At 65.6% G+C, this 904,826-nt stretch carries 831 protein-coding genes, 16 tRNA genes, 10 rRNA genes, 1 other RNA gene, 10 pseudogenes and 3 riboswitches (1 of these 871 running past the window's edge); of the genes and pseudogenes, 396 read left to right on the top strand and 472 right to left on the bottom strand.

Translation table 11 applies throughout. From position 1 onward, the window contains the following. Both N2L00_RS04330 and N2L00_RS04325 read right to left on the bottom strand, forming a co-directional pair. Positions 1-220, bottom strand: the beginning of a protein-coding gene (locus N2L00_RS04330; RefSeq protein WP_255863572.1) for a glycosyltransferase family 2 protein. 3,260 nt of this gene lie to the left of the window's left edge; the window shows 220 of its 3,480 coding nt (coding positions 1-220); the start codon lies at positions 218-220; its stop codon lies beyond the left edge, outside the window. Further along, positions 220-765 (bottom strand): WhiB family transcriptional regulator, encoded by a 546-nt coding sequence (locus N2L00_RS04325; protein WP_255766996.1) that lies wholly within the window; start codon positions 763-765, stop codon positions 220-222. The genes N2L00_RS04330 and N2L00_RS04325 overlap by 1 nt, the downstream gene beginning before the upstream one ends. Positions 766-1,019: 254 nt before the next feature. On the opposite strand from N2L00_RS04325, the gene N2L00_RS04320 reads away from it, so the two are divergent. Continuing rightward, positions 1,020-1,835, top strand: a complete 816-nt coding sequence (locus N2L00_RS04320; RefSeq protein ID WP_255863455.1) for a TIGR03089 family protein — start codon at positions 1,020-1,022, stop codon at positions 1,833-1,835. Here the strand turns inward: N2L00_RS04320 and N2L00_RS04315 are convergent. Next, on the bottom strand, positions 1,813-2,364 hold the full coding sequence (locus N2L00_RS04315) for a GtrA family protein (RefSeq protein ID WP_255766994.1): 552 nt from the start codon (positions 2,362-2,364) through the stop codon (positions 1,813-1,815). The two genes, N2L00_RS04320 and N2L00_RS04315, sit on opposite strands and share 23 nt — an antisense overlap. 193 nt (positions 2,365-2,557) lie before the next feature. Here N2L00_RS04315 and N2L00_RS04310 point away from each other — a divergent pair, with 193 nt between their 5' ends. From N2L00_RS04310 to manA, 4 genes are read left to right on the top strand one after another with little or no spacing between them, the layout of a single operon-like run. Continuing rightward, positions 2,558-3,724: a 5-(carboxyamino)imidazole ribonucleotide synthase gene (locus N2L00_RS04310; RefSeq protein ID WP_255863456.1), complete on the top strand. Its 1,167-nt coding sequence runs from the start codon at positions 2,558-2,560 to the stop codon at positions 3,722-3,724. A 3-nt stretch (positions 3,725-3,727) separates the two neighbouring features. Then, complete coding sequence (gene purE, locus N2L00_RS04305; RefSeq protein ID WP_255766992.1) at positions 3,728-4,258, top strand: 5-(carboxyamino)imidazole ribonucleotide mutase; 531 nt, start codon at positions 3,728-3,730, stop codon at positions 4,256-4,258. Between the two features lie 5 nt (positions 4,259-4,263). Next, positions 4,264-5,904 carry an LCP family protein gene (locus N2L00_RS04300; protein ID WP_255863457.1) on the top strand — a complete coding sequence of 547 codons (1,641 nt, stop codon included), beginning with the start codon at positions 4,264-4,266 and terminating at the stop codon, positions 5,902-5,904. Positions 5,905-5,953: 49 nt separating this feature from the next. Then, positions 5,954-7,282: a mannose-6-phosphate isomerase, class I gene (manA, locus tag N2L00_RS04295; RefSeq protein WP_255863458.1), complete on the top strand. Its 1,329-nt coding sequence runs from the start codon at positions 5,954-5,956 to the stop codon at positions 7,280-7,282. Here the strand turns inward: manA and N2L00_RS04290 are convergent. Continuing rightward, the gene (locus N2L00_RS04290; RefSeq protein WP_255766989.1) at positions 7,279-8,091 is read right to left on the bottom strand and encodes an IclR family transcriptional regulator; all 813 of its coding nucleotides are present in this window, start codon (positions 8,089-8,091) and stop codon (positions 7,279-7,281) included. The two genes, manA and N2L00_RS04290, sit on opposite strands and share 4 nt — an antisense overlap. A gap of 140 nt (positions 8,092-8,231) precedes the next feature. Between N2L00_RS04290 and N2L00_RS04285 the strand changes: the two genes are divergently transcribed. The 3 genes from N2L00_RS04285 (at position 8,232) to N2L00_RS04275 (ending at position 11,636) form a co-directional block, all read left to right on the top strand. Further along, entirely contained in the window at positions 8,232-9,179 is a 948-nt protein-coding gene (locus N2L00_RS04285) for an acetaldehyde dehydrogenase (acetylating) (protein ID WP_255863459.1), read from the top strand. Then, positions 9,176-10,204, top strand: coding sequence for a 4-hydroxy-2-oxovalerate aldolase (gene dmpG / locus N2L00_RS04280; protein WP_255766986.1), 1,029 nt, complete (start codon positions 9,176-9,178; stop codon positions 10,202-10,204). The genes N2L00_RS04285 and dmpG overlap by 4 nt, the downstream gene beginning before the upstream one ends. A gap of 109 nt (positions 10,205-10,313) precedes the next feature. Further along, on the top strand, positions 10,314-11,636 hold the full coding sequence (locus N2L00_RS04275; RefSeq protein ID WP_255863461.1) for an MFS transporter: 1,323 nt from the start codon (positions 10,314-10,316) through the stop codon (positions 11,634-11,636). Between the two features lie 141 nt (positions 11,637-11,777). Here N2L00_RS04275 and N2L00_RS04270 read toward each other — a convergent pair whose 3' ends face one another. Further along, positions 11,778-12,806 (bottom strand): peptidoglycan bridge formation glycyltransferase FemA/FemB family protein, encoded by a 1,029-nt coding sequence (locus N2L00_RS04270; protein ID WP_255863462.1) that lies wholly within the window; start codon positions 12,804-12,806, stop codon positions 11,778-11,780. Between the two features lie 111 nt (positions 12,807-12,917). On the opposite strand from N2L00_RS04270, the gene N2L00_RS04265 reads away from it, so the two are divergent. Continuing rightward, complete coding sequence (locus tag N2L00_RS04265; RefSeq protein WP_255766983.1) at positions 12,918-13,763, top strand: tryptophan-rich sensory protein; 846 nt, start codon at positions 12,918-12,920, stop codon at positions 13,761-13,763. A 56-nt stretch (positions 13,764-13,819) separates the two neighbouring features. Here the strand turns inward: N2L00_RS04265 and glpX are convergent, their stop codons facing one another. Then, entirely contained in the window at positions 13,820-14,860 is a 1,041-nt protein-coding gene (glpX, locus tag N2L00_RS04260) for a class II fructose-bisphosphatase (protein WP_227924263.1), read from the bottom strand. A 176-nt stretch (positions 14,861-15,036) separates the two neighbouring features. On the opposite strand from glpX, the gene N2L00_RS04255 reads away from it, so the two are divergent. From N2L00_RS04255 to N2L00_RS04235, 5 genes are all read left to right on the top strand, one after another. Next, positions 15,037-15,630, top strand: a complete 594-nt coding sequence (locus N2L00_RS04255; RefSeq protein WP_255766982.1) for a DUF4245 domain-containing protein — start codon at positions 15,037-15,039, stop codon at positions 15,628-15,630. A gap of 64 nt (positions 15,631-15,694) precedes the next feature. Next, the gene (locus tag N2L00_RS04250) at positions 15,695-16,357 is read left to right on the top strand and encodes a carbonic anhydrase (RefSeq protein WP_255766981.1); all 663 of its coding nucleotides are present in this window, start codon (positions 15,695-15,697) and stop codon (positions 16,355-16,357) included. Positions 16,358-16,398: 41 nt separating this feature from the next. Beyond that, positions 16,399-17,820 (top strand): class II fumarate hydratase, encoded by a 1,422-nt coding sequence (locus N2L00_RS04245; RefSeq protein WP_255766980.1) that lies wholly within the window; start codon positions 16,399-16,401, stop codon positions 17,818-17,820. A gap of 124 nt (positions 17,821-17,944) precedes the next feature. Further along, the gene (locus tag N2L00_RS04240; RefSeq protein WP_255766979.1) at positions 17,945-18,664 is read left to right on the top strand and encodes a TetR/AcrR family transcriptional regulator; all 720 of its coding nucleotides are present in this window, start codon (positions 17,945-17,947) and stop codon (positions 18,662-18,664) included. Further along, on the top strand, positions 18,665-20,377 hold the full coding sequence (locus tag N2L00_RS04235; RefSeq protein ID WP_255766978.1) for an MDR family MFS transporter: 1,713 nt from the start codon (positions 18,665-18,667) through the stop codon (positions 20,375-20,377). Between the two features lie 68 nt (positions 20,378-20,445). On the opposite strand, the gene N2L00_RS04230 is transcribed toward N2L00_RS04235, so the two are convergent. The 4 genes from N2L00_RS04230 to N2L00_RS04215 all read right to left on the bottom strand — a co-directional run bounded on the left by N2L00_RS04230 (position 20,446) and on the right by N2L00_RS04215 (position 23,766). Then, positions 20,446-20,916 carry an NUDIX domain-containing protein gene (locus N2L00_RS04230; RefSeq protein WP_255766977.1) on the bottom strand — a complete coding sequence of 157 codons (471 nt, stop codon included), beginning with the start codon at positions 20,914-20,916 and terminating at the stop codon, positions 20,446-20,448. A gap of 4 nt (positions 20,917-20,920) precedes the next feature. After that, positions 20,921-21,454 (bottom strand): prepilin peptidase, encoded by a 534-nt coding sequence (locus N2L00_RS04225; protein WP_255766976.1) that lies wholly within the window; start codon positions 21,452-21,454, stop codon positions 20,921-20,923. A gap of 61 nt (positions 21,455-21,515) precedes the next feature. Further along, positions 21,516-22,832 carry a PhoH family protein gene (locus N2L00_RS04220; protein WP_255766975.1) on the bottom strand — a complete coding sequence of 439 codons (1,317 nt, stop codon included), beginning with the start codon at positions 22,830-22,832 and terminating at the stop codon, positions 21,516-21,518. A gap of 172 nt (positions 22,833-23,004) precedes the next feature. Further along, positions 23,005-23,766 carry an isoprenyl transferase gene (locus N2L00_RS04215; protein WP_255766974.1) on the bottom strand — a complete coding sequence of 254 codons (762 nt, stop codon included), beginning with the start codon at positions 23,764-23,766 and terminating at the stop codon, positions 23,005-23,007. Positions 23,767-23,950: 184 nt separating this feature from the next. On the opposite strand from N2L00_RS04215, the gene N2L00_RS04210 reads away from it, so the two are divergent. Further along, entirely contained in the window at positions 23,951-24,703 is a 753-nt protein-coding gene (locus N2L00_RS04210; RefSeq protein WP_255766973.1) for a hemolysin III family protein, read from the top strand. Here N2L00_RS04210 and N2L00_RS04205 read toward each other — a convergent pair. From N2L00_RS04205 to mca, 3 genes are read right to left on the bottom strand one after another with little or no spacing between them, the layout of a single operon-like run. Beyond that, a complete protein-coding gene (locus N2L00_RS04205) occupies positions 24,700-26,808 on the bottom strand; it encodes a thioredoxin domain-containing protein (RefSeq protein WP_255863463.1) in 2,109 nt (702 codons plus the stop codon). The genes N2L00_RS04210 and N2L00_RS04205 overlap by 4 nt on opposite strands. A gap of 10 nt (positions 26,809-26,818) precedes the next feature. Then, the gene (locus N2L00_RS04200) at positions 26,819-27,142 is read right to left on the bottom strand and encodes a hypothetical protein (protein WP_255863464.1); all 324 of its coding nucleotides are present in this window, start codon (positions 27,140-27,142) and stop codon (positions 26,819-26,821) included. Positions 27,143-27,193: 51 nt separating this feature from the next. Next, positions 27,194-28,111: a mycothiol conjugate amidase Mca gene (gene mca / locus N2L00_RS04195; RefSeq protein ID WP_255863465.1), complete on the bottom strand. Its 918-nt coding sequence runs from the start codon at positions 28,109-28,111 to the stop codon at positions 27,194-27,196. Between the two features lie 57 nt (positions 28,112-28,168). Here mca and N2L00_RS04190 point away from each other — a divergent pair, with 57 nt between their 5' ends. Both N2L00_RS04190 and greA read left to right on the top strand, forming a co-directional pair. Further along, complete coding sequence (locus tag N2L00_RS04190; protein ID WP_255863466.1) at positions 28,169-28,627, top strand: DUF4307 domain-containing protein; 459 nt, start codon at positions 28,169-28,171, stop codon at positions 28,625-28,627. Positions 28,628-28,851: 224 nt separating this feature from the next. Next, positions 28,852-29,343, top strand: a complete 492-nt coding sequence (greA, locus tag N2L00_RS04185) for a transcription elongation factor GreA (RefSeq protein ID WP_255766968.1) — start codon at positions 28,852-28,854, stop codon at positions 29,341-29,343. 31 nt (positions 29,344-29,374) lie between these two features. Here greA and N2L00_RS04180 read toward each other — a convergent pair whose 3' ends face one another. The 6 genes from N2L00_RS04180 to N2L00_RS04155 all read right to left on the bottom strand — a co-directional run bounded on the left by N2L00_RS04180 (position 29,375) and on the right by N2L00_RS04155 (position 35,197). Further along, positions 29,375-29,956, bottom strand: a complete 582-nt coding sequence (locus N2L00_RS04180) for a rhomboid family intramembrane serine protease (protein ID WP_255766966.1) — start codon at positions 29,954-29,956, stop codon at positions 29,375-29,377. A gap of 3 nt (positions 29,957-29,959) precedes the next feature. Next, positions 29,960-31,201: a threonine ammonia-lyase gene (gene ilvA / locus N2L00_RS04175; protein ID WP_255863467.1), complete on the bottom strand. Its 1,242-nt coding sequence runs from the start codon at positions 31,199-31,201 to the stop codon at positions 29,960-29,962. Continuing rightward, positions 31,198-32,430 carry an AI-2E family transporter gene (locus N2L00_RS04170; RefSeq protein ID WP_255863468.1) on the bottom strand — a complete coding sequence of 411 codons (1,233 nt, stop codon included), beginning with the start codon at positions 32,428-32,430 and terminating at the stop codon, positions 31,198-31,200. The genes ilvA and N2L00_RS04170 overlap by 4 nt, the downstream gene beginning before the upstream one ends. Before the next feature lie 48 nt (positions 32,431-32,478). Further along, positions 32,479-33,465: an aldose 1-epimerase family protein gene (locus tag N2L00_RS04165; RefSeq protein WP_255863469.1), complete on the bottom strand. Its 987-nt coding sequence runs from the start codon at positions 33,463-33,465 to the stop codon at positions 32,479-32,481. A gap of 30 nt (positions 33,466-33,495) precedes the next feature. Beyond that, a complete protein-coding gene (locus tag N2L00_RS04160) occupies positions 33,496-34,206 on the bottom strand; it encodes an ANTAR domain-containing protein (RefSeq protein ID WP_255766962.1) in 711 nt (236 codons plus the stop codon). Between the two features lie 148 nt (positions 34,207-34,354). Further along, positions 34,355-35,197, bottom strand: a complete 843-nt coding sequence (locus N2L00_RS04155) for a Bax inhibitor-1/YccA family protein (protein ID WP_255863470.1) — start codon at positions 35,195-35,197, stop codon at positions 34,355-34,357. Between the two features lie 345 nt (positions 35,198-35,542). On the opposite strand from N2L00_RS04155, the gene N2L00_RS04150 reads away from it, so the two are divergent. From N2L00_RS04150 to N2L00_RS04135, 4 genes are read left to right on the top strand one after another with little or no spacing between them, the layout of a single operon-like run. Continuing rightward, positions 35,543-36,838 carry a branched-chain amino acid ABC transporter permease gene (locus N2L00_RS04150; protein WP_255863573.1) on the top strand — a complete coding sequence of 432 codons (1,296 nt, stop codon included), beginning with the start codon at positions 35,543-35,545 and terminating at the stop codon, positions 36,836-36,838. Between the two features lie 14 nt (positions 36,839-36,852). After that, positions 36,853-37,833, top strand: coding sequence for a branched-chain amino acid ABC transporter permease (locus tag N2L00_RS04145; RefSeq protein WP_255766960.1), 981 nt, complete (start codon positions 36,853-36,855; stop codon positions 37,831-37,833). Continuing rightward, complete coding sequence (locus N2L00_RS04140; RefSeq protein ID WP_255863471.1) at positions 37,830-38,837, top strand: ABC transporter ATP-binding protein; 1,008 nt, start codon at positions 37,830-37,832, stop codon at positions 38,835-38,837. Before N2L00_RS04145 ends, N2L00_RS04140 begins: the two co-directional genes overlap by 4 nt. Then, on the top strand, positions 38,834-39,580 hold the full coding sequence (locus tag N2L00_RS04135) for an ABC transporter ATP-binding protein (protein WP_255766958.1): 747 nt from the start codon (positions 38,834-38,836) through the stop codon (positions 39,578-39,580). The genes N2L00_RS04140 and N2L00_RS04135 overlap by 4 nt, the downstream gene beginning before the upstream one ends. Before the next feature lie 107 nt (positions 39,581-39,687). Here N2L00_RS04135 and N2L00_RS04130 read toward each other — a convergent pair whose 3' ends face one another. Further along, entirely contained in the window at positions 39,688-41,079 is a 1,392-nt protein-coding gene (locus tag N2L00_RS04130; RefSeq protein ID WP_255863472.1) for an ABC transporter substrate-binding protein, read from the bottom strand. 211 nt (positions 41,080-41,290) lie between these two features. Here N2L00_RS04130 and N2L00_RS04125 point away from each other — a divergent pair, with 211 nt between their 5' ends. Then, a complete protein-coding gene (locus N2L00_RS04125) occupies positions 41,291-41,848 on the top strand; it encodes a hypothetical protein (RefSeq protein WP_255863473.1) in 558 nt (185 codons plus the stop codon). A 10-nt stretch (positions 41,849-41,858) separates the two neighbouring features. On the opposite strand, the gene N2L00_RS04120 is transcribed toward N2L00_RS04125, so the two are convergent. The 18 genes from N2L00_RS04120 to N2L00_RS04035 all read right to left on the bottom strand — a co-directional run bounded on the left by N2L00_RS04120 (position 41,859) and on the right by N2L00_RS04035 (position 61,922). Beyond that, positions 41,859-41,932, bottom strand: a tRNA-Leu gene (locus N2L00_RS04120). 108 nt (positions 41,933-42,040) lie between these two features. After that, on the bottom strand, positions 42,041-43,426 hold the full coding sequence (locus N2L00_RS04115) for an NAD(P)/FAD-dependent oxidoreductase (protein WP_227924237.1): 1,386 nt from the start codon (positions 43,424-43,426) through the stop codon (positions 42,041-42,043). A 69-nt stretch (positions 43,427-43,495) separates the two neighbouring features. Continuing rightward, positions 43,496-44,827 (bottom strand): S8 family serine peptidase, encoded by a 1,332-nt coding sequence (locus N2L00_RS04110; RefSeq protein WP_260554473.1) that lies wholly within the window; start codon positions 44,825-44,827, stop codon positions 43,496-43,498. An 80-nt stretch (positions 44,828-44,907) separates the two neighbouring features. Next, positions 44,908-45,885 carry a Ppx/GppA phosphatase family protein gene (locus N2L00_RS04105; protein WP_255863474.1) on the bottom strand — a complete coding sequence of 326 codons (978 nt, stop codon included), beginning with the start codon at positions 45,883-45,885 and terminating at the stop codon, positions 44,908-44,910. Continuing rightward, positions 45,882-46,547, bottom strand: coding sequence for a DUF501 domain-containing protein (locus N2L00_RS04100; protein WP_255863475.1), 666 nt, complete (start codon positions 46,545-46,547; stop codon positions 45,882-45,884). Before N2L00_RS04100 ends, N2L00_RS04105 begins: the two co-directional genes overlap by 4 nt. Positions 46,548-46,611: 64 nt before the next feature. Continuing rightward, on the bottom strand, positions 46,612-47,457 hold the full coding sequence (locus N2L00_RS04095; protein WP_255863476.1) for a septum formation initiator family protein: 846 nt from the start codon (positions 47,455-47,457) through the stop codon (positions 46,612-46,614). 163 nt (positions 47,458-47,620) lie between these two features. Beyond that, complete coding sequence (gene eno / locus N2L00_RS04090) at positions 47,621-48,907, bottom strand: phosphopyruvate hydratase (protein ID WP_255766953.1); 1,287 nt, start codon at positions 48,905-48,907, stop codon at positions 47,621-47,623. Between the two features lie 170 nt (positions 48,908-49,077). Continuing rightward, positions 49,078-49,764, bottom strand: a complete 687-nt coding sequence (locus N2L00_RS04085; RefSeq protein WP_308219749.1) for a MazG nucleotide pyrophosphohydrolase domain-containing protein — start codon at positions 49,762-49,764, stop codon at positions 49,078-49,080. Beyond that, entirely contained in the window at positions 49,757-50,896 is a 1,140-nt protein-coding gene (locus tag N2L00_RS04080) for an adenosine deaminase (protein ID WP_255863477.1), read from the bottom strand. The genes N2L00_RS04085 and N2L00_RS04080 overlap by 8 nt, the downstream gene beginning before the upstream one ends. Positions 50,897-50,915: 19 nt before the next feature. After that, positions 50,916-51,584 carry a DedA family protein gene (locus N2L00_RS04075; RefSeq protein ID WP_255863576.1) on the bottom strand — a complete coding sequence of 223 codons (669 nt, stop codon included), beginning with the start codon at positions 51,582-51,584 and terminating at the stop codon, positions 50,916-50,918. 409 nt (positions 51,585-51,993) lie between these two features. After that, the gene (locus N2L00_RS04070) at positions 51,994-53,283 is read right to left on the bottom strand and encodes a thymidine phosphorylase (RefSeq protein WP_255863478.1); all 1,290 of its coding nucleotides are present in this window, start codon (positions 53,281-53,283) and stop codon (positions 51,994-51,996) included. A gap of 2 nt (positions 53,284-53,285) precedes the next feature. Continuing rightward, positions 53,286-53,702 carry a cytidine deaminase gene (locus N2L00_RS04065; protein WP_255766950.1) on the bottom strand — a complete coding sequence of 139 codons (417 nt, stop codon included), beginning with the start codon at positions 53,700-53,702 and terminating at the stop codon, positions 53,286-53,288. Between the two features lie 90 nt (positions 53,703-53,792). Then, positions 53,793-55,082, bottom strand: coding sequence for an ABC transporter permease (locus tag N2L00_RS04060; RefSeq protein ID WP_255863479.1), 1,290 nt, complete (start codon positions 55,080-55,082; stop codon positions 53,793-53,795). Next, positions 55,079-56,428, bottom strand: a complete 1,350-nt coding sequence (locus N2L00_RS04055; RefSeq protein ID WP_374676619.1) for an ABC transporter permease — start codon at positions 56,426-56,428, stop codon at positions 55,079-55,081. Before N2L00_RS04055 ends, N2L00_RS04060 begins: the two co-directional genes overlap by 4 nt. After that, positions 56,425-57,987, bottom strand: a complete 1,563-nt coding sequence (locus tag N2L00_RS04050; RefSeq protein WP_255863480.1) for an ABC transporter ATP-binding protein — start codon at positions 57,985-57,987, stop codon at positions 56,425-56,427. Before N2L00_RS04050 ends, N2L00_RS04055 begins: the two co-directional genes overlap by 4 nt. Before the next feature lie 129 nt (positions 57,988-58,116). Beyond that, on the bottom strand, positions 58,117-59,205 hold the full coding sequence (locus N2L00_RS04045) for a BMP family protein (protein WP_370647059.1): 1,089 nt from the start codon (positions 59,203-59,205) through the stop codon (positions 58,117-58,119). A 289-nt stretch (positions 59,206-59,494) separates the two neighbouring features. Next, positions 59,495-60,685, bottom strand: coding sequence for an amidohydrolase (locus N2L00_RS04040; RefSeq protein ID WP_255766947.1), 1,191 nt, complete (start codon positions 60,683-60,685; stop codon positions 59,495-59,497). Between the two features lie 100 nt (positions 60,686-60,785). Further along, the gene (locus N2L00_RS04035; RefSeq protein WP_255766946.1) at positions 60,786-61,922 is read right to left on the bottom strand and encodes a mannose-1-phosphate guanylyltransferase; all 1,137 of its coding nucleotides are present in this window, start codon (positions 61,920-61,922) and stop codon (positions 60,786-60,788) included. A gap of 225 nt (positions 61,923-62,147) precedes the next feature. On the opposite strand from N2L00_RS04035, the gene sdhC reads away from it, so the two are divergent. From sdhC to N2L00_RS04010, 5 genes are all read left to right on the top strand, one after another. Further along, a complete protein-coding gene (sdhC, locus tag N2L00_RS04030; protein ID WP_146363726.1) occupies positions 62,148-62,525 on the top strand; it encodes a succinate dehydrogenase, cytochrome b556 subunit in 378 nt (125 codons plus the stop codon). 6 nt (positions 62,526-62,531) lie between these two features. After that, on the top strand, positions 62,532-63,014 hold the full coding sequence (locus N2L00_RS04025; protein ID WP_227924224.1) for a succinate dehydrogenase hydrophobic membrane anchor subunit: 483 nt from the start codon (positions 62,532-62,534) through the stop codon (positions 63,012-63,014). Between the two features lie 67 nt (positions 63,015-63,081). Beyond that, on the top strand, positions 63,082-64,848 hold the full coding sequence (gene sdhA, locus N2L00_RS04020) for a succinate dehydrogenase flavoprotein subunit (protein ID WP_255766945.1): 1,767 nt from the start codon (positions 63,082-63,084) through the stop codon (positions 64,846-64,848). Next, positions 64,848-65,624: a succinate dehydrogenase iron-sulfur subunit gene (locus N2L00_RS04015; RefSeq protein ID WP_146363732.1), complete on the top strand. Its 777-nt coding sequence runs from the start codon at positions 64,848-64,850 to the stop codon at positions 65,622-65,624. Before sdhA ends, N2L00_RS04015 begins: the two co-directional genes overlap by 1 nt. Before the next feature lie 78 nt (positions 65,625-65,702). Then, positions 65,703-66,479 (top strand): S9 family peptidase, encoded by a 777-nt coding sequence (locus N2L00_RS04010; RefSeq protein WP_255863481.1) that lies wholly within the window; start codon positions 65,703-65,705, stop codon positions 66,477-66,479. Here the strand turns inward: N2L00_RS04010 and N2L00_RS04005 are convergent. The 4 genes from N2L00_RS04005 to N2L00_RS03990 all read right to left on the bottom strand — a co-directional run bounded on the left by N2L00_RS04005 (position 66,476) and on the right by N2L00_RS03990 (position 69,588). Continuing rightward, entirely contained in the window at positions 66,476-67,072 is a 597-nt protein-coding gene (locus tag N2L00_RS04005; RefSeq protein WP_370647058.1) for a 2'-5' RNA ligase family protein, read from the bottom strand. The genes N2L00_RS04010 and N2L00_RS04005 overlap by 4 nt on opposite strands. Positions 67,073-67,076: 4 nt before the next feature. Next, entirely contained in the window at positions 67,077-68,111 is a 1,035-nt protein-coding gene (gene trpS / locus N2L00_RS04000; protein ID WP_255863482.1) for a tryptophan--tRNA ligase, read from the bottom strand. Between the two features lie 11 nt (positions 68,112-68,122). Continuing rightward, positions 68,123-68,989, bottom strand: a complete 867-nt coding sequence (locus N2L00_RS03995; RefSeq protein ID WP_255863483.1) for an exodeoxyribonuclease III — start codon at positions 68,987-68,989, stop codon at positions 68,123-68,125. 95 nt (positions 68,990-69,084) lie between these two features. Next, positions 69,085-69,588, bottom strand: a complete 504-nt coding sequence (locus N2L00_RS03990) for a hypothetical protein (protein ID WP_255863484.1) — start codon at positions 69,586-69,588, stop codon at positions 69,085-69,087. A gap of 112 nt (positions 69,589-69,700) precedes the next feature. Between N2L00_RS03990 and N2L00_RS03985 the strand changes: the two genes are divergently transcribed. Then, a complete protein-coding gene (locus N2L00_RS03985; protein ID WP_255766939.1) occupies positions 69,701-70,222 on the top strand; it encodes an O-acetyl-ADP-ribose deacetylase in 522 nt (173 codons plus the stop codon). A gap of 7 nt (positions 70,223-70,229) precedes the next feature. Here the strand turns inward: N2L00_RS03985 and N2L00_RS03980 are convergent, their stop codons facing one another. The 5 genes from N2L00_RS03980 to glyA form a co-directional block, all read right to left on the bottom strand. Further along, on the bottom strand, positions 70,230-71,063 hold the full coding sequence (locus tag N2L00_RS03980) for an ABC transporter permease (RefSeq protein ID WP_255766938.1): 834 nt from the start codon (positions 71,061-71,063) through the stop codon (positions 70,230-70,232). Continuing rightward, a complete protein-coding gene (locus N2L00_RS03975; protein WP_255863485.1) occupies positions 71,060-71,953 on the bottom strand; it encodes an ABC transporter permease in 894 nt (297 codons plus the stop codon). The genes N2L00_RS03980 and N2L00_RS03975 overlap by 4 nt, the downstream gene beginning before the upstream one ends. After that, positions 71,946-72,923, bottom strand: a complete 978-nt coding sequence (locus N2L00_RS03970; RefSeq protein ID WP_255863486.1) for an ABC transporter ATP-binding protein — start codon at positions 72,921-72,923, stop codon at positions 71,946-71,948. The genes N2L00_RS03975 and N2L00_RS03970 overlap by 8 nt, the downstream gene beginning before the upstream one ends. Positions 72,924-72,990: 67 nt before the next feature. Continuing rightward, the gene (locus N2L00_RS03965; protein WP_255766935.1) at positions 72,991-73,983 is read right to left on the bottom strand and encodes a bifunctional methylenetetrahydrofolate dehydrogenase/methenyltetrahydrofolate cyclohydrolase; all 993 of its coding nucleotides are present in this window, start codon (positions 73,981-73,983) and stop codon (positions 72,991-72,993) included. A 2-nt stretch (positions 73,984-73,985) separates the two neighbouring features. Continuing rightward, the gene (gene glyA, locus N2L00_RS03960) at positions 73,986-75,269 is read right to left on the bottom strand and encodes a serine hydroxymethyltransferase (RefSeq protein WP_255766934.1); all 1,284 of its coding nucleotides are present in this window, start codon (positions 75,267-75,269) and stop codon (positions 73,986-73,988) included. 283 nt (positions 75,270-75,552) lie between these two features. Here glyA and N2L00_RS03955 point away from each other — a divergent pair, with 283 nt between their 5' ends. Then, positions 75,553-76,623: an FAD-dependent oxidoreductase gene (locus tag N2L00_RS03955; protein WP_255863488.1), complete on the top strand. Its 1,071-nt coding sequence runs from the start codon at positions 75,553-75,555 to the stop codon at positions 76,621-76,623. Here N2L00_RS03955 and N2L00_RS03950 read toward each other — a convergent pair. Then, on the bottom strand, positions 76,598-77,137 hold the full coding sequence (locus N2L00_RS03950; protein ID WP_255863489.1) for a GNAT family N-acetyltransferase: 540 nt from the start codon (positions 77,135-77,137) through the stop codon (positions 76,598-76,600). The genes N2L00_RS03955 and N2L00_RS03950 overlap by 26 nt on opposite strands. A 54-nt stretch (positions 77,138-77,191) precedes the next feature. Between N2L00_RS03950 and purU the strand changes: the two genes are divergently transcribed. From purU to N2L00_RS03915, 7 genes are all read left to right on the top strand, one after another. Further along, positions 77,192-78,061 carry a formyltetrahydrofolate deformylase gene (purU, locus tag N2L00_RS03945; RefSeq protein WP_255863490.1) on the top strand — a complete coding sequence of 290 codons (870 nt, stop codon included), beginning with the start codon at positions 77,192-77,194 and terminating at the stop codon, positions 78,059-78,061. Between the two features lie 64 nt (positions 78,062-78,125). After that, the gene (locus N2L00_RS03940) at positions 78,126-78,653 is read left to right on the top strand and encodes a gamma carbonic anhydrase family protein (RefSeq protein ID WP_255863491.1); all 528 of its coding nucleotides are present in this window, start codon (positions 78,126-78,128) and stop codon (positions 78,651-78,653) included. A gap of 50 nt (positions 78,654-78,703) precedes the next feature. Further along, complete coding sequence (locus N2L00_RS03935) at positions 78,704-79,918, top strand: ROK family transcriptional regulator (RefSeq protein WP_255863492.1); 1,215 nt, start codon at positions 78,704-78,706, stop codon at positions 79,916-79,918. 211 nt (positions 79,919-80,129) lie between these two features. Then, the gene (gene mmsA / locus N2L00_RS03930) at positions 80,130-81,701 is read left to right on the top strand and encodes a multiple monosaccharide ABC transporter ATP-binding protein (RefSeq protein ID WP_255863493.1); all 1,572 of its coding nucleotides are present in this window, start codon (positions 80,130-80,132) and stop codon (positions 81,699-81,701) included. Then, positions 81,698-82,990 (top strand): multiple monosaccharide ABC transporter permease, encoded by a 1,293-nt coding sequence (gene mmsB / locus N2L00_RS03925; RefSeq protein ID WP_255766927.1) that lies wholly within the window; start codon positions 81,698-81,700, stop codon positions 82,988-82,990. Before mmsA (N2L00_RS03930) ends, mmsB (N2L00_RS03925) begins: the two co-directional genes overlap by 4 nt. Positions 82,991-83,046: 56 nt before the next feature. Continuing rightward, entirely contained in the window at positions 83,047-84,129 is a 1,083-nt protein-coding gene (locus tag N2L00_RS03920; protein ID WP_255766926.1) for a sugar-binding protein, read from the top strand. 203 nt (positions 84,130-84,332) lie between these two features. Further along, positions 84,333-85,424, top strand: a complete 1,092-nt coding sequence (locus N2L00_RS03915) for a Gfo/Idh/MocA family protein (protein WP_255766925.1) — start codon at positions 84,333-84,335, stop codon at positions 85,422-85,424. A 92-nt stretch (positions 85,425-85,516) separates the two neighbouring features. Here the strand turns inward: N2L00_RS03915 and N2L00_RS03910 are convergent, their stop codons facing one another. Genes N2L00_RS03910 through N2L00_RS03895 form a run of 4 tightly spaced genes read right to left on the bottom strand, consistent with a single transcriptional unit; the run spans position 85,517 to position 87,583 of the window. Beyond that, complete coding sequence (locus N2L00_RS03910; protein ID WP_255863494.1) at positions 85,517-85,711, bottom strand: hypothetical protein; 195 nt, start codon at positions 85,709-85,711, stop codon at positions 85,517-85,519. A gap of 50 nt (positions 85,712-85,761) precedes the next feature. Next, the gene (locus N2L00_RS03905; protein ID WP_255766923.1) at positions 85,762-86,391 is read right to left on the bottom strand and encodes a DUF3618 domain-containing protein; all 630 of its coding nucleotides are present in this window, start codon (positions 86,389-86,391) and stop codon (positions 85,762-85,764) included. Further along, positions 86,388-86,813 (bottom strand): phage holin family protein, encoded by a 426-nt coding sequence (locus N2L00_RS03900; RefSeq protein ID WP_255766922.1) that lies wholly within the window; start codon positions 86,811-86,813, stop codon positions 86,388-86,390. The genes N2L00_RS03905 and N2L00_RS03900 overlap by 4 nt, the downstream gene beginning before the upstream one ends. Then, the gene (locus tag N2L00_RS03895) at positions 86,813-87,583 is read right to left on the bottom strand and encodes a hypothetical protein (protein WP_255863495.1); all 771 of its coding nucleotides are present in this window, start codon (positions 87,581-87,583) and stop codon (positions 86,813-86,815) included. Before N2L00_RS03895 ends, N2L00_RS03900 begins: the two co-directional genes overlap by 1 nt. Positions 87,584-87,814: 231 nt before the next feature. Between N2L00_RS03895 and N2L00_RS03890 the strand changes: the two genes are divergently transcribed. The 3 genes and pseudogenes from N2L00_RS03890 to N2L00_RS03880 all read left to right on the top strand — a co-directional run. After that, positions 87,815-88,354, top strand: coding sequence for a hypothetical protein (locus tag N2L00_RS03890; RefSeq protein WP_255766920.1), 540 nt, complete (start codon positions 87,815-87,817; stop codon positions 88,352-88,354). A gap of 6 nt (positions 88,355-88,360) precedes the next feature. Then, a complete protein-coding gene (locus N2L00_RS03885) occupies positions 88,361-89,830 on the top strand; it encodes a glutamate--cysteine ligase (protein ID WP_255766919.1) in 1,470 nt (489 codons plus the stop codon). A gap of 184 nt (positions 89,831-90,014) precedes the next feature. Further along, positions 90,015-90,410 (top strand): annotated as a pseudogene (locus N2L00_RS03880) (Hsp20/alpha crystallin family protein); the annotation flags it as partial. A gap of 314 nt (positions 90,411-90,724) precedes the next feature. Here the strand turns inward: N2L00_RS03880 and N2L00_RS03875 are convergent. The 3 genes from N2L00_RS03875 to purH form a co-directional block, all read right to left on the bottom strand. Then, a complete protein-coding gene (locus N2L00_RS03875; protein WP_255863496.1) occupies positions 90,725-91,687 on the bottom strand; it encodes a bile acid:sodium symporter family protein in 963 nt (320 codons plus the stop codon). 127 nt (positions 91,688-91,814) lie between these two features. Further along, positions 91,815-93,050, bottom strand: coding sequence for an NADP-dependent isocitrate dehydrogenase (locus tag N2L00_RS03870; RefSeq protein ID WP_255793181.1), 1,236 nt, complete (start codon positions 93,048-93,050; stop codon positions 91,815-91,817). Between the two features lie 164 nt (positions 93,051-93,214). Further along, a complete protein-coding gene (purH, locus tag N2L00_RS03865; RefSeq protein WP_255863497.1) occupies positions 93,215-94,828 on the bottom strand; it encodes a bifunctional phosphoribosylaminoimidazolecarboxamide formyltransferase/IMP cyclohydrolase in 1,614 nt (537 codons plus the stop codon). Positions 94,829-95,091: 263 nt separating this feature from the next. On the opposite strand from purH, the gene N2L00_RS03860 reads away from it, so the two are divergent. After that, positions 95,092-96,444 carry an MFS transporter gene (locus N2L00_RS03860; RefSeq protein ID WP_255863498.1) on the top strand — a complete coding sequence of 451 codons (1,353 nt, stop codon included), beginning with the start codon at positions 95,092-95,094 and terminating at the stop codon, positions 96,442-96,444. A gap of 7 nt (positions 96,445-96,451) precedes the next feature. Here N2L00_RS03860 and purN read toward each other — a convergent pair whose 3' ends face one another. Then, complete coding sequence (gene purN / locus N2L00_RS03855) at positions 96,452-97,030, bottom strand: phosphoribosylglycinamide formyltransferase (RefSeq protein ID WP_255863499.1); 579 nt, start codon at positions 97,028-97,030, stop codon at positions 96,452-96,454. Between the two features lie 40 nt (positions 97,031-97,070). Here purN and N2L00_RS03850 point away from each other — a divergent pair, with 40 nt between their 5' ends. Next, positions 97,071-97,502, top strand: coding sequence for a hypothetical protein (locus N2L00_RS03850; protein WP_255863500.1), 432 nt, complete (start codon positions 97,071-97,073; stop codon positions 97,500-97,502). Here N2L00_RS03850 and N2L00_RS03845 read toward each other — a convergent pair. Both N2L00_RS03845 and N2L00_RS03840 read right to left on the bottom strand, forming a co-directional pair. Further along, positions 97,499-98,749 (bottom strand): DUF6350 family protein, encoded by a 1,251-nt coding sequence (locus N2L00_RS03845; protein ID WP_255863501.1) that lies wholly within the window; start codon positions 98,747-98,749, stop codon positions 97,499-97,501. The two genes, N2L00_RS03850 and N2L00_RS03845, sit on opposite strands and share 4 nt — an antisense overlap. A 116-nt stretch (positions 98,750-98,865) precedes the next feature. Then, positions 98,866-99,612 (bottom strand): TSUP family transporter, encoded by a 747-nt coding sequence (locus N2L00_RS03840; protein WP_255863502.1) that lies wholly within the window; start codon positions 99,610-99,612, stop codon positions 98,866-98,868. A 22-nt stretch (positions 99,613-99,634) separates the two neighbouring features. On the opposite strand from N2L00_RS03840, the gene N2L00_RS03835 reads away from it, so the two are divergent. From N2L00_RS03835 to N2L00_RS03825, 3 genes are all read left to right on the top strand, one after another. Next, entirely contained in the window at positions 99,635-100,270 is a 636-nt protein-coding gene (locus tag N2L00_RS03835; protein ID WP_255863503.1) for a DUF1684 domain-containing protein, read from the top strand. A gap of 65 nt (positions 100,271-100,335) precedes the next feature. After that, the gene (locus N2L00_RS03830) at positions 100,336-100,893 is read left to right on the top strand and encodes a GNAT family N-acetyltransferase (protein WP_255863504.1); all 558 of its coding nucleotides are present in this window, start codon (positions 100,336-100,338) and stop codon (positions 100,891-100,893) included. 12 nt (positions 100,894-100,905) lie between these two features. Further along, complete coding sequence (locus tag N2L00_RS03825) at positions 100,906-101,700, top strand: MSMEG_6728 family protein (RefSeq protein ID WP_255863505.1); 795 nt, start codon at positions 100,906-100,908, stop codon at positions 101,698-101,700. 734 nt (positions 101,701-102,434) lie between these two features. Here the strand turns inward: N2L00_RS03825 and N2L00_RS03820 are convergent. From N2L00_RS03820 to N2L00_RS03810, 3 genes are all read right to left on the bottom strand, one after another. Then, positions 102,435-103,112, bottom strand: a complete 678-nt coding sequence (locus N2L00_RS03820) for a hypothetical protein (protein WP_255863506.1) — start codon at positions 103,110-103,112, stop codon at positions 102,435-102,437. Positions 103,113-103,321: 209 nt separating this feature from the next. Next, positions 103,322-103,984 (bottom strand): DUF6318 family protein, encoded by a 663-nt coding sequence (locus N2L00_RS03815; RefSeq protein WP_255863507.1) that lies wholly within the window; start codon positions 103,982-103,984, stop codon positions 103,322-103,324. A gap of 192 nt (positions 103,985-104,176) precedes the next feature. Next, a complete protein-coding gene (locus N2L00_RS03810; protein ID WP_255766906.1) occupies positions 104,177-104,833 on the bottom strand; it encodes a hypothetical protein in 657 nt (218 codons plus the stop codon). 331 nt (positions 104,834-105,164) lie between these two features. Here N2L00_RS03810 and N2L00_RS03805 point away from each other — a divergent pair, with 331 nt between their 5' ends. After that, entirely contained in the window at positions 105,165-106,658 is a 1,494-nt protein-coding gene (locus N2L00_RS03805; RefSeq protein WP_370647056.1) for a stealth family protein, read from the top strand. A 69-nt stretch (positions 106,659-106,727) separates the two neighbouring features. Here N2L00_RS03805 and N2L00_RS03800 read toward each other — a convergent pair whose 3' ends face one another. After that, complete coding sequence (locus N2L00_RS03800; protein ID WP_255863508.1) at positions 106,728-108,401, bottom strand: catalase; 1,674 nt, start codon at positions 108,399-108,401, stop codon at positions 106,728-106,730. A 142-nt stretch (positions 108,402-108,543) separates the two neighbouring features. On the opposite strand from N2L00_RS03800, the gene N2L00_RS03795 reads away from it, so the two are divergent. Then, the gene (locus N2L00_RS03795) at positions 108,544-108,969 is read left to right on the top strand and encodes a pyridoxamine 5'-phosphate oxidase family protein (protein ID WP_255863509.1); all 426 of its coding nucleotides are present in this window, start codon (positions 108,544-108,546) and stop codon (positions 108,967-108,969) included. On the opposite strand, the gene N2L00_RS03790 is transcribed toward N2L00_RS03795, so the two are convergent. Beyond that, entirely contained in the window at positions 108,966-109,862 is an 897-nt protein-coding gene (locus N2L00_RS03790; RefSeq protein WP_255766903.1) for a phosphodiesterase, read from the bottom strand. The genes N2L00_RS03795 and N2L00_RS03790 overlap by 4 nt on opposite strands. A gap of 197 nt (positions 109,863-110,059) precedes the next feature. On the opposite strand from N2L00_RS03790, the gene N2L00_RS16135 reads away from it, so the two are divergent. Beyond that, positions 110,060-110,707 carry a hypothetical protein gene (locus N2L00_RS16135; RefSeq protein WP_308219750.1) on the top strand — a complete coding sequence of 216 codons (648 nt, stop codon included), beginning with the start codon at positions 110,060-110,062 and terminating at the stop codon, positions 110,705-110,707. Between the two features lie 12 nt (positions 110,708-110,719). Here the strand turns inward: N2L00_RS16135 and N2L00_RS03780 are convergent, their stop codons facing one another. Further along, positions 110,720-111,469: a sulfite exporter TauE/SafE family protein gene (locus tag N2L00_RS03780; protein WP_255863510.1), complete on the bottom strand. Its 750-nt coding sequence runs from the start codon at positions 111,467-111,469 to the stop codon at positions 110,720-110,722. 96 nt (positions 111,470-111,565) lie between these two features. On the opposite strand from N2L00_RS03780, the gene N2L00_RS03775 reads away from it, so the two are divergent. The 7 genes from N2L00_RS03775 to N2L00_RS03745 are packed head-to-tail and all read left to right on the top strand — an operon-like array spanning position 111,566 to position 116,951. After that, positions 111,566-111,868 carry an urease subunit gamma gene (locus N2L00_RS03775; protein ID WP_255766901.1) on the top strand — a complete coding sequence of 101 codons (303 nt, stop codon included), beginning with the start codon at positions 111,566-111,568 and terminating at the stop codon, positions 111,866-111,868. Then, positions 111,865-112,182 carry an urease subunit beta gene (locus N2L00_RS03770; protein ID WP_304659956.1) on the top strand — a complete coding sequence of 106 codons (318 nt, stop codon included), beginning with the start codon at positions 111,865-111,867 and terminating at the stop codon, positions 112,180-112,182. The genes N2L00_RS03775 and N2L00_RS03770 overlap by 4 nt, the downstream gene beginning before the upstream one ends. Before the next feature lie 2 nt (positions 112,183-112,184). Next, positions 112,185-113,891, top strand: coding sequence for an urease subunit alpha (locus N2L00_RS03765; protein ID WP_255863511.1), 1,707 nt, complete (start codon positions 112,185-112,187; stop codon positions 113,889-113,891). An 8-nt stretch (positions 113,892-113,899) separates the two neighbouring features. After that, positions 113,900-114,583 (top strand): urease accessory protein UreF, encoded by a 684-nt coding sequence (locus N2L00_RS03760; RefSeq protein WP_255863512.1) that lies wholly within the window; start codon positions 113,900-113,902, stop codon positions 114,581-114,583. Beyond that, positions 114,576-115,328, top strand: a complete 753-nt coding sequence (gene ureG, locus N2L00_RS03755; RefSeq protein ID WP_255863513.1) for an urease accessory protein UreG — start codon at positions 114,576-114,578, stop codon at positions 115,326-115,328. Before N2L00_RS03760 ends, ureG begins: the two co-directional genes overlap by 8 nt. Further along, positions 115,285-116,196: an urease accessory protein UreD gene (locus N2L00_RS03750; protein WP_255863514.1), complete on the top strand. Its 912-nt coding sequence runs from the start codon at positions 115,285-115,287 to the stop codon at positions 116,194-116,196. Before ureG ends, N2L00_RS03750 begins: the two co-directional genes overlap by 44 nt. 32 nt (positions 116,197-116,228) lie before the next feature. Then, positions 116,229-116,951, top strand: a complete 723-nt coding sequence (locus tag N2L00_RS03745; protein WP_255863515.1) for an ATP-binding cassette domain-containing protein — start codon at positions 116,229-116,231, stop codon at positions 116,949-116,951. A 38-nt stretch (positions 116,952-116,989) separates the two neighbouring features. Here the strand turns inward: N2L00_RS03745 and N2L00_RS03740 are convergent, their stop codons facing one another. Further along, positions 116,990-118,087: a HoxN/HupN/NixA family nickel/cobalt transporter gene (locus tag N2L00_RS03740; protein ID WP_255863516.1), complete on the bottom strand. Its 1,098-nt coding sequence runs from the start codon at positions 118,085-118,087 to the stop codon at positions 116,990-116,992. A 107-nt stretch (positions 118,088-118,194) separates the two neighbouring features. Here N2L00_RS03740 and N2L00_RS03735 point away from each other — a divergent pair, with 107 nt between their 5' ends. Next, positions 118,195-118,845 carry an NADPH-dependent F420 reductase gene (locus N2L00_RS03735; RefSeq protein ID WP_255863579.1) on the top strand — a complete coding sequence of 217 codons (651 nt, stop codon included), beginning with the start codon at positions 118,195-118,197 and terminating at the stop codon, positions 118,843-118,845. Positions 118,846-118,854: 9 nt separating this feature from the next. Here the strand turns inward: N2L00_RS03735 and N2L00_RS03730 are convergent, their stop codons facing one another. The 6 genes from N2L00_RS03730 to N2L00_RS03705 all read right to left on the bottom strand — a co-directional run bounded on the left by N2L00_RS03730 (position 118,855) and on the right by N2L00_RS03705 (position 125,033). Continuing rightward, entirely contained in the window at positions 118,855-119,871 is a 1,017-nt protein-coding gene (locus N2L00_RS03730; protein ID WP_255766894.1) for a zinc-binding dehydrogenase, read from the bottom strand. 132 nt (positions 119,872-120,003) lie between these two features. Next, on the bottom strand, positions 120,004-121,059 hold the full coding sequence (locus N2L00_RS03725) for a zinc-dependent alcohol dehydrogenase family protein (RefSeq protein WP_255863517.1): 1,056 nt from the start codon (positions 121,057-121,059) through the stop codon (positions 120,004-120,006). Between the two features lie 148 nt (positions 121,060-121,207). Continuing rightward, on the bottom strand, positions 121,208-121,621 hold the full coding sequence (locus tag N2L00_RS03720; protein WP_255863518.1) for a YchJ family protein: 414 nt from the start codon (positions 121,619-121,621) through the stop codon (positions 121,208-121,210). 25 nt (positions 121,622-121,646) lie between these two features. After that, positions 121,647-123,074, bottom strand: a complete 1,428-nt coding sequence (locus tag N2L00_RS03715) for a serine/threonine-protein kinase (RefSeq protein ID WP_255863519.1) — start codon at positions 123,072-123,074, stop codon at positions 121,647-121,649. 185 nt (positions 123,075-123,259) lie between these two features. Continuing rightward, positions 123,260-124,558, bottom strand: coding sequence for an Nramp family divalent metal transporter (locus N2L00_RS03710; RefSeq protein ID WP_255863520.1), 1,299 nt, complete (start codon positions 124,556-124,558; stop codon positions 123,260-123,262). Between the two features lie 271 nt (positions 124,559-124,829). Beyond that, positions 124,830-125,033 carry a cold-shock protein gene (locus N2L00_RS03705; RefSeq protein ID WP_146362590.1) on the bottom strand — a complete coding sequence of 68 codons (204 nt, stop codon included), beginning with the start codon at positions 125,031-125,033 and terminating at the stop codon, positions 124,830-124,832. 206 nt (positions 125,034-125,239) lie between these two features. Between N2L00_RS03705 and glsA the strand changes: the two genes are divergently transcribed. Continuing rightward, a complete protein-coding gene (glsA, locus tag N2L00_RS03700) occupies positions 125,240-127,054 on the top strand; it encodes a glutaminase A (RefSeq protein WP_255766889.1) in 1,815 nt (604 codons plus the stop codon). Between the two features lie 370 nt (positions 127,055-127,424). On the opposite strand, the gene N2L00_RS03695 is transcribed toward glsA, so the two are convergent. The 5 genes from N2L00_RS03695 to N2L00_RS03675 form a co-directional block, all read right to left on the bottom strand. Next, complete coding sequence (locus N2L00_RS03695; RefSeq protein WP_146362594.1) at positions 127,425-127,628, bottom strand: cold-shock protein; 204 nt, start codon at positions 127,626-127,628, stop codon at positions 127,425-127,427. A 307-nt stretch (positions 127,629-127,935) separates the two neighbouring features. After that, complete coding sequence (locus tag N2L00_RS03690) at positions 127,936-128,481, bottom strand: DUF421 domain-containing protein (RefSeq protein ID WP_255863521.1); 546 nt, start codon at positions 128,479-128,481, stop codon at positions 127,936-127,938. 110 nt (positions 128,482-128,591) lie between these two features. Beyond that, positions 128,592-129,062: a thioesterase family protein gene (locus tag N2L00_RS03685; protein ID WP_255766887.1), complete on the bottom strand. Its 471-nt coding sequence runs from the start codon at positions 129,060-129,062 to the stop codon at positions 128,592-128,594. Between the two features lie 49 nt (positions 129,063-129,111). Beyond that, complete coding sequence (locus N2L00_RS03680) at positions 129,112-130,101, bottom strand: LLM class flavin-dependent oxidoreductase (protein ID WP_255798438.1); 990 nt, start codon at positions 130,099-130,101, stop codon at positions 129,112-129,114. A gap of 116 nt (positions 130,102-130,217) precedes the next feature. After that, a complete protein-coding gene (locus tag N2L00_RS03675) occupies positions 130,218-130,727 on the bottom strand; it encodes an SRPBCC domain-containing protein (RefSeq protein WP_255863522.1) in 510 nt (169 codons plus the stop codon). Between the two features lie 114 nt (positions 130,728-130,841). Between N2L00_RS03675 and N2L00_RS03670 the strand changes: the two genes are divergently transcribed. After that, entirely contained in the window at positions 130,842-131,570 is a 729-nt protein-coding gene (locus N2L00_RS03670) for a DUF72 domain-containing protein (protein ID WP_255766884.1), read from the top strand. A 59-nt stretch (positions 131,571-131,629) separates the two neighbouring features. Further along, positions 131,630-133,138, top strand: a complete 1,509-nt coding sequence (putP, locus tag N2L00_RS03665) for a sodium/proline symporter PutP (RefSeq protein ID WP_255863523.1) — start codon at positions 131,630-131,632, stop codon at positions 133,136-133,138. Between the two features lie 40 nt (positions 133,139-133,178). On the opposite strand, the gene N2L00_RS03660 is transcribed toward putP, so the two are convergent. From N2L00_RS03660 to N2L00_RS03650, 3 genes are all read right to left on the bottom strand, one after another. Further along, the gene (locus N2L00_RS03660) at positions 133,179-134,141 is read right to left on the bottom strand and encodes an L-lactate dehydrogenase (RefSeq protein WP_255863525.1); all 963 of its coding nucleotides are present in this window, start codon (positions 134,139-134,141) and stop codon (positions 133,179-133,181) included. Positions 134,142-134,253: 112 nt separating this feature from the next. Next, positions 134,254-134,937: a GntR family transcriptional regulator gene (locus N2L00_RS03655; RefSeq protein ID WP_255863526.1), complete on the bottom strand. Its 684-nt coding sequence runs from the start codon at positions 134,935-134,937 to the stop codon at positions 134,254-134,256. Continuing rightward, positions 134,921-136,675 carry a gamma-glutamyltransferase family protein gene (locus tag N2L00_RS03650; RefSeq protein WP_374676620.1) on the bottom strand — a complete coding sequence of 585 codons (1,755 nt, stop codon included), beginning with the start codon at positions 136,673-136,675 and terminating at the stop codon, positions 134,921-134,923. The genes N2L00_RS03655 and N2L00_RS03650 overlap by 17 nt, the downstream gene beginning before the upstream one ends. A 186-nt stretch (positions 136,676-136,861) precedes the next feature. Between N2L00_RS03650 and N2L00_RS03645 the strand changes: the two genes are divergently transcribed. The 3 genes from N2L00_RS03645 (at position 136,862) to N2L00_RS03635 (ending at position 140,471) form a co-directional block, all read left to right on the top strand. Beyond that, positions 136,862-137,569, top strand: a complete 708-nt coding sequence (locus tag N2L00_RS03645) for a YoaK family protein (protein ID WP_255766880.1) — start codon at positions 136,862-136,864, stop codon at positions 137,567-137,569. A gap of 189 nt (positions 137,570-137,758) precedes the next feature. Further along, positions 137,759-139,498, top strand: a complete 1,740-nt coding sequence (locus N2L00_RS03640; protein ID WP_255863527.1) for an L-lactate permease — start codon at positions 137,759-137,761, stop codon at positions 139,496-139,498. Between the two features lie 112 nt (positions 139,499-139,610). Further along, positions 139,611-140,471 carry a methylenetetrahydrofolate reductase gene (locus tag N2L00_RS03635; protein ID WP_255863528.1) on the top strand — a complete coding sequence of 287 codons (861 nt, stop codon included), beginning with the start codon at positions 139,611-139,613 and terminating at the stop codon, positions 140,469-140,471. A gap of 2 nt (positions 140,472-140,473) precedes the next feature. On the opposite strand, the gene N2L00_RS03630 is transcribed toward N2L00_RS03635, so the two are convergent. Next, on the bottom strand, positions 140,474-141,457 hold the full coding sequence (locus N2L00_RS03630) for an ABC transporter substrate-binding protein (protein ID WP_255863529.1): 984 nt from the start codon (positions 141,455-141,457) through the stop codon (positions 140,474-140,476). A 302-nt stretch (positions 141,458-141,759) separates the two neighbouring features. On the opposite strand from N2L00_RS03630, the gene N2L00_RS03625 reads away from it, so the two are divergent. Together N2L00_RS03625 and N2L00_RS03620 are read left to right on the top strand one after the other, a co-directional pair. Further along, positions 141,760-143,166 carry an aminomethyl transferase family protein gene (locus N2L00_RS03625; RefSeq protein WP_255863530.1) on the top strand — a complete coding sequence of 469 codons (1,407 nt, stop codon included), beginning with the start codon at positions 141,760-141,762 and terminating at the stop codon, positions 143,164-143,166. A 218-nt stretch (positions 143,167-143,384) separates the two neighbouring features. Further along, positions 143,385-144,494 (top strand): alpha/beta hydrolase, encoded by a 1,110-nt coding sequence (locus N2L00_RS03620; RefSeq protein WP_255863531.1) that lies wholly within the window; start codon positions 143,385-143,387, stop codon positions 144,492-144,494. 13 nt (positions 144,495-144,507) lie between these two features. On the opposite strand, the gene N2L00_RS03615 is transcribed toward N2L00_RS03620, so the two are convergent. Genes N2L00_RS03615 through N2L00_RS03605 form a run of 3 tightly spaced genes read right to left on the bottom strand, consistent with a single transcriptional unit; the run spans position 144,508 to position 147,445 of the window. Then, positions 144,508-145,128 carry a lactate utilization protein C gene (locus tag N2L00_RS03615; RefSeq protein ID WP_255863532.1) on the bottom strand — a complete coding sequence of 207 codons (621 nt, stop codon included), beginning with the start codon at positions 145,126-145,128 and terminating at the stop codon, positions 144,508-144,510. Beyond that, entirely contained in the window at positions 145,125-146,624 is a 1,500-nt protein-coding gene (locus N2L00_RS03610) for a LutB/LldF family L-lactate oxidation iron-sulfur protein (RefSeq protein ID WP_255863533.1), read from the bottom strand. The genes N2L00_RS03615 and N2L00_RS03610 overlap by 4 nt, the downstream gene beginning before the upstream one ends. Beyond that, positions 146,621-147,445 (bottom strand): (Fe-S)-binding protein, encoded by an 825-nt coding sequence (locus tag N2L00_RS03605; protein WP_255863534.1) that lies wholly within the window; start codon positions 147,443-147,445, stop codon positions 146,621-146,623. Before N2L00_RS03605 ends, N2L00_RS03610 begins: the two co-directional genes overlap by 4 nt. Before the next feature lie 168 nt (positions 147,446-147,613). Here N2L00_RS03605 and N2L00_RS03600 point away from each other — a divergent pair, with 168 nt between their 5' ends. Next, entirely contained in the window at positions 147,614-147,976 is a 363-nt protein-coding gene (locus N2L00_RS03600; RefSeq protein ID WP_255863535.1) for a hypothetical protein, read from the top strand. Here N2L00_RS03600 and N2L00_RS03595 read toward each other — a convergent pair. From N2L00_RS03595 to N2L00_RS03580, 4 genes are all read right to left on the bottom strand, one after another. Further along, positions 147,973-149,352, bottom strand: a complete 1,380-nt coding sequence (locus tag N2L00_RS03595) for an MFS transporter (RefSeq protein WP_255863536.1) — start codon at positions 149,350-149,352, stop codon at positions 147,973-147,975. The genes N2L00_RS03600 and N2L00_RS03595 overlap by 4 nt on opposite strands. A 118-nt stretch (positions 149,353-149,470) precedes the next feature. After that, positions 149,471-149,860 carry a VOC family protein gene (locus N2L00_RS03590; protein ID WP_255766868.1) on the bottom strand — a complete coding sequence of 130 codons (390 nt, stop codon included), beginning with the start codon at positions 149,858-149,860 and terminating at the stop codon, positions 149,471-149,473. Between the two features lie 110 nt (positions 149,861-149,970). Further along, positions 149,971-151,380, bottom strand: a complete 1,410-nt coding sequence (locus N2L00_RS03585) for an aminomethyl transferase family protein (RefSeq protein WP_255863537.1) — start codon at positions 151,378-151,380, stop codon at positions 149,971-149,973. A gap of 21 nt (positions 151,381-151,401) precedes the next feature. Next, a complete protein-coding gene (locus tag N2L00_RS03580; RefSeq protein ID WP_255863538.1) occupies positions 151,402-152,889 on the bottom strand; it encodes an aldehyde dehydrogenase family protein in 1,488 nt (495 codons plus the stop codon). Between the two features lie 189 nt (positions 152,890-153,078). Between N2L00_RS03580 and N2L00_RS03575 the strand changes: the two genes are divergently transcribed. Genes N2L00_RS03575 through N2L00_RS03560 form a run of 4 tightly spaced genes read left to right on the top strand, consistent with a single transcriptional unit; the run spans position 153,079 to position 156,917 of the window. Beyond that, entirely contained in the window at positions 153,079-153,969 is an 891-nt protein-coding gene (locus N2L00_RS03575; protein ID WP_255863539.1) for an aldo/keto reductase, read from the top strand. A 44-nt stretch (positions 153,970-154,013) separates the two neighbouring features. Beyond that, positions 154,014-154,715, top strand: a complete 702-nt coding sequence (locus tag N2L00_RS03570; protein WP_255766864.1) for a type 1 glutamine amidotransferase domain-containing protein — start codon at positions 154,014-154,016, stop codon at positions 154,713-154,715. A gap of 3 nt (positions 154,716-154,718) precedes the next feature. Continuing rightward, positions 154,719-155,564 (top strand): SDR family oxidoreductase, encoded by an 846-nt coding sequence (locus N2L00_RS03565; protein ID WP_255863540.1) that lies wholly within the window; start codon positions 154,719-154,721, stop codon positions 155,562-155,564. A gap of 33 nt (positions 155,565-155,597) precedes the next feature. After that, positions 155,598-156,917 carry a Bcr/CflA family efflux MFS transporter gene (locus N2L00_RS03560; RefSeq protein ID WP_255863541.1) on the top strand — a complete coding sequence of 440 codons (1,320 nt, stop codon included), beginning with the start codon at positions 155,598-155,600 and terminating at the stop codon, positions 156,915-156,917. A gap of 37 nt (positions 156,918-156,954) precedes the next feature. Here N2L00_RS03560 and N2L00_RS03555 read toward each other — a convergent pair whose 3' ends face one another. Beyond that, entirely contained in the window at positions 156,955-157,410 is a 456-nt protein-coding gene (locus tag N2L00_RS03555) for a DUF3817 domain-containing protein (protein WP_255766861.1), read from the bottom strand. Between the two features lie 252 nt (positions 157,411-157,662). Next, positions 157,663-158,565 (bottom strand): DUF5996 family protein, encoded by a 903-nt coding sequence (locus N2L00_RS03550; protein WP_255863542.1) that lies wholly within the window; start codon positions 158,563-158,565, stop codon positions 157,663-157,665. Positions 158,566-158,631: 66 nt separating this feature from the next. Here N2L00_RS03550 and N2L00_RS03545 point away from each other — a divergent pair, with 66 nt between their 5' ends. Continuing rightward, a complete protein-coding gene (locus tag N2L00_RS03545) occupies positions 158,632-159,132 on the top strand; it encodes a VOC family protein (protein ID WP_308219751.1) in 501 nt (166 codons plus the stop codon). Positions 159,133-159,184: 52 nt separating this feature from the next. On the opposite strand, the gene N2L00_RS03540 is transcribed toward N2L00_RS03545, so the two are convergent. After that, on the bottom strand, positions 159,185-159,475 hold the full coding sequence (locus N2L00_RS03540; RefSeq protein ID WP_255863544.1) for a DUF6966 domain-containing protein: 291 nt from the start codon (positions 159,473-159,475) through the stop codon (positions 159,185-159,187). 389 nt (positions 159,476-159,864) lie between these two features. On the opposite strand from N2L00_RS03540, the gene N2L00_RS03535 reads away from it, so the two are divergent. Beyond that, positions 159,865-161,523, top strand: a complete 1,659-nt coding sequence (locus N2L00_RS03535; protein ID WP_255863545.1) for an HNH endonuclease signature motif containing protein — start codon at positions 159,865-159,867, stop codon at positions 161,521-161,523. A 288-nt stretch (positions 161,524-161,811) separates the two neighbouring features. On the opposite strand, the gene N2L00_RS03530 is transcribed toward N2L00_RS03535, so the two are convergent. Further along, positions 161,812-162,837: a LacI family DNA-binding transcriptional regulator gene (locus tag N2L00_RS03530; protein WP_255863546.1), complete on the bottom strand. Its 1,026-nt coding sequence runs from the start codon at positions 162,835-162,837 to the stop codon at positions 161,812-161,814. 139 nt (positions 162,838-162,976) lie between these two features. On the opposite strand from N2L00_RS03530, the gene N2L00_RS03525 reads away from it, so the two are divergent. The 5 genes from N2L00_RS03525 to N2L00_RS03505 are packed head-to-tail and all read left to right on the top strand — an operon-like array spanning position 162,977 to position 169,480. After that, positions 162,977-164,284, top strand: a complete 1,308-nt coding sequence (locus N2L00_RS03525) for an ABC transporter substrate-binding protein (protein WP_255766856.1) — start codon at positions 162,977-162,979, stop codon at positions 164,282-164,284. A 20-nt stretch (positions 164,285-164,304) separates the two neighbouring features. After that, positions 164,305-165,255 (top strand): carbohydrate ABC transporter permease, encoded by a 951-nt coding sequence (locus tag N2L00_RS03520; protein ID WP_255766855.1) that lies wholly within the window; start codon positions 164,305-164,307, stop codon positions 165,253-165,255. Further along, positions 165,255-166,073, top strand: a complete 819-nt coding sequence (locus N2L00_RS03515; protein WP_255766854.1) for a carbohydrate ABC transporter permease — start codon at positions 165,255-165,257, stop codon at positions 166,071-166,073. Before N2L00_RS03520 ends, N2L00_RS03515 begins: the two co-directional genes overlap by 1 nt. Positions 166,074-166,075: 2 nt before the next feature. After that, a complete protein-coding gene (locus tag N2L00_RS03510; RefSeq protein ID WP_255863547.1) occupies positions 166,076-168,439 on the top strand; it encodes a glycoside hydrolase family 3 N-terminal domain-containing protein in 2,364 nt (787 codons plus the stop codon). A gap of 51 nt (positions 168,440-168,490) precedes the next feature. Beyond that, positions 168,491-169,480 (top strand): acetylxylan esterase, encoded by a 990-nt coding sequence (locus N2L00_RS03505; protein WP_255863548.1) that lies wholly within the window; start codon positions 168,491-168,493, stop codon positions 169,478-169,480. 2 nt (positions 169,481-169,482) lie between these two features. On the opposite strand, the gene N2L00_RS03500 is transcribed toward N2L00_RS03505, so the two are convergent. From N2L00_RS03500 to xylA, 4 genes are all read right to left on the bottom strand, one after another. Continuing rightward, on the bottom strand, positions 169,483-170,013 hold the full coding sequence (locus N2L00_RS03500; RefSeq protein WP_255863549.1) for a GNAT family N-acetyltransferase: 531 nt from the start codon (positions 170,011-170,013) through the stop codon (positions 169,483-169,485). Positions 170,014-170,022: 9 nt separating this feature from the next. After that, positions 170,023-170,958 carry an aldose-1-epimerase gene (locus N2L00_RS03495; protein ID WP_255863550.1) on the bottom strand — a complete coding sequence of 312 codons (936 nt, stop codon included), beginning with the start codon at positions 170,956-170,958 and terminating at the stop codon, positions 170,023-170,025. Positions 170,959-170,968: 10 nt separating this feature from the next. Continuing rightward, positions 170,969-172,390: an FGGY-family carbohydrate kinase gene (locus N2L00_RS03490; RefSeq protein WP_255863551.1), complete on the bottom strand. Its 1,422-nt coding sequence runs from the start codon at positions 172,388-172,390 to the stop codon at positions 170,969-170,971. A gap of 90 nt (positions 172,391-172,480) precedes the next feature. Continuing rightward, a complete protein-coding gene (gene xylA / locus N2L00_RS03485; protein ID WP_257795155.1) occupies positions 172,481-173,662 on the bottom strand; it encodes a xylose isomerase in 1,182 nt (393 codons plus the stop codon). 205 nt (positions 173,663-173,867) lie between these two features. On the opposite strand from xylA, the gene N2L00_RS03480 reads away from it, so the two are divergent. Further along, positions 173,868-175,055 (top strand): ROK family transcriptional regulator, encoded by a 1,188-nt coding sequence (locus N2L00_RS03480; protein WP_255863552.1) that lies wholly within the window; start codon positions 173,868-173,870, stop codon positions 175,053-175,055. 40 nt (positions 175,056-175,095) lie between these two features. Here N2L00_RS03480 and N2L00_RS03475 read toward each other — a convergent pair whose 3' ends face one another. Then, the gene (locus tag N2L00_RS03475) at positions 175,096-176,253 is read right to left on the bottom strand and encodes an FAD-binding oxidoreductase (protein ID WP_255863553.1); all 1,158 of its coding nucleotides are present in this window, start codon (positions 176,251-176,253) and stop codon (positions 175,096-175,098) included. 88 nt (positions 176,254-176,341) lie between these two features. Here N2L00_RS03475 and N2L00_RS03470 point away from each other — a divergent pair, with 88 nt between their 5' ends. Beyond that, on the top strand, positions 176,342-177,385 hold the full coding sequence (locus N2L00_RS03470; RefSeq protein WP_255863554.1) for a nucleoside hydrolase: 1,044 nt from the start codon (positions 176,342-176,344) through the stop codon (positions 177,383-177,385). Here the strand turns inward: N2L00_RS03470 and N2L00_RS03465 are convergent. From N2L00_RS03465 to N2L00_RS03435, 7 genes are all read right to left on the bottom strand, one after another. Further along, on the bottom strand, positions 177,372-178,250 hold the full coding sequence (locus tag N2L00_RS03465; RefSeq protein ID WP_374676621.1) for a 3-hydroxyacyl-CoA dehydrogenase family protein: 879 nt from the start codon (positions 178,248-178,250) through the stop codon (positions 177,372-177,374). The two genes, N2L00_RS03470 and N2L00_RS03465, sit on opposite strands and share 14 nt — an antisense overlap. Next, on the bottom strand, positions 178,225-179,031 hold the full coding sequence (locus N2L00_RS03460) for an enoyl-CoA hydratase/isomerase family protein (RefSeq protein WP_255863556.1): 807 nt from the start codon (positions 179,029-179,031) through the stop codon (positions 178,225-178,227). Before N2L00_RS03460 ends, N2L00_RS03465 begins: the two co-directional genes overlap by 26 nt. An 85-nt stretch (positions 179,032-179,116) precedes the next feature. Then, positions 179,117-180,172: an SGNH/GDSL hydrolase family protein gene (locus N2L00_RS03455; protein WP_255863557.1), complete on the bottom strand. Its 1,056-nt coding sequence runs from the start codon at positions 180,170-180,172 to the stop codon at positions 179,117-179,119. A gap of 117 nt (positions 180,173-180,289) precedes the next feature. After that, positions 180,290-182,329 (bottom strand): hypothetical protein, encoded by a 2,040-nt coding sequence (locus N2L00_RS03450; protein WP_255863558.1) that lies wholly within the window; start codon positions 182,327-182,329, stop codon positions 180,290-180,292. A gap of 239 nt (positions 182,330-182,568) precedes the next feature. Further along, positions 182,569-185,037: a hypothetical protein gene (locus tag N2L00_RS03445; RefSeq protein WP_255863559.1), complete on the bottom strand. Its 2,469-nt coding sequence runs from the start codon at positions 185,035-185,037 to the stop codon at positions 182,569-182,571. 116 nt (positions 185,038-185,153) lie between these two features. Then, positions 185,154-185,810, bottom strand: coding sequence for a class F sortase (locus N2L00_RS03440; RefSeq protein WP_260554472.1), 657 nt, complete (start codon positions 185,808-185,810; stop codon positions 185,154-185,156). A 32-nt stretch (positions 185,811-185,842) separates the two neighbouring features. After that, entirely contained in the window at positions 185,843-186,676 is an 834-nt protein-coding gene (locus tag N2L00_RS03435) for a hypothetical protein (protein WP_255863862.1), read from the bottom strand. Positions 186,677-186,843: 167 nt separating this feature from the next. On the opposite strand from N2L00_RS03435, the gene N2L00_RS03430 reads away from it, so the two are divergent. Beyond that, the gene (locus tag N2L00_RS03430; protein WP_255863861.1) at positions 186,844-187,542 is read left to right on the top strand and encodes a sigma-70 family RNA polymerase sigma factor; all 699 of its coding nucleotides are present in this window, start codon (positions 186,844-186,846) and stop codon (positions 187,540-187,542) included. Next, positions 187,539-188,297 carry an anti-sigma factor domain-containing protein gene (locus N2L00_RS03425; RefSeq protein WP_255863860.1) on the top strand — a complete coding sequence of 253 codons (759 nt, stop codon included), beginning with the start codon at positions 187,539-187,541 and terminating at the stop codon, positions 188,295-188,297. Before N2L00_RS03430 ends, N2L00_RS03425 begins: the two co-directional genes overlap by 4 nt. Positions 188,298-188,366: 69 nt before the next feature. Here N2L00_RS03425 and N2L00_RS03420 read toward each other — a convergent pair whose 3' ends face one another. Continuing rightward, positions 188,367-188,675 carry a hypothetical protein gene (locus N2L00_RS03420; RefSeq protein ID WP_255863859.1) on the bottom strand — a complete coding sequence of 103 codons (309 nt, stop codon included), beginning with the start codon at positions 188,673-188,675 and terminating at the stop codon, positions 188,367-188,369. Positions 188,676-188,987: 312 nt separating this feature from the next. Here N2L00_RS03420 and N2L00_RS03415 point away from each other — a divergent pair, with 312 nt between their 5' ends. The 7 genes from N2L00_RS03415 (at position 188,988) to N2L00_RS03385 (ending at position 194,318) form a co-directional block, all read left to right on the top strand. Next, positions 188,988-190,100 carry a DUF475 domain-containing protein gene (locus tag N2L00_RS03415; protein WP_255766835.1) on the top strand — a complete coding sequence of 371 codons (1,113 nt, stop codon included), beginning with the start codon at positions 188,988-188,990 and terminating at the stop codon, positions 190,098-190,100. Between the two features lie 12 nt (positions 190,101-190,112). Continuing rightward, positions 190,113-190,703: a TerD family protein gene (locus N2L00_RS03410; protein WP_255766834.1), complete on the top strand. Its 591-nt coding sequence runs from the start codon at positions 190,113-190,115 to the stop codon at positions 190,701-190,703. A 28-nt stretch (positions 190,704-190,731) separates the two neighbouring features. Then, positions 190,732-191,313 (top strand): TerD family protein, encoded by a 582-nt coding sequence (locus tag N2L00_RS03405; RefSeq protein ID WP_255766833.1) that lies wholly within the window; start codon positions 190,732-190,734, stop codon positions 191,311-191,313. A gap of 28 nt (positions 191,314-191,341) precedes the next feature. Beyond that, entirely contained in the window at positions 191,342-191,923 is a 582-nt protein-coding gene (locus N2L00_RS03400; RefSeq protein ID WP_255766832.1) for a TerD family protein, read from the top strand. Positions 191,924-192,016: 93 nt separating this feature from the next. After that, complete coding sequence (locus N2L00_RS03395; protein WP_227923330.1) at positions 192,017-193,210, top strand: toxic anion resistance protein; 1,194 nt, start codon at positions 192,017-192,019, stop codon at positions 193,208-193,210. Positions 193,211-193,248: 38 nt separating this feature from the next. Continuing rightward, on the top strand, positions 193,249-193,767 hold the full coding sequence (locus N2L00_RS03390) for a hypothetical protein (RefSeq protein WP_255766831.1): 519 nt from the start codon (positions 193,249-193,251) through the stop codon (positions 193,765-193,767). Beyond that, entirely contained in the window at positions 193,767-194,318 is a 552-nt protein-coding gene (locus N2L00_RS03385) for a TerD family protein (protein ID WP_255766830.1), read from the top strand. Before N2L00_RS03390 ends, N2L00_RS03385 begins: the two co-directional genes overlap by 1 nt. Here the strand turns inward: N2L00_RS03385 and N2L00_RS03380 are convergent. Beyond that, the gene (locus N2L00_RS03380; protein WP_255863858.1) at positions 194,315-194,704 is read right to left on the bottom strand and encodes a hypothetical protein; all 390 of its coding nucleotides are present in this window, start codon (positions 194,702-194,704) and stop codon (positions 194,315-194,317) included. The genes N2L00_RS03385 and N2L00_RS03380 overlap by 4 nt on opposite strands. 16 nt (positions 194,705-194,720) lie before the next feature. Between N2L00_RS03380 and N2L00_RS03375 the strand changes: the two genes are divergently transcribed. The 5 genes from N2L00_RS03375 to N2L00_RS03355 all read left to right on the top strand — a co-directional run bounded on the left by N2L00_RS03375 (position 194,721) and on the right by N2L00_RS03355 (position 200,957). After that, positions 194,721-195,260: a hypothetical protein gene (locus tag N2L00_RS03375; protein WP_255863857.1), complete on the top strand. Its 540-nt coding sequence runs from the start codon at positions 194,721-194,723 to the stop codon at positions 195,258-195,260. 4 nt (positions 195,261-195,264) lie between these two features. Beyond that, positions 195,265-196,455, top strand: coding sequence for an HpcH/HpaI aldolase/citrate lyase family protein (locus N2L00_RS03370; RefSeq protein WP_255863856.1), 1,191 nt, complete (start codon positions 195,265-195,267; stop codon positions 196,453-196,455). After that, positions 196,452-199,214, top strand: coding sequence for a phosphoribosyltransferase domain-containing protein (locus N2L00_RS03365; protein WP_255863855.1), 2,763 nt, complete (start codon positions 196,452-196,454; stop codon positions 199,212-199,214). Before N2L00_RS03370 ends, N2L00_RS03365 begins: the two co-directional genes overlap by 4 nt. Before the next feature lie 5 nt (positions 199,215-199,219). Continuing rightward, entirely contained in the window at positions 199,220-200,017 is a 798-nt protein-coding gene (locus N2L00_RS03360) for an HAD family hydrolase (protein ID WP_255863872.1), read from the top strand. A 151-nt stretch (positions 200,018-200,168) separates the two neighbouring features. Continuing rightward, the gene (locus tag N2L00_RS03355; protein ID WP_255863854.1) at positions 200,169-200,957 is read left to right on the top strand and encodes a hypothetical protein; all 789 of its coding nucleotides are present in this window, start codon (positions 200,169-200,171) and stop codon (positions 200,955-200,957) included. Positions 200,958-201,004: 47 nt separating this feature from the next. Here the strand turns inward: N2L00_RS03355 and N2L00_RS03350 are convergent, their stop codons facing one another. Then, on the bottom strand, positions 201,005-201,436 hold the full coding sequence (locus N2L00_RS03350) for a hypothetical protein (protein ID WP_260554471.1): 432 nt from the start codon (positions 201,434-201,436) through the stop codon (positions 201,005-201,007). A 37-nt stretch (positions 201,437-201,473) separates the two neighbouring features. Beyond that, the gene (locus tag N2L00_RS03345; protein WP_255863852.1) at positions 201,474-202,658 is read right to left on the bottom strand and encodes a thiolase family protein; all 1,185 of its coding nucleotides are present in this window, start codon (positions 202,656-202,658) and stop codon (positions 201,474-201,476) included. 108 nt (positions 202,659-202,766) lie between these two features. On the opposite strand from N2L00_RS03345, the gene N2L00_RS03340 reads away from it, so the two are divergent. Then, entirely contained in the window at positions 202,767-203,993 is a 1,227-nt protein-coding gene (locus tag N2L00_RS03340; protein ID WP_255863851.1) for an acyl-CoA dehydrogenase family protein, read from the top strand. A 10-nt stretch (positions 203,994-204,003) separates the two neighbouring features. Here the strand turns inward: N2L00_RS03340 and N2L00_RS03335 are convergent, their stop codons facing one another. Then, entirely contained in the window at positions 204,004-205,212 is a 1,209-nt protein-coding gene (locus N2L00_RS03335; RefSeq protein ID WP_255863873.1) for a hypothetical protein, read from the bottom strand. A gap of 176 nt (positions 205,213-205,388) precedes the next feature. Beyond that, on the bottom strand, positions 205,389-206,222 hold the full coding sequence (locus N2L00_RS03330; RefSeq protein WP_255863850.1) for an excalibur calcium-binding domain-containing protein: 834 nt from the start codon (positions 206,220-206,222) through the stop codon (positions 205,389-205,391). Positions 206,223-206,402: 180 nt separating this feature from the next. On the opposite strand from N2L00_RS03330, the gene N2L00_RS03325 reads away from it, so the two are divergent. Then, positions 206,403-206,936 (top strand): hypothetical protein, encoded by a 534-nt coding sequence (locus tag N2L00_RS03325; protein ID WP_255863849.1) that lies wholly within the window; start codon positions 206,403-206,405, stop codon positions 206,934-206,936. Here N2L00_RS03325 and N2L00_RS03320 read toward each other — a convergent pair. Then, positions 206,899-207,489 (bottom strand): TetR/AcrR family transcriptional regulator, encoded by a 591-nt coding sequence (locus N2L00_RS03320; RefSeq protein WP_255863848.1) that lies wholly within the window; start codon positions 207,487-207,489, stop codon positions 206,899-206,901. The genes N2L00_RS03325 and N2L00_RS03320 overlap by 38 nt on opposite strands. Positions 207,490-207,515: 26 nt before the next feature. On the opposite strand from N2L00_RS03320, the gene N2L00_RS03315 reads away from it, so the two are divergent. Beyond that, a complete protein-coding gene (locus N2L00_RS03315; protein WP_255863847.1) occupies positions 207,516-208,784 on the top strand; it encodes an MFS transporter in 1,269 nt (422 codons plus the stop codon). A 56-nt stretch (positions 208,785-208,840) separates the two neighbouring features. Here the strand turns inward: N2L00_RS03315 and N2L00_RS03310 are convergent, their stop codons facing one another. From N2L00_RS03310 to N2L00_RS03285, 6 genes are all read right to left on the bottom strand, one after another. After that, positions 208,841-210,049: an alpha-hydroxy acid oxidase gene (locus N2L00_RS03310; RefSeq protein ID WP_255863846.1), complete on the bottom strand. Its 1,209-nt coding sequence runs from the start codon at positions 210,047-210,049 to the stop codon at positions 208,841-208,843. A 477-nt stretch (positions 210,050-210,526) separates the two neighbouring features. Beyond that, positions 210,527-210,958, bottom strand: a complete 432-nt coding sequence (locus N2L00_RS03305) for a helix-turn-helix domain-containing protein (RefSeq protein ID WP_255766813.1) — start codon at positions 210,956-210,958, stop codon at positions 210,527-210,529. 5 nt (positions 210,959-210,963) lie between these two features. Next, positions 210,964-211,548 (bottom strand): hypothetical protein, encoded by a 585-nt coding sequence (locus N2L00_RS03300; protein WP_255863845.1) that lies wholly within the window; start codon positions 211,546-211,548, stop codon positions 210,964-210,966. Continuing rightward, the gene (locus N2L00_RS03295) at positions 211,499-212,503 is read right to left on the bottom strand and encodes a hypothetical protein (protein WP_255863844.1); all 1,005 of its coding nucleotides are present in this window, start codon (positions 212,501-212,503) and stop codon (positions 211,499-211,501) included. The genes N2L00_RS03300 and N2L00_RS03295 overlap by 50 nt, the downstream gene beginning before the upstream one ends. Next, positions 212,500-212,994 (bottom strand): hypothetical protein, encoded by a 495-nt coding sequence (locus N2L00_RS03290; RefSeq protein ID WP_255863843.1) that lies wholly within the window; start codon positions 212,992-212,994, stop codon positions 212,500-212,502. The genes N2L00_RS03295 and N2L00_RS03290 overlap by 4 nt, the downstream gene beginning before the upstream one ends. A 98-nt stretch (positions 212,995-213,092) precedes the next feature. Continuing rightward, positions 213,093-213,713 carry a phosphatase PAP2 family protein gene (locus tag N2L00_RS03285; RefSeq protein ID WP_255766809.1) on the bottom strand — a complete coding sequence of 207 codons (621 nt, stop codon included), beginning with the start codon at positions 213,711-213,713 and terminating at the stop codon, positions 213,093-213,095. A 171-nt stretch (positions 213,714-213,884) separates the two neighbouring features. Between N2L00_RS03285 and N2L00_RS03280 the strand changes: the two genes are divergently transcribed. From N2L00_RS03280 to N2L00_RS03245, 8 genes are all read left to right on the top strand, one after another. Continuing rightward, positions 213,885-215,213 carry an MFS transporter gene (locus tag N2L00_RS03280; RefSeq protein WP_255766808.1) on the top strand — a complete coding sequence of 443 codons (1,329 nt, stop codon included), beginning with the start codon at positions 213,885-213,887 and terminating at the stop codon, positions 215,211-215,213. Continuing rightward, positions 215,206-216,189, top strand: coding sequence for a carbon-nitrogen hydrolase family protein (locus tag N2L00_RS03275; protein ID WP_255863842.1), 984 nt, complete (start codon positions 215,206-215,208; stop codon positions 216,187-216,189). Before N2L00_RS03280 ends, N2L00_RS03275 begins: the two co-directional genes overlap by 8 nt. Before the next feature lie 56 nt (positions 216,190-216,245). Continuing rightward, complete coding sequence (locus N2L00_RS03270) at positions 216,246-216,953, top strand: GntR family transcriptional regulator (RefSeq protein ID WP_255863841.1); 708 nt, start codon at positions 216,246-216,248, stop codon at positions 216,951-216,953. Then, entirely contained in the window at positions 216,950-217,750 is an 801-nt protein-coding gene (locus N2L00_RS03265) for an N-acyl homoserine lactonase family protein (protein ID WP_255766805.1), read from the top strand. Before N2L00_RS03270 ends, N2L00_RS03265 begins: the two co-directional genes overlap by 4 nt. Continuing rightward, entirely contained in the window at positions 217,740-218,939 is a 1,200-nt protein-coding gene (locus tag N2L00_RS03260; RefSeq protein WP_255766804.1) for an alpha/beta fold hydrolase, read from the top strand. Before N2L00_RS03265 ends, N2L00_RS03260 begins: the two co-directional genes overlap by 11 nt. Before the next feature lie 10 nt (positions 218,940-218,949). Further along, on the top strand, positions 218,950-219,864 hold the full coding sequence (locus N2L00_RS03255) for an NAD(P)-dependent oxidoreductase (protein ID WP_255863840.1): 915 nt from the start codon (positions 218,950-218,952) through the stop codon (positions 219,862-219,864). Further along, positions 219,861-220,262: a carboxymuconolactone decarboxylase family protein gene (locus N2L00_RS03250; RefSeq protein WP_255766802.1), complete on the top strand. Its 402-nt coding sequence runs from the start codon at positions 219,861-219,863 to the stop codon at positions 220,260-220,262. Before N2L00_RS03255 ends, N2L00_RS03250 begins: the two co-directional genes overlap by 4 nt. Before the next feature lie 103 nt (positions 220,263-220,365). Then, entirely contained in the window at positions 220,366-220,659 is a 294-nt protein-coding gene (locus N2L00_RS03245) for a putative quinol monooxygenase (protein WP_255766801.1), read from the top strand. A 103-nt stretch (positions 220,660-220,762) separates the two neighbouring features. On the opposite strand, the gene N2L00_RS03240 is transcribed toward N2L00_RS03245, so the two are convergent. The 7 genes from N2L00_RS03240 to N2L00_RS03210 all read right to left on the bottom strand — a co-directional run bounded on the left by N2L00_RS03240 (position 220,763) and on the right by N2L00_RS03210 (position 226,779). Continuing rightward, complete coding sequence (locus N2L00_RS03240) at positions 220,763-220,909, bottom strand: hypothetical protein (RefSeq protein ID WP_255863839.1); 147 nt, start codon at positions 220,907-220,909, stop codon at positions 220,763-220,765. A gap of 65 nt (positions 220,910-220,974) precedes the next feature. After that, positions 220,975-222,423, bottom strand: a complete 1,449-nt coding sequence (locus tag N2L00_RS03235) for a basic amino acid/polyamine antiporter (RefSeq protein ID WP_255863838.1) — start codon at positions 222,421-222,423, stop codon at positions 220,975-220,977. A 292-nt stretch (positions 222,424-222,715) separates the two neighbouring features. Then, the gene (locus N2L00_RS03230; RefSeq protein WP_255863837.1) at positions 222,716-223,975 is read right to left on the bottom strand and encodes an arginine deiminase; all 1,260 of its coding nucleotides are present in this window, start codon (positions 223,973-223,975) and stop codon (positions 222,716-222,718) included. Positions 223,976-224,230: 255 nt separating this feature from the next. Further along, positions 224,231-224,860: a hypothetical protein gene (locus N2L00_RS03225; RefSeq protein ID WP_255863836.1), complete on the bottom strand. Its 630-nt coding sequence runs from the start codon at positions 224,858-224,860 to the stop codon at positions 224,231-224,233. A 695-nt stretch (positions 224,861-225,555) separates the two neighbouring features. Beyond that, complete coding sequence (locus N2L00_RS03220) at positions 225,556-225,804, bottom strand: hypothetical protein (protein WP_255863835.1); 249 nt, start codon at positions 225,802-225,804, stop codon at positions 225,556-225,558. A gap of 72 nt (positions 225,805-225,876) precedes the next feature. Then, positions 225,877-226,449: a hypothetical protein gene (locus N2L00_RS03215; protein WP_255863834.1), complete on the bottom strand. Its 573-nt coding sequence runs from the start codon at positions 226,447-226,449 to the stop codon at positions 225,877-225,879. Between the two features lie 51 nt (positions 226,450-226,500). After that, the gene (locus tag N2L00_RS03210; RefSeq protein WP_255863833.1) at positions 226,501-226,779 is read right to left on the bottom strand and encodes a hypothetical protein; all 279 of its coding nucleotides are present in this window, start codon (positions 226,777-226,779) and stop codon (positions 226,501-226,503) included. Positions 226,780-226,970: 191 nt separating this feature from the next. Here N2L00_RS03210 and N2L00_RS16210 point away from each other — a divergent pair, with 191 nt between their 5' ends. Beyond that, positions 226,971-227,579: a DNA methyltransferase gene (locus N2L00_RS16210; protein WP_374676625.1), complete on the top strand. Its 609-nt coding sequence runs from the start codon at positions 226,971-226,973 to the stop codon at positions 227,577-227,579. 1,078 nt (positions 227,580-228,657) lie between these two features. Here the strand turns inward: N2L00_RS16210 and N2L00_RS03205 are convergent. Further along, positions 228,658-229,731, bottom strand: a complete 1,074-nt coding sequence (locus N2L00_RS03205) for a Swt1 family HEPN domain-containing protein (protein ID WP_255863832.1) — start codon at positions 229,729-229,731, stop codon at positions 228,658-228,660. Positions 229,732-230,075: 344 nt separating this feature from the next. Here N2L00_RS03205 and N2L00_RS03200 point away from each other — a divergent pair, with 344 nt between their 5' ends. The 4 genes from N2L00_RS03200 (at position 230,076) to dcm (ending at position 235,307) form a co-directional block, all read left to right on the top strand. Continuing rightward, complete coding sequence (locus N2L00_RS03200; RefSeq protein ID WP_255863831.1) at positions 230,076-231,959, top strand: hypothetical protein; 1,884 nt, start codon at positions 230,076-230,078, stop codon at positions 231,957-231,959. Next, positions 231,956-232,816 carry a hypothetical protein gene (locus N2L00_RS03195; protein ID WP_255863830.1) on the top strand — a complete coding sequence of 287 codons (861 nt, stop codon included), beginning with the start codon at positions 231,956-231,958 and terminating at the stop codon, positions 232,814-232,816. Before N2L00_RS03200 ends, N2L00_RS03195 begins: the two co-directional genes overlap by 4 nt. Further along, complete coding sequence (locus N2L00_RS03190; protein ID WP_255863829.1) at positions 232,816-233,577, top strand: DUF6339 family protein; 762 nt, start codon at positions 232,816-232,818, stop codon at positions 233,575-233,577. The genes N2L00_RS03195 and N2L00_RS03190 overlap by 1 nt, the downstream gene beginning before the upstream one ends. A gap of 401 nt (positions 233,578-233,978) precedes the next feature. Then, positions 233,979-235,307 carry a DNA (cytosine-5-)-methyltransferase gene (gene dcm, locus N2L00_RS03185; protein WP_308219762.1) on the top strand — a complete coding sequence of 443 codons (1,329 nt, stop codon included), beginning with the start codon at positions 233,979-233,981 and terminating at the stop codon, positions 235,305-235,307. A gap of 149 nt (positions 235,308-235,456) precedes the next feature. On the opposite strand, the gene N2L00_RS03180 is transcribed toward dcm, so the two are convergent. Further along, positions 235,457-236,353, bottom strand: a complete 897-nt coding sequence (locus tag N2L00_RS03180) for an MvaI/BcnI restriction endonuclease family protein (protein ID WP_260554470.1) — start codon at positions 236,351-236,353, stop codon at positions 235,457-235,459. Between the two features lie 871 nt (positions 236,354-237,224). Between N2L00_RS03180 and N2L00_RS03175 the strand changes: the two genes are divergently transcribed. From N2L00_RS03175 to N2L00_RS03165, 3 genes are read left to right on the top strand one after another with little or no spacing between them, the layout of a single operon-like run. After that, entirely contained in the window at positions 237,225-240,095 is a 2,871-nt protein-coding gene (locus tag N2L00_RS03175; RefSeq protein WP_255863827.1) for a PD-(D/E)XK nuclease family protein, read from the top strand. Then, positions 240,092-243,478 (top strand): exodeoxyribonuclease V subunit beta, encoded by a 3,387-nt coding sequence (locus N2L00_RS03170; protein WP_255863826.1) that lies wholly within the window; start codon positions 240,092-240,094, stop codon positions 243,476-243,478. Before N2L00_RS03175 ends, N2L00_RS03170 begins: the two co-directional genes overlap by 4 nt. After that, a complete protein-coding gene (locus N2L00_RS03165; protein WP_255863825.1) occupies positions 243,475-245,007 on the top strand; it encodes a hypothetical protein in 1,533 nt (510 codons plus the stop codon). The genes N2L00_RS03170 and N2L00_RS03165 overlap by 4 nt, the downstream gene beginning before the upstream one ends. On the opposite strand, the gene N2L00_RS03160 is transcribed toward N2L00_RS03165, so the two are convergent. The 8 genes from N2L00_RS03160 to N2L00_RS03125 all read right to left on the bottom strand — a co-directional run bounded on the left by N2L00_RS03160 (position 245,004) and on the right by N2L00_RS03125 (position 253,496). After that, positions 245,004-245,261, bottom strand: coding sequence for a hypothetical protein (locus tag N2L00_RS03160; RefSeq protein WP_255766770.1), 258 nt, complete (start codon positions 245,259-245,261; stop codon positions 245,004-245,006). The genes N2L00_RS03165 and N2L00_RS03160 overlap by 4 nt on opposite strands. Beyond that, entirely contained in the window at positions 245,258-246,937 is a 1,680-nt protein-coding gene (locus tag N2L00_RS03155) for a hypothetical protein (protein WP_255766769.1), read from the bottom strand. The genes N2L00_RS03160 and N2L00_RS03155 overlap by 4 nt, the downstream gene beginning before the upstream one ends. A gap of 474 nt (positions 246,938-247,411) precedes the next feature. Next, positions 247,412-248,581: a GDSL-type esterase/lipase family protein gene (locus tag N2L00_RS03150; RefSeq protein ID WP_255863824.1), complete on the bottom strand. Its 1,170-nt coding sequence runs from the start codon at positions 248,579-248,581 to the stop codon at positions 247,412-247,414. A gap of 122 nt (positions 248,582-248,703) precedes the next feature. After that, positions 248,704-249,720, bottom strand: a complete 1,017-nt coding sequence (locus tag N2L00_RS03145; RefSeq protein WP_255863823.1) for an ABC transporter substrate-binding protein — start codon at positions 249,718-249,720, stop codon at positions 248,704-248,706. After that, positions 249,717-250,583, bottom strand: coding sequence for an ABC transporter permease (locus N2L00_RS03140; protein ID WP_255863822.1), 867 nt, complete (start codon positions 250,581-250,583; stop codon positions 249,717-249,719). The genes N2L00_RS03145 and N2L00_RS03140 overlap by 4 nt, the downstream gene beginning before the upstream one ends. Then, a complete protein-coding gene (locus N2L00_RS03135; RefSeq protein ID WP_227923191.1) occupies positions 250,583-251,377 on the bottom strand; it encodes an ABC transporter ATP-binding protein in 795 nt (264 codons plus the stop codon). Before N2L00_RS03135 ends, N2L00_RS03140 begins: the two co-directional genes overlap by 1 nt. A gap of 14 nt (positions 251,378-251,391) precedes the next feature. Beyond that, entirely contained in the window at positions 251,392-252,240 is an 849-nt protein-coding gene (locus tag N2L00_RS03130) for an NAD(P)-dependent oxidoreductase (RefSeq protein ID WP_255863821.1), read from the bottom strand. Continuing rightward, on the bottom strand, positions 252,237-253,496 hold the full coding sequence (locus N2L00_RS03125; protein ID WP_255863820.1) for an FAD-dependent oxidoreductase: 1,260 nt from the start codon (positions 253,494-253,496) through the stop codon (positions 252,237-252,239). The genes N2L00_RS03130 and N2L00_RS03125 overlap by 4 nt, the downstream gene beginning before the upstream one ends. A 149-nt stretch (positions 253,497-253,645) precedes the next feature. Here N2L00_RS03125 and N2L00_RS03120 point away from each other — a divergent pair, with 149 nt between their 5' ends. Continuing rightward, a complete protein-coding gene (locus N2L00_RS03120) occupies positions 253,646-254,557 on the top strand; it encodes a LysR family transcriptional regulator (RefSeq protein WP_255863819.1) in 912 nt (303 codons plus the stop codon). Here the strand turns inward: N2L00_RS03120 and N2L00_RS03115 are convergent. From N2L00_RS03115 to N2L00_RS03105, 3 genes are all read right to left on the bottom strand, one after another. Continuing rightward, positions 254,554-255,738 (bottom strand): ROK family transcriptional regulator, encoded by a 1,185-nt coding sequence (locus N2L00_RS03115; RefSeq protein WP_255863871.1) that lies wholly within the window; start codon positions 255,736-255,738, stop codon positions 254,554-254,556. The two genes, N2L00_RS03120 and N2L00_RS03115, sit on opposite strands and share 4 nt — an antisense overlap. A gap of 79 nt (positions 255,739-255,817) precedes the next feature. Beyond that, positions 255,818-256,873 carry an ABC transporter permease gene (locus tag N2L00_RS03110; protein WP_374676624.1) on the bottom strand — a complete coding sequence of 352 codons (1,056 nt, stop codon included), beginning with the start codon at positions 256,871-256,873 and terminating at the stop codon, positions 255,818-255,820. Beyond that, positions 256,870-258,345, bottom strand: coding sequence for a sugar ABC transporter ATP-binding protein (locus N2L00_RS03105; protein ID WP_255863869.1), 1,476 nt, complete (start codon positions 258,343-258,345; stop codon positions 256,870-256,872). Before N2L00_RS03105 ends, N2L00_RS03110 begins: the two co-directional genes overlap by 4 nt. A 230-nt stretch (positions 258,346-258,575) precedes the next feature. Here N2L00_RS03105 and N2L00_RS03100 point away from each other — a divergent pair, with 230 nt between their 5' ends. From N2L00_RS03100 to N2L00_RS03090, 3 genes are all read left to right on the top strand, one after another. Beyond that, positions 258,576-259,616: a substrate-binding domain-containing protein gene (locus N2L00_RS03100; protein WP_255766764.1), complete on the top strand. Its 1,041-nt coding sequence runs from the start codon at positions 258,576-258,578 to the stop codon at positions 259,614-259,616. A gap of 68 nt (positions 259,617-259,684) precedes the next feature. After that, positions 259,685-260,884: a Gfo/Idh/MocA family protein gene (locus N2L00_RS03095; RefSeq protein ID WP_255863818.1), complete on the top strand. Its 1,200-nt coding sequence runs from the start codon at positions 259,685-259,687 to the stop codon at positions 260,882-260,884. Positions 260,885-260,937: 53 nt separating this feature from the next. After that, positions 260,938-261,939 carry a sugar phosphate isomerase/epimerase gene (locus tag N2L00_RS03090; RefSeq protein ID WP_255863817.1) on the top strand — a complete coding sequence of 334 codons (1,002 nt, stop codon included), beginning with the start codon at positions 260,938-260,940 and terminating at the stop codon, positions 261,937-261,939. Positions 261,940-262,018: 79 nt separating this feature from the next. On the opposite strand, the gene mmsB (N2L00_RS03085) is transcribed toward N2L00_RS03090, so the two are convergent. From mmsB (N2L00_RS03085) to N2L00_RS03070, 4 genes are all read right to left on the bottom strand, one after another. After that, entirely contained in the window at positions 262,019-263,221 is a 1,203-nt protein-coding gene (gene mmsB / locus N2L00_RS03085; RefSeq protein WP_370647042.1) for a multiple monosaccharide ABC transporter permease, read from the bottom strand. Then, positions 263,218-264,765 (bottom strand): multiple monosaccharide ABC transporter ATP-binding protein, encoded by a 1,548-nt coding sequence (gene mmsA / locus N2L00_RS03080; RefSeq protein ID WP_255863816.1) that lies wholly within the window; start codon positions 264,763-264,765, stop codon positions 263,218-263,220. The genes mmsB (N2L00_RS03085) and mmsA (N2L00_RS03080) overlap by 4 nt, the downstream gene beginning before the upstream one ends. Positions 264,766-264,868: 103 nt before the next feature. After that, complete coding sequence (gene chvE, locus N2L00_RS03075) at positions 264,869-265,984, bottom strand: multiple monosaccharide ABC transporter substrate-binding protein (RefSeq protein WP_255863815.1); 1,116 nt, start codon at positions 265,982-265,984, stop codon at positions 264,869-264,871. Between the two features lie 422 nt (positions 265,985-266,406). Then, positions 266,407-267,213 (bottom strand): helix-turn-helix domain-containing protein, encoded by an 807-nt coding sequence (locus N2L00_RS03070; RefSeq protein ID WP_255863814.1) that lies wholly within the window; start codon positions 267,211-267,213, stop codon positions 266,407-266,409. Between the two features lie 103 nt (positions 267,214-267,316). Here N2L00_RS03070 and N2L00_RS03065 point away from each other — a divergent pair, with 103 nt between their 5' ends. Beyond that, on the top strand, positions 267,317-267,853 hold the full coding sequence (locus N2L00_RS03065; protein ID WP_255863813.1) for a glyoxalase/bleomycin resistance/extradiol dioxygenase family protein: 537 nt from the start codon (positions 267,317-267,319) through the stop codon (positions 267,851-267,853). Positions 267,854-267,911: 58 nt separating this feature from the next. Here the strand turns inward: N2L00_RS03065 and N2L00_RS03060 are convergent, their stop codons facing one another. Further along, the gene (locus N2L00_RS03060; RefSeq protein WP_255766757.1) at positions 267,912-268,334 is read right to left on the bottom strand and encodes a VOC family protein; all 423 of its coding nucleotides are present in this window, start codon (positions 268,332-268,334) and stop codon (positions 267,912-267,914) included. A 128-nt stretch (positions 268,335-268,462) separates the two neighbouring features. Continuing rightward, positions 268,463-268,852 (bottom strand): hypothetical protein, encoded by a 390-nt coding sequence (locus N2L00_RS03055; RefSeq protein ID WP_255863812.1) that lies wholly within the window; start codon positions 268,850-268,852, stop codon positions 268,463-268,465. A 272-nt stretch (positions 268,853-269,124) separates the two neighbouring features. Between N2L00_RS03055 and N2L00_RS03050 the strand changes: the two genes are divergently transcribed. After that, positions 269,125-270,168 (top strand): thermonuclease family protein, encoded by a 1,044-nt coding sequence (locus N2L00_RS03050; protein WP_255863811.1) that lies wholly within the window; start codon positions 269,125-269,127, stop codon positions 270,166-270,168. A 97-nt stretch (positions 270,169-270,265) separates the two neighbouring features. Here N2L00_RS03050 and N2L00_RS03045 read toward each other — a convergent pair whose 3' ends face one another. Then, a complete protein-coding gene (locus tag N2L00_RS03045) occupies positions 270,266-273,034 on the bottom strand; it encodes a glycoside hydrolase family 3 protein (protein WP_255863810.1) in 2,769 nt (922 codons plus the stop codon). A gap of 385 nt (positions 273,035-273,419) precedes the next feature. Between N2L00_RS03045 and N2L00_RS03040 the strand changes: the two genes are divergently transcribed. From N2L00_RS03040 to N2L00_RS03020, 5 genes are all read left to right on the top strand, one after another. After that, positions 273,420-274,814 (top strand): FAD-binding oxidoreductase, encoded by a 1,395-nt coding sequence (locus N2L00_RS03040; protein ID WP_255863809.1) that lies wholly within the window; start codon positions 273,420-273,422, stop codon positions 274,812-274,814. A 444-nt stretch (positions 274,815-275,258) separates the two neighbouring features. Next, entirely contained in the window at positions 275,259-275,627 is a 369-nt protein-coding gene (locus N2L00_RS03035; RefSeq protein WP_255863808.1) for a helix-turn-helix transcriptional regulator, read from the top strand. After that, positions 275,624-276,130 carry an SRPBCC family protein gene (locus tag N2L00_RS03030; protein ID WP_255766752.1) on the top strand — a complete coding sequence of 169 codons (507 nt, stop codon included), beginning with the start codon at positions 275,624-275,626 and terminating at the stop codon, positions 276,128-276,130. Before N2L00_RS03035 ends, N2L00_RS03030 begins: the two co-directional genes overlap by 4 nt. Continuing rightward, positions 276,130-276,621, top strand: coding sequence for an SRPBCC family protein (locus tag N2L00_RS03025; protein WP_255863807.1), 492 nt, complete (start codon positions 276,130-276,132; stop codon positions 276,619-276,621). The genes N2L00_RS03030 and N2L00_RS03025 overlap by 1 nt, the downstream gene beginning before the upstream one ends. A 9-nt stretch (positions 276,622-276,630) precedes the next feature. Further along, positions 276,631-277,071: a VOC family protein gene (locus tag N2L00_RS03020; RefSeq protein WP_255863806.1), complete on the top strand. Its 441-nt coding sequence runs from the start codon at positions 276,631-276,633 to the stop codon at positions 277,069-277,071. Positions 277,072-277,158: 87 nt separating this feature from the next. Here N2L00_RS03020 and N2L00_RS03015 read toward each other — a convergent pair whose 3' ends face one another. Then, positions 277,159-278,028: a DUF4352 domain-containing protein gene (locus N2L00_RS03015; RefSeq protein ID WP_255863805.1), complete on the bottom strand. Its 870-nt coding sequence runs from the start codon at positions 278,026-278,028 to the stop codon at positions 277,159-277,161. Positions 278,029-278,525: 497 nt separating this feature from the next. Between N2L00_RS03015 and N2L00_RS03010 the strand changes: the two genes are divergently transcribed. Continuing rightward, positions 278,526-279,899 (top strand): amino acid permease, encoded by a 1,374-nt coding sequence (locus N2L00_RS03010; protein ID WP_255767240.1) that lies wholly within the window; start codon positions 278,526-278,528, stop codon positions 279,897-279,899. Positions 279,900-279,912: 13 nt separating this feature from the next. Here N2L00_RS03010 and N2L00_RS03005 read toward each other — a convergent pair whose 3' ends face one another. Together N2L00_RS03005 and N2L00_RS03000 are read right to left on the bottom strand one after the other, a co-directional pair. Further along, entirely contained in the window at positions 279,913-280,221 is a 309-nt protein-coding gene (locus N2L00_RS03005; RefSeq protein WP_255766748.1) for a hypothetical protein, read from the bottom strand. 77 nt (positions 280,222-280,298) lie between these two features. Next, on the bottom strand, positions 280,299-280,550 hold the full coding sequence (locus N2L00_RS03000) for a hypothetical protein (protein ID WP_255766747.1): 252 nt from the start codon (positions 280,548-280,550) through the stop codon (positions 280,299-280,301). Between the two features lie 158 nt (positions 280,551-280,708). On the opposite strand from N2L00_RS03000, the gene gluQRS reads away from it, so the two are divergent. Further along, a complete protein-coding gene (gene gluQRS, locus N2L00_RS02995) occupies positions 280,709-281,608 on the top strand; it encodes a tRNA glutamyl-Q(34) synthetase GluQRS (protein ID WP_255863804.1) in 900 nt (299 codons plus the stop codon). Here the strand turns inward: gluQRS and N2L00_RS02990 are convergent. After that, entirely contained in the window at positions 281,605-282,621 is a 1,017-nt protein-coding gene (locus N2L00_RS02990; RefSeq protein ID WP_255863803.1) for a DUF1524 domain-containing protein, read from the bottom strand. The genes gluQRS and N2L00_RS02990 overlap by 4 nt on opposite strands. 151 nt (positions 282,622-282,772) lie before the next feature. On the opposite strand from N2L00_RS02990, the gene ppk2 reads away from it, so the two are divergent. Together ppk2 and N2L00_RS02980 are read left to right on the top strand one after the other, a co-directional pair. Beyond that, positions 282,773-283,810: a polyphosphate kinase 2 gene (gene ppk2, locus N2L00_RS02985; RefSeq protein ID WP_255766744.1), complete on the top strand. Its 1,038-nt coding sequence runs from the start codon at positions 282,773-282,775 to the stop codon at positions 283,808-283,810. Positions 283,811-283,894: 84 nt separating this feature from the next. Then, positions 283,895-284,710 carry an alpha/beta fold hydrolase gene (locus N2L00_RS02980; protein ID WP_255863802.1) on the top strand — a complete coding sequence of 272 codons (816 nt, stop codon included), beginning with the start codon at positions 283,895-283,897 and terminating at the stop codon, positions 284,708-284,710. Here N2L00_RS02980 and N2L00_RS02975 read toward each other — a convergent pair. Beyond that, a complete protein-coding gene (locus tag N2L00_RS02975) occupies positions 284,707-285,279 on the bottom strand; it encodes a GNAT family N-acetyltransferase (protein WP_255766742.1) in 573 nt (190 codons plus the stop codon). The two genes, N2L00_RS02980 and N2L00_RS02975, sit on opposite strands and share 4 nt — an antisense overlap. 263 nt (positions 285,280-285,542) lie before the next feature. Between N2L00_RS02975 and N2L00_RS02970 the strand changes: the two genes are divergently transcribed. The 3 genes from N2L00_RS02970 (at position 285,543) to N2L00_RS02960 (ending at position 289,923) form a co-directional block, all read left to right on the top strand. Continuing rightward, positions 285,543-288,881, top strand: a complete 3,339-nt coding sequence (locus tag N2L00_RS02970; protein WP_255863801.1) for a DEAD/DEAH box helicase — start codon at positions 285,543-285,545, stop codon at positions 288,879-288,881. Between the two features lie 218 nt (positions 288,882-289,099). Further along, positions 289,100-289,360, top strand: coding sequence for a hypothetical protein (locus N2L00_RS02965; RefSeq protein WP_227923117.1), 261 nt, complete (start codon positions 289,100-289,102; stop codon positions 289,358-289,360). Positions 289,361-289,470: 110 nt separating this feature from the next. Further along, positions 289,471-289,923: a MarR family winged helix-turn-helix transcriptional regulator gene (locus tag N2L00_RS02960; RefSeq protein ID WP_255863800.1), complete on the top strand. Its 453-nt coding sequence runs from the start codon at positions 289,471-289,473 to the stop codon at positions 289,921-289,923. A gap of 34 nt (positions 289,924-289,957) precedes the next feature. Here the strand turns inward: N2L00_RS02960 and N2L00_RS02955 are convergent, their stop codons facing one another. Then, positions 289,958-290,581 (bottom strand): CE1759 family FMN reductase, encoded by a 624-nt coding sequence (locus N2L00_RS02955; RefSeq protein WP_255863799.1) that lies wholly within the window; start codon positions 290,579-290,581, stop codon positions 289,958-289,960. Positions 290,582-290,851: 270 nt separating this feature from the next. On the opposite strand from N2L00_RS02955, the gene N2L00_RS02950 reads away from it, so the two are divergent. Further along, positions 290,852-291,385, top strand: a complete 534-nt coding sequence (locus tag N2L00_RS02950; RefSeq protein ID WP_255863798.1) for a hypothetical protein — start codon at positions 290,852-290,854, stop codon at positions 291,383-291,385. An 83-nt stretch (positions 291,386-291,468) separates the two neighbouring features. Here N2L00_RS02950 and N2L00_RS02945 read toward each other — a convergent pair whose 3' ends face one another. After that, entirely contained in the window at positions 291,469-293,139 is a 1,671-nt protein-coding gene (locus N2L00_RS02945) for an FAD-binding dehydrogenase (RefSeq protein ID WP_255863797.1), read from the bottom strand. A gap of 187 nt (positions 293,140-293,326) precedes the next feature. Between N2L00_RS02945 and N2L00_RS02940 the strand changes: the two genes are divergently transcribed. After that, a complete protein-coding gene (locus N2L00_RS02940; RefSeq protein ID WP_255863796.1) occupies positions 293,327-293,470 on the top strand; it encodes a hypothetical protein in 144 nt (47 codons plus the stop codon). 123 nt (positions 293,471-293,593) lie between these two features. Here N2L00_RS02940 and N2L00_RS02935 read toward each other — a convergent pair whose 3' ends face one another. Further along, on the bottom strand, positions 293,594-293,830 hold the full coding sequence (locus tag N2L00_RS02935; protein WP_255766735.1) for a DUF1508 domain-containing protein: 237 nt from the start codon (positions 293,828-293,830) through the stop codon (positions 293,594-293,596). A 127-nt stretch (positions 293,831-293,957) separates the two neighbouring features. Between N2L00_RS02935 and N2L00_RS02930 the strand changes: the two are divergent. The 3 genes and pseudogenes from N2L00_RS02930 to N2L00_RS02920 all read left to right on the top strand — a co-directional run. After that, positions 293,958-294,371: pseudogene (locus N2L00_RS02930) on the top strand (very short patch repair endonuclease); the annotation flags it as partial. Positions 294,372-294,516: 145 nt separating this feature from the next. Then, positions 294,517-295,209: an HAD family hydrolase gene (locus N2L00_RS02925; protein WP_255863795.1), complete on the top strand. Its 693-nt coding sequence runs from the start codon at positions 294,517-294,519 to the stop codon at positions 295,207-295,209. A 13-nt stretch (positions 295,210-295,222) separates the two neighbouring features. Then, positions 295,223-295,441, top strand: coding sequence for a hypothetical protein (locus N2L00_RS02920; protein WP_255766733.1), 219 nt, complete (start codon positions 295,223-295,225; stop codon positions 295,439-295,441). Between the two features lie 29 nt (positions 295,442-295,470). Here the strand turns inward: N2L00_RS02920 and N2L00_RS02915 are convergent, their stop codons facing one another. Together N2L00_RS02915 and N2L00_RS02910 are read right to left on the bottom strand one after the other, a co-directional pair. Further along, positions 295,471-297,981: a Tex family protein gene (locus tag N2L00_RS02915; RefSeq protein WP_255863794.1), complete on the bottom strand. Its 2,511-nt coding sequence runs from the start codon at positions 297,979-297,981 to the stop codon at positions 295,471-295,473. Between the two features lie 54 nt (positions 297,982-298,035). Continuing rightward, positions 298,036-298,329 (bottom strand): DUF503 domain-containing protein, encoded by a 294-nt coding sequence (locus N2L00_RS02910; RefSeq protein ID WP_255863793.1) that lies wholly within the window; start codon positions 298,327-298,329, stop codon positions 298,036-298,038. A 78-nt stretch (positions 298,330-298,407) separates the two neighbouring features. On the opposite strand from N2L00_RS02910, the gene N2L00_RS02905 reads away from it, so the two are divergent. The 5 genes from N2L00_RS02905 to N2L00_RS02885 all read left to right on the top strand — a co-directional run bounded on the left by N2L00_RS02905 (position 298,408) and on the right by N2L00_RS02885 (position 302,901). After that, complete coding sequence (locus N2L00_RS02905; protein WP_255863792.1) at positions 298,408-298,896, top strand: DUF2243 domain-containing protein; 489 nt, start codon at positions 298,408-298,410, stop codon at positions 298,894-298,896. Continuing rightward, positions 298,889-299,668 (top strand): cytochrome c oxidase assembly protein, encoded by a 780-nt coding sequence (locus N2L00_RS02900; protein WP_255766729.1) that lies wholly within the window; start codon positions 298,889-298,891, stop codon positions 299,666-299,668. The genes N2L00_RS02905 and N2L00_RS02900 overlap by 8 nt, the downstream gene beginning before the upstream one ends. A 95-nt stretch (positions 299,669-299,763) precedes the next feature. After that, on the top strand, positions 299,764-300,978 hold the full coding sequence (locus N2L00_RS02895; protein WP_255863791.1) for a type III polyketide synthase: 1,215 nt from the start codon (positions 299,764-299,766) through the stop codon (positions 300,976-300,978). Beyond that, positions 300,975-301,706: a class I SAM-dependent methyltransferase gene (locus tag N2L00_RS02890; protein WP_255863790.1), complete on the top strand. Its 732-nt coding sequence runs from the start codon at positions 300,975-300,977 to the stop codon at positions 301,704-301,706. Before N2L00_RS02895 ends, N2L00_RS02890 begins: the two co-directional genes overlap by 4 nt. Further along, positions 301,696-302,901, top strand: coding sequence for an NAD(P)/FAD-dependent oxidoreductase (locus N2L00_RS02885; protein WP_255863789.1), 1,206 nt, complete (start codon positions 301,696-301,698; stop codon positions 302,899-302,901). The genes N2L00_RS02890 and N2L00_RS02885 overlap by 11 nt, the downstream gene beginning before the upstream one ends. A gap of 4 nt (positions 302,902-302,905) precedes the next feature. Here N2L00_RS02885 and N2L00_RS02880 read toward each other — a convergent pair whose 3' ends face one another. From N2L00_RS02880 to speB, 4 genes are all read right to left on the bottom strand, one after another. Further along, positions 302,906-304,615 (bottom strand): MDR family MFS transporter, encoded by a 1,710-nt coding sequence (locus N2L00_RS02880; protein ID WP_308219761.1) that lies wholly within the window; start codon positions 304,613-304,615, stop codon positions 302,906-302,908. Then, a complete protein-coding gene (locus tag N2L00_RS02875) occupies positions 304,612-305,124 on the bottom strand; it encodes a MarR family winged helix-turn-helix transcriptional regulator (protein WP_255863788.1) in 513 nt (170 codons plus the stop codon). The genes N2L00_RS02880 and N2L00_RS02875 overlap by 4 nt, the downstream gene beginning before the upstream one ends. Before the next feature lie 119 nt (positions 305,125-305,243). Next, positions 305,244-306,926 carry a thiamine pyrophosphate-binding protein gene (locus N2L00_RS02870; protein ID WP_255863787.1) on the bottom strand — a complete coding sequence of 561 codons (1,683 nt, stop codon included), beginning with the start codon at positions 306,924-306,926 and terminating at the stop codon, positions 305,244-305,246. Further along, entirely contained in the window at positions 306,923-307,891 is a 969-nt protein-coding gene (gene speB / locus N2L00_RS02865; protein ID WP_255766723.1) for an agmatinase, read from the bottom strand. The genes N2L00_RS02870 and speB overlap by 4 nt, the downstream gene beginning before the upstream one ends. 122 nt (positions 307,892-308,013) lie before the next feature. Here speB and N2L00_RS02860 point away from each other — a divergent pair, with 122 nt between their 5' ends. Beyond that, complete coding sequence (locus N2L00_RS02860) at positions 308,014-309,711, top strand: FAD-dependent monooxygenase (protein WP_255863786.1); 1,698 nt, start codon at positions 308,014-308,016, stop codon at positions 309,709-309,711. 25 nt (positions 309,712-309,736) lie between these two features. On the opposite strand, the gene N2L00_RS02855 is transcribed toward N2L00_RS02860, so the two are convergent. Then, entirely contained in the window at positions 309,737-310,312 is a 576-nt protein-coding gene (locus N2L00_RS02855; RefSeq protein WP_255766721.1) for a helix-turn-helix domain-containing protein, read from the bottom strand. Between the two features lie 150 nt (positions 310,313-310,462). Between N2L00_RS02855 and N2L00_RS02850 the strand changes: the two genes are divergently transcribed. After that, positions 310,463-311,995 (top strand): sodium:solute symporter, encoded by a 1,533-nt coding sequence (locus N2L00_RS02850; protein ID WP_255766720.1) that lies wholly within the window; start codon positions 310,463-310,465, stop codon positions 311,993-311,995. Positions 311,996-312,002: 7 nt separating this feature from the next. Here the strand turns inward: N2L00_RS02850 and N2L00_RS02845 are convergent, their stop codons facing one another. Both N2L00_RS02845 and N2L00_RS02840 read right to left on the bottom strand, forming a co-directional pair. Further along, positions 312,003-313,169 carry an AI-2E family transporter gene (locus N2L00_RS02845; RefSeq protein ID WP_255766719.1) on the bottom strand — a complete coding sequence of 389 codons (1,167 nt, stop codon included), beginning with the start codon at positions 313,167-313,169 and terminating at the stop codon, positions 312,003-312,005. Positions 313,170-313,185: 16 nt separating this feature from the next. After that, a complete protein-coding gene (locus tag N2L00_RS02840) occupies positions 313,186-315,003 on the bottom strand; it encodes a long-chain-fatty-acid--CoA ligase (RefSeq protein WP_255863785.1) in 1,818 nt (605 codons plus the stop codon). A gap of 331 nt (positions 315,004-315,334) precedes the next feature. On the opposite strand from N2L00_RS02840, the gene N2L00_RS02835 reads away from it, so the two are divergent. From N2L00_RS02835 to N2L00_RS02810, 7 genes and pseudogenes are all read left to right on the top strand, one after another. Continuing rightward, a complete protein-coding gene (locus tag N2L00_RS02835) occupies positions 315,335-316,465 on the top strand; it encodes a VIT1/CCC1 family protein (RefSeq protein ID WP_255766717.1) in 1,131 nt (376 codons plus the stop codon). Between the two features lie 51 nt (positions 316,466-316,516). Beyond that, positions 316,517-316,921: pseudogene (locus N2L00_RS16205) on the top strand (DUF6507 family protein); the annotation flags it as partial. Positions 316,922-317,272: 351 nt separating this feature from the next. Continuing rightward, entirely contained in the window at positions 317,273-317,974 is a 702-nt protein-coding gene (locus N2L00_RS02830) for a hypothetical protein (protein WP_255863784.1), read from the top strand. After that, a complete protein-coding gene (locus tag N2L00_RS02825; RefSeq protein WP_255863783.1) occupies positions 317,959-319,836 on the top strand; it encodes an alpha/beta hydrolase in 1,878 nt (625 codons plus the stop codon). The genes N2L00_RS02830 and N2L00_RS02825 overlap by 16 nt, the downstream gene beginning before the upstream one ends. Then, positions 319,833-320,417 carry a hypothetical protein gene (locus N2L00_RS02820; protein ID WP_255766714.1) on the top strand — a complete coding sequence of 195 codons (585 nt, stop codon included), beginning with the start codon at positions 319,833-319,835 and terminating at the stop codon, positions 320,415-320,417. Before N2L00_RS02825 ends, N2L00_RS02820 begins: the two co-directional genes overlap by 4 nt. Positions 320,418-320,761: 344 nt before the next feature. Further along, positions 320,762-322,669, top strand: coding sequence for a BCCT family transporter (locus N2L00_RS02815; RefSeq protein ID WP_255766713.1), 1,908 nt, complete (start codon positions 320,762-320,764; stop codon positions 322,667-322,669). Positions 322,670-322,935: 266 nt separating this feature from the next. Further along, a complete protein-coding gene (locus tag N2L00_RS02810; protein WP_255766711.1) occupies positions 322,936-324,498 on the top strand; it encodes a S9 family peptidase in 1,563 nt (520 codons plus the stop codon). 64 nt (positions 324,499-324,562) lie between these two features. Here the strand turns inward: N2L00_RS02810 and N2L00_RS02805 are convergent, their stop codons facing one another. From N2L00_RS02805 to N2L00_RS02785, 5 genes are all read right to left on the bottom strand, one after another. After that, positions 324,563-325,972 carry a sugar porter family MFS transporter gene (locus N2L00_RS02805; RefSeq protein WP_255766710.1) on the bottom strand — a complete coding sequence of 470 codons (1,410 nt, stop codon included), beginning with the start codon at positions 325,970-325,972 and terminating at the stop codon, positions 324,563-324,565. 79 nt (positions 325,973-326,051) lie between these two features. Continuing rightward, the gene (gene sucD, locus N2L00_RS02800; RefSeq protein WP_227923050.1) at positions 326,052-326,954 is read right to left on the bottom strand and encodes a succinate--CoA ligase subunit alpha; all 903 of its coding nucleotides are present in this window, start codon (positions 326,952-326,954) and stop codon (positions 326,052-326,054) included. 36 nt (positions 326,955-326,990) lie between these two features. After that, positions 326,991-328,160 carry an ADP-forming succinate--CoA ligase subunit beta gene (gene sucC / locus N2L00_RS02795; RefSeq protein WP_255766709.1) on the bottom strand — a complete coding sequence of 390 codons (1,170 nt, stop codon included), beginning with the start codon at positions 328,158-328,160 and terminating at the stop codon, positions 326,991-326,993. Positions 328,161-328,362: 202 nt separating this feature from the next. Beyond that, positions 328,363-330,813, bottom strand: coding sequence for a DNA helicase PcrA (gene pcrA / locus N2L00_RS02790; RefSeq protein WP_255863782.1), 2,451 nt, complete (start codon positions 330,811-330,813; stop codon positions 328,363-328,365). Positions 330,814-330,900: 87 nt separating this feature from the next. Next, on the bottom strand, positions 330,901-331,704 hold the full coding sequence (locus N2L00_RS02785; protein WP_255863781.1) for an inositol monophosphatase family protein: 804 nt from the start codon (positions 331,702-331,704) through the stop codon (positions 330,901-330,903). A 91-nt stretch (positions 331,705-331,795) separates the two neighbouring features. Between N2L00_RS02785 and N2L00_RS02780 the strand changes: the two genes are divergently transcribed. Further along, positions 331,796-332,434 (top strand): hypothetical protein, encoded by a 639-nt coding sequence (locus tag N2L00_RS02780; RefSeq protein ID WP_255766706.1) that lies wholly within the window; start codon positions 331,796-331,798, stop codon positions 332,432-332,434. A gap of 21 nt (positions 332,435-332,455) precedes the next feature. On the opposite strand, the pseudogene N2L00_RS02775 reads toward N2L00_RS02780, so the two are convergent. Continuing rightward, a pseudogene (locus tag N2L00_RS02775) lies at positions 332,456-334,417 on the bottom strand (MMPL family transporter); the annotation flags it as partial. 84 nt (positions 334,418-334,501) lie between these two features. Here N2L00_RS02775 and N2L00_RS02770 point away from each other — a divergent pair. Beyond that, positions 334,502-335,035: a MarR family winged helix-turn-helix transcriptional regulator gene (locus N2L00_RS02770; protein WP_255863780.1), complete on the top strand. Its 534-nt coding sequence runs from the start codon at positions 334,502-334,504 to the stop codon at positions 335,033-335,035. A gap of 32 nt (positions 335,036-335,067) precedes the next feature. Further along, positions 335,068-335,141 (top strand) — tRNA-Arg (locus N2L00_RS02765). A gap of 147 nt (positions 335,142-335,288) precedes the next feature. Here N2L00_RS02765 and N2L00_RS02760 read toward each other — a convergent pair. The 4 genes from N2L00_RS02760 to N2L00_RS02745 all read right to left on the bottom strand — a co-directional run bounded on the left by N2L00_RS02760 (position 335,289) and on the right by N2L00_RS02745 (position 338,940). After that, the gene (locus N2L00_RS02760; protein WP_255863779.1) at positions 335,289-335,666 is read right to left on the bottom strand and encodes a VOC family protein; all 378 of its coding nucleotides are present in this window, start codon (positions 335,664-335,666) and stop codon (positions 335,289-335,291) included. A gap of 147 nt (positions 335,667-335,813) precedes the next feature. Next, positions 335,814-336,719, bottom strand: a complete 906-nt coding sequence (locus N2L00_RS02755; protein ID WP_255863778.1) for a carbohydrate ABC transporter permease — start codon at positions 336,717-336,719, stop codon at positions 335,814-335,816. Position 336,720: 1 nt separating this feature from the next. Continuing rightward, positions 336,721-337,638 (bottom strand): carbohydrate ABC transporter permease, encoded by a 918-nt coding sequence (locus N2L00_RS02750; RefSeq protein WP_255863777.1) that lies wholly within the window; start codon positions 337,636-337,638, stop codon positions 336,721-336,723. A 63-nt stretch (positions 337,639-337,701) separates the two neighbouring features. Then, entirely contained in the window at positions 337,702-338,940 is a 1,239-nt protein-coding gene (locus tag N2L00_RS02745; RefSeq protein WP_255766700.1) for an extracellular solute-binding protein, read from the bottom strand. 288 nt (positions 338,941-339,228) lie between these two features. Here N2L00_RS02745 and N2L00_RS02740 point away from each other — a divergent pair, with 288 nt between their 5' ends. Both N2L00_RS02740 and N2L00_RS02735 read left to right on the top strand, forming a co-directional pair. Next, positions 339,229-339,399 (top strand): hypothetical protein, encoded by a 171-nt coding sequence (locus tag N2L00_RS02740; protein ID WP_255863776.1) that lies wholly within the window; start codon positions 339,229-339,231, stop codon positions 339,397-339,399. A 5-nt stretch (positions 339,400-339,404) separates the two neighbouring features. Next, positions 339,405-340,208 carry a DeoR/GlpR family DNA-binding transcription regulator gene (locus N2L00_RS02735; RefSeq protein WP_255863775.1) on the top strand — a complete coding sequence of 268 codons (804 nt, stop codon included), beginning with the start codon at positions 339,405-339,407 and terminating at the stop codon, positions 340,206-340,208. Positions 340,209-340,211: 3 nt separating this feature from the next. Here N2L00_RS02735 and N2L00_RS02730 read toward each other — a convergent pair whose 3' ends face one another. Further along, the gene (locus N2L00_RS02730) at positions 340,212-342,107 is read right to left on the bottom strand and encodes an ABC transporter ATP-binding protein (RefSeq protein WP_255863774.1); all 1,896 of its coding nucleotides are present in this window, start codon (positions 342,105-342,107) and stop codon (positions 340,212-340,214) included. Positions 342,108-342,302: 195 nt separating this feature from the next. Here N2L00_RS02730 and N2L00_RS02725 point away from each other — a divergent pair, with 195 nt between their 5' ends. Then, positions 342,303-344,015: an ATP-binding protein gene (locus tag N2L00_RS02725; protein WP_255863773.1), complete on the top strand. Its 1,713-nt coding sequence runs from the start codon at positions 342,303-342,305 to the stop codon at positions 344,013-344,015. A 17-nt stretch (positions 344,016-344,032) separates the two neighbouring features. On the opposite strand, the gene fdhD is transcribed toward N2L00_RS02725, so the two are convergent. The 9 genes from fdhD to N2L00_RS02680 form a co-directional block, all read right to left on the bottom strand. Continuing rightward, positions 344,033-344,878, bottom strand: coding sequence for a formate dehydrogenase accessory sulfurtransferase FdhD (gene fdhD / locus N2L00_RS02720; RefSeq protein ID WP_255766695.1), 846 nt, complete (start codon positions 344,876-344,878; stop codon positions 344,033-344,035). Positions 344,879-344,968: 90 nt separating this feature from the next. Beyond that, positions 344,969-346,264, bottom strand: coding sequence for a molybdopterin molybdotransferase MoeA (locus N2L00_RS02715; RefSeq protein WP_255863772.1), 1,296 nt, complete (start codon positions 346,262-346,264; stop codon positions 344,969-344,971). Further along, positions 346,261-346,545, bottom strand: a complete 285-nt coding sequence (locus N2L00_RS02710; RefSeq protein ID WP_255863771.1) for a DUF6457 domain-containing protein — start codon at positions 346,543-346,545, stop codon at positions 346,261-346,263. The genes N2L00_RS02715 and N2L00_RS02710 overlap by 4 nt, the downstream gene beginning before the upstream one ends. A gap of 36 nt (positions 346,546-346,581) precedes the next feature. After that, a complete protein-coding gene (locus N2L00_RS02705; RefSeq protein ID WP_255863770.1) occupies positions 346,582-347,259 on the bottom strand; it encodes a molybdenum cofactor guanylyltransferase in 678 nt (225 codons plus the stop codon). Beyond that, complete coding sequence (locus N2L00_RS02700) at positions 347,259-347,759, bottom strand: HNH endonuclease (RefSeq protein ID WP_255766689.1); 501 nt, start codon at positions 347,757-347,759, stop codon at positions 347,259-347,261. Before N2L00_RS02700 ends, N2L00_RS02705 begins: the two co-directional genes overlap by 1 nt. Before the next feature lie 243 nt (positions 347,760-348,002). After that, positions 348,003-348,794 carry an NlpC/P60 family protein gene (locus tag N2L00_RS02695; RefSeq protein WP_255863769.1) on the bottom strand — a complete coding sequence of 264 codons (792 nt, stop codon included), beginning with the start codon at positions 348,792-348,794 and terminating at the stop codon, positions 348,003-348,005. A 27-nt stretch (positions 348,795-348,821) separates the two neighbouring features. Next, positions 348,822-349,622: an NlpC/P60 family protein gene (locus N2L00_RS02690; RefSeq protein WP_255863768.1), complete on the bottom strand. Its 801-nt coding sequence runs from the start codon at positions 349,620-349,622 to the stop codon at positions 348,822-348,824. Between the two features lie 3 nt (positions 349,623-349,625). Next, positions 349,626-349,784: riboswitch (cyclic di-AMP (ydaO/yuaA leader) on the bottom strand. A 148-nt stretch (positions 349,785-349,932) separates the two neighbouring features. After that, positions 349,933-350,583 (bottom strand): M23 family metallopeptidase, encoded by a 651-nt coding sequence (locus N2L00_RS02685; RefSeq protein WP_255863867.1) that lies wholly within the window; start codon positions 350,581-350,583, stop codon positions 349,933-349,935. 117 nt (positions 350,584-350,700) lie between these two features. Continuing rightward, positions 350,701-350,898: riboswitch (cyclic di-AMP (ydaO/yuaA leader) on the bottom strand. A gap of 90 nt (positions 350,899-350,988) precedes the next feature. Continuing rightward, positions 350,989-351,687, bottom strand: a complete 699-nt coding sequence (locus N2L00_RS02680) for a metal-dependent transcriptional regulator (protein WP_255766685.1) — start codon at positions 351,685-351,687, stop codon at positions 350,989-350,991. Between the two features lie 216 nt (positions 351,688-351,903). Between N2L00_RS02680 and serC the strand changes: the two genes are divergently transcribed. Next, positions 351,904-353,031, top strand: a complete 1,128-nt coding sequence (serC, locus tag N2L00_RS02675) for a phosphoserine transaminase (protein ID WP_255863767.1) — start codon at positions 351,904-351,906, stop codon at positions 353,029-353,031. Positions 353,032-353,076: 45 nt separating this feature from the next. Here serC and N2L00_RS02670 read toward each other — a convergent pair whose 3' ends face one another. The 3 genes from N2L00_RS02670 to N2L00_RS02660 are packed head-to-tail and all read right to left on the bottom strand — an operon-like array spanning position 353,077 to position 355,398. Continuing rightward, complete coding sequence (locus N2L00_RS02670) at positions 353,077-354,357, bottom strand: MFS transporter (protein ID WP_255766683.1); 1,281 nt, start codon at positions 354,355-354,357, stop codon at positions 353,077-353,079. 54 nt (positions 354,358-354,411) lie between these two features. Then, positions 354,412-354,993 carry a DUF3027 domain-containing protein gene (locus tag N2L00_RS02665; protein WP_255863866.1) on the bottom strand — a complete coding sequence of 194 codons (582 nt, stop codon included), beginning with the start codon at positions 354,991-354,993 and terminating at the stop codon, positions 354,412-354,414. 21 nt (positions 354,994-355,014) lie between these two features. Next, entirely contained in the window at positions 355,015-355,398 is a 384-nt protein-coding gene (locus N2L00_RS02660; RefSeq protein ID WP_227922981.1) for a cold-shock protein, read from the bottom strand. Positions 355,399-355,609: 211 nt separating this feature from the next. Here N2L00_RS02660 and N2L00_RS02655 point away from each other — a divergent pair, with 211 nt between their 5' ends. The 11 genes from N2L00_RS02655 (at position 355,610) to N2L00_RS02605 (ending at position 366,251) form a co-directional block, all read left to right on the top strand. Beyond that, the gene (locus tag N2L00_RS02655; protein WP_255863766.1) at positions 355,610-355,921 is read left to right on the top strand and encodes a hypothetical protein; all 312 of its coding nucleotides are present in this window, start codon (positions 355,610-355,612) and stop codon (positions 355,919-355,921) included. Between the two features lie 39 nt (positions 355,922-355,960). Then, the gene (locus N2L00_RS02650; protein WP_255863765.1) at positions 355,961-358,393 is read left to right on the top strand and encodes a helicase-associated domain-containing protein; all 2,433 of its coding nucleotides are present in this window, start codon (positions 355,961-355,963) and stop codon (positions 358,391-358,393) included. Then, the gene (locus N2L00_RS02645; RefSeq protein WP_255863764.1) at positions 358,386-360,032 is read left to right on the top strand and encodes a DNA repair helicase XPB; all 1,647 of its coding nucleotides are present in this window, start codon (positions 358,386-358,388) and stop codon (positions 360,030-360,032) included. Before N2L00_RS02650 ends, N2L00_RS02645 begins: the two co-directional genes overlap by 8 nt. Before the next feature lie 267 nt (positions 360,033-360,299). Continuing rightward, positions 360,300-360,647: a DUF6507 family protein gene (locus N2L00_RS02640; RefSeq protein WP_255766678.1), complete on the top strand. Its 348-nt coding sequence runs from the start codon at positions 360,300-360,302 to the stop codon at positions 360,645-360,647. Then, positions 360,644-361,792 carry a hypothetical protein gene (locus tag N2L00_RS02635; protein WP_255766677.1) on the top strand — a complete coding sequence of 383 codons (1,149 nt, stop codon included), beginning with the start codon at positions 360,644-360,646 and terminating at the stop codon, positions 361,790-361,792. Before N2L00_RS02640 ends, N2L00_RS02635 begins: the two co-directional genes overlap by 4 nt. Further along, on the top strand, positions 361,786-362,208 hold the full coding sequence (locus N2L00_RS02630) for a hypothetical protein (protein ID WP_255863763.1): 423 nt from the start codon (positions 361,786-361,788) through the stop codon (positions 362,206-362,208). Before N2L00_RS02635 ends, N2L00_RS02630 begins: the two co-directional genes overlap by 7 nt. A 4-nt stretch (positions 362,209-362,212) precedes the next feature. Next, positions 362,213-362,668 (top strand): hypothetical protein, encoded by a 456-nt coding sequence (locus N2L00_RS02625; protein ID WP_255766675.1) that lies wholly within the window; start codon positions 362,213-362,215, stop codon positions 362,666-362,668. Further along, positions 362,665-363,516, top strand: a complete 852-nt coding sequence (locus N2L00_RS02620; protein ID WP_255766672.1) for a hypothetical protein — start codon at positions 362,665-362,667, stop codon at positions 363,514-363,516. Before N2L00_RS02625 ends, N2L00_RS02620 begins: the two co-directional genes overlap by 4 nt. 78 nt (positions 363,517-363,594) lie before the next feature. Next, positions 363,595-364,308, top strand: coding sequence for a response regulator transcription factor (locus N2L00_RS02615; protein ID WP_227913521.1), 714 nt, complete (start codon positions 363,595-363,597; stop codon positions 364,306-364,308). 79 nt (positions 364,309-364,387) lie between these two features. Further along, positions 364,388-365,779, top strand: a complete 1,392-nt coding sequence (locus tag N2L00_RS02610) for a HAMP domain-containing sensor histidine kinase (protein ID WP_308219760.1) — start codon at positions 364,388-364,390, stop codon at positions 365,777-365,779. A gap of 181 nt (positions 365,780-365,960) precedes the next feature. Continuing rightward, a complete protein-coding gene (locus tag N2L00_RS02605) occupies positions 365,961-366,251 on the top strand; it encodes a WXG100 family type VII secretion target (protein WP_227922954.1) in 291 nt (96 codons plus the stop codon). A 128-nt stretch (positions 366,252-366,379) separates the two neighbouring features. Here the strand turns inward: N2L00_RS02605 and groL are convergent, their stop codons facing one another. The 4 genes from groL to N2L00_RS02585 form a co-directional block, all read right to left on the bottom strand. Then, positions 366,380-368,017, bottom strand: a complete 1,638-nt coding sequence (gene groL / locus N2L00_RS02600; protein WP_227922944.1) for a chaperonin GroEL — start codon at positions 368,015-368,017, stop codon at positions 366,380-366,382. A gap of 356 nt (positions 368,018-368,373) precedes the next feature. Beyond that, positions 368,374-368,577, bottom strand: coding sequence for a cold-shock protein (locus tag N2L00_RS02595; RefSeq protein WP_227913533.1), 204 nt, complete (start codon positions 368,575-368,577; stop codon positions 368,374-368,376). 201 nt (positions 368,578-368,778) lie between these two features. Then, positions 368,779-369,402, bottom strand: a complete 624-nt coding sequence (locus N2L00_RS02590; RefSeq protein WP_255766666.1) for a LytR C-terminal domain-containing protein — start codon at positions 369,400-369,402, stop codon at positions 368,779-368,781. Between the two features lie 67 nt (positions 369,403-369,469). After that, on the bottom strand, positions 369,470-369,778 hold the full coding sequence (locus N2L00_RS02585) for a DUF3263 domain-containing protein (RefSeq protein ID WP_227922936.1): 309 nt from the start codon (positions 369,776-369,778) through the stop codon (positions 369,470-369,472). Positions 369,779-369,899: 121 nt separating this feature from the next. On the opposite strand from N2L00_RS02585, the gene N2L00_RS02580 reads away from it, so the two are divergent. Together N2L00_RS02580 and N2L00_RS02575 are read left to right on the top strand one after the other, a co-directional pair. Further along, on the top strand, positions 369,900-370,679 hold the full coding sequence (locus tag N2L00_RS02580; RefSeq protein WP_255863762.1) for a uracil-DNA glycosylase: 780 nt from the start codon (positions 369,900-369,902) through the stop codon (positions 370,677-370,679). 60 nt (positions 370,680-370,739) lie between these two features. Next, positions 370,740-371,603: a siderophore-interacting protein gene (locus tag N2L00_RS02575; protein ID WP_255863761.1), complete on the top strand. Its 864-nt coding sequence runs from the start codon at positions 370,740-370,742 to the stop codon at positions 371,601-371,603. Between the two features lie 64 nt (positions 371,604-371,667). Here the strand turns inward: N2L00_RS02575 and N2L00_RS02570 are convergent, their stop codons facing one another. The 4 genes from N2L00_RS02570 to N2L00_RS02555 form a co-directional block, all read right to left on the bottom strand. Continuing rightward, entirely contained in the window at positions 371,668-373,170 is a 1,503-nt protein-coding gene (locus N2L00_RS02570; RefSeq protein WP_370647048.1) for a threonine/serine exporter ThrE family protein, read from the bottom strand. 507 nt (positions 373,171-373,677) lie between these two features. Then, positions 373,678-374,751, bottom strand: a complete 1,074-nt coding sequence (locus N2L00_RS02565) for a peptidoglycan bridge formation glycyltransferase FemA/FemB family protein (RefSeq protein WP_255863760.1) — start codon at positions 374,749-374,751, stop codon at positions 373,678-373,680. A 129-nt stretch (positions 374,752-374,880) separates the two neighbouring features. Continuing rightward, positions 374,881-376,446 (bottom strand): MFS transporter, encoded by a 1,566-nt coding sequence (locus N2L00_RS02560; protein WP_255766658.1) that lies wholly within the window; start codon positions 376,444-376,446, stop codon positions 374,881-374,883. A 13-nt stretch (positions 376,447-376,459) separates the two neighbouring features. Further along, positions 376,460-377,977 (bottom strand): CHAD domain-containing protein, encoded by a 1,518-nt coding sequence (locus N2L00_RS02555; RefSeq protein ID WP_255863759.1) that lies wholly within the window; start codon positions 377,975-377,977, stop codon positions 376,460-376,462. Positions 377,978-378,113: 136 nt separating this feature from the next. Between N2L00_RS02555 and N2L00_RS02550 the strand changes: the two genes are divergently transcribed. From N2L00_RS02550 to N2L00_RS02540, 3 genes are all read left to right on the top strand, one after another. Continuing rightward, the gene (locus N2L00_RS02550) at positions 378,114-379,091 is read left to right on the top strand and encodes an aldo/keto reductase (RefSeq protein ID WP_255863863.1); all 978 of its coding nucleotides are present in this window, start codon (positions 378,114-378,116) and stop codon (positions 379,089-379,091) included. 146 nt (positions 379,092-379,237) lie between these two features. Then, positions 379,238-379,609 carry a DoxX family protein gene (locus N2L00_RS02545; RefSeq protein ID WP_255766656.1) on the top strand — a complete coding sequence of 124 codons (372 nt, stop codon included), beginning with the start codon at positions 379,238-379,240 and terminating at the stop codon, positions 379,607-379,609. After that, positions 379,606-380,583: a transposase gene (locus N2L00_RS02540; protein WP_255863758.1), complete on the top strand. Its 978-nt coding sequence runs from the start codon at positions 379,606-379,608 to the stop codon at positions 380,581-380,583. Before N2L00_RS02545 ends, N2L00_RS02540 begins: the two co-directional genes overlap by 4 nt. Here the strand turns inward: N2L00_RS02540 and zapE are convergent, their stop codons facing one another. Further along, positions 380,584-381,654 carry a cell division protein ZapE gene (gene zapE / locus N2L00_RS02535; protein ID WP_255863757.1) on the bottom strand — a complete coding sequence of 357 codons (1,071 nt, stop codon included), beginning with the start codon at positions 381,652-381,654 and terminating at the stop codon, positions 380,584-380,586. Between the two features lie 136 nt (positions 381,655-381,790). Here zapE and N2L00_RS02530 point away from each other — a divergent pair, with 136 nt between their 5' ends. The 3 genes from N2L00_RS02530 to N2L00_RS02520 are packed head-to-tail and all read left to right on the top strand — an operon-like array spanning position 381,791 to position 383,348. Continuing rightward, entirely contained in the window at positions 381,791-382,081 is a 291-nt protein-coding gene (locus N2L00_RS02530) for a DUF1540 domain-containing protein (RefSeq protein ID WP_255766652.1), read from the top strand. A gap of 3 nt (positions 382,082-382,084) precedes the next feature. After that, positions 382,085-382,954, top strand: coding sequence for a restriction endonuclease (locus N2L00_RS02525; protein ID WP_255863756.1), 870 nt, complete (start codon positions 382,085-382,087; stop codon positions 382,952-382,954). A gap of 13 nt (positions 382,955-382,967) precedes the next feature. Next, entirely contained in the window at positions 382,968-383,348 is a 381-nt protein-coding gene (locus N2L00_RS02520; protein ID WP_255766649.1) for an RNA-binding S4 domain-containing protein, read from the top strand. A 22-nt stretch (positions 383,349-383,370) separates the two neighbouring features. Here N2L00_RS02520 and N2L00_RS02515 read toward each other — a convergent pair whose 3' ends face one another. Continuing rightward, positions 383,371-384,897 (bottom strand): acetyl-CoA hydrolase/transferase family protein, encoded by a 1,527-nt coding sequence (locus N2L00_RS02515; protein WP_255766648.1) that lies wholly within the window; start codon positions 384,895-384,897, stop codon positions 383,371-383,373. Positions 384,898-385,057: 160 nt separating this feature from the next. On the opposite strand from N2L00_RS02515, the gene N2L00_RS02510 reads away from it, so the two are divergent. Genes N2L00_RS02510 through N2L00_RS02500 form a run of 3 tightly spaced genes read left to right on the top strand, consistent with a single transcriptional unit; the run spans position 385,058 to position 388,435 of the window. After that, positions 385,058-385,825 carry a tyrosine-protein phosphatase gene (locus tag N2L00_RS02510; RefSeq protein WP_255766647.1) on the top strand — a complete coding sequence of 256 codons (768 nt, stop codon included), beginning with the start codon at positions 385,058-385,060 and terminating at the stop codon, positions 385,823-385,825. Between the two features lie 2 nt (positions 385,826-385,827). After that, positions 385,828-387,654 (top strand): Na+/H+ antiporter NhaA, encoded by a 1,827-nt coding sequence (gene nhaA, locus N2L00_RS02505; protein WP_255863755.1) that lies wholly within the window; start codon positions 385,828-385,830, stop codon positions 387,652-387,654. Positions 387,655-387,676: 22 nt separating this feature from the next. Further along, the gene (locus N2L00_RS02500) at positions 387,677-388,435 is read left to right on the top strand and encodes an SDR family NAD(P)-dependent oxidoreductase (RefSeq protein ID WP_255863754.1); all 759 of its coding nucleotides are present in this window, start codon (positions 387,677-387,679) and stop codon (positions 388,433-388,435) included. Between the two features lie 19 nt (positions 388,436-388,454). Here N2L00_RS02500 and N2L00_RS02495 read toward each other — a convergent pair whose 3' ends face one another. From N2L00_RS02495 to N2L00_RS02485, 3 genes are read right to left on the bottom strand one after another with little or no spacing between them, the layout of a single operon-like run. Then, entirely contained in the window at positions 388,455-389,222 is a 768-nt protein-coding gene (locus tag N2L00_RS02495; protein ID WP_255863753.1) for an SDR family NAD(P)-dependent oxidoreductase, read from the bottom strand. A gap of 50 nt (positions 389,223-389,272) precedes the next feature. Next, a complete protein-coding gene (locus N2L00_RS02490) occupies positions 389,273-390,532 on the bottom strand; it encodes an MFS transporter (protein ID WP_255863752.1) in 1,260 nt (419 codons plus the stop codon). Positions 390,533-390,574: 42 nt separating this feature from the next. After that, positions 390,575-391,240 carry a peptidyl-tRNA hydrolase gene (locus N2L00_RS02485; RefSeq protein WP_255863751.1) on the bottom strand — a complete coding sequence of 222 codons (666 nt, stop codon included), beginning with the start codon at positions 391,238-391,240 and terminating at the stop codon, positions 390,575-390,577. A 132-nt stretch (positions 391,241-391,372) separates the two neighbouring features. Between N2L00_RS02485 and N2L00_RS02480 the strand changes: the two genes are divergently transcribed. Then, positions 391,373-391,903, top strand: coding sequence for a hypothetical protein (locus N2L00_RS02480; protein WP_260554468.1), 531 nt, complete (start codon positions 391,373-391,375; stop codon positions 391,901-391,903). A gap of 28 nt (positions 391,904-391,931) precedes the next feature. Here N2L00_RS02480 and N2L00_RS02475 read toward each other — a convergent pair whose 3' ends face one another. The 3 genes from N2L00_RS02475 to N2L00_RS02465 form a co-directional block, all read right to left on the bottom strand. Beyond that, entirely contained in the window at positions 391,932-392,351 is a 420-nt protein-coding gene (locus N2L00_RS02475; RefSeq protein ID WP_227922892.1) for a hypothetical protein, read from the bottom strand. Positions 392,352-392,444: 93 nt separating this feature from the next. Next, positions 392,445-392,981, bottom strand: coding sequence for a hypothetical protein (locus N2L00_RS02470; protein ID WP_255766640.1), 537 nt, complete (start codon positions 392,979-392,981; stop codon positions 392,445-392,447). Continuing rightward, positions 392,981-393,532, bottom strand: a complete 552-nt coding sequence (locus tag N2L00_RS02465; protein ID WP_255863749.1) for a hypothetical protein — start codon at positions 393,530-393,532, stop codon at positions 392,981-392,983. Before N2L00_RS02465 ends, N2L00_RS02470 begins: the two co-directional genes overlap by 1 nt. 197 nt (positions 393,533-393,729) lie before the next feature. Between N2L00_RS02465 and N2L00_RS02460 the strand changes: the two genes are divergently transcribed. Further along, the gene (locus N2L00_RS02460; protein ID WP_255766638.1) at positions 393,730-394,230 is read left to right on the top strand and encodes a GNAT family N-acetyltransferase; all 501 of its coding nucleotides are present in this window, start codon (positions 393,730-393,732) and stop codon (positions 394,228-394,230) included. A gap of 152 nt (positions 394,231-394,382) precedes the next feature. Here the strand turns inward: N2L00_RS02460 and ligK are convergent, their stop codons facing one another. The 4 genes from ligK to N2L00_RS02440 all read right to left on the bottom strand — a co-directional run bounded on the left by ligK (position 394,383) and on the right by N2L00_RS02440 (position 398,091). After that, positions 394,383-395,066: a 4-carboxy-4-hydroxy-2-oxoadipate aldolase/oxaloacetate decarboxylase gene (ligK, locus tag N2L00_RS02455; protein ID WP_255766637.1), complete on the bottom strand. Its 684-nt coding sequence runs from the start codon at positions 395,064-395,066 to the stop codon at positions 394,383-394,385. Beyond that, a complete protein-coding gene (locus N2L00_RS02450) occupies positions 395,059-396,114 on the bottom strand; it encodes an amidohydrolase family protein (protein ID WP_255863748.1) in 1,056 nt (351 codons plus the stop codon). Before N2L00_RS02450 ends, ligK begins: the two co-directional genes overlap by 8 nt. Then, entirely contained in the window at positions 396,111-397,304 is a 1,194-nt protein-coding gene (locus N2L00_RS02445) for a 4-oxalomesaconate tautomerase (RefSeq protein ID WP_255863747.1), read from the bottom strand. Before N2L00_RS02445 ends, N2L00_RS02450 begins: the two co-directional genes overlap by 4 nt. 112 nt (positions 397,305-397,416) lie before the next feature. After that, positions 397,417-398,091 (bottom strand): GntR family transcriptional regulator, encoded by a 675-nt coding sequence (locus N2L00_RS02440; RefSeq protein ID WP_255863746.1) that lies wholly within the window; start codon positions 398,089-398,091, stop codon positions 397,417-397,419. A 160-nt stretch (positions 398,092-398,251) separates the two neighbouring features. On the opposite strand from N2L00_RS02440, the gene N2L00_RS02435 reads away from it, so the two are divergent. Both N2L00_RS02435 and N2L00_RS02430 read left to right on the top strand, forming a co-directional pair. Further along, a complete protein-coding gene (locus N2L00_RS02435; protein ID WP_255863745.1) occupies positions 398,252-399,034 on the top strand; it encodes an NAD(P)-dependent oxidoreductase in 783 nt (260 codons plus the stop codon). 124 nt (positions 399,035-399,158) lie between these two features. Further along, positions 399,159-400,121, top strand: a complete 963-nt coding sequence (locus N2L00_RS02430) for a catechol 2,3-dioxygenase (RefSeq protein WP_255863744.1) — start codon at positions 399,159-399,161, stop codon at positions 400,119-400,121. Between the two features lie 65 nt (positions 400,122-400,186). On the opposite strand, the pseudogene N2L00_RS02425 reads toward N2L00_RS02430, so the two are convergent. The 5 genes and pseudogenes from N2L00_RS02425 to N2L00_RS02405 all read right to left on the bottom strand — a co-directional run. Continuing rightward, positions 400,187-400,870: pseudogene (locus N2L00_RS02425) on the bottom strand (ABC transporter ATP-binding protein); the annotation flags it as partial. A gap of 181 nt (positions 400,871-401,051) precedes the next feature. Then, on the bottom strand, positions 401,052-401,825 hold the full coding sequence (locus N2L00_RS02420) for an ABC transporter permease (protein WP_255766621.1): 774 nt from the start codon (positions 401,823-401,825) through the stop codon (positions 401,052-401,054). After that, on the bottom strand, positions 401,822-402,661 hold the full coding sequence (locus N2L00_RS02415; RefSeq protein WP_255766620.1) for an ABC transporter permease: 840 nt from the start codon (positions 402,659-402,661) through the stop codon (positions 401,822-401,824). The genes N2L00_RS02420 and N2L00_RS02415 overlap by 4 nt, the downstream gene beginning before the upstream one ends. Further along, positions 402,661-403,638, bottom strand: a complete 978-nt coding sequence (locus N2L00_RS02410) for an ABC transporter substrate-binding protein (RefSeq protein WP_255766619.1) — start codon at positions 403,636-403,638, stop codon at positions 402,661-402,663. The genes N2L00_RS02415 and N2L00_RS02410 overlap by 1 nt, the downstream gene beginning before the upstream one ends. Positions 403,639-403,777: 139 nt before the next feature. Next, positions 403,778-404,860, bottom strand: a complete 1,083-nt coding sequence (locus N2L00_RS02405) for a PLP-dependent cysteine synthase family protein (RefSeq protein WP_255766618.1) — start codon at positions 404,858-404,860, stop codon at positions 403,778-403,780. A gap of 80 nt (positions 404,861-404,940) precedes the next feature. On the opposite strand from N2L00_RS02405, the gene N2L00_RS02400 reads away from it, so the two are divergent. The 8 genes from N2L00_RS02400 (at position 404,941) to N2L00_RS02365 (ending at position 413,866) form a co-directional block, all read left to right on the top strand. Further along, the gene (locus tag N2L00_RS02400; protein WP_255766617.1) at positions 404,941-405,891 is read left to right on the top strand and encodes an NADP-dependent oxidoreductase; all 951 of its coding nucleotides are present in this window, start codon (positions 404,941-404,943) and stop codon (positions 405,889-405,891) included. Between the two features lie 330 nt (positions 405,892-406,221). Next, positions 406,222-406,449 (top strand): hypothetical protein, encoded by a 228-nt coding sequence (locus tag N2L00_RS02395; protein ID WP_255766616.1) that lies wholly within the window; start codon positions 406,222-406,224, stop codon positions 406,447-406,449. Positions 406,450-406,865: 416 nt separating this feature from the next. Then, positions 406,866-407,813, top strand: a complete 948-nt coding sequence (locus N2L00_RS02390; protein WP_227922853.1) for a nucleoside hydrolase — start codon at positions 406,866-406,868, stop codon at positions 407,811-407,813. Further along, positions 407,810-409,264: an MFS transporter gene (locus N2L00_RS02385; RefSeq protein WP_255863741.1), complete on the top strand. Its 1,455-nt coding sequence runs from the start codon at positions 407,810-407,812 to the stop codon at positions 409,262-409,264. Before N2L00_RS02390 ends, N2L00_RS02385 begins: the two co-directional genes overlap by 4 nt. Continuing rightward, on the top strand, positions 409,261-410,694 hold the full coding sequence (locus N2L00_RS02380) for an MFS transporter (protein WP_255766614.1): 1,434 nt from the start codon (positions 409,261-409,263) through the stop codon (positions 410,692-410,694). Before N2L00_RS02385 ends, N2L00_RS02380 begins: the two co-directional genes overlap by 4 nt. 31 nt (positions 410,695-410,725) lie before the next feature. Then, complete coding sequence (locus N2L00_RS02375) at positions 410,726-411,640, top strand: ribokinase (RefSeq protein WP_255863740.1); 915 nt, start codon at positions 410,726-410,728, stop codon at positions 411,638-411,640. Between the two features lie 157 nt (positions 411,641-411,797). Further along, a complete protein-coding gene (locus tag N2L00_RS02370; RefSeq protein ID WP_255863739.1) occupies positions 411,798-412,307 on the top strand; it encodes a hypothetical protein in 510 nt (169 codons plus the stop codon). Positions 412,308-412,387: 80 nt separating this feature from the next. Beyond that, on the top strand, positions 412,388-413,866 hold the full coding sequence (locus N2L00_RS02365) for an ATP-binding protein (protein ID WP_255863738.1): 1,479 nt from the start codon (positions 412,388-412,390) through the stop codon (positions 413,864-413,866). Positions 413,867-413,964: 98 nt separating this feature from the next. On the opposite strand, the gene N2L00_RS02360 is transcribed toward N2L00_RS02365, so the two are convergent. Both N2L00_RS02360 and N2L00_RS02355 read right to left on the bottom strand, forming a co-directional pair. Continuing rightward, a complete protein-coding gene (locus N2L00_RS02360) occupies positions 413,965-414,339 on the bottom strand; it encodes a DUF4259 domain-containing protein (protein ID WP_255863737.1) in 375 nt (124 codons plus the stop codon). Positions 414,340-414,393: 54 nt separating this feature from the next. Then, entirely contained in the window at positions 414,394-415,212 is an 819-nt protein-coding gene (locus N2L00_RS02355) for a histidine phosphatase family protein (protein ID WP_255863736.1), read from the bottom strand. 647 nt (positions 415,213-415,859) lie between these two features. On the opposite strand from N2L00_RS02355, the gene N2L00_RS02350 reads away from it, so the two are divergent. Both N2L00_RS02350 and N2L00_RS02345 read left to right on the top strand, forming a co-directional pair. Beyond that, entirely contained in the window at positions 415,860-416,537 is a 678-nt protein-coding gene (locus N2L00_RS02350) for a hypothetical protein (protein WP_255766608.1), read from the top strand. A 330-nt stretch (positions 416,538-416,867) separates the two neighbouring features. Then, positions 416,868-417,071 (top strand): hypothetical protein, encoded by a 204-nt coding sequence (locus tag N2L00_RS02345; protein WP_255863735.1) that lies wholly within the window; start codon positions 416,868-416,870, stop codon positions 417,069-417,071. A gap of 471 nt (positions 417,072-417,542) precedes the next feature. Here N2L00_RS02345 and N2L00_RS02340 read toward each other — a convergent pair. Both N2L00_RS02340 and N2L00_RS02335 read right to left on the bottom strand, forming a co-directional pair. Continuing rightward, positions 417,543-417,619, bottom strand: a tRNA-Thr gene (locus tag N2L00_RS02340). 156 nt (positions 417,620-417,775) lie between these two features. Continuing rightward, entirely contained in the window at positions 417,776-418,645 is an 870-nt protein-coding gene (locus N2L00_RS02335; protein WP_255766606.1) for a thioredoxin domain-containing protein, read from the bottom strand. A gap of 169 nt (positions 418,646-418,814) precedes the next feature. Between N2L00_RS02335 and N2L00_RS02330 the strand changes: the two genes are divergently transcribed. The 4 genes from N2L00_RS02330 to N2L00_RS02315 all read left to right on the top strand — a co-directional run bounded on the left by N2L00_RS02330 (position 418,815) and on the right by N2L00_RS02315 (position 423,806). Continuing rightward, positions 418,815-420,296: a trehalose-6-phosphate synthase gene (locus N2L00_RS02330; protein WP_255863734.1), complete on the top strand. Its 1,482-nt coding sequence runs from the start codon at positions 418,815-418,817 to the stop codon at positions 420,294-420,296. A 2-nt stretch (positions 420,297-420,298) separates the two neighbouring features. Then, on the top strand, positions 420,299-421,084 hold the full coding sequence (gene otsB, locus N2L00_RS02325) for a trehalose-phosphatase (RefSeq protein ID WP_255863733.1): 786 nt from the start codon (positions 420,299-420,301) through the stop codon (positions 421,082-421,084). Positions 421,085-421,250: 166 nt separating this feature from the next. Continuing rightward, positions 421,251-422,339, top strand: coding sequence for an ABC transporter ATP-binding protein (locus tag N2L00_RS02320; protein ID WP_255766603.1), 1,089 nt, complete (start codon positions 421,251-421,253; stop codon positions 422,337-422,339). 105 nt (positions 422,340-422,444) lie between these two features. Next, a complete protein-coding gene (locus tag N2L00_RS02315) occupies positions 422,445-423,806 on the top strand; it encodes a DUF4032 domain-containing protein (RefSeq protein ID WP_227922831.1) in 1,362 nt (453 codons plus the stop codon). 33 nt (positions 423,807-423,839) lie between these two features. On the opposite strand, the gene N2L00_RS02310 is transcribed toward N2L00_RS02315, so the two are convergent. Next, positions 423,840-424,376, bottom strand: a complete 537-nt coding sequence (locus tag N2L00_RS02310; RefSeq protein ID WP_255766602.1) for a DUF4190 domain-containing protein — start codon at positions 424,374-424,376, stop codon at positions 423,840-423,842. Between the two features lie 276 nt (positions 424,377-424,652). Between N2L00_RS02310 and N2L00_RS02305 the strand changes: the two genes are divergently transcribed. Continuing rightward, positions 424,653-426,362, top strand: a complete 1,710-nt coding sequence (locus N2L00_RS02305) for a glycoside hydrolase family 13 protein (RefSeq protein ID WP_255863732.1) — start codon at positions 424,653-424,655, stop codon at positions 426,360-426,362. On the opposite strand, the gene N2L00_RS02300 is transcribed toward N2L00_RS02305, so the two are convergent. From N2L00_RS02300 to N2L00_RS02245, 12 genes are all read right to left on the bottom strand, one after another. Then, complete coding sequence (locus tag N2L00_RS02300) at positions 426,359-427,741, bottom strand: FAD-binding oxidoreductase (protein WP_255863731.1); 1,383 nt, start codon at positions 427,739-427,741, stop codon at positions 426,359-426,361. The two genes, N2L00_RS02305 and N2L00_RS02300, sit on opposite strands and share 4 nt — an antisense overlap. A gap of 9 nt (positions 427,742-427,750) precedes the next feature. Further along, positions 427,751-428,242, bottom strand: a complete 492-nt coding sequence (locus N2L00_RS02295) for an SRPBCC domain-containing protein (protein WP_255863730.1) — start codon at positions 428,240-428,242, stop codon at positions 427,751-427,753. A 176-nt stretch (positions 428,243-428,418) separates the two neighbouring features. Further along, positions 428,419-428,535: ribosomal RNA gene (rrf, locus tag N2L00_RS02290) — 5S ribosomal RNA — on the bottom strand. A gap of 275 nt (positions 428,536-428,810) precedes the next feature. After that, positions 428,811-431,945, bottom strand: a 23S ribosomal RNA gene (locus N2L00_RS02285). A 526-nt stretch (positions 431,946-432,471) separates the two neighbouring features. After that, positions 432,472-433,999: ribosomal RNA gene (locus tag N2L00_RS02280) — 16S ribosomal RNA — on the bottom strand. Together the 16S, 23S and 5S rRNA genes form the textbook arrangement of a ribosomal RNA operon. A gap of 564 nt (positions 434,000-434,563) precedes the next feature. After that, positions 434,564-436,234 (bottom strand): thioester domain-containing protein, encoded by a 1,671-nt coding sequence (locus N2L00_RS02275; RefSeq protein ID WP_255863874.1) that lies wholly within the window; start codon positions 436,232-436,234, stop codon positions 434,564-434,566. A gap of 560 nt (positions 436,235-436,794) precedes the next feature. Continuing rightward, positions 436,795-436,911 (bottom strand): 5S ribosomal RNA (rrf, locus tag N2L00_RS02270). Positions 436,912-437,186: 275 nt separating this feature from the next. Beyond that, positions 437,187-440,320: ribosomal RNA gene (locus N2L00_RS02265) — 23S ribosomal RNA — on the bottom strand. 526 nt (positions 440,321-440,846) lie between these two features. Beyond that, positions 440,847-442,374, bottom strand: a 16S ribosomal RNA gene (locus tag N2L00_RS02260). Between the two features lie 490 nt (positions 442,375-442,864). Then, entirely contained in the window at positions 442,865-446,587 is a 3,723-nt protein-coding gene (gene glgB, locus N2L00_RS02255; RefSeq protein ID WP_255863724.1) for a 1,4-alpha-glucan branching protein GlgB, read from the bottom strand. Next, complete coding sequence (treS, locus tag N2L00_RS02250; RefSeq protein WP_255767510.1) at positions 446,584-448,353, bottom strand: maltose alpha-D-glucosyltransferase; 1,770 nt, start codon at positions 448,351-448,353, stop codon at positions 446,584-446,586. The genes glgB and treS overlap by 4 nt, the downstream gene beginning before the upstream one ends. Continuing rightward, on the bottom strand, positions 448,353-450,404 hold the full coding sequence (locus N2L00_RS02245) for an alpha-1,4-glucan--maltose-1-phosphate maltosyltransferase (protein ID WP_255767509.1): 2,052 nt from the start codon (positions 450,402-450,404) through the stop codon (positions 448,353-448,355). Before N2L00_RS02245 ends, treS begins: the two co-directional genes overlap by 1 nt. Before the next feature lie 169 nt (positions 450,405-450,573). On the opposite strand from N2L00_RS02245, the gene glgP reads away from it, so the two are divergent. Further along, positions 450,574-453,198, top strand: coding sequence for an alpha-glucan family phosphorylase (gene glgP / locus N2L00_RS02240; RefSeq protein ID WP_255767508.1), 2,625 nt, complete (start codon positions 450,574-450,576; stop codon positions 453,196-453,198). 279 nt (positions 453,199-453,477) lie between these two features. Here glgP and glgX read toward each other — a convergent pair whose 3' ends face one another. The 6 genes from glgX to N2L00_RS02210 all read right to left on the bottom strand — a co-directional run bounded on the left by glgX (position 453,478) and on the right by N2L00_RS02210 (position 460,036). Then, the gene (gene glgX / locus N2L00_RS02235; protein WP_255767507.1) at positions 453,478-455,616 is read right to left on the bottom strand and encodes a glycogen debranching protein GlgX; all 2,139 of its coding nucleotides are present in this window, start codon (positions 455,614-455,616) and stop codon (positions 453,478-453,480) included. Between the two features lie 34 nt (positions 455,617-455,650). Further along, the gene (gene rlmB / locus N2L00_RS02230; protein WP_255767506.1) at positions 455,651-456,655 is read right to left on the bottom strand and encodes a 23S rRNA (guanosine(2251)-2'-O)-methyltransferase RlmB; all 1,005 of its coding nucleotides are present in this window, start codon (positions 456,653-456,655) and stop codon (positions 455,651-455,653) included. A gap of 81 nt (positions 456,656-456,736) precedes the next feature. Beyond that, positions 456,737-458,161, bottom strand: a complete 1,425-nt coding sequence (gene cysS, locus N2L00_RS02225; protein WP_255767505.1) for a cysteine--tRNA ligase — start codon at positions 458,159-458,161, stop codon at positions 456,737-456,739. A gap of 29 nt (positions 458,162-458,190) precedes the next feature. Next, the gene (ispF, locus tag N2L00_RS02220; RefSeq protein WP_255863723.1) at positions 458,191-458,688 is read right to left on the bottom strand and encodes a 2-C-methyl-D-erythritol 2,4-cyclodiphosphate synthase; all 498 of its coding nucleotides are present in this window, start codon (positions 458,686-458,688) and stop codon (positions 458,191-458,193) included. Between the two features lies 1 nt (position 458,689). Then, a complete protein-coding gene (ispD, locus tag N2L00_RS02215) occupies positions 458,690-459,466 on the bottom strand; it encodes a 2-C-methyl-D-erythritol 4-phosphate cytidylyltransferase (RefSeq protein WP_255767503.1) in 777 nt (258 codons plus the stop codon). Between the two features lie 87 nt (positions 459,467-459,553). Beyond that, positions 459,554-460,036: a CarD family transcriptional regulator gene (locus tag N2L00_RS02210; RefSeq protein WP_066300159.1), complete on the bottom strand. Its 483-nt coding sequence runs from the start codon at positions 460,034-460,036 to the stop codon at positions 459,554-459,556. A 256-nt stretch (positions 460,037-460,292) separates the two neighbouring features. Between N2L00_RS02210 and N2L00_RS02205 the strand changes: the two genes are divergently transcribed. Beyond that, on the top strand, positions 460,293-460,832 hold the full coding sequence (locus tag N2L00_RS02205; protein WP_255767502.1) for a hypothetical protein: 540 nt from the start codon (positions 460,293-460,295) through the stop codon (positions 460,830-460,832). Positions 460,833-460,907: 75 nt separating this feature from the next. On the opposite strand, the gene N2L00_RS02200 is transcribed toward N2L00_RS02205, so the two are convergent. Together N2L00_RS02200 and N2L00_RS02195 are read right to left on the bottom strand one after the other, a co-directional pair. Next, a complete protein-coding gene (locus tag N2L00_RS02200; protein ID WP_255863722.1) occupies positions 460,908-461,594 on the bottom strand; it encodes a response regulator transcription factor in 687 nt (228 codons plus the stop codon). After that, on the bottom strand, positions 461,591-462,751 hold the full coding sequence (locus N2L00_RS02195; protein WP_227934234.1) for a cell wall metabolism sensor histidine kinase WalK: 1,161 nt from the start codon (positions 462,749-462,751) through the stop codon (positions 461,591-461,593). The genes N2L00_RS02200 and N2L00_RS02195 overlap by 4 nt, the downstream gene beginning before the upstream one ends. Before the next feature lie 202 nt (positions 462,752-462,953). Between N2L00_RS02195 and phoU the strand changes: the two genes are divergently transcribed. After that, positions 462,954-463,616 carry a phosphate signaling complex protein PhoU gene (gene phoU, locus N2L00_RS02190; RefSeq protein ID WP_227923793.1) on the top strand — a complete coding sequence of 221 codons (663 nt, stop codon included), beginning with the start codon at positions 462,954-462,956 and terminating at the stop codon, positions 463,614-463,616. Between the two features lie 99 nt (positions 463,617-463,715). On the opposite strand, the gene N2L00_RS02185 is transcribed toward phoU, so the two are convergent. Next, entirely contained in the window at positions 463,716-464,468 is a 753-nt protein-coding gene (locus N2L00_RS02185) for a phosphoglyceromutase (protein ID WP_255767498.1), read from the bottom strand. Positions 464,469-464,829: 361 nt separating this feature from the next. Here N2L00_RS02185 and N2L00_RS02180 point away from each other — a divergent pair, with 361 nt between their 5' ends. Beyond that, on the top strand, positions 464,830-465,591 hold the full coding sequence (locus tag N2L00_RS02180; RefSeq protein WP_255863721.1) for a class I SAM-dependent methyltransferase: 762 nt from the start codon (positions 464,830-464,832) through the stop codon (positions 465,589-465,591). A 140-nt stretch (positions 465,592-465,731) separates the two neighbouring features. On the opposite strand, the gene N2L00_RS02175 is transcribed toward N2L00_RS02180, so the two are convergent. Next, positions 465,732-466,055 carry a DUF2516 family protein gene (locus tag N2L00_RS02175; RefSeq protein ID WP_255767514.1) on the bottom strand — a complete coding sequence of 108 codons (324 nt, stop codon included), beginning with the start codon at positions 466,053-466,055 and terminating at the stop codon, positions 465,732-465,734. An 18-nt stretch (positions 466,056-466,073) separates the two neighbouring features. Beyond that, positions 466,074-467,219, bottom strand: coding sequence for a PLP-dependent aspartate aminotransferase family protein (locus N2L00_RS02170; RefSeq protein ID WP_255863720.1), 1,146 nt, complete (start codon positions 467,217-467,219; stop codon positions 466,074-466,076). Between the two features lie 111 nt (positions 467,220-467,330). On the opposite strand from N2L00_RS02170, the gene tmk reads away from it, so the two are divergent. From tmk to N2L00_RS02145, 5 genes are all read left to right on the top strand, one after another. Then, positions 467,331-467,978 (top strand): dTMP kinase, encoded by a 648-nt coding sequence (tmk, locus tag N2L00_RS02165; protein ID WP_255767496.1) that lies wholly within the window; start codon positions 467,331-467,333, stop codon positions 467,976-467,978. After that, positions 467,975-469,117 (top strand): DNA polymerase III subunit delta', encoded by a 1,143-nt coding sequence (locus N2L00_RS02160; protein ID WP_255767495.1) that lies wholly within the window; start codon positions 467,975-467,977, stop codon positions 469,115-469,117. Before tmk ends, N2L00_RS02160 begins: the two co-directional genes overlap by 4 nt. A gap of 67 nt (positions 469,118-469,184) precedes the next feature. Beyond that, positions 469,185-470,750: an alpha/beta hydrolase gene (locus tag N2L00_RS02155; protein WP_255863719.1), complete on the top strand. Its 1,566-nt coding sequence runs from the start codon at positions 469,185-469,187 to the stop codon at positions 470,748-470,750. Positions 470,751-470,893: 143 nt separating this feature from the next. Next, positions 470,894-470,966: transfer RNA gene (locus N2L00_RS02150), tRNA-Thr, on the top strand. Positions 470,967-471,165: 199 nt separating this feature from the next. Beyond that, positions 471,166-471,537, top strand: a complete 372-nt coding sequence (locus N2L00_RS02145; RefSeq protein ID WP_255767493.1) for a hypothetical protein — start codon at positions 471,166-471,168, stop codon at positions 471,535-471,537. 194 nt (positions 471,538-471,731) lie between these two features. Here the strand turns inward: N2L00_RS02145 and csrA are convergent, their stop codons facing one another. From csrA to N2L00_RS01995, 30 genes are all read right to left on the bottom strand, one after another. Continuing rightward, positions 471,732-471,998 carry a carbon storage regulator CsrA gene (gene csrA / locus N2L00_RS02140; RefSeq protein WP_227923806.1) on the bottom strand — a complete coding sequence of 89 codons (267 nt, stop codon included), beginning with the start codon at positions 471,996-471,998 and terminating at the stop codon, positions 471,732-471,734. Between the two features lie 76 nt (positions 471,999-472,074). Next, positions 472,075-473,124, bottom strand: coding sequence for a hypothetical protein (locus N2L00_RS02135; protein ID WP_255863718.1), 1,050 nt, complete (start codon positions 473,122-473,124; stop codon positions 472,075-472,077). After that, on the bottom strand, positions 473,105-475,162 hold the full coding sequence (locus N2L00_RS02130) for a flagellar biosynthesis protein FlhA (protein ID WP_255767490.1): 2,058 nt from the start codon (positions 475,160-475,162) through the stop codon (positions 473,105-473,107). The genes N2L00_RS02135 and N2L00_RS02130 overlap by 20 nt, the downstream gene beginning before the upstream one ends. Beyond that, a complete protein-coding gene (locus N2L00_RS02125; RefSeq protein ID WP_255863717.1) occupies positions 475,159-476,286 on the bottom strand; it encodes a flagellar biosynthesis protein FlhB in 1,128 nt (375 codons plus the stop codon). The genes N2L00_RS02130 and N2L00_RS02125 overlap by 4 nt, the downstream gene beginning before the upstream one ends. Next, on the bottom strand, positions 476,287-477,045 hold the full coding sequence (locus N2L00_RS02120) for a flagellar biosynthetic protein FliR (protein WP_255767488.1): 759 nt from the start codon (positions 477,043-477,045) through the stop codon (positions 476,287-476,289). It lies immediately after the preceding gene. Further along, complete coding sequence (gene fliQ, locus N2L00_RS02115; RefSeq protein WP_255767487.1) at positions 477,046-477,321, bottom strand: flagellar biosynthesis protein FliQ; 276 nt, start codon at positions 477,319-477,321, stop codon at positions 477,046-477,048. Next, the gene (fliP, locus tag N2L00_RS02110; protein WP_370647092.1) at positions 477,321-478,172 is read right to left on the bottom strand and encodes a flagellar type III secretion system pore protein FliP; all 852 of its coding nucleotides are present in this window, start codon (positions 478,170-478,172) and stop codon (positions 477,321-477,323) included. Before fliP ends, fliQ begins: the two co-directional genes overlap by 1 nt. Then, positions 478,169-478,678, bottom strand: a complete 510-nt coding sequence (gene fliO, locus N2L00_RS02105; RefSeq protein WP_255863716.1) for a flagellar biosynthetic protein FliO — start codon at positions 478,676-478,678, stop codon at positions 478,169-478,171. Before fliO ends, fliP begins: the two co-directional genes overlap by 4 nt. After that, positions 478,678-479,379 carry a flagellar motor switch protein FliN gene (fliN, locus tag N2L00_RS02100; protein ID WP_255863715.1) on the bottom strand — a complete coding sequence of 234 codons (702 nt, stop codon included), beginning with the start codon at positions 479,377-479,379 and terminating at the stop codon, positions 478,678-478,680. Before fliN ends, fliO begins: the two co-directional genes overlap by 1 nt. Before the next feature lie 3 nt (positions 479,380-479,382). Next, positions 479,383-480,252, bottom strand: coding sequence for a flagellar motor switch protein FliM (locus tag N2L00_RS02095; RefSeq protein WP_255767484.1), 870 nt, complete (start codon positions 480,250-480,252; stop codon positions 479,383-479,385). Between the two features lie 74 nt (positions 480,253-480,326). After that, positions 480,327-481,139 carry a flagellar motor protein MotB gene (locus N2L00_RS02090; RefSeq protein WP_255767483.1) on the bottom strand — a complete coding sequence of 271 codons (813 nt, stop codon included), beginning with the start codon at positions 481,137-481,139 and terminating at the stop codon, positions 480,327-480,329. After that, positions 481,136-481,948, bottom strand: a complete 813-nt coding sequence (locus tag N2L00_RS02085; protein ID WP_255863714.1) for a motility protein A — start codon at positions 481,946-481,948, stop codon at positions 481,136-481,138. Before N2L00_RS02085 ends, N2L00_RS02090 begins: the two co-directional genes overlap by 4 nt. Next, a complete protein-coding gene (locus tag N2L00_RS02080; protein WP_227923849.1) occupies positions 481,948-482,253 on the bottom strand; it encodes a flagellar FlbD family protein in 306 nt (101 codons plus the stop codon). Before N2L00_RS02080 ends, N2L00_RS02085 begins: the two co-directional genes overlap by 1 nt. Before the next feature lie 174 nt (positions 482,254-482,427). Continuing rightward, on the bottom strand, positions 482,428-483,594 hold the full coding sequence (locus N2L00_RS02075; RefSeq protein ID WP_255863712.1) for a flagellar hook protein FlgE: 1,167 nt from the start codon (positions 483,592-483,594) through the stop codon (positions 482,428-482,430). Between the two features lie 40 nt (positions 483,595-483,634). Then, positions 483,635-484,096, bottom strand: coding sequence for a flagellar hook assembly protein FlgD (locus tag N2L00_RS02070; protein WP_255767480.1), 462 nt, complete (start codon positions 484,094-484,096; stop codon positions 483,635-483,637). 13 nt (positions 484,097-484,109) lie between these two features. Then, positions 484,110-485,663, bottom strand: coding sequence for a flagellar hook-length control protein FliK (locus N2L00_RS02065; RefSeq protein ID WP_255863710.1), 1,554 nt, complete (start codon positions 485,661-485,663; stop codon positions 484,110-484,112). Then, positions 485,660-486,331: a C40 family peptidase gene (locus N2L00_RS02060; protein ID WP_255767477.1), complete on the bottom strand. Its 672-nt coding sequence runs from the start codon at positions 486,329-486,331 to the stop codon at positions 485,660-485,662. Before N2L00_RS02060 ends, N2L00_RS02065 begins: the two co-directional genes overlap by 4 nt. Continuing rightward, complete coding sequence (locus tag N2L00_RS02055; RefSeq protein WP_255767475.1) at positions 486,331-486,762, bottom strand: flagellar FliJ family protein; 432 nt, start codon at positions 486,760-486,762, stop codon at positions 486,331-486,333. The genes N2L00_RS02060 and N2L00_RS02055 overlap by 1 nt, the downstream gene beginning before the upstream one ends. Further along, entirely contained in the window at positions 486,762-488,093 is a 1,332-nt protein-coding gene (locus N2L00_RS02050) for a FliI/YscN family ATPase (protein WP_255767474.1), read from the bottom strand. Before N2L00_RS02050 ends, N2L00_RS02055 begins: the two co-directional genes overlap by 1 nt. After that, on the bottom strand, positions 488,090-488,701 hold the full coding sequence (locus N2L00_RS02045; RefSeq protein WP_255767473.1) for a FliH/SctL family protein: 612 nt from the start codon (positions 488,699-488,701) through the stop codon (positions 488,090-488,092). Before N2L00_RS02045 ends, N2L00_RS02050 begins: the two co-directional genes overlap by 4 nt. Further along, positions 488,691-489,794 carry a flagellar motor switch protein FliG gene (fliG, locus tag N2L00_RS02040; protein WP_255767472.1) on the bottom strand — a complete coding sequence of 368 codons (1,104 nt, stop codon included), beginning with the start codon at positions 489,792-489,794 and terminating at the stop codon, positions 488,691-488,693. The genes N2L00_RS02045 and fliG overlap by 11 nt, the downstream gene beginning before the upstream one ends. Beyond that, positions 489,791-491,374: a flagellar basal-body MS-ring/collar protein FliF gene (fliF, locus tag N2L00_RS02035; RefSeq protein WP_308219757.1), complete on the bottom strand. Its 1,584-nt coding sequence runs from the start codon at positions 491,372-491,374 to the stop codon at positions 489,791-489,793. Before fliF ends, fliG begins: the two co-directional genes overlap by 4 nt. An 11-nt stretch (positions 491,375-491,385) precedes the next feature. Next, positions 491,386-491,691: a flagellar hook-basal body complex protein FliE gene (fliE, locus tag N2L00_RS02030; protein ID WP_227923869.1), complete on the bottom strand. Its 306-nt coding sequence runs from the start codon at positions 491,689-491,691 to the stop codon at positions 491,386-491,388. After that, positions 491,691-492,083 (bottom strand): flagellar basal body rod protein FlgC, encoded by a 393-nt coding sequence (gene flgC, locus N2L00_RS02025; protein ID WP_227923870.1) that lies wholly within the window; start codon positions 492,081-492,083, stop codon positions 491,691-491,693. Before flgC ends, fliE begins: the two co-directional genes overlap by 1 nt. Continuing rightward, positions 492,083-492,424 (bottom strand): flagellar basal body protein, encoded by a 342-nt coding sequence (locus N2L00_RS02020; RefSeq protein WP_227923871.1) that lies wholly within the window; start codon positions 492,422-492,424, stop codon positions 492,083-492,085. The genes flgC and N2L00_RS02020 overlap by 1 nt, the downstream gene beginning before the upstream one ends. A gap of 185 nt (positions 492,425-492,609) precedes the next feature. Continuing rightward, positions 492,610-492,954: a hypothetical protein gene (locus N2L00_RS02015; RefSeq protein WP_255863709.1), complete on the bottom strand. Its 345-nt coding sequence runs from the start codon at positions 492,952-492,954 to the stop codon at positions 492,610-492,612. Further along, entirely contained in the window at positions 492,944-493,381 is a 438-nt protein-coding gene (fliS, locus tag N2L00_RS02010) for a flagellar export chaperone FliS (protein ID WP_308219756.1), read from the bottom strand. Before fliS ends, N2L00_RS02015 begins: the two co-directional genes overlap by 11 nt. A gap of 2 nt (positions 493,382-493,383) precedes the next feature. Then, positions 493,384-494,718, bottom strand: coding sequence for a flagellar filament capping protein FliD (fliD, locus tag N2L00_RS02005; RefSeq protein ID WP_255863708.1), 1,335 nt, complete (start codon positions 494,716-494,718; stop codon positions 493,384-493,386). Positions 494,719-494,934: 216 nt separating this feature from the next. Continuing rightward, positions 494,935-495,771, bottom strand: a complete 837-nt coding sequence (locus tag N2L00_RS02000; RefSeq protein WP_255863707.1) for a flagellin — start codon at positions 495,769-495,771, stop codon at positions 494,935-494,937. A gap of 135 nt (positions 495,772-495,906) precedes the next feature. Next, positions 495,907-496,755, bottom strand: coding sequence for a sigma-70 family RNA polymerase sigma factor (locus N2L00_RS01995; protein ID WP_255863706.1), 849 nt, complete (start codon positions 496,753-496,755; stop codon positions 495,907-495,909). A gap of 304 nt (positions 496,756-497,059) precedes the next feature. Between N2L00_RS01995 and N2L00_RS01990 the strand changes: the two genes are divergently transcribed. Genes N2L00_RS01990 through N2L00_RS01975 form a run of 4 tightly spaced genes read left to right on the top strand, consistent with a single transcriptional unit; the run spans position 497,060 to position 500,245 of the window. Beyond that, complete coding sequence (locus N2L00_RS01990) at positions 497,060-497,545, top strand: flagellar protein FlgN (RefSeq protein WP_227923886.1); 486 nt, start codon at positions 497,060-497,062, stop codon at positions 497,543-497,545. Between the two features lie 19 nt (positions 497,546-497,564). Beyond that, complete coding sequence (gene flgK / locus N2L00_RS01985) at positions 497,565-498,965, top strand: flagellar hook-associated protein FlgK (protein ID WP_255863705.1); 1,401 nt, start codon at positions 497,565-497,567, stop codon at positions 498,963-498,965. Between the two features lie 3 nt (positions 498,966-498,968). Then, a complete protein-coding gene (gene flgL / locus N2L00_RS01980) occupies positions 498,969-499,856 on the top strand; it encodes a flagellar hook-associated protein FlgL (protein ID WP_255767463.1) in 888 nt (295 codons plus the stop codon). Then, on the top strand, positions 499,853-500,245 hold the full coding sequence (locus tag N2L00_RS01975) for a flagellar assembly protein FliW (RefSeq protein ID WP_255863704.1): 393 nt from the start codon (positions 499,853-499,855) through the stop codon (positions 500,243-500,245). The genes flgL and N2L00_RS01975 overlap by 4 nt, the downstream gene beginning before the upstream one ends. Positions 500,246-500,309: 64 nt before the next feature. On the opposite strand, the gene N2L00_RS01970 is transcribed toward N2L00_RS01975, so the two are convergent. From N2L00_RS01970 to N2L00_RS01945, 6 genes are all read right to left on the bottom strand, one after another. Then, the gene (locus tag N2L00_RS01970; RefSeq protein ID WP_227905102.1) at positions 500,310-501,146 is read right to left on the bottom strand and encodes an aldo/keto reductase; all 837 of its coding nucleotides are present in this window, start codon (positions 501,144-501,146) and stop codon (positions 500,310-500,312) included. A gap of 128 nt (positions 501,147-501,274) precedes the next feature. Further along, a complete protein-coding gene (locus N2L00_RS01965) occupies positions 501,275-501,751 on the bottom strand; it encodes a hypothetical protein (protein WP_255863703.1) in 477 nt (158 codons plus the stop codon). 7 nt (positions 501,752-501,758) lie between these two features. Beyond that, on the bottom strand, positions 501,759-502,430 hold the full coding sequence (locus tag N2L00_RS01960) for a bacterial proteasome activator family protein (RefSeq protein ID WP_304661274.1): 672 nt from the start codon (positions 502,428-502,430) through the stop codon (positions 501,759-501,761). Positions 502,431-502,642: 212 nt separating this feature from the next. Then, positions 502,643-502,843 carry a YbdD/YjiX family protein gene (locus tag N2L00_RS01955; RefSeq protein ID WP_255767457.1) on the bottom strand — a complete coding sequence of 67 codons (201 nt, stop codon included), beginning with the start codon at positions 502,841-502,843 and terminating at the stop codon, positions 502,643-502,645. Further along, positions 502,840-505,134 carry a carbon starvation CstA family protein gene (locus tag N2L00_RS01950; protein WP_255863702.1) on the bottom strand — a complete coding sequence of 765 codons (2,295 nt, stop codon included), beginning with the start codon at positions 505,132-505,134 and terminating at the stop codon, positions 502,840-502,842. Before N2L00_RS01950 ends, N2L00_RS01955 begins: the two co-directional genes overlap by 4 nt. 212 nt (positions 505,135-505,346) lie before the next feature. Next, positions 505,347-506,324 (bottom strand): NAD(P)H-quinone oxidoreductase, encoded by a 978-nt coding sequence (locus N2L00_RS01945; RefSeq protein ID WP_255863701.1) that lies wholly within the window; start codon positions 506,322-506,324, stop codon positions 505,347-505,349. 62 nt (positions 506,325-506,386) lie between these two features. On the opposite strand from N2L00_RS01945, the gene N2L00_RS01940 reads away from it, so the two are divergent. Together N2L00_RS01940 and N2L00_RS01935 are read left to right on the top strand one after the other, a co-directional pair. Next, positions 506,387-506,477, top strand: a tRNA-Ser gene (locus N2L00_RS01940). 242 nt (positions 506,478-506,719) lie between these two features. Then, positions 506,720-507,778, top strand: coding sequence for an SMP-30/gluconolactonase/LRE family protein (locus N2L00_RS01935; protein ID WP_255863700.1), 1,059 nt, complete (start codon positions 506,720-506,722; stop codon positions 507,776-507,778). 225 nt (positions 507,779-508,003) lie between these two features. On the opposite strand, the gene N2L00_RS01930 is transcribed toward N2L00_RS01935, so the two are convergent. After that, a complete protein-coding gene (locus N2L00_RS01930) occupies positions 508,004-509,818 on the bottom strand; it encodes an NAD(P)/FAD-dependent oxidoreductase (RefSeq protein ID WP_255863699.1) in 1,815 nt (604 codons plus the stop codon). A 220-nt stretch (positions 509,819-510,038) separates the two neighbouring features. Between N2L00_RS01930 and N2L00_RS01925 the strand changes: the two genes are divergently transcribed. Next, the gene (locus N2L00_RS01925; RefSeq protein ID WP_255767450.1) at positions 510,039-510,515 is read left to right on the top strand and encodes a MarR family winged helix-turn-helix transcriptional regulator; all 477 of its coding nucleotides are present in this window, start codon (positions 510,039-510,041) and stop codon (positions 510,513-510,515) included. Then, positions 510,512-511,141 carry a hypothetical protein gene (locus N2L00_RS01920; protein ID WP_255863698.1) on the top strand — a complete coding sequence of 210 codons (630 nt, stop codon included), beginning with the start codon at positions 510,512-510,514 and terminating at the stop codon, positions 511,139-511,141. Before N2L00_RS01925 ends, N2L00_RS01920 begins: the two co-directional genes overlap by 4 nt. Here the strand turns inward: N2L00_RS01920 and galK are convergent. Next, positions 511,128-512,258 (bottom strand): annotated as a pseudogene (gene galK, locus N2L00_RS01915) (galactokinase); the annotation flags it as partial. The gene N2L00_RS01920 and the pseudogene galK sit on opposite strands and share 14 nt — an antisense overlap. Before the next feature lie 77 nt (positions 512,259-512,335). Then, positions 512,336-513,451, bottom strand: a complete 1,116-nt coding sequence (galT, locus tag N2L00_RS01910; RefSeq protein WP_255863729.1) for a galactose-1-phosphate uridylyltransferase — start codon at positions 513,449-513,451, stop codon at positions 512,336-512,338. Between the two features lie 404 nt (positions 513,452-513,855). Here galT and N2L00_RS01905 point away from each other — a divergent pair, with 404 nt between their 5' ends. Together N2L00_RS01905 and N2L00_RS01900 are read left to right on the top strand one after the other, a co-directional pair. Further along, positions 513,856-518,361, top strand: coding sequence for an ExeM/NucH family extracellular endonuclease (locus N2L00_RS01905; protein ID WP_255863697.1), 4,506 nt, complete (start codon positions 513,856-513,858; stop codon positions 518,359-518,361). Between the two features lie 277 nt (positions 518,362-518,638). Further along, a complete protein-coding gene (locus tag N2L00_RS01900; protein ID WP_255863696.1) occupies positions 518,639-519,433 on the top strand; it encodes an alpha/beta fold hydrolase in 795 nt (264 codons plus the stop codon). Between the two features lie 71 nt (positions 519,434-519,504). On the opposite strand, the gene N2L00_RS01895 is transcribed toward N2L00_RS01900, so the two are convergent. Together N2L00_RS01895 and N2L00_RS01890 are read right to left on the bottom strand one after the other, a co-directional pair. Continuing rightward, entirely contained in the window at positions 519,505-520,419 is a 915-nt protein-coding gene (locus tag N2L00_RS01895; RefSeq protein WP_255863695.1) for a DUF2382 domain-containing protein, read from the bottom strand. A gap of 122 nt (positions 520,420-520,541) precedes the next feature. Further along, positions 520,542-521,201 carry a hypothetical protein gene (locus tag N2L00_RS01890; RefSeq protein ID WP_255863694.1) on the bottom strand — a complete coding sequence of 220 codons (660 nt, stop codon included), beginning with the start codon at positions 521,199-521,201 and terminating at the stop codon, positions 520,542-520,544. A 241-nt stretch (positions 521,202-521,442) separates the two neighbouring features. Between N2L00_RS01890 and N2L00_RS01885 the strand changes: the two genes are divergently transcribed. The 3 genes from N2L00_RS01885 to N2L00_RS01875 all read left to right on the top strand — a co-directional run bounded on the left by N2L00_RS01885 (position 521,443) and on the right by N2L00_RS01875 (position 523,895). After that, positions 521,443-522,936, top strand: a complete 1,494-nt coding sequence (locus N2L00_RS01885) for an aldehyde dehydrogenase family protein (RefSeq protein ID WP_255863693.1) — start codon at positions 521,443-521,445, stop codon at positions 522,934-522,936. Positions 522,937-523,150: 214 nt separating this feature from the next. Then, positions 523,151-523,342: a hypothetical protein gene (locus tag N2L00_RS01880; RefSeq protein ID WP_255767441.1), complete on the top strand. Its 192-nt coding sequence runs from the start codon at positions 523,151-523,153 to the stop codon at positions 523,340-523,342. Between the two features lie 94 nt (positions 523,343-523,436). Continuing rightward, positions 523,437-523,895 carry a hypothetical protein gene (locus tag N2L00_RS01875; RefSeq protein WP_255767440.1) on the top strand — a complete coding sequence of 153 codons (459 nt, stop codon included), beginning with the start codon at positions 523,437-523,439 and terminating at the stop codon, positions 523,893-523,895. A gap of 74 nt (positions 523,896-523,969) precedes the next feature. On the opposite strand, the gene N2L00_RS01870 is transcribed toward N2L00_RS01875, so the two are convergent. Both N2L00_RS01870 and N2L00_RS01865 read right to left on the bottom strand, forming a co-directional pair. Beyond that, positions 523,970-524,920 (bottom strand): zinc-binding dehydrogenase, encoded by a 951-nt coding sequence (locus N2L00_RS01870; RefSeq protein ID WP_227923933.1) that lies wholly within the window; start codon positions 524,918-524,920, stop codon positions 523,970-523,972. A 211-nt stretch (positions 524,921-525,131) separates the two neighbouring features. Then, positions 525,132-527,153: an FAD/NAD(P)-binding domain-containing protein gene (locus N2L00_RS01865; protein WP_255863692.1), complete on the bottom strand. Its 2,022-nt coding sequence runs from the start codon at positions 527,151-527,153 to the stop codon at positions 525,132-525,134. A gap of 97 nt (positions 527,154-527,250) precedes the next feature. On the opposite strand from N2L00_RS01865, the gene N2L00_RS01860 reads away from it, so the two are divergent. The 4 genes from N2L00_RS01860 (at position 527,251) to N2L00_RS01845 (ending at position 531,303) form a co-directional block, all read left to right on the top strand. Then, the gene (locus tag N2L00_RS01860) at positions 527,251-529,380 is read left to right on the top strand and encodes a prolyl oligopeptidase family protein (RefSeq protein ID WP_255863691.1); all 2,130 of its coding nucleotides are present in this window, start codon (positions 527,251-527,253) and stop codon (positions 529,378-529,380) included. 74 nt (positions 529,381-529,454) lie between these two features. Next, positions 529,455-529,542, top strand: a tRNA-Ser gene (locus N2L00_RS01855). Between the two features lie 82 nt (positions 529,543-529,624). Next, on the top strand, positions 529,625-530,251 hold the full coding sequence (locus tag N2L00_RS01850; protein ID WP_255863690.1) for a GNAT family N-acetyltransferase: 627 nt from the start codon (positions 529,625-529,627) through the stop codon (positions 530,249-530,251). 11 nt (positions 530,252-530,262) lie between these two features. Further along, entirely contained in the window at positions 530,263-531,303 is a 1,041-nt protein-coding gene (locus N2L00_RS01845; RefSeq protein ID WP_255863689.1) for an aldo/keto reductase, read from the top strand. A gap of 41 nt (positions 531,304-531,344) precedes the next feature. Here N2L00_RS01845 and N2L00_RS01840 read toward each other — a convergent pair whose 3' ends face one another. Beyond that, on the bottom strand, positions 531,345-531,902 hold the full coding sequence (locus N2L00_RS01840; protein WP_255767430.1) for a hypothetical protein: 558 nt from the start codon (positions 531,900-531,902) through the stop codon (positions 531,345-531,347). A gap of 89 nt (positions 531,903-531,991) precedes the next feature. Here N2L00_RS01840 and N2L00_RS01835 point away from each other — a divergent pair, with 89 nt between their 5' ends. Further along, positions 531,992-532,828: a crotonase/enoyl-CoA hydratase family protein gene (locus N2L00_RS01835; protein ID WP_255863688.1), complete on the top strand. Its 837-nt coding sequence runs from the start codon at positions 531,992-531,994 to the stop codon at positions 532,826-532,828. Here the strand turns inward: N2L00_RS01835 and N2L00_RS01830 are convergent. Continuing rightward, entirely contained in the window at positions 532,791-533,366 is a 576-nt protein-coding gene (locus N2L00_RS01830; RefSeq protein ID WP_255863687.1) for a hypothetical protein, read from the bottom strand. The genes N2L00_RS01835 and N2L00_RS01830 overlap by 38 nt on opposite strands. A 153-nt stretch (positions 533,367-533,519) precedes the next feature. On the opposite strand from N2L00_RS01830, the gene N2L00_RS01825 reads away from it, so the two are divergent. After that, a complete protein-coding gene (locus N2L00_RS01825; protein ID WP_255863686.1) occupies positions 533,520-534,362 on the top strand; it encodes an alpha/beta fold hydrolase in 843 nt (280 codons plus the stop codon). A gap of 64 nt (positions 534,363-534,426) precedes the next feature. On the opposite strand, the gene N2L00_RS01820 is transcribed toward N2L00_RS01825, so the two are convergent. Further along, a complete protein-coding gene (locus N2L00_RS01820) occupies positions 534,427-536,583 on the bottom strand; it encodes a RecQ family ATP-dependent DNA helicase (protein ID WP_255863685.1) in 2,157 nt (718 codons plus the stop codon). 97 nt (positions 536,584-536,680) lie between these two features. Here N2L00_RS01820 and N2L00_RS01815 point away from each other — a divergent pair, with 97 nt between their 5' ends. Both N2L00_RS01815 and N2L00_RS01810 read left to right on the top strand, forming a co-directional pair. Further along, the gene (locus N2L00_RS01815) at positions 536,681-538,087 is read left to right on the top strand and encodes a phosphomannomutase/phosphoglucomutase (protein ID WP_255863684.1); all 1,407 of its coding nucleotides are present in this window, start codon (positions 536,681-536,683) and stop codon (positions 538,085-538,087) included. A gap of 2 nt (positions 538,088-538,089) precedes the next feature. Beyond that, positions 538,090-538,542, top strand: coding sequence for a hypothetical protein (locus N2L00_RS01810; RefSeq protein WP_255767423.1), 453 nt, complete (start codon positions 538,090-538,092; stop codon positions 538,540-538,542). A 67-nt stretch (positions 538,543-538,609) separates the two neighbouring features. On the opposite strand, the gene N2L00_RS01805 is transcribed toward N2L00_RS01810, so the two are convergent. Next, positions 538,610-540,496: a phosphoenolpyruvate carboxykinase (GTP) gene (locus tag N2L00_RS01805; RefSeq protein ID WP_255863683.1), complete on the bottom strand. Its 1,887-nt coding sequence runs from the start codon at positions 540,494-540,496 to the stop codon at positions 538,610-538,612. 303 nt (positions 540,497-540,799) lie between these two features. On the opposite strand from N2L00_RS01805, the gene N2L00_RS01800 reads away from it, so the two are divergent. The 5 genes from N2L00_RS01800 to N2L00_RS01780 all read left to right on the top strand — a co-directional run bounded on the left by N2L00_RS01800 (position 540,800) and on the right by N2L00_RS01780 (position 546,113). Beyond that, positions 540,800-540,875 (top strand) — tRNA-Arg (locus N2L00_RS01800). A gap of 158 nt (positions 540,876-541,033) precedes the next feature. Continuing rightward, on the top strand, positions 541,034-541,765 hold the full coding sequence (locus tag N2L00_RS01795; RefSeq protein ID WP_255863682.1) for a GAF and ANTAR domain-containing protein: 732 nt from the start codon (positions 541,034-541,036) through the stop codon (positions 541,763-541,765). A gap of 44 nt (positions 541,766-541,809) precedes the next feature. Beyond that, positions 541,810-543,243, top strand: a complete 1,434-nt coding sequence (locus N2L00_RS01790) for an NAD(P)/FAD-dependent oxidoreductase (RefSeq protein WP_374676623.1) — start codon at positions 541,810-541,812, stop codon at positions 543,241-543,243. 135 nt (positions 543,244-543,378) lie between these two features. Continuing rightward, positions 543,379-544,050 carry an ABC transporter ATP-binding protein gene (locus tag N2L00_RS01785; protein WP_255863680.1) on the top strand — a complete coding sequence of 224 codons (672 nt, stop codon included), beginning with the start codon at positions 543,379-543,381 and terminating at the stop codon, positions 544,048-544,050. Then, positions 544,047-546,113: a YhgE/Pip domain-containing protein gene (locus tag N2L00_RS01780; protein ID WP_255863679.1), complete on the top strand. Its 2,067-nt coding sequence runs from the start codon at positions 544,047-544,049 to the stop codon at positions 546,111-546,113. The genes N2L00_RS01785 and N2L00_RS01780 overlap by 4 nt, the downstream gene beginning before the upstream one ends. Here the strand turns inward: N2L00_RS01780 and N2L00_RS01775 are convergent. The 3 genes from N2L00_RS01775 to upp form a co-directional block, all read right to left on the bottom strand. Further along, positions 546,110-546,634, bottom strand: a complete 525-nt coding sequence (locus tag N2L00_RS01775; protein ID WP_255767417.1) for a histidine phosphatase family protein — start codon at positions 546,632-546,634, stop codon at positions 546,110-546,112. The genes N2L00_RS01780 and N2L00_RS01775 overlap by 4 nt on opposite strands. Before the next feature lie 71 nt (positions 546,635-546,705). Continuing rightward, positions 546,706-547,575 (bottom strand): winged helix-turn-helix domain-containing protein, encoded by an 870-nt coding sequence (locus N2L00_RS01770; RefSeq protein WP_255767416.1) that lies wholly within the window; start codon positions 547,573-547,575, stop codon positions 546,706-546,708. 553 nt (positions 547,576-548,128) lie between these two features. Continuing rightward, positions 548,129-548,761 carry a uracil phosphoribosyltransferase gene (upp, locus tag N2L00_RS01765; RefSeq protein ID WP_255767415.1) on the bottom strand — a complete coding sequence of 211 codons (633 nt, stop codon included), beginning with the start codon at positions 548,759-548,761 and terminating at the stop codon, positions 548,129-548,131. 75 nt (positions 548,762-548,836) lie between these two features. Between upp and tadA the strand changes: the two genes are divergently transcribed. From tadA to N2L00_RS01750, 3 genes are all read left to right on the top strand, one after another. Next, positions 548,837-549,307 (top strand): tRNA adenosine(34) deaminase TadA, encoded by a 471-nt coding sequence (tadA, locus tag N2L00_RS01760; RefSeq protein ID WP_255767414.1) that lies wholly within the window; start codon positions 548,837-548,839, stop codon positions 549,305-549,307. Between the two features lie 70 nt (positions 549,308-549,377). Next, on the top strand, positions 549,378-549,863 hold the full coding sequence (locus N2L00_RS01755; RefSeq protein ID WP_255767413.1) for a pyridoxamine 5'-phosphate oxidase family protein: 486 nt from the start codon (positions 549,378-549,380) through the stop codon (positions 549,861-549,863). A gap of 75 nt (positions 549,864-549,938) precedes the next feature. Next, positions 549,939-550,028: transfer RNA gene (locus N2L00_RS01750), tRNA-Ser, on the top strand. Between the two features lie 60 nt (positions 550,029-550,088). Here N2L00_RS01750 and N2L00_RS01745 read toward each other — a convergent pair. Genes N2L00_RS01745 through N2L00_RS01735 form a run of 3 tightly spaced genes read right to left on the bottom strand, consistent with a single transcriptional unit; the run spans position 550,089 to position 552,543 of the window. Beyond that, entirely contained in the window at positions 550,089-551,081 is a 993-nt protein-coding gene (locus tag N2L00_RS01745; protein ID WP_255767411.1) for a phosphatidate cytidylyltransferase, read from the bottom strand. Next, positions 551,078-551,812 carry a 1-acyl-sn-glycerol-3-phosphate acyltransferase gene (locus N2L00_RS01740; protein ID WP_255767410.1) on the bottom strand — a complete coding sequence of 245 codons (735 nt, stop codon included), beginning with the start codon at positions 551,810-551,812 and terminating at the stop codon, positions 551,078-551,080. Before N2L00_RS01740 ends, N2L00_RS01745 begins: the two co-directional genes overlap by 4 nt. Continuing rightward, on the bottom strand, positions 551,809-552,543 hold the full coding sequence (locus N2L00_RS01735; RefSeq protein ID WP_255767409.1) for a CDP-alcohol phosphatidyltransferase family protein: 735 nt from the start codon (positions 552,541-552,543) through the stop codon (positions 551,809-551,811). The genes N2L00_RS01740 and N2L00_RS01735 overlap by 4 nt, the downstream gene beginning before the upstream one ends. A gap of 85 nt (positions 552,544-552,628) precedes the next feature. Here N2L00_RS01735 and N2L00_RS01730 point away from each other — a divergent pair, with 85 nt between their 5' ends. From N2L00_RS01730 to N2L00_RS01715, 4 genes are all read left to right on the top strand, one after another. Then, complete coding sequence (locus N2L00_RS01730) at positions 552,629-553,228, top strand: hypothetical protein (protein WP_255767408.1); 600 nt, start codon at positions 552,629-552,631, stop codon at positions 553,226-553,228. 265 nt (positions 553,229-553,493) lie between these two features. Then, positions 553,494-554,516 (top strand): hypothetical protein, encoded by a 1,023-nt coding sequence (locus N2L00_RS01725; RefSeq protein WP_255767407.1) that lies wholly within the window; start codon positions 553,494-553,496, stop codon positions 554,514-554,516. 447 nt (positions 554,517-554,963) lie between these two features. Continuing rightward, on the top strand, positions 554,964-555,239 hold the full coding sequence (locus tag N2L00_RS01720; protein WP_255767406.1) for a hypothetical protein: 276 nt from the start codon (positions 554,964-554,966) through the stop codon (positions 555,237-555,239). 119 nt (positions 555,240-555,358) lie between these two features. After that, positions 555,359-555,673 (top strand): hypothetical protein, encoded by a 315-nt coding sequence (locus tag N2L00_RS01715; protein WP_255863678.1) that lies wholly within the window; start codon positions 555,359-555,361, stop codon positions 555,671-555,673. 34 nt (positions 555,674-555,707) lie between these two features. Here N2L00_RS01715 and N2L00_RS01710 read toward each other — a convergent pair whose 3' ends face one another. Continuing rightward, the gene (locus tag N2L00_RS01710; RefSeq protein ID WP_255767404.1) at positions 555,708-556,574 is read right to left on the bottom strand and encodes a patatin-like phospholipase family protein; all 867 of its coding nucleotides are present in this window, start codon (positions 556,572-556,574) and stop codon (positions 555,708-555,710) included. A gap of 110 nt (positions 556,575-556,684) precedes the next feature. On the opposite strand from N2L00_RS01710, the gene N2L00_RS01705 reads away from it, so the two are divergent. The 6 genes from N2L00_RS01705 (at position 556,685) to N2L00_RS01680 (ending at position 565,270) form a co-directional block, all read left to right on the top strand. Beyond that, the gene (locus N2L00_RS01705) at positions 556,685-557,140 is read left to right on the top strand and encodes a 23S rRNA (pseudouridine(1915)-N(3))-methyltransferase RlmH (protein WP_255863677.1); all 456 of its coding nucleotides are present in this window, start codon (positions 556,685-556,687) and stop codon (positions 557,138-557,140) included. 130 nt (positions 557,141-557,270) lie between these two features. Then, positions 557,271-557,891 (top strand): hypothetical protein, encoded by a 621-nt coding sequence (locus N2L00_RS01700; RefSeq protein ID WP_255863676.1) that lies wholly within the window; start codon positions 557,271-557,273, stop codon positions 557,889-557,891. A gap of 66 nt (positions 557,892-557,957) precedes the next feature. Next, positions 557,958-558,680, top strand: a complete 723-nt coding sequence (locus tag N2L00_RS01695) for a YcnI family protein (protein WP_255863675.1) — start codon at positions 557,958-557,960, stop codon at positions 558,678-558,680. 120 nt (positions 558,681-558,800) lie between these two features. Then, positions 558,801-559,475 (top strand): DUF4232 domain-containing protein, encoded by a 675-nt coding sequence (locus tag N2L00_RS01690; RefSeq protein WP_255863674.1) that lies wholly within the window; start codon positions 558,801-558,803, stop codon positions 559,473-559,475. A 69-nt stretch (positions 559,476-559,544) separates the two neighbouring features. Beyond that, a complete protein-coding gene (locus tag N2L00_RS01685) occupies positions 559,545-564,434 on the top strand; it encodes an ATP-dependent helicase (RefSeq protein WP_255863673.1) in 4,890 nt (1,629 codons plus the stop codon). A 38-nt stretch (positions 564,435-564,472) separates the two neighbouring features. Continuing rightward, complete coding sequence (locus tag N2L00_RS01680; protein WP_255863672.1) at positions 564,473-565,270, top strand: Fpg/Nei family DNA glycosylase; 798 nt, start codon at positions 564,473-564,475, stop codon at positions 565,268-565,270. A 16-nt stretch (positions 565,271-565,286) separates the two neighbouring features. On the opposite strand, the gene N2L00_RS01675 is transcribed toward N2L00_RS01680, so the two are convergent. Then, positions 565,287-566,153 (bottom strand): LysR family transcriptional regulator ArgP, encoded by an 867-nt coding sequence (locus N2L00_RS01675; protein ID WP_255863671.1) that lies wholly within the window; start codon positions 566,151-566,153, stop codon positions 565,287-565,289. 69 nt (positions 566,154-566,222) lie between these two features. On the opposite strand from N2L00_RS01675, the gene N2L00_RS01670 reads away from it, so the two are divergent. Then, complete coding sequence (locus N2L00_RS01670; RefSeq protein WP_255863670.1) at positions 566,223-566,819, top strand: LysE/ArgO family amino acid transporter; 597 nt, start codon at positions 566,223-566,225, stop codon at positions 566,817-566,819. 40 nt (positions 566,820-566,859) lie between these two features. Here the strand turns inward: N2L00_RS01670 and N2L00_RS01665 are convergent, their stop codons facing one another. The 4 genes from N2L00_RS01665 to N2L00_RS01650 are packed head-to-tail and all read right to left on the bottom strand — an operon-like array spanning position 566,860 to position 571,400. Further along, positions 566,860-568,218 (bottom strand): hypothetical protein, encoded by a 1,359-nt coding sequence (locus N2L00_RS01665; RefSeq protein WP_255863669.1) that lies wholly within the window; start codon positions 568,216-568,218, stop codon positions 566,860-566,862. Then, complete coding sequence (locus tag N2L00_RS01660; RefSeq protein WP_255863668.1) at positions 568,215-569,132, bottom strand: ABC transporter ATP-binding protein; 918 nt, start codon at positions 569,130-569,132, stop codon at positions 568,215-568,217. The genes N2L00_RS01665 and N2L00_RS01660 overlap by 4 nt, the downstream gene beginning before the upstream one ends. After that, positions 569,129-570,277, bottom strand: coding sequence for an iron ABC transporter permease (locus N2L00_RS01655; protein ID WP_255863667.1), 1,149 nt, complete (start codon positions 570,275-570,277; stop codon positions 569,129-569,131). The genes N2L00_RS01660 and N2L00_RS01655 overlap by 4 nt, the downstream gene beginning before the upstream one ends. After that, positions 570,252-571,400, bottom strand: a complete 1,149-nt coding sequence (locus N2L00_RS01650; protein WP_255863666.1) for an ABC transporter substrate-binding protein — start codon at positions 571,398-571,400, stop codon at positions 570,252-570,254. Before N2L00_RS01650 ends, N2L00_RS01655 begins: the two co-directional genes overlap by 26 nt. Positions 571,401-571,565: 165 nt before the next feature. Here N2L00_RS01650 and N2L00_RS01645 point away from each other — a divergent pair, with 165 nt between their 5' ends. Beyond that, entirely contained in the window at positions 571,566-572,090 is a 525-nt protein-coding gene (locus tag N2L00_RS01645) for a MarR family winged helix-turn-helix transcriptional regulator (protein ID WP_255863665.1), read from the top strand. 122 nt (positions 572,091-572,212) lie between these two features. Further along, entirely contained in the window at positions 572,213-573,097 is an 885-nt protein-coding gene (locus tag N2L00_RS01640) for a serine/threonine-protein kinase (protein ID WP_255863664.1), read from the top strand. A gap of 27 nt (positions 573,098-573,124) precedes the next feature. On the opposite strand, the gene N2L00_RS01635 is transcribed toward N2L00_RS01640, so the two are convergent. After that, positions 573,125-574,579 carry a SulP family inorganic anion transporter gene (locus N2L00_RS01635; protein WP_255863728.1) on the bottom strand — a complete coding sequence of 485 codons (1,455 nt, stop codon included), beginning with the start codon at positions 574,577-574,579 and terminating at the stop codon, positions 573,125-573,127. A gap of 232 nt (positions 574,580-574,811) precedes the next feature. Between N2L00_RS01635 and N2L00_RS01630 the strand changes: the two genes are divergently transcribed. Next, complete coding sequence (locus N2L00_RS01630; protein ID WP_255863727.1) at positions 574,812-575,717, top strand: RluA family pseudouridine synthase; 906 nt, start codon at positions 574,812-574,814, stop codon at positions 575,715-575,717. A gap of 25 nt (positions 575,718-575,742) precedes the next feature. On the opposite strand, the gene N2L00_RS01625 is transcribed toward N2L00_RS01630, so the two are convergent. From N2L00_RS01625 to N2L00_RS01610, 4 genes are all read right to left on the bottom strand, one after another. Continuing rightward, the gene (locus N2L00_RS01625; protein ID WP_255863663.1) at positions 575,743-576,048 is read right to left on the bottom strand and encodes a hypothetical protein; all 306 of its coding nucleotides are present in this window, start codon (positions 576,046-576,048) and stop codon (positions 575,743-575,745) included. A gap of 173 nt (positions 576,049-576,221) precedes the next feature. Then, the gene (locus N2L00_RS01620) at positions 576,222-576,668 is read right to left on the bottom strand and encodes a hypothetical protein (RefSeq protein WP_255767387.1); all 447 of its coding nucleotides are present in this window, start codon (positions 576,666-576,668) and stop codon (positions 576,222-576,224) included. A 1,120-nt stretch (positions 576,669-577,788) separates the two neighbouring features. After that, the gene (locus tag N2L00_RS01615; RefSeq protein ID WP_255863662.1) at positions 577,789-579,009 is read right to left on the bottom strand and encodes an acyl-CoA dehydrogenase family protein; all 1,221 of its coding nucleotides are present in this window, start codon (positions 579,007-579,009) and stop codon (positions 577,789-577,791) included. Between the two features lie 5 nt (positions 579,010-579,014). After that, positions 579,015-579,788, bottom strand: coding sequence for an SDR family NAD(P)-dependent oxidoreductase (locus tag N2L00_RS01610; protein ID WP_255767385.1), 774 nt, complete (start codon positions 579,786-579,788; stop codon positions 579,015-579,017). A 117-nt stretch (positions 579,789-579,905) separates the two neighbouring features. Between N2L00_RS01610 and N2L00_RS01605 the strand changes: the two genes are divergently transcribed. Then, entirely contained in the window at positions 579,906-581,024 is a 1,119-nt protein-coding gene (locus N2L00_RS01605) for a glycoside hydrolase family 76 protein (protein ID WP_255863661.1), read from the top strand. Between the two features lie 9 nt (positions 581,025-581,033). On the opposite strand, the gene N2L00_RS01600 is transcribed toward N2L00_RS01605, so the two are convergent. Together N2L00_RS01600 and N2L00_RS01595 are read right to left on the bottom strand one after the other, a co-directional pair. After that, complete coding sequence (locus N2L00_RS01600) at positions 581,034-581,906, bottom strand: class II glutamine amidotransferase (RefSeq protein ID WP_255767383.1); 873 nt, start codon at positions 581,904-581,906, stop codon at positions 581,034-581,036. Positions 581,907-581,978: 72 nt separating this feature from the next. After that, a complete protein-coding gene (locus N2L00_RS01595) occupies positions 581,979-582,605 on the bottom strand; it encodes a YdeI family protein (RefSeq protein WP_255767382.1) in 627 nt (208 codons plus the stop codon). A 115-nt stretch (positions 582,606-582,720) separates the two neighbouring features. Here N2L00_RS01595 and N2L00_RS01590 point away from each other — a divergent pair, with 115 nt between their 5' ends. Both N2L00_RS01590 and N2L00_RS01585 read left to right on the top strand, forming a co-directional pair. After that, entirely contained in the window at positions 582,721-583,260 is a 540-nt protein-coding gene (locus N2L00_RS01590; protein WP_227924051.1) for an NUDIX hydrolase family protein, read from the top strand. A gap of 72 nt (positions 583,261-583,332) precedes the next feature. Further along, a complete protein-coding gene (locus N2L00_RS01585; protein WP_255767381.1) occupies positions 583,333-584,199 on the top strand; it encodes a DUF6707 family protein in 867 nt (288 codons plus the stop codon). Here N2L00_RS01585 and N2L00_RS01580 read toward each other — a convergent pair. Continuing rightward, entirely contained in the window at positions 584,196-585,212 is a 1,017-nt protein-coding gene (locus N2L00_RS01580; RefSeq protein WP_255767380.1) for an FUSC family protein, read from the bottom strand. The genes N2L00_RS01585 and N2L00_RS01580 overlap by 4 nt on opposite strands. Before the next feature lie 209 nt (positions 585,213-585,421). Between N2L00_RS01580 and tgt the strand changes: the two genes are divergently transcribed. Further along, a complete protein-coding gene (tgt, locus tag N2L00_RS01575) occupies positions 585,422-586,696 on the top strand; it encodes a tRNA guanosine(34) transglycosylase Tgt (RefSeq protein WP_255767379.1) in 1,275 nt (424 codons plus the stop codon). A gap of 73 nt (positions 586,697-586,769) precedes the next feature. Here tgt and N2L00_RS01570 read toward each other — a convergent pair whose 3' ends face one another. Then, positions 586,770-586,979 (bottom strand): hypothetical protein, encoded by a 210-nt coding sequence (locus N2L00_RS01570; protein WP_255863660.1) that lies wholly within the window; start codon positions 586,977-586,979, stop codon positions 586,770-586,772. 176 nt (positions 586,980-587,155) lie between these two features. Here N2L00_RS01570 and N2L00_RS01565 point away from each other — a divergent pair, with 176 nt between their 5' ends. Further along, positions 587,156-587,386 (top strand): hypothetical protein, encoded by a 231-nt coding sequence (locus N2L00_RS01565; protein ID WP_255863659.1) that lies wholly within the window; start codon positions 587,156-587,158, stop codon positions 587,384-587,386. 28 nt (positions 587,387-587,414) lie between these two features. Here N2L00_RS01565 and N2L00_RS01560 read toward each other — a convergent pair whose 3' ends face one another. Next, on the bottom strand, positions 587,415-588,149 hold the full coding sequence (locus tag N2L00_RS01560) for a queuosine precursor transporter (protein ID WP_255863658.1): 735 nt from the start codon (positions 588,147-588,149) through the stop codon (positions 587,415-587,417). 191 nt (positions 588,150-588,340) lie between these two features. Between N2L00_RS01560 and N2L00_RS01555 the strand changes: the two genes are divergently transcribed. From N2L00_RS01555 to N2L00_RS01545, 3 genes are all read left to right on the top strand, one after another. Further along, complete coding sequence (locus N2L00_RS01555; protein WP_255863657.1) at positions 588,341-588,994, top strand: TetR/AcrR family transcriptional regulator; 654 nt, start codon at positions 588,341-588,343, stop codon at positions 588,992-588,994. A 93-nt stretch (positions 588,995-589,087) separates the two neighbouring features. Further along, complete coding sequence (gene thiD / locus N2L00_RS01550) at positions 589,088-589,933, top strand: bifunctional hydroxymethylpyrimidine kinase/phosphomethylpyrimidine kinase (protein ID WP_255863656.1); 846 nt, start codon at positions 589,088-589,090, stop codon at positions 589,931-589,933. A gap of 354 nt (positions 589,934-590,287) precedes the next feature. Continuing rightward, positions 590,288-594,079: a S8 family serine peptidase gene (locus N2L00_RS01545; RefSeq protein ID WP_255863655.1), complete on the top strand. Its 3,792-nt coding sequence runs from the start codon at positions 590,288-590,290 to the stop codon at positions 594,077-594,079. Between the two features lie 93 nt (positions 594,080-594,172). Here the strand turns inward: N2L00_RS01545 and N2L00_RS01540 are convergent, their stop codons facing one another. Beyond that, positions 594,173-595,057 (bottom strand): Fpg/Nei family DNA glycosylase, encoded by an 885-nt coding sequence (locus tag N2L00_RS01540; protein ID WP_255863654.1) that lies wholly within the window; start codon positions 595,055-595,057, stop codon positions 594,173-594,175. 32 nt (positions 595,058-595,089) lie between these two features. After that, the gene (locus N2L00_RS01535; protein ID WP_308219755.1) at positions 595,090-596,589 is read right to left on the bottom strand and encodes a helix-turn-helix domain-containing protein; all 1,500 of its coding nucleotides are present in this window, start codon (positions 596,587-596,589) and stop codon (positions 595,090-595,092) included. A 145-nt stretch (positions 596,590-596,734) separates the two neighbouring features. Between N2L00_RS01535 and aceA the strand changes: the two genes are divergently transcribed. The 3 genes from aceA to N2L00_RS01520 all read left to right on the top strand — a co-directional run bounded on the left by aceA (position 596,735) and on the right by N2L00_RS01520 (position 600,583). Continuing rightward, complete coding sequence (aceA, locus tag N2L00_RS01530) at positions 596,735-598,033, top strand: isocitrate lyase (RefSeq protein WP_255863653.1); 1,299 nt, start codon at positions 596,735-596,737, stop codon at positions 598,031-598,033. Between the two features lie 89 nt (positions 598,034-598,122). Then, positions 598,123-599,754, top strand: a complete 1,632-nt coding sequence (aceB, locus tag N2L00_RS01525; RefSeq protein ID WP_255863652.1) for a malate synthase A — start codon at positions 598,123-598,125, stop codon at positions 599,752-599,754. Positions 599,755-599,875: 121 nt separating this feature from the next. Then, positions 599,876-600,583 (top strand): DsbA family protein, encoded by a 708-nt coding sequence (locus N2L00_RS01520; protein WP_255863651.1) that lies wholly within the window; start codon positions 599,876-599,878, stop codon positions 600,581-600,583. On the opposite strand, the gene N2L00_RS01515 is transcribed toward N2L00_RS01520, so the two are convergent. From N2L00_RS01515 to N2L00_RS01490, 6 genes are read right to left on the bottom strand one after another with little or no spacing between them, the layout of a single operon-like run. Continuing rightward, complete coding sequence (locus N2L00_RS01515; protein ID WP_255863650.1) at positions 600,580-601,932, bottom strand: M1 family metallopeptidase; 1,353 nt, start codon at positions 601,930-601,932, stop codon at positions 600,580-600,582. The two genes, N2L00_RS01520 and N2L00_RS01515, sit on opposite strands and share 4 nt — an antisense overlap. 57 nt (positions 601,933-601,989) lie before the next feature. Next, a complete protein-coding gene (locus N2L00_RS01510) occupies positions 601,990-602,181 on the bottom strand; it encodes a hypothetical protein (protein ID WP_255767367.1) in 192 nt (63 codons plus the stop codon). A gap of 32 nt (positions 602,182-602,213) precedes the next feature. Then, a complete protein-coding gene (locus N2L00_RS01505; protein ID WP_255863649.1) occupies positions 602,214-603,311 on the bottom strand; it encodes a hypothetical protein in 1,098 nt (365 codons plus the stop codon). 5 nt (positions 603,312-603,316) lie between these two features. Further along, the gene (locus tag N2L00_RS01500; RefSeq protein WP_255863648.1) at positions 603,317-604,681 is read right to left on the bottom strand and encodes a heparan-alpha-glucosaminide N-acetyltransferase domain-containing protein; all 1,365 of its coding nucleotides are present in this window, start codon (positions 604,679-604,681) and stop codon (positions 603,317-603,319) included. Between the two features lie 14 nt (positions 604,682-604,695). Further along, positions 604,696-605,664: a 4-hydroxy-tetrahydrodipicolinate synthase gene (gene dapA / locus N2L00_RS01495; protein ID WP_255767363.1), complete on the bottom strand. Its 969-nt coding sequence runs from the start codon at positions 605,662-605,664 to the stop codon at positions 604,696-604,698. Beyond that, positions 605,661-609,569, bottom strand: a complete 3,909-nt coding sequence (locus N2L00_RS01490) for a Pls/PosA family non-ribosomal peptide synthetase (RefSeq protein WP_255863647.1) — start codon at positions 609,567-609,569, stop codon at positions 605,661-605,663. The genes dapA and N2L00_RS01490 overlap by 4 nt, the downstream gene beginning before the upstream one ends. Before the next feature lie 572 nt (positions 609,570-610,141). Between N2L00_RS01490 and N2L00_RS01485 the strand changes: the two genes are divergently transcribed. Further along, positions 610,142-611,287 (top strand): heparan-alpha-glucosaminide N-acetyltransferase domain-containing protein, encoded by a 1,146-nt coding sequence (locus tag N2L00_RS01485; RefSeq protein ID WP_255863646.1) that lies wholly within the window; start codon positions 610,142-610,144, stop codon positions 611,285-611,287. On the opposite strand, the gene N2L00_RS01480 is transcribed toward N2L00_RS01485, so the two are convergent. From N2L00_RS01480 to N2L00_RS01470, 3 genes are read right to left on the bottom strand one after another with little or no spacing between them, the layout of a single operon-like run. Further along, positions 611,284-612,027, bottom strand: coding sequence for a 4'-phosphopantetheinyl transferase superfamily protein (locus N2L00_RS01480; protein ID WP_255863645.1), 744 nt, complete (start codon positions 612,025-612,027; stop codon positions 611,284-611,286). The two genes, N2L00_RS01485 and N2L00_RS01480, sit on opposite strands and share 4 nt — an antisense overlap. Positions 612,028-612,032: 5 nt before the next feature. Further along, positions 612,033-612,710, bottom strand: coding sequence for a LytR C-terminal domain-containing protein (locus N2L00_RS01475; protein WP_255767359.1), 678 nt, complete (start codon positions 612,708-612,710; stop codon positions 612,033-612,035). Continuing rightward, positions 612,703-613,002 (bottom strand): type II toxin-antitoxin system VapB family antitoxin, encoded by a 300-nt coding sequence (locus tag N2L00_RS01470; protein ID WP_227904874.1) that lies wholly within the window; start codon positions 613,000-613,002, stop codon positions 612,703-612,705. Before N2L00_RS01470 ends, N2L00_RS01475 begins: the two co-directional genes overlap by 8 nt. Positions 613,003-613,141: 139 nt before the next feature. On the opposite strand from N2L00_RS01470, the gene N2L00_RS01465 reads away from it, so the two are divergent. Beyond that, on the top strand, positions 613,142-614,041 hold the full coding sequence (locus N2L00_RS01465) for a hypothetical protein (protein ID WP_255863644.1): 900 nt from the start codon (positions 613,142-613,144) through the stop codon (positions 614,039-614,041). A 21-nt stretch (positions 614,042-614,062) separates the two neighbouring features. Here the strand turns inward: N2L00_RS01465 and N2L00_RS01460 are convergent, their stop codons facing one another. After that, on the bottom strand, positions 614,063-614,575 hold the full coding sequence (locus N2L00_RS01460; protein ID WP_308219754.1) for a glutathione peroxidase: 513 nt from the start codon (positions 614,573-614,575) through the stop codon (positions 614,063-614,065). Between the two features lie 159 nt (positions 614,576-614,734). Here N2L00_RS01460 and N2L00_RS01455 point away from each other — a divergent pair, with 159 nt between their 5' ends. Continuing rightward, positions 614,735-615,760, top strand: a complete 1,026-nt coding sequence (locus N2L00_RS01455; protein WP_255863643.1) for an isopenicillin N synthase family oxygenase — start codon at positions 614,735-614,737, stop codon at positions 615,758-615,760. A 78-nt stretch (positions 615,761-615,838) separates the two neighbouring features. Here N2L00_RS01455 and N2L00_RS01450 read toward each other — a convergent pair whose 3' ends face one another. Then, positions 615,839-617,773, bottom strand: coding sequence for a BCCT family transporter (locus N2L00_RS01450; protein ID WP_255863642.1), 1,935 nt, complete (start codon positions 617,771-617,773; stop codon positions 615,839-615,841). A 399-nt stretch (positions 617,774-618,172) separates the two neighbouring features. Between N2L00_RS01450 and N2L00_RS01445 the strand changes: the two genes are divergently transcribed. Genes N2L00_RS01445 through N2L00_RS01435 form a run of 3 tightly spaced genes read left to right on the top strand, consistent with a single transcriptional unit; the run spans position 618,173 to position 621,938 of the window. Continuing rightward, positions 618,173-618,481 carry a zinc ribbon domain-containing protein gene (locus tag N2L00_RS01445; RefSeq protein WP_255767355.1) on the top strand — a complete coding sequence of 103 codons (309 nt, stop codon included), beginning with the start codon at positions 618,173-618,175 and terminating at the stop codon, positions 618,479-618,481. 38 nt (positions 618,482-618,519) lie between these two features. Then, positions 618,520-619,776 carry a formamidase gene (gene fmdA / locus N2L00_RS01440; protein ID WP_255863641.1) on the top strand — a complete coding sequence of 419 codons (1,257 nt, stop codon included), beginning with the start codon at positions 618,520-618,522 and terminating at the stop codon, positions 619,774-619,776. Positions 619,777-619,826: 50 nt separating this feature from the next. Beyond that, positions 619,827-621,938 carry an NAD(P)/FAD-dependent oxidoreductase gene (locus N2L00_RS01435; protein WP_255863640.1) on the top strand — a complete coding sequence of 704 codons (2,112 nt, stop codon included), beginning with the start codon at positions 619,827-619,829 and terminating at the stop codon, positions 621,936-621,938. On the opposite strand, the gene N2L00_RS01430 is transcribed toward N2L00_RS01435, so the two are convergent. Continuing rightward, positions 621,935-622,525 carry a TetR/AcrR family transcriptional regulator gene (locus N2L00_RS01430; protein ID WP_255767352.1) on the bottom strand — a complete coding sequence of 197 codons (591 nt, stop codon included), beginning with the start codon at positions 622,523-622,525 and terminating at the stop codon, positions 621,935-621,937. The genes N2L00_RS01435 and N2L00_RS01430 overlap by 4 nt on opposite strands. Positions 622,526-622,580: 55 nt before the next feature. Here N2L00_RS01430 and N2L00_RS01425 point away from each other — a divergent pair, with 55 nt between their 5' ends. The 6 genes from N2L00_RS01425 to N2L00_RS01400 all read left to right on the top strand — a co-directional run bounded on the left by N2L00_RS01425 (position 622,581) and on the right by N2L00_RS01400 (position 626,635). After that, positions 622,581-624,068, top strand: a complete 1,488-nt coding sequence (locus tag N2L00_RS01425) for an MFS transporter (protein WP_255863639.1) — start codon at positions 622,581-622,583, stop codon at positions 624,066-624,068. 129 nt (positions 624,069-624,197) lie between these two features. Continuing rightward, entirely contained in the window at positions 624,198-624,863 is a 666-nt protein-coding gene (locus N2L00_RS01420) for an SDR family NAD(P)-dependent oxidoreductase (RefSeq protein WP_255863638.1), read from the top strand. Positions 624,864-625,225: 362 nt separating this feature from the next. Next, positions 625,226-625,435 carry a hypothetical protein gene (locus N2L00_RS01415; protein ID WP_255863637.1) on the top strand — a complete coding sequence of 70 codons (210 nt, stop codon included), beginning with the start codon at positions 625,226-625,228 and terminating at the stop codon, positions 625,433-625,435. Positions 625,436-625,445: 10 nt separating this feature from the next. Then, positions 625,446-625,745 carry a hypothetical protein gene (locus N2L00_RS01410; RefSeq protein ID WP_255863635.1) on the top strand — a complete coding sequence of 100 codons (300 nt, stop codon included), beginning with the start codon at positions 625,446-625,448 and terminating at the stop codon, positions 625,743-625,745. A gap of 88 nt (positions 625,746-625,833) precedes the next feature. Next, positions 625,834-626,049, top strand: a complete 216-nt coding sequence (locus N2L00_RS01405) for a helix-turn-helix domain-containing protein (protein ID WP_146363983.1) — start codon at positions 625,834-625,836, stop codon at positions 626,047-626,049. Between the two features lie 4 nt (positions 626,050-626,053). Then, positions 626,054-626,635, top strand: coding sequence for a Clp protease N-terminal domain-containing protein (locus N2L00_RS01400; protein ID WP_255863634.1), 582 nt, complete (start codon positions 626,054-626,056; stop codon positions 626,633-626,635). A gap of 26 nt (positions 626,636-626,661) precedes the next feature. On the opposite strand, the gene N2L00_RS01395 is transcribed toward N2L00_RS01400, so the two are convergent. The 4 genes and pseudogenes from N2L00_RS01395 to N2L00_RS01385 form a co-directional block, all read right to left on the bottom strand. After that, positions 626,662-626,937, bottom strand: a complete 276-nt coding sequence (locus N2L00_RS01395) for a hypothetical protein (RefSeq protein WP_255863633.1) — start codon at positions 626,935-626,937, stop codon at positions 626,662-626,664. A gap of 11 nt (positions 626,938-626,948) precedes the next feature. Beyond that, positions 626,949-627,227, bottom strand: a pseudogene (locus tag N2L00_RS16200) (maleylpyruvate isomerase N-terminal domain-containing protein); the annotation flags it as partial. Between the two features lie 129 nt (positions 627,228-627,356). Then, positions 627,357-627,962, bottom strand: coding sequence for a bifunctional 2-polyprenyl-6-hydroxyphenol methylase/3-demethylubiquinol 3-O-methyltransferase UbiG (locus N2L00_RS01390; protein ID WP_255863632.1), 606 nt, complete (start codon positions 627,960-627,962; stop codon positions 627,357-627,359). A 75-nt stretch (positions 627,963-628,037) separates the two neighbouring features. Further along, entirely contained in the window at positions 628,038-628,586 is a 549-nt protein-coding gene (locus N2L00_RS01385; protein WP_255863631.1) for a hypothetical protein, read from the bottom strand. Between the two features lie 226 nt (positions 628,587-628,812). Between N2L00_RS01385 and N2L00_RS01380 the strand changes: the two genes are divergently transcribed. From N2L00_RS01380 to N2L00_RS01355, 6 genes are all read left to right on the top strand, one after another. Beyond that, positions 628,813-628,938, top strand: a complete 126-nt coding sequence (locus N2L00_RS01380; protein WP_255767342.1) for a hypothetical protein — start codon at positions 628,813-628,815, stop codon at positions 628,936-628,938. A gap of 81 nt (positions 628,939-629,019) precedes the next feature. Then, complete coding sequence (locus tag N2L00_RS01375; RefSeq protein ID WP_255863630.1) at positions 629,020-629,412, top strand: hypothetical protein; 393 nt, start codon at positions 629,020-629,022, stop codon at positions 629,410-629,412. Positions 629,413-629,468: 56 nt separating this feature from the next. Beyond that, positions 629,469-630,491, top strand: coding sequence for an NADPH:quinone reductase (locus N2L00_RS01370; RefSeq protein WP_255863629.1), 1,023 nt, complete (start codon positions 629,469-629,471; stop codon positions 630,489-630,491). A 158-nt stretch (positions 630,492-630,649) separates the two neighbouring features. Next, the gene (locus N2L00_RS01365) at positions 630,650-632,188 is read left to right on the top strand and encodes a sulfatase-like hydrolase/transferase (protein WP_255863628.1); all 1,539 of its coding nucleotides are present in this window, start codon (positions 630,650-630,652) and stop codon (positions 632,186-632,188) included. A gap of 99 nt (positions 632,189-632,287) precedes the next feature. After that, positions 632,288-632,434 (top strand): hypothetical protein, encoded by a 147-nt coding sequence (locus N2L00_RS01360; RefSeq protein ID WP_255767337.1) that lies wholly within the window; start codon positions 632,288-632,290, stop codon positions 632,432-632,434. An 8-nt stretch (positions 632,435-632,442) separates the two neighbouring features. Further along, positions 632,443-633,591 (top strand): N(5)-(carboxyethyl)ornithine synthase, encoded by a 1,149-nt coding sequence (locus tag N2L00_RS01355; protein ID WP_255863627.1) that lies wholly within the window; start codon positions 632,443-632,445, stop codon positions 633,589-633,591. Positions 633,592-633,604: 13 nt separating this feature from the next. Here the strand turns inward: N2L00_RS01355 and N2L00_RS01350 are convergent, their stop codons facing one another. After that, positions 633,605-634,030 carry a helix-turn-helix domain-containing protein gene (locus N2L00_RS01350; protein WP_255767335.1) on the bottom strand — a complete coding sequence of 142 codons (426 nt, stop codon included), beginning with the start codon at positions 634,028-634,030 and terminating at the stop codon, positions 633,605-633,607. A gap of 115 nt (positions 634,031-634,145) precedes the next feature. Between N2L00_RS01350 and N2L00_RS01345 the strand changes: the two genes are divergently transcribed. The 5 genes from N2L00_RS01345 to N2L00_RS01325 all read left to right on the top strand — a co-directional run bounded on the left by N2L00_RS01345 (position 634,146) and on the right by N2L00_RS01325 (position 641,543). Continuing rightward, positions 634,146-635,018: an aldo/keto reductase family oxidoreductase gene (locus tag N2L00_RS01345; protein ID WP_255863626.1), complete on the top strand. Its 873-nt coding sequence runs from the start codon at positions 634,146-634,148 to the stop codon at positions 635,016-635,018. Between the two features lie 37 nt (positions 635,019-635,055). Next, positions 635,056-636,771 carry a murein biosynthesis integral membrane protein MurJ gene (gene murJ / locus N2L00_RS01340; RefSeq protein ID WP_255863625.1) on the top strand — a complete coding sequence of 572 codons (1,716 nt, stop codon included), beginning with the start codon at positions 635,056-635,058 and terminating at the stop codon, positions 636,769-636,771. Between the two features lie 91 nt (positions 636,772-636,862). Further along, positions 636,863-637,918, top strand: a complete 1,056-nt coding sequence (locus tag N2L00_RS01335) for a DNA polymerase IV (protein ID WP_255863726.1) — start codon at positions 636,863-636,865, stop codon at positions 637,916-637,918. 315 nt (positions 637,919-638,233) lie between these two features. Then, on the top strand, positions 638,234-639,727 hold the full coding sequence (locus N2L00_RS01330) for an amino acid permease (RefSeq protein ID WP_255863624.1): 1,494 nt from the start codon (positions 638,234-638,236) through the stop codon (positions 639,725-639,727). A 121-nt stretch (positions 639,728-639,848) separates the two neighbouring features. Continuing rightward, positions 639,849-641,543, top strand: a complete 1,695-nt coding sequence (locus N2L00_RS01325; protein ID WP_255863623.1) for a cyclic nucleotide-binding domain-containing thioredoxin-disulfide reductase — start codon at positions 639,849-639,851, stop codon at positions 641,541-641,543. Between the two features lie 28 nt (positions 641,544-641,571). Here N2L00_RS01325 and N2L00_RS01320 read toward each other — a convergent pair whose 3' ends face one another. Then, entirely contained in the window at positions 641,572-642,408 is an 837-nt protein-coding gene (locus N2L00_RS01320) for a PhzF family phenazine biosynthesis protein (RefSeq protein WP_255863622.1), read from the bottom strand. A gap of 239 nt (positions 642,409-642,647) precedes the next feature. On the opposite strand from N2L00_RS01320, the gene N2L00_RS01315 reads away from it, so the two are divergent. The 4 genes from N2L00_RS01315 (at position 642,648) to N2L00_RS01300 (ending at position 646,500) form a co-directional block, all read left to right on the top strand. Continuing rightward, entirely contained in the window at positions 642,648-643,409 is a 762-nt protein-coding gene (locus N2L00_RS01315) for a hypothetical protein (protein WP_255863621.1), read from the top strand. 125 nt (positions 643,410-643,534) lie between these two features. Then, complete coding sequence (locus N2L00_RS01310; protein WP_255863620.1) at positions 643,535-644,920, top strand: NAD(P)/FAD-dependent oxidoreductase; 1,386 nt, start codon at positions 643,535-643,537, stop codon at positions 644,918-644,920. Between the two features lies 1 nt (position 644,921). Next, positions 644,922-645,749 (top strand): SDR family oxidoreductase, encoded by an 828-nt coding sequence (locus tag N2L00_RS01305; protein WP_255863619.1) that lies wholly within the window; start codon positions 644,922-644,924, stop codon positions 645,747-645,749. A gap of 166 nt (positions 645,750-645,915) precedes the next feature. Continuing rightward, entirely contained in the window at positions 645,916-646,500 is a 585-nt protein-coding gene (locus tag N2L00_RS01300) for a DUF3060 domain-containing protein (protein ID WP_255863618.1), read from the top strand. 68 nt (positions 646,501-646,568) lie between these two features. Here N2L00_RS01300 and N2L00_RS01295 read toward each other — a convergent pair whose 3' ends face one another. Next, positions 646,569-646,703, bottom strand: a complete 135-nt coding sequence (locus tag N2L00_RS01295) for a hypothetical protein (protein WP_255767325.1) — start codon at positions 646,701-646,703, stop codon at positions 646,569-646,571. Between the two features lie 191 nt (positions 646,704-646,894). Here N2L00_RS01295 and N2L00_RS01290 point away from each other — a divergent pair, with 191 nt between their 5' ends. After that, the gene (locus N2L00_RS01290) at positions 646,895-647,701 is read left to right on the top strand and encodes a hypothetical protein (protein ID WP_255863617.1); all 807 of its coding nucleotides are present in this window, start codon (positions 646,895-646,897) and stop codon (positions 647,699-647,701) included. Between the two features lie 122 nt (positions 647,702-647,823). Here N2L00_RS01290 and N2L00_RS01285 read toward each other — a convergent pair whose 3' ends face one another. Both N2L00_RS01285 and N2L00_RS01280 read right to left on the bottom strand, forming a co-directional pair. After that, positions 647,824-648,387, bottom strand: a complete 564-nt coding sequence (locus tag N2L00_RS01285; protein WP_255863616.1) for a GrpB family protein — start codon at positions 648,385-648,387, stop codon at positions 647,824-647,826. Positions 648,388-648,433: 46 nt separating this feature from the next. Next, positions 648,434-649,549, bottom strand: coding sequence for an acyl-CoA desaturase (locus N2L00_RS01280; protein ID WP_255863615.1), 1,116 nt, complete (start codon positions 649,547-649,549; stop codon positions 648,434-648,436). Between the two features lie 300 nt (positions 649,550-649,849). On the opposite strand from N2L00_RS01280, the gene N2L00_RS01275 reads away from it, so the two are divergent. Continuing rightward, complete coding sequence (locus N2L00_RS01275) at positions 649,850-651,130, top strand: DUF3500 domain-containing protein (protein WP_255863614.1); 1,281 nt, start codon at positions 649,850-649,852, stop codon at positions 651,128-651,130. Here N2L00_RS01275 and N2L00_RS01270 read toward each other — a convergent pair. Together N2L00_RS01270 and N2L00_RS01265 are read right to left on the bottom strand one after the other, a co-directional pair. Then, a complete protein-coding gene (locus N2L00_RS01270) occupies positions 651,127-652,470 on the bottom strand; it encodes an APC family permease (RefSeq protein ID WP_255863613.1) in 1,344 nt (447 codons plus the stop codon). The two genes, N2L00_RS01275 and N2L00_RS01270, sit on opposite strands and share 4 nt — an antisense overlap. 648 nt (positions 652,471-653,118) lie before the next feature. Continuing rightward, entirely contained in the window at positions 653,119-653,541 is a 423-nt protein-coding gene (locus N2L00_RS01265) for a nucleoside 2-deoxyribosyltransferase (protein WP_255863612.1), read from the bottom strand. Between the two features lie 127 nt (positions 653,542-653,668). Here N2L00_RS01265 and N2L00_RS01260 point away from each other — a divergent pair, with 127 nt between their 5' ends. The 5 genes from N2L00_RS01260 (at position 653,669) to N2L00_RS01240 (ending at position 657,967) form a co-directional block, all read left to right on the top strand. Continuing rightward, positions 653,669-654,370 carry an MSMEG_4193 family putative phosphomutase gene (locus N2L00_RS01260; protein WP_255863611.1) on the top strand — a complete coding sequence of 234 codons (702 nt, stop codon included), beginning with the start codon at positions 653,669-653,671 and terminating at the stop codon, positions 654,368-654,370. Between the two features lie 15 nt (positions 654,371-654,385). Beyond that, complete coding sequence (locus tag N2L00_RS01255; protein WP_255863610.1) at positions 654,386-654,946, top strand: DUF3090 family protein; 561 nt, start codon at positions 654,386-654,388, stop codon at positions 654,944-654,946. After that, a complete protein-coding gene (locus N2L00_RS01250; RefSeq protein ID WP_255863609.1) occupies positions 654,946-655,713 on the top strand; it encodes an SCO1664 family protein in 768 nt (255 codons plus the stop codon). The genes N2L00_RS01255 and N2L00_RS01250 overlap by 1 nt, the downstream gene beginning before the upstream one ends. A 476-nt stretch (positions 655,714-656,189) precedes the next feature. Continuing rightward, positions 656,190-656,819, top strand: a complete 630-nt coding sequence (locus N2L00_RS01245) for a hypothetical protein (RefSeq protein ID WP_255863608.1) — start codon at positions 656,190-656,192, stop codon at positions 656,817-656,819. Between the two features lie 236 nt (positions 656,820-657,055). Next, on the top strand, positions 657,056-657,967 hold the full coding sequence (locus N2L00_RS01240; protein ID WP_255863607.1) for a hypothetical protein: 912 nt from the start codon (positions 657,056-657,058) through the stop codon (positions 657,965-657,967). A 359-nt stretch (positions 657,968-658,326) separates the two neighbouring features. Here N2L00_RS01240 and poxB read toward each other — a convergent pair whose 3' ends face one another. From poxB to N2L00_RS01225, 3 genes are all read right to left on the bottom strand, one after another. Continuing rightward, a complete protein-coding gene (poxB, locus tag N2L00_RS01230) occupies positions 658,327-660,045 on the bottom strand; it encodes a ubiquinone-dependent pyruvate dehydrogenase (RefSeq protein WP_255863606.1) in 1,719 nt (572 codons plus the stop codon). Between the two features lie 150 nt (positions 660,046-660,195). Next, positions 660,196-661,143, bottom strand: a complete 948-nt coding sequence (locus N2L00_RS16195) for a reverse transcriptase family protein (RefSeq protein ID WP_374676622.1) — start codon at positions 661,141-661,143, stop codon at positions 660,196-660,198. A gap of 403 nt (positions 661,144-661,546) precedes the next feature. Further along, positions 661,547-662,755, bottom strand: a complete 1,209-nt coding sequence (locus tag N2L00_RS01225) for a hypothetical protein (RefSeq protein WP_260554449.1) — start codon at positions 662,753-662,755, stop codon at positions 661,547-661,549. 64 nt (positions 662,756-662,819) lie between these two features. On the opposite strand from N2L00_RS01225, the gene N2L00_RS01220 reads away from it, so the two are divergent. The 12 genes from N2L00_RS01220 to N2L00_RS01165 all read left to right on the top strand — a co-directional run bounded on the left by N2L00_RS01220 (position 662,820) and on the right by N2L00_RS01165 (position 679,160). Continuing rightward, on the top strand, positions 662,820-663,056 hold the full coding sequence (locus N2L00_RS01220; protein WP_255863604.1) for a hypothetical protein: 237 nt from the start codon (positions 662,820-662,822) through the stop codon (positions 663,054-663,056). Between the two features lie 516 nt (positions 663,057-663,572). Then, the gene (locus N2L00_RS01215) at positions 663,573-664,511 is read left to right on the top strand and encodes a hypothetical protein (RefSeq protein WP_255863603.1); all 939 of its coding nucleotides are present in this window, start codon (positions 663,573-663,575) and stop codon (positions 664,509-664,511) included. Beyond that, positions 664,508-665,008: a hypothetical protein gene (locus N2L00_RS01210; protein ID WP_255863602.1), complete on the top strand. Its 501-nt coding sequence runs from the start codon at positions 664,508-664,510 to the stop codon at positions 665,006-665,008. The genes N2L00_RS01215 and N2L00_RS01210 overlap by 4 nt, the downstream gene beginning before the upstream one ends. A gap of 83 nt (positions 665,009-665,091) precedes the next feature. Next, on the top strand, positions 665,092-667,035 hold the full coding sequence (locus N2L00_RS01205; RefSeq protein ID WP_255863601.1) for a hypothetical protein: 1,944 nt from the start codon (positions 665,092-665,094) through the stop codon (positions 667,033-667,035). Between the two features lie 330 nt (positions 667,036-667,365). Then, positions 667,366-668,820, top strand: a complete 1,455-nt coding sequence (locus N2L00_RS01200; protein ID WP_255863600.1) for a DUF3375 domain-containing protein — start codon at positions 667,366-667,368, stop codon at positions 668,818-668,820. After that, positions 668,817-669,554 carry a DUF4194 domain-containing protein gene (locus N2L00_RS01195; RefSeq protein ID WP_255863599.1) on the top strand — a complete coding sequence of 246 codons (738 nt, stop codon included), beginning with the start codon at positions 668,817-668,819 and terminating at the stop codon, positions 669,552-669,554. Before N2L00_RS01200 ends, N2L00_RS01195 begins: the two co-directional genes overlap by 4 nt. Beyond that, positions 669,551-672,862 carry an ATP-binding protein gene (locus tag N2L00_RS01190; protein ID WP_255863598.1) on the top strand — a complete coding sequence of 1,104 codons (3,312 nt, stop codon included), beginning with the start codon at positions 669,551-669,553 and terminating at the stop codon, positions 672,860-672,862. Before N2L00_RS01195 ends, N2L00_RS01190 begins: the two co-directional genes overlap by 4 nt. A 77-nt stretch (positions 672,863-672,939) precedes the next feature. Then, complete coding sequence (locus N2L00_RS01185; RefSeq protein ID WP_255863597.1) at positions 672,940-673,869, top strand: oxygenase MpaB family protein; 930 nt, start codon at positions 672,940-672,942, stop codon at positions 673,867-673,869. Positions 673,870-673,991: 122 nt separating this feature from the next. Beyond that, positions 673,992-674,351 (top strand): DUF6507 family protein, encoded by a 360-nt coding sequence (locus N2L00_RS01180; RefSeq protein WP_255863596.1) that lies wholly within the window; start codon positions 673,992-673,994, stop codon positions 674,349-674,351. Positions 674,352-674,354: 3 nt separating this feature from the next. After that, positions 674,355-676,301: a hypothetical protein gene (locus tag N2L00_RS01175; RefSeq protein WP_255863595.1), complete on the top strand. Its 1,947-nt coding sequence runs from the start codon at positions 674,355-674,357 to the stop codon at positions 676,299-676,301. 50 nt (positions 676,302-676,351) lie between these two features. Further along, positions 676,352-676,879 (top strand): hypothetical protein, encoded by a 528-nt coding sequence (locus N2L00_RS01170; protein WP_255863594.1) that lies wholly within the window; start codon positions 676,352-676,354, stop codon positions 676,877-676,879. A 652-nt stretch (positions 676,880-677,531) separates the two neighbouring features. Continuing rightward, on the top strand, positions 677,532-679,160 hold the full coding sequence (locus N2L00_RS01165) for an HNH endonuclease signature motif containing protein (RefSeq protein WP_255863593.1): 1,629 nt from the start codon (positions 677,532-677,534) through the stop codon (positions 679,158-679,160). A gap of 26 nt (positions 679,161-679,186) precedes the next feature. On the opposite strand, the gene N2L00_RS01160 is transcribed toward N2L00_RS01165, so the two are convergent. Then, entirely contained in the window at positions 679,187-679,645 is a 459-nt protein-coding gene (locus N2L00_RS01160) for an N-acetyltransferase (protein ID WP_255863592.1), read from the bottom strand. Between the two features lie 70 nt (positions 679,646-679,715). Next, complete coding sequence (locus tag N2L00_RS01155) at positions 679,716-680,609, bottom strand: LysR family transcriptional regulator (protein ID WP_255863591.1); 894 nt, start codon at positions 680,607-680,609, stop codon at positions 679,716-679,718. A gap of 203 nt (positions 680,610-680,812) precedes the next feature. Between N2L00_RS01155 and N2L00_RS01150 the strand changes: the two genes are divergently transcribed. The 3 genes from N2L00_RS01150 (at position 680,813) to N2L00_RS01140 (ending at position 684,062) form a co-directional block, all read left to right on the top strand. Then, a complete protein-coding gene (locus N2L00_RS01150; protein ID WP_255863590.1) occupies positions 680,813-681,505 on the top strand; it encodes a thioredoxin domain-containing protein in 693 nt (230 codons plus the stop codon). Positions 681,506-681,646: 141 nt separating this feature from the next. Continuing rightward, positions 681,647-682,711, top strand: a complete 1,065-nt coding sequence (locus tag N2L00_RS01145; RefSeq protein ID WP_255767296.1) for a phosphatase PAP2 family protein — start codon at positions 681,647-681,649, stop codon at positions 682,709-682,711. 40 nt (positions 682,712-682,751) lie between these two features. Further along, positions 682,752-684,062, top strand: a complete 1,311-nt coding sequence (locus N2L00_RS01140) for a hypothetical protein (RefSeq protein ID WP_255863589.1) — start codon at positions 682,752-682,754, stop codon at positions 684,060-684,062. A gap of 17 nt (positions 684,063-684,079) precedes the next feature. Here the strand turns inward: N2L00_RS01140 and N2L00_RS01135 are convergent, their stop codons facing one another. From N2L00_RS01135 to N2L00_RS01110, 6 genes and pseudogenes are all read right to left on the bottom strand, one after another. Continuing rightward, entirely contained in the window at positions 684,080-685,315 is a 1,236-nt protein-coding gene (locus N2L00_RS01135; RefSeq protein ID WP_255863588.1) for a beta-ketoacyl synthase, read from the bottom strand. After that, on the bottom strand, positions 685,316-685,672 hold the full coding sequence (locus N2L00_RS01130) for an AMP-binding enzyme (protein ID WP_255863725.1): 357 nt from the start codon (positions 685,670-685,672) through the stop codon (positions 685,316-685,318). Between the two features lie 192 nt (positions 685,673-685,864). Further along, positions 685,865-686,915: pseudogene (locus tag N2L00_RS01125) on the bottom strand (class I adenylate-forming enzyme family protein); the annotation flags it as partial. A 105-nt stretch (positions 686,916-687,020) separates the two neighbouring features. Continuing rightward, positions 687,021-687,860: an SDR family oxidoreductase gene (locus N2L00_RS01120; protein ID WP_255863587.1), complete on the bottom strand. Its 840-nt coding sequence runs from the start codon at positions 687,858-687,860 to the stop codon at positions 687,021-687,023. Between the two features lie 130 nt (positions 687,861-687,990). Further along, positions 687,991-688,635 (bottom strand): response regulator transcription factor, encoded by a 645-nt coding sequence (locus N2L00_RS01115; RefSeq protein ID WP_255863586.1) that lies wholly within the window; start codon positions 688,633-688,635, stop codon positions 687,991-687,993. Further along, on the bottom strand, positions 688,623-689,912 hold the full coding sequence (locus N2L00_RS01110) for a histidine kinase (protein ID WP_255863585.1): 1,290 nt from the start codon (positions 689,910-689,912) through the stop codon (positions 688,623-688,625). Before N2L00_RS01110 ends, N2L00_RS01115 begins: the two co-directional genes overlap by 13 nt. Positions 689,913-690,074: 162 nt before the next feature. Between N2L00_RS01110 and N2L00_RS01105 the strand changes: the two genes are divergently transcribed. Next, on the top strand, positions 690,075-690,830 hold the full coding sequence (locus N2L00_RS01105; protein WP_255863584.1) for an ABC transporter ATP-binding protein: 756 nt from the start codon (positions 690,075-690,077) through the stop codon (positions 690,828-690,830). Position 690,831: 1 nt separating this feature from the next. Beyond that, positions 690,832-693,300, top strand: a complete 2,469-nt coding sequence (locus N2L00_RS01100; protein ID WP_255863583.1) for an FtsX-like permease family protein — start codon at positions 690,832-690,834, stop codon at positions 693,298-693,300. Positions 693,301-693,354: 54 nt separating this feature from the next. Here the strand turns inward: N2L00_RS01100 and N2L00_RS01095 are convergent. The 7 genes from N2L00_RS01095 to N2L00_RS01065 all read right to left on the bottom strand — a co-directional run bounded on the left by N2L00_RS01095 (position 693,355) and on the right by N2L00_RS01065 (position 701,613). Beyond that, a tRNA-Ser gene (locus N2L00_RS01095) sits at positions 693,355-693,442 on the bottom strand. A gap of 79 nt (positions 693,443-693,521) precedes the next feature. Continuing rightward, positions 693,522-694,130, bottom strand: coding sequence for a TMEM175 family protein (locus N2L00_RS01090; RefSeq protein ID WP_255863582.1), 609 nt, complete (start codon positions 694,128-694,130; stop codon positions 693,522-693,524). 160 nt (positions 694,131-694,290) lie between these two features. After that, positions 694,291-694,407, bottom strand: a 5S ribosomal RNA gene (gene rrf / locus N2L00_RS01085). A 270-nt stretch (positions 694,408-694,677) separates the two neighbouring features. After that, positions 694,678-694,794 (bottom strand): 5S ribosomal RNA (gene rrf, locus N2L00_RS01080). Between the two features lie 279 nt (positions 694,795-695,073). Next, positions 695,074-698,208: ribosomal RNA gene (locus N2L00_RS01075) — 23S ribosomal RNA — on the bottom strand. A 526-nt stretch (positions 698,209-698,734) separates the two neighbouring features. Continuing rightward, positions 698,735-700,262, bottom strand: a 16S ribosomal RNA gene (locus N2L00_RS01070). A gap of 598 nt (positions 700,263-700,860) precedes the next feature. Next, positions 700,861-701,613, bottom strand: a complete 753-nt coding sequence (locus N2L00_RS01065) for a glucosamine-6-phosphate deaminase (RefSeq protein WP_370646971.1) — start codon at positions 701,611-701,613, stop codon at positions 700,861-700,863. Positions 701,614-701,883: 270 nt separating this feature from the next. Between N2L00_RS01065 and ffs the strand changes: the two genes are divergently transcribed. From ffs to recR, 3 genes are all read left to right on the top strand, one after another. Then, an RNA gene (gene ffs, locus N2L00_RS01060) (signal recognition particle sRNA small type) lies at positions 701,884-701,979 on the top strand. A 78-nt stretch (positions 701,980-702,057) separates the two neighbouring features. Continuing rightward, positions 702,058-705,198 carry a DNA polymerase III subunit gamma and tau gene (locus N2L00_RS01055; protein ID WP_255862129.1) on the top strand — a complete coding sequence of 1,047 codons (3,141 nt, stop codon included), beginning with the start codon at positions 702,058-702,060 and terminating at the stop codon, positions 705,196-705,198. A 105-nt stretch (positions 705,199-705,303) separates the two neighbouring features. Beyond that, the gene (gene recR / locus N2L00_RS01050; RefSeq protein ID WP_255765681.1) at positions 705,304-705,900 is read left to right on the top strand and encodes a recombination mediator RecR; all 597 of its coding nucleotides are present in this window, start codon (positions 705,304-705,306) and stop codon (positions 705,898-705,900) included. A 22-nt stretch (positions 705,901-705,922) separates the two neighbouring features. On the opposite strand, the gene N2L00_RS01045 is transcribed toward recR, so the two are convergent. Next, complete coding sequence (locus tag N2L00_RS01045) at positions 705,923-706,987, bottom strand: ABC transporter permease (protein ID WP_255862130.1); 1,065 nt, start codon at positions 706,985-706,987, stop codon at positions 705,923-705,925. After that, a complete protein-coding gene (locus tag N2L00_RS01040; RefSeq protein WP_255862131.1) occupies positions 706,984-707,925 on the bottom strand; it encodes an ABC transporter ATP-binding protein in 942 nt (313 codons plus the stop codon). The genes N2L00_RS01045 and N2L00_RS01040 overlap by 4 nt, the downstream gene beginning before the upstream one ends. Before the next feature lie 217 nt (positions 707,926-708,142). Here N2L00_RS01040 and N2L00_RS01035 point away from each other — a divergent pair, with 217 nt between their 5' ends. After that, the gene (locus N2L00_RS01035) at positions 708,143-709,429 is read left to right on the top strand and encodes an aspartate kinase (RefSeq protein ID WP_255765678.1); all 1,287 of its coding nucleotides are present in this window, start codon (positions 708,143-708,145) and stop codon (positions 709,427-709,429) included. A gap of 85 nt (positions 709,430-709,514) precedes the next feature. Here the strand turns inward: N2L00_RS01035 and N2L00_RS01030 are convergent, their stop codons facing one another. After that, positions 709,515-709,730, bottom strand: a complete 216-nt coding sequence (locus N2L00_RS01030) for a hypothetical protein (protein ID WP_255765677.1) — start codon at positions 709,728-709,730, stop codon at positions 709,515-709,517. Positions 709,731-709,857: 127 nt separating this feature from the next. On the opposite strand from N2L00_RS01030, the gene N2L00_RS01025 reads away from it, so the two are divergent. The 3 genes from N2L00_RS01025 to N2L00_RS01015 are packed head-to-tail and all read left to right on the top strand — an operon-like array spanning position 709,858 to position 711,903. Next, a complete protein-coding gene (locus N2L00_RS01025) occupies positions 709,858-710,835 on the top strand; it encodes a 3-methyladenine DNA glycosylase (RefSeq protein ID WP_374676602.1) in 978 nt (325 codons plus the stop codon). Next, entirely contained in the window at positions 710,778-711,302 is a 525-nt protein-coding gene (locus N2L00_RS01020; protein WP_255862133.1) for an SRPBCC domain-containing protein, read from the top strand. Before N2L00_RS01025 ends, N2L00_RS01020 begins: the two co-directional genes overlap by 58 nt. Before the next feature lie 46 nt (positions 711,303-711,348). Further along, complete coding sequence (locus N2L00_RS01015; protein WP_255862134.1) at positions 711,349-711,903, top strand: hypothetical protein; 555 nt, start codon at positions 711,349-711,351, stop codon at positions 711,901-711,903. Here the strand turns inward: N2L00_RS01015 and N2L00_RS01010 are convergent, their stop codons facing one another. Together N2L00_RS01010 and N2L00_RS01005 are read right to left on the bottom strand one after the other, a co-directional pair. Then, positions 711,904-712,134 (bottom strand): hypothetical protein, encoded by a 231-nt coding sequence (locus tag N2L00_RS01010; RefSeq protein ID WP_255862135.1) that lies wholly within the window; start codon positions 712,132-712,134, stop codon positions 711,904-711,906. Next, complete coding sequence (locus tag N2L00_RS01005) at positions 712,127-712,621, bottom strand: DUF4442 domain-containing protein (RefSeq protein ID WP_255862136.1); 495 nt, start codon at positions 712,619-712,621, stop codon at positions 712,127-712,129. The genes N2L00_RS01010 and N2L00_RS01005 overlap by 8 nt, the downstream gene beginning before the upstream one ends. Before the next feature lie 132 nt (positions 712,622-712,753). On the opposite strand from N2L00_RS01005, the gene N2L00_RS01000 reads away from it, so the two are divergent. The 5 genes from N2L00_RS01000 (at position 712,754) to N2L00_RS00980 (ending at position 717,190) form a co-directional block, all read left to right on the top strand. Then, the gene (locus N2L00_RS01000) at positions 712,754-712,981 is read left to right on the top strand and encodes a hypothetical protein (RefSeq protein ID WP_255862137.1); all 228 of its coding nucleotides are present in this window, start codon (positions 712,754-712,756) and stop codon (positions 712,979-712,981) included. A 125-nt stretch (positions 712,982-713,106) separates the two neighbouring features. Beyond that, the gene (gene purS, locus N2L00_RS00995; protein ID WP_227920839.1) at positions 713,107-713,361 is read left to right on the top strand and encodes a phosphoribosylformylglycinamidine synthase subunit PurS; all 255 of its coding nucleotides are present in this window, start codon (positions 713,107-713,109) and stop codon (positions 713,359-713,361) included. After that, the gene (purQ, locus tag N2L00_RS00990; protein ID WP_370646980.1) at positions 713,361-714,140 is read left to right on the top strand and encodes a phosphoribosylformylglycinamidine synthase subunit PurQ; all 780 of its coding nucleotides are present in this window, start codon (positions 713,361-713,363) and stop codon (positions 714,138-714,140) included. Before purS ends, purQ begins: the two co-directional genes overlap by 1 nt. Further along, a complete protein-coding gene (gene purL, locus N2L00_RS00985; RefSeq protein WP_227920837.1) occupies positions 714,137-716,446 on the top strand; it encodes a phosphoribosylformylglycinamidine synthase subunit PurL in 2,310 nt (769 codons plus the stop codon). Before purQ ends, purL begins: the two co-directional genes overlap by 4 nt. A 207-nt stretch (positions 716,447-716,653) precedes the next feature. Then, entirely contained in the window at positions 716,654-717,190 is a 537-nt protein-coding gene (locus tag N2L00_RS00980; protein WP_255765669.1) for a GNAT family N-acetyltransferase, read from the top strand. Here N2L00_RS00980 and N2L00_RS00975 read toward each other — a convergent pair. Then, positions 717,166-717,741 carry a DUF1990 family protein gene (locus N2L00_RS00975; protein ID WP_255862138.1) on the bottom strand — a complete coding sequence of 192 codons (576 nt, stop codon included), beginning with the start codon at positions 717,739-717,741 and terminating at the stop codon, positions 717,166-717,168. The genes N2L00_RS00980 and N2L00_RS00975 overlap by 25 nt on opposite strands. Beyond that, positions 717,738-718,124, bottom strand: coding sequence for an MmcQ/YjbR family DNA-binding protein (locus N2L00_RS00970; RefSeq protein WP_255765667.1), 387 nt, complete (start codon positions 718,122-718,124; stop codon positions 717,738-717,740). Before N2L00_RS00970 ends, N2L00_RS00975 begins: the two co-directional genes overlap by 4 nt. A 120-nt stretch (positions 718,125-718,244) precedes the next feature. On the opposite strand from N2L00_RS00970, the gene N2L00_RS00965 reads away from it, so the two are divergent. Beyond that, positions 718,245-719,078 (top strand): DUF1206 domain-containing protein, encoded by an 834-nt coding sequence (locus tag N2L00_RS00965; RefSeq protein WP_255862139.1) that lies wholly within the window; start codon positions 718,245-718,247, stop codon positions 719,076-719,078. On the opposite strand, the gene N2L00_RS00960 is transcribed toward N2L00_RS00965, so the two are convergent. Together N2L00_RS00960 and N2L00_RS00955 are read right to left on the bottom strand one after the other, a co-directional pair. Further along, positions 719,075-719,518, bottom strand: coding sequence for a CoA-binding protein (locus N2L00_RS00960; RefSeq protein ID WP_255765665.1), 444 nt, complete (start codon positions 719,516-719,518; stop codon positions 719,075-719,077). The genes N2L00_RS00965 and N2L00_RS00960 overlap by 4 nt on opposite strands. 53 nt (positions 719,519-719,571) lie before the next feature. Further along, on the bottom strand, positions 719,572-720,189 hold the full coding sequence (locus N2L00_RS00955; protein WP_255765664.1) for an alpha/beta fold hydrolase: 618 nt from the start codon (positions 720,187-720,189) through the stop codon (positions 719,572-719,574). A gap of 406 nt (positions 720,190-720,595) precedes the next feature. On the opposite strand from N2L00_RS00955, the gene N2L00_RS00950 reads away from it, so the two are divergent. The 4 genes from N2L00_RS00950 (at position 720,596) to acs (ending at position 725,439) form a co-directional block, all read left to right on the top strand. Next, positions 720,596-721,429 (top strand): ABC transporter ATP-binding protein, encoded by an 834-nt coding sequence (locus tag N2L00_RS00950; RefSeq protein ID WP_255862140.1) that lies wholly within the window; start codon positions 720,596-720,598, stop codon positions 721,427-721,429. A 196-nt stretch (positions 721,430-721,625) separates the two neighbouring features. After that, positions 721,626-722,636, top strand: coding sequence for an aliphatic sulfonate ABC transporter substrate-binding protein (locus tag N2L00_RS00945; RefSeq protein ID WP_374676603.1), 1,011 nt, complete (start codon positions 721,626-721,628; stop codon positions 722,634-722,636). Further along, on the top strand, positions 722,633-723,475 hold the full coding sequence (locus N2L00_RS00940) for an ABC transporter permease (protein WP_255765661.1): 843 nt from the start codon (positions 722,633-722,635) through the stop codon (positions 723,473-723,475). The genes N2L00_RS00945 and N2L00_RS00940 overlap by 4 nt, the downstream gene beginning before the upstream one ends. Beyond that, positions 723,466-725,439: an acetate--CoA ligase gene (gene acs, locus N2L00_RS00935; protein WP_255862142.1), complete on the top strand. Its 1,974-nt coding sequence runs from the start codon at positions 723,466-723,468 to the stop codon at positions 725,437-725,439. Before N2L00_RS00940 ends, acs begins: the two co-directional genes overlap by 10 nt. Here acs and N2L00_RS00930 read toward each other — a convergent pair. Next, positions 725,436-725,696: a hypothetical protein gene (locus N2L00_RS00930; protein ID WP_255765659.1), complete on the bottom strand. Its 261-nt coding sequence runs from the start codon at positions 725,694-725,696 to the stop codon at positions 725,436-725,438. The two genes, acs and N2L00_RS00930, sit on opposite strands and share 4 nt — an antisense overlap. A gap of 148 nt (positions 725,697-725,844) precedes the next feature. On the opposite strand from N2L00_RS00930, the gene N2L00_RS00925 reads away from it, so the two are divergent. Together N2L00_RS00925 and N2L00_RS00920 are read left to right on the top strand one after the other, a co-directional pair. Then, entirely contained in the window at positions 725,845-727,194 is a 1,350-nt protein-coding gene (locus N2L00_RS00925) for an O-acetylhomoserine aminocarboxypropyltransferase/cysteine synthase family protein (protein ID WP_255862143.1), read from the top strand. Further along, complete coding sequence (locus N2L00_RS00920) at positions 727,184-727,690, top strand: CoA-binding protein (RefSeq protein WP_255862144.1); 507 nt, start codon at positions 727,184-727,186, stop codon at positions 727,688-727,690. Before N2L00_RS00925 ends, N2L00_RS00920 begins: the two co-directional genes overlap by 11 nt. 19 nt (positions 727,691-727,709) lie before the next feature. Here N2L00_RS00920 and N2L00_RS00915 read toward each other — a convergent pair whose 3' ends face one another. The 4 genes from N2L00_RS00915 to N2L00_RS00900 all read right to left on the bottom strand — a co-directional run bounded on the left by N2L00_RS00915 (position 727,710) and on the right by N2L00_RS00900 (position 731,161). Next, positions 727,710-728,456, bottom strand: coding sequence for a hypothetical protein (locus tag N2L00_RS00915; protein ID WP_255862145.1), 747 nt, complete (start codon positions 728,454-728,456; stop codon positions 727,710-727,712). Beyond that, positions 728,440-729,000 carry an RNA polymerase sigma factor gene (locus N2L00_RS00910; protein WP_255765655.1) on the bottom strand — a complete coding sequence of 187 codons (561 nt, stop codon included), beginning with the start codon at positions 728,998-729,000 and terminating at the stop codon, positions 728,440-728,442. Before N2L00_RS00910 ends, N2L00_RS00915 begins: the two co-directional genes overlap by 17 nt. A gap of 197 nt (positions 729,001-729,197) precedes the next feature. After that, positions 729,198-730,004 carry a carbon-nitrogen hydrolase family protein gene (locus tag N2L00_RS00905; RefSeq protein WP_255765654.1) on the bottom strand — a complete coding sequence of 269 codons (807 nt, stop codon included), beginning with the start codon at positions 730,002-730,004 and terminating at the stop codon, positions 729,198-729,200. 38 nt (positions 730,005-730,042) lie between these two features. Then, on the bottom strand, positions 730,043-731,161 hold the full coding sequence (locus N2L00_RS00900) for an NAD(P)-dependent alcohol dehydrogenase (RefSeq protein WP_255862146.1): 1,119 nt from the start codon (positions 731,159-731,161) through the stop codon (positions 730,043-730,045). 94 nt (positions 731,162-731,255) lie between these two features. On the opposite strand from N2L00_RS00900, the gene N2L00_RS00895 reads away from it, so the two are divergent. Together N2L00_RS00895 and N2L00_RS00890 are read left to right on the top strand one after the other, a co-directional pair. Further along, a complete protein-coding gene (locus tag N2L00_RS00895) occupies positions 731,256-732,251 on the top strand; it encodes a DUF2804 domain-containing protein (RefSeq protein WP_255862147.1) in 996 nt (331 codons plus the stop codon). Positions 732,252-732,357: 106 nt separating this feature from the next. Beyond that, positions 732,358-732,753, top strand: a complete 396-nt coding sequence (locus N2L00_RS00890; RefSeq protein ID WP_255862148.1) for a VOC family protein — start codon at positions 732,358-732,360, stop codon at positions 732,751-732,753. Between the two features lie 55 nt (positions 732,754-732,808). On the opposite strand, the gene N2L00_RS00885 is transcribed toward N2L00_RS00890, so the two are convergent. Next, positions 732,809-734,098, bottom strand: a complete 1,290-nt coding sequence (locus N2L00_RS00885) for an adenylosuccinate synthase (protein ID WP_227920787.1) — start codon at positions 734,096-734,098, stop codon at positions 732,809-732,811. Between the two features lie 217 nt (positions 734,099-734,315). Here N2L00_RS00885 and N2L00_RS00880 point away from each other — a divergent pair, with 217 nt between their 5' ends. The 3 genes from N2L00_RS00880 (at position 734,316) to N2L00_RS00870 (ending at position 736,536) form a co-directional block, all read left to right on the top strand. Beyond that, positions 734,316-734,909: a hypothetical protein gene (locus tag N2L00_RS00880; protein ID WP_255862149.1), complete on the top strand. Its 594-nt coding sequence runs from the start codon at positions 734,316-734,318 to the stop codon at positions 734,907-734,909. Positions 734,910-735,342: 433 nt separating this feature from the next. Further along, a complete protein-coding gene (locus N2L00_RS00875; RefSeq protein WP_255862150.1) occupies positions 735,343-735,804 on the top strand; it encodes an excalibur calcium-binding domain-containing protein in 462 nt (153 codons plus the stop codon). Positions 735,805-736,080: 276 nt separating this feature from the next. Further along, a complete protein-coding gene (locus N2L00_RS00870; RefSeq protein ID WP_255862786.1) occupies positions 736,081-736,536 on the top strand; it encodes a class F sortase in 456 nt (151 codons plus the stop codon). 104 nt (positions 736,537-736,640) lie between these two features. Here N2L00_RS00870 and N2L00_RS00865 read toward each other — a convergent pair whose 3' ends face one another. The 4 genes from N2L00_RS00865 to N2L00_RS00850 all read right to left on the bottom strand — a co-directional run bounded on the left by N2L00_RS00865 (position 736,641) and on the right by N2L00_RS00850 (position 739,668). Next, positions 736,641-737,264 carry a GyrI-like domain-containing protein gene (locus N2L00_RS00865; protein ID WP_255862151.1) on the bottom strand — a complete coding sequence of 208 codons (624 nt, stop codon included), beginning with the start codon at positions 737,262-737,264 and terminating at the stop codon, positions 736,641-736,643. Between the two features lie 168 nt (positions 737,265-737,432). After that, on the bottom strand, positions 737,433-737,855 hold the full coding sequence (locus N2L00_RS00860) for a DUF3151 domain-containing protein (protein WP_255765647.1): 423 nt from the start codon (positions 737,853-737,855) through the stop codon (positions 737,433-737,435). Continuing rightward, positions 737,855-738,874 (bottom strand): class II fructose-bisphosphate aldolase, encoded by a 1,020-nt coding sequence (gene fbaA, locus N2L00_RS00855; protein ID WP_227920761.1) that lies wholly within the window; start codon positions 738,872-738,874, stop codon positions 737,855-737,857. The genes N2L00_RS00860 and fbaA overlap by 1 nt, the downstream gene beginning before the upstream one ends. A gap of 125 nt (positions 738,875-738,999) precedes the next feature. Next, the gene (locus N2L00_RS00850) at positions 739,000-739,668 is read right to left on the bottom strand and encodes an RNA methyltransferase (RefSeq protein ID WP_255765755.1); all 669 of its coding nucleotides are present in this window, start codon (positions 739,666-739,668) and stop codon (positions 739,000-739,002) included. A 163-nt stretch (positions 739,669-739,831) separates the two neighbouring features. Here N2L00_RS00850 and N2L00_RS00845 point away from each other — a divergent pair, with 163 nt between their 5' ends. Further along, complete coding sequence (locus tag N2L00_RS00845; RefSeq protein WP_255765754.1) at positions 739,832-740,584, top strand: HAD-IIA family hydrolase; 753 nt, start codon at positions 739,832-739,834, stop codon at positions 740,582-740,584. Between the two features lie 284 nt (positions 740,585-740,868). On the opposite strand, the pseudogene N2L00_RS00840 reads toward N2L00_RS00845, so the two are convergent. Together N2L00_RS00840 and pyrE are read right to left on the bottom strand one after the other, a co-directional pair. Further along, positions 740,869-741,411 (bottom strand): annotated as a pseudogene (locus N2L00_RS00840) (alpha/beta fold hydrolase); the annotation flags it as partial. 238 nt (positions 741,412-741,649) lie between these two features. Then, positions 741,650-742,219: an orotate phosphoribosyltransferase gene (gene pyrE, locus N2L00_RS00835; protein ID WP_255765645.1), complete on the bottom strand. Its 570-nt coding sequence runs from the start codon at positions 742,217-742,219 to the stop codon at positions 741,650-741,652. Positions 742,220-742,372: 153 nt separating this feature from the next. On the opposite strand from pyrE, the gene nadE reads away from it, so the two are divergent. From nadE to N2L00_RS00820, 3 genes are all read left to right on the top strand, one after another. After that, positions 742,373-743,194, top strand: a complete 822-nt coding sequence (gene nadE / locus N2L00_RS00830; RefSeq protein WP_255862152.1) for an ammonia-dependent NAD(+) synthetase — start codon at positions 742,373-742,375, stop codon at positions 743,192-743,194. Positions 743,195-743,309: 115 nt separating this feature from the next. Beyond that, on the top strand, positions 743,310-744,113 hold the full coding sequence (locus N2L00_RS00825) for an exodeoxyribonuclease III (protein WP_255765643.1): 804 nt from the start codon (positions 743,310-743,312) through the stop codon (positions 744,111-744,113). 2 nt (positions 744,114-744,115) lie between these two features. Further along, the gene (locus tag N2L00_RS00820) at positions 744,116-744,970 is read left to right on the top strand and encodes a hypothetical protein (RefSeq protein WP_255765642.1); all 855 of its coding nucleotides are present in this window, start codon (positions 744,116-744,118) and stop codon (positions 744,968-744,970) included. A gap of 6 nt (positions 744,971-744,976) precedes the next feature. Here N2L00_RS00820 and N2L00_RS00815 read toward each other — a convergent pair whose 3' ends face one another. The 8 genes from N2L00_RS00815 to N2L00_RS00780 all read right to left on the bottom strand — a co-directional run bounded on the left by N2L00_RS00815 (position 744,977) and on the right by N2L00_RS00780 (position 747,787). Continuing rightward, positions 744,977-745,588: a hypothetical protein gene (locus N2L00_RS00815; RefSeq protein ID WP_255765641.1), complete on the bottom strand. Its 612-nt coding sequence runs from the start codon at positions 745,586-745,588 to the stop codon at positions 744,977-744,979. After that, positions 745,585-746,172, bottom strand: coding sequence for a DUF6286 domain-containing protein (locus N2L00_RS00810; RefSeq protein ID WP_255765640.1), 588 nt, complete (start codon positions 746,170-746,172; stop codon positions 745,585-745,587). Before N2L00_RS00810 ends, N2L00_RS00815 begins: the two co-directional genes overlap by 4 nt. Further along, entirely contained in the window at positions 746,169-746,543 is a 375-nt protein-coding gene (locus N2L00_RS00805; protein ID WP_255765753.1) for a hypothetical protein, read from the bottom strand. The genes N2L00_RS00810 and N2L00_RS00805 overlap by 4 nt, the downstream gene beginning before the upstream one ends. A gap of 11 nt (positions 746,544-746,554) precedes the next feature. Continuing rightward, on the bottom strand, positions 746,555-746,746 hold the full coding sequence (locus N2L00_RS00800; RefSeq protein WP_230025100.1) for a DUF2273 domain-containing protein: 192 nt from the start codon (positions 746,744-746,746) through the stop codon (positions 746,555-746,557). Between the two features lie 64 nt (positions 746,747-746,810). After that, the gene (locus N2L00_RS00795; RefSeq protein WP_255862153.1) at positions 746,811-747,305 is read right to left on the bottom strand and encodes an Asp23/Gls24 family envelope stress response protein; all 495 of its coding nucleotides are present in this window, start codon (positions 747,303-747,305) and stop codon (positions 746,811-746,813) included. 144 nt (positions 747,306-747,449) lie between these two features. Next, positions 747,450-747,525 (bottom strand) — tRNA-Phe (locus tag N2L00_RS00790). Positions 747,526-747,581: 56 nt separating this feature from the next. Beyond that, positions 747,582-747,655 (bottom strand) — tRNA-Asp (locus N2L00_RS00785). A gap of 59 nt (positions 747,656-747,714) precedes the next feature. After that, positions 747,715-747,787, bottom strand: a tRNA-Glu gene (locus tag N2L00_RS00780). 145 nt (positions 747,788-747,932) lie between these two features. Between N2L00_RS00780 and N2L00_RS00775 the strand changes: the two genes are divergently transcribed. Both N2L00_RS00775 and N2L00_RS00770 read left to right on the top strand, forming a co-directional pair. Continuing rightward, positions 747,933-748,292, top strand: a complete 360-nt coding sequence (locus N2L00_RS00775) for a metallopeptidase family protein (RefSeq protein WP_227920973.1) — start codon at positions 747,933-747,935, stop codon at positions 748,290-748,292. 9 nt (positions 748,293-748,301) lie between these two features. Beyond that, on the top strand, positions 748,302-749,231 hold the full coding sequence (locus N2L00_RS00770; protein WP_255765638.1) for a cation diffusion facilitator family transporter: 930 nt from the start codon (positions 748,302-748,304) through the stop codon (positions 749,229-749,231). A 14-nt stretch (positions 749,232-749,245) separates the two neighbouring features. Here N2L00_RS00770 and N2L00_RS00765 read toward each other — a convergent pair whose 3' ends face one another. Then, positions 749,246-750,250 carry a universal stress protein gene (locus N2L00_RS00765; protein ID WP_255765637.1) on the bottom strand — a complete coding sequence of 335 codons (1,005 nt, stop codon included), beginning with the start codon at positions 750,248-750,250 and terminating at the stop codon, positions 749,246-749,248. Between the two features lie 170 nt (positions 750,251-750,420). Between N2L00_RS00765 and N2L00_RS00760 the strand changes: the two genes are divergently transcribed. After that, positions 750,421-751,062, top strand: coding sequence for an FAD-binding protein (locus N2L00_RS00760; protein WP_255765636.1), 642 nt, complete (start codon positions 750,421-750,423; stop codon positions 751,060-751,062). 3 nt (positions 751,063-751,065) lie between these two features. On the opposite strand, the gene N2L00_RS00755 is transcribed toward N2L00_RS00760, so the two are convergent. Continuing rightward, the gene (locus N2L00_RS00755; RefSeq protein ID WP_255862154.1) at positions 751,066-751,665 is read right to left on the bottom strand and encodes a copper resistance CopC family protein; all 600 of its coding nucleotides are present in this window, start codon (positions 751,663-751,665) and stop codon (positions 751,066-751,068) included. Between the two features lie 110 nt (positions 751,666-751,775). Here N2L00_RS00755 and N2L00_RS00750 point away from each other — a divergent pair, with 110 nt between their 5' ends. Next, the gene (locus N2L00_RS00750; RefSeq protein WP_255862155.1) at positions 751,776-753,206 is read left to right on the top strand and encodes an NCS2 family permease; all 1,431 of its coding nucleotides are present in this window, start codon (positions 751,776-751,778) and stop codon (positions 753,204-753,206) included. A gap of 101 nt (positions 753,207-753,307) precedes the next feature. Here the strand turns inward: N2L00_RS00750 and N2L00_RS00745 are convergent, their stop codons facing one another. From N2L00_RS00745 to N2L00_RS00720, 6 genes are all read right to left on the bottom strand, one after another. Further along, the gene (locus tag N2L00_RS00745) at positions 753,308-755,521 is read right to left on the bottom strand and encodes a catalase (RefSeq protein ID WP_255862156.1); all 2,214 of its coding nucleotides are present in this window, start codon (positions 755,519-755,521) and stop codon (positions 753,308-753,310) included. A 132-nt stretch (positions 755,522-755,653) separates the two neighbouring features. After that, a complete protein-coding gene (locus tag N2L00_RS00740; protein ID WP_255862157.1) occupies positions 755,654-756,547 on the bottom strand; it encodes a spermidine synthase in 894 nt (297 codons plus the stop codon). Continuing rightward, positions 756,547-757,059 (bottom strand): GNAT family N-acetyltransferase, encoded by a 513-nt coding sequence (locus N2L00_RS00735; RefSeq protein WP_255862158.1) that lies wholly within the window; start codon positions 757,057-757,059, stop codon positions 756,547-756,549. The genes N2L00_RS00740 and N2L00_RS00735 overlap by 1 nt, the downstream gene beginning before the upstream one ends. Positions 757,060-757,105: 46 nt before the next feature. Continuing rightward, positions 757,106-757,756, bottom strand: a complete 651-nt coding sequence (locus tag N2L00_RS00730) for an O-methyltransferase (protein WP_255862159.1) — start codon at positions 757,754-757,756, stop codon at positions 757,106-757,108. 41 nt (positions 757,757-757,797) lie between these two features. After that, positions 757,798-758,142: a thiamine-binding protein gene (locus tag N2L00_RS00725; protein ID WP_255765629.1), complete on the bottom strand. Its 345-nt coding sequence runs from the start codon at positions 758,140-758,142 to the stop codon at positions 757,798-757,800. 102 nt (positions 758,143-758,244) lie between these two features. After that, positions 758,245-759,759 carry an amino acid permease gene (locus N2L00_RS00720; RefSeq protein WP_255862160.1) on the bottom strand — a complete coding sequence of 505 codons (1,515 nt, stop codon included), beginning with the start codon at positions 759,757-759,759 and terminating at the stop codon, positions 758,245-758,247. 244 nt (positions 759,760-760,003) lie between these two features. On the opposite strand from N2L00_RS00720, the gene pta reads away from it, so the two are divergent. From pta to N2L00_RS00695, 5 genes are all read left to right on the top strand, one after another. Then, complete coding sequence (pta, locus tag N2L00_RS00715; RefSeq protein ID WP_255765627.1) at positions 760,004-762,076, top strand: phosphate acetyltransferase; 2,073 nt, start codon at positions 760,004-760,006, stop codon at positions 762,074-762,076. Beyond that, positions 762,077-763,222 carry an acetate/propionate family kinase gene (locus N2L00_RS00710; RefSeq protein WP_255765626.1) on the top strand — a complete coding sequence of 382 codons (1,146 nt, stop codon included), beginning with the start codon at positions 762,077-762,079 and terminating at the stop codon, positions 763,220-763,222. 119 nt (positions 763,223-763,341) lie between these two features. Next, the gene (locus N2L00_RS00705) at positions 763,342-763,815 is read left to right on the top strand and encodes a hypothetical protein (RefSeq protein ID WP_255765625.1); all 474 of its coding nucleotides are present in this window, start codon (positions 763,342-763,344) and stop codon (positions 763,813-763,815) included. A gap of 143 nt (positions 763,816-763,958) precedes the next feature. Next, a complete protein-coding gene (locus N2L00_RS00700) occupies positions 763,959-765,146 on the top strand; it encodes a zinc-dependent alcohol dehydrogenase (protein WP_255862161.1) in 1,188 nt (395 codons plus the stop codon). A gap of 227 nt (positions 765,147-765,373) precedes the next feature. Further along, complete coding sequence (locus tag N2L00_RS00695; RefSeq protein ID WP_255765623.1) at positions 765,374-766,720, top strand: MFS transporter; 1,347 nt, start codon at positions 765,374-765,376, stop codon at positions 766,718-766,720. A gap of 48 nt (positions 766,721-766,768) precedes the next feature. Here N2L00_RS00695 and N2L00_RS00690 read toward each other — a convergent pair whose 3' ends face one another. Genes N2L00_RS00690 through N2L00_RS00680 form a run of 3 tightly spaced genes read right to left on the bottom strand, consistent with a single transcriptional unit; the run spans position 766,769 to position 769,545 of the window. Continuing rightward, on the bottom strand, positions 766,769-767,287 hold the full coding sequence (locus tag N2L00_RS00690; RefSeq protein WP_255765622.1) for a metallophosphoesterase: 519 nt from the start codon (positions 767,285-767,287) through the stop codon (positions 766,769-766,771). A gap of 3 nt (positions 767,288-767,290) precedes the next feature. After that, complete coding sequence (locus tag N2L00_RS00685; protein WP_227920692.1) at positions 767,291-767,686, bottom strand: hypothetical protein; 396 nt, start codon at positions 767,684-767,686, stop codon at positions 767,291-767,293. Beyond that, positions 767,683-769,545, bottom strand: a complete 1,863-nt coding sequence (locus tag N2L00_RS00680) for a glycoside hydrolase family 15 protein (protein ID WP_255765621.1) — start codon at positions 769,543-769,545, stop codon at positions 767,683-767,685. Before N2L00_RS00680 ends, N2L00_RS00685 begins: the two co-directional genes overlap by 4 nt. A gap of 234 nt (positions 769,546-769,779) precedes the next feature. On the opposite strand from N2L00_RS00680, the gene N2L00_RS00675 reads away from it, so the two are divergent. Continuing rightward, the gene (locus N2L00_RS00675; RefSeq protein WP_255765752.1) at positions 769,780-770,985 is read left to right on the top strand and encodes a DUF445 domain-containing protein; all 1,206 of its coding nucleotides are present in this window, start codon (positions 769,780-769,782) and stop codon (positions 770,983-770,985) included. Between the two features lie 86 nt (positions 770,986-771,071). Here N2L00_RS00675 and N2L00_RS00670 read toward each other — a convergent pair whose 3' ends face one another. The 3 genes from N2L00_RS00670 to N2L00_RS00660 form a co-directional block, all read right to left on the bottom strand. After that, positions 771,072-771,824: a hypothetical protein gene (locus tag N2L00_RS00670; RefSeq protein WP_370646968.1), complete on the bottom strand. Its 753-nt coding sequence runs from the start codon at positions 771,822-771,824 to the stop codon at positions 771,072-771,074. Positions 771,825-771,982: 158 nt separating this feature from the next. Beyond that, positions 771,983-772,252, bottom strand: a complete 270-nt coding sequence (locus tag N2L00_RS00665; protein ID WP_255765620.1) for a GlsB/YeaQ/YmgE family stress response membrane protein — start codon at positions 772,250-772,252, stop codon at positions 771,983-771,985. Positions 772,253-772,443: 191 nt separating this feature from the next. Then, positions 772,444-773,076, bottom strand: coding sequence for an alpha/beta hydrolase (locus tag N2L00_RS00660; RefSeq protein ID WP_255765619.1), 633 nt, complete (start codon positions 773,074-773,076; stop codon positions 772,444-772,446). Between the two features lie 245 nt (positions 773,077-773,321). On the opposite strand from N2L00_RS00660, the gene N2L00_RS00655 reads away from it, so the two are divergent. From N2L00_RS00655 to N2L00_RS00640, 4 genes are read left to right on the top strand one after another with little or no spacing between them, the layout of a single operon-like run. Further along, positions 773,322-774,377 (top strand): 1-phosphofructokinase family hexose kinase, encoded by a 1,056-nt coding sequence (locus tag N2L00_RS00655; RefSeq protein WP_255862162.1) that lies wholly within the window; start codon positions 773,322-773,324, stop codon positions 774,375-774,377. Beyond that, positions 774,377-776,569, top strand: coding sequence for a fructose-specific PTS transporter subunit EIIC (locus tag N2L00_RS00650; protein ID WP_255862163.1), 2,193 nt, complete (start codon positions 774,377-774,379; stop codon positions 776,567-776,569). The genes N2L00_RS00655 and N2L00_RS00650 overlap by 1 nt, the downstream gene beginning before the upstream one ends. A 31-nt stretch (positions 776,570-776,600) precedes the next feature. Further along, complete coding sequence (ptsP, locus tag N2L00_RS00645; protein ID WP_255765750.1) at positions 776,601-778,301, top strand: phosphoenolpyruvate--protein phosphotransferase; 1,701 nt, start codon at positions 776,601-776,603, stop codon at positions 778,299-778,301. Between the two features lie 51 nt (positions 778,302-778,352). Then, positions 778,353-778,631: an HPr family phosphocarrier protein gene (locus N2L00_RS00640; protein ID WP_255765616.1), complete on the top strand. Its 279-nt coding sequence runs from the start codon at positions 778,353-778,355 to the stop codon at positions 778,629-778,631. Between the two features lie 208 nt (positions 778,632-778,839). On the opposite strand, the gene N2L00_RS00635 is transcribed toward N2L00_RS00640, so the two are convergent. From N2L00_RS00635 to N2L00_RS00620, 4 genes are all read right to left on the bottom strand, one after another. Continuing rightward, positions 778,840-779,577 carry a hypothetical protein gene (locus tag N2L00_RS00635; RefSeq protein WP_255862164.1) on the bottom strand — a complete coding sequence of 246 codons (738 nt, stop codon included), beginning with the start codon at positions 779,575-779,577 and terminating at the stop codon, positions 778,840-778,842. Further along, on the bottom strand, positions 779,574-780,299 hold the full coding sequence (locus N2L00_RS00630) for a hypothetical protein (protein WP_255765614.1): 726 nt from the start codon (positions 780,297-780,299) through the stop codon (positions 779,574-779,576). The genes N2L00_RS00635 and N2L00_RS00630 overlap by 4 nt, the downstream gene beginning before the upstream one ends. Positions 780,300-780,429: 130 nt before the next feature. Further along, on the bottom strand, positions 780,430-780,729 hold the full coding sequence (locus tag N2L00_RS00625) for a GNAT family N-acetyltransferase (protein WP_255765613.1): 300 nt from the start codon (positions 780,727-780,729) through the stop codon (positions 780,430-780,432). 45 nt (positions 780,730-780,774) lie between these two features. Continuing rightward, positions 780,775-781,347, bottom strand: a complete 573-nt coding sequence (locus tag N2L00_RS00620; RefSeq protein ID WP_255862165.1) for a hypothetical protein — start codon at positions 781,345-781,347, stop codon at positions 780,775-780,777. Positions 781,348-781,537: 190 nt separating this feature from the next. Here N2L00_RS00620 and N2L00_RS00615 point away from each other — a divergent pair, with 190 nt between their 5' ends. After that, complete coding sequence (locus tag N2L00_RS00615) at positions 781,538-782,626, top strand: iron-containing redox enzyme family protein (RefSeq protein ID WP_255862166.1); 1,089 nt, start codon at positions 781,538-781,540, stop codon at positions 782,624-782,626. Beyond that, positions 782,623-782,994 (top strand): CDGSH iron-sulfur domain-containing protein, encoded by a 372-nt coding sequence (locus tag N2L00_RS16190; protein WP_374676590.1) that lies wholly within the window; start codon positions 782,623-782,625, stop codon positions 782,992-782,994. The genes N2L00_RS00615 and N2L00_RS16190 overlap by 4 nt, the downstream gene beginning before the upstream one ends. Positions 782,995-783,055: 61 nt before the next feature. Here the strand turns inward: N2L00_RS16190 and N2L00_RS00605 are convergent. Further along, a tRNA-Lys gene (locus tag N2L00_RS00605) sits at positions 783,056-783,128 on the bottom strand. A 150-nt stretch (positions 783,129-783,278) separates the two neighbouring features. Here N2L00_RS00605 and N2L00_RS00600 point away from each other — a divergent pair. From N2L00_RS00600 to N2L00_RS00590, 3 genes are all read left to right on the top strand, one after another. Then, a complete protein-coding gene (locus N2L00_RS00600; protein WP_255765610.1) occupies positions 783,279-783,920 on the top strand; it encodes a hypothetical protein in 642 nt (213 codons plus the stop codon). Positions 783,921-784,253: 333 nt separating this feature from the next. Then, positions 784,254-784,871 (top strand): DUF47 domain-containing protein, encoded by a 618-nt coding sequence (locus tag N2L00_RS00595; RefSeq protein ID WP_255765609.1) that lies wholly within the window; start codon positions 784,254-784,256, stop codon positions 784,869-784,871. Between the two features lies 1 nt (position 784,872). After that, a complete protein-coding gene (locus N2L00_RS00590) occupies positions 784,873-785,883 on the top strand; it encodes an inorganic phosphate transporter (protein WP_255765608.1) in 1,011 nt (336 codons plus the stop codon). 7 nt (positions 785,884-785,890) lie between these two features. Here the strand turns inward: N2L00_RS00590 and pstB are convergent, their stop codons facing one another. The 4 genes from pstB to pstS form a co-directional block, all read right to left on the bottom strand. After that, the gene (gene pstB, locus N2L00_RS00585) at positions 785,891-786,670 is read right to left on the bottom strand and encodes a phosphate ABC transporter ATP-binding protein PstB (protein WP_229951410.1); all 780 of its coding nucleotides are present in this window, start codon (positions 786,668-786,670) and stop codon (positions 785,891-785,893) included. A gap of 31 nt (positions 786,671-786,701) precedes the next feature. Next, the gene (pstA, locus tag N2L00_RS00580; protein ID WP_255862167.1) at positions 786,702-787,811 is read right to left on the bottom strand and encodes a phosphate ABC transporter permease PstA; all 1,110 of its coding nucleotides are present in this window, start codon (positions 787,809-787,811) and stop codon (positions 786,702-786,704) included. Then, positions 787,811-788,743 (bottom strand): phosphate ABC transporter permease subunit PstC, encoded by a 933-nt coding sequence (gene pstC / locus N2L00_RS00575; protein ID WP_255765606.1) that lies wholly within the window; start codon positions 788,741-788,743, stop codon positions 787,811-787,813. The genes pstA and pstC overlap by 1 nt, the downstream gene beginning before the upstream one ends. Before the next feature lie 117 nt (positions 788,744-788,860). Next, positions 788,861-790,009, bottom strand: a complete 1,149-nt coding sequence (pstS, locus tag N2L00_RS00570; protein WP_255862168.1) for a phosphate ABC transporter substrate-binding protein PstS — start codon at positions 790,007-790,009, stop codon at positions 788,861-788,863. Positions 790,010-790,202: 193 nt separating this feature from the next. Between pstS and N2L00_RS00565 the strand changes: the two genes are divergently transcribed. From N2L00_RS00565 to disA, 3 genes are all read left to right on the top strand, one after another. After that, on the top strand, positions 790,203-791,333 hold the full coding sequence (locus N2L00_RS00565) for an aromatic acid exporter family protein (RefSeq protein ID WP_255765604.1): 1,131 nt from the start codon (positions 790,203-790,205) through the stop codon (positions 791,331-791,333). Positions 791,334-791,376: 43 nt separating this feature from the next. Further along, the gene (radA, locus tag N2L00_RS00560; protein ID WP_255765603.1) at positions 791,377-792,744 is read left to right on the top strand and encodes a DNA repair protein RadA; all 1,368 of its coding nucleotides are present in this window, start codon (positions 791,377-791,379) and stop codon (positions 792,742-792,744) included. Between the two features lie 198 nt (positions 792,745-792,942). Then, positions 792,943-794,019, top strand: coding sequence for a DNA integrity scanning diadenylate cyclase DisA (gene disA / locus N2L00_RS00555; protein WP_227920642.1), 1,077 nt, complete (start codon positions 792,943-792,945; stop codon positions 794,017-794,019). Between the two features lie 2 nt (positions 794,020-794,021). Here disA and N2L00_RS00550 read toward each other — a convergent pair whose 3' ends face one another. Further along, complete coding sequence (locus N2L00_RS00550) at positions 794,022-794,684, bottom strand: hypothetical protein (RefSeq protein WP_255862169.1); 663 nt, start codon at positions 794,682-794,684, stop codon at positions 794,022-794,024. Between the two features lie 97 nt (positions 794,685-794,781). Here N2L00_RS00550 and N2L00_RS00545 point away from each other — a divergent pair, with 97 nt between their 5' ends. Further along, positions 794,782-795,723 carry an A/G-specific adenine glycosylase gene (locus N2L00_RS00545; RefSeq protein WP_255862170.1) on the top strand — a complete coding sequence of 314 codons (942 nt, stop codon included), beginning with the start codon at positions 794,782-794,784 and terminating at the stop codon, positions 795,721-795,723. 12 nt (positions 795,724-795,735) lie between these two features. On the opposite strand, the gene dhaM is transcribed toward N2L00_RS00545, so the two are convergent. The 22 genes from dhaM to dacB form a co-directional block, all read right to left on the bottom strand. Beyond that, on the bottom strand, positions 795,736-796,470 hold the full coding sequence (gene dhaM, locus N2L00_RS00540) for a dihydroxyacetone kinase phosphoryl donor subunit DhaM (protein WP_255862171.1): 735 nt from the start codon (positions 796,468-796,470) through the stop codon (positions 795,736-795,738). Next, positions 796,467-797,108 (bottom strand): dihydroxyacetone kinase subunit DhaL, encoded by a 642-nt coding sequence (gene dhaL, locus N2L00_RS00535; RefSeq protein WP_255765599.1) that lies wholly within the window; start codon positions 797,106-797,108, stop codon positions 796,467-796,469. The genes dhaM and dhaL overlap by 4 nt, the downstream gene beginning before the upstream one ends. Before the next feature lie 2 nt (positions 797,109-797,110). Further along, on the bottom strand, positions 797,111-798,112 hold the full coding sequence (gene dhaK, locus N2L00_RS00530; RefSeq protein WP_255862172.1) for a dihydroxyacetone kinase subunit DhaK: 1,002 nt from the start codon (positions 798,110-798,112) through the stop codon (positions 797,111-797,113). Between the two features lie 204 nt (positions 798,113-798,316). Further along, positions 798,317-798,493: a CsbD family protein gene (locus N2L00_RS00525; RefSeq protein ID WP_227920630.1), complete on the bottom strand. Its 177-nt coding sequence runs from the start codon at positions 798,491-798,493 to the stop codon at positions 798,317-798,319. Positions 798,494-798,684: 191 nt separating this feature from the next. Beyond that, entirely contained in the window at positions 798,685-799,182 is a 498-nt protein-coding gene (locus N2L00_RS00520; protein ID WP_255765749.1) for an amino-acid N-acetyltransferase, read from the bottom strand. 166 nt (positions 799,183-799,348) lie between these two features. Beyond that, positions 799,349-801,856, bottom strand: a complete 2,508-nt coding sequence (locus N2L00_RS00515) for an ATP-dependent Clp protease ATP-binding subunit (protein ID WP_227920628.1) — start codon at positions 801,854-801,856, stop codon at positions 799,349-799,351. A 96-nt stretch (positions 801,857-801,952) separates the two neighbouring features. Next, positions 801,953-802,279 (bottom strand): Lsr2 family protein, encoded by a 327-nt coding sequence (locus N2L00_RS00510; protein ID WP_255765597.1) that lies wholly within the window; start codon positions 802,277-802,279, stop codon positions 801,953-801,955. A 276-nt stretch (positions 802,280-802,555) separates the two neighbouring features. After that, positions 802,556-804,010, bottom strand: coding sequence for a lysine--tRNA ligase (gene lysS / locus N2L00_RS00500; RefSeq protein WP_255765748.1), 1,455 nt, complete (start codon positions 804,008-804,010; stop codon positions 802,556-802,558). Positions 804,011-804,147: 137 nt separating this feature from the next. Then, the gene (panC, locus tag N2L00_RS00495) at positions 804,148-805,047 is read right to left on the bottom strand and encodes a pantoate--beta-alanine ligase (RefSeq protein WP_255862173.1); all 900 of its coding nucleotides are present in this window, start codon (positions 805,045-805,047) and stop codon (positions 804,148-804,150) included. A 32-nt stretch (positions 805,048-805,079) separates the two neighbouring features. Next, positions 805,080-806,000, bottom strand: a complete 921-nt coding sequence (locus tag N2L00_RS00490; protein ID WP_255862174.1) for a Rossmann-like and DUF2520 domain-containing protein — start codon at positions 805,998-806,000, stop codon at positions 805,080-805,082. Beyond that, positions 805,987-807,618: a PH domain-containing protein gene (locus tag N2L00_RS00485; protein WP_255862175.1), complete on the bottom strand. Its 1,632-nt coding sequence runs from the start codon at positions 807,616-807,618 to the stop codon at positions 805,987-805,989. Before N2L00_RS00485 ends, N2L00_RS00490 begins: the two co-directional genes overlap by 14 nt. Continuing rightward, positions 807,615-808,127 (bottom strand): PH domain-containing protein, encoded by a 513-nt coding sequence (locus tag N2L00_RS00480; protein WP_255765593.1) that lies wholly within the window; start codon positions 808,125-808,127, stop codon positions 807,615-807,617. Before N2L00_RS00480 ends, N2L00_RS00485 begins: the two co-directional genes overlap by 4 nt. Further along, the gene (locus N2L00_RS00475; protein ID WP_255862176.1) at positions 808,120-808,638 is read right to left on the bottom strand and encodes a DUF3180 domain-containing protein; all 519 of its coding nucleotides are present in this window, start codon (positions 808,636-808,638) and stop codon (positions 808,120-808,122) included. Before N2L00_RS00475 ends, N2L00_RS00480 begins: the two co-directional genes overlap by 8 nt. Before the next feature lie 4 nt (positions 808,639-808,642). Continuing rightward, positions 808,643-809,134 carry a 2-amino-4-hydroxy-6-hydroxymethyldihydropteridine diphosphokinase gene (gene folK / locus N2L00_RS00470; RefSeq protein WP_255862177.1) on the bottom strand — a complete coding sequence of 164 codons (492 nt, stop codon included), beginning with the start codon at positions 809,132-809,134 and terminating at the stop codon, positions 808,643-808,645. Next, positions 809,131-809,532 (bottom strand): dihydroneopterin aldolase, encoded by a 402-nt coding sequence (folB, locus tag N2L00_RS00465; protein WP_255862178.1) that lies wholly within the window; start codon positions 809,530-809,532, stop codon positions 809,131-809,133. Before folB ends, folK begins: the two co-directional genes overlap by 4 nt. 4 nt (positions 809,533-809,536) lie before the next feature. Then, on the bottom strand, positions 809,537-810,442 hold the full coding sequence (gene folP / locus N2L00_RS00460) for a dihydropteroate synthase (RefSeq protein ID WP_255862179.1): 906 nt from the start codon (positions 810,440-810,442) through the stop codon (positions 809,537-809,539). A 7-nt stretch (positions 810,443-810,449) separates the two neighbouring features. Further along, positions 810,450-811,064: a GTP cyclohydrolase I FolE gene (gene folE / locus N2L00_RS00455; protein ID WP_255765588.1), complete on the bottom strand. Its 615-nt coding sequence runs from the start codon at positions 811,062-811,064 to the stop codon at positions 810,450-810,452. A gap of 69 nt (positions 811,065-811,133) precedes the next feature. Beyond that, positions 811,134-813,218, bottom strand: a complete 2,085-nt coding sequence (ftsH, locus tag N2L00_RS00450) for an ATP-dependent zinc metalloprotease FtsH (protein WP_255765587.1) — start codon at positions 813,216-813,218, stop codon at positions 811,134-811,136. A 188-nt stretch (positions 813,219-813,406) separates the two neighbouring features. After that, positions 813,407-813,958, bottom strand: a complete 552-nt coding sequence (gene hpt, locus N2L00_RS00445) for a hypoxanthine phosphoribosyltransferase (protein ID WP_255765586.1) — start codon at positions 813,956-813,958, stop codon at positions 813,407-813,409. Between the two features lie 38 nt (positions 813,959-813,996). Continuing rightward, a complete protein-coding gene (gene tilS, locus N2L00_RS00440; protein ID WP_374676591.1) occupies positions 813,997-815,160 on the bottom strand; it encodes a tRNA lysidine(34) synthetase TilS in 1,164 nt (387 codons plus the stop codon). A gap of 6 nt (positions 815,161-815,166) precedes the next feature. After that, on the bottom strand, positions 815,167-816,351 hold the full coding sequence (locus tag N2L00_RS00435) for a zinc-dependent metalloprotease (RefSeq protein ID WP_255765585.1): 1,185 nt from the start codon (positions 816,349-816,351) through the stop codon (positions 815,167-815,169). A 67-nt stretch (positions 816,352-816,418) separates the two neighbouring features. Further along, on the bottom strand, positions 816,419-817,837 hold the full coding sequence (dacB, locus tag N2L00_RS00430; RefSeq protein ID WP_255862180.1) for a D-alanyl-D-alanine carboxypeptidase/D-alanyl-D-alanine-endopeptidase: 1,419 nt from the start codon (positions 817,835-817,837) through the stop codon (positions 816,419-816,421). Positions 817,838-818,064: 227 nt separating this feature from the next. Here dacB and N2L00_RS00425 point away from each other — a divergent pair, with 227 nt between their 5' ends. After that, a complete protein-coding gene (locus N2L00_RS00425; RefSeq protein ID WP_255765746.1) occupies positions 818,065-818,610 on the top strand; it encodes an inorganic diphosphatase in 546 nt (181 codons plus the stop codon). Between the two features lie 81 nt (positions 818,611-818,691). Here N2L00_RS00425 and N2L00_RS00420 read toward each other — a convergent pair whose 3' ends face one another. Beyond that, positions 818,692-818,904: a hypothetical protein gene (locus N2L00_RS00420; RefSeq protein WP_255765583.1), complete on the bottom strand. Its 213-nt coding sequence runs from the start codon at positions 818,902-818,904 to the stop codon at positions 818,692-818,694. 75 nt (positions 818,905-818,979) lie between these two features. Between N2L00_RS00420 and N2L00_RS00415 the strand changes: the two genes are divergently transcribed. Next, positions 818,980-819,615 (top strand): hypothetical protein, encoded by a 636-nt coding sequence (locus N2L00_RS00415; RefSeq protein ID WP_255862181.1) that lies wholly within the window; start codon positions 818,980-818,982, stop codon positions 819,613-819,615. Between the two features lies 1 nt (position 819,616). On the opposite strand, the gene N2L00_RS00410 is transcribed toward N2L00_RS00415, so the two are convergent. Both N2L00_RS00410 and serS read right to left on the bottom strand, forming a co-directional pair. Next, positions 819,617-820,462 carry an HAD family hydrolase gene (locus N2L00_RS00410; RefSeq protein ID WP_255765581.1) on the bottom strand — a complete coding sequence of 282 codons (846 nt, stop codon included), beginning with the start codon at positions 820,460-820,462 and terminating at the stop codon, positions 819,617-819,619. 141 nt (positions 820,463-820,603) lie between these two features. Beyond that, positions 820,604-821,878 carry a serine--tRNA ligase gene (gene serS / locus N2L00_RS00405; protein ID WP_255765580.1) on the bottom strand — a complete coding sequence of 425 codons (1,275 nt, stop codon included), beginning with the start codon at positions 821,876-821,878 and terminating at the stop codon, positions 820,604-820,606. Positions 821,879-821,945: 67 nt separating this feature from the next. Between serS and N2L00_RS00400 the strand changes: the two genes are divergently transcribed. Continuing rightward, positions 821,946-823,019, top strand: a complete 1,074-nt coding sequence (locus N2L00_RS00400; protein WP_255765579.1) for a diacylglycerol kinase family protein — start codon at positions 821,946-821,948, stop codon at positions 823,017-823,019. 46 nt (positions 823,020-823,065) lie between these two features. Here N2L00_RS00400 and N2L00_RS00395 read toward each other — a convergent pair whose 3' ends face one another. From N2L00_RS00395 to N2L00_RS00380, 4 genes are all read right to left on the bottom strand, one after another. Further along, positions 823,066-823,323, bottom strand: a complete 258-nt coding sequence (locus N2L00_RS00395; RefSeq protein ID WP_260554425.1) for a hypothetical protein — start codon at positions 823,321-823,323, stop codon at positions 823,066-823,068. A 95-nt stretch (positions 823,324-823,418) separates the two neighbouring features. Beyond that, positions 823,419-824,393: a DNA topoisomerase IB gene (locus N2L00_RS00390; protein WP_255862183.1), complete on the bottom strand. Its 975-nt coding sequence runs from the start codon at positions 824,391-824,393 to the stop codon at positions 823,419-823,421. A gap of 50 nt (positions 824,394-824,443) precedes the next feature. Beyond that, complete coding sequence (pheA, locus tag N2L00_RS00385) at positions 824,444-825,424, bottom strand: prephenate dehydratase (protein ID WP_255862184.1); 981 nt, start codon at positions 825,422-825,424, stop codon at positions 824,444-824,446. Then, a complete protein-coding gene (locus tag N2L00_RS00380) occupies positions 825,421-825,747 on the bottom strand; it encodes a rhodanese-like domain-containing protein (RefSeq protein WP_227920571.1) in 327 nt (108 codons plus the stop codon). Before N2L00_RS00380 ends, pheA begins: the two co-directional genes overlap by 4 nt. Before the next feature lie 151 nt (positions 825,748-825,898). Here N2L00_RS00380 and N2L00_RS00375 point away from each other — a divergent pair, with 151 nt between their 5' ends. Continuing rightward, positions 825,899-827,299, top strand: coding sequence for an amidase (locus N2L00_RS00375; protein ID WP_255862185.1), 1,401 nt, complete (start codon positions 825,899-825,901; stop codon positions 827,297-827,299). A gap of 1 nt (position 827,300) precedes the next feature. On the opposite strand, the gene N2L00_RS00370 is transcribed toward N2L00_RS00375, so the two are convergent. Then, the gene (locus N2L00_RS00370) at positions 827,301-828,293 is read right to left on the bottom strand and encodes an MsnO8 family LLM class oxidoreductase (protein ID WP_255862186.1); all 993 of its coding nucleotides are present in this window, start codon (positions 828,291-828,293) and stop codon (positions 827,301-827,303) included. Between the two features lie 270 nt (positions 828,294-828,563). On the opposite strand from N2L00_RS00370, the gene N2L00_RS00365 reads away from it, so the two are divergent. Beyond that, positions 828,564-829,967 (top strand): peptide MFS transporter, encoded by a 1,404-nt coding sequence (locus tag N2L00_RS00365; protein ID WP_370646979.1) that lies wholly within the window; start codon positions 828,564-828,566, stop codon positions 829,965-829,967. Positions 829,968-830,090: 123 nt separating this feature from the next. After that, positions 830,091-830,214, top strand: a riboswitch (SAM riboswitch). A 19-nt stretch (positions 830,215-830,233) separates the two neighbouring features. Next, positions 830,234-831,439: a cobalamin-independent methionine synthase II family protein gene (locus N2L00_RS00360; RefSeq protein WP_255862187.1), complete on the top strand. Its 1,206-nt coding sequence runs from the start codon at positions 830,234-830,236 to the stop codon at positions 831,437-831,439. A 69-nt stretch (positions 831,440-831,508) separates the two neighbouring features. On the opposite strand, the gene N2L00_RS00355 is transcribed toward N2L00_RS00360, so the two are convergent. After that, positions 831,509-831,859 (bottom strand): hypothetical protein, encoded by a 351-nt coding sequence (locus tag N2L00_RS00355; RefSeq protein ID WP_255862188.1) that lies wholly within the window; start codon positions 831,857-831,859, stop codon positions 831,509-831,511. A 117-nt stretch (positions 831,860-831,976) separates the two neighbouring features. On the opposite strand from N2L00_RS00355, the gene pgm reads away from it, so the two are divergent. Continuing rightward, entirely contained in the window at positions 831,977-833,608 is a 1,632-nt protein-coding gene (pgm, locus tag N2L00_RS00350) for a phosphoglucomutase (alpha-D-glucose-1,6-bisphosphate-dependent) (RefSeq protein WP_255862189.1), read from the top strand. Between the two features lie 77 nt (positions 833,609-833,685). Here pgm and N2L00_RS00345 read toward each other — a convergent pair whose 3' ends face one another. Together N2L00_RS00345 and N2L00_RS00340 are read right to left on the bottom strand one after the other, a co-directional pair. Then, the gene (locus tag N2L00_RS00345) at positions 833,686-835,122 is read right to left on the bottom strand and encodes an aldehyde dehydrogenase family protein (protein ID WP_255862190.1); all 1,437 of its coding nucleotides are present in this window, start codon (positions 835,120-835,122) and stop codon (positions 833,686-833,688) included. Continuing rightward, entirely contained in the window at positions 835,119-835,994 is an 876-nt protein-coding gene (locus N2L00_RS00340) for an SDR family NAD(P)-dependent oxidoreductase (protein ID WP_255765567.1), read from the bottom strand. The genes N2L00_RS00345 and N2L00_RS00340 overlap by 4 nt, the downstream gene beginning before the upstream one ends. 137 nt (positions 835,995-836,131) lie before the next feature. On the opposite strand from N2L00_RS00340, the gene N2L00_RS00335 reads away from it, so the two are divergent. Continuing rightward, positions 836,132-837,445, top strand: a complete 1,314-nt coding sequence (locus tag N2L00_RS00335; protein ID WP_255765566.1) for a uracil-xanthine permease family protein — start codon at positions 836,132-836,134, stop codon at positions 837,443-837,445. Between the two features lie 19 nt (positions 837,446-837,464). Here the strand turns inward: N2L00_RS00335 and N2L00_RS00330 are convergent, their stop codons facing one another. After that, positions 837,465-838,574 carry a glycerate kinase gene (locus N2L00_RS00330; RefSeq protein ID WP_255765565.1) on the bottom strand — a complete coding sequence of 370 codons (1,110 nt, stop codon included), beginning with the start codon at positions 838,572-838,574 and terminating at the stop codon, positions 837,465-837,467. 46 nt (positions 838,575-838,620) lie between these two features. Further along, entirely contained in the window at positions 838,621-839,430 is an 810-nt protein-coding gene (locus tag N2L00_RS00325; protein ID WP_374676592.1) for a glycerophosphodiester phosphodiesterase family protein, read from the bottom strand. A 125-nt stretch (positions 839,431-839,555) separates the two neighbouring features. Between N2L00_RS00325 and N2L00_RS00320 the strand changes: the two genes are divergently transcribed. Genes N2L00_RS00320 through N2L00_RS00310 form a run of 3 tightly spaced genes read left to right on the top strand, consistent with a single transcriptional unit; the run spans position 839,556 to position 844,178 of the window. Continuing rightward, the gene (locus tag N2L00_RS00320; RefSeq protein ID WP_255765563.1) at positions 839,556-842,087 is read left to right on the top strand and encodes a bifunctional lysylphosphatidylglycerol flippase/synthetase MprF; all 2,532 of its coding nucleotides are present in this window, start codon (positions 839,556-839,558) and stop codon (positions 842,085-842,087) included. A gap of 16 nt (positions 842,088-842,103) precedes the next feature. Beyond that, positions 842,104-843,402 carry an alpha/beta hydrolase family protein gene (locus N2L00_RS00315; RefSeq protein WP_255765745.1) on the top strand — a complete coding sequence of 433 codons (1,299 nt, stop codon included), beginning with the start codon at positions 842,104-842,106 and terminating at the stop codon, positions 843,400-843,402. Next, positions 843,399-844,178, top strand: coding sequence for a phosphatase PAP2 family protein (locus N2L00_RS00310; RefSeq protein WP_255765562.1), 780 nt, complete (start codon positions 843,399-843,401; stop codon positions 844,176-844,178). Before N2L00_RS00315 ends, N2L00_RS00310 begins: the two co-directional genes overlap by 4 nt. On the opposite strand, the gene N2L00_RS00305 is transcribed toward N2L00_RS00310, so the two are convergent. From N2L00_RS00305 to N2L00_RS00290, 4 genes are all read right to left on the bottom strand, one after another. Next, positions 844,099-844,950, bottom strand: a complete 852-nt coding sequence (locus N2L00_RS00305) for an HAD family hydrolase (protein WP_255765561.1) — start codon at positions 844,948-844,950, stop codon at positions 844,099-844,101. The genes N2L00_RS00310 and N2L00_RS00305 overlap by 80 nt on opposite strands. Before the next feature lie 76 nt (positions 844,951-845,026). Continuing rightward, positions 845,027-845,563 carry a YbhB/YbcL family Raf kinase inhibitor-like protein gene (locus tag N2L00_RS00300; RefSeq protein ID WP_227920535.1) on the bottom strand — a complete coding sequence of 179 codons (537 nt, stop codon included), beginning with the start codon at positions 845,561-845,563 and terminating at the stop codon, positions 845,027-845,029. A 48-nt stretch (positions 845,564-845,611) separates the two neighbouring features. Next, positions 845,612-846,526: a carbohydrate kinase gene (locus N2L00_RS00295; RefSeq protein WP_255765560.1), complete on the bottom strand. Its 915-nt coding sequence runs from the start codon at positions 846,524-846,526 to the stop codon at positions 845,612-845,614. A gap of 34 nt (positions 846,527-846,560) precedes the next feature. Beyond that, the gene (locus tag N2L00_RS00290; protein WP_255765559.1) at positions 846,561-847,319 is read right to left on the bottom strand and encodes a S9 family peptidase; all 759 of its coding nucleotides are present in this window, start codon (positions 847,317-847,319) and stop codon (positions 846,561-846,563) included. Positions 847,320-847,425: 106 nt separating this feature from the next. Between N2L00_RS00290 and N2L00_RS00285 the strand changes: the two genes are divergently transcribed. Continuing rightward, complete coding sequence (locus tag N2L00_RS00285) at positions 847,426-848,541, top strand: GTP pyrophosphokinase family protein (protein ID WP_255765558.1); 1,116 nt, start codon at positions 847,426-847,428, stop codon at positions 848,539-848,541. A 52-nt stretch (positions 848,542-848,593) separates the two neighbouring features. After that, entirely contained in the window at positions 848,594-849,652 is a 1,059-nt protein-coding gene (locus N2L00_RS00280) for a winged helix DNA-binding domain-containing protein (RefSeq protein ID WP_255862192.1), read from the top strand. A gap of 19 nt (positions 849,653-849,671) precedes the next feature. Here N2L00_RS00280 and N2L00_RS00275 read toward each other — a convergent pair whose 3' ends face one another. Next, positions 849,672-850,682 (bottom strand): LacI family DNA-binding transcriptional regulator, encoded by a 1,011-nt coding sequence (locus N2L00_RS00275; protein WP_255862193.1) that lies wholly within the window; start codon positions 850,680-850,682, stop codon positions 849,672-849,674. A gap of 186 nt (positions 850,683-850,868) precedes the next feature. Here N2L00_RS00275 and N2L00_RS00270 point away from each other — a divergent pair, with 186 nt between their 5' ends. Then, entirely contained in the window at positions 850,869-851,867 is a 999-nt protein-coding gene (locus tag N2L00_RS00270; RefSeq protein WP_255862194.1) for an SDR family NAD(P)-dependent oxidoreductase, read from the top strand. 86 nt (positions 851,868-851,953) lie between these two features. Here N2L00_RS00270 and N2L00_RS00265 read toward each other — a convergent pair whose 3' ends face one another. From N2L00_RS00265 to N2L00_RS00250, 4 genes are all read right to left on the bottom strand, one after another. Beyond that, positions 851,954-852,397, bottom strand: coding sequence for a GNAT family N-acetyltransferase (locus N2L00_RS00265; protein ID WP_255765554.1), 444 nt, complete (start codon positions 852,395-852,397; stop codon positions 851,954-851,956). A 77-nt stretch (positions 852,398-852,474) separates the two neighbouring features. Next, positions 852,475-852,942, bottom strand: coding sequence for an SRPBCC family protein (locus tag N2L00_RS00260; RefSeq protein ID WP_255765553.1), 468 nt, complete (start codon positions 852,940-852,942; stop codon positions 852,475-852,477). A gap of 98 nt (positions 852,943-853,040) precedes the next feature. Then, the gene (locus N2L00_RS00255; RefSeq protein WP_255862195.1) at positions 853,041-855,521 is read right to left on the bottom strand and encodes a phosphoketolase; all 2,481 of its coding nucleotides are present in this window, start codon (positions 855,519-855,521) and stop codon (positions 853,041-853,043) included. A 39-nt stretch (positions 855,522-855,560) separates the two neighbouring features. Further along, on the bottom strand, positions 855,561-858,188 hold the full coding sequence (locus N2L00_RS00250) for an ATP-dependent DNA ligase (protein ID WP_255862196.1): 2,628 nt from the start codon (positions 858,186-858,188) through the stop codon (positions 855,561-855,563). 165 nt (positions 858,189-858,353) lie between these two features. On the opposite strand from N2L00_RS00250, the gene N2L00_RS00245 reads away from it, so the two are divergent. Both N2L00_RS00245 and N2L00_RS00240 read left to right on the top strand, forming a co-directional pair. Continuing rightward, entirely contained in the window at positions 858,354-859,856 is a 1,503-nt protein-coding gene (locus N2L00_RS00245) for an SDR family oxidoreductase (protein ID WP_255862197.1), read from the top strand. A 146-nt stretch (positions 859,857-860,002) separates the two neighbouring features. Beyond that, positions 860,003-861,232: an Ig-like domain-containing protein gene (locus N2L00_RS00240; RefSeq protein WP_255862198.1), complete on the top strand. Its 1,230-nt coding sequence runs from the start codon at positions 860,003-860,005 to the stop codon at positions 861,230-861,232. Here the strand turns inward: N2L00_RS00240 and N2L00_RS00235 are convergent. The 4 genes from N2L00_RS00235 to soxR form a co-directional block, all read right to left on the bottom strand. Then, positions 861,229-861,894, bottom strand: a complete 666-nt coding sequence (locus N2L00_RS00235) for a pentapeptide repeat-containing protein (protein WP_374676593.1) — start codon at positions 861,892-861,894, stop codon at positions 861,229-861,231. The two genes, N2L00_RS00240 and N2L00_RS00235, sit on opposite strands and share 4 nt — an antisense overlap. A 2-nt stretch (positions 861,895-861,896) precedes the next feature. Further along, entirely contained in the window at positions 861,897-862,115 is a 219-nt protein-coding gene (locus N2L00_RS00230) for a PLDc N-terminal domain-containing protein (RefSeq protein WP_255765547.1), read from the bottom strand. Positions 862,116-862,179: 64 nt separating this feature from the next. Then, positions 862,180-862,731, bottom strand: coding sequence for a flavin reductase family protein (locus N2L00_RS00225; protein ID WP_255862200.1), 552 nt, complete (start codon positions 862,729-862,731; stop codon positions 862,180-862,182). An 84-nt stretch (positions 862,732-862,815) separates the two neighbouring features. Further along, positions 862,816-863,274: a redox-sensitive transcriptional activator SoxR gene (gene soxR / locus N2L00_RS00220; protein ID WP_255862201.1), complete on the bottom strand. Its 459-nt coding sequence runs from the start codon at positions 863,272-863,274 to the stop codon at positions 862,816-862,818. Positions 863,275-863,338: 64 nt separating this feature from the next. Here soxR and N2L00_RS00215 point away from each other — a divergent pair, with 64 nt between their 5' ends. The 4 genes from N2L00_RS00215 (at position 863,339) to N2L00_RS00200 (ending at position 866,430) form a co-directional block, all read left to right on the top strand. Further along, positions 863,339-864,091 (top strand): TIGR00266 family protein, encoded by a 753-nt coding sequence (locus tag N2L00_RS00215; protein ID WP_257794778.1) that lies wholly within the window; start codon positions 863,339-863,341, stop codon positions 864,089-864,091. A 162-nt stretch (positions 864,092-864,253) separates the two neighbouring features. Next, entirely contained in the window at positions 864,254-865,189 is a 936-nt protein-coding gene (locus N2L00_RS00210) for a thioesterase domain-containing protein (RefSeq protein WP_255862202.1), read from the top strand. A 15-nt stretch (positions 865,190-865,204) separates the two neighbouring features. Next, positions 865,205-866,107: a Ku protein gene (locus N2L00_RS00205; protein WP_255765542.1), complete on the top strand. Its 903-nt coding sequence runs from the start codon at positions 865,205-865,207 to the stop codon at positions 866,105-866,107. A gap of 5 nt (positions 866,108-866,112) precedes the next feature. Beyond that, positions 866,113-866,430 (top strand): hypothetical protein, encoded by a 318-nt coding sequence (locus tag N2L00_RS00200; protein ID WP_255765541.1) that lies wholly within the window; start codon positions 866,113-866,115, stop codon positions 866,428-866,430. A 31-nt stretch (positions 866,431-866,461) separates the two neighbouring features. On the opposite strand, the gene N2L00_RS00195 is transcribed toward N2L00_RS00200, so the two are convergent. Together N2L00_RS00195 and N2L00_RS00190 are read right to left on the bottom strand one after the other, a co-directional pair. Further along, entirely contained in the window at positions 866,462-866,701 is a 240-nt protein-coding gene (locus N2L00_RS00195; RefSeq protein WP_255765540.1) for a DUF2630 family protein, read from the bottom strand. Between the two features lie 57 nt (positions 866,702-866,758). Then, positions 866,759-867,262, bottom strand: a complete 504-nt coding sequence (locus N2L00_RS00190) for a DUF4383 domain-containing protein (RefSeq protein ID WP_255765539.1) — start codon at positions 867,260-867,262, stop codon at positions 866,759-866,761. A gap of 130 nt (positions 867,263-867,392) precedes the next feature. Between N2L00_RS00190 and N2L00_RS00185 the strand changes: the two genes are divergently transcribed. Together N2L00_RS00185 and N2L00_RS00180 are read left to right on the top strand one after the other, a co-directional pair. Then, positions 867,393-868,190, top strand: a complete 798-nt coding sequence (locus tag N2L00_RS00185) for an SDR family oxidoreductase (RefSeq protein WP_255862203.1) — start codon at positions 867,393-867,395, stop codon at positions 868,188-868,190. Between the two features lies 1 nt (position 868,191). Next, positions 868,192-869,676, top strand: coding sequence for an FAD-dependent oxidoreductase (locus N2L00_RS00180; RefSeq protein ID WP_255862204.1), 1,485 nt, complete (start codon positions 868,192-868,194; stop codon positions 869,674-869,676). A 223-nt stretch (positions 869,677-869,899) separates the two neighbouring features. On the opposite strand, the pseudogene N2L00_RS00175 reads toward N2L00_RS00180, so the two are convergent. Further along, a pseudogene (locus N2L00_RS00175) lies at positions 869,900-870,343 on the bottom strand (SRPBCC family protein); the annotation flags it as partial. Between the two features lie 272 nt (positions 870,344-870,615). Between N2L00_RS00175 and N2L00_RS00170 the strand changes: the two are divergent. Then, a complete protein-coding gene (locus tag N2L00_RS00170; RefSeq protein ID WP_255862205.1) occupies positions 870,616-871,113 on the top strand; it encodes a Dps family protein in 498 nt (165 codons plus the stop codon). A gap of 98 nt (positions 871,114-871,211) precedes the next feature. Here N2L00_RS00170 and N2L00_RS00165 read toward each other — a convergent pair whose 3' ends face one another. After that, positions 871,212-871,916 carry a FadR/GntR family transcriptional regulator gene (locus tag N2L00_RS00165; protein WP_255765535.1) on the bottom strand — a complete coding sequence of 235 codons (705 nt, stop codon included), beginning with the start codon at positions 871,914-871,916 and terminating at the stop codon, positions 871,212-871,214. A 261-nt stretch (positions 871,917-872,177) separates the two neighbouring features. On the opposite strand from N2L00_RS00165, the gene N2L00_RS00160 reads away from it, so the two are divergent. The 3 genes from N2L00_RS00160 (at position 872,178) to N2L00_RS00150 (ending at position 875,364) form a co-directional block, all read left to right on the top strand. After that, a complete protein-coding gene (locus N2L00_RS00160; protein ID WP_255765534.1) occupies positions 872,178-872,696 on the top strand; it encodes a gluconokinase in 519 nt (172 codons plus the stop codon). A 114-nt stretch (positions 872,697-872,810) separates the two neighbouring features. Continuing rightward, on the top strand, positions 872,811-873,587 hold the full coding sequence (locus N2L00_RS00155; protein WP_255862206.1) for a metal-dependent hydrolase: 777 nt from the start codon (positions 872,811-872,813) through the stop codon (positions 873,585-873,587). 46 nt (positions 873,588-873,633) lie between these two features. Continuing rightward, the gene (locus tag N2L00_RS00150; protein ID WP_255862207.1) at positions 873,634-875,364 is read left to right on the top strand and encodes a sodium:proton antiporter; all 1,731 of its coding nucleotides are present in this window, start codon (positions 873,634-873,636) and stop codon (positions 875,362-875,364) included. Between the two features lie 51 nt (positions 875,365-875,415). Here the strand turns inward: N2L00_RS00150 and N2L00_RS00145 are convergent, their stop codons facing one another. Both N2L00_RS00145 and N2L00_RS00140 read right to left on the bottom strand, forming a co-directional pair. Further along, a complete protein-coding gene (locus N2L00_RS00145; RefSeq protein WP_227920447.1) occupies positions 875,416-875,793 on the bottom strand; it encodes a VOC family protein in 378 nt (125 codons plus the stop codon). Positions 875,794-875,862: 69 nt separating this feature from the next. Next, the gene (locus N2L00_RS00140; protein WP_255862208.1) at positions 875,863-876,606 is read right to left on the bottom strand and encodes a LysR family transcriptional regulator substrate-binding protein; all 744 of its coding nucleotides are present in this window, start codon (positions 876,604-876,606) and stop codon (positions 875,863-875,865) included. A gap of 80 nt (positions 876,607-876,686) precedes the next feature. Between N2L00_RS00140 and N2L00_RS00135 the strand changes: the two genes are divergently transcribed. Beyond that, on the top strand, positions 876,687-877,049 hold the full coding sequence (locus tag N2L00_RS00135) for a DUF5997 family protein (protein ID WP_255765744.1): 363 nt from the start codon (positions 876,687-876,689) through the stop codon (positions 877,047-877,049). A gap of 161 nt (positions 877,050-877,210) precedes the next feature. Here the strand turns inward: N2L00_RS00135 and N2L00_RS00130 are convergent. Next, positions 877,211-877,293: transfer RNA gene (locus N2L00_RS00130), tRNA-Leu, on the bottom strand. Positions 877,294-877,733: 440 nt separating this feature from the next. Here N2L00_RS00130 and N2L00_RS00125 point away from each other — a divergent pair. Genes N2L00_RS00125 through pknB form a run of 7 tightly spaced genes read left to right on the top strand, consistent with a single transcriptional unit; the run spans position 877,734 to position 887,040 of the window. Next, positions 877,734-878,465: a DUF3662 and FHA domain-containing protein gene (locus tag N2L00_RS00125; RefSeq protein WP_255765530.1), complete on the top strand. Its 732-nt coding sequence runs from the start codon at positions 877,734-877,736 to the stop codon at positions 878,463-878,465. A 59-nt stretch (positions 878,466-878,524) separates the two neighbouring features. After that, positions 878,525-878,950, top strand: a complete 426-nt coding sequence (locus N2L00_RS00120; RefSeq protein ID WP_227932940.1) for an FHA domain-containing protein — start codon at positions 878,525-878,527, stop codon at positions 878,948-878,950. Between the two features lie 44 nt (positions 878,951-878,994). Continuing rightward, positions 878,995-880,470 carry a PP2C family serine/threonine-protein phosphatase gene (locus N2L00_RS00115; RefSeq protein WP_255862209.1) on the top strand — a complete coding sequence of 492 codons (1,476 nt, stop codon included), beginning with the start codon at positions 878,995-878,997 and terminating at the stop codon, positions 880,468-880,470. Then, positions 880,470-881,888, top strand: coding sequence for an FtsW/RodA/SpoVE family cell cycle protein (locus tag N2L00_RS00110; RefSeq protein WP_255765528.1), 1,419 nt, complete (start codon positions 880,470-880,472; stop codon positions 881,886-881,888). Before N2L00_RS00115 ends, N2L00_RS00110 begins: the two co-directional genes overlap by 1 nt. Beyond that, positions 881,885-883,324, top strand: coding sequence for a penicillin-binding protein 2 (locus tag N2L00_RS00105; protein ID WP_255862210.1), 1,440 nt, complete (start codon positions 881,885-881,887; stop codon positions 883,322-883,324). Before N2L00_RS00110 ends, N2L00_RS00105 begins: the two co-directional genes overlap by 4 nt. Continuing rightward, entirely contained in the window at positions 883,321-885,144 is a 1,824-nt protein-coding gene (locus N2L00_RS00100; RefSeq protein WP_255862211.1) for a protein kinase domain-containing protein, read from the top strand. Before N2L00_RS00105 ends, N2L00_RS00100 begins: the two co-directional genes overlap by 4 nt. Positions 885,145-885,150: 6 nt before the next feature. Next, positions 885,151-887,040, top strand: coding sequence for a Stk1 family PASTA domain-containing Ser/Thr kinase (gene pknB / locus N2L00_RS00095; protein WP_255862212.1), 1,890 nt, complete (start codon positions 885,151-885,153; stop codon positions 887,038-887,040). On the opposite strand, the gene N2L00_RS00090 is transcribed toward pknB, so the two are convergent. From N2L00_RS00090 to N2L00_RS00080, 3 genes are read right to left on the bottom strand one after another with little or no spacing between them, the layout of a single operon-like run. Next, positions 887,037-887,705, bottom strand: coding sequence for an aminodeoxychorismate/anthranilate synthase component II (locus tag N2L00_RS00090; RefSeq protein ID WP_255862788.1), 669 nt, complete (start codon positions 887,703-887,705; stop codon positions 887,037-887,039). The genes pknB and N2L00_RS00090 overlap by 4 nt on opposite strands. Positions 887,706-887,709: 4 nt before the next feature. Beyond that, a complete protein-coding gene (locus N2L00_RS00085) occupies positions 887,710-887,880 on the bottom strand; it encodes a hypothetical protein (RefSeq protein WP_255765524.1) in 171 nt (56 codons plus the stop codon). A gap of 1 nt (position 887,881) precedes the next feature. Beyond that, the gene (locus tag N2L00_RS00080) at positions 887,882-888,598 is read right to left on the bottom strand and encodes a class E sortase (protein WP_255765523.1); all 717 of its coding nucleotides are present in this window, start codon (positions 888,596-888,598) and stop codon (positions 887,882-887,884) included. 286 nt (positions 888,599-888,884) lie between these two features. Between N2L00_RS00080 and N2L00_RS00075 the strand changes: the two genes are divergently transcribed. Further along, the gene (locus tag N2L00_RS00075) at positions 888,885-889,136 is read left to right on the top strand and encodes a cell division protein CrgA (protein WP_227920413.1); all 252 of its coding nucleotides are present in this window, start codon (positions 888,885-888,887) and stop codon (positions 889,134-889,136) included. A gap of 460 nt (positions 889,137-889,596) precedes the next feature. Here N2L00_RS00075 and N2L00_RS00070 read toward each other — a convergent pair whose 3' ends face one another. Together N2L00_RS00070 and N2L00_RS00065 are read right to left on the bottom strand one after the other, a co-directional pair. Beyond that, positions 889,597-890,418 carry a rhomboid family intramembrane serine protease gene (locus tag N2L00_RS00070; RefSeq protein ID WP_308219712.1) on the bottom strand — a complete coding sequence of 274 codons (822 nt, stop codon included), beginning with the start codon at positions 890,416-890,418 and terminating at the stop codon, positions 889,597-889,599. 103 nt (positions 890,419-890,521) lie between these two features. Continuing rightward, complete coding sequence (locus N2L00_RS00065) at positions 890,522-891,064, bottom strand: peptidylprolyl isomerase (protein ID WP_229951279.1); 543 nt, start codon at positions 891,062-891,064, stop codon at positions 890,522-890,524. A 152-nt stretch (positions 891,065-891,216) separates the two neighbouring features. Between N2L00_RS00065 and N2L00_RS00060 the strand changes: the two genes are divergently transcribed. Further along, entirely contained in the window at positions 891,217-892,224 is a 1,008-nt protein-coding gene (locus N2L00_RS00060; RefSeq protein WP_255765521.1) for a hypothetical protein, read from the top strand. 98 nt (positions 892,225-892,322) lie between these two features. On the opposite strand, the gene N2L00_RS00055 is transcribed toward N2L00_RS00060, so the two are convergent. The 11 genes from N2L00_RS00055 to dnaA all read right to left on the bottom strand — a co-directional run bounded on the left by N2L00_RS00055 (position 892,323) and on the right by dnaA (position 904,463). Then, positions 892,323-893,246 carry a DMT family transporter gene (locus tag N2L00_RS00055; RefSeq protein WP_255765520.1) on the bottom strand — a complete coding sequence of 308 codons (924 nt, stop codon included), beginning with the start codon at positions 893,244-893,246 and terminating at the stop codon, positions 892,323-892,325. Between the two features lie 133 nt (positions 893,247-893,379). Beyond that, positions 893,380-893,452, bottom strand: a tRNA-Ala gene (locus N2L00_RS00050). Between the two features lie 65 nt (positions 893,453-893,517). Further along, positions 893,518-893,637, bottom strand: a complete 120-nt coding sequence (locus N2L00_RS00045; RefSeq protein ID WP_227920402.1) for a DLW-39 family protein — start codon at positions 893,635-893,637, stop codon at positions 893,518-893,520. A gap of 45 nt (positions 893,638-893,682) precedes the next feature. Next, positions 893,683-893,756, bottom strand: a tRNA-Ile gene (locus tag N2L00_RS00040). 111 nt (positions 893,757-893,867) lie between these two features. Beyond that, positions 893,868-894,377 carry a DUF3566 domain-containing protein gene (locus N2L00_RS00035; protein WP_229951273.1) on the bottom strand — a complete coding sequence of 170 codons (510 nt, stop codon included), beginning with the start codon at positions 894,375-894,377 and terminating at the stop codon, positions 893,868-893,870. Further along, positions 894,374-897,028: a DNA gyrase subunit A gene (gyrA, locus tag N2L00_RS00030; RefSeq protein WP_255765519.1), complete on the bottom strand. Its 2,655-nt coding sequence runs from the start codon at positions 897,026-897,028 to the stop codon at positions 894,374-894,376. The genes N2L00_RS00035 and gyrA overlap by 4 nt, the downstream gene beginning before the upstream one ends. Positions 897,029-897,097: 69 nt before the next feature. Further along, positions 897,098-899,155 carry a DNA topoisomerase (ATP-hydrolyzing) subunit B gene (gene gyrB, locus N2L00_RS00025; protein ID WP_370646960.1) on the bottom strand — a complete coding sequence of 686 codons (2,058 nt, stop codon included), beginning with the start codon at positions 899,153-899,155 and terminating at the stop codon, positions 897,098-897,100. Between the two features lie 266 nt (positions 899,156-899,421). Further along, positions 899,422-899,880: a DciA family protein gene (locus N2L00_RS00020; RefSeq protein ID WP_308219713.1), complete on the bottom strand. Its 459-nt coding sequence runs from the start codon at positions 899,878-899,880 to the stop codon at positions 899,422-899,424. Positions 899,881-899,944: 64 nt separating this feature from the next. Beyond that, positions 899,945-901,129 (bottom strand): DNA replication/repair protein RecF, encoded by a 1,185-nt coding sequence (recF, locus tag N2L00_RS00015; RefSeq protein ID WP_255862215.1) that lies wholly within the window; start codon positions 901,127-901,129, stop codon positions 899,945-899,947. 182 nt (positions 901,130-901,311) lie between these two features. Then, on the bottom strand, positions 901,312-902,436 hold the full coding sequence (gene dnaN / locus N2L00_RS00010) for a DNA polymerase III subunit beta (RefSeq protein WP_227920390.1): 1,125 nt from the start codon (positions 902,434-902,436) through the stop codon (positions 901,312-901,314). A 605-nt stretch (positions 902,437-903,041) separates the two neighbouring features. Further along, positions 903,042-904,463: a chromosomal replication initiator protein DnaA gene (gene dnaA, locus N2L00_RS00005; RefSeq protein WP_146359770.1), complete on the bottom strand. Its 1,422-nt coding sequence runs from the start codon at positions 904,461-904,463 to the stop codon at positions 903,042-903,044. Between the last annotated feature and the right edge of the window lie 363 nt (positions 904,464-904,826).

Raw genomic sequence — 904,826 nt, 5'->3', positions numbered from 1 at the left:
CGGCTCCGAAGCCGCTCCGCGCCGGAACTCCGATGACCGGGCTGCCGACCGGGAGTCCCAGCTGCAGCAATGACGCGCTGGCGTCCGTGGAACCGGCGTCAACGCCGATGTAGAAGTCCGCGGGCCGGGTTTGAGCCGTCAGCGCGGAGAGTGTATCGGGTAGATAAGAGGCGCCGTTATGGGCTACAACAACAGCGCAGACATGGACTTGCGAATGAATTAGACTGCCTGCTTCCGAAGCCGACGACGTTCGCGCTCGGACAGGCCGCCCCAGATTCCGAACCTCTCGTCATTGGCCAGTGCATATTCGAGGCATTGCGAACGCACGTTGCAGGCGGCGCAGACCTTTTTGGCGTCCCTCGTCGAGCCGCCCTTTTCCGGAAAGAACGCCTCGGGATCGGTCTGCGCGCAGAGGGCATCCGCCTGCCAACCCAACTCGCCTTCGTCGGCGTAGTCCTGGCCCAGGCCGGGCAATCCGATCCAGACGGGCCGGCTATCGGACTCCGGCGGAGCCTGGAACAACGTAACGGGCGGGTCCAGGACGAGCTCCTCGTCGGCAGGAGCATCCGCGAGTGCCTCATGCGCCGCGAGGAAGGCAGTGGCCTGGTCCTCGAGGGTGCCGGCGGTTTCCCTGCGGTAGCGCTCGGCAGCAGCCGGATCTGCAGGATCCACGTACCAGTCGACGGGAACGCCCCTTGAGCCGTAGCTGGCCGAAGCCTGCCCGGCAATGACCGTGTTGTCCTGCGTTTCTTCTGCTTGCCCCATGGAGTCCTCCCGGTGTTGCTGCTCCAGCGGCGGCTGTGTGGTCGACCCGGCGGGGCCTGGGCCCTGCGGGTCCTCCCATGTGGCTGGAACAAATCCGATACCTAATTACACGCGTGTAATACGGCTCCGTCAAGCTGTTCAGGCATCCTATAGAGTTCAATCAGCGGATGCCGGGAACGCCACGCCCGGGATTTCGCACATAAGCCCGGCGCGTCGCACTTTTCCCGGTCAGGGAACCGCGAATAGCGCGTTCCATGTTTATTACGCGTCGCCATTCGCCGTACGCCGATGCCCGCCGTGCCGCCAAGCTGGAACCAACGAAAGAGGCCCTCTCCATGACCATGTCCGCAGCAAGCACCCTACTGTCAGGGCTGCGCACGAGCCAGGCTACCTCCCCCGCCCTGATCTGGTACGGCCCCGCCGGGGAACGGATCGAGCTTTCCGGGAAGGTGCTGGACAACTGGGTGGCCAAGACCTCGAACTTCCTGGTCGATGAACTGGACGCCGAGCCCGGCCGGCTCGTCCGCCTGGACCTGCCCATCCACTGGAAAACCCTGGTCTGGGCCCTGGCTGCCTGGCAGACCGGCTGCACCGTGAACCTCGGTTCCCCGGCCGAAGGAGGACCCGTGGACATCACGGTCACCGACGCGGCGGACAGCGGCGCCGAGGGGACCGTCGTCGCCGTCGCGCTGGGGGCACTGGAGCTGGCGTTCCCGTCGGAGCTGCCGGCCGGCGTCGTCGACTACGCGGCGGAGGTGCGCTCCTACGCCGACACCTTCATGGAGGGCCCCCGGCCCGACGACGGACAACCGGCCCTTGAGGTCGGAAGCCCTACCGCCGCCCGCAAATTGAACGGAACAGTGTCTTACGGATCGCTCGGGACCCTGTTCAGCGCATCGGACGGCTCCGCCGAAGTACTGCTCGCTTCGGCTCCGGACCTGCCGCTCGTACTGGAGGCGGCTGTAGCCACGTGGGCCTCGGGCGGCGCCGTCGTGCTTACGGCGGCCGGCGTTGAACCGGACGAACGGGTATTGGCCTCTGAGAAGGTTACGAAGCGCTTGGAGGCTTAGCGGCGCCGTACCGGTTGGCCTTGCCGGGCGGGACTATGGACTCGTCGATCAGTTCATAGTCCTGCTCGAAGCCGGGCTCCTGGTCCAGTTCAACATTGAAGACCCAGAACCGGTACGCAAAGAACCGAAGGACGGTGGCGACGGCGATGCCCAGCACGCCGGCCAGGAACAGCATGTTCTTGTCCTCGATACCCATCGGGTAGCGGGCCACCCAGGTGAAACCTGTGGAAATGACAATGCCCACGCCGTTGATCAGAACGAACAGTCCCAGTTCACGGCCCACGTTGTCCACCCTGCGGCGGCGGCGGAACGTCCAGTAGCGGTTGGCAACCCAGGAGACCATGGTGGCGACGACGGCGCCCACGAAACGTGCCTTGACCTCGCTGCCGGACATCGGTCCGTGCATCAGGTAGAGGGTAAGGCCGTTGTCCACAACGAAGGCCACGGCACCTACCGTGCCGAATTTGGCAACCTCGCGCCAAAAAAGGGAAACCAGGCCCCGAAGCCGATCTGACAGCGATGTATTCATGACCCTCCGAGGCCGATCGACGGCAGCACCCCCAAAGACTCATTCAAGAATCGACGGCTGCCAGTTCCCGACGCGCGGACGCGCGGCGGTCAACAGCCGATATTACCGCGCCTTTATGGGAGTCTGCTTAGTGTCAGGGAGGACAACGGTGCCGCGAGGCGGGAATAACAGCCCCTTTCGGTACGCTTAAGCCGTGGATTTCCCAATTATCGGCGTGATAGGCGGCGGCCAGCTCGCCCGGATGATGGCCCCGGCGGCCACAGCCCTCGGATTTGAGCTGCGCGTGCTCGCCGAGGGCCCCGACGTATCTGCTGTGGCGGCAGTGGCCAATGCCACAGTGGGTGATTACCGGAACCTGCAGGATTTAGCGGATTTTGCCGCCCAGGTGGACGTTGTCACGTTTGACCACGAGCATGTGCCCGCTGAACATCTGCGGGCCCTCGTGGAGAAGGGCATCAATGTCCAGCCCGGTCCCGCAGCACTGATCCATGCCCAGGACAAACTGGTCATGCGTGCCGCCGTGGAGCGCCTCGGACTGCCCAATCCCCGCTGGGCCGCGGTTTCCACGCCCGGGGAGCTGGTCTCGTTCGGCAACTCCGCCGGCTGGCCGGTGGTCCTGAAGAAACCGCGGGGCGGCTACGACGGCAAGGGCGTACGCATAGTTGACGACGCCGCCGCTGCCGCGGACTGTGCCGATTGGTTCGGCTCCGAACCCCTGCTGGTCGAGGAAAAAGTACCGTTCAACCGGGAATTGTCCGCCCTCGTGGCCCGCACTCCCAGCGGTGCAAGCAGTGCCTGGCCGGTTGTCGAATCCATCCAGGTCCACGGCGTCTGCGACGAGGTCATCGCCCCGGCACCGCAGCTGGATCGGGCCGTCGCGGAGGCTGCCGCATCAGCGGCCCTGCGCCTGGCGGACGAACTGGGCGTCACCGGCGTCATGGCTGTCGAGCTCTTCGAGACCCCCGGCCGCGGCCCCGGCTTCCTGATCAACGAACTGGCCATGCGACCGCACAACTCCGGGCACTGGACCATGGACGGCTCCGTCACCGGCCAGTTCGAGCAGCATCTGCGCGCAGTCCTCGACCTCCCGCTGGGCGCCACCTTCCTGAGGGGCGGGACAGCCGTGATGAAGAACTTCCTCGGCGGCGACAACTCCGACCTTTTTGCTGCCTATCCCCTGGCACTGGGCGCCGAACCCGCCGTCAAGGTCCATACCTACGGCAAATCCGTCCGGCCGGGACGTAAGATCGGCCACGTTAATGCCGTCGGTTCCGCCGACGACCTCCCCGCCCTCCGCCGCAGTGCCGGCCGGGCAGCAGCCATCATCCGTGACGGCCGCGACCCCCTGAAGGAGAACTGAAGCATGCCCCACCGTGCTGCCACGCCGCTGGTAGGCCTCGTCATGGGTTCGGACTCCGATTGGCCGGTCATGGACGCAGCCGCTGCCGCCCTTGCCGAATTCGGCATCCCCTATGAAGCCGACGTCGTTTCGGCCCACCGGATGCCGGCCGACATGCTGGAATACGGGCAGGACGCCCACCGACGCGGGCTGCGCGTCATCATTGCCGGAGCAGGCGGCGCCGCCCACCTCCCCGGCATGCTCGCCGCGGTTACCCCGCTTCCGGTCATCGGAGTCCCCGTGCCGCTGAAATACCTGGACGGCATGGACTCCCTGCTCTCAATCGTCCAGATGCCCGCCGGAGTACCGGTGGCCACGGTTTCGATCGGCGGTGCCCGGAACGCCGGGCTGCTGGCTGTCCGGATACTCGCAGCGGGTACGGACCCCCTCGCTGCCAGCCTCCAGCAACAGCTCATCGAGTTTGCGGGCGGGCTGCGCCAGTCCGCCATGGCCAAAGGCGCAGCACTGCGCACATCCCTGCCCGGAACGGACTAGCAGCAATGAACCAGCAACGTTCCGAGCCCGCGGGCGGCTCCTTCACCGATCCCGTGCGGTATCCCCAGACCGCGGCCCCCGCGGTGCGGACCAAGCGTGCCTTCATCCTCCTGCTGCTGACCCTGGTGCTTCCCGGGTCCGCGCAGGTGGTAGCCGGGGACCGGCGCCTCGGCCGGCGTGCCCTGAAAGTCACCTTCGCAGTCTGGGCGGTGGCTGTGGCGGCCATCATCCTGGCCGTCACCAACCGTGCACTGCTGATCAACATCCTGGCCAACGGCTGGGCCTCGTTCGGAATCATGATCGTCCTGGCCGCTCTGGCCGTGGCCTGGGGACTGTTGTTCCTGAACACCCTGCGCATCATCCGCCCTCCGCTGCTGCAGCGCCGGGTACGGCCGCTCGTTGCCGCCTGCCTGGTCCTGCTGATGGTGGGAACCAGCGGCAGCCTCGCCTACGGCGCCTACCTGATGAACGTCAGCCGGCAGACTTTCGGCTCCATCTTTTCCTCGGGCCCGTCCCTTGATCCGGTGGACGGCAGGTACAACTTCCTGCTGATGGGCGGAGACGCCGGCGAGGACCGCACCGGCCTGCGTCCCGACAGCATCTCGATGATCAGCGTGGATGCGAAAACGGGCCAGCCCGTGACTTTCAGCATTCCCCGTAACTTCCAGAACGCCCAGTTCCCCACGGATTCCCCGCTGCACGATGTGTACCCCGACGGTTACAACTGCGGCGACGAGTGCATCATCAACAGCCTTTACCAGACGGTGACGGAGAATTACGCGGATCTCTACCCCGGGTCAGCTGATCCCGGCGCCGAAGCCATGATGGAGGCCGTCAGCGGCACCCTGGGGCTTGAGGTGCAGGCCTACGTCATTGTGGACATGGGCGGTTTCGAACAGCTGGTCGACGCCATGGGCGGCGTCACCGTCAATTCCGGCGGCTGGGTGCCTATCACTGCCGGCGAGATTCCCGGCACCAACCGGCACTATCCCCCGGACGGCTGGATTCCGCCGGGCACCCAGACCCTGGACGGCTACCATGCCCTTTGGTACGCCCGCTCGCGCGAATTCGTGACTGACTACCACCGGATCGCCCGGCAGCAGTGTGTCCAGCAGGCCATGGTGGCGCAGATGGACCCGGCTACGCTCCTGACCCGCTTCCAGGCCATTGCCACCGCCGGTGAAGAGATCGTGAAGACGGACCTCCCCCAGGACCAGCTGGGCAGTTTCGTGGACCTGGCGTTGAAGGCCAAGGGCCAGCCCATGGAGCGGATGACCATCGGCCCGCCGGACTTCGGCACGGCGGCGGACAACTTTGTGACCTATCCGGACTTCAACCTGATCCATTCCCGGGTGCAGGACTTCCTGGCCGGTTTGGAAGCCGCACCGGCCGAGCCGGCTCCGGCCCCTGCTCCGGCGGAAGAAGCCGCACCGGCTCCGGAGGAAGCTGCTCCAGAGGAAGCCGCACCGGCGCCGAAATCAGACACCGGCGCCGACGGTGAGGCAGCCGACGGAACTCCCATCACCGAGGTGCCGCAGGAGGAAACGGAAATAACGGTGGAGTATCTTCAGTACCTCGCGGAAATCGGCGATGACGCCACCCTCGGATCGCTCCTGAACAACAACGGCGAGTGCAGCGTGGGATAGTCCTCCCCTTCCCGACCCGACCCGATTCTCAAGCACCCGAAAGAGGCCCGTGTACCTACTCCGGAACACCCTTCGACCCTATGCCTGGGGATCAACCACCGCGATCGCCGAACTGTTCGGCCGGGAACCTTCCGGCGAGCCCGAGGCTGAGTTGTGGATCGGTGCGCATCCCGGGGCTCCCTCGGCGTTGGTTCCGCCGGTGGGCGGCTGCGAAACGCTCGACGAGTTGATTGCGGCCGACCCCGAGCTGATGCTCGGTGCCGACGCCGCCGGGCGTTTCGGTTCCGAGCTGCCGTTCCTGGCAAAAATCCTGGCGGCCGGGGCTCCCCTGTCGCTGCAGGTCCACCCTACGACCGAGCAGGCCCGGGCCGGCTACGCAGCGGAAGAGGAAGCCGGCGTGGACCGGGGCGCCCGGGAGCGCAACTACAAGGACGGCAACTCCAAGCCCGAGATGATTTTCGCGCTCACGCCCTTCGAGGCGCTGTGCGGCTTCCGCGAGCCGGAGGAGTCTGCGGGCCTCTTCCGGGCCGTCAATGCTGCGGTCACCGCCGCCGGCCGGGAGGTGCCCGACCTGCTGGAATGGATCGCGGCGGAACTGTCCTCAGGCCATCCGGCACCGGCTCGGCTGCAGTCCGTCTTCCGCACCCTCATCAATGACGGCGAAGCCGTGCGTGAGGCCGTCGAACTTGCCGCCGCTGCCGTCGCGAAGCTCACCGACTACGGCGAATATGCCCGCGAATTGTCCACACTGACCGAGCTGAACGGCTACTACCCGGGCGATCCAGGTGTCCTGATCTCCCTGCTGCTCAACCGTGCTTCACTGCAGCCCGGCGAAGCGGTGTACCTTCCGGCCGGCAACGTCCACGCCTACCTCAGCGGGTTGGGGGTGGAGGTTATGGCGGCGTCGGACAATGTCCTGCGGGGCGGGCTGACCCCGAAGCACATCGACGTACCGGAGCTGCTTCGGACCGTCGATTTCCGTCCCTTGGGCGTCCCCTACGTGGCGGCCGAGGACACGGGGGCAGGTCAGCAGGTATTCCGCCCGCCGTTCGAGGAGTTTGCGCTCCAGCGCCTGGAGCTGGCCCAGGGGCCTTCCGGCGCCGAGGGAGACTCGCTCCCGGCCGAAGCGGCAATACTGCAGCACGGACCCGCGGTGGTCATCGCCGTGCGGGGCACCATTGCCCTGACGTCGCCCTCGGGCAGCCTCACCCTCGAGCCCGGAGACAGTGCCTTCCTTCCGGCGTTCGAGGCACCCGTGGTGGCCCGGCTCGCTGCGGACTCCGCCCAGCACGACGACGGCGCGCTGGCTTTTGCCGTGACGGTCGGGTCGGTTCCGGCCGGGGAAGCAGATGCCCCCCGGCTGGATATCGAGGCCTAAGGGATCTCAGACTTACCGGCCGAGCCGCCTCCCTGCCCCTGCGGGGACACGGAGAAACCAAGCAGGGAAGAGAAGTGCTGAGCGCCCTCCAGGACGAGCCCGGTCCAGATCTCCTCCGGATATTGCTGCCATCGCGCCACGGGAACTGACATGCTGATGGCGGCTACGACTGCCCCCGTACCGTCACGGACGGGGGCTGCGACACAACGGATATTCGGCGTCGATTCTTCATTCTCGAAGGCGACGCCGCGCTCCCGGATACGTTGGAGCTCGACCTCGAGTTCAGCGAGAGTGCCAATGCTGTTCTGCGTCATCCGGGGCAGGTTATCCGGGTCCAAAAACCGGGTGGCGAGAGACTGCGGAGACGCATACGCAAGCAGCGCCTTACCCAGTCCCGTCACACTCGCAGGCAGCCTCTGGCCAATGCTGGAGGGAAGGCGAAGGTTGTCACGGCTTTCTATCTTTGCCAGATAGAACACGTCTCCACCTTCGAGGAGGGCAACGCTGACAGTCTCGCCACTTCGTTCCGCCAGTTCACGAGCAACGTCATTTGCAGCTGAGAGCATATCGAATCTGGCCGAATAGGCATTCCCCAGATGAAGGAGCCGGACCCCTAAGCGGAATGTGCCTGATACGTCATCCTTCTGCAGGTAGTCCCTGGCAACAAGGGTTGCCAGGAGCTCATGCACTGAAGTGCGGGGAAGCCCTGTCTTCCGAACGACATCCGGGGCGCTCAGCGGTGCTCCGTCATCAAGAAACAGTTCCAGAATGTCGAGTGTCCGCAGCACGGCGGGGGTAAGTCGGGCCATATCCCAATAGATACCCGGTAATTCAGGGTGCTGCAAATGGACCTATTGACATTGCCCTTTGCCTCGTGTTCGATGCCTAGAACAGGTGCCGAAGTTTCGAACAGATACAGGCGCGCTAAATACTACGACAGGAGCTGAGCATGGCTGAGGGCATTCCCGCAGCGATCATAGGTTCAGGCAATATCGGCACTGACTTAATGATCAAGATTCTTCAGCGCAACGGGATCGTCTCCATCCGCGCCATGGTCGGCATCGACCCCGAGTCTGATGGATTGGCACGCGCAAGCAAGTTAGGCGTCACAGCGATTTCCACGGGGGTGGAGGGCCTCATCGCGTCGCCCGTCTTCGCTGATATCCAGATAGTTTTCGATGCGACATCGGCCGGAGCACACCATTTCAACGCCGACAAACTGAGGTCGGCCAAGCCGGACATTCGCCTGATCGACCTCACGCCGGCCGCTATCGGCCCCTATTGCGTGCCGGTCGTGAACCTTGCTGAGCACATTGATTCACTAAACGTGAACATGGTTACCTGCGGCGGCCAAGCGACCATCCCGATCGTTGCTGCCGTCTCTGCCGTTACACGGGTTCATTACGCCGAGATCGTTGCGTCCATCTCCAGCAGATCAGCCGGGCCTGGAACCCGGGCCAATATCGACGAATTCACCGAAACAACCGCTGAGGCGCTCAAGTTGGTTGGCGGTGCCGCCGCAAGCAAAGCACTCATTGTCCTCAATCCCGCAGAGCCGCCGATGATAATGCGCGATACCGTTCTGGTGCTGACGCCAGCCGCCGCCGACAGGGACGCGATCGAGGCTTCCATACGCGAAATGGTGGCTAAGGTAAACGCTTATGTTCCCGGCTATCGCCTGAAGCAGGAGGTCCAGTTCGACGACGTTCTGGAACCGGTCAATGTTCCGGATTTTGGGGCTTTTACCGGCCTGAAAACCACTGTTTTCCTCGAAGTCGAAGGGGCAGCTGATTACCTCCCCTCATATGCGGGCAATTTGGACATCATGACGTCCGCTGCGCTTCGCACCGCAGAAATAGTGGCAACCCATGTCCAGAAAGCAGGGGCGGCATCATGAACGATTCCCTAGTACCGGAAAAACTGTTTATTTCGGACGTTACCCTGCGGGACGGCAGCCACGCAGTACGACACCAATACACCGTCAAGAACGTCCGCGACGTCGTTTCGGCCCTTGACGCCGCTGGAGTCGACAGCGTGGAGGTTTCGCACGGCGATGGGCTCAATGGTTCCAGCATCACATACGGGTTCTCACGCCACTCGGACGTTGAATTGATCGAAGCAGCAGCGGAGGCAGCAAACAATATCGCCATCGCCACCCTGCTCATCCCGGGCATCGGCACGATATCCGACCTGAAAAGGGCTGCGTCCGCAGGTGTCGGATACGTGCGCGTGGCAACTCACTGCACAGAAGCCGACGTCTCAGCACAGCACATCGACACGGCGCGGAATCTCGGCTTGAACACGACCGGTTTCCTGATGATGAGTGCACTGACCACGCCTGCAAAGCTTGCCCAGCAAGCAAAACTCATGGAGGGGTTCGGTGCTCAGTGTGTGTACGTGGTCGATTCCTCCGGAGGTCAGACAATGACTGATGTGACGGAACGTATCACCGCTCTCAGGGATGTCCTTTCTCCACAGACCGAGATCGGGATCCATGCCCATCACAACCTCGCTCTGGGAGTTGCCAACTCGATGGCAGCCGTTGAGGCAGGAGCCATCAGAGTAGATGCAAGCCTGGCAGGTATGGGAGCAGGAGCAGGCAATACGCCCCTTGAGGTTTTCGTTGCTGTCGCGGACAAGCTCGGTTGGAATCATGGAACTGACGTGATGGCGCTTATGGACGCAGCGGACGATATCGTCCGGCCTCTTCAAGTCCGTCCGGTACAGGTTGATCGCGAGACTCTGGGCCTCGGCTATGCCAACGTCTACTCCTCGTTCCTCCTTCACGCTGAAACAGCAAGCGCCAAGTACGGCATTCCAACCATCGAAATCCTCCTCGAGCTCGGACGCCGCAAAATGATCGGCGGCCAAGAAGACATGATCGTCGACGTAGCCCTGGATCTACTCAAGGCAAAGGGCTAACCGCGATGCCATACAGCGCACTAAGCCGTGGAAGCCACTCACGCATCTCATTTCCACACCCGCCGGAAATGCCGGAAGTCATACCCTTCAACGACGAAAGGTTCACGTCATGAGCACAATCGCTCAGCCCTCGGCTCCAAGAGACAAGTCAGAGCTAATCGATGGCCCAACGCGCCGGCGGGCCCTTTTCGGGAGCGCAGTTGGGAGCGCAGTCGAATGGTACGACTACTTCCTCTACGGGACCATGTCTGCACTCGTGTTCGGTCCGCTGTTTTTCCCGTCCGGCGACCCGGTGGCCAGCCAAATGCTCGCATTGGCGTCATTTGCCTTGGCTTTCCTCATCCGCCCGATCGGCGGCATCATTTTCAGCCACATCGGTGACCGCATCGGCCGCAAAAAGACTCTGGTTATCACCCTGACCATCATGGGCGTGGCGACCGTAGCCATAGGCCTCATGCCGACCTTCGAGACCATCGGGATGTGGGCCCCCATCCTGCTGACCGTGCTTCGGCTGCTACAGGGCCTGGCACTCGGCGGGGAATGGGGTGGCGGACTCCTTATGGCCGTCGAATACGCACCTCGAAATAAGCGCGGCCTTTATGGTGCTGTACCGCAGACCGGGGCATTGTTTGGACTGGCCCTCGGGAACCTGGCCGCCTCCGCAACAAGTTCGATTTTCTCCAACGAGGATTTCCTTTCCTACGGTTGGCGCATCCCGTTCCTATTCTCCGTGGTCCTGGTCGGAATCGGTCTGTGGATCCGGCACAGCGTGGCGGAAACCCCCTCATTCCAAAATGTTGTAGCGACAAACTCGACAGTCAAGGTTCCGCTTATGAAGACACTGCGCCATCACTGGCGTGCTGTCATCATCACCATTGGCGCGAAATTTGTGGAAACGTCGACCTTCTTTATCTTTGCGACCTTCACTGTGTCCTACGCGGTGAGCCTCGGGTTTGCCCGCAGCGAGGCGCTGAACGCAGTTTTGATAGCAGCGATTGTCGCGATCCCGGTCATGCTCGGCGTCGGTGCGCTCTCTGACCGGTTGGGCCGCAAGAAAATGTTCCTTACGGGTGCCGGACTCATAATGATTTACATTATTCCGTTCTTTTGGCTGGTCAACCAGGAGTCATTCCTCCTGCTCACCGTGGCCGTAGTTGTCGGCTTCAGCTGCATCTGGTCCATGTACGGGGCCGTGTTGGGAACGTTCTTTGCCGAAAGTTACCCGGCGGATGTCCGCTACACCGGGGTTTCGCTCGGCTATCAGATCGGGGCAGCCCTGGTGGGGGGCCCCGCACCGCTCATAGCCACAGCCCTTCTTACCGGATTCGGTGGAAGCTACATACCGATCGGTCTGTTCATCATCGCCTGCAGCGTGGTCTCGGTGGTTGCCGTGCTGTTCGCCAAGGACCGTTCGGGGGAAATCCTCGATTAACTGATCAACTGATGACCGGGAGGACGCCCGGCCATATCTCTAAAGTTGAGGCCAGACTCGCGATCGGCGAATCTGGCCTCAACTCTGTCCTGAACGAGAGTGGCGCAGCATGCCTCAGCCTCCCGGCATGCAACGCGGGTGCTAGCGGCCCAGCCGGGCCTTCAGCGCGGCCGCTGCCCCGCGGGCCTTGCGCATTCCTGTCTTGGCCAGCGGCAGCGCGGTGGAGAAGACCGGGTAGAGCGGCGAGAGGGGCTTGTCCCAGGTGCCGGCCAGCTGATCCTCGTGCTTCGCCCAGCCCATCTTGAACTTCGAGACTCCGTCATTGAGCAGTCCGTTGAAGTCGTACCGGGTGATCCCCCGTTCCTTCATATCGGAGATGGCGTGCCATTTAAGGGCGTAGTTCGCCCGCAGCCGTTCGCCCTCCTCCGTCATTCCGCCGTAGAGCTCGAACGAGGTGTAGTTGCTGGTGGAAAGCCACAGGAACGCGACCACGTCCTCGCCCTTGAAGGCAGCGTAGACCGGTGAATCCTCGCCGAGGTTGTCGAAGATATCCAGGTAATAGGAATCCTCGTGGATGCCGAAGTTCGCCCGCTGGGCGGTCAGCTTGTACACCGCCAGGCATTTGGCGATTTCCCCGCGCGTCACGCGCCGGTAGGTCAGGTCCTCGCGCCCGGATTTGCGGATGTACTGCCGGTGTTTCTTGCTCATGTCCCCTGACAGGTCCTCGAGGCTGCGCTGCAGGTCCAGGATCAGTGTCCGGCCGATGAGGATGGTGTTGTCGCTGCTGCGGAAGCCCAGCCCGGGCAACCCTGCCACCAGCTTCCCGTCCGCATCCCAATCGGGTTCGATGGACAAGGCCACGGCGGAATGGGTGCTCTTGACGTAATCCGCAACGGCGTCCAGGACTTCGAGTTCCCGTCCCGGCTCGCCCTGCGGGCCGCGGGGAATGTAGGCCAAGGCCCGGAAGGGGAAAGGAAGTGCACGCAGCAGGACCTGCGCGCACCCGAGGACCGTGCCGGCGTCGTCGCTCACCAGGACGCGGTCTACGTTCCATCCGTGGTCTGCCTTGGTCTTCCCCCAGCCCCACAACTGCTGCGGATGTCCGCGGAAGCGGTTCACGGTTTCGTTCCAGGCGGCGGCATCGGAGCAGGGGGTAACGCGCAGTGTCATGCCTTCCAGCCTACTTGGCTCCGCTGCCACACCCGAAAACAGCGGTACCGGACCGCTTCCGGTTTTCGCCGCGCCACTGCCGGGCGGTTGGCTGCTTTGTTACGGTCAACTATGAGTTCCTACGCATCCAACACCCGGACGTCCCGGACCAGTTCCGGCGGAGCTGACTTGGCCCGCCTCAGCACCGTAAGTATCTGTTTCGCGGCCTGCATTGCCGGTTCGATGGTCGGTGTGGGTGTCTTCGGCGGCACTCCCATTGCGGAGGCGGCCGGCGGCGCCCTCAGCGCAGACGCCACGTACCTCGCCCCGGCCGGCTCGGCCTTCTCGATCTGGCCGGTGGTTTACACGGGACTGGGCCTCTACACCGTCTACCAGTGGTTCCCGTCCCAGCGGAGGTCGGACCGGCAGCGCTCCCTGGGCTGGCTGGTCGCCGCCTCGCTGGTGCTTAACGCCGCCTGGATCCTCACCGTCCAGGCCGGCGCGGTCATTCTGAGCGTTGTGGTGATTGTGCTGCTGCTCGCCGTCCTGGCCTTGTGCTTCCGCCGCTACGCCACCACCCGGGCGTCCGGCTGGCTCGAAGCCATCGCCGTGGACGGAGTCCTTGGCCTGTACCTGGGCTGGGTCTGCGTGGCCACTGCCGCGAATACGGCCTCGGCACTGACTGCCGAGGGATTCCGGGGATTCGGTATTGCTCCGGAAGCCTGGGCCTGCGTTGTGCTCGCCGTGGTTGCCGGAGTGGGCGCCGGGCTCGCCGCAGCCGGACGCGGCCGTCTTGCCCCGGCGGCGTCGCTGGTGTGGGGGCTGGCCTGGATCGCCGTTTCCCGGCTGAACGGAGGACTGGAATCGGTTCCCACCGCTGTCGCCGCCGTTGCCGCCGCCGTGGTTGTAGCCGCAGTAACCGTGGCCTTCCGTGTCCGGGCGGTCCGGTCCGCGGCTTCAGTAAAGGAAGCCCGGTAAACAGTTGATGCTGCCTGCGGACGGGAGCCAGGCAGCATCAACTGTGTCAGTAACGCCTAGTTGGAGCGGGCGTAGGACTCCCACTTGTGCGCCTGGTGCTCGCCGTCCACCACGCGGATGGTGCCGGACTTGGAACGCATCACGATCGACTGGGTCAGTACCCGGTCCTTCTTGTACCGCACGCCGCGCAGCAGGTCGCCGTCGGTGATCCCGGTGGCGGCGAAGTAGCAGTTGTCGCTGGTGACCAGGTCATTGGTGGACATCACGCGGTCCAGGTCATGTCCGGCGTCGATGGCCTTCTGCTTCTCGTCGTCGGAGGTCGGCCACAGCCGGCCCTGGATGACGCCGCCCAGCGTCTTGATGGCGCAGGCCGTGATGATGCCCTCGGGGGTGCCGCCGATGCCCATCAGGGCATCGACGTCGGTGCCTTCGCGTGCGGCCGCGATGCCGCCGGCAACGTCGCCGTCCATCAGCATCCGGGTGCGCGCACCGGCGTCGCGGATTTCCTGCACCAGCGGCTTGTGCCGGTCCCGCTCCAGGATCATCACGTTGAGCTGGTTGATTTTCTTGCCCTTGGCCTTGGCGATCAGGTGCAGGTTCTGCTTCACCGGAAGGCGAAGGTCCACCATGTCCGCGGCTTCGGGCCCCGTGACCAGCTTTTCCATGTAGAAGACCGCCGAGGGATCGAACATGGTGCCGCGTTCCGCAACGGCCAGCACGGCAAGGGCATTGTTGATGCCCAGGGCAGTCAAGCGGGTGCCGTCGATCGGATCCACGGCGACATCGCACAGGGCTCCGGTGCCGTCACCGACGTACTCGCCGTTGTAGAGCATCGGCGCTTCGTCTTTTTCGCCTTCGCCGATCACAACCACGCCGTTGAAATGGACCGTGGAAATGAGTGAGCGCATGGCGTCCACGGCAGCACCGTCTGCCGCGTTCTTGTCGCCGAAGCCCACCCAGTGGCCGCCGGCGATGGCCGCCGCCTCGGTGACGCGCACGAGTTCCAGGGCCAGGTTGCGGTCCGGCTCGGAGTCCCCGACTGCCAATGCGGGGGAAAGTGTGGAGTACTGGGCACCTTTGGACACGTCAAACCTCATCTTCGAAATTATGATGTAAAACTCTGCTGTAAACGTCTGCGGACACCGCCGAAAGCGGGTGGCCTTTGTCCGATCATAGTCTGCGTGCTTCCCGTCACCACCTCAGCCAGCGGATTTCCGCGGCGGTGCATTACTCGGAGTAGGACATAAGCATCCGAATAGGAGATTATGGATGGGTGAGTGAAACGCAGCCCGATCCCCAGCAGACCGATGAACCCGTAACGCCGGTATTGACCGCCAAGCAGGCCAAGCGGGCCAATGCCACCGTGATAGGCATGCTGATCGCCACCGGGCTCACCCTGGCGCTGTGCCTGGTGCCGGTGCTGCTTAATCCCGCACCCAAGATGCAGGCCCGCAACGTCGATGTTGCTGCCGCTGCCAACCAGGCTGCCGGCGACGCCGGCTACCAGCCGCTGGCACTGGAGCTTCCGGACGGTTGGAGTGCCAACTACGCCCGCTGGAACGCCGGGACCAACAACGGCGTCCCGAACTGGGAAGTCGGATATGTCACTCCGGATACCGAGTTCATCTCCCTGACGCAGACCAACGCCGCCAATCCCACCTGGATCTACGAACACAGCGGCGATTCGACCGTGTCCGGTGAACGGCCGGCAGGTGGAGTCACCTGGGAACTGCGTGATTCCTCCAATGCGGACTCAACCCTGGTCGCGGAGATCGACGGGCAGACCGTGATCCTCACCGGTTCCGCCGACCTGGCGGAATTCGATGTGTTGGCCGACCACGTGGTCCGCGAACTTCGCAGCAACTAACCCTGACGGCTGCGGGCGTTCCTGCTGAGGCCCCGCCGGTTCCCATAGGAGTAACCTCGATATCGTGGAAACAGCGAGCGAAAAGATCATCACACCCGCCCAGGCCTGGCAGAAGCTGCGCGAAGGCAACGAACGTTTCGTGGCCGGCACCGCCAGCCACCCCAACCAGGACGCCCCCCGGCGCAGTTCGCTGGTTGAAGGGCAGAACCCGTTTGCAGTGATTTTCGGCTGCTCGGATTCCCGCCTTGCCGCCGAGATCATCTTCGACCTCGGCCTTGGGGACGCATTCGTGGTGCGCACCGCCGGGCAGGTCATTGACGACGCGGTGCTCGGCTCGCTGGAGTACAGCGTGGGCACGCTGGGCGTGCCCCTCATCGTGGTGCTGGGGCATGACAACTGCGGCGCCGTCACTGCCGCCAAAGCCACCGTGGACACGGGCGAAATGCCCACCGGCTACGTCCGTACCCTCGTCGAGCGGATCACTCCGTCCGTGCTGGCGGCGCAGCGCAAGGACCTGCACGACGTCAACGACATGGTGGTTGAACACACGAAGCAGACCGCGGAACGCCTGGTGGAAAGTTCCCGCCTCATTTCCGCGGCTGTGGAGGAAGGACGGGTCGCCGTCATCGGCCTGTCCTACCGGCTGGCGGAAGGCAACGCCGAGCTCGTCTCCGGGTTCGGTGCCCTTGAGCACCCCGCCGTGCTGCGTTCGGCGCTGCCGAAGTAGCGGTTATCACTGCGGTGCCTTCGGAGATTAGGCTTGGGGGCATGACTTCTGACACCTCCGAATACCGCATCGAACACGACACCATGGGTGAGGTCCGCGTTCCGGCCTCCGCCCTCTACCGTGCCCAGACCCAGCGCGCCGTCGAGAACTTCCCCATTTCCGGCACCACGCTGGAACCCTCGCACATCGAAGCGCTCGCCCGGATCAAGAAGGCCGCGGCGACTGCCAACGCGGAACTGGGAGTGCTCGACGACGAGCGCGCCCGGGCCATTGAAAAGGCCGCCGACGCCGTCGCCGCCGGCACCTACAATGACCAGTTCCCGATCGACATCTTCCAGACGGGTTCCGGCACCTCCTCGAACATGAACACCAACGAGGTGCTCGCCGAGCTCGCCACCCGTGCGTTGAAGGAAGCCGGCAGCGAGACCAGCGTCCACCCCAACGACCATGTGAATGCCTCGCAGTCCTCCAATGACGTCTTCCCGACGTCGGTGCACGTTGCCGCCACATCCGCCCTGATCAATAACCTGGTCCCCGCCCTCGAGCACCTTGCCGTGTCCCTGGAGCGCAAGGCCGAAGAATTCAAGGACGTCGTCAAGTCCGGCCGTACCCACCTGATGGACGCCACTCCGGTCACCCTTGGCCAGGAATTCGGCGGCTACGCCGCGCAGGTGCGCTACGGCATCGAGCGCGTGCAGGCATCCCTGCCCCGCGTAGCCGAAGTCCCGCTGGGCGGCACCGCCGTCGGCACCGGCATCAACACTCCCGCCGGATTCCCGCAGCGCGTGATCGAGCTGCTGGCCGCTGACACGGGCCTGCCGCTGACCGAGGCACGGGACCACTTCGAAGCACAGGCCAACCGCGACGCCCTGGTTGAGGTGTCCGGCATGCTGCGCACCATCGCCGTGTCCTTCTCCAAGATCGCCAACGACCTCCGTTGGATGGGTTCGGGTCCCAACACCGGCCTGGGCGAAATTGCCATCCCTGACCTGCAGCCGGGCTCCTCGATCATGCCGGGCAAGGTCAACCCCGTCATCTCCGAGGCCGTCCTGCAGGTCGCCGCGCAGGTAGTGGGCAACGACGCCGCCGTGGCCTGGGCCGGAACCTTCGGCTACTTCGAACTCAACGTGGGCATCCCGGTGATCGCCGCGAACCTGCTCGAATCCATCCGGCTCCTGGCGAACTCCTCCCGCGTGATGGCGGACAAGATGATCGACGGCATCGAAGCCAACGTCGAGCGTGCCCGCTACCTGGCCGAGGCTTCCCCGTCCATCGTGACTCCGCTGAACAAGTTCATCGGTTACGAAAACGCCGCGAAGATCGCCAAGTACTCGGTCAAGGAAGGCAAGACCATCCGCCAGGCCGTCGAGGACCTCGGCTACGTCGAGCGCGGCGAACTCACGGTGGAGCAGCTGGACAAGGCCCTTGACGTCCTGTCCATGACGAAGCCGCCGCAGGCCTAAGGACCACCGCCGTCCCCGCACGGCAGGCCTGCCGAAGGAGCGTCCGGAATCCCGGGCGCTCCTTTTGCTTGCCCGGCAGACCGGAAATTTGCACCCGCTGATGCAGAGTGCAAAACTTTACGCCATGCCGAATAGTGCAACAGAAGACTGCGGCCTGCGCGAACGCAAGCGTACGGCCACCCGGGCCGCCATCACGGCGCAGGCCCGCGCGCTGACCGCCGCCCACGGCGTCAACGGCTTCACCGTCGAACAGCTGTGCGATCAGGTCGGCATCTCCCGGCGGACGTTTTTCAACTACTTTCCCGCCAAGGAAGACGCCATCCTGGGCTCGCCCGCTGATGACCTTCCGGAGGATCTGGTCCGGCGTTTTATCGACGGCGGGACCGGCACCGCGAGGGAAGGGATCTCCCCTGCCCTGGTGGCGGACTTCGTTGACCTGGCCGTCGGCATGACCGAACGCATGGCCATGTCCCGCGTGGAGATGGCCCAGCTGAAGGAAGCTGTCAGTGCCGAACCCCGGCTTATCTCCAAGGCCATGCACGGCTCGCAGGAGACCGAGGAAGCCTTTGCACGGATAGTAGCCGCCCGTGAATCCCTGCCTGCCGATGATCCACGCGTCCGGGCAACGGTTGCCGTCTTCGGGGCACTGGTCCAGCGCGCCGGACTCCGCTTCTTCGATCCGGCCAACACAGATTCCTACCGCAGCATCCTCGTCACGGAGGTCAATGCCGCAATCGAAGTGTTTTCGGCGGCGCCCCTGCTTCCCCCCGCGCCGACGGATCCCCGCCCTGCCCCCACCGCCCCATCCGATACCGCCCCATCCGATACCGCCAAGGACACGTAAATGACCTCCACCGCCGAACGTGCTTCCGGGCCGCTCCTGCTGACCCAGAAACGCATCTGGATCATCTTCTCCGCCCTGATCGCCGGCATGCTGCTTGCCAGCCTCGACCAGACCATTGTTTCCACCGCCATGCCCACCATCGTGGGCGAACTCGGCGGCGTCGAGCATCAGACCTGGATCACCACCGCCTACCTGCTGGCCACCACCATCGTGATGCCCATTTACGGCAAGTTCGGTGACGTGCTGGGCCGCCGCAACCTGTTCCTGTTCGCCATTGTCCTGTTCACCGCGGCCTCGGTCGGATGTGCCTTTGCCACCGATTTCTGGGGCTTCGTGGTCTTCCGGGCCATTCAGGGTCTCGGCGGCGGCGGCCTGATGATCCTGTCGCAGGCCATCATCGCGGACATCGTGCCGGCCGACCAGCGCGGCAAGTACCTCGGCCCCCTCGGCGGCATCTTCGGTCTTTCCGCCGTCGCAGGTCCCCTGCTGGGCGGCTTCTTCGTGGACCACATGACCTGGCAGTGGGCGTTCTACATCAACATCCCGATCGGCATCGTTGCCTTCCTGATCGCCTTCTTCACCCTGACGCTGCCGAGCAAGAAGGCAACCAAACGGATCGATATCGGCGGCGTGGTGCTGCTGTCCATAGCCACCACCTGCCTGATTTTCTTTACGGACTTCGGCGGCAGCGACGAGCGCGGCTGGACCGACCCGCTGACGCTGGCTTTCGGCGCGGGGATGCTGGTTGCGGCAATCCTGTTCGTGATGGTGGAAAACCGCGTTGCGGACCCGATCATCCCGATGAGCCTGTTCCGGAACCCGATCTTCGTCAACAGCACCGCCATCGGCTTCACCCTGGGCATGGGCATGTTCGCTGCCCTTGCCTTCGTGCCGACCTTCCTGCAGATGTCCACCGGCACCTCGGCAGCCGTTTCCGGCCTGCTGATGCTGCCGATGATGGTGGGCATGATGGGTACCTCGATCTACTCCGGCCTCGCCATCACCAAGCACGGCACCTACAAGAAGTACCCGATCATGGGTGCGGCCCTGGTGATCGCTGCCATGCTGTGGATGACATCCCTTTCGGCTGACACCCCGGTCTGGGTGATCTGCGCGCAGCTGTTCGTCTTCGGCGCCGGGCTCGGTTACATCATGCAGGTGGTTGTCCTGGTGGTGCAGAACTCCGTGCCCGTGGACCAGATCGGCACCGCCACGTCCAGCAACAACTACTTCCGCGAGGTCGGCGCCGCCTTGGGCGTGGCCATCTTTGGTGCCATGTTCACCTCGCGCCTTTCCGAGAACCTGCATGAGGTCTTCACCAAGGCCGGCTTCGATCCTTCCGCTGCGGGCGAGGCCACCGCGACCCTGCAGCCGTCCGTCATGAATGATCTGCCGGAACCGATCCGGGACGGCATTGTCACCGCTTATGCCGATTCCCTGGCCCCTGTCTTCTGGTACCTGATCCCGTTCCTGGTCATCGCACTGGTCCTGGCCCTCTTCCTGAAGCAGATTCCGCTGTCCGACGTCGCCGGCATGGTGGCCCGCGGTGAAGCTGTCGCCGGCCCGGAGGCGGACCGGCTGGAAGCGGAACGCCTGGCCGTGCTCAAGGGAACCGGCCGGGACACTACCGCCCCGTCGGGCACGGAAGCCGGGCGTGCGGATGCTTCGGAGGCTCCGCTGCAGGCTCCGGAGAACCCCTACCGGGAGAAGTAGCGGCTTCGGTTTAACCGGCGAAAGGGTCGTCCCGCTGCTGCGGGGCGGCCCTTTGGGTTGTCAGCGGCTCAGCGTTCGAAGACCGGCACGCCGTCGGCCGTCAGGGCCAGGTCAATCAGCATTCGGTGCCGTTCGCTCAGGGGCGGCAGGGCATCCAGGTGATACCAGCCCACCTCGGTGGACTCGTCGTCGTTCACCCGTGCCTCGCCCGAAACGTACCGGCAGCTGAAAGCCAGGTTCAGGAAGGAACAGACATCCCCGTTGGGGAAGGTGACCGGCCCGTGGGCGCCGACGTGGATGAGGTGCTCCAGCTCGGCCCGGATACCGGTCTCCTCTTCCACTTCACGCACCGTTCCCGGCCCTGCCTCCTCCCCCGGCTCGAGCATTCCGGTGATCAGGGCCCACCGTCCGTTGTCCGCGCGGCGGCCCAGCAGCACCTGCCCTTCCGCGTTGAACACGACGGCTGTGACCCCGGGAAGCCAGAGCGGATCATGTCCTATCCGCTTCCGCAGGGACAGGACGAAATCAGGCGTAGGCATGCTTCTACTGTAGGGCAGGGGCAGCCATGGCCACGGCGGCCCCCAGGAGCAGGAACGGGCCGAACGCCACCGTTGACGACGCCGTACCCCGCCGGGTAATGATCAACGCCAGCCCCCAGAGTCCGCCGAAAACAAATGCAGCCACCACCCCTGCCAGGACGTGGCCGGCACCGAGAAATCCCAAATAGAGGCCCAGCAGTCCGGCCAGCTTGACGTCTCCGAAGCCCATTCCGGCCGGACTGAGCAGCCGCAGGGCAAAAAACCCGATCCACAGCGCAGCGGCCCCCAGCAGCATTGCGCCAACACGCTCCGGTTCCCCGCCGGCCAGCGCGGCACCGGCCAGCAGCACGGCGGCTACGGGATAGGACGGCAGGACCACGGCGTTGGGCAGGCGGCGGGTACGGATGTCGGCCAAGGCCAGCCGGACGGCGACGGCCGCAAACCAGGCCAACGCGGCAACCAGCAGCACCGCGGCAACGGATGCGCCTGATCCACCGCTTGCGCCCGCTGCCCAATAACCCGCCAGGATGCCCACCATGGAACCACCGTAGCCGGAGGCCCGGCCGGTTCAGGCGGCCGGGCCGGCGGCTGTGGACAAGCTAGCCGATCTGCCCTTCCTCCAGCAGCTCGGTCACCAGCGCGGCAATCGGCGAGCGCTCCGAGCGGGTGAGCGTCACGTGGCCAAAGAGCGGATGGCCCTTGAGCGTCTCCACCACGGCGGCCACGCCGTCGTGCCGGCCTACCCGCAGGTTGTCCCGCTGGGCGACGTCGTGGGTCAGGACCACCTTGGAGTTCTGTCCGATCCGTGACAGGACCGTCAGCAGCACGTTCTTCTCCAGGGACTGTGCCTCGTCCACGATCACGAAGGCGTCATGGAGTGAACGCCCCCGGATATGGGTCAGCGGGAGCACCTCGAGCATGCCGCGGTCCAGGACCTCCTCCACCACCTCCACGGAGACCAGCGCCTCAAGGGTGTCGAAGACCGCCTGCCCCCAGGGGCCCATTTTCTCGGACTCCGTGCCGGGCAGATAGCCAAGCTCCTGGCCGCCCACGGCGTAGAGCGGCCGGAACACCATCACCTTGCGGTGTTCCCTGCGTTCGAGCACCGCTTCCAGCCCCGCGCACAGGGCCAGCGCGGACTTACCCGTCCCTGCCCGGCCGCCCAGCGAGACAATGCCCACCTCACGGTCCATCAGCAGGTCGATGGCCAGCCGCTGTTCAGCCGAGCGTCCGTGCAGCCCGAAAACGTCCCGGTCCCCGCGGACCAGCCGCAGCCGCTTATCCGCCCCCACCCGCCCCAGCGCCGAAGCCCGCCCGGCCATCAGCACCGTGCCGGTGTTGACGGGCAGGTCCGCGGCTTCGGGGATCAGCAGCGGCTGGTGGTCGTACAGCAGCGCCATGTCGGCGTCGGAGATTTCCAGTTCCGCCACTCCGGTCCAGCCCGAATCCCGGACCAGTTCGTTGCGATATTCATCCGCTGCCAGCCCCATCGCCGAGGCCTTCACCCGCATGGGCAGGTCCTTGGACACCACTGTCACGTTCCGGCCGCCGTCGGCCAGGCTCTTGGCCACGGCGAGGATCCGGCTGTCATTGTCGCTGCCCCGGATGCCCGCGGGCAGCACGTCCGTGGAGATATGGTTCAGTTCCACCCGCAGCGTGCCGCCGCTCTCCCCCAACGGGATAGGCGCCCCGAGGCCGCCGTGCTGGACCCGGAGGTCGTCCAGCAGCCGCAGCGCGTTCCGGGCAAAATACCCAAGCTCGGGATCCTGGCGCTTACGCTCCAGTTCGGTGATGACCACCAGGGGAAGTATTACTTCATGTTCGGCGAAGCGGAGGATCGCCCGTGGATCGGACAGTAACACCGAGGTATCCAGCACAAAGCTGGCCCGCTCCTGCACTTGCTGTTCAGCTGCCATGTGGAACTCCCGTCAGGGGCGCCCCAGGGCCCCGGTCGCTGGATGTATTCCATCTCAATGTTGCGTTGGACGTTCCGCCCGCTGCCTCAGCCGGGCCGATAGCACCAAAGTACGCCCGCAGGGCGCCGCCCCGCAGCAGGACACGGCCGTTGGCGGCCGTGCGGGGAGCCCGCTAGGAGCCGAAGCGCCGCTGCCGGCTGGCGTAATCGCGCAGGGCACGCAGGAAGTCCACCCGCCGGAAATCCGGCCAGAGCGCTTCGCAGAAGTAGAACTCGCTGTAGGCGCTCTGCCACATCAGGAAGCCGGAGAGGCGCTGCTCGCCGGAGGTCCTGATGACCAGTTCCGGGTCCGGCTGGCCGCGGGTGTAGAGGTATTCGGAAATCTTGGCGTCACAGATTTCCTCGGTGACTTCCGCGATGCCTTTGCCTTCGGCGTCGGCGTCCCGCAGGAGTTCCTTGACGGCGTCGACGATTTCCCGCCGGCCGCCGTAACCGATGGCCACGTTTACATGCAGCCCGTCGGCGTCGCCGGTGCTTTCGCCAAGCTCCGTGAGCTGTTTGGCCAGCCGTGACGGAAGGATCTCCAGGGCCCCTACCGGCTGGACCCGCAGGTTGCCCTCTTCGCCCAGGCGGTCCAGGGTGTTGCCGATAATGTCCAGCAGCGGTTCCAGCTCGTCCGCGTCACGGTTGAGGTTGTCCGTGGACAGCATGTAGAGGGTCACCATCCGCACACCCAGTTCCTGGCACCAGCCCAGGAACTCCAGGATCTTGTCCGCTCCGGCCTGGTGCCCGTCGCTGGTAGGCGCGCCGGCCAGTTTGGCCCACCGCCGGTTTCCATCCACCATTACCCCGATGTGTTCGGGGATGCGGTCTCCAATCAGGGACCGCCGCAGCTTACGCTCGTAGTAGGCGTAGACAACACCGGGGAATTTCATTGTTTGCCTCACGTACCTGGGATCCGGAGCGGCACCACCACATGGTCCCGCCTGCCCCGGGTCTGCCCAAAGGATAAAAATCTTCTCCTAGGCTACCGCTAGCTCAGCTTGCCGAAGCGCAGACCGGAGCGGGCGCGGGGTTACCCAGCCATAAGTTACCCGAACGTAGGTTAGAATTTCCGTTATGGATTCGTCACCATTTTCCGCCCCTGCCTCCCGGGTTCCAGCCCAGCACGACCCGGAATCGAAGACCGCACCCGGCCCCCTGGAAAACGCGGTTGAAGCAGTCGCCGAAGAACTGGAAATCAAGCCGCGCCTGCGCGGCTGGCTGCATGCCGGTGCCACTCCCCTCGCGCTGGCGGCCGGGATCATCCTCGTAGTCCTCGCTCCGACGGCCGACACCCGGATCGCCTCCGCAATCTATGCCTTCACCGGCGTGCTGTTGTTCGGCACCAGCGCCGTCTACCACCGCGGCAACTGGTCCCCGAAGGTGAAAACGGTGCTCAAGCGCCTGGACCACACCAACATCATGCTGGTCATTGCCGGCTCATACACCCCGCTGGCCTGGTCCCTGCTGCCCCGGGACACCGCCGTGACCCTGCTGTGGATCATCTGGGCCGGTGCCCTGGTCGGTGTCGCGTTCCGGCTCCTGTGGCTGCATGCTCCCCGCTGGCTGTACACACCCGTGTACATTGCCCTGGGCTGCGCCTCCCTGTTCTACCTTCCGGATTTCTACACGGCCAACCCGACGGCAGCCATCCTCATCTGCGTGGGTGGTGCCATGTATATTGCCGGTGCCGTTATGTACGCCATGAAGAAGCCCAATCCCTCGGTGGACTGGTTCGGCTTCCATGAGATTTTCCATGCCTTTACCCTGGCTGGATTCGCCGCACACTACATCGCCATCATGATGGCCGTCCGCTCGGTGGCCGGCTAGGAACGCAGCGCGCTGAACTGGGCCGCCAGCTCCTCCGGGTCGGATACCGGCCGGTTGCAGACCATCCCGCGGCACAGGTAGGCCAAGGCTCCCCCGTCCGGTGCGGGCCGGTCCCGCAACAGCGGCACCGACGTTTCCCCGCCGGGTCCGCTGGCCACGACGACGGCGGGACCGCCCGCGGCCCGGCCGGCCCGGAGCAGCTGCCGCACCAGCACGGGATCACTGCCCGTAACGGCCAGCTCCCGCGGCCCCTCCAGGGCCTGCACGAGGACGGACATCGCCCACCCGCCGGCGCGCGGTGCACGTGCCGCCACCAGCTGAACGTGGGCCAGCAGTGCTTCCGCGAGGGCGCGGTGCCGGGAGGAACCGGAATAGGCCGCGTACGTCACCAGCACGCCGGCAAACAGCGCTGTACCGCTGGGCGCGGGGCCGTCCATCGGATCCGCTGCTGAGAGCGCTCCCTGCGCGGCTGCCAGCTGATCCGTGCGCACAGCGGTGTCCTGCAGGACCCCGTCCACGATGAAACGCTGTTCGGCGGCCAGCACCAGCTCCTCAGCGGCGCGGTACCACTGTTCCTCACCGGTGGCGGCGTAGAGTGCAAACAGCCCCTCGGCCGCACCGGCATAATCTTCGAGCAGGCCTTCAATGCCGGAGGCGGTGCCGGCATGGGAGACCCGGGACAGCAGACCGTTGCGGTAGTGGACGCGCAGCAGGTATTCCGCGGCATCCCGGGCCAGGTCCAGCAGAACGGCGGCCTTCTCCCCCGGGTCCCCGGCATCGTCGAGGGCCAACGCCGTGTCGGCCAGGCCCGCGATGGCCAGCCCGTTCCACCCTGCCACCACTTTGTCGTCGCGGTCCGGCTGGGGCCGCCGGTCACGAACGGCCAGCAGCGCAGGCCGCACGCGCTGCCAGAGCAGCTCCTCCTCCGGCTCCAGGCTGCGGCCGAAGTGGAGGGTGGACCCGCCGTCCTCCATTCGGCCGGTTTCCAGGTCCAGCAGGGAAAGGACCGCATCTGCGTCGGCACCGGAGACGGCGGTGCGAAGCTCCTCGGCTGTCCACACATAGGTGGCGCCTTCGCGGCGCTGCCCGTCCACGAGGGTATCGGCGTCGAGCGAGGACGCGAATCCTCCTCCCTCCACGCGCAGCCGCTTGGCCAGCCAGGCTGCGGTATCGGCGCTTACCTGCAGGGCAAGCTGCCGCTGGTCCTCCGTGGGCGCCGAGCGGCTCCAGTGTGCGTAGAGGCGCAGCAGCTGGGCATTGTCGTAGAGCATTTTCTCAAAGTGCGGAATGGCCCAGGCCCGGTCCACGGTGTACCGGGCGAAGCCGCCTTCGAGCTGGTCGTACAGTCCGCTGCGGGCCATGGTTTCCAAGGTGCGGCCAGCCACGGACGCCGCGGCGCCGGCGGCCGGCCGGTCAGTCGATCCGTACACCAGCAGGAACCGCAGCAGGGGCGACGGCGGGAACTTCGGTGCACCGCCGAGCCCGCCGAAACGCGGGTCAACTTGTTCGATAACCGCGCCCACCGCAGCCTCGAGCACCTCGCCCGAAAGCGGACCGGATTCGGGAGTAACCTCGAGGCTGCCGATCAGCCGGCGGTTTCCCGCCTGGGCGGAGGCCAGGTGGGCGGCGATCTGCGCCGCGCTTGCTTCCACTTCGGCCGGGCGGTCCCGCCAGGCGGAGGAAACCGCTTCCAGAACCTGCTGGAAGGACGGCATGCCCTGCAGCTGCCGGGGAGGAAAATAGGTGCCGGCATAGTAGGTGCGGCCGTCCGGAAGGGTAAACACGCTCATCGGCCAGCCGCCCTGGCCGGTCAGTGCCTGCGTCGCTGCCATGTACACGGCGTCGACGTCGGGACGTTCCTCGCGGTCCACCTTCACCGACACGAAGTGCTCATTCAGGTACTGCGCCGTGGCGGCATCCTCGAACGATTCGTGCGCCATGACGTGGCACCAGTGGCAGGCCGCGTAACCCACGGAGATAAAGACGGGAACATTCCGGCGCCGGGCTTCGGCGAACGCTTCCTCGCCGAAGGGCCACCAGTCGACGGGGTTGTCCGCATGCTGGCGCAGGTAGGCCGACGCCTGGTTCCTCAGTCTTTCCGCCATGGCACTCCCGCTACCGCAGGTGGTCCCAGGTGGTGTCGCGGTCCGCGGGATCATCCCCGGCCTTGTCCATGGAAAGCGCCGTCCGGGAGGCATCCGGCTGGCCGGAGGCGTCGCGCTCGGCGGCTTCCTGGGCGGCCAGCACCTGTTCGCGGTACCGGACCCGGCGGATGCGTTTGGTCATATCGCGGATCAGGAAGATGATCGCAATCACCACGAAGAGCGTGAAGAGGAACCCCAGCGTGCCCGGGGTGACGTCTTCTGCGGCAACTCCAGGCGCGAGGGACTCCTCGGGTGCCGGGGTGGCGGCCGTAGCCAGGCTGTACAGGAAGTTCACGGTATATCTCTCTTTTAGCCAATACTGCGGCGGAACCTACGTTCCTAGGGTCTATCGTATGCCAGCGAACAGGTCGGTTTCGGGCAGTTCTGTTTCCACCCGCGACTCAATCAGCGAGTAGTCCTCCCAGGGCCAGACCTTGCGCTGCAGATCCGGGCTGACCGCGAAAAAGAAGCCGTTCGGATCCACCTGCGTGCGGTGGCTGCGCAGGGCTTCGTCACGGACTTCGAAGAAGTCACCGCACTCGATCTGCGTGGTGGTCGCATGAGTGGGAGCGGGCGGCTGGTGGCCTTCCGTATCGGTTTCCTGCCAGGCGGCGATCCGCTCTGCGTACGGGGACTGCAGCCCGGCCTCTTCCAGGGCAAAGTGCAGGGCACGGAACCGCTCCGGGTTGAAAGCCCGGTCGTAGTAGAGCTTCGACGGCTCCCACGCGGCACCTGTCCCGGGGTACCGCTCCGGATCGCCGGCCGCGGCGAACGCCTCCACGGCGACTTTGTGGGCCATGATGTGGTCCGGGTGCGGATAACCGCCGTTTTCGTCGTAGCTGATGATGACGTGCGGACGGAACTCGCGGACCAGCTTCACCAGGGGTGCCGCAGCCCGTTCCAACGGCTGCAGCGCGAAGCAGCCGAAGGGCAGGTCCGGCAGCGGATCCCCCTCGGGCAGCCCGGAATCCGCAAATCCAAGCCAGCGGTGCTGGATCCCCAGGGCCGCCTGTGAAGCAGCCATTTCACGCCGGCGCAGTCCGGCCAGGTCCCGCTTGCCTGCGGGATCGTCTTCGGCACCGGGGTTGAGGATGGATCCCCGTTCCCCTCCGGTGCAGGTGGCAACCATCACTTCGACGCCGGCGGCGACGTAGGAGGCCATCATGGCCGCGCCCTTGCTGGCCTCGTCGTCGGGGTGGGCATGCACCGCGAGCAGGCGCAGCGGGGCGGTAGGCCGGGAATAGGTGCTTTCGCGGGCAGACAAGGCAACTCCTGAAGTAAGCGGAAAACGGCGGTGGAATGGAGAAGCTAAAATGGGCCTGTGAGCACTTCGGAAGGTCAGCCCGAGACGTCGGCACCCCATCAGCCGGACGTTTCCACGTCCGACTCCAGATTAGCCAATCGCTACGGCGCTCCAAAGCGGCGCCTGTCGCGGCGGACGCGGATCATCGGGGTGTCGGCCGCCGTGGCCGCCGGTGTAGTGGCCGCGGCGTGGATGAACATCCCTGCCTCCACCGGAACGGTCACGTCCAAGGATGTGGGTTACACCTTGCCCGAGGACGGCCGCGTGACGGTGGATTTCAAGGTCGATAAATCCGCCGGCAGCACCGCTGCCTGCGCCATCCAGGCACTTAACGAAAGTTACGCCGTCGTGGGTTGGAAGACGGTGGTCCTGGGACCGGATGCTCCGGAAAGCAGCACCCAGCGGGTTGAACTCCGCACGGACTCCCCGGCAGTGACCGGCGGCGTGTCCTCCTGCTGGATAGTGGACGAGGACTAGCCCCCTAAGACGTTCCGTCCCGCATATTGGGTTATGTGCGCGGGCAAACTACTATGGGAACTTACGACATGCCCCGCCCAGGTGTCCGGCTGGTCTTTGGTAGACATTCCAAACCAGTTGGTCTCCGCCCGGCGGGGTCTTTGCTTGTCAGGCCAATCCGGCCGGCGGGCATTCAGCCATGCCGGACCAATCGATGGCCCGGACGTTTATATAAGGAGATACCCGTGTCAACCAACAGCGCATCTGTCGCCTGGCTCACGCAGGAGTCTTACGACCGCCTGAAGGCGGAACTGGATCACCTGTCCGGCCCCGGTCGGACGGAAATCGTTGCCCGCATCGAGCAGGCACGGTCCGAGGGCGACCTCAAGGAAAACGGCGGCTACCACGCAGCCAAAGAGGAACAGGGCAAGGCTGAGGCCCGGATCCGGCAGCTGACGCAGCTCCTTGAAAGTGCACAGGTTGGTGAATCTCCGGCCGACGACGGCGTCGTAGAGCCGGGCATGCTGGTGGAAGCCCGCGTCGCCGGCGACGTGGAGACCTTCCTGCTGGGCAGCCGCGAGATCGCCGGCGACGGCAACATCGACGTCTACAGCGAAAAGTCCGCGCTGGGTGCGTCCATCCAGGGCCTCAAGGCCGGGGACAGCACTACCTACACCGCGCCGAACGGCAAGAACATCACCGTCGAGATCATCTCCGCCAAGCCCTACACCGGCTAGGTTTTCCGCGGTTCAGTGGCGGCGGGCTCTCCTACGGGAGGGCCCGCTTTTGCGTTGGTGCGCGGCGGTCATGCCGCAGCACGACGGCGGCCAGCACGCCGCCCGCTGCCCCGAACAGGTGCGCCTGCCAGGAAACGCCCAGTGCAGTGGGGAAAAGGCCCCAGAGAATTGATCCGTACACCAGGAACAGCACGGCGCTGAGCAGGATCTGGCCAGTGTTGCGGTTGTAGAAGCCGCGGACGATCAGATACGCGAATAATCCGAACACCACGCCGGAGACGCCTACGGTCAGCCCGCTGCCGAACAGCCAGACTCCGATGCCCGAGCACAGCCAGGAGATGGCCAGCACCGAAACAAAACGCCGCACCCCTTCCAGCAGCGTCAGGAATGAAAAGACGATCAGGGGCAGGGTGTTGCCCAGGAGATGGGACGTCCCGGCGTGGAGCAACGGGGCGAACACCACGCCGTCGAGCCCCTCAAGCTGCCTCGGCAGGATTCCCAGCAGCGGGAAGAGGACCGGCTTGAAGAGCAGCGTGAGCAGGTAGACCGCCCAGAGCACGGCGGCGAACAGGAGCGACCCGGCCAGTGCGGTGCGTGCACGAGAGGCAAACATGGCTTAACCGGCCAGTACGACGGGTTGGAAACCAACAGTACGCAGGTTCTTCAGCACCAGTTCGCAGTGCTCGTGCCCCTTTGTTTCCATGTTGATGGTGATCGCTACGTCTCCCATGCTGATTGATCCTCCTACCCTTGTGTGGTCCACTCCAGTGACGTTGGCGTCCGCTTCCGCGATGATCCGCGAGATGGTCGCCAGCGACCCCGGACGGTCGTCAAGGAGGATGCGGACCACCAGGTAACGGCCCGCAGCCGCCAGTCCCCGCTGGATGACCTTCAGCATCAGCATCGGGTCGATGTTGCCGCCGGACAGGATTACCGCCGTATTTCCGGGATTATCTATCTTCCCTTCCATCAACGCAGCCACTCCCACGGCCCCGGCCGGTTCCACGACCATCTTGGCACGCTCGAGGAGGAAAATCAGTGCACGGGCAAGGGCATCCTCGCTCACGGTCACCACATCGTCCACCAGCTCGCGGATGATTGAAAAGGGCAGTTGTCCGGGCCGGCCGACGGCAATGCCGTCCGCGATGGTGCTGACCCTGGTGAGGGGTACCAGCGCGTCAGCGGCCAGCGAGGGCGGATAGGAGGCTGCGTTTTCCGCCTGCACCCCGATGATCCGGATCTCACGGCCAAGTTCCCGTGCCCGCGACTTGATCGCGACAGCGACGCCGGCGAGCAGGCCGCCGCCTCCCACCCCCATCAGCACGGTGTCCAGGTCCGGTATCTGGTCCAGGAGCTCAAGGCCGATGGTCCCCTGTCCGGCCACCACATCCACGTTGTCGAACGGGTGGACAAAGACGGCGCCCGTTTGGTCGGCGTACCGCTGGGCCTCGGCCAGGGCCTCGTCGACGGTATGGCCGTGAAGGATGACTTCCGCGCCGTGTCCCCGGGTGGCAGCCAGCTTGGGCAGCGCCACTCCCTGCGGCATATAGATCCGGGCGGAAATGCCCAGGCGCGCCGCAGCTACGGCCACGCCCTGCGCATGGTTGCCGGCAGAGGCAGCCACCACTCCCCGGGCTTTCTCCGCAGGGGACAGCTTGGCCATGCGGACGTAGGCGCCGCGTACTTTGAATGACCCTGCCCGCTGGAGGTTTTCGCATTTGAGGTACACCGGTGAACCGGTTTCGCGGGCCAGCGCCCGTGATGACTCGACGGGGGTGTGGGCAATAACTCCGTCGAGGAGCTTTGCCGCTGCCCGGATGTCATCCAGGGTGACGGGCAACTGCGACAGATCGGTCATGGGCGGCGCTCTTCCTGTGTAGCCGACGTGTCCTCCGTGCCGGAACCGTTTTCCTCCGGCACAGGGTTATCGCCGTCGTCGTCCTCTTCCCCCTCCGGTTCCATGGCCGGGTCGTCCTCCCAGCCGCGGGCCGCTATGTAACGGACCATCGTGTTGAGGATGGCCAGCAGCGGCACTGAAAACAGGGCCCCGGGGACCCCCGCGGCGAGGGTGCCGCCCGTGACTGCCAGGATCACGGCCAGGGGGTGGAGGGAGACGGCCCTGCCCATGACCAGCGGCTGGAGGATGTGGGATTCCAGTTGCTGTACCAGCAGGACGATGCCCAGCATGATCAGCGCGTTGACTCCGCCGTTGGCCACCAACGCCAGCAGGACGGCCACGAAGCCGGTGACAAACGCACCTACCAACGGAACGAACGAGCCCAGGAACACCAAAACCGCGAGGGGCAGGGCGAGCGGAACACCGATGAGGGCTGCGCCGCCGCCTATGCCGATGGCATCGATGAGTGCCACCACCACCTGCACCCGCACGTAGTTGACCATGGATTCCCAGCCGTGGATGCCGGCTCCGTAGGCGGCGGGCCGTGCCCGGCGCGGCAGCAGTCCGGAAGTGAACTCCCAGATCCGGCGGCCGTCCAGCAGGAAGAAAACCAAGGCGAAGAGGGTCAGCAGGATGCCGGCGGCGAAGTGGCCGGCGCTGCTGCCCACGCTCAGGGCACCGGAGAGGATGTTGGCCGAATTGTCCTGCAGCGTGGTGGTGGCTTCGTTGAACAACGAGTCCATGTCACCTGCAGTGATGTTCAGCGGGCCGTCGGACAGCCAGCCCTGGATCTGGCGGACCCCTGCAAGGGTTTCACCCCAGAGATCCCGGAACCCGAGGGCAAGCTGCCGTCCCACCAACGTCAGGGCAGCGATAACGACGCCGAGGAAGGCCACGATGGTCACGGCAACCGACAGGCCGCCGGGAAGCCGGTTGCGCCGCAGCCAACTCGAAACCGGCGACAACAGCCCGGCCAGCAGGGCGGCGATCATCAGCGGAATGATCAGCAGCGAGAAATGGCTGAGGATCCAGACAAGCCCGGCGCCGACAATCAGGACAATGCCGAGGCGCCAGGCCCAGGCGGCACTGACCCGCAGGGCGAAAGGGACCTCGTCGTTGTTCCGGTTGGAATTCGCCGCCGCAGCCTGCAGCGCGCGGGGCGCCGATGTGCGGCGTGCATGGGGTTTCATGGGGCCATCTTTCCATACCGGGCTTGGGCCCGGACCCCCTTTACGTGCCTATCCTCCGCTGTTACCTCGAGCACTGCTGTCCCCTGCCGCCGGGGCCAGCTCGGCGCGGATGCCCCAGCGGGCGGAGAAGACCTGCCCCGGGGGCAGCCACGCCAGCCCCTCCCCCGAATTCAGCGCGTTGGCCGGAGCAGTCATCGGTTCTAGGGCCACCGCGCGGCGCTGCCCGGGGAATGTGTCGGTGACGAAAACGTGGACATAACCGCATTCGGCTCCGGTCCAGAGACTCACGCTTCGTCCGTCCGGCGCGGTGAGCGTATGCCGGTGCGTGCCGGGGGCTGCCTCATCGAACGAAAGGTCCGTGTAGGCGTTGTCCAGTGCCAGATCCCCTACCCGGGCCCCGCCGCGGAGGTCCGCTGCTCCGGCTGGTTCCCGCCGCCCATTGGGAATGAGCCGCTCATCAACGGTCAGCACGGTGGAGGCGGACACTGTGAGCACCAGGTCTTCGGTCGGTACATCGCCGAGCCGCAGGAAGGGATGGGCGCCGAGGGCAACGGGAGCGGCCGCTGCGCCCGCATTCGTCAGGCTTTGCTGCACCCGCAGGCCGCCGTCGTCGTCCAGGCTGTAGCGCGCCCGGTGCACGAGGTGGAAGGGATACCCGTGCTGCGGGAAGATCTCCGCGCTGAGTTCCACGGCGCCCGGCACCTGTTCCCGGACCGTGTAACCGGTATTGCGCAGCAGTCCGTGGCTGGCGTGCCCGCGGGAGGGCTCGGTGATGTCCAGCTGCTGCGTCTTCCCCGCCAGGGTCCAGCGTCCGTCCGCCGTCCGGTTGGGCCAGGGCGCCAGCAGCACCCCGTTGGCGGACGGGGGTATGGCGTTGTCCGGATACGTCTGCACCAGGTCAACCCCGTCTACCGTGTACCGGCGCAGCGCGCCGGCCAGGGAGGCGATGACGGCGCGGGCCTTGCCGCGGCTGATTTCGTATTGTGCACCGGTGGCCGGGCCGGCCTCTCCCGGTTCGCTGCCGGTTGCGTTCATGCCATCCGATCTTACCCGTGCGCCCGGCGGTCACTCATCAAAATGTGTGTTGACCCGGTCGCTGACGGCAGCCACCACGCCTGCTGCGACATTGCGGATTTTGATGTTGCGGCTGTTCGAGACACTGCGGAGGATGTCGATGGCAGCCTGCTGGCTGCAGCCGTTCTGCCCCATGATGATGCCCGCTGCCAGGTCCACCACCGTCCGCGATTCCAGGGCGGCCTGGAGATTCGCCGCCCGGTTCGCCTGCGCATCGATCTGCAGGGCCAGCCGGAGGACCTTGGCTGTTTCGGCGGCAACGGCACGCACACCGGCAACCTCGCCCGGGCCGAACGCGTGCGTCCGCGGCGAAAAGCAGCTGAGGACCCCGCGGTCCCCCTCCAGCGGCAGGGCGACGGCGGCAACCGACCGGATTCCGTTAGCGGCGGCCTCGGCCAGCCCCGGCCATCGCTGCTCCGCGGCCAGGTCCGTCACCACGACGTCGGGCCCGCCGCCCAGCACGGTTCCGCCCGGGCTGCCGGGACCATGCTCCGCCCGGACTGCCGGTAACCCCGGGGTCCGGACGCTGAGCAGCGGCCGCCGGCTGCGTTCCACGGCGATCGAACAGCCGTCCGGTGCAGACAGGCCCAGCCGTCGGGCAGCGATCCCGGCGGCAACGGACAGGAATACCTCGGTATCCGACCCGGCTAACAGGGCGGCAACGAGCTCCTCGACCACCGGCTGCCGCTCAGATTCGGCCATCGAAGCCCCCTTTCCCGGTCCCCCAGCGGCCATGCTACGTCCGTATGCGGAGGGTGCCCAGAGTCCAGCGCCTTAAACGGCGGAAGGACCGCAGGCATTGCCTGCGGTCCTTCCGGGAGTGCTACCGATGTGTCGTTGCCGGGAACGTCTAGTCGTTGCCTCGGAGAATCGACAGGAGACGGATGATCTCCACGTACAGCCACACCAGCGTCACGGTCAGGCCGAACGCAGCGGTCCAGGAGTAACGCTCGGGGGTGCCGGCCTTGACGCCCTGCTCAATGGACGTGAAGTCCATGATGAGCGAGAACGCTGCCAGGCCGATGGCCAGGACGCCGATGAAGACGCCCAGGGGAATCCCGAAGATCTCCACGCTGCCCCGCAGGCCCCACGGGTCCTGCACGCCGCCGAAGATCATCAGGCCGACGTTGAGCAGCGAGAAGACCGCGTAGCCGATGATGGCGATCATAAAGAAACGGACGGCCTTGGGAGTCGCGCGCACCTTGCCGCTGCGGAACAGCACGAGGGTGACCGCGAAGACTGCCAGCGTGCCGAGCACTGCCTGAAGGCCGACGCCCGGGTACATGTTGTCCAGGACAGCGGTCAGACCGCCGAGGAACATACCTTCAAGGAAGGCGTAGGCCAGGATCAGTGCGGGAACCGGCTCACGCTTGAAGGAGTTCACCAGGCCCAGGACGAAACCGCCCAGGGCGCCCAGGATCATCAGTCCGCTGCCCATTCCCGGCAGCAGGAAGGTCGGAACGGCGGCACCCACCAGGACCATCGCCAGGCAGAACACCGTCTTCATGATCACGTCGTCATAGGTCATGCGGCCCATGTCGGACGGCTTCGCCGAAGGGGCCGTGTAAAGATCCTGCAGCTGCTGCGGGGTCATGTAGCTGTTGTCTGTTGCCAGGGAGCCCGTTGCGGTACCGCCGCGGGTCTGGGAACGGAAGTTTTTTCCGTTGAATACCGGATTTCCGCCAAGTGCCATTGAATCTGTCCTCCATCTGGGGGCTGTTTCAGCCCAGCCTACCAAGTACAACGAGCACGGGGGGCGGCGGATTCCCGCGAAACCGCTGCCTGGCGGTAACGGTTTGGTACCGCGGGTCCCCTCGGGGGAAGGCTTCGCTTGCGTTGCCGCAACGGAGTCGTTACTCGATTGCGACATGCACGCCGGGAGAAAGGTCATTGCCTGAAACATTCTGTGGGTAGCATGTTCTCCAATCGGTGACCTGTGTCACATCTGCCCGCCTGCGCGCCGTTCCCTCGGTTCCGCAGCCCTGCGTGGAGGTTTCAAAACTTGGTAAGAACATCGGCGCTGACCCGTTATCTGGGGATGCTGGCGGCCGTGGCGGCAATGTTTGCTGCCCTGCTGCTCGCGGCTCCAGCCGCGTCTGCAACAACTGCAACGTCTGATGCCTCGCCATCAGCCACCAGTCCTGCCTCCGGGGCGGACTACCGCGACCGGATCAGCGGCGTCATCAAGAATGCGGGCACTCCGCTCGAGGGGGTGAAAATCACCGCGAACGGCAACGGATACGAGGGCGAAGCCGTCACCGGGGCAAACGGCTCCTGGTCCATCGGCGTCCCGCAGCAGGGCGCGTATGAAGTGGAGCTGGACGAATCAACGCTTCCGGAGGGCGTCGCCCTGGCGGAAGGCCAGCAGAACCCGCGCACCGTGACCTTCGCCAACACCACCAACATCACCACGCTGTTCCTGCTGGGTGAAGGCATTGTGCTGCAGGAGGAAAGCTTCGGATCCCTGCTTCTCGAGCGTGCCGTGGCGGGCCTGAGCTTCGGGCTCCTGCTGGCGCTGAGCGCCGTCGGCCTCTCGCTGATCTTCGGCACCACCGGCCTGACCAACTTCGCCCATGGCGAGATGGTGACCCTGGGCGCCGTCCTGGCCTTCGCCTTCGCCTCTCTGGGCATGCCGCTCTGGGCCGCTCTTCCACTGGCGGTAGTGGGCGGTGCGGCCTTTGGCTACGTGCAGGACGCCGGGATCTGGAAACCGCTGCGCCGCCGCGGCACCGGTTTGGTGCCCATGATGATCGTCAGCATCGGCCTGGCCGTGGCGGTCCGCTACACCGTGCTGTTCTTCTTTGGCGGCGGCACCCAGCAGCTGCCGGGCTCCCAGAGCCCGATATTGGAACTCGGCCCCGTCTCCATCCCCCGGAATACCCTGGTGTCCCTGATCGTCAGCCTGGCCGTCATCCTGGTGGTCGCGCTCCTGCTGCTGCGCACCCGGATCGGCAAGGCCACCCGGGCAGTGGCGGACAACCCCGCCCTGGCCGCGGCGTCGGGCATTGACGTGGACCGGGTCATCCGGCTCGTCTGGGTCATCGGCGGAGCCCTTGCCGCCATGGGCGGCATCCTCTGGGCGTACTACCGTCCGGGCGTTTCCTTCAACATGGGCCAGCAGATCCTGCTGCTGATCTTCGCCGGAGTGACCCTCGGCGGCCTCGGCACGGTATTCGGGGCGCTGGTCGGTTCCGTCCTTGTGGGTCTCTTCGTCGAGATTTCCACCCTCTGGCTGGAGGCGGACCTGAAATACGTCGGCGCCCTGGTCATCATGATTCTTGTCCTGCTGGTCCGGCCGCAGGGACTCCTCGGCCGCCGCGAGCGCATAGGTTAGGGGCTTAGTTACAGATGGATTTCGCCAATATTCTTCTCGGTGCCTTCACCGAAATCATCAGCCCCACCACGGCCGCGTATGCACTGGCCGCCCTCGGGCTGGCCGTGCACTTCGGCTACACCGGCCTGCTGAACTTCGGCCAGGCCGGCTTCATGGCCGTCGGTGCGTACGGTTTCGCCATCCCTATCCTGTCCTTTAATGCCCCCCTGCCGCTGGCGCTGCTGATCGCGCTGCTGGCATCCGCGGTGTTTGCCGTCATCCTGGGCATACCCACGCTTCGCCTCCGTGCGGACTACCTTGCCATCGTTACCATTGCCGCCGCCGAGATCATCCGGTACGTCGTCACCACCAACTCCATGACACCGGTGACCGGATCCGCCAACGGCCTCGCCGCGTTTACCGGCAGCTTCTACGCCCTCAACCCGATTCCGGCCGGCTCCTACAGTCTCGGCCCCGTCTCCATGAATGAGCGGGACCTCTGGATCCGCCTGGTGGCCTGGCTCCTGGTGGCCCTCGCCTGCCTCCTGGTGTGGATGCTGATCCGCAGTCCCTGGGGCCGCGTACTCAAGGGCATCAGGGAGGACGAGAATGCCGTCCGTGCCCTGGGCAAGAACGTGTACGCCTACAAAATGCAGGCGCTGGTCATCGGCGGCCTCCTGGGCTCGCTGGCCGGAATCATCTTCACCCTCCCCCGGGACGCCGTGCAGCCGGCAAACTACGGGACCGAGCTGACGTTCTACCTCTACACGGCCCTGCTCCTGGGCGGAATGTCCACCGTGCTGGGCCCGGTCCTGGGGTCGATGATCTTCTGGGCCATCCTCTCCGTCACGCAAGGTGTGCTTTACGGCGCCATTGAATCCGGGTACATCACGTTCATCACCACTACCCAGGCAGGCCAGATCCGCTACATCCTTGTAGGCGTAGCCCTGATGCTGCTGATGATCTTCCGGCCCCAGGGCATCCTGGGCAACAAGAAGGAGCTGTCGTTCGCATGAGCCACCAAGCAGACGAGCCTCGGGCGGCCGCAGACAACGAATACATGGACGACACCCGTCCCATCGCGCAAGGTGAGATCGGCCCGGGCTGCGCCAAGCGGGATCCGATCCTGGTCGCGGAAAACGTCACCCGGACCTACGGCGGAATCAACGCCGTGGATGTGGAGCATGTGGAGATTCCGCGGCATAAAATCACCGCACTGATCGGTCCCAACGGTGCCGGGAAAACGACTCTGTTCAACCTGCTGACCGGCTTCGACACGCCCCAGTCAGGCACGTGGCAGTTCGAGGGCAAAGACCTGGCCGGGGTCTCCGCCTACAAGGTGGCACGCCTTGGCATGGTCCGCACCTTCCAGCTGACCAAGGTCATGGGCAAACTGACCGTCTTGGAGAACATGCGCCTGGGTGCCACCGCACAGCCGGGGGAATCCCTCAGGCGGGCGCTCCTGCCTCCGCTGTGGCGCCAGCGGGAAAAGGAGATTACCGAACAGGCCGACGTCCTGCTGGCCAAGTTCAAGCTGGACACCAAGCGGGGCGACTATGCAGCGTCCCTCTCCGGCGGCCAGCGCAAGCTGCTGGAGATGGCCCGCGCCCTGATGGTCCGCCCCAAACTGGTCATGCTGGATGAGCCCATGGCGGGCGTGAACCCGGCGCTGACCCAGTCCCTGCTGGATCACATCAAGAACCTAAAGGCCGAGGGCATGACCGTCCTGTTCGTTGAGCACGACATGCACATGGTCCGCCATATTGCCGACTGGGTGGTGGTCATGGCCGAAGGCAAGGTGGTGGCCGAGGGGCCGCCTTCCGAGGTCATGAAGGACCAAGCCGTGATCGACGCATACCTGGGCGCCCATCATGACGTGGACCTCGCCGATTCGGAGGGTTTCGAAAAACTGGAGGCGGAGCTGGAGCACGACGCCGAGTCATCGGTGGGAACCGAACCCGCCATCCAACCTGCCGGGGCATCGGCCCGGCACCACGACGAACGGAAGGACCAGGCATGAGCGCGGAGGCATTTGACGGCGACTCGGTTGTCAAGGTGACCGACCTCGTGGCGGGGTACATCCCCGGGGTGAATATCCTCAACGGCTGCAGCATCGAAGCCCGCCGGGGAGAGCTGATCGGGATCATCGGACCCAACGGCGCCGGCAAGTCCACCCTGCTCAAGGCGATGTTCGGCCTGGTCAAGGTGCATTCCGGGACCGTGGTGGTCCGCGGCCAGGACCTCACCGGGCTCAAGGCCAACAAGCTCGTCAGCCGGGGTGTGGGGTTCGTCCCGCAGAACAACAACGTCTTCCCCTCCCTGACCATCGAGGAGAACCTGCAGATGGGTGTCTACCAGGCGCCCAGGACCTTTCGGGAACGCTTCGATTTCGTGGCCGGAGTGTTCCCCGAACTGGCCAAGCGCCGGGCCCAGCGGGCGGGTTCCCTGTCCGGCGGTGAACGCCAGATGGTCGCCATGGGCCGTGCCCTGATGATGGATCCCGCAGTGCTGCTGCTGGACGAACCCTCCGCCGGGCTCTCCCCCGTCAAACAGGACGAGGCGTTCCTGCGGGTGCATGAGATCAACCGGGCAGGGGTCTCCGTGATCATGGTGGAACAGAACGCCCGCCGCTGCCTGCAGATCTGTGACCGGGCGTACGTGCTGGACCAGGGCCGGGACGCCTACACCGGTACCGGGCGCGAACTCATGAAGGATCCGAAGGTCATCCAGCTCTATCTGGGCACCCTGGCAGACACGGCCTAGCCCCGGGCCGGGCAACGCTCGGCGAGGCGCCGCCAAGGACAGTCAGAAGCAAGGAAGAAGCCCCCGCCGGAACCGGCGGGGGCTTCTTCCTTGCTGTTCTGCTTCAGTTACAGTTTGCCCGCTTCGGAGCGGCTCGGCTGCGGCACGTTGTCAGCGTCGTACTGGTAGATACCGATGAAGGCTTCCGTCGGGTCTCCGTTCTCATCGAACGTGATCGGTCCGGAGTAGCCGTCATAATCGATGTCTCCGCCGCCGCGCAGGATGGTCACGCAGCCGGCAAAGTCGTAGCATTTCTCGCCCTCGCCGGACACGCTCTCCAGCTGGGCGGCTATGGCCTTGCCATCGGTGCTGCCCGCGGCCTCGGCGGCCAGCGCCAAGAGGGTGACGGCGTCATAGCTTTCACCCGCGTAGGACCAGTCCTTCAGGGCCGGATCGACTGCAAGCAGGGACTCCTTGAAGTTTTCCGATGCGAAGGTTCCGGGAATGGTTCCCTGCGCCCCTTCAAGGGTTCCGGCGTCCAGGTCCTTGCTGTAGTCCGACGTATTGCCGTCCACAAAGAACAACTGGCTGGAGTCGACACCCTTGGCCGTCAGCAGCGGCACGATGCTCTTGGCCTGGTCGAAGCTGATCACCACGATGGCGTCGGGCTTTGCTGCCACAACGGAGTCCACCTGGCTGCTGAACTGGGAGTCGCCCTCATTGAACATCTCCTCGGCCACCACCTGGCCGCCGGCGGATTCAACCGAGGTCTTCACATTGCTCTGCAGCCCCGTGCCGTAAGCGTCGTTAAGCACGATCATGCCCACGGTCTGGGCGCCGCAGGACATGATGTAATTGCCCAGGATGCGTCCCTGCAGGAGATCCGAGGGAGCGGTCCGCCAGTACAGTCCGTTGTCATCCCACGTGGTGAAGTCCGGTGAGGTGTTGGCCGGGGAGAACTGGATAACGCCGGCGCCGGTGATGTTGCCGATCACCGTTTTGGAGACGCCCGAGGACGCTGCACCGACAATGGCGCTGACGCCCTGGCTGAGCAGGTCGTTTACCGACTGGGTGGCGATATCCGTGGTGGTGTCGCCGGAATCGCGGTGGACAATTTCGATGTCCTTGCCGAGGACGCCGCCGGCCGCATTGATTTCCTCGACTGCCAGGTTGGTGCCGGCGATTTCCGGCGGGCCGAGGTAGGCCAGCGAACCGGTGGTGGGCAGCAGCGTGCCGATCTTAAGCGGTACGTCCGTGGTGCCGGTGGAGGCGGGCACTGCTGCGGGATCGCCCTTGGCGCCCGGGTCCTCCCCCGTTCCCCCCTGGCTTTCCGGGCAGGACAGGACTGAGGCAGCGGCGGTTTCGGTCTCTGCGGATGTTTCTTCAGCGGACGATTCCCCGCTGCTGCTGCTGCAGCCGCTGGCGAACAGTGCAAGCCCCAGTCCAAGGGCGGCGATCTTGGCGGTGCGGGCGTATCCCGTGCCCTGGCCAAGACCGCTGGCAGTGCGTAGTGCAGTCATAAAAGTTTCTCCCCGATCGAAAGGCGGGTGCCTTTGACGCAATTACCAGGTGTTCCTGATTAGAAGAAAAGCTAATGGAACATTGTGACGAATATAAGAGGCTCCGGTTACAGCCTTGTAACGCTCGTCACATTCCAACATTGGCGCCCTTGCCGGGAAGTGCCTGTTCGACCTATACGATGGCCGTAGAACCGTTATCTTGGGGGAAACAATGCACGTTCCACGCCTGTCCACTGCCGCTTCCGCATTTCCGATCGCTGCCCTGCTCCTGATGGGGCCAGCTGCTCCGGCACAGGCCCTGGAGTGCGCGCCGGGCTACCTTTCCGCCGTCGTCGACGGGGTCGAGACGTGCGTCGTCAGCACCTACAGCCCCGCGGTGCCGGCACCGTCCTACAACCCGGGCGAAAGCAACTACGATCCGTCCACCGGCAACTACTCCGAGGCGGTTCCCGCCGTTCCGGTTCCGGCGGCACCAGCCCAGCCCGCGGAGCCCACACCGGAAGCCACACCGTCCACTCTGCCGCCCTCCCCGGCTACCACCGGCAGTACGGGTGGAACAACCGGAGGCGGAGCCCGAGGGAACTCTTCCGCCGGCACGCCGTCGCCGAGTCCCAGCCGGACCGCCAGCCCCTCGCCGTCCGCCACGGACGAGGTTGGGGAGGAACGGACCGCCTCGGATCTGGCGCTCCCGGCGATCGCGGCCGTCGTCATCCTCGGACTGCTCGCCGGCGGACTGCTGCTGCGCCACCGCAACCGCTCGCGCGGCTAGTCGGTCGGGGTACCCCAGGTCGGACTCGAACCGACAACACGCGGATTTTAAGTCCGTTGCCTCTGCCAATTGGGCTACTGGGGCTCTGCGATTGCCTTCCAAGCCTACTGGACACGCGCGGACCGCAGGAAACACAACAACGGCGGCCCTCCTGCTGGAGGGCCGCCGTCGTCTAAGAACGAATGCGGAAGACTAGGCCTTCACGGCCGGCTTTTTAGCCGGCGTTGCTGCTTCCTCGAAGCCGCGGCGCGGGTCTTCCAGGTTGCGCAGCGACGTCAGGTCGCGGCCGTAGCTCACGTTCAGCAGCCAGCCCGAGATGACGCGGAACTTGCGCTCGAACATCGGCATGGCCAAGCCGTGGTAACCGCGGTGTGCCAGCCAGGCCGGGAAGCCCTTCAGGCCGAAGCCCATGATGTTGGCGACACCCTTGTACTGGCCGAGGCCGGCCACAGCGCCGAGGCTCTTGTGGTTGTACTCTTCCACGGTGCCGACGCCGTAGCGGGCAGCCATGATGTTCTTGGCCAGCAGCTTTGCCTGGCGGACGGCGTGCTGTGCGTTCGGGACGCAGAAGCCGCCTACACCGCCGCCGGAGAGATCCGGAACGGCGGAGACGTCGCCGGCAGCCCAGGCACCGTCGATGGGGCCGTCGTCGCCGGTGATGCGCAGTTCGGCGTTGGCGCGGACACGGCCGCGCTCGTCGATCGGGAAGTCGGTGGCGCGGACCATCGGGTTCGCCTGCACACCGGCAGTCCAGATCAGCGTGTCAGCACCGAACTCGCCCGCCGGGGACTTGTCCGCCATGTTGATCAGCTTGAGGACGCCGCCTTCTGCGGACGCCAGCGAGGTGTTCAGCAGGACCTCGATGCCGCGCTCACGCATGCTCGAGACAACCCACTCGGCCTGGTCAGGCTTGACCTCGGGCATGACCCGGCCCATGGCCTCGATCAGGACGAAGCGGAGGTCTTCGCGGCGAAGCCGGTCATTGATGCGGACCGCGTCGCGGGCCATGTCTTCGAGCTCGGTCAGGGTTTCGATGCCGGCAAAGCCGCCGCCGACGACGACGAAGGTCAGGGCGCGTTCGCGCTCCGGGCCCGCGGGCATGAGCGATGCGGTTTCAATGCGCTCAAGCACGTGGTTGCGGGTGGCCATGGCTTCTTCGATGCTCTTCATGCCGATGCCGGCCTCGGCGAGGCCCGGGATCGGGAAGGTGCGGGTGATCGAACCGGCGGCCAGGACAACGTCCTGGTAGGGCAGGTCGAACGGCTCGCTGCCGTCGCCCGGCTCAATGGTCGCGGTGCGGGCGGCGTGGTTGATGGAAGTCACCTTGCCGTTGATCAGCTCGGTGTTCTTCAGGTGCATGCGGTGGGACACAACGGCGTCGCGGGCTTCAATGGTGCCTGCGGCAACCTCGGGAAGGAAAGGCTGGTAGGTCATGTACGGCAGCGGATCCACTACCGTAACAATCCCTCCCTGTTCCTTTACCTTCTTCTGGAGGTCTTTGGCTACGTACAGACCGACGTAACCACCGCCGACCACCAGAACGCGGGGACGATCAGAAAACTGCTTGTTCGATGCCATGCCCTAATCCTACCTGAGTTTGTGAAAGTCTTCACGAACCAATTGACAAACCGGGAACCGGGCCTTTCGCTATCGGATCCCGGCCTCGTCCAGGGAGTCCGCTTCGGTGTTCCGGGTCCCGCCGGCTGCCTTGCCCCGGCGTCGAACATGGGTCACATGCACTGTGCCGGCCACCAGGAGGGCCACCAGGAGCCCGCCGAATCCGAGTACGACGACGGCGGGAAGGTTGCCGTCCGCGGCAACCGGCTCCTGCGCCACCGGGACCGCCGGCTCCGGCAGGTCCGGGACCGTGGGGGCGGGAATGTCCGCGGCGCCGGGCGCCTCCTCCGCCACCCGCCGGTGCACGCGGATCCACTCGGCAATGGTTCCCAGCGGGTTGCTGGTGACCGAGGGAACGTCGGCGTTCACTGCGGCGTTGGCGTCCAGGATTCCGTAACCGTAGATAGTGTCCGTACCGGGGTCCCCGGCGTCCCGCGCGGTGCTGACAATCCGGTTGATCACATCCGCCGCGCTCATTTCCGGGTGGGCAGCACGGATCAGTGCAGCGACGCCGGAAACCAGCGGCGCCGCCCCGGAGGTGCCTTCCCATGTCGCATACCGGGATGTGTTCCCGGGCATCCCCCCGATCAGGTCTTCGGCAGGAGCGGCAACACCAATGCTGATGCCTTCGGAGGACGAGTCCAGGCTGGCCTCGCCCTGCCGGTTCAGGCCGGCCACGGTAAGTACGCCCGGAATGGTGGCGGGTGCTCCCACCTGGGTCATGCCCCCACCGCGGTTGCCGGCGGCTGCGACCACCACCACGTCGTTCTGTTCGGCGTAGAGGAACGCGTCATCCCAGCTCTCGGGCCAAGCTGTCGAGGTACTGCCAAGGGACATGTTGATGACCTTGGCGCCGTTGTCCACGGCCCAGCGGACGGCGGCGGGGATCTGCGTGTCAATCGGAACTCCGCCGGGATTTGTTCCGCCGATCCAGGTGGAAACGGCGAGGATCTCTGCCTCCGGGGCAACGCCGATAATGCCGTCGGGGCGGTCGGCGGGCTTGTCCTTGTCCTTGTCCTCGCCCTCCTTCTTCTCCCCTTCGCTGGCTTCCTTGTCCTCCTGGGGTTTCTCGTGCCCCCGGCCCGCCAGCAGGGTCGCCACCAGCGTTCCGTGCTCGGGTGTGCTGCCCAGGCCCTTGGCGCCCTGCGGGTCGCCTGCTCCTGATACATCGAACCCTCCGGCGACGGCGCCGGCAAGGTCGGGGTGAGTGGCATCGACGCCGGTATCGATCACGGCCACCTTCACGCCTGCGCCCTTGGTGGTCTTCCAGGCCTCGGTCACACCGTAGTCGGTAAGCCAGTACTGTTTGTCCCGCCATTCATCGGCCTGCGCCGGAGCAGGTGCCAGAAGCGGCAGCGCCACTGCTGTGCAGAGCGCTGCGGCAGCGGCCCTCAGGCGTGCTGCGCCTCCCCGGCGGCGGCCTGGGGCGGTTCCCGTTGCCCTCACGCGCTCAGCGCAATGCCGTCAAGGATGTCGTGTTCGCTGGCGAACGCCGTGGCCACGCGGCCGTCGGTCAGTTCGTCGATGCGGTCCACGATGGTGCGCCAGATCAGCGCTCCGGCCCCGATAACGTCCACGCGGCCCGGATGCATGTACGGCAATGCTGCCCGCCCGGCACGGTCCTGCCGCAGCAGGGAGTCGGCCGTCTCGTCAATCCGTTCCCGGCTCAGCTCGGCCCCGTGAATGGCCTCGGGAGAGTACTCCGCCAGGCCCAGGGCTGCAGCGGTGACGGTGGTGATCGTCCCGGCCACCCCCACCAGCCGATCGGCTTCGGCCAGCGGCACGGTGACCAGCGCGGAAGCAATCATGTCCAGGATCTCGGTGCGTGCGGACGCGATTTCCGCTTCGGTGGGTGGATCCGACAGGAGGTACCGTTCGGTAAAGCGCACGCAGCCCATATTGGTGCTTTTCGCCGCCAGGACGCCGGTGCCGTCACCGAGGACGAACTCGGTACTGCCGCCGCCCAGGTCCACCACGAGTGTCTTGGCGCCGTTGCCGTCGGCGAAGACGCTTGCCGCACCGGCGAAGGAAAGCGCCGCCTCCTCGTCTCCGCTGATCACTTCGGGTTCCACGCCAAGGCGTTCGCGGATTCCGTCTACGAATTCCTGCCGGTTTTCGGCGTCACGGCTGGCGGAGGTGGCAACGAACCGGACGCGGGACGCGCCGTGCTCGCGGATCAGGGCGGCATACTCATCAGCCGCGGCAAAGGTGCGTTCCAGCGCTTCCGGGGCCAGCCGTCCGGTGGCATCCACTCCCTGTCCCAGCCGGTTCACCCGCATCAGGCGTACGACGTCGGTGAGCCGGGCTGCGCCGCGCTCGTCCCGGCTGATGTCCGCGATGAGGAGCCGGATGGAGTTGGTGCCGCAGTCGATGGCTGCAACCCGCACGCTTTCCGCGCGGTGATCTTCCTGGCCTGTCACAGTTCCCCCTCGTTCATTGCGGCATCCGTTGCCTGCCGGCGTGCGGCCTTCTTGCTCTCGAGCTCTTCCGGGCTGAGGCCCTGCGTCTTCGTGTGGCGGCTGAGGTCACGCGCGGGAGCGGGAGCTGCAGTGTCCCAAGCACCTTCGCAGTAGCAGCGGTCGGTTGTCCACCACTGTTCAATAGCGGCCAGCGCTTCGTCGCCCAGCGGATTAACCCCGGGACCGGCCGCCAGGGAATGGCCCACCAGCACGTGCAGGCACTTCACGCGGTTGGGCATCCCGCCGGCGGAGACACCGTCGATTTCCGGTACCGGACCGGTTCCGGTGCGCTCCCCGATCTCGTCACGGACCCGGAGGTAGTGTTCATGGGCGCTGCGGTACCGCCGCGCCAGCTCCGGGTCTTCCTCCAGCCTGCGGCTCATATCGGTCATCAGGCCGGCGGCTTCCAGCCGGGATACGGCAGCTGTGATGACCGGGTGCGTCAGGTAATACGTGGTGGGGAAAGGTATGCCGTTGCTCAGCCGGGGGGCCGTGGTGGCTACCAGAGGGTTGCCGCAGACGCAGCGTGCGCCGATTTCGACGACGTCGCGCACCGGGCGGCCAAGCTGCCGGCTCAGGGTTTCCAGGTCTTCCTGGGTGGGGGCGAGCTGGTCCTGGGTCATGCAGGAGGTTCCTTCCGTGGGGGCCGGCGAGGGCCCCGGGCTGCTTCTTCTATCAGCCTCCAGATTACTGTGCCGTGGCGGATTTCTTGACCGAGTCCCACAGCGAATCGACCCACTGCAGGTCTTCGGGCTCTTCTTCGGCAGCAAGCTCCTCTGCCTGCTCCACACCGTTTTCACCCTTGACCAGGTACCGTTTCTCCCCCGGCATCACCAGGAAAATGCGGTCCCGCGCTTGCTGCTTGATGTAGGCAGGGTCTTCCCAGCGGCCCAGCTGGACTTCCAATTCGGCCTGTGTTGCTTGGGCCTCGGCAATCTCCGTCTTCATCACGGCGATCTCCGAGCGCTGCTGGAGGTACGTCCGAACCGACGGTGCCAGCAGGACGGTGATGGCCACCATCACCATGGCCAGGACCAGCAACCGTCCGGAGAATGCCTTTGCAGGTACGGGACGCAGCTCATCGGGAGCTTCCACCTCCGGCACAGCTGCGGGGGCTTTGGATTCGGGTGCCGGATCGGACTTGCGGCGGATCGCGCCGGAAAGCTGGGAGCGCACTGCTGCGCGGGCGTCCGATGCCGACAGCTTCCCGAAGCGCTGGTTCCCCGGCTGGGCGCCGGCCTTCGAAGCTTCGGTTTTCCGGGCCGCCGGCTGCTTTGCCTCGGCTTTGGGGGCCGGTGATTTCTTAGCTGCAGCCTTGGGCGCTGCAGCCTTCGGGGCCGCAGCCTTGGGCGCTGCAGCCCTGGGGGCCGCCGTCTTCGCTGCAGCCCTGGGCGCCGCAGCCCTGGGCGCCGCCGTCTTCGAGGCGGCCGGCTTCGCCGTCACCGGTTTCGACGCGTTGCCTCCGCTGGCTTTTACCCTGTCCGGGTTCGCTGGGGCCGCGGGCCGGGGCACCTTGGGGCGTCGGGTTGGCATGCGCTTCCTGTCTAAATCGGTGCTGTCAAAAAGGCGGGGAAGGCGGTTAAACACAACCGCGGGCGGGTTCCCTCCTATGAGGTTACCCACCCGCGGTGTTTGGAGCCTGTTCCGCAACGCCTACGGTCCCGGAATCGGGCCGGCATCCGCTGCGGCGGTACGGCTACTTGGCGTTGTTGAAGCGCGGGAAGGCGCTGCGCCCTGCGTAGCGTGCGGCGTCGTCCAGCTCCTCTTCGATGCGCAGCAGCTGGTTGTACTTGGCCACGCGCTCGGAACGGGCCGGAGCGCCGGTCTTGATCTGGCCGGCGTTGGTGGCAACGCAGATGTCGGCGATCGTGGTGTCTTCGGTCTCACCCGAGCGGTGGGACGTGATGGTGGTGTAACCGGCGCGCTGGGCCATGGTGATGGCGTCCAGGGTTTCGGACAGGGTGCCGATCTGGTTGACCTTCACCAGCAGCGAGTTGGCGGCGTTGTTCCGGATACCGGTTTCCAGCCGTGACGGGTTGGTGACGAAGAGGTCATCGCCCACAATCTGCACCTTGTCGCCGATGGACGCGGTCAGGGTCTTCCAGCCGTCCCAGTCCTCCTCGTCCAGCGGATCCTCGATGGAGACCAGCGGGTAGTCGCGGACCAGTTCTTCGTAGTAGGCGGACATTTCCGCCGCGGTCCGGTTCTGCCCCTCGAAGACGTACGAGCCGTCCTTGAAGAATTCGGAGGCTGCCACGTCCAGTGCCAGGGCAATGTCGTTGCCCGGTACGTAGCCGGCACGCTCGATGGCTTCGATGATCAGGTCCAGGGCGGCACGGTTGGAGGGCAGGTTCGGAGCGAAGCCGCCTTCATCGCCAAGACCGGTGGAGAGGTTCTTTTCCTTCAGCACGGACTTGAGGTTGTGGTAGACCTCAACGCCCCAGCGCAGGCCCTCGGAGTAGGTCTGGGCGCCCAGGGGAACAATCATGAATTCCTGGATGTCGACGTCGGAATCGGCGTGCGATCCGCCGTTCAGGATGTTCATGAGCGGCACGGGCAGGATGTGCGCGTTGGGACCGCCGAGGTAGCGGTACAGCGGCAGTGCAGCGGATTCGGCGGCGGCACGGGCCACGGCGAGGGAAACGCCGAGGATGGCGTTGGCGCCCAGGCCGGACTTGTTCTCGGTGCCGTCCAGGTCAATCATGGCCTGGTCGATGGCACGCTGGTCGGCGGCGTCGAACCCGAGCAGTGCCGGCTGGATCTGTTCGATCACGGCTTCAACGGCCTGCAGTACGCCCTTGCCCTGGTAGCGGTTCTTCTCACCGTCACGGCGTTCGTTGGCTTCGAAAGCGCCGGTGGAGGCGCCGGAGGGAACAGCCGCGCGGCCGAAGGTGTCGTCGTCGAGCAGCACCTCCACCTCGATGGTGGGGTTGCCGCGGGAATCAAGAATCTCGCGGGCATGGATGGCATCGATGATGGCCATTGAATTGCTCCTGTTCATTGGAACGATTGGGGAGAAAACCGCGTTGCTGCGTGGGCAGCAAGTCACAGTGTCTGCCTCTTAGCCTAATAGAATCACGGCTCCGAGTAAGGTCCGGTGAGCTGAATCACGGACATTGGGGATCTCTTCGGCACAGGCCGGCACCGCCGGAATCAGGTGCCTGCGTCTTCGGCTGTGTACCGGCGGACCGCTGCCCGCAGGGCCGTTTCGGCGTCAAGCCCCTGCTCCGAGGCGCGGCCGACGAGCGAAAACAACACGTCACCGAGCTCGTTTTCATCGGAAAACTCCACAGTGGAGGCTGGCTCCGGTGGCTCCCGGCGTCCGGCACGGCGTGCCCGGGAGAGGGTCTTTGCGGCCAGGAGCAGCGCCGGCAGGCCGGCCGGAATTCCTTCGAACGGCGAGGTCCGGGAGGGCGTCTCGGCTTTCTTCGCCTCGTCCCATGCCTGTTCAATTGCCGCAATACCGGAGTCCCCGCGCTCTTCCCGGAGGCTGCCGTCGGGGCGGAAGACATGCGGGTTGCGGCGGATCATCTTGGCGGTGAGGGAATCGATCACGTCTGCAACGGAAAAGCTGCCGGATTCCTGCTGCAGGCGGGCATGGAGCATCACCTGCAGCAGCACGTCGCCGAGTTCGCCGCGTAGTTCCGCGGCGCGCCCGGGACCGGATGTTCCGCCTTCCACCGCTTCAACGAGCTCGTACGTTTCCTCCACGAGGTACTCGAGCAGGGATTCGTGGGTCAAGGCCCCGGTCCAGGGGCAACGTTCCCGGAGGGCACCGATGACCTCGGCGAGGCGGGTAAACCGCTCGCCGAGGTCATCGGGAAGGGGGATTTCAGCCACGGGCGCGGTTGAATCCCTCGGTGACGTAGGCCGAAAGCGCGGCACGCTCGTCCAGCGGCAGGAACGCCGCGTTGACGGCGTTCATCGTCAGTTCCAGGACATCGTCGAGGTCGTAGTCGAAGGTGTCCATCAGGAGCTCGAACTCGCCGGTGAGCGTCACCGAGCTCATCAGCCGGTTGTCCGTGTTGACGGTGACGGCGAATCCCGTCTGGTAGAGCAGGTCGATCGGGTGGGTTTCGATGTCCTCGCCGAAGGAGGCAACGGCACCGGTCTGCAGGTTCGAGGACGGGCACACCTCCAGGGCAATACCGCGGTCGCGGACCCAGTTGGCCACCCGGCCCATGCTCACGATGCCCACTTCGGGTTCGTCCGGCGTGCCGTTGTCCTCGAATTCGACGTCGATGTCCTCGGCAATCCGCACGCCGTGACCCAGCCGCAGTGCCCGGCCATGTACCAGGGCATCCACGATGCTCTCGATGCCGGCTGCTTCTCCGGCGTGCACCGTGGCCGGGAACTGGTTTTCGGCCAGGTAGGTGAAGGCGTCTTTAAACCGCGAAGCCGGGAAGCCGTCTTCGGCACCGGCGATATCGAAGCCCACGGCGCCGGAGTCGCGGTGCCGCACGGCCAGCTCGGCAATTTCCATCGCACGGTCCGCGTGCCGCATGGCGCTGATCAGCTGGCCCACTTGGATGAAGCTGCCGGCGGCTTCCGCGTTCGCAACGCCTTCTTCGATGCCGGCCTGCACCGCTTCGACGGCTTCGTCCAGGCTCAACCCTGCCTGCACATGCTGTTCCGGCGCCCAGCGGACTTCCGCGTAGACCACTCCGTCAGCTGCGAGGTCTTCGACGAATTCGCGGGCCACCCGCACCAGGCCCTCGCGCGTCTGCATGACGGCGATGGTGTGGTCGAAGGTTTCGAGGTAGCGCTCCAGGGATCCGGAGTCCGCCGAATCGCGGAACCACTCCCCCAGTGCGGCGGGGTCGGTGCTCGGCAGGGTATGGCCGACGGCGGCGGCCAGCTCAATGATGGTGGCCGGACGGAGGCCTCCGTCAAGGTGATCGTGCAGCGATACCTTCGGCAGGCTGCGCACGTCGAGGGAAGAGGATTCGGGGAGGTTTGTAGGCTCAGTCACACGGCAACTCTACGGTGTTTCAGGCGGCCTTCTGCGTGCTCTCGTCGTCATCGGCGTTCGGCATGTCGTCCGCTGCCGCTTGTGTCGTCTCCGCTGCGGAGCCCCGGACCATGGTGATGATGCGGTCGATGACCAGGCCCAGGACAAGGGCACCGGTGACACCCACCGCCACGCCGAGCAGGTGGTGCTCGTTGAACCAGGCACCGGCTATCGCGCCGATGGCCACACTGTAGGCCGCCCAGACAATCCCGGAGATCGCGGTCAGTGAGATGAACCGGCGTCGGGGGAATCCTGTCGCGCCTGCGGTGAGGTTTACTACCACGCGGCCAACCGGGATGAACCGGGCCACGAGGATCAGCGACATGGAGCGTTTGTCGAGTTCATGGCGTGCCCATGTGAAGGAACGGCGCATCTTCGGCGTGCGCATCCAGCGGAACCTTTCGGTCCCGATCCAGCGGCCCAGGAGATAGGCAAGGTTGTCGCCAAGGAACGCTCCCAGTGCTGCTGCGGGAATGATCAGCCAGATATTCACGCCGGCGCCGCTGAGCGCCAGCGATGCCAGCGCGACCACCAGTGACTCGCTGGGCACCGGCGGGAAGAAGCCGTCGATCAGGCAGCAGGCCAGGAGCCCGATGTAGACCCACGGCGAACCCGCTGTGGAGAGGATGAAGTTGTTTATGCCGTCCACTGTGGCACTGAGAACGTCCAACAGCTGCCGCTCCTTGAAATAAGCTACCTAGGTCCTTTACAAGCATGCCACGCAGATACAGCTGCCTGCGGCGAACCTTCCGGGCGACGCGCCCTCCTTCACCCGCCCCGGAGGGACGTGGAGGGCGGGCGTAGAGCACCCCGCCACCTGAGGGACCCGGTCCCTCCGGTCTGCGGAGGGCGGGCGCGGGGCTGGACCGGCGCGCCGGACCCGAAGGGCCGCGGAGGGCCCCGGAGGAAGGCGGCTTTAATATTTCCTGCGAGCTCTGCGAGCACGGAAATTTCGTTGCCGCCGTTCCGGGGCCTGTAGGGCCCGCAGGGCCCGGCACCCCCAGGCACCCCGGCCCCGGCACCCCAGGGCCCCGGAAGCAACGAGGGCCCCGAACCCCCTAGCTGATCCGGTCGATGATCAGCTTCCGGGCCGGACGCGACCCCTCGGGGGCAACGACGACGGCGTCGGCCAGTGCTTCGCGCGCCCGGTCGAACTTTTCGGGGGTGTCGGTCAGCAGCGTCATCAGCGGCTCACCGGCCCGGACGACGGCGCCCGGCTTGGCATGCATAACGACGCCGGCACCGGCCTGGACCGCGTCTTCCTTGCGGGCACGCCCGGCACCAAGGCGCCAAGCTGCAACGCCTACGGAGAGGGCATCGAGTTCCACCAGCACACCGTCGGCGGGCGCGTAGATGGTTTCGGATTCGCGGGCCACCGGAAGCGCAGCATTCGGATCGCCGCCCTGCGCGGAGATCATCCGGCGCCAGACGTCCATGGCACGGCCGTCCTTCAGTGCTGCTTCCGGGTCGGCATCGGGCTGCCCGGCAGCCGTGAGCATCTCCCGGGCCAGGGCCAGGGTGAGTTCCACGACGTCCTCGGGGCCGCCGCCGGCAAGGACGTCCACGGACTCCTGCACCTCGATGGCGTTGCCGGCCGTCAGGCCCAGCGGCGTGGACATGTCGGTCAGCAGGGCCACCGTGTTTACGCCGGCGTCCTTGCCCAGGGCCACCATGGTCTCGGCCAGTTCACGGGCGCGGGCTTCGGTCTTCATGAATGCGCCGCTTCCGACCTTGACGTCGAGCACCAGCGAACCCGTGCCTTCGGCGATCTTCTTGCTCATGATCGAGGAAGCGATCAGCGGGATGGCTTCCACGGTTCCCGTGACGTCGCGCAGCGAGTACAGCTTCTTGTCGGCCGGAGCCAGTCCGGCACCCGCTGCACAGATGACAGCGCCGACGTCGCGCAGCTGGGCCATCAGGGCGTCGTTGGTCAGGGCGGCCTGCCACCCGGGGATGGCTTCGAGCTTGTCCAGGGTGCCGCCGGTGTGGCCCAGCCCGCGGCCGGAGAGCTGCGGGACGGCAACACCGAAAACAGCCACCAGGGGTGCCAGCGGGAGGGTGATCTTGTCCCCCACACCGCCGGTGGAGTGCTTGTCCGAAGTGGGTTTTCCGAGGGAGGAGAAGTCCATCCGCTCCCCCGAATTGATCATGGCGGTGGTCCACCGGGAGATTTCCGCCCGGCTCATGCCGTTGAGCAGGATGGCCATGTTCAGCGCGGCCATCTGTTCGTCCGCGATTGCTCCGCGGGTGTACGCGTCGATGGTCCAGTCAATCTGTTCCGGGCTCAGGGTGCCCCGGTCCCGCTTGATTCCGATGATGTCTACGGCGTCGAACTTTTCAGCGCTCATGTTTATTTGTCCTGCCCTTCGAGGTGCTGCGGTCCAAAAGCATCCGGCAGGACTTCGTCCATGCTTTTGATCCCGCTTACTGTCATCAACTGCATGCCCGGTGCCCGGAATTCGTAGAGCAACTGCCGGCAGCGGCCACACGGCATGAGGACATTGCCGGAGCCGTCCACGCAGGCGAAGGCGGCCAAGCGGCCGCCGCCGGTCATGCGCAGCTGGCTGATCATTGAACATTCTGCGCACAGAGTCAGCCCGTAGGAGGCGTTTTCGATGTTGCAGCCGGAAACGATCCGGCCGTCGTCGGTAAGCGCCGCGGCACCCACCGGATACTTCGAGTAGGGCACGTAGGCGTGGGCCAGGGCCGCGCGTGCGGTTTCCAGGAGCTGGTCCCAGTCCACCTGGCCGGGGGTCGTCTGTGTCATGTCTTCCTTCCAATTGGGTTTCCGGTCCGGTCGGACCGGAAACCAAGAGGGACCTGCCGCCGGCTTCCCGGCAGCAGGTCCCCCTGAGAGCTATCCCTTGATGTAGGGCACGCCGCTGGCAGCCGGTCCGCGGGACTTGCCCACGACGCCGGCCACCGCGAAGATCGTCACTACGTAGGGCAGCATCGACAGGAACTGGCTGGGCACCGGGGTACCCAGCAGGCCCAGGACGTACTGCAGGTTCGTGGCAAAGCCGAACAGCAGGGCCGCGGCTGCGGCACCGAGCGGGTTCCAACGGCCCAGGATGAGGGCCGCGAGGGCAATGTAGCCCTGGCCGCCGGTCATGTCCTGGCCGAAGCTGGAGACCGATACGAGGGTGAAGAACGACCCGCCGACGCCGGCCACCGCGCCGGCGAGCAGCACGTTGGTGAACCGGGTCCGGTTGACGTTGACGCCCAGGGTGTCGGCCGCCTTGGGATGTTCTCCGACTGCACGGGTACGCAGGCCCCAACGGGTGTGGAACAGCCCGAAGTAGACCGCGGCAACAGCGAAGTACATCAGGTAGCCGATCAGCGACTGGTCGAACAGGATCGGTCCGATGATCGGGATGTCTGCCAGGAACGGGATCCGGATGTTCGGCAGGCGCGGCGCCGAGTTCAGTTCCGACGGGTTCGCGCTGAGCACGGTGGAGAAGAGGAAACCGGTGAGGCCGGACACGAGCACGTTCAGCACGACGCCCACGATGACCTGGTTGACCACGTACTTGATGCTGAAGACTGCCAGCACCAGGGAGACGAGCACACCGGCAACGGCTGCTGCCAGCAGACCGACGAAGGCGCTGCCGGAGACAGTGCCGGCCACTGCGGCGGCAAAGGCGCCGAAGAGGAGCTGGCCCTCGATGGCGATGTTGACCACGCCGACGCGCTCACACAGGACGCCCGAGAGCGAACCGAAGATCAGCGGCACGGCCAGGGTGATGCTGCCGGCAAGGAGTCCGTAGAGGGCGATGTTGGGGGTGCCTGCACTGCCGACGGACCAGGAGAGGAACGCCGCCACGAACACGACGCCGAAAATCACCGGGAGCCAGAGCGGCAGGCGCCGCCCCGACCGGACGAGGACGAAGGCCCAGGCAGCGGCCAGGACGAGCACGATTGCGCCTGCCCAGCCGAAAGCCTTGGCGGAGAACACCAGGTCCGGCAGCGTGATGGCCGCCCCGGGGTCGGTCAGTCGGAAGGTGACGTCGGTGGCCGGGGCCCCGAAGGCGAAGAACACCAGGGACAACAGGGCGAGCACGCCCAGCAGGATGGGTGTTTTCCAGCTGCGCACAAGTGTGGCGGGCGCCGGGTTCAGCGCGGGGGTGGTGGTGGTTGCGGTGCTCATGCTGCTCCTCCGGCACTTGCGGCGGGCTTGCGGGCGGAGCGGAAGGCTCCGGGCGGCGGGATCCTGAACAGCGAACGCACCAGCGGCGGGGCCGCGATGAACAGCACGATCAGGGACTGGACCACCAGGACAATGTCGATGCTGGTACCGGTGTTGGTCTGCATGGCGACACCTCCGGCGCGGAAGGCGCCGAAGAGCAGGCCGGCAGCGAAGGTTCCCCACGGCGTCGAACGGCCCAGCAGCGCCACCGTGATGGCGTCAAAGCCGAAGCTGGCAGCCACGTCAGTGGTCAGCACGCGCTCGGTTCCGGAGACCTGGGACACGCCGGCGAGGCCGGACAGGGCGCCGGCGATGAGCATAACCACCACGTAGCCCTTCGTGGTGCTGATGCCGGCGTTTCGGGCGGCGTCGGGGTTGGCGCCCACGGCACGCAGTTCGAACCCGATGGTGGAGCGGTTGAGCAGCCACCATACGAAGACCGTGGCCGCAATCGCCAGGATGAAGCCCCAGTGCAGGCGGAAGTCAGCGCCGAACAGCTTGGGGAACATGGCACTGTCAACCAGCAGCGGGCTGATCGGGTTGTTGCTGCCCTCCCGCTGGAAACCGGGAGTGGTGAGCAGGAATGCCACCAGCTGGATGGCCACGTAGTTGAGCATGATGGTCACGATCACCTCGTGGGCACCCGTGCGGGCCTTCAGCAGGCCTGCAATGCCGCCCCAGATGGCTCCGCCGAGCAGGCCGGCGATGATCACCAGGAGGATGTGCAGCCCTGCGGGCAGCTGCCAGGTGAACCCGACCCACGCCGCCAGTGTGGCGCCGATGATGATCTGGCCCTGCGCACCGATGTTGAACAGGCCGGCACGGAACGCCAGCGCGACGCCGAGGCCGGCGCAGATCAGCGGGGTGGCGGTGGTCAGCGTCTGGGTGAGGGGGTAGATCGCACGGGTGAAGGACTCAGCCTCCAGGTTGATGATCGACCCCTGGAAGAGCGAGTAGTACGCTCCGGCCGCCGCGTCCCAGGCCGCGGCGAAGAAATCGCCGGGACGGTTGAACAGGTAGCCGGCTGCCTCGGTGGCTTCCTCGTTGGTCAGGGCGATCAGCACCCCGCCCACAACCAGGGCCATCAGGACGGCGAGGACGGACACCAGCCCGTTTCCGGTCACGATCCGCTCGAGGACGCCGCGACGGGCGTCCAGCTCCGGCAGGATGGTGCTGCCGACGGCGGCGGCGGGCGGCGCCAGCTGGCCTCCGGCCGTCTCCGCAGCTACTTCGAGGCGTGCCTCGTCGGCAGCCGAAATCTTGCGGTCTGGTGCTGGCCCACCAGTGGTGGACTTTTCCGGGCTCACTGCGCCCCTCCCTCAATAATTGGTGTTTCCTCGGGCGCGGCCTCTCGGGCCAGCGCCTCGTCGGCGGTCATGCCGGCCATCATCAGGCCCAGCACATTCCGCGATGTGCCGCCGGGCACAATGCCCATCAGGCGGCCGCCGTACAGCACGGCAATGCGGTCACCGAGCTCCAGGACCTCGTCCAGTTCGGTGGACACGATCATCACCGGCGTGCCGGCTTCCCGTTCGGCGATGATCCGCCGGTGCAGGAATTCGATTGAACCAACGTCCACCCCGCGGGTGGGCTGGCTGGCGATGAACAGTGAGAGCGGCCGGGACAGTTCCCTGGCCATAACCACCTTCTGCTGGTTGCCGCCGGACAGCGTGCCCGCCGGGGTGGCAGCAGTCTGGGTACGGATATCGAACTCGGTGATCTTTTCCTCGGCGTTGGCGCCGACCACCGCTGGCTTCATCGACAGGCCGCGCGCAAACGGCGGCTCGTCATAGCGGTTGAGGACCAGGTTTTCGGCAACCGAGAAGGTGCCGACCAGTCCGTCCACGTTGCGGTCCTCGGGGACGAAGCCGACACCGGCGTCGATGATCTTGTGGGTCTTCATGCCCACGAGTTCCCGTCCGTCCAGCTTGATGGAGCCGGTCACGTGTTCCTGCAGGCCCATGACCGCTTCGGTGAGCTCGGTCTGGCCGTTGCCCTGCACACCGGCAACGGCAAGGATTTCGCCCTTGGCAATGCCGAAGCTCAGGCCGTTAACCACCGGCTGGCCGCCCGCGGAGACAACCGTGAGGTTCTCCACCCGGAAGGTCTCCTCGCCCGGGACGGCCGGAGCCTTGTCCAGGCTCAGGCTGACCGAGCGGCCCACCATCAGTGCTGCAAGTTCCGTAGTGCCGGCGCTGGGTTCTGCGGAGCCGACTACCTTGCCGCGGCGGATTACCGTGATGACGTCGGAGACGGCCTTGACCTCGCGGAGCTTGTGCGAGATGAAGACGACGCCCTTGCCGTCACTGGTGAGCTGGCGCATGATGCCCAGCAGTTCGTCCGTTTCGCGCGGGGTAAGGACGGCGGTCGGTTCGTCGAGGATCAGGACTTCAGCGTCCCGGATCAGCGCCTTGATGATTTCCACGCGCTGCTGGACGCCGACGGGCAGGTCCTCCACGAGGGCATCGGGGTCGACGTCGAACCCGTACTGGTCCGAGATTTCCCGGATACGGCGGCGGGTTTCGTCCAGGTTCAGCATTCCGGCGAACCGGGTTTTTTCGTTTCCCAGGGCCACGTTCTCGGCCACGGTAAAGACCGGTACGAGCATGAAGTGCTGGTGCACCATGCCGATGCCGGCGGCCATGGCATCCGAGGGGCCGCTGAAGGTTACCGGTCGCCCGTCGATGAGGATCTGTCCCTCGGTCGGCTCGTAGAGGCCGTAGAGGACATTCATCAACGTCGATTTACCGGCGCCGTTCTCGCCGAGCAGGCTATGTACCTGCCCCGGCTCGACCACGAGGTCGATGTGGTCATTGGCTACCAGCGAACCGAATCGCTTGGTGATGCCTTGAAGCTCGAGTTTCACAAAACCCCAACCAATCTGTTCTAAAAAGTGCTGTGTGGGAGGTAGGGCTGTCCGGCACAGACAAACCGCCATGTCCGGCAGTCGCAACTGCGGGGCATGGCGGTTGTCTGAGGGCAGTTCGGTCCGCTGTTACTGCTGCGGGCTGGACTCGGATTCGATCTTGATCTCACCGGAGATGATCTTGGCCTTCAGGTCCTCGACCGCGGACTTGACCTCTTCGGGGACGTTGGCTTCCTGGTCGTGGAACGGTGCCAGGTCGACGCCGCCGTTCTCCAGGGTGCCCACGTACGGCTCGGCGCTGAAGTTGTCTTCGGTGGACTCGGTGATGACGTCCTCGACTGCGTCGCCCATCAGCTTCATGACCGAGGTCAGGATGAATTCCTGACCGATTTCCGCGGTCTCATATCCGTCGGAGTCAACCCAGACCGCGCGGACGTTCTTGCCGCCTTCGTTGGCCTCGACCACGGCTTCCATGGTGCCCAGGCCCACCGGACCGGCGACGGGCATGATGACGTCGGCGCCTTCGTTGATGAAGTTCTGCGTCAGGGTCTTGCCTGCGGCACGGTTGTCGAAGCTGTCGACGAAGGAGTCAGCTCCGAGGAGCTTGACGTCCTTGCCGTTCTCCTTGTTGAAGTACTCAACGCCCTGGGCGAAGCCCTCCATGAAGATGGTGACGGTGGGGATGTTCATGCCGCCGTAGGTAGCGACGGTGCCGGTCTCGGAGGAGCCTGCAGCGACGTAGCCGGCAAGGAAAGCTGCCTGGGCCGTGTCGTAGATGATCGGCTTGACGTTGTCGAGCTCGATGGCGTTGTCATCGACGATCGCGAAGTTCACGTCGGGGTTCGCTTCGGCAGCGGCCTTCGTGGCGTCGGAGAGCAGGAAGCCGACGGTCACGGTCAGGTCGCAGCCGGCCTGGACCATGCTGTCAACGTTGTTCGTGAAGTCGGTGGGCGCCTGGGACTCAGCGTCGCGGGTCTCGATGCCCAGGGAATCCTTCGCCGCCATCAGGCCTTCGTAGCTGGACTGGTTGAAGGAGCGGTCATCCCAGCCACCGGCGTCGGAAACAATGCAGCCGGTGAAGTCGCTGTTGGCTGCCTCGGAGCCGCCTTCTTCCTCTTCCGGTGCAGCACCGCAGCCGGAAAGCAGGAGAGCTGACACGCCGAGCATGGCGGCGGAGACGCCTGCGTTGCGCTTAAAGCTGCGCGGGTAATTCTTCAATGTTCCTCCAGAAAAGAAATGGTTTTCGCCGAACGGTGCCCTTGAAGGTGCAGCGTGTGGCGCAGCGCTCCGTCCGTCGTTGGACCGCAGCAACATAACCATAATGTGTCGGAGGCAACACCAAGTCCAAATCCGGTGCTGGTGGAACATTGTTTACATGTTGTTATCAAACGGGCACTTCCGGCCTGAACCGGGCTGATATGGTCCCGCCCCGTTCACATGCGCAGCGGCAGCCGCTATTGTGTCGCCAAGTTACGCGGGCCCGCAGGTCCGGACGGGCGCCGCTGATTCAGTGCCGCAGGCCCCGGGCGGCGCGGAGGGCGGCCGCCGCCATCACGCTTACGCCGCAGCTGATAGCCCGTTCATCCGGGTTGTAGTCTCCGCGGTGCAGATCGAAGGTTTCCCCGCCCGGCGAACGTGTGCCAAGCCGCATCAGGGCGCCCGGAACCGCCTGCGTCATCCAGGCAAAGTCCTCCCCGCCCATCGACTGCGGGGCCAGCACGACGGCGTCTTCGCCCAGTTCGGCGCGGGCCGCCGCTTCGATCAGGCTGATCTCGGCGTCGGCGTTGATAACCGGGGGAACGCCCCGGATGTGTTCCAGATGCACGTCGACGCCGAACGGCGCCGCGATTTCCCGAACCACCTTGTCCAGCAGCTCTCCGGCGGCATGCCAGGCCTCGGCGTCGAGGCAGCGCATGGTGCCGGCCATGAATCCGTGTCCGGGAATGGCGTTGGGTGCGGAACCTGCGTGCATCTGCCCCCACACCACGGAAACACCGCTGCGCACGTCGATGCGGCGGGAGAGCACGGCCGGAACACTGACGGCAATCTCGGCCAGCGCGAAGACCAGGTCCTCCGTCAGGTGCGGGCGGGAGGTATGCCCGCCGCGGCCGCTGAGTTCGATCCGGATGGTGTCTGACGCCGAGGTAATCGCGCCGATACGGGTGCCTACCTGCCCCACATCCACCCGGGGGTCGCAGTGCAGGGCCAGGACGCGCGGGACACCGTCCAGGGCTCCCTGCTCGATCACCGAGAGGGCGCCTCCCGGCATGACTTCTTCGGCCGGCTGGAAGATAACGCGCACCCGTCCGCCCAGCTGGCCGGCGGCGTCGAACCCTGCGAGCACCTTGGCCACGCCCAGCATCACCGTGGTGTGGATGTCATGGCCGCAGGCATGGGCTATGCCGGTGTTCTCCGAGGCGTACGGCAGCCCGGTCTCCTCCAGCACGGGAAGGGCGTCGATATCCGCCCGGACCGCCAGGCGGACGGGGCCCTCACCGATGTCCACCACAACGCCCGTGTTGTCGAGTCGCTTCGGCGTCAGGCCTGCATGCTCCAGGGCTTCGACAATGCGGTCGGTAGTGCGGAATTCCTTATGCGAGAGCTCGGGATGCGAGTGCAGGTCCCGACGGAACTCGATCAACCCGCCCAGGAGCGGCGCCACGCTCCCCTGTATTGAGGGGATTGGCGAATTGCTCAAAGGGATAGTCTGCACAACCTCAAGGTTAGCCAATTCCGGAGCCAAAACGGGAATGTGCGACGCCGGAAACGACGCTGCGTGACGGTGTTCCGCGGACGGCCTACAGGACGTCGGTGTCGCCGCTGGCCTTCAGGTGTTCCACGGCTTTCTTGACTTCCTGCGCGTGTTCCTTGGTGGTCACCAGCAGGGCGTCGGGTGTGTCCACGATGACGATGTCCTCGATCCCGATCAGCGCAATGACACGCTTGGTATCGGAGACGACTATCCCGGAGGCGTTTTCGGAGTAGACGCGGGCGCCCTCCCCCATCACCGTCAGGTTGCTGTTTTCCGCTGCGGGGTTCAGGCGGCCGATCGCGGCGAAGTCGCCTACATCGTCCCAGCTGAAGGCGCCTGGGATCATTGCGACGTCGCCTGCTGCGGCCGCCGGTTCAGCGACGGCATAGTCAATGGCGATCTTTGGCAGCGTGGGCCAGACCCGACGGACCACTTCGCGGCGGCGGGTGGTGTCCCAGGCGTCGGCGATTTCCATCAGGCCGGCGTAGAGCACCGGCTCATTGGCTTCCAGGTGCTTGAGCATCAGGTCCACCGGGGCCACGAACATTCCGGCGTTCCAGCTGTAGCTGCCGCTGTCCAGGTACGTCTGCGCAACGTCCGCGGACGGTTTCTCCACGAACTCGACCACGGCGCGCGCGGTCGGTGCGCCGGCAACCCGGAGCTGCTCGCCGGCACGGATATAGCCGAATCCGGTGGACGGATGCGTGGGTTCGATGCCGATGGTGACGATATATCCCTGCGCCGCGGTGTGCACGGCTTCCCGGACGGCGGCCTGGAAGACCTCCACGGGGGCAATGACCTGGTCTGCGGCGAAGGATCCCATGATGATCTGCGGATCCCGCTTGTAGAGGATCGCCGCTGCAAGGCCGATCGCTGCGGCCGAATCCTTCGGCTCGAGTTCCAGGACCAGGTTCTTGTTGGAGATTTCGGGCAGCTGCTGCCGCACGGCCTGCCGGTGCACGGCCCCGGTCACCACCATGACGCGGTCTCCGCTGAGCGGGCTGAGGCGCTCGTACGTGGCCCGGATCAGGGTGGACCCCGAACCTGTCAGGTCATGCAGGAACTTGGGTGCGGCCGCACGGGAAAGGGGCCAAAGTCGCGTCCCGACGCCGCCCGCCGGGATGACCCCGTAAAAACGGTCAAGAACGGACGCAGTGTCTGCTTGTGGCTTTTCGTTACTCATCACAGCCAAGATTAGCCCAGCCGGTCGGCGAGCATCAGGAACCACCCCCGATACAGCGTTTGCGCTGCGGGTTCAATGTAATCAGCGTCACACCATAGGCGAACCTAAATTGAAACCCCGGTCACGCAAGCCTAGATTATGGTAGAGCTTATATCGCTGTCGCACCGGCGTCATCACTGCGTGGAACACGCGCTAACGCCGCTGCGATGCAGGGAGGAAAATTCAGTGTCGAAGTTACCAGCAGGCACTCTCTACCGTGGCCGTGAGGGCCAATGGTCGTGGGTTGTGCACCGTATCACCGGCGTGGCGATCTTCTTCTTCCTTTTGGTCCACGTTCTGGATACGTCTTTGGTGCGCGTTTCGCCGGAGGCCTACAACGTGGTGATCGAATCCTACAAGAACCCGATTATGGGCCTCGGCGAGCTTGGTCTCGTTGCGGCCATTGTGTTCCATGCCTTCAACGGCCTGCGTGTAGTCCTGATCGACTTCTGGAAGAAGGGGCCGAAGTACCAGCGCCAGATGCTCTGGGGCGTTGTTGCCCTTTGGGCCGTTACGGTTATCGGCTTCTCTATTCGCCACCTGCCCAACGTCTTCGGGGGTTAATAACCAATGAGCACATCTACTAACGAAGCGCACGCCCTCGAAGCACCCCGTTCAGGACGCATCGCCCCGCGCTACACGCGCAATTCATCGGGCCGCGGCAACTTTGAAATGCTTGCGTGGCTGTTCATGCGCGTCTCCGGCGTCATCCTTGTTGTCCTGATCTTCACGCACCTGTTCATGAACCTGGTCCTGGGCGACGGCATCCATGCCGTCGACTTCGGCTTCGTTGCCGGCAAGTGGGCGAGCCCGCTGTGGCAGGTCTGGGACCTGGTCATGCTGTGGCTGGCTATGCTGCACGGCACCAACGGCGTCCGCGTCATCATCAACGACTACGCAGACAAGAAGGCCACGCGCATGTGGCTCAAGACTGTCCTCTATGTCGCGACCTTCGTGATCATCGTGCTCGGCACCCTGGTGATCTTCACCTTTGACCCCTGCCTTGCAGGCGCCTCGGCTGAGACGCTCCAGGAGTTCTGCGGCGCCAGCTAAGGCCGGCGCAGGACAACCAGGGTACGCCCACGAATTTCTAGTAGTTTCAACAGAAAGAGCATCTGCTATGCAGGTCCATAAGTACGACGTCGTCATCGTCGGCGCAGGCGGCGCCGGTATGCGTGCCGCCATCGAATCAGGTCAGCGCGCACGTACGGCGGTACTGACCAAGCTGTACCCCACCCGCTCCCACACCGGTGCGGCACAGGGCGGCATGTGCGCGGCCCTGGCCAATGTCGAAGAAGACAACTGGGAATGGCACACCTTCGACACCGTCAAGGGCGGTGACTACCTGGTGGACCAGGATGCAGCCGAGGTCATGGCCAAGGAAGCCATTGACGCCGTGCTGGACCTGGAAAAGATGGGCCTGCCGTTCAACCGCACGCCCGAAGGACGCATCGACCAGCGCCGCTTCGGCGGGCACACCCGTGACCACGGCAAGGCACCGGTACGCCGTGCGTGCTACGCCGCAGACCGCACGGGACACATGATCCTGCAGACGCTCTACCAAAACTGCGTCAAGCACAACGTTGAGTTCTACAACGAGTACTACGTCCTGGACCTCATCACCGTCGTCGACCTCGACGGCCAGAAGCGGGTAGCGGGCGTCATTTCCTATGACCTCGCCACCGGCGAGCTGCACATCTTCCAGGCCAAGTCCGTCGTGTTCGCCTCCGGCGGCGCCGGCAAGGTCTACAAGACCACGTCCAACGCACACACCCTCACCGGTGACGGCATGGGCATCGCCTTCCGCCGGGGCATTCCCCTGGAGGACATGGAGTTCATCCAGTTCCACCCGACCGGCCTGGCCGGACTGGGCATCCTCCTCTCCGAGGCCGCCCGCGGCGAAGGTGCCATCCTCCGCAACTCCGAGGGTGAGCGCTTCATGGAGCGCTACGCCCCGACCATCAAGGACCTGGCGCCGCGCGACATCGTGGCCCGTTCCATGGCCAACGAGGTACGCGAAGGACGCGGCTGCGGCCCGAACAAGGACTACGTCCTGCTGGACCTGACGCACCTGGAACCGGCGCACATCGACGCGAAGCTTCCGGACATCACCGAGTTTGCCCGCACCTACCTCGGTGTGGAGCCCTACACCGAACCGGTGCCGGTGTTCCCGACGGCTCACTACGTGATGGGCGGCATTCCGACCAACATCAAGGCCGAGGTACTCCAGGACAACGACACGGTGATCCCCGGGCTGTACGCGGCCGGCGAAGTCGCCTGCGTGTCCGTGCACGGCTCCAACCGTCTGGGCACCAACTCGCTGCTGGACATCAACGTCTTCGGCAAGCGGGCCGGCATCTACGCTGCCGAATACGCCCTGACCGCCGATTTCGTCGACCTGCCGGAGAACTCCGAACTGGACACGGTCAATCTGCTGGACCACGTCCGCAATTCGGAAGGCACCGAGCGTGTCTCCGAAATCCGCCGGGACCTGCAGAACACCATGGATGCCAACATGCAGGTGTTCCGCACTGCGGAGACCATCCAGCAGGTCCTGACGGACATCGCTTCCTTCGAGGAGCGTTACCAGAAAATCAGCGTCCAGGATAAGGGCAAGCGCTTCAACCTCGACCTCCTCGAGGCCGTGGAGCTGGGCTTCCTCCTGGAACTGGCGAAGGTCATGAGCGTTGCCGCCCTGCACCGCACCGAATCCCGCGGCGGACACTTCCGCGAGGACTTCCCGGAGCGCGACGACGAGAACTTCATGAAGCATTCCATGGCCTACAAGGTTGACGAAGCCGAGAATGCCGAGCACACCGCCGGCATTCGGCTGGACACCAAGCCGGTCATTTTCACGCGCTACGAGCCGATGGTGAGGAAGTACTAATGACAACCGAAATCGCCGAGCCGGCCTCGAAGGTAGAGCTCCCCGAGTCAGTCGGCGGAGAGATCCCCTCGTTTGAGATCACCCTGAAGGTCCGCCGCTACAACCCCGAGGTTTCCGACGAAGCCTACTGGGATGAGTGGAAGCTGACCATGTACGGCACGGACCGCGTGCTGGACGCACTGCACAAGGTCAAGTGGGAGCACGACGGCTCGGTTTCGTTCCGCCGTTCCTGCGCCCACGGTGTCTGCGGCTCCGATGCCATGCGCATCAACGGCCGCAACCGCCTGGCCTGCAAGACCCTGCTGAAGGACCTGGACACGTCCAAGCCCATCCTCGTCGAGCCCATCAAGGGCCTGCCGGTGGAAAAGGACCTGATCGTGGACATGGAGCCGTTCTTCCAGTCCTACCGCGAGATCATGCCGTTCCTGGTGACCAAGGGCCACGAGCCCACGAAGGAACGCCTGCAGTCCGCCGAGGACCGTGAGCGCTTCGACGACACCACCAAGTGCATCCTCTGCGCCGCGTGCACGTCCTCCTGCCCCGTCTTCTGGACCGACGGCCAGTACTTCGGCCCGGCGGCAATCGTGAACGCGCACCGCTTCATCTTCGATTCGCGTGACGACGCCGGAGATATGCGCCTGGAGATCCTGAACGACAAGGAAGGCGTGTGGCGCTGCCGCACCACCTTCAACTGCTCGGAAGCATGCCCCCGCGGCATCCAGGTCACCAAGGCCATTTCAGAGGTCAAGCAGGCCATCCTGGCCCGTTCCCTCTAAGTACTTCCCTGCGCAAGGCGCCGGTAAGCGGATTTCCCCGCTTACCGGCGCCTTTTGCGTACTCGATAGAGTTGCTCCATGCCTTCGTTTGAATCTGTGTCCTTTTCCGGCGTCAACGGGACCACGCTCTCCGGAACCCTCGATGTCCCCGACGGCGGTGCCCGCGCCTGGGCGGTCTTTTGCCACGGCTTCACGCTGGGAAAGAACAGCGCCGCGGCCTCCCGGATTTCCAAGGCCCTGGCCGGCCACGGCATCGGGGTGCTCCGCTACGACGCCGCGGGGCTGGGCAGCTCCACCGGCAGGTGGGAAGACGGCAGCTTCAGCACCAAGGTGGCAGATGTGCTCAGTGCCTGCGGCTTCATGGCGGATACCGGCCGCCCGGTCTCCCTGCTGGTCGGACATTCGCTCGGCGGCGCGGCCGTCCTGGCGGCCGCTTCACGGGTTCCCGGACTGGACGCCGTCGCCACCATTGCCGCGCCCTTCCGTCCCTCACATGTAGTCCACCTCTTTGAATCGGAGCTGGACCGGATCCACGAAGAGGGTTCGGCAGCCGTGGATCTGGGCGGCGGGGAACTGGAAATCCGCCGCCACCTGATTGAGGACCTGCGCGGCCATGACCTCACGGACAGCATCAAGGAGCTGCACCTGCCCCTGCTGGTGATGCACTCCCCCACCGACAACACCGTGGGCATCGACAACGCGAGCGAGATCTTCCGGACGGCACGGCATCCCCGGAATTTCATTTCGCTGGAAGGCAGCGACCATCTGATGGTGGACCGGGCCCAGACAGCGCGTGCAGCGGCAATCATCGCCGCGTGGGCCGGCACCTATCTTGATCTGGGCAGGGAGTCCTAGTCCGGCTGTTTCCCGGATCCGAGCCGGACGTGCTCCTGCAGCTTCCACAGGCCGGTGGCATCGTGCTCGTAAAGGCCAACGCAATCCACCGTAAAACCTGCGGAATAGCGGTCCAGCCGGCGGACGGCTTCGTCCATGCTCTGCTCGCTGACATCGTGCGCCACCGTAACGTGCGGGTGGAACGGGAAGGCCAGGTCCCGGGCCAGCGGGCCGCTCTGGAGCTCCTTATGCAGCGCCGTGCACTCGTCAAAGCCCTCCTCGACGTTCAGGAAGACCACCGGCGAAACCGGCCGGAAGGTGGCGGTCCCCTCCAGCGTCACCCGGAACGGTTCCTGCGCCGCGGCGACCTTGCGCACATGCCGCAACGTCGCTTCCCAGTCATCCGTTTCCGTCGTCGTGACCAAGGTGATGTGGGCAGGGATCAGTGCCGCCATGGGATCCCCGAAGGATGCCCGTGCCGCCTTCAGCTCGCTCGCCATCGGCTCCGGAACCGCAATCACGATCCCCACGCAGCGCGCATCGCATTGAGGAGCGTGGCTGCCGTTCATGCTGCCTGCTGCCATGGCCTGGTCGTAGGATTCGGAGATTCTCATGGGATTACGCGGTAACGCTGCCCAGCGGCAGGAAGCCGACCTTGTTGTACACGTCCGCGAGGGTCGCCGAAGCCGATTCCCGCGCCTTGGCGGCACCCACTGCGAGCAGGCGGTCCAGCTCGGCCGGATCGTCCAGCAGGTGCAGGGCACGTTCACGGATGGGCCGGATGTGTTCGGTGACGACCTCCGCGAGGTCCACCTTCAGGTGTCCGTACATCTTCCCCTCGTACTCCTTCTCCAGTGTTTCGACGCTGCGTCCGCTGATCAGGGAGTAGATGGACAGCAGGTTCGAAACCCCGGGCTTGGCGTCCCGGTCGAAGCGGATCTCGCTGCCGTCGTCGGTCACGGCCGATTTGATCCGCTTGGCTATGACCTTGTCCTCATCGAGGAGGTTGATCAGGCCTGCCGGCGATGCGGCGGACTTGGACATCTTCGCCGAAGGGTTCTGCAGGTCGTAGATCTTTGCTGCTTCTTTTTGGATAAAGACCTCGGGCACCACGAAGGTCTCGCCGAACCGGGTATTGAACCGCTTGGCGAGGTCCCGGCTCAGCTCCACGTGCTGCCGCTGGTCTTCGCCCACGGGCACGCCGTGCGGCTGGTAGAGCAGGATGTCGGCCACCTGCAGGATCGGGTAGGTGAACAATCCGACGCTGGCCGAATCCGAGCCGAAGCGCTGCTGCTTGTCCTTGAACTGCGTCATGCGGGAGGCCTCGCCGAATCCGGTGAGGCAGTTCAGCACCCAGGCCAGCTGGGCGTGCTCGGGCACCTGGGACTGTACGAACAGGGTGGCCTTGTCGACGTCGACGCCGCCCGCGATGTACTGGGCAGCGGTGACGCGGGTGCGCTTGCGCAGGTCCGCGGGATCCTGGGGCACCGTGATGGCGTGCAGGTCCGGGATGAAGAAGTAGGCGTCGTATTCGTCCTGGAGCCGTACCCAGTTCACCAAGGCGCCGAGGTAGTTGCCCAGATGCAGGGAATCCGCGGACGGCTGCATCCCCGAGAGGATGCGCCGGCGGCTGCTGGAAGACTCAGATGTCATGGAGGAAACCCTTAGAACTGGTAGTCGATCACTACTGGAGCGTGGTCTGAGAAGCGCGAGTCGTACGTGGGGGCACGGTCGACGACGGCGGTGACGGCGCGTGCCGCCAGCTCCGGCGTGGCCATGTGGTAATCGATCCGCCAACCGGAGTCATTGTCGAACGCCTGTCCGCGCCAGCTCCACCAGGTGTAGGGTCCGTTGACCTCGCCGGCCAGGGACCGGTGGACGTCGGTGTAACCGATCTCTTCGCCGAAGAAGCGGTCAAAGTAGGCACGTTCCTCGGGCAGGAAACCTGCGCGCTTGACGTTGCCCTTCCAGTTCTTGATGTCCAGGGGCGTGTGTCCCACATTCAGGTCCCCCACCACCAGCACGAAGTCGCTCGTCTGTGCCAGGGCCGGAAGCCGGGCGGCCATCGTGTCGAGGAAGCGGTACTTGTCCACCTGCTTGGGCGTATCCACCTCGCCGGAATGGACGTAGGCGCTGACGACGGTGAGGATCTTCTCTTCTCCCGCGACGGCAACCTTGAAGTCCGCCTCCACCCAGCGGCCCGAACGTGCGAAGTACTCGTCGCCGATGTGTTCCCGGACGGCCACGGGCTCCGTGCGGGAGGCGATGGCAACACCGGCACGGCCCTTTGCATCGAGGCATTCGGCGTGCTGGACGTGCCAGGTATCACCGAGCAGGTCCTTCAGGATCGCGTCGGGGGCGCGCACCTCCTGCAGGCACAGGATGTCCACATCGCGTCCTGCCAGCCAATCGGCCATGCCCCGCTTGTAGGCGGCGCGGATGCCGTTGACGTTCACGGACGCAATGCGCAGCGTTTCCCCGGAACTGTCCACAGTCCCTGTTGATGCCGTCCCTGTTGATGCCGAACTCACGCGAATAACCATACTCCTCAGTAGCTGTTCATCCCGAAACGGCCGTCCCCGGCACGCCGCGTCGATGCGGCGCTTCCGGAAGCGGCAGGCGGGAACTAGTCGACTACGGTGCCTTCGACGGACCCGCCGTCGTCCTTCTTGATCATGCCACGGCCGTTGTGCGCCGTGATCTCGATGGTCTCCAGCGCGCGGTCCACCATTTCGCGGTCAGTGTCCAGGTTTTGGGCAATGACATTCGCCTGGACCTGGATGATCTTGAAGCTGTGGTCCAGTTTCTGGTCGCGCACAGTAGTGCTTTCGTCGACAATCTGGACGCCGCCCCGGGGAGCAAGGCCGGCAGTGGCTTCGGCGAGCTTTGCGGTGGCCTTGCGCGTGGCACTCCGAACGGAGAACACAACGAACGTAGCGAGGAACAGCCAGCCGAGGGACACAATAACCACTATCCAACCGATGACGTCATTCTGGTTGGCGGCGAAAACCACTGCCACCAGGAAGACAATGAGCATCACGACGATGCCCGTAGAGCCCATCTTGCGGCTAATGCCGCGGCCGGGCGAGGACGAGGACGACGGCATCTGGCCGTTTCGGATCGACTGCATGGTTTTATTCTCTCAAACTCGGACAGGTGCCCGGTGCCGCGTTCGCTCTGCGCTGGTGCCTGCCTCCCCCCGGCGGTGGAAAACGGGGCAGCTGCAGTGGCAGACTGGCTCGATGCAGATCACGATCGCCACCGGTGACATCACCACCCGGGATACCGACGTCGTCGTCAATGCCGCCAACTCATCGCTGCTGGGCGGCGGCGGGGTGGACGGCGCCATCCACCGCGCGGCAGGCCCGCAGCTCCTGGCAGCCTGCCGGGAGCTGCGGAAAACATCACTGCCGCAGGGACTGCCCACCGGCCGGTCCGTCGCTACCGAGGCGTTCAACCTGCCGGCCCGGTGGGTGGTGCACACCGTGGGACCCAACGCCGGGGCAGGGGAAACGGACCCGGAGCTGCTGAGGTCATGTTTCCGCACTGCCCTGGCCGCGGCCGAGGACCTGGGCGCCGAGAGCATTTCCTTTCCCGCCGTCAGCGCCGGCATTTACGGCTGGGACCCGGAGACCGTGGCCGGGATCGGGCTGCAGGAGCTCCTGGACCACACCCCGGGGACGTTGAAGCGCGCGGAGTTCGTGCTGTTCAACGACCGCCTGGCCGGAATCTTCGCCCGCAAGTATGAGCAGCTGGCCGGCTGACCGGCAGTTATTTCAGGAACAGCGCCCGGAGCCTATGAGTGGTAAGGGTCAGGCCCAGCACAATCATCACCACGAAGTAGAGCAAGTGCCCTGCCGTCCCCCAGCTGAAGATGCCGACGCTGATCTGCCGGAGCAGTTCCACGCCGTGCCAGAGCGGCAGCGCCTGGATCACGGACTGCACCGCCTCGGGGTAGACGCTCAGCGGGTAGAAGGTGGCAGAGAGCAGGAACATGGGCAGCATGAGCATTTGGATCCAGTCCATTTGCTGGAACGTCTTCATGTAACTGGTCACGGCCATCCCGAAGGAGGCGAAGCCGAACGCGATCACCACGGCTGCCGGAATCATCAGCAGCGCCCAGGGCGAGGTGATCAGTCCCATGGCGCCCATCACGGCGGTAAAGCCGGTGGCGTAGAGGGCACCGCGGAGCAGGGCCAGGAAGATCTCCCCCATCGCGACGTCCAGCGGACCCAGCGGCGTCGAGAGCATGCCCTCATAGAGGCGGGCGTAGTTGAGCTTGAAGAACACGTTCATGGTGGAGTCATACACCGCGCCGTTCATCGCGGAGACTGCCAGCAGCGCCGGTGCAATGAAGTTGGCATACTCCATTTCCTGCCCGCCCGGGCCGGTGACCGCCCCCACCAGGGCACCCAGGCCGATGCCCATGGCTACCAGGTACAGCACCGGTTCGACGAACCCGCTGACCATGATGCTCCAGTTGGTGCCCCACGTGGCCTTGAGCCCGCGGGCAATCACGGCACGGATGTTCCGCCCGTACAGCGAGCCGAGGAACCGGTCCTGCGGTACAAGCATCGTGGGCGCCGTGCGGTTTTCGATGCTCATCCGTCGAGCCTCCTCGTGAAGTTCCGCCGGGCCAGCTGCAGCCCGCCGAGGGTTAGGACCAGCAGGTACACCACGTGGACTACGGTCATGGCTGCCGGTTCCGGGTGCCCGTAGCTGAGCACCCGGCCCAGTTCAGTGGAATGCCAGAGCGGTGAGATCCAGCCGATCCAGCGGACGGCCAGCGGCAGCGACTCCAGCGGAAAGAAGGTGCCGGAGAACAGGAACAACGGCATCACGATGAACCGCTGGACCAAGGCGAACTGCCCCTTGTCCTCTTTCAGGGTGGCGCTGAAGGCCATCAGCGGCATCCCGAAGGCCAGTCCGGCCAGCAGCGCGGTGAAGATCATCAGCCAGCCGGTTGCGGGCTGCGCAACCGCACCGAAGAGCACCAGGAACAGGTAGTAGATGCCTGTGGTCAGCAGGATGCGGACGGTCAGTCCCAGGACATGTCCGACGGCAATCTGCCCGCTGGAGAGCGGGGAGGCATTGGGTCCGTAGTAGGTGCGGTGCCATTTGAACCCGCCCATGACGGTGTAGGTGTTTTCCTCGCTGGAGACCATCAGGGCGGCGGTTGCCACGAGGGCCGGTCCCAGGAACATCAGGTAGGACACCGTCGAGCCGTTGGCGCCCGGGAAACCCGCATTCGAGTTCCCGTCGATCAGCACTGCCAGGCCCGTGCCCATGCCCAGCAGGTAGACCAGCGGCGTGCCAATGGCGGTCATCAGCACGGTCCCCTGGTAGCCCCGCATCCGCCGGACCCACATGTCTGCGTAGTAGAAGGAGCCGAAGCGCCGCGCCCTGGCGGCGGTTTGGCGCGGGGTCAGCGGCGACCGCAGCCCGAGCACCTCATGGCGCTGGACGCCGGGGTCGGCGGCTTCGGGCTTACTCAACGAGGCTCCTGCCCGTCAGGCGGAGGAACACGTCTTCCAGCGAGGAGCGGCGCACCAGCGACGTGATGGGCCGCAGCCCCCGGCTCGTGACGGCTTCCAGCGCGGCTTCGCCGTCGTCTGCGTAGATCAGTACCCGGTCCGGGAGGGTCTCCAGCCGCTCGCCGATTCCCTCAAGCTCGCCGGCCACAGTGGTGTTCCGCTCGGATCCGAACCGCAGCTCCACCACCTCGCGGGTGGAGTACTCGCGGATCAGGGCGGCCGGGGAACCCTCGGCCATGATGGCCCCCTTGTCCACCACGATCAGCCGGTCGCACAGCTGCTCCGCCTCGTCCATGTAGTGGGTGGTGAGGATCAGCGTGACGCCGGCTTCCTTGAGCCGGAACAACCGGTCCCAGAGGATGTGCCGGGCCTGCGGATCCAGTCCGGTGGTCGGCTCGTCCAACAGCAGGATCTTCGGGTCATTGATCAGGGACCGGGCAATGGTCAGGCGCCGCTTCATTCCCCCGGAGAGGGACTCCACGCGGGCCTTGGCCTTGTCCGTGAGCTGCGCGAATTCCAGCAGTTCGTCTGCCTTGGGCTGCAGGTAGCTCTTGGGCAGGCCGAAGTAGCGGCCGTAGGCTATGAGGTTGTCCCGCACACGCAGGTCCTCGTCCAGGTTGTCCTGCTGGGGCACAACGCCCAGGTGGGCGCGGACTTCGGGGCCGTACCGGTTCGGATCCAGGCCCATAATGCTCAGGTCTCCGGCGGTGCGCTGGGAGACGCCGCCGATCATCTTCATGGTGGTGGATTTCCCGGCGCCGTTGGGCCCGAGCAGCCCGAAGGACTCCCCCGGCGGGACGTTGAAGGAGATGCCGTTGACGGCGGTGAAATCACCGTAGGACTTGGTCAGGTTCCGTGCGGAAATGACAAAGTCGGAGCGGGTTTCGGGGACGGTTTTGCTTGATGTGATCTGCGACACTTGAGACAGCATAGTGGACGCAGGACGGGGCCGGCGCATGTCGCTGCGCACCGGCCCCGTCAACTGCTCCGATTTGGTCCTAGACCAGGATTCCGGCCTGCCGTTCGGCGGCTTCCACCACGTTCGCCAGCAGCATGGCGCGGGTCATCGGGCCCACGCCGCCGGGGTTGGGCGAGATCCAGGAGGCGACGTCGGCCGCTGCCGGTTCGACGTCGCCGGTCAGCGTTGTTTCCCCGGTTTCCGGATCGGTGACCCGGGTGACGCCGACGTCCAGCACGATCGCGCCGGGCTTGAGCTCCTCGGCCCGGATCATTTCCGGGAAGCCGGCCGCGGCAACCACCACATCGGCTGCCTGCAGGTGCTCGAACAGGTCCGCGGTCCCGGTGTGCGCCAGCGTGACCGTGGCATTGATCGGACGGCGGGTCAACAGCAGGCCGAGCGGCCGCCCGACGGTGACGCCGCGTCCGACCACGAGGACCTTCTTGCCGTTCAATGAAATCCCGTTGCGGACCAGCAGCTGCACGATCCCGTGCGGCGTGCAGGGCAGCGGCGACGTCATCGGTTCGCTGACGTTGAGCACCAGGCGGCCCAGGTTGACCGGGTGCAGCCCGTCCGCATCCTTCTCCGGGGCGATCCGCTCCAGGATGGCATTGGCATCGATGTGCGCCGGCAGCGGCAGCTGCACAATGTACCCGGTGGTGGCCGGGTCCTCGTTCAGCTCGTCAATGACCTTTTCCAGGTCTGCCTGGCTGATGTCGCCCGGTAGGTCCCGGCGGATGGAGTTAATCCCCACCTGTTTGCAGTCCTTATGCTTGCCGCCCACGTAGGAGTGGCTGGCGGGGTCATCACCCACCAGCACCGTTCCCAACCCCGGAGTGACGCCGTGCTCTTCCTTCAGCACGCGCACCCGTTCGGTCAGGTCCTCCTTGATCTCCCGGGCGGCGGCACGGCCGTCGAGGATCTTCGCCGCAACCGGAGTGCCGAAATCGGTCTTCTCCTTGACGTCCCAGCCGAGGTTCACGCTGGCGTCCTCGCCGGTCACGGCGCCCTCCATATTGGTTCCTTTCTCCACGGTTACCATTCCTCCTGTCCGGGGTAAAGCGGGAAATTGTCTGCCAGCGCCCGTACGCGGCCCCGCAGGACCTCGACGTCGGGAGCGGGTTTCAGTGCGGCGGCAATGATCTCGGCAACCTCGGTGAATTCCGGGGCGCCGAAGCCGCGGGTTGCGAGCGCCGGGGTGCCGATCCGCAGGCCGGACGTGACCATCGGCGGCCGCGGGTCGAAGGGTACGGAGTTGCGGTTCACCGTGATGCCCACGGAATCAAGCAGGTCTTCGGCCTGCTTTCCGTCCAGGGCGGAGTGCCGCAGGTCCACCAGGATCAGGTGGACGTCCGTGCCGCCGGTGAGCACTGAAACGCCGTGTTCGGCTACATCCGCTGCGTTCAGGCGGTCGGCAATGATCCGCGCACCCTCGAGCACGCGTTCCTGCCGTTCCCGGAACTCCTCGGTGCCGGCGATCTTAAAGGCCACGGCCTTCGCAGCGATCACGTGCATCAGCGGGCCGCCCTGCTGGCCGGGGAAAACGGCGGAGTTCAGCCTCTTCGCGTATTCCTTTTTCGCCAGGATCATTCCCGAGCGCGGCCCGGCAAGGGTCTTGTGCACGGTGGAGGTGACGACGTCGGACACCGGCACCGGGTTGGGGTGCAGTCCCGCGGCCACCAGTCCGGCAAAATGCGCCATGTCGGTCCAGAGATAGGCACCAACTTCATCGGCAATGGATCGGAAGGCCTCGAAGTCCAACTGCCGCGGGTAGGCGGACCAGCCGGCGACAATAACCTGCGGGCGTTCCGCCAGCGCCTGTTCACGGACCCGCTCCATGTCCACCCGGTAGGTCTGCTCATCCACCCCGTAGGCCGCGACGTCGTACAGCTTGCCGGAGAAGTTCAGTTTCATGCCGTGGGTAAGGTGCCCGCCGTGGGCCAGGTTCAGCCCCATCAGTTTCTCGCCCGGCGCCATCAGGGCCGCGAGCGCGGCAGCATTGGCCTGCGCGCCGGAGTGCGGCTGGACGTTGGCGAACTCCGCACCGAACAGGGCCTTCACCCGCTCGATGGCGAGGTTCTCTGCCACGTCCACATGTTCGCAGCCGCCGTAGTAGCGGCGCCCGGGATAGCCCTCGGCGTACTTGTTGGTGAGGACGGAGCCGGAGGTTTCCAAGACGGCGCGCGGGGCGAAGTTCTCGGAGGCGATCATCTCGAGGGTGCTGCGCTGGCGGGACAATTCATCATTCAGGACCGCTGCTATTTCGGGATCAACATCGATAAGCGGCGCGTTGGTGACGGACTGGGTGGATACTCTCACGTGGGATCTCCTGGGAAGGGGTTCTCTATAGGTCAGGCTACCTGTCGGGGCATAGGCCGGGCATGGCACAACAGTTTCGCGCGTGACCCGCGGCCCAGGCGTGCGATCCGTGGTCGTTAGGACACCCCCGCAGGGGTGCCGTGCCGCTTCCTGGTGGTAATCCACCTAACGCCAGTCGCGACGCTCTCCATCCTAGCCTCACCTGTCCCCCGTCTGCAGGGCTTCGGCGGAATAGCCGCAATGCCCGGACCGTTACGGTTCTCAGGAACGAAGGAGTGCACAGGTGGAAACGGACATACTCGTGATCGGAGCCGGCCAGGCCGGGCTCAGCGCCGCTTACCACCTGCGCCGCCGCGGCCTGGAGCCCGGCGCCGGCTTCACCGTGCTGGACGCGAACCCCGGGCCGGGCGGGGCCTGGCGCCACCGGTGGGATTCGCTGACCTTCGGTGCGGCGCACGCCCTGCACGATCTCCCGGGGATGCCGCTGGGCTCGCCCGATCCCGCCGAACCCGCTTCCGCCGTCGTCACCAGGTACTACGGACGCTATGAGCAGGAGTTCGGGCTCGACGTCGTCCGGCCGGTCTCCGTGGCGGCGGTGGCGGAGGGCGACGGCGGCAGGCTCACGGTCCGTGCCGTGGATGGCCGCGAGTGGCAGGCCCGCACGGTCATCAACGCCACGGGCACGTGGGACCGGCCGTATTGGCCCTATTACCCCGGGCGGGAGTCCTTCCGCGGGCGGCAGCTGCATACCCGGGACTTTCGCAGCGTGGCTGACTTTGCCGGGCAGCGGGTCCTTGTGGTCGGCGGCGGCACCTCCGCCGTGCAGTTCCTGCTGCAGCTGCAGCGTGCCGGTGTGGAAACCGTCTGGTCCACCCGCCGGCCGCCGGAATTCACCCTCCGCCCGTTCGACTCCGAGTGGGGGCGGGCCGTGGAAGCGAAAGTCAGCGCCAGGACCCGTGCCGGCCTGCCGCCGCTGAGCGTCGTTTCCGCTACGGGCCTGCCGCTGACGGATGAATACCGGCGGGGCATTGAGGACGGGGTGCTCGTGTCGCGCGGACAGATCGGCCGCCTGACCACCTCCGGAGTTGTTTTCGCAGACGGGTCCGCCGAGGCCGTGGACACTGTCCTCTGGGCCACCGGCTTTCGTGCCGCCCTGGAGCATCTGGCGCCGCTGCACCTGCGCGAACCCGGCGGCGGGATCCGGATGGACGGGGTCCGCGTGGTGCGCGAGCCCCGCCTGCTGCTGGTGGGCTACGGTGAGTCCTCCTCCACGCTGGGGGCTACCCGCGCCGGCCGGGCAGCCGCGCTTGCCGCCCTGCGCCAGCCGGCTACGAAAGCAGCTCTTCCCAGTTGATGGAAGTTACCGTGCCCTGTTCCCAGTCACGGCGCAGGATGGCGTAAACCACCGTGGCCACCCTGCGCCCGTCTTCCAGCGGCCAGTCCTCCCGGTAATGCGCTTCCTTCACGAAACCTGAACGCAGCAGGGTCTTGCGCATGGCGATGTTGTCCTCGCTCGTATGGCCCGCGAAGCGGTGCGCTTCGGGATAGTCGTCGAACACCATGCCGGTCAGGGCTTTCAGCACCGGTACGCCGTTGCCCCGGCCGCGGAACTTCTCCACCAGGCGCAGGTCCAGCACCGGGGTACTCGTTCCCAACTCCTCCAAGATGACCAGGCCCATGCGGTGGTTGTCGCCGAACACCCAGAAGGTACTCACGCCGTCGCTGTCGAACCGTCCCTCGATCAGGAGGCGCCGCACCAGCCCCTCGGAAGGCGCCTTGATCCGGTGGTAGGGAAAGCTGTTGGTAGTGAGGAAACGTACGAGCTCTCCCTCGTCCTTGTCGGAAAACGGAAGGAACATCACATCCATGTGCCCACCCTAGGCCAGGGCACGGAAACCGGTAACCTAGCAAGGGTGACAGACATGAGCTCTCTTCCCGACGCCTCCGCCGCCAACGCCTTTACCCTGACGTTGTCCTGCCCCGACCGTCCCGGCATTGTCCATGCCGTCAGTGCTTCCCTGGTGGCGGCCGAAGGCAACATCACCGAGTCCGCGCAGTTCGGCAGTCGGGAAACCGGCTCCTTCTTTATGCGCGTGGACTTCACTTCCCCGCGCTCCTACGAGCAGGTCCATGCGGAACTCGCTGCAACGGCGTCTGCATTTGCCATGTCCTGGGAACTGCACCGCGCCGGCCGCCGGACCCGCACCCTGATCATGGCGTCCAAGTCCGGCCACTGCCTCAACGACCTGCTGTTCCAGCAGCGTGCGGGGACGCTGCCGATCGATATCCCGGCCATTGTCTCCAACCACCGCGAGCTGGAATCCCTCGCCGACTTCTACGGCGTGCCGTTCCACCATGTCCCCGTCACTCCGGACACGAAGGGCCAGGCGGAGGACCGGCTGCGCGCCCTGATGGCTGAACTGGACATTGAGCTGGTGGTCCTCGCCCGCTACATGCAGATCCTGAGCAACGACCTCTGCCGTGACCTGTCCGGGCGTGCCATCAACATCCATCACTCCTTCCTGCCTTCCTTCAAGGGAGCGAGGCCCTACCACCAGGCGCATGCCCGGGGAGTGAAGCTGATCGGTGCCACGGCGCATTACGTAACTTCGGACCTGGATGAGGGTCCCATCATCGAACAGGAAGTCATGCGGGTGGACCACGCCCGTTCGGCTGCCCAGCTGGCGGCCCTGGGCAGCGACGTCGAGGGGCGGGCACTGTCCAAAGCCGTGCAGTGGCATGCCCAGCACCGGGTCCTGCTGGACGGCGGGCGGACCATCGTCTTCAACTAGGCGGTTCCTGCTGCGGGTGCCGGCTTCCGCTAACCGGCCTCCGGGCGGCGCTACGCTGGGTGGCATGGCACACATCATTGAATTCCGGGGCAAGACCCCCGCCGTCGATTCCAGCGTCTTCCTCGCTCCCACCGCTTCGCTCATTGGCGACGTCACCATGGCAGCGGACTCCAGCGCCTTCTACGGCGCCTGCGTCCGCGGTGACTCCAACAGCATCCGCGTGGGCGCCGGAACCAACCTCCAGGACAATGTGGTGCTGCATGCGGACCCGGGCTTCCCGACGTCGGTGGGCGAGCGGGTCAGCATCGGCCACAATGCCGTGGTGCACGGCTGCACGGTCGAGGATGACTGCCTGATCGGTATGAGCGCCACGATTATGAACGGTGCCGTGATCGGCGCCGGTTCCCTCGTCGCCGCCGGCGCACTGGTTCTTGAGGGTACGGTGGTCCCGCCCCGCTCGCTGGTGGCCGGCATGCCGGCAAAGGTCCGCCGCACGCTCACGGATGAGGAGTTCGCGGGAGTGAAGGCCAACGCGGAAAGCTACCGGCAGACGGCTGCCGACCACCGCTCTGCCGTAGCCGCGCAGCCCTAGTCTTGTGTTCACTTCTTGACTGCAAGAGTGTGATGTAGCACTCTAAACTAATGCCAGCCGATCCATCCTCGCCGTTGAGGACCACCCGCACGCCGGGGACCACCCCGCCCAATCCGGGCTCGCAGAGCGCCCTGCGCGAACGCAACCGGCAGCGCATCATCCAGGCCCTTTTGGCCTCGGGTCCGTTGACGCAGGCGGAACTTTCGCGCCAGACGGGGTTGTCCCGCGCCACGGTCTCCAACATCGTGGGCGATATGAGCGACCGTCAGCTCGTCATCACCGAACCCACCACCAGCTCCGGGCGGAGGGCGCTTTCGGTGCGGCTCAACGAGTCAGGAGCCGTTGCTGCCGGCATCGACATCGGTCGCCGGCACGTCAGGGTGATCCTGGCCTCGCTCGGCCACCGGATCATGCAGGAGGAGTCCATCCAGCTTCCGCTGGGCCACTCCGCAGCAGAGGGCATGGATGCCGCTGCGGCCCTGCTGGCCCGGCTGCTGCGCCGGCAGGGGGTGGACCGCAGCGCGGTCCTGGGTGCCGGCGTCGGCATCCCCGGCCCCATCGACCGTCGCACGGGCACTGTGGTCCAGGGCGCAATCCTCCCCGAGTGGGTGGGGATCAACATGCGCGAAGACCTCGCCGACCGGCTGGGTGTCCCGGTCTACATCGACAATGACGCCAACCTCGGTGCGCTGGCGGAAGTCACCTGGGGGCCGCACGGCTGCAGCGAAAACCTGATCTTCATCAAGGTTGCCTCCGGCATCGGCGCCGGGCTGGTCATCAACGGTTCGCTCTACTACGGCAATGTCGGTATCACCGGAGAAATCGGCCACGCCACCATCTTCGACCAGGGGCTGATCTGCCGGTGCGGCAACCGCGGCTGCCTGGAAACCATCGCCTCGACCTCCATCATGATCGAGCTGCTGAGCCGTGCTTCCAACGGCACCGTCACCACCGCGGACATCCTTTCACGCGCCGCCGGAAAGGATCCGGCCACCCTGCGCGTCATTGACGACGCCGGCGTTGCGGTCGGGCGCGCCGCCGCCAACCTCGCGAACACCCTGAATCCGGAACTCATCATCATCGGCGGTTCGCTGACCGACCTCGGCGACACGTTCCTGGACCCGATCCGCCGCGGCCTGCTGCGGCACGCCGTTCCCCTCGTCGGCGAAACCTCCACCGTGCTTATGTCCTCGCTCGGGGACCGCGCCGAAGCCCTGGGAGCAGCGGCACTCGTCCTCCAGGAGCAGGGAACCGCGGCTGCGTAGTACCTGCCCGGCGGCCCGCAAACTACCCGAAACCGCTCCTGTTGCGTTCAAGACTTGACGGCAGTGCCTGTGACCGTGGTAACTTCCTTACGGCCCACTCTGTGGGCCGTATCACGACAAAGAGGTCACACGGAGGCACTCATGCGAGCAGAAGCAGCTCCGGCAGTCGGCGCGCGGCGCGCTCCCTGCCATCACGGCAGGGACAATACGCATGTCGCCTAGTCCATTCATTCTGGAAATGCACTCCATCACCAAGGAGTTCCCCGGCGTCAAGGCCCTCGCGGATGTGGCCCTGAACGTCCGGGCCGGCGAAATCCACGCCATCTGCGGAGAAAACGGCGCAGGAAAATCCACGCTGATGAAGGTCCTCTCCGGCGTCTACCCCCACGGTACGTACACCGGAGAAATCGTCTTCCAGGGCAAGCCCGTCCAGTTCCGCGATATCCGGTCCAGCGAAGCCGCGGGAATTGTCATCATCCACCAGGAACTGGCGCTGATTCCCGAACTCTCCATTGCCGAGAACATTTTCCTGGGCAATGAACCCACCCGGTTCGGCGTCATCGACTGGGACAAGGTCAACTTCGACACCCTGGACCTCATGGAACGGGTCGGACTCCAGGAAGACCCCACCACGCCCATCAAGGATCTGGGCGTGGGCAAGCAGCAGCTGGTGGAGATCGCCAAGGCACTGAACAAACGGGTACAGCTGCTGATCCTCGACGAGCCCACCGCAGCGCTCAACGAGACCGATTCCCAGCACCTGCTGGGCCTGATGTCAGGCCTGCGGGACAAGGGCATCTCCTGCATCATGATCTCGCACAAGCTCAATGAAATTGAGCAGATTGCGGATTCCATCACCATCATCCGCGACGGCCGCTCGGTCGAGACGATCGACGTTGCCGCCGAAGGCGCGGACGAAGACCGCATCATCCGCGGCATGGTGGGCCGTTCGCTGGAGTCCCGGTTCCCGGACCACACCCCGACGATCGGTGAAACGTTCTTCGAGGTCCGCGGTTGGACCGTGGGCCACCCCTCCGTCGCGGACCGCCTGGTCTGCAAGGGCGCGGACTTCCACGTAAAACGCGGCGAGATTGTCGGATTCGCCGGACTGATGGGCGCCGGACGCACCGAGCTGGCCCGTTCCGTTTTCGGCCGCTCCTACGGCAACTTCATCTCCGGCCAGATCATCAAGGACGGCAAGGAGATCACCCTCAAGACGGTGCACTCCGCGATTAACCATGGCCTGGCCTACGTCACTGAAGACCGCAAGACCCTGGGCCTGAACCTCCTGGACGACATCAAGGCCACCACGGTTTCGGCAGACCTCAAAAAGATCACCCGGGGCCTGGTTGTCGACAACGACGCCGAGTTCCGCCACGCGGAGGAATACCGCAAGAGCCTGCGCACCAAGGCACCCACTGTCGATGAGGGCGTTTCCAAGCTCTCCGGCGGCAACCAGCAGAAGGTCGTCCTGGCCAAGTGGATGTTCACCGACCCGGACCTGCTGATCCTGGACGAACCCACCCGCGGCATCGACGTGGGCGCCAAGTACGAAATCTACGGAATCATCCAGCAGCTCGCGAACCAGGGCAAGGGAGTCATCGTGATCTCCTCTGAGCTCCCCGAGCTCCTGGGCCTCTCCGACCGTATCTACACCATCTTCGAAGGGGCGATCACCGGCGAGGTCTCCAAGGCGGAGGCCAACCAGGAGAACCTCATGAGGCTCATGACCTCCCCCGCCCGGAAGCCCGCCGACTACGCCACTCAAGGAACACTTTCATGAACGCCATCAAGCAACTCCTGGGCGGCAACGGCCGCCAATTCGGGATGATCTTCGCCTTGGCCATCCTGGTCGGCCTGTTCCAGGTCCTCACCGGAGGCAAGACCCTGACGCCCACGAACATGATCAACCTGTTCAACGGCAACTCCTACATCCTGATCCTGGCCGTGGGCATGGTCTTCGTGATCATCGCCGGCCACATCGACCTCTCGGTGGGATCCGTCGCCGCGTTCTCGGGCATCGTCGTCGCAATGGCCATGCGGGACTGGGGCCTGCCCTGGTACGCGGGCATACTCCTGGGCCTGCTGGTGGGCGCCGCAATCGGCGCCTGGCAGGGCCTGTGGGTGGCGTACGTCGGAATCCCGGCGTTCATCGTGACGCTGGCAGGCATGCTGATCTTCCGCGGAGCCAACCAGTGGGTGGGCAAGTCCAACACGGTTCCGGTCCCCTCCGAATTCCAGTTCATCGGCGCAGGCTACCTGCCCGAGGGCGGCCCGATCCCCGGCTACAACAACCTGACGCTGCTGCTGGGCCTGATCCTCTGCGCCGCAGTGATCTACGGCGAAATGCGCAAGCGTTCCCGCAACGCCAAGCTGGGCACCGCCAACCCGCCTGCCTGGGTTCCGGTGGTCAAGATCGGCCTGCTCTGCGCCGTCATCCTCTACGCCACGTACCTCTTCGCCACGGGCCGTCCCGGCACGTCCTTCCCAGTATCGGGCATCATCCTGGGCGTCCTGGTCCTCTTCTACGGCTTCGTCTCCAACAAGACCATCCTCGGCCGCCACGTCTACGCGGTGGGCGGCAACCGGCACGCAGCAGAGCTCTCCGGCGTGCAGGGCAAGAAGGTCAACTTCATGGTCATGATGAACATGTCGATCCTGGCCGCCCTGGCCGGCATGATCTTCGTGGCCCGCTCCACCGCCTCCGGTCCGTTTGACGGCACCAACTGGGAACTCGACGCCATTGCCGCCGTCTTCATCGGCGGAGCGGCCGTGTCCGGCGGCGTCGGCACCGTGGTCGGTTCCATCGTGGGCGGCCTGGTCATGGCCGTCCTGAACAACGGCCTGCAGCTGCTCGGCGTGGGCGCGGACACGACCTCCATGATCAAGGGCCTGGTCCTGCTCCTCGCCGTCGCACTGGACGTCTACAACAAGACCCAGGGCAAGCCCTCCATCACCGGACTGCTGATGCGCAACTTCGGCGGCAACAAGCCCAAGCCGGCCCCCGCCGTCGTCGACGCCACCCCGGAAATGCCTACGGGCACCAAGACCGTCATCTCCACTGACGCCTAGACCGCACCACTTACTCCGCACTATTTTCCACAACCGCTATTCAGAAAGAGAACACCATGCGTAAATTCGCAAAGTCCTTCGCCGTTGCGGCAACGGTGGCAGCATTGTCGCTGTCCGCCTGCGGCCGTACCGAAGAAACCGCTTCCGGCGCCGAAGAAGGCTTCGACGACGGGGCATCCATCGGCGTTGCCCTGCCGCAGAAGACCTCGGAAAACTGGGTGCTGGCAGAGACCCTCTTCAACGACGGCCTCAAGGAAGCCGGCTACGAAGGCCAGGTCCAGTTCGCCAACGGCGGCGTGTCCGAACAGCAGAACCAGATCAGCTCCATGATCACCAACGGTGTCGAGGTCCTGATTGTGGGTGCCATTGACGGCAGCCAGCTCGGCTCGCAGCTGCAGGACGCCAAGGACGCCGGCATCACCGTCATTGCCTATGACCGTCTGCTGACCAACACTGAAAACGTTGACTACTACGTGGCCTACGACAACTTCAAGGTCGGCCAGCTGCAGGGCCAGGCCCTGCTGGACGGGCTGAAGGAGAAGAAGCCCGAAGGCCCGTACAACATTGAGCTGTTCGCCGGTTCTCCGGATGACGCCAACGCCCAGGTCTTCTTCGACGGCGCCATGGATGTCCTCCAGCCGGAGATCGAAGCAGGAAACCTCGTGGTCGGTTCCGGCCAGACCGAGTTCAACCAGGCCGTCACCCAGGGTTGGAAGGCGGAGAACGCCCAGAAGCGCATGGACACCCTGCTCTCCAGCAACTACGCCTCCCAGGAACTGGACGGCGTCCTCTCCCCCAATGACACCCTGGCCCGCGCCGTCCTGACCTCGGTCTCCGGCGCCGGCAAGACGCTGCCCGTCATCACCGGCCAGGACTCCGAGGTGGAATCCGTCAAGCTCATCATGGAAGGCAAGCAGTACTCCACCATCAACAAGGACACCCGCAACCTGGTGAACCAGAGCATTGACATGGTCAAGGCACTGGGCGCCGGTGAAGAGGTCGAAATCAACGACGACGAGAGCTACGACAACGGCAAGAAGGTAGTCGAGAGCTACCTTCTGGAGCCGGTCATCGTCACCAAGGCAAACGCTGCCGAGGCCTACGCGAATGACCCCACGCTCTCCGAGCTGACCAAGTAAGCACGTATTCACTGCCCCTCGGGGCGGAACAGCCCGGGTTTCCCTCAGTGGAGACCCGGGCTGTTCCACGCCTGTTCCACTCTGTTCCACACACCGGTCGCCTGTACTTCGTGCCGCACGAACCCAGAGTCCATCCCTAGGCCTATGGCCGGGGCGACCATAGAGTAGGGGTACTCCCTGCAACGACGCGGAAGACGAGGACCATGACTGCCGTTCAACACATACCCACCCCGCCCTGTGTCCAGCCGGGAGCTCCCAGTCCCGTCCAGTCCACGGGACGAACCCTGCGCTGGGGCGTAGTCGCCACCGGGAACATTGCCGAGCGTGTCACTGAAGACATCGCCCGGTTGGAGGACGCCGTCCTGCAGGCGGTCAGTTCCCGCCGCCGGGCCACGGCCGAGGAGTTCGCCGCCCGCTTCGGTTTCGCCAGCAGCTACTTCGACTCAGACGATGCCTCGGGCTACGACCTGCTCTTTGCCGATCCCGATGTCGACGTCGTCTACATCGGGACCCCGCACGCCCAGCACTATCGGATTGCCCGGCGGGCTCTGGAGGCCGGCAAACACGTACTGTGCGAAAAGTCGCTGACCATCAATGCCCGCGAAACCGAGGACCTGATCGAACTGGCCCGGTCCCGCAACCTGTTCCTCATGGAAGCGGTCTGGACCCGTTTCCTGCCCTGCATCAACCGCATCTGGGAACTCATTGCCTCAGGTGAGCTCGGCGACATCAACTGGGTGCAGGCAGACCTGGGCTTCCCGGCACCGTATGACCCTGCCAGCAGGCTCTGGGACCCGGCGGCGGGCGGAGGCGCACTGCTGGACCTGACCGTCTATCCGCTCACTTTTGCCCTGGGCGCGCTGGGCTACCCGGAGACGGTCCACGCAGTAGGCAGCATCAACGCCGACGGCGTGGACACACAGAACGCCTTGACGCTCGGGTACCCGTCCGGCGGCCTGGCGCAGCTGACCTCGTCTCTGGTCTCCTCCTGCCCGCGGACCGCGGTCATTTCCGGCACCAGGGGCTGGCTCCGCACCGGCGCACCCCTGCATAACCCGGTGGAGCTGACCATCGTGCCGCAGGACGGCGAGGCCCGCGTGGAGCGGTTCCCGCAGGTCGGCAACGGCTACGCGTACGAGCTGCGCGAGGTGACCCGCTGCATCCAGGCGGGCATGGTGGAAAGCCCCACCATGACGTGGGCGGACTCCCTGCGGACCATGCGGCTCTTTGACGCGGTACGGGCGCAGATCGGCGTGCTGTACGCCAATGACAAGGCCACTGTCCCCGCTGACTGAGCCGTGGAGGCGCAGCAGCTGGCAAGGCACTAAAAACGACGGCGGTGCCGCACCTTTTGCAGGTGCGGCACCGCCGTCGTTTCAGTGCCGTGCTAGCCGCCCAGTCCGCCCAGGCCACCCGGGAGTTTCCCGAGCAGGTCCTTGGGGTTTACACCAAGTTTGTCCAGCAGACCCGAGTCGCGCTCGGTATCCACCTTCTCCGGCAGTTCGGACTCCGCCTGGCCTGCCTTCGAGCTGTCGCCGCGATTCTTCAGAAATTCGATAATCTGCTGCTTGTCGATCTGCATCAGGTACTCCTTTGCTGAGTGACGCGTGCTGCGGTGTGGTGTGGTGCCTGCTAGGCGTTCTTCACGTTCTGCGGCGCTTCGGAAGCGGAATCCTTGACGTCCGCGGCGGCTGCCTGGCCTTCGGACTTCACGTTCTGCGCGGCGTCCGTGGCAGTGGCCTTGATGTTCTCGACCGCTTCCTGGGCCGGTTCCTTGAGGCCTTCAGCCATTTCCTTGGCTGCGCCTGCCAGTTCGTCGGTCATCGGCTGCGCGGCGGTCTTGATGTTGTCAGCAGCGACGCGCTCCTTGTCGCTGGCGGGGATCAGCGTTGCCGCCAGCAGGCCGGCGCCGAAGGCAATCAAACCTGCGGCAATGGGGTTGCCCTGCGCCTGGCCGGCGAGCTTCGCCGGTGCACCCTGGACGGCGGAGCCGGCGGCAGACATGCCGTCCGAAACACTGCTGCCCATGTCGGACACGCTGCCGCCGATGTTGCTGCCGGTATTGCTCGCGCTGTTACCTACTGAATCGGCCACACCCATCACCCTGTCCTTCACTCCGAATACTTTGTCCTTCATCTTGTCCGTCTGGCGCTGAACGATGTGGGAAGGAGTTACCTTGTCCGCCACGGCGTCCACGTTGGTGCCTAGGCGCCGGCGGGTTGCTTCGATGTCGGCGCGGATCTCATCCGGGTTTTCACTCATCGTGTTTCCTCGCTTGGTTTCATAGTCTGGGGGATCTCCTGCAGCGTCTCGGACGTCTGCGGCATGCCCTTGATCTTCTTCATTTCCTTGCGTCCGCGGGAGGCGAGGACGGCAGCGACGATGGCCCAGATAACCGCCACGATCACTGCGGACCAGCCGAAGCCGATCGCCGTCGTGCCCAGTGCGTACCACAGGGCGACCGAGAGGAAGAGGAGTACGAAGTAGCCTGCGACGGCCGCTCCTGCGAACATTCCGGCACCCGTGCCTGCGCGGGTTGCGGACTGCTTCAGTTCGACCTTCGCCAGCTCCACTTCCTGACGCATGAGGGTGGACATGTCCTGCGTCACCTGGCCGAGCAGATCGCCCAGGGACGTGGACTCAGCCTTAGCCTGTGCTGGTGTGGGAGGGAGTTCGGTACTCATCAGTGCCGACCACCGCTGTAGGGATCAGCTGCCGGAACGCCGGTGGAGGGGGTGGGCGGAAGAGTCTGGGCCGATGCGGGACCCGTACCCGGCTGGCGGACCGGTTCGGTGCCGAACGGATCGCTGGTCGCGGCGGTGCCGACCGTGGGCTGTGCCACCGGTGCCTGCGGGACAGGCGTCACGGGCGGAACGGGCGGTCCCACGTGCTGGCCGGCGGATCCGGACGCACCCTGCGTCGGGAGGCCTGCGCTGAGGCCCTTGTTGAGGCGGCCTGCCAGGAAACCGGCTCCGGCTGCGATGGCGAGGAAGGCGACGGGGCGCTGGCGGGCAAAGCCCTTGACCTCGTCCAGCAGGGATCCCGGATCGCGGCCGTCGAGCCACGTGGCGGCCGAAGACGCACGGCTGGCGGCCTGACCGACGAGATCGGTGGCTACCCCGGACTGGCCGGACTGCGCCATGGAGTGCAGTTCGTCTGCCATCGAGCGAAGGCCTTCAGCCACCTTCTGCTGCTGGGTACCTGCCTGCTCGGTGAGATCGGAACGGGCCTGGGTAAACAGGTCCTTGGCGTTGGTCTTTACCTCGGAGGCAACACCCGCTGCTTCAGACTTGGCGGTGTCCGCTACCTGAGCGGCGTTACCCTTGGCCTGCTGGGCGATGTCACCGGCCTGCTGCTTGGCCGCATCGGCCTTCGCAGCGGCTGTGGAGTCATTGGTACTTCCGGCCGGGGATGCTGCATGGCTTCCGTCGCGCGGAGTGAAGTTCTCTGTCATCATCGCTCTCTTTCGTCATTGCAACTGCTGATCAAGATCGGATGGTCCGTACAAAGATAATAAGCACACTTAGTTACGAATGTGTAGCGTGTTAGGATTGTAAGTGCCCTTGCTATTGGATTCCGTGCGTGGTTTTCTTTTTCCACCGATCAGAAGAGCCAGCGGACGCCGTACCCTGCCGAATAATCCGGCAGGGCAGTCCCCTCGGCCACAACGCACAGGAGCATCACATTGGCTGCAAATCTAGTAGCACGATCCGTCCATGACCTCACGGCGGCGGCTTGGTTCGGCGGTTCCCTGATGGGCGCCGTCGGACTTAACGGAGCAACTGCCGAGGCCAAGGATCCCACTGAGAGAACCCGGCTGTCCGCCCTCGGCTGGAAAAAGTGGGCCCCCGTGCAGGCCGGAGCTATCGGATTGCATTTCCTGGCCGGACTCGCGCTTATCGGTGACAACAAAACCCGGGTCTCCAAGCAGGAGGGGGTCGGTTCCCTCACCGTATACAAGGCAGCCGTGACGGCGCTGGCGGCGGTAGTCACCCTCTATTCAGGCATCCTGGGCGGCAAGGTAGGGAAGCTCTCGGAGCAGGGCAGCCAAGGGGCAACGGAACCCCGCGAGGGCGCATCCAAGGAATTGAAGTCGGCCCAACGCCAGCTGAAGGTCCTGCAGTGGAGCATCCCCGTGCTTTCGGGTGCGGTGATTGTGATGGGCGCCCAGCACGGCGAGATGCAACGGCCGGCCAATGTCCTCAAGGGCCTGAAAAAGAAGTAACGGGCAATGGGCGCAGAAGTTACGAGCAGGACCTTCAGCCGGGCGCAGCGCACGGCTTACCGGCAGCGCTTGCTGGAAAACCTGGACCACTTCGCTCACTTCCTTTCCACCGCGCAGTTTGCGGACACGGCCAGCATTGGCCTGGAACTGGAGCTGAACCTGACCAACCGTGATTTCTCCCCCGCCCTCCGCAACACGGCTGTCCTTGAGCGAATCGCCGATCCGGCCTTCCAGACCGAAATCGGCGCCTTCAACATCGAGATGAACCACCCCGCACTGTCGGTGGCACAGTTTGGATTGAAGGAGCTCGAGGACAGCCTCCGGGTGCAGCTCAACCGTGCCGATGAGCGTGCCGCCCAGGAAGCGGCAGACATCATGATGGTGGGCATCCTCCCCACCCTCACCCCCCGCTTCATGGACGGATGGGATTGGCTCAGCAGCGGGCAGCGTTATGCCGCCCTGAACACGTCGGTCCTCCAGGCCCGGGGAGAAGACGTCCTCCTCGACCTGTCCGGCCCGGAGCCGTTGTCCTTCTACGCACAGAACATCGCGCCTGAGGCTGCGTGCACATCGGTCCAGCTGCACCTGGAAGTCTCGCCCGAACAGTTTGCTCCGGCCTGGAACGCGGCACAGATGATCGCAGGCCCCCAGGTTGCCCTTGCCGCCAATTCACCCATCTTCATGGAACATGTGCTGTGGCACGAGACCCGGATTGAACTCTTCAAGCAGGCCATAGACACCCGGCCGCCGGAGATGCGCAACCAAGGGGTACGCCCCCGTGTCTGGTTCGGGGAAAGGTGGATTACCTCGATCTTCGATCTCTTCGAAGAAAACGTGCGCTATTTCCCTGCCCTGCTTCCGGAGTTGTCCGGCAGCGGAACGGAAGCCACCGCTTTCGGTGCCCCGCTGCTGCCCGAGCTGCGCCTGCACAACGGCACGGTCTACCGCTGGAACCGGCCGATCTACGACCCCGGCAGCGGCACACCCAACCTGCGTCTGGAGAACCGGGTGCTGCCGGCCGGCCCGTCCGTCCTGGACGTCGTCGCCAACGCCGCGTTCTACTACGGGCTCGTGGAGTACATCCGCACAGCTGACCGGCCGCTGTGGAGCCGCATTGCCTTCAAGACGGCGTCGGACAACTTCCTGGCCTGCGCCCGGTACGGACTGGAGGCAGCAGTCTATTGGCCGGGCATCGGCGAGATTCCGGTGGCCGAACTGATTGTGCGCCACCTGATTCCGCAGGCCGCCGAGGGCCTGAGGGAACTGAAAGTGGATTCCTCCCTGATCGACCGCTACCTGAGCGTGGTGGCCGAACGTGCCCGCACGGAGCAGAACGGCGCTGCCTGGCAGATCGCCACGCTGCGCCGCCTCGAGGATGCCGGGATGCCGCGGCCGGCGGCCCTGGGCGAGCTCTCCCGGCTCTACTGGGAGAACATGCACACCAATGCGGCTGTCCACTCCTGGCCGGTCGGCTGACCGGGCGAAAACCGGGCGCCTGGCGGCAAGAATCGGACGCTGAACCTAGCACTCAAAAGTGGTGAGTGCTAGCGTGAATTCCATCGTTGAGTCATGACGACTCAACCTTTATCGACCCTTTTCCAACAACGGCATTCCAACCACCGGTGCCCGGCGGGTACCGGGGCAACAGGAGTTGATGACAATGGCGATGAAGTTTGATCCTTTCCGCGAGCTTGACCGGATGGCAGGCGCCCTTCTCGATCCCCGGCAGCGGCTGCGGCTCATGCCGATCGACCTCTACCGCGAGGGCGACCACTACATCCTCAACGCGGATTTGCCGGGCATCGACCCCGGCTCAGTGGACGTGGACGTTGACGGCCAGTTGCTGACCATCAGGGCCGAGCGGACCATCCACACCACCGAGGGGGTTACCTGGCTTAACCGCGAACGGGAAAGCGGAACCTTCCTGCGCCAGCTGAATCTTGGCCAGGGCATTGATATTGACTCGATCTCAGCGAAGTACGAGAACGGGGTGCTGAGCGTCTTCATTCCGGTGAGCGAACGGTCGAAGCCGCGCAAGATCGAGGTGGCGGCCGCCTACAAGGACGGCCACACCATTTCCGGGCAGTCTTCGTCGGAGCCTGCCTCGGTCTCGTCCAGCGGCTCGGGTTCCGGCGGTTCGGGCTCGCCGGGCTCGTTCGGCCACAGCAGCGGCAGTTCGGGCTCATCCGGTTCCGGATCCGCGGGCTCGGGATCATCCGGTTCCGGGCAGTCGTCGTCCGGCGATCCAGGCGCGGGCATCTAACCGCAGAACGGCCGGCACAACCGGCGCAGGCCCCGGACAGCGTGTCCGGGGCCTGCGCCGCGTCACGGGCGTTTCATCGGCTGCGCTGGGCCTAACCGGCCGGACGCTCAGCTGGTGGGGCGCCGCTGCCAGATGGCTGCCATCAAGGCACCGCTGACGTTGTGCCAGACCGAGAAGACCGCTGCAGGCAGGGCCGCTTCGGGAGCGAAGTACTGCCTGGCAAGTCCCGCGGCCAGCCCGGAGTTCTGCATACCCACTTCAATGGCCATGGTCCGGCGCGAGGGAATCGGCTGCCGGAACAGTTTCGCTGCGCCGTAACCCAGCCCAAGTCCCAGGCCGTTGTGCAGCACCACCGCCAGCAGGATCAGCCAGCCTGCGGTAAAGATGGCTTCGGCGCTGCCCGACACCACGGCAATAACCACGAAGGTAATGGCCAGCACCGAAATCCAGGGCAGGACAGGCAGGACCCGGTCCACCACCCGGGGCGCCAAATACCGGATGGCCAGGCCCAGCACCACCGGGATCAACACAATCTGGACAATGGACCATGCCATTGACCCGGCGTCCACCGCCATGTACCGGCCGGCGAGCCACAGCGCGAGGAGCGGGGTCAGCAGCGGCGCAAGGAGTGTGGAAACCGACGTCATGGCGACGGAAAGGGCTACGTTGCCGCGGGCCAGGTACGTCACCACGTTCGACGCCGTACCGCCGGGGGCACAGCCCACCAGGATCACGCCGGCCGCGAGTTCTGGGCTGAGCTGCAGCGCCCAGGCGATGCCGAAACCTAGCAGCGGCATAATCAGGTACTGCGCAACCACTCCCAGGAGGACGGGCAGCGGCTGCCGGAGAACCAGCGCGAAATCCGGCAGGGTCAGGGTCAGGCCCATCCCGAACATAATGAGCATCAGCCCGGGGTTGATGTAGCCGGACAGTCCGGTGAAGGCCTGCGGGAAGAACAGGGCCACCGCTCCCCCGGCAACAATCAGCAGCGGGAACACGGTTACCGCTATGCGGGCGCTTCGCTCTTCGGCGCTCTTCGCGGCGGGCTGCGCAGTGGTGGAGTTCGACATCCCCACATGGTGGCACCGCCCGTGCGGCAGCGCTAGTTGTTACGCAGGTGCTTAACAAGGCGGGGAACGACGACGGCGCGCCGCCCCGTAAAGGGGCAGCGCGCCGTCGTCGTTGGTGCAGTGGTGCTTAGGCTGCAACCTCGGCGCCCAGGCGGGCCTTGAGGTTCTCGTCCAGTGCGGCGAGGAACTCTTCCGTGGTCAGGTAGGCCTGGTCCGGGCCGACCAGCAGTGCCAGGTCCTTGGTCATCTTGCCGGATTCGACCGTCTTGATGACAACGTCTTCAAGGGTCTCGGCGAAGCGAATGACCTCGGGGGTGTTGTCCAGCTTGCCGCGGTGCATCAGGCCACGGGTCCACGCGAAGATCGAGGCGATCGGGTTCGTGGAGGTGGGCTTGCCCTGCTGGTGCTGGCGGTAGTGGCGGGTAACCGTACCGTGTGCAGCTTCTGCCTCGACGGTCTGGCCGTCCGGGGTCATCAGCACGGAGGTCATCAGGCCCAGCGAGCCGAAGCCCTGTGCCACGGTGTCGGACTGGACGTCGCCGTCGTAGTTCTTGCAGGCCCAGACGTAGCCGCCTTCCCACTTCATCGCGGAGGCAACCATGTCATCGATCAGGCGGTGCTCGTAAGTGAGGCCGGCTGCTTCGAACTGGTCCTTGAACTCGGCGTCGAAGACTTCCTGGAACAGGTCCTTGAACTGGCCGTCGTAGGCCTTCAGGATCGTGTTCTTGGTGGAGAGGTACACCGGGTAGTTGCGCTGCAGGCCGTAGGCGAAGGAAGCGCGCGCGAAGTCCTTGATGGAATCGTTGAAGTTGTACATACCCATGGCGACGCCGCCATCTTCGTTGTACGTAACAACCTGCTGCTTGATTTCTTCGCTGCCGTCGGCGGGCGTGTAGGTCAGCGTCAGGGTACCGGCACCGGGAACCTTGAAGTTCGTGGCCTTGTACTGGTCGCCGTGGGCGTGGCGGCCGATGATGATCGGCTTGTTCCAGCCCGGGACCAGGCGCGGGATGTTGGAGATGATGATCGGTTCGCGGAAGACCACGCCGCCCAGGATGTTGCGGATGGTCCCGTTCGGGGAGACCCACATCTTCTTCAGGCCGAATTCCTCGACGCGTGCTTCGTCGGGGGTGATCGTGGCGCACTTGACGCCTACGCCGTGTTCCTTGATCGCGTTGGCTGCGTCGATGGTGACCTGGTCGTCGGTCGCGTCGCGGTTCTGGATGGAGAGGTCGTAGTACTTCAGGTCTACGTCCAGGTACGGGTTGATCAGGCGATCCTTGATGAACTGCCAGATGATGCGGGTCATCTCGTCGCCGTCGAGCTCTACTACAGAGCCCACAACCTTAATTTTCTCAGCCACACGATCTCCTTGTGTGTTGGTGGGCACCGGAGCATGTCTTGTGGCATGACGGAACCCGTCTTTTTGGCTTTTATTTGAGTTCAACTATGCCACAGCCCACTATCCGCGCCCTAAACAGCAAGGCGGCGCATTACCTGCACCGCCTTGCCGTCCCAGGGTGGACTTCAGTGGAAGAAGTGGCGCGCACCCGTGAAGTACATGGTGATGCCGGCCGCCGCCGCGGCTTCAACCACTTCGTTGTCCCGGACCGATCCGCCCGGCTGCACCACCGCGCGGACACCGGCGTCGGCGAGGATCTGCAGGCCGTCCGCGAAGGGGAAGAACGCGTCGGAAGCGGCTACGGAGCCGTGGGCCCGTTCCTCGCCGGGAGCGCCGAGCGTATTGGCACGTTCGACGGCGAGCCGGCAGGAATCCACCCGGTTGACCTGTCCCATGCCCACGCCCACCGACGCGCCGTCCTTCGCCAGGAGGATGGCATTGGACTTGGCTGCACGTACGGCAGACCAGGCGAAGGCCAGATCGGCCAGCGTCGATTCGTCGGCGGCCTCGCCCGCTGCGAGCGTCCAGTTTGCGGGGTCATCGCCCTCAGCCTGAAGCCGGTCCGCCTTCTGCACCAGGACACCCCCGGACACCTGCCGGAATTCGGTGTTGCTGCGCCCGTAGCCGTCGGGCAGCGTCAGGAGGCGGATGTTCTTCTTCGCCGAAAGGATCTCCACGGCTTCCGGCTCGAAGTCAGGAGCGATCACCACCTCCGTGAAAATCTCCTTCACGGTCCGCGCCATGCCGGCAGTGACCGTGCGGTTGGCGGCAATGACTCCGCCGAAGGCCGAGACGGGATCGCAGGCATGCGCCTTGGCGTGCGCGTCCGCGATTGGGTCCGCGGCACCGGGCGAAGCCACGGCGATGCCGCACGGGTTGGCATGCTTGACGACGGCGACTGCCGGTTCCGTGAAGTCGAACGCTGCGCGCAGGGCAGCGTCGGCATCCACGTAGTTGTTGTAGGACATGGCCTTGCCATGCAGCTGGTCGGCCTGGGCAACGCCGGGATCGGCACCCTTGTCCACGTAAAGCGCCGCGTCCTGGTGGGGGTTTTCCCCGTAACGCAGCACCTCGGCGCGTTCCAGGGAGAGACCGGTGTAGGCCGGCCATTTGGTGCCGTCTTCGGTGCCGTCCCCGAACTGCTCTGCCGTCCAAGTGGCAACCGCCGTGTCATAGGCAGCGGTGTGCGCGAAGGCCTCGGCGGCCAGCCGGCGTCGTTCCGCGAGGGCGAATCCGCCTTCGGCTGCCGCGGTGACGACGTCGGAGTATTTGCCGGGATCCACCACCACAGCCACCGAGGGGTGGTTTTTCGCCGCGGCGCGGACCATGGAGGGGCCGCCGATGTCGATCTGTTCCACCACTTCGTCCTGGCCGGCGCCGGAGCGGACGGTCTCCACGAACGGGTAGAGGTTCACCACCACGAGGTCGAAGGGTTCAATCTCCATTTCCTCCAGCTGGGCAATGTGGTCCTCGCGGCGGCGGTCGGCGAGGATCCCCGCGTGGACCCGCGGGTGCAGCGTCTTGACGCGTCCGTCCAGGCATTCCTTGAACCCGGTGACTTCGGCGACCTCGGTGACCTCGACGCCCGCTGCGGCAATCTGCTTTGCGGTGGAACCGGTGGAGACTATGCTGACGCCGGCTGCCGCGAGGCCCTGCGCGAGTTCCGTCAGGCCCGTCTTGTTGTAGACCGAGATCAGGGCCCGGCGGATGGGAACACGGTCAAGGACGGGATTGCTCACAACTGACACTCCAAATGGTCGATGATCGGGGCGCAGGCCGTGCGGCCCACGAGAAGTTTATGCCTTCGCTTCCTTCCGGTCCCCGGGCTGCGTGTAACAACCCGTCTCGGGCCCGTTTTCCTGCCCGGCTGCCTGTGATCCAGCCATGGCAATATGCTCCCTTCCCGCGCGAGTCCCTTCGGTTTTATCCACATGCAGGGGCTCCGCCGCGGTAGTGTTCTCCCCGAACCCGCGCACCTCCCCTCCGAAAGGCCCCGAAACACATGTCCGTCACCAACGCCCTGCCCACCGGTGACCAGGTGGTCCAGAACCTGCCCTGGCGGTGGAAGGTCCAGGGCAAAATCTTCCTCATCGGCGGCCTCGGCTTTATGTTCGACGCCTGGGATGTAACGCTGAACGGCGTCCTGATTCCCCTGCTCTCCAAGGAATGGGCGCTGGCCCCGGCACAAGCGGCCTGGATCGGAACAGCCAACCTGCTGGGCATGGCCATCGGTGCCTTCGTCTGGGGTTCCATTGCCGATGCGATCGGCCGGAAGCGGGCCTTTTCCGCCACGCTGCTGGTGTTCTCGATCTTTACGGTGCTGGGCGCCTTCTCCCCGGACATCGTCTGGTTCTGCATCTTCCGTTTCATGGCCGGTTTCGGGTTGGGCGGCTGCGTTCCGGTGGACTATGCCCTGGTGGGCGAGTTCACTCCGAAGAAACAGCGGGGAAGGGTGCTGACCGGCATGGACGGCTGGTGGCCCGTCGGCGCAGCGCTGTGCGGTGTCACCTCAGCGGCCATCATGGCCACTTTCGCGGATTGGCGCTACACCATGCTGATCATGGTGATCCCCGCGTTCCTGGTCTTCTGGGTGCGGCGCTCGGTCCCGGAGTCTCCGCTTTATCTGGTCCGGAAGGGCCGCACGGAGGAAGCCTCCGCGGTCATCGACGATCTGGTCCGCCGCACCGGCGGGACACAGACCGAATGGCGCCTGCCCGAACCGCAGGCCCCCGAGAAGCTGTCCCTGCGCACCGTCGGCACCCAGCTCACGGACCTCTGGCGGTTCAGCGCCAAGACCACCATTGCGGCCTGGTCCCTGTTCCTGACCATCCTGCTGGTCTATTACCTGGCCCTGCAGTGGATGCCGAAAATCCTCGTGGATGCCGGGTTCGCCGAACACCGCGCGTTCCTGACCACTTCGGGGATGGCCGCCGTCGGCCTGCTGGGCGTGATCGTGGCCGCGCTGCTCGTGGAAAAGGTCGGCCGGAAATGGATCCTGGCGATTACCGGCCCGCTTTCGGCTGCCATCCTGGTGGTGGTCGCACTGGTGGTGGATATCCCCGCTGCCGCCACGATCCTGCTGCTGGTGTACGGGTTCGTGGTGCAGGTAGCCATTCCCGTGCTCTATGCCTATGTGTCGGAGCTCTACCCCACCAATCTGCGCGGCAGCGGTTTCGGCTGGGCATCCACCGTTTCCCGGATCGGCGCCGGCTTCGGTCCGCTGATCTTCGTGTCGGTGCTCTGGCCCTACCTGGGACTGCCGATGTCCTTCGCCCTGGCCGGGATCCTGGTGCTCATGGCCGTACTGTGGATGGCCCGGTTCGCGCCGGAGACAAAGGGTGCGGCCCTGGACTAGCCGGTGGTTACAGCGCCGGCAGGCCCTCGCGGCTGATCCGGTCCAGGGTTTCAATCAACAGCCGCCGTTCCTGCACCTTGATGCGTTCGTGCAGCGTTTCCTCACTGTCGCCGTCGAGCACCTCGACGGCGGCCTGGGCGAGGATCGGACCGGTGTCGACGCCGGCGTCGGCCAGGTGAACCGTGCAGCCGGTGACCTTCACACCGTAGGCAAGTGCGTCACGGACCCCGTGCGCCCCGGGGAAGGACGGCAGCAACGCCGGGTGGGTGTTGAGGTAGCGTCCCTCGAAGGTGTCGATGAAATCCTCGTCCACAATCCGCATGAATCCGGAGGAAAGGACCAGATCCGGCTCATAGGAGGCAACCTTTTCCGTGAGGGCCCGGTTCCAGTCCGCCCGCACCGGGAACTCCCGGAAGGGGACCACGAAGGTCGGGTAGCCGGCGTCGGCGGCGCGCCGGACCCCGTAGGTTCCGGGCCGGTCGGAGCCGACGGCGGCAATCTCCACGTCAAGCCTGCCGTCACGGACGGCGTCCAGCACCGCTTGGAGGTTGGATCCGGTGCCGGACACGAGGACTACGATGCGCATGCGTCCACCATAGGACGCGGCGTCCCCTACGCTTAAACCCATGACCGACGGCACCCAGCACCAGACCAAGACCTTGCCCGCGCCCGACAGCCGCCATCCCGCGCCTACAGACGAGCAAAAGCGCAACGCGATTCAGTATGTGCGAGTGTTCTGGCTCCTGATGTTCGCCATGCTGCTGAGCAGCAACCTGGTCCTGCCGTGGAAGCTGATCCCGCTTGCGCTGGGGATCGCGGCGTTGGCGGTGGGGATCATCGCCGTGGTCAAGCTGGCGAGGCGCCGGATGGGACCGCTGATGCCGGTACTGGTGTCGCTGGGCCTGGTCATTACGGCCTTCACTACTCTGGGGCTGGCCGGAATGGCCTTGCTTTGGGATGAGACCGTAACCTACGAATCCTGCATGCGCTCCGCCCTCACCCTCGATGGCGTGGAAGCCTGCGAGGCGGAATACCTGCCGTTCCAGCAGATCCGCTAGGCGTCCGGCTTGGGTTCACGCTCGAGCCACGGCCCTACGGCGTAACCAATAACGACGCCGATCCCTACTTCCGCGGCCACCCACAGCCCCAGGCACAACGGGTCCGGTCCGAGGCTGACGAAGCGTCCGATGCCAAGGGAGCCGAGGGCCAGCCAGGCAGCGCCGGCGGCCAGCACTCCGGACACCAGGCCGACGATCACCCCGAGTACAAGCGTGGAAACGGGTGCGGTGAACCAGCGGGCGCGGATCTTGATGGAAAGCCACTCGTCGAAGTGGTTTTCGCCCTCCCGGAGGAACCACCAGCCCGCCAGGATCCCGGCCATTACCGGGATCAGCAGAGCCGCGTAGCCGTATTCCATGTTTCCCACGGGCAGCGCCGCCAGCACCGGCAGTGCGGGCAGCGGACCGACGGTGGTTTCCAGCGGACTGATCATGCTTCCGGTTCCCAGCGAGAAGCCTGCGCCGGACGCCCAGCCCAGCGTCCACACCACGAAGTTGGGCATCAGGCCCAGTTCCACCACGGTGAGCACCGCCCCGCCCAGCGCACCGGCGTCGAGCCGTTCGTAGACGGACGCGATCTCGGCCCAGTTCATCGCCAGGGCCACCACCAGCAGCACGGCGGACAGACCCAGCGCGGCGAGGGTGCCTACGGCGCCGGCGCGCATCGCGGCCCACATGTAGGAACCCGCCCAGCGGGAATGCTGGCTGGTGCGGGCAATCCAATCGGTCAGGTCCATGCCGATCAACCGCACCCAGGAACCGGCCTCTATGCGGGCACCCACAATGAGCCCGGCACCTGCGGCGATCAGCGGAACCAGGGCACCTGCCGTCACGGAAATCCGCACGCCTTCGGTACTGCAGAAGTACGCCGCCGCGGCACCGATCAGCGCATAGGTGCCCAGTGCGCCCAGAACTGCCTGCCAGAGCTGGTCCGTATAGGAGGCCCGGGCAAGCCGGCGGCCCGCACGCCAGGACAGGAAGAACGGAATCAGAGTCAGTCCCAGCGGAAAGAAGGAGAGCAGCCCGGAGGCGGGTGCCTCTCCCAGTTCACCGGCGGGGAAGCTCAGTGACATCGGCACGCCGTGGATCAGCAGCCAGGCCTGTCCGCCCAGGCGGGCCAGCGAGGTGAAGTCCCGATCCGTAAACCCGTTGGCAAACCACACGCCGATGAGCGGCAGGAGGACCAGCAGGGCGGAAAGCACGGCGGCCTGGCCCAGTTCGAAGGTCCCCTGCAACCAGAGTGGCATGGGCGGCACACCCGGCTTCTTCGGCCGCAATAAAATTTTCATCGTTTCTATCGTGCCATCCGGCCCTGCACAGCCCGTTGAGGCGCCGGCGTGAGTCGGGTAACTCCGGCGCTGCCCTAGAGGTCGACCAGGCCCTTGACCAGTGCCGCTGCCGCACCGATGAACGCAATAACGATCACGGCCAGCCGCGCCTGGTCATCGCGGATGTAGCGCTGCAGTTTCTCGCCGACGAAGATGCCGCCCACGATCATGACCCCGATCAATGCCCACGCCCAGGACTGGAACGGCGGCATCTGCCCCGGATCCAGCAGTAGCTTGGACGTCAGGGTGACCGTGGCGGTGGTGACGAAGAACGGCTGCAGCGTGGCTGCGAACGGACGTTGCGGCCAACGGGCCAGCAACGCATACACGCTTACGGCGGGACCGCCGACGCCGGCCATCGCGTTCGTGATCCCGGAAGCGAAACCGGCCACGGCTTTCGGGACGTTGCCGGTCAGCACCACGGAGGTGCGCTGCAGCAGCAGCGAGATGCTCAGCGCCACGAGGACGACGGCGCCCACCGTCACGGCCAGCGGTGCGGCGGGCAGGTAAACCGCGGCTGCGGATGCCGGCACGCTGGCAATAACCGCTGGGACCGCCAACCAGCGGTACATGGACCAGTCCACGTCCCGCCAGACACGGGACATGATCAGCAGCGAAGAGACCAGTCCGCAGATGTTCACCATCAGCACTCCCCCGTGGGAGCCGAGGATGATCACCAGGAAGGGGGAAATCAGGAGCGCAAAGCCCAGGCCGGCGATCCGCTGGGCGATCGCGCCGATGAAGATGGCGACGAGCACCACTATGAGGAGTCCGGTAGTCACTCGAACACACTACGCTGGACGAATGGTATCTCCTGTCACAGCCCTTGACACCGCCGATTGGCGCCGTAACACGTTCGCCCTTTACGAGCAGGCGAGGCGAGCCGCTGACGGCATGTCGGCGTCGCACTCCCATGCCTTGTGGGCCACCGGACGCGACCGGCTCTTCGGCACCCATCCGGCGTCGCCCCTTCCCGAAGACACGCGGCGCCGCTTCCGCGGGCTGCGGACGGCCCGCTACGATCCGGCGTTCCGGTTCGAGGCGGTAATTGACGACGGCGGCGCCGGCGAGAAGATGGAGGTCGCTACGGGGACGGACGGCGTAGTGCCGTTTACCCGGCTCGGCACGGTCTCCGCTGACGGCGTGGGCAGCCTGGCGGTCTGGCATCTGGACTCCTACGGCGGCGGAATCTTCATCCCCGTGCGGGATGCGACATCCGGCGTCGACGGCGGCAGCTACGGAGGGGGACGGTACCTGCTGGACACGATCAAGGGAGCGAACCTCGGGACGGGCGATCTTCCCGGCAGCCTGATCCTGGATTTCAACTTCCTCTACAACCCGTCCTGCGCGTATGACGAGGCATGGGCCTGCCCGCTGCCGGGTCCGGACAACACCGTGGACGCCGCACTGCAGGTGGGCGAGCTCTACGCACGGTACTGATTTCGGGAAGCCTGCCGGGTTACGGGGCGGGCCGGTGAGCCGTTCCGCCTGCCTATGCTGGAAGGGTGCAAGCTTCCATTTCATCCGCAGACCTTGAAGATGTCCCCGGGCTTGCCGACCTGGCTGCCGCCACGTTCCCGCTGGCCTGCCCACCTGAGGTAACCCCGGAGGACAGCGCGGCGTTTATTGCGGCGAATCTTTCCGCCGAGCGCTTCGCCGGTTATCTCGCTGACGAGACCTACCGTGTGCTGGTCGCCCGGACGGAGGGCCGGCTCAGCGGTTATTGCCTGCTCGTGCTGGCGCCGCCGTCCGATCCGGAGGTCGTGGAGGCGCTGGAGTCGGGGCGGGCGGCGCTGCCCTCGGCCGAGCTGAGCAAGTTCTATCTGCGTCCGGCTGCGCACGGAAGCGGTCTTGCCGGGCAGTTGGTCGAAGCTGCTGCCCGGGCCGCTGAGTCGGCGGGCGCCCGGTCCATGTGGCTGGGCGTGAACAACCGGAATGTGCGGGCCCAGTCCTTTTACCGCAAATCCGGGTTCCAGGCCTTCGGGCGCCGGTCCTTCCAGGTGGGAGTCCACACTTTCCGGGACCTGATCATGGTCCGGCAGCTCGGCACCCGCGGGCAGTGACAGACTAGGCCCGTGCAGACCTTCCTTCCGTATCCGGGCTTCGCCCGCAGCGCCGCCGTCCTGGACCAGGCGAGGCTTGGCAAGCAGCGGGTGGAGACCCTGCAGTTATTGCGCGGGCTGGTGGTTCCCGACTACGGCTGGCAGCGCCACCCCGCCCTGCTGATGTGGAAGGGCTTCGTGCCGGCGCTCACCGCCTACGGGCTGGCGATGACGGATGAGTGGATTGCCCGCGGACATGCCGATACCGTCCGGGAGCAGATCCTGGAGTTCGCTCCGGAGGCTGCGGAAGCCGACGTCGATCTTCCCGCCTGGATCGGGAACGAAGAACTGCACCGCAGTCATCGCTCCAACCTCATCGAGAAGTCTCCGGACGTCTACGGACCGCTGTTTCCGGATACCGAGGCCGGATTGCCCTATGTCTGGCCCTCCCCTGCCGACGTTCCGGATCCCGTTGACCCTGGCCCGGGTGAAGGACTGTGGGTGGTGCGTGCAGTGCCCGACGGCGATGCTGCCGCCATCGTGCTGCCGATGCTTTCCGCCAAGGGCACCCCGATCACCGGTAAGCGGGGCCGGCAGTTGGTTCGGTTGCTCGAGGACATGGACGACGGCGACCAGGTGGCTGTTCTTTCTCCGGCTGACCGGACCCGCCTGCTTCTGGGCCGTGCCGGGCCAGTGGAACTCACGAACGATACGGCGGTGCGGCAGGTGAAGCTGAACGGGGAAATTTCCCGGTCAGCGTTCGCCTACCCTGCGGTTCTCCAGGATCCCCGGACGCTGTTTGCGGTGCCGCGGCCGGGATCCGTCTAGCAGCCGTCATCTGTTGGGTCCACCATGCACGTACCTTCGCGGTGGTGACGACTTCCACTTCGCCATCCTTGTCCGGATCCTCCCTGCGGTTTGTCCGAATCCCCGCGCCTTGTCCGGATCCACCCTGCGGTTTGTCCGAATCCCCGCACCTTGTCCGCCCCCCCCCTGCGGTTTGTCCGAATCCCCGCACCTTGTCCGGAGCCACCCCTGCGGTTTGTCCGAATCCCCGCACCTTGTCCGGCCCCCCCTGCGGTTTGTCCGAATCCCCGCACCTTGTCCGAATCCCCCCTGCGGTTTGTCCGAATCCCCGCACCTTGTCCGAATCCCCCCTGCGGTTTGTCCGAATCCCCGCACCTTGTCCGAATCCCCCCTGCGGTTTGTCCGAATCCCCGCACCTTGTCCGGATCCCCCCTGCGGTTTGTCCGAATCCCCGCACCTTGTCCGGATCCCCGCGCTGCGCGGCGCAGGGATTGTCACAAACCGTAGGGATTCCGACAAATCGAAGGATTTCCGGGCCCGGCGCCCGGAACTCACGCGATTCGCGGCCCTCCGGGGCAGACTGCTCGGCATGGAGAGGCAGGAAGAGCCCGACTATGTGCCGCACCGCTCTGCCGGGCCGGAACCGGCTGATCGCTGTCACACTCCGGGCTGCTAGTCACTCTACGAGCCCCGCTTCGCCGGCTTGAAACCGTAGTTCGCAGGCTCATACCACGCTGTGTCGGGCTTGTGTCGGGCTAGCATCCGACACCGCTCGGGTTCACCAGGCAGTTGTCGGCGACGCTGCGGGTTTCCGCCCGCCAGACGCTCAGGGTCTGGGCTTCGGAGGACACCGCTGCACGACCATCGATGGGAATCATCGGTCCGCCGTTCACGGAATAGGCTCCGGAGAAATGCACAGTGGCACCCACATGGTAGTCGCCGCTGGCATCGTATTTGTGGCTGGTCTGGGTCTGCTCACCCCACCGCTCCTGGGCCAACGGTGCCCCCGGGACACTAGTAGGCCCGTACACGGTGCCGTCCCCATAGTTCAGCTCGAACTCGGTGGGGGTAGCAACAATCCGGACCGTCTGGTCCAGCAGCACCATTTCAAAGACCTGCTCTGCGGCCTCGACGTAAACGTTGGTTTCCATCCCTACCAGCGTGTGGGGACTGGGTTGCAGGACCAGTTTCCCGGCAGCTATCTGGCGCTCCTGGAAGGCGGTGAGGATCTGCGCCTGGATCTGCTCGCCCACGTCCACGGGCTCTTCGGAATAGATGCAGGACGGGGTTTCGCTGACCTTTGTCCAAGTACTTGGGTCCGTTGTCTTCAATCCGGAGAACCAATAGACAAGCCGGCCGTCCTCGCCAGCTGTGCATGCGGCCTGGTTCGCTGCCAGGCAGGAGACATCGCCCGCAAGGTCGTCAAAACACACCGGCTCAAAACGATAGCCGGAAGGGTCCTCAGGGATACCTACCGGGAGAGTCGTCCATACCCCTGTTGCCGGGTCCTCCGAGTAAACAGAACCTGAAATCTTGTCGTCCTCGTGCCAACCAACATCCGCCTCACCCGCCTGAACGGAAGTCGAAGAAAACGAGACAAGGAGACAACATGCCCCCGCCCAAAGAAACCTTGAGGAGGCCTTCATGTCGTTGGGCTCTTGATCGTGACGACCACGTCGGCGGACCACCCTCTGTCGCTGAAGCGCGCTTCAATCATTTGGACTCCTGAAGCTTCTGTTCCCGCGCGCGTCCCATACGGGCCAGCCGGACCAAAATAGGAAATTTCGTCCTGCTTCTCCTGAATAAGGACCTGGTAGCGACTGTCGGGTGTCAAAACGAAGTCTGAGTGGACACCTTGCACTTCGATTTGGCCTCCAACTATCCAGTCGTCGTTTTCATATCCTTTACCCACCATCAAGTAAAAAGTGTCACAGACAGCACAGTCCGGGCCGCTGATTGCGCGGATCGGTTCCACGTCTCCGGTTTCAAAGCCGTAATTGACCAGCTCATACCAATACCGGGCGAAGGCCTCGAGCCCTTCTTTGGACTCGACCTTCGCCTCCTCCGGCATCACCGGCAGCGGGACGTTCTCCGCAGGCCCCTCAGCCGACGCGGGCTTGTACTCGGCGCTGGGAGTCGGAGTCGGAGTCGGCGTTTCCGAAGCCGTGGCAGCCGGACTCGAAGGCTGCTTCCCTGCTCCGGAATCACCAGACGCACCCGAGCACGCGGTCAGGAACAGCAACGGGACCGCAACCGCGACGGTCGCAAGCCTCACTCGGACGGTACGGCGGAGAACTTTACGCATTCGAAAACCCCCAAGGCTGGGTGGGCCGCGAGACAAAGGATCAAGCAGTCGGTTCGGCCATAGTAATCAGGCCGCTGCAGAGCGTAGCGACTTATCCACAGGGCACCAGAGTGCTCACAGAAATCAGCCGGCTTATAAATGAGGCATTTGGGAGTCTCGGATGAAAGTGCTCCCGCAGCTGCCCACCCGGTCCTAATCCGCGTTGCGCAGGGACGTCAGCATCTCCTTGATGTCGCTGTATTCCTGCGTCTCCCGGTACCGTTCGGCACCGTCGAGATAGGTATCCGTGTCCTGCGCATCCCCGGAACCGTCCCCGTACTCCCCCGCAAACCGTCCCCCGCTCGACTCGGTCAGCCTGAAGAAATCGAACAGCCCGCATTCCGGACTCTGCTGTTGACCGCTCACCACGGCGTAGGTTGCCTGGGCATTGCGTGGCCCGGACGGTGCCAGGGAGCGGTAGACAAACCGCTGGTCGGACCCCTGTTTCGACTCCAGCTTCGGCATCGGCACGCTCTCATACTCCACGTAGGACGCCGGTTCGGCAGGTTCGGTGCAGCTCAGGTCCGTGATGATGCCGGTGTCCAGCCGGGCAAGCACGCGGCCGCCGTCGTCGAGCACTTCCAGCGACACCCCGCCCGCCGGATCATTGGCGCGTGCCGGAAGCTCCCGGATGTCCCACCCGGCCGGGTGCTCGAAGCGGAGGCTGCTATCCGCCGTCGTATAGGTGGACCACTGTGGCGCGGACGACGTCGGGTCCTCCTGCGGCGGCGCAGCGCAGGATGAGATACTGGTGAGGAGCAAAGCTGCCGCGAGCAGGCCAGTGTTACGGGCGGTTATGTTACGAGCCATGGCTTTACGCGCGGTGCTGCCACGGGCGGTGTTACGGTATCCCACATCTACTCCCGGAATGTCCGTGTCCGAAGACAATGCTACTGGCGGCCCGCGGTTGAGCACATAGCGTTCGGAGCATCCCCGGCGCATCTTGAAGGACCCGCCGGACGCCCGGCAGCAGTTCCCGTGCAACGCAGCACTCATCAGCGCCTGCACTATGGGCGCCCACCCGCCCTAGGAGGTTCCTATTACCGATACAGCCGCCGAACACGATATCTACTTCGGAGCCCCGGAACCGGATCTCGAACCGGAGACCCTGCTCGCCGCTTCCCCCGCGGTGCTCCAGCGAGTGGAGCAAAGAACCAATGTCGCCCTGGTCAAGGGCCGCCTGGCCCTCATGGACACCGGTCTCACACCGCACGAGGCCATGGTGGAGGACCTGCTCTTCGTGCGCAGGGTGCTCGACGACGCCGGGGTGGAGTACCTTCTGGTGCGCGGAAACGACCAGCGTCCGGTCATTGCCGTCGACCTCCGGGTGCGCCAGCAGCTGCGGAAGGCGATGGTCGAGGCCTGCCGCGACGAGCCGTTCTACGCCCGGACCGTCGATACCAAAAAGAGCCGGACCCTGCTGATCGCAGACGGGGACCTCTCCTCCATCGACAAGGCCCGGATCATCCGCGTGTACCGCCCGCGGGCATTCACCGGCACAAACCTGCTGATTTCAGGCTCGGCCGGGGTGCAGATTGAACTCTGGGACCTGGAGGGCGAGAACATCACCCTGCCCGTGGAGAACTCCCTCACCCGCCGAACCCTGCCGGCTGCCGAGGTGGTCCGCGGCACCGTGGAAAAGCACGGACTGCTCTGGCCGACCATCGAGAACATGTTCGCGGACCACGCCACGGACATCCGGTTCGACATCGATCTGGTGTTCTCCTGGGTGGACGGCAGTTCCCCCGAGTTCCAGGCCGCCCGCGCCGCCCGGATGAGCGGCGCCGTGGTGGGCGAAGGCGACGACCACGAGGCCCGGTTCCGGCAGATCAACGAATTGAAGTACGCCCTCCGTTCAGTGCACATGTTCGCCCCCTGGATCCGCCGCATCTTTATTGCCTCGGACTCGCCGCGGCCGGACTGGCTGGCTGAGCACCCGTCCGTCACCTTCGTGCCTGCCTCCGAGCACTTCAAGGACCCGTCCGTGCTGCCCACGCACAACTCCCAGGCGGTCGAGGCCCAGCTGCAGCACATCCCGGGACTGGCGGAACACTTCCTGTACTCCAACGACGACATGTTCTTTGGCCGTCCCGTTGCCCCGGACATGTTCTTCTCCCCGGGCGGGATCACCAAGTTCATTGAAGCCAGCACCCGGATTGGCCTGGGCGCCAATGATTCCGAGCGCAGCGGCTTCGAAAATGCTGCGAGGGTGAACCGCCGGCTGCTCTGGGAGCGCTTCGGCCGGGTCACCACCCGCCACTTGGAACACACGGCAGCTCCCCTGCGCCGCAGTGTCCTGCTGGAAATGGAGGCGGAGTTCCCCGAGGAGTTCGCTGCCACGGCCGCGAGCACCTTCCGGGCCAAGGACAACATCTCCGTGACCAACTCGCTCTACCACTACTACGCGCTGCTCACAGGCCGGGCGGTCACGCAGGAGACGGCGAAGGTCCGGTACGTGGACACCACCAGTTACGCCGGCCTGAAGATGATGGACCGGCTGCTCGCCAAACGCCACAAGGACATGTTCTGCCTTAACGACGGAAGCTTCCCGGAAGTCCCCGCGGCGGAACGGGCCGAACGGGTGACGGACTTCCTCGAAAAGTACTTCCCGGTCCGGGCACCCTGGGAAAAGTAGGGAATTAAACAACGACGGCGCGGAACGCACTAAAAGTGCGGCCGCGCCGTCGTTGTTTGTGGAAGTTCCTTACCGGGTAACTACCACGTGCTCATTGGGCACGCAGTGGGTCATGGTGAGGCCTTCGACGTTCCGGGGACCGTTGTGGCCCAGGTTCTTCATGCGCTCGGTTTCTTCCTCGTTGAGTGTCTGGGTGGCCAGCGGGCCGAGATCCTTGATCTCGTCCAAGCTGATGCCCAGGCCCTCGCCGACGCGTGCGCCCAGCTCGTCATCGCTCATGTAGAAGTGCCAGAGCATGCGCTCCTGCACCGGGCGGACAGCCTGGCCGACGTTGGCAATGAAGTTGGCGACCAGGTCGTCCTTCTCCCACTGCTCCATCAGCTGGTAGCGCTGGCCGGCCTGCATATAGTCGTTTGTGCGGGGCAGGCGGGCGCGGGTCAGGCGGCCCTCAAGCTCGGGGCCAACCTCGGCCTGCTCCGGCTTGGCTGCTTCCTGCAGGCCGCCGGTGATGTTCGGCTCGTAGTTCACGTGCGGGTTCTGGCCCGGCGCGAGGTCGGTGCCGAAGGACATCTGGCCGCCGCGCTGGTTGGTGGCGACGCGTGCGTTCTTCGCGGAGTTCACCGGAAGCTGCAGGTAGTTCGGGCCTACGCGGTAGCGCTGCGTATCGGAGTAGCTGAACGTGCGGCCAACGAGCATCTTGTCGTCGGAAAAGTCCAGCCCGTCCACCAGGACACCGGTACCGAAAGCGATCTGCTCGTTTTCGTTGTGGTGGTCCGTGATGTTGCGGTTCAGGGTCATGGTGCCCACGTACTTGGGCTCAAACTCCTGCTCCGGCCAGGTCTTGGTGTCGTCCAGCGGATCGAAGTCCAGTTCCGGATGATCGTGGTCATCCATGAGCTGAACGTACAGGTCCCACTTGGGGTAGTCGCCGCGTTCGATGGCCTCGTAGAGGTCCTTCGAGGCGTGGCCCAGGTCGTTGGCCTGGATGTTCGCGGCGTCTTCCTCGGTCAGGGACTTCACGCCCTGCTGCGGGAGCCAGTGGTACTTGACCAGCTTCGATTCGCCGGCGGCGTTGACCCAGCGGTAGGTGTTCACGCCGAAGCCCTGCATGTGGCGGTAGTCCGCGGGGATGCCGCGCGGGCTGAAGAGGTTGACCAGCATGTGCATGGCTTCGGGAGTCTGCGACATGAAGTCGAAGATGCGGGCCGGTTCCTGGCGGAACGTGACGGGGTCCGGCTTCAGGGAGTGGATCACGTCCGGGAACTTGATGGCATCGCGGATGAAGAAGACACCCAGGTTGTTGCCGACCATGTCCCAGTTGCCGTCTTCGGTGTAGAACTTGACGGCGAAGCCGCGGGGGTCGCGTGCGGCCTCGGAGGAGTCACGTCCGCCGATCACGGAGGAGAAACGGATGGCAACATCGGTCTTCTTGCCGGGCTCGGAGAAAAGCTTGGCGCGGGTGTACTTGGCAATGGGCTCGTCGCCCCACTTGCCGGAAGCCTCGAACTCGCCGTACGCCACGAAACCGCGGGCGTGGACTACGCGCTCGGGGATCCGCTCACGGTCGAAGTGGCTGATCTTCTCGAGGAGCTGGTAGTTCTCAAGCGTGGCCGGGCCACGGGCTCCCACGGTCCGGGTGTTCTGGTTGTCGTAGACCGGGTGTCCCTGGCGTGTGGTCAGGGTCTTCGGGTCTCCGGCGTCGTTCTGGCCGGAAGTGGAATGCTGCTGTCCTGCGTCTGTCATAAACGTGTGCTCCTCGGTGGTGAGGTTTATTGCTGGCGGGGCAATACTACCTAGTCCACTCTCTTGCAAGGGCCGGGACAGAGTCAAGTTCATAAGCAACCTGATGGTGGCGGTGGTCGGACACCGTTGGCACACTGAGTGCATGACTAATGAAGAGCTTCCCCCGGTCGTTGAACTGTCTGATGAACAGAGCTGGAAGTACTTGGAACACACCCACCACGGCCGTCTGGCGGTCAGTGTGGCGAACCGGCCCAGCATCTATCCCATCAACTATCTGGCACACGACGGCGTGCTCCTCCTTCGCACCGCGCCGGGCACGAAGCTGGCGGAAATGGCGGTCAATACGTACGTCGCGTTCGAAGCCGACGGCGTCCACAGCGACCAGGCCTGGTCCGTCGTCGTCAAGGGGACAACCCGCTTCCTGGAGACGGGCGCCGAGATCGAAGCGGCGGACAGCCTTCCCCTGCAGCCCTGGGTTCGGACGGAGAAGTACCGCTACGTGGAGATTGTGCCCGAAACCGTCACCGGCCGGTTCTTCAACCTGGGTCCGGAGCCGCCCCGGGACTAGGCGGATGTCAGTGTGAGCGCATCTGGTAGCCGGATACCTGCTTCCGCCAGACGGGCAGCGGTTTCCTCCGGCCCCACCTGCTCCCCCACGGTGCCGCTTTCCTCCAAAGGCACCACGGAGTGCACCACCGAATCTTCGTAGAGGTGGACCATGTTGTAGCCCTGGCCCGCGTCTTGGCCTCGGGTTCCCGGCGTCGTGAGGTCCTGCGTGTAACAGGTGGCTGACGCCACGGACACGGGGATTCCGGCGAAGGTCCCGAACGTCGAATAGTGCAGGTGCCCGGCAATGATGGCCCGGACGTCGCTGCCCGCCAGGACGCCTGCAAGCCGGTGCTGCTGCCGCAGTTCGACCAGGACGGAGAGGTCCTGCACGCTGGGGACCGGCGGATGGTGCATTGCGAGGATGGTTCCCTCCGGAGCGGCCGTCTGCAGTTCACGGCGCAGCCAGGCAAGCTGGCCGTCGCTGAGCTCCCCGTGGTGGTGGTCCGGGACGGTGGTGTCCAGGGTGATGATCCGCAGCCCGCCGAGGTGGTGCACCTGGTCCACGGGTGACATTTCCGGGGCCTCGTCCAGCAGGACCTGCCGGAAAGCCGCGCGGTTGTCGTGGTTGCCCATCGCCCAGATCACCCGGGCGCCCATCCGCTCAGCGGCAGGGAGAACGATCTCCCGGAGCTTGGCGTAGGCACCGGCTTCCCCTCGGTCCGCCAGGTCGCCGGTGAAAATCAGAGCCTCAGGCCGTTGTCCGCTGTCTTCGAGGCGGGCGAAAAGCGCACGGAGTTTGGCATGGCTGTCCACTGCGCCATACAGGCGGTTGTCACCCCCGAGCAGGTGCGTGTCGCTGAGATGGAGGAGGAAATGACGCGGGCGAGGATGCTCACCCGGGAGGTATTCCATCGGAACCTTCTTGTGTCGACAGCTGCTGCAGCGTACCCCTTTATGAAAGCAGAGATGGCGACCGGTGAGTAACCTGTTCCCCCGCGTTTCGGACATTTTTGCCCCGCTCTTCGCCACCGTTCGTTCCAGCGTCTACTCTGGCGCAGGCACCGCGGCGGCCGTAGGCTCGGAATTGCATCGTCTGTGAAGGGACCCCCATGAAACTCAGCCACATTCCCCTGCGCCTGACCACCGGCGCCTACATCCTCAACTCCGGCCTCAACAAGCGCAATATGGATGCCGAAAACGCGGCCTACCTGCAGCAGATGGCCGCCCATGCCTTTCCCCAGGTACAGGACATTGAACCGGCGAAATTCGGCAAGCTGCTCAGCACGGCCGAGATCTGCGTGGGGCTGTCCCTGCTGCTCCCGTTCGTCCCCAGCCGTCTGGCCGGGCTCATGCTCGGCTGTTTCTCGGGCGGCATGGTGCGGATGTACCTCATGACGCCGGGAATGACCGAGGCGGACGGCATCCGCCCCACCCCCGACGGCCTCGGGCTGGCGAAGGACACCTGGATGGCCGGCATTGCGGCCGCACTGGTCCTGGACCGCAAGCGGCCGAAGACCAAGGTCAAGGTCGTCACGGTTCCGACGCCGGTGATGGGTACCGCAGCAGCGGTCGGGGCCAAGGGTGCTGCCAAAGCCGCCAAAGCCGCCAAGGCCGCCAAGACTGCGAAGGCTGCGAAGGCCGCCAAAGCCGACAAAGCCGACAAGCACGGAAAGGCCGTGAAGGTCGCCAAGGCCGCTGCAGCCGTGAAGGTTGCCAAGGCCGCCAAGGACCGTGCCGGGAAGTCCGGCGGCAAATAGGCTCCAGCACGGCTACTGCAGGTCGATGATCCCCTTCACCAGGGCGGATACGGCTCCGAGATAGGCCAGGACGACGACGACGCGGCGGGCCGTGGACTCGGGAACGTGCGGTGCCAGCCGGCTTCCGGCTCGAAGTCCGGCCACCGTGAGGATGCCCAGCAGTGCCCAGATCCACCAGGCAAGCTGCGGCCACTCCCCCGGGTCCACCACGGCGTGGGCCGCCAGTGTCACGATGCTCAGGGTGGCAAGGAAGGGCTGCATGGTTGCCATGAAGGAGGCCTGCGGCCACCGGGCCAGTACCGCGTAGGCGCTCACGGCCGGAACCCCGGCTCCGGCCATGGAGTTGCTGATGCCGGCCAGAAGTCCTGCGGCAGTTTTCGGCGAACCTCCGCGCAGCACCACCTGGGTGCGGTTCAGCACCAGGGATGAGGTCAGGGCGGCGAGCATGAATATTCCGACCCCGATTTCCAGCGGGCCCACTGGAAGGACCGATGCCGCGTACGTTCCCAGCACGACGCCGAGCGCCGCCGGGACGGCCAGCGAGGCGTACATTTTCCAGTCGATTCGCTGCCAGACGTGCCGGATCACCAGACCGGCGGCGAGCATCCCGCAAACATTGGTTACCACGACACCCGGGTACGGGCCGAGGGCAACAATGAAGAACGGCGCCAGCAGCAGCCCGAAACCAATCCCGGCCACACGCTGCGCGATTCCCCCAACAAAGACGGCGATCAAGATGGCCAGCAGCAGTCCGGAATTCACTGCCGAAGTCTATGGCGGAAAACTGCAGGCTCCCAATTCCTCCGCATACGCAAATTACGCAACACGACGGAAACAACCCGGTGGCAGAATCGGCGCATGTTCCTCACTCCCGCTGATAAGGACAAGCTGCTGCTTAGCGTTGCCGGCATGGTGGCACGGGACCGCCGCGAACGCGGCATCCGGCTCAACTACCCCGAGGCCGTGGCCCTGCTTTCCTGCTGGGTGATGGAACGGGCACGCGAGGGCGGGCTGGTCGCCGACCTGATGAGCGAGGGACGCTCGGTCCTGCGCCGCGACGAAGTGTTGGAAGGGGTGCCGGAAATGATTCCGGATCTGCAGATTGAAGCCACGTTTCCTGACGGCCGAAAGCTGGTCACTATTACGGACCCGATCTCATGAACCTGGTGCCGGGTGAGATCCGTACCGCGCAGGGAGACGTAGAGATCAATGCCGGACGTGAAACCCGCAGCCTGGTGGTGACCAACGACGGCGACCGTCCGGTCCAGATCGGCTCCCACTTCCATTTCGCGGACGTGAATCCGGTGCTGCGCTTCGACCGGGATGCCGCCGTCGGCTTCCGGCTGGAAGTCCCGGCGGGTACGGCCGTCCGCTTCGAACCCGGTGCCTCCCGCGAGGTCACCCTCGTCCGGTTGGCGGGCACCGGCACCGTTCCCGGCCTTCAACTCCGGGGTACCGCGCAGGAAGGGGCCTGAACATGCGGATCAGCAGGCACGAATACGCCCACCTGTACGGCCCCACCACGGGCGATTCGATCCGGCTGGGCGATACCGATCTCTGGATCAGCCCGGAACAGGATTACACCTTCGGCGGGGACGAATCCGTCTTCGGCGGCGGCAAGAACATCCGCGAGTCCATGGCCCAGTCCACCCGGACCTCCGCCGAGGGCGCTCCGGACCTGGTGATCACCAACGTCGTCATCGTGGACCACTGGGGCATTGTGCGCGCCGACGTCGGGGTCCGGAACGGCCGGATAACGGGCATCGGGAAGTCGGGCAACCCGGACATCATGGACGGAATCGATCCGGCGCTGATCATCGGCCCCGGAACCGAGATCATTTCCGGCGAGCGCCGGATCCTCACGGCCGGCGGTATCGACACCCACGTCCATCTGCTGGGCACGGACGCCCTGCGGGAAGCGCTTGCCTCCGGCATCACGACCGTGGGCGGCGGCGGCACCGGACCGGCCGAAGGGTCCAAGGCGACGACGGTGACCCCGGGCGCCTGGAACCTGCAGGTGATGCACCGGGCACTGGACCACCTCCCGCTGAACTTCCTGCTGTACGGCAAGGGAAACACCGTCAGCCAGGCCTCGCTGGAAGAGCAGGCCCTGGCCGGAGCCGCGGGCTACAAGGTCCACGAGGACTGGGGCTCGACGCCGGCCGCCATCGATGCCGCGCTGACCGCCGCGGACCGGTGGGGCGTCCAGGTGGCCCTGCACGCGGATTCACTGAACGAGGCCGGCTATGTGCAGAACACGCTGGAGGCGATCAACGGCCGCGGCATCCATGTATTCCACGCCGAAGGTGCCGGCGGCGGGCACGCTCCGGACATCATCACAGTGGCTGCCGCCGCGAACGTCCTGCCGGCGTCGACCAACCCGACCCTCCCCTTCACGGTCAACACCGTGGCGGAGCACCTGGACATGCTGATGGTCTGCCATCACCTGAATCCCCGGATCCCCGAGGACCTGGCATTTGCCGAGTCCCGGATCCGGGCCAACACCATGATGGCCGAGGACGTCCTCCAGGACCTCGGCGCCATGTCCATTACCTCCTCCGACGCCCAGGCCATGGGACGCATCGGCGAAACGATCACCCGCACCTGGCAGGTGGCGCACGTTATGAAGGAGTACATGGGCGCCACGCACTCACAGCTTCCGGCCGACAACGAGCGGGTGCGCCGTTACATTGCCAAATACACCATCTGCCCGGCCGTGGCGCACGGCATCGACCACGAGGTCGGATCCGTCGAGATCGGCAAAATGGCGGACCTGGTGCTGTGGGATCCGGCGTTCTTCGGCATCCGCCCCACCCTGGTGATCAAGGGCGGAGCCATTGTGGCCGGCCAGATGGGTGACCCCAATGCCACCCTGCCCACACCCCAGCCCGTCTGGATGCGGGAAGCACTGGCGGGAACGGCGTCGTCGGCACCGCATCTGTCCACCTCCTTCGTGGCGCCGGCCGCGCTCGACGACGGATTGGCGGACCGCCTCGGGCTGACCCGCACACTGACCGCCATCCGCTCCACCCGTGACGTCACCAAGGCGTCCCTGCCGAACAACACGGCGCTGCCGGACATCCAAGTGAACCCGGAAACATTTATGGTCAGCATCGACGGGCAGGTCATTGAACCGGCCCCCGCGTCCGAGCTGCCCCTGACCCAGCGCTACTCGCTGTTCTAGTGGAACCGATGCTGCCAGCTCCCGACGCCGGTGTTGCGGCTTTCCTGCTGGCCGATTCGCGGTTGCCCTCCGGGGCGTACTCACATTCGGCGGGCCTGGAGCCTGCGGTCCTGGCCGGCCTTGGGGTCGACGGCGTGTATCACTACCTGCTCGCCCGGCTGCACACAGTGGTCCGGGTGGAAACCGCCGCCGCGGTGCTGGCGCACCGGTCCGCCTGCGGCGCAGCGGGCATCAGCTTTGCCCGGATCGAAGCTGCCCTCGACGCGCGGACGCCCTCCGCTGCGCAGCGGGAAGCCTCGCGCCGTCTGGGCCGCGGCATGCTGCGACTGGCCGGGAAGCTGAGACCGGACTCTCCCGCCGTCGTCGAGCTGCAGCGGACCGTCCCGCGGCCCACCCGGCCCGTGGCCCTGGGGGTAACTGCCGCTGCGCTCGGCGTCGGCGAGCTGCAGCTCGCCCGGCTCTGCTGCTACGACGATGCGCAGTCGGTGGTGGCAGCTGCCCTGAAGCTGCTGCCCATCGATCCGATGGATGCCACCGCCTGGATCCTGGACGCCGCCGGAGAGATCGACGCCGTCGCCGTGGAGTCGCTGCTCATTGGCGGCTTAGACGATATTCCCGCCCTCAGCGCCCCGTTGATGGAGCACTGGGCCGAAGACCACACCACTAGAACAAGGAGACTATTCGTTGCCTGACAATTCGTTCCCCGCTGCTGCCCCGTCCACCCGTTCACTGCGCCTGGGAGTTGCCGGTCCGGTCGGTACCGGCAAGAGCTCGCTGATTGCCACGATCTGCCGGTCCATGGCCGGCGAGCTGCAGATCGGCGTGATCACCAACGACATCTACACGGATGAGGATGCCCGGTTCCTGCGCTCCGCGGGTGTGCTTCCGGAGGAGCGTATCCGCGCAGTGGAAACCGGTGCCTGCCCGCACACGGCCATCCGCGATGACGTGACCACCAACCTGCTCGCCGTGGAGGACCTGGAGTCCGACTTCGCGCCGCTGGACCTCGTCCTGGTCGAAAGCGGCGGCGACAACCTCACGGCCACCTTCTCCCCTGCCTTGGTGGACGCACAGATCTTTGTGCTGGACGTTGCCGGCGGCGGCGACGTCGCGCGGAAGGGCGGACCGGGTATTGCCCGTGCCGATCTGCTGGTGATCAACAAGATAGACCTGGCTCCGTACGTGGAAGTGGACGTGGAACAAATGGTGGCGGACGCCGTCGAGGCACGGGACGGCGCTCCGGTGCTGGCCCTTTCCCGCAAACAGCAGGACACCGTAGACGAACTCTGCGCCTGGGTCCGCGGGTTGGTGGCACTGCACCGATCCGGGCAGCATACGCCGCAGGACCCCGGACCCATGGCGCCGCATTTCCATGCGGACGAAGACGGCGGGTTTGTCCACGCGCACGGGGATGAAGACACTGTCCACCAGCACTGAGCGGGTGCCTTCTTCCGCACCGTCCGGCGCGCACCCCGCCGGGCAGCGGCCTACCCGTATCGCGGTGGAACCCTCCGGGGAGGGAGCACGTTTCGCGCTCCTGGATCAGGGGCATTATCTGGCGCCCCGTCCGGTTGCCGGCGGTTCCGGGGCTTCCGGGGGTTCCGGGGGTTCCGGGGCACGGCAGCTGCGGGTGGCACTGATCGGCATCCACATGATGCTGCTCGGCGGAGACGACGTCCGGATTGAGGTGGCTGTGGGTCCGGGTGTCACCTTGGAAGTGGTCGAGCCGGCCGGCATGGTGGCCTACGACGCCGAAGGCAAGCAGGCCCGCTGGACGCTCGAGGCGGTGCTGGATGAGGGCGCGGTGCTGATCTGGGAGGGAGCACCGTTTGTGGCTGCCGCCGGATCCAACGTGCTGCGTGAAACCCGTGTGAAGCTGGGCGTCGGCGCCCGGGTGTTGCTCCGCGAAACGCTGGTCCTTGGCCGCTCCGGAGAGGAGGCCGGGCCGCTGCGGAGCATCACCCGGTTGACCGGCCCGAACGGGGACTACCTGTACGAAGACCTTGACCTGCGCGGCACCCGGCAACGCGCCGTCGGCGTCCTCGGCACCGCCAAGGTGCTGTCCAGTGCGACGGCGGCCGGTTGGCGGCCGCCGTCCCTGCATCCGAACGGCGCCGGGCCGGTCGGCGGCCCCAAGCCCGGTAACGGCGCCGGGCGGGGTGACGGCAGTGCACAGCGCCTGGATTTAGCGGCGGAGGGAGCAGTGATCCGGGCGCTTTCGGATACGGCACATGAAGCCGCACGGGAAACCGACCCCGTCTACCGGTCGTGGAAGGACCAGCTGCGCGGCGATCCCCCTGCCTGATCCGGTACACCTGTTCGTGGCAGAATCTGCGTATGTTCACGGACCGATACCCCATTCGCCAGGTTCGGGAGCACCCCTTGGAACCCCTGGACCGGCAGAAGTGGCCTGCAACCCTCCCGCCGGTGGCGCAGCTGCTGAAGGCGGGCCTTGACCTTGCCCAGGCCACAGTCTTGGTGGGCGAAAACGGGTCCGGCAAGTCCACGCTGATCGAATCGGTGGCACTGGCATTTGGCCTCTCCCCCGAAGACGGTTCCACTGGTGCCCGCCACACCACCCGCAGCACCGAATCAGAGCTCAGCCGCCACCTGCAGCTGGTCCGTAATCCCGGCGGGACGAAGCGGGGCTACTTCCTGCGGGCCGAGACCATGCACGGCTTCTTCACCTACCTGGAGGAGAACCCCTCCACATCCCGCCTGGATGTGGAGTTCCATTCCCTCTCGCACGGGGAATCCTTCCTGGCCCTGGCGGAGGACAGGTTCCGCGGCCCGGGGCTGTGGGTGCTGGACGAGCCCGAATCCGCGTTGTCCTTCTCCGGCTGCCTGGCACTGCTGGGTGTCCTGAAGGACAAACTTGCGGACGGCAAGTCGCAGGTCCTGCTCTCCACCCACTCGCCGCTGCTCGCTGCGCTTCCGGGAGCCCGGATCCTCGAGCTGGGTCCATGGGGATTCCGGGAGCGTCAGTGGGACGAACTAGATCTGGTGACCAATTGGAAGAGTTTCCTCAACGGTCCGGAACGCTACCTGCGGCGGCTGTAGCGGGCCGGCTCCACTAAGCCGCTGCCGGTGCGGCGGACTCAGCCCTTCTCTGCCGCAGCCAGCCGCTCCCCCGAGACCCGCCAAAACGCGTAGGCAATTCCCCAGACGCCAACAAACAGACCCACCACTGAGAAGCCGAGATACTCCAGGTTCAGGTTACCCAGCCACGCGACGGGCCCCGATTCCAGCGCCAGTGTCTCGGTGAACAGTCCGCCAAGCACCCATGCGCCGACGCCGAAGGCAGCCAGCACCGAAACGGCTGTAATGACCAGGTTGTAGAACAGTTTCCGTTTTGGAGAGTCGAAGGCCCACCGGTACACCCGGCTCATGAGGATCCCGTCCAGCGAATCGAAAAGGACCATGCCCGCAGTGAACAGCAGCGGCAGCACCATCACCGCCTGCCACGGCAGGACGACGACGGCGCCGCCCGCCACCACAAACAGGCCGATGGTGGTGGCGGTGTCCAGCCCGAGCCCGAACAGGAAGCCGAGTGGATACAGCTTCCAGGCCTTATCCACGCGGCGTGCCACCGGAGCCAGCATCCGGGCAACCAATCCGCGCTGATCCAGCGTCCGCTCCAGCTCGACCTCGTTGTATCTCCCGTCCCGCAGTTTCCGGTACGCCCGGACAATGCCGCGCAGGGCCAGCAGGTTGATGGTCCCGATTGCCAGCAGGAAGGTGCCGGAAACAGCCGGCCCCCACACCCCGGAAAACTGTCGAAGCACCGAGGCATCGTCGGTGAGCTGCCCGGCGACTGCGTCAACGCCGGCCGCGAGCAGTCCGACGGCGAGCAGCACAACGGTTGAATGGCCCAGGGCAAACCAGAACCCGGTCGAGACCGGCGGGTCGCCGCCGGCAGCCAGTTTCCGGCTCGTGTTATCGATCGCCGCGATATGGTCCGCATCGAATGCATGCCGCACGCCCAGCAGGTAGGCGGTCAAGGCAAGTCCGGCGCCGAACCCTGATCCGGCGGCCGTGCTGTATCCGTGCGGTGCGACCGCCAGCAGGAAACCGCCCCACCCCAGCAGATGCAGCGCGAAGACGGCGAGCCCCATCCACGCCAGTGTCCGACGACGGCGGGGGTCGTGCGGGGCGGCTGGACCAGACAGGGCAAAGGGACGGGAGGGTGCAGTCATGGGCCGATCGTAGGGAACGTAGATTTCCGCGACGTAACAGCGGGGTCGGAATATTTGGCAGCCTCCTCGGTTATGCCTTTATGAGCACACTGGAGAGCACACCTCGTATTCGGACCATCGGCTTTATCGGCAGCGGGAACATCGGTTCACAGTTGGCGCGGCTCGCCGTGAAGCAGGGGTACGACGTCGTCCTCAGTAACTCGCGGGACCCCGAGACCCTCCAGGCACTCATCATGGAATTGGGCGGGCATGCCCGCGCAGCCACCCCGGCCGAAGCCGCGAAAGCCTCAGACGTAGTGGTGGTGAGCATCCCGTTGAAGAACTACGCGGATGTGCCGGTGGAGGAACTGCGCGGCAAGACCGTCATCGACACCATGAACTACTACCCCCAGCGGGACGGGAACATCGCCGAGCTCGACGACGAGTCCCTCACCACCAGCGAACTCCTGCAGAACCACCTGCCCGATTCGCACGTGGTGAAGGCGTTCAACAACATCGCGGCCGATCACTTGACCAGCCAGGCTACCCCCGCCGGAACGCCGAACCGCCGCGCGCTGCCGATTGCCGGCAACGACGCGGCGTCCAAAGAACTGGTGACGTCCCTGATTCGCGAATTCGGGTTCGACGTCGTCAACGCCGGTCCGCTGGCCGAAGGCTGGCGCTGGCAGCGCGACACACCTGCCTATGTGAAGGCGCTGGATACCAAGGGACTGGAACAGGCCCTTGCCAATGCTGTCCGCTACGCAGACATGCCGTAGCGGACGACGCTACGGGATCAGCACCAGGCGGATCGGGTTGCCTTCCTTCGCGTCGAGCGCCTTGACCGCCTGCTCGGCGTCGGCCAGCGGGATGCGCGCACTGACGGACTTGGCGAAATCGAGCCGGCCCAGCCGGGCCAGGGACACCAGCTGCGGCACGTGGTGCGCGTCCGAGCCGTAATGGCCGCGGATCTGCTTGCGTGCGAAGGAGAAACCGGTGCTGTCATTGATGGTCATCGGCTTGCCGGACAGACCCACGAGCACGAGGCGTCCGCTCCGGCCCAGGCAGTTGATGGCCTGGGTCCGGACGGCGTCAACACCGGCGAAGTCCAGGGCGACGTCGAGCCCCTGTCCGGCGGTGGCGGCCTTCATCGCGTCCGAGAAGTCCTCCGCCATCGGGTCAAGCGCCAGATCGGCACCGAATTCCAGGGCACGCTCCCGGGCCTCGGGGATGGGATCAACGGCAATGATGGGCGCGGCACCAATCAGGCGCAGCAGCTGGACACCGTGCGCACCGAGCCCGCCGATGCCCCAGACGCCCACTGCTTCACCGGCGCGCACTTCAGCAGTGGAGGCAATGGCAGCCCAAGGAGTGGACACGGCGTCGGGAATGATGGAGGCCTGGTCGAAGGGAATGTCATCACCCAGCGGCACCAGCACACCGGCGGGAACCACGAGGTACTCGGCCCAGCCGCCGTCGTAGTCAACGCCCATCGTGAGCGTGACGCCGTTGTATTCGTACCCGGCCTGCACCACCACCCGGTCGCCGGGAGCCACGGAGGTGACACCTGCACCGGGAAGGTCCACGGTGCCGGCCACCTCGTGGCCGAGGGTGACCTCGTTGCCCTGGAGGAACTGCGGACGCAGCAGGCCCTGGATCAGGTGGACGTCGGACAGGCACACGCCCGCGGCTCCGACCTTGATGCGCACGAAGCCCGGGCCAGGATCGGGAATCGGAACTTCCTGCATGGCGAAGGTGCCGGTCTCTACGTTGAGCCGTCCTGCAATCATGGTGCCGTTAGACATGGAAAACCTCTTCTGAGCTGAGAACTGCGGGAGCAGACGCGGCCGCAGTTCTCATTATCTGCCGGTGCCGCCAATGCGCAAAAAGGCGGCACCCGCTACCGGATGCCGCCCTCCTGCCCGCAGGATGACTGGTCAGGCCTGCAGGATCACCTTGAGCGCGTTCGTTTCGGCGGCCCGGGAGAAGGTGTCGTAAGCCGTAAGGATGTCGCCCAGCGAATAGCGGTGGCTGATGAACTCCTCGGCCGGCAGCTTCCCTTCGGCAATCAGCTTCAGGAGCATGGACAGGGTATTCGTGTTGACCAGGCCCATGCTGATGTTGATGTTCTCGATCCACAGCCGGTCCAGCTCCAGGCTTACGGGCGTCCCGTGCACCCCCACGTTGGCCATATTGCCGCCGGGCCGGACGATACTGGTGCACATCTCGAACGTGGCAGGGATACCGACGGCCTCCACCGCGACGTCCACGCCCCAGCCATCCGTCAGGTCCATGATCTGTTCCCGCCAGTTCTTATCCCCGGAGTTCACTCCGTGGGTGGCACCGAATTTTCGGGCCTGCTCCACCCGGTTGGCGTCCAGGTCCACGGCGATGATTTTCGCGGCACCGTACAGTCCCGAGGTCGCAATCACGGCCAGCCCCACGGGGCCTGCGCCGATCACTGCGACGACGTCGCCCGGCTGGACCTGACCGTACTGCACGCCCATTTCAAACCCGGTGGGGAAGATGTCGCTGAGCAGGACACCGTGCTCCTGGGAGACGTTTTCCGGCAACCGGTACATGGACGTGTCCGCATACGGCACACGGATGTACTCGGCCTGCGTCCCGTCGATCAGGTGTCCGAAGATCCACCCAATGCCGGGCTGCCCTTCCTCTCCGGTGCAGTGCGAGTAGAGCCCCTCCTTGCAGAAACTGCATGAACCATCCGCCGAGACGCAGGACAGGATTACTTTGTCCCCGGTCTTGAATGCGTTCACCCCGGAGCCCGTCTCCGTGACGGTGCCGACACCCTCATGGCCTAGGATCCTGCCCGGCGTAACTGCCGGTACGTCGCCCTTGAGGATATGCAGGTCGGTGCCGCAGATGGTGGTGGTATCTATCTTGACGATGGCATCGCGCGGGTCTTGGATCTGGGGGTCGGGAACGTCCTTCCAGGACTTCTGGCCGGGGCCTTCATAAACGAGTGCTTTCATAGTGTCCTCGCCTGCTCATCCGACTTACGTGCAGGACCTCTGATGCGCCTGCATTTCGGGAGCTTCCCTGAGCGTGCCTTTTTCGGGGCCGCCGTCGGATGCTTTCAAGCCTAGGTCCCGCCCGTGGCTGTCCGGAAGAAGCGGCGGGCTATCGTCCCTCCACATAGAGCCATTGACCCCGTTCACGGACAAAGCTGCTTCGTTCCTGCTGCGTACCGCGCTGACCGTCCTGCCGGTAATGGGCACGGAATTCAACTGTGCCGGTGTTGTCCAGGGGGCCTCCGCCGGAGGTGGAAAGGATATCCAGGCGCCGCCATTCGATCCCGGTGTCCAGCTCGAGGTTCGCGGGGCGGTGGTCCGGATGCCACGTGGCCAGCAGGTAGGGAACGTTTCCGGTGGCGAAGGCGCTGTACCGCGAGCGCATCAGCGCCTCCGCGGTGGGGGCGGTGGCGGCTCCGGAGTGGAAGCGCCCGCAGCAGTTCCCGTAGGTTTCCCCGCTAAGGCACGGGCAGCGGCTTTCCTCGGTGACAGCGGTGGACGGGACGGGTGTAGAGGTACTCATCGCTCCAGTATCCCGCGCCGGTGCGTTACGGCCCGAAGTTGTCCTGCAGCCGCTCCAGGTTCTGCCCGATCTCCCCCGGAATGACGCCGCCGTCCGGCAGCGCCCCCACGCGCCCGAGCATCAGGACCACCGCCGCCGTCAGCACGGCCATCACCAGGACGGCAAGCAGGGCTCGTCCGGCGAAGGACTGCCGCGGTTCGACGAGCACCTGTACACGCGGCGTCGGCTCGGACAACGGCTTTGCGGCTACCGTCCCTACGGTGGGCGGGACACTCGGCGGAGACGTGATCTGCCCGGACAGTGCCGGCAGGTCCATGGGCGGGGGAACCGAAGGCAGGGGCGCCGAGGGATGCCCGCCCAGGGCCTGGCCGCCATCGGTCCCGTCCGTTTCCCTTGGGGTAACGACGACGCCGGTTCCCCCGGCGGCGTCGTCGGCTTTCACGGAGGCAACATCCGCCTGCGTTGCCGGTCCGCTCCACGGGTCCCAGTCCGGTTCGGCGGGAGCCCGGTCGGCGGGGGCCGGCGGACCTGCTGGTCCGCCCGGACCCGAGGCCAGCTGCGGCACCCGTCCCGGCTGCACCGTCCCTTCCGCCCAGCGGTAGTCCAACAGGGTCGCTGACACTTCAGCGGCCGTCGGCCTCAGGTCCGGGTCCCGGCTGGTCATGGCGGAAAGCAGGCCGCGCCAATGGCTTTCCAGGGACTCTGGAATCGCGGGGTCGCGGCTGAGGCGGGCGACAGCCGCCTCGATAGCGCTGCCGTTGAACTCCACCCTTCCCGTGACGGCCTCAAGCAACACCAGGCCAAGGGAGTAAATGTCGCTTGCTGCCTCTGCCCCAAGTCCGGACGCCTGTTCCGGGCTGAGGTAGTTGGCGGTGCCGAGGGTGGCACCGGCAGCAGTGATCCGTGCGCCGCCCAGTATCCGGGCGATACCGAAATCCGTCAGCTTGGCCCGCGGCGATGTCCCCGCGACAGCCGGCGGCAGGAGGATGTTTGCCGGCTTGACGTCACGGTGAACCACACCCCTGTCATGGATATAGGCCAGGGCTCCCGCCAGCTCGGCCCCGATGGAGGGGACATCCGCAGACAGGACGGCACCCTCGCGCAGGCGCTTGCGCAGGTCCGGCCCGTCCACCAGCTCCATGACCAGATACGTCCGCGGCTCCCCCGCTTTGCCGTTCCCGTCGCCGGGGCCGGCGTCGTCCTTGCCCGCATCGAACAAGGTGACCAGGCCCGGATGCGAAAGTGAAGCGAGGAGGCGCATCTCGTTTTCCTGGCGCCCGATGTCGTCCGGAGCCACGGCACTGGCGCGGAAGAGCTTCACCGCAATGTCGCGGCCGAGCGCTTCATCCTGGCCTCGATAGACGGTGGCCATGCCCCCGCGTCCAATTGGTTCGATGAGTCGGTATCGGCCTGCGATGAGCCTGTCGAGGCCACCTGTTGCGCTGGTTTCCATCCTGCAACCTTCTCTCGCCGCTAATAGCGTAGCTGAGCAGAATCGCTGCGTAGATGGCCCGTAAGCACTTTTCTTTTACTCTGTTTTACCCCTCGTGGAAGCCCGCCTGCTGCGCTAAACTAGCCCGCCGCGAAAGGTCCGCGGCGGGCCGGCCTGCGGGAGCTCTTCCGGAAGTTACCGTGCCGCTACAGCGCCTTGGCGATGTTGTCCCACAGCTGCTGGATGCCCAGCGCAATGAACAGCAGCGCCGTGAAACCGAGGGCGAGGTTGGTATGGAGCTTGTTGGCCCATTGCTTGGGGATGCGGCGGCCGTTGAGCAGGCCGAGCAGGGTCACCGCAAGGAAGGGCATAAACAGCGAACCCAGTACGCCGTAGACCAGGATCAGGCCGATGGGTTGTCCGAGCTGGAACAGGATCATCGGCGGGAAGGTCAGCCAGAGGACGTAGAAGCGGAAGTACTTTCCGCCGATACGGGTGTCGGGGTGGCCGGATTCCTTGCCTCGGATGTTCCCCCAGAAATCGGCGAACATCAGCGAGACGCCGTTCCACACCCCGATGATCGAGGAGAAGGAGGCGGCCCAGAACCCGATCAGGAATCCGGTGCCAACTACGTCTCCGTATTCCAGCTTCAGCACGTCGTACAAATCCAGCAGGCCTTCGTCGCCGCTGGAAAGGGAAACTCCTGCGGAACGGACCACTTCCGCGCCGACAATCAGCATCGCCACCACGAAAAGGCCCGTCATCACGTACGCCATGGAATTGTCGATGCGCATGACCCGCATCCATTTGGGGGTGTACCAGCCTTTTTCCCGCAGCCAATACCCGTACGCGGCCAAGGTGATGGTTCCGCCCACACCGCCGGCCAGCGCCAGTGTGTAGAACACTCCACCCTCGGGGATCATCGGAACCAGTCCGGCGAACATCGCCGGAATATTCGGCACGGCAATCACGGCCAGCCCCACCACCGTGACGAACATCAGCCCCACCAGCACGGCGGTGATTTTCTCGAAGGTGGCGTATCTGCCGAACCACACCATAACGAAACCGGCCAGGCCCATCAGGACCGCCCACGCCGTCAGCGGGAGGGCGGGGAAAACCGCGGCCAGCGGCAACGCAGCGGAGGACATGGCGGTGGCTCCGTAGATGAAGCCCCAGATCATGATGTAGGGGCCGAAATACCAGGTGGTCCATTTACCCAGGGACCGCCAGCCCTCGAAGATGGTTAGACCGGTTGCAAGGGTGAAGCGTCCGGCACCCTCCACCAGGATGATTTTCAGGACGACGCCGAGGATCACCGCCCAGAGCAGCGCGTACCCGTAGCGGGATCCGGCAACGAGGGTGGCCACCATGTCGGCGGCGCCGACGCCGGTAGCCGCCACCACGAGCCCGGGGCCGACCAGCTTCCATTTGGCGGGTGCACCGCCGTCGTCGTCCACTGCATCGGAGTGGTTTACGGGCCTCTTGGGAGGGGTATCAGCAGACATGCCTGGTTCCTAACCTTGGGGTGCGCGTGTGGCCGGAGCTTACCCTATGGTGCACGCCACTCCGAGCCCGGTTAGCTTCGCATCCAGGCAGGGGCACACGGCATTCGGCGGGTCATCCTGCGTTAGATTGCTCACGCGTCCCGGCCCGCCCGCGAGGGCCGGCAATGGACGGCCAGCGAAAGAATCCGGCGGGCAAAACAAAAGCAGGACGGGAATTAATCCCGTCCTGCTCCTGATTCAAGCCGGCCCGTGAAACGGACCTAATGTCTTATTAGACAGCCTGGATGTTAACCGCCTGCGGACCCTTGGGGCCCTGCTCGGTGTCGAAAGTGACCTTCTGGTTCTCTTCGAGAGACCGGTAGCCACTGGAGTTGATAGCGGAGTAGTGGGCGAAAACATCGGCGCTGCCGTCATCGGGCTCGATGAATCCGAAGCCCTTTTCAGCGTTGAACCATTTCACGGTACCTGTTGCCATTTTTAATCATCCTTCTGAACGAAACCTGCCCCGACCTTCGGGGAGTTTCACGCTGCCGTGCCTTCCATGCAAAATACAGAAAAAGCGGCTGGCCCTAGATCTGGGTTTCGCCGCTTGAACGTACAAATTGCACAACACTGCAACAACAAAAGTATACCGCGCACCCCGTGGAGAGTCACCCCTCCGCAAGCACCTAGGCTTGAAGTATGGACTCCCCGATCGAGAACTACCTACGCAGGATCCACGCCGAGATAGCCGGATTGAAAGACGGCACCCCGTACCGCGGCATACCGGCCATGGCCAATGTGAACCCGGATTGCTTCGGGATTGCCCTCGCCACCGCCGACGGCTTTGTCTATGAGGTTGGGGATACCCGCGAAGAGTTCAGCATCCAGTCCATCTCCAAGCCCTTCACCTACGCCCTGGCCCTCGCAGACCTGGGCATGGAAGCGGTCGACGAGAAGGTGGACGTGGAACCGTCCGGGGACTCCTTCAACGAAATCTCCCTGGCCGAAGGTACCGGCCGCCCGGCCAACGCGATGATCAATGCCGGCGCCCTGACCGCCACCTCCCTGGTCAAAGGATCCGGCGGCAGGTCCCGGTTCAAGCGCATCCTGGATACCTACTCGGCCTTCGCCGGCCGTGACCTCGACGTGAGCCAGCGGATTTACGCCTCCGAGCTGAGGTCCGGCCACCGCAACACCGCGCTGGCCTACCTGCTGCGTTCCTTCGGAATCATCGAGTCCGATCCCGCCCCGATTATCAAGGACTACTTCCGGCAGTGCTCGGTCATGGTCAACGCCCGCGACCTGGCCCTGATGGCCGCCACCCTGGCCAACAGCGGCCGCCATCCCCTCTCCGGAGAAGAAGTCCTGGACCTGGCCTCGGTGGAACGCGTCCTTTCGGTGATGACCACCTGCGGCATGTACGACGACGCAGGATCCTGGATCAGCAGCGTAGGCATGCCCGCAAAGTCCGGCGTGGCCGGCGGCATCCTTGCCGTCCTGCCCGGTCAAGTAGGCCTGGCGGTCTATTCCCCTCCCCTGGACGCCCACGGCAACAGCGTGCGAGGGGTGGCGGTCAGCCAGCGGCTCTCCCACGACCTCGGCCTCCACTTTGTCCGGGCTGCACGGACCGGCCGCTCCGCCATCCGCGCCATCTACGACATCACCTCCACTCCTTCCGGCATCCGCCGGACGGACGAAGCTGCGGAGATCCTGGCCGAGCACGGCCATCGGGTCCAGGTGATCGAGCTCAACGGCGACCTGCTCTTCGCCGGCGCCGAGTCCATGGTGCGGGCCCTTACCGAGCTGCCCGACGACGTCGAACTCGTCATTGCCGATCTGCGCAGCGTGGACGAAGTGTCCGACGTCGCTATCCGGCTGATTGCCGAGGCGGAAGACATGCTCCGCCGTGCCGGGCGCGAGCTGGCCCTGGTGGATGTCGAGGGGTCGGTTACGGCCGCACTGCAGGAACTGGACCGGAAGACGGAATCCTTCACCATGCGTTCCGCGGCCATCGAGTGGTGCGAAAACAGGCTGCTGGAAGGCTACGGCACCGAGCTTGTCCTGCCGGACAGCATCGATCCCGCAGATTCCCCGGCGCTCAGCCCGCTGGACCCCGAAGAAGCGCAGCTGCTGCAGCAGATGATGGAGGACCGGGCGTACGACGACGGCGACGTGGTCCGGCGCGTGGGCCAGCGCTTCGGGGGTGTCTTCTTCATCGTTTCCGGGCACATCACCACGTCCATGCCCGGTCCGGACGGCAGCAGGGTCAAACTCGCCACGCTGGGTCCGGGCATGACCTTCGGTGAAATGGCGATGGGTGAGGACAAACGCCAGGAAACCACCGTCAAGGCGGCGGGACCGGTGAAGGTCAAGGTGCTGACCGCCGATTCGATCGACGAGCTGGCTGAAAAGGATCCGGTGCTGAGCATGAACCTGTGGAAGGCCCTGACCCAGGACGCGTACAGCCGGGTTGAACAATACCTGCGCGAGGCAGCCGTCCGGATTCACGACTGAGGGCGCTGCGGCGGGCCTCCGCAGCCTCCTGCTCCGGCGCTTCCCGCTCCGGCACCCGGAACGGCGGCAACGAAATTCCTCGCTCGCAGGGCTCGCAGGAATATTAAAGCCGCCTAACCCGGGCGCCTGCACGGTACGTCGGGCCCGCACATTCCAGCTGACCGCGCCCCTGCGCTTTGTCCGGATCCCTGCAGTTTGTGCCAATCCCTGCGCCGCGCAGCGCGGGAATCCTGACAAACTGCAGGGAAACCCGCTTTCCGGCGACCTTCAGCCCCAAGCACGCCGGTTAAACACAAGAGCAGGACGGGAGATCCCGTCCTGCTCTATGTAGTATCGGCGCTAAGCGGCCGTTACAAAGTCTCTAAGAAATTTAGAGGGCCTGGATGTTCGAGGCCTGCGGGCCCTTGGGGCCCTGCTCGGTGTCGAAGCTAACCTTCTGGTTCTCGTCCAGCGACTTGTAGCCGTTGGAGTTGATCGCGGAGTAGTGAGCGAAGACGTCGGCGCTGCCGTCGTCGGGCTCAATGAAGCCGAAGCCCTTTTCGGAGTTGAACCATTTCACGGTACCTGTAGCCATTTTTTTAATTCCTTCTGCATTCGAAACACATCCCGACTTTCGGGCGGTTTCAGTCGCGGTGTTCCTTTACCGCTTCTACAGAAAAAGCAGCTAGACCAATTGGGTTTCGCCACTTGAAATACAAAATGCGCAACACAACAACTGCGTTTCAGCCTACACGAGGTTTGCCCGAGCGCCTAATCCACTCCCCCGCGCCCTCCGTTTACCTGATCAGGCCCTTGGTACGGGCCTCAGTGATCCAAGCTGGATTGTCGTCGACCCTGGCGTCGAACAGGGCTTTGTGCCGTGGTCGGCGTCGCCCCTTGACCTACTCGGGAAGCACCAGCTCACGCGGAATCCGGGACGCGTTGGTCACCCTGAGCAGCAGCTGGGGAGCAATGAGCTCACCCCGGCGCAGAACGCTGACCTCGCCCGTGGGCTCCAGGATCGCCGCTGCCACTTCGGTCAGGTTCCGGATGCCGGACTGCCTCAGCTTGAAGAACAGCTCCTCTTCCAAGATGTGCGCCTTACGCAGACCCTCCTGCACCACTTCGCTTCCGGCCATCAGGAGGATCGGCCGGCTGGACAGGTAGGCTCCGTGCCTGCTCCGGCGAAGGTAGCCCTCCAGGCGCAGCATCCCGAACATGGTGGCCAACCCGATAACGCCGGCGGCCAGGGTGGGCGTGTAGCCGAGGACCACCCGGCCGAGCACACCGCCCAGTGCAATGACGATGGCGCGGTCCAGCGTGGACCAGCTAGCCAGCGCGCGCTGCCCCAAGCCGCGCACCAACAGGGAAAAGGCTGCGTAAATGCCGAGGGCACTCAGTACAACCCAAAGAGCTTCGGACGGGGTGATGCCGAGGTTGTGCCACACGGCGCATCTCCTTAGCTTCCGGGGGGGGGGGGGGAACCTGCCGGGACTACCGAAGATGTTATTGGCCGGGGCGGGCCGATCATAGGGGCCGCCGGGGGTCGGCCGGGACTTCACGCGAAAACGGAAGCTCCGCTGTGGGCAGCCGCCATTTCCCGTTGCGCCGGCGTCAGCCGCTGCAGCGCACCCGTTGCGCCGTCGACGAAGGCCAGCGTGGTTTCCGCGCGGACACAGGCCTGCTGTGTCACCGGGTCATGTATGACGTAGGAAAGCGTGAGGCTCGCGCCCTTGACCGCACTGATCCAGACGTCGACGTCGGCCGGGATGTTCCGGTAGGTCAGCTCCGCAACGTACCGGACACGGTGTTCGACGACGAGGGACTGGGTACCGGGCGGAACATCGCTGAACAGCGGAACAGCCGGCTTGTGCCCCGGCCCTCCCGTTCCGCCGGGAGGGCCGAAGGCATGCACGCGGGCTTCCTCGAGAATGCGGACAATCTCCACGTTGTTGACGTGGCCGTAAGCATCCATGTCCCCCCAGCGCATGCCGACGGAACAGTGGATGACGTGGGGCTTAGAACTCATCCTTCATATCTAGCACAGCAGCCGCAGGCCACCGTGGATGAGGCAGGGTTCAGGCGCGGACCGGCAGCGCCGCATCCGCAAGCAGCTGGAAGGAGCGGAGCCGCGATTCCAGTGTGGCGGTCTGAGTGGCAACGATCAGTTCATCGGCCTGCGCATGCCCGGTGAACCAGTCGAGGTAGTCCCGGACTTCCTCGGGGTTGCCGACGGCCGAGTAGCGGCCCATCTGCTTGACCTGCTGTCCACCCGGTGACTGAAGGATGGCATCCGCCTCTTCATCGGTGAAGGTACGGTCCCGGCCGAAGAGCTGGGTCACGCGGCGGCGCTGCGAATCGGCGAACATCTGCTGCGCCTCTTCGGTGGTCTCGGCAGCCACCACGTTCACGCCGGCAATCACGTACGGCTCGGCCAGCTGGGCCGAGGGCTTGAAGTCGCGGCGGTAGATGGTCACTGCGTCCTGCAGTGCCTGCGGAGCGAAGTGCGAGGCAAAGGAGTACGGCAGGCCCAGGGCCGCGGCAAGCTTGGCGCCGAAGAGGGAGGAGCCGAGGATGTACAGCGGCACGTTGGTGCCTGCTCCCGGCGTCGCGTTGATGCCCGGGATGAGGGTGTTGCCGCTCAGGTATCCCTGCAGTTCCTGGACATCCTGGGGGAAGCTGTCCGAGGACATGTGGTCCCGGCGCAGCGCGTGCAGCGTCTTCTGGTCCGTGCCGGGAGCCCGGCCGAGCCCAAGATCAATGCGGCCCGGGAACAGCGTTTCGAGGGTGCCGAACTGCTCCGCAATGGTCAGCGGAGCGTGGTTCGGCAGCATAACGCCGCCGGCGCCGAGCCGGATGCTCTGGGTGTGAGCGGCAATGTAGCCGATCAACACACTGGTGGCTGAGGAAGCGATGGTGGGCATGTTGTGGTGCTCGGCGTACCAGATGCGGGTATATCCGAGCTTTTCCGCTTCCTGTGCCAGCGCCAGTGAAGAAGCAAAGGAATCGCGTGCGGTCTCGCCCTCATCGATGATGGCGAGATCGAGAATGGAGAGCGGAACAGTCATTGAAGCGTGCCTTTCAGTTGCTTGCGCTCCGGACCTTTTTGTCCGGGCACGCTAGTAGCAACCCCGACACAGCCCGGGTTATTTCATCCGGGGGCCTGCCTGCAGCAACGGCCGGGTCACGCCGGTCCGCGTTGTCCGGCCAGATAGCGGGCCAGCCGCTTAAAGGACTCGCTCCACGCGCTTTCATATCCTTCGATGTCCCTGCCTGCACCGAAGGGACCCTCCCGGAATGTCATGCGGGTCACGGGGGGCCCTTCCCCGACGTCCATGGCCTGCAGCTCGACATTGAGCACCCGCTTCGGACCCGCCGGAGCACCGTCCGGCTGCTGCCACTGCTGCGTCACTCCCAATCGGTGCGGCGGATCGAGGACCAGGTATTCACCGCCCCACCAGAGTTCGTCGCCGGTGGCGGGATTGATCATGCACGCCTGGTAGTCCCCGCCAACGTGCTGATTGGCGGAGATGCGGTCCGGCGGGACGATAAAACCTGCCGCGCCCCACCAGGAAGTAATTCGGGCCAGATCGATCCAGGCCTCGTAGATGGCGGTGGGGCCGGACGGCAGATCCCGCACCATGTGCAGGAAATCCTCCTCCGGCAGCACGCTATCGGGAAATTGGTCACTCATTCGACGCTCCTGCCTGCAGGGGGGTGGCACGGCGGGATCCCCTTCCAGTGTGGAACCCGAGGGAGGCACGCACAATCCCGAAACGGTGCACAGCCAGCGGCTAGTTTGGATGCTGTGAGCATCCATATCGGAACATCGGGCTGGGCCTACACCCACTGGCGCAACGTGCTGTACCCCAAGGGCGTGCCGGCCCGGGTATGGCTGGAAAGGTATGCGAGCGAATTCGACACCGTGGAGTTTAACGGCAGCTTCTACCGCTGGCCCCGCGAGGAGGCGTTTGCCGCCTACCGGGACCGGCTGCCGGAAGGGTACGTTTTTTCGGTCAAGGCTCCCCGGGGGCTGACCCACGGGCGCAAGCTGCGGGATCCGGATGAGTGGGTCGGCCGGATCGAGCGCTGTTTCGCCGCGCTGGGAGACCGCAGCGGAGTGTTCCTGCTTCAGCTTTCCCCGGATATGGAGCGCGACGACGACCGCCTGGATTACCTCCTGGCGAAACTCCCCGACAACATCAGGGTGGCTGTGGAGTTCCGGCACGACAGCTGGAACGACGACGAGGTCTTCCAGCTGCTGGAACGCCACGGCGCCGCCTACACCGTCATGAGCGGGGCGCACCTGCCGTGCACCCTGCGCGCCACCGCCCCGTTTGTGTACGTCCGGCTGCACGGACCGAACCCCGAGCAGCTCTACGTCGATTCCTACACCGAGGAAGACCTGCAGTGGTGGGCGGCCCGGATCCGCGAGTGGGAGTCCGCGGGCAAGGACGTTTACGCCTACTTCAATAACGACCTCGGCGGACATGCGGTCCGGAACGCCTGGCGGCTGCGAGAACTTACATCGATGTGATTCCTGACATAGTTGGACGCCGTACTTCCCACACGCACCAACGGAACGGCAACTAAGCAATGACAGATCAGACGTACAAAGTGATCGCCATGACGATCTACATGCTCGCCATGCTGGCGATTGGCTGGTGGGCCTACCGCAAGACCAACAGCCTGGACGACTACATGCTCGCGGGACGGGACCTGAAGCCCGGCGTCGCGGCCCTCAGCGCAGGCGCCTCCGACATGTCCGGCTGGCTGCTGATGGGCCTGCCGGGCGCCATCTACGTTTCGGGATTGGTGGAAGGCTGGATTGCCGTCGGCCTGACCGTCGGGGCCTGGCTGAACTGGAAGTTCGTGGCACCCCGCCTCCGCGCCTACACGATGGTCGCGAACAATTCCATCACGGTGCCCAGCTTCCTCGAGAACCGGCTTCGGGACCGCTCACGGCTCCTCCGAGTGGTGTCGGGCCTGATCATCCTGGTCTTCTTCACGTTCTACGTCTCCTCCGGCATGGTCGCCGGCGGCGTCTTCTTCGAAAGCTCCTTCGGCTCAAGCTATGTAACCGGCATGCTGATCGTTGCCGTCGTCACCATTGCCTACACGCTCTTCGGCGGATTCCTCGCCGCCAGCTACACCGACGTGGTGCAGGGCCTGATGATGGTGGCCGCCCTGGTACTGGTTCCCGTGGTTGGCCTGGTCAACGTGGGCGGCTTCGGCGGCATGACCGACTCCCTCCGCGAGGTGAACCCGGACATGCTGGACCCGATTGCCGGCGGCACAGCGCTGGGCATCATTTCCGCACTCGCCTGGGGGCTGGGCTACTTCGGCCAGCCGCACATCATTGTCCGCTTCATGGCGCTGCGCTCCCCCGCCGATGCGAAAGCAGGCCGCCGGATCGGCGTCGGCTGGATGCTCTTCAGCGTGATCGGTGCCGTTTTCACTGCGCTGGTAGGCGTGGCCTACTTCCAGCAGAACAATCTGACCCTGGACGAACCGGAAGCGGTCTTCCTGAGCCTCGCCCAGATCTTCTTCCACCCGCTCGTGGCCGGCTTTGTCCTGGCCGCGGTGCTGGCCGCGATCATGAGCACCATCTCTTCCCAGTTGATCGTGACGTCCTCGGCGCTGGTCGAAGACCTGTACCGGATTGCGCTTCGCCGCGAGGCCTCCCCGCGGTCCCTGGTGATGCTCGGCCGGCTTGGCGTCCTGGTGGTTTCCGTGATTTCCATCCTCATTGCGCTGGGCCGTAACGACACCATTCTTGACCTGGTGGGCTTCGCCTGGGCCGGATTCGGCGCTTCCTTCGGACCGACCATCCTGCTGGCCCTGTTCTGGCGGCGGCTGAGCACTGCCGGCGCCCTGACCGGCATGATTGCCGGTGCCGTGACGGCCTACATCTGGGGCAGCGTGGATGCGCTCTCGGGAACCCTGTACGAGATTGTTCCCGGCTTCGTCATCAACGTGGCCCTGACCGTGGTGGTCAGTCTGCTGACCCACAAACCCTCACCGGAGATTGACGCCGAATTCAACGACGCCGTCCGGCTGGCGAAGGAACCGGCACAGGAACCCGAGCCGTCAGCAGTCAGCTAGGAACCCCGGACCCGTAAGGACCGCGCGCCTTACGGGTCCGTCAGATTCCCAGTGACTTCAGAGTGCCCTGCAGGGTCTCGGCCGAGGCCATGAGCTTCCCGGTCTCTGCCTCGTCCAGCGGCATTTCGAGCATCTTGTAGACCCCGTTGTGGCCCACGATGGACGGGAGGGACAGTGCAACACCGCTGATCCCGTACTCCCCGTCCAGCGTGGCCGCAACGGGCAGGACGGCATTTTCGGCATTCAGCACCGCTTCGATGATCCGCACTCCGGCCAGGCCGATCGCGTAATTGGTGGCCCCTTTGCCCTCGATCACCCTGTAGGCGGCGTTGACGACGTCGTCCGTGGCGGCGGCAAGGAACTCATCGGTAAAAACCTGCCTTCCGCTGATCTTCCAATCCCGGATGGGCACCGGCCCGATGGTGGCGTTGGACCAGACAGGGAACTCGCTGTCGCCGTGTTCGCCGATGATGGTGGCATGCACGCTGGTCATCAGAACGTGGGCTTCGCGCGCCAGCAGCAGCCGCAGCCGGGAGGTGTCCAGAACCGTGCCCGAGGAGAAGATCCGGTTGCGCGGCAGGCCTGCGATCTTCTGCGCCGCAACGGCAAGGATGTCGGCCGGGTTGGTCACCATGATGTAGACCGCGTCCGGAGCCTGTTCCATCAGCTGCGGCATCAGGTTCTCCAGGATCCGCACGTTTGCGCCGGCCAGGTCCAGCCTGCTCTGGCCCGGCTGTTGCCGGGCACCGGCGGTGATGACTATGACGTCAGCCCCGGCCAGGTCCTCGACGTTGCCTCCGCCGGTGACCGTGTTGGCGCCGGTGAACTGCGTGCCGTGCGCCAGGTCCAGCCCCTCGGCTTCTGCCCGGACGGCGTCGATGTCGTAAATCGCAATCTGGCGGGCCGTGTCTCGGATGATCGCCGCGTACGCCAGTGAGGTGCCGACACTTCCGGCTCCCACGATTCCAAGTTTTGTGACGGGTCGGGTGGTGATATTGGCCATCTTGAAGCCTCGCTCACAGTAGGAGGGAACCCCTCTTGAACTATAGGCTCGGGGCTCACCCGAACGGAACGGCCGGAGCTCCCATCCCCCATGCGGAAGGGGGAAGCCGGCGTCAGTCCGGGGCGGGACGGAAGCGGCTCAGGTAACCGGCACGGGATGCCTGGATGTGCGCTTCCATCAGCTCCGCAGCCCGGGCTGCGGAACCGGCGTCGACGGCGGCCATGATCCGGCGGTGCTCGCTCCAGGAGTCCTTGCCGCGGGAGCCGACGTCGGCCGCGTAGAGCCATTCGATCTTGCCGGCGAGCTGGCGCAGCAGCGCCGTCAGGGACCGGCTGTCCGCGAGCGCCGCGACACCGAGGTGGAACCGCACGTTCAGGTCCGGCAGCAGGTCAAGGCGTCCGGCGGCAACGGCCGCATCGCCGGCGTCGAGGATCCGGGCCATGCCGCGCCGCGCGTCCCACCACGTTTCATCCGGTGCACCGGCGCTGAGCTGGCGGGCAGCCCGCTCAGCGGCCCGGCGCGCGGTCGCAGCTTCCACCACCGCGCGCACTGCGAAAAGGTCATCCGCCTCCTCCACCGGTATGGCTGAAACCGTTGATCCGGCGTAGGGCCGCGATTCCACGAATCCCTCGGCTTCCAGCGCCCGCAGCGCCTCACGCACCGGGACCCGGGACATGCCGTACTTCGCCGCCAGGGCCGCTTCCGTGATGCGCGTACCGGGGTTAAGGCGGCCGAAGATGATGTCCTGCCGGAGGGTGTCCCGGACGCGCGAGGTGCCGTCAGCGCCCGGCTGCATACCCCTGCGCTCCCCGCGGATTCGCGGCTGCCTGCAGGAGGCCCGAATCAGGCGCGCGGACCACCGAGGACAACCGCCCCAGCGCCCAGTCCCCGGCCCGGGTCACCACGTGGCCCCGGGATTCGAGCTCGGCTATCACGTCCTCCCCCAGCCGGTCTTCGACCACTGCGCCGCCGGGTGTCCAGGTGCGTGGCCAGAACGAACCGGGAATGGACGTGGTGTGCAGGGCGGGGGCGTCGATGGCCTGCTGCGGGGTGTACCCGCCGACGATGGTGCGCAGCAGGTACAGCAGCTGCCACTGGTCCTGCTGGTCCCCGCCGGGCGAACCCAGGGCAACCACCGGTTCGCCGTCCTTCAGCACCAGCGTGGGGGTCAGGGTGGTGCGGGGCCGTTTCCCCGGCGCCAGGGTGGACGGCGCGCCCTCTTCCAGCCAGGTCATCTGCAGCCGGGAGCCCAGGCAGAAACCCAGTTCCGGGATGGTCGGCGAGGACTGCAGCCAGCCTCCCGACGGGGTGGCGGAAACCATGTTCCCCCACCGGTCGACGACGTCGATGTGGCAGGTATCCCCGCGGGTCTCGCCGGTGGGCATCACTGTCGGTTCGCCGACGCCGGCAAAACCGGCTCCGCCCGCACCGGCCAGGGCGGGCGGCAGGTAGTCGGTGCGCAGCGGCGGCACAAACGGCGTGTGCCCGGGCACCGTGCCGGGTCGGAAATCGCGGGAAGCGCGGTCTGTGATGAGCGCGCGGCGTTCCGCGGCATATTCCTCGCCCAGCAGGTAGTCGAGGGGAACCTGCGCGTCACCGTAGTACGCCTCGCGGTCCGCGATCGCCAGCTTCTGGGCCTCCAGAATGGTGTGGGCGCCCAGCGCGGTGGACGGGTCCAGCCGCTCATCATCGAAGCCGGCGAGGATGGCCAGGGTCTGCAGCAATGCCGGTCCCTGCCCCCAGGCCCCGGTTTTGGCAATGGTGTGGCCGCGGAAGTCGAAGGTGACAGCAGGTTCAAATCCCGCTTCGAAGGCCGCGAAGTCTGCGGCGGTAATAACGCCGGCATGGTCTGTGCCCGATGAGTGCCGGTGCGGTGCGGCCGTGAAATCGGCGGCAGCGCGCGCCACGAAGCCTTCGCGCCATTCGCGCCGGGCGGCATCGATCCGTTCAGCCCGGCTGCCCGCGCCGGAGCCGGCCTCCACCAGGCGGTCCAGCACCTTGGCATAGGCCTCGTTGCGGATGAGGTCTCCCTCCCGCGGCACACGCCCTTCGGGCATCCACTGCGCGGCCGAGGTGGGCCAGTGCTCGGTGAACAGCTCCGCCACGGACTCGATGGTGGCGCCGACGCGGCCCAGGACAGGGTGGCCGCTGCGGGCATAATCCACCGCGAAGGCCAGGACGTCGGCAAGTTCCCAGGTGCCGTGCTCCCGCAGCAGCAACAACCACGCGTCGACGGCGGCGGGAACGGCCGCGGCGAGGGCACCGGCGCCCGGGACCAGTTCCAGGCCTTCGGCGAGGTAGTGCTCCCGGGTGGCTGCGGCGGGAGCCGGTCCCTGGCCCATCAGCACCATCGGTTCGCCGGGGTTCTCCGCCGTCGCGAAAACGCCGGTCATGTCCCCGCCCGGACCGTTGAGGTGCGGTTCCACGACATGCAGCACAAAGGCGCCCGCTACCGCGGCGTCGAAGGCGTTTCCACCGCGCTCAAGCACGGCCTGCGCCGAGGCCGTTGCAAGCCAATGCGTCGAGGCAGTCATGCCGAAGGTGCCCTGCAGGGTGGGACGGGTGGTGAAGGGAGCAGGCGCTGTGTAGGACAAGGCGGCAGCTTTCAGCAGACGACGGAGGTAGGGGAATCCTTGCATCATCTGGCGCAATTTTGAATACAATCGGACATTCCGCCACCCGTTCGTATACGGACGGCTGCCTAAGGAGACATTCCGCCAGTGAAACGATTGAACGCCGTACCAACCGAACGGGTGCATTTATGGCTGATGCTGGCCCTGACCTTCTCCACGGGGGTGGTCGACGCCGTCGGTTACCTGGGCCTTGACCGGGTCTTCACCGGAAACATGACGGGCAACGTGGTGCTCCTGGGCATGGCCTTTGCCGGCGGTGCCGATCTGCCGATCCTGCGCCCTGTCCTGGCGCTGGTCTTCTTTATGCTGGGTGCGGCCCTGGCCGGACGGATGCTGCGCAGGGAGCCGGAGGGCTGGTCCGGGCGGACCACTCTGTCACTGATGGTGGTCGCCGGTGTCATTACCGCACTGGCCGTCCTCACGGCCGTGGTGGACGTGCAGGCCAGTTCGCTTTTGGGCAGCATCACGACGTCGGCTCTCGCCGTCTCCATGGGGATCCAGGCCTCCACCGCCAAGCGGTTGAAGGTCGCTGAGATAACGACAGTGGTGGTGACCTCAACCATCACCGGGCTCGCCTCGGATTCGCGGCTGGCCGGCGGGGACAGCAAGCACTGGGTTCGCCGTGCCCTCGCAATTGCCCTGATTCTGCTTGGGGCGGTGGCCGGCGCTGCTGCCCTGCAGGTCGGGCTCTGGCTGGGGTTGACCGTCTCTGCCGTCATCTCGATAACGGTGGCCGTGACCGGTTACGTCCGCCACCACCGCGAACGCGCCGCGGCCGGGGTTTCGGCCGGCTGAAGCGGCCCGGAAGGACACTTCCTCTCCGGTACAGGGCTGCGGATGCCTTCCGGGGGTTACCAGCCGGGAACCCGGCCTTAGGCTTGGAGGAACGCTTGATCCAGCGCTTCCCAGGTTTGACCGGTGTTCCGGTTCGGCCGGGAAGCTCCATCCGTTGAGCCCCGCTTCCGGCTCGACGCGGAGGCCCCTATGGACAGCTTTACTCCCAGCACCGATCCCGTGCTCAACAGCGTTGCCCTCTCCGCCCTCGTGGCGCTGCTTCCGCTGCTGACCTTTTTCTTCCTGCTGGCCTTCGCCAAGACGCGGGCGTACGTGGCCGGAGCGTGGGCACTGCTGGTGGCCCTCGCCGTCGGCGTCTTCGGTTTCGGCATGCCTCTTGGGCTCGCCCTGCTCTCCGCCACGCAGGGGGCGGCTTTCGGGTTGTTCCCGGTGGTCTGGATCATTGTGATGGCCGTCTGGCTTTACCAGGTGACGGTTCTCAGCGGCCGGTTCGAGGACCTGAGAAGGGTCTTCGACGCGATCGGCGGCGGGGACCTGCGGGTGCAGGCCATCCTGGTGGCCTTCTGCTTCGGCGGACTCCTGGAAGCCCTGGCCGGGTTCGGCGCCCCGGTGGCCATTACCGTGACCATGCTGCTGGCCCTGGGCATCGCCCCGATCCGTGCAGCCACGGCGGTGCTGGTGGCCAACACCGCCCCGGTGGCCTTCGGCGCCTTGGCCATCCCCATCACCACCGCCGCCAATCTGACCAACTACACCGGCGACGAGATCGGTGCCGTGGTGGGCCGGCAGACACCGGTGCTGGCACTGTTTGTCCCGCTGATCCTGCTGTTCATCCTGGACGGCCGCCGCGGCCTCCGGGACTGCTGGCCCGTAGCCCTGTTCACCGGCGTCGTTTTCTCCATCTTCCAGTTCCTTTGCTCGAACTATTTCTCCTACGAGCTCACCGATATCGTGGCCTCCCTCGTGGCCATGCTGGCCGCCGTGGGGTTCCTGCGCGTCTGGCATCCGCGCAACGGAGCGGAGGCGGGCCAGCGGATGAAGGCGGAACTGGCCGAGGCACGGGCCGATGGATGGACGCCCTCGGGGACCGGCGCGGCGTCGGACGTGCTGACCGCGGCGGATGACACCGCCGAGGACCGGTTAACCCCGTCCCGGGCGTGGATGGCCCTGTTCCCGTATGTGGCGGTCATTGTCATTTTCGGCTTTGTGAACCTCTGGACGCTGGGCATCGACGTGCCCGAAGCACTCGCGAAGACCAACATCGAGATCCCCTGGCCGGTGCTGCACGAAGCCCTGCTGGACAGCAACGGCCAGACCCAGTCCTCCACGATCTATTCCTTCGAATGGCTGATCAGTCCGGGTACGCTGCTGCTGATCACGGGCCTGATAGTCGCCCTGGTCTACTCGCGCTTCAATGAAAACGGCCGGTATCCGCTGACCATGGGAGCGGCGGTGCGGGAAATCTGGACGACGGCGGTGCGGATGCGTTCCGCCGCGCTGACCATCCTTGGCGTGCTGGCCCTGGCGTACGTGATGAACTTTTCCGGACAGACGGTATCGATCGGCACGTGGCTCGCGGCGACCGGCGGCTTCTTTGCCTTCCTCTCCCCCGTGCTCGGCTGGATCGGCACGGCGGTTACCGGTTCGGATACCTCCGCGAATGCGCTTTTTGCCAAGCTGCAGCAGACAGCCGGAATTGAAGCCGGCCTGGATCCGCAGCTGATGGTCGCCGCCAATACCGGCGGCGGAGTCATGGGGAAGCTGATCAGCCCGCAGAACCTGGCCATCGGGGCTGCCGCCGTGAATATGAGCGGGCAGGAATCGGTGCTGCTTCGCAAGGTGATCGGCTGGAGCGTGCTGCTGCTGCTCGCCCTGTGCATCCTGGTGTATCTGCAGTCCACCCCCGTCCTGGAGTGGATGCTGCCGTAGCTCCGCGGCCATCCTCCGGGGTCCTTCTCCGGGGTCTTCCTCCGAACCGGATGGTTCCGGCTCCGGAGCGGAACCATGGACACCGGTTTCCGCGGTCGCTAGGGTAACGCGCATGACTCCGGACCCCGCTGAAACGCCTTCCGCCCCCGCGCAGCTACTCGCGGATTTTTCGCTTGAGATGACCGGGAAGGACATTGGCGCGCTCCAGGAAGCGCAGCCTTCCATTCCCTCGGGGACGCGGATCAACGTCACGTTCCTGGGTAATGAGGACCTCCCGATGCGCGTCGCCGCCGCTGCGGCCGTCCGGGCCGGCGGATTCGTTCCCGTTCCGCATATTTCCGCGCGGCGGCTGGAATCCCGGGAAGACCTCGGCAAGTTCCTGGTGGCACTCGAGGAAGCGGACGCAACGCGTGAGCTTTTTGTGGTCGGCGGAGACCCGGTGTCCCCGCTCGGCCCCTTTCCGGACGCATTGTCCGTGATCCGCAGCGGACTGCTGCCCGGGCACGGTGTCCGGGCAGTGAGCATCAGCGGCTATCCCGAGGGTCATCCGGACATTGGTACCGACACCCTCTGGACCGCCCTGGAAGACAAGATCCAGGCGCTGGACGAGACCGGTTTGGACGCTTCGATCACCACGCAGTTCGGCTTCGACGTGGCTCCTGTCCTTGCCTGGCTGGAGGAACTCCGCAGCCGCGGAGTGAGTGCACCCGTCCGGATCGGCGTCCCCGGACCCGCCGGCGTGAAGCGCCTCCTCGGTTACGCCCGCCGGTTCGGGGTTTCCTCCTCGGCCGGGATCGCCCACAAGTACGGGTTTTCCCTGACCAATCTGCTGGGTACGGCAGGCCCGGACCGGTTCATCCAGGACCTGGCCGAGGCTCTTTCACCCGCAGTCCACGGTGATGTCCGGCTGCACTTCTACACCTTCGGCGGGATCAAGGCTACGGCGGATTGGGTACACGGGTACCGCCGCTGAACTCACCCGGACCGCGGCAGGAGCTCTTCCAAATTAGGTTCCTCCTCGATCAGTCCGCGGTCGAGCGAGATGCGCATGACCTCCTCCAGCGAATCCTGGTTGATCTCGCCGTAGTACCTGGGCAGGGTCAACTCCTCGATGACGTCGGGTTCCAGCGAGGTGTAGCTCGGCAGGACGGCGCGTACCTCGTCAGGATTCTGATCGGCATATTCCAGCGAAGCCGTCATGGCACGGACAAACTTCTCCACGGTCTCCGGGTTCTCCTGCGCGTACTGGTCCGAGGTGAAATAAACGGCCACGGTGAGGTCCTTGATGGGCTCCGCGTAGTTCGAGAACACCGGAACGGCGCCCTGCGCCTCGGTGATGGTCACAAAGGGTTCCACTGCGGCAATCGCGTCCACGTTGCCGCCGTCGAGCTGGGCCGGCATGTCGGGAAACTGCATCTCGACAAACTCGATGCTCTCGTAGTCACCGCCGGCCTGCTTCACTGCTTCGGAAATGGTGGAGTCTGAAATGTTGTTCAGCGTATTCACGCCCACCCGCTTGCCGGCCAGGTCCTCGATCTCCTCGATCCCGCTGCCGGGAAGCGTCATCACCGACGCGAAATCCGCATCGACGTCGCCGGTGGTGCTGGCGCCCGGTGCCACCATCTGGAGCGGCAGGCCCTTGGACTTGCCCACGATCATGGAGGTTACGTTGGAGAAGCCGAACGCCATCTGTCCCGAGGTGACTGCCGGGACAATCGCCGCGCCGCCCTGCGCAAGCGTCAGGGTCAGTTCCAGGCCTTCGTCCTCGAAGAATCCCTGCTCCACCCCCAGGTAGATCGGCGCCACGTCCACAATGGGAATGACCCCCACTTCTATGGACACCAGGTCCTCGCTGGCTCCGGTTTCGTTTTCGGTCTCGGACGACGGCGAACCTCCGCCGCATCCCGTAAGGCCCATTAGGCCCGCTGCCAGGACCGCAGCAACACCGGTTTTCCTCATCGTGCCCTCCAGTTTTCACTAGCCGGAGGCAAGCCAGGTCCCGGCCGCCCTGTCGGTAGCTGCACCCTAGCCGTGTTTAGCCTGCTCGGCCAGCGAGGTATTCGGCGGGCCGGGGAACCCTGCCGCCGGGGGCTCCGGGTGGCGACTCTCGACAGCACTCGAAGATGGCCCTAGGGTCAGGTCAATCCGTGCTGCTTCTCCGCGGGTGGGCGAGGGACGGCAAGAGGATTCCGTGGTCCGCCGGCGGAGGCGCGGCTTGCGGAGAAAAGCGTTCCATTATCCCAGCGAAGAAGAGGTTCAACGTGGCACCTAAGAATCTGCAGGACGTCCTGGATTCGAGCGGAAATGTTGTGGATCGTCTCCGTAATTCCCAGATCGGGGCGTACATCTATCCCGTCGTGGCGCCGGAGTTCAGCAACTGGCGCAGCGAACAGCGGGCCTGGCGGGAGACGGCCGTGCTGTTTGACCAGTCCCACCATATGGACAACTTGTTCATCAAGGGCCCGGACGCCCTGAAACTGATCTCCGACACCGCGGTCAACAGCGTGGCGAATTTTCCGGTCAACAAGGCGAAACAGTATGTTCCCACCGGCCCGTCAGGCCATGTGATCGGTGACGGCATCCTCTTCCACGAGGACGACGACGAATACATCTACGTGGGACGCGCGCCTGCGGCAAACTGGCTGCTGTTCAACGCAGAAACCGGGGACTATGACCTCGAGGTGCAGGTCGACCGGCGTTCCCCCTCACGGCCGATGGGCCGTCCGGTATCCCGACGCTACTGGCGGTTCCAGATCCAGGGCCCCAATGCCTGGCAGATCATCGAGAAGCTGAACGGCTCCTCGGTGGAGCAGCTGAAATTCTTCAACATGGACCATATGACGGTTGCGGGCGAACGGGTTCGGACGCTTCGCCACGGCATGGCCGGAGCTCCGGGGCTGGAGATCTGGGGCGATTACGGGTCCTACGAGAAAGTGCGGGACACCATCATGGACGTCGGCGCGGAGTACGGGATGGCCGCCGTCGGCGCCCGCGCCTATCCGTCCAATACGCTCGAGTCCGGCTGGATCCCTTCTCCGCTGCCGGCCATCTACACGGGTGAGGAGCTGCGGCCGTACAGGGAGTGGCTGGGAGCGGACAGCTACGAAGCTTCCAACGCCATTGCAGGCAGCTTTGTCAGCCCGAACATCGAGGACTACTACCTGACCCCGTGGGAATTGGGCTACGGGTCCTTCGTGAAGTTCGACCACGACTTCATTGGCCGGGAGGCCCTGGAACAGATGGACCCGTCGGCACAGCGCCGCAAAGTGACGCTGGATTGGAACGCCGAAGACCTGGGGAAGATCCTGGCCTCTCCGTTGGGCACGGAGGAACCCTACAAGCACTTTGACCTTCCGCTGGCCAACTACGGATCCTCCAACTACGACTCGGTCATCGATGCGGACGGGAACGTAGTGGGCCTCTCCATGTTCACCGGGTACTCGGCGAACGAGCGCCGCGGCCTCTCGCTGGCAACGGTGGATCCGTCGGTGCCCCTGGGTGCCGAACTCCGGGTGGTCTGGGGCGAGCCCGACGGCGGCAGCGCCAAGACAACGGTGGAACCGCACCGGCAGCTTGATGTGCGCGCAACCGTGAGTCCGGTGCCGTTCTCCGAAACGGTCCGCAAGGAGTACAAGGGCGGCTGGCGGACGGGGAACAGCCCGGCCTGAGAAGTGACGCGCCGGGCGCTGCAGATGCCGGGGACCTTACGGAACCCGCTGCAGCGTCCGGCACGCCTGGGCACGCTGCCCGGAATCCGGACAGCGCGTCCCCGCAGTGCCGTCCAACACCACCGGCCATGAGATTCCTCGCAGCTGCCGGCCCTGAGCCGCTCAATGGCGCGGAACCCGCCGAAAGGGGCCGGATTCCGGGGATTTAACTTAAGGGGATGAAGCTCTCCTCGCTTACTGCGGCGGGGCTCCTGGCCGGGGCGGTCGCCGCTGCCGGTATCAGTGCCGCTGCCGTGCTGCAGCGGGGTCCCCGGCCGGCTGCACTGCTCATTCGCGGGGTTTTCGCCGGTGCAGGCAAGGTCCCGGTGAAGAAGGTCCTTCCCCATATCCCCCGGTTCACAGTGACCAGACACCGGGACCTGCGTTATCTGGGGTCCGCCGGCAAACCCTCCCTTGACCTGTTCCTTCCCGACGATCCGGCCCGGAAACCGCTCCCGGTGGTGATGTGGATCCACGGCGGTGCATGGATTTCCGGCTCCAAGGAAGATGTGGCGCCGTATCTCAAGGTCCTCGCCGGATACGGTTACGCCGTATTGGGGGTTGGGTATTCGATCTCACCCGAAGCCGTCTATCCGACCGCGGTGAAAGAGCTCAACACTGCGTTGGGCTTCATCCGCGAACGCGCGGACCGTTACGGGTTGGATCCCGACCGGATTGTGCTGGCCGGCGATTCCGCCGGCGCTCAGCTGGCCGCACAGCTGGCCTTGGTCATCACCAACCCGGAGTACGCCCGGGACACAGGGGTTATTCCGGCGGCGGGCCCCGGGCAGCTGTGCGGAATCGTGTTGAACTGCGGAGTCTTCGATCTGGAATCCGTGGCCCGCATGGCCGGGCCGGTGGGCTGGGGACTCCGGAAAGCCCTGTGGGCCTACACTGGGTCCAGGAACTGGGCAGCCACCCCTGCCGCAGACCACATGTGCATCCCGAAACACGTGGATCACCGCTTTCCGCCCACCTATATTTCCGGTGGAAACGGCGACAACCTGACCCGGGAGCAGTCGATGCCCCTGGCAGACCGGCTCCAGGACCTTGGGGTGCCCGTACGCCGCAGGTTCTGGCCAAAGGAGTACAAGCCAAGGCTGGGACACGAGTATCAGTTCCAGCTGCACCGCCCCGAAGCGATGGAATCGCTGCACTCGACGGTTGCCTTCCTGGCGGACGTGACGGGCGTATCCGCCCTGCCCGGGCAGCCGCCGCAGAAGGTGATTTCCCGGGGCAAGGACCTCCTGGAGGACCTGTCCCGCACGAAGGGGCTGCTTGCCGCCTAGCCGGGCTGCAAGGTCAGGTCCGGATGATCACCACGTCCAGTCGCCGCGGCCCGTGCACGCCTTCCACCCGCTGCAGTTCGATGTCGCTGGTGGCACTCGGACCGCTGATCCAGGTCAGCGGATGGGTGACGTCCAGGCGCCGCACCGCTTCGGGAAGCACACCCGCGATGTCCCGGGCCCGGACCAGGCACACGTGGTGGTCCGGAACCAGTGAACACGCCCGCCGGCCCTGCCCCGGGCTGCCGTCCAGGATAATGGTGCCGGTTTCCGCCACCGCCGCCGCGCAGCCGGTCACTACCGCGTCAATGCCGTCCAGCTCCTCCACGCTCAGCGGCTCCTCCGGTGAATCCACCACCCGTCCCGGGGCCAGCGCCGTCCAGCGTTCATCGAGTCCCGCGGGAACCACATAGGAAGTCTCCCCTGCGAGCAATTCGGCCACCCGGGCGGGCACGGATGCCTCATCCACCACGCTGACGCCGGCCTTGTAATCCAACAGCCGGTCGCTGAGCAGTTCGATGAGTTCGTCCTCGTTCATGCCGGAGTTGTGCCGGTACTTCCGTGGGATTTCCGGTGCTTCCGGGGCATCGTGGAGGGCGGACCGCAGCCGGTCCAGGATTTCCGTACGGGCGCTCATGCTTGCTCTTTCGACGCAGTGTCTTCGTGCTCTTTGGCCCACCAGTCCCGGAAGGACTGCGCAGGCGGAGCCGGAATGTCGCGGCTCCTGGTCCACCCGGCTGCGAGGCCGGGAAGCTTCTTGATTTTCCTATCCGGTCCGGCCGCCAGCTTTCCCAACGGCAGGGCCTTCTCCACCAGGGCCATCCGCCGCCCCGAGCCCATCATCCAGGACGCTGCCTTCATGGCAACGTCCATCTGCCCCGGCACCTTCTTCGTCCCGCGGCGGCTCTGAACATCCTCGGAGCGCAGGTGCACCAGGATTTCCGGAATGTTGATCTTCACCGGACACGCGTCGTAGCAGGCGCCGCAGAGCGAGGAGGCGTACGGCAGCGACGCGTTCTCTTCGGAGGTGATCCCGGTCAGCAGCGGCGAAAGGATCGCCCCGATAGGTCCGGGGTAGGTGGAGCCGTAGGCGTGCCCGCCGGTGCGCTCGTACACCGGGCAGACGTTCATGCAGGCGCTGCAGCGGATGCAATGCAGGGCAGAACGCCCTCGCTCATCCGCGAGCGCCGCGCTGCGCCCGTTGTCCAGCAGCACCAGATGCACATTCTGCGGCCCGTCGCCTGCCGTGACTCCGGTCCAGAGGGAGGTGTAGGGGTTCATCCGCTCCCCCGTGGAGGAACGGGGCAGCAGCTGCATAAACACCTCCAGGTCCGTCCACGAGGGCAGCAGCTTCTCCACCCCCATCACGGTGATCAGCGTTTCCGGCAGGGTCAGGCACATCCGGCCGTTGCCTTCGGATTCGACGACGGCGAGCGTGCCCGTATCGGCCAGGGCAAAGTTCGCGCCGGAGATGGCCACCTTCGCGGAAAGGAACTTCCGGCGCAGGTGCAGCCGCGCCGCTTCGGCCAGCCGGGCCGGGGTGTCGGTGAGTTCCGGATCAACATCCGGCATCTCGCGCAGGAAGATGTCCCGGATCTGGCTGCGGTTCTTGTGGATGGCCGGCACCAGGATGTGGCTGGGCTTGTCATGGTCCAGCTGGACAATCAGCTCCGCCAGATCGGTTTCGAACGCGGAAATGCCGTGCTCTTCGAGGTATTCGTTGAGGCCTATTTCCTGGGTGGCCATGGATTTGACCTTGACCACTTCGTCCGCGCCGGCGTCGCGGATCAGGTCCCGCACTATTTCGTTGGCTTCCGCGGCGTCCCGCGCCCAGTGGATGACGCCGCCGCGTGCGGTGAAGTTCCCCTCGAACTGCTCAAGCAGTTCGGGCAGCCGCGCCATGACAGCGGCCTTAGTGGCACTGCCGGCTTCGCGCAGTTCCTCCCAGTCCGGCAGTTCGGCCACCACGCGCAGCCGCTTGTCCCGGATGGTGTGGGTGGCGTGGCCGAGGTTGGCACGCAGCTGCGCGTTGTCCAGTTCCCGCCGCGCTGCGACCGGAAAGGGCTCAGTGGTGTGCAGGTTGCCGCTGCCGAAAACCGGAACCGCCGGCATGCCCAGATACGTGGAACTCATTGTCCGGCCTTTCCCGTGAGGCGAGCGGTGCTCCGGGCCCTGTCCTGCCCGGCACCCGGCGGCGGTGCCGGGTGGTCGTGCGTGCTGGCGAGGATCTCCGCGAAGTGCAGGGTTGTGATGCTGCTGCCTTCGCGGGAGAGGCCCCCGCCGATGTGCATGAGGCAGGAGGCGTCGCCGCCGGTACAGAGTTCCGCGCCGGTGGCAGCGATGTTCGCGTTTTTGTCCGCCAGCATGGCCGCGGAGACGTCCGCGTTCTTGAGCGAGAACGTTCCGCCGAAGCCGCAGCATTGGTCCGCTTCGGGCAGCGGTTCCAGTTCCAGGCCTTCCACTGTGCGCAGCAGGTTCGCCTGCCGGTCCCCCAGCCGCAGCAGCCGCATGCCGTGGCAGCTGGGGTGGTAGGTGATCCGGTGCGGATACCAGGAGCCCAGCTGCGCGGCGGCGTCCGTCACGCCCAGGACATCGGTCAGCAGGGCGGAGAGTTCGTAGGTCCGTGCGCCGACGGCGGCGGCCCGGGATTCGAGGTCCGGATCGCCCACGGATCGGGCCAGCATTGCGTGCTGGTGTTTCACCGAGGCAACGCAGGAGCCCGACGGCGCCACGGCGACGTCGTACTCCTCTGCCTCAAAAGCCTCCACGTGGTTGCGGACCACGGGCACCGCTTCCGGGAAGTACCCGGAGTTGAGGTGCATCTGCCCGCAGCAGGCCTGGCCGGCCGGGAACACGACGTCGTGCCCCAGCCGTTCCAGGATGGAGACCGTGGCACGGGCCGTGGATGGATACATGGCGTCCACAATGCAGGTGGCGAACAAAGCAATCTTCATGGCTGCCTTTCAGCGGAAGTGCGGCGCTGCACATCCTCGGGTGGAACCATCTTTCAATATAACTCCGTCGATTGATATGCCTGCTGCGGGTGAAGTTCGCGATCGGTCCCCAGCACCCTCCCTCCCGGCCTCCCGCAGGGCAATCACCGCTGCGCTATTCTCTGTTGCATGACGAACATGGGGAATGCAAAAACAATCAGTCTCGACATAACCTCCAAGCGCGCCCGCGGCCGGGGCGAACTGGTGATCTCCGCACCTGTGGCTGCCCTGCCGCCCGCCGTCGAGCGGGCCGCACACCGGTTACCCAAGATGACCCTCACCGGGGTGTGGCAGGAACGGGCCGAGTTTTCGGTCGGAATGACCTGGAAGTCCTACGGATCCAACATTGTGCTCTCCTTTGAACCGGTCGACGCCGGCACCACGCGCGTGGTGGCCACGAGTACACCGGCGGTTCCCACCACATTGATGGACTGGGGCCAGGGCAAAGCGGACCTGGCCGAGCTCCTGAACGCCGTAGCCGCCGAGCTCTAGGACCGCGCGGACCGGGGCGATGCCAGCCGCCCCGAAAGGGCCAGCGCCGCGGCGGCCAGGCCCGCGGCGCTGGCAAAGGCGCCGATGAACGCACCCAGCGGCGCCACCGGCAGCATCAGGGCAAAAGCCACGGTGCCCAGAGCCAGCCACAGCGACTGCACCAGGTTGTCGTTGACCTGCAGGGAAGAACTGTTGGTGCCTTCCTCCCCCTCGGCGGAAAAGTCCAGCATCAGTACCGACAGGGTGGGAAACGCCATCCCGATGCCGGCACCCGCAACTGCCCAGCCCAGCACGGGCAGCAGGATACTCACCTGGGGATCCACGCTCCATGCCGCCGCACCGATGCCTACGGCCAGGAAGAGTGCCCCCAAACGGACCCTCGCCACCTTGTTCGCCAGGACCGCCAGATTGGCCGCGGCCAGCGATCCGGCGAACCAGGCCACTGCCGAGACGGTCAGCAGCAGCCCGGCCTGCGTAGGCGTGAACCCCCGGTGCACGGACAGTGCCAGGGGCAGATAGGCCTCCGCCCCGATAAAGGCAGCTCCGATGAAACCGCGCAGCAGGATGGTTGCCGGCAAGCCGCGGCCCAGGGTCCAGGTCCGTCGCGGCAGCAGCCGCGGGCCGGACAGGAGCACCAGGGCGGCACAGGCTGCAGCCGGCAGCAGTGCCCATCCCGTGGCGTCACCTCCGGTCAGCCCGATGCCAAGCACGCCCCCGGCCGCAAGGACTGCCCATGCAGTGCGCACATAATCCGGACGCCAGGCTTTACTCCCCGGCAGCTTCCGGAGCACCGGCGCCAGGCCTGCGTAGGCGGCCACGGCGAACAGCGGCGCCACTCCGAAAACCGACCGCCACCCCAGCAGGTCATTCAGCCATCCGGCAAGGGCCGGTCCCACCAGCGCGGGAAACACCCAGCCGCTGCTGAGCACGGTGAAGGCCTTGGCCCGCAGGGACTGCGGGTAGGCGCGGGCAATGACCACGTACATTGCCACTCCCGCCAGTCCTGCCCCCAGTCCCTGCAGCGACCGGCCAAGGACCAGCATCACCATGGACGGCGCCAGTGCTGCGGCGACAATGCCCACGGAAAACAGGACGACGCCGGTCCGCAGCGCCGGGGCGGGTCCCCGCGCGTCGGTCCAGCCGCCGGCCAGCGCAATGGTGACGACGGCGGTGGCCATCGGCGCACCGAAGGCCAGGCCGTAGAGGGACAGCCCGTCCAGCTCCCGTGCAACCACCGGCATGACCGTGCCCACGGCGAGGGATTCGAAGGCAAACAGGAAGGCAAGGGTAAAGAGCCCTACATTGGTCGGGAGGTAACGGCGGGACCAGAAACCGGTGCGGCCGCGCCCGGTGTTGACCTTGTGTTCGGCCTGCAAAGTAATGCTCCTTGAGGATGTTGATTCCGGATGTGCTGCTCGAAGTCAACAAGCTCAAGTGCGGTTGAGGTCAAGCGCGGCAGGTGTCAGCGCCTGCCGGACAGCGGGCAGGCCTGCGCTACAGCTGTGACGGCAGGGTGGGCGGGATCTCCGGCATTTCCTGCAGCGACCACTGATTGCCATCCGGATCGCTGAAGTAAACGAACGTTCCCCAGTCCAGCGGGGTGATCTCGCTGGCGGCCACGCCGTGGTCCACGAGGTGCTGCCGGGCATCGGCCGCGCTGGGAACCACCACCTGGATGCGCTGGGTACCGGGGACCATGTCGGTGGTGCCGGGACCGATCACCACCGAGCAGGCAGACCCGGGCGGAGTCAGCTGCACAAAGCGCAGGCTTTCATCGATGCGTTCGTCGTGGTCGGCGTTGAAACCCACCTGGTTTACGTAGAAGTTCTTGGAGGCGTCGACGTCGGACACCGGCACGGGCACTAGTTCAATTTTCCAGTCCATGGCCTTCACGCTAGGGCCGCCGACGACGGCGTGGAACGGTGCTGCGGACAGCTTCTGTCCTCGTCCGGCAGGCTAGTCCGGACCGCAGCTGTCCGTCGCACCGGTACCGGCTAGACCCTCGCCGCTTTCCGCCAGCCGCCGTCCGTGTACGTTCGGCGGACCACTTCGGAGTACGGCACCGGGCTGACATCCACGCCGACGTTGTATTGCCGGTGCGGTTCCACCGACGATTTCCGGGTCCCGCCGTCCGGTTCGCCCCAGACCACCGACAGCCGCGACCCGATCTCCACGTCCCGGTCCACCACGGCCAGCGATAGCGGACGCTTCTCATTCCAGCTGTAACCGGTGAACATGGAAATGCCCACCACCCGGCCCGAGTCGTCCAGAACCGTGTCGAAATTCGAGGCACCGTAGTTGGCATTGGGCAGGTCGAAGAACTTGTAGGGCAGTTCCTCTTGTTGGTACATCGAGGCGTGGATGGTTGCCACGTCGTCGCCGTCCCAGGCCAGCGTGACCTTCCGGCGCTGGGCCTGCGGGTCCATGGCCTCCAGCGCGTCCCGGCCGATGAAGTCGTGATCGAACTTGATGAAGGAGCCGTAGCCCAGTTCCCAGGGGGTGGTGTAGTACCCCTCGACTGAGTCCGGCACATAGGACCCGGCCACGGCGGAGTGAGCTTCGAAGCTGTCGGCGCCCAGCCAGCGGCGGTAGCCTGCCAGCTGCTCCCCGCTGTAAATGCCGGGCAGGGGTGACGGGATCCACCCGGATTCGAGGGTGTTGCAGGAGTAGGCGCGCGCGCCGGCAGGTTCAAGCCCGAACTCCGCGCCGGCGCTGAGGATGGTGTCCCGGATCCGGTCGTAGTCCTCGTACGGACCCCAGAGTTCCAGGCCGGGCGCTCCCGCCATGCCGTGGCGCAGGGTCCGTACCCGGGTTCCGCCCACGTTCATATGGGACATGCTGAAGAATTTCAGCTGCTCCAGCGGGCCGCCGTTGACTTTCTCGATGACGTCCCAGGCGCGGGGTCCCTGGATCTGCAGCCGCCAGTAGTCCCGGAATACGGGTTTGCCCATGGGGCGTGACGGCGAGCGCCGGTCGGTCTTCAGCTCGACGTCGAATCCGCCTTGCTCCGCGTTGTAGAGCAGCCAGTTCACGGCAGGCGAGCGGCCGACAAAGACGAATTCAGTCTCATCTTCCCGAAACAGGATTCCGTCCCCGATGACGTGCCCGTAGGGGGTGACCGGAACATATTGCTTGGCCCGGCCGACGGGAAAGTTCGCCATCGAGTTGATGGCGGTATCGGACATCAGCTGCAGGGCTCCGGGCCCGGAGATGCTCAGGTTGTCCATGTGGTGGGACTGGTCAAACAGCACTGCCGATTCGCGCCAGGACCGGACCTCGTTGCGCCAGTTGGTGAACTCGGCAGCGACGACCGGGTAAACGTAGGCGCCCACCTGCACATTGCGCAGGTAATCCACGGCGTTTCCGGACGCGTCCAGAACCTCCTGCAGGGAATTCGGGGACATATTCGGTTCCTTTCGTGGGCCTCAGTGGGCAGCCGCGGCTGCAACTTCGTCAAGGTGGGCAATGGATCGGGTGTCCTGGAAAGCCCGGACGCCTTGGATTCCCTGTTCACGGCCCATACCGGACTGCTTCATGCCGCCGAACGGGGCGCGAAGGTCCAGACGGGTTGCTCCGTGGTCGTTGACCCACACGTAGCCGCAGGCCAGGCGCGAACCGACTGCGTTGGCCCTTGCCGGATCCTCGGTCCAGACCGAGCCGCAGAGCCCCGCCCAGCTGTCGTTCGCCCAGGTAACGGCTTCGTCTTCGGAATCAAACGGAATGATTGGAATCACGGGCCCGAACTGCTCCTCGGTGACCACGCGCAGTTCCGGCGGCGGATCAAGGACCAGCGCCGGGCGCAGGAAGTTGCCGTCCCGCAGGTCCGGATCCCCGGGAAGGGTGCCGAACCGGCGGACCTCGGCGCCGGCAGCCTCTGCCTCTTGGATCAGGTCTTCCACGAAGGCCTTCTGCGCCGGCGAATGCAGCGGCCCCATGGTCGTTCCTTCGTCGAGGCCGTAGCCGATGACGGCGTTTTCCAGCCGGGCGGACAGTCCCTGCACCAGTTCGTCGATGCGGGAGCGGTGAACGTAGATCCGCTTGGCGTTCATGCAGATCTGGCCCGTTGTATCGAAGACCGCGGCATGCAGCCGGTCCAGCCGGGTGTCATCCAGCAGTGCATCGTCCAGGATGATGGCCGCATCGTTTCCACCGAGCTCGAGGGTGACCCGGGTCAGTGACCCGGAGGCCATTTCCATAATCCGTTTGCCGCCGTTGACGCTGCCGGTGAAACAGACCTTGGCAACGTCGTCGTTCCGGATCAGGCCGGACATGTCGCTGTCCCGGCCGGTGACGACGTTCAGCACTCCCGGCGGCAGTTTCTCGGCCACGCGCTGCACAATCCGGGTGGTTGCCAGCGGCGCGGTGGGCGGCGGTTTAACGATGGCGGTGTTCCCCGCCAGCAGGGCGTGGGGCAGGGATGCGCCGAGGATTGCGACCGGCCAGTTGAAGGGCACAATCACGGTCACCACGCCCAGCGGCTGATAGGACACGGTGGTGGTGACGGGAATGCCCGGCGCCGGTTCGAGGATCGCGTCGCTGTCCACCTGATCGGCCAGGGACAGGGCAAGCTGCCAGCGGAGCTCGAAAACGAGGGCGTCCACCCAGCTCTCCATAACGATCTTGCCGTTCTCCCGGGACAGGATGGCCGCGTCCTCATCCCGCAGGTCGGCTATGCCTGCAATCGCGTCGGCCATCTGCTCCGCCCGTTCCTGCGCGGACAGCGCAGACCAGGCGGGAAAGGCCGCCTTCGCGGCGCTGACGGCGTCTGCCACGTCCTCCGGGGTTGCAGCCGCTGCGTGGCCTGCCACCTGCCCGGGCCTGGCAGGATCCGCGACAGCCAGGGTTTCCTGCGTCCTCCGGGGCTCGCCGTTGATGTACAGCCCGGTCACCACCTGGGCGGAAGTCTTCGTCATCGCCAACACCTCTCTGTGTTGCTGCTGCTGCTGCTGCATCCGCCGGCCGGAAGCTTCGAATGCCCTGCCACGGTGGGTACAAGGTAGCCCACAGCGGGGGTCCGGACAACAGGGTCCGAAAGGGGGCCGCCGGCACCTAAGTAAGGATGCTGAGGAATAAACCCGGCGACGGGCCTTGTTGACGCCTACATGACTGATACGACGGAAACCTCTCCCGCCCTGTCCCCCACCATCGACCTCAAGGACCTCGGCATTGTCCACCGCCTTGGCTTCGGCGCCATGCGGATTGTGGGACCCGGTGTCTGGGGCGAGCCGGAAAGCCGCGGAACCGCCGTCGACGTGGTGCGCCGCGCCGTCGAGTTGGGCGTCGACTTCATTGACACCGCAGACTCCTACGGACCGAACATCAGCGAAGAAATCATCGCCGAGGCGCTCTACCCCTACCCGGACGGCGTCCGCATCGCCACCAAGGTCGGCTTCGTCCGCACCGGCCCGGACGTCTGGGTACCGGTGGGCCGCCCCGAATACCTGCGCCAGCAGACCGAACTCGCGCTGCGCAAGCTGCGGGTCGATTCCCTGGACCTGCTGCAGCTGCACCGCATCGACCCCAAGGTCGATCCCGAAGAGCAGTTCGCCGTCCTGCGCGACCTCCAGCAGGAGGGCAAGGTGAAGGCGCTCGGCCTGTCCCAGGTCTCCGTTGCCGAGCTGGAAGCCGCGTCGAAGTTCTTCACCGTCTCCACCGTGCAGAACCGCTACAACCTCACCGACCGTTCCTCCGAGGACGTGCTGAAGTACGCCGAGGACAACGGCATCGGCTTCATTCCGTGGGCCCCGATCTCCGCCGGCGAGCTGGCCCGGCCGGGCGGTCCCGTGGACGAAGCAGCGAAGCGCTTGAACGCCAGCACCTCGCAGGTTGCCCTGGCCTGGCTGCTGCGCCGCTCCCCGGTCATGATGCCGATCCCGGGCACAGGCTCCATCGAGCACCTCGAGGACAACCTGGGTGCCGCAGACATCTCACTCGACGACGCCACCTTCGCTGAGCTGGACGCCGCCGGCGCCGCCGCAGCACCGGCCAAGTAACAACACTTTCCGCTTTTCCCGCCAAGCAAAGGAGAAAAGAACGCATGGCAAATATCCTGATGGTTGTATCCGCAGCAGACTCCCTCACCATGAAGGACGGCAGCGAACACCCCACCGGCTACTGGGCCGAGGAACTGGTTGAATCCCACCGCGTGCTGCGCGAAGCCGGACACACCGTCCGCATCGCCACCCCCGGCGGCATGAAGCCCACCGTGGACCAGGTCAGCCTGGCTCCCGAATCCGCCGGCAGCCCGGAAAAGGCCGCTGCCTTCACCCAGTACATTGCCTACATTGACGCCGAGCTCTCCTCGCCGCTGGTGCTCGCCGACGCTGACATGTCAGAGTACGACGCCGTGGTCATGCCGGGCGGGCACGGCCCCATGGCGGACCTGGCCTTCGACAAGGACATGGGCCGGATCCTCATCGCGGCCGATGCCGCGGGCAAGATCATTGCCCCGTTCTGCCACGGCCCGGCCGGCCTGCTGGCCGCCGAAACCGAGGACGGCGAATTCATCTTCTCCGGCCGCAAGCTCACCGTCTTCACGGACGAGGAAGAGCTTAACGGCGGCACCGGGGAGAACACCCCCTGGTTCGTGGAGGAAGTGCTGCGGAACAAGGGCGCCGTGATCGAAACCGGTCCCGCCTGGACCAGCTACGTGGTCCGCGACCGGAACCTGATTTCCGGCCAGAACCCCCAGTCCAGCGAGGATGTGGCCAAGGCCGTCATCTCCGCCCTGGCTGAGTAGAACATGACGGTCCTGATCGCCGGCTGCGGCGATCTGGGCACGGAGGCCGGCCTGCGGTTCGCTGCGGCCGGCTTTTCCGTGCTCGGCTGGCGGCGCTCCCCGGAGAAACTGCCGAAGGAGATCACCGGGCAGACCGTGGATCTGGCAGGCGACCTGCCGCGCATTCCGGCGGACACCGACGTCGTCGTCATTGCGGTGGCCGCCGATCAGCGGACCGAGGAGGCCTACCGTGCCGCCTACGTCACCGGCACCGCCAACGTCCTGGACGCGCTGGAGCGCGACGGCGTGGAGCCGCGCCGCATCCTGTTCGTTTCCTCCACAGCGGTGTACGGGGATGCCGACGGCGGCGAGGTGGACGAGGAAACCCCGGCCCGCCCGGCGTCGGCCACCGGGGCCGTCATCCTTGAGGCCGAACAGCTGCTGCATGCCCGCCGCCCCGACGCGGTGGTGCTGCGGCTTTCCGGCATCTACGGGCCGGGACGCACCCGGCTGATCGACTCCGTGAGCGCCGGAACCGCCGTCGTACCTGCCGGCACGCAGCTGACCAACCGGATCCACCGGGACGACGCAGCCGCGGCCATCGTGCACCTGGCCACCCGGGTTTTCCATCCCGCGCCGCTGTATGTTGGAGTGGATATGGAGCCGGTGGAGCTGGCCGAAGTGCTCGGGTTCCTGGCTGCCGAGCTCGGCCGCGAGCTGCCGCCGGCGGGCGACACCTCCAGCAGCCGCGGCGGCAACCGCAGGCTGAGCAACCGGCGCCTGCGCGGAACGGGATTCGACTTCGCCTACCCCACGTACCGGGAAGGCTACCGCGCCGTGCTGGCCGGTGCCGGCGTACGCCATCCATAGAATTTAGGAACCACAACCGCACCAGGAGTGCCTGTGAGCGATACCCCGCCCAAAAACGGAACACGAAACCGCACCGCAACCCGCACGAGCATCAAATACATCCTGATGCTCGGCGCCCTGGCCGCGCTTCCGGCAGTGACCACGGACATGTACCTGCCCGCCCTGCCGGAGGTGGCCGAGGACCTGCACACCAGCGCCGCCGCCGCGCAGTTCACGCTCTCGGGCACCCTGCTCGGTGCCGCCGTCGGGCAGCTGGTCATCGGACCGTTCTCGGACCGCTTCGGGCGAAGGCTGCCGCTGATCATCGGCATTGCCCTGCACGTGGTGGTTTCGCTGCTGTGCTTCCTGGCTCCCAACATCGGCGCGCTGATTGTGCTGCGCCTGCTGCAGGGCTTCTTCAACGCCGCCGCCGGCGTGGTGGCCCTCGCCGTGGTCCGTGACCGGTTCACCGGCTCCTCCGCCGCCGCGATGCTCTCCCGGCTGATGCTGATCATCGGCCTGGCCCCGCTGCTGGCCCCCAGCATCGGGCAGGCCGTTTCAGGCCTGTGGAACTGGCGGGCGGTGTTCCTGGCGCTGGCGCTGATCGGTGTTGTGCTCGGAGCGATCGTGCTGAAGTGGATGCCCGAAACGCTGCCGCCGGAACGGCGCCGGACCAAGGGCGGAGCCAGCACCTTCAGCGGTTTCCGGGTCCTTTTGAAGGACCGGCAGTTCCTGGCGCTGGCCACCATTCCCGGCCTGGGCATGGCAGTGATCATGAGCTACGTGGTGGGTTCGCCGTTCGTCTTCCAGGACGAATACGGCCTCAGCCCGGCACAGTACGCCGCAGTGTTCGCGATCAACGGCGTCGGCATGGTCATCTCCGCGCAGCTCAACGCGTGGCTCGTGGGCCGCTACTCCCCCATGGGGATCCTGCGCCTGGCCGTGGTCCTGCTGCTGGGGCTGACCGTCCTGCTGCCGGTGATTGTGCTGACCGGCTTCGGCGGCGCCGCCGGCCTGACCGCCGGATTGTGGCTGGTCCTGGCGATGCACGGCTTCATCGCTTCGAACTCCTCCATACTCGCCCTGAACGACTACGGGCATATGGCCGGAAGTGCCGCGGCACTGATCGGTGCCCTCCAGGTGGGCCTGGCCGGGATCATCAGCCCGCTGGTCGGCATTCTCGGAGGCGGGGCGATGGCCATGGTTTCGGTGATCATCGGCTGTGCCGCCCTGATTGTCCTTATTCTGGCCACGGCGACGACGGCGTACCGCGGCGGCGGCTCCAACCGTCCGGGCCGGCGTCGGCTGCGTTCCGGTGCCGCTGAGCCCGCGGCCCCGTCTGAGCCGGGCGCCCCGCTGGCCACGGAGTCCTAGGGCTTACCCCAGCTGAACGGGCGGGCCAGCGGAACGGTTACCCCAGCTGAACGGGCGGGCCGAGGTAGAGCAGGACGCTGAAGACCACGGCCACGGCAACCAGGGCCACGATCCCGGCGGCGATCGGCCGGCGCAGCACCAGGGCGGCAATCCGGTCCACGCCGTTGGTGGGCTCTTCGCCGCCGGGGGCCATCCGCCAGCCGCCCTTCAGCATGCCGCGGCGGTCCACCGACTTCTCGAAGGGAATGGTGGCCCACGGGATCACCGTGGTGGCCAGGCCGAGGATGCCGGTGCGGGCCGGCCATTTCTGGTTGGCCCAGACAAAGAGGGTGACCACGCCGTAGGACAGGAAGACGAAGCCGTGCAGGCCGCCGAAGATGGGCGTGAGCGCTTCAAAATCCAGCACGTACTTGGCGAACATGCCGATCAGGAGCAGGGTCCAGGTCACGGCTTCGGCCAGGGCGAGGGTGCGGAACAGTTTGCGGGGTGACATCGAGGGATCCGCCTTCATTTCGGGTTTACCAACAGTATGTCAGCATGCCAGCGGGTGGCGCGAATCTGCTCCTGGGCCCGGGACCGCCGTCGATGCCCGGCCACAGAAAAGGCTGCCGCGACACGATGCCCCGGGGTTCGGGGTCGTGTCACGGCAGCCTCCTGCCGAAGCCGGACCGGTCAGGCGTGCGCTTTTTCGAGCTGCTAGCGCGTGGCGTAAGAGGTCTGGGTGCCGCGACGCCGGGCTCTACCGTCAGTAGGCCAGCGGTTCGGTGATCCAGTCGATGTCGTCCCACGGATCCAGCCGTTGCACTATGTCGAAGCTCGTTCGGCAGAAGTCCACCACGGCCTGCTGCGGATCGTCATAACTGAAGGCGTCCTTGAGCGTGAGGATGAACTCGCTGGACCGAGTGAGGAATTCTGCCTTGGCCGGAGCCAGCATGGTCCCGTAGCTGCCGATGTTGGAGAGGAACGGATAAGGCATCACGTAAAACGCGGGTTCGGTGGAGGACGGGTCGCCGGGCCAGAAGCCGAACTCGCAGAACCGTTCATCAAAGCAGTTCACGGCGATCACGCCGTTTCCGGGGTAGGGCTCCGACTGTCCGCTGAAGATGGTTCCGGAAAGGTCCATGGTGCCGAACCAGTACGACGGTGCGAAGACCTTTCCGCGCACCGGCCCGAGGAACTGCCCAAGGCTTCGGTGGGCAAAGTGCAGGTTGTCCAGGAAAAGTTCCACCGCGTGCTTGTCATAAGTGGAGTGCTTGGTATCGGCGTCGAAAGGCACAGGATCGTAGAATTCCTGCGGGTCGGTGTTGATGACCGTGGGCGCCTCGATGAATTCCAGCGCCCCCATCAGTTGACGGTAGAAGTCCGCCACGCTGAGGCCGTCGGTGAGTTCAATCCGGGTGCGGATGTAGTTGCTGTTCTGCACGTCCACATGATGCTGGCGCAGGTTGAAGTAAATCTCGAAGTTCGTATCGGGTCCCGGCATGATGCCGGTCCCGATGCCCTGGACGGTGAGGGGCATCCGTACGTGGCCCCATTCCGGTTCTGGGTAGCTGCGCTCCAGTTTCACCTTGCCCGCCACCTGCAGGTAGAGGTGCAGGGTGTCGGCGGTGGCCTGCCAGTCCGGGTAGTTCAGGAAGTTCTTGTCCATGGGAAGCGCCTTCGGTCGGGGGCTCGGTGGCGGTGGCTCAGGTGGCTCGGTGGCGGACGCTCGGTGGTGGACGGCGAACGTGCTGCTCCCAGTCTGGAACCCGCCCCGGAGCCGGTCAACGGCACCTTCTGGCACAATCAGGTCCGTTACTGCAATCAGTCGGGACTCGGGGGATTCATGCGGCTGCACCATGTACAGGTTTCAATACCCACGGGCGGGGAGGACCAGGCCCGGCGGTTTTACGGTGAGGCACTGGGACTGACTGAGGTGGACAAGCCGCCGTCGCTCGCCGGCCGGGGAGGCTGCTGGTTCCGGGCGTTCGACGGCGAGGACGTCGTCGCGGAGATTCATCTGGGAGTGGACTCCCCCTTTGTTCCTGCCAGGAAGGCGCACCCTGCCCTGCTGCTGGATTCTGCTAATGCACTCGAGGAACTGGGAGCCAGGCTCTCGCGGCACGGCTTCGAAGTCTCCTGGGCTGACCGGCACACGTTCGAGGGTTACGAGCGTTTCCATTGCAGGGACCCGTTCGGGAACCGGGTGGAAATCCTTTCCCCGCCTGCGGGCTGATCCTGCCGGGGTACCGGGTGCAGGGTGGTCCGACGGTTCGGGGCGGGCCTGTCTAGTCAAACGCGAAAGTGCGCGCACGGACCAAAGGCACGCGCAGCTTGGTGACCGCGCCAGCCATGGCCTCGGTGCCGACGTCCGCAAAGGAGCCCATCCCTCCGTACAGGCGCAGGCAGTCAGCGGCCCTCTCCCGCAGGTCGGAGACTTCGGTAATGCCGGCAAACATGTGCTCAATCCGGTTTGCCACCCCGCTCCGCCACTCGTCGTCGTCCACCCTCGCTGCGGCTCGGACGGCAGAAGCGGCCGAAAGGATTTCATCGCGGACGTCTTCAACACTTTGCGGCATAGCTGGGCGGCTCTCTCTCCGGTGTATCGGTCCCGCTGACCTTAGCCATGATCAGGGGGGCCGTCGAACCTGGGTGCTGGGATGTCGGTGCTGAGAGGCGTTGGGGGGCGTTCGGGGCTCCCCCGGCGGACCCTTCCGGAGCCAGGTTCCCGGGGTAGGTAGTGCTGCAGAAAAGACAGGTATTTTCGATTTCCGGGGAGGCCAGTTAGGGGCTGGTTTGGGCCCGGAAATGTCAGTGCCGGATGAAATCCTGAGGTATGGATCAGCTCGGAAATACCGAACCGACAACTGAAGAGCCAGGCATGGACCAGCCGCCGACAAGGCCGGCTGGTAACGCGGAGGCGCCCTGCTCTCCCGTAACTCTGGCGGTGTTTCGCGCGGCGCTGGCAGTGACTGTCGGTGACGGCGGGAAGCCCGACGCCGGCACGACCGGACCTGCCTCCACTTCCACGGCTACCCCTTCTGGTTTCCCCGCCGAAACCGACCCGGTGGAAACGGTTTTTCCGAATGGAGCCGCGGAAACCCGCGCCGCCGGGGACACTGCTGATGCTTACCCGGACGGTTTCACCGGGACCCTTGCGTTGCAGAACCTTGAAGCCTTCGACGAAGCCGCGGTTGGTGAGGCCTTGGTCCGGGTGGAGCATCTGATTTCCTGGGGGCAGGCGCAGCGGGCCCACCTGTTGAACCGCATGGAGGAAATCTTCCGGGACAAGTTCTTCGACCCGTCGGAGCGGGATAAACCCGGGATCGCTTTCAGCCTCGCGGCTGCCGAATGTGCCGCCATCCTGAATGTTCCGCAGGTGACCGGTCAGCGGCTGCTGAGCGAGGCCGGGCAGCTGTGCGGCACCCATACGGCGACCCTGGCAGGGCTGGAGGAGGGGCGGTTCTCGTACCAGCATGCCCAGGTGGTCCTGGAGCAGTGCCAGAACGTTCCTGCGGAGAAACTCCCCGGGTTCGAGGCCGACCTGCTGAAGGCTGCGGAGGGTCAGACGCGGGCGCAGTTCTCCGCCAAGGCCCGGCGGCTGCGCGAAAAGACGTTCCCGGAGACGGTCAGCAAAAGGCACCTGACCGCTTTCGAACAGCGCAAGGTCACCCTGGACCGCGAAGAAGACGGTATGTCCTGCCTGTCGGCTCACCTGCGTGCGGCGGAAGCGCAGCAGATCTATACCGCTCTCAGCACTTGCGCGCGGGGTGAGCAGGCGGGAGGGGATCCTCGGACCACGGACCAGCTGCGTGCCGATATTTTGGCGCAGCTGCTGATGGGCGGCAGCCGGGGACTTTTCGCGACTGCCGGAGCCCGAGACAAGGCCGGTTCCCGAGACGCGTCCGGAACCCGACCCGGCACCGGCCACACCAGCAATGACACTGGCGCAGCCACCCGGGACGAGGACGGAACCGGCTTTGGCAACGGCCCGGAGGGCGCACCCGATCGCCCAACAGGACCGGACGATGGAATCGTCCCGAGGGCGGAAATCATGGTCCTGATCAGCGCAGAGACCCTCTTCGGAGCCGACGACCAGCCGGCAGAACTGCACGGCTACGGCCCCATCAGCGCCGAAGAAGCCCGCCGACTGGCCCGCAACGCCGTCGGATGGACCGGACTGGCCCAAAACCCGCACACCGGAGAGATCCTGGGCGTGGGACGGCGCAGAAAGGTCCCTGCCGGGCTTCGCCGCTGGCTCCGCGCAAGGGACGGAACCTGCAGGTTTCCCGGCTGCCGGGTCAGCACCGCAAATGCGGACATCGACCACACCATCGACTGGGCGCGCGGCGGTCCCACGGACCACGGGAACCTTGAACACCTCTGCCGCCGGCACCACCGGTTCAAGACTCTGGGCTATTGGAAAGCGTGCCAGCCCATCCCCGGGGTGATTGAGTGGACTTCGCCGACCGGCCGAGTCTATCGCGCAGAGCCGTTTCTCGATTTGGTTTCTCAGCAGCCGACGGACCCGCGGACGGATCATAAGCAGCGGCTCCCGGACCTAGGGACGGCGCACGCGACGACAGACCATGAGAAAAACATTCCTGAAGCCCCACCGCCGTTTTGAGCGGAGTGCAAAACGGCGGCATGAGATCCTGGCGTCCTTGTGTCGGGACGGCTTACAGGATCACGGCGTCACGGGCGCACGGGCGCCTCGGGTCGTGGGCGCACCGGCTCACGGCCTCACGGCCTCACCGCGTCATCGCGTCACGGGGCTCACGGGCTCACGGGCTCACGGGCTCACGGGCTCACGGGCTCACGGGCTCACGGGCTCACGGGCTCACGGGCTCACGGAAAGACGCTGGCAGCAGTGGGCACCCGGGCGCCTCGGGACCCAGCCGGGACCCACCCAAGCCTATGAGCTGACGGCCGCTGGTACCCGAGCAGTACTCTGCCGCACCACCAACGAGGTGGCCAGGTCCAGGCGCAGGTTGTTCGGCCGCTCCCCCTCGAACAACCGGACCGCCATCCGGGCAGCTTCTTCGGCCATCTCGATCAGCGGCTGGTGCACGGTGGTCAGCGCAGGACTGGACCACTGCGCCACCTGCAGATCGTCATACCCGACAATCGACAGCTCATCCGGGACGCTGATACCCAGCTGCCGGGCGGCGTCGAGCACCCCCAGCGCCTGCAGGTCGCTGCCGGCAAAAATGGCAGTAGGCCGGTCCGGAAGCGACAGCAGTTCCAGCGCATGGTCGCGGCCGCCGTCAACGTGGAAGTTTCCGTACCGAATCAAATCCCGGTCGAGCGGCAGTGCGGCGTTGTTCAGCGCAGATCGGTAGCCGTCAATCCGCGCCAGCGAACACATCATGTCCTCCGGCCCCGTGATCGCAGCAATCCGCGTGTGCCCCAGATCGATCAAATGGCGGGTGGCCATCATGCCGCCGGACCAGTTTGCCGACCCCACGGACGGCACATCCGGAGCAGGATCCCCCGCCGGATCGATGATCACAAACGGAATGGACCGCGCTTCGAGCTGCCGACGTGAGTCCTGCGCCAGGTCGGAAAAGACCAGTACGACGCCGACTGGCCGGCGGGCGATGACCCCTTCCACCCACTCGGGCGACGGCGCGTGCCGGGTGCCGCTCTCCGTCAGGACCACGCTCAGGCCCTTCTCCCGGGCAATGTTCTCCACGCCGCGGATGATCTCCAGTGCCCAGGCGCTTTCGAGTTCGTGGAACACCAGTTCCAGCAGCCGCGACTTGGCCCCGCCCTTACGGCGATAGCCGTGCTCCTCCAGCAACGCCTCGACTTTCGCGCGCGTTTTCCGCGAAACGTCCGTTCTGCCGTTGAGAACTTTCGAAACTGTCGAGAGTGAAACCTCAGCCTCGGAGGCCAGGTCCGCCAGCGTGACCGGGTTCTGCGGCAGTGATGACTGCATAGGTAGTCCTTCGGGTGTTCGAGCCAGCGCGGACAACAGTTTATCGAAAAGTGTTGCGCATCACATTACGCGCATCTTATGCTGACGGCGTCTAGTAACTTTCGACCAATATACCGAAACTTTCGGAAGGTGTTCAACGATGAACAAACCCTCGTCCCGGACCCCGGTCCTGGCTGCCGCCGGCATACTGGCGCTCAGCCTCACCCTGGCCGGCTGTGGAGGCGGCGACTCCGCTGCCTCGGACCGTCCCGAAAACGAGATCCATGTCCTCGTTTACGGAGACGCGAGCAACGACGTCGAATCCGCCATGGTCGAACGCTTCAATGAGACCTCCGACGTCAAGGTGGTGCTGGATACCATCCCCGGCGCCGAATACCAGCAGAAGCTGCAGACGGTCATGAGCACCGACGCTGCACCGGACATCTTCTTCAACTGGGGCGGAGGCAGCATCTCCGACTTCGTCGATGCAGATCTGCTGATGCCGCTGGATGACTTCATCGAGGAGGATCCGCAGCTGAAGGACGCCTTCCTTCCCTCGGTGTTCGACGTCGCCACGGTGGATGACACCCCGTACGGAGTGCCGATGCGCGGCACCCAGCCCGTGATGCTCTTCCACAACAAGGAAGTGCTCGCCTCGGCAGGCATCGAGGAAGCACCGCAGACCTGGGACGAACTGCTCGACGCCGTCGAGAAGCTCAAGGCTGCAGGCAAGACCCCGATCGCCCTCGGCGGCGGCGACGAATGGCCCACCCAGATGTGGTTCTCCTACGTCTATGACCGCGTAGCCGGACCGGAACTCTTCCAGTCCGCTATCGACGGCGACACCGACGTCTGGGATTCCGAAGAAAGCCGGGAATCGCTGGGCATGCTGCGTGAACTGGTGGACACCGGGGCCTTCGGCACCAACTTCCAGTCCGTGAAGTTCACCGACGGCGGCTCCCACACCCTGCTCTCCAGCGGCCAGGCAGGCTTCGAACTGATGGGCTCCTGGGAGTACTCCACCATCCAGGACGTCAACCCCGAGTTCGCAGCCAGCGGCCTGGGCTGGAGCGAATTCCCCGAGATCGAGGGCGGCAAGGGAGATCCTGCCAACCTGGTCGGCAACACCAACAACTACTACTCCGTGCTGGCGGACACCCGCTACCCGGAAGCCGCACGGGACTTCCTGAAGCTGATGTACTCGGACGAGTTTGTCCAGGAGCAGATGGCCATCGGCAACCTGCCCACCACCACCAGCACCGAGGGATTCCTGGACCAGGCGACCAACCCGGACTACGCCCGGTTCCAGTTCGGACTGGTAGAGGATGCGCCTAACTTCCAGCTGTCCTGGGACCAGGCCTACCCGCCGGCCGCAACACCCACCATCCACAGTGCTGTTGCCGACTTCTTCGCCGGAAGCATCGACGAAGACGGTTTCATTGAAGCCATGCAGTCGTTGAAGAAATAGCCGGACCGATTGCCGAGACCATGACCACTCTGCTTCCACCCCGGCCGCCGGCCGCACCGGACAACCCCTCCAAGGGACGTCCGGTGCGTGCCGGCCGGGCCCGGCTGAACCGTCCGGGCGTCGCCTGGACCCTGCCCGCCACCGTCTTTTTCCTGCTTTTCGCCGTGGTCCCGTTGATCGCCGTCGTCGTCCTGTCCTTTATGACCTGGACGGGCTTGGGCGAACCGAAGTTTGTCGGCACGGAGAACTGGGAAACGCTCGCCGGCGATTCGGTAATGCTCAAGAGCCTGTGGCTCAGCGTGCTGTTCATTGTGCTGGGTGTTGCCACCCAGACTCCCGTGAGCATCCTGCTCGGTGTCTGGGCAGCAGGACCGCAGCGGAACCGCGCCGTGCTCAGCGCCATCTTCTTCCTCCCCCTGCTGCTCTCCTCCGCCGCCATCTCGGTGCTGTGGCGCGCATTGCTGGATCCGAACTTCGGGGTTCCGGCGCAGCTCAAGTGGCTGTTCGGGGACGGCAACCTGTTCGGCAACCAGTCCACCGCCATCGGCGTGATCATCTTCGTGGGTATGTGGCAGTTCACCCCCTTCCACACGCTGATCTACCAGGGCGCCGCCAAGTCCGTTCCGCCGGTGCTATACCAGGCCGCGGAAATCGACGGCGCCGGACGGGCACGCCAGTTCTTTTCCATCACCCTGCCGCAGCTGCGCAACAGCATCATTACCTCGGTGATCCTGATGGTGGTGGGCGGGCTGACCACCTTCGAGACGGTGCTGATCCTGACCAACGGCGGACCCGGGACGGACACCACCATCACCGCGTTCTACATGTACGAGGAAGCCTTCCGCCGCTACAACTTCGGCATGGGCTCCGCCATCGCACTGGTCCTCGTGGTGGTGGCCACCGCCATCTCACTGATCATGGTGAAGGCCTCCGGCTACGACAAAATGCGCAGCACCATGGAGGGAGTCTGATGCGTACCCGCCCCAATTACATTGCCGGAGCCGCGGTCACCGTCTGGCTCCTGATCGTGGCCCTGCCGCTGTACGTCATGGTTGCCGCCAGCGTGCAGAGCCGTGCCGAGTTCAGCGCCAACGGCCCGCTGTCCGTGCCCACCAGCCTGACCTTCGAGAACTTCCTGCTGGTCTTCGACAGCGGTTTCGGCAAGTACTTCCTGAACACCTTCCTGGTTACGGCCGGTGTGGTGGGCATTGTCCTGCTGGTGGTGCCGCCGCTGTCCTACGCAATTGTGCGCAGCCAGTCCCGCTCCACAACGCTGATCTTCCGGTTCTTCCTGCTCGGGCTGGCCATTCCGGTCCAAGCAGTGATTGTGCCCATGTTCTACCTGATCAACTCGGTGGGCCTGTATGACACCCTGCTGGGCATCATCCTGCCCACGGCCGCGTTCGCACTGCCGATCTGCACGCTGATCCTCTCCGGGACCATGCGGGACATCACCCCCGAACTCTACGAAGCCATGTCCGTGGACGGAGCGTCCACCACACGCACCTTCCTGCGCCTGGTGCTGCCGCTGTCCAAAGGCGGGCTGTCCACGATTGCGGTGTTCGCCGCACTGCAGGGCTGGAACGGGTTCCTGCTGCCGCTGATCCTGACCCAGTCGGAATCCACCAAGGTGATCACGCTTGGCCTCTTCAACTTCCAAACCCAGTACGGGATCAACGTGCCGGGCATCCTCGCCGCTGTGATGCTCTCCATGGTTCCCGTCCTGCTGGTGTACCTCTTTGCGCGCCGCGCACTGGTCCAGGGCCTTATGGGCGTTGGCGGAAAGTAGACATGACAGAAACAACAGTCCAGCACCTCCCCTGGCGGGACACCTCCCTGACCGCCCGCGAGCGCGCCGCCCGGCTGGCAGAGCAGATGACGCTGCGGGAAAAGGTGGCCCAGCTCTTCGGCGTCTGGGTCGGCGCCTCCAGCGAAGGCGGCCAGGTGGCACCCCACCAGCACGATATGAAGGAACCGGTGCCGCTGGAGGATCTCCTGCCGAACGGGCTGGGTCAGCTCACCCGACCGTTCGGCACCCTGCCCGTCGACGCCGGCATGGGCGCCCTGTCCCTGATGCGCACCCAGCAGCGGATCGCCGAGTCCAACCGGTTCGGCATCCCGGCCATGGCACATGAGGAATGCCTGGCCGGGTTCGCAGCCTGGGGTGCCACGGCGTATCCCGTGCCGTTGTCCTGGGGTGCCACGTTCAACCCGGAACTGATCGGCCGGATCGGTGCGGCTATCGGCACCGACATGCGCTCGGTCGGCGTGCACCAGGGCCTCGCTCCCGTGCTCGACGTCGTCCGCGACGCCCGCTGGGGCCGGGTGGAGGAGACCATCGGCGAAGACCCGTATCTGGTGGGCAGCATCGCTTCGGCCTACATCCGCGGACTTGAAGGCGCGGGCGTGGTGGCCACGTTGAAGCACTTTGTCGGCTACTCGGCATCCAAGGCCGGCCGCAACCTGGCCCCGGTCTCCGTCGGCATGCGCGAACGCGCGGACGTCCTGCTGGTGCCTTTCGAAATGGCCGTGCAGGAATCCGGGGTGCGCTCGGTGATGCACGCCTATACCGACGTCGACGGCGTCCCCTCCGCTGCGGACCGCTCACTGCTCACCGGCCTGCTCCGCGAGACGTGGGGTTTCGACGGCACCGTGGTGGCCGACTACTTCGGAATCAGCTTCCTCAAGGAACTGCACCGGGTGGCCGGTTCGCTCGGCGAGGCGGCTGCGGCGGCGCTGACCGCCGGCGTGGACGTGGAACTTCCCACCGTGGATGCCTTCGGCGAGCAGCTCATCGAAGAACTGGAGTCCGGGCGGCTGGATGAAGCCGTCATCGACACTGCGCTGCTGCGGGTGCTGACCCAGAAGGTCGAACTCGGGCTGCTGGACCCGGACTGGTCCGCGGTGCCCTCGGCCCTGGCCGGTATGGACCTCACGGACTCGTCCGGCGTGCTGGGTTCGGTGAACCTGGACCGTCCGGAGAACCGGTCCCTGGCGGCCGAGGTCGCCGAGCAGGCACTGATCCTCACCGCCAACAATGGAATCCTGCCGCTGGCAGCGCCGGGCCGGATCGCCGTCGTCGGACCCAATGCCGACAACCCGATGGCGTTCCTCGGCTGCTACTCCTTCCCCGCCCACGTGGGTGTGCAGCACCCGGAGGTGGCAGCGGGAATCGAGCTGCCCACTGTCGCGGCAGCGCTGCGCGGCGAGTTCCCGGACAGCGCAATGACCGTGACCGCCGGCTGCAGCGTGGACGGACCTGAGACGGACGGATTCGCCGATGCGCTGTCAGCCGCCCGGGAGGCCGACGTCGTCGTGGCCGTGCTGGGCGACCGGTCCGGACTCTTCGGACGCGGCACCAGCGGCGAAGGCTGCGACACCGAATCGCTGGTCCTGCCCGGAGTGCAGCAGCAGCTGCTGGATGAACTGCTGGACACCGGCAAACCCGTAGTCCTGGTGCTGCTGACCGGGCGCCCCTATGCCCTGGGCCGCGCAGTCACGGAAGCCGCCGCCATTGTGCACGCGTTCTTCCCCGGAGAAGAGGGCGGACCGGCGATCGCCGGTGTGCTGAGCGGCAGGGTGAATCCCAGCGGCCGGCTGCCGGTCAGCGTTCCGGCATCCCCCGGTGCGCAGCCGTCCACCTATCTGGCCGCTCCGCTGGCGCAGTTGAGCGACGTGTCCAGCATCGATCCAACGCCGGCCTTCGGGTTCGGCCACGGGCTGGGTTACAGCAGCTTCGACTGGTCGGACGCCTCCCTCGACGGACCGGCCGAGTTCGGCGTCGACGGCGAAACGTTCGTCTCCGTCACGGTAGCCAACACCGGCGGGCGCGACGGTGTCGAGATCGTCCAGCTCTACCTGCACGATCCGGTGGCCTCGGTGGTGCGACCGGTGCAGCGGCTGGCCGGGTTCGCCCGGGTCCCGCTGCGCTCGGGGGAAGCGGCGAAGGTGCGGTTTACGGTTCCGGCCGACGCCGCGTCCTTCACCGGGCGGGAAGGGCAGCGCATTGTGGAGCCCGGTGAGCTGGAGCTGCGGCTCGGGGCTTCCAGCACTGATATCCGGGCAACCGCCGGTGTTACCCTGACGGGAACCGTCCGGGTAGTGGACCACACCCGGCGGCTGCACTGTCCGGCGGACGTGGTGCCGCTGGGCTGAACACCCGCAACCGCACGCAACGCGCACCTTCAACCCGGGAGCCGGAAACGCATGTACTACGACCTGCCCGCTGACCAGCTTGCCGCCTATCGAGGCAGCACCAGCGCTCCGGAGGACCTGGACCGGTTCTGGGCGGACACCCTGGACGAGGCACGGCAGCACCCGCTGGCGGTAGGGGTCACCCCCTACCCCGGCGGGCTGCAGACGGTGGAAGTTTACGACGTGGTGTTCCCGGGTTTCGGCGGTGAACCCATCCAGGCCTGGCTGCGGCTGCCCGCCCGGAGCGTGCGAGGTGATGGGCAACTGCCCGGCATCGTGCAGTTTGTCGGTTACGGCGGCGGGCGCGGGGACGCCCGCGAGAGCCTGTTCTGGGCCTCCACCGGTTTCGCCCACCTGCAGATGGACACCCGCGGGCAGGGCGCGGGGTGGAGCACGGGTGCGACGCCGGACGCCGCCGGCAGTGCAGGTCCGCAGGTTCCGGGGGTGATGACGCGAGGGGTGCTCGCCCCGCAGACCTATTACTACCGCCGCCTAATCACCGATGCCGTCCGGGCGGTGGAGGCTATGCGTTCGCTGGCCGGCAGCGGAGCCGCACCGGTCGATCCGGCGCGGGTGGCCGTGCTGGGACAGAGCCAGGGTGGAGGGCTGGCCCTGGCTGCCGCTTCGCTGTGCCCGGAGGTGGCCGCCGTCGTCGCCCTGGTGCCGTTCCTTTCCGACTTTCCGCGGGCGCTGACCGTCACCGACGGCTACCCGTACCGTGAAATCGTTGATTTCCTGTCCATGCAGCGAGGTGCCGCCAACCGGGTCATGGAAACGCTGCGCTATTTCGACGCCGTGAACCTGGTGCCGCGCGCCACGGCCCCCGCCCTGTTCTCGGTGGGGCTGATGGACACCACCACTCCCCCGTCCACGGTCTACGCCGCGTACAACAACTACGCCGGTCCGAAGGAATTGTCCGTGTGGCCGTTCAACCAGCATGAGGCCGGCGGCATCGAGGACGAGGTCCTGGCCCTGGCGTTCCTGCAGAAGCAGTTCGCGTAACCCTAGCCCGGGTTTTCGGCGGTGAAGAGCTCGCAGACGGTGTTGTAATACCGGTCCGTGCTGCCCTGGTGCTGCAACCCGATTTTCCCGCAGACCCGCATCGACGCCGTGTTGGCGGGGTTGGTGACGGCCACGACCTGCGGCAGGCCCGCCGCGAACGCGTGTGCCAGCACGGCTGCCCCCGCCTCCGACGCATAGCCCTTGCCCCAGCTGTCTGGATGGAAGTGCCAGCCGATTTCAATATCGTCCGAGGGCTTCCGTTCCGGGCCCGACGCCGGGATGGGCTTGAGCAGCAGCGTCCCGGCCAGCTGACCGGTGTCCTTGTCCTGCACCGCCCAAACGCCGCAGGTTCCGTCGTCCCTGCCGGCCCACGCCTCAATGAGTGCAAGCGCCTCGGCCCGGTCCTGCATCAGCTTGGGGTTGGTGCCCAGAAAACGCTGCACCTCCATGCGGGAGTACAGGTCCAGGACGAACGCCGCGTCCTCGGACGTGAACGGGCGCAGGGTCAGTCGATCGGTCTCCAGAGTCCGCATCCGGGAAGTCTACTGCCGCGACCTCTCAGAAACGGCCGCGATCCGGTAGGACAGCCGGTGATCCTCGCCGGGTGCCAGCACAATGAGGCCCTCCCCGGAGTTGAAGGCATCCGGGGGGCAGGTCATCGGCTCCACGCCCACGCCCAGGCGGTCCATCTTCTCGCCGGAATAGACCTGCAGCCACGGTGCCTCCTTGCCGCTGGCGGACAGGACGGCGCCGAAGCCGGTCTCCGGGTCGGTGAGCGTGGCCTGCCAGTCGCCGTCGGGCAGGCCGGTGAAGGCATGGTCCACAGTGCGTGCGCCGATCGGTTCCGGAGCGGAGAAGGAGAGCACGGTCCCCTTGGTGTCCCGCAGTTCGCTCAAATCCAGGGGCCTGCCGGACTGCTCCGGACCACCGAGGACCTGCGCGGCAGGAACGTCCAGCACGCACCGGTCCACCGGCACCCGGTCTGCAGTGAGGTAGGGGTGGGCAGAGGCTCCGTAGGGTGCGGGCGCAGTGCCCGCATTGGCGGCGGACAACTCCACGCTTAGTCCGGTGTCGGCATCCAGGGCATAGACCGCCTGCAGTTCCAGCTGGAACGGATAGCCGGGCTGTCCCATCAGCCGGTGCCGCAGGACCGCGCGCTCCGGCGAGGTTTCGACAACGTCCCAGGCATCCCAGGCCACCAGCCCGTGCAGGGCCATGCCGGTCTCGGGCTCGTTGACCGGCACCTGGTACTCGGTGCCGCCAAAGGTGTAGCGGCCGCCGGCAATCCGGTTGGGCCAGGGCATCAGTACCTTGCCGGTGAAGGCCTCCGGAATTTCGTCCTCCGCGAGCGGCAGCACCACGTCCCGGCCGCCGAAGGTCAGCCCGGCGAGCGTGGCACCCACCGGCAGGATGGTGGCCCGGTAATCCCCGGCGGCCAGGGAAACCGGATGGCCGTTGGGCCCGAAAGTGGAAGTCATGGGCCCGATCCTATCCGGCAGCCGGCAGCGCAGGGCTTCCCGCAGCCTGCCGGTAACGCTGCAGCACCCCGGGCGTGGGATCCGCCGTGACCACCACGGACGCGCCGTCGTTCCACGCAGGCCACTCACCGGTGAGGATGGCTGCGGCCTGCCGGGCGGCGCCGTCGGCCACGTACTCCCCCGGCCGCGGGACGGTGACGGGAAGCTCGAAGACAGCGGCGATGACCTGCTGGATCGCCTCGGACCGGGCAGCTCCGCCCACCAGGATCACCCGCTGCGCGGAGACCCCCGTGTTCTTCAGCGCCGCGAAACCGTCCGCGAGCGAGCAGGCCACGGCCTCGACGGCGGCCCGGGCCAGGTTGGCGGGAGTGAAGTTCCGCAGCGTCATGCCGTGCAGGGACCCGGTGGCGTCCGGCAGGTTAGGGGTGCGTTCCCCTTCGAAGTAGGGCACCATCACCAGGCCGTCGGCACCGGCCGGAGCGGAGAGGGCCAGCCGTGTCAGTTCGTTCAGTTCCACCCCGAGCAGGGCGGCGGTGGCGTCCAGGATGCGGGACGCGTTCAGGGTGGCGGTCAGCGGGAGGAAGTGACCGGTGGCGTCGGCAAAGCCGGCCACCAGGCCGGTGGCGTCCGACGTCGGATTGTCGACGACGGCGAACACGGTGCCTGAGGTGCCGATGGAGACCACCACATCCCCCACCCCGGCAGCGACACCCAGTCCGGCAGCGGCGTTGTCACCGGCGCCGGGCCCGATCAGCGCACCGGCGGGAGTGCGGGCACCCGCTTCGAGCGGGCCCAGGACGCGGGGCAGCTGCGGCACGTGGCCGAGGGTCTGCTCCAGGATTTCAGGGAGGTACTCGCCGGTGGACGGGGACCAGTAGCCGGTGCCGGAGGCGTCGGACCGGTCGGTGGTCAGAGCGGCCAGCCCTTCCGCACCGCTGCCCGGCCCGTAACCGGCCAGGCGCCAGCTCAGCCAGTCGTGCGGCAGGCAGACGGCGGCGGTGCGGGCGGCGTTTTCCGGTTCGTTTTCGGCCAGCCAGCGCAGCTTCGTCGCAGTGAACGAGGCCACCGGCACCGAGCCCGTGGTGTCGGCCCAGTACCGGGCACCGTCGGGCCCGGCATCGGCAACGAGCTTGTCCGCGGCAGCGGCGGAGCGGACATCGTTCCAGAGCAGGGCCGGGCGGACCACGGCACCGGTTTCATCCAGGCAGACCATGCCGTGCTGCTGCCCGCCTACCGAGACGGCGTCGACGTCGTCCAGTCCCCCGGCAGCCGCCGCAGCTTCCAGGAAGGCTGCCCACCATGCTTCCGGGTCCACCTCGGTACCAGCCGGGTGGCGGGCCGTGCCTTCGCGCAGCAGCGCGCCGGTCTGGGCATCGCGGATGACTACCTTGCAGGACTGGGTGGAGCTGTCGACTCCGGCAACGAGTGGCATGTCGAGCCTTTCAACGGGTGCTGCCGCCGGTCCCCCAGGGCCCGGCGGCAGCACGATTCGGTGATGTTTTGCGCGTCGTGCGCAGGTAGCCTAGCGGGCACCCATCAGGTGTTCCAGCGCAAGCTGGTTCAGCTTCACGAAACCGAAGTCGCGGTCCGCGGCGGCGTCGGCGTTGAAGTCCTCGAAGGACGCGGAATCGGAAAGCAGGTCCGTGACGGATTCACCGGCAGCCAGCGTGGGCTGTGCCAGCTCGGTAATGCCGGCGTACTGCATGGCTTCCTGTACCTCGGGATCGGCGCGGAAGGCCAGGGCACGTTCCTTGAGCAGCAGGTACATGTCCATGTTGGCCTTGGCGGATTCCCAGACGCCTTCGTAGCCCTCGGTGCGGGAGGGCTTGTAGTCGAAGTGCCGCGGGCCTTCGTAGCGCGGTCCGCCGTTGGGGAAACCGTTCTCCAGCAGGTCCACGGTGAAGAAGGCGCTGGTAAGGTCGCCGTGCCCGAAGACGAGGTCCTGGTCGAACTTGATGGACTTCTGGCCGTTGAGGTCGATGTGGAACAGCTTGCCGGACCACAGGGCCTGGGCGATGCCGTGGGTGAAGTTCAGCCCGGCCATCTGCTCGTGCCCGGTCTCCGGGTTCAGGCCGACAATGTCACCGTGCTCGAGCTGGGCGATGAATGCCAGGCCGTGGCCGATGGTCGGCAGGAAGATGTCGCCGCGCGGTTCGTTGGGCTTGGGCTCGATGGCGATGCGCAGCCCGTAGCCCTTCTCCTTGATGTAGCCGGCAGCGGTGTCGATGCCCTCACGCATGCGGTCAAAGGCTGCGGAGAAGTCCTTGGAACCGTCGTATTCGCTGCCTTCGCGGCCGCCCCACATCACGAAGGTTTCCGCGCCGAGCTCCGCGGCGAGGTCGATGTTTCGCAGCACCTTGCGCAGCGCGAAGCGGCGGACGGAGCGGTCATTGGAGGTGAAGCCGCCGTCCTTGAACACCGGGTGCGTGAACAGGTTGGTGGTCACCATGGGTGCCTTGAGGCCGGTTTCGGCCAGGGCGTTGGTGAAGTTCTTGATGATGATGTCCCGCTCCTGCGCCGTGGCGTCGAAGGGAACCAGGTCATTGTCGTGGAAGGTCACCCCGTAGGCGCCCAGTTCAGCGAGCTTGTGCATGCCCTTGATGGGATCCAGTGCGGCCCGCGTCGGTGTGCCGAAGGGGTCGGTTCCGGTCCAGCCGATGGTCCAGAGGCCGAAGGTAAAGCGGTCGGAAGGCGATGGCGTCATTGTCACGATAGCTCCAGATCAAGTATTAGTTGGAAGCAACAACATATTCGGGCAGCGGTCCGGTGTCAATGGTTCCCGGACGAAAAAGCTTCCGCCCCGCACGCAGTGCGGGCTGCCGGAGGATATTTTGTTGCCGCCCCCAACCAAATCGTGACGTCGACAGGTAGGCTGGAGGATGACCAGTAACCGGGGAGGAAACAAAGACGTGGAACGCGGCATTATCAGCGCCCCTGCACCGGCAGGCCGCGGTACCGATAACCTGCGGTCCGCCAACCTCTCCCGCATCCTGACCCTGCTGCACCGGAACGGGCAGCTCTCCCGCGCGGACCTGACCCGGCTTACCGGCTTCAACCGCTCCACCATCGGTGCCCTCGTCGGCGAACTGGCCGGCATGGGGCTGGCTTACGAGACGGATCCGCCCGCCGGACGGGTCGGCCGGCCCAGCCCGCTGGTCCACCCCAACGAGCGGGTGGCCGCCGTAGTGGTCCATCCCGACGTCGACGCCGTGACCGTCGGCCTGGTGGGACTGGGCGGCCGGGTACACCGCCGGGTCCGCCACGACACGGTTTCCCGGCCGAGCGTGGCCGAGACGGTAAGCATCACCCGCGCCGTGCTGGCCGGGATGGCTCCGGACCTGGCCGGAATGGACCGGATTGCCGGGGTCGGCGTGGCCGTTCCCGGGCTCACCCGCACCTCCGACGGCCAGGTGCTGCTGGCACCGCACCTGGGTTGGCGGAACGAGCCGCTGGCCGATCCCCTGGCCGAGGCACTGGCCCTGCCGGTCTTCGCCGGCAACGATGCCACCCTGGGTTCGGTGGCCGAGAGTCTCTTCGGTGCCGCCGTCGACACCGACAATGCCGTCTACCTCAACGGCAGTGCGAGCGGGATCGGCGGCGGGATCATCGTCGCCGGCAGGCCGCTGCGCGGGGCGGACGGCTACGCGGGCGAGCTCGGACACACGCTGGTCCGCAGCGACGGTGAACGGTGCCACTGCGGCCGGCGCGGCTGCCTGGAAACGGAAGTGAACCTGGCCGGACTACTGGAGGTGCTGGGCCTGGACCGTGCGGACCAGGACACGCTGGACGCGGCGATGGCCGAACAGCAGACCGCTGCAGTCCGCGCCGAGGCGGACCGGCAGCTGGATCAGCTGGCAGTGGCGCTGACGAACTTCGTGAACATCTTCAATCCGGACACGATTGTCCTGGGCGGTTTCCTCGGCACCCTGTTTGCTTCCAATCCCCAGCGGCTGACCGACGCCGTTGCCGCCGAGGCGGTGGCAGGCCTGGGCCGGCGGGTACAGCTGCGCCGGGCGGCGCTGCGTTCGGAACTGCTGCTGGTCGGCGCCGCGGAGCTGGCCTTCGCTCCGGTGCTGGCCGCGCCGCGCCCGGCCTAGGAACCGGCCTAGGAACCGGCAAGCCTAGAAACCCGCCGGCTTAGGAGTCCCAACCGAAATTGAAACGCTCGGGCCGGAACGGTTCCAGCAGCGGGTGCCGGCGGCCGGTGAGGATTTCCGCGGCCACCAGCTCCCCGGCGATCAGGCCGAGCGTGGCCCCGGAGTGCGTGAAGGCGGTCCAGCAGCCGGGCAGCGCGGCAAGCTCACCGAGCACCGGTTCGCCGTCCCCCGGCACCGGTTTCAACCCCGGCTGCCGGCTCTGCGGCACCACCTCCGGATGCCCGGCCAGCACCCGGCTCGCCTCCGCCGCCAGCTCGGCCGACACCTCGGGATCCACACTCCAGCTGCCGTCCTCCAGGCGCTGCACCCGGTCCAAGTACCAGGTGGAATCCATGGCGAGCCGTCCGCCGGGGTGCGGGCGCAGCGAAATCCGGGGCGTGTTCAGCACGGCCCGCAGTCCGTGGTCCACCGGTTCGCTGATCACCAGCATGGCCGGGTCGGAGGCATCGGGCAGGTGGACGCCGGCCTCGGCGAGTACTGCGGGGGTGCCGGCTCCGCAGGCGACGACGACGGCGTCGGCCCCGTATTCTTCCCCGCCGGCGGTGCGGATCCCGCGCGCCCTGATGCCGCCGTCGGGCCCGGCGCCGCCCGGAACCGCGCGGGTAACCGTGCACCTGCCGGCGTATTCAATCAGGGTGCCGCCGCGCATCGTGAATTCCTCGGCCAGGTACCGGACCAGGTGCGGGAGCGACACCCAGCCTTCGCCCGGGTTGACCAGCACCCGGTGCGGCAACACCCCCGGGTCCACGCCGGGCACCATTGCCGGAACGTCTTCGCGTTCCAGCATCCGGGCGTCGTAGCCCTGCCGGGTCTGACCGTTGTGCCGCTCGACGACAACGAACGGGTCGTCATCCCAGTACAGGCCGCCGTCGAAGGCAAGCCATTCGATGCCGGGGTTCTGCGCCAGCAGGGTCCGGTACCGGTCGATACCGGCCATCCGCAGCCGGTAGTAATCCTCGCCGTAACCGCCGCCGGCGTTCAGCCAGGACAGCGAGCGCCCGGAGGCTCCGCTGCCCACCTCCGCTTCCGTCACCAGCAGCACGTCCGCACCGCCGCGCAGCAGCTGCACCGCAGTGGAAAGTCCCAGCACACCGCCGCCCAGGACGGCGACGGTATCCCGCGGAAGCGTGGTCGGCATGCCTTCCCCCTTCATGAAGTACCGCAGGGTTTAATTCTCTGGTTACCTTGTCAGGTAATTTCCAGCAGGTTAAGCGAAAGACGGCGCCGTGCATTCTTCTTCCTCCCCCGATCAACCGCGCCGCATCCCGGTGATTGCCGACGTCGACACCGGCGTGGACGATGCCCTGGCCCTGACCTTCCTGGCCCGCAGCCCGCGCATCGACCTGCGCGCCGTGACCTGCGTAGCCGGGAACACCGACGTCGACCAGGTGCTCCGCAACACCCTGGACGTGCTGGACCTCGCCGGACGGCCGGACGTTCCGGTGGCCCGCGGGGCGGAGCGGCCGCTGATCAACGAGCCCCGCAATGCACACGCCTTCCACGGCGCCAACGGGATCGGCGGGCTGCAGCTGCCCGCCGCCAGCGCATCGGCTTCACCCCTGGCCGCCGTCGAACTGCTGCACCGCACCATCGAAGAGTCTCCGGAACCGGTGACCCTGCTGGGCATCGGCCCGCTGACCAACCTGGCGGTGTTCCTGCGGGCCTACCCGCTCACGGCCCGGAAGCTGGAACGGATCGTGTTTATGGGCGGATCCGCCGGGATGGGTAATGCCACCTCGCATGCCGAGTTCAATGCCTGGCATGATCCCGAGGCGCTGGCAGTGGTGCTGGAGAGCGGTGTTCCCGTGACCATGTACGGGCTGGACGTCTTTATGCTCGCGACCCTCGATGCGCCGCAGTACCTAAAGCTGGAAGCCTCCGCGGATCCCGGTGCCCGGCTCGTGGGTTCGCTGCTGGCCTTGGGTGCCCGGACCCGGGCGGCCGGAGGTGTCCTGGGCGCGGAGCCGCTTCCCACGGTGAGCGCCAATGACGGCACCCTGGACCCCATGACCATCGGCGACGCCGGTGCCGCCTGCCTGATTGCCGCACCGGAAACCGTGGTGCTGGAGGATTACCCGGTGCGGGTGGAGCTTGCCGGGCACAGCCGCGGCCAGACCCTGGTGGACCGGCGGAGAATCGCCGGCGAGGACACGGTGCACGGCCTGCTCGCCCCGGCACCGGTGATTTCGGTGGCCATGGCGCTGGACCACCCCGCCATGGTCCGGACCTTCCTGGACACGGTGGCTCCGGGCGAAGCTATTCGTAGCTGAAGAAACCCTGCCCGGTCTTCCGTCCGAGTTCGCCGCGGGCCACCTTCTCCCGGAGGATCTGCGGCGGCGCGAAGCGGTCCCCCAGTGTCGAGTGCAGGTACTCGGCAATCCCCAGCCGGACGTCCAGTCCCACCAGGTCCGTGGTGCGCAGCGGGCCGGTGGGATGGCGGTAGCCCAGCGTCATGGCGGCGTCGATATCCTCGGCGGACGCCACCCCCTCCTCGACCATCCGCATGGCCTCCAGGGCAATGGCGACGCCGAGCCGGGAGGACGCGAAGCCGGGCGCATCGCGGACGACGACGGCGGCCTTGCCCAGGGCTTCGATCCATTCCTGTGCGCTGGCGGCCAGCTGCTCCGACGTCCGGGCGCCGAGGACCAGTTCCACCAAACGGGAAGACGGCACGGGATTGAAGAAGTGCAGGCCGCAGAAGTTCTCCGGCCGCTTCAAACCCGCAGCCAGCCGGTCCACGGACAACGAGGACGTGTTGGTCGCCAGCCAGGCGCCGTCGTCAAGCTGTTCCTCCACAGCGCGCAGGGCCGCGGACTTCAGCGCGAAGTCCTCCGGTACCGCCTCCACCACCAGGCCGCAGACCGCAAACTGTCCGTAATCCACGGCGAAGGCTGCACGGTCGGCGAGCTCTTGGGCACTTGCGTCCGTATCCCCGCGTTCCACGCTTTTGGCGAGGGACCCGGCGATCCGGGTGCGGGCGGCGTCGGCGGCTTCCCGGTCCCGTTCGACCACCACCACCTCCGCTCCGGCCAGGAGGAAGGCGTGGGCAATACCTGCTCCCATGCGTCCGCCGCCCAGCACCCCTACCCGTGCCGGAACGGTGCCGGTGTCAGCGCTCTCGAGGGCCACGGGAATTCTCCTTGCGGTCGAGGAAGTCCTGCATGCGGTCGAACTTGGCCTCGGATTCAAAGAGGATTCCCTGGGCGAGGTTGTCGATCAGCGGATGCGCTTCCCGCGGGGCGGCGAAGGCCGCTTTGGTCAGGCGGAGGGCCAGCGGATCGGAGGCGGTGATGCGGTCCGCGAGCGCGTGGGCGGCGGCCAGCAGGCCGGCGGGGTGGTGGAGTTCGGTGATCAGCCGGACGGCCAGTGCTTCCTCCCCGGACAGGATCCGTCCGGCCAGCAGCATGTCTTTGGCGAGCGGCTCCCCCACCAGCTCCTTCAGCCGCCAGGTGGCTCCGGCAGCCGCCATGATTCCCAGCCCTGCTTCGGGCTGGCCGATCTTCAGCCGTGGTGTGCCCAGCCGGAAGTCCGCGGCGTAGGCCAGTTCCGCTCCGCCGCCCAGGGCAAATCCGTCCAGTGCGGCGATGACCGGCAGCGGCAGGGCGGCTATCCGGGTGAAGAGGCCGGAGTTGATGCCGGCCAGGGCGTCATCGCGGCGGCGTTCGCGCAGCTCGGTGATGTCCGCCCCGGAGGCAAAGAACCCCTTTCCGCCGGCCTCGGTACCGGAGAGGATCAGGACCCGCGGCTGCCGCTCCAGTTCGGCGCAGACCGCATGCAGTTCCTTCACCATGGCCGCGTCAATGGCGTTGCGGACCTCGGGCCGGTGCAGCTGGACGTGGACCCGGTCCGCTCCCTCGCTCACCCGGAGCGTGGCGAATCCTGCGAATGCCTGGGTCTGCTGCGGGGGTTCCGTCACGGTGCGACCGTCCTCTCGTTGCTGGCCGGCGTCCTTGCCGGCAGTCCTAGTATTACGCAGCCGCCGGGCTTTGCCGTGATGCGGCTCACTGCGGCACGGGGTGCCCTGCGGCCCAGCGGACCAGCTCCGCCGTCATGGCACGGTAGCCCGCAGAGGTGGGGTGCAGCAGCTCCTGGCTGGCGGTAACCGAATCGGCGGCCTGCAGCAGCCCGGAGACATCCGCGGCATGGACAAACGGTTCCGGGCTGCAGGCGCCGTGTCCGGCCAGGGCCTGTTCGACGGCGTCCACGTAGTAGACGTTCGGCGCGGAGGAGCTGTCCACGGCGGACCGGATGACGGCGTTCAAGTCATTGATGAGGTCCCGGCCGAAGCGTTGCTCCTCCGTGCTGAGCCGGCCGCAGTCGCCGTCTGGCTCATCGAAAAGCTGGGGGTACGGAAGCACCAGCACGGGAGCAGGGACGGCCGTCGCGACGCTGGCATAGGCGTCCATTAGGTCGGCCTCGAGGCCGGACAGCTGCTCCGCCGCGTGGGCGGCCAGCTGCGGGTCATCGCTGCAGGGAGTGGTTTCCAGCAGGCAGGCCTGCAGGATTCCGGCGAAGTCGAGGTTGTTGCCGCCCACCGAGAGCACCACCAAGGTCGGTTCGAAGCCCTGCAGCTGCTCCAGCTGCGCCGGGACCGTGCCGGGGTCGGTAGTCGGTCCGGCTCCGGGATCCAGGGCGGCCAGTCGTTGCGGAGCGGTCAGGTGCCCGGTGGTGGCCCGGGAACATGCGAGGTTCGCGATGTTCTGCGGGGCAAACAGTTCCGCAGCGGGCGGGTGGAGGCTGCGGTGGCAGGAATCCCGGACGCCGGGTACCGCAGGCTGGTAATCGCCGGCCCCCTCTCCCGCGGCGAAGGAGTCACCGAGGATAGCCAGGCGTCCGGCGTCGCCGGTTACCTCCGCGAGCCAGCCCGAGGGCCGGGGCGGTAACGGCGTGGGGGTTGGGCTCGGGGTGGGATCGGGGCTGGCCGCCGACGCCGTCGTCGTACTGCCCGACGGCGGTCCCGCGGCAGGGGCGGTCGAGCACCCGGAGAGCAGTATTGCGGCCCCCACGATGCCGGCTGCTGCACGCCGCTTCGCGCCAGGGCCTGCGGAGTTTTTCATGAGCGCCCCTGAATCCTTGAGCGGGTGGAAGTTAAAGGCCGGCGGCCGGCGTCGTTGGCAGTGATAACCCGTACCAACGACGTCGGCCGCCGCTTCATACCTATTACTAAGGGCCGGTTACCGACGGCGGCCCAGCGCCTCGTTCACGGCCGGATCGCCGAGCTGGCTCAGCCAGGTCAGCAGTGCCGGGTAGGTGGACGGGTTGGCTGCCACGACTACCCGGGCCCGCGGGTGGGTAGCCAGCTCCTGGAGCCGGACCAGGGGTGTGGCCGGATCGGCAGCTTCGGCCAGGAGGGCGGCATCCGGGTCAGCGGCCGGCGTACGCCGAACGGTGTCCTCGGACACTTCCTCGTCCTGGTCCTGGCCCTGGTCCGGGTCCTGGTCCTGGTCCGGCGACTCGGTTACCGCAGTCTGCACGGGTTCCTGGACGGGAGCTGCGTGCTGGGGCGCCTGGACGGGAGCCTGTTCCACCACCGGTTCCTGCACGGGAGCCCGCTGGGGCTGAACCGGCGCCTGCTGCTGGGGCTGAACCGGTGCCTGCTGCTGAACGGGCTGTCCAGCGGGCTGGCCCTGCTGCGGGAACTGCGGCTGCTGAGCCCCGACGAAAGTGGCCGGCGTCGGAATGGCGGGAACCTGTGCCCGGGCCGGAGCCCCTTCAAAGGCGAAACCGGTGCCCGAGTTTCCGGAAGCGGGCAGCGACTTGAAGTGTGCCCGCGCAGCCTTGTCCAGCCAAAGCACGGCCAGAACCGCGAAGGGCATAACCCAGGTCAGCACCATGATCAGGGACATGACCGTTCCGATCGGCAACGGCGCGGTGCGCGTCGTCGAATAATCCAGGTCCTGGACTTCGAAAAGGATCATGAGGATCAGCGACAGGACAAACAGGGCACCCGCATACACGCTGCCCATCACGAAGGCGGACCGCTCGTCACGGGCGGCAAGCTTCCGGACCACTACGGTGGCAGCCACCAGCAGGAGCGCAAGGACCAGGCCCACGGACCACGTGGCGACGCCGTCGAGGTCCTCCAACAGGGTCTGCACCAGCCCGACCACCATGAAGACGGCCAGGGCCGACGCCAGGATCAGGGTCAGGAGCAGCAGGGGTCGGAGGGCAGTGAGCCGGTCCGCAGGGGCAACTGCGGTCCGGTGCGTGGTGCGGGCGACGGACGGAGCGGAAACCGCAGCGCCGAAGGCCATCCAGAAGAAGGTGGAGAACCCGGCAACCCCCGGGAAGAAGCCCTCCCCAAGTGAATCCACACCCATGAGTGCCAGCATGGTGAGGAAAGCCGCGCCCACACCGAGTGCCGCACCGGCGAAGCGCCAGGCGTCGGAGCCGCGGAAGACCTTCAGGGCAACAAGCCCCAGGACCCCTACTGCAAGGAGCGCAGCAACAATCTGCGCAATCAGGAACAGCCACGCTCCGGCGCCTGTGTAGTAGTCATGCGCGTCCATAACAAACAGGATGATCTGCACGATGGTGACGACTGCGGCAAAGCCCGCAATGCCCAGCATGACGAACAGCCAGCGCCGGTGGCGGGCATGATCGACGTCGCCCGGGGCTATTTCACCCTTCCGGGGCTGTGCAGCGAGGAGGGCACCGGCCAGTCCGACGGCGACGGCGCCGCCCAGGTAGCGGTAGCTGTCATCCCCGAAGCCCGATACCAGGCTCATGACGAAGTACACCAGCACCAGGATGATGTACGGGAGGTTGGCCAGTAGACGAATGTCCTGGATTTTCCGGTAGCCGACCGTCGGGCCGAAGACGCCGCCGCGCCACAGGTAGCTGATGCCCAGGGACAGGATGCTCAGGAGGGTAATCAGCAGTACGTCGACGCGGGCACCGGCTTTGGTGCCGTCGTCGTAGCTGCTCGTACTGATGGTCCACGTCATGAACAGCGAGGCGAAGAGGGCCAGGAACGCGATGCCGTCCCGGACGTAGTCGCTGACCGGAACCCCGGCAAAGGGGGACGGACGCTTGGTGCCGGAGGAAGCCTGCGCCTGGGCCTGGCCGTAGCCGGGGTTACCCGGATACTGCTGCTCTTGACGCTGCTGGGTCGGCTGACCGTACCCACCCTGGCCGTAGGCCTGGCCGGGCTGGCCGGGCTGGCCGTAACCGTGCTGACCTGCCCCGACTGCGGCGAGCTGCCGGTCTTCCACCGATCCGGCGGTTGGTGCTGCGGGATGGGCGGCAGGTTCCGTACCCGGCGCGGAGGCTGCAGAAGCGGGCGCGGCACCTATGGCATACCCGCACTCCGCACAGAACCGGCCCCCCGGTTCTTGTTGTTTCCCACATTCGGGACAGAATTTCATAACGCCTTCCTTGGATCTTCAAGAATCATTTACGCCGGTGGTCCGGCAGACCCGGCGGCGGGCTGAACCGCCGCCGGGAAGCGGTGCTACTTCGTCTTGACCGCGACCGTATAGCTCACAAGAGCGAAGTCGCTCTCGGGAGTCGAGGACAGTATCTGGACTTTCAGCTCGTGGTCCTTCCCGTCAGCGGGGTAAGCGATGGAGTATTCAGTCCGCTCCCCTGCCGGGATTTCAACTTTCTCTTCCTTACCGTCCAGCGTGACCCCAATCACGATCGTTGAAGTCGTTGACCCGAGTGCGCTGATCTCCAGATCGGCTTCGACGTCGGTGCTCGAGAGGGTGTGGCTCTTCACGGACTCTGACGAGGCACCGGTGGAGAGCACACCGTAATCGCTGCTGATGTACGAACCGGAAGGCACTGAGCCCGCAGAGTAATCCGAGTCAGAGTAAGACCCCTTCGAGAAGTCGTATCCCTTCCCCTCAACCAGGGTCAGGTCGGCGGAGTACTCGAAGTCCGTGCCCTTTTCAGCGAACTCTTCCTGCCATTCCGGGCCGGCAAAGACCACGAGCTTGTAGTTGCCTGCCTCGACCTCATCGCCCCATCCGAGGTCCGCGATCTGCTCCTTGCCGTCCTCGGAGTACACCAGCATGTCGCCGAAGTCGCCGTCTTCTGCCTGCAGTGCCATGTCCTCGTCCACCGTCAGGTTGAGGACCGCGAAGCCGGCCGAGTTGAACTCCACCTCGGTGGATTCGTCCACGCTGATATCTCCGGTGGCGTCCTCGGTGTTCGCGAGCTGCATCAGGGCCAGGGCCTGCTCACGGGTCAGGGAATCGGTCCAGTTGATGATCCAGTCCGCGACGGTGTGTCCCAGGCTCACCCGCCACTTGCCGTCCTCCTCGATGGTGGTCAGGCTCATGATCTTCGCCCCGCCCAGCATCTCCACGGAGGGCTCAATGGAGTAACCGGAATCGCCGAAGCAGATGCTGTCGGACTCCCGCTCGCCTTCGATGCAATCGCTGGTCAGGGTGATCTTGTCGCCGTATTCGCTTTCAACGGTGATGTTCTCGACGACGGCGACGGCACGGTCGCCGTCCTTGTCACCGTCCGTGAAGCGCACGTCGCTGATGTTCAGCTCTTCGCCGCCCGCCCCGGCCATCATGTCGTCAAACAGGTCCTGGTACAGGTACAGCAGGCTGCCTTCGTGGATGGACAGCGTCCCGGCCAGCGGCTCCAGGCTTCCCTCGGAAACCACCTCCGGCACCGCCTCCACTGCGGCCTGCGCTGCTGCAGCCGGGCTGTCGCTGCCGCCCGCTGTTTCGGGAACGCTGCCGCGGTCATTCCCTTCACCCTCGTTGATGATTTCGGCGATGCTGTACATCGGGCTCACGTACCAACGGCCGCCACGTTCCGTGGCCACCAGGGTCAGCGGAGAGCCGTCCGCTCCAAGTTCGTTGAGCTGGACGGTTTCATCGATCTTTTCTTCGTCTTCGTAGCCGCCTGCCTCGAGACCGGAGCGGATGGCTCCGGTGGTTTCCGCCGGATCCAGCTGGATCCGTGCCTCACCGGTGGTGTACGTGATCAGCGCAGTGGAGTCGTCGATCTCGGTGACCTCGGGATCGACACCCTCGAAGGTGATGCTGATGCCGTCAAAAGTCAGTTCGTCGTCGACGTCGGCGTCTTCGTCGGCGACCTTGTTAATCGCTTCCTCCAGGCCGAATTCCTCGACCTTGTCCATCACTTGTTCCTGGATGCGCTGGAGCGGTTCGCGTTCCTCCGGCGGCACCATGGTGGCCAGTCCAATGATGTCCTTGGACTCGATGGCCTCCACCACCTTGTCGGCTGCGCTTTCGGCGGACCCGGCACCTCCGCGGACCATGTTCTGCACGATGAAGAACGCCGCCAGCCCCAGGATGACCAGGAGTGCCAGTACGGAGACCAGGATGATCGTCAGCTTGCGGGAAGGCTTCTTGCCGCCCGACGACGGCGCGCCGGGTCCGGTGGGTCCCTGCGGGCCGGCGGGGCCGCCGTCGTTGGGAGCGCCGTAAGTCGGACCGCCTGAGTTAGGACCGCCTGCCTCCGGGCCTCCGGAGGCGTGACCTGAGCCGGCGTAGCCGGTGCCGGGCTGGGATGCGGCGTGCGAGACAAAGGGCGGGTCGAAAACTGAAGTCGGTGCTCCCGGAGCGCGCATGGCTGCGGTCTGCTGTTCGCTGTGCTGCTGGGCCGGATGCTGCTGGGCCGGAGCCTGGTCGAAGCGCTGCGTCTGCTGCTCGGCCGGAGCCTGGTCGAAGCGCTGCGTCGGCTGCTCGGCCGGACTCTGGGAGTCGACGGCCTGCGGCTCGGTCTGAGGGAAGGCTGCCTGCGGGGAGGCTGCCTGCGGGGCTGCGTCCTGCGGGGAGTCGGTGCGGTGCGTTCCGGAATTCGGGGCCGCATTGGCTTCCGTGCCCTGAGGTGCGGTGGTTTCGCCGCCCGACTGTGCCGGCTGAGGCGCCTGGCAGTTGGTACAGAATTTCCAATGCGGCTGCAGTTCAGCGCCGCAGGACGTGCAGTGTTTCAAGACTCCCCCAGGATGTCAGCAAGGACCCGGAAGGAGTAAGTGATGGTCCCCCCGAGCCAACAGATACGTACGGCACTAGACCCTAGCACGGGCCTTGGTTCGGTTGGGGGGCAGGTTCAGCGGGTGAGACTGGCGTAAACAACGTAGTTGTCGTCAAAGGTTCCGGTGGAAGGGTCAAAACCGTCGCAGGTGATCAGGCGCAGCTCCGCACCGGCGGTATTGCCGTAGACCGCGAGCGTAGGGAACTCGTCCTTGCCGTATTGCTCTCCCCGGTCCACCGAGAAGACCGCGGTGGTCCCGTCTTCCCGGGCAATTTCAAGCCGGTCGCCGGGCACCAGGTTCCGCAGGCCGGCAAAGACTCCCTCGCCCCCGCCGGTGGCGTTGACATGTCCCAGCAGCACGGCGGGCCCGCGCTCCCCCGGGGTGGGCGATCCCGTGTACCAGCTCGCCGGCGATCCGGGAGGCTCCGGCGGAACTTCCAAGGAACCGTCCTCCCGCAGTCCTAGACGCAGGAGCCGGGATTCGGTGCCGGTGGCAGGGATAGTTAAGGACACCGGCGCGGAGGGTGCCAGCACCGGAGGAGAGTCAGCCTGCGGGGCTGCAGGCTGGCTTGGCGCGGGGGCCGTGGAATCCGGGGAGGCCGCCGTCGTCGTGGTTGTTGTAAGTGGTCCGGTCTCCGGGGCGGCTGTGCCGCTGCACCCGGAGAGCAGGAGAAGCGCGGCCGCCGCGCAGGACATCAGTCCTGCGCGGCGGCCGGGGCGGGATGCCGTCATGGGAATCGACGCTTCAGCTACGGGGGTCAGTCTTAGGCGTTGGCACGACGGCGGATAGCCATCGCCCCACCGGCCAGGGCCAGGACACCGGCGCCGGCTACGGCAATTCCGGCGGTGTTGCCGTTGCCGGCTGCTGCCTCGACCCCGGTGTCCGCTCCGCCTTCGGGCATCGCATCCATCTGCGAACCGGCGAGCGTGCCACAGGCCGCGGGGAGGGTCGCTGCGGCAGGCAGCGTCTCATCGAGGTCGGACATCTTCTCCGCTGCGGCGGCGGGCATCAGCGCGGGATCCACGCCGTGGACTACCACTACCGCGGACCCATCCTTCAGTGATGCTGCGGTCTCCGGAGTCAGTTCGAAGGTGCGCTCGTAGGTGTAGGCGGATCCGCCCGGGAAACGATCGATGGCCAGCGCGGAGTCTGCACTGGTGTCGCCCTCGGTGGTAAGCGAGTTGCCGATGTGGCCGTAGAACGGGTGTCCCTCGGTGGTGTTGACGACGCCGTCGCCGTCGGTGTCCGCATCGGGACCGGGGCAGACACCCTGGGCAGCGATGTGGATGTGCTGGGCGTGCGGGAAGGGGCCGTCCATGAAGGTCTCGGCCGCACCGGAGACGTTGACCGTGACCTTTGCTTCCATGCCGTGCACCTCCACCATGGCCTGTCCGGTGGTGCCCGAATTGTTCATGGTGTTCAGCGTGGCCTGGCTCGACCAAGAGTCTTCGCCGTGGGCCATGGCGGGACCCGTCGAAAGGGCCAGCGCACCCAGGGCCAGGGTGGGAACGGCAAGCAGGCGCATCTTCTTGTTCATGATCGGTTCCTTCGTCGTGTCGGTGTGCACATCGAGGTGCGTGCATCGGTCGTTAGACATGGAAGGTTCGGAGCCGATCCGTTCCCGGATGGGTCGTGAGGGAAATTACTTTGAAATCTGTGCGGGCTACCTGTCCGGGGAGATAAGAGGGGCACCCATCCATCGGCGGCCCGGCTGCGAACACTGGGTATGGAGACTCGGTATCTGCGCGGTGCAAAAGTATGACAGTGTTCTCAGCGAACATCTCCCCGTCCGTTGCCTCGGCCGGGGGCCGTCGTCGAAGGGATGACCTGTGGGAGCCCATGACTGACTCGGGAACCGGCCCGACGGACTTCACCGCTCGGCCTGCCTCCGCACCGGACGACGGGCACGAGGACCGAGGGCCCGGGCTCGCCGATCTGGTGCGACGCTGCGGCGAAGGTGACGAAACCAGTTTCGCGGCCCTGTATGACGCCACCTCCGCCAAGGTGTACGGGCTGGCGGTGCGGGTGACCAGGTCTCCGGAAATCGCGGCCGAAGTTGTCCAGGAGGTCTATTTGATGGCCTGGCAGCAATCCGCACGTTTCGACCCGGCGCGCGGGACAGTGCTGGGATGGTTATGCACCCTTGCCCACCGCAGGGCAGTGGACCGGGTACGCCAGGTGGCCCGTGAACGCGAGCGGGAACAGACCTACGAGGACCAACGGACGGGAACGCCAGTGGACCAGACATGGCAGGAAGTGGAGCAGGGGATGAAAACCCACGAGGTGCAGAACGGGTTGAGCACCCTCACCCCGCTCCAGCGCGAAGCCGTTGCCTTGGCCTACTACCAGGGATTCACCTATCAGGAGGTTGCCCTGCGCCTGGATATCCCGTTGGGCACGGCCAAGGCACGGATCCGTGACGGGTTGAAGAAGCTTCGCTCGGCTTTGGGGGGACAGTCATGAACCAGCACAGCCAGAACGCCGGGGACCTCCATGAGCTCGCCCCGCTGTATGCCGTGGACGCCCTGGAGCCTGCCGAGCGCGAAGAATTCGAACAACATCTGGCGGACTGCCCCCGCTGCCAGGCGGAGGTCGCCGAATATGCCGAAGTCACCGCCGGCCTTGCTGCGGAGACGGCCCAGACTCCCCCGCCTGCCCTGCGCAGCTCCGTATTGTCTTCCATCCACGGCACCCAGCCGCTGCCCGGCCCCTGGACCGGGCCGGCCGCCGTCGTCGTCTCCCTGGAGGAACGACGACGACGCCGCGGGCGTCGTCTCCTTGCCGCCGCAGCGGCTGCGGTCCTGCTCCCCGGAATCGGCCTGGCCGGCTGGAACCTGGGGGTCCAGTCGGAGCAGCGCGAGCAGGAACAGCAGGCAGCTCAGGAACAGGACCGGGAAACCCGGCTGCTGGCCGCACCGGATGTCGCCACGCAGCGCGTCGACGTCAACGGCCAACCGGCCACCCTGGTTGTTTCCCGGGAGGAGGATGCCGCCTTGTTCGTCGCGGACACCCTGCCGGATCCCGGCGAGGGACGGGAGTACCAGCTGTGGCTGCTCGAGGGCGAGACTCCCATTCCGGATACGCACTTTTCCGGAGGGGACGTCAGCGTCTGGCTCAGCGGCGACGTCGCCAAGGCCGGAGCCGTGGCCCTGACGGTTGAGCCTGCGGGCGGGTCCGCCACGCCTACCTTCCCGCTGGTGGCCGTCGCCGAGATCTAGGCTTCGCTTTAAAAGGAACGTCCCGCCGCATCGACTTCGTGCAACGGGACGTTCCCAGTGGAGTGGAGGCTAGCGGTCGCCGCGGCGCGCCAGTGCTTCGTTCACGCCGGCGTCGCCAAGCGCACCGAGCCAGGCCAGCAGCTCCGGGCCGGCAGCGGGGTTGGCTGCCACCGCAGGGCGCGCCAGCGGGTGGTCGGTGGCCAGTTCCTGCAGCCGGAGCGGGTCGGTACCCGGATCTTCGGCCTCGGCCAGGACGGCAACCTCGGCGGGGTCCACCTGCGCGGGCGGGGCGGCGGATGCGCCGCCGCTGACGACGTCTGCTGCCGGAATGTTCATAACCGGTTCCGGATTTCCGTTCCCAAACTTTTCGTCCTGCATGCAGTCCTCCTTCAAATGGGTGCCTGAGTAAGCAGGCTTTCCATTATTCTTTCAGACCGCGAGGGCCGCCGCCCAATCGCCGCCGCCTCGTCAAAAGGACTCAACGGACTGCCGCAGTCGGCCGCTGCTCTGGCGCCCTGCACTCCCCTGGCTCTACCCTCTCCGCGAACGTCACCGCCGGTAGTTGCCCGCGGTGTCCGGGGTGCGACATACTGAAGCCTAATTCGATTCGGATGAAGCCATCCTCTACCTAGTTTTTGCCCTTTCCGCCCCCACCGGCTGCGCGCAGGAACTGAAGGAGCTGCAAGCAGAGTGTTTTTCAAAACTTTCGGTTGGTCGTTTGTTATCACGGCCGCCGCGCTGGTAACGGCGTTCTTCTACGGCGGGGTAGAGGCACTCATCCTCTGCGCCATCCTGGGCGTTCTCGAAATCAGCCTTAGCTTCGACAATGCCGTGGTCAACGCGCGCATTCTCGAAAAAATGAGCCCCTTCTGGCAGAAGATGTTCCTCACCGTGGGCATCCTCATCGCCGTCGTCGGCATGCGCATCGTCTTCCCGCTGGTCATTGTGGGCGTCACCGCCAGCATCAACCCGATCGAAGCGCTGCAGCTGGCCCTCGAGAAGGGCGATCCGGACGAGCCGGGCAGCTACGGCTACCTCCTGCATGAAGCCCACCCGCAGATCGCCGCCTTCGGCGGCCTGTTCCTGCTGATGATCTTCCTTGACTTCATGTTCGAAGACCGGGACATCCGCTGGCTGCGCTGGCTGGAAACCCCGTTCGCTAAGGTCGGCAAGGTCAACGGCGCCTCCCTGATCGTCGGCCTCGGTGCCCTGCTGGCCGCCGGTGCCCTCTCGGATCCCTCGCACACCACTGACGTCTTCATCGCCGGCGCCGCCGGCCTGATCACCTACCTGCTGGTCACCGGCCTGGGTGACATGTTCGACGTCGACGGCGACGACGACTTCGATGCCGACGACGTCGAGGCACGCGCCCCGAAGTCCGGCAACGGCGCCCTGGTGAAGGCCACCGGCAAGGCCGCCTTCATGCTCTTCCTCTACCTGGAAGTCATTGACGCGTCCTTCTCCTTCGACGGTGTCATCGGCGCCTTCGCCATCACCTCGGACCCGATCATCATTGCCCTGGGCCTTGGCCTCATCGGTGCGATCTTCGTCCGGTCCCTGACCGTGTTCCTCGTGAAGCAGGGCACCCTGGACGAGTTCGTTTACCTGGACCACGGTGCCCACTGGGCCATCGGCGCCCTGGCGGCCATCCTGCTGCTCACCATCGAAATCGAGATCAACGAGGTCATCACCGGCTTGATCGGCGTGGTCTTCATCCTCGCGTCGCTGACCTCCTCGATTGTGCGTAACAAGCGCGCAGCGAAGTCCGCCGGTGCATCCAAAGATCCTGTTTACACAAACTAACGAGGGAGAATCATGGGCCTGAGCCTGCAGAAAGGTCAGTCGCTGTCACTGACGAAGAAGGACGGCGGAGCACTGAGCAAGACCCGCCTGGGACTGGGCTGGGATTCCGCTGCCCCGGTCAAGCGGGGACTGTTCGGCGGCAAGAAGACCGCGGAAGTGGACCTCGATGCCTCGGCCATCTTCTTCGACGCCAACGGCAACGCTGTTGACCAGGTCTGGTACGGCCAGCTCGCGAGCAAGGACGGCTCCGCCAAGCACACCGGCGACAACCTCACCGGCGCCGGCGAGGGCGACGACGAGGTCATCCTGGTGAACCTGGCAGCCGTCTCCCCCGCAGTGCAGAACATCGTGTTCGTGATCTCCAGCTACAGCCGGCAGACCTTCGACCAGGTCGAGAACGCGTTCTGCCGCCTGGTCGACGATTCCACGCCCGGCAGCCCGGAAATCGCCCGCTACCAGCTGACCGACGCCGGCAACCACACCGCCATGGTGATGGCCAAGGTCGGCCGCGAGGGGTCCGGCTGGAGCTTCAAGGCCATCGGCGAACGCGCCCAGGGGCGCACCGTGATGGACCTGATCCCCACCGCAGCCCGCTCGCTCTAACCACCCGCCCATCCGTAAGGAGAGCACCTTGTCCGGCCTGACACTTTCAAAAGGAAGCAACCTTTCCCTCACCAAGGCTGACCCGGGCCTGGAACGGGCCCTGATCGGCCTGGGCTGGGATCCGCGCACCACCAGCGGAGATCCGTTCGACCTGGACGCCTCCGCTCTGCTGCTCGGAGCCGACGGCAAGGTGCGCTCCCAGGATGACTTCATTTTCTACAACCAGCTGTCCGCCAAGGACGGCTCGGTGGTCCACCAGGGCGATAACCGCACCGGCCAGGGCGACGGCGACGACGAGCAGATCCTGATTGACCTCAGCATCCTGACCGACGACGTCGACCGCGTGGTCATTGTGGTCTCCATCGACCAGGCCGAAGCGCGGCACCAGAACTTCGGGCAGGTGCGCGATGCGTACTGCCGCGTGGTCAACCAGGACACCGACGCTGAGGTGGTCCGCTACGACCTCAGTGAAGACGCCGCAGCGGAAACCTGCATGATTTTCGCCGAGATCTACCGCAACCGCGGAGAGTGGAAGTTCCGCGCCATCGGCCAGGGCTACGCGTCCGGGCTGTACGGGGTTGCCACCGACTTCGGCATCGCCCTCGACTAATCCCCACGTCTACAAGGAGCTGAACACCATGGCAGGACTGACCCTCACCAAGGGCAACAACCTTTCCCTCACCAAAACCGATCCCGGACTCCAGAAGGCCGTAGTCGGCCTGGGCTGGGACCCGCGCACCACCACGGGCGAACCCTTCGACCTGGATGCCTCGGCGCTGATGATCGCAGCCAACGGCAAGGTGCGCTCCTCCGACGACTTCATCTTCTACAACCAGCCCGCTGCCAAGGACGGCTCCGTCACCCACCTGGGCGACAACCGTTCCGGCGCCGGCGAAGGTGACGACGAGCAGATCCAGATCGACCTGACGCAGATGGCCGCCGACGTCGACCGCGTGGTCATTGTGGTTTCCATCGACCAGGCCGAGGCTCGTAACCAGAACTTCGGCCAGGTCCGCGGAGCGTACTGCCGTGTCATCAACCAGGAAAACGACAGCGAGATTGTCCGCTTCGACCTCAGCGAGGACGCCGCGCCGGAGACCTCCATGATCTTCGCCGAGGTGTACCGCAACAACGGCGAGTGGAAGTTCAAGGCCGTAGGCCAGGGCTACGCCACCGGCCTGGCCGGCATCGCCACCGATTTCGGCGTGCAGCTCAGCTAGACTCGCTTTTCCAGTTACACCCTGCGGGGAGTGTTCCGCAGGCCGGGACACTCCCCGCATCCGTATACGCAGCTCACAAGAAAAGGCTGGACCATGACCACACCGTTGACTCCCCCGGACGCCACCGAAGCCGCCCTGGTGCTGAAAGCCCCGGAACCGCCCGCTCCGGTCGCTCCCGAGAGCGCCCCGGGCATGGTTCCGGTGCCGGAGGAACGCCGCGTCGAAATCGCCGCCCAGGCCAAGTCGTTCATGGAGGAAGTCTCCAAGCTGGACGCCCGCAGCCCCGAGTTCACCGCCCAGGTGGATTCCATCAACAAGCTGGCCGGTGCGGAAATGGTGCAGTCCGCCGGATACTCCACCCGTCTGCTGGACCGTTCCTCCACCTCCGTGGCCGGGGCGAAGAAGTCCGGCAACGATGCGCAGAAGAAGGTCGCCGTCACCCTGGGCGACCTGCGCAGCACCGTCGAGGACCTCACCCCGAACCAGGCGAACCTGGGCACCGGACGCAAGATCCTCGGCATCATCCCCGGCGGCAACAAGCTGGCGAAGTACTTCCAGAAGTACGAGTCCGCGCAGGTCCAGCTGGACAAGATCATCAAGGCCCTGATGGCCGGCCAGGATGAACTGCTCAAGGACAACGCCTCCCTCGCCGGGGAAAAGGTGGAGCTGTGGAAGACCATGCAGACCCTGAGCGAATACTCCGTGCTCGCCGAGTCCCTGGATGCGGCCTGCGTGGAAAAGGTGGACAAGCTCAAGAACTCCGGGCAGATCGAGCAGGCCAACGCCCTGGAAGCGGATGTCCTCTTCCCCATCCGCCAGCGCCGCCAGGACATCCTCACCCAGCTGGCCGTGTCCGTGCAGGGCTACCTCGCCATGGACCTGATCCGCAAGAACAACGTGGAACTGATCAAGGGTGTGGAGCGGGCGCGCACCACCACCATTTCCGCGCTGCGCACCGCCGTCATCGTGGCCCAGGCCCTGGCCAACCAGAAGATGGTGCTGGACCAGATCGACGCGGTGAACACCACCACGAACAACATGATCCTGAGCACCAGCGAAATGCTCAAGGACCAGACCGCCCGGATCCACCAGCAGGCCTCCAGCTCCGGCGTGAGCGTGGAAACCCTGCAGAAGGCGTTCGACAACGTGTACCAGACCATGGACGCGATCGACACGTTCCGCTCGGAAGCGGCCCGCAATATGGAAGGGACCGTGAAGTCCCTGGAATCCACCATCACGCAGGCCAAGCCGTACCTCGAGCGCTCCCGCCAGAGCGAGTCCCGCTAAATGCCGGGCAGGACAGCACCGGTGGGTAGGAGCAGGCCATGGCAGTAGGCAGGTTCTTCGGTTCCCTCTTCGGCAACTCGCCGGAGCCGGAACCGCCACCGGCGCTGTCCGCGGCCACGCCGCCGTCGGGCCCTGACGCCGAACACCAGGAGACCGTGAAGTCCCTGGAGAACCTGCGCAGGGCCGTGCGCCGGGCGGGCGCCGCCCTGCCGACCCTGGTGTCCTCCATGGTCCGGCAGATCGATGACATCCTGGCGCCGTTGGTCGAATACGTGGGCAGCCACGGCGCCTCCACCGAGCAGCGCGTGCTGCTCAACGCCATCATTACCAATTACCTCCCTACGCCCCTGCGTGCCTACGTGGCCCTCAGCGACCGGGAGCGGACCGAGAGTTCAGAGGCCACCACATTGCTCGTTGACCAACTCACCATCCTGGAAGGCATTGCCCGGGACCTGGAGAACCAGGTCCGCACCGGCGCCATTGCCGAGCTGTCCACCCACGGACGGTTCCTCGATGACAAGTTCTCCCCCTCCTCCCTGACCCTCGGGGACCGCTGATGGGAACCCTGGTAGCCGGCGCCAATGCCGCCCTCACCGCCGAAAACCCCGGCCTCAGCTCCGTCCTGGTGGGACTGGGCTGGGACGTGATCCCCAGCCGCGGGCCCGCCGCCGAACTCGTTCCGCTGACCCTGCTGTGCGGCTCCGACGGCCGGGTCCTCTCCGACGAGCACCTGGTCTTCTTCAACCAGATCGCCAGCCCGGAGGGTTCCGTGGTGTTCGAGGGCGACGACGACACCGAGCAGATCGACGTCGACCTGTCCCGGGTGCCGGACGCCGTCTCCAAGATCGTCTTCGCCGTCTACGCCGACCCGGAGATGCGCGGACCGGGCACCTTCGCCGCCGTGCGCAGCGCCTACATCCGGGTGGCACGGCCCAACGGCGGGGAGCTGGTCCGGTTCGACCTGCCCTCGGCGAACCGGGACAGCATCACCGCCATGATGTTCGGCGAGCTGTACCGGCACCGCACCGACTGGAAGTTCCGCGCCCTGGGCCAGGGGTACACCACCGGCCTGCGCGGACTGGCTGCCGACTTCGGATTCGATCTCTAGGCGATGGCCGTCAACCGCTCGTCGGCCGTCCGCACCGACCTTCCCTTCCTGAGCCGCCGGGTTAAACCGCGCGCTGCCGCTCCGGCTGCGCCCCAAGCTGCCCCGGCGCCGCAGGCTGCCCCCCCGCCGCGGACGCCGCCGGCCCCTGCCGCAGCGCCGCGCACTTCCACACCCCACGCGTCCACCCCCGCCGCCCGGCCGGCCACCCCTGCTACTCCGGCTCCGGCTCCGGCTCCGGGGTCCCTTTCACTGTCCCCGCCGCCGCGGCAGCAGCCCGCGCCGTCGGTCTCCCCGTCGCTTTCGCTGGGCTTGTCCCCGAATGCCGAGGCGGCCAGCAGCCGGGCCGCTGCCCCCGCAGCACCACGGCCAACGTCGTCCTCCCGCACTTCCGAACCGGTACGGGTGGAGCCCCTGCACAACAGGCTCTTCCCGGCACCGGGCATGGGCGAGCTGCGCAGCCTGGACCGGCAGAACCCGGTACTGCGCCTGACCCCCATGGAATCCGCCGTGGGCAGCCTCGTGGTTGCCGGTACCGTGCGTGCGGTGTGGGAGGGCCCGGGATACAGCACCGGCTCCATTTCCGCCGGCGAGTTCCGGCCCGAAGACCTGGACGGCGTCCAGGTCCAGGCTCCGGGCAACCGGCCGCTGGTCGGCTATGAAGATGACCTCGCGCTGGTTCCGCTGCGCCATGTTCGAATGCTGCGCCGGGCACTGTTCTTCCCGAAGCCGAAGCAGCCCATGAGCGTGGGGGTCTACAACGGCAAGTCGGTGACCATCCCGGCGCAGGCCGGCCACCGCAGCTACTACGCGCTCTCCGTGATCCGCATTGACGACGTACTCGAGCTCCGGGCCGAGGAACTGCCGTACGGCATGGAGTTCAAAGCCATCTGGGAGGCCTTCGGCTTCACCATGACCACCCGCCTCCCCTACCAGGGGCGGTAGCCCGGTGCGCCATTTCTCCTACCTCAGCGAGCCGGAAACCGCCCGTCTGTTCCACCTCGCACCGCAGGAACTGACCCTCGATTCCGACGCCGGACTGCTGGCGACCGCGCTCGGGGCCACGCTTTACTGCCCCGCAACCCGCCCGGACCTGGTCAAGGACGTCCGCAAACAGGCTGCCCGCGGAGCCGTCAGCATGGTCATCTGCCTGGAGGATTCCATTGCCGACGCCGAGGTTCCGGCAGCGGAGACCAACGTGGTGGAAGCCCTCGCCGAGCTGCACGCTGCCGGCATCCGGAAAGCCGGCGACCCCGAAGACCTGATGCTCTTCGTCCGCGTCCGCACGCCCGAACAGCTGCTGGGCCTCGCAGAACGCGGCGGGCAGACCCTGGACGTCCTCACCGGGTTCGTGATTCCGAAGTTCGAGAACACGTCCGGTGCCGCCCAGCGCTTCCTCGACGCCCTGCACACCGTGAACGACGCCCGCTGGGCCGCCGATCCCGGTGCCAGGCCGCTGCGGATCATGCCGATCCTCGAGTCTCCGCTGATGATCCACGCCGAGACCCGCACGCATACCCTCGGCGGCATCTTCGACGTACTGGAAGCGAACCGGCCGGACATCCTGGCCGTGCGGATCGGCGCCACGGACATGTCCAGCGCCTACGGGCTGCGCCGTTCCCGGGACCTCACCATTTACGACGTCAAGGTGGTCTCCGCGGTGATCGGGGACATCGTCAACATGCTCGGCAGGCCGGGCGGCTTTGTCATCAGCGGCCCGGTCTGGGAACACTACAGCTCCGGCGAGCGCCTGCTGCGCCCGATGCTTCGTTCCTCCCCCTTCGCGGACGCCGACGAGCTGGGCCTGCGCCAGCGGCTGCTGACGGCGAACCTGGACGGGCTCATCCGCGAAATCGAACTGGACCAGGCCAACGGACTGCTCGGCAAGACCGTCATCCACCCCTCGCATGTTCCCCTGGTCCACGCCATGTCCGTGATCAGCCACGAGGCATACCTGGATGCCCTCCACATTTCCGGCGAGGCCGGGGGCGGCGCCGCGGCGTCGCCGTACCGCAACAAGATGAACGAAATGAAACCGCATCAGGCGTGGGCAGCTTCCACCCTCGTCCGGGCCGCTGCCTTCGGCGTGGCAGCCCCCGACATCACCTATGTAGATCTTCTGGAAGCGAGCATGAATTGAAGCACCACCCCTGGACCGGCGGATTTGTGAACGAGGCCCTGGGAGTGCGGATCACCTCTGATCCTGCAGCGCTGTTGCCGGTAGAGGACCTGGTGGGACTGGCATTGCGCCGCAACCCCCGCCGCGCGCACCTGCTCGTGTCCCGCGTGCTGGCCAAACATGTACCTACCGAACCGGCGCTCGTCCTGGCTGCCGGAGAGCTTCTCGGCGCACTGGCCGGAGCGGCACTCGGCAGCACGGTGGACGACGCCGTGCTGCGCGGCGTCGCAGCCGACCTTGCGGCGGTGCTCGAGGACTGCGAGAGTACAGCCGGATCCAGGCGGGCAAACGACGACGGCGGCCGGCACGCCGCGGCCCGCACACCGCGCGCCCGGCTGCAGTATGCCCGTGAACGGCTCTGGGACCTGCCCGTCGCCCACCCCGAGGTGGTGACCATCGGCTACGCCGAGACCGCCACCGGTCTGGGCCGGCTCGTCGCCGACATGCTGGGCTCCTACTACATCCATTCCACCCGGCACGCACCCGCGGGTGCGGTGGCGTACGGCGCCTTCGAGGAAGCCCATTCGCACGCTACCTCGCACCGGCTGCTGCCCGTGGATCCTGCCCTGCTGAACAGCCCTACCCCCGTGGTGCTGGTCGACGATGAGCTCAGCACCGGCGCCACCGTCATCAACACCATCACCGAACTGCATGCCGCCGCACCGCATCCGCTCTACGTGGTGGCCTCGCTGATCGACCTGCGCTCGGACGCCGACCGTGCCCGTTTCGACGAGCTCGCGGACGCGCTGGGCTGCAGCATCCGCGTGGTCGCGCTGGGGACGGGCAGCATCGAACTGGGCGAGGACATCCTGGCCCGGGCCGAGGAACTGATTAGCGGATTGGCTCCTCCGGAGCCGGCCTGCGCAGAGCCCGCCGGCGCTGAGCCGGCCGGTACTGAGCCGGCCGCGTTGTCCGCTGCCGTTTCCGACCCCGGTAGGGTGACCGTGCTGGATTACTCCAGTGCCGCACGCAGCCTGCGCAGCGACCGCTTCGGCAACCGTGCCGGCATCTCCTCCGAATACCTCGGCACCCTGCCGGACGCCCTGCCCGGAGCAGTCTCGGCAGAGAGCCTGGCACTCGTTGCCTCCCGCATCTCCGCCGCACTGCCCGCTTCGGCGGAATCGGTGCTGGTCCTGGGCTGCGAGGAATTCATCCATGTGCCGCTGACCATCGCCAACGCCGTGGCCGAAGCGCTGCCGGGTGCCACGGTCCGGTTCTCCACCACCACCCGTTCCCCCATCGTCCCGATCGACCGGTCGGATTACGCCATTGCCAATGCCGTGGACTTCGCCAGCCACGATGTCACCGAGGACGGTCCCGGCCCGCGGCACGCGTACAACGTCGGACCCCGCCGAGCTGCCGACGACAGCGCCTCGGACACCGGCTTCGACAGCATTGTGCTCCTTCCCGAACCCGGCACCGACCCTGCATCCATCAGCGGCCCCGGCAGCGTGACCGAGGCGCTGCGCGCGGTGACCGGCGCCGTCGTCGTTGTCCTGTTGCCGGCCGATGTCCCCGCGCCCGAGGACTGGACCGGTTCCGTTGCCGCGGCCGTGCCGCTGACCGGCCCGGAGTTCGGGTCCTACGCGCCCGAGGACGTGACCTGGCTGCTGAAGGACCTGCGCGACGCCAAGCTGGAGGCCCCCACCGCCGAGCGGGAGGCGGCCATCCAGTCCGGCGGGGCGAACTACGCGGAGTCGCTGCCGATGGAGTACCTGCCCTCGGCCCAGTACCAGGACCTGTACGAGGAGGCGCTGCGCCGTTCCGCGCCCCGGGTCGCGTCCGCCGTCGGCACCGTGACCGAACTGGCGCTGGCCGCCCGAAACCGCGAACCGGTGCTGGTGTCGCTCGCCCGGGCCGGCACACCGATCGGGATCCTCATGCGCCGTTGGGCGCAGCGGATGCATGGGCTGGACCTGCCGCACTACACCATGAGCATTGTGCGCGGCGTGGGGATGGATGAAACGGCGCTGCGTTATCTGGCGCGGACGTACTCCCCCGAGCGGATCCTGTTCGTGGACGGCTGGACCGGCAAGGGTGCCATCACACGCGAGCTGACCGCGGCGCTGGATAAGTTCGAAGCCACCGACGGCGTGCGGTTCTCCCCGGAGCTCGCGGTGCTGGCCGATCCCGGCCACTCCGTGGGGCTGTTCGGCACGCGGGAGGATTACCTGATTCCGTCGGCCTGCCTGAACTCGACCGTCTCCGGGCTGGTGTCCCGCACGGTCTTCAACAAGGACCTGATTGCGCCGGACGATTTCCACGGCGCGAAGTTCTACGCGCATCTGGCCGGCGCCGATGTGTCGCGGGACTTCCTGACGGCGATCGAACGGCACTTCGACGACGTACGCCCCGAAGCGGAGGCTGCTGCGGCGTCACTCGCTGCTGCGGACCGGACCCCCACGTGGGTGGGCTGGCAGGCAGTGGAGCGCCTAAGCGAGGAATACGGCATCCACAACGTGAACCTGGTGAAGCCCGGCGTCGGCGAGACCACCCGTGTGCTGCTGCGCCGGGTGCCGTGGAAGGTGCTGGTGCATCCCGGGGCGCTGGAGGACGTGGCGCATGTGCTGCTTCTGGCCGAACAGCGCGGCGTGCCCGTGGAAGAAGTGCCGGACCTGCCGTTCAGCTGCGTGGGCCTGATCCATCCCCGGTTCACTGCCGGCGCCGTGGGCGCCGACGGACGGGCCGTTGCTGCTGCCGTTCCGGGAGCCGACGCGTGAAGACGATGCTCGCGTCCGATCTGGACCGCACCCTGATCTACTCCGCCAACGCGCTGTTCCTGAACACCGAGGACGCCCTGGCTCCTGCCATGGTGGTGGCCGAAGTCTATGAGGGTAAGCCGCTGTCCTTTATGACCCGTGCCGCCGAGGCGCTGCTGGTCTCCGCCGCGGAAGTCTCCGTGTTCGTCCCCGTGACCACGCGGACCGTGGCCCAGTACCGCCGCATCCAGCTGCCCGGCCCGACGCCGGAGTATGCCGTCACCACCAATGGCGGCGTCATCCTGCACCATGGAGAGCCCGACGCCGACTGGCAGGCCTCCGTGCGCGGCCTGGTGGGTTCCGGGTGCGCGCCGCTGGCCGAGGTCGAGGCCTACCTGGGCCGTCCTGAATTCCATGAATGGATTCTGAAGCTTCGTTCCGCTGAGGACCTGTTCGTGTACGCGATTGTGGACCGGGATGCCCTCCCCGGCGAGTTCCTGCTGGCTCTGGAGGACTGGTGCGATGCGCGCGGCTGGACCGTGTCGCTGCAGGGCCGCAAGCTCTACTGCGTGCCGACGCCGGTCACCAAACAGCAGGCCGTTGCCGAGGTTGCCCGCCGCATCGGTGCGGACCGCATCATCGCGGCCGGGGATTCCCTTCTGGACCGGCCGATGCTGGAGTGCGCCGACGTCGCGTTCCGTCCCGCGCACGGCGAGCTGGACGACGCGGGCTACTTCGATCCGCACCTTCAGGTCACCGAGGCGCGCGGGATCCTGGCCGGGGAAGAAATTGTCCGGCTGATGCTGGGGCTGGTGCGGGGATAGGTCTGGCTGGTCGCGAGGCATTTTAGGCTGCCGGAAAGGCGTTGGAAAAATCAGGCATTTATGCCGTTAAGCCTTCGATTGTTATTCCCTTTCAAGGATAGGATCGGCTCCGCAACCTCGCTCTTTGCTGGATTTATGAAAGGTCTCATTCATGTCTCAACAGCCCGGCGCTTTGAAGGGCGGGGTACGCCCTCCCCGTAAGCCTCCCTTTTTGCCGCTCCTCTTTCCCGTCATGGCTCTGGCTGGTGCTGTGTACGTGTTCGTCTATGGAAATCAGGATAAGTTGCCCTCTGATTTCCCTTTGCTTGGGGCTGGTCTGCTCTTTGGTGCCATAGTCGTGCTGCTTCCACTCCGGTCGCCGTGGATTTTCCTCGCCGCCCTGATTGGCTCATGTCTATCCTTTTTCATTGTCGGCATGCCCGCGCTTGCATGGAATCTAGGTCTCATTGTCGGCATGCTGACCGGAATTGGCCTGCAGGAGATGCGGATCGAGATGCGCAAGAATGCCCGCACCGGAGAGTGGTTTTTGGGGTATCGAGGATTTAACTCGGTCAGCGAAATCTGGCAGGCCGCAGTCACGGAACTCCACGCCATGGACGGCGGCCGGAAGGCGAAGCACTCGCTGCTGATTGAGCATGGATCTGCGCACCTGCAAATCTCGGGAAGTATCACCACGGGCCTGGTGTGCCACCGCAATCCCGATGTTGACCACCAGGACACCTGGGCCGTACTGATTGTTGATCAGTCATCTTCGGGAGCGGGTTCCGGCTTCCAGGTCACCGCCCCGCAGGGGAATAGCGAACCCGTGGTGTTCGTACACGGCCTGAGCACGGCGGAGAAGGCATTGAATGACTTCCTCGCCAATCCCGACGAAATTCCCGGGCCCCCTAACTGGAAAACAGGAATTCCCAAGAGTGCAGTCCCGAAGGTCCGCTGGTAAGCCCTTTCCACTCGCAAGCTGATGGACGGAGCTGCGGATACACCGGCCTAGATGTTGATCCGCGGCGGGGCAGGAGCGGGCTCGGTGATGGGGCGGTCCCTACCGATCACCCCTGCTGCGTAGCTCAGGAATTCATCCAACCGCCGGTTGAAGCTCTCCGCAACACCAAAGGACTTACCGCTGCCGATCCGGAAACCGAAGGTGTCGAACGCATGGACCTCGATGGAGGTGCCGGTCCCGGATTCGGACGCGTTGAAGGTCAGTGCGACGGGCATATTGGCGCGGCCTTCAGCCGTCATGTTGCCCCAGGTCCGGTACAGCGCGTTGGACCCGATGTGCACTTCCAGCGAGGACTTTCCCCGCCGGACCTCCTCTCCGTGGGTGGAGAAGGCCGTGGCCAACGCGTCCAGGACCGCCTGCGGCGGCTGGGCCGAGGTCCACTGTTCCTTCTTTTCCACTATCGGTTTAGTGCTGAACAACCCCATGAATCCCCCTGTGTTTGAATAGCTTGTTTTCCTAAACCCGCTCCAGCAGCATCGAGACGCCCTGGCCCAGCCCCACGCACATGGTCACCAAACTCTTCGACGCCCCCTCACGTTCCATCCGGTTCAGCATCGTCACCGTAAGCCGGGACCCGGACGACCCCAGCGCATGCCCGAGAGCGATGGCCCCGCCGTCGCGGTTCACGATGGACTCGTCCAGGTTCAGGGCGCGTATGCACGCCAGCGACTGTGCGGCGAAGGCCTCGTTCAGCTCCACGGCCTCAATGTCGCCAAGCGACCAGCCCGCCCGGTCCAGCACCTTCTGCGTCGCCGGCACCGGCCCGATGCCCATCACGGCCGGCGCCACACCGGCGGAAGCGCCGTCGACAATCCGGGCGCGGGCATTCAGACCCAGCCGACGGACGGCACTGGCGCTGGCGACGACGACGGCGGACGCGCCGTCGTTCAGTGAGCTCGAGTTCCCGGCGGTCACCACGCCGTCGGACCGGACGATGGGCCGCAGCTTCGCCAGCGCCTCCATGCTGGTTTCCCGGCGCGGACCCTCGTCGGTCTTCACCACGCCCTTCTTCGTTTCCACCGGCACGATCTCGTCCGTGAAGCGCCCCTCGTCAATGGCCGCGAGCGCGCGATGATGCGAGCGCAGCGCGAAGGCGTCGGAATCCTCACGGGAGATCCCATCCCGGGCGGCCAGCTCCTCGGCGGTTTCGGGCATGGAGTAGGTGGTGCCGGGCAAGTCGTAGAACCGAGGGTTGGTGAACCGGGCGCCGATCGCGGAATCAGCCAGCTCCCCCGGCTTGGCGAAGGCCTTCTCCGGTTTCGCCAGCACCCACGGCGCCCGCGACATCGACTCCACTCCCCCGGCCACCACAATGTCCGCAGCACCCGAGCGAATCATCTGCGAGGCCGTGATGATCGCGCTGAGCCCGGAGGCGCAGAGCCGGTTTACGGTCATCGCCGGCACGGTATCGGGGAACCCGGCCAGCAGGGCCGCCATCCGTGCCACGTTCCGGTTGTCCTCGCCGGCCTGGTTCGTGTTGCCCAGCAGTACCTCGTCGACGTCGGCCGGATTCACCCCTGCGCGGGCCACCGCCTCCTGCAAGACCAGGGCCGCAAGGTCGTCGGGGCGGACACTTGAGAGGGCACCGCCGTAACGGCCGACGGGAGTGCGGACGCCGGACACCAGATAAGCCTCAGTCATGCTGGAAATAGTACTGCGCCCGAAATAGTAATGTGACTTGGACAACACGCCGCCGATTCCGGCAAGACACCACGTTCGGGCCGCGAAGCTGCGGCCGCAGGAGGAACCATGAGCACGCCCACGACGCCGTCTACCCCGGCCTCCCCGGACCCCGCGGCACCGGACCTCGAGACCCTCCGGACGGCGTCGGACGTCTTGGGCCTGGACGGACTCCTCAGCGAGGACGAACTGGCCCTGCGCGCGAAGGTCCGCGCCTTTGTGGACGAACGCATCCGGCCGAACATCAAGGACTGGTACGAAGACGCCGTCTTCCCGGTGGAGATCGTCCGGGAACTGGGCGACCTCGGTGTGCTCGGCATGCATCTGGAAGGCTACGGCTGCCCCGGCCGCTCCGCCGTCGAATACGGGATCGCCGCGATGGAACTGGAGGCCGGCGATTCGGGCCTGCGCACCTTCGTCTCCGTGCAGGGCTCGCTGGCCATGACCGCCATCCATAAATGGGGCTCGGAGGAACAGAAGAACCGGTACCTGCCGGGCATGGCCCGCGGCGAACTGATCGGCTGCTTCGGCCTCACCGAACCCACCGCCGGATCCGACCCGTCCAGCATGAGCACCTTCGCAGTGCACGACGGCGACGGCTGGGTCCTGAGCGGCGCCAAGCGGTGGATCGGGCTGGCCTCCATTGCCGACGTCGCAGTGGTCTGGGCGCAGACCGACGACGGCGTCCGCGGCTTCCTCGTTCCCACGGACACCCCGGGCTTCTCCGCCGTGCCGATCGAGCCGAAACTGTCCATGCGTGCCTCCATCCAGTGCGATGTGTTCCTGGAGGATGTACGGCTGCCGGGCTCGGCGCTGCTGCCCGGCGCGAAAGGCCTGCGCGGACCGTTCTCCTGCCTGAACGAGGCCCGCTACGGAATCCTCTGGGGGTCGATGGGCGCGGCCCGGGACAGCTACGAGGAGGCGCTGAAGTATTCGCTGGAACGGCTGCAGTTCGACAAGCCGCTGGCCGCCTACCAGATCACCCAGGAGAAGCTGGTGAACATGCTGCTGGAAATACAGAAGGGCGTGCTGCTGGCGATCCACACCGGCCGGCTCAAGGATGCGGGGACGCTGGCGCCGGTGCAGATTTCCGTGGGCAAGCTGAACAATGTGCGCGAGGCGATCGCGATCTGCCGGGACGCCCGCGCCATCCTGGGCGGCAACGGCATCACCTTGGACTATTCACCGCTCCGGCATGCGAACAACCTCGAATCGGTGCGGACCTACGAGGGCACCGACGAAGTGCACACCCTGATCCTGGGCCAGCACATCACGGGGATTTCCGCGTTCCGTTAGGCGGTCCAGGTTACCGGGCGGCGGGCAGAACGGCTTCGATGGCCGCCTCGGTTGAATCCGGTGCGTCTGACGGTGGAGCGAACGACGACGGCCGCGGGGTTGGCCGCGGCGGCGACGGCGGATCGGGCGGGAACGGGAATTCCGGCGGAATGACCGGAATATCCGGGTCCGGCGACGGCGGTTCCGGCGGACCCGGCGGTGTGGGTGGTGCCGGGGGCGGTGCCGTCGGATCGGGACTCGGCGGGGAGGTGGGCGGGGAGGTCGGCGGTTCGGTGGGAGGTTCCGTCGGCGGCTCCGTCGGTGGCTGCGGAGGCGGCCCGCCCGGGTCGGTCGGCGGTTCAACCGGCGGCTCAACCGGCGGGGGCAGTGGCGAATCGGCCGGCGGATTCACCGGGGGCTGAGGCAGGGGTTGGGGGTTCCGGGCGGCTTCTTCAGCACGTGCGCGTTCTTCGGCTGCCCGCTGCTGCGCCTCCTGCTCCCGTCGGTTCGCTTCCGCCTGACGCCCCCTTTCCCCTTCCGCCTGGCGTGCCTTTTCCTCCTGCTCGGCCTGCACCTGCTGGGATACGGATGCACGGTCCAGCCATACGAGATCCCCGGCCGGGTTGCGCGTGCAGCGGTACTCGACCTGGCGTTCCGTGCGCGTATCCCCTTCGCTGACACACGGACTGTTTCGAAGGGACACCTGCTGAACCGGCTCCTGCACCAAAGCATCCGCAAGTACGGCAACGTCGCCCGGCTCGTCCGTCGAATCGTCGATCGCGTCCTCCACACCCGACGGCAGCGGCAGGTTCAGCACAGCCCCGGGCGGCGGCGTCGTCGGCGGCAGGGCGAAAAGATCGGGCCGCGGCCGAAGGCCTTCGGCATCCGCGGACACAGAACTTCGAACGGGATCGGGCGTCGAGACGACTCCTGCGACCATACCGACCACCAGCACCACGGCCCCGAGCGACAAGGCGAATTTGCGCTGTTCGAGTGTGTCCAGATTGGCCCAGCTGCGGCGTCGGAAGCCCAGCGCATACAGCGCGGTGAGCACCAGCAGCGATCCGGTGGCCAGCAGCCACACGATGACGCCGAGGCTCCCCTGCAGCGCCGCAACCCAGAGCAACCCGGCCGTCAGGCCGAGGACCAGCCAGGCGGAGCGTGGATTCCCTAGCCCGGGACTTCGCTGCGGCATGGACGCATCGAGGGGACCTGCTGCCGGTGTTGATTCGTGCGACATGATGCCTCAGCGCTGTGGAACCGGGCCGGCCTCCCCCGTTCCGCAAACCACGGCCAGCTTCTGATGCGGCAACAACGCCGGTTTCCGGGATACCGGAACCGTTAACGGAAGTTGCCCTTGGAACCACGCTAGGCGGGTCCAAGGGCAACATCTACTGCTTCCGGAAACTGGTGGGATTACTCGCAGCCGACGCCGTCGCCGTCGCGGTCCAGGTGGGTGCCATAGCCGGGCCCGCCGGCGTAGACGGGAGCGCCTCCGGCGTTACGAGCCGCAGTGCAGTTGGGGTAGTAAACGTTGGCTGGCGCGGGCGGTGCCGGAGCCGGAACCACGGGGGCGGGAACAGCCTGCTGGCGGGCCTGTTCATCCGCCACCCGCTGCGCTTCCGCCGCGGCTGCCGCCTGCTCGTCGGCCACGCGCTGGGTCTCCGCTGCTGCCGCCTCGTCGGCAAGACGCTGCTGTTCGGCTGCGGCGGCTTCCTCTTCCGCCTGCTTGTCCGCAGCTTCCTGGCGCTCGGCAATCAGTTTGATCGAGCTGTCCTCGTCCATCCAGACGAGCAAGCCGTTGTCATTCTCCGTGCAGACATAGACCACGGACTGGGACGTCGGCGTGGCTGACGGCGTGGCTGACGGCGTGGCTGACGGCGAAGCCGTTGTCGTCGACGGAGACGCGGATGGCGAACGCGTGGCCTTGGCGGATTTGGTGGATGCGGACGGCGTGGGGGTGGGGGTTGCTGTTCCCGCCTGCTTCTGCGTCTGGGTGGCACCGGCGGTCTTGCAGGCCTTATTGGCGATCTGCGTCGCAGTCGGCGTCGGCGTCGGGGACGAAGTGGTCTTAGTCGGCGACGGCGACGGAGTGGCGGCAGCAGGTTCGGCATCGCCGCCGCCGCAACCGGACAGGACGACGACGGTGCTGAGCGCCAGCGCGCCGAGTGTGAGCACCCGGGAGCGGGCGGAAGATGCGGTGCTGCGGGTCATCGTTGACGCGGTGCGGCGGGCGGGCAAAACAGACATAGGTCCCCCATGGGCAAAACAGTCGAATGTGGATGCAAATGCATCGACCCGAAGACTACAGGACTTGTGGAGGATCAGTTGCCATTTGGAACTGGCACCTAGTAGTCCGGTCCGACGTCGATCCTCTAGCCGATGCCCGGACAGCACCGTAGCCTCTCTGCACGTCCCCAGGAGGTTGCAATGGAGTGGAACGTTCTCTGGCCCGTCCTCGGAGTGCTGGTCGGCTTCGGTGCAGGCTGGCTGGCCAAGCGGAGCCTGGATCGCCGGCACGAGTCACGGGCGCTCAACGAGCTGGTCACCTACCTGCACCTGAAGCGGACGCTCGCGCCGATCGATCCGCAGCCGGCGCAGGGCGGACCGATGGAAGCCCGGCACCGGTCCGCCGTGCAGGACCTGCGGGAAAACGTCATGGAGACACTCGCGCACCTCACGCCCGGATCCGGTGCTACCGAGGTAATGATGCGGATGTCAGCCGCCAGCAACCGCTACCTGCGCGATGTTGCCGCAGATCCGGGGAGCTACCAGTTCGCGCTGATGGAGCTGCGGAGGAACCTGGATGAGGACCTGCGCATCCTCACCGACGGCCGCCGCGACGTCCGGTACCTCAGCCCCGGCGGGGCCCCGGTTCGCAAACGGACGCCGCCGTCGTCGTCCGGGATTAGGCGACCGGGCGGGACTACGCGGCCGAGCGGGAGGGCCCGAACCCGTCGATGACGAAACCCGCGGTGGCACGGCCCGTGGCCGCCGCGCCTTCCGGCGAGGCACCGCGGAGCAGCATGCCCAGCACACCCGTGAAGATCAACAGCAGGTGGGCCGCCAGCGCGTCGGCGTCGTCCGCGCCGACAACGGGCACCGCAAGTTCGCGGAAGCGGTCGGTGAGCAGCTGCGTATCCTGCGACAGGGTTTCGGCGAGCTGCCGGCCCGGGTCGACGGTTTCGGCAGCGACGCCGAGCGCGGCACACCAGCGCGCAGCGGATGCGCCGGACCGGTAGCTGGTCAGGGCGGGAAAGACCGCCAGGAGCCGGTCCCGGTCCGTGGCGGCGGCAGCGATTTCGAGCTGCCACGCCGCATCCCAGTTCTCCAGCCGGCGCCGCAGCGCCTCCGCAATCAGGCCCTCCTTGTTGCCGAAGTGCGCGTACAGCGTCGCCGGAGCAACGTTGGCGCGCTGCAGGATCCGGTCCACGGGTGTCGCCGCGACACCCTGCGTGAAGGCGAGCTCCTCGGCGGCGTCGAGCAGACGGTTCCGTGCACTGGGTTGTCCAACCATGCCGCCAGCATATAACGTACGTTTCAATGAAACGACCGTTACAGCCTTCTGTTCCAACCGCCGGCCCGCTCTTCGCGGTCGCCGCGGTAACCCTTATCGCCGCGACCTACGGCCTGGCGCGGCTGGGCTACGGCCTGTTCCTGCCCGCCTTTTCCACGTCCTTCGACCTGACCCCGGCCGTCGGCGGACTGCTCTCCTCCGGCGCCTCGGTGATCTACTGCGTCTCGGCCGCGCTGGGGTTCGTCTACGCGCCGCGCCATCCGCGGCTGACGACCATTTTGGCGGGGTCGACGGCGGCACTCGGCTCAGCGGGTATCGCCGCGGCTCCGTCCACGGGCTTTTTTGCCGCGGCCGTGCTGCTGGCCGGGATGGGTGCAGGGTTCGCCTCCCCCGCCCTGGTGGAACTGGTGCAGCGGAACACGAAGCCGTTCTCCGTGGCGAAGCGGCAGTCGGTGGTGAACTCCGGCACCGGCTTCGGGGTAGTTGCAGCCGGGCTGCTTGCACTGCTGCTGGGATCGTCGTGGCGGCTGGCGTGGGTACTGATCGCGGTGATCGCAGTGGCGGGCATGGTCGGGGTGCTGCTGGGTGACGTCTCGCGGGGCCGCGGGAGCGGTGCAGAAGGTGCAGGCGGCGCGGAAGGCGCGGGCGGGAACGACGACGCCGGGCGCGGGCAGCGCGGCGGAAGCCGGCAGCGGGGCCTGGGCCTGGGTGCGTTGAAATGGCCGCTCGCTGCGGCCTTCACCTACGGCATCGGCTGCGCCGCGGTCTGGGTGTACGGACGCACCCTGCTCGAGGACCAGGGCGGCATGCCCGTCACTTTGTCTGCCGGAGCCTGGATTGCCCTTGGTGTCGGCGGTGCGGCCGCAGTGCTGACCGCCCCGTGGCTGGCCCGGCACTCGATCCGCCTCACCTGGCCGGTCACGGTGCTGGCCACCGCGGCGGCCACCGCGGGGATGGCCGTCGCACCGGGAAGTACCGGGATCTCCTTCGCCACGGCCGCACTGTTCGGACTGGCCTACACCGCCGCGACGTCGGTCCTCATCATCTGGGCCACCGCCACGGCGAGCAGCAGTGCCGCCGGCACCTCGGCCCTCTTCATCAGCCTCATCCTGGGACAGGCCGCCGGGGCGGCCCTGACCGGTGCCCTCATCGAAGGGTCCGGCTTCGGGCTGGCCTTTGCCGTTTCCGCAGCGGCGTGCGGCGTCAGCGCTGCCGGGGTCATTGCCCACACCCCAAACCATGGCACGTCAGCAGAAGACGGCCTCCGAGCTGCCCGCTCCGAGGCCACGTCCTGATCGAAAGCCGGGGCGGTCGTCCGGGGGTTGCTGCCGCAGCCCCGGAGCCCGCAGGGTCACACGCTGCGGATATGCTCCGGACGCAGCTCGGCCACGCTCGTGACGCCGAGCAGCTGCATCACCAGGGTCATTTCCGTCCGCAGCAGGTCCAGCGTGCGTTCGGCGCCCTGCCGGCCGCCGGCCATCAGTCCGTACAGGTAGGCCCGGCCGATCAGCGTGAAGTCCGCGCCGGCAGCAAGCGCCGCCACAATGTCGCCGCCGGACATGATGCCTGAGTCCAGGATGATCTCCGCCTCGGGTCCGACGGCGGCCCGGATGGACGGCAGGATCCGCAGCGGCACCGGGGCACGGTCCAGCTGCCGTCCGCCGTGGTTGGAGACCACCAGGGCGTCCGCGCCGCGGGCCAGGACCTCAATGGCGTCGTCGGGCGTTTGGATGCCCTTGACGATGAGCTTGCCCGGCCACGTCTCGCGCAGCCAGTCGAGGTCGGTGAAGTTCAGCGAGGGTTCGAACATGGTGTTCACGGTTTCGGCCAGGGAGACCCGTTCACCCTCGAAGTTGGCGAAGCCCAGCGGTTTGGTGGTGAGGAAGTTGAACCACCACTCGGGCCGGTAGGAGGCGTCCAGAATGGTTCTGGCGGTCAGGGAGGGCGGCATCGTCATGCCGTTGCGGGTGTCGCGCAGCCTGGCGCCGGCCACCGGGGTGTCCACTGTGACGATCAGCGCGCCGTAGCCCGCCGCGGCGGCCCGCTGCACAAGTTCGCGGGAACGTTCGCGGTCCTTCCAGAGGTAGAGCTGGAACCATTTGGCGGCGTCGGGCACCGTGGCGGCCAGTTCCTCGATGGATGCCGTACCCATGGTGGAGAGCGAGAAGGGCACCCCGAAGGCGGCCGCGGCCTGCGCGCCGCCCACCTCCCCTTCGGTGTGCATCAGCCGCGTCAGCCCGGTGGGACCGATGCCGACCGGCATGGCCGACTCCGTGCCGGCGATCTTGGTGCTCAGATCCACGTCGGTCACATCGCGCAGCACATGCGGCACGAATTCGATGTCATTGAAGGCTTCGCGGTTGCGCTGCAGGGCGTGCTCCCCGAACGAGCCGCCGTCCACGTAGTCGAAGGCTGCGGCCGGGATTCGCCGCTTCGCGATGTCCCGCAGCTCCCAGATGTTGGTGGCCTTGGCCAGGCGGGCACGACGGCGGTCCAGGTCGAAGGATCGAAACTGGACGAGATCACGGAGTTCGGAGTACTGGGGAATTCGGCGTTTCATGGCTGCTTTCTGGCTCGGCTTGGCGCCAGTCTAGGACGGCGGGGCCGTCATGGAGCAGGAGTTGACCGATCTTTACGCGCAGCCTCAACGCCTTCCGGAAACAGCGAAGCCAGCGGAGGATATCCGCTGGCTTCGGTTGCAGCCATCCACCGACCCCCCACAGGCAGCGGATGCTACAGATACAGCACGCCGAGACGCGCCGGAAAACGGGAACGGAGGCCGGTGAGCCTTCGAGGTGGAGACTTCGGCAGTGACCCCCCAGCCACAAATGCACGAAGATTCCCCATCGGCCCAGGATCGCTCCGTCCGCCGTTCATGAACTTTTCAGTCCGTCTCACACATGTGTGAGACATGGGTGAGACGCTACCACCGCTCGGTGTCCGGGTCAAAGTATTTCTCGGCGACGTGATGCTTCGAAGAACGCCGCGGGGACTGTGACTGACGCAGGTTGAGGCGGCGGGGCGGCGAGGCGGAGGCCTAGTGATCCTCGTCCAGGATCTTCGCGATGGCCTTCAAGGCCTCGGGATCCACCGGGCCCAGAGCCCGGGCCGCGAAGTTCCGCACCTCGGCGCGGCGCAGGCTGCGGAGCAGTTCCAGTTCGGCCTCTACCCGCTCGGGCAGGTTTCCGTCCTCCTGCAGCAGGTAGTCGGGATCGACGTCGAAGACTGCGGCAATGGCGCGCAAGGCTTCCTCTGGAACCACTTGCTCCTTGCCGGACTTCAGCAGCGACCACCGGGTGCGCGAGAGGTAGTAGCCCGCTTTCTGCGCGGCGTCCCTAATTGTCGGGTAGTCAAAGGGCTTGCCGGAGTCGGACATGATGACGTCCAGCAGAAGGTTGATCTTCCGGGCAAGCGTTTCGGCTCGTCGGATGCCCGCAGCGCGCTCCGGGGGAAGATCAAAATCATTCACGTAGTTCAGCTCCATGTCATCACTGCGAGGAAACAGCAGAAGGTGGCCACTCCCAGGGCCGCGCCGGACAGCGCCTCCCGCAACGTATGTTCGCCGAGGGACACCCGGCTGAAGATCATCAACGGCGATAGTATCAACAGCCACGCCCAGCCCGCCCCGTATGTCGCCATAATCCAAAGCACGCCGAAGGTCAGTACGGATACGTGCGCCGAAACGTTGAGCCAGCGCCGGAAGAAGACGAGGCCCAGGTTGCCGAGCAGCAGCCCGGTCACCGTTTCGGGCACCGGCGAGGCCACGGGCAGGAGGTAGCAGACGACGGCGCCGGCCAGCATCAGGGCAGCCACCAGGGCGGCCCGCCAGCGGTCCGGTATCCCGCGGCGTCGGAACAGTCCCTTGGTGCCCTTGTAGATCGTCCCGGGCACCACGACGACGCCGGCCAGGAGCAGGAGCACGCCAACCGGTCCCAGCCCCGCCTGGATCCCCGCAGCAATGATGAGGACGGCCAGCACCAGGGCCGGCGGCAGGATTCTGGAGTACCAGCTAGCCGCCGAGGACAGCTGCGCGGCGGGCCGGTGTTCCGTTGTCTTCAATTCTTCTGCCTATCTCGTCAATGATGCGGGTCTCCTCCGGCGACAGCAGCCCGGGTTCCAGGACCCGGATGTCGCCGATGAGGATGAACCAGCGGTAGAGCTGGGTCTTGGAGGTGCGGGCGTCAAGGGACACGTTGGCCGCTTCCAGTGCCCGGGTGCCTTCGCAGGTCTTCATCAGGCGGCGCACGATCGGCCGCAGGGCGTCCAGGTCCTCGGCACGACGACGGCGGGCGGCAGCGGCGGTTTTGAGGCGGGCGTAGGACGGTACCGCGAATCCGACCGCGAAGCCCAACATGGTCAGCGCCATGAGGATGCGGTAGCCGATGTAGAGGCCGAAGGATGCCTGCTCGCCGGCAAATTCCAGGCCGATGAGCAGCATTTTCACGGACACGGCGCCGACGCCGGCTCCGCACCCGGCGCTGAGGATGCCCACGCCGATGCCGAATTCCCGGGATTCTCCGCTCCTGTCCCGGCGCAGGCATTCGACACCGGTGTAGCCGAGCACCAAGCCGATCCAGGCAAAGAAGCTCGCCTGGTACGGGGCAATCGTGGGGATCGAGGCGAAGGTGTCGGTGAAGTTGGTGGCGGAGCCTGGGGTATCGGACACCAGCAGCAGGGTCGTCTGGATGACGGCCAGGACAACACCCATGCCGATCAGTACCTTCACGTGCCGCCCGCCGTCGTCGTCCGTTCTGCCGGTGGCCTTGAGCAGCAGGCGGCTCAGCTCCGTCATGCCGGCACCCATGAGCAGGTGGACGATCAGGTTGAGCAGGTTCCGCTCCCCCAGCAGGGAATCGACGAAGAGGTAGACCTGGTCAATGTTCAGGGTGGCGCCGGTGGCCACCGCGGCCATGCCCGGCAGGATGCCCAGCTTCCAGCCGAAGCGCAGGCCCACCAGCCGGATGATCACCAGCGTCCAGAGGGCGGCAGCCGGCAACATCTGCAGGGTGATCACTGGAAGGTCCGTTCAAAGGTGCTGGCGGTGTCGCGTTCACGAGGCAGCAGGGCCAGCGAGAGGAGGTAGGCCACCTGCTCGGCGGCGCGTTCGGTTGCGTTCCAGGTCAGGGACCGCGCCAGCATCCGCCGGATTCCCTGGCGGCTGCCGATGTGCTGGAACACGGACGGCATGGCTGTTTCCACTCCGCCGCATCCTTGGTGGCGCAGGAGGATGTGTCCGAATTCGTGGCAGGCGGCGTGGGTGCGGTGCAGCCGGTTGTCGCCGGAGGGCAGCAGGATGATCGACTTCGTGTCCTTCTCGATCCAGAGACCGGTGACGGAAGGAATGACGGCGGAGTCGATGTCGCGCAGTTCAATGGGTTTTCCGTGCGTCTTGGTCACGGCGGCCAGCAGTTCATCGAAGGTGACGTGCTCGCCCAGCTGCAGGGCGGCGACCACTGCTTTTGAGGTGGCCCGTTCACCGGCGGACTTCCCGAATCGCGTTGTCATGAATCCCCCATCGTTGTTTCACATCTTTGCCAGGCAAATATGTAAAGAGACTGCCCCCGACTTTATCGCAATCTGTTGATTGGCCTCAGCGCGGGGCCCTAGGGCAGCAGCATGGCTGCGGCGAAGGTCAGGCATCCGGCGATGTGTCCGGCCAGGACCTGGGTGGGCGTGTGGTCGCCGAGCTTCACCCGGGACCAGCCCGTGGCCGAGGCCAGCAGCAGGGCCAGCGCTGCGCCGACCGCCGGGATCGGTGCCAGCAGGGCCAGCCCGACGTAGGCGGCGACGGCGGAATGCACCGACAGCTTCCACACCAGGTTCGCTGCCAGGCACAGCATCATGCCGATGAACACGCCGCCGATTTCGCCGAACATCGCGGCCGGGGCATCCAGCAGGACTAGGAGCAGTGCGCCGATGCCCAGCGACACGGCGGAGGCCGCCAGGATCGGTGCGCGTTGCGTCCGTACGCCCACATGATGGTCGGTGACCCTGCCGCGCCGCTTCAGCACCAGGATTCCGGCGAAGGGCAGCCCCACCGTGAACAGCGCCGCCGTGATGCCCTGCAGCCAAGTCACGCCCGGGCTGAGCAGCGGCTGCAGCAGAAGAAGAATTCCCACGAGGACGGCCGGTGCGGAGACTTCGGTGACGATGCGTGCCAGGCGGGTGGAGACGGTGGTGGCGCGTGATGCGGGCGGTGCGGTGGGCTGGCGGGTTTCGGGCATCCGTCGATTCTACTGGGGCAGGGCTGAGCGGTTTCGCTCCTGGCCATATGGCCATATCGGAGTCCCTATTTTCAAAATGCCCAAATGTGACCCTTGACACAATCAAATCCGGGCACATAGTGTCTCTCGTCATACCGTAATACCGTCATATGAGAACGATGGAAGGCAGCCATGTCCGAACTACCGACAGCTTCGTCACCGGCGACGGAGTCCCCCAGCTCGGTGGCCCAAGAGGCCCGCTATCCCTTCGGCAAGCGTGAAATAGCCGTAGGCATAGGCAACTTCATGGAATGGTTTGATTTCGCGATCTACGGATACTTCGTGGCCTATATCAGCGCGACGTTCTTCCCCTCGAATAACGAAACGTCAGCTACTCTCGCGGCGTTCGCCGTTTTCGCCGTCGGGTTCTTTGCCCGCCCGCTGGGCGCTGCCGTTCTAGGTCCCTTGGGCGACCGCTTCGGCCGCCGTCTCGTCTTGATGATTTCGGTGCTTGTCATGGGCGTGTGTACCGCCCTGATTGGCCTCGCCCCCGGCTTTGACACCATCGGAATTGCCGCTCCGATCATTGTCACCGTGCTGCGTTTTGTTCAGGGACTGTCTGTGGGCGGAGAGTGGACAAGTTCGGCGATGTTCCTAGTGGAGAGCGCACCCAACTCCCAGCGGGCCACCCGTGCCAGCGTTGTTTCCGCTTCTGCGGCGTTGGCATTCATAGCCGGCACCGGCGTCGCACTGCTCATCAACTCGGTGCTGAGCGCAGAAGACGTCGCTTCATGGGGTTGGCGTATTCCGTTCGTCATCAGCCTGCTGCTGGGTGCAGTCGCGCTCTACATACGGCGTAATTTGGAAGAAACACTGGTCTTCCAGCAACTCGAATCCCGCCGTAACGCAGGGGAGGTAATCCGTGCACCGCGGGGTGCCTTCTGGCGCGGGTTCCTGATGGCTTTCGCCATCGCAGGTATTTTCGGGGTTTCCCTGTATTACCTGGTGACTTACATGAACAACTATCTGCAGCAGGTTGCAGGCATGGAAACCGTGCCGGCCCTGACTGTCTCCATCATCGGCCTGGTTATCTACGCCGCCCTCAACCCCATTGCCGGCATGGTCTCCGACCGGATTGGTCGGCGCCCGATGGTCATTGTGCCCACGGTGGGCTTCGCTGTCCTGGGGTACCCGTTGTTCCTGATGATCTCCACCGGGGAATTCTGGCTGGTCCTCATCGCGCTCATCATCTGGGCGGTGCTGCAGGCGATGATCGCGGTGATGGGCGTAGTCGCGATGGTCGAATTGTTTCCCGCTTCGATCCGGTCTACCGGATCATCATTGGGATACAACGTGGCCTACGCTCTCCTGGCGGGTCCCGGGCCATTCATCGCTACCTGGCTTGTATCCAGCTACGGTCCTGCAGCACCCTCCTTCTATCTCATTGCAGTTGCCGTTGTCTGCGGCGCCATCCTCATCCCGCTGATGCCCGAAACCAGGTACAGGAATCTCAATGACTGATCTGACAAAAGTTGCCGTAGTGCAGGCGGCATCAGCACTGTTTGATACGCCGAAGGCCATCCGCCGGGCGGTTTCCCTCATGCAGGAATGTGCCCGTCACGGTGCCGAGCTGGCGGTCTTCCCGGAAGCCTTTATCGGAGGTTATCCCAAAGGCGCGGGCCTGGACTCCTACGTGGGCCGGCGGACCCCGCAGGGCCGTGAACTCTTCCGCAGGTACTTCGACTCAGCGGTGGAATTGGACGGTCCAGAGCTGCGGGAGCTCGGGGAAGCTGCCCGTGATGGGGAGCTAACCGTCGTCATTGGTGTTATCGAACGCCTCGGGTACACCCTGTACTGCACTGCGGTAACGATTGGACCCACCGGCCAGATCCTGAATATCCACAGGAAGCTTATGCCCACGGGTTCTGAACGTTTGATCTGGGGATTCGGCGACGGATCCACGATCGACGTCGTAGACACTCCTGTCGGCCGGGTCGGTGCGGTCATCTGCTGGGAGAATTACATGCCGTTGCTGAGGTACGCCATGTATGCCCAGCAAATCGAATTGTACTGCGCGCCCACCGTGGACGACCGCCCCACCTGGCTGCCCACCATGACGCACATTGCGCTCGAAGGACGGGTGCATGTGCTCAGCGCCTGCCAGATCCTGCGAAAGGAGGACATCCCCGCAGAGCTGGAGCCCGAACTGCCCGAGGACCAGCAACTGGCCCTCCGCGGCGGCAGCGCGATTATTTCACCGCTCGGTGAGCTGCTCGCAGGTCCGCTCTTTGACGAAGAGGGCATCCTCTACGCCGAGATCGACCTGGCCGACCAGACACGGGCCCACCTCGATATGGACGTGGTGGGGCATTACGGACGCCCGGACATTTTCCAGCTGCAGGTGGACCGCCAGCCGAAGCAGCCCGTCACCTGGCTGGATAATCCGGTGGCCCTCGCGGGTCAAGGGGGTGTGCATACTGCTAAGGCACCAAACTGAGTATGTCTGTTCCGCGCAGATGCACTTCGAAGAAAAGACCGGGTAAGGAAAACGCTATGACCATCCAAAAGACTGCAGCCCCTCTGCGAGAGCAAATCGTCGAGGCCATCCGGCGGGAAATTATCAATGGATCCTTCCGCCCGGGAATGCGTCTGAAGGAAAAGGACCTCGTCGAAAAGTTCGGCGTCAGCCGGACCGTGATCCGGGAGGCCCTGCGGCAGATGGAATCGGAGCGGCTGGTACGTATCGAACCGAACGTGGGTCCGATCGTGGAACGTCTCACCGTGGAGGTGGCCGCTGAACTCTACGAAGTGCGGGAAGCCTTGGAATGCGCCATCATGCGGCTGGCGGCCCGGCGCCGCGACAGCACGGACATTGAGGACATGACGATCCTGATGCTCGAACTGCGGGCATCGCTCCAAGCCGACGTCGAGGACATCACGGCCATCAAGGACCGCTTTTACGCACTGCTGGTGTCCATCTCGCGCAACCACACGATCGGGGAAATGCTGCAGAACGTGCAGACACGCATCAGCCAGTTGCGGCGTCTGACGCTCTCCTCCCCCGGCAGGGGCGAGCGGATGCTTCAAGAGATCCAGGCCATGGTGGACGCAGTGGTCGCCGGCGATGAGGACCGGGCGCTGGAATGCGCGCGGACCCACGTCCACATTGCCCGGGACATAGCTCTGGCGCACCTGAGGAGCGAAACCCACGACAGCCTTTCCGGAACCGAATATCCAGAGCCCGAGGGGGCACGTTTATGACAGGGCAGGACTGGGAAATCCTGATTGTCCGGCATGGACAACGGACCACCACCAGGAGCGACGCGTATCTGAACTACGACTGGTACAGCGAACCCGACGCCGAGCATGCAATGGGGTACTACCTCTGGGTGATCCGCAATGCACAAACCACCATCCTCGTGGATACCGGTTACGCCGCCGCCCCGGCGCGGGCGCGGAACCGCGAAGTACTGGTGGATCCACTGACGGCACTCCAGCACTTGGGTGTCACAACCAGTCCCGACGCCCTGATCCTCACGCACGCGCACTATGACCACATCGGCAACGTGGACCGGATTTCTCCCCGGCGTGCCTACATGGCCAGGAGTGAGTACGAGTTCTGGACCGGCCCACTGGCCCGAAAACCCCTGTTCACCAATTTCGTCGAACCCGGGGAAATCGCCGAACTGGTCAGGCTTCTTGCCGCGGGAACGCTGGAGCTTGTTGACGGGGTTGTCCAGGTCGCGGAGGGGGTCCGCATGATTCCGGTCGGCGGTCATACCCCGGGCCAGAGCATCGTCGAGGTGGATACCCCGGCGGGAACCGTGCTGCTGGCCAGTGATGCCGGGCATTTCCACGAGGAGATTGAGAAGGACATGCTCTTCAAATCCATGGCGGACTGGCCCACCTCCTACGGGGTGCTGGAACGCATCCGGGACGGTGCCTACGCCGGCGTCATCAGCGGCCATGACATCAGCGAGTTGGACCGGCACGATCGGCTGGAAGGCACCCTGGGGACATTCGCCAGCACAGTGAAAGCTGCTCATCATGTGGAATAACGGCATCCAGGCCCTGCGGGACGACGCCGAGTTCGGGGCACTTTCCCGCGGCGCCGAGGTGGCTTTTGAACTGGTCTCCGACGGCGACGTCCTCACCATTCACCTCGCCGACGGAAAGCTCCTGGACGCCGAGCCCGGCCAGGTCGATTTCTCCCTGCACGGCACGGATGGAACCTGGCAGCGGCTGCTGGATCCGGCCCCGGAACCGCAGTGGCAGTCCGTGCTGTCCTGCCTGCTGCGCGGTGATCTGGACCTGACCGGATCCCGGAAGGTTCTGGAACAGCACCTGCAGATAGTCCGCCGCACCCACGAGGTCCTTCGCCGTACATCGTCAGCAGATGAACCGGTTCCCCCGCCACCGCCCCTGCAGGGCAGTTACCACCGCATTGAACACAGCACCTATGGCACATGTGATGTCTTCGTGGAGCGGGCCGGCGGCGGCATCCCTGTGCTGTGCGTGCCCACCGCCGGCAGCGACACCACGCAGTTCCACGGACTGGCCGGGTGCCTGCCGGAGGGGATCGAACTGATCTGCCTGGACCTTCCGTGGCACGGGAAATCCCAGCCGGCCTGGGGCAGGACAGGAACCGACTACACCCTCAGTGAGAACGATTATCTGGAAACCGTGGTCCGTGTGGCCAAAGCGCTGAATCTGGACCGCCCTGTCATTTTGGGTGCATCCATGGCCGGCGCCGCCGCAGTCCGGGCAGTAATCCGCTACCCCGAGGTATTCCGGGGTGCGATTGCGGCCCAAACCTGTGTGCAGGTCGGCAACCGGACAGCGCCCTGGTTTGATGCCGTGGACGTGAACCAAAACATTGCTGCGGCCGAATGGATATTCGGCGCCATGTCGCCGTCGTCCCCGAAATCCTGGCGCGACCGCGTCTGGTGGGGTTACACCAACGGCGGATACGGCACTTATCCCACGGATATCAAAAGCTATGTGACCTGGGATCTGAGCACTGAGCTCGGCAGCCTGGACGGCTCAACGCCGCCGGTCATTCTCCTCGGCGGCGCCTACGACACCACGGTCCCCCCGGAGAAAGTAAAGGACCTGGCGGACAGGATCCCGAACGCCGAGTTCATCCTGATGGACGACCTTGGCCATTTTCCCCATGCGGAAGCACCGCACAGCTTTGCCCGGTACCTGCAGGAAGCATTACTGCGACTATCCACACTTGGTTCTTAGGAGGAACTACATGACAGTCCTGTTTATCGGACTCGGCACCATGGGTGAGCCCATGGTGCGTAACCTGCACCGTCATACCGGAGATTCGCTCACGATTTTTGATGCGCGCCCAGATGTGACGGAAAAGCTCGCCCGGGACTTATCGATTGCAGGGCTTTCCTCGCTGGCGTCCGTCCCTAAATCCGTGGACACTCTCGTGCTGATGCTGCCGAATTCCGCCATCGTGGAATCGATCTTGCAGGGCGGGGACGGCCTCCTGGCGGCGCTGGCCCCGGGGGCACTGGTCATTGACATGAGTTCTTCGGAACCGGAAAGCTCCAAGGCGCTTGCCGCGGCCGCGAAACAGCGAGGTATCGATTATCTCGACGCTCCCGTCTCCGGCGGCCAGCGCAAGGCTGTAACCGGTGAGCTGTCCATCATGGCGGGCGGTACAGAACAGGCATTTGACCGGGCGAGGCCGCTGCTCCAGTCCATGGGGACCGCTGTGCACCATGTCGGCCCCGCCGGCAGCGGTGACGCCGCCAAGGCCCTGAACAATCTGCTGTCCGCAACCAACATTGCCGCCGCCGCCGAAGTCATTACTGCCGCGGCGAAATTCGGCATCGCCCCCGAGACCATGGTGACGGTCCTGAACGCTTCCACCGGACGCAGCCAGGCCAGCGAGGTGAAGTACCTGAACCATATCCTGACCGGGACCTTCGATTCGGGGTTCGCCTACGACCTCATGCTCAAGGATCTGCGGATCGCCCAGGGCCTGACCGGGGGGATCACCACACCCGTCACCGACCGGGCGCTGGCCGTTGCCGAAGAGAACCGTCCCTTGCTCGGAGAGCATCCGGATCACACCGAACTGGCCCGGTACTACGAAACCCATACCTCCATCCAAATCAGTAACACCAGGGACGACGAAAGGACCCAAGAATGAGCGAAGCACAGGAATACATTGACCAGATGGCCACCAGCCGGGGGTACGTCCTCGACTACCACAAGGTGATGGCCGCGGCCGATTTCCCTGCCCTTCAGGCCGCCAATGACCTGGTTCAGGCCGCGTACCTCAGCGAACGGCTGCTGGACCGCAAGACCAAAGAACTTCTGTTCATCCTCAGCCTGACCGTGATGCGTGCCCCCAAGCCGCAGCTGAAGAGCCACATCCAGGTAGGTCTGGGACTGGGCCTCACTCCGCAGGAAATCCTGGAGGCTATCGAAATCTCGCTGCCCGAGGCTGGCATCGTCTCGTTCCAGTACGGCGTTGAGGCGTGGGCAGAAGTGGTTGGCGCGGAACGCCTGGAGCCCACTGTCTCTGTTCATACCGGCACCGAATAGGTCCAACGCCGCTACCCCTCGGGCCGCGTCTCCGGGCACGGCCCGAGGGGTTCCTGCTTATCTAAGCGAAGAACCAACATCGCCCCCTATTAAGGAGACAACCGTGCCAGAGAAGACCTTCGACGTCGTGGCCGTCTACACCGTCACACCGGGCTCCGAGGACGAGGTGCTTGCCGAACTGAGGCTGCTGGCTGAAGCCAGCCGGACCGAGGCAGGCAACCTCCGCTACGAGTACTTCCGCGGCGTCGAGGACCCGCGCAAAGTTGTGATACTGGAGTCCTACCGCACGGCGGCTGATTTTGACGCCCACCGCGAGTCCGTCCATTTCCAGCAGATCGGCCGCGGCCGCATCATCCAGTTGCTTCAGGACCGCACGGTATCCATGTACGGGTCGTAGGCGGTTTGGTCCTCCCGCCCCCGCTGCCCCGGCGGGATCCGTCGTCGCGGCGTCCCCGGCCGTCGTCGTCGTTAGTCGAGCCCGTCCCGGACGATCGGGCAGGTCATGCAGTGCCCGCCGCCGCGGCAACTGCCCAGCTCGGCACCGACAGCCCCACGCGGTTGGCGATGATCTTGCGGTCCAGCAGCCAGGTCTGGACCTCGGGGCGCTCCGTGGTCTGGCAAGCAGACAGGGAATTCGACGACGTCAACGCTGGCGCGGGAGCGCTGGGTGTTCTCCACCCTTATGGTGTGGCCAGCCCGCGAGTCCGCTAAATCAGAGCGCTATCCAGCCCCGGGTCAGGGCGAGCACGCCTGCAACGGCTCCTGCCAAAGTAATGAGGAAAAGAACCAGCTCCCCTCCCCGGAAAACGCGCTGCCCTTGTTCACGGCGGGCAATCACGAACAGGACGGTGGCGGGGGCGTAGAAGATCATCGAAAGCAGCACCAGGGGCAGCCCGGCGGCATAGACCAGGAACACTGAATAAATGGTGGCAATGACGGCAATGGCCAGGTCGCCCCGCCGGGTGCGGCTCGGGGCTCCTTCATACGTTTCCCCGCTCCAACCGAGCTTGAGGGCGTAGAGGGCCGCGAAAAGGAGGGAAAACAACGTCAGGACCGCTGTCATGTCCAGTGCGAAGTCGAAGGCGTCCCCGGAGAAGTAGGTGATGACCATTACCAGCTGGCTGAGCAGGGTGCTCAGCAGCAGGGCGTTGACCGGGACATCGTCATCGCTGACCCGGGACAGGAACCGCGGCATATCCTTCTCCGTGGCCGCCACGAACAGGACCTCCGCTGCCATCAGGCTCCAAGCCAGATAGGCCCCCATCACCGAAATGATCAGGCCTGCGCTGACGAACACCACACCCCAGGTCCCCACTCCCGCTTCCAAGACACCCGCCATGGATGGTTGGCGCAGCTCGGCGAGCTGTTCCATCGGCAGGACGCCGTAGGAAACGATCGTGACCGAGGCAAAGATGGCAAAGACGCTCAGAAATCCGAGGACGGTGGCCCGGCCAACGTCCTCCCGCCGTCGGGCATGGCGCGAATACACGCTGGCACCTTCGACACCGAGGAAAACGAAGACCGTCACCAGCATCGTGTTGCTGACCTGCTCGAACAGCGGCCCCGTATAGTCCGCACCGGTAAGGTTTCCCGCGAAGACGGCGGGGTCGAACAGGAAGACAGCAAACAGCACGAAGACCAGAATGGGAACAACCTTGGCGATCGTGACTATCCGGTTAATGGCTGTGGCTTCTTTGATGCCGCGCCTGATCAGGAAGAAGAATCCCCACAGTCCGGCCGAGGACAGCACGACGGCGAGGAAGGTGTCCCCTGCGCCCAGCTGCGGAAACAGGGCTCCCAGCGTGGACATGGTGAGCACCCAGTAGGTGACGTTTCCAACACAGGCACTGGCCCAGTAACCCGCCGCGGAGAAGAACCCCACGTAATTTCCGAAGCCGGCCTTGGCGTAGGCGAAGACCCCCGCATCAAGCGCCGGCTTGCGCATGGACAGCCGCTGGAACACAAAGGCCAGCATCAGCATGCCGGAACCCGCAATCAGCCAGGCGACCAGCGCACCCCACACCCCGGTTTCCTCGGCGAAGCGCTGGGGCAGGGAAAACACCCCGGCCCCGACCATGGACCCGATCACCACGGTGGTGAGGGTCAGCAGGGAGAGTTTGGCTGCTGGAGCCTTCCCTCCCTGAGCAGGCGGATTAGACATGGTTCTTTCCAATCGGGCGTGGCGGCTGAGGTCACACCGGTTAGACAACAGTGGATGGGCCGCCCGCTCCCTGCAGGGGTTCCTTTTTCGTCAGCAGCCTTACCATTATTCTCTCAGAAGGAGGCGACGGGTTCCGAATCGGCGGCCAGTGCCCGCAGGCGGTTGCCGAAGGGGCCCTTGCAGTGGAAAGGCATGTACCCGTCAACGGCGGTGCGTTCGCTGGAGTCCACATCGAAACCGTGGCCGGGGCCGCGGTCACATGCCAGCCGCCGCCCGGCCACCGCCGTCGTTGCTAGTCCAAGCCGTCCCGGATGATCGGGCAGGTCATGCAGTGCCCGCCGCCGCGGCCGCGGCCGAGCTCGGCCCCGACAATCGGGATCACCTCGACACCGGCGTTCCGTAGCGCCGCATTGGTCTGGGTGTTGCGGTCATAGGTGAACACCACGCCCGGTTCCAGGGCGACGGCGTTGTTCGCGCTGTCCCACTGCTGCCGTTCGGAGGCCGAGTAGTCGCCGGCCGTCTCCACCAGGCGCAGCTTTTTGTAGCCCATGGACTCGGCCACCACGTCCACGAAGCGGCGGTCGCGGTGGTCCCGCACCTCCAGCCCGGGGCTGCGGTCCGAGGGGTGGATGGTGAAGGCGTGGATGCCGTCCACGATGGCCGGGTGGATGGTGGCCAGGTCCCGGTCGGCGAAGGTGAACACGGTGTCCAGGTGCATCGCGGCGCGCAGTTTGGGCATGCCGGCCACGACGATCCGCTCGGCGGCCTCGGCGGCGAACAGCGACTGCGCGAGCTGGGTGATGGCCTGGCGGGAGGTGCGCTCCCCCATGCCGATCAGCACGGTGCCGTTGCCCACCGGCATCACGTCCCCGCCTTCGAGGTAGGCCTGGCCCCAGTCCTGTTCCCCGTCGCCCCACCAGACGGTGGACGCCGCGTACTCGGGATGGAACCGATAGATGGCCTGCATCAGCAGGGTCTCGTCGTGGCGGGCCGGCCAGTACAGCGGGTTCAGCGTCAGTCCGCCGCCGACCCAGCAGGTGGTGTCCCGGGTGTAGAGGGTATTGGGCAGCGGCGGCAGGAGGTACTCGGGCCGGCCCGAGGATTCCCGGGCCAGGGCGATGTAACCGGTGCGGTAGTCGGCGGGAAGGTCCGACGTCGCGAGCCCGCCGATGAGATAGCGTGCCAGCTCCGTGCCGGTCAGCGAATCCAGGAACGCCCGGGTGCCGGACACCAGTCCCAGTCCGACCCGGTTGGCGACGATTTTCCGGTCCAGCAGCCAGGTCCGTGCCTCGGGCAGGTCCATGGTCTGTCCCAGCAGGTCGTGCAGTTCCACGACGTCCACGCCGTGGTTTTCCATCTTGGTGACGAAGTCGGCGTGGTCGCGCTGGGCGTTTTCCACCCACATCACGTCATCGAACAGCAGGTCTTCCCGGTTGGTGGGGGTGAGCCGTTCGTGGGCGAGGCCCGGGGCGCAGACCAGGACTTTGCGTAGTTTCCCGACCTCGGAGTGCACCCCGTAGGTGGCGGTGGGTTCCTGTGTGCGAGTGTTCATCGGCGGGCCATCCTGCCGGATCGGAACCCTGTTTTCATCCACCCGATATTCCTGTCTGGTCCCTGCACTGGATCCCCTTCGTCAGTAGCCTTACAAGCATCCTTGCAGAAAAGGGAGCAGGGATCCGAATCAGGCCGAAAACTATGCCTCCATGCGCGGCTGAGGCGGAGGGGTTGGCGTCGCAGACGACTTGACTGGTCACCCGATCGGATTCACGTTCATCAAAGGCCGTCTTTAGCGGTAAGGATTATGGCTTCACTGCGCGTCATCCACTTCACTTGCAACATAATCAAAAACTTGCAGTAGTGAATGCAACACTTCAAAAGGATCAGTATTTTTTTGAAGCAGCCCTTCCAGCGCATCTAGATTCTCGCCCCGGTAAGCCGAGAGCAAGGCTGTTCCCAGGAGGGCGCGGTCGTACGCCATCAATAGGTCGGGATCCTGCATGACCATGTCCAGCACTTCGGGATCAAGTGTCCGGTAACTTGAAAGGCAGGCATCTGCAACTAACTGCGATGGAAGGCCTGCTTCGATGCCCTCGTCCGGAATCAGGGCGGCAGCCCACGCGGGGATACTCGAATGGGCACCGGGAACAAAGGCCAGGTTGATGCAGCCAGCCGACTCATCAAGCTTCCGGCTTGTCAGGGTTAGCAAGGAAGCGAGGAACTGCCGGTTGGTGAGATGCAACCACGTTGCCTGGAAGATGAGGGCGCCCTCGTCATCTCCCCTTGCTCGCGCGGCCATAGCTTGCGAGACCGCTTCAATTCCTTCTTCCACAGCCACTTCGTGAGTATGCGGGGCTGCCCAAATAATTCCGTCGTGATCGGTTTCCGGGTCTGGAACGGGAGGTGCTTGAAACGGGTTGTCGCTGTCAATCGTGGACATGGTTTCACCTTTCATCACGGGTTGATAGCTGCCACAAGGGAGAAAGGTGAGGCAATCATTAAAGATACTCTTATGGATGCATCTGGGTATTCAAACCCACACCTCACCGGCCGCAAGAGAAAGCTGAATACTGCTCGATCTTTCCATTGAGTGCCATCCATTAGGCACCTCGGATTTGTATCGCCATTCTGCTCCGGGATAATAATTCCGTTCTACTACCCTCGCAGGCATGTCGACAGGAAGTCGTCAGCCTCGCTCAAACTTCCGCAGCCGGCGACGATAGGGATGTGACACTGGGGCCATCGCTGCCGCAGTTGCACGAGGCCCATACAGCTACAGACCCTGATCAGGGTTCCTGAACCTCGTTGTGGTCCGCATCCGGGTGCCACAACCAGGAGGTCAGCTGCACTCCGTCCCGATGCAGGTCCCGCTCCAATGCACTGAGATCCGTCTCTCCGATAGCAAGTGATTCGATCCCGCTTGGTCTGGAGCGCACCATCTGATTAACACAGCGTCCGGCCGCTTTGTGGAGAAGGTACGCCCTCCTCAACGGGTTACAGGAACCCAGTAGCCATGCATTGCCATCCCCGTGGTTAAGCGAATACAGCTTCCTCCCCGAGGCGCCAAACCGAAGCGGTGCCATCCCCAAGCGGCGTCCTTTTCAGGGTCGGGGTTCTCGGCGTATCTCCAACTGCTCAATGTTGCCGTAACCCGGTCGATGCTTCGGTGCACGGAAGCGAGGTCGGCAGGCGGATACCCGGCATGCGCAGTGCTGACATCTGCAGATGCATACGCTCCGCGTCCTCCGCGTCGTTCAGTTGCGGGCGGTAGTCCACGCCTGCGTCCTGGTACGGAATCACAAGAACACTCAAGGCGGACCCCGTACCAAGCGCGATGGTCTCCTCGGCGCCTTCCAGCAGCAAGATGTCGGGACGATCAATCATAAGAAACCTCCAGGATGATGAGAAGGACGACGGCGGGCCCGGGTGTGCGTACCGCCGTCGTCATGTGGCTAGTTAGGCCCAGCCCGCGTACAGAATTTCCCGCGCCGAGGTGAGGACCAGCAGCATGCCGGGCTGAACCGTGCCCCAAACTGCGGTGTTCCACGGGTCACGGCCAGGTGAATGCAGCACCACGCGTGTCTGCTCCCCGGCAGGGCTCGCGTGGGCAACAAACCAAGTGGCGGTTCCGTGTTCGACGGCAATGGCGGTTGCCGCAGCCCAGCGCTTTTCACTGCCGAACCGCCGCTCCCCTTCGCCCCAGACAATGCAGACGACGTCCTTGACAAGGACCACTACGCCCAGCCAGGCGTAGTCGCTGCCGCCCAATACCGAGTGAACCGAGGCCGCCAGCATGGCCAGCGCCAGCAGCACGGCACCAATCAGCCAACGTCGCCCGGCACGGATCCGGTAGGCACGGACTAGGCACAGGATCGGGACCAGCATGAACGTGAAGATGGCGCCCAGAAGGTCGCCGCTCAGGGCTGAGGGCACTACCAGGATGGCAGTCAGGGCAGCAGCAGCGATGGTCAGGCTTTTGTGTGGGATGGAGCGTGTGGGCAGGGCGGGCAGAGTTTCCAGCTGGGTCATTATTTTGCTTTCTGTTAAGAATTCGATGGAACTTGACGACACAGCACCGGATCATTCGCGGGCGAGCAACCCGATCACTCCGAAAAGGCCGATCCAGACAGCCAGCGCGATGGAGAGCTGAGTCAGCAGTTCAAGCCCCTCCGTCGTAGGACCCGTATAGTTGGCCACCCAGATCACTGTGCGGAACATGAGCAGCAGGAACGTCCCCAATCCGCAGATTCCGCCCAAAAGCATGCCTGCTCCCGCTGATGTGTTGCTGCCGATCAACAACAGCACCGCCACGGCAGCCACGATCAGCAACCACGCAGGGGGATAAAAGTCCGGCGTCATCTGGTCTACCGTTCGCATAAACACGTGCATGTTGTTCCGTTCTTGTTTCCGGCGGCAATCCGCCGCGTATCGGTTGTCGTGTCACCCTCTATGTGTGCGGCAGCCGGCCATACCTTCACCACTGTGCCGCGGGACCCCCCCCGATATCCCTGGTCGGGCGGGGCCCGTAACTCCTATGTGTGCGGCAACCCATGAGTCTCTCCCCGCCTCTGCTGCCCGCCGTCAGCAGTCCTGGATTGAAGCGGTTCCGACTGACTGGGAAACAATGGTGGGATGCATCTCGCGAGCGGAACCAGCCATGCCTGCACGGCGATGCCCGTGCGGTGCTACGGGCGCTGGCCGAGTCAGGCCCAACCGACTCCGCGCGGCTGGTGTATGCAGACCCGCCCTACAACACTCGGCGGTCTGAGCGCAGGCCGTTCAGGGATCACCGCACTGATGGGGACTGGCCGGAGCTAATCCGTTCCGTAGCGGAGGGGTCACGCATGCTGCTGCGGGAGGACGGGAGTTTTGGGCTGCAGGTGAATGACCGGCAGCTGGGGTTGGCGCGCGTGGCCTGCGATGCGGTGTTCGGGTCGGGGAACTACGTCGGCGCCGTGGTGTGGGAACGCACTCGCCGACCTAGCTACTTGCATGGCGAGCTGGCCAGCACCCTTGATTTCCTGCTCGTGTATGCCCGGCGGCGCACCGCAATGCCTCCGCTCGTTTCGGGGGTCACCGGTGCGAGAAAGCGCGTGCCGTTAGCGCATCGGGAAATCCGATTGTCATGCTCCGGTTCCCGGCGGGAAGCGTCAGTTTGAGCTGTGCCGACAGCATCTACGCTACGGGCGACCATTCCTCACCGGGGATCGCCGCCGAGTTGATGGACGACGTCGTTATCACCGCGAGACGAAACGAAGGCGGATTCCGTCTGCGGTTGCCAAGCCGGTACAGTCCGGATCGCCTCGCGCAGATGTTGGCCGAGGGTGCGGAGATTGTGATTCCGAGAGTTCCGTTCCGCCCGTCCTATGTCTCCCAGAGGGAAACCCAAAATGGTGGGAAACCTGTGGTCCTAGCGGCTGGATGCCGACATACCAACCATGAGGACGCGTACCGGGAGCAGCAGACCTTCGCTGCACCATTCGCCTATGCCAAACACGTGACACTGTTCCGTCGGATGGCTGGAAGTGGTCTCAGACCCTGGTGACCTAGTGGTGGATCCGTTCGGCGGGTGGGGCACCAGGGAGCGGGCTGCCCGGGAAACCGGACGGTCCTCACTCCAAGCACTCCTTCCTACTCTCACGGACACTTGCATGATGTTCCCCCACTCATTTCCATCGTCGCTCCCGGCTTCGCTCGGGTCATTGGCTCCATCTAACACCGCGGAATTTGAGTCTTGCTGCCTTGTGGCCTGTCACCGTGCTGATGGCCGGCAAGTGCGCAGCGACAACGGCAGCCGGCTCAGGACAAGGAAACCGGCAGACCGCGCGCAACAAGCTGCCCCGCTTTCACCACCTGTGGCAGGATCAGCACAGCGGCCGGACCCAGCGGAAGGTCCGGCAAGAACGCTAGCTCCCTCCGCGTGGGCGAAACACACCGTAGTGCTGAACTCCGGGAACATATAGACGTACCCGCGGCACATATCAGAAGCGGGCCGGCTATGCGCACCGTCTCACTCCTCGCTGTGGATAGGCCGCCCAGCAGCCGCATCACGTTGACCACCACAACCACGGAGGCCAAGAACTGGTCCGCGATTCGACAAGACACACCGCCGGGGACGCTGCGCTCAGCTCTGGGCCGGGGTTGTGACGACGCACCCGGTCCAGCTCCGGCACGTCCTCACCGAGCACGCAATCGTCCGTTGCTGCCTCGGCGCTCACCTGACCAGCCCCTCTATCTTCAGGGTTGCGGAATACGCCCCATTGCCCGCGCATAGTCCATCCCCCTTTGAACCTGGCGCGTGGCGACTTTACTCCCTCTCATCCGGCCAAATAGTTGCAAGACACCTCGCGTCAGTTCGGTGTCAGTTCCTTGTCCGTCAGCTTTAAGCAGCGAGACAGCTGCATTGGCGATTTCCACAGGGGAAATCTCATGAAATGGGCGCTGCGACTCTGTGCTGGTTCGGTAAATCAGCCACTCATCGCGGTTGATTCCCAAAGGCCAAACGAAACCATCTCCATCCACATGGACGGATGCCTTTGAAATTTGACCCAGTATTCTCTTGGCCCTCTGTGGTGCCAATCGAGAGAACCCGAACGCAAGGCCCACTAGCTTCGCGACGCGGTCCTGGTGCACTGGTCCTTCGGATTCTGCGATGATTTCGATCAGACCTCGAACGCTTTCCTTAACGCGATTTGTCCGCATGGAATCCAAGTCTTCCTGCTCGCCGACCACAACGGTGGTCCACGGCTCCCAAGGGACTTGACCGAACAGACCGTCATCGTAGACGGCTCGGACATTGCCGGATTTTTTCTCCTCCGAGTCCCGAGGAACGTGAGTCACTTGCTCAGTCGTCACCTTCGAAGACTGCTCGGCATCGACAAGCTCACCGAGAAGCGTTGTCCGGATGTCTGCCACCTTGGCCGATGCATCAACATCGCCTATATGTGCCAGAACGGTCCTGACGGTATCTACAGCATGGAGAGCATCGAAAGTCTCGAATTCGCCCCCATGAGAGAGACGATTCCGCACGATCCTGAGGACAGATCCATATGAACTCAAAGTGCGGTTGGGGTCACCGTCATCAAACGGGTATCCCAACCCGCCCAGACGCTCTGTCAGCATGCGTAGCTGCAGGGCAGGATCCCTCGTCGAATAGGTCCACGAACCCTTACCACGCATCTTGTCCAGTTCCTGGAGTATGGATGTCCACTCCAAAGTACCGCCCAGCAGCGGCTTCATCGTGGTCTGAATGTATGCGTCAATCGACACGGCAAATACGTCGAGCGCCTGTTGGACATGGACTTTTGTCATGGTTCCCCCAAAGTTGACGACCCACTGATTCGAAGGTCTCGGAGTGTCATTTAATTTTCCTTGACATCCTACATTTAGGATATATAGTCGACATATATCCGGCAAGCACCTAGGGAAAATATGTCAGGCGAAACGCGTAACGAACGCTTCAGGCGCCTCGCATCTTCGCGGGGAGACCGGCTCATACGAGAAATTTCTCTTCTGGGAAATCTATCGAACCAAAAGAACTACGAGTACACACCCGACGAGGTTGAAGCGCTGTTTCGCCCTATCGAGGACGAATTAACGGCGGTGCGTGCACTATTTGACCCGTCTACCCCATCCACCAGAAAGGTGTCATTCGAATGACATCCCCAAATTTCGGGTTCTATTTTGAGACCGCTGGAAGAGGTGCCTCGCAAGGCGCGATCTCTCCAGCGGAGCAATTCTTTGAAGGCTCTCTGGCCGAGTCCTCGCTGGTTCGCGAAACGGTACAGAACTCCATAGACGCCCGTTTGGGATCTGAACCCGTGAAAATGGTTTTCGAGCTCAGGAAGATGAAAACGGCAGACGTTTCTGGCATCGAAGGCCTCCGTGCAACCCTGAAACAGGTTGCGGAAGAAACCGTCGGCACCCAAGGCCATGCCAACATGACGCTCGCATACAAGACAGCCCTAAAGGAACACGTCGAGGTGCTGCGCATCAGCGACTACGGCACAAGGGGTCTGACAGGTTCGGAGTCAATCGACCACCCAACGTCGGCTCTAAGTGCTCTCACTCGTGGGGCAGGTATATCGGCCGACGACGGTTCGCGCGGCGGTTCTTTCGGAATCGGTTCTGCTGTTGGGCCCATGGCGTCGAACATGAGCACGGTCCTCTACACATCCCGTCCTCATAACCAACTGTCTACGGTTTTCGCCGGTTACAGTTGTCTGGCGAGCCACCGCGATCTGGACGGAAAGTGGCACGTCGGTGATGGATTCTTTACCGACCTCACGCGTGACGATGATTTCAGCTACCTCCGTGATCCTGGTCCAGTCGGCCCCTTCACAGAGCGGACCACGCCGGGTACCGACGTCTTCATCCTCGGCTACCGAAAAGCCCATGCTGATCCAGACTTGCGCCACATCAAGGTAGCCGTCATGCGCAATTTCCTCTTGGCGATCGACCGGGGCAACCTCATCGTGGAAGGGATAACGGAGAACGACACCTGGGTCTTGGACTCGAACACATTGGGCGACAGTGTTCTTGAGGATTCCGAAGCTAACGCCTTTTATCGTGCCATTAAAGAGGAGCCCATAATCGGTACAAGTGACAAGCTCGGCTCTCTCTCTCTCTACATCAACGTTGACGACAGCCTTGATAAGACCCTGCACACCATCACGGTCCGCAAACCGCTCATGAAGATCGATACTTTCAGGCATAACTCAATTCCCATCAAGTACGCAGCAGTTTTGGAATGTTCCGACGACGAGGGAAATAAACTCCTCCGCAGCCTAGAACCTCCACAGCATCATCGCTGGGATCCCGAACGGGCTCTACACGGTAAGGCCGCAATTAGGGAACTCAAAAACTTTGTCCGGGAAGGGCTGAAGAGCCGTGTGAAACAGCACTTCGGTGATCAGGTCGAGATCAAGGGGCTGGCTCGGTATCTGCCTATGGAGGTTTTCGAAGACAAGTCCCACACACTAAGAGATTCTGGGACCCCCGTAAACGGTCTAGGGACTAAAAATGAGTCAAGCACCGTCCATGGTACGGATGCAGGCAGCCAGCCAGTTCGGGTTCGCTCTGGCGGTTCCTTCAGCGTAGGCGTGAGCACGCCAGCTGCGGGTGAAGGTGAGATTCCCGCCAAGAAAGGTAAAGACGCGGGGGGCTCGTCCACTCGAGCCAACTCCGGGGGGGATCTGTCAGGCACCGGCTCCCCAGGGGACGGATCCGGCAAGATTACGGCAGGGGACGTGCGATTCCGCAGCTGGTGCGAGGCAGCGACGGGCGACCTGTGCCTTTCCATCACCGCGGGAGAGACTATCGAAGGCGACTTGGAGCTGGTGCCGCTCGGACCTGGTGGAAGCATGGAGGACGGATTCGTGCTTCCCCTCAGCGGAGGGACCATCACCACTGGGTCAACTCAACTTGTGCTCAGCAATAAAGGCAATGTTCTGTCCAATCTGAAGCTAGAGGCCGGAGTGACTTCACACATCCGCCTGAAACTATCGTCGGCACATCGGTACCGACTGGGGGTCAAATGAAAACAGCAGCCAAGAGAGGTTCGTACCCTCATCCGGTCCTCGATGCCTCAGACGACGTCAGTACGGAATTCCAGGTTCTCAACGCCGTGGTAACTCCCACCGTGAACGACGTCGAAGTCAAATTCCAGGTCCGCATGACAGATCCTGACATTCAAGCCCTGCTCGACACAGGTCTCGCACGCTACAGCTTCCGATGGACGTGTTCGTCCACCATCGCGGCGGGCGAACTGGGTGCCACCGTCCAGCAGCGCCACGTCGACGGAGCAACATATGTCGGATCCATTGATCAGGAGGACGTACGACGACTTGTAATCGTCGAGCTCAGGATCGTAGCCATACATGCGATTCCCAACCACCGGCTCACAAATCAGAATCCCGAATACGGGAACGCCACATTCAGCATCCTCCCGGGTGACGTTCTTGCGGAGGGTGGATCTTTCCAGTTTGAACCGGAAAAGCGCTACGATCCGCTCATGCCGCCGGTCGGCTCTTGCTTCCGCTTTGAAAGCGACCCCAAAAGAACCAAGGGCATCGACGTCAAGTTTTTTGACGACGAGTACGTGCTCGTGACTTTCCCAGAGCGGCTCCAGCCACACTTCGCCGCAGCCGGCCCAGAAATCCAGATAGGGCTCGTCGTCCTACCGGCCCTCATGGAAGCCGTTAACTTCATTAAGGCCAACGAGTCCTCCGACAGCAGCGAAGATTTGACAGAAAAGTCGTGGTATACGGCGCTGTTCAAACTAATAAGTGAAAATGGGTCTCTGGCGCACCCCACGTTTGAATTGGCACAGAAAATGCTCGGGTACCCGCTGGACACGGCACTGAGTGCCGCTTTGGATCATATGGGGGATGAATAGTGAACACGCAAGCTAAGGCCCTAACCTATGGCGCACTTAAGGACTTGAAGTTAGCTCTGGATGCCGCATCCAGTCCCGAAGATTTTTTTGCCGAAGCCGATGCCACTCTCAGTAACCCTGATAGCGTTTTACAGCTGCCTATCGACCTCGGTGTTCCTGATCCGTTGGACCCCGGCGCCCAGCAATCATCTGGGAGGGACGTAGACAACGCCCCTCTCGTGTACCAGTACTTGGGTGCGCTCGACAGGGCCAACGCCTCAGACCGCCGTCTGTGGACCTTCCTCGCCTTCGGAACGTTCCGTGAATACATGGAAAAGAGGTGGCCACTTGATCCCGATAAAAACTGGAAGTCCCGCGTCGAGGACCGATGGTTGATGCTCAACGCGACCCGTGGCTCACTCGTCCGCCATGGAGTCGCCCGCCTTTGGTGGGTCACCACCCTAACCTACGATGCGACAGCCCAGCATCCGCTGTCACGGGCGGCAGCTGACCCTTTCGCATACACTCGCGAGGCGTTCCACCGCGAAGACCGTATCTTGGCGCTTTTTGACCGAGAGTCAGGTGCGCTCCCCGGGCTGGTTCGTGCCGTACTCGGCCATGTTGCCCAGGGCGGAGTCTTCTCCGAGGACAAGCACATACGTGCACTGATGAAGGAAATGACTTTGGTCTACGGTTACCGAGACTTGGGGACCCTAGATGAGACTGAGGTAAGCAAGATCATCGACGAGTCCTTCGTTGTCCGGCGGCCATACGCCTTCTGAACACTACGGCGTTACGGCACCCTACGGACCAGTAGGAATAGAAGTAGGGTGGCTATACCCCGGCAACATCCAGGAAGGACCAACGCATCCGGAGGGGTTCGTTTTCTTAGAACCCCTCCGGATTTCACGGGTTCGTCGGCCGACGTCCATTCAGGCCTACAGCCGTGCCCTCTGCGCAATCCTCATCTGGGTTCCCTGAGGCCACCTCCACTGCCCCTGCACAGGTCCTGTTCAACGGAGCAGTTGTCCCCATCAGAACAACGGCGGTAGAAGTGTCTGTGCTAGGACATAGGGTCATCCTGCAGGCCACCAATACGGAGACCAGCATGCGACCCCGATGACAGGTCTGGGTCAGAATAGTGACATACTGTCATCCACATGACCCCCCTAATAAGGATGCAATGAACAGCGCGTATAACCTTCTCGATCTTGCCCGTGCCCGCTACAGCCAGCGTCAGTTGGCAGACATGCTGAATGTTTCAACTCGAACTGTTGCCCGATGGGAACATCACGAGACTGCTCTACCCACCATGCTCGCCCCGGCATTGCGGGAAATCTTGGACTTGAAGGACGCCGCAGGAAACGAGGAGTTCACGTTCATTGACCTCTTCGCTGGGATCGGTGGGATTCGGATGGGTTATGAAGCACACGGCGGGAAGTGCGTATTCACCAGTGAGTGGAACAAATTTTCTGAAAAGACTTACTTGACAAACTTCCCCGACGACCACGACAACGAACACACATTTATTGGGGACATCCAGCAGTACGAGGCAAACCTGATACCCGACCATGACGTCCTACTTGGAGGCTTCCCCTGCCAGCCGTTCTCGATCGCGGGGGTCAGCAAGAAAAACGCCCTTGGACGCGCTCACGGCTTCGAGGACGCAACCCAGGGAACCCTCTTTTTTGATGTGGCCCGAATCATTGACGAGAAGCGCCCAGTGGCTTTCATGTTGGAAAATGTCAAGAACCTAAGATCTCACGATAAAGGGAAGACATTCGCTGTGATCATGGCGACCCTCCAAGATGAGTTGGGCTATGAGGTCCACACCAAGATCATTGATGGCATCAGTTTCACACCGCAGCACCGCGAACGCATCATCATCGTCGGATTCCGCGAGCCTACCGACTTTACTTGGGACGATCTTGAGCTCCCGCCCGTTGGCCCCAAGTTGGAGACCATATTGCACCGCACTGACGGCACAGAACCGTTCCTTGAATGGGACGGTGATCGGTACTTCGACCACGAGAACAAAAAGGTGCAGGACAAGTTCACTCTGACCCCGCGGCTGTGGGCGTACCTCCAAGCTTATGCCGCCAAGCATAAGGCTGCCGGTAACGGATTTGGGTTCGGATTGGTACATCCCCAAGGCACTTCTAGGACCCTCTCCGCACGGTATTATAAGGACGGTTCGGAGATCCTTGTCGCCCAAGGCACGGATCGCCCGCGACGTCTTACACCCCGTGAATGTGCACGCCTGATGGGCTTCGATGACAGCTTCCGCATTCCGGTCAGCGACACCCAGGCTTACCGGCAGTTCGGCAACAGCGTCGTGGCCCCCGTCATGCAGGAAGTTGCACGTATTGTGGCTCCTCACGTAGCTGCCATAAAGTCTCGTTCCGCACAGGGATCTGCCATGGAAGTCGCGACACCGGAAACGCACAACCGCGCTACAGCCATAGTAGAACTAGCGGACCAGTCCGAGCTGGTGACTGCCTCCACAGCCTGAACCGTTCGTGTCGTTAGCGGCGCCGTGCAGCTGAGAGCCCTTCAGCTGCATGGCGTACTGGCCATCAAATATGCCAGCCGGCCGTTTCTAAGCCCGCGGTTTCGGTCTCGAGGTGGACACCATTAGGAAAGACGACCTCATTCAGGTTCCTACAGAACTACCTTCTCAAAGGACCGATAAAGGGCCGCTGCGTTGGTCAGTGAGGACCTGAATTGGTACCTCGTGTGATGTTTCCATACAGCATTTTTATCAAGTTTCGTATTCAAACCAGGGTCAAGAACGATCGACCCTGCAGCCACAGCGGCCAAAAAGTGTAGGAATGACGTTCCTTCGCCAACATGTACACGCGTTCCGTAGCTAAACTCTTCTGGTTGTCCTTTTTTGGTAATGCAGGGCACGAATACCGCCTTGCCGTGTTTGGCTTGCCAGTGAGTCAATAGTTTGGAGAAGGACCAGCGACCGAGGTCAATATCCTTTATCGGATCCCGCAGGTATAGATAGCCGTCGTCGGTGATCTTCTGGCTTTCCGCATCAAAGCCCTCGATTCCAAATTCCAATCCGGTCTTACCGTGAACCACACCCGCCCTATGGACACCTGACAGATCGTAACGGCTGGATGTCTCATTTGGTTTCCCATAGGTCTTGGTTAGCCAGGTCGTACCAAAGTCTTTTGCTTGACCACTATCGGGATTTGGCGTCAGCAAGGTGATTCGGGAGCTTAGGTGATTAGATAGGTGCTTCACCCGGTGCGCCTTTACCTCCCAGTCGAGATAATCGGGCATTGCCCGACCATTTGCTGTAATTCCTAGCTCGCTCTCGAGGGTGACCCCATGGCTATTTGTTCCATGACACTCCTCCCGCAACCCATCAGGCCGGAGTCGATAGGCCTCGATCCAATTCTTTTTATGGATCAGTCGCAACTCGTGGAACAGCACCTCTCGAGAATCCGCCCGGTCCGCACGGAGGCTTAGTTGCAACAACGTACCTCGACCTTTGTTGAATTCCCTCAGGTAACCCGCAGCCGGAGACAAAGAGGAAACAACCATCGCGAAGACCTTTTTATCCTTACTGGGTCCGAAAATCAGACACCGACCTTCCTCTTGACCCCGTGACCCAGGTGCCTCACTGAACGCCAATAGTTCCCTCGGACCTTCCGGCGAGGCATCAAGGAATCCTGACAGCCGAATCTCGGGGTACTGGGGGTAGTAAATGAGTTTTGTTTCCGGAGCGGGGGACAAGCCACTTTCAGAGAACCATACCCACGGTAGCGACACCCTGTAGATCGGCGGTCCGGCTTTGGGCTTACCTGAGGTTGCGTCGTGAGCAGTAACGGGTCCGGGGAATAAGTGGCTCAAAGCCGTTAGATCGCTGCCCAGTCCGGCAATCTGGTTTTTGCTGTTGTGGTTACGGGTAAGGAACTTTACCTGCACCTGAGTGACACCATGGTCCCTAAACCTGCTCTCGATATCTTTCCAAGTCACACGATCGTGCCATAACGTCTTCATGCCCAGTTAGATCCCCACTCATGCCGATCCCTATACTTTCGACCTAATCGTATACGTTTCACAGCGCAGTTCCGGACAGCGGACCACACAAGGGATATCGTGCGGTTGACAAATTATAGAAATCAGAACATTTTCTTCTCCACGGCTCGTGAACATCACGTTCTTGCGAAGTTGCCTCGAAAATAATGGCTGCTAAAGACCATGGGGGCCGCAGCGCAGCTATCCCGGTGTTTCGGCACCCAATGCAGGCCAGCCGTAGCAGCGATGTAGGAAGGCAGGCCACGCATCGCATTTGCGACATTCCGCTGCTGTAAGGACGGAAATATCGTGCAGTGGACAACAACGCGCCGAGCGTCCAAAGCTTATTGCTACTGACTGCTAGATTTAGTGGACTGAATAACAGGGGGAATCATTGAGTAAAGAAACAGCCGGTGCTTACGCAACACTAGGTGCCGGCACCCGGACGAAGGCGTTTACCAGCACGCCGGAAGCACTCAAGGCGCTGGCCGCAGCAATCAGCGAGGCGCAGCAGGGCCGTCCCCTCCACCCGGTCACGGTGATCGCCCCGTCCCACTCCTCCGCCCTGGACATCAAGCATTACCTCGGCAGGACCCTCAACAACGGCCGCGGCAGCGCCGCCGTCCGCACCGTAACCCTCCCCGACCTCGCGGACGAACTCGCGGCGGCAGGCGGACAGCTCACCGGCCGCGCTCCCCTGCCGGCCGTGGTCCGTGAAGGTGCCATCACGGCCATCCTCGCCCAGGTGCCCGGGTTGTTCGAGCAGGTGGCCGACCAGCCCGCCACCGCCCGCGCCATCGCCAGCACCTCCTCGGTACTGGATGCAGCCTGCCCCGAGAACCTAAACAACTTGCCCCGGCTGGTCCGCGAAGTGGCCCGCGTCCACCGAAGCGCCACCGCAGCCCTGGGCGCCCGCTGGTACACGGACCACGAGCGGTACACCGCAGCAACAAACTCCCTCGGCACACCGCAGGCCGCCCGGAGGCTGGGCAGCATCATCGGCTTCCAGCTCGCCCCCGAACAGGATCCCTCCGCCAGCGCCTTCCGCACCGCGCTGGAATCACAGCCCGGCATCACCCACCTCACCGCCGCCTCTGACCTCACCCGCGGCGACACGGTCCTCAGTGCCTCCGACGCCGACGACGAGGCGCGCGCCGTCGTCCGCCTGATCATCGATCGGCTGGCCGAAGGAGAACCCGGGCACCGCATCGGAGTGTTCTACTCCGCCGCGGACCCCTACCGGACCCTGCTGGCCCGGCGCCTGACCGAGGCCGGGATCGAGTTCGTGGGCCCCGGCGCCCGCGGGCTGTCGGATTCCGCCCTCGCACGCGGCCTCGTAAACCTGCTGAGCCTGGACCCTGCCGCCCCCGACGTCCGGATCATCCTCGACACCCTCTCCCAGGGTGCGCTCCACTGGCGGGACGGAGAGCTGCCCAGCAGCGCTGTCTGCGAACGCCTGCACGCCCATCCCCCCGAGGATGCGGAGGAGGACGACGCCGAGGAGATCCTCCCGGCCTTCGAACAGCAGCGGCGGCAAAACTACGCCCGCTTCACCGAGTTCGTCGCCATCCTCGGCGAACGCCTCGCCCGGCTCTTCAACGCCGGCAGCTGGACCGCCGCTGCAGCGGACCTCACCGACTTCGTGGACGAATTCTTCGCCCCGCGCCAGGGCTCCCCTGAGCTGGAGCCGCTCGAGGCCCGTAAACGCGTCACCGACCTCCTGCGCGAACTGGACCTGCTGGAGGGCATCGCCCCTGCACCCTCGGCAGCCGCCATCCGCGCCGCCGTCAGCCGCGGCATTGACTCCGGCCGCTTATGGGCCGGCAGCAGCGGCACCGGCGTGGTCCTGGGCTCCTACGCCGACGGCGTGGGCCGGGACCTGGACACGGTCTTCATTGTCGGCGCAGCGGACGGGCTGGCCCCGGCCCGCATCCGGGAAAACCCGCTGCTGCCGGACGCCGCCATCCCCCTGCTGGCCGTCCCGCTGCCCACCGTTCATGCCCGCGCCGCGGCGGCAAAGGACCAGTTCCAGCGGCTGCTGGCCACCGGCACCCGCCGCACCGTCCTCTATCCGCGCGGCAGCCTGCGGGCCGGCGGCGGGCTCTCCCCCTCCCGCTGGCTCGGCGACGCCGAGATCCGGGACCTGCAGTCCTTCGCCCACGGCCTCACCCACGGCGATCCCAGCGGCCTCGCCGCCACGCCCCAGGAATGGCGGGTCCGCCGACTGCTGACCGAAGGTCCGGACTCCGACGCCGTGGATCCGGTCCTGGCCGCAGCCCTGGAGGTCCGCGACCACCGCCGCACCGGAACCTTCTCCCGCTTCAACGGCAACCTGGCCGCCGTCGCCGGTTCCATCATCGATCCGGACGTGCCCATCTCCCCCACCAACCTGGAGGACTGGGTGATCAGCCCGCTGGGGTATTTCCTGCGCCGGATACTGAAGGCCGAGCTGTTCGAGGACGTCACCCTGGAAGTCCAGATCAGCCACATGCAGCGCGGCAACCTGATGCACCAGGTGCTGGAAGACTACGTCCTGGAACTGACCTCAGGCTCGCACCCGGACGCCCGTCGGCTGCTGGAGATCGCCGAAAAGGCGTTCGAGGACACTGCGAATCCGGCCTGGCTGAAACACACCTGGGACCGGGACAAGTCCCGGATGCGTGCGGACCTGGCTCAGGTCCACGACGCCGACGACGCCGCCCGCCAGACCGGCTGGACGCACATCGGCGTGGAGGCGGAATTCGGCGTACCGGAGGAAGAACACCCCGTGGAGCTGGACCTGCCGGACGGCAGCACCGTGCGTTTCCGCGGCAAGGTGGACCGGGTGGACCGGCACAGCGACGGCCAGGTGCTGGTGATCGATTACAAGACCGGCAAACCGGACAAATACAAGTCCCTGAAGGAAAGCGATCCCACCGCCGGAGGCACCCGCTTCCAGCTGCCGGTCTACGGACTCTTCGCCCGCCGGTACCGGCAGGACAACACTGCGGAGGTCCGCGCCGAATACCGGTTCATCACGGCCCGCGGCGACTACCGGAGCGTGGGGTACGCAGTGACCGACGACGTCGTTGCCACCCTCCGCGCGGACGCGGGACTGATCATGGCAGCACTTCGGGCAGGGGTTTTCCCGCCCCGACCCGAATCGGACCGCGGCATCAACCACACCACCATGATGGGCGCCGCCGGCGTCCGGCACACCTGGGAGCGGCTGCAGGCCGACCCCGCCCTCAGCGATTATTCGCGGTTCTTCCAGGAGGAAAAATGAGCTGCCCGCAATGCTCCCCGCCGGAACAGAACACGAAGAAGGACCAGGCGGCGCGGGACCAGATCGCCGCCGACCTGGACACCACCGTGTTCGTGGACGCAGGTGCCGGCAGCGGCAAGACCCACGCCCTGGTGGGCCGCATCGCCGCCCTGGTGGACAGCGGCATCGACATCGGCAGCATCGCCGCCATCACCTTCACGGAAAAGGCCGCCAGCGAGCTGCGGGAACGGCTCCGGAAGGCCCTGGCAGACCGCTGCCTTTGCGTGTCAGAGGCGGCTGCCGGGCTGCGGGATGAGGCCCTGAACCGGCTGGATTCCGCCCCGATCGGCACCATCCACGCGTTCGCCGCCCGGCTGATCGGCGAATATCCGATCGAAGCCGGCGTACCTCCGCTGATTACCGTGGTGGACGAGCTGCGCGCCCAAATCGCCTTCGAGCGGCGCTGGGAAGAGGTTCAGCAGGCCCTGTTCACGGATCCCGCCGCGGACAAGGCGCTGCAGGTGCTGCTCGCCGTCGGCGTCACGCTGGACCAGCTGCGCAATGTGGCCGAGACACTGGACGAGAACTGGGACCGGCTGCGCACCCGCCCGCCGGAGCGCCAGCGTGTCCCCGCCATCGACGTCGGACCCCTGCTGCGCGCCTCGGAACTGGTCCTGGAAAACAAGTCAAAGTGCACGGACCCGGCGGATCCGCTGCTGGAGCGTTTCCCTGTTGTGGAGGCGTGGCGGACCCGACTGCAGGAAGTGCACGGCTCCGAAGACCTGGGCAGCATCATCGATGTGCTGAACAGCTTGCCCAAAAACGGGTATTCGGGGGGTCGCAAACCCAACTGGGGCGGACACATCGACAGCGTCCGGGAGCAGTTCAAGAACCTGGTCGCCCAGCGGAACCAGACCATCACGGAGATGGTTTCCCCCGCCGTCGCCACGGTCAGCGCCATCATGGCCCAGATCCTGCTCGACGCCGCCCGGACCCGGCAGCGCAGCGGCGAACTGGAATACCACGACCTCCTCGTCCATGCGCGGGATCTCCTGGTCGGCGCGGACGACGACGACGCGCCGGCCCGCCGACCGCTGCAGCAGCGCTACACGCACCTGATGCTCGACGAGTTCCAGGACACCGACCCGGTGCAGGCCGAAATCGCCGTCCGGCTCGCCGCAAGCACCGGCTGCGGGCCCGAGGGCTGGGCCGAGCTGCCGGTTCCGCCGGGGCGCCTGTTCATGGTGGGCGACCCGAAGCAGTCCATCTACCGCTTCCGGCGGGCCGACATTGCCACGTTCCTCTCCGCCCGCAACCGCGCGGCCGCGGACACCGGCTCCGCCATTGCCACCCTGGAGATCAACTTCCGATCCACCACCGCGGTGCTGGAGTGGGTCAACGCCGCCTTCGGCCGGCTCATCCAGGGCAACGGGACCGTGCAGCCGGAGTATGCCGAACTGGCGCCGGACCCAGACCGGCCGGAGTGGACCAACGACGGCGGCCCCGCCGTCGCCGTCATCGGCCGCGGCAGCGGCAGCGGGAAACTGTCCGCTGCCGAACGCGGCGAGATGGAGGCCCGCGACGTCGCCGCCGCCATCCGGGTAGCGACCGGCAGCGCCGGCACCGCTGCCTGGCGGCATCAGGGCGGAAACAAGGAAAAATACGCCGGGGAGGACCTGCAGCTGAGCGACGTCTGTATCCTGCTGCCCGCCAAGACCGCGCTGCCCTACATCGAGGATGCCCTGGACGCGGCGGGCATCGAATACCGGGCCGAGGCCTCCTCCCTGGTGTATGCCACGCAGGAGGTCACCGACCTGCTGCTGGCACTGCGGGCCCTGAGCAACACCGCTGACCAGGCGGCCCTCGTGCTCACCCTGCGCTCCGCGCTTTTTGCCTGCGGCGATGATGACCTGTTCCGCTGGAAGCAGGCCGGGGGCCACTGGAATCTCTACGCCCCCGCACCCCAGGGGCAGAAGGACTCAGCCGTCGACAAGGCGCTGGCCTGCCTCCGGGAACTGCACGGCAAGCTGCCGGTCCGCTCGCCGGCCGAACTGCTGGAACAGCTGGCCGGGGAACAGCGGGTGCTGGAAGCGGCCACCGATACGCCGAGGTACCGGGATGTGTGGCGCCGGATCCGGTTCGTCATCGACCAGGCCCGCGCCTGGTCGGAGGCCACCCACGGCGGGCTGCGGGACTACCTGAACTGGGCTGCCTCCCAGCAGGGGGACAACGCCCGGGTCAAGGAAGCCGTGGTGCCCGAAACGGATCTGCACGCCGTTCGGATCATGACCATCCATGCGTCCAAGGGCCTGGAGTTTCCCATGGTGATCCTGGCCGGGGCAGGGTCCGCGCCGCGGCCCGTGTCCGACCCTGTCCTGTGGGACGGCGCCGGGAACACCCTGGTGCGTTTCCTCAAGGACGTGGAAACCTCCGGGTTTGCCGCCGCCAAGCAGCTGGAAACACAGTTCAGCGACGCCGAACGCCTCCGCCTGCTGTACGTGGCCTGCACCCGTGCCATGAGCCACCTGGTGGTCTCGCACTACAGCGGGTCCGGATCAAGCATGAGCGGCCAGCTTGCCGACATGGAGAAGAAAGCCCAGGCGGAGCCTGCCGACCCGGGAAAGAAGTATCAGCCGGCGCCGGATCTGGAGCTTCCGCACCAGCTTCCTCCGCTGGACAAGGCTCCGGTGACACCGGCGCCCGTGCCCGCGTTCGAGAAGTGGGAAGAGGACCGGGCTAAGTGGGTGGAGCAGTCGGCCCGTTCGTCGCGGACGTCGGCCACCGCGCTGGCCAAGGGCGACGGCGCCGGGTCCACGGATCCCGCGGCCGACGGCGGCGTCCCGGCGCCGGAGGCCACCTCGTCCTTCCAGCCGGTTGACGGAGCAGAAGAGTCGCTGCCCGGGTTTGACGGGATTCCGGTGGAGCACGGGCCGGTGTTCGGCACCGCCCTGCACCGGCTGCTGGAACTGACCGATCTGGAACTCTCGCCGTCGCTGTCCGGGCTGGCGTCCGGGGTGGCCGCTGCTGCCGGGCTGCGCATCCCTGCCGATCTGGAGGCCTACGCACGGGCAGCACTGGAAACTGTGCCGGTGCGTCGCGCCGCCGACCGGGAGCACTGGCTGGAGCTGCCGATGGTGGCTCCCCACGGAGACCAGACCCTGGAAGGCATCATCGACCTGATGTACCGGGAGGACAACGGGAGTCTGGTCATCGCCGACTTCAAGACCGACGTCAGCGTTGGCGCCGAGCAGCTCGCCGCGTACTGGCGGCAGCTGGGCACCTATGCCCTGATGATCGAGCGGATTACCGGGGAGCAGGTCAGCGAGCTGGTCCTGATTTTCTGCCGTGCCGGCGGAGCAGAGGTTTTGCAAAGAACACTAACTGGGGGAACAGAAGAATCATGATTAACGCGCAAGCCGCCGGCGATACTGACCGGGATTCCCTGGTCGAGGCCCAAACACCGGAGTTCAGCTGGAAGACTGTCCGGGTCACCTACATCGTTCCCCTACCCGAAATGCCCGGGGTTCCGGAGCCGGCGCTGCCGGGCGATACTCCGACGACGAGCAGCTGGGCACCAATCGGAAATGAGATTAAATCACCGAGGCCCGGCGGAAAAGGCCTCCTCTCGAAGACCCTCGAGGCTGAAATGAAGGGCGCAGCCAGCCAGTATTCCCAGAATCTGTTGGGGAAACCAATGGCGAGAGCGTTGGGATTCGAGGACGGGTCGTTGGCCATCCGCGAGAAATGGACCGGGACGAGAACCGGCATTCCCGGTGTCGCCGACTGGGATGCTGAACGTATTACGTTCAGCATCGGGAGTAGGACCAGCCGCTTCCTTATCGTCGGACTTGATGTTAAGGCCGGAACGGACCTTGAACGTTTCCTGGTGCAGTCAAAGGAGGGACCGAAAACCGGCCCTCCCGGAGCTTTGAAGTCCGTTCTCTGCGAGGTCGGACTACCCGCATTGGTTTTTCAAGGCGACGGCAGACTGCGCCCGCCAAAGGGAGCCGATGAACTCGCCGTCTCATCACGGCTCTATATTTCCACTGTGACCATGGCAGTCCAGAGCGGCCCCGGGGTTCCGCCGGCCCTCCAGAGTCTGCGCAGCTATGAAAACTGGGGCGACACGCCCACACAGAAATGGTCCTATTTTCTGGCAACCCACAACCGCCATAGCCGGCGCCTTCCGCCCGACTCCAAGGCGTATGCCGACGCAGGCTTCCTGGAGCGGACGGGCGCGTATGAGGTTCGGGTTGAGCCTTTCGGGACATCAGTGGTTTTTGCCGATGATGTTCCGAATGCATCGTGGGACCAACTTAAGGTTCTGAGGTCGGGTACGAACCCCTTTGTGGAACTTGCCCTCCTGAGCTATTGGCAACATGCATGCCTGGAATACTTTACGGATGAACTCGCTGCGCAGGCCCGCAGCATGGAAATCGACAAGCCGGACCTGAAAACATCCTTGAAAGCCCTGCGCGACTTCGGCGACAGCTATTTCTTCTTCAGAAACTGCATCTGGTTCGACAATGTTCCGAACCAGCCGGAGTGGACGGAATACCTGCAAAAGCTGCAGCAGAGCCTGGGAGATCGGGAAGCTTTCGCCCGCCTCGCAACGGATTACAACGACTGGACCAGCCACCTGGGGAACCGTGTGGCGCTGGAAGAGGAAGAACGCAAAGACGTCAACGAACGTCAGGTCAGGGAATACTCAACCCTCATCGGAGCCGGCGGCCTGGCGCTGGGCTCGGCGGCGATCTTGGTGGAGCCGGCCACGCCGTGTGGGTACGTCCTCGGGGTGATCTTGCCTGTGGGATTCCTGCTGTGGTTTGCCGGAATCCGGAAGCGTTATCCGAAGTCGCCGCGGACAGCCGTTCCGCGAGCCTCCGGTCCGGAGGCTCGCGGTGGGGTACGTCGGGTACCGCCTGCCCCCTAGAGCTCCCCGTGGCTGGCCACATGGCCAGCAAAGTCTCCCTCGCAATCCGGCAGGTGCAACTGGCACATCCGGGCCAGGGTGAGGACATAATGCCGAACGCAGAAGACTTCGGCGTCCGGCCCTTCGGCCAGCTCGAGGGCCACGAAATGCGTGGGCGGATCCACGCAGACCGAGTCGTCCCACAGGCAGCGGACGGAGCCGAAGTCCGCGACGGTCCCGGTACCGGAGGTGGTGTCGTCCTTGGTGCTAATCATTTACTGTTCTCCTTGATCATCCGGTCCAGGGTGTCCATGCCCGCCAGGATTTCCTGGTGGGTCAGCTGATGGTCGGCGTCCAACCAGTCCGCCCACCGGGTGTGGAAGGCACGTTCCCGATCCAGTTCCCGGCGTCGGCCCTGGTATTCGCGCGCCGTGATCCGGGCGGCAGCGCCGTCGTTGTCAGTGCTGACCTTGAGCATGGTGCCAGCGGCGGGAAAGAGGATGCAGGTCCTGGTATCACGCACGCTCAGCACGAACCAGGACTGCATGTCCACCGTGGCTCCGCTCGGCAGCAGGTACGGTTCCAGCTCATCGAAGTCCAGGCAGCTCACCGCGTGGAAGGACTCCACCTTTTCCCCGTCCATCACCGTATTCAGATACGGCTGAAACAGATGGCGCCCGGTATCCGGGTGCTCCCAGGTCCGGAATCCGGCCCACGGGGAGAAGAACTGCTTTGATTTCCGGACCTTCAGCTCCGGACCTTCAGACCGCTCGTAGGTGTGTTGCTGGAACACGGGCATGGTCCCCGCCTTGAGCAGCAGCGCCGCGTCATTCAGAACGTCGACACTGATGGGGAGGTTGTGCCGGCCCAAGGCGCTCTTCAGCCAGGTCTCCAGCTCCAGGGCGGTAACGAACTGGGAGGTGCCGGTTTCCTGGTCGTCGTAGTCCACGATGTGATGTTCCAGCCGGTACAGCCGGGCGTCGAGGCTGTTACCCTCCCAGGGCTGCTTGGGTCTCCGGTGTCCTTCCGGAACCGAATCTTCAAGGATCCAATCCGCCCAGTCGGTGGCCAGGGCTCCCAGTCCCTGCTCCGCGCCCGTCTCCGGATCGACGTAGCGCTGCAGCACTCCGTCCACGGCGCACAGAAGCTCCAACGGGCCCAGCTCCTGGGTTACCGGATACAGCAGTTCGTACAGGTGCTGCGCACTGCGCACGTAGGCGACCACCGGTCGGTGCGTGTTGATCTCGTCGCGGTGCGGGAACAACAGGTCATTGGCGCACAGTTCCGCGCCCTGAGGGGCGGACATCCGCCCGAGATCATGGGCAGTAACCCAGTCATGGAGCAGGCCCTGGCGGTTGGCGGCAAACGAGTCCACGCCCGGCAGTGGCCGGGGACCGGCTTTGCGCAGGGTAACCCCCGGCAGCGCCAGCGCGGCTTCGAGACCCCGGACGAAGAATGTTTCCCGAAGGGAAAGCATCCCGTCCTGCCCGCCGTCATACTCGACGATGGTGACATTTCCGTCGGGGGTTACCAAGTACACAAAGTGGGAGTCATTCTGTGCCGTGTCGACAAGGAACGGGGTCTGCCAGTAACCGGCCAGAGCGGCGAGGGTGGGTGATTTCCCGTTCTCAGATTCGCTATACATGTGCTTCCGGGACGTCATGAACAGCGTGAACTTTTCAAGGGTCCAGCCCGGTTCGCCAAAGATGTCATATCCGGTGGATTCCCCAACAATGTCGTGGGCTATTGAGGTGCTTTCACAGCTGTACGCGGCGTCGCCGTTCTCGTCCACGAAAACCTCAACCGGCAACGTTTCCGCGGGAATCCGCAGTCCGGGCCAGACCGGTTCCGCGTTATTCATGGCTTCGAACACGGTCTGTACCCGCGGCCACTCAGCGGCGGGAATCCAGACGGTACAGTCCGTCGGCGGGGAGGGGGACGCTGATTCCATGAAAGAACTCTCCAGTTTCTGGGCGGCCCGCTGTCGAAGCCGTTAGGGGTGCATGGAACCTCAAATTCCTGCATCTAATGATGAACAACAAGGTACCGGGAAGCACTGACACTTTCCCGATGTTGGAAAGTGTCAGTGGATACGATGCCGAATTGAAACTATCCGCCTTCGACTTTCCCGCACCCCGTCCCCGTCCCCGAATAACAGGAGGGCAATATCCAAAAATACGACGCCCATCATGAAATAGCGGCAATTCATAGTGGCCGGGCACCAGGGAAGATGGTCTCTATACGCTCCATATCAATGTGACAGAAAAGTCTGCACGAAATCCTTGTCCTTCTCGGGGAGTCGGAGGTGCAGAAGACGTGCCACAACCCCTAAGCAACAGCTGCCGAACGCAGCTGCAGTTTTCGCGCCGGGTGAGGGTGAGGCGCTCACATAGCAGCCCGGGATGTAAGTAAGCGCCTTATCCGTCTAGGCCGGCACCCCAACTCCTGCCGCCTTCCCAAACGGCCCCTCCGCCGCAAACGCATACTCCGCGAACCGCTCCCCGATCAGCCGGTGCGTAGCCGTGTCCGGATGCAGCGCGTCGGGCAACGGGTGCGCCTCAGCATCCTCTGCCCCGTAAAGAGTCAGGCCGTCCAGGAAGTGCAGGTTCGGATCCTCCGCCCGGCGTGCCACCAACGACGACAACGCCTCGCGGATCACCCGCAGCGTCAGCTGCCCGGCAGCCACCCCCTCCGGCGAACCGGTAGCGATAAACCGAACCTGGTCCGTACCGAACGACGCCGGGTCGAAAGCACCGGGGCCCGGAGTGTCCTCATGGATACCGCAGAAGATAGGCGAAATAAGCACCAGCGGCGTCTCCGGATGCCCCTCGCGGATCGTGTCTAGGAAGCCGTGCACCGCAGGCACAAAGGCGCGCAGCCGCATGGAATCCATGTTCACCACGTTGATACCCAGCTTCACGCTGATCAGATCCGCAGGCGTGTCCCGCAGAACCTGCGCCGTGAACGGGTCCACCAGAGCGCTCCCGCCAAGGCCAAGGTTCTGCAGTTCAACCCCGCCCAACTGGGCCGCAACCACAGGCCAGATAGAGGACGGCGTGGCGGCATTCGAACCGTGGCTGATGGAGCTTCCGTGGTGCAGCCAAACGGGTTTGCCCGAGGAATACGGCGCCACCGGAGCGTCCGAGCGCATCTCGACCAGCTCAACCGCCTCATTGTGCGGCAGCCAAACCTCCACCACCTTGGAGCCCGCAGGCAGACGGAACACGCTGGTGTGCGACGGCCCCTCAAACGGAGTCGCAGCCCCGGTCGACATATCCACCTCGACGTAGTCGCCGCCGGTGAGCTCGTCGCTCTCGAGCAACTTCCCGTCCACGATCAGATCCACAGAACCCCGCGGCCGGTCCGCACCCCGGTAGACCACCCGGGACGGGTGCACCACAACCGCCAGGACCTCCGCCGTCGTCGACATTGCCAGCCGGACACCGGACGGCTGGCTTTCCGCCATCATCAGCTGCGGATCGGGGAACCGGGTACGCACCGAGGCCGGCAGCCGGTGCGGCCGCAGACCGCGGGGAGTCGTTTCCAGTTCTGCCGCACCAATAACGAGCGAAGGCGTAATGGGGGTGGTGATCATGAAGCGCGCTTCTCTCGGTTGTCCGGCTCAAAGGTTAGGCACCCTCAGTTTACGCGGCAGCCACGCACGACAGCGGCACCCCGGTTTCCCGGGATGCCGCTGCGAATGCCAAACGGATGTAGTTACGACGTCTTCTCGGAGAAGGATGAATCGATATAGGTGTCCTGCTTGATGGCTTCCTCGTACTCAATGGCACCGGATTCCATCCAGACAGCTTCCATGCCCTCCAGCTGCTCGGGCAGCGGCTCCAGATTCGGCATCCAGGTGTAGAGCGGAACGGATTTCAGTTCCTCGACCGTCTGTCCCGTCGCGTCGGCAATGATCTTCAGGTTCTCGTCCGAGTAGCGGTCCTCGCCCTGCAGGTCCTTTGCAGCACGGGCTACAGCATCGAAGAACTTCTGTGCGTTCTCGGTGTCGGCGAACTGGCCGCCGTACAGCATGCCGGTGCCGGAAGTTCCGGCCGGCGGGACAGCCATGGAAACGCCGGTGCCGTCGTCGATGGCCAGCGTGGAGAATGGAGCCGAGATCAAGCCGGCGTCCAGGCTGCCGTTGGCCAGCGCCGTCGGCATGTCCGGGTTGCCGAGGTTCACAATCTCGACGTCATTGATGGTCAGGCCTTCTTCTTCGAGAGCCAGGCTGAGCAGGAAGGCACCCGTGCCGCCCGCACCGCCGGCAGCACCGATCTTCTTGCCCTTCAGGTCAGCGATGCTGGTGATATCACCGGAATCAACTTTGGCCTTGGAGACCACCAGGTCAGTCGGGCTCTTCTCGGTGTCGCCGTCGCTGACGCCCATGGACGCCACAACCTTGATGTCCAGGCCGGTTGCAATGGCACTGAACATGCCGGCGGAGAAGCCGGCGGCAACGACGTCGAGCTTTCCGCTGGACGCCAGCGGCACCGCGTCCTGGCCGGACTTCACGGTTTCGAGCTGGACGTCCAGGCCCGCTTCGTCGAAGTAGCCCTTCGCTTCAGCAACGTAAATCGGCGCGAAAATCGGCAGCTGGACAATTCCGACCTTCACCGTTGCGGTTTCCGTTGTCCCCTCTTCGGAGGAAGAGGAGCCCGAGTCCGCGCCGCAGGCGGAGAGGGCAAGTCCGGCCAGCACCGTTGCTGCCAGGACCTTGAGGTGTTTTTTCATTTTTGATCTTTCTTCTTTGATCCGGATGAGTATTTCCAGGGCAGGGCAGCCCGTTCAAGAAGGATGATGAGCGCCGTCACCGCTGCGCCCACCAGGGACACCACAATGAGGCCGACGTACATTTTGCTGGGCTGGAACAGCTGCCAGGAGTTCCAGATGAGATAGCCCAGTCCGTTGTTGGAGGCGACAAACTCGACGGCGGTGATCACGATAACGGACATTCCCGCGGCCACGCGCAGGCCCGTCATGATCGCCGGAGTTGCGCCGGGAAGCAGTACGTAGCGGAAAAGCTTCAGTCCGCTGGCCTTGTAGGCCCGGGCCGCTTCCAGCACCCGGCTGTCGATCTGGACAATGCCGGCCAGGGTGTTGATCTGCATTACGAAGAACACGGAAATGGCAACGGAAAGCACCTTGGGTGTCTCCGTCAGCCCGAAGATCAGCAGCAGCAGCGGAACAATGGCGATTTTCGGCAGGGCATATAGGGCAGTGAAGGTCGGCCCCAACGCGGCGCGCACCGGCCGCCAGACTCCCATCAGCAGGCCGGCCAGGATGCCGGTGAGGGCGCCCAGCACGAAGCCCAGCAGCAGTCGGCCCATGGTGGCCGAGGTGTGCTGCCACAGCTCGCCGCTCAGGGTCATCTTCCATGCCTGCTCGGCGATGAGGCTCGGCGGGGTGAAGAGCCGGGCGTCCAGGGCACCGTTCCGGGCGGCCACCTCCCAGAGAGCCAGGAGCAGCACCGGGGTCAGGGTGGACAGCAGGATGTCGCGGTAGCGCAGCCGGATAACCTGCCGATACTCACGGCGGATGGCACCGTCGAGCTCGGAGGAGTCCGTGGTCTTGGGGGCAGTTGCGGTGTTAGTCATTAGGAGAACCTCAAAGATGCTTGTACCTCGTCGCGGAGGGAATCCCAGATGTCCTGCTTCATGGAGCCGAATTCGCTGGTGCCCTCGATTTCCATGCTGCGGGGACGTCCGAAGGGCACGTCGATGATCTCCTTGACGCGGCCCGGGCGGGCGGACATCATCACGATCTGGTCGCCGAGCAGGAGTGCCTCGTCGATGGAGTGCGTCACCAGGACAACGGTCTTGCGTTCCAGTTCCCACAGCCGGACCAGTTGTTCCTGCATCAGCATGCGGGTCTGCGCGTCCAGGGCTCCGAGCGGCTCGTCCATGAGCAGTGCCGGGGACCCGGTGGCAAAGGCCCGGGCAATGGCGATGCGCTGCCGCATCCCGCCCGAGAGCTGGTGCGGATAGCTTTCCTCGAAACCGGTGAGGCCGGCTTCCGCAATCCAGTGCCGGGCGTGTTCGAGGCGTTCCCGCTTGCCGACACCGGCCATGTGCTCGCCGAAGGCCACGTTCTGCAGGACGTTGAACCACGGGAATACCCCGTGTTCCTGGAAGACAAAGGCCGACGCCGGCACCTTCTCCGCGGAAACGTTCCGGGTGACCGTGCCGGTGGTAGCCGTTTCCAGTTCCCCCAGGATCCGGAGCAGGGTGGACTTCCCGCAGCCGGACGGGCCGACGATGCAGGTGAAGGAGCCCTCTTTCAGCTTGAGGTTGATGTCATCAAGGGCGTGCACGTTCTGCGATCCGGTGAAGACCTTATGGACCGAGTCGACCTCGAACGCGTAGCGGACCTCGGGTGGAGCTTGTGTCATTTCGAAATTCCTCATCAGGTGGAGGGATGCATGCTGGGCTGGCGGGGAGGACGCGGCGAGCAGAAGACGCCGCCGATGAACTGACGGTCCCACTCGGACTCTGCGGCCGAAGCCGGTGCCCCCGGACCGGTCAGGTCTCCGGCGTAACGTTCTGCATCATCCTTGGGAACGTAGCCGAGGGCGGCCCCGGCGTCCGGCGAGAGATAGCTTCGCGTGTTGGCTGAAACCCCCCAGACAATCCGGAATCCTTTCACTGAATCCGTCAGGGCTGCCGTAAAGAGGCGGGCGGCGTCGTCGGGCGAGAGCCAGGTGCTCAACATCCGAACGTCCCGCGGCCGGTCGAACCGCGACGCGATGCGCAGGCAGACTACGTCCATGCCGAAGCGATCGGAGTAGTAGCTGCCCAACGCTTCCACCGCCGCCTTCGAGACGCCGTACAGAGTGTTCGGCCGCACCGGGGTGTTGTCCGGAATGAAGTCCCCGGCCGGAGGTACCGGGGTGAACCCGGCGGCATGGATGGAGCTGGCAAGGATCACCCGCGGCACCCCGGCCATGTGGGCGGCTTCCAGGACGGAATGGGTGCCGTCGATATTCGCGGCCAGGATCCGGTCCCAGTCATCTTCCAACGGAATCCCCGCCAGGTGGATGACGGCACCGCATCCGCGGAACGCCTTCACGAGCGTCCCGGTGTCGGCCACCTCGGTGAGCACCCAGTCCTGTCCGAAGGATTCGGCCGGCGGTGTCCGGTCCACGCAGACCATGGAGTAGCCAGCATCGGCCAGCCGGGGAATGATGTCCCGGGCAAGGCTGCCGGCGGCACCGGTGACGGCGATCCGTTTGGGGTCCGGATGGTTGATACTCACAGCAGGGCCCCCTGGTCTTGAAGCAGTCCGCGCAGCTTGGAAACGTCCACACTGCCGGTGGAACTATGGAGTGATGCGGCCAGGCCGGCCGCATGCCCGGTGGCGAACGAGGTGCCCATCACCCGCAGCGAGGCAAACGAGCGGCTGTCACTGCTGGTGAGCCGGCCTGCGCCCCAGAGGTTGGTGATATTGGCACTGGTCACGGCCCCGTAAGGGATGTCGTACCACTTGCGGTCCTTGATGCCGCTGTAGGTGGTGGCGCCGGGGGTCGCATGGTCCTCCATCGGCCAGCCGCACCGGGCAATTCCGTCGGCCGGACGACGCCGGGCGGTCAGGACGTCGTCGGCGGTTACGCTTTCGCGGCCCTGCATCCGGCGGGCTTCCCGGATGCCGATCTGCGGACCGGTGGAGGCCAGGTACGCGCCGGACCAGCCGCGCATGCCTGCCTTCAGCGCCTCGAGGTAATGCCGGGCCTTGACGCGGCCGTCCTGTTCGGCGCGGGAGATTTCGTGCACGTCCAGGACGTCCACGTATTCGTCCGCGAGCAGGAGCATCAGCTCGCGTGAACGGGGCATCCGTACGCAGGTGCCGTTGCTCCGGGTGAGGATTTCCCCGGTGGTTTTGCCGTAGGCGGCGAAGGCGTCATCCATGGCCGCGGTGGACAGGTCCGCGTCTTCGCCGACGCCGCCGACCCGCATCACCAGGGTGCTGGCCTGGCGGCGTTCGGTCGGCGAAAGCTGGAACTCGGCGCCGGCGGCCTGCAGCAGCGCGCCGTCCCCGCTGCAGTCCACGAACGCGGTGCCGGAAAGACGCAGGTTGCCGCCGCGGTGCACCACCTGCACGGCGCTGATTCCGCCGGCGTCGGTATCCGCGGCTACGAGGGTGCTGTGGAACAGGACGTCGACGCCGGCCGAGCGGACCAGCTGGTCCAGCACCGACTTAGTGGTTTCCAGATCGAGGACCACGATGGTGTTTCCCGTGGCGGGCGAGGTCTCGAAGTGCAGGAGTTCCTGGCGTTCCAGCTCGTCCAGGAAGTCCTGCCCAACGCCGCGCACCACCTGTTCCCTGGTCTGGTCAAAGAAGCCGCAGTAGGCCAGGACCGAGCTGTTGGTTGCGGCTCCCCCGAGGAATCCGTATTGCTCAATAAGGCAGACGCTGGCTCCGGCACGGGCAGCGCTGACAGCTGCTGCCACCCCGGCAGCGCCGCCACCCACAACGACGACGTCGTAGGTTGCGGTGGTGGAAAGGGAAATCATCAAAATCCTTAGATTGCAGGTGAATCACGGAGTGAGCTGAGTCACACCAAGCACATAAGAACCATGGTCCACTTGTATGCATAAATCAAATGCCTAAAAGTGCCTGTCGGTATGCCTTTTAGGTATCTCAGGTCGCAGGGGGCACGAACATGGAAATCCGGCAGTTGAAGTACTTCGTCCGCACGGCGGAGACCGGCAGCATCAGCGGCGCCGCCGTTGAACTGCATATGACGCAGCCGGCGCTGAGCCGGCAACTCGCCGAGCTCGAGAAGGAACTCGGGGGTGCCCTGCTGCAGCGGAACCCGCGCGGCGTGACGCTGACTACCCTGGGACACGTCATCAAAACCCACGCGGACACCATCCTGGCTCAGGTGGACCGCACCCCGGAGCTGGTCCGGTTGGCCGCGGGCAGCCGCTCATTGATCCGGCTCGGCGCGCCTCCGGGATTGCCGCATGACTGGTTCCGCGCTGCCGTCCAGACGGTGGAGTCCGCAGGGTTGGCGGTGCGCTTTTCGCTCTATGAGGCCAGCAGCGATGAGCAAAGCCGCTTGCTGCGGGCCGGCCAGATCGACCTGGCCCTCCTGCACACGGAACCCGCGGAAGGCATCAACGGGCAGCACCTGCTCACCCAGCCGCTGGGGGCAGCCGTCCGGCCGACGTCGCCGCTCAGCACCCGGGATGTCCTGGGCCTCTTTGATTTGGACGGCCTCACGGTCATGGCACACGCTGCCGGGGAAATCCGCATCCAGGAGGTCAAGCTGCGCAGCGCCGCCGAGGCCGCAGGCGTGCGTACGCACTGGGTCTTCCGGCGGTTCAGCCACCACAGCCTGCTGATTGCTGACCTGGCCGACGCCGATGCGGCGCTCACCACCGAGGCGTCCGCAGGGCTCAACTTTCCCGGGTGGAAGTGGGTGCCGCTGACGGCACGGGATGCGGCCGGGCATTTACTGCAGGTCGAGACGTGGGCGGCATGGAACGCTGCGGCGTCGCCGGAGGTCCGGAAGGTCGCCGACCTGTTCCGGTCGACGCCGGTGCAGGTCTTGGACGGGCCGGAAAGCTAAACCCCCACCCGCCCCGCAAGCATCCGCTCCACACTCTCCGCAGACAGCGCATGCTGGATGGCAAGCTGGGACGCACCGAGCATCCCGGCGTCGAGCCCGGACGCGGACTGCACAATCCGCAGGTGCTGGGTGGCCAGCGGCATGGTGCGCGAATAGACCACTTCGCGCACCCCGGCAATGAAGTGCTCGCCGGTCAGCGCCATCGAGCCGCCGAACACGATCACCTCGGGGTTCAACATGCTCAGGCAGGCGGAGAGCACCTCGCCCACCTCGCGGCCGGCCTGCCGCACCGCATGCACCGCCTCGTGGTTGCCGGAATGGACCAGGGCGACGACGTCGCGCCCGTCCTCAGCAGCCAGTCCCAGGGACTGCAACCGGGAAGCCACCGCCGGCCCGGAAGCCAGCGCCTCCAGGCAGCCGCGGTTCCCGCACCGGCAGAGCAGGTCCTCCCCGGACGGCACGCGGATGTGGCCGATGTCCCCGGCGACCCCGTCGGCGCCGCGCAGCAGGGCGCCGTTGCAGATGATCCCGGCGCCGATGCCGGTGGCGACCTTCACGAAGACGAGGTTCTCGACGTCGGGCCACGCGGCCTCGCGCTCCCCCATCGACATCACGTTGACGTCGTTATCCACCAGCACCGGGACGTGGAAGGACTCCTGCAGGTAGCCGGGGACGTCGAAGCCGTGCCAGCCAGGCATGATGGGCGGATTGATCGGCCGGCCGGAGCGGTGTTCCACAGGTCCGGGCAGCCCGACGCCGACGGCAAGCAGCTCTGCACTGGACCGGCCGGTCTCGGCCAGCAGCGCATTCCCAAGCTCCACCACGGTGTCCAGCACGGCACCCGGACCGTCACTGACCAACAGGTCGCGGGAGGCGTCGGCCAAGGCCGTGCCGGCCAGGTCCGTGAGGCCCACGCGCAGGTGGCTGGCGCCGACGTCGACCCCCAGGACCACACGCGCCCCGGTCTGCAGTGCGAACCGGGAGGACGGCCGCCCGCCGGTAGAGACCGCGTCTTCAATGGGTGCCACGAGCCCGAGGTCCATCAGCAGCTCCAGCCGCAGCGCAATGGTGGAGCGGGCCACCCCCACCAGATCGGCCAGCTCGCTGCGGGTGCGGGGCTGTCCGTCCCGCAGGAGCTGGAAAAGTTCGCTGGCCCCGGGAGCGGTGGGGTTATTCCTTATATCGACCACTGGGCAATTGAAGCATAGTGATCGACGCTACGGCGTCGGCCCGGCGACGCGAACGGTCCAACAGACACCCTCATAACGCCCCCTTCCTTCGGCCGGTCCCCCGCACGGCGAACCGCTGCTGCAGCAGCACGGCCACCACAATGATCGCTCCGCGGGCCACGGCCTGCACCGAGGTGTCCAGGTTGTTCTGTGTGAAGACGTTGATGAGTGTGCTGAACAGCAGCACGCCCAGCACGGTGCCCACAATGGTGCCGCGCCCGCCGATCAGCAGGGTTCCGCCGACGACGACGGCGGCAATCACTTCCAGCTCATACAGCAGCCCGTGGGTGGAGGTGCCGGCGGTGGTGCGGCCCATCATCATGATCCCCGCGATGCCGGCGGTGAGGCCGGAAAGGACGTACAGCAGGACAATGTGCCGCTTCACCTTGATGCCCGCCAGCCGTGCGGCCTCCAGGTTCCCGCCGATCGCCACGGTCCGGCGCCCGAAGGTGGTGCGGTTGAGCAGGAACCAGCCCGCGACGGCCACCAGCAGGAAGATCCAGATCAGCAGCGGGATGCCCAGGAAGTTCGAGCGCATCACGGAGAGGAAATCCCGGTTGATGACAATCTGCGTGCTGCGGCCGGAGATCAGTTCCGCCACGCCGCGCGCGGCCACCAGCATCGCGAGGGTGGCAATAAACGCCACCACGTTCCCGTACGCGATGATCACCCCGTTGATCAGCCCCGTCCCCACGCCGACCGCGAGCGCCACCACCACCATCAGCAGCCAGCTGCTGTTCGTGGCGGCCAGCTGCACCGAGGTGAGGGTGGCCAGCACCGTGGTCAGGCCCATCACCGAACCGACCGAGAGGTCGATGCCGCCGGCGGTAATCACAAAGGTTGCCCCGATGGCGATCACCCCGAAGATCGACGCGTACCGCAGGATCGTCAGCATGTTGTCCAGGTTCAGGAAGCGCTCGCCGCTGGTGACCGCCCCGACAATGAACAGCAGCGCCAGGGCAATGATCAGGCCGATGTTGCGGCCCGCGGAGCCGCCCAGGAACTTTCCCAGCGGATTGCTGCGAGGCTCCGCAGCCGTGCCGCCGCTGGGAGGCGGCTGCAGCGCCGCCGTCGTTGATTCGCTCACTGCGCACTTCCTTTCAGCACCAGGTCAAGCACGGCGTGCTCGTCCATTTCGTCTGCGTTGCCGGTGGCGAGGACGCGTCCGGCGTCGAGCACCAGGATCCGGTCCGCCAGGCCGATCACTTCCTCGATCTCGCTGGACACCACCACAATCGCCACGCCTTGGGCCGCGAGGCTGCGGATCAGGGCGTAAATCTCGGTCTTGGCGCCGACGTCGACGCCGCGGGTCGGCTCGTCCAGCAGCAGCACCCGGGTGCCGTGGATCAGCCACCGGGCCAGCAGCACCTTCTGCTGATTGCCGCCGGAGAGGGTGCGGGCGGCCCGGTCCGGGTCGGGCGGACTCAGCTGCAGGGCGTCGGCCTGCTCGCGTGCCGCCTTCTTCTCAGCGCGTTCGTTCAGCCAGCCATGCCGGGCGAACCGGGCAAAGGTGGACAGGGTGACATTGCGGTAGATGGGCTCCTCGAGCAGCAGCCCCTGGCTCTTGCGTTCCTCCGGGGACAGGCCGAGCCCGGCGTTCACCGCCACCCGCACCGACCCGGGCCGCAGCGTCCTGCCCTCCACAGTGACGGTGCCCGACGTCGCGCGCCGGGCACCGTAAACGGTCTCCAGAATCTCCGAACGGCCGGATCCCACCAGCCCGGCCAGGCCGAAGATTTCCCCGGCCCGGACCGTGAAGCTCACGTCGTGAAACGAACCCGCCAGCCCGAGTCCCTCCACCTGCAGCGCCACCGGGGCGTCCGACGACGGCGGCCTCCGCGGCGGGAACACGTTGGCGACGTCCCGGCCGGTCATCAGCCGGACCAGGTCGGCGCGGGACGTCTCGGCCACCGGGAGGGAGGATGCGGTGCTGTAGCCGTCCTTGATCACCGAGATCCGGTTGCCGATCTGCCGGATTTCCTCCAGCCGGTGCGAGATATAGACAACAGCGATGCCCTGGCCGGTGAGTTCCCGGATCACCCGGAACAGGTTCGCCACCTCGCCGGAGTCCAGGATGGCGCTGGGCTCGTCCATGATGATCAACCGGGCGTTGCGGGACAGGGCCCGGGCCAGGCTGACAATCTGCTTCCCGGCGGCGGACAGGCTGCCCACTTCCGCGGACGGTGACAGGTCCTCGTGTCCCAGCCGCGCCAGCAGCTCCCGGGTCCGACGGCGCGCGTCCCGCACGCGGAGCACTCCCCCGCGGGCGTCTTCGTGGCCCAGGAAGATGTTCTCGGTGACGCTCAGTCCGTCCACCACATCTAGTTCCTGGTACATGGTGGCAATGCCCAGTGCCAGGGCGTCGGCCGGCCGGGCCAGTTCCACCGGTTCCCCGTTCCAGCGGATCTCCCCGCCGTCCGGTACGTACACCCCGGACAGGGCCTTGATCAGGGTGGATTTCCCGGCGCCGTTCTGGCCCAGGACGCAGTGCACTTCACCGGGCAGGACGTCCAGATCGACGCCGCGCAGCGCCCGGACGCCGGCGAAACTCTTGCTCAGGCTGCGCACCTCAAGCAGCGGCTGCTGTACCGGCTGAGGAGGGGCGGCAGATGCTCCCGATGCTGTCATGGCACGGAGCTTACACACTTATGTCGATCATCAGTAGTATGTTGGCGCTTTATCGTCGGACTTCTGTTACTGTGACGCATGTCACGACGATGTGCAGTGCGCTGGCTGGTTCCGATGGGGTGCGGACTCGCCTCAGCGCCCCACTTACAGAGGAGAGAACCATGCACGCACCACGCATGCGCGGGAAGATCATCACCGCTGCGGCCTTCTTCGCCGCCGGCGGGCTTGCCCTCACCGGCTGCACTGCAGGCGAGGACACCAATGCCGAACCGACCAACAACTCCGTGGAAGGCAACCAGTCCGAGGGCGAGACCGTGGTCATCGGGTTCTCCGGACCGGCCGCGGACCACGGCTGGCTGGGCGCCATCAACTCCGCCGCCACCGCCGAAGCCGAGAAATACCCGGACATCGACCTGCGGGTGGCCGAAGGAACCAATGACGCGAACCTGCAGATCAGCCAGGTGGAGCAGTTCATCAATGACCAGGTGGACGCCATTGTCCTGCTGCCCACCGACGGCGCTGCCCTCACCGACGTCGCCATCCGCGCCATGGAGGCGGGCATCCCCGTGATCAACGTGGACCGTGAGTTCTCCAGTCCCTTCGCCGCCCGTGCCACCGTCCTCGGCGACAACTACGGCATGGGCGTCAGCGCCGGTACCTTCATCTGCGAGCAGGTGGGCGACCAGCCCGACGCCGTGGTGGCCGAAATTGCCGGCATCGACGCCCTGCCGCTCACCCAGGACCGCAGCGAAGGCTTCAAGGACGCCCTCGCCGGCTGCGGGCTCGAGGTCAACAACCGGGTGTCCGCGGACTTCACCGTCCAGGGCGGCGAGGCCGCAACGTCCCAGCTGCTCTCGGCCGCACCGGAAATCGACGCGCTGTGGAACCACGACGACGATCAGGGCATCGGCGTCCTGGCCGCCATCGACGCCGCCGGGCGGGACGAGTTCATCATGGTGGGCGGCGCCGGCTCCGCGAACGCCATGCGGGAAATCCAGTCCGGGGACAGCGTCCTGCAGGCGACCATCATCTATCCGCATACCCAGGCCGCGGACGGCATCCGGCTCGCCCGGCTGCTGGCGCAGGACAAGGCCATGAGCGACCTGGTCGAGATCGAGGTGCCCAACCGCGTGGTCCTCAACGCCCCGGTGGTCACCAGCGAAAACGTCGAGGAATACCTGCCTACCGCCTTCGAGTCCTGACCGGGCGGTCCGAACGCGGGCCGGGCGGCCGGGCACCCGCGCAATCAGCACAGCACTAAGGAGAAAACATGCAGGACAAGAAGCCGCTGAGGGCGGCACTGGTGGGCCACGGCTTTATGGGGGCGGCCCACTCGCAGGCCTGGCGGGTGGCGCCCCGGTTCTTCGACCTGCCCCTGCAGCCGCGGATGGACCTGCTGGTCGGCCGGGACGCGGACCGGACCTCCGCCGCCGCCCGCAAATGGGGCTGGGCCGAGTCCGCCACCGACTGGCGGGAGGCGGTCACCCGGGAGGACATCGACGTCGTGGACATCGTGACGCCCGGTGCCTCCCATGCCGAGATCGCCATCGCAGCGCTCGACGCCGGCAAGCACGTGCTCTGCGAAAAGCCGCTGGCCAACACGGTGGAAGAGGCGCAGGCGATGGCCGACGCCGCCGCCCGCGCCGAGGCCCGGGGCGTCAAAGCGATGGTGGGCTTCACCTATCGGCGGCTGCCCGCCACCACCCACGCCCGGAACCTCGTGGCCGCCGGTGCGATCGGTACGGTCCGGCAGGTGCGGGCCGTGTACCTGCAGGACTGGCTGGTGGACGAGGACTCCCCGCTGACCTGGCGGCTGCAGCAGGACGAAGCGGGATCCGGTGCCCTCGGGGACCTGGGCGCGCACGCCATTGACCTGGCCCAGTACATCACCGGGGTGCCGCTGGCCGAGGTCAGCGGCACCCTTGCCACCCTGGTCCCCACCCGCCCGGTGCCCGAAGCGGACCAGCGGGGCACGGGCCTGGGCGGAGGCGGCGCTGGTTCGGGCAACGACGCCGGCCCCCGCGGTCCGGTGACGGTCGACGACGTCGCGCTGTTCCTCGGCCGCTTCGAGGACGGTGTGCTCGGGTCCTTTGAAGCCAGCCGGATGGCCACCGGCCGCAAGAACGCGTTCCGGCTGGAAGTCTCCGGCAGCAAAGGTGCCATCAGCTTCGATCTGGAGGACCTGAACTTCCTGGGCTTCATGGATTACACGGTTCCGCCGGACCGGCAGGGGTTCACCCGCATCATGGTGACCGAACCGGACCACCCGTACGTCTCCGCGTGGTGGCCGGCCGGCCATTCGCTCGGCTATGAACACGGCTTCGTGCACCAGGCGAAGGACTTCGTGGAGGCCATCGCCGCCGGAACCGCGCCCGCGCCGTCGTTCGCCGACGGCCTGCAGGTCCAGGAAGTCCTCGACGCCGTGTCCCGCAGCGCCGCTAAATCCAGCGTCTGGCTGCCCGTGCGCTGACCGTCCCGTCCCGACTCACCATCCCCCCGTCCACGCAGGCAAAGGAGCCCGTCATGTCCCGACCAGTCACTCTGTTTACCGGCCAGTGGGCCGACCTGCCCCTTGAAGAAGTGGCCCGGCTTGCCTCCGGCTGGGGGTACGACGGGCTGGAAATCGCCTGCTGGGGCGACCATCTGGACCCCTGGCGGTGGGATGACGAGGAGTACGTGCAAAGCCGCCGCGACATCCTGGAGAAGTACCACCTGAAGGTGTTCGCCATTTCCAACCACCTCAAGGGGCAGGCGGTCTGCGACGATCCGATTGATCAGCGGCACCGGGACATGGTGTCCGACGCGGTCTGGGGCGACGGCAATCCGGAGGGCGTCCGGCGCCGAGCCGCCGAGGAAATGAAGCACACCGCACGGCTCGCCGCGGCCCTCGGGGTGGACACCGTGATCGGCTTTACCGGTTCATCCATCTGGAAATACGTAGCCATGTTCCCGCCGGTCTCGGCGGAAGCGATCGACGCCGGGTACCAGGACTTTGCCGACCGGTGGAATCCGATCCTGGACGTGTTCGACGAGGTGGGCGTGCGCTTTGCCCATGAGGTCCATCCCAGCGAAATTGCCTACGACTACTGGACGACGCGGCGCGCGATGGAGGCCATCGGGCACCGGCCCGCGTTCGGCCTGAACTGGGACCCGAGCCACTTTGTCTGGCAGGACCTGGACCCGGTGGCGTTCCTCTGGGACTTCCAGGACCGGATCTACCATGTGGACTGCAAGGACACGAAGAAGCGGATGACCAACGGCCGCAACGGCCGGCTCGGCTCGCACCTGCCCTGGGCCGATCCGCGGCGCGGCTGGGACTTCGTGTCCACCGGCCACGGCGACGTGCCGTGGGAAGACGCCTTCCGGATGCTCAACAGCATCGGCTACGCCGGCCCGATCTCGGTGGAATGGGAGGATGCCGGAATGGACCGGCTCGTCGGAGCACCGGAGGCACTGGCCTTCGTCCGCTCGCTGGCGATGGATCCGCCCGCTGCGGCGTTCGACGCTGCGTTTTCATCGCGGTAGGCCCGGAAACGACGACGGCGGCCTCCTCCTTCGGGAGGTGGCCGCCGTCGTCGTTAGTTGCCGTGAAGCGAGCGGAACCCTACCGGGCGTTGCGCTTCCGGCTGAGTCCGAACACGACGGCTGCCAGCAGCACCAGCCCCTTGATGATCTGCTGCCATGCCGCATCGACGGACAGGATGGACAGGCCCTGGTTCAGCACGCCCATCACCAGGCCGCCGATCACGGCGCCCACCACGGTGCCCACGCCGCCCTGTACCGAGGCGCCGCCGATGAACACGGCGGCAATGGCGTCCAGCTCAAACCCGCCGCCGGCCGAAGCCACGGCTCCGCCGGCCCGGGCGGTGCTGACCACGGCGGCAAGTCCAGCCAGGAAGCCCATGTTCACGAACACCAGGAAGTTCACCCACTGGGTCTTCACGCCGGACATCATGGCGGCGTTCAGGTTTCCACCCATCGCGTAGATGTGCCGGCCGAACACTGTGCGGCCCAGCAGGAACGAGTAGGCCAGCACCAACCCGGCCAGGATGATCAGGATGATCGGCAGTCCGCGGCTGTAGGCCAGCAGGTAGCAGAGGTACATGATGGCGAACACGGCTACGGCGTTCTTGAACACGAACGAGCCCGTCCGTTCCCGCGGCAGGTCGAGCCGGCGCAGGTCCGCGCGGCCCTTCAGCTGCTGCACCACCAGGGCAATCGATGCCAGCGCGCCGATGCCCAGGGTCAGCAGGTCCGGAGTGCCGGTGGAGGGCAGGGCGCCGGAGCCGATGGCGTTGAACGGCCGCGGCAGGCCGCTGACCGTGCCGCCGGTCAGCAGGACCAGGGCCACGCCGCGGAAGACGAGCATGCCGGCGAGGGTAACGATGAAGGCGGGGATCCCCACAAACGCCACCCAGAAGCCCTGCCAGGCTCCGATCAGCGCACCGGCCACCAGTGAAAGCACTACGGCCGCCCACCAGGGCATCCCCCAGTCGTTCATGGCCAGGGCGGCAATGGCGCCCACCGCGGCCACCACGGAGCCGACGGACAGGTCAATGTGTCCGGCAATGATCACCATGACCATGCCGATGGCCAGGATCAGCACATACGCGTTTTGCTGGATGAGGTTGCTGACGTTGCCCGGATAGAGCAGCCGGCCGCCGGTGAGCACCTGGAACAGCAGGATGATCACAACAAGTGCGGCCAGGATGCCGTATTGGCGCAGGTCTATCCGGCGGCGCGTCTTCGCAGCTGCGGCTTGCGGCGGCAGCGGTGCCTTCGCCTGTTCTGGGGTCGTGGTGGTCACTGGACTTGTACTCCTTGGGTCCTGGCAGCGGTCATGTGGCGCATCAGTTCTTCCTGGGTGGCGTCGGCGCGGTCCACTTCCGCGGTGAGCCGGCCCTCGGCGATGGTGTAGATGCGGTCGCAGAGCCCGATCAGTTCGGGCAGTTCGCTGGAGATGACGATTACGGCTTTGCCCTGGGCCGCCATCTCGTTGATGATTCCGTAAATTTCGTACTTGGCGCCGACGTCGATCCCGCGGGTGGGTTCGTCAAGGATCAGCACGTCCGGGCCGGAGTAGATCCACTTGCTGAGGACTACTTTCTGCTGGTTTCCGCCCGAGAGGTTGCCGACGGTGGACGTGACGCTGGGCGTGCGGATGTTCATCCGCTGCCGGTACTCGTCCGCCACGGCGTATTCCCGGTGCCGGTCAATCACGCCCAGCCGGGCCAGCTTCCCCAGTGCGGCGGCGGAGACGTTGACGGCCACGTTGCCGATCAGGTTCAAGCCGTAGCGCTTGCGGTCCTCGCTGACGTAGGCAAGGCCGTTGCGGATTGCCTCACCCACGGTACGGGTGCCGATTTCGACGCCGTCCTTGAAGACCCGCCCGGAAATCCCGGTGCCGTAGGAGCGGCCGAAGATGCTCATGGCCAACTCCGTGCGGCCGGCACCCATCAGGCCGGCGAACCCGATAATCTCCCCGGCCCGGACGTTGAAGGACGCGTCCTTCACCACCACGCGGTCCGGATCCACCGGGTGGTGCACCGTCCAGCCTTCCACCCGGAACTTCTCCTCGCCGATGTCCGTTTCGCGGGGCGGGAACTGGTGGTCCAGCGGGCGTCCGACCATGGCACGGATGATCCGGGTTTCAATCTCGTCGGTGTCCTCCACCGGGAAATCTTCGATGGTGCGCCCGTCGCGGATCACCGTGACGGTATCGGCGATCGAGCGGATTTCCTTGAGCTTGTGGGAAATGATGATCGAGGTGATCCCCTGGCCGCGCAGCTGGTCGATCAGGCCCAGCAGGTGGGCGGAGTCGTCGTCGTTCAGCGCTGCGGTGGGCTCATCGAGGATCAGGATCTTCACCTCTTTGGACAGTGCCTTGGCAATCTCCACCAACTGCTGTTTACCCACACCGAGTTCAAGGATCTTCGTGGCCGGATTTTCATCCAGGCCCACGCGTTTCAGCAGTGCCGCGGCCTGCAGGTTGGTCTGGTTCCAGTCGATCACCCCGCCGCGGGCCACCTCGTTGCCGAGGAAAATGTTCTCGGCAATGGACAGGAACGGGCTCAGGGCCAGCTCCTGGTGGATGATCACGATGCCGTCGCGCTCGCTGTCGTTGATCGAGCTGTAGTTGACGGGCTTGCCGTCGAGGGTGATGGTCCCGGCAAAGCTGTTGTGTGGATAGACCCCGCTGAGCACCTTCATCAGGGTGGATTTGCCGGCGCCGTTTTCGCCGCAGATCGCGTGCACTTCGCCGCGTTCAACACTGACCGAGACCTCGTCGAGGGCCCGGATGCCGTTGAACTCCTTCACTATGCCGTCCATGGACAGGATGACGTCAGTCATGTGGTTCTCGCTTCAGTAGCTTCAATACAGGCGGCAGCGGCGTGCGGCGGTTTTCCGCCGTCGCACGCCGCTGCTTTCGCCCGTCGAAAGTAACGCCCGGGGATCAGAGACCGACGTCGCCGGCTTCCATGAACCCGGAGTCCACCAGGGCGGACTGGACGGTCTCCTTAGTGACCACCTGCGGATCGAGGATGTAGGTGGGGACCACCTTGACCTCGTTGTTGTAGGTCTCGGTGTCGTTGACCTCCACGTCCTCGCCGTCAACGAGGGCCATGATCATGCTCTCCACCTGGGTGCCGAGCTCGCGGGTGTCCTTCCAAACGGTCATGGACTGCTGGTCTGCCAGCATGGCCTTGACGTTTGCGACGTCGGCGTCCTGGCCGGTGATGAGCGGCCAGTCCGAGCCCGGCTCATATCCGGCGGAATTCAGCGAGGCCTCGATGCCCAGCGCCAGGCTGTCATTCGGGGAGAGTACGACGTCGACTTTCTCGCCTCCGGTGTAGAAGGACTGAAGCCGGTTGTCCATTTCCGCCTGTGCATCGGCGGACTGCCAGCCGAGGATGCCGATGGACGTCCACTCGTCATTGCTCGCCGGGGACTTGCCGGAGGGAACCACCAGCTGGCCGCTTTCCACGTAGGGAAGCAGGACGTCCCATGCGCCGGAAAAGAAGAACGTGGCGTTGTTGTCGTCGGGGCTGCCGGCGAAGGGCTCGAGGTTGAACGGGCCCTTGCCCTCGGCCAGGCCGAGCTGCTCTTCGATGAACTCGCCCTGGAGCTGGCCCACCTTGTAGTTGTCGAACGTGGCGTAGTAGTCCACGGCGTCGGTGCCGTTGATCAGGCGGTCATAGGCGATGACCTGTACGTCCTGGTCCTTCGCGTCCTCGAGCGCCGGGCCGAGAGTTTCGCCGTCGATGGCCGCGACCACAAGGATCTTGGCGCCGCCGGCGACCTGGTTCTGGATCTGGCTGATCTGCTGGTCGGTCTTGTCATCCGCGTACTGGAGGTCAACGGTGCAGTCCTGGGCTTCAAGTTTTTCCTTGAGCCCCTCGCCGTCATTGATCCAGCGTTCGAGGCTGCGCGTGGGCATGGAGATCCCGACGTTGCAGGAGCTGGCTTCCCCGTCACCGTCTGTATTGGAGCCCGCGGGCGCACAGGCCGACATGCCTGCCGCCAGGCCAACGGCCAGGAAGACGGCCGAGACATTTTTGATTCTGGTCATGCTGCAAAACCTTCGAAAAGGATCCTGCCGGTGCGGAGCCGTTCCGCCCGCTGTCGGCGGAACGGCCACGGGTCCGCTGCAGGCTGGATCGAGCGGATACAACGCTGTAGCGCCCTGTCGACGCATGGCATCAACAATTTGTAGGCGAAGACAACATATCCCGAAGTGGCATCCATCACAATAGAAACTCGAAAAGTTACCGCATCGAATTCCGCGGGATCGGGAACCCGGCTCCGACCGAAATGTTCCCCGCAGGCAGCACCCCGGCCATCCCGTATTGACGCCCGTGCCCCGCGCCCATACCGTCCCCAATACACTCGCGCCGCCGCACCGTCACTGGGTGCGGCCCACCGCGGGCGCCGCCGGCCGGTCGAAGGTGGCCGGCCGGCGGCGTCCGCACCGCCGCACGCCTGGGCGCTCCCTTATTCCCGGGACGCGGAGTGCCGGTACCCGCTGGGCGTGAAGCCCAGGACTTCCCGGAACGCGTTGGCCAGATGTGCCTGGTCGGCGTAACCGAGATCGGCGGCAACATCGGCAATGGAGAGTTCGGTGTTGTCGCGCAGCCGTTCCGCAGCCTCCTGCAGCCGGTAGCGGCGGATCATTGCCAGGGGCGGCAGACCCACAAACCGGCGCGCCAGGCGCTGGAGGGTCCGGACGGAGACGCCGAGCTGGTCGGCGGCCTGGTCAACCCGGGTCAGCTCCCGGTCGGATTGGATCAGGTCCTCCAAGCGGTTGGCCGCCTCGGCTTCGGCGGTAGGTAGCGGGACCCGGGCCGCCAGCCACTCGGCTACCGCCGCCGCAGCGCGCTCCCGGCAGCAGGCGCCGTCGGCGTCATTATTCGCGGTGCCGCAGCTCATGGCCGCGGTCACCGCGGCGTGCAGGTCCGGCGCGTGGAACGGGATTTCCGCGTCGCGGAGGCTGCCCGGGTCATCAGTGAAGACCGGTACGGCGGCGGGACGCAGCAGCATTCCGACGGCCCAGCCCCGCCCCGCCAAGTCGCGGAAGGTGCGCCGCGTGGTGGGACCGGACAGGCTGACACCCTCCGGCTGCACCACCAGGTTCAACGCCGGGAACGGCAGGACCTCCTGCCGGGAGACCTTGCCGGGTGCCAGGTCCCATTCCGGAATCCAGACCCACCGCAAGCGGTCCCGGAGGGCGTCCGGCGGGAGCAGCCGGTGAAAGGCAGGCAGCCGGGCGGGATAAAGCAGCCCGCGCCACTGGTCCTCCATAGCCTGCTCATTTCTCCGGTTATTCGGCTGCTGCCGGCGGTCGTGAATCGTATTGTCGCGAATCTTCAAGCGCCGCCCTACTGCTGCTGCCTAGCTTTGCAGCATGACATTCATAGACAACACTGCTTCAGACGAAACCATCACCGGCCTCACCGGACAACACACCACCGGCGGGATTCCGCACGGTGCCACCACCCTGACCCCGTTCCTGGCCGTACCGGATGCCCGAAACGCCATTGCGTTTTACCGCGACGTGTTCGGGGCCCGGGTAATGGACGTGACCGAGATGGACGGCACGGTGGTGCACGTCGATCTGGACTTCGGCCTGGGCCGGCTGCAGCTGGGCGAGCCCAATCCCGCTTTCGGGTTGGTGCTTCCGCCGGAAGGGGACAACGACTGCTACTCGCTCGGGCTCTACTGTGCCGATGCGGACCAGACCGTCTCCCGGGCGGTGGCGGCCGGCGCCGTTATCCGCGAACCACTGACGACCTTCGTCTCGGGAGACCGCTTCGCCAGTATCCGTGACCCGTTCGGGGTCCGCTGGTCGGTGATGTCCCGGGTGGAGGACCTTTCCGAAGAGGAGAGCGCCCGCCGGGTCGCGGAGTGGGCGGCGACGCAGTCCGGCGGAGACAGCAGCTGAGCCGCCGCTGTGAAGGCGGCGGCTCAAAGTGCCGGGCGGCCCAGGGGCTGGAGGCGGTTCAGCGGCTAGAGTCCTCAGTCTCAATGCTGATCATCCAGCTGGTTCCGAACCGGTCGGTCAGCATGCCGAACATATCTCCCCACGGCGCCTTTTCCAGCGGCATGGTCATCTGGCCGCCGTCGAGCAGTTTGTCCCAGTACCCGCGCAGCTCCTCCCCGTTATCACCGCTGAGGGAGATGGAGTAGCTGCTGCCCTGGTCCATATTCATGCTGTTCGGCGTGTCCGAAGCCATTAACACCAGGCCGTTGTCAGTGGTCAGGGAGGAGTGCATGATCTTGTTTGCCTCGGACGGATCCTCGGCCATGTTCATGTCACCGAAGGTGGAGCTTTCCAGCGTTCCTCCGAAAACGTCCTGGTAGAACGCCATCGCTTCGGCGGCGTTGTCCCGGAAGCTGAGGTAGGGGTTCATCAGGGTGGACATGGTTGTCTCCTTACGGGTGACGGATCGGATGCTCCCGAGTATGCGCCGACCTCCATCCCTGCGGAACCCGCCGGACCTAATTCCGCAGCGATATTTCGCAGCGAAGCTACGCGGTCCGGCTGCCCCGTTTACTTCCCCGCGGGCCGCCCGCGCACGGCAGACCACTCGCTGCTGAGCACGGCGTCGCCCACCGGCTCCCAGTCATTCGTTTCCACGAGGGAAGCCACGGTGTCCCGGTTCAGGTCCGGCGCGCCGCCGTCGACCTCCGCCGTCGGATAGCAGACCCAGAGGGATCCGCCGGGCTCAACGGCGGCGGCCGCCTTGGCCAGTTCATGTGCCAGATCGGCCGCGGAAGCTACGAACAGCAGCACGACGTCGGCCGGGAAGCGCCCGTCATCCTCGGCGAGGAACGCGGAGTCCGGCAGCAGCCCGGCCACCTCGGGAAAGTTCTTCGCACCGTAGACGGTGACGCGGTCCGTTTCGGAAACTTCAAACGGCTGGGCTGATTCGGGTGACACTTGGGGGGCTCCATTCCTGGGCACGAGACTCTGGTGGTACGGGCGGCATCGAACAAGTAACCAGTAAGCCGCCTTCCCTATTGTTTCAGTTACAGCCCCCGGATTGCCCCGCTTTCGGCGATTCGGAAGCACCGAAACTGTAACGACGGCACCTTCCGAAACGCCTGGCACTCGTCGTTCAGGTGACCCAAAACACTTCGGCTCCCCTACCGGGTGAACAACCCCCGGCCGATAGGTTCTGAGGGATAGTTTCAACAGTTGGGGAAAAATTAATGATCAGCAGCAAAGCAGCGCTGGCCGCAGCCGCGGCCGTCGTCGTTGCAGCTTCGGCGGTGGGATGCTCCTCGGCATCGACCGCGGATAAGTCGAACACAGCGGAAGTCGTCCGCGTCATTGACGGCGACACCCTCGTGGTCGACTTCGAGAACGAGGAACTCACCGTCCGTCTGCTCAACGTGGACACTCCGGAAACCAAGGATCCCGACAAGGCTGTCGAGTGCCTGGGTCCGGAAGCAACAACCTTCCTGGAGGAGGCCCTGCCTCCCGGCAGCACGGTCACTTTGGAGTTCGACGTCGAGCGTGAGGACCGCTACGGACGCACCCTCGCCGGGGTGTACGACGCCGATGACCGCCTTATGAACGCAGAGGTGGCCCGCCACGGTTTCGGTATTCCCGTGACCTACGAGCCGAACGCCAAGTTCCGCCCTCCCGTGGACGCAGCCTACGAAGAAGCGCGGGACAATCAGGCCGGGCTGTTCAGCCCGGAGGTTGAGTGCACTGTGCCTGCCCAGGTCAGCGCGCTTGAAGACGCCGCCGAGGAGGCCGTCTCCAATGGCACCTCGGCAGGGATCGCTGCGGCCGTAACCGCTGCCTACGCTGTCGCGAAAACCGTAGACGAGGGCTTCGACGCCCTTGAAGCCGCGTCCAAGGCCGGCGAATCGATGGTCTGGGCTGCGCTTTCCGAGACGGAGCGGGCTTCACTTATGGGCCGTGCTGCGGCGGCGAAAACCAAAATCCATTCGCAGCATGAAACGCTGGTTGCCCTGGATGAGGAGCGCCTAGCCGCGGAGGAAGCTCAGCGCCAGGCCGCGGCTGAAGAAGAACGGATCGCGGCGGAACAGGCTGAGGCAAACCGGATAGCGGCCCAGGCCGAAGCGGACCGGCAGGCTGCGGCCCAGGCGGAAGCAAACCGGCGGGCGGCGGCACCGGCACCTGCACCGCAGTATGTGGCGCCCCCTGCGCAGACCAACCCGTACCCGGGCTACACCGGACCGCGTTGCTACGCGCCCGGCGGCAAATCCTGGAAGCCCTGCTAGAGGCGCACCGCATCAAAAAGTTAAGGGCCTCCCGGACGACGAATAGTCGTTCCGGGAGGCCCTTTGCTTTCCAGTTGGGGTTCAGCGGTAACCGATCCTAGCCGCGGCCTCCCCCGTGCCCTCCGCCGCCCCAGCCAGCGTGGTGGCTCGGATGGCCGTGGTGTCCGTGGTGGCCGTGATGGCCGCCGTGCCTGTCACTGACGTAGAGACTTCCGGCCAGCCGGAGATCCTCCACCGAGCGGCCCACATAGATAGGGACCTCCCCGGTGGGGGTTACCCACGCGCTCTCCGTCTCGTCCCAGTACTGCAGCGACCGCGGATCCAGTTCGATCTCCACCCGGTCCGACTCCCCCGGCGCGAGCGTCACGCTGCCGTACCCGGCGAGCTGCAGGTCCGGCGTCGGAACATCGGTGGGCAGGTTGCCCACGTACACCTGCAGTGTTTCTTCACCGGTGTAGTGCCCCGTGTTCCATACCCGCACCGAAACCGCTGCCTCCGGATCGGAGGCGTCCACCTTGTGCGTGGTCCGCAGTTTCCCGTAGTCGAACTTGGTGTAGGACAGGCCGTGTCCGAAGGGGAACAGTGGTGTCAGCCCCTGCTCGAGGTAGCCCTTGTAGCCCACAAACACACCCTCAACGTAGGGCACCTCGGGGTCCACGATCTCAATGAGCGAGAACGGGTTAGGCGGTGCCACCTGGACGGCCTGCTCATCGCTGGCCGGGAAGGTGACCGGCAGCTTGCCGGACGGGTTCGCGTCGCCGAACAGCAGCGCCGCCGTCGACGTTCCCTGTGCCTGCCCGGGGTACCAGATTTCCATCACCGACGGGACGTCCTCGATCCACGGCATAGTCACCGGACCGCTCGTCGCCAGTACGACGACGGTATTCGGGTTCACTGCCGAGACCGCCGAAATGAGCCGGTCCTGGTCCTGCGGAAGCACCAGCGACCCGCGGTCAGCGGCCTCCCCGGTGTAGTCCCGCGCCACGATCACGGCCACTTCGGACTCGGCGGCGAGAGCCACCGCTTCGGCCATGGCCGGCGGCAGGACATCCTCCGGCGGCGTCCAGCCGAAACGCATCATGGCCCCGGGCTGGTCATTGAGTCCGCCGTTGAACTGGTTCGGCGCGTCCGTGGTGTAGTCGATCCGCACGGCCACGTTCTGTCCGGCGGTCAGGTCCACGGTCACTTCCTGGGTGCCGAAGGGCGCCGCCGGTCCGGTGATGACTTCCTGGTCATCCAGGAACAGCCGGGCGGTGCCCAGATGGGTCAGGGACAGGGTGTAGCTTCCCGTGGTCGGAGCCGCCAGGGTGCCGGTCCAACGAACGGAAATCGGCTGGGATGCCAGCTGCGCCCCGATCCCCGGTACCTGGGAGGTGTTGATGGTATCGGCCGAGATGCCGGTCCGCAGATTCACCTGCAGCTCATCCCGGGCCAGCGCCGGTTCGCCTTCGAAGGTATTGATCCCGGTCCAGTAGCTCGCGGACACGTCCGTCAGCACTCCGCTGGGAACCGGCGGCGGGCCGGGAATCGTGTCGCCCAGGGACACCGGATCCGTACCGGGTGCCCACTCGACGGCTGATCCGGCAGCCCGCGCGGTGATCCCGTCCAGGATGGTGGTCAGCCGGGCGGGGTTGGGAATCGCACCGCTGCCGCCGCCGTCGATGTACCAATCGGCGTCGGAACCGATGACCGCCACGGAGCCGGCGTCGTCGTCCAGCGGCAGCGTCCTGTCCTCGTTCTTCAAAAGCACCGCCGCTTCCAGGGCGGCCTGTTCCGCCACCGCGGCGTGCTCGTCGAGCATTTCCGCGGGCACCGGCGGGTCGGCCGGCTGCGGGTTGATGAAGGAGCCGACCGGCGGGTCATCCACGATGCCCTTGGCGAACATGGTGCGGGCCACCCGGCGGGCGGCGTCAGTCACCCGTTCCTCGGAGACCTGGCCGTTCTGCACCGCCGCCAGGAGCGCGGGCCCGGAGAATTCGAGGCCCGGCCCGGCGACGTCGAGCCCCGCCGCGTAGTCCTCGAGACTGTGGGCGGCGTTGAAGTCCGAGGAGACGAATCCCGGGAAACCCAGCTGGCCCTTGAGGATCTGGTTGAGCAGCGTGTCATTGCCGCAGGCGAACGGCCCGTTCACCCGGTTGAAAGAGCACATAATGGCGCCGGGATCACCCTCGCTCACCATGGTTTCCCAGGGTCGGGTGTAGGTCTCCTGCAGGGTCCGCTCGTCCACCAGGACATTCACGTGCCCGCGGCGGGTCTCAAAATTGTTCAGGTTGTAGTGCTTGGGAAGCGCCGAGATGTCCGCGCTCTGCTCCCCTTGGACCTGCCCCGCGGCAATGTCGCCGCTCAGCATCGGGTCCTCGCCGAGGTCTTCCCACATCCGCCCGTTGAAGGGCGTCCGGACCAGGTCCATGGTGGGGCCGGCGATGGCGTTGTAGCCGGTCGCCCGGGCTTCTTCTCCGCCCACGGCGCCGTAGGCCTGGGCGAGTTCCGGACTGAAGGAGGACGCAAGTCCCACTCCGGCCGGCAGCGCCGTGGTGTCCTGGGTTTCCAGGGCGAGTCCGCAGCAGCCGTCCTTGCTGCGGATGGGCGGCAGGCCTAGTTCCGGCAGTCCCGGCCCGCCGCTTTGGATCAGGTAGGTCACCTTTTGTTCCAAGGTCATCACGGCGACCACCAGGTCCGCCCGCTCATCCGGCGTCAGTTCCGGGTCCATCCACGGCATGCCCGGCGGCGCCTGGGACGGGAGCGCCACCCGGGTTTCGGGTGTTAAGGGTGCCGCAGCGGCACCGGCGGGATAAAGGCTTCCGGCAACCAGCATCGCCGCAAGCGACGCCAGCCCGAGTCGTACTGATTTCTTTCGTTGATGCATGGCGGTTCCCTCATACTGGGCCGCGTTCACCCCCAGGGGCGCAGCGGTGTCAGTTGCCGCATCCGGCAAAGATGCGAGAGTTCGCAGAACGGGTTGGCCCCTCCCCGACGGGCGGCCCGTGCAGCTGACGTGCCGTTCCGGGTGGCGGGACGGCGGTGCGAGTGCAGGAAGGACGCTATGGGGCGGGATGGGAAGGGACAACCAAGGTTCGCGGTATCGGTTGCGGGAGGCGCGGATTAGCCCGGCGACCCACCCTAAGGTTGGGGGCCGCCCTTGATTCCCCGCCGTACCAGGCGAAGAATTCTTCCCAAGCGCGGCAGGAAAACCAAAGGACCGGACACCATCCCGGCGTCCGGCGGTGTGCCGCCCAAAGGTGGTGGGCCGCATGGTCCCCGAACTCTCCCCTGACGCCGTCGCAGCCCTGCGGACTTCCCTGTCCGGTTCCGTTGTCCTGCCCCAGGACGAGACTTACGACGACGCCCGCCGCGTCTGGAACGGCATGATCGACGTCCTGCCGGCGATGGTGGTGCGCGTTGCTTCCGTCGAGGATATTGCCGCGGTCCTCGCCTTTGCGCAGCAGTGGGACCTGCCGCTGGCGGTCCGCGGCGGAGGGCACAATGTCGCCGGCAACGGCACGGTCGCCGACGGCGTCGTGCTGGATATGGGTGGCCTGCGGGACGTCAGCGTAGACGCGGACAGCGGCACCGTTACGGTGCAGGCGGGAGCCACCATGGGCGATGTCGACGCCGCCACCGAACCCTACGGCCTGGCCGTTCCCATGGGCGTCGTTTCCGGCACGGGGGTGGCCGGGCTGACCCTCGGCGGTGGTGTCGGCTGGCTGACCCGCGCGCATGGACTGAGCATCGACAACCTGGAGGCTGCCGACGTCGTCACCCCCGGCGGCGAGGAGGTCCACGCATCCGCCGATGATCACTCGGAACTGTTCTGGGGGCTTCGCGGCGGCGGCGGGAACTTCGGTGTCGTGTCGTATTTTACCTTCCAGGCGCATCCGCTGCCCCCGCAGGTCCTCACCGGGAACCTGGCGTACGGCAATATGCACTGGCGCTCTGCGCTGCGCGCCTATGACGCGTGGGCGGCCGGCCTGCCCGATGAAATGACCACCATCATCAGCTGCCTGGTACCGATCGAGGAATGGGACATGGGAGACCAGCCGCTGATGGTGATCGGACTCGCCTGGGCGGACCCGGATCAGGAGGCCGGCGCCGCGTTGATCCGGCAGCTTACCGCGGCAGCTCCCCCTGACATTGAAGCAGTGGAAGCGGTGCCCTGGTCCGACTGGCAGACGGCCATGGACTCAACCTTCCCGCCAGGCTCACGCGCCTACTGGAAAAACGCCTCCATCGACCGGCTGGATGACGCCGCCATCGACGCCCTGGTCCGCGCCGGCTGCGAGCAGACCTGGCACGGGACCGGCTTTGACATCCACCATCTGGGTGGCGCCTACGGCCGGGTGGCGGACGACGCCACCGCCTTTCCCACAAGGGATGCCCCCTATTGGCTGAACATTTACGGCTTCTGGCAGGACCCGGCGGACGACGCCGCCCGTACGGCTTTTGTCCGAGGGGTGGCGAAGGCGGTGGAGCCGTTCTCCTCCGGCGCGCAGTACGTGAACTTCATGGGCGCCGAGGATCCGGTGGCGCAGGGCACCGCCCCGTCCGTCTACGGCCCGGACAAGCTGGCCCGGCTCACCGCGCTGAAGACCGCCTACGACCCGCAGAACCTCTTCCGGCGGAACCACAACATCGTGCCGACCGGGTAACGACTTAGGGTGCGTTCCGGGAGACGTCGTTCTGCATGGACGGATGGCTGGAGCACTCCCCGTGCAGGGTTATTGCCCGGTGGCTCGTGCTGACGGCATAGTCGACCATCAGCCCGTTCTCCCCTCGTCCGAAGGCGTTCCACGCCGCGCCCTCCGGATACGAAGGATCTCCGAGGACACCGCTGACTACCGCGGCCTGCCGACATCAGCAACAAACCATAGACGAGGCCTGCGCCCGGATGCTGCTGAGGCGCCTGCGGCACCGGAGTCCTCGCCTCCGGGCTCTCCGGACGCCCCTCCTAGCGGTGTTCCCGCCCACCCTCACCGACCGAAATTGCCGAAAACCCCTTGACCCGGCCCCGGCGCCGTCGTACGTTCGTAATCAACCGCAAGGTTGAACAACCAGTACCTTGATTACACGTCTACAGAAGCTGACCGAATCGCATGGACTCCCACAGCGACGAACCCCTTCTGGACAAGGCCTTCCTGGCCCTGGCCGATCCGGCCCGCCGCCAGATCATCGCCCGGCTTTCCCGGGGCCCTGCCACGGTCAACGAACTGGCGGAACCCTTCGAGATCTCCAAACAGGCCATCTCGAAGCATATCCAGGTCCTCGAGCAGGCGCAGCTGGTCACGCGCAGCCGTGACGCCCAGCGCCGGCCCGTTCACCTGAATCCCGCACGGTTGGAGGCACTCACCGCCTGGATCGGCCAGTACCGGCTGGTCCGCGAGGAGCAGTTCCGCAGCCTTGACGCCGTGCTCAACGCACAGGCCGCAGCGAAAGGCGGCCCGCAGGCAAAGGATTCATCATGACCAACGCACTGCAGCTCACCGTCCCGGAGGGTGTCCCCTTCATCGATTTCAGCCGCGAGGTGGACTATCCCGTGGAGCAGGTCTTCCGGGCGTACGCCGAACCGGACCTGCTGGTCCAGTGGCTGGGGCCCCGGGGAATGAAGATGGACATCAACCACTACGATTTCCGCACGGGAGGCTCCTACAGCTATATCCATACCGGGCCGGAGGGCGTGCCCTACGAATTCCGCGGCATTTTCCACACCGTGCGGGAAAATGAATCCGCGATCCAGACCTTCGAGTTCTCCGGCTATCCCGACGTCACCAGCTTGGAGTTCATGACGCTCGAGGCGCTCGACGGCGGCCGTACCCGGATCACCGCCCACGCGGTCTACCCCTCGATGGAGGCACGGGACGGCATGGCGGCCTCCGGCATGGAGTCCGGCGTCTCCGAGGGCTTTGACCGGATGGATGAGCTCCTCGCCCAGCTCCAGCCGGAGGCCCTGCAGGGAAGGGGCGCGTGATGAGCAAAAATCCCCTGACGTTGAGTGCCCCCGCGGGAGAACCCTTCCTGGAATATCAACGCGACTTCGATTTCCCGGTCAGCGCTGTGTTCCAGGGACACACGGATCCGGACCTGTATCTCCAATGGATCGGCCCGGAGGAGCTGACCACTCGGATGGACGTGTTCGAGCCCCGGTCCGGCGGTGCCTACCGAGTAGTCCAGTCCACAGGTGACGGCGAGGAATATGCCTTCCACGGCATGTTCCACACGGTGCGCGAGAACGAGTTTCTGCTGCAGACCTTCGAATTCGAGGGCTATCCGGACGTGGTGACGCTCGAATACAGCACCTTCACCGAACTGCCCGACGGCAGGAGCCGGGTGACCGGCCGTTCCCTGTACCCCTCGGTCGAATCCCGGGACGAGTTCCTGGGCAACGGCATCGAAGAGGGCATGTCTGACGGCTACAACCAGTTGGATGATCTGCTCGCCTCCGTCCGGATAGGAAGGTAGGTGCTGAGCATGGACTGGACCCTTGAGGTGATAATCGTCCCGGTCAGTGACCAGGACCGGGCGATCGCTTTCTACCGCGACCAGGTGGGCTTTCGCCTGGATCACCGCACGTCCACCGACCAGATGGACTTCGCGCAGCTGACACCGCCCGGCTCCGGCTGCTCGATTGTGCTCGGGGATCCGGGCTCCCAGCAGGGCATGGTGCCCGGTTCCCTGCGCGGACTGCAGCTGGTGGTGCCGAATGCGCGGGCTGCCCGGCAGGAACTGCTGGACCGCGGCGTGGAGGTTGGCGACGTCACCGTCTTTGACGAGCGCGACGGCGGAACCTTCTTCAGCTTTGCGGATCCGGACGGCAACGCCTGGACCGTGCAGGAGATGAAGGTCCGGGCGGACAAGCCTCTGATTCCGCATGAGGCGCGGATCAGCTATCCGGCGGAGCAGCAGGCCTAAGCCGGGTCTTTTAACCTATGTCGCCGGGGCCTCCATCATGGAAGCCCCGGCGACTAGTACGCGCCGCTGGCGCAGGGAAGGGAAGGTTTACTGCACGGCCCAGTACACGCCGTCGTTGCCCTGCATAGAGAAGGTCGGCTCGACCAAGACCTTTCCACCGGACACCGCGTCAGCCGGGACGTCCATGCAGACCTGGTATTGGGCAGTGCCGCCCTTTTCCAGAGTCGGTACGTCGTAGTCACGCAGCGCTACCACTACCCCGGTCGCCGAGTCGTACTGCTTGGCATCGGTTCCCACGAACTTGGTTTCCAGATCCACCCAGGGATCTCCTTCCTCATTGCCCACGTACTCAACCGTCAGGTCAACCAGCACATATTGTCCCGCTGGATCATCGTTGAGCGGGTTGACGGCCAAGACCTCCTGGGTGGCGTTGGTGTCCACACCGGTCACGGTGACGTTGTACTCCCCGACCCGTGCTGTTTCTCCCAATGCCTCAGTCTGCCCGGCGTGGCTGGAATCGGCCGCCTCAGCGGTGTCGTCTGCAGCGGGCTGCTCGCTGCCCCCAACGGATTCCGTGACCTCATCGATGACGTGCCCGTAATAGGCCTGTGTTGCCACCACCCCGACCAGGGACAGGACCACGAGGATGAGGCCCGCAATCGACATCCCTTTGGACCGTGACTTGTTCCTGACGGCAATCACCACCGCGGGGATAGCGAATCCCAGTCCGATTAGGCCAAGGAGGAATACGAGGTTGTTGACGATGGGAACCCAACACAGCAGCAGGGACACAAGCCCGATGACCAGCGCCGTGATGGCCAGGCCCCGTCCGGCATCCGGGTTGCCGACAGCTTTGCCGGGCTGTTCAGGTCCACCGGAGAGGGGAGCATCAGGAACAGGCCCTTCGTCCTGTTGCCGGTCGGGAGCGGATTGCTTGAACGTGGTGTTGTTGTCCATTTGAATCTCCCCGTGTCGTGAAAACAGTCCCATGAATGCGCCACGTCTGCAGGGGTCCCGCGCTTCGACTCCGGGAAGGACCCAGTGGCGCTGAACTTCCTTGTTTCAAACAGGGGTGGAGGTTGGGGTATCTTCACGGTTCAGCGACGCTGGACAGCTTCATGACGGATAACCGTCGAATACCGTTCATCAGCGCCGAATACACCCAACGTACCCATGTGTGTGCATTTCCGCTTGCACAGTTAAAGATTAATTCTTCAACAATTGAGGCTCCATGAGATCGATCACGCAGACCCGCCACGGAGCTATGAGATGGCTCACCCTGCCCTTTAGTGCCCGGGGCGTGGGACGTAACGCAAAATCCGGGTGGCGCCAGCAGGCGTAATATGGATTGGCCCCTGAACTGGGCCTACCCCCACATTCCAAGGTGCGTTTTCTTGAAGTCCTCCTTTACCCAGGCATTGGCCCGCGGGCTGAATGTCCGGCACATCCGCTTCATGGCGCTCGGCTCGGCCATCGGCACCGGCCTGTTCTACGGGTCCGCATCGGCCATCCAGTCCGCCGGACCGTCCGTCCTGCTGGCCTACATGATCGGTGGCGCCGCTGTCTTCCTGGTTATGCGGGCCCTCGGCGAGATGGCAGTCCGGCATCCGGTAACGGGTTCGTTCGGCCACTACGCCAGCCGCTATCTGGGCCCGTTTGCCGGGTTCATCACGGGCTGGACGTTCGCCTTCGAGATGGCCATCGTCGCGATTGCCGACGTCACCGCCTTCGGCATCTATATGGGCTTCTGGTTTGAAGACGTGCCGCGCTGGATCTGGATCCTCGCCGTCATCCTGCTGATTGCCGCACTGAACCTGATGCGGGTGAAGGTCTTTGGCGAGACCGAGTTCTGGCTCTCACTGATCAAGGTCTCGGCGATCATCGCGATGATCGTCGGCGGTGCGGCCATCGTAGTCTTCGGGTTCGGACTGCCCGACGCCGCGAACCCCGGCCTGGATACGATGCTGGGTTCCGGAGGGTTCTTCGCCAACGGATTCTGGGGCCTGCTGGCGTCCTTCTCGATTGTGATGTTTGCCTTCGGCGGCATTGAAACCATCGGCATCACCGCCGGCGAAGCGGACAACCCCAAGAAGGCCATCCCCGCGGCAGTGAACACCGTTCCGGTCCGCATCCTGCTCTTCTACGTATGCGCCCTAGGCATCCTGATGATGATCTTCCCGTGGCAGGACATCAACGGCGAAACCAGTCCGTTTGTGCAGATCTTCGACACCCTGGGCATCCCGGCCGCGGCGCACATCCTCAACGCCGTGGTCATCACCGCAGCGATCTCGGCCATCAACTCCGACATCTTCGGTGCCGGCCGCGTCCTTTACGGACTCGCACAGGAAGGCCAGGCGCCGGCGTCGTTCGCCCGGATTTCCCGGAACGGGGTGCCGTGGATGACCGTGGCAACCATGGCGGTGGTGCTGCTCGTCGGCGTCGTGCTGAACGCCCTGCTGCCCGAATCGCTGTTCACGATCATCGCGTCCATCGCCACCTTCGCGACCGTGTGGGTATGGCTGATGATCCTGCTCTCGCACATCGCCATGAAGCGGGAAATCAAGCGCCGGAACCTGCCGGCCTCGGAATTCGGTGTGCCGTTCTGGCCGGCCGCGTCCTATGCGGCGCTGGCTTTCATGGTGTTCATCGTGGTGCTGCTCGGCATCATGCCGGACACCCGCGTCGCCTTGATTGTGGGCGCAGTATGGATCGCGCTCCTGTTCGGCGCCTACCGCCTGTGGGTCCGCGGCGACGGCCTGGTCCGTGCGGAACTGGCGGATGAAACGTACGACGACGGAACGCAGGGAGCAGCGGAAAGCCGGGTCTGATCTGCCCGCTGCCCTATCCCCAGTGGATCGCCGTCGCGATCACCGAGGCGAGCAGCCCTGCAACAGCGAGGATGCCTCCGAGCACCCGGTTCGGCAGGTCCAGCCAGGACGGCCGGTTGGTCAGGACCGTGTACAGCCCGGTGCACAGAGCGATCAGGCCGGCCGACCCCAACAGGCCGGTGAACCCGGTGGCCACCCCTTGGGCAATGATGAGCAGCAGCATCACCAGCCCAACAACCAGGATGGTCCACCGGGACCCGCCCACCGTCGTCGTGCGCTTCCTGCCCGAGTTTGCGCTGTGTCCCGCGTAACCACCAGTCATGTGATCTCCAGCCGGGGCCGCCGTTCCGCCCAGCACGGAATGCGGCGGTAGCCTCTTCGCTCAAAACGCTACTCCCGCTACCCCGGAAGAAGTCTGGACGCCCCGTGTGAATGGTGGACCCGTCCGGACGGCAGCCAGACGGTACGGAGCAGAGCCACCTGGAAACGCCCGAAGCGCAGCGTGATCAGCGGCCAGTCGGTCTGGACACGCCCCGGTCCGTCCGCTTGTTCCCGCTCCTGCAGGATTCGCCGGAGGCGGTGCCGCTGTTCCATCTCGGCTGCCCGCAGGCGGTGTTCCATCTGGGCAACCTCGATCTCCATGAGTCCCATGCGTGCAACGCTAGGCACCTTCACGGGGTGCGGCCACAGCCTTGCGGACACCCTCGGTCCGCAGCCGAAAACCCTTCTGCAGCCCGGGCAATAAAACTCCCAACGCCCGGAGAATGAAGGCCACCGCGGACAACACCGCACCCGAATAGACTGGTCTTGTGCCTCATTCCTCCGCCGCCGGCCGCTTCGCTCCCAGTCCCACCGGTGAGCTGCACGTAGGAAACCTGCGCACCGCCCTGCTGGCCTGGCTCTTCGCCCGCAGCACCGGCCGCCGGTTCCTGCTGCGGATGGAGGACCTTGACCGGGTGCGCTCCGGCGCCGAAGCGGCCCAGCTGCGCGACCTAACCGCCGTCGGACTGGACTGGGACGGCGAGATCATCCGCCAGACCGAACGCACTGAAATCTATCTGGACGCCATCGACCGGCTGCGCAGTGCCGGACTCGTGTATGAATGCTTCTGTACCCGGCGCGAGGTGGCGGAAGCGGCGTCCGCCCCGCATGCGCCGCCCGGGGCCTACCCCGGTACCTGCCGGAACCTCACCGAAGAGCAGCGTGCCCGACGACGGCGCGAACGCCCCGCCGCCCTGCGCCTGCGGACGGAGGTAAACGAGTTCACCGTGACCGATGAGCTGCACGGCAGCTACACCTCCGCGGTGGACGACCTGGTGCTGCTGCGCAACGACGGCGTCCCCTCCTACAACCTTGCGGTGGTCCTCGACGATGCACTGCAGGGCATTGACCAGGTAGTGCGCGGGGATGACCTGCTCAGCTCGGCACCCCGCCAGGCGTACCTCGGTTCCCTCCTCGGGTTCCCTCCGGTCAGCTACGCCCATGTTCCGCTGGCGCTGAACACTGCTGGCCAGCGGCTGGCCAAGCGCGACGGCGCCGTCACCCTCACCGACCTCGCCGCAGCGGGGCTGGATGCGGATGCCGTCCGGGCCCTGATCCTCGGGTCCCTGGGCCTGCCCGGAGACCTCAGCGAAGCACTGGCCGAATTCTCTCCCGCGCAGATCCCGCTGGAGCCGTGGATCTTTGAGGCCAAGGCCTACGTGCCCTAGGACGTGCAGCCCACGCCGTCGCCGTCCCGGTCGAACTTGGGATCCCAGCCGGCGTCGCCCGGGCGGATCGGCGCCACACCCGCGGCCTTCACCGCCGTGCAGTTCGCATAGACGGTTCCGGCGGGTGCAGCGGGAGCGGGTTCCACCGCGGGAGCGGCGGGTGCGGGTGCGGCAGGTGCAGGTGCGGCAGGTGCGGGCTGCGCGGCGTCGGCTGCAGCAACCGCTGCGGCAGGCACGGTGCCGTCCCGCGCGGGAACCGGCTCGTCCGGGCAGCCGGACAGGACGGCAGCGATCGCGTCATGCTCTGCCTGCGTCATCCACAGCCGGTATTCGGCTTTGACTGCAGTCTGGCGGGCTACATATTCGCAGCGGAAGTCCTTGTTGGCGGGCAGCCAGGTGGCGGCGTCGCCGTCGGACTTGGAGCCGTTGGCGGGCCCGTCGGCGGCCATGAGGTTCAACGGATCATTGGCCAGCTGCCGGCGTTCCTCGGCGGACAGCTGCTGCGCCCCCTTCTGCCAGGCATCGGAAAGGGCCACCACATGGTCGATCTGGACGGCGGTGCTGGTGGTGTTGCCGCGGACAAACGCAATGGTGGTTCCCGTGTAGGGATCCAGGAAGGTGCCCGAGGCAACCACGCATTCCCGGGTTCCATCCTTGTACACAATGTCCACGAGGTCGCGGGCGAGGATGTCGTTGCGGGTGTCGCAGCCGTTGTGATCCGTATCGGCCCAGGCCGGACCGAACTGCTCGCGGTCGTACCCGGTCTTCGGTGCGCGGCCCTTGATCGGGATGCCGGCCAACTGGTCCAGCGCGGTGCCTGCTGCGGCGGGCTCGGCAGGGGCGGCGGGCTCGGCAGGAGCGGATGGGCTCGCGGGTTCGGTGGACCCCGTCGCGGGTTGGGTCGCGGAGGACGGGGCTGGTTCGGAGCCGGTGTCGGTGGCGGGGGTGCAGCCGACTACGCCGAGGGCGAGCAGGGCAACGAGCGACAGAGCTTTGGTGCGTAGTGAAGTCATCGCCAACCATTATCTGCGGCATGGCACCGCCTGCCGCTCAGGCGCGCCGACCATGCTGCCCGCCGCCGTCGTACACAGAGACCCGTTCCCTCTTCCAATCAGTAGGCAGTGCCGCGTAAGTTCGGATAACCCAACCGGCAGTGGAGATGTCATGGCAACCAGTAAGAACGGCACCAAGGAAGTTTCGGCCCGGCAACCGTCAGCAGCCAACGGACTCGCGGCGGATGAGCAAAGCCTGGACGGTCAGCGCGTGGCGGTCGCGGAGGACTATGCGCAGGAACTCGACGAGCTGCAGGAACTGAAAACGAAGGGCAAAAAGCTCAAGATCAAGGTCGACGACGACGCCTGGCGCCAGAACTACCCCTACGACACCAAGCTCAGCCGGCGCACCTATGACCGGCAGAAACGCCGGCTCCAGATTGAACTGCTGAAGATGCAGCTCTGGGTCAAGGAAACCGGGCAGAAAATGCTCATCATCTTCGAAGGCCGCGATGCCGCCGGAAAAGGCGGGGCGATCAAGCGGTTCGACGAGCACCTGAATCCCCGCGGTGCACGCGTGGTGGCATTGGAGAAGCCCACCTCCGAGGAGCAGACCCAGTGGTACTTCCAACGGTATATCCGCACCCTGCCCAGCGGCGGAGAGATCGTGATGATGGACCGCTCCTGGTACAACCGGGCCGGCGTCGAACGCGTGATGGGGTATTGCACCCCGGCGCAGTACCTGGAGTTTATGCGGGAGGTTCCGGAGCTCGAACGGATGCTCGTCAATTCCGGCACCCTGCTGCACAAGCTGTGGTTCTCGGTAGGCCGGGCGGAGCAGCTGGCCCGGTTCGCTGCCCGGGAAACGGATCCCGTGAAGCAGTGGAAGCTCTCCCCCACAGACTTGGCCAGCCTGGATAAGTGGGACGCGTACACCGAGGCGAAGGAAGCCATGTTCTTTTACACGGACACCGGAGATGCGCCCTGGACCGCAGTGAAGTCCAATGACAAGAAACGCGCCCGGCTCGAAGCGATGCGCCATGTGCTCAGCACAGTGGAATATCCGAACAAGGACAGCTCCATTGCGCATGCACCGGATCCGCTGATTGTCGGAAGGGCCTACAACCATTTTGAAGAGGACGATGAACCGCACGGCAGTTTCCCGGTGGTGAAGCCGCAGGGAAACGCTACGACGCAGGCCGCGGGGTAGCTGCAGCGGAGCCGTGCCGGTCACGGTTCAGACTCCGGCCAGTCGTTCCGCCCGGGCGGGCAGGGGCGCGCATAGGATCGCGGGGTGATTGCCCGCGAAATAGGAAACGGCCAACCCCTGGTGCTCATACACGGGTTTGGCGTGGACCACCGGATCATGCTGCCCCTGGAAGGCGCCCTTGGCGACCTTGCCTGGCGGCGCATCTATCTTGACCTTCCCTGGGCCGAGCACGGTTCGCGGACGCCGGCCGCCGGCGCCCAAGAGGTGGCAGACGGCGTCGTCGAGGAGATCAGGAACCGGCTGGGCGACGAGCCGTTTGCCCTGATCGGGAATTCCTTCGGCGGCATGGTGGCCCGGCACGTGGCCCATACCCTGAAGGACCAGGTGCTCGGGTTGGCAACCCTGGCTTCGGTGTTCACGGCGATCCATGCAGACCGGGTCCTGCCGCCCCGGCAAATCATTCACCGGGACCCGGCCCTGATTGAGGCCGGGGCAGATGGCTCGGCCGACTTCGAGGACGAGGCGGTCCTGCAGACAGCCGACGCTTTTGCGGGCTTCTCCGAGTACGTGCTCCCGGGCCTCCGGGGCGCGGATCAGGCACTTATGGAACAGATTGCCGCTGACTACGCGCTGGACACGGAGCCCGAGCTCGCCCACGCGCAGCCGTTCGATGCACCGTCCCTGCACATTTTCGGCCGGCAGGACCATGTCACGGGATACGAAGACGGCTGGGCAGTGCGGGAGCATTACCCGCGTGGCACCTTCACCGTGCTGGACGCCGCCGGGCACAACCTCCACCTCGAACGTCCCGCGCTGGTCTCAGCTTTGATGCGGGATTGGATCGAACGCGTCGAAATCCATGTCGGCTCCGGGTCACCGGCGTCCGCCGGACTGCCCTAGCCCTCGGCCCGGTATTCCTCCTCCAGCATTCCGAGCAGCATCTGGTCGTGGAACTCTCCGCGGTGGAACACGGCGGCGCGGCGGCGTCCTTCCTCACGGAACCCCAGCGACCGATACAGATGAATGGCCCGCTGGTTATAGGACCACGTCTGCAGTTCGGCCTTATGCGCACCCATTTCCTCAAAGACAATCCGCAGTCCGAGCTGCAGGGATTCCCGCCCCAGGCCCTGGTCCTGGAATTCCGGGCTGATGATAATTGCCATGGTGGCAATCCGTTCCGGAACGGATATTCCCCAGACGCTGATATGTCCGATCAGCTTTTCGGCCGGATTGACAATGCTGTAGCCGAAACCGGACGGTGACTCGTTCTTGCTCCAGGTCCGAAACAGGGCCGCCGCCGCCTCCTGCGGGCGGACGGTGACCCGGTCCTGCTGCAGGATCGCCTGGGACGGGTCATTCCACCACTCGGCCAGGTGTGCGAGGTCAGGTTCACGAAGCTCGCGGAAGCGGACCCGCTCGCCGGTGAGCATTGAAGATGACCATTCCTGAAGACCCGCCGAATCATTCATGCGGCGATAATAGCGCACGGGTATTTGGGAGCCGGGACTGCACCGGAGGTTCAGGCGGAGGAGGGCGGACGACGACGGCGGGCCAGCTCTGCAGTGTGAAGCGGCGGTTCCCTGCGGGTACCCGACCCGGGGAAAGTGAAACGCAGATCACGCCATTGTGATCCGCGCTACTAACATCCTAAACAGGGCACCCCGGGGCCTGCCAAATTCCCCGAAGGAACCCGGCGGCGGAAACCGTCAGTACTGCGTGAGACGATAAAACCATGCTCGAAACCCCTCCGCTCGTAGACGTTACCGACGTCATCCGCGTGGTCGGCGGATCGGCGTTTCAGCGGGGCCAGACCTACGCCAAGGGCGGTGCCGTGGAGACCCTGGAGTGGGATGCGCAAGGCGAGGTGCTGCGCGCGTCTGTTCGCGGCAGCGCGTCGGTCCCCTACCGGACCATGCTGCAGCTCGGCGCTAAACGCCAGGGTGATTACCGCCTGCTGGATAACCACTGCAGCTGCCCCCTCGGCTTCGACTGCAAGCATGTTGCCGCGGCAGCGCTGCAGAGCAACACCGAGCATTTGATTTCCCGGCAGGAACTCTCCGCCCCCGCCCTACGGCCATCCGTGCCGGCCTGGCAGCAGTCGCTGCAGACCCTGATCGATGCGGATCTGGCAGACAGCACCAAGCCCACGGAAACCACTCCCCTGGCACTGCAGTTCGAACTGCGGAACTTTGCCGCGGCAGCTGCGCCCCGCTGGGGCGCTCCCGCCCCGCGCAGCCGGCACCGGGCCACCCCCTTCCGGCTGGGGGTGCGTCCCGTGGTGCGAAACTCCAAGGGCAACTGGGTCAAGAACAACCTGGCGTGGAGCAACATCAGCTACCAGACCTACGGACTGCGGCTGGATCCGGACCAGCACCGCTGGTTCTCCCAGTTCCCGGCCCTGCACCGCTCCAACGGGGTGAGCTACTTCGGGCAGAACGACTCCTGGCTGTACCTCGACGACTTCGCCAATCCCCTGCTCTGGCAACTGCTGGATGAAGCGGTGCGGCTGGGCATCCCGTTTGTCGGCACCAAGAAGGACGCCGCCGTCCGCGTCGGGAAACTCGCCACCCTGTCCCTGGATGTCCGGGCCGCCGGCGGGGACACTCCGGCGCCGCTGCAGCTGCTGCCGACGCTCGAAGTGGACGGCTCGCCGGTCCCGCTGGAAGATGCCGGGATTATCGGCAGCCACGGTATTTACCTCCGGTCTCCGCAGAACACCATCACGCTGGCGCCCACGGCCAAGACCCTGACGGAACAGGACAAGGGCCTGCTGCTCCAAGGCGCCCCGGTAATGGTGCCGAAGGCAGACGCCCCGGTATTCCTCGAGAAGTTCTACCCGCGGCTGCGGCAGGTCCTGCCGGTCACCAGCAGCGACGACTCCGTGGAGTTCCCCGAGATCGAGCCGCCCGCGCTGCTCCTCACCGCTGCCTTCGGCCCTGAGGACCAGCTGACCCTGACCTGGAGCTGGGTCTATCAGCACGGCAGTTCCCAGACCCGGCTGCCGCTCACCCGCACACCCCAGAGCGGCAAGGCAGGGACAGCGGACGACGGCGATACCTCCTACCGCGACATCCCCGCCGAAGCTACACTCCTGGCGGCCGCGGGGAAAACCCTGCACGCCGTACCCCGCAACCGGATCCTGCGCGAAATAGAGGCCGCCGAATTCACCGAGCATGTCCTGCCGGAGCTGGAGAAGCTCGACGGGGTGCGGGTGGAGGTCGAGGGAACCCGGCCCGATTACCGGGAGCTGCTCGAGGCGCCGAAGCTGAAGATCACCACCGTGGAAACCGAACGCCGCGACTGGTTCGACCTCGCCGTGATGGTCACGGTGGAGGGCCGGCTGGTGCCGTTCGCGGACATCTTCAAGGCCATAGCGCAGGGCAAAACCAAGCTGCTGCTCGTGGACCGGACCTACCTTTCCCTGGACCGTCCCGAGTTTGAACATCTCCACGCCCTGATCAATGAGGCACAGGGCCTGCAGGAATGGGACACCGGAGAACTGTCCATCAGCCGTTACCAGGCCGGGCTGTGGTCCGAACTGGAGGAACTGGCGGAGGAAACCGAGGAAGCCGTCGCCTGGCGGGAGTCCGTCTCGGCCCTGCTGGATTTGGAGTCCGTGGACCCGGTGCCGCTTCCCGCCGGGCTCCAGGCCAGCCTGCGGCCGTATCAGCAGGACGGCTTCAACTGGCTGGCGTTCCTCTGGGACCATGGCCTGGGCGGGATCCTGGCCGACGATATGGGGCTCGGCAAGACCCTGCAGACCCTCGCCCTGCTTGCCCACGCCCGGGAACGGCAGGCACAGGGAGGATCTGCCGCGGTAGCTCAACCCCGCCGGCCCTTCCTGGTGGTTGCCCCCACCTCGGTGGTTCCCAACTGGGCGTCCGAAGCCGCACGCTTCACACCGGGGCTGAAGGTGGTGACGGTCTCCGACACCAGCGGCAAGTCCCGCGTACCGCTGGCCGAGGTGGTGGCAGGGGCCGACGTCGTCCTCACCTCTTACGCGGTGTTCCGGCTGGACTTCGCCTCCTACCGGAAGCAGGAGTGGGACGGCCTGATTCTCGATGAGGCGCAGTTCGTCAAGAACCGGGTGACCCGGGTGCATCAGTGCGCCCGGGACCTGCCCGCGCCGTTCAAACTGGCCATCACGGGCACCCCGATGGAAAACAACCTGATGGAGCTCTGGGGGTTGTTCGCCATTGTGGCTCCCGGCCTGTTCCCTTCCGCCCGGAAGTTCGCCGACGAATACCAGCGGCCCATTGAACGCGGCGACAGCCCGGAGCTGCTGGCACGGCTGCGCCGGCGCATCCGGCCGCTGCTGATGCGCCGGACCAAGGAAGCCGTGGCCAAGGACCTGCCGGAGAAGCAGGAGCAGATCCTGGAGGTGGAACTGCATCCCAAGCACCGCAAGATTTACGAGACGCATCTGCAGCGCGAACGGCAGAAACTCATGGGCCTGATCCAGGACATGGACCGGAACCGCATGATCGTCTTCCGTTCCCTGACCCTGCTGCGCATGCTCAGCCTGGACGCTTCACTCGTTGAGCCGGAGGAGTACGACGGCGTGCCCTCGGCGAAGCTGGACGTGCTCTTTGAGCAGCTCGAAGACATTACCGCCGAAGGCCACCGGGCACTGATCTTCAGCCAGTTCACGTCCTTCCTGAAAAAGGCCGCCCAGCGCCTGGACGAGCAGGGCATCAAGTACGCCTACCTCGACGGCTCCACCCGCAACCGGGCCGAGGTGATTGCCTCGTTCAAGGACGGCGTTGTTCCGGTGTTCCTGATCAGCCTCAAGGCCGGCGGATTCGGGTTGAACCTGACGGAGGCGGATTACGTCTTCCTGCTGGATCCGTGGTGGAACCCGGCAGCGGAATCCCAGGCGGTGGACCGTACGCACCGGATCGGGCAGAAAAACAACGTCATGGTGTACCGCATGGTGGCCCGCGACACGATCGAGGAAAAGGTCATGGCGCTGAAGGAGCAAAAGGCGAAGCTGTTCTCCTCCGTAATGGACGACGACGCCGTCTTCAGTTCCGCGCTCACCGCCGACGACATCCGGTCGCTGCTCCAGTAGCGGAACTGCGTTGGGACTGCTGCAGTAACGGGCCTGTATCAGCAGCGGATCCCGACGTGAATTCGGCCACCCTGCATCTGGGGACAGCCGCTCAATCCCGCGCCGGCGCCGGGATCAGCCAGATTCTACGGCGCGTGGAACCGATTACCTTGGAAACAGGGCCCGCTTCCGCCGTCGGACGGCGTCGGGCCGAGCAACATGCGTACCAAGGAAAGGCAATGAGCGTCCAGGAATCAACGCTGGTCCGGCCGGTCGAGACTCGCCCCAAGGATGAAGACGATCTGGTGCACATTTTCTGCACCCCCTGCAAGCGGCGGGCACGCAGCCGTGCACGCCGCCCGGTCCCCTACTGCGGCAAACAGATGCCCAACCGTCCGCTGCAGGACGATACCGGCGACCTTCCCGTGTGCGCGGTGTGCCTGGACCTGGCCCGGTCCGCCCCCTGTCCCCGGTGCGGCACCCAAGCCCGCTTCGACTGAGCCGAACCCTGGTGCTTGGTCCGGCGTGGCGTCCAAGCCCGCTTCGACGGTGGCCTACTGCCTGCACCACTGCCATTCCCTGCACGGGGTTTGATTTGTACAGTGGAGTGATGGCGAATCAGGAGCGTCCCATCGGATTCTGGCTCAAGCTCGTCGACCAGCTGGTCGACGACCAATTTGGTGCCAGCTTCGAAGAACATGGCGTGACCCGCCGGCAGTGGCAAATGATGAACCTGCTGGTTGAGGGCCCCGCTACCCAAAAAGAGTTGTCGGACGGCCTGCGCCCCTACTTTCCCGCAGTGGAGACCGGCACCTCCGCGGAGCTTATCGAGGAGCTGCGGGAATCCGGTTGGGTGCTGCTGGAAGACGGCCAGTACCAGCTCACCGACCTTGGCAGCCGAAGCCTGGAGAACCTCCGCGGTGCGGTGGACCGGATTCGGCAGCTGATGACGGACAACATCACCGAAGAGGAATACACCGCCCTGCTTGCCGTCCTGCAGCGGATGGCCGGCAATCTGGGGTGGGACGGCGACGTCGCGTCCGGCCCCCGCGTGGACACGTAGGTTTAGTGGTCCGTAACTGCTGGCGCTTGCGTAACTACTGGCGCTGTGTCTGGGCGAGCAGTTCCTCGAAGGGCAGCGACTGCGCCGGATCCCGGCGCTTCTGCACCGGTGCATCCCCCAGCAGCGCCACCAGTTCTCCGGCAGCACGGCGAACCCGCTGGTCCAAAGTGCCCGTACCGGTTTCACCCGTCCCCCAGTCCCCCGGTGCGGCGTAGACAGCGGTGGGGGCCACCCGCGCACGGAGGTAGCTGAACATCGGCCGCAGGCAGTAGTCCAGGACCATGGAGTGCCGGGCACTGCCGCCGGTGGCACCAAGCAGTACCGGTTTCCCGTCCAGTGCGGTGTTGTCGATGACATCGAAGAAGGACTTAAACAGTCCGCTCATAGACGCGGTGAAGACCGGCGTGACCGCCACCAGGGCATCAGCGGCAATCAGTTCATTAATCGCCGCGTCCAGCCGCGGCGCCGCGTAACCCGTCACCATGTTGTTGGCAATGTCCACGGCGTATTCACGCAGTTCGAAGGTGCTGACGCTGGCGCTCAGCCCAAGTCCCTCAATCTCAGCCTTGGCTGCGGAGGCCAGGGCGTCGGCAAGCATCCGGGACGAGGACGGGACACCCAGTCCGCCCGAAACCACGACAATCCTGCGATCCACCATGTTCGACTCCTCTTCATGCGTTTGCATGTTCATCTCAACTGCGGCGGGGACGGCATTATTCCGGTGCGGAAACCGAAGCGGATGCAGCGCTGGAGCCGGCGGTTCCCGGGTAATCCTTCCGGCGGACCCTGGCATGGGTGCATCCGGATAAAGACACGGTGAATCTCCCCCGGAGTGGGGAGGCGCAGATGGGGAGATCTTGGCTACGCTGGGCCGAAACGACCGTTTGTCATTTCCACAAACCGTAGCCCAAAGCACCTAAGGGGAAAAATGAGTACGCCTTCGAACTACAACTACAACGCCTTCAGCGGGGGACAACCTGCTGCCACTCCTGCCGCGCCGCAGCGTCCGGCTGCAGTGGAGCGTGGTTTTTGGCTCCTGATCGCTTCTGCCGTTGTCAGCCTCATTGCCGGAATCCTTTCCATTGTCACCTTGATGTCGGATGAGGGCCGCAGCGAACTTGCCCGGGTCAGCGGGCTCAGCGCCGCTGAAGCGGACACGGCAGTAACCATCGGGATTGTTACCGGCGTCGTGATCGGCGTGATCAGTGTTGCGGTCAGCGTCCTGTTCGCCGTGTTTGCACGGAAGGGCCACAACTGGGCACGCATCGTCGTCACCGTGTTCGCCGGGCTTTCCCTCTTCGGCCTGATCGGAATCAACGGCTCCCTCGAAGGTATCCTCAGCCTTGTTTCCATCCTGCTGGTCGTTGCCGGCGTGGTGATGCTCTTTACCGCCCCGGCCAGTGCCTACTTCAACCAGATGAAGCAGTACCGCCAGGCGAAGTCCCTGGGCTACGCCGGCTAGGCCGCTACACCGCAAAACCGTTTCTCCGCTGGCCGGGCCACCTCCAAGGTGTCCCGGCCAGCGGCCTTTGGCGGACCCGTTGCCTAGCCGGCCGCAGCCCGGCCGGCAGCTCGTCCGCTGAACAGGCACCCGCCGAGGAACGTCCCTTCCAGCGAGCGGTACCCGTGCATTCCGCCGCCGCCGAACCCGGCGGCCTCCCCGGCTGCGAAGAGGCCGGGAACCGGTGTGCCGTCGTCGGCCAGGACCCGGGACTGCAGGTCCGTTTCCAGCCCGCCGAGGGTCTTGCGGGTCAGTACGGACAAGCGCACGGCGATCAGCGGTCCGGCCTTCGGATCCAGGATGCGGTGCGGTGCGGCGGTGCGGATCAGCCTGTCCCCCAGATAGGTGCGTGCCCCGCGGATGGCGGTCACCTGCGAATCCTTCGTGAACGGGTTGCGGATTTCCCGGTCCCTGGATTCCAGTTCATGCCGCACCGATTCCGCCGACAGTTCCGGCGCGTCGCCATGCACGGACGAGCCTTTGGCCAGCAGGTTCATGCCGGCAACGAGCTCCTCGACCGAATTGGCGGTAATGAAATCCTCGCCGTGGTCCAGGAACGCCTGGACGGGGGCAGGCACTCCGGCCGTGGCCCGTTTCAGGACGTCCCGGACTGATTTTCCGGTGAGGTCCGGATTCTGTTCGGAACCGGAAAGCGCAAATTCCTTGCGGATGATCGCCTTGTTCAGAATGAACCAGCTGTAGTCGGAGCCGCTGCGGCGCAGGTGCTCCAGGGTCCCAAGGGTGTCGAAACCCGGAAACAACGGCACCGGCAGGCGGTTTCCGGCCGCATCCAGCCACAGCGAGGACGGACCGGGCAGGATGCGGATTCCGTGGTTCTTCCAGACCGGGTCCCAGTTCCGGATTCCTTCCACGTAATGCCACATGCGGTCCGGGTTGATCACCCGCCCGCCGGCAGCCTGGGCAATTCCGATGCCCCGCCCATCCACATGCTCGGGCACCCCGCTGAGCATGTTCGCGGGCGCAGGTCCCATTCTCCGGGGCCACGCTGCCCGGACGGCGTCATGGTCTCCGCCGATGCCTCCGGTGGTTATCACCACGGCGGAGGCACTGAATTCGAAGTCCCCGACTACGGTACGGCTGGAAGCGGTGCCGCGAGGCGCCGTCGTCGGCTCCAGGACGCTGCCGCGCACGCCGGTCACGGCTCCCCCGGTCAGGACCAGGTCATCGAGGCGATGGCGGAAGGCGAAACGCACCAGCCCGCGTTCGACGCCGTCGCGCACCTTGGCCTCGAAAGGCGCGGTGATCCCCGGCCCCGTGCCCCAGGTGATGTGGAAGCGCGGAACGGAGTTCCCTGGTCCGTTGGCGCCGTATCCGCCGCGCTCGGCCCAGCCCACCACCGGGAAGATCCGGTGCCCCATCTGCTGCAGCCAGGCCCGCTTCTCCCCTGCAGCGAAATGCACGTACGCTTCGGCCCACTTCCGCGGCCAATGGTCCTCCTCGCGGTCAAAACCCGCGGTGCCCAGCCAGTCCTGCCAGGCAAGCTCCACGGAGTCCTTCACCCGGAGCCTGCGCTGTTCAGGCGAATCCACCAGGAAAAGCCCGCCAAAGGACCACCACGCCTGGCCGCCCAGCCCCTGGGATCCCTCCTGCTCAAGCAGGATCACCGAGCGTCCGGCGTCCACGAGTTCGGCTGTGGCTACCAGGCCGGCGAGCCCGGCTCCAACAACAATGACGTCCGCGTCTTTTGGCTGCATCCGGCTCACGCTACCGGCGACGACGGGTACTGGCCAGCAGCTTGGTGCAGGCGTGTCCGCAGCCGCCCCTCGAGGCCGAGTGTGTCCCTAAGGGGTTCTAGGTTCGGGCAGAGGTTTCTAGACTGGAGGTAGGGCCGCTAGAGCCGGCGGATGCCGGTGTCGGCTGGACATGAATCGGAGAAACCGCATGAGCGAACAGAGCGCCAACAAGGAAAAGGACTCCAACCGGACGCATTCGCAGGAGCCGTCCGAAGGTGAGACCAACGAGCAGGAAAACGAGCAGCGCGAGCACACCCAGGAGCCGGCCGAAGGTGGCGAAGACCAGGGCTGAGTAGGGCAGATCCGCCCGGGGCTGGAGCATGCGCCCGGCAGTAAGGAAGCGCTGCGACAACGGAACAGGCCTCCGGTTCCCGGTTAGGGAGCCGAAGGCCTGGTTTGTATGTTCGTCTTCTCGTCAGCTGGCTGCTGCCTTGGGGGCCGAGTTCTTGGCTTCGCCCAGCACATCCGAATCCCGGCTCTGGTCGACTACAGGACCTGTTCCTGCAATCTCCCGCAGCTGCGCGATCCCGGCCGCTGCTTCCCGCTTGGTTTCAAAAGTGGTGGATACTGCCATCAGCGTTCCGTCGCCGGCAATGAGCTTAATGCGGAAACTTCCCTCGTGGGCGTCCACCAGCTTGAAGTAGCCCGACATCACTTACCTCCTTGTAAGGGGTCTATCAGTGCCTTCAATACTAAGTCACCTTATGAGTTTGCGGATCCCCCGCCGCAAGAATCGAGTAGTGCGAAATGCAATTGTGATCTGTTCCTAGACTGGATCCATGGCCGATACCGTCAGTCCGGAGCAGCGCAGCCGCAACATGTCGCGCATCCGGGGCAAGAACACCAAACCTGAACTCCTGATCCGCGGCATCCTCCACGCCGCGGGTTACCGGTTCCGGTTGCACGGCTCCTTCGGTAAGTCCAGCCTTCCGGGCAAGCCTGACCTGGTTTTCGCCGGGCGCAGGAAAGTCCTCTTCGTCAACGGTTGCTTCTGGCACTTCCACTCCTGCCGGGCCGGGCAGCACGCTCCAAAGACCAATAGCGAGTTCTGGGCCGCGAAACGCAAACGCACCGTCGAGCGGGATGCGGCGGCCCAGGAACGGCTGGCGGCCGGAGGTTGGGACGTCCTGGTGGTCTGGGAATGCGAACTTCGGGACCGCAGCATCCTCGAAGAACAACTGCGAACCTTCCTGGGCCCGCCCGGACAGGTTCGCGCGACGCCGGCAGCCACCGGTGCCAACGGGTCGACGTCGGCGGAGGCGTCGTCGGCGGCGGCACGGCCACTAGACTTCGAACCAGACGAACCAGACAGGCTCCAAGGAAACTGAGGCACACACCATGAGTAATTTGGACAACGACAAGCGCGGCGTTCTTTTCGACGTAGACGGAACCCTGGTGGATTCAAACTATCTGCACGCCGTCGCGTGGTGGCAGGCCTTCCGCCGGATGGAACATGACGTTCCGATGTCCGCCATCCACCGCGCCATCGGCATGGGCGGCGACAAGCTCGTGGAGCACCTGCTGGGCGAAGACCGCAACAAGGACGAGGATGAGCAGCTTGATGCCACACACGGTGCCATCTTCTCCACCTGGTGGCCCTCGCTTCGGTCTTTCGACGGCGCCAGCGAACTCCTGAAGGCCTGCTCGAAGAAAGACCTCACCGTGGTCCTGGCATCCTCCGCTTCCGGAGCCGAACTCGAGTACCTGCGCACCGTCATCGACGCCGACTCCGCGATCACCGATGCCACCAGCTCCGCAGACGCCGAAGCCAGCAAACCCTCCCCGGACATCCTCGAAGCTGCCCTGGAGGCCGGTGGCCTGGAAGCCGCGAACACCGTGTTCGTGGGCGATTCGGTGTGGGACGTCAAGGCAGCCGGGAAGCTCTCCATTCCCACCATCGGCCTGACCTGCGGCGGCACGAGCGAAGCCGAACTGCGCGAGGCAGGCGCCCGCGAAGTCTACGAAAATCCGCGGGCACTTCTTGCTGCCCTGGACACCAGCCTGCTGGGCGAACTCCTCGCCCAGGGCTAACCGAGAGGACATTGTGACTACTGAACCCACCGGCCCCGCAAACGACGCCGAGGACCCGCTCGGTCCCAGCGCCCCGCAGCCCGGCCCCACCGGCGAACCCCGGAGACCAGGCAGCGCCTCGCATTCGGCCGGCAACATCCGCGACGATCAGGGAACTTCACCCGCCGGCGCGGTCCCTGCCGCACAGGACAAGGCCGACGAAGCAGCCGAGGCTGAGGGTCCCGCAGAGTAACCAGCAGGCTGCAAGAGGCGACGGTCGGGCTATTTCAGCAGCCCGGCCGCCCGAAGCGCATCCGCCATGGCCCCGGTGGGCGCGCTGGCCTTCGGCGAGCTGGTTTTCGGGGCGCTGGCCTTCGGGATGCCGGCGGCACCTTGAGCCTTGGCCTGGTTGGACCTGCCCGGATTGGTCCTCCCCGTGCCGGGTTTCTCGGCCCTGGACCTGGCGGTGCCCGGCTGGGTAATGCCGGGCTTCGCGCTGCCCGGCTTGGTGCTGCTCGGCTTGGTGCCCTCGGCTTTGCGGCTTCCCTGCGGAGGGCGTCCGGACCGCCCGCCGGGCTCCGCGGCGTCGTCGTCAAGCCGCAGCGTCAGCGAAATCCGTTTCCGCTCCGGGTCCGCCTCCATCACCTTGACCTTCACCACCTGTCCGGACCGGACCACCTCCCGTGGGTCCGAAATGAAGGTGTGCGACATCGCGGAGATGTGGACCAGCCCGTCCTGGTGGACTCCCACGTCCACGAAGGCGCCGAAGGCAGCCACGTTGGTGACCACGCCGTCGAGGACCATTCCCGGACGCAGGTCCGAGATCTTCTCGATTCCCTCCGAGAAGCTGGCTGTTTCAAAAGCGGGCCGCGGGTCCCGCCCCGGCTTCCGCAGCTCGGCGATGATGTCCAAAACGGTCGGAAGGCCTACCTGGTCATCCACGAACGCTGCGGGGTCCACACCCTCCAGGGCCGCTCCCGACGCGCTCATGGTCGCCCCGGCCGCAGCCAGGACCTTCCGGGCAATCGGGTAGGACTCCGGGTGGACGCTGGTCCCGTCCAGCGGTTCCTTTCCGCCGCTGACGCGCAGGAACCCGGCACACTGTTCAAAGGCCTTCGCCCCGAGCCGAGGCACCTTCATCAGGTCCTGCCGGCGGGCAAACGGCCCGTTCGCATTGCGGTAAGCCACGATGTTTTCGCTGAGCAGCGGACCGACGCCGGCCACCCGGGTCAGCAGCGACGGGGAGGCTGTGTTCACGTCCACCCCCACGGCGTTCACGCAGTCCTCAATCACCGCATCCAGCGAACGCTCCAGCTTCGCCGGCGTCACGTCGTGCTGGTACTGGCCCACCCCGATGGACTTCGGATCGATCTTCACCAGTTCCGCCAACGGATCCTGCAGCCGCCGGGCAATCGAGACGGCGCCGCGCAGGGACACATCCATGCCGGGCAGCTCGGCCGAGGCAAGGGCGGACGCTGAGTACACGGACGCACCGGCCTCGGACACCACCAGCTTGCCCAGCGACCCGCCCGGGACCAGCTTCATCAACTCGGCAGCGAGCTTATCCGTTTCCCTGGAAGCGGTGCCGTTGCCGATGGCAATCAGTTCCACCCCGTGCTGCTTCACCAGACCGGCCAGCGTGGCCAGGGCGTCATCCCAGCGGCGCACAGGCGCATGGGGATAGACCGTATCGGTGGCAACCACCTTGCCGGTGCCGTCCACCACGGCAACCTTCACGCCGGTACGCAGCCCGGGATCGAGTCCCAGAGTGGTCCGGTTTCCGGCGGGTGCGGCCAGCAGCACATCCCGCAGGTTGGCCGCAAATACCCGCACCGCCTCGGTTTCCGCCTCCGTAAAGAGGCGGACACGCAGATCCACCGAGAGCTTGGCGAGGATCCGCCGCCAGGCCAGCTGCACGGTGGTCATCAGCCACGGGTCAGCGGGACGCCCGCGGTCCGCCACCCCCAGACGGGCCGCCACGGAGCGTTCGTATCGGGCGCGGGCCGCAGCCAGGACTTCGGCATCGGCCGGATCCCCCTCCGTCAGGGCCAGTTCCAGCATGCCTTCCTTCTCGCCGCGGAACAGGGCGAGGACGCGGTGTGACGGCATCCCGGAGGGAGACTGGGAAAAGTCGTAGTAGTCGGTGAATTTCCGCCCTTCGGCTTCCTTGCCGGGACGCACCTGCGAGCGCATCCGGCCCTGGCGCCAGAGCTTCTCGCGCTGTTCGGTCAACAGGTCCGCGTCCTGGGAAACCCGTTCGATCAGGATGGCGCGTGCCCCGGCGAGCGCCTCGGCCGCATCCGGGATCCCCTCGCGCACGTACCGCGCGGCCTCAGCGTCCGGGGAACGCCGGGGATCGGCCAGCAGCGCTTCCGCCAGCGGTTCCAGTCCCGCTTCCCTGGCTATCTGGGCCTTGGTCCGCCGCTTGCTGCGGTAGGGAAGGTAGATGTCTTCCAGGCGGGACTTGGTCTCGGCGCCGACGACGGCCTCCCGCAGTTCGTCCGTCAGCTTCCCCTGGGCAGCGATGGCCTCGAGGATGGCCCGCCGCCGGTCCTCCAGTTCGCGCAGGTACCGCAGCCGCTCGTCCAGGTCCCGCAGCTGGGCGTCATCCAGCGTGCCGGTGGCCTCCTTGCGGTACCGGGCGATGAACGGAACCGTGGCGCCGCCGTCGAGCAGGCCCACCGCCGCCCGGACCTGCCAGGGCGCTACCCCCAGCTCGGCGGCCAGTTGGGCAATCACCTGCTCATCGGTGGATCCGGAAACATTGACTGGTTCTACGGTGCTAAGACTCACCCGGCCAATTGTTCCCCATTTATCCGGCGGATGGGCGGATGCGGAGCGCGGTGGCTAGTCCTGCTCGGTGAACAATTGACGCCGGGCGCTCAGCAACTCCACTTCCGGCCGGCCCGCCACCAGCCGTTCCGCGGCATCCAGCACATCCACCACGTGGGCACGGTCCGCCGCCACAATGCCCACGCCTATCCCTGACCGGCGGTGCAGGTCCAGGGAGCTGACCTCTGCGGCGGAGACATCGAATTTGCGCCGCAGTTCCGCAAGGATGGGACGGACGACCGACCGTTTCCCCTTGAGGGAATGCACGTCCCCCAGCAACAGGTCCAGCTCCAGCGCCCCTATCCACATGGCTCCCATCCTTGCCGCAGACGCCGTGCATGTCACGCACCCCTGCGGCCGGCGCCGTGCCGGTGTTATGTTCGAATCATGAGTTCTCCCCTCCGCGAGCGCCGCTCTCCGCGGCGGCGCAACCTGGTTTCCGGCTTGCTTTTCGGGATCGGACTGGCTGCCTTCGTCGACGAAGTGATCTTCCACCAGCTCCTGCAGTGGCATCATTTCTACGACCGCTCCACTACGTCTGCGGGGCTGTTTTCGGACGGGCTGTTCCATGCCTTCGGCTGGTTCGCCGTTGTAGCCGGCCTCTTCCTGTTCGCCGATCTGCGCCGGTGGCATGAGGCTCTCCTGCAGCGGTGGACCGGCGGCGTCCTGCTGGGTGCCGGCATGTTCCAGCTCTACGACGGCACGGTGCAGCACAAGCTCATGGGGCTTCACCAGATTCGCTACGAGGTGGATCTGCTTGTGTACGACACGGTTTGGAACGTCATCGCAGTGCTGTTGATCATTGCCGGCGCGTTCCTTACCTACCGCACCCGCGCTGCCGTCCCGCGGGAATCGACAGCCTCAGCCGATGCATAACCACGGCAGCGGCTTTCCCGTAGAGTCGCTGTTCTTCATTCCCGCCGTAGTTGCCCTGGTTGTCTACTGGGCGGGCGCGCGTTCGCCGCGCTCCGGCCGCTGGCCCTGGTACCGGACGGTTTTCTTCACGCTGGGTGTGGCGGCCGTGCTGGTTACGGTCCTGAACCCGTTGGCGGAACTGGCGCATCGGGATTTCGCTGTACTGAGCTTTTCGCATCTCCTGGCCGGGATGCTCTCGCCCCTGCTGCTGGTGCTCTCCCGGCCGTTCACCCTGGCACTACGCACCCTCGATGTTTTTCCGGCCCGCCGGCTCTCCCGGGTGCTGCGCAGCCGGTTCGCCCGGTTCCTGTCCTTCCCGGTCACCGCCGCGCTGCTCAACACCGGCGGCATGATCCTGATGTTCCGCACCGGGCTGCTGCAGGCAATGCAGGAGTCGATGCCGGTGCACTGGCTGGTGACCTTCCACCTGCTGGCTGCCGGCTACCTGTTCACGGCTTCCATCGTGGGACGGGATCCCTCCCCGCACCGGGCCGGTTATCGGCTGCGGGCAATCGTCCTGGTGCTTTCCATCGCTGCGCACAATATCCTCGCCAAGGGCATCTACGCCGACCCGCCTCCCGGGATCCCTGCCACGGCCGCGGAACACGGGGCGCTGGTGATGTACTACGGCGGTGGAATCCTCGAACTGGTGCTGATCGTGCTGTTGTGCCGCCAGTGGTACGCGTCAGCGCGGCCACGCGGCAAGGTCGCGTCCGCCGTCCACCCTCAGTAGCGTGAACTCCTCAAGCCGCGAAACCAGTAGCCGGGGCTGATCGTTCAGTAACCCCAACCATTGTGCAGAGCATCACCATCCCTTAACAATGGACTATGACGGTTACCCTCAGGTCCCTGGAAACTGCGATCCCGCCCACTGTCCTGGTGCAGTCCGAAGTCCGCGACGCATTCGCAGCCCAGCCCGGCCTGACCCGGCTGGGTGAGCGGCTGGTGCGTACCTGCTTCGATTCGGCGGCCATCGACACCCGCCGTACGGCGCTGGCGGAACTCTCGCTCACCGACACCTCGGAAAATCCCAAGTTCTACGATGCCCGCAGCGGCCTGCTGCTGCGGCCCAGCACCAAGACCAGGAATGACATCTTCGCGGTGGAGGCCACGAAACTCTTCATCGAAGCCGCCTCCAAGGCACTGGACGCCTGTGCCGGTATCGCCCCGTCGGATATCACCCACGTCGTCACCGTGTCCTGCACGGGCTTCTTCAACCCCGGCCCGGATTACAAGGTGACCCGGGCGCTGGGGTTGAATCCGTCCGTGCAGCGCTACCACCTGGGCTTTATGGGCTGCTACGGAGCCTTCCCGGCCATGCGCGCCGCCAAATCCTTCTGCGAGTCGGATCCCGACGCCGTGGTGCTGGTGGTCAGTGCGGAGCTGTGCTCCCTGCACGTCCGCACGTCGAATGACCCGGACGCCATCATGGGGTCCTCACTCTTCGCCGACGGTGCAGCAGCGGCCATCATCACCGCCCGCGAAGACCTTCCGGACTCGGGACCGGCCATCCAGCTGGACCACTTCGAAACCATCCTGACCCCGGTGGGTGAGGAGGCCATGGCCTGGAACATCGGCGACGAAGGCTTCGAGATGGTGCTGGGCACCTACGTCCCGCACATCATCGACGACCACATTGTCGGCGCCCTGGAACCCCTGCTGGCGCACGACGCATCGGTCAGCGCCCGGCCCTACCGGGAGATCGGGCACTGGGCCATCCATCCCGGCGGCCGCAGCATCCTGGATAAAGTCGAGGCGAAACTCGAACTGAGCGAACAGCAGCTGGTGCCGGCCCGGGAGACCCTGCGCACCGTGGGCAACATGAGCAGCGCCACCGTACTGTTCGTGCTCAAGTACATCCTCGAACAGCCCTTCAGCGGCGGCAACGAACGGATCTGCTCCATGGCCTTCGGCCCGGGCCTCACCGTGGAGACCGGATTGTTCACCCGGGTCGGCGGACCGGTGCAGCCTTCGGCAGCGGTGTCTGCGGAACTGGCAGAGCCGGCGGGGGCAGTGCCGGCGGAGGTCCCCGCCGCAGTATGATCACTGTTTTTCCCTCCCTGGCCACCCGGGCAGTAGACGCGGTGGAGGAAATGGACCGGCCCGACGCCGATCTGCAGCGCCTCGAGCGAACCTACGCCCAGTTCTGGCTGGTCAACGCGGTGGTCTCGGGGTGGCGGCGCAACTATGTCCGGTACCTTCGTCCGATCTTCGCGGCAAAAGGCGGTGGCACGCTGCTGGACATCGGCTCCGGCGGAGGGGACGTTCCCCGCTGTATTGCGCGCTGGGCGCGCAGGGACGGGTTGGCCGTGGAAATCACCGCCATCGACCCGGATCCGAGGGCGCACGCGTTCGCCTCCGCGCTGCCGCCGTTGCCGGGATTGTCCTTCCGCCAGGCGTACAGCAGTGAACTGGTTGCGGAAGGGCGTTCCTACGACGTCGTGATTTCCAACCACATGCTCCACCATCTGGCACCGGCGGAACTGCAGGCGCTGCTGGCGGACTCGAGGCGGCTGGGCCGCAGGCTCTGCCTGCACAGCGACATTGAGCGCAGCCGCTGGGCCTACGCCCTGTTCTCCCTCGGAACCTTGCCGTTTTTCCCCGGCTCATTCATCCGGGCCGACGGGCTGACCTCCATCCGCCGCAGTTTCACCGCGGCGGAGATCGCCGAGGTGACGCCCCTGGGCTGGCAGAGCCTGCAGCAGCGGCCGTGGCAGAACCTGCTGCTTCATTCACCGCACTCCCGGGGAGCTGACCACCGTGCGGGTTGACCTGCCGTCCCTCGCCGCGGAAGAAGCCGCCTCGTCCGTTCCCCGGAGCGTTCCCCGCCGCTCTTCCGAAGTGGTTGTGGTGGGCGGCGGGCCGGTGGGCATGTATCTGGCCGTCCTGCTGCTCCAGGAGGGGGTGTCCGTCCAAGTATTGGAACAACGGCTGAACCGCAGCAGGCATTCGCGGGCCATCGGGGTGCATCCTCCGGCCCTGGCGTCACTGGCACAGGCAGGCATCGCCGACACCATGACGCGGGAAGGGATCCGGATCACGCAGGGGGAAGCCCGCAGCGCCGGGCGGACCGTGGCCCGGCTGGACTTCGCCGCGGCGTCGGCCCGGTACCCCTTTGTGCTGACCCTGCCGCAGGTGAGAACCGAGCAGCTGCTGGAGGAACGCCTCCGAGCCCTCGACCCGGGAGCACTGGTCCGCGGCGCCCTGGTTGAGACCTTCAGTGACAACGGCGCCGCCGTCCGGGTGCACGGGATCCACGGTGAAGAACCCTTCACCACCCAGGCGTGCCTCCTCGTGGCGGCCGACGGCGCCCGGTCACCGGTCCGGTCCGCACTGGGCAGCGGCTGGGCTTCGCGCGAACTGCCGGACACCTATCTGATGGGCGACTTCCCGGACGGCACCGGTGACGGGACGCTGGCCGTGCTGTATCTCGAGCCGGACGGGATCGTGGAGTCTTTTCCACTGCCCGGCGGCCTGCGCCGCTGGGTGGTCCATACCGACGCACTGCAGCAGGATCCCACCGCCTCCGGTCTCGCGGAGCTGGTGCGGCAGCGGACCGGGCACCGCCTGGAGGTGGCCGGAAACTCCATGCTGAGTGCTTTCGGCGTACAGATCGGCCGGGCGCGCCGGTTGGTTTCCGGACGCACGGTCCTGATCGGGGACGCGGCACACCAGATCAGCCCGATCGGCGGACAGGGGATGAATCTGGGCTGGCTGGACGCCGCTGCCGTTGCGCCGATCATCGCGGCATCCCTGCAGGGTAAACCGGTGGGCAGGGAACTGCGGGAGTTCGAACGACGGCGCCGCCGGGACGCCGTCGTCGCCTCCGCCCAGGCACAGATGAACATGGTGCTGGGCCGGCCGCTGCCTGCGGGGGTGATGGCCCTGCGCAACGCCGGGCTGGAACGGATGTTCCAGGTCCCGGCGCTGGGCGGGGCCGTTGCACGGCGTTTCACCATGCAGTAGGTGCTTACGGCGCGGTGGTGCCGGCCTTTTCCGTGCCGTCGGCGGTCCGCGGTGCGGACTCCCGGCTGCCGGCATCCGGCACGGTAGCCGGTTCGACGGCGGACATGGCACCGGTGTGCAGCATCTCCGCACCGCCGGCCAGGCCCGGTTCGACCGGGTTGGAGGAGGTGGGCTTGATGTCGAGGGTCCGGCGCAGGGCCTTCTCCTTGATGAACAGCACCGCAACCAGCGCGATGATAGCCACCGCGGCGGCGATCTTGAAGATATCCGCCGTGCCCTCCGCATACGCGATCCGGAAGAACATCTGGACCTCTGGCGGGAGCCCACCCAGGTCCAGCGTGGCGGTGGTGCCGCCGCCGTCGGTCGGCATGCCGGCCTTGTCCAGTTCCTCTGTGACTCGCCGGCTGACGGAGCTGGAAAGGACCGCGCCCAGTACCGAGACGCCGATGGCGCCGCCCACGGTGCGGAAGAAGGCAACGGACGCGCTGGCGGAGCCGACGTCGGTGACCTTGACCGTGTTCTGCACGGCCAGCACCAGGTTCTGCATCAGCAGGCCCATGCCCACACCGAGGACGAAGATGAACAGGCTGACGAGGATCATGTCGGTTTCATGGTTGATGAAGCCGGCCAGCGCCGTCCCGAGGATCACCAGGACCGTGCCGATGATCAGGAACCGCTTCCACTTGCCGAAGCGGGTGATCAGCATGCCGGACCCTACGGACCCGAGGAGGTTGCCGGCAATCATCGGCAGCATCAGCAATCCGGCCTCGGTGGGCGTGAAGCCGCGTGCCAGCTGGAAGTACTGGCCCAGGAACGTGGTGGAACCGAACATGGCGATACCTACCGCAACCGAGGCGATGATGGCCAGGGCGGTGGTCCGCTGGCTGATGATCTTCAGCGGAATGATCGGCTCGGCGACCTTGGACTCCACCAGCACCAGCAGGGCCAGCAGGATGACGGATCCGCCCACCATGGCGGCCGTTTCCCATGACCACCATTCGTAGTAGTCGGGCTTGCCGGCGAAAGAGACCCAGATCAGGAGCAGGGAGACGCCTGCGGTGAGCAGGATCGAGCCGAGCCAGTCGATCTTGGCGGGACGGCGTACATGCTGCAGGTGCAGCGTGACCTGCAGCAGGAAGAGGGCGACGACGGCGAGCGGAACACAGAGGAAGAAGGTCCAGCGCCAGCCGAGCGGGCTGTCCACGATGAAGCCGCCCAGCAGCGGGCCGCCGGCGGTGGCCACTGCCATCACGGCGCCCATGTAACCGGAGTACCTGCCGCGTTCCCGCGGCGGAATGATGGAACCGATGATTGCCTGGGCCAGTGCCGTCAGGCCGCCCATGCCCAGGCCCTGGATGACGCGTGCGGTCAACAGCAGGTCCATGGAATGGGAGAAGCCTGCGAGGACGGACCCCGCAACGAAGATGACGATGCTCAGCTGCACCAGCAGCTTCTTGTTGAACAGGTCCGCAAGCTTGCCCCAGATCGGGGTGCTTACGGCGTTGGCCAGCAGGGCGGCCGTGACCACCCAGGCGAAGTCGGTCTGCGTTCCGTGCAGGTCGGCCATGATGGTGGGCAGCGCATTGGCCACGATGGTGGTGCTCAGCATTGCCGTGAACAGCGCGGCCAGCAGGCCGGTAAGGGCCTGCAGGATCTGTCGGTGGCTCATGTCACCGGGGACGTGTTTCTTCCGGGCGGTCTTGGAATCGGTCACTTAGTTGTTAGCTCCTGCGGATCGGATACGGGGGTTTCCAGCGTCGGCCCGGCGGCTCCGGGCGCTCGGCGGATGGAGGTGAAGAGCGCTTCTGAGAGCGCTCCAAGGGTGTCGGACGCGAGCTGCGCCTGGTCCTCGGACCAGGCGGCAAGGGCTTCCTGCAGCAGGACGGCCCGGGCCTTGAGTGCTTCGCGGAGGACTGACTCCCCCAGCTCGGTCAGGCTGATCAGGTAGGCGCGGCGGTCCTGCGGATGCGGGCGACGCCGGACGTAACCGAGTTCTTCCAGTTCTGCGACGTGGCGGCTGAGTCCGGCAGGGCCGACACCGAGTTTTGCGGCAAGCTCGGTCGCCCGCAGCTCGCCGTCTTCGCCGATCATCCGCATGACGCCCTGCAGCGCCACGCCGGGTCCGCCGATGTCGGCGCTGTGCTGGGTCACGCACCGCAACGTACGTTGCAGGGCGAAGATCTTCCGGATCAGGTCATCCGCCGTTTCCTGTTGCATGGGCATGGGGATGGGTCTCCGGGAGGTTGGTACTGATAGTTGACCTAGGCAACTATACGCGGAAATTTGCCTAGGTCAACTAACTAACCGGGCCCCCCGCTCCCCGGATCCGGCGGCCTGCAGGACTAGGCCAGGTGGGTGGGAGCAAAGAGTCCTATCCGCGCTTCAACCACAACTACGTTGGGGCCTTCTCCGGCAAAGGCCTCTTCCAAGGCCGTCCGGATGTCCGCGGGAGCGCAGCGGCGGGCCGGAACGCCGAAGGATTCCGCAAGCTTCACGAAATCCGGGCGTGCCAGTTCCGTAGCCGTGGCCTTGCCGAACGCATCCTCCATGTATTCGCGCAGGATGCCGTAGCCGCCGTCGTCGACAATCAGCCAGGTGACGGGAAGGTTATGCTGCCGGGCCGTGGCCAGTTCGGAAATGGAATACATGGCCGAACCGTCGCCGGACACGGCAAGCACCCGCTCCCCCAGGCCCACAGCACCGCCGATTGCGCCCGGGTAGCCGTAGCCCAATCCGCCGGCACCCTGGGCGGAGTGGAACTGGCCGGACTTCGCATCCCAGCAGCTCCAGGCCCAGTAGGCGGAAATGGTCATGTCCCAGTAGGTCTGCATGTCATCGGGGACAGCGGCGCGGATGTCCGCCATGAAGCGGCGTTCCAGGTCGAGGCCCTGGGTATCCAGCCGGGCCTGCACCCGGGCCAGGGCGCCGGCCACCAGCTCCTCGGCGCTTTGTCCGTGCCAGTCGGGAACGTGTTCCGCGGCCGGAAGGGCGGCATCCAGCGAGTCCAGGGCCTGCCGGGCGTCGGCGCGGATACCCAGCGCCGGCCGGTTGGACTCCAGGACCCGGGGTTCGGCGTCGATCTGGATGATCCGGCCGCGGGGTGCCATGGTGAAGTAATTGGACGTCACTTCGCCGAGCGAGGAGCCGATGACCACCAGTACGTCGGCGTCCTCGAGCACCTCCGTCATATGCCGGTCCTCCATCCAGGACTGCAGGGAGAGCGGATGGTTCCAGGGGAAGGCTCCGTTGCCGCCGGGGGTGCAGATCACCGGGGCATGCAGCTTCTGGGCAATGGAAAGCAGTGCAGCCTCGGCACCGCTGCGGCGCACTCCGCCGCCGGCGATGACGGCGGGCCGGCGGGCGTCGGAGAGCCAGCGCACGGCTTCCTTGACCAGTTCACTGCGCGGGGGGTTGTCAAACGGTTCCGCCAACGCGTCTTCCACGGCAGGCACCATGACCGGGTTGAGCAGCACGTTCTGCGGGATCTCGATCCATACCGGCCCCGCCGGGGAGGAGATGGCTTCCGTCCAGGCGTCCTGGATGGCGGACGGGATGCCGGATGCATGCTGGATCAGCCGCTGGCTCTTGGTGACGTTGGCTGCGGAGGCCTTCTGGTCATCGAGTTGGTGCAGCATTCCCCGGCGCCGGGCTCCGAGCCCGTCAATGGGGATCTGGCTGGCCACCACGATCATCGGCACTCCCGTGGCATAGGCCTCCTGCAGCCCGGCCAGCGAGGTCAGGGCGCCGGGACCGGTGGACAGGAACAGCACCCCCACCTGTCCGGTGGCCCGGGAGAAACCGTCGGCCGCAAATGCGGAGTTGTTTTCCACCCGGGAAGAGATGAATTCCAGCCGCGAGCGGGAGAGGGCGTCGAACAGTCCCAGGGCATGCTGGCCGGGGATCCCGAATACCTTGCTGGCACCGAGGGCTTCAAGGGTTTCCACCACCAGGTCGCCGCCGTTGCGGACGGGTCCGGCTCCGGGGACGGCCTCGCCTGGACCCGGGACAGTGGAATCGGCGCTCATGCGGACAGTCCCATCAAGGTGATCAGGTCGTAGGCCACGTGTGAGGCGGCCACGGCGGTGATGTCCGCATGGTCGTAGGCAGGGGCGACTTCGACGACGTCGGCGCCCACCAGGTTCAGTCCGCGCAGCCCGCGCAGGATCTCCAGCAGTTCGCGGCTGGTGATGCCGCCGGCCTCGGGGGTGCCGGTCCCCGGGGCGTGGGCCGGGTCCAGGACGTCGATGTCCACTGATACATACAACGGACGGTTGCCGATCCGGTCCCGCAGCTTTGCCACAACCTCATCCACGCCCTGGCGGTAGACATCGGAGGAGGTCAGGATGCCGAAGCCGAAGCGGCGGTCATCCTCAAGGTCCTTCTTGCCGTACAGCGGCCCTCGGGTGCCCACATGGGAAATGGCCTCGGTGTCCAGGATGCCTTCCTCGACGGCGCGGCGGAACGGGGTGCCGTGCGTGTACTCGGCGCCGAAATAGGTGTCCCAGGTGTCCAGGTGTGCGTCGAAGTGCAGCATGGCCACCGGAGAACCGGCACGCTCAGCGGCGGCGCGCAGCAGCGGCAGGGCGATGGTGTGGTCTCCGCCCAGGGTCAAGAGCTTGGTGCCATGCTCCGTGAGGTCCAGGGCGTTCTGCTGGACCGTCTCGATGGCTTCATTGATATTGAAGGGGTTCACGGCCATATCGCCGGCATCGGCCACCTGCAGGTTTTCGAACGGGGAGGCATCCAGGGCCGGGTTATACGGACGCAGCAGCCGGCTGGCCTCGCGGACATGGTTGCCGCCGAACCGGGCGCCGGGCCGGTAGGAAACCCCGCTGTCGAAGGGCACTCCCACCACCGCGACCTCGGCCTGCTCCACCTGGTCCAGGCGGGGCAGCCGGGCGAAGGTGGCAGCCCCTGCATAGCGCGGGACCTGCGCCGCGTCCACGGGTCCGATGCGGCCGTTCGCGTTCACACGGGGAAGGTTGTCCATAGGTAGTCTCCGGTTCCGGGATGGGCGTCGTCGCCCGGTGTGCTGGGTTACCTGAGGGTAACCAAAAGTTTACCCAAAAGCTAAAGTGGAACTGCGGTTGGGGTCAAGACTAGGCTGAGGACATGGCGGCTCACGATAACAGCGAAGACCCTAACTACGACGTCGATGTCCTGATTGTGGGCGCCGGGCCTACGGGCCTTGCACTGGCCGCCCAGCTGGCCGCTTTCGGCGCCAGTTTCCGCATCATTGACCGGCGCCAGGCCCCGGGAACCGAATCGCGGGCCATTGCCATCCAGCCGCGCACCTTGGAAGCACTGCGGCCCTTCGGCGTCAGCGGCGAGCTGGTTGCCGCCGGACGCCCCGCCCGCGAACTGCACCTCCACCTGCCGGAGGAAACGCTGGAAGTGGACCTGTTCGACACGGGGCTGGAGGATTCAGCGTTCCAGCAGTTGCTGTTCCTGCCCCAGACGGAAACCGAGCGCATCCTGACCCAGCACCTGCTTTCCCGCCGGGTACGCATTGAGCGCGGCGCGGAGCTCCAGGACCTGGAACGCCTGGACCCCGAGGACCCGTTTGCCGGCATGGAAGCCAAGATCCAGCGGATGGACCGCGGCATCGAGCGCATCCGTGCCCGTTACGTGGTTGGCGCCGACGGTGCCGGGAGCACGGTCCGCGCCAAGGCAGGCATGGACTGGCGCGGCGGAGCCTACCCGGACACCTTCATCCTGGCCGACGTCGAAATTGACGGCGCGGAACAGGATGCAGTGCATTCCTACCCCACCGAGGACGGGTTCCTCTTCCTGTTCCCGCTCGGCGGATCCGCCACATGGCGGATGATCGCAATCAAGCCGCCGCATCGCCCTGCCACCCTTGAAACAATGCAGGAGCTGGCCGATACCTTTACGCATGGCGCCCTGCATGTGCGGGATCCGAAGTGGATCAGCACCTTCCGCCTTTCGCACCAGATGGCCGAGTACTTCCAGCAGGGTTCGGTGTTCCTGGCCGGTGACGCCGCCCACGTCCACTCCCCCGTTGCCGCCCAGGGTATGAATACCGGCATCCAGGATGCACTGAACCTGGGCTGGAAACTCGCCCTCGGCGCCCGCGGGCTCGCCAGCGATGAACTGATTGACAGCTATCACGCCGAGCGCCGGCCCGTGGGCCAGGAAGTCATGTCCACGACGGACCGGATCTTCAAGCTCGCCACCAGCCGCAACGGCCTCAAGAAGCTGCCCCGCACCAAGCTCCTGCCCGCGCTGGCCCCGAAGGCCATGGGCTGGGACGGGCTCCGCTCGCGGCTCTTCCGGACGATGGCCCAGTTGAACATCAACTACCGCGGCAGCAGCATGGTCGACGCCGGAGATTCCCGCCGGCCGGCGCTCCTGGCCCGCGGCGTCCGCCCCGGCGACCGCCTGCCCGACGCCGACGTCATCCACCAGGACCGGGAACGGCGCCTGCAGGATCTCGTGGCCACGCCCGGCTTCTCCATCCTCCTCAGCGGACCCGGCTGGCCGCAGGACGCACCGCACCAGCTCCGGGCGGCACTGCCCCAACTGGCCGGACTGCTGAATATCCAGCAGCTGACCGTCGGCAGCAGCCTCATTGCGAATTCTCCCGGCATCATCAAGGACGTCAGCGGCCTGGCCTTCCACCGCCTGGGCCTGAGCTCGCGCCGGCCTGAACTGCTGGTCATCCGCCCCGACGGCTATGTCGGCTACCGGTCCTCCGGCCGGGACATCACCGGCGCGGTGGAGTACCTGCAGCGCTTGACCGGTGAATCCGTGGCCGAGCCTGCGGCCGGCGAAACCCTGTCAGCCTAGGCACCGCTGCGCCTGGCTCCGCGGCCTAGGCGCCGCCCGGGCTGACGAGGGTCCAGAGCACAATCGTTTCCTCGTCGGACGGGTTGTGCCATGAGTGCGGCTCCCGGCCGGGGAAGGTGACCGTGTCACCGGTCATAAGTTCGATCCGCTCGTTGCCCAGGATGAGTTCGAAGCTGCCCTTGGCAACGTGCAGCACCTCCACTTCGCAGTCCACCGAATAAAGATCCGCTTCTCCGGACCCGCCGGGGGCAATCACGGAGCGGACCATTTGGACGCGCCGTTCCGTCCGGGCTGTGACCAGCCGTTCCACGATTCCCTCGCCGCCCAGGCTGATACGTGGGGCATCCGCCAGGCGCGTCACATTGGTTTCCGGTGCGGCAAAGAGGTCGCCGATGGAAATGGAAAGCACCTGGCACAGGGTCAGCAGGGACGCCACTGACGGAGAAGTCAGGTCCCGCTCCACCCGGCTGAGGAAACCCTTGGTGAGGCCGGTGGCTTCAGCCACCTGCTCAATGGTCAAATGCCGGGCCTGGCGTGCGGAGCGGATCCGCACCCCAATCGCCACCGGAGCGTTGGTCGGTTCTACGGGCAAGGCCTTCATGCTTATGAGCATACCGAGGGAAACATACACGTAATGCGATGGTATTGCGGGGCGGCTAAATTGACGGCGTGACTGAAAGCACACTAACTTCAGTAAACACTTGTTGCCTGCCAGGCAATTCGACGCCGGTTTCCTAGCTCGAGGACTGCAATGGAATACATCAACGGGACCATCGTGGTCCTTTACCTGCTGGCAATGTTGGGTTTCGGATGGTGGGGCAAGTCCCGCACGAAGAACGTGAGCGACTATCTGGTGGCCGGCCGCCGGCTGGGGCCGCTCTTTTACACCGGCACCATGGCCGCCGTCGTCCTCGGCGGCGCCTCCACGGTCGGCGGGGTGGGGCTTGGTTACAAGTACGGCATCTCCGGCATGTGGCTGGTGGTCGCCATCGGCACCGGAGTCCTGCTCCTCAGCCTGCTCTTCGCCTCCACCTTGCAGAAGCTGCGGATCTACACGGTGTCGCAGATGCTGTCCCTGCGTTACGGGACCGAATCCACGAAGGTCTCCTCGATCGTGATGCTGGCCTACACGCTGATGCTCTGCGCCACCTCCACCGGCGCCTATGCCACCATTTTCGTGGTCCTCTTCGGCTTTGAGCGGTGGCTCGCCATTGCGGTGGGCGGCGCCGTCGTCCTCGTCTACTCCACCATCGGCGGAATGTGGTCCATCACGCTCGCCGACATGGCGCAGTTCGTCATCAAGACCATCGGCGTCTTCGCCCTGATGCTGCCCTTTACGCTCTCCGCCGCCGGGGGCCTTGACGGCATCCGGGAGCGGGCGGGAGCGGAATTCTTCAGCATCACCGGTATCGGCGCTCAGAGCATTATTACCTATTTCGTGGTCTACACGCTGGGCCTCCTGATCGGCCAGGATATCTGGCAGCGGGTCTTCACGGCACGCACCCCGCTTGTGGCCCGCTGGGGCGGCACCGCGGCCGGGATCTACTGCATCCTCTACGGCGTGGCAGGGGCACTGATCGGCATGGGCGCCAGCGTCGCTCTTTCCGCGGTGGAGTCCCAGGATGACGTCTACGCCGATGTCGCCATGAACCTGCTGCCCGTCGGCCTCGGCGGACTCGTCCTGGCCGCTGCGGTTGCCGCCATGATGTCCACGGCCTCGGGGGCGCTGATTGCTGCGGCCACCGTCGCGCGGACCGACGTCGTCCCCTTCGTCCGCGGATGGTTCCGCCGGGGTTCCGACAGTTCCACCGCCCGGAGCACCGCCACCAACCCGGAGACCGGGGACGACGCCGGCGAAGACATCGCCTCCAACCGCTACTGGGTACTCGGGCTGGGCGTCGTCGCGATCATCGTGGCCATAGTGGTCCAGGACGTGGTCGCTGCACTGACGATTGCGTACGACATTCTGGTGGGTGGACTGCTGGTCAGCATCCTGGGCGGACTGGTGTGGAAGCGCGGCACCGGACTGGGTGCCGCCGTGTCCATGGCTGTCGGAACCGTGGTGACCCTGGGAACCATGATCTATCTTGAGATCCGGGGGGCTGCCCCGTACGACGGCGTGTACGCCAATGAACCGATCTACTTCGGGCTCGCTGCGTCGGCCGTTGCCTACTGCGTGGTTTCGCTGCTCTCCCGGCCCACGGACCCCGAGGTCCGTGCCGCCTGGGACAAGCGGGTGGCCGGCACCTCCACCGCCGAGGCGGAAGAAGTGCCAGCCGTCTAAGCCGCGGCTACTTTTCCATGGATTCCATTTCCGGCTGCTCCTCCGGATCCGGGATCTCCTTCGCGTCGAGATCCTCGCCGTCGTCTTCGCCGGTCCAGACCTTGATCACGGCCCAGCCCACTGCCGCGATCGGGACGGCCAGGATGGCGCCGATAATGCCCGCCAGGATGGTTCCTGCGGTCAGGGCGAGCAGGATCACCAGGGCGTGGATGCTCAATGACTTGCCCATCACCACCGGTTGCAGGAAGTTGCCCTCCAGCTGGTTCACCGCAATGATCACCACGACGACGATCAGGGCAACAACCGGTCCATTGGCCACCAGCGCGATCAGGGCTGCGAAGACACCGGCTGCGGTGGCGCCGACCAGCGGGATGAACGAGCCGACAAAGACAATCACGGTCAGGGGCAGGGCCAGCGGAACCTGCAGGATGAACAGCGCCGCGCCAATGCACACCGAATCGACCAGGGCCACAATGGCGGTGCCGCGGATGTACCCGCCGAGGACCTCCATCACCCGGAAGCCGGAGAGCCGGGCCTTGTCCCGGCGGTCACCCTCCGGGAACATCCGCAGGAAGAATGCCCAGATGCGGTCACCGTCCTTGAGGAAGTAGAACAGCACCACGGCCATCAGCAGGAACCCGGTGGCAAAAGTCGTGGCCGCGGAGATACCCGCAATGGCGCCGCTGCTTACCGTGCTGCTGGTAGCAAAATCGATCACCGCGTCCCGCCCGTTGGCGAGCATCTCCTGGTCGATCGGAAGCGGGCCGTTAAGGACAAAGTCGTAGAGCTGGTCGAAGCCTGCAACAGCCTGGTCCACCAGGTCGCTCCATTCGCTGCGGATAGCGAACACAATCCCGGTCACCAGCCCGCCGAAAATGCCGAGCAGCAAGAGGAACGACAGGCCTGTCGCCAGCGCGCTGGGCCATCCCTTGCGGCGGAGCCAGTTCACGAACGGAGCGATCGCCGCGCCCAGAATCAGCGCCAGCAGCACCGGAATCACCACCAGCGTGACCTGCAGCAACCCGTAAACCGTCACCGAAACCAAAAGCAGGATCAACAGGATCTGGGCGGAGCGCTGCCCGGCGTGGCCGAGGGGGCCGCTCCAGTACCGTCCGGGCCTGGTGTGATCCGGCTGGGTATCCCGTTCAACCCTGTTGGGGCTTGATGCGCTCATGTTCGCTACTTCCTGGTCAGGGCTTGTTCTGGAGATCGGTGGGGGAATTCGTTTCTGCGGTGCCGTTGGCGGTGGCGGAATCTGCGGTGGCGGAATCTGCGCTGGCGGAAACGACGCTGCCGTCCTGCAGGCTGTCGCGGACGTGCCTGCGAAGGACTTTGCCGATCATGGACTTCGGAAGCTCCTGGATCTCAACGATCCGTCGCGGCACCTTGTAGGCGGCCAGCTCCTTGCGCACGAAGGTCCGCAGCTCCTCGGCACTAAACCGGGCGCCTGCCTTCCGCACCACGGCCGCCACAACGTCCTCCCCGCCGCCGGAGCGGAGCAGGCCGACGACGGCGACGTCGTCGACGGATTCGTGGCGCTTCAGGGCGTCTTCCACTTCCGAGGGTGAGACGTTGAAGCCGCCGGTAATGATCAGCTCCTTGATCCGGTCCACGATGGTCACAAAGTGGTCCTCGTCCACGGTGACAATGTCCCCGGTACGGAACCAGCCGCCGTCGAGCAGTACCGCTTCGGTTTCCCGCGGCTTGTTCCAGTAGCCGGCAAAGACCTGGGGGCCCTTGATCAGCAGTTCGCCCCGCTGGCCCTGGGGAACGTCGACAGTAGGATGCTCGGGATCCACAACCCGGATGTCGGTCAGGGGGAAGGGGACACCGACTGTTCCCGGTTTCCGCGACTTGGCAAAGGGGTTGCCCAGCGCGATGGGAGACGTTTCGGTCAGGCCGTAGCCTTCGATCAGGAGTCCGCCGGTGGCTTCTTCCCAGATTTCTACCGTTCGAGGCGGGAGGTTCATGGCACCGGAAATGGCGGACCGGACGCCCTTGAGCGAAATGTTCTGTTCCTTGGCTCCCGCGGCCAGCCGCTCGTAAATCGGCGGTACGGCCGGGAGGAAGGTGGCCGGGGTCTTTTTCATGGCCTTGAGCGTCATGTCGACGTCGAACTTGGGGAACAGCACCACCCGGGCCCCCAGGCTCATGGCGGTGGTGAGGCACAGGGTCAGCCCGTAGGCATGGAACATGGGCAGGACGGCGTAGAAGGTTTCATTGCCGGGCTTCAACCCGGGAACCCAGGCGCGTCCCTGTGCCGCGTTGGCCACGAGGTTGGCGTGCGTCAGCATCGCACCCTTGGGATCTGCGGTGGTTCCGCTGGTGTACTGGATCGCTGCCAGGTCCGACGGCTCCGGACGCGGATGGCGTTTGCGCAGCGGGCGGTTGTCCAGCAGCTCATTCCACCTCACCACTCGCCGCGGCCCACGGGGCGGACGCTTGGACGGGGAAAGGGCGGCCCGTGCCTCGCGCAGGGCGGGAACGGGGAGCTTCAACGCCAGCCGGTTGATCAGCGGCATGGCCGGGATCAGGTCGACCGAAACAATGCTGCGCACCGGAATATCCGCCGGCAGCTTCTGGACGTTCTCCACAACCTTGTCCCACACCACGGCCACGGTGGCGCCGTGATCCTCGAACTGGTGGCGCAGCTCCCGGTCCGTATAGAGGGGGTTGTGTTCCACCACCACGGCTCCCAAGCGGAGGACCGCGTAGAACGCCACCACGTGCTGCGGCGAGTTGGGCAGCACAAGCGCCACCCGGTCGCCCTTGCGCACGCCGAGTTTCATCAGGCCCGTCGCCGCACGACGGATCTGGTCCCCCAGTTCCTCGTAGGAAGTGGTGGCACCGAAGAACTGCAGGGCGGTCTTGGATCGGTATTTGCGGACCGAGCTCTCCACCACGTCAACGAGGGACTCATCCGGGAGGCTGAAGCCTTCCAGGACTCCCTCGCTGTAGTGGCGGGTCCAGGGGCGGGCAGGATCCGTAAGAGGGAAGTTTTTGCTCACAATCTGACTCTAGCGCCTGCCCGTCACGGACAAAAAGTCAGGGTGCTTAGGGACAAAACCGGGGTCGGGCGTATCGCGGAGTTCCGACCGGTACAGCCGGTGGATTCGACTACACTTGGACACGCGAAGGGGAGTAGCTCCGGTGGGGCCTTCTGGTTCATTCCAGCTGGTTCATTTTCCGCCGAGGCCTGTCGACATACTGGACGCCGCGGCGTCCCGGCAGTCCACCCGCCGGCATCCGGCCGCGGGCGAGCGAGACCTTCGGTCAGAAGAGTTGCCTTTTACTTTAAACTGACCGGATCCCCCCGTTCCGGTCCCTGTCAGGAGCACCGTGAATTCCCATTCCTCGCCGGAGCCCGCATTCAGCGAATCCAGCGTTCCTTCCAACGCCGACAAAAAGCGATGGCGGCAGTACCTGGCCGATGAGCAGGCCGAAGCAGCGACCTACCGGTATCTGGCTGAACGCCGCGACGGTGAGGAACGCGACATCCTCCTGGCACTCGCCGAGGCTGAGGGCCGCCATGAAGAACACTGGCGCACGCTGCTGGGCGACGACGCCGGGCGCAGGGCCCGTGCTTCCTTCCGCAACCGGGCCCTCGGCCTGCTGGCCCGCCGTTTCGGCTCGGTGTTCGTGCTGGCCCTGGCACAGCGCGCCGAGGGCCGCTCCCCCTATGCCAAGGATCCCAACGCCACCAGCGCCATGGCCGCGGATGAACAGATTCATGAGGAAGTGATCCGCGGGCTGGCCACTCGGGGACGGACCCGGTTGTCGGGGAACTTCCGGGCAGCAGTTTTCGGCGCCAATGACGGCCTGGTCAGCAACCTTGCCCTCATCATGGGAATCGGCGCCACCGGGGTGTCCAGTACGTTCATCCTCATCAGCGGTCTGGCCGGCCTGCTTGCGGGGGCGTTGTCCATGGGCGCGGGAGAGTATGTCTCGGTCCGGTCCCAGCGTGAACTCCTGGATGCCTCCCGGCCCACCCAGATCACGCTTTCGGCTGCGAAGTCACTGGACATCGATGCCAACGAGCTGGTGCTGGTTTACCGCGCACGCGGGATGACCAAGGACGCAGCCGAGCACCGTGCGGCAGAACGGATGGGCCTCTACAGCTGCGACTGCGATCCGAGTTTCTCCCTCAACCCCGAAGCGGACGACGCTGAAAAACACGATGAGCACGAGTCCGTAGGGACGGGCTTGGGCGCTGCCGCCTCAAGCTTCTGCTTCTTCGCATCCGGCGCGGTGATTCCGGTGCTCCCCTACCTGTTTGGTCTCACCGGAATGACCGCCGTCGTCCTCTCCTGCGTCCTGGTGGGCCTGGCGCTGCTGATGACCGGCGCCGTCGTCGGCCTGCTCTCCGGCGCCTCGCCCCTGAAGCGGGCGCTGCGGCAGCTGGCGATCGGGCTGGGTGCCGCAGGCGCCACCTATCTGCTGGGCCTGGTTTTCGGGACGACCGCCCTCTAGGACACGCAACATGGGCAGTTCTCCCCATGTACGGATTCCCTCCGGCGGGTTATGTTCTTCCTGACATTCAGGGGGAACTGTCATAGTGCGGCTCTCCCGCCGCCTCGCGACTGCAGCATTCATACTGCGGTCCGGGGCCTGTACAAGGGGGAGAAAATGGGCGCCTATGACATAGACGCTGCAGCAGTAGGCAGGATAATCACGGACACCGAGTCCATCCTGTTGCAGAACGAGAGTCTTTTCCTCGATCTTCAAGACCGGATCGACGGCGTTGAAACCGCGCTCGGCAAAAGTGGGGCAATCGCTGGGTTCTCGACGTTCGCTGCAGAGACGGTGATGCCGGGCGCCAAGACGGTAATCACCCGGAGCGATAATGCCGTCCTGGCAACCCGGCGGGCCCTGAACGCATACGTTCAGGGCGACGAGGAGATGGTGGCGAATGCGCAGCAAGCGGCAGCGAGCATCGCGCCGCTTGCCATCGGCGCAGGAGCCGCTGCAATCTCCCGCGGCAAGTTGGCACCCAGCGTGACTCCCGCACCGGCACCTGCTCCCGCTCCTGCACCCGCTCCCGTGCCAGCACCAGCGCCGGCCCCGTCACCGAGTGTGCGCATGCCGGTAGCTCCTGCCCCCGTTGCGCCCGCTCCGATTGCCCCTGCCCCGGCGCCAGCCCCGGAACCGGCACCCACGCCGGGCCCGGCAGCGGATGCGCCGGCTGACTGCTGTGAACCCGGGTGTGACTGCTGCGGACCGAAATCCCCGGGAGATGAACACCCCACCCCGCCCGACTACATCGGCAACCCACCCCGCATGCCAGAGCATCCCCTGCCCGGTCCCGTCCGAAACCTGCCATGGCTGCCGGGTCCAGGAAACGTACTCCATCCGCTGCCGGCGCCCCTCCCGGAGGCCAACCCGGGTGGACACATCGCCGAGCCTGCCCCCTACTACCCGGGCAACCCGGGTGGAAACATACTCCACCCGCTGCCGGCGCCCCTCCCGGAGGCCATCCCCGGTGGACACATCGCCGAGCCGGCGCCCTACTACCCGGGCGACCCGGGCCGCGGCGCTATGTGGCCCGGAATAGACCCCGGATTCTGGGCCGACCCTTCGCGTCCGGGCTTCGAGCGCCTTCCCGTCGAACTGCCGCAGGAGATCACGAAGATGCCCGACGTCATCCATGCCGAGCCGTGGATGCCGGAAGTCATCCCGTTCGAGCCAAGGCCCGACGTCATCCATGCCGAGCCGTGGATGCCGGAAGTCATCCACTTCGAACCAATGCCGATGCCCGAGATCATCGATATCAAGCCGATGCCGCTGCCGGAAGTCATCCACTTCGAGCCGATGCCGGATACAGCACCCGGCGACTTTGGGGGCGCCGGCGTCACACCCGAACCCACCCCCGTGCCGCGGGAAATCAACGGCATTCCAGTAGTCGACGCGATCCTCCTGGCTGACCAGGCACCGTCCGACGCGGAGCCCAACAAGACCCGCGGAAGGTGGGGTTTGACGTGAGCATCAATGTTGATCTGAGTGGTACCGATAATCTGCCCAACGAGGCGGCGCTGCTGGCTGCTGCCGCCAGGCTGGACAGACGCGTTGAACGCATGGCTGACACCTTGGACGACGCCCAGGCCAAGTGGCAGACCGTCGATTCCTTCTACCGCGCCCCGGAGGCGAGCCTCGTGCACACGGCGATGGACAAACCACGTGACAACGGCGAGGAGATCCTGCTTGCGGTGCGCTCCTCAAAACAGGCGTTGGAGGTCTTCGCAGAAGAGATCACCGCAATCAAGGCAAAACGCGCTGAACTCAAGGCCAAAATCGCAACTGCCCAAGCGCAAGACAAGCGCGAAGCCGAAATCATCGATGGAATCGGAGAATTCGGCTTCCTCGGAGAGGCTGTCAGCAAAATCGGGTCCGTCATGGACTCCGCGGACGCTTTCATAGATCAGTTCATGCTCCAGAGGGAAGCGGACCAGCTGGCGGCCGAACTGCAAAAGGCGGAGGAGGAGTGTAACCGGGCACATAGGGCCTTGGTCCGCCCTACTGCTGATGTTCCGCCAATCAGCAAGGAAGCCCTGAACGAATGGGCTATCCAGGATGCCACCCAGGCCTACAACCGGGTGCAGAACTCCATCGGTGACCCGAGTGTAGCCATGCAGCAGTATCTTGCGCTCTTGGCCGGGCTCAGGCCCGACCAGATGGAACAGTTCCTGGCCCGTAACCCGGAGGCTGCGCTCTCGCCGCCGGCTCTCGGATCGGATCCCCGGAAAAACAAGGAAGCCTGGGAAAAGCTCACCCCGGAGCAACGCGCTGTCATCAGCCAGAAGGTGCCGTCCCTCGTAGGCAACCTGGAGGGCATTCCTTACTCAGACCGAACCGCTGCGAACAACGTGGCGCTGGACCTGGCGCTGGCCCAGAAGCCGCTTCCGGATGCACAGCGGGATGTCCTCAAGGAAATAAAAGCGGCCGTCGATGCGGGTCGTGACGACACAACCGTCCGCGGACTCATTTCCTTTGATCCCACGCACCCGCCGCTGGCCGCCCTGGCTATCGGAAATATGGATACTGCTGACAACGTCACATGGAATGTCCCAGGGATGGGAACGACTGCCGGGTCCATGGACAATTGGGCCGAGGGATCACAGAACATCTACGATGCCCAACTGAAGCTCGGCGGCGGCGAGCCGGCGGTAGTTGCCTGGATCGGTTACCACACACCAGGCATGCCGCCCTCCACCGAAGTCTTGGGCAACGAACATGCCCTGGACGGAGGTGAGCGCCTCGCCTCATCACTGAACGGCTTCAACGCTGCCAGCGACGGCCGCGACACCTACGTTTCGGTGGCAGCGCACTCCTACGGCACCACGACCACCGCCCACGGCCTGACCGGGATCGATTTTGACGTGGACTCCGTGGCGTTTTATGGCTCCGCTGGCCTGGACAACACGGCCCTGGCGGACATGCGCATTAAAGACGGGCCCGAGGGACAACCGGCACTCTTCGCCACCCAAGCATCCCAGGACCAGGTTGCCTGGACCGGCAACGTCCTCTCGCGGCGCACCAACCCATTGGGGGACGGTTTCGGGTCACATGAATTCAGTTCGGAAGGGGACGCAGAGCGGGAGCTCAAGCAGACCCTCGGGCACTCCGCCATCGGGGAGGACGGTGACAAATGGAATCCCCTGCACACCTACGATGAACATGGGTATCTGGACAATGGAACACAGAGCCTGGATTCCGTCGCCAAGATTACAACCGGAAACGGTGATGAGGTCCTACAGCGCGAGGAAGAATTAGCGGATACTTCGAGAGCCTTTGAAGAGAGACGGTCTGAGATGCCTTATTACCCGCACAGTTTTGGCAGACGATGAACCGGCTGACCCTGGCGGTTGGCTCGATCGCCCTTGCCCTAGCCCTAACGGTGGCCGGCTGCGCCACCCCGTTCGATTCAGAGGACACCATGAAAAGTGAAAACAGCGAAGCCGTGGATCAGTCCAGGCCTGCCTCGGAGCTGCTCGCCAGGATGCTGGAGCTGAGCGACGAAACCACCAAGGTCCACGGTGGACAGTGGACCTATTCCAATGATGCACGGTCCGCCTGGGACGGTACGAAAACAAGCGGGTATGTTGCATACACCTGCACGAGGCTGAAGCCCGGAAGCGGCGAGAAGCGCTCCTACCGTTACAGAACGATGATCATGGGCCCCGCAGTGGAAGACCCGGAAGCCGCCATGGAGAAGTACGTCTCGCACTTCGAACAGCAGGGATTCACCGAAACCAACCGCTACGATTCCCCAGTGCCTAAGTCCGTGGGATCGGGGTACTACATCATGGTTACCCTTCAGGATGAGGAGGGAAGCAAATTGGTTTACCAAGCCGGGAATCATCTCAGCAGCCTGACTTATGAAGGACCATGTTCCTACGATCCCGAGATGGAATTCCGGACCACCTAGGAAGACGACCAGCTCCACGGCGGCCGGTGGGTCCATGGCGACCCAGAGGGAAACATCCTGGTTTACCAGGCGCCCGTGGCCTAAGGCACAGCCGTCCCGTACGGCTCCTTATAGGGTGCTGTCCAATTTGACTTGGTGCGCCGCAGGCCGCGAGTCTGGAACTAACACTTGCGAATTATGTAAAGGGACGCAGAGGCTAGGCAGCGTTACTTTATCGATTCCGGAGGGACGGCGTACCGTCCGTCACACGCTCAAATAAAGAGTGGCTGCCATTCTGCCTGCCCGGGTCCCCCAACGAGGGGCTCGGGCCCTTTTGCGCTGACATGCTGACATAAGGAAGGCCTATGGCTACCACAGAAGGTCCACCGCGCGACGCCGGGAGGCACGCGGCGAATCCCGTCGCCCCGGTTCCCGCCACCACCCACTCCTCCGTTGCCCCGGAGGATCCCTCCACTTCGTCGATGCCCATCGTGGAGCAGGAACACGAACTCGTCCAGCAGTTGATCGAGGGACAGCGCGAGCAGGAAGCGGCGCTCAGCCGCGGCGTGCCTGCGAAGCTCGACAAGGTGATCTTCGCCATCACCGGTGCCCTTGCGCTGGCGTTCATCGCGTGGGGCTTCTTCGGGACAGACAGCCTGTCCGCTGTCTCCTCGACGGCACTGGACTGGGTTATCACTAACGCAGGCTGGTTCTTTGTGCTCCTTGCCTCGTTCCTCGTGGTCTACGTGATCTGGCTGGCTGTGGGACGCTACGGCAAGATTCCCCTGGGCCAGGACGGCGAGGAACCGCAGTTCAAGACGATCTCCTGGATCTCCATGATGTTCGCCGCCGGCATGGGCATCGGCCTGATGTTCTACGGCGCGGCCGAGCCCCTGTTCTACTACATCTCCCCTCCCCCCGGCACCGTTGACGGCCAGACCCCCGAGGCCCTGCAGACCGCCATGGGCACGTCCCTGTTCCACTGGGGCCTGCACCCGTGGGCCATGTACGCCGTCGTCGGCATTGCCATGGCATACGGCACCTACCGTCTCGGCCGCCGTCAGCTGATTTCGTCGGCCTTCACCTCACTCTTCGGCGTGAAGCGGGTAGAAGGCCCGCTGGGCAAGGTGCTGAACATCTTCGCCATCTTCGCTACCCTCTTCGGCACCGCGGCTTCGCTGGGCCTCGGCGCCCTGCAGATCGGCAGCGGCCTGCAGTCGGTCGGGTTCCTCGGGACCGCCGGAACAACCGTCCTGGTCGCGATCGTCGCGATCCTCACCGGTTGCTTCGTGGCGTCCGCGGTTTCCGGCATTTCCCGCGGCATCCAGTGGCTGTCCAACATCAACATGGTCCTCGCGCTGGTGCTGGCCGCCATCGTTTTTGTTGTGGGGCCGACCCTGTTCATCCTCAACGTCATTCCGGCAGCGATCGGTGACTACGCCACCAACCTGGCGCAGATGGCCTCCCGCACCGAGGTGTCCGGCGATGAATCCATGCGCGCCTGGCTCTCCAGCTGGACCATCTTCTACTGGGCCTGGTGGCTGTCCTGGACGCCGTTCGTCGGTATGTTCATTGCCCGCATCAGCCGCGGCCGCACCATCCGCCAGTTCGTCACCGGCGTGCTGGTGGTTCCCTTCGTTGTCAGCGTGGCCTGGTTCTCCATCTTCGGCGGCGCCGCGATCGGAACGCAGCAGGAAGCGGCAGCCAACGGCACACCGGGACTCACCACAATGGTGGACGGTGAACCCACCATTGATTTCGACGGCTCGCTGTTCGACCTGATTGCAGCCCTCCCCATGCCGAACCTCCTGGCCACTGCGGTGGGTATCCTCGCCATGGTCCTGGTGGCCATCTTCTTCGTCACCGGAGCGGATTCGGCTTCCATCATCATGGCGTCGTTGAGCTCCAACGGGGCCGAGCACCCGTCCCGCGGTGTCGTTATCTTCTGGGGCGTCCTTACCGGCGCCGTGGGGGCAGTGATGCTGCTGGCAGGCGGCGACGACCCTGCCGCGGCGCTGGACGGCCTGCAACGGATCACCATTGTGGCCGCGCTGCCCTTCGCCGTGGTTATGCTGCTGATGACCATCGCCCTGGCCAAGGACCTGGCCAAGGACCCGCTCTCACTGCGGCGCCGGCTTGCCGTTTCCGTGGTGGACCGGGCCATCCAGGCCGGCGTGGACGAACACGGCTCCTCCTTCGACCTGCACACCACCGAGCACGACGACGGCCCGGACGCGGCAGTGTCGGCAACCACCGCCCCGGAACGCAAGTAGCTGCCCCGGTCGCTAAGCAATACGCGAAGGTCCCCGCACATAATCAGTGCGGGGACCTTCGCGTATATTTCCCATCAGTCCAACCTCATCCCGGGTCCACAGGGTGCTAAACCACAACACGGCACCGCACAATAGACGCCGTCGAAACCGGACCCCCAACGGGTGGATTTGCCTGCTGGCCTTGTGCCCTCTTCCTCCTCCTCATACCCTGCAGAAAGTTACCAACCGGTAACCACTCGCACTTTCCCGCAGACAATGAGGTCACCATGAGGAAACATCTGGGCATTTTGGCGGTGTCCGCCGCGCTTCTGGGTTCGTCCCTGGCCGCCGCGCCCGCCATCGCAGCGCCGGCGGCACCGGCTGTCGCTGCACCCGCGCCTGCCATCCGCACCGACGTCGTTATCACCAGCTTTGACGGCACCCCGATCCACACGAACTTCTTCCCCGCCACCGGCCTTGCCTCCGGCCAACAGGCACCCACCGTGATGGTGGGACCCGGGTTCGGGCTGCCCGGCGGGCGTATCCCGCTGAGTACCACCAGTACGCTGATCGGCTCCATCGGTATTGCTCCCCTGCGGGACGCCGGCTACAACGTGGTGACCTGGGACCCCCGCGGTTTCGGGCTCAGCGGCGGTGAGGCCTACGTCAACAATCCTGCCTATGAGGGCAGGGACGGGTCCGCGATCATCGACTACATTGCCGCCCAGCCCGAAGCACAACTGGAGTCCCCGGGAGACCCCGTCCTCGGCATGGCCGGGGCGTCCTACGGCGGCGGTATCCAGTTTGTCCTCGCCTCCCAGGACCAGCGCGTGGACGCCATCACCCCCACCATCGCCTGGAATGACCTGACCACCAGCCTGTACAAGGCCGGTTCCTTCAAGACCGGCTGGGGCGCCCTGCTCTGCGCCGAAGGAACGGCGCTGGGACAGCTGGGCTCGCTCGTGGGCAACCAGGGCGCCCTCTCGGCCCCGGTCCGCAAGGCCTGCCAGGAAGGGCTGACCTACCCCAACCAGCTCAGCGCCGAGTCCATCGCATACTTCGAATCGTTGACCCCGGACACCCTGTTCACCTCGATCACGGCTCCCACCCTGATCATCCAGGGCACGGCGGATACGCTCTTCACGCTGGATGAGGCCCGACGCAACTATGACCTCATCCGCAGCACCGGCACGCCTACCAAGATGCTGCAGTTCTGCGGCGGCCACGGGTTGTGCAATTCCACTGCCGGACCGGACCGGATCACTCCCGCAGTGTTGAACTGGTTTGCCCGCTATCTGCGGAACGAACCGGTGGATACCGGCGCGGCCTTCCAGTTCATCGACCAGGCCGGCGTGACCCGCGGAGCGCCCGGGTACCCGCAGGCCACCGGCGCCCTGACCGGTACCGGGAAGGGGTCGATCATCCTCTCCCCCGCTGCCATCAGCGGGGCAGTCGTGGCGGCCGCCGTCGCTCCGGTGGCAGTCAACGTCCCCATCAGCGCCCCCACGGTGACGACGTCGGTCTTCGGCGCACCGCAGCTGACGCTGACCTACCGCGGCTCTGCCCGGCAGGTCAACACCCATGTCTATGCCCAGATCATTGACCGGTCCAGGTCCTCCCTCGTGCTGGGCAACCAGGTCACACCGGTTCCGCTGATCCTGGACGGGAAGGAACACACCCTGACCATCCCCTTGGAAGAGGTTTCCTACACTGCCGATCCAAGCACCCGGCTGGTCCTGCAGGTCACGCCCGCCACCTCCGTCTACGCGCTGCCGAAGGCGACGGCGCTGACCAGCTTCACGGCGTCTGTCACCGTGCCCACCGTGGCCGCCTACCCGGCGATCCCCTAGGGTCGATTAGCGCACAAAGAAGGGAACCTGCCGGCGGCAGGTTCCCTTCTTTGTGCGCGGGTTCCTATTTGGTACCGGCAACCCGGAGCTGTTCTTCCACCTGCTCCAGGCTCTGTCCCCGGGTCTCCGGGACGAAGCGGCGGACAAATACCAGCGCCAGCAGGCCCAGCACCACGAAGATGAAGAAGGTCTTAGAGATGCCGATGGCGTCCATCAGGATCGGGAAGGAGAAGCCAACGGCGAAGTTGGTCATCCACTGCACGAAGACCGACAGGCCGATCCCCAGCCCGCGGACCTTCAACGGGAAGATTTCCGAGAGCATCAGCCACGTCACCGGCGAAACGGCGCCCTGCTGGAAGGCCAGGAACGTGACCGTCAGGGCCAAGATGATGTAACCGCGTACGCTGCCTTCGGTAACGAAGATGGATACCAGCCCGATCAGCAGCAGCGAGGACCCGGTACCGATCAGTCCGGTCATCAGCATTTGCCGACGGCGGACCCGGCCCAGCAGCCAGATACCGAAGATAGCCGCTGCCACGGACACCACGCCGTTGGCAATGTTGGCGGTGAGCGCCGCCTCGGTACCGAAACCGGCGTCGGCCAGGATCTGCGTGCCGTAGTACATAATCGCGTTCACGCCGGTGATCTGCTGAACGATGGACAGTCCCATGCCGATCAGCAGCACCCGCAGCAGCCAGGGTTCCGCGAAGTCCCGCAACGTGCCTGCCTGTGCCGATTCCTTCTCGGCCAGGCCACGCACCTCGTCATGTTCGGCCTGCGCGTCCTCCTCGCTGCGGATGCGGCGGAGGGCCGCGAGTGTTTCGGCGAAACGCCCCTTGGAGGCGAGCCAGCGCGGGCTTTCCGGAACAAAGCTCATTCCGATCCACAAGGCGATGGCCGGCAGCGTGGCCACCACGAGCATCCAGCGCCAGACCCCCTGGTCTTCGCCCCAGATGTTGCCGATCACCGCGTTGGCAACAAATGCGACCAGCTGTCCGGTGACGATCATCAGCTGGTCGCGGGTGACCATCTGGCCGCGGCGTTCAGCCGGTGCCAGTTCGGCCAGGAAAACGGGCACCAGCGCCGAGGCGCCGCCCACGGCCAGGCCGAGCACAATCCGGGACAGCACCATCACGGCGATCGTTGGCGCCAGGGAGGTGCCAAGGGTTCCAATCAGGAAGACGACGGCGAGACCCATCAGGATCCGGCGCCGGCCGAACCGATCGGTCAGCTTCCCGGAAATAGCCCCGCCAAATGCCGCGCCAAAGAGCAGGCTGGAGGTGATCAGGCCTTCGGTGAAGGGGGTCAGGCCCAGATCGTCTTCCATGTAGGGCAGGGCGCCGTTGATGACGCCGGTATCGTAGCCGAACAGGAAACCGCCAAGGGTGACGATCCAGGACGCACGGCGAAGCGCCCGTCTATGCGGGGAAGCCTTGGAAGCCCGGTCGGGGCCGGCTGTTACTGTGGTGGACATTTGCGACTTTCTTGGCTGCGACGCACAAAACCCCCGTCCCGCGGAAAAATCCGTTGGACGGGGGCGTGCAGTTACTGAACTAGAGGGCTGCGTAAACTTCGCGCAGCAGCGTAGCGGTCTCGGACGGCGTCTTGCCGACCTTCACGCCCGCGGCCTCGAGGGCTTCCTTCTTGGCCTGTGCCGTTCCGGCGGAGCCGGAGACGATGGCGCCGGCGTGGCCCATGGTCTTGCCTTCGGGAGCCGTGAAGCCGGCCACGTAGCCGACAACCGGCTTCGTGACGTTGGCCTTGATGAACTCTGCGGCACGCTCTTCGGCATCGCCGCCGATTTCGCCGATCATCACGATGGCCTTGGTTTCGGGATCCGCTTCGAAGGCAGCCAGTGCATCGATGTGGGTGGTGCCGATGACCGGGTCGCCGCCGATGCCGATGGCGGTGGAGAAGCCAAGGTCACGCAGCTCGTACATCATCTGGTAGGTCAGGGTGCCGGACTTGGAGACCAGGCCGATGGGACCCTTGCCGGTGATGTTGGCGGGCGTGATGCCTACCAGCGCTTCGCCGGGGGTGATGATGCCGGGGCAGTTCGGGCCGATGATGCGGGTGACCTGGTTGCCGTCAGCGTCCACCTTGGACTGGGCGTGGGCCCAGAACTCGGCGGAATCCTGCACCGGGACGCCTTCGGTGATGACGACGACGAGGCTGATGCCGGCGTCGATCGCTTCCATCACGGCGTCCTTGGTGAAGGCCGGCGGCACGAAGACGATGGAGACGTCGGCGTCGGTCTTGTCGATGGCCTCGGCAACGGTGCCGAAGACGGGCAGTTCAACGTCGCCGTGGGTGACGGTGGTGCCTGCCTTGCGGGCGTTCACGCCGCCGACAACCTGGGTGCCGGCCTTGAGCATCAGGGCGGTGTGCTTGGTGCCTTCGCCGCCGGTGATGCCCTGAACGATGACCTTGGAGTCCTTGTTCAAGTAGATAGACATAGGTGGGTTCTCTCTTCTAGGTTTCGACAGGCTCAGTTAGCGAGCAGCGTAAGCGAGCTCGGCGGCCTTGTCGGCGCCTTCGTCCATGGTGGTGGCCAGGGTGACCAGCGGGTGGTTGGCCTCGGCAAGGATGCGGCGGCCTTCCTCGACGTTGTTGCCGTCGAGACGGACAACCAGCGGCTTGTTGGCTTCGTCGCCCAGGATTTCCAGGGCCTTGACGATGCCGTTGGCCACGGCGTCACAGGCGGTGATTCCGCCGAAGACATTCACGAACACGGACTTGACCTGGGAGTCATTCAGGATGACGTCCAGGCCGGCGGCCATGACGGAGGCGGAGGCGCCGCCGCCGATGTCCAGGAAGTTCGCGGGCTTCACGTTGCCGTGCTTTTCGCCGGCGTAGGCAACGACGTCGAGCGTGGACATAACCAGGCCTGCACCGTTGCCGATGATGCCCACTGCGCCGTCGAGCTTGACGTAGTTAAGGTCGTTTTCCTTGGCCTTGGCCTCGAGCGGATCCGCAGCGTCCTTGTCTTCCAGCGCGGCGTGGCCGGGCTGGCGGAAGTCGGCGTTTTCGTCCAGGGTGACCTTGCCGTCGAGGGCCAGGATCTCACCGCTGCCGGTCTTCACCAGCGGGTTGACCTCGACGAGGGTGGCGTCTTCCTTGGTGAAGACATCCCACAGCTTGATGATGGCGTTCATAACGCCCTCGCGCAGCTCGGGGGCGAACCCGGCGGCGTCGACGATCTCGGCGGCCTTGGCGGAGTCGATGCCGACGGCGGGATCGACGGCAATGCGGGCGAGTGCGTCGGGACGCTCCACGGCCAGCTGCTCGATCTCCATGCCGCCCTCAACCGAGCACATGGCCAGGTAGTTGCGGTTTGCGCGGTCCAGCAGGACCGAGAAGTAGTATTCCTCGGCGATGTCGGCACCCTGGGCGATCATCACCGTGTTAACGGTGTGGCCCTTGATGTCCATGCCGAGGATGTTGGATGCGTGCTCGAAAGCTTCATCGGCGGTCTTGGCAACCTTCACGCCGCCGGCCTTGCCTCGGCCACCAACCTTGACCTGCGCCTTGACGACTACAACGCCGCCGATCTTCTCAGCAGCAGCTTTGGCTTCTTCAGGGGTGTGCGCCACGATTCCGGCGAGCACGGGTACTCCGTGCGCCTCAAACATATCGCGCGCCTGATATTCAAACAGGTCCACGGGCTAGTGTCCTTCTACGTCGAAGTAGGGGTTTACATGCGATCTGGCGATCGCAGAGCAGATGCATCCGGCCGGTCTGCCCCACGAGGAACTTTAGTCCCTTGGGGCAGAACGCCGATCCCAGACTACCCCTTTAGTGATAAAGCACACAGTTCTATCGTTTGTAGAAAATGCCCGGCCTGAGTTATGAAAACGTCCCCGCTCAGCTCTCTTTGGTGAGCGGCGCGTAACGCAGCAGCAGGCGTTTTTCGCCGACGTCGAATTTCACCTTCGCCACCGTCTTGTCCCCTGCGCCTTCCACCGCCAGCACAGTGCCGGAGCCGAAGGAGGTGTGGTTGACCCTGTCGCCTGCCGACACGGACACCACTTCCTTCTGCGGCTGCACGCGCCCGATGGCCTTGGCTACGGGCGAGTTGGCGGTGCTGCCGCCGGTGCCGCTCGCCGCTCCGGCGCCCCAGGAGGATCCGCCGTAGCCGCTCGAGGTGATGCTGCCGCCGCCGCCCCAGGTGGGACGGTCCATGCCCTCGCGCTTCCACTCAATCAGCTCGGGCGGCACTTCACCCACAAACTGGCTGGCCGGGTTGTACTGGCTCTGGCCCCACATGCTGCGGACCTCGGACCGGGTCAGGTACAGGCGCTGCCGTGCCCGGGTCAGTCCCACGTAGGCCAGCCGCCGTTCCTCGGCCAGTTCGGCCGGGTCAGTGGCCGAACGCTGGTGCGGGAACAGGCCCTGCTCCATGCCGGTGAGGAAGACCACCGGGAATTCCAGCCCCTTGGCGGTGTGCAGGGTCATCAGGGTCACCACACCCTGGCGGCGGGATTCCTCGACGGCGGCCGCGACTTCCTCCGCCGAGCCCCCGGGGGCATCGGGGATGGAATCGGCGTCTGCCACCAGGGAGACCTGCTCCAGGAACTCGCCGAGCGAACCCTCTGGATTGTCCCGCTCATATTCACGGACCACTGCCACCAGTTCGGCCAGGTTCTCCACCCGGGATTCGTCCTGCGGGTCGTTGCTGGAGCGCAGCTGGGCGAGGTAGCCGGTCTGTTCGAGCACGGCTTCCAGGGCGGCGGACGCGCCGGATCCGCTCGCCACCTCGGCGAGGTCGTCGATCAGCTTGACGAAGCCGTTAATGGAATTGAGTGACCGGGTGGCCAGGCCCGGAGCCTCCTCGGCACGCCGCAGGGCTGCCATGAAGGAGATCCGCTCGCGTTCGGCCAGCGCGGCCACGGAGTACTCGGCACGGTCGCCGATGCCCCGCTTGGGTTCGTTGAGGATCCTGCGCAGGTTTACGACGTCGTCCGAGTTCACCAGCACGCGCAGGTAGGCCAGCGCGTCCTTGATTTCCTTGCGTTCGTAGAACCGGGTGCCGCCGACCACCTTGTAAGGCAGGCCCACCCGCACCAGGACGTCTTCCAAGGAGCGGGACTGGGCATTGGTGCGGTAGAAGACGGCGACGTCGCCGGGGCGCAGGTTTTCCTCGTCCTGCAGGCGGTCGATCTCCTCCGCGATGAAGCGGGCTTCCTCGTGCTCGTTTTCGCCCACGTAGCCGATGATCTTTTCGCCGTCGCCCTCCGCGGTCCACAGCCGTTTTTCGGGGCGGTTGGGGTTCCGGGAGATGACTGCGTTGGCGGCGTTGAGGATGGTCTGCGTGGAGCGGTAGTTCTGCTCGAGCAGGATGGTCCGCGCGCTCGGGTAGTCCTTTTCGAAGTCATTGATGTTGCGGACATCGGCGCCGCGGAAGGCGTAAATGGACTGGTCGGAGTCGCCCACCACGGTGAGTTCGGCCGGCGGTACGTCCAGCGTCTCGTCGTCGCTGCCCACCAGTTCGCGGACCAGGGCGTACTGCGCGTGGTTGGTGTCCTGGTACTCGTCCACCAGGATGTGCCGGAAGCGCCGCCGGTAGTACTCGGCGACACCGGGGAACGCGCGGAACATAAACACGGTCTGCGCGATCAGGTCGTCGAAGTCCATGGCGTTGGCCTGGCGCATCCGCTGCGCGTAACCCTTGTAGACGTCTGCGACGGCCTGCTCGAAGGGATCGGAGTAGTTGGCCGATTCCGCATAGGACTCTTCGTCAATGAGTTCGTTCTTCAGGGCGGAGATCTTGTTCATGATCGACTTGGGCGTGAAGCGCTTCGGGTCCAGGTCCAGCCCCTTGGCCACCAGCGTGATCAGGCGCAGCGAATCCGCCGAGTCGTAGATGGAGAAGTTCGAGTTCATCCCCACGGTCTTGGCTTCCCGGCGCAGGATCCGCACGCACGAGGAATGGAAGGTGGAGATCCACATGGTCTTCGCGACGCCGCCCACCAGGTTTTCGATCCGCTCGCGCATTTCAGCGGCGGCCTTGTTGGTGAAGGTGATGGCGAGGATCTGGCCCGGGTTGGACCGCCCGGTGGCGAGCAGGTAGGCGATCCGGTGGCTGAGCACACGGGTCTTGCCCGAGCCGGCGCCGGCCACGATCAGCAGCGGGGAACCGGCATGCTTCACCGCTTCCTCCTGCTGGGGATTCAACCCCTGCAGCAGGTCCGCGGCCCGGCTTTCATCCGCGTAGGAGGAGCCCCTTCGCTCGGTGCCGGAATGCGGCGCCTTTGCGGCAGGCGCCGGTTCAGCTTTGCGGGGTGCGGGAAAGAGTGGATCAAAGAGATAGTCCATGATGGCTTTAAGTCTAGGCGCTGCGGCCGACATTCCGGTGAGCGTCCAAACCGTCCGCTCCGGCGGGAGCGTCCCGGGCCGAACCGGTCAGCCGGAGGTGAGGGCTGCGTGGATCTCGCGGACGGCGGTGGCGGTGCCGGCAATGTGCCAGCGGAAGCCGTGGACTTCGACGACGGCGGTGCTGCCGCCGGCGGCTCGGACTATGGCCTTGCCCGGCAGCCAGTCCCATTCCGGGCAGCTGTGCTGGAACCAGGCGCCGGACTGGCCGGTGGCTACGCGGGCCAGGTCGCAGGAGCCGGACCCCATCATCCGGATGGTTGCGGCCCGAGAGGCCGCCGCAGTCCAGGGACCGGTCACCTCGGGGCGCAGCAGCCAGGTGGGGTGGATATAGGTTCCCGCGGACAGGCGGTCCAGCGGTTCGTCGTCGGGTGGAACAATAACGGATCCGTTGAGCATGGCCGGGAACCCCTTCCCGCCGATCCACAGCCGGTCTTCCTGCGGCTGGTAGATGGCGCCGAGCAGGACATCCGGATCTCCGGGAGAGTCGTGCGGACCGGGTTCGGACCGGAGGGCGATGGCCGAGCACCAGTACGTGGACCCGGCGAAGAAGTTGTAGGTTCCGTCCACCGGGTCGATGACCCAGGACCGGCCGGAGGTGCCCTGGTGGCTGGCGCCCTCCTCCCCCACAATCCCGTCGTCCGGACGCAGCTGCCGCAGCCGGTTTACCACCAGGGCTTCGGCCTCGCGGTCCGCGGCGGTTACGACGTCGGACACCGAGGTCTTCTCGCTGGCGGTCAGCCCTTCCGAGCGCATGCGCAGGGCAAGCTGCCCGGCCTCCTGCACCAGCTCGGCGGCGAGGTCGAAGTCTTCGGGGGATGCAACGGCACTCATAGCCCCCAGCGTAGCCGTCCGCCGCCGCTCCGGACAGGCGCACACGGGGCGGCTCATCCTGGTGCGGGGCCGGTGCGGCCATACTGTATCTATGGGAAAAACCGCCGCGCAGCGCGCCGCCAAACACGGACTCCAAGCCGGACAGCCCCGCCCGGGCGGCCCGGGACCAGCAGGTATGCCCGCCGGGCCGCAGGGCAAGAGCAGTCCGGGGCTGCTTGTCATTGCGGGCGTGGTGGCAACGCTGTTCCTGTTCTGGTACCTGCACCTCATGGTGCCGGGCCAGTTGTCCCAGCTGGCGGACGGCCTGTCCATGCCCGATTCCATGGTGTTCGGCTACGGCGAAGACCATCTGGCCGCCCTGCGCAGCGCCATGGACGAGGAGGCGCTGGGCCGGCTCAGTTACGTGCACAAGACGGCCGGGACGCTCTTTCCGCTGATCTTCGGCCTGACCTGGCTATTGATCATCGGACTGAACACCCAGCGCCGGGCGTTGCGCTGGGTGCTCTTCAGTGCGCCGATCCTCTTTGTGGTGGCCGACCTATGGGAGAACATTGCCATTGACAATGCCCTCGGTGCGGTCGAACTATCGAGCGGAGATGCCGCCCTGGCCGGCACGCTGACCGTCGCCCGCTGGATCCTGCTGGGGCTCAGCCTCGTGGCGTCCGTGGTGTCCGTCTTTACCCGCGGGGTTGGACGGCCACCAGAACTTGTCGCCGAGGACAAAGGTTAGGGCCGGGACCACGACGGTCCGCACCAGCAGCGTGTCGAACAGGACGCCGATGGCCACGATGATGCCCACCTGGGTCAGGGTCACCAGCGGCAGGACGCCGAGGACCGCAAAGACGGCCGCCAGCAGGATGCCGGCGCTGGTGATCACGCCGCCGGTGGAGCGCAGTGCCGCCAGCATCCCCTGCTTGGTGCCCATGGTCGCTGCGTTCTCCCGGGCGCGGGTGGTCAGGAAGATGTTGTAGTCCACACCCAGGGCCACCAGGAACAGGAACGAGTAGAGCAGTGTCTGCACGTCCATGGCCGGGAAATCCAGCACGTTCTCGAACAGCAACCAGCTGAGACCGGTTGCGGCCAGGAACGTCAGCAGCACGGAGGCAACCAGCAGCACCGGCGCCACCAGGGAACGCAGCAGGATCATCAGCACAAGGAACACCAGGGCGATCACGGAGGTGCCCACCAGGACGGTGTCGTGCTGGTTCGCTGCCAGCTGGTCCACCCGTTCGGCCGCCTCGCCGCCTACCAGTGCCTCATAGTCCTCACCGGCCAGGTCGTTCCGCAGGTCGGTGATGAAGGTGTTGGCTTCGTCGGTGCCGGCCTCGTATCCGGTGACCAGTTCCACCCGGGTACGTCCGTCATGCTCGGTGCCGGGGGTGGCTGCGGTGACGCCTTCGATGCCCGAGAGCTGCGCGACGGCGTCATCCGCTGAATCGGTATCCACCAAGACGGTGACCGGTGAGGATGAGCCGGCCGGGAAACCTTCGGAAAGCGTCTCCGCGGCGGTGACCGCCTGAGGCTTGTCCCGGAACTGCTCGTTTTCGCTCAGGCCGATCTGCAGGGTGAACAGGGCGCTGCCCAGGGCCAGCAGTACCAGGACGGCAGTGCCGGCAATGGTCTTGGGCCGGCGTGCGGTGGCTTCACCGAGGCGGCCCCAGAACTTGCCTTCCTTGGCCGGGTCCCCGACCTTGGGCACAAAGGGCCAGAACAGTTTGCGCCCCAGCAGCACCAGGGCCACCGGCAGCAGGAACAATGCGCTGAAGATGGCCAGGACAATGCCGATGGCTGCCGAGAACCCGAGGCCGCGGTAGCTCTGGGTATCGGCGAACAGCAGGGTGAGCAGGGCCAGGATGACGGTGCCGCCGCTGGCAATGATCGCTTCGCGGGTACGGGTCAGGGCTTTGCGCATGGCCTCGTACACCGAGTCGTGGACGCGCAGCTCCTCCCGGTACCGGGCAATGAGCAGCAGGGCATAGTTGGTGGCGGCACCGAAGACCAGGACGCTGGTAATGCCTACGGCGGACGGATCCACGGTGATTCCCGTGGCCGGGGCCAGCAGGTCCACTACCTTGGCGGCCAGCTGTTCGATGGCGCCGACAATCGCCAGCGGCACGATCCAGAGCCACGGGGAACGGTAGGTGATCAAAAGCAGCACGGCGACGACGCCGGCGGTGACGGTCAGGAGCACAAAGTTGGCGCCGGAGAACACTCCGGCCAGATCGGCGCTGAACGCCGCCCCGCCGGTCAGCTCTGCCTTAACGCCCTCCGGGGCGGCATCGGAAACGGCCGTCCGGAGTTCTTCGACCTCGGCAGAGACGGCGTCGCCGTCGTCGGCGGCTGCCTGCAGCGTCAGCGGAACAATTGCGACCAGCCGGTTCTCGGAAACCACCGGCGGAACCTGCGGCGGCGGGCCCGAGGCCCCGACCTCCGTGGCCGCTGCGTTGATCCCGGCGATGCCGGCAGTATCCGCGTCCGTCAGCGGACCGCCGTCCTCGCGGGAAACCACCACAATGGCGGAGGATTCCTGCGCGTCAGGGAACTCCTGGAGCAGATCGGCGACCTGTGCGGACTGGTACTTGTCATTCAGTCCGCCCACGTCGGTGGCGTCGTTTTCCTGTGCCGGCAGGGCGAACAGGCCGATGATGACGGCCACCCCGATCAGCAGCGTGACCCACGCCGTCTTGGCGTTCTTCACTATCCCTGCATACATGCGCTTCTCCAAGCCGTCTAAAGTATCTCTGTTCGAAAGTATCTTAGATATAGAGATACTTCAATTCCCAGTTACTATTAGTTTGTGGAGGACAAAGAGCTACGGCGGGATATCGTCGACGCGCTCCGCGGCATGAGCCTGGATGGACAGCGTGTCGCGGACGCTTTCGCGCACTCGAACGGCCTGAATGCCACCGACATGCGTGCCTTGGTGCTCATCATGGAGGCCGAGATGCGGCATGAGGCCCTAACCGCCGGGCAGCTCAGCGCCCGGCTGGGCACCTCCTCCGGAGCCACCACAGCCGTGATCGACCGGCTGGAGCGCATCGGGCACATTCACCGCAACCGCAGCCATGCGGACAGGCGGAAGGTCACCCTGCACTTCGAACCCCTGGCCATGCAGCTTGCCGGCGCCTACTTCGGCCCCCTGGGCGCCCTCACCGACGAGGTCATGTCGCGGTACACGGACACTGAGCTGCGCACCATCCTGGGCTTTATGCAGGCCATCCGCGACGCCTATGACCGACACATTAACGACCGGCAGTCCGACGGCGCCGCCGCCCCCGTCACCGGCGGCGCTCCGAACGGGCTGCAACCACCCAGCGCGAGAAACGGGTAAGCTGGAACCGCCCGCCGGCAAGTCGGCGGTCCGCCCTCGTAGCTCAGTAGGATAGAGCGGCCCTCTCCTAAAGGGCAGGTCGTCGGTTCGATTCCGGCCGGGGGCACATTTTTCTTTAACGGCCGCGTGGGCGGCCGACGGTGGCGGGTCACGCGGAGCTGTTCCAGCAGCGGGAACAGCAGGCCGGTGCGGGCCACTCCGGCCCTGGCACCACACTCCAGGTGGAAGGGATCGTATCCGTCGAGAGGTGCTGTTACCCGTTGGGGGCCCTATCAGTCCATATGCCGAAAGACACCCCACATGAATCTTGGAACGTTGCGAACCAGCGGTCATCGCCGCCGAGGTCGGTTCTGCTTCGTTCGACTTGGCCGCCAAGCTCTCTGACTCGTGAGAGGAAGCCTTCGAGGTCATCAGTTTCGAAATAGACCCGGGTTCCGGCCGTAGGCGCTGTCCCTTCGGTTGCACGCTGAAGACCGCCAATTCCCGACCCGCCACTTCTGATGATCCAGTAGCTCGCATCGAGCTCTGAATCCTCGAAGGCGGGGGCGAACGTCCAACCTTGGAGATCGCAATGGAACGACATGAACTTCTCGGGGGCTTCGGTCTCGACTTCCCACCAGACGACGTTCATAAGGGCATGCTAGCGGACGGCCAGCGGCCTTGGTGCCGGGGCCCGCTTCAGCCCGCACCCCGCGTACTGGACCGAGTGGGCTCACGGTGCTCGACCCGCGCTTCCCGGTCCAGACGAGGACTATGACCGACCGGCTGCCGTTCGCGCCTATTTAACGGCGCCGGCCGTGAGCCCGCCGATCAGGCGCTTCTCGATAACCGCGAACAGGATAATCACCGGCACAATCGCCACGATCGAAACGCCAAACACGTATTGCCAGCTGGTGGCGTACTGGCCGATGAATTTCGTCAGCGCCACGGACAGCGGCTGGTTCTCCGCCGTGGACATGATGACCAGACTCGCCGCGAACTCATTCCAGGACGAAACGAAGGTGAAGATCACTGCCGTAACGATCCCCGGCCAGACCAGCGGCAGATTGATCCGGAAAAGCACCTTGAGCCGCCCCGCGCCGTCGATCTGCGCCGCTTCGTCAATCTCGCGGGGAATTGCGGCAAAGAAACTGTGCATGATCCACAACGCGAAGGAAAGATTGAAAGCCGCATTGATGAGGATCATGGCGAGCCAAGTGTCGTTGAGGTCCAGCCACAGCATCTGGCGGAAAAGCCCCGCGGTCAGCACCGCCGGCTGCAGCATCTGAGTCACGATCACCAGGAACAGGAAGACCATCCGGCCGGGGAAGCGGAACCGGGCCGTGTAATAGGCCGCCGGCGTGGCCACCAGCAGCACCAAAAGGGTGGCAAACACGGCAATGATGATGGTCGAAACCAAGTTGTAGCCCAGGGGCGTTTCCGGCGTGTCCCACATGGACTGGTAGTTGCCGAACTGCAGGCCCTCCTGCGGAAGATACTCAGGCGGAACCGACAGGATTTCCGGGCGGGTCTTCAACGAGCCGACGAGCATCACCAGATAGGGCGCCAGGAACAGCAGGGCGATAACGGCACCGGCAGCGGTACGTCCCCACATCCGCCGGGCACTGACATTATCCGCATACCGGCGGGGGCGCGCGGGTGCCGGAACAGCAGTGCGGATAGGGGCCGGAGCAGCGATGGCCACTTCATGCCTCCTTCATCGGTTTGACGATCTTCACGTACGCGGCCACGATCACCAGCACGACGGCGAAGTTCACCACGCTGAGCGCGCTCGCCACGTCCAGGCGCCGGTCAAACTGAAGCACTTTGAAGATGTACGTCATCAGGGTGTCCGCGCTGTAGCCGGGAATGGATCCCGTCATGATCCGCAGGATCGGGAGGTTATTGAAGACATTGATGATGTTGATCAGCACGGCGACTGCGAGCGCCCCGCGCAGCTGGGGCAGCACCACGCTGAAGTAAGTGCGTACCGGTCCGGCGCCGTCCATTTTCGCTGCTTCCAGGGCATCCCCGGGAATGGCCTGCATCCCGGCGAGCAAGGTGTAGGTGGTGAACGGAAGGGACACGAACACCCCCACCGCGATGGCCGCGCCGAGGGCGGTGGCAACATTCTTGGTGAAACCGTAGGAGGCGTCCAGCAGCCCGACGTCGACCATGAACTTGTTGATGATCCCGTAGTCCCGGTCCAGCCCGTAGTAAAACACCGTCGTGGTCATGACTACGCTGGCTGCCCAAGGGACCACAACCGCCATCCGGACGAGCGTTCGGCCCGGGAACGGCTTGTTGAGGAAGTTCGCCAGGGCCAGTGAAATGACCACGGTCAGGGCAACCACAACCGTTACCCACACGACAGTGTTGAGGAGGACCCGGGGCAGGTTGGGATCCTCGAACACCGTCCGGAAATTTGCCAGCCCTACGCCTTCCACGTTCGTACCGGCCTGGCTGATGCGGCGGGTGGAGCTGTAGATCATGTAGCCGGCGGGAAAGATCACCACGCCGAACACGAGGACCAGCACCGGCCCGATCCATGGCAGGGCCGCCCATCCACTTTCACTGTTCCGAAGCTTCTGCCGGCGCACCCCCGGGTGGCGGACTGTACTCATAGGCTCAAACCGTTCTGGACCGGGAGGGGCCGCATCGGTGGACACGGCCCCTCGGGACGGGTGTCAGGCTGCGTCGGCCTTGGACTGGATCTGCTCCAGTACTGTCTGTGCGTCCTGGTCCTCCAGCTGGCCCATAAGGGACTTGAACGCTCCGTCGGTCGCGTTCCAGGCGGGGTTGGTGGTCGGATAGAACTCGGCGGTCGGCAGCATGTCCAGGAACGGCTTCAAGCTTTCGTCCGAGCCCATCGCCTCGGATCCGCTCTTGGTGGTGGGCAGGAAACCTTCAGTCTCCACCCAGTCCACGTAGTTGTCTTCGGTGTAGAAGAAGTCCATAAACGCCTTGATGGCCTCCTGCTTGTCCTCATCGTTCTTGAAAGCCATCAAGCGGTCCGCGACCCCGAGGGTGGAAGGTTCGCCGCTGTTGGTGGGGACGCTGGCAATCCCGTAGTTCAGGTCCGGATTCTCTTCCTCAATCTGGCCAACGGTCTGCGGCAAGGCGTAGACCATCCCGATCTGCCCCTGTGCGAAGACGTTGATCATCGGAGTGCGCTGGGTGGCGCCCGGATCCGGCTGGGTGACGCCGTCGGAGATCATTTTCTTCATGAACTCTGCTGCCTCGAGGTTCTCGGGCGTGTTCACCGCGATCTCCGACTCGTCCCCGAAACCGCCGCCGTTGCCGGCGAACCAGATGAGGCTTTCGCCCTGTGCCTCTTCCGAGCCGAGCGGCATTCCGTACCCGGGAACACCGGTGGCCGAAATCTCCTGGGCGGCTGCATGGAGCTCGTCCCAGGTGGTGGGAGGGGCTTGGATGCCTGCAGCATCGAACAGATCCTGGTTGTAGAACAGGGCACGCACCGAAGCGATCAGCGGCAAGCCGTACTGGGTACCGTCGAGCATCTCGTTTTCTGCGAACGACTCCTGGAAGTCGGCGATGGTCTCCTCCGAGGCCACCTCGTTCGCCGGATAGAGCAGCCCCTCATCCGCAAAAGCAGAAAATGCGCCGCCGTTGTAAATGTCGGGTGCCTCTCCGGCCTGGATTTTCGTCTGCAGCACCGATTCCAGGTTTTCCCAGGACTCCACCTGCAGGTTCACGCTGATGTCCTCGTTGGCGGCTTCGAAATCTTCGATGACCCCTTCCCAGAGGGCCTTGGTGCCGTCGGAATAGCTGGGAACAAGCAGGTCCAGGGTAGTAGCCCCGCCTTCCTCGCCCGAGTCCCCGCTGCCCCCGAAACCGCAGGAAGACACCGTGAGCGCTCCCGCCGCGGCTAGGGCCATCATGCCGGTTCGAAAGTTGCTCTTCATTGGATCCTCTTTCAGACAGTCACGGCCGGGCCGCGAATCCGAGCCACGACGCCGGGGCCGTCAGACGGCCTGAGCACCCTTGGCTGATGATGGAACTTGATAGCAAAACGGGTAATTCGATCAGCGAACATCAGTTGATGGAAGATACTGGGCCTTCCGGCCCCGGCCCGTCAAGGGGTTCGCCGCAGGACGTGCTCGGATCTTTGTCTGATTGGTTCTGATCTATAGACAGCAACTTCAATCAGAGCCCATCATTGACCAACTTTCGTCCAACGGGGAGGAACTCCGATGACCCTCACCTCCACACGTGCGCTAATGGACCGTGCTGCTGCGGCTGGAACGGCCCGCGGGAGCTTAAACGTGCTGCATCCGGACCATGCCGATGATGAAGAGCTGGTCTGCGAAGCGGCCCGGCTGTCATCCCTCTTCTCCCGGGCCGAGCCTACGGACCTAGGCTGAAACCGATGGAGAAGACCGAGCGGCTCAACGCGATCCTCGACCTCCTTGCCGCCCGCGGGCACGTGCAGGTTGAGGAAATAGTAGTGTCGCTCAAAGTGTCCCCGGCTACTGCCCGGCGGGACTTGGACAGCCTCGCTGCCCAGCGGCTCTTGAGCCGGACCCGGGGCGGGGCAACCATGGAAGCAGTCGCCTATGACCTGCCCACGCGCTACTCGCGCGACGAGCATACCGCTGAAAAGCAGGCCATAGCCCGGGCTGCGTCCGCCTTGGTGCCCAAGGGTGCCGTGATCGGCTTGTGCGGGGGAACCACCAGCACCGCCATCGCCCAGGCGCTGGGCATGCGGCGGGATCTCATGGAACCGTCAAACCGGCCAACCCTTACCGTGGTCACGAACGCCATCAACATCGCTGTCCAGCTGGTCGTCCGCCCCAATATCCGGGTCATGGTGACCGGCGGGGTCGTGAATCCGCGCTCCTATGAACTGGTTGGGCCCTACACCGACGTCATCCTGCAGCGTGTGGCGCTGGATCTCGCGTTTGTCGGGGTCAACGGCCTGGATGCCGAGGTGGGTCCGACGGTCAGCGACGAAGGGGAAGCAGCCGTGAACTCGCTGATGTCCCGGAGGGCCTCGGAAACCTACGTCGTCGCCGATTCCTCGAAAATCGGAACCCGGAGCTTTGCCACGCTCAGCGGATACGTCTTTAGCAACCTGATCACGGACAGCGGTATCTCCGACAGCGACAAGGCTGCCTTCGAGAGCCGCGGCACCCGGGTCCTCGTAGCGCCGAGGGAAAGCAACATCAGCTAGCTATCAGGACAGGTCCGCGGAGTTCCGTTCCTCGTCCCGGGCCACGGCGAACTGGGTGTTGTACAGCTCCGCGTAGCGTCCGTCCCGCGCCAGCAATTCCGCGTGCGTTCCCTGTTCCGCGATCCGGCCGCCCTCGATAACCAGGATCCGGTCGGCATTGCGGATGGTGGAGAGCCGGTGCGCAATCACGACGGCGGTCCGCCCCTGCAGCGCTTCGCCCAGGGCGGCCTGCACAGCGGCCTCGGACGTGGAATCCAAAGCGGCGGTGGCCTCGTCCAGGATCACGATCCGCGGCTGGGCCAGCAGCAGCCGCGCGATGGTCATCCGCTGGCGCTCCCCGCCGGAAAGCCGGTAGCCGCGCTCCCCCACCATCGTTTCCAGCCCGTCCGGCAGGGACCGCACCATATCCTCCAGCCGCGCCCGGCGCAGCGCATCCCAGACTTCCTCTTCACTGGCTTCGGGGTTGGCCAGCAGCAGGTTGGCCCGGATGGTCTCGTGGAACAGGTGCCCGTCCTGGGTCACCATGCCCAGCGCCTGCCGGATGCCGGCGAAACTCACGTCCCGCACATCCGTACCGGAGAAGCGCACGGCACCCGAATCGACGTCGTACAGCCGTGCCAGCAGCTGCGCAATGGTCGATTTGCCCGCTCCCGAGGTTCCAACCAGGGCGACGGTCTGCCCCGGTTCAACACGGAAGGACACTCCGTGCAGGACTTCCTCTCCGCCGCGGGTGTCCAGGACAGCCACCTCTTCCAGCGACGCGAGGGATACTTTGTCCGCGGTGGGATAGGCAAACCGGACGTCGTCGAACTCCACGCTCAGCGGTCCGGCCGGCACCGGCGCCGGGGATTCCTTCTCACGGATCAAGGGACGAAGGTCCAGGATTTCGAAGACCCGCTCGAAGCTCACTACCGCGCTCATGATCTCCACGCGGGCGTTGGCCAGGGAGGTCAGCGGCGCATACAGCCGGGTCAGCAGCAGCGCCAGGGTCACGACGTCGCCCGTGTTCAGGTTGCCCTGCAGCGCCAGGTAACCGCCCAGCCCGTAGACCAGGGCCAGGGCCAGCGCGGATACCAGGGTCAGGGCCGTCACGAAGACGGCCTGCATCATTGCCATCTTCACGCCGATGTCCCGCACCCGGGAGGCACGGAGCGCGAATTCGCTCGACTCGGCGTCGGGCCGTCCGAACAGTTTGACCAGGGTGGCGCCGGGTGCGGAGAACCGCTCGGTCATCTGCGTACCCATGGACGCGTTGTGGTTGGCAGCCTCCCGGCGGAGCGCGGCGAGCCGGCCGCCCATCCGCCGTGCCGGCAGCAGGAACACCGGCAGCAGCAACATGGCCAGTACGGTCACCTGCCAAGAGGTTCCGAGCATCACGATGAGGGTCAGCACCAGGGCGACGACGTTGCTCACCACACCGGAAAGGGTCCCGCTGAAGGCCTGCTGGGCGCCGATGACGTCATTGTTGAGCCGGCTGACCAGCGCACCCGTGCGCGTGCGTGTAAAGAAGGCAATGGGCATCTTCTGGACGTGGTCGAACACCGCGGTGCGCAGGTCCAGGATGACGCTTTCCCCGATGCGCGAGGAAAACCAGCGCGTGGCAAGGGAAACTGCCGCGTCCGCCACCGCGACGGCGGCAATCAGCAGGGCCAGCCGGATCACCACGGCCGGTGCCGTGCCGGCCACAATGGAGTTGACCACCTGCCCGGCCAGGACCGGGGTCGCCACGGCCAGGAACGCGCCCACCACGGACAGCAGAACGAAGCCCAGGAGCCGCGTCCGATAGGGAGCGGCAAAGCGGACAATCCGCTTCAGGGTTTCCCGTGAAATCTTGCCGTCAACGCCCTTGGCGCGGGAGATCTGCATCAGCGAACCCCACGCTGCGCCTTCCATGCTCATGTCTGTTCCTCCGATATCCGCACGTTCCAGCTTAAACCCGTCCGGAGTCCGATCCCTGCCGATCGCTAGTGGCTGAAACCGCAGCGGAATCCGTTCCGGGGACGCAGTGAATCAAGTCACAAGTTTGGCTCCGGGCGCTGGTACACTTCGAATCGCTGCCCCTGGAGCTGAACCGGGCACAGACGAAAGGCCGTAATGCCCCCGGCACTCAAACCCTTCGCCGCCCCCACGGGCGACGCCTCTTCGGAGGGCAACACTCACGGCGCACAGCCGCGCCCCACGGCGCTGGTTGCCGTTGAACAACCCGAGGTCTTCTCCGTCGTGGCCGGAATTCTCTCCGCAGCGGGCTTGGATACAGTCCCCGTGCTGGACCTGGACGAGGCCATGGAAGCTGCACGCGCCGGCTCCCCGGTGTTGGCGGTGGTGGATTCCACGATCCGCCAAGTCGTCGGAATGGACATGCTCAAGCGCCTCCGGCACGAACCGGCCATGACCAAGCTGCCGGTCATCCTCGTGGCAGGCGAAGCCGGGCTGGACATGGAATTGATGGTCGACCTGGGCATCGCCGACTTCGTGGCCAGCCCGGTGGACCCCGAGGACCTGGCACGCCGGATCAACCTCATCCTGGCCACCGCCCGGGCGCGCAGGGACCGGCGGGCCGCCACGTCGCGGCTGCGGGAGGACACACGCCGTATTTCCGCCGCCATCCGGGCCACTAATGATCCGCAGCAAATGGCCGAGGTAGTGGTTCACGGACTCGGAGCCACCTTCGAAGCGGACCATGTACTGCTGGTGACTTTCCCGGATGAGCGCGTTCCGGAACTGGCACTGGCGTGGAGCCGCGAGGAAACCTCCGGAGGCATTCCCGCGCTGAACGCACATACCGCGGGCGAGCTGGCCGAAATGCTCTGGGAGCGGGGCCGGGGAATGGCCGTGGAAGACCATGGCCAGCCCGCCGATGAGCCGGTACCGATAAGCGCGGAATCCCGGGCTGCCGGGCTGCGCACCTCCGTGATTGTGCCGCTCGGCCACGGGGACAAGGCTTTCGGGCTGCTCTGGCTTGCCGGCGAGGGTGCCCCGCGGGACTGGACGAGCACGGAGATCTCCCTGATCCAGCATGTCAGCGGCAACCTGGCGCACGGCCTCGTGCAGGGCAACCTCATTACCGCTCAGCGGATGGTACTCAAACGCCAACGGGACCTGGACCAGGCGAAGACTGATTTCGTGGCCACGGTCAACCACGAACTGCGGACACCGCTGACCTCGATCACGGGCTACCTGGACCTCATCCTGGACGGCTCCGGCGGAGACATCCCGGACGACGTCGCGCAGATGCTCAAAATCGTTGGCCGCAACGCCGTTCGACTCAACCAGCTGATCAGCGATCTGCTGACCATCTCCCGGCAGGATGCGGACGAGATCAACCTCGAGGTGGAGGAAGTGGACCTGGAAGAACTCCTGCGCGCCGTTGCCGCCTCACTGGCACCGGCCGCCGGGGCCAGCAGCCTGGACCTGCGGTTGGAGCTGGGTACCGACCCCTTGCTGGTTGACGGAGACCGCGCCCAGCTGGAGCAGGTCTTCACCAATCTCTGCTCCAACGCCGTGAAGTTCACGCCGGCCGGCGGAACCGTGCAGATCAGTGCCGCCCTGGTCCAGCCGGACGGCGCCGGCCCCGGCGTGCGGGTACAGATCCGCGACACCGGAATCGGCATCCCGGAAGGGGACCTGCCCAACCTGTTCCGGCGTTTCTTCCGTGCCTCCAACGCCACCTCCGCTGCCATTCCCGGTACCGGCCTGGGGCTGGCCATCGTCCAGGACATTGTGCTTCAGCACGGCGGCGAACTGGGGATTGCTTCCAAGGTGGGCGAGGGCACCACGGCAACGGTCCAGCTTCCAGCCGCCCGCTAGGGCCCGGACGGCCCCGGCTAGACGGGTGCGGGGGCCGCAGCCAGGATCCGTTCCGGCGCGGAATAGCAGTTCAGGGACGTACCGCGGCTGAATCCGATCAGCGTCAGGCCGGCGTCCTTGGCCAGATCCACGGAAAGCGCGGACGGTGCACTGACGGCGGCAAGTACCGGAATACCCGCCAGCTGGGCCTTTTGGACCAGCTCGAAGGACGCCCGTCCGGATACCTGCAGCACCATGCCGCGCAGCGGAAGCATCCCGGCACGCAGTGCCCACCCCACCACCTTGTCCACCGCATTGTGCCGGCCAACGTCCTCGCGCAGGCACAACAGCTCGCCGTCGGCGTTGAAAAGACCCGCCGCATGGACGCCCCCGGTCCGGTCGAAGACTTTCTGGCCTTCGCGCAGCCGGTCCGGCAGGGCAGCCAGCATGTCCAGCGGGAGACGCACGCCGTCGGAGGACGGATCGAAGTGCGAGGACTTACGGACGGCCTCGATGGAAGCCGTTCCGCAGATGCCGCAGGAGCTGGACGTATAGACGTGCCGTTCCATCCCGGTGTCAGGGAGCGGGGTACCGGGCCGGAGCTGGACATCCACCACATTGAAGGTCTGCTTGCCTTCGTCATCCACTCCGGCGCAGTACCGCAGGCTGATGAGCTGGGCCGGATCCCAGATCACCCCTTCCGAGACCAGGAATCCGGCCACCAGGTCAAAGTCATCGCCGGGGGTCCGCATGGTGACGGTGAAGGACTTACCCATCACCCGGATTTCCAGCGGTTCTTCCCCCGCCAATACGTCATCCCGCCGGCTGACGTTCCCGTCCAACCGGAAGCGTGTGACCCGCCCTCGCTGGGTAACCCGTCCCATGGTGTCTCCCTGTCTTTAGTGCATTGACTCTGGCTCCGGGTGGCCGGGGGTCCCCGGGTTGTCCCGCTCCGGCTTTACCGGTGTGCGGGCTTATCCGGACGGTGCGCGGTTGACCTGCCACGGCAGGGGCAGCGCCATCACGGCCTGGTCCCTGATGCAGCCCTCCGGCGGCACCACCATAACGGCGTCCGCCTCGGCCAGTCCGCGGAGCATTCCGGAGCGGAAATACGGCGACGGCATGGCCCGGTCTTCCTGGATGCTGCAGGGAACCAGCCGGGTCCGTCCGGGCAATGGTTCCAGATCCACGCCGGCCAGGACATGCCGTTCACGGGAAATCGGTGCCCCGCGGAGTCCGTCCAGCAGCGGTTGGACGATGGTGAAGACCGCCATCATCGCGGCCAGCGGGTTGCCGGGCAGCGCTACCAGCAGGCGGCCGTCCTGCAACCGGGCCAGCATGGTGGGATGGCCCGGACGCATCGCGATTCCGTCAATGAGGAGTTCAGCCTCGACCTCTTCCAAGGCCCGGCGCAGGTGATCCGCGTCGGAACGTCCGGTGCCGCCGGTAGTGACGAGGACGTCGCCGGAAGACATTGCGATGGAGAGTTCGTCCGTGGCTTCGCTGCTCAGCGCCGCCACCACGTCCTCCAGCCGGTCCGGCAGGCGCCGGACGACGTCGATGCGTCCGCCCAGCATCGTGATCAGCTGCGGCAGCTGGGGTCCGAAGGTGTCCCGGACCTGTCCGGGCTCGGGCAGGCCGGCTTCGATGACTTCGTCCCCGGTCAGCAGCAGGGACACGCGCGGGGAACGCAGCACCGGCAGGGTGTCATGTCCGCACACGGCAGCCAGTGCAATATGGGCCGGGTTAAGCATCTTGCCCGCAGGGATGGTGGTCTCCCCCGCTGCCGCCTCTTCTCCGGCCGGGCGGATATGTTCGCCGGCGCGCGGTTCGGATTCCTTGGCGCGGTCGCTGAGCGTCAGCTGCGGCGGCGTTGTGGCCGACACGCTGCCGCTTTCGGAGCGCAGCACGGCTTCGGCGCCTTCGGGGATAAGCCCGCCGGTGAGGATTTCCACGGCCTCGCCCGGCTGGAGCGCGCGGCGTCCCGATTCGCGGTGGATCTGCCAGCGTTCCACCTCGGGTTCCTCATGGGTCATGACAGTCCACGGCGGCGGCCCGGCAACAACCCATCCGTCCATCGCGGCGGAGGCGTAATGCGGCACCGGTTGCAGGGCAGTGGTTTCGAGGGCCAGGATCCGGCCGAGTGCCTCGTCCAAAGGCACCGTCTCATACGGCAGCGGACGGGCCGCTGCGTAGGCGGCGTGGCGGGCCTGCGCCCAGGACGCATTGGGCTGGGCCGGCAGGATAACGGGTGCGGGATGTTCGCTCATTGGGCGTCTCCTTCCGTTGCGGCGTTCCGGCATTGTTCCGTGGCTACGGCCATGGCCGAACGCATGGCGACGCCGTCGTCGGCCTGGCCGCTGCCGGCGGCGAGGCCAGCCGCGTACCCGACAATGAAGGTGGTCAGCGGGGCGGCAGGCCGCACCACGCTGTGCGCAGCGGCTGCAGCCAGATCGAGGACAGCGGAGACATCCACCGGTGTGCCCTCGAGTTCCAGTGCCTGCAGCAGCCTGCCGCTCCACGCCTCGAGTTGTTCCTGCTGGCTTGCCATTCGTGCTCCTTCGTTTCGCTTGGGGACCGCCCGGTGCTACGGCAGGTCCCCGGCGCTCACACCCAGGGTTTGTGCATCGTTCCAGGTGTCAACATCGGCTGTACTCGTCGGGGGAACATCAACACCCCTCCATTGCACCCTAGCAAGCAACGCCTTCATCGACTTGTTCGCTAGACCCTCCGCGGCCAGGGAAGCCACAGCGGCGCGCAGGTCAGCGGTGCGGTACAGCGCTGCCAACGGCTGGCGGTTGCCGCTGGAGTCCACTGCCAGCAGGCTCTCGGCGGGCGGCACAGCGGCTGCATCCAGCAGGGCCCGGACGGCGGAGGCGATCTGCGGCATATCGCACGCCAGGACCATCGTCCAGGGGCTTCGGCCCCGGTCCTTGAGGCCGCCCTCATTGAGGCTGCCGCTGCTCTCGAGGGCGGCGAGGGCGGCGACGGCGGCTCCGACCGCTGCTGCGGGGCCGGCGTAGGCCGGCTCCTCCCGGACCAGCAGGGGCGTCCCCGCGGACCCGGCCAGCTCTATTGAGCTCAGCAGGTTCGACAGTTCCGGCGGCCCCGCAACGGCGATGTTGTGCGCATCCGGCACTGCGGCAAGGGTGGTTTCCAACAGGGTACTGTCCCCGGCCAGGAGCAGCGCCTTGGGTGTGCCTCCAAGGCGCGTGGAACGGCCGCCGGCCAGGACGACTGCATCATACGGAGCGGTAGCGGACATCAGGCAGCCGTGTCATTCTGCAGGAACGGGTCCCACTGCGGTGAGGGACGTTCAAGTTCACGGATCTGCCAGCGCGCACCCCGCGGCGCCTTGGGAGAAACCCGCAGCTCCCAGCCAAGTTGCGCCAGTGTCCTGTCCCCTTTGGTGTTATTGCAGCGCAGGCAGCAGGCAACCAGGTTCTCCCAGCTGTCATCGCCGCCGCGGGACCGCGGGACCACGTGGTCCACGGTAGCCGCCGCCTTCCCGCAATAGGCGCATTCATGGTTATCCCGGCGCAGGACGCCCCGCCGGGTGGCTACGGTGCCCTCCCGGTAGGGAATCTTCACGTACCGGTGGAGCAGGATCACCGAAGGTCTGGGGAGGATTTCGTTGGGGCCGACCACCGGCTCGCCGCTTTCCGCCACCACACTCGCCTTTCCATTCAGGACCAGCACCAAGGCTCGGCGGAAGGTGATCACGGCCAACGGTTCATATCCAGCATTCAGAACGAGAGTGCGCATGCACATACCTCTTCGCCTGCCGCCCGCGAACCGGTGAGTACAAGACACCGCTCCGCCAACGGCACATCGGATTGTCTATGCAAGAGTAGAACGCGATCGCGTTCTTGGCCATTTATGCCGGTGGTACAGGGGTCCGCTCCCTGCCCACGGCACCCCGCCTGCCTCCGCGCCCGGACTGCGGCTTAACAAGGCAAGGCCCCTCCCGGAGGAGGGGCCTTGCCAAGATGCTGTACCGGGAGCTGCCTAGCCGCCTACGCGGATGTAGACGCCGCCGGAGCCAAGCTCGGCCGGAGCTACAACGGTGGATCCACCGTTGAAACCGCCGTGCACTGCCTGTCCGCCGCCCACATACACGGCGATGTGGGCCATGCCCATCCCGCCGTCTGCGTAGTAGATAAGGTCACCGGGGATGGCCTCAGCTGCACTCACCGTCCGTCCAAGGGTGAGGTAGCTTGCAGGCCAGCCGTGGTGGTTGATTCCGGCCGCGGCCAGTGCGTTGGTAACCAACCGGGTGCAGTCCTGGCCGATGCCCAGCTGCGCGTAGGCAGCGGCTGCAATGGTGGATGCCACGCCGGAAGGGGCGCTCTGCGCCGGTGCCGGTGTGCTGAGGGTTGTGGCCTGGACAGCAGGCACCGTGTTGGCAGGAGCACGCGTGCCGGCAGCAACGGCTGCCGGTTTCGCAGCCGCAACGGCAGCAGGCGCCTCGGCAGCCGGGGCTGCCGGTTCCGCCACGGGTGCCGGAGTGGTGCCCGCAATGCTGTCGCGTTCGAACGAAACCGTCGCGTTTTCGGAGACCTGGAGGATCTTGACCGAGGAAAGATCCAGGGTGCTCGTCTGGACGTCACGCATGGTGTCTGCCCCGGACGCATTGGCCGCGACGCCGGTGGTCAGTACCAGCCCGGAGGCTGCCGCAATCACGGCGGCCTGGCGGCCCACCGTTCCGGCGTTGGCACTGACGGCGCCGGCAAGCGCGTTCAGCGTAGTGGTGCGTTCCACCGGCGCCCGGTGGCGGGCGCGCTCAATTGTCGAGGTCATGATTATCTCCGCGTCTCGAATTCCGGGTTAGCTGACGCGGACGAACATGACGCCGCCCAGGTCCGAGAGGCTGTGCAGGCCGGTGTTCATGCCGTTGAGTCCGCCGCTGATGACCTGGCCGTTGCCTACGTAGATCGCGACGTGGCCGCCGTTGACTACAAGGTCGCCGGGAGCCGGGCTGGAAACCTGGGGACCGAACTGCAGGAACTGCATCGGGCCCAGGTCGCCGACGGACTTGCCGACGGAGCGCAGTGCGTTCTCGACCATGGCGGTGCAGTCCTGTGCCACACCGATCTGGCCGTAGGCGGAAGCAACCAGGCCGGCTGCGACGTTGCCGGAAGCCGGAGCTTCGACCGGAGCCGACATGGAGGAGGCTGGCTTTACGGCGGCACCGGAGGCTGCCGGGGCGGCGGTGCGGGCGGCTGCGGCGTTCTTGGTGGCTGCTGTCTGGGTTGCTGCTGCGGCCTGCGAGGCTGCGAGCTCTTCTGCTGCCTGGGCTGCGGCCTCTTCTGCTGCAACCTGTGCGCGGTATTCGGCGCCGGAGGTGGAGCTGGGGGCAACCAGGGGAAGCTCGAACGGTGCGTTGGCGGGAGCGGTAACGCTGCCGGCCACGATGTTCAGGGGGGTTGCTGCGAGTGCCTGGCGGTCCGTGCTTACGGAAGCCTGTGCAGGAAGTCCGGCAGCCAGCACGAGGCCGGATGCTGCAACTACGACGGCGGCCTGGCGGCCTACGTTTCCGGCGTTGCTGCTGACTGCCTTGGAAAGTGCAGTGATCGGGTTGGTCTGTACGGTGGCAGCGCGACGGCGGCCATGAGCGTTTGATGACACAAGTTTGCCTCTCCCAATTGCCTACGAGGTGAGCTGTCGGATTCGGATGGGAGTCACCCGGTTGCCCGGCCAATGGCCTTTTGCAACTTAACCCCAAGGGTTTCTTTCGAAACCCGAAATTGGTTCCCCCGCCTCTGCCATGCGATTCTGCGAACGGACTTCAAACAGTGGCAGAGCTAGGCGATCTGTTCGAAGGTGCCCCACCTTTGGCGAATCGGGCACGAGGATGAGCGTACAGCAACATTTGAGGTATGTCACGTTCCGATCACGAAACGATATTCAACTGGTTACAACCAATTGATTTAAGTGCTTACAACCAATTCAGCGGGTCCACTACTTCGCCGTTAACCATGACCTCGAAATGCAGGTGGCAACCCGTTGAGGAACCGGTTGTACCGCTCGCACCGACCAGGAATCCGCGCTCGACTTCCGTGCCCAAGGTGACGGCAATATTGGAAAGGTGGTTGTACGTGGTCTGGACTCCGTTGCCGTGATCTACCACCACGCGGTTGCCACCGCCGTAGGGATGCCAGCCGGCGAAGACCACGGTGCCGGATGCCGCAGCGTTGACCGCTGTACCGCAGGCGGCGGCGAAGTCCTGTCCGTTATGCATCTCGCCGTGCTCCCCGGTAATGGGGCTGACCCGGTGGCCGAACCCGGAGGTCTGCACCAAAGAGGCATCCAGGGGCGTGGACAGCGTGCCCTTGGCCGCGGCAGGGACCGCATGCGAGCCGGCGGCAACCGTAATGGAGGCCAGCTTGGCGTCCGGGTCGTATTTGCTGCTCAGCCCGGCCCGGGCGAATCCGATATCGGCATTCGGGTCGGCCGAGACGGGTGCGTCGACCGCCACCGGCTCGAGCTGGACCGGATCGTCCGCTGCCGCATGCGTGGGCATGGCAGCCGTGAGGATCAGGCCCGACGTGGCAGCGGTAATAGCCACCTTCTGGGCGGCACCGCCCATGGACACGGACTTTGTTTCGGCGCGCCGGCGGCCTGACGGTGAGGCGTTGCGCGGGCGCACAGGTGCATTAGGAGCTGACGCGCGGCGTCGGCCCGAAGCAGCATGCTTCGACAAGTTTTTCCCTCTCATGGATCGCCTGCGAAGTTAGCTGTCGGATTCGAGTAGAGAAACTCGGCCTTTCCGGAAAAGGGCGGGCCTCACCTGCAACTATGCAGGAAATGCCGCCGGCTTCCGAAAGGCTTCACCCCAAGGCAGCAATGCTGCCGGAAAGTGGGTCCTCCGCCCCTGCCTGGACGAGTTTAGTGCTCCGGTCCGCTGGCAGGGCTCGGCGGACGGACCGGATAACGATGGTGTTTCAGCGTCGGAACTCACTATAGGGTAAATGTCACAAAAGTGACCATTCCGTTACCCAACGGGAGAAACAAAGACGTGGGAGGCCACTTCCGTAGGCAGTTCCAAGGCACCCTCGATGCCGGGAACACGAACGGAGATATAACCGCCGACAACTTCTGCCGTTATCTGCGCTCCGGGCCGCAATCCCGCTTCGTCCAGCTGGGTCAGCAGTTCTGGTTCCACCTGGATGGGTTCCGCCAGCCGGACCAGCCGAAGCTTGGTCCCCGGCTCGGCCGTCGCGACGGTGGACACCAGGTCGACGACGCCGGCGATGAACACTTCCGCCGCCACCCCGCCGATCCCCTCGAGGCCGGGAATGGGATTGCCGTAGGGCGATTCCGTGGGGCGGCCCAGCAGCTCATACAGGCGCCGTTCCACACGCTCGCTCATCACGTGTTCCCAGCGGCAGGCTTCGTCATGGACGTAGGCCCAGTCAAGTCCGATGACGTCCGCAAGGAGCCGTTCGGCCAGGCGGTGCTTGCGCATCACCTCGGTGGCCCGGCGCCGGCCCAGTTCCGTCAGTTCCAGCCGACGCGTCCCGGCAACCACCACGAGCCCGTCACGTTCCATTCGCCCGATGGTCTGGGAAACCGTGGGCCCGGAGTGGCGCAGCCGTTCGGCAATGCGTGCACGGAGGGCAACGATGTTCTCTTCTTCCAGTTCCAGGATGGTCCTGAGATACATCTCAGTGGTGTCAATGAGATCCGTCATGACGGGCCGCTCCTAGCAAGGGAGGAAGAAAGGCAGCGCACCGCTGCCCGGGGGTGTACGCCAACACGTTAGCCTATCCGCCGGACCGCCCGATAATTGCGCGGCACCGGGCACAGTCCCTGGTGGCGGGCGTCATACATCGCGGGCTCCCGAGCCTGTACGGCAGAATGGAAGTGCATATCCGCCACTGTCGAAACCCGCTTGGAGCGTCACACCATGGGCGATACCGCCGCACTGAAAATTCCCGCTGGGCTCCTCCCGAAGGACGGCCGATTTGGTGCCGGTCCTTCCAAGGTACGCCCGGAACAGATGTCCGCACTCGCAGCAGCGGGAGCCAACCTGCTCGGCACCTCCCACCGGCAGGCTCCGGTACGGAACCTCGTGGGCAGCGTCCGTGAAGGCCTCATGGAGTTGTTCTCGGCGCCCGAGGGTTACGAGGTTGTCCTGGGCGTGGGCGGTTCCACCGCGTTCTGGGACATCGCGGCCTTCGGCCTGGTCCAGGAGAAGGCCCAGCACCTTTCCTTCGGTGAATTCGGCTCAAAGTTTGCGGCGGCCACCAACAAGGCTCCGTTCCTCGCGGCATCCAGCATCATCACCTCCGATCCCGGCACGCGCCCCGAGCCTGCAGCGGAGGCCGGCGTCGACGTTTATGCCTGGCCCCAGAATGAGACCTCGACCGGTGTGGCTGCCCCCGTCCGGCGGGTGGTAGGCGCCGACGCCGGCTCCCTGGTCCTGATCGATGCCACCTCTGCCGCGGGCGGCCTGGATGTGGACCTGGCCCAGGCCGATGTCTATTACTTTGCACCGCAGAAGAACTTCGCTTCCGACGGCGGGCTGTGGCTGGGCATGTTCTCTCCGGCTGCGCTGGAACGGGCGGCCCGGATCAATGCCGGGGACCGCTGGATCCCGGATTTCCTGAACCTGCAGACCGCCGTCGACAACTCGAGGCTGAACCAGACCTACAACACGCCGTCGTTGTCCACGCTGGTGACCCTTAACGCGCAGATTGAATGGCTCAACGCCAGCGGCGGACTTGCCTTCGCCGCGGGCCGGACCGCGGAGTCGGCGGGGCGGATCTATTCGTGGGCCGAGAAGTCCCCGGTGGCCACTCCGTTCGTCACCCGTGCCGAGGACCGTTCAAATGTGATTGCCACGATCGATTTCGAGGCGGGCATCGACGCCGCGGCAATCGCCAAGACCCTGCGTGCCAACGGCGTGGTGGACGTGGAGCCCTACCGCAAGCTCGGCCGCAACCAGCTGCGGATTGCCACCTTCGTGGCCATCGAGCCCGACGACGTCAGCGCCCTGCTGGAGTGCATCGACTTTGTGATCGCGAATTCCTGACCCGCAAGGCCGCCCCGCAACAGGGGTCGTGGCAGGACCCGGACGCTAGGCGTTGTCCGGGTCCTGCTGCTTTTCCGGAGTGTCCGTGGTCATGCTCAGCCGGCGCGGCAGGCTCCGGTCATAGTGGAACCGCATGCCGTAGGTGCGCCAGGCCCAGACGAATCCGATCGCTGCGGCCAGCAGACCGGAAGCTGCGGCAACGCCCAGGCTCCAGCGGGGACCGAAGGAGTTCGAGACCCAACCCACCACGGGGGCGCCCAGCGGCGTGCCGCCCATAAAGATGGCGAAGTACAAGGCCATGACCCGCCCGCGCATGATCTGGGCCGTGGTGGTCTGGACATACGCGTTGGCACTGGTCATCAGGGTCAGGGCAAACAGGCCCACGGGGATCAGCGAGACGGCGAACAGGATCAGGCTGGGTGCCATGGCGGACAGGATGCAGGCCAGGCCAAAGGCTCCGGCCGCACCGAAGACAAAGCGCAGGCGGGGCCGGTCCCGCCGCGCGGACAGCAGGGCGCCGGCGACGGATCCGATGGCCATCACCGAATTCAGGACGCCGAAAATACCGGCGTCCCGGCCGAACTCGGTCCGTGCCATGGCTGCTATATAGATAGCGAAATTCATGCCGAAGGTCCCCACGATGAAGATCGCGAGCATCACCATGATCAGGTCCGGCCGGTGCCGCACGTACGCAAGTCCGGCCCGGATGCGGCCCTTCCCCGGCGGCGCCTTGGGTAACACGCGCAGCTCGCCGGCACGCATTTTCAGCAGCGCAATCACCATTGCACCGAACGTCACGGCGTTGAGGACGAAGACCAGGCCCGGACCCACGGCCACGGTCAGGAGACCGGCGACGGCGGGGCCAATCATCCGTGCCCCGTTAAAGGAGGCACTGTTAAGGGCGACGGCGTTGGGCAGGTCCCGCTCGGAAACCACCTCCGAGACAAAGGCCTGGCGTGCCGGCCCGTCGACGGCGGACACTACGCCCAGCGCCAGCGCGAACGCGTAGACGTGCCACAGCTCGGCATGTCCGGAGAGCACCAGGAGCCCCAGCGCCAGACCCAGGCCGCCCATGCTGACCTGCGTGAGCAGGAGGACCTTGCGCCGGTTGTACGTGTCGGCGATCAGGCCTGACCACGGGGCCAGAAGCAGCTGCGGTCCCAGCTGCAGCGCCATAACGATTCCCATGGCCGCCGCGTCCTGGTCGGTCAGGATGTCATAGACAAGCCAGTCCTGCGCCGTACGCTGCATCCAGGTGCCGATGTTCGACACCAGGGCACCGATAAACCAGATGCGGTAGTTGAAAATGCGAAGGGAACGGAACATCAGTCCAGCGCCCCCTTGGGGATAGTGAACCCTGTTGCCGCAACCGTCACGGGATTATTCGTCCTCCTGAGCACCTGTCGCTTCGGCGTGCTGTTCGCCGGCTTGTTCCTGATCAGCCTCGTCCTGCTGCCCGTCGTCGTCCGGGCCGGCAAGTTCGGCCTGTTCCTGGTCAGCCTGTTCCTGGTCAGCCTGTTCCTGCGCGCGCTGTTCCTGGGCCTGCTGTTCCTGTTCGGCAGCAATGTCTTCCGGACGCAGCCGGTCGGACCAGGGCACCCACTCGGGAGCCAGCAGCGCGTCGTCCGAGGGAAGCAGGCCCACTTCGGACACCGTTACCTTCTTGCTCCGGGGCATACGGGCAACCGTGGCGTACCAGTACCACCCGCGGTAGCCGGGACGCAGGGAAGAGAACCGGTGGGTCACCACCCGTTCGGCGTCGGCGGCTGCACCCAGGTAGTTGCCTACTTCGCCTTCAGACACCACTTCCAGCAGTCCGGCGCGGGCTTCGGCCACGGCGGCCGCGAGCACGGCGTCGGGCTTTCCCGGCCGCCGCGGGGCGCGCTTGCGAACCGCCGGAGCAGCAGCGGCGTCGGTGCCGGGTTCAGGGGACGGGTCGGGAGAGGGAATTTCCGGTCGCATAGTCACTTCAGTGCACTTACCTTATATATCCAGATCATCGGCAACGGCCCGCAGGACGGCAGCTACCTTGGATGCGTGCTTCTTATCCGGGTAGCGGCCGCGCCGCAGTCCGTTGGAAATACCGTCCAGCAGCTTGATCAGGTCCTCGGTGATCACGGCCATGTCTTCGGCATCCTTGCGGGTTGCCCTGGCTACCGACGGCGGGGCCTCGAGAATGCGGGCGGAAAGGGCCTGCGGTCCGCGGCGGCCGTCCGCAACACCGAATTCCATGCGGGTGCCGGGCTTGACCTCGCTGACTCCCGCAGGCAGTGCCGAAGCGTGCAGGAAAACTTCCTGCCCATCGTCCGTGGCCAGAAACCCAAAACCCTTACCAGTGTCGAACCATTTGACCTTGCCGATGGGCACTTCGGTTACCTCGTTCTTAGTTTAATCGCAGCAGGACACCTGCTGCAGGAATGGTCGTGACCCGCGTTGGCCCGCCAGGCCCGAAGCGGCGCCGGAGTACCTTTGGTGATACTACGGGGAAGTCTGTTCCCTTTAGAATATCCCGACACGGGAATGGGGCACCAAGGCCTCCCCTTTGTCCCGCGGTTTTCCGCTGTTAGCGTTAATTACCATGAGCAACACCCCACCGGAGAAGGTCCGGGTCCCCGCGGCACGCGCAGAGAAGCAGTTTCCGGCACCCCACACATCACCGGATCCCCGAGTTCCTCCCCGCAAGTCGCCGTTCCGCCGGTTTACTGCCGTCCTTGCGGCCGCGCTGGCACTGTTCGGACTGGGTACGCTCGCTGCGGTGCTGATCCTCTACCTCGGGAGCCAGGCAGTGGCGCCTTGGCTCATTGCCGCATCCCTCTACGCACTCCCCCTCGCGTTCCTGCTTATGGCGGGCCTGGTGATCGACGGAATCAGGCGGCGGCGCCGGGGCTGATCGGTCCGTTTTTCTCCCCACTCAGGTAACGTGGTTTTGATGTCCGCGATTCGAGCCTTGGCCGAAGATTTAGCAGCACGCAGTGATGACCAACTGCGTGAATTGCTCGCGGCCCGGCCCGACCTGGCGCTCCCCGCCGTGCCGGACTTCCAGGCTCTCGCAGCGCGTGCTTCGACACGCGTCAGCGTCCAGCGGATCCTCGAAAAACTGACGGCACCGCAGCTGCAGGTCCTGGAAGCGGTGGACCTGACCACCAACGAAGATTCCCAGCTCAGCACCACCGCTTCATGGTTGAAAACAACAATCTCGGGCTCAACCATCAAATCCCTCGATGCGATCCTGGGCCACCTGCATTCCCTGGCCCTGCTGCGGCGGGCCAAGCCGCACCCCGGAGCACCGAAAGCTGATGCCTCCCGCCGGTTCTATCTACCCGTCTCGGTCCTCGGCGAGGCGCTGGGCGCCTACCCAGCCGGGCTGGGAAGGCCGTATTCCACCTTGGCGGCCCAGCATCCGGAGTTCGGGCAACGCCTGGTAGGCATCGTCGAGGGGCTGCGCAGCAGCGGACTGCCCATAGAGAAGGCAGACACCCCCGCCACCGCCGCCCATTCCCTGCATCATCTGGTCTCTGATCCTGCGGGCTGGGCGACGCTAATGGAGGGCGCTCCGCCGCAGACAGCAGACCTGCTTCGCCGGTTCAAGTATTCACCGGTGGGCACCATCCCCAAGAAAGCCGCCATGGGACGGGCCGTCCTGGACAACCCCTCCCCCACCCCGGTGGAGTGGCTCGTGGCCCGTGGCCTCCTGGTCCCCTTGGACGCGCTTCACGTGGAACTTCCGCGGCCGGTGGGCCAGGCCTCCCGGGGCCATGTAATCGTCGCGGACTTCCAGTTGGAAGCGCCCCGGCCGGTTCCCCGCAACGTCGCCCGCAACCTGCGGGACAACGCCGCGTTTGGAGCGGTGGCGGAAACCCTGCGGCTGGTTACGGAACTGCTGGCGCTTGCGGCCGAGAACCCGATCGGGACGCTCCGCTCCGGAGGCGTTGGCGTGCGCGAAGTGCGCCGTCTCTCGGAATCGCTGCGGCTCGACGGTGCCGCTACGTCCTGGCTGCTTGAGCTGGCGGCCCTGGCCGGGCTGATCACCCTGGATGCTGCAACCTCACGCTGGGGCACCACCGAGGGAACCTGGCTTACCCAGAACCGTGAGGATCAGTGGCGCCGATTGGTGGAAGCCTGGCTGGATGCGGACCGCGCACCGTCCCTGGTGGGCGCACCCCTGCCAGCAGGCGGAGCAGTGAACGCGCTGGCCGCAGAAGTTTCCCGCCCGGACGCCCCCGTCGTCCGCCGTCGGGCACTGGAAATGCTTGCCCTGCTATCCGACGTCGAGGGCGCGGGCGAAAACGAAACTGTCGGTGCCTTCGACACCGAGGACCTCATCAGTGCCCTGACCTGGCACCAGCCGCGGCTGCAGCGGCGTTTTGCCCGGCTGGTTCCGGGCATCCTGAAGGAGGCAGCCCAGCTGGGGCTGCTCGGTTCAGGGGCGTTGACCGTGCTGGGGTCGGCCGTTGCCGGCAGCGACTATGCCCGTGCCACCTCCGTACTGCGTGACGCCCTGCCTGCGCCATTGAACTCCTTCCTGCTGCAGGCTGACCTCACGGCGGTGGCGCCCGGGTATCTGGAGCCCGGCGTCGCCCGGGAGCTGGCCCTGATTTCCACGGCGGAAGGCCAGGGCCCGGCAACGATCTACCGGTTCTCGGCCGAGTCCATCCGGCGGGCACTCGATGAAGGGCTCGACGCCGACGGCATCCTCGCCTTCCTGCACCAGCATTCCGCAACGGATGTCCCCCAGCCGCTGCGCTACTTGGTGGAGGACACGGCAGCCCGGTACGGCCGGCTGCGGGTGGGTGCGGCGGGATCTTATCTGCGCAGTGATGACGAGGCCGGGTTGAACGCCCTGCTGGCGGACCCGCGGACCGCTTCGCTGGGCCTGGTGCGGTTGGCCCCGACGGTGGTCGCAGCCAATGTGCCGGCTAAGGAACTCACCTTTTCCCTTCGGGAGCTCGGCTATCCCCCGGCGCTGGAAGGCCCGGCACGCAAGCCGGTCGGCTCCCATCGGATGATCCCTGTGCCGGCGCCGTCCTCCTCCCGGGCCCGGCTGAATCCGTGGGAACTTACGGATGAGGACCTGGACCGGCAGCTGGCCGCACTGCGCGGCGGAGGACCCGTCCCGCACGCGGGCGAGAGCCAGTCCCTGGTCAGCCTGGAAACCCTGCGCAAGGCCATCCGGACCAAGAGTTCGGTGCGGATGGGCGTGGTGGATGCCCAGGGGAATCAGCGGCAGGAGATTTTCGTTCCCCTGTCAGTGAGCGACGGCAGGGTCCGGGTCTATGACCCGCGCAGCGACGTCGAACGCACAGTGTCAGTACACCGGATTATGGACGTGGAAATAGTGGAGGGTAGCCCGGCACATGGTTGACGGACCGTTGATTGTCCAGAGCGATAAGACGATTCTTCTGGAGGTCGATCATGAACAGGCAACCGAGGCCCGGCACGCCATCGCGGCTTTCGCCGAACTCGAGCGTGCCCCCGAGCACATCCACAGTTACCGGCTGACGCCGCTGGGACTGTGGAATGCGCGGGCCGCGGGACTCGACGCCGAACAGGTCCTCAACACGCTGCTTATGTACTCCCGCTTCCCCGTACCGCACTCGCTGCTGATCGACATTGAAGAAACCATGTCCCGGTACGGGCGGCTGCGGCTGGAGAAGGATCCCCAGCACGGGCTGGTGCTTCGCACCAACGACTATCCGGTGCTCGAAGAAGTAATGCATGCCAAGAAGATCCAGCCGCTGCTCGGCCCGCGGATCGACGGCGAAACCGTCGTGGTGCAGTCCGCCATGCGCGGCCAGCTCAAGCAGCTGCTGCTGAAACTGGGCTGGCCCGCCGAAGACCTGGCCGGTTACGTGGACGGCACGCCGCATCCGATCCTGCTCAATGAGGACGGCTGGGCGCTGCGCCCCTACCAGAAGCTCGCCACCGAGAACTTCTGGGCCGGCGGTTCCGGCGTGGTGGTGCTGCCCTGCGGTGCGGGCAAAACCCTGGTCGGGGCGGCGGCCATGGCCACCAGCTCCACCACCACCCTCATCCTGGTGACCAACACCGTCTCCGCCCGGCAGTGGAAGGATGAGCTGCTGAAGCGCACGTCGCTGACCGAGGATGAAATCGGCGAATACTCCGGCGCGGTGAAGGAAGTCCGCCCGGTCACCATCGCCACCTACCAGGTCCTGACGCTCAAGCGGGGCGGGCTGTATCCGCACCTGGAACTGCTGGACGCCAACGACTGGGGCCTGATCATCTACGACGAGGTGCATCTGCTGCCCGCACCCATTTTCCGGATGACCGCGGACCTGCAGGCCCGGCGCCGGCTGGGCCTGACCGCCACCCTGGTCCGCGAGGACGGCCGCGAGGGCGAGGTCTTCTCGTTGATCGGCCCCAAGCGTTACGACGCCCCGTGGAAGGACATCGAGGCGCAGGGCTACATTGCGCCCGCCGAGTGCATCGAGGTCCGGGTGGACCTGCCGCGGGATGAGCGCGTGGCCTACGCCATGGCCGAAGACGGGGACAAGTACCGGCTGTGCTCGACGTCGGAAACCAAGACCGGCGTCGTCGAAAAGCTGGTGAAGCGCCATGCCGGCGAGCAGACCCTGGTGATCGGACAGTATCTGGACCAGCTGGACGAACTTTCCGAGCGACTGGACGCACCGGTGATCAAGGGTGACACCCCGGTGAAGGAACGCCAGCGGCTCTTCAACGAATTCCGGGAAGGTGCACTGAGCACCCTCGTGGTGTCCAAGGTTGCGAACTTCTCCATCGACCTGCCCGAGGCGTCCGTGGCCATCCAGGTCTCCGGCTCCTTCGGCTCCCGGCAGGAAGAGGCCCAGCGGCTGGGCCGGCTGCTGCGACCCAAGGCGGACGGCAAGGCAGCCCACTTCTACACCGTTGTTGCCCGTGACACCCTGGACCAGGACTTCGCGGCCAAGCGGCAGCGGTTCCTCGCGGAGCAGGGCTATGCCTATTCCATCCTGGACGCCACGGACATCGAAAAGCCGGTGTAGCCCCGGGCACGGCTTCGGCGAGGGACCTTCCCCTCTGCGCCCATAACGCCGTATCGCCAAAAGACCGATGCCGCTTTCCCTCCGAGCGGCATATCCGCCTATCTGGCAAACTGCTTATTGCAAAAGGCCTGGAACGCATATTGGGCGCTTTGGCAATTGCGCTGATGTCCATGGGTAGTTCTCCCCATGGACATGCGCTTGTCCAAGGACATACGGTAAACCGGTGTCGCTGGCGGAGCTTTTTTGCAGGGGGAAGGATAATGGGGGATGTCACTTAATGGGTGGGATATCGACGTCGCGGGAACCCGGGGCGTGATAGTTCAAGCCAGAACAGAACACCGAGAACTTGGCACGGAAGGAAACGTTCTTCGGAATGCCCTGACGGGCGCTGCGGAAAGTGTCAACAGCGGACTTATCACCGGCGCATTGATGGAAGTCTATGAGGGCTACCTGGGCCCGCTGGTAGCGAGTGCAGTTCAGCGCGCCGATAAAGTTCTTGATGAAACCGCAAATGCTATCCATGCGTACATCGACGGCGACCAGGTTATGGCGGAGACCGCCAATCAGCAGGCATCCATCGCTGCTCCCAGCGTAGATCCGGAGGCGGACAAATGAGTGCGGATGCGCTGCCGGTCCTTCCGGACCCGGACCTGATTATTTCCGATGCCGCGCTGATCGCGGCCTCCGGTACCCGTGCCGCCCAGTCCGGAAACGAGCTTGTTACTATCTGGAACGGCGTTCAGCCGCATTATCAGGCCCCGGAACAGGCGCTGGTGTACGAAGCGATGAAGCCGGTAACCGTCTTCACTGACGAAGCGCAGATTGTGACCCTCCTGATCGAATCTGCGTTGAACACCTTCGCGGAGGCGGTCCGCGGCATGCAGGCCCGGCACAGGGAGCTCGTTTCGGCGGCCGGCACCTCCTATCCCGAATCAACTGATGACGATCCTGATTACGGCAAGAACAAGGAAGCTGAAGTTGCCGCCGGCATCTCCGCCCTGGCGCAGGAGTACGCTGCTGCGGAGGAAGCCTGCGCCGCAGCCATCCGGCAGGCCGACCCGGCCAAGCTCCCCGATTCTCCCGGCTTTACGGACACCCCCGCTTGGGACATAGCCAATGATGCGGCCGACAATGTTCTGACCAGGATCCATCAGGAAAGGGTGCGGGTCACTGTTTCCAGCACCGTCCACGTCCAGACCCTCGACATCAGCCGGGTATTTATTACCTATGCAGACGGCACCGTGGTTCCGGCCACTCGGGCCACGCTAACCACCACCGTGGAACTGCGCATACAACAGCACGAATACGAGCGCACCGTTCTGGTGGCCAATGATGAACTGGCCAATATGCCTCCGTGGGCGAAACGGGCGGGTAATGCGCTGGGCGCACTGGACATCGGCCTCTCCATTTATGACAACGTGACCGAAGAGTGGAACCAGGACCTGATAGACCATCCCGAATATGACACGGGCGAGCGGGTAGCGAGTGCGGCCAAAAACGTGGCTTTCGAAACCACGGGATCTGCCTTGGGCGGAGCAGGCGGCGCTTGGGCGGGTGCGGCGGCGGGAGCCGCCATCGGGTCCATTTTCCCGGGCCCGGGAACCCTGATCGGCGGCATCGTCGGCGGCTTTGTCGGCGGATTCTTCGGCGGAGCAGCCGGCGAGGCTGCGGGCAGTTACGCCCAGGACAAGACCGAAGGTAAAAGCCATGAGGACTCATGGAATGGCGCAGTCAAGGAGTTCTGGGGTTCACTATGGTAATGCAGGAATACTTGGTCTGGATCGGTATATATACGGTTGGCGCAGCAATGCTCATATCCGGAATTGCTGCTTACCGCGGTAAGTGGCGGCGGTGGGTCCGCCACATGATGGCATATGAAATGGGGAAACATCCGCAGTTCGGTTTCTTGATGCTTTATGCCGGGCTTGCCGTGGTTTTCGGAGCATCAGCAGGAGTGGCGGGAAGCCTACGTGCGCCTGATTTCCTGGGTATTGGCTTTCAGGCGCTGGGCGGACTGTCAGTCCTCCTGTGCATCGCCGCCGTGACCCGGTTGCCCAGGCCCCTTCTTCCGGCTTGGTACCGCCGGTGGATCGATAACGGCGCCGTGAAGGAAGACATATTGCATACCGGCGGCGACCCGGTCACCACGTGGGTGCGTAAGCGTGCCGGAAGGTAAGGGAATGCTGGAACCACTATTGCGTGAAGAATCCCGGTTTTGTTCCATCGGCAGGCCGCATGACTGGGAAATCGGCGGTCTAACGGATTCCGCTGATCTGGTCCTGGCCGCACCCGTGGTTGCTGAAGGGTCCTTCCGTCCGAGCGTTGTCGTCAACAGCTTTCCGTACACCGGCAGCATGGAGAAACTGAGCACACTGGTCCTCTCCTACGCCCACGCCATGCTGCAGGACGTCTACTTTATTTCCGTGGACAGGTTCCCTCCCGCCCGCGGGGAGGGCCGCATCATCGAGTACACGTATTCCAGCGGCGGACTCGCCGTGCACTGCCGGGTGGATGTGCATCAGACCGCCGGCCACGGAGTCCTGGTTACCACCTCGTGCGCGTCCGCGGAGCTAGGTGCCTACGATGACGTCCTTGAGCTGATGTGCTCGTCTGCGCAGATTAAGGAGCCGGCGTGACCGAGATGTACGTTCCCACCCGCGAACCTTCCCTCGAAGAGGTTGCAAGCCGCCTGGCAGGTGTCCCTCTCGAGCGTTTAAGCGGCCTTCGCGCGAAGCAACCGTTTGCCTCCGACGGACCATGGCTCGATCCGGCGGCGGCGTCCATGCTGCACCGGGTCGCCCAGAACGGCCGGATAGGACGGTTGGAGCGATCGGGCAACGGACCGTCTATCAAGGTCCTGGCCGACGCGGGGCTTCTGGACAGCGCCGGACGGCTTACCCCCGGTGGCAAGGTCATTACGAGGCCGCTCGACCAGCCAGCGGCGGTCCTTCACTTCAGGGCTTCCTCCCTGGGACAAGCGACCGAGCTGCAGGTTTGGTTGGACGGAACCAACGCACTCATGCTCGCCGGCCCCTCGGCGGGCGTGTTGGCAAGCCCGTCCGAAAAACCCGCGGACACCGCCGGAAAGCTGCAGTTGAAGTTCGTGAGCCTCCATGAGCTCTTCCCTGTTCTCGCGGCATGGCTGGGGATTTCGCCGGCGTGGAACCTGCCTGTCTCTCCCGCTGCCTTTCCTGTGGAGATCCTCAACGAGAGGCACCGGGACTCCGGGGCCCCGCTGCCTGAGGGGGCGGACGAAGCCTTGGCGTATGCCTGGTCCCAGCCGTGGTTCCTCTGGCATCTCGTGATGGACCCGGCCACGGACGAGGGTGTGGGGTATCTGAATGCCGGCGGCGCCGGCCACTATCGCGTGGTGGCCGACGAGGACCAGGCAACCCTGGCTTCCATCCCCTCAGCCAATGTCTACCGCCATTTAGTCGACCTCGTCGAGTCCGTTCGTTTCCAGCGTCCTCCTCGGTTTGCGTAGCGCGCTTCACCGGGCATTTCCAGAAATCATCCTGCCCGCCTACAGACAACGTCCAGCTAAATGTAAGAAACTGGGCAGGTGAACAAATCGTCTGCACCCGAAGCACGCCTCCTTGTTGTCGATGATGAGCCCAACATCCGCGAGCTGTTGTCCACCTCGCTGCGGTTCGCCGGGTTCGACGTCGTCGCCGCCGCCAACGGCCGTGAGGCCCTCGCCGCCGTCGACTCCCACAACCCGGACCTCGCGGTCCTGGACGTGATGCTCCCGGATATGGACGGCTTCACGCTCACGCGCCGCCTGCGCGCCGCCGGACAGCACTTCCCCGTGGTCTTCCTGACCGCCCGTGACGACACCGAGGACAAGGTCACCGGCCTCACTGTGGGCGGCGACGACTACGTCACCAAGCCCTTCAGCCTCGACGAGGTGGTGGCACGCATCCGTGCCGTACTGCGCCGCACCCAGCCGCTCGAGGACGACGACGCCGTCATCCGCGTGGATGATCTGGAGCTCGACGACGACGCCCACGAGGTACGCCGCGGCGGCGTCACCATCGACCTCTCCCCCACCGAGTTCAAGCTGCTGCGCTACCTGATGCTGAACCCGAACCGTGTCCTGTCCAAGGCGCAGATCCTGGACCACGTCTGGGAATACGACTTCAACGGAGACGCCTCCATCGTGGAGTCCTACATCTCCTACCTGCGCCGCAAGATCGACCGCAGCCCGGACGCGCCGGCGCTGATCCAGACCAAGCGCGGCGTCGGCTACCTGCTGCGGTCCTCGGAGAAGCGCTAGGACCTTGATAAGGCGCTGGAAATCCGCTTCACTTCGGTCGCAGCTGCTCGCCATCATGGCGGTGCTCATGGTGGTTACGGTGACTATCACCGGCTTCGCCACCATTACCCTGCTGCGCCAGATACTCGTGGACCGGCTGGACGCAGACATCGACGCGAATGCGTCCAAGGTGTCGCGCTACCTGCTGGTGAACGAGCCGAGTACTGATGCCTCGCTGTTCCGGTACTACGGGCTGTACCTGAACGAAGACGGCAGCCATGGTCCGGCCACGCACTCGGAGTCGGCAACGGACATCCCGAACCTCGGTAACTACACCTCCGATCAAGTGGAGGCGATGGGTACCGAGGGCTTCGATGTCCGCGGCACCGAGCCGACGTCCAAGGGCTGGCGGGTACGCATCTACGATTTCGAGAACCTCCCCGGTTCCGTCGCCGTTGCCATCCCGCTGGACTCGGTCGCCGCGACCGTGGACGAGGCGGCGTCGCTGGTGTTTTCGGTCGGGCTGCTCGGAACCCTGGGCGCCACGGGGATCGCCTACTGGGCAGTCACCCGGCAGTTCCGTCCGCTGAGCCAGGTGGAAAAAACCGCTGCCGCCATTGCCGCAGGTGACCTGTCCCGCCGAGTGGAGGTGGGCAACCCGGCCACGGAAATCGGCCGCCTGTCCCGCTCACTCAACGCCATGCTGGCCCATATCGAAACGGCGTTCGCCGCCCGCACCCAGTCTGAACGCAAGATGCGCCGCTTCGTCCAGGATGCCTCCCACGAGCTCCGGACCCCGCTGGTGACCATCCGCGGATTCTCGGAGCTGTACCGTCACGGTGCCCTCCAGGAACCCGAAGAGATCTCCGCCGCCATGGGCCGGATCGAGAGCGAAGCCAAGCGTATGGGACAACTGGTCGAGGACCTCCTGACCCTGGCCCGGGTGGACGAGCAGCGCCCGCTCGAATACGAGCCGGTGGACCTGATGATCCTGGGCAACGACGCCGCACTGGACGCGCGGGCCAGCGCACCCGATCGGAACATTCGGGTGGTGGGGCTGGACGGCCACGCGCCGCAGAGCGCACCCACCATGGGAGACGAGGCCCGGCTGCGGCAGGTCGTGGCGAACCTCATGACCAACGCCCTGCGCTACACACCGGCGGGTTCCCCCATCGAAGTGGCAGTCGGAGTTGCCCCCGTTATCCATGACCGGATGGATGCGGTACTGGAGGTACGGGACCACGGGCCCGGGATTTCCGAGGACGACGCCGCACGGGTGTTTGAACGCTTCTACCGCGCCGATTCCTCCCGCTACCGGGAGACCGGCGGCACCGGCCTCGGGCTGGCTATCGTGGCGGCACTGGTGGCCCAGCACGACGGGACGGTGCGGCTGGCCGAAACAGAAGGCGGAGGCGCCACCCTCTCCATCCGCCTGCCCTACCGCGCTCCGGAGCAGTTCCCCGAGCGTCCGGACGAGGCTGGCGACAACTGACCCTCCCCGGGCGCACGCGGGGGCTCCAGAGGGGCAGGAGGGACCGTGCTGCCCTCCACAACGTGTTCCCCGAGGCAGACCCGCCGCGGCAACTCCACACCCCTTGGTGGTCCGCGCGTTGCCGGCCGTCTGCCGCCCTACCCTTCCGGTATCCGATCCAAGCCGCTACCAGGAGGAAATCATGCCTTTATTTGCCGTGGACAGCGAGGCGCTGGCTGCCAAGAGTGCCGAAGTGCAGGGAACGATCGAACGCCTGCGGGCAGACGTGAACGGTATGCAGGCCGGGCTGGCCTCGTTGAGTGAGATCTGGCGGGGATCGGCGTCGTCCAATTTCCAGCTGCTGGTTACCGACTGGCGGGCTACGCAGGCCCGGGTGGAGGAATCGCTGGACAGCATCAACCAGGCGCTGGCCTTCGCATCGGCGCAGTACGCCGAGACGGAGGCGGCGAACACTTCGCTCTTTATGCACTGACCGCGCCGCCGATGCCGGGGGCTGCACCGGCGCTTGGCAGGGCGGTACGCCCTTAAATGCAAGAAGCGCGGCACCCGGTCCGGGTGCCGCGCTTCTTACTTACGCTTTAGGCAGGAGCTGCGGGGGGCTTAGAAGCCGCCCATGCCGCCCATGCCTGCCATCTCGTCAGCGCCGCCCATAGCGGGGGCCGACTTCTCCGGCTTGTCCGCAACCACTGCTTCGGTGGTCAGGAACAGGCCGGCGATGGAAGCTGCGTTCTGCAGGGCAGAGCGCGTTACCTTTACCGGGTCGTTGATGCCGGCAGCCAGCAGGTCTTCGTACTCGCCGGTTGCTGCGTTCAGGCCGAAGCCTTCGGGCAGGCCGCGGACCTTGTCCACAACAACGCCCGGCTCCATGCCGGCGTTGAAGGCGATCTGCTTCAGCGGAGCGTCGATGGCAACGCGGACGATGTTGGCGCCCGTTGCTTCGTCGCCCTCGAGGGACAGGTTGGCGAAGGCCTTGAGGCCGGCCTGGATGAGGGCCACGCCGCCACCGGCAACGATGCCTTCTTCAACGGCAGCCTTTGCGTTGCGGACAGCGTCCTCAATGCGGTGCTTGCGTTCCTTCAGCTCAACCTCGGTTGCCGCACCGGCCTTGATGACTGCAACACCGCCGGCCAGCTTGGCCAGGCGTTCCTGCAGCTTCTCGCGGTCGTAATCCGAATCGGAGTTCTCGATTTCGGCACGGATCTGGTTGACGCGGCCGGCGATCTCTTCAGCGTCGCCTGCGCCTTCCACGATGGTGGTCTCGTCCTTGGTGACGACAACCTTGCGTGCCTTGCCCAGCAGGTCCAGCGTGGCGTTTTCCAGCTTCAGGCCAACCTCTTCGGCGATGACCTGGCCACCGGTGAGGATGGCAATGTCGGCCAGCTGTGCCTTGCGGCGGTCGCCGAAGCCCGGTGCCTTGACGGCTACGGACTTGAAGGTGCCGCGGATCTTGTTGACCACCAGGGTTGCCAGGGCTTCGCCCTCAACATCTTCGGCGATGATCAGCAGCGGCTTGCCGGACTGCATGACCTTCTCGAGGACGGCAACGAGATCCTTGACGTTGGAGATCTTCGAGTTGACGATCAGGATGTACGGATCCTCAAGGACCGTTTCCTGGCGCTCGGCGTCGGTGACGAAGTAACCGGAGATGTAACCCTTGTCGAAGCGCATGCCTTCGGTGAGTTCCAGTTCCAGGCCGAAGGTGTTGGACTCCTCGACCGTGATGACGCCTTCCTTGCCCACCTTGTCCAGTGCTTCGGCAATCAGGTCGCCGATCTGCTGGTCACCGGCGGAGATGGAAGCCGTAGCGGCGATCTGCTCCTTGGTTTCGATCTCCTTGGCAGATGCAATCAGTTCGGCGGTAACGGCGGCAACAGCCTTCTCGATGCCGCGCTTCAGGCTCAGCGGATCGGCGCCGGCGGCAACGTTGCGCAGGCCTTCCCGGACCAGTGCCTGGGCGAGGACAGTTGCCGTGGTGGTGCCGTCACCGGCAACATCGTCAGTCTTCTTGGCAACTTCCTTGACCAGCTCTGCGCCGATCTTCTCGTAGGGATCGTCCAGCTCGATCTCCTTGGCGATGGAAACGCCGTCATTGGTGATCGTGGGGGCGCCCCACTTCTTTTCGAGGACCACGTTGCGGCCACGCGGGCCGAGGGTCACCTTGACGGCGTCGGCGAGGATGTTCAACCCGCGCTCGAGGCCGCGGCGTGCCTCTTCTTCAAATGCAATGATCTTGGCCATAACGGCTATCGTCCTTCCGGAACAGTCATGCTTGGAGCAAAATGTTGCATTCCTGGCTGGGGTGCCCGCGACGGACGGATCGGCTCGCGCGATCTCTTTACGCGCTCCTCGTTCCTCACCCCAGTGGGTTGCTTGTTCACTCAACACCGTCGGACATTTAGCAGTCATCCGGCAAGAGTGCTAAGTCAATAATTAGCACTCCCACACACTGAGTGCAAGCGATCACGCCGACATGCCACCCGGTTCACATTCGTTCCCGACCGCAGCCGGCGGGCGAATGCAAAAGCAGCGGCAGAGCCGAAGCTCCGCCGCTGCCGATCCCGTCCCCAAGCCGGGAGGGTGTTACTTGGAGTGGCCTACACTGCGCGGACTTCCTCGGCCTGCGGACCCTTCTGGCCCTGGCCGATTTCGAACTCCACCCGTTGTCCTTCTTCCAGCGTCCGGTAACCCGATGCCTGGATGGCGGACCAGTGGACGAACACATCCGTTTCGGCTTCGTCGAGGGTAATAAAGCCGTACCCTTTTTCGCCGTTGAACCACTTGACGATCCCCTGCGCCATGATCTTTCTCCAACCTAGATTCCGATGCCGCCCTCCGGCGGCATGCTTGGACGCCGGAGGCGCCGGATCCGTCCCTCTGTCGGTTCCCGAGGGAGGCCGAGGTCAGCAGCGCAAACCGGCTGGCATCACTCTAACTACGGTGATCCCGATCACATACAGGCGTGTTGATAACGTTATGGTCTTTTAACCCGAACGCCCCGTTTACCGGTATCCGGGGCCCAGGATCACGGTGACGCTGGTGAAGCCGGGTGTTTCCAACGCGGGAATGCCCAGCTGCGCACCGATTTCCTGCGCATTGGCAGCCAGCTCCGGTGAGCTGTAGTAGACGCCGGATCCCTGCTGGGGCGCACCGGCCCAGTTGGCCACCGTTCCAACTGCCCATCCTGCAGCGGACATCCGTCCGGAAACGCCTGCACCAAGTCCGGTCACGCCGCTGGCGTTGAACACTGCAACCGGCTGGGTACGGTCAATCGCGGGCGCAGTCGGCGTCGGCGTTGGAGTGGGCGTTGGAGTGGATGCCGGAGCAGGACTCGGTGAGGCATCCTCGGCCTTCGCCTCGGGAGTCGGTGTGGCTGCAGCTGAGGCGGACGCGGAAGCAGGGGCCGAAGCCTGTGCTTCCGGGGACGGACCAGCGGAACCGGACCCGATGCCCAGCCGCGGCAGGACAAAGTAGGCTGCCAAGCCGATTAGCAGAGCGAGCACACCCACGGTGATCAGCAGCCCCAGCCCGTTGGAACGCGAGGGAATGAGGCGTTCGCGGTGCACGCCCTGCCGCGCGGACGTTTCGGGGACCTTGTCGAACTCATCCCGAGGGTATTGGCTCATTGTGGAGTTTCAATCCTTGTTCTGATGGCGCCGCGTACTGGGCGGCCAACATTGGAGGGAACCGGCGCTAGACGCCTGTGCCCAGGCGGCGGGCGGTACGGGCACGCTGGCGGGTCGTACGTAGTCTACGCAATCGTTTGACCAGCATCGGATCATGGGCGAGGGCTTCCTCGGTATCAATCAGGGCGTTCAGGACCTGGTAGTACCTCGTGGCCGACATCCCGAAGAGGTCCTTGATGGCCTGTTCCTTGGCACCGGCGTATTTCCACCACGCCCGTTCCAACGCGAGCATCTGCTGTTCCTGGGCACCCAACGGGCTGTCCGGGTCCACTGCGTCATCGAGGGAAAACCGCTCGGCTTCGGCCGATTCCGCCACATTCACTCCCAAAAAGATCCCTGTATATATCTACCGCCCATGCTAATTGGGAATAACAGGCTTGTCATTTACGGCAGTCGTCGGCAAGGCACCGCAAACGCACCGGTGACAAAATGGACCAGTGAGCACTGACGAACCCCAGCTTTTTTCCTACACCGGCGAAGCCGCACCGGGGGAAAACACCCCTTTTCCTTTCGCTGCACCCACACGCCTTGAGGACCTCATGGCTCCCGATTGGGCCCATGTGCTCTCCCCGGTGAAGACGCGCCTTGAAGAAATAGCCGCCGAGCTGGACGCGGAGCGCCGCGCCGGTCAGCGCATCCTGCCCGCACCCGGCAACATCCTGCGCGTCTTCCAACGTCCGCTGGCCAGTGCCCGCGTGCTGATCGTAGGCCAGGATCCGTACCCCACCCCCGGGCATGCCGTAGGCCTCTCCTTCTCCGTAGGGAAGGGCGTACGTCCGCTTCCCCGAAGCCTGAACAACATCTTTACCGAGCTCAACGCCGATCTGGGAATCACCCCCTCCCCCTCCGGAGACCTCAGCGCCTGGGCGGATCAGGGGGTGGTCCTGATGAACCGCGTACTCACGGTACGTGCCGGGGAAGCAGGCTCACACCGGAAGCGGGGATGGGAGGAAATCACTGAGCTCGCCGTGCGCGCACTGGCTGCCCGCCGCCGCCCGGACGGCACGCGCGTTCCCCTGGTTGCCGTCCTGTGGGGACGCGATGCCCAGGGCATTGTCCCGTTCCTCGGCGGTGCGCCGACCGTCGAATCCGCGCACCCCAGTCCCCTGTCGGCCTCACGCGGGTTCTTCGGTTCCCGACCGTTCAGCCGGGTTAACGAACTGCTGGCGCAGCAGGGCGCCGACCCCGTGGACTGGCGGCTTCGCGGGGAGCGGTAAGGGCGGCGCGGTAAGGGCGGCGCGATACGGTAGTTACAGGCCCTTTCCTAGGAGACACCCATGCCCGACCCAATGACTTCCCCGCGCCCGCAGGAGCCGGAGTCTCCAGCTCCCCGCCGCCAGCGCCCCCTGCTGACCCTTGAGGTTCTCCGCCGCGAGCAGATCAGTGAGCATATGGTCCGGGTGGTTGCCGGCGGACCCGGTTTCGACAAGTTCCAGCCCAACAGCTGCGCCGATGCCTACTGCAAGATCTGGTTTGGCCCGCAGGGCCGCCCGATTGACGGTACCGAGGACCTGGACACCATTCGGGCGCGGAGCGAACGGGAGCACTGGCCGGTGTCCCGCACCTACACGGTCCGGGACGTGGATCTTGAAGCACGCGAAATCAGCATCGACTTCGTTGTTCACGGAGATGAAGGCCTGGCCGGGCCGTGGGCGGCCTCGGCAGAGCCGGGGGAACCCTTGACCTTCTCCGGCCCCGGGGGCGCCTTCAACCCCGATCCCGGCGCCGACTGGTACCTGCTGGCTGTCGATGAGTCAGCCCTCCCCGCAGCTGCCACCGTGCTCCGCGCGCTGCCGCAGGACGCCGTCGGGCAGGCATTCATCGAAGTCGCCGGCCCCGCCGACCGCCAGCCGGTGCCGAAGCCTGCGGGAGTGGAGCTGACCTGGCTGTACCGCGGGGACGTCCCCGCGGGGCGCAGCCGGATGTTGACCGACGCCGTTTCGGCGACGCCTTGGCGGGATGGAACCGTGCAGGTCTTTGCACACGGCGAGCGGGAGGCAATGAAGTCCCTGCGCGATGTCATGTTCAGCCACCGTGGACTGGAGCGCAGGCAGGTCTCCCTTTCCGGCTACTGGGCTGCGGGACGCACCGAAGACGTCTTCCAGGCCGAAAAGCGCACGCCGGTCGGCAAGATTCTCTAGCCCGGACGGCAAGGAGCCCGGCCCGCTGCAGCAGCGGGCCGGGCTCTTGTCTTTTTTGGTGCTGCTAACGCCGCCGGTTACGCCGGTCGTTGCCGTTGAGGTTGCGGGTGAAGGGCCGGCCCAGGTTATCGCCGAGCACCACGCCGCCGGAGATGGCCAGAATGACGGTGAGCGCGTCAAACAGGCCCACCACACCCTGGTACATCTCGTCGGTGCCGATGCTCAGGCCGTACATGGACCGGAAGATCGCCAGCCCCGGGAACAGGAACAGAACGGCCGGCACCGCCACGATCAGCTGCGGGGCACCCATCCGCAGGGCGACAATGCGGGCCACCATGCCGATGAAGATGGCGGCCACCGCCGGGGTAAGGCGCGGCCCCATGCCGCCTGCCTCCACCAGCTGGTACACCAGGAAACCGGCAGTGCCGATCAGCACCGTGGGCAACACCAGCCGGCGCGGGGACTGTTCGACAATGCAGATGGCTCCCAGCGCAATAGCCAGCAGCAGCAGGGTCACGGCGAAGGAATACTGTGACGAGGCCACATCGGTAACGTTCAGCCGGCCCATTCCCATCAGGGCACCCAGCACGAGCGCGACGGCGATGCCGGCCACCAGTGCGCCGAAGGTCAGGAACGCGGACAGGAACCGGCCGGACGCCGTGACCGGGAATCCGTTGATCGCATCCTGCACGGCCGAGACCAGACGGCCGGTGGGCAGCATAACCAGGATGCCGCCGGCAACGACGATGCCCGGGGAAATGGGCACCTCCATGGACCAGAACAGCATGGCCATGGCCGTGACCACAAAGCCGCTGGCCGCCGTCGTGAAGAAGTCCGGGACCCGCCACCTGCCCAGCACGCGCTGGAGCAGGCTGACCATCACCGTTCCGGCGAATCCCACCAGTGACGCGAGCGGGCCGCCGCCGATAAACCCGACGATGGCGGCTGCGAACACCCCGGCGGATACCGTCACGGCCCAGCGCGGGAAAGGCTTGGGCTGGTGCGTGATCTCGTTGAGCCGGTTGGCCGCCTCGGCGCGGGAGAGCCCCCCGTCGATGATGTCGGTGACCAGCTGGTGGACCAGGCCAAGCCCGGCATAGTTGTTCGTCCAGGAACGGACCACGCGCATCACCGTGATGGGGGTCTGGTCCTTCGGAGAGTAGTTGAGCAGCACCGACTGGTTGGTGATGTCCACTTCGATGCTTTCCAGCCCGAATGCGGCGGTCACGGCAATGATGGCGGTTTCCACCTCCAGCGCGCCGGCACCGTAGCGGAACATGGATTCGGCCATGCCGAGGGCCAGGTCCAGGGTCTTGCGGGCATTCGCGTCCGGCCCGGCGGTGCGCACGAGCGGATTGGCATAGGGGCTGCCGGCCAGCCGTTCCACAATGGACATGGCCTGGGTGGGCGGATTCTCCCCTTGGACCAGCTTGCGCAGCATGCGCCGCGCCGCAGCGGATGAGCGGTCGGCGCGGACGGCGGTCGAGGCCAGCGGCACCGTTCCCGGTGGAACGGTTTTGCGCGTACGGGCAGGCCGTTTCTCGCGAGGGTCGGCCGTCGTCCGCATGCGGCCCGTCGGCGGCCGAAGCACCTTGGAGCCACCCGGGCGGATTACCGACGTGGTGGGAGGAGGCGGCTTGGGCCGGGTGCTGCGCAGGGCAGCGGTGGGCATGTCCATGCCGGTGGCCGGCTGCCCCGGAGCCTTCGACGGCGGGGCCGGCGTCTTGGCAGCCTGCCGCGAAGGCCGCCCGGCCGCGCCTTGCCCCGGCCGGGGTCCCTTGCCGGACTTTGCCCTCTGGGCCTGTGGCTTCCCTGCCTGGGCGCTGCCGGGCTGAGGGTTCCCCGGCCGCACCTTCCCGGGTTCAGGGCTCTCCGGCTGCGCCTTTGCTGGCTCCGCCCGCCGGCGCGCCGGCATGCTGATCAACGGAATGGGCCCCGCAACCGGGTCCGGATTCAGTGCCGAATCCGGATTCGATCCGGGCTTGCGCCCACCCGGATCGGCTGTGTTCTCCAAGGATTCACCCTTTCGCCTGTTCCGGGACCCGCCCGGGTTATTGCCTGGTGGAACTGCTGCTTAGTAGAACGGCTGCTGGTGGCGGCGCCAGTAAATCTGCCGCGCCACGCGTTCGCCGATGGTGTTCCAGATGCGATAGCGGATCGGATCCACAATGAAGTCGTAGCAACCGACAAAATCCGTGACCGTCTTGGAGAAACTGGTCTTGAACAGACCCAGCCCGTGATGCGGGTGGCTCTTGTCCTTGAGCTGGTTGCTCGGCGGTGTGCCGCAGAAGTCGTACTGGACAATGCCGCACTCCTTCTTGAGTTCGGTGATCGCGGTCCACTGGACCAGGTGCGAATCCCCGTACTGGGAGCGCCGCGGCTTGGACCCGCCGTCCTTGTAGGTGCCCTTGTTGCCGTAGGCAATCACGAAGGCACCCACAGTGGGTTCCCCGTCCTCGAATGCGAAGTAGAAGCGTCCCTGCCCGGCAGCAACGAAGTTGGACCAGAACCGGTGGTAGTACTCGTAGGAGCGCAGCCGCGCCGCAGAGCGGTCCTCGATGTGGGCCATCAGGCGGTACATGATCCGCATGTTCTCTTCGGTCGGCTCGACCCGGCGGACATCCGCGCCTTCGCGGATCGCCCGGCGGACCGCGTTCCGGCCCCGGGAGGAGAGGTTCTTGAGCAGCTGCTCCTCGTCCGGCGTAGTGTCCAGCAGGGCAGTGGAGTCGTTGGGCTGCAGGTTGAAGGTCTTGATGAATCCGGCCCCCGTGAACAGGGCCTGGACCTCTTCGCTGTCCACGATGTCCGGCTCAACCTTGATCGCGAAAACCTTGCGGCGGGTCTCCTTGATGAACCGTGCCAGCGCGTTCACCACCAGCGGCACATCTTCGGGTGCGGCGACGTCGGGACCCTTGATGAGGTACCAGAGGCTGCCGAGGGCCGGGACCTTCTTCTCGATCGCCAACGTGTAGGTCACGTAATCGGGTCCGGTGAAGGCCAGGTAGACGGGATTCCAGCCGTGGTGGGACTTCACTTCCGCGAAGGACGCTGACTGAAGGACATTGCCGCCGCCGGGGTTGGCCAGCACGTGCTTGTCCCAGTTGGCGATCTCCTCGGCAGTGGCCAGGCGTGCACTAAAATCTCGCAAAATACCTCAACTAATGGTTTGTTCACTGCATCGTTTTCAGCGCATCGTTACCAACGCGCCGGCCCGCCGCGGAAACGGCCTTCGAACCGGGTCCCAGTCTATCCGTTGCACTGCCGCCGGGCCGAACGCTCAAGTGGACGCAGGAAGGAACCAGCGGACCCGCGGTTCCACTTCGGCCAGGTCCCATGCAGCCTGGATGATCCGGCGGTCCTCCCCCGTGGTCCGCGTCTGTTCCTGCCGCAGGTACTCCCGCCAGGTGGGCACATCGTAGATCTCCCGGAACTGGTCCTGGTCAGTGACCGAGTGCACCAGCTCCCAGTCCGTGGCGCCGGTGCGCATGCGCGACAGCCGGACCGACTGCATAGCCGCCACGAACTCGTCATTGAGGTCCGCAGGCACCTCATAGGAGATCAGGACCGTCACCGGTCCGGCGCCGGGATCCGGTTCCTGGCCGGCAGGAAGCTGCAGTTCCGTGCCGGCTACGCTGCGGTCCAGGCGTCCGGTGCCCGGCAGCAACGGAAGCACCAGGACGCTGGCCCCGGCCAACAACAGCACGCCGGCGGCAAAAGCCAGGGTAGGAGCGTAGCCGGCTCCGGTGGCACCCGATCCCCAGAAAACGGCGCCCACGGCCTGCGTGCCGGAGGCGACCATCAGATACACAGACAGGCCGCGGGCACGCACCCATTCGGGCAGGGTCAGTTGCATTGCGGCGTTCAAGGTGGAGAACGTGGAGATCCAGGCGAACCCCGCGAAGACCAACAGCACGGCAACGGCCCACGCGGGCAGGTAGCCCGAGGCGAAGGCCCCGGCCGCGAAGACCACGGCACTGATGCCCAGCAGTGTGTTGTCCTTCAGGACGGTCCGGAGCCGCGGCAGGAACAGGACACCCAGCACGGCACCGATACCCAGCGCCCCGAGGAGCAGCCCGTATCCTGCCGACCCCAGGCCGAGATGGCCGTTGGCGGCAACGGGCAGCAGCGCATAGAGGGCGCTGGCGGGGAAAATGAACAGACCGGACCGTAGGAGAATCCGGCGGATGAGCGGTGCAGCACGGATGTAGCGGATACCTGCGGCGAGCGCCTCCCCCACGTGTTCCCGTTCGACGGGATCCCGCTGGGGAGCCCGCCAACTGTAGATGGCAATGGCCGTGCCCACGAAGGACAGTGCGTTCAAGCCGAACACAAAGGCTGGACCGGTCAGGGCCACCAGCAGACCGGCAATCGCGGGACCAACGGCACGGGCCGTGTTCATCGCCACGCTGCCGAGCGCCGCAGCCGCCTGGATCTCTTCCCGGGGCACCAGTGCAGGGGTGATGGCCTGCCAGGCGGGGGCGCTCAGCGCCATGCCGCAGCCGATGAGGAAGGTGTAGAGCAACAGCGAATCCGGGTCCAGCAGGCCCATCGCGGCCACGACCGTCAGCACGGTGGCAGCGCCGGCGGCGAAGATGTTGGCGCCCAGGATCAGCCGGCGCCGGTTGAAGGCGTCCGCCAGGACCCCTGCGATAAGGCCCAGCAGAAGGGAAGGTGCGAGGTTGGCAGTCTGGACCAGGGATACAAGGGCGGGGTTTTTGCTGGATTCCACCAGGAACCACTGGGCCCCGACGGTCTGCATCCAGGTGCCGATATTGGATCCCAACTGGGCAAGCCACAGAATGAGGAACATCCGCCGGCGCAGCGGCGCCCAGGGCGATTCCATTCGATTCACTCCCTCAGGGGCTGGACGGGAAGCCTTTCCACGCACGGGCAAAGCGCTCCCGGGCCGATTGGGCAGAGGCCTGTTCCAAGGCGTGCAGCCGCCCGTAGGTAAAGCCGTTCTCACCGGCGGCCAACGCTGTTGCCCCCATCCGCCGCAGATAGGCCTGCGTCACCACGCTGTCCTGGTACTCACCGAGGACTTTCTGCACATGCTCGGCGGCGTCCACCATTTCCTTCGCTTCCTTCGGCTGGACGGGTGCCCAGACCTCGGCTGCGTAGCGGAGCTGTTTTGCATCCTTGCGCGCGTCATGGAGCGCTTCCGCGTAGTCTTCGCCCGCCAATGTCCGTGTGGCCCGTACCCGGCGGTGCAGCCTTTTCCGGTCCCGCCGGACGATGCGGGCAGCGGCCGGACCGGCCGGCTTCCTCGCTGTTTCCGTCCAGAACGGGCGGTCCAGCAGCGCTTCGAGTCCGTCCAATGCCTGGAAGTACCGCTGGGAGTGCAGTGCTTCGCGGACGTGCCCGTAGGCCTGCCGATAGTCATGGAGCAGTTCCTCATCCACGCGGGCGGCAACCGGCCCCATCACCAGGTCAGCGGGTTCAGATGCAATCAGTTCCTGGAGCCGGTGCCGCATCACCTGCGCATCCCGGGCCTCCCCCAACACCCGGGCGATCCACCGCAGTTCCCCGCGCAGCGAGCGCCCCGGCTCGGGGTCCATGGTGCTGCGGTAGCTGGAGAGTGCCGAGCGCAGCCGCCTGGTGGCAACCCTCATCTTATGGATCCCGTCAGTGTCTCCCCGCCGTACGCGTGGATCGTGGCGCAGCAACTCCTCGAACTGTTCGCGCAGATACTCCAGCAGCAGCAGCGCCACCGGGCTGCCGGCGTCCAGGAGGTCGGCGTCTGTTCCGTCCGGCGCTCCCCCGGTGCCCGCGCCGGCCCTCTCCGGGTGCCGGACCGCGTCCCGTCCCCCACCTGCCTCCGGGCCCGCCGGCACGGCACCGGCAGCGAGGAACATGGTTCCAGCCTCCGTGCCCAGCGCATTGTGGTCGGAAGAAATGGTCCAGACCCGCCGGCCCGGTCCGCCGGGCTCCGCTTCTACGTCGTTTGTCCTGGTGCTTTCATCGGTGACCCGGGCAAGCACCGTGCCCGCACTGTCCAGCAGGTCGTACTCCAGGTAGCGCGTGACCAGGGTCTGCACAGGCGCAAGTTCCCGGCCCCGAACCACGGCTTGGACGTCCTCCACCAGTTCCGTCGGAATCCCTGCTTCGGGTTCGGCAGTGTTGCTGGACCGGACAGCAGGCTCCAGAGAGGGGGCGCTGCGCTCCCAGCGCGTGCCGCCGTCGTCGTCGGTATGCCGGGAGAGGCTGAACCGGTGCCTGTGGAGGGAACCGTCCGAAGTGTCATACCGGACCTCCGTGCGCCGGCCTTCCCTGGGCTGTGCCACTTTGGCGACACCCGACAACTCATGCAGCGGCGGCAGCACCAATGCAACATGCACCAAGAAGCGGCTTGCGGTACCTGTTCCGGCGGCCATGTGCGCCAGTATAGGACCGCAACGGCCGCTGCCGGGAGTCCTTGGGCCTCCTCCCTACCGGAGCCGGGGCGCATCCCGGTAGCATCGTGCGGTAATGAACCGGCACTGCAGCAGCGGAGGCCAGCGGATGAACTCGATGACATACGCCAAGCTCGGCAAGTCAGGGGCAACTGTCTCGGCCCTTGGGCTGGGCTGCCTTGCATTCGGCGATCCGGACCGCGGCGCGCACGGATGGACCATCCGCGAGGAGGAGGCCAAGTCCCTGCTGCGGCACGCAGTGGAGCTGGGCATCAATTTCTTCGACACCGCCAACGTGTATTCCGCCGGCCACAGCGAGGAAATCCTCGGAGCTGCCGTCGCGGAATTCTGCCGGCGGGAAGAGGTGGTGATCGCCAGCAAGGTCCACGGCGAAATGGGGCCGGGCCCCAATGGATGGGGATTGTCCCGCAAACACATCCTGTGGCAGGTGGAGCAGAGCCTGCGGCGCCTGGGCACGGACTATATCGACCTTTACCAGGTGCACCGCTGGGACGGCACCACGCCGCTGGAAGAAACACTGGGGACCCTCGACCAGCTGGTCCGGGACGGCAAGGTCCGGTACCTGGGCGCTTCAAGCATGCACGCCTGGCAGTTCTCGAAAGCCCTCTTCCTGCAGGAGCAGCACGGCTGGGCGCAGTTCATCACCATGCAGGACCACTACAACCTCCTCTACCGCGAAGAGGAACGGGAGATGTACCCGCTGTGCGCGGACCGCGGCATCGGGGCACTGCCCTATTCGCCGCTCGCGCGCGGGCGCCTGGCCCGCCCCTGGGGGACGAGGACGGTCCGGCAGGACTACGACGAGCAAGGCCAGATGCTCTATCGGGGTAACGAGGAAGTGGACCGCAGCATCACCGATGCAGTGGGGAACGTAGCCGAAGGACTCGGCGCCACCCGGGCGCAGGTCGCCCTGGCCTGGGTCCTGGCCAACCCGGTGGTCACGGCTCCGTTCATCGGCGCCACGGCCGCTTCCCACTTGAATGAGAACATCCAGGCCTTGGACATCCAGCTCACCGAAGAGGAATTCAGCGCGCTCGAGGAGTACTACCGTCCCCGTCCCGTGGCCGGGTTCTGAGCGACCTGCGCTGCGCCACGCCCGTTATTGCGCAGTTCCCGGACGGCAGACCATGCTTGGGTTGTGATGGTTCCACTGGTTCCAATGGTTCCACCGTGTTGTATGTGCTGACTCCTGCCCGTATACAGAAAGTCGCTTAGGTACCCATGCTGTCTCTGGTCTTGTGGCTTGTTCAACTGCTGTTGGCACTTCTATTTGCCGGAGTCGGCTTCGTAAAGATCTTCCAGGGCTATGCACGCCTCCGGGAGAACCTTCGCTGGCCCGAGGACTTCTCCCCCGCCACCGTGAAACTGATCGGCGTCCTCGAAGTCCTTGGAGCCGCCGGGCTGGTCATCCCCGAGGCGACCGGTGTCCTGCCCGTACTGACGCCGATAGCTGCCTCTGCACTGACCCTCCTGATGGCGCTGGCGGTCCTGGTCCACGCGAGGCGCGGTGAACGCAACCGGATTGCCCTGGGCGTCATTCTGATGGTGCTTTCGCTGGTGGTGGCGCTGGGCCGGTTTGGTGTCTTCGGGTGAGCAGTGCGGATCCGCACTCCCCGCCGCCGCTCGGTGCTGCCGTCGTCGAGCTCTACGCGCTGCTGCCGGCTGAATTCACCGCTGCCCGCAACGCCCGCGCCGCCGACGCCGGGCGGGCCGGGGACAAAGAACTCGCCAAACGCATCAAGGCGCTGCCCAAACCCTCGACGGCGGCCTGGCTCGTGAATCTGCTGGCGCACCAGCGGCGGGAGGACCTGGAACAGGTGCTGGAGCTGGGAGCTGCGCTGCGCGAAGCCCAGGAGGACCTGGACCAGAAGCAGCTGCGCCGCTTAAGCACCGAACGCCAGCGCCTGCTCCGCGCGATTGTCCGCCAAGCCCGGGACCTGGCCTCCGAACTGGACCACCCGGTGAGCGAATCGTTGGCGGCGGAAGCCGAACAAACGCTCTGGGCCGCGATGACCGACCCCTCGGCGGCCGACGCCGTTGCCAGCGGCCAGCTGGTCCGTTCCCTCGCCGCCAGCGGGTGGGAAGAGGTGGACCTGGACGGTGCCGTTGCCGACCCGGACTCGATCTCCCACGGCGCCGGGGGCAGGGCGGGGTCCGGGTCGGCGGCGGACGGGGCCGGGACTGCGAAGGACAAGGGCGGGAGCTCGGACAGCGCCGCAGTACGACGGCGGCAGGCCGAGGCCCGGCGGGCGGTCCGGAAGGCGGAGACGGACCTGGAGGAAGCGGCAGGCGCCGAACGCCGGGCGCAGGAAGCACTGGACACGGCCCAGCGGGAAGTGGATGAGTCCGCCGGCCGCCGGGACGAGCTCACGGATGAAATCGACGAACTGCGGGAGCGGATCAGGCAGCTTGAGCGGGAGGTCGCAACCGTGGACCGACGCTCCGGGAAGCTGGAACGCGAGCGGGACAACGCCCGGCGCACGGCCCGTGCCGCCCGGCGCACGGCGGAAAAGGCCCGGCAGAAGCTCGCCGACGCCCAGGACCTTTCCGACGGCGGGACGCCGTAACTAGCTTCCGTGTCCGGGCAGCTGCTGCAGCATCCCGAACCGGCTGCGGATCCGCGCCAGATCGGTGGGATGGGCTATCCCGGGGAACACGCCGTCGTAATCCGGCATCCCGATGACGTCCAGGCGGCAGCCGGCGTCGTAGAGCACATCCACGACGTTGCCGAAGCGCTGCCAGCCGTAGGGATTCGATCCCTCGGTCGGGGGCACGCCGCTGATTACCCAGTGCCGGTGCGTCTGCGCCAGGTGCAGGTAATCGGAGGTGGCCGACTGCGCATGGCACAGGTCCTCGAAATCGAACCACAGCTGCCCGCCGTCCGCCCGCAGCGCATCCAGCGTCCGGGTGCCCGGGGTCAGCTGCAGCGCTTCCGCTGCGCCTGGCGGGATCAGCCCGGCCGAGGCCAGCAGCACGTCGTCGTCACTGCGCAGGTGATACCCGGCGGCGAAACCCGACGCGCTCCGGGGCCCTGCAACGGCCCGGTAATCGGTGTCCCCGTCCAGCTCCAGGACCTGCAGGTGTCCGGCAATCAGGGCAATGCCGGGTTCGAAGAGATGGTGGAACATCTCATCCGGAAGCAGCTCCTGCGGCGCATAGTTGGACGTCGCCACCAACACGATGCCGCGGTCCAGCACGGTGCGGAGCAGCCGGGTAATGAAGGCTGCATCTGCCGGGTCCTTCACATGGAATTCGTCAAAGCACAGCAGCCGGACCCGGCCCAGCATTTGGTCCAGGGCCGCAGCGAAGGCCGAATCCTGCCGGTAGCCGGGGTTTCCGTAACCGGCGAAAACGAGTGCGTGCAGTTCCCGGAAGAAGTCATGAAAATGCAGCCGCCGTTTCTCCGGAATGTCCACGGAATCGAACAACGTGTCCAGCAGCCAGGTCTTCCCCCGCCCAGGCGGGCCCCAGAGGTAGACGGAGGTATTGTCCGGCGCGGGTTCGGCGGATCGGGCCGCCGCGGCAGCCGCGGCAAGCGCCGGAAGGACGGCCAGCTGGGCGGCATCCAGGGCCAGGCCCTGCGCTTGCGCTGCGAGCTGGAATTCGTCGGCGGCGCCCGGGGCCTGCATTGCGGTCATCCCTCCGTTCTACCCAACCGGACGGCACCGGCCAAACCGGTCAAATAAGGCAGGGAAATTCGCGCTAATTATTCCGGCACCGCGGTGGTACGTTCGAAGCCAGGCACGGAACGAATGACCGCCTTTTGGAGGAACCATGACCGACCACGTTGCCCAGGTGCAGGACTGCACCGTATCCAGCTGCGACTTCAACCATGAGGGATGCACCGCCTACGCGATCACGGTGGGCGGCTCACCCGATCACGCCAGCTGCGCCACCTTCATCGACACATCGGCCACCGGCGGCCTGCCCAAGGTCCTCGCCCAGGTAGGTGCGTGCCAGCGCAATGAGTGCCGGTTCAATGACCACCTCATGTGCGACGCCCGTGATGTACGGGTGGGTCCCGGCGCGGAACTCGCTGACTGCCTCACCTACCAGCCCCGCTAACCGGTGGCATCAGTCCTATTCGAATGGAATCCGGACCTCCCGGATCCCTGGCCCGGCGGTTACGGTCCGGCAGTAGCGGCGGTGAACGACGGCGGGACCTTCCGCCGGAGCATGCCCCCGATGGCCGGATTCCCGCCGGTTGCCGGAACCGAGGTATGGCTCGTACTGCGCGGCAGTAGGCGGGGGCAGCGGGGGCTGGTGGGCCACGGCGTCGTTGTGCCGTCCGGATCAGGGGACACAGCGGACGTCGTGACGGTGGACTTCGACCGGCTGCTGCCCCTTGGTGAGCAAGTACCGGCGTCGCTCCTCGAGGAAGATGTGCCCAACCTGCCCCGGGTCGACGGTGCCGCTTCCGTACCGTCAGCTTCCGTGCCGGCACTGCGGCGGCTGTGGTCGGGATTCCTCGGCGCCGGCCCGGATCCGCTGAGTCCTCCGCCGGGCACCATTGCCGCCGAAGCACTGGGCCTGCAGCGCGTCAATGCCTACGAGCATAACGCCGAGGCCCGCCGGCTGTGCCTGGCCTTCCACGGCAATAGCTGTGCGGCCTGCGGGCTGGTCCCCGCACAGCGGTACGGTCCGGGGACGGAAGCGCTGATGCAGGTGCATCATCTGGTGCCGGGCACGGACCTGCCCGCCGACTACGCACTGGATCCGGCCTCGGATCTGGTGCCGCTGTGTCCCACGTGCCACGCCGTGGCGCATACCCGGGTTCCGGTCCCCTACACCCCCGCCGAGGTGCGCGGCCTGCTTGCCGCCGCACCGGATGCAGCATCACGGGCAGTGGGCGCGGACGCCGTCGTCGTCGGGTCCCTGGTGAGCCCGGAGCAGCAGCAGGCATTGGACGACGCCGCCCGGCTGCGCGGACTTCGCTAGACTCGGAACTCCCATGAGCATTCCAGCGAGCACTTCCAAAACCGTCCGGGTGGATGCCTGGCTGTGGGCGGTCCGCGCCTATAAAACCCGGTCCGCGGCCACAGCAGCGTGCCGCGCCGGCCATGTCCGGTTGAACGGCAATCCGGCCAAGGCAGCGCAGCCGGTGCAGCCCGGGGACACCGTCCGGATCCGGCAGCCCGGCTTCGAACGGATCCTCGAGGTACGGCAGCTGATCAATAAACGGGTGGGTGCCGAGGCGGCATCGCACTGCTTCACGGACACCACGCCGGCCCGCCCGGCAGCTCCGGCACTGGGTATTCCGGTGCGGGACCGGGGCGCCGGCCGGCCCACCAAGAAGGACCGCCGCGAGCTGGACCGGCTGCGCGGGAGCTAGGCCCGCACCCTCGGCTTCGCGCCTAGGGAACCGCGGGCTGCGGCAGGCTGGTACCCGTTTCCACGAACCGCTGGTGGAAGGACAGGGACTCGTCCAGCAGATGCGGGGTGTGCTTGCCGAGGCTGTCCCGGCTGGCGCGCTCGAAGTAGTCCTGCAGCAGCGGCTGGAAGTCCGGGTGCGCGCACTTCTCGATGATGACGCGGGCGCGCTGCTTGGGGGAAAGGCCGCGCAGATCCGCCAGGCCCCGCTCGGTGATGATGAGCATGGTGTCGTGTTCGGTGTGATCCACATGGGCCGCCATGGGCACGATCCCGGAAATCTTCCCGCCCTTGGCCGTGCTCGGGGACATAAAGGCGGAGAGGAAGCCGTTGCGGGCAAAGTCCCCGGAGCCGCCGATGCCGTTCATCATGGCCGTACCGGCAACGTGGGTGGAGTTCACGTTGCCGTAGATATCGGCTTCGATCATGCCGTTCATGGCAATGCAGCCCAGCCGGCGGATCAGCTCGGGGTGGTTGGAGATCTCCTGGGTCCGCAGGATGATGCGCTTGCGGTAGAAGTCGATGTTGGAGTTGAATTCCTCGATGCCGGCCGGGCTGAGCGAGAACGACGTCGCGGAGGCCACCCGGATCACCCCGTCCCGGATCAGGTGCAGCATGCCGTCCTGGATCACCTCGGTGTAGGCCGTGAGCCCGGTGTACCCGGCGGTGGAGAGCCCGGCGAGCACGGCGTTGGCGATGTTGCCCACCCCGGACTGCAGCGGCAGGAGCTTGTTGGTCAGGCGGCCGGCCTTGATTTCGGACTCGAAGAAGTCCAGCAGGTGCCCGGCGATCTGCTGCGAGGTTTCGTCCGGGGCTGCAAACGGAGTCATGCGGTCCGGTGCGTCGGTTTCGACGACGGCAATGACCTTCTCCGGGTCCAGGCGCAGGTAGGGCTCCCCGATGCGGTCATCCGGATTCACCAGCATGATGGGCTTGCGGTGCGGGGGCAGTGCGGTCCCGTAGTAGACGTCATGCATGCCGTCCATGGCCTCCGGCTGCTGGCGGTTCACCTCGATGATGACCTTGTCTGCCTGCTCAATCCATGTTTTGTTGTTGCCCACGGAGGAGGACGGGATGAGGCTGCCGTCCTCGTTGATGCCGACTACCTCGATCACGGCCAGGTCCACATGCCCGTAGAAACCGAACCAGGTGTACTGGGCCACGTGCCCGAGGTGGATGTCGATGTACTCGAGTTCGCCGTCGTTGATCCGCTTCCGAAGCGTGGGATCGGACTGGTAGGGCAGGCGCAGTTCCATGCCGTCTGCCTTGGCCAGCACTCCGTCGAGTTCCGGGGCCGTCGAGGCGCCGGTGAGGACCTTGATCTGGAAGTCTTCGCCCTTTGCGTGCGCGGCTTCCATCTGGACTGCGAGCGCCTGCGGAACGGCCTTGGGATAGCCTGCGCCGGTAAAACCGCTCATCGCCACGGTCATTCCCGGGCGAATCATGGCCGCTGCCTGTTCGGCGGTCATAACGAGTTTCTGGAGTCCGGGATGGGAAATGCGACGGTGCATGGAGAGGCCTTTCAGAGAACGAGATCGAATTCACCCTATCGCCCTGTGAGCCGTGCCTCATAGTCGGGTGTCGGGGCACACGCAGCCGATCGTGCCTAAGATGGTGGCCACAAGCGCCGCCGGCCATGCCCGGCGGATGGCACCCGGGAGGAAACCTGTCATGCCGAAACCCATCATTCCTGCCCCGACGCCGCTGGCGAACCTGCGGGACCTGGGCGGAATTCCAGTGGACGGGGGGAAGATCCGCGCGGGCCTGGTGCTCAGGGCCGACGACGTCGCGACCACCACCGCGGAGCAGGTAGCCGAACTCGTGGAGGCGGGCCTGCGCACCATCATTGATCTGCGCTCGGCCGACGAAGCGGAACGCACCGGACGCGGTCCGTCCGCAGACCACCCGGTGCAGTATCTGGCCCTGCCCCTGACCGATTCCATGGACGCCCCGCCTGAACTGGCGGGGCAACTCCTGAAGTCGGTCCGTTCCCCGGCGCAGGTGGGCCAGTGGTACGCGAAGACTTTCGTCTCCCGGAAAGAGGCCCTGGTGCGGGGGCTGCAGGCTGTGGCCGACTCCCCCGGTGCTGTCCTGTTCCACTGTGCCGCCGGCAAGGACCGAACGGGCCTGTTCGCCGCAGCGCTGCTGACCGTGCTGGGTGCGGAGCCGGAGGCCGTCGTCGAGGACTACGCCCGGACCCAGGCCCGGCTCCCGGAGGTCTACCGACGGCTGGGACTTGCTGAGCTCAGCGGCGGTTATGACATCCCTGCAGATCATCCCGTGCTGGCCGCCCACCCGGCTGCGATGCGGTCCATGCTGGCAACCCTTGACGGCAGGGCGGGCGGCGCTGCCGCGGTGCTTCGTTCCGGCGGCCTCACGTCGGATCTGATCGGCCGCCTGCGCAGCAAGCTGGTGCAGCCGGTACCCGCCCAGGTGTAGCCATGCCGGCCCGCCCGCACCGCATTGCCACCACCGCTGCCACCGGCAGGGGCGGCGCGGAAAAGCGTCCTGCCGCTCTGCTGCTGCTGGCAACCATTCTGGCGGTGCTTTGGGCCAATGCACCGTTTGCCGCCTCCTACGAGGAGTTCTGGGAATCCACCGTCGAGGTGCGTGCCGGCAGCATGGATCTGGAGCTGACCACGCGGGAGCTGGTCAACGATGCACTCATGGCCGTGTTCTTTTTCGTTGTGGGACTTGAGGTGCGGCGGGAGTTTGCCCTCGGGGAGTTGACCAACCGGTCCCGGGCGGTGATTCCGGTGGTCGCCGCGGCCGCGGGGATTGCCGTGCCCGCCGGAGTCTTCCTGCTGTTCACGTCCGGCACGGAGAATGCAGGTGCGTGGGGCGTAGTCATCTCCACCGACACCGCGTTCCTGCTGGGCGCGCTGGCCGTCGCAGGACCTCGGGTTCCCGGCAGGCTGCGGATCTTCCTGCTGACCCTCGCAGTGGTCGACGACGTTGCCGCGCTCAGCATCATTGCCCTGGTCTACACCGACCATCTGGAACCCGTGCCGTTGCTGCTGGCCTTCGTCGGGCTGGCTGCCGTCGCACTGACCCGGTACCTGCCGTACGGTCGCGGCGCCGTGTACGCGGTGCTGGCGGTGCTGGTCTGGCTGGCCTTTTACGCCTCGGGCGTGCATCCGACCCTGGCCGGCGTCGGCATTGCCCTGCTGGTCCCCGTGTTTCCGCCCGCCCGGAGGGACGTGGAGCATGCGTTGGAGCAGACCCGTGTCTTCCGTCAGTCCCCCAATTCCCGGTACGCCCGGGCAGCGGTGCACAGCGTGCGGGAGTCCCTCTCCATCAACGAACGCCTGCACAGTGCCTACACCCCGTACGTGGATTACCTGATCCTGCCCGTATTCGCCCTTGCCAACGCCGGAGTGCGGTTGGACGGGCCAACATTGGAACTAGCCCTGCGTTCTCCGCTCGCCTGGGGCATTGTCTGCGGCCTGGTACTGGGAAAGTTCATCGGCATCTTCGGTGCTGCGGCAGTGCTGCAACGGCTGCGGATCGGCGAGTTCGGCCCCGGCCTGACCCTGGGCCGCATCGCCGGCGGCGCCGCCCTGTCCGGCATCGGATTCACCATCTCCCTGTTCATCATCGGCCTCGCCATCGAAGACCCCGCGGTGCAGAACGAAGCGCGGGTGGCGGTCCTGGCCGGATCACTTCTGGCGTTCGCGGCGGGAACCATCATTTTCCGGGCAGTGGAGGGACGGCGCCCTGCCGTTCCCCCGGGTGAGGTGCTGGCCCGGCCGGTGGATCCGGCACGGGACCATGTGGTGGGCCCCGCAGATGCTCCGTTGACCCTTGTGGAATATGGGGACTATGAGTGCCCGTTCTGCAGCCGGGCCACGGGGACCATCATGGAAGTGCGCGGGCATTTCGGTGCCGAGCTGCGCTATGTCTGGCGCCATCTGCCGCTGTCCCGGGTCCATCCCAATGCCGTTGCGGCCGCCGAGGCGGCAGAGGCCGCGGACCGGCAGGGGCGCTTCCGGGAATACAGCGCGCACCTTTTCGAGCACCAGGACAATCTGCTCCCCGAAGATCTGCTGGGTGCAGCGGAGAGCCTGGGGCTGGACATGGACCGGTTCGAAGCGGACCTGCGTTCGGCAGAGGTCAGCAACCGTGTGCTGGATGATGCCCTGGACGCCGAGTCAATGGACCTGCACGGAACTCCCACTTTCTTCATCGGGCGCCGCAGGCACCACGGCCCCTACGATGCCGCCACCCTGATCCGCGCCCTGGAAGCATCACGTTCCGCCGTACCGTAGGGCCTGCCGGTACGCTCGGTCGATGAGTACAAACACATTGGTCACCGGCGCAGGCCGGGGCATCGGAGCAGCAATCGCAGCCGCCCTCGCGGACGCCGGCCACACCGTGGCGGTGCACGCCGGGCACGACGCCGACGCCGCCCGCCGGGTTGCCGATACGCTGCCCGGAACGGGCCACGCCGTCGTCGTCGGGGACCTGTCCTCCCCCGCGGAGTGCAAGCGGATCTTCGCCGAGGCCGTGGATCAGCTCGGCGGCCTGGATGTCCTGGTGAACAACGCGGGCATCTTCCGGGCCCAGCCGGTGTTGTCCGGGTCTTTTGCCGATTGGCACGAGGCATGGCGGCAGACCATTGACATCAACCTGTTGGCACCGGCGAACCTCTGCCGGCTGATGGCCGAGCACCTGGTCCAACGGCCCGCGGGTCCGGCGGGCGGGCGGCTGGTGAATGTGGGATCGCGCGGCGCCTACCGCGGTGAGCCGGAGAACGCCGCCTACGGCGCCAGCAAGGCCGGGCTGCACTCCCTCACCCAGTCCCTTGCCGTGGCGCTGGCGCCGCATGGGATCTTCTCCGCCGCCGTCGCACCGGGATTCGTGGACACCCGGATGGGCCGCCCCGCGTTGGAGGGGGCCAGCGGTGCAGCCATCCGGGCGCAGAGTCCGTTCAACCGGGTCGCGGAGCCGGAGGAAGTGGCTGCGACCGTAGCCTGGCTCGCCACGGCGGCTCCGGTGTGGGTCAGCGGCACGGTGATCGACGTCAACGGCGCCTCGCACCTGCGCTGACTTCCGCGGGGCCCGGCCCTTAGGCCTGCTGCGGCTGTCCGTTGCTCGCCGTGGTGCCGCCGTCGACGGGCAGGATCGCACCGGTAATGAACCGGGCGGCGTCGGAGGCCAGGAACAGGATTGCGTCCGCTACCTCGTCCGGCTGGCCCGGGCGGCCCAGGGCAATCCGCTCGGCGAACTTCGCCTTCTGCTCTTCGTCGTCCTTCTTGTCCTCGACCAGGTCGGTCCAGATCAGCCCGGGAGCCACGGCGTTCACGCGGACCCCGTCCTTGCCGTGGTCCAGGGCCACCGCGCGGGTGAAGTTGTTTACCCCGCCCTTGGCCGCGTTGTAGGCGCTCATGTTCCAGTCAGCTGCCATGCCGGACACGGAGGAGGTATTGACGATGCAGCCCTTGGATTCGATCAGGTGCGGTATCGCGGCCTTGGTGCCGTAGAAGACGCCCGAAAGGTCGGTCTCGATGACGCGGTGCCATTCCTCGACGTCGGTCTCTTCGACCGGCCCGTTGGCCAGCGTGCCGGCGTTGTTCACCAGGACGTCCAGGTGCCCGTGCTGCTGCACGGTGTCCTCGACCAGTTTGCGGATATCGTCCCAGTTGGCGGAATCGGCGACGACGGCCGTGGCCGTGCCCTCAGGCAGGTCGGCGACGGTGGCTGCAATTTTCTCTGCCACCGTGTCGGTCAGGACAACGGTGGCTCCTTCGGCAACGAAGCCCCGCGCCGCGGCCTCGCCGATGCCGGATCCGGCGCCGGTAACAATGACGACTTTGCCCTCAAAACGGTTATTCATGTGCAAGCCTTCCTCATGTCTAAGCAGGGTGCCAGCGGTAGTGCCAGTCCTTACGAACCTATCACCGGGCGTTTCGGCACCGCGGCCAGTTCATCGTCCACGAACCGCGGGGCGGCTGCACGGATGCCGGCTCCGACCATCACGGCGGCGGAGGCAATCAGGAGTGCCAGCGGCAGGGTCCAGCTGCCGGAGACATCGTGCAGGGCGCCGATGGCGAACGGCCCCATGGCGGCCAGCAAGTAGCCGACGGGCTGGATGAAGCCCGAGAGCTGCGCGGTGACCCGCGGTTCCCGGGAGCGGGCGGTGATCAGTGCCAGCGCGGTGGGGAACGCGAACCCGCCAACGCCCAGGAACAGCGCCCAGAGCCAGGGCAGCGTGTCCGCTGCCAGCAGCAGCCCGCTGTAGCCGGCCACCATGCAGACACCCAGGCCGACAATGTAGGTCCGCAGGCGCGGCGAGCGTGCCACCAGCACCGGCATGATCAGGCCGCCCGGGATACCAAGCCCGGCAATGATCGCGGCCATCAGTCCGGCGTGCGCCTGTTCCAGTCCGGCGTCGCGGTAGATCTGCGCAGCCCAGCCGAACTGGACGTAGGCGTGCATGGACTGAACGCCAAAGAAGATGCTCAGGGCGACGGCGGTGCGTGACGAACGCATCCGGGCGCCCTTCGTCCGGCGCGGCTCGCCTGCCGCCAGCGGGTCACGGCCTGCCCGCAGCGCCACGAGAATCCACGGGATAAACGCCGCCACGGCCGCTGCGCCCCATACCCCCAGGCTCAGCCGCCAGCCGGCCGGATCACTGCCGGCCAGCACGCCGCCCAGCAGCAGCGGCAGGCTGGCGCCCAGGGCCAGCGTGGTGCCGTACACGGAGTTCAGCAGGGCCAGGCGCGACCCGCCGTGGCGCTTGATGAAGGCGGGGACGAGGATGTTGCCCACCGCCATGCCGGCGAAGGCGAGCACGGTAAGCATCAGGAAGAGCACGGCGGAGCCTGCCAGCGCCCGTGCCAGCAGGCCTGCTGCCACCACCCCCAGCGCCAGGACAATGGCGCCGTTGATGCCGGTTTTGCGCGAAAGTGCGACGGCGAGCGCCCCCACCATGGCAAAGGTCAGTCCCGGCAGCGCGGTCAGCACTCCGGCGGCGGTGGCGTCCAGGTCCAGTGCGGCCTGCAGCTCGGCGAGGACCGGTCCGATGGAGGACGCGCCGGGCCGCAGATTGACGGCGACCAGAACCACGGCGATGCCGACCAGCCAGATCGGCAGGGTGCGGCCGCCTGCGGTGGTGTTTGCCGGTGTCCCCTTGGTCTCGCTCACCCGAGTCTTTCTATCATGGCGCCGGCACCCGGGGCCTATGTGTCAGACGGGCAGCCCGGCAGCCGGGCTGAAGCTGGCCGACTCCACGAACGCCGTCGCGGTATCCGGGGCAATCTCCGTCATTCCGGCGTCGACGATCAGCGGTCCGGCTCCCGGGCGGGCGGCGGACTCGGCGAAAAGCTTCCCGGCCGTGAAGCGGACTCCCGCAGGTTCCCCGGCGTCCTGCCACGCCTGCCGGGCGGTCGGGTCCAGCTGCAGGTACCAGGACAGCAGCGCGTGCGCTGCCTGGGCGGAGGCCTTGCCGGTCGACATGTCCAGGTCTGCGTTCAGGACGATCACCGGGGCGTTTCCCGGCCAGGGCACCGGGGCGTCATCCGGCAGCTGGGTGCCGGAAACCTGCAGCTTCGCGAGGTTCTTGGGCATCTGGTCGTAGGTGACCGGTTCGAAGGCGATGGCCTGCGCCCGGCCCACCGTCACCGCCCCCGACGGCGCTTCAGCAGCCAGCCGCCCGAAGGTACTGGGATTGGCCCGGCGGACGGTCTTCGTAAACCGGCCGTACAACCAGTTCTCCCACGCTTCGCTGCCCTCGGTGGATGTGTAGGCCCGGACGCTGGCGACGGCGGCCGCGGCCACGGCGTCGCGGTGGGCGGCGGGATCAGTCTTGTCCACGAGCAGGACGATGGGCTGGACTTTGTCGAACGGCTGCATGCTTCCAGTTTTCCATGTTCCGCCGGGAGACTCCGTGCGGTGTGCCCCGCTCCGGAGACCGGCCCGCCGTCGAACCCTTGGATCTCGTCGCTACTCTGCCCCTGCTCCCGCCGCCGCGGTAGCGTGCGCGGCATGAGCGATCGCGAAACCCGGAAACAACCCCAGAAACACAGTTCCCTTCCCCCGCGGCCGGCACCCGGATTTTCCCCGAGGCTTGGTTCTTCGAGCAATCCTGAGCCTTCCCGCGGCCCTGATTCTTCCCGCAGCCCGGGGAAAGCCGATGCGGTGGGGCCGGAGGCGCAGTGGCAGTCGATGGAACGGGAGGACGGCCTGTACACCGTGGCCCAGATAGCCCAGCAGCTGGGCTTCGGCGGCGGCCCCAATTCGATGGCCCGCCAGCTCACCGGGAAGGGGAGGATCCTGGTGGTCAAGCGGGGAGAGCAGTTCCTGTATCCCGGTTTCCAGTTCGACTGGAATGCTGAGCGGGTGCTTCCCACGGTTAAGGATGTGGTCCGGATGGGCCGCCAAGCCGGCTGGCCGGATGAGCGGATTGCCCTGTGGTTCTACACATCCCACCGGCGCCTGTCCGATAAACGCCCGGTGGATGTGAGGGCCAATGAGGAAGAGCTGATCACTCTCGCAGGGGAAGAGTTCGGGCAGTAACTGATCGCCGGCATGGGTCATTCGCCGGCTAGAGGCGGATGGCCGCAGCCATCTCATTGACGAAGTCCTCGGTCTCGGCCGCGTTCCGGAACCCGTAGGAGACCTCCCGCACCGCCTCCTGCCGGGAACCGGGCACGGCGTGGTATTTGACGGCGGCAAAGTTGCCCGGTTCGCTGACCGGTTCCACCAGCGGACGGCCATTCAGCCGGGCGAACTGGCGCAGGGTCGGGTCGATGCGCCACTGATCCGTCTCCACCCAGAAGTGATCGCCCATGCCCGAGCTTCCGCTGGCCACGCGCACGCCCTCCAGCCCGGCGGAGGCCATCAGCCAGGCAAGCGTGAAGGAAGCGGGGGCACCCAGCCCGGAGCCGTAGGGAATATGGGCCTCGGCTACGGCTGCTGCCTGTTCTGCGAGGGCGGTGGCTTCCTTGAGGCTGAGTGTCTGCATACTTCTATGTTCTCAGCCGCTGGGCACAAACCTTGCCGCCGCCCCCGCACCCTGCCAGGACACACCGCCGGGGCACACCGTGCGGGCACCGCTTCAGGCGGCCGCCCCGGTGCCCGGACGGCGCATCCGATCAGTTGCGCGCCGGACCGGCGGATCGTTTTCGGCGTTCTGCAGCAGCCGGTCGAAGTCCATCAGCCCCACGTCGCCGCACTTGAAGGACAGCCTGGCCTCCGGCCTGCTGCCCGCCGCAGTAGGCTTCCGCCGCCCGGTCAGCGCCAGGCGCAGCTGCCCGCCGCCGTCGTCGTTGACCTGCAGCTGCCGCTTCGCCACCAGTTCACGGACGCCTTTGGCGTCCACCGCGGGTGCGTTGTAGAAGTACTCGCGGACCACTCGGGTAAGGGCTTCTGCGTCCGCACGGTCCTGCCGCGGCCACCGGATGAGTTTGTCCGTGACTGCCTGGACGGGCTGAACGATAAAGCCGAAGGCGATAAGCAGTGCAATCAGGTCACCGCCGCCCATCACGAGGAACAGCATCGCGGCCACGCTCAGGCCCACGATGGTTCGCACTGAGTGGGGGTGCCGTGGACTGAGCGGAACGGTGACCAGTATCGGTTGGATCTGCGCGGCCATCAGGACCACCCTCCCTTCAGCCCGGCCAATGCCTCTGCTTCGCGGGCCAGCCTGGCCGCCTCGTGGAGCTCGTGGTCGGAGCGGCTTCGGTTATAAATCATCGGGTCCTGCTCGACGGCCGCTTCGAGGGAGCGCAGCCGGTTTCGATGGTTCTCCGCCGTTTGCGCCAGCTTCAGCTGCGACTTCGAACTTGTCAGTTTTTGCATCAATTCCTCCACACGGGATTCCTTCGCACGGACAACCTCAAAATGGTGGCGCGCCGTGGCTTCAACGCGTACCGCAAGGTCATGCATGCGGCGCGCGGTCGCGGCGAGGCTGACGGCTTGGCCTGCGGTCAGCCGTTCCTCGGCAACAACGGCTTCCAACGCTTTCAACCGGGTTTCGTAGGACCGCGTGACCGCACCGTAGTGCCGCGCCACTTCCCATGCCGCGCGGACCTGGTTCCGCAGCACGTCCTGGCGTGCCGCGGTGACGGCAATCGCCGCATCGAGCCGGGCACAGGTCTCGGAGTAGCTGTCCGGGGGCTCGGGAACCCCGAACTGTACCTGCACTATCCTTTGGACCCGCCTCAGGTTTTCGCCCACAGCTGCCTCTCTACAGTCTGACCGGGAAAGAGTGCCGCATCGGATTCAAAGCAGAAACGGGTCCTGACGGCGGCAACGGTCATCCGGTCCATTAACCCTGCCTGCGCCCGGGCCGCCCGGTCAATGGATGGAGCCGGTTTGCCACCGTGTGGAAGACTGCGGGCATGGAAATCCGTCCCGCCGCGTTGCTCGGCGGCTCCTACCGGGTGCGCAGGGCAGAGCGCGACGACGTCGGCCCGATCGTTCGGCTGCTGCTGGCCGACACGCCGTCGTCCCCGTCCGATCCGCCGGGCGTCCATCCCCTGGAGCCGTATCTGCGCGCTTATGAGGCCATTGCCGCGGATCCGGCCAACTTCCTGGCCGCGGTCGAGGACCCGGCAGGGAAGATTGCCGGGACACTGCAGTTGACCCTGATCCCCTGCCTGGCCGTCGGCGGGGCAACCCGGTTACAGGTTGAAGCCGTCCATGTGCGGGCCGGTCTCCGGTCCAACGGGCTGGGTGCGGCCATGATGGACTGGGCGGTTGCCGAAGGCCGGCGTAACGGTGCCACGTTGGTCCAGCTCACCTCCAATGCCCGGCGGGAGTCCGCACACCGCTTTTACCGGCGGCTGGGCTTTGAAGCCTCGCACCTCGGGTTCAAGCGTGCCTTGCCGCCTTTGCCGTAGCGCGCGTTGACTACCGGCTCCTTGCGCTGGCACTGTCGTGCCCAAGAGCGGGAGGGCACACCATGCCGGAATCACCTGCAATCGCGGATCAGTTCGCCGTTGTTCCGGGTGGTGGTGCGGATCGATTTCCTATCCGCACCACCCTCCAGCGGCTAATCGATGTAGCGCAGTCCTGCCGCTTCCAGCGGTCCCCGCATCGAATACATGTCCAGTCCGAGTTCTCCCGCGGCGAGGCGTTCGCGTTTGGCCGCCTCGTTGTCCTCCCGCTTCCGGGAGGCCTCGGCCACTTCTGCGGCACGGTCGGCAGGAACGACGACGACGCCGTCCACATCTGCAACCACCACGTCGCCGGGGTTCACCAAGGCGTTGGCGCACACGATCGGAACGTTTACCGAACCCAGGGTCGCCTTGACCGTGCCCTTGGAGTTGATGGCACGCGAGAACACGGGAAAGTCCATTTCCTGCAGGGCCGCAGCGTCGCGGCAGCCGCCGTCGATGACCAAACCAACACCGCCGCGTGCACGCACCGAAGTTGCCAGCAGCTCGCCGAAGAAGCCGTCTTCGCTCTCCGTGGTGCAGGCTGCCACCAGCACGTCGCCGGGCTGGAGTTGTTCAACGGCCACGTGCAGCATCCAATTGTCCCCAGGCTGCAGCAGCACGGTGACCGCCGGGCCGCAGAGTTTGGCGCCGGGGTAGACGGGGCGCATGTAGGGCCGCATCAGCCCCAACCGGCCCATGGCCTCGTGCACGGTACTGGTCCCGTACGGGGCCAGGGCCTCGACGTCGGGCTGCGGGGCACGGGTGATGCTGCGGTGGACCACTCCGAGTTCATGCATGGGTGCTGCTCCTTTGGGGTTCACGGCCCTGCCGGGTCAACAGCGCATCCAGGCGCGGATAGACGGCACGGGCATTGTTCTCGCGGATATCGGCAAGCTCCTCGCCTGTCAGGCCGGCTGCAGCCAGGTACCGCCCGGTGTCATCGAAGTTGAACCCGGTGTCCGGGTCGACGTCGCGCACCGCTCCGATCATCTCGGAAGCGAAGAGGATGTTCCGGGTGGGCATCACCTCCAACAGCAGGTCGATACCGGGCTGGTGGTAGACGCAGGTGTCGAAGAAGACGTTGTTGAGCAGGTGTTCCTCCAGCGGCGGCTTCTTCAGTGCCATGGCCAGCCCGCGGAAGCGCCCCCAGTGGTAGGGCGCGGCGCCGCCGCCGTGCGGAATAACGAACTTCAGCTCCGGGAAGTCCCTGAACAGGTCCCCCTGGATCAGCTGCATCACCGCGGTGGTGTCCGCGTTGAGGTAGTGGGCGCCCGTGGTGTGGAAGGCAGGATTCACGCTGGTGCTTACGTGGATCATCGCCGGCAGTCCGTACTCGATCATCTTTTCGTAGATCGGGTACCAGGAGCGGTCCGTCAGCGGAGGGGCGGTCCAGTAGCCGCCGGAAGGGTCCGGGTTGAGGTTCAGCGCCACGGCACCGTATTCGTTGACGCAGCGTTCCAGTTCCGGGATGCAGGACGCCGGGTCCACTCCGGGTGACTGCGGCAGCATGGCGGCCGGAGCAAACCGGTCCGGGAAGAGTTGGCTGACCCGGAAGCACAGCTCGTTGCAGATGGCCGCCCACGCGGCGGAAGTGGCGAAGTCCCCTACGTGGTGTGCCATGAAGGAGGCCCGCGGCGAGAAGATGGTCAGGTCGATACCCCGCTCATCCATCAGGCGCAGCTGGTTCGCGGAGATGCTTTCCCGCAGTTCATCGTCGCTGATGACCAGGTCCGCCGGGTCCGGAGCAGCCGTTCCGGGATCGGCGAGCGCCGCAATCTGCCGGTCCCGCCAGCCGCCCAGGGCCGGCGGGGCGGTGGTGTAATGGCCGTGGCAATCGATGATCATCGGGTGTTCTCCTCTGTTGCTGCCGCCTCCTGGAGACGGTGCGGGACAAAAACTTCGCCGGCCATGATCAGCCGGGCGGTGCGCAGCAGCGCGGATTTGGTGACGTGCTGGGGGTCCTGCGGGTCAAGCCCGAGTGCCACGGTGAATTCGCCGGAGGGATGCTCCACCGAAACCGTCAGGTCTGCTCCGGGGCCGGCATCAGCAACGGTGCTGACTTCCCGTGCCACGGTGCCGTCAATGACGCACGCGGTGGCAGCGGTGACGGCGGCCAGCACGCCAATGGATTCGTGGCAGACATGCGGGATGAAGCTGCGGGTGGTGATGGTGCCGCCGTATGCCGGCGGGGCTACCAGCGTCATCTTCGGGTAGTTCTTGGCGGTGACGTCTCCCAGCCCCATCAGCTGCCCGCACTGGAGCCGCAGTGCTTCAAGCCTCTGCTTCAGCTCTTCGTCACGGTTCAACTCGGCGGCGGATTCGTAGCCGGTGCGGCCCAGGTCCGTGGCCCGGACCATCACCAGCGGTTGGCCGTTGTCGATGCAGGTGACGCGGACCGGACCTACGCCGTCGAGAACCACCGTGTCGCTGGCGTTGCCGGTGGGAAGCAGGGAGGCACAGACGGAACCGGCCGTGTCCAGGAAGTTGATGGTGACTGCCGCCGCCGTGCCGGGAACGCCGTCGATCCGCGTATCCCCGCCGTACTCGACAAACCGGCCCTGGTCCCCTGCCGGCGTCGCGATGCTGATTTCGGCCACCATGCCCGTGTTCAGCGTCAGGACCCGGGCGGTGGTGGTATCCCCGCCGGGCAGAAGGAGGCCGGACTCCACGGCGAACGGAACGACGGCGGCGAGCATGTTTCCGCAGTTGGCCGTGGTATCCACGGTGTCGGAAGTCGGCTGCAGCTGCGCGAACTGGAACTCCAGGTCCACCCCGTCCCGGCTGCTGACGTCCACGATCCCCACCTTGCTGGTGAGCGGATTACCGCCTCCCAGCCCGTCAATCTGCAGCGGGTGGGGAGATCCGAGGGCGGCAAGCAGCACCTCGTCCCGGCGTTCGCCGTGCAGGTCAGCCGGCAGGTCGGTGCGGCGGAAGAAGGGTCCGCGGGAGGTTCCTCCCCGCATGAACCAGCAGGGGATGCCGAGCTGGCTGCCGCGGACGGAACCCGGCACCGAGGACTTTTCTGTGGTCTGCACCACAAGAATGTACCTCGTCAACCAGATTGTTGACAATAACGGTGACAAAGACAAATAGCGGAGCAGCAGCCGCTAACCGTGCCGCGCGTTCGATTGGCGGCGGCTAGGCATACTACGCGGCATAGTGCGGGGGCGCTGAGCCTGTCCGGCGGATGGCGTCGGCAATGCTCGCCATGTGGGTCTCCATCATGCGGGCAGCCTGCTCGCCCTGCCCGGCGCAGATGGCTTCAATGATTTCCACGTGTTCCGGCAGCGAAACGTTGGCACGCCCAGGCTGGACCGCAAGCCGGAACTGGTGGCGCACATTCTGTGCCCGCAGCCTTTCGATGGTGGCACCGGCGGTTCCCTGGCCGCTGATTTCCACGATCCGCCGATGGAGCCTGGAATTGATCTCCGAGTAGCGCATCAGTTCGCCGGCCTTTACGGCGGACGCCATGTCGTCGGCCATCTGCCGGAGTTCGGAGACCTGCCCGGCATCAATCCGCTCCGCTGCCTTGCGGGCACACAGCGCCTCCAGCACGCCCCGGACCTCAATGATCTCTACGGCTTCTTCCACGGGCACCGACCGCACGCGGGCTCCGCGGTTCTGCACCCGCTCCACCACGCCCTCGACGGCGAGCTCGGCAAGGGCGGAGCGGACCGCACTGCGGCTCGCCTTGAACTGCGTGCACAGGTCCGCCTCCACGAGCCGTTGGGACGGCACCAGCTCGCCGTCAAGAATTGCCGTGCGGATTGCGTCCGCCACCTGCGCAGCGTTACTCGTGGTCGCTGCTGCATCTGCTGTCATTTGAAGCTCCTCGGCGAAACGGCACCCGCCCGCCCTCATTTTTGGTGTCACGCCAAGTTATCACTGCATCACAGTCCCCCAGCCCCCGGCGGGCGGCCGTAGCTTGGAATTGTTGACAATCATGGCAATAATCGGCGGACAGCTACGAGAGGACACAACCATGACTGCGGTGACCGTACTGGGCCTGGGCGAAGCCGGACGCCTGTACGCACTGGGCCTGGCCGAGGCCGGGGCGGACGTACGCGGCTACGACCCGTACACCGACGCACGCGACGCCGGCATCCGCCAGTTCGACTCGCTTGCCGAATCCGTTGACGGAACGGATCTGGCCATCAGCCTGGTCGGCGCCGCCGCCGCGCGCAGCGTCGCGGAGCAGATACTTCCGCTGCTTCCCTCGAACGCCGTGTTCGCGGATTTCAACACCGCCGGTCCGGAGGACAAAGCCGCACTTGCCGAACTCTCCGCAGGCTACGGAGTGGCCCTGGTGGACGTGGCCGTCATGGCGCCCGTCCCCCGGGCCGGCAGCCGAACCCCGCTCCTTGTCAGCGGCACCGCGGCGGACAGGTTTGCCGCCCTGATGGAAGGCTTCGGCACCCCGGTGGAAACGATCCCCGGTGCCCCCGGCGCCGCGGCGGGCCGCAAACTGCTGCGCAGTGTCTTCATGAAGGGACTGGCTGGTCTGGTACTGGAATGCCGGGCAGCCGGAAAAGCAGCCGGCGCGGAGGAGTGGCTCCTGGCGGAAATCGCCGGGGAGCTGGGCCCGGACGGGCCGGACCTGGTGGCCCGGCTCCTTCAGGGCTCGGAAACGCACGCCGTGCGGCGTGCGCACGAGGTCGCAGACTCCTTGGCGTACCTCCGCGGACTGGGCACACCTGCCTGGATGACGGAAGGCACATTCAGCTGGTTGTCCGCACTGGCAGCAGACGGCACCGGCCCCGCCTGACCTGCATTGTCTGCGAAATTGTTGACAATACCCGGGGCCGCTGATTGACTCTCAGCACTGCTTCGGGACCGGCAGGCCGGCAACGAAGCCCGTGCCGTTTCAGCAGACCGCAAAGGAAACCGCAATGCCTGATGCTTTTCGCGACGTAGCCCATCTGGGCTTCGTGGAACTCTATACCCCGGATTTCGACAAGAGCCTGTGGTTCTTCACCGAACTGCTGGCAATGCGCGAAGTCGCCCGAGAGGGCGATTCCGCCTACCTGCACGCGTGGGACGACTACGAACACCACACCATCAAACTCACCGCCCACGAGACTTCCGGCGTCGGACGCCTGGGCCTGCGCGCCGCCAGCGAAGAGGCGCTGCAACGGCGCGTTGCGGCCATCGAGGCGGCAGGACGCGGAGTCGGCTGGCACGACGGCGGCCCGGGCATGGGCAAGACCTACGCCTTCACGGATCCGGACGGCCATCCGATGGACATCTACTTTGACAGCGAATGGCATGTGCCCACCGAAGAGTCCCGGCCGGCCTTGAAGAACCAGGCGGACCGTTTCCCGGGCCGCGGCGTGAACGCCCGCCGGCTGGACCACGTCAATTTCCTCGGCGCAGACGTTGCCGAGAACGGCCGGTTCGTGGAAGAGGTGCTGGGCGGCAAGCCCACCGAACAGATCCGGCTGGACAACGGCAGGCTTTCCGGCCAGTGGTTCACCTTCTCCAACAAGTCCTATGACCTGGTGTACAGCGGTGACTGGACCGGCAGCAGCGGCCGGCTGCACCACGTCGCGTTCGCCACCGACACCCGCGAAGACATCCTCAAGGCTGCGGACATCTTCCTCGAAAACGGCATCCACATCGAAACCGGGCCGCACAAACACGCCATCCAGCAGACCTTTTTCCTGTATGTGTATGAGCCCGGCGGCAACCGGATCGAATTCTGCAACGCCGGTGCCCGCCTGATCCTGGCACCGGACTGGAAAACCATCGAATGGACCGAGGCGGAGCGCGCCAAGGGCCAGGCCTGGGGCATGAAGACCATCGACACCTTCCATACCCACGGCACTCCCCCGGTGGAGCTTCCCGCCGAGTGAGCCCGGCATAACGACGGCGGCCCCTCCTTCGCGGGAGGGGCCGTAAGTCGTTTGTCCTACCGGGCTCAGCGCGCCGCGTCCGGCCGGTGGCCCTTCTTGGCGAGCTGGATCTGCTCGTAGACGTGATGGCGCAGCTCGGTGAAGCGCGGCATCCCCCGGGTCTCCAGCTGGTCACGGTCCTCCGGGAGGTCGATCAGGATGTCCTCCTGCACCACGGTGGGCGAGGAGGACAGGATGATGACGCGTTCACCGAGGTACACGGATTCGTCGATGTCGTGCGTGACGAACAGGATGGTCATGCCCAGGTCCTTCCACAGCCGCCGGGTAAGGTCCTCCAGATCGGCGCGGGTCTGGGCGTCGACGGCGGCAAACGGCTCGTCCATCAGCAGCACCTCCGGCTGGTACGCCACCGCACGGGCGATGGCCACGCGCTGCTGCATCCCTCCCGACAGCTGCCAGGGGTAGGACTTGGGCACGTTCTCCAGCCCCACCGCCTCCAGCGCGTCGGCTACCCGCTGCCGGCGTTCCGCTTTGGGCACGCCGGCGTTCTTCAGGGGCAGCTCCACGTTGTCCGCGACCCGCAGCCAGGGAAACAGGGAGCGGCCGTATTCCTGGAAGACCACCGCCATTTTCTTGGGCGGCGCCGTCACCTTCTTGCCGTCGAGCAGCACTTCGCCCTCGGTGGCTCCGAGCAGTCCCGCGATGCACTTGAGCAGGGTGGTCTTGCCGGAGCCGGAGGGACCGACCAGGCAGGCCAGCTCGCCGTGCCCCAGGTCGAAGGTGAGGTTGCGGACGGCTTCGATGGGGCCGCCGTCGGTGGAGTAGACCTTTTTCAGCCCGCGGACCGAAAGCAGCGCTTCCCCCTCGGGCAGCGTGCGCCCGGACGGTGCGGTGCCTTCCGGTGCCGGAGTGGTTTTGGCGGAGATGGCGTCAGGCTGCATTTTCTACCTCTTTAAGGCCGTGGTACCAGCGCAGCACGCGCCGTTCGCACCATTGGAAGATCAGGGACAGGGCCAGGCCGATCAGGCCGAGCACCAGGATGCCGGACCACATTTCCGGGATGGCGAAGGACCGCTGGAACTGCAGAATAGTGAAGCCCAGTCCCGAGGAGGAACCGAACATTTCCGAAATGACCATGAGGATCAGGCCGATGGACAGCGACTGCCGGATGCCGGCCATGATCGTCGGCGCGGCAGACGGCAGCACCTGGTAGCGGATCCGGTTCATCCCGGAGATGCCGTAGGACCGGGTCGTTTCGTTCTGCACCGGATCAATGGAGCGCACCCCTTCGATGGTGTTCAACAGCACCGGCCAAATGCAGCCGACCACAATCACGGCAACCTTCATGCCGTCATTCAGGCCCACCAGCAGGATCAGCACCGGAACCAGCACCGGAGGCGGCAGGGCACGGAAGAACTCGAACACGGGTTCGGTCAGCGCCCGCAGCGTCCGGTTCAGGCCCACCAGCAGCCCGACGACGATGCCAAGGATGATCGCGATGGCGAGCCCGGCGAGCAGCCTTCCCAGCGACGGCAGGACATCCCCGGTGATCCGCCCCTCAAACCAGGTGGGACCGAAGACATCCACCAGAGCGGACGGGGTGGGTACGAAGAAGTTCGGTTCGCCCCGGGTGGAAGCCCACCACAGGAGCACCAGCAGCAGGGGCAGCGCAACCACGTAGGCAAGGCTCTTGAGCGTCTTCACAGCACCACCTCTCCGCGGACGGACGGATGCCAGGACAACAGGCGCTGCTCGACCTGGCGCATCACGATATTGATCGCCACGCCCAGCAGGCCGGTGGCCAGCACCAGGGCATACATGCCGGAGATGGCTCCGCCGGACTGGGCGTCCGCAATCTCACGCCCGAGCCCGGGCGAGCCGATGATCAGCTCGGCGGTGATGGCCAGGATCAGCGCCACGGAGGCCGCCAGACGGATGCCCGTCATCAGGTACGGCAGCACGGTGGGAAACACCACGTGCCGGATCCGCTGCAGCTTGGAGAAGCCGTAGGACTGTGCCGTCTGCGTTGCCACGTTGTCGACGTCGGCCACCCCGTAGAGCACCTGGATCAGCACCTGCCAGAAGCAGGCGTAGATGATCAGCATCAGCGAGGATTCGATTTTGACGCCGAACAGCAGCACGGCCAGCGGGATCAGGGCCACCGAGGGAACCGGGCGCAGGAACTCGATGGTGGAGTTGGTGAACCGTCGGAGGAACGGGCTCATGCCGATCACCAGGCCCAGGATGCCGGCGGCGACGACGGCGGCTGCCAGGCCAATGGCCCAGGCCATCAGGGTGTGCCCCACGGCCACCCAGAAGGCAGTCAGCCCGAAGTCCCGGACGAGGGCCATGATGACTTCCGAGGCAGGGGGCAGGAAGCGGGGCTGGACCAGGCCGAGCCTTGGAACCAGTTCCCAGATCAGCAGGAAACCGAGGACCCCGACCAGGCCCAGCACCGGTTTCGGCACGGGACGGCGCGCACCCGGCCGGGCTGCGCGTGGCTGCGCAGCCCGGCCGGGTTTCAGCACTTCAGTACTCATTACGGCAGCAACTCATCCAGCTTCGGCTCTTCGCTGATCAAACCGTCACTGAGCGAAAGCTCCGCGAGCGTTTCGACGCCGGCACGATTGATCTCCGTGGTGAAGCTGGGCAGGGTGAGTGCCTTCGCGGTCTCGGCGTCGATCTTCGTGTAGGTGAGCAGGACCTCGCGGACGGCGTCCGGGTTCTCCTCCGCGTATTCCAGGGACTTGTTCATGGCCGCCGTGAATTTCTCCACCGTCTCGGCATCATCCTCGGCCTTCGCCGACGTCGTGAAGTAGGCGGCGACGGTCAGATCGTCTGCGGCATCCACGTAGTTGGAGGCGATCGGAATGGACCCGGCGTTCTGCCCGCCCGTCAGGAAGGGCTCCACCACCTGGATGGCGTCCACCTGGCCGCGTTCCAGGGCTGCCTGCATATCGGGGAAGGCCAGCTCCACGAACTCGATGCCGGACGGGTCGCCGCCTGCCTTGCGAACGGAGGCCCGGACGGTGGTGTCGTTGATGTTGTTGAGGGTGTTTACGGCGACCTTCTTGCCTGCGAGGTCCGCCGCCGTCTCGATCCCGGCATCCGGGTTGACCAGGATGCCGCCGAAATCGGCGCCGTCCTCGCCTGTCGACGCCGCTCCGGCGGACACCACCTGTACATCCAGGCCCTTGGACTTGGCCAGCAGCATCGAGGAAATGTTACTGAAACCGAAGTCCATGCTGCCGCTCATGACGGCCGGAACAATGGCCGCGCCGCCCTGGGCCGGCTGCAGTTCCAACTCCAGGCCTTCCGCTTCAAAGAAGCCTTCCTGGACGCCGAGGTAAATGGGTGCAACATCGACGATGGGAATGACTCCCACCGTCACCTGGGTGAGCTCACCGCCACCGGCCTCGCCGGTGTCTTCGGCCTCCCCGCTGGGCGACCCCGAGCCGCAGGCGGCAAGAGCCAGGACCGCAGTGGAGGCGGCGAGCATCCTAAGAATTGGCTTCATTGTCATTCCCCGGTTTCCGTGTAAAAAGTAAGCTAGGTCACACACACGGTATTTTTGGTAAACATGATTGTCAACAATTCTCAATAACGATCGAGGAGCGGTGCCTGCCGCTCCGGCTGCGGGGCCGGCATGGAGCGGATCAGCCCGCAGGCCACCGCCCGGTCCGGAACAGTTCCTCCAGCACGGCCGTGGCCCGGGCCGGGTCCAGTCCGCGGGACGCCAGCCAGGCGTCGTCGCCGTAGGAAGCGGTGTACCGATCCCCGGAATCGCACACAAGCGAGACGATGCTTCCGGCACGGCCGTCCGCTTCCATGGCGGCGGCCAGCTGCCAGACACCCCAGAGATTGGTGCCGGTGGAGGGGCCGGCATGCAGCCCGGTGAGCCGCCTCAGGTGCCGTGCAGCAGCCACAGATGCGGCGTCCGGGACCTGGATCATATGGTCGATTACCGCCGGAACGAAGCTGGGTTCCGGCCGCGGCCGGCCGATACCTTCAATCCGGGAGGGCCTTCCGGCCGCGGGCTCCCCCGGATTCTGCCAGGCGGGGAAAAACGCCGAGTTCTCCGGATCCACGACGGCCAGGCGGGTGGGATACCGGTGATAACGGATATAGCGGCCGATCGTTGCACTTGTCCCGCCGGTCCCGGCACCCACCACTATCCAGTCCGGCAGCGGATGGTCCTCCTGGGCCATCTGGGAAAAGATCGACTCGGCAATATTGTTGTTGCCCCGCCAGTCAGTGGCGCGTTCTGCGTACGTGAACTGGTCCATGTAGTGCCCGCCGGTGCTGGCCGCGACGGCCTCCGCGGCGGCGTACACCTCCGAAGGCTCCTCGACGAAGTGGCAGCGCCCGCCGTAGTGCTCGATCAGCCGGATCTTCTCCGCACTGGTGGTTTGCGGCATCACGGCCACGAACGGCAGTCCCAGCAGTTGGGCGAAGTAAGCCTCCGAGACAGCGGTGGAACCGCTGGAAGCCTCCACGATGGTGGTGCCCTCGGTGATCCAGCCGTTGACCAGGCCGAAGAGGAAGAGGGAGCGGGCGAGCCGGTGCTTGAGGCTGCCGGTGCGATGGGTGGACTCGTCCTTCAGGTAGATCTGCACGGACCAGCCGGCCGGGACCGGGACCTGGAACAGATGCGTGTCCGCCGAGCGTGCCCCCTCGGCCTCGATGCGGCGGATGGCGGTCTCGGCCCACGTGCGGTCCGGAAGCGTAGGAGTGTTCACGCTCCAAGCCTACGTTCGGTCGGGCACCTGCTGGCCTGTCCGCCCGTCTGCCGGCACCCGGGATTGTCATCAGCACCCTGATGGTCGATATCGTCGAGTCCATGAAGATTGTTGGCATCCGCGCCTTTGGCGGCCCCGAGGTCCTGGAGGTCCTCGACGTGCCCGAGCCCCATGCCGGCCCCGGGGAAGTTCGCATCCGGGTCCGCGCCGCCGCCGTCAGCCCCACCGACACCGTCCTGCGCTCCGGAGCCCAGGATATGGGCGGGCAGGAGCCGCCGTATATTCCGGGCATGGACGCCGCCGGCGTGATCGACGAGGTGGGTGAGGGAGCCGGCTGGCGGATCGGTGACGAAGTCATGGCCCTGGCCCTGCCCCGGGCCGCCCGGCGGGGTGCCTACGCCGAGTACCTGGTGGCGCCGTCGGACTCCATCGCACGGGTCCCGGCCGGGGTTGGGCTGGAGGCCGCCGCCACGCTGCCGATGAACGGCCTCACCGCGGTGCAGACCTTGGAGAAGCTGGACCTTGCCGAAGGCTCGGTCCTGGCGATTACCGGTGCAGCCGGCACCCTCGGCAACTATCTGATCCAGCTCGCCAAGGAGGCCGGGCTGACCGTTGTCGCCGACGCCTCCCCGCGGGACGCGGAGCTCGTGACCGCGCTGGGAGCGGACTACGTGGTGGAACGCGGCGACGACGTTGCCGACCGGGTCCGCGGGCTATTCCCCGACGGCGTGGACGCCGTGGCCGATGCGGCAGTGATGAACGAGCTGGCCGTGGGCGCAGTGCGCGACGGCGGCGGGTTCGCCACCGTACGCGGGTGGGACGGCGATCCCGGCCGCGGCATTACGGTGCAGGCGATCCGGGTCGGCGAGGAGTACTCCTCCGGCGCGAAGCTGGACCGGCTGCGGGCGTTGGCCGAAGCGGACCTGCTCAGCCCGCGGATCGCGGATGTCCTGCCCGCCGACCGGGCTGCCGAAGCGCACCGCAGGCTGGAGGCCGGCGGCCTGCGCGGCCGGATTGTCCTGACCTTCTGATCCTTCGCTCGACCGCCGCTCAACCGCGCGACGGCGGCACCGGCGCCTCAGGTGCCGCCGTCGTCGTCGTTAATGCATCGGGTTTTTGGGAAAGGGCTATCCCGCGGACGGGCGCGCTGTTATGGTCATCGGCATGGGAACACTGATATTCGAGTAGCGCTGCGCGCTCGAAACCCACCGCAGACACCATCCATTAGAGCTTGTTGAGGCGCTGCCTCCGAGCCCGTCCGTCTGCCCCGCAAAAGCCTCCCCGTAGAACCGGTGTGCTTTCGCATGCCCGGACGGTGTCCCTGACATAACCTCAACGGCCAAGAGCCATTGGAGAACACCATGCGTGCACCTAAAGAGAAAAAGCCCGAATCCGAACAGCCCGTACTGCCGCCGGTCGGGATCCATCTCGCTCCGGCGGCCGAAGCGCGGCTGAGCGAGGCGAGCGCACAGCAGCTTGCCTCCGCTCCGGAGACCGCCCTGCCCGGCTGGCAGAGTCTCGGCAAGGACCACAAGCCCACCCGTGCGACCACGAAGCAAGGCCCGCGGGAACGAAAGGTCCGGTGGTAAGAACGCACGGCCGCCCCGCCCTTCGCGGGCAGGGCGGCCGCACCAACGTCCCGCATCGGGCCCGCGGATAGGCGGCGCGGGCAACCCCAATCGCTGCGCCTGTCTGGCGGGGACCGTGCCGTTCGGGCAAGCTGGATGGGGAGGCGGGAGCCTGCCGCACCGCCCCGCCCGAGAAAGAGCGGCGGACAGCATAATTTCCTGGCGGGCAGATGGCAAATTGGGCCGGCGCTCTGCCAGGGGCGTGGCAGAAGCCACGGCGGAGTGGTCCGCAATACGTCGATATCGTTAATTCCGGTGCCTGATGGGCACTCCCCCATGTCCGCACCGCCGCGGGCCGCTGTAGGAGTACCGGAAGTGGGCGCCGAAATGCCGGAACCGCGGTCCCGGAGCTAGAACCTCAACGAAGCGGAGACGTAATGCCCCACAAAATCATCCTGGATTGCGATCCCGGGCATGATGATGCGGTCGCCCTGCTGCTGGCACACGGCAGCCCGGAGATCGACCTTCTGGCGGTGACCACCGTCGTCGGAAACCAGACCCTGGAGAAGGTGACACGTAACGCACTGGCAATTGCCCGTGTCGCAAATATCACAGGCATTCCCTTCGCCGCCGGCTGCGACCGCCCCCTGGTCCGCACCATTGAAAACGCCCCGGACATCCACGGCGACTCCGGCATGGACGGCCCCGAGCTGCCCGAGCCGACCCTCGAGCTGGATCCCCGCCACGCGGTGGACCTGATCATCGATACGGTCATGGCACACGAGCCGAACACCGTCACCCTTGTTCCCACCGCCGGCCTGACCAACATCGCCATGGCCGTGCGCAAGGAACCGCGCATTGCCGAACGGGTGAAGGAAGTTGTCCTGATGGGCGGCGGCTACCACGTGGGCAACTGGTCCGCCGTGGCCGAGTTCAACATCAAGATCGACCCCGAAGCTGCACACATCGTCTTCAACGAGAAGTGGCCGCTGACCATGGTCGGCCTGGACCTCACCCACCAGGCCCTGGCCACCGACGAAGTGGCCGAGCGCATCGCCGCCGTCGGTACCAAGCCGGCCAAGTTCGTCGGTGAACTGCTCGAGTTCTTCGGCGAGGCGTACAAGGACGCCCAGGGCTTCGATTTCCCGCCCGTGCATGACCCGTGCGCCGTGGCCTACGTCATCGATCCCTCCGTCATGACCACCCGGCGCGTGCCGTTGGACGTGGAACTGACCGGCACCCTGACGCTGGGCATGACCGTGGCGGACTTCCGCGCACCGGCTCCCGCTGACTGCAACACATCCGTAGCCGTCGATCTGGACCACCGGAAATTCTGGGACCTGGTTGTCGACGCTCTTCAGCGCATTGGCGAGGTTGACCTGTGAGTGAAACCGCCCGCCGGCGGGTAAGCGTCGGCGCACTGATGGCGGCCCTGCTGGCCGCCTGCGTGGCGTTCCAGCTGAACGCCTCCATGCTCTCCCCCGCCCTGTTCACCATCGAGCAGGAGCTGGACACCACTTCGGCTGCCGTAGCCCTGACCCAGACGGCATTCTTCACTGCCGCCGCGTTGTTCTCCCTGTTCCTGCCCCGCCTCGGCGACATCATCGGCCGCAAGAAGGTCCTCGGCGGAATGCTGGTGGTCCTGACCATCGGCTCCGTGGTGGCCGCCCTCGCACCGAGCATCGAGGTACTGTTCCTGGCCCGGCTGATCCAGGGCGTCTCCGGCCCCACAGTTGCGCTGTCCATGATCATGCTGCGCGTGGAGATCCGCGACCCCAAGCTTTACGGCACCCTGATGGGTGTCATTGCGGCAGTCAACGGCGGCATCGCCGGCGTTGACGCCATTGCCGGCGGCTATCTGGCGCAGAACCACGGCTTCGCGTCAATCTTCTGGTCCATGGCCGTCGTCGGCGTCATTGCCGCCGCCCTCGTCATCGCCGTCGTACCGGAGTCCCGCGCCGAGAAGAAGGAAAAGATGGACTGGGTGGGCGTTGTGCCCCTGGTCATCTCGGTCGGCACCCTGCTGACCGGCTTCAACGAGGCCGGCAAGCTGGCGGAGGCCAACTGGCCGCTGGTCATTGGCCTGATCGTCATTGCAGTCATCGCGTTCGTAGTGTTCTGGAAGGTCGAGAACCGCACCGAACAGCCGCTGATCGCGACCTACCTGCTGAAGCAGCGGTCCACCTGGGCACTGCTCCTGACCACCGTGCTGACCATGACCGGCGTCTTTGCCGTCATGAACGGCATCATCCCGGCCCTGGCGCAGGACGGTGCCGTGGGCTTCGGGATGGGCGCCGAAGAGTCCGCCTGGTGGACCATCACTCCGTACGCCCTCGCAGGCCTCATCGTGGGCCCGTTTGCCGGCCGCCTGGCGGGCACCTGGGGTTACGCCAAGGTGCTGCGGATCGGCACTATCGGCTCGGTCATCGCCCTGGCCCTGATGCTCCCGGTCGTCGGCAGCGATTCCCGGCTGGGGCTGCTGGCCATTTCCATCCTGGTTGGCATCACCTACGCCGGCATCGGCAACGTAATGCTCAGCGGCCTCGGCGTTATGCTCTCCCCCAAGGAGAACCCCGGCTTCCTGCCCGGCCTCAACGCCGGCGCGTTCAACCTGGGTGCCGGCCTGAGCTTCGCCGTGATCTACGCGGCCAAGACCGCCACCACCGTTACGGACGGATCCGGCACCGAAGGCTACTACGGCGGCATCATTGCCGGCGCGGTCATTTTGGGCCTGGCCCTGGCCGCGTCCTTCCTGATCCCCAAGCCTGCTGTCAATGCGGATCCGGCGGCTGCTGAACCGACCGCCGGCCGAGCCAAGATCGAGGTGAACTCGTGACTGAAACCGCCCGCCGACGGGTAAACGTCGGCGCACTAATGGCCGCCCTGCTGGCCGCCTGTGTGGCGTTCCAGCTCAACGCCTCCATGCTCTCCCCCGCATTGGTCAGCATCGAGGAGGAACTGGAAACGACCTCCGCGGCAGTCGGACTGACCCAGACGGCGTTCTTCACCGCCGCCGCGCTGTTCTCCCTGTTCCTGCCGCGCCTCGGTGACATCATCGGCCGCAAGAAGGTCCTCACCGGGATGCTGGTGGTCCTGACCATCGGCTCCGTGGTGGCAGCCCTCGCCCCGAGCATTGAGGTTCTCTTCATCGCCCGGCTGATCCAGGGCGTTTCGGGACCGGTGGTTCCGCTGACGCTGATCATGCTGCGCGTGGAGATCCGCGATCCCAGGCTGTACGGCACCCTGATGGGCGTCATCACCGCCGTCAACGGCGGCATTGCCGGGGTCGACGCCGTCGCCGGCGGCTACCTCGCGGAAAACCACGGATTCGCCTCCGTCTTCTGGGCCATGGCCATTGTCGGTGCGGTCGCCACGGCCCTGCTCTTCTTCCTGGCGCCCGAATCCCGGGCCGAAAAGAAGGAAAAGATGGACTGGGTGGGCGTTGTTCCGCTGGTCATCTCTGTGGGTACGCTGCTGACCGCGTTCAACGAGGCGGGCAAGCTGGCGGACGCCAACTGGCTGCTGGTGATCGCCCTGATCGTCATTGGCGTCCTCGCCTTCGTGGCGTTCTGGAAGGTGGAGAACCGCACCGAGCAACCGCTCGTGGCCACGTATCTGCTGAAGCAGCGCTCCACCTGGGCCCTGCTGCTGACCACGCTGCTGACCATGACCGGAGTGTTTGCCGTCATCAACGGCATCATCCCGGCCCTGGCGCAGGACGGCGTCGTCGGTTTCGGCATGGGCGCCGAGGAGTCCGCCTGGTGGACCCTTACGCCGTACGCCCTGGCGGGCCTGCTCCTGGGACCCCTCGCCGGCCGGCTGGCCGCCAGCTGGGGTTACGGCAAGGTGCTGCGGATCGGCCTGATCGGCGCCGTCATCACCCTGGCCCTGATGCTCCTGATGGTCGGCAGCGACTCCCGGCTGGGGCTGCTGGGCGTGTCCGTGCTGATCGGCATCACCTATGCCGGCATCAGCAACATCATGCTCAATGGACTGGGTATCGTGCTCTCCCCTCGGGAGAACCCCGGCTTCCTGCCCGGCCTCAACGCCGGCGCGTTCAACCTGGGCGCCGGCCTGAGCTTCGCCGTCATCTACGCGGTGAAGACGGCGGCCACCCCGGCCGACGGCGCGGGATCCACCGGATACTACGCCGGTATCATTGCCGGTCTGGTCATCCTGGCGCTGGCCCTGGCCACGTCCTTCCTCATCCCGAGGCCCGCCGACGCCGAGGTTGACGCCGCCGAGGCCGAGACCGACCACCGCTGATCCCAGCACGCCACCCAAGGAGAATCCCTGCATGTCCGCCGGAAAAGTTGTAGTTGTCGGCTCGCTTAATGCCGACCTGACCGTCCGCACCGAGCGCTTCCCCTCCCCCGGGGAAACCCTGAACGGTTCGGAACTGGTCATTGTCCCGGGCGGCAAGAGTGCCAACCAGGCCGCTGCCGCTGCCCTGCTGGGTGCCGAGGTACGGCTCTTCGGCGCCGTGGGGGCGGACGGGCACGGGGATCTGCTGCTCGAGGCGGCTGCCGGTGCCGGCGTAGACGCCTCCCGCGTCCTGCGCCGCACCGGCACCGCAACGGGCACAGCCATGATCGTGGTGGATGCTGCCGGAGAGAACACCATCATCGTCTCCCCCGGCGCCAACGGCACGGTCACCGGCGCCGAGCTCCCGGCGGACCTGTTCGACGACGCCGCGGTGCTCTGCCTGAGCCTGGAGGTGCCGCTCGAAGCGGTGACTGCCGCGGCGCAGGCCGGGCACGACGCCGGCGCCCAGGTGCTGCTGAATCTGTCGCCGTACCGGGAGGTGCCCGCCGAGCTGCTGGCCCTGACCGATGTCCTGCTGCTCAACGCCCACGAAGCGGCGCTGGTCACTGGACTGTCCGATCCGGCGTCGGACTGGGAACGGGTCATCTCCGCCCTGTCCCGCCTTGGTGTGCGCCGCACCATCATCACGCTCGGCGGCGAGGGCGCCGTCGTACTGGACGGCACCGCTACCGGTGCGGACCGTGTTGTTGCAGTCGCTCCCACCCGGGTAACCGCGGTGGACACCACCGGGTGCGGGGATGCGTTCACAGCCGGCACTGCTGCGCGGCTTGCCGCCGGCGATTCGCTGGTCCAGGCCGCCGAGTTTGCGGCGCGCGCCGGCGCCCTGGCCGCTACCCGCGAGGGTGCGCAGTCCTCGTATTCGGCGCTGCTGGACATGGCGGGCTAACCACCTATCCCGTCCACCAAAGGGGCCCTGCCTCTGCCGCTCGGCAGATGCAGGGCCCCTTTTCCGTATGGCTTTTCGTTAGTTCGTTCTCCGCCGCCTATGCTGGCAGGTACTGCGGCGAATCCGCCGCGGAACCAGCCGGCTTTATGGGGGAAGCATGTCCGAACAAGTGCCGCAGGGCACCAACAACGCCAACAGTTACAATTCCTACGCCTATCCCGGAGCCCCGGGTGTGCCCGGGCCTGCCGCAGCGGGGGTCGCGCCGAAGCGGCCGAAGCAGGTTGATTCAGCTTTCGTGCTGCTGATGGTCACTTTGGCCCTGACCGTGCTGAGTGTCCCCGCGGGCATCTTCATAGCGAACGCGGACGGCAACACGGTCACTGCCGAAGGCGTCGTCTTGTTGGTGGCGCTGGGCGTCATCTGCCTCGCTTTCACTCTGGTAGCCGCCATCTTCATCCGCAAGGGCCATAACTGGGCGCGGATCCTGCTTGCGGTCTACACCGGTCTTTCAGTGCTGTCCCTGTTCACTGGAACAAACCTGCTGGGCTGGTGGGGAATCCTGGCACTGGTCGTGGCCACGGTGATGGTGTACCGCAAGCCGTCGCCGGCGTATTTCAAAGAAATGAGCCAGTACCGGCAGCATAAAGCGCTCAACCAGGCCTACTAGCCACCTCTGCAGTGCAGTGAAGGCGGTGCCTCCCCGATGGGAGGCGCCGCCTTTTTGCGCTGGTGCTAGGCTCTGCCCGCATGGATGAAAAACTGGGGGAATTCCTTAGCAACTTCAACCGCGCCATCGAGCTCTCGCGGGAGCATCTGACGCGAAACGATGGCAGGGAACGCATCCTTGACGTGCTGACAGAGCATATCGGCGTGCCTGCGGCTGACGTGCCCATTGTGTCGCAGGATGTTCCGGTTCACCGGTTCGCGGACCTGGACATTTCCCTGGAGAAGATCGCCGGACGGGATCCGGCGGCCCGGCTCATCGGGGTGGGCGGCGGGCAGCAGCGCCAACACCAATCCCTGGCCGACATCGTTCTGGAAGGCTACGGACCTGTGGGGATCGGCCAGCCCGATTTCGTGAACGTCGCTGTGGGGCCGGAGAGCACCCGTGAGGTGGTGGCTTTGGGGCTGCGGTTATTCGCCTATGAAGGTGTTCCGCTTGCCGTGCTCCAGCGCGCCGCCAACCCCCAGTACGGACGCTCGGGAGCGGACGTGGCTGTGCTGGGCCGGAACCGTGAAGCGTCCGTGGGCTTCCTGGCCGAGCTGCAGGAAGAACTGCGCACCAACAGCATCCTGCGCGGCCAGGTTGTCTCCTTCGCCTTCGATCCGTACGGCCAGCAGGGCGCCGGCGTCACCTTCCTCGCCCGCCCGTCGTTGCCTGCGGAGGAAGTGATCCTGCCCGGTGAGGTGCTCGACCGCGTGCGGCGCCATGTGCTCGGCATCGCGGCCAACCGGGAGGTGCTCCGGGAGCATGGACAGCACCTGAAACGCGGTGTCCTGCTCTATGGCCCTCCCGGCACCGGAAAGACCCACACCGTGCGCCACCTGCTCAGCGCCAGCGAGGGGACGACGGCGGTGCTGCTGGCCGGGAATTCGCTGCACATGGTGGGTGAGGCCGCACGACTGGCCCGCGCCATGGCGCCGTCCATGGTGATTCTCGAGGACATTGACCTGGTGGCCGAGGACCGGAACATGGGCCACGGCCCGCAGCCGCTGCTCTTTGAAGTCCTGGATGCCTTGGACGGGTTGGACGCGGACGCCGACGTCGTGTTCCTGATGACCACCAACCGCGCCGAGGCCCTCGAACGGGCACTGGTGCAGCGGCCCGGGCGGGTGGACCTTGCCGTCCGGATCCCGCTGCCCGGCGTCGAGAACCGTGTCCGGCTGCTGGAACTCTATGCCCCCGCCGGGGTGTTCTCCGATGCCGCACTTCAGGCCGCGGCCGAGCAGTCCGAGGGCGCAACAGCGTCCTTTGCCCGGGAGCTGGTGCGCCGCGCGGTGCTGCGGGCCGTGGATGCCGGCGAGAAACCCGGCGATTCCCATCTGGCCGCAGCGGCGCAGGAGCTGATGGGGCAGGGCGAGGCCCTGACCCGAAGCCTGTTGGGTGCAGGTGGAGACGGTTCCGGGGACGACGACGGCGGCGCCGGTAGCGCGGGCTTCGGACACGGCGGCACAGGTCCGCAGCCCGGGGTCAGCGTGGGGTACACGTTTGGTTGGATGCCTTAGCCCGGACCTGTGTGCGCCGGCCCTTCGCGTGTTCCCGTCCGCCTACGCGGCGGGCCTTGCCCGGCCACCGGCCAGATAGTCCTGTGCTCCCAGGCTGGCTACCGCCGGCGGAGCTTCATTCGGGCCGGTTGCGGCCCGGTGAGCTGGTCCCGCAGTTCCTGGAGGGCCGCCACACGTTCGGCCAGTTCGTCCGGACCCGCTTCCTCCCACTCCTCGAGGCGGCTGCCCTGATCGATCACATCAAGCGCGGCGGCTTTCACCTCGTCGTCGAGCCTGCCCACCTGGGACTGCGCCGCTGCGAGCGCCACCCACAACTCGGCAGCGTTGTCCTCGCGCAGCAGATAACCGAACGATTCGATGACCAGGCGCGTCGCTTCCTCGTCCGGAATCTGGTCCTCGAGATGTTCGCGGTACTCCCCGCGAATGTCCGCCGCCGTGTCATTGGCAAAAATGCCACTCCCCCATGCACCCATGCGGCGAGTATTGCAGATAAATGAATTTACGGGGCGGAAGCCGGTTGGACCTGCTCAGCTCCCGAAAGCTCCCTCAAGGAAATGCCTGTTTGCTTCGGCCCGCTCCAGGAGATCCTCGCTGGTGAAGTATTTCCGGTCGAACTCTTCCCAGTCGCCGACGAACATGGTCCATTCGCCGTCGACCTGAACCGGCCAGCAGCGGCGGACCCAGTTGAGCTTTTCGCGGATGTTGTTCCGGTTGGCCGGATCGGTGCTGGTGTACTGCAGGACCGTGCAGTTGTGGATCATCTGCTCTTTGTCCGCGTCCCGTTCCAGGAACTCTTCGTCGCTCCAGCGCTCCAGCACCAGGCGCGTGGCCCACATGAATTCACCGTGGGTCACCAGAAGGACGTTGTCGCGGGCGTTTTCGCGGTGCAGGGTGCTCAGGATGTTCCGCACCCGGTTTTCGGCGACATTGGCAATGGATTCACCGGCGGGCGGAGCCCAGTACAACGGATCGCTCTCGCGGTAGGCGGCGTTCTGCGAATATTTCTGAGCGAAGTCCTGCTTTGACATGGATCCGATCTCGCCCCAGGAACGCTCGCGGATCACCCGGTTCTCTTCCCAGCGCACGTCCAGCCCGAGGTGCGCGGCGGTCTCGCGGGTCCGGGTGTACACGGAGACCATGGCACGGTCGAATTCGATATTCTGCCGGGCAATCCACGCACCGGCCACCTTGGCCTGCTGGACCCCGAGTTCCGTGAGCCGCCACGAACGGTCCGGGACGGTCATCGTCTCTTCGGTGTAAAGGCTCGGGTCCCCGGCCTTGGCTGCCCTTTGCATTACGTTCGCTTCACTTTGTCCGTGACGGACGAGGAACAGGTTCCGGGGCATAACCAATTGGAGACTCCTAACGCGTGCGCACTGACTCTGTTTTTATCTTATGGCTGTCATTCGATCGCCTTGGACGCACCATGGAGAAGCAGGCCCCCAGCGTCGTGCGCGCGACATCCTTTGTACCCGGAGCGCCGGGGTTTCACGAATCCGCGCGCACAGCGTTTTGGAGGACGGGACTAGATTCCGTCGACGCCTTCAGCTTTTGCCGCGGCCGCATCCCGGGCGGCCAGCTGACGCTTGTACCAGGGGTAGACAGCGAGGGTGCTCAGCGAGACAACCGACATGACAGCGGCCAGAACCCACTCACCGGTCGCGGCAAAGTAGACGGCCAGGGCAAGGCCAACGGCGATAGGTAGATAAAACGTGCGGGTGAGAACCTTTTTGGCAGGAAGGCTGGTCCGGTGGGTGACATAGAGAATCCGGGTCCTGTACTTGCCGTTGGCACGTATGGACCCGGTCCACGTCGTCCAGGCAGTCGACGGGACGCTTCGCGTCTGGGAAATATGTGCGCCCCCGTGCTCTGTCCCCGAGGGATTTCAACCGACACCCGTGGCAAAACCGCCGGAGGGACACCCTGCTGTGGCATTCTTGGGCGCGTCATCCGACACACATCCGGCACACGCCAAGGAACGGTCAGGAACCGCATGAAGAAGAACTTCCCGGCAGCGCCCCTGCTCATAGCGGCACTGTCACTCATGGCCCTGGCCGGATGCTCCTCCTCGTCCAGCAGTTCGTACTCCCTCGAACCGTATTACCCCGAACCCCGTCCTCCCCAGGAGTGCCGGACGCTGCTGAACCAGACGATGGACCACGTCCGTGCCGGGGAGCACTCTGACAGGGTCAACGATGAGGTTGCGCTGCTCTCGGAGGTCTGCCCGTCGGAAATGGATGTCTTTACCAGCTACGCCGCCTCATCCGATATGCCCTTTGACGTGTACTGCGACGAGATTGCCGGCAGTACCGACCCGGAAGCGCTGGTTATGCTTCGCCAGGACGGGCACTGCAAGGGCGGTACGGCACCCGGCGCGGTCCCAGCCGGGGGCTGGCCGCAAGGCGGCCTGGGGTGGGACAGTGCACGGGATTACGCCGGGACCTATCAGCGGATCTGCGGCCCGGTGACGAGCGTGCGCAACACCTACGACGGCGGCTTCGTCAACGTCGGCCTGGACTATCCCGACAACGGACGGTTCACCTTCATCATGTGGGGCGTCCAGCTGGAGCCGATCGCGCCCGGCACGACCGTCTGTGCCGCCGGGAACATTTACCTGTACGAGGGAGGCGTGGCACAGATGGAGCCGGCTGAGCTTGAAACCTGGAAATAGCGCAGCCTGAGGCGGGGAGGGAGCCGGGGTGGCTGCCGCAGACATAGAAGGAAGGTATGACAGCCACAGCTTCCCCAAAGAACTCCTCGCCGCTCACCGAACCGAAAAGCGGCTCGAAGCAGCGTCGCACAACGCGCCGCTGGACCGCTCCGTTTTCCCGGCTTGCGCTGCGAAGCCACCGGAATGATCCACCTCGGGCAAAGTCCCTGACCTACCGCTGTTCGCCGCCGGTGCCGAAGCACTTACCCCCGAAAAACTGGCGGACCGCTGACCAGCGAGGGCACCAGCACCGTAGTCGCGGCCCCCTTCACCCTCTCCAAGCTCAAGTTCATGGCCAACAACATGCCCTCCAACGATTTCGAGTCCCCGACCCGCCGTCTGCGCATCAGCCGCGGTCTGCCCGGCTCCGTGAAGCTGCCGGTCCTGACCGAGGCACTGACCACCCGGTACTGGATGCAGGACGGCCTTGCCGAGAACAAGATCGAGGACTGGGCCGGCGTTCAACGCCAAGGCAAACGGCCTGCGGGCTGTTGACCCCGGCCTTTTACCCCTGCATGCGATGGACGGCCGGGCATGCAAGCTCGTCCCGATGAACCTCTCCCAGCGGACTTGCACGGCCTCAGTGTCCTCCCCGTTCAAGCTCAATGAGGGCCGGGAGGTGCGTCTGACCGACGGAATCCCCATTGCCACGACCACCCTGGAATCCCTGTGCTTCGGCGGCGGTCCGCGAGCAAGACCGGGCCTATGGGCCCACCTCCAAGGGGCACATCGCCATCCTTGATGCCAGCGGCCGCACCGTCACCCACGCCGCAGGGACGCATGCCATGGCGCGTGCTCGGTCCCATGGACTCTTTACTGTTCTACATATTTGTCTCTATGCGGCCCCGCAGCCTGACGGGTGAAAGCTTTTCCGCCGAAAGCGTGTCTAAACGTGTAGTGAGCCGTTGGCAGCCCATAGAAAAACCCCTCCTGGTCAGGCGTTATGCCTGATCAGAAGGGGTTTCGTGGAGCCCCCTGCCGGATTCGAACCGGCGACCCCCTGTTTACAAGACAGGTGCTCTGGCCAACTGAGCTAAGGGGGCATGGCCGGCGGGCTAAAAGTCCCAGCCGGTCACGCCGCCGTCGTCCGCCCGAGCAAACGGGTGCGAACAACAGCGCTAGACAAGATTAGCCCAGAGCGCCCGCCCCCGTGAAACCGGAAAGGTTTCACGGGGAACAGGCGCCGGGCCAAGCCAGGCTTACTTGTTGGCGTCGATGGCGCCCTGGACAGTTTCCACGAAGGTGTTCAGGTCCGCTTCCTCGCCGTTGACGAAGGCCGTCGGGGTGCCGTTGATGCCGTCCACCCGTGCCAGCTGGTCCGCGTACTTCACGAACGGACGGTAGGTGCCGTCGTCGATGCAGTCTTCCATGCCCTCGGTATCGGCACCCACGGACGCAGCCATGTCCACCAGCTCGGCGTTCTTCACTTCACCGGAGGCGTGCTGGGCGAAGATGGCCTTCATGAAGTCCCAGTAGGACTCGGGGCTCTGGTCCGCCACGCATGCCGCTGCATTGGCGCCGCGGGAGGAGTAGTTGGAGGTGGAGTTGCGGTCCAGGAATGCCACGGTGCGGTATTCGTAGGTGATTTCGCCCGCATCCAGCCACTGGGAGATCTGATCGTCGTAGGTAGCGGCGAAGTCTGCGCAGTGCACGCAGTTGATGTCCACGTATTCCACCACCTGGACCGGCTCACCCTTCGGTGCAGCTTCAACCCCCGGCGGAATCGGAGTCTCCTCGGCGGCTTCCTCCGGCGCGGCCGGCAGCGTCTCCGTGTCGAAGTCGAAGGTTTCCGTGGGCTCCAGCGCGGTGGTCGAGGTCAGCGTAAACCCGCCGTACTCATTGGCATTTGCCGGCGAAGTGCCGGTGTTCGCAATGTCCTTGCCCATGCTGTTCACCACAATTACGGCCACAATCGCGATCACCGCGACGATGGCCACCACAACACCCCAGATCACCAGGAGACGGTTGCGCCGCTCCTTCTTCTGCTGGGCCTCGCGCAGTGCGCGCGCCTGCTCGCGGGCAGCAGCAGTGCGTTCCGCCTTGGTCGGCTTGGGGTTCCGGTCAGTCATAATTCCTCATGTCTCTCAACGCCGGCCACGTTTCCGGGGCCGCTCAGCTCATCACCAGTGTAGGGGGAACGGCGCCCACCACCCTTCGACCAACGCCCGCGGGCGGTACAAAGTTTCCCCGCTTCGCTAGAGTGGCAATATACGACCAATCTATAAAGGGGTGCCATTCGTGAACGCTGACGCGGATCCGAGTTCCAAGGAAGACGCTCCGGACAGCTACGGCGACTTCGATTTCATCGTCGTGTCCAACCGGCTTCCGGTTGACCGCGTTAGTGGATCCGACGGCGAAACCTGGCGGCGCTCACCCGGCGGGCTGGTCACGGCGCTGGCTCCCGTAATGGCAAAGGCCGACGGCGCGTGGGTGGGCTGGCCCGGCTCCCCGGACGAAGAAGTGGAACCCTTCGACCACGACAACATGTACCTAAAGCCGGTGCCGCTGAGCACCGACGAAGTGGAACTGTATTACGAGGGCTTCTCCAACGCGACGCTGTGGCCGCTGTATCACGACGTGATTGCCGCCCCGGAGTTCCACCGCACCTGGTGGGATGCCTACCGCACCGTGAACCGCCGGTTCGCCGACGCCGCCGCTTCCGTCGCCGCGAAGGGCGCCACGGTCTGGGTCCAGGACTACCAGCTGCAGCTGGTCCCCCAGCTGCTGCGGCAGGCCCGGCCCGACCTGAAGATCGGCTTCTTCAACCACATCCCCTTCCCCCCGCTGGAAATCTTCGCCCAGCTGCCCTGGCGCCGGAACATCATCGAGGGCCTGCTCGGTGCGGACCTGATCGGGTTCCAGCGCCCGTCCGATGCGAGCAACTTCCTGCGCTGCGTACGCCGCTTCGCCGGCTACACCATCCGCCAGCAGCAGGTGAACGTGACCACGGAAGACGGACTGTCCTACGTTTCCCGCGCCGAGGCGTTCCCCATCTCCATCGATGCCAGCCAGATCGCCGAGCTGGCGCAGCGCGAAGACGTTATTGAACGCTCCAAGCAGATCCGCCGCGAACTCGGCAATCCGGACACGGTGCTGCTGGGCGTTGACCGGTTGGACTACACCAAGGGCATCAGCCACCGGCTCAAGGCCTACGGCGAACTCCTCGAAGACGGCCGGATCACTGTGGAAAACGCCGCCATGATCCAGGTGGCCAGCCCCTCCCGCGAGCGCGTGGAACAGTACCGGCTGCTGCGCGAAGAAGTGGAAGGCACCGTCGGCCGGATCAGCGGCAGCTTCGACACCATCTCCAACACCGCGCTGCGCTACCTGCACCACAGCTATCCGGTGGAGGAAATGGTGGCGCTCTACCTTGCCGCTGACGTTATGCTCGTCACCGCGCTGCGCGACGGCATGAACCTGGTCGCGAAGGAATACGTCGCCGCCCGCACCGGCAATACGGGCACCCTGGTGCTCTCCGAGTTCACCGGCGCCGCGGACCAGCTGCGCCAGGCCGTGCTGGTCAACCCGCACGACATCGACGGGCTGAAGGCCGCCATCCTCACCGCGGTAAACATGCCGGCCAGGGAAGCCAGCCGGCGCATGCGCCTGATGCGCCGGCAGGTGCTGCAGAACGACGTCGAGCGGTGGTCCCGGAACTTCCTGGAGGCCCTCGAACAGGACCAGGACCGGGAACAGACCGAGAATCAGGACCGGGAGTAGTCATGAGTGCACTGGATACCGAGCTGCAGGCGGCGCTGGAGTCCGTGGCCGGCACTGGGAAACTCCTGGTGGCGCTGGACTTCGACGGTGTGCTCGCCCCGTTGGTGGAACATGCCGAGGATGCCCGCCCGCTGGACGGATCGGCCGCCGCTGTCCGGACCCTCGCTTCCCTCCAGGACACCGTTACCGCGTTCATCTCCGGGCGTGCGCTCGACAGCCTGCGCACCGTTGCCTCCCCGGATCCCGAAACCCTGCTGATCGGCAGCCACGGCGCCGAGACCTGGACCGGTCCGAATCAGGAACCGCTGCAGCTGACCGCCGAGCAGGCCCAGCTGCTGGCCAGCGCCCGCACAGCGGTGGAATCCGTGGTCGCCCGGCACCCGGGCTGCCGGCTGGAACACAAGCCGGCCGGCGTCGTCCTCCACACCCGCAGCGTCTCCGAACCGGCCGCTGCCGCCGCCGCCACTGAGGAAGCGCGGAGGGAACTGAGCCTGCTCGACGGCGTTCAGGTCACCGACGGCAAATCCGTCCTGGAGGCCTCCGTCGTCCACACCAACAAGGGCGAAGGCATCCGTGCCCTGCGGGCACTGACAGGCGCGACGGCGGTGCTGTTCGCCGGCGACGACGTCACCGACGAACGCGGTTTCGCGGCTTTGCAGCCCGGCGACGTCTCGATCAAGGTGGGCGACGGGAGCACGGCCGCCGCATACCGGGTCGCCTCCCCCGAGGAGTTCACTGCGGTACTCGCAGAACTTGCCCGGCTGCGTGCCGCCGCCGTCGCCGGATAACAACCCGCACGGGCCGGACGTTCGCAGCTGGACAACGTGTGTAATACTGTCCCCGTGAGCTGCGTCACAGGTCGGTGAAGACCTGCCAGCGGTGATCAACTCAACCACATAGCTCTCCATTCACAACGGATCGTCGGGCACGTACCTGCCCGTGAAGGGAAACACCATGGCAACGGTAACGTTTGACCAGGCAACACGCGTCTACCCGGGGACGGAACGCCCCGCAGTAGACAACCTCAGCCTCGAAATCGCCGACGGCGAATTCCTGGTTCTCGTCGGCCCCTCGGGCTGCGGAAAATCCACCTCGCTGCGGATGCTCGCGGGGCTTGAAGACGTCAATTCCGGGCGGATCCTCATCGGTGACCGTGACGTCACCGATGTTCCGCCCAAGGACCGCGACATCGCCATGGTTTTCCAGAACTACGCGCTGTACCCGCACATGTCCGTGGCGGACAACATGGGCTTCGCCCTGAAGATCGCCGGCATCGGCAAGGAAGAGCGCATGGAACGCGTCCGCGAGGCCGCGAAGCTGCTGGACCTCGAAGACTACCTGGACCGCAAACCGAAGGCCCTCTCCGGCGGTCAGCGCCAGCGCGTTGCTATGGGACGTGCCATTGTGCGTAACCCGCAGGTCTTCCTGATGGATGAACCGCTCTCCAACCTGGACGCCAAGCTGCGTGTGCAGACCCGCACCCAGATTGCTTCGCTGACCCGGCGGCTCGGCGTTACCACGGTGTACGTCACCCACGACCAGGTGGAAGCCATGACCATGGGTGACCGCGTGGCAGTGCTGAAGGACGGCGTCCTTCAGCAGGTCGATACCCCGCGCAACCTCTATGACCACCCCCGGAACGTTTTCGTGGCCGGATTCATCGGTTCCCCGGCCATGAACCTGCTCGAGCTTCCGGTGGTGGACGGCGGCGTGGCCTTCGGCGGGTCCGTGTACCCGGTGGAGAATTCGGTGCTCGGGGCCGCCGCGGGCAACACCGTGACCCTGGGCGTCCGCCCTGAAGACATGGAAACCGTGCCGGAGGGCGAGGGCCTGCGCGTCGAGGTGGACGTGGTCGAGGAACTGGGAGCAGATGCCTACGTTTACGGCCACAGCACCATCGACGGCAAGGACCATGACATGGTGGTCCGCGTTGACGGCCGGCGTCCTCCGATGAAGGGCGACACTCTCCACGTCCGCCCGCAGAAGGGCCACGTGCACCTGTTCGACACCTCCAACGGGGAACGACTGGCGGAACAGGCGTAACCCGACCGGAACGACATGCGGTGGCTCCCCTGCTCAACTAAACTTTTGAGGTGGGGAGCCACCGCTTTTTCGTTAATGCATGCTGAGACGTAAGGGCTTTCGCCTATGACAGATTCCGTACCTGCCAACTGGCAGAACGAACCCACGGACTGGGAGCAGACCGGCAAGCTGCCCCGCACCACGCGCTCCTCGACCAACCGGATCAACACGCTGGGGTCGCTGAACATCACCGCTGCGTCCATGGACCCGGCCCTGCTGGACCTGCCCTGGCACATTCCGCTGGAGGAATGGCCCAAGGAGAACCTGGCCGCCCTCCCCCGCGGAATTTCCCGTCACGTTGTCCGCTTCGCGCGGCTCGGCGATTCCCTCATTGCCATCAAGGAAACCAGCGAACACGTGGCGCGGCAGGAATACCACATGCTGCGCAAGCTTCGTCGGCTCAACGTCCCCGCAGTGGCTCCGGTGGCGGTCATTACCGGCCGTATGGATCCAGCCGGTGAAGAGCTGCAGCCGGTACTGGTCACCCGGCACCTGCGCTTCTCCCTTCCCTACCGTGCCGTCTTCTCCCAGACCCTGCGCGAAGTCACGCTGACGCGGCTGATCGATGCCCAGGCGCTCTTGCTGGTCCGCCTGCACCTGGCCGGCTTCTACTGGGGCGATGTCTCCTTGTCCAACACACTCTTCCGCCGCGACGCCGGCGCCTTCGCCGCCTACCTGGTGGATGCGGAAACCGGGGAGCTCTACCCCGAATTGTCCAACGGGCAGCGCGAATACGACTTGGAGATCGCCCGGGTCAACATCGCCGGGGAACTGATGGACCTGGCCGAGGGCGGCCTGGTCGAGGAGTCCGTGGATCCGCTGGCCACCAGCGAACGGATCATGGACAGCTACCGCCGGCTCTGGGCCGAGCTGACCGAGCGGGAATCCTTTGGAATGGCTGATCGGTGGCGTGTGGATGCCCGCATCCGGCGCCTCAATGACCTGGGGTTCGACGTCGACGAGCTCAGTATCAGCACCACCCCTGACGGGACGCAGGTCCAGTTGCAGCCCAAGGTGGTCGACGCCGGCCATCACCAACGCCGGCTGCTGCGCCTGACCGGCATCGATGCCCAGGAGAACCAGGCCCGCCGGCTGCTTAATGACCTGGACTCCTACCGGGTGACCAACCATCCGGAACTCGACGAAGAGCTAAGCGCTCATCTGTGGGTCACGCAGGTCTTCGAACCGATAGTCAAGGCCGTGCCGCGGGATCTGGGCAGCAAGCTCGAGGCCGCCGAGGTGGTGCACGAAGTCCTGGAGCACCGCTGGTACATGTCTGAAAACGCAAACCGCAACGTGCCCATGGCCGAGGCGGTGCAGTCGTACATGGATACCATCCTTCGCCACCGGCGTGACGAAGCTGCGATCCTGCTCAGCACCGATACCCGGACTATGGAGATCCTGGACGCAGGAGGAGCCCCGGCCTAGGGCCGGGGCTCCTCGGTGGTGCCGTTGTGCGGGTCAGTAGCTGGAACCGCTCTCGGCCGCGACCACCGCGACCATGAAAATGATGAAAAGGATCGTGAAGAGGGTTCCCAGCCCGCCGACAATGATGCCGATTACAGCGGGAGTGTTGCCCATCCCGGCCTTGCGTGACTGGTTCAGCCCCACGATGCTCAGCACCAGGCCCACCACGGAGAAGAAGAAGGACGTGATGAGGCCGGCGATGCCCATGGCCTGGCCCGGGTTCGGCCGCGGCTGGGGGTAGGCATCCTGTCCGTACGCCAGGTAACCAGGCTGCTGGCCGTAGGCCGGCGCTTCCTGGCCGTAGGCCGGCGCGTCATGGCCGGCTCCCGGGTAGGCAGGCTGCTGTCCGTACGCAGGCACTTCCGGCTGCTGGCCGTAGGAAGGATACGCAGTGTTTCCCGTTTCCTGCTGGGACCCGGGGTAGGCGGACGGCGCCGACGGGGGCGGGGCATACTGGCCGCTATCCGAAGCACCATCGTTTGCGGCTGCCGGGTCGCCGCCGGACTGCCATTCTGGTCGGTTCTCTGACACGCGTATTCCCCCTGAAGATGAAGTGGTTAGCGTGGTCGCGACGGCGTCCGTTCGACATCCATCCGACTACGCAAAGTCGGTGTGACCTACGCCAATCCTATACATTCAAGCTGAGCCGTACCATCCATTCCCGGAACGGAGAGCAGACGTCCCGCTTCCTGCAGAGCGTGGCGTAAATCTCCTGTGATCTGCATGACCATCGCCGACTCAGCGGAAGCCGGAGTCGTTAAATGGAACTGTAAGGTGAAAAAATCTGCGCGAAGGATGACGCCCTGAATGGTTGAACAACTGACTACCGCTTCCAGCCTGGCCAGGCTGGTCCCCGTCCATGAGCCGCCCGCCGGCCGTGAGTGGTGGCGGTCCTCGGTGATCTACCAGATCTACCCGCGTTCGTTCCGCGACCTGCGTGGGGACGGAGTGGGGGACCTGCCCGGCATCACCGCCGAGATCCCCGCCCTGGCCGAACTCGACATCGACGCCATCTGGCTCTCCCCCTTCTACCGCTCCCCGCAGAAAGACGCCGGCTACGACGTCGCCGACTACTGCTCCGTGGACCCCCTCTTCGGCACCCTGGAGGACTTCGACGCCCTCGTCGCCGAAGCCTCCCGCCACAACATCCGCATCATCGTGGACCTGGTCCCCAACCACTGCTCCGACCAGCACCCCCTCTTCCAAAAAGCCCTGGCCTCCCCCGCCGGCTCCCCGGAACGGGACCTGTTCATCTTCCGCGACGGCACCGGAGACCACGGACAGAACCCGCCCAACAACTGGCAGTCCCACTTCGGCGGCCCCGCCTGGACCCGGATCACCGAACCCGACGGCACCCCCGGACAGTGGTACCTGCACCTCTTCGACACCTCCCAGCCGGACTTCAACTGGGACAGCCCCGCCGTGCACGCCGAGTTTGAGAAGATCCTGCGGTTCTGGCTGGACCGCGGCGTCGGCGGGTTCCGCGTGGACGTCGCCCACGCTTTGATCAAGAAGTCCGGGCTCCCGGATTGGGGCGGACGCGCGGACGGGTCCTCCTCCGAGGGATTCCCCGGCTCGGACGCACCCATGTTCGGCCAGCCCGGCATCCATGACATCTTCCGGTCCTGGCGGAAAATCCTGGACTCCTACGACGGGGACCGGGTGCTTTGCGCCGAAGCGACCATCGACCCGATCGAGCGGCTCAGCGACTGGGTCCGGCCCGACGAAATGCACCAGACGTTCAACTTCGCCTACCTCCACCACCCTTGGCATGCCCCGGCCCTGCGGCATGTCATCGAGTCCTCCCTGCACGCCTTCGACCGCGTCGGGGCACCAACCACCTGGGTGCTGTCCAACCACGACGTCGTCCGGCACGCCAGCCGCTTCGGCCTGACCGGGGCCGGTCCCCGCACAGGGGACGGGCTCGGACCGCAGGACGAACAGCCCGACCTTGACCTTGGCCTCGCCCGTGCCCGCGCCGCCACCATGTTAATGCTGGCCCTGCCCGGCGGTGTCTACCTCTACCAGGGCGAGGAGCTGGGCCTGCCGGACCACACGATGATTCCGGATGAGTTCCGTCAGGACCCCACCTTCCACCGCACCGCTGGAGTCCGCGTCGGCCGGGACGGCAACCGCGTGCCGCTGCCTTGGAAAGCGAACCTGCCAAGCTACGGCTTCAGCTCCACCGGGGAGAGCTGGCTGCCGCAGCCGCCTATTTGGGGAAGGCATTCCCGGGACATAGAGCAGCGCAACCCCGACTCAACCCTGAACCTCTACCGCCGTGCCCTGGACCTGCGCCGCGAACTGGATCTTGGCAACGGTTCACTGGCGTGGTGGCCGGAGCACGACGACGACGGGCTGGTCGCCTTTGTGAATGGCGGCGTGCTGGTGGCCATGAATATGGGCGATGCACCGGTCCAGCTGCCCGATCTGCCGCTGCTGATGGGCAGCTCGCCTGACGCACTCGAGGGCGCGCGGCTCCGGCCCAACCGCACCGTCTGGATGCGCTTGGGCTAGTGCGGCTCGCCGGGAATAGCCTTCCCGGGGTTAAGGATGCCTGCTGGATCGAACACTGCTTTCACCCTGCGCTGCAGTTCGAGCACCTCTGCCCGCTGCTCCTGCGGCAGCCAGTGCAGCTTGAACTGGCCCACTCCGTGTTCGCCGGTGATCGTTCCGCCCATTGCCAGCGCAACGGTGATGGAATCGTCCAGTGCGGCGTCCAGCCGGTCGCGTCCGCCGTCGTCGTCGTCGGCAGCCTGCACCCAAAAAGTGGGGTGCAGGTTGCCGTCTCCGGCATGGGCCACCACCTTGAGGTTGACCCGGTGCTGTCCCGCCATCCGTTCCAGCTCCGCGACATACCGCACCAGCGCTGAGCGGGGGACGGCGACGTCCTCCCCTACCCGCTCCTGATCCAGCACCGCGTCTCCGCGGCTGTGCCTGCGCAGTTCTACCAGCCGTTCGGCCTCCGCTGCCCCTTCAGTGCTTACCGTTCCGCCCAGTTCGTTGAGTACGCTGCGCACGACGTCGGCCTCGGCGTCGGCTCCGAAACCATCTGTCTGGATCAACAACAGCGCATCGCCGCGGGCGCGGAGGGCGCTGCCGTGGGCTTCGTCCAGAGCGGTCAGGGTGGCACCGTCCAGCAGCTCCATAATGGCCGGCTGCACACGGGCGGTGCCCACCGCCAAAACGCCGGCGGCAGCCGTCGGAAAATCCGGGAAGAAGGCTGCAATGGTTCGGATCGCCACCGGCAGGTACCGCAGGCGCACGGTGATGCCGACAATAATGCCCAGTGTGCCTTCCGACCCGGTGAAGAGGCTGGTGAGGTCGTAGCCGGCTACTCCCTTGAAGGTGCGCCGGCCAGTGCCGATGAGCGTTCCGTCGGCCAGCACGACGTCGAGCGCCAGGACGGAGTCACGGGTTACCCCGTACTTCGCGCAGCGGAGACCGCCGGCGTTAGTGGCCACATTCCCGCCAATGGTTGAGGACAGGTAGCTGGCCGGATCCGGCGCGTACATCAACCCGTGGGCAGCCGCCGCAGCATTCAGGTCCGCGTTGATCACGCCGGGCTCGACGATGGCCACTTCATCCTGCGGGTTGAGTTCCAAGATGCGGTTCATTCGGTCGAGGCAGAGGATGATGCAGCCGCCTGTGGCGTGTGCTCCGCCAGAGACGCCAGTGCCGGCGCCGCGCGGTACCACGGCTGTGCCCGTTGCAGAGGCCCAACGCAGTACCTCCTGCACGCCCTCCACACTGGTGGGCCAGACGACGGCCAACGGCTCTATATAGGCCAGTACCGGCCCGCAGTCTGTGGCATAGGCCGCGAGTACCTCCGGCGATGTTTCGACCAGCAGGTCAGGGCCACTAAGGGTGAGGCCGTGCAGGGCATCCAGGGACATGCCAGCAGACTACCGCGCCCCCATAAAGCGCGCGTAGCGATCCAGGATCTCCGACCATTCGCTTTGCAGCCGCTCATATTCCCGAGGCCCGTCGGGTAGCCGGTCAATGCCCGAGTGGCGGAGCGTCACCACCGTGGAACCGTCAGCTGCCGGCGCGAAGTCGACGCGTACATCCGTGGGGATCCGCGGCTCCTGGCCAGCCACCCAGTCCAGTTCCAGCAACGTGTCCGGTTCCCGGGTACGTACCGTGGCCCAGACCGCGGTTTCGCCCTCGGGTCCTGTCTCGGTAAGTACGCCCCCCTCAAACTCGGCGTGTGTACCTTCACCGAAGTCCGTAAGGTCCTCCGGCCACCACAGGTGAAGGTAATCGGTGAATCCGTTAAAGGCTTCTTCTGCGTCTCGGGGGATCTGCCGAACCGCCACGACGTCCGGAACGGACACGTCTTGTTTGGTGCCCTCCGGGTCCGGGTCGGCGGCGTGGGAAAACAGGGAGGGGCTCATGCTTTCCAGCCTACCGGGACCCGGCCCGGTGCCTGGGGTCGGGCGGACGGCCCCTGCTGCCCCGGCGCCAGCGGCGCCGGCGGGGCCGTGCCTGGCCGGGGCCCGACAAGCCCGGCCCGTTAAAGAGGAAGAGCCCGTACCAGCACTGGTACGGGCTCAACCTGTATTCAAATATTGTCCGGCGGTGACCTACTCTCCCACATCCTCCCGGATGCAGTACCATCGGCGCTGTGGGTCTTAGCTTCCGGGTTCGGAATGGGACCGGGCGTTTCCCCCACGCTATGACCGCCGTAACCCTTCCACCCGCACCACACACCCGAAACCAACAGGGCATGCGTGGGGAAAACAATGGTTACAACACGTCCCGAAACCCCAAAAGGGGTGCCGGCAGTGCGGTAAATATTGGTGAACCCGCCCCCGGACAAGGAGGCGTGATTCGGTGTTCGTTCCTGGTGCAACAACCAACGGTTGTTGTCCGGGAACCACATAGTGGACGCAAGCAGCATGATCTACAACACCCTTTATACTTTGACGGACCGTTTGAAGTCGTGTCCGTCCAGGTGCTGGTGTGGTGTAAGTTATCGGCCTATTAGTACCGGTCAGCTTCACGGGTCTTTAGTCCCCGCTTCCACATCCGGCCTATCAACCCAGTGGTCTGGCTGGGGGCCTCTCACACACAAGGTGTATGGAAATCTCATCTCGAAGCGGGCTTCCCGCTTAGATGCTTTCAGCGGTTATCCCATCCGAACGTAGCTAATCAGCGGTGCACTTGGCAGTACAACTGACACACCAGAGGTTCGTCCGTCCCGGTCCTCTCGTACTAAGGACAGCCCTTCTCAAATTTCCTGCGCGCGCAGCGGATAGGGACCGAACTGTCTCACGACGTTCTAAACCCAGCTCGCGTACCGCTTTAATGGGCGAACAGCCCAACCCTTGGGACCTACTCCAGCCCCAGGATGCGACGAGCCGACATCGAGGTGCCAAACCATGCCGTCGATATGGACTCTTGGGCAAGATCAGCCTGTTATCCCCGAGGTACCTTTTATCCGTTGAGCGACGGCCATTCCACAATGTACCGCCGGATCACTAGTCCCGACTTTCGTCCCTGCTCGAGATGTCTCTCTCACAGTCAAGCTCCCTTGTGCACTTACACTCGACACCTGATTGCCAACCAGGCTGAGGGAACCTTTGGGCGCCTCCGTTACTCTTTAGGAGGCAACCGCCCCAGTTAAACTACCCATCAGGCACTGTCCCTGACCCGGATTACGGGCCGAAGTTAGATATCCAGTATGACCAGAGTGGTATTTCAACGATGACTCCACCCGAACTGGCGTCCGGGTCTCACAGTCTCCCACCTATCCTACACAAGCCACACCGAACACCAATACCAAACTATAGTAAAGGTCTCGGGGTCTTTCCGTCCTGCTGCGCGTAACGAGCATCTTTACTCGTACTGCAATTTCGCCGAGTTTATGGTTGAGACAGCGGGGAAGTCGTTACTCCATTCGTGCAGGTCGGAACTTACCCGACAAGGAATTTCGCTACCTTAGGATGGTTATAGTTACCACCGCCGTTTACTGGGGCTTAAATTCCCAGCTTCGCCCGTAAGGGCTAACCGGTCCTCTTAACCTTCCAGCACCGGGCAGGAGTCAGTCCGTATACATCGTCTTGCGACTTCGCACGGACCTGTGTTTTTAGTAAACAGTCGCTTCCCCCTGGTCTCTGCGGCCCCGATCCCCTCCGGACAGCAAGTGTCCATCAAGGTTGGGGCCCCCCTTCTCCCGAAGTTACGGGGGCATTTTGCCGAGTTCCTTAACCATAATTCTCTCGATCGCCTTAGTATTCTCTACCTGATCACCTGTGTCGGTTTGGGGTACGGGCGGCTGGAACCTCGCGCCGATGCTTTTCTAGGCAGCATAGGATCACCGGATCCCCCCGTGAGGGGGTCCCGTCGGATCTCAGGTTCGTCATCAAAGACACCGTGACGGATTTACCTATCACGGACCCTACGTCCTTAGACCAGGTCTACCATCGCCTGGCCCGGCTACCTTCCTGCGTCACACCTGTTAATACGCTTACCTCCCAGGATCAGGTCCCGTGCTCGGCCAAAACCCTCACACCACAAGGGTGATCGGGCAGGCTCCGGACGGTTAGTGTCCCCTGCTTGGTATGGGCGGTTCTTCGCCGGTACGGGAATATCAACCCGTTGTCCATCGACTACGCCTGTCGGCCTCGCCTTAGGTCCCGACTTACCCAGGGCAGATTAGCTTGACCCTGGAACCCTTGATCATTCGGCGGACGGGTTTCTCACCCGTCTTTCGCTACTCATGCCTGCATTCTCACTCGTGTAGGCTCCACCACTGGTTTACACCGCAGCTTCACTGCCCACACGACGCTCCCCTACCACTCCAGACGACTGAACCACGAAGGCTTATCTATATCTGAAATCCACAACTTCGGCGGTGTACTTGAGCCCCGCTACATTGTCGGCGCGGAATCACTTGACCAGTGAGCTATTACGCACTCTTTCAAGGGTGGCTGCTTCTAAGCCAACCTCCTGGTTGTCTGGGCAACTCCACATCCTTTCCCACTTAGCACACGCTTAGGGGCCTTAGTTGGTGGTCTGGGCTGTTTCCCTCTCGACTATGAAGCTTATCCCCCACAGTCTCACTGCTGCGCTCTCACTTACCGGCATTCGGAGTTTGGCTGACGTCAGTAACCTTGTAGGGCCCATTAGCCATCCAGTAGCTCTACCTCCGGTAAGAAACACGCAACGCTGCACCTAAATGCATTTCGGGGAGAACCAGCTATCACGGAGTTTGATTGGCCTTTCACCCCTACCCACAGCTCATCCCCTCCATTTTCAACTGAAGTGGGTTCGGTCCTCCACGACGTCTTACCGTCGCTTCAACCTGGCCATGGGTAGATCACTCCGCTTCGGGTCTAGATCACGCCACTGCATCGCCCTATTCAGACTCGCTTTCGCTACGGCTTCCCCTCACGGGTTAACCTCGCGACGTAACACTAACTCGCAGGCTCATTCTTCAAAAGGCACGCTGTCACAGCAATCAGAGCTGCTCCAACGGTTTGTAGGCACACGGTTTCAGGTACTATTTCACTCCCCTCCCGGGGTACTTTTCACCTTTCCCTCACGGTACTTGTCCGCTATCGGTCATCAGGGAGTATTTAGGCTTACCAGGTGGTCCTGGCAGATTCGCACGGGATTTCTCGGGCCCCGTGCTACTTGGGATCCTCTCCAAGCGGCAGCATGCATTCCGGTTACGGGGCTAACACCCTCTACGGCCCGGCTTTCAAACCGGTTCACCTATACATCTGCACTCACTTCACCGATCCGGCAGAATCGGTACGGAAAGTCCCGCAACCCCAGTGATGCAACGCCCGCCGGCTATCACACACCACTGGTTTAGCCTCTTCCGCGTTCGCTCGCCACTACTAACGGAATCACTGTTGTTTTCTCTTCCTGTGGGTACTGAGATGTTTCACTTCCCCACGTTCCCTCCACGCACCCTATGTGTTCAGATGCGGGTCACCCGGTCACTCGCGCGCCGGGCGGGGTTTCCCCATTCGGACATCCTGGGATCAAAGTTCGGTTATCAACTCCCCCAGGCTTATCGCAGATTCCTACGTCCTTCTTCGGCTCCTGATGCCAAGGCATCCACCGTGTGCCCTTAAAAACTTGACCACAAAGATCAATTTATTATCGCTATCGAGAAAACCACGGTCTCACCAGGCACCCTTGAGAGGCACCCGGATCTACCAGGTTTTTCTGAAATTGCACTTAATATTTTAAGATGCTCGCGTCCACTATGTAGTTCTCAAACAACAACCCCGTCACACCCATCCCCGCACCCGACCACCCCGCAAAGGGCTGTCAGCGACACGGTTCCGGCCTGCGCAGGAACAAACAGAAACAAACCAGTCAACCCGCAGAACCACCCCCGAAGGGAGAAGAACACGGGTGCCTGTTGCTTCAGGACCCAACAGTGTGCCAAACGACTAACCGGACTTACCAGGGCCGCAGCGGATGTTCCAGGAACCTCCCCAAGGGAAGGAACGTACTGATCCATTACGGCCGGCATGCCGGCGCCTATCCATTGATATTCCACCCTTGAGCACCCACCGGAGAACATATGTCTCCGATATGGGCATCTCCTGCAAAGCACACATCCAACACTGTGGAAGGACATGGTCTTCGAGGTGCTCCTTAGAAAGGAGGTGATCCAGCCGCACCTTCCGGTACGGCTACCTTGTTACGACTTAGTCCCAATCGCCGGTCCCACCTTCGACGGCTCCCTCCCACAAGGGGTTAGGCCACCGGCTTCGGGTGTTACCAACTTTCGTGACTTGACGGGCGGTGTGTACAAGGCCCGGGAACGTATTCACCGCAGCGTTGCTGATCTGCGATTACTAGCGACTCCAACTTCATGAGGTCGAGTTGCAGACCTCAATCCGAACTGAGACCGGCTTTTTGGGATTAGCTCCACCTCACAGTATCGCAACCCTTTGTACCGGCCATTGTAGCATGCGTGAAGCCCAAGACATAAGGGGCATGATGATTTGACGTCGTCCCCACCTTCCTCCGAGTTGACCCCGGCAGTCTCCTATGAGTCCCCGCCATAACGCGCTGGCAACATAGAACGAGGGTTGCGCTCGTTGCGGGACTTAACCCAACATCTCACGACACGAGCTGACGACAACCATGCACCACCTGTAAACCGGCCACAAGTGGGGGACCTGTTTCCAGGCCTTTCCGGTTCATGTCAAGCCTTGGTAAGGTTCTTCGCGTTGCATCGAATTAATCCGCATGCTCCGCCGCTTGTGCGGGCCCCCGTCAATTCCTTTGAGTTTTAGCCTTGCGGCCGTACTCCCCAGGCGGGGCACTTAATGCGTTAGCTACGGCGCGGAAAACGTGGAATGTCCCCCACACCTAGTGCCCAACGTTTACGGCATGGACTACCAGGGTATCTAATCCTGTTCGCTCCCCATGCTTTCGCTCCTCAGCGTCAGTTAATGCCCAGAGACCTGCCTTCGCCATCGGTGTTCCTCCTGATATCTGCGCATTTCACCGCTACACCAGGAATTCCAGTCTCCCCTACATCACTCTAGTCTGCCCGTACCCACTGCAGACCCGGGGTTGAGCCCCGGGCTTTCACAGCAGACGCGACAAACCGCCTACGAGCTCTTTACGCCCAATAATTCCGGATAACGCTTGCGCCCTACGTATTACCGCGGCTGCTGGCACGTAGTTAGCCGGCGCTTCTTCTGCAGGTACCGTCACTTTCGCTTCTTCCCTGCTGAAAGAGGTTTACAACCCGAAGGCATTCGTCCCTCACGCGGCGTCGCTGCATCAGGCTTCCGCCCATTGTGCAATATTCCCCACTGCTGCCTCCCGTAGGAGTCTGGGCCGTGTCTCAGTCCCAGTGTGGCCGGTCACCCTCTCAGGCCGGCTACCCGTCGTCGCCTTGGTGGGCCATTACCCCAACCAACAAGCTGATAGGCCGCGAGTCCATCCAAAACCGCATAAAGCTTTCCACGGACCGCCATGCGGTGGTCCGTTGTATCCGGTATTAGACCCGGTTTCCCAGGCTTATCCCGAAGTCAGGGGCAGGTTACTCACGTGTTACTCACCCGTTCGCCACTAATCATTCTGTGCAAGCACAGAAGTCATCGTTCGACTTGCATGTGTTAAGCACGCCGCCAGCGTTCATCCTGAGCCAGGATCAAACTCTCCGTAAATGTGTTACAGACACAGCACCCGAGCCAAGGAAAATTGGCTGCAGGCACTGCACTAAATTCGAAACCGGCTAAAAAAACCGTCCCATACCCACGGGGTGGGCGGAAACGGCCTGTTCAACCAATCAAAATAAATTGGTATCAATAAACTTGGCACACTATTGAGTTCTCAAACAACAGACGCAATCCGAAAATACTCGGGAAAACAATTGTTTTCCTTTTCTTCTTCGCTGCAATGTTTTATATCTTATTCCATTCCGGCGTTATTTGCAATTCGCGGTTTCCCTTGTCGGGAGCCCGTGAAAGGCGTTTTCCGCCGTTCCGGACCCAGCATCCAACGGAGTCTTTTCCACCGGCCCCGCGAAGGGCGCGCACTGGTTGGACTCTGTTTTTTGTTGGGGTTTGGCCGCCATGCTCGGGCGCTTTTCCAGCGTCCCGGCCGCGGCGACTTAGAAAACTTTACACACGTTTGCCCGTAGCCGCAAATCGTCCGGATAGCTGGAGCCGGCCCCCTACCGGGCGCCGGCTCCTGCTATCCGTCAGCCTCTCCGTACGGGAGGCCCTGGACTAGCTGCTGCGCCTCCGGAAGGAACCCAGGATCAACAGCGATCCGGCCAGGACGGCACCACCTGCTGCCATGGCCATGGCAGTGGCGTCTTCAGCCCCGGTCCGCGGGAGCCGTTCGGTTACCGGCACGGGGGCGTATTCATTGACCACCTCAGCTGTCAGCTCCTGCCCCGGCAGGATGGTGACCTCCGCCGTACCTGAGGAGGAGACGGTGACATCCTCGTTGGCACCTGACGTCTGCTCCGAGACCCGGCACAGAACCCCCGCCGGGATCCCTTGGTACAGCTGGGTAAACGTGCCGACCGTGGTTCCTGCGGGGATCACGAACGTCTCGTCAATCAGCCCGTCACCGCACTGGACGTGCAGCACGATGTCGTCCTGCAGACCGGCTCCGGAGCCGGTGATGGTTTTCGCCACGACCAGGTTACCCGGGTTGAATTCCACGGTATTGGTCACGGTGAGAACATTCTCCCCCTCAGTTATCGTCACCGGATCGGAGAGGGTAGGCGTCACCGTCACCTCCGTGGTGGACCCGGTAGTCTCTTCCGTCACAGAGCAGACCGTTCCAACCGGAAGATCGGTTACGGTTTCGGTTACCGGGGTTGTTGTCCCGGCCGGGATTTCAAAGACGAAAGCCCCTACAGGACCGCAGTCCACAGCAAGGACGATGGCGCCCTGGCTGCCGACTGCCGCTCCGGCAAAGGCCTTATTTACCGTTAGGTCTCCGGCGACGAAGAACTCCGCCGTGGCCTGGGCGTTGGACTCAATCTGTGCGTTGGCCGCCAGGATCAGCTTTTGCGCCGTTGTCACGTCGGGGTTGTTGCCCGCGTAGAGGTAGACGTTGCCTGTCTCTACGGTCACCACAGCACTTGCGGTGATCACAGCAGGGTCCGTGGTTTGGGCCGTACTGCGTACCCAGACCTGGCTGCCGGACTCCACCGGGTTAACGAGGGGAACGGTCCCCGCGGGATCCGTGAACAGAGTGAAGCCCACGGGTGCCTCCACTGTCAGTGCCGCGCCGCCGCCGGCGGTCACGGTGAAGGGCCCCGTCACGCCGTCCACTGGTCCGGCGGCTACAGGGGGATCAATACTCACGTCCGGCGGCGGCGGTTCAGTGAGTGGCCCGGCGGCAAGAACAGCGTCGATAATTCCCTGAGTCAGCGGGCGGAGCGGATCGGTGTCCTGCAGGACGAAGCCGTCGCTGAAGAACCAGATTGCTGCCTGGACCGCTGCAGCACGAATACTGTCATTCGCTGCTTCGGCAGGGAGGCCGGGCTGGTCCGGGTAGTAGCTATTCAGGACCCGGTTCACGTATCCCACGTTGGGAACGTTGGCCTCACCCCACGTACCGCTCTCATACCCCAGCCCGGAGTAGGTGGAGGTACGGATGTCGATGCAGTACATTTCCTGGATGTTGCCCTCCGCATCCTCGGTGAGGATGGTGCCGGCGAAGGACGGATTATCGGTTTCGTAATCTGCCGGTACGTCCGGGGGATAGGCACTGATATCAAATGCCGCTCCTACGGGCGGCAGTCCTCCCGTTGCGGCGGTCCCCAACCCCTGACCGGTCATTGTGATTTCGACCTGGGCGGCGGGAACGGCATCACCAGGCTGCGGGCCGGAAAACACGGCCTGCGCCGGCAACGCCGTGACCACCAATGCGGCCAGCAATGCGCCAACCAGACCAAGCAGGTTCCTAAAATATCTGCGTCTGTTACTCCCCCTCCCCCGATGCCCCCCAAACTGTGTGAGTGCTGCAATCCGACTCATAAGGTTCCGCCTTCTCTCTGGCTTATTGAGAGGGGCCACTGCACCACCAGCAGTTTGGCAGCCGCAGCCGTCTGGCCCCGAGGTCGCGACGCTATCCCCACAAGCTGCGATTTGTAAGGGTAAGAGTGGACCATGCAACGTTTAAACCCGAGAATCGGCTGTTCCGGCGATATCGGTAATATCGGCAATATCGCAGGGCTTACCCCGATGCGGCAGAGCTCCCACACGAAGGTCCGAAAGCGGAGCGGTGGGAGGGAGATCGATTCTGCACGCTCGGGGCACGCAACACGTCCAAGAGACGGGGCCCGGCCCGGTGCCTGGGGTCGGGCGGACGGCCCCTGCTGCCCCGGCGCCAGCGGCGCCGGCGGGGCCGTGCCTGGCCGGTGCCCGACAAGCCCGGCCCGTTAAAGAGGAAGAGCCCGTACCAGCACTGGTACGGGCTCGACCTGTATTCAAATATTGTCCGGCGGTGACCTACTCTCCCACATCCTCCCGGATGCAGTACCATCGGCGCTGTGGGTCTTAGCTTCCGGGTTCGGAATGGGACCGGGCGTTTCCCCCACGCTATGACCGCCGTAACCCTTCCACCCGCACCACACACCCGAAACCAACAGGGCATGCGTGGGGAAAACAATGGTTACAACACGTCCCGAAACCCCAAAAGGGGTGCCGGCAGTGCGGTAAATATTGGTGAACCCGCCCCCGGACAAGGAGGCGTGATTCGGTGTTCGTTCCTGGTGCAACAACCAACGGTTGTTGTCCGGGAACCACATAGTGGACGCAAGCAGCATGATCTACAACACCCTTTATACTTTGACAGACCGTTTGAAGTCGTGTCCGTCCAGGTGCTGGTGTGGTGTAAGTTATCGGCCTATTAGTACCGGTCAGCTTCACGGGTCTTTAGTCCCCGCTTCCACATCCGGCCTATCAACCCAGTGGTCTGGCTGGGGGCCTCTCACACACAAGGTGTATGGAAATCTCATCTCGAAGCGGGCTTCCCGCTTAGATGCTTTCAGCGGTTATCCCATCCGAACGTAGCTAATCAGCGGTGCACTTGGCAGTACAACTGACACACCAGAGGTTCGTCCGTCCCGGTCCTCTCGTACTAAGGACAGCCCTTCTCAAATTTCCTGCGCGCGCAGCGGATAGGGACCGAACTGTCTCACGACGTTCTAAACCCAGCTCGCGTACCGCTTTAATGGGCGAACAGCCCAACCCTTGGGACCTACTCCAGCCCCAGGATGCGACGAGCCGACATCGAGGTGCCAAACCATGCCGTCGATATGGACTCTTGGGCAAGATCAGCCTGTTATCCCCGAGGTACCTTTTATCCGTTGAGCGACGGCCATTCCACAATGTACCGCCGGATCACTAGTCCCGACTTTCGTCCCTGCTCGAGATGTCTCTCTCACAGTCAAGCTCCCTTGTGCACTTACACTCGACACCTGATTGCCAACCAGGCTGAGGTAACCTTTGGGCGCCTCCGTTACTCTTTAGGAGGCAACCGCCCCAGTTAAACTACCCATCAGGCACTGTCCCTGACCCGGATTACGGGCCGAAGTTAGATATCCAGTATGACCAGAGTGGTATTTCAACGATGACTCCACCCGAACTGGCGTCCGGGTCTCACAGTCTCCCACCTATCCTACACAAGCCACACCGAACACCAATACCAAACTATAGTAAAGGTCTCGGGGTCTTTCCGTCCTGCTGCGCGTAACGAGCATCTTTACTCGTACTGCAATTTCGCCGAGTTTATGGTTGAGACAGCGGGGAAGTCGTTACTCCATTCGTGCAGGTCGGAACTTACCCGACAAGGAATTTCGCTACCTTAGGATGGTTATAGTTACCACCGCCGTTTACTGGGGCTTAAATTCCCAGCTTCGCCCGTAAGGGCTAACCGGTCCTCTTAACCTTCCAGCACCGGGCAGGAGTCAGTCCGTATACATCGTCTTGCGACTTCGCACGGACCTGTGTTTTTAGTAAACAGTCGCTTCCCCCTGGTCTCTGCGGCCCCGATCCCCTCCGGACAGCAAGTGTCCATCAAGGTTGGGGCCCCCCTTCTCCCGAAGTTACGGGGGCATTTTGCCGAGTTCCTTAACCATAATTCTCTCGATCGCCTTAGTATTCTCTACCTGATCACCTGTGTCGGTTTGGGGTACGGGCGGCTGGAACCTCGCGCCGATGCTTTTCTAGGCAGCATAGGATCACCGGATCCCCCGTGAGGGGGTCCCGTCGGATCTCAGGTTCGTCATCAAAGACACCGTGACGGATTTACCTATCACGGACCCTACGTCCTTAGACCAGGTCTACCATCGCCTGGCCCGGCTACCTTCCTGCGTCACACCTGTTAATACGCTTACCTCCCAGGATCAGGTCCCGTGCTCGGCCAAAACCCTCACACCACAAGGGTGATCGGGCAGGCTCCGGACGGTTAGTGTCCCCTGCTTGGTATGGGCGGTTCTTCGCCGGTACGGGAATATCAACCCGTTGTCCATCGACTACGCCTGTCGGCCTCGCCTTAGGTCCCGACTTACCCAGGGCAGATTAGCTTGACCCTGGAACCCTTGATCATTCGGCGGACGGGTTTCTCACCCGTCTTTCGCTACTCATGCCTGCATTCTCACTCGTGTAGGCTCCACCACTGGTTTACACCGCAGCTTCACTGCCCACACGACGCTCCCCTACCACTCCAGACGACTGAACCACGAAGGCTTATCTATATCTGAAATCCACAACTTCGGCGGTGTACTTGAGCCCCGCTACATTGTCGGCGCGGAATCACTTGACCAGTGAGCTATTACGCACTCTTTCAAGGGTGGCTGCTTCTAAGCCAACCTCCTGGTTGTCTGGGCAACTCCACATCCTTTCCCACTTAGCACACGCTTAGGGGCCTTAGTTGGTGGTCTGGGCTGTTTCCCTCTCGACTATGAAGCTTATCCCCCACAGTCTCACTGCTGCGCTCTCACTTACCGGCATTCGGAGTTTGGCTGACGTCAGTAACCTTGTAGGGCCCATTAGCCATCCAGTAGCTCTACCTCCGGTAAGAAACACGCAACGCTGCACCTAAATGCATTTCGGGGAGAACCAGCTATCACGGAGTTTGATTGGCCTTTCACCCCTACCCACAGCTCATCCCCTCCATTTTCAACTGAAGTGGGTTCGGTCCTCCACGACGTCTTACCGTCGCTTCAACCTGGCCATGGGTAGATCACTCCGCTTCGGGTCTAGATCACGCCACTGCATCGCCCTATTCAGACTCGCTTTCGCTACGGCTTCCCCTCACGGGTTAACCTCGCGACGTAACACTAACTCGCAGGCTCATTCTTCAAAAGGCACGCTGTCACAGCAATCAGAGCTGCTCCAACGGTTTGTAGGCACACGGTTTCAGGTACTATTTCACTCCCCTCCCGGGGTACTTTTCACCTTTCCCTCACGGTACTTGTCCGCTATCGGTCATCAGGGAGTATTTAGGCTTACCAGGTGGTCCTGGCAGATTCGCACGGGATTTCTCGGGCCCCGTGCTACTTGGGATCCTCTCCAAGCGGCAGCATGCATTCCGGTTACGGGGCTAACACCCTCTACGGCCCGGCTTTCAAACCGGTTCACCTATACATCTGCACTCACTTCACCGATCCGGCAGAATCGGTACGGAAAGTCCCGCAACCCCAGTGATGCAACGCCCGCCGGCTATCACACACCACTGGTTTAGCCTCTTCCGCGTTCGCTCGCCACTACTAACGGAATCACTGTTGTTTTCTCTTCCTGTGGGTACTGAGATGTTTCACTTCCCCACGTTCCCTCCACGCACCCTATGTGTTCAGATGCGGGTCACCCGGTCACTCGCGCGCCGGGCGGGGTTTCCCCATTCGGACATCCTGGGATCAAAGTTCGGTTATCAACTCCCCCAGGCTTATCGCAGATTCCTACGTCCTTCTTCGGCTCCTGATGCCAAGGCATCCACCGTGTGCCCTTAAAAACTTGACCACAAAGATCAATTTATTATCGCTATCGAGAAAACCACGGTCTCACCAGGCACCCTTGAGAGGCACCCGGATCTACCAGGTTTTTCTGAAATTGCACTTAATATTTTAAGATGCTCGCGTCCACTATGTAGTTCTCAAACAACAACCCCGTCACACCCATCCCCGCACCCGACCACCCCGCAAAGGGCTGTCAGCGACACGGTTCCGGCCTGCGCAGGAACAAACAGAAACAAACCAGTCAACCCGCAGAACCACCCCCGAAGGGAGAAGAACACGGGTGCCTGTTGCTTCAGGACCCAACAGTGTGCCAAACGACTAACCGGACTTACCAGGGCCGCAGCGGATGTTCCAGGAACCTCCCCAAGGGAAGGAACGTACTGATCCATTACGGCCGGCATGCCGGCGCCTATCCATTGATATTCCACCCTTGAGCACCCACCGGAGAACATATGTCTCCGATATGGGCATCTCCTGCAAAGCACACATCCAACACTGTGGAAGGACATGGTCTTCGAGGTGCTCCTTAGAAAGGAGGTGATCCAGCCGCACCTTCCGGTACGGCTACCTTGTTACGACTTAGTCCCAATCGCCGGTCCCACCTTCGACGGCTCCCTCCCACAAGGGGTTAGGCCACCGGCTTCGGGTGTTACCAACTTTCGTGACTTGACGGGCGGTGTGTACAAGGCCCGGGAACGTATTCACCGCAGCGTTGCTGATCTGCGATTACTAGCGACTCCAACTTCATGAGGTCGAGTTGCAGACCTCAATCCGAACTGAGACCGGCTTTTTGGGATTAGCTCCACCTCACAGTATCGCAACCCTTTGTACCGGCCATTGTAGCATGCGTGAAGCCCAAGACATAAGGGGCATGATGATTTGACGTCGTCCCCACCTTCCTCCGAGTTGACCCCGGCAGTCTCCTATGAGTCCCCGCCATAACGCGCTGGCAACATAGAACGAGGGTTGCGCTCGTTGCGGGACTTAACCCAACATCTCACGACACGAGCTGACGACAACCATGCACCACCTGTAAACCGGCCACAAGTGGGGGACCTGTTTCCAGGCCTTTCCGGTTCATGTCAAGCCTTGGTAAGGTTCTTCGCGTTGCATCGAATTAATCCGCATGCTCCGCCGCTTGTGCGGGCCCCCGTCAATTCCTTTGAGTTTTAGCCTTGCGGCCGTACTCCCCAGGCGGGGCACTTAATGCGTTAGCTACGGCGCGGAAAACGTGGAATGTCCCCCACACCTAGTGCCCAACGTTTACGGCATGGACTACCAGGGTATCTAATCCTGTTCGCTCCCCATGCTTTCGCTCCTCAGCGTCAGTTAATGCCCAGAGACCTGCCTTCGCCATCGGTGTTCCTCCTGATATCTGCGCATTTCACCGCTACACCAGGAATTCCAGTCTCCCCTACATCACTCTAGTCTGCCCGTACCCACTGCAGACCCGGGGTTGAGCCCCGGGCTTTCACAGCAGACGCGACAAACCGCCTACGAGCTCTTTACGCCCAATAATTCCGGATAACGCTTGCGCCCTACGTATTACCGCGGCTGCTGGCACGTAGTTAGCCGGCGCTTCTTCTGCAGGTACCGTCACTTTCGCTTCTTCCCTGCTGAAAGAGGTTTACAACCCGAAGGCATTCGTCCCTCACGCGGCGTCGCTGCATCAGGCTTCCGCCCATTGTGCAATATTCCCCACTGCTGCCTCCCGTAGGAGTCTGGGCCGTGTCTCAGTCCCAGTGTGGCCGGTCACCCTCTCAGGCCGGCTACCCGTCGTCGCCTTGGTGGGCCATTACCCCAACCAACAAGCTGATAGGCCGCGAGTCCATCCAAAACCGCATAAAGCTTTCCACGGACCGCCATGCGGTGGTCCGTTGTATCCGGTATTAGACCCGGTTTCCCAGGCTTATCCCGAAGTCAGGGGCAGGTTACTCACGTGTTACTCACCCGTTCGCCACTAATCATTCTGTGCAAGCACAGAAGTCATCGTTCGACTTGCATGTGTTAAGCACGCCGCCAGCGTTCATCCTGAGCCAGGATCAAACTCTCCGTAAATGTGTTACAGACACAGCACCCGAGCCAAGGAAAATTGGCTGCAGGCACTGCACTAAATTCGAAACCGGCTAAAAAAACCGTCCCATACCCACGGGGTGGGCGGAACGGCCTGTTCAACCAATCAAAATAAATTGGTATCAATAAACTTGGCACACTATTGAGTTCTCAAACAACAGACTGCTTCCGGCACCAGCAGGCGATCCTCAAGGGGATCTAAGCTCTGCGTCGCTCCGGAGCAACTTTTCTATCTTAGCCACACTGTCCGGTGGGTGTCAATCCGGCCGTTGATCCGTCCGGCGAACCGGCGGGAAGCTAGTTCCCGGACCCACGACTGAAGGTTTAAACCCGTGGGATCCGGTCTCCTGGTTCAATGTCCAGGATCTCGTTTCCCTCGATCAGCGCGGGTATTAACTCTAGCACGGTTTTTGGGCGGCTGCGCACCCGGTGCAGGCCCGGCCTCTTTCAAGGAGGCCGGGCCGCGCGGAGATGCTTACGGCTTGGGAACCAGGTACAGCACGCCAAGCGGGGGAACGGTCAGCGTGGCGGAGGCCGGCTGGCCGTTGCAGGCACCTTCAACGGCGTGCACAACGCCCATGTTCCCTACCCCGGAACCGCCGAACTCAGCGGCGTCGGTATTCAGTGCTTCCACCCACTCGCCGGCCCACGGCATTCCCAGCCGGAAGTCCTGGTGCGGGGCGCCGGCGAAGTTGGCTACGCAGACCACCGGATTTCCCTGGTGGTCCCAGCGGATGAACGAAAGGACATTGCGGGCGCCGTCGTTCTCATTGATCCACTGGAAGCCTGCGGGCTCGTTATCCCGGGCGGACAGTGCAGGCGTGCTGCGGTAGATCTCGTTAAGCTGCCGGACCATCAGCTGGACACCCTTATGCTGCGGGGTGTCGGTCAGGTACCAGTCCAGCCCGTACTGCTCAGACCATTCCGCTTCCTGCCCGAATTCAGTGCCCATGAAGATCAGCTGCTTGCCGGGGTGCGCCCACTGGAACGCCAGGTAGGCGCGCAGATTGGCCAGCTGCTGCCACCGGTCACCGGGCATCTTGCGCAGCAGGGAACCCTTGCCATGCACAACTTCGTCATGGCTGATGGGCAGCAGGAAGTTCTCCGTGTACGCGTAGACCAGGGAGAAGGTCAGCTGGGCATGGTGGTAGACCCGGTTGATCGGGTCCTCGGACATGTACTGGAGGGTGTCGTGCATCCAGCCCATGTTCCATTTGAGCCCGAAGCCCAGCCCGCCGGTGCTGGTGGGACGGGTGACGCCCGGGAAGGCAGTGGATTCCTCGGCGATCATCACAATGCCGGGCACCCGCTTATACGCGGTCGCGTTGACTTCCTGGAGGAAGGAGATCGCTTCCAGGTTCTCCCGGCCGCCGTGGATGTTGGGGGTCCACTGGCCTTCCGGCCGTGAGTAGTCCAGGTAAAGCATGGATGCCACGGCATCCACCCGGAGTCCGTCCACATGGAACTCTTCGAGCCAGTAGATCGCATTCGCGACAAGGAAGTTGCGTACTTCCCGGCGGCCGAAGTCGAAGACAAGGGTTCCCCAGTCCAACTGCTCGCCGCGGAACGGGTCGCCGTGCTCGTAGAGCGTCTGGCCGTCGAACTTCGCCAGCGCCCAGGGGTCCTTGGGGAAGTGGGCCGGAACCCAGTCCAGAATGACGCCGATGCCGGCCTGGTGCAACCGGTCCACGAGGTAGCGGAATTCATCCGGATGCCCGAACCGAGCGGTGGGGGCAAAGTAGGAAGTCACCTGGTAACCCCATGACCCGCCGAAGGGGTGCTCGGCTACGGGCATCAGTTCCACGTGGGTGAAGCCCTGCCACTGGACGTATTCGGCCAGCTGGTCGGCCATTTCCCGGTAGTTCAGTCCCAGGCGCCAGGAACCCAGGTGCACCTCGTACACGCTCATCGGCGAATTGTGCGGATCCCGGGTGGCCCGGGTCTCCATCCATTCGGCATCGCCGAACTCATAGGTGGACTCGACCACGCGGGAACCGGTCAGCGGCGGCACCTCGGTGCCCTTGGCCATGGGGTCGGCCTTTTCCCTCCAGACGCCGTCGCTGCAGAGGATTTCATATTTGTAGCGGGCACCCGGTTCCACACCGGGCAGGAAGATTTCCCAGACGCCGGAGCTGCCGAGGGAACGCATCGCGTTGATGGTGCCATCCCAGCCGTTGAAATCGCCCTTGACCCGTACCGCGCGGGCGTTGGGGGCCCAGACTGCGAAGCTGACGCCGGAGATGTCGCCCAGCACGGAATCGTAGTGGTGCAGGTTCGCGCCGAGGACCGTCCACAGGTTTTCGTGCCGGCCTTCACCAATCAGGTGCAGGTCAATGTCGCCCAAGGTCGGGAGGAACCGGTACGGATCGTCGAACAGCTGGGGCTCGCCGCCGTCGTACGTCACTTCCACCCGGTAATCCGGAACGGTGCCCGGGGTCGAAGCCGGAAGGGTTCCTACCCAGATGCCGTTGTACTCGTGCTGCAGCGGTACCCGGTTTTCGGGAGTCACGACCACGACTTCGCGCGCCAGCGGACGCAGCGTTCGAATGGTTACGGTTCCGGAGTCATCCGGGTGGGCGCCCAGGACCGCATGCGGCTGGTAGTAGCGGCCTTCGGACACGGCCTGAAGCACGTCCTCGGAAACCGGAATGGGCTCGGTGGAGACGGGAACGTCGGGCACCTCGGGCTCTGCGGTAGCGGATGTGGACCGCGACTTGCGTGGCTTATTCACTGTGCTCTCTTCCTGGCTCTCGTCCGCGCGTGCTGCGTTCTCGGCCTGCGCCAGAATGTGGCGGACGGCCGTCGCCGGCACGCTGATCCAGCGGGGGCGGTTTCGCATCTCGTAGACAACTTCGTACAGCGCCTTGTCCAGCCACAGGGCCAGGAACAGGGGGTCGCTGCGGTTGATGGTGGTGCCGGTTTCCTTCTCGTAACCGCGAAGGAAGGCGTCTGCCGCGGCTGCTGCCCACCGGTGGGCGGACTCGTTGCGCTCCTGCACGGATGCGGCCGGTTCGCCGGTACCCTCGGCGCCGTCGATCAGGGCGACGCCGGCGGCGTAGTCGATCGAGCGCAGCATGCCCACGACGTCGCGCAGCGGCGCATCGGGGACACTGCGTTCGGCGGCGGGCCGCAGCGGCTCGCCCTCGAAGTCAAGGACGATCCAGCCCCGGTCGGGCACCCGCAGCACCTGCCCAAGATGGTAATCGGCATGGATCCGCTGCAGGTTGGGTAGCGCCTGCAGGTGGCGAACCTGCTCCAGGAGGTACTCCACGGCGTCATCAAAAGGCCCGACGACGTCCCGTGCTTCCGCCCACGCCCACCGAATCCGGGAACTGAGGGATTCGAGGAATTCCTCGCGTTCCACCGGGCTGGGAGGCCGGCTGCCGAATGCTGCTGCCAACTGCTGGTGGATGCGGCCGGTGGCCGCACCCAACTCCTCGGCCTCCGCGGTGAAATCCCGGCCGGCAAGGGCCGCCGAGGAAGCGGTCCGCCAGGCGTCTTCGCTGCCGGGGAAGAATTCCCGCAGCACGGACAGGTGCCCGGTCAGCAGTATCTCGCCGGAGTCGTCCGCCGGGTCCGTCCAGGAACCGGTCACCCAGCCGTAGGTGGCCGGAACGTCCACCGAGCCGACCTCGGTCAGCCGTGCGCTGACTTCGACGTCCGGACTCTCCCCGGCGGCCACCACGCGGTAGAACTTCACGATCAACGGAGCTTCAGGGGCCTGCACAATCACGGAGGTGTTGGACTGTTCGCCCTTCAGGACCTTGGTGGGCAGCGGCGCCCGGAACGGCGCCCAGTCGGCGAAGCCGTCCAGGGCGAAGCCGTGCGTGTGCCCGTCCAGGGACGACACCTGGGAACGCATCAGTTCCAGCCAGGCGGTGACGAAGACCGGGTCGGCGGTCGCGTCGTACAGCCACCGCTCCCCCAGGTCTTCCTCATGCGCCCGGCCCAGCAGTGCGGCTTCCAGCTCGGGGACAGGTGCGCTGCGGTAGCTCACCGGCACGCTGATGACGTCACGGCGGTCCCCGGAGGCGACGGCGATGAGGTGGACTTCAAGTCCAACCTCGCCGGCCGGATCCTCGAGCCGGATCCCGCCGACCCTTTCCAGCAGGACTTCGCGGCCCTTTGCAGGGAACCAGCGTTGCCCGGGGAGCCAGGACGTCAGCATTTCGGGCAGGGACGGCGTCAACGGACTCATCTCCGTGCCGCCTCCGAGATCGGAATCATGGGAATGGCTTCGGTCTGGGGCGACGAAGTGTCAGACTTCACCGACCGCAGGCGCAGCCAATAGAAGTCGTGGCTGCCCAGGGTCAGCGTCAGGGAACCGTCTTCTCCGATGGTGGGGAAGAGCGTGCCGCCGAAAGCGTCCCGCAGTCCGCGGTTGGCGAACTCCGGCAGCTTCATGGACGCGGAGATGGGGTGCTGGGAGAGGTTGAAGATACACAGCACTGTCTCGCCCACCTCGCCCTCCGGGTTGTTGTCCGGCAGTTCGCGCACGAAGGCCAGGGCTGCTTCGGCATCGGTCGGCACGTTGCGGTAGGACCCCAGGCCGAAGGCCGGGTGGGCGCGGCGGACCATGATCATCTGCCGGATCCAGTGCAGCAGCGAACTCGAGCTGGCCAGCTGCGCTTCCACATTGACGTGGTTGTAGTGGTAAACCAGCGACTGCACCACCGGCAGGTACAGCTTGCCGGGATCGGCGGTGGAGAATCCGGCATTGCGGTCCGGGTTCCACTGCATGGGTGTGCGGGAAGAATCGCGGTCTTCCAGCCAGATGTTGTCCCCCATGCCCAGCTCATCGCCGTAGTACAGGAACGGGCTGCCCGGCAGGGCCAGCAGCATCGCGTGGATCAGCTCGATCTCCGACCGGGAGTTGTCCAGCAGCGGAGCCAGCCGGCGTCGGATGCCGATGTTGGCCCGCATGCGGGAATCCGGGGCGTACCAGCCGAGCATCGCCTGGCGCTCCTCATTGGTGACCATTTCCAGCGTCAGCTCGTCATGGTTGCGCAGGAAGGTTCCCCACTGTGCGCCGGCCGGAATCTCCGGGGTCTCTTCCATTGTCTGGATGATCGGAGCGGCCTTCTGGTCCCGCAGCGCGTAGAACAGGCGCGGCATGATCGGGAAGTGGAAGCACATGTGGCACTCGTCGCCGGTTTCGTCGCCGAAGTACTCCACCACTTCGTGCGGCATCTGGTTAGCCTCGGCGATGATGACGCGGCCCGGGTAGTTCTCGTCGACCATGGTGCGCAGGTCCTTGAGGAACCGGTGCGTGGCCGGGAGGTTTTCACAGTTCGTGCCGTCCTCTTCGAAGAGGTACGGGATCGCGTCGGCCCGGAATCCGTCGATGCCCTGGTCCAGCCAGAAGCGGACGACGTCGAAGATCGCCTCGACCACCTTGGGGTTCTCGAAGTTCAGGTCCGGCTGGTGGCTGAAGAACCGGTGCCAGAAGAACTGCCGGCGGACCGGGTCGAAGGACCAGTTCGATTCCTCGGTGTCCACGAAGATGATGCGGGCGTCTTCGTACTTCTGGTCCGTGTCGGACCAGACGTAGAAGTCCCCGTAAGGACCGTCCGGGTCGCTGCGGGACTCCTCGAACCACGGGTGCTTGTCCGAGGTGTGGTTCAGCGGGAGGTCGATGATGACGCGCAGTCCGCGGGCGTGTGCTTCTGCAACCAGGCGCTTGAAGTCGCTGATGGTCCCGAATTCGTCGAGGACATCGTAGTAGTCGGAGATGTCATAACCGCCGTCACGCAGCGGTGACTTGAAGAACGGCGGCAGCCAGAGGCAATCGATGCCCAGCCACTGCAGGTAGTCCAGCTTTTCGATCAGGCCGCTGAAGTCACCTGATCCATCCCCGTTGGCGTCCGCGAAGCCGCGGACCAGTACCTCATAGAAAACGGCCTTGCGGTACCAATGAGGGTCATTGGTCAAGCCGGGTGCGTGCAGTTGAAACGGGTTGGGCACTAGGAGTTCCTCCGAACTGACAGGATGTGCGCGGGTTCAAAGTGGGCGTCCAGGCGGACGTAATTGTGGGCTCCCCAGCGCCAGCTCTGGCCGCTGATCAGGTCATCCACCCAGAAGGTGCCGTCTTCGTTCAAATCCTGCGGGGCGAGGTGAAGCGCATCGAGGTCGAGCGTGACAGTGGATTCGCGGGCGCTGTGGGGGTCCACGTTAACCACAATAATGAGTGTGTCCCGGCTGGACGGATCGCCGGGGCGGGTCTCTTTGTATTTGGAGTAGACCACGGTGCAGTCGTCGGTGCTGGAGTGCACCGTGAGGTTCTCGAGGTCCCCCAAAGCGGGATGGGTACGGCGGATTTCGTTCAGCCGGGTGATGTACGGGGCGAGGCTGCGGCCTTCAGCTTCCGCTGCGGCGAAGTCCCGCTGCTTGTACTCGAACTTTTCGTTGTCGATGTATTCCTCGGCCCCGGGCCGGGCGACGTGCTCAAACAGCTCGTAGCCGGCGTAGACGCCCCACAGCGGGCTGCCGGTGGCAGCCAGCACGGCGCGGATCTTGAAGGCTCCGGGGCCGCCGAACTGCAGGAATTCGGTGAGGATGTCCGGGGTGTTCACGAAGAAGTTGGGCCGGAAGAAGGCCGACGACTCGCGGGATACCTCGGTGAAGTACTCCTCGATCTCTTCGCGGGTGTTCCGCCAGGTGAAGTAGCTGTAGGACTGCTGGAACCCGGCCTTGGCCAGTGCATGCATCATGGGCGGGCGGGTGAATGCTTCGGCCAGGAAGACCACGCCCGGGTACTCTTCGTTCACCTTGCCGATCAGCCATTCCCAGAACCGCAGCGGCTTGGTGTGGGGGTTGTCCACCCGGAAGATCTGCACGCCGTGGCTGATCCACAGCCGCACGATGCGCAGGATCTCCTGCGAGAGGCCCTCGTAGTCATTGTCGAAGTTCAGGGGATAGATGTCCTGGTACTTCTTCGGGGGGTTCTCGGCGTAGGCAATCGAACCGTCAACGCGGGTCGTGAACCATTCCGGATGGCTGGTCACCCAGGGGTGGTCCGGGGAAGCCTGCAGTGCAAGGTCAATGGCTACCTCAAGACCCAGTTCCCGGGCGCTGCCCACGAACGCGTCGAAGTCCTCGAACGTCCCCAGATCGGGGTGGATGGCATCGTGGCCGCCCTCGGGCGCGCCGATGGCCCAGGGCGAGCCGGGATCCTGCGGGCCGGCAACCAGGGTGTTGTTCGGCCCCTTGCGGTGCGTGGTGCCGATCGGATGGATGGGAGGCAGGTAAATGACGTCGAACTGCATGTCCGCAACGCGCTGCAGGCTGCGAGCAGCGGTGCGGAACGTCCCCGAGGTCCACTCGCGGGTGGCCGGATCCCACTGCGCACCTTCGGATCGGGGGAAGAATTCGTACCAGGCGCCGCGGCCGGCAAGCTCCCGCTCCACCAGGAGGGGGAAGCGGTCCGAGCTGGTGACCAGGTCGCGGATCGGATCGCGGTCGAGAATAGCGGTGACAGCTTCGGTTCCGGCGGCGGCAAGGCGTTCCTCGACCGGCAGCGCGGAGTCTGCGAGCGCTGCCGCAGCGGCGCGGAAGACCTCGGCGTCGGCGCCGCTGCGCTCGGCGGCAGCGGTGATGAACAGCTGGTGGCCTTCGGTGAGCATCAGCTCGACGTCGACTCCGGCGGCGATTTTCACCTCGGCGTTGTGGTGCCAGGTGGCGTAGACGTCCGCCCACCCCTCCACGGCAAAGCTCCAATGGCCCGTGCCGGCCGGGCGCAGCATGCCCTCCCAGCGGTCAAGCCCCAGGCCCACCGGGTGCATCCGGCTGCGGGCCGCGACGGTGCCCTCGGGGTCGTAGAGGACGGCACTGGCCCCTACCAGGTCGTGTCCCTCGCGGAACACGGTGGCCCCTATAACGAGGTCCTCTCCGGGCACGGCTTTGGCGGGGAATCTCCCGTACTCCACTACGGGCGCCACATTGGTGATTGGAATCCGGCCAAACCGGAGATCCTTCGAGGGCAGGTCTTCTGGTGTCAACGCGCTGGATGTGCTCACAGACTAGACGTTATCGAGAATCCGGGCAGAATGCTAAGGCAACGTACTTTTATGGAATCACCGCAGGTCGGCCATGGTTTGGCGGCGTTTTCAAGCAGCCTGGTATTTACCTGATTATTTGTCCGTCATTTTGGTTTATCCGACGCGTTAGTGCGCTAGCGTGACCGGGGTGAAGGCTATCCGCAGATTTACCGTCCGAACCGTCCTCCCGTCCAGCATCGCCCCATTGGGGAAGCTGGCCTCGAACCTCCGGTGGTCCTGGCACCAGCCGACGCTCAGGTTGTTTGAAAGCATCGACCCTGCTGCCTGGAAGTCCAGCGGCGGGGACCCCGTGAAGCTTCTCGGGACCGTGAGCCGGGAGAAGCTCGAGAGCATTGCACAGGATGAGCACCTGGTCTCCGTGATCGCCGATCTCGGCGCGGACCTGGACAAGTACCTCAACGAGCCCCGCTGGTACCAGGGCCTGGGTGACGACGCCCCGGCGTCCATTGCGTACTTCTCCCCCGAGTACGGCATCAGCGCCGTACTCCCCCAGTACTCCGGCGGCCTGGGGATCCTGGCCGGCGACCATTTGAAGGCCGCCTCCGATCTTGGAGTGCCCCTGGTTGCGGTGGGGCTGCTCTACAAGGCCGGGTATTTCAAGCAGGCACTCTCCCGCGACGGCTGGCAGCTGGAAACCTATCCCGTACTGGACCCCAATGCCCTGCCGTTGACCCTGCTGCGCGAGGAAGACGGCACCCCGGCGAGAATCACCCTGCCGCTCCCGGACAACCGCCAGCTTTCGGCCCAGATCTGGCGTGCCGACGTCGGGCGCGTACCCCTGCTGTTGCTGGACTCGGACGTCATCGGGAACGACGACGCCGCCCGCGGCATCACGGACCGCCTGTACGGAGGAGGCGGAGACCACCGGCTGCAGCAGGAACTGCTGCTGGGCATGGGCGGCGTAAAGGCCCTGCGCGTACACCAGCGGCTCACCGGGGCTCCGCCCGCCGAGGTCTTCCACAGCAACGAAGGCCATGCCGGCTTCCTGGGCGTAGAGCGCATCCGCGAACTGATGGACCAGGGCATGACGTGGGAGGAAGCGCTGACCGTCTCCCGCGCTTCGACGGTATTCACCACGCACACACCGGTCCCGGCCGGTATCGACCGGTTCGAGCAAACACAGATCCGCCACTTCTTCACCGCGGGCCTGGCACAGTCGGTCCCCACCGACAAGATCCTGGCCCTGGGCGCGGAGAACTACGAGGGTGGAGATTCGACCAAATTCAACATGGCAGTCATGGGCCTGCGGCTGGCCCAGCGGGCCAACGGCGTAGCCAAGCTGCACGGCGAAGTCTCCCGGGAGATGTTCTCCGGCCTGTGGCCGGGCTTTGACGTGTCCGAAGTACCGATCACGTCCGTGACCAACGGCGTGCACGTCCCCACCTGGATCGACCCGGAGGTCACTGCCCTCGCCAGCGAAAAGTTCGGCGTCGCCACCGTGCACGACCGCGACTGGGGCAGGGCCTACGAGCTTGATGACAAGGATCTGTGGGACCTGCGGCGGAAGCTGCGCAGCAACCTGGTCCACGACGTCCGGCGCCGCGTCAAGCGCGCCTGGCGGCGGCGCGGTGCCTCTGACGCGGAGCTGGCCTGGACGCAGCACGTGCTGGATCCGGACGTGCTGACCATTGGCTTTGCCCGCCGGGTGCCCACCTACAAGCGGCTGACCCTGATGCTGCGGGACCCGGACCGGCTCAAGGCACTGCTGCTGCATCCCACCCACCCCATTCAGGTAGTTGTGGCCGGCAAGTCCCACCCTGCCGATGAACAGGGCAAGAAAATGATCCAGGACCTGGTGCGCTTCACCGACGACCCTGAGGTCCGGCACCGGATCGTTTTCCTGCCCAACTACGACATTGCGATGGCTCAGACCCTGTTCCCCGGGTGTGACGTGTGGCTGAACAATCCGCTGCGCCCATTGGAAGCCTCCGGCACCTCCGGCATGAAGTCGGCCATCAACGGCGGACTGAACCTCTCCATCCTCGACGGATGGTGGGACGAGATGTTCGACGGCAACAACGGGTGGGCCATCCCCTCCGCCAATCCCAGCAAGGGAACGCGGACCCGGGAGGTCTACAACGCGGACCAGCGGGACGACATTGAGGCAGCCGCGCTTTATGACCTGCTGGAGAACTCAGTGGGGCCCATGTTCTACGGGACGGAGCCGCCGGCCGCTGCCGGCGCGGCCGGTCCTTCGGATCCGCCTACTGATTCCCTGCCGCACGAGTGGCTGGAAATGGTCAAGCACACCCTGGCGGATCTGGGACCGAATGTTTCCGCTTCCAGGATGCTCAAGGACTACGTGAACCGGCTGTACCGGCCCGCCAGTTCTTCCGGACGGTCCATGGCGGCGGACGGGTACACCGCTGCGAAGGAACTCGCCCTGTGGATCACACGGGTACGTGACGGGTGGTCCACTGTGCAGGTGGAAAACGTGGATTCCGTAGGCGTCAGCGAAAACCCGCAGATCGGCGACACCCTGACGGTGCAGGCCTATGTTTCCCTCGGCTCCCTGCGGCCGGAGGACGTCAGCGTGGAAGCCGCCTACGGCATGGTGACCGAGAACGACCGGATCAGCGAGCACCGCATCCAAGAGCTTGCGCCGACGGAAGACCTAGGGTCGGGCCGCCACCTGTTCACGGGCACCATCCGCATCGAGCAGGCCGGACCGTTCGGCTACACCGTCCGAGTGCTGCCGAGGCATTCCGGGCTGGCGTCGAAGGCTGAACTGGGGCTCGTCGTCAACGCTTAGCCGCGCCTTGGTGGCCGCGCCCTGGTGGCCGCGCCTTGGTGTCCGCGCCCTGGTGGCCGCGCCTTGGTGTCCGCGCCGGGCGTTCCGGAACGGCGGCAACGAAAATCCCCGCTCGCAGAGCTCGCGGGAATTATTAAAGCCGCCTAACCCGGAACGTCCGGAGCGGATTGGTGGCGTTCCGCACCTAACGTGGGACGGCCGGAGCCGGCCAGAGGCCTTCCTCACCTAACGTGGGACGGATCGTTGCCGTTGCCCCTCGATGGCGGCTGATCTCAGTGCTCAGGCGCGGTAGAGGCTGATCGAGTTCGCAGGAACGAGATCGGTGGTGCCCGACGGACGGATTTGGCCCCGGCGCTCCCCCGGATCCGAAGCGGTGGAGAAGACGAGTTCGTATCCGGAAGATTCACCAGGGGCAGAAATGTCCTCGAAACCGTTGCCCGTTTCGGCGGCCGCGCTGCGGACCGTCGGTGCGTCCGGAAGCCGGACTTCGACGTCGGACAGCGTGCCGTTGAGGACCATCAACCCGTTCAGCGAACCGTCTCCGGAGCCGATCAGGACCTGCACCACACGGGTGGCGGGATCGCTCCACTGTTCCGGTGTCATGGGCTTTCCCTCCTGATCGAACCAGAGCAGGAAGGACTGCCGGCGGTCGGCCGGGAAGCGGTACGGCTGGCTGGCGAGATATTCGCGGCGCAGGCGCAGCAGCTCACGGGTGGTCGAGAGCATGCGTTGCGCGGCGTCGTCGAGGTTCCAGTTCAGCCAGGAGAGCTCGTTGTCCTGGCAGTACGCATTGTTGTTCCCGCGCTGGCTCCGGCCGATTTCGTCTCCGGCCGTGAGCATGGGCACGCCCAGGGACATGGTGAGCGTAGCCATCAGGTTCCGGGCAGTCAGGCTCCGGGCAGCGTTGATCCGTTCATCGTCCGTGGGTCCCTCCATGCCGTGGTTGTAGCTGCGGTTTTCTCCCGTGCCGTCCCGGTTTTCTTCACCGTTGGCTTCGTTGTGCTTGCGCTCGAACATGGTCAGGTCGGAGAGGGTGAACCCGTCGTGGGCCGTGACAAAGTTGATCGAGGCCAGCGGTGTCCGGCCGGAGTGGACGAAGAGTTCGGCGGAACCGGCCAATGCACCCGCCAGCCGCGCCAGGGAACCTCCTTCCCGCCCCGCGGCAACGTCCGCTTGGCCGCGAAGCCAAAAGTCCCGGACAATGTCGCGGAAGTGGTCGTTCCAGTCGGCCCAGCCCTGCGGGAACCGGCCGGTTTGCCAGCCGTCCGGCCCCACGTCCCACGGCTCCGAGATCAGCTTTACGTCCTGCAGCACGGAGTCGGCTGCCACTGCTACGAGGAAAGGGTGCCTCGGATCGAACCGGCCGTCTGCGCCGCGGCAGAGCGAGGGGGCGAGGTCGAAGCGGAAACCGTCCACGTGGTACTCCTGCACCCAGTAGCGCAGGGAGTCCAGCGCCAGCTGGATGATCCGGGGTTCGCTGAAGTCCAGGGTGTTTCCGCAGCCCGTGGTGTCTACGTACCCACCGTCCGGGCCGTGCCGGTAATAGGTTTCGTCTCCCAGTCCGCGCCAGCTCAGCGCGGGCTGGTCGGGCTCACCCTCGGCCGTGTGGTTGTACACCACGTCCAGCAGGACTTCGATGCCGGCCTCGTGAAGGGACTTCACCATCCCCTTGAGCTCATCCTGCACCGCCTGGGCGCCGGCTTCCCGCGCGGCCCGCGTGGCGTAGGCATCATGCGGGGCGAAGAACCCGAGTGTGTTGTAACCCCAGTAATTTGCCAGCCCCAGCTCCTGCAGGTGCAGTTCGTCGGCATGGAAATGCACCGGCAGCAGTTCCACCGCAGTGATGCCCAGGTCCTGCAGGTACTGGACCATCACCGGGTGCCCCATGCCGGCGTAGGTGCCCCGGAGCTCTTCCGGAATCCCGGGATGCAGCATGGTCTGGCCCCGAACATGGGCCTCATAGATGACGGTGTCCCGCCAGGGGGTATGGGGACGGCGGACGGTGCCCCAGTCAAAGTCCCCGGCGGTGTACACCGAGTAATAGACCTGGCTCCCCTGCACCGGATCCGCTTCGATGCCGCGCCCGTAGGGGTCCAGCAACAGCTGGAAGCTGCCAGGCTCTGCCGGAAGGGACCGGCCCCGCGGCCAGAAGCCGTAGCGGCTTCCGGGCCGCAGGCCGTACACCCGGCCGTGGTGGATCCCGAGGACAGTGTCCGTCAGCGGGGCCGTGGACCAGTGGCCGGGAGCCGTCTCGTAGTACACATCGACGGCGGGCAGGCCCGGGGCGTAAACGGAGACATTGACGGCATCAGGGATGTCAGGCACACCTGAAACGGTGTGCCTGACGCCTAGCGGCAAGGGCCGCGAGTCCCGCTTCGAGGCGCTGCCCGCGGTGGTTCCGCCGATCACGTGTTCCATGTACGCCCTTTGCTGCCGGTGACCCCGGCCCGGATTAGGAGGAACGCTGCCGGGAGATTTCGTACAGGGTGATGCCGACGGCCATGGACGCGTTGAGCGACTCCATGGCGGAGTCGATGGGGATGGAGACAATCTGGTCGCAGTTCTCCCGGACCAGGCGGGACAGGCCCTTCCCCTCGGAACCCACCACGATGCAGATCGGTTCCTTGGCCAGCACGATGGCGGGAAGCGATACATCGCCGTCGCCGTCCAGGCCCAGGACGAAAATACCCATCTTCTTGAACGTCTTGAGTGTGTTGTTCAGGTTGCCGGCACGTGCCACGGGGACGCGGACGGCAGCACCGGCGCTGGTCTTCCACGCCGAGGCGGTGACGCCCACGGCCCGGCGTTCCGGAACGACGACGCCGTGTGCACTGAAGGCCGAGGCAGACCGGATGATCGCGCCGAGGTTGCGCGGATCGGTGATGCCGTCCAGGGCGACGAAGAGCGGCGCGTTGCGGATGTGGCCCTTCTTCCAGGCCTCAAGGGTCTCAGAGGCGAGGTCGGTGGGGTCGGCGTACTCGTACGGCGGGATCTGCAGGACAAGGCCCTGGTGCACGGCCTCGTTGGTCATGCGGTCCAGCTCGGGCTTGTGCGTTTCCATCACCGGCAGGCCGCGTTCGGCCGCCATCTTCAGGGATTCCCGGACCCGGTCATCCATGTCGATACGGACGGCAACGTGCAGTGCCTTCGCCGGGATGCCCGCGCGCAGCGCTTCCACGACGGAGTTGCGGCCGGTAACGACTTCCTCAGCCACCTTGCCGCGGACGTTGGTGCCGCTGCGGCCGCCGGCACGGGCATCGCCGCGCTTGGCGTCGCCGTGCTTGGCTGCGGACCGCTCAGCAAGCTGCTTGCTCTTGAACGCCTTGTGGTACGGGCGTTCTTCAGCCTTGGGTGTGGGGCCCTTGCCCTCGAGGGCCTTGCGGCCGAGCCCGCCGGTACCGCCGCTGGGGCCCTTCTTGGCTTTGCGCATTGCGCCGGGACGTCCATTGTTGGCCATCGGTTACACCTTTACTAGAAGAAAGCATTCACTTCCAGTTTACGCAGTCCGCGGCCGGGTTGGCGGACACCGCTGCTGGACTCAGGCGACACTCCATGTAACGCCGTCGGCGCCGTCCTCCACGGTGATGCCGGCGGCAGCCAGCGAATCGCGGATCGCGTCGGCCCGGGCCCAGTCCTTTGCGGCCCGCGCAGCGTTCCGTTCGGCGAGCCGGTCCTGCACCAGGGCGTCCAGTGCGGCGTCGGCGGGACCGGACTGCGCTGCGGCGTCCGTCGCGTCGTCCAGGCCCAGGACGGAGGTCATCGCCCGCACCTGTCCCAGCGCGCGCTGAACGGTTTCATTGTCGCCGGCGGCAAGGGCCGTGTTACCGGCGCGCACGGTTTCATGCAGCACGGCCAGGGCCTGGGGAACATTCAGGTCATCGTCCATGGCGGCGGCGAAGGCATCCGGAACCGCGGCGGGCGCGGCGTCGACCTTCGCAGCAGCCTTGGCAAGGAACCCGTCGATACGCTCGACGGCGGCGGCCGCCTCCTGAAGGGACGTCGGCCGGTAGTCCAGCACCGAACGGTAATGGGCCTGGCCCAGGTAATACCGGACCACGCGGGGGGTGGCCTGCTCCAGCATTTGAGTCGGGCTGATGGTGTTGCCGATGGACTTGGACATCTTCTCGCCCTCGAAGGTGACCATGCCGTTGTGCATCCAGAAGTTCGCGAAGCCGTGGCCCGCGGCCTGGGACTGCGCCATCTCGTTCTCGTGGTGCGGGAAGCGCAGGTCCAGCCCGCCGCCGTGGATATCGAACTCGGTACCGAGGTACTTGGTGACCATGGCGGAGCACTCCAGGTGCCAGCCCGGGCGTCCGCGGCCCCAGGGGCTGTCCCAGGACGCGGTCTCCGGCTCGCCCTCCTTATGCCCCTTCCACAGCGCGAAGTCCCGCGGATCACGCTTGCCCCGGGGGCCGGCGTCGGGCGCTGCCTGCATGTCATCGATGTTCTGGCGGGTCAGCGACCCGTACTTCTGCCAGGAGCGCACATCGAAGTACACGTCGCCGGAAGCGTCCAGGGCCGGGTAGGCGTGTCCGCGCTCGATCAGGGCCGCAATCAGCGCATGCATCTCCGGGATGTGTCCCGTGGCGCGCGGTTCGTAGGTGGGTCGCTGGACGCCGAGCGTGTCGTAGGCCTTGGCGAACTCCTGCTCGAACCGGTAGGCCAGCGCCCACCAGGGTTCGTCCGGGACGACGCCGGGAGCCGGTTCGGCGCCCACGGAGTCGGCTGCCTTGGCCAGGATCTTGTCGTCAATATCCGTCACATTGCGGACCACGGTGACCTGCAGCCCGCGGTAACGCAGCCAGCGGGTGAGCTGGTCAAAGGCGATGGCGGAGCGGATGTGCCCTACGTGCGGGAGCCCCTGCACGGTGGCACCGCAGTAGTAGAGGCTGGCCTTGCCTTCAACCAGGGGAACGAAGTCCCGGACCTGCGCTGTTGCGGTGTCATAGAATCTCAAGCTCACTGCTCTAGGCTAGCCGAAACCGTGCGCCCTCAGTCAGCGGCCGTTGCAGCGGCAGCGACGACGGCGGTAGCCACCGCGGCGATCCCCTCGCCGCGGCCGGTGAAGCCCAGGTGGTCGGTGGTGGTGGCGGATACGCTGACCGGCGCGCCGGCAGCTGCACTCAGGACCGCTTCAGCCTCGGCCCGGCGGGGACTGAACTTGGGCCGGTTGCCGATCAGCTGCACGGCGATGTTGCCGATCTCGAAACCCGCCGCCCGCACAATGCGGGCAGCCTCGCCGAGGAGTACTATCCCTGCAGCGCCGGCGTATTCCGGCCGGTCGGTGCCGAAGTGGGTCCCCAGATCCCCCAGCCCGGCAGCCGAGAACAGTGCGTCTGCGGCGGCGTGGGCCACCGGATCGCCGTCGGAGTGCCCGGCCAGGCCCCGCTCGCCTTCCCACTGAAGGCCGGCTACCCAGAGCGGCCGCGGTGCGTCGTCGGGCGCGAAGGCGTGTACATCGACGCCGATTCCGGTGCGTGGCAGGGCCATTTCAGTCCTCCTGGCGGTGGTGCCCGCCGGCCAGGATCGCTTCCGCGAGCACCAGGTCCAGCGGAGTGGTGATTTTCAGGGACAGCTGTGAACCTTCGACCACGTAGACCTCGGCCCCCAGGGACTCCACGAGCATGGCGTCGTCGGTGACGGCCGCTGCCGTGGCCGTGTCGAAGGAGAGAGCCGCGTCGTGGGCCCGGCGGAGCAGGGCCGCGTCGAAGCCCTGCGGGGTCTGCACGGCACGCAGCCGGGAACGGTCGGGCGTCCCGGTGACAAGGCGCGCGGCGACCGAGGAGGTCCCGGAGGCCGCCGCCTCGGCAGCCGGCACGGGTGCCGTGTCCTTGACGGTATCCACCACCGGTATGGCAGGAATGACCGCCGAGGCACCCGCAGCCAGTGCTGCTGCCACGCGGTGGAACACCTCCGGCGGCGTCAGCGCACGGGCTGCGTCGTGGACCAGCACCGCGTCCAGGTCCGCGGGCAGCGCCTTCAGCGCAGCCCGGACGGATTCGGGTCGGGTGGCTCCGCCGTCGACCGCTTGGACAGGGGCCGGGAACCGGTCACAGATGCTGCGCATCACGGTGTCACCGGCCGGCACGGCGACGGCAATGGCGGCGGCGATATCGGCGGATTGGACGGCGCGGAGGGCGTGGACGAGCATGGGCTCCCCGGCAAGCGGAACCTGGGCCTTGGGCATGCCGTAGCCAAGCCGCTGGCCGGATCCTCCGGCTACAACGACGACGCCGATCCGCGGCGGGCGGGAAGGGGTAGTGGACACCGTTCCAGCCTAATGCCAGCGGGCTGGCGCTTAAACACTGATTGCCGGCCCCGAAGGACCGGCAATCAGTGAAACTGGCTTGGCTGCCTAGCTCGCGAGGACTTCGTCGAGCACGGCCGCTGCCTGGTCTTCATCCGTCTTTTCAGCAAGCGCCAGTTCCGAAATCAGGATCTGGCGTGCCTTCGCGAGCATTCGCTTCTCGCCGGCGGACAGCCCGCGGTCATGGTCGCGGCGCCAGAGATCGCGGACAACTTCCGCTACCTTGACGACATCGCCTGACGCAAGCTTTTCCAGGTTTGCCTTGTATCGGCGCGACCAGTTAGTGGGCTCTTCAGTGAGCTCGGCGCGCAGGACGTCAAAGACGTGCTCCAGGCCTTCCTTGCCCACTACATCGCGCACCCCAACGAGGTCGACGTTCTCAGCCGGTACTTCTATGGTCAGATCACCCTGGGCCACCTTAAGCTTGAGATACATTTTCTCTTCGCCCTTGATGGTTCGCATCTTGATCTCTTCGATCTTCGCGGCACCGTGGTGAGGATAAACTACTGTTTCGCCAACCTCAAAAACCATGTGGTCTTTCCCCTTTCCCGGGGCTCAGTTTATCAGAGATGCGACACGCCGAGTAGAGTTTTCGCAGGTCAGGTACTGGATGGGCTCCGGTGTAGGTAGTATTCCGCCTTTCACGGGTACTTCACGAGCATCTCTACTCCTCAGGAACCACCCTCCGCGCCCGCCCAAGAATCCTGTTTTTCGCTGATTTGCCGATAGGCTAGGCAGCAAAGATAGCCTCAGGTCGCTAGACCGCAATACTTCAGGAGTTTGTGCTGTGAGATTCACACCCAAGAACCGGGTCCGGCGCACCGCTGCGGCCGGTGTCATCGCGCTTGCCATGCTGGGAACGGCAGGCTGCAGCGCTGTGAACGAGCAGGCAACCACCATTCAGTACTCGCCTTCGGACGGCATCGCGGAGAACGTTGCCGACCTGCAGCTGCGCAACATCCTCGTGGTCAGCAACGGCTCCGGGGAACCCGGCCGGCTCATCGGCACCGTACTCAACGACTCCGACCAGGCACAGCGGTTCTCCCTCGACATCGGCGGCACGCCCCTGTCCTGGACGCTGCCGGCGGGCGGCAAGGTCGTCTTCGAGGACGAGGACGAGGAAAACGTCACTGTCGCCACCGTCCGGCAGGAGCCCGGCACCGGCATCAGCGCCGAACTGGCCCTCAACGAAGAAACCAAGGACCTGAACATTCCCGTGGTCAACGGTGACCAGCCGGATTACCGCCCGTACCTGCCGACAGGGTCCGAGTACACGCCGCGACCGGTTGAAACCACCGAGTCCGGCACCTCCGGCGAGGGCCACTAGCAGGACCGGATATCTCCGTAGAACCCGAAAGGGCCGGCGCTGCGGCGCCGGCCCTTTTTCGCACCCTGCCCCGGATCAGGCCTCGAACTTATAGCCCAGCCCGCGTACGGTCACCAGGTGCCGGGGCGCGGAGGAATCCGCCTCGATCTTTGCGCGCAGCCGTTTGACATGGACATCGAGGGTCTTGGTGTCACCCACATAATCTGCTCCCCAGACCCGTTCGATCAGTTGCCCGCGGGTCAGGACCCGGCCGGAGTTCCGCAGGAGCAGCTCCAGCAGCTCGAACTCCTTCAGCGGGAAGGGCACGCTGGTTCCGTTGACCTGCACCACGTGCCGGTCAATGTCCATGCGCACCGGCCCTGCTTCCAGCGCAGCACCGGCAAAGTCCGCTCCCGCTCCTTCCCCGCGGCGCCGGAGCACCGCGCGCACCCGGGCCAGCAGCTCGCGCGAGGAATACGGCTTGGTGACGTAGTCATCAGCGCCGATCTCGAGGCCGACCACCTTGTCGATTTCCGCATCCCGTGCGGTCAGCATAATGACCGGGACATCCGAACGTTGGCGGATCCGGCGGCAGACCTCCGTGCCGGAGAGCCCGGGGAGCATCAGGTCCAGCAGGATCAGGTCCGCGCCCGACTGTTCAAAGGCGGCGACGGCGTCGGTGCCGTTGTCCACGACGCCAACGTCGAATCCCTCCCGGGCCAGCAGATAGGAAAGGGGATCGCTGAAGGACTCCTCGTCTTCGACAATCAGAATCCGGGTCAAGCGGTAGCTCCCTGTTTCGATTCGCGGATATCTGCGGCGTCCATCTCGGGCAGCCGCACGGTGAAGGTGGATCCGTGCCCCGGGCGGGACCACAGGTCCACCTCGCCGCCGTGGTTGGCCACCACGTGTTTGACGATACTCAGGCCCAGACCGGTTCCGCCCGTGTGCCTCGAACGGGCGGAATCGATCCGGTAGAACCGTTCAAACACCCGTTCCTGTTCTTCGGGAGCGATGCCGGGACCCTGGTCGGTTACGGCCACCTGGGCCATGCCGTTGCGGGACTGCAGTCCGATCCCCACCCTGCTGCCCTCGGGCGAATAGCGGATGGCATTGTCGATCAGGTTCCGGAAAGCGGTGGTCAACATGGGGGCGTCACCGTAAACCGCCGCATCCGACCTGCCACCCACGAGTACCTCGATGTTCTTACTCTCGGCGTTCAGCCGGTTGGCTTCGACGGCGTCCTCGAGAATCCGGTTCACGTCCACCGGTTTGGCACGGTCCACGATGTCAGTGCTCTGCAGCCGGGACAGTTCGATGATGTCCTGGACCAGGGCGGTGAGGCGGGCGGATTCCCGGTGCATCCGTTTGGCGAACCGGCGGACCGCTTCTTCGTCGCCGGCGGCGTCGTCCAGGGCTTCGGAGAGCAGCGAGATGGCGCCCACCGGCGTCTTGAGTTCGTGGGAAACATTCGCAACGAAGTCGTGGCGGACTTCCTCGGTGCGGGTGATCTCCGTCCGGTCGTCGGCCAGGATCAGCACATATTCCTCCCCCACCGTCGCCACCCGGACCTGCAGAATGAGGGACCCCTCACCGAGCGGACCCCGGGGAAGCTCCAGCCTGGCCTCCTCGATGACGCCGTCGCGGCGTACCCTGGCGCACAGGTCCAGCAGCCGGTCATTGACGATGGTGTGCCCGCGCACCAGGCCGAACGCGTAGGCACCGGGACTGGCCCGGACAACGCCGTCAATGGCATCGGCAACAATGTAGGCGCGACCAATGACGCCGAGCACTTCCGCAGCACCCTCGGGGACGGTCGGCTCGGAGATCTCGGCCAACTCCCGCCGCTGGCGCTGGCTGGCCCCGTACGCGAGAACACCGAAAGCACCAACAGCCAGGCCGAGGAGGCCGGCCAGCAAGGCCAGCAGTACAGGATTCACTCTCATAGCTTAGGCCGGTCTTCGAGACCGGGAAGGAAAGCCGGTGGCTTTGGACCATTCGTTAAACTAACGTTCATCTAAGGGGCCAGTGTGGTTCACCCCCGACTGACATCCTGCAGGAGCGGCCGTAGGCGCAGGAAGCGCCGGGCCGCACCGTTCCGCAGATCCCATACGATCCACCCGCTTTTGAGAGGACCCTTCAGTGCGCAAGGTTTTCCAGGCCGAGCTTCATCAAATCGGTGAAGAACTGACCCAGATATCCCAGCTGGTAACGGAGGCGATGCGCAAAGCGACGCTCGCCTTTGAAGGCGCCGATATCGAACTCGCGCAGGACGTCATCGCTGCAGACGCGCGGATCGACTTCCTGCAGAATGACCTGGATGAGCGTGCCATCGACGTTCTCGCCCTGCAGGGGCCGGTTGCCAGTGACCTGCGCATGATCGTCGGATCACTGCGCATGAGCGCCTCGCTGGAACGCATGGGTGACCTGGCCCGGCACATAGCCCAGCTGGCGCGCCTGCGGTACCCGGCCAACGTGGTGCCGGACAACATGGTGCAGACCTTCCGCGAGATGGCGCAGCTGGACATCCGCATTTCCGAACAGCTGACCGAACTGCTGGAGACGCGCAACCTGGAGATGAGCAAGGACATCTACGAGGCCAACAGCCGGATCAACGAACTGCACGCCGGGGTTTTCAAGTCCATTGCCTCCCCGGACTGGAACGTTCCCGCCGTGAGCACGGTGGACCTGACCCTCGCCAGCCGCTACTTCGAGCGCTTTGCGGACCACGGGGTTTCCGTCACCCGCAAGGTCAACTACCTCGTTACCGGTGAATGGCATCCGCTGTCCGAGTCAGGCGTGTAGCGGCGGCGACTCAGCTACCGGCTTAGAGCATAAAAGGGCGGTCCCCGCGTGGGGACCGCCCTTTCTCATGGCCGGGATTAATGCCGCCGGCCGCAGGTGCTACTTCTTCTTGCCCTGGTTCGCCACGGCCTTGATGGAAGCGGCGGCGGCCTCAGGATCGAGGTAGGTTCCGCCGGCCTTGACCGGCTTCAGGTCCTCATCGAGTTCGTACACCAGCGGGATGCCGGTGGGGATGTTCACGGCGGCGATATCGGCGTCGCTGATCCCGTCCAGATGCTTGACCAGCGCACGCAGGGAGTTGCCGTGCGCGGCAATCATCACCGTCTTGCCGGTACGGATGTCCTTGGAGATGTCCGACTCCCAGTACGGCAGGAACCGTTCCAGGACGTCCTTGAGGCACTCGGTGCGCGGCAGTTCATCGGGGGCCAGGTCCGCGTAACGGGGATCGTGGGCCTGGGAGAAATCACTGTCATCCGGCAGGGGCGGCGGCGGGGTGTCGTAGGAACGGCGCCAGAGCATGAACTGTTCCTCGCCGTACTCGGCCAGGGTCTGTGCCTTGTCCTTGCCCTGCAGTGCGCCGTAGTGCCGCTCGTTCAGGCGCCAGCTGCGCTTGACGTCGATCCAGATGCGGTCAGCCGCGCCCAGGGCCAGGTTCGCCGTGTTGATGGCCCGCTGGAGCCGGGAGGTGTAGAGGATGTCCGGGAGAACGTTGTTCTCAACCAGCAGCTGCCCGCCGCGGAGGGCTTCCTCACGTCCGAGGTCCGTCAGATCCACGTCCACCCAGCCCGTGAAGAGGTTCTTTTCATTCCATTCACTCTGCCCGTGGCGCAGAAGGATCAGTTTGTAGGTCATATAAGCATGGTATCGGAGTGCGTACCGGGCAGGGAGGGCGGCGGCCCTTTAGCCGGGCAGATGAGCGGGGCCCGAACGCGGGGCCGGAAATCTACTGAGCAGATGACGCGGGTATCAGGCGGGGACCCTCCGGGCGGCGTGCACGGGATCCCACCGGATGGTGCTGCTGTTTCTCCTGGGACCCCTTTGGCCGCAGCCGCACCACTGGGTGGGATCCTCCGTCCACAAGCTGCGGCTCAGCCGCACCCCCGGCGTCCATCGAGTCCCGGCACCCGCGGGTTCGGGGCCCCCTCGGTCAGGGGCATCCCCTTGCGCCCGCTAGCATTGTGTGGTGCAAAAACCGCTAAAACCCGTAGGAACTGTGACCAGGGGCACTACAAATCCCAACCGGCTCCGACGGGTGGACCGCTGGCTGGCCGGACCGGCACGGTGGCGTCTGCGGCAGGCCGCTGATCCGTTGATCGTGGATCTGGGTTACGGCGCCGCGCCTACCACCGCCGTCGAACTCCATGGCCGCCTCGGGCGGGTGCGGGCGGATGTGGAAGTCATGGGGATTGAAATCGACCCGGCCCGCGTCCTGGCGGCCAAACCGCTGGAACGAGAGGGCCTGAGCTTCCGCCAGGGCGGCTTCGAACTGCCCGTGGACGGACGCCGCCCGGTGATGGTCCGCGCCTTTAACGTGCTGCGCCAGTACGCGGAGGAGGACTATGCGCAGCACTGGGACATGGTCTGCTCGCGGCTGGCACCGGGAGGGATTTTCGTGGACGGCACCTGCGACGAAATCGGCCGGCGTGCCACCTGGGTGGAAATGGACGCCTCCGGCCCGGTTTCGCTGAGCATTTCGCTGCGGTTCGGCGCGTTCGAGCGCCCGTCCGATGTTGCCGAACGCCTGCCCAAAGCGCTGATCCACCGCAATGTTCCCGGGGAGCGGGTGCATGCTTTCCTCCAGGCCATGGACCGGGCGTGGGAGGAAGCCGCACCGATGGCCTCCTACGGCAACCGGCATCGCTGGCTGGCGATGTGCAGCGCGCTAAAGGCAGGCGGGGTGCCCCTGCTGACCGGGCCGTCCCGGTGGCGGCTGGGCGAAATCACCGTGGCCTGGGACGCCGTCCGGCCCTCGTAACCGCAAACCCGCCACCCCGCCACCGGAACGGCTGCGCCGAACGGCCGGATAACGCCGAACCGCCGGTTAACGAGGTCCGCCCCGGACAACCCTGGCAGGGTCGGTCCGGGGCGGACTGAAAGTCAGCGGTTTATCGGTGGCTACCAGGGGCCGTACGGGCCCTGGTTGCTGTTGCCGCGGCCGCGGGAGCTGCCGATGGCAGGCTTCACATCCGCGAGGTACACGCAGGCCGCAATCACGGCTGCCAGCTGGAACAGGATCAGGCTCAGTGACGGCACCAGTGCAGACAGCACGCCGACGGCGGCTGCTCCGCCCGTGAGGCCCAGCCAGAATCCCTTGGTCCGCTTGTAGGCACGCTCAAAGTCGGCGGGCTTGCGCCGCGCACAGTCCAGCAGCGCCCAGAGCTCAATGCCCAGCGCCACTATGCCGAGCACCAGGTAGAGGTAGTACTGAATCATGATCATTAGGGCCACAGCGCTAGCCTACCGTGTAAGTGCCCGCTCTAGGTCCCTCCAGAGGTCGTCAACATTCTCGATGCCAACGGAAAGCCGCAGCAGCCCCTCCGGAACGGTGTGCGGCTCCCCTGGCTGGCGGCGCCGCCGTTCGATCAGCGACTCCACGCCGCCGAGCGAGGTGGCCGGCAGCCACAGTTCCACGGCTACGGCGACCTTCTCCGCCGCAGCGGCTCCGCCGGCAACTTCGATGCACAGGACAGATCCAAAGCCCGACATCTGCGCGGCGGCACGGCGGTGCCCCGGGTCCCCGGGCAGGCCCGGATAACGCACGTTTTCCACCTGCGGAAGTGCCTGCAGCCGGCGGGCTAGCTCCATGGCGGTGGCCTGCGAGCGCTCCATCCGCAGAGCCAGTGTGCGTAGGCCGCGCAGTGCCAGCCACACTTCGAACGGACCGGCCACGGCTCCGTGCAGCGAGCGGTAACGGAGCAGGCGGTCCCGCAGATCGGGGTCGGATGTCACGGCCGCCCCCAGGACGACGTCGGAGTGTCCGGCCAGGTATTTCGTCACCGAGTGGACGACGACGTCGGCGCCCAGTTCCAGGGGCCGCGTCACCAGCGGCGTGGAGAACGTGTTGTCCGCTACCACCAGCGCACCGGCAGCGTGCGCCGCCTCGGCCAGCGCCGCGATGTCGGCAACCTCCAGCATGGGATTCGTGGGGCTCTCCACCCAGAGCAGCGAAGCGCCGTCGAGCTGCGTTATGACGTCCTGTGTTTCGGCAATATCCACGGTGCGCACGGAAAACCGGCCGTTCGCTGCCTCCTCCGCTGCCAGCAGCAATGATCCCTGGTAGCTGTGCCGCGGCATCACCACCACACCGCCGGCGGGAACCAGGGACAGGGCAGCCATCACGGACGCCAGCCCGGAGCCGAAGACCAATGCGGGAAGGTCAGCGCCTTCGAGCTCGGCGAGCGCCTGCTCGAAGGGATCCCAGGTGGGGTTGGAGTACCGGCCGTAGCCGCGCTCCCCCGGAACGGGCGTGCCCGAGCCGAAGTAGGTAGAGGACAGCACGATGGGCGGATTCACCGGGGCATCGTGCTCGCGGGGAGGGCGGCCCGCGGAGACAACGAGGGTATCGGGGGAAACGGCGTGCCCATGCTGCGGAATGTGGCTCATAAGGAACAGCCTAGACCGCCGGACGGACCGGCCGGCCGCTGCCGTCGGACGGTGTCCGTGACCGTTCGCCCGCCGCACCGGCCTCCCAGCCGGACTAGGTAGGCTAGGCGGGTGAGCAATTCTAATCTCCCCGAAACCCGCGGCCTGTTCATTGCCATGGAGGGCGGAGACGGTGCCGGGAAATCCACCCAGGCGCAGCGGCTGGCCGCCGCACTGCAGGAGACCGGCCGTACGGTCCTGCGCACCCGTGAACCAGGCGGCACCCCCGTAGGCGAGCAGCTGCGCGCGCTGGTGCTTGAACACGGCAACGGCGACATCGACGCACGTACCGAGGCGCTGATCTTCGCCGCCTCCCGTGCCGCACACGTCCAACAGGTCATCGAGCCGGCCCTCGCCGCCGGAACCGTGGTGGTCTGCGACCGCTATGTCGACAGTTCCATTGCGTACCAGGGTGCCGGCCGGCAGCTCGGCACGGACGCTGTCCGAACACTGAATGACTGGGCTACCGGAGGCTTGGAGCCGGACCTCACCGTCCTGCTCGACGTCGATCCTGAACGCGGCCGGGACCGCCGCACCGCCGGCGACGCCGCCGAGGACCGGCTCGAGTCCGAACCGGATGCCTTCCACCTGCAGATCCGCCTGGCGTTCCTTGAGGCCGCACAGGCAGCTCCCGGGAGATACCTGGTGCTCGACGCCGGCCGTCCGGTGGATGAACTGGCCGAAACCATCCTGCGGCGCGTGGAAAAGCTGCTGCCGTGAGCGTGTGGGATGACCTGCAGGGGCAGGATCCGGTAGTGGCCCAGTTGCGCCGCGGTGCCGCGGACGCCCGGCCCAACCATGCCTGGCTGTTCACCGGCCCGCCCGGTTCCGGCCGTTCCAATGCCGCCCGTGCTTTTGCTGCCGCACTGGTCTGCGAACAGCAGGACCCGGCGCTTCGGGGCTGCGGCGAGTGCAAGGCCTGCCGGACCGTACTGGCCGGCTCGCACGCCGACGTCGCCTCCGTCACCACGGAGAAGGTCACCATCAGCATCGATGAGGCCCGCGAACTGGTCCGGAAGGCCCAGGACAAGCCGTCCACCGGCCGCTGGCGCGTCATCATCGTGGAGGACGCCGACCGGATGCAGGAGCGCAGCACCAACGTGCTGCTCAAAGCCATTGAAGAGCCGCCGCCGCGGACCATCTGGCTGCTCTGCGCCCCGAGCCCCGGCGATGTCCTCGTCACCATCCGGTCCAGGTGCCGTCCGGTGGGGCTGCGGCTGCCGCCGGTTGAGGATGTAGCGGAACTGTTGATCCGGCGGGACAGCATCGACCCGGACGTGGCCCTCAATGCTGCGAGGGCCGCGCAGAGCCACATCGGCGTCGCCAAGCGCCTGGCCACCGACGAAGGCGCACGGCAGCGCCGCGAAAGCATCGTGCGGCTGCCCCTGTCGCTGCGCAATGTCTCCGGAGCCATGAAGGCCGCGGCGGACCTCGTGGCCCTGGCCGAAGCGGAAGCCACCAGTTCCTTTGAACAGCGGGACGCCGCCGAGAAGGAAGCACTGCTCGCCTCCCTGGGCGCACCCGCCACCGGAACCCTGCCGCCGTCGCTGCGCAGCCAGGTGAAACGGCTCGAAGAAGACCAGGTGCGCCGGGCCAAGCGGTCCAAGAACGACTATTTCGACCGGGCGCTGACTGACCTGCTCTCCTTTTACCGCGACGTGCTGATGATCCAGCTGGGCAGTGCCGGCCCCCTCGTGAACGAGGGACTCCGCCGGGAGCTGGACGAGTTTGCCGCGTACGGCTCTCCGGAACAGACCCTGATGCGCATGGAGGAGATCAACACCGTGCGCCGCCGCCTGGTGACCACGAATGTGGCACCGTTGCTGGCCATCGAAGCGATGGCCCTGAGCCTGCTGTAATGTCCAGTTATCCACCGCCTTCCGCCAGCCCGGCTGGTCCGCGCACCTAGCCGCTCCAGGAGTAAGAATGACCACCGCCACTGCCCGCCGCCGTTTCCCCCGGCTGGCCGCCGCCGCCGCCTCGGTGGTGCTGCTGGCGGCCTCCACCGCCTGCACCACGGACTCCGAACCGGGCGCAGAAGGCAGCGGCGGCGGGGACTCCTCCACCACCGCCCCGGCAGACGTGATTGGCGACGTGCCCGAGGACCTGCAGGAGTTCTACAGCCAGGATGTCACCTGGTCCGAGTGCGAAGAGAAGTTCCGCTGCGCCACCATTACGGTCCCGATGAATTACGCAGACCCGGACGCCGGGACGGTGGAATTGTCAGCCATCCTGGCCGATGCCGACGGGGAGGCCAAGGGCACCATCCTCATCAACCCGGGCGGTCCGGGCGGATCCGGTTACGACGTGGTACTCCAGTCGCTGGAAAACGTCACCAGCGACCGGCTGCGGGAGAACTTCAACATCCTCGGATTCGACCCGCGCGGCGTCGGCCGCTCCACCCCGGTGAAGTGCCTGAGCGACAAGGAAATGGATGAGGCCCGCGCCGAGTACATCGACGCGAGCACACCCGAAGGGCTCACCGCCTCGCGGTTGAGCGCGAAGGAATTCGCCGATACGTGTGCAGAAGAGACCGGCGAGCTGCTTGGGTTTGTCGACACGGCCAGCGCTGCCCGCGACATGGACATCCTCCGGGCCATAGCCGGGGACGAGAAGCTGAACTACCTCGGCTTCTCCTACGGCACCTACCTCGGCGCCAGCTATGCCGAACTGTTCCCAGACAAGACGGGGCGGCTGGTGCTCGACGGAGCCCTGGACCCCGCCTCCACCAACGAGGAAATCACCCTCGGCCAGGCCGCGGCGTTCGAAAAGGCCATCCGCGCCTACGTCGAGGACTGCGTGACCGGCAGCAACTGCCCGCTTGAAGGCAGTGCCGACGAAGGCATCGCAACAATCCGGGAGCTGCTGGCCTCCGTCGAGGCGAGTCCGATGACGGCAGCCGACGGGCGGGTTGTCACCATCTCCACCTTTGTCAGCGGCTTCATTCTCCCGCTGTACGACGACGGCAACTGGCCGGTGCTCTCGCAGGCCCTGGAGACTGCCCTGGACGGCGACCCGACCTACATGCTCCGCCTGGCCGACATCAGTGCCGACCGTGCGGAAGACGGCACGTACCGGTCCAACAGCACCGTGGCATTCAACGCGGTCAACTGCCTGGACTATCCCATGACCAGCGATGATGCGCAGATGGCCGCCGACGCCCTGGAACTTAAAGCGGCGTCCCCCACCATCGGCAAGTACCTGGCCTACGGCGGGGTCACCTGCGAGGCGTGGCCGCACGGACCGGTGAATGAACCGCACCCCATTGAGGCTGCCGGTGCGGCGGACCTCCTGGTGATTGGAACCACCGGGGATCCCGCCACCCCCTATGAATGGTCCCAGGCGCTCGCTGCACAGCTCGAATCCGCGGTACTGGTCACGTGGGAGGGCGAAGGACATACGGCGTACGGACGCGGCAGCCAGTGCATCGAAGACACGGTGGACGACTACTTCGTGGACGGAACGGTGCCGCAGGACAACGTGGTCTGCTGATCACGGGGGCCGGGGCGGACCCTGCGGGACGTTGCCGCCGGCCACCGAACGGCTCGGTCATGCGCGGCCATTTTGACCCGCACCGCCGGGACGTATAAAGTAGTTCCTTGTGGATTCTGCCCGGCAACGGACAGCTGAAGCCCGCCTCCTTAGCTCAGTTGGTAGAGCGTCTCACTCGTAATGAGAAGGTCGCCAGTTCGATTCTGGCAGGAGGCTCAGTACCCCCCCAGAAAGCCCTCGGCATCTTGTGCCGGGGGCTTTCTGCTTTCCTGTCCACGGCAACGACGCGGCGGTCCCGCTGGACGTCTTCGACAGCAGCGCAGCCGATCCGGTTGTGGAAACGCTGCGCAGAAATTCCGGTTTCCTTGCGGATGGCTTTAGGGTTTCCTGTCGCCCTGCGCCCTATCCTCGGGACATGAAACCGCAACGGCAGGACGCCGGCGGGACGAGGGGGATCACCATGGACGGAGCATCGACGGGGCTCACTACCCGCCGCTACACGCTGGTTCAGCGCGAGAACTTCATTTCCCCGCTCTGTGCCGAGTGCAACCGCCGCATGATCCCGAACTGGGTGGAGGACCGGGGCCGGTGGATCATCAACGGCTTCCGTTACCCGGGCGTCCGGTGCAGCACCCACGAACGCCGCGTCCTTCCCGAGTATTTCGGGCTTTCCCAGCACGTCCCCGCCCCGAACGCGCGGCGGGACACCGCAACGTCTGCCCGGAGCTCCAAAGCCGGCAGCCGGTTCCTGGGGTTGGGTGCCAAACGCGCACAGCGCAGCACCTAGCCGCCGGTCCCTTGATACGCCCGGCCGTCCCCGGGCAATAGACCGGGAACCCTCGTCGTTTTCCCCAAGAAACGGCGGGGGTTTCTGCTGTCCGGTGTACCCGGAACACCCGGCAGAAGAGGGCATGGAACAGTCCGGCCCAGCAGACAAGGGGCAACCGAGCAACCGAGGCGTAACAGGCTAAGGCCACCCGGTCAGGAAGCGGGTTTGTCGCTTTCCGGGGGCAGCATCCGGCCGGCCAGCAACGCCTTGATGCGGTCTTCCGCATCCGGCAGGGCGGCGGCGCTGGCGGCCACATTGGCCTCTTCCACGGCGCGCAGCACCTCGTGGCGCTGGATCTTGACCCCGCGGGGGGCATCGATGCCGATGCGTACGCCGTCACCGCGTGAATCCAAAACGGTAATGACAATGTCATCCCCGATCAGGATCTGCTCCCCGGACTTGCGTGTTAGCACCAGCATCCGCCCACTCTACCCCAAGCCGGGGCCGTTCCCGCCGAAGCTGAGGATCGCTTCAGTCCGGCGGGTTACCCGTGGCTCAGAGCACCGGCGTCGGCGAGGGTCCGCCGTCGAGCCACCCGATGGGCAGGCCAAGCGCGTTCACGGACTGCGGCGTGCCGGTGGTGTCAATGCCTTCGACGGCGGCGGCGTCCACCACTGCTGCGGACCGCACCGCCCCGACCCAGGCTGCGGTGTCTTCCGGTTTCCGGCCGGCGTCGACCACCACCCAGATTTGATCGGCGGCCAATGCGGAGATCAACGTGGAATGCCGGGCCATTTCGGTACCCGACCGCCCCAGCCCGTAGGCCAGGAAGATGCTGTGTCCGGCCATAACGCCGGCGGCACGTGCGGTTGCCACCGCACGCCGGTCCGCGGCCCGGCCGACGCCGTCGGTCTCCAGCACGCCGGCCACGCGGACGGCTGCGGCACCCGTGCCGGAGAAGTCGGCCATGGAGCGGCACACCTCCAGCGCGTCGTCGCCCAGGCCGACCACCATCACCAGGTCACCGGCTCCGGCGAGCGGAGCAGGCGCCATCGGCACGGCATTGCGCTGGACCGGCTCCGTGCCTTGGTTGATCCGGCCGGAACCCGCCTGGCTGAGCGGAACGTGGTTCACGGCGTTGGGCGGCTGCATGGCCTCCAGCCCGGGAGTGAACGCGGCCGCGGCCTGGCCCTGCACGGGGGTGCCCGTGCTTGCCGCGAGGGTATCCATAAGTTCGGCGAACGCATGGGACCCCGTGGATACGGACGGAGCGGGCTGCGGGGCCGGATCCATGGGTACAACCGGGATGACCGCGGCCGCCGGGTGCAGCGTGGATTCGGCCCGCTCTGCCTCTTCCAGCAGTGCGGATATGCCTGCCCGCCCGGAGTCGGTTCGGCTGGGCAGGTCCGGTTCCACCGGTGCCCGACGCCGGCCGCTGGGCGGCAGCTCCACCGTCACCTCGTAATGCTGGCGGGACAGGAATCCGCCGATCCCGCCCACGGTGACCTTTTCCGCCGCAATTATCCGGGCCCGCGGGCCGTGTTCGGCCAGCACCTGGGCTTTTAGCGCGTCAAGCGACGCCCCCTCAAGCTGAAATCGTCTCACTTCCACGCACCACCCCTACAGTCTCGATACCGACATTACCCGCTGTGGCTTCCTGGTAGGACAGTACCGGCAGGCCGCCGGTCTGTGCCGAGACCAGCCGCCGGATGGCCGGGCGCAGGGCCGGGGCACAGACCAGCACCGCATTGAACCCGGCGTTCTCGGCGCCCGCCACGGCAGCTTTCAGCGACGCCAGCACGGCATCAACCCGGGCAGGGTCCAGCAGGATCTGGCTGCCCTGCTCCGAGGGGCGCAGCGCTTCGAGCATGGACTGCTCCAGCGCCGGATCGATCATGATCACCCGCAGGACTCCGTCGGCGATGTACTGCGCGGCCAGCGCCGGCCCCAGTGCCGTCCGTGCCGTCTCGATGAGCCCCTCCGGGTCCGCGGAAACCTTGGCCCGCAGCAGCAGGGACTCGTAGATCCTCGGCAGGTCGTTGATGGGGATCTGCTCGGCCAGCAGACCCTGGAGCACCCGCTGCACTTCGGCAAGGGACATCACATTGGGGATCAGTTCCTCGACGGCTGACGGGTTGACCAGCTTGACCCCCTCGGTCAGCACCCGGACGTCTTCGCGGGTGAGCAGCCGGGCAGCGTTGGCGGTGATGACCGCGGAAAGGTGCGTGACCAGCACCGACACGCGGTCGATCACGGTTGCCCCGGACATCTCTGCCGCGTGCTGCATTTCCGCCGGAACCCACTTCCCGGCCAAGCCGAACACGGGTTCCACGGTGGCAGTGCCCGGCAAACCCTCCAGATAGTCCCCCAGGGCCAGGATCTTGCCCGCAGGGGCGTCCCCGCGGCCGGCTTCCACGCCTGCGATCCGGATGACGTAGGTGGACATTGGCAGGTCGACACTGTCGCGCGTGCGGACCGGAGGCACCACAATGCCCAGCTCCATGGCGATCTTGCGGCGCAGTGCCCGAACCCGTGCCAGGAGATCGTCGGACCCGCCGGTGACAATGTCCACCAGATCCGGTGCCAGCATGATTTCCAGCGCATGGACACGCATCTGTTCAATCAGGTCCTCCGTGGTCTCGGAGGTGGCGGGCGCGTCCAGCGCCGCCTGCGCAGAATCCTTCTCGGCCTGATCGGTGGTTTCCTTTCCCTTGATTTTCCAGGAAATGAAAATCAGCAGGGCACCGATGGCGATGAAATAGAGCTTCGGCATGCCCGGAATCAGGGCCATCACGATGGCCGCGGCGCCGGCAATCATCAGGGCGTTCCGGGACTGGCCCAGCTGCGCGCCGGCCGTGGTTCCCATGTCCGCCTCGGCATTGGACCGGGTGACGATCATGCCGGTGGAAACGGCCATCAGCAGGGCAGGGATCTGGGTGACCAGTCCATCGCCGATGGTCAGGAGGCTGTAGGTGCTCACCGCTTCGCCGGCCGACATGCTGCGCTGGATCATTCCGATCGCGATGCCGCCGATGAGGTTGATGATGATGATGATCAACCCGGCGATAGCGTCGCCCTTGACGAACTTCGACGCGCCGTCCATCGCACCGTAGAAGTCCGCTTCCGCGGAAACCTCCGCCCGGCGTTCCCGGGCCTGGGTGTCGGTGATCAGGCCGGCGTTGAGGTCTGCGTCAATGGCCATCTGCTTGCCCGGCATGGCGTCCAGGGTGAAGCGGGCTCCCACTTCGGCCACGCGTTCGGCACCCTTGGTGACCACCACGAACTGGATGACCACCAGGATCAGGAAGATCACGGCGCCGATGATCAGCGAACCGCCCACGGCAACGTGCCCGAACGCTTCGATCACCTGCCCGGCGTACCCCTCCCCCAGCACCAGTCGCGTGGAGGCCACATTCAGGCCCAGCCGGAACAGGGTGGCGACAAGGAGCAGGGACGGGAACACTGAGAAGTCCAGCGGCTTCCGTACGAACATGGTGGTCAGCAGGATCACCAGTGCCAGCAGGATGTTGATGATGATCAGCACGTCCAGCAGTTCGGCGGGGATGGGTACCACCAGCAGCAGGATGATGCCGATGACCCCGACGGGGACGGCGAGTTTCAGGAGGTTGCGGTTGCGGTTCACGACGCGGCCTTACGGTGTTGTGGGGTGGTTCCGGGTTCGGGCGGTGCGGCTGCCATGGTGTGCATGCCCCGGGCGGCGCCGCGCCGCTTCAGGGCCATAACGAAGGCGAGGACCCGGGCCACGGCGTTGTACAGTTCCACGGGAATTTCGGCGTTCAGTTCGCAGGCGCTGTGCAGGGCACGGGCCAGCGGAATGTCGGAGACCATGGGGACGCCCTGCTTTTCGGCCTCTTCACGGATCCGGGTGGCAATGTTGTCCGCACCCTTCGCTACGACCCGCGGCGCGGACTTGCCCGGCTCGTATTTCAGGGCGACGGCCACGTGGGTGGGATTCACGAGCACGACGTCGGCATCCGCCACGGCGGCGATCATCCGGTTCCGGCTCATGGCCAGCTGTCTGGACCGGCGCTGCGACTTGATCAACGGATCGCCGTCGCTGTTCTTGTTTTCGTCTTTGACTTCCTTCTTGGTCATGCGGGTTCGTTTGCGGTTGCGCTTCATAACCACGAAGATGTCCGCTGCGGCGAGGATCAGGCCCGCGGCGACGGCTGCCTGCAGCAGTAACGCGGTACCGCCTCCCGCAGCTTCCAGGACGGCGGAGATCGGCAGGCCGCCGGCGGACATCAGCACCGGCATCAGTTGCTGGATCACCGCGTACAGGACCAGTCCCACCACGGCGGTCTTGAGCAGGGATTTCACGCCGTTCCACAGGGCCTGGGCGCCGAAGACGCGTTTGACGCCGGCGAACAGGTTGAACTGCTCGAACTTGCCCTTGAACTTCTTCACGTGGATACCGCCCTGGACGGCGGCGGTGAGCAGGACCGCAGCGGCAACTACGCCCAGCAGCGGGCCGAGGATAAAGGCCAGGGTGCCCAGGCCCTCGTTCATCTGGATCAGGGCGAACTCGGGATCGGGGTTCGCGATGGTGGTGGCGACGCCGGCCAGGATCTCGCCGGCAGCTTCGGCGCCCCGGGAGATGGTCAACGGCATCATCAGGGCGGCCGTGCCGACGCCGACCCAGGCGGTGAGGTCCTCGGACCGGGAAAGCTGGCCCTTGGAACGGACCTCTTTCATCCGTTTGTCCGTGGCCTGCTCGGTCCGCTCCCCTGAGGGCTGTTCCGGCATCTATCCCACCCCCGTCAGCGCGCGCTCGATAGTGGAGACCAGCCCGGAGACGATGCGGGGCAGTGCCAGGAAGACAACTGAGGCCAGGGACAACGTCAGCAGGATCTTCAGGGGGAAGCCGAGGGCGAAGGCGTTCAGGGCCGGGGCCACGCGGGTGAGCAGGCCCAGTCCTGCGTCGGCCAGGAACAGGACCACCAGCAGCGGTCCGGCAATCTGCACCGACGCCAGGAACATCTGCGATACCGCGGCGGTCAGGGCGGACACCGGCGAGGACAGGTCCAGTCCCCCGGTCAGCGGCAGTGCGGTGAAACTGCGCAGCAGCCCGCCGATGATCAGCTGGTAGCCGTCCGAGGCAAAGAGCAGCGCCAGGGCGGTGATCTGGAAGATGCGTGTGAACTGGGCGCCGTTGACCATGGACTGCGGATCGAAGGCCTGCGCCAGCTGGAAACCGCCGAAGGTATCGATCAGGTTGCCGGCGGACTGCACGGCGGAGAAAACCACCATCACGAGGAACCCCAGCACAAACCCCACCAGCAGCTCCATCACGATGGCCATGAAGAACGCCCCGGTGCTCAGGGCGTTGTACCCCTCGCTTACCTGCGGGGCGATGGCCAGCCCCAGGCCGAGCCCGAGCATGGCTTTGATCCGCGCCGGGAACGCGTTGTAGGAGAACGGGGGTGCGATGACCAGGAAGGCCACCATCCGTACCGAGGCCAGCAGGAACGCCTCGATCCAGTCCTGGTCAAGGGTGATGTTCATCTAGCCGCCGCCGAGCAGGGACGGGATCCTCTGGAACATCTCGTGGGTGAAGGACACGATTTCCGAAATCATCCAGTGTCCGCACACGAGCAGGGCGAGGGCCACGGCAAGGGCCTTGGGCACGAACGAAAGCGTGACTTCCTGGATCTGGGTGATGGACTGCAGCAGCGAGATGCCGAACCCGACGACGAGCGCGGTGATCAGCACCGGGGCCGACAGCTTGGCCGCAACCCAGAGTCCCTGCATGGCGATGTCCAGGACCGCGTTTGTATCCACTAGGTGCCGCCCTGGTAACTGTTGACCAAGGACGTAATGATCAGTCCCCAGCCGTCCACGAGGATGAACAGCAGGATCTTGAACGGCAGCGAGATCATCACCGGCGGGAGCATCATCATGCCCATGGACATCAGTGCTGCGGACACCACCAGGTCGATGACGAGGAACGGCACGAAAATCACGAACCCGATGATGAACGCCGCCCGCAGCTCCGAGATCATGAACGCCGGGATCAGGGTGGTCAGCGGAACGGACTCGGGGCTTTCGGGGTTCTCCTGCCCGGCCGCGCGGGTCATCAGTGCGATGTCCTCTTCCCGGGTGTGGGCGAGCATGAACTGCTGCAGCGGCCCGGACCCGGTGTCGAGGGCGGCATCGAAGTTGAGCTCGCCGTTGAGGTAGGGCTGCACGGCGATCGTGTTAATTTCGCTGATGACGGGCGCCATGATGAAAAGCGAGAGGAACAGTGCCAGCCCGGCCAGGACCTGGTTGGGCGGGATTGAAGGCAGCGACAGGGCGTTGCGGGTCATGGCCAGCACCACGAAGATCTTCGTGAAGGAGCTGAGCATCAGCAGCAATGACGGCGCCACCGAAAGCAGGGTGATGCCGATGAGTGTGGTCACGGCCGTGGAGGGCCCGCCGTCCTGGCCATTGATATCGATGCTCAGCCCGCCGCCGTCGTCCGGCTCCGTGGGAGCGCTGGGGTCGGTAGGCGCAACGGGCGCGGCGGGATCGAAAGTGGTGGCGTGCCCTGCTGCGGCCCCGAGCAGGAGCAGGGCGGCCACGGCGAAGAACAGGGCAGCGGCCAGGGTAAGCGCGTGCCGTGCCCTGCGCACGTCGACGGCGGCGCTCACCGTTTACGTCCCCGGCCCAGGGCCGCGCCGGCCTGGCGCCAGGTTTCGGGGGCCAGGATGGATCCGGCCAGCGCCGATTTGGCGGGCACCGGGTGTGCGGAGGGAAGGGCATGTGCCCCTCGCGCGGCGCGGCGCGGGGGCAGGCCGGAGTAGGGGTCGGCGGCATGGCCGCCCTCCGGAGAGGACCCGGAGGACTGCTGGGCGGCTTCCAGCGACGCGGCAAATCCGGTTGCGGGCACCTGTTCGGATTCCGGGGGAACCTCTGTGGTGTGCAGCAGGTTTACCGAACCTTCGGCCACCCCGAGCAGGAGCCGCTGTCCGTCGGTTTCCACCACTACCAGGGAGGCCTTGGGGCTCAGCGGCTGGCGGCTGACCACGCGCACGGCGGGCTGGTTCGCACCGGCAGAACCGAGGGTGCGGCTAAAGCGGCGCTGCAGGAACCACAGGAGTCCGAGCACGGCGCCCAGTGAAACCAGGACACGGAGTCCCAGAAACAGGGTTTCCACTAATTGAGCCCCTCGACCACGTCCAGGATTTTGGTGATCCGCACGGCGTAATCCTGGTCAATAACCACAACTTCGCCGTTGGCGATGAGCCGGCCGTTCAGCAGGATGTCCGCGGGGGCACCGGCGGACCGGTCCAGCTCCACCACCCGGCCGGGTTCGAGGTTCAGGACGTCGCGGACGGACATGCGGGTGTGCCCGATTTCCACGGTCAGTGCCATCTCGATGTTGTTGATGCGGCCCATCTTGCCGACGATCGAGGGGTCGTTGTGGCCGCCGGAGGTGCCGGGGGTGTCCCGCAGGCGGATGGCGAACCACCCGGCGGTGCCCTCAGGGGAGCGCAGTTCGAAGACGACGCTGTCCGGATCGGCAAAGAGTGCGGCGGCATCCTCGGTGCGGGCTTCGCCGAGCACGCCGACGCCCAGGGTGGCACTCGCTGCTTCGAGCGAGGGACGCAGTACGTCCGCGGCCGAAACGAGCGCGGAGTCGGTGCCGGCGACATCGGCCAGCGGCGAGGAACTGTCCAGGACCAGGGCCAGGTCCGCCGATTCGGTGCCCACGAAGGAAGCGGTGACCGCCGTCGCGGTGTGCGACGCCGGTACTCCCGCCCCGTTATGCGGGATCGGTTCCAGGACAAGGGGGGTGGGCAGGCCGCGCACCAGGGCGGAAACGGCGTCGGCGTGCAGGCTGTGGGGGCTGGACATAGGTTACTTCTCCTCGATACTGACGATGCTGCCGGCAAGGCGTGACCCGCTGGCTCCTACTGCTGCCTGGGCCAGCGTCTGTCCGTCAACGGTGACGTTCAGCGGGCGGTGGCGGGGGTGGCCCAGATTCAGGACGTCCCCTACGGCAAGGTTCAAGACCATGGCGGGCTTCACCGTGATGGGTTCCAGCTGCAGGCACACCTTCACGGGCACGTGTGCAAGCTGCAGCTGGACAAGTTCGGCCGGCGTGGCGTTACTGGACTGGGCGCCCAGCGGGTCCAGCTGCGGCAGCAGGGCCGCGGCCGGGATGGCCACGGTGGCGGGAGCGGTGGTTTCACCGACCACCATCTCGAAAGTGGCCACGATCATCGGGTCGCCGGAGGCCGCCGCCTGGGCGAACTGCGAGTTGTACTGGACCGAGGACAGCGTCAGCGGGGCCGAGAGCAGGTGGCCGAGGGAGTAGTGCAGGTCCTCCACGGCGTCGTCCATGATCTTGCCCAGCAGTGCCTGCTCGATATGCGTGAACTTGCGCTCCGGCGCGGTCTGGAAACCGGTGCCGCCGAGCATGTGTCCCACCCAGGACAGTGCTGCGGCCATGGGGAACTGGATGACGGCCTTGGCGGAGGTCGTGGAGATGTTGAAAAGCACCATGCCGGTGTTGTCCGGCAGCGCGGCGGCGTACTCGTCGTAGCTCAGCACCTGGACGTCTTCCGAGGTGACCTGCGACAGCACCCGCACCTTGGCGGTCAGCTGCGTGCCCCACTGGCGGGCGAAGGTATCAAAGGCCATTTCCAGGACACGCGCATGCTCACGGGCCAGCGTAGTGGGCCTGCTGAAGTCATAGACCTCTACGGGCTTTGCTTTCGCGGGCATGCTTAAGGAAGGTGAATCTTGGACCATCACAACCCGCACTATCGGCACTTGGAACGGCTGCGTAAGAAAAGCCGCTAGGTGCCTGCAGCGGTTTCACGCTCGGCCACGATTTGGGGGATGAGGGAGCGGACGTCTTCGCTTTGTCCGGACAGGACCACGATGTCCACCCGCCGGTTCTGGGCGAGTTCAGCGGCGTCCCTGCCGGGGGTCAGCGGGCGGGACTCGCCGTAACCCACTGCCTTCATATGGTCCTGCTTCACTCCCCCGCCGGAGACGAGGTAGCGCAGCACGTTCACCGAACGGGACGAGGACAGTTCCCAGTCCAACGCGTCGTCGGCGTACTGGCGGACCTGGGCTGTGTGGCCTTCCACCGACACCTGGTAGGTGGTCGGCGCGAGTGCGGGACCTACGGTGTCCAGCACCTGGACGGCCTCGTCGGTGAGGTCGGCCAGGTCCGGGGCGAAGAACATTTCCGAGCTGACCAGCCGGATGGTCAGGCCCCGCTCATCCATTTCGAAGCGCACGGCGTCTTCCATGCCCTTTTCCTGCAGGCCCGCGTAAATTGCGTCCTGGAGCGCTGTGAGATCGTCGACTTCCTTGGCGGCCAGGGCGGCGTCGGGTTCAACGGTCTCTTCGCTGTCCACCTTGTCCGGCGGCACGATGATGCCGACGGCTGTGTCCACCGTGTTGCTCTCCTCGGCGCCGAAACCGGTGGCCAGGGACTCCTTGAGCTGTTCGAACTTCTTCGCGTCCACAGTGGACATGGCGAACAGGACAATGAACATGCACATCAGCACGGTGACCATATCCATGTAGGAGGCCATCCAGCGTTCGTCCGGGTGATCGTCCTCCTCGTGCTGTTTCGGACGCCGGCCCTTGGCGCTCACGCTGCGTCCTGGACCTTGTCCGCGGCATCGGACTTGTCTGCCTTGTCCGCTTTGCCGCCCAACACGTGGGCCGGGACCATCGCGCGCAGCCGTTCCCCGAGCAGGCGCGGCTGGCTGCCGGCCTGCAGGGCCAGGACACCTTCCATCAGGAGGTTCATTTCATCCGCTTCGAGCTCCGCCAGCCGTTTCAACCGGGTGCTGATGGGCAGCCAGATGAAGTTGGCCGAAAGCAGCCCCCAGAGTGTGGCCACAAAGGCAGTGGCGATCATGGGCCCCAGGTGGTCCGGCGTGGAGAGGTTCTCCAGGACGTGGGTCAGCGAAACAACGGTGCCGATGATGCCGATGGTGGGACCATAACCGCCCAAGCTGTTGAAGAACTTCACCGCAATCTTGTCGGTGGCGGTCTTGGTGGCGATTTCGTCTTCGAGCAGCATGCGCAGCTCCTCGCCGTCGGTGCCGTCGGCGATGTTCTGCAGGGCCGTGCGCAGGAAGGGATCTTCGACCTCCGCGGCGTCCTGCTCAAGGGACAGGAGGCCTTCGCTGCGGGCCTTTTCCGCCAGCAGGACCACTCGGTCAATGGTCTCCTGCGGCCGGGGGGTCTTGCCCATGAAGGCCCGGGGCAGGGACTTGAAGGACAGGATGAAGTCCTTGAAGGTTCCTCCCGCAAGGCCCACGGCAATGGTGGCGCCGAATACGAGGATCATCGGCGCCGGCAGCAGGAGCGCGGACACATGGGCACCTTCGAGGGTGATCATGGCATAAAGCGACCCGAAGGCGAGGACTAAGCCGATAATTGTTGCTGGATCCATTAGTCGTTCCTAGGGCGAAGGGGCACTGCATTGCTGGGGGGAGCTTTCTCCGGGGCTGCCGGAAAAGCGTCGGGCACGAGCCCAAGGGGACGCCCGGGAACGCGGGGAGGGATATCGCGTGCCATGGAAATCACCTGCGCCCGGTAGGCCGCAATGCGGTCGATAACTTCCTGCAGGCTCTCCGTCACGATGTATTTCGCGCCGTCGACCATCACGAGGGTGGTGTCCGGGTTGGAGTGGATCCGCTCGATCAGGTCAGGGTTGATCGCAAACTGAGCATCGTTGAGACGCGTTAGAACAATCATTGCCCCGTCCTGGCTGGTTCCGCAGGACTCCGATAGGCCCTCACCCCTACTTTCGGCCGTTACGGCCCCGTCGTTAGGAAGGTCCGGTACCGGACGTTGCATCCCAGGGGTACAGGACGGCAAAACGGCCCCGCCGGCAGCTGCCGCAGGCGGGGCCGTTCGGTTCAGCGAAGGCTAGCGCTTCAAGTTGGTAAGTTCCTGCAGCACTTCATCCGAGGTGGTGATGATTCGGGCGTTGGCCTGGAAGCCGCGCTGGGCGACGATCAGGTTGGTGAACTCCTGGGACAGGTCCACATTGGACATTTCCAGCATGCCGCTGCCGATGCCGCCTGCACCGGCCTCGCCGGGACCGGCGATGACGGGGTTGCCGGAGTTCACCGTAGCGGTGAAGCTCGAGTTGCCGGTCTTCTCCAGGCCGGCCGAATTGGTGAAGGTGGCCACGGCGATGCGGGCAAGGGCCTGCTTTGCACCGTTGGTGAAGGAACCGATCACCGTGCCGTCCTTGCCGATGGAGAAGGACTCCAGCGTGCCCGCACTGCGGCCGTTGCTGGTGACCGAGGCCGTGCTGACACCGGCGTAGCTGGAGAGCCCGGTGAGGTTCACGGCCACGCCGCCAACGGTGATGGTGTCGGCGTTGGCATCGGCCTGGGCGCCGTCGGCAAAGGTCAGGTCCACGGCTGTCGCGTCCTTCCCGCTAACGCTCCAGCCGCCCGCGGTACGCGTGAACGTCAGGGGAACCGTTGAGGGGTTGCCGTTGGCATCGTAGACGTCCATGTCGCGTACAACCGTGCCGCCGACCGGGGTCTCCGAGGGCAGGTTGCCGGTCATGGTGGCTTCGCTGGTGGCCGCGGCCGGGACGATGGCGCCGTCGGGCAGGACAATGTTGCCCACTGCGCCGCCGGTGTTCAGGGTGCCGTCGGCATTGGCAGTCCAGCCCTGGACAATGCCGCCGTCCGTGGAGACCAGGCGGCCGGCTCCGTCCAGGTTGAACGCGCCCGCGCGGGTATAGGTGGAGGTGTTGCCCTGGCGGGTGATGAAGTAACCCTCGCCGTTGATCATCAGGTCCTCGGCCCGGCCCGTGGCCTGCGCCGAACCCTGCGTGAAGTTGGTGGTGATGCCGGAGACCAGGACGCCGAGGCCCACCTGCGCCGGGTTGCCGCCGCCGTTGTTGGCGCCGGGCGCGGTGGCGCCCTGCGTCAGCTGGGACAGGGTGTCCTGGAACTGGACGGCGGTGGCCTTGTAGCCCGTGGTGTTGACGTTGGCGATGTTGTTGCCGGTGACGTCGAGCATGGTCTGGTGCGAGCGGAGTCCGGAGATACCGGAGTAAAGGGAGCGAAGCATTGGTGGCGCCTTTCAGCTTTGGTGGTGCCGGGAGGGAGGGTTATGCGGTTGCTGCGGGTGCTTTGGGTGCGTCGGGGGTTTGATCTGCTGCCCCGTCGACGACGCCGGAGATTCGGTCCAGCAGGACGTCCTCGCCGTTGATGTTGACGGTCGGGACGCCGGCGGCGTAGGAGACCGATTTGGCGGTTCCGGTGACGGCGACGCCGTCGTCGTTGGTATAGGTGACGGTCTGGCCGATGAGCGCAGCGGCGGCGATACGCATCTGCAGGGAGAAATTCTCTTCGTCCATCTTCGCCATGGCGGTGAGCTGTTCCATGGATGCCAGCTCGGTGGTCTGCGAGATCATCTGGTTGGTGTCCATGGGCGAGCTGGGGTCCTGGTTGCGCAGCTGGGTGACCAGCAGGTGCATAAAGACCTCGCTGTCCATGGTTTGCTTGGGCTCTCGAACTGCGGTTCCGCCGGCGGTAATGCCGCCTGCAGCCGCTACTCCTTCTACGGGCACGTGGTCTCCTCTTCTAGGCCAGGAAGTCGATGGTTGATGCCGACGCGGGGAATCCCGGCCGGTAAGTGCGTGGGGCCGGGTCCGCCGGCATCCGCTCGGGATCGGGCGGGGCCTGCGTTGCAGAACCCGGTTCCGTTCCGTGCCCGCGGCGTTCAGCGCCCTCGCCCGGGGCGTCCTGGGCGGAGAGGGAAAGGTTGGCGTTCATGCCCGAGCCGGCAAGGTCCCGGCGCAGGTCCGTCATGAGGGTGCGCAGCGCTTCGCGGCCGGCCTCGGACGGAGCGAAGAGCTCGATCCGAACGCCTTCTGCACCCACATGGGCCCTGACGGTGACCGGCCCGAGGTTGTCCGGGGTGATACTCAGCGTCATCACGTGCTCCCCCTGCGCGGCCGTTGCGAGGGAAAACAGCGGCTGGGACACCTGTGGCAGCAGCGGGGTGGCAACGGGCGCGGCCGCCGGTGCCGCCGGCATGGCGGCCGCTCCGGAGACAGCCATCTGGGGCTGCAGCGGGGACGGCGTGATAGCCGGCCCGACAGCCGGGGCTTCTGCTGCGCCCGCGGGAACCGGTGCGGCGGAAGCTGCAGTATCGGCAGTTCCGGCGGTTCCGGCGGCGGGCATTGCGGCGGCGGGCATTATGGCGGCGAAGGCCAGGGGCGCCTCGTTTCCGGCGCCTGCACCGGAGACCGGCACGGAGCCGGGAACCACTGCACTGTTTGCTGCCCCGGCCGGCGCGTTCGACGCCGGTGCGGCGCCGCCGGTTGCCGGGAGTCCTGCCACCGGTGCGGCGGCATCTGCTTGAACGGTACCTGCGGTGACGGCGTTCGCCGGCGTGGCTGCGGTGGCGGCTGTGGCTGCGGTGGCGGCTGTGGCTGTGGCTGCGGTGCCCGGCAAGGGACTTCCTCCGGTCACCACGTTGGCCGCAGCAAAGGCGGTGACGGCATTCGCCTTCGGGGTACCGGCGTCTGCCGTGTTCCGCGGAACTGCCGTTGCTGCTGCCCCGGTGGTGACGACGGCGGCGGCGCCGGCAGTAGCCGCGGCCATGAAACCGCCCGGGGTGGAGGGGGCGGCCGTGGCTGCCGCACCCGATGTGGCTCCTCCGGCAGGAACGCCGTCAACAGCGTCGGAATCGCTGGACCCGGCACTGGTCGAGGCTGCTGCCGGCAGGGAGTTACCCGCAAAACCGGCAAAAGCCGTTGCCGGAGCGGAAACCTGGGGCTGCACCGATGATCCGGACGCGGGCATTACGGACGCAGGCTGCAACGGGGAAACCGCGGCGCCCTCGTCGGCGACGGGCGCGTCGGCAAAATCTGCAGGGGCTGTCGCGGCAGCCTGTCGGCCAGCCTTTTGCTCCGGCGCGGCAGCAGCTTTTCCGGCGTCGCGGCCAGCGTCGCGGCCGGCGTCACGGCCGGCGTCACGGCCGGATGCCGCCCGGTTCGAGGCGGCAAGGGCATCCTCAAACGTGGACCCGAACTGGTCCGCACCAACGCCGGCGGAGGCGGACCCCGGGACAGCGGTCCGGAGGGAAGCAGCGGGGGCGGCCGTGCGCGGCATGCCTGCGGAGACGCTCATGCTGCCGTTCCCATCATGGCCGCCTGCGCAGCGCGGGCGGAAGCCACCAGGTCGGAGAGACCCGCGGCACCGGCAGCGCCGGCACTACCGGCGGCACCGGCGGATTCCGTCGGCAGGATGCGGCGGATAGTGGTCAGGTTGGCGTCGGTTTCCCATGCATCGCGGATGGCAATGGTCTGGCCGGGCTGCGGCGCGTCCACTGCCTTTCCGTTGCCCAGGTAGATGGCAACGTGTCCGCCGTCGTGGCTGAAGAGCAGGTCCCCGGGCTGTGCATCGGCCATGGAAGCGACCTCGGTCCCCGAGTTCATCTGGTCCCAGGTGACTCGCGGAAGGGTGAAGCCGAGATCCTTGTAGACGTTCTGCACGAAGGAAGAACAATCCAGACCCTGCGCTGGATCGTTGCCGCCCCAGATGTAGGGCAGGCCAAGGTATTTCTGGACGGCGTCGAGCACCTTGCCGTCCGCTGCCGCGCCGCCGGAGGTGCCGGTGTCCGTTCCCGCCGACGCCGCAGAAGTCAGCGCGGACAGAGTGGAAGCGAACTCCGCATCCGACCCGGCCGCCGTGGCCGTGGTAGTGACGGCAGCCGCCTTTGCGGCTGCTGTTCCGGAGAGCTGGCTCAGCGTGCTTCGGATTTCGTCGATCCGCCCCAGGGCGTCCGTCATGCTCATTAGTTGGCTTCCTTCTGCCGGCGGTGCCAGGCGGAGCCGGCGAGTTCGTCCAGGATGGTTTGTTCGGTGCGCAGGTCCTCGGCGGCTTCTGCCTCGGCGAACTTGCCTTCAAGCTTTTCCAGGCCCACGGAGCGGGCGCGTGCGGAGGAAAATTCGGCGCGTGCCGTTTCCACTTCCGCGGCATGGCGCGTGTCCAGCGCGTTCAGATCGGCGAGCATGCTGCGCGAGGAGGCCCGGGCCGCCGCAATCGCGTTCATGGTTGCCGCATCCACCGCCTCGCTGTGGGAGCTTTCGAGGGAGTTGTAGGCCTCTGCACGGGCTTCGCGGATTTCCCGCATGCGGACGTTGGCCGCCGCGAGTTCGCCTGCGGCACGGTCCTGCTGCAGCTGGCGCAGGCGCAGCAGGCCGGCGAGGGGGAAGGCACGGGACATCAGGACACCCCCAGCATCCGGGTGAGATTGTGCAGCTGCGCCCAGGCGGTCTCCGCCGGCGTCTGTTCATCCATGCGCTGCTGCAGGAAGGCGTTGATGGCGTCCTGGTTGTCCACTGCCGCGTCCACCAGGGGATTGGATCCGCGTTGGTAGGCGCCGACGTCGAGCAGATCCTGCGCAGCCTTCCGCGCAGCCATTACCCGGCGCAGCGTTGACGCGGCATCGCTGCGTTCCCGCGGGTTTACGCGGGAGGCAACGCGGGAAATGGAAGCCAGGGCGTCAATTGACGGGAAGTGCCCGGAGACGGCCAGCTTGCGGTCCAGGACCACGTGTCCGTCGAGGATGGAGCGGGCGCTGTCGGCAATGGGCTCGTTGTGGTCGTCGCCGTCCACGAGCACGGTGTACATGCCGGTGACGGAACCCCGTTCGCCCGTACCGGCGCGTTCGAGCAGCTGCGCGAGCAGGGAGAAGGTGGAAGGCGGATAGCCGCGGGTGGCCGGCGGTTCGCCTACGGATAGCCCGATTTCACGCTGGGCCATGGCCACGCGGGTCAGGGAATCCATCATCAGCATGACGTCGGCACCCTGATCGCGGAAGGATTCGGCAATCCGGGTGGCCACAAACGCGGCGCGCAGGCGCATGAGCGCAGGTTCGTCCGACGTCGAGACCACCACGATGGACCGTGCCAGGCCCTCGGCGCCCAGGTCGTCTTCGAGGAACTCGCGGACTTCACGGCCGCGCTCCCCTACCAGGGCAATCACGGACACTTCCGCGTCCGTGCCGCGGGCAATCATGGACAGCAGCGAGGACTTGCCGACGCCGGAGCCGGCGAACAGGCCCATACGCTGGCCGCGCCCCACAGTGGTGAGGGTGTCCATCGCCCGGACGCCGAGCTGCAGCGGGGTATTGATCCGGGTGCGCAGCATGGCGGACGGGGTTTCGTGGTCCAGCGGTACAAAGGCCTCGACCTGCAGCGGACCCTTGCCGTCGATGGGGCGGCCCAGGCCGTCCAGCACCCGGCCGAACAGCCCGGTGCCGGTGGGGACCAGCAGCGGTGTGCCCTTGGAGCGTGCCGGAGTTCCGGCGGTCAGGCCGGTGAGCCGGCCGAAGGGCATGCAGCGGATGCCGTCACGGGTGGCTGCCACCACTTCGGCGTCCACCTCGGACCCGGGGTGCCCGATTGACACCAGCTCGCCTACACCGCAGTCGAGGCCGGCAATTTCAATGCTCAGCCCCAGGACGGAGGACACCCGGCCAATGCGCTGCGGGGCGGCGGAGCGCAGGGCTGCCGTAAAACGGTCGGCGCGGGGGCGCCACGTGGTGACGGTCATGAGTCCTCCCCCAGCAGTGCCGCGCGGACACGCTCGACGGCGGAACTCAGCGAGGCGTCCAGGTAGCCGTCCGGGAACTCGGTGACGGCGTCTCCCCGCCGCAGGCCGGCGTCGCCCACGAACTCCACCCGTGCGCGGCGGAGCGTGTCTTCATCCAGGGATGCGAGGTCCACCGGATGCATGCGGACGCGCTGCACCAGGTCTGTGTCCACGCCTTCCAGGGCACGGGCCAGCGCTGCGCGGGCGGACGTCTCGCCGGAAGCGAGTTCCCGGCCCAGCAGTGCTTCGGCCAGGTCGATTGCTGCGGCGGCCAGGGCGTCCTGGACGTCGGTGATCAGGGCGACGGTGCGGCCTTCGAGGCTGAAGACAGCGGAGTTAAGGGCGGAAAGGCTCCGGTTGATGCGTTCCTGTCCCCGGCGCATTTCGTCGTCGTACTGCTCCCGCAGGGTGCGGCGCAGCAGGTCGGTGTCCGCTGCGGCGGCCCGCAGGCCGGCGGCGTAACCGGCGGCATGGCCGCGGGCTTCCACCTGCGCGTTGAGCTGTGCTTCGTCCGTGGCGCCGAGGGAGGTGTAGATCAGGCGGGAGAACGTCTGCTCGTCAGTAGACATATTCTTCCTCGTCCGCATGATGCACCTCGATGATGCCCTGGGCTTCCATTTCGCGGATGGCCCGGACAATGTTGGCGCGTGCTTCTTCCACCTGCGAGAGGCGGGCGGGACCGGAAACCTTGATTTCGTCGTCGAGCAGTTCGCGGTTGCGCTCGGAGACGTTGGTGCGGATGGCGTCCAGCACCGCCTCGGAAGCACCCTTCATGGCCAGGGCCAGGGTGCCCACATCGATGCCGCGCAGCACCAGCTGCACGTCCCGGCGTTCGAGCTTGACCAGGTCGGCGAAGGTAAGCATCCGGGAGCGGACTTCTTCCGCCAGCTCCGGATCGCGTTCCTCGAGCGCCTCGAGCAGCGCGCGTTCGGTGACTGCGTCGGAGCGGTTGATGATTTCCACCAGCGGCTGCACGCCGCCGATGGCATCGGTGGCCTCGCGGGCGGCGCCCAGCGCCGAGGCACGTGCCCGCAGCGTTTCGGCGACCACGCGCACGGCTTCCGGGGTAGCGCGGGCCATGGTTGCAATGGCCTGCGCGACGTCGGTGCGCAGCTCCGCGCTCAGGCCGGTCAGCACGGCTGAGGCGCGCTGGGGACGCATATGCGCCAGGACCAGCGCAATGGTCTGCGGCAGCTCGCCGTCCAGCAGGGAAATCACCTGGTTGGGCTCAGCGGTTTCGAGGAATTCGAAGGACTTGCCCGCCATCGAGGAGGCCAGTCGTTCCATCACGCCGGAGGCACGCTCGACACCGAAGGACGCTTCAAGCAGTCCCATGGCGACGTCGCGGCCGCCGTGGGCGCGGCGGCGGCCCTCAATGGTCATCTCGTAGAACTCGTTGATGGCTTCCTCGGCCACGGAAGAGTCCACCCGGCGAAGCCGGACAATCTCCGCCGCGATGGCCTGCGCCTCGGCCTCGGTGAACTGCTGCATAACCACCGCGGCCCGGGAGGTTTCCAGCTGCATCAAAATGATGGCAGCCTTCTGGGTGCCGGTCAGCTCGCCGGATCCCGCATCCGTCCGGGCGCCGCTTAGGGCAAGGGCGGACCCGTTCGAGGCGGCGGCAAAGGGCAGTCCGGCCGGGGCAGTGGCAAGGTCGGTCATGCTCGGGTGTCCTCCATGAGGTTGCGCAGGTAGTCAGCGGTGCGAACCGGGTCCTGTGCTGCCAAGGCGTCGAGTTCGGCCCGCTTGCGGTCCTGGTCCACGGCAGCAGCCACAATCTGCATGGAGGCCGTGTCCGTGGAAACGAGCGGGGCGGGTTCGCTCAGCATGGTGAGGCCTGCGGCCGGTGCCAGTGGATCCAGCTCCGGCAGTTCTCCAATGTCGATGGCTTCGCGGTTCTGCCGGCGGGAGCGCATGGCGTAGGCGACCAGGGCCAGGATGACCACCAGGACGATGCCGGCCACGATGATTCCCATCTGGAGCATCTGTGCCCGGCGTTCGGCTTCTTCTTCTGCCTGTGCCTCGGCCAGGGCATCCCGCGCGCTGGTGGCGCCGTCTGCGTTGAAGGAGACCATTTCGACCGTGATCTCGTCACCGCGCTCGGCGTTGATGCCGGCGGCGGTGGCGACCAGGGCTTCCAGGTCTGCCACGTTCAATCCGGCGGCCGCATTGGTATTCAGTGCCACGGAGATTGTCTGGCGGTTCAGGGAACCGGCCGGGATGTCCCGGGTTTCGGTCACCTTGTTCACCGCGTTGTTCTTGGTGCTCGTTTCGGAGCGGAAGGCGCCGTCGTCGTTACCTCCGTTGGGCACCGCGATGTTGTCCGGACCCAGGATGCCCGCGGCGCTGCCGTTGGCACCGCCGGTGTATTCCTCGGTGCTGGTGGCTTCGTTCAGGGCCGGGGTGTCCTGCGGCGCGGTGAAGGATTCCTCCACCCGGTTGGCGGACTCATAGTTCATGTCGGCTGCCACGGCTACGGTGGCGTTGCCGGGACCCACTACGCGGTCCAGCATGGTCTGCACGGAGGCGGTAACCCGCTCCTCGTAATCGGTGGCCTGCTTGTCGGCCGAACCGACAGTGCCGGTGCCGACGGCGGACAGCACGGTGCCGGTGGCATCGATAACGGCGACGTCGGTGGACTGCATACCGTCAACCGAGGCTGAGGTCAGGTGCACGATGGCGGAGACCTGGTCCGAGCTGAGCGTGGTCCCGTTCTGCGTTTCCACGAATACGGATGCGGTGGGATCGGCTTTTTTGGAAACGAACACGGTGTCTTCGGGGATGGCCAGCTGCACGGAGGCGTTCTTCACGCCGTCGATGGCACCTACGGTCTTGGCGATCTCGCCTTCCAGGGCCCGCTTGTAGGTTACGGACTGCTGGAATTCCGAGGAGGTGACTCCCATTTCGTCCAGCAGCGAGTAGCCGCCGCTGGATTCGGACGGCAGGCCGGCGCCTGCGGCCTTGAGCCGCTGGTCGTACACGAATTCCTCCGGCACCATGATGGTGCCGCCGCCGTTGGCAACCTCGTAGGGAACGCCGTCGGTCTTGAGCTGTTCCACGATGCTGTTGGCATCCGTGGCTTCGAGGCCGGAGAACAGCGGGGTGTACGCCGGCTTGGTCAGCCAGGAGGCAAGCAGCGCAATGCCCAGGGCCACCACGGCAATACCGATAATGGCGATGGTCTTCTGCGCCAGGGTGAACTGGCCTACCGTCTTGCCCAGCCGGCCGGTCATCGCGCTCATGGGTCCGGGCATCAGGCCTGCATCCGCATGATCTCGTTGAACGCGTCAACACCCTTGTTCCGCACTGCGGCGACAAGTTCCAGGGTGACGGAGGCCCGGGTGGACGCGATGGTGGCTGCGTGGATGTCATCAAGGTCGCCGGTCACGGCCTGCACGGCGAGTGTCTTGGACGTGGACTGCAGTTCGGTGACGTTGTCCACGGCTCCGGTGAGCTGCGTGGCAAAGGAGGAACCGTCAGTGGAGACGGCGGGCTTTACGGCTTCCACGTATCCCGTCGGCGTGGTGCTGCTGACTGCGGCGATGGCGGGAACGGGCATTAGGAGCGTCCAATCTGCAGTGCTGCTTCGTATGTGCTCTTGGCACGGTCAACCACGGCGGCATTCGCTTCATAGCCGCGCTGGGCAAGGATCAGGTTGCCCATTTGCTCCGAGAGGTCAATGTCCGGGTAACGGACGTAGCCTTCGGCGTCGGCGAGGGCGTGGTCCGGCTGGTAGACCATCCGGCCTTCGGCGTCGCCGTACTCCACGCCTGTGACGTGGACTCCGCTGCCTTCCCGGCCTTCCTGGGCTACAACGTAGCGGGCCTGGAAAGCAGCACCGTCGGTGCTGGAGACATTGTTGGCGTTGGCCAGGTTGTCGGAAACTGCGTCCAGCCACTTACGGTGCGTGGTGAGTCCGGTTGCGGCAATGCCGATGGCATCGAAAGTCATTAGTTGGTCCTCAATGCCGTGCGGAGGGAATTGGCTTCTCCGCCAACGGCTTGGGTGGCGAACTGGTAGCGCAGCACGGTGTCGATATTGGACAGTGTTTCGGTGTCCAGGTTGACGTTGCTGCCGTCCAGGCGGGTGGGTTCAAGGGAACGCGAGGTGGTGGCGGCGACTGCTCCATTGCCGGCTTTTACCGACTTAGCGAGGGCGTCCTCGAAAGTGACGCGCTGGGCCTGGTAGCCGGGGGTATTCACATTCGCAATATTGTTTGCGATGGTCCGCTGACGGAGGGCAAGACCGTCCAGGGCGCTTTGCAGCGCAATGGAGGAGACGGAATCGAACACAGTGAAACCCAGTTCTCGCTAAAGGGACAGTGCGGCCGATCCGTGGCCTCTTTCGTGAGCTATCCGTGCTCGTTAATGGTTATCGGCCGAATTAACGAGTAGGTAAGCGGTAATCAAGTAATTCTTTTGGATTTTTGCAAGTATGCGGTATAGGAAAAGTAAGCAGTCTTCCGATTTCGCTGCTTTTAGCCGTCAACTTCGAGATAAACGGCCGACGCCGCGGGGCCGGGGACACTGCGAATCAGCAGGGACTGCTTCCTATTGGTCCGCGACTCGCTGCGCAGCTGGGCGTATGCCCGGGTCTGCGCCTTGGACAGCATCCGGGCACGGGTAAGGAGTTCCTCGGGGAGCGGGCCGAGTTCCGCCGGAGGTTCCCAGTCGGCGGCCACCTCCCGGGCCTGTTCCGTAAGGGACTGTCCTTCCAGGAAGGATTCCAGATTGTCTTCGAGCTGCGTGAGGACGAATTCCCAGAGCGCGATGTTGGCCAGTTCCTCGGGGCCGCGGTAGGGCTCTGCCGATTCAGCCGACACCGAGAACCCCTCCCGGTGTGCCTGCGGCTGCGGGTGTTGCACCGGCAGCGGGGAGCTGTGCCGCCGCTTCATGCCAGGCCAGGCGGATCGGTTCGAGCAGGTCGATGCATTCCCGGGTCAGCTTTGCGTCCCGGCCGATGTTCGCGTTCATCAGGTTCGCCAACGAATAGGTGTAGATCCCGTGCAGGTTTTCCCCGCCCTCCCACACCTCGGTCTTCAGCGTGCCCATCAGCTCGGTGATGATGGCCTGGGCATGGAGCAGGTTCTCCGAAGCCACCGGCCACTCGGCATTCTGCTGCGCGGTTTCGGCCCGGACAAGGTCCAGCAGCAGCCGGTCGTACAGCATGGTCAGGAGCCGGGCAGGCGAGGCGGAGAGCACGGCATTGCGTGCGTATTCGGCCCGTTTGGCTGCCATTGAGTAGTTCACGGTCACTTCTTACTCGAGGAGGCGGTGAGGGAGTCGAGCTGGCCGGTGAGCCAGTCCATCTGGCTGTTGAGGGAGCCCAGCTTGACTTCAAGGTTGGTCCAGACGAGCTTCAACGTGGATTCCCGCGAAGCCAGCCGGCGGTCCCATTGCTCAACCTGGCTGTTGAGGGACTTCACGGTGGATTCCTGGCTCTGGATCCGCTTGGTAATGGAGCCGTCGTACTTATCGGAGGCTGTCTTACCTACGGCCTCAACGCGGCTGGCAATTGCCTGCAGCGAAGCCTGGGTTTTTTCCGGATCCGCTGCGAGGGCGGCGGCGAACTTGTCGGCGTTGAACTCCACGGTGCCGTATTTGGTGAGGGTAATGCCGATGTCCGACGTCGAACGCCCGTCCAGCGAGCCGGTGGCCGCACCCATAATGGACTGCTTCAGGGAGCGGGTGGCCGAATCCCCGGTGAATACTCCACCAGTGGTCTTGGTGACGCCGTCGGAGGTATCGATCGTCACGGCGGAGTTCCGGTCCATGTAGCCGAAAACATCCGTCAGGGTGGCCACCAGAGATGCCGCGACGGCCGAAATCGCCTTGACGTCCCGGCTCACTGCCACGTTGACCGGATCGGCGGACACCGCGGAGACCGTGATGTCCACACCGGGCATCAGGTCCGTGAAGGTGTTGGTGGCGGAGGTGATCTTCGTTTCGGCTCCGGCCACCCCGGCCCACAGGGTGACCTCGGCGTCCTGACCGGCGCGGATGGCACCCAGGTCCGTGCCGTTCTGCGAGACGGTAAACGCACCGGCCGAGCCCGTGGCGGAGGCACTGAACTGCATCCGGTACTGGGCGACGCCGTCCACGCTGCCGGCAGCGATCTTGACGGCGGTGACACCCAGGTTGGCTTTGTTGACGGTGCTGATGACCTGATCCAGGCTCTTGCCTGCCGTGTCGAGCTCGGTGATGGTTCCGTTGGCGGAGATGGAAAGGGCATCGCCGTTGGGCCACGCCGCCATGGCGCTGGAAAGGGAGACCTGTGCCGTGGCCAGTTTGTTCACCGTGATGTCCAGCGAGCCTGCAGCAGCGCCGGCCTTGGTGGTGGCCGTGACGCTGGCGGAGCCGGTGACGGCGGCGTAGCGGTCCGTTCCACCTGCCTTGGCGATCTTCCCGGCGGCTTCGGTCAGCGAAGCGATCTTGGTGTTGAGGTTCTGCAGGGCGGTCACAAAGAGCTGGTTGCTCTCGACCTTGTCCTTCAGGAGCTTCTGCGGGCGGGCTTCGATCTTCATCAGGTCCGCAATCATGGCGGTGGTGTCGATGCCGCTGATCAGCCCGTCAATGCCTAGCGCCATGAAAATGCTCCTTGAGAAGTCCTGCCGTGTCCTGCTGGTGTCTTACGGGATCCTGCTGGGTCATGCTGGGGTTGCATGTCCTGCGGTGACAAACAGAAGGCAGGGAATGGGCTGGCGGCGGGAAGCGTGAGGTCCAAGTCATGTTTCCCCGCCGCCAGCGGCCATTCACCTGCCGGTTCTGCGGTTACTGCTGATGAATCTGGTCAGGCGCTGCTACTACTGCAGGAGCGACATAACGCCGGAGTTCATCTGGTTGGCCTGGGCCAGCATCGCGGTAGCGGCCTGGGAGAGGATCTGGGACTTCGTGAAGTTACCCATTTCCGCAGCCATGTCCGTGTCGCGGATGCGGGAGTTGGCCGAGGAGAGGTTCTCCACGGACACCGCGATGGAGCGCGAGGTGGACTCGAGGCGGTTCTGCTGTGCACCCAAGGTGGCGCGCTGATCCGAAGTCGACTTGATGGCAGCATCCAACTTGGTGGTCGATGCGGCAGCATTTACCTGCGAATCGACGGTCAGGTCGCCCATCGTGGTGAGCGTGGCGGCCACGTTGGCCATCGTGACGTCGATGGTCTCGTTGGCATCGGCGCCGACCTGGATCTTCAGCGTGCCGGCCGTTGCACCGGAGGTTACCGTGTTGTCCAGCAGCTGGATGCCGTTGAAGTTTGTGGTGTCCTTGATCCGGCCCAGTTCCGAGGTCAGCGCGGTGACTTCGGTCTGGATCGCCGTACGCGACTCAGCGTTGTTCGTATCATTCGAGGCCTGAACCGTCAGGTCACGCATACGGTTGAGGATGTTGTGGACCTCGGTCAGGGCGCCTTCAGCGGTCTGGATGAGGCTGATGCCGTCCTGGGCGTTGCGGCCGGCCTGCGTCAGACCGGAAACCTGGTTCTTCAGGCCTTCGGAGATTGCCAGGCCTGCAGCGTCGTCAGCCGCACGGTTGATGCGCATACCGCTGGAGAGGCGCTCCACCGACTTGGCCTGGTTCGTCTGGTTCAGGTTCAGGTTGCGCATGGCGTTGAGCGACGAAACGTTGGTGTTGATTGTGAAACCCATGATGTATTCCTCCGTGAGTGGGCTGTACTAACAGGCCCTTCCGTGGGCCTGCAACCATAGCTATCGGCGGAGCACCGACGGGTGTTAGCAGTTCTGAAAAAGAATTCGAAAAAAGATTTAAGTGCGGCGGTAAGCCTAGGAAGCGGCCGGATTGAAAGTTGCCGGGCGGCCCGGAACACCCGTAAGTCCGGGCACAAAAGCCTGCGCGCCGGGAAGGGCCGGGGCCAGATGGTGCCGGGTGATGCCGCCGGCGGTGCGTTCTCCCACTGAGGTGAGATAGGCGTTGCGGCGCGCCGGTGCAATCCGGGACTGGAGTTCCGGTGCCGCAGCAGCGTCGGAGTAATGCGTGCCCAGGCCGTCCCGAAGGAGGCGGACCGCTTCGGCCCGCTGCTGGGACACGGCCGAGTGGGTGCTGCCGAGCTCTTCGGCGATTTCCTTGACCGTGCGGTCGTGGAAGTAAATCTCCTCCACTACATACCGCATCTTTTCCGGCAGGGCGGCGACGGCGGCCTGCAGGTACTTCAAGCGCTCGGAGGCCAGGAGGGAACCCTCGGGCGACGGCATGTCCGCGATCAGGAAATCCGTCGCGGATTCGTCCAGGCTGGACACTGTGCGGGAAGCATCCGACAGTGCATCCTCAGCCACAGTGCGGTCCACACCCAAGGCGGAGGCAATCTCGTCCACATTGGGAGTGCGGCCCAGGGCGCCGGTGAGGGTTTCCTTCACCGCGAGGGTTTCCTTGATCCGCCGGCGGGCGGATCGCGTGGCCCAGTCATTGGAACGCATTTCATCCGCAAAAGCACCGACGATGCGTCGGCGGGCATAGGCTCCAAAGGGAACACCCAGGTCCGGATCGAACGAATCTGCGGACGTTATAAGGGCGATGGATCCGGCTGAGGCCAGGTCATCACGCGAGAGGTGCGTGGCCTTGGCGCAGACTTCGGATACGAGATAACCAACCAATGGCAGATTTTCCACCACCATGGCATTACGTTCGGCGCGATTCAATGTGGACCCCCAAGCCCTTGTTTCCCAACTGTCCCCATACTGCGACCAGTTACGCCTGCTTCGTGGTCAGTGGCTGAGACCGCTGGTGAATCCACGCTTAAGCGCTTTAGCTGAAACATACCACTAACATTGAAGATGAACCGGCCGATAGTGATTTGTGGCGGACGTATTGGAATGCGGACGCCAAACCAAAGACTTTTGCCGCAGGTTGGGGCCTGAAATCAGACGTCTTATTCCGCTTTAGAGACATTCAGTGCACCACCTAGGAGGTGAGCAACGCATGGGTACCCAGAAACTCTCGGCCCTTCTTTGGGAAGAGCGCGAGTTGTTGGAACTTCTTGTGTTCAAGCTCGAAGAAGAACAACTGCTGCTCACCTCCGGAAAAACAAAATGGCTGACGCACGCCACGCGCGAGGTTGAACAGGTCCTCGAGCGCCTCCGCGGAGCCGATCTCGGCCGGGCTGTTGCCGTTGCCGGACTCGCCGTCGAATGGGGCACCTCCGAAAACGCCACGCTGCGTGAGCTGGTAGCCGCAGCTCCTCCCGGTCCGTGGACGGAAATCTTCAACGCACACCTGCAGGCCATGACCGAGCTGACCGTGAAGATCCGCGAACTGCGCGACATCAACGAACAGTTCCTGCGCACTGCGGCACGCTCGGCCCAGGAAACGCTGGCGGGGCTAAGCCCGGAAGCGAATACCTACACGGCGTCCGGCACCTCGGCCGCCCCCACCTCAGCCGCCCGGCTGGTTGACCAGAGCATTTGACGTTAAGGACTCCTAGAGAATGAGCACCTTCAGCGGCCTGAACACGGCGTACACCGGCCTCACCGCCGCCCGCAAGGGCCTTGACGTCGTCGGCCAGAACGTGGCCAACGCCAACGTGGCCGGCTACACGCGGCAGCGCCTGAATACTTCCGCAGCGCCCTCCCTCGCCCCGGCCGGCAGGTTCGCCGCCCCTACCGGGGTAGGCCAGGGCGTATCGGTGGATTCCATTGCCCGGCTGGGCAGCCAGCAGCTGGACACCCGGGTACGCAGCACCGCCGCCGTCGCAGGCTATTCCGCCGTCCGCGCCAACGCGCTGATCGAGCTGGAAGACGGCTTCAACGAGCCGGGCAAGAACGGGCTCTCCACGGCGCTGCAGAACTTCTCCGCCGCTTGGGACGGCATTTCCCACAATCCCTCGGACAACACGGCCGCCGCCGTACTGCTCAGCGCGGCCAGTACCGCCGCAGGCCAGATCGCCAACGGCTACAACGCGGTCCGGGACCAGTGGAACAGCACCCGCAGCGGGCTCAATGACATGGTCACTGAGCTGAATTCCAGCGCAAAGCAGCTGGCCAGCCTTAACGGGGCCATCCGCTCCACGCTTGCCTCCGGCGCGTCGGCGAACGAACTCGTTGACCAGCGCAACGCCCTGGCCACCACCATCGCGGCGCTTAGCGGCGCCACGGTGCGGGAATCCTCCGACGGCATGGTGGATGTCCTCATCGACGGCAATGCACTGGTGTCCGGCACGAATGCCCGTTCGCTCCAGGTCACCGGCGGAAAAACCATGGACGATGCGCAGGAACCCGTGGTGGGCTGGACCGACCGGCCCGGCTCGGCAGGCATTGGCAAGGGCGAAATTGCCGGCGCCACGTCGATCCTCGCCTCGGCCGGCAACGGCGGCGTCTTCGCGCAGGCCGCAGCTTCCTACAACGAGGTTGCCGCCTCGCTGGCTTCCAGCGTCAACGAGCTGCACCGTCAAGGCGCAACCACAGCGGGTATCGCCGGCGGAGATTTCTTCAGCGTGGGCACCCCGGCCGCAACCACCCTGGCCACTGTGCCGACCGATGCCTCCGGCATTGCTTCCGGCCGGCCGGGCTCGGGAACACTCGACGGCGGCATCGCCGACCAGATTGCCCAGCTGGGTTCCAAGGCCGGGTCCGCGGACAAGGTCTGGAGCGCCTTCGTCACGGCCACCGCGTCGCAGAGCCGAGCCGAACTGCAGCAGGCAACGCTGGCCGACGTCGCGTCCTCCTCCGCACTGGATCTTCAGCTTTCCAACGCCTCGGTGGACCTGGACGAAGAAAACGTGAACCTGCTGATGTACCAGCACGCCTACCAGGGTGCCTCCCGCGTCATGAGCGCCATTGACGAAATGCTTGACACCCTCATTAACCGCACCGGAATTGTTGGAAGGTAACCCGTGATCAGCCGCACCACGAACCAGACCATGGCCCGCACGGCCCAGCAGAACCTGCAGGCCAGCATGTCCCGGATGGCCAAACTGCAGGAGCAGGTCGCCTCCTCCGCTGCCATTGCCCGCCCGTCCGACGATCCCACGGGGACCGCCAATGCACTGAAGGTACGGTCGGAAATCCGGGCCAACGTGCAGTACACGTCCAACGTGAGCGACGCAGAGGGCTGGCTTACCGTCACCGACAATGCGCTGACCAATACCACTGACATCCTGCGCCGGGTCAAGGACCTCACGCTGAACGCTGCCAACGGCACGCTTTCGCCGACCGACCGCAAGGCCATCGCCACGGAACTCTCCGGCCTGAAGACGGATCTGCTGCGCGAGGCCAACACCACCCACCTTGGCCGCACGGTCTTCGCGGGCACCTCGGACACCGGCAAGGCGTTCACCGAAACGGACGGCGCCTACACCTACAGCGGCAGCGGAACCCCCACCACCCGCCGGCTGGACAGCAGTACGCAGATGCGCGTGGACACCGACGGTGAGGCCGTTTTCGGCAAGGGAGACAACTCGGTCTTTCGGATGATGGACAACCTCGTGGCGGACCTGGAAGCGAACAACGACGTCAGCGGCTACCTCACAAAGGTTGACGCGGCGGCCGACACCGTCCTCATGGAACATTCCGCGCTCGGCGTCCGGCATGCAGCCACACTCAATGCCAAGGACAACCTGGCCGAGAAGTCCATCAGTCTGGAAACCCGCCGCTCGGGGATCGAAGATCTGGACACGGCGAAGGTCATTCTGGACATGAAGCTGCAGGAAGTCGCCTATCAGTCGGCCCTCGCTGTGACGGCCAAGGCACTTCAGCCGACGCTCATGGACTTCCTGCGATGAGCACCGGCCTGACGTTCCTGACTCCTCCTCCGGGGCTGGCTCCGGAGGTGCACTTCGACCTCGAAGAGATCGACGGCGCCGCCGGCCTGTTCGCCATGACCGCGGCCGGAAGCGCCGACGGCGGCAGCAGGCGCCTCTACGTGCTGGACGCCTCCGTCTATCTTCCGGACTACCACCCGGAAATCACCGACGAACAGCGTTATCAGCTGGAACTGGAGACTCCCGAGGACGCCGCCGTGCTGGTGGTGGCCAATCCGACGGTCGGCGGGACCACCGTGAACCTGCTGGCGCCGATCGTGGTCAATCTGTCCACGGGCAGCTGCGCCCAGGTGATCCTTGAGGGCCAGGACTGGCCGGTCCGTGCTCCCCTGGAGCCGGTGGCCGCATAGGTTTCCAACGCAAAAAGGCGCACGTTCCGCGGAACGTGCGCCTTTTGTACTTAAGCCGGAAGGCTTATGCGAAGTCGGCCGTGGCCGGATCCGCGCCGTAGCGGGTGCCGTTGTCGAGCGCGTTGATCGCCTCGATGTCTTCGTCACTCAGCGTGAGGTTCAGGGCTTCCCAGTTTTCCCGGATACGGGATTCCGTGACGGACTTGGGGATCACAATGCTGCCCAGGGCCAAGTGCCAGGCAATGACGACCTGGGCCGGGGTGGCGCCGTCGTACTTCGCAGCGATCTCAACGAGCTTGGGATCCTCGAGCAGGCCCTTGCCGGAGCCCAGCGGGGACCAGGACTCGTGCAGGATGTTGTGCTCGGCCTCGAAGGCACGCAGGTCCGCCTGGTTCAGGTACGGGTGGGTTTCCACCTGGTTCAGGACCGGGACAACGCCGGTGGCGTCGATGATTTCCTGCAGGGCTTCCTTGGTGAAGTTGCAGACGCCGATGGACTTCACGCGGCCCTGCTTCTGCAGCTCGACCAGCGCCTTCCAGGTGTCCACGTACTTGTTCTGCTTCGGCTGCAGCCAGTGGATCAGGTACAGATCGAGGGTTTCCAGGCCGAGGCGCTCCATGGAGGCGTCGAAGGCCTTAAGGGTTTCTTCGTAGCCCTGGTCCGCGTTCCACACCTTCGTGGTGATGAACATGTCCTCGCGGGGGACGGAGGTGGCGGCGATGGCGCGGCCGACGCCGGCTTCGTTGCCGTAGATCTTGGCCGTGTCGATGTGGCGGTAGCCAACCTCGAATGCCTGTCCCACTACCTTTTCGGCAACTTCGTCCTCAACCTGCCACACGCCGTAGCCGAGCTGGGGGATGGTGTTGCCGTCATTGAAAGTCAGTACCGGTGATGTAGTCATCTCCTCATCCTTGCCCTGATGCCGGGCAGGACAAAGCGGATAAGCTCACCGCGAAAACCCCACGTAACGTATTCCCGGATTTCCAGGTTTCTTTTGCGGTATTACCGGTATTTTCAGGAAACCGCTTCCTACTTCCGCGAAATCCCGGTTTCCTGCGCGCTGAGCAGCGCGCGTTCGGCTTCAACCACGTCCTCCTGGACGAGTTCCGCCCGCCGCCGCACATTGTCCAGGCCGGCGGACGCGATCCCCCAGCGCTCCCCTTCGAGCCGCGACATGGCGGCGGCTTCGGCGGCGGCAGCGAGGGAATTGCCGCTGCGGGACAGTGCCCGGTGCACTGCGGTCAACGCTCCGGGTATGTTCTGTCCGGTACTGGGCAGCTGCAGCTGGGCAGAGGCGCACACCTCCCGGACGCGCGGAAGCAGCCCGGCGAGCTCATTGGCCACGGTCACCAGCTCGTTGTAGATGGCGTCATCCTGCACGCCCTCGAGCATCTGGTAATAGCGGTCCAGGCCCCGCGTAAAGCGGTCGTGCGCACGGCGCCAGACACCCTTGCCGAGCTCCGCGTCGTCTTTCCGCCCCTGCCGGGCGGCTGCAAAAAGTACCATCAACGTCCTACAAGTACTGGCCGGGGCCCGATTGTGGTTCCTGCCGCGGACTGCCCGTCCCCTGGGAAGCGCGGTGAGGTTCCCCATCGTCTCCGATAACAACACCCGGCGCCAGTATGGTTCCGGGCGGCAGCTGGCGCAGCTGCAGGCGCCCGGCCGCGTGGCTGGCGGTCTGCTGCGCGGCAATGGCCGTCTGGATGCCGCGGAACAACCCTTCCAGCCATCCCACCATCTGGGCCTGCGCAATCCTCAGCTCGGCGTCGGTAGGGGTGGAATCGTCCGTGAACGGCAGGTTGATCCGGTGCAGCTCGTTCACGAGTTCCGGGGCCAGCCCGTCCTCGAGTTCCTTCAGGGACCGGGAGTGGATCTCCGCCAGCCGGTTGCGTGCCGCATCGTCCAGCGGTGCGTTGCGGACTTCCTCCAGCAGCTGCTTGATCATGGTGCCGATCCGCATGACCTTTGCCGGCTCATCCACCAGTTCGTTGAGCTTCGCCGGTCCGGCCTTGCCTTTACCGTGCCCGGGCGCTTCCCGGCTGTCCCCGGCGTGGTTCACCGCTCCGGCGTCACCGGCGGGCGCAACGGCGCGGGCCGTGCCATCGTCCGCCGGTGTCTGTTCTGACTTCTGCCCAGTCCCCGGAGCCGCCTCGCGGCGCTCGGAGGATCCGTTCTGTTCAGTCATGGCATTAATGCTCTCACGGTTGGCGGCGGTTGCCCCGCGGGCGGGCGGTTTTCCGGTATCGTCCTCCCGTTTTGGCGTTTTCTCCGGTTCGACAGGCCGGGCCCAGGCGTCCCAAGGGGGAAGCAACAAAGCGAAACAACGACGGCGGCACCGCAGCTGAGGCAATCAGCTGCGGTGCCGCCGTCGTCCTTATTGCCGGATCGCCCGCCTTGCTAGCAGCAGCGGCCCTCCGGATTGGCATCCTGCCGGTCCATCTTGTCCCGCCAGAACTCGCGTTCGCTCATCAGCGGCGAGGTGCAGCCGGACGAGGCATGGAAGTCCGTGTACTTGCGGTAGGCGTCCTCCCCCATCACGTCACGGAAGAACCGGACGAACCCGGTGACCCCTTGGCGGACGGCGACGGCGGCACTCATGTGTGCGCCGCCCTCTTTGCGGGCCGGTCAGCCTCCGGCAGCGACTCCCACTGGGCCAGGATCTCCTTTTCAGCCGGCGTCGCCAGGAAACCGGCCGGTGCGAAGGTGCGGGACGGAACGGCCGGATCCTCAGCGCTCGGGGCGCCGCCCGAACGGAAGGACCGGATGCTGGCAATGATGGCCGTGATGATGACAATGATCGCCAGGGTCACGAACACCACCGAGAGCGTGGTCTGGATGAGCGTGTTGCGCACCACCGCTTCCATGGCCTCCACGGTCTTGGCCGTGCCGAAGCTGGTTTTCCCGTCCGCCAGTGCCTGCTGGAAGGCCTCGTGGTTGGCCCAGTAACCGACGCTCGGCACCGGCGAGAAGATCTTGTAGAACGACGCCGTGATGGTCACCACTGCGGCGAACGCCAGGGGAAGTGCCACGATCCAGAGCCACTTGAATGCGTTCTTCTTGGCAATGATCGCCATGCAGATGGCCAGCGCAATGGCGGCCAGCAGCTGGTTGGCGATGCCGAAGAGCGGGAACAGCGTATTGATGCCGCCCAATGGGTCCGTGACCCCCATGATCAGGATCGACCCCCAGCCGGCGACCATGATTGCCGTACATATCCAGGCTCCGGGACGCCAGGACATGTCCTTGAACTTCGGGGCCACGTTGCCGATGGTGTCCTGCAGCATGAACCGCGCCACCCGGGTGCCGGCGTCGACCGCGGTGAGGATGAACAGGGCCTCGAACATGATCGCGAAGTGGTACCAGAACGCCATCATGCCGGGGCCGCCGATCAGGCTCTGCATGATCGTGGCCAGGCCGACGGCGAGGGTGGGCGCGCCGCCGGTGCGCGACACAATGGATTCCTCGCCCACGTTGGATGCCAGCGACGAGAGCATGTCCGGAGTGAGGTTCACACCGGCCAGGCCCAGGCCGTTCACGAAGGCGACCGCGCCTTCCACCGTTCCGCCGGTGGCGCCGGCGGACGAGTTCATGGCGAAGTAGATGCCCCGGTCAATGGAGATGGCAGCCACCAGCGCCATGATGGCCACGAAGGACTCCATCAGCATGCCGCCGTAGCCGATGAAGCGGGTCTGGCGTTCCTTCTCCAGCATCTTGGGGGTGGTGCCGGAGGCAATCAGGGCATGGAAGCCGGACAGGGCGCCGCAGGCGATGGTGACGAAGAGGAACGGGAAGAGCGGTCCGGCGACCACCGGTCCATCGTCCCGGCTGGCAAACTCGCTGACCGCCGGAACGCTGATCTCCGGGCGGACAATGATGATGGCCACGGCCAGCATCACGATGGTTCCCACCTTCATGAAGGTGGAGAGGTAGTCTCGCGGGGCCAGCAGCAGCCAGACCGGCAGGACGGCGGCAATGAAGCCGTAGATGATGATGCCCCACGCAATGGTGGTCGGTTCCAGGGTCAGGGCGTCGCCCAGCGGGGTCCCGGCAACCCAGCCGCCGGCAATGATGGCGGCGAGCAGGAGGACGAAGCCGATGATGGAGACCTCGGTGACCTTGCCGGGACGCAGGTAGCGCAGGTACACGCCCATAAACAGGGCGATGGGGATGGTCATGCTCACGGAGAAGACACCCCACGGGCTTTCGGCGAGGGCGTTCACCACCACCAGGGCAAGGATGGCCACGATGATGATCATGATGACCAGGGTCGCGATCAGGGCGGCGGTGCCGCCGATAAGTCCGAGTTCATCCCGCGCCATCTGGCCCAGGGAGCGCCCGCCGCGGCGCATGGAGAAGAACATCACCAGGTAGTCCTGGACGGCACCTGCCAGCACCACGCCCACGATGATCCAGATGGTGCCGGGCAGGTAGCCCATCTGCGCGGCCAGGACCGGTCCGACGAGCGGTCCGGCGCCGGCGATGGCGGCGAAGTGGTGGCCGTAGAGGACCCGGCGGTCCGTGGCGGCGTAGTCCTTGCCGTCCGCCTTGTATTCGGCGGGGGTGGCGCGGCGGTCATTGGGCTTCAGCAGCTTCGCTTCGATGAGCTTTGAATAGAAGCGGTAGCCGATGAGGTAGGTACACACGGCGGCGAACACGAACCAGATGGCGTTCACGGTTTCGCCGCGGACTACGGCGAGCATGGTCCAGCTGAAACCGCCCAGCAGGGCAATGCCGGCCCAAACGGCGATCTTCGCGGGCGTCCAGCGGCGGTCCTCCGCCTCGAGGACTTCCGGGTCCACGGCCACCGGCGGCAGTGCCGGGTCCTGTTCCAGGACGTCGCCGTCCAGTGGTTGCCGGTTGTCGGCCCGGCGCCGTTGGTTCTCGCTCATGATGATCCCTTTTGTCAGCGGTGACTTGTCTGCGGTGGCTTGTCTGCATTGACATACGTACCGAACGGGGGCAGGGAGTGGCCCTGCACCTTGAGATTACCAGCGCGTGAGGCGGCGGTCACAGACATACGTGACGGCGGCCGCACAGGTGCGCGGCCGCCGTCGTCGTCGGGGATTCTGCCGGGCGGGATGCCGCCCGGCGGGTTGCTTGCCTAGCTCGTCAGCAGGATCTTTCCCGCGTGCTGCCCGGAGTCGAAATACTCGTGCGCGGCGGCGGCGTCGGCCAGCGGGAAGGTGCGGTCCACGAGGGGCCGGATCTGGCCGGAAACCAGCAACGGCCAGACGTACTCGCCGACGGCGGACATGATGGCGGCCTTTTCCTCCACGGGCCGGCCGCGCAGGGTGGTGCCGATGACGGCGGCGCGCTTGGTCATGAGCTGGTTCAGGTTCAGCTCCGCCTTGGTGCCGCCCTGCAGCCCGATGATCACCAAACGGCCTGCGACGGCGAGCGCGTCCAGGTTCCGCTGCAGGTATTTCGCACCGACGACGTCGAGGATGACGTCCGCACCGTGGCCGTCAGTGGCTTCATGCACCGCCTCGACGAAGTCCTGCTCCTTGTAGTTGATAAGGACCTTCGCGCCGAGCGATTCGGCCAGTTCCAGCTTTTCGGCCGACCCTGCGGTCACCATCGGAACGGCGTCGAACGCGGCGACCATCTGGATGGCCATGGTGCCGATGCCGCCCGTGGCGCCGTGGATGAGGACGTAGTCCCCCTCCTTGACGCCGGCGGCCATAAAGAGGTTGGAGAACACGGTGGCGGCGGTTTCCGGCAGGGACGCGGAGGTCACGGCGTCGAAGCCGTCCGGGAGGGGCAGGACCTGCCCGGCGGGGACGGCAACCTGCTCGGCGTATCCGCCGCCGGTCAGCAGTGCCACCACTTCGGTTCCCACTGCGAAGCCTTCAACGCCCTCACCCAGCGCAGCAATGCGGCCGGAGACTTCCAGGCCCGGATACTCGGATGCTCCGGCGGGCACCGGGTAGTAACCCTGGCGCTGCATCACGTCTGCGCGGTTGATGCCGGCGGCAATGACGTCGATCAGGACCTCGCCCGGTCCGGCCTCGGGAGCAGGAACATCCTGCAGTTCCAGTGCTTCCGGTCCGCCGGGTGTTCCAATAACGATGGCTTTCATGCTGTCCTTCCAGGTTTAGGGAATTTTGGTGATTTCATCCCTTCTGCCAGACTACATAGTGAGGAAGGTTGTCCGAGCGGCCGATGGAGCTGGTCTTGAAAACCAGTGTGCGGTAACCCCGTACCAAGGGTTCGAATCCCTTACCTTCCGCCAGACAACAAAGAAGCGGCCCCTGATCAGGGGCCGCTTCTTTTGTTTAACGGCCAGGCTCTGCAGGCCCGGCACCTCCTTGTGTACAGCTGATGCTGGCTAAGTGGGTTCCAGACCGCCTTTGCTGTACAGAAGGGACCGCTCATCACGGCTTCCCTCTAGGTCCATGCCGGCGAAGGCGGCAATCACTTAGGGTTGTCCTAAGTAATTGCTTCCGCAGTCCCTAACCGCATCGGAGCCCCAGCATGTCCCGCCGCACCTCTTTCTCTTTTTCGAAGCCGGTCCGCCTGGCCGCACTCACGCTGGGCCTGGCCGCAGCGCTCAGCGGATGCGCTGCCGGAGACGACGGCGATCGTGACGAATCGGCGTCGAGCACCGGAATGCATGGGGTCCCCGAACAGACCGCCGAGCGGGTGCTCCAGGTCAGCTCCATCCATCCGGAAACCGGCATGACCCTCATCGAAGGCCCCACGTTCGGGCCCGACGGCGGCCTGTTCGTTGTCGATGTCACGGCTCCGGCCGGCGAAGCCAAGGTGATGCGGGTGGACGTGGAGGATGAATCCGTTTCCCGCGTCTACACCGAGGGCAACGGCGCCTACACCTCAGCGCAGTTCAGCCCGAAGGACGGCCGGATCTACCTGACGGACTTTGCCGGCGGAAAAATCGACAGCATCACCGCCGACGGCCAGGATCACAAGACCTTCTTTACCGGCGACGTCGACGGCGCCCCCATGCGCCCGGACGACCTGGCCTTCGACGAGGAGGGAAACCTCTTCGTCAGCGATTCCACCGGCTACGCGGATCCGGCATGGGAAGCCCAGGGCCGCGTGGTGCGGATCGATAAGGACACCGCCGAGGCCACCGTCCTCGCCGAGAACCTTGCCGCCCCGAACGGCATCTCCTTCAGCGAGGACTTCAAAGCCCTGTGGGTCAGCCAGTACATGGACAACCGGATCGACTACCTGGTTCTCAACGAGGACAAAACCGAAGTCACCACCTCGCACCCCGGCATGCACTTTGACGGCGGCACCAGCCAGACGGATTCAAACGCCGTGGACGCCGACGGCAATGTCTACCAGGCTGTCCACGGACAGCCCCGCATCTTTGTCTACAGCCCCCGGGGCGAACTCCTGTCCACCGTCACCGTCCCCGGCGAAGACCGGGAAGGCCTCACCTCGGCCACCAATATCGCCATCAAGCCCGACACCAACGAGGCCTACCTTACGGTCAGCGGCCCTGCCGGCGGCTTCATCTACGAATTCGAATCCCTGTCCACCGGCATCCGCCAATCAAACGGCGGCTAACCTCCCCCCACCCAGAACAGCACGCACGAAGGTGCGCGCCGCCTGTCGGTGACTGCACCGCTGACTACCAGGGGTGACATACACCCGTAGGGGCCTGGCGGAGGCGGCTTTAATATTCCAAGCGAGCTCTGCGAGCTCTGGAATTTCGTTGCCGCCGGAGCCAGGCCCCGCAGGTGAGCGGGGGTGCCGAGCCCCGCAGGTGAGCGGGGCTGAGGCACAGGGTGGCTACCCCTCAGTCACCAGCACCTCGTCGATGCTTTCCTCACGCCACTGCTTCAGCAGCCGGTGGAACACCACCGGCCCCGGGCTGAAGGAGAAGCTGACGGGCGGCGGGTTGCCCTCGCGGTTGTAGTAGCCGGGCGTGCATTCGGCGGCGAACTTGCGGTTGTCCGCGGAGGTCCGCTGGATGGTTTCGCCCCAGGCGGCCTCGGCTTCCGCCGTGGGTTCTATGTAGCGGGCACCCACCTCGCGCGCCCTGCCGATGACGGCGCCGATGTGGTTGGCCTGTTCCATCAGGATGTGGACAAAGTTCACCGAGTTGGCGTTCTGCAGCGAGCCGAGGTGGAACAGGTTCGGGAAGCCGTGCGTGTAGAAGCCGTGCAGCGTCCGCGGGCCCCGGCCCCAGGCTTCCAGCAGGGTCTGGCCGCTGCGCCCGGTTACCGGCATGGCCCCGGAGGTGACACCGGAGACGCCTACCTCAAAGCCGGTGGCGAAGATGATGCAGTCCACCTCGTATTCCTCGTCGCCCACCACAATGGTGTTCTCGGTGATGCGGGTGATGCCGCCGAAGTCCGCCGTATCCACCAGCGTCACGTTGGGCAGGTTGAAGGTCTCCAGGTAGTAGTCGCTGAAGGTCGGACGCTTGCACATGTAGCGGTACCAGGGCTTGAGCAGTTCAGCCGTCTTCGGATCGTAGACTTCCTCGTCCACCCGGGCGCGGATGGAGTTCATTTTCCGGAAGTCGACGAGTTCGTCGAGGCGTTCGCGCTCCTCCGCGGACACGGATTTGTCGACGGCGCCGCTGATCATCTTGCGGTGCAGCTGCGGGACGGAGGTCCAGCCGTCCCGGGTGAGGTCCTGCTCCACCGGTTCCCCGGAGACCACGGCAAGGAAGTTCTCCATGCGTTCCTTCTGCCAGCCCGGCTTCAGTGAGGCGGCCCAGGCCGGATCGGTGGGGCGGTTGTTCCGGATATCCACGGACGACGGCGTGCGCTGGAAGACCAGGAGCTGCTCGGCGTCGCGCGCCACCATGGGAATCACCTGGATGCCCGTGGCACCGGTGCCGACCACGGCCACCTTCTTGTCCGCGAGTCCGGTGAGGTTGCCGGACTGGTCTCCCCCGGTGTAGCCGTAGTCCCACCGGCTGGTGTGGAAGGTGTGCCCCTTGAAGGAGTCGATGCCCGGGATGCCCGGCAGCTTCGGCTGGGTGAGCGTTCCGGAGGAGGTGATCACGTAGCGGGCCCGCATTGAGTCCCCGCGGTCGGTGGTGACAATCCATTCCAGCGCTTCGTCGTCCCAGGTCAGGCCGGTGACGCGGGTGGAGAAAACGGTGTCGCGGTACAGGTCGAAGCGTTCGGCGATGGCCACGGCGTGCCGGCGGATTTCCTCGCCCCGCGCGTAACGCTCGCTGGGCATGTAACCCACTTCTTCGAGCAGCGGCAGGTAGACGTAGGACTGGATGTCACAGCGGATGCCGGGGTAGCGGTTCCAGTACCAGGTGCCGCCGAAGTCGCCGGCTTCGTCCATCATGCGGATGCTTTCGACGCCTGCCTCCCGCAGCCGGGCTCCGGTCATCAGCCCGCCGAACCCGCCGCCGATCACCAGCACCTCAACGGTGTCCGTCAATGGCTCCCGCTCGGTGCGGGGAGTGTAGGGATCAGTGGCGTAGTAGCCGAATTTTCCCTTGGCGGGCTGGTACTGGGTGGCGCCGTCCGGGCGGATCCGCCGGTCCCTTTCCGCCTTGTACTTCGCCCTCAACGCCTCGACGTCCAGGCCGTCTTCTATGCGCTCGTACGCTATGGGGGTTTGCGTGCTGCTCATGTAGTGTCCTCGCTTCGCTTGCGCGTTCCCGTGGCCCAGGGCAGAGCGGGAGGACTACGACGCCGGTGCGCTCGGAGTCCGTCTCACTCCGAACTGCAGCCGCGGGGACGCCGGTATATCTCAAAAACCGATAAACGGTTAGCCTCACCCTAACTAATTTGACTGAGGGTTCGCTGACCCCTGTGTTTGCCGACACGTCCGCGGCCACTACGGTGAACTCATGACCGAAGGAAGCAATGAGCAACAGGAGCGCGAACGTGTGCTGCTGAATCTCGAAGAACTGGCCGATTCCCTGCAGTCGACGGCCCTACCCGCCTTCCTCGATCCGCTGCTGTCCACGGACCTGACAGTGCGCCAGTTGAAGGTCCTGACCGTTCTTGTCACCGCCGAGGAGGGTGCCACCGGCCGGGGCCTCTCGGAGTCCTTCGGAGTCTCCATGGCGTCCATGTCCGGCCTGATCGACCGGCTCGTTGCCCAGGGCGTGGCCGTCCGTTCGGAGGATCCCCTGGATGCACGGGTACGCCGGGTGAAGGCAACGCCGCTGGGACGGACGGTGGTGCGCCGGCTCGTGGCCGGACGCCCCGAACTTAATGTCGATATTCTCTCCCGGCTGTCGATCAATGACCTGCGCGCGCTCGAACAGGGCATGCGCGCCGTCCATGCCGAGATAGGCCGTGGAGCGGACGCCAAGAAATGACGGGTCTGCCGCCGCGCATCATCTCCGGGGCGAACTCGTTGGTCCAGGCGGCAAGCCTTATGGCTCTGGCCTATCTCCTCCGCGTGCTCCAAGCCAGCGGGACCCTGCTTTACCTCGGGGCGGGAATCGGCACAGGCCAGTTGATCGTGGCTGCACTGGTGGCGGCCTGGTGTTTCTTCCTCGGAGCTTCCTGGACACTCATTCCCTGGTTCAGCGGCCTCTTTCGCCATGTCTTTCTGCGTCGGGCCGCCGGCTTCCTCGGCGGCATCATCACCTGCGCATGGTTGCTCCTCCTTGCTGGATATGGATTCCTCACCCTTTTCTTCTCGGGGCTCGGCTACCAAAGAATCTCAGCGCCGGCGGGAGAGCACACACTGCTGATCAACAACCAGAGCATTTTGTTGATCGGCTCGCATGCCGTCTACGAACAGGTGCAAGGCCCGGTCTACGCATACCGGGACCAGGTGCTGACCGATGACGGCTACGATCCGTTCAGTGGCGGAGCCTTTTCCGTGCAGTGGGGTGAAAAAACCGCAACGATTTCCTTCGCGGTGTATTCGCAGGGCGAGGACGGCAATGCGGGCGACCGGAGCGGCCGGGCAGTCATTCCCCTCAGGGCCGGGTGACCCGGATCCGTCCGGCCCCGTCCGCGGGAAGCACCGTGAACAGTGCAGGCTCCCGGAAACCTCTACCCGCGAAGGCCCCCCGCACAGCCGCACGGACCTGATCCTCGTCCTCCTGCCGGACCAAGGCAATGACCGAGCCGCCGAATCCCCCGCCGGTCATCCGGGCACCCAGCGCACCGGCGGCGAGCGCCGTGTCCACGGCCAGGTCCAGCTCCGGGCAGGACACTTCGAAGTCATCCCGCAGCGAGGCATGGGAAGCGGTCAGCAGGTTCCCGATGCCGGCGACGTCGCCATCCCGCAGGTGCCCGACAACCTGCAGCACGCGTTCGTTCTCTCCAAGCACGTGCCGGACCCGCCGCCGGGTTTCCCCGTCCAACCGGTCCAGGGAGGTACCGGCAGGCACCTCCCGCAGCGACGCCGCACCCAGCGCCGCCGCTCCGCGTTCGCAGGACGAGCGCCGGGCGCTGTAGCCGCCGTCGGCGTGGCTGTGGACCACCCGCGTATCGATGACCAGCACTTCCAGTCCGTGCCGGGCCAGGGGCAGCGGCACGGTTTCGGAGTCGAGGCTGCGGCAGTCCAGGAACAGCGCACCGCCCGCCTGTCCCATCAGCGATGCCGACTGGTCCATGATGCCCGTGGGCGCACCGACGAATTCGTTTTCGGCGTACTGGGTCAGCCGGGCCATCCGCGGCCGGTCCATGCCCAGCTCCAGCAGCTCGTTCAGCGCCACGATCACGGCCACTTCCACGGCGTGCGATGAGGACAGGCCGGCACCTACCGGCACGCTGGAATCCAGCAGCAGGTCAAAACCAGGAACAACGACGCCGGCGCTGTGCTCCAGTGCGAACACCACACCCGCCGGATACGCCGCCCAGCCGCCGGCCCCGCCCGGCTCCAGCCCGCCGGTACGGAACTGCGCACGGGACAGCTCCCCACCCTCGGGTGCATAGGTGGAGGCGAGGCGCACGACGTCGGGCTCCCCTGTTTCCCCCGGCCGGCGCAGCCGCACGGCCACGAGGGCACTGCGGTCGATGGCGAACGGCAGGACGAAGCCGTTGTTGTAGTCCGTGTGTTCGCCGATCAGGTTCACTCGCCCGGGAGCCCGCCACACGCCGTCGGGCTCGGCGCCCTACACCTCGGCAAAGCGCCGGACAAGGTTCTCCGCCCGGGACTGCACCGGCTGAACCGGCGCGCTCATACGCGCACCTCCCGAAGGCGGGCGGCGGTCTGCTCCGCAGTGGTGTCGTTGATGAAGGCACCCATCGCCGCCTCGGAGCCGGCCAGGAACTTCAGTTTGTCCGCTGCCCGTCGGGGACTGGTGAGCTGCAGGTGCAGCCAGCCCGCCTCCCGATCAGCGGCATTCACCGGCGTCTGGTGCCAGGCGGAAATGTACGGGGTGGGGGTGCCGTACAGTCCGTCCACCCGCTGCAGCAGTTCGAGGTAGACGGCAGCGAGTTCGTCGCGCTCCTCCCGCCTGAGCGCGGCCAGGTCCGGGACCTGGCGGTGCGGCACCAGGTGGATTTCCAGCGGCCAGCGGGCTGCGTACGGCACATACGCGGAAAAGTGCCTGCCCGCCAGGACCATACGGTCCCCGGCCTCGGACTCGTCCCGGAGCAGCTCGCCCATCAGTGCCCGGCCATGCTCGGACAGGTGCTGCCGGGAGCGTTGGGCCAGCCGGGCGGCATGGGGCGCCGCATACGGATAGGCGTAGATCTGCCCGTGCGGGTGGTGCAGCGTGACGCCGATGTCCTGGCCCCGGTTCTCGAAGGGAAACACATGCGCAATGCCCGGCAGGGCCGAGAGTTCCCCGGTGCGCTGCGCCCAGGCCTCGACGACGGTGCGGGCGCGGGTGTACGGCAGCGAGGCGAAGGAGCCGTTGTGCTCCGGGGTGAAGACCACCACCTCGCAGCGGCCGAACGCGGGCGAGGGGCGCCCCCACAGCGCACGTTCATCCCCTGTCCCCTCCGGCTCCGGCTCCGGCTCCGGCAGGATGCCGAGTTCCGGTCCCAGGGAGGGGAAACGGTTCTCGAAGACCACGACGTCGAAATCCTCCGCCGGGATTTCCGACCTCCGTCCCGGACGGGTGGGGCACAGGGGGCACTGGTCGGCGGGCGGCAGGTAGGTCCGGGCCTGGCGGTGGGCGGCCACTGCCACCCACTCCCCCGTTAGCCGGTCGAAGCGCACCTCCCCGTTGCCGGAACGGGGATCCAGCGGACGGGCATCCACGACGGTTTCCACCGGTCGCCCGCCGCGGTCGGTGAAGAACAGCGACTCCCGGCCGTCGGCGAGCCGGTGCCGGCGGTGGACGATCGGTTGCACAACCGCACCGGAATCAGCAGCAGGGAACTGGCCGGACACGTATTGGCCTCCTCTTCGGCGGATAGGAACTCGTTTTGCGTTCACTACGACCATAAGGGGCCGAACCTTCGTGGCACCCTCGGTGAGCGGGCGTTCCTTTGTTACTCCTCGGTACCTCGTGGCAGGAAGTGGGGGTGTGAGGCCGTACACTGTGCTGGCGATCACTTTTCCGCCTCCTCGGGGGACGCGGCGGAACCTTCCCGAAGCTCATGCATGGACGCATGTCACCGGACGGACACCTGCTCGTAACCCGCCCCGCCTAGCATCACCCTTCGTAATCACTCGCTGTATCCCCTGCCGCCGTTTCCGGCGGCCATTACCTGTCGGCCCGCACGGCCGACCAAGGAGTATGAGGCATGAGACCTTTCCCATGGAAGGCCGCGCTCGGGACCGCTCTGTCAGCAGGCCTGCTCGCCGCCCCGCTGACCGCATTCCCGGCCTACGCACAGGACGGCAACGCTGCCGTTCCCGGCATCATCATCAACGAGGCATATCTTTCCGGCGGCAGCGCCAACGCCCCGTTCAACACCAAGTTCGTGGAGCTTTACAACCCCACCAGTGAACCGGTGAGCCTGGACGGCTGGTCCCTCCAGTACCGGTCCGCGACCGCCACCGCGGCGCCCACCGGCATCGGTACCCTCTCCGGCAGCATCGCTCCGGGCGGGTATTACCTGGTTTCCGGCGCCAGCAACGGCACCACCGGCGCGGCCCTCCCGAACGCCGACGCCTCCATCGGCGCCAGCTTCGCCGGAGGCGGCGGCACCCTGATCCTCTCGAACCAAGGCACCCGCGTTGACCCCCTGCCCACCGGCTCGGTCATCGGCGCTCCCGGCGTGGTCGATCTGATCGGCTACGGCACCTCCAACACCTTCGAGACCGCAGGCGCGGCCGCACCCGCCGGCAACTCGGATCCGAAGTCGCTGAACCGCACCGGGTTCTCAGATTCGAACAACAACGCCGCCGACTTCACCCTCAGCACGTCGGTCACCCCCACGTCTTCGGCCGGCACGGCTCCCACCGAACCCACCCCCACGCCGACACCCACACCCACACCCACGACGCCGGTACCGGTGCCGGTCCCGGGCGACGCGGTTCCGATCGCCGAGATCCAGGGCACCGGTGCGGCCAGCCCGCTGATCGGCCAGACGGTCACAACCCGCGGCAAGGTCACGGGCGTCTACGCCACCGGCGGCTTCAACGGCTACTACATCCAGACCCCGGGTACTGGCGGTGACATCAACCCGGCCACGCACACCGCATCGGAAGGCATCTTCATCTTCTCCGCGGCAACTGCAGGCCAGGTGACCGCCGGCGACTACGTCGAAGTCACGGGTACCGTAGGCGAGTACTACAACCTCACGCAGCTGACCGTCGCCGACGGCGCCATGACGAAGCTCAGCGAAGCAGCGCCCGAGGTCAAGCCCGCCGCCGTAGCCTGGCCGGCCACCGAGGAACAGCGCGAGACCTTTGAGGGCATGCTGCTGGCGCCTCAGGGCGAGTTCACCGTCACCGATAACTTCTCGCTGAACCAGTACGCAGAAATCGGCCTCGCAGCCGGCAATTCCCCGCTTGTCCAGCCGACCGCCGTAGCTGCCGTCGGAACCCCGGAGCACGCCGCCGTCGTGGCGGACAATGCTGCCCGTGCCGTGAAGCTCGACGACGGTGCCAGCACCAACTTCCTCAACGCCGCCAACCAGGGCAAGCCCCTGCCCTACCTGACACCGGAAAACCCGGTCCGGGTAGGTGCCGCAGCAACCTTCAGCACCGGCGTGATCCTCGATTTCCGCAACAGTGCCTGGAAGTTCCAGCCGCTGACCGAACTGACACAGGCCAACGCGGCGACCGCCACCCCGGCGTCGTTCACCAACACCCGCACCGCGGCGCCCGAGAGTGTCGGCGGCAACCTGAAGCTCGCGTCCTTCAACGTGCTGAATTACTTCACCACCACCGGTGACACGCTGTCCGGCTGCACCTTCTACAAGAACCGCAGCGGCGAACCCGTGACCGTCAATGGAGGCTGCGACGCCCGAGGCGCCGCCAACGCAGCGAACCTGGAACGCCAGCAGGCCAAAATCGTGGCCGCGATCAACGCCCTGGGCGCTGACGTCGTCTCGCTGATGGAGGTGGAGAACTCCGCCAAGTTCGGCAAGAACCGCGACGATGCGCTGTCGCGCCTGGTGGCAGCCCTCAACGCACAGGCACCGGGAACCTGGGACTACGTCCGCTCCCCGGCGGCTCTGCCTGCCGATGAAGACGTGATCCGCTCCGCCTTCATCTACCGCACCGGAACCGCCGAACCTGTCGGCGAATCCACCATCCTGGACAACGAAGAGGCCTTCTCCAACGCCCGCGAACCGCTGGCCCAGGCCTTCCGCCCCGCCGGCGCGGAAGACGGCACCGAAATCCTCGCCGTCACCAACCACTTCAAGTCCAAGGGTTCGGCACCCTCCTCCGGCGAGAATGCCGACACCGGCCAGGGCGGCTTTAACGCAGACCGCGTCCGCCAGGCGCAGGCACTGGTGGAGTTCGCCGGGACCGTATCGGAAGCAGCCGGCACGGACAAGGTGTTCCTGCTCGGAGATTTCAACGCCTACCACGCGGAGGATCCCATCAAGGTGCTGGTTGACGCCGGCTACGTTGACCTCGGCGCAACCACGGGCAAGCACTCCTACGCCTTCGGCGGGACCGTCGGCAGCCTGGACCACATCCTGGCCTCCCCGGCAGCCAATGAAGCTGTCACCGGCGCGGATATCTGGAACATCAACTCCGTGGAGTCGGTGGCCTTCGAATACAGCCGCTACAACTACAACGCCACCGATTTCTACGCACCGGATCCCTACCGGGCCTCGGACCATGACCCGATCCTCGTCGGCATGGACCTGACCGCCGAAGGTACGGACACCGCCACGCTGAACCTGCTGAACATCAACGACTTCCACGGACGGATTGATGCCAACACGGTTCCGTTCGCCGGAACCGTTGAGGAACTGAAGGCCGGCGCACCGGAGGGCAGCTCGCTGTTCCTCTCCGCGGGCGACAACATCGGCGCGTCCCTGTTCGCTTCCTCGGTGCAGCAGGACCAGCCCACCCTTGATGTCCTGAACGCCCTCGGGCTGCAGGCCTCGGCCGTCGGCAACCACGAGTTCGACGGCGGTTTCGCGGACCTCACCGGCCGCGTCGACGCGGGTGCACAGTTCCCCTACCTGGGCGCCAACGTCTACACCAAGGGCACCACCACGCCTGCACTGCAGGAGTACGAGATCATCGACGTCAACGGCGTCGATGTTGCCGTTATCGGTGCCATCACCCGGGAGACTGCAAGCCTGGTCAGCCCGGGCGGAATCAGCAACCTGGACTTCGGCGATCCGGTGGAAGCGGTCAACCGCGTAGCCGAACAGTTGGTGGAGCAGGACCTCGCCGACGTGATCATCGCCGAATACCACGAGGGCGCCGGCAGCGGCACCCCCGACGGAGCCAACCTCGATCAGGAGCTGGCGGCCGGCGGTGCGTTCGCGGAGATCGTCAATGACACCACCCCGCTGGTCGATGCCATCTACACCGGGCACACCCACAAGCAGTACGCCTGGGATGCAGCCATTCCCGGCGGCGACGGCAAGACCCGTCCCGTGGTGCAGACCGGTTCCTACGGTGAATTCATCGGCCAGATCCGGCTCGAATACAACGCAGCAACAGACGAGGTCACGTCCTACACCGCAGCCAACGTGGCCCGCACCAAGACGGCCGCACCGGAACTGGTAGCCGCCTACCCGGCAGTGGCCGAGGTAAAGCGGATTGTCGACGCCGCCCTGGCCTACTCGGCCGAGGTGGGCAACCAGCCCGTCGGCTCCGTCACCGGAGACATCACCTCGGCCTTCGTGGGTACTGCCCGCGATGACCGCAGTTCCGAATCCACCCTTGGCGCGTTGGTGGCCGATTCACTCCTGTCCACCCTTGCCGCCCCCGAACGCGGAGGCGCCGAGATCGGTGTCACCAACCCGGGCGGCCTGCGTGCCGAGCTCTACTACGGCGAGGACGGCGTCATAACGTACGCCGAGGCCAACGCGGTCCTGCCCTTCGTCAACAACCTCTGGACCACCACGTTGACCGGTGCCCAGCTGAAGACAATGTTGGAGCAGCAGTGGCAGCCGGACGGCAGTTCACGTGCCTTCCTGGCCCTCGGCCTTTCGGACAACATCACCTACACCTTCGACCCGGACCAGCCCCGCGGCTCACGGATCCAAAGCGTCACCATCAACGGTGCCGCCATGGACCCGGCCCGCGATTACCGGGTGGGTACGTTCAGCTTCCTGGCCCAGGGCGGCGACAACTTCACCGTCTTCAAGGAAGGCAAGAACACCCGCGATACCGGACTGGTAGACCGTGACGCCTGGATCAGTTACATCTCGGCCAACAGTCCCCTGTCTCCCGACTTTGCCCGTCAGGGCGTAGTCGTCAAGGGTGCACCCACCACGGTCAAGGCAGGCACGGCAGCGACGTTCACCGTCGGCCAGCTGGACCTGACATCACTCGGCAGCCCTGCCAACACCTCGCTGGCAGTCAGCTTCGTGAATGCTGCCGGCACCTCCACGGCCCTGGGCACGGCACCGGTCAGCGCCGGTGCCGCCACAGTGACCGCGACGCTTCCCGCGTCGGCCTCCGGCGCCGGATCCCTGGTGCTGACGGCTGCTGGTTCCGGCACCACGGTAACCTTGCCGGTCACGGTCGAGAAGGCTGCAGCGCCGGCGCCGGCGCCGGTCTGCAAGGCGCCGACCGCTCCGAAGCAGTGGTGGGACGTTCGCGGCTGGGTCCGCTACGCCTACGAACTGGCGCAGTACATTCTGTGCCTGGCCGGACGGAAGTAACCGGCTAGCAAAGCAATGACAGAAGCGCCGCCTTGGGTTTACCCGGGGCGGCGCTTCTGCGCTGTGGACGGCTATCGTGGTGATCCATACCTGCAATGGTCCGGAAGCCGGCGTCGGAACAGGAGACATTTTCATGGAGCAGCACCACAACCGGTCTTCTTCTCCCCTGCCGCCGGATCCACCCCCGCATGGGGCACGTCCCGACGGCCGGCGGATCACGGTCCGAAGCCAGGGCTCGGAACTGGCGGTGTACCAGCACGGGAGTCCGGATTCCGCAGTGCCAAGTATCCTGCTGGTGCACGGCTACCCGGATGACCATCACGTGTTCGACGGCGTAGTGGAACGGCTGGCTGCGGACCGGCACGTCATTACGTACGACACCCGCAACGCCGGCGCCTCGCGGGTTACAGGGAACGCCGCGGACCGCGGTTCCTTGGCGCCCTACCGGCTGGAGCTGCTGGTGGAGGACCTCTATGCCGTCCTCAACGCCACCGGGACCGGACGAGTGCATCTGGTAGGCCATGACTGGGGATCCATTCAGGGGTGGGCCGCGATACAGGACCCGAGGGCACAAGGCAGGATCCTCAGTTACACCAGCATCTCGGGGCCGGACCTGGGCCACTTCCGGCGCTGGTTCAGCACCCGGCTGCGCTCACCCCGCCTCTGGCCGCAGGCCCTTTCACAGGCGCTGCGGAGCTGGTACGTTGCAGCCTTCCAGGTCCCGGTCCTGCCCGACGTTGCTTGGAAGTACCTGCTGACCCCCCGCTACGAGAAATACGCCGGCCGGAAAATCGGCGACAGCGGAGTGCGGGGCCTGCAGCTTTACCGAGCCAACATGTTCCGCTCGGGCGGCGCGGTACCCGACGGCGGCTATCCCGGCCCGGTGCAGGTGGTCGTTCCGGTGCAGGACCCGTTCCTTTCGCCGAAGCTGGTCTCCGGCCTGGACAGCCGTTTTCCCCGGGTGGAAGTCCGTGAGGTGGCCGCCGGCCACTGGTGGCCGGAGCGCAGCAGCGGGGACTTCGCGGCGGTGCTGGACCGGTGGATGGCGGAACACTCCGACCGCGCCGGATGACCACCCCTAAACCACCGCAGGCCGCCGGAGGATTCCGGCGGCCTGCGGTGCTGGTGTGAGACTGGTTCGGATCAGCGGCTGCTTTTGCCTCCGCGGCCGCTCCCGCCTTCACCCTCCATGTCAATCTGTTCCTTGCTGACCTCTTCGGTGACGGTGGCCTCTTCTGTCACGGTTTCAGTGTCCAGCCGGACACGCTCGACCGGGACTGCCTCCTTTTCCACCACGGGCTCCTCGGCGTGGAGGGTCACTTCGTGTTCCTCCTCGCTGATCGTTGGTCCGTCCATGGCGGAGCCACGGTTGGCGTCCGTGATGGGCTCACGCTCAATCCGGGCTTCCTCGTGGCTGACCGGAACCGTCTTGGTGACGTTCTCAGTGGTGACGTACTTACGCAGGCGGGCCCTGCCTGACTCCCGGCTCTGCTTCCCAACGTGGAGCTGCTCCTCGGAGCGGGTCATCGCGTCGTCCGTAGTGGGGCCGGAAGTGTCATGCCCCACCTGGCCGTGGTCTGAACCCCGGCTGCTTTCCGTCCGGCCGGAGGTTCCGCCGCTCGAGGTTCTGCTTCCGCTCGAGGTCCCGCTTCCGCTCGAGGTTCTGCTTCCGCTCGAGGTCCCGACGCCGGATCCTGCAGAGCTCCGCTGGCCCGAGGTACCGGAAGTACCGGAGCTACCGGACGTGCCGATGGAGTAGTAGCTGTAAAGCTCATCCTGCTCCTGGTCGCTGAGGTGTCCGTCCTTGTCCACCCGCGGAGCGTCCTTCACCATCTCTTTGGAGTACGGCACCCGCACAACAGATCCCTCAACCGAGGCTTCGGCCAGGGGCACAAAGCTCTCCTTGGAGCCGAAGAGCCCGGTCTTGGTGGTGACCCATGCCGGCTGGCCCGACTCGTCATCCAGGTAGATATCCCCTGCCGAGCCGATCTTTTCCCCGTTCGGACCTTCCACGGTTCCGTGGTTCATAATCGTGTCGATCTGTTCACTGGTGATCACGTTGTTCTCCTGTGTTCCGCGCCTCGCGGGCGCATGGTGCTGCCTCGGTAACTACGTCCCCCGCTTCCCCCCACGACTTTTCCGCCGGTTTCCTTCGGGCGCCGGCCGGTTCGCCCGGCCGGTCAGTCCCCCAGCCCGGCCTTGTCCACCCGGCGGTGGAAGCGCATACCACCCAGACCGCCGAGGATGGCCCCGATCAGGGCCACAGCTGCGGCCACGATGGCGGCAATGATTGTCGACGCCGTTGCGTTGTCACCGAACATCGGAATCTGGGGGAATCCGTTGAGTTCAACCAGGATGTTGAACTGGTCGCCCGCAATCGCGGCCAGGATGGCCGCCACAATGGCGATGACCACTGCCCAGACCCAGACTGCAATGCCCTGCTTCATCCCGTTAAAACGGGCCATTCGTCCCGCGACGTACCCGCCGCAGTAATAGGCCACGAAGAGGATCACGAGCAGGATGATGGTCCCGGTGATCGTGATGGCTGTGGCATCCGGGCTGTCGTCGTTCAACAGCACGGCCGCGCCGAGGGCGGTGGCCAGGGCACTCAGCAGCACCGTGGTTCCGATGGCGGTCAGCCAGCCAAAAAACGCCGAGCCGATCTTCACTCCACCGAAGGTTGCTTTCTCACGCTCAACCACCCGCCGGCGGCTGGAGTTGTCCATCGCGTCGCCCCGCGTGCCGTCCGGAGTCGGGGCCGCACCGTCTCGGCGCTCTCCGGACCCCTGGCCGGCAGCCTTTCGTCCGCGGTCCCCTGCCGCACTTGCACTTGTGCTCATGAAGGTGTCCTTTGCGGTAAGAGCAGCCGGGGAATTCCCCTTTTGGCCACTGGTACTCCCAACGCTAGGCTGATCGGGAGGAAATAAAAAGGGTACTTAGTATCTGGAGCCCTTGACAGCAGGTCTCCTCCCTTCGACCGTGACCGCTCTCTGCACCTTTGGGAATCCCCGTCGGGAATTGATCCGGCCCCTCCCGGGTTGTAGCCAGCAATACACCGTCAAGATTCATCTAGGAGAAATCATGACAACCCAGCTCGAATCGACTTCCCCGGCCCTCACCGACTGGATCCCCGCCAAGCAGTTCATTGGCGGGCAGTGGCGCGACGGCCGTTCGGAGAAGACCCTCACGGACACCAACCCCTTTGACGGTTCGCAGCTGATGACCATGCAGCAGGCCTCCCGCGAAGACCTGAATGACGCGTACTCCGCAGCAGAGGAAGCCCAGAAGGATTGGGCAGCCAAAACCCCGAATGAGCGCCGAGCAGTCATCGCCCGCGCCGCAGAAATCTTCGAGGAACGCCGGGACGAGATCATTGCCTGGCTCAACGCCGAATCCGGCAGCACCATGCTGAAGGCCAACATTGAAGTTGCCTCCGCCGCCTCCATCACCCGCGAGGCAGCCACCTTCCCGCACCGTGTGTCCGGCAAGATCATGGACTCGGACACCCCGAACAAGGAACTGCGCGTCTACCGCGCACCGCTGGGCGTGGTCGGCGTCATCAGCCCGTGGAACTTCCCGCTCCACCTCTCCCAGCGCTCCGTGGCTCCGGCACTGGCCCTGGGCAACGCCGTCGTCCTGAAGCCTGCCAGCGACACCCCGGTCACCGGCGCCCTCATCATCGCCAAGATCTTTGAAGAGGCAGGCCTGCCCGCGGGCGTGCTGAACGCCGTCGTCGGAGCCGGCTCGGAAATCGGCGACGCCTTCGTGGAGCACCCGACCCCGCGCATGATCTCCTTCACCGGTTCCACACCGGTGGGCAAGAACATCGGTGCCCTGGCCGCCACCGGCGCCACGCTGAAGTACACGGCACTTGAGCTCGGCGGCAACAGCCCGTTCGTGGTTCTTGCCGACGCCGACGTTGATCAGGCAGTCCGCGCCGCAGCCATGGGCAAGTTCCTGCACCAGGGACAGATCTGCATGGCCGTGAACCGGATCATCGTCGAGGACGCCGTCTATGACGAGTTCGTCGAGAAGTTCACGGCGCACGTGAAGACGCTGAATGCCGGCGATCCGACCGACCCGAAGAACGTCGTGGGCCCGATCATCAACGCCAAGCAGCTCGAGGGCCTGAAGACCAAGATCGAGACCGCGAAGTCCGAAGGCGCCCGCCTCCTGCTCGAAGGCGAAATCAACGGCCAGGTACTTTCCCCGACCGTCTTCGCCGACGTTACCAAGGACATGGAACTGGCCCGCGAGGAGATCTTCGGCCCCATCGCCGGGATCATGCGCGCCAAGGACGCCGAGGACGCACTGGCCCTGGCCAATGACACCGACCTCGGCCTCTCCAGCGCCGTCTTCACCGCCAACCTGGAGGAGGGCGTCAAGTTCGCCCGCCGCATCAAGGCAGGCATGACGCACGTCAATGACTTCCCGGTCCAGGACGAGGCGCACATTGCCTTCGGCGGCGAGAAGAACTCCGGCCTCGGCCGCTTCAACGGCGAGTGGGCCATCGACGAATTCACCACGGACCACACCATCAGCGTGCAGCACGCTCCGCGGGAATACCCGTTCTAATCCGGTAACGGATACCGGCAGGTAAACGACGACGGCGGTCCGCACCAATAGGTGCGGGCCGCCGTCGTATTACGTCTTGGCTACACTTGAACGCGACACACCCCAGGGCGTCTGGCGCACTGTTAGTCTCCCTCTCACCGGCCCGGAAACTCCGCGCCGAACTACTGGGGGAATTGATTGGATTGACCGCTTCTTTTTCACGCCGGGCCCGCATATGCGCCTTGGTTCTCGCGTCCGCTGCCTTACTGACCGCCTGCGGCGCGGAGACGGCCGCCGAGCCGGCACCGTCGAAGAGCCCGACGGCCACACCGTCCACTTCGGCAACACCGTCGGCGACGGCGTCAGCGACAACGCCTGCTGCAACACCGTCAGCGACGCCGGCGCCCACGGAAACGCCCGTTCCTGAACCGGCAGCACCGGTCACCGTCACCACCCCCAACGGGCTGCACAGCTTCACCCTTCCGGCCGGATGGTCGGCCGTTCCGACCGAACCGCTGCCCATGCTTGCCCATAGCGTCGGTCTGTCACCGGCGGCCTTCAACATTTTGGACTCAACCGGGAACCCGGTAGCCAAGTTTGAAAGTGGAGCCGACCTCCACAACATCTCAGTAATTAGCCCGGGGCACATCATGTACGACGTACAGGAACTGCCCGGCTACACGAACAAGGTTGGCGAGCCTGTCTATTTCCAGTTTGAATCCCGTCCGACCTACGCAGCACCGGGATCTCCCAGTCGCGGCTACTATGTCCAGCTTGAGGATGACGGCTTGCCGGACGCGGATGGTATGGATGGCGGCAATGCCTACGGCACGGTTTTCATGTCTGACGGCGACATCAGGTTCGAAGCCCTCATTGATCCCGGAGCCTTCGCGGACGACGCCGCAGCCCGGGCCTGGATGCAGACCGACATCTACCAGCAACTGAAAGCTATGATGCTTTCGCTGACCTACAACGGCTAGGGACAGAACGACGGCGGCTGCGCACCTTGGAAGGTGCGCAGCCGCCGTCGTTAACGGTTATTCGCCGTTAACAGCTATTCGCCGAAGCGGGCCACCAAGCGCCCCAGCACCTGGTTGTTCTTGAGCCGCTCAAGCCCGTCACCGACCTGGTCGAAGCTGATTTCCTCGTACCCCGGAGTGATCTCGCCGCGGAGCATCAGGTCGAAGACTTCCTCGATGTCTTCCACGGTGCCGCCGAGGGAACCCTCAATGGACTTGCCGAGGATGGTGTTGGTCGCCACCGTGAAGGTGGGCTTGCCGAGGCCAACCTGGACCACCTTGCCGCCGCGCCGGACCGCATTCACGGCCTTCTGCGTGGTGTCGAACCCTGCGTAGTCAACGATGAGGTCGAAGTCGCCGCCACGCCGCGGGTCGGTGACCCATTCCGCGGCGTCCTTGACGCAGGAAACTACGCCGGCCTCCTTGGCATTGGCCCAGGCTTCTTCCTTCATCTCGGCTACGTGCACTTCGGCACCGGCCAGGACGGCGGCGCGGGCGCCGATCTGCCCCAGGCCGCCGAAGCCGATCACGCCGACCTTCATGCCCTTGGCTGCCTTCCCGACTTTGATCATGGCGTGATAGGAGGTCATGCCGGCGTCCGTGGCGAGGGCAGCGAGGGAAATATCGAGGCCCTCGGGAACGCGGGCCAGGTCGCGGTAGTCCGCAGCGAGCTTGTCCGCGAAGCCGCCGGGAGTGAACATGCCGGTAGGCGGCTGGACTCCGGAGGAGCATACGCCGACGACGTCCCCGACCTGGAAGCCGGTCACCTCGGATCCCAGCGCGGTGATCACGCCGGCGTTTTCATGCCCCTGCGTCATCGGCAGGAACGGCATGGCGGATTCTCCGACCTCCATGTACATCACGTCGGAGTGGCACAGGCCCGCCGCCTTGACGTCAATGATGACCTGCGTGGGTGCCGGAACGGGCTCCGGGATTTCGTTCAGCTGGATCGGTTTGCGGTCCCCCATGTACTGCCAAGCTTTCATCACAACGTGTCCTCTCGGGTTGATTCGCGAGGCGGCTGCCGTGCTGGATAGGAGCACGAAATGGAGTGGTTCAGCCCCGCTGATGCCGATTTTATCGGCGCGGCACACTCTGGCAGGGGCCAGGTTCACCCGCCGCTGAGCGCTGGGCGCGCCGCTCCGGCGCCCCTCACCGCCACTGTTACTGTGCGACGTGCAGGCTTGAAAGCCGGGTTCAGCCCAGCACAGCAGGTTGGTCCTGGCCGGCCGACGGTTCCGGGGCCGTGGCCCGCGAATTCGGAACCGCAGCGGTGGACGCGGCAGCGGACAGCACCGCAGCGGCTATCGCGTCGGCGTCCTGCAACGTCCGTGAACCTTCCGCTGCCGGAGCGCCGGCCTCGGCGGCAATCGCCGTTCCCCACTGGACCGAGGACAACTGCAGCCCCAGCACAAACAGGTTCTCCACCGGTTCGCCGCTGACGCCCACCGCCCGATAAGGCGGCAAGGTAACGTCCAGCCCGGGAGTCATCACGGGGGTACCGTCGGCGGACATCATGACCTTGGGTCGGGCCAGGCCGTCGCGGATCAGTCCTGCCAGCAGCGGTGAGACGCTGCGGTCCACCCGGTTGGGCGGCATCATGGCCTCCATCAGGGTGGAAGCTGCGTATTCAGTGCCCACCCAGGGGGATGAGGCCGTGAACATGCCCCGGGCCTCGTCCACGTCAAAGCGTGGATCCGGCCCGACAAAGTGCACCAGTCCGGCGCGGACCAAGGCCGCCAGCTGTTCGATCCGCTCCGGCGGCGGACCGCTGGCCAGGCCCTCGACCAGCGGCTCAAACCAGCCCCGCAGCTCGGTGAGCCAGGAAGGTTCGGCCAGGCCGCCGTCGGCCACTACTGCTTTCAAGAGGCTGCGTCCGGCGTTCAGGGCCCCGATTGCCATCTTCAACGGGTCGTCTTCCCCGGCGGCGCTTCCGGCGGCGTCCTCCTCCAGATAGGCCAGGACGGCGTTGTCCGCGTCGGCGGCACCCTTGAAGGGGCGGCGTCCCAGCGGCTGGGCCAGGGCTTCAAGATTGGTGCGGCGGTTGGACGGGACGTAGGCGTCCAGCACCGCTTCCTTCGCGGCATCCCACTCCGGGCCCGGAAGGTTAAGGGCAGCTTCCAGCTGGTCAGAGAATTGCGCGGCGGTGCCGTTCAGCTCGCCGGGGGCCACCCGGGCGAGCGTGCTGTAATACGCCCAGACCGCGTCACGGTGCAGCAGGGGCCAGAGATCGTGGTCAAAACCGGGCAGCAGGCCGTCGGCCCGGAAGGCGAGCGCCCTCTCGCGGGTCAGCCAGCGGAGGTGCACTCCGCGGGGGACGTAGGAGTCCAGCTTCGCCTTGGCCCGGTAGGGGGTGCCGCGGCGTGAGGCAGCGATCAGCTGCGGTTCCCGGCCCGAGGGTTCGTAGCGCAGGGCGCGGCCGGCGGGCTGCCCGGTGGCGACGTACCGCCCGCCGCGGCCGACGGTGGCGGCAGCCATCACGTCAAAGAAATTCAGACCCAGTCCGCGCACCAGTACCGGTTCCCCGGCGGGCAGGCGGGAGAAGTCGACGTCCGCCGGCACGGCAGGCGGAAGGTAGGTCAGTCCGTGGCGTTGGGCGGCGTCCTGCAGCCGTGCCTGTTCCGGGGAAAGCAGTGCGGGCAGGTGCCCCAGGGCCAGCACCACGGCGTCCGTTGCCAGGACCTGCTGTCCTTCCAGCTCGACGATCAGCCGGCCGTCCGCTTCGCGGGAGATGCCCAAGGCTTCGGTGCGGCGGTGTACGAGCTCCACGCCGTCGTCGGCAGCGGTTTTCCGCAACTGGTCGTAGGTCCACTCCAGATACCGCCCGTACAACGGACGGCTGGGGAAATCCGCGGGACCAAGCGCGGCCAGCTCCTGGCGGTCACCGGCGGAGAGACCATCCGCCGCACGGGTGCCGGCACCCATCAGCTCGCGCCACTGGTTAAAGGAGAGTCCGGCGGGCGAGGGCAGCAGGTCGCGGACCGTATCCCCGGCCGGGACCACGGTGGGGAACAGCGCCGGTGTGTTCATCAGGAAAAGCCGCGACTGATTGGTCCGCCAGACGTGGCCCGGACCCGGGTTAAAAGGGTCAATCAGCTCAATCCGGAGGGGCTGGCGCTGCGCACCGGCCCGCCGGTTGGTCAGAAGCCGGTCCACTACGGAGAGGCCGCGGGGTCCTGCGCCAATGACAGCTACCCGGAAACTCTGCGTGTGATCCATCCATCTAGGGTATCCGGAGCCGGAGCGGCGCGGGTTCGGGCAGGCGGGCACACCCCGTCGAGCACGACTGGAAAGCCTCGGTAGCTAGGATGGGCGCATGACATCCCCGAACCTCGACGCCGCCGATTCAGCCCCTACCGACGAGTTCCTCTGGCTGGAGGACATCTACGGAGATAAGCAGCTGGACTGGGTCCGCTCCGAGAACGCCGTGACCGAAAACCTGCTCTCGCGCACCGGATTCGAGCAGACGGAGGAACGGCTGCTCGAAGTCCTGGATTCCACGGACCGGATCCCCATGGTCGCCAAGCGCGGGGAGCACTATTACAACTTCTGGCGCGACGCAGAACACCCGAAGGGCCTGTGGCGCCGCACCACGTGGGAGAGCTACACGGCAACGGAAACCGAGTGGGAGGTGCTGCTGGACCTGGATGAGCTCAGCGCGGCCGAGGGGATCGAATGGGTGTGGGGCGGGTCTATGTTCCTGCGCCCGCAGGACGGCGTTTCCTACCGCCGTGCATTGGTGGCCCTCTCCCCCGACGGCGGTGACGCGGCCCGCTACCGGGAGTTCGACGTCGTCGACCGCGCTTTCGTGCCCGGCGGCTTCGACATTCCCGCGGCCAAGAGCCGGATTAGCTGGGCCGGTGAGGACAGCCTGTATGTGGGGACGGACTTCGGCCCGGGTTCCATGACTACCTCCTCCTACCCGCGCACCAGCCGCATCCTGCACCGGGGGCAGGACTTGTTGGACGCCGAACCCTTCTTCGAGGTTCCGGAAGACCACATGATGGCCGTGGTGCAGCGGGACCAGACGCCCGGCTTCGAACGGGACCTGGCCGTGGACATCATCGACTTCTACAACACGCGTACCTTCCTGCGGGAGGGCAGCGACTGGGTGCAGCTTGATGTCCCGCTGGACGTGAACGTGGATGTTCACCGCCAGTGGCTGCTGCTGCGGCCGCGTACCGACTGGGAGCTCGACGGCGTCACGCACCCCGCCGGTTCCCTGCTGGCCGCGTCGCTGGACGAATTCACCGCCGGAAACCGGAGCGTCCACCGCATCTTCACCCCGGATGCGTCCACGTCGCTGCAGTCCTGGAGCTGGACCCGGGACCGGCTGCTGCTGAACCTGCTGCGCGATGTCAGCTCCGAAATCCTGGTCCTCACCCCCGAAGACGGCTGGCGGGCGGACATCCTGGACGCCTGCCCGCCGCTGCACTCGGTGGACGCGTACGCCGTGGATGACGAGGATGAGGACGCCGGCAACGACTACTGGCTGATCAGCACCGGCTTCCTCACGCCCTCCACGCTGTCCCGCGGCACGCTCGCCGGTCCCGGTTCCCCGGACGGCCGCCGGGCCGAAGCGGTCAAGACCTCACCCACCATGTTCGACGCCGCGGGACTGACGGTCGAACAGCACTTCGCCGTGTCCGCGGACGGCACCAAGGTTCCCTACTTCCAGGTGGGCCCGCAGGATCTGGTGCTCGACGGCGGCAACCCCACCCTGCTCAACGGGTACGGCGGATTCGAAGCCTCCCTGACCCCCACGTACAGCGGCGTGGTGGGCCGCGGCTGGCTGGAGCGGCGCACCACGGACGCCGACGGCGTCGAACGGCACGGAGTCTATGTGCTGGCCAACATCCGCGGCGGCGGGGAATACGGACCCGAATGGCACCGTGCCGCCCTGCAGGAAAACCGGCACCGGGCCTACGAGGACTTCGCCGCCGTGGCCGAGGACCTCGTGGCCCGCGGCGTTACCTCCCGGGAACATCTGGGCTGCACCGGACGCAGCAACGGCGGACTGCTGGTGGGCAACATGCTCACCACCTATCCGCACCTGTTCGGTGCTGTGTCCTGCGGGGTGCCGCTGCTGGACATGCGCCGCTACACCAAGCTTTCCGCCGGCTATTCCTGGATCGCCGAATACGGTGACCCGGACGATCCCGCGCAGTGGGAGTTCGTTCAGACTTTCTCCCCCTACCACCTGATCAAGGAAGACGTTTCCTATCCGCCCACGCTGATCTGGACGGCCACCAGCGATGACCGGGTGGGTCCGGTGCAGGCCCGCAAAATGGCTGCCCGGATGAAGGCCATGGGTGCGGACAAGGTCTGGTTCCACGAAGCGTTGGAGGGCGGGCACGCCGGTGCGGCGGACAACCGGCAGTCGGCCCGGATGCACGCCATGTCCTACGAATTCCTCTGGGAAGCGCTCACCGGAAGACTGGGCTGAGGCGTTTTGCCCTAATCGGCAAGTTGCCGGTAGTCTTGTCAGGCTGGCAGCGGAAGTTGCCGGCGTTGCAAGTTGGAGACGTGCCAGAGCGGCCGAATGGGCTTCACTGCTAATGAAGTGTGGGCCTAAAGCCCACCGGGGGTTCAAATCCCCCCGTCTCCGCGCTGAAACCCCCGGGCAACCGGGGGTTTTTTTGCGTCTACCCTAGATTCACCACCGAATCGCTTCAGAAGGGCACGCAGCTATGGCACGGGACAGCCTCCTGCTTCACGGACCGCGGGTGACGCTGCGGGATTTCCGGGCCGACGACGTCGACGCCGTGCACGCGTTTACCTCCGATCCGGTGGTCACGCAGTGGTCCACGTGGGGGCCCAATACCTGGTCCGATACGCGGGCCTTCGTCGCGGATGCTGCCGCTGAACCTGCTGCCCTGGAGAGGACCCGGTTCACGCTGGCCGTGCTGTTCCAGGACCGCCTGGTGGGGACGGCGGCGGTGTGGACCACCAGCCCGTCCGACCGCAACGGGGAACTGGGATATACGCTGGCGCATGATGTGTGGGGGCAGGGCCTAGCCACCGAGGCCGCAGCGCTCCTGCTCGGCCATGCCTTCGGTCCGATGGGGCTGGTGCGGGTGGAGGCCACCTGCCATCCGGAGAACGCGGGTTCGGTCCGGGTGTTGGAAAAGAACGGCTTCGCCTTCGAAGGCCGACTCCGGGAACACCGGCTGGTGCGCGGGAAGCGGCGGGATTCGCTGTTGTTCGCCGCCCTGCTTTCGGACCGGGACCTTCCGGGCCGGGACCTCTGGGACCGGGAGCTTTCAGACCCCTCGGCGGATAAGCTGGCAGCCGGTTCACCAGCTTCCCTACCGTGAAGGAACTATCCATGGAAATGCGACTGCTCGGCAACAGTGGAACCTCGGTCAGCAACTATGCGCTGGGCACCATGACCTTCGGCAACGAATCCGATGAGCGGGCCTCGCACGCCATCCTCGACGATTACGTCCGGGCCGGCGGGAACTTCGTGGACACCGCGGATGTTTACACAACCGGTGCGTCCGAAGAGATCATCGGCCGCTGGCTGCACGCCCATCCAATGGAAGCGGCCGACGTCGTCCTGGCCACCAAGGGGCGCTTCCCGATGGGCGGCGGGGCCAACGACCTGGGCACGTCCCGGCGCCACCTGCGCCGCGCGCTGGATGACTCCCTGACCCGGCTGGGCGTGGACCACGTGGACCTGTACCAGCTGCATGCCTGGGATCCCTGCACTCCGCTCGAGGAGAGCCTGGGCTTCCTCAATGACGCCATCACCGCGGGGAAGATCAGCTATTACGGGCTTTCCAACTTCACCGGCTGGCAGCTGACCAAGGCCGTCTATGTGGCCCGCGAACACGGATGGGCGTTACCGGTCACGCTCCAGCCGCAGTACAACCTGCTTGAGCGGGAGATCGAATCCGAGATTGTTCCAGCTGCGCTCGACGCCGGGCTGGGGTTGCTGCCCTGGTCGCCGCTTGCCGGCGGCTGGCTCACCGGCAAGTACCACCGCGAGACGGTACCCGCCGGAAACACGCGCGTGGGCGACAACCCCACGCGGCAGTTCCAGGGGTGGGACCTGCGCAGCCACAACGAGCGGACCTGGCGGATCGTCGACGAACTGCGGACGGTGGCTGCCGCACACTCCGCCACGCCGGCACAGGTGGCACTGGCCTGGCTGGCGGACCGTCCCGGAGTGACCTCGGTAATCCTCGGCGCGCGCACGACGGACCAGCTCGCTGACAACCTGGGGGCGGCGTTCCTGGTGCTGGCCGACGAGGAAAAGCAGCGCCTGACGGAGCTGAGCGTCCCGCAGGTCGGCAACTATCCGTACGGTCCGGACGGCCGGAACCAGCGGGAGCGTCTGCTCGAGGGCGGCCGGGCCGGGCGATAACGCCTGCTGTGCTTCTGGGAGTTCCGGGGCCCCTGAGTGCCCTACGGCTTGAGGAAGTCCTCGGGGCGCAGCTTCTGCGCCCATTTGCTGATCTCTTCTTCCCGGACCGCTTCTGATTCTGCCCCGGCTGCGGGTTTGGCTGCATCCGGCGCGGCAGCACCGGGCTTCGCGGCGTCGGGCGTGGCCGCGGACCCGGGGTCCGGAATGGGCCGTACATACGGCTGCGGGTGCGCAGCCATGTTCGTGATGGCAGCCCCCGAGGCACGGATGCCGGCGCCGGTGAACATCGCGTAGAGCTTCAGCGCCTTTACCGGCTGGCCCTGTCCGAGGGCGGCATAGATCTGCCGGTGCTGATCTGCGCTCAGCAGCGCGGCAGCATCCCTGGCGGCCTGCGGCGACGTGCCGGTTGCCGCCGGCTCGGGACGGGGACGTGCAGGCCGTGCCGGCCGCGCCGGGCGTGCACCGCCCGAACCGTCGGCACCGCTGGAAGCGCCTGCCTCCGGCTTGGGGTTGGCGGCGCGGCGCTTCTCGAACCTGCCCCAGAGCGCACTCAAAACAGCGATGGATAGGACGAAGAGGATGATAACCGCAAGCTCCATACCTTGATCCTAGCTTTGCTTTCTTCGGGCCTTAAAACGACCGGTATATTGACGTCCAGCACAATGACGCCCAAATCAACGGAGATGCCATGACGTCCAGCGCCGCTTCACTGCCTTCCCTGAAATCCCTGAGTGTCGAAATTCATGACGGCGTGGCCGAAGTGCAGTTGATCGGACCCTCCAAAGGCAACGCCATGGGACCGGATTTCTGGGTCGAGCTGCCCGCAGTGTTTGACGCGCTCAGCACCGACGACGCCGTCCGGTCCGTCCTGCTCTACGGCTCCGGCGGGAGTTTCAGCTACGGCCTGGACCTGCCCGCCATGGCTCCGGTGTTCGCGCCGCTGCTCGCCGCCGGCGGCATGGATGCCAAGCTGCGCGAAGGTTTCCGCCGGCAGATCAAGGACCTCCAGGACGCCGTCACCTCGCTGGCCCGCTGCGCGAAGCCGGTCATTGCAGCGGTGGACGGCTGGTGCATCGGCGGAGCCATTGACGTTATTGCCGCAGCGGACGTCCGTATTGCCTCCCGCACCGCGCGCTTCAGCGTCCGTGAGGTTCGGGTAGCCATCGTGGCGGATCTCGGCTCGCTGCAGCGGCTGCCCGCCATCATCGGTGAAGGCGCTACCCGGCAGCTGGCCCTGACCGGAGAGGATTTCGACGCCGACCGCGCCGCGGCCCTCGGCCTGGTCACGGAACTGGCGGACGACGTCGTCGCGCGCGGACGCGAGCTGGCCGTGCAGATAGCTGCGAATCCCCCGTTGGTGGTGCAGGGCGTCAAACAGGTGATGAACCGGCGGACCCAGGCGCAGGTCCAGGATGGGCTGGATTATGTGCAGGTCTGGAACACGGCGTTCCTGGCCAGCCACGATTTCGGCGAGGCTACCGCTGCCTTCACTGAACGGCGTCCGCCGGTTTACCGCGGCCGGTAGGGTTTCCGGAGGGCGAGGTTCTGCCCGGCCGCACCGCGATCGAGAGGGCGGCAACGGTCACCAGCCCCAGCATCACCGGCGCCCCGGGCAGGTCAGGAAACACCGCAGGCACGATCGCTGCAGCAAGTGCCGTGATGCCCATCGCCGCAGTCCGGGCATCGCGGGTCCGCACCGCAAGCAATAGCAGGGCAGCCCCGAAAACCGGGCTGAAGACCAGATCCGGGGTGAAGGGAACGCTGAACACTGCGAGTCCTGCGAGCGCTGCCAGGGCTCCCCGCTGCTGCCGGATCCCCCGTCTGCCCTCCCACCGTGCCGTGAGCACCCAGGCGACTACGAGCAGCGCCGCGGCCAGGATCCCGGCGCCGAAACCGACAAGCAGGGAGCCGAACCAGTTCTGCGGAAGGAAAGGGAGATTGCCGGCGAGGTGCCAGGCCGCGCCCAGCACTGCTCCGGCACCTGTCGCCGCCGCCAGCCACCGTGTCGCGTTGTGGTCCGCCCTGCGTTTGGTGCCCGGCTCTTGCGAATCATCCTGACGCATGCGCTTCCCCTCCCGGCTACACGTGCCGCCTCCCGGATAGAGTCTGCAGCATTTGCGGGCAGCCCGCACGCTTACCGAATGGCGTTCCTTCTCTTAGCATCTTCCTCGCAACGGGAACGGCCGTTCCCGCCCGATCCGAGAGGGGAACCCCTGATGGGTTACATCGAAGTTGGCACCGAAAACAGCACCGCCATCCACCTCTACTACGAAGACCAGGGCGCCGGCCAGCCGGTAGTGCTGATTCACGGGTATCCCCTGGACGGCCATTCCTGGGAGCGCCAGACCCGCGAGTTGCTCGCGGCAGGCTACCGTGTCATCACCTATGACCGGCGCGGCTTCGGGCAGTCAAGCAAAGTCGGCTCCGGCTACGCCTACGACACCTTCGCGGCGGACCTCAACACCGTGCTGGAAACCCTCGACCTGCGCGACGTGATCCTGGTCGGCTTCTCCATGGGCACCGGGGAACTGGCCCGCTACGTCAGCCGGCACGGCCATGACCGCATTGCCAAGCTCGCTTTCCTCGCCTCGCTCGAGCCGTTCCTGGTGGCCAAGGAAGACAATCCCGAGGGCGTGCCGCAGGACGTGTTTGACGGCATCGCAGCAGCCGCCCGCGAAGACCGTTACGCCTGGTTCACCAACTTCTACTCCGATTTCTACAACCTGAAGGAGAACCTGGGCAGCCGCATCAGCCAGGAGGCCGTCACCGCCAGCTGGAACGTGGCCATCTCCAGCGCGCCGGTCGCCGCCTACGCCGTGGTGCCCACCTGGATTGAAGACTTCAGGGCCGACGTCGATGCCGTCCGCGAAAGCGGCAAGCCCGTGATGATCCTGCACGGCACGGCGGACAACATCCTGCCGATCGACGCCACGGGCCGCCGCTTCCGGAAGTTGGTCCCCGCAGCGGACTACGTGGAGATCGACGGCGCGCCCCACGGCCTCCTGTGGACGCATGCCGCCGAGGTCAACGCAGCCCTGCTGGAATTTGTTGGCAAATAACCGGTGGGAAGTCAGCGGCGGCACGGGTTCGCCCGTCCCGCCGCTGTTGCACCGCAGGGCGCCGCTAGGCCTTCAGCGCCAGCACGAACGGCAGCACCGCTTCGGCCCCGGCTTCCCGCAGCACCCGCCCGGCTTCGGTGAGGGTCCAGCGGCTGTCCGCGAAGTCGTCCACCAACAGCACCGGTCCGGGGTTCGCGGCGAACCAGGCGGCCCCTTCCGGAGGAACCGCAAACTGGTCCCAGACGGCGGCCAGCCGGAAGGCACTGTTGCCGCCGGGGCCGCCTGCGGGTCCGCCGTGCGGCAGCTGGAGCGTCCCCAGATACGGAATCCGGCCAAGCTCCGAGAGGCCGCTCGCGAGCGAGTCCACCAGCTGCGGCCGGGACCGGGACGGAATGGACACAATGGCCACCGGGCGTTCGGCCCAGCCCCACTGCGCCAGGACCTGCACGCAGCCGTGAAGCAGTGCCGAGTCCACCGGCATGTCTTCGGAGCCCGGGGCGAAGATCTCCCGCAGCCGTCCGCCCCAGCCCAGGTCGGTCAGCCGGGCCAGGGCACGCCCGCTGGAAACCGTCCGGTCCGGCTTGATCTTGCCCTTGACCGGCACACCCAGCCGGTCCATGCCCGAGGGGTACATTCCGCGCGGATCCACCTCCACGCCAACCTTGTCCAGCGCCTGGGCCGCGTTGTCGGTGGCCTCCGCCGCGACGTCGTCGCCGAACCAGCGGCCGGCACAGTTGTCGCAGCGCCCGCAGGGCGCGGCTGCCGGATCGTCGAGCTGCTGGGAAAGGAACTGCATGCGGCAGCCGGTGGTGCTCTCGTAATCGAGCATCGCCTGCTGTTCCTTCACCCGGGCAGCGGCAATGCGTTCATAGCGTTCCCTGTCGTAATGCCACGGCTGCCCGGTGCCCCGCCAGCCGCCGGACACCTTTTCGACGGCGCCGTCCACGGACAGGACCTTCAGCAGCAGTTCCAACGGCGAGCGCTTCAGGTTGACCCGGGTCTCCAGCACACCGACGGACAGCACCTCCCCGGAGGCCAGCTCGGAGAGCACCGCGGTGGCCGGACCCTCGGACGGCATGGAGGATGTGGCGAAGTACTGCCAGATATCACGGTCCTCCGCACCCGGCAGCAGCAGCACATCGGCGTTCGGGGTGCCACGGCCGGCACGACCCACCTGCTGGTAGTACGCCACCGGCGACGACGGCGCGCCCAGGTGGATCACGAAGCCCAGATCGGGTTTGTCGAAGCCCATGCCCAGCGCACTGGTGGCCACCAGCGCCTTGACCCGGTTCTCCTTCAGGGCGGCTTCGGCCTCTTCCCGGTCCGCCGGGTCGGTGCGGCCGGTGTAGGCAAGGACCGGATGTCCGGCCTTCTGCAGCAGCCGGGCGGTGTCTTCGGCGCCGGAGACGGTCAGCGCGTAGATGATGCCGCTGCCGGGCAGCTCGTCCAGGTGCGTCAGCAGCCAGGCCAGGCGCGCCTTGGGGTTGGGCAGCCGCAGGACACCGAGCCGCAGGGATTTGCGGGCCAGCGGGCCGCGGATGGTGAAGACGTCTTCGCCGCCGGCGGCGAGCTGTTCCTCAATGTCCTTCACCACGCGGCTGTTGGCCGTGGCAGTGGTGGCCAGCACCGGAACCGTGGAGGGCAGCCGCTCAATCAGGTGGCGGATGCGGCGGTAGTCCGGACGGAAATCATGGCCCCAGTCGGAGATGCAGTGCGCTTCATCGATCACCAGCAGCCCGGAGCGCCGGATCAGCTCGGGCAGGTGCTGTTCGCGGAACCCCGGATTGTTCAGCCGTTCCGGGGATACCAGCAGCACATCCACCTCGTCGGCCTCGAGTTTCGCGGAAATGTCCTGCCACTCCAGCTGGTTGGCGGAGTTGATGGCTACCGCGCGGACACCGGCCCGCGCGGCGGCGGCCACCTGGTCCCGCATCAGCGCCAGCAGCGGGGAAACAATCAGCGTGGGACCTGCCCCCCGTGCCCGCAGCAGCAGGCTGGCGACGAAGTACACCGCGGACTTGCCCCAGCCGGTGCGCTGGACCACCAGGGCGCGGCGTCCGCCGGCCACCAGGGCCTCAATGGCTTCGAACTGGTCCTGGTGGAACTCCGCGGAGTCATTGCCCACCAGCGCCCGCAGCAGCTCCACAGCCTCGCTGTGCAGCGAACGCGTGCTTTCGGAAACAGTGTCAGAAGCGGTGCCTTGCGTATCAGTGCTTTCCATACCATCCACTATCCCAGCCCCTTGGAACTGTTCCCTGCACCGGATTTGAACTGTGGACAAGACCGCCGCGGCGGGCGCCCCCTATAGACTGGCCAACGTGAACAATGCATTCGACCTCTCCGCGTCCTTCAAGGCCTACGACGTCCGCGGCGTCGTGGGCGAGACCATCACCCCGCAGATCGTCGAGGCCGTAGGGGCCGCGTTTGTAGACGTCCAGGGCCTGTCCGGGCAGACGGTACTGGTTGGCGGTGACATGCGTCCGTCCTCTCCCGAGTTCATCCGCGACTTCGCGCGCGGCGCCACCGCCCGCGGCGCCGATGTGCTCCTGCTGGACCTGATTTCCACCGACGAGCTCTACTACGCCTGCGGAGTGATGAATGCGGCCGGTGTGACCTTCACCGCAAGCCACAACCCGGCGCAGTACAACGGGATCAAGATGGCCAAGGCCGGCGCCGTGCCCATCTCCTCGGAGACCGGGCTCAAGGAGATCCAGGCCCTCGCCGAGCAGTACCTGAACGAGGGCGTCATTCCGGCGGCGGCGGCCACGGGTTCCATCTCCGTCCGGGACGTCCTGTCCGACTACGCCAAGTACCTGCGCAACCTGGTGGACCTGTCCGGGATCCGGCCGCTCAAGGTAGTGGTGGATGCGGGCAACGGCATGGCCGGCATGACCACCCCCGCAGTGCTTGGCGACAGCATCCTGCCCGGGCTGCCCCTGGACATTGTTCCCCTCTACTTTGAACTGGACGGGTCCTTCCCGAACCACCCGGCCAACCCGCTGGAGCCGGAGAACCTGCGTGACCTGCAGGCCGCCGTCGTCGAACACGGCGCCGACATCGGCCTCGCCTTCGACGGCGACGCCGACCGCTGCTTCGTGATCGACGAAAAGGGCGAGCCGGTCAGCCCCTCCGCCGTCACCGCCCTGGTCGCACGCCGCGAGATCGCCCGGGCCAAGGCCGCCGGCGAAGAGACACCCGTGATCATCCACAACCTGATCACCTCCCGCGCCGTGCCCGAACTGGTGGCGCACGACGGCGGCCGTGCCGTCCGCACCCGGGTGGGCCACTCCTTCATCAAGGCAGTGATGGCCAGCGAAGGGGCCGTCTTCGGCGGCGAGCACTCCGCCCACTACTACTTCCGCGACTTCTACAACGCCGACACCGGCATGCTTGCGGCCATGCACGTGCTCGCGGCCCTGGGCGAGCAGCCCCGCAGCCTCTCGGATCTGGCCCGCGAGTACGAGCCGTACATCTCCTCCGGCGAAGTGAACTCCCGGGTCGAGGATGTCCCGGCCGCCGTTGCCCGCGTCCGCGCCGAATTCGAGCGCGACGGCGTCACGGTGGACACTCTCGACGGTGTGACGTTCACCGCCGACGACGGCTCGTGGTGGTTCAACCTCCGCGCGTCCAACACCGAACCCTTCCTGCGTCTGAACGCTGAAGCAGAGGATCTGCCCACCATGGAGCGGGTCCGCGACCACGTATTGAAACTAGTAAGGAAATAACAATGGCTGATGTAGAACTGAACGGATCAGAGCCCTCCGCCGAGGTCCAGGAGGACCTGAACTCCCTGCTGGGCACCGCCCTCGGCGTGACGCAGGAGCAGCTTGAGGCGCAGGGTGCGTTCCTGCCGGCCGCGCTCGTGGTGCAGAACGACGGCGAACTGCGGATGATCGCCGTCGCCCCCGAGGACAGCGACGAGGACCTGGATGCGGACTCGATGATCGAGGACCTGTACACGGTGCTGACCGAGCAGAAGGGCGAAAACCGCGCGGTCGCCGTGTTCTCCGACATCCACCTGCCGGAGGAAAACACCGACGCCATCCACATCGTCACCGAACACTCCGAAGGCGTCTGCATCTCCGCCATCCAGACCTACTCGGAGCAGGACGGCGAGTGGACGTTCAACGAACCCATCTGGGAGGGCGGCGAGCCCATCGTCTGGGCCGACGCTGAGTAACCAGCCCTAGCACTGCAAAAGGGAAGCCCCGCCGGCGTTTCGGCGGGGCTTCCCTTTTGCCTGCGGGTCAGGCGGTGGCGAAGCGGTCCTTCAGCTCGGCCAGCCGGTCCTTCAGTTCCTGCGGCAGGGTGGGACCGAAGCGGTGGTACCACTCGTCGATGCCGTCCAGCTCGGTGGCCCACTCCTGCGGATCCACGCGGACGGCCTGCTCCACGTCCTCGGGGGTCATGTCCAGGCCGGTGAGGTCAATGGAATCCCCCGTGGGCACAAACCCGATGGGGGTTTCCACCGCATCCGCCTTGCCCTCGAGGCGTTCAATGACCCACTTGAGCACCCTGGCGTTGTCTCCGAAGCCCGGCCAGGCGAACCCGCCGTCGGCCGTGCGGCGGAACCAGTTGACCAGGAAGATCTTCGGCAGCTTCTCCTGGTTGGCCTTGCCGCTGAGTTCGATCCAGTGCCGCAGGTAGTCGCCGGCGTCGTACCCCATGAACGGAAGCATGGCCATCGGATCGCGCCGGACCACGCCCACCTGTCCGGCGGCGGCAGCGGTGGTTTCGGAGGACAGCGTGGAGCCCATGAAGATCCCGCTGGCCCAGTCGCGGGCCTCCGTCACCAGGGGAACGGTGGTCTTGCGGCGCCCGCCGAACAGGATGGCCGAGACCGGAACCCCGTTCGGTGAGTGGTATTCGTCTGCCAGCATGTCGATCTGGTCGATCGGCGTGCAGAAGCGCGAGTTCGGATGCGCTGCCGGGCGGCCGGCGTCGGGCGTCCATTCCTGCCCGAGCCAGTCGGTGAGGTGCGCCGGCGCCTCATCCGTCATGCCTTCCCACCAGACACCGCCGTCGTCGGTGAGTGCCACGTTGGTGAAGATGGAGTTGCCCTTGGCGATGGCACGCATGGCATTGGGGTTGGTACTCCAGCCGGTGCCGGGAGCGACACCGAAGAGGCCCGCCTCCGGGTTCACCGCACGCAGTTCGCCTTCTTTGCCGAACCGCATCCAGGTGATGTCATCACCCAGGGTTTCGACCTTCCAGCCCTCGATGGTCGGGTCCAGGAGCGCCAGGTTGGTTTTGCCGCAGGCCGAGGGGAAGGCGGCGGAGACGTAGTAGTCCTTCTTCTCCGGGCTGGTGAGCTTGAGGATGAGCATGTGCTCGGCCAGCCAGCCTTCGTCCCGGGCCATGATGGAGGCAATGCGCAGGGCGTAGCATTTCTTGCCCAGCAGCGCGTTGCCGCCGTAGCCCGAACCGTAGGACCAGATGGAGCGGTCCTCGGGGAAATGCACGATCCACTTCTCGTCGCTGCAGGGCCAGGTGACGTCCTCTTCGCCCTCGGCCAGCGGGAAGCCTACCGAGTGGAGTGCCGGCACGAAGAAGGCGTCCAGCTCTTCCATCTTGCGCAGCACGTCGGTGCCGATGTTGGCCATGATGCGCATGGAGGCGACCACGTAAGCACTGTCGGTGATTTCGACGCCGAATTTCGGGTCTTCCGCGGCAAGGTGGCCCATAACGAAGGGCACCACGTACATGGTGCGCCCGCGCATGGAACCGGCGAAGAGGCCGTTGAGCTTGGCCCGCATCTCGCCCGGGTCCATCCAGTTATTGGTGAAGCCGGCGTCTTCGCGCTTTTCGGAGCAGATGAAGGTCTGCTCTTCGACCCGGGCCACGTCCTTGGGGTCCGAGAAGGCAGCAAAGGAATTCGGGAAGGTCTCGGGGTTCAGCCGCACCAGGGTGCCCGCATCCACGAGTTCATTCGTGAGGGCCCGGTTTTCCTCTTCGGAACCGTCGACCCAGTACACGCGGTCAGGCTGCGTCAGCTCGGCTACTTCTTTTACCCACGCAAGGAGGGCCTGGTGGGTGGTGGGTGCAGCAGCCTCTCCCGTGGTGCTGTCCAGCGGCTGGCTTGCAGCATTCTCGCCGTTCTCATCGAGAACTAGCTGACGCGCGTCATGGCCCATGACTCTTCCCTTCGTTGGGTCAGTGGTGTGTTTTGATGCTAGTTGTGCCTTTCGGGACGCTTTGCCGGTAAAGATCGCACCTTTATTGCCGCATTCGTGATCGGTCCCACAAATCCAAGAGAATCAGGGCCTCTCCCCTACTCTAATGTGACCAAGGTCACGTAGACCGGTCTAGTGACATAGACGACATGCTTCTCGATTGGTGTTGCCCTCAAAAGCCCGCTATAGTTATCTACGGCCAAACAGCCACGGAAGAACTTGAAAGAAACCGATGAGAATCGGTTTTGATACAATAGTTCTTATGCGTGCGTAGCTCAACGGATAGAGCATCTGACTACGGATCAGAAGGTTGGGGGTTCGAATCCCTTCGCGCGCACCACTCGGACCCGGTCCGATCAGGACAACTGATCGGGCCGGGTTTTTTGTTGTCTCTGGATACCCGCTCCTGCCCTGCGTAGGGTGGTCGGTAAGCAACCGGGCCGGCAGCCTGCGCCGGAAGGCCTTTCCCGCAGCCGTCGGACCCCTAAGGACGCCGGTATGCCCAGTCCGAATTCCACGCAGCTGCCCTCGGTACTCATAGATCTGGTGCTGGAGAGCCCGGATGTACAGGATTTCCTCAACAGGTCAGCAGTCCTGGCCTCCCGCGAATTCTCCGGGCCGGACGGCCCCGTCTCCTGCGCCGTGACGCTCCTGCACAAATCCCGGCCCCGTGTCGTTGCCAGCAGCAGCGAGGAGGCCAGGCACCTGGATGAGATCCAGTATTCCTACGGCGATGGCCCCTGCCTCACCGCAGCACGCAGCGGCACAACGGTCCTTGTGAAGGACCTGGCCGCCGAGCAGCGCTGGCCCGACTACACCAGCGAGGTTTCCCGTCGCGGCCTGCGCTCCATCCTCGCCGTGCCCATTGCCCTGTCCGGCGACTACCTCAGCGCCCTGAACCTGTACGCAGACCGCGAAAACGCCTTTCCCGACGCCACGGTGCAGGCGGCTGAGAGTTTTGCCCGGCACGCTGCGGCAGCCGTACGGCTGGCCATCCGCATTACCGACACAACCGCAAGGGCAGAGGACCTTGTGGCCGCCATGCGTTCCCGCACCAGCATCGATATTGCCATCGGCATCATCATGGGACAGAGCCGCTGCTCCCAGCAGCAGGCCTTCGATGTCCTGCGTGCAGCCTCCAGCCACCGGAACATGAAACTGCGCGAGGTCGCCGAATCCGTGGTGGCCTCGGTGAACGGACGACCCGCAGAAACGTATTTCGACGGGTAGGACAAGCTACCCGGTTGCCCCGCTCCCGCCGCGGTGCAAGGCTCATGTCCATGACTGAGACTCTGCAGACCGACGTAGTGGTGATTGGTGCAGGCGCCGTGGGAGAGAATGCGGCAGACCGCATTGTCCGCGGCGGGCTGGCCGCCGTCCTGGTGGAAGCGGCCCTGGTGGGCGGCGAATGCTCCTACTGGGCCTGCATGCCTTCCAAGGCGCTCCTGCGGCCCGGCACGGCGCTGAAGGAAGCACAGTCGCTGGCAGGTTCCCGTGAGGCGGTCACCGGCACGCTGGACGCCGATGCCGTCCTGGAGCGCCGGAACTCGTTCACCTCCAACTGGGATGATGCAGGCCAGGCCGAGTGGGTCGCAGGCGCCGGCATTGAACTGGTCCGCGGCCGGGCACGGCTCACGGGAGAACGCGAGGTGGAAGTGGCCGCCAACGACGGCCGGACCCTGCGGATCTCCGCGCGGCACGCCGTCGTCCTCGCCACCGGCTCCACCCCGTCCGTTCCACCGATCGAGGGCCTGGATACCACTGAGTACTGGGGCACCCGGGACGCCACCTCCGCCACCGGGATTCCCGGCCGCCTCGTCGTCATCGGCGGCGGGGTGTCCGGCGTCGAACTGGCGCAGGCCTACGCGCGCCTGGGCTCGAAGGTAACACTGCTGGCCCGGCACGACATCCTGGGCTCCTTCCCCGACCCGGTACGTACGCTGGTGCGGGAAGGACTCGAGGCCGACGGCGTCAACGTGCGCACTTCCGCCTCCCCCGCGTCCGTGCGGAAGTCCGACGACGGCGGCGTGGAAGTATCGCTCGAGGGCGGCGACACCGTGGGCGGGGATCGGCTGCTGGTTTCCACCGGGCGCCGTCCTGCCCTGGACGGGCTGGGCCTTGAGGACATCGGCCTGGCCCCGAAAGCGCTGGACACCGACGATTCCGGCCGGGTGCTGGGCGTCGACGGCGGATGGCTGTACGCCGTGGGGGACGCCGCGGGGAAGGTGCTGCTCACCCATCAGGGCAAATACGAGGCGCGGGCAACCGGCGACGTGATCGCCGCGCGGGCCAGGCAGGAACCCGGCAGCGCCGAACCGGCTGCCTGGACCCGGTACACGGCAACCGCGGACCATTACGCCGTGCCGCAGGTGGTGTTTACCGACCCGGAAGCGGCGATGGTCGGGCGGACTCTCGAGCAGGCCAGGGCGGACGGCGTCAACGTCTCGGAAACATCGCTGGAAATCGCCGTCGCCGGCTCCTCGCTGTATGCGGACAACTACCGCGGCTGGGCGCAGATGGTGGTGGACGAGGACCGGCGAGTGCTGGTCGGGGTGACCTTCGTGGGACCGGGCGTCTCGGAACTGCTGCAGGCGGCAACGATTGCCGTCGCCGGCGAGGTGCCGCTGGACCGCCTCTGGCATGCCGTGCCCGCGTACCCCACCATCAGCGAGGTGTGGCTCCGGCTGTTGGAAAAGTACGGTCTCTGACATCATGCCGGTCCCGGTGTGGCAGACCTCTCCGCACCCCTATTTGGACTGACTAGTCAGTTTCCCGTAGGTTGGCAGATGCGCCTCTGAAGCGTGCCAGGCGCACCGCGACCCTAAGGACCCAAGGCGAAGACCATGCTCAGTGCGGAAACCCTCTTTATGAAGGGGCGCCACAGTGCCCTCCTTCCTCCGACAACCCTTGAGGCGGATACCGGAGGGCTGCTGCTGGTCTCCGGCGATGACCAGTCCACCCGTACTGCCCTGGCCCTGGTGCTTGCGGGCAGGATGCGCCCCACCTCCGGCAACCTCGCATGGGGGCACAGTGCACGGCTTGAGCATCTGCGCCGTTCCGCGGCACTGATCGATTCGCCGGAGGTCAACGAACCCGAACGCCATTTCCGCGTGCGGGACCTGGTTGCCGAAGACCTGGCGCTGATCCCCCGCCGGAACCGGCCGCGGGGAAAAGCCGCCGACTGGCTGTCCGACGAAGGCCTCTCGGATCTGGGTCCCCGGTGGGTCGAGGAGCTGGAGCCGCACATCCGGCTGGATCTGCTGACCCGGCTGGCACTGGCGGATGTCGACGTGGAGCTGCTGGTCTTTGACTCTCCCGACCGCCACGACGCCGATCCGGAGGCTTGGCTGCCCGTGCTGACCGGCAGCGTGTCCTCGCCCATACGGCTGGTGACCGCCGTTGCGGTGGTGGCGCAGATCCCGCCGGACTGGACCGGACCCACTGCTGCTGCGGGGGCCGCCGCGGACACCAACGCAGCCTCGGGCACCGCCGCCGCCGAGGAGGTCTCGGCATGACCGCCTTCCGCCTGGCACTCAGCGAGCTTCGCCGCATGACCAGCGGCACCCTGCCGAAGCTGGCCATCCTCGCCCTCTCATTGGTCCCCCTGCTCTACGGCGCCGTCTACCTGTATGCGAACTGGGATCCCTACGGAAACCTCGACGGCGTCAAGGCCGCCCTGGTGGTCGACGACGACGGGGCCGACACCGCTGACGGCCGGCTCGACGTCGGCGCCACGGTCCGCGAAAACCTGCTGGAGGACGGGACCTTCGACTGGGAGATGGTTGACAGTCCCGCTGCCGCGGAACGCGGAGTGAAGGACGGCACCTATGAATTTGCCCTGACCATTCCCGGGGACTTTTCCGCGAACCTGGCCTCGGCGTCGGATCCGGCGACCGCCCGGAAGGCGACCCTGCACGTCACCACCAATGAAGCGAACAACTACCTGCTCAGCAGCATCGTGGACAAGCTGACCTCTTCCGTCCATGACACCGTGGCGGCGGAAGTCGGCGAGGAAACCGCCAGCCAGTTGCTGACCGGATTCAGCACAGTGCACGGCCAGCTGGAACGGGCCGCCGACGGTGCCGGGCAGCTCGCCGGTGGTGCAGCGACCGCGGATTCCGGGGCCGCCGAGCTCGTCACCGGGCTGGGCACTCTGTCCTCCGGAGCGCAGGCATTGGTCTCCGGGCAGGAGCAGCTGGTAGCCGGAGCCAACCAGCTGTCGACGGGCGCCGGTGAGCTGTCCGCGGGAGCGAATCAGTTGTCCTCAGGTGCGGCCGAGCTTTCCTCGGGCCTGGGCCAGCTCTCCTCCGCCACGGCACAGCTGCCGCAGCAGACACAGCAGCTGGCAGACGGCGCCCGGCAGGTGGCGGCCGGGACGGCCGGCGTGGAGGCCGCCGTAACGGCTTCGGCCGACACCGCCCGGCAGGGTGTCACCGATGCCGTGACGCGGCTGGTGCAGCGGGGCGTCCTCACGCCGGAGCAGGCCGCGGCCCTGCAGCAGGAGCTTGCCGGAACCACCGCCGGAACCGGCGGGCTGGAGCAACTGAAGGCGCTCTCCGACGGGGCTGCAGCAGTCTCGGCCGGTGCGGACCAACTTGCAGGCAGCGCTCCGCAGCTCGCCTCGGGCATCAGCACTGCGAACGACGGCGCTTCCCGGCTTTCCGCCGGCGCAGCGGACCTGTCCACCGGCGCCGCCGAGCTGTCCTCGGGGGCCGGCGGGCTCGCGGGCGGAGAGCAACAGGCCCTGGACGGCACCCGGGAGCTGGCGGCGGGAGTCGACGCCGCCGCCGCCGGTGCAGGCAGCCTCCAGGACGGATTGGGGCAGCTACGCGACGGATCGGACGATCTGGCTCGGCAACTGAAGGACGGCGCGGGTGAAATCCCCAACCCGAACGATGAGGAACGGGCCAACGGCTCCGCGGTAATCGCCGATCCGCTGACCGTCAGCACGGTGGACCAGGCCGAGGCAGGCAGCTACGGTGCGGGACTGGCTCCCTATTTCCTGACGTTGGCCATGTGGGTAGGTATCTTCATGCTCGCGCAGGCTCTGCGTCCCATCAGCCGCCGGGCGCTGGCCTCCAATGCCCCGGGCTGGAAGATTGCCCTGGGCGGCTGGCTGCCGTTCCTCGGTGTCTCGCTGGTCCAGGCAACGCTGCTGTACGCAGTGGTGCGGTTCGGGCTGGGACTGGACCCCGTCCATCCGGTACAGGCCTGGGGGCTGCTGTTGATGGCTTCCATGGCGTTCTCGGCGTTGATCCAGGGCATCGTGGCGCTGCTGGGTTCGGTCGGCAAGTTCGTGGTGCTGGTGCTGCTGGTGCTGCAGCTGGTCTCCTCGGGCGGTACTTTCCCGTGGCAGACCATCCCGGCGCCCCTGCATCTGGCCCACGACGTGCTGCCGATGGGCTACACCGTGACCGGGCTGCGGCAGCTGCTGTACGGAGGGGACCTAACCCAGGTCACCGGCGTCGCCGTCGGGCTGCTCGCCTACACCGCCGTCGGACTGCTGCTCTCCCTGCTGGCTGCCCGACGGCACCGGCTGTGGACCCTGAAGACGCTGCAGCCGGAAATCAGCATTTAGGCCCGGCGCACCACGAAGTCCGTGATGCGCGCGTCGCGTCCGTCCAGCTCGGCCCACGGCAGCGCGTGTTCCATGACGGTGAGGCCCGACGTCGGATAGCGGGTGGCCATTTCCATGACGGCTTCTTCGTCCGAGTCCGCCGAGGCAAGCCGCATGGCCAGGTCCTGGACGCCGGGGAGGTGTGCGATTACCAGCAGGCTGGTGACCGTTTCCGGAACGTGGTTGATGAGGCTGAGGATCCGCTCCGGCGTCGCCGCGTAGAGACCGTCTTCAAGCTTCGCGGTCGGTGCCTTATCCCCGAGTTCCTTGCAGACCCAGGTGCAGGTCTGCCGCGCGCGCAGGGCCGACGAGCAGAGGATGAAGTCGGGAATGCTGCCGTGCTCGCGCATCCACTGCCCGGCCAGCGGCGCGTCCCGGTGTCCGCGCCCGGAGAGCGGGCGCTCGTGGTCTGCGACGTCGCGGGGCCAGTCCGCCTTGGCATGGCGCAGGAGCTGGAGTTTCTTGAGGTGGTGGCCGGTCATTAGCCAAGCTTAGCCGCGGACGGAGCCCCCGCTCCGTCCGCGGCTGCGGCCCTAAGGACCGCGGCTGGCAGCTAGATGCTGTATTCCGGCGCGGCCCAGACAACAACCTCGGGGTGCTCGTAGAAGCGGTACCCCTGCCCGCGGACCGTGCGGACGGTGTTGGCCAGCCGGCCCAGCTTGGACCGCAGCCGCCGGATGTGGACGTCGATGGTGCGTTCGTTCGGCACCTCTTCGGCGTTGCGCCACAGGCCGGCCAAAAGCTCTTCACGCCCGACGGTCCTGCTGGCGTTCTCCACCAGGTAGTTCAGGAGCTCGAATTCCTTGAAGGTCAGGTTCAGCGTGTCCCCGTCGAGGTGCACCTCGCGGCGGGACAGGTCAATCAGGACTCCGGAGGGCCGGATAGCTGCCGGAACCGGGGGTGCCGGGACCTGCTGCGGGGCCGGCTGCCGCCGGACCGTGGGGTCCCCGAGCGCCTGCCGGACGACGTCGATGTCCGAGCCGACGGCTCCGGCAGGGGCAAGCGCCACGGCCGCATGGCTTTGGGCGCCGGGCACCAGGGTCTGCACGTAGGCCCTGATTTCCTGCGCCAGCTTGCTCAGTGACGTGCCGTTGGCCGCAGCGGTTTCTTCATCGAGGCCTACATAAATAACGAATCCACGGGCAGCCGTGTCATTGCTGACCGGCTGCGGCCCGGGAATACCGTTCGGAGTGACCACCGGCATGGGGGCGGTCATGGGGCTGGCATCCTGGCTCTGAACTGCACGGAGCGGACGGGCTCCGGTACCGCTGGAGGCCGGGATGCCATAGGACTGGTTCCCAAACGGCTGCGCGCCGTATGAGCCGGGGAAACCGCCGACGGCGGTCTGGCGCTGGGAACCTGATCCGGCGCGGTTCTGCGCGTTGCGCAGGGAGATGTGGACGTAACCGGATGCTACTGACATGTGGGACCTCATCGTGACTTGACGTCATCACGGCTCGATTGCTGGGGGTGTGCCCGGTCGAGACGGCGCCTATTATGCCCATAGTTGGGCCTGAGTCTTACCTCGGGATAGGGGTGGTTCCAGAGGTATGCATTCGACAACAACCAGTTTCCTTCGCGGCCCGGAGGCCACTCGGGAAGCCTGTGACTGCTGCTGCCGTGTTGGTGTTCACACTCCGGATTATTGCATGTCACAAAGGGATACATGCAAGTAACAAAGGGTCCGTTGTCTCACATAGTGGACGTTATGGGTCGTTTTGTGACGTAGTTCACAAAAAGACACAATGAATAGCTATGCATAAATATGTATAAGACCTAAATCTATTTCGCACCACTTCGCGGCACTGTTCGGCCATATCGAACGGCATTAAGAAAAAAGGCACCTACTCCGCAAGCAAGCTTACGAAGCAGGTGCCGTCAAGCATCGAAGCAATTGTCCACATAGTGGACAGGGTTCCGGAGCTTTTTCACTGGCGGAAGAGCCGCCGTCGCCGGCGGCCCTTCGGACGAGGTGGTTAGACGACGCCGTAAAGCCGGTCGCCGGCGTCGCCGAGGCCGGGAACAATGTAGGCGTTCTCATCGAGGCGCTCGTCGATCGAGGCGAGGACCACGGTGACGTTCGCGTCCTGGAGTTCCTCCTGGAGCACCGAGAGGCCTTCTGGGGCGGCCAGCAGGCAGATGCAGATGACTTCCGCGGCACCGCGCTGGAACATGAACTTGATGGCTTCGCGCAGGGTTCCGCCGGTGGCCAGCATCGGGTCCAGGACGAAGACCTGGCGGCCGGTGAGGTCATCCGGAAGACGCTCGGCGTAGGTGATGGCTTCCAGTGTTTCTTCATTCCGGGCCATACCCAGGAATCCGACCTCGGCCGTGGGGACCAGGCGGGTCATGCCTTCGAGCATGCCGAGGCCGGCACGCAGGATGGGAACCACCAGCGGGGTCGGCTTGACCAGGCCCGTGCCGACGGCGGAGGTGACGGGAGTCTCGATCGGAACCGGCTCCACGCGGACGGTTCGGGTGGCTTCATAGGCCAGCAGGGTGACCAGTTCTTCCGTCAGCTGACGGAAGATCGGTGACGGGGTGTCCTTGTCGCGGAGAACGGTGAGTTTGTGGGCAACGAGGGGATGATCCACTACAAGTACGCGCATGCTTCAAAACTACCATTGCGCCCTGCCTCTCTCCGCGTTCGCCCGTGCGCGCGTGAATGGGAGACGATGGCAGGCATGGAGTCCCTTTCCCGAACACACGAAACCTGGATGGACCTCGCCCTGGCCGAAGCCCGCAAGGCGCTGGAGACAGGCGACGTGCCGATCGGCGCCGTCGTACTGGCCCCCGACGGCGAGGTGCTGGGTACCGGGCGCAACGAGCGTGAGGCAACCGGGGACCCGACAGGCCACGCCGAGGTGCTGGCCATCCGGAAGGCGGCTGCCGCCGTCGGCGAATGGCGGCTGGAAGGCTGCACCCTGGTGGTGACGCTCGAACCGTGCGCCATGTGTGCCGGGGCGATTGTCCTGGCGCGGGTGCCGAAGGTGGTGTTCGGCGCCTGGGATGAGAAGGCCGGGGCCTCCGGTTCTGTGTTCGACATCCTGCGTGAGCGTCGCCTGAATCACTGGGTGGAGGTCTTTCCCGGTGTGCGCGAAGAGGAATCGGCACGCTTGCTGCGGGACTTCTTCGGCTCAAAGCGCAACTCCTAGCGTTCCGCCCGCTTCGGTTTGTACGTAGGCTTACTGATTCCGGAACGCGACAACTAAAGGAGTTTCCGTTATGGGATCAGAGCAGGACGGACGGGACACCGTCGTCAAGATTCTTGAAAAGGCTCGAATCGCCACGCTGACCACGGTGGACCTGCAGGGAAACCTGGTCAGCCGGCCGCTGCAGCTGCAGGAGGCGGACTCGGACGGCAACCTGTGGTTCTTTACTCCGGACCCCTCCCCCAAGGCCGACGAGGTCCGTGCGAACCCGCACGTGAACGTGGCCATCAGTGATTCCGAGGGCTTCCTGTCCATCAGCGGCACGGCCACTCTGACAAAGGATCAGGGCAAGATTTCCTCCCTGTGGAAAACCTCGGTGGAGGGCTGGTTCGAGCAGGGCCGCGAAGACCCGTCGGTGGCGCTGCTCAAGGTGGACTCGCATACCGCCGAATACTGGGCATCGGACGAACCGAAGATCGCCAGCCTGTTCAAGATCGGCAAGGCAGCAGCAACCGGCGGCACTCCCGATATCGGCAAGAACGACGTCGTCGACCTCTAGTTCCAACTGGGCGCCCAGGCCCTGGCGGGACTGCTTTTGGGTGTTGGGCCTTCCACCCGGTAAGGTTGACGCGTTGGTGACGTGTCCGAGCGGCCGAAGGTGCAACACTCGAAATGTTGTTTGGTGTAAAAGCCAACGTGGGTTCAAATCCCACCGTCACCGCCAACGAAAACCCCCGGGAAACCGGGGGTTTTCTGCATTCTACGAGCCTTCGTGGTGCGTGTTTCAGGTGTACAGGAATCGCACGGCGTGAAAGAAGACCGGCGCCGCAAAGCAGAGCGAGTCCAGGCGGTCCATGATGCCGCCGTGCCCGGGGATGGTGGAGCCGAAGTCCTTGATGCCGCGGTCGCGCTTGATGGCAGACATCACCAGCCCTCCGGCGAAACCCATCACACAGGAGATGAATGCCAGGAGCGCGGCCATCAACGGGGTGAACGGTGTGACCCACCATAGGGCCGCCCCCAGCGCGGTAGCCGAAAGCACTCCCCCGATGAACCCTTCCCAAGTCTTGTTGGGACTCACGCTCGGCGCGATCGGGTGCTTCCCGAGCGTCTTGCCCCACACATACTGCAGCACATCGGAGCCCTGCACCACGATCAGCAGGAACAGGAGCAGATGCGCGCCGGTAGCCCCACCAGTCCCAGGCGCCGAGCCTTCGGCCGCATCCCGGCCTGCCTCCATGGCCAACGGAAGCTGCAGGAGCGCCGGGGCGTAACTGATGGCGTAGACGCATACCATCAGCGCCCACTGAATGGCTGCGGTTCGCTGCAGGAACCCGGTGGTCTGCCCGGCGAGTGCATTGCGCGCCGGCAGGAAGAGGAAGGCGTACACCGGGATGAACACACTGAACATGCCGTACCAGTGCTCCCACAGGAACCAGTAGTGCGCCGCGGGGATGATGAACACCAGCCACACGAGCACTTTGTGATCTCCGCGGCCGGTTGGGGAGATGGTGATGAACTCGCGCAGTGCCAGAAGTGACAGCAGCAGGAACAGCACAATCGTCACCGTCTCGCCGGCTGCCAGGACACCGCCTATCAGTGCGACCATCAACCACCAGGCGTTGATGCGCTGCTTCAGGTTCACGATGGTGCTCGTGGTGCCCAACCGGCGGCCCAGGAGCCACGCGATCACGGTGGCTAAAACCAGAACAAGGACGACGCCGCCGAGGAGTTTCAACGACGTCGAGTCCAGCAAACCCAGTTCCCAGTCGTTCACGGGTTGTCCTTCCGGGCCTGGCTACGAGGCTCCGAGCCGCCGTCGTCCTGTTTAGGGGTATCTGTGGATTGCGGCCCTTGGTGCTTAGCCAGGCCTTCCACGAGAACCTGCCGGGCGCGGGTCAGGAACGTCTGCCTGTCCTCATCGGGATCCAGGTGGAGGGGCTCGCAGAAGATGACAGTCGAGAGGTGCGGCACCGGGATCACCGCACCTTTGGGGAGGATCCGTCCGAGGTTGGCGAGCGTCACGGGGACCACAGGCACCTCGGGGTGGAGACGAGCCAGTTTGTACAGTCCGCCGTGGAACTGGGCGATCGTATCGCCGTCTCCGCGGGTGCCTTCAGGGAAGATAATCAGCGAACCACCGGCGGCCAGCACCTCACCCATGCCCTCCACCTGGCCCTTGGGGCTGACCCCCGAGTCCGACGTGCGTTGCCGGCGGCTGCTGGAGCCGTGGCGTTCGACCAAATAGGCGTTGAAGATCTGTTCGGCAAAAGCCTTACGCACCCCGGAGCCCCAGTAGTCCTTGGCTGCCACCGGGCGGGCGCGTTGCTGCAGCTCTGCCGGCAGCGCGGCCCAAATGGTGAGGAAGTCCAGGTGGCTTGAGTGGTTCGCGTAGTAGATGGCCTGCTCGGGCAGATCCAGCTCTCCGGCTGCAGCCACTACGCGCGCACCGGCGAAGGCACTGATAAGTTTCGCGAGGCTGCGCCGGGAGGCCCTGCCGACGTTCATGATGGCAAGTCCTTGCTGCGGGCACGCAGCGCAGCGCTGACACGGCGCAATCGGCGAATACAGGTGAGCAGGGAGCCTAACGCGATGAGCGCCAGCGTGCCGAACAGTGCCCATCCTTCCGACCAGGGAAGCCATGGTTCGGCGATGCCCACCAGGACGCCGATCATCAGCAGCCACATGCGGTGCGGTTTAGCCAAGGGCCCGTCAAAGAAGTTTCCCGTGCCGAGGGCTGCTCCGAGGCACCGGATGTAGGCGGTGAGTACGGCGAGTATCGCCGCAAGGAATCCCAGCGTCACCCCGAAATCAACTCGGTCGGCGGTCACCAGCCCGGCGGTGGCGATGCCGGCTGCCCCTAGGAACAGCACATCGGAGATCCGATCAGGCAGTTCATTGTAGATATCACCCACCGGTGAGCTCATACCCTTTTCCACGGCCAGCATTCCGTCGAGCATGTTCAACAACAAACGCAGCGGTATACAGGCAGCAGCCGCGGCCAGAAGGACAGCACGAATTATGGCGTCGTCGGTATGTGCCGACCAGATCAACGCAGCGGCGCCCACTGCAGCGAATACCACTGAACCGACGGAGATCTGATTGGGGGTGAGTTTCGCCGCCGCAAGAATATCCGCAGATTTAGCCGCCCATCGGCTGCTGCGCTGCGGAATTTCCCGCCTGTCCGTTCCTTGGCTCATGTAAAGTGTCCGTTCATTTGGCCCTTTGTCGTAGCTCATACGCTAATGCGAGCCGAGCGGCGGAAATGGCAGCAACCCGCGATCAATCCCGTGGTTCCACTTCACCATTCATTAGAGTGTAAGCATGAGGCGCAAATCACCCTCCAGGAACGCCCTGCGGGACCACGGAATCGCCGGCGCCTGGGGCTTCGCAGAAGCGACGTTCTTCTTTGTGGTCCCCGATGTGTGGACATCCTGGGTGGGGCTGCGCCGACCGAAACGCGCGCTCGGCACCACGGTCTCAGCCCTCGGCGGCGCAATGGCCGGAGGGGCAGTGACGTACTGGTGGGGCCGCAAGGTAGCCGCAAACACCTCGCGTAAGGCGTTGGTGAAAGTGCCGGCGGTCACGGATGCCATGATCAGCGAGGTGGAGCAGGAGATCGCCGAGTCGGGGGCCGCTTCTTTGCTGCGGGGCCCCACGCGTGGAATCCCGTACAAGCTCTACGCGCGGGCAGCCGGGCTGCAGCGGACCCCGCTGCTGACGTTTCTTGCCTGGAGCGTGCCCGGCCGGATGATCCGGTTCGTAGTGGTGACAGCGGCAGTATCCGGGATTGCTGCCCTGGGCCGCCGCAGGCTCCTTGGACTCTCTGAACGGAGCATCTCAACCGTCTTCTGGATCTGCTGGGGTGCGTTCTACGCGGTATTCATTCCGTTGAAGGCCCGTCGCGGGTCATCCCGCAATTAACCGGAACTTGATAGAGCGCGAATTGCGCTGGCTTTAAACTGAGAAGAACGCCTTAGGGCACAACAGGCTTTGACACCGTCTCCATCTAAGTCATCGCTGCATGCACTGCACTCTGATTTATAGCCGCTCGACGCAGGGCTAGAGGTTCGTCGTCATTTTGAGCAGGAGGTCTGGCACATTTCAAGGTCACCTCGAGGGATATTGAATAGGATTTTATCGGCGCGGTTGCAATCATGCTAAGAACGATTGTGCGAGTGTGTTGTGCATGAAGAACCCGCCGATCTATACGTCCGAACCAATGGCAACTCGTGCCCTCGCTGCAGAGATCCGTCAAGCACCTGAGAAGTTCATAGATCTTCTCGCGCGTCGCTGTGGAATTGTTGGGCTCAACCGTTTTCAAGGCGTGCGGTGTGAAGCCTCTGCCAGACTTGATCTGGAGCTCGAGTTCGCGATTCCTGAGTCTTTTATCGTGGGAATCGAGGCAAAGTTCGACCACGAGCTCACTCGGGACCAGGTCGACAGGCAGCTTCGCGTCGCCGATCACCTCGTGGTGCTCCTCCTCGGAGAAGAAGCAGCACCCTCCTGGCTCGTCAGCCTCGACCGCGTGCACGTCCTCACATGGGCCGAGGCACTCGCCTGTTTCGTCGATTCGCGACTCACGGTCGAGGACATCGCATCCATGCCGGTCCCGAAGTCCACAGTGGAATCCTGCTTCCGGGCGCAGCATCTGGACCAGCGCTTGCCCGAGGGCTGGCGGGTCGACGTGCGACGAGGAGGTGGCGGCATGCCGGCGGTCGAAATCGAGTCGCCAATCCTGCCCAACGGGCGGACACTGCGCGGGCAGATACAGGTAGCTGGCCGCGGAATGCCCCAGCCCGGCAAGCCGATCCTTGTCGAGTACAGCATCGGCGTTTCAGTGCCTGCTACCGCACAGGAGTATCCTGACCCAGAGCTTCCCCACCCCGAGCCCGGCTGGGTCGAGCCTCTACGGGCTCTCAACCGGGAGGTCCTTTGCGGTGAGGAGCAACGGCTGCTGGTGAGCACCCGCATGCCCGGCAAAGGTAACTCCGAATTCGGCAAGCGCAAGATTCCCCTCGCCAAGAAATACTTGCACGACACCCTGTGGCTGGCCAAGGGGTACACAGATGGATGGGCACTCGGCATTAAGTCGGTGAACCGACCGCTCGGAGAACTCGACGAAATCGCTTCGGCTACTGTGGAGATCTTCACCCGCTGGTATATGGCAGAGACCGAACGGCTGGCTGCCAGTACTCATGCCTTCGGGTGATTCACAACGTGCCCACGGTGGGCGCAGGATCAGCGCGTGAAAAAGCATGAAGCTCCGCGATTAAAGACGTAGCCCGCAACCATCGCTGAGGCGAACGATAAATGCCCGGACGCAAAGCGTCCGGGCATTTATCGCTTTGCGGATTATCCGCAGGTGCGCAATTACTCGCGGTTCAGCTTGTCCTGAACCGTGCCGGCGACCGGCCGGTTTTCCTGTTGGACCCATCTCCACGACATGATCCCCACGAGCCCTGCCCTGCCCGACTTGCCTTCATCCGGATCCGCCGTTTACCCTAAATTTCGAGGCCCAGCAGTGCGCCCCGGAACTCCTATTTTTTTGGAATCCTGTGGACCACAAACTGCGCCTACTCGTTCGGCTCGATGCCGACCCTTCCTCCGCTGTCCTTGAAGCAACGGACTGCCTCGCGTCCGCCGGAGCGGCGAAGCCATGACTCTTTTCCGCTCCCGGCACGCTTCTGCCTTGTCCCTGTTGGACCTGCCGGCAGATCCCTTGGATGTCCAGGCGCTGGCCGCGCTGCCCCAGGGGACTTTGGAAGGCCTGACAGACCGTGTCTACCGGCAACTGGATTCCGAGCATCCTTCCGCCTACGCGCTGGAGTGGTACAGCGCATTGACCCATGAATGGGCGAGGCGGATGAGGTCCGGCGCCCGCCTGGAGGCTCCGGCCCACCATGGCGGGGCGGGGGATCACGAGGAACCGTGAGGCTCCTTGCCGGGCGTCCCCTGCGCTGCGTCACCGAACAAGCCGCGAGGACTAGCACCGCCTCGGCTTGGGTATCCGGCCTGCAAATTGTGTCCCGGAGAGCCTTTGTAGGATGAAGCATGGACACCAACGAACCACAGCCCACTATTGCCCAGCTGCGTGCACGCCAGACCGACCTCGTGCTCGCCCTGGCGACTGAGTCCCGCACCGACCGCCTGCAGCAGTACAGCGACGAACTGGAGTTCCTCGTGAAGTACATCAAGGAGCGCGAAGAAGCCGAGGCCGCCGAAGCGGAAGCGCCCGCCGGTGCCTCGGCAGCCTCCCCCGCCGCTGACACCGCTCCCCGGGCCGACGGCGTCGAGCAGCGTGAAGACGGTGTGGTGATTGAACCGGGCTCCGATCTTGAGGCCGACGTCGACCGCGACAACCGCTAGCCGCTAGCCGCTAGCCGCTAGCCCTCCGGGAGGGCTACCCCTCCCAGAAGCGCCGGACGACGTCGGCCATCTCCTTCGCCTGCCGCCGGCCAGCCGCCACGGAGGGACGGCGGGTGGAATCCAGCAGCATGTTGGTACCGAAAGCCTGCAAAGCCAGCGCGTCGGCTTCGATCAACAACGGCTTTCCGTCCTTCCGGATCGTTTTCAGCGCCTGCGGCAGGGTGGGTCCGAAGGGACTCTGCGGCGCCTCGAGGCCGCAGGAAACCACGAGTACCTTTCCAAAGCCGGCGGCGACGTCCGCATTGGTACCCGACCGCATACCGCCGTCCATGTAGACCCGCCCGTTGATGTGCACGGGCGGCCACACCGTCGGGACAGTGCAGCTGGCGGTGACCGCCAGGCCAAGGTCCACGCCGGAATCGCCGTCGAACACCTTGAAGCTGCCGTCTTCAGCGTCCACCACCGTGACGCCCAGTGCCTTCTCCGGCCAGGCCGGGAAGGGAACCAGTGAACGGATGCTGTTCACCCACGCTTCCTCGGTCAGCTGCGTGTCCGCTTTCAGTGCCAGCTGGCCCAGCCGTGCGCGGGCGGCCTTCTCTCCGCCGCCGCCGAAACCGGCCGCGCCCATGAGGTTCATGAACCGCTCGCCGTCGAATGCGTCCGGCTCCTGGTAATCCGGAGCACTGGCACCTTCCTCAGCCGTCTCCTGGGCGAGCGCCGCGGCCGGCACCTGCCCGAAGCGAAGCGCCGTTCCCACCACGGATCCGGCCGATGTACCGACAACGAGGTCCGCCTCGTTCAGGTCGATGCCCTGGTCCAGCAGTTCCGCCAGCAGGCCGATCTCCCAGGCGATCCCGGCAACTCCGCCGCCGCCCAACACCACCGCACGCGATTCCAACACGTTGTAACCTCCTGGCCTGCGCCGTCGAAGTGCCCTTCCATGTCCCCGCAGTGTAAGCCCGGCGCCCGCCCGGTTACCGGACCTCGGCGGTTCCGGGCTTGAATGGTTGCATGGCATTAAAAGTTCTGATGGTGGGCCGCAAGCACGAGGACTGGGTGGTTGACGGGATCCGCCGGTATGAAAAGCGGCTGAAGAAACCCTTCGACCTGACCTGGGTCCCCATTCCGCATTCGGCCCGCGAAGGCGACGCCGCCCGCAAGGAAGAGTCCGAGCGGCTGCTGGCGAAGGTCGGATCCGACTACCTGATCCTGCTGGACGAGCGGGGCAAGGCCATCACCTCGCCGACGCTGGCCCAGACGTTGCAGAGGCCGCTGGATTCCTCCCGCAACGTCACCCTGATCATCGGCGGGGCCTACGGCGTGGACCAGAGCGTCCACGACCGCGCCGACTTTGTCTGGTCCCTCTCACCCCTGGTGTTCCCCCACCAGCTGGTCCGACTGATCCTCGCGGAGCAGGTGTACCGGGCCCAGGAGATCGCCGGCGGACGCCCCTACCACCACGAATAGGACAGGGGACGGCGGCGCTTGCCGCCCTGGCTCCGCGTGCGCCGGTTCTTCGGCTGCACGGTAAAGTAGGAGCAGTTTTTCAGCAGTCCGGCAGGCTCCGAGCCGCGGCCGGCGGGACCGGAAGGGAAGCATGCCCCAGCGCACCGATCCCTTCCGGCTGCTCCGCGCCGGCGTCGCCACCGCAGTCATTTTCGCGCTGGCCACGGGTGCGCACCTGGCCGGCGGCGGGATGCTCCCCGAACCGGTCCTCCTCTTTGCCCTGGTGGCCTTCACCCTCGCCGGAGTCAGTATTACCGCCGGGCGACGGTTCCGGCCCGGCAGCCTCTTCCTGGTCCTCGGCGCCGCGCAGCTCGGGCTCCATGAAGCCTTTGGCCTCCTGACCTCCGGCGTCCAATGCCTGCCCGGTGCTTCCTCCCACCACGGCGTTGCCGTGGTCTGTCCGGAGGCGGCGCCGCTGCCCGGGACCCAGGACGCCCTCTCCGGTCTCCACGCGCTCCAGCACGACGCCGGCCCCGCCCTGTTCCTCGCGCACCTCGCCGCCGTGGCGCTGTCCGCGCTGGTGCTCGCCCGGGGCGAGGACGCCCTGCACGCCACGGCCGCCTGGCTGCGGCCGCTGTTCACGCCGCCGGCCCCGGTGACGTTCCGGCCCGTCCGGCCGCCGGCGATTTCCGGTCCCGCCGCCGGAACCCCGCGCGCCCGGTACTGCTCCGCGCGCCCGCTGCGCGGGCCGCCGTCGTACGCATTGGCCTAATTCCTTTTCCAGTATTTCCCGCCTCCAGCGCGGTTTTTTGGCAATGCGCCACCGAAAGGCTTTTCCATGCGTACCTCCTCCTCTGTCCTCCTTGCCGCCGGCGGCACCGCCGCTCTGATGGCGCTTGGCCTGGGCCCCGCGGCCGCCCATGTGCATGTCACCCCCGACACCACCGGCGCCGGCGAGTCCGCCCTGCTGACCTTCGACCTCTCGCACGGCTGCGAAGGCTCCCCGACCACGGCCCTGACCTTCACTCTCCCGGACGAACTGGCGGACGCCACCCCCACGGCCCACCCCGGCTGGGACATCAGGAAGGTCACCGAGGAGCTCGCGGAGCCGCGGACCCTGCCCAACGGCTCACAGGTCAGCTCGCGCACCAGCGAAATTATCTACACGGCCAAGGAACCGTTGGCCGACGGCATCCGGGACACCATTACCCTCGGCGTCGACCTGCCGGACGCCGAAGACACCACCCTGGCCTTCCCCGTGCTGCAAAGCTGCGAAAAGGGGGAAACGGACTGGTCCCAGGTTCCGGCCGACGGCCAGTCCGGCCACGACCTCGACTCCCCGGCGCCTACGGTCACCATCACCGAAGCGGACGACGACGATGATCACGCCGCCGGCGATGAGCACGGCAGCACCTCCGGCACGCCGGAAAGCGCCGATGACCGGGATGACGACGTCGAGGCCGCCGAAGTTGCCGGCTACGTTGGCCTGGGTGCCGGGTTGCTGGGCCTTGCGGCAGGTGTCACCGCCCTGATCCGCACGCGCGGCCGCGGCCGGGCCTAGCCCGCGGACCTGAGCGGGCGCCGGGCAGCTTGCTTCCGGCGCCCGTAACGGTTTTGCGTCATTCCGTTCCGCCGGGCGGGGCGGATTGACGCGCCCCCGCCCGACGGGAATGGTGAGAGCATGATCACCTTGGCACCTGCCTCCCCCGTCAAAAAGTCCTCCCCGTCCCGCAAGGCACTAGCCCTGGTGGCTTTGCTGACTCTCTCCGGTTCCGCGCTGGCCGGCTGCGGCGGCTCAGGGAACGACGGCGACGCGTCGGTGTCCCCGTCTGCGTCAGCCAGCGAGACCACGCCCGCTCCGTCCCCATCGACCGAATCTGCTTCTGCTCCGGCGTCCTCACCGGCCACCGGAGGCGGGGCAGCGGCCGTTGGCCCCGTTCCCTGCACTGCCGACATGCTTGCCGGCGTTGTGGAGAACGTTCCCGGCGGCGCCGGTGCGGACGGTATCTCCCGCGTCCTGGTGCTGACCAACATCTCCGCTGACGGTACCTGCACCGTGGCCGGCTATCCGGGTGTCTCCTACCTCGACGCCGCCGGACAGCAGGTGGGCGCACCGGCCGCCCGGAGCGAGGGCGCGGCCGGTGCGCCCGTCACGCTGGCACCCGGCCAGGCTGCGGCCGCCGAGCTGCGGGAAACCGTGGCGCAGAAGTACGGAAACTGCCAGGTGCAGGAGACTGCGTCCCTGCTGGTCTACCCGCCGGAGGACACCGCTTCCCTGACCGTCCCCTACCCCTCCACGGGTTGCACCAACGCGGATATCGAGCTGATGCAAGTGGGTATCCTGCAGGCACGTTGATTTTCGGCCTGCAGCCGAACCCCCGGTGGCAGCGGCCAAACTGTCACCGGGGTGGGGAAGAATAGTGCCATGACATCGGCATCTTCGGTGCTTGCCAAGTTCACCCCCGCCACCCGGGAATGGTTCGAGGGTGCCTTCACCGCGCCCACCCCGGCGCAGGTAGGAGCTTGGGATGCGATCTCGGAGCGGGCCAATGCGCTGGTGGTCGCCCCCACCGGGTCAGGCAAAACCCTGGCCGCGTTCCTCTGGGCGCTGGACAGCTTTATTGCCTCTGCCGCCGCTGCCGGCCCCGAAGGCCTGCCGCCCGCCGAACTGCCGCTTCCGGAACTGCCGGAAGCCGCTCCCAAGCCCGCGGGACGGAAGCGCACCCGGGAACCCAAACGCAAAACCAAGGTCCTGTACATCTCCCCGTTGAAGGCCCTCGGCGTCGACGTGGAACGCAACCTCCGCTCGCCGTTGATCGGCATTACCCAGACGGCCAAACGGCTGGGCCTGCCGGCGCCGTCCATCACCGTGGGCGTCCGGTCCGGGGACACCCCGCAGAATGAGCGGCGCGCCCTGCTGACGCGGCCGCCGGACATCCTCATCACCACGCCCGAATCCCTGTTCCTGATGCTCACATCCTCCGCCCGGGAAACCCTGGCCGAAGTGGAAACCGTGATCGTGGATGAGGTGCACGCCGTGGCAGGCACCAAACGCGGCGCCCACCTGGCCGTGACGCTGGCGCGGCTGGACGCCATGCTGGAAAAGCCCGTGCAGCGGATCGGGCTCTCCGCCACGGTGGAGCCGCACGAAACCGTGGCGCGTTTCCTTGGCGGCAACGCTCCGGTGCGGATCGTGGCGCCGCAGTCCCGGAAGAACTGGAACCTCACCGTCACCGTTCCGGTGGAGGACATGACGGATCTGGGCAACGCACCTACCACTGAGGACACCGTTGAGGGCGGTTACGCTCCGCAGGCGAGCATCTGGCCGCATGTGGAGGAGAAGATTGTCGACCTCATCGAGGCCAACCGCTCCACCATCGTGTTCGCCAACTCCCGGCGCCTCGCCGAGCGCATCACCGCCCGCCTGAACGAGATCCATGCCTTCCGGCTGGAGGCTGCGCAGGCGGCCACCGGAACGGACGGGATCCCGGCCCCGGCAGCACCTGCACGTCCGCCGGCCCAGATCATGGCACAGGCCGGGGTGTCCGTGCTGCGGCGCGAGGACCTCGCCGTCGAAGACGACACCCCCGTGCTCGCACGGGCGCACCACGGCTCGGTGTCCCGGGACCAGCGCGCCCTGATCGAAGACGACCTGAAATCCGGCCGGCTGCGCTGTGTGGTGGCCACCAGCTCGCTGGAGCTCGGCATCGACATGGGGGCCGTGGATCTGGTGGTGCAGGTCGAATCGCCGCCGTCGGTGGCCAGCGGCCTGCAGCGGGTGGGCCGGGCCGGGCACCAGGTGGGCGAAATCTCCCAGGGCGTGATGTTCCCCAAGCACCGCGGCGACCTGCTGAACTCGGCCGTCACCGCCGAACGGATGCTCGCGGGCCAGATCGAACCCCTGGCCATACCGGCCAACCCGCTGGACATCCTCGCCCAGCAGACCGTGGCCGCCGCCGCCCTGGGCTCCATCGACGTGGAGGAATGGTTCGACGTCGTCCGCCAATCCGCGCCCTTTGCCGGCCTGCCGCGCTCCGCGTTCGACGCCACCCTGGACCTGCTTTCCGGCCGCTACCCCTCGGACGAGTTCGCCGAGCTGCGGCCGCGGATTGTCTGGGACCGCACCGAAGGCACCATTACCGGCAGGCCCGGAGCGCAGCGCCTCGCCGTCACCTCGGGCGGCACCATCCCCGACCGCGGCCTCTTCGGTGTCTACCTGGTCGGCGATTCCGAAGGAAAGAACAGCCGCCGGGTCGGTGAACTTGACGAGGAAATGGTCTACGAATCCCGGGTCGGGGACATTTTCGCCCTGGGTGCCACGAGCTGGCGGATCGAAGACATCACCCATGACCGGGTGCTGGTCTCCCCCGCCTTCGGCCAGCCCGGCAAACTGCCGTTCTGGCGCGGGGATACCCTCGGCCGGCCGGTGGAGCTGGGCCGTGCCCTGGGCGCCTTCGTCCGTGAGATGGCCGCCGCTGATGACGCAGCGGCCCGGGAACGCCTGACCGCCGTCGGGCTGGATGATTGGGCCGCCGGCAACCTGATCAATTACCTGCGCGAGCAGCAGCAGGCCACCGATGTGGTGCCCAACGACCGGTCGCTGGTGGTGGAACGCTTCCATGACGAACTCGGCGACTGGCGGGTAGTCCTGCACAGCCCGTACGGCATGCCTGTCCATGCGCCCTGGGCACTCGCTGTCGGGGCGCGGCTGCACGCCCGTTACGGGCTGGATGGATCTGCCATGGCATCCGACGACGGCATTGTGCTGCGCGTGCCGCTGATGGAGGACGAACCGCCCGGCGCCGAGCTGTTCCTGTTCGACCCCGAGGAACTCGATTCCATTGTCACCGCCGAGGTTGGCGGCTCGGCGTTGTTCGCCTCACGGTTCCGGGAGTGCGCGGCGCGAGCGCTGCTGCTGCCGCGGCAGAACCCCTCCAAACGCACCCCGCTCTGGCAGCAGCGGCAGCGGTCTGCGCAGCTGCTGGATGTCGCCAAAAAGTACCCCACGTTCCCGATCCTGCTCGAAACGGTCCGTGAATGCCTGCAGGATGTCTATGATCTGCCGGCCCTGAAAGACATTGCGTCCGGGATTGAACGGCGCGAGATCCGGTTGGTGGAAACCACCACGCCCTCGCCGTCGCCGTTCGCCCGCTCCATGCTGTTCGGCTATGTAGGTGCGTTCCTGTACGAGGGCGATTCGCCGCTGGCCGAACGCAAGGCCGCCGCCCTGTCCCTGGATCCCACGCTTCTCAATGAGCTGCTGGGCCGGGCCGAACTGCGCGAACTGCTGGATGCGCGGATCATCGCCCGGATCGAAAGTGAACTCCAGCGCCTGGCTCCGGACCGCCATGCCCGCGGACTGGAAGGCGTGGCGGACCTGCTGCGGCTGCTCGGCCCGCTCTCCGTTCCCGAGGTCGCCGCCCGCCTGCAGCCGGTGGAGCTCCTCACGGGCGACACCGGGACGGCAGTGGAACCGGCTCCGGCCGCCGCCGCTCCGGAGGATGCCGAAGAGCTGCTCGAGCAGCTGGTCCGCGCCAACCGGGCCCTGAAAATCGGCATGGCCGGCAGCACCCGGTATGCGGCCATCGAAGACGCCGCCCGGCTGCGGGACGCCCTCGGAGTTCCGTTGCCGATGGGCGTGCCGCTGGCGTTTATCGAACCCGTTGCGGATCCGCTCGGTGACCTGGTGGGCCGGTATGCACGAACCCACGGGCCTTTCACCGCCGCCGAAGCCGCCGCCCGGCTGGGCCTCGGCGTCGCCGTCGTCACCGGCACCCTGCAGCGCCTGGCCGGCGAGGGACGCGTCGCGGAGGGCGAATTCCGCCCGGCCGAAACGCTGCTTCTGGACGCGGCCGACGGCGTCGACTCCACTCCCCCTGCCACCGTCACCGTTCCCGGCTCACCCGCCGGAACCGAATGGTGCGACGTCGAGGTGCTGCGGCGGCTGCGCCGCAGTTCGCTGGCGGCCCTGCGTTCCGAGGTGGAGCCGGTGGACCCGGCCACCTACGGGCGGTTCCTGCCGGTCTGGCAGAACGTGGGTTCGGCGCTGCGCGGGCTCGACGGCGTGGCCACCGTGATTGACCAGCTTTCCGGCGTGCCGATTCCGGCATCGGCCTGGGAACCGCTGATCCTGGGCTCCCGGGTGCGCGACTACGCCCCGGCCATGCTGGACGAGCTGACCGCCACGGGCGAAGTGGTGTGGTCCGGCAGCGGTTCCCTGCCGGGCAACGACGGCTGGATTGCCCTGCACCTGGCCGAAAACGCGCCGCTGACGCTCAACCCCTCCCCCGATTTCGAGCCGGGCGGGCTGCACCAGCGGCTGCTGGAACTGCTGGGCAACGGCGGCGCGTACTTCTTCCGCCAGCTCGGCGACGGCCTCGCCGCAGACGGCATGGCCGAAACGGATGCGAACATCATTTCCGCGCTCTGGGAACTCGTCTGGGCCGGGCGGATCAGCAATGACACCTTCACCCCGGTGCGGTCCCTGCTTTCCGGCGGGAAAACGGCCCATAAGCAACGGGCCGCCACCCCGCGTGCCCGCACCGCACGGATGGGACGGCTGGGCCGGGCACCCGGGGCGTCGCTGACGGGCAGCTCCATGCGGCTGGCGGCCGGCGGCGCGTCCGCCCCGGCACTCCGCAACGCTCCGCCCCTGGTCGCGGGGCGGTGGAGCATGCTCCCCGCAGTGGAAACCGACGCCACCCTGCATGCCCACGCCACGGCCGAGCTGATGCTGGACCGCTACGGTGTGGTCACCCGCGGCTCCGTGGCCAGCGAAGGCACCCCGGGCGGTTTCGCCCTGCTGTACCGGGTGCTGGCCCGGCTGGAGGAAATGGGCAGGTGCCGGCGCGGCTACTTCATCGAGCAGCTCGGCGCCGCCCAGTTTGCCGTGCCCGCCACCGTGGACCGGCTGCGTTCCTTCTCCGAAGACGCGCAGTTGAAGCAGCCCGAACCGTCCGCCGTCGCCCTGGCTGCCACCGATCCGGCGAACCCCTACGGCGCCGCCCTGCCCTGGCCCACACTGGAGGGCGGACACCGGCCCGGCCGCAAGGCCGGGGCACTGGTGGTCCTGGTCGACGGCGAGCTTGCACTGTACGCCGAACGCGGCGGTAAGACCCTCCTGACCTTCACCGAGGAGCCGGCCGCCTTGGAGCTTTCCGCTGCCGCCCTGGTGCGGATTATCCAGCGGGGCGCGGCGGAGAAAATGGCCATCGAGAAGGTCAACGGGACGGATATCCTCGATACGGACGCTGCGCGTGCACTGACCGCTGCCGGCTTCTACACCACGCCGAAAGGGCTGCGCTACCGTGTCTGACGTGCTGGCCCAGTGCGGAGTCGAACCGGGGAGGAACCGTGCCTGAGGGCGATACCATCTGGCGGGCGGCGAGGGACCTCAACGCCGTCCTGGCCGGCAAAGAGCTCACCCGGTGCGATATCCGCGTCCCGAAATTCGCCACCACCGATTTCACCGGCTCCGCCGTGCAGGACGTCGTGTCCCGCGGCAAGCATCTGCTGATCCGCGGCGGCGATCCCGTGGACGGCTGGATCCTCCACTCCCACCTGAAAATGGAGGGGCTTTGGCACGTTTACGCGCGGGGGGAGAAGTGGCGCCGGCCCGCGTTCAAGGCACGCTGCATCCTCGAAACGGACACCCACCAGGTCGTCGGCTTCGACCTCGGGTTCCTTCGGGTCCTGCCCCGCTCGGACGAGGACGAGGCCGTCGGCTACCTCGGCCCGGACCTGCTGGGACCTGACTGGGACGCCGAAGAAGCGCTGCGCCGCCTCTCCGCCCAGCCGGACCGGCCCATCGGCCTTGCCCTGCTGGACCAGCGGAACCTCGCCGGGATCGGCAACATCTACCGGTGCGAGCTGTGCTTCCTGGCCGGCATCCACCCGCTGACCCCGGTCTCGGACGTACCGGATCTACCCCGCCTGGTGGACCTGTCCAAGCGCCTCTTGGAGGTCAATAAGGCCCGCTCCCGCCGGATCACCACCGGCGCCATGGGCCGGGACCAGCTCTGGGTCTATCGCCGGGAACGGCGGGGCTGCCTGCGCTGCGGCACCAAGGTGGCGCATGAGCTGCTCGGCGACAACGAGATGGAAATGCGGGACCTGTATTACTGCCCGCACTGCCAGCCGTTTCCGAGTTAGCCGGGGTCGGGCTTCCTCACCTGAGCTGCCGGCCGGCTCGCCGGATTGAGTCACCGATGCGGTGCAGCCGTTCCGAGTCCAGCTTCCAGGCCTGCCAGTACAGCAGGACGTCCCGGTGCGCACGCTCATCGAGCAGCACCAACGTCCCGTCCTTGAGCCCGTTACCCAACTGCAGTTCCGGCAGCATGCCCCAGCCGAGTCCTGCACGGACCGCAGCCACGAAGGCCTCCGAGGACGGGATCGTGTGCCGGGGCGGTCGTCCGTCAACGCCGCGTGCCTGCAGGAACCGGCGCTGCAGATCGTCCTTGGCATTGAATTGAACCACCGGCATGGCTGCCCAATCGACACCGTCTTCGCGCGTGAAGCGCTGCTGCAGGTCCGGCGTGGACACCGGGAGGTAACGCATGGCGCCCAAGGCTTCGACCCTGCAGCCGTTGACCGGTGTCGGATCGGCAGTGACGGCGCCGATCACGTCCCCTTGGCGCAACAGCTGCGCGCTGTGGTCCTGGTCTTCGACGTGCAGGTCCAGGGTGCTGTCCGTCCACTCGGCTGCTTCGGAGAGGACCGGGACGAACCATGTGGCGAGGGAGTCCGCGTTGACGGCCACCGGCGTCGGCGTCCGCGGTGACGTGCCACCCGAGAGCGCGGAACGGGTTTCCCCTTCCAGCAGCTGCACCTGCCGTGCCATGCGCAGCAGAACCATGCCCGCATCCGTCGGAGTGCAGGGTGTCCCCCGGCGAATGACGACCTGGCCCACGGAGCTTTCCAGTGCCTTGATGCGCTGGCTTACCGCGGACGGACTGATATGCAGCCGATCCGCCGCCGCTTCGAACGTGCCCTCGTCTACGACGGCGGACAGTGCGCGGAGATGCTCAAAGTTCATGAAGCAAACCTAATGCATCCTTCAAATCATTCGTTTGTCTGTACCACTGCAGCTGGTTACCGTCGAGGAATGCTAAGTATTTGGGCAACCGGAATGGTCACCGGTTTCGGACTGATTGTGGCCATCGGGGCGCAGAATGCCTTCGTCCTGCGGCAGGGACTGCGGCGGGAACACATCGGCGCGGTAGTGGCCCTGTGCATCATCAGCGATGCCCTGTTGATCTTCGGCGGCACCGCCGGAATCGGGGCATTGGTGTCCCGTTTCCCGGCGGTCCTGGACATCCTGCGCTGGGCCGGCGCCGCCTATCTCGCCTGGTGGGGTATCCGCTCGCTGATCTCCGCCGCCAGACCCTCGGCGCTGGAAGCACAGGCACCGCGGGCCAAGGGCACCGTCATCCTGACCACCCTTGCCCTGACCTTCCTGAACCCGCACGTGTATCTGGACACCGTGGTGCTGCTGGGCAGCCTGGCAAACCAGTACGGTTCCGACACGCGCTGGATTTTCGCCGCCGGCGCCGCCGTCGGCAGCCTCATCTGGTTTACCGCGCTGGGCTACGGTGCCCGCAGCTTATCTGGGCTGCTGAACCGGCCGCGCACCTGGCAGATTGTGGACCTGCTGATCGGCGTCGTTATGCTGTTCCTCGCCGTCCGGCTGGTCTTGGGCTGATCCGGACCGCGCACTCCGACCGGCCGTGCGTGCTCGCCGACTAGGCCCGCGCGGCGTGCGTGGCCGTGACCCAGCGCAGCAGCGAGTACAGCAGCTGGGAAGCACCGGGCATAAAGCCGGATCCGTGGTGGTAGACCGGGTCCATGGTGGTCACCAGCAGGCGGGCAGGCTGGTTTGCCTCATCCACATACAGCAGCGTGCCGGATTCGGCGCCGTCCTCTTCCATCACCACCAGCGAGCGGGCACCGGGGCGCGGATGCAACAGCCCGTGATGATGCCAGGACACCGACCAGGGGGTGAAGAACTCCCACATCGGATCCTCAGGCAGCCGAAGCCGGGTGCCGTTGTCCTCGCCGGTGCGCCACATCCAGAACACCGTGGGGCGGAAACTGTAGCCGACGCCCGGCAGCCACTGTTCTACCTTGTTCTCACCAAGCACGATCACGGTTTTCCCCGGGTCGGACAAAGCGGCCAGGATGGCCGGAACAAAGCGCCCAAGCTGGCCCTGATGCAGCCGGTCGCTGACAATCACCACGTCCAGGTCCGCGAGTACGGCCGGATCGGCGTCCGGAAGATAAACGGACTCCAGCCGGTACGTCGCCAGGGCCGGGTCGGCCAGGGTCCGCAGGGGCTGGAAGGTGCCGCAGTGCAGCAGCCCGATCCGCGGGGCGGCTGATCCCTCCGTGCCTGAAACGGCGGAGGGCCGGGGTCCGACGGCGGCAGGAGCGGGGGCGGACGCCGGCTCGGCCGCGGTGCGTTCCCCGGCTTCCAGCCACTGCACCAGGTTCGGGCCCAGCACGCGGGTGGAATACTGATCGTCGCTGAAGCTCTCCAGGTCATTGCCGCCGTGCACCAGCACTTCGCCGGAGCCGATCCTGTAGCGGTAGTCCAGCGGGAGCCGGTACTGGCCGATGCCGGTGACCACGGTCGCGCTCTCGGGCAGGTCCAGGTGATAGCCGCGGCCGTAGAAACCGGCGACGCCGATCTCCTCCAACCGCTCGTAGCTGTGGGTTCCGGGCACCCCGGTGCGGTAGTGCAGGTCCCGGTAGTCAATGCCCGCCCACACCGCGTGCGGAGAGACCGGATGCGGCCGGACGTCCTGCGCGCCGCGGAATTCCAGCTTGCGCCAGACCGCCAGCCCGTCGATGAAAGGCTTAACCACCTGGCCGTTGACCAGTACCCGGCCGCCGGCGCGGACAAAGCCGGTGAGCGCTTCGCGGTGCTTTCCCAGCAGGAGATGGTCCACGCCGCCGCCGATCACCAGCCCGTCGGCCGAGAGGATCCGGGCGCGGGCGGCGTCGTCGTCGAGGTCGTAGGCGTCGACATCCTCGAAGGCGCCGCGCCAGGTGGTGTCGGTCTGGCCACGCATCGGCGTGCCGCCGGTCAAGCGGATAATCACGGGTGTTCCTTTCCAAGGGGTGTTCGTATTTCCACCGGAGTCGGCCCTGGCGCCGGTGCCCCGACTGCGCCGGGCACCGGGCAGGCACGGCAGGACGGGCCGAAATCCGGGACCGCGATCACGCGTTCGCCGGATACCGTGCCCACGGTGGGGGTGCAGATCGGCAGGCCATAGACCTCGGAGAGGGCGGGACCGGTGAGCAGCTCCTCGGTAGGTCCCCAGCGGACGTCATGGCTGCCGACAAACAGCAGTGCGTTGCGGGACACGTGGAGTGCGTGGTCAGGATGATGGGTGGTCATGATGACGCCCATGCCCTCCGCGGCCAGTCCGGTGAGCACGCTCAGCACGCGGGACTGGTTGTTCAGGTCCAGTGCCGACGCCGGTTCGTCCAGGACGAGCAGTTCGCAGCCCGAGGCCACGGCCCGGGCAATCAGCACCAGCTGCCGCTGCCCGCCGGAGAGGGTGGAATAGTCGCGTCCGGCCCAGCCGGCCACGCCTACCCGTTCCATGGCTGCATCGGCGGCGGCATGGTCCTCCGGGCGCGGAGTCTGATAGGCGCGCAGGTGCCGGGTGCAGCCCATCAGCACCATGTCGGCGACCGTGAAGGACGGACCCGCGCCGTGGTCCTGGGGCACGTATCCGATGCACGGCGCACCGCGAACCGTTCCCTCACGCGGGGCAAGCAGCCCGGAGAGGCACTTGAGCAGCGTGGTTTTGCCGCGGGCGTTGGGCCCCAGGATGGACAGGACCTCCCCGCGTTCCAAGGAAAATTCCAGGTTCCGGAAGAGCCACGGACGCAGCCGGGAGTAGCGGAAACCGAGGCCGGTGGCCTGCAGCAGCGGCGCGGAGCCGGCCGCCGGGCTGCCCGTCAGGGGATCCCCGGGAACCGGGCGGGGCAGGGAAACGAGGGTCATGAGAGCTCGGCTTTCTTCTGCGAACGGGCCAGCAGCAGCACGAAGACCGGGGCGCCGATAATGGCGGTGAGGATGCCGAGCGGCAGTTCGCTGCTGCTGATGGAACGGCTAAGGGTGTCGATGAGCATCAGGTAGGTACCGCCCAACAGCAACGACGCCGGCAGCAGGATCCGGTGGTCCGGTCCCACCCAGAGCCGGGCGAGGTGCGGAACCACGAGTCCCACCCAGCCGACGGCCCCCGCCACGGCGACGGTGCCTGCCGTCATCAGGGCAACGGCACACAACAGCACCACCCGGGAGCGCTGCGGGTTCACGCCCAGCGCGGCGGCGTCGTCGTCCCCCAGGGACAGCACATTCAGGCGCCAGCGCAGGGCCAGGACGATCACCGCGCCGATGGCCACCGGGACCAGTGCGGTGAGCACCTTGTCATAGCTGGCCGCGGCGATGGAACCGAGCAGCCAGTGCACGATCGAGGGCAGTTCGGAGTACGGGTCGGCCAGGTAGGTCATGAAGGAGACCAGCGCGTTGAAGAACGCCGCCACCACAATCCCGCCCAGGACGATCATCAGCATGGCGTTGTCCCGTCCGCCCAGCCGGCCCAGCAGCAGGACGCCGGCGAGTGCGGCCAGTCCGAACCCGAAGGCACCGCCGACCATCCAGCCGCCGGACAGGCCGAGGGTGAGCACCAGCACCCCGCCGAAGGACGCCCCGGCAGTGACGCCGATAATGTCCGGGCTGACCAGCGGATTGCGGAACAGCGCCTGCAGGCAGGCGCCGCCGAGCGAGAGCGCTCCGCCCACCAGGAAGGCCAGCAGCACGCGAGGCAGCCGTACATCCAGGACCACGGTGGCTTCCTGGTCGGTCCAAGTCCGGCGGAGCATCCCCTCGCCGCCGAAGAGTGCGGTGACTTCGTTGAACAGGATGCGCAGGATTTCGTTCGGCGGCACCCAGTACCGGCCGGCGGCCATGGAAACCAGGGCCACCGCACACAGGATCAGGACGCAGAGCGGCAGGATCAACCGGCGGCGGGCCGACGACGGCGGGGCACCGGCCGACGACGGCGATGTCGAGCCGTCACGGGCAGGTGCAGGTGCGCCGGAGCTATGCGGAGCCGCCATCTCAGCCGCGGAAGACGTCGTAGCCAACGCTGGCACCGTTCAGGTCCAGCCGCAGTGCGGCATCAATCTGGGCTTCGCTCACTTCGTACCCGTAGAGGTACGCAATCTTTTCCTTCATGGCGGCGCGCAGGGTGTTGCTGGTGCGGCCGGGATGGAACACCTCGGCTGCCCACTGCCACATCAGCGGGGACTCGGCGCAGGGAACCTCCCAGCGGTACCCACCCAGCGGGGCCTTGTAGACCCGGCGGTTTTTCACGGCAGACACGGAGGCGAGGGAGGGATCCGCGTAGACCTCGGCCGGGGTGCGGGTATCGAAGCCGCCCAGCGTGATGACCTCGGGATCCCACTCGATCAGCTGCTCGGCGCTGACCACGTTCTCGGCGGAAAGGTTCTCCGCCGCCATGTTCTGCCCGCCGGCCAGCTCCATCCAGTAGTGCATGTAGGAGGACTTGTTGGAGGCCGAATAGCCGTCGCCGGACTGGCCCAGGTGGACCACCCGCACGGGCGTGGAAACCGCGGCGAGTTCATCCTCCAGCCGGCCGATTTCGGCGTGCATCCAGTCCACGATTTCGGTGCCGCGCTCAGGCTTGCCGAGGATGGTGGCGAACAGGGACACCCAGGTTTCCAGGTATTCCTGCGTTCCGTAGAGCAGGCAGACCGTTTTGAAGCCGGCGTTTTCCAGCGGCTCCACAAGTCCGTCGCCCTGGTCCGCCCACTGGAACACAACGTCGGGCTCCAGTTTGGTGATGGTCTCGATGTTGGGGGTGAAGCTCGACGGCGCGATGGTGGTGGTGGTTTTCGAATCGGGGAACATCTCCCCGAACAGGCCCTGCCGGTTGGCCTGCAGCGTGGATTCATTGATGCCCACGATCTTGGCGTACCCGCCGTCCACGGCAGCCAGCATGGAGGGAGAGGGGATGACGGTGGTGGCGATTTTCTGCACCGGCCCGTCGAAGGAAACCTCGACGCCGCGCATATCAGTCACAATGAAACCGCCGGATCCTGCTGCATTCCCTGCCGCCGCCACAGTGTCACGGGTGGAGCAGGCCCCCAGCGCCAAGGCCAGGAAGCCGAGCCCGGCTCCGCCCAAGATATTGCGGCGCGAGGGTCCGGTTTTGGGACCGGACGGGGAGATTTCGGGTGCAGTCAAGGACGTTCCTATCGCAGGCGAGAGGTAAGGATTACCTAAGGGGACACCTAACATCTGACCACAGCCGAAGAGATTACATCACGTTTTTATGCCCTAATTGCAGTGTGAAATGCATCGCATTAATTCCTAGGCGTCCTACCTTCCAGCGAGGCTAGGATTGGACGAATGGACACCCCGAAACAGCTCCCGGAGCAGGACGGCTACTGGTACGGCCCCGATCCGGAGCACCCAAAAGCCCGCGCCGTGCTGGATGCAGTGCGCAGCTACCGCGCCGCCGAGACCCTGGTCCGCCGTCGCACTCAGGATGCCATGGGGATGAACGAAAACGACCTTCTGGCCATGCGCTGCCTGATGCAGGCCCGGCAGGCCGGTGAAAGCCTCGGCCCCAAGGACCTGAGCCGGCTCCTTGGGATCTCCACCGCCTCCACCACTGCACTTATCGACCGGCTGGAACGCGGCGGATACGTCCGACGGCGTGCCCGGCCCAATGACCGCCGCGCCTGGGAGATTGTCCCCACCGACGCATCGGACGCCGATGTTCGCCAGACCGTGGGCGATATGCACCGGCGCATGATGCAGGCCGCGGCAGAGCTGTCGCCGGAGGAAGCCGGGATTGTCATTTCCTTTATGGACCGCCTGCGTTCTGCGCTGGAGGAACCGAAGCCGGATCCGGGGAAGCCGCAGCACTGATCCCGCCCGGGATTTGTCGTCGCACCGGGAATCCAGACCCGAAAGCTGGACTCAACTGCGCACCCACCCTATCGTTAGCCGGATTAGTAAATAGAAAAACTAGCTAATAATCCGGGGGCGGCATGGACAGGTATCCAGCATCAAGAACCGCAGCATCCCCTGTTTCCGACGCCTCGGGCTTTAGCGCCCATGTACTCATCGGCGGCCGGTTCTGCCTGGACGAACCTATCGGGCGGGGCACTGCCGGCTACGTCTGGCGGGCTACCGATCTGGCGTCCCTGGAGAAGGTGGCAGTAAAGATCTTTTCCGCGCCGCTTGGGCACAGGCCGGAGGGGCATGAAGCCATCCGGGAAGCGGCCGCGCTGCGGGCCGTCGAGAATCCGCACGTGGTTCGGATGATTTCCACGGGCACCATCAGCCACCCCGGCACCGGCGTGCAGACGCCGTATCTGGTCCTGGAACTGGTGCAGGGCACCGACCTCCGGCAGAACCTCTCCGGCGGGCTGCCGCCCAGCGACGCTGCGCGGCTCGGCGTCGAGCTCGCCGCCGGACTTGGCGGCGTGCATGCTGCGGGGTACATCCACCGGGACGTGAAGCCCTCGAACATCCTGATGGATCCGGCAACCGGCCACGCCAAAATCACGGATCTGGGCATCGCCGTCAGCAGCCAGGGGGGCGGGGATAAGGAACCGTCCTACGGGAGCCTGCCCTACATGAGTCCCGAGCAGGTGCGGCGCGCACCCCTGACCTCCGCCACGGATATTTACTCGCTGGGACTTGTCCTGCTCGAATGCCTGACGGGGGTCCGCACCTTCGACCTGCCGCAGGTCGAATCCATGGTGGCCCGGACGGTCCGCGGGCCGGTGATCCCGCCCGCGCTCCCCGCCGGATGGCGGTCGCTGCTGTCCGCCATGACCTCGCTCTCGCCGCGCGAACGCCCCAGCGCCGAGCAGTGCCGGGTGGAGCTGGCCTCCCTGCAGCAGCCCGCACTCCCCGCTGCGGCCTGAACCCGTCCGCGCGGTCGCGGCCGGCAGCTAGGGCAGCTTGCCGGCCATCCGTTCGCGCATCGGGCCGCTGGCCTCATTCAGTCCGGTGATCCGCACCTCGGTTCCGCGCCGCCGGTACTTCTCCGTCACGGCGTCGAGCGCAGCCACGGTTGACGCGTCCCAGACGTGGGAGCCACTCAGGTCAATGACCACATTCCCCGGATCCAGGACGTACTCGAACTGGGAATACAAATCATTCGAGGAAGCGAAGAACAGCTCGCCGTTCACCGTATAGACGGCGGTGGCATCGGCGTCGTTCCCGGTGACCGTGCGATCCACGGTGACGAAGTGCGCCACCCGGCGCGCGAACAGCACCATGGCCACCAGCACCCCGACGCCGACGCCGCTGGCCAGGTTGTGGGTCCAGACGGTCACGGCCACGGTGGCCAGCATGACGGCGGTTTCACTCTTGGGCATCATCTTCAGCGTGGACGGGCGGATGCTGTGCCAGTCGAAGCTGGTGACCGCCACGAAGATCATCACAGCAACCAGGGCTGCCATCGGAATCAGGGCCACAACGTCTCCCAGGACAACCACCAGGAGGAGCAGGAATACCCCGGCCAGGAACGTGGAAATCCGGGTTCGGGCACCGGAGCCCTTCACGTTGATCATGGTCTGGCCGATCATCGCGCATCCGCCCATGCCGCCGAAGAATCCGGTAATGAGGTTGGCTGCACCCTGGCCCCAGGCTTCGCGGGTCTTGTTGGAGCGGGTGTCGGTGACGTCATCCACCAGCTTGGCCGTCATCAGCGATTCCAGCAGCCCCACAAATGCCACGGCCAGTGCGTAGGGGAAGACCACCTGCAGGGTGTCGAGGCTGAAGGGCACATCGGGCAGCAGCAGCGACGGCAGGCTGTCCGGCAGTTCGCCTTTGTCCCCGACGGTCGGGACGGAAAGGGACGCGAACACCGTGATGGCCGTGAGGACCACGATGGCCACCAACGACGCCGGCACCGCAACCGTGAGCCGGGGCAGGCCGAAGACGATCAACAGCCCAAGCGCCACGAGCGGATAGACAAGCCAGGGCACCCCCAGCAGTTCGGGCACCTGGGCGATGAAGATCAGGATGGCCAGCGCGTTAACGAAGCCGACCATCACCTGGCGCGGAATGAAGCGCAGGAGTTTCGCCACGCCAAGCAGTGCCAGCAGCACCTGGAAAACCCCGGCCAGCAGCACGGCGGCAATCATGTACTCCACGCCGTGGGAGGCCACCAGCGGTGCAATCACCAGGGCCACAGCCCCGGTGGCGGCGGAAATCATGGCCGGACGGCCGCCGAGGAACGCGATGGAGACAGCCATCGTGAAGGCCGAAAACAGGCCGATCCTCGGGTCCACCCCGGCAATGACCGAGAAGGCCAGGGCCTCGGGGATGAGCGCAAGGGCCACCACCAGTCCGGCCAGGACCTCCGTCTTGAGCAGTTTCGGCGAACGCAGGGTACGCATGACCGACTGGCGCTCTTCCGGCGTCAGGGCCGGCGTCGTCGTTGGAGGCGGCGCTGTCCGCGTCGGCTCCTTCTGGTCAACAGGAGGAAGAACTGGTTCGGTGGCCACCGGGCTCCGTTTCGGATGGGGTTTCTGCGGCAGGATCTGCCTGGATTGCGAGGAGGGCGGGCCTGTTCTACCCAGAACAGCCAAGCCCAATTTAAGCCCGCACGCGCGATATCCTGAAACCGTGATGCAGTCCCCGCTTCCCGTGCGCAACGGAGTCAACGCCACCCGCCTGCGCCTTCCCGGTGAAGGACCGTGGGACACCGCCATGGACTACGTGCTTGAACGGTTCGGCCATGTGGATCCGGACGGAATCATAGAGCGGTTCGAACGCGGTGAAGTAGTGGGCCTGGGCGGCATTCCGCTGACCGCGGCCACTCCCCTGACCGAGCACACCTTCATCTGGTACTACCGCGAGCTTCCGCCCGAAGAGCGGATCCCGGTGGAGATCGGCATCCTGCACCAGGATGAGGACCTGCTGGTGGTGGACAAGCCGCATTTCCTGCCGACGACGCCGGGCGGCATGTACGTGGCCGAGTCGGCCCTGGTGCGGCTGCGGGTCCAATTGGGGATTCCGGACCTGATTCCCATGCACCGCCTGGACCGCATGACCGCCGGCGTGCTGCTGTTCTCCACCAACCCCGAGACCCGGGGCAAGTACCAGACCCTCTTCGAGAAGCGCCGGATCAGCAAGGAGTACGAAGCGGTGGCTCCGGTCCGGGAGGACCTCGAGCTGCCGCGGATTGTCCGCAGCCGGATGATCAAATCCCGCACCTACCTGCTGGCCCAGGAAGTCGAGGGCGAACCCAATGCGGAGACCCGGATCGAGCTGATGGAGACCAGCGGCGGGCTGGGCCGGTACCGGCTGCTGCCGCATACGGGGAAGACCCATCAGCTGCGGGTGCACATGGCATCGCAGGGCATCGGCATCTTGAATGATTCGTTCTACCCGGAGCTGCTGCCCCAGGCGCCGGACGACTATTCCCGGCCGCTGCAGCTGCTGGCGCGGTCCGTGCAGTTCACCGATCCGCTGACCCGCCTGCCGGTGGAGTACCGCAGCCGGCTTTCCTTGGACGCTTTCCCCGGCGCCTAGGGCCGTCCTTTTACAGCAGGTCCTCCTACAACACCGTCCAGCGTCCGCGCATCCGCCGGAGCACACGCAGGTCCTGCCCGTTCGCTACTTCTTCCACTGCGGCACGCATGTTGATGGCGGCGCGGCGGGCCCGTGAGTTTTCCACGGACCATTCATCGTCCGGGACGGTGAAACGCAGCGTGATCCGCGGAATCCCGGAGACGATATCCAGCTGGTTTGCCTCCACGTGGTGGGCGGCCCCCAGGGCGGCGACGGCCGTTTCCATGACGGCCTCGGGCGGATTGCCCGGCTTCAGTCCGAGAATATTCAACTGGACGCGGAAAGAAGGCATGGATCCAGCCTAGTGCGGATGCCGGGGGTGCCTGCGACGCCGTCCATCACCGGACCAGCACCCGGTCCGTTACGGGCAGGAGCCGGGCACAGGCATGGGGCCCGGCGTCAGTCCGTAGACCACTATCGCCGGACCCCATGAACGTTTGCGCTGTTGCCTGGGGCGTCGTCGGCTTAGACGTCATCCGGGTTGAAATCGGCAAGCGGGTCGCCGCCGCGGTGTGCGGGGTCATCGCTGGCGTCTTCGTCGCCTACCGTCGGGTCGCCGAAGTCGACGTCATTGGCGGCCTCGCCGATGGTCGGTGCTTCCGGCGGAATCTGCGTGTCCCCGTTCAGGAAGCGCTCTTCGGCGGTCTCGTCGCGGAGGGTCTGATCGGAGAGCTCACCGGGTTCGTTCAGCGGTGCTTCCTCGCGGATCAGCGGGTCTTCCTGCCAGTTGTCCGGGTTGTCTTCTGCTGCTCCGGGGTACGTGAGGTCTTCAGCGTCCACCAGCTCATCCTGCTCCAGCAGCTCGTCTTCGGACACCACCGTCAGCTCGTCCGGAGTGGCCACAGCGGCGACGTCGTCGGCGAGAACCGGATCGTCGCCCAGCTCGGGATCGGGAATGCTCTGCTCGGTCATAAACCATGCCTTTCACGTCCGGTGAACCGGGCCGCTGTTCCTGCGGCCCATTTAGTAAGCCTACTGATCCTGAGGGCGGCATGCCACCCGGCCGTTCCGCCGGGCAGCAAATGGTGCCCGGCCGTCAGCGCCAAGTGCAGGCCTCGAAACCGTGGAAATCAACACTCTGGCCCGGTTCTATCCCGGCCAGCCAGCTCCCTCTGCGCCGGGGCGGGCAACCACCCGGGGCGGGCAACCACCCGGGGTGGGAAACCCTGCGGTTTGGGGCAATCCCTGGGGTTTGTGTCGATCCCTGCGCCGCGCGAAGCGGGGAACCCGACAAACCGAAGGGATTCGGACAAATCGTAGGGAAACGCCCGGAAACGGCCTGCGGCAAAGGCACTTCGGCACGCAGGACTGGGGCCCCTGCTTCCCGGGCAAGCCTTTCGGCCAGCGGCCGTGCGATTTCCGCCTGGTTTGGGAATTTGCTGCCGGTTTGGGAAAACGCTCCGCTGCGCAGCGGCAGGGATTTCCCAAACCGGCAGGTTTTTCCCATAACGGAGCAAAACCGGATCGCTTCGGAGCGACCTTACGGGCCAAACACCCGAGTTAACCGGTTCAGCGTTCGGCCCGGCTCCTTTCAGCCACCCCGCAGGCGGAAACCCTGCGGTTTGTTGCAATCCCTGCGCCGCGCAACGCGGGGAACCCGACAAACCGAAGGGATCTGCACAAACCGAAGCGTCTGGAGGAAGGCGGCACGCCGGGGCGGGCAACCACCCGGGGTGGGAAACCCTGCAGTTTGGGGAAAACCCTGCAGTTTGTGGCAATCCCTGCGCCGCGCAACGCGGGGAACCCGACAAACCGAAGGGATCTGCACAAACCGAAGCGTCTGGAGGAAGGCGGCACGCCGGGGCTCCGATGCTGCCTGCACCAACCGGGGCTCCGGAGGGGCCTGGATAAGGCGGGGCTCCGCTGCTGCCTGCACCAACCGGGGGCTCCGGAGGGGCCTGGATAAGGCGGCTTTAATATTTCCCGCGAGCTCTGCGAGCGCGGAAATTTCGTTGCCGCCGTTCCAGGCCCCACGGGGACCCACCCCGACGCACGCAGCAGACCCCACCCCGCAGGATCCAGCGAGGAACCCTTAACGCAGGGCCGACACCCCGGTGATGTCCCGCCCGACGATCAGCGTGTTGATCTCACAGGTGCCTTCATACGTGTAGATGGCCTCGGCGTCGGCGAAGATCTTGGCCATCCGGTAGTCGGTGACAATCCCGTTGCCGCCGAGGATGCTGCGGCCCAGCGCCACGCTTTCGCGCATCCTGGCACTGGCGTAGGACTTCGCCAGCGCGGCCCTCGCCATATCCCCGGAGGCTGTGCCGGCGACGGGCGCTTCGTTACCGGGTACGGGGTAGCCACCGTGTTCGAGCTCGGTAACCCGGGCCAGCATTCCGGTGCTGGCCACCGCATTGCCGAGGATCTGCACCAGCTGCTGCTGGATCAGCTGGAAGGCTGCCAGCGGGCGGCCGAACTGCAGGCGTTCGACGGCGTACGCGCGGGCGACGTCGAACGCGGCCAGCTGGGCTCCCACCGCCTGCCAGCCGACCATGATCCGGGATCCCTGCAGCAGCTGCTTGGTGTCGTCGAAGCTCTCCACGCCGGCGAGCAGGTCAGCGGCGGGCACCCGGACGTCAGTCAGCACAATGTCCGCGTTCTGCACCGTTCGCAGCGCGGTCTTGTTCTCGATCCGGGTCCGGGTTACTCCGGGCAGGTTCGCGTCGAGCAGGAAACCGCGGGTGTGTCCGGTTTCCGGTTCCCGCGCCCACAGGACCATGTAGTCGCAGAACGTGCCGTTGCCGATCCAGCGTTTGGCACCGTTCAGCACCCATGTGTCGCCGTCGCGCACCGCGGTGGTGGACATGCCGCCGGCAACATCGGAGCCGTGTTCCGGCTCGGTCAGCGCGAAGGCACCGGTAATCCGCAGCGCACGGGCGTCGTCGAGCAGCCGGGACTTCTGCTCCTCGGAGCCAAAGACATGCAGCGCTTCGACAAACAGGTCATGGTGGACCATGAAGAAGGTGGCGAGCGAGGTGTCGGCGCGCGTCATTTCCGCGATCACCAGGCCTGCGAACAGCGGCGAGTAGCCCTGCTGGACAGGCGTGGAAAGTTCCAGCTGTGCCAGCTTCGGCAGCAGGTCGGAGGGGAAACGCGCCTCGTTCCACCAGTCCACGGCGTGCGGCAGCACTTCCTCGGCGAGGAAGCGCCGAAGTTCGGCAAGCTTGGCTTTCTCGGTGTCGCTGAGCAGGTCTTCGAAACCGTAGAAGTCGGCGTCGGGCAGTTGGTGCAGTGGTGCGGAGGAGCTCATGAAGGTCAGCGCGGTCCCATCCGGATGGCGCCGTCCAAGCGGATGGTCTCGCCGTTGAGCATCTGGTTTTCAATGATGTGGGCTGCCAGGGAGGCGTATTCCGTGGCCCGGCCCAGGCGCGAAGGGTGCGGCACCTGTGCGGCCAGGGAATCCTGGGCGGCCTGCGGCAGTCCCGCCATCATGGGTGTTTCGAAGATTCCCGGCGCGATGGTGACCACCCGGATCAGGTGCCGGGCCAGCTCACGCGCCAGCGGGAGCGTCATGGCGGCCACGCCGCCCTTGGAGGCGGAGTAGGCGGGCTGGCCGATCTGGCCGTCAAAGGCGGCAACGGAGGCGGTGTTGATGATGACGCCGCGTTCCTCGGTCCCGTTGGCGGTGACCGGATCGGTTTCGGCCATGGCAGCGGCGGCGAGCCGGGTGACATTGAAGGTGCCGATCAGGTTCACGCTGACCACGCGGGCAAAGTCCTCCAGCGCAAGGACACCGTCGCGGCCCAGCACCTTGCCCGGTGTTGCGATACCCGCGCAGTTCACGGCCACCCGGAGCGGTCCTGCAGCCATGGCTGCTTCGACGGCGGCCTGCATCTGTTCCGGGTTGGTGACGTCGCCGGGGACGAACCGGGCGTTGTCGCCGAGTTCCGCTGCATAGGCAAGGCCCTCGGACTGCGGCAGGTCCACCAACACCACGGAGGCGCCGGCGTCGTACAGCCTCCGCGCCGTGGCCCGCCCGAGTCCGGACGCTCCCCCTGTGACTATGGCCGATGCGCCTGCGATGTCCATGCGTTCCTCCTGGCAGATTTGCTCACCGGCAGTGTCGTCTATGTCACACCGGCAGTATCCGAGCCTACTGTGCGTTGGCCGGTGCCGCATCTTCGGCGGCTGGCATAGGGTTGGCGCATGCTCTACGAGGATTCCGACGACCGCGCCGAGACCGCCGCGCGCACCGTGAGCGCCGCGTTTGGCCGTTCGTTTGCCGGGTTGCCCGGGACCCATCTGGCTGCCACCAGCCGCCCGGCCTCGCGGCTGCAGCAACTGCGCCAGCCTTGGCATTACTGGTGGCAGGCACACTACCTCGATGCCCTGATCGACGCCGGCCTGCGCGAACGCCGCACCGGCACGCCGTTCCGCGGGCCGGAGCATCCCTCGGCTGCGGACCTGGCGCCGGCGCTGGTGCGGACCATCGGACTGCGGAACCGGATGCACTACACCAACCGTTTCTACGACGACATGGCGTGGCTGGCCCTTGCCGTCGGCCGCCTGAACTCGTTGTCGGGAGCGCGGGACCGGCAGCGCCCCTACCGGAAAATCCTCTCCACCCTGAACACGGCACTGGAGTCCGCCCACACCCCGGAACTGGGCGGCGGCATCTACTGGAACAAGGACCGAAACTTCAAGAACACCCCGGCCACCGCTCCGGCTGCCCTGCATTTTGTCCGCACCGGGTCACGGGATCGGGCGCAGGAGCTGGTGGATTGGCTCAACGCCACCGTGCTGGATCCGGAAACCGGACTGTATCTGGACGGGGTCAAGGTGGTCCGGGGCCGTCCGCAGCTGGAGAGCACCGTGTTCACTTACAACCAGGGGCCTGTCCTGGGTGCCCTGCTCGAGCTCGGCGGCAGTGCCAACCTCACCCGCGCTGCGGAACTGGTGCGCGCCGTCGACACCCACCTGACCGACGACGGCGGCACCTCGCGCGTGCTGCGCACCCACGGCACCGGCGACGGCGGTCTTTTCACCGGCATCCTGGCGCGCTACCTGGCCCAGGCCGCCGTGTCCCCCGCCCTGCCGGAACCGTCCCGCCGGACGGCGGCCGCGCTGGTGGAAGCCACGGCGACGGCACTGTGGGAGGGCCGGAGCAAACGGGCGGACTGGATCCTCTTCTCCGCCAAGCCGCTGGTACCGGCCGCCGTATCCTACCCGGGCGGCTCCGCCGTCGGGCTTTCCACCCAGCTTCAGGCCTGGATGGTCCTCGAAGCGTCGGCACGGGTGCAGCGGGCCGGGGCGGACCTCACCTGAGGCACCGCATCAACCCGTCTTGAGCGGGTGCTGCGACGCCGCCGCTGCCGGGTCCAGATCCGCCAGCGTGATCAGGTGCTGCGGGTGCTGCGGGAGCGGAAACGTGCGCAGGACATTGAGGTCGCTGTCCACATGCAGCATTTCGCCGGAGTCCAGCAGCCGCCAATTCGGGTTGGCATCCATCTTTTCGGTGGCCACCAGCACTTCCGGCCGCTTCTCCTCGCGTATCTGGTCACTGTGGACGCTGATCCGGCTGCTCCGCTTCTCCCCCACCGGGCCGCCCGGCCCCTGCTGCAGGACGTACAACGGATGGGTGTCCGGGTAGCGCACGGCCCACAGCTCCGTGGCGGTGGTGAGGATGATGTTCACCGCGTACAGCCGCAGGTTCTGCGCAATCCAGGTCAGCGTTGATGCAATTGCAGCCGAAACGTCTCCGCCGTTCACCCTCGCTGCGCCGGTGATAAGGGCGAAGACCCGCTCGCTGTCCGTCTCCCCCTTGACCAGGTGGTACATCTCCAGCTGGCGCAGCCGGTCATCGAGCTTGTCCAGGTCCTCCACCACCCCGTTGTGGGCCAGGAGACGGTTGTCCTGCTCAAAAGGGTGCGTGTTGACGTCCGTGTCCCCGCCGGTGCTGGCGTAACGCACGTGCGCCAGGAAGGTGGTGCTTTCCAGTTCCCGGGCCTCCTGGGCGTACTGCACATCCTGATACGCAGCGATGGGCGCTTTGTCGACCACCGGGCTGCCGTCGGGGGCGAACGTTCCGATCCCGAAGCCGTCCGCTTCCTTACGGCTCTGCTGGGCCAGGCTGTCCGGGGCCGTGAGCAGCCAGAACGTTGCCCGGACCGGATCCTTCCCGGCATGCATACCAAAGAGTCGGCACATGTGGACCTCCTGGGGGCGGTTCTGGTGGACGGACGGGGCCCCGGGTGAACCGGGGAAGCCAAGCCGCGGCGGCTAGGCGTTAGGCGCCTGCCCCACCGCTGACGGAGGTGACGGCTTCCGTTTCTGCGGATAGGGCGCGCGGTGTTCGCTGAGCATCTGCACATAGTCCGCGATCCAGCGCTCGCGGGTTGCCTGCGTCTTGAGGCCTTTGAGCCGGATGTACATGGCGAAGCGGTTCTGCGATGTCAGTACGTCGAACATTTCCTGGGCTGCGGGAACGGCGGCGATGGCCGCCCGAAGGTCCTCCGGGATTTCCGCTGTTGCCGATCCGGCGTAGGCGGCATCCCAGCGGCCGTCCACCTTCGCGCTGAGAACGGCGTCCCGTCCGGCCGGATGCATTCTGCCTTCCGCTTCCAGCCGGTTGATGTAGCCAACGTTCCGCAGCGACCAGTTACTGCGCGGACCGCGCGGCTGAAACCGCTGCAGGTAGCTTTGCTCGTCGCGCCGGTCAGCCTGCGCATCGATCCAGCCGAAACAGAGTGCTTCCTGAAGGGCCTCGCGATACGTCAACCGGGTGACGCTTCCGCCCTTCTTCCCCAGCACCAGGCGGACGCCGACGGATAACCCGTAATTGTGCTCCAGCCACTCCCGCCAGGCCCCGGCATCCGGCAGGAGAAGCTCCGGGAGGTCCCGTGTCATAGCCCAAGTCTAGGGATGCACCCGCCGGGCTGAAAGGGTCCGGGCCGGTTCAGCCGATGGCCGAAGCGTAGCGTGCCGTGTGACGGGCACGGCACCTTTGGGGTAGAACACTGCTATGAACGTTCGTACTCCTGACCCGTATCCAGGCTGGCTCTCCGAGGAAGATCTCTACGAGGCCAGGCAGCGCCTGCCCATGGTTTACGTCGAGGCGGTGCCCGTGCGGTGCGACCCGCTGGGCTACGTCACCGAGGTTGGGCTGCTGCTGCAGGCGACGCCGGAAGGCCAGATGGTACGTTCCTTCGTTTCGGGCCGGGTGCTGTACCGCGAAACCATCCGCGGGGCCCTGCTGCGCAACCTGGAGAAGGATCTGGGGCCGATGGCGCTGCCGCAGCTGCCGCCCACCCTGGTGCCGTTCGCCGTCGCCGAGTATTTCCCCTCCCCTTCGCAGAGCGGGCTGACGGATGAACGCCAGCACGCCGTGGCGCTTGCCTATCTGATTCCGGTGACCGGTGAGTGCAATCCCCGCCAGGACGCACTGGAACTGTCCTGGCTGACTCCGGACGAAGCACTCAGCCCCGCGATCTACGCCGAGTTCTCCGGCGGACGCGGAGACCTGCTGCGCCAGGCACTGGCCTCGGCCGGCTGGGGCCGCTGAAAAAGTCGCAGCTGACAAGCTTTATATACTGGAGGTTCTGGGGAGCCGAGGTCCAACCACGAAGGAATCGCCATGTCTGAGAGCCTGCCGGAAACGTACGCGTTCCGGGTCAACGCGGAACTGCTTGCCCCCGGACAGATCCTTGTCCCGGGTGAGGGTGCTGCAGAACCACTGGCTCCGGTAGCCGGAACCAGTGTGGAGGCCGATGATTTCGGTGTTCCCGCGCTGGTGCTCGCTAAATTGGACGACGGAACTTCGCTCCGGCTGGCCTACGGATCCGCCGTCCGGGTACAGGCTCCGGCTCCCGAAGGTGCGCCGTCGGACGCTGTTCGACAGGTGCCTTCGGAGGAAGACAACGCGGCCGAAATCATTGCCGACGCCGCGGCCGCCCACCCGGAAAACTCAGCCGTACAGGAGATTGCAGCTCGCCTGGACCGTGGTTTGAACGTGAAATCCGGCAGCCACCTGCAGGATGTCCGAGATTTGGCCCACATTCTCTATATCGATCTCGGTGATGCTGAAAACGCCCTGAGGGTCTGCAACGTCATCACCGGGCTCCCCTTTGACGGGAACTTTGGCCGTTGGAACTGGATTCAGGGCGCTTTGGCCCTGGCGGCGCACATCACCCATGAGGCCGGCGACGCCGAGAGCGCGGCGGCGTACAGCCATGCCGTGCGTGCTGCGGACACGTCCGAGACCGACCCGATGAAGGCCAAGCTGGCTGCCGAGCTGCTGCAGCGCCAGCTGAACGAACCCAACCTGTACGACCGCGAAATCCACCGGGCTGCCGAGGCCGGAAAAGATGCCAGCGAACGGGAATGGCGGGTCCTGCGCCTGAACGCCCTGCTCTACCTGCGCTCCCACGGCGGTTCGCAGACGCTGTCCGACGCGGAGCTGGACCGGCGCATCCGCACCGAGCTGATTGCCGTGCGCGGCTAGGCGGACTTCCGCTTCTTTTGCTGCAGCTGCTTTTGCCGGACATGGACGGCCACCACCACGGCCATGCCGACGACGGCGCCGATCAGCGTTTCAATGCCGCGGTCCCGCAGCAGCTCCATCGGGTTGCTCGGGTGGGCCAGCTCCGTGCTGACCAGCGCCAGCGGCGTGACCACCACCTGGGCCAGTGCGTATTGCCGGGCGATGAACATCTCCGCCCCGAACTGGCAAGCGGCAATGACCAGGACCATCTGCCAGGGCTCCAGGCCCGGAAGCAGGATCAGTGCCGTCAGCAATAGGCCGCCGAACGTGCCCAGGATGCGCTGCAGGCCGCGGTGGACCCGGTGGCGTACTGTCGCGCCGATCAGTGGAACGGTCGCCGCGACCATGGCCCAGTAGTTGTGGCCGATGCCCAGCAGGGTGGCGATGGATCCTGCCACCACTGCGGCCACCGCATACTGCAGCCCGTCAATGTAGATGAGGCGGCGCTGGGCCGGCGTGAAGCGCAGGCGTTCCGGTGGTTTCCATTCCGTGCGGTACTTCTGCACGAGCATCCCGGACAGGCCCAGCAGGATGGAGAAGGCCACCGTGAGGACTGCGGTGAGCATCCCCTGCCAGAGCGGAGGATGGTTCGGGACGGAGGATATGGCGGCGAAGGCGAAGATATGGAACAGGGAGCCGACCGGGCGCAGCCGCCAAAAGCCCGTGGCAATGGTGCCGAAACCGGCTACTGCCGTGGTGCCGATGACGGTTCCCCAGTCATCCAGGTCCAGGCGGGCGCACAGCGCTGCCGCCAGGATGACGGCCAGCATAAGTGTCCCGGCGCGGCCCTGGTGGCCCAGTCGCTGGCGGTGCGGTTCGTTCCGGCCGTAGATCCCGGTGAAGGCACCGAACGTGGCGAAAATGGCCAGGTCGATCCGCCCCAGGAAAAGCAGCAGGAGAAGCGGAACGCCCACTCCGATGGCGCAGCGGATGGCCGCGTGGTGGTCGTTGTGTGCCGGAGCGATCCTGAACATTTCCTGCAGGTGCGTCAACGCGGGTGGCCTCTGCCTTTCGTGCCGTAGGCATCGGGGGTGCGGGGATATTCCGGCGGCGGGGTGCATGGCCGGTTGAATTCCGCCAATCCAACCTATCCCCGGGAAAGCACCAGCAGATATAAATGTGGTGCATCTCCCAGCGGCCAGGCCCGGCGGAAGGCCGGCGCGGAGTAAGGCAAAATGGAGGGGTGTCTTCCTCAGCCTTTTCCTTCACCCTCGGTAAGCGCCTGCGCGAAACCGCCCCTGCAGCGGCCGAACAGCGAGTCGAGGCGAACGGCGGCGGCTTTCAGGGCCGCACCGGCACCATCTCCACGCCGCACGGCGAGATCGCCACTCCGGCGTTCATCGCGGTAGGTACCAAGGCCACGGTCAAGGCTGTGCTCCCCGAGTCGGTCGCGGAGCTCGGCGCCCAGGCCGTATTGGCGAATGCCTATCACCTGTATCTGCAGCCCGGCCCGGACATCCTCGATGAAGCCGGCGGTCTGGGAAAGTTCATGAACTGGTCCGGCCCCACCTTCACCGACTCGGGCGGATTCCAGGTGATGAGCCTGGGTGCGGGCTTCAAGAAGGTCATCAACATGAATGCCGACGGCACAACGCACGCCACCGGGTCGGACGACGACGTCGCGCCCGGCAAGGAACGCCTGGCACATATCGACGACGACGGCGTCTGGTTCAAGTCCCATCTGAACGGCGACAAGCATCGCTTCAGCCCGGAAATCTCTATGCAGGTGCAGCACAAAATCGGTGCCGACATCATGTTCGCCTTTGATGAGCTGACCACGCTCATGAATTCCCGCGGGTATCAGGAAATGTCGCTGGAACGCACCCGGCTTTGGGCCCTGCGGTGCCTTGCCGAGCACCAGCGGCTGACCGAGGAACGCTCCGACAAGCCCTACCAGGCCCTGTTCGGGGTGCTGCAGGGCGCGCAGTACGAAGACCTGCGGCGTAAGGCAGCCCGGGATCTCGGTGCCATGGACTTTGACGGCTTCGGACTGGGCGGGGCGTTCGAAAAGGAAAACCTCGGCACCATTGTCCGGTGGTGCACGGAGGAGCTTCCGGAGAATAAGCCCCGCCACCTGTTGGGGATTTCCGAGCCGGATGACATCTTCACCGCCATCGAAAACGGCGCCGACACCTTCGACTGCGTTTCTCCCACCCGGGTGGCCAGGAATTCGGCGTTCTACACGCCGTACGGCCGCAAGAACCTGTCAAATGCCAAGTTCAAGCGGGACTTCGGGCCGTTGGTGGAGGGCTGCGACTGCTATACCTGCACCCATTACACCCGCGCCTACATCCAGCACCTGTTCAAGTCCAACGAGATGGTCAGCCACACGCTGATTTCCATCCACAATGAACGCTTCACCGTGAAGCTCGTTGACGACGCCCGGCTGTCCATCGACGACGGCACGTTCTTCGATTTCAAGGCGGAGGTCCTGGGCAAGTACTACAGCGGTAAGTAGCTGGTCTACCTACCGCTGTAATCCTTGCGTGCGACGTGCCGAGTTCCAGGGGTTCTGCGGAAAGCCAAGCCGGCTAGGAATTGTCCGGCTTAGCCTGGGTCGATTCATCCTCTTCCAAGGCGGGCTGGGCATCCCGTTCCTCGTCTCCGGGGCTCGAATCCTTCTCCTGGGCGTCTTCGATCATTGCCTTGGTGACTTCGTCGTTGAATTCCTCCGCGGTTCCGGCAAGATTTTCATCTACTGCCTTGGCACCGGGGTTCGGGACTGGTTCCTGATTGCTCATGTTTGTCTCCTGCCGTACGGGGGAAGTGAAGCTCTGGCGTTCCCCCACCTTTGCACACCTGGGCAGGGATTTCGCCCGGTGACCTGATTGGCGTTTCCCCGCACGGTAGGGCCCGTTGCCGCTAGGCTCGGAGCGGAGGCCTGGCGGTCTTGCAACGGCTATTCGAAGGGGTCAGCATGGCGGAAAAGCAGGGGAATCCTGTAGTGCGGCGCGGGCACGGCACTGTTGGATGGACCATCCAGATCCTCGTTACGCTCTCCCTGCTGCTGGCGCTGGTAGTGGTGGCGGTATGGAAGCCACCCTCCCAAGCGATCATCACCGTCGTCATTTCACTCGTCCTCGGGCCGCTTCTGATGTTCATGGGGACGCGGCGGAGCAGCGGACGCCGCGACGAATCGCGGCAGTGACGGGGAGCACCGAACCCGGTCCCCGCCCCTACGCTGCGACAGGCTCCAGCAGCGGCTCCACGTAGCTGGGTTCGCGCTTCTTGATGACCCGGATGACCAACGCCGTGACCGGCACAAAAAGGTACTCAATGAGCGTCTTGTAGAGGAAGCCGAACAGGACGTAGTTGAAGAACCCGCCGGCGTCGGTAATCCCGATGACCGGAGCCGCAATGGCACAGAAAATCAGGGTGTCCGCAAACTCCCCTACACCGGTGGATAGCATCAACCGTCCGGTCAGTGCCTTCTCACGGAACCGCTCCTTCATCCGCACCAGCACCATCGAGTTCAGCAGCTGGCCGGCCAGGAACCCCAGCAGGCTCGCCAGGACAATCTGCCAGACCGGACCGAGAGCTACTTCCAGTGCAGCCTGCTTCTCCAGCCCGTAGGCGTCGTTGAACCCCGGCAGCGCAATGATCACGGCAAAACTGACGACGGCGAGAAGTGCCATCGCAAAGCCGGTGAAGATGGCGCGGCGGGCGGCTTTGAAACCGTAGACCTCGCTCACCACGTCGCCGAGAATGTACGCGAGCGGGAAGAGGAAGAAACCGCCGTCGGTGACAATGTCCCAGCCGCCGGGGAGGGAAAACTGTACGCCCTTGGAGGCGCCGATATTCGAAATGACGATGACCACGCACATCAGGGTGAGGATCAGGTCGTACTGGGAGCTCCCGCGGGAGGCGTAGGCTGCAGCGTTTTTCACAGCTGCCCGTGGCTGTGCGTTCATGGCATTTCCGTTCGGTTAGTGGTTCGCCTGGCTTTCGCCGGCTGTATTAGCACTGTGCCCGCTGCCCCGGGCAGCCCCGCAGGGCCGCATCCATTCTGCCACGCCCGGTCCGCTCCTGCCGCGCACACGATTTTGAACACGTTCAAAAGAATGGTCTACTAAACGCTGAAAATACTGCAAAGGGAGCATCATTGGCCGTCACCGCCAAGAGCGAACAGACGCGCCGGCTCCTCATCGACACCGCGCTGCGCCTCTTCGCCTCACAGGGCTACGAAAAGACCACCATGCGCGCTGTCGCACAGGAGGCAAACGTTTCGGTAGGCAACGCCTACTACTATTTCCGTTCCAAGGATGACCTCCTCCACGAGCTTTACCGGTCCCTCCAGGATGAACACCGCTCCCTTGCGCTGCCGCAGATCCGCGAGGGCCACAACCTGGGCGAAAACCTGGCGGTCATTCTGTCCACCGGCCTGACAACCATGGAGCCGTACCACGCCTTCGGCGTGCATTTCCTGCGCGACGCCATGTCACCGAACCGTCGGGAGGACGACGCCGTCGGGCGGGGGAAATCCATCGCGATGTTCCGGCAGGCGGTGTCGACCGCCCGGCCGCAGCCGCCCGTGGCTATCCGCGACGATCTGCCCGAACTGCTCTGGCTGATGCATATGGGGATCACCTTCTTCTGGGTGTATGACCGCTCCCCCGGACAGCGCAGGTCCCACCGGCTGGCCGCGAATCTGGCCCCGCTGGTGGCCAAACTCGTGATCCTGTCCCGGCTCCCGGTGGTCCGGAACATCATGGAGGACGTAGTCCGCCTGCTCCGAGGCGTCCGCGGGGACGGTTAGCCCGCAGCGCCGCCGGGGCACGGCGGCGGCGCGCCGTAACAGCGCGTCTTACAAGGGTGGCCGGTTCCGCCGTTTTGGGTGGAAGATGGAGCCATGTCTGCAAACACATCCTCTTCTGCGGCCTCAGCTCCGGCCGTCACGCTCACCATCGCAGGTTCCGAAGCCACCGGCGGCGCCGGCGCCCAGGCCGACCTGAAGACCTTCCAGGAACTCGGCGTCTACGGCATCACCGCCCTGACCTGCATCGTGTCCTTCGATCCCAACAACTCCTGGAACCACCGGTTCGTCCCGGTGGACCCGCAGGTCATCACCGACCAGCTCGAAGCCATCATGACCGCCTATGACCTCGACACGGTCAAGATCGGCATGCTCGGCACCCCGGCAACCATCGACGTCGTTGCCAAGGCGCTGCAGGCCCAGGACTGGAAGAACCTCGTGCTGGACCCGGTGCTCATCTGCAAGGGCCAGGAACCCGGCGCGGCACTGGATACCGACAAGGCGCTCAAGGCCCAGATCCTCCCGCTGGCCACCTTCGTCACCCCCAACCACTTCGAGTCCATGTCCCTGTCCGGCATGGATTCCATTGAGACCGTGGAAGACCTGCAGGAAGCAGCCCGCCGCATCCATGAAGCCAGCGGAGCCGTAGTGCTGGCCAAGGGCGGAGTCCGGCTGGAAGGCGACGACGCCGTCGACGTCTTCTACGACGGCGAAACCATGGAGGTCCTGCGGGCACCCAAGGTAGGCGAGGTAGCTGTCAGCGGTGCCGGTTGCACCCTCGCTGCGGCTATCACTGCTGAACTGGGCAAGGGGGCCACGCCTCTGGAAGCGGCAAAGACGGCGAAGGCGTTCGTCACGGAAGGTATCCGCAACCGCGTTTCCTCCAACGCACCGTTTGATGCGCTGTGGCAGGGCAACGCCGGCCAGGGCCCGGCGCTCTAACTGCGTCAACCCGCCCAAACACAAGCCAGAAGAATCATGGAAGGAGCCGTCCCCCCAACGGGGCGGCTCCTTCCGGCGTTTATTCGACCCGCAGGCGCTGGAATTTACAGCCTGAATTGCAAAAAAACAAGGGTCAAAGAAGTAATTCGCTATTAATAGGTCCAACCTTTGCACTGGGCGTTTGCTCCTCTATTGTGACCCTACGGCTGCTTGGTTTGGGGGCCGTTACGTGCACGCTGACACTCCTTACGGGGGTTGGAGGCACAACGGAAAACCTGCCGCAGTGTGTCAGCAGCCGTGCAATTGTCTCTTGGACATGCCCGGTAGCGCTCGGTGGAATGTTCAAGGAGCGCAATGAGATTGTCCATCCATCACAAACCCGGCGCGGTTGTCACTGCCGCATTCGCCGGGATCGCACTCACAGCGGGCCTCGGCCTGAGCCTGCCGGCGCAGGCCACTGAGACACCTGCCGGCGGCAATGAACTCACCGAGGGCATCTCCCTCGAGCGGTTCGCCGAACAAAAAGTGTCCCCCAGCCTGCGGGACGCCACCGGCCAGGTTTCGGTTTACGTGCAGTTCACGGGCGAAGGCGCCTTTGAACAGACCCAGCCCGAGGAGGTCAAGGACGGAAAAGCGGAGCCGGTGGTGAACAAGCCCCTGGTCGAAGAGATCCGCAGCGACATCACTTCGCAGGCAGAATCAGTGGCACAGGAAGCTGCCGCGAGCACCCTCTACACAACCACCAACACGCTCCCCGGCACCGCGATCGTCGGCGACGCCGAGGCCATCCGCGAGCTGGCCGGCCGCTCGGACGTTGCCCGCATCACCAAGATCGTTCCGAAGCACGTCGACAACAAGGGCGCGGATATTGACACCCGGGCCCTGAACACGTGGGTGGAGCGCAAGCAGACCGGAGAAGGCATCACCATCGCCGTCCTGGATACCGGCCTCGACTACACCCACAGCGATTTCGGCGGCCCCGGCACCATCGAGGCCTACCAGGCAGCACAGGCTTCGGCCACCATTCCCTCGGCCGGGAGCGGCCTTCTTGATTCCAATAAGTTCATTGGCGGCTACGACCTCGTTGGCGATGACTACGATGCCGATCCCGACTCCCCCACTTACCAGCCGGTCCCCCGGCCGGACCTGAATCCGCTCGACTGCGGCGGGCACGGCACCCACGTGGCCGGCACTGCCGCCGGGTACGGGACCAACAACGACGGCTCCACCTTCCGCGGCGACTACTCCACCCTCACGGCGGAGCAGGTCAATTCCATGCGGATCGGCCCCGGTTCCGCACCGGATGCCCAGCTCGTGAGCATCCGTGTCTTCGGCTGCGCAGGCTCCTCCGAGGTGGTCGGCCAGGCTCTGGACTACGTGCTGGACCCCAACGGCGACGGCGACTTTTCGGACCGTGCCCAGGTAGTGAACATGTCCCTCGGCTCCGACTACAGCCCGGTTGACGATCCCGAAAACGACATCGTCAACAAGCTCACCGAACAGGGCATCCTCTCCGTTGTCGCTTCGGGCAACGCCGGAGACGTCTATGACATCGGCGGTTCCCCGGGGAACGCAAAGTCGGCCCTGACCGTGGCCAGCACCATCGGTTCCCGGGTCACTCTCGACCGCGCCGACGTCCTCGCTCCAGCCGAACTGGCCGGATCCGTCGCCGGGCAGTACTCCTCCAACTTCAATTACTCGGACCCGGCAGTTACCGAAGCACAGCTCACCGGCAATGTGGTGATGGCTCCGGCAGACAACCGCTTTGGCTGCAACGCCTTCCCTGCCGGTTCCCTGACCGGTAAATGGGTCTGGATCCAGTGGGAAGAAGACGCTGCTTTCCCCTGCGGCTCGGGGGTCCGGTTCAATAATGCCCAGGCCGCCGGAGCCACCGGCGTGGTGCTCGATTCCCCGCGTGCGGTCTTTGAATCGGGTATCGGCGGAAACGCCACCATCCCCGGCATCCAGCTCAACGCCGAATCCTCGGACCGACTGCGGCCGTCCGCAGAAGCGGGGACCTTGACCCTGCGCCTGTCGCCGGCCTACATGGCCACCGCCAGCGCCCCCTCGGGCGCCGGTGACACCGTCAGCCCGTTCACCTCCCGCGGAGTGCACGGTTCCAACGGCATCGTGAAGCCCGACGTCGCGGCGCCGGGTTCGGCTATTGGATCAGCAGCCGTCGGCTCCGGCACCGGTGCAGCCGTCAGCAGCGGCACGTCCATGGCCACCCCGCATGTGGCCGGTATTGCGGCCCTGCTCTACGCGGCTACGGATTTGAACCCGTACGAGGTCAAGACCGCCATCATGAACACCGCCACGCATGACCTGCTCACTGCGTCCGGTGCCGTTCAAGGGCCCAACCGGGTCGGTTCCGGCCGGGTAGATGCCCTTGACGCCCTGAACAACAAGGTCCTGGCCTACGCCACGGAGGACCCGGCCCTGACCAGCGTCAACTTCGGCGTCCTGGAGCTCGGCAAGGAAGCCCTCGTGCTGACCCGGCAGGTCACGGTGGAGAACAAGTCCGACCGCCCTGTGTCCTACAACGTCAGCTACCTGCAGGCGTCCACCATGCCCGGCGTCGTCATCAGCACCACACCTTCGGTGAACGTGCCGGGCAACGGCAAGGCAACCGTGGACGTGACCTTGAGCATCTCCGATCCGGCTGCACTGGCCAAGACCATTGACCCCGCAGCCGAGACCGACCAGTTGAGCATTACCAGGCAGTTCCTGGCGGACGTTTCCGGGCGGGTGCAGTTTGCCGGCAACGGCACGCCCACTCTGCGCGTACCCGTCTACTCGGCCCCGAAGCCGACGTCGGATATGAGTGCCGGCAAGGAAATCGCCTTCGCCGACTCCGAGGCATTGAAGAGCACCGTGACCCTGCAGGGCCGCGAACTCAACCAAGGCACGGGTGCCTCGCGCTACCTGTCCCTGGTTTCGCCTTTGGTCCTCGGCGCGCAGAGCCCGCGGCTGGAGTCCGTGAAGATGGATTCCATGTACGCGATGGACCTGCAGGCCGTGGGCGCATCTTCCACGATTCCGACGCTGAAGGCTGCCGGCGGCAATCTTCAGACGTCCGTCGTGAACTTCGGCGTCAGCACCTGGGCCAACTGGCCCATGCTGGGCGGTGCGTTCGAGATTGACGTGGAGATCGACACCAATGGTGACTCGGTCCCGGACTTCGTCACCTTCACCTCCCGCGCGGCCGACGTGGACCTGGTTCTGGCTGCGACTTACCGTTTGACCCCCGGCGCTGCTCCGGTAATGGTGGACCAGACCGGTGCCAACGGTGTCCAGGGCGGCACTGATACCAACACCTTCGATACCAATGCGGTTACCCTGCCGGTTTCAGCAGCGGCCCTGGGCCTGGATGTAAACGCGGCATCGGCACCGTTGCGGTACCGGGTCACCACCTGGAACCCGTACAGCGTGGATGAACAGGGCGAGAGCGTTCCTGTCGACACCACCGAGTACATCCCGTTCGACGCGGCCAACCCGGCATTGACCTTCGCGGGCGCCACGCCTGCCAGCCTGTTTGCGGACGTCAACGGCGGCAAGATGGATGTCACCCGCAGTGCGGGCAACACCGACGCCAAGGCGCTGTTCCTGCACCTGCACAACGCCACCGGAGACTTGAGCGGCACCAACGGTGACGGCGGCAAGGCGGAAGTGGTCCCGATCAAGGTTCCGGCCAAGGTGGTTCCGACACCGACGCCGACACCTACCTCTACGGCCACGCCTAAGCCGACGGTGACACCGAAACCGACCGCGACACCCAAACCCACTGTGAAGCCGACGCCGGTCAATCCGATCAGCGCGGTCAGCAAGTGCTCGGGTTCGGGTGCCGAGATTGCGGTGACGGTCAAGAACACCGGGACCAAGCAGGCCAATGTGACGGTGAAGTCCAACTACGGCACCGCTACGGTGAACAAGCTGGATCCGGGCAAGAGCAAGTCGGTGGTCATCAAGACCCGCCAGTCCTCCATCAAGGCAGGCGACGTCACCGTAACCCTCACCTCCACGGGTAAGGGCAAGGTCGAAAAGGCCACCTACAAGGCTCACTTTGAAGCCCAGAAGTGCAAGGGCGGCAACGGCCACGGCGGCGGCAACGGCGGCGGCCACGGCAACGGCGGCGGTCGCGGCTAGGACATCATGCTGACCTAGCCAACCAATAAGGCAGCGGGCCCCGGAGAAATCCGGGGCCCGCTGTTTTTCTGGGTCGGAAGCCCTGCCGCGCAGCTACTTCAGCAGCCGGGACATCCTCCGGTCCGCCAGCAGCTTGCCTCCGGTCTGGCAGGTAGGGCAGTACTGCAGGGAGGAATCCGCGAAGGCCACCTCCCGGACGGTGTCCCCGCACACCGGGCAGGGCTCACCGGTCCGCGCATGCACCCGCATGGCCTGCCGCTTGGAGTCCTTCAATTCCGCGGCGGGACGCCCGGACGCATTCTCGATTGCAGATTCCAGGACGGCACCCATGGCTTCGAACAACCGTTGGACCTCGGCCGGTCCCAGCTTGGCGCCGATGGCAAACGGAGACAGATGTGCTGCATGCAGGATCTCGTCGCTGTAGGCATTGCCTATCCCCGCGATGGCTGATTGGTCCCGCAGCAGCCCCTTGATCTGGCCGTGATGGGAGCCGACCAGCTCCCCGAAAGCCGCCGGGTCGACGTCGAGCGCTTCCGGCCCCAGCCGGGCAATCCCGGGGACGTCGGCGAGGTCCCGTACAACGTACACCGCCAGCGACTTCCGGGTGCCCGCTTCCGTGAGGTCAAAGCCCGGTTGCGCCGAGCCGTCCTCCGTTGCGAACCGCACCCGCAGCGCCATCGCTCCCCGGCCCGGCCGCAGCCGGCCCGGCTTCAACGCATCGGACCAGCGCAGCCAGCCCGCCTTGGCCAGATGCATCACCAAATGCACTCCCCCGGCGGTGACCACCAGGAACTTCCCCCGGCGTTCGACGTCGGTCACCGGACCGGCATAGAGCTCCTCCAGCGGCACCGCCGCGGTTTTCAGCACGGGGAAAGACAGCACTTCGACGTCGGCGATCACCAGTGCGGGGGCATCGGGCGGGAGCAGCTTTGACCGCAGGTAATCAACCAGTCCCTGCACTTCAGGCATCTCGGGCATGCCAACACCCTAACGGTGGTCCGGTGGTGGCGTCACTGCTCCGAATGCGCCTGCAGGAACGAATACACCTCGGTCTCGTCGACGCCGGGGAACGCACCGGGCGGCAAGGCAGCCAGCAGGTGCGAATGCGCCCGTGCGCTGGGCCAGGCAAAGCCGGACCACTCGGACGCCAGCTCCCCCGGCGGGGTGCGGCAGCAGTCCGGATCGGGACAGCGCGATTTGGACCGTTCCGTGGTGTCCCGGCCCCGGAACCACTTCACGTGCTGGTACGGCACCCCGATGCTGAGCGAAAACTTGCCGGCCGAACCCCGTTCCGTACGTGCCGTGCACCAGTACGTGCCGGCCGGAGTGTCGGTGTACTGGTTGAACGCACTGAACTGGTCCGGCACGGAAAAGACCTCCCGAGAGGTCCAGTACCGGCAGATCGGCTGGCCCTCAATGGCGCCGGTGTGGTCCGCAGGGAACGTCACGCCGTCATTCTCGTATGCCTTATAGACAATGCCGCTCTCATGCACCTTCTGGAAATGGGTGGGAATACCCAAATGCTCGGTGGCGAGATTGGTGAACCGGTGCGCAGCAGTTTCATAGGACACCGCGAAGGCGTCCCGGATGTCCTCCACGGCAATCTCCTTGGCGGCCTTGGCCCGCTGCAGGAACTCGACCGTCGCCTTTTCCGGCAGCAGCAGCGCAGCGGCGAAGTAGTTCGTGGCCACCCGCTGGCCCAGGAACTCCCCGTAGCTGCTGGGCGTCTGGTGCTGAAGCACGTAGTGTCCCAGCGCCTGCAGCAGTACGGACCGGGGATCGTGGTCCGATCGCTGGGACTGGGTCAGGTAGATGCGCCGGTTCTTCAGGTCGGTGACCGAACGCGTGGAGTGCGGCAGGTCGTTGACATGGTGGAGGCTGAAACCCAGGTGCGCCGCAATATCGGCGATCACGTGCTGGGACAGCGGACCGGACGTGTGCCCCACCGAATCCAGCACCTTCTGCGCCTCGGCCTCGTATTCGGGGAAGTAGTTGTTCCGCTCGCGCATCATGGCCCGCAGTTCGCCGTTGGCCCGGCGGGCCTCCTCCGGGGTGGCCACCTGCTCGTTGAGCCGGCGCTCGAGCTCGGCCTGCAGCCCCACCAGGGATTCGAGGACGTCGATGGGCAGCCGTGAACCAATCCGCACCTTCGGCAGGCCCAGGGAAGCATAGAGCGGGCCGCGCTGTGCCCGCTCTAGTTCGATTTCCAGCGCGGCACGCCGGCTCGGCGGCTCCGCGCCCAGCAGGGAATCGATGCTGACGTCCAGCGCAGCGGCCAGCGCCTGCATCATGCCGAGCTTGGGCTCGCGCTTGCCGTTCTCGATGAGGGACAACTGGGACGCCACGGTTCCGACGGCGGCGCCCAGGTCATCGAGCGTCATGCCCTTGGCCTTGCGCAGGTGCCGGACGCGGCGGCCGAGGCTGATGACGTCCAGCGTGCGCTCGGCGTCGGGCCCCAATCCGCCCTTCGGGGAGTCAGGAGCGGGTCTATTCCATGTAGTAGGCGTCACATTTTCAGATTACGCGAAGAATCGCGTTTCTTTCCATAGAAAACCCCTAGAAGAGGGCTTGTTGTTGGCACAGGCTTAGTTCACAGCAGGAAATTCCGGTTTGAAGCGGACCGGTTTGAATGAATGATTTCAAGGAGATACAAGCATGAGCCAGGACCAGTCCACCGCCCCCACAGCAGAACAGCTCACTTCCGACTGGGAGACCAACCCCCGCTGGGACGGCATCGAGCGCGACTACACCGCCGACGACGTCGTCAAGCTGCGCGGCCGCGTCCAGGAAGAGCACACGCTGGCCCGCCGCGGTTCCGAAAAGCTCTGGGACCAGCTGCGCAACGCCGGCGATGAGGGCTACACCAACGCCCTGGGCGCCCTCACCGGCAACCAGGCCGTCCAGCAGGTCAAGGCCGGGCTCAAGGCCATTTACCTCTCCGGCTGGCAGGTAGCCGCCGATGCGAACAACTCCGGCCACACCTACCCGGACCAGTCCCTCTACCCGGCCAACTCGGTTCCCACCGTGGTCCGCCGCATCAACAACGCCCTGCTGCGCGCCGACCAGATCGAATTCGCCGAGGGCATCCAGAGCGTCGACGACTACCTGGTGCCGATCGTGGCTGACGCCGAGGCCGGCTTCGGCGGCCCGCTGAACGCCTACGAACTGATGAAGGCCATGATCACCTCCGGCGCATCGGGCGTGCACTGGGAAGACCAGCTTGCCTCGGAGAAGAAGTGCGGCCACCTCGGCGGCAAGGTCCTCATCCCCACCGGCCAGCACATCCGCACCTTGAACGCCGCCCGACTCGCGGCCGACGTCGCCGGCACGCCCACCGTTGTGATTGCCCGCACCGACGCCGAAGCAGCCACGCTGATCACCTCCGACGTCGATGAGCGCGATCAGGAATTCATCACCGGCGAGCGCACCGCGGAAGGCTTCTACAAGGTCCGCAACGGCATTGAACCCTGCATCGCCCGGGCCAAGGCCTACGCACCGTACTCGGACCTGATCTGGATGGAAACCGGCACGCCGGACCTGGAGATGGCCCGCAAGTTCGCCGAGTCCGTGCGGTCCGAATTCCCCGACCAGATGCTGGCGTACAACTGCTCGCCGTCCTTCAACTGGAAGAAGCACCTGGACGACGAGACCATCGCCAAGTTCCAGCGCGAACTCGGCGCCATGGGCTTCAAGTTCCAGTTCATCACCCTGGCCGGCTTCCACGCCCTGAACTACTCCATGTTCGACCTGGCGCACGGCTACGCCCGCTCCGGCATGAGCGCCTACGTGGAACTGCAGGAAAAGGAGTTCGGCTCCGAATCCCGCGGCTACACCGCCACGAAGCACCAGCGTGAGGTTGGCACCGGCTACTTCGACGCCATCGCCACGGCGCTGAACCCCGAAGGCAGCACCCTGGCCCTGGCCGGCTCCACGGAGTCCAGCCAGTTCCACTAAACCCGGTCCTGCGGGGGCGCCGGCTGCATCCGCAGCGGCGCCCCCGCGGCAACACCGCCACAGTTTTGAAAGACCACTAGGAGAACGCCATGAATGACCCGATCACCCTGAACGGCATTTCCCTCACCGCTCCCGCAGTGCGGCGGCAGGAGGAAATCCTCACCCCGCAGGCGTTGGACTTCGTCAAGGCGCTGCACCGGGCCACGGCCACCCGCCGGCAGGAACTCCTTCAGCAGCGCCAGGCCCGCCGGACGCAGATTTCCAACGGTGCGGACCCGACGTTCCTGCCCGAAACCCGGAACATCCGCGAGGACGACTCCTGGCAGGTGGCCCCCACGGCTCCGGGGCTGGAAGACCGGCGGGTGGAGATCACCGGTCCGGTGGACCGGAAGATGACCATCAACGCCCTGAACTCCGGTGCGAAGGTATGGCTGGCCGACATGGAGGACTCCTCCACGCCGTCGTGGTCCAACGTCATCAACGGCCAGTTGAACCTGCGCGACGCCCTGGACCGGCGCATCGACTTCACCTCTCCGGAGGGCAAGGAATACCGGGTACAGGGCGCCTCGCTCACCGACCTGCCCACCATCGTGGTCCGCCCCCGCGGCTGGCACCTGCCGGAAAAGCACATGCTGGTGGACAACACCCCGATCGCCGGCGGTCTCGTGGACTTCGGGCTGTACTTCTTCCACAACGCCCAGCGCCTGATCTCCCAGGGCCGCGGCCCCTACTTCTACCTGCCGAAGATTGAAAACCACCTCGAGGCACGGCTCTGGAATGACATCTTTGTCCTGGCCCAGGACCTGCTCGGCATCCCGCAGGGAACCATCCGCGCCACGGTCCTGATCGAAACCATCACCGCCGCGTTCGAGATGGAGGAAATCCTCTACGAGCTGCGGGACCACGCTGCAGGCCTGAATGCCGGCCGCTGGGACTACATCTTCTCGGTGATCAAGAACTTCCGGACGCGGGGACCCCGGTTCGTCCTGCCGGACCGGAACATGGTCACCATGACCGCACCGTTCATGCGTTCCTACACCGAGCAGCTTGTCCGCGCCTGCCACCGCCGCGGCGCCCACGCTATCGGCGGCATGGCTGCCTTCATCCCGAACCGCAAGGACGCCGCAGCCAACGACGTCGCCATGGAGAAGGTGCGCGCCGACAAGACCCGCGAGGCCGGCGACGGTTTCGACGGATCCTGGGTGGCGCACCCGGACCTGGTGCCCGTGGCCATGGAGGTGTTCGACGGGGTGCTCGGCGACCGTCCCAACCAGCTGGAGAAGACCCGCGAAGACGTGGTGCCCAACGACAAGGCGCTGCTGGACATCGCTTCCACGCCCGGCGTCATCACCGAGGCCGGCATCCGCAGCAACATCGAGGTGGGCATCCGATACATCGAGTCCTGGCTGCGGGGCAACGGTGCGGCCGCCATCAACAACCTGATGGAAGACGCCGCCACCGCGGAAATCTCCCGCTCGCAGATCTGGCAGTGGATCCACTGCTCCGCCGTGACCGACGAGGGCGACGTTGTGACCCACCAGTGGGTGGAGGAACTGCTCGACGAGGAGTTCACGAACCTGCAGCGCTTCGAGGGCGACCGCTTCGACGATGCCCGCGAGCTTTTTGAGGAAGTTGCCTGCGGGGAACATTTCCCCACCTTCCTCACCGTGCCGGCCTACGCCCGCTTCCTGCATGAATCGCAGGAGCTGGCCGCGGCCTAACCCCTGGGGGGGGTGACGCGGATACCGCTTCAGTATCCGCACCGGCAAGGGCCGGGAGTACTTCCGCTGGTGTTCGAACACTGCGGGAATTGCTCCCGGCCCTTTCTGCGTTGCACCCGATATGAAGATTGATATCTGGTCCGACATTGCCTGCCCGTGGTGCTACATCGGCAAGCGCCGCTTCGAGGCCGCCCTCGCCCGTTTCCCGCACCGGGACGAGGTGGAAGTCCACTGGCACAGTTTCCAGCTCGATCCGTCCCTGCCCGACCACTTTGACGGCACCGAGGTCCAGTACCTCAGCGAACGCAAGGGCATCGACCCCGAACAGCTCGCCGGAATGCTGGACCAGGTGTCGGTCCAGGCGGCGGGCGAAGGCCTCTCCTACGACTTCGATTCCCTCGTAGTGGCGAACAGCTTCTCCGCGCACCGGCTGATCCATCTGGCCAAGGCGGAAGGCGGCCCGAAGGCTGCCGATGCCGCCAAGGAAGCACTGCTTTCGGCCCATTTCGTGAAGGGAAAGGACATCGGCGCGGCAGATGACCTGGTGGAAATCGGCACCGGCATCGGGCTGCCCGCGGACCGGGTGAAGGCCGTGCTGGCCAGCGACGAATACGCCGACGCCGTTCGCGCGGACATTGCCCAGGCCCGCTCCCTGGGGATCAGCGGCGTCCCGTTCTTCGTGCTCGATGACAAGTACGGCATTTCCGGTGCGCAGCCTGCCGACTTGTTTGCCTCCGCCCTGGAACAGGCCTGGCAGGAATCGCACCCGCTGGTTCACCTGACACCGAAGTCAGCGGACGGACCTGCCTGCGGACCTGACGGCTGCTAGGCCCTGAAGACGGCTGCCGGGACCGTGGGTTCGAACAGCCACGGTCCCAGCAGCCCGCTGGCCGAGACACCGGCGGCGGCATATGCCTTGTCGGCAAGGTCCAAAAAGTCAGAAGTACCGGCACAACCGTGCCGGTACTTCTGCGTCCACTCCTGCAGCAGCTCGAAGAAGATCCCGTCGCCGGCGCTGCGCCGCAGGACATGCAGGGTCAACGCTCCGCGCCGGTAAACCCGTTCATCGAACATGGCCGCCGGCCCGGGATCGGCCAGCTGCAGGTCCTGCCGCTGGTGCCGCAGCCACTCCAGGTCGGCCGCGGCCCGCTGGTCGCTGCCGGCGCCGTCGGCCGCCTCCGACCACAGCCACTCTGCGTAGGTTGCGAAACCCTCGTGCAGCCAGATATCCCGCCAGCTGCCCGCCGTGACCGAATTGCCGAACCACTGATGCGCAAGTTCGTGGGCCACCAAAGACGCCGACCCCGAATCCAGGTGGTTGCATCCGAAGATCGACACCGACTGCGCCTCCAAAGGGATCTCCAACTCGTCGTCGGTCACCACCACCGTGTACCGGCCGAAGGGATAGGGCCCGAACCGTGAGGTAAACAGGGTCATCATGGCGTCCTGCCGGGACAGCGCGGCACTTGCGCGGTCGGTCAGGGACGGGGGCGCAACGACGGACTGCGGTACGTCGCCGGGCAGTTCCAGGTACTCGTACCGGCCAATCTGGACCGTCGCCAAATAGCTGGACATGGGGTCGGGTTGTTCGAAGACCCAGGTCTCCCGGCCGCGGCGGTCTTCGCGGGAGACCAGCTCTCCGTTGCACGTCACCCGGTAGCCGGACTCCACCGTCACGCTGATCCGATACCGCGCTTTGTCCGCCGGCAGGTCGTTACAGGGAAACCAGGACGGAGCTCCGGTCGGCTGTCCGGCAACGAGGGCGCCGTCGGTCAATTCCTCCCAGCCGATGTCTCCCCACAGGCCGTTGCCCGCACGCGGCTTGCCCTGGTAGCGGATGCCCAGCCGAAACGTGTCACCGGCCTTCAGCTCCCGACTGGGCGTGATCGCCAGTTTGCCGCGTCGCTGCCGGAAGGAACGGACGTCCACCGGAGTTCCGGCGCACCAAAGCAGGACTTCTTCCACCCGCATCGGCCGGTCCAGGTCCAGGATGAGCTGTTCAATGTCGACCAGGGCCGAGCCGGCGAGGCGCGCCAGCCCCTTGAGCCGGTTGGGGCCGACGTCGTAATCCAGTGTCAGGTCATACTCGGTGATGCTCAGGTCCGTGGAGCCTGACGCGGGGGTATAGGGATCGGGCGCGTGGTGCTGGTGTTGGTGGTGGGATCCGGTCGGCCACATGGCGGACATCCTGACACGGCGCAGCGTTTTCGCCACGGGTAGCTCCGGGAACCGGCCTTAGTTTTCAGCGTCCCGGGCGTATTGGCGCCAGCGCTGCCGGTCCGCTTCGGGCAGGTCCTCCCAATCGGGTGCCGGGGGCATCCACAACCCGGGGAGCAGCGCCGCCCGTTCCTCGTACAGCAACCTGCCCTCGTCGGCTGCGTCGGGGTCCGTCCAGGCCGTCCCGTCGCCGGCAGGTGTTTCGCTCACGCTTAAACTCTAAGCGACACCGCAAAAACGCATCAGGGATTATGTGAAGAAACATCCTCCCGCGGTTTCCCTTCGCGCCCGCTCTCCAGCGGCCGGTCCCGTGTTCGGTCCAGTGTTCGGTCCAGCAGCGGGGGGTTTTCCGCCGGTGGAGACCACCCCGTATGGGTCCGTGGTCTTGCCGCAGTCTGGCGGTCCGACGCCGCCGGCTTGGCGAGTGTGCCGGCGCCGGGCGGCGAGCCCCGCGGCGTCCGCCGACGCCCGGCCCTTTTGAGCGCCAGCCGGATCAGCAGCCCCAGCGCCGCCAGTACGCCGAGGGTCGTCAGCGTGCCGGTCAGTGTCTCCAGCCTGTGCTCGACTGCCGCTGCCTTCTCTTCGGCCCGTGCGGCAGCGGCGGCAGCTTCGGAGGCGGCACTGGACGCCGTGAAAACGTCTTCCACGGTCCCCATAACGATGCGGTCACCCGGGACGGCCCTGCGCAGCAACCGTGTGACCGTAGCCAGGTCCGTGGAAATGCATCCCCACGTTGGTGCGTACCCGGCATGGAAGAAGATCGCGAAGGAGGCACCCTGCCGGGTCGGCATATCCGGCGGGCGGTTCCAATTGATCACGGCTGCCTGTTCATAGAGGCCCTGCTCCATGTACCGCCAAAGGTTTTCGTCTGCTCCTCCGCCTTCCCCTTCGAAGTACTGGTTATAGGTCTCTCCGTGCTGTCCGCCCCACCGGGAGGATGGTTTCAGCTCGTGATATTCCAGTTCAGTGCCCGGGTTGCTGCGGCCGAGCGCCTCGGTGAAGCTGAAGGACCCGGTCGGTGAATACAAGGTGTTCTCCCACATGCTGCCCGGGGGTGCAAAGCCGTTGCGGCCGCTGAAGCCCCAGGACTGCCATTCCTGCACATAGCCCCCGTCCTCGAAGACGCAGCCGGTGAGGCGGGTTTCCGCAGCTCCGTACTTTTCAGCCGTCGCGAAAGTGACGCGCTTGGCTTTCTGGACGGAGTAGCGGACCTCCCCCGCGTTGAGCCTCGCACAGGGGTCGTGCTCCTGCTCCGCGCCGGCGGCCGGCAGCGGAGGCAGCAAAAGGGCGGCAAGCAGCACCGAAGCTGCCGCAAGCCCGAAGCGGCGTGCACGACTCAACAGCATCAACTGCGCTGACGGGACCGGTGACGGGCCCGGCCTTCCGGCTCCGGCGGCGCCGGCGGATAGGGCGGGGCGGGTGGGTACGCCACCTCGCGCGGTGCCGACGGGGACGGGGCAGCCGGCTCAGCCGGCGTTCCCGCAGCCGCTGGGGCAGCCGTTGTCGGCGACGTCCGGCTCTTCCGCTGGCCTCCGGCGCGCTCCAGGTATCTGTTCCGCGCCCACTTCGAGGCTTCGGCAACTCCTTTCTCCAGCGGCCCCTGGGCGGCGTACCGCAGCCAGATGGCGGCGAAAGCCGAAAGGATGGCCAGCTGGAGAATCATTGCCGGCACTGGCTGGTCCGCCAGCAGCCCGGTGGCCAGGAGTATCAGGTGCAGGGAGTACAGGGTCAGGGTCATCTTTCCCAACAGGGCCAAGGGCTGCAGGAGCCGCCCGCTTGCCCGCCCCAGCAGCAGCAGGACCGCCAGGAACGCCGCCGAGGTGCCGATGGTGTTGGCCAGCACCAACGGCGTACTGGAATAGGGGGCCAAGGAGGCGAGCCACCACCACGAATCTGTCGGCATCACCGGGTCCGGCCCCCAGATCAGTATCTCTTCAACGGTGTCCTCGGGGGCCGAGGACCATACCGACGTCGTGTCCACCAGTTGTTGCCGTCCGCCGAAGGGGCCGAGGATGAGGGCGGAAAGGACTGCTGTTGCAAGGGCAAGGCTGATGCCGGCCGCCAGCAGCCGAATCTGCACCACCCGTTCGGCCAGGTCCAGCCGACCGATGGCCAATCCGACGCAGACGTACGCCATCCAAGGCAGTGCGGGATACGTGCCCGAGAGAAGGACCTGGCCAAGGACACCGCCGGGGGCTTCGACGAGCGTGGTGAAGGTGGGTTCCACTCCAAGCATGTCCGGCAGCACATCCCTGGTGGCGTGCATCAGGATGGGGCCGGCGGCAGCGATACCTGCAGCAAGAACCAGCAGGGTCCGCACGCGCAGCCCGAGCAGTGGAAGGGCGAGCAGGAACATCACTCCGTAATAGACGAGGATCACCTGGGCGTTGATGGCGAGGTAGCCGAGAAACAGCCCGATGACGGTGATGAGGGCAGCGCGCACCGCAAGTCCGTATCGGACGGCAGCCATCTCCCGTCCCCGCGGCGGGTGCTTGCCGCCTGACATAAAGGCCAGCGATATCCCGGCAAGCAGGGCAAAAAGTGCGGCTCCTCGGCCGGCGAACAGGAGCCAGGTGAGCGTGGGTGCGAACTCCTCGTTCCAGGCGGGCAGGATGTGGATTGCCATCATGGCAATCAGCGCCGCTCCCCGGGCAGCATCGACACCGGTGACCCGCCGTTTGCCCACCCCTGCCAGAGCCGACCCGCTCATGCTTCCCCCTTTGCTCAATGCGCCCGTGCCAGAGTTTCGGGGAGTGCGGGGGCGGGCGCAAGCGTAGTCGGCAATCCCGCGGCGGCGAGGTCCGCCACAAGCAGTTCGGTCTCCTCTTCGCTCAGGTCCGTCAGCGGCCCCCTGACGGGGCCGGCGGGCAGCCCCAGTTTCCGAAGCGCCGCCTTGGCCGATGCCGCGCCGGGGCACCGGAACATACCGGTGTAGATCGGCAGCAGGTCACGGTGAATCCGCAGCGCGTCATCCACCCGGCCCTGCCGGTACGCGACTGTCAGGGCACGCAGCCGGTCAGCGGCGACGTGTCCGACCACCGAAACGACGCCGACGGCACCAACGGACATCAGGGGCAGATTCAATGCGTCATCACCCGAGTAATAGACCAGCTCGCTGTGCTTCATGACCCAGGAGGAGGATACGAGATCCCCCTTGGCGTCCTTCACCGCAACGATGTTCGGATGGCGGCCGGCCGCCACCAAGGTTTCGGGGGCGATTGCGACGCCGGTGCGGGCAGGGATGTCGTAGAGCATCACCGGCAGGTCGGTGCTGTCGGCAATGGCTTCGAAGTGGCGCAGCAGGCCTTTTTGCGTGGGGCGTGAATAGTACGGGGCAACCACCAGCAGCCCGTCTGCCTTCTGTTCGGCCGCGGCCCGAGCCAGCTCGATGCTGTGCCGTGTGTCGGTGGAGCCCACTCCGGCGATAACCCGCCGCTCGGTGCCCGCGGTGACCCGCTTGGCGGAATGGATCATCGACGCTTTTTCCCAGTCCGAGGTTGCGAAGGACTCCCCGGTGGTGCCGTTGACCACCACGCCGTCATTCCAGCCGGTCCGCAGCAGCCATCGGGCCAGCTCCTCGGCGCCGGTCTGGTCCAGTTGGCCGCGTTCGTCCATGGGCGTGACCATTGCGGTCAGCACGGTGCCGAACCGCCGGGAGACCGTTGTCCCTGCGTTGTCCGTAGATGTACTCATAATCCTGCTCCTACAGTTTTGTACTCGATCGATTTACGGTGGCGGGCACGGCGTTCCGTGGGGCGGCTCTGGCCCCAATGTGCCAACGGGTTCCCGCACCAGGCGCTGTTCGTTGGGACGCTTTCCCCGCGCATCACCAACGAGCAGCCACCAACGGTGCCGCCCACTTCGATGGCGCTGCCCGGCAGCACGATGCTGTTGGGTCCCAGCGTGGAACCGTCGCCCAGCGTTACTTCGTCCAGGCGCATGATCCGGTCATGGAAAAGATGGGTCTGCAGTACCGTGCCGCGGTTGATGCTCGCTCCGTCGCCCACCTGTATCAGGTCGAATTCCGGCAGCCACCAGGTTTCGCACCAAACGCTGCGGCCGATCCGCGCCCCCATCCAGCGCAGCCAGGCGTTGAGCATCGGGGTGCCCAGACTCATCCGCACCAATCCGGGAACGGCGAGGGATTCCGAAAACACGTCCGCCAGCTCGTTCCGCCAGACAAAGGAACTCCACAGCGGGTACTCCGAAGTTTCGAAACGGCCCACCAGCAGCCACTTCGCCATGACGGCGATGAGCGCTGCGGCGATCCCGCTCAGCAGGAGGACCGGACCGGACCACAGGACGGCCGTGAGGAACCCGAAGGTGTCATACAGTCCGGCCAAAGCCCACACGGTCAGCAGGGCCAGCCAGGCCGTGATCACCGCCGGCAGGATCCTGCAGGCTTCAACTGCGCTTCGGGCAACCAGCAGGCGTCGGGGAGGATCGTAGGTCCGTGCGGTGTCCCCCACCTGCACCGGCCGCGGAAGCTCAACCGCCGGACGCCCGAACCAGGACGTACCCGCCGGCATATTCCCGGGAGCCGAAGAAAGTACCGCGATCAGGGAGTTCCCCGGCACATGTGTGTCCGGCCCCACGATCGCCGAGTTCCCGACGAAGGATTGTTCCGCGACACTCGCGGGACCGAGGTGCAGCCATCCCTGCCGCACCCGCCGCGCCGACATCATGGAATGGTCCGCCAGGAAGGTCCGGTCCTCCAGCCGCGTCAGGTGCGGCACGGTTTCCATAGTGGAGATTTCCACGTGCCGGCCGACCTTCGCGCCCAGGAGCCGCATCCACACCGGCGTGAGCACGCTGGCATAGATCGGATACATCGTAATCAGCGACCGGCTAAGCATCAGGTTGCTCAACCAGGACGCCCAGCCTGTCATGCCGTCCGCCGGGTGCATGCCCGGCGGCATCAGGTGGGCGGTACCGCGGACCACGGCGGCGGTGAGCGCGAGGAACATCAGCATGGAAATCACCACGAAGACCGGTGCCCAGACGGCCAGGATCCACAACGCATCGGTGAAAGAGGAAACACCGTTCAGCAACCACAGCATCAGGGCGGACCCGGGTGCTATGGAAAGGAGATTCAACAACGCGATGCCGGCCAGGGACGCCGGGTAGAGCAGCCGCACGCTTCGGGATTCAGCGGCAGGCGCTGCTTCCTCGGGCCATCCCGCCCCGGCGCTGCCGGTCTTCCGCATCTGGGATCCTGCCCAGAGCTCATAGGCGGGGATTTCGCCGGAGACCAGGGTGCCCGGTTCCGTTTCGGCTCCGCGGCCCACTTTCGCCCCGCCCATCAGCGTGGACCGTGCACCGATCCGTACGTCTTCACCGATCTGGATCCTGCCGATGTGGAGCTGCCCGCCTTCGATCCAGTGGCCCGCCAGGTCTACTTCGTATTCGATGGAAGACCGGTCGCCGATCGACGCAAAACCGGTAACGGGCGGCATGGCGTCAAGGTGCACGCCTTCGCCGATGTTGCAGCCCAGCTGGCGGGCATACCATGTGCCGAGCGGGGATCCCATGATGGGTTCGAGCTTGCAGTACGTCACTATCCGCTCCGCTGCCCACAGCCTCAGGTGGGTGCTGCCGCCGCGCCGATAAATGCCGGGGCCGATCCCCAGGAGCAGCAACCTGGAGGACACCACCGCGGCGATCATCCGTGCCGGCAGGCTGTACAAGGCCAGCCAGGCCGCAAGGGTGGGAACCACGGGTGGATCCGGGGTCCAGGGGCTGCCCACGACATGGAACATCACCATGCATACGACGGCGATGCCGGTGACGTACCGCAGGCCCGTAATCCCGTAGAGCGCCACGATCAGCGGCGCCTGGACCAGCCCCAGCCACCAGGGCGATTCGGGGGTTTCGCGGACGTCCAGGGTTGAATCGCGCAGCGACGCCAAGTGCTCGGACATCGTGATCAGCGTCGGGTGCTCGTAGATATCGGCGACCGAGACCTTCGGGTAACGTTCCCGCAGTGCAGAGACCAATTGGGCGGCGGCCAGGCTGGCTCCGCCCAGGGCAAAGAAATCGCTTTCCTCGGTCAGCGGCAGCGGGCCCAGCAGATCGGTCCACCGCTGGCCCAGCCAACGCAGATCGGCGTTGAGCTCCACCCGGACGTCGGTGGGGGTTTCCATCACAGGCAGGGGCCAGGGCAGGGCCTTGCGGTCGACTTTCCCCGAGGCCTTCATCGGCAGCTCATCGACGATCCCCAGCGACGGGACGATGGATGCCGGCAGGTTCTGTGCCAGTTGGGCCCGCGCGGCGCCAAGGTCCAGGGTGGCGCCGGCCGCCGGGACCAGGTATCCAGCCAGCACCTGGTTTCCGGACTGGGTGGAATGGACGGCGGCTGAAGCCGCGGCCACGCCCGGCAGCCGGCTTAGGGCATCGTCAATCTCGCCGAGTTCAACCCGCCGGCCGCCCAGTTTGATCTGCTCATCCACTCGCCCCACGAAGACGAGGCCCTCTTGGTCTGCACGGACATGGTCTCCGCTGTAGTAGGCCCGCTCCCATCCGAGGGCGGGAAGCGGGGTGAATTTCTCGGCGTCCTTTTTCGGATCGAGGTACCGCGAAACCCCTACACCGCCGATGACCAGTTCGCCCACTTCCCCCCAGCGCACGGGGTTCCCGTCTTCGCCGATGACGGCGAGGCTCCAGCCGTTCAGCGGCAGGCCAATCCGGACGGTGGACTGTCCATCTAAAAGCGCGCCGCAGGCTATCACCGTGGTTTCAGTGGGGCCGTAGGTGTTCCAGACCTCCCGCCCGGGGGCTGCCAGACGCCGGACCAGGTCCTCCGGGCAGGCTTCTCCGCCGAAAATCAGCAGCCGCACGCGGTCAAGGGTCTCGGTGGACCAGTGCGCGGCAAGGGTGGGCACTGTTGAAACGGCAGTGATCCTCCGTTCAACGAGCCAGGGGCCGAGGTCGGCTCCGGACCGCACCACGGATCGAGGCGCCGGAACCAGGCACGCACCGTGGGCCCACGCCAGCCACATCTCCTCGCATGAGGCGTCAAAGCTGACGGACAGCCCGGCCAGGACCCGGTCCCCTGGGGAAAGCGGCGCACCGGCGCAGTAGAGCGAAGATTCGGCATCCACCAGGGCAGCCGCGGAGCGGTGGGTGACGGCCACGCCCTTGGGCTTACCCGTGGAACCGGAAGTGAAGATGATCCACGCATCGTCTTCGGGGTGCGGTTGGGGGCTGTGTCCGCCGCTGGGGACGCCCTGGAGAAGGTTCAGCTCCAACCCTGCTTCAATTACCGCGCAGACTCCGCCTTCGGCCCACACCGTTTCGGCACGGCCGGCCGGTTCGTCCGTATCCACCGGGACGTAGGCGGCCCCGGAGTACAGCACCCCGAGAATAGCTATGTACAGGTCCACGGAACCGGAGGGGACATAGATTCCCACCCGGTCTCCTGCACCGATGCCGCCGGCCCACAGCCGTTTCGCGAGGTCCTGCACACGGAGCTCAAGTTCGGCGTAGGTCAAGGAGACGGTTCCGTCATCGATGGCGGGTGCGCCCGGATAGGCGGAGACCGTTTCGGTGATGATATCGACCAGTGTCCGCTGCTCCGGTGTGCGGCCCCCGTGAAGCACCGCCAATCCTGCGGGAACGTGACCGGGGCTTGCTACTGATGGTTCCCTTTGCGGAAGGAGTGGTGCGGTCTTGCTGCCGGAGGCGGCCGGGTGCCGGATGGCTAATGGTCCTGTCGCCACGGCTTGCGGGTTTTCGGGCGTGTTCATAGAAAGCAGTTCTCCCTGCTGGTACATCTCATATCCGTGGTCGAGGGACCACAACCTGAGCCCGGCGACGGCCGGGGCGATGCAGGGAAGACTAGGAAAATGACGGCGGGTTCACATGAGTACCGCGGGCACGCAGGAGTCCATTCGGTACGGGGTTAATTACTTCCCCACCTCCGCGGCTACTCGGACCACTACCCGAACTGAATTTCGTTCCATGGGCGTCCCGCGTCAGGACGGGCAACCAGGGCACAGGTAAAAACCGCTTCCGGTGCTTCACAGCCTGCGCTTAGGTTTCCGATAGGTTACGGACAGATGCCGTTGGTTGTGTGGTCCACCCCGGCACTCGACAGGGGCGCTGGACAACACCTGCCGATGGGATCCAAAGCATGTCTTCCGTAGCTACATCGAGGCCCAGGCTGTCAGGAGTGGACGCTGCGCGCGGGCTGGCGCTTTTCGGGATGATGGCGATCCATGTCCTGCCTGCCGCGGACGAAGACGTCGAGCCGACGCTGACGTGGCTGCTGTTCGCCGGCAAGGCGGCCGCGCTCTTTGCCCTTCTGGCCGGGGTGACCTTGGCCTTCACCACCCGAAAAGCCCGGACGGAAGGGGGACACTTCCTGGCTGCGGCCCGGTGGAGCCTGGCGGCAAGGGCGGGACTGGTCACCGCCCTTGGCCTGGCCATCGCCTATGTGGACATGGACGCCTTCATCATCCTGGCGTACTACGGCGCCATGTTCCTGCTGGCAGTTCCGCTGCTGGGGGTATCCACCCGGACGCTGCTCATCGCCGCGGCGGGGTTCGCGCTGCTGGGGCCGGCCCTGATGCAGGGCCTGCGGGATTACCTCCCTGCGCCCGGGTACGACCCCACGTTCTCCACTGTGGTCACCGAACCCGGCGTCTTGGCGAGCCAGCTTTTGCTGACAGGAACCTACCCTGCCATTCCATGGCTGGCCTACATTGCCGCCGGGCTCGCTATCGGCAGGATGAGCCTGGACCGGACCAGAGTGCAGCTGGTGCTGCTGGGGTCAGGCGCGGCACTTGCCGCGGCTGCCTGGTTCGGCTCCCGGCTCTTGCTCGCCGGTCCCGGGTTTGACCGGTTGCTGGCATCGGAACCGTATCTAGGTTCCGACGATCTCCAGGGCATCCTGGTGTGGGGCACCGACGGGTACCTTCCCACCAGCTCCTGGTGGTGGCTGTCCATCGCCGCACCGCACAGCACCACACCATTCGACCTGCTGCACACCATGGGAGTTGCCACGGGCGTGCTCGGCGCCATGCTGCTGGTCGCACGCTTTGCGGGCAAGGCGTTGCTTCTCCTGTCCGCGCCCGGCCGGATGACGCTTACCCTGTACTGCACCCATCTGCTTTTCCTCGGCACCGGGGCACTGGCCGACCTCCCGGAATTCTCCCTCTGGCTTCAGATCATTGCATTCGTAATCTTCGCGGTGATCTGGCAGCGGGCGGGGAAACAGGGGCCGTTGGAGAAACTCGTCTCCCGTGGCGCCGCTTCCGCGCGGGACTCCGTCCTTCGGCGGCACCCGGACACCCGTTCCGCCAAGCGGGGCCGCTAAGCCAACCCGTCCGCCTTACCCGCGTCCACGGCGTAGGACAGCGCAAAGGAGGCGGGCAGCCCCAACTCCTCCGGCTCGACGTCGTACGCGCGCAGCCCGGTGAACCCGACGCCGTTTCCGCGCCCCCGTTCGCCGAAATCCGTTTCCACACTGCGGGGATCAACCCGCAGCCCCTGCCCGGACGCCTTCAGCAGGGCTTCCTTGCGTACCCAGATCTGCGCCCGCAGGCGGGGGCGGTTCGGAACCGGGACGGCGGCGATGGCCGCCTTTTCCGTATCGGTGGCCATGACGTCCTCGACCGCCGTATCCGCGAAAGCCCGTGCGGCTGCGTCTTCCAAATCCACTCCCACACGCGTCTCGGCGAGCGCCGCCGCGAGCCAGTTCCCGGAACGGCTGAAACTGACCTTGAACGGGATTGGCTCGCCCGCAATGAAATAGCGCGGCTCCCCGTGGCTTCCGTCATTGCCGTGCAGGCAGTCGGGACAGTGCGCCGCTGCGCTCACCGCATCCTCGGGTGCGTGCAGGTACGCTGCCACGAAGGACCGCGCGGCCAGCCGTCCGGCCAGGAAACGACGGCGGTCCTCCTCGTGATGGAACCCCTCCGCCCGTGCGCGCACGGCGGCGCCCAAGCTGTCCGCTGCCCGAAGGTCCACCGTGTCCAGCGGCCATACGGCCAGCCGCAGCAGTCCCGGTTCCTGCCGGGGTGGAAACGTGTGTGTTTCACTGTGCGGCAGGCCCACCGCGGTTACTGTCCGTCCGGCGTCGAAGTGCCTGGACAGCTCAGGGCACCCGGGCCCGCTGCCACGGCCTGTTCCGCCGGGAGAAGTTCCTGGAATCCGGAGCCGATCACCACGTCCACCGATGCGTCCGTCCGCTCGTCCATAACGTAGTCCGTGCCGGGAATGTGCTGCTGCAGCGTGTAGGCAGCGGCGGCCCCGGAGGGTCCGGAAAGCACCAGCGCGGTCATGCCGGAACGGTTCACGCTGCTGTTGCCTACCCGGTCCACCCGGAAGCCGCGCTCATTCAGGGCGTCTCCGACGGTTCCGCCCAGGCCCGGCGACGCCGTCGCGTTGTAGACATTGACCGTCACGGTGGCGGGGTCCAGATACGGAAAAGGCCCGGCCGGACATTCGTCCACCGGACCCGCAGAGGTACTGGGTGCTGCCACGGGCAGCCGTACCCACCCCGAAATCAATCCCTGCGCCAGGATCACCGCGGCCACCAGGAACAACGCCAGGATCCCGACCACTGAATTATGCAGCCGGCGGCGCCGTCTCGCGCGCCGGACCAGCTCCGGTTCGTCGGTCGGTGCAAATACCGCACCGAGGTCGCCGCCGGTGATGATCCGGTGCCCGTGCCATTCCCTTGGATCGTTCCTCGCCGGGTTGCCGCGGTGCCGCCCCTCAAGGGGCTCCTTAGTCATCGAGGACCAGCACGCGTGCGTGCAGTATGGTCCGCTGGTGCAATGCCGTCCTTACGGCCCGGTGCAATCCGTCTTCAAGGTACATGGTGCCCTTCCATTGGACGACGTGCGGGAACAGGTCTCCGAAAAAGGTGGAATCCTCGGCCAGCAGCGCGCCAAGGTCCAGTGTGGCCTTCGTGGTCACCAGTTCATCCAGGCGAACCTGCCGGGGAGGTACCGCTGCCCAGTCCTTCGGTGTTACGTATCCATGGTCAGGGTAGGGGCGTACGTCGCCAACAGCTTTGAAGATCACTAGTACAGAGTAGATAACATCCGCACCCAAAGAAACAGCGGTGCTCGGGCGCGCCGTCCCCAAAAGCCCCGATTAGGCCGCTGTTTACCCCCCAGACACGAAAATGCGGTCCGGACAGTAGACACGGGATACTGGGAAGGTGAACACCTCTGCTCCCCGAATCGGTCTCCTGCTCGACGTCGACGGCCCCGTGGCCAGCCCTGTCTCCCGGAGCGTCCGTCCCGCCATCATCCGGGACCTGGTTACCCTGGCATCCGCAGGCTGGCCGGTCATCTTCAATACGGGCCGGTCCGACGCCTTCATCCGCGAGCAGGTCATGCAGCCGATGATGGCCGCGGGGCTGCCGGAAGGGGTGCGGCTGCACGCCGTGTGTGAAAAGGGCGCCGTCTGGTTCTCCTTCGACGGGACCGGATCAGACCAGCCCCAGGTGGACCCGGAATTGAAGGTCCCCGGCGACTACGCCGAGGCCATCCGCGACCTGGTGGCCGCCAAGTACTCCGAGACCATGTTCTTCGACGAAACCAAGCTGGCCATGGTCTCCGTGGAGCAGCACGTACAGGTGGACAACTCGGATTACCTCACGGACCAGCGCCGCTTCGACGCCGACGCCCTGGAACAGATGTCCCTGGCCGGACTGGGCGGCCGACGATTGGAACATGCCATTCCGGACGCCCGCGGAGCCGTCGCTTTCCGGATTGATCCCACCATCATCTCCACCGACATTGAAGCCATGGGGGTGGGCAAGGACCTGGGTGCACGGCGCGCGCTGTCCCTGCTCGAAGCGGACGGCACGCCGGTTCCGCACGCCTGGCGGACAGTCGGGGATTCCCGCACCGATTACGCCATGGCTGACGAACTGCACGCGCTGGGGTACGACGTCGCGCACGTGGACGTGCGGCCGGCGGACGGTGTCCCGTCCACGCCCTATCCGGTGCTGACGGCCGGGTCCCTGATTCACGACGACGCCGGCGCGGCCTACTTTGAACGCTGGGTGGCAATGGCCGCCGGGGAAGCGGAGGACGACACCGTCGTCGCCTAGCACTCCCCCGGCGCCGAAGCCCTACTCCAGGCGCAGTACCGCTTCCACGGATTGCTGGATTTCCGGTGCCCCGGGGGCGACGGCGGACGCGAAGCGGCCCACAATCTCGCCGCTGTCGGTGATGAGGAACTTCTCGAAGTTCCAGCCGATGTCGTCGCCCAGCTCGCCGTCATGGAACCGGGTCAGGGCTGCGTAGAGCGGGTGCCGGTTCGGTCCGTTGACATCGGCCTTGGCGGTCAGCGGGAAGGTGACGCCGAAGTTCCGCGAGCAGAACTCGGCGATTTCTTCGTTGGTGCCCGGTTCCTGCCCGGCGAAGGAGTTGCTGGGCACGCCGAGGATGCTGAAGTTCCGGTGCTCATACGTTTCGTAGAGGGCCTGCAGTCCCTCGTACTGGGCGGTGAACCCGCAGCGCGAGGCAACGTTCACCACCAGCACGGCCTTACCGCGGAACAGTTCTCCGAAGGTGGTTTCGGTGCCGTCCAGCATGGTGAGGGGAATGTCGTACAAGTTGTCGTTCACGGCGTTGGTCTCCACGGAGCTCCCTTTCGATTGGCCTGCTTCCATTGCATCCCATTCCCGCCGCAATACCGAATTCCCGCCTCCGGGGCCTGCCGAACGAAACACCGGGACGTGATTCATAGCACTTCGTAATATGCGGTTCGAACTTGACATACCCGGTGATAGCTTGCCGCTATGAGTGTGATTCCCGAGTCAATTCCCGTCCTGGACCTGAGCACGGCACGCAATGCCGACGGCTCCTTCAATCCCGGCTTCATCGATCAGCTGCGCGATGCCACGCACCGGATCGGGTTCTTCCAGCTGGTCGGCTACGGTGCCGCCCAGGCCCGGGTCGAGGAACTGTTCGATGTCACGAAGCGGTTCTTCAACCTGCCGCTTGAGGACCGGTTGGCCCTGGACAACCGTAATTCCCCGCACTTCCGCGGCTACACCCGGCTCGGCACCGAAATCACCAAGGGCCGCCCCGACGCCCGCGAGCAGGTGGACTTCGGCCCGGAACGCGCACCCGTGACGGACTATCCTGCGGACCAGCCGTACTGGCTGGTCCAGGGCCCCAACCAGTTCCCGGACGAGGTGCTGCCCGAACTGCGCTCCACCGCCATGGACTGGGCCGCGGCGATGAGCTGGGTGGGTGCGGAGCTGCTCAGCGCCATCGCGGTGTCCCTGGAACTACCCGAGGACCACTTCACCGAACCCTTCGAGGACACTCCCGCCTGGATGGCCAAGCTCATCCACTACGTGGGCGGCGTCGTGAAGGAAGCCGGCACCCAGGGCGTCGGCGCGCATGCCGACTACGGCTTCATCACGCTGCTGCTGCAGGATTCGGTGGGCGGCCTGGAAGTAAAGCCGCACGAGTCCGACACCTGGCTTCCGGTGGAGCCCATCCCCGGCGCGCTGGTGGTGAACCTGGGCGAAATGCTCGAGGTGGCCACCCAGGGCTACCTCTCCGCCACCATCCACCGTGTCCTGGCGCCCGCTCCCGGCGTGGACCGGTACGCCATCCCGTTCTTCTGGTCGCCGCGGCTGGACACGGTGATCAACCCGGTGCAGCTTCCCGCCGAGCTGGCCGCGCAGTCCCGCGGCATTTCCGATGATCCGGACAACCCCATGCTGGCTTCCTACGGCGCGAACGTCCTGAAGGGCTGGCTGCGGGCGCACCCGCAGGTGGCCAAGCTGCACCATCCGGAGCTTGCGGGGTAGTAAAGGGCGGCTAAGCCCGACGGCAGCGGACGCGGGAACCATGTGGTTCCCGCGTCCGCTTTCAGTTCGGCAGGCGCGCTAGTCGACGGCGCCGGCCTTCACCTTGCCCGAAGGCTCCTCCTCCGGGCCCTCCACGACGTCCGGGTCCTGCACGTTGTCCGTGTACCACTCGGTGAGGGCGGGGTCGTCGCTCTCGAAGTCGGCGCCGGCGCCTTCGGCTTCCGGCACGTGCGCGGTGCCGAAGACGAAGTCGTCTCCGTGCTCGTCGATGCCGCGGCGCACGCCGCCGCTGATGGCCTCCAGCGCATACCGGCGCCGGATCATCAGCGGGTCATTGCGCAGGTCCTTGGCCCACGAGACCATCACGCCGACGAGGATGACGGTGAACGGCAGGGCGCAGGTCACCATGATGGCCTGGAGTCCCGAAAGGGCGTTCTGGCCTCCGGCCAGCAGCAGGAACAGGGCGATCAGCCCGAGTGCCGCCGACCAGATGATGGTCACCGATTTCGAGGGCACGGGCCGGCCCGACTGGGACATCGAGCCCATGACGTTGGCGGCCGAGTCCGCGGCGGTGACGAAGAAGACCACAATCGCGAGCATGCACACGATGGCCGTCACGGAACTGAACGGCAGGTTGGCCAGCAGATCGAACATAACGTTCTCTCCGGAGCCCTTCATGGTCAGCTCAAGCCCGTTCTGGTTCATCCAGATGGCGGTGCCGCCGAAGACCGTGTACCAGCAGACGGAGATGGTCATGGGAACGAAAACGACGACGGTGACGAACTGGCGCAGGGTGCGGCCCTTGGAGATCTTGGCGATGAACATTCCCACGAACGGCGACCAGGAGATCCACCAGGCCCAGTACAGGGTGGTCCAGCCGGTCAGGAAGGCCTCCTGCTCGGCGCCCTGGCCGGCGAAGACGGTCAGCATGTCCGGCATGTTGCCGACAAACGCGATGAGCGAGGCCGGCAGCAGATCGAGCAGGAAGAACGTCGGCCCGGCCAGCAGGACAAAGAGCGTCAACAGAATGACCAGGGTCATGTTGAGGTTGGAGAGCAGCCGGATGCCCTTCTTGATGCCGGCGACCGCGGAGATGGTGAAGACAACCGTCAGCAGGCTGATGGCGACGACGACGAAGCCGTTGCCCAGCTCCTGGCCCGTGATGATCGAGACTCCGGTGCGGATCTGGAGCGCGCCGATGCCCAGCGAGGTCGCGGTGCCGAACAGTGTCACCAGCACGGCGGAAACGTCGATGATCTTTCCCAGCACCCGGTTGTTGCCGTCGGGGAAGACCGGTTCGAACAGCGACGAAATCAGCGGCAGCCGGCCGCGCCGGAACGAGGCGTAGGCCAGGGCGCCGCCCACCAGGGCGTAGATGACCCAGGCGAGACTGGCCTGGTGCAGGAAGGTGGTCGACATGGCCGGCAGGATGGCGGCGGAGGTGCCGGCCTCGGCATCAGTCGAGGGCGGTGGGGAGAGGAAATGGCTGAGCGGTTCCATCGGCCCGTAGAAGATCAGCGCGATGCCCAGACCAGCGGCGAACAGCATGGAGATCCAGGACGTCGTGGAGTACTCCGGCGTGCTGTCGTCGGCCCCCAGCCGGATCTTGCCGGTCGGCCCGAAGCCGACCACCAGCATGAAGATCGCGGCGGCAACCATGGTGGCGTTAAACAGCCAGCCGAAATGCACAACCACCCAGCCCTGTATGCCGGTGCCCACGGAACTGAGGTTGCTGGGCGCAAAAATCGCCCACGCCAGAACGGCGAGAGAGATGGCCATGGCAAGGATGAACACGCTGCGCCGGGTCGGATAGCTGACCCCGGTGTCCTCAACGCTGATGCCCGGAACCAGCCCGGGATGGAGGCTAAGCGCCGGGGCGGAAGCAGCAGTACGCAGCGCTTTTTTCACACGTTCAACTGGGCGGCCGGCGGGTTTGCGCATCGGCGACCCGGTCACGTTTGAACCGTCGGTGGTGCCTGCGACGGGCGCTGGGGGTGAAGATTCGGAATTCATAACGCTAAACTTTAGGGTATAAAACGCCAATTACAGTAAATCTTGGATCCCACCAGCGCCCTCCCGATCGGTCGCAGAACCGCCCGCATAGCACTAATACCGCGGTAGGACCAATCGAGCGAAAGCGCTCGATCCATGCTCCACGGAGAGCCCTGCGCCCCGGAAGTATTGCATTTTACTCACCGATGCAATCGATAGAAATAGCAAAAGTCCCGATAATTATATCTCTTTATAGTTTCTTCCGATAATTCGCGGAAAACAATTCCAACCGGCCGAATATCGCCATCACTCACCTACCGTTGACTCGCTCCCGCCCCGTCCCTAGGCTGTCGGGCAAGCCGGAGCGGCACCGCCATTTCCATTCCAGGACGCTCCCTCGGTGATCGAAAGGCTTTCGACATGCCGCTCTACGCCTATCGCTGCGTTGCCGGCGGTTCAGCCGGGTTAATCTGCGCCGATTTCGAGGTCCAGCTCGCCATGGGCTCCGCCCCTGCTTCCCTCCCCTGCCCCGCCTGCGGGGCTCCCGCCCGGCGTCGCTTTACTGTGCCCAACCTCTCTCGCGCTTCCTCCACCGCGTACCGCCTGATCGAGTCCACGCAGCGCTCGGCGTCGGAGCCCGCCGTCGTCCGCTCCCCCGGCCCCGGCACCCGCCCGGCCGGCAATATCACCACCAATCCGCTCCACCGAAAGCTGCCCCGCCCCGACTAAAACTCCGCGCAAGAGACCGCCCCGTTGAAGGAGAAGCCATGCCCAAGACCGTCTTTCCCCTTGATTCGTCCCGGAAGTTCGAGGACCAGGAAAAGCTGGGGCACAACCGGTGGCATCCCGAAATACCGCCCGTCGCGGTACTCAAGCCAGGTGAGGCCTTCCGGGTGGACTGCCGCGAGTGGTTCGACGGCGCCATCGTCAATGACGATTCCGCCGAGGACATCCTCAACGCCCCGCTGCTGACCGTGCATAAACTCAGCGGCCCGTTCGCGGTGGAAGGCGCCCGTCCCGGCGACCTGCTCGTGGTGGACATCCTCGACGTCGGCCCCATTCCGCAGGAAGATACCGGCCCGCTGGCGGGACAGGGCTGGGGTTACACCGGGATTTTCGCCCGCGAGAACGGCGGCGGGTTCCTCACCGAGCAGTTCCCCGACGCCTACAAGGCCGTCTGGGATTTCACGGGCCAGACCGCCACCTCGCGGCACGTTCCCGGCGTCTCCTTTACCGGCCTGATCCATCCCGGACTGATGGGGACCGCGCCGTCGTCGGACCTGCTCGCCACGTGGAACCGGCGGGAAGGCGACCTGATTGCCACCGACCCGCACCGGGTGCCGCCGCTCGCGCTGCCGCCGGAGGCCGAACACGCCGTTCTCGGGGGCCTGCCCCGGGACCAGTGGGAGCGGGTGGGCGCGGAAGCTGCCCGCACGGCGCCGCCGCGGGAGAACGGTGGAAACCAGGACATCAAGAACCTGTCCAAGGGGAGCCGGATTTTCTATCCCGTGTTTGTGGACGGCGCGAACCTCTCGGTGGGTGACCTTCACTTCTCCCAGGGCGACGGCGAAATCACCTTCTGCGGCGCGATTGAAATGGGCGGGTTCATCGATCTGAAGGTGGACCTTATCAAGGGCGGCATGGAGACCTACGGCGTCTCCGAAAACGCGGTCTTTATGCCGGGCAACGTGGATCCTCAGTTCAGCGAGTGGATCGCGTTCTCGGGCACCTCGGTGACGCTCGACGGCGAGCAGCGCTACCTCGACTCGCACCTGTCCTACCAGCGGGCCTGCCTGCACGCGATCGACTACCTGACGAAGTTCGGTTACAGCCCGGAACAGGCCTACCTGCTGCTGGGCGCCGCACCGATCGAGGGCCGGCTGTCCGGAGTGGTGGACATCCCCAATTCGTGTTCCACCGTGTACATTCCGACGTCCATTTTCGACTTCGATGTCCGCCCGTCGGCGGCCGGACCGTTCCGGATTGATCCGGGGATCGGAGCGCCGCGGGCAAGCCGCACTTGAGCCGCGGGGCCGTGCGTTTACGGTGTACACAACCGGGCTAAAATACCCCTGTGAATACCAAAAACTTCCCGCACCTCATGGCCCCGGGGCGCATGGGCCCCATGGAAACGCACAACCGCATCGTCCTGCCGGCGATGGACATGAACGTCTCCGAGCACGGCGAGATTGAACAGCCTGAAATCGACCACTACGTGGCCCGTGCCGCGGGAGGCGCCGGACTGATCATCACCGGTGCCTGCGCCATCGCGTTCCCGCACGGCGCGGCGTCCATGAAGGAGCCGGGACTGTCGGATGACAAGTACATTCCCGGTCTCAAGGCGCTGGCCGATGCCGTCCACGCCGCCGGCAGCAAGCTCTGCATCCAGTCCACGCACCACGGCAAGGTTGCCCGCGTGGACGTCGCCAATGACCGTCCGGTGCTCGCACCCAACCAACCGGACTACTCCTATGACATGTCCGCCCTGGCGGACAGCACCCGCGAAGAGCTCGGCAAGATGGGCGCCGCCACCGCCGGCAAGAAGACCGCCTACCGCGAGATGACCGCCGAAGACATTTCCTGGCTGGTCTCCACCTGGGCCGACGCCGCCGAACGCGTCGCCAAAGCCGACGCCGACGCCATCGAGATCCACGTGGCGCACGGCTACATCCTCGGCGTCTTCCTTAACCAGCGGGACAACCTGCGCACGGATGAATACGCCGGCTCCCTGGAAAACCGGGCCCGGCTGGCCTGCGAGGTCATCGGTGCGGTCAAGGAACGGGTGGGCGATCGCCTGGCCGTCCTGGTCCGTGTGGCCGGTGAAGAATACGGGCAGGAGGGTGGCCTGACCCTCGACGAGGCGATCGAGGCCTCCAAGCTGTTCGAAAAGGCCGGCGCTGACGCCATCCACGTCACCGGCTGGGGGCGTAACCCGTTCGACAACTTCACCGACGGCCCGCTGCCCAACAAGGTGGGTGCCTACCTGAAGAACGCCGCGGAGATCAAGAACCACGTCAGTGTTCCGGTGATCGCCGTCGGCCGGATGCTGCCGGAGGTGTCCGAGAAGGCGCTGGCCGCCGGACAGATCGACTTCGCCGCCATGGGACGCCAGCTGCTGGCCGACCCGGAACTGCCGAACAAGCTGCGCGACGGCAAGTTCGACCAGGTCCGCCCCTGCATCAACTGCTACCTCTGCGTCGCGGAGAACTTCTTCGACGACACCCCGTTCTGCGCGGTCAACCCCGCACTGGGCAACGAGGCGCTGCTGCCGCTGAAGCCTGCGTCCGCGACCAAGCACGTAGTGGTTGTCGGCGCCGGCCCCGCGGGCCTGGAAAGCGCCCGCGTCCTGACCGAGCGCGGCCACCGGGTCACCGTGGTGGACAAGTCGGACCGCCTCGGCGGGACCATGTGGTTCTCCACCATGACCACCCCGGACAACGAACGGCTGCTGAAGTGGTTCAAGTCCGAGATTCGGCGCCTGAACATTGCGGTGAAGCTGAACACCAAGGCCACGGTGGAATCCATCCGGGCCCTGCACCCCGACCACGTGATCGTGGCCACCGGCGCCGTCCGGCCCAAGCCGGACTTCCCCGGCGGCGACCTGCCGATCGTGCAGACCGGCGACACGCTGCGGGCCATGATGCTCGGCACCGCCACCGCTGAGGAAGCCGGCGCCGTGTTGAGCACCCTGGGCAAGCTCGGCCGCCTCTCCGGTGTGACCAAGAGCCCGGAGTTTGTCCGCCAGTTCACCAAGGTCTGGCTGCCGATGGGCAAGGACGTCGTGGTGATCGGCGGTTCCCTCGTGGGCCTGGAGCTGTCCGAGTTCCTTGCCGAGCGCGGCCGCCGCGTCACGCTGCTGCATGAAAAGCAGCAGCTCGGCCTGCCGCTGGCCATGCCGCGCCGCTGGACCGCCGTGAAGGAATCCGAAAAGCACGGCGTGAAGATCCACCGCAACGCCTCGATCACCCGCATCACCGAGAAGAGTGTCGAGTGGACCGTGGGCGGGGAAAGCTTCTCCGCCCCTGCGGACATGGTGGTCTACGCGGACGGCACGACGTCGGCCTCACCGCTGGCGGATGAGCTGCGGGCCGCGGACATCAGCTGCGACGTCGTCGGCGACGCCGGGGAGGTCAACTACATCCACGGCGCCATCCACTCATCCTGGAAGGTGAGCACCGAACTCTAGGCCGGCATTGCCTTCTCCTTCGGAGGCGCGAGAAGCCGGCAGGCCGCTGTGATGGCGGCCTGCCGGCGTCGTTCGCGGGCGGCGTCGGAATCCTCGGCCCTGCCGGTGTAGAGCAGTTCCGGGGACTGCGCCCATGCGGTGGCCAGCGAAAAAAGCAGGGTCATCAGGTCATCCGGATTCCAGGCAGGATCTATGATCCCCTGCGCCTGGGCGGCGGAAATATCGGCGGATGTCGGCCCCGGGCGGCTGCTGGGGGCCAGCACTTCCGGCGCCCCCTCGAGCCGGGCCCAGTCCAGCATGCGCAGATGCTCGGGGTGCTCCACCGAGTGGTCGTAAAGGGCGCCGACGAACCCGGGAAGATCCAGCGCATCCCGCGGAACCTGGTCCGTGGTCTCCTGCAGGTTCGTCGCCAGCACTGCGGCGAACAACGCATTCTTCCCGCCGAAATACGCATAAAGGCGTTCCTTGCTGGCGCGTGCCTCTTCCGCAATACGGTCAACACGGGCACCGGCCAGCCCATACTGTGCAAACTCTTTTCGTGCTGCAGCCAGGATCCTGGCCCGCGTGGCTTCGCCGTCGGTTCTCATACCTGTAGTCTAGCTAAGCCAACCAACCAGTTCGTTTGATTAGGATTTCCCCTTCATGGACCGCACCACCCCTTCCGGCCTGCCCCGGGCCGCCGCCGTCGACCACTCGGCACATCCGCACCGCTGGCTGCTGCTGGCCGTCCTGGCGCTGGCCCAGCTGATGGTGGTCCTGGACGGCACCATCGTGAACATCGCACTGCCGGACGCGCAGCGCGAACTGGGCATGTCCGACGGCGACCGCACCTGGGTGGTCACGATCTACGCACTGGCCTTCGGCTCGCTGCTGCTGCTCGGCGGACGCATCGCCGATTACTGGGGCCGCAAGCGCACGTTCATGGTGGGAATGGCCGGCTTTGCCGTGGCCTCCGCCATCGGCGGTTTTGCGGAAAGCACCGAAATGCTCCTGGCTGCCCGCGGCCTGCAGGGCGCCTTCGCCGCACTGCTGGCACCGGCGTCGCTCGCCATCCTGACCATCACCTTCCCCTCGGGCAAGGACCGCATCAAGGCCTTCGCCGTGTACGGTGCCATCGGCGGCGGCGGCGCGGCCATCGGCCTGCTGCTTGGCGGCGTCCTGACGCAGTACGCCAGCTGGAACTGGTGCCTGCTGGTCAACGTGCCGATTGCGATTGTCGCCATGGCCGCCGCCCTGCCGCTGATCCGGGAGAGCAAGGCCCACGGCAACACCCGCTACGACCTGCCGGGCGCCGTTCTCGTGGTGGCCGGACTGGCTTCGCTCGTGTACGGATTCTCCCAGGCCGAAAACGGCTGGGCACGTGTTGAAACCATTGCCTTCCTTGCCGCCGGCGTGCTGATCCTGGCGCTGTTCGTGTTCGTGGAAAGCCGCGTTTCCAACCCGCTGCTGCCCCTGCGCGTGCTGACCAACAAGGTCCGCGGCGGCGCGTTCCTGACCTCCACGCTGACCGGCGCTGCCCTGCTGGGCGGCATCCTGTTCCTGATCTTCTACTTCCAGATTGTCCTGGGCTACTCGCCGCTGAAGTCCGGCCTTGCGTCGCTGCCCATGACCATCGCCATCACCGTCGGCGCCGGCGTCCTGTCCAAGTTCCTGCCGCGCACCGGCGTCCGCCTGCCCATGACCGTGGGGCCGATCGTCGGCGCTGCCGGCCTGATCTGGCTCTCCTTCATCACGGTCGAGGGGAACTACGCCCTGGAGGTCCTCCCCGGACTGGCGCTGCTGGGCTTCGGCCTCGCGATGATCTTCGTGCCGCTGCAGAACGTGGCCCTGGCCGGCATTGACGAGCACGACGCCGGCGTGGCCAGCGCCGCTGTATCGGCCACCCAGCAGATCGGCGGGTCCATCGGCACCGCACTGTTCACGGCCGTCTACACGGCCGGCATCACTTCCTACCTGAGCAGCAACGGCGGCCAGCCTGCCGCAGAACTCGAAGCGCTGGTGAACGGTTACTCCACCGCGTTCGTCTGGGCCGGCGTCGCACTCTTCCTTGCCGCCCCGATCGGCTACTTCATGATCCGCCCGTCCAAGGAGGACCTGCTGAAGGTTCCCGAGGTAGCCCCCGTCGGCTAAGGCGGTCCCACCTCTGATGACCGGAACCGGTCCCGCGAAAGCGGGACCGGTTCTTTTTTATACGCCCGGAGCACGTGCCGGGCAGGAAACCTCCGGAATTATTCGGCACCCCACCCAGTTAGCTTCCCCATGACTACTATCGCGATCATTGGTGCAGGACGCGGCCTGGGTGCCGCCGTGGCACGACGTTTCGGCGCAGAGGGATTCTCCGTTGCGCTGATCTCCCGAAGCCAGGCCAAGGTGGACGCCCTTGCCGAAGACCTCGGCAAGGCCGGAATTCCGGCCCGGGGCTTCGCCGCCGACGTCCGCAATCCGGAATCGATCGCCGCTGCCCTCGAGGCTGCGGCCGAAACCCTCGGCCCGGTCGAGGTGCTGCAGTACAGCCCCCTTCCGCAGAAAGACTTCATGCGGCCCGTCCTTGAGACGACCGTAGCGGACCTCCGGGGTCCTGTTGAGTTCTCCATCTACGGGCCGGTGGCCGCAGTCCACCAGGTGCTGCCCGGAATGCGGTTCCTTGGTGAAAACCGAGGCACCATCCTCTTCGTCAACGGCGGATCAGCAGTGAAGCCCGGACGCGGTGTCACCGGAACCTCGGTGGCGTTCGCCGGCCAGGCCGCTTACGCGCAGCTCCTCAACGAGGTCCTCGGCGAGGAGGGCATCCACGTATCGCAGCTCATCATCGGCGGCCGCATCATCGAGGGTGATCCGGAAAAGGATCCCGACGTTCTCGCCGGTGTCCTTTGGGACCTCCACACCCGTCGGGACACCTTCCGCCGCCAGATCAGCGCGGACTGATCAGCGTGAGTGATCAATCGAGTGAGCCGCCCCGCCGGCGAACTTGATCACGGCACTTCAGAAAGAGGCCCGGGCAACCGGGCCTCTTTCTCTGTCCGGAGCAGCGTTTTCGGTGTATTCAGTGTTGCCTGTACCGCGCAGGTGCGACAGTCTCGCGGAAACTCGAACCCTCACATCGCAGAACGGACCGGCTGCCATGAAATACGCGATCCTCGTTTATTCGAACCCTCAGCCATGGGGCCACCCAACGGGGAACTATTTGCCTGCGTTCCAATCCTTACCGAAGTCCGAGCGGCAGCGGATGGACACCGAATTCGATTCGTTCCTCACCGAGCTGCAGGAGGCCGGCGAGCTTCTCGGCGGTGAGGCGCTGGGGGGATCCGGCTGGCGCGCAACTGGTCCGCTGGGAAGAGGGGCCGGTCATCAGCAGCGGACCGTATGCTGCACCCGGGGAACATCTCGCCGGGATGTTCTTCATCCAGGCCGGCACCCCGCAGCGTGCGGAGGAGATTCTGGCCCGGTTCGCCTCCCCCGGCGAAACCGTCGAACTGCGCCCGATCGCGAATATGTGATTATTCCTTTATGGAGAACTTCGAGCGCCCAGTTGCCTTGCGCGCGACGGCATTCATCCGCCCGTCCAAGTGGCTGCACCGGCCGGTGCGCGCAATCCGCTACGACGCCTATTGGCGGGACGGACGCCTGGAGTTCGGTGTAGACCTGTTCAAGTTGCTCCGCGGCATGCACACCACGGACTCCTCGACCCTACAGACGAACCTGCGCGCCACCTGCCCGGAAGTCGGCCGCGGCAGGTGGGTGCACGAGTCCGGCAGCGTCATGACGGAACCCGTTCCACCGGGGCCAATGCAGGGCACGGAGCTTTAGCAGCCCCTGCAGTCCGGTCCGCCGTAGATCTCGACAATTCGTCAACTCCTATTGACACGGTCCCCTCCGTCAATCTAGGTTGACGCTTATGGAAGACCATTCCCCCTTGGCCGCCGCGGCGGCGAGTCCCGATCCGGCTACCGGGCTGCGCGCCGTCGTCGCCCTCGGCAGGCTGCGCGACCAGCTCGAGGCCGTGCAGGTTGCCAATGCCCGGGCGCAGGGCTGGTCCTGGCAGGCCATCGCCGACCAGCTCGGCATCAGCAAGCAGGCAGTGCACCAGAAGTACAACCGGAAAGCGAAGTAGCGCCATGTTTGAACGGTTCACTCAGCAAGCCCGCCAAAGTGTCGTCTCCACCCAGGAAGAAGCCCGCACCTTGGAGGCGACCCAGATCCTCCCGGTGCACGTGCTGATCGGCGCGGTGTCCACCGTGGAAACATCCACCCCTCGGCTGGCGTCCGTGCTGGCCGAGTGCGGCCTCACGTCAGCGCAGCTGCGTGCGGACCTACGCGCCATGGGCCCGGACTCCGGGTACGACGACGCCGCCGCCTTGGAATCCGTCGGTATTGACCTGGACGAGGTGCGCCGCGCCGTCGATGCACAATTCGGGGAAGGCACCCTGGACGCCGCCGCCGGTCCCGCCCCGCGGCGTCGTCGCCTGTTCGACTCCCTCAAAGGCGGGCACCTGCCCTTCAGCAGCGGCGCGAAAGCCGTACTGACGAACAGCCTGCGCGAATCAACGGCCCGGAAGGACGGCTACATCGGGACGGAACATCTACTGCTGGGAGTCCTCCGCGGCGCCGATCCCGCAGCCATGTCCCTGATCAGCCGACACGTGGGGCCGGAAGACCTGAGGGTTCGGATTCTCGGCACCATGGACGCCGCGGCCTAGGTCCCGGCGCCCGTGCCGAGCCCGGTTCACCAGTCCGCCAGCTTCGTGTCCGGAGCCAGCGGCCCCCGGCCCGCCAGCCAGGCCATGAAGCTGCGCTGCTGGTTCGGGGACCCGAGCCGTTCCAGAACGGTAGCGAGCAGGACACGAAGGTCCCACGCGACGTACTCCTCGGGCCAGTCCGCGGGTGCATAGCCGAGCCCCAGATCCACGTGGTGCATCTCGACTTCGCGGAGCCGATGCGCCGGACAGGCAGCCACGCCGTAGGAGTCATCGCCCCGCCCATGAGGTGGCCGTTGGGCCATCCTGCCGCCTCGGACAGGTTCAGGACCTCCTCGAGGTGCAGCATGCTGGAGCTGAGGTCGGCGATGATTTCTGCGGCGGCCCGGCCGGCACCCTCCTCGATCTCCCGGGTGCGCTGTTCGGATCCGCCGGGATATCTCGGAACATCGTGGCCTTCGAGGGCGCCGGACAGCCGGCGGGCGTGGGCATCGGCGTTCCGCGCCAGATGGGTCAGGACGTGACCCACGGGCCAGCCAGGCAAGCGGCTTGGCGCCAGGACGTCCGTGTCGGTTAGGTCTGCGACACGATGCATCAGACGCGCCTGGGCCGCAAAGCATAGTTGCGCCGCCCGCTGAGGATCCTCTTCCAGATTCACAATGCCCCGCCTTCCCGCCGGCTCCCGTTTGGACGTTATTGTCCATCGCCGGGGTCGGAACGGGTCTCAGGCGCGGCCCAGCACCGCCACCAGGAAGTCCGACTCGGGCGTAAACGGCCGCAGGTCCCACGTGGAGAACCGCTGCTGGACCTCAAGGCCGGCCGCGGCGGCGTCGTCGAAGAAGGCCTCGAAGGCATACCCGCGGTTTCCGCCGAACCCGATAACCACCCGGCCGTCGGCTGCAAGGTGCTCGCGCATCCGGGTCAGGACGTCGACGGCGGTTCCCGGTGCCAGGAAGGTCATCACGTTGCCAGCGCAGACAATGAGGTCGAACGGTTCGGGAATGCCTTCGGCGGGCAGGTCCAGTTCCGAGAGGTCCCCGACGAACCACTGCAGGTCCGGGAAGTCCTGCCGGGCGGCGTCGATAAGTTCCGGATCGACGTCGACGCCGACGACGGCGTGGCCGCGCCGCGCCAGTTCCCCGCCCACCCGGCCGGGACCGCAGCCGGCGTCGAGGATCCGGGCGCCCCGCGGCAGCATCGCGTCGATCAGCCGGGCTTCGCCGTCGAGGTCCTGGCCCTGCTCCCGCATGGCCTCGAACCGCGAGATGTACCAGGCGGAATGCCCGGGATTCTGCCGCTTTTTCGCTTCCCAGAGGGTTTCGTTTCGCATCTTCCAAGCCTACGTCGCGAAACCGGCGGCCGGTCAGCCAACAGGGCTGCCGGCCGCCGGGCGGAGACGCCTCGGCTAGGCCTGAACGGCCTTCTTGCCCTTGCGGTACTGCCCCATCGACTTGAAGTAGTGATTCGACGGGGTCAGGAACAGCAGCACCGTTGCGGCCAGCGTCAGGAGGACGGATATCAGCGTCACCCAGGCTGTTTCGTAGACCGGGATGACGCTTGCGAAGAACTGCACGCGCGAATTCAAGGCCGTAAGCACCGCAACAACAATGAGGACGATCCGGGGCCAGCCGAGGCCCATCCGGGACAGCAGGGCAATCGCTGCGAGGATGACGGCGGTGATGACTCCTGCCCAGACATAGTCGGAGATTTCGTTGCGGATCCAGATGGGGACGTTGTCCGGGCCCAGGAAGCTCTCAATTTCGGACTTATGGTCATCCTTATTCACGGCCATGATTCCCACCGGAATCCGGATCAGCACCAGGGCCGCTGCCGCCAGCAGCAGCCAGAAGGCCATTTCCACCGTCTTCGGACGTGCAGGTGCGTTTCCGGGTGCTACCGGCTGGGCTCCTGCGTAAGGATTCTGGTTGGCGTCCTGCGCTATTTTCTCGGTCATGCTTCCCCCATAAAACTGGCTGATTCCGCGGCAGATTTGCCGGGCCGGTAGGTAGCCTATCCGACCCCCGGAGCGCTGTGCGCCCAGCGCTTAGCGGTGCAACGCCACCACCCCGCAATAAAAAACACCTGCACCCGGGGTTCCATCCCGCCATTGTGGGGCAGGATGGGTGTACCCAGCCGGGGCCGCATGAGCCCCGGACCGCACAGAGGGAAGGCATTATCCAATGGCAGATCTAGGCGGCATGGCAGACAAGGCGAAGGACGCAGCCAAGGACAACCCGGAGAAGGTTGACCAGGCTAAAGACAAGGCGAAGGACGCCGTCGACGGAAACAAGGACGACAAGAAGTAAGCAACCGTCGTTCAACAGAGCCGGACCGTCCCCGCGGGGGCGGTCCGGCTCTTTACGGGCGTCAAGGGAAATGGGGGAAGAGTGTCGCTGAGCACGTCGCGGGTGAGCATCGTTGCGGATCTGCGCTCATATGGTGAAGACGCCGCTGCACAGTGGGCGTGGGAAGCGCCCCGGGAGGTGCTGGAGGAGGTTCTGACCGTCGCAAGCTGGGTGCTTTATAACGGTCCTGGCCTAGCCGACGGTTCCAGCATGCTGATCAGCAAGGCGGTCGCCCTGGCGGGGGTCTACGTTCACGAGTCCCGTCCCCGGGACCTGCACCGCAAGCGGAGGGACTTGAGGGTCCACTCTGCCACCGTCGCCAATGACACCCCTTACGCACGGGAGCGCTTCCTCGGCAGCGATGACTACGATGCCGTCGGTCCGGATGCACGCAGTTATTGGGGCCAACAGCAGCTGCCGCAGGCGAGCACCTGACCCGGTTATTGTCCGCACCGGGGAATAGAACGCAGCCCGGGTTTCTTGTACCGCCCATGAAAGCAATCGTGTACTCCGCCACCGGCCCCTCGTCCGTCCTCTCCCTCGTTGACCGCGACGCCGCCGCCCCCGGCCCCGGCGAAGTGCGGGTTCGGGTTACCGTTTCGGGCGTGAATCCCACCGACTGGAAGGCCCGCGCCGGCAGCAGCCTGGCGTTCCCCGAGGTGGTGCCGAACCAGGACGGCGCCGGGATTATCGACGCCGTCGGCGAGGGCGTGACCGACCTTCAGGTGGGCGACCGGGTGTGGATCTACCTCGCAGCCCACGGCCGTCCGACCGGGACCGCCCAGGAATTCACCGTCCTCCCCGCCGACCGGGCGGTGCGGCTTCCGGACGGCATCGGCTTCGACGTCGCCGGCAGCCTCGGTGTGCCCGCGATGACCGCACACCGAGCCCTCACCGTCCACGAACACGGCCCGTCCCGGCTCGCCCCCGGAGCCCTCGCAGGCCGCACCGTCCTGGTTCAGGGCGGCGCCGGAGCCGTAGGCCACGCCGCCATCCAGTTCGCCGCCTGGGCCGGCGCCACCGTGATCGCGACGGTCAGCAGCGACGCGAAGGCAGAGCTCGCCACCGCTGCCGGAGCCCACCACATCGTCCGCTACCCGGACGACGCCGAAGCCGACCGGATCCGCGAACTCGCCCCGGACGGCGTCGACCACATTGTCGAAGTGTCCCCCGCCCAGAACGCGGCCCTTGATGTGGACGTCATCGCCAACCACGGCAGCATCGCCTACTACGCGAACAACAACGGCGAGGAATTCACGGCGCCGATCGTTGCGAGCTTCGCGAAGAATGTCCGTTGGCAGGGCGTCCTTATATATACGGTGGGGACCCAGGCCCAGCACGCCGCGGCAGAGGACATTACCGCAGCACTGCAGGACGGCGCGCTGCCTGTCGGTGAGTCCGCGGGACTGCCCCTCACCTGGTTCCCCCTCGAGGAAACCGCCGCTGCGCACGACGCCGTCGAGAACGGAACCACCGGCAAGATCCTCATCCGCGTTGGTGACGAGAACGCCTAGACTCCGGATCTTTCGCGGAGGTGTACACCCCGTTCCTGAGGGATGAACCAAGGTTGAACAGGTAGCATGACGGTACTATTCTTCTTTGACCCCGAGATCGGGTCGGATGTCAAGGGTGCCCGGCGAAAACGCGGGCACCTGGAACGCGAGGTATCTTCATGTCTGGCCAGATTCTTGACGTGACCCGACGGGTCGGCGTCGTTATGGGACGCGTCTTGGTCTACGTCCTGATCTGGCTCGGGTTGGCGATGCTTATTGCGGCTGCGGGTATCCGGTTCTTCTGGGGGGAAATCTCCGTGGGCCAGATGCTCCTGAACCTCGTCTCGGTGGAGACCGACGGCGGCGGCGGGGGCATTGTCTGGCTCGGCATCCTGGGCGTCGGCGTCCTGCCCCTGCTCATCACCGGCGGGATCGCCCTGTGGCAGTACTTCCGCCGCCGCAAGCGCCGCGACGGGGAGGACACGCCTAACCGCTCACCGTGGATTATGCGCACCGTCTCCACCCTCCTGGTGGTCGCAGTGGTCATTGGCGGCACCACGGCCTTCGCCAGCACGGTGGGCATGGCCGACTACATCAAGGCGGCGAACTCCAAATACAACATCGGCGACTACTACGTGGAGCCGACCGTCACCGGGGCGGAGCAGAAGCGCAACCTGGTGCTGGTTTACCTCGAGTCCGGGGAAGCCACCCTCGCGGATGACCAGCTGTTCGAAAAGGACGCCTTCGTTCCACTCAAGGACACCACGCAGCCTTCCAAGGGGTGGCAGAGCGTGGAGAATTTCCAGCAGTACGAGGGCGGCGGCTGGACCATGGCCGGCCTAGTCTCCACGCAGTGCGGCGTCCCCCTGAAGGGCGTGGGCTCCTCCGACGAGAGCAGCGACGCCAGCAAGCTAGACGACGACGGCGACACTTACCTGGGCGGGTCAACCTGTCTTGGGGACGTCCTGGAAGAGCAGGGGTACACCAACGTTTTCCTGGGCGGCGCCAACGCCTCCTTCGCCGCGAAGGACACGTTCCTGGGCACCCATGGCTACTCCGAAGTGAAGGACCTCTCCGACTGGCGCGACGCCGGCGAACCGGAAGAGAACTTCCGCAAGGACTGGGGCCTGAGCGATGAACGCCTTATGGCACATGCCAAGGAGGAGGTCGACAGGCTGCATGCCGAGGCGGAGGAAACCGGGAAGCCGTTCAACCTCTCCATGCTGACGCTGGACACCCACGAACCGGTGCACGTCTACGACTACTGCAACGTGGATACCGAGAACAATGTGACCTCCGTGTTCTCCTGCTCCATGACCGAGGTGGCCGGATTCGTGGAATACATGGAACAGCAGGGGTACCTCGAGGACACCGCCGTGGTAATCATGGGCGACCACCTCAAGCACATGAGTGCCGGCGATGCTTTCCACGAGCAGCTGGACCATCACACCAACCGCACTATCTTCAACCGGGTCTGGGTTCCAGGCCAGGCAGCAGGCACCACGCTGCGCCCCGGTGCGGACCAGCTGAGCATGTACCCGACCATCCTCGAAGCCGCAGGCCTGACCCTCAAGGATCGTCAGGCCGGGCTGGGGGTATCCGCCTTCACCTCGGAGATTCCGGCCGAATCGGCGCAGGCCATGGAGCGGGATGCCTACGTCGAACTGCTGGAATCGCTTTCCCCGCAGTTCTACGCGGAGGCCTGGGCCGGGCGGTAGGCACCAACAGGCCCTGTTCGCTCCGCCTCCAAGCGCCCGGCTGCGGTGCATGTATGGTTCAGAGTCAGGAACCGCCTCGGTTCCGCTACAGGAGCGAACATGTCTGACAAGTCCCCGCGCCAAGCAGCATCGAAAAAGTCCGGCAAGTCCATCAAGGAAAAGCGTGCCGAGAAGAAGGCCGCCGCGGCTCCGCCCGCCCTCGACAAGGCCGCCGGCACCAAACCCGCACCGCCCAAAAAGAAGTGAACCGCCCCGTGGAGCGTCTCACCCTCGGCGTCCTGTCCAGCACACGCAAGCCCGATGAGCGGCGGCTGGCCATCCACCCGCTTCACCTGGAACGCATCGCCCCGGAGGTCCGGCGGCAGCTGCTCCTGGAAGAAGGCTACGGAGACAAGTTCGGCGTTCCGGACATGGAGCTGAAGCCGCTCGTTGGTGCTGTGCTCCCGCGGGCGCAGATCCTGGCGGAGGCCGACGTCGTCCTCCTGCCCAAGCCGCAGCCCGAGGACCTCGCCGAGCTGCGGGACGGGCAGACCCTCTGGGGCTGGCCGCACTGCGTCCAGGACCGCGCCGTCACCCAGCTCGCCATCGACAAAAAGCTCACGCTGATCGCCTTCGAAGCGATGAACCATTGGGCTGCCGACGGCGGTTTCGGCCTGCACGTCTTCCACAAGAACAACGAGCTGGCCGGGTATTGCTCCGTCCTGCACGCCCTCAGCCTGACCGGGTCAACCGGCGACTACGGGCGCCGGCTCAGCGCCGTCGTCATCGGCTTCGGCGCAACGGCACGCGGCGCGGTCACTGCCCTGAATGCGCACGGCATCCATGACGTCCAGGTCCTGACCAACCGCGGCGTCGCGGCGGTCGGGTCGCCGATCCACTCCGCGCGGATTGTTCAGTTCGACCGTGACGACAACTCGCCGTTCCTCAGCGAGGTCATCACCGAAGACGGCCGGGTGCCGCTGGCCCCGTTCCTTGCCGAGAGCGACATCGTGGTCAACTGCACTTTGCAGGATCCCAACGCCCCGCTGACCTACCTGCGCACCGATGACCTGGACGCGTTCCGGCCCGGCAGCCTGATCGTGGACGTGTCCTGCGACGAAGGCATGGGCTTCGAGTGGGCGAAAACCACCACGTTCACCGACCCGATGTTCGAGGTGGGCGAGCACATCAACTACTACGCCGTCGATCACAGTCCGTCCTACCTTTGGAACTCCGCCAGCTGGGAAATCAGCGAGGCGCTCCTGCCCTTCCTGGAAACGGTCATTGCCGGTCCTGCGGCGTGGACGGAGAACGAAACCATCCGGCGGGCAATTGAAATCCGCGACGGTGTGATCCTCAACGAGGACGTGCTGCAGTTCCAGCAGCGGGAGCCCGCCTACCCGCATCCGGCGCTGGATTCCTAGCCCGGGCCAGGGGTCAGGCGCCGCGGGAGTCGTAGGCGGCGCGCTCGGTGAACACGTCATCCATGTGCTGTTCCGCCCAGGCCTTGATGCCGCGGGTTAGTCCGTGCAGGGAGCGCCCGAGATCGGTGAGCTCATAGCTGACGGTCACCGGCACCGTGGGGGTGACGGTGCGGGTGAGAAGACCGTCCCGCTCCAGTGAGCGAAGTGTCTGGGTGAGCATCTTCTGGCTTACGCCGGCCAGCACCCGGGACAGCTCGGAGAAACGCAGCGGGCGGGGATCGCCGTCGCAGTCCGGCCCGCTGCCGAGGGCGGCCAGGGCCAGCGTGACCCATTTATTGGAGATCCGGTCCAGCAGTTGCCGGCTGGGACAGGCATCCAGGAACGCGTTATACGCATCTTTCTCCTGCGCTCGTTTCTCTGCCGCTGTCATCGTGGCCATTGCTGCCCTGCCTTCCGGGTTACTTGGGCACTTTCAGGTGCCTACTTCCTGCGGGGAAGTTGCGTCTCCATAGTGGACTGCGGAAGTAAGGATCACCACCCCTGAAAGGCAGAACATGAGCACATTTACCACATCGCTTCCCGGCGGCACCTGGACCTTGGGCGACCTCGAGGTGTCCCGCTTTGGATACGGGGCCATGCAGCTCGCCGGGCCGGGGGTGATGGGACCTCCGCCGGATTACGACGGCGCCCTCTCGGTCCTGCGCGAGGCCGTCACTCTCGGCATCACCCACGTCGACACCGCAGAGGCGTACGGGCCGCACATCACCAACTCGCTCATCCGCGAGGCGCTGCACCCCTACCCCCGGACCCTGCATGTGGTGACCAAGGTGGGGGCCGACCGCGACGACCAGGGCGGATGGACCCCGGCACGGAAGCCCGACCAGCTGCGCCGTGCCGTCGAGGAGAACCTGGAGACACTCGGACTGGATGTACTGGACCTGGTGAACCTCCGCATGGGTGACGCCCATGGAACCGTGCCCGGGGCCCTTGCCGAAGCGCTGGAGACACTCGCGGAGCTCCAGCAGCAGGGGCTCATCCGGCACCTCGGCGTGAGCAACGTGCTGCCCGAGCAGGTAGCCGAAGCACGCAGCGTTGCCCCCATCGTCTCGGTGCAGAACATGTACAACCTTGCCTTCCGCCAGGACGACGGCCTGATCGATTCCCTCGCGCAGGACGGTATCGCCTACGTGCCGTTCTTCCCGCTGGGAGGTTTCAGTCCGCTCCAATCCGAGGAACTCTCCGCCATCGCCGCACGCCTGGGTTCAACCCCCATGTCCGTGGCCCTGGCGTGGCTGCTGCAGCGTTCCCCGAACATCCTGCTTATCCCCGGCACCTCCTCCGTAGCGCATCTGCGGGAAAACGTGACCGGCGCTGCACTGATGCTGTCCACGGAGGATGTCGCGGAGCTGGACACCATCGGCGGGTAGCGCGGGTTCCTGCCGCGTATCTGGAACGATGGCCTCCATGAGTTCAACCGCGGCGCCCTCGAATGCCGATCAGGCAGACCGGGAGGCCCGCGTGGCCCCGAACAGCGGTTCGGCCGCGCGGGCCAGCGCTGTTATGGCAGCCGGCACCGTCGTGTCCCGGGTGCTCGGCCTGGTCCGGACGGCGCTCCTCGCCGCTGCTATCGGCGCCTCGGGTGGGGTGTCGGACCTGTTTTCCTACGCGAACGCCCTGCCGAACTTCATCTACCTGATGGTCGCCGGCGGGGTGTTCAACGCCGTTTTGGTGCCCCAGATTGTCCGGGCCAGCCGGCAGCCGGACCGGGGCGCAGATTACGTCAGCAGGATCCTGACCCTCGCCGTAGCGGCGCTGCTGGTCCTCACGGTGCTGGTGACGCTCGCGGCTCCGGTGATCATCGATGCGGCGACGCGTTTCACCGACGGCAACCTCGCCCTGGCCACGGCGTTCGCCTACTGGTGCCTGCCGCAGATCTTTTTCTACGGGTTGTACGCCGTGCTGGGCCAGATCCTGAATGCCAACGGCTCCTTCGGTCCGTACATGTGGGCTCCCGTGGTGAACAACCTGGTGTCCATCGGCGCATTGGTCGTGTTCCTGTCGCTGATGGGCGCCGAACAGGCAGAAGGGTATAAACCCGAAACGTGGACGCCGGAGCATACGTTCCTGCTGGCGGGAGGCATGACGCTCGGCGTCGCCCTTCAGGCGCTTCTGCTGTTTCTCCCGCTTCGACGCCTGAGACTGGGACTGAAGCCGAAGTTCGGCCTGCACGGCACGGGGCTTGGACGCACGGGCCGGCTGGCATCCGTCACGATCATCACGATGCTGGTCGGCAACGGCCTGTACTTCGTCAATCTCTACGTTGCCACCATCGCCTCCGACGCCCGGCAAACACTCACCGACTCGGGCCGGCCGGACCGGATCGCGGGCCTGGCGAACCTGGACATCGGGGCCATGGTCTACCAACTGCCGCACGCCGTGATCGCCCTGTCCCTGGCCACGGTAATGTTCAACCAGCTTTCCGCTGCCTATGCCGGCGGGAACCTTCCGGAGGTACGCGCGGTGCTGTCCCGGGCGCTGCGCATCACCGGTGTTGCCACGGTGTTCGGCGCGGCGGCCTTGCTGGCATTCGCCGGGCCGCTCGGAATGCTCTTCAGCGAATCGCCCGAGGTGGCCACCCTCCACGGAATCATCATCGCCATCCTTGCCGTGGGAGCCCCGTTCCTGAGTGCCAACTTCCTTCTCGGCCGGGTGTTCTATGCCGGTGAGGATGTGAAGACGCCGCTGAAAATCCAGCTGATCCTGTCCGGAGTTGGGGTGGTTCTCGCCGTTATTGCGGGCGTACTTGATCCCCGGTTAATTGTGCCGACGCTCGCCGCCGCCTATTCCCTCGGCAACGTGATCGCCGTCGTCGTCAGTCACCTCTTCCTCACGCGGGCGATTGGTCCTTACGGTGCCGGGCAGGTCTTTGACGCGCACGTCCGGTTCACGGTTGCCGGCATTGTCGCTGCCCTCGCCGGGACGGCCGTGTTCTGGGCGTTCGGAGGTTACGACGCCGGCGGGTACCTTTGGCAGTCGAAGTTCCATGCCCTTGTGCTGCTCTCCGTGGGCGGGGTCGTGATGGGCGGCGTGTACCTGGGCATGCTGAAACTGCTGCGGGTGGCCGAACTCGGCCAGCTTGCCGGGTCGCTGCAGGCGTTGGTCCGGCGGGGCCGCACCTGACCGTCGCTGCGCCCCGGTTATTTGGTGGGCCGGGGGCGGTGCGTCCCAGCGCCCGTTAGGGCACACTGGTCGCGTGAACGCGATCCCTTGGGTGCTGCACGTCGACCTCGACCAGTTCATCGCCGCCGTCGAAGTGCTCCGGCGCCCGGAACTTGCCGGCAAGCCGATCATTGTCGGGGGCCGGGGCGACCCGACCGAACGTGCCGTGGTGTCCACTGCTTCCTACGAGGCCAGGGCGTTCGGCGTCGGGTCCGGCATGCCGCTGCGGATCGCGGCCCGGAAGGTGCCCGACGCCGTGATCCTGCCGGTCGATGCCGAGGCCTACCTCGAGGCTTCGGACACGGTGATGGCCACGCTGCGCGCCCAGCCCGGCGCCGTCGTCCAGGTTTTGGGCTGGGATGAGGCCTTTGTGGGTGTGGAGACTGAGGACCCGGAAACCTACGCCCGCCAGCTCCAAGCCGACATCCTGGACCGCACGCAGCTGCACTGCAGCGTGGGCATCGGCGACACCCTGATCCGCGCCAAGAACGCCACGGATTTCGGCAAGCCCGCCGGCGTCTTCCGCCTCACCACCGCGAACTGGCTCGACTTCATGGGCCAGCGGCCCACCAAGGAGCTGTGGGGCGTCGGGAACAAGATCTCGGGCCGGCTGGCGAAGCTGGGAATCAATACTGTTGCCGAGCTCGCCGCGGCCGATCCGCAGGCGCTGGTTCCGGAGTTCGGGCCGAAGATGGGCCCCTGGTACAACGAACTGGGACGCGGGGACGGCACCAGCGTTGTGGACGACACCCCGTGGGTCGCCCGGGGACACAGCCGGGAGACCACCTTCCAGCAGGACCTCACCGAGCCGGCGCAGGTAGACGACGCCGTGCGGGAGCTGACCGCGCAGGTCCTGAAGGATGTGGCGTCCGAAGGGCGGCCGGTGATCGGGCTGGCCCTCAAGGTCCGGTACGCGCCGTTCACCACCAAGACGCATGCGCGGAAGATCCCCGAGACCTTCGACCGGGAGGACGTCCTCGCCCGGGCCCTGGATCTCGCCGGCGCCATCGAACCCGGCCGACCGATCCGGCTGTTGGGCCTGCGGGCCGAAATGGCGATGCCCGACGACGCCCGGAAGGGTCACACGCCTACGCGTGGCGGGTGGTGAAGGGCCTGCACCCGTTTTGACGCTCCCGTGTGACTACTGCCATAGTCTTCGGGTGAACTTGTCAGGGATCCGAACAATCGGACAGCATGAGTTAGCTCCTGCGAGCGCCCCTCAACGCACTCTGCGGCGGTTTAGAGGCTGAGCAGGCGCCTGACAGAACACATCGAAGAACCCCCGCCTTTCCCTGCCCTAGGGCCGCACGCCCTGATCCGGCGCAGGGAACCCGTACCCCGGACCGGGCCGCCCGCCGGCGAGCAGCCCCCCGAACTCTTCAGCCCGCAGCACCCCGCGGGGCTGAGCAAGCAAAGGACCCCCATGACACAGCCATCACCGGTCACGCAGAGGCCGGCGATCCCGGACTCCGCGCGTGCGGCGAACGCCCCTGAACCCACCTTCCACCACGAGGAAGAGGGCTATCACAAGGGACTCAAGCCCCGCCAGGTCCAGATGATCGCCATCGGCGGCGCCATCGGCACCGGGCTGTTTATGGGTGCCGGCGGCCGCCTGGCCACGGCAGGGCCGTCGCTGGTCATCAGCTACGCCGTCTGCGGTTTCTTCGCCTTCATGATTCTGCGGGCCCTCGGCGAGCTGGTTATGCACCGGCCCTCCTCCGGCTCGTTCGTCTCCTACGCCCGCGAGTTCTTCGGCGAGAAGGCCGCCTTCGTCACCGGCTGGCTGTACTGGCTCAACTGGGCGATGACCGCGATCGTGGACATCACCGCCGTCGCGCTCTATATGAACTTCTTCCGGAAGTACTGGCCGCCCATCGCGGATGTCCCGCAGTGGACCTGGGCCTTGGCCGCCCTGATCCTGGTGCTGGGCCTGAACCTGGTCAGCGTCAAGGTGTTCGGCGAACTCGAGTTCTGGTTCGCGCTGATCAAGGTGGTGGCCCTGGTTTCCTTCCTGATCGTGGGCATCTGCTTCGTCATCTTCGGCACCCCCGTGGACGGCCAGCAGGTCGGCTTCAGCCTGATCTCGGACAACGGCGGCATGTTCCCCAACGGCCTGCTGCCCGCCGTCGTCGTAATGCAGGGTGTGGTGTTCGCCTACGCCTCGATCGAGCTCATCGGCACGGCCGCGGGCGAGACCGAGCACCCGGAAAAGATCATGCCCAAGGCCATCAACACGGTGATCGTGCGCATTGCGGTGTTCTACGTCGGCACCCTGGTGCTGCTTTCGCTGCTGCTGCCCTACAGCTCCTACAAGGCCGGCGAAAGCCCGTTCGTCACGTTCTTCGGCTCCATCGGGGTGGACGGTGTGGACGCGATCATGAACCTGGTGGTCCTGACTGCCGCACTGTCTTCGCTCAATGCGGGCCTATATTCCACCGGCCGCATCATGCGCTCCATGTCTGTTGCCGGCTCCGCCCCGAAGTTCGCCGGGCGGATGAACAAGGCGGGCGTCCCCTACGGCGGTATCGCCCTGACCGCGGTCGTTGCCCTGCTCGGCGTCGTCCTCAACGCCGTTGTTCCCGCCCAGGCCTTCGAAATCGTCCTGAACGTCGCATCCCTGGGCATCATCAGCACCTGGGCCATGATCGTCCTGTGCCAGATGGAGCTGACGAAGCGGGCGCGGCGCGGCCAACTGTCCCGCCCGTCCTTCCGGATGCCCGGCGCACCCGTGAGCGGCTGGATCACGCTCGCGTTCCTTCTCGCCGTGCTGATCCTGATGGCCTTCGACTCGCCCGTCGGCACCTGGACCATAGCCTCCCTGGCGGTCATCATCCCCGCGCTGATGCTCGGCTGGCGGCTCTGCCGCGACCGCGTCCTCGAACTGGCCGCGGTCCGCGACGGCGACGCCGGGTTGTAGCGCCCGTAGTTCCGGCGGCCCCTCCATTTCCGGGTCCAATCAGGTAATCTCACTGCATCCTCAGTCCATCGCCCGGCTCCGCGTTTCTCCGGATGAGCATCATCCCTGCGGAAGGATCACCATGACGGATATCAGTGAGCACCCCGCCCAGCGCACCGGTGCCGTGCCGCGTCTCTCCGACTCGCAATGGGCAAGGCTCCTCGGCATGGCCGAACCCGCCGACGTGAACGCCGGCGACTATGTCTTTCGTGCAGGGGATTTGAACTATCCAATGATCCTCGTCGAATCGGGGTCCATTGAAATGGTTCGCGACCCTTTGTGGTGGGACGACGAAACCGTTCTCAGCACCCTGGGGCCACGCTCGTTCGGCGGTGAACTCGGGCTGCTCAACGGACAGGCCGCGCTCCTGTCGGCGCGGGTGAAGGAATCCGGGCGCATCCGGCACCTGGCCCGCGAGGATCTGCGGCTGGTCATGAACCAAGACGACGACCTCGGCGGGATCGTTCTCCATACCCTGTGGGAACGCCGCGAAGCACTTCGTCGGGGCCCTGCCGCCATGACGCTCAAGTTCATCGGGACGGAAGCGTCGAGTGAGCTGCTGGCTCTTCGCCGCTTCGCTGAACGCCTGGATTTGATCCATACCGTCTTCGTCGTCCCGGCGGACGGCATGGGTGCCCTCGATGGCCACGGCATGGCAGCCGAGGACCTGCCGGCAGCGCTCATCCAGGGCAAGCTGATAAAGCGTGCGACGCCGGGGACTATCGCCGAGCGCCTCGGGTTGAGTTACCAGCCCCATCAGGAGGGCTCGACGGACCTGCTGGTCGTTGGCGGCGGACCTGCCGGGCTCGCGGCGGCCATCTATGCAGCCTCCGAAGGGCTGAGCACGGTGGTGCTCGACGCCGTCGCGCCCGGCGGCCAGGCGGCGTCGACATCCCGAATCGAAAACTTCCTTGGTTTTCCCTTCGGAGTGGCCGGCGGAGACCTCATCCGCCAAGCGACACTGCAGGCGATCAAGTTCGGGGTGAGGATCTGGGCGCCCTGCGATGCGGTGTCGCTCGAGACGATGAATGACGGCCTGCAGCTCACGCTGGGTGACGGGGCTATCCTCCATACCCGCACCGCATTGATTACGTCCGGGGCCTCCTATCGAAGTCTCGGAGTTCAGGGGTGGGAGGACTTCGAGGGACACGGAATCTACTACGCCGCTACCAGCCTCGAGGCGCGCCAAGTCGCAGGGCACCCTGTGGTTGTGGTGGGCGGGGCAAACTCAGCCGGCCAGGCCGCGCTCTATCTCGCCTCCCATGGATGTCCGGTCCATCTGGTGGTGCGGGGAACAGAGGTTGGGGCGCGGATGTCCTCCTACCTCGTGGACCGCCTGCGGGAGAATTCCCGGATCTCCATCCATACCGAGTCGAACATCATCGGTTTGGAAGGTGGCTCCGCCCTGGACTCGGTCCGGATCGATACCGCCGGTGCGGTGGATGCGCACGGATTGTTCTGCTTCATCGGAGCCGACCCGGCCAGCGCCTGGCTGCCCACCCTGGACAGGGACACTGCGGGCTTCATCCGCACCGGAACCGACATCGCCATCCAGTCCCTGGATCAGTGGCAGCCGCTGGGCCGCGAACCGATGCCCTTTGAAACCTCCACCCCACGCGTTTTTGCAGCGGGGGATGTCCGTCACGGGTCCATGAAACGCGTCGCGGCAGCGGTCGGGGAAGGGTCAAGCGCCGTCGCGTCCGTGCACCGGGCCCTTAGCGACCCTGCCAGCCCGCTCGCCCGCCCGCCGCGTTCTCCCGCTGACCGGAGCAGCTGACCGCGTCTCGGAACTCGCGGGCTGCACGCTACAGCCGGACGGTCCCCTCGATGCAGCTCATGACCTGTCCGCCGACCCAGATTTTCCCGTCGCGGAGACTGATGTGCACCCGGCCCCGGCGTCCGAGAACTGTTCCCTGCGATGCAGTGAAGGGCGGGGTGGCCAGCCCTGTGTCGATCAGCCAGCGTGCCAGACCCGCGTTCAGGCTGCCGGTCACGGGGTCTTCCCAGACGGGGTCGCCTCCGACGAAGGCACGCACCTCGAACTGGGTTTCCCCCGTAGGTTCGTGCGGTCCCACCACACCGATTTCCAGATCGCCGGCCTTTCCCGGGTCGGGCTGCAGGCTCAAGACTTCCTGTGCGGAGGAAAGCCGGACGCCAATCCATCGAGGACCATTAACCAGCCACGACGCATCACGGATGTTCTCCCGCGGGATTCCCAGAATTGCCGCTATTCGTTGGGCCAGCGGCTCGTCCACGGGTTCGTAGCGGGTCAGGGGCGGCGCCTCGAAGGCCAGTTGATCCTCCGCTACACGGATCGGGATCAGCCCTGCCTCGCATTCCTGGATGAGAGTCCCGTCGAGCCGTGGCGATCCCCCGGCGTCCAGCCAGGCCTCGGCGGATCCAAGCGTTGGATGACCCGCGAAAGGCAGTTCTGCCATGGCGGTGAAAATCCTCACCCGGTAGTCGGCCTTCGGGCTGCTCGGTGGCAGGAGGAACGTCGTCTCAGAGAGGTTTGTCCAGGTGGCGAACCGCTGCATCTCCTCGGCGCTCAGCCCGTCGGCGTCGTGAACAACAGCCAACGCGTTGCCCCGATACGGCTCAGAGGAGAACACATCGACTTCGCTGTAGGGACGGACTTTCATGCCGCCACTGTAACAAGGTGCCTCCGACGGGCCTGGCGCTGAGGCCCGCGCCAATCCATCCTGGTGTTCAACCTCCGGGAATTCAAAGTCTGCCGGGACGGTTATATAGGGGTAGAACATCTGCTTTTGGCGGCAGCCTAAACCGGGACCGGAGTCCACAGCCGATGACCGGGGTGTAGTTGTAATCTGGCCGTAGGTGGCTTGCGGCTCCGCCACTATCCATTCACGAGAGGATCATGATGTCTCGCCTTACTGCGGGGAACATCTTCAAAGTCACTGTCGCTCTTCTTTTCTTCCCCTTTATGCCTCTTCTGGTGCTGATGATCGGGGTGCGCAGGAGTAACTGGAAAGTGATCCTTGAGGGTGGCCTGTACGTTGCGCTCGTCCTGGCGGCCGTCGCCCTGCCCGGGACCGCAGCGCAGTTCATCCTCTCGTTCTTCGTGGTTCTCGGGCTCATAGCCGTAGCGGGCATGCGGTCCTACATGCTCCGGGACCTATGGCTGCACCCCAGGACCCGGGGACCGCAGGTTATGACCCAGTCCCAGCCAGGGGCAGGGACCACGCCGCCGGAGGAGTTGTCCTCCGCTTTGGCCTGGTCTGCCGCGCTCGCGAAACGAAACAGGAGCCGTCTTCCGTCCGAGGCGTACGCCAGCATTCTGGAAACCTGCCAGACGCTGGACGCGGTGATCGACGCCGAAACTCGCCAGCCGCTGGGCGATCCCCAATTTGAGTACGAATTGTCCGCCACGGTGCGCGACTACCTGCCGAGTGTCCTCCAGAATTACGTGGCCATCCCGCCGAAGATGCTGGAGACCAAACAGGCGAGCGGAAGGACCCCCAACGAGGAACTGGTCGAGCAACTGCAGCTCCTTGCCGGACAGGCCGAGACGCTGCACGCCAGCCGTCACCGCCGCACCTCCGCGGAGCTGACCAATACGGGCAACTTCCTTCGGGAGCGGTTCGGGCACCGTCAGGGCGGCTACGACTTCGGGATTAAGTAGTCCCGGCTCGAAGCCGCGGATCCGGTGCTGCCTGCCGGGGTGTTGCTAACACTGGTTGCGACCGGGTGAGCTTACAGTGACGTACATCACATAAGCCCGGACACATCCACCTGCTTGGAGCGCCAATGACGACAGTCCACCGCACACCGCCCACCGACGAGCTCGGCAGCGGCGAGCGCGACCGCGTGTGCGTCATCGGCGCGGGCTGCTCCGGAATCACGGCGGCCAAAGTCCTCCACGAACGGGGACTTGCCTTCGACTGCTTTGAACTCTCGGACCGGGTCGGCGGCAACTGGGTATGGGGCAACAGCAACGGGGTGTCCGCGGCCTACAAGTCCCTGCACATCAACACCTCGCGCAGCCGGATGGAATTCAGCGACTTTCCCATGCCCGCGAACCTGCCCAATTTCGCACGCCACGACCAGGTCGCGGCGTACTTCGACGCCTACGTCGACCACTTCGGGTTCCGGGACAAGATCACCTTCAACACCGGTGTGGAGCACGTGCGCCCCCTGCCCGGCGGCGGCTTCGAGGTTCGGCTGAGCACCGCCGAGACCCGGCGCTACGGCTCGGTCATAGTGGCCAACGGCCACCACTGGGATGCCCGCATGCCGGAGCCGGCCTTCCCCGGCGCCGAAGGCTTCACCGGCGAGCAGATGCACTCCCACGACTACACGGACGAGCAACAGCTCACCGGCAAGCGGATCGTGGTGCTCGGCATGGGCAACTCGGCCATGGATATCTGTACCGATGCCAGCTACCACGCGGCCGAGACCTACCTCTCCCACCGACGGGGCGTGCACATCATTCCCAAGTACGTCTTCGGCAAGCCCTTCGACGAGATCGGAGCGCACGAGAAGATCCCGTCCCGGGTCCGCTGGGCCGTCGCCCGCGTGGTCATGCGCGCCGCCACCGGCCCGATGTCGCGTTACGGCCTTCAGGAACCCGACCACAAGTTCGCCCAGGCCCACCCGACCGTCTCCAGCCGGATACTCGACCGGCTGGCCCACGGCGACGTGGTCCCGAAGCCCAACATCCAGCGCTTCGACGGCGACAGCGTCGTCTTCACCGACGGCACCCGCGTCGCGGCCGACCTGGTGATCTACTGCACCGGTTACAAGATCTCGTTCCCGTTCTTTGACGCCGGCTTCCTCGACCCCTCCGGGGATAACGAGATCCGGCTCTACCAGCGGATGTTCCACCCGACGGTGCCGGGGTTGTACTTCATCGGACTGGTCCAGCCCCTCGGCGCCGTCATGCCGATCGCCGAGCGGCAGTCCGAGCTCGCCGCCGACCATCTCCAGGGCCGCTACGCCCTGCCCGAGCGGGCCGCGATGGACGCCGAGATCGACCGCCACCGCAAGGCGATCACCAAAAGGTACGTCGCCAGCAAGCGGCACACCATCCAGGTGGATTTCGTCGATTACATGCGTGCCCTGCGCAGCGAGCGCGATGCCGGAGCGCGGCGCGGAACCGCTGCGCAGGCCGCAACCGACCGTGTGGGGGCCTGACATGGCCGGGAACACTGAGCAGCACTCACGCCGCATCGCCGTCGTCACCGGCGCCGCCCGCGGCATCGGACATGCCACCGCGGCCCGACTGTTGCGCAATGGTTGGAAAGTCGGCGCGTTCGACATCGAAAGTGAGGGCCTCGCCGAACTCAAGGACATTGCTGCCGCCCACGGCACGACGGTCGTCACCGGAGCCCTCGATGTCCGGGACGCCCAGCAGTGGCGCGAAGCCCTAGCCTCCGTTTGCGAGGACCGTTTGGACCTTCTGGTCAACAACGCCGGACTGCTGGCTGCCGGGCCGTTTGTTGATACCGATCTTGAACGGCACCGCGCGCTCGTGGACGTCAACGTTCTCGGCACCATCAACGGTGCGCATACCGCGTTCCCGTACCTGAAAAATGCTGACAGGCCGGTGCTGCTCAACCTGGGATCAGCCTCAGCCATTTACGGGCAGCCCGATCTTGCCACCTACGGCGCCACGAAGTTCGCGGTCCGCGGCCTGACCGAGGCACTGGAACTGGAATGGGCGGAGCATGGCATTGCCGTGCTCGATCTGTGGCCGCTGTTCGTCAACACCGGGATGGTCAAGGGCGTCAGTATCGGGGCGATCCAGTCGCTCGGCGTGCGGCTGAATGAAACCGACGTTGCCGCAGCTGCTGTCGCCGCCGTGGAACGCAGCATTAGGTCCCGTCGCAATCGGAAGTGGCCCCGCAACGTCCATCACGCCGTCGGACCGCAGGCACGCTTCCTGGTCATGCTCTCCCAGATGACTCCGAACTGGGCCAACCGGCTCATCACCGACCGTCTCACCCGGCGGCCGGCTGACTGACCCCCCCCCAGTGTTCTGCCGAGTTACATGGCCATGCCATCCAAGATGCTGGACAATAAAACAGGCAAGCGGAAGTGCCCCCAACGACGGATTGCTCGGGCAGCTGCAGGTTCTCTCCGGGCAGGCCGATTGAACACCCAGCCCCGCCTAGCTGAGGAGAACCCGCATGTACCGAAGCCGCATCTCCGCGCCCGTGCTTACCGCCGTCGCGGGCCTGGCACTCATCACCGGATGCTCCGCTGATCCGGCGCCGACACCCGAGGAAACCGGAACCCCATCATCAACCAGCGTCGGAACACCGGAGAGCACGGCCACGGCTTCCGCGACAGACCCAAGCGCATCAACGGCATCCGGCGGCGCCGGTGCGACGATCACCCTCAGCCGGGGGCAAGAACATAAAATTACGGAAGCGAACACCAGCGTCAGCATTACCTGCTCCGGCGGCGGGGACATCGACGTCGAGACAAATGGCTCCACCGTCCGGACCACTGGTCAATGTGAAGACATCGACATCCGGGGCAATAACAACACCGTCAGTGGCGAGGACGCGGAAAACCTCGACATTGAGGGCAACAATAATGAAGTCACCCTCAGCAATGTGCCCGACATCGATGTGGACGGAACCGCGAACACTGTCGCCGTCGAGGTGACCCGTGACATCGACGTCGAAGGAGAGAACAACACCGTTACCTACACCTCCGGGGACCCCTTGATCGAAACCGAGGGTACGAACTCCGTCTCGGCCCGATGAACACGAGCATGGGCGGACGAGACGGCGGCGAGGTGAGCCGCGGGCTGAACCTTTAGCACTCTGGGCGCCTACCCCAGGCTCTCGAACACCATCGTCGCCTGGATGCGGTCGCCGCCGCCGAATCCCTTGCTCCCGCTGCTCGCGGTGGTGATGGTGTGAAGCCGGTAGCCTTTCGCGGCCTGATCATTGATGGCCTTTTCCATCCTTCCGTTCCTGACCGATTGGGCGCAATTCTACTCGATACAGGCCGCTGGTCCTTCGGTCGAATTCCGCCGTTTTCAGACGCGAGCAACGATTTTTCACCTGCCCTTAAAGACGTTTCTGAATCCTTGTGGCCTGAGTCGTGGATATCGGCGGATAGACTGCAATTCAGCTTGATTCCAAGGAGTACTACATGTCGCGTCTCACCGTGGGGAACGTCCTCAAGGTCATATTTGCCGTCCTTTTCTTTATTTTTATGCCTCTGATTGTGCTCATGCTCGGCATACTCAAAAAGAACTTGAAGGTGATTCTCGAGGGCGCCCTTTACGTCGTCCTCTTTGTGGGCGCCTTCTCCGTCCCCGCGGAAAGCCCCTTCTACACCGCGGCGTCCTTTGTAGGTCTCGGCTCCATAGGAGTATCGTCCCTGCGGTTCTACATGCTTCGCGATCTTTGGTTGAGCCGGAGGGTTAAGAGCCCCGGACGTAACGTCACCGGCCAGCCGAATGCACCGTGGCCGTCTGCCCCCACCCCCTCTCCGGCAGGGGCACCAACCGCTCCGTCCGCACAGGACCTGTCCCAGTCTTTGGCATGGGTTGCCGCGCACGCCAAGCAGAACAAGAACCGGCTTCCCGCAGACGCGTATGTCAGCATTCTGGAAACCTGCCAGACGCTGGACACAGTTATCGACGCGGAAGCACAGCAGCCGATGGGTGATCCCCAGTTTGAGTACGAGCTGACCGCCACCGTGCGGGAGTACCTGCCGTCCGTCATACGTGGATACTTGGCCGTTCCTCCCAGCGTGGTGGACAACCGCCAGGCGAACGGGAGGACCGCCAACGAGGAACTGGTGGAGCAACTTCAGCTCCTCGCCCGGCAAGCCGACACGCTGCACTCCAGCCGTCACCGCCAGACGTCGATGGACCTGGCCAACACCGGGAACTTCCTGCGTGAACGGTTTGGGCACCAGCAAGGCGGCGGGTTCGACTTCGGCATTAAGTAAAGGATGAAGGCGGTGAGGTGCCGGCGGTACCTGAGCTAAACCACGCTCGTCAGCACACCCCCGTCCACCCGCACCGCGGCACCGTTCGTCGCGGATGCCACGGGGTTGGCGACACTCCCCCGTTAGCGTCCGCGACCTGCTCTTGCCCGTGCCTTGATCGCCAGGATGACGTCGGTCTTGGCGTCGGCGTAGTCGTTCATGTCCTCCCACTGCCTGCTGAGCAGGGCTCTCTTGGTGCTCTCATAGAGGGCGCGGTCGTCCGCATTTGCCCGCAGGTGGTCACGCAGGATGAGGTATTCGTCCACGGCAGGATCGTCCCGCCCATACAGGTGCACGTGCACGTCACGGGCCGGTGTGCGTACGAGGCGATGTCCCGGTTCGCGTACCCGCAGTTCGTATCCGGCGGCGATAAGCGGATCGAGGTAGTCCTCTTCTGCGGTGATGTCCTCTACCGCAACCACGATGTCGATGATCGGCTTTGCTGCCAGTCCCGGAACCGCCGTCGAACCGATGTGCTCGATCCCGGCGTGCGCTGTCCCGAGGGCAGCCTCAATGCGGTGACGGTGAGTGAGATAAATTGCCGGCCACCGGTCGTCGTAGCTGTGGAGGGGAAGTTCGAGTCTCTCCGGCCCCCCGATCAGCTCCAGCGTCGTCACGTCCGGTCGTCGCGGTTTTTGGCTTTTCATCACCAGAGCATTCTTGCAGGGCATCCGCTGACCCCGCGATCCGCCGTTACACGCGGTGCGTGCTGGCCAGCGGGCACGCCCACGTATCGACCCCGCCGCGGCCCACCCTGTTGATATAGGCGGTGACGTCCTTCAAGGATTGGCCAAACCCGGTTTCGGTGTACCGAACCCCCAGCTGATCACAGTACTGGCGGACCAGCGGGGCAACTTTGCGCAGATTCGGGCGGGACATGGAGGGAAACAGGTGGTGCTCGACCTGGAAGTTCAGGCCGCCCATAAAGGTATCCACCCACCGGCCGCCGGTGATGTTACGGCTCATCAATACCTGGCGGCGCAGGAAATCGATGCCCGCTTCCCGGGGCGCAATCGGCATGCCGATGTGGTTCGGGGCGAAGGAAATACCCATGTACAGCCCGAAAACGGCGAGCTGGACGCCGATGAACGCTGCACCCTTGCCCGGTGAAAGCACGAGGAAAACCAGCGCCACGTAACTGACCAGGCGCACAGTGATGAAGCTGAGCTCCACCCACCGCCGCTTGATCCGGCCCTTTCCCAGTACCCGCTTGATGCCCTGCACATGCAGGTTGACGCCCTCGAGCAGGAGCAGCGGGAAGAAAAAGTAACCCTGTTTGGTGGCAAGCCAGCGCGTGAAGCGGTTCTTACGCGCTTCGGCTGCCTCGGGGGTGAAGGCCAGGACGCCGGGAGCGATGTCCGGATCCGTGCCGACCTTGTTCGGTGCAGCATGATGCTTGCTGTGTTTTGCATTCCACCAGCCAAGGCCCATGCCGGCGAAGAGATTAACCACGATCAGCGAGACCCACTCATTCCACTTCGGCGACACGAAGATCTGCCGGTGCGCGGCGTCGTGCCCCAGGAACGCGATCTGCGTCATCAGCAACGCCAGCACCACCGCGGTCACCATCTGCCACCAGGTGTCCCCCAGCAGGATGAAAGCCAGGGCCAGCACCAGGCCAATCAGGGTTACCCCAATCAGCTTGGCCCAGTAGTAGCCGTAGTTCCGGCGCATATAGCCGGCTTCCTGGATCTGTCGGGTCAACGCCGTGAAGTCGCTGGTGTGCCGCTGGCGGGCCGGGCCAGCCGGCCGGCGTTTGCCTTCTCCACTCGCATCCACACTGGTACCCGTCATAACGGCGTCGTCCATAATTCACTTTCATATCGGCGGACAAAGTCCATGTCATATTAGCGAACAGCACCCGATTCGCTCCTCGGCCTTCGCCTGGGGTGCAGATCTGGTGCTGTGTGCATTTCCGGCTGGGGGCCGGTCGATCCTAAGTGTGCTTATCGTATATGCAAGACGTCTTTTTCGTTTCATTTCCGTGGCGGAACGCTGAGCCGTGTTGATGCATAAGCCGATCCGTCTCCGGATCCTCGACACCCGCTTTCAGGAGGCTCTCAGCAACCAGGAAGCGAACGGCAAGCGGCTTTTTCTACCGTGTTGACTATGAGATCTTCCGGAACCACCGTTACCCTGCCCGCGGCGTCGTTGGTACGACGGCGCGCCCTGCGGGTCGTCTCACTCCTCCTGGCAGGCGGCCTCGCCCTCACCGGCTGCGCGGCCGACGTCGCTTCCACCGCCGGCACCGCGTCCCCTTCGGCTGCGAGTGATTCGAGCAGCAGCACGGCCGCGGAAACAGGCACGGAAACGACGTCGCCGACGACAACCGAAGAGACGATTTCCTCGACGGCAGCTGCCGCTGAGGCATTCCTGGCGACGCTGAGCGATGAGCAACGCGAGACAGTCCTGTATGACTACGGCGACGCGACGAAGACAACCTCCTGGTCAAACTTTCCCGTGACGTTCGTCCAGCGTGCCGGCCTGAATCTGGCCGACCTGAGCGATGAGCAGGAGACCGCAGCATTGGCGGTGCTGCAGGCGCTGCTTAGCGACGAAGCGTACGACACGGTGTCCGGCATTATGGGTGGCGACGAGTACCTGCAGCAGAACAGCAGCAGCACCGAGCAGTCCCTCGGCCAGTACTACATCGCCTTCTTCGGCGAGCCGTCTGACACCGGCGCCTTCGAAGTGCAGTTCGGCGGCCACCACCTCGGTATCAACGCGACCCTCGACGGCGCGGGTGACGCGATCACGTTCGCTCCCACCCACCTCGGTGTGCAGCCTGCCGTTTACACCGACGCCGACGGCAACGAAGTGCAGCCGTTCGACGGCATCTACACCGACGCGTTCGCATTCTTTGACAGCTTGACGGGGGAACAGCAGGCTGCGCTCACGTCGGGCGACGTCAGCATGTGTGCCCCTGGCGATACCTGTGATTTCGACGCCGGAGCCGGCCTCACCGGCGCCGATCTGACCGACGCTCAGAAGCAGTTGCTCCTCGATCTCATCGCGAACTGGTCCGGCATGGCGGACGAGCAGACCACTGCCGATTCCCGGGCGAAGATCGAGGCCACCCTCGGTGACACCGTCATCGCGTGGTCCGGGGAGACCACGTACGACATGAGCACTGGGGACGGTATCTCGTTCTCCATCTCGGGGCCGAACGTTTATGTCGCCTTCCAGGCGCAGCAGGGCTCGGCAGGCGCGGATGTCGACGGAGTGTCCACCTCCGGCTGGGGACACGTCCACACCATTTACCGCGACCCTACGAACGACTATGCCAACACTGTGGTGCAGGAAGCGGGCTCCGGCATGGGCGGCGGCAACGGTCCCGCCGGCGGCACACCCGGCGGTGGCACCCCGCCCAACGGTGGCCCACCTCGTTAGCTACTAGCGTTCACGCGTTCCTGGCGTTTGCGTCCGGCCCTGGCAGCGAGGAACAACAAGGATCCGACCACTGCGTAGGCGGCGGCGCCGAGCCAGACGATCCCGGTTTGTTGTGTGAGGAGTGCGATGCTCGCAATGATCGCGAGGATCGGCATAATTCGGGGGGCTGAGAAGTGGTCGTGGTCCACTTTGTCCTTTTTGAGGACGAGGACGCTGACGTTGGCAGAAAGGAACACCAGGAGTAGGAGCAGCACGGTGGTTTCGGCCAATGTGGCGACATTTCCGAGGAGGGTAAGGACGATCGTCAATCCGGCAACCACAATAATGGAGACCCAGGGGGTGCGACGGCCTGGCAGCACGCGGGCGAAGGCGTGAGGGAGCAGTTCTGCTTCTGCCAATCCGTAGCCGACACGGCTGGCCATGACCATGAACAGCAGTGCTCCGTTGGCAATGGCGATCAGGGCGATGATGCTGAACAGTCCGGGCGGGATTCCGACGCCGCTGGCGGCGACGACGTCGAGCAGAGGACCGGTGGAGTCGGCCAGTTCGGCCGGGGGCATGACAATGACCGCACCGAGAGCGATGAGGAGGTAGACCACTCCAGCGGTGCAGATGGCACCGAAAAGTGCGCGGGGGTAGGCCTTGGATGGGTTACGTACTTCCTCGGCCATGTTTGCTGCGGCCTCGAAGCCCAGGAAAGAGAAAAACGCGACGATCGATGCGGCGAAGGCACCTTGGAAGGGCGGTACGTCCGGCGCGAACTCGAGGAGCCGGGAGGGGTCCCCGTTGCCGGAGGCGAGGACGATGGCGGCGACGACGATGACGATGACGAGGCCGGTTACCTCGATGACAGAAGCTACGAGGTTCGCGGCGAGGGACTCCTTGACGCCGCGAAGGTTGATCAGCGTCAGCAAGATAATAAATACGATCGCCGCGGGGGCAGCTGGCACGGCGATGAGCGCGGTGAGGTAATCGCCCGCGAAGGCGTTCGCGAGGGCAGCGGCTGTGGTGATTCCTGAGGCCATCATCAGGAAGCCGACGATGAATGACACGTAGGGGATACCAAAAGCCCGGTCTGCGTAGCGCGCGGCTCCTCCAGCGTGCGGGTACTTGGTGATCAGTTCCGCGTAGGTCGCGGCAGTAAGTAGCGCGACGACCAGTGCGATCAGCAGGGGTATCCAGATCGCGCCGCCGACGTCGGCGGCCATGGTACCCACGAGGGTGTAGATGCCGGCCCCGAGGGTGTCGCCCACGATAAAGGCGAACAGCAGCGGCACACCGATTGCCCGCTTCAGCCCGGGCTGTGCGTTTGATGTGGTCGTGCCGGGATCCTTCGTCATGGGGCTATTGGATTCTGTTTGTCGTCCCTGCGCAACTACTTTGGCGAAATCCAGTGCACCAAAAGCGTTGAGGCAGGTAGTCGAGCATTTTTTTCCGGCTCGCAGGCCTATCGTCATTCCGCCAGGGAGTGTTTCCGGTCTGCCGGAGCCGGGTGAGTCAGACGGGGAGCGGCCCCGGCGAACAACTGATATTGGAACTTCGGTCGCCGGTAGCGCTGTAATGCTGGCATGGACACCTCAAGGCGCAAAGCCGGTCATTCCCACTCTGCGGGCACCGTTCCCGTTTGCCCCTGGTGCCCAACATTGAAACGTTTGACTCTATGAGGCCTTTCCCAACCGTCGTCGTCAGCACCTTCGCTGCTCTTGTGATGATCATCGTTCTCGATACCTATACAGACATCCAGATGCTGTTTCGTTGGGTCATCGCAATCTTGGCCGGACTGCTCGTCACCATCTGCCTCAGCCAATGGTTTAAGAAGCGCCGAGGGCAGGACGCGCGTAGCCAAGCAACTCGCAGTCCATAGGCGGGTCCGTTCGCGGCACAGGTGCTGCTAGAGACGCCAGGGCATCGCAGCCGTCGTCATGATGTTCTGAATTGATCCTTGCAAGCAGTCCCGTAAGCCGGTCCCTCACTGCGACAGAATCGACTCAGACCGAGGCAACGGGCACGTCCCGGCCGACGATCATGGCCAGGAGGTCGTCCAGGGTTCCGTGGCACCTCTCCACCTCGGGTAGGTGGTAGAACGTGCTGGTGGTTTCAGGGTTTTTGATGTCCTCGTCCGCCGAATGCAGGACTATCCTTCTGCCTTGAGCGATGGCGATGCCAAGCTCAACATGCGTGCCCTTCCCGCCTGGAAGCAGGATAACGACGACGTCGGCCCCCATCACTGCATCTCTCTCCTGCTGCCCGATGGAGCGCAGATCATCGAGGGTGACGGTGCCCGCATCGCGCGCCGCCGCGTTCCGGGTCCAGTCGTACGCGTTGACGTAGCCCTTGCTTTCCAGGGTTTGCGCAACGTACCGGACGTTGGCGATGTTTCTGAAGCTCGACGCAACATAGAACCTTTTCAAAGCTTCTCCCTCCTCATTGGAACTGCGGCCATTGTTCCTTACTGAGCCGGCCCGGCGCCCCTAGCGAGCACACCCAGCACCGTTCACTTCCGCGCCCGGACGTCGCCGACATGACTAGGCTTGGGGGATGGCAACAGTAATCCTCGTGCGGCACGGCCGCACCACAGCGAACGCCACCGGTGTGCTGGCCGGCCGGACCCCCGGCGTCGAACTCGACCAGGCGGGCCGCGACCAGGCCGCAGCGACCGGCGACCGGCTCGCCGTCGTGCCCGTCGTCGGCGTGGTGTCGAGCCCGCTCGAGCGCTGCCGGCAGACCTCCCAGTTCATCCTCGACCGCCAGACCGGCACCCCGCACACGCCGGTCGACGACGATCTCACCGAGTGCGATTACGGCTCCTGGCAGGGCCGCACGCTCGAGGAGCTCGCGAAGGAGAAGCTGTGGGCGGCGGTGCAGTCGCAGCCCTCCGCCGTCACCTTTCCCGGCGGCGAGTCGATGGCCGCGATGCAGGCCCGCTCGGTGGCGGCGATCCGGCGCCACGATGCAGCCTTCGAGGCCGAGCACGGGCCGGGGGCCGTGTGGGTCGCGGTGAGCCACGGGGACATCATCAAGTCGGTCCTCGCCGACGCGCTCGGCATGCACCTGGACATGTTCCAGCGCCTCAATGTGGGCCCGGCCTCCGTGTCGATCGTGCACTACGGCACGGGACGCCCCACCGTCCTCGCGACCAACACCGACGCCGGGGACCTGTCCTGGCTGGCGGTCAGGCCGACATCGAACGATGCCCCGGTGGGCGGTGGTGCAGGTCACGCGGCACCGCCGGCCCGATGAGCCTAGAGTAGTTCTATGCCTACAACCGTTCACGATTTCGACTGGCCGGACCGCGTCGTCGTCGGCACTGTCGGCGTTCCGGGCCAGCGCACGTTCTACCTGCAGGTCCGCGCCGGGAAGCAGATTGTCAGCATCGCCCTGGAGAAACTGCAGTCGGCCCAGCTCGCCGAGAAGATCGACGAGATCCTCGACCAACTCATGACCGTCGACGGCAACCCCTTCCACGTTCCCGCGAGCACTCCCCTGGAGCTCGTGGACAATGACGATCTCGAGGCGGTGCAGGAACAGTTCCGCGCCGGCGTGATGAGCCTGGGCTGGGATCCGACGACGGCGCAGGTCGTCATCGAGGCCTACCCCCTCGAGGACGTGGATGAGGACGACGACGGCTTCCTCGAGGATGACGACGACGAGACGGACGACGCCGAAGAGGTGCTGCGGGTGCGGATGCCGGTCGGCACGGCCCGGGCCTTCGCGAAGCGCACGCGGGAAGTGGTGGGCGCCGGGCGTCCCATCTGCGTGATCTGCGGCCAGCCGATCGACGCCGACGGGCACACCTGCACCTTCCCCGAGGCCTGATGCCCGCGCCCGATTTGGTGACCGCCGAGCTGACGCTCACCGGCAGGCTCACGACGGCGTCCAACGCCACCTTTCTGGGCAGCATCGGCGACGCGGCCGTGGTCTACAAACCGATAGCCGGCGAGAAGCCGTTGTGGGATTTTCCCGACGGGTGCCTGGCGCACCGGGAGGTGGCCGCGTATCTGGTGTCCGAGGTGCTGGGCTGGAACATCGTGCCGCGCACCTGGCTGCGCGACGGTCGATTCGGTGAGGGCATGGTCCAGCTCTGGCAGGAGACCGACCCGGAGCAGACCGCGGTGGACCTGGTGCCGGAAGAGGACGTGCCGGAGACCGGATGGAAAGAAGTACTCCAGGGCCAGGATGAAAACGGGCGGATCGTTTCCCTCATTCATGAGGACACTCCGGCGCTGCGGCGGATGGCCGTGTTCGATGTCCTGGTCAACAATGCCGACCGCAAGGGCGACCACATCCTCGCCATGGCCGGCGGGCACCGGTACGGGGTGGACCACGGGCTCACCTTCCACAGCGAGCACAAGCTGCGGACCGTGCTGTGGGGCTGGATCGGCGACGTGCTGAGCGCCGAGGAACTTGAGGGTGTTGACCGGGTGCTCTCGGGGCTCGAGGGCGAGTTGGGCTCGCAGCTGGCGAAGCTGCTGACCGCCGAGGAAGTTGCTTCGTTTGCCGCGCGCTGCGTCCGGCTGCGTTCGGCCGGGGTGTTTCCGGCTCCGAGCGGCGACATGCCTGCGGTGCCCTGGCCGCTGTTCTAAAGGACATGACTAGCTCCGTGGTCGGACGTCCCAGAGGTGATGGAGCGCATCGTGGAGGAAGTAGCGGACCAGGTAATCCACGGTGAAAGCGCTGCCGCCCGCGCGCAGTCCCCATCGGGTCAGCTGGGCGGGGTTGGAGGGCGGAGGCTGCAGCTGTCAGTTCCGCTTCCGCGGCCAGTTCCCTGGCCACTGCCGCTGGACCCTGTTCTGCGTACCGTTCGAGGTCCAGTTCTTGGTATCGGGGCATACCCATGTGCACAAAAGGAACCTTTGGCCCTAGATATGGACGAAAGCCGCGAGATGAAGCACTGCGCGGTAAAAGCGCTGTTGGCCATGCGGTTCACATCAGCGGACCGCCTTGCTCCATAGGTGCACTTGATTATCTTGCCATGGCATGGTGCTGGGGATGTCGAACAGCTCCGTGTCACTCACTGTCCGTAAAGTGGGGTGTCTCGAACTGCGGAATTGGGGAAACGATGAGTAAATATGTTGTTATCGAACCGGGTGCCGTCGGCTATATCTTCCGGACCGAGAGCCCTGACTCTGACTGGCTATATATCGGCCAGAGCACCCGACTAGATCCCGAACATGTGAGCGGCTATTACGGCAGCGGTGTCCACATCAGAGAAGCCCTCGCCCAAAACGGGTCAGAAGGGCTCAAAAAGAGCGTTTTGGCGACGGCGACGAGCGAGCTGGATCTGCATTATCTGGAGATGCTCCAGATAGCAGAAGCACGGGCTGCTGGATCGGTCCTGCTCAATGGGGATTTTGGTGGCCCTCGACCCTTCCCAACTTTTCAACGGCTGCTGTGGGAGGAAGCTCCGGAGGTGATGGGTGCCGCCGGGGATGTTGCACTATTTCATCGAGCTCTCTTGAAGAATCGCCCCCAGGTTGAGGCAGCTATCACACGTGCAATGGCAATCATGCCGGATGAATTTTATGCGGGATACGAACGCGACCTACTCGCGGTAATGGACCTTTCCCATCAGTGTCCATTCTGCGGCTCGCCAGCAGGCGCTGTTTGTCGTACCAACTCGAAATCGCCCACGATGCCGCACAACCCCTGCAGTAACCACAAGAAAAGGCCTCGCGCGATCTCACAATGACCAATTACAGATCTGGCGGAACACCGATCGTTCAAGTCACTCGGTCATGCAGATCTATTTGAGGCGCAACTGCTTTCGAGCGGCGACGGAAGCAACAGAAGATGTTTTTAGGCGGAGAGTCTCGGCCTGGCAAGATTGTTAGACGTTGGTATGCGTTCTCGGGTCGAAAACAGAATATGCTTTTCCCTTACGGCAGAACCTATTTGACGGTCCGGCCGAACAGCTAAGGAAGCAATATGAGTGGATTTCCCTGGGTCACGGTGATCATCGCCGGTTCGGTCCTTCTAGTCTTGGCGGTGGGGTTCGCCCGCATACTGCGAAAGAATTCTGTCGAGCGAACACGGATTGCATCCATGTCCCCGGCCGATCGCGCAGCCCATGACGCCCGTGTAGCAGCCGAACAAGCTGCACGAGAAGCTTTGTCCGAGGCCAAGATCGCCCACCGCAACGCATTACGCGAGTACAAGCAACGCGTATCCGATGCCGAGAAGGAACACCGTCGGGAGAGCAACATTGTCGCGGCCGAGCTAAAACGTGCGCAGCAGCAGATGAAGGCGGCCGAGGCGACCGGTAGGAAATTGGTGCAGGTCTATCGAGGCAAGGACGGATCCGCAGAGCTATTTGAGCACCAGATCGTCATCAAGGGCCAAACCTTTACGCTTGGCCTCGACGTGAACGCGACCGTTGATTCCTCCGGGAACCTCGCGCGAACGAAAAGAGCGACTCTGACACGCATGACCGCCGGAGGCATGATGCTGGGATCGGTCGGGATACTTGCCGGTGGGATGCTTCAGAAGAAGAAAGTGCACGACGACCGAGAACTGTACCTCTTGCTCGAAGGACAATCCTTTGCGGCCCTGATCACCTGTAACCCGGACCAAGGAGCCGTCGTCCGAAGATTCGCAACGAACGTCAACAACACGGCCAGGAACGTTGAAGCCGCGAACACCGCGCATGAGGAAGCAGTCAGAGAAGCAACCACCAACCTTTCCCACCAAAGAAGCCGCACCAACGACGCCATCCCCGTCATCGACAAAAAACTAGCCGCGGTGAAGGCTGATAACTCGCACCTCAAAGAGACCGAAGGGAAACTCGCCTCGCTCACCCACCCACCTACCCATAAACCAGAGCTCCCCAACAGCGCGTAGGCCGTCCCACATAAGTGCCCATATGGCATAGCGGGTGCCGCCGAAGCGTCGAAGACTGCACGCAGCGGCAACACGGAACGGCGCCACGCCGCCGAGGTGCTGTGGGTACCGGCGCCCGATCTGGTGACCGCCGAGCTGACGCTCACCGACCGCTTCACAAGGGCATCCGAGGCCACGTTCCTGGCAGCATCCGTGATGCCGCAGCGGCCTGCAAGCCGACAGCCGGCGAGCAGCCGCTGTGGGACTTTCCCGACAGATGCCTGGCGCAGCTCTTCTAGGGGGTCTCAAGGCTGCCGAACTACCTCGTCGAGGACGAGGGATCCGGCACCTTCTCGTCACACGGTCAAGGAGATGCCCGCTCAGAGCAGCTGGCGCGCGTTGGCTTTCGCCAGATCGATGAGTTCGCGGCCGTTCCCGGCGAGCACCGTGCGCATCGCGTAGACCGCAAAGCCCGTGGCCTGCTTCGCGTCGATCTTCGGCGGCATGGAGAGTTCCTGCCGCTCCACCGCGACTGAGACGAGCGCGGGGCCGTCGTAAGCGAATGCACGGCGCAGGGCGCCCTCGAGGTCTTCCGGGCGCTTTACGCTCTCGCCGTGCATCCCCACCGCCTGCGCGACCGCACCGAAGTCCGGGTTCTCCAGCCCGGTACCGAAGTTGACGATGCCCGCCGCCTTCATCTCCACCTCGACGAAGCTGAGCGCCGCGTTGTCGAACACCACGATCTTGATCGGCAGCCGATGCTGCACCGCCGTCAGCAGCTCGCCGAGCATCATCGCGAGGCCGCCGTCGCCGGCGAGGATCACGACCTGCCGGTTGCGGTCCACCGCCTGGGCGCCAAGGCCCAGCGGGGTGGCCGCCGCCATGGTGCCGTGCCAGAAGGAGCCGATCAGGCGCCGTCGCGCGCCGATGTGCAGGTGCCGGGACGCCCAGATGACCGGGGTGCCGACGTCGGGCAGGAAGACCGCGTCGTCGTCCGCGAGCTTGTCGATCAGGTGGGCGAGGTGCTGCGGATGGATGGTGCCCGGGCCCTGCTTCTCGAGGTCGTCGAGCTGCGCGCGGGTGCGGCGGTAGTGGTCCAGCGACTTCTCCAGGTGGGTGCGGTTGGACTTACGCTCGAGCAGCGGCAGCAGCGCCGACGCCGTCTCCCGCACCCCGCCGACCATGCCCTGGGTGAGCGGCACGCGGCGGCCGAGCTGCTCGCCCCGGATGTCGACCTGCAGGATCTTCGCCTTCTTCGGGTAGAACTGCTGGTACGGGAAGTCGGTGCCGAGCATCAGCAGCGCGTCGCAGTCCTCCATCGCCCGGTATCCCGACGCGAAGCCGAGGAGCCCCGTCATGCCGACGTCGAACGGGTTGTCGTGCTCGATGATTTCTTTGCCGCGCAGGGCATGCACGATCGGTGCTCCCAGCGCGTCGGCGAGGGCGAGGACCTCCTCGCGCGCCCCCTCGACGCCGGCGCCCGCCAGGATGGTCACGTTCCCGCAGGAGTTCAGCGTGGCGGCTGCTTCCTGCAGCTCCGCCGGGGAGGGCACGGTGACCGGGTCGGTGCGGCGGACCGTGAAGACGCGCTCGTCCACGGCGTCTTCCAGCGCAGTGTCGCCGGCCATCACGAGCACGGCGACGCCCCTCTTCTCGATGGCCGTCCGCATGGCGATCTCCAGCAGCCGCGGCATCTGCTCGGGGCTCAGGACCATCTCGCAGAAGACCGTGCAGTCGCGGAACAGCTCGGTGGGCCGGGTCTCCTGGAAGTACTGGCTGCCGATCTCGTCGCTCGGGATGTGCGAGGCGATCGCGAGCACGGGAACCCGGCTGCGGTGTGCGTCGTAGAGCCCGTTGATGAGGTGCATGTTGCCGGGGCCGCAGCTGCCCGCGCACACCGCGAGCTCACCCGTCAGTGCAGCCTCCCCGGCGGCAGCGAATGCAGCCTCTTCCTCATGCCGGGTGAGCATCCACTCGATGCCCTTCTCCCGGCGGATGGCCTCGGTCACCGCGTTCAGGGAGTCCCCGGGAACTCCCCAGATCCGCTGGATCCCATTGGCGGCGAGGTTATGGACGACGGTCTCGGCGATCGTGGGCATGCTGCTCCTCCGTTCGGCGCGCTCAGACGGCCCCGTCAGTCTAGGCGGCGGGATCGGGTGGGGGTAGAGGGGGGTGTCTATAACGTCCCGCCTGATCAGCGGGTAGAGGCAAAACGGAAGAACGCTGCGTAGCGGCGGGCCGCACCCGCTTTACACATCCTGATTGACAGGGTGTCCATGTTTGGCCAGCGCTGATTCCCAACGGAATTTGCGTTCTACTGTCCAGCCAGGCTCTATATCGATGGCGAACGCCAGACACCCGTCAACATGGTTGATCATGGACAAGGCCGAATGAAAGCGTCTCTCCTTTGCATGAGCAACTGGACCGTACCGTTCCACGCAACGAATGTGGTTATCGAGTGCGTGTCTGAATTCTGGCATTAGTCTCACCGCCTCCGGAGTCAGCATTAGGCCGAGGACGATTTGCCGGGCGCCAGGAGTAACTATGCGCGTCTTTCCCCTATGCGCGTTGAACCCTGCGCGCGAGATTGCCAGCTCGATTTGGCCCACAAGTTTCGAGCCCGCGCTACGAGAGAGGGCCTGCGGTGATGAGAAGGTGAGATCGTCGGAGTACCGCGTGTACGCCATGCCGCCCTGCTCAGCGATTGAAGTCAGTACTGTATCTAAATCGAAAGCAACAGCGTTTGCCAGGGCGCCACTGGTTGGCCCTCCCTGTGGAAGCACTCCCTGGTAGGGCGCACCATAGGCCTCTACACCTCGGCCGGAAAGCCAAGGCTTCCACTCAGGAGGTGGCATCACCCTCGTACAGATTCTCGTCATCTCAAATGCCACAAGTGCTGGGTACCCCAACCCTCTTAGTACGGTATAGATTCGCGATTCATAAATGCTTCCAAAAAAATCGTGCAGGTCCATCTTCAATAGCCAACGCGCACCTAAATGTACTTCAGCACAGTGCTTGATGGACAGGCCACGACGATAAGCGAATGCGGCCTCGTGAATACGAAGCCCAGTCAAGACCCGTGAGAGAATCCATCGCTGAACATGCATGAGTTCCGCATTAGGTGCTGAGATCTCTCTGAAGGTTCCGTCTTGCTTTCGCCGCCGAATGGAAGAGTAATCATTCAACCGCCGTTCCACGATCGACCTTAAGTATCCCCATTCAGTCCCGGTCTCCCGGGCCAAGTGCCGCAACGTAAGAATGGGGTATACGTTGTTGGTCAGAATTACGCGTTCGTAAGCCACAGCACGCGCAAGCGTCTCCGCGTCACGGCCAAGCGCTCTGCCTTCGTTAATGTAGAGGTGAGGAGATGGCAAATTGACCTACTCTGATTGGAGATCCCGGAGGGATCCACGGACAGGAAGAGCCCGAAGGCGCACGCAGGGCGGCCTGTTCGTGCTTGCACACGTTGCGTGAGCTATTCCGAATACACCGGCAATCCGGCGTACCATGGTTCCTCTCACAAACCAATTGAGCTAAATTCGCTCAACGAGTCACGGCGACGCCGTGACTTCATCTCTAGGTTCAACTTGATCCATCTCCTCATCTCAGTGACTCAGGATAGTAAGGAGTCAAGCCCGTGGGGAACGATTTGGGCACGACACGCCGCGGCCTTCTTTTGCCAGCAATCAGTTCTGCAGTTCCGGCCGGGGTCAAACTGTTGTCACCCGCAATCAAACCCTGAGACAAAAGATAATTCAGCAGTGAGGTTACTTCTGTTTGAGTCAGACCTAACGCAACCCCCAGGAGAGCAGCCCGCTCAGGTGAGACCTTCAGGAGCGCTAGAGCGGTAAGAATATCTCGGTTACTCGCTCGCTGCTGTTTATTGATGCTTATCGATAACCGCTCTTGTCGAACCGCCGCTAAGAGATCGTCGTGCTCGACGGGTCCATTCGATGAACCTAAGAGTTCGCTGATCATTCCTGTGGGGACCAGCCGGCCACTTCGTCCTTCGAATAGGGGTACCCAATTTTTGCCGCTCTGGCGGAAGATTGTGGGCACTGTGTTTGGAACACGATCCTGGAAACCGAACAGGCTAGCGTGATCGCCATAGCCAAGAGGATTTGAACCCTGGCCATATCGACGGCATAGAGAGATTGCATTCTCTACCTCGGGGGAGGCCCAAGGCAAAGCTCTTACGGTGGGCGCGCTCCGAACAAACCGAACGAAGTCTGCCACCGACGAGCCTGAAAGTAGCTTCCCCCCCTCGCCGGAAACGGCATACGCAACGATACCGACCTTTATCCAGCCGAACGATTTCCAGCTCTTTAGTGTCGGATTTCGCAGTAGCGCCTGCACGTACTTCGCAACCTGACCACCTGTTTCAATCGTATCGGTGACCACTAGGATGGTGCTCACACGCTTTCTGCGAAGCTCTGCCAATGGTGCCGTCGACGGCAGCACGCCAGTTCCTTGGATGTCTCGTAGGAGGTGGCCGATGATGCCTTCGCTACCGGGCATCGATGGGATATCCATGCCCGGCTGAAAATTCTTGAACGCGATCAGGCTCTCGTTCCCAGCCAAACCGTTGGCTTTCCGAATATCGCCACTATCCATTGCCGGAATGACCCAGACAGCTCCGGAACTCTTGACGATATCTATTTCGCTACGGAGCAAATCGAGCAATTTTGCGCGTGCTTGGGTCCAACTGTCGAGCGCGAATGAGTCGAGCAACTTCCGCGCGAGTTGGCGGTCTTCGTGCAGAAAGTTTTCTAGCCACATACCTCCAGCTTCAGTGTCAGACAAAGTCACGTTTCTCCTTCGGGCGGGCTATAAAAGTGCAGCGTGCGTCATCATACTTACAGAATTGCTACTGATGACTGCGGACGGCAGCCATCTTTACCCTGTCCGCGCCCGTACGCCCCTGAAGCTCGTCGACAATGACGATCTGGAGGAGGTGGAGGATTGGTTCCGGGTCGGGGTGGTGAGCCTAGGCTCGAATACGACGACGGCACAGCTGGTCATTGAGGCCTACCCCCTCGGTGGGCTGGATGACGACGACGACAGCCCGGCGACGGAATGGCCGAGGCATAGCAGGAACTTGCTGGAGTAGAACGCCGTGGGCCTCAGGGCCAACGACGTGCCGGAGAGCAACTGGAAAGAACTGCCACAGTGCAGCGCGATGCAGGACGGTCGCCTCACCCTTCGAGGACGCCCCTGCCTTGCTGCGGATGGCGGCGCTCGATGCATAGGTCAACAATGCCGAACGCGAGGGCGACCGGCTCCCCGCCAAACCCGGTAGTCACCGCCAAGGCGAGAAGCAGTGCAGGGTGCTGTGGAATGGCCGGTGACATGCCCGACGCCCCCTGGCCATTGCGTTCTACACCATAGCTACGGAGGACAGCTTCGGGGAATAGACACGGAAACAACCTCCGGTTTGCGCAATGGGTGCGTCGACTTTTGTAACGGCGTTCATAACCCAGCAAGAGGTGTCTCTACAGTGCCGCCTTTCGATCCGTGCCCCACGATTCAGTAATCCCAGACTCGGCCCAAGGCGGGAAGCTCAGTCCGTGTCGGAGAGACGTAAGTTCCACGTTAAACAGAGACGGTTCGACTACGATTGCGAGTTATGACTTTGCCTGACCCGTTGCAGGGCATCCCCGCATTGCCCTCCGGGGATGACTTTGAGGCGTTTGTGTGGAGCCTACTTCAAAGACGATACCCGCCAGAGAAGTTGCGCTACTTTCCTGCCGAGATGGGTGGCGATAAAGGGCTCGAAGGCTTCTCAACCGATGGTATCGCCTACCAATGCTATGCCGACAAGGACTCGCTCGACTTGCGAGCTCGCACCCAAAAACAGCGAGCCAAACTCAATCGCGATACCCTCAAATTACAAAAGAACAAAGATGACCTACCTCAACTCCTTGACGGGCTTATAATCCAGAACTACTTTTTAATTGTTCCGCAATATCATTCAACCGAGCTTGTCGCCTACGCTAACAAACGTGCTGCGACCGTGCGCTCATGGGGATTGTCTTTTATTTCGACTGATTTCTCTATCACGCTTAAAACACCACAGGATTATCAGGGAGAGTACCAGGCCGCTTTGAGTGATGCCGCTGTGCAGGTCCGCCTTCCCGAGCCCGTCGTATCAGACGGTGCGGTCTCGGGGTTTGCCGGAACTCAGCCTATGCTCACCACGACGCTGTTGAGAAAACTACAAGACTTGAAAAATCACCACCCGGCAGCGGATATCCAGACCATGCGCAAGTCTTTAACCAAGTGGTTCCTCGCCAAGGAAGAAATGATGGAAAATCTGAGAGACTTTCCGCAGACGCGTGAAGCCATCGAAGCCCAACGACGTTTGCAACAGGAAGCTCTGGAATTCGAGAACGGGTTCGCAGTTACTCAGCCTCACGATCGTGTCCTCAAAGTTGTGGACGACTATGCTAACCAACTCGAATCGGTTGTCGCTGGGCTGAGGAAGGGTGATGCACAACGCCTATCTCGCGGGCAGGCGGGCGAATGGTTGATGCGTTGCCCGCTCGAGTTCCAGGCACTGCCATGACCGAATCATCCCAACTTATCGATGGGGAGTCGGAAACATTGAGGTGGCTGGACGCCCCTATGAACTTCGTTCCTCGCCCCGATCCAGTGTCACCTGATTTTCGTCCCGAACTACGCATTGCGGTTTGCCTTCTCATCGTTGAGAAGAGCCGTGCAGGGAAGGCAACTTGGAAGGCAATGCACGTCCTGAGTTGGGCGCTCCAATCCGCGAAACGTGTCGAAATGTTGGCGAACATCAAAGTTGGCACCGCGCTTCTGGATACGCCTCTCGTTCGTTTCGAGCCCGCCCTCGATCGAGCTCTCGACCTCGCGCTCGGGTTGGGTTTTCTCTCGCGTGACGGCCTCGGACCATTCGAGCTGACCCAAAATGGCCGCGAGGCTCTCAACGAGATCCGCAGCGCGGGTGTACTCGAGCGTGAATTGGTTGCGTTGGCGGCCGTAAACGGAAAAGTTTCCAACAAGGATATCGAACGACTACTTGAATGGCGATCCCTATGACCTTGAGAATCCGTAATCTGCGCTTACGGGTCCAGACAGGACAAGGCCTCTATGGGGCTGACATACCTTTCAATAATGGACTCATGATTATCCGTGCAGAAAACTCGCGCGGCAAGTCAACAGCGGTTCAGAGTATTTTGTTTGCACTCGGCTTGGAAAGGATGATTACTAACCAACCTGCCAGCGCACTGACGTCCGCAATGCGTGATCGCCTCATCTACGATGCTTCCAGCAAGGCCGAGACTAGTGTTCTCTCTTCACATGTGACCGTTGAAATCGAGGGTCATAACGGCGCGATTGCGACGGTAACTCGGTGGGTACGCCACGATAATTATGGAACTAACCTCGTTAGGGTTCAGCACGCTGCTCTTAATGACATAACTTCTGCTACGGATGTCGATGACTATTATGTTGGGCGCTCCGGAGGAGCTTCCCGCGAGCGAGGTTTTCACGTCTGGTTGGCCAGGTTCATGGGTTGGTCTATGCCCGAGTTGCCAGCTCGTGAGGGCCGGACATCCCAATTGTATATGGAACAAGTCTTTCCATTGTTGTTTGTCGAACAGCGACGCGGTTGGGGCGGAATCCAGGCGCAGATGCCTGCTTTTAGCGGCGTAACCGAGGTGCGCAAACGCGCTGTAGAGTTCCTTCTTGCACTTGAGGTTGGTCAGTATGAGCTGACCCGCCAACGGCTTCATGCGCGGGAAGTGGAATTAGCAGAAAAATGGCATCTCGCGGTTGCTTCATTTGGGCAGTCACTCAGCGGAAGCGGCCTCAAGTTGTCCGGACTTCCTGAGCGTGTCCAGACGATATGGCCGGATGAAGCTCGCCCTGCCGAGGTATACGTTTCTCGCGGTGATGACGACTGGAAAGCATTAGATTCTTACATTGAAAGTGCGAATGCTGAACTAGCCAGACCAAGCTCGATTAAAGCGGTCGATCTTGACGGTGACTCGAATATATCGACACGAATAATTGAAGCTCTGGACGACTCTCGCCGGATTCGTGCAATGGACCTTGCATTACGGGAGGAACTGGTTCGCCAAGAGAATGAACTTCAGGCGATCTCCCGCCGCATCGAATCATTAACTGAAGATCTGCGTCAGCACCAAGACATCGTGGTGCTGCAATCATTAGGTTCAAAGGTTACTGAGCAGCTTGCGGAGGACTGCCCCGTATGCCACCAGCACCTCCCAGCATCGCTTCTCCCGACGGACGTGCCGACCATGACGGCCCCCGAAAGTGTGGAGTACATCAAGAAGCAGCTTGACCTGTTTTCTTCAATGCGGAGTGACGCCGAACAGGCGGTACTCGCCAAGCGCGAACGATGGGTGGCCTTGCGACAGCAAGGCGACGCGTTGAGCGTTTTAGTTCAAGCATTGAGAGATGATCTTGTGGGTGGACCCACCGAGGAGACGTCCTCTGCAGAACAGGTCGCCGCGCGCATCGAACTTCGAGATCGGCTGCAGCGTTTGGAAAGTGTCAGGGAGCGTTTCGATGAGCTTCAGATGCAGCTGGAAGAGCTCGCCACTGACACAGCATCCATAAAGTCCAAGTTGAAGGCCTTGCCCAAGGATGAATTGTCTGATGAGGACCGCCAGAAGTTACGAGACTTGCAGCGCTCGTTCGTCGATCAATTGCAAGCTTATGATTTCGGCTCCTTCAGTAACGACATGATTCAGATAGCGGACGATAACTATCTGCCACGCCGGGACAACTTCGATCTTCAAGCTGATATCTCTGCCTCGGATTCGGTTCGCGTCATTTGGGCATACCTATTGGGCTTACTTGAGATTGGCGAACAGTGCGACACGAACCACCCTGGCCTTGTCGTATTCGATGAACCCAAACAGCAAAGCGCAAAAGACCTCTCTTTCAAAGCCCTGCTTAGGCGCGCCTCAGGCGACAACGCAAATAGACAGGTTATTTTCGCGACTTCCGAGCCACTCGAAACCTTGAATTTGATGTTGGAAGGAATCGAACACTCCCTCGAGGTTGTCGCCGGTTACCTGCTGAAGAAACTCAACTAGGACAGTCTGGACGGCGCCGTCTAAATTGACTCGATGGCTGCTCGAGACTGTCCTTGGTTTTAGTCAATTCCCTGGCTTTTCAGGACTTACGTCTCGCAGGGAGAAGGTTCCTGCAGCCATGCGCCCTATCCTGCCGATCTCTTCGCCGCTGTCGGAAGCGTAGAGACTCAGCAGTAGCTCCGAGGTGAGGAGAGCAATAGTGCCGTGGGACTGCCTGCTGCCGGTTATTCCCCGTTAGCTTCTCAGCACGCGCCTCACCCACCCCGCCCTCCCACCCGGCTAAAATCGAGGAGGCCCGTTTTTCCCCACCGCACGGGCGGAAAGCGCAGAATGTCCTTCATCGAGAACGCCGTTGCCCGCTGGGCCGAACTGCAGCGGCTCCAGGCCTCCCCCGGCTGGAAACTGACCAACGCCAACGCCTGGGTCCCGGCGCTCTTCCGTGAGGCCTTCACCCGCACCCGGCCCCGGGTTCCGCTGGACGATTTCCACGCCATGACGGACTCCTTCCTGAACCGGCTTCGCATGGACGGCGTGCAGCTGCGCGAAGACTGGACCGGACGGAACTACGCCGACGACTGGGTGGCGCGACGCTTCCTGGCCCGGCCCCGCGCGGACGGGAAGTTCGTCTACGAACTCACCGAATCCTCCGCCCGCTTCCTCTCCTACCTGGACGGCTACACCAGCGACAAAACGTCCCTGAACTCCTCCCGCCTGGCCACCCTGCTGGACCGGGTGGAAAACCTCGCGCAGGAATCCAACCCGGACCCGGCCGCCCGCATCGCCGTCCTTAAAGAAGAGGTCGCCCGCCGCGAGGAAATGATCCGCGCCCTGGAATCCGGCGAGGCACCCCCGCCGCTGCCGGACGACACCGCCGTCGAAGCCGCCCGCGACATCCTCGACCTCGCCGCCGCCCTGCCCGCCGACTTCAAGCGGATGCGCGACGGCCTGGAGAAGATGTTGCATGACCTGCGCCAGGAAATGGTGGAATCCAACGCCGCCAAGGGCCTGACCATGGGCGAAATCCTCGAGGCGGACAAAAAGCTGCGCAGCACTGCCGAAGGCCGCACCTACGAGGGCTTCACCGCGTTCCTGAACGACGCCGACCAGCAGGCCCGCTTCCGCGCCGCCATCGCGGAGGTGCTGGAACGGGACTTCGCGGACGACATGAGCCCCGAGGACCGGCAGAGCCTCTACCGGCTGATCAGCGACATGCGGGACCAGGCCACCGAAATCCACCGCATCTACGGCCGGCTCTCCGAATCCATGCACACCTATGTGCAGAGCGACGAGTACCGCGAATCCGTGCAGCTGCGCCAGCTCATACGCGCCGCCGAAACCGCGATCCACAAGGCTCCGCGCGGACGCCGCCGGGCCGCCGTCGTCCCCGCACCGCAGCTGCACGGCTCAGGCTTCGAGTCGCTGAGCATGGTCCGGGTCTACAACCCCGAAGACCACGCCGCCCCGCGCACCCTGCCCGATCCGCCGCAGTTCACCGAGGCGGACATCCACCGCTCGGTCCGCACCCCGCGCGCGGACCGGCGGGTGCTGGCCGACGCCGTCTCCCGGGCGACGTCGACACGCACCAGCGCCACCGTGGCCCAGGTCTTCGAGCAGCTGCCGCCCGAACACCGGCACCTGAACAGCATCCGTGCCCTGCTCGCCGGCGGTAGCGCCGATTTCGATGCAAGCAAACCCCTTGAATCCGTCACCTTTACCCAGATCGACGGCAGCGAGCGCACCGCGCTGCTGCCCGCCGTCGCCGTCGCGAAAGCCCCCGAAAAATGAGCGAGACCACCGCAGAACTGTCCGAATCCCCGGAGGAATTCGAGCCGGACCTGGAAGAAGAGCACGCCGAGCACGCCCCGCGGGACCTCCTCGTGGACGGCCCGGAACTGTTCCCCGGCGACACCGGCACCCTGCCGCTGAAGCTGCGCCAGGCCCTCATCCGGCTGCTGCGCGGCCCGTACCTGGACGCGAACTCCTCGGACAACGTGTACGAGACCGTGGTGGACAACCAGGAGCAGCTGCGCGCCCGGCTGAGCGAACTGTTCCTCACCCTGGTCATTGACGAGGACCGCAAGGTCGCCCTGCTGCGCCCGGTGGAGATGGCCGAACCGCACACCTCCGCCCTGCAGCGCCAACGCGAAATGACCCGCGAGGAAACCCTGCTGCTGCTGCGCATGCGGCTGATCCTGGACCGCCACAACGGCACCGGGAACGAGGCCACCATCGCCCGCCAGGACATCATCGAGGTGCTCGAGGGCTACGTGGATCCGGGCCAGCGCGACGCGAAGTCCGTGGAGGACCTGGCCGACGCCGCCATCCGCAAGCTCGTGCAGGACCGCCGGCTGCTGCTCCCCACCGAGCTGGACAACGTCTGGGTGATTTCCAATGCCCTGCCGCTGGCCCTGCCGTACAGCCAGATCGGCGACATCATCACCTTTATGCAGACCCTCTCGGGGCAGGATCCAGACGGCACCCCCGCTGACGAAGAGAACGACGGCGAGGAGCCGGCATGAGCATCGAAACCACCCTCCCCATGGGAGACCTGATCAACCCCGGCCAGAACCGGCTCGCCTCCGTGCAGATCGTCAACTGGGGAACCTTCGACGGCGCGCACACCATCCAGGTGGACCGTGCCGGTACCCTGCTCACCGGCGACTCCGGCGTCGGCAAATCCACCATCTTCGACGCCATGCTCCAGGTGATGGACGCCCGGCCCCGGATGAACGAGGCCGCGCAGAACAACTCCGGCACCAACGCCGAGGAAAAACGCAACGCGTTCTCCTACATGCGCGGACGCCTGGGCACCCAGGGAGCCGACGACGGCGCGGGCACCGCCTATCAGCGCCCCGGCGCCACCTGGTCCGCCGTCTGCCTGACGTTCGACAACGGTCTGGGTCAGATCACCAGCCTCTCTGTCGTCATGGACCTGCCCGCCACCGGCACCGAGCACAACCTGGGCCGCTACTACCTGGTGCACAACCGCCCGCTGGACCTCAAGGCCCTGCAGGCCGGCATGCGCGGCCGCTTCACCAAGGGAAGCCTGGAAACCCTGCTGCCCGGCGCCGCAGTGTTCGATTCGCACAAAATGTTCGCCGAACGCTACCGCCACGCCCTGGGTGTGGAGGATGAGAAGGCCTTCAACCTGCTGCGCATCCTGCAGACCGGCAAGGGTCTGGGCGGCACGGTCAATGACTTCTTCCGCAACAACGTGCTGGACACCCCGCGCACCCTGACCGCCGCCGAAGAGGCTGTGGAGGACTTCAGCCACCTGCGCAGCATCCGCCGCCAGCTAGAACGCGCCCGGCAGCAGCGCGACCACCTGCAGTCCGTCCCCGAATTGCACACCCGCTACCGCGAAGCGGCCGACGCCCTGGCGCACAACCGCGCCCTGGCGAAGGAAGGCCTGCCCGCCTACCGGCAGCGCCTCGCCCTCGAAGGCGCGCAGCGCACCGCCGAGAAGCTGGAGCAGGCCGCAACGGAAGCCCGCTCCGAACTCTCCGCCGCCGAAACCCGCCGGGCCACGCTGAAAGACCAGCGCGATGCGCTCAGCACCCGGTACACCGAGGAGGGCGGTGGAGCCATCGCCACCCTCGAGCGGGAACTCGCGGCCGCTGCCGCGCAGCTGCGTTCCCGCGAAACCGTGGAGAACGCCGCGAAGGACGAGCTTGCCGCCGCGGGGATCGACGTCGACTTCTCCCCCGCCGGGCTGGTCACCGCCCGCAGCCGTGCCGCGGAGCTGGTGAAGTCGCTCGGCACCGAGCTCGACGCCGCCCGCGAGCGCAGCAGCAACGCGCACGGCGAGGCGTGGTCCCTCAAGGGGCAGATCGCGAAGCTGGAAAACGAGATCGGCTCCTTCCGCCGCCGCACCTCCAACATCCGGCAGGACTCCCTGGACCAGCGGACCCGGATCTGCGCCGCCACCGGCATCGACGAAGCAGACATGCCGTTCGCCGGCGAACTGATCGACCTGCCCAACGAGCACGTCCAGTGGCGTCCGGCCGCCGAGCGTACGCTGCGCTCACTTGCCACCGCCCTGCTGGTGCCGGGCGAGCACATGGCCGCCGTGACCCGCTACCTCAGCGAGAACGACATGCACGGGTACGTCCGCTGCATCGACGTCTCCGTGCCCGTGGACGGCCCCACCGAGCCGGGCCCCGATGACCTGATCACCAAGCTCCTCACCCACGACTCCGCCATGGGCGACTGGGTGCGCCGGAAGATCACCGCGCACTACGACTTCGTGTGCGTTGAGGATCCGGCCGGGCTGGCCGACGTCGCCAAGGGCGTGAGCCTCGGCGGCGCGGTCAAGCGCAACCGCAGCACCACGGAAAAGGATGACCGGCACACCAAGGCCTCGGACAACGTCCTGGGCTTTGACAACAAGGACACCGTCGCGGCGCTCGGCAACGAGCTGCTGGCCCTGCGCGGCGTCTTCGAGGAAGCGGACAACCTTTCCCGGCAGCACGCGCAGGAACAGGACGAGCTGGTCCGCCGGCTCGCCGCCGTGCGTGCCATCGCTGCAGATGAGCGGACCTGGGAGGACCTGTCGGCCGACGCCGCACGCGCCGCCGTCGCCGTCGCCAATGACCGGCTGGAATCCGCCCGGGATGCCAACGCCGATCTGGAGCAGATCCGCTTCGAACTCGACACCGCCGAACTGGACCTCACCGCAGCCACCGAGAAGGTGGGCGTACTCAAGGGCGACGCCGCGAGGCTCGACGCCGACCTAGCCGCCGCCGTCGAGCGCCGCACCGCGCTCTCGGCGAAGGCACCCGAGGCCCTGTCCGAGGGACTGCGTTCCGCGCTGGCCGAGCTGTTCGAACCCTTCGGGGAACTGACCGACCCGGCCCGCCTGAAGGAGGCCGCCGGCGAGGTGGAACGGTCCCTGATCACCGAGCAGGCCCGGCTGGAGAAGACCCTGCTGGAAACCCGCGCGAAGCTGGAACGCACGTTCGAGACGTTCAGCGACAAGTGGGGTTCGGACTTCGGCACGTCGGTGGAATCCGCCGGTGCCTACGAGGACCGCTTCGAGGACATCATTTCCGAGGGCCTGCCGCAGCGCGAAGCCGAGTTCCGCGAATACTTCAACAACCGCACCTACGAGCGTTTCAGCGACCTGCTGCAGCTGCTCGACGAGGAACGCCGCAGCATCTCCTCGCGCCTGCTGCCGCTGAACTCCGTGCTCCGCCGGGTGGAATACTCCGCCGGCAGCCACCTGGAGATCGAGGTCGCCACCACCGTTCCGGACGCCGCGCACAAGTTCCGCACGGAACTGAAGAACGCGCTGCCGATGATGGGCTCGCGGCAGGATAAGGCGGACATGGACGCCCGGTACGCTGCGCTCGAGGGCCTGGTGGACCGGTTGAAGGATCCCGAGGAGAAGCGCTGGCGGGCCGAGGTGCTCGATGTCCGTTCGCACGTGACCATCACCTGCACGCACCGCCTTGCCAGCGGGCATACCTACACCAACCTGCAGGCGTCGCTGATGTCCGGCGGCGAGGGCCAGCGGTTCACCGCGTTCATCATGGCCTCCGCGCTGGCCTACCAGCTGGGCATCGTGTCCCAGGGTTTCAGCACCTACGGCACCGTGATGATGGACGAGGCGTTCGTGAAGTCGTCGCTGTCCTTTGCCGAGGCGTCCATCAACGCGCTGCACGAGTTCGGCTTCCAGCTGCTGCTCGCGGCGCCGGAGGACAAGGTGGACCTCTCCCGCTTCCTGGGGTCGGTCACGGAAATCCTGCGCGACGACGTCACCAACCGTTCCGGCGTGATGGAACGGGCCATGGGCAACTCCCGGTCGGTGGATATCCTGCTGCGGTAGGTTCCCGGCTGCGCTAGGCGAGTTCCGGCGTCGGGCCCCTCTGGCACGACGTCGGCGTCGGGACGAGACTGGGGAAGATGAGCGCTCTTCATCTTCCCCGGTTCATCGGTTCCTGGCGCCGCCAGCTGATCGGCACGTTCAGCAACAACGCCGTCGAGATTCCGCAGTGGGAGCTCGAGCTGGCGGAGGGCGACGACGCCGGCCACTTCGGTCCGGACTCCGCGGTCTGGGCGGTGCACGGGTCCATGACGCCGATCATCGCCGGGGTGCGGGCCCTGCTGCTGCAGGCGCTGCATCCCGGGGCAATGGCCGGGGTGCACGATTTCTCCGACTATAAGGAGGATCCGCTGGGCAGGCTCGCCGGGACCATCCGCTGGATCTTCACCGTGACCTACGGGGACACGGCCGCTGCCAAGGCGGGCTCGGACTGGGTGCTGCGGCTGCACGAACGCGTGCACGGCACTTATGTGGACGCCGACGGCGCGGTGCAGCCGTATTCCGCCAACGATCCCGAGATTGCCCGCTGGGTGCATCTGGCCTTTACCGACGCGTTCCTTTCCTCGCACCAGCGTTACGGCGGTCCGATTCCGGGTGGGGCTGATGCCTACGTGGCGGAGTGGGCGGTGGCCGGTGAGCTGATGGGGATTCCGGATCCGCCGCGATCCGAGGCGGAGCTGCGCAAGCAGATGGCCGGCTACGATACCCAGCTGCGCAATAGCGCGTATGTGCAGGAAGCCCTGAAGTTCCTGCAGCGGCCTCCACTGCCGCGCAACCAGCTTCCCGGCTACAAGGTGCTGTTCGCCGGGGCGGTTGCCAGCCTTGAGCCGAAGCACCGGGAGCTGCTGGGGCTGCGGGCTCCGCACCTTGGTCCGGTTCCGCTGCCGGTGAGGTTTCCCGTGAAACTTGTTTTGGGTGTTATCCGGTTTGGGTTGGGCACGCAGGGGCCCAGCGAGCGGTCGGCCCGGGAACGGCTGGCGCGGCTGGACCGGCTGGCGGGCGGGCGCTAGCCGGGCGGCTCTCGCTTGCTCCAACGCCGGCACCGGCTGTCTCCATGGGTAGTTCTCCCCATGTACCTTTCGGGAAAACTCAGGAATACTCTGGCTTGATCGTTATTCGGCCAGGGGGACCCATGACGTATGAAATACTTCCCGATCAAATCCACGGAACGTTGACGGCTATTGCGGCGGATGGAAATGCCATGCATCGGGCGGCCACCGACGCCGGGACATCAGCCGCTGAAATTGCGGGGACGTTCGGCGCTGCCACGGAAGTCGCCTCAGCCTTTACCGCATTCTGGTCACCGCGCGATGAAACCGCCCAACGGGTCAGCAGCCTCCTCTTCCGGAAGGCCACAGCGGTTGCGGAAGCGGCTCAGGCCTTCATAACGGCCGACGGCGAGATGGCCACCACCGCGACGGCCGCCCTGTCTTCCCTGCCCGCAGACTATGCCCCGCCACTGCAGCGGGGCCACGGACGGTTTTTGGAGTAGATGATGAACGTTGCCTATGTTCCCGTGATCACCACCTCCTGGGATGATCTGCGCCGTCACTCCACAGACTTGCTGAACCGCGCCAATGCCGCCTCCTCTTTTTTTGAGCAGGCGTCTATCAACTGGACCCGTTTCCGGTCCGCATATATCCATTCCGCCACCCAGGAGCAGGTATATACCGCTTTGGATGAGCTGGGCGCCCCGATGCAGGAATGGGCCGGCGCGGTGTCCGCCGCGAACCGCATCCTCATCGACTTCTGCGACTCCGGCAGCGCTCTGCAGGCACGTGCCGAGGAACTTACCGAGGAGAGGCCCGGGATCTACGCCAAGTACCAGGAGGCGGAGGAGGCGGGAGAGGACGCGGACCCCGCGGACGCCGCTGCTATCAGCGCGTTCAACGAACGGGCTGTCCAATTGAAGGCCGATTGGGACGTGCTCGTCGAAAACACTGCCTCTTCCCTGCGGGCTATCTCCGGAGGGACAGATGACATGCTGGCCGCTCATGCAGGGCTGGGTGAGCGGCTGCTGCCGGAAGCGGACTGGGTTGCCTTGTCATCCGGCCTGAACGAGCGGTTCGGCAATATGTCGCCGTTCACGCTCGCTCATATGTTGAGCGGCCTGTCCGCGGATGAGCTTCGCCTCTGGGCCGATGCCAATCCCGAAGCCGCTGCAGTGCTCGCAGGAAATGAGTTGATGGGCCCCTACGCGGCCGATTCGCCGGAGCACATTATGATGATGGCCATGCGGGACGGAGCCGATCTGACCGAGGCCGGGGTCATGGGCATCCGCAACGCCTGGGACAGCCTGGACCAGGCTGGTCAGGAAAGGCTCCTGCTGCTCTTCCCGGCAGTCTTCGGGAGCCTCAACGGTGTTCCCATGGCTGCCCGCGCCCGGGCCAACACCATCACTGTGCCGGGCGTGCGTGAAATCAACGAGCAAGCGATCCGGGACCTCAAGCGGCCCCAGCGCCCTGCGCTGGATAATTTGAATGAGATCCAGGCCAATCAGGCCGCTATCGATTACTCCATCGCGGAGCAGGCCTACCAAGACGAACTGAATCGGCTGGAACAAATCCGCAAGGGGTTGGACCACGCAATGCTGAAGGATCTGCAGGTCGTCGCAGTCGGTCTGGAGGGCAACGGACGGATCTTGGTCATGAACGGCACCCCCTCTCCAGCTACGACAACCGCCGCGGTCCTTGTTCCCGGGACGGGAGCAACCCTGGGTTCGTTGGAGGATTACACGGGCAAACTGGCTAATGTTGACCGGAGCCCCGCTCCGGACCACGTGTCCTTCTACTATCAGGACGTTGACCTGCCCCAGCGCCTCATCGTGGACAACGCCACCTCCGCCTTTAACGAAGCGGCTGCTCCCCGATTGGCGGCGTTTGACTACGCTTTGGATCTTGAGGTTCCAGCGGAAACCCGCAGCACCTATATCGGCTACAGCGCAGGAGCCGGCGCCCTGGGGACAGCAGAACGGGTGGGATTGGATTCCAGCAACATTGTTTATGTGGCGCCGTCAGGGACAGGCCATGAGGTGGGTTCGCCCCAAGATACGGAAAACCAGGATGCCAATCGTTACTGGGTTCAGTCCAGGGATGACACCATCGCCATTGCTCAGGTAGTGGGCGGCGCTGCGCAGGGTGACGGCGGTCCCAGCGATCCGGTCGGACAAATGGGGGCGCAGCGGCTGGAATCCGGTTTCCTCAACCACGACAAAGGCGGACCGCTCGTTTCAGGGCACAACGAGTACTTCCGGCCAGGATCAACCAGCGCCCTTAATATGCAGGGCGTTATTCGCGGCACCAGCGTCTATCCGCACATCCCCGAAGAAATACACACTTATATCGGAGGGTATTGGATAGACAATCCCATGGAAACGCGTCCCGAGGATTACGCTGGCGTGAAGATGCAATCGATCCCGACTGAGAGTTGCCCGGCACAATGACTCGTCTCCGGCCTACGGCTTGCGCCCTGTTCCGAATTTCAACCGTCTCAATGCTGATTCTTATTTTGGGAGCCTGTGCGATGAATACACCAACCGATTCGGCCCGCTCTGTGGATCCCGTCAATGAATTGGAAACGATAATGCGCGGGCTGCTCGATGAAGGCAAAGGGGTTCTGACGATTGAGTCATTGCGTGAGGAGTCCTGCCTGGCCCCTGAAAGAGTGGATCATCCCGAAGTCGAGACCGGATGGATTGGTCAAGCCGCAGGGACTTTACCTTCATCGGAGGAGGCAGACGCTTCGCTTGAACGGATCGCGACATACCTCCGGAATGAAGGCTGGGAATTGAAACAGGACGCCACGGACAATAGCCCCAATGCGAGGGCAACACGATTGGTCAGTTTCCAGAAAGACCCGATGTTTATCACCGTGGAGTATCTGAATGAAACGTCGGGTGCCCGGCTGGATTTCCTGCTGACGACGGACTGCCGGGAAAACCCGGAAGGCCATCAGGTCGTCCGCTCCGAACTGGACCCCGACTACGGCACGCCCAGCAGCATCTATTCCGACAGCGAATGAAACCCGCGGCTCCGCTTCACGCCATGACCCGTCGCAGCCGTATGGTGCCGGCGCTTATGCTCCTCGTCCTTGCGGCGCCACTGCTGACATTAGGAGCCTGTGCAGTGAACCCGGCATCTTCCAACGGACCTTCCAGCCCATCTTTTATTCATCAGCACGCCGTGCCATAAGAACCCCGAAGGGCATCCGTTGGTCCGGTCCGAGCTGGACCCCGACTACGGCACACCCAGCAGCATCTATTCGGACGGCGAATGACGCCGGCGCAGTCCTAGGAATCCGGTTGCCTGGCCCTGCCGTGTTCCGCGCAGCCAAAATGTGCGTCCGCATGACCGCCTCGCCCCCTTCGCCGTCGCGCTCCCGTGCGGCAGCCGCCACCAGTTCGCTCAGCACAGCAGGGCCGGCCCGACGACGTTGTAGCCGGAAAGCGCTGCCTGCAGCGCGGAAGGCCCCGGCCGACGTCGTCCTTCGCCCTCTCAGAACCCGTCTTGCTGCGCTTTCCAAACGGGGTGGGCGTGAGTCTTCGGTGCTCCAGGATGTGTCCTTGTACAGGTAGGTAATTGCGTTCAAAAGACGGGTATCGAAGGTTTCCTCAAGCTCTGTTTTCGGCCTGATTAGAGCCCGGAAATGTCAGTGCCGGATGAAATCCTGAGGTATGGATCAGCTCGGAAACACCGAACGGATAACCAAAGAGCCAGGCAGGGAGAACCAGCAGCCGGAAGGCACCACTGGTGAAGCAGATGCGCCCCGTGCGGCCTGCACCCTGTCGGTATACCGGGCTGGACTGGATGCCGAGCCCACCGAGCCTGCTGACGCGAGTACCTCTGTTTCTGATACCAGCCCCGACAACGACGCCGAGGCGGCACCTACAGCTCCTGCCGCAGCCGATGGTGCCGCTCAAGTTGGAAGTCCTGCCTCCGCTTACCCGGACGGTTTCACCGGGACGTTGGCGCTGCAGAACCTTGAAGCCTTCGACGACCAGATGGTGGGCGATGCCCTGTCCCGGATGGCACATTTGGTGTCCTGGGTGCAGGCGCAGGAAGCCCGGCTGATGATCCGGATGATGGAGATCTTCCGGGACAGCTACCACGCCGCTTCGGGGCGGCTCGAGCCCGGGATGGCGCTCAGCCTGGCAGCGTCAGAATGTGCAGCCATCCTGAACATTCCGCAGGTCACCGCTCAGCGCATGATGCTCGAGGCGGACAAGCTGTGCAGTACCCATACCGCCACGCTGACCGGCCTGGAGGAAGGGAACCTTAGCTATCAGCACGCCCAGGTGCTGCTGGACCAGTGCCAGAACGTTCCCGCCACGGCGCTCCCGGAATTCGAGGCCGACCTGCTGGCAGCAGCTCCAGGGCACACGCGGGCCCAGTTCGCCTGTAAGGCCCGGCGCCTGCGCGAGAAACAATATCCGGAGACCGTGACCAAGCGGCATCTAACCGCATTCGAACAGCGCAAGGTCACTCTGGACCGCGAGGAAGACGGCATGTCCTGGCTCTCCGCCCATCTGCGGGCCGAAGACGCCCAGCAGATCTACACGACGCTCAGCACCGCAGCGCAGGGCGAACAGACGGCCGGGGATTCCCGGACCACGGATCAGCTGCGTGCCGACATCCTGGCGCAGCTGCTGATGGGCGGCACGGGTTCACTGCATGTGAGAGATACCAGCGGGGGCGGCCGGCCGGTCCGTAGTGGCGGAGCGGGCCGGACTGTCTGCGATGATTCGGAAATCATCCCACGGGCGGAAATCATGGTCCTGATCAATGCCGAAACCCTCTTCGGCGCCGACGACCAGCCGGCAGAACTCCACGGCTACGGCCCCATCAGCGCGGAAGCAGCCCGACGGCTCGCCCGCAACGCCGTCGGATGGACCGGGCTCGCCCAGAACCCGCACAGCGGAGAAATCCTCGGCGTGGGGAGGCGGAGAAAGGTGCCGGCCGGGCTCCGACGCTGGCTCCGCGCCAGGGACGGAACGTGTCGATTCCCCGGCTGCCGGGTCAGCACCGCAAACGCGGACATCGACCACACCATCGACTGGGCACGCGGCGGCCCCACAGACCACGGAAACCTGGAACACCTCTGCCGCCGACACCACCGGTTCAAAACCCTCGGGTTCTGGAAAGCGCGCCAGCCCACCCCCGGGGTGATCGAGTGGACCTCGCCGTCCGGACGCGTCTACCGGACCGAACCTCTCCTGAAACTGGAGCCACTCCACCCAGCCCTGGATCCACGCATAGAGCATGGGCAGACGGCGCCCAGATTGGAAGCGATACCGCGGTTTTGAGCAGGCCCGGTCCTACCTTGCTGGAGTCAGAATTCTCTGAGGATCTTGCTGAACAGCACATATTCGCCGTCTTGGCCCGTGGTCCCGTAGCCCGCGCCCTGGTAGAGCTGGCGTGCCTGGTTGCTTCGGTGAACGCCGAGCTCCGAAACCCGAGCGCCGCTTGAGCCGACCCTCTGTTCGAACGCATCGAGGAGGAGACGCCCGAGTCCTTGGCGACGACGGCTGTCGAGGACATTGATCGAGACCAAGGTTGCGGTGTCACCGTCTAGGCTCCACATCGCATACCCGAGCGGGTGCCCATCTGCATCAACACAGAAGAGCGTGGAGGGAAGGCATTCGATCCAGAACGCGAGGTTCAGGTCCAGAGCTGCCAGCCACCCCTGGTGCGCATCCGGCTCGATGGTCTCCATGTACTCGCGCTCCTGGCGGAAGATGAACGGCAGATCGCTTACTTCCGCGAGTCGAAGGCGTGTTGGCAGGGTCATGGACAGGAGCATCTCACATCACTCCGACGGGAAGTGACGCCGCCGGGCGCCGGCTGAGGAAGCCGGACAGTTACCCCCTCCCCGCCGCCACCGCCACCAGCTCGGCCGCTACACCGGTCAACCGCCGTGGACCCGACCAAACGGCAGTCAAGGGTCGGCTGATTCCCTCTCCTTCGAAGGGAACCCGCAGCAGCTCCCCGCTGGCAAGCTGGTCGCGGACCACCAGTTCGCTCAACACGGCAGGGCCGGCCCCGGCAGCAACAGCAACCCGCACCGCAGCATTGCTGCTGAGCACCTGGGCCGGCTCGACGCCGTCGTACCCGGCGAGAACTTCCTGCAGCGCTTCGCGGGTACCGGACCCGGATTCCCGAACCACCAGTGGGGTTTCCGCCAGTTCCTGCAAAGTGATCCGGGTCCGGTTGGCCCATTCGTGATTCGGATCAACCACCACCACCAGCTCGTCCTCGCGGACCACCAGGGCGTTCAGCCGCACCGGAAGATTCGGAGTCTCCACAAACCCCAGTTGGAGGGTGCCCCGCTGCACCTCCTCGATGACCTGCGCCGAATTTGCCACCTGAACATCGACGCGGGCCTGCGGCAGCCGGCGCTTTAGCTCGGCAAGCCAGGCGGGCAACAGCATGTCGCCGATGGTGAGGCTGGCGCCCACCCGGAGTTCCAGCGTCTCGCCGCTTCGGCTGGAACGCACCACGCTGTTGAAGCGCTGTGCCGCCTCCAACAGTTCCCGGGCCGAGTCCGCCAGCAGGAGTCCCATCGCCGTGGGCACCGAACCGCGCGGGCTGCGTTCCAGCAGGGGAGCCTGCAGCTCCGCTTCCAACTCGGCAATAGCCCGGCTCGCATTGGGCTGGGCCATACCCAGTTTCCGCGCCCCGGAAGCCACGCTGCCCTCATCCACTACGGCAACAAACAGTTCCAGCACCGAAAGGTTCGGCCACGCATGAGCCATATCAAAAGCATATAAACCCATGCCGGATTGCAGGCTACCGGACGGTCGGATCCGGTGGGACCATCAAAATTAGTGGGCGCAGCCTGGGCCTCACGGGTGGACATCGCCTCGCGGGTGGGACATCGCCTCATGCCGGCACCGCCGTTGGAGGGCTTCAGAGCGCGCCGAACCGCGAACCCTGACACCTCACACCGGAAGGAACTATGCGCAAGAGCATCCTCGCCCTGCTGATTGCCTGGCTGCTCGCAGTCGGCACCCTGGTCTCCTGTGCGGCGTCGGATTCCGAATCATCGGGAGGCACCGCCACGGCAGAAGCATCAGCCAGCCCGTCGGCGGAAACTTCCATCCCGGCTGACCGCAGGGAGCAGGTGGCTCCCGCGGATGCGAGGGCAATCACCGACCCCGCAGACCCCAAAGCCACCCTCGTGCTGTTTACCGACTACCAGTGCCCCTACTGCGCCCAGATGGACACGCTGATCCAGCAGGCCAAGAACGATTACGGAGATGAGGTCCGCATCCTTGTGCGGAACTACCCGCTGCCCAAGCATCAGAACGCAGCGCCGGCTGCCCGGGCCGTGGAAGCCGCCGCGGAACAGGGCGCCCAGGAGGCGATGGCTGCGTCCATCTTTGAGCACCAGCAGGACTGGAAGAACCAGAGCGATGTCGATGACCTCTTCGTCTCCTACGCGGAGGACCTGGGCCTGGACACCGAGAAGTTCCAGGCCGACTACACGTCGGACGCTATTAGGGATCGGGTGGTCCAGGACCTGGAAGACGCCCAGGACCTCCAGCTTCGCGGCACCCCGTCGCTGATCCTCGATGACCGCATCCTGGAGCTGGACTCCGTGGATTACGGCGCCATCCAGGAACAGCTGGACGCAGCTCTGAACAAGTAGGGCCGGGTCCCCGGCGCCGGCCGGGTGCAGGCTCCCGGGTCAGGCAGGACGGAAACACGCCCCCCGGTGTGATCGAAAGCATACTGAGGGTGGGGGTCCTTCGATAACAGGTTTATACCAATCTTGGGATAAAAATGTCTCATGACTATCGAAGCCGGCTCCGTCCGCCCTGCCTGGCGCCGCCTCTTCGGCGTCCCCCTGATTGTGTCGGTCCTCTTTACCGTGGTCATGCTGGTGACCGCCGTGGTGACGGGTCTGCCCGTCCGGGATCCGGAAGGATTCCTGGGCCCGAGTTACGTGCGCCTGCCGCTGATGGTGCTCCTGATGATCGCCGCCGACGTCGTGCCTCGGGTATTCGCTCGACGCCGGGAGCTGGGCGGCGTAGGAGCCGCGACGTCCGATGTGCTGCGGACGCGCTGGTCCGGACCCCGGCTGGCTGTGGCCGTGGCGGGACTGATCACCTTCTACCTCGCGTACATGTCCTACCGGAACCTCAAGAGCTTCCTGCCGTTCCTGCAGGACCACCTGACGGACCGGCTGCTGGAGGAATCGGACAAATGGCTGGCCGGCGGAAGCTACCCCGGCGATGTCCTGCATGAACTGCTGGGCACCGGCTTCAGCGCCGACCTGCTCTCCGGCGTCTACATGCTTTTTATGGTCTTCGTTCCGGTCTCCCTCGCCGCGGCGCTGGTGTGGTCCAACAACCTGCAGCGCGGGGCCTGGTATGCCACAGCCCTGTCCTTCAACTGGATCCTCGGCACCGTCAGCTACTACGCCCTGCCGTCCCTGGGTCCGGTCTACTACGACGCCGCCCCGTTCAGCGACCTGCCGGAAACCGCCGTCTCAGGCCTGCAGGACAGCCTGTATGAAAACCGGATCGAAGTGCTGGCGAATCCGCTAGCCACCGACGCGGTCCACGGCATTGCAGCCTTCGCCTCCCTGCACACATCCATCGTCTTTACGGCAGCGCTGGTGGCGCACCTGACCCGCCTGCCGAAGGTGGCGCGGTGGGTTATGTGGATCTACCTACTCCTGACCACCCTGGCCACGGTCTACTTCGGCTGGCATTACGTCCTCGATGTGTTCGCCGGACTTGCCCTCGGCGCTGTGTCGGTGTGGCTGGCCGCGAAGGCCGTAAACGCCGGGAACCGGAAGGCGCCGGCAACACCCGACGTCGAGCCGGAGCTCGCCTCGTCCGTGCGGTAGGCTTCGTCAGCGGGAACCACCCCTACTGAGAGGCGGCACGTTGAGCCAACATCCAATCGTGCTGCCTGACTACCTGGCTCCCAAGCCACGCAGGTTCAGCCCGCTCAAGGTGGCAGTCGTAACCTTTGTGAGCCTGTTTGTGGTGGTCGCCCTTGTTGCCGCCTATCTGTGGGTCGAGTACTCGACGTATACCGAGGCCGCCGAGGATTCCCGGGCGGAAGGCTACATAGTGGTGACCTCGCGCAGCACTGTGCATTACGCGTCGGACCCGCTCCCCGCAGACATCAGCGAGGAAGACTACGCGGCCTTCTGGGCTGAACCTGCCCTGAACACCCCGGACGCCCTTGCACTGCTGGACGTCATCAACGAGGGATGGAAGGCGCGTCTCCAAGAGGACGTGAAGCACATGGAGTACAGGGTGGACGGGATCGTAGACCCAGCCAAACGTGCCAACGCCCAGGCCGCCGTGGACGAGATAGCCGAGCTCGCCTCACACGGCACGGTCCAGGGTGCGAAGAGTGCGGTTTATGACGACTTGGCACAGCTGTCCAGAAAGACCTGCCACCGCTGGGACACGGACGACGTCTCCTACCAGGCCAACGGGCATCCCATTCGAAACTGGACTACCACCCAGCCCCAGATCCTGTCGCTGCTGGAATCGGAGGACTCTACAAGGCAGGCAACCAGCCTGGTGGCCAAGGTCTACCCGGCTGCCTTTGAAGCCGCCCACCCCCGTTTCTGCAAGTTACCGATACCGCCGGAGAGCAGCCATCCGGGCGATATGAACCTCCTGTTCTCGGTTACCCATGAGGCAGATATGCTGCTGGAATCCCTGGAGACGCACCCCAACGCCGCGGGGCAGCTGACGGCGGAGGATTACGAGGCCTTCTGGAACAGCCCGGTGATGACGTCACCGGAAGTCCAGGCCTACCTGGACCGGGTGGGGGAAAAAGCCGTCATCGACCACCGCGGGGCGGCGGCCTACAGGCAGAAGCGCGAGACCGATCAAATCGTGGATCCCGGCGTGCGGGAGCATGCCCAGCAGTACACCGACTGGGTTCTCGATGAGGCCGCGAAGGATAACGGCAGAAGGCTGGCCGTCGGTATGGTCTATGCAGATCTCGTGGAGTACTGGGATGCCGCCTGCACCGGGGAACCGGACCGTTGGCTGCATCCGTCACCGGTAAAACGGAACATCTGGAACTCTCGCCTGGAACCCGACTTCAATACGGACTACGTGTCGTCGGCCTGGAGTAGCCGGGACAGCGAGTGGAGTGACGCAACCTTCAAGTTGGCCGTGGAGTTCTATCCGGAGGCTTACGCGGCCGGCGTCGACTCCTACTGCAAGTAGCGCCTGCGGGAGGAACGTCAGGTCACAGGACCGAAGGCCGCCACAGCGTTTTGGCCGCCGAAACCGAAGGCGTTGGTGAGCGCGTAGCGGACGGGAGCCTCACGGGCGGCACCGGGAACATAGTCCAGGTCGCACTCCGGATCCGGTGTGGCATAGTTCAGGGTCGGCGGGATGACACCCTCGACTATCGCCATCACGCAGAGCAGGGATCCGAGGGTCCCCGCAGCACCGATGAGGTGTCCGGTCATGGACTTGGGTGCCGTGACCGCAAGCGACGACGCGTGCTCGCCGAAAGCCGTGTGCAGTGCAAGGGTTTCGGTCCGGTCATTGGCCTGCGTGGAGGTCCCGTGGGCGCAGATCAGGTCCACATCCTCGGGGTTCAGCCGGGACCGGTCCAGGGTGCGGCATATAGCTTGGGCCGCATACTGTCCGCCGGGTTCCGGGGCCACAATGTGGAACGCGTCGGACGTCAGTGCGCCGCCCAGCAGCTCCGCGTACACCTCGGCACCACGGGCACGGGCATGGCTGAGCAGTTCCATCACGCACACCACGGCTCCCTCGGCAAAGACAAAACCGTCCCGGTCCGCATCGAAGGGACGGCTGGCTTCCTGGGGAGAATCGTTGTTCCGGGACAACCCGCGCATGGCACTGAGCCCGGCGAACATCACGGACGTAATGGCTGCATCGGTTCCGCCGGCCACCACCACGTCCGCTTCGCCGGCCAGCAGGGTGCGGCGTGCCTCCAGCAAAGCCTGGGTACCGCTGGCACAGGCCAGGGCGCTGGCATTCACGGGACCGTGAACCACCAGATCGATGGCCACCTCGCAGGCTGGCATGTTCGTCAGCGACGACGCCACGAAACTGGGGCTGATGGGCCGCAGCCCGTCACGGCCGAAGATCTCCGTGGCGGACTGGATTTCCGGATACCCGGAGACAGCACTGTTGATGATCACCGCCGCGTCGGTGTTCTCCAGCGATGGTCCCAGTCCGGCGTCGGCCACCGCCTCGCGTGAGGCCGCCACTGCCAGCTGGGAGGCGCGGGAGGACCGGCGCAGCCGCTTGACCGGCAGGTACTGCGCCGGATCAAAGTTCTTCACCTCCCCGGCAATCCGGGTGGGAAACTCAGAGGCATCGAAGGCAGTGATCTTGTCGATCCCGCTGCGCCCGTCCTTCAGTCCCGCCCAGGTTTCGCCCCAGGTACCGCCGAGCGGCGTCACCGCCCCCATGCCGGTGATGACCACGCGCTCGTCCATCTACTCCGCCTTCCGGACCGGCGCCGGTACGTGCATCCGGCCGTCCAGCCAGTCCTGCGCCGCGGAATCCGCCACCTTGTAGTGCATCTTCTTTCCGGTGGCGGTCATCGGCACTTCGTCGACAAAACGGTAGCCGCGGGGCCGCTTGAAATCGGCCAGCCCGGGATGGGCCAGGCAAAACGCATCCAGCCCGTCGGCGTCGAGCTCCGCGTCCCGGCGCACCACGTACGCCACCACGCGCTGGCCCCACCGGTCATCCGGCACTCCCACCACCACGGATTCGAGGACGCCGGGATGGTCCGCGAGCGCGGCTTCCACCTGCACCGGATGGATGTTCTCCCCTCCGGAAATGATCATGTCATCGGTCCGGCCCATGATGGTCAGGTAACCTTCCGCATCCCAGGTGGCCATGTCCCCGGGGTAAAGCCACCCGTCGTGGAACTTCTCCTCCTCGACGTGGGGCAGGTTGGCGTAGCTGAACCCGGATTTCGGCGAGCGCATGATCACCTCGCCGATTTCGCTGCCGTCCCGGGCGGCCAGTTCGTGCGGCTGCCCGCGGCGGCCTTCAAACACGCGGACGACGGCGACGTCGTCGTCCGTGCACGCCCGCCCGGCACTGCCGGCATGGGCGGGGAGGTCCTCGGGCCGCAGGAAGGTGTTCCAGAAACCCTCGGTGGTTCCGTAGCCGTTGAAGATCCGCGGCGTCAGCAGTTCCTGGTACCGGATGGCAGCGGCGCGGTCCAACGGTGCGCCCATGGTGACGATGCCCCGCAGGGTCTCCAGGTTCCGCGGATTCTTTTCCTGCTCGACGGCGATCATCTCCAGCGTGGTCGGGGCGCCGATCAGATACGTCAGCCCCTGCTCCCCCACCCAGTCCAGTACCGTGGCCGGGTTGAAGCTGCGCAGCGGCACCACGGACCCGCCGATGTAGAACACCGGGTTGGGCCCGCCGGAGTGCAGGCCGCCGCGGTGGAACCACGGGGTCATGTTCAGGGTGCGGTCCTGCGGGCTGAGCGGAAAGTGCATGATGACGTCGTGCGCGCTCATCAGCTCGGCGATGGACGGCAGCGGCACCCCCTTGGGCATGCCCGTGGTGCCCGAGGTGTAGAAGCGGGTGCTTTCCTCGAAGGTGGAAAAGTCCTCGGGGAGGTCCGGCAGGTCCCCGGCGGCCTGCTCGACGGCGGTGTCGAAGTCCTGCCCCAAATGCCCGGAGCCCAGTCCCCACGCCCCGGAGTCGGGAGCGCCAGCCACCAGGACCAGCGGCGACACCCCGGCAAGCTCCAGCGCCTGCGCAGCCGTCTCGGTGTGCTCGGCGTCCACAACGAACACCACCGGATCACTGTCCCGCAGGATATGCGCCGTCTCCGCGGGCGCCAGCCGGTAGTTCACCGGAACGAGCCCCCAGCCGCTGGGTCGCCAGGTACAGGAGGGCGAATTCGATGCCGTTGTAGAGCTGGTAGAGCACCCGGTCCCCGCGGCCCACGCCGCGCTCGGCCAGGGCACGCGCCACGGAGTTCACGGCGTCGCCCAGCTGGGCGTACGTGAATTCCCGGCCCGACGGCGGATCGGCGAGGGCAACGCGGTCAGCGTACCGGGCCACATTGCGTGCGAAGCCGGCCGCATAGGTCAGGGAGTGTTCGAAGTAGTTCCGGTAACGGGCGGGATCGTAGCTCACTGATGCTTCCTTTCAGTCCGGACGGCGCCCTTACCGGCTGCCGCCTCGGGTGGGCCGGGTTGGCCGGTCCGGCAGGGCGACCGGCGGGCCGGACGCGTCGGAATGGAACGGCGGGGCAATGACCGAGAGGCCGCCGTCGACCGCCAGGACCTGGCCGGTGATGTACTCCGCACCCGGGGAGAGCAGGAACTCCACCGCGGCGGCCATTTCATCCACGGTGCCGGGACGGCGTTTGGGCAGGCGGGAGATGACGCTGTCCATGGGCGCCATGCCGTCCATGGAGTAGAAGTAGTCCAGCGAATCGGAATCGATCAGCCCGCCGTTCACCGCGTTGACGTTGATGCCGTAGGGGCCGAATTCCACCGCCATGAACCGGACAAAGGACTCCACTGCGGCCTTGTAGGAGCCGAGGGCGGCATAGGTCGGGAAGGCCCGGGTACTGCCGTAACTGGTGAGCGCGACTATCCGGCCGCCGTCGTCCATCAGTTTCACCGCTTCCTGCGCGCCGAGGACAAACGGCCGCACGTTCACGGCGTATGCACGGTCCAGATGATGGGTTTTCAGGTCCACCACGTTCTTGAACGCGGCGGCAGCGGCGTTGTTGATGAAGTAGTCCAGCCGGCCGTATTCGTCCGCTGCGGCATCGAAGAGCCGGACAATGTCTTCGGGGTTCTCCACATCGGCCTGCACCGCTATGCCGCTGCCGCCGAGTTCCTGCAGCGTGGTGACCACTTCCTTGGCCAGCTCGGCATTCCGCCGGTAACTGACGACGACGGCGGTCCCCTGCGCCGCGAGCCGCTCCGCCACGCGCCGGCCGATTCCCCGCGAAGCACCGGTGATCAGCGCTACCTTTCCGCCGCCATGTCCCACGTGTGTCCTCCTGCGCCCGGCTGTAGTGCATCACACCTTGTCACCGGTGCCGTCCGGGAAACAAGACCCGCAACGAAACCTGCGCTACGCGAGTGCCCGACCCGGCTACGTGCCCTGCGGCACCCGCCGGTCAGGAGCGGAGGTACGCGAGAGTCGCCAGCACCCTGCGGTGGCCGCTGTCCGACTGGGCAAGCCCGAGCTTCGCGAAGATATTGCCGATGTGTTTGCTGACCGCGGTTTCGGAGACGGAAATGGCCGAGGCAATGGCGGTGTTGCCCAGCCCTTCGGCCACCAGCCCCAGCACTTCGAACTCGCGCGGAGTCAGCGACCGGATGGGATCCTGGTTGCTGCGCCGGCTGAACAGCTGGGCGATGACCTCCGGGTCCATTACGGTGCCGCCGGCAGCCACACGCCGCAGTCCGTCCACGAATTCGCCAACGTTGCCCACCCGCTCCTTCAGCAGGTAGCCCACGCCCTGGGCGCCGGAGGCCAGCAGCCGGCTGGCGTACCGGTCCTCCACATACGCGGAGAGAACCAGCACCGGGAACTCAGGAACCCGGGACCTCAGTTCCAGGGCGGCCCGCAGCCCCTCGTTGGTGAAGGTCGGCGGCATCCGGACGTCCAGCACGGCGCCGTCGGCGCTGCCGGGTTCGAAGGCCGCGAGCAGGTCATCGGCGTTGTCCCAGGAACCCACCACGTCGAACCCTTCGCTCTCGAGCAGCAGTTCCAGCCCGGCGCGCAGCAGGGCATCATCTTCGGCGATCAGAAGGCGCATGGCAGTTCCACCCTTATGTTTGTTGGTCCGCCCTCGGGGCTGTTCAGCACCAGCCTGCCGCCGAACGCGGCGGCACGGCGGGCGATCCCGGCCAGACCTGTGCCGGAGCCGTTGGCATCAGCCGTAGCCTGCGCGCCGGCGGCCGGATCCACCCTCGCGCCGCCGCGGCCGTCGTCGTTCACCAGGATCACCAGGACGTCCTCCCGAGCCATTGATTCGGTGCGGAGCACCACGTCGATCCGGGAGGCGCCGGAGTGTTTCGCAGCATTGGTCAGGGCTTCGGCCAGGACGAAATATGCCGCCGATTCCACTGCTGCCGGCGCGCGCAGCAGACCCTCCACGTCCAGGGAGCAGGGTATGGGCGAGCGGCTGGTGAGGGCCGAGGCCGCACCGCCCAGGCCGAGTTCGTCCAGGACCGGCGGATAAATATCGTGTACTGCGGCGCGCAGTCCGGCGAGTGCTTCCGACGCGGCATCCTGTGCCCGCCCGATGAACGGTACGGCGGCCGCCGGGTCGGTTTCGGCCGCACGCTGGGCCAGTCCCAGCATCATCACGACGCCGACCAGCCGGTTCTGCGCGCCGTCGTGCAGTTCGCGTTCAATCCGGCGCAGCTCCGCTGCATGGGCGGCCAGGGCACTGGCCCGGGCCGCCGAGAGGTCGGAAATGCGGCGGGCCAGGTCCGCATACCGGCGCGGGGAAAGGATCCCCAGGGTCGCCGCACTGAACCGCCGTGCCAGCCAGGGCAGCAGCAGCCATGCCCCGGCGGCGTATATGAGTCCCAGCAGCATCATCAGGACGGCATCGCCCCAGCTGCGGACGAAGATGGTCAGTTCCAGCGGTGCGTCCGGCGGGAACAGCTGCCACAGGGGCGCCGCCGCTACATAGAGCACGGCACCGAAGGGAAGCGCCAGGGCCAGCGCCGCTGCCAGTACGGCAAATGCGCAGTGGAAAAGCAGCCAGGAGAGGTCCCGCTTCGTTTCCGGAGCACTCAGCAGGGCGGCCAGCTCGGTGAACGAATACCTACCGGTGAGGCGGCGCCGGTCAAAGGGAATGACAGCAGAGGAGAACGCCGCCGAACGGGCCTGCGCCCTGGCGGCCAAACGGTTCAGGAGGTCCAGGAGGGTAGGCACCGCATACAAGCCCACCCCCAGGGCCACGAACGGAAGCAGCCCAATACCGGCCACCAGAACGGTCAGGGACGCCAGCCAGTACCAGCCCTCGCGCACTAGGAAGGCCGCATCCCGGAGACGGGTCTTGGCGCGGCTGGGAAGTCTCACCCGTTGAATTATGCCCGACCCCCATCGGGCTGTCGGTATAGCCAGCTATACCCCAAACCGGGCTATTGGCTGTATCGGATCCGGTTTCCGGAATCCGTAGCGTCGAAGTCAGCAGGTCAGCTCACCCCACGAACCCGCACCCCTCGACCAAAGGATGACCCGATGTACTCCGACGCCTCCGAATTCTCCGGCCCCGCAGCCCTCCAGCTGCAGGGCGTGTCCAAGAGCTACCGGTCCGGCAACACCAGCGTGCCGGCCCTTCGCGATGTGTCCCTGGCCGTTCCGGCCGGCACCTTCACGGCCATCATGGGACCCTCCGGTTCCGGCAAAAGCACGTTGCTGCAGTGCGCAGCCGGACTGGACGCCCCGGACAGCGGCCGGGTGCTGCTGGGCAGCACCGAAATCTCGAAGCTGCACAGCAAGGCCCTGACCCGCTTCCGCCGGGACCACGTCGGTTTTGTATTCCAGTCCTACAACCTGCTCCCCCAGCTGACCGTCGCGCGGAACGTGACACTGCCGCTGCTGCTGGCCGGACGGGGCACGGACAAGGCCTGGCTGGACTATGTGCTGGAGGCAGTCGGGCTGTCCGGACTGGGTGAGCGGAAGCCGCAGGAACTCTCCGGCGGCCAGCAGCAGCGGGCGGCCATCGCCCGGGCACTGATCACCCGCCCGGATGCCGTCTTTGCGGACGAACCCACCGGCGCCCTGGACTCCGGCACTGCACGCCAGGTGCTGGACCTGCTGCGGCACACCGTCTCCGCGCTGGGCCAGACGGTGGTGATGGTGACCCACGACCCGGTGGCAGCCGGGCACGCAGACACGGTCATTTTCCTTGCGGACGGGCGCCTCGACGGCAGCATGACCGGCGCCACCGCCCACGACGTCAGCGAACGCATGGCCAACCTCGGGGAGCGCTAACATGTTTTCCCTTGCCAGAGCATCCATCCGGCACCACCGCGGCGGATTCGCCGGGGTTTTCGTAGCCGTGTTCCTGTGCGCCGCGCTCATCACCGCGATGGGCGTCCTCATTGAGTCCGGAACCCGCGGCGGCATTGCCCCGCAGCGCCTGCAGGGGGCCGACGTCGTCGTAGGTGCGCCGCAGGCCCATCCCGTAGTCGAAGACATGGACGCCCCGTTCGCCGAGCGCGTCCTGCTTCCCGCCGAAGCGGTGAACGAAATCGCAGCCGTTCCCGGCGTCGAACGCGCCGTGGGCAGCATCGAGCTTCCCCTGGCCACCACCGACGGTACGGCGGTTTCCGCCGCCGCCTGGGACTCCGCGGCCCTGACTCCCTACACACTGACCTCCGGGGAAGCTCCCGAACGGGCAACCGAAGTGGTGGTGGATGAATCCTTCGGAGCAACTCCGGGCACCTCGCTTACCCTTACCCACGGCGGGGAACCCACCGAGTACACGGTGTCCGGCGTCGCCGCTCCCGAGTCCGGAGTAGACACCGGCCCTGCCGCTTTCCTGAGCACCGCCGGTGCCCAGGCCCTGTGGCCGCACGGCGACACGGTGGCCACCGTCGGCGTGATCGCCGAATCCGGCATCCGGCCGGCGCAGCTCTCCGCCGATATCGAGGCGCAGGTGGCCGACGTCGTCGGCTATACCGGGGACCGCCGCGGAGACGTGGAGAATCTCGGCGGGTCCGCCGCCCGCTCCACGCTGCTGCTGCTCAGCGGGTCGCTGGCAGGTGTGGCAGTGATGACCGCGGTCTTTGTGACTGCAGGAACCCTGTCCCTGTCCATCATGGCGCGGCGCCGGGAATTCGCGATGCTGCGCGCAGTGGGAGCCGGAGCGAACCAGACCCTGGGCCTCGTGATGCGTGAAGTCCTGCTGGTGTCCAGCGCTGCCGCCGTGCTGGGCGCGGCACCCGGTTTCCTGCTGGCATGGTTCCTGGGCAACCAGTTCGTTGCCGGCGGCGTGCTTCCGGAATCCTTCGTCCTGGCCTACAGCCCGCTGCCGGCCCTGGCTGCAGTGGCCATCAGTGTCGCCGCAGCAGTGGGTGCCTCGCTCGTCTCGGCGCGGGGTACGGTCCGTGCGGCGCCGACGGATGCCCTGCGGGACTCCGTGACGGAGGCTTCCCGGCTGGGCCGCGGACGCGTCATCACCGGGCTGTCCCTGCTGGCGGCCGGTCTGGTTGCGGCTTTGGTACCGATTGCGGTTCCAGGCACTGCGGGCCTGGCGTCGGCAGCCTCCAGCATCCTGCTCCTGATGATCGGCGCGGGCCTGCTGGGGACGTGGCTGGTGACGGGTGCCTTGAGACTGGTGCGGCCGCTGGTCCGCCGCAGTCCCTCCGCGTCGCTGGCCCTGGCGGAGGCCAACGCCAGCGCCTTCCCGCGGCGGCTGGCCTCGGGAATCGTTCCGCTGGCGCTGGCCATTGCGCTCGGGTCCGTGCAGTTCTTTATGCCGGCCACCGTGGCAACGGAAGCCGCGCGGCAGTCCCGTGACGGGGTGGTGGCCGGGTATCTGGTCAGCGCTCCGGGGTCAGGAGTGTCCGAGGATCTGGCCGATCAGGTGGCTGAGCTTCCCGGGGTGGAGTCCACCTCGCCGGTGGCCCGTTCCGCGGTCCTGGCCAAGGCCGGCTTCGCGGGGATGGAGGATGGCGTGCAGCCCTATGCCGTTCAGGGCCTGGCGGACCTGAACGGAACCCTGGACCTGGACGTCAACGAAGGGTCACTGGACCGGTTGACGGATGCCGACACCGTGGCACTGAGCGTGGACCTGGCCCGGGAATCCGGTACGGCTGTGGGTGAGGACTTCGACTTCTACTACGGGGACGGCACCGAGGCGACCGCCGTCGTCGTCGCCACCTACGAACGGGGGCTGGGATTCGGGGATGTGGCGGTGGCGAATGAGACGCTGCGCAGCCACACCACTACGGGGCTGAACGACTACCTGCTGGTCAGCACGGCGGCGGATACCGATCCGGGAGAACTGGCCTCTGCCGTGAGCGGCCTCGGGCTGACGCTCCTGGATAAGGAGGAGTTCGGGGCGGCCGGAGCCGCGCAACGGGATGCCGACTCATGGGTTTCGGTGATCGCCATGCTGGTCCTGCTTGGGTACCTTGCCGTCTCCGTGGTCAACACGTTGGTGATGGCGACGGCCCGGCGCCGGCCGGAGATGCTGCTGCTGCGGACCCTGGGGGCGTCGGATACCCAGCTGCGGCGGATGATGGGAGCCGAGTCCCTGCTGATAGTCGCGGCCGCCGTCGTCATCGGCACCGTCCTGGCCCTGCCGCCGCTGATGGGAATCGCCGTGAGTATCTCGGGGGTGCCGCTGCCCACGATCGTGCCGGCCGTGTACCTCGGCCTGGCCGGTGCGACGGCGGCACTCGGGCTGGGCTCCATTGCGGTAGCCACGCGTGCCGCGCTGCGGGCCGAGCGGTAGCTGTTCGGGCAAAAAGAAATACCCCGGTCCGAAGACCGGGGTATTTCTTTGTCCTGGCGGAGGATGGGGGATTTGAACCCCCGAGGGCGTTAACCCAACACGCGTTCCAGGCGTGCGCCATAGGCCGCTAGGCGAATCCTCCAGGCTTGCTCCCGTAGAAGCAGATATAAGACTACCCGACACAGGCCCAAACCAACGAATCGACGTCATTGAGGGGCAGCTTACGCCGAGCCGGTTCGTCTGCGGCCGAGACCATGGAGCAAGCCATTGATAATGACAATTCCCAGCCAGGACCAGATCGCCGCCTGCGGACTCCACAGGATGGCAATGGGAATCGACGCCAGGAAAACCGCAGGGGTGACCGGGGCGCGGACCTGCGCGAATGCCGGAAGCCGGGGATCCACGTCATCCCGGAAAAGGCCCGTACGGCTGCAGTAGATCCACAGCCCGGTATTCGCGGTGCCGATAAGCCCCAGGGCCGCCGCATAAATCACGACGCCGAGCACCTGGTCTCCGTAAAACGCCAGCATGTCGGTGGCGTACCCCAGCAGCGCGACGAACAGCAGCAGCACCAGGTTCAACTGCTGCAGCCGGCCGGTGAATCCCCGAAGGAGCCGGAAGAGCCGGTGGTGGCTCAGCCAATAGGCGGCGGTCACCACAAAGGACAGGACGTAAGCGCCGAACTCCGGAAGCTGCGCGGCCACGGCCGCCCCCAGCTCGTTTGCCGGCACCTGCGGAACCCGGATATCCACGGCCAGCAGCGTCATGGCGATAGCGAAGACGGCGTCACTGAAGAACATGGTGCGGTCCAGGTCCGGACCTGAATTCACTCGCGCAAAGCCTTTGCTGTTGCTGTTTTCGCCGGCCACCGGACCATGCTTGCGCACATCCCTCAGCGGGTCGAGCCTCGGCTGGAAAAAACGGCCCGGGAGGTGGAGTTAAACAGATAAGGACCCGCACATCCTTGTGCGGATCCTTATCCCAACGTATGTCCGGCGGTGACCTACTCTCCCACATCCTCCCGGATGCAGTACCATCGGCGCTGTGGGTCTTAGCTTCCGGGTTCGGAATGGGACCGGGCGTTTCCCCCACGCTATGACCGCCGTAACCCTAGCCCCGCCGGCTAATGCGGCAGGAAATCTTCGGTTACAGGCTGCCCTTTCGGGTTCTGTTCGTTAATCTTACCGCGTCTTCCAGGCGGTTTTGACCACCGCGGGGCAACCGGGCTTGTCCTGGATGTCGGAAGAAACACAGTACTGAACAACAGAGTGCCGAACCCAGCAGGCCCCTGCGCCGGCGGGTTCTGCCTGGCCTGGCCCGTTAAAGAGGAAGAGCCCGTACCAGCACTGGTACGGGCTCACCCTGTATTCAAATATTGTCCGGCGGTGACCTACTCTCCCACATCCTCCCGGATGCAGTACCATCGGCGCTGTGGGTCTTAGCTTCCGGGTTCGGAATGGGACCGGGCGTTTCCCCCACGCTATGACCGCCGTAACCCTTCCACCCGCACCACACACCCGAAACCAACAGGGCATGCGTGGGGAAAACAATGGTTACAACACGTCCCGAAACCCCAAAAGGGGTGCCGGCAGTGCGGTAAATATTGGTGAACCCGCCCCCGGACAAGGGGACATAGTGGGTTCGGTGTTCGTTCCTGGTGCAACAACCAACGGTTGTTGTCCGGGAACCACATAGTGGACGCAAGCAGCATGATCTACAACACCCTTTATACTTTGACGGACCGTTTGAAGTCGTGTCCGTCCAGGTGTTGGTGTGGTGTAAGTTATCGGCCTATTAGTACCGGTCAGCTTCACGGGTCTTTAGTCCCCGCTTCCACATCCGGCCTATCAACCCAGTGGTCTGGCTGGGGGCCTCTCACACACAAGGTGTATGGAAATCTCATCTCGAAGCGGGCTTCCCGCTTAGATGCTTTCAGCGGTTATCCCATCCGAACGTAGCTAATCAGCGGTGCACTTGGCAGTACAACTGACACACCAGAGGTTCGTCCGTCCCGGTCCTCTCGTACTAAGGACAGCCCTTCTCAAATTTCCTGCGCGCGCAGCGGATAGGGACCGAACTGTCTCACGACGTTCTAAACCCAGCTCGCGTACCGCTTTAATGGGCGAACAGCCCAACCCTTGGGACCTACTCCAGCCCCAGGATGCGACGAGCCGACATCGAGGTGCCAAACCATGCCGTCGATATGGACTCTTGGGCAAGATCAGCCTGTTATCCCCGAGGTACCTTTTATCCGTTGAGCGACGGCCATTCCACAATGTACCGCCGGATCACTAGTCCCGACTTTCGTCCCTGCTCGAGATGTCTCTCTCACAGTCAAGCTCCCTTGTGCACTTACACTCGACACCTGATTGCCAACCAGGCTGAGGGAACCTTTGGGCGCCTCCGTTACTCTTTAGGAGGCAACCGCCCCAGTTAAACTACCCATCAGGCACTGTCCCTGACCCGGATTACGGGCCGAAGTTAGATATCCAGTATGACCAGAGTGGTATTTCAACGATGACTCCACCCGAACTGGCGTCCGGGTCTCACAGTCTCCCACCTATCCTACACAAGCCACACCGAACACCAATACCAAACTATAGTAAAGGTCTCGGGGTCTTTCCGTCCTGCTGCGCGTAACGAGCATCTTTACTCGTACTGCAATTTCGCCGAGTTTATGGTTGAGACAGCGGGGAAGTCGTTACTCCATTCGTGCAGGTCGGAACTTACCCGACAAGGAATTTCGCTACCTTAGGATGGTTATAGTTACCACCGCCGTTTACTGGGGCTTAAATTCCCAGCTTCGCCCGTAAGGGCTAACCGGTCCTCTTAACCTTCCAGCACCGGGCAGGAGTCAGTCCGTATACATCGTCTTGCGACTTCGCACGGACCTGTGTTTTTAGTAAACAGTCGCTTCCCCCTGGTCTCTGCGGCCCCGATCCCCTCCGGACAGCAAGTGTCCATCAAGGTTGGGGCCCCCCTTCTCCCGAAGTTACGGGGGCATTTTGCCGAGTTCCTTAACCATAATTCTCTCGATCGCCTTAGTATTCTCTACCTGATCACCTGTGTCGGTTTGGGGTACGGGCGGCTGGAACCTCGCGCCGATGCTTTTCTAGGCAGCATAGGATCACCGGATCCCCCCGTGAGGGGGTCCCGTCGGATCTCAGGTTCGTCATCAAAGACACCGTGACGGATTTACCTATCACGGACCCTACGTCCTTAGACCAGGTCTACCATCGCCTGGCCCGGCTACCTTCCTGCGTCACACCTGTTAATACGCTTACCTCCCAGGATCAGGTCCCGTGCTCGGCCAAAACCCTCACACCACAAGGGTGATCGGGCAGGCTCCGGACGGTTAGTGTCCCCTGCTTGGTATGGGCGGTTCTTCGCCGGTACGGGAATATCAACCCGTTGTCCATCGACTACGCCTGTCGGCCTCGCCTTAGGTCCCGACTTACCCAGGGCAGATTAGCTTGACCCTGGAACCCTTGATCATTCGGCGGACGGGTTTCTCACCCGTCTTTCGCTACTCATGCCTGCATTCTCACTCGTGTAGGCTCCACCACTGGTTTACACCGCAGCTTCACTGCCCACACGACGCTCCCCTACCACTCCAGACGACTGAACCACGAAGGCTTATCTATATCTGAAATCCACAACTTCGGCGGTGTACTTGAGCCCCGCTACATTGTCGGCGCGGAATCACTTGACCAGTGAGCTATTACGCACTCTTTCAAGGGTGGCTGCTTCTAAGCCAACCTCCTGGTTGTCTGGGCAACTCCACATCCTTTCCCACTTAGCACACGCTTAGGGGCCTTAGTTGGTGGTCTGGGCTGTTTCCCTCTCGACTATGAAGCTTATCCCCCACAGTCTCACTGCTGCGCTCTCACTTACCGGCATTCGGAGTTTGGCTGACGTCAGTAACCTTGTAGGGCCCATTAGCCATCCAGTAGCTCTACCTCCGGTAAGAAACACGCAACGCTGCACCTAAATGCATTTCGGGGAGAACCAGCTATCACGGAGTTTGATTGGCCTTTCACCCCTACCCACAGCTCATCCCCTCCATTTTCAACTGAAGTGGGTTCGGTCCTCCACGACGTCTTACCGTCGCTTCAACCTGGCCATGGGTAGATCACTCCGCTTCGGGTCTAGATCACGCCACTGCATCGCCCTATTCAGACTCGCTTTCGCTACGGCTTCCCCTCACGGGTTAACCTCGCGACGTAACACTAACTCGCAGGCTCATTCTTCAAAAGGCACGCTGTCACAGCAATCAGAGCTGCTCCAACGGTTTGTAGGCACACGGTTTCAGGTACTATTTCACTCCCCTCCCGGGGTACTTTTCACCTTTCCCTCACGGTACTTGTCCGCTATCGGTCATCAGGGAGTATTTAGGCTTACCAGGTGGTCCTGGCAGATTCGCACGGGATTTCTCGGGCCCCGTGCTACTTGGGATCCTCTCCAAGCGGCAGCATGCATTCCGGTTACGGGGCTAACACCCTCTACGGCCCGGCTTTCAAACCGGTTCACCTATACATCTGCACTCACTTCACCGATCCGGCAGAATCGGTACGGAAAGTCCCGCAACCCCAGTGATGCAACGCCCGCCGGCTATCACACACCACTGGTTTAGCCTCTTCCGCGTTCGCTCGCCACTACTAACGGAATCACTGTTGTTTTCTCTTCCTGTGGGTACTGAGATGTTTCACTTCCCCACGTTCCCTCCACGCACCCTATGTGTTCAGATGCGGGTCACCCGGTCACTCGCGCGCCGGGCGGGGTTTCCCCATTCGGACATCCTGGGATCAAAGTTCGGTTATCAACTCCCCCAGGCTTATCGCAGATTCCTACGTCCTTCTTCGGCTCCTGATGCCAAGGCATCCACCGTGTGCCCTTAAAAACTTGACCACAAAGATCAATTTATTATCGCTATCGAGAAAACCACGGTCTCACCAGGCACCCTTGAGAGGCACCCGGATCTACCAGGTTTTTCTGAAATTGCACTTAATATTTTAAGATGCTCGCGTCCACTATGTAGTTCTCAAACAACAACCCCGTCACACCCATCCCCGCACCCGACCACCCCGCAAAGGGCTGTCAGCGACACGGTTCCGGCCTGCGCAGGAACAAACAGAAACAAACCAGTCAACCCGCAGAACCACCCCCGAAGGGAGAAGAACACGGGTGCCTGTTGCTTCAGGACCCAACAGTGTGCCAAACGACTAACCGGACTTACCAGGGCCGCAGCGGATGTTCCAGGAACCTCCCCAAGGGAAGGAACGTACTGATCCATTACGGCCGGCATGCCGGCGCCTATCCATTGATATTCCACCCTTGAGCACCCACCGGAGAACATATGTCTCCGATATGGGCATCTCCTGCAAAGCACACATCCAACACTGTGGAAGGACATGGTCTTCGAGGTGCTCCTTAGAAAGGAGGTGATCCAGCCGCACCTTCCGGTACGGCTACCTTGTTACGACTTAGTCCCAATCGCCGGTCCCACCTTCGACGGCTCCCTCCCACAAGGGGTTAGGCCACCGGCTTCGGGTGTTACCAACTTTCGTGACTTGACGGGCGGTGTGTACAAGGCCCGGGAACGTATTCACCGCAGCGTTGCTGATCTGCGATTACTAGCGACTCCAACTTCATGAGGTCGAGTTGCAGACCTCAATCCGAACTGAGACCGGCTTTTTGGGATTAGCTCCACCTCACAGTATCGCAACCCTTTGTACCGGCCATTGTAGCATGCGTGAAGCCCAAGACATAAGGGGCATGATGATTTGACGTCGTCCCCACCTTCCTCCGAGTTGACCCCGGCAGTCTCCTATGAGTCCCCGCCATAACGCGCTGGCAACATAGAACGAGGGTTGCGCTCGTTGCGGGACTTAACCCAACATCTCACGACACGAGCTGACGACAACCATGCACCACCTGTAAACCGGCCACAAGTGGGGGACCTGTTTCCAGGCCTTTCCGGTTCATGTCAAGCCTTGGTAAGGTTCTTCGCGTTGCATCGAATTAATCCGCATGCTCCGCCGCTTGTGCGGGCCCCCGTCAATTCCTTTGAGTTTTAGCCTTGCGGCCGTACTCCCCAGGCGGGGCACTTAATGCGTTAGCTACGGCGCGGAAAACGTGGAATGTCCCCCACACCTAGTGCCCAACGTTTACGGCATGGACTACCAGGGTATCTAATCCTGTTCGCTCCCCATGCTTTCGCTCCTCAGCGTCAGTTAATGCCCAGAGACCTGCCTTCGCCATCGGTGTTCCTCCTGATATCTGCGCATTTCACCGCTACACCAGGAATTCCAGTCTCCCCTACATCACTCTAGTCTGCCCGTACCCACTGCAGACCCGGGGTTGAGCCCCGGGCTTTCACAGCAGACGCGACAAACCGCCTACGAGCTCTTTACGCCCAATAATTCCGGATAACGCTTGCGCCCTACGTATTACCGCGGCTGCTGGCACGTAGTTAGCCGGCGCTTCTTCTGCAGGTACCGTCACTTTCGCTTCTTCCCTGCTGAAAGAGGTTTACAACCCGAAGGCATTCGTCCCTCACGCGGCGTCGCTGCATCAGGCTTCCGCCCATTGTGCAATATTCCCCACTGCTGCCTCCCGTAGGAGTCTGGGCCGTGTCTCAGTCCCAGTGTGGCCGGTCACCCTCTCAGGCCGGCTACCCGTCGTCGCCTTGGTGGGCCATTACCCCAACCAACAAGCTGATAGGCCGCGAGTCCATCCAAAACCGCATAAAGCTTTCCACGGACCGCCATGCGGTGGTCCGTTGTATCCGGTATTAGACCCGGTTTCCCAGGCTTATCCCGAAGTCAGGGGCAGGTTACTCACGTGTTACTCACCCGTTCGCCACTAATCATTCTGTGCAAGCACAGAAGTCATCGTTCGACTTGCATGTGTTAAGCACGCCGCCAGCGTTCATCCTGAGCCAGGATCAAACTCTCCGTAAATGTGTTACAGACACAGCACCCGAGCCAAGGAAAATTGGCTGCAGGCACTGCACTAAATTCGAAACCGGCTAAAAAAACCGTCCCATACCCACGGGGTGGGCGGAACGGCCTGTTCAACCAATCAAAATAAATTGGTATCAATAAACTTGGCACACTATTGAGTTCTCAAACAACAGACGCAATCCGAAAATACTCGGGAAAACAATTGTTTTCCTTTTCTTCTTCGCTGCAATGTTTTATATCTTATTCCATTCCGGCGTTATTTGCAATTCACGGTTTCCCTTGTCGGGAACCCGTGAAAGGCGTTTTCCGCCGTTCCGGACCCAGCATCAACCGGAGTCTTTTCCACCGGCCCCGCGAAGGGCGCGCACTGGTTGGACTCTGTTTTTTGTTGGGGTTTGGCCGCCATGCTCGGGCGCTTTTCCAGCGTCCCGGCCGCGGCGACTTAGAAAACTTTACACACGTTTGCCCCCAGCTGCAAATCGGATTCGGGGTGACTCCGGACACGCATTTCCCGCCCGATTCCGGCGTCGTTTCCGGCGCCTTCCCGCAGGCATCAGACGGCCGCCCGGCACGGGTTCCCACGGCAGGCCCCACCCTATCCGGGCGGAAGCAGGGCTTCTTCCAGGCCCGCCAGCCCGGAGGCCGCTGCCTCATCCGTGATGACAGTGACCCGCGGATGCAACTGGAGGATGGAGGCCGGGCAATCAACACCCACCGGTCCGGTCAGTGCCCGAGCCAGGATTCCTGCCTTATCCCCGCCGCGGACCAACAGCAGCAGGTGCCTGGCACGGCGGATGGTCCCCAGCCCCTGGGTAATGCAGAACTGCGGAACCTCCCCCGTGGAAGGGAAGAACCGGGCGTTGGCCCTCCGCGTGGTTTCGGACAAGCGCTGCACCCGGGTACGCGAATCCAAGGATGAGCCGGGCTCGTTGAAGGCCAAATGGCCGTTATGCCCGATCCCCAGCAGCTGAAGGTCCACTCCCCCGGCACTTTCCAGCCGGCGTTCGAAGGCTTCGGCCGCTTCGGCGGGGTCCTCCGCACTGCCGTCCGGAACGGACACACAGCGCGGATCCAATCCGAGGGGGCGTGTGACCTCCCTGTCTATAACGGCGGCATAGGACTGTTCACTGTCGGCCGGCAGTCCAACATACTCATCCAGGGCAAACGCCCGTACCCGGGACAGGTCCAGTTCATGCTCCGCCAGCGCCCGGTACACCGGCAGGGGCGAGGACCCCGTGGCGAGCCCAAGTACGGCATCCGGCCGGTCCCGAACCAGCACCTCTATAAAGGAGGCACCAAGCGCGCCCAGCCCGGCGGCGTCGGGAACCGTATATAGGGCGAGACTCAATGCGGCGCCCCGGGAACATCGCCGGCCCTATATAGGGCGGGAAAGTCGGGACTCGATGCGGGTTCGCTCGGCAGGTCCGGCAGCACGGGAAGCGCAGGGGCTGCTGTCCGGGCTGTCTCTACCTGCATAGCTGGGGAACGCTGCATGGGCACACTCCTGATCCGGCGGGTTTTCCAGTATGGCTCCGTACCCGCAGTATGGCTCTATACCCCGGAGATACACCCCGGATCCGCTGCGAGTCGAGGCCCGGAATTTTCGGGTAGACTGGTTCCCGGCCCCTCATGTGGTGTCATCCTGTGAACTCCCCCAGGACCGGAAGGTAGCAAGGGTAAGCGGGCTCTGGCAGGTGCATGGGGGGTCTTTAATTTTTTTGAGGAAGTGGAGTTTCCACCGTGCCTGCCGCCGGAGGAAAAACCGTCAGTGCCAACCGATAGGCTTCTATCTGTGAGTACAGCCCTTTACCGCCGCTACCGTCCCGAGAGTTTCGCAGACGTGATCGGCCAGGAGCACGTCACGGAGCCGCTGATGGCGGCCCTGCAAAAGAACCGCGTTAACCACGCGTACCTCTTCTCCGGCCCGCGCGGCTGCGGCAAAACCACCTCTGCGCGCATCCTTGCCCGCTGCCTGAACTGCGCCGAGGGCCCCACCCCGGTCCCCTGCGGCAAGTGCGACAGCTGCGTTGAACTGGCCCGCGACGGGTCCGGCAGCCTCGATGTCATCGAGATTGACGCGGCCAGCCACGGCGGCGTCGACGACGCCCGCGACCTCCGGGAGCGCGCCACCTTCGCCCCGGTCCGGGACCGCTACAAGATCTTCATCATCGACGAGGCCCACATGGTCACGTCCGCCGGCTTCAACGCCCTGCTGAAGATCGTGGAAGAGCCGCCGGAACACATCAAGTTCATCTTCGCCACCACGGAGCCGGACAAGGTCATTGGCACCATCCGGTCCCGCACGCACCACTACCCCTTCCGCCTCGTTCCGCCGGAGCCGCTGCTGGCTTACCTTGAAAAGCTCTGCGCGCAGGAGAACGTAGCGGTCGCCCCGGGCGTCCTTTCCCTGGTGATCCGCGCCGGCGGCGGGTCCGTGCGCGACACCCTTTCCGTCCTTGACCAGCTCATGGCCGGCGCCGGCCCCGACGGCCTGGACTACGAATTGGCCGTTTCGCTGCTGGGTTACACCCCGGTGTCGCTGCTCGACGACGTCGTCGACGCAGTTGCCGCCGCAGACGCAGCTACCGTATTCCGCGCCGTGGACCGTGTCATCCAGACCGGCCAGGATCCCCGCCGGTTTGTGGAAGACCTGCTGGAACGCTTCCGGGACCTGATCATCGTCAACGCCATGCCGGACAGCGCATCCACCGTGCTCCGCGGCATGCCGGAAGACCAGATCAACCGGATGCAGACCCAGGCCACCCAGCTGGGCAGCAGTGAACTATCCCGCGCCGCAGACATCACCAACACTGCCTTGACCGAGATGACCGGTGCCACGTCGCCGCGGCTGCACCTCGAACTGCTCTGCGCCCGTATTCTGCTTCCGGCCGCAGACCAGGCCGAACGCGGGACGGCCGCACGGGTGGACCGCTTGGAGCGCCGGCTCAGTTATGCAGGTGATCCCACCGAGGCCATGGGCCGCGCTGCAGCTGCAGCGTCTCCGGTGAACACCATTCCCGCGGCCGCACCCACGGCTTCGCAGGCAGCTGCTTCAGCTCCTGCGGTGGACGAAGCTCCGGCATCTCCCCGGGGAACCGACTTTGCGGCAACGCCCGCCCCGGATGCAGCAGCAACCCCTGCCGCACCGGCAGCCTCCAGCCAGGACAGCAAGCCCGCCGGAAGTTCCCTGGACTGGGGCGGCACGTGGTCCACCCCGGCGCAGGCGCCTTCCCCGGCGGATGCCCCTGCCGCTTCAAGCGCCGCGCCCGCAGCGGGATCCAACGGTTCCCGCCCTGCCGCTGGCGGACCGTCGCAGCCAGCGCAGTCGCAGCCCGCCCAGTCGCAGCCGGTGTCCCAGCCCGCGCAGTCGCAGCCGGCGCAGCAGGCACCGGCCCAGCAGGTCCAGCCTCAGCAGCGGCAGGCTCCGGCCGGCGGTTCCCCTTCGGCACCAGCCGGCGGAAGCGGGCAGATCGAGATGATCCGCCGTGCCTGGCCGGAAATCATGGATGCCCTGACCAGCATCCGCCGTGCCACCTGGCTGAACGTCAGCAAAAACTCCAGCCCGCGCGCCTTTGACGGCAAGGTACTTGAACTTGCCTTCACCAACCCCGGCGCGGCCACCAACTTCAACCGCCCCGACCATTTGGAGAACCTGCGCAAGGCGATCCATCAGGTCCTGGCGCTGGACTGCCAGATCAATCCGATCCATGACAGCTCGGCGTCAGCGGGTGAGTCGGGCCCAAAAGCCGATAGCCGGCAAGCGCCGGCATCCGCACCGGCCGCCAAGGCACCGGTAGTTCAGGCACAACCGGCTCAGGCACGACAGGCGCAGGCGCCTGCAGCCCAAGCTCCGTCGGTGCAGGATGGTCGAAGCACCACGGCTGCCGTCGCTCCTTCCAGCGAAACCGCCAAGGTGACCGGGGCTGCTGCCCCGGACTCGCGCGCAGCGTCGGCTCCGGGCCCGGAATCGGCCCCGAAGGCAGCGGCGCCTGCGGCAGCGGCTTCCACGCCGGAGCCAGCAACGCCAGCGAACCGGGCAGTTCCGACGCAGCAGGATCAGGCCGTTGCAGCACCGGTGGCCGCACCCGAACCGGCGGCACCAGGCGCGCCGGTCAACGCGGCTACGGCTGCCCTCCGGCGCCGCGCCGGCAGTTCCAACGGCGGCGGAACTCCGTCCACCGGTCCGGGCCGGGCCGCCCGCGGAACCTCCGGCCGGAACGGCAGCGCTGGCACCCCCGCCGGCGCACGAGCTGCAGGGCGCTCAGCCGGAAACCGTCCTTCCGATGAGCCCTGGCCGGACGAGCCCAGCGATCCGTTCAACGACGCACCCGAAAGCAACGCCTGGGAAACCGCCGAAGCGCCCGTGGATGTGTACTCCGGCGGACACCTCTCGGACTCCGAATGGGCGAGTACTGACTGGGCCGGCACCGGGTCCACCACCCGACCGGCCGGCGGAAACTCCGCGGCGGACAGCCGGGCCGGCGGCGGTCAGACCTCCCCGTCATCAGCCGTACCCGCGGGCGCCCCGCGGGCTGCGGCACCGGCTGCGGCACCCGCGTCGGCACCGGCGTCGGCCGCCCCCGCCGGCTTGACCGCCCGGCCCGGAACCACGACGGCGCCGGGCCAGGACCGGGGTGCAGCAGCACCAGGCGTCCGGACATCCGTTCCGCCGACGACGACGTCCCCCGCCGCCCCTTCCGGCGGTGCTCCCAACCAGCCGCTGAGCCGTTATCAGAAGCTCCTCAATGAAGCTGCCCAGCGCGGCGGCGGAGCCCCCGTCCGGGGGAGCCGCCCAGTAGACTCGACCTACGTCGAAGATGTTCCCAGCGCGGATGACATCACGCTTGAGGATTCCGGTCTGGTGGGGCGTAAGGCGATCGAACGGATTCTGGGCGGGCGGCTGATCGAGGAACGCAGCCTGGACGGCCGCTGACCAGCGCTGGTCCCCCGTAAGACGCCCGCTCCGGGGCCCGCAGCATGCGGAATACCCCGGTAACAGCCAGCTATAAACGCAGTTCAACCCAGCAGAGAAGGTTACGTGTACGAAGGTGCCGTTCAGGAACTCATCGATGAACTAGGCCGTCTTCCCGGCGTCGGGCCCAAGTCCGCCCAGCGCATCGCGTTCCACATCCTCGAGTCCGATCCCGATGACATGAAGAAGCTGGCCACGGCCATTGTCACGGTCAAGGACCGGGTGAAGTTCTGCAGTGTCTGCGGCAACGTCACGGAGCAGGAAACCTGCACCATCTGCAGGGACCCGCGGCGGGATCCGACCATGATCTGCGTGGTCGAAGAGTCCAAGGACGTGATTGCGGTGGAGCGTACGCGGTCCTTCCGCGGCCGCTACCACGTGCTGGGCGGCGCCATCAATCCGATTGCCGGCATCGGTCCGGACCAGCTGCGCATCCGGGAGCTGCTCAGCCGGCTGTCGGATGAGCAGATCGCCGAAATCATCATCGCCACCGACCCGAACCTCGAGGGCGAAGCCACGGCTACTTATCTGGTGCGGATGCTCAAGACCCTGGGCATCAAGGTCACGCGCCTGGCCTCCGGGCTGCCCGTGGGCGGAGACCTGGAATACGCGGATGAAATCACCCTCGGCCGCGCCTTTGAGGGCCGTCGGAGCATGTCCTAAGCCAGGACGCTTCCATGGGCCACTAGGCGATCCGTGTCCCGGCAGCGAGCTTGCGGACCGGTGTCCGCAGCTTGCGCCGGCCCAGGAAAACCAGCGCCGCAGCCAGCGCGGCCTGGAGCGTGAGCCCCAGCGGCCAGATCGGCGGCACGTCGGGTTGGCCGCCCTCCCGGACTTCGCCGTTGATGCACGGCGTGCTGAAGTCCGGTCCGGCCTGGGCCAGGCGCACCACTGTGCTGATCCCCTCCATCACTCCGCTGGCGGTGTAGCCGTTTTCGTCCCGCTCCGACGTGACGGGAATCGAATCGGCCACCACGACGAAGGGGTTGACCGCAAGGATCCACGCGATTCGCTCCGTGTGTGCCACGGACACGTCCATTAGCGGACCCGAACAGGTGTATTCCTCGGCGCCGTTTCCACCGTAGGAATAGGAGGCGGAACTGCTGACCTTAACGGTCTCCTCGGTCAGGAAGCCGCTCAACCCGAACGCGATCAGGGTGCCCAGCCCCAGCAGGGCCACCAGCATGTAGGTGACCACAATGGAGAACAGCGGACGGGCGGCCAGGGCGGAAACGCCCACCCCCACCGCGCAGACGATCCCCAGCTCCACGGCCAGCATAACGACCGCCACCACGGCGGAGAGCGGCTGGACACCGCCCAGGGCCAGGGCCCACAGCAGGAAGGGAATGCTGGCCACGAGGAACCCCATGGACGCCAGCCAGGACGCCAGCCACTTCCCGGCGAGGATCTGGCCGGGGTGCAGGAGGGTGACCTGCAGGATGGCCAGCGTTCCGGCGGCACGGTCGCCGTTGACGGCATTGGCTGAAAGCGCCGGTGCCAGCAGCAGTCCAAAGAGCAGGATGAAGCCAACCATCAGCTCGTAAAGCACCGGGCCCTGCGGCCCCGAGGTGGCGGAGGAACTCAGCGCCGTCAGGGTGGCCACCAGCCCGATCACCACAAACCAGACAACCAGCAGCACATACCAGCTGCGGGAGCGCAGCCGCTGCTTCATCTCCAGTGCGAAGACGGAACGCACCCCGCGCCAATAGCCGAGCGCCGGGGCATCAGGGGTAAGGGTCTGCGTACTCATCCGCGATCAGCATCCAAACTCATGTAGGTCTCCTCCAGGGCACCGCCGGCCGGCGCAAAGGCCGTAACGGCGACGTCGGCCAGCACCAGGGACCGCAGCAGCTCGGCCGCGGCGGCGTCCCCCGCCAACCGGACCTGGACCTCCGGCCGGGCGGCGCCGCCCTGCTGGCGATAAGGGATGCCGCGCTCGTCCACCTGCCGCAGCAGGGAACCGGTGTTCAGGGAGCGGATGGCGTACCAGCGTTCCTGCGCATCAGCGTCGGCCAGTGATTGGGTTTTCACCGTCTGGCCGCGGGCCACGAAGACCGCCCGATCCACCATTTCGTCCAGTTCCGAGAGCACGTGCGAAGACACCACCACGGTTTTGCCTTCGGCAGCGAGCCGGCGCAGCAGCACCCGCAGGTCCACCCGGGATCCCGGATCGAGCCCCGACGCCGGTTCATCCAGCAGCAGGACCGACGGGTCATGGATCAGCGCGCGGGCCAGGCTCAGCCGCTGCTGCTGGCCGCGGGAAAACACGCGTGCCGGTTTGTCCGCGAAGTCGGTGAGATGAACGGTTTCCAACAGCTCGGCCGCCCGCTGTCCGGCCAACGAGCGCTCCATTCCGTAGAGGCCGCCCACCGTCACCAGGATTTCCCGCGCGGTCAGGGATCCCCAGGTGCCCAGGGTGTCCGGCATCCAGCCGATCCCCGCGCGCACCCGGCGCGGGTCCACCAACGGGTCGAAGCCGTTGATCCGCACCGATCCGGCGTCGGGGGCCAGCAGGGATGCCAGGATCAGCAGCAGGGTGGTCTTCCCGGAGCCGTTCGGACCGATCAATGCCGTGACCTCGCCGGCGGGCGCGGTGAAGTCCATGTTGCGGATCGCTGCGACATTTCCGAAGCTGCGCTGAATCCCTTCGGCGACCACGCCGGTGCCTGTGACGACTCTCTTCCCCATGGCGCCCACCCTAGGGGCCGGGCGTCGTGCACTGCGCCCGGACTCGCCGGTGGGCCGCAGGTTACGCACGTGTATTTCGGGACTTCCCGACGGCGGCGATAGACTTTCTGGACGGACGTTGTGGGTAGTACCGCCCGCTTTCCGGGGAGAACAGTTCGAAGCCGCGCCGAAGATGCCGGGCACCAGCAACCACAATGAAACTTGAGAAAGTGTACGCATGAGCCTGATAGTGCAGAAATTCGGCGGTTCCTCCGTAGCGGACGCCGACGGCATCAAGCGCGTGGCGAAACGCGTGGTGGATACCCATGCCGCCGGAAACGAAGTGGTGGTTGTCGTCTCCGCCATGGGCGACAGCACCGATGAGCTGCTGGACCTGGCCGGCCAGATCACCACCCAGGGCAATGCCCGGGAAATGGACATGCTGCTCAGCGCCGGGGAACGTATCTCGATGGCGCTGCTGGCTATGGCCATTAACCAGCTCGGCGGCTCTGCGCAGTCCTTCACCGGCAGCCAGGCGGGCATGATCACCGATGCGATCCACGGCAAGGCCCGGATCATTGACGTGTCCCCGCACCGCATCAAGACCGCCATCGAGCGGGGCGATATCGCCATCGTGGCCGGCTTCCAGGGCGTCAGCCAGGACAGCCACGACATCACCACACTGGGCCGCGGCGGTTCGGACACCACGGCGGTGGCCCTGGCCGCAGCTCTGGAAGCCGATGTCTGCGAGATCTACACCGACGTCGACGGCGTGTACACCGCCGATCCGCGGGTGGTTTCGAGCGCCCAGAAGATCGAGAAGATTTCCAGCGAGGAAATGCTGGAGTTGGCCGCTTCCGGTGCCAAGATCCTGCACCTGCGCTGCGTGGAATACGCCCGGCGCTTCGGCGTTCCCCTGCACGTCCGCTCATCCTTCAGCTCACACGAGGGAACCTGGGTTCTGCCCAGCCCCGATGACAAGATCAAGATTCAAGAGGGAGAACCCTTGGAACAGCCCATCATCTCCGGCGTTGCCCATGACCGTTCCGAAGCCAAGGTCACGGTGGTGGGTGTTCCGGACATCCCCGGCAAGGCCGCGGAAATCTTCGGCATCGTGGCGGGCGCCAACTCCAACATCGACATGATCGTGCAGAACGTTTCCACCCAGGGTTCGGGCCGGACGGACATCTCCTTCACGCTGCCCATCATCGACGGCAAGGAAGCCATCGACGCGCTCAACGCCGCCAAGGCCGAGGTCGGTTTCGACACCATCCACTACAACGAGCAGATCGGCAAGCTCTCCCTGATCGGCGCAGGCATGCGGTCCAACCCGGGCGTCTCGCACCGCTTCTTCGAAGCGCTGCACACCGCCGGGGTGAACATCGACATGATCTCCACCTCCGAGATCCGCATCTCCGTGGTCACCAGCGCCAAACTGCTGGACACCGCCGTACGCGCGGTGCACGCGGCCTTCGGGCTCGACGGCGACAGTGAGGCCACGGTGTACGGCGGCACCGGACGCTAGGACAGCGATGGCCTGACATCGGGCAGCAAAGAGGCCGGCACCCACGCGGTGCCGGCCTCTGGCGTATCCGGAGCACGTTCGGAGCTTATTCGGGCTTCCGCGAGACGATGTAGCTGCTTCCGTCCGGCCGGGTGACGGTTTCCCACATCGCCTTTTCCTGGGCCTGCTGCTCCTTGAGCAGCGCCTGGTTTTCCTCCGTCATCGGATGGTCCAGCGACCCCTGCTGCGCGGGTCCGAAGATCAGCCGCACCTTGCCCGTGGTCCGCATGAACCGGGTTACAAAGCTTTCCTTCTCAACCATGCTGCACCTTTCCGACGGGCATTACGCTCCTATCGTACTAACGATCAGGTTGGTATTTTCCGTCAACCAAGCCCTGCCTGAACCAGCGGATGACGGGCGTACCGCGAGGCAGGATAATGGAACGGTGATTGCTCCCGCCCACCCCACCGTCCTCAGCGAGGACCAATGGCTGCCGCGGCAGTCCGCGCACGAAGAACGCGTCCGGCCCTTCACCGAAGGATTCCTGGCACGGCGCTCGGCCGGGCGGAAGCACCCGGTGGAGGACTTCCTCTTCACCTACTACTCGCAGAAACCCGGCCAGCTGCTGCGCTGGCACCCGGGCGCCGGCGGCGTCCTCACCGGTCCGTCCGCACTCGAGCGCACCGGGTGGAAGTTCTACCGGACACTGACGGAAGCGGAACGGGACGCCGCGGGGATCGACGCCGGAACACCCGCCGTCATTGTGGACGCCGATGGGTTCGCCGCGGTGCGCGGAGACGCCCTGGGGTTCACCACCATGCTGCTTTCCCGCACGGCCGCCCGGAAGCCGGTGCTCGGATGCTTCGGTATGCACGAGTGGGCCATGGCCTACAAGTCGGAGGACAACGGCATCCGGCACGATTACCTGCAGCTGCGGCTCGGTGCCGCCGGGACGGACGAACTGGTGGAACGCAGCAAGATCCGCTGCACCCACTTCGATGCCTTCCGGTTCTACACCCCGGAAGCAGTGCCCCTGAACGAGCTCAAACCCACCCGCGAGAACCAGCGCGACCTGGAACAGCCCGGCTGCCTGCACGCCAACATGGACCTGTACAAATGGGCCTACAAACTGGTGCCGCTGCTCCCCAGTGAGGTGGTTATGGACGCCTTCGAGCTGTCCTGGCGCATCCGGGAAATGGACATGTGCGCCTCCCCTTACGACCTGGCCGATTGGGGTTACACCCCGATTGCGGTGGAAACTCCGGCCGGCCGGGCGCAGTACGCAGCCGCACAACGCGGCTTCGCCGAGGAATCGCAGCAGTTGCGGGCGCGCATCCTGAGCCTGCTGGAACCCTTTGGAGGACAGCTATGCAGCCAGAACCGACCGGCCGGGTTATCCGCACCGGACCCGAGTCCTACGACCTGATTCTCCACCGCAGTTTTCCCGAACCGGCTGCGGCCGTGTGGCCCAGCTTTACCGACCCCGAGCTGACGGCCCAGTGGTTCGGCCGCTGGGAAGGAACCCCGGGCAGGGGCGGCACCGTTGACCTGCAGCTGCTCTTCGAAGAGGGCCTGCCCTGGAGCCGGGTCCGGATAGCGGAGTGCGTCTCTCCGGAACTGCTGCGCCTGCTGGTGGAGGATGAATACGGCGGCTGGGACCTGGAGATCCGGCTCCGGGATGATCCGGCCGGCACCGCACTGGATTTCATCCACCATCTGGAGGACCCGCAGGCCGCTTCAAGCATCGGGCCGGGCTGGGAATACTATCTGGACCGGCTGCTGGCCGCCCGCAGCGGCGGCCCGGCGCCGGACTTCGAAGATTACTTCCCAAGCCAGGATGCCTACTTCGCGGCGCAGGCAGACGCTGCTGCGGATACGACCGACCCTGCTTGACAGCGTTGGCTAGGCTGGTGGCTCCGCTACCAATGGAGGCCGAACAGTGCGCAACATTCGAGGAATAGCAGTAGTCCCCATGCTGCTGTGCTCCGCCGTCCTGTTGGCAGCCTGCGGCGCCGATTCCGGCCGTTCTCCGGATTCCGGGGAATCCACGGGCTCCCCCAGTGAGTCAACGACGGCGCCGGCCTCGCCTGTCGGTTCGCCCACACCGACCGGCTCCCCTACCCCCGCTCCCGGGACCGGCGGGACCGCGGCGGAGGCACCGGTCTCGCTGACCGTCGAGTTCAGTGCGGACGGAACGACGCCGAGCAGCACGTGGACGCTGCAGTGCGACGGCGCCGCGCCCCGGGAAGGCTCGACCGTACCGGATCCTGCCGGTGCCTGTGCCGTGCTCGCGGAACAGGGGGCAGCCGCCCTCGCGGAGCCGGCTGCGGGCTTGATGTGCACCCAGGAGATCCGCGGAATGCAGCGCGCACACGTCACCGGCATGGTTCGCGGCGAGGCCGTGGACACAACCTTCTCGCTGACTGACGGGTGCCAGATTTCACGCTGGGAACGGCTTACCGCCCTGCTGGGCCCCGCGGACGGCTCCCTCTAGTTACCGGCGCACGCTTTCCCGGCGGGCCAGGATCACCAACGTGCAAATGGGTCCCAGCACGGGGAATATCAGGCAGAAGAGAAGCAGTCCGAGCCGCTCCCCGGCAGTGACTGCGCTCGAGCGGGCCAGGCGGACGACGGCGACCACCAGCAGGATGATCAGGGCCGCGGAAATTCCGGTGACCAGGAACTCCCAGCCCGTCGGGATCAGGGGGTTCGCTCCGTTATTCATTGCCGTTTCCTTCCGTAGACACTGCCCGGTCGCGCTTGAGCCGCACGTAGACCTGCTTGCGGACCCGTGCCACAACGTCGCCTGAACCGTCGGTAACATCCACCGAGAACCACTCAAGTACCTTGTCGCCGCCGGCCGCGAGCTTGCGCAGCCGCCCGACGTCGGCCCGGTCCAGGGTGAAGCGGACGGTCAGCTCGCCCTTTCCCGGCTTCAGGAACTCAATCTCCGCGGCACGGTCCCAGACCACGTGGTCGCGGCCGAGGTGGTGGAGCAGCATCATCATCCAGAACGGGTCCGTCATCGCGAACAGGGAGCCGCCGAAATGCACGCCGGCCACGTTCTTGTTCCACCAGTAGGACCGCAGCCGCACAGAGACACCCAGGTATTCAGGGTCCAGTCGGGTGATCCGAATGCCGGTAAAGGCAAAGGGCGGCCACGCGTTCATTAGCCGGCGGACCGTGGCCGGGCTTGCTTGCAGGAGTCTCACGGCCCCACTCTAACCAGAGGTAATCCAGCTCACACAATGGCCCCCGACCCTACACCTCATGGCCTACTATTGAATAAGCATGCTTAGTATTCTCCCGGACAACGGAGTTCCGGACCGACTGAAAGCGCGAAAATGTCTATAGAAGTAAAGGACCAATACCTCTGGGCACGAGGGATCCTCGAGTCCGACGACGCCGAGTACATGCACTGCGGCGAACCCATGCAGCCCCGGGACAGCCGGCAGCTCTCCATCTTCGAACCGATCACTGTGGAATCCATGCCGCAGGAACCGGTGGATGTACAGCTGGAAACCACCGTGCTCCGCTGCGTCTGCGGCTTCCAGCTGGAGATCCCGGCCTAGGGCCCGGAGTCGTCACCGTAACGCAGGTAACGCGGCTAGAATGGCAAGTGCAAGCTCGCGGAGCGCTGAATCAGCGTGAGACGGCAAGGTCCGCGGCCACCCATCTCGTTTAGAGGAGCTGCCGGATGCCCCGGATCGTTGTTGATGTAATGCCCAAGCCTGAAATCCTCGATCCGCAGGGCAAAGCCATTGCAGGGGCGCTCCCCCGCCTGGGACTGACCGGCTTCGCCGGAGTCCGCCAGGGCAAGCGCTTCGAGCTCACCGTAGACGGAGACGTCACCCCCGAAATCCTGGAGCAGGCCCGCACCGCCGCCGCTACCCTGCTCTCCAACCCCGTGATCGAAGACGTCACCCGCGTTGAAGTAATCCCGGAGGCCTGATCTTGAGTACCCCCCTGATCGGCGACTTTTCCGTTGCCCCCGAAAACGACGCGCTCCGCGCGGTCCGGGTGGGTGTCATCACCTTCCCCGGCACCCTGGATGACCGCGACGCCGCCCGCGCGGTAACCATCGCCGGCGGCACCGCCGTCGGGCTCTGGCACGCCGAAGCGAATCTGCAGTCAGTGGACGCCGTGATCATCCCCGGCGGGTTCTCCTACGGGGACTACCTGCGCGCCGGCGCGATTGCCCGCTTCGCACCGCTCATGGAAAAGGTAGTGGACGCCGCCGCCGGCGGCATGCCCGTACTGGGCATCTGCAACGGCTTCCAGATCCTCACCGAGGCGCACCTTCTGCCCGGTTCCATGATCAAGAACAACCACCTGAGGTTCTCCTGCGCGGACCAGCTGCTGCGGGTGGAAAACAACAGCACCGCCTGGACCTCCGCCTACGAACCCGGCGCCGGCATGGTTGTTCCGCTGAAAAACCAGGACGGACAGTACGTCGCGGATGAGAAGACGCTGGACGAGCTGGAAGGCGAAGGCCGGGTGGTCTTCCGCTACGACGGCGGGAACCCCAACGGGTCCCGCCGCGGCATCGCCGGCATTTCCAACGCAGCAGGGAACGTCGTCGGGCTGATGCCCCACCCCGAACACGCCGTCGAACCCGGCTTCGGCCCGGATTCCTCCGCCTACGGCGAGGTCGGCCTGGGCTACGGCACCGACGGGCTGCGCATCTTCAGCTCTGTACTCAACTCGCTCGTTGCCGGAGGCAAGTCATGACCGTTTCCCCCAGTGCTGCCGCTGAGCAGAAGAAGTTCCGCATCGACACCGTTGAGCACGCCGCCGCCACCCCGGACACGGAACTGCCATGGGCCGAGCTCGGCTTGAAGGAAGACGAATTCCACCGTGTCGTGGAGATCCTGGGCCGCCGCCCCACCGCGGCGGAGCTGGCCATGTACTCGGTGATGTGGTCCGAGCACTGCTCCTACAAGTCCTCCAAGGTGCATTTGAAGCAGTTCGGTGACAAGGTCACCGACAAAATGAAGGAACACCTGCTGGTGGGCATCGGCGAGAACGCCGGCGTCGTGGACATCGGTGAAGGCTGGGCTGTGACCTTCAAGGTCGAATCGCACAACCACCCGTCCTTCGTGGAGCCCTACCAGGGCGCCGCCACCGGCGTGGGCGGCATTGTCCGCGACATCATCTCCATGGGCGCCCGCCCGGTGGCCGTGATGGATCCGCTGCGCTTCGGTGCCATCGACCACCCGGACACTGCCCGCCTGGTGCACGGCATCGTCTCCGGCATCGGCGGCTACGGCAACTCCCTGGGCCTGCCGAACATCGGCGGGGAACTGGTCTTCGACTCCGTCTACCAGGGCAACCCCCTGGTCAATGCCCTGGCTGTGGGGGTAATGCGCCACGAGGACATCCGCCTCGCCAACGCGTCCGGCGCCGGCAACAAGGTGGTGCTCTTCGGCGCCCGCACCGGCGGCGACGGCATCGGCGGCGCGTCCGTGCTGGCCTCCGAATCCTTCGACGCGGACAAGCCCTCCAAGCGTCCCGCCGTCCAGGTGGGCGATCCGTTTGCGGAGAAGGTGCTCATCGAGTGCTGCCTGGAACTGTTCAAGTCCTCCGTGGTGGAGGGCATCCAGGACCTGGGCGCCGCCGGCATTTCCTGCGCGACGTCGGAACTCGCCTCCAACGGCGACGGCGGCATGCACGTGGAACTGACCAACGTGCTGCTGCGCGATCCCACCCTGACTCCGGGCGAGATCCTGATGTCCGAGTCCCAGGAACGCATGATGGCCGTGGTGACGCCGGAGAACGTGGAAGCGTTCGAGGCCATCATGGACAAGTGGAACGTGGAGTACTCCTGGCTCGGCGAGGTCACCGGCACCGGCCGGCTGATCATCGATTGGGACGGCGAAACCATTGTGGACGTGGATCCGCGCACGGTGGCGCATGAGGGACCGGTGTACCAGCGCCCCATGGCCCGCCCGGCCGCACAGGACAGCATCGAAGCCGACTCCTTCAACGCGGAACGGCCCTTCGGCAGCGCCGCGGTCAAGGACGCCATCCTGGAACTCATGGCCTCACCGAACATGTGCGACAAGTCCTGGGTCACCAACCAGTACGACCGCTATGTGCAGGGCAACACCGCCCTGGCCATGCCGGACGACGCCGGTGTGGTCCGCGTGGATGAAACCACCGGACTGGGCGTCGCGATTTCCACCGATGCCAATGGCCGCTACTCCTACCTCAACCCGTACGAGGGCGCGAAGCTGGCCCTGGCCGAGTCCTACCGCAACGTGTCCACCGCCGGCGCAAAGCCCCTGGCGGTCACCGACTGCCTGAACTTCGGCTCCCCGGAGGACCCCGAGGTCATGTGGCAGTTCGCCGAGTCCGTACGCGGACTGGCCGACGGCTGCCGCGAACTCGGCGTGCCCGTCACCGGCGGCAACGTCTCGCTCTACAACCAGACCGGCGGCGTCGCTATCCATCCCACCCCCGTGGTGGGCGTGCTGGGCGTGTTCGACGACGTCGCCCGGCGCACGCCGTCGGGCTGGCGGCAGGACGGCCAGGCCATTTACCTGATGGGCACCACGCAGGACGAGCTGGACGGTTCCGAATACGCGAACCTGCGCGGCCACCTGGGCGGGCAGCCGCCGAAGGTGGACCTGCAGGCGGAGAAGCTGCTCGGGGAACTGCTGGTCAATGCCTCCCGCGACGGAATGATCGACGCCGCGCATGACCTCTCCGAAGGCGGCCTCGCCGCCGCCCTGTCCGAAATGGCCCTGCGCTTCGGCGTCGGTGCTCGGATCGGCCTTGGCGAAGTCTGCGAACGCGACGGAGTGGACCTGTTCACCCTGCTGTTCTCCGAGTCCCAGGCCCGCGCCGTCGTCGCGGTGGCCCGCAGCGAAGAGGTCCGGTTCAAGGACATGTGCTCGGCGCGCGGCTTCGCTCATGCCCGGATCGGCGTGGTGGATACCGAAATCGGTGCCCTGGACTTCCAGAGCAACTTCACTCTGCCCCTCGATGAGCTGAAGGCTGCGCACGAAGGCACCCTGCCGAAGCATTTCGGCTAGTATCCCGCGGCCGCACGGGCCCGGCAGTTCATGGCCGGGCCCGTGTAGGCTCCAGCAGCCCACGACGTCCACCGGGCTATTCGGACTCCTCCTGGCGAACTCGTTTCGGATGCTCTTCGTACCTGTCGGGCACCAAACCAAGTAGTGCCCTCCGGGTCCGGGTGCGCCGAATGAAGCAAAACCCGAAAGTACGTGCAAAATTAGCTCGTGAGCATAATCCCCGAGAACCTGGCCGCAGACGCTGGCATTCCCACGCAGCGCCTGTCGCTGGACCTGATGACCGTGGCGGAAGTGGACGCCCTCATCATCCAGACGCGCCACCCGGACTGGGCGGAGGACTTCCCCCAGCCCACCGACTACGACGCCGCCCGCCAGTTCTTCGAGGCCGGATTGCTCGGTCCCGCTGCGGCAACGTTCGGCACCCGCCTGATCCGGGAAATATCCACCACGCTGGTGGTGGGAACCATCGGCTTCGCCGGCCTGCCGGATGAAGGCACGGTGGAAGTCAGCTACAACGTTGCACCCTCCCGCCAGGGACAGGGCTACGCCACTGAAGCGTTGGTGGCCTTGGCGCGGTTTGCGCTCACCCACCCGGAGGTGGACGCGATTATTGCCTACACGGAACCGGGCAACGACGCGTCCCAATCCCTGCTCCTGAGCGCGGGCTTTATGCCGGAAGAGGAAAACGGCCTCACCCTGAAGTTCACCCTCCGGCGGGATCAGCTCCCGGAAGCCAGCCGGTAGGCAGCAGCAAAGTACCGGTTGGTGTAGAACTGCTGGACCCTCACGTTGACGGCGTTCGCGGCACCCACCAGCCGGTTGCCTGGCCGGCTGTAGGCGGCGGTCCGGAAATACAACCGGCCCTGCTCGTCCAGTTCGGCATAAAAGCCTTCTTCGCCGCGCTCCGGGTGTCCTGCCAAGGTCCCGTAGCCAAAACCGCTGCGCTGCCCGCGGACCGGCGAGCCGTCGTCGTCGACCACCGCTTCCGCTGCCCAGATCACCCGGCACGGCGCGTAGTAGCGCACCCGCCAGAACCCGACCCCCGACGCCATGTCGACACCGGGGGCGGCGCGGGGCGTGCCGGGGGGCACCGACAGCCCCGCCCGGCGATGCAGGTCCCAGTCCAGCAGCCCGTTGGTGAGGCGGAGGAACCCGGCCCGCGGATCGGCCACCTCCAGTTCTTCCTTGCGCAGCACCAGCCGGTAACCCGCCGGCCAGCGGTCCGTCATCGGCACCGGATAAGGCCGCTCGGTTAGCCCCTGCTCCGCGTAGGTGAAGCCGGTGTTGCCCCTCATCCGCCCGCCAGGCCCTTCCACTCGAGTGATTCCCGGTCCTTTCGCGGCAGCGACGCCACCACAAGGTCATAGGAGTCCTCCACCAGGTCCCGGATCATGCCGTGCGGCAGGCCGGAGGCAACTTCCACCTGGTTCCAGTGCGTCTTGTTCATGTGCCAGGCGCCCGTGATTTCCGGATGGGCGGCGCGCAGCTGGAGGGCCAGCTCAGGTTCGCACTTCAGGCTGATCATCAGGGGCTCGCCGGCGAGGGCGGTCAGGGCAAACATTTTCGCCTTGCCGCCGGCAGCCCGCACCTTGAACACCGAGGACTCCGGCCCGAAGGGGAAATCTTCAAACGCTCCGGGCAGGGACAGGCACAATCGTTTAAGCTCACCCGCATCCATGTGGAAAGCCTAACGCCGCCGTCCGTGCGGTGGCACTGCCGCACCCCATGGGTGGCAGGATGGGAGGAACAGGTAGGAAAGCTGCGGGCATGCCGGCAGCGGAGCGAAGGACAAAACGGTTTGAAGCAGAACAACCGCAGTACCGGCCCCGTCAGCCAGGCCGCCGAGCGCGCCGCCGATTCCACGGCCTTCGAGCGGTTCGCCCGGGTGGGCTACGTGGCAAGCGGGATCGTACACATTGTCATCGGCGCGATCGCCCTGCAGATCAACGCCGGAGGATCCGGCAACGCGGACACCAGCGGAGCCGTAGCCGCTGTGGCCAAACAGCCCGCCGGGTACGTGCTCCTCTGGTTCTGCTTCCTCGGCTGCTACGCCCTGGCGCTGTTCCAGCTCAGCCGCATCTTCCTTGCCGGACAGCAGCTGAAGGAAAAGGAGCTCTGGAAGGACCGGGCCAGCAACGCCGGACAGGTGCTCGTTTACGGGGGTATCGGAACCATTTTCGCTTCGTTCGCCCTGGGCCGCGGCAGCAACGGCGGCAGCTCTTCCTCGGTCAGCTGGACCGCCCGCCTGCTGGCGGTACCAGCGGGCCAATGGATTCTGGGCCTCGCCGGACTGGTAGTGGTGGGGATCGGCGGCTACTTCATTTTCAAGGGCGCCACCCGCCGCTTCCGCCGGAACCTCACCGGCGTCCCCGGCGGGCTCTGGTCAAAGGCCGTGGACATCACCGGCGTGGCCGGCTTTATCGCCAAGGGAGTGTCGCTTGCCATCCTGGGGGTGCTGCTCACCCTGGCCGCCGTACAGGCGGACCCGGAAGAGTCCACCGGCCTCGACGGTGCGCTGCATACGCTGCGGGACCAGCCCTTCGGCGTGGTGGCGCTGGCAGCAGTGGGAATCGGCCTGATGCTCTACGGGCTGTACATGGGAATCATCCGCGCCCGGTTCGCCAAACTCTAGAGCCCGAAACGCGGTGCTTCGATGACCGGGCAGGCGTCCATCACGACGTCGAGCCCCGCCGCTGCTGCACGCGCGGCTGCCGCTTCGTCCACCACGCCGAGCTGCATCCAAACCGCCTTGGCGCCCACTTCGATGGCCTGGTCCACAATGTCGCCCACGCGGGCGGAATTCACGAAGCAATCCACCACGTCGATGCTTCCCGGGATTTCGCTGAGCCGGCGGTACCCCTTGTTGCCGTGCACGTCATCGCCCTTCAGGCTCACGGGAATGATCTCCATGCCCAGATGGTCCTGGACAAAGCGTGAGACGCCGACGGCGGGGCGGAGCGGGTTATTGGACAAGCCCACGATCGCCCACCGGGCCGGTTTGTTCCGGAGCAACCGCTCCATTACCGCAGGGTCGTTGACGTGTGCGCTGCTGTCGCCGTTGAACTGGAACATCTGCCGTCCTTTGCTGAGCCCGAAGATTCGGCTTCAGCTTACGCCCGAGCTGGCTAGCCCAGGAAAGACTCGATGGCATCGGTCAGGGCCGCGTTGGGAACGCCGCCGCTATCCGATTCCAGCAGCAGGAACTCCCCGGAGTCCAAGGCGTCCGCGGTCTGCCGCGCCAGGTCCTGGGTATCCTCGCCGCTGCTGCTGCCGGCCATAACCAGAACGGGGATCCGGACACCGGCGAGGCCCTCGATCTCGGTCTGCAGGACCATCAGTTCGTCCTCCCCGTCAGCGAGGGACAGGGTGGGTTCCAGGGCCACCACCCGGCTGACCACCGTGGATTCCTCCGCGGCCCTTAGGGCCAGGAACGCCCCTTCATCGAACCCGTAAAGGTCGGTTGTTCCTCCCGCCACCTGGAGGACAGCCAGCAGGTCGTCAACGTCCGATTCCGCGGTGTATTCCTCGCCCATGCCGCTTTCCCCGATGCCCCGGCGGTCATAGGTGTAGACCGTGTGGTTTTTCGAGAGGGCGTCCGCCAGGACCACCGTCGCGGGACTGCTGCGGTGCGCCAGCAGGGGTCCCACGATCGCCAACGGTGGGCCGCTGCCTTGCCGGGACCACGCAATGGGCGTTCCATCGGCGGACATCACGATTCCGGAGGCACCCGAAGCTGATTCCATGGCAGGCTCCTGCTGGTTGGGGGTAGGAAGATGCAGGAGAGCTGACGAGCCCGCCTTAACGCACCGTGTTCCAAAATTAGGAGCCGACGGCGCGCGCGGTCAATGCCCGCGGCCTGCAGGTGCACGGAAGTGCCGCAGACGGCAGGACCGGCGACGGCGTGGAACATTTCCTTATGTGAACGGGGCGTACCTGACCGGGCTTGTCGGATCCGCGGATACGGCGTTTAGTAGTCCTTGACCATCCCGAGCGGCTGAGAGACCTGGATCGATGAAGCCGCAGCAACCCTGGTTGCCGCATTTCCTCCTTGAGAGGCGGCAATAACGAGGCTGGTGTCGCAGGAAGCCGTTATCCCGGCTCAGGACACTTTCCGTAGGGTGCTACTGCCAGGATCGATGGAGCGTTCCTATGACTGCAGTATTGCCCCCTTCCACGTCCACCCCGCCTACGCGCACCGGACAGCCCGCCCCCACCGGGGCCGCCCTGCCGGTTCGATTCGCCGGGCTCAGCCGCAGTTTCGGCACCGGCCCGGATGAACACGTTGTCCTGCGGGACATTACCTTCGACATCCATCCCGGCGAGGTGCTGGCCATCCTCGGCCCCAGCGGCTGCGGCAAGTCCACGCTGCTGCGTGCAGCCGCCGGCCTTGATCTTCCGACGTCCGGCAGTGTCCTGATTGACGGCAGTACCGTCAACGGAATCGATGACCGCTGCGCCGTCGCCTTCCAGGAACCGCGGCTGCTGCCGTGGCAGACGCTGCAGGCCAACATTGCGATCGGACTCCCGAAGTCCGCGAGCGCCAGCCGGGGGAAGGCCAAGGTTGCCGAGCTCCTGGACCTGGTAGGCCTGTCCGCCTTCGCCAAGCACCGGCCGCGGGCGGTTTCCGGTGGCATGGCCCAGCGGACTTCCCTGGCCCGTGCCCTCGCCCGGGAGCCCGGCGTTTTGCTGCTCGATGAACCCTTTGGCGCCCTGGACGCGCTGACCCGGCTGAAAATGCAGGACCTGCTGCTCACCCTGCACCGGGCGGCGCCTGCCACCGTGCTGCTGGTGACCCATGACGTAGATGAAGCCCTGCAGCTGGCGGACCGCATCATTGTCCTCGGCCCCGAGGACACTGCTCCCGGCGCCACCATCACCGAGGTTGTCACCGTCCCCGGCCGCCGGCCTCGGGACCGCGCCTCGGCGGAGCTGGCCCGAATGCGCGGCGAGCTCCTCGCCCTGCTCGGCGTAGACCGCCACTAGCCCTCCCGCGCCTCCCAGGCCTTCCTGGCCTTTCGCAACGGGCACCGCCCTGTCCCGTCAGGGCACGGCACCCCTCTGCCCTCTCCACACGCAAACCCTTACTGCGCTTTTGCGCACCCTCCTCCCTTAAGGAACCATCATGAACAGCCGTTCCCACCTGTCCCATCTGTACCCCCTTCCCCGCCGGACGTCCCGCATGCTCGCCGCCGTCGCAGCTGCCGCCGCGCTCACCCTCACCGGATGCGTTGCCGGGGAAGACACCACCGGCGTCTCCGCCGTAGAGGACGCCGACGGCGGGACGCTCACGCTCGACTTCGCCACGTATAACCCGCTGAGCCTGATCATCAAGGACCAGGGCTGGCTGGAGGACGCTTTGGCCGATGACGGGGTCACCGTGGAATGGGTCCAGTCCGCCGGCTCCAACAAGGCCAATGAGAACCTGCGTTCGGGTGCGATCGACGTCGGCTCCACCGCTGGTTCGGCCGCCTTGCTCAACCGGGCCAACGGCTCCCCGATCAAGGTGATTGACGTCTTCTCCCAGCCCGAATGGTCGGCCCTGGTGGTCGGTCCCGATTCAGGTATCAGCTCGGTAGCCGATCTGGCCGGCAAATCGGTGGCCGCAACCAAGGGCACCGATCCCTACTTCTTCCTGGTCCAGGCGCTGGACGAGGCGGGGCTGGCCCTCTCCGACATCACCGTGGAGCAGTTGCAGCATGCCGACGGCCGCGCTGCACTGGAGAACGGGTCGGTGGATGCCTGGGCCGGACTGGATCCGATCATGGCCGGAGCCGAGCAGAACGGTTCCCGGCTGGCCTACCGCAATCTGGACTTCAATACCTACGGGCTCCTCGCAGCGAACGAGTCCTTCCTGTCGGAAGACCCCGAGCAGGCGCAGGCCGTGGTCAACGCGTACGAAAAGGCCCGTGCCTGGGCAGCAGCAAATCCCGATGAAACCGCGCAGATCCTGGCCGACGTGGCCGGGCTGGACCCCGCCGTCGCCAAAACGGTGATCGGCGAGCGCAGCAACCTGGATGTGGATCCCGCACCCGGTGAAGCCCAGCGCAGCGTCCTGGCGAAGATCGGTCCCACCCTGGTGGAGACCGGTGACGTGGCCAGCCAGGAGCAGGTCGACGATGCCCTGGCCAGCCTCCTGGATGACTCCTATGTCCGGAACGCGGATCCGGACTCCCTCGGAGCCTCCTCATGAGCACCCCGGCCACATCCCCGGCCCCGGCCCGCACCCGCAAAGCGTCCCTTCGAACGCCGGAAGCAGCTGCTAAGGCCGCCTGGCCGGACCGACCGATCCCCCGGCTCGGACTGGGCCTGTTCGTCCCGGTGCTGCTGCTCGCGGCCTGGCAGCTCACCTCAACCACCGGAGTCTTCAGCCCCGTGCAGCTTCCCTCCCCCGGCGCCGTGTACAACGCCGCGGCGGACCTGGTGCAGCGCGGCCAACTGGGCCTCCATATCGCCATCTCCACCCAGCGGGTGCTGACCGGCTTTGCCATCGGTTCCGCCCTGGGACTGATCCTTGGCGCCCTGCTGGGCCTGTCCCGGCTGGCCGATGCCCTGCTGGGCCCGGCCATCGGAGCCCTCCGGGCGGTTCCGTCCCTGGCGTGGGTACCGCTGCTGATCCTCTGGATGAAAATCGGCGAGGATTCCAAGATCACGCTGATCACCATCGGCGCGTTCTTTCCGGTCTTCACCACCGTTGCGCTGGCACTGCGCCACGTGGACCGGAACCTGGTGGAGGCAGCCCGCGCCTTCGGGCTCCGCGGCGTGAAGCTGCTGGCCACCGTGCAGTTGCCGGCGGTGGTACCGGCCGTCTTCTCCGGCCTGCGGCTCGCGCTCGCCCAATCCTGGCTGTTCCTGGTTGCGGCGGAACTGATTGCGTCCTCGATGGGACTCGGCTTCCTGCTGATGGACTCGCAGAACAACGGCCGGACCGACCGCATGTTCCTGGCCATCATCACTCTGGCCGTTATCGGCAAAGCCACCGATGCCCTGCTGGGAATCGCGGAGCGAAAGGCGGTCCGGAAATGGGCCTGACCCCTGCACTTGCCACCGTGGAAACCTCTCCGGAGCCCGTCACCGAAACCGAACGTATTGCCTTCTGGGAGGCCGCGGCCCGCCGCCTGCAGTGGGAGGAACCCTGGCAGACCGCCCATACCTTCCACCGGCCGCAGCGGATCAGCGGCCCGGAAGTTCCGGAAGCAGAGGCGGATTACACCGTTCCGAGTATCGAGTGGTTTGCCGGGGGCCGCCTGAATGCCGCCGTGAACTGCGTGGACCGGCACGTGGCAGCCGGGCACGGCAGCCGGGTTGCCCTGCACTTCGAGGGCGAACCCGGAGACCGCCGCTCCGTGACCTACGCCGAACTGCTGCAGCAGGTCTGCCGCGCCGCCAACGCCCTGCAGGCCCTGGGCGTAGGAGCCGGGGACCGGGTGGTGATCTACCTGCCGGTCCTCGTCGAGACAATTGTCATCACCCTGGCCTGCGCACGGATCGGGGCAGTGCACTCGCTGGTGTTCGGCGGGTTCTCCGCCGAGGCGCTGAAATTCCGCGTCCGGGACACCGGTGCGAAGCTGCTGGTCACCACGGACGGACAGTACCGACGCGGCCGCGCCGTACCCGTGAAGGACAACGCGGATGCCGCCGTCGCCGGTGCCGACTCCGTTGAGCACGTCCTGGTGATCCGCCGGACCGGATCTCCGGTCCGCTGGGTGCACGGCCGCGATGTGTGGTGGCACGAGAGCGTGGACATGGCGTCGGACGTTCATGAAGCCGCCGCGTTCGACGCCGAGACGCCGCTGTTCATCATGTACACCTCCGGCACCACCGGCCGGCCGAAGGGCCTGGTCCACACCACCGGCGGCTACCTGACCCAGGCCGCACAGAGCTACGACTACCTCTTCAGCCATCCGGACCCCGCCCAGCGGTCAGCGGACGTGCACTGGTGCACCGCGGACCTGGCGTGGGTCACGGCGCACACCTATGAGATCTACGGACCGCTCGCCAACGGCGCCACCCAGGTGATCTTCGAAGGCACCCCGGACACCCCGCACCCGGGCCGGCACCTGGAAATCATCGAACGCTACGGGGTGACCAGCTACTACACCGCCCCCACCCTGGTTCGGTCCCTGATGGGGTGGTTTCCCGACGGCGTCCCGCCGCACTATGACCTCTCCTCGATCCGCCTGCTCGGCACCGTCGGCGAGGCCGTGAACCCGGAGGCCTGGCGCTGGTTCCGGGAGCAGTTCGGCCGGGGCGGGGTTCCGGTGCTGGATACCTGGTGGCAGTCCGAAACGGGTGCTGCCATCCTCACCCCGCGGCCCACCGACCGCACGTTCAAACCCGGCTGCGCCTCTCGCCCCATGCCCGGCATCGGCACCCGGGTAGTGGACGGCGACGGGGCCCCGGTCCCGCCGAATACCCCGGGCTTCATTGTGGTGGACCGGCTGGGACCCGGCATGGCCCGCACGGTTTGGGGCAACCCGCAGCGCTATCTGGAGTCCTACTGGCGGCAGTACGCACGGCAGGGATGGTTCCTGGCGGGCGACGGCGCCCGGTCCGACGACGACGGCGACACCTGGATCCTGGGGCGGGTGGACGACGTGCTGAATGTTTCCGGGCACCGGCTCTCCACCATCGAAATCGAATCTGCCCTGGTCTCCCACCCCTGGGTGGTCGAAGCCGGCGTCTGCCCGGTTGCCGATCCCCGCACCGGGCACGCAGTCGTTGCCTTCGTGGTGCTGACGGGGGCAGCGGAGGCCGCACGCGCCGGCGACGTGCTGCGGGCACACGTGGCCCGGGAGATCGGACCGATCGCCCGGCCCGCCGCCGTCGTCGTGGTTCCCGATGTGCCCAAGACGCGCTCCGGAAAGATCCTGCGCCGCCTGCTGTCCGAGCTGTTTGAGGGCGCACCGCTCGGCGACACCAGCAGCCTCCAGAACGAGCCGTGCATCGAGCCGATCAGGGCCGTTTGCGCGGCGCGGCGCGGAGGGACGGCCTAATGCTTCCTGGTCAGCGTGACCCGGTCCATCACCACGGAACCGCCCATTTCCTCCTGGACCCGCAGGAATTCGGTGGCCGAGACTTCCAGGACCATGGTCCCGGGGCGGGCCACCAGCAGTTCCTCGTGTCCGCCGTCCATCAGTTCCAGCAGCAGCTGGGTGGCCTCGGCCTGGGACATCGCCCCGGTGAAAGTGATCGTGTGGGTGGCTGCAGCACGCCGGTAGCCGGTTTCAATCACGATTACGTACTCGTCCATCGCCCGCCACCCTCGCTTCGGTCCGCCGCAGGTCCGTGCGCCCTACCGGCACCCGCCCTGCTCCCCATTGTTTGCCTGACGGCAACAATTCTTCAACGGTTCCCGCGTTTCCAGCCCTCCATACTCCCCAGGAAGGAGCACTCAGCATATGAGTGAACACCAGTTCGGTTTCCGCACGCGTGCCCTGCACGCCGGCGGAACCCCCGATGCCCTGCACGGCGCGCGCGCCGTTCCCATCTACCAGTCGACCTCGTTTGTCTTCAAGGACACGGACGACGCCGCGAATCTGTTCTCGCTGCAGAAGTACGGCAGCATCTACTCACGGATCGGCAACCCCACGGTGGCGGCCTTCGAGGAACGCATCGCATCACTGGAGGGCGGAATCGGGGCGGTGGCGACGGCGTCGGGCATGTCCGCGGAATTCATCACCTTCGCCGCGCTCTGCTCCGCCGGGGACCACATCGTGGCGTCGGCCCAGCTGTACGGCGGCACCTTCACCCAGCTGGACGTGACCCTGCGCCGGTTCGGGATTGACACCACCTTTGTGGCCGGCACCGATCCGGCGGACTACGCCGCGGCCGTGCAGGAAAACACCAAGGCCGTCTACGCCGAGGTGGTGGCCAATCCCAGCGGCGAAGTGACGGACATCGAGGCACTGGCCCGGGTGGCGCACGACGCCGGGGTGCCGCTGATCCTCGACGCCACCCTCAGCACCCCCTATCTGGTCCAGCCCTTCACCCACGGCGCGGACATCGTCATCCATTCCGCCACCAAGTTCCTGGGCGGACACGGCACCACCCTGGGCGGCGTCGTGGTGGAGAGCGGCCGGTTCGACTGGGGCAACGGTAAATTCCCGGCTATGACGGAACCGGTACCCAGCTACGGAAACATCTCCTGGTGGGGGAATTTCGGCGAATACGGGTTCCTGACCAAGCTGCGCTCCGAACAGCTGAGGGACATCGGACCCTCCCTCAGCGCCACCTCGGCTTTTGCCCTCCTGCAGGGAGTGGAGACGCTGGCGCAGCGGCTGGATGAGCACCTGCGCAACGCCCAGGCGGTGGCTGAATGGCTGGACGCGGATCCCCGGGTGTCCTGGGTCAGTTACGCAGGACTGCCCTCACATCCGCATTACGAGCGGGCCCGGAAGTATCTGCCCAAGGGACCCGGATCGGTATTCAGCTTCGGCGTCCGGGGCGGACGTGCCGCGGGGCAGGCGTTCATCGAGGCGCTCCAGCTGGCCTCGCATCTGGCGAACGTGGGCGATTCCCGCACGCTCGTGATCCATCCCGGGTCCACCACGCACCAACAGCTCTCGCCGGAGCAGCTTCGCAGTGCAGGAGTACCCGAGGACCTGATCCGGATTTCCGTGGGCCTTGAGGACCTGGAGGACATTCTCTGGGACCTGGACCAGGCATTGTCGGTGGCCTGCGGGGGCGCAGGCAGCCGGAGAGTTTCCACCGCCGCACCCGCCCTCGAGGAGGCCGCCCATGTCCGCTGACACCGCCGCACAACGTTCCTGGACTGGACCAACGGCACCGGAACGGCTGGCGTTGCTGCGCTCGGCCGAATCCATCGCCATTGTCGGCGCGTCTGCCAAGGCCTCCCGGGCGTCCTACTTCGTTGCCACCTATCTCCTCTCCTCCTCGCGGTACCGGGTCTATTTCGTGAACCCGGCAGCGAAGGAGATCCTGGGCCGGCCGGTGTATCCCTCGCTGGCGGACCTCCCGGAGGTGCCGGACATTGTGGACGTGTTCCGCCGCCACGAGGACCTGCCCGCAGTGCTGGCCGAGGCCCGGACGGCCGGCGCGAAAACACTGTGGCTGCAACTGGGATCCTGGCACGAGCAGGTGGCCCGGGACGCCGAACAATCCGGATTAAAGGTGGTGATGGACCGCTGCATCAAGATCGAGCATGCGCGCTTCCACGGCGGCTTGAACCTGGCCGGCTTTAATACCGGGGTGATCTCCGCCAAGCGGCAGCTGACCGCGCAGTGACCGGGCCGGCACTGAATTCCTAGCGGCCCCGGCCGGACTGGCCGTGGCCGTGGGAGTTGGACGCGCCTTTGCCCCGGCCATTTCCCGGGCCCGAGTCCTGGCGTGATGCTCCACGGTCACCGGCGGGATCCGCTCCGGCGCGCTTGGAGTCCTGTCCCCGGCCGGCGGCATTGGGGTTCCCGTGCAGGTCATCGCCGCGAGGCGGGTCCGGAACAACTGCTTTGCCGCCCCCAACGCCGGGAAGGGGAGGGTTGCCCGGCTCCACGCCCGGAGCGGGGACGATAGCCTGCTCCGGTTCCGGTTCCGGCTCGGGGACCGGCGCAGGTACCGGGACGGCTTCCACGACCGGGGCGGGCTCCGGCGCCGGAACATCAGCAGGGGCCAGCGGATCCGTGACGGCCTCCGGGGCAGCGGGCTCGGCTCGTTCCAGCGTGGGCGCTTCCGGCGTGAAGGTGACCTCGGGAGTCGGATCCGCCCGGATCAGGAAGTCAGGGTTGGCCGCCACGCCGCCTGCACCGACGGCCATGGCCCCGATCAGGGCTGCCCCGAGAATCACGCCGCGGCCGCGGCCGCGCCGGGGGCGAAGCGGGACGGGGGTCCCGGCAAACAGGGCAGCCAGCTCTCCGTCCGGTTCCGGCGCGGGCACGCGGGACTGCATGCGCAGCGCGAGCAGCTGCTCAACCAGGTCGGGAGACTCCGCTACGCCGGATTCCGCCAGGAGGCCGCGGACATGAAGCGTGTCCTGCGCTTCAGGATGCTCGTTCATTGTCCGGTACCTCCTTCCGTTCGAGTTGGTTCTTGAGTACGCCCAGTGCGCGGCGCTGAAGCTGCTTGACCGCTCCGGCACTGCGTCCCATGATCTTCGCCGATTCATCAATGGAAAGATCAGCCACCACACGCAGCAGCAGGACTTCCTTTTGCTGCGCCGTGAGCCCCTCCAGCAGCGCTGCGGCTCCGGCATCGGTGCCGAGCACGCTTTCCTCGGCGGATTCTGTTTCACGGCGGTCCAGCTCCGGATCGAACACTGCCATCACCGGCTCGCGCTCGCGCCGTCGAACGTCGTCCACCATGCGGGCGTGGGCAACGGAGAAAGCGAAGGTTCGAGCGCCGCGGAGGCCTCCGTTAAGCGTGTCCAGCTTGGAGAACAGAGTCAGGAAGACTTCCTGCGTGAGTGCTTCGGGGTCGTCGCACCCCTTGGAGCGGAGGTAGCCGAGGATGCCGGGCGCGAAGTCGTCGTAGATTTCCCGCAAAGCCGCCGGTTTTCGGGCACGGGCATCACGGAGCGTTTGCTCGGTAAGCGGTGCAGGCACGGCGGATTCACTTTCCTGGGAAGCGGGAGTGGTCCAAATGCTACCGTGTCCGCCGCCGTAGGCATGCGTGCAACGGCCGCACCGATGCTCGTTGGGGGGATAAGCCTCGGCGCGGCCGTTACAAACAAGTAATCGGGAACGGGTAGGAAAAGGTTACGCACCTCGCGGAAAATCTTTTCAGCGCCGGCCTCCCGGGCCTAGTGCGCCTCCACAATCCGCGCATTTCCGGCAAAACGGCGGTTCTTCAACACCGGCAGGAACTGGCGGACGTCGTCGATCCGCTGACGGGTGACGTCCGCCGTCACTACCGCCTCACGCTCTTCCTCGAGCGCCGCCTGAGGCACTCCCATGGGGTCCAAAATGACGGAGTGGCCCACGGTATGCCGGCTGGATGTTCCCGCCGCGGCAACCCACAGCGTGTTCTCGATGGCACGGGCCTTGAGCAGGGTTTCCCAGTGGTCGATCTTGTGCTCGCCCTTGAACCAGGCCGCCGGCACAGCCAGCAGATCTGCGTCCAAGTCGGCGAGCGCCCTGGCCAGTTCCGGGAAGCGCAGGTCATAGCAGGTCATGACACCCACCCGGAGATCACCTACCTGCATAACCTTCACACCGCCGTCGCCCGGTTTGATCCGGGTCGATTCGGCGTAGGAGAACGCGTCGTAGAGGTGCAGCTTGCGGTAGGTGTCCACAATCCGTCCGGTCGCATCGATGAGGACCAGGGTGTTGAAGGGCCGTTCCTCACCGCTGGACTCGTAGCCGCCGGCGATCACCGCGATCCCGAGCTCGGCGGCAAGCAGGGACAGCTGGGAGACGAAAGTGGTCCAGGAGGCGTCGACGGCGGCGGCCAGCGATCCTTCCACCTTGCCGATGCTGAACATGGATTCTTCGGGGAAGATGATCAGCTCGGACCCCTCGGCGCGGGCCTTGCCGGCCAGGGAGCGCATGGTGTCCAGGTTCTCCCGGACCTCACCGGCGGGGCTGAACTGACCGACGCTGACTAACACTTTCGACCACCTTCGTTTCGAGCTCGCTTGCCCCCAGCCTAGACCAGGTCCTCGAAGTGGAGGACGGGTTTCAGGACGCTTCCGCTCTTGGCTGCCGCGGCCGCCTCATTGATGTCCCGGAACGAGTACCGGGTGATCATCTTTTCCAGCGGGAACCGGCCCTGCTGCACCAGGTCCACCAGCGCCGGCAGGAACAGCTGCGGGTTGGAATCCCCCTCGGTAATTCCCAGGATCTGGCGCCCGTTGAGCATGAAGTTCACGTCCAGGCTCATGGTGCTGCCCGCGGCGGGTGCACCGATCAGTCCGAGCTTGCCCAGCGGTGCCAGCACCGAGGCGGCGGTTTCCGCCACCTTGACGCTGCCGGTGGTTTCCAAGGCGTGGGTGACGCCCTGGCCGCCGGTCAGTTCCATCAGCGCCTGGACGGCGTCGGTGTTCCCGGAGTTCACGACGTCGGTGGCCCCCAGTTCCCGGGCCAGTTCCAGCCGGGAATCCACCAGGTCCATAACGATAATGCGCGTGGCCGGGGACAGGGCGGCGGCCATTACGGCGGCCAGGCCTACGGGGCCGGCGCCGAACACGGCCAGAACGGATCCCGGCTCGGGCTTCAGGACGTTCAGCACGGCTCCGGCGCCGGTCTGGATGCCGCAGCCCAGCGGTGCCAGCAGGGATAGATCCGCGGCCGGATCCACCTTGGTTACGCCGCGTTCGTCCGCCAGGACCAGGTTGGAGAAGGATGACTGGGCGAAGAAGTGCCCGTGCAGGTCGGTGCCGTTTTCCGAAAGGGTGGAGCTGCCGTCCGCGCGTTCCCCGCCGAGGAGGTTGCGGGACAGGAATTCAACGCAGTACGCAGGGTGGGCACTGCGGCAGTTGCGGCACACTCCGCAGCTGGTGAAGGTCAGCAGGACGTGGTCTCCGGGCTGCACCGAAGTCACGGCACTTCCCACGGCTTCCACCACGCCGGCACCTTCGTGGCCAAGGACACCGGGCAGCGGAAAAGGAATGTGGCCTGCCTGCACACCCAGGTCGGTGCCGCAGACTCCGCTGGCCACCACCCGGACCAGTACCTCGTCCGGACGGGGATCATCCAGCGTCACTTCTGCAAGTTCGAAGGGCCGGTTGGTGCCGCGCAGGACGGCGGCCGTAGCTGTGCTGGTCATGTCTGCCTTTCCCGGCCGGATCGGGACACCCGACACTATCTGCGGCGGCGTTCCGGCACGTCTTCACCCTACGCTCGCCCTAGACTTGGGCGGCATGGATGAAATCACCGCCCCCGTTGACCTCGGCTCACCTGCCGGGGTGCTCAATCCGGCCGCCGTGGGCTTTGCCCGCCGCGCCCTGCACCGTCCCGTGGTCCCCTCCGGCGCCAAAGGCGGCTGGCGGACCAAGCGCTGGGAGTACTGGGGCATCCTCACGCCCGAGCTTGCCGTCGGCCTGACCATTGCCCACCTGGATTACGCCTCCACCCTGCAGCTCTACGTGTTCGAACGCGGCACGGGCCGGGAGACCAGCCTGGAGCCGCTGAAGATCCTGCCCTCCTACGCGGACGTCTCCCTGCCGGATACGCTGCCTCCGCTCACTGCCTTCGGCGCCTTTGGCGGTGCCGGCCTGCGTTTCCACGATGCCGACGGCGGCACCCGCCTGCAGGCCTCGTCGCCGCGGATCACCGCGGACCTGTTCGCCGAAGCGGACGGGGATGTCCTCGGCGTGGTGGTGCCGTGGTCAGCAAGCCGTTACCAGTACACGCTGAAGGACGTAGCCCGCCGGGTTTCGGGCACCGTCACCGTGGACGGGCGCGAGTATCCGGTCGGCGGAGAAGATTCGTTTGCCGTGCTGGACCGCGGCCGCGGACGCTGGCCGTACTCGCAGCGCTGGAACTGGGGGGTCGGCTCGGGCACGGTGGACGGTACCCGGCTGGGACTGCAGGTCGGCGGGAAGTGGACCGCCAACACGCCGGCCACGGAGAACGCCCTGATCGTGGACGGGCAGCTGCACCATTACGACGGCGAACTGGAGTTCGAGTACGACCTCGCCGATCCGGCGTCGACCTGGCGGGTGCATGGACCGTGGATCGACGCCACCCTCACCCCGTTCCACCGTCGCACCGCGGCAACGAACGCCGTCGTGATCAGCGCCCGGACCTGGCAGGCCTTCGGCACGTGGACCGGCGCTGCGCGCACCCCGGACGGCACGGAGTATTCCCTGGACGGGCTTGGCGGCTGGATCGAGGAGGCCCGGAACCGCTGGTAGCCGGGCACCGACCGCACCGGTTCCGGCGCGGGAATCCGGCCGTTGACCGGTGTCCCGGCCCCTGTTAGCTTCGGGAATCATTTCCCTCGCCGGACAGGAGAACTCCATGGCCCTTGTCATCTCATCCATTGCCCTCGACGCGGCAGATCCGCCGCGGCTGGCGGAGTTCTGGACCCAGGCGCTGGGCTACCGGATTGCGGAAACCAACGACGCCGACGTCGTTTCGCTGGTTCGGGCTGACGGCAGGGCCGGTCCGGACATCGACATCATCCCCGTGCCCGAGAGTAAGACGGTCAAGAACCGGCTGCACTTGGACCTGCGTGCAGCGCACGGCAGTACCCAGGACCAGGAAGTGGAACGGCTGCTCGCACTGGGCGCGGTCTGGACCGACGTGGGGCAGGGAACCGAGGTGGACTGGGTGGTGCTGGCCGATCCGGAGGGCAACGAGTTCTGCGTGCTGAGCCGCTCCGAAGCGGCCCCGGATCCGCAGGCCGCCCGGTAGGCACACGGAAGGCCCCCAGCCTCAAGGACTGCGGGGCCTTCCGTGCGTGGTGGCTTTACTCGTTGATGAGGTCCCGCACCACGATGGTCTGGTCGCGGTCCGGGCCCACGCCGATGGCGGAGAAGCGCGTGCCGGACATCTTTTCCAGCGCCAGCACGTAGTTCCGGGCGTTGTCCGGGAGGTCCTCAAGGGTCTTGGCCCCGGTGATGTCCTCGGTCCAGCCGTCAAAGTACTCGAAGATCGGCTTGGCGTGGTGGAAGTCGGTCTGCGTCATCGGCATCTCGTCGAACCGCACGCCGTCGACGTCGTAGGCCACGCACACCGGGATCTTCTCGATGCCGGTCAGGACATCCAGCTTGGTCACGAAGTAGTCCGTGAAGCCGTTGACGCGGGAAGCGTGGCGGGCCAGGACGGCGTCGTACCAGCCGCAGCGGCGCGGGCGGCCGGTGTTCACGCCGAACTCGCCGCCGGTCTTCTGCAGGTACAGGCCCATGTCATCAAACAGTTCGGTGGGGAACGGGCCGGCACCGACACGGGTGGTGTAGGCCTTGATGATGCCCACGGAACGGGTGATCCGGGTGGGGCCGATACCCGAGCCCACGGACGCGCCGCCCGCGGTCGGGTTGGAGGACGTGACGAACGGGTAGGTGCCGTGGTCCACGTCCAGGAACGTGGCCTGGCCGCCCTCCATGAGGATGACCTTGCCCTCGTCCAGGGCGGAGTTCAGCTCGTAGGTCGAGTCGATGACCATGGGACGCAGCCGGTCCGCGTAGGAGAGGAAGTACTGGACCACCTCTTCGGCGTCGATATCGCGGCGGTTGTAGACCTTCAGCAGCAACTGGTTCTTCTGCTTCAGGGAGCCTTCGACCTTCTGGCGCAGGATGGACTCGTCAAAGATGTCCTGGACACGGATACCCAGCCGGGCCACCTTGTCCATGTAGGCCGGGCCGATGCCGCGTCCGGTGGTGCCGATGGCACGCTTGCCCAGGAAGCGCTCGGTGACCTTGTCCATCACCTGGTGGAACGGGGCCACCAGGTGCGCATTGGCGGAAATCCGGAGCTTGGACGTATCCGCACCGCGGGATTCGAGGCCGTCGATCTCGGCGAAGAGCGCCTCAAGGTTCACCACGCAGCCGTTGCCGATCACCGGAATCGCGTTGGGGCTGAGGATGCCTGCGGGCAGCAGCTTGAGTTCGTATTTTTCACCGCCGACGACGACGGTGTGGCCGGCATTGTTTCCGCCGTTGGGTTTGACGACGTAATCGACGCGGCCGCCGAGCAGGTCGGTGGCCTTACCTTTACCTTCGTCGCCCCACTGGGCGCCGACGATGACAATAGCTGGCATGGGATCCTCCCCCATTAGATACGGGACGGAGCTGCTTGGTTGCAGATCCGCTACCGTGCATGAGAACGCCCCTGAACCTGCGTCTCCTGCCTTACGGCGTACTTCGGCGCAAGTTGCGGGGCTCTTACCTGCCAAGTTTAGCCGATCATGCTGTTGCTCACTTGAAAATACGCTGCGGGGGCATCTATCTTCGGTGCTTCGCAGGTAGCGTGGCCGGATGGACCGATTCCGCGGCTACATTGCAGGGCTGGGTACTGCCTCCGGTACGAGGCTGGTGATTGGGCACTGGCTCGAGTCCCCGCTGGGCGCTTTCACCGACGTGATGGCCGAGGACGACGCCGGCGTGCGGACGCTGCTGGCCCCGTCCGACGCGGCGGCCCGGTATATCGGCGAAACCTACAGTTTCGACCGGACCGTGGTGGCGCCCGTGGACGCAGTCCTTTCCCGAGAGGCGCTCCGGGTGGCCGCGGGACCCTTGCGGCTTGAGGCCGTGCTGGGGCCGGTGACCTTCCTGGGCCGGGTATTGGAGCATGTGCCGGGTCCGCTGGCCGTGGCTCCATGGTGGCTGCGGCTGATCAATCCCGTCGCCAAACTGCTGGCTCCGGGCGTGCAGACCGCCGGATCGGCGGGCGGCGACCGGCGGGAGTTCTACGGCGTCCGGTCCATCCGATCGCTCGTGTCCGCCACCGCAGCGTGGGACGGCGCCGATCTGGGCGGGCTGCGGCCGGTCCAGCCGCCGGTGAACTTCGGCTTCAGTTCCGTTCCGGCTGCCCCGCGGATTGTTGCCGTCACCACCACCATCCTGCCCTGAGCTTTGTCGGGGTCTCTCCCCGTCCCGGATCCCTGCGCTTTGTCCGGGCTCCTGCGCTTTGTCCGGGCTCCTGCGTTTGTCCGGGCTCCTGCGCTTTGTCCGGGCTCCTGCGCTTTGTCCGGGCTCCTGCGCTTTGTCCGGGCTCCTGCGCTTTGTCCGGATCCCTGCGCCGCGCAGCGAGGGGATCCGGACAAACCGCAGGGATTGGGACATATCGGAGGGATTCGACGGGAGTCGGCACCATTCGATGCCAGCACGCAGTCTCCGTCTCCGAAGCTGTTGCGTGAGGGCAACCTTTGCCCCGGCGAACTATTTCGGCTCTGCCGTGCCCAATTTCCTGCCCGGGGGAAGCGGGGCGATTGCCCGGATACCTACGCTTTCAGAGTCATCCACCCCCTGGATGCCCTTCTTTACTCAGAAAGCAGGGAATCAGATGAAAAAGACGACAGCCGGCCTCACACTGGCGGCCATCACCGGATTCGGGCTCCTTTCGGCGACGCCGGCGCTGGCCGACGAACCAGCTCGCACCTATACGGCGCCGTATCCCAACTGCACCGAGGCGGCAGCCGCCGGAGCGTACAACATTCCTTCCACCGATCCGGGCTATGGCCCACATCTTGACCGCAACATGAACGGCATCGGATGCGAGGATTCCTCCCGGCCCATGCCCCAGCCGCAGGGGCATCTGGACAGCGACGGGACCTGGATTCCGTCTTATGTGGAACAAATGCCCGCCCAGGTGGGCAGGGTGCCCGCAGGCGGCGCCAACACCGGAATCACGCAGGAGCCGGAGGAATCCGGCGCCGGAGGCCTTGCCCTTGGCGGCGGCCTGGTGCTCGCGGCGGCAGCCGGCGGCACCTTCATGGTGCGGCGGCGCCTCGCCGGCCAGGAATAAGCGGATCCCGGTGACCGGATCGAGATGAGGAAAACTCCGGGCGGCCGCCGCAGAAGCCTTGGTGCGGCTGCGGCGGCCGCACTTCTCCTCGCAGGGGCCGGCAGCGCCGGTCCCGTAAGCGTCCGTAACGCTGCAGCAACAGCCCTTGTCCCGGCTCCAACTGCCTCTGCACGGACCGCCCCGGAAACGGCCGTACCGGTACCCGCGCCGCCGTCGCCGTCGCCGTCGCTACCACCTGCCGCGGCGCCCTCCCCATCGAACGTCCAGAGCGCGGGACTGCCGGAATCCTCACCGGCGACGTTGCGCATCCCTTCGATCGGGGCGTCGTCGAGACTTATCCGCCTGGGCCTGGACGACGACGGCGCACTGCAGGTCCCTCCGGGCAAACCGGGTTCACCCGCCGGCTGGTACGAGCATTCCCCAACCCCGGGCGAAACGGGTCCGGCCGTGCTGCTTGGCCATGTGAATGCCGAGGGAGGTGGTCCCGGGATTTTCGCCAACCTCCGCCGGCTCTCCCCCGGCGACCGGATTGAGGTGGTCCGGGAAGACGGCAGCACGGCCGTTTTCACGGTGCTCAGCGGCGAGCAGTATCCCAAGGACAACTTCCCCACGTCACAGGTGTACGGCAACACTGCCGGGCCGGAACTCCGCCTGATTACCTGCGATGGCTACGATCCCAAAACGGGCCGCTTCGACGACAACTTCGTGGTGTACGCCGCGATGGTTCCCTGAAGCTGCGCTGCCGTCCTGCTGACCGGAAAAGTGCCCGGCATGAGGCATCGACTTTTTGGCCGCGCTGGTCTGCCTGTCGGAAGCCGGCCGAAAACCGCTCTAACTCAGAGTTCGATGCTACGGACCGGCTGGCGCAGAACCGTCCGTAGTTTCTCCGGAGCCGCCCGCCTCGGGTCGCTGAGGTACACCTCGTGGTGGTCGCCGTTGAAGGTCAGCCCTCGCTCGGGCATCCAGGAGCCGTGCAGCCGGGCCAGGACCGGACCCTCGTCGTCGTAGGGTCCGATGTACAGGATCTGCGCCGCGAGACCCTCCGTGAGCGTCAGCAACCGCACCTGGTCCAGCCCGGGAACCTCTTTCTTGGCGGCGACCGAAGCAACAGCCGCGTCCACCATTTCCGGAGTGATCCACTCCGGCTGCGCAATGAGCATGGTCCAGTCCCAGGAGCCCTTGTCGCGGCGGCTAAAGGCCTCCGGATCCTCGGCACGCCACAAACCTTCCAGCGGGCCGACCGTAAAGTCCGCCTCCAGCTCATCCTTCGAGGCGAACTTCAGTGAATACGCCACCGGATAGAGGCGCTCAAGGGCCCGGGTGTATTCGGGCGAGGTGTTGGGGTCACCGTGCCCGTCGACGGCGAGGTAGTGCATGATCGGCACGTCCACCAACGTGAAGTCCCGGCCGCCGGGCGAATAGAGCTCGGGGTAGGAGCGTTTCAGGTCGAACTTTTCCATGCGCTGTCCACCTTTCGAGCGGCTTCCAGCGTAGGCGTGTGCACCCGGGTACCGGGAGGCCCGGCCCCGCAAGGGCATCCCGGCAGGGCCAGAAAGGAACCGCAGGCGCCAGAACGGCGGCCCCCGGAAAACCGGGGAACCGCCGTCGTTGTGGTGAAGCCGAGGAGCCTACAGGCTTTCGATAGCTGCCTTGGCCTGCGGATCGGAATCGTCCAGGAACTTGCGGATCCGGTCCACTTCCTCGGTCTCCCCGATGGCCGCAGCCGCGCGGCCCAGCGCGTACAGCGAGCGCAGGAAACCGCGGTTGGGCACGTGCGACCACGGGATGGGGCCGACGCCGCGCCAGCCGGCACGGCGCAGGGAATCCAGTCCCCGGTGGTACCCCACCCGGGCGTAGGCGTAGGACTCGATGTTCCGACCCTCCTCGAACGCCTCATCCGCGAGCGCGGCCCACACCTGCGAGGAAGTGGGGAACTGCGCTGCGAGGTCCACCGGTTCGTCACCGGCATCCATGCGGGCGACGACGTCGGTCTCCTCGGGGAGATAGGTGGCGTCGGGGCCGAGCAGGTTCTTGCGGAATTCGTCTGACATTAGAGTGCCTTGCCTGCCGATCCGAGGTTCTGTGCTGCTTCCACCACGCGGGCGGCCATGCCCTTTTCAGCGGCTGCACCCCAGACGCGCGGATCGTACTGCTTCTTGTTGCCCACTTCGCCGTCCACCTTCAGCACGCCGTCGTAATTGCGCAGCATGTGGTCCGCCACGGGACGCGTGTAGGCGTACTGGGTGTCGGTGTCGATGTTCATCTTGACGACGCCGTAGGAGACGGCGTCGGCGATCTCCTGGGCGGAGGAACCCGAGCCGCCGTGGAAGACCAGGTCGAACGGCCGGTCCTTGCCGATGGAGCCGCCCACCGCGTCCTGGATTTCCTTGAGGATTTCCGGGCGCAGCTTCACGCCGCCGGGCTTGTACACGCCGTGGACGTTGCCGAAGGTCAGGGCAGTGATGTAGCGGCCCTTGCTGCCGTCGCCGAGGGCTTCGATGGTGGCCATGCCGTCCTGGACCGTGGTGTAGAGCTTGTCGTTGATGGCGTTCTCCACGCCGTCTTCTTCACCGCCGACGGTGCCGATTTCCACCTCGAGGATGATCTTGGCGGCCGCCGTGCGGGCCAGCAGTTCCTGGGCGATGCGCAGGTTGTCTTCAAGGGTCTCGGCCGAGCCGTCCCACATGTGCGAGTTGAAGATCGGGTCCTCGCCGCGCTTCACGGCAGCTTCGGAGGCGGCCAGCAGCGGCAGGACAAAGTCATCCAGCTTGTCCTTGGGGCAGTGGTCGGTGTGCAGCGCAATGTTCACGTTGTAGCTCTTGGCTACTTCCTTGGCGTAGGCAGCGAACGCGAGGGAACCGGCGACCATGTTCTTCACCGAGGCGCCGGACCAATAGGCCGCACCGCCGGTGGATACCTGCACAATGCCGTCCGAACCTGCTTCGGCGAAACCTGCGAGCGCGGCGTTGAGGGTCTGCGAGGAGGTGACGTTGACTGCCGGATACGCGAAGCCCCCTGCCTTGGCTCGGTCGATCATCTCGGCATAAATCTCCGGGGTTGCAATAGGCATGCTGACTCCAAGGTCGATACGGCAGGGCCTTCAGCCCTCGTTGGCTCCTTACATCCTAGCCACAAGTGTCCCTGCGGCATCAGGTACCGGCGCCGGATTACGACGCCGGTTTCCGGGGTGCGCTGCTAGCCCACCTTCTGGCCGAACACATGCCGGCGGATCCAGCCATGCATCGCGATGGCGGCGGCGGAGCCGGCGTTGATGGAACGGGTGGAGCCGAACTGGGCAATCGACAGGGTGGCGTCCGCTGCGGCGTGGACTTCCGGGCTCAGCCCGGGCCCCTCCTGGCCGAAGACCAGCACGCAGTTTTCCGGGAGTTCGTAGGTTTCCAGCGGCACCGAGTCCGGGAAGTTGTCGATTCCAATGATGTGCAGGCCTTCGCTGCGGGCCCACTGCACAAAGTCCTCAACGGTGGGGTGGTTGCGGATGTGCTGGTAGCGGTCGGTGACCATGGCACCGCGGCGGTTCCACCGGCGTCGTCCGATGATGTGCACTTCCTTCGCCATAAAGGCGTTGGCCGTGCGCACCACTGTGCCGATGTTGAAATCGTGCTGCCAGTTCTCGATGGCCACGTGGAACGGATGCCGCCGGGTGTCCAGGTCCGCCACGATCGCGTCATGCTTCCAGTAACGGTATTCGTCCACCACGTTGCGTGCGTCCCCGTTGGCCAGCAGTTCAGGATCCCAGTGATCCCCTTCCGGCAGCGGCCCCTCCCAGGGACCCACACCCACCTGATGCAACGGTGCGGCGGCTTCATCTACGGTGTCATTGCTGACTTCTTCGGGGCTGTCTATCACCCTTCCAGCCTAAGGTGAAAGACTGGCAACGCCCGCTTCCGGCGCCTCCGGGACAGGTTCCAAGGCCGCGCGGCGCGCTGTAAGGCGAGGCAGTAATGCAGTATGCGAGAAATGGGAGACCGTGGGCGAAAACGAGAACATTGAATGCTGGCTGACGGACATGGACGGGGTCCTGGTTCACGAAAACCACCCCATCCCCGGTGCCGCTGAGCTGATTGAGCGCTGGGTCTCCACCTCCAAGCGGTTCCTGGTGCTGACCAACAACTCCATCTACACCCCGCGGGACCTTGCCGCACGCCTGCGTGCCTCGGGGCTGGAGGTGCCGGAAGAAAACCTCTGGACCTCCGCGCTGGCCACGGCAGAGTTCCTCAAGGACCAGGTGAAGAACTCCGGCACTCCGGGGCGCTGCTTCGTGGTGGGCGAGGCCGGATTGACGACGGCGCTGCATGAGGCAGGCATGATCCTCACCGACACCACTCCGGACTATGTGGTGCTGGGCGAGACCCGCACCTATTCCTTTGGCACCATCACCAAGGCGATCCGGCTCATCCTGGACGGCGCCCGTTTCATTGCCACCAACCCGGACGTCACGGGTCCTTCGCAGGAGGGACCGCTCCCGGCCACCGGCGCCATCGCCGCACTGATCACGGCGGCCACCAAGATGGAGCCCTACATTGTCGGCAAGCCGAACCCGATGATGTTCCGGTCCGCGATGCGCAAGATCGACGCCCACTCCGAAACCACGGCCATGATCGGCGACCGGATGGATACCGACATCGTGGCAGGCATCGAGGCGGGACTGCACACGGTGCTGGTGCTCAGCGGCATCACCCAGCGCGAGGACATCAACCGGTATCCGTTCCGGCCCACGCAGATCATGAACTCCGTCGCGGACCTGATCAACACCATCTGAGGACTCCCGGAACCTGGCCGGGCGGGGTTATTCCTCCGCCCGGAGACCTCCCGAGGGTCCTGGCGGGTCGAAGAGCGGTGCACTTCCAGCACTATGTCCTCATAGACCGCGGGGTTCCACTGCGGGCTGGCGTGGGCCGGACGGGCTCCTTCGGTGACCAGCGAGCTGGTCAGCAGGTTCTCCGGGAACGCTGCCTCCCAGCCGGCCCGGGCCGTGCCGTAGTCCACCGTTTGGTCCTCCGGGTTTCCGATGAATGCCAGCTTCGTCCCGCCCAGCGATCCCGAAAACCGGGGAGCCGTGAAGTGGTAGATGTAGGACGCCTGGGACTGGATAAGCCGGCTGGACGGGGCCAGCGGCGAAAGCTGTTCCAGGGTTTGTTCCGCGACCGTCCGCCAGGACCGTTCATTCCTGTGCAGCATGCGCTCCCCCAGTTCGTAACCGCCGCGCAGCCCGGTGGTGATCCGGTAGCCGTTGTCGTACAGGAACACCGCTCCCTTGAACATGGCCTGGTCGCGGACGGCATTCCGGCCCGACGGGCTGGAGTCCAGGACAATCAGGTCGACGGCGACGCCCCGGCTGGCCAGCCCGGCGGCCACCTGCACCGCCAGCATCCCGCCGAAGCTGTGCCCGTAGAAGTAGACACGCGTCAGCGAGTGTTCCCGGATGGATGCATGCACCGCCTCCAGGATTGCCGGGACCTTCAAACCCCTGTTGGAATACCCGATCCCGGCGAGCTGTCCCCGCGTGGCCAGGGCCGGGCGCAGGGAGCGCAGGAGCCAGCCGGTTTCCTCCCAGCTGGTCTTGTAGCCGGGGAACAGGAACCACATGGCATGCGGAAACCGGCGTTCGGCGTCGTCGTCGGGCACGCGCAGGATTTCCAGCTCTTCACGGTAGTGCTGGACGCGGTCGGTGACCACAAGATCGGTGCTGAGCACAATCCCCGCCAGCGAACCGGCCAGGAAGCGGCGCCGGGATACCCGGTGCAGGTCTGCCGTGGTCCGAAGGAGTTCCCTCGGATCGGGAGGTGCCGGTTCCATCGAACCGGTGCCGCGGCGGTTGCTGCGGCTATCCGAGCCCGAGCTCATCCTTGCCGAACGCAAACAGATAGGGAACGCCAGCCTCGGCCTCGATGCGTTCCTTCGCTCCGGTGTCCCGGTCCACGATCACTGCCACGGCCACCACGTTGCCTCCGGCGTTGCGCACGCCCTCGACGGCGGTCAGCGCCGACCCGCCGGTAGTGGACGTGTCTTCCAGGACCACCACGTTGCGGCCGGCGACGTCGGGGCCTTCCACCTGGCGGCCCATGCCGTAGGACTTCTGTGCCTTGCGGACAACAAAGGCGTCCACGGCGCGGCCGGCGCGGGTGGCCGCATGCATAACGGCGGTGCCCACCGGGTCCGCGCCCATGGTCAGTCCGCCGGCGTTGGTGAACTCAATGCCCGCGCTGTCCAGCAGTTCCAGCATCACGTCACCGACCAGCACCGACGCTTCGTGCTGCAGCGTGACGCGGCGCAGGTCAATGTAGTAATCCGCCTCGGCGCCGGAGGAAAGCACCACTTTGCCCCGCACCACCGCCAGCTCCATGATCAGTTCGAGCAGCCGGGCGCGGGACGGGGCGATTGCGGGCGAAGTCATGGCTCAATCCTAGCTACGGGCACCGGCAGGACAGGGCTTTGGTCCCTTATGCGAATGTGGCGCCGGTCGATTCGGACAACCCGGGCCTGCGGCGGCGCAACTCGCGCGGCCGTTCCCGGGCACGGCGGGACCGTCGGATATAGGCTGTGATCCATGCGGAAACTACAAGCGGAAATCATTGCCGAACTGGGAGTTCAGCCCACCATTGATGCGGCCGCGGAAATCCGCCGCCGGGTGGACTTCCTCAAGGACTATCTGCACGCCTCACACTCCAAGGGGTACGTCCTGGGCATCAGCGGCGGCGTGGATTCCACGCTTGCGGGCAAGCTTGCCCAGCTGGCCGTGGACGAGCTGAAAGCCGAGGGCACCGACGCGGAGTTCATTGCCCTCCGACTGCCGTATCGGGTCCAGCATGACGAAGCGGACGCCCAGGCAGCGCTCGAGTTCATCGCGCCGTCCAAGTCCCTGGTCTACAACGTCGGACCGGCAGTGGACGGCTTCGAAGACGAATACGTGAAGATGACCGGCGAGAAAATTACCGACTTCAACAAGGGCAACATCAAGGCACGGGTACGCATGACCGCGCAGTACGCAATGGCCGGCCAGCACAACCTGCTGGTGATCGGCACCGACCACGCCGCCGAGTCCGTCACGGGTTTCTTCACGAAGTTCGGCGACGGCGGCGCGGATCTCCTGCCCCTTTCCGGCCTGGACAAGCGTCAGAACCGGGCCCTGCTGGCCGAGCTGGGCGCCCCGGAAACGCTCATCGCCAAGGCGCCCACCGCGGATCTGCTGGATGACAAGCCCGGCCAGACCGACGAAACCGAATTGGGCCTGAGCTACGACACCATCGACGGCTATCTGGAAGGCGGGGACACGCCTGCCGAAGACGCCGAAAAGATCGAGGCACGCTTTGTGATGACCCGGCACAAACGCACCGTACCGGTCACCGTTTCCGACACCTGGTGGAAATAGCGTCAGCTTCCGTGGCGTGCACCCTTCTAAGCGGGCGGTCCGTCCATACCGCCCGCTTACCCCGTGTGGCGCGGGGCGCAGTGTGGAGCCGGACGGGATTCGGTAACGTAGCAGTGTGAAGATAGCTACCTGGAACGTGAACTCCATCCGCGCCCGAGCCGACCGCATTGAGGCCTGGCTGCAGCGCTCCGACGTCGACGTCCTTGCCATTCAGGAAACCAAGGCGAAGGACGACAACTTCCCCTGGGAGCTGTTCGAAAAGAACGGTTACGAGGTGGCGCACTTCGGGCTGAGCCAGTGGAACGGTGTGGCCATCGCGTCCCGCGTGGGGCTCGACGACGTCGAACGCACCTTCCCGGACCAGCCGATGTTCGGCAAGACCGAAGAAACCACCGTGGCCGAGGCCCGCGCCATAGGTGCCACCTGCGGCGGCGTGCGGGTGTGGAGCCTGTACGTACCCAACGGCCGCGCCGTGGATGATCCGCACATGCCCTACAAGCTGCAGTGGCTCAAGACGCTCAAGGACCACGCGGCGGAGTGGATCACCAAGGATCCGTCCCTGGAACTGGCCCTGATGGGTGACTGGAACATTGCCCCGGAAGATGACGATGTCTGGGACATCGACTGGTTCCGCGCCCAGAATGCCACGCACGTCACCGAACCCGAGCGGCAGGCCTTCAACGAGTTCCTTGACGCCGGGTTCACCGACGTCGTCCGGCCTTTCCATCCCGGCCCCGGCGTCTACACCTATTGGGACTACACCCAGCTGCGGTTCCCCAAGCGCCAGGGTATGCGCATCGACTTCGTCCTGGGCTCCCCGGCCCTGGCCAAGCGCGTGACCGGTGCCGTGATCGACCGGGAAGAACGCAAGGGCAAGGGCGCTTCGGACCACGCACCCGTGATTGTGGAACTGGACTAGCCGTGGCGCGGCATCCGCAGCAGTCGCTGTACCGCACCTTCCCGTTTGTCTCCTACCTCCGCGTCTACGAACCGCTGGACGCCTTTGATGACAGCCAGCAGCTGGCAATCATGGAGCAGCGCGCCCGCGGACGCCACGAAACCGAGGTCCTGGAACGCACCGACGCCGTCCGCCGGCTGGTCCGGGTGGTCTCGGACCCCTTCCCGCACAACGCCACGGACCTGGTCCGAGTGCTGCATTATCCGGCGCAGGAAGGGGTCACCAACCGGTTGTACTGCCCCAACCAGCTGGCCGTGCGCACTTCCCTGGCGGCGGAGTCCCTGGGCGAGTCCATCCGCGGCCCCCTGGTGGACGTGCTGGTCCCTGAAGTGGCCCGCGAGGCCCACGCGGCGCGGCTGGATCCGGATTCCTTTGCCGACTCGCTGGCGAAGCTCCACACCCGCTCCGCCACCTGGGGCGTGCCCTTCGGCTGGTTTGTCCTGCTGCACGAGGAGGACCACACCGAGGTGGTGGAGGATGACGGGCATGTCCAGACCGTCCGGCTCTCCGCGCCGGTGCTGCAGTGCATTGACCGGGCGCGTGCAGCCTCGGCAGCCTTAGCCATAGCTGCTCCGGAACTTGACCTGCTGGACGAGCTGGCCGAACTGACAGCCTGGCTGGAAGTCTTTGATCCGGACGCCGTGCTGGAGCTGGACTACGGCCCGGTGGCGGACCTCGTCTTCCCGGACGACTCCCCCTCCGATGTGCGGCTGGGGATCGAGTCCCTGGCCGACGGCGATATGACCGGCGCTGCCGCCGCGTACCGCCGGCTGGCGTCGCGGTGGATCCCCATCCGGCAGTTGGCCCGGGCCTCCTAGGCAGTCCTAGCGGACCCGGTCCTCCCGGCCGAAGCGCAGCCGGCGGCCGGCCTCCAGGCTCAGCAGCACCGGGGTCTGGTGTCCGAGGACGGTGTCCAGGGTTTCCACCAGCGCGGTGGCGTCGGCGGCAATCAGGTGCGGAGCGGCCCCCTGCCGCGGGGTAATCCGCACCCGCAGGGCGCTGCGCCCCTTCACGGAGTACGTGCTGACGGCGGAGGCGGCAACATCGGGGTTGTCCTGCAGAGCGGTGCGCAGGGCCTGCTCGGCCACGGTTCCGCTGATCGCGACCCGGCCGGGGGCGCCGTCGTCGTCGTACTCGGAGACAAGTGTTCCCGTCCGGCCGCCGCCCTGGCCGGCCATCCACACCGCCATCAGCACGATGCCCAGGAAGCTAAGCACGGCAAGTGCGACCCAGATCCAGCTGCCGCCGCCCCCGGGCAGTGCCGTTGCGGAGAGCGCTGAGTCGATGGCCTGTCCGGCGTCGGCTGCAAACCTGTGCCAGACCTGCGCCGCGGCAGGCCAGACGGAAATGAGCACCAGCCCTCCGCCGATGCACATCAGCACGAACCCAAGAAGCCCAAGCAGGAAACGGTTCAGCGCGCGAGGTGTGGCGTTCACTGTCCAATCACCCCGGTTTCGGCAACCCGTACGCGGACCGCCGGCTGCGGGTCCAGCTTGGTCAGCAGCAACTCGTCCTCCACTGCGCCCCGCACCGCCTCGGCATCCACGGGAGTGCCCGACGTCGGGCGGATCTGCACCTCCACCAGTGTCCTTCCCACCGTTACGAGCACCTGCTGCGGCGTGACGTCAGCACGCATCCGGGCGCACCGGGCCAGCGATGCGGCCAGGACTTCGCCGTCCACAACGACGGCGGCACGCGGGTTGGGCAGGGCATAGCGGGCGCGGCGTCCGGGCAGCACAGCCGGCAGGAAGAACAGCAGGCCGGCAAGGAAAATCAGTGCACCGGATAATCCGAGGATCACCGGGTCCGTACCCGCGGGAAGATCCGCCAGCCACCGCCCGAAGGTAGGCGGATCGATCAGCCACGCCTCCTGGCCCAGCGCCTGGAGCACCGATTCCAGCAGCACATACGCGAAAAAGAGAATGCCAAGGACGGCCGCAAAGGACGACGCGGCGGTGCGGGCCGAATGGGTTTCCCGTCGAAGGATTCTGTTGGTTACGTCCAGGTCCGCCTGCTTCACTGCACCCGCCTTCCTTCCACCGGCAGCGCGCCGGTGATGCGGATGTCGACCCGGGAAAGCCGGGACCCGGTAAGGTCAGCCACCCGTCGGAGCAAAACAGGTTTGGCGGCGTGTGCCCGCTCCCAGACCGTCCCGCCGGCGCGCTGCAGCATGGCGGGAGTGAGGACCTGCAGCGGCGGCAGCGCAATGGGCAGGGATACCGAGAGCGCGAGCAGCCCGCGGTCATCGGTCCACTGCACGCGCACCTGCTGTGCCGGCACGCCGAAGTATTCGGCCGCGGCCGCCTTGGCGGTGCTGGTCAGCGCCTGGGTGCTGATCCGGTTATGCCCGGCCAGCACCGACCCGGTCTCCATCGCCGGCGGCGCGGTCATCCCGGCGGCGCTCACGAAGAGGAGCGGCGGCCGGTCAGCGCATCGGAAACGCTGCGGAAGTCGATCTTTCCTTCCGCAGCGCGGCCCAGCAGCGCTCCGACTGCAATGAACAGGGCGGTCAGCAGAAAGCCCCAAAAATCGAATATCAGTGCGGCGAAAGCCAGTACGGCCCCGATTGCCATTCCCACGACTGTTGGTTTCATTTCCCCTGCCTTAATACCTGCTCCACATAACCCGGTGCGTCCTGCGAGGAACGTGCTTTGAAGCCTATACCGCTTTCGCGCCGCCGACCTGTGCGGAACCGGTTGGCTCGGTGGGAAGCTGCACGTCCGAAATTTCCACGTTAACCTCCACCACGCGAAGGCCCACGAGTTTTTCCACGGCACCGTAGACCGCGGCACGGACATTGTTCGCAACTACCATCAGGGCATTGCCGTAGACGGCGGTCAAACTGATATCGACGGCGACTTCGCGTTCGCCGACCTCCACGTGCACACCGGAGGTGGCGTTTGAGCCGCCGACGGCGTCGCGCACCGCACCGAGCGCCCGCCCCGAACTGTTGCCGAGGGTGAAGACGCCGGGAACCGCCCGGGCGGCAATTGCGGCAACCTTGGCCACCGCCTGCTCGCTGATGGAGTTCCGGCCGCCGATCACGGCGGCATCGCCGGTGCCCGTTACGGCGTGCGCCGGGCCTGCCGGTGCGGGGGCGGTTGGTGCCGCAGTGACGGGAGCGTTCGCTGATATGTTCCGGGGCTCATCCATGGGATCAGCGTATCCCGGGAGCGGAACGTTTTGCAGGCCGCAGCAGCAGCCGCTGATCCGCGCCGGGGGGCCGGAGGGCCGCCTCCGCGGGGCAAAAAGAAAAACCCCGTCCTGTCTCCTGCGAGACAGCTACGGGGTTTTAGCTGGTGGCTCCGACCGGCGTCGATCCGGTGACCTTTCGATTTTCAGTCGAACGCTCTACCAACTGAGCTACAGAGCCTGGCATCATCAACCGATGATCACCGAGATCTTCCAAATCGCTTCAGAAAATCTGAGCGACCCTGACGGGACTTGAACCCGCGACCTCCGCCGTGACAGGGCGGCGCGCTAACCAGCTGCGCTACAGGGCCTTGCATTTCACGAGTGTAAACTCTACCAGATTCTCACCGGCTCATTTACCACTCCTGAGTACCCCCAACGGGATTCGAACCCGTGCCGCCGCCGTGAAAGGGCGGTGTCCTAGGCCGCTAGACGATGGGGGCCAACAGAACACACATGGAATGAAGCGGCTGGTGAACCAGTCGTTTCGCTCCGTTGTGGACTCTAAAACTATAGGGCTTATTTCCGGAATATCCAAAACGCTTCCGGTGAGGCCTGCGCCACTACAGTGGAGGGGTGCCAATCGAGATGAACCCGGACGAGTTCGACGCCTGTGTGGAAGCAGCCCTCGACTCCATTCCGGCGGACCTGTCCCGCGCCATGAACAACGTGGCGGTCTTCATCGAGGACGAGTATGAGCCGGGTCCGCACGAAGATCCGGACACGGAACTGCTGGGGGTCTATGAAGGGACCCCGCTGACCGAGCGGGATTCCTGGTGGGATGCGGGTTCCCTGCCGGACCGGATTGTGGTGTTCCGCGGACCCTTGCTGCGGATGTGCGACAGCCGGGAGGAAGTGGTGGACGAGGTCCGCATCACGGTCATCCACGAGGTGGCCCATCACTTCGGCATCAACGACGAACGGCTGCACGAACTGGGCTGGGGCTAGCCTTTAACCATGAGTGAACATCACGGGCACAGCCACGGGCTGGGCACAGTCACCGCTACCGGTAAGCACCGGCGGCGCCTCCTGATCGTTTTCCTCATCACCATCTCGGTGGTCCTGATCCAGGTTGCCGGTGCCCTGCTTTCCGGATCCCTGGCCCTGCTTGCCGACGCCGGCCACATGCTCTCCGACGCGGCCGGGGTTTCCATTGCGTTGTTCGCGGCATGGATTGCCGCCCGCCCGGCCACATCGCGGCGGACCTACGGCTACCAGCGGGCCGAAGTACTGGCCGCCCTGGCCAATGCCGTGCTGCTGATTGTGATTGCCGTAGTGATCTTCGTCGAGGCGGTCCGCCGCCTCGGCAGCGAGACCGACGTCGACACCGGGCTGATGCTGCCCTTCGCCGTCGTGGGCGGCCTGGCGAACCTCATTTCCCTGCTGGTGCTGCACGCCGGCCGCAAGGAATCCCTGAATGTGCGCGGCGCCTACCTGGAGGTGCTGGGGGACCTGCTGGGCTCGGCCGCCGTGGTGGTGTCCGCCGTCGTCATCATGACCACCGGCTATCAGCAGGCGGATACCTGGGCCTCCATCCTGATTGCCCTGATGATTGCCCCGCGGGCCTGGTCGCTGCTGCGGGAAGTGATCGACGTGCTCCTGGAAGCCACCCCGCAGGGCGTGGACGTGGGCATGATCCGCGACCACATTGTGTCGGTGGACGGGGTGTCGGACGCGCACGACATCCACATCTGGACCATCACCTCCGGGGTTCCGGTGTTCTCCGCACACGTGGTGCTGGAGGAGGAACACCTCACTCCGGACGGCCTGGACACCATCCTGGACCGGCTGACCAGATGCCTGAGCAGCCACTTCGACACCGAGCACTGCACCTTCCAGCTGGAGCCGGCCAGCCACGCCGTACACGAAGGCCAGCAGCACGCCTGACCGCGTGCGGCCGGTTACTCGGCGATCATGGGGCCGAAGTTCGGCCGGTCCAGCAGCCGGGGATCGTCATGGTCCGGCACCACCATCAGCGGCCCCTTTGCATGGTGCAGCACGCTCTGGCTGGTGGACCCCATCAGCATGCCGGCAAAGCCGCCGCGGCCGCGGGTGCCCAGCACCAGGAGCTCGACCTTTGCGGTGCGTTCAATCAGGATCTCGCCCGGGGCCCCGTCCACCAGCTCAACGGTCATTTCCAGTCCGGGGAAGTGGCTCTGCAGCCAGTCCCGGCCGGCGTCGAGCTGTTCATGCAGCTCCGCATGCAGCGCCTCGATGTCCAGCGGGGCAGGCACCCAGGCCAGCGAGCCGGTGAACGGCGGCAACGCGCACAGAATACGCAGGGGCAGCCCCATGCTCTGCGCCTGTTCGGCCGCAACCAGTGATGCGGCACGGCCCTGTTCCGAACCGTCCACGCCGACGACGACGGCGCGGTGCACGGCGTCCGGATCCGGCGAGTTGGCCGGCGGCCGCACTCCCGAGTCGGGAAGCCGCCCGGCGGTCCGCAGCGGCACCACGACCGTGGGGCACTTCGCGTGTGCCGGGAGGGCGCTGGAGACCGAACCCAGCAGGCGCCCGACAAAACCGCCGCGGCCGCGTGATCCCACTACCATGAGGTCCGCGTCTTCGGAGAGCTCCAGCAGGACGGCGGCCGCATCTCCGGTCTCCACCCGCGGGATCACTTCCACCCCGTAGTGGCTGATCCGCTCCACGGCCTCGTCCAGCACCTGCCGGGCGCCGTCGCGGATCATTGCGTCATCAACAGTGGTGTAGCCGGCGTCCATGGAGGAAGCGGCGAAAATGGGCACGGTGTACGCCGTCACGACGTGCAGCGGACACTCCCGCCGCCGCGCCTCCCGGGCAGCCCAGAACAATGCGCAGATACTTTGGTCGGATCCATCCACACCGACGACGATGCCCGCAGGCCCGTCGGCACCGGCCCCTGCGCCCCAGGTCGAATCAGTCATATGCCGCTCCCTCTGGTCCCCAACCGGCGTCATCCTCCGGCTGTCCTTGGCAGTAGCGTACCGCGCCGGGCAGCGGGCTACGCTACCGCAGCCGGGCAAGTGCCTATATGGTTCCGCCTCAGGACCGCAGCCTGTGGGGAGGTTCCAAAACCGTCGGAAGGAACGACTGCGTGGATTCTTTCCCGAACGCGCAAACCGGTTCCGCTGGGCAGAAGGAAACAGCGCACGAGGAAACGGCAACGGAGCTAACCGAGGCCGTGGTGATCGGCTGCGGACTCAGCGGGTTGGCGGTGGCCACCGAACTATGCCGGCAGGGGGTGGACTCGATAGTGGTCCACGGACCGGCGCCGGCTGCTGCCACCATCAGGGAGGCAGCGTCAGAGCCGGAGGTCTTCCCGGAACGGTTGGAACTGCTGCGCGTGCTGCACGCCTATGCTGCCAGCCACCGGCTGGACGTCCGGGAGGATTCCGCAGCGCAGGAAATGACCTTGGCTGCTTCCGCCGGCCTGCTTCCCTCGCCGGCGGCTGCCCCCGGCAAATGGGCCATCCGCACCGGCAGCAACCTGCTCCTGGCCGACTACGTGGTGCTCACCAGTTGCTCCAGATCGGACCTGCGGAAGCTGGCCCGGGCGCTGGGCGTGACCGCCGGACCGGAAGCAGTGGAGGCGTTGCGGGGAATCGGCGTGTACCTCGTCGGCGTGGGCGAGAACCTGCTGCCGTCCCTCCGCGGGCTCATGCGCCAAGCCAAGGCGGCCGGCGAGGCCATTGCGGACGCAGGGTCACCTGCCCCGCAAGGCCCTGCCCAGGGGTGAGCGTTAGTCCTCGCGCAGCCGCCGGCGCACAACCAGGGCAATCAGCACTGCCACGGCGAGAAGCACCACCGCTGCCGGTACGACCACCGTCCACGGGGATCCGGCATCGGCGGACTGGTTCAGCACCGGGCTTTGGGTCGCTGCGGGCGGCAGGGGCGCAGCAGTAGACGGAGCGGCGGTGGCGGTTCCGGTGCCGCCACTGCCCGCCACCGTAAACCCGAATGTCCCCTCGATCGGGTGGGCATCCGAGGACACCACGCGCCACTGAACCGTGTAGCTTCCGGCGGGCGCTCCGGGGCGGAGCGGCTGGGTGGCGGTGTTGTCCAGGATCCGCACCTGGCCCTGGGCCCAGTCCGTTCCTTCCTCATCCAAAACCCGCACCTCGGAGCCGATGGCCGCCGGAACGTTTGAGAAGGTCAGCTCCACGGACTCCGGAGCCGTGTCCACCACTGCACCGTTGCCCGGAGTGCTGCCCGTGAGTTCATCGTGGGCAGCAGCAGGCGGGGCGGAGAGAAGCAGCCCCGCGCAGAGGGCCAGCAGGAAGGCAGCAGCCACAGCGGCGAAACCGGACTTGGAAAGGTAATTGCGCACAAGGTTCGTCACCGTTTCAGCCTAACCGCCAGTTCTTCGCGGCACTGCCGCGTGCCCGCGATAAGATCTAAATGCTGGATTCCCTCACCATCCCCACCACTGGTCAGTTCAGAGGACGCGTCATGCTCAAACAAGGTTCAAAGCTGGACCGTTACTTCGAAATCACCAAACGCGGTTCCTCCGTATCAGCCGAAATACGCGGCGGCTTGGCCACGTTTTTCGCCATGAGCTACATCGTGGTCCTTAACCCGCTGATTCTCGGCGGCGAGGACTCGATGGGCAACACCATGCCCGGCCCTGCAATTGCCGCGGGCACTGCCCTGGTGGCAGGCATCCTGACCCTGATTATGGGCATCTGGGCCAAGCACCCGTTCGCGATCGCCACGGGATTGGGCGTCAACGCCTTCGTAGCCGTGACGGTTGCCTCCAATGACGGATTGACCTGGCCTGATGTGATGGGCCTGGTAGTCATCGCGGGCCTGGCGATGGTGATCCTGGTGCTCACCGGATTCCGTACCGCCGTTTTCCGGGCAGTTCCGCCCAGCCTGAAAACCGCGATCGTGGTCGGCATCGGCCTGTTCGTAGCGCTGGTCGGCCTGGTCAACGCGGGCTTTGTCCGGCGCAATCCGGATGAGGCCGGCACTACTGTTCCGCTGGCCCTGGGCAACGGCGGCCAGCTGCTGGGGTGGCCCACGCTGGTGTTCGTGTTCGGCCTGCTGCTGACCATTGTGCTGCTGTCCCGCAAGGTCCGGGGCGCAATCCTCATCGGCATCGTCGCCTCGACCGCTTTCGCCGTCATTGTCGAATGGTTGGCCGAACCGGGCAGCCAGGGTGCCGGAGTGGCTACCGGCTGGTCGCTGGTGACCCCGAGCATGCCGCAATGGGCTGCTCCGGATCTCTCCCTGATCGGCGATGTCAGCCTCGTAGGGCCCTTCCAGACCCTGGGCGGAGTTGCCGCCTCGCTGCTGGTCTTCGTGATCCTGCTCAGCATCTTCTTCGACGCGATGGGCACCATGGTGGGCCTCGCCACCGAGGCCGGCAGCATCGACAAGGACGGCAACATCCCGCGCGTGGAGCGCGTCCTCCTGGTGGATGCCGCAGGTGCGGTGGCCGGCGGCGGTGCCGGTGTTTCCTCCAACCAGATTTTCGTGGAGTCCGGCGCCGGCATCGGTGAAGGTGCGCGCACCGGGCTCGCCTCCGTGGTGACCGGCCTGCTGTTCATCGTGGCCATGTTCCTGACTCCGCTGATCTACCTGGTGCCGTTCGAAGCCGTGGCCCCTGCCCTGGTGGTCGTGGGCTACCTGATGGTCTCCCAGGTGGGCAAGATCGACTGGAGCGACATCGGGCTGGCCCTGCCGTCCTTCCTCACCTTCACGCTGATGCCGTTCACGTACTCAATTGCTGACGGTCTGGGTGCCGGGTTCATCTCCTTCACCGTCATCCGCGTCTTCCAGGGCCGGGGCCGAGAGGTCCACCCCCTGATGTACGTGGTGGCAGCGGCATTCGCCCTGTTCTTCGGCATCGGCCCCATCAGGGAGCTGGCGGGGATCTAGGGAGCGATTCCACCCGGTACTGCCAAACACGAAGGGATCCGCGGCCGCGGATCCCTTCGTGTTTTAACCGGTTTCGGCACCGGCACCGGCAACCGCATCAGCTATGCAGCAGGAAAACGCTCCCACACCCGGTGGTTCGCCAGGAGCGCGGTAACGCCGGAGGCAACCTCGGCGGCTCCGCCTACAACAACGCCGGGTGTTTCAGCGGGGATGCCGGCGGCCGCAAGGACCGAAGCGCCGTCCCCCCAGGCCCCGATGGCCTTGGCATGGCGGAAGGCTTCCGTCAGGAGCAGGGTGACCCTCGGGTCAAGGGAGGGGTGCCCGCCGGGATTGCCCGCCTTGGCATCCAAGCTGTCCACCGCATCCGGTGCCGCGGCACCCGAGGCCGCAACAACCACGGCATCGAATTCGGTGGAACGGGCCGTCAGGTAGGTCCGCTGGACAGTGATTTCAGCGCCCAGCTTGCCGCCGTGCGGTGCAATGACCAGCGGGACCATGCCCTCTGCATGGACAGCTGCCAGGACCTCGGAAACCGAGGCCAGGTCGGATGTTTCATCGGCGACAACACCGACCACCCGGCCCGCTACCGGCCAGGAGCCGCCGAGCTGGCTGAGGGCCGGGCTGGGGGCTGTGTCGGCAACGGCGAGGGCGGGAGCCGGGGCGGTCAGGCCCAGGCCGGCAGCCACGTCCTCGGCAAGGCGCTTGTCGATATTCGCAAGCGACTGGAGCTGGCGCAGCCGGATGTTCTCCTCATAGCACTTGCCCAGTTCAAACGTGTAGGCCTGAACCACATGGTCCTGCTCCACCGGCGTCAGGGAACGGAAGAACATCCGCGCCTGGCTGTAGTGGTCATCAAATGTCGCCGGATTCTCGCGCACCTTGCGGGCCGCGGGCACCTCGACAGGAACGTCGATGAAGGCACCCATGTCTGCTCCGGCCATAAAGGGGCAGCCGCCGTCGAGGGAGTTGGGCTTATACGGCGCCACGCCGGAATGGTCCGCACTCTGGTGGAACCCGTCCCGGAGCATGTCGTTGACGGGTGCATGCGGGCGGTTGATGGGAATCTGGCTGAAGTTCGGGCCACCCAGCCGGGTCAGCTGGGTATCGATGTAGGAGAACAACCGGCCCTGCAGCAGCGGGTCATTGGTGACGTCGATGCCCGGCACCAGGTGTCCGGGGTGGAAGGCCACCTGTTCGGTTTCCGCGAAGTAATTCGTGGGGTTCGCGTTGAGCGTCATGGTGCCGATGACCTGGACGGGAGCCAGTTCCTCGGGGACGAGCTTCGTCGGGTCCAGCAGGTCGATGCCCTCGAACATTTCGTCTTCGGTGTCGGGGAAGACCTGGATGCCCAGGTCCCACTGCGGGAACGCGCCGGCTTCAATCGCGTCTGCGAGGTCGCGCCGGTGGAAGTCCGGATCCATGCCGTTGATGATCTGCGCTTCTTCCCAGACCAGGGAGTGCACACCCTGCCGGGGCTTCCAGTGGAACTTCACCAGGGTGGTTTCGCCCTTGGCGTTGATCAAGCGGAAGGTGTGGACGCCGAAGCCCTCCATGGTGCGGTAGGACCGCGGGATGCCGCGGTCGGACATGTTCCACATGGTGTGATGCTGCGCTTCGGTGTGCAGCGAGACGAAGTCCCAGAAGGTGTCGTGGGCGCTCTGGGCCTGCGGAATTTCCCGGTCCGGGTGCGGCTTCCCGGCGTGGATCACGTCGGGGAACTTGATCGCATCCTGGATGAAGAACACCGGAATGTTGTTGCCGACCAGGTCATAGTTGCCCTCGGCGGTGTAGAACTTGGTGCTGAAACCGCGGGTGTCCCGGACCGTGTCCGCAGATCCGCGGGAGCCGAGCACGGTGGAGAAGCGCACAAAGACGGGGGTTTCCACGCCCTTGGCCAGGAAACCGGCCTGCGTGACTCCTTCGGCCGCGCCGTTGGCGGTAAACACGCCGTGGGCGGCAGCGCCGCGGGCGTGGACCACGCGCTCGGGAATGCGCTCGTGGTCGAAGTGGGTGATCTTTTCCCGCAGGTGGTGGTCCTGCAGAAGCACCGGGCCCCGGGGGCCGGCCTTCAGGGAGTGATCGGTGTCCCGCAACCGCGCACCCTGGGCAGTTGTGAGGAATTGTCCGCTCTGCGCGGTGGAGGCCTTCGGCGCCCCGGTGGCCACACCTGTGGCAGTCACGGTCTCCGGTCCATCCTGGTCCGGCTTGGGCGGCAGCGGTTCGCGCGGCTGCGTCGGTTCGGCCAGTTCCGGGGCCTGCGGCGCCGGGGCGCCCGGTACGGGCAGGTCGGGTTCGGATGTGCTCTTGCTGAACATGTAGCCTCCATCGTGGTTGGTCCAACCGCCGCCCGAAGGCCACGGTCATTCTCACCACCCTACTGAAGTAAGCATGCTGATTGTCAACGGAGCTGCCGGGCGGCCACCTTCGGCAGGTACTCCCCGGGGACGCTACCGGCGGGGGGCCGGGACCGACTGTTCCGCGGGCACTTCCCGGACAGGATCGTCATGCAGCGGCCGGGAACCGGCCGCGAAGCTGCGCACTTTTGCGTCATCCCACAGGTGGGCCGGCACCGCTCCCCCCAGCAGGGTGCGGGGCAGGGACGGATCCTCCGCAAACGGGGTGTCGCTGCCGGCCAGGATGATATTGCCGTAACGACGCCCCTTCAGCATGGCCGGATCGGCTATCGCCGCGGTGTACTCAAACGCCGCACAGATGGTGGCGGCTTCGGCGCGGGCGCCGCGCAGGTCCGGGGTGTCACCGCAGTTCACCACGTAGACGCCGCCGGGAGCGAGCACCCGGGCCACGTGCGCGGTGAATTCCGCCGTCGTCAGCGGCACCGGTGTCTTGGCGCCGGCAAAGACATCGCGGATCACCAGGTCGCGGCTGTCCTCGTGCAGGGTCTCGGTGACTGCACGCGCCTCCCCCACCCGCAGCCGAAGCAGGGGTGCCCGGGGCAGGTCAAACCACCCGCGGACCAGCTCCGCCAGCCTGCCGTCCAGTTCCACGGCAACCTGCCGGGCACCGGGATAGACGGCGGCCAGGTACCGGGCCAGCGAACACGCCGCCGCTCCCAGGTGCAGGGCACGCAGCGAGGCGTCCGGACGCCAGCGGGATTCCACCAGGGCAACGATCCAGCGCATGTATTCGAAGTCCAGATGCCGCGGGTCGGCAAGGTCGATATGCGAACTGTGCACTCCGTTCACCATCAGGATCCAGCCGTCGGAGCTGAAGGAGTCCGGAACCAGCTCACACGTTCCCGTGTCGATCGGATAGGTGCCGGCGACCGGGCCGGTGCCGGCCACGGCGTCCACCGGATCCTTGCCGGGGCGCTTGCGCCCCATCAGTGCCTCACCATCCGGATTTCCACCATGCCGGTGCCGGCCCAGACCTGCGGCAGGTCCTTTGACGTTCCGTCTGCCACGAAGCCGTTGCGCCGGTAAAACGCCTGGGCACGCGCATTGTCCTCTAGCACCCAGACGTAAGCGGGTTCCTTGTCCACGGCCTGCTCCAGCAAGGCCTGCCCAACACCCTTTCCGTACGCTTCGGCGAGGATGTAGATGGACCAAAGTTCCAGCGGAACGTCCGAGTCGCTGTCCCGTGCGGGACCGGCGGACGCGAAACCAAGGAGCCGGCCGTCTTCCGAGTGGGCCAGCCAGTTTCGAATGGCCGGCTCCATTGCCTGTTCGGTCAGGGCTGCCCGCCGGTGTTCGACGGCGGCGCTGCGGTCCGCTTCCCGGCGCCGGAACACCTCATCCCCCAGTACATGGGCGTAACTCTCCCGCCAGGACTGCAGATGGACGGACACGAAGTCCTCGGCGTCGCCGGGGAGGGCGCGCCGGATACTAAAGCTCATATCTCCAGCTTAAGTCGGCACCGGCTGCGTCCCTGACCGGGGAGCGTCACAGCACCACCGCCAGCGCAAACCCGTCCCACCCCTTGCTCCCCACTGTCTGGAGGGCCGTGGCGTCCAGCCGCGGATGCGAGCCCAGGATGTCCACGGCAGCGCGGGTGCCCTGCACCGCTTCGTCGCCCCTGGGGTCCAGGACAGTGCCGCCGCGCACCACGTTGTCCAGCACAATCACGCTCCCCGGCCGGGACAGTTTCACCGCCCACTCCAGGTAGGCGGGGTTGTTGACCTTGTCCGCGTCAATGAAAAACAGGTCGAACGGCTCCGCCTCGGCCAGATCCGGCAGGGTGTCCAGGGCTGCACCCACCTGAATGGTCACGCGGTCCATAAGCCCGGCCGCAGCCAGATTGGCGCGGGCCACCTCCGCATGGCGGGGTTCGTATTCACACGTGATGAGCTCGCCGTCGTCGGGCAGCGCCCGGGCGAGCCAGGCCGTGCTGAACCCGCCCAGGGTGCCGATCTCCAGGATCCGCCGGGCCCCCGAGATGCGGGCCAGCAGCATCAGGAACTTCCCCTGCGCGGCGGTTACCTCGATTGTCGGCAGCCCCGCGGCCCCGGTCGCAGCAACGATGGCCTTCAGCTGGTCATCCGGCCGCACCACGCGGCTGCTGAGGTACTCCTCGACCTGCTCCCACTGCGACATCCCCTGCTCCCGTTCCGCCGGTGCGTCCGGCCGCTGCGTGCCTAGGCGTGCCCGCTGTACTCGTCCAGGTCGCCGAGCGCCTTTTCCAGCCGTTCCACCTTGCCGGTCAATTCACCGGTGTGCCCCGGCCGGATATCCGCCTTGAGCACCAGCGACACCCGGCTGCCGTACTGGCCAACCGCTTCCGTGGCCCGGCGGATGACATCCATGACTTCGTCCCATTCGCCCTCAAGGGTGGTGAACATGGCGTCCGTGGAATTCGGCAGGCCGGATTCCCGGACGATTCGAACGGCGGCGGCCACGGCGTCGTGCACCGAGGCCGAAGGACCGGCGGCTGGGGTCTGCGGTCCGGTACCGGACGGAGCGACGGAAAAGGCTACAAGCATCTGCCCAGTGTGCCACTGCAGGCACCAAAAAACCCGCGCAGGCCGCCGGAGCGGCCTACGCGGGTTTGGAGGTTTCCCGGCGGACCGTTCGGCCCGCAGGGCTCAGACTGCCGTGTCCCGGCTTGCACCGGCGGCGGCCACGTCATGGAACTTCTCGTTGAGACGCGAATGCCGCTGCCCGTAGGCGAAGTACAGCAGGAAGCCGATGACCAGCCAGCCCGCGAAGTAGATCCAGGTCTCAACCGCCAGGTTGGTCATCAGGTACAGGCACAGCACCGCGGAAAGGACGGGGATCACCGGGCCGAAGGGCACCCGGAAGGCCGGGCGCAGGTCCGGACGCTTCTTCCGCAGCACCAGGATGCCCAGGCTGACCACCACGAACGCGGAGAGCGTGCCGATGTTGATCATTTCCTCGAGTACGTCCACCCGCGTGAACCCTGCCACCACGGCGACCAGGGCGCCGAGGATGATCTGCAGCCGGGCCGGTGTGGAGTGCTTGTCGCTGGTCCGGGAGAGCGAGCGGGGCAGCAGGCCGTCCCGGGACATCGCCAGCACCACGCGGGCAAGGCCCATCAGCAGCACCATGATCACCGTGGTCAGGCCAATCAGGGATCCGACGGCTATGACCGATGCCGCACCGGTGTTTCCCACGAGGGCAAAGGCCGTTGCGAGGTTGGGGTCTTCGGCTGCGGCCAGGTCGGTGTAGGGGACCATGCCGGTCAGGGCCAGGGAGACGCCGATGTAAAGCAGCGTGACCACGGCCAGGCCGGCGAAGATGCCCCGCGGAAGGGTCTTGCCCGGATCCTTGACCTCTTCGGCAGAGGTGGCCACGACATCGAATCCGATGAAAGCGAAGAAAACGATGGCGGCACCGGCAAAGACACCGAACAATCCGTACTGCGCGGGGGCGGCACCGGTGAGGAAGGAGAACAGGGACTGCTGCAGGACCCCCGAGCTTCCATCAGTGGCGGTGGCGACCGGATCCGGAATAAACGGCGTGTAGTTCTCGGCCTTGACGTAGAAGAAACCGGCGACGATCACGAAGAGCACCACGCCCACCTTGATGATGGTGAAAACGTTGCTCACCTGGGCGGAAAGCTTGGTACCCATGACCAGGAGGAAGGTAAAGATTGCGACGATCAGGAACGGTCCCCACGTCAGCGAAAGCACGCCCAGGTCCAGCGTTGCGGGAATGTCCCAGCCGATCAGTGCAAAGACCTCGCTGAGGTAGATGCCCCAGTACTTCGCGATCACTGCCGCTGCGGTGAACAGCTCCAGGATGAGGTTCCAGCCGATGATCCAGGCCACCAACTCACCCATCGTGGCGTAGGTGAACACGTAGGCGGAGCCTGCCACCGGGATGGCCGTGGCGAACTCCGCGTAACACATGATGGCGAGCGCGCAGGTGATCGCCGCCAGCACGAACGAAAGGGTTACGGCCGGGCCGGAGAACTGCGCCGCAGCCCGGGCGCCTACCGAGAAGATGCCGGCGCCTACGGCCACCGCGACGCCCATGATCATGAGGTCCCAGGTGGTGAGTGAGCGCTTTAGCCGACGGCCGGGCTCGTCGGCATCCGCAAGGGAACTCTCGATGGGTTTTGTACGGAAGAGACTCACGTGGATCCTCGCCTTATCTGAGGGAAATCTAACCGATCAATCGTAGTCCGGGCGCCGTGCGGCTCTTATTTTAGTCTCACATGCTGAGACAAAGGATTTCAAAAAGCAGCGGCTGCGGAACGGGCGCCGGGGCGCTGGCTGGCAAGTGCCGCTGCCTTTTGCGAGGATGGATATGACGTACGCCACTCGCTTGTCAGGGGCGGCTAACCCAGGTTTTATCCCGGCAACGAACGGACAAGCAGCTATGGCCCGTGGAATCTATGTAAGCGCCATGACGCCCGGATCCGGCAAGTCCTTGATCAGCCTGGGGCTGGCGGACATGCTCGGCCGGCACGCAGACCGGGTGGGCTTCTTCAGGCCGATTGTCGAGGGCGACAACCCGGCACAGGATCCCATGGTGGAGCTGATGCAGCGCCGCTTCAACCTGGGTCCGGCCACCTGCCGCGGCGGCCTGACCCGGACTCAGCTGCGTGCATTGCTGGTTGCCGGGGAGCGCGGCGAGGTTGATGCCCGCTGCCTGGCCGTCTACAGCGAAATCGCCGCAAACTGCGACGTCGTCATTGTCGAAGGCACCGATCTCTCCGGGCACGACGTCGCCCTGGAGTTCGATCTCAATGCCCGGCTGGCCAATGACCTGGGCACTGTCGTGCTCGCCGTCGTCAACGCCCAGGAAACCACTGCGGCGGAGACGGCCGACGCCGTCGATGTGGCCCGCCGCCAATTGGCCGACGCGAAGTGCGACCTGCTGGCCGTGATGGTCAACCGGGCAGCACCGTCCGACGTCGAGGCCATCACCGCCGCTATCCGGCCCGGACAGAGCGGCCGGCCGGTCTACGTCATTCCCGAGCAGAGTGAAATCTCCCAGCCGTCGATCGCCGAAGTGCAGACGGCACTGCGGGCCCGCCAAGTGGCCGGCAGCGCCAACCTTGAACGCGACGTTTCCGCAGTCAAGGTTGCCGCCATGACCGTGGGGAACTTCATCCCCCAGCTTTCGGACGGGACCCTGGTGATTGTCCCGGCCGACCGCGCCGACGTTATGGTCGCCACCCTGGCATCCTCCTTCTCCTCGGACTTTCCCGTGGCCAGCGGCATGATCCTCACCGGCGGCATCGATGTGGAACCGGCCATCCTGGGGCTTCTGGCGTCGGCACCCTTTCCCGTCTTCGAAGTTGAGACGGACACCTATATCACTGCGCGCAGGGTCAGCAGGGTCCGGGGCGAGATCTCCAGCGGCAACCGGCGGAAGGTTGCCGCTGCCCTGGGCACCTGGTCCCGGCATGTGGATGAGGCCGAGTTGCTGGAACGCCTGGCGCTCCCCCGTCCTGCCACCACCACACCGCTGCGGTTCCTCAACGAGCTGATCGTGCGGGCCCGCACCAGCCGGCAGCGGATCGTGCTGCCGGAAGGACTGGACCTGCGGGTGCTGCAGGCCGCAGAGATCCTCAGCCGGCGGGACGTATGTGCACTGACGGTGCTGGGTCCGGAGGGCCAGATCCGTGAACTGGCAGCAAGCGAGGGTATTGACCTGTCCAACATCAACCTCATCAACCCGGCCACCAGTGCCCTGCGGGAGGAATTCGCCCGGGAATACGCCACTCTGCGCAAGCACAAGGGCGTATCCCTGGAAGACGCCAACGAACGTATGCTCCACGGGGCATATTTCGGCACCATGATGGTTCAGCTGGGCAGGGTGGACGGCATGGTCTCCGGCGCGGCCCACACCACCGCCAACACCATCCGGCCAGCACTGGAGTTCATCCGGACCCGGGAGGGAGTCAAGATCGTCTCCTCGGTGTTCCTGATGCTGCTGGAGGACCGCGTCCTGGTGTACGGCGACTGTGCCGTGAATCCGGACCCGGACGCCGAGCAGCTGGCGGACATCGCCCTCGCCTCCGCCGCCACCGCCGAGCAGTTCGGTGTCACCCCGCGGGTCGCCATGCTCTCCTACGCCACCGGCTCCTCCGGAAAGGGCGGCTCGGTGGAACGCGTCCGGCAGGCCACCGAGCTGGTCCGCCGGGCCCGCCCGGATCTCCCGGTGGAAGGACCCATCCAGTACGACGCCGCCGTCGATGCCTCCGTAGCGGCCTCCAAGGCACCCGGGTCCTCAGTGGCGGGACAGGCCACGGTATTCATCTTCCCCGACCTGAATACCGGAAATAACACCTACAAGGCCGTGCAGCAGTCCGCCGGAGCCGTGGCCGTGGGCCCGATCCTGCAGGGCCTGCGCAAACCAGTCAACGACCTCAGCCGCGGCTGCACCGTCGAGGACATCGTGAACACCGTGGCCATCACCGCAGTGCAGGCACAGGAGGATTAAATGCTGGTTCTTGTCATCAATTCCGGATCCTCTTCGCTGAAGTATCAGGTCCGGGAGACCGATACCCAGGAACTGCTGGCCAAGGGGATCATCGACCGGATCGGCGACGTGGTTCCGGACCACGCGTCCGCGCTGGAAGAACTCAGCAGCCGGCTCCGCGATGAGCTGGACGGACGCACAATCGACGCCGTGGGGCATCGGGTGGTGCACGGCGGGGAACGCTTCAGCGAACCCGTATTGGTCAACAACGAGATTGTCCGCTCGATTGAACGGCTCAGCCCGCTGGCCCCGTTGCACAACCCCGCGAGCGCCATGGGCATCCGCGCCGTCCATGAAAAATGGCCGAAGATGCCGCAGGTGGCCGTCTTCGACACCGCTTTCCACCGCACCCTGCCCGAACACGCGTGGCGCTACGCACTGCCCGACAGCCTGTACCGGCGTCACGGCATCCGCCGCTACGGCTTCCACGGCACCAGCTACGCCTACGTCGCACCGGCGGCTGCACGCTTCCTGGGCATCGAGCCGTCAAAGTTCGACGGCGTGATCGCCCATCTGGGCAACGGTGCCTCGGTGGCGGCCATCAAGGACGGCAGGAGCATCGACACCTCCATGGGATTCACTCCCTTGGAGGGCCTGGTGATGGGCACCCGCAGCGGAGACGTTGACCCGTCGATCCTCGTTTTCCTGGCCCGGCAGGGGTACGACGCCGACACCCTGGACAACCTGCTCAACCGGGAATCCGGGCTGCGGGCCCTGGCCGGCGAGTCGGACATGCGCGGAATCGAGGAAGCGGCCGACAACGGCAATGAGCAGGCTCGGCTGGCCCTGACCGTGGCCGCCTACCGGCTGGCCAAGTACATCGGCGCCTACCACGTGGCCGTGGGCGGCGCGCAGGCGGTGGTTTTCACTGCCGGGATCGGCGAAAACGGCTGGCATTTCCGCCGGCTGGTGGTGGACCAGCTGGGCCCCCTCGGCATCCGGCTCGACCCCGAAGCCAATCTGGCACCCGGCAAGCAGGCCCGGCGGATCAGTACGCCCGACTCTGCCATTTCCGTCCTCGTGGTGCCCACCGACGAAGAGGAGGCCATTGCGGAGGCAACCGCCGCCGTCGTCGAACACCACAAGGAATCCGCAGCTACCTTTTGACGGTTTGCAACCGAAATCCGCTAAAAGGGGAAGAACGGCAGACAGCAGGACATCCGCGTTGGTACGGTTGCAGACCCGGTTAAGCAGCGGCCGGGGATACCTGTCGGCGTGGAGAAGACATGGAAAATCCGCTGCGTGTTCTGGTCCAGATAGATACGCGGAATGCAGCCGCCTCGATTGAAGTCCGTGGAGAACTCACGGGCGCCAGCTGCGAGACCCTGCTGAACATCCTCCAGCACACCGCCACCCTGGGCGCTGACATCTGCGTGAACCTCACGCGCACCGTCCGGATTGAGGCCGCCGCTTTGGAGGTGCTCGCCGGGGTCGCGGACGACGTCGAACGCTCAGCGCCTGCCAACCTGCAGCTGCGCGTGCATATCCAGCTTCCACCGGACGCCCTGCCCGGCCATCCGACCGCGGGCGGCCTCCTCCCGGGGAGCCGGGAAGCACTGGATAACGACACCGCACTGGCAATGATCCTGTGCCGGGATACCCGGGTCCTTGCCGGGGCCCGTGAGCCCGGACCCGGGGACGCCGCGATACCCGCCGGAACCGCACCTCAGTGGCGTGTCCTGCCGGGCCGCCGCCCCTAGCCCGCTCGCCGCGCACCCTCCCGCCCACCCGGAGGCAGCATTCTGCCCGAACAAACAGCTGTTTTGTCAGTACGCTTATGAATTGACACAATGGAGTTAGTTCTTTCAACGCACTCAGAATGCAACTAGCAGGAGGTTCGCACGTGAAAGCAGTTACATGGCAGGGAAAAGAGTCCGTCAGCGTAGAGGTGGTTCCGGATCCGGTGATCCAGGAACCGACCGACGCCATCATCCGCGTCACTTCCACCGCCGTATGCGGCTCCGACCTTCACCTTTACGGCGTGCTCCTGCCGTACATGAAGCCGGGTGACATCCTCGGCCACGAGTCCATGGGCATCGTCGAGGAAGTCGGCTCCGCTGTCACCAGCCTGAAGAAGGGCGACCGCGTGGTCATCCCCTTCCAGATCGCCTGCGGCGAGTGCTTCATGTGCCGCCAGGGCCTGCAGACCCAGTGCGAGGTCACCCAGGTCCGCGAAAAGGGTTCCGGCGCTGCCCTGTTCGGCTTCTCCGAGCTGTACGGCTCCGTTCCCGGCGGACAGGCCGAGTACCTCCGGGTGCCGCTGGCCGACTACAACCCCATCAAGGTCGGCACCGAACTCCCGGACCACCGGTACCTGTTCCTCTCCGACATCCTTCCCACGGCCTGGCAGGGCGTCCAGTACGCCAACGTGCCCGACGGCGGCACCCTCGCCGTGTACGGCCTGGGCCCGGTCGGCCAGTTCGCCGCCCGCATCGGCACACACCTGGGCTACCGTGTCATTGGCGTCGAGCCGGTGGAGGAACGCCGGAAGCTTGCCGGCCAGTACGGCGTGGAAACCCTGGACCTGCACAAGGACGTCGCCGACGAACTGCGTGAAATGACGGACGGCCGCGGACCGGACTCTGTGGTGGACGCCGTCGGCATGGAGGCCCATGGCTCCCCCGTGGGCAAGGCAGCCCAGACCGTCGTCGGACTGCTGCCGGACAAGCTGGCGCAGAAGGCAATGGAAACCGCCGGAACGGACCGCCTGTCCGCCCTGCACGGTGCCATTGACGCAGTCCGCCGCGGGGGCACGGTGTCCCTGAGCGGCGTTTACGGCGGCACGGCCGACCCGATGAACCTGATGGCCATGTTCGACAAGCAGCTGAACCTGCGGATGGGCCAGTGCAACGTCAAGCGCTGGACCGAGGACCTGATGCCGCTGGTCGAGGATCCCGCCGATCCGCTGGGCGTCACCAACCTGGTCACCCACCAGGCCTCCCTTGAGGATGCACCGGAGCTGTACGAGAAGTTCCAGAAGAAGGAAGACGGCTGCATCAAGGTTGTCTTCCAGCCCGGTATCCAGAACTAACCGACACCGGCTCTGCCGCAGAAGGCCAGGACCCGCCGCAAGGCCGCGGGTCCTGGCCTTCTGCGGTTAACCGCCCCGGCAGCCCGCCGGGGACGGGTACGCGGATGTAATTCGCACCACACACCCCTGTGGCCCTACACTCATTGAGGTTCTTCAAACGAACACCCGTTCGGCATGCGTACAAGCGTGGCCGGTCCCCCGCCCCCAGAGCAAGTTAGGTAAGGCCCATGGAAATCAAGGAACGCATCGAAGCGGCTCCTATGAAGCGCATGCAGGTCGGCATTGTCGCCATCTGCGTCGCCCTGAACATGATCGACGGCTTTGACGTCCTGGTTATGGCTTTCAGCGCCAATTCGATCAGCGAGCACTGGGACCTCACCGGTGCCCAGTTGGGCATGCTGCTCTCCTCGGCCCTCTTCGGCATGGCGGTGGGATCCATCCTGGTGGCCCAGGTGGCGGACATCATCGGCCGGCAGAAAACCATCCTGATCTGTGCGCTGGTGATTTCGGCGGGGATGTTCGCCTCCGCGTTCGCTCCGACCTATGCAGTCCTCTTTGTGCTGCGCTTCATCACCGGACTGGCCATCGGCACCATGCAGGCGAGCCTCAACGTCTTCGTCTCCGAGTACTCCTCGGCCAAACGGCGTTCCACCGCGATCAGCTTCTACAGCGCCGGGCAGCCTATCGGCGGCATGCTGGGCGGCATCATTGCGGGCATCCTCATCGCGGCCTACAGCTGGCACGCGGCGTTCATTTTCGGCGGCATCATCACGCTGGCCATGATTCCGTTCATCCTGAAGCTGCTGCCCGAATCCCTGGACTACCTCATGACCAAGCGCCCGGCCGGCGCTCTGGAGAAGACCAACCGCATCCTGGCCCGCCTGGACCAGCCGCAGATCACCGAACTGCCCCTCATTCCCCAGGGCACGGCGCTGACTGTCGGCTCACGCTGGAAGTCCCTGTTCTCCGGCAAATACGCGGCGACCACGGTCTTCCTGTCCATCGCATTCATGATGCTGATGGCGAGCTTCTACTTCGCGAACTCCTGGACGCCCAAGCTGGTCGCTTCCAGCGGTTTCACGGCACAGGACGGCATCGACGCCGGCGTGCTCTTCAGCCTCGGCGCGATCATCGGTTCCATCGTCTTCGGACTGATCGCCGCCCGATTCGCCGTCAAGTGGGTCCTGGTCACGTTCTTTGTCCTCGCCGCAGGCGGCTTCGGCGTGTACGCGGTCTCCACCGGTGCACTGCCCACGGCCCTGCTGGCGGCGGCCCTGCTGGGCTTCCTGGTGAACGCAGGCATCGCCGGCATGTTCTCCATCGGTCCCGTGTACTACTCCTCGGACGTCCGCGCAACGGCGGTCGGGTTCATCACCGGCATGGGCCGGGTGGGTGCCATCATCTCCCCGATCGTGGCCGGTTCCCTGATCGACGGCGGCTGGGAACCCGGCAACCTTTACTTCCTCTTCATCATCCCGATGCTTGTGGGCGGCGGAGCGATCGCCTGCCTGCGCACCGGCCGGCGCAAGACGGCCGAGCCGGCCGCCCTCCGCAAGGACACCGTCCCGGCCTGACCGGGCACCGCGGTGCCGCACCGAAAGGCGCGGCACCCGGAACGTTGCCTAGGAACGCCCGATCCCCCGCGGTGGAAGCCGCCGGAGATCGGGCGTTGCCGTTTTCCCGTCAATCTCCAGGCGCAGGTAGGTGCAGAACGGCTGGCGTCGGCGGTCTGTGGGGGACCCGGGGTTCAGCAGGCGCATCCCTGCAGGTGTTACGGAGTCCCACGGGATGTGGCTGTGGCCGAAGACCAGCAGGTCCGTGTCCGGGAACTGGGCGTCCATCCGTTCTTCCCGCTTTGCGGCGGGACCTGTCTCATGCACGACGGCGAGCCGCACCTCTTCAACCACCGCCCGGGCCACCAGCGGCAGCCGGTTCCGCAGGTCGGCGCCGTCGTTGTTGCCGTAACAGGCGATCAGCCGCCGTGAGCGGGACTGGAGCTGGTCGAGCAGCTCCTCGTTCACCCAGTCACCGGCATGCACCACAATGTCGGCCGCTTCAATGTCCGCCCAGAGGACCTCGGGAAGCACTTTCGCCCGCTTGGGCAGATGGGTATCCGAAAGCAGGAGGAGCTTCGTCGACATCCGCTATTTCCGCAGGTTCCATGCCCAGAGGATCAACGGCAGCTGGAGCGGGAGCCGGACACTGTGGATCAGTTTCTCTTTGTCCCCGCCGCGGGGGCCGAAGGCACGCTGCAGGGCAGAGATATGCCCCGCAATGAAGGCAACATACATGGCCGCCGTCCCCGTTGCCGCCAGCCGCCGAGTAGCCGGCAACAGCAGTCCGGCAGCGGCCGCGAACTCAATGACTCCGCTGACGTGCGTCCACTGCCGCCGGGTCAGCACACCGAACTTCCCCTCGGTATCGGTGCTGATGCTGCGCGGAACCACCGCGTTGTAGAAGCGCGGGTTGCGGAAGTGGTTGACGGCGCTGGTGGTCAGCAGGGCCGCCATGGCAGCTGCTGAGAGCGTCTGTCGGTTCATCGGGTTCCTTCGGTTGTGGGGACGGCCGCCTGCCGGGATGGCGCGGTCGGCACTTGTGCCGCGACGGCAACGGCAATTGCATCGGCTGCTCGGACCAGGGCCAGGTGGGAAAACGCCTGCGGAAAGTTGCCGGCCATGGTGTTGTTTTCTGCATCATATTCCTCACTGAGCAGACCAAGCTCGTTGGCGTACCCCACCAGCTGGTCCATCAGCCGCCGAGCCTCGGCGAGCCGGCCCGAGTGGGCGTACTGTTCCACCAGCCAGAAGCTGCACGCCAGGAAGGGGTTCTCCCCCGCCGCCAGTCCGTCCACCCCGGTTTCGGTGGCATAGCGCAGCAGGAGTCCGGAGCCGTTGACCAGCTCCGACTCCAGCCGGGAAACCGTGCCCAGCATTTTTTCGTCGTCGTAGGCAACGAAACCCACGTGCGGCAGCTGGAGCAGGGCGGCGTCCACGGTGCCGCTGCCGTAGAACTGGGTGAAGGAGTTCAGGTCGGGATCCCAGCCGCGTTCCATCACTTCGTCGCGCAGTCCGTCCCGCAGCCCTTCCCAGACCTCCACCGGCCCGTCGAGGCCGTAGGTCCTGGCGGCCTTGGCCGCGCGGTCGAAGGCAGCCCACATCATGACGCGCGAGTGGGTGAAGTGCCGGGGCGTCCCGCGCATCTCCCAGATGCCGCGGTCCGGTTCCTCCAGGTGCTTTTCCAGGAAGGTCAGCAGCGCCCGCTGCAGCGGCCAGGAAAAGTGGTCCTCCGGCACGCCCCGGTCCCGCAGCCGGTCCAGGGCCACCATCACTTCGCCCACGACGTCGGCCTGGTACTGCCCCACGGCCCCGTTGCCGATGCGCACGGGTGCAGCTCCCGCATAACCGGGAAACTGCGGGAGGATCCGTTCCGGAAGTTCCCGGCCCCCGTCCACGGCATACATGATCTGCAGGTCCTCCGGATCTCCTGCCACGGCACGGAGGAGCCAGCTGCGCCACTGCAGGGCCTCGTCCTCGTACCCGTGGGTCAGCATGGCTTCGAGCGTCAGGGCGGCGTCCCGCAGCCAGCAGTACCGGTAGTCCCAGTTCCGGTCCCCTCCTGCCGCCTCGGGCAGTGAGGTGGTGGGAGCGGCGACAATCCCGCCGGTGTCCTCATGGGTCAGGGCACGCAGGACCAGCAGCGAACGCCGTACCGCGTGTTCATAGGGGACGTTCTGCGGGCACTGCCGGCCCCAGCCCTGCCAGTAGGCGACGGTCCGCTCCAAGGCCGCGTCAACGTTCTGCCGGGGCGGTACCGGCCGGTGCGAGGGGTACCACGTGAGTTCCAGGTCAACGCATTCCCCGGCCCGGACTTCAAAGCGCCCTACGTGGCGGTGGTTGTCCGCTTCGGGCAGGCTCGGCCCGCGCAGGACCAGGGCACCCGGGCCCGCGATGGCGGAAAGGTGTTCGCCGTCGTCGTCCCACCCCCGGAAAACCCAGGGAATGACCGTGCCGTAATCAAAGCGGATCTCCAGTTCCTGCCTCATGTCCACAGTGCCGCTCAGGCCCTCGATCCGGCGGGTAAGGGACGCCCGGCGGTCCTTCACCGGCATGAAGTCCGTGACCCGGACCGCTCCGGAGGGTGTCTGCCAATGGGTACGCAGCACGAAGGTGGACTCAACATACCCGCGGTGCGTTACGGTCGCTGCGGGATGTTCCGGCGCCAGCAGCCACCGGCCGTGGTCGCTGCTCCCGAGCAGCGCACCGAACACCGAGGGCGAATCGAACCGCGGCAGGCAGAGCCAGTCCATGCTGCCGGTCCGCGATATGAGGGCTCCGGTATGCAGGTCCGAAACCAGCGCATAATCCTCTATGGGGGATGCCATGGCACTACTCAACCACACGGTGCCGAAGCAGATGCCCCGGTTCGTAGCGCAGCTGCGGCAATCACTGATTAGATTGGGGTGGTCCCGCGCAGAAGTTCCTTGCAGCGGATCGGCAGCGGGACCGGCACTGGATTAGGGAGCGGTATTGAAACACGCGTCAACCTCGAAGATGTCCTTCTCAGTGAAGGAGGTACACGCGTGAGCGTGGTTGCCCAGCCCACCGACGAGCAGCGCGCCTATGCCCTGCGGCGCATGAAAATGCTGGCCACGGGCCTGCTGATCCTCCTGGCCGTGATCTTCCTGTTTTCCTTCGCGCTGCAGGACAGGTACCCCTGGCTGGAATACGTCCGCGCTGCGGCGGAGGGCGGCATGGTGGGCGCCCTTGCCGACTGGTTCGCGGTCACCGCCCTGTTCAAGCATCCGATGGGGGTGAAGATCCCGCACACAGCCATCATCCCGGAGAAGAAGGACCAGATCGGGGCGTCCCTGGGCCAGTTCGTGGAACAGAACTTCCTGGCCGAAGACATCATCCGGGCCAAGCTCGATTCCATGCAGGTTGCTGCGAAGGCAGGCACCTGGCTGGCGCGGCCCGAGGGAGCCGAACGCGTCGCCACCGAAGGTGCCGCAGCCATCCGCGGGGCCCTGAGGGTGCTCGACGACGACGCCGTCCGCGACGTCCTGGAATCCATGTTCCGCCGCCACGTGGTGGACCCGCAGTGGGGGCCGCCGGCCGGAAAGATGGCCCAGCGGATCTTCGAAGAGGGCCACCACCACCAGCTGGTCAACCTGATTGTGGACAGCCTGTCCGACTGGGTGCTGGCCAACCCCGAAGTGATCGGCCGGCTGGTAACCGAGCGTTCGCCGTCGTGGGTTCCCGCCTTCGTGGATGACCTGGTCGGCGAGCGCGTGCAGATCCAGGCCGAACGGTTCCTGATCGACGTGCAGGAAAACCCCAACCACCAGCTGCGAGTGGCCTTGGACAACTACCTCACCGGAGTGGCCCGGGACCTGCAGGAGGACCCCAAGACCATGGCGAAGGCCGATGCGGTGAAGGAGCAGGTCCTGGATGATCCGCGCGTGCGCGAATTGATGACCTCCACCTGGACCACCATCAAAAACGCGCTGATGACGGCCGCCGATGACCCGGACAGCGAACTCACGCGGAACTTCAAGTCCGCGCTTCAGGACTTCGGTACGCGCCTGATCAACGAGCCGGAGCTCGCGGCCAAGGTGAACGGCTACGTGGCGGACGCTGCGGGCTACCTGGTCCGCACGTACAGCAACGACATTGCCGCCGTCATTACCGAGACGGTGGAGAACTGGGATGCGCAGGAGACCTCGGAGAAGATCGAACTGCAGGTCGGCAAGGACCTGCAGTTCATCCGGATCAACGGCACCGTGGTTGGTTCGCTGGCCGGACTGGCGATCTTCACCATCGCCACGGCTGTATTCGGCTGATCCGGGTCCGGAGAAAAGGAACGCTTAGGACAGAAAGGCCCGCCGGCAAATGCCGGCGGGCCTTTCTCCGTCGAGGGACAGTTGCCCTAGGCGGACTTCTCCAGCTGGTCCAGTTCGCCTGCCAGCTGTCCGGGGATCGACGCCGGCGGTTCACCGAAGGCGGCCCGGGTCGCCTTGATAACACCCTTGCCCATGGCACGGTTGCCCACGCCGCCGACGACGGCGCCCACACCCAGCGGCAGGGCACGTCCAAGCAGGGCTGTGCCCTGCTTGGCCATGACCCGCTTGAGGAACTGCTTGCGGATGCTGCCGCCCACCGAGCCCATCAGGCCGGAGGGCATGCTGCCCATGCTGCTGCCCCAGGCCTGTGCGGTTCCGCGTCCGGACAGGGACTGCATCATGGAGGTCCCTTCCTCGCCCAGCATGATGGCCATGACCATGGTCCGTGACTTCTCCGGATCGGCCAGCCGGACTCCGTGCAGTTCAGCCACCGACTGCGCGTACAGGGCTGTCGCCTCGAGGAACCCGACGGTCGCTGCGGCTGACAGGCCAAGTGCCGCGACGGTTCCCACGCCCGGAACCACGGCGGTGGCACCGATGGCCGCGCCGCCGCCGGTCACCACGTTGATGTAGTGCCGGTCCAGGATGCTGATCAGCTCGGCGGCATTGGCGGACGGGTTCTTGCGCTGCATCCTGCGGATGTTCGCCAGCACCAGCGGCCGCTGGACTTCCACGGCACGCTCAATGGCCTTCACAACCTGCGGCTTGGGCTTGCCGTCCGCGCCCATAGTGGCTCGTCCGGCCAGTTTGGCTGCGGGATTGAACTTACGTCGCTTCACAGAACTCTCCTCGGGGAAATCCGGTACAGGCTTCACGCCTGCGGTATTACTCCAACACCAGCGGGTTTTACCTAAAGCAAAGGGCGGGGTCCGGCGGAATATTCCGCCGGGGCCCCGCCCTCTAAATCAACGCCGCGTCAGCGGCGCTTACGCGCTAATTAGGCGCGGTTGCCGCTCTTGCGGGTGACGAAGCCGTAGATCACGAGGACGACAATGGCGCCGACGATGGCAACGAGCCAGGTCTGGATGGACCAGAATTCTTCAAGACCGACGCCGAAGATGGCGCTGCCGATCCAGCCGCCCAGCAGAGCGCCGATGACACCCAGAACCAGAGTGGCGATCCAGCCGCCGCCCTGACGACCCGGGAGGATCATCTTTGCAATTGCACCTGCGATGAGACCAAGAATAAGGAACGCAATGAAACCCATGAGATTCTCCTTGCTATGTGAGTGACAGTGATTTGAAGCACGACCTTGTGAGCCACGCTTTCCTCCAGACTACTTGATCAGCAACCTTACGTCACAGTCCGGAGGGAATTCCCATTCAGCCGGGGGTGTGTTAGGTACCGCGGGTGTGCGCCCAATTCCAGCTATTGTCCCCTGGGGCGTGTCGGCGTTCCCTACGGCGTGTCGGGGACAAGGTATCGGCGAAGGAAAACCGCTACATCCGTCATTTCACGCGTACCTATGGAATGCCCCATTCCCGAATAGGTCCGTGCCGTCAGCGCCACATTCTCGTCAAGCCACTGCGCGGTGTAATCCACTGCGTCTGCATTAATAACCCAGTCCTCCCGGTCCCGCCCCCAAAAGAACGGCACCCTTACGGGCAGCGGTTCCGCGGCGGCGAGGAGTTCGTTGCGGGCAATAAAACCGGAAAGGCCGACGACGGCGCGGAAATCCTGCGGCCTCAGCCGCAGCAGCGTGCCGGCCATGGCCATGCCCTGGGAAAATCCCACCAGCGAGATGCCGGTGAATCCGTATTCCGTCCGGGTCCGGTCCAGCCAGGCCAGCAGCGAGAGGGCGGATTCCAGGACCTCGGCGGTGTCCGAGTTCAGGAGCGGATCCAGCAGGAACCACCCGCTGGCTCCGCCCACGTCCAACGGCCCCCGCACCGCGGCTCCGACAGCAGAAGGCGGCAGGGCAATGAAGAGGCGCTCCATTGCCTGCTCGCCGGATCCGTAGCCGTGCAGAAAGACCACCAGTTCGCGCCCCCGGCGCCGCTCCGCCGGCTCGGACCACGTTACGTTTTCCATCGGTTCAGCGTAGCGCTGCACGCCGTTTGCAGGCCGTCGGCGCGGCGCCGCCCGAGGGCCATTGCCACGGGTGGTGCGGCAAAAGTAGAGTCGCATTCAGCGCATATACGTGGCAATTGCCACAGATCGCGGGCGTGCATGTATCCGAGCAAAAGCCACCAAAAGCACCGGGAACCGCACCGGCAAGCCGTTCCCCACCCAACAGCGGCCGGCCCTGGCAGGCACGGCCTGGACGGATCCCCTTCATGATCCTCACCCTTACCGCCAATCCCAGCCTTGACCGCACCGTCCAACTCCCCGGAGTACTGGAGCGGGGAGCCGTCCAGCGCGCCGTTGCCGCGGGGGAAGAACCGGGCGGCAAAGGCGTCAACGTCTCCCGGGCACTGACCGTCTCCGGCATCCGGTCCGTTGCCGTCCTTCCCGGCGCCGACACCGATCCCGTCATGGCCGGATTGCGGCAGGCGGGAGTCGAGTACTTGAACCTGCCCATCACGGCACCGCTGCGCAGCAACATCACGCTCACGGAGCCGGACGGCACCACTACCAAGATCAATGCTCCCGGTCCGCCGCTGAAGCCGGTGGAGCAGGAAGCACTGATCTCCCTGCTGGTAGGGGCCTGCACCGCCAGTGACAGCGGCCCGGGTTCCTGGCTGGTGCTGGCAGGCTCCCTCCCCCCGGAAGTGCCGCCGGACTTTTACGCTTCGGTGGCCCACACCGTGAGGGACCGGCTGGGGGCCAAGGCACCCCGCATAGCCATCGACTCCTCCGGACCGCCGCTCATGGGCGCGCTGCTCCACGGAGCGGAGCCGGACCTGCTTAAACCCAATGCCGAGGAACTCTCCGAAGCCACGGGGTTTTCCTCCGAAGCGGAGCTGGAAGCCGACCCCCTGCTGGCGGCGCGGGCGGCGGGGATGCTGATTGAACGCGGCGTCGGCGCTGTCCTCGCCACTTTGGGCGCCAGGGGCGCACTGCTGGTCACCGCGCACGGAAGCTGGCTGGCCACCCGGCCACCCGTGCAGGCCCGCTCGACGGTTGGCGCAGGGGATTCGGCCCTGGCCGGGTACCTGCTTGCCGACGTCTCCGGTGCGGCGCCCCCGGACTGCCTACGGCAGGCCGTGGCCCACGGTGCCGCCGCTGCTTCCCTTCCCGGAACCACTGTCCCAGCCGTTACAGCCACTGATCCCGGAGCGGTAACGGTCACCACCCTCAACGGCACCCGGGGCACCCCCCGGGGAGCTGCCGCCGCAGGGAGCGCCACCGCTTCGCCGTCGTCGTCGTCGTCTTCGAAGGAGGAAAGCTGATGTCGGACCTCATTACGCCGGATCTGGTCACGTTGGACGAGAACCTGGGCACGGACAAGACCGCTGTTATCGGCCATTTGGCCCGGGGCGTGGTGGCCGCGGGACGAGCCACCAACTACGAAGACCTCTACGCGGATGCGATGGCCCGTGAATCGAAGACCGCCACCGGCGTGCCCGGCGGCATTGCGATTCCGCACTGCCGATCCGCGGCGGTCACCCAACCGACGCTCGCCATGGCACGGATCCGCCCCGCAGTGGACTGGGGAGCGAAGGACGGCCCCGCCGACATCGTCTTTTTCATTGCCGCTCCGGAAGGAGCGGACCAGGAACACCTCCAGCTGCTCGCAAAGCTGGCCCGGTCACTCATCCGCAAGGACTTCACCGCCTCCCTGCGTTCGGCTAGCTCGCCGGTGCAGATCGTGGAACTGGTCGACGGAGCCCTCGGGCTCAGCCCGGCACCGGACAGCGCCGGAAGCGCCGCCGGTGCGGGCGGCGCCGCTGCGGCTGGTGCGGCCACCGGCGCGACTGCCGTGGGCAGCGACGCCGGCTCCCACGACGCCGGCTCCCGCAACGGGGGCTCCCGCGACGGGGGCCAAGCGGACGGAACCGGTGACGGCGGACACGGAGCCGACGCTCCTGCGTCCGCGGGCGGTACCGGGGCAACCCAAACCGACACCTCGAGGTCACGGCATCTGGTCGCCGTCACCGCGTGCCCCACCGGTATTGCGCACACCTACATGGCCGCTGATTCCCTCGCCGCGGCAGCTGCCGAGCGCGGCGTCGACCTGCAGGTGGAAACGCAGGGTTCCGCCAAATCCACTCCCCTGGACCCCTCGGTGATCCGCAACGCGGAAGCGGTGATCTTCGCCGTCGACGTCGATGTCCGGGACAAGGGGCGCTTCGCCGGGAAACCGCTGATCAGCGGACCCGTGAAACGCGGCATCGACGAACCGGGCGTGATGATCGACGAAGCCCTCAACGCAGTCAATGACCCGAATGCCCGGCGCGTGTCCGGGGGCGGCGGCGGCGGGGAGGAGAACGAAGGCGGGTCCGGCTCCGGCGGCGAAGGCTTCGGCGGACAGCTCAAGCGGGCGCTGCTGACCGGCGTCAGCTACATGATTCCGTTTGTTGCCGGCGGCGGCCTGCTGATTGCCCTCGGCTTCCTCCTGGGCGGCTACGAGCTCGCCCTGTCGGTCGACGACGTTGCCAACGGAGACCGGATGCTGGACGGCACGTCCCTCCTGAATCCGCCGCCTGAAGGGATAATCGCCTATCTCGGGGCCGTGTTCTGGAAGATCGGCTCCCTGTCCATGGGCTTCCTGGTGCCTGCCCTGGCCGGCTACATTGCGTATGCCCTGGCCGACCGGCCCGGCATCGCACCGGGCTTCACTGCAGGCGCCGTGGCGGTGTTTATGGATGCCGGCTTCATCGGCGGCATCATCGGCGGCCTGCTGGCCGGTTACGCGGCCCGCTGGATCGGCGGCTGGAACGTTCCGTCGTGGATGCGGGGGCTGATGCCGGTGGTCATCATTCCGCTTTTGGCGTCGATCATAGCCTCCGGCCTGATGATGCTGGTCCTGGGCGGACCCATTGCCGCCTTGACCCTGGGACTGAATGACTGGCTGACCGGCCTCACCGGTGTGGCGGCCATCGGCCTGGGCATCATTCTCGGCCTGATGATGGGTTCCGATCTGGGTGGCCCGATCAACAAGGTGGCGTACGCGTTTGCCGTGGCCGGGCTTGGGGAAGGCAGCTTCGAGAACCAGGTGCCGTGGGAAATCATGGCAGCGGTCATGGCCGCCGGCATGGTCCCGCCGCTGGGCATGGCCTTTGCCTCCACGGTGCTGGCAAAGAACCAGTTCAGCATGGCCCTGCGCGAGAACGGAAAGGCTGCGTGGCTGCTGGGCGCGGCCTTCATTTCGGAGGGCGCCATCCCGTTTGCCGCTTCCGATTTCTTCCGGGTCATTCCCTCCACCATGCTGGGCGGTGCGGTGGCCGGTGCGATCTGCCTGGGCACCGGGGTAACCTCACAGGCACCGCACGGCGGTATCTTCGTGTTCTTCGCCATCGGCAACCTGCTGATGTTCATCGTCGCCATACTGGCCGGAGCAGCTGTTACCGGGTTCGTTTACGTGGCTTTGAAACGGTTCGTGAAGCCCCGGAAAAAGGTGGAGGAACCAGCAATTGCCTAAAGCACAGTCGATGAAGAGGAAGGCTTAGATGATGCGGACCATCCAGGGAATCGGAGTCAGTGCCGGACGCGTCCTCGGCCCCTCGCGCCGGATGCCGCCTCCGGTGCCCGAGCCTGACGCCGAGGCGAAACCCGCCCCGGGCAGCACGGTGGACGGGGAGAAAAGCCGCCTCAAGGATGCCGCTGAAGCAGTCCGGGGGGACCTTAAGCACCGGGCGGAAACTGCCTCGGGCGACGCGAAAGCCGTATTGGATGCCACCGCCATGATGGCTTCCGATCCCATGCTGCTCAAAGCGGCGGGCAAACACATCAACGCAGGCATGGCTACGGACCGGGCCATCTGGGAAGCGGGCATGGAGGTAGCCGCCATGCTCCAGAGCCTCGGCGGCTACATGGCTGAACGGACCCAGGACGTGCTGGATGTCCGCGCCCGGATTGTCGCCGAACTCAACGGACTGCCGGCACCCGGGATTCCGGCTTCCGATGTTCCCTTTATCCTCACGGCCGTGGAGCTGGCACCGGCCGACACCGCAACGCTGGACCCGGCAATGGTGATCGGCCTGGTCACCAGCGAGGGCGGCCCGCAGTCCCACACGGCAATCCTCGCCCGCTCCCTGGGCCTGCCCGCCGTGGTCGGAGCCCCCGGCGCGGACGAAGTTCCTGATGGAGCCGAGATCTATCTCGACGGCGCGGCCGGCACCGTGGTGGTGGAACCCGGGGCAGAGGAACGGGAGGCCGCGCACAAATACGCTGCACGCTCCGCACTTCCGGCGTTCAACGGCACGGGCTCAACCTCGGACGGGTACCTGGTGCCGTTGTTGGCCAACGTGGGGTCGGGGAAGGACGCCCGGGCCGCGGCAGAGGCAGGTGCCGAAGGAATCGGGCTGCTCCGCACGGAGTTCTGTTTCCTCGGCAGGGATACCGAACCCACCATCGAGGAACAGGTTGCCGCCTACGGTGCGGTGTTCGAAGCGTTCCCCGGCCGGAAGGTAGTGATCCGGACCCTCGACGCCGGCGCGGACAAGCCGCTCCCGTTCCTGACGGACGCAACGGAGCCCAACCCGGCGCTGGGGGTACGCGGATTCCGGACCGACCAGGCCACACCCGGTGTCCTTGCCCGCCAGCTCGAGGCTATTGCCGCTGCCGCCGGGGCCTCCACGGCGGATGTCTGGGTCATGGCACCGATGGTCTCCACCGCAGAGGAGGCCGCCGACTTCGCGGTGATGTGCGCCGGAGCCGGTCTCGGCATGCCCGGGGTGATGGTGGAGGTGCCGTCGGCGGCCATCATGTCCGAAGCCATCCTTTCGCGGGTGAGGTTTGCCAGCCTGGGCACCAATGACCTGACGCAGTACACCATGGCCTCGGACCGGCAGCTGGGTTCGCTTGCGTCGCTGAACGACCCGTGGCAGCCGGCTGTCCTGCAGTTGATTTCCGCCACCGTGGCGGGTGCGGCAAGGGCCACGGCACTGGACCCGGCTGCCGGCGCCAGGACCGTGGGTGTTTGTGGTGAGGCAGCCGCCGACCCCGCACTCGCCGTCGTCCTGGCCGGCATGGGGGTGAACACGCTGTCGATGACCCCCCGGGCGTTGTCCACCGTGGGGGCGGTCCTGGCTTCCGTGACCCATGACCAGGCGAAAGAGTTGTCCGCGAGGGCCCTGGCGGCACACTCCGCGGCCGAAGCGCGGACCATCGTCCGCAGCCGGCTGCCCATCCTCGAACAGCTCGGCCTGTAGGCGGGCAAGGCGGAACAAAAGCCAGCAGCTAAACCACGGAAGGAACGAAAAATGGCAGAACGCAAAGCCACAGTGGCCAGCAGGGTGGGACTCCATGCCCGGCCGGCATCGATCTTCGCGGAAGCGGCAGCGGCCCAGCCCGTCGACGTGACCATAGCGATGGAAGGGGAACCCGCCGAAGAGGCAATGGATGCCTCGAGCATGCTCTCCCTGATGAGCCTGGGTGCATCGCACGGAGATGTGGTGGTGCTCCGCTCGGACGGCGCGGGTGCGGAAACGGCCCTGGAGGAACTGGCCAAGATTCTCGAGACGGATCTGGATGCGACCTAGGCAGCCCGGGCAAGAGGCGGGGCGCCGATCCGTTCCATGATTGTCCCGCCTTTTGCCTTCAGCACCGGTTACTTCCGGAAATGACGAAGCCAGCGGCAGTGCCGCTGGCTTCGTTGCAACTTCACGCTGACCCCCCACAGGCAGCGGACGTTACATATTCATTATTCTGGCATACAAACATGAAATCGTGAACAACTTTACCTAATTGTCATCTTGTGTAGTAAGGAGTCAGCAGGCTTTGCTTTTCCTTCTTTTTTGAGGCGATACCGAACAGGCCCACGGCAGCGAGCCCCGCCGTGAGAACAATGACCGAGGAATGCGGAAGGATATAGTCCCAAACACCGGTCTGCTGTCCGGTTACCCACAGCACCGACCAGATCAGGATCTCGGCAAGGGCAACCCCTATCAACGCCGATCCGACCCGCAGCAGGGCCGGCCGCCTCGCGGTCGCAGCAACCCGGAAAGCGGGGATGATCAGGCAGGCGGCTATATAGGCGGGATAGATCCGCCCGAGCACTGAGTAGGCCCAGACATGCTCCTGGTGCATATAGCCGTTGAGGCCCGGCGAAGAGACAGGCATTTCACACATGCTGAACAACACGGTGGTGGCGATGACGGTAGCAGCCAGCACTACGAGTCCGGGTAGCCCAAGAATGATTCGCCGCACCTGGGGGGCCCGGAAGGCTGCAGCGGCACTTCCGCCAATGAACGCTACAACTCCGTAGGTCGCATAACGGAGAATCAGGTTCGCATGGTTTGCTCCGCCCAGCAAAGCATCCACGGGAAGGTATATCGACGGAATGCTCAGCGCAACTCCGATGGTGGTAGCTGCGAGCCCCCAAAAGAGCATTGGATTGCGCCCCCGGATAGCCAGCGGCAGCCGAACCAGGGTAAAGACAGCCACAACGGCCAGCGCGCCAAACTGAATGGCGGAGGCTATATTCATCCCAGGTTCTCCAAGAGCGTTAGATCATTTTCCACATCGTGTTCAAACTTCCTTAGTTGCTTTCCCGCCCCGTCCAAGCGGTCCCGGGCCAGAAACAGGAGTTCGGAATCGGTGAGCGCAGCCAGAGCTTCCTGCTGGCCCTTCTGCGGCCAGCCGGCCTCCTCCGGCGTGACCAGCCCGGTGGCCACCAGGCCGCCCGGCAGCGAAGCGCCCGCAATCCGCGCAGCTTCCACGGCCAGCTCAGGTGCCAGCCGGGCCGCGGAAAGCTGGGCCGAAATATTCTGGGGTGCAACGCCGGTCCGGGCGCTAAGCTGCTGGCGCAGGTCCCCCGGGTCTACTGCCTCGAACCAGGAACGGATCGCGTTCCGGTGCGGATGCTTGGCAAGGTCGGGGCATTCCGGGGGTCCACTCTGGGTGGCCCTGGCCAGGATCATTTGCAGGATGCAGATGTAGGAAACCTGGCTGATGAGTTCCGCGGGGTTGGGCCGCCACGGCCCGCCGAGCAGATCGGAGTACTCCTCGAAGTCAGAAAGGGCCTCTACCGGATTTTTCCCGTACGCCCGGGCTACCCGGACCACGGTAATCTCCGCTACTTTGCCCCGGACAACCTGCTGGGCCAGGGTGGAGCGCTTGATCCCCGTCCGGCGGCAAACGTCCGCATTGGATTCACCCGGAGCCACTGCGGTGCGCCAATTTTGGAAAGCCTTGGCAGACACCGCCATTTTGGCCCCCCTCGATTGGATTTACCCGAACAAATGGAATTATACTGTTGGAACTGGCTTCCCCTTCTGCGTTCCCCCCATATGCAGAGCGGGAAGCCAGCTTCAATTAACGCGCGGCCTGCCGCTCCGGCTATTCCTGCGGCCAGGACACATGGTGGCTGTATTCCGGATGCTTGCCAAGGTACGCGGCCATGTAGGAGCAGTACGGCTTGACCCGTCGCCCGCCGCTCACAATGTCCTCCACGGCGTAGCGGGCCAGACGTGATGAGTAGCCCTGATGCCGGAAATCCGGCTCCATTTCCGTGTGGGTCAAAGCGACGCCGTCCGGCTCCACCTGATAATCGGCCATACCCACGAGGGTGCCGTCCAGCCGCAGTTCGTACCGGTTCAGCGCTTCATTGCGCGTGACACTGATGTCTTTGCTAGTCATGGCCCGAGACTGCCACGCATTCCCACCACGGTCCAGTCCCCGCCGTCAGGCCGCCCGCCCGCCGTCAACGGTCGCTTCCGCGCGTCGCAGCGAGTCTTCCAGCACGGTGACGGCTTCGGCGTAGGCAGCAGCCTCCGCCGCGGTTCCCGCTTCGGGGCGGAGCTGCTCGGCAACCTTCAGCGCCCGGATAAAGGTCCGTGTTTCCGGGGTGCGCAGGTCCAGCAACTGCGGGTTTTCCGCCGCGAGCCAGGGGTCCAGTTCATAGGCACTCCAGCGGGCCAGGACGTCCCGGTGCCGGGCGGCAGCGGCATTTACAACTGCCTCCAGCTGTTGGCGTTCGCGGTTCCGGCGACGACGGCGGTCCCGCCGCCCCACCCAAAGCGCCGCTGCGATACTGCCCGCCACCACAACGGCTCCGACGGCGGCCGATGCGGCCGACGTGGCAGCCAACACCCAGGCAGCGGTCAGGAGCACTCCCAGGAACGCGGGGAACCCGACCCAGAAGAGGTTTTCCCCGTCCCGGGTACCAAGCGCACGGTCCACACCGGCAGACCCGGCCACCAGCACTGCCGCCAGCAGCAGCAGCGGCAGAACCGTTGAAGGATCCGTACCGGGCATATCCACCCTCCTGCGTATTGTCGTTTGCCTCCATTGCACCGAACCCGGCGGCAAAGGTCAATGCCGGCCCCGGCCGCCCGGCAAAACAGGCCCCGCGGGGCCACACCAAGTATGCTGACGGTTGGATTCGTTCCAACCAACCCATGAAACCCGCCGGAAAAGCACCCTGTAGTGCGTTGTAAGGAAAGCAATGAAGATTCCCGCCCCGAGAGGGCCCGTCAGCGCCACCTTGATTGACCTCCTCCAGAACCGCGGCGGAACAGGTCATGCCAACGCCTACGGTTCCTTGAACCTGCTGGTGGACGAAGCACTGGCTGCCACTGCGGACCTGTTCCGTGACGAAGACCTCCAGCTGGCCCTGTTCTGCCTGTACGAGCTGCATTACAGCGGACTGGACGGAGTTGAAGACGCGGCAGAGTGGGATCCCGAGCTGATCCGCGTGCGGGCACGGCTGGAGGCCGCCTTCGAGGATGTGCTGCGCCGTACGGTGCCCGTCCCCGAGCTGCCCGCACCGGAAAGCGAAGCCGTCGCGGAGACCCTCTTCCGCCTGGCAGCCGAAGACGACAGCCCCAGCGTCTCCCGGTTTATTGCCAGCAAGGCCAGCGTGGAACAGCTTCGCGAGTTCCTGATCCTGCGCTCGATCTACCAACTGAAGGAAGCGGATCCGCACAGCTGGGCCATCCCGCGCCTGCCGGTGGGCCGCGCAAAGGCGGCGTTGGTCGAAATCCAGGCCGATGAGTACGGCGGCGGGCGGGTGGAGCGGATGCACTCGAAGCTGTTCGGCACCACCATGGAAGGCCTGGACCTGGATTCCGGCTACGGGTACTACATTGACCAGGTTCCCGCCCTGACCCTGGCATCCTCCAACGCCATGTCGCTTTTCGGACTGAACCGCCGGCTGCGCGGCGCCATTGCCGGGCACCTGGCGGCGTTTGAGATGACGTCCTCGATCCCCAACTCGTTCTACGCCCGCGGGTTCCGCCGGCACGGGTTCAGCGACGATGTCACCTACTACTTCGACGAGCATGTGGAAGCGGATGCAGTGCACGAACAGATTGCCGCACGGGACCTGGCCGGAGGCTTGGCCGAGGCTGAACCCGATCTGCTCGCCGACGTCATTTTCGGCGCCGCAACTGTCCTGGCCATCGATGCGATGCTCGGCGAAGACCAGCTGAATGCCTGGCAGGCGGGCGAATCCGCGCTGCTGCTTCCCCTGGTGAACGACGGCGGCAAGGCAGCGCTGGCCGCAACCGCAGCGGCCGACGGAGTAACTCCGTGACGGCTCGGGCGGCCGGCCCCGTAGATGAGAAGGACGCCGCGCAGGCCGCACTGACGGAGGCGAACGCCGAACAAGCGGACGTCCAGGCGGAGCAGGACGTCGCCGACGCGTGGAAGACACGGGAAGGAGCCGCTCCCGCTTCGATCGTGGCCTGCCCCAACGGTCCCCTGCTGGTCCGCGGCGACTTTGAAATTGTCACGCCTGACGGGGTTCCGGTACCCCGTGACCGGGAAACCGTTGCCCTGTGCCGGTGCGGCGGTTCGGCCATCAAGCCGTACTGCGACGGCACCCACAAGCTGATGAAGTTCGATACCGCCCGCCGTCGTCCGGTTCCGGCACCGGCGCGCAAAGCGGCGGAAGAGGCGTAACCCGGCGGTGCCGGATACAGGAATGGCTTGCCTTCAATGAAGGCAAGCCATTTCTGTTCGGTGCGCCCAGCAGGGCTCGAACCTGCGACCCACGACTTAAAAGGACGTTGCTCTACCAACTGAGCTATAGGCGCTCCACCGGCCCCGGCTTTTGACAGCGCGCGGACCGACTGTCCCACTTTATCGCACACCACACAGATCGTGGAAAACCCCGGTCTGGAGCACGGCAGGGTACCCCGGGGACCGCCTCGATTTCCGCGTAAGTGCCGGAGTATTCTTCCAGTATGAGTGAGTCCAATTCAACGCCGCGCCATCACAAGCCAAAGCCTCTTGCACCTGTGGACTTCGCCAATTTCCCCGGCGGTGCCGATCCGGCACGCGTTTCGGAGGCGGCCCATCTTGCCGCCCAGGCGCTGGTCCACCACGGCCGCGAGAGCACCGATCCGGAAGTCACCCGCCGGCTCGTGGAACTGACCGACCAGCAGGGGGTGGAAGCGGTGGCCGAGATGTGGGCTGAAAGCCCCGCCCGGTCCCTGCCCGGCGCCCTCTGGCGCCTGTATGCCCTCCGCGCGTCCATCCAGCGGAACCCTGAACGGATCGCCGCCTACTACGCCGCAGGCAAAGACGTTGCCCAGGTATCCAAGGTAGTCGCCGGAGTAGCCGAGCCCCTCGGAGCGGACGAAATGCGGGCCATGGCGGACACCATTCTTTCCGGTGCCTTCGAGGGTGACTTCGACGTCGCGCTGGAGCGTTTCGCCGCGTTCTGCCGCGTGGTGGCCCTCGGCCAGGCCAACCATGCCGATGCCTCGGAGGCCTCCAACGGGGACCGGGCCACCCTGCTGACCCGCAACGCGCGCCAACTGGTGCACACGGCCGAGGACCTGGAGCACTCGGCGGCCGCCTGGCGGCGCGGAGAGCTCGACTAGCCGTGCCGCGGCGGGCACAGTGTCAAGCCCCACAGTGTCAAGCCCCACAGTGGCGCTCCGCACAGTGCCGCCCCGGCCTGCAGGGCCGTGTTGACATCACCGGCCGAGCGTAGAAAACTGAAATCGGTGTCGGACTGCGGAACCCCCGGGCTTCAACTCTGAGCCGCTTCGAGCGGCCTTCCGCCGAGAGGCGCTCCCGGTCCGGCACCGTTACTTTTCCCCAGCTGGTTCCCAGCGGGATTCTTTCGCGGGCGTCCCCGTAATTCCAGCCCCGCCATCGGATATTCTTGGGGCTGTGAGCACCCTTACCTCCCCGGCCGACGTTCGTCCAACGTGAAGCTTCAACTCTTCCCCCAAGAGAATGCCGGGCTTGAGCTGCTTTCCCGGATGGCGTCCCAACTGCTGCGCGGCACCAGCGTGCTGGCGGAGATCCTCGGAGCAGAACCGGAGGAATTCGACCGGCTGACCGAGCAGCTGCATCAGATCGATGCCGAAACCACCGATCTGCACTTTGCACTGATGACGCAGATGCGGACCAGCTTCATCAACCCGCTCCCCCGTGAAGACCTGTACGAGCTTTCCCTGCTCCTGATGTCCGCCATGGAGTGCCTGGACGCCTCAGCGGAAACCATTTCCCTCTACAAGCTCACAGGGGTGTCCCGCCGGGCGTCCGAGCAGCTGGAAGTCATCGGCCGGCAGGCTGAGTTGACCGCCGCCGCCATGCGCCGGCTGGCTTCGCTGGAGGACCTGGAAGAGTACTGGATCGAAATGCTCCGGCTGGCCCGCCGGGCCGAGCGGTCCCGGCGGATCTGGGTGGCGGAACTGATGCGCGAGTACAAGCCAATGGCCTATGCCCGGCACCGGGACCTTGCCGACCAGCTTTCGGGAACCTCGGCGCAGCTGCGCTTGGCGGCCACATTCGTGGGCGGCGTCCTCGTCCGGGAATCCTAGGGTGGCCACCCTCCTCCTGGCCGGCGTCGTCCTGCTCGCCGGAGCCTATGCCTTCCTCAACGGCTTCCATGACGCCTCCAACTCAGTGGCCACCTCCGTCCGCACCCGGGCGCTGACCCCCACCGTGGCCATTCTGCTGGCCGCCGGCTTCAATCTCCTGGGTGCGTTGGTGAGCACCGCATTGGCCGTGGCGCTGACCGTCCGGTTTGTGGATCTCCCGGCCGGGCCAGAGGGCCTCGGCATCCTGATTGCCGGGCTGCTGGCGGCGTGCGGATGGGGGGTGTGGACCTGGTGGCGGCGGATGCCGTCATCATCCACGTCCGCCCTGGTGGGCGGGCTGGTGGGTTCCGGCGCGGCCTCAACCCTGGTGGGCGGGCACAACATAGCCGAGTCCTACCGGTTGATCTGGGAGCAGATAGCCCTGCCGCTGCTGCTGTCCCCCCTGATCGCCTTTGCACTGGCCTACCTGCTGGTTTTTCCGGCCACGTGGCTGATGCGTTACAGCTCTCCGCGCCGCGGGGACGCCGGAAACCGGATAGCGCAGTCCGTCTTCACCTCGGCCTTCTCCCTGGGGCACGGAATCCAGGACGGGCAACGGACCATGGCCGTGGTGGTGCTTGCACTGCTGGCCGCGGGGCAGACAATTGAAACCGACATTCCCCTCTGGGTGCAGCTCTTTGCGGCGCTGGCCCTGGCCGCCGGCACGCTCTTCGGCGGCTGGCGGATCACTCACACACTGGGGTACCGGCTGGTCCGGATGGACCCGCTGCGGGGCATGAGCGCCCAGGCGGTCAGCTCCGCGATGCTGTTCCTTGGTGCGCTCTGGCTGCACATTCCGCTCTCCAGCACCCAGACCATGACGTCCGCCATCGTCGGCGCCGGCACCAACCAGCGCTTTTCCACCGTCCGCTTCATCCCGCTGCGGGAAATCCTCGTCACCTGGCTGGTCACGGCGCCCATAACCGCGCTGCTCGCCGGGATCCTGCTGCTGGCCCTCAGTCCGCTCCTGTAGCCGCCGCTTATCCGAAACGTCCGGAGACGTAGTCTTCCGTGGCCTGCTCGGCGGGGTTGCTGAAGATGACGGGAGTGTCGGCGTATTCGATCAGCCGGCCGGGCTTGCCGGTGCCGGCGATGTTGAAGAACGCCGTCTTGTCCGACACCCGCGCCGCCTGCTGCATGTTGTGGGTAACGATGACCACGGTGTAGTCGCTCTTGAGTTCCTCGATGAGGTCCTCGATGGCCAGCGTCGAGATGGGGTCCAGGGCGGAGCAGGGCTCGTCCATCAGGATCACCTCCGGCGACACCGCTATGGCGCGGGCTATGCACAGGCGCTGCTGCTGGCCGCCGGAGAGCCCGGAGCCCGGCTTGTCCAGGCGGTCACGGACCTCTTTCCAGAGGTTGGCGCCGGTCAGGGACTTTTCCACCAGGTCATCGGCGTCGGACTTCGAGATGCGCTTGTTGTTCAGTTTCACGCCTGCCAGCACATTGTCCCGGATGGACATGGTGGGGAACGGGTTGGGCCGCTGGAACACCATGCCCACGTGGCTGCGGACGGTCACCGGATCAACGCCCGGGCCGTAGAGGTTCTCCCCGTCCAGCAGCACTTCACCTTCGACACGTGCGCCGGGGAGTACCTCGTGCATCCGGTTCAGGGTGCGCAGGAAGGTGGATTTGCCGCAGCCCGAGGGGCCGATGAAGGCGGTCACGGAGCGGGGTTCAATGTTGATGTTGACGTCCTGGACGGCAAGGAAATTGCCGTAGTAGACATTCAAGTCTTTGACGTCGATGCGCTTGGACATGGTTTCCTTCTCGGTAAATCGCTGTACAGGGCTAGCGGGAGGTCCGGGGGGCGAAGATCCGGGCAATCAGGCGGGCGCCCAGGTTCAGCAGCATCACCATGATGATCAGGATCAGTGCTGCCGCCCAGGCCCGCTGGGTACTCGGATCTGTGTTGGTCGGGGAGGTGGGGCTCATCAACTGCCGGTAGATAAAGGTGGGCAGCGTGCTCATCCAGCCCGCAAACGCGTTGAAGTTGATGGTGTTGACGAAGCCGGCGGTGACCAGCAGGGGTGCCGTTTCCCCGATCACGCGGGCGATCGCCAAGGTGACGCCGGAGGCAATGCCGGAAATCGCTGTGGGCACCACTACCTTCAGGATGGTCCGCCACTTACGCACGCCCAGGGCGTAGGAAGCCTCGCGGAGCTCGTTGGGCACGATCTTGAGCATTTCCTCGGTGGAGCGGACCACCACCGGGATCATCAGCACGGAGAGGGCGACGGCGGCAACGAATCCGGTGCGGGTGCCCGGCCCGAAGACGAGCCCGAAGAACGCGGCGGCAAACAGGCCGGCCACAATCGAGGGGATACCGGTCATCACATCCACAAAGAACGTGATGGCCCGCGAAAGTGTTCCGCCCCGGCTGTATTCCACCAGGTAGACGGCGGCGAGCAGGCCCACGGGCACCGAAATGACCGTCGCCCAGAAGGTGATCAGCAGGGTGCCGACAATGCCGTGGTAGGCGCCGCCCAGGACCGCTGTCCCGTTCTCCGTCGTGGCGTTGTCCACGGCCCCGGTCATGCCGCCCATGGAGGTGAGCAGGAAATCCGGGCTGAGGCCGGGCAGCCCGCGGACCAGGACGGTGAAGATCACCGATACCAGGGGCAGCAGCGCCAGCAGGAAGGCACCGCAGACCAGGTTCGTGGCGAGGCGGTCCACTGCATGCCGCCTGCCCTCCACGACCCAGGTGGCAACCGTGCCGCCGATGACGAAAAGCACGGCGGTGAAGATTGCGAAGGACGTGATTGAGAAGCCGATGAGGGCGGACAGTGCCGCCCCCAGGATCAAGGCAGCGGCCAGCACGACCCAAGGCGTATAGCGGGGCAGCCTGTTCTTGGTCAGCAGGGACCCGGGACGGCTGAGGGCGGAGGTTGTATCGAGCATCAGTTGGCTCCAGAGAATTCTTTGTGACGGCTGATGATCCAGCGGGCAATGATGTTGACCGCCAGCGTGATCAGGAACAGCACGAGTCCTGCAGCGATCAGTTCCGAGAGCCGGAGCCCGAATGCTTCAGGGAAGTTCAGGGCGATCTCGGCGGCGATGGTCTGGTTGCCGGGCCGGATCAGGCTGGCGATCAGGCCGCCGGAGGAGAGCACCAGGGCCACGGCCATGGTTTCGCCCAGCGCACGTCCCAGCCCCAGCATGACGGCACTGACGACACCGGGACGGGCGAAGGGGAAAACGGCCATCCGGATCATTTCCCAGCGCGTGGCGCCCATGGCCAGGGCCGCTTCCTCGTGCAGCTTGGGCGTCTGCAGGAAGATCTCCCGGGTAAGGGAGGTAATGATCGGCAGCACCATCACGGAAAGCACAATTCCGGCCGTGAGCATGGTTTTGCCGGTCTGGCTGGCGGGACCGGCGAAAATCGGAATCCATCCGGCGTTTTCGGCCAGCCAGTTGTACGGACCCACCAGTGCCGGGGCCAGCACTGTCATGCCCCAGGCACCGTAGACCACCGACGGGATGGCCGCGAGCAGGTCCACCAGGTAGCCCAGTCCCTGCGCGAGCCGCCGCGGGGCGTAGTGGGAGATGAACAGGGCGACGCCGATTCCCACCGGAGTGGCGATCAGCAGGGCGATCAGGGCGGCAATCACCGTTCCGATGACCAGTGGCAGGATGTACTGTCCGAACCCGCCGCCGCCGGAGATGTCCGCCGGATCGGCCATGAACGTTGGCAGCGCCTGCCACATCAGGAAAACGGCCACGCAGAACAGGACGAACAGGATCAGGCACCCGGCTGTCACCGTAATGCCGGAGAAAACCTTGTCTCCGGCACGGCCCGCGCCGCTTTCTCCCGTTATGGACTTGCTGGACACTACTCACCCTTCGAAATGCGTTGCGTGCAGACTCTTTTATCAGTGTAGGGACTCCGCCTCGGAGCGGCCCCTGCCCTCCCCGTGCTGAGACCCGGGGAGGGCAGGATGGCGGTCGGGCTAGGAACGCACCTGGATGGACTCCAATGCGGTTTCGGCCTTGCTCCGCAGGCTCTCGGAGAGCGGCGCGCTGCCCGCGGCGTCGGACGCGGCAGCCTGGCCTTCGTCGCTGACCACGTAGTCGCCGAAAGCACGGACCAGGTCCACCGTCTGCTGGTCCTCATAGCTGGTGCAGAACACGTGGTAGCTCACCAGCACCACGGGGTAGGCACCCGATTCTGCCGTGTCGCGGTCCAGGTCCATGGCCATATCTGCTTCCGGACGACCCTCCCCTGTCACCGGGGTGGAGGATTCGACGGCGAGGGCGGCGGCGTCGGCACTGAACGGCACATAGGTATCGCCCACCTTGACGCTGACCTTGCCCAGGGAGCCGGCTGCCGACGCGTCGGCATAGGTGATGCCGCCCTCAGTGGAAGTCACCGTGGAAATAACGCCGCCGGTGCCGGAGGCGCTTTCCCCGTTCGGCAGCCCGGCCGGCCATTCACCTGATGCCTTATCCGTCCACTTTTCGGGTGCTGCTTCGGCCAGGTATTCGGTGAAGTTCTTGGTGGTGCCCGATTCGTCGCCGCGGTGTACCGCCGTGATGGCGGTGTCCGGCAACTCAACTCCTTCGTTCTGCGCGGCGATGGCCGGGTCATTCCACGTGGTGACCTCGCCGCGGAAGATCGCTGCGATGGTGTCTGCGTCGAGGTTCAGGTCCGTTATGCCGGGAAGGTTGAAGGCCACGGCGATCGGCGAGATGTAGACCGGCACGTGGATGGCGCCGTCGGGTCCGCAGACTTCGGCGGCCGCGGCGGTTTCCTCATCATCAAGGTAGGCGTCGGACCCGGCGAACTGGACGCCGCCGGCCAGCAGCGCTTCCCGGCCGGCGCCCGAGCCGTCCGGTGAATACTGCACCGATGCTTCCGGATTGGCTGCACCGAAGCCGGCGATCCAGGCCTGCATGGCCGCATCCTGGGAGGAGGCACCGGCACCGGAAAGCGTGCCCGTGACGGAACTTTCCGAACTCCCCGCAGTCGGGGCCGCGGAGGGTGCAGCGCTGTCCGTGCCGCAGGCGGCCAGGCCGAGTGCGGCAACAAGTGAAACTGAAAGTACGGATGCAGCGCGGTTCAAAACCTTCACTATCGTGTCCCTTTCGAGGGGTTTCATTCGGCGCGGATGCGCCGGGAAGCTGATTGCGGAAAAGCAGTCGAGCACGCGGAACCTCCAGCACGTTCCTGTTCAAGGGTGGCGAAGCAAGGTGAACGGAAAGTTAACGCCCGCCGGGCAGCCGAAGAACATCCGTTGCCGCCGAATGTAACGCCGGATACAGGTTGCCCTCAGCTCCCCCTAGACTGGTTTCATGCCCCAACGCAGCTCCTTCGCCAAAAGCCGGGGTTTCCTGCAGAACCGGGCCCGCGTAGGGCTGCAGCGCAGCCGCAATTCCGTGGTGCCGGCCCTCCAAATGACCATCTGCGCCGTCGGAGCGTACGCCTTTGCCGAGTACGTGCTCGGGCACGAGGGCCCGTTGTTCGCCGCGACGGCCGCCCTGATTTCCCTGGGCTTCTCCCGGGAACCGCGGACCCGCCGGGTGCTGGAGGTGGGAATCGGCTGCACGCTGGGAATCACCATTGGGGAAATCCTGCTCACCCTGCTGGGCAACGGCCTGGCCCAGGCCGCCGTCGTCCTTTTCCTCTCGGTGATGCTGGCCCGCTTTCTGGACCGCGGCGTTATCTTCACTACCCAGCTGGGGCTGCAGTCCCTGCTGGTGGTGCTCCTGCCCGCCCCGGACGGCGGTGTGTTCACCCGCAGCGTGGACGCCATAGTGGGCGGCGTTTTTGCCCTCGTGGTGACCATGCTGGCGCCGCGGGATCCACGCCGGGAACCGAAGTCCAACATCCGCGAGCTCCTGCACGAACTGTCTGCCGTGCTGCGCCAGTGTTCCGAAGCCATCGCCAAGAGCGATTCCACCATTGCCTGGCATGCGCTGGTCCGGGCCCGCAACACCCAGCCCCAGCTGGACACCCTGGCCCGCAGCGTCCGGGATGCACGGGAAGTCGCCCGGATTTCGCCCGCCTACCGGCGGTACCTGGCGGAACTGGGAGACCTGCGCGGCTCCATCGGCTATCTGGACCTGGCGGTCCGCAACAGCCGGGTTTTCGCCCGCCGGACGACGTCGGTCATTAACCATGCGTCGCTGGGTGACGAGGCCATTGAGAACGTGTCGGAGGTGCTGAACGAGACGGCCGATGCCGTGAATGTCCTGGCCCGCGCGCTGGGCGGCGGGGAAGGCCCGGACACCCGGCTCCGGCACCTTCGCCAGGCCCGCAACGAGCTGGCCGCGGTGGGGAGCCGCCTGCACCCGAAGTCGCTGGGCATCACGGATCTGCAGGGCGACGCGCTCATCATGCTTTTCCGCCCCCTCGTGGTGGACCTGCTGGAATCCACCGGACTCACCCACGAAGAGGCGGTTACCTACCTCTCGGAGGTCTGAGCCGCCGGAAAAAAGTGTCAGTGCCGCGGGATAGCCTGATTCCATGGCAACAAAGACTGCACGGCCCAAGACCGCCAACTTCCGCTGCTCGGAGTGCGGCTGGACGACGGCCAAATGGGTTGGACGCTGCGGCGAGTGCCAGGCCTGGGGAACGGTGGAGGAATCCGGCGAAGTCCTGGCCCGGACCACCGCCGCCACCGTGGTTGCCCGCCCGGCCCTGCGAATCGGCGAGGTAGACGCCACCACTGCCGCGTACCAGGCCACCGGGGTAGGCGAACTGGACCGCGTCCTGGGTGGAGGCCTGGTTCCCGGGGCGGTGATCCTGCTCGCCGGGGAGCCCGGTGTGGGTAAGTCCACCCTGCTCCTCGACGTCGCCGCCCGCGTCGCCGGACTGGGCCGCGATGTCCTGTACGTCACCGGGGAGGAATCCACGGCGCAGGTGAAACTGCGGGCCGAGCGCATCGGCGCCGTGTCGGAGAACCTCTATCTCAGCGCGGAAACGGACCTCAGCCAGGCCCTGGGCCAGGTGGAGCAGGTCTCCCCCGGGCTGCTCATTGTCGACTCCGTCCAGACCCTGAGCAGTAGCGCCGTGGACGGCAGCGCCGGCGGCGTCAGCCAGGTCCGCGAGGTGGCCGCGTCTTTGATCAACGCTGCCAAGACCCGGAACATGACCACCCTGCTGGTCGGCCACGTCACCAAGGACGGCTCCATCGCCGGCCCCCGGCTGCTGGAGCACCTGGTGGACGTGGTGTGCCAGTTCGACGGCGACAGGCATTCGAGGCTTCGGCTGCTGCGTGCGGTCAAGAACCGCTACGGACCTACGGACGAGGTGGGCTGCTTCGACCTGACCGAAGACGGCATCGAAGGGCTCGCCGACCCCAGCGGACTCTTCGTCTCGCGTACCAAGGACCCGGTCTCAGGCACCTGCATCACGGTCACGCTGGAGGGCAAGCGGCCGTTGGTCGCGGAGGTCCAGTCCCTGGTCGCCGAAACCGGAAATGCCCAGGCCCGCCGCGCCACCAGCGGCGTTGATGCCTCCCGCGTTGCCATGCTCCTGGCGGTTCTGCAGCAGCGCGCCTCCATGAGCCTGGCCAAGGATGACAGTTACGTCTCCACCGTAGGCGGCGTGAAGCTTGGCGAGCCCGCCACGGACCTGGCAGTGGCGCTGGCGGTGGCGTCGGCGAAAATGAACAAACCGCTGCCGGCCCAGCTCATAGCCTTCGGCGAGGTCGGACTGGCCGGGGAGGTGCGTCCGGTTCCCGGTATCGCACGGCGGATCAACGAGGCCGAACGGCTCGGTTTCACGCACGCCGTCGTTCCGGCTTCCCCGAACGGACCGGGAAACGTCCCCTCCGGCTTCAAGGTCCGGGAGGTCTCCACGTTGGCCGAGGCCCTGGAGCTGCTCTTCTAGCACTGCCGTTTCCGAAGATCCCGGGGAGCCGCCGGTGAGCGGTATCACCGCAGCTGTCTCCAGCGGCCTGCAGGCGGGCCCGGTCCGGGACGTGCCGTGGTTCACGAGTTGGATGGTCTACCCGGATCTCCCACTAGTATAGGGACGGGCAAGCCTCAGCCCAGATCATCCAGGCCCCCGGGCCGGAAGGAAGTGACCATGGCCCGCAGTCCCGAAGACGCGCTTAAAGCAACCCTGGCGCGGGTCGCACCCGGGACCGAGCTCCGCGACGGACTCGAGCGCATCCTGAGGGGCCGCACCGGCGCCCTGATCGTCCTCGGCTTTGACCGCGCGGTGGACAGCATCTGCTCCGGCGGGTTTGATATCGGCATCGACTTCTCCCCCACCAGGCTGCGGGAGCTGGCCAAAATGGACGGCGCGATCGTCTGCGACCGCGACGCCGGGAACATCCTGCGCGCGGCGGTGCAGCTGGTCCCCGACCACACCATCGAAACGCATGAATCCGGCACCCGGCACCGGACCGCCGAACGCGTGGCCATCCAGACCGGCTTCCCCGTGATTTCGGTCAGCCAGTCCATGCGGATCATCCAGCTCTACGTCGGCGGACTCCGCCACGTCCTCGAAGGATCCGAGCCGGTACTGGCGCGTGCCAACCAGGCACTGGCAACCCTCGAGCGCTACCGCGCCCGGCTGGACCAGGTCACCAATTCCCTGTCCGCCTTGGAAATCGAGGCAATGGTGACGGTCCGCGACGTAGCGGTCACGCTGCAGCGCCAGGAAATGGTCCGCCGCATTTCCGAGGAAATCTCGCAGTACGTCCTCGAACTCGGCGTTGACGGCCGCCTGCTGTCCCTCCAGTTGGAGGAACTGACCACCGGCCTCGGCCCGGGCAGCGAAATGATCCTGCGCGACTACGCGGACCTGAATGACGGAAAGCGCAACATCGAGGAACAGATCTCCACGCTGCAGAACATGAGCTCGTCCGAAATGGTGGACCTGGGCAAGATCGCCTCGGTGGTCGGTTTCCAGCCGGGCCAGGATTCGCTCGAAGCCGTAGTGCAGCCGCGCGGCTACCGGCTCCTGAGCAATATCAAGTCGGTTCCCCCCGCGGTATCCAACCGGTTGGTGGACCACTTCGGCGGCCTGCAGAACCTGATGGCCGCCAACATCGATGACCTGATGACCGTCGACGGCATCGGCGAGCAGCGCGCCCGCACCGTCCGGGAAGGCCTCTCCCGGATCGCGGAGACCAGCCTCCTCGACCGGTTCATGTAGGCCTATTCCAGTTCGAAAACAGCCGTTTCGCTGGTGACTTCCCCGAGCCTGGCAGTGAACACGTAGTAGCCGGGGTTCGGGTTGGAAGCCACGGCAGCGCAGCCCGGAGCCGACCGGTTCCGGTCCCAGGTGAAGTTGGCTGTCTCGGATGCGCCCGGTTCCACCGTCTTGAGGTAGTCCTCGCCGCCGTCCTGGCAGTCAGTGGAAGAGAAAATCCGGTCCGAGCCGCTGGCTACCGAAAACTCCATCTGCGAAGTGCCTACGTTGATCTCGCAGGCGGATTTCCCCGTGTTCGTGACCGTCAGCGCCAGGATCGGTGTGGCACCGGCCGGGTAGACCTGGGCATCGGTGGCAGCAGTAACCAGGACGGACTCTGCGGGGCAGGCGGACTCCGACGGGGTCGCCGCGGGTTTCGGAGCCTTCGACGCTTTCGTCTCGGCCGCAGGCGTGGCGGCCGGCGCAGTAAGGACCGGAGAGGGGACGGTGGCGTCGGCTACGGGCTGTTTTTCCGGTGTCAAAGCGCCGATCACGCCGGCAACCGCGAACCCGAGTCCCACCAGGAGCAGCACCGCGAGGATGCCTGCAACCAGCCGCCGCCGGCGGTAGACGGCGGGGCTCGGACGGCGCGGACCGGGGCGTGGTCCGGCCGGCTGCTGTCTTCCCATCCCATCCATGGTTCAAGGCTAGGGATCAAGACAGCGATTACGAGGCGCACCACGCCGGTTAGTAGAGTATTGCTGGTCATATGCAAGGGAGTGCAGCATGGATTCACAGGTGGAAGACCTGCACCGCCGGATTACCGGGTGGTTCGCCGGCAATGCCCGCGAGTTGCCCTGGCGGGACGCCGGGCGCACGCCCTGGGGTGTTCTGGTCAGCGAAATCATGCTCCAGCAGACGCCGGTGGTACGGGTGCTGCCCGTCTGGACTGAATGGCTGCAGCGCTGGCCGACGCCGGCCGGGTTGGCTTCGGAGCCCAGCGGGGAAGCCGTCCGGGCCTGGGGCCGGCTGGGCTATCCCCGGCGGGCCCTGCGGCTGCACGCGGCGGCAAAGGCCATTGTCGAGGAGTTCGGCGGCGAGGTGCCGTCCACTTATCCGGAGCTGCTGCGGTTGCCGGGAGTGGGTGACTACACCGCCGCCGCTGTGGCTGCGTTTGCCTTCGGGCGGCGGGAAACGGTGGTGGACACCAATATCCGCCGGGTGCATGCCCGGGCAGTAACCGGGAACGCCTTGCCCTCACCGTCCCTTACCGCTGCCGAGATGCGGCTGGCCGCTTCCCTGCTGCCCCTCGACACCAGCGACTCCGTGGCCTGGAATGCCTCTGTCATGGAACTCGGCGCACTGGTCTGCACCGCCCGCAGCCCTCGATGCGGGGAGTGTCCGATCTTGGACCGCTGCGCCTGGGTGGCAGCGGGCAGGCCGGAGCCCCATTACACGGCCAAGGGCCAGGCCTGGGCCGGAACGGACCGGCAGGTCCGCGGGGCCATGATGGCGGTGCTGCGCTCCGCGGACGGCCCGGTCCGCCGGGAACTGCTCCTGCACGCGCCGGTGGACCTGGCCGGCCCGCGGCTGACGGCCGACGTGGATCCCCTGGGCGCCCTGCACCGGCTGCAGGCGCCGCAGGAGCAAATGGAGCGCGCTTTGGCCGGCCTGATCGCGGACCGGCTGGCGGCAGAAAACGCCTACGGAGTGTCGCTGCCGCTTTGACCGGCGGCGGGCTCAGATTTCTCCGAACCCGTTGCGCACCTGCTCGGCCACGAGTTCCACCGCCCGGGCCGCATCGGGTCCGGTGGCGGTGGCGCTGAGCGTTTCGCCCGGCCGCAGGCCCAGCGTCATAAGCATCATGACCGATTTGCCGTCCACGCCGTTGATGGTGATCTCTGCGTCCAGGTCCGCCAGCAGTTGCGCCAGGACTGAGGCCGGGCGGGCATGCAGGCCCATCGGGTTTATCAGCGTCCAGGCCCCGCTGGCGGAGTCGGCCGCGGCCGGCGCCGGCTCCCCGGAGGCAGGCGGCTCCCCGGAGACAGGCGGACCGCCGGCGGCTTCGTCGGAGGCTGCACTGTCCGGGGTGTAGGACGCTCCCGCGGACTCCGCGGCAGCCGAAACCTCGGCAACATTCCTTCCGGTCTGTGCCGCTACGGCTGCGGCCACTGTGCCCTCGACCAGCGGCGCGTTGGCCATGAGTACCCGCTGCTGCTGCTCCGGGTCGAGGAACTCCAGCGCCGATTCCGCCGTCATCACAGCGGATCCGAGGTCTGTCAGCAGGACCGCACCCTCGCCGGAGTCGGTCGCGGCAATACCGGCCATGATTTTTTCCAGGCTGGTGCCGATGCCGTCGTCGTCGGTACCCCCTGCCGGGACTATCCGAACGTCCGCGGCCATCTGCGCCGCAAGCTCGCAGACGCCCTCGGCCAGCTTCCGGCTGTGCGAAACAACCACCAGGCCGACACTCACGCTGCCGTCTCCGCCGCCGAAACCGCTGCCTGCAGGATCAATGCCGTGGACGCGGCCCCGGGATCCAGGTGCCCCGCACTGCGCTCCCCCAAGTAGCTGGCCCGGCCCTTGCGGGCGACGAGCGGCTCGGTGCCGGCCAGCCCGGCGTCGGCCGCGTTCGCGGCCGCCGTCAGGATCTCCACCGGACCTGAACCCGCCGCCTGGGCCGTAACAGCGGCATCCACCGCGGGAGTCCAGGCATCGATCATGGTTTTGTCACCGGGTTCGGCCTTGCCGCGGGCGACAATTCCGTCCCGGGCAGCCGTCAGGACGGCCACCAGCTCGGCCGGTCCGAGGGCGGACGCGCTGCCCGCCGCGGTGGAGGCGCGCAGGAATGCGGTCCCGTACAGCGGTCCTGCGGCGCCGCCCACCTTCGACATCAGGGTCATGGCGACTGTTTTGAACACCGCCCCGGGTGTCTCCGGCACGCCGTCGGCGTCCAGTTTCTCCACCACCGCGCTGAATCCGCGCTCCATGTTCTCGCCGTGGTCGGCGTCGCCGATCTCCCGGTCCAGGGTGGTCAGCCGCTGGCGGTTCTCGCTCAGGGCGGCGGCGCTTAGGCGCATCCATTTATCCGCCCAGGCTGCGTCCAGTTCCATGCCTATACTCCCCACCGCAGGGCCGGAGTGTTCACCGGCGAGTCCCAGAGTTCCGTAAGTTCATCGTCCAGCCGCAGGACGGTCACTGATGCCCCTTGCATTTCCAGGGCGGTGATGTAATTGCCCACCAGGGAACGCTCCACCCGGGCACCTCTGTCTGCCAGGATCCGGGCCGCCCGGCGGTAGACAATGTACAGCTCGCTCAGCGGAGTGCCGCCCATGCCGTTCACGAAGAGCAGCACCCGCTCCCCGGACGCCACCCCGAGGTCGCTGAGCACGGCTTCCATCAACTGGTCCGTAATGGAATCCGCCGTTGTCATGGCCACCCGGTGCCGCCCGGGTTCGCCGTGGATCCCTACACCCATTTCAATTTCGTCTTCGGCCAGGGTGAAGCTCGGCTCACCGGCATGCGGCACCGTACAGGGTGCCAGGGCAACACCCATGGACCGTACGTTCGCGTTTACGCGTTCGGCGATCTCCGCCACCTTGGCAAGGTCATCTCCGCGCTCCGCGGCGCCGCCGGCAATCCGCTCCAGCAGCACGGTCCCGGCCACACCGCGCCTTCCTGCCGTGTACGTCGAGTCTTCCACCGCGACGTCGTCGTTCACCACGACTGTGCGGATGTCGATGCCTTCGACGCCGGCAAGTTCGGCAGCCGTCTCGAAGTTCAGGATGTCGCCGGTGTAGTTCTTCACCACGAGCAGGACGCCGGAGCCCGAGTCGCTTTTGACGATGGCCGGCAGGATCTGGTCCGGGGTGGGCGACGTGAAAACGGCTCCCGGTACGGCAGCGGTGAGCATGCCCGACCCCACATAGCCGCTGTGCAGCGGCTCATGGCCGCTGCCGCCGCCGGAGACCAGGCCTACCTTGCCCTGTACCGGAACGTCGCGCCGGAGGACGTAGTCCGGGTCCAGATGGATCTGGACCAGGTCGTGGTGGGCCAACCCGAAACCTTCGAGTGATTCTGCCACCACCGAGCGGGGATTGTTGATGAGTTTCTTCATGACGCCGGGCTCCTTAGCGGTCGGACTGAGGAGCCCCGCGAGCACGCCAAGGCTCCCTCTCCCCCACCGACCCTACCCGCGCCGGAAGCAGTGCAACAGGGTGCCCGCGTGCCAGCCGCACCGGCAGCGCTCGAGAGTCCGAAAAGCCGCCCGGGCAGCAAAAAAGCGGGAGGGGCGAACCCCCTCCCGCTTTTGAATAAAGCCTTACTTGCCCTTGAAAGCGTCCTTGACGTTCTCGCCGGCGTCCTTCAGGCTCGACTTGGCCTGGTCGCCGTGGCCTTCGGCCTCCATGCGCTCGTTGCCGGTGGCCTTGCCTACGCCTTCCTTGACCTTGCCGCCAAGATTTTCGGCCTTGTTCTGCATCTTGTCATCTGCGCCCATTGCTGAACCCGCTTTCTGATCGTGGCCCGTGCAAACGCGAAACCGCTGCTGGTTCGCAACCGTTTACTGCTGCGTTCCCCGGGACCGTTGATGATGCTAAGTATCCTGAGCTTATCCAGTTTCGAAGACAAAAGGCCAGCACGGCCCTCCCGGTTACTCTCTCTGCGAACGCGCCCCGGACGGCTGCCGGATCAGAACGAGCGGATCATCCGGGTGTTTCCCAGGGTGTTCGGTTTTACCCGGGCGAGGTCCAGGAACTCGGCAACACCCTCATCGGAGGAACGCAGCAGCTCGGAATAGACCTCCGGATCCACGGCGGATTGGTTGGCCATGACGGCGAATCCGTGCCGCTGGAAGAACTCCACTTCAAAGGTCAGGCAGAATACCCGCCGCACACCGATTTCCACCGCATCAGCGAGCAGCTGTTCCAGCAGGAGATGGCCGATGCCGCTGCCGCGCAGGGCGGGGTCCGCGGCCAGGGTGCGCACTTCGGCCAGGTCTTCCCACATCACGTGCAGTGCACCGCAGCCGACAATCCGCCCGTCAGCGTCCTCGGCGACCCGGAATTCCTGCAGTGCCTCGTAGTAGGCAACAGCCTCCTTGGCCACCAGGATCCGTTCCTCGGCCAGCGGCGCCACCAGGGCGCGGATGCCGGGAACATCGGAAGTGCGGGCGCGGCGGATGGTCATGGCGGATACGGAAGTCACCGGCCCAGTCTAGGACTGTCAGGGCAGCCGCACCCAAACTTCGTTTCGGCGTTCGACGCCGGAGGGCCGCCCTGCGAACGCCAAAGGACCCGGCGGGCTGCCTGCCCGCCGGGTCCTTTACCCGTGCATTGGTTGTACTGAGCGGCTGTTAGTCGCTGACGCCGGCTTCGATTGCCGGGGAAGCTTCCTCAATGGCCTTCGGAACGCCGCTGCCGACGAAGGTGAACTTCGCTTCGTCGCCTTCGCCCTCGACATCCACCGAGATGACTTCGCCGGGCTTCAGCTCGCCGAAGAGGATCTTCTCGGACAGCTGGTCCTCGATTTCGCGCTGGATGGTCCGGCGCAGCGGCCGGGCACCCATCGCGGGATCGTAGCCGCGCGTTGCCAGCAGCACCTTGGCGGCCGGGGTGAGCTCGATGCTCATACCCTTCTCGGCCAGGCGCTCACTCAGCCGGTTCAGGAACAGGTCCACAATCTGGACAATCTCGTCCTGGGTCAGCTGCGGGAAGACCACGGTGTCATCAACACGGTTGAGGAACTCGGGGCGGAAGTGCTGCTTCAGTTCTTCCGTCACCCGTGCCCGCATCCGGTCATAGCCGGTCTTGGTGTCCGTGCCGGACTGGAAGCCCGTCATGACGCCCTTGGAGATGTCCCGGGTACCAAGGTTGGTCGTCATGATGATGATGGTGTTCTTGAAGTCCACCATCCGGCCCTGGGCGTCGGTCAGGCGGCCGTCTTCGAGGATCTGCAGCAGCGAGTTGAAGAGGTCCGAGTGGGCCTTCTCCACTTCGTCGAACAGCACCACGGAGAACGGACGGCGGCGGACCTTTTCGGTCAGCTGCCCGCCTTCTTCGTAGCCCACGTATCCGGGAGGAGCACCAAACAGGCGCGAGACCGTGTGCTTCTCGGCGTACTCGGACATGTCCAGCGTGATGAGGGCGTCCTCGTCACCGAACAGGAACTCCGCAAGGGCCTTGGCAAGCTCGGTCTTACCGACGCCGGTGGGGCCGGCGAAGATGAACGAGCCGCCCGGACGCTTGGGGTCCTTCAGCCCGGCCCGCGTACGGCGCATGGCCTGCGAGATGGACTTGATGGCCTGGTCCTGGCCGATGACGCGCTTGTGCAGTTCGTCTTCCATCCGCAGCAGGCGGGTGGACTCTTCCTCGTTCAGCTTGACCACGGGGATGCCGGTGGAGTTGGCAAGCACCTCGGCGATGAGTTCCTCATCCACCTCGGCAATGTCATCCAGGCCGCCGGACTTCCACTGGCGTTCCTTCTCCGCACGCTGATCCTGGAGCTTCTGCTCCTTGTCGCGCAGGGAGGCGGCACCTTCGAAGTCCTGGGAGTCGATTGCGGACTCCTTTTCCATCTTCAGCGCCGAGATCCGCTCGTCGATTTCCTTCAGCTCCGGCGGAGCCGTCATCCGGCGGATCCGCAGGCGGGCGCCGGCCTCGTCGATCAGGTCGATTGCCTTGTCCGGCAGGAACCGGTCACTGATGTACCGCTCCGCCAGCGTTGCTGCTGAGGCAAGTGCGGCATCGGTGATGGAAACGCGGTGGTGCGCTTCGTAGCGGTCACGCAGGCCCTTGAGGATCTCGATGGCGTGTGCCACCGAGGGCTCGGCAACCTGGATCGGCTGGAAGCGGCGCTCCAGCGCGGCGTCCTTCTCGATGTGCTTGCGGTACTCGTCCAGCGTGGTGGCACCAATGGTCTGCAGCTCGCCCCGGGCCAGCATCGGCTTCAGGATCGAGGCGGCGTCAATGGCGCCTTCGGCGGCACCCGCACCCACAAGGGTGTGGATCTCGTCGATGAACAGGATGATGTCGCCGCGGGTGCGGATTTCCTTGAGGACCTTCTTCAGGCGTTCCTCAAAGTCGCCGCGGTAGCGGGAACCGGCAACCAGCGAACCGAGGTCCAAGGTGTAAAGCTGCTTGTCCTTCAGGGTCTCGGGCACGTCGCCGCGCACGATCGCCTGGGCCAGTCCCTCTACGACGGCGGTCTTGCCGACGCCGGGCTCGCCGATCAGGACAGGGTTGTTCTTGGTCCTGCGTGACAGCACCTGCATCACGCGTTCCATTTCATGCTCGCGCCCGATAACCGGGTCGAGCTTGGATTCACGCGCGGCCTGTGTGAGGTTGCGGCCGAACTGGTCCAGCACCACGGATCCGGCGGGCTGGCCTTCCTGCTGCTGGCCACCGGTGGAGACGGGCTCCTTGCCCTGGTAGCCGGAAAGCAGCTGGATGACCTGCTGGCGGACACGGTTCAGGTCAGCACCGAGCTTGACCAGCACCTGCGCGGCTACGCCTTCACCTTCACGGATCAGGCCGAGCAGGATGTGTTCGGTGCCGATGTAGTTATGGCCGAGCTGCAGGGCTTCACGGAGCGAAAGCTCCAGCACCTTCTTGGCGCGGGGGGTGAAGGGGATGTGGCCGGTCGGGGCCTGCTGGCCCTGACCGATAATCTCCTGCACCTGCTCGCGGACAGCACCAAGCGAGATGCCCAGGGATTCAAGGGCCTTAGCAGCGACACCTTCACCCTCATGAATGAGCCCAAGCAGAATATGCTCGGTGCCGATGTAGTTGTGGTTGAGCATGCGGGCCTCTTCTTGGGCAAGCACGACAACGCGACGGGCACGGTCGGTAAATCTTTCAAACATGAGGCACACTCCTAGCTAACGCGTAATTCGATGCTACGTGCCCCAGGGGTGCTTAAGGAGCTTGTTCGCCATGGGCGTGAGACCTAGGCGGTATGCCTAGGACTGCGCGGCCCGGTAGGCGTCGATGATCTCGCTGTTCACGCGGCCGCGCTCGGAAACCGTGTAGCCGTTCTTGCGGGCCCATTCGCGGATCTGTGCCGCTTCGTTGCTGCGGGCCGAGCCGGTGCCGCGCGGACGTCCGGTGCGGCCTCCGACCTTGCGGCCGGCATCCACATAGGGCTTCAGTGCATCGCGGAGAGTTTTCGCATTGTCTTTCGACAGATCAATCTCGTACTGTGACCCGTCCAAGGCAAACCGTACGGTCTCATCCGCACTTCCGCCGTCGACGTCATCCACGAGAATGATTTTTACCTTTTGCGCCATGACAGGCTCCTAAGCAGCTAAAAATGGGAAGACTAATTATGAGACCACTTAGAGTATGACGCAATTGGTAAAGCCCCGTCAAAGTACTTGGCTATTTATTCTCTTCTTCACTCGGTTTTTTCAAAGCTTCATGGTCTACACTCTGGTCAGCTTCCCGTTCTGCCTCGGCAAGGGCCTGCCGCTCCGACCGGTCCGAGTTAAGCAGGGCCCTCATCACGAAATAAAAGAGAGCTGCAACACAAATTGACGGCAGGAGGACTTCTACATATTCCATGGCTAACCCATTTCCGGCTTAAGGAGGGGAAACAGAATTGTTTCCCTGATTCCTGTATTCGTGAAAAGCATCACAAGGCGGTCAATTCCCAGACCGATGCCGCCCATGGGAGGGGCACCATATTCCAATGCCCGAAGGAAGTCCTCGTCCAGGGCCATGGCCTCGTCATCGCCGCCGGCCGCCAGCAGGGACTGCTCGGTGAGGCGTTCACGCTGGATAACCGGGTCAATCAATTCCGAGAAAGCCGTGCCGCGTTCCATGCCGCCGATGATGAGGTCCCAGGCTTCGATCAGGCGGGGGTCCTCGCGGTTAGGACGGGCGAGCGGCTGCGCGGACGGCGGGTAGTCGTACACGAAGGTCGGCTGCAGCAGCGTCGGCTCCACAATTTCGCCGAATAGTTCGATAACCAGCTTTTCCGCGTCCCACTTCGGATCCACCTTCACGCCGTGCTTTTCCGCAATATCGCGGAGCACGGCTGCGTCGGTGTCCGGGGTGATCTGTGTGCCCACCGCTTCGGACAGGCCGGGGTACACACTCAGCCAGCGCCACTCGCCGTCCAGGTCAATGGTGCCGGCCGCCGTTTCGATCTGCCGGCTGCCCATGAGGTCCGCACAGTGCAGGATGATTTCCTTCATCCGCTCGGCCATCACGAACTGGTCCGCGTAGGCCTCGTAGCATTCCAGCGTGGTGAATTCGGGGGAATGCGTGGAGTCCACGCCCTCGTTGCGGAAAATGCGGCCGATTTCGAACACCCGCTCGATCCCGCCGACCACTGCACGCTTGAGGTACAGCTCCGTGGCGATGCGCAGGGTCATCTTCTGGTCGAAAGCGTTCAGGTGCGTCTCGAACGGCCGGGCAGCGGCACCGCCGTGCACCAGCTGGAGCATGGGGGTTTCCACCTCCACATAGCCGTGTCCGTGCAGGGTGTCGCGGACTCCGCGGATAACCGCCGCGCGCTTGTAGACCATGTCCCGCGCTTCATCGCGGACCATCAGGTCCACATAGCGCTGGCGGACGCGGGTTTCCTCGCTCAGTCCGGCGTGCAGCACCGGCAGCGGGCGCAGCGCCTTGGAGGCCATCGACCAGGACTGCGCCATCACCGAGAGTTCCCCGCGGCGGGAGGAAATCACCTCTCCGCGGATAAAGACGATGTCGCCCAGGTCCACCAGCGACTTCCAGTCCGCCAGGGATTCCTCTCCGACGACGGCCAGGCTGAGCATGGCCTGCAGCCGGGTTCCGTTGCCTTCCTGCAGGGTGGCGAAGCAGAGCTTTCCGGTGTTGCGGATGAACACCACGCGGCCGGTGACGCCCACGGTCTCGCCGCTGGCTTCGTCGGCCTCGAGGTGGCCGAACTTTTCGCGTACTTCCTTGAGCGAGGCGGTGCGTTCCACCCCTACCGGGTAGGCCTCATCCCCCCGGTCGATGAGCCGCGCGCGCTTCTCGGCACGGATGCGCATCTGTTCGGAGGTGTCTGCGGCTTCGGGAACGGGGTTAGATGTGGTCACGGTTATTAAGTTTACAGAGCAAAGCACCGCTCCCGGTTCCTGCGCTCCGTGCACCCGCACCGGGTACGCACGGAGCGCAGGTACTTTTGCTACGGCAGCAGGGTGTTGTCGATCAGGCGGACCGGACCGACCCGTGCGGCCAGCAGTGCCAGCGCGGTTCCGGCCAGCGGTGCGCCGGAAGTATCCGTGAGCGGTTCAAGGGTCTGCGGGTCCACCACCTCGAAGTAGTCCAGTTCCACTCCGGGCTGCGACGAAACGAGTTCGACGGCGTCGGGCAGGTCCAGGGGCCGGCCCGCCGCAGCGCGTTCCTTCAGCAGGTTCAACGCCCGGGACAGCACCAGTGCCGCCTGCCGCTGGCCGGCGTCGAGGAAGCGGTTCCGGCTGGATTCGGCGAGTCCGTCGGCCGCCCGGACAATCGGCACACCGGTGATCTCCACGTCGAAGTTGAGGTCCGCGACCATACGCCGGATCAGGGCCACCTGCTGGGCGTCCTTCTGCCCGAAGTAGGCCCGGAAGCGCGCCGGTACCGGCGGAGCAGCCAGGTGGAAAAGCTTGGCGACCACGGTCAGCACGCCGTCGAAGTGTCCCGGCCGGACGGCACCTTCCCAGCGGGTGCCCATGGTGCCGGCGCTCACGCGGACCAGCGGCGCTCCGCCGGGGTACATTTCGGCCTCGGACGGGGCGAAGACCAGGTCCACTCCGGCGCGGCCCAGGAGCTCGAGGTCCGCATCGAGGGTGCGGGGGTACCGCTCGAGGTCGGCCGGGTCGTCGAACTGCAGGGGATTGACGAACACCGAGGCGGTGACGACGTCGTTGTCCGCCCGCGCGGCACCCATCAGGGAGGCGTGCCCTTCGTGCAGGGCACCCATAGTGGGAACCAGCGCGAGGGAGGGAAGGCGGGCGGGGTTGGCTGCGGCCGCTTTTTGGAGCAGCTCCTCCGTGGCGGAGCGCAGTTCGGCGGCGGTGGTGACGAGGCGGGGGGTGTTCAACGCTGTCCTTCTATGGGGGTTCGTTCGGATGTTCAGGGTTCCTGCGGGTCCCGGAGGGCGGCCAGGATGGCTTCACCCTGCCGGGGGGTGAGCAGTCCGCGGTCAACGGCCCGGGAGGCCGTCGCGGCGGAGAGTGCGGCGTAGGCGGCGCGGAGGTCCTCCGCGCCTGCCTGGGCAAGGGCGCGGGTATGTGCGGATACGGTGCCGACGTCGCCCCGGGCCACCGGGCCGGTGAGGGCACCCTCGCCGGAGGCCAGCGCGTTTTCCAGCGACGCGCGCATGAGCGGCCCCAGGAGCCGGTCCGGATGTTCGACGCCGAGGCCTGCCAGCAGCTCTGTGGACTGAGAGGCCAGGGTGACCAGGTGGTTGGAGGCATGGGCGAGGGCCGCGTGGTAGAGCACGCGGTCCGCTTCGTCGATGACCACCGGTTCGGCACCCATCTCCACCACGAGTGCCTGGGCGATCGGCAGGACGGCGGCGGGGGCGCTGATGCCGAAGGAACAGTCCGCCAGACGGGTCAGGTCCAGGCTCATCCCGGTGAAGGTCATGGCCGGGTGCAGTGCCAGGGGAATGGCGCCCGCTGCCCGCGCCGGGGCAAGGATTTCCGTGCCGAACCGCCCGGAGGTGTGGGCTACCAACTGTCCCGCCTGCCAGGCGCCGGTTTTCGCCAGTCCGGAGACCAGCGGGCCCAGGGCATCGTCCGGAACGGCGAGCAGGACGAGTTCGGAGCGTTCCACGATGTCCGGAATCTCAAGGATCGGCACTCCGGGAAGCAGGTTTTCCGCCCGTTCGCGGCTGGCGTCGGACACCGCGGAAACCCCGACGACGGCGTGCTCGGCCGCGCGCAGGGCAGCACCGAGGACGGCACCGACCCGGCCGGCACCGATGACGCCGACTCCCAGCCGGCCGCGGCGCCGGCGTTCTTCGACGCTGGCTGAATCAGCGGTGTTCATGGGGAGGCTCCTCCTTGGAGACGGGTAGCGGCATCACCGGGGTGGGCGGCGGGTTGGCAGGGGTGGACGGCGGATTGGCAGAGCTGGGCGGGGCGGTCGGTACCGGGGCCGGAGCGGCAGGCGCGGACTTCGCCAGGGACGGACCGGTTCCGCGCAGCCACTGTTCCGGGAGGTCCCGGCGGCGGGCGGTCCGGGCGCGCAGCGCCTGCTCGTGGAGCAGCTGCCGGGCGGTGTCCGCATCGATTTCCACCACTCGAGGGGAAACCGGGCCGGGTGTGGAGTGCAGGACCAGGTCTGCCAGGCGCAGGCGGCGGGCCACCGGGCCCTGCTCCAGGGCAAGGGACTGGGTCCTGCTGTGCGGAACCACCTGAAGCGACCGCCACAGGAATCCGTGCCGGGACAGGATCGCCGTCTCCGTGACGAGGTAGCCGTTCCGGCGCCGGGAAAGCGGGGACAGCCAGCGGGCACGCCGCGGTGAGACGGTGAAGCCCGCTGCCGGGCCGGTCCCGTTCATCCCTGCGGTGAACACTCCCACCGGATCCTCGGTACCGGGATCCGGGACAACCAGGGCCAGCATCTGCAGGACCTCTTCCGGGGTACCCGCGGGCAGCAGCCGGGTGCGCGCGGAGGATTCACTGTCGGCGCCGACTCCGTACCCTGCAACGTTCACGGAGATCGAATACCAGCCGGTGATCCGCCACAGCGGCGGCTGCCGCACGGCCAGGGCCTGGATCCGGCCCGGCGGTACCGTCTGCGTGCGGGTGTCCAGCAGTCCGGAGCGGATGCGGATACCTTCCCGTGACACGGAGGCACGGAAGTTGAAGCCGGAACTGAACAGGCCCCAGTACGCACTGCCGAAACCGAAAATGATCGGGACCATGGCCGCAATGGAGGCGGCCTCGCCCGTGAGCGCCGTCAGGACAATTACTCCCGCAACGGCCAGGATCAGGAAGACGGTGGTCCCGGACAGCAGGACGGAGGCAATCACGCGTCCGGCCGACAGTGCCAGCACCTGCCGTTCTCCAGGCACTGTTGCCTCGCCGGCACCGTTGCCGCCGTCGGACTGTTTTTCGTCGAGGCCGGAGGCATCCTCGAGGATCCGAGCCCGCAGCTGCTGTGCATCCGGCAGCCGAAGGAAAGCCAGGCGCACTGCCGACTCACCGGCGTCGGCTACCTCAAAGCGCAGTTCGGCCAGCCCGAAGATCCGTGCGAGCAGGGGCTGGACGATGTCGATGGCCTGCACCCGGTCCAGCCGTGCCTGGCGTTGGCGGCGCACCACCACACCCGAACGCACGCGGATGTGGTCATGGGTCAGCTGGTAGCGGGTAACCCACCAGGAGAGGAAGAAAGAGCCGGCGATCACCACCAGGGCGATCCCCAGGGCCAGTACCGTCCAGAACAGTGCCGTACCGGCGGGCAGGTCCATGCGGCCGTCGGTAAACCACGACTCAACCTGGTCCCTGCCCACGAAATAGGCGAGGGCGGCCAAGGCTATCCAGCCGCGGACCAGCGGGGAAACCGGGTGCACCCTTTTCCACTCGGGTTCCGTCTCGATAACCGAATCGATGCCGGCGGTTTCGGGGTCCTTGCCCGGCCCCCGGGCGGCGCCGGCGGTCACAGCCCGGCCAGCTGCGCTTCGCCGCGGGCGGACAAATGCTCCCGCAGGCGGGCACCCTCGTCAGCAGGCAGTCCGGCAATGCCGGCGTTGGTGCCCGGGGCGGCGGTATGGAGTTTCAGCGTGCACAGCCCGAAGGCCCGTTCCAGGGGTCCCACTGCCACGTCCACGTACTGCATCCGGCCATAGGGAACCACCAGGGTGCGCTGGAAGAAGATGCCCCGTCGAAGCAGCAGGTCCTCGTTGCGTTCGGCGTAACCGAGGGCACGGACCTGGCGGGGAAGCAGGATCCCGCGCCACAGCAGGGTTACGGCAAAGAAGATGGGCAGCCCCCACGCCAGCCACGCCGGGTATCCGGGCCAGATTCCGGTGAGGCGCAGCACCAGCGGAAGGCCGGTCACCACCAGCGTGATTACGGTTTCAATGCCCCAGCTCAGCAGCCTCAGCCGCAGGTACTTCGGTGAGACGCGCTGCCACTGCACTGCTGCGGGGTCGATTGCCTCGCTAGGCATATTCTCCTCCATCCCCCGCTCCATCTCCGGAGCCGCCTCCTGGGCCGGGCTCGGACCCGGTGCCGTCCTTGTCCACAGGGGGCAGCTTACAGAACCGCTCGACGGTAAGCCCCGTGGCAATCATCAGGATCCCGCCTACGCTGACGGCGAGGGAGGACCAGGTGCCGGCGTGACCCGGCCGCAGCGACCACAGGGGCAGCTGGGTGAGGAAGATCGCGGCATGCCAGCCGAGCAGCAGGGCACCGGCGTAGGCGAGTGCCTGCGCCAGGACAACCGTGCGGGCGGCGGCAATGGGGTCAAGCTCCCGGTCCCGCCGGCCGTTGCGCCAACTGCGCACCCGCAGCCCGAGGAAGAGGGTGGCGCCGGTCACCAGGATGATGGCCACCAGCGCCACCGAGCTCAGCACGGGTGCGGGATAGCCGTTTTCCGACAGGAAGTAGTTCGCCGTCCAGCCCACAACGCCGGCAGCGAAGCCGATGACGGCCAGCCACCGATACTGGATGCTGCTCACGGGCTCATTCTCCTTCGAAGACTTCGAGTCCGGGGAGGTCCTCGGCACGGGCGGCCAGCTCGGCCACGGGCACCGAGTCCAGCCGGGCGTCGGGTTCCATCCAGGCCCAGGGCTGCAGGACAAAGGCCCTCACGGCGGCACGGGGGTGCGGAATGGTGAGGTCCTCCTCGTCCAGTCGCAGGTCCCCGTACGTGATGATGTCGACGTCGAGGGTCCGCGGGCCCCAGCGGACAATGCGTTCGCGGTGGTGGCGTGCCTCGACGGCCTGGCAGTGCGCGAGCAGGGCGTGCGGTTCGAGTTCGGTTTCGATCGCCACCACGAGGTTGAGGTAGTCGGGCTGTTCAGGGCCGCCGACCGGACGTGTACGGACCACGGGGGATACAGCGCTCAGCCGTACCTGCGGATGGTCGGCCAGGTCCGCTACCGCCGTGGAGAGGGTGTCCCGGCTTTCGCCGAGGTTGCTTCCAAGGGCAAGGACGCAATGGACGGCAGTCATGCGCGCTCCCGGTGGATGGTCACCGCGACGTCGCCGAATTCCACCGTGATCGGCGCCTTCGGCTTATGCACCGTGACCTCAACTGCGGCAAGGACGGAGAAGGAAGCCAGGACGGCGTCCGCAATCCGGCCCGCCAGCGCCTCGATCAGGTTCAGCGGTTCCCCGGTGATGATCTGCACTACGCGTTCGGCAACCTCGCCGTAATGCGCCGTCAGGGTCAGGTCATCCGTGGCCGCTGCCGGCCGCAGATCGGTAAACAGGACCAGATCCACAGCGAAGGGCTGGCCGTCCCGCCGCTCGTGGGGGAAGACACCGTGGAAACCGGTGGCAGTGATGCCGCTCAGCGTGATCCGGTCCCGTGTTCCGGGGGCCGTTCCGGAACCTCCGGTGCTCAGCATCCGGCTACGCTTTCCATGCCGCGGCGACTTTTACGGCATCAAGGCTGGCCGGCACGTTGTGCACGCGCACGGCCCAGACGCCGGCGGACGCCGCCAGCGCAGTCACCGCGACCGTAGCGTTGTCGCGTTCCAGCGGCTGGGCCGCCTTCCCGTAGCTGGTGAGCAGCGAGCCAAGGAAACGCTTGCGGGATGCACCGATAAGGACGCGGTGGCCCAAGGCGTTGAGACGGTCGATTCCGCGCAGCAGCTGCCAGTTGTGTTCGCCGTCCTTGGAGAAGCCCAGTCCGGGGTCGAGGATGATCTGTTCGGGGGCCGCACCGGCGGCGTAGAACCGGTCACGGACCTTCAGCATTTCCGCTGCCACCTCTTCGACCACATCGGCGTAGCTGGCGTTGGGGTCATTGCTGCGGACGTTGCCGCGGCTGTGCATAAGGATGTACGAGACCCCCGTACGGGCAACAAGCCCGGGCATCCCGGGATCGGTTTCGGTGCCGGACACGTCATTGATGATCGCGGCGCCGGCCTCAATCGCCTTTTCCGCCGTGGCCGCATTCATGGTGTCGATGCTGACGAGGGCTCCTGTACGGACCAGGGCCTCGACCACGGGCAGGACCCGCTCCTGCTCCGCTTCCGGGGAGACGCGGACGGAGTCCGGCCGGGTGGATTCACCGCCGACGTCGATGATGTCGGCGCCTTCGTAGTGCATCTTCAGCCCCGCACGGATTGCCGCGTCGGTATCGGCGAATTGCCCACCGTCGCTGAAGGAATCCGGCGTGACGTTGAGGACACCCATAACCAGGGTGCGGTCAGTGGGAAGGTCGGAAAGCCTGCGCGCCTTGCGGGCGGGCCGCAGTACGGGCAACGGGGAGGTTGCCGGTCCTGTGCCGGGTGCGGCAGCGAGTGAATCCATGGTGGTCCTATCGTCCTAGTATCAGGCTCATTGCTTCGGCCCGGGTTGCGGTCTCGCGCAGTTGGCCGCGCACCGCCGAGGTCACGGTCTTGGCGCCTGGCTTGCGCACCCCGCGCATCGACATGCACAGGTGCTCGCATTCAATAACCACTATGGCACCGCGGGGGGAAAGATTGGTCATCAGTGCGTCCACGATCTGGGTGGTCAACCGCTCCTGGACCTGGGGCCGCCGGGCGTAGATGTCTACCAGCCGGGCGAGCTTCGACAGGCCGGTCACCTTGCCCTCATGGGAGGGGATGTAGCCGATGTGCGCGGTGCCGTGGAACGGCACCAGATGGTGCTCGCAGGTGGAATAAAAGGGAATGTCCTTGACCAGGACCATTTCTTCGTGGTCCAGGTCAAAAGTGGTTGCCAGCAGGTCCGAGGGGCTCTGGTGCAGGCCGCTGAAGATCTCTGTATAGGACTTGGCCACCCGGCTGGGGGTTTCCCTTAAACCGTCGCGGTCCGGGTCCTCCCCGATCGCGAGGAGGATTTCCCGGACCGCCCGTTCAATCCTTGGCTGATCCACCGGGGAATCCGCTGCCGCTTCGGCGGTCAGTAGTTCATCATCGAAATCCGTCACTGGTCGATCCTATCGCGCCGGTACTTCGTTCCCCGGCTATGCCGGGCGGCCCCGCAGGGCCGCCCGGACCTACGCCTCGGGGGGCGTGCTGCCGTTGCTTCCGCTCCGGCCGGGATGGCTGCCGTTCCCGCTGCCCTTGGGCAGGCCATTGCTGGACACATCGAAGTCCTGCGGCAGGTCGGCGTCGGCAATCTGGTCCTGCGGAGCAACCGAGGCCGGATCCGGGGCACCGATTTCCTTGGCCTGGCGCCGTTCCTTCTGCGAGACCACCGGCGGCATGCTGTGGACGGGGCGAGTGGGCTTGGACAGCCAGACCTCGCGGACATCGCGCTTGCGCACATCGGAGAAGACCTCGGCGATCTCCGCCTGGTTCAGGGTTTCCCGCTCCAGCAGCTCCAACGCGAGCCGGTCGAGGACGTCGCGGTTCTCGGTGAGGATCTGGTACGCCTCGTCATGCGCGTTGTCCAGCAGGCGCCGAACCTCCTCGTCAACCACATAGGCCACCTGGTCGGAGTAGTTGCGTTCCTGGCCCATGTCCCGGCCCAGGAACGGCTCTCCGCCGCCGGAGCCGAGCTTGACCGACCCGATCCGCTCGCTCATGCCGTACTGGGTGACCATCTTCCGGGCCGTGGACGTGGCCTTTTCGATGTCGTTGGAGGCCCCGGTGGAGGGATCGTGGAAGACGATCTCTTCGGCGACGCGGCCGCCCATTGCGTAGGCGAGCTGGTCCAGGAGCTCGTTGCGTGTGATCGAGTACTTGTCGTCCTGCGGCAGGACCATGGTGTAGCCGAGTGCCCGGCCGCGCGGCAGGATGGTCACCTTGGTGACCGGGTCCGTGTTCCGCAGTGCCGCAGCCACCAAGGCGTGTCCGCCTTCGTGGTAGGCGGTGATCTTGCGTTCCAGTTCCTTCATCACGCGGCTGCGCTTCTGCGGGCCGGCGATCACGCGGTCGATGGCCTCATCCAGTGCGCGGTCGTCAATGAGGTCTGCGTTGGAGCGGGCGGTCAGCAGCGCCGCTTCGTTGAGCACGTTGGCCAGGTCCGCACCGGTGAAGCCCGGCGTCTTGCGGGCAACGGTTTCGAGATCCACGCCGGGAGCCATCGGCTTGCCCTTGGCATGGACCTGCAGGATGTGCAGGCGGCCCTGCATGTCGGGTGCCTCGACGCCGATCTGGCGGTCGAAGCGGCCCGGACGCAGCAGTGCCGGGTCCAGGACGTCGGGCCGGTTGGTGGCAGCGATCAGGATGACGTTGGTGTTGCCGTCAAAACCGTCCATTTCCACCAGCAGCTGGTTCAGCGTCTGCTCGCGTTCGTCGTTTCCGCCGCCCACGCCGGCGCCGCGGTGGCGGCCGACGGCGTCGATCTCGTCCACGAAGATGATGGCAGGGGCGTTGGACTTGGCCTGCTCGAAGAGGTCGCGGACGCGGGAGGCACCCACGCCTACGAACATTTCAACGAAGTCCGAGCCGGAGATCGAGTAGAACGGCACACCGGCCTCGCCGGCGACGGCGCGGGCCAGCAGGGTCTTGCCGGTGCCGGGAGGGCCGTAAAGCAGCACACCCTTGGGGATCTTTGCGCCCACGGCCTGGAACTTGCCCGGATCCTGCAGGAATTCCTTGATCTCGTGGAGTTCCTCGACGGCTTCGTCGGCGCCCGCGACGTCGTCGAAGGTTACCTGGGGCATGTCCTTGTTGGTCAGCTTGGCCTTGGACTTGCCGAACTTCATGACCTGGGAGCCGCCGCCCTGCATGCGGGACATCAGGAACCAGAAAATCAGGCCGATGATGATGAACGGCAGGAACAATCCGAGGAAGCTGGTGAACCAGTTGGTCTGCACCGGCTGGTCCGTGTAGTTTGCCCCGGAATCGTTGACCGCCTGGACTATTTCCTCGCCGCGCGCAGTGCTGAAGTAGAACTGGACGTCAGTGACGCCCTTGTCATCAACGCCGCTGTCATTCAATGTCAGGTCGACCCGCTGCTCGCCGTCATAGATCTTCGCCTGCGAGACTTTGTCCTGGTCGAGAAGCTCTATGCCTTCCTTGGTGTCCACTTGCGTGGCCCTGGTGGCAGTAAGGCTCGGCACAAGGATCAAAAGAGCGGCCAATGCCAGCGCGATCCAAATGACCGGCCCCTTGAAGAAGTTCTTGGATTTCATTCGTCGTCAGGGCTAATGCCCCGTCCCTCCTGGTCAACAACGCTGGTATGCGCGGAATTTACCTACTAGCTATACACCGTCCCTCAGAAGAACACGGTCAGGGGAAGGGATTAGTTCCCTCAGGGCGTAGAGCGTTGCATCCGTGACGGTCCCTTGTCAGGGACGGGGAGGAACGGGGCCGGAAACCGTTATTCGTAAACGTGCGGCGCGAGGGTGCCGATGAAGTCCAGGTTGCGGTACCGCTCTGCAAAGTCCAGGCCGAAACCGACCACGAACTCGTTGGGGATTTCATAACCGACATACTTAACGTCGATTTCCACCTTGGCTGCCTCCGGCTTGCGCAGCAGGGTGCAGATTTCCACGCTGGCCGGTCCGCGGGATTCCAGGTTGGTGCGCAGCCAGGAGAGCGTGAGGCCGGAGTCGATAATGTCCTCGACAATCAGCACGTGCTTGCCGAGCAGGTCCGTCTCAAGGTCCTTGAGGATGCGCACGACGCCGGAGGACTGCGTGCCGGAGCCGTAGGAGGACACTGCCATCCAGTCCATGGTGACGTGGCTGTGCAGGGCGCGGGAGAGGTCAGCCATAACCATCACGGCTCCCTTGAGCACGCCAACCAGCAGGACGTCGCGGCCGGCGTAGTCGCGGTCAATTTCGGCCGCCAGTTCATTGATCCGGGTTTGGATCTGTTCCTTGGTGTAGAGAACGTGCTTGAGATCTGACTGGACGTCGTGTGAATCCACGAATGACTCCCGGGTGCGAGGTGTTGCAGCTTTGGATGTTAGGTGCTGCTCTTTTTCCTAAACACAAGATTGCCATAGCTTGAGCCGCCGTGGTGAACCGTTTTAGCGCGCGGCTGGCGGTAGACACTGACTTTCCCCACCAGCTGGACGGGTCCCGCCGACCCGGTTCGCCGCAGCAGCGACTGGACCGCCGCGAGGCGCTCGTAGCTCGGCTGGGCACCGCCGAGTTCGAGCGCGGCGAGGGCCAATACGCGCTGGCGGACGGCGGGGGCAAGGTTCCGCAGCTGCTCTTCGGGCAGGAGCAGCTCCCCGGAATCCGGGACGTCACCGGCCGGACCGGCGACGCGCAGCTCCGCAAAGGCCTGCGCCGCGACGGCGTCCAGATAGTCGGCGTCGGCGGAGAGGATACGTGAGGAACGGAACAGGGCTTCGGCGATGCCGGGGCCCAGCTTTTCTTCCAGGAACGGCAGCACTTCGGTACGGACCCGGGACCGGGCGTACGCGGGATCCCGGTTGCTGGGATCGTGCCAGGGGTCCAGCCCGGCATGCTCGCAGATCTCGACCGTCTGTTCGCGGCGCAGGCCCAGGAAGGGCCGCAGGTATTTTCCCCGCACAGCGGGCATGCCGGCCAGGGACCGGGTGCCGGAACCGCGCATCAGGCCCAGCAGCACCTGCTCGGCCTGGTCGTCAAGGGTATGGCCAAGCAGGACGGCGTCGGCGTCCAGTTCCTCCACTGCGGCGTCCAGGGCGGCATAACGGACCGTGCGTGCCGCCGCTTCGGGCCCCATGCCGGAGGCCGGCACTTCCACCTTCCGCACGAGGACGGGTTCCAGGCCCATCCCTTCCAGCTTGCCCCGCGCAGAGGCGGCCACGTCTGCACTGCCGGGCTGCAGGGAGTGATCAACGACGACGGCGCCCACCCGGTAGTCCCCCCGCCGGGAGAAGAACGAGGCGGCCAGCGCCAGGGCAAGGGAGTCGGGCCCGCCGCTGCAGGCCACCAGGATCAGCGGCGGATGGTCTCCGCCCGGGGCCAGGCCGGCGTCGCGCAGGGTGTCACGGATGCTGTTCCGGGCATCCCCCAGCGTCGGAAGGAGCCGTTTGCGCACCCGCGGCGCGGGCCGGGCGGCGGCATGTGCCGCGGTGTCCGCTGTGGAGGCGGTGTTGTTGGAGTCGTTGGAGTCGTTGGAGTTTTCGTCGAGCACGTGCGGTTACAGTCCCATCCGGGCAATCCATAGGTCTGCGGAGTGGATCTCCGCTTCGGTCGGGAGGTTTTCGGGGCGCTCCCACACCCGGTTGAAGCCTTCCATGCCCACCCGGTCGGTGACGGCGCGGACAAAGCGCGCGCCGTCGCTGTACTGGCGCATCTTGGCATCCAATCCCATGATCTGGCGGAAGAAGCGGTCAATCCAGGTGCGCTTGGCGCCGCGGTTGTTGAACCGCTGCCGGATGGTCTTGACGCTGGGCACGATGCTCGCATCCACGGCGTCCATCACCACGTTCGCGTGGCCTTCCAGAAGCGACATCACGGCCGTCAGGTGCGAGAGGCGTTCCTTGTCCTCCGGATCCTGCAGCAGGGAGAGCAGGTCCACGGACTTGTGCGGCACGCCGTCGGCGTCCACGCCGCCCTTGGGGGCTGCCAGCGCCTTCACGGCGGAGCCCAGCCGCTCGGAAATGGTCTGCGCCTTGTCCATCATGCCGTTGGAGAGCTGGCTGATCTGCTCCAGCATGTGCCCGCGCAACCAGGGAGCGGCCGCGAACTGCACCCGGTGCGTCTGCTCGTGCAGGCAGACCCAGAGGCGGAAGTCGGCGGGTTCCACGTTCAGTTCGCGTTCCAGCGTGACGATGTTCGGGGCCACCAGCAGCAGCCGCCCGCCGGGTTTGCCGACACCGCCCAGCGCGGCGAAGGGATCGTACTGGCCCAGGACCTTGCTCGAGAGGAAGGCGAGGATAGTGCCCAGCTGCGCACCGGTCATGGTTCCGCCCAGTGCGGTGTTGGCGGCGGCCAGCTGTTCCGGCCGGGTTTCGGCCAGGTGCTGCAGGGCCGGGCCCATCAGCACCGAGAAGCTCTGCGAGTTGGCGCGGGCCCAGGATGCCCGGTCCACAATCAGCACGTCCGAATCCCGCAGGTCCCGGGCGGCGTCCAGGCCGGTGATGCGGTGGACGTGCGCAACGGAGGCGTCGGCGGCGGCCCGCAGGTCCGCCACGGCGTCGCGGATCTCGCGGGCGGACATCTTCGGTCCGGGCGCCACCATGGCCGCAGCGGTGGAAGCGGCCAGGTCCCAGTTCACCAGGGACGGCGCCCCGCCGGCAGACGGGTGGGCGTCGGTATTTTGCCCTGCAGGGGCGGAAGGCGCGGGGACGGGGGTCGGACGGCTTCGCTCGTTGCTCTCCATTGCTCCATTCGACCACATTGGCTTCCGGCGCCACACCACCTCGGGGGAAGGAACCGTCCTTGTTTCGTCAGCGGCAGCCGCATCCGGCCAGCACCGCGGCGGCGGAATCCACCGCGTCCCGTGCCTGCTGGGTGTTTCCGTCCAGGCCGCTGGCTATGAAGGTGAAGGCCAGGACCCGGCCGTCGGCGTCGGCGGCGTACCCGGTCAGCGCGGTGACCGCCAGCAGGGTTCCCGTCTTGGCCCGCACAATTCCCGCCGCTCCGGAATCGGCGGTCTCGTCATACCGCCCGGCCAGCGTTCCGCTCAGGGCCGCAACGGGCAGCCCGCCCGCCACCGCGCGCAAATCGGGGTCGGTGGTGGTGAGGAGGATCTGCATCAGCGAGTTCAACTGCGAGGCGGACACTGAGGTTTCACCGGACAGGCCGCTGGTATCCCCGAGCACCATTGCTCCGGTGTCCACGCCAAGGGCGGTCACTTCGGCGACAACGGTTTCGATTCCCCCGGCAAAGGATGCCTCCCGGTCCGTCGCAGCGGCGCTGAGCCGGGCCAGTACCTCCGCCAGGTAGTTGTCCGAGTTCAGCAGCATGTAGTCGACCTGTTCGGCCAGCGGTGCGGAACGGACCTCGGCGAGGGCAACAGCATCTGCCGGAGCGGCGCCGCGTTCAACAGACAGCTCGACGTCGATGCCCTTGGGTGCCAGGGCGGCAGCCAGCGCGGCGCGGTAGGACTCACCTGCGGACAGGGCGGCGTCGTCGACGCGGGGCCCAGGCCCGGTGCCCTCCTCTGCCCACGCCGAGCTCACCGCAAGGGAATGGATCGGGGCGATCTCCCCGGCCGCGACGTCGGCTTCCCCCCACGCGTCCGAGAGCGCCGGGCCGGTGAACAGCGAATCATCCACCAGCACCTTCACTGGTCCTGCGGTTTCCTTGTCGGCAAGCGCCGCGGCGGTCTTTTCGGCCAGGGTGGCCAGCCCGGCGTGGCCCGCCACGGAATCGGGATCCGACTCTCCAGCGGTGAGCAGCACATCGCCGCCTCCGCGCAGGACCACCGTGCCGGGGTCCTCTCCCGGCAGTGCGGTGGTGGGAAAGCGTGTCCCGCCGTCCATCGCGGACAGAGCCGCGGCGGCAGTCAGGACCTTGAGGCTTGAGGCGGGGGCCAGCCCGGCGGCGGCGTCGCGCTCATAAAGCACCGTGCCGGTGAGCACGTCCTGCACCACGGCGGAGAAGGTGCCGCTGCCGTCCACGGCCAGTTCTGCGTCCAGCAGGCGCCCCAACTGCTCCGCATCCGGCATCGGGTCCGACGCCTTCGGAGCAGACACCAGCGCCCTGTCCGTGAGCTTCACGGGTGCCTGCTGGTAGCGCGGAACCACCTCGGCGCGCTGCAGCCGCGGTTCGGTCAGGGACTGGGCAACCGGCGGGAGGGCATAGCAGGCCAGCGGAACCAGCAGCACTGCGAAGGCCAGGGCCAGCAGAGTGCCGGAGAACATCCGAGACATGTCCCACCGACTCTTTCTTTTCCGCCGGCTTACCCGGCCCGTTCCGGCCCTGCACACGTTCTGTGCACAGGACATATATCTTTAAGACTAGACCGACGCCGGCGCCCGCCCCCATCTTTCCGGTCGCGGGGCATGCCGGCGCATGATCGCCAGCCAAATCTTTCCAGTGGTTCCTCCGCGGGCCACGCCAGTGAGGAGTCGCAATGTCCGAAACGCCCATGACGCTCGACGTCACCATCGAGATCCCCAAGGGATCCCGGGTCAAGTACGAAATTGACCACGAAACCCACCGCCTCCGCCTGGACCGGGTCCTGTTCACGTCCATGGCCTACCCCACCCACTACGGGTACTTCGAGAACACCCTCGGTGAGGACGGCGATCCCCTGGACGCGCTGGTAATGCTGCAGGACTTCGACCTGATGCCCGGCGTCCTGGTGGAATCCCGCCCCATCGGCGTGTTCAACATGGTTGATGACGGCGGCGGAGACGCCAAGGTTCTCTGCGTTCCCGTGGACCCGCGCTTCAACCACATCCAGGACCTCTCGGACGTCTCCGACTTCCTGCTCGACGAGATCAAGCACTTCTTCACGAAGTACAAGGACCTCGAGCCGGGTAAGTGGGTTGAAGCCGCTGACTGGGCCGGCCGCGAGGACGCCGAAGCCGAGGTCAGGGCCTCCCTGGAGCGCTTCAAGGCACACGGCGAAGGCCACGAAGAGGACGAGGCCCAGGGCCGCGACGTCGACGCCAACCCCGTCAACAACTAGTTCTTCCTACCGGCCCTGCCGGTACGACGGCGGCTGCGCCCTTCGCGGGGGCGGCCGCCGTCGGCGTTTAACCCGGCAATGTCAGTTGCCGCGTGCCTTGCGCCGTGCCCAGGCGCGCAGGTCTCCCGCGTGGGTCCTGGCCGGGACAACCGCCACCAGTACGGCTGCCGCAAGGACAATCCAGCTGGACGTCAGCCATGCCGCCCACGCGCCCAGGAGGACAACGCCCGCTCCGAACAGCAGGCGAAGCAGCGGGCGGCGATCCGGGCTGGGCGCTTGGTCTTGGCTGGTCATGCGCCCGACTCTACCGCTAGGGCGCGCCACAACCGGATTCGGTTGTTTTCCCCGGAAATCTGACATGCTGATGCCATGCATTTTGTGCTGACCATCAACCAGCGGGACTCCCGCGAGGTCGGGGACCTGGTTCCGGGCCTGATCCGCTCCCTTCGGCATCTGCCTGCTGCCGTTCCCTTCCAGCGCACCGTCGGCGACGAAGCCCAGGGGGTGCTGACGGATGCAGCCACCGCGGTGGAAGCCGCGCTGACAGCGGTCCGGCAGCGCCGCTGGCATGTAGGGGTGGGCGTCGGCGAGCTCCAGGTTCCCCTGCCCGAGGATCTGTTGGACGCACGGGGCTTCGGCCTGGTCTACTCGCGGCGTGCCGTGGAGCGCGCCCAGCGCACCGGCGACCGTGTGCCGCTAGCGGTGGAGGGGCCGGATGCGGAACTGGCGGCGGAGGCGGAAGCCGTGCTGCGCCTGCTGGGCCTGATTGTGGCCGCCCGGTCCGAGGCCGAGTGGAAGGTGCTGGACCTCATGACCCCGGGAGCGCGCGGGCAGCAGAAATTCGTAGCCCAGGAGCTGGGGATCACCGCGCAGGCCGTGAGCAAGGCGGTGGTCCGGTCCCACTGGAGTGAAGAATGGGCCACCCGTCCGGCCGCCGCGCGGCTGCTGGGACTGGTCTACGGCCCGGCGTCGCTTCCGCCGGCCGCGCTCCCCTACCGGGCGTGAGCTAGGACTCGTCCAGCACGCTGGACAGCACGCTCGCCGCACCGTCCTCGTAGACCGTGCCGGTGACCTCGGAGGCTGCTGCCAGGACCTCGTCCGGCGCCTGCCCCATGGCCACTCCGCGGGCGGCCCAGTCCAGCATCTCAATGTCGTTGCGGCCGTCGCCCAGGGCAATGGTCAGCGTCGGATCGACCTCCAGCCGGCGGCGGACCAGTTCCAACGCGCTGGCCTTGGTGACACCGGACGCGGCGATATCCAGCCAGGCAGTCCAGCCCACCGAGTACGTCACGCCGTGCAGGCCGATCGCCTCCACCGCTTCGCCGAATTCCTCCGCGGTGCTGTCGGTGCTGAAGACCACCACGCGTACGGCCTGTGCCTCCAGCATCGATTCGAAGTCCACGGCGAGGGCTTCGGCGCCGAAGCTGGCGTCCTGGAAGCGCTCGGTGGACAGGAAGCGCCCTTCAGCGTCCTCCAGGGCGAACTTTGCGGTTGGAAGCTTCGCCCGCAGCGCGGCCAGTGCCGGTTTCGGGTCGAAGACCACACGGTCCATTACTTCGTAGCCGTCTTCGAGGGAGGGGTCCAGGCGCAGGGTCACGGCGCCGTTGGAGCACACGCAGTATCCGCGGGTCAGGCCCAGGAGTTCGAGGATGGGCAACGCGGCCCCGTAAGACCTGCCGGTGGCCACCACCAGGTGGTGCCCTGCCGCCAGGGCCTTTCGTGCGGCCCCGCGCACGCCCGGGGACATGTGCCCGTCGTGGTCCACGAGGGTTCCGTCTACGTCGAGGGCCACCAGGTGCCGCTTGTCAGGGGTTCGCTGGTCTTCGATGCCAGCGGTACTCAAAGTTGTCATCGTTTTATCTAAGCAGATGGGTAAGGAAGGCGGCTAGGACAGCCGCCACAGGACGTACCGCCGGACGGCGGTTGCGTGCCCGGGCAAACGACGGCGGGACCGAAGGGCAGTGCCCATCGGTCCCGCCGGCTTGGGAAGGAGCTAGAGGACCGGAAGGACTTCCAGGCCGCCCAGGTACGGCTGAAGCGCAGCCGGGACATTAACCGAGCCGTCCGGGTTCTGGTGGTGTTCCAGGATGGCGACGATCCACCGGGTGGTGGCCAGCGTTCCGTTCAGGGTGGCGACCGCACGGGTGCCCTTGCCCTCGGCCTGGCGTTCGCGGATGTTCAGGCGCCGGGCCTGGAAGGTGGTGCAGTTGGAGGTGGACGTCAGCTCGCGGTAGGCATTCTGGGTGGGAACCCAGGCCTCGCAGTCGAACTTCCGCGCCGCCGACATGCCCAGATCGCCGGCCGCCGTGTCGATGACCCGGTAGGGCAGTTCGACCTTGGCCAGCATTTCCTCTTCCCACGCCAGCAGCCGGCGGTGCTCTTCCGCCGCATCCTCCGGCCGGGTGTAGACAAACATTTCCACCTTGTTGAACTGGTGGACGCGGATGATGCCGCGGGTGTCCTTGCCGTGCGAACCGGCTTCGCGGCGGTAGCAGGAGGACCAGCCGGCGTAGCGGACAGGTCCGCCGTCCAGCTCAAGGATTTCGTCGGCGTGGTAGCCGGCCAGCGGCACCTCGGACGTGCCCACCAGGTACAGGTCGTCTTCGGCCAGGCGGTAGATCTCGGCGTCGTGCGCCACATCGAAACCGGTGCCCTGCATCGTCTCGGGACGGACCAGGGTAGGGGTGATCATCGGGACGAATCCGGCCTTCACCGCCTGGTCCATGGCCATGTTCAGCAGTGCCAGTTCCAGGCGGGCACCGACGCCGCGCAGGAAGTAGAAACGGGAGCCGGAGACCTTGGCGCCGCGTTCCATGTCGATGGCGCCGAGCAGCTCGCCGATTTCCAGGTGGTCGCGGGGCTTGAAGCCCTCGGCCTCAAAGTCGCGGGGGTTGCCGACGGTCTTGAGGACCTCGAAATCGTCCTCGCCTCCGGTGGGAACGCCGTCGGACACCAGGTTGGGGATCCGGCGCAGCAGCGCATCGGACTCGGCCTGGATGGCGTCGGCCTCGGCGCCGGCGGCCTTCACCGCGGCAGCCAGTTCCTTCACCTCGGCCAGGAGGGCCTGCTTCTCTTCGCCCTTCGCGGCGGCGACGCGCTTGCCGAAGGCGTTCTGCTCGGCACGGAGGGTCTCGTAACGGGTCCGGGCGTCGCGGCGGGAAGCGTCAGCGGAAATGATCGCGTCCACAAGGCTCTCGTCGGCCAGCCGGGCGCGCTGCGAGGCTCGGAATTTTTCGGGGTTTTCGCGGAGCTCATTTACATCGATCACGTCTCAAGAGTACCCAAAACCCGCCCGGCCTTGGCTTTGCGGGGCGGCGGCTATTCTGGGAGGCATCATGCCCGTTGAAATTACCCTCCTCCTTGTCCTCATCGCCGCCCTGTTGGCCTCCGCCGCAACCTGGGCCATTGCCGGCACCCGAAGCAGGAGGCAGGCGGCAGCGGACGCGGCGGTGTTCGCCCCGCGCGGAGCGGCCCACCAGCGGGTGGCGATGGTCGTCAACCCGATCAAGGCGCTTGCTGCAGACGCCGAGAAGCTGCTGAGGGCTTCCTGCGAGCTGGCGGGCTGGGATCCGCCGCTGATCCTGGAAACCACCGTGGACAGCCCGGGCTATCTCCAGGCGCTGCAGGCGCTGGAGTCCGGGGCCGACGTCGTCCTCGCCGCGGGCGGCGACGGCACCATCCGCGAAGTCTCCCGCGCGGTGGCGCATTCCGGTGCAGCGTTGGGCCTGATCCCGCTGGGCACCGGCAACCTGCTGGCCCGGAACCTGGATATCTCGGTGGCGGACCTGGCGGGAAACATCCGTAACGCCCTGCACGGGGACGTGCGGCGGATCGACATGGCGGACATTGTGCTCGAAGATGCCTCCACCGGCGGGCGTTCCCACAACGCGTTCCTGGTGATGGGCGGGATCGGCCTGGATGCCCAGGTGATCGCCGCTACCCGGGATGAACTCAAGAAGCGGGTGGGCTGGCTGGCCTACAGTGAAGCCGGCGTCCGGCTGCTGCCGGGGAGGCGCACGCGGATGACCGTCAGCCTGGACGACGGTCCGGCGCAGTCACAGAACGTGCACAGCGTGCTGGTGGCCAATACCGGACGCCTGCCCGCCGGCATCGATTTCATTCCCGACGCCGTGGTGGATGACGGACTGCTGGACGTCGTCATCATCAGCCCGCGCAGCGTCCTGGGCTGGGCCTGGGTGGCAGGCAAAGTGATGACGCGCTACCCCAAGGACCTGCCGGTGATCCGCCACCACCGGGTCCGGAAAGTCACGGTGACCGTCGCGGAACCCACGCAGACCCAGCTCGACGGCGACCTGACCGGTCCGGCCACCACCATCGCGGTGGAGGTGGATGCCGGCGCCCTGCTGGTCCGGGTGCCGCCCTCGCCCGTCCTGCCGCCGGAGGCATAAAAACGGCGCCGCACCGGTGGGTGCAGCGCCGTTTCGGGGGAAGGCGTTACTTGCCGTCCTGGGTGCCCTCGGAGTCGGTGTAACCGCCTTCGCGGCCCTTGTCCGTCCTGGCACCGTCTTTGTCGGTGTACTCGCCTTCGTCCTCGCTGGGGGAGGACTGCTCGCGGATCAGTGCCTCTTCCTCGGCAAAGCGGATGTCGTTGCCCTGGTCGCCGACATCGCCGCGGTAGTTATCGTCATTGGTGGAAACACCGCTGGGCTTCGGGTCCTTGAGCTGCTCTTGTTCGTTCGGGTACTCGCTCATGCCGGCACCTTCCTTCTTGGGGTGGTTGTCCAGTGCGCCAATACTGCGCGCGCCTTCCATCAGCATACTTATTGCCGGTCCCGGCGGAAACCCGGTTAATTCTCGAGCATGTTCCGGGTTGCGGTCTCCGAGGCGGAGAACCCCGTCACGGGGATGACCTGGCCGTCGAAGAAACGGTCCACCACCCGGGGATCAATGTAGGACTTGCGGGCGATTGCCGGGGTGTTGCCCAGGTGCTCCGCCACGTCGCGTGCAGTTGCTGCCACGGCCTTCTGCTTCGCCCGGTTGGTAGCGGCTGCCGGCGCCATCCGGGCCAGGGACATGGCCGCCACCACCGTGGCCTGCCAGGTGCGGAAGTCCTTGGCGCTGAATTCTCCGCCCGTGACCTCCCTCAGGAAAGCATTGAGCTGGGCGGCATCGACGCTGTGCCAGGCGCCGTCCGCGCCGAGGTAGGCCAGGGCCGTGTCCGCGTCCGGGCGGCGGAGCATCGGTTCGAGGGCCGCCGCGAGGTCGGCGTCCTTGATGGAGGTGTGCCACTCCTGGCCGCTCTTGCCGGGGAAGTCGAAACGCACTTCGGTTCCGTCCAGCCGCACGTGCTCGATCCGCAGGGTGGTGGTGCCGTAGGACCCGTTGGCGTCCGCGTACCGGGCGCCGCCCACGCGCAGCGCGCCGGCGTCGACAATCCGCAGGGCCGCGGCCAGGGCGCGTTCCGAGCCGCAGCCTTCGGCGCGCAGGTGCTTGGTGATCAGGCGGCGGGCCGCCGGAAGGGACTGGGCGAACGCCAGGGCGCGGTCGAATTTCTCCCGGTCCTTCATTTCACGCCACTGCGGGTGGTACATGTACTGCTTACGTCCGGCGGCGTCGGTTCCCGTCGCCTGGATGTGGCCGTTGGCGTACGGGCTGATCCAGACATCCGTCCAGGCCGGCGGAATGGCCAGCGAGCGGATCCGCGCCACGACCGTGCGGTCGGTGATGACGTTTCCGCGGACATCCCGGTAACTGAATCCCTTGCCCCAGCGCCGGCGGGAGTAGCCGGGATGTTCGCAGTTGCTTCGCCGCAGTCGGCCCATGGTGCGTCCCTTTCACCCGCCGCGGAACGGTTCGGCCGCAGCTTCCAGCCCTAGTATCCGTTCAGCAGGGACTCGAACCAAATGTCAGCGGCCCGGAACGCCTCGTCGCTGGTGTGCCGGGGTATTTCCGACTCGCGGTGGTCCGCCCGCGGATAGGAGCCCAGGAAACGCAGTTCCGGACTGATCCGGTGCAGGCCCTTCAATGCATCCGCCATCCGGGCATCCGCCACGTGGCCGTCGGCGTCGATGCTGAAGAAATAGTCACCGAGGAACATACCCGTGGGACGGGACTCGATCCGGCTCAGGTTCACCCCGCGGGTGGAGAACTGCTCGAGGATTTCCATCAGGGCACCCGGGTGGTCCTCCGGCAGGGGAACTACGAGGGTGGTCTTGTCGGAGCCGGTTGGTTCGGGGAGCAGGCCGGGCTGGCTGATCATCACGAATCGGGTGACGGCATCGCGGACATCGCCGATGTCCGCCGCCAGAACTTCCAGCCCCAGCCGCTGCGCCACCAGCGGTGCGCAGATCGCCGCGTCGAAGGACGGATCGGCTTCGCTCAGTCCTACTGCTGCCGCTGCCGTTGAGGAAGCGGGCAAGTATTCCGCTGCGGGAATATTTCCCGCAGCCCATTCCCGGCACTGCGCCCAGGCATGGGTGTGCGTGGAAACCGTGCGGATGTCCGCCAGGGCCACCCCCGGCCGCACCGCCAGGACAAAGGTGATGGGGACCAGGATTTCCCTCAGGATCCGCAGCGAGGCACCGGCGGACAGCGCATCGAGGGTGGCACTGACACCGCCCTCCACCGAGTTTTCAATCGGCACGACTGCAGCGGTGGCCTGCCCGGAGCGGACCATTTCCAGTGCGGAATTCACGCTGGGCGCCGGAATGCGGATGGCGTCCCGAGCGCCCGGAATGGTCAGCAGTGCAGCCTCCGTGAAGGTGCCCTCCGGCCCGAGGTAGGCATAAACCACGGTTTCCCCCAGCGGACCGCGGTGATGCGGGGCGGCCTGGGTGTCGGCGGCATGCGTCATTTAACGGTCGGTTCCTGCCCGTTGTCGGAAACCATGGGCTTCCCCGCCTCGAGCCAGGCACCCATCCCGCCGTTGACGTTGACGGCGGAGTAGCCGTTGGCTTCCAGCCACTGGGTGGCCCGGGCGCTGCGGCCGCCGGTGCGGCAGATGACGGCAAGGTCCTGGTCCGGGTCCAGATCGTCCAGGGCCTCGGGCAGCCGGTCGAGCGGGATGTGGAGGGCGCCGTCAACGTGGCCGGCCTCCCACTCGTAGTCTTCCCGTACGTCGAGGATCTTCGCGCCCTCGGGAATGGTGTCTACGGTTACGCTCTGCATCTCACTCATTGCTGCCCTCACTGTCGAACGGAAATGTCGCCCCGCACCACGCTTCCGGGCACGCCCGGGCCCGCCGTACGGTGCCGTTTTGTCCAGCCTATAGTGGGACGCGGTCCGAGAGAATAAACGCCCGGACGCCGCCCGCACCGAAAGGCTCGCAATGCCCGCTCCCCACGAGATGACCGCCGTCGAACTCCGGGATGCCCTGGCCTCCGGCGGGCTCGGCGCGGAGGAAGCCACGGACCACTACCTGCGGCGCATCGAAGAGCTCAACCCGGCATTGGGTGCCTTCCTCACGCCGACGCCGGAACTCGCCGTCGCCGAGGCGCGGGCCGCGGACGCACACCGTGCCCGGGGCGGCGAACTGGGCCTGCTGCACGGAATGCCGCTGGCGCACAAGGACCTCACCGATGTGGCCGGCGTGCGCACCACCATGGGCAGCACGGCCCTGGACCCGTGGACAGCCCGGGAGGACGCGGCCCTGCCGGCCGTCCTTCGCCGGGCCGGGGCGATCAGCCTCGGCAAGACCCAGGTCCCCGAATTCGGGCTCAGCAGCTACAGCGAAAACCGGGTGGGTCCGCCGGCGCGGAACCCGCGCGACCAGCGGCTCAGCCCCGGAGGATCCTCCGGCGGCAGCGCAGCCGCAGTCGCCGCCGGGTTGATTCCCTTTGCGCCGGGCACCGACGGCGGCGGCTCGGTACGCATCCCTGCGGCGGCCACCGGACTGGTGGGCCTGAAGCCCAACCGCGGGCGGATCCCGGCCGGCTCGGGGCAGCAGGACCTGGGGCAGTTCGTGGTGGCCGGCCCGCTGGCCCGGAATGCAGCGGATGCGGCACTGCTGCTGGATGCGATGGTCGACGAACCCAATTACCGCGCCACCAGCGCGGCCCCCGCCGCCGGAACCTTCCTCGAGGCCGCACTGCGGGCCGAGGGCAGGTTCCGGATCGGGATCAGCACCCGTTCACCCTTCGAATCCGGATTGGAGATCCGGCTTGATCCCGAGGCGGTACAGGCGCTCGACGCCGGTATCGCGGCCCTGACCGGCGCCGGCCACGACCTGCTGGACACGGACCTGGTTTATGACGAACGGTATCCGGACGCGTTCCAGGTGGTGTGGACGGCCGGGCTGGCCACCGCCGTCCTGGCACCGGGCGGGGAAGAACGGCTGACCGACCTGGCCGCCGTCATGCGTCAGCGCGCCCTTCAGCGCAGTGCCGCGGACCTGGTGTCCGCCGTCGACGTCCTCCGCGTCTTCGAGGCCGAGACCATCCGGCAGTACAGCGCCTACGACATGATCCTGACGCCTACCCTGGCAATGCCGCCGCGGCCCCTCGGCTGGTACGCCAGCGGCGATGCCGGCGCCGGTGACCGGGCGGACGAGGATTACGCAAGGCAATGCCGGTACTCCCCCTTCACCTCCATGGTGAATGTCTGCGGGCTTCCCGCGATTACCCTGCCGGTGCTGGATACCGCGGACGGACTGCCCATGGGGATCCAGCTGATCGGGCGGCCCGGTGCGGAAGCGGATCTGCTGGCCGTGGCGGCCCAACTGGGCTATTGACCTAGAAGAGGCCTGCCAGCAGCCGGTCGGATTCCCGCTGTCCCTCGACATTGAAGGCGCCGCCGGTAACGAGCAGCTCGTCCGCACCGGAGGAAGCCACCAGGTCCTCGAGCCTGCCGTGCACCTGTTCCGGTGTCCCGTAGACAGAGGTCTCGAGGGTGGCGCGGACCAGGTCCTGCTGCCGTCCGGACAGTTCGGCGGCGCGGTGAGCTGCTGACAGGGCGGGGAACACCCCCTTGGTCCGGGAATCGGCCAGGGCATGTGCCTCGGGCAGCAGCAGTTCCCGTGCCTCTTCTTCACTCCCGGCCGCGGCGATGTTGACTGCCGCCAGCACGTAGGGCCGGGGAAAACGGTCCGAGGGGCGGAAGGCGGAGCGGTACCGCTCCAGTGCACCTGTCTGCCCGGCACTGTTCTGCCGGAACAGCGCCGGGCCGCCCAGGACGACGCCGAGGCCGGCGCGTGCTGCTATGTCCACTCCCGCTCCGGTGGCAAGCACAAACACCGGGGTCCGGCCGCGGTCCTGCGGGCGGGCGGTGATCGGCGCGGTGCCGTCGAGATAAGCGAGCAGTTCCGCCAACTGCCCTTCGAATTCCTCCGCCTCGGCCGGTCCTGCCCGCAGTGCCTTCCGCACCGCCGGAGTGAAACCGAGGGAACGGCCCAGGCCAAGATCAATCCGGCCGGGATACAGGGCCTGCAGCGTCGCCGCCTGCTCGGCCACGACCAGCGGCTGGTGGTTCGGCAGCATCACGCCGCCGGAGCCGATCCGGATGCTGTTGGTGCGTGCCGCCAGGGCGGCCATCAGGACGGCGGGTGCCGAGCCGGCAATTCCGGCCACGGCATGGTGCTCGGCAACCCAAAAGCGCCGGTAGCCCAGCCGGTCTGCCGATTCGGCGCGTTCAAGCACTGCATTAAACGCCTCCGGCTCGGGAAACCCTTCGCGGGAGTTGGCACGGTCAAGGATCGAGACGGGAACGCTGAGGCTTGGCATACCCATGCCAACCCCCTGCCTGCTTAGGGAATTCCGTCGCAGACGTGCAAATCCGCGCGTCATGCAGGCAGGTATGCATGTAACGCGGGCAAAATCATCCTTTTTTCATGTGACCTTCGACATAGCTCACCGGGAAAGCTGCCTAGTCTCCGGCGGATTCTTTCAGTTCGGCCTGCTTGACCCCCGGGAGGGAGTGGGAATATTAACCTCGTGAGCCATACCCCCAGTACCTCAGGCGTACAAGAAGCGCGTAAAACCTTCTTCGGCCATCCCCGGATGTTGGCCAACCTCTTCAGCGTTGAGCTGTGGGAGCGATTCTCCTTCTACGGCATGCAGGGCATCCTGCTGTACTACATGTACTACAGCACCACCGACGGCGGCCTCGGCATCGACGAAGCCATTGCCGTCTCCCTGGTCGGCGCCTACGGCGGTGGCGTGTACCTTTCCACCATCGTCGGTGCCTGGCTCGCCGACCGCGTGTTCGGCTCGGAGCGGGTGCTGTTCTACTCCGCCGCGATCGTGGTCCTCGGCCACATTTCCCTGGCTGTGCTCCCCGGTTCCGTGGGACTGGCCGCCGGCCTGATCCTGATTGCCCTGGGTTCCGGCGGCGTCAAGGCCAACGCGACCTCCCTGGTGGGCACCCTGTACGAGGAGAAGGACGAACGACGCGACGCCGGTTTCTCCCTCTTCTACATGGGCATCAACCTCGGCGCCCTCGTCGGCCCGCTCCTGACCGGCCTCCTCCAGGTCCGCCTTGGCTTCCACTACGGCTTCGGCCTGGCCGCTATCGGCATGGCCATCGGCCTGGTCCAGTACGGCATGACCCGCAAGTACCTGCCCAAGGCAGCCCACGAGGTCACCAACCCGCTGCCGCGCAAGAAGTACCTCCCCATGGGCATCGTCGTTGCCGCAGTCGTGGTCATCGTCGCCCTGGCCGCCGCCTTCGGCCTGCTCAAGGCGGAGAACCTGGCAGTGGTCATGGCCACGGTCGCCATCCTGGCCTCCATCGCGTACTTCATCATCATCCTGCGCAGTCCGAAGGTGGACAGGCTCGAACGCCGGCGTGTTTACTCCTTCATGCCGCTGTTCATCGCCAGTGCCGCTTTCTGGGCGCTGTTCCAGCAGCAGTTCACCGTGGTGGCCCTGTACGCCGACACCTCCCTGGACCGGCACATCTTCGGGTGGGAAATGCCGCCGAGCTGGGTCCAGTCGATCAACCCGATCTTCATCATCATCTTCGCTGCAGTGTTTGCCGCCGTCTGGACCAAGCTGGGCGACCGCCAGCCGTCCTCACCGCTGAAGTTCGCCCTGGGCCTGGCAGTGATGGGCCTGGCGTTCCTGGCGTTCATTCCGTTCTCCGGCGGCGGCGCCAACAGCACCCCGCTGCTGGCGATCGTCGGCATCCTGCTCCTGTTCACGTTCGCGGAGCTGTTCATCTCCCCGATTGGCCTGTCCGTGGCAACCAAGCTGGCTCCGGAAATCTTCCGGACCCAGATGGTGGCCCTGTTCTTCCTGTCCGTCTCCCTGGGCACCACCCTGGCAGGCTGGCTGGCACAGTTCTACGATCCCGCAACTGAGGTCAGCTACTTCACCTTCAGCGGCGTCACCGCAATCATCCTGGGCATCGCCCTGGCTGTGGCGACACCGTCGATCAAGAAGCTCATGGGCGGCGTGCGCTAGCAGGCAGGCACCAAGCGTTTCACTAAGGACGGCGGCACCGGAACTTTCCGGTGCCGCCGTCCTTTTTGCCGTCCCGTCACATGCTTGGCTGCATCCCTGCGGCGTGGTTAGGATGGGTCCCAGCTTCAGGAGACACGGCCGCCAAGCTCCGACTTGGCCGTGCACCAACCCCATGCTTCACGGGTGGTTCGGATGACGAAGCGGCCTGCACCGCCCCTTGGGCATCCGGTGCGGGCAAGAGCACCGATTCCTTAAGGATCACTGCCATGCGCAAAAGCACTGACCGTATTTTGACCACGCACGCCGGTTCGCTCCCCCGGACCCCTGAACTGATTGCCGCGAACGCGGCCCGGGAAACCGACCCCGCGGATACGGAAGGCTACGCCGAACTGCTGCAGGCCGCCGTCGCCGACCTCGTGCGGCGCCAGCGCCAGGCGGGTATCGATATCCCCAACGACGGCGAATACGGGCATGCGATGTCCGCGGACGTCGACTACGGGGCCTGGTGGTCCTACTCGTTTGCCCGGCTTGGCGGCCTGAGCGTTGCCGAGACGGGGATCTGGAACATGGAACCGCACCGCTCCGAGCCCGGAAACGTTGTCCTCACCAGTTTCGGGGACCGCCGCGACCGGCAGCGCTTCGCCGATGCCTACACCGACCCAACCTCCGGCATCACCACCGGGGCGCAGAAGGTCTTTCCCAAGGTCACGGGTCCGGTGGAATACACGGGGTACGACGCCGTGGCCAGCGACATTGCCAACCTCAAGTCCGGTCTGGCCGAGGCAGGTTTGTCCGAGGGTTTCCTCGCCTCACTCTCCCCCGGCTCCTGTTCGCGGATTGCCAACGAGTACTACGCGACGGAGGAGGAGTTCATCTACGCCTGCGCGGATGCCATGCGGGAGGAATACCTTGCCATCGTGGACGCCGGGCTGATCGTCCAGATCGATGATCCGTCCATTGCCGAGAACTGGGACCAGATCAACCCCGAGCCTTCGGTGGCCGACTACCTCAAGTTCACGCAGATCCGCGTCGAGGCCCTGAACTATGCCCTGCGCGGCCTGCCCGAGGAACAGGTCCGATTCCACCTGTGCTGGGGTTCCTGGCACGGGCCGCACACTACGGACATCGAGTTCCGCCACCTGGTGGACACCCTGCTGCAGATTAACGCCGGCGGCTACAGCTTCGAGGCAGGCAACGTCCGGCATGAGCACGAATGGCGGGTCTGGGAGGATACCAAGCTGCCGGAGGGGAAGGTCCTCATTCCCGGCGTGGTCTCCCATGCCACCAACGTGGTGGAACATCCGGAACTGGTGGCGGACCGGATTGAACGGTTCGCCCGGCTGGTGGGGCGCGAGAACGTCATTGCGTCCACCGACTGCGGGCTGGGCGGCCGGGTGCATCCGCAGATCGCGGCAGCCAAGCTGGAGACGCTCGGAGAAGGTGCCCGGCTGGCCAGCGCCCGGCTCTGGTAGGAGGGCCACTGATCTGCGTGAGGGTGCCGCGGGCGGGACCGGCGTCCCGCCTCACCCGTGCCCGGGGCCCTAGCCGTCCAGTCCGGCGCTGACCAGCGCCAGCATGCCGCTTGCTGCCGCCAGGGCACCCAGTGCACAGACGGAATTGAACGCCTCCGCTCCGGCCTGCCGCCGGTCCCGCCCGAAGAGGATCCCCGCCGCGGCCCAGGCCGCCGCGAAGGCCAACGCCGGCAACGGTCCGCTGGCAAAACCCGCGGCGGTTTCCGCCCAGGCCGGTAGTGCGAACGCCGAGCGCTGCGTCCAGAAAAACCAGAACACCGGTGCGGCGCACAGGTAGAGCACGTTGAAGAAAACCATCATGGCCCGGGCGCCGCGGCGCAGGCCGCCATGCGGCAGCACGGAACTACTCGAGGTGGCCATCAGCTTCCTTCCCCCCGCCGCACCCGCGGCTTCGGCTAGAAGCATACGGCTGCCCCTGCGTTTCTACGTGTACGGCGCGTCTGCCGCCAACTGCGTTTCTTTGGCATGCTTAGGGGTATGTCTAATCGTGCCGGCCAACGCGCCGAACCTTCCGACCTTGTAGATCTCACCGCACTCTTGGACGCCTATTACGACGTCGTACCGGATCCGTCCAACGTTGCCCAGCGCGTGGCCTTCGGCACCTCCGGGCACCGCGGTTCCTCCCTCAACGGCGCCTTCAATGAGCAGCACATCGCGGCCATCACCCAGGCCATCGTGGAATACCGCACCTCGGCGGGCATCACCGGGCCGCTGTTCATGGGCAAGGACACGCATGCCCTGTCCGAACCGGCGCAGAACACCGCCTTGGAAGTGCTGGCCGCCAACGGCGTCAATGTGCAGATCGACGCACGCAACGGATTCACCCCCACCCCGGCCGTGAGCCATGCCATCCTGGTGCACAATTCCACGCGCACGGACCAGGCTGACGGCATTGTGGTCACCCCGTCGCACAATCCTCCGGCGGACGGCGGCTTCAAGTACAACCCGCCCACGGGCGGACCCGCCGGATCGGACATCACCAACTGGATTGCCGACCGCGCCAACCAGCTGCTGGAGAACGGCTTGGACGGGGTCCGGCGCATCCCGCTGGGCGAAGCATGCCTGGCGGATTCGGTGGGCACCTATGACTTCCTGGCGCATTACGTGGAAGACCTGCCCGCGGTGCTGAACCTGGATGCCATCCGCAGCGCCGGCCTCCACATCGGCGCCGATCCCCTCGGCGGCGCGTCGGTGGACTATTGGGGTGCCATCGCGGAACGGCACTCACTGAACCTGACCGTGGTCAATCCCAACGTGGACCCGCAGTGGGCCTTCATGACCCTGGACTGGGACGAGAAGATCCGCATGGACTGCTCCTCGCCGTACGCCATGGCGTCGCTGATTTCCCGGGCCGGGGATTACGACATTGCCACGGGCAACGACGCCGACGCCGACCGGCACGGCATTGTCACCCCGGATGCGGGACTGATGAACCCGAACCACTTCCTGGCAACCGCGATTGACTACCTGTACCGCAACCGCTCCGGCTGGAGCGCAGACGCCATGGTGGGCAAGACCCTGGTTTCCTCCTCCATGATCGACCGCGTTACCGCAGACCTGGGGCGGGTCCTCATGGAGGTACCGGTGGGCTTCAAGTGGTTCGTGCCGGGCCTGCTCTCCGGGGAAACCGCGTTCGGCGGCGAGGAATCCGCCGGTGCGTCCTTCCTCCGGCTCGACGGAAGCCCCTGGAGCACTGACAAGGACGGCATCCTGCTGGCCCTGCTGGCCTCGGAAATGACGGCCGTCACCGGCAAGACCCCGTCCCAGCGGTACCGCGAACTGACCAACCAGTTCGGCGATCCCGAATATGCGCGCGTGGACGCGCCCGCCACGCGCGAGCAGAAGGCCGCGCTGGCCAAGCTCTCGCCGTCGGATGTTACCGCCACCACCCTCGCCGGTGAGGACATCACCGCGCGCCTGACCGAGGCACCTGGCAACGGCGCGCCCATCGGCGGCCTGAAGGTGACCACGGAAAACGCGTGGTTCGCCGCGCGCCCCTCCGGCACGGAAGACGTCTACAAGATCTACGCCGAGTCCTTCAAGGGCGAGGAACACCTGCACCAGGTCCAGGCCGAGGCCAAGGCCATCGTGGACGGCGTGATTTCCTAGCTTCCGCCGTAAACGGGCCGTAAAAAACAGAAGGGGTGCACCTGCCGGTGCACCCCTTCTTCCCGTTCTGCAGCCGGTTACAGCAGCCGGCGCAGGAGCCGCTTCTTCAGCCCCGTGTAGGGCGGGTACGCGAACCGGAGGGTGTCCAGCAGCGTGCCCTTGGTGAAGACCGGCCGCAGCTGGCTGAACGTGTCGAAGGTGTATTTCCCGTGGTACGCGCCGGTGCCGCTGGCACCTGCACCGCCGAAGGGCAGGCCGGGTACGGCCAACTGGACGGTGCTGGCGTTGTGGTTGATGCTGCCGGCCCGGACCCCCTCCTCGAACGTCTTCCGTGCCGCCGCAGAGTTGCTGTACAAATAGGCGGCCAGCGGAACCGGACGGGAGTTAATGAATTTCATTGCCTCCGCCAGGTCCCGGACCTCGATGATCGGCAGGATGGGGCCGAAGATTTCCTCCTGCATCACGGGTGAATCCGGGGCCACATCGGTGAGGATGGTCGGTTCCAGGTACAGGCTTCCGCGGTCGCTGCGCCCGCCGGCCAGGACCGTGCCGCTGTCCAGCAGCCCGACCAGCCGTTCCCAGTGCTGTTCGTTGACAATCCGGCCCAGGTCCTTGCTCCGGGACGGATCCTTGCCGAACTGCTCCGCGACCGCCCGCACCAGGTGCTTCTTCAGCGCAGGTGCCGCCTCTTCCGTCACGAGGACGTAGTCCGGGGCCACGCAGGTCTGGCCGGCGTTAAGCAGTTTCCCGAAGACCAGGCGGCGCGCGACGGCGGCCCAGTTGCCGTCCAGCACCACGGCCGGAGATTTCCCGCCCAGCTCCAGGGTGACCGGGGTCAGGTGTTCGGCGGCGGCCTGCAGGACGATCCTGCCCACGCGCTCCCCGCCCGTGAAGAAGATCGAGTCGAACCGTTCCTTCAGCAGGGCGGTGCTGGCTTCCTGCCCGCCCTCGACCACGGCGACGGCTTCCGGGTCCACATAGCGCGGCAGCAGGTCCGCCAGCGCGGCCGACGTCGCCGGGGCCAGTTCGCTGGGTTTGAGGACTGCCGCGTTGCCGGCGGCGAGGGCACCGACCAGCGGCGCCAGGACCAGCTGCACGGGATAGTTCCAGGGACCGATGATCAGCACCACGCCCAGCGGCCGTGGTTCGGTCCGGGCCGACGCCGGCTGCAGGCCCAGGGGAACGGAAACCCGCCGGCTGCGGGCCCAGGTCTCCAGATGCTTCAGTGCGTGTTCGGCCTCCGCCCGCACCAGGGAAAGTTCGGTGACGTAGCTTTCGAGCGGATTTTTGCCCAGGTCCGCTGCCAGGGCGTCCGCCAGCTCCTGTTCCCGCTCGTGGAACAGCCGGACCAGGCCTTCGAGCTGCTGCCGGCGCCAGGCGAGCGGCCGGGTGCGGCCGGAGTCATAGGTTTCCCGCACCTTGGCCAGTACCGAGGGAACTGCTGCGGGGGAACCAGCGGGGTCGGTGGCGGAATCGCGGATGGATTCAGAGAACGCGGAGACCATCTCGCTCATGCCTGGGTGCTTTCCTTGAGGGACGTTTCGTCAGCGGGAGCCGCCGGTTTCCGGCCGGTGAAGTGGTCCATGGACTGGTAGACCTTGAAGACGCGGCCGGCAACCACGTCCCAGGCCGGTTGGGGCAGCACATTGCGCAGGGCGCTGCCCAGGGCCACCGTCCAGGGCAGCTGGATCCGTGCCTTGCCGGCAAGGAGCGCCTCCCACGCCTTGTCCACCACGTATTCCGGTTCCATCAGCGGAGTCATCAGCGGCCCCCTGGCCCCTTCGAACATGCCGGTCTTGATGTAACTGGGGATCAGGGTGGTTACTGCGACGTGGCCGTTGCCGGATTCGGTGAGTTCCAGGCGCATCGAGTCGCTCCAACCGATGACTGCCCATTTCGAGGCCGTGTAGACACTCATTTTCGGGACGGACAGTGTGCCGGAGGCGGAGGCAACGTTCAGGATGCGGGCCGGGGTGCGCCGCTCGATCATGCCGGGCAGGAACGCGCGGGTCACCTGCATGGGGGCGAGGGTGTTGACCTGCATAACGGCGTCGATATCCGCTTCCGGCTCGTGTTCCCAGAAGTACTTGCCGCGCACAATCCCGGCGTTGTTGACCAGGATGTCCGGTACGCCTACCTCCCGGATGACCTGGTCGGCCGTGGCCGTGATGTCCGGCAGGGAGGCAACGTCCACCGCGTAGGGGTGGATTGCCGACGCGCCCAGTTCCCGCAGCTGCGCGGCGGTGACCTCCAGGGCCTCGGCGTTGAGGTCCCACAGCACCACTGCTGCCGCGCCGTCATGCACGGCCCGCTCGGCGTAGAGCCGGCCCATGCCCATGGCTGCGCCGGTGATGAGAACTACGCGTCCTGCAACTGAAATGCCCATGCTGCTCCATCGTCCAATCGGTTTGTGATCAAGGTCCCGCCCTGCACCTTGCATTCTTCCTATGCAACGTAGCATCCCGGTTCGCCGGGACGGCTAGAATTTGGCCTAGACACCCCCTTTCTCCGGAAGGCACCACCATGAGCAGATTCGGTATGGACTGGACCCTCCACGGAGACGGCAAAACCATCCGGCCGGGCAGCTACGTTGCTCCCGAGGAACGCCTGAGCTGGCCGCGGACCATCAGCATCGGCTCCCAGCACGTGGTGGCCATGTTCGGCGCCACCTTCCTGGTACCGCTCCTGACCGGCTTTCCGCCGGCCACCACCCTGCTGTTCTCCGGCATCGGAACCATCCTGTTCCTGATCATCACCGCCGGACGGGTCCCCAGCTATCTGGGCTCCAGCTTTGCCTTCATTGCTCCGATCGGAGCTGCCACCAACCAGCACGGTCCCGGCGGAGCCCTGGGCGGCATCATCATGGCGGGCTTTGCCCTGTTCCTGGTCGGACTCGCCGCGCAGCTTGCCGGCACCCGCTGGATCCAGGTCCTGATGCCGCCGGTGGTCACCGGCACCATAGTGGCCCTGATCGGCCTCAACCTGGCCGGTTCGGCGCGGGACAACTTCGAGCGAGGGCCGCTCACGGCCACCGTCACCGTGGTGGTAATCCTGCTGACCACGGTCCTGTTCAAGGGATTCCTGGGCCGGCTGTCGATCCTGGTTGGCGTGGTGGCCGGCTACGTCACGGCCATGCTGCAGGGCGAGGTGGATTTCCAGGCCATCGGCGATGCCGCCTGGATCGGGCTGCCCGAATTCACCGCCCCCACCTTCCACTTCTCGGTTATCGGCCTTTTTGTTCCGGTGGTCCTGGTACTGGTGGCCGAAAACATTGGACACGTGAAATCCGTGGCCGCCATGACCGGCCGCGACCTTGACCCGTACGCGGGCCGGGCACTGATGGCCGACGGCCTGGCCACCATGCTGGCCGGTTCCGGCGGCGGTTCCGCCACCACCACCTACGCAGAGAACATCGGCGTGATGGCGGCCTCCCGCGTGTACTCCACGGCGGCGTACTGGGTGGCCGGCATCGTGGCCATCCTGCTCAGCCTGTTCCCGAAATTCGGGGCCATGATCGCCACGGTGCCCGGCGGTGTGCTGGGCGGGGCCGGCGTCGTCCTCTACGGCATGATCGGCATCCTCGGCGTGCGTATCTGGGTGGACAACCGGGTCAACTTCTCCAACCCGATCAACCTTTCCACCGCCGGCCTGGGCCTGATCATTGCGATCGCGAACTTCACCTGGATAGTGGCAGGGCTGGAATTCGGCGGCATTGCCCTCGGCACCGGCGCCACCCTGATTGCCTACCACGGCATGCAGGCGATCGCCCGCTGGCGGGGGACGGATCCGGACGAGCCGCAGGAGGACGCGGGAGCCAGGCCCAGCCGGCTCGGCTAGGCCGCCGGCCGGCCCCGGATCAGGCTCCTTCCAGTGCCTGGCGCGTAGCCCACGCCACGTACTTTGCCGCCTGCTCCATGGCATCCTGCGGCCGCTGGACCACATCCAGCAGGCTGACGGCCGCAACAATTCCGTACTCCTGCAACTGGTCCGGGGTCAGGGTGATCCGGCCGGCCACGGCCACCACGGGGATGCCGGCATCCCGGGCCCGGGCCGCCACTTCCAGGGGCGCCTTGCCGTAGCGGGACTGTTCATCCAGCGAGCCTTCGCCGGTGAGCACCAGGTCGCAGCGTGTGAGTGCCAGGTCCAGCCCGGTGAACGCGCTGAGCAGTTCGAACCCGGGATTCAGCGACGCCTCGGTGAACGCCAGGAACCCGGACGGGAAGCCGCCCGCCGCACCGGCGCCGGGAATGTCGACGTCGACGCCGGTCGTGAACTTCAGCAGTCCGGCCCAGTTACCCAGGGCATCCTCGAGGACCGCCTGCGCTGCGGAGTCGGCGCCCTTCTGGCCGCTGAACACGGCCACCGTACCTTCCGGGCCGAGCAGCGGGTTGGTTACGTCGGCGGCGATCTTCAAGTCCACGCCGGCCAGCCGGGGGTCCAGGCCGGCGGCGTCCAGGGACACGGCCCGCGCCAGGGCCGCTCCCCCGGGCGGCACCGGCGCACCGGCGTCGTCAAGGATCTTCAGGCCCAGGGCCGTCAAGGCGCCGGAGCCTCCGTCCGTCATGGCGGAGCCGCCGATTCCCAGGATGATGGTGCGCGCACCTGCATCCAGTGCCTCACTGATCAGCTGCCCGCTGCCATAGCTGGTGGCCGCTAGTGCGGTCTCGGGGGTGGGGTCCAGCAGGGTCAATCCGCTGGCCCGCGCGGTTTCGATCAGGGCAGTATCTCCGGTGAGTGCCCAGACAGCGGTGATTTCCCGTCCCAGCGGTCCCCGGACCCTGGCGGTGCGGGCCTCGGCCCCTGCTATCAGGGCAGCGTCAAGGGTGCCCTCGCCGCCGTCCGCCACCGGCACAGCGGTGACCTCGGCATCCGGGTAGACCGCCAATACGCCTTCACCCATGGCTGCCGCGGCCTCCCCGGCGCTGAGTGATCCTTTGAATTTGTCCGGAGCAATAACTACACGCATGCCCTCATCCTGCCAGTAGGGACGGACAAGACCGTCCAAGTAGTCGTTACCGCCACTGCCCGCGGTCTTTGAGGACGTCCACGAGGATGTCCGAACGGTCCGTAACGATGCCGTCCACGCCGAGGTCCAGCAGCCGGTTCATGGTGGGCGCGTCGTTCACGGTCCAGACGTGGACCTGGATTCCGGCGCGGTGGCAGCTGCGGACAAAACCCGGCGTGACCACGGTCACGGGGCCGAAGCGCAGCGGAACCTGGACGCACTGGAAACGGCCCAGCCGGGCGAGGAACGCGGCGGCGCCCAGCGGGCCGAGCAGAAGCAGCGCCGCGGTCAGGGCGCTTCCGGCGGAGCTGGCAGCCGGCCGGCCCAACCGGCGCAGGGCGCGAAGCCGGCGGACGTCGGAGAAGGATGCCACCAGGACCCGGTCATGGGCGGAGTGTTTTTCGATCAGGGCCGCGAGCAGTGCTGCCCCGGCGGCGTCCTTGACGTCTACATTGAGCCGCATCCGGGGCCACTCGGTCAGGAGTTCTTCGAAGGTGGGGATCCGTTCCGCCCCGCCCACCAGCACGTCGTCGAGTTCCTTTCGGGTGAGCTGGCTGATTTTGCCCACCACGCCGCCGGAAATGCGGTCCACGGTTTCGTCGTGGAAGGCCATCAGGATGCCGTCGCGGCTGGTGCGCACATCCGTTTCCAGGTAGCTCATCCCCAGGTCCGCGGCCGCGCGGAACGCCAAGAGCGTGTTTTCGTAGCCGTCGGGGGAAAAGCCGCGGTGCGCCAGCGCGATGGGTGCCGGCGATGATTCCGGGGGCGCCGTCGCCTGGTCGCGGGGGGCCCGGAAATATGGATAAGTTGCCAACACATTCGTACCTTACCAAGCGCCGGACTGTGCCCGGACGGGCCACGCCCGGCCGCACGCGCCTAGACTGGCAGCACCGCGACCGGCAGCAGTTTCTTTCGCCGGCTAGTTCCGTGGAGGTCAGTACCGTGCCTGACAAACGTCCCGTGGGGTCCCGCTTCGGAGCACGCTGGCCGCTCCGGCGCCTGCTGAGAAGTGCCGGCAGCGCTCCCGCCACCCTCACCTTTATTGCCTTGTTCTGGATCCTGGGGGCGTCCACATCCTCCCTCCGCAGCGGCCCGGAAGGGCCGTGGCTGGACTGGGCTGCCGCTTCCGTGAACACCGTGGCCGGTAATCCGGCACCCCTGCTTTTCTGCTGTTTTTGGGCGGGCGGCCCGGCCGGCTACCTCGGCGGCACCCTGTTGGCACTGCTGGCCGGGTTGCCCACCGAGCGGCTGCTGGGAACCGGACGGTTCCTGCTGGCCGGGTTCGGCGGTCAAATCGCCGGACTGCTGCTGACCACCGGCTTCGCCTACCTGACCAGCGCCTCCATCGGCGACTGGTCCCGTGCCCTCGTCTCCGAGTCCTTCGTCGGTCCGGTGGCCTTCCTGGCTGCCGCGGGGGCTGCTGCCAGTGCCCGGCTCGGGACCCTGTGGCGACGCCGCCTGCGGGTTCCCCTGTTTGCGTTGCTGATACTGCTGGCGCTCTACGGCGGAAGCTTCTCCACCCTGACGGTCCTGGGCGCGGCCGCGGCCGGCGCACTGGCCGGACCCTATCTGGCGGGCCGCCGGCCGTCGATTCCGCGCAGGCTGGTCAGCAGCCGCCGGGAGGCGCGGGTGCTGGTGGCCCTGGCTGTACTGGCTTCCGCTGTCGGGCCGGTTATCAGCGCACTCAGCAGCCAGGCGGTGGGACCGCTTTCGGTGCTGCAGTATCTCTTTACGGACGTGGAGGTGAGGACCCCGGCCGAGCTGGCCCAGGTGTGCGGTGAAGCGGCGGATTCGGCGCAGTGCATCGCGGCGCGGATCCAACTGCGTGCCGGTCCGGCGGCGTTCTTCCTGGCCATCCTGCCCCTGGTGCTGCTGGCTGTTTTTTCCGACGGCCTGCGGCGCGGGCGCCGGTTCGCGTGGGCCGCCGCGCTGCTGCTGCAGGGCGCCATGACAGTTCTGGCCGCGGTACGGATCGGCCGGCTTTTGGCCGGGAATGAACCGGGCACCCTGGCTCCCGGCACCGGAAATGCGGTTGCACTGGTGCTGCCCATGGCCGTTCCGCTGGCGGTGCTGGTGCTGCTGATCCTCACCCGCGGGCTCTTCTCCGTAACCGCTCCTGCCGGAACCTATCGGCGGTTAGCGGGCACTTCCGCCCTGGCGGCGGTTTTGCTCGCCGCGCTTTACCTGGGTGCCGGTCTGTTAAACCGGAACGGTTTCTCGCCGGCCGCGACGCCGGCGCTGCTCGCCGCGGATCTCCCCGGACGTTTCCTCCCGGTCCTCGAAGTGACCAGCCGGGCTCCCGGCATTGTGCCGGAGAGCCTGCCGGCAGTCCTGCTGTACGAAGGAGTAGGGGTGGCCTTCTGGGTTCTGGTGTGTGTGCTGCTGCTGCGCTCCTTCCTGGTTCCGCCCTACAGTCCGGCGACCGCTGATGCGGACCGCGCCCGTGTGCTGCTTCGGACCCACGGCGGCAGCACCATGGCCTGGATGACGCTCTGGGCGGGCAACAGCTACTGGTTTTCCCCCAGCGGGAATTCCTATGTGGCCTACCGGATGGATCTGGGGGTGGCGCTGAGCGTCGGAGAACCGGTGGGACCGAGGGATGAGCTGCACAGCTCCGTGGAGGGATTCTCGGCTTTCTGCGCCGCGAACGGCACCACCGCGTGCTTCTACTCCGTGGGTACCCAGGTGCGCGACCTCAGCAGCGGGTTGGGATTTTCCTCGCTGCAGGTGGCTGAGGAAACCGTCCTCCGGCTGGGCTCGCTGGCGTTCAAGGGCAAGAGATTCCAGGACATCCGCACCGCCATGAACCAGGCCCGCAAGCTGGGCATCCGGGCCGAGTGGACCCGCTATCCCACGGCACCGCTGGCCGTGAAGGACCAGGTGTACGCCATTTCGGAGGAGTGGGTGGCGGATAAGGACATGCCGGAGATGGGCTTCACGCTGGGCGGACTGGAAGAAGTGGATGATCCGGAGGTGCGCTGCCTGCTGGCCATCGACGAAGACGGCACCGTGCACGCGGTAACGTCCTGGCTTCCGGTGTACCGCAACGGAGCGGTGGCGGGCTGGACCCTGGATTTTATGCGCCGGCGCAGCAACGGCTTCCGGCTGGGGATGGACTTCCTCATCGCTTCCGCTGCACTGTCGCTCCAGGACGAGGGGTTTTCCTTCCTCAGCCTTTCCGGCGCGCCGTTGGCGCGTGCCGACGGGGAGACAGACGACGACGCCGACGGTCCGCCCGTGATGGACCGACTCCTGGACCGGCTGGGGGAAACCCTGGAGCCGGTATACGGTTTCCGCTCCCTGCTGGCCTTCAAGGCCAAGTTCGCCCCGGAGTACCGTCCGTTGTTCATGACCTATCGGGACCCGGCGTCCCTGCCCGCCATCGCCAACGCGCTGGCGCGGGCCTACGTTCCGGATCTGTCCCTGGGGCAGGGCCTGTCACTGGCCCGCCGGATCGTGACCCGTACCGCATGAGGACACCCCGGCCGTGATGGGCCTGTCCCTGATTGACGGGATCCTCCCCGCCCTCGCCCTGGCCCTGGGCGCGGCTGCGCTTCTTTGGCTAGGGATTGCCGGGAGGCGGCTGGGCCTGCGCAGGATCCTGGTCTATTTGGTGGTTGCGGCCGCCTGCACGGCACTTCTTTATGTGCTGGCAGAACTTATATTCCATTGGTGGAATGCTTCTCTTCCACGGATGCTCTACCTGTACACCGCCCTGGCCATCCTGGGGCTTCAGCTGGCGGCCGGGCTGCTGGCAGTTCCAGGCTCCCCGTGGTCCCGCCGGACCGCGGGCGCTGCGGCGGCGTTCGGAATACTGCTGGCGTTGGCCTGCACCGCGAACCTTGCCTACGCCCAATACCCCACCCTCCGTTCCCTCCTGGACCCGCCCTCGGCCACGAATGACCCGCTGCCCCGTCCCGCGGAAACCGGGACCAACCGCCCCGCAGCCTCCGAACGGGACTGGTCGCCGCCGTCGAACCTGCCCGGCGAAGGCCGGGTCTACCGGGCAGAGATCCCCGCGGCAGCCTCGGGATACGCCTCCCACCCTGCACTGATCTACCTCCCGCCCGCCTATCTGGCCGATCCAGGCGCGGTCAGCCTGCCGGTGCTGGTCCTGATCCACGGCCAGCCGGGCTCCCCGAATGACTGGCTGGTCAGCGGCCGCATAGCCGAAATGATGGACGGCTTCGCTGCCCGACATGCCGGCCTGGCTCCGATTGTCGTCATGCCCGACGCCAGCAATGACTCCAACCCCGACTGGCCGCTGTGCCTGGACACGACCGTAAGCGACTCGGCAACGTACCTGGCCCGGGACCTTCCCGCCTGGGTGCAGCAGCATCTGGGGGCCGGAACGGCCGGAGCACGGCAATGGGCCATCGCGGGGTATTCGTTCGGCGGCACCTGCGCAGTGCAGTTGGCGGCGAACCACCCCGAGTCCTATCCGACATTCCTGGACATCGCCGGCGAAAACGAGCCCACCGACGCCGATGGGCAGCAGGCCCTGCTGGACACGTATTTCGACGGCGACCAGGCCGCCTTCGCTGAACAGAACGCCGTGGACCGGTTTCACCGGATGCCATTTCCCGAACTTGCCGGGATCGTCGTCGTCGGCAGCGAGGACAAGGTGTACGCCCCGGAAGGCAGGCAGGTGTACGAAGCGGCCCGGGCGGCCGGCGCGGACGTGCAGTTCCAGGAGCTTCCGGGCGGACACTCCTGGCAGGTCTGGCGGGCCGGACTGGAGAACAACCTGGACTGGCTCTGCAGGCGGCTTGGCATACTTGATCCATGAGCCCCGTGCCCGCACCTCACCCCTCCCCGGCCGCGAATCGGCTCAGGCAGCTGCTGCATGGAATCAGCCGCGCAACCTCGCCGCATGTGGCCCTGTTGGTGATCCTGGCCGTCGGCCTCCTGCCGGCACTGGCCCTGACCCTGGTGTCCGCAGAGGTCTATGAATCGGTCACCGACGCGGACGGCATTGCCGGCCTGGACCGGCCGGTGCTGGAAACGGCACTGGGACTGCGCACTCCCGCGCTGGATTCCGCAGTCACCGGCTTCACCAACCTTGCCGGGACCATCGGCATGCCCGTCATCGCCGGGCTCGTGGTGCTCGTTATGGGCCTGCGCTGGCGTTCCTGGACACCGCTGATCCTCACCGCGGCCGCAGCCGCCGGTTCACTGCTCATGACGGTCACGGGAAAGGCCTTGATCGGCCGGACCCGGCCCGACCTGGCGGATGCCGTCCCGCCGTACGAATCCTCCGCCTCGTTTCCGAGCGGACACACCCTGAACTCAATCGTCATCGCGGGGATCCTGGCCTACCTGGTGATCCTGCACGTGCACAACCGCTGGGCGAAGGCCTCCGCGCTGCTCGCGTCAGCGGTCTTTACATTTGCCGTGGGCCTGAGCCGGGTCTACCTCGGCCACCACTGGCTGACGGATGTGCTGGTGGCCTGGACGCTCGGAGCGGCCTGGCTCGCGGTGGTAATTACCGCGCACCAGCTTCTGCGGAGGCTTCCTGAACATCGAGCAGCCGCTCAAGGATCACCGCCACGCCGTCGTCCGTGAAGCCCGGTGCCGTGAAATCCGCCGCCTCGCGGGCAGCCGGGTGACCACTTGCCATGGCGTAGCCCCGGCCCGCCCAATCCAGCATGGAAATGTCGTTGGGCATGTCGCCGAAAGCTATGGTTTCCCCCGGGTTTATACCCTTCTCCTTGGCGTAGCCGGCCAGGGTGACGGCCTTGTTCAGGCCCGGCAGGGACATTTCCAGCAGCGGCATCCGCGGTGCCGAATGGGTGGTCTCCACCAGTTCGGACACCGCCGGCGCCACCCGGCGCAGGAACTCGTCCGGGGAGATGTCGGCGCCCCGGGCGAGGAATTTTGCCACGCCAGGTGAGCCTGCAAGGGATTCGTGCAGCGGGCCGGGAACTATGCCGCCGAGGAGTTCGACGGATCCGGTGTCCACGAAGCCGTCCTCAAGATGGAGGCCGTCCACCGTCTCCGCCGCGAAACGTGCCCGCGGGAAGAGGTCCCTGATGACCTCCGCGGCGGCGAGCATCTGTTCCAGCGGGAGGAGCCGGGTGGCGAGGACCCGCTCGGCGGCCAGGTCATAGGTGATGGCCCCGTTGGAACAGATCACGGTCCCTGCGTGCCCGATCCGCTCGCGCAGGGGGTCCAGCCAGCGGGGCGGGCGCCCGGTCACGAAGACGACGTCGATGCCCGCAGCCATGCAGGCGCGGAAAGCGTTCACGGTCCGATCGCTGATGCTGTTGTCCGCACCCACGATGGTGCCGTCCATGTCGCTTGCTATCAGCCGTACCGGCCCCCGCTGTTCCTGCATGCCATCAAGCTTACTTCCGGCCGCGGCGGGGGCCGGAACGGTGCGAAGCCTCCCCAACGGGTCTGCCCCGGGGACCCTAGTCCTCCCGGATTTCCGCGGTGCCGATCATCGTGGCCCGCGCCAGGGTGTGGGTGAAGAGCGCAAAGCCGAGGGCAGCCGGGGTGGCGTCCGGCGGGACGTCCAGTTCCTCCGTATCCACGGCGTGGACCACCACGAAGTAGCGGTGCCGTCCGTGTCCTGCGGGCGGGGCCGCGCCCACAAAGCCCGCAAATCCGGCGTCGTTGGCCAGCTGTACGGTGCCGGCGGGCATCTGGCCCGTATTGGCCGCATCGGCGGCGAGGCCCGTGACCGACGCCGGGATGTTGAAGGCCGCCCAGTGCCAATAGCCGCTGGCGGTGGGTGCATCGGGGTCGTACATCGTCACGGCAAAGCTGCGGGTCTGCTCAGGGAAGCCGGACCAGGTCAGCTGCGGCGAGGCATCGCCGCCGTCGGCTACGCCCATCTTGCCGCTGTACTGGGCCGGTGCGAACGTGCCTCCGTTCGCGAATTCTTCACTCTCGACGGTGAACTCAGGTACCTGCGGCAGCGCCTCATACGGGTCTCGGCTTTCCACGGACTTCCTTTCGGGTAGTTGGCATTGGTGCCGCGGCGTGCGGCTGGATCAGGGAACTTCGCGGCGGTAGGGCGGATTGGCTCCGGCGCGGGAAACGGTGACGGCTGCTGCGCGCGCGGCGAAGGAGAGCAGCTCCTTCAGTTCGCCTACGCCGATCCGGGCCAGGTCGCTGCGGCGGGCACCGCCGTCGAGCTCCCGGTCCATCAGCCCCACCAGGAGGGCGGACATAAACGAATCCCCGGCGCCCACGGTGTCCACGACGCTGACGGTGGGTGCGGCCACTTCGCATTCTCCCGCCGCGGCCACGGCCCACGGTCCCTTCGATCCCCGGGTGACCACTACCAGCGACGGTCCCGCGGCGAGCCAGCGCCGGGCGGATTCCTCCACGGGTTCGTCCGGGTAGAGCCACTGCAGGTCTTCGTCGGAGGCCTTGACGACGTCGGCCAGTGCCACGAAATTCTCCGCCTGTTCGCGGGCGTAGGAGGCGTCGGTGATGATGGTCGGCCGGCAGTTCGGATCGTAGGTGACAGTGCAGCCGGGCCGTGCCTGTTCCACGGCGCGCAGCACGTGGCCCGCGCCGGGCGAGAGCATGGAGGCGATGGAACCGGTGTGCAGCATGGTGGTTCCGTCCAGCAGGGCCGGAAGATCCTCCGCAAGGCCCGGCAGCTGCCACTCCAGGTCAAAGGTGTACCGGGCGCCGCCCGCCGGATCCAGCACGGCCGTGGCCACGCTGGTCGGCCGGTCATCGGCTTCGAAGGCGGTCAGCACGGAGTTTGCCCGAAGATGCTCGGCGATCATGGCACCGTAGGTATCCGAGCCGAAGCGGCCCACGAACTGGACGGGACGGCCCAGCCGCGCCACGCCCACAGCTACATTCAGCGGGCTGCCGCCGGGGTGTGTTCGCCGCGGTGCCGTATCGCTGACTACTTCATCAACAAGGGCTTCCCCAATAACTGTAAGCACACTGCCAACCTAACAGAGCGGCCTTTGGGTTTCCTTAAACAACAGGTATTCCGGCGGCCTCGCGGACCGCCGTGACGACGGCGTCCCAGGCCGGCGTGCCGGGGGTGATCATCGCGAAGTGGTCACCGGGAATGAGGCGCAGCTGCGCCGCCGTGCCGCTTGCCCGGGCAGCGTCCACCCAGCTGCTGGAGGAACTGAGCGGCACGGTGCTGTCTTCCCCGCCGTGCAGCGCCCACACCGGAACCTGCAGCGGCAGCGCGCACATGGGGTCCGCCTCCCGGAAACGCCGTGGATTGGAAACAGGCGTGCAGCCAAGGAAGTTCCGCACCGCGCCGTTACTCAGGCCCAGTTCGTGGGCCTCGGCCAGGTTCAGGACTCCGGAGCAGCTGACGACGCCGGCAGGCAGGACGCGCGGATCAGTCCGCCCCGCGGCGAGCACGGCCAGGTGGCCGCCCGCGGAGTGGCCCAGGAAGACCACGCGGGACAGGTCGACGTCGTGCTCCCGTGCCGCCGGGACCAGCGCGTCGATCCCGGCGCAGATGTCCTCGAACGTTTCCAGCCAGCCGCCGCCCTTGCCGACCCGCCGGTATTCCAGGTTCCAGGCGGCAAACCCGCGGGCGGCCAGGTCCGCCGCCAGCGGCCGGCCAAGTTCCGCGTCATAGGCAGCGCGCCAGTAGCCGCCGTGGATGATGACCACCACGGCCTGCGCCGCCGCACCGCTTTCCGGAAGGCTCAGTTCGGCGTACTGGTCCGCGTCCGGACCGTAGGAGAGACGCAGTGCAGGCGCTGGCATGACGATCCTTCTGCTCGCGGGGCTTAATCTGATAGGGAGCCTATCGCCGGTGTCGGAGAAACACCGTGCCATAGGCTGGGGGCAGGCAGGGGAAAGGGAAACAGCTTTGAGCGCGTGGGACACACTGGATGAGCGGCTGCGGCCCATAGTCCAGGCCAGTACCGATGAGTACGCCCGGGTCCGGCCCGGATTGGAAGCGGTCACCGCGGAGATGGAAGCGAATCTTCGGGCTGTCTTTGCCGACAGCCCGGTAAAGCCGCTGTTCGTAGCCTCGCGCACCAAGACCGTTGAGTCCTTCCGGGACAAGGCTTCCCGGATGCTGCCCCCGGAGCACCCCGGCGAACTGCCTTCCCTGCTGTTCCCGGATCCGCTGCGCAACCTCACCGACCTCGTGGGCCTGCGCATCATCATGACGCTGCCGCACGAAGTGGATGAAGCGGCCAACCTGATCAAGCGGCAGCGGGCGGAGTTCGACTGCCGCGGCGACCGCGAGAAGGACATTGGCTCCATCGAATCCGGTACGTACGGCTACTCCAGCCGGCACCTGATCCTGCGGACCATCCAGAATGAGACGGTGCGGAAGTACCACAAGCTGCTGGAACCGGACCAGCGGCCCAACGGCAGCTACCTGTTCGAAGTGCAGATCCGTACCGTGCTGGCCCATGCCTGGTCCGAGATAGAGCACGACATCCGGTTCAAGGCCGGCGATCCGCGGGCCTGGAGCCCGTATTTCGACCGGCAGTTCACGGCAACCGCTGCCATGCTGGAGACGGTGGAAACCGCCTTCGCCGAGCTGCACGAACGCTACGAAACCGTCACCGGCTTCTGGGACGAGGAGGGCCAGGGCAGTGCGCCGCTGACTCCGAACCGGATCCGGGACATCTGGATGACCCTGCTCCCGCACGTCAACCGCAAGTCCGGTGACGACTGGGGCTGGGCCGCGGAAATGCTGGCTGCGCACGGCATGAAGACCACCATGGACCTGGCCGGACTGCTGCAGGCAGACGCCATCACCAAGGTCCGCGCGGCCCTGGACCACCGCTACTCCCCCGGACCGGACCGGCTGCTCGATGACCTGCTGCTCTGGCGTTTCGGCAAGGAACACATCGACCTCACGGCCGAACCGGAGGACGCACCGGTCAAACCCCGCCGGGAGTCCCTGGGCCGCCGCTACCGGTTGATGCAGCTTTACCGGGCGCGGGAGGCGGAACAGGGGCAGTAGCCTGCCCCCTGGAACCTTGCCCCGGCAGCGCTGCGCCACATAGCTTTGCCTCGTGGTCACTTCTCTTTCCGGGCAGGATGCACGGCGGATCCGGCGCTCCTCGCAGCTGCTGGGCGGTTCGGACCTGTCCCCGGCCGACGTCGTGCGGCGGGCCGTCGCGCTGCAGGGCCAGGACCTGCCCGCGGTGCTGCGGGCCATTGCCGTCCGCTCCCGCCCCGGAACCACTGTCCAGGACGTCCGGAACGCGTTCGACCGCGGCGAATTGGTGCGCGGCTGGCCGATGCGCGGCACCCTGTTCGCCACCACGCCGGAGCATCTGGCGACACTGCTGTCCTTCACCGCGGAACGGATCCGCAGCATGGCTGCCCGGCGCCGGGCCGAGCTGGGGCTTGAGGAGACGGTACTGGCCCGGGGCCGGGACACCCTGCGCGAAGCCCTGGACGATCGGCCGCTGCGACGCTCCGAAGCGCTGGAACTTTGGGAAGCAGCCGGGATCGACACCTCCGACGGCCGCGGCTACCACCTGCTGATGCACCTTTGCGTGGAAGGCCTGGCGCACTGGGGACGGTTTTTCGAGACCGGCACCGAGCAGCTCCTCACCCTCACGGCACCGCGCGCCGTCGACCCCGGCGCGCCGAACGACGGCGACCTGTCCGCGGTGGTCCGCGGCTTCGTGCTCGCCCGGGGTCCGGTCACGGAGAACGATGCGGCGTGGTGGACCAAGCTGCCCAAAACCATGGTGCGTAAGGCTGCAGCCGGAGTGGCGGACCTGGTCCAGGTGGAAGTGGACGGCCGGCCGGCGTGGATCATCGGTGAGCCGGAGATTCCGGAACCTTCCGGCGTGTCACTGGTGCCGGCGTTCGATGAGTGGATCCTCGGTTACGCGGACCGTTCCCTGTTTGCCAGCCCGGCGATGCTGGCGGCAATTGTCCCGGGCGGCAACGGGGTCTTCCGTCCTGCGGTGCTCGACGACGGCGTGGCGGTGGGCACTTGGCGGCTGCCCCGCATATCCCGGGCCACCCCGGAACCGGTCATCGACCTGGTGGAACGGGTCTCGGCAGCCAAGCGGCGGGCCATTGAGCAGGCGGTCGCTGACTGGCCGCACGGCTGACCTCCGAACCGCCTCAGGCTCAGGCCGACACGCGCCGCACCAGCCGCACCGGCGGCAGGTCAGCTTCCGCCGGCTGCCCGGAACCGTCTGCTCCGCTTCCCCGCAGCTCCTGTGCCGCATCCAGGGAGGCCACCGCCATCCGCGCAAACCGCTCCCCCAAGGACCGGGCATCGACCGACACGGTGGTCAACGGCGGCACTGCCAGCGACGCCAGCGGAATGTCCTCGGCGCCGATCACCGCCAAATCCTTCGGTGCGCTCAGGCCGTGCGCGGCCAGCCCGGCCAGCAGGGCGAAGGCGTGCTCGTCGTCGAACGCGCAGGCCGCGGTCACCGGCTCCGGTCCTGCCCGCCAACGGTCGACGACGCCCGCCGCCTCCCCGGCGTCCAGGGCCAGACGGGCGACGGCGGGCGGGGGAAGCTCAAGCCGGCGGCAGGCGTCCGCAATGGCCGCCAGCCGGACGTCCACCCGCCAGGCATAACCGGACTCCGGGGGCACCGCCACACCGATCCGCCTGTGTCCGGCCGCGGCCAGATGCTGCACCTGGCATGCCCCGATGCCGAGGTCCGGTCCCAGCGGGTCTTCCAGCGCCTGGTGCAGGGAGGCCACCCGGATGCCGATGGCCGCCAGGGCTGCCAGTTCCGGCTCCGGGAGCGGGGTGGTGAGGATCAGCGCTGCCGGAGCCAGCGACTGCACCAGGGACGGCGCTCCGCCCTGTGCCGGCAGCCGGTGGGCCACCAGGCGCAGCCCCTGCCGTTCCACTTCCTCGGAGGCGGCATCGATCAGGATGGCCAGGGCGCGGCCCAGCGGCTCGGGCGGCAGCAGCATCAGCACCAGGTCGCTGCGGCCGCGGCGCAGGGTGCGGGCGGCGGTCGACGGCGCGTAGCCCAGGTCCCGGGCTGCGGCCAGCACGCGTTCCCTTGTCCCGGAGGAGATGCTCTGCCCGGCACGGCCGTTGAGCACGTAACTGACGGTGGCACGGGAAACGCCGGCCGCCTGCGCAACGTCGTTGGACGTGACCCTGCGGTTCATCCCGTCCCTCTTTCGTCTCGGCTTCACCGACCCGCCGGCAACACCGCGGAAATCAGCCCCTTATCCTCCGGAGATTTCTCCGGTAGTCTGACGATACAGGCAACTTACACGTGTAACCATCGTGGCGAGCTGCCGATACCGGCGGCCGCAGATTACGGCCGCTCCTCCGATCGAAAGGACCGGTTCGTGGCCAATTCGCCCATCACCGCCCAGAACACCGTCCAGCAGTGGCTCGACCACCCCGCCGGCGGTCCCGCCATCCGCGGCATGCTCGCGCAGGCCGGAAGCGACGAGAAGACCCTCGGCCCCGCCCTGACCATGAAGCTGCAGCAGCTGGTTGACCTCAGCCAGGGCAAGTTCCCGCAGGCTGCCGTGGATGAACTCGTGAAGCAGGCCAACGGCGGCGTGATGCCCGAGATCGCCGAAACCGTCCTGCCGACCGTTGAAGGCCGATTCGAAGGCCGCACCATCATCGTCACCGGCGCCGGCTCCGGCATCGGCCGCGCCACCGCCGCCCGCATTGCCCGCGAAGGCGGCCGCGTGATTGCCGTCGACATCGCCGAGGCGAAGATCAAGGAACTCGCCGGAGAACTGGGCGAGGCCATTGTTCCGGTTGCAGGCGACCTGACCGATGCCGCCGCCATCGACCGCATCATGGCCGCTTCCGGCACCAGGATTGACGGCCTGGCCAACGTGGCCGGCATCAATGACGACTTCTCCCCGCTGCACGAGGTCTCCGATGCCATGTGGCAGAAGATCTTCGCCGTCAACGTGGAGGGCCTGATGCGCCTGACCCGCGCCGTGCTGCCGACCATGCTCGAAGCCCGCAAGGGCTCGATTGTGAACATCACCTCCGAAGCCGGCCTGCGCGGCTCCGCTTCGGGCGTGGCGTACACCGCCTCCAAGCACGCCGTCGTAGGCATCACCCGCAGCACCGCGTTTATGTATGCCCGTGAAGGCATACGCGTGAACGCCGTTGCTCCGGGCGGCGTAGCCACCGGCATTCCGATGGGCGGCAAGACCAGCGAGTACGGCGAGGCGCGCCTGTCCCCGGCACGCGTCAACATTCCGGGCCTGGCCTCGGCGGAGGACCTCGCTGCGTCCATCACGTTCCTGCTCAGCGATGACGGCGTGAACATCAACGGCGCCATCCTGCCCTCCGACGGCGGCTGGTCCGCGGTCTAACCTCCGCACGCAGTACGACGGCGGCCGGCACCTTCCCTACGGAAGGTGCCGGCCGCCGTCGTTGTTTGGCCTGTCCTTGCCGCGGGTCAGAACCGGTAAACGGCCAGTTCCTCGGCCGTCTCGAAACCGTGCCGGGCGTAGAAGTCCTTGGACTCCCCAGCCGGAGAGGTGACAATCCGTGCCGCCCCGAGACAACGCGCATAGTCGACCGCCGCGGACACCAGGGAGCTGCCCACCCCGGCGTTCCGGTGGGCGGGCAGCACATAGGCGTTGGCCAGATAAACCCAGACCGACGCCGGTTTGCCCGGCTTCGGCATCCGCTCGAAGATCGACAGGTTCAGCATGCCGATCAGGGCATCGCCGGCATCCGATGCAGCGACGAAAAAGGTACGCGGGTTGGCCGCGAGCCAGGAGCTGAACTCGTCAACAAAGCCCGCATCAGCCCGGCCGTCCCCGCCGGCCTCGGCCACCCAGGCCGCCCGGAGCCGGGCAAGTTCGAGGATGTCCAGCGGTGTGCCTTCTCGAATCATTGCGCCACCCTACAACGACGGCGGCCGGCGCCTTCCCGAAGGAAGACACCGGCCGCCGTCGTGCGTCCTGAAAAACCCTAGGCGCCGGAGACCGCTGCGGCGAGCTTGTTCAGGGATTCCTCGAGGTCGTCCTTGGACACCATCGGGAAGGAGACCTTCTTCAGGGTCTCCTTGTCCGTGACATGGGACCAGTCATAGGTCAGGGTGACCTCGGTGGAGTCGGCGCCGTCGGCCTGGAGTTCCCAGACCCACTGCCAGCCCTTGGGTTCGGTGCCGGCCGGAGCGGTCTGCCAAGCCAGCAGCTTGTTGTGGTCGTACCCGGTGACGTGGTTTTCCGTCTGGTAGTCGCCCATTTTTTCGTTGTGCATGTTCATGGTGAAGACCTGGCCGGAAGCCGTAATGCGGTCGGTCTTCTCGTCCGAAACCACCATGCCGGAGCCGTCCAGCTCGTGGTGGCGCTCGGGGTTGGACAACAGATTGAAGATGTCCGCGGCCGAGGCATCGATGACCCGGGAAACTACAACGCTCGTCTGATCAGTGGTCAATGAACTCTCCTTCGATGGATGGATCGTACTTTTCCACGGCGTGCTGCCCTTTAGGGGCGCCGCCGAAGCCTGTGCGTACCGCGCCTGGCCGGTGGTGCTCAGCCGGGCGTGTCCTGCTCTGCTTCCTGCAGGTTCCAGCCGGTGATGTACGGCGGATCCTGCCCTTCGTCGCGGGTGTACTGCCGGGCACGTGCCCGTTCGTCCTGCAAATACTGCCGGAAGGACGCCTGCGTCGATCCCAGCGACGCTACCCGGTCCAGCACGTCGATGGCCAATTGGAACCTGTCGATCTGGTTCAGCATGGCCATGTCGAACGGCGTGGTGGTGGTGCCTTCCTCCTTGTAGCCGCGCACGTGCAGGTTGTCGTGGTTGGTGCGCCGGTAGGTCAGCCGGTGGATGAGCCAGGGATAGCCGTGATAGGCGAAAATCACCGGTTTATCCTGCGTGAACAGGGTGTCGAAATCCCGGTCCGGAAGCCCGTTCGGATGTTCGCGCGGATCCTGGAGCACCATCAGGTCCACCACGTTGACTACCCGGATCCTCAGGTCCGGCAGCTGGTCCTTCAGCAGCGCCGCCGCAGCCACGGTTTCCAGCGTGGGTACGTCGCCCGCGCAGGCCATCACGACGTCGGGATCGGTCCGGGTGCCCGGGCCGGCGCCCTCGCTGCCGGCAAAGTCCCAGATCCCGACGCCGCGCTCCACATGCAGCAGCGCCTGTTCCGGATCCAGCCAGACCGGAGCCGGCTGCTTGCCGGAGACCACCACGTTGACCCGGTCCCTGCTGTCCAGGATGTTCCCGGCCACGGCCAGCAGGGTGTTGGCGTCCGGCGGCAGGTAGACCCGGATGACGTCTGCCTTCTTGTTCACCACATGGTCAATGAAGCCGGGGTCCTGGTGCGAGAACCCGTTGTGGTCCTGCTGCCAGACGTGGCTGGAGAGCAGGTAGTTGAGCGAGGCGACCGGTTGGCGCCAGCTTAGCCCGCGGCTGACCTTCAGCCACTTGGCGTGCTGGTTGAACATGGAATCCACAATGTGCACGAAGGCTTCGTAGCAGTTGAACACGCCGTGCCGGCCGGTCAGCAGGTATCCCTCCAGCCACCCTTCGCACAGGTGTTCGCTGAGCACCTCGGCGACTCGTCCGCTGCGGGCCAGGTGTTCGTCGAGCTCGTCAATGCGCTGCTGCCAGGCTTTGTCCGTGACGTCGTAGACGGCCTGCAGCCGGTTGGACGCGGTTTCATCCGGCCCGAAGATCCGGAAGTTGGACGGGTTCTTCCGGATCACTTCGCGCAGGTAGCCGCCCAGGTTGTACATCGGGCTTACCCGTTCGGAGCCCGGATGATCGATCTTCACCGCATGGTCCGCGTACTCCGGCAGGTGCAGGTCCTGGAGCAGGCGCCCGCCGTTGGCGTACGGCGTCGCACTCATCCGCAGGTCCCCTTCCGGAGCCAGCGCGGCAATCCCTGCGGCAAGCCGGCCTTCGGCGTCAAACAGCTCCCCGGGCCGGTAGGACTGCAGCCATTCCTGCAGCTGGGCCAGATGCTCCGGGTTGTCGTGGATCTCGGACAGCGGCACCTGGTGGGCCCGCCAGGTGCCCTCGACCTGCAGGCCGTCGACGACGGCCGGACCGGTCCAGCCCTTGGGCGAACGGAACACGATCATCGGCCAGCGCGGAGCGTGCTGCTCCATCGCGTCGGCGCCGGGGATGTCAGGGGTCACCGCGGTCTTTTCGCCGGTGCGGTACGGCGCCTGGATCGCGGTGATTTCCGCCAGGCAGGTCTCCAGGACGGCAGCGAAGTCCTCGTGGGCCTGTCGGACGGCGGCGGGGTCCTCCACCGTCACCACGTAGGGGCGGTACCCATAGCCTTCAAGCAGTTTCAGCAGCTGTTCCTCGGGCATCCGGGACAGGATGGTGGGGTTGGCGATCTTGTAGCCGTTCAGGTGCAGGATGGGCAGCACCGCTCCGTCCACCGCCGGGTCGAGGAAGCTGTTGGAATGCCAGCTGGCGGCCAGCGGACCGGTTTCGGCCTCGCCGTCGCCGATCACCGTGGCGGCCACCAGGTCCGGGTTGTCGAACACCGCCCCGTAGGCATGGGCCAGGGAATAGCCCAGTTCACCGCCCTCGTGGATGGACCCGGGAGTCTCCGGCGCCGCATGGCTGGGGATTCCACCGGGGTAGGAGAACTGCCGGAACAGGGTGCGCAGCCCTTCCTCGTCCCGGCCCACATGGCTGTAGATCTCCGAGTAGGTGCCCTCCAGCCAGGCATTCGCAACATTGGCAGGGCCGCCGTGCCCGGGCCCGGTAATGAACAGGACGTTGCGTTTCTGCTCGCGGATCAGCCGGTTCAGGTGGGCATAGATGAAGTTCAGTCCGGGTGTGGTCCCCCAGTGCCCCAGCAGCCGCGCCTTGACGTCCGATGTTTCCAGCGGTCGGCGCAGCAGCGGGTTGTCGCGCAGGTAGATCTGGCCGGCAGAGAGATAGTTCGCGGCCCGCCACCACGCGTCCACACCGTCCAGGGCGCTGTCGGGATGCGGTTCGGTGCCGGGAATGCGGGCCGTGGAGGCAGCATTGGTCTCGGTCATCTTGGGGGTCCTTTCCGGTCAGGTATCGGCGTGGTGCGCCTAAAGGGTCTCCACCACGACGTCGGACGGTTTCTTATCCGGGCGCAGGCCGCGCCAGACGGGATGGCGCAGTTTTCCGGTGCCGGTGCGTTCGGAGAAGGTCACTTCGCCCACCAGCGCCGGCCGCACCCACTGCGCGTCGGAGGCATCCGCAGAAGGCACATCGTCCAGCGGCGCCGTTTTCCGGGACATTTTCTTCAGGCGCGGACCGATGGTCGCGAGGTCCTTCTCGCTCAGGCCGGACCCCACCCGTCCGATGTATTTCAGGTCCACCCCGTCCGGAATGGCAACCAGGAGGGAACCGACCTTGTTCTGCCGGTTTCCCTGCCCCGGCCGCCAGCCCACCACCACTACCTCCTGGGTCAGCTGGTTCTTCAGCTTCACCCAGTTCTTGGAACGACGGCCGGGGGAATAGGTGCTGCTGCGGCGTTTGGCCATCACGCCTTCCAGCCCCAGTTCCTTGCTGGCTGCCACCGCCTCGTCCATGGACATGTCCAGTGCAGGCGGAACCTGGAGGTGCCCGTCGGGGACGGGCTCCACGGCCTGCTCAAGGATTTCCCGGCGCTGTTCGTAGCTGAGGTCCGCCAGCGAGTTCCCGTCCAGCCAGAGCAGGTCAAAGACCATCAGGTGCACCGGCGTCCGTGCGGCGGCCGCGGCGATTTCCCGCGGCTTGGTCAGGTGCATGCGCGGCTGCAGCAGGCCGAAGTCCGGCCGGCCGGCCTTGTTCAGCGCGACGATTTCGGCGTCCAGTACGGCCCGCTCCCCGTTGAGGTGCGCACTGAGGTCCTGCAGTTCCGGATAAGCGGCGGTCATGTCATTGCCGTTGCGGGAGATCAGCCGGGTGCCTGCCGGCGTCACGGTGACGACGGCGCGCACGCCGTCCCATTTCATCTCGAAGGCCCACTCGTCGTCGTCGTTGATCTCCGCCCGGCTGCCGAGCGTCGCCAGCATCGGCTCGACGGCGGGCACCGAGGCGTCTTCCGCGTCGCGGGCCGCCTTCCCGACGTCGACGGACGAGGTTTTTGCCGGGGCGGCGGCCGTGGCCGGCCGTGTCCGGGCGGCAGCGGCCACGGACTCCGCGGGCGATTCCGGGGCGTCCGCGGGAGCGGCGGCGGGAGCTTCCGGCTGTCCCTTTTCGCCCGGCTTCGGCTGGTTCTTCATCAGGTGGATCAGCCAGTTGTTATTGGCCTTGTCGCCCCCCGAGCCGGTGTGGATCAGTGCGTAGCGCCGGTCGGCTGCCCCTTCCCGAGCCAGGCCGCCGTCGGGCTGACCGTGCAGCACCGCGATGACTTCCTTGCCGTCCCGCCATTTTTCGCGTTCATATGTGCCGTGATCCCAGATGGTGACGTCCCCGCCGCCATATTCCCCTTTGGGAATATGTCCCTCGAATTTGCCGTATTCCAGCGGATGATCCTCCGTCTGTACGGCCAGGTTGTTCTTTCCGGACGTGGACGGCGGGCCCTTCGGCAGCGCCCAGGACACCAGCACGCCGTCGTGCTCGAGGCGGAAGTCCCAGTGCAGCCGGCGGGCGTGGTGCTCCTGGATGACGAAGCTGTTGCCCTCCGAGGGAGTGGACGCTTCCTCCGGGACGGGTTCCGGCGTCTTCGCGGCGTCCCGCATGCTCCGGTACTTGGTCAGCCGGTCCGCGCCGCCGCCCGCGGACCGGACCCCATCCGATGCCCCGCCGGAGTCCTCCGTGGCCTGCTCCAGCGACTCCTCCTCGAAGGCACCGCTCTCCATTCCAGCCAGGGGATCGGATCCGCGGTGGACGCGGTCCATCACCTGCAGATAATCCAGCTGGGCCAGGTCCGGATCCTCGAGTTCTTTCCAGGTCCGCGGGGCGGCCACCGTGGGAGTGAACCGTCCGCGCAGCGAGTAGGGACAGATGGTGGTCTTGTTGCCGTTGTTCTGGCTCCAGTCCACCAACACCTTGCCCACGCGCCGTGTCTTTTTCATGTCGCTGACCACCAGGTCCGGATGGTCAGCCTCCAGGGCGCGTGCCAGCTCGTGGGCCACCGCATTGATGTCGTCGGAACTCTGGCTGCCGTCCAGCGCCGCGTAGAGGTGGATGCCCTTGGAGCCGCTGGTCACGGGCCGGGCATCCAGGCCCATGTCCGAGAGGATGGCCCGGGCCAGGCGTGCCACTTCGGCGCATTCGGCCAGCCCCGCCCCTTCTCCGGGGTCCAGGTCCAGCACCATCCGGTCCGCATTGCCGATCTTGCCGCGCGGCCCGAACTGCCACTGGGGCACATGGATTTCGAGGGCAGCAGACTGGGCCAGCCAGGTCAGCGTGGCCAGGTCATTCACCAGCGGGTAGGTATTGGTGGAGGTTTTGTGCTCGATCGAGGACCGCTTCACCCAGGAAGGAGCGGAGTCCTCGATGTTCTTCTGGAAGAACACCTGGCCGGGGTGCTCGGGCGTCCCCACTCCGTGCACCCAGCGTTTGCGGGTGGCCGCGCGGTTGCGCGAGTGCGGCAGCATGTACTCGGCCACGGCAGCGTAGTAGGCAATCACATCCGCCTTGGTGGTCTCCGTTTCCGGGTAAAGCACCTTGTCCAGGTTGGTCAGGCGGAGCCGGTGCCCCTCCACACTGACGGTCTCGTGGTTTTTCCCTCCGCCTGTCGCCATGCCCCCTAGTCTTACCGGGATACCGGGCAAATACCAGTATTTCATCAGGGGGCTTATCAATCCCGGGGTAACCGCTGCAGCGAACCGGAAGAGTCTTCGGAGGGTTTCGCCCAGAGCGTCCGGCCGCCCTGACCATCGGCGGCGGCGCGTGTGTATGTTGGGAAAATGACAGAAAGCCAGCACATCCTGGTCACGGGGGCCACCGGCTACATCGGCGGACGGCTTGTCCCGCTGCTGCTTGAAGACGGCCACCGGGTGCGGGTCCTGGCACGCTCCCCCGAAAAGCTCTCCGATGTGCCCTGGGCGTCCGAGGTCGAAATTGTCCAGGGTGACCTATCGGACCGGGAATCCGCCGCGGCGGCCTTCGCCGGCATCGACACCCTGTACTTCCTCGTGCACTCGATGGCGTCCGGGAAGGGTTTTGGCAGCCAGGAGTCGGAGATTGCCCATTTGGTGGCCGACGCCGCCGCGGAGGCCGGCGTGCAGCGGATCGTGTATCTCGGCGGGCTTCACCCGGAGGAAGGCGAGTTGTCGCCGCACATGAAATCCAGGACCGAGGTGGGCCGGATCCTGCTCGAAGGCGAGGTGCCCGCCATTGTGTACCAGGCCGGCGTCGTCATCGGTTCCGGATCCGCCTCCTTCGAGATGATCCGGCACCTGACGGAAACCCTGCCCGTGATGCCGGCGCCGAGCTGGGTACGGCGAAGCATCGAACCGATTGCGGTGCGGGACGTCCTGCACTACCTGGTGCGGGCCGTAGACATCCCCGCCGGCATGAACCGCACGTTCGACATCGGATCACGGGAGGTCCTGACCTACGCGGAAATCATGAACGGATATGCGGAGGAAGCCGGATTGCCCCGGCGCCGCATCTACGCCCTGCCGCTGCCGGCGCCGCGGCTGGCCGGACACTGGGTGTCCCTGGTGACCCCGATCCCGCGTTCAATGGCGCTGCCGCTGGTGGAATCCCTGCAGCACGACGCCGTCGCCAAGGAACACGACATTGACCAATACCTGCCGCAGCCCGAGGGCGGGCTCACGGACTACCACGACGCCGTGAAGCGGGCGCTGGGCAAGGAGAAACGCGGCGAGGTGGAAACCACCTGGGCCAACGCCTCGGCGTCGTCGGATCTGGCCTCCGATCCCCTGCCCAGCGACCCGGACTGGGCGGGCCAGACAGTGTACGTGGACTCGCGGCAGCGCCGCGCGGCCGTGGACCCGGCCGCGGTCTGGCAGGTCATCGAGGGAGTGGGCGGCCGGAACGGCTGGTATTCGCTTCCCATGGCCTGGGCCATCCGCGGGGTCCTCGACAAAACCGTCGGCGGGGCGGGCCTCACCCGCGGCCGGCGGAACCCCACCACACTGTTTACCGGCGACGTGGTGGACTGGTGGCGGGTGGAACTGCTGGAACGCGGCACCCTGCTGCGGCTGCGTGCGGAGATGCGGGTGCCCGGCAAGGCCTGGCTGGAGATGCGTGTGGACCCGGACGGCGAGGGCGGCAGCCTGTACCGGCAGCGGGCCATCTATTTCCCGAAGGGGCTGGGCGGCAAGCTCTACTGGTGGCTCATTGCCCCTTTCCACGGCCTGATCTTTCCCTCCATGGCGAAGAACATCACGCGGCAGGCAGCGCGGCTGACAACACCGGCCGCACCCGGAACAGCCGTTTAGGCGGCAATTGGGTAACAGCGTTCGGGAAATCCAAAGAAGCTAATATCATCGGTAGGACAATACGCGCCGGTCGAGCCGGCCCAGCTGCAACTATGCCGGTTCCGTCGTCGTGACGGCTCCCGGCTTGTACTTGAGGGGACTTGGCTGTGCAGGACAAGAAAAGCCGTAAATGGCCAATAGCCGCGGCGGTTGCCGCGGTGCTCGTCATCGGCGGAAGTCTCGGCGCAGCCTTCGCCACCGGCCGGCTGGGCCCTTCCGAAACCGGCTCGTCCCCCTCAGCAGGCGCCTCCGCCTCGGCGTCGCCCTCCGTGCAGGCCGCCCCGGTATCCATCACCACCACGCCGGCTGACGGCGCCGTAGGCGTCAACCCCGCCGAGGTTCCCTCCGTCACCGCCACCAATGCAGTGATCAACAAGGTCATCCTGAAGCCCGAAGCAGGCGGTGAGCCCGTGCCCGGCGTGATGTCCGGCGACGGTGCCGTCTGGACCGCTGATGCACCCCTGGCTTTCAACACCAGGTACGGCATGGAAGTGGTGCTCACGGATTCGGCCGGCAAGGAGACCACGCGCAAGCAGGGCTTCGAAACCGTGCTTCCGGCGAATGAAGCCAATGCATTCATGTATCCGCAGAACGCCGCCAGCGTGGGCGTGGGCCAGCCCATCGATATCACCTTCAGTGAACCGGTCACCAACAAAGACGCGGTGGAACAGGCCATCAAGGTCACCAGCACCTCGGGCCAGACCGGCGCCTTTTACTGGATCACGGACAACCGGGTCCGCTACCGGCCGGAAGCCTTCTGGGCCCCCAACAGCGCCATCACCGTGGACATGCAGCTGTTCGGCGTCGACTTCGGCAACGGAATGATCGGCAACTTCAACGAAACCCGGACCTTCAACACGCACAACACCCGCTTGGCCGTGGTGGACAACAACACCAAGACCATGCAGGTGTTCCTGGACGGGCAGCTGGTCCGGACCTTCCCCGTCACCCTCGGCGAACCCACCTGGCCTTCGCCCAGCGGCTACCAGGTTGTCGTCAGCCAGCACGAGAAGCTGCCCTTCCGCGCAGAGAGCATCGGTCTCTCGCCCGGAGACCCGGACTACTACGAGCCGTTCGACGCCTCCTGGGCCAGCCGCCTGACCAACAGCGGTGTCTTTGTCCACCAGGCCCTCGACGGCGCCGTGGGCGCCCTGGGCCGCATCAATGTTTCGCACGGCTGCGTTGGGATGTCCGCCGAGGGCGCCAAGTACTTCTATGACACCTTCGACGCCGGGGACGTGGTGCAGGTGCTGAACACCGAAGCCGGGCCGGTTTCCATCGACGACGGCTACGGCGACTGGAACATCCCCTGGGACCAGTACGCCGGGCAGCCCTAGGCTTCCACGCGCAGGCCCAACTGGGCCGCGAGCAGCGGAGCCAGCAGCAGGAGCTGTTCTTCGTCCACGGTGAACCCCTTCAGTCCGGCTAATCCGGTGATGCTCCGGAACGCGGATCCGCGCAGGTCTGCATCCACGGCCGTACCGCCGCTTCCCAGCAGCAGGGAGTCGATCCGGCAGTCGCGGAACGCCACCCGGTTCAGCCGCGCGCCGTCCAGGTCCAGTTCCCCGATGATGCAGTTGGAGAACAGCACGTTGGTCAGCGTGCAGCCGCGCAGGTTGAGGAAATCGATCTTGCCGCCCTCCACCCGGACGGAATTCCAGCTTCCGCCGTAAAGCTCAGCGGAACCCAGGCGCGGGTTGGAGATCTCCACGTCCCGGAAGGTGGTCCTGGCCGCCCGGAACACCGGGGCATACAGGTTTTCCAGGGTCGATTCCAGAAACCGTGCAGCGGTGAGGTCGGCGTTGTCCAGGGACACCCCGGTGAGGCTGCATTCGGAGAACACTGCCCCGCGCAGTTCCAAACCGGCGAAGGATTCTCCGGTATAGGCCACCGCTTCCTGGGTACTGCCTACCGGAACATCGGCACCGTCACTCAGGTCCTGCAGGCGAACCGGCTCGAGGACCGGCGGCTTGGTTCCGGTGCTGCGGGAACGCACCATGCCTAGGCGGAGCGCCGGCCGAAGAGGAAGTAGGCGATGGGGCCGGCGAAGTTGATGCCGCACGCGGCCATCCACCATCCGCGGCTGCCGCGGATCTGCTCCTTCGGGCGCTTCTTCAAATCCCGAAGCGCAGCTCCGGCGAGCAGGAACTGGAGTCCGGTCAGGGCTCCGAGGCCCTTTTTCTGTCCGCTGCTCAGGTCCTTGAGTTTTTTCTTTGCCATCGCCGTGCCTTCCGGTGGGTCGTTCCCGACGACGGTCGCCGTACGGGTCTGAACCGATTATCCGCTATTGGCCGCTTCCGGGGGCAACCGAGCCGGCCTGGCCAAGAACGGAGTGCCCGCCCAGGCGGTGATAGGTCCGGTTGTGGTAGACCAGCGGTTCCTGCTCCGTGCTGCCGGGGAGGATTTCCAGGACGGTGGCCGCAATCAGGATGGAGCTGCCCACCGGGATCCTGCCGTCGATCCGGCAGCGAAGTGCCACGGGGGCTTCTTCCAGGAGGGGTTCGCCGCCGGGCAGCGTGCGGGTGCGCGTCGAGCCGAACCGGTCCGCGCCCTGCCGGGCGAAAAGTGCGGCGAGTCCGGCATTTTCGGAGCCAAGCAGGTGGACGACGACGGTCTCCGACGCGGCTATTACACCGGCTGTCCCGTGTGTTGAGGCCAGGGAGAAGGACAGGATCGGCGGCTCCGCCGAAACCGAGGAAACCGAGGAGGCGGTCAGGCCCACGGGGCCGCTGCCGCCGTCGGCCGTAATGATCGCCACGCCCGCCGGATGAGCCCGAAAGGCGTCCTTGAATGCATCCGTTACATTCCGCTCGCACAGAGCCGTATTCCGCGTCATCTCAAGTCCTTCCGCAGACCAACCCATCCAGGGCATCCCTCAACGCTAAAACCTCAACCATAGTTGAGGTCAAATCGGAGGGACTCAGACGTCGAATGCCCGGGCGCCGGTGCCGGTGCCCGAATCGTCGGGATTCACGAACCGGCACTGGGCCAGGGAGAGGCAGCCGCAGCCGATGCAGCCGCCGAGCCGGTCACGAAGTGCCTGGAGGTGGCGGATGCGGGTATTGAGTTCCTGCTGCCAGGCGGCAGAAAGCCGCTGCCAGTCGGCCTGGTCCGGGACCCCGTCCGGAGGCAGTTCGGCGAAAGCCCGGTTGATCACGGCCAACGGAATGCCTGCCTGCTGCGCCGCGCGGATCACGGCCACCCGCCGCAGCACCGACCGGTCATAGCGCCGCTGGTTACCCTGTGTCCGCCGGCTGGAGAGCAGGCCCTGGCGCTCGTAAAAGTGCAGCGCCGATACGCTGACGCCGCTGCGCTCGGCCACCTGCCCCACGGACAGTTCCACACGCGCGGGCCCGGATCCGGATGTATTCGCTTCCACGGCCTCGCCTTCCCTCACAGCACCCATTATCCGCCCGCTGCCGCCGCCGACTTGCCGGAGGCAAATGTGCGGGCGCGCCGGTCCATGGAACCCCGCACTTAGGATCAAGGCAGTTATATTCGCAGCGCAGGCCACTGAATCCCATATTTTTTATAAAGAGGTAATTGTGAAAGTAGAAATCCGCCACAGCCCGGCATACGCAGTAGCCCGCTGCTTCCTTGAACCCCACGAGGCAATAAAAGTGCAGCCGGGAGCAATGATGGCGCATTCCTTCGGTGTAACGCTCGTGGCAAAGGCTGACGGCGGCTTTATGAAAGGCCTGGGGAAAATGATCGGCGGGGAGAGCTTCCACACCACCGTTTTCACCGCCCCCGCCGAGGGCGGCTGGGTCGATGTCATTTCCGAGTCCGTCGGAGACGTGGTTTCCGTCGGGGTGGATAATGCAACGGGCTTCCGCTTGACGAAGGGAGCGTGGCTGGCGAACGACGGGAACCTCGACGTCGGCCCGGACGCCTCCCTGAACGGCATGTTTGCCGGTTCGGGCCTGGTGGTGCTGAAGGTCAGCGGCCAGGGCAACCTCTTGGTTTCCTCCTACGGCGCATTGGACGTTGTATCCCTGAAAGCAGGGGAAGGCTTCACCCTGGACACGGGGCACCTCGTGGGCTGGGAGTCGAGTATCCAGATGAGGACGCGCAAGGCGGCCGGCATCTTCAACTCGCTGAAGAGCGGCGAAGGCCTGGTGGTTGATCTGCAGGGGCCCGGCGACGTGATTATGCAGACCCGCGTTTTCAGTCCCGTGGCTGCCGTTCCCCGCTGACGCTCCTGCACAGCCTCCCGGGCCGTGCCAAGCCACCCGGATTCCGTCCTTCCCTCCCCTTCGCTGGCGGCCGGGACTGCGGCATGTGAAAGTGTCCCTATCGGGCCGAAACCGCTGCCTTGCGCGGTCGGTGAAGGTGCCGCCGCAACGAAGGAGGCAGCCATGGATCCCGCACCCCTCGGACCACCGGAGAAACCCGGAACGCTGGTTTTCCTGCCGGGCACCGGCCAGCCCAATCCGCAGCTCGCGGACCGGATCCGGGAGCAGATGGCAGCGGTGCCGGGATTGTCCGATTACCGGGTGCTGGCGGTCGACTGGGCCGCCGCCGCACCCGACAATGTCAGCTTTGTCCCGGCATTGCCCCCGCGGTATGTCGCCGACGATCCGCCCGGAGTGACCGATACGTCCTTGGCCCTGGCCCTTTTCGGCATGGACCTGGGAGCGGCTGATCCGCTGAAACAGGCCTCCAGCACCGGTGCCCCGCCGGCGCGCCCTGACGCGGCATTCCTGGGCGAGACGCTGCAGGATCTGGTCCTGGGTGTGCTCACGGAGGCGGGGATCCGGCACCGGATCCGCCTCACCGACGCCGCGGGCAGCTTCTTCGGCAAGGTTGCCTTCTATCTGCGCCACGGTCCGGCTGCCTGTGCCCGCATTGCGGACACCCTGCGCAGCACGGACCAGGACGCACCTGTCGTATTGTTCGGCCACAGCCTCGGCTCCGTGGCAGCTGTCGACCTGCTCAGTTCCCCCGAAGCGGACGGCATCCGCGTGGATTTGCTGGTGACCGTGGGCTCGCAGGCGCCGTGGTTCTACCTCCTCGATGCCCTCGCCTATCTCGGTCCAGTCCGCGGCGGTTCAGGGCCCGCAGTCCCCTGGTTGAATTTCTGGGACGAGCGCGACCTGATCTCCTTCTGCGCCGAACGCGTGTTTGCCGGCCGGGAGGTGAACGTGACCGACAGCGAAGTGGACTCCGGCAAACCCTTTCCCGAATCCCATACCGCCTATTTTTCCGATCCGCGTGTGTACCGGCAGCTGTGGGAGCATCTGCGGGAGGCACGCGCAGACAAACCCGGCTCTGGCAACGGAACCGGAATCTAGTGTTCACTGGACTACATGAGAGCGATCTGGAAAGGCGCCATTGCGTTTGGGCTGGTCAACGTGCCGGTCAAGGTTTATGCCGCCACCGAGGACCACGACGTCAGCCTTCACCAGGTGCATGGCAAAGACGGCGGGCGCATCCGCTACCAGCGCCGCTGCGAGATCTGCGGCGAGGTGGTGGAATACAAGGACATCGCAAAGGCGTACGACGACGGCGAGCAGACGGTGGTCCTTACCGACGAGGATCTGGCCTCCCTTCCCGTGGAGAAAAGCCGGGAAATCGACGTCGTGGAATTCGTGCCCAGCGAGCAGGTGGATCCCATCCTGTTTGACCGGACGTACTATCTGGAGCCGGACTCCAAATCGACGAAGTCCTACGTGCTGCTGCGCCGCACCCTTGAGGACACCGACCGCACGGCTATCGTCCAGTTCTCGCTCCGGCAGAAGAGCCGGCTGGGTGCCCTGCGCGTACGCGGTGACGTGCTGACCCTCCAGACCCTGCTGTGGGAGGACGAGGTCCGGGAGGCCACCTTCCCCTCCCTCGACGAAAAGGTGCGGATTTCCGCCAAGGAGCTGGAGATGTCCTCGGCCCTCGTGGATTCCTTCAGCGGGGACTTCGATCCTTCCGAATTCACCGACGATTACCAAGAGCAGCTCAAAACCCTGATCGATGCCAAGCTCGAACAGGGAGAATCGCTCGACACGGAGGAGACCTTCGGCGGAGAATCCGAGGAGGACGAGGGCGGCAAGGTCCTGGACCTCATGGAGGCGCTGCGGCGGAGCGTAGAGAAGAACCGCGATAAAAAGAGCGGCACCGACAGTAAAAGCACCAAAGAGGACGGCACCAAGAAGGCTCCCGCCAAAACCGCGAACTCCAAAGGCACCAAAAGCACAGCCAAAACCCGGAAAGGCGCCTGACCGCTATGGCATCTCGCAATTTCTTCACGGACCGGTTCGGCCGGCAGACTGTTTTCAAGGTGCCCAACGGGCCGCTCATCGGCTGGGGCCTGTTTGGCGTGGCGTCCATGATGGCACTGACGCCCAGGAACGCCGGGCTGCTTAAGACCCTCAGCAAAGGCTGCCTGATGGTCTGGGCCCTTGGGGAGACCTTCCGAGGTGACAGCGGCTTCCGGCGCAGCATCGGTGCCGCCACCCTGCTGCACCAGGTCGCCGGCCCGGCAGACCGGGAAGCTGAAGCCGGCACGCCGAAAATGTCCGTCAGCAGCCGGCAGCAGCACTAGTCCGCTCGGGGCCGGCCGTACGGGATGGTCCCTACTGGCGGTATCCCTCGACTTCACCCACGGGCCGTTCCTGCGCCTCATCCGGGTTCTGCCCGGCGTCGGCCTTGGCCCGCCGCTGGCGGAGAAGGTCCCAGTACTGGTCCAGCTGTTCCTCCACCCGCCTGAGTTCCGCGGCGTGCTTCTCGGGTTCCGCACCCGGATCCGTCTCCCGCAGGGACTGCTCCTGCGCTACGAGTTCCTGGATCCGGTGCTGGATTTCCTGTTCGTCCATGGCTCCAACGCTAACCGGGGCGGGCGGCGGATTCCAGCATCGGACGCGGCAGCCCGGCTAGTTGGGAACTGATCCTTCACCGGGGTTCGGGTTGCTGCGGTACGAGCTCGGTTCGCTCTCACGTCCCAGGAAGATACCCAGCAGGATCATCACCACTGCCAGCACTGCGTGCAGCCAATTGTCCGCCGTGTTGAAGGGAACGAAGTTGGCGTCCGACTCCAGCGGGATGAGCAGCCCGTAAATGAAGAGCAGGGCGTAGAGGATGCCTCCTCCCAGCAAATAGAGCTTGGCCGAGGAGTGCTTTCGCGCCAGGGCCAGCCCGGCGAAGCCCAGCAGCATGTGGACCACGTTGTGGAGCACCGAGACCTGGAATATGCCCAGAAGTGCGGCTTCGGATGCGTAACCCGAGAAGTAAAGCTGGCTGTAATTGATGGTGGCCCCGGGAATGAACCCCAGGACTCCGATAAGCAGGAAAACAATCCCGAATGCAATTGCGGCTTTCTGCGCATTGGTCCTGCGCGCCGAGAGACCGCCGCTGGAACTGTAGCTGGGGTATGCCATGATGACTCCTCTGCTCCGCAGCACCGGAGAACCGGACCGGGAGGATTCGGTGATCAGGGCTTTAAACTGTTGCACAATTGGGGCAAGGTGGGAAGCATGCTGACTTTCCAGGACCATGAGGGGGTACCAGATGGGGTTTGCGCCTAAAACGGCAATAGTCACGGGGTCTGATTCCGGCATAGGACGCGCCGCCGCCGTAGCACTGGCCAAGGCGGGAATGGATGTGGGCATCACCTGGCATTCGGATGAACAGGGTGCCATGGACACTGCTGAGGAGGTCCGTTCGCACGGCCGCACCGCCGTCGTCGCCCATCTGGACACCACCGATCTCCCAGGGTGCGCGGACGTTGTGGATTCCCTGGCGGAGAAACTGGGCGGCCTGGACGTGTTCGTCAACAACTCGGGGACCGGGGACGGGCAGAAGTTCCTGGAGCTGGGCTATGACGCCTGGCGCACCACCCTGGACACCAACCTCAGCGGGGCCTTTGTCTGCCTGCAGCGGGCAGCTCAGCGCATGGTCGCGGCCGGCAACGGCGGCCGGCTGATCGCCGTCACCAGCGTCCACGAACTCCAGCCACGAGTGGGCGCCGCGGCGTATACCGCGTCCAAGCACGGCCTCGGCGGGCTGATCAAGACCATCGCCCTGGAGCTGGGCAGCTACGGGATCACGGCCAATTCGGTGGCGCCCGGGGAAATCGCCACACCCATGACGAGGCAGACGGACTCCGACCCGCAGGCCGAGGACCGCCCCGGCATTCCGCTGGGCCGGCCCGGCTATGCCACCGAGATTGCCGACGTCGTGGCCTTCCTGGCTTCACCGGCGTCGTCCTACGTCACGGGGGCCTCCTGGGCCGTCGACGGCGGCATGCTCCAGATGGGACCGCAGGGCGGCTCCCACATCACTTCGTCAGCTTGGCGGGAAGGATAACTTGAAATCTCTATGGCTCGATACCGCGCCCGTTATACCCTCTGATCCCTTCGACCCCGAGGCGTCCTACGACACCGTGGTGGTCGGCGCCGGACTCACCGGCCTCACCACGGCAGCCCTGCTGGCACGCAGCGGACAGCGCGTGGCCATCCTGGAAGCACGCACGGTAGGTGCGGTCGCTACAGGCAACACCACGGCCAAGGTTTCCCTCCTGCAGGGAACACAGCTGTCCAGCATCACGTCGCACCATAACGCGGAGACTGCCCGCCAGTATGTGGAAGCCAACCGGCAGGGACAAAGCTGGCTGCTGCGCTTCTGCGACGAAAACGGGATTGGCTACGAGGTCCGGGACGCGTACACCTACGCCACCACCGAGCAGGGACTCAAGAGCCTGCGGAAGGAACACGAGGCAGCCAAGGCCGCCGGGCTCGACGTCGAGTTCACCACGGAGACCGAGCTTCCCTTTGAAACCACGGGCGCCCTGCGGCTTCGCGACCAGGCGCAGATCCAGCCGATGACGGTGCTGGCCGGCCTGGCCAAGGATTACCGCGCTCACGGCGGCACCCTGATCGAGGGCGTCCGGGTGACCGGCGCGCGCCACGAGGAGGGTGCCGGCATCAAGGTCGGAACCAGCCAGGGCGAGGTCACGGCGCGGCACCTGGTGCTGGCCACCGGCATCCCGATCCTGGACCGCGGCGGCTACTTTGCCGTCCTGAAACCCGAGCGTTCCTACGCAGTGGCCCTGCCGGTGACGGGAACGGTTCCGCAGGGCATGTATCTCTCCGTCGATTCGCCCACCCGCTCCCTGCGGACCGCGGAGGCAGACGGTATTTCCTACCTGCTCGCCGGGGGCAACGGGCACACGGTCGGGCGGAAAAAGCACACCCAGGAACTGGTGGACGATCTGGTGGACTGGACCGCGGAGAACTTCGCGGTGGCAAGCGCGGCCAGCTATGCCTGGTCGGCGCAGGATTACTCGCCGGCACGCAGCCTGCCCTACGTCGGGCAGTTGCCGCTGATGGGATCCAACATCTATGTAGCCACCGGTTACAACAAGTGGGGCATGACCAATGCCGTCGCGGCGTCTCTGGCCCTGAGCGCGGAGATTCTCGGCGGAGAGAACCCGTGGGCGCGCGAGCTGTACAAGCCCCGGGTGGCCCCGCTGGATGCCGCGTCCACCCTGCGTGACAACGCCGAGGTGGGGCTCTCCATGCTCACCGGCTGGGCCGCCGGACTGGTCAACAGCACCGACACGGCCCCGCCGGAGGGGCAGGGTGTGGTGTCCCGGGAGAACGGCAAGCCGGTGGGTACCTGCACCGTCGCAGGCGAGACCAGCCGGGTGTCGGCCGTGTGCCCGCACCTCAAGGGGGTCTTGAACTGGAACGACGCCGAACAGTCCTGGGATTGTCCGCTGCACGGCTCCCGGTTCACGGCCAAGGGAACGCTGCTGGAAGGTCCCGCGGTTAAGAACCTCGATCCCGCCTGATCTCCGGACCCGGTTTTAACCAAAGACTGCGGATGCCTTGCAGGCATCCGCAGTCTTTGCTTAACCAGCCGGGCAGCTAGAGGCCGGCCCGGGGTCCGCCGGATTCCGGGTCATCCATCGCCGGATCCGCGTCCGGGGCTGCCGCCAGCCGCGATGTGTCGGTGGAGGTAGGTCCTACGGGAGCCGTGCCGGCCGCGCCGGTGGCGGCATTACCGGGGGCGTCAACATTTCCCCGCCACGAACCCGTTTCCGATCCGCGGCTTTCAATGAATTCCTTGAAACGAGCGAGGTCGGCCTTGACCTGCCGGTCATCGGCGCCGACCACGGACCCCAGCTTCTCAACGATGTTTTCGGGATCCCAGTCCAGCTGGACGGTCACCCGGGTCTCGGCGTCGCCCAGGCGGTGGAACGTTACGACGCCGGCATGGGACTTTCCGTCCGTACTCTTCCAGGCGACCCGCTCATCCGGGTGCTGCTCGGTGATTTCCGTGTCGAATTCCCGCTCGACGCCGGCCACCTTGGTGACCCAGTGTGTGGTGGTGTCCGAAAGCTGGGTAATGGAGAGAACGCCGCCCATGAAGTGGGGGAAGGACTCGAACTGGGTCCACTGGTTGTAAGCGGTGGTAACCGGTACTGATACGTCGATTGACTCTTCTACGGTGGTCATGCTGTCCCTCCGGTAGTACGAATCCTGCCTTGGCCGGGCCGTTTCTCACAGGCCCCGTTTTCCTCACCGTACACAGGACGACAAGTCACTTCAACTGGAAGTAAGGTTGCTTATATTAGCTGTCCCGGGAACCGGTCCATTCTGTTCCGAGCTGCGTCCCGGGGTTAGGCTGGGGAACAATCCACCTGCCGGCGGCGCTGTGCACTGCAGTGTCCGGACTTTTTCCGGCAGGTGAGTCCAGTACTCATTTTTCGTCAATATCTGGAGGAAACATGAAGGCATCTGAAGAGCTGACCACCAACCTGCAGGCCGTCCTGGTGGACATGATCGAACTGCACCTGCAGGGCAAGCAGGCCCACTGGAACGTAGTAGGTAAGAACTTCCGGGACCTGCACCTGCAGCTTGACGAGATCATTGACGACGCGCGCATCTTCGCGGATGAACTGGCCGAGCGCATGCGTGCCCTCCGCGCCGTTCCGGACGGCCGAAGCGTGGCAGTGGCCAACGGCACCAGCCTGCCGCCGTTCCCCGCCGGACTGGTTGACACCCGCGATACCGTGACGCACGTGGTCGCCATGCTCGAGGCCGTCGTCAAGACCATGCGCGACGTGCACGACCAGGTGGACGAAGAGGATCCGACCACTGCGGACATCCTGCACGGCTTTATTGCCAAGCTGGAGCAGTACGCCTGGATGGTGGATGCCGAGAACATTTCCGCCACGGCAGAGGTAGTCACACCCGAAGACAGCAACCTGAAACCGACCCGCTAGGACTCCGGCTTCCGGGCCGGCGTATCCCTTTTCCACGGGGTGCGCCGGCCTTTGCCGTCCCCCGCACTGCCGGCAGCCAGCTACGCCCAGTGGCTCGGCTAACCCGCGATCGCCTGCCGTACTTCTTCCAGTAGATCCATCATGTGCGCCAGCGCGGCAGCGCCGTCGCCGGCGGCGACGGCGTCCGCCACCAGCACATGCCCCCGGAGGGCAGCCTCGCTCGGGTTCGCCGGCATCATGCCCTGCCGGGTGCGGCCGGTAAGCACTTCGGCAACCACGTCCTGAAGCGAGGCGAACATGTCGTTGCCGCTGGAACGCAGCAGCAACGTATGGAATTCAATATCGGCCTGCAGGAACTCATCCAGCTCCCCCGCTTCGCCGAGCCTTCGAAGCTCCGCGGCCAGCTCCACCATCCGGTCCCGCTCAGCTGGTGCCGCGTGACTGGCTGCGGCCGCCGCGGCTACCGGCTCCACCCCCACCCGCAGTTCGGTCAGGGTGCGGAACTGCTCCGCCCGGCCCGGCCCGGCCAGGCGCCACTTGATGATCCGCGGATCGAACACATTCCACAGCTGGGGTTCCTGCACCACAATGCCGACCCGGCGCTTGGAATACACCAGGTTCATGGACTCGAGGATCCGCATGCAGTCGCGGACCACGGTTCGGGAAACTCCGAACTCCTGCTGCAGCCCGTCAAGCGTGAGCCGGTCCCCCGGGGCAAGCACGCCGGAGGTTATGTCCTGGCCCAGGACCTCGATGATCCGGGCGTTCAGGACCGCGGCCGGCGGGCCGGCATGTTCGTTCATATCCGCATCTTTCCAGCTACGTTCCTTTGTATATTCCCTAGAATGCATATGAGTGGGGGCGCCTAATCGGCGGGGATACCGCTGAGACCGGCCACCCGCCCCCTGCTTCAGCCTAGCCTCCGAGGCCCGCCTTTGATCAGCCGCCAACGGTGCCCCGATTCATCCGGTCCCGCTCCATCAGTTGGTGATACCTTTGTGCTCAGAAGTTCGGGTCAGCAAACCGGTCCGAACCCGCGACAACGGCGTCCCAAGGAGATTTCAATGTCCCAAACTGCACAGCACCTCGTCATCATGGGTGTTGCCGGATCGGGCAAAACCACCATCGCCAACCTGCTTTCCAAACGGCTCGGATGGATTGCCGCAGAGGCTGATGAGTTCCATCCGGCCGTTAATATTGCCAAGATGTCCGCCGGCGTCCCCCTGGACGACGACGACCGTTGGCCGTGGCTCTACGCCATCCGCGACTGGATGGGTGTCCAGGCGGAAAACGGCCGGTGCACCATCGTCACTTGTTCCGCGTTGAAACGCACGTACCGGAACGTCCTTGCGCAGGCAACCGGGGACGTTACGTTCGTCCACCTGGACGGGAGCAGCGAGGTGCTTGCCGAACGCATGAAAACCCGAAGCGGACATTTCATGCCGCCGTCCTTGCTTCCCTCGCAGTTGAGCACGTTGGAGCCGCTTTCACTGGACGAGGCCGGTATCCGGATTGAAATAACGGATTCTCCTGCGGAAATCGTGGAGGCCATTCTTAGGCACCTGGGATTCACAGTTGCCTAAGCACCTGTGACCTCGGCCCAAGGTGAACGCAGGCCCGAAGAAACCGTGGAAAAATAGGTAGCTTCAATAAACTCTTTTGGCGCCTGCACCGCCCTCTGGAAGGACTTTTCAACCATGATGGGTGGCCACCATGCCGCTAGCGGCGCTGCGGCCTGGGTTGCCGTCGCCTCCACCGCTCCCCACGCCTTCGGCTGGTATCCGGTGACGCCGCTCGGCGTCGTCACCGGCGCCCTGTTGACCGCCGGCGCTGCCCTGCTGCCCGATCTCGACCATCACAGCGGGACCATTGCCCATTCCCTTCCCCCGCTCACCAAAATCCTTGCCCGCTTTACGGAGGCCGTCAGCGGCGGTCATCGGCGCGGCACGCATTCCCTGCTCGGGCTGGCGGTCTTCGTGGCGCTGGCGACAGCACTGGGCAGGGTGACCACCGAGGTGCCGGTCTTCGGATCAGTGGCGGTGGGCGCGGGGATCCTGTCCGTCCTGCTGATGGGATTTGCCATCAAGGCGCTGAAAATTGCCGGCGGACCGGTTCGCAGCTGGTTCCTCGCCCTGGTTTTCTCGGGGTTCATTGCCGTCTATGCCCCGGAAAACAATGACTGGCTGCCGGTGGCGGTGGGCCTGGGCGTGGCAGTGCATATTGTCGGCGACCTCCTCACCCACCAGGGCGTAATGATCCTGTGGCCGCTGCGGATCAAACGCCCGCGATCCCTGGTCCGATTCCCTGTTGTCAGTAAGCTCTGGCGGAGCAGCGGCTGCTTCTCGCTGCCCCTGATCGGCGCGGCCGGCTCATGGCGGGAATGGGCCCTGATGGTGCCCGTGACCATTTACGCGATTTACGGCGTCACCGTGGACGGCATGACGGCGCTGACCGGCTGGTCCCCCTATACCTAGCCCTTCCGGGGACGGGAGCACACCCGGGCGGGACTAAAGTTGAAGTGTGGAACTGGCTCTTTTTGCTGTAGTGGGCGTTGCCGTCATTGTGACGGTTGCTGCCTTTTCCAAACGCCTCGGGATAGCTGCACCGCTGATCCTGGTGGTGGTGGGGCTGGCCCTTTCCTACACGCCGGGCGTGCCGGAGTTCTCCGTTCCGCACGAATGGATCCTGATGGGGGTGCTGCCCCCATTGCTCTATGCCGCCGCGGTGAACGTCCCCGTGGTGGACTTCCGGCGCAACATCGGTGCCATTTCCTCGTTGTCCGTCTTCCTCGTCCTGTTTTCGGCTTTTGCCACGGGGCTCCTCCTTTACCTGCTGCTGCCGGACCTGAACTTCGCCGCCGCGGTGGCACTGGGCGCCGTCGTCAGTCCGCCAGACGCCGTCGCTGCCACTTCGATCGGAAAGAAGCTGGGCCTGCCGCCGCGCCTGGTCACGGTGCTCGAAGGCGAGGGGCTGGTCAATGATGCCACCGCCCTGGTGCTGCTGCGCTCCGCCGTCGCCGCCTCCGCCGGGGGCCTGTCGAGCATCTGGGCCGGCATCGGCGACTTCGGTTTCGCGGTCGTCGTTGCCGTGATTGTCGGCCTGCTGGTAGGCGCGGCCACGGTCTATGTCCGATCGAAACTCTCCGATCCGGTCCTGGACACGGCAATCTCCTTTGTGGTTCCCTTCATTGCCTTCATTCCGGCGGAGGAAGCCGGGGCCTCGGGGGTCCTCGCCGTGGTCGTGGCCGGGCTGTACACCGGGCACCGCAGTGCCTCAGCGCTGACGGCGCAGGCCCGGATCAATGACAGCATCAACTGGCGGACCATCCAGTTCCTATTGGAAAACGGCGTTTTCCTCCTAATGGGACTCGAACTGCGGCATCTGGTGGAGAACATCGACGCCAGCCTCCTCCCGGTCCTCGATGCCGTACTGATCGGCCTGGCAACCACCGTGCTGCTGATCCTGCTGCGCTTCGCCTGGGTTACTCCGCTGATCTACCTGCTGCGGCTGAAGGTCCGTCACCAGGAACGGCGGACCAAGCGGTTCCGGCTGGGCCTGGACCGGATCAAGGCTGGCGGGCTGAACGACGATCGGCAGCGCAGGCGGCATCGGCGGGCCGAGCTGCTCTACCTCCGCCGCCGGGCCGACGTCGAGCAACTCGGCCGCGAGGGTTTGGGCTGGCGCGGCGGCATGGTGATCTCCTGGTCCGGTATGCGGGGCGTGGTGACCCTCGCCGCGGCCCAGTCCCTGCCGGAGCAGACCCCGTACCACGAGCAGCTGGTGCTGATCGCTTTCACGGTGGCCGTGGCAACCCTGCTGCTGCAGGGCGTCACCCTGCCGTGGCTGATCCGCCTCCTGGGGGTTCAGGGCCGGGATGTGGCATCGGACCAGAGGGAGCTGGCCAAGCTGCTGGACGAGCTCAGCGGTGCCGGGCTCAGCGTCCTGGAGCAGCCTGCGCAATGCCCGGGCGTACGCCGGGAGGTGGACCCGGATGTCGTCGAAAGGGTCCGCCAGAGCACCTTCCTCCGCAGCGAACTGGCCTGGGAACGGGTACGTGCACTCGGAGAAAACGAGGATCCGACGCCGCAGCTCCAATACCGCGTACTGCGCCGCGCCGTCGTCGAGGCCGAACGGGACCAGTTGCTGCTGGCCCGCCGTGAGGGACGCTATGCGTCCCGAACCCTTTCGGAGGCGCAGCGGCTGCTGGACCTGGAGGAATCCCGCCTGCGCCCGCGGCTGGGGGAACGCTAGCGGGGGTACTCCCAGGCGCTGGACGGCGGTCTGGGCACCGCCACCCCCGCGTTAGTCCTGGTGAAGCTGGAGGTAGTTGCCGCAGCCGTCGTCGAAAACCGCCTGGGCGCCCGTCGAATCAAGGGTGGGTTCACCGAGGAACTGGACGCCGAGCCCCGATAACCGCTCATACTCCGCCTGCACATCCGGTACGCCAAGCACCAGCACGGGCAGCTGCTCCCGGTACAGCCCCGTCCGGTACGCTTCGGCAACCGGGTTGTCGCTGGGTTCGAGCAGCAGCCCCGGACCACCCGGATCTTCAGGCGAACAGACAATGAACAGGTTGTACTCCGGCATGGCCATCAAGGGTTCCAGGCCAAGGGTGCCCGTGTAGAACTCGTAGGCACGTTCCGGGTCGACCACATGGATGCCGCTCATTTTGATCCGCATCTGCGAAAGGGTACCTCCGGCCCCGGCCGGTGTCAGCAGTGCCGGATCGGCTGTGGAATCAACGGTGCTTCAACGGCTGCGGCGCGGTTTGCCGTTCTTGCCTGCGCCTTTTCCCTTGCCTGCGGGACGCCCGCCGGACTTTGCCGCGGGCTTGGCTGCGCTCCGGGCCTGGCGCTCCTTGGTCCGCTTCTTGGCCGAGGACTTCTGTTCAGCCTGGATGGAGGGCTGGCGGGAGCTGTTCGCGGTCCGTCCCCGCACCACCCCGATGAACTCTTCGATGTCCGGCTCGTCCCGGTCCTGCAACCAGGCAATTCCGATCCGTGTTGCCGGAACACCGTTCACGGGCCGCGCTGCAACGTCCTTCCGGGAGTGCAGGCGGGCTACGGACATGGGGAGGATCACAACACCGCTGCCGGCGGCAGCCACCTCGAGGGCGACGGCGGCCCCGCCCATCTCGTCAATGTCCAGGATCGTCTCGCCGTCGAGATCGGCGAGGTCGACGGCGTCGAAGGCCGCCAGCGGGTGCTCCTTTGAGGCAGCGGCCACCGGCTGCTCTTCGTACAGCGGAATCACGTTCACACCGTCCGGGCGCGCGAAGCCTTCGGCGGGAATACGGATAAACGCCAGGTCCGCCCGGTTGGAGGCAAGTTCCTCCAGCGCTGCGGGCTCCTCACACTGGAACGTCCTCAGTTCCTGGTCCTGCCGTTCACGCCAGCGGGTGATCCATTTGCCCGGCGTCACGCCCGGTACATAGGCCACGGTCAGCGGCCGCGACGTCGCCCCCTGCAGGGATGCTGATGTGTCTGTGGGCATCAAAACACCTTAGCCCACCGGGAGGTGGCGCGGCGGGCGGATACCCTTGGAATATGACCACCGAGAAATCTCCCCAATCCATGAAGCCTGCCACGGCAGCCAAGAAGCTGGGCATCTATCTGCCCGCAGCGCCGCAGGATTTCCAGGACGGTCCTATTTCGCGGGCCCAATTCGACGAACTGCAGTCCAATCCGCCTGAGTGGCTCACCGAGCTGCGCCGCACCGGCCCGCATCCGCGACCCGTCGTGGCGCAGAAGCTCAACGTCTCGATCGGCGGTTTGACCCGCGCCGGCGTGACCGAGGCCCTGACCACCGAGGAAATCAAGGCACTGCTTGCCGAGCCTCCGGCCTGGCTGGTTGAGGAACGTGCGAGCTTTGCTGCCGTCCGTGCGGAAGCCCAGCGGGTAAAGGAAGCCGAAGCCAAGAAGGCGGAACGCGCCTAGGAGCTTCGGCTCGCCGGATTCGCAATACGCACATAAGGGAGGGGCTGCGCAGCTGCTGCGCGGCCCCTCCCTTTGTCCGTCTCCCCTGCTCCGGGGGATGACCACCCGGGACGCAAAAAAGAATGACCCCGGCCGTTTGGCCGGGGTCATTCTTTTCTATGTGCGCGAGGGGGGATTTGAACCCCCACGCCCTTTCGGACACTGGCACCTGAAGCCAGCGCGTCTGCCGTTCCGCCACTCGCGCATAAATGGTTTCCCGCGGCAACGCTGTGCGGACAATCTCACACGATCCAAGCGGATCCTGTCTGTGATCATTCGTTGCGTTTCCTCGGGAACAGCAGAATCAAGCATACCGGCATTTTGGCCAAACACCTAAACGGCCGCCGAGGCAACCTGAAAACCGCGCTGTTGCAAGGAATCGACGGCTGTTCCCCCGGCCACTCAGGGGACCGGTGTGAAGCGGCAACCGGCTTGGCACATCGGCCGCGCCGGAACGCGGGGCGCCGGGACGGCGGTAAGACAATTATCTGCCGTCACCAGTACTATCGAAGTGGACGTATGTACCTGTGCCCGCCGGAACCGGTCCCGAACCAGTCCCGGCGGATGATTCCGCCCGCACCCCGGTGCCCGGGCAGGTACTGCAGACGAGGCAATTCACTGGACAGGACACGGAAGGAGACGAACTTGGGCATACTCGACAATGTCGAACGCGGCATCGAAAAGATTGTTCGTGGTGCTTTCGCGTCCGGTTCGTCCGGCCGTGTTGAACCGCTGGAGCTTGCCATCGCACTCCGCAAGGAACTGGATCAGCATTCCATGGTCCTGGGCCAGGGCCGGACCCTGGCACCGAATGTCTTTACTGTGCGGCTATCCACCTCGGACTTCACCCAGGCACAGAAGTGGGGCGCACCCCTGGCTGAAGAGCTCTGCGACGTGGTTATTAAGCACGCACGCAGCCAGTCCTACACACTTCAGGGCCCGGTACGGGTTTCGTTTACCCGCGATTCCTCCCTTAAGGCAGGGGTACTTGAAGTGGATTCATCCACTGAAAAGTCCCCCTCGGCCCAAGCCCGGATGCCCTCTCCTCCTGCACCCCGGCAGGGACCATCGGCTCGTATGCAGCCCGTCCTGGACGTTGACGGCCAGCGCTACACCCTCAACGCCCCCTCAGTGGTTCTGGGGCGCTCCTCCGAAGCCGACATCCTCGTGGACGACACCGGTGTTTCGCGCCGCCATCTGGAGATCCGTACCGAGAACGGTGCCAGCCGTGCAATCGACCTGGGGTCCACCAACGGCAGCTTCGTCAACGGCCAGAAAGTTCAAGGTGAAGCAGTGCTTACCGACGGATCCACAATCACCATGGGACGCACCCGAATCGTCTTTCGGCTGCTGCCTGTCCGGACCGGGGGACGTTAGTGCTCAGCGAATTAACTGAAACACTCCTGCGCTACGGCTTCCTGATCCTGCTGTGGATCATGGTGGTCAGCGTAGTCGGCGCCATCCGGCGCGACCTCGCCGTGGGCAGCCGCAACCGGACCGGGACCCCGACGGCCCGCCAGATCCGTAAAGACCCGAACCTTGAACAGCGTGCGCCGGCCCCCGGCAAGGTCACGCCCAGGGAACTCGTAGTGACGGAAGGCCCGCTGCGCGGCACCACACTCGACCTTGCCGCCAGCCCCATCCTGCTTGGAAGGGCACAGGAAGCAACCCTCGTCCTGGAGGACGACTACGCCTCCGGCCGCCATGCCCGCCTCTTCCCCCAGGGCAGCCGCTGGTTCGTTGAGGACCTTGGTTCAACCAACGGAACCTATCTCGGCGGAAGCCAACTTACCCGGGCGTTGCCCGTCGAACCCGGTGTGCCGATTCGCATCGGTAAGACGGTCATCGAATTGAGGCCCTGACAGTGGCCCTGGTCCTCAGATATGCAGCACGGTCCGACGTTGGAATGGTTCGTTTCAAGAATGACGATTCCGCCTACGTCGGCCGCTACCTCGCCGTCGTCGCCGACGGCATGGGCGGCCATGCAGGCGGCAACGTCGCCTCGGCCTCCACCGTGCTCGATCTGGTCCACTTGGACAGCAGTGTCCACGAGGATGAACCCCTGACCGTCCTTGCCGATGAAATCCAAGCGGCGAATTCGCTTCTGTCCGAGTTGGTGACCACCAGCCCCCAGCTCTCCGGCATGGGAACCACCGTCACTGCGCTGCTGCTGCATGAGCAGCGCCTGGCACTTGCGCATATCGGCGACTCCCGCGCCTACCGGCTCAAAGACGGCCGGTTCGAACAGATCAGCATCGACCACACCTTCGTGCAGCGGCTTATCGATGAAGGGCGCCTGCAACCCGAAGAAGCCGAAGTACATCCGCATAAGAACGTCCTCATGCGCGTGCTCGGTGACGTTGATGCCAGCCCCGAACTGGACCTGGCCACTTTCGACGTCGAGCCCGGCGAACGCTGGCTGCTGTGTTCGGACGGCCTTACTGCCGTCCTGCGCGACTCCGATATCGAGGGCGTTCTCCGCAGCACCTCAGACCTGCAGGAGTGCGTGGACACCCTGGTTGAACTCACCCTGGCCGGCGGTTCTCCGGACAACGTGACAGTGGCAGTCATCGAAATAGACGAGGACCCCGACGCCGGCTCCGCACCGGCAACCGCTCCGCTCTCCGAATTGACCTCCCGGGACAATGCGTACCGTCCGACGGCTGCGGTAGCCGCGGCGCCGCCCGTGACCGAGGACGAGTCTGGACACCGCACGGATAATACCGCTGCCCGCGACGACGCCGACGACGCCGAAAGTGAGCGCGAACGCGCCCAGCTGATCCGCCAGGATCTGGCCTCCCGGCCGCACGTATTGGTCGGCGCGGCTTCCCTTGCCACCGAGACCGGTGAAATTCCGATCGTCACGAAGCGGTCCGCCGAGCGGCGCGCTGCCCGCATGCTGACCCACAAGGCGGAATCCGAGCAGCAGGGAGAGCAGGAGACCGGGGATTCGCCCCGTACCGGTTGGAAGCGCTGGCTGCTGCCGGCATTCCTGACCGTGGTTGCGCTGCTGCTCGCCGTCGTCGTGTGGCTCGGCTACACCTGGACGCAGACCCGCTACTACGTGGGCTCCTATGAAAACCGGGTCGCCATCTACAACGGTGTCTCCCAGACCATCGGACCTATCCAGCTCTCGCATGTCACCGACGTCTCCGACATTCCGGTGGACAGCCTCTCCGAATATCACCGGAACCGGGTGGAGGACACCCTTCCTGCCCGGGATCTTGAGCATGCCGGCGAGATAGTCAGCGAGTTGCGGGACACCGCCAAGGCGGTCCTGTGTCCGCCGGTAAACACCGATTCCCCGACTGCTGCGCCTTCACCGGGTGCGACTGCTGCGCCCGAAACCGACCAGAACAGTGCCTGCGGAGGTGAGCAGTAATGTCGGATGTCCTCACCGTGCCTAAACCGCGCCGGAACATCGAAGCCCTCCTCCTCCTCGTTGCGCTCCTGGTCGGAGTGGGAGCCAACATGATTGTCGGCCTCGACGAAGACCGTGCCTTCGACTCCGATTTCTGGGTCCAGGGCGGGACGCTCATGGCCCTGGTAATCATCTTCCACCTCGTGCTGCGCTTCCGTGCCAAATATGCCGATCCGGTAATACTTCCCATTGTGACTGCCCTTAACGGCATCGGGCTGGCCATGATCCACCGCCTGGATATCACCAACGGCGATGATGCAGCTGACCGGCAGCTGTTGTGGAGCACAGTGGCCGTGGCGGCCGGAATCGCCGTGCTGTTCATCATCAAGGACCACCGGATCCTGCGCCGCTACACCTATATCTCGTTGATCGTCAGCGCGATTCTGTTGCTCCTTCCGCTGATGCCGGCACCCGTGGGCCGCGAGATCAACGGCGCCCGGATCTGGATCAACGTTGGCATCGGAACCTTCCAGCCCGGCGAGATCGCCAAGATCACCCTGGCCATATTCTTCGCCGGGTATCTATCCACCAACCGTGACCTCATCCTGCTCGCGGGACGGAAGGTCGGGCCGCTGCAGTTCCCGCGCATGCGGGACCTGGGCCCCATGCTCGTGGCCTGGCTCGTCAGCATCGGCGTGCTGGTCTTCCAGCGGGACCTCGGCTCGTCCATCCTCTTCTTCGGCCTGTTCATGGCCATGATCTACGTCGCCACCAGCCGCGTGAGCTGGGTACTGATCGGCGTGGGCCTGCTCGCGGCGGGCGGATTCGTCGCCCTCCAATTGTTCAGCCACCTGCAGGCCCGCATCCACGGCTGGCTGAACGCCTTTGATCCCGAGGTCTACAACGGGGCCGGCGGCAGCTACCAGGTAGTGCAAGGGCTCTTCGGCCTGGCCAGCGGTGGGCTTGTCGGTACCGGTTTGGGACAGGGCCGCCCGGATCTGGTGACCTTTGCGAACAGCGATATGATTATTGCCGCCCTCGGCGAGGAACTGGGCCTGATCGGCATCTTCGCGATCGTGCTGATGTTTGTGCTGCTGGTATCCCGCGGATTCCGTGCCGCCCTGGGTACCAAGGACGGTTTCGGGAAGCTCCTGGCATGCGGGTTGTCCTTCATCATTGCCTTGCAGTGCTTCGTGGTGATCGGAGGCGTTACGCGCCTGATCCCGTTGACCGGATTGACCACCCCGTTCATGTCGGCAGGCGGATCATCGTTGCTGGCCAACTGGATCATCGTGGCGCTCCTGCTCATGATTTCCGACGCTGCCCGCCGGCCCACGCCTACCGGCCCGCTGGCCACCGATATGGTCCCCGCCATGTCCGATTCCCGGTCCGGCGCTCCTGCCCGTACCCGGCGTTCCCCTAAGGGAGGAGACGAATGAACCAGGCTATCCGTAACAGCTGGGTAGTGGCCCTGGCAATGTTCGTGCTCATTCTCGGTTCGCTGACCTACGTGCAGTTCTTCGCCGCTGAGAAGCTCAACACCAACCCGAACAACAATCGGGCCCTTTACCGTGATTTCGGCGAACCCCGCGGCTCCATCCTTGTGGACGGCAAGGCGATCGCCGAGTCCGTTCCCTCGGACGACCAGTTCAATTACCAGCGGGTCTACAACAGCCCGGAGCTGTATTCGCATCTGACCGGGTATTTCAACCTGAACAACACCACGCAGCTGGAAATGACCATGAACGACGAGCTGTCCGGCAACAGCTCCCAACAGTTCAACGACAAGCTGGTCCAGCTCTTCTCCGGTGCCCAGAGCCAGGGTGCTTCGGTGGAACTGACCATCGATCCGGAACTCCAGCAGCTGGCCTACGACCTTATTCCCGACGGTCAGAAGGGATCCATCGTCATGATGGACCCGAAGACGGGCGATATCCTCGCCATGGTCTCCAAGCCCACATATGACACCAATCTCCTGGCCGGCCATGACACTGCGGTGCTGGGTGCCAACATGGAGGCCCTGACCTCCCAGCCGGGCCTGTCGCCCTACACGAATCCGGCCACGCAGTCCCTGCTGGCCCCCGGGTCGGTCTTCAAACTCGTGGACACGGCAGCAGCCTTGGAGTCTGGAAAATACGACGCCGAATCCGTGATCCCGAATCCGCCGGAATTCCCGCTGCCCGGAACCAACATCTCCCTTCCGAACTTCACCACGGGCGCCTGCTCGGCCCGGTCCGAGGCAGACTTCGCCTTTGCCCTCGCCTGGTCCTGCAATACCGTCTTCGCCCAGGTGGCACTGGATCTGGGACAGGACAACATCGCAGCGCAGGCCAAGAAGTTCGGTTTCGATACCTCCCTCCAGATCCCCAACGAGGTTGTGGCCAGCCATTTCCCCGAGAACGAGGACGAGGCGCAACTGGCCCTCGCCTCGATCGGACAGGGAAGCGTGACCGCCACCCCGCTGGAGGTCGCCATGATTTCCGCAGCCATCGCCAACGACGGCGTGCAGATGACCCCCAACCTGATCCGCAGCGTCCGCGCTCCCGATTTGTCCGTGATCGATGAACCGAAGCCCACTGAATTGAATACTTCCGTCAGCCCCGACACAGCCCGTCAGCTCACCGAGTGGATGGTCGGCGTCGTAGACAACGGCTCGGCCAAATCTGCCCAGGTCCCCGGATTCAAGGTGGCCGGCAAGACCGGCACGGCCCAGGTGGACGGCCGGGGAGACAATGCCTGGTTCACCGGCTTCGCGCCGGCCGACGATCCGCAGGTGGCCATTTCCGTTGTTATGGAAGACGTGGACCTGGCCACCGGTGCCCAATTGACCACTCCAAGCGCGCAGAAACTCCTAGAGGCGGTGTTGAATAAGTGAGGCCTACATCGGGTATCACCTTAGGCGGCAGGTTCCAGCTGACCGACCGTATTGCCATTGGCGGTATGGGCGAGGTCTGGAAGGCACGGGACCTTGTCCTGGGCCGCATTGTTGCCATCAAAATCCTCAAGGAGGAGTACACCGGGGATCCGGGCTTCCTTAACCGTTTCCGGGCGGAGGCCCGGCACACCGCACTGCTCAACCATCCCGGCATTGCCAATGTCTTCGACTACGGCGAAGAGGACGGTTCGGCGTACCTGGTCATGGAACTTGTTCCGGGCCAGCCGCTGTCCAGCATCATCGAGCGCGACAAGGTGCTCTCGCCCGACCGGACGCTGTCCATCATCGGCCAGGTCGCCACTGCGCTTGCCGTAGCCCACAACCAGGGCCTGGTGCACCGCGACGTGAAGCCGGGCAACCTGCTCATCATGCCCGACGGCAAGGTCAAGATCACCGACTTCGGGATCGCCCGCCTGGCCGACCAGGTGCCGTTGACCGCCACCGGTCAGGTCATGGGCACTGCCCAGTATCTGGCTCCGGAGCAGGCCACCGGACAGCAGGCGACGGGTTCCAGCGACATCTACGCGCTTGGTGTCATTGGCTACGAACTCCTTGCCGGCCGCCGTCCCTTCTCCGGTGAATCCCAAATCGCTATTGCCCTGGCACAGGTCAACGACACGCCTCCGCCGCTGCCGGAAACCATTCCGGAACCGGTGCGTGCCCTGATTATGTCCATGCTGGCGAAGGACCCGGCGGACCGTCCGGCCGACGCCGAGTCGCTGGCCCTTGCTGTCGCCGCCATCCGCCGCGGAGACATCCATGCAGCGCAGGAAGCCGTCCCCGGCATGCTGCTCTTCGGATCCTCCACCGGCGCGGTTACGGCCCCGGTGCCCACCACCGGTACGTCAGCCACCCGCGTGGTGGACACCGCACCGTCGACGTCGGCACTGCCCACGGTCGCCGGCGCGTCCGTGGCCGATGCCCGCACGGGTGAGCTTGCCGCGTCCCGTGATTGGACCGACGAAGACGATGTCGATTACGACGACGGCGCCCCGGGGGACGTCGAAGAGGAAAAGCGCCGCAGCCCCTGGACGATCCCGCTGATCGCCTTGCTCGTGCTCATTCTGGCCGGCGTCGTGGCGTTCTTCGTGCTCACCGGCTCCGAGGGAGACGAGGATCCGGCCCCCGCCGCGAGTTCGTCAGCCACCAGCTCGCGCAGCCCCTCGCCTTCCAAGACCACAGCGAGTGCAACCCCGTCCGAAACGCCCGACGAAATCCGCATCGATTCGGCCACCTACGAGGGCCGGCCCGTAAACGATGTCTACTCCGAGCTGATTGCCCTGGGCCTTCAGGTGGAACGCCTGCCGGTCTCGGACGCGACCATCCCGGAAGGTTCCGTCATTGAGGTCAATCCCTCCGGAACGTTGAGCCGCGGGGATGCCGTGACCATCATCTACTCCTCGGGCCCGGAACTTGTTTCCGTCCCTGCCCTGACAGGACAGCCTGAGGCGGCGGCACGCCAGCGCATCGTCGATGCCGGCCTGATGCCGGTCAACGGCGGCACCCAGCAGTCCGATGCCACCCCGGGCACCGTCGTGGGGGTCAATCCCACCGAAGGCGCTACCGTGGCGCGGGGCTCTTCCGTCACCTACTACATCGCAGAAGCCGCCCCTTCAGCTCCGGCACCGGCTCCGCCCACCTCGACTCCTTCCGCCCCGGCGGCTGGGAACGGCGCCGGGACTGGATCCAATCCGGATACCGGTACCAGCCTGAATCAGCCCGGCGGCGCCAGCATGACCGGCCCTACAGGCAGCAGCTAACAGACCATGAGCGCAGAATTCCTTCGAGGGCAGCCCACCCTCAACACTGATAACGTCCTGAACGGGCGGTACGAGGTGGGTGAACTGATCGGACGCGGCGGAATGGCCGACGTCTACCTTGGGCGGGATATACGCCTGGGCCGGACCGTGGCTATCAAGGTGCTGCGGCCGGACCTGGCCCGTGATCCGCTGTTCCAGTCACGCTTCCGGCGCGAGGCACGAGCCGTGGCGGGGCTGAACCACCCCTCCGTTGTGTCCGTATATGACACGGGCGACCAGGAGTCCGCCTCGCCGCGGGACGACGTGCGGCTGCCCTACATCGTGATGGAATACGTTCCGGGCCGGACCCTGCGCGACCTGCTCAAGGCAGACGAGCTCACCATCGAGAAGTCCATTGACTATTCCCTCGGAGTCCTCGCCGCCCTGGATTACAGCCACCGTTCCGGGATCGTCCACCGCGACATCAAGCCGGCCAACGTTATGGTGACCGCCGACGGCGGGGTAAAGGTCATGGACTTCGGCATCGCACGTGCCATGGCGGATTCAGCCGCAACCATGACACAGACCCAGGCCGTAGTCGGTACCGCACAGTATCTGTCCCCCGAGCAGGCCCGCGGTGAAACCGTGGATGCCCGCAGCGACCTCTACTCCACGGCATGCCTGCTGTTCGAGCTGCTTACCGGCCGGCCTCCGTTCATCGGTGAAAGCCCCGTCTCCGTGGCCTACCAGCACGTCCGCGAACAGCCCGTCACGGCCAGCAGCCTGAACCCCGAAGTTCCAGCCGCCCTCGATGACGTCTTGAAGCGCGGGCTGGCCAAGGACCGCGACCACCGTTATCAGACCGCCCGGGATTTCCGGGAAGCTCTGCTTTCGGCGCGCGACGGCGGACCCGTCACCGCTGCAACGCAGGCGATCTCCGTGGCACGGCCGGCGGACCCCGCCACCGTTGCCATGACCCCTGCTCCCGAGGACGAACCCCGGACACGGGCCATGGCCAAAGTGCTCGCCGGCGGATCGCTCCTTTCGGACGATGACCATCCCCGGACGGAAGACCACCCGGTCCTTCCCATCGGATCCACCGGCGACCGCGACCCCCAGCAAAAGGCCCGCCGGCGGGCCTGGATCACCGTCTTCAGCATTCTTGTGGTCCTGGTCCTCGCCGTCGGCGGATTTGTCGGATGGAACATGATCAATGCCAAACCCGCCGCACCCGTAACGGCAGCCGTACCCCAGGTCGAGGGCAAATCCCAGACCGATGCCATGAACGCCATTATCAGCGCGGGCTTCCAACCACCCCGGATCAGCGAGGAATACAGCGACAGCGTGGCCGAGGACCTGGCCATTCGCACCACTCCGGCGGGTGGCGCTGAGGTCGTCAAGGATGAGAGCATCACGCTCTACATCTCCAAGGGCCCTTCCAGCATGGTCATCCCGCAGGATCTGGTGGGAATGACGGAATCGGGTGCCCGCGACGAGCTTCGCGGGCTCGGCCTCAAGGGCGGGGCCACGATCGGGGGCAACAGCTCCACCATGGAGTCGGGACGAGTCCTCGGCACCGACCCTGCTATCGGCGAGACCGTCCCGGCAGACAGCGAAGTCGACATTGTGGTGTCCACCGGACGGGTAACCGTTCCGAATCTCGAGGGGATGCCTTGGGAGCAGGCCCAGGAGAAACTACTCGATCCGGCGCTCCTCCTGACTCCCAAACGAACGGAAGTCGAATCCGCCGATGCGGCACCCGGCACGGTCATCGCGCAGAGTATTCCCGGCGGCACGGACGTGGCCCCCGGAACTTCCGTGGTCCTGTCGGTTGCCAAGGCGCCGGCTCCGGAACCGACGCCTGCTCCGACAGCCTCGCTGTCCAGCACACCCGCCACCCCGCCGGGACGGCGCTAGGCGCGGACGGAAGTCCCGGCCTGCGCTGAGCTCGAAATGAGCGGACTCAGCGTGGCCGCGTGGGCCGCCGCTCCAGTCAGTCCGGCTGACTCCAGCCAGTTGCCCAGCATCCGGTAGCCGCCCTCGGTGAGGACGGACTCGGGGTGGAACTGCACGCCGGACAGCGGTGCTGCCGCATGCTGCAGACCCATGATGATTCCGCTGGCCGTTCGCGCCGTCACCCGCAGCTCGGCGGGAATGCTGTCGTTGACAGCCGCCAGCGAGTGGTATCGAGTGGCGGTCAGCGGACTGGGCAGACCCGCAAACACATCCTCGCCGCCGTGTTCCACGAGCGAGGTCTTCCCGTGCATCAATTCAGGCGCGTGCGTCACCGTGCCGCCGTACGCTTCCGCCAGCGCCTGGTGGCCCAGGCAGATGCCGAGCATCGGCGTTGCAGTAGCTCCGCACCAGCGGATCAGGTCTACCGACACACCCGCCTCGCCCGGCGTGCCCGGGCCCGGGGAAACCAGCACTCCGTTGTGGCGGGCAGCCAGCTCAATCGCGGACTCCACACTCAGGTCATCATTGCGGATCACCGTGGTCTCCGCCCCGAGTTCCTGCAGGTAGCCCATCAGGGTATAGACAAAGCTGTCATAGTTGTCGACCACCAGGATCCGGGTGCTCATGGTGCTAGGAACCGCCAATCGTTGAATCCGTCAGTGAGGGAAGAAGGCTGGTCTCGGCAAGCCAGGGGAAGACATACTCCATCAGGGCCAGCACGGCCGCGGCAATCAGCACCGCGGAGAGCAGAATCCGGAACCACAACGGTCCGGGAAGGTGCCGAAACAACCATCCATACATTTTAGCGACCTCCGGAGGCATTGGCGGCAACGACGTCTGCGATAGCCGGCGGGGGACCGGCGGACAGAGGCTGCCAGGAGTCCAGCCGGGCGTAGGCGATGATGCGCTCCTGGGAGCCGAAACGCGGGTTGCAGCTGGTCAGGGTAAGGAACCGTTCGCTGGGGATCGCTGCGGGCTCTGTCGGGACGGCTGCGATCACATCGACCCGGTCGGGCAGCACTATCTGGGTATTGCGGTAGACGTAGTCGTAGTAACCGTCCGCCGTCTGAACGTAGATGTGGTCTCCGGGTACGAGGGTGTGGATGGGATCCAGGGCCTTGCCGTGGGTCTGCCGATGGCCTGCAACGGCAAAGTTCCCAACCGCCCCGGGCATCGCGGTATCCGGATAGTGGCCCAGCCCCAGGCGGTCCAGCACGGCCGTCCCGACACCGCTGGTCACCGGAGCGGCATAATCCGCCCCGAAGCGGGGAACATAGACGACGGCGAATGTCTCGCCTTCCTCAGTTGGCGGGTCCAGGACCACCGGATCTCCGTAATCCTGGGGCGAGGAAGCCGGCGGCGGAACTGCGGGGAGGTCGAAGTCCTCGAACAACCCGTCGATGGCCTCCTGCTGGGCCCGGTTTGAGTCAATGTTGGTCCACCAGAGCTGCCAGGCGACAAACAGCGCCAGGACGATTCCCAGCGTGATCAGGAGCTCTCCGGCTACCTGGACCACCATCCGGCCCTTTCCTCCCGTACGGCGCGGGGAAGCACTACGCCGACGTCGGTGCTGCGTGGTGGTAACGGATGGCTCGGCCAACGCTCTCCTTTTGGCTGGTACCGGTATTTCACGGCCTCAGGGAACCCGGGACAGCTTGGCCGCGGAATTCGCTAGGATAATCAGAATAGGGATGACCCTAACAGGTCCGCGCATTGAAGGAGACTTCTCCTGCTCGGGATCTGGTCGTCCCGGCCCATGACTACAACCACCGGCGTCTGCAGAGCCGGTTCCGCTAGGAGGATCCGTGCCTGAGTCCAAATCCCGCAAGAAGCCTTCCCGCCCCGCAACCCCCGCACAGACTGCGTCAGTGCCCAAGGAAAACCCTGTTTGGTACAAGCCGGTCATGTTCGGCCTGATGATCCTCGGCCTGCTGTGGATCATCACGTACTACATCACCCAGGGGGAGTACCCGGTGCCGGCTTTCGGTGCCAGCAACATCCTGGTGGGCTTTGGCATCGCGATTGTGGGCTTCCTGATGACGACGCGCTGGCGCTGACGTTCCGGCGTTCGTACCTCGGGCTTCCCGGTGCCGTTTTGGCGCCGGGAAGCCTTTTTCTTTGCCCTGACGACCGCTATCCCCGGTTTTCCACGTTGTTCACAGGTTGTGCACGGAGTTATCCACAGGTGTGGGAAACTCTGTGGGTTACTTCGGCAACTTCCTTGCAAATAAAGGGAAGGAGGTTATCCACACCTGTGGAATTACATGTGTGTAACTCCGTTCAGCCTATGGATAACCCTGTGGATCAGCGGCCGGGCACGAAAATTACAACGATGTAGGTTATTAACACTGTGGGTATCCCTGTGGATAACTTTCGGGTGCCCGGAGCTCCCCGGGGGCTTCGTCCCGGCACCCCGGGCTAAACGGGTAGACACGCCGCAGAGATCGGCGGGCGTTAAACATCTGTGCCCGCCGTCAGTGACGGCGGGTACGCAAGTCGATGTCTTATCCCGTGGGACTACCCGGGGATAATCAGCGCCGGAGGTTGCCAAAGCACACCCGCGACCACGAGTACCAGCACCACTCCCGCAAGCCCGGCAAACTGAATGGCTGTGCGGTGCTTTCCCCTGGGTGTATAGGCCAGGATGGCCGCGCAGGCTGCACCCGTGATCAGACCGCCCACATGGGCCTGCCAGGCGATCCCCGGGACCACGAATCCAAGGACCAGGTTCACCGCCAGCAGGATCAGCAGCGAACGCAGCTCGCCCTGCCGCTGCCGGATCACCACGAACAGGGCGCCGAAGAGGCCGAACACGGCACCGGAGGCGCCCACCACGGCCACCCCGGGATCCGCCAGGTACATCACGCCCACAGAGCCGCCCAAGGCGGAGATCAGGTACAGCAGGGCAAACCTGACGCGGCCGAACAAGGGCTCCAGGCTGCGGCCCAGGAACCAGAGGGCGTAGAGATTGAAGGCAATGTGGATGGGGCTGCCCTGGGAATGCAGGAACGCTGACGTCAGCAGGCGCCACGGCTGATAATCGGTCAGCACGGGTGCGTAGAAGAAAGTGCGCGTAAATTCCGGCAGCAGCAGCTGCAGCACGTAGGCCACGGCACACACCGCCATGATGGTGATGGTCACTACCGGTTTTCCGCCCGGGGCGACGCGCCCGCCGAAGGGAGTCCGGTAGGCAGGCTGGGTCTTGCGCTGCTGGTTGAAGCAGTCCACGCACTGGACGCCTACTGCAGCGTTCTGCTGGCACTCGGGGCAGGCAGGGCGCCCGCAGCGCTGGCAGCGGATGTAGCTGACCCGGTCCGGATGGCGGGGACACACGGGCACCTGAGAAGCCGGCACCTCGGCCGGCACACCATATGACATTGCTGGAACTCCCGGATTGACGAAAAGCCCCGGCCGAGAATTCGGCCGGGGCACTTCGAACAGGCTAGAGCTGTTCGACGGTAATGCTGTTGATAACCACGTCTTCGGCCGGCTTGTCGCGTCCGTCGGTGGAAACCGCGTTGAGCTGGTCAACGAGTGCACGTGACTCGTCGTCGGCAACCTCACCGAAGATGGTGTGCTTGCCCTGCAGCCAGGTGGTGGGCACAGAGGTGATGAAGAACTGCGAGCCGTTGGTGCCCCGGCCCATCTGGACACCTGCGTTGGCCATCGCCAGCTTGTACGGCGCGGAGAAGTCGAGATCGGGGTTGATCTCGTCGTCGAACTGGTAGCCCGGTCCGCCTGTGCCGCGGCCCAGGGGGTCCCCGCCCTGGATCATGAAGTCCTTGATGATGCGGTGGAAGATGGTTCCGTCGTAGAGCGGACGGGTGGTCTTCTCACCGGTCGCCGGATCGGTCCACTCGATTTCGCCGGTGGCCAGGCCAACGAAGTTCTTGACCGTCTTGGGGGCATGGTTACCGAACAGGTTGACACGGATGTCGCCCATGGAAGTGTGGATGGTTGCTTTTGCTGTAGGAATAGCAGTCATAAGGACATTGTTCCACGGCACTTCCGTGTGTGGGCGGAAACGGCCTGGTTCAGCGCACAGTGAAAACCGCGCCCTGTCAGGGCCCTTGATAGCAGAGACCCGCAGGAACACGTAGGCTAAGGCTGAAACGACAACTATCCCGGGAGGTAGTTTTGAAGAAGGACCGCATCACCCATGATCTCGAAGCCAATGTTGCAGCAGGCATCGTGACTGCCCGCGACTGGGCAACACCCAAGGTCGACGCAGCCAAGGGCTGGGCCGTTCCGCGGATTGAAAAGGGGATCGAGACCGCATCCCCGAAGATCCAGGACGGCATCAAGCGCGCTGCTGATGAAATCGCCCAGGGCGTAGCCACCGTCACGCCCCGCATCCAGGGCGGGCTCGAGAAGGTTGGGCCGCGCATCAGCCACGCCGTGGATGAAGCCGCTCCGCGGATCCAGAACACCCTGGACCGTGCCACCCCGGCACTGAACACGGCCAAGGACCGGGTTGTGGATGATTACATTCCCGCCCTGTCCACGCGCATCGGGGTTGCCGCAGACAGCGTTTCGCGCAGCCTGACGGCCGCCAACGTACCCGTGCAGACGGCCGTTGCGAAGGTCACGGGCAACAAGAAGGCACTGAAGCGGGCACAGAAGGCGGCCGCGCAGGCTGCCAAGGAAGCCCGCAAGAGCCAGAAGGGCGGCGGCAAGGGCTGGCTGGTCTTCGGCATCATTGCAGCGGCAGTAACGGCCGGCGTGGCCGCCTGGCGCGCTTCCCGCCCGGTCGAGGATCCGTGGAAGACACCGGCCCCCAAGCCTGCCGCCGGTACCGGCGCAGCGCCCAAGCCGGCTACTACCACCCCGGCAACGGCTCCTGCCAGCACCGGTGCTTCGTCCACCGCTGCGGCTAAGCCGGCCGAGGCCGCCACACCCGTCGTTGAGGTGCCCAAGCCGACGCCGGCAGCCAAGCCCGCCGCGAAGACCACGGACGCTGCTGCGCCCGCGCCGTCCGAAACCGCGGAGACTGTAGCCAGCATCAAGGAAGCAGCCGAGCGCGCTGCGGCCCGTTCCGGCGAGAAGGCCTCCGATGCCGGCAAGCACAGCAAGGAAACCGCAGGAGACGCCAAGGGAGCTGCAAAGCCCTCCGGCGCCCATTCGGAGAACAACACCGGCAAGTAGCAGAACCGGCTCGGGCATCGGCTAGGACCGGTCCCGGGACGAGTACAGAGAAGGAGGGCTCCGCCATAGGCGGAGCCCTCCTTCTCTGCTTCCCCCGCCTAGAGCTGGTCCCCGCCCAGGGCCGGCGGGGCGGGAGGAGCCGGACGGGCATTTGCCCCGGTTCGTCGGCGGAGCCTGCCCTGGCCGGCCACAACCACCGTCAGTCCGACCAAAATCAGTGCCAGCCCCGCGTAAGTACCGGCGGGAAGCTGTTCGTGGAGGAAGACGGCCGCCAGGATGGCCGCTCCCGGGATCTCCAGCAGGATGATCATTGACACGACCAACGGACTGATCACGGCCAGCAGGTGATTAAACACGGTATGGCCCAGGATCTGAGCCACCACGGTTACTCCGAGGATCCCTATCCAGGCCGCCGGCGGGAAGCCGACGATAGGCTGCCGGAAGGCTGCGCACAGGGCCAGCAGGAGCACCGCGCAGGCGCCGTAGCAGAGGGTTGTATAGGTGCCCGTAGACATGGATTCCCGGGCCTTCCCGCCGGCAATCGTGTACACGCCCGCCAGGGCGCCTCCGGCCACGGCGAGTACGTCGCCGATGAGGGCCTCCCGGGACAAACCCAGATCGAACCCGGAAATCACCAGCACGCCTGCAAATGCGGCTGCGAGTCCCGCGAGGACCACGGGCGGAACCCGGATGCCCCTCAGCACATTGAACAACGCGATCCAGCCTGCCTGCAGGCATACCAACGCCGTGGCAGCCGCAACAGACGTCAATTGCAGCGACGTGATGAAGCAGGCGAAGTGCAGCGCCAGCGCCACAGCGGCAATAGCGGTCCACTTGTAGTCCCGGGCAGTGAGCTGTCCGAATTCCCGACGCCGGCCCAACACCGCCGGTGTACCCATCAGCACCGCGCCGATGGCATTGCGCCAGAAAGCGATGGCCAGGGCTGGAGCCGCGGTAGCGGCCATAATGGGCCCGGAGGCGGAAACGCCCAGCACTCCTACCACCGCGAGGAAAATATTCACAGGCCAACACTAGTGCAGGAACCGCGCTGCCCCGGCGCCGCGGCGGGGAGGGATCCCGGCGCTGAGACGGGCACTCCTGACGGTTAAACGCAGAAGGTCCCCGCTCCTAAGAGCGGGGACCTTCTGTATTCGGTGGAGGCACGGGGACTCGAACCCCGAACCCCCTGCTTGCAAAGCAGGTGCGCTACCAATTGCGCCATGCCCCCGAAATGAGAACTTACCCAGTATAACCTACTGTTGCCTCAGGTTATGACCGGAAAGCTATTTGGTTTTAGTCGACCTTGTCGGTCGATTCTTTCCAAACGGCCTTCTCAGCGGCAGTTTCCTGCCACTTCTTGAAAGCAAAGACTCCCGCAGCCGCAGCTGCCGTTACTGCCAGCAACTTCTTCACGGAATCCTCCTTGCCGTTGTGGTCCACCTTTTGCAAAGTGTTCCGTGGGCGTACCAGGACTTGAACCTGGGACCTCTTCGTTATCAGCGAAGCGCTCTAACCGCCTGAGCTATACGCCCCGAACCTCTTCGGGCCGAGATATGACTTTACCGTACCTTCGGCCCGGCGCCAAATCGAGTGGTTTTCCGGTTCCGGAGGCGCTGTTTGAGCTCCTCCGGAACCGGAAAACGCTAGTCGTCCGTCAGTGTCACGCCAATGCCGCCCACCAGGGTGGAGGCGATGTTGTACAACACGGCCGCGAGCATCGACAGTGCCGTCAGCAGCAGGACGTTCACCACTGCGATGATGGTCGCAAAGGAAACCACCTGTCCCAGCGAGGCAAAGTCACGGAGGTCGAAACCGCCGGACTCGCTGCCGGCAATCTCGCCCAGCAGGGTGTTGACGCGGTCAAAGATCCCGGTCAGGTCCAGTACGGTCCACAGCACGATGGCAGCCACCACGGTGACGACGCCGAGTGCCACCGAAAGCAGGAATGCCATCTTCAGGACGGACCAGGGGTCAATCTTGCTGACCAGCAGCCGGGCCTTGCGGGCCTTGGCCTTGGGCGCCGGCTTCACCAGCGGCTGGCGGTTACCCGAGGTGCTCTGACCCCCTCCAGGACGCTGGGCGGGGCGGGCGGGGGTTTTCACCCGCGGCCCGCCGCCCGAGGACGACCTGGGGCTTGGGTTGGTCGAGCTCACTCGCTACCTCCATCTTGTGCTGACTGTGCATCGGGCGCAGCCGTTTCGTCTGTAGACAACGGTACTTCATCGCCTGCGGGCTCCACAGGTTCCGAACCGGCCGCTGCCGGAGCCGCCGCAGTTCCGTCCGCTGCTTCGGCGTCCTCTTCGATGGCGAGGTCGCGCTCGGAGTTCCGGGCAACAGCGATGATCCGGTCATTTTTGTCCGGCTTTGCGAAGATAACGCCCATCGTGTCTCGTCCCTTGGACGGCACGCCGGTGACGGAGGAACGGACTACCTTGCCGCCCTGCATGACCACCAGTACTTCGTCCTCTTCCTGGACCACCATGGCGCCGACCAGGTGGCCGCGTTCCTCAGCGAGCTTGCCAACCTTGATGCCGAGGCCGCCGCGGCCCTGGACACGGTATTCGTCCGAGCTCGTGCGCTTGGCGTAGCCGCCTTCGGTCACTGTGAAGACAAACGAATCCTCGGTGACGACGTCGGCCGCCAGGAGTTCGTCGTCTTCCCGGAACTTCATGCCCGTAACGCCGGACGTGGCCCGTCCCATCGGGCGCAGGGCGTCGTCGGTGGCGGTGAAGCGCAGCGACTGGCCCATGCGGGAGACGAGCATCAGGTCATCCGTTTCGGAAACCAGCTGGGCCGAGACCAGCTCGTCGCCGTCGCGCAGGTTGATGGCGATGACGCCGGCGGACCGGTTGGTGTCGTAATCCGCCAGCCGGGTCTTCTTGACCAGTCCGCGCTTGGTGGCAAGCACCAGGTACGGAGCGGCGTCGTAGTCCGGCAGCGCCAGGACCTGGGCGATGTGCTCTTCGGGCTGGAAGGCCAGGAGGTTGGCCACGTGCTGGCCCTTGGCATCCCGGCCTGCTTCGGTCAGTTCATAGGCCTTGGCCCGGTAGACCCGGCCCAGGTTGGTGAAGAACAGCAGCCAGTGGTGCGTGGTGGTGACGAAGAAGTGCTCGACGACGTCGTCCCCGCGCAGCTGGGCGCCCTTGATGCCCTTGCCCCCGCGGGCCTGCTGACGGTAGTTGTCGCTGCGGGTGCGCTTGACGTAGCCGCCGCGGGTGATGGTGACCACCATTTCCTCTTCGGGAATGAGGTCTTCCATGCTCATGTCGCCGTCATAGCCCATGAGGATGTGCGTGCGCCGGTCATCGCCGTACTTGTCGGCGATTTCCTGCAGTTCCTCGCTGACAATCTGCCGCTGGCGCTCGTCGGAGGCCAGGATGACGTTGTACTCGGCGATTTCCGCTTCGAGCTTGGCATGCTGGTCCTGGATCTTCTGGCGTTCCAGGGCAGCGAGGCGGCGCAGCTGCATGTCCAGGATGGCCTGGGACTGGATCTCGTCGATTTCCAGCAGGCCCATCAGGCCGTTCCGGGCGTCCTCAACGGTGGAGGAGCGGCGGATCAGCGCAATGACCTCGTCCAGGGCGTCCAGGGCCTTGAGCAGGCCGCGCAGGATGTGTGCGGCTTCCTCGGCCTTGCGCAGCCGGTACCGGGTGCGGCGGACAATGACTTCGAGCTGGTGGGTGACCCAGTGCCGGATGAACGCGTCCAGGCTCAGGGTGCGGGGTACGCCGTCCACGATGGCCAGCATGTTGGCACCGAAGTTGTCCTGCAGCTGGGTGTGCTTGTACAGGTTGTTCAGGACCACCTTGGCAACGGCGTCGCGCTTGAGCACAATCACCAGGCGCTGGCCGGTGCGGCCGGAGGTTTCGTCGCGCATATCGGCGATGCCGGTGATCTTGCCGTCCTTGACCAGTTCGGCGATCTTGACTGCCAGGTTGTCCGGGTTGGCCTGGTAAGGCAGCTCGGTGACCACCAGGCAGGTGCGGCCCTGGAGTTCCTCGACATTGACCACGGCACGCATGGTGATGGAGCCGCGGCCGGTGCGGTAGGCATCCTCGATGCCCTTGTGCCCAAGAATCTGGGCGCCGGTCGGGAAGTCGGGGCCCTTGACCCGGCGGATCAGCTCTTCGAGCAGCTCATCATTCGGGGCATCGGGGTTCTGCAGGTACCACTGGACGCCGTCGACAACTTCCCGCAGGTTGTGCGGTGGGATGTTGGTGGCCATGCCCACGGCAATGCCGGAGGAACCGTTGACCAGCAGGTTCGGGAACCGGGAGGGCAGGATGGTCGGTTCCTGGTTGCGGCCGTCATAGTTGTCCTGGAAATCGACGGTTTCCTCGTCGATGTCGCGGACCATCTCCATGGCCAGCGGAGCCATCTTGGTTTCCGTGTAACGGGGGGCTGCGGCGCCGTCGTTACCCGGGGAACCGAAGTTGCCCTGGCCCAGGGCCAGCGGGTAGCGCATGGTCCAGTCCTGGATCAGGCGGACCAGGGCGTCGTAGATCGCCGAGTCACCATGCGGGTGGTACTGGCCCATTACCTCGCCGACCACGCGGGCGCACTTGTTGAAGGAGCGGTCCGGGCGGTAGCCGCCGTCGAACATTGCGTACAGCACGCGGCGGTGCACGGGCTTCAAGCCGTCCCGCACATCGGGAAGGGCGCGTCCCACAATGACCGCCATGGCGTAGTCAAGGTAGGAGCGCTGCATCTCGGTCTGCAGGTCGATCTGCTCAACCCGGTCAGTCAGTGCGGTCCCGGCGAGGGGAGTCTCTTCCCCGGTTACCTCGGGAGTCTCATCACTCATAGTTCTGCTTCCGTTTCTAAGTCGCTAAAGTCCATGCTCTCCGGCAGCCAGTCGCCGGCACTGAATCCGCTAGATGTCCAGGAAGCGCACGTCCTTGGCGTTCTGCTGGATGAAGCTGCGGCGGGACTCGACGTCTTCGCCCATCAGCACGGAGAAGACCTGGTCCACGGCCGCCGCGTCATCCATGGTGACCTGCAGCAGCGTGCGGTGGTCGGGGTCCATGGTGGTGTCCCAGAGTTCGGTGTAGTCCATCTCGCCCAGGCCCTTGTAGCGCTGGATGCCGTTGTCCTTCGGCAGGCGCTGGTTGTTGGCCAGGCCGCGGGCGATGACTTCGTCCCGCTCCCGGTCGCTGTAGACATAGTCGTGGGCGTGGTTGGACCATTTGATCCGGTACAGCGGCGGCTGGGCCAGGTACACGTAGCCGTTTTCAATCAACGGACGCATGTAGCGGAAGAGCAGCGTCAGCAGCAGGGTGGTGATGTGCTGGCCGTCGACGTCGGCATCGGCCATCAGCACGATCTTGTGGTACCGGGCCTTCTCGACGTCGAAGTCCTCGCCGATGCCCGCACCGAATGCGGTGATCATGGCCTGGACTTCGGCGTTGCTGAGGGCGCGGTCCAATCGGGCACGTTCCACGTTCAGGATCTTGCCGCGCAGCGGCAGGATGGCCTGTGTTTCGGGGTTGCGGCCGCGGACTGCCGAACCGCCTGCGGAGTCGCCCTCCACAATGTAGATTTCCGACTTCGACGGATCCTTGGAGGAGCAGTCCTTCAGCTTGCCGGGCATGCCGCCGGATTCCAGCAGGCCCTTGCGGCGCGTGGATTCACGGGCCTTGCGGGCCGCGAGGCGGGCCTGGGAGGCCTGGATGGACTTGCGGATGACGTCGCGGGCCGGGCCCGGGTTGCGCTCGAGCCAGTCACCGAGCTGGTCGGTGACCACCCGCTGGACAAAGCCCTTGACCTCGGAGTTGCCCAGCTTGGTCTTCGTCTGGCCTTCGAACTGCGGTTCGGCGAGCTTAACCGAGATAACGGCGGTCAGCCCTTCGCGGATGTCATCGCCGGTGAGGTTGTCATCCTTTTCCTTGATGATGTTCTTCTCGCGGGCGTACCGGTTGATCAGGGACGTCATGGCGGCACGGAAGCCTTCTTCGTGCGTTCCACCCTCATGCGTGTTGATCGTGTTGGCGTAGGTGTGGACGCTCTCGGAGTAGGCGGTGGTCCACTGCATGGCCATTTCCACGGCCATCTTCTTGTCCGAGTCCTCGGTTTCGAAGGCGATCACATCATCGTGGACAACTTCGACCTTCTTCGCGGAGTTCAGGTACTTGACGTAGTCCAGCAGCCCGTCCGCGTAGAGGTAGTCCACCGTGCGGTGCTTCGGAGCCGCATCCTCGTCAGTGGCCTCGGCGATTTCCTCGGTTTCCTCTTCCAGCGTCCGCTCATCCGTGAGCCGGATGCGCAGGCCCTTGTTCAGGAAGGCCATCTGCTGGAAGCGGGCACGCAGGGTTTCGAAGTCGAACTCGGTGGTCTCGAAGATGTCCGGATCCGGGTAGAACGTCTGGGTAGTGCCGGTTTCGCTGGTTTCTTCGCCCTGGCGCAGTTCGCCGACGGGGTGGCCGCCGTTCGCGAAGCTCTGCTTCCAGACAAACCCCTGCCGGCGTACTTCAGTTTCCACCCGTTCAGAGAGCGCATTGACCACGGAGATACCAACGCCGTGAAGGCCGCCGGACACTGCGTAACCGCCGCCGCCGAACTTGCCGCCGGCGTGCAGGATGGTCATAACAACCTGGACGGTGGGGATGCCTTCGGTGGGGTGCATGTCCACGGGAATGCCGCGGCCGTTGTCCGTGACGCGCACGCCGCCGTCGGCCTGCAGGACCACCTCGATGTGGTCGCAGTAGCCGGCCAGAGCCTCATCGACGGAGTTATCGACCACTTCGTACACCAGGTGGTGCAGGCCGCGGGGGCCCGTGGAACCGATGTACATGCCCGGGCGCTTTCGGACTGCCTCAAGGCCTTCCAGAACCGTGATTTCATTCGCGCCGTATTCCACGGGGGTGGCCTTTTCCGGCACTGCGTGGTCCTCTGGTGTTACCTCTGAGTTGTCCATCTCATTGTCGTTAGCCACAGGTGCTGTCGACTCCTCTTGTGTTCGTCAGAATTGAAGCCTCCCCAGCGGACAGGCATCTCCACTCTCAATTCTACCGCGCCGCAAGGGGCAAACCTGTCCAAAACACCCTCTGGCAGGCCACTAATGATGCTTTGAAGCGAATTGGAGCCGCCCGGATAGGGGCGGATACCAGCAAGGGGGTTCTCCGGCCCCTAACCGGCTCCTGTACGGGCGGGATTTTCGGTCCCTGCCGCACCGAGGCTCCGGATGCCAGGCTGTCCGGCTTACCCGTAGGTATCCCGGGGGCCCCGCCCCTTGACGCTGCGCAGGCCCTTGCGCCAGTTGGGCGCCGCCGGACCGATGACCTCGATCTTGGTGACGACGCCGGAACCGAGTTCAGCGTCGAACCGGGCAATCAGGGTGTCCCTGAGGAGCCGGAGCTGGGTGGCCCAGGCCGTCGAGTCACACCGAACCTGCACCGTGGTGTCCTGGAACGACTCCGGCTTGCAGTGGGCGCTGACCTCGCTTCCCACCAGCTCCTCCCAGCGGGAAATCACCGATCCGACGGCGACGGGAGAGTTCCAGCCGCGTTCATTCACGAACCGGGTGAAGACATTGCCCAGGCCCTGCGGATCCCGCCCGACATACTCTCCGGGAACAAAGGGCGCCTGCCTGCCTCGGCCGGTCTTGCGACGGGTGGCCGGGGTGCGTTGATTCCCGCGGGCAAGGGCTGCCTGGCGCATGCGGTTCAATTGCTCCCGCGCCGCATCGGGCCGTTCCCCGGGATCCTCGCCGGGGGGAACGGGATCAGGAGACGGGCACACTGACGCCTCCCGGGATGACGTTGATGACCCGTCCTGCCAGTGATTCCGGAATGTCGTCACCAACAGCCGCAGTCACCAGCACCTGCTCGGCTCCAGCGACAATTCCGGCGAGCCGCTGCCGGCGCTGCACATCCAGCTCCGCAAACACGTCGTCCAGGATCAGGATCGGCCCGGCACCGGGGGTGGGATCGTCGCTGGTCAGCAGGTAGTACGACCCCAGGCGAAGGGACAGTGCGAAGGACCAGGTTTCCCCGTGGGAGGCGTACCCCTTGGCGGGCGCCTTTCCGAGGACCAGCTCCAGTTCGTCCCGGTGCGGACCCACCAGGGAAATCCCGCGGTCCAGCTCGCGCCGGCGGTTGGCGGCAAATGCCTGCAGGAACCGCACGGTGAGTTCCGGCACCGTCAAGGAATACAACTCGTCCGGATCCTGGGAACCCTCCACGGCGCCGTCGTCGTTGACGGTTCCCTGCAGTGTGGACCGATAGACCGCCCTGGCAGCCTTTGAACCGTCGGTAAGGTCTCGATATGCCGCCTGCAGGTGCGGCTGCAGGCGTTGGAGCGCCTCGAGCCGAGCGGCCACAAGCTCGGCGCCGGCTACAGCCATGTGCTGGTCCCAGACGTCCAGTGTTGCCTCGTGGGCAGAGGTGAAGCGACCTGCGGCCCGTGCTGATTTCAGCAGGGCGTTCCGCTGCTTCAGCACGCGGTCATAGTCCGAGCGGGTTGCCGCATGGCGCGGTACCAGGGAAACAATCAACTCATCCAGGAAACGCCGGCGGCTGCCGGGATCACCCTTGACCAGCGCCAGGTCTTCAGGTGCGAAGAGCACCGTCCGGCACAAGCCCAGGATGTCCCGGGCCCGGACCGGGTTGGCCCGGTTGATGCGGGCCCGGTTGCCGCGGCCGGGGTTCAGTTCCAGCTCCACGCCGGTGGCCTGGGAACCGCGCACCAGACGGCCCCTGATCAGCGCCTGGTCGGCGTCGAAATTCACCAAGGGGGCATCAGTGCTTACCCGGTGTGAAGACAGTGTGGCCAGATAGCCGATTGCCTCGACAATATTGGTTTTACCCGTGCCGTTGGGGCCGACAAACACCGTGACGCCCGGCTCGAGCCGGATGTCCAGCTGCGGATAGCTGCGGTAACCGGTAAGGGACAGGTGGTCAACGTACATGGGTTCCTGGTCCTTTCCTGTCCGTCGAGCCTGCCGCCGACCCTTCCGGCAGCGGATCCGCCGCCGCTCGACATGCCTTTGTCAAATTGTGTTACATCGGCATTGTTACGACGAATTTTTGCGCCGTCCTCCGCCGCTGCCGGATCGCAATGCAGCTGGTCCGGCGGCCAGGCGGCGGCGTCCTACTGGTTCGGCAGGCGAACCGGCATCAGCAGGTAACGGTAATCTGCCTGGTCGTCCCCGTTGAGCTCTTCCTGGGCCGAAATCACGGCCGGTTTGGGCGGCGTCGTGAAGGAGAAGCGGACGTACTTGCTCGGGAACGCGCCCAGGCCTTCGCTTAGGTAATGCGGGTTGAAGGCAACCGTGATGTCGTCGCCTACGAGTGCCGCTTCCAGTGCTTCCGATGCCTGGGCGTCTTCGCCGGTGCCGGCATCCAGGGAGAGCTGACCGTCCGTGAAGGCAAGGCGGACAGGGGTGTTGCGTTCGGCAACCAGGGACACACGGCGTACGGCTTCGACCAGTGCGGAGGTCTCTACAGTGGCGTGAATCGGCGTGTTTTCGGGGAACAGGGAACGGATTTTGGGGTAATCGCCGTCAACCAGAAGCGACGTGGTGCGCCGTCCGCCGCTTTCAAAACCAATGAGTTCGCTGTCATCCGACAGGGCGATGTTGAGGTCGCCTGCCCCGCCAAGGGTCTTGGCCACCTCGTTGAGCGTCTTGGCTTTCACCAGTGCACTGGTGGAAATCCCCGGAGTTGCGGGCTTCCAGGACAATTCGCGCAGGGCCAGGCGGTACCGGTCGGTTGCCAGGAAGGTGATGAGGTCATCTTCGATTTCCATGCGTACACCGGTGAGGATTGGCAGGGTGTCATCGCGGCTGGCGGCAATGATGACCTGGGAGACGGCTTGGGCGAAGGCATCGCCGTCGACGACGCCGCTCACCTCGGGCAGTGCCGGCAGTTCCGGGTATTCGGCTTCAGGCATGGTTGCCAGGTTGAACCGGCTGTTGCGGCAGGTCAGCGTGACCTTGGCCCCGTCAGTCTCCACTTCCACCGGAGCAGACGGAAGGCTGCGGCAGATCTCGGCCAACAGGCGGCCGGAGACCAGGATGGTTCCTTCTTCGCTCACATCGGCGGGAATCTGGAGCCGCGCGGAAATCTCGTAATCGAAGCTGGCAAGACTCAGCGAACCGTTTTCAGCCTTGATAAGCAGCCCCGAAAGGACCGGAACCGGCGGGCGCGGGGACAGGGAACGTGCTGTCCACGTGACGGCCTCGGCCAGGACATCCCGCTCAACTCGAAACTTCACTGAAGGGTGCCGCCTTTCGCAACGTACTTCTCAGTACAACTGATCTTGTCTTGAACTCGTCTTGAGCTGTGTGTAAATCGCGGAAGCATCCGTGGACCGGTCCAGTCCGTGCAGATCCCAAGGATGTAGCCATGGACGGACCGTACTCGTTTACATGCGAATGACAACCATACTCTGTGACAGCTTAGCCCCGTCCGCCGGTGTGCTGCACCGGGTTCTGTCCGGCCAGGGGAACGGATGGGGACCGTGCGAGTGGCGACCCCTCTCGTCAGAGAGGTTTTTTTGGTGTTCATCTCGGAGGGTTTGGAGTGTGCCGGAAGCATAGTTGTTATTTGGTGGAACCGAATTTCTTAAGATCCGTAGTGTTAATAACTCCTGTGGATACTGTGGATAACCCCCCGCACCGGGGCGTCCCGGCTGTTTAAGCCTGTTGATAACCTGTGGACTCGCTGCAGCGTCCGAGTCCGGGCCTGTTGGAAACTTTTTTAGGATTCCGCGTATCCACAGGGAAGTGTGCGTAACCACGGGTTGTCCACCGGGTTATCCACACCCTTGTCCACAAATGTTAATTTTGGGCCCCTGCGGGGCCCTGCCGTCCTACTGGCTCAGGCCTCGCGCTGCTGCTGTTTGATCCTGTTGGTCAGTTCGGTGACCTGGTTGTAGATGGCCCGGCGTTCGGCCATCAGCTCGCGGATTTTCCGGTCCGCGTGGATCACAGTGGTGTGGTCGCGGCCGCCAAGTTCCTGGCCGATCTTCGGCAGGGACATATCGGTCAGCTCGCGGCACAGGTACATGGCGATCTGCCGTGCGGTGACCAGGGTCCGGGTCCGGGACTTGCTGCAGAGTTCCTCAAGGCTGATCTGGAAATAGGCTGCCGTCTGCCCAAGGATGGATGCGGCAGTGATCTCCTGGGCGCCGTCGTCGGTAATCAGGTCCTTAAGGACAATTTCGGCCAGGCCCACGTCTACCTGCTGCCGGTTCAGGCTGGCGAAGGCCGTCACGCGGATCAGTGCGCCTTCAAGCTCCCGGATGTTGGTGGAGATCTTGGACGCGATGTATTCCAGGACGTCATCCGGAGCGCTCAGGCTGTCGCCGATGGCCTTCTTCCGCAGGATGGCGATACGAGTTTCAAGTTCCGGCGGCTGCACATCCGTCAACAGGCCCCACTCAAACCGCGACCGCATCCGTTCCTCGAAACCGGAAAGCTGCTTGGGCGGCAGGTCGGAGGTGATCACAACCTGCTTGTTGTGATTGTGGAGGGCATTGAAGGTGTGGAAGAACTCTTCCTGGGTGGCGTCCTTGTTGGCCAGGAACTGAATGTCATCAATCAGCAGGATGTCCACGTTGCGGTACAGCTGTTTGAAGCTGGCGCCTTCGTCATAGCGGATGGAGTTGATGAAGTCGTTCGTGAACTCTTCCGAATTCACGTAGCGGACGCGGATCCCGGTGTACAAGTGACGTGCATAATGCCCGATGGCGTGAAGGAGGTGGGTCTTGCCCAACCCGGAGTCCCCATAGATGAACAAGGGGTTGTAGGCCTTCGCCGGCGCTTCGGCCACGGCTACCGCCGCTGCATGGGCAAACCGGTTGGACGAACCGATAACGAAGGTCTCGAAGACGTACTTGGGGTTGAGGCGGCCGAATTCCTGGCTGGTGCTCGGCGGCGTCGGGGAAGGAGCACCGCTTTCGCCGGAGGGTACGGGGCTGGGGGCCGCCGGCTGCTCTTCGGGTTCCGGTTCGGCTTCAGCCACGGGAGTGAGGTCCGAGTCGATGACGAACGCACACTGGATATCGGCCTGGAAAACGCCGCGCAGGACTTCATCGAGGATGTTCTTCAGCTGCGTCTGCAGCACTTCACGGGTCAGTTCGTTGGGAACGGCTACCAGAAGGGTCGTGCCGATCAGGCCCTGGGCCTGCGCAAGCACCACGAATCCACGCTGTCGGGGAGTGACCCTGTCATCGGTCTCCAGAGTCCGAATGACCTTGCGCCAAGAGCTGCCAACATCGTTGATTTCGTCCGTACCCACAAAAACCTCTCATGACGCCCTGCGGCTGTCTAAGAAAACTCGGGATCCCGGTGGGGATCCCGGCACTTCATCCACAGAGTTATGCACAGATAGTGGATAAAGTACCCGTCGCCAAGCCTAGAGGATGATTTCCCTTGGTGGTAGCTGGAAATCCGCCTGCACAAGGGCCTGTTGGCTCTCTCACAGGACCTATGGACGCAGGATACCCACAGCAGTTGTCCACAGCTGTTGAAAAATCTGGGTGCACAACCGGATGTGCGGACTATCCACAGGGTATCCACAGTCCGTTGCGGGCTGTGGATTACTCCGGGGCTGAGCCCGGTTTGACTGGTGCCCCCGTCTCACCTAACGTTGAGTAGTCCT

Source organism: Arthrobacter sp. zg-Y1171 (genome assembly GCF_025244845.1).
Classification (GTDB): Bacteria; Actinomycetota; Actinomycetes; order Actinomycetales; family Micrococcaceae; genus Arthrobacter_B.
Note: the sequence above shows the minus strand (reverse complement) of the source record. Positions and strands in the feature narration are given on the sequence as shown.

What these genes read in the sequence shown, in the direction of transcription:
- N2L00_RS02360 (WP_255863737.1), bottom strand. Translation starts at nt 414,339, where the DNA reads ATGGGTGCATGGGGGAGTGGCATTTTTGCCAATGACACGGCGGCGGAC.
- N2L00_RS03395 (WP_227923330.1), top strand. Translation starts at nt 192,017, where the DNA reads ATGACCACACCGTTGACTCCCCCGGACGCCACCGAAGCCGCCCTGGTG.
- N2L00_RS00155 (WP_255862206.1), top strand. Translation starts at nt 872,811, where the DNA reads ATGATGGGTGGCCACCATGCCGCTAGCGGCGCTGCGGCCTGGGTTGCC.
- N2L00_RS02075 (WP_255863712.1), bottom strand. Translation starts at nt 483,594, where the DNA reads ATGCTTCGCTCCCTTTACTCCGGTATCTCCGGACTCCGCTCGCACCAG.
- pheA (WP_255862184.1), bottom strand. Translation starts at nt 825,424, where the DNA reads ATGACGCATGCCGCCGACACCCAGGCCGCCCCGCATCACCGCGGTCCG.
- N2L00_RS01205 (WP_255863601.1), top strand. Translation starts at nt 665,092, where the DNA reads ATGATTATCCGTGCAGAAAACTCGCGCGGCAAGTCAACAGCGGTTCAG.
- N2L00_RS02785 (WP_255863781.1), bottom strand. Translation starts at nt 331,704, where the DNA reads ATGAGTGCCGTTGCATCCCCCGAAGACTTCGACCTCGCCGCCGAGCTG.
- N2L00_RS03635 (WP_255863528.1), top strand. Translation starts at nt 139,611, where the DNA reads ATGACTCCGGACCCCGCTGAAACGCCTTCCGCCCCCGCGCAGCTACTC.
- N2L00_RS02680 (WP_255766685.1), bottom strand. Translation starts at nt 351,687, where the DNA reads ATGACGGATCTCATTGACACCACTGAGATGTATCTCAGGACCATCCTG.
- N2L00_RS03980 (WP_255766938.1), bottom strand. Translation starts at nt 71,063, where the DNA reads ATGAGCATCGAAAACCGCACGGCGCCCACGATGCTTGTACCGCAGGAC.
- N2L00_RS01395 (WP_255863633.1), bottom strand. Translation starts at nt 626,937, where the DNA reads ATGGCCCAACGGCCACCTCATGGGCGGGGCGATGACTCCTACGGCGTG.
- N2L00_RS01445 (WP_255767355.1), top strand. Translation starts at nt 618,173, where the DNA reads ATGCCGCTCTACGCCTATCGCTGCGTTGCCGGCGGTTCAGCCGGGTTA.
- N2L00_RS03135 (WP_227923191.1), bottom strand. Translation starts at nt 251,377, where the DNA reads ATGACACAAGCTCCACCCGAGGTCCGCTACGCGTTCGAGGTCGACTCG.
- N2L00_RS03455 (WP_255863557.1), bottom strand. Translation starts at nt 180,172, where the DNA reads ATGAAAAACTCCGCAGGCCCTGGCGCGAAGCGGCGTGCAGCAGCCGGC.
- N2L00_RS01475 (WP_255767359.1), bottom strand. Translation starts at nt 612,710, where the DNA reads ATGACTAAGGAGCCCCTTGAGGGGCGGCACCGCGGCAACCCGGCGAGG.
- N2L00_RS02400 (WP_255766617.1), top strand. Translation starts at nt 404,941, where the DNA reads ATGGTCGATATCGTCGAGTCCATGAAGATTGTTGGCATCCGCGCCTTT.
- mmsA (WP_255863816.1), bottom strand. Translation starts at nt 264,765, where the DNA reads ATGACTGACGTCATCCTGTCCATGGACGGCATAGTGAAGGAGTTCAAC.
- N2L00_RS00400 (WP_255765579.1), top strand. Translation starts at nt 821,946, where the DNA reads ATGCCCGTTGAAATTACCCTCCTCCTTGTCCTCATCGCCGCCCTGTTG.
- N2L00_RS00695 (WP_255765623.1), top strand. Translation starts at nt 765,374, where the DNA reads ATGGAAATCAAGGAACGCATCGAAGCGGCTCCTATGAAGCGCATGCAG.
- N2L00_RS02170 (WP_255863720.1), bottom strand. Translation starts at nt 467,219, where the DNA reads ATGAGCCACATTCCGCAGCATGGGCACGCCGTTTCCCCCGATACCCTC.
- N2L00_RS03985 (WP_255766939.1), top strand. Translation starts at nt 69,701, where the DNA reads ATGCAGATCACGATCGCCACCGGTGACATCACCACCCGGGATACCGAC.
- N2L00_RS00020 (WP_308219713.1), bottom strand. Translation starts at nt 899,880, where the DNA reads ATGCGCCAGGCAGCCCTTGCCCGCGGGAATCAACGCACCCCGGCCACC.
- N2L00_RS00795 (WP_255862153.1), bottom strand. Translation starts at nt 747,305, where the DNA reads ATGGATGAGCCCCGGAACATATCAGCGAACGCTCCCGTCACTGCGGCA.
- N2L00_RS01845 (WP_255863689.1), top strand. Translation starts at nt 530,263, where the DNA reads ATGGAAATGCGACTGCTCGGCAACAGTGGAACCTCGGTCAGCAACTAT.
- N2L00_RS01360 (WP_255767337.1), top strand. Translation starts at nt 632,288, where the DNA reads ATGTCTGACAAGTCCCCGCGCCAAGCAGCATCGAAAAAGTCCGGCAAG.
- N2L00_RS03160 (WP_255766770.1), bottom strand. Translation starts at nt 245,261, where the DNA reads ATGATTAGCACCAAGGACGACACCACCTCCGGTACCGGGACCGTCGCG.
- N2L00_RS01635 (WP_255863728.1), bottom strand. Translation starts at nt 574,579, where the DNA reads ATGCGTACCCTGCGTTCGCCGAAACTGCTCAAGACGGAGGTCCTGGCC.
- N2L00_RS03845 (WP_255863501.1), bottom strand. Translation starts at nt 98,749, where the DNA reads ATGCCACTCTGGTTGCAGGGGACCTTCGAACTGGGCCAGGCCGCCGTG.
- N2L00_RS01310 (WP_255863620.1), top strand. Translation starts at nt 643,535, where the DNA reads ATGACGACAGTCCACCGCACACCGCCCACCGACGAGCTCGGCAGCGGC.
- N2L00_RS00765 (WP_255765637.1), bottom strand. Translation starts at nt 750,250, where the DNA reads ATGACTGATTCGACCTGGGGCGCAGGGGCCGGTGCCGACGGGCCTGCG.
- N2L00_RS03615 (WP_255863532.1), bottom strand. Translation starts at nt 145,128, where the DNA reads ATGAGCGCCCGTACGGAAATCCTGGACCGGCTGCGGTCCGCCCTCCAC.
- N2L00_RS03555 (WP_255766861.1), bottom strand. Translation starts at nt 157,410, where the DNA reads ATGTCACCCCGCAAACTGTTCCGCACCCTCGCCCTGGCCGAAGCCGTG.
- N2L00_RS03900 (WP_255766922.1), bottom strand. Translation starts at nt 86,813, where the DNA reads ATGAGTACCGAACTCCCTCCCACACCAGCACAGGCTAAGGCTGAGTCC.
- N2L00_RS02560 (WP_255766658.1), bottom strand. Translation starts at nt 376,446, where the DNA reads ATGGAATCGCCCTGGGCGCCGCTGCGCCGGCGGATGTTCCTCATTCTG.
- N2L00_RS03490 (WP_255863551.1), bottom strand. Translation starts at nt 172,390, where the DNA reads ATGCCACTCGTTGCCGGAGTCGACAGCTCCACCCAGTCCTGCAAGGTA.
- N2L00_RS03125 (WP_255863820.1), bottom strand. Translation starts at nt 253,496, where the DNA reads ATGATTTCCCTTTCCACCACCGCAACCTACGACGTCGTCGTTGTGGGT.
- N2L00_RS03760 (WP_255863512.1), top strand. Translation starts at nt 113,900, where the DNA reads ATGCTGCCAGCTCCCGACGCCGGTGTTGCGGCTTTCCTGCTGGCCGAT.
- purL (WP_227920837.1), top strand. Translation starts at nt 714,137, where the DNA reads ATGACCGTTTCCCCCAGTGCTGCCGCTGAGCAGAAGAAGTTCCGCATC.
- N2L00_RS02935 (WP_255766735.1), bottom strand. Translation starts at nt 293,830, where the DNA reads ATGTCGGGCTACTTCAAGCTGGTGGACGCCCACGAGGGAAGTTTCCGC.
- N2L00_RS01700 (WP_255863676.1), top strand. Translation starts at nt 557,271, where the DNA reads ATGCCCCAGCGCACCGATCCCTTCCGGCTGCTCCGCGCCGGCGTCGCC.
- N2L00_RS04180 (WP_255766966.1), bottom strand. Translation starts at nt 29,956, where the DNA reads ATGTTTGCCTCTCGTGCACGCACCGCACTGGCCGGGTCGCTCCTGTTC.
- N2L00_RS02080 (WP_227923849.1), bottom strand. Translation starts at nt 482,253, where the DNA reads ATGATTGTTCTAACGCGTCTCAACGATGCTCAGTTTGCGATCAACCCT.
- N2L00_RS04100 (WP_255863475.1), bottom strand. Translation starts at nt 46,547, where the DNA reads ATGACCCAGGACCAGCTCGCCCCCACCCAGGAAGACCTGGAAACCCTG.
- N2L00_RS03310 (WP_255863846.1), bottom strand. Translation starts at nt 210,049, where the DNA reads ATGAAACGCCGAATTCCCCAGTACTCCGAACTCCGTGATCTCGTCCAG.
- N2L00_RS16135 (WP_308219750.1), top strand. Translation starts at nt 110,060, where the DNA reads ATGAAACTCAGCCACATTCCCCTGCGCCTGACCACCGGCGCCTACATC.
- N2L00_RS01240 (WP_255863607.1), top strand. Translation starts at nt 657,056, where the DNA reads ATGAGTGGATTTCCCTGGGTCACGGTGATCATCGCCGGTTCGGTCCTT.
- N2L00_RS02520 (WP_255766649.1), top strand. Translation starts at nt 382,968, where the DNA reads ATGAGCATTCCAGCGAGCACTTCCAAAACCGTCCGGGTGGATGCCTGG.
- N2L00_RS01775 (WP_255767417.1), bottom strand. Translation starts at nt 546,634, where the DNA reads ATGACCGGCCACCACCTCAAGAAACTCCAGCTCCTGCGCCATGCCAAG.
- fmdA (WP_255863641.1), top strand. Translation starts at nt 618,520, where the DNA reads ATGCCCAAGACCGTCTTTCCCCTTGATTCGTCCCGGAAGTTCGAGGAC.
- N2L00_RS00660 (WP_255765619.1), bottom strand. Translation starts at nt 773,076, where the DNA reads ATGGAAAACGTAACGTGGTCCGAGCCGGCGGAGCGGCGCCGGGGGCGC.
- N2L00_RS02000 (WP_255863707.1), bottom strand. Translation starts at nt 495,771, where the DNA reads ATGGGTTTCACAATCAACACCAACGTTTCGTCGCTCAACGCCATGCGC.
- N2L00_RS02355 (WP_255863736.1), bottom strand. Translation starts at nt 415,212, where the DNA reads ATGCCCCGGAACCTGTTCCTCGTCCGTCACGGACAAAGTGAAGCGAAC.
- N2L00_RS04205 (WP_255863463.1), bottom strand. Translation starts at nt 26,808, where the DNA reads ATGGCGGAAAGACTGAGGAACCAGGCGTCGGCCTACCTGCGCCAGCAT.
- N2L00_RS01820 (WP_255863685.1), bottom strand. Translation starts at nt 536,583, where the DNA reads ATGGAAAGCACTGATACGCAAGGCACCGCTTCTGACACTGTTTCCGAA.
- N2L00_RS01245 (WP_255863608.1), top strand. Translation starts at nt 656,190, where the DNA reads ATGAGTAAATATGTTGTTATCGAACCGGGTGCCGTCGGCTATATCTTC.
- N2L00_RS01565 (WP_255863659.1), top strand. Translation starts at nt 587,156, where the DNA reads ATGGCGGAAAAGCAGGGGAATCCTGTAGTGCGGCGCGGGCACGGCACT.
- N2L00_RS03040 (WP_255863809.1), top strand. Translation starts at nt 273,420, where the DNA reads ATGGTCCCCGAACTCTCCCCTGACGCCGTCGCAGCCCTGCGGACTTCC.
- N2L00_RS03910 (WP_255863494.1), bottom strand. Translation starts at nt 85,711, where the DNA reads ATGCAGATCGACAAGCAGCAGATTATCGAATTTCTGAAGAATCGCGGC.
- N2L00_RS04230 (WP_255766977.1), bottom strand. Translation starts at nt 20,916, where the DNA reads ATGCCTACGCCTGATTTCGTCCTGTCCCTGCGGAAGCGGATAGGACAT.
- N2L00_RS03705 (WP_146362590.1), bottom strand. Translation starts at nt 125,033, where the DNA reads ATGGCAACAGGTACCGTGAAATGGTTCAACGCTGAAAAGGGCTTCGGA.
- N2L00_RS03525 (WP_255766856.1), top strand. Translation starts at nt 162,977, where the DNA reads ATGAACAAACCCTCGTCCCGGACCCCGGTCCTGGCTGCCGCCGGCATA.
- N2L00_RS04270 (WP_255863462.1), bottom strand. Translation starts at nt 12,806, where the DNA reads ATGACACTGCGCGTTACCCCCTGCTCCGATGCCGCCGCCTGGAACGAA.
- N2L00_RS03610 (WP_255863533.1), bottom strand. Translation starts at nt 146,624, where the DNA reads ATGAGTTCCACGTATCTGGGCATGCCGGCGGTTCCGGTTTTCGGCAGC.
- glsA (WP_255766889.1), top strand. Translation starts at nt 125,240, where the DNA reads ATGGACTCCCCGATCGAGAACTACCTACGCAGGATCCACGCCGAGATA.
- N2L00_RS01500 (WP_255863648.1), bottom strand. Translation starts at nt 604,681, where the DNA reads ATGAGCGGGTCGGCTCTGGCAGGGGTGGGCAAACGGCGGGTCACCGGT.
- N2L00_RS00600 (WP_255765610.1), top strand. Translation starts at nt 783,279, where the DNA reads ATGAGTGAGTCCAATTCAACGCCGCGCCATCACAAGCCAAAGCCTCTT.
- N2L00_RS01400 (WP_255863634.1), top strand. Translation starts at nt 626,054, where the DNA reads ATGTTTGAACGGTTCACTCAGCAAGCCCGCCAAAGTGTCGTCTCCACC.
- N2L00_RS00520 (WP_255765749.1), bottom strand. Translation starts at nt 799,182, where the DNA reads ATGACCATCCGCCGCGCCCGCACTTCCGATGTTCCCGGCATCCGCGCC.
- N2L00_RS01625 (WP_255863663.1), bottom strand. Translation starts at nt 576,048, where the DNA reads ATGCCTTCTTTCCGCGTCCAGTTGAATATTCTCGGACTGAAGCCGGGC.
- N2L00_RS02085 (WP_255863714.1), bottom strand. Translation starts at nt 481,948, where the DNA reads ATGGATCCAGCAACAATTATCGGCTTAGTCCTCGCCTTCGGGTCGCTT.
- N2L00_RS04060 (WP_255863479.1), bottom strand. Translation starts at nt 55,082, where the DNA reads ATGAGCACCGCAACCACCACCACCCCCGCGCTGAACCCGGCGCCCGCC.
- N2L00_RS03640 (WP_255863527.1), top strand. Translation starts at nt 137,759, where the DNA reads ATGGACAGCTTTACTCCCAGCACCGATCCCGTGCTCAACAGCGTTGCC.
- N2L00_RS02990 (WP_255863803.1), bottom strand. Translation starts at nt 282,621, where the DNA reads ATGACTTCACTACGCACCAAAGCTCTGTCGCTCGTTGCCCTGCTCGCC.
- N2L00_RS02510 (WP_255766647.1), top strand. Translation starts at nt 385,058, where the DNA reads ATGCCGAAACCCATCATTCCTGCCCCGACGCCGCTGGCGAACCTGCGG.
- glpX (WP_227924263.1), bottom strand. Translation starts at nt 14,860, where the DNA reads ATGAGGTTTGACGTGTCCAAAGGTGCCCAGTACTCCACACTTTCCCCC.
- N2L00_RS04115 (WP_227924237.1), bottom strand. Translation starts at nt 43,426, where the DNA reads ATGGCATCGAACAAGCAGTTTTCTGATCGTCCCCGCGTTCTGGTGGTC.
- N2L00_RS03815 (WP_255863507.1), bottom strand. Translation starts at nt 103,984, where the DNA reads ATGCGTAAAGTTCTCCGCCGTACCGTCCGAGTGAGGCTTGCGACCGTC.
- N2L00_RS01030 (WP_255765677.1), bottom strand. Translation starts at nt 709,730, where the DNA reads ATGGTTGAGAAGGAAAGCTTTGTAACCCGGTTCATGCGGACCACGGGC.
- N2L00_RS02960 (WP_255863800.1), top strand. Translation starts at nt 289,471, where the DNA reads ATGGCGAATCAGGAGCGTCCCATCGGATTCTGGCTCAAGCTCGTCGAC.
- N2L00_RS00395 (WP_260554425.1), bottom strand. Translation starts at nt 823,323, where the DNA reads ATGAGCGAGTACCCGAACGAACAAGAGCAGCTCAAGGACCCGAAGCCC.
- gyrA (WP_255765519.1), bottom strand. Translation starts at nt 897,028, where the DNA reads ATGAGTGATGAGACTCCCGAGGTAACCGGGGAAGAGACTCCCCTCGCC.
- N2L00_RS01130 (WP_255863725.1), bottom strand. Translation starts at nt 685,672, where the DNA reads ATGATCATTTCCGGAGGGGAGAACATCCATCCGGTGCAGGTGGAAGCC.
- N2L00_RS00255 (WP_255862195.1), bottom strand. Translation starts at nt 855,521, where the DNA reads ATGACCGAGACCAATGCTGCCTCCACGGCCCGCATTCCCGGCACCGAA.
- N2L00_RS02410 (WP_255766619.1), bottom strand. Translation starts at nt 403,638, where the DNA reads ATGAAGCCAATTCTTAGGATGCTCGCCGCCTCCACTGCGGTCCTGGCT.
- N2L00_RS03155 (WP_255766769.1), bottom strand. Translation starts at nt 246,937, where the DNA reads ATGGAATCAGCGTCCCCCTCCCCGCCGACGGACTGTACCGTCTGGATT.
- N2L00_RS03730 (WP_255766894.1), bottom strand. Translation starts at nt 119,871, where the DNA reads ATGTCTAACGGCACCATGATTGCAGGACGGCTCAACGTAGAGACCGGC.
- N2L00_RS01755 (WP_255767413.1), top strand. Translation starts at nt 549,378, where the DNA reads ATGGGATCAGAGCAGGACGGACGGGACACCGTCGTCAAGATTCTTGAA.
- N2L00_RS00860 (WP_255765647.1), bottom strand. Translation starts at nt 737,855, where the DNA reads ATGTCAGACGAATTCCGCAAGAACCTGCTCGGCCCCGACGCCACCTAT.
- fliN (WP_255863715.1), bottom strand. Translation starts at nt 479,379, where the DNA reads ATGTCCAGCCCCCACAGCCTGCACGCCGACGCCGTTTCCGCCCTGGTG.
- N2L00_RS01350 (WP_255767335.1), bottom strand. Translation starts at nt 634,030, where the DNA reads ATGGCCACGATGACAGCGGCAGAGAAACGAGCGCAGGAGAAAGATGCG.
- groL (WP_227922944.1), bottom strand. Translation starts at nt 368,017, where the DNA reads ATGGCCAAGATCATTGCATTTGAAGAAGAGGCACGCCGCGGCCTCGAG.
- N2L00_RS01850 (WP_255863690.1), top strand. Translation starts at nt 529,625, where the DNA reads ATGGCACGGGACAGCCTCCTGCTTCACGGACCGCGGGTGACGCTGCGG.
- N2L00_RS01610 (WP_255767385.1), bottom strand. Translation starts at nt 579,788, where the DNA reads ATGGACATCGCAGGCGCATCGGCCATAGTCACAGGGGGAGCGTCCGGA.
- N2L00_RS00390 (WP_255862183.1), bottom strand. Translation starts at nt 824,393, where the DNA reads ATGGGCCGACTGCGGCGAAGCAACTGCGAACATCCCGGCTACTCCCGC.
- N2L00_RS00310 (WP_255765562.1), top strand. Translation starts at nt 843,399, where the DNA reads ATGAGCCCCGTGCCCGCACCTCACCCCTCCCCGGCCGCGAATCGGCTC.
- N2L00_RS01945 (WP_255863701.1), bottom strand. Translation starts at nt 506,324, where the DNA reads ATGAAAGCCATCGTTATTGGAACACCCGGCGGACCGGAAGCACTGGAA.
- N2L00_RS04240 (WP_255766979.1), top strand. Translation starts at nt 17,945, where the DNA reads ATGCCGAATAGTGCAACAGAAGACTGCGGCCTGCGCGAACGCAAGCGT.
- N2L00_RS02065 (WP_255863710.1), bottom strand. Translation starts at nt 485,663, where the DNA reads ATGAGCGTCTCCGCAGGCATGCCGCGCACGGCCGCCCCCGCTGCTTCC.
- N2L00_RS01115 (WP_255863586.1), bottom strand. Translation starts at nt 688,635, where the DNA reads ATGCGCCTTCTGATCGCCGAAGATGATGCCCTGCTGCGCGCCGGGCTG.
- N2L00_RS02495 (WP_255863753.1), bottom strand. Translation starts at nt 389,222, where the DNA reads ATGAATAACCGTTTTGAGGGCAAAGTCGTCATTGTTACCGGCGCCGGA.
- N2L00_RS00620 (WP_255862165.1), bottom strand. Translation starts at nt 781,347, where the DNA reads ATGCCCGGTACGGATCCTTCAACGGTTCTGCCGCTGCTGCTGCTGGCG.
- N2L00_RS01830 (WP_255863687.1), bottom strand. Translation starts at nt 533,366, where the DNA reads ATGCGTCAGGATGATTCGCAAGAGCCGGGCACCAAACGCAGGGCGGAC.
- N2L00_RS02440 (WP_255863746.1), bottom strand. Translation starts at nt 398,091, where the DNA reads ATGACAGCAGATGCAGCAGCGACCACGAGTAACGCTGCGCAGGTGGCG.
- xylA (WP_257795155.1), bottom strand. Translation starts at nt 173,662, where the DNA reads ATGACGCCATCGCCTTCCGACCGCTTTACCTTCGGCCTCTGGACCATC.
- N2L00_RS02760 (WP_255863779.1), bottom strand. Translation starts at nt 335,666, where the DNA reads ATGAACGTCGTCTGGTGGGAAGTCGAGACCGAAGCCCCCGAGAAGTTC.
- N2L00_RS01595 (WP_255767382.1), bottom strand. Translation starts at nt 582,605, where the DNA reads ATGACACGGGACCTCCCGGAGCTTCTCCTGCCGGATGCCGGGGCCTGG.
- N2L00_RS00265 (WP_255765554.1), bottom strand. Translation starts at nt 852,397, where the DNA reads ATGATTCGAGAAGGCACACCGCTGGACATCCTCGAACTTGCCCGGCTC.
- N2L00_RS01975 (WP_255863704.1), top strand. Translation starts at nt 499,853, where the DNA reads ATGAGCACCGGCCTGACGTTCCTGACTCCTCCTCCGGGGCTGGCTCCG.
- N2L00_RS01995 (WP_255863706.1), bottom strand. Translation starts at nt 496,755, where the DNA reads ATGGTGGTGGAAAATCTGCCATTGGTTGGTTATCTCGTATCCGAAGTC.
- N2L00_RS01295 (WP_255767325.1), bottom strand. Translation starts at nt 646,703, where the DNA reads ATGGAAAAGGCCATCAATGATCAGGCCGCGAAAGGCTACCGGCTTCAC.
- N2L00_RS01645 (WP_255863665.1), top strand. Translation starts at nt 571,566, where the DNA reads ATGGACACCCCGAAACAGCTCCCGGAGCAGGACGGCTACTGGTACGGC.
- N2L00_RS01180 (WP_255863596.1), top strand. Translation starts at nt 673,992, where the DNA reads ATGACGTATGAAATACTTCCCGATCAAATCCACGGAACGTTGACGGCT.
- N2L00_RS02550 (WP_255863863.1), top strand. Translation starts at nt 378,114, where the DNA reads ATGACATACGCCAAGCTCGGCAAGTCAGGGGCAACTGTCTCGGCCCTT.
- N2L00_RS02625 (WP_255766675.1), top strand. Translation starts at nt 362,213, where the DNA reads ATGCTGGAACCACTATTGCGTGAAGAATCCCGGTTTTGTTCCATCGGC.
- N2L00_RS00940 (WP_255765661.1), top strand. Translation starts at nt 722,633, where the DNA reads ATGAGCACCCCGGCCACATCCCCGGCCCCGGCCCGCACCCGCAAAGCG.
- N2L00_RS00640 (WP_255765616.1), top strand. Translation starts at nt 778,353, where the DNA reads ATGGCAGAACGCAAAGCCACAGTGGCCAGCAGGGTGGGACTCCATGCC.
- N2L00_RS03885 (WP_255766919.1), top strand. Translation starts at nt 88,361, where the DNA reads ATGGGCGCAGAAGTTACGAGCAGGACCTTCAGCCGGGCGCAGCGCACG.
- N2L00_RS01315 (WP_255863621.1), top strand. Translation starts at nt 642,648, where the DNA reads ATGTCTCGCCTTACTGCGGGGAACATCTTCAAAGTCACTGTCGCTCTT.
- N2L00_RS04155 (WP_255863470.1), bottom strand. Translation starts at nt 35,197, where the DNA reads ATGGCACTTGGCGGAAATCCGGTATTCAACGGAAAAAACTTCCGTTCC.
- N2L00_RS01825 (WP_255863686.1), top strand. Translation starts at nt 533,520, where the DNA reads ATGGGTTACATCGAAGTTGGCACCGAAAACAGCACCGCCATCCACCTC.
- N2L00_RS00205 (WP_255765542.1), top strand. Translation starts at nt 865,205, where the DNA reads ATGAGAGCGATCTGGAAAGGCGCCATTGCGTTTGGGCTGGTCAACGTG.
- N2L00_RS00275 (WP_255862193.1), bottom strand. Translation starts at nt 850,682, where the DNA reads ATGAACCGCAGGGTCACGTCCAACGACGTTGCGCAGGCGGCCGGCGTT.
- N2L00_RS01290 (WP_255863617.1), top strand. Translation starts at nt 646,895, where the DNA reads ATGTCGCGTCTCACCGTGGGGAACGTCCTCAAGGTCATATTTGCCGTC.
- N2L00_RS03575 (WP_255863539.1), top strand. Translation starts at nt 153,079, where the DNA reads ATGACTGATACGACGGAAACCTCTCCCGCCCTGTCCCCCACCATCGAC.
- N2L00_RS03940 (WP_255863491.1), top strand. Translation starts at nt 78,126, where the DNA reads ATGGCACACATCATTGAATTCCGGGGCAAGACCCCCGCCGTCGATTCC.
- sdhA (WP_255766945.1), top strand. Translation starts at nt 63,082, where the DNA reads ATGCAGGTCCATAAGTACGACGTCGTCATCGTCGGCGCAGGCGGCGCC.
- N2L00_RS03810 (WP_255766906.1), bottom strand. Translation starts at nt 104,833, where the DNA reads ATGGCTCGTAACATAACCGCCCGTAACACTGGCCTGCTCGCGGCAGCT.
- N2L00_RS00480 (WP_255765593.1), bottom strand. Translation starts at nt 808,127, where the DNA reads ATGCCTAGCGAGGCAATCGACCCCGCAGCAGTGCAGTGGCAGCGCGTC.
- N2L00_RS04290 (WP_255766989.1), bottom strand. Translation starts at nt 8,091, where the DNA reads ATGGCCCGACTTACCCCCGCCGTGCTGCGGACACTCGACATTCTGGAA.
- N2L00_RS03655 (WP_255863526.1), bottom strand. Translation starts at nt 134,937, where the DNA reads ATGCAGCCGGGCGCTGACGGCACCTCGCGCGTCCGGGACACCCTCCGG.
- N2L00_RS00305 (WP_255765561.1), bottom strand. Translation starts at nt 844,950, where the DNA reads ATGCAGGAACAGCGGGGGCCGGTACGGCTGATAGCAAGCGACATGGAC.
- N2L00_RS02305 (WP_255863732.1), top strand. Translation starts at nt 424,653, where the DNA reads ATGGTTGAACAACTGACTACCGCTTCCAGCCTGGCCAGGCTGGTCCCC.
- N2L00_RS00945 (WP_374676603.1), top strand. Translation starts at nt 721,626, where the DNA reads ATGCTCGCCGCCGTCGCAGCTGCCGCCGCGCTCACCCTCACCGGATGC.
- N2L00_RS01960 (WP_304661274.1), bottom strand. Translation starts at nt 502,430, where the DNA reads ATGACTGAACAGAACGGATCCTCCGAGCGCCGCGAGGCGGCTCCGGGG.
- N2L00_RS04325 (WP_255766996.1), bottom strand. Translation starts at nt 765, where the DNA reads ATGGGGCAAGCAGAAGAAACGCAGGACAACACGGTCATTGCCGGGCAG.
- N2L00_RS03230 (WP_255863837.1), bottom strand. Translation starts at nt 223,975, where the DNA reads ATGAACACTCGCACACAGGAACCCACCGCCACCTACGGGGTGCACTCC.
- N2L00_RS03070 (WP_255863814.1), bottom strand. Translation starts at nt 267,213, where the DNA reads ATGGAGGACCAGTGGCGCGGGCTGCTTTATCCCGCCCGGCTGCCTGCC.
- N2L00_RS01560 (WP_255863658.1), bottom strand. Translation starts at nt 588,149, where the DNA reads ATGAACGCACAGCCACGGGCAGCTGTGAAAAACGCTGCAGCCTACGCC.
- N2L00_RS00315 (WP_255765745.1), top strand. Translation starts at nt 842,104, where the DNA reads ATGGGCCTGTCCCTGATTGACGGGATCCTCCCCGCCCTCGCCCTGGCC.
- pstA (WP_255862167.1), bottom strand. Translation starts at nt 787,811, where the DNA reads ATGCTCGATACAACCTCCGCCCTCAGCCGTCCCGGGTCCCTGCTGACC.
- N2L00_RS02480 (WP_260554468.1), top strand. Translation starts at nt 391,373, where the DNA reads ATGAGCGATCGCGAAACCCGGAAACAACCCCAGAAACACAGTTCCCTT.
- N2L00_RS01730 (WP_255767408.1), top strand. Translation starts at nt 552,629, where the DNA reads ATGAGGCGCAAATCACCCTCCAGGAACGCCCTGCGGGACCACGGAATC.
- N2L00_RS01200 (WP_255863600.1), top strand. Translation starts at nt 667,366, where the DNA reads ATGTCCTTCATCGAGAACGCCGTTGCCCGCTGGGCCGAACTGCAGCGG.
- N2L00_RS00890 (WP_255862148.1), top strand. Translation starts at nt 732,358, where the DNA reads ATGGCCCTTGTCATCTCATCCATTGCCCTCGACGCGGCAGATCCGCCG.
- lysS (WP_255765748.1), bottom strand. Translation starts at nt 804,010, where the DNA reads ATGCGCATCCGTGCCGAGAAGCGCGCGCGGCTCATCGACCGGGGGGAT.
- N2L00_RS00710 (WP_255765626.1), top strand. Translation starts at nt 762,077, where the DNA reads ATGCTGGTTCTTGTCATCAATTCCGGATCCTCTTCGCTGAAGTATCAG.
- N2L00_RS01675 (WP_255863671.1), bottom strand. Translation starts at nt 566,153, where the DNA reads ATGAACTTTGAGCATCTCCGCGCACTGTCCGCCGTCGTAGACGAGGGC.
- N2L00_RS02900 (WP_255766729.1), top strand. Translation starts at nt 298,889, where the DNA reads ATGCATAACCACGGCAGCGGCTTTCCCGTAGAGTCGCTGTTCTTCATT.
- N2L00_RS01370 (WP_255863629.1), top strand. Translation starts at nt 629,469, where the DNA reads ATGAAAGCAATCGTGTACTCCGCCACCGGCCCCTCGTCCGTCCTCTCC.
- N2L00_RS03950 (WP_255863489.1), bottom strand. Translation starts at nt 77,137, where the DNA reads ATGGATGTGATGTTCCTTCCGTTTTCCGACAAGGACGAGGGAGAGCTC.
- N2L00_RS03205 (WP_255863832.1), bottom strand. Translation starts at nt 229,731, where the DNA reads ATGACAAAAGTCCATGTCCAACAGGCGCTCGACGTATTTGCCGTGTCG.
- N2L00_RS00115 (WP_255862209.1), top strand. Translation starts at nt 878,995, where the DNA reads ATGGTTCGTTTCAAGAATGACGATTCCGCCTACGTCGGCCGCTACCTC.
- N2L00_RS01000 (WP_255862137.1), top strand. Translation starts at nt 712,754, where the DNA reads ATGTCTATAGAAGTAAAGGACCAATACCTCTGGGCACGAGGGATCCTC.
- glgX (WP_255767507.1), bottom strand. Translation starts at nt 455,616, where the DNA reads ATGGAACACGTGATCGGCGGAACCACCGCGGGCAGCGCCTCGAAGCGG.
- ilvA (WP_255863467.1), bottom strand. Translation starts at nt 31,201, where the DNA reads ATGACCGATCTGTCGCAGTTGCCCGTCACCCTGGATGACATCCGGGCA.
- N2L00_RS03210 (WP_255863833.1), bottom strand. Translation starts at nt 226,779, where the DNA reads ATGACGCCGGACTTTTATCCCCCTGCGTGGTTGCTGATCGTGGCTGCC.
- flgC (WP_227923870.1), bottom strand. Translation starts at nt 492,083, where the DNA reads ATGACTTTCGATGCCATCGGCATTGCCGCAACCGGACTCACCACGCAC.
- N2L00_RS01875 (WP_255767440.1), top strand. Translation starts at nt 523,437, where the DNA reads ATGCTTGCCCATAGCGTCGGTCTGTCACCGGCGGCCTTCAACATTTTG.
- N2L00_RS03400 (WP_255766832.1), top strand. Translation starts at nt 191,342, where the DNA reads ATGGCAGGACTGACCCTCACCAAGGGCAACAACCTTTCCCTCACCAAA.
- fliD (WP_255863708.1), bottom strand. Translation starts at nt 494,718, where the DNA reads ATGGCGCTAGGCATTGACGGGCTGATCAGCGGCATCGACACCACCGCC.
- N2L00_RS00865 (WP_255862151.1), bottom strand. Translation starts at nt 737,264, where the DNA reads ATGGAAAAGTTCGACCTGAAACGCTCCTACCCCGAGCTCTATTCGCCC.
- N2L00_RS02670 (WP_255766683.1), bottom strand. Translation starts at nt 354,357, where the DNA reads ATGTTCCGTTCCCTTCGCATTTTCAACTACCGCATCTGGTTTATCGGT.
- N2L00_RS03090 (WP_255863817.1), top strand. Translation starts at nt 260,938, where the DNA reads ATGTCCCGACCAGTCACTCTGTTTACCGGCCAGTGGGCCGACCTGCCC.
- N2L00_RS02735 (WP_255863775.1), top strand. Translation starts at nt 339,405, where the DNA reads ATGGAGAAGACCGAGCGGCTCAACGCGATCCTCGACCTCCTTGCCGCC.
- N2L00_RS01930 (WP_255863699.1), bottom strand. Translation starts at nt 509,818, where the DNA reads ATGAGCAGCACGCAAACCCCCATAGCGTACGAGCGCATAGAAGACGGC.
- N2L00_RS01450 (WP_255863642.1), bottom strand. Translation starts at nt 617,773, where the DNA reads ATGAATTCCGAATCTTCACCCCCAGCGCCCGTCGCAGGCACCACCGAC.
- N2L00_RS02645 (WP_255863764.1), top strand. Translation starts at nt 358,386, where the DNA reads ATGGTTGACGGACCGTTGATTGTCCAGAGCGATAAGACGATTCTTCTG.
- N2L00_RS04265 (WP_255766983.1), top strand. Translation starts at nt 12,918, where the DNA reads ATGAGTTCCTACGCATCCAACACCCGGACGTCCCGGACCAGTTCCGGC.
- N2L00_RS00630 (WP_255765614.1), bottom strand. Translation starts at nt 780,299, where the DNA reads ATGGCGGTGTCTGCCAAGGCTTTCCAAAATTGGCGCACCGCAGTGGCT.
- N2L00_RS02905 (WP_255863792.1), top strand. Translation starts at nt 298,408, where the DNA reads ATGAGTTCTCCCCTCCGCGAGCGCCGCTCTCCGCGGCGGCGCAACCTG.
- N2L00_RS01405 (WP_146363983.1), top strand. Translation starts at nt 625,834, where the DNA reads ATGGAAGACCATTCCCCCTTGGCCGCCGCGGCGGCGAGTCCCGATCCG.
- pcrA (WP_255863782.1), bottom strand. Translation starts at nt 330,813, where the DNA reads ATGGACTATCTCTTTGATCCACTCTTTCCCGCACCCCGCAAAGCTGAA.
- N2L00_RS00340 (WP_255765567.1), bottom strand. Translation starts at nt 835,994, where the DNA reads ATGGGCATTTCAGTTGCAGGACGCGTAGTTCTCATCACCGGCGCAGCC.
- N2L00_RS04300 (WP_255863457.1), top strand. Translation starts at nt 4,264, where the DNA reads ATGAACCAGCAACGTTCCGAGCCCGCGGGCGGCTCCTTCACCGATCCC.
- N2L00_RS00900 (WP_255862146.1), bottom strand. Translation starts at nt 731,161, where the DNA reads ATGACCAGCACAGCTACGGCCGCCGTCCTGCGCGGCACCAACCGGCCC.
- N2L00_RS03795 (WP_255863509.1), top strand. Translation starts at nt 108,544, where the DNA reads ATGACTAATGAAGAGCTTCCCCCGGTCGTTGAACTGTCTGATGAACAG.
- N2L00_RS03285 (WP_255766809.1), bottom strand. Translation starts at nt 213,713, where the DNA reads ATGCCCGAAACCCGCCAGCCCACCGCACCGCCCGCATCACGCGCCACC.
- N2L00_RS00685 (WP_227920692.1), bottom strand. Translation starts at nt 767,686, where the DNA reads ATGAACCGACAGACGCTCTCAGCAGCTGCCATGGCGGCCCTGCTGACC.
- N2L00_RS01385 (WP_255863631.1), bottom strand. Translation starts at nt 628,586, where the DNA reads ATGACCGAGAAAATAGCGCAGGACGCCAACCAGAATCCTTACGCAGGA.
- N2L00_RS01455 (WP_255863643.1), top strand. Translation starts at nt 614,735, where the DNA reads ATGAGTGTGATTCCCGAGTCAATTCCCGTCCTGGACCTGAGCACGGCA.
- N2L00_RS00105 (WP_255862210.1), top strand. Translation starts at nt 881,885, where the DNA reads ATGAACCAGGCTATCCGTAACAGCTGGGTAGTGGCCCTGGCAATGTTC.
- N2L00_RS01515 (WP_255863650.1), bottom strand. Translation starts at nt 601,932, where the DNA reads ATGTGGCCGACCGGATCCCACCACCAACACCAGCACCACGCGCCCGAT.
- N2L00_RS00065 (WP_229951279.1), bottom strand. Translation starts at nt 891,064, where the DNA reads ATGACTGCTATTCCTACAGCAAAAGCAACCATCCACACTTCCATGGGC.
- N2L00_RS01600 (WP_255767383.1), bottom strand. Translation starts at nt 581,906, where the DNA reads ATGTGCCGACTCTTTGGTATGCATGCCGGGAAGGATCCGGTCCGGGCA.
- serC (WP_255863767.1), top strand. Translation starts at nt 351,904, where the DNA reads ATGGGCGATACCGCCGCACTGAAAATTCCCGCTGGGCTCCTCCCGAAG.
- N2L00_RS01685 (WP_255863673.1), top strand. Translation starts at nt 559,545, where the DNA reads ATGACATCGGCATCTTCGGTGCTTGCCAAGTTCACCCCCGCCACCCGG.
- N2L00_RS01135 (WP_255863588.1), bottom strand. Translation starts at nt 685,315, where the DNA reads ATGGACGAGCGCGTGGTCATCACCGGCATGGGGGCGGTGACGCCGCTC.
- N2L00_RS01920 (WP_255863698.1), top strand. Translation starts at nt 510,512, where the DNA reads ATGACGGGTCTGCCGCCGCGCATCATCTCCGGGGCGAACTCGTTGGTC.
- aceA (WP_255863653.1), top strand. Translation starts at nt 596,735, where the DNA reads ATGAGCCAGGACCAGTCCACCGCCCCCACAGCAGAACAGCTCACTTCC.
- N2L00_RS03165 (WP_255863825.1), top strand. Translation starts at nt 243,475, where the DNA reads ATGATTAACGCGCAAGCCGCCGGCGATACTGACCGGGATTCCCTGGTC.
- N2L00_RS03345 (WP_255863852.1), bottom strand. Translation starts at nt 202,658, where the DNA reads ATGACTGAGGCTTATCTGGTGTCCGGCGTCCGCACTCCCGTCGGCCGT.
- N2L00_RS02125 (WP_255863717.1), bottom strand. Translation starts at nt 476,286, where the DNA reads ATGCCGGAACAGCCCTCAGGGGAGCGGACCGAGCAGGCCACGGACAAA.
- dhaL (WP_255765599.1), bottom strand. Translation starts at nt 797,108, where the DNA reads ATGGAACTGGACGCAGCCTGGGCGGATAAATGGATGCGCCTAAGCGCC.
- N2L00_RS01165 (WP_255863593.1), top strand. Translation starts at nt 677,532, where the DNA reads ATGGATCAGCTCGGAAACACCGAACGGATAACCAAAGAGCCAGGCAGG.
- N2L00_RS03520 (WP_255766855.1), top strand. Translation starts at nt 164,305, where the DNA reads ATGACCACTCTGCTTCCACCCCGGCCGCCGGCCGCACCGGACAACCCC.
- N2L00_RS00725 (WP_255765629.1), bottom strand. Translation starts at nt 758,142, where the DNA reads ATGCTTGTAGCCTTTTCCGTCGCTCCGTCCGGTACCGGACCGCAGACC.
- N2L00_RS01670 (WP_255863670.1), top strand. Translation starts at nt 566,223, where the DNA reads ATGCTAAGTATTTGGGCAACCGGAATGGTCACCGGTTTCGGACTGATT.
- N2L00_RS00210 (WP_255862202.1), top strand. Translation starts at nt 864,254, where the DNA reads ATGGATCCCGCACCCCTCGGACCACCGGAGAAACCCGGAACGCTGGTT.
- N2L00_RS02605 (WP_227922954.1), top strand. Translation starts at nt 365,961, where the DNA reads ATGCCTTTATTTGCCGTGGACAGCGAGGCGCTGGCTGCCAAGAGTGCC.
- N2L00_RS02530 (WP_255766652.1), top strand. Translation starts at nt 381,791, where the DNA reads ATGACCGACCACGTTGCCCAGGTGCAGGACTGCACCGTATCCAGCTGC.
- N2L00_RS00955 (WP_255765664.1), bottom strand. Translation starts at nt 720,189, where the DNA reads ATGGAATCAGCTTCGGGTGCCTCCGGAATCGTGATGTCCGCCGATGGA.
- N2L00_RS03260 (WP_255766804.1), top strand. Translation starts at nt 217,740, where the DNA reads ATGTGGAATAACGGCATCCAGGCCCTGCGGGACGACGCCGAGTTCGGG.
- N2L00_RS03600 (WP_255863535.1), top strand. Translation starts at nt 147,614, where the DNA reads ATGACGAACATGGGGAATGCAAAAACAATCAGTCTCGACATAACCTCC.
- N2L00_RS00665 (WP_255765620.1), bottom strand. Translation starts at nt 772,252, where the DNA reads ATGGGTTTCATTGCGTTCCTTATTCTTGGTCTCATCGCAGGTGCAATT.
- pyrE (WP_255765645.1), bottom strand. Translation starts at nt 742,219, where the DNA reads ATGACTTCGCCCGCAATCGCCCCGTCCCGCGCCCGGCTGCTCGAACTG.
- N2L00_RS03425 (WP_255863860.1), top strand. Translation starts at nt 187,539, where the DNA reads ATGAACCAGCACAGCCAGAACGCCGGGGACCTCCATGAGCTCGCCCCG.
- N2L00_RS01300 (WP_255863618.1), top strand. Translation starts at nt 645,916, where the DNA reads ATGTACCGAAGCCGCATCTCCGCGCCCGTGCTTACCGCCGTCGCGGGC.
- N2L00_RS02570 (WP_370647048.1), bottom strand. Translation starts at nt 373,170, where the DNA reads ATGCGGACGACGGCCGACCCTCGCGAGAAACGGCCTGCCCGTACGCGC.
- N2L00_RS03325 (WP_255863849.1), top strand. Translation starts at nt 206,403, where the DNA reads ATGGAGTGGAACGTTCTCTGGCCCGTCCTCGGAGTGCTGGTCGGCTTC.
- N2L00_RS01250 (WP_255863609.1), top strand. Translation starts at nt 654,946, where the DNA reads ATGCCCGCGCCCGATTTGGTGACCGCCGAGCTGACGCTCACCGGCAGG.
- N2L00_RS00690 (WP_255765622.1), bottom strand. Translation starts at nt 767,287, where the DNA reads ATGTCGACGAAGCTCCTCCTGCTTTCGGATACCCATCTGCCCAAGCGG.
- N2L00_RS03590 (WP_255766868.1), bottom strand. Translation starts at nt 149,860, where the DNA reads ATGGACTGGAAAATTGAACTAGTGCCCGTGCCGGTGTCCGACGTCGAC.
- N2L00_RS02350 (WP_255766608.1), top strand. Translation starts at nt 415,860, where the DNA reads ATGAAGAAGAACTTCCCGGCAGCGCCCCTGCTCATAGCGGCACTGTCA.
- N2L00_RS01155 (WP_255863591.1), bottom strand. Translation starts at nt 680,609, where the DNA reads ATGGCTCATGCGTGGCCGAACCTTTCGGTGCTGGAACTGTTTGTTGCC.
- N2L00_RS02045 (WP_255767473.1), bottom strand. Translation starts at nt 488,701, where the DNA reads ATGTCTACTGACGAGCAGACGTTCTCCCGCCTGATCTACACCTCCCTC.
- N2L00_RS04025 (WP_227924224.1), top strand. Translation starts at nt 62,532, where the DNA reads ATGAGCACATCTACTAACGAAGCGCACGCCCTCGAAGCACCCCGTTCA.
- N2L00_RS02685 (WP_255863867.1), bottom strand. Translation starts at nt 350,583, where the DNA reads ATGGGCGGTGCCGCCCAGAAGGTGGCTATTACCGCTGCCACGTCGGGC.
- N2L00_RS03140 (WP_255863822.1), bottom strand. Translation starts at nt 250,583, where the DNA reads ATGACTAACACCGCAACTGCCCCCAAGACCACGGACTCCTCCGAGCTC.
- N2L00_RS01255 (WP_255863610.1), top strand. Translation starts at nt 654,386, where the DNA reads ATGCCTACAACCGTTCACGATTTCGACTGGCCGGACCGCGTCGTCGTC.
- purU (WP_255863490.1), top strand. Translation starts at nt 77,192, where the DNA reads ATGAGCTCTCTTCCCGACGCCTCCGCCGCCAACGCCTTTACCCTGACG.
- N2L00_RS03015 (WP_255863805.1), bottom strand. Translation starts at nt 278,028, where the DNA reads ATGGACAACAACACCACGTTCAAGCAATCCGCTCCCGACCGGCAACAG.
- N2L00_RS03740 (WP_255863516.1), bottom strand. Translation starts at nt 118,087, where the DNA reads ATGACTGCACCCTCCCGTCCCTTTGCCCTGTCTGGTCCAGCCGCCCCG.
- N2L00_RS02175 (WP_255767514.1), bottom strand. Translation starts at nt 466,055, where the DNA reads ATGATCATGATTCAGTACTACCTCTACCTGGTGCTCGGCATAGTGGCG.
- N2L00_RS16210 (WP_374676625.1), top strand. Translation starts at nt 226,971, where the DNA reads ATGAGTCTCTCCCCGCCTCTGCTGCCCGCCGTCAGCAGTCCTGGATTG.
- N2L00_RS00170 (WP_255862205.1), top strand. Translation starts at nt 870,616, where the DNA reads ATGAAGGCATCTGAAGAGCTGACCACCAACCTGCAGGCCGTCCTGGTG.
- N2L00_RS02475 (WP_227922892.1), bottom strand. Translation starts at nt 392,351, where the DNA reads ATGCAGACACTCAGCCTCAAGGAAGCCACCGCCCTCGCAGAACAGGCA.
- N2L00_RS02515 (WP_255766648.1), bottom strand. Translation starts at nt 384,897, where the DNA reads ATGCACCGTCGCATTTCCCATCCCGGACTCCAGAAACTCGTTATGACC.
- N2L00_RS04070 (WP_255863478.1), bottom strand. Translation starts at nt 53,283, where the DNA reads ATGAGCGCTGAAAAGTTCGACGCCGTAGACATCATCGGAATCAAGCGG.
- N2L00_RS02665 (WP_255863866.1), bottom strand. Translation starts at nt 354,993, where the DNA reads ATGCGACCGGAAATTCCCTCTCCCGACCCGTCCCCTGAACCCGGCACC.
- N2L00_RS03290 (WP_255863843.1), bottom strand. Translation starts at nt 212,994, where the DNA reads ATGACAACGCGATTCGGGAAGTCCGCCGGTGAACGGGCCACCTCAAAA.
- N2L00_RS03680 (WP_255798438.1), bottom strand. Translation starts at nt 130,101, where the DNA reads ATGACTGTTCCGCTCTCCATTCTCGATCTCGCCATCATCGATGAGGGC.
- N2L00_RS03100 (WP_255766764.1), top strand. Translation starts at nt 258,576, where the DNA reads ATGCACGCACCACGCATGCGCGGGAAGATCATCACCGCTGCGGCCTTC.
- N2L00_RS00435 (WP_255765585.1), bottom strand. Translation starts at nt 816,351, where the DNA reads ATGGAGAGCAACGAGCGAAGCCGTCCGACCCCCGTCCCCGCGCCTTCC.
- N2L00_RS03385 (WP_255766830.1), top strand. Translation starts at nt 193,767, where the DNA reads ATGGGAACCCTGGTAGCCGGCGCCAATGCCGCCCTCACCGCCGAAAAC.
- N2L00_RS03215 (WP_255863834.1), bottom strand. Translation starts at nt 226,449, where the DNA reads ATGACCCAGCTGGAAACTCTGCCCGCCCTGCCCACACGCTCCATCCCA.
- N2L00_RS01880 (WP_255767441.1), top strand. Translation starts at nt 523,151, where the DNA reads ATGCGCCTTGGTTCTCGCGTCCGCTGCCTTACTGACCGCCTGCGGCGC.
- N2L00_RS02650 (WP_255863765.1), top strand. Translation starts at nt 355,961, where the DNA reads ATGTCCGCGATTCGAGCCTTGGCCGAAGATTTAGCAGCACGCAGTGAT.
- N2L00_RS00960 (WP_255765665.1), bottom strand. Translation starts at nt 719,518, where the DNA reads ATGTTCCAGTTCAACGGCGACAGCAGCGCACACGTCAACGACCCTGCG.
- N2L00_RS03420 (WP_255863859.1), bottom strand. Translation starts at nt 188,675, where the DNA reads ATGCAGGACGAAAAGTTTGGGAACGGAAATCCGGAACCGGTTATGAAC.
- N2L00_RS02365 (WP_255863738.1), top strand. Translation starts at nt 412,388, where the DNA reads ATGGATGAAAAACTGGGGGAATTCCTTAGCAACTTCAACCGCGCCATC.
- N2L00_RS03060 (WP_255766757.1), bottom strand. Translation starts at nt 268,334, where the DNA reads ATGTCCACCCTGATGAACCCCTACCTCAGCTTCCGGGACAACGCCGCC.
- purN (WP_255863499.1), bottom strand. Translation starts at nt 97,030, where the DNA reads ATGCGCATCGTAGTCCTCGTGTCCGGCACCGGATCCAACCTCCAAGCG.
- N2L00_RS00740 (WP_255862157.1), bottom strand. Translation starts at nt 756,547, where the DNA reads ATGGGGCGCAAGCGCCCCGGCAAGGATCCGGTGGACGCCGTGGCCGGC.
- N2L00_RS00135 (WP_255765744.1), top strand. Translation starts at nt 876,687, where the DNA reads ATGAAGCCTGCCACGGCAGCCAAGAAGCTGGGCATCTATCTGCCCGCA.
- N2L00_RS04150 (WP_255863573.1), top strand. Translation starts at nt 35,543, where the DNA reads ATGCTGGCGGCCGTGGCGGCAATGTTTGCTGCCCTGCTGCTCGCGGCT.
- N2L00_RS04225 (WP_255766976.1), bottom strand. Translation starts at nt 21,454, where the DNA reads ATGGTGGGCATCCTGGCGGGTTATTGGGCAGCGGGCGCAAGCGGTGGA.
- N2L00_RS02435 (WP_255863745.1), top strand. Translation starts at nt 398,252, where the DNA reads ATGACTGCGGTGACCGTACTGGGCCTGGGCGAAGCCGGACGCCTGTAC.
- N2L00_RS02750 (WP_255863777.1), bottom strand. Translation starts at nt 337,638, where the DNA reads ATGAGTACAGTCCGCCACCCGGGGGTGCGCCGGCAGAAGCTTCGGAAC.
- N2L00_RS03065 (WP_255863813.1), top strand. Translation starts at nt 267,317, where the DNA reads ATGACATTCATAGACAACACTGCTTCAGACGAAACCATCACCGGCCTC.
- purE (WP_255766992.1), top strand. Translation starts at nt 3,728, where the DNA reads ATGCCCCACCGTGCTGCCACGCCGCTGGTAGGCCTCGTCATGGGTTCG.
- purS (WP_227920839.1), top strand. Translation starts at nt 713,107, where the DNA reads ATGCCCCGGATCGTTGTTGATGTAATGCCCAAGCCTGAAATCCTCGAT.
- N2L00_RS00625 (WP_255765613.1), bottom strand. Translation starts at nt 780,729, where the DNA reads ATGACTAGCAAAGACATCAGTGTCACGCGCAATGAAGCGCTGAACCGG.
- dmpG (WP_255766986.1), top strand. Translation starts at nt 9,176, where the DNA reads ATGAACGATTCCCTAGTACCGGAAAAACTGTTTATTTCGGACGTTACC.
- N2L00_RS00195 (WP_255765540.1), bottom strand. Translation starts at nt 866,701, where the DNA reads ATGGACGAACAGGAAATCCAGCACCGGATCCAGGAACTCGTAGCGCAG.
- N2L00_RS02630 (WP_255863763.1), top strand. Translation starts at nt 361,786, where the DNA reads ATGGTAATGCAGGAATACTTGGTCTGGATCGGTATATATACGGTTGGC.
- N2L00_RS04140 (WP_255863471.1), top strand. Translation starts at nt 37,830, where the DNA reads ATGAGCCACCAAGCAGACGAGCCTCGGGCGGCCGCAGACAACGAATAC.
- N2L00_RS01905 (WP_255863697.1), top strand. Translation starts at nt 513,856, where the DNA reads ATGAGACCTTTCCCATGGAAGGCCGCGCTCGGGACCGCTCTGTCAGCA.
- speB (WP_255766723.1), bottom strand. Translation starts at nt 307,891, where the DNA reads ATGGACAACCTTCCCCGTGTGAACGCGAACGGCCGCATCGGACCCGTG.
- N2L00_RS02895 (WP_255863791.1), top strand. Translation starts at nt 299,764, where the DNA reads ATGACGGTTACCCTCAGGTCCCTGGAAACTGCGATCCCGCCCACTGTC.
- pknB (WP_255862212.1), top strand. Translation starts at nt 885,151, where the DNA reads ATGAGCGCAGAATTCCTTCGAGGGCAGCCCACCCTCAACACTGATAAC.
- N2L00_RS03120 (WP_255863819.1), top strand. Translation starts at nt 253,646, where the DNA reads ATGGAAATCCGGCAGTTGAAGTACTTCGTCCGCACGGCGGAGACCGGC.
- N2L00_RS00775 (WP_227920973.1), top strand. Translation starts at nt 747,933, where the DNA reads ATGAACCCGGACGAGTTCGACGCCTGTGTGGAAGCAGCCCTCGACTCC.
- N2L00_RS01145 (WP_255767296.1), top strand. Translation starts at nt 681,647, where the DNA reads ATGACTATCGAAGCCGGCTCCGTCCGCCCTGCCTGGCGCCGCCTCTTC.
- ispF (WP_255863723.1), bottom strand. Translation starts at nt 458,688, where the DNA reads ATGGCCCTGCCACGCACCGGAATCGGCGTCGATGTACACGCCTTCGCG.
- N2L00_RS01720 (WP_255767406.1), top strand. Translation starts at nt 554,964, where the DNA reads ATGACTCTTTTCCGCTCCCGGCACGCTTCTGCCTTGTCCCTGTTGGAC.
- N2L00_RS01870 (WP_227923933.1), bottom strand. Translation starts at nt 524,920, where the DNA reads ATGAAAGCTTGGCAGTACATGGGGGACCGCAAACCGATCCAGCTGAAC.
- N2L00_RS01805 (WP_255863683.1), bottom strand. Translation starts at nt 540,496, where the DNA reads ATGGGCCATGACGCGCGTCAGCTAGTTCTCGATGAGAACGGCGAGAAT.
- N2L00_RS02870 (WP_255863787.1), bottom strand. Translation starts at nt 306,926, where the DNA reads ATGAGCGCCGATTCCACTGTCCCGGGTCCAGGCGAGGCCGTCCCCGGA.
- N2L00_RS00380 (WP_227920571.1), bottom strand. Translation starts at nt 825,747, where the DNA reads ATGAGTGAGATGCAGAGCGTAACCGTAGACACCATTCCCGAGGGCGCG.
- N2L00_RS00410 (WP_255765581.1), bottom strand. Translation starts at nt 820,462, where the DNA reads ATGACAACTTTGAGTACCGCTGGCATCGAAGACCAGCGAACCCCTGAC.
- N2L00_RS02715 (WP_255863772.1), bottom strand. Translation starts at nt 346,264, where the DNA reads ATGAGCGAACATCCCGCACCCGTTATCCTGCCGGCCCAGCCCAATGCG.
- N2L00_RS00215 (WP_257794778.1), top strand. Translation starts at nt 863,339, where the DNA reads ATGTGCGGGCGCGCCGGTCCATGGAACCCCGCACTTAGGATCAAGGCA.
- N2L00_RS01220 (WP_255863604.1), top strand. Translation starts at nt 662,820, where the DNA reads ATGACTGCGGACGGCAGCCATCTTTACCCTGTCCGCGCCCGTACGCCC.
- N2L00_RS01660 (WP_255863668.1), bottom strand. Translation starts at nt 569,132, where the DNA reads ATGACCCTCGTTTCCCTGCCCCGCCCGGTTCCCGGGGATCCCCTGACG.
- N2L00_RS03895 (WP_255863495.1), bottom strand. Translation starts at nt 87,583, where the DNA reads ATGACAGAGAACTTCACTCCGCGCGACGGAAGCCATGCAGCATCCCCG.
- N2L00_RS01305 (WP_255863619.1), top strand. Translation starts at nt 644,922, where the DNA reads ATGGCCGGGAACACTGAGCAGCACTCACGCCGCATCGCCGTCGTCACC.
- ptsP (WP_255765750.1), top strand. Translation starts at nt 776,601, where the DNA reads ATGCGGACCATCCAGGGAATCGGAGTCAGTGCCGGACGCGTCCTCGGC.
- N2L00_RS03360 (WP_255863872.1), top strand. Translation starts at nt 199,220, where the DNA reads ATGCTCGCGTCCGATCTGGACCGCACCCTGATCTACTCCGCCAACGCG.
- N2L00_RS01105 (WP_255863584.1), top strand. Translation starts at nt 690,075, where the DNA reads ATGTACTCCGACGCCTCCGAATTCTCCGGCCCCGCAGCCCTCCAGCTG.
- N2L00_RS01955 (WP_255767457.1), bottom strand. Translation starts at nt 502,843, where the DNA reads ATGAGTGCCGCCGTCGCCGTCCGCCAAGGGGTCACCGGGTTCGTCCGG.
- N2L00_RS01885 (WP_255863693.1), top strand. Translation starts at nt 521,443, where the DNA reads ATGACAACCCAGCTCGAATCGACTTCCCCGGCCCTCACCGACTGGATC.
- N2L00_RS00345 (WP_255862190.1), bottom strand. Translation starts at nt 835,122, where the DNA reads ATGAGCGAGATGGTCTCCGCGTTCTCTGAATCCATCCGCGATTCCGCC.
- upp (WP_255767415.1), bottom strand. Translation starts at nt 548,761, where the DNA reads ATGCGCGTACTTGTAGTGGATCATCCCCTCGTTGCCCACAAACTCACC.
- N2L00_RS02315 (WP_227922831.1), top strand. Translation starts at nt 422,445, where the DNA reads ATGACAGATTCCGTACCTGCCAACTGGCAGAACGAACCCACGGACTGG.
- folB (WP_255862178.1), bottom strand. Translation starts at nt 809,532, where the DNA reads ATGCTGAGCACCGGAGGTTCCGGAACGGCCCCCGGAACACGGGACCGG.
- N2L00_RS02860 (WP_255863786.1), top strand. Translation starts at nt 308,014, where the DNA reads ATGGCGGCTCACGATAACAGCGAAGACCCTAACTACGACGTCGATGTC.
- mmsB (WP_255766927.1), top strand. Translation starts at nt 81,698, where the DNA reads ATGAACGCCATCAAGCAACTCCTGGGCGGCAACGGCCGCCAATTCGGG.
- N2L00_RS00875 (WP_255862150.1), top strand. Translation starts at nt 735,343, where the DNA reads ATGAAAAAGACGACAGCCGGCCTCACACTGGCGGCCATCACCGGATTC.
- N2L00_RS01425 (WP_255863639.1), top strand. Translation starts at nt 622,581, where the DNA reads ATGGACCGCACCACCCCTTCCGGCCTGCCCCGGGCCGCCGCCGTCGAC.
- disA (WP_227920642.1), top strand. Translation starts at nt 792,943, where the DNA reads ATGGCCCGCAGTCCCGAAGACGCGCTTAAAGCAACCCTGGCGCGGGTC.
- N2L00_RS00770 (WP_255765638.1), top strand. Translation starts at nt 748,302, where the DNA reads ATGAGTGAACATCACGGGCACAGCCACGGGCTGGGCACAGTCACCGCT.
- N2L00_RS01840 (WP_255767430.1), bottom strand. Translation starts at nt 531,902, where the DNA reads ATGGAGCTTGCGGTTATCATCCTCTTCGTCCTATCCATCGCTGTTTTG.
- N2L00_RS01390 (WP_255863632.1), bottom strand. Translation starts at nt 627,962, where the DNA reads ATGCGAAACGAAACCCTCTGGGAAGCGAAAAAGCGGCAGAATCCCGGG.
- N2L00_RS01630 (WP_255863727.1), top strand. Translation starts at nt 574,812, where the DNA reads ATGCAGTCCCCGCTTCCCGTGCGCAACGGAGTCAACGCCACCCGCCTG.
- N2L00_RS03250 (WP_255766802.1), top strand. Translation starts at nt 219,861, where the DNA reads ATGAGCGAAGCACAGGAATACATTGACCAGATGGCCACCAGCCGGGGG.
- N2L00_RS01285 (WP_255863616.1), bottom strand. Translation starts at nt 648,387, where the DNA reads ATGAAAAGCCAAAAACCGCGACGACCGGACGTGACGACGCTGGAGCTG.
- N2L00_RS03035 (WP_255863808.1), top strand. Translation starts at nt 275,259, where the DNA reads ATGGACTCCCACAGCGACGAACCCCTTCTGGACAAGGCCTTCCTGGCC.
- N2L00_RS02815 (WP_255766713.1), top strand. Translation starts at nt 320,762, where the DNA reads ATGGCTACCACAGAAGGTCCACCGCGCGACGCCGGGAGGCACGCGGCG.
- N2L00_RS03620 (WP_255863531.1), top strand. Translation starts at nt 143,385, where the DNA reads ATGAAGCTCTCCTCGCTTACTGCGGCGGGGCTCCTGGCCGGGGCGGTC.
- N2L00_RS00805 (WP_255765753.1), bottom strand. Translation starts at nt 746,543, where the DNA reads ATGACCGCGCCGCCGGCGATGGAGACCGGGTCGGTGCTGGCCGGGCAT.
- N2L00_RS01275 (WP_255863614.1), top strand. Translation starts at nt 649,850, where the DNA reads ATGAGATCTTCCGGAACCACCGTTACCCTGCCCGCGGCGTCGTTGGTA.
- N2L00_RS02695 (WP_255863769.1), bottom strand. Translation starts at nt 348,794, where the DNA reads ATGACCTCGACAATTGAGCGCGCCCGCCACCGGGCGCCGGTGGAACGC.
- N2L00_RS02640 (WP_255766678.1), top strand. Translation starts at nt 360,300, where the DNA reads ATGTCACTTAATGGGTGGGATATCGACGTCGCGGGAACCCGGGGCGTG.
- N2L00_RS04010 (WP_255863481.1), top strand. Translation starts at nt 65,703, where the DNA reads ATGCCTTCGTTTGAATCTGTGTCCTTTTCCGGCGTCAACGGGACCACG.
- pta (WP_255765627.1), top strand. Translation starts at nt 760,004, where the DNA reads ATGGCCCGTGGAATCTATGTAAGCGCCATGACGCCCGGATCCGGCAAG.
- N2L00_RS03990 (WP_255863484.1), bottom strand. Translation starts at nt 69,588, where the DNA reads ATGCAGTCGATCCGAAACGGCCAGATGCCGTCGTCCTCGTCCTCGCCC.
- N2L00_RS04320 (WP_255863455.1), top strand. Translation starts at nt 1,020, where the DNA reads ATGTTTATTACGCGTCGCCATTCGCCGTACGCCGATGCCCGCCGTGCC.
- N2L00_RS02925 (WP_255863795.1), top strand. Translation starts at nt 294,517, where the DNA reads ATGAGTAATTTGGACAACGACAAGCGCGGCGTTCTTTTCGACGTAGAC.
- N2L00_RS01690 (WP_255863674.1), top strand. Translation starts at nt 558,801, where the DNA reads ATGATCACCTTGGCACCTGCCTCCCCCGTCAAAAAGTCCTCCCCGTCC.
- N2L00_RS02890 (WP_255863790.1), top strand. Translation starts at nt 300,975, where the DNA reads ATGATCACTGTTTTTCCCTCCCTGGCCACCCGGGCAGTAGACGCGGTG.
- N2L00_RS00735 (WP_255862158.1), bottom strand. Translation starts at nt 757,059, where the DNA reads ATGAGCTTTAGTATCCGGCGCGCCCTCCCCGGCGACGCCGAGGACTTC.
- N2L00_RS02055 (WP_255767475.1), bottom strand. Translation starts at nt 486,762, where the DNA reads ATGTCCCGTGCCTTCCCCCTCGCCGGCCTGCTGCGCCTGCGCCAGCTG.
- N2L00_RS02415 (WP_255766620.1), bottom strand. Translation starts at nt 402,661, where the DNA reads ATGAGTACTGAAGTGCTGAAACCCGGCCGGGCTGCGCAGCCACGCGCA.
- N2L00_RS03585 (WP_255863537.1), bottom strand. Translation starts at nt 151,380, where the DNA reads ATGTCCCCGAATTCCCTGCAGGAGGTTCTGGACGCGTCCGGAAACGCC.
- N2L00_RS02450 (WP_255863748.1), bottom strand. Translation starts at nt 396,114, where the DNA reads ATGATCATCGATTGCCACGGCCATTACACCACCGCCCCGCCGGCCCTG.
- N2L00_RS02950 (WP_255863798.1), top strand. Translation starts at nt 290,852, where the DNA reads ATGAGTACGCCTTCGAACTACAACTACAACGCCTTCAGCGGGGGACAA.
- N2L00_RS03255 (WP_255863840.1), top strand. Translation starts at nt 218,950, where the DNA reads ATGACAGTCCTGTTTATCGGACTCGGCACCATGGGTGAGCCCATGGTG.
- trpS (WP_255863482.1), bottom strand. Translation starts at nt 68,111, where the DNA reads ATGACATCTGAGTCTTCCAGCAGCCGCCGGCGCATCCTCTCGGGGATG.
- dhaK (WP_255862172.1), bottom strand. Translation starts at nt 798,112, where the DNA reads ATGAAGAAACTCATCAACAATCCCCGCTCGGTGGTGGCAGAATCACTC.
- N2L00_RS01865 (WP_255863692.1), bottom strand. Translation starts at nt 527,153, where the DNA reads ATGGATCACACGCAGAGTTTCCGGGTAGCTGTCATTGGCGCAGGACCC.
- N2L00_RS00200 (WP_255765541.1), top strand. Translation starts at nt 866,113, where the DNA reads ATGGCATCTCGCAATTTCTTCACGGACCGGTTCGGCCGGCAGACTGTT.
- N2L00_RS00880 (WP_255862149.1), top strand. Translation starts at nt 734,316, where the DNA reads ATGGACCGATTCCGCGGCTACATTGCAGGGCTGGGTACTGCCTCCGGT.
- N2L00_RS03270 (WP_255863841.1), top strand. Translation starts at nt 216,246, where the DNA reads ATGACCATCCAAAAGACTGCAGCCCCTCTGCGAGAGCAAATCGTCGAG.
- N2L00_RS03775 (WP_255766901.1), top strand. Translation starts at nt 111,566, where the DNA reads ATGTTCCTCACTCCCGCTGATAAGGACAAGCTGCTGCTTAGCGTTGCC.
- N2L00_RS02210 (WP_066300159.1), bottom strand. Translation starts at nt 460,036, where the DNA reads ATGGTTTTTGAGGTTGGCGAAACAGTAGTTTATCCTCACCACGGTGCC.
- N2L00_RS01590 (WP_227924051.1), top strand. Translation starts at nt 582,721, where the DNA reads ATGAACGTTCGTACTCCTGACCCGTATCCAGGCTGGCTCTCCGAGGAA.
- N2L00_RS00920 (WP_255862144.1), top strand. Translation starts at nt 727,184, where the DNA reads ATGTCCGCTGACACCGCCGCACAACGTTCCTGGACTGGACCAACGGCA.
- N2L00_RS00160 (WP_255765534.1), top strand. Translation starts at nt 872,178, where the DNA reads ATGTCCCAAACTGCACAGCACCTCGTCATCATGGGTGTTGCCGGATCG.
- dacB (WP_255862180.1), bottom strand. Translation starts at nt 817,837, where the DNA reads ATGTTCTCCGGCACTCTGCTGGCCCTGGCCTTCGCAGTGCTGCTGGTT.
- N2L00_RS00635 (WP_255862164.1), bottom strand. Translation starts at nt 779,577, where the DNA reads ATGAATATAGCCTCCGCCATTCAGTTTGGCGCGCTGGCCGTTGTGGCT.
- N2L00_RS03875 (WP_255863496.1), bottom strand. Translation starts at nt 91,687, where the DNA reads ATGTCGAACTCCACCACTGCGCAGCCCGCCGCGAAGAGCGCCGAAGAG.
- N2L00_RS02940 (WP_255863796.1), top strand. Translation starts at nt 293,327, where the DNA reads ATGAGCGAACAGAGCGCCAACAAGGAAAAGGACTCCAACCGGACGCAT.
- N2L00_RS03580 (WP_255863538.1), bottom strand. Translation starts at nt 152,889, where the DNA reads ATGACGAAGACTTCCGCCCAGGTGGTGACCGGGCTGTACATCAACGGC.
- N2L00_RS03410 (WP_255766834.1), top strand. Translation starts at nt 190,113, where the DNA reads ATGGGCCTGAGCCTGCAGAAAGGTCAGTCGCTGTCACTGACGAAGAAG.
- N2L00_RS01270 (WP_255863613.1), bottom strand. Translation starts at nt 652,470, where the DNA reads ATGACGAAGGATCCCGGCACGACCACATCAAACGCACAGCCCGGGCTG.
- N2L00_RS01705 (WP_255863677.1), top strand. Translation starts at nt 556,685, where the DNA reads ATGGCATTAAAAGTTCTGATGGTGGGCCGCAAGCACGAGGACTGGGTG.
- N2L00_RS00245 (WP_255862197.1), top strand. Translation starts at nt 858,354, where the DNA reads ATGACAGAAAGCCAGCACATCCTGGTCACGGGGGCCACCGGCTACATC.
- N2L00_RS03150 (WP_255863824.1), bottom strand. Translation starts at nt 248,581, where the DNA reads ATGATCACCACCCCCATTACGCCTTCGCTCGTTATTGGTGCGGCAGAA.
- chvE (WP_255863815.1), bottom strand. Translation starts at nt 265,984, where the DNA reads ATGACCAGAATCAAAAATGTCTCGGCCGTCTTCCTGGCCGTTGGCCTG.
- N2L00_RS01965 (WP_255863703.1), bottom strand. Translation starts at nt 501,751, where the DNA reads ATGGTACTTTTTGCAGCCGCCCGGCAGGGGCGGAAAGACGACGCGGAG.
- N2L00_RS03695 (WP_146362594.1), bottom strand. Translation starts at nt 127,628, where the DNA reads ATGGCTACAGGTACCGTGAAATGGTTCAACTCCGAAAAGGGCTTCGGC.
- N2L00_RS02470 (WP_255766640.1), bottom strand. Translation starts at nt 392,981, where the DNA reads ATGGCCGCGCAGATCCAACCGATACTGGTCACCGTTCCGCTCAGTCCA.
- csrA (WP_227923806.1), bottom strand. Translation starts at nt 471,998, where the DNA reads ATGCTGGTGCTAACACGCAAGTCCGGGGAGCAGATCCTGATCGGGGAT.
- N2L00_RS04235 (WP_255766978.1), top strand. Translation starts at nt 18,665, where the DNA reads ATGACCTCCACCGCCGAACGTGCTTCCGGGCCGCTCCTGCTGACCCAG.
- N2L00_RS00140 (WP_255862208.1), bottom strand. Translation starts at nt 876,606, where the DNA reads ATGCCCACAGACACATCAGCATCCCTGCAGGGGGCGACGTCGCGGCCG.
- N2L00_RS03220 (WP_255863835.1), bottom strand. Translation starts at nt 225,804, where the DNA reads ATGATTGATCGTCCCGACATCTTGCTGCTGGAAGGCGCCGAGGAGACC.
- flgK (WP_255863705.1), top strand. Translation starts at nt 497,565, where the DNA reads ATGAGCACCTTCAGCGGCCTGAACACGGCGTACACCGGCCTCACCGCC.
- N2L00_RS02830 (WP_255863784.1), top strand. Translation starts at nt 317,273, where the DNA reads ATGCCAGAGCATCCCCTGCCCGGTCCCGTCCGAAACCTGCCATGGCTG.
- N2L00_RS00185 (WP_255862203.1), top strand. Translation starts at nt 867,393, where the DNA reads ATGGGGTTTGCGCCTAAAACGGCAATAGTCACGGGGTCTGATTCCGGC.
- N2L00_RS02335 (WP_255766606.1), bottom strand. Translation starts at nt 418,645, where the DNA reads ATGACTGACCGGAACCCCAAGCCGACCAAGGCGGAACGCACTGCTGCT.
- N2L00_RS03095 (WP_255863818.1), top strand. Translation starts at nt 259,685, where the DNA reads ATGCAGGACAAGAAGCCGCTGAGGGCGGCACTGGTGGGCCACGGCTTT.
- N2L00_RS03050 (WP_255863811.1), top strand. Translation starts at nt 269,125, where the DNA reads ATGATCAGCAGCAAAGCAGCGCTGGCCGCAGCCGCGGCCGTCGTCGTT.
- N2L00_RS00490 (WP_255862174.1), bottom strand. Translation starts at nt 806,000, where the DNA reads ATGAACACCGCTGATTCAGCCAGCGTCGAAGAACGCCGGCGCCGCGGC.
- N2L00_RS01185 (WP_255863597.1), top strand. Translation starts at nt 672,940, where the DNA reads ATGAGCGCTCTTCATCTTCCCCGGTTCATCGGTTCCTGGCGCCGCCAG.
- N2L00_RS02740 (WP_255863776.1), top strand. Translation starts at nt 339,229, where the DNA reads ATGACCCTCACCTCCACACGTGCGCTAATGGACCGTGCTGCTGCGGCT.
- N2L00_RS00375 (WP_255862185.1), top strand. Translation starts at nt 825,899, where the DNA reads ATGCCCGCTCCCCACGAGATGACCGCCGTCGAACTCCGGGATGCCCTG.
- N2L00_RS02320 (WP_255766603.1), top strand. Translation starts at nt 421,251, where the DNA reads ATGGCAACGGTAACGTTTGACCAGGCAACACGCGTCTACCCGGGGACG.
- N2L00_RS02945 (WP_255863797.1), bottom strand. Translation starts at nt 293,139, where the DNA reads ATGCAGCCAAAAGACGCGGACGTCATTGTTGTTGGAGCCGGGCTCGCC.
- N2L00_RS00120 (WP_227932940.1), top strand. Translation starts at nt 878,525, where the DNA reads ATGGTGGTCAGCGTAGTCGGCGCCATCCGGCGCGACCTCGCCGTGGGC.
- N2L00_RS01990 (WP_227923886.1), top strand. Translation starts at nt 497,060, where the DNA reads ATGGGTACCCAGAAACTCTCGGCCCTTCTTTGGGAAGAGCGCGAGTTG.
- tadA (WP_255767414.1), top strand. Translation starts at nt 548,837, where the DNA reads ATGGAGTCCCTTTCCCGAACACACGAAACCTGGATGGACCTCGCCCTG.
- N2L00_RS02855 (WP_255766721.1), bottom strand. Translation starts at nt 310,312, where the DNA reads ATGAAGGCCTTGCCCGTAGAACCGACCAACGCTCCGGTGGCGATTGGG.
- N2L00_RS02185 (WP_255767498.1), bottom strand. Translation starts at nt 464,468, where the DNA reads ATGACCTACAAACTGATCCTTCTGCGCCACGGGCAGAGTGAATGGAAT.
- N2L00_RS00370 (WP_255862186.1), bottom strand. Translation starts at nt 828,293, where the DNA reads ATGGGTATGCCAAGCCTCAGCGTTCCCGTCTCGATCCTTGACCGTGCC.
- N2L00_RS00745 (WP_255862156.1), bottom strand. Translation starts at nt 755,521, where the DNA reads ATGTTCAGCAAGAGCACATCCGAACCCGACCTGCCCGTACCGGGCGCC.
- N2L00_RS03145 (WP_255863823.1), bottom strand. Translation starts at nt 249,720, where the DNA reads ATGAAAAAACACCTCAAGGTCCTGGCAGCAACGGTGCTGGCCGGACTT.
- N2L00_RS02375 (WP_255863740.1), top strand. Translation starts at nt 410,726, where the DNA reads ATGTCCGCCGGAAAAGTTGTAGTTGTCGGCTCGCTTAATGCCGACCTG.
- N2L00_RS02590 (WP_255766666.1), bottom strand. Translation starts at nt 369,402, where the DNA reads ATGAGCCAATACCCTCGGGATGAGTTCGACAAGGTCCCCGAAACGTCC.
- N2L00_RS02730 (WP_255863774.1), bottom strand. Translation starts at nt 342,107, where the DNA reads ATGAGCATGGAAGGCGCAGCGTGGGGTTCGCTGATGCAGATCTCCCGC.
- N2L00_RS02545 (WP_255766656.1), top strand. Translation starts at nt 379,238, where the DNA reads ATGCTGTCTCTGGTCTTGTGGCTTGTTCAACTGCTGTTGGCACTTCTA.
- N2L00_RS02725 (WP_255863773.1), top strand. Translation starts at nt 342,303, where the DNA reads ATGCCCCCGGCACTCAAACCCTTCGCCGCCCCCACGGGCGACGCCTCT.
- N2L00_RS01715 (WP_255863678.1), top strand. Translation starts at nt 555,359, where the DNA reads ATGGACACCAACGAACCACAGCCCACTATTGCCCAGCTGCGTGCACGC.
- pstB (WP_229951410.1), bottom strand. Translation starts at nt 786,670, where the DNA reads ATGTCCAAGCGCATCGACGTCAAAGACTTGAATGTCTACTACGGCAAT.
- N2L00_RS01410 (WP_255863635.1), top strand. Translation starts at nt 625,446, where the DNA reads ATGGAGAACTTCGAGCGCCCAGTTGCCTTGCGCGCGACGGCATTCATC.
- N2L00_RS01860 (WP_255863691.1), top strand. Translation starts at nt 527,251, where the DNA reads ATGACATCCCCGAACCTCGACGCCGCCGATTCAGCCCCTACCGACGAG.
- N2L00_RS02955 (WP_255863799.1), bottom strand. Translation starts at nt 290,581, where the DNA reads ATGGTGGATCGCAGGATTGTCGTGGTTTCGGGCGGACTGGGTGTCCCG.
- N2L00_RS01950 (WP_255863702.1), bottom strand. Translation starts at nt 505,134, where the DNA reads ATGAGCGAGAACCAACGGCGCCGGGCCGACAACCGGCAACCACTGGAC.
- N2L00_RS03685 (WP_255766887.1), bottom strand. Translation starts at nt 129,062, where the DNA reads ATGAGTTCTAAGCCCCACGTCATCCACTGTTCCGTCGGCATGCGCTGG.
- N2L00_RS03235 (WP_255863838.1), bottom strand. Translation starts at nt 222,423, where the DNA reads ATGTCTAATCCGCCTGCTCAGGGAGGGAAGGCTCCAGCAGCCAAACTC.
- putP (WP_255863523.1), top strand. Translation starts at nt 131,630, where the DNA reads ATGACAGATCAGACGTACAAAGTGATCGCCATGACGATCTACATGCTC.
- N2L00_RS03920 (WP_255766926.1), top strand. Translation starts at nt 83,047, where the DNA reads ATGCGTAAATTCGCAAAGTCCTTCGCCGTTGCGGCAACGGTGGCAGCA.
- N2L00_RS03025 (WP_255863807.1), top strand. Translation starts at nt 276,130, where the DNA reads ATGAGCAAAAATCCCCTGACGTTGAGTGCCCCCGCGGGAGAACCCTTC.
- N2L00_RS03500 (WP_255863549.1), bottom strand. Translation starts at nt 170,013, where the DNA reads ATGCGGACTCTGGAGACCGATCGACTGACCCTGCGCCCGTTCACGTCC.
- N2L00_RS02975 (WP_255766742.1), bottom strand. Translation starts at nt 285,279, where the DNA reads ATGAATGATTCGGCGGGTCTTCAGGAATGGTCATCTTCAATGCTCACC.
- fdhD (WP_255766695.1), bottom strand. Translation starts at nt 344,878, where the DNA reads ATGGGACGGGTTACCCAGCGAGGGCGGGTCACACGCTTCCGGTTGGAC.
- N2L00_RS00425 (WP_255765746.1), top strand. Translation starts at nt 818,065, where the DNA reads ATGACGCTCGACGTCACCATCGAGATCCCCAAGGGATCCCGGGTCAAG.
- N2L00_RS00230 (WP_255765547.1), bottom strand. Translation starts at nt 862,115, where the DNA reads ATGGCAAAGAAAAAACTCAAGGACCTGAGCAGCGGACAGAAAAAGGGC.
- N2L00_RS03315 (WP_255863847.1), top strand. Translation starts at nt 207,516, where the DNA reads ATGAAACGACCGTTACAGCCTTCTGTTCCAACCGCCGGCCCGCTCTTC.
- N2L00_RS03225 (WP_255863836.1), bottom strand. Translation starts at nt 224,860, where the DNA reads ATGTCCACGATTGACAGCGACAACCCGTTTCAAGCACCTCCCGTTCCA.
- N2L00_RS01970 (WP_227905102.1), bottom strand. Translation starts at nt 501,146, where the DNA reads ATGACTACATCACCGGTACTGACTTTCAATGACGGCAACACCATCCCC.
- N2L00_RS01835 (WP_255863688.1), top strand. Translation starts at nt 531,992, where the DNA reads ATGACGTCCAGCGCCGCTTCACTGCCTTCCCTGAAATCCCTGAGTGTC.
- N2L00_RS01260 (WP_255863611.1), top strand. Translation starts at nt 653,669, where the DNA reads ATGGCAACAGTAATCCTCGTGCGGCACGGCCGCACCACAGCGAACGCC.
- N2L00_RS01795 (WP_255863682.1), top strand. Translation starts at nt 541,034, where the DNA reads ATGCCCAGTCCGAATTCCACGCAGCTGCCCTCGGTACTCATAGATCTG.
- N2L00_RS01175 (WP_255863595.1), top strand. Translation starts at nt 674,355, where the DNA reads ATGAACGTTGCCTATGTTCCCGTGATCACCACCTCCTGGGATGATCTG.
- N2L00_RS00080 (WP_255765523.1), bottom strand. Translation starts at nt 888,598, where the DNA reads ATGGTGGTCCAGGTAGCCGGAGAGCTCCTGATCACGCTGGGAATCGTC.
- ligK (WP_255766637.1), bottom strand. Translation starts at nt 395,066, where the DNA reads ATGCATGAACTCGGAGTGGTCCACCGCAGCATCACCCGTGCCCCGCAG.
- N2L00_RS03045 (WP_255863810.1), bottom strand. Translation starts at nt 273,034, where the DNA reads ATGCATCAACGAAAGAAATCAGTACGACTCGGGCTGGCGTCGCTTGCG.
- N2L00_RS00360 (WP_255862187.1), top strand. Translation starts at nt 830,234, where the DNA reads ATGCGCAAAAGCACTGACCGTATTTTGACCACGCACGCCGGTTCGCTC.
- N2L00_RS01735 (WP_255767409.1), bottom strand. Translation starts at nt 552,543, where the DNA reads ATGAGCTACGACAAAGGGCCAAATGAACGGACACTTTACATGAGCCAA.
- N2L00_RS02710 (WP_255863771.1), bottom strand. Translation starts at nt 346,545, where the DNA reads ATGGCAAGCCAGCAGGAACAACTCGAGGCGTGGAGCGGCAGGCTGCTG.
- N2L00_RS02390 (WP_227922853.1), top strand. Translation starts at nt 406,866, where the DNA reads ATGCCCCACAAAATCATCCTGGATTGCGATCCCGGGCATGATGATGCG.
- N2L00_RS04015 (WP_146363732.1), top strand. Translation starts at nt 64,848, where the DNA reads ATGACAACCGAAATCGCCGAGCCGGCCTCGAAGGTAGAGCTCCCCGAG.
- folK (WP_255862177.1), bottom strand. Translation starts at nt 809,134, where the DNA reads ATGACTGCCGTCCATTGCGTCCTTGCCCTTGGAAGCAACCTCGGCGAA.
- N2L00_RS00895 (WP_255862147.1), top strand. Translation starts at nt 731,256, where the DNA reads ATGGATGAAATCACCGCCCCCGTTGACCTCGGCTCACCTGCCGGGGTG.
- N2L00_RS00930 (WP_255765659.1), bottom strand. Translation starts at nt 725,696, where the DNA reads ATGGACGAGTACGTAATCGTGATTGAAACCGGCTACCGGCGTGCTGCA.
- N2L00_RS04005 (WP_370647058.1), bottom strand. Translation starts at nt 67,072, where the DNA reads ATGAGAATCTCCGAATCCTACGACCAGGCCATGGCAGCAGGCAGCATG.
- N2L00_RS00845 (WP_255765754.1), top strand. Translation starts at nt 739,832, where the DNA reads ATGGACGGGGTCCTGGTTCACGAAAACCACCCCATCCCCGGTGCCGCT.
- N2L00_RS04245 (WP_255766980.1), top strand. Translation starts at nt 16,399, where the DNA reads ATGACTTCTGACACCTCCGAATACCGCATCGAACACGACACCATGGGT.
- N2L00_RS01810 (WP_255767423.1), top strand. Translation starts at nt 538,090, where the DNA reads ATGGCTGATGTAGAACTGAACGGATCAGAGCCCTCCGCCGAGGTCCAG.
- N2L00_RS04065 (WP_255766950.1), bottom strand. Translation starts at nt 53,702, where the DNA reads ATGACACAGACGACCCCCGGCCAGGTGGACTGGGACCAGCTCCTGGAA.
- N2L00_RS02300 (WP_255863731.1), bottom strand. Translation starts at nt 427,741, where the DNA reads ATGTCCCTGGATGCCCTGCACGGCCTCACCCTTAGTGGCCCTGACCTG.
- N2L00_RS03180 (WP_260554470.1), bottom strand. Translation starts at nt 236,353, where the DNA reads ATGGTTGTTTCCTCTTTGTCTCCGGCTGCGGGTTACCTGAGGGAATTC.
- dapA (WP_255767363.1), bottom strand. Translation starts at nt 605,664, where the DNA reads ATGAGTACATCTACGGACAACGCAGGGACAACGGTCTCCCGGCGGTTC.
- N2L00_RS03850 (WP_255863500.1), top strand. Translation starts at nt 97,071, where the DNA reads ATGACCGACGGCACCCAGCACCAGACCAAGACCTTGCCCGCGCCCGAC.
- N2L00_RS00615 (WP_255862166.1), top strand. Translation starts at nt 781,538, where the DNA reads ATGAAGATTCCCGCCCCGAGAGGGCCCGTCAGCGCCACCTTGATTGAC.
- nhaA (WP_255863755.1), top strand. Translation starts at nt 385,828, where the DNA reads ATGCCGGCCCGCCCGCACCGCATTGCCACCACCGCTGCCACCGGCAGG.
- N2L00_RS01620 (WP_255767387.1), bottom strand. Translation starts at nt 576,668, where the DNA reads ATGACCGAGCAGAGCATTCCCGATCCCGAGCTGGGCGACGATCCGGTT.
- N2L00_RS03475 (WP_255863553.1), bottom strand. Translation starts at nt 176,253, where the DNA reads ATGCCGACCACGCTTCCGCGGGATACCGTCGCCGTCCTGGGCGGCGGT.
- N2L00_RS00110 (WP_255765528.1), top strand. Translation starts at nt 880,470, where the DNA reads ATGTCGGATGTCCTCACCGTGCCTAAACCGCGCCGGAACATCGAAGCC.
- N2L00_RS03660 (WP_255863525.1), bottom strand. Translation starts at nt 134,141, where the DNA reads ATGGCCAATATCACCACCCGACCCGTCACAAAACTTGGAATCGTGGGA.
- N2L00_RS01010 (WP_255862135.1), bottom strand. Translation starts at nt 712,134, where the DNA reads ATGAATAACGGAGCGAACCCCCTGATCCCGACGGGCTGGGAGTTCCTG.
- N2L00_RS01540 (WP_255863654.1), bottom strand. Translation starts at nt 595,057, where the DNA reads ATGCCCGAGATGCCTGAAGTGCAGGGACTGGTTGATTACCTGCGGTCA.
- N2L00_RS03170 (WP_255863826.1), top strand. Translation starts at nt 240,092, where the DNA reads ATGAGCTGCCCGCAATGCTCCCCGCCGGAACAGAACACGAAGAAGGAC.
- N2L00_RS01345 (WP_255863626.1), top strand. Translation starts at nt 634,146, where the DNA reads ATGAGCACATTTACCACATCGCTTCCCGGCGGCACCTGGACCTTGGGC.
- radA (WP_255765603.1), top strand. Translation starts at nt 791,377, where the DNA reads ATGGCAACAAAGACTGCACGGCCCAAGACCGCCAACTTCCGCTGCTCG.
- N2L00_RS01215 (WP_255863603.1), top strand. Translation starts at nt 663,573, where the DNA reads ATGACTTTGCCTGACCCGTTGCAGGGCATCCCCGCATTGCCCTCCGGG.
- N2L00_RS02575 (WP_255863761.1), top strand. Translation starts at nt 370,740, where the DNA reads ATGCCCGACCCAATGACTTCCCCGCGCCCGCAGGAGCCGGAGTCTCCA.
- N2L00_RS00650 (WP_255862163.1), top strand. Translation starts at nt 774,377, where the DNA reads ATGTCGGACCTCATTACGCCGGATCTGGTCACGTTGGACGAGAACCTG.
- N2L00_RS00415 (WP_255862181.1), top strand. Translation starts at nt 818,980, where the DNA reads ATGCATTTTGTGCTGACCATCAACCAGCGGGACTCCCGCGAGGTCGGG.
- rlmB (WP_255767506.1), bottom strand. Translation starts at nt 456,655, where the DNA reads ATGGCCAACAATGGACGTCCCGGCGCAATGCGCAAAGCCAAGAAGGGC.
- N2L00_RS02805 (WP_255766710.1), bottom strand. Translation starts at nt 325,972, where the DNA reads ATGTCCACCACAGTAACAGCCGGCCCCGACCGGGCTTCCAAGGCTTCC.
- N2L00_RS03630 (WP_255863529.1), bottom strand. Translation starts at nt 141,457, where the DNA reads ATGAGGAAAACCGGTGTTGCTGCGGTCCTGGCAGCGGGCCTAATGGGC.
- otsB (WP_255863733.1), top strand. Translation starts at nt 420,299, where the DNA reads ATGAGTGCACTGGATACCGAGCTGCAGGCGGCGCTGGAGTCCGTGGCC.
- N2L00_RS03720 (WP_255863518.1), bottom strand. Translation starts at nt 121,621, where the DNA reads ATGAGTACCTCTACACCCGTCCCGTCCACCGCTGTCACCGAGGAAAGC.
- N2L00_RS01695 (WP_255863675.1), top strand. Translation starts at nt 557,958, where the DNA reads ATGCGTACCTCCTCCTCTGTCCTCCTTGCCGCCGGCGGCACCGCCGCT.
- N2L00_RS01150 (WP_255863590.1), top strand. Translation starts at nt 680,813, where the DNA reads ATGCGCAAGAGCATCCTCGCCCTGCTGATTGCCTGGCTGCTCGCAGTC.
- N2L00_RS03275 (WP_255863842.1), top strand. Translation starts at nt 215,206, where the DNA reads ATGACTGATCTGACAAAAGTTGCCGTAGTGCAGGCGGCATCAGCACTG.
- N2L00_RS04285 (WP_255863459.1), top strand. Translation starts at nt 8,232, where the DNA reads ATGGCTGAGGGCATTCCCGCAGCGATCATAGGTTCAGGCAATATCGGC.
- N2L00_RS03195 (WP_255863830.1), top strand. Translation starts at nt 231,956, where the DNA reads ATGAAAACAGCAGCCAAGAGAGGTTCGTACCCTCATCCGGTCCTCGAT.
- N2L00_RS02655 (WP_255863766.1), top strand. Translation starts at nt 355,610, where the DNA reads ATGAGCAACACCCCACCGGAGAAGGTCCGGGTCCCCGCGGCACGCGCA.
- N2L00_RS03005 (WP_255766748.1), bottom strand. Translation starts at nt 280,221, where the DNA reads ATGACTGGTGGTTACGCGGGACACAGCGCAAACTCGGGCAGGAAGCGC.
- fliE (WP_227923869.1), bottom strand. Translation starts at nt 491,691, where the DNA reads ATGCCCGTTCCCGCCATCGCCGCAGTCAGCAGCACCACGCCGACGGGA.
- N2L00_RS00950 (WP_255862140.1), top strand. Translation starts at nt 720,596, where the DNA reads ATGACTGCAGTATTGCCCCCTTCCACGTCCACCCCGCCTACGCGCACC.
- aceB (WP_255863652.1), top strand. Translation starts at nt 598,123, where the DNA reads ATGAATGACCCGATCACCCTGAACGGCATTTCCCTCACCGCTCCCGCA.
- N2L00_RS01570 (WP_255863660.1), bottom strand. Translation starts at nt 586,979, where the DNA reads ATGAGCAATCAGGAACCAGTCCCGAACCCCGGTGCCAAGGCAGTAGAT.
- N2L00_RS02500 (WP_255863754.1), top strand. Translation starts at nt 387,677, where the DNA reads ATGAGTACAAACACATTGGTCACCGGCGCAGGCCGGGGCATCGGAGCA.
- N2L00_RS00545 (WP_255862170.1), top strand. Translation starts at nt 794,782, where the DNA reads ATGGATTCACAGGTGGAAGACCTGCACCGCCGGATTACCGGGTGGTTC.
- N2L00_RS02780 (WP_255766706.1), top strand. Translation starts at nt 331,796, where the DNA reads ATGGGAAAAACCGCCGCGCAGCGCGCCGCCAAACACGGACTCCAAGCC.
- N2L00_RS01770 (WP_255767416.1), bottom strand. Translation starts at nt 547,575, where the DNA reads ATGTCAGTAGCATCCGGTTACGTCCACATCTCCCTGCGCAACGCGCAG.
- N2L00_RS02850 (WP_255766720.1), top strand. Translation starts at nt 310,463, where the DNA reads ATGGAATACATCAACGGGACCATCGTGGTCCTTTACCTGCTGGCAATG.
- N2L00_RS01545 (WP_255863655.1), top strand. Translation starts at nt 590,288, where the DNA reads ATGAGATTGTCCATCCATCACAAACCCGGCGCGGTTGTCACTGCCGCA.
- N2L00_RS04035 (WP_255766946.1), bottom strand. Translation starts at nt 61,922, where the DNA reads ATGAGTAACGAAAAGCCACAAGCAGACACTGCGTCCGTTCTTGACCGT.
- N2L00_RS03605 (WP_255863534.1), bottom strand. Translation starts at nt 147,445, where the DNA reads ATGAAGATTGCTTTGTTCGCCACCTGCATTGTGGACGCCATGTATCCA.
- N2L00_RS03320 (WP_255863848.1), bottom strand. Translation starts at nt 207,489, where the DNA reads ATGGTTGGACAACCCAGTGCACGGAACCGTCTGCTCGACGCCGCCGAG.
- N2L00_RS00085 (WP_255765524.1), bottom strand. Translation starts at nt 887,880, where the DNA reads ATGTATGGATGGTTGTTTCGGCACCTTCCCGGACCGTTGTGGTTCCGG.
- N2L00_RS02345 (WP_255863735.1), top strand. Translation starts at nt 416,868, where the DNA reads ATGGCCAACAACATGCCCTCCAACGATTTCGAGTCCCCGACCCGCCGT.
- N2L00_RS00420 (WP_255765583.1), bottom strand. Translation starts at nt 818,904, where the DNA reads ATGACCAGCCAAGACCAAGCGCCCAGCCCGGATCGCCGCCCGCTGCTT.
- fbaA (WP_227920761.1), bottom strand. Translation starts at nt 738,874, where the DNA reads ATGCCTATTGCAACCCCGGAGATTTATGCCGAGATGATCGACCGAGCC.
- N2L00_RS03440 (WP_260554472.1), bottom strand. Translation starts at nt 185,810, where the DNA reads ATGACGGCATCCCGCCCCGGCCGCCGCGCAGGACTGATGTCCTGCGCG.
- N2L00_RS02595 (WP_227913533.1), bottom strand. Translation starts at nt 368,577, where the DNA reads ATGGCGCAGGGGATCGTCAAGTGGTTCAACGGCGAAAAAGGGTACGGC.
- N2L00_RS00225 (WP_255862200.1), bottom strand. Translation starts at nt 862,731, where the DNA reads ATGACGCGGAATACGGCTCTGTGCGAGCGGAATGTAACGGATGCATTC.
- N2L00_RS04125 (WP_255863473.1), top strand. Translation starts at nt 41,291, where the DNA reads ATGCACGTTCCACGCCTGTCCACTGCCGCTTCCGCATTTCCGATCGCT.
- N2L00_RS02820 (WP_255766714.1), top strand. Translation starts at nt 319,833, where the DNA reads ATGAACCGGCTGACCCTGGCGGTTGGCTCGATCGCCCTTGCCCTAGCC.
- N2L00_RS01210 (WP_255863602.1), top strand. Translation starts at nt 664,508, where the DNA reads ATGACCGAATCATCCCAACTTATCGATGGGGAGTCGGAAACATTGAGG.
- N2L00_RS02875 (WP_255863788.1), bottom strand. Translation starts at nt 305,124, where the DNA reads ATGCCCATGCAACAGGAAACGGCGGATGACCTGATCCGGAAGATCTTC.
- N2L00_RS00510 (WP_255765597.1), bottom strand. Translation starts at nt 802,279, where the DNA reads ATGGCGCAAAAGGTAAAAATCATTCTCGTGGATGACGTCGACGGCGGA.
- pstS (WP_255862168.1), bottom strand. Translation starts at nt 790,009, where the DNA reads ATGAAACCCCTCGAAAGGGACACGATAGTGAAGGTTTTGAACCGCGCT.
- N2L00_RS01420 (WP_255863638.1), top strand. Translation starts at nt 624,198, where the DNA reads ATGACTACTATCGCGATCATTGGTGCAGGACGCGGCCTGGGTGCCGCC.
- N2L00_RS03355 (WP_255863854.1), top strand. Translation starts at nt 200,169, where the DNA reads ATGTCTCAACAGCCCGGCGCTTTGAAGGGCGGGGTACGCCCTCCCCGT.
- N2L00_RS01380 (WP_255767342.1), top strand. Translation starts at nt 628,813, where the DNA reads ATGGCAGATCTAGGCGGCATGGCAGACAAGGCGAAGGACGCAGCCAAG.
- N2L00_RS00145 (WP_227920447.1), bottom strand. Translation starts at nt 875,793, where the DNA reads ATGCGGATCAAAATGAGCGGCATCCATGTGGTCGACCCGGAACGTGCC.
- N2L00_RS03510 (WP_255863547.1), top strand. Translation starts at nt 166,076, where the DNA reads ATGACAGAAACAACAGTCCAGCACCTCCCCTGGCGGGACACCTCCCTG.
- N2L00_RS01325 (WP_255863623.1), top strand. Translation starts at nt 639,849, where the DNA reads ATGACGGATATCAGTGAGCACCCCGCCCAGCGCACCGGTGCCGTGCCG.
- N2L00_RS04275 (WP_255863461.1), top strand. Translation starts at nt 10,314, where the DNA reads ATGAGCACAATCGCTCAGCCCTCGGCTCCAAGAGACAAGTCAGAGCTA.
- N2L00_RS03020 (WP_255863806.1), top strand. Translation starts at nt 276,631, where the DNA reads ATGGACTGGACCCTTGAGGTGATAATCGTCCCGGTCAGTGACCAGGAC.
- N2L00_RS00365 (WP_370646979.1), top strand. Translation starts at nt 828,564, where the DNA reads ATGTTGGCCAACCTCTTCAGCGTTGAGCTGTGGGAGCGATTCTCCTTC.
- N2L00_RS00550 (WP_255862169.1), bottom strand. Translation starts at nt 794,684, where the DNA reads ATGGGAAGACAGCAGCCGGCCGGACCACGCCCCGGTCCGCGCCGTCCG.
- ppk2 (WP_255766744.1), top strand. Translation starts at nt 282,773, where the DNA reads ATGGCAACCAGTAAGAACGGCACCAAGGAAGTTTCGGCCCGGCAACCG.
- N2L00_RS03565 (WP_255863540.1), top strand. Translation starts at nt 154,719, where the DNA reads ATGACGGTCCTGATCGCCGGCTGCGGCGATCTGGGCACGGAGGCCGGC.
- N2L00_RS03330 (WP_255863850.1), bottom strand. Translation starts at nt 206,222, where the DNA reads ATGTCTGTTTTGCCCGCCCGCCGCACCGCGTCAACGATGACCCGCAGC.
- N2L00_RS00525 (WP_227920630.1), bottom strand. Translation starts at nt 798,493, where the DNA reads ATGGGCGCAGATGACAAGATGCAGAACAAGGCCGAAAATCTTGGCGGC.
- N2L00_RS01195 (WP_255863599.1), top strand. Translation starts at nt 668,817, where the DNA reads ATGAGCGAGACCACCGCAGAACTGTCCGAATCCCCGGAGGAATTCGAG.
- N2L00_RS00970 (WP_255765667.1), bottom strand. Translation starts at nt 718,124, where the DNA reads ATGGATGCGGGTGAGCTTAAACGATTGTGCCTGTCCCTGCCCGGAGCG.
- N2L00_RS02485 (WP_255863751.1), bottom strand. Translation starts at nt 391,240, where the DNA reads ATGCAGCCGTTCGACAAAGTCCAGCCCATCGTCCTGCTCGTGGACAAG.
- N2L00_RS00290 (WP_255765559.1), bottom strand. Translation starts at nt 847,319, where the DNA reads ATGCCAGCGCCTGCACTGCGTCTCTCCTACGGTCCGGACGCGGACCAG.
- acs (WP_255862142.1), top strand. Translation starts at nt 723,466, where the DNA reads ATGGGCCTGACCCCTGCACTTGCCACCGTGGAAACCTCTCCGGAGCCC.
- N2L00_RS04160 (WP_255766962.1), bottom strand. Translation starts at nt 34,206, where the DNA reads ATGGCCGAATCTGAGCGGCAGCCGGTGGTCGAGGAGCTCGTTGCCGCC.
- N2L00_RS00235 (WP_374676593.1), bottom strand. Translation starts at nt 861,894, where the DNA reads ATGGTGCGTTCCCGCAGCACCGGAACCAAGCCGCCGGTCCTCGAGCCG.
- N2L00_RS03265 (WP_255766805.1), top strand. Translation starts at nt 216,950, where the DNA reads ATGACAGGGCAGGACTGGGAAATCCTGATTGTCCGGCATGGACAACGG.
- N2L00_RS03860 (WP_255863498.1), top strand. Translation starts at nt 95,092, where the DNA reads ATGTCCGTCACCAACGCCCTGCCCACCGGTGACCAGGTGGTCCAGAAC.
- N2L00_RS01890 (WP_255863694.1), bottom strand. Translation starts at nt 521,201, where the DNA reads ATGAGCACAAGTGCAAGTGCGGCAGGGGACCGCGGACGAAAGGCTGCC.
- N2L00_RS00250 (WP_255862196.1), bottom strand. Translation starts at nt 858,188, where the DNA reads ATGGCGACAGGCGGAGGGAAAAACCACGAGACCGTCAGTGTGGAGGGG.
- N2L00_RS03915 (WP_255766925.1), top strand. Translation starts at nt 84,333, where the DNA reads ATGACTGCCGTTCAACACATACCCACCCCGCCCTGTGTCCAGCCGGGA.
- N2L00_RS02555 (WP_255863759.1), bottom strand. Translation starts at nt 377,977, where the DNA reads ATGGCCGCCGGAACAGGTACCGCAAGCCGCTTCTTGGTGCATGTTGCA.
- pgm (WP_255862189.1), top strand. Translation starts at nt 831,977, where the DNA reads ATGTCTAATCGTGCCGGCCAACGCGCCGAACCTTCCGACCTTGTAGAT.
- N2L00_RS03030 (WP_255766752.1), top strand. Translation starts at nt 275,624, where the DNA reads ATGACCAACGCACTGCAGCTCACCGTCCCGGAGGGTGTCCCCTTCATC.
- N2L00_RS04135 (WP_255766958.1), top strand. Translation starts at nt 38,834, where the DNA reads ATGAGCGCGGAGGCATTTGACGGCGACTCGGTTGTCAAGGTGACCGAC.
- N2L00_RS02430 (WP_255863744.1), top strand. Translation starts at nt 399,159, where the DNA reads ATGCCTGATGCTTTTCGCGACGTAGCCCATCTGGGCTTCGTGGAACTC.
- N2L00_RS03935 (WP_255863492.1), top strand. Translation starts at nt 78,704, where the DNA reads ATGCCAGCCGATCCATCCTCGCCGTTGAGGACCACCCGCACGCCGGGG.
- nadE (WP_255862152.1), top strand. Translation starts at nt 742,373, where the DNA reads ATGCGGAAACTACAAGCGGAAATCATTGCCGAACTGGGAGTTCAGCCC.
- N2L00_RS04220 (WP_255766975.1), bottom strand. Translation starts at nt 22,832, where the DNA reads ATGGCAGCTGAACAGCAAGTGCAGGAGCGGGCCAGCTTTGTGCTGGAT.
- N2L00_RS01780 (WP_255863679.1), top strand. Translation starts at nt 544,047, where the DNA reads ATGACCGCCTTCCGCCTGGCACTCAGCGAGCTTCGCCGCATGACCAGC.
- N2L00_RS00915 (WP_255862145.1), bottom strand. Translation starts at nt 728,456, where the DNA reads ATGAACGAGCATCCTGAAGCGCAGGACACGCTTCATGTCCGCGGCCTC.
- N2L00_RS03000 (WP_255766747.1), bottom strand. Translation starts at nt 280,550, where the DNA reads ATGGGACTCATGGAGATCGAGGTTGCCCAGATGGAACACCGCCTGCGG.
- N2L00_RS03335 (WP_255863873.1), bottom strand. Translation starts at nt 205,212, where the DNA reads ATGTCGCACGAATCAACACCGGCAGCAGGTCCCCTCGATGCGTCCATG.
- N2L00_RS00730 (WP_255862159.1), bottom strand. Translation starts at nt 757,756, where the DNA reads ATGTCGCAGTGGGAGCAGGTCGAGGAGTACCTCAGCAGCCGCGTGGTG.
- N2L00_RS02745 (WP_255766700.1), bottom strand. Translation starts at nt 338,940, where the DNA reads ATGAAGAGCAACTTTCGAACCGGCATGATGGCCCTAGCCGCGGCGGGA.
- N2L00_RS00335 (WP_255765566.1), top strand. Translation starts at nt 836,132, where the DNA reads ATGAGCAGATTCGGTATGGACTGGACCCTCCACGGAGACGGCAAAACC.
- N2L00_RS01640 (WP_255863664.1), top strand. Translation starts at nt 572,213, where the DNA reads ATGGACAGGTATCCAGCATCAAGAACCGCAGCATCCCCTGTTTCCGAC.
- N2L00_RS03710 (WP_255863520.1), bottom strand. Translation starts at nt 124,558, where the DNA reads ATGTCTGCTGATACCCCTCCCAAGAGGCCCGTAAACCACTCCGATGCA.
- N2L00_RS03770 (WP_304659956.1), top strand. Translation starts at nt 111,865, where the DNA reads ATGAACCTGGTGCCGGGTGAGATCCGTACCGCGCAGGGAGACGTAGAG.
- N2L00_RS01785 (WP_255863680.1), top strand. Translation starts at nt 543,379, where the DNA reads ATGCTCAGTGCGGAAACCCTCTTTATGAAGGGGCGCCACAGTGCCCTC.
- N2L00_RS00655 (WP_255862162.1), top strand. Translation starts at nt 773,322, where the DNA reads ATGATCCTCACCCTTACCGCCAATCCCAGCCTTGACCGCACCGTCCAA.
- zapE (WP_255863757.1), bottom strand. Translation starts at nt 381,654, where the DNA reads ATGACCGCAATGCAGGCCCCGGGCGCCGCCGACGAATTCCAGCTCGCA.
- N2L00_RS01430 (WP_255767352.1), bottom strand. Translation starts at nt 622,525, where the DNA reads ATGAGAACCGACGGCGAAGCCACGCGGGCCAGGATCCTGGCTGCAGCA.
- N2L00_RS02050 (WP_255767474.1), bottom strand. Translation starts at nt 488,093, where the DNA reads ATGACCGTCACCACGTGGCGCCCCCGCGCCGACCGTTTTACGGCAGCC.
- N2L00_RS01725 (WP_255767407.1), top strand. Translation starts at nt 553,494, where the DNA reads ATGAAGAACCCGCCGATCTATACGTCCGAACCAATGGCAACTCGTGCC.
- mmsA (WP_255863493.1), top strand. Translation starts at nt 80,130, where the DNA reads ATGTCGCCTAGTCCATTCATTCTGGAAATGCACTCCATCACCAAGGAG.
- N2L00_RS00705 (WP_255765625.1), top strand. Translation starts at nt 763,342, where the DNA reads ATGGAAAATCCGCTGCGTGTTCTGGTCCAGATAGATACGCGGAATGCA.
- N2L00_RS00090 (WP_255862788.1), bottom strand. Translation starts at nt 887,705, where the DNA reads ATGAGCACCCGGATCCTGGTGGTCGACAACTATGACAGCTTTGTCTAT.
- N2L00_RS03970 (WP_255863486.1), bottom strand. Translation starts at nt 72,923, where the DNA reads ATGCTGTCTCAAGTGTCGCAGATCACATCAAGCAAAACCGTCCCCGAA.
- N2L00_RS02120 (WP_255767488.1), bottom strand. Translation starts at nt 477,045, where the DNA reads ATGAACATCACCCTTGACCAGGACTGGATCGAGGCGTTCCTGCTGGCC.
- N2L00_RS03200 (WP_255863831.1), top strand. Translation starts at nt 230,076, where the DNA reads ATGACATCCCCAAATTTCGGGTTCTATTTTGAGACCGCTGGAAGAGGT.
- N2L00_RS03550 (WP_255863542.1), bottom strand. Translation starts at nt 158,565, where the DNA reads ATGGACAAGAACTTCCTGAACTACCCGGACTGGCAGGCCACCGCCGAC.
- sucD (WP_227923050.1), bottom strand. Translation starts at nt 326,954, where the DNA reads ATGTCTATCTACTTGAACAAGGACTCCAAGGTCATCGTTCAGGGCATC.
- N2L00_RS04130 (WP_255863472.1), bottom strand. Translation starts at nt 41,079, where the DNA reads ATGACTGCACTACGCACTGCCAGCGGTCTTGGCCAGGGCACGGGATAC.
- N2L00_RS03570 (WP_255766864.1), top strand. Translation starts at nt 154,014, where the DNA reads ATGGCAAATATCCTGATGGTTGTATCCGCAGCAGACTCCCTCACCATG.
- N2L00_RS00190 (WP_255765539.1), bottom strand. Translation starts at nt 867,262, where the DNA reads ATGGCATACCCCAGCTACAGTTCCAGCGGCGGTCTCTCGGCGCGCAGG.
- N2L00_RS00925 (WP_255862143.1), top strand. Translation starts at nt 725,845, where the DNA reads ATGAGTGAACACCAGTTCGGTTTCCGCACGCGTGCCCTGCACGCCGGC.
- N2L00_RS01365 (WP_255863628.1), top strand. Translation starts at nt 630,650, where the DNA reads ATGTCTGGCCAGATTCTTGACGTGACCCGACGGGTCGGCGTCGTTATG.
- N2L00_RS00515 (WP_227920628.1), bottom strand. Translation starts at nt 801,856, where the DNA reads ATGTTTGAAAGATTTACCGACCGTGCCCGTCGCGTTGTCGTGCTTGCC.
- N2L00_RS03725 (WP_255863517.1), bottom strand. Translation starts at nt 121,059, where the DNA reads ATGAAAGCACTCGTTTATGAAGGCCCCGGCCAGAAGTCCTGGAAGGAC.
- N2L00_RS01935 (WP_255863700.1), top strand. Translation starts at nt 506,720, where the DNA reads ATGTCCCGCCGCACCTCTTTCTCTTTTTCGAAGCCGGTCCGCCTGGCC.
- N2L00_RS03800 (WP_255863508.1), bottom strand. Translation starts at nt 108,401, where the DNA reads ATGACAGACGCAGGACAGCAGCATTCCACTTCCGGCCAGAACGACGCC.
- N2L00_RS03435 (WP_255863862.1), bottom strand. Translation starts at nt 186,676, where the DNA reads ATGTCTAACGACCGATGCACGCACCTCGATGTGCACACCGACACGACG.
- glgB (WP_255863724.1), bottom strand. Translation starts at nt 446,587, where the DNA reads ATGAGTCCGTTGACGCCGTCCCTGCCCGAAATGCTGACGTCCTGGCTC.
- N2L00_RS01160 (WP_255863592.1), bottom strand. Translation starts at nt 679,645, where the DNA reads ATGACCCTGCCAACACGCCTTCGACTCGCGGAAGTAAGCGATCTGCCG.
- N2L00_RS03540 (WP_255863544.1), bottom strand. Translation starts at nt 159,475, where the DNA reads ATGCCGCAAAGTGTTGAAGACGTCCGCGATGAAATCCTTTCGGCCGCT.
- N2L00_RS00800 (WP_230025100.1), bottom strand. Translation starts at nt 746,746, where the DNA reads ATGAAACCAACAGTCGTGGGAATGGCAATCGGGGCCGTACTGGCTTTC.
- N2L00_RS00165 (WP_255765535.1), bottom strand. Translation starts at nt 871,916, where the DNA reads ATGAACGAACATGCCGGCCCGCCGGCCGCGGTCCTGAACGCCCGGATC.
- N2L00_RS02810 (WP_255766711.1), top strand. Translation starts at nt 322,936, where the DNA reads ATGAGGAAACATCTGGGCATTTTGGCGGTGTCCGCCGCGCTTCTGGGT.
- N2L00_RS03390 (WP_255766831.1), top strand. Translation starts at nt 193,249, where the DNA reads ATGGCAGTAGGCAGGTTCTTCGGTTCCCTCTTCGGCAACTCGCCGGAG.
- N2L00_RS02635 (WP_255766677.1), top strand. Translation starts at nt 360,644, where the DNA reads ATGAGTGCGGATGCGCTGCCGGTCCTTCCGGACCCGGACCTGATTATT.
- N2L00_RS03530 (WP_255863546.1), bottom strand. Translation starts at nt 162,837, where the DNA reads ATGCAGTCATCACTGCCGCAGAACCCGGTCACGCTGGCGGACCTGGCC.
- poxB (WP_255863606.1), bottom strand. Translation starts at nt 660,045, where the DNA reads ATGCCCACGATCGCCGAGACCGTCGTCCATAACCTCGCCGCCAATGGG.
- N2L00_RS00330 (WP_255765565.1), bottom strand. Translation starts at nt 838,574, where the DNA reads ATGCGTGTAGTTATTGCTCCGGACAAATTCAAAGGATCACTCAGCGCC.
- N2L00_RS04210 (WP_255766973.1), top strand. Translation starts at nt 23,951, where the DNA reads ATGGATTCGTCACCATTTTCCGCCCCTGCCTCCCGGGTTCCAGCCCAG.
- N2L00_RS03675 (WP_255863522.1), bottom strand. Translation starts at nt 130,727, where the DNA reads ATGAGTGACCAATTTCCCGATAGCGTGCTGCCGGAGGAGGATTTCCTG.
- N2L00_RS01585 (WP_255767381.1), top strand. Translation starts at nt 583,333, where the DNA reads ATGTCTGAGAGCCTGCCGGAAACGTACGCGTTCCGGGTCAACGCGGAA.
- N2L00_RS02845 (WP_255766719.1), bottom strand. Translation starts at nt 313,169, where the DNA reads ATGAGCGCATCAAGCCCCAACAGGGTTGAACGGGATACCCAGCCGGAT.
- N2L00_RS03765 (WP_255863511.1), top strand. Translation starts at nt 112,185, where the DNA reads ATGCGGATCAGCAGGCACGAATACGCCCACCTGTACGGCCCCACCACG.
- N2L00_RS03715 (WP_255863519.1), bottom strand. Translation starts at nt 123,074, where the DNA reads ATGGAAACCAGCGCAACAGGTGGCCTCGACAGGCTCATCGCAGGCCGA.
- dcm (WP_308219762.1), top strand. Translation starts at nt 233,979, where the DNA reads ATGAACAGCGCGTATAACCTTCTCGATCTTGCCCGTGCCCGCTACAGC.
- N2L00_RS01320 (WP_255863622.1), bottom strand. Translation starts at nt 642,408, where the DNA reads ATGAAAGTCCGTCCCTACAGCGAAGTCGATGTGTTCTCCTCTGAGCCG.
- N2L00_RS00885 (WP_227920787.1), bottom strand. Translation starts at nt 734,098, where the DNA reads ATGCCAGCTATTGTCATCGTCGGCGCCCAGTGGGGCGACGAAGGTAAA.
- N2L00_RS01615 (WP_255863662.1), bottom strand. Translation starts at nt 579,009, where the DNA reads ATGAGCTCCTCCGCACCACTGCACCAACTGCCCGACGCCGACTTCTAC.
- N2L00_RS02970 (WP_255863801.1), top strand. Translation starts at nt 285,543, where the DNA reads ATGCTCGAAACCCCTCCGCTCGTAGACGTTACCGACGTCATCCGCGTG.
- N2L00_RS02145 (WP_255767493.1), top strand. Translation starts at nt 471,166, where the DNA reads ATGAAACCGCAACGGCAGGACGCCGGCGGGACGAGGGGGATCACCATG.
- N2L00_RS04215 (WP_255766974.1), bottom strand. Translation starts at nt 23,766, where the DNA reads ATGAAATTCCCCGGTGTTGTCTACGCCTACTACGAGCGTAAGCTGCGG.
- N2L00_RS01520 (WP_255863651.1), top strand. Translation starts at nt 599,876, where the DNA reads ATGAAGATTGATATCTGGTCCGACATTGCCTGCCCGTGGTGCTACATC.
- N2L00_RS00750 (WP_255862155.1), top strand. Translation starts at nt 751,776, where the DNA reads ATGCTCAAACAAGGTTCAAAGCTGGACCGTTACTTCGAAATCACCAAA.
- N2L00_RS02295 (WP_255863730.1), bottom strand. Translation starts at nt 428,242, where the DNA reads ATGAGCCCCTCCCTGTTTTCCCACGCCGCCGACCCGGACCCGGAGGGC.
- N2L00_RS03280 (WP_255766808.1), top strand. Translation starts at nt 213,885, where the DNA reads ATGTCCGAACTACCGACAGCTTCGTCACCGGCGACGGAGTCCCCCAGC.
- N2L00_RS00565 (WP_255765604.1), top strand. Translation starts at nt 790,203, where the DNA reads ATGCCCCAACGCAGCTCCTTCGCCAAAAGCCGGGGTTTCCTGCAGAAC.
- N2L00_RS01190 (WP_255863598.1), top strand. Translation starts at nt 669,551, where the DNA reads ATGAGCATCGAAACCACCCTCCCCATGGGAGACCTGATCAACCCCGGC.
- N2L00_RS00355 (WP_255862188.1), bottom strand. Translation starts at nt 831,859, where the DNA reads ATGGCCACCTCGAGTAGTTCCGTGCTGCCGCATGGCGGCCTGCGCCGC.
- N2L00_RS03340 (WP_255863851.1), top strand. Translation starts at nt 202,767, where the DNA reads ATGAGCACGCCCACGACGCCGTCTACCCCGGCCTCCCCGGACCCCGCG.
- recF (WP_255862215.1), bottom strand. Translation starts at nt 901,129, where the DNA reads ATGTACGTTGACCACCTGTCCCTTACCGGTTACCGCAGCTATCCGCAG.
- N2L00_RS04170 (WP_255863468.1), bottom strand. Translation starts at nt 32,430, where the DNA reads ATGAAACCCCATGCACGCCGCACATCGGCGCCCCGCGCGCTGCAGGCT.
- N2L00_RS04145 (WP_255766960.1), top strand. Translation starts at nt 36,853, where the DNA reads ATGGATTTCGCCAATATTCTTCTCGGTGCCTTCACCGAAATCATCAGC.
- N2L00_RS02910 (WP_255863793.1), bottom strand. Translation starts at nt 298,329, where the DNA reads ATGTGGATAGGGGCGCTGGAGCTGGACCTGTTGCTGGGGGACGTGCAT.
- N2L00_RS01170 (WP_255863594.1), top strand. Translation starts at nt 676,352, where the DNA reads ATGCTGATTCTTATTTTGGGAGCCTGTGCGATGAATACACCAACCGAT.
- N2L00_RS04165 (WP_255863469.1), bottom strand. Translation starts at nt 33,465, where the DNA reads ATGAACGCAACCGGCAGCGAACCGGGAGAGGCCGGCCCGGCCACCGGT.
- N2L00_RS03905 (WP_255766923.1), bottom strand. Translation starts at nt 86,391, where the DNA reads ATGAGTGAAAACCCGGATGAGATCCGCGCCGACATCGAAGCAACCCGC.
- N2L00_RS02700 (WP_255766689.1), bottom strand. Translation starts at nt 347,759, where the DNA reads ATGCGCACTCTCGTTCTGAATGCTGGATATGAACCGTTGGCCGTGATC.
- N2L00_RS01740 (WP_255767410.1), bottom strand. Translation starts at nt 551,812, where the DNA reads ATGAACGTCGGCAGGGCCTCCCGGCGCAGCCTCGCGAAACTTATCAGT.
- N2L00_RS02095 (WP_255767484.1), bottom strand. Translation starts at nt 480,252, where the DNA reads ATGCCCGCGAAAGCAAAGCCCGTAGAGGTCTATGACTTCAGCAGGCCC.
- eno (WP_255766953.1), bottom strand. Translation starts at nt 48,907, where the DNA reads ATGGCCATCATCGATGCCATCCATGCCCGCGAGATTCTTGATTCCCGC.
- N2L00_RS01605 (WP_255863661.1), top strand. Translation starts at nt 579,906, where the DNA reads ATGCTCTACGAGGATTCCGACGACCGCGCCGAGACCGCCGCGCGCACC.
- N2L00_RS01925 (WP_255767450.1), top strand. Translation starts at nt 510,039, where the DNA reads ATGACCGAAGGAAGCAATGAGCAACAGGAGCGCGAACGTGTGCTGCTG.
- ftsH (WP_255765587.1), bottom strand. Translation starts at nt 813,218, where the DNA reads ATGAAATCCAAGAACTTCTTCAAGGGGCCGGTCATTTGGATCGCGCTG.
- N2L00_RS01035 (WP_255765678.1), top strand. Translation starts at nt 708,143, where the DNA reads ATGAGCCTGATAGTGCAGAAATTCGGCGGTTCCTCCGTAGCGGACGCC.
- N2L00_RS02460 (WP_255766638.1), top strand. Translation starts at nt 393,730, where the DNA reads ATGGAAATCCGTCCCGCCGCGTTGCTCGGCGGCTCCTACCGGGTGCGC.
- N2L00_RS03010 (WP_255767240.1), top strand. Translation starts at nt 278,526, where the DNA reads ATGGCGCTCGGCTCGGCCATCGGCACCGGCCTGTTCTACGGGTCCGCA.
- thiD (WP_255863656.1), top strand. Translation starts at nt 589,088, where the DNA reads ATGTCTGCAAACACATCCTCTTCTGCGGCCTCAGCTCCGGCCGTCACG.
- N2L00_RS01045 (WP_255862130.1), bottom strand. Translation starts at nt 706,987, where the DNA reads ATGAGTACGCAGACCCTTACCCCTGATGCCCCGGCGCTCGGCTATTGG.
- N2L00_RS02155 (WP_255863719.1), top strand. Translation starts at nt 469,185, where the DNA reads ATGACCACCGCCACTGCCCGCCGCCGTTTCCCCCGGCTGGCCGCCGCC.
- N2L00_RS00675 (WP_255765752.1), top strand. Translation starts at nt 769,780, where the DNA reads ATGAAAATGCTGGCCACGGGCCTGCTGATCCTCCTGGCCGTGATCTTC.
- N2L00_RS02395 (WP_255766616.1), top strand. Translation starts at nt 406,222, where the DNA reads ATGCGTGCACCTAAAGAGAAAAAGCCCGAATCCGAACAGCCCGTACTG.
- N2L00_RS03515 (WP_255766854.1), top strand. Translation starts at nt 165,255, where the DNA reads ATGCGTACCCGCCCCAATTACATTGCCGGAGCCGCGGTCACCGTCTGG.
- N2L00_RS02705 (WP_255863770.1), bottom strand. Translation starts at nt 347,259, where the DNA reads ATGTCCGCTACCGCTCCGTATGATGCAGTCGTCCTGGCCGGCGGCCGT.
- N2L00_RS03495 (WP_255863550.1), bottom strand. Translation starts at nt 170,958, where the DNA reads ATGACTTCCACTTTCGGGCCCAACGGCCATCCGGTTTCCCTGGCCGCC.
- N2L00_RS03790 (WP_255766903.1), bottom strand. Translation starts at nt 109,862, where the DNA reads ATGGAATACCTCCCGGGTGAGCATCCTCGCCCGCGTCATTTCCTCCTC.
- N2L00_RS01580 (WP_255767380.1), bottom strand. Translation starts at nt 585,212, where the DNA reads ATGTTCAGGATCGCTCCGGCACACAACGACCACCACGCGGCCATCCGC.
- N2L00_RS01040 (WP_255862131.1), bottom strand. Translation starts at nt 707,925, where the DNA reads ATGGGGAAGAGAGTCGTCACAGGCACCGGCGTGGTCGCCGAAGGGATT.
- N2L00_RS03650 (WP_374676620.1), bottom strand. Translation starts at nt 136,675, where the DNA reads ATGACTGCCTCGACGCATTGGCTTGCAACGGCCTCGGCGCAGGCCGTG.
- N2L00_RS01020 (WP_255862133.1), top strand. Translation starts at nt 710,778, where the DNA reads ATGCAGCCAGAACCGACCGGCCGGGTTATCCGCACCGGACCCGAGTCC.
- N2L00_RS02965 (WP_227923117.1), top strand. Translation starts at nt 289,100, where the DNA reads ATGAGCGTCCAGGAATCAACGCTGGTCCGGCCGGTCGAGACTCGCCCC.
- N2L00_RS04315 (WP_255766994.1), bottom strand. Translation starts at nt 2,364, where the DNA reads ATGAATACATCGCTGTCAGATCGGCTTCGGGGCCTGGTTTCCCTTTTT.
- N2L00_RS03835 (WP_255863503.1), top strand. Translation starts at nt 99,635, where the DNA reads ATGGTATCTCCTGTCACAGCCCTTGACACCGCCGATTGGCGCCGTAAC.
- murJ (WP_255863625.1), top strand. Translation starts at nt 635,056, where the DNA reads ATGAGTTCAACCGCGGCGCCCTCGAATGCCGATCAGGCAGACCGGGAG.
- N2L00_RS00975 (WP_255862138.1), bottom strand. Translation starts at nt 717,741, where the DNA reads ATGAGGGGCAACACCGGCTTCACCTACGCGGAGCAGGGGCTAACCGAG.
- fliG (WP_255767472.1), bottom strand. Translation starts at nt 489,794, where the DNA reads ATGACCGACCTTGCCACTGCCCCGGCCGGACTGCCCTTTGCCGCCGCC.
- N2L00_RS03505 (WP_255863548.1), top strand. Translation starts at nt 168,491, where the DNA reads ATGTACTACGACCTGCCCGCTGACCAGCTTGCCGCCTATCGAGGCAGC.
- N2L00_RS03745 (WP_255863515.1), top strand. Translation starts at nt 116,229, where the DNA reads ATGTTCACGGACCGATACCCCATTCGCCAGGTTCGGGAGCACCCCTTG.
- N2L00_RS01790 (WP_374676623.1), top strand. Translation starts at nt 541,810, where the DNA reads ATGTCCATGACTGAGACTCTGCAGACCGACGTAGTGGTGATTGGTGCA.
- N2L00_RS02370 (WP_255863739.1), top strand. Translation starts at nt 411,798, where the DNA reads ATGTCCGAACAAGTGCCGCAGGGCACCAACAACGCCAACAGTTACAAT.
- N2L00_RS01100 (WP_255863583.1), top strand. Translation starts at nt 690,832, where the DNA reads ATGTTTTCCCTTGCCAGAGCATCCATCCGGCACCACCGCGGCGGATTC.
- N2L00_RS01330 (WP_255863624.1), top strand. Translation starts at nt 638,234, where the DNA reads ATGACACAGCCATCACCGGTCACGCAGAGGCCGGCGATCCCGGACTCC.
- N2L00_RS01280 (WP_255863615.1), bottom strand. Translation starts at nt 649,549, where the DNA reads ATGGACGACGCCGTTATGACGGGTACCAGTGTGGATGCGAGTGGAGAA.
- N2L00_RS02060 (WP_255767477.1), bottom strand. Translation starts at nt 486,331, where the DNA reads ATGAGCATGACGGACGCCCTGGGGCGGATCGACGAAATCCGAAGCACG.
- N2L00_RS04095 (WP_255863476.1), bottom strand. Translation starts at nt 47,457, where the DNA reads ATGCCAACCCGACGCCCCAAGGTGCCCCGGCCCGCGGCCCCAGCGAAC.
- fliF (WP_308219757.1), bottom strand. Translation starts at nt 491,374, where the DNA reads ATGAGCGCGATGACCGGCCGGCTGGGCAAGACGGTAGGCCAGTTCACC.
- folP (WP_255862179.1), bottom strand. Translation starts at nt 810,442, where the DNA reads ATGGATTCACTCGCTGCCGCACCCGGCACAGGACCGGCAACCTCCCCG.